The sequence below is a fragment of the Roseibium sp. JB4-4 genome (assembly GCF_055693425.1).
Map to the genome: position 1 here is coordinate 4022400 of NZ_CM146333.1, position 922746 is coordinate 4945145.

The 922746-nt window shown below is 55.5% G+C and carries 817 protein-coding genes, 3 tRNA genes, 1 other RNA gene, 25 pseudogenes and 1 riboswitch (1 of these 847 cut by a window edge); of the genes and pseudogenes, 437 read left to right on the forward strand and 409 right to left on the reverse strand.

The features are described from left to right. Positions 1-107 carry the final stretch of a ChaN family lipoprotein gene (locus tag ACZ1HV_RS18955; protein ID WP_472716005.1) on the forward strand. 1204 nt of this gene lie to the left of the window's left edge, so the window shows 107 of its 1311 coding nt (coding positions 1205-1311); its start codon lies off the left edge, out of view; the stop codon is at positions 105-107. Continuing rightward, positions 104-2065, forward strand: coding sequence for a M1 family metallopeptidase (locus ACZ1HV_RS18960; protein ID WP_472716006.1), 1962 nt, complete (start codon positions 104-106; stop codon positions 2063-2065). The genes ACZ1HV_RS18955 and ACZ1HV_RS18960 overlap by 4 nt, the downstream gene beginning before the upstream one ends. A gap of 39 nt (positions 2066-2104) precedes the next feature. Here ACZ1HV_RS18960 and ACZ1HV_RS18965 read toward each other — a convergent pair whose 3' ends face one another. Continuing rightward, a complete protein-coding gene (locus ACZ1HV_RS18965; RefSeq protein WP_298819709.1) occupies positions 2105-2560 on the reverse strand; it encodes a methylated-DNA--[protein]-cysteine S-methyltransferase in 456 nt (151 codons plus the stop codon). 127 nt (positions 2561-2687) lie between these two features. Between ACZ1HV_RS18965 and ACZ1HV_RS18970 the strand changes: the two genes are divergently transcribed. From ACZ1HV_RS18970 to ACZ1HV_RS18985, 4 genes are all read left to right on the forward strand, one after another. After that, positions 2688-3593, forward strand: a complete 906-nt coding sequence (locus ACZ1HV_RS18970) for a DMT family transporter (RefSeq protein ID WP_298819711.1) — start codon at positions 2688-2690, stop codon at positions 3591-3593. 196 nt (positions 3594-3789) lie between these two features. Beyond that, positions 3790-4374, forward strand: a complete 585-nt coding sequence (locus tag ACZ1HV_RS18975; RefSeq protein WP_472716007.1) for a L,D-transpeptidase — start codon at positions 3790-3792, stop codon at positions 4372-4374. A 41-nt stretch (positions 4375-4415) separates the two neighbouring features. Continuing rightward, the gene (locus ACZ1HV_RS18980) at positions 4416-4949 is read left to right on the forward strand and encodes an OmpA family protein (protein WP_363324492.1); all 534 of its coding nucleotides are present in this window, start codon (positions 4416-4418) and stop codon (positions 4947-4949) included. 102 nt (positions 4950-5051) lie between these two features. Beyond that, positions 5052-6143 carry a LacI family DNA-binding transcriptional regulator gene (locus ACZ1HV_RS18985; RefSeq protein ID WP_298819715.1) on the forward strand — a complete coding sequence of 364 codons (1092 nt, stop codon included), beginning with the start codon at positions 5052-5054 and terminating at the stop codon, positions 6141-6143. Positions 6144-6211: 68 nt separating this feature from the next. Here the strand turns inward: ACZ1HV_RS18985 and ACZ1HV_RS18990 are convergent, their stop codons facing one another. From ACZ1HV_RS18990 to ACZ1HV_RS19010, 5 genes are all read right to left on the reverse strand, one after another. Continuing rightward, complete coding sequence (locus ACZ1HV_RS18990) at positions 6212-7852, reverse strand: BCCT family transporter (protein WP_298819716.1); 1641 nt, start codon at positions 7850-7852, stop codon at positions 6212-6214. Positions 7853-7863: 11 nt separating this feature from the next. Beyond that, positions 7864-8184 carry a hypothetical protein gene (locus ACZ1HV_RS18995; protein ID WP_472716008.1) on the reverse strand — a complete coding sequence of 107 codons (321 nt, stop codon included), beginning with the start codon at positions 8182-8184 and terminating at the stop codon, positions 7864-7866. Positions 8185-8413: 229 nt separating this feature from the next. Further along, on the reverse strand, positions 8414-9184 hold the full coding sequence (locus ACZ1HV_RS19000) for a GGDEF domain-containing protein (RefSeq protein ID WP_472718471.1): 771 nt from the start codon (positions 9182-9184) through the stop codon (positions 8414-8416). Continuing rightward, positions 9069-10589 (reverse strand): PAS domain-containing protein, encoded by a 1521-nt coding sequence (locus tag ACZ1HV_RS19005; protein WP_472716009.1) that lies wholly within the window; start codon positions 10587-10589, stop codon positions 9069-9071. The genes ACZ1HV_RS19000 and ACZ1HV_RS19005 overlap by 116 nt, the downstream gene beginning before the upstream one ends. Before the next feature lie 148 nt (positions 10590-10737). Then, positions 10738-11919 carry a pyridoxal phosphate-dependent aminotransferase gene (locus ACZ1HV_RS19010; RefSeq protein WP_298960846.1) on the reverse strand — a complete coding sequence of 394 codons (1182 nt, stop codon included), beginning with the start codon at positions 11917-11919 and terminating at the stop codon, positions 10738-10740. A gap of 207 nt (positions 11920-12126) precedes the next feature. On the opposite strand from ACZ1HV_RS19010, the gene ACZ1HV_RS19015 reads away from it, so the two are divergent. From ACZ1HV_RS19015 to ACZ1HV_RS19025, 3 genes are read left to right on the forward strand one after another with little or no spacing between them, the layout of a single operon-like run. Beyond that, entirely contained in the window at positions 12127-13191 is a 1065-nt protein-coding gene (locus ACZ1HV_RS19015) for a CobW family GTP-binding protein (protein WP_472716010.1), read from the forward strand. Between the two features lie 12 nt (positions 13192-13203). Next, positions 13204-14181, forward strand: a complete 978-nt coding sequence (locus tag ACZ1HV_RS19020; protein WP_472716011.1) for a WD40 repeat domain-containing protein — start codon at positions 13204-13206, stop codon at positions 14179-14181. Between the two features lie 34 nt (positions 14182-14215). Then, complete coding sequence (locus ACZ1HV_RS19025) at positions 14216-14725, forward strand: DUF2937 family protein (RefSeq protein ID WP_298819723.1); 510 nt, start codon at positions 14216-14218, stop codon at positions 14723-14725. Positions 14726-14773: 48 nt separating this feature from the next. On the opposite strand, the gene ACZ1HV_RS19030 is transcribed toward ACZ1HV_RS19025, so the two are convergent. Then, entirely contained in the window at positions 14774-15082 is a 309-nt protein-coding gene (locus tag ACZ1HV_RS19030; protein ID WP_298819724.1) for an AzlD domain-containing protein, read from the reverse strand. Beyond that, the gene (locus ACZ1HV_RS19035; protein ID WP_366525155.1) at positions 15072-15794 is read right to left on the reverse strand and encodes an AzlC family ABC transporter permease; all 723 of its coding nucleotides are present in this window, start codon (positions 15792-15794) and stop codon (positions 15072-15074) included. The genes ACZ1HV_RS19030 and ACZ1HV_RS19035 overlap by 11 nt, the downstream gene beginning before the upstream one ends. Before the next feature lie 61 nt (positions 15795-15855). Here ACZ1HV_RS19035 and ACZ1HV_RS19040 point away from each other — a divergent pair, with 61 nt between their 5' ends. The 3 genes from ACZ1HV_RS19040 to ACZ1HV_RS19050 all read left to right on the forward strand — a co-directional run bounded on the left by ACZ1HV_RS19040 (position 15856) and on the right by ACZ1HV_RS19050 (position 18173). After that, positions 15856-16395, forward strand: coding sequence for a CGNR zinc finger domain-containing protein (locus ACZ1HV_RS19040; RefSeq protein WP_298960860.1), 540 nt, complete (start codon positions 15856-15858; stop codon positions 16393-16395). A gap of 143 nt (positions 16396-16538) precedes the next feature. Then, positions 16539-17438 carry a LysR family transcriptional regulator gene (locus ACZ1HV_RS19045; protein WP_298960865.1) on the forward strand — a complete coding sequence of 300 codons (900 nt, stop codon included), beginning with the start codon at positions 16539-16541 and terminating at the stop codon, positions 17436-17438. Positions 17439-17633: 195 nt separating this feature from the next. Next, the gene (locus ACZ1HV_RS19050; RefSeq protein ID WP_298819728.1) at positions 17634-18173 is read left to right on the forward strand and encodes a TetR/AcrR family transcriptional regulator; all 540 of its coding nucleotides are present in this window, start codon (positions 17634-17636) and stop codon (positions 18171-18173) included. A 68-nt stretch (positions 18174-18241) separates the two neighbouring features. Here the strand turns inward: ACZ1HV_RS19050 and ACZ1HV_RS19055 are convergent, their stop codons facing one another. Continuing rightward, complete coding sequence (locus ACZ1HV_RS19055) at positions 18242-19315, reverse strand: Glu/Leu/Phe/Val dehydrogenase dimerization domain-containing protein (RefSeq protein ID WP_298984530.1); 1074 nt, start codon at positions 19313-19315, stop codon at positions 18242-18244. Positions 19316-19553: 238 nt separating this feature from the next. Here ACZ1HV_RS19055 and ACZ1HV_RS19060 point away from each other — a divergent pair, with 238 nt between their 5' ends. After that, positions 19554-21464 (forward strand): HoxN/HupN/NixA family nickel/cobalt transporter, encoded by a 1911-nt coding sequence (locus ACZ1HV_RS19060; RefSeq protein WP_472716012.1) that lies wholly within the window; start codon positions 19554-19556, stop codon positions 21462-21464. Positions 21465-21481: 17 nt separating this feature from the next. Here ACZ1HV_RS19060 and ACZ1HV_RS19065 read toward each other — a convergent pair whose 3' ends face one another. From ACZ1HV_RS19065 to ACZ1HV_RS19075, 3 genes are all read right to left on the reverse strand, one after another. Then, on the reverse strand, positions 21482-22240 hold the full coding sequence (locus ACZ1HV_RS19065) for a gamma-glutamyl-gamma-aminobutyrate hydrolase family protein (protein ID WP_472716013.1): 759 nt from the start codon (positions 22238-22240) through the stop codon (positions 21482-21484). A gap of 69 nt (positions 22241-22309) precedes the next feature. Next, the gene (locus ACZ1HV_RS19070; RefSeq protein ID WP_298819732.1) at positions 22310-22978 is read right to left on the reverse strand and encodes a response regulator; all 669 of its coding nucleotides are present in this window, start codon (positions 22976-22978) and stop codon (positions 22310-22312) included. A 7-nt stretch (positions 22979-22985) separates the two neighbouring features. Beyond that, a complete protein-coding gene (locus ACZ1HV_RS19075) occupies positions 22986-24347 on the reverse strand; it encodes a cache domain-containing protein (protein ID WP_472716014.1) in 1362 nt (453 codons plus the stop codon). 189 nt (positions 24348-24536) lie between these two features. Between ACZ1HV_RS19075 and ACZ1HV_RS19080 the strand changes: the two genes are divergently transcribed. The 4 genes from ACZ1HV_RS19080 (at position 24537) to ACZ1HV_RS19095 (ending at position 29977) form a co-directional block, all read left to right on the forward strand. Further along, on the forward strand, positions 24537-25637 hold the full coding sequence (locus ACZ1HV_RS19080) for a TRAP transporter substrate-binding protein (RefSeq protein WP_298819734.1): 1101 nt from the start codon (positions 24537-24539) through the stop codon (positions 25635-25637). A gap of 77 nt (positions 25638-25714) precedes the next feature. After that, positions 25715-26749 carry a TRAP transporter small permease subunit gene (locus ACZ1HV_RS19085; RefSeq protein WP_472716015.1) on the forward strand — a complete coding sequence of 345 codons (1035 nt, stop codon included), beginning with the start codon at positions 25715-25717 and terminating at the stop codon, positions 26747-26749. 21 nt (positions 26750-26770) lie between these two features. Beyond that, positions 26771-29437: a TRAP transporter large permease gene (locus ACZ1HV_RS19090; protein WP_472716016.1), complete on the forward strand. Its 2667-nt coding sequence runs from the start codon at positions 26771-26773 to the stop codon at positions 29435-29437. 141 nt (positions 29438-29578) lie between these two features. Then, positions 29579-29977: a GFA family protein gene (locus tag ACZ1HV_RS19095; RefSeq protein WP_472716017.1), complete on the forward strand. Its 399-nt coding sequence runs from the start codon at positions 29579-29581 to the stop codon at positions 29975-29977. A gap of 109 nt (positions 29978-30086) precedes the next feature. On the opposite strand, the gene ACZ1HV_RS19100 is transcribed toward ACZ1HV_RS19095, so the two are convergent. Both ACZ1HV_RS19100 and ACZ1HV_RS19105 read right to left on the reverse strand, forming a co-directional pair. Then, positions 30087-30728: a response regulator transcription factor gene (locus tag ACZ1HV_RS19100; RefSeq protein WP_472716018.1), complete on the reverse strand. Its 642-nt coding sequence runs from the start codon at positions 30726-30728 to the stop codon at positions 30087-30089. 7 nt (positions 30729-30735) lie between these two features. Continuing rightward, complete coding sequence (locus tag ACZ1HV_RS19105; protein WP_472716019.1) at positions 30736-32769, reverse strand: PAS-domain containing protein; 2034 nt, start codon at positions 32767-32769, stop codon at positions 30736-30738. Between the two features lie 428 nt (positions 32770-33197). Here ACZ1HV_RS19105 and ACZ1HV_RS19110 point away from each other — a divergent pair, with 428 nt between their 5' ends. Then, the gene (locus ACZ1HV_RS19110; protein WP_298819740.1) at positions 33198-34226 is read left to right on the forward strand and encodes a LacI family DNA-binding transcriptional regulator; all 1029 of its coding nucleotides are present in this window, start codon (positions 33198-33200) and stop codon (positions 34224-34226) included. A 31-nt stretch (positions 34227-34257) separates the two neighbouring features. Here ACZ1HV_RS19110 and ACZ1HV_RS19115 read toward each other — a convergent pair whose 3' ends face one another. Further along, positions 34258-35265, reverse strand: coding sequence for a hypothetical protein (locus tag ACZ1HV_RS19115; protein WP_472716020.1), 1008 nt, complete (start codon positions 35263-35265; stop codon positions 34258-34260). Between the two features lie 96 nt (positions 35266-35361). Between ACZ1HV_RS19115 and ACZ1HV_RS19120 the strand changes: the two genes are divergently transcribed. Beyond that, a complete protein-coding gene (locus ACZ1HV_RS19120) occupies positions 35362-36264 on the forward strand; it encodes a LysR substrate-binding domain-containing protein (RefSeq protein ID WP_472716021.1) in 903 nt (300 codons plus the stop codon). Between the two features lie 78 nt (positions 36265-36342). Here the strand turns inward: ACZ1HV_RS19120 and ACZ1HV_RS19125 are convergent, their stop codons facing one another. Beyond that, positions 36343-37275, reverse strand: coding sequence for a LysR family transcriptional regulator (locus ACZ1HV_RS19125; protein WP_472716022.1), 933 nt, complete (start codon positions 37273-37275; stop codon positions 36343-36345). Between the two features lie 214 nt (positions 37276-37489). Here ACZ1HV_RS19125 and ACZ1HV_RS19130 point away from each other — a divergent pair, with 214 nt between their 5' ends. Together ACZ1HV_RS19130 and ACZ1HV_RS19135 are read left to right on the forward strand one after the other, a co-directional pair. Next, the gene (locus tag ACZ1HV_RS19130) at positions 37490-37876 is read left to right on the forward strand and encodes a YybH family protein (protein WP_472716023.1); all 387 of its coding nucleotides are present in this window, start codon (positions 37490-37492) and stop codon (positions 37874-37876) included. Positions 37877-37908: 32 nt separating this feature from the next. Beyond that, positions 37909-38367, forward strand: coding sequence for a YybH family protein (locus ACZ1HV_RS19135; RefSeq protein WP_472716024.1), 459 nt, complete (start codon positions 37909-37911; stop codon positions 38365-38367). A gap of 130 nt (positions 38368-38497) precedes the next feature. Here ACZ1HV_RS19135 and ACZ1HV_RS19140 read toward each other — a convergent pair whose 3' ends face one another. Continuing rightward, positions 38498-39502, reverse strand: a complete 1005-nt coding sequence (locus ACZ1HV_RS19140; protein ID WP_472716025.1) for a GlxA family transcriptional regulator — start codon at positions 39500-39502, stop codon at positions 38498-38500. A gap of 61 nt (positions 39503-39563) precedes the next feature. Here ACZ1HV_RS19140 and ACZ1HV_RS19145 point away from each other — a divergent pair, with 61 nt between their 5' ends. The 12 genes and pseudogenes from ACZ1HV_RS19145 to ACZ1HV_RS19200 all read left to right on the forward strand — a co-directional run bounded on the left by ACZ1HV_RS19145 (position 39564) and on the right by ACZ1HV_RS19200 (position 52008). Next, positions 39564-39818 (forward strand): DUF1272 domain-containing protein, encoded by a 255-nt coding sequence (locus ACZ1HV_RS19145; RefSeq protein WP_298819749.1) that lies wholly within the window; start codon positions 39564-39566, stop codon positions 39816-39818. A gap of 13 nt (positions 39819-39831) precedes the next feature. Then, positions 39832-40311: a protein tyrosine phosphatase family protein gene (locus ACZ1HV_RS19150; RefSeq protein ID WP_472716026.1), complete on the forward strand. Its 480-nt coding sequence runs from the start codon at positions 39832-39834 to the stop codon at positions 40309-40311. A 310-nt stretch (positions 40312-40621) separates the two neighbouring features. Next, positions 40622-42550 (forward strand): AMP-binding protein, encoded by a 1929-nt coding sequence (locus ACZ1HV_RS19155; protein ID WP_298819753.1) that lies wholly within the window; start codon positions 40622-40624, stop codon positions 42548-42550. After that, positions 42547-43374 (forward strand): ABC transporter ATP-binding protein, encoded by an 828-nt coding sequence (locus ACZ1HV_RS19160; protein WP_472716027.1) that lies wholly within the window; start codon positions 42547-42549, stop codon positions 43372-43374. Before ACZ1HV_RS19155 ends, ACZ1HV_RS19160 begins: the two co-directional genes overlap by 4 nt. 14 nt (positions 43375-43388) lie before the next feature. Beyond that, a pseudogene (locus ACZ1HV_RS19165) lies at positions 43389-44341 on the forward strand (branched-chain amino acid ABC transporter permease). A gap of 20 nt (positions 44342-44361) precedes the next feature. Further along, on the forward strand, positions 44362-45438 hold the full coding sequence (locus ACZ1HV_RS19170; RefSeq protein WP_298819759.1) for a branched-chain amino acid ABC transporter permease: 1077 nt from the start codon (positions 44362-44364) through the stop codon (positions 45436-45438). A gap of 107 nt (positions 45439-45545) precedes the next feature. After that, a complete protein-coding gene (locus ACZ1HV_RS19175) occupies positions 45546-46877 on the forward strand; it encodes an ABC transporter substrate-binding protein (RefSeq protein ID WP_298819761.1) in 1332 nt (443 codons plus the stop codon). Between the two features lie 58 nt (positions 46878-46935). After that, positions 46936-47790, forward strand: a complete 855-nt coding sequence (locus ACZ1HV_RS19180; protein WP_472716028.1) for an ABC transporter ATP-binding protein — start codon at positions 46936-46938, stop codon at positions 47788-47790. Positions 47791-47820: 30 nt separating this feature from the next. Beyond that, the gene (locus ACZ1HV_RS19185) at positions 47821-49059 is read left to right on the forward strand and encodes a phenylacetate--CoA ligase family protein (RefSeq protein WP_472716029.1); all 1239 of its coding nucleotides are present in this window, start codon (positions 47821-47823) and stop codon (positions 49057-49059) included. A 149-nt stretch (positions 49060-49208) separates the two neighbouring features. Beyond that, positions 49209-50324 (forward strand): ferrochelatase, encoded by a 1116-nt coding sequence (hemH, locus tag ACZ1HV_RS19190; protein WP_472716030.1) that lies wholly within the window; start codon positions 49209-49211, stop codon positions 50322-50324. Positions 50325-50575: 251 nt separating this feature from the next. After that, positions 50576-51556, forward strand: coding sequence for an SPFH domain-containing protein (locus ACZ1HV_RS19195; RefSeq protein WP_298820168.1), 981 nt, complete (start codon positions 50576-50578; stop codon positions 51554-51556). Next, entirely contained in the window at positions 51553-52008 is a 456-nt protein-coding gene (locus ACZ1HV_RS19200; RefSeq protein WP_298819769.1) for an NfeD family protein, read from the forward strand. The genes ACZ1HV_RS19195 and ACZ1HV_RS19200 overlap by 4 nt, the downstream gene beginning before the upstream one ends. 44 nt (positions 52009-52052) lie before the next feature. On the opposite strand, the gene ACZ1HV_RS19205 is transcribed toward ACZ1HV_RS19200, so the two are convergent. The 3 genes from ACZ1HV_RS19205 to ACZ1HV_RS19215 form a co-directional block, all read right to left on the reverse strand. After that, positions 52053-52907, reverse strand: a complete 855-nt coding sequence (locus ACZ1HV_RS19205) for a flagellar motor protein MotB (RefSeq protein ID WP_298960919.1) — start codon at positions 52905-52907, stop codon at positions 52053-52055. A gap of 15 nt (positions 52908-52922) precedes the next feature. After that, entirely contained in the window at positions 52923-53690 is a 768-nt protein-coding gene (locus ACZ1HV_RS19210) for a motility protein A (RefSeq protein WP_298819773.1), read from the reverse strand. 156 nt (positions 53691-53846) lie between these two features. Continuing rightward, complete coding sequence (locus ACZ1HV_RS19215; RefSeq protein WP_298819775.1) at positions 53847-54860, reverse strand: KpsF/GutQ family sugar-phosphate isomerase; 1014 nt, start codon at positions 54858-54860, stop codon at positions 53847-53849. A 196-nt stretch (positions 54861-55056) separates the two neighbouring features. Here ACZ1HV_RS19215 and ACZ1HV_RS19220 point away from each other — a divergent pair, with 196 nt between their 5' ends. From ACZ1HV_RS19220 to ACZ1HV_RS19230, 3 genes are all read left to right on the forward strand, one after another. Next, on the forward strand, positions 55057-56523 hold the full coding sequence (locus tag ACZ1HV_RS19220) for an outer membrane beta-barrel protein (protein WP_472716031.1): 1467 nt from the start codon (positions 55057-55059) through the stop codon (positions 56521-56523). Between the two features lie 77 nt (positions 56524-56600). Then, positions 56601-57887 (forward strand): lytic murein transglycosylase, encoded by a 1287-nt coding sequence (locus ACZ1HV_RS19225; protein ID WP_472716032.1) that lies wholly within the window; start codon positions 56601-56603, stop codon positions 57885-57887. A 50-nt stretch (positions 57888-57937) separates the two neighbouring features. Then, entirely contained in the window at positions 57938-59119 is a 1182-nt protein-coding gene (locus ACZ1HV_RS19230) for an SGNH/GDSL hydrolase family protein (protein ID WP_472716033.1), read from the forward strand. A gap of 76 nt (positions 59120-59195) precedes the next feature. Here the strand turns inward: ACZ1HV_RS19230 and ACZ1HV_RS19235 are convergent, their stop codons facing one another. Together ACZ1HV_RS19235 and gltB are read right to left on the reverse strand one after the other, a co-directional pair. Further along, complete coding sequence (locus tag ACZ1HV_RS19235) at positions 59196-60626, reverse strand: glutamate synthase subunit beta (RefSeq protein WP_298819784.1); 1431 nt, start codon at positions 60624-60626, stop codon at positions 59196-59198. Positions 60627-60713: 87 nt separating this feature from the next. Continuing rightward, positions 60714-65447 carry a glutamate synthase large subunit gene (gene gltB / locus ACZ1HV_RS19240; RefSeq protein WP_472716034.1) on the reverse strand — a complete coding sequence of 1578 codons (4734 nt, stop codon included), beginning with the start codon at positions 65445-65447 and terminating at the stop codon, positions 60714-60716. A gap of 605 nt (positions 65448-66052) precedes the next feature. Between gltB and ACZ1HV_RS19245 the strand changes: the two genes are divergently transcribed. From ACZ1HV_RS19245 to ACZ1HV_RS19265, 5 genes and pseudogenes are all read left to right on the forward strand, one after another. Further along, complete coding sequence (locus ACZ1HV_RS19245) at positions 66053-66355, forward strand: BufA1 family periplasmic bufferin-type metallophore (protein WP_298819788.1); 303 nt, start codon at positions 66053-66055, stop codon at positions 66353-66355. A gap of 95 nt (positions 66356-66450) precedes the next feature. After that, positions 66451-67347 (forward strand): MNIO family bufferin maturase, encoded by an 897-nt coding sequence (gene bufB / locus ACZ1HV_RS19250; RefSeq protein WP_472716035.1) that lies wholly within the window; start codon positions 66451-66453, stop codon positions 67345-67347. Positions 67348-67357: 10 nt separating this feature from the next. Next, positions 67358-68131: an HvfC/BufC N-terminal domain-containing protein gene (locus tag ACZ1HV_RS19255; protein WP_472716036.1), complete on the forward strand. Its 774-nt coding sequence runs from the start codon at positions 67358-67360 to the stop codon at positions 68129-68131. Positions 68132-68169: 38 nt separating this feature from the next. Further along, a complete protein-coding gene (locus tag ACZ1HV_RS19260) occupies positions 68170-68757 on the forward strand; it encodes a DoxX family protein (RefSeq protein ID WP_298984578.1) in 588 nt (195 codons plus the stop codon). 44 nt (positions 68758-68801) lie between these two features. After that, positions 68802-69859, forward strand: a pseudogene (locus tag ACZ1HV_RS19265) (threonine aldolase family protein). A gap of 116 nt (positions 69860-69975) precedes the next feature. Here ACZ1HV_RS19265 and ACZ1HV_RS19270 read toward each other — a convergent pair. Continuing rightward, positions 69976-70422, reverse strand: a complete 447-nt coding sequence (locus ACZ1HV_RS19270) for an Hsp20 family protein (RefSeq protein WP_298819798.1) — start codon at positions 70420-70422, stop codon at positions 69976-69978. 276 nt (positions 70423-70698) lie between these two features. Between ACZ1HV_RS19270 and ACZ1HV_RS19275 the strand changes: the two genes are divergently transcribed. Together ACZ1HV_RS19275 and ACZ1HV_RS19280 are read left to right on the forward strand one after the other, a co-directional pair. Continuing rightward, positions 70699-71133, forward strand: a complete 435-nt coding sequence (locus tag ACZ1HV_RS19275) for a hypothetical protein (RefSeq protein ID WP_298819800.1) — start codon at positions 70699-70701, stop codon at positions 71131-71133. A 123-nt stretch (positions 71134-71256) separates the two neighbouring features. Continuing rightward, positions 71257-72330, forward strand: a complete 1074-nt coding sequence (locus ACZ1HV_RS19280; RefSeq protein ID WP_472716037.1) for an alpha/beta fold hydrolase — start codon at positions 71257-71259, stop codon at positions 72328-72330. On the opposite strand, the gene hisN is transcribed toward ACZ1HV_RS19280, so the two are convergent. Together hisN and ACZ1HV_RS19290 are read right to left on the reverse strand one after the other, a co-directional pair. Next, positions 72327-73130: a histidinol-phosphatase gene (gene hisN, locus ACZ1HV_RS19285; protein ID WP_472716038.1), complete on the reverse strand. Its 804-nt coding sequence runs from the start codon at positions 73128-73130 to the stop codon at positions 72327-72329. The genes ACZ1HV_RS19280 and hisN overlap by 4 nt on opposite strands. A gap of 264 nt (positions 73131-73394) precedes the next feature. Then, positions 73395-74315 (reverse strand): N-formylglutamate amidohydrolase, encoded by a 921-nt coding sequence (locus ACZ1HV_RS19290; RefSeq protein WP_472716039.1) that lies wholly within the window; start codon positions 74313-74315, stop codon positions 73395-73397. A gap of 198 nt (positions 74316-74513) precedes the next feature. Here ACZ1HV_RS19290 and cpdR point away from each other — a divergent pair, with 198 nt between their 5' ends. The 5 genes from cpdR to ACZ1HV_RS19315 all read left to right on the forward strand — a co-directional run bounded on the left by cpdR (position 74514) and on the right by ACZ1HV_RS19315 (position 77258). Next, complete coding sequence (gene cpdR / locus ACZ1HV_RS19295; protein ID WP_055677766.1) at positions 74514-74873, forward strand: cell cycle two-component system response regulator CpdR; 360 nt, start codon at positions 74514-74516, stop codon at positions 74871-74873. 137 nt (positions 74874-75010) lie between these two features. Beyond that, positions 75011-75085 (forward strand) — tRNA-Val (locus ACZ1HV_RS19300). 154 nt (positions 75086-75239) lie between these two features. Next, entirely contained in the window at positions 75240-75365 is a 126-nt protein-coding gene (gene ykgO / locus ACZ1HV_RS19305) for a type B 50S ribosomal protein L36 (protein ID WP_008551489.1), read from the forward strand. A gap of 172 nt (positions 75366-75537) precedes the next feature. Beyond that, positions 75538-76188, forward strand: a complete 651-nt coding sequence (locus ACZ1HV_RS19310; RefSeq protein WP_298819817.1) for a tetratricopeptide repeat protein — start codon at positions 75538-75540, stop codon at positions 76186-76188. Between the two features lie 44 nt (positions 76189-76232). Further along, on the forward strand, positions 76233-77258 hold the full coding sequence (locus tag ACZ1HV_RS19315) for an alpha/beta fold hydrolase (protein WP_472716040.1): 1026 nt from the start codon (positions 76233-76235) through the stop codon (positions 77256-77258). Positions 77259-77328: 70 nt separating this feature from the next. On the opposite strand, the gene pyk is transcribed toward ACZ1HV_RS19315, so the two are convergent. Both pyk and ACZ1HV_RS19325 read right to left on the reverse strand, forming a co-directional pair. Continuing rightward, positions 77329-78765: a pyruvate kinase gene (gene pyk / locus ACZ1HV_RS19320; protein WP_298819821.1), complete on the reverse strand. Its 1437-nt coding sequence runs from the start codon at positions 78763-78765 to the stop codon at positions 77329-77331. After that, a pseudogene (locus tag ACZ1HV_RS19325) lies at positions 78762-79192 on the reverse strand (DUF1036 domain-containing protein). Before ACZ1HV_RS19325 ends, pyk begins: the two are co-directional and overlap by 4 nt. A 484-nt stretch (positions 79193-79676) precedes the next feature. Between ACZ1HV_RS19325 and ACZ1HV_RS19330 the strand changes: the two are divergent. The 3 genes from ACZ1HV_RS19330 to ACZ1HV_RS19340 all read left to right on the forward strand — a co-directional run bounded on the left by ACZ1HV_RS19330 (position 79677) and on the right by ACZ1HV_RS19340 (position 81256). After that, entirely contained in the window at positions 79677-80486 is an 810-nt protein-coding gene (locus ACZ1HV_RS19330; RefSeq protein ID WP_298960950.1) for an N-formylglutamate amidohydrolase, read from the forward strand. A 47-nt stretch (positions 80487-80533) separates the two neighbouring features. Then, positions 80534-80863 carry a DUF1244 domain-containing protein gene (locus ACZ1HV_RS19335; RefSeq protein ID WP_472716041.1) on the forward strand — a complete coding sequence of 110 codons (330 nt, stop codon included), beginning with the start codon at positions 80534-80536 and terminating at the stop codon, positions 80861-80863. Between the two features lie 120 nt (positions 80864-80983). Further along, entirely contained in the window at positions 80984-81256 is a 273-nt protein-coding gene (locus tag ACZ1HV_RS19340; RefSeq protein WP_298819829.1) for a DUF2312 domain-containing protein, read from the forward strand. A gap of 92 nt (positions 81257-81348) precedes the next feature. Here the strand turns inward: ACZ1HV_RS19340 and mepK are convergent, their stop codons facing one another. Together mepK and ACZ1HV_RS19350 are read right to left on the reverse strand one after the other, a co-directional pair. Further along, complete coding sequence (gene mepK / locus ACZ1HV_RS19345) at positions 81349-83085, reverse strand: peptidoglycan L,D-endopeptidase MepK (protein ID WP_472718472.1); 1737 nt, start codon at positions 83083-83085, stop codon at positions 81349-81351. A 291-nt stretch (positions 83086-83376) separates the two neighbouring features. Further along, positions 83377-84924, reverse strand: coding sequence for a sigma-54-dependent transcriptional regulator (locus ACZ1HV_RS19350; RefSeq protein WP_298960954.1), 1548 nt, complete (start codon positions 84922-84924; stop codon positions 83377-83379). Between the two features lie 188 nt (positions 84925-85112). Here ACZ1HV_RS19350 and ACZ1HV_RS19355 point away from each other — a divergent pair, with 188 nt between their 5' ends. From ACZ1HV_RS19355 to ACZ1HV_RS19375, 5 genes are all read left to right on the forward strand, one after another. Beyond that, entirely contained in the window at positions 85113-86939 is a 1827-nt protein-coding gene (locus ACZ1HV_RS19355) for a M3 family oligoendopeptidase (RefSeq protein ID WP_298960956.1), read from the forward strand. An 11-nt stretch (positions 86940-86950) separates the two neighbouring features. Continuing rightward, on the forward strand, positions 86951-87868 hold the full coding sequence (locus tag ACZ1HV_RS19360) for a heme-dependent oxidative N-demethylase family protein (protein WP_472716042.1): 918 nt from the start codon (positions 86951-86953) through the stop codon (positions 87866-87868). Between the two features lie 81 nt (positions 87869-87949). Continuing rightward, positions 87950-89329: an ABC1 kinase family protein gene (locus tag ACZ1HV_RS19365; protein ID WP_298819835.1), complete on the forward strand. Its 1380-nt coding sequence runs from the start codon at positions 87950-87952 to the stop codon at positions 89327-89329. A gap of 149 nt (positions 89330-89478) precedes the next feature. After that, positions 89479-89760, forward strand: coding sequence for an aa3-type cytochrome c oxidase subunit IV (locus ACZ1HV_RS19370; RefSeq protein ID WP_298819837.1), 282 nt, complete (start codon positions 89479-89481; stop codon positions 89758-89760). 89 nt (positions 89761-89849) lie between these two features. Further along, positions 89850-90521, forward strand: coding sequence for an RluA family pseudouridine synthase (locus ACZ1HV_RS19375; RefSeq protein WP_472716043.1), 672 nt, complete (start codon positions 89850-89852; stop codon positions 90519-90521). 16 nt (positions 90522-90537) lie between these two features. Here the strand turns inward: ACZ1HV_RS19375 and ACZ1HV_RS19380 are convergent, their stop codons facing one another. Together ACZ1HV_RS19380 and rpsU are read right to left on the reverse strand one after the other, a co-directional pair. Continuing rightward, positions 90538-91389 (reverse strand): tetratricopeptide repeat protein, encoded by an 852-nt coding sequence (locus ACZ1HV_RS19380; protein ID WP_298819841.1) that lies wholly within the window; start codon positions 91387-91389, stop codon positions 90538-90540. Between the two features lie 168 nt (positions 91390-91557). Further along, complete coding sequence (gene rpsU / locus ACZ1HV_RS19385; protein ID WP_298819843.1) at positions 91558-91785, reverse strand: 30S ribosomal protein S21; 228 nt, start codon at positions 91783-91785, stop codon at positions 91558-91560. A gap of 389 nt (positions 91786-92174) precedes the next feature. Here rpsU and ACZ1HV_RS19390 point away from each other — a divergent pair, with 389 nt between their 5' ends. Beyond that, positions 92175-93572, forward strand: a complete 1398-nt coding sequence (locus ACZ1HV_RS19390) for an MATE family efflux transporter (RefSeq protein WP_298819845.1) — start codon at positions 92175-92177, stop codon at positions 93570-93572. Positions 93573-93577: 5 nt separating this feature from the next. Here the strand turns inward: ACZ1HV_RS19390 and ACZ1HV_RS19395 are convergent, their stop codons facing one another. The 3 genes from ACZ1HV_RS19395 to ACZ1HV_RS19405 all read right to left on the reverse strand — a co-directional run bounded on the left by ACZ1HV_RS19395 (position 93578) and on the right by ACZ1HV_RS19405 (position 95560). Next, the gene (locus ACZ1HV_RS19395) at positions 93578-94672 is read right to left on the reverse strand and encodes a 5-(carboxyamino)imidazole ribonucleotide synthase (protein WP_298819847.1); all 1095 of its coding nucleotides are present in this window, start codon (positions 94670-94672) and stop codon (positions 93578-93580) included. Positions 94673-94719: 47 nt separating this feature from the next. Next, a complete protein-coding gene (gene purE / locus ACZ1HV_RS19400) occupies positions 94720-95208 on the reverse strand; it encodes a 5-(carboxyamino)imidazole ribonucleotide mutase (RefSeq protein ID WP_298819849.1) in 489 nt (162 codons plus the stop codon). A 145-nt stretch (positions 95209-95353) separates the two neighbouring features. Next, positions 95354-95560 carry a YdcH family protein gene (locus ACZ1HV_RS19405; protein ID WP_298819851.1) on the reverse strand — a complete coding sequence of 69 codons (207 nt, stop codon included), beginning with the start codon at positions 95558-95560 and terminating at the stop codon, positions 95354-95356. Between the two features lie 356 nt (positions 95561-95916). Here ACZ1HV_RS19405 and ACZ1HV_RS19410 point away from each other — a divergent pair, with 356 nt between their 5' ends. Beyond that, positions 95917-96096, forward strand: coding sequence for a YdcH family protein (locus ACZ1HV_RS19410; RefSeq protein ID WP_298819853.1), 180 nt, complete (start codon positions 95917-95919; stop codon positions 96094-96096). Positions 96097-96212: 116 nt separating this feature from the next. Here ACZ1HV_RS19410 and ACZ1HV_RS19415 read toward each other — a convergent pair whose 3' ends face one another. Both ACZ1HV_RS19415 and ACZ1HV_RS19420 read right to left on the reverse strand, forming a co-directional pair. Further along, on the reverse strand, positions 96213-97847 hold the full coding sequence (locus ACZ1HV_RS19415) for an acyl-CoA synthetase (RefSeq protein ID WP_472716044.1): 1635 nt from the start codon (positions 97845-97847) through the stop codon (positions 96213-96215). An 85-nt stretch (positions 97848-97932) separates the two neighbouring features. Further along, complete coding sequence (locus ACZ1HV_RS19420; protein WP_472716045.1) at positions 97933-98697, reverse strand: sulfite exporter TauE/SafE family protein; 765 nt, start codon at positions 98695-98697, stop codon at positions 97933-97935. A 183-nt stretch (positions 98698-98880) separates the two neighbouring features. Between ACZ1HV_RS19420 and ACZ1HV_RS19425 the strand changes: the two genes are divergently transcribed. Then, on the forward strand, positions 98881-100788 hold the full coding sequence (locus tag ACZ1HV_RS19425) for a propionyl-CoA synthetase (protein WP_472716046.1): 1908 nt from the start codon (positions 98881-98883) through the stop codon (positions 100786-100788). A 133-nt stretch (positions 100789-100921) separates the two neighbouring features. Further along, a complete protein-coding gene (locus tag ACZ1HV_RS19430; RefSeq protein ID WP_298819861.1) occupies positions 100922-101713 on the forward strand; it encodes an SDR family NAD(P)-dependent oxidoreductase in 792 nt (263 codons plus the stop codon). A 48-nt stretch (positions 101714-101761) separates the two neighbouring features. On the opposite strand, the pseudogene ACZ1HV_RS19435 reads toward ACZ1HV_RS19430, so the two are convergent. Continuing rightward, positions 101762-103569: pseudogene (locus ACZ1HV_RS19435) on the reverse strand (ABC transporter transmembrane domain-containing protein). Positions 103570-103878: 309 nt separating this feature from the next. On the opposite strand from ACZ1HV_RS19435, the gene rpmE reads away from it, so the two are divergent. After that, positions 103879-104103, forward strand: a complete 225-nt coding sequence (gene rpmE, locus ACZ1HV_RS19440) for a 50S ribosomal protein L31 (RefSeq protein WP_152499888.1) — start codon at positions 103879-103881, stop codon at positions 104101-104103. A gap of 220 nt (positions 104104-104323) precedes the next feature. On the opposite strand, the gene ACZ1HV_RS19445 is transcribed toward rpmE, so the two are convergent. Next, positions 104324-105214, reverse strand: coding sequence for a sterol desaturase family protein (locus ACZ1HV_RS19445; protein ID WP_472716047.1), 891 nt, complete (start codon positions 105212-105214; stop codon positions 104324-104326). 139 nt (positions 105215-105353) lie between these two features. Between ACZ1HV_RS19445 and ACZ1HV_RS19450 the strand changes: the two genes are divergently transcribed. Further along, positions 105354-105944 (forward strand): TetR/AcrR family transcriptional regulator, encoded by a 591-nt coding sequence (locus ACZ1HV_RS19450; protein ID WP_298819870.1) that lies wholly within the window; start codon positions 105354-105356, stop codon positions 105942-105944. A gap of 145 nt (positions 105945-106089) precedes the next feature. Here the strand turns inward: ACZ1HV_RS19450 and rcdA are convergent, their stop codons facing one another. Then, the gene (gene rcdA / locus ACZ1HV_RS19455) at positions 106090-106632 is read right to left on the reverse strand and encodes a protease adaptor protein RcdA (RefSeq protein ID WP_298819872.1); all 543 of its coding nucleotides are present in this window, start codon (positions 106630-106632) and stop codon (positions 106090-106092) included. Between the two features lie 416 nt (positions 106633-107048). Continuing rightward, the gene (locus ACZ1HV_RS19460) at positions 107049-107246 is read right to left on the reverse strand and encodes a DUF1192 domain-containing protein (RefSeq protein ID WP_298819874.1); all 198 of its coding nucleotides are present in this window, start codon (positions 107244-107246) and stop codon (positions 107049-107051) included. Positions 107247-107395: 149 nt separating this feature from the next. Here ACZ1HV_RS19460 and ACZ1HV_RS19465 point away from each other — a divergent pair, with 149 nt between their 5' ends. Further along, positions 107396-108400, forward strand: coding sequence for an NAD(P)H-quinone oxidoreductase (locus ACZ1HV_RS19465; RefSeq protein WP_472716048.1), 1005 nt, complete (start codon positions 107396-107398; stop codon positions 108398-108400). Positions 108401-108553: 153 nt separating this feature from the next. Beyond that, positions 108554-109372: a DUF1013 domain-containing protein gene (locus ACZ1HV_RS19470; protein ID WP_472716049.1), complete on the forward strand. Its 819-nt coding sequence runs from the start codon at positions 108554-108556 to the stop codon at positions 109370-109372. 141 nt (positions 109373-109513) lie between these two features. Here ACZ1HV_RS19470 and ACZ1HV_RS19475 read toward each other — a convergent pair whose 3' ends face one another. The 3 genes from ACZ1HV_RS19475 to ACZ1HV_RS19485 are packed head-to-tail and all read right to left on the reverse strand — an operon-like array spanning position 109514 to position 110989. Continuing rightward, positions 109514-110209, reverse strand: a complete 696-nt coding sequence (locus tag ACZ1HV_RS19475; RefSeq protein ID WP_298819880.1) for a M50 family metallopeptidase — start codon at positions 110207-110209, stop codon at positions 109514-109516. Between the two features lie 53 nt (positions 110210-110262). Next, positions 110263-110622, reverse strand: a complete 360-nt coding sequence (locus ACZ1HV_RS19480; RefSeq protein WP_472716050.1) for a DUF1801 domain-containing protein — start codon at positions 110620-110622, stop codon at positions 110263-110265. Between the two features lie 4 nt (positions 110623-110626). Further along, positions 110627-110989 (reverse strand): nuclear transport factor 2 family protein, encoded by a 363-nt coding sequence (locus tag ACZ1HV_RS19485; protein WP_298960980.1) that lies wholly within the window; start codon positions 110987-110989, stop codon positions 110627-110629. 13 nt (positions 110990-111002) lie between these two features. On the opposite strand from ACZ1HV_RS19485, the gene ACZ1HV_RS19490 reads away from it, so the two are divergent. Further along, complete coding sequence (locus tag ACZ1HV_RS19490) at positions 111003-111425, forward strand: LuxR C-terminal-related transcriptional regulator (RefSeq protein WP_298819887.1); 423 nt, start codon at positions 111003-111005, stop codon at positions 111423-111425. A 135-nt stretch (positions 111426-111560) separates the two neighbouring features. Continuing rightward, on the forward strand, positions 111561-112688 hold the full coding sequence (locus ACZ1HV_RS19495) for a DUF4240 domain-containing protein (protein ID WP_472716051.1): 1128 nt from the start codon (positions 111561-111563) through the stop codon (positions 112686-112688). Positions 112689-112706: 18 nt separating this feature from the next. Here ACZ1HV_RS19495 and ACZ1HV_RS19500 read toward each other — a convergent pair whose 3' ends face one another. The 13 genes from ACZ1HV_RS19500 to tkt all read right to left on the reverse strand — a co-directional run bounded on the left by ACZ1HV_RS19500 (position 112707) and on the right by tkt (position 125425). Then, positions 112707-113738 (reverse strand): peptidoglycan -binding protein, encoded by a 1032-nt coding sequence (locus ACZ1HV_RS19500; RefSeq protein WP_298820175.1) that lies wholly within the window; start codon positions 113736-113738, stop codon positions 112707-112709. A gap of 25 nt (positions 113739-113763) precedes the next feature. Further along, positions 113764-114753, reverse strand: a complete 990-nt coding sequence (locus tag ACZ1HV_RS19505) for a flagellar motor protein MotA (RefSeq protein ID WP_298819891.1) — start codon at positions 114751-114753, stop codon at positions 113764-113766. 167 nt (positions 114754-114920) lie between these two features. Beyond that, positions 114921-115727 carry an inositol monophosphatase family protein gene (locus ACZ1HV_RS19510; protein WP_472716052.1) on the reverse strand — a complete coding sequence of 269 codons (807 nt, stop codon included), beginning with the start codon at positions 115725-115727 and terminating at the stop codon, positions 114921-114923. 73 nt (positions 115728-115800) lie between these two features. Further along, complete coding sequence (gene efp, locus ACZ1HV_RS19515; protein ID WP_152499901.1) at positions 115801-116364, reverse strand: elongation factor P; 564 nt, start codon at positions 116362-116364, stop codon at positions 115801-115803. 176 nt (positions 116365-116540) lie between these two features. Continuing rightward, the gene (locus ACZ1HV_RS19520) at positions 116541-117647 is read right to left on the reverse strand and encodes a tetratricopeptide repeat protein (RefSeq protein ID WP_472716053.1); all 1107 of its coding nucleotides are present in this window, start codon (positions 117645-117647) and stop codon (positions 116541-116543) included. 45 nt (positions 117648-117692) lie between these two features. Next, complete coding sequence (locus ACZ1HV_RS19525; protein ID WP_472716054.1) at positions 117693-118364, reverse strand: thiamine phosphate synthase; 672 nt, start codon at positions 118362-118364, stop codon at positions 117693-117695. 93 nt (positions 118365-118457) lie between these two features. Next, complete coding sequence (fba, locus tag ACZ1HV_RS19530; protein ID WP_472716055.1) at positions 118458-119525, reverse strand: class II fructose-bisphosphate aldolase; 1068 nt, start codon at positions 119523-119525, stop codon at positions 118458-118460. A 230-nt stretch (positions 119526-119755) separates the two neighbouring features. Beyond that, complete coding sequence (locus ACZ1HV_RS19535) at positions 119756-120127, reverse strand: VOC family protein (protein ID WP_298960992.1); 372 nt, start codon at positions 120125-120127, stop codon at positions 119756-119758. A gap of 26 nt (positions 120128-120153) precedes the next feature. Further along, positions 120154-121347: a phosphoglycerate kinase gene (locus ACZ1HV_RS19540; RefSeq protein ID WP_298819902.1), complete on the reverse strand. Its 1194-nt coding sequence runs from the start codon at positions 121345-121347 to the stop codon at positions 120154-120156. A 14-nt stretch (positions 121348-121361) separates the two neighbouring features. Beyond that, positions 121362-121985 (reverse strand): LysE family translocator, encoded by a 624-nt coding sequence (locus tag ACZ1HV_RS19545; RefSeq protein WP_472716056.1) that lies wholly within the window; start codon positions 121983-121985, stop codon positions 121362-121364. Between the two features lie 29 nt (positions 121986-122014). Next, the gene (locus ACZ1HV_RS19550) at positions 122015-122185 is read right to left on the reverse strand and encodes a hypothetical protein (RefSeq protein WP_298819906.1); all 171 of its coding nucleotides are present in this window, start codon (positions 122183-122185) and stop codon (positions 122015-122017) included. A gap of 95 nt (positions 122186-122280) precedes the next feature. Beyond that, complete coding sequence (gene gap, locus ACZ1HV_RS19555; protein ID WP_298819907.1) at positions 122281-123291, reverse strand: type I glyceraldehyde-3-phosphate dehydrogenase; 1011 nt, start codon at positions 123289-123291, stop codon at positions 122281-122283. A gap of 145 nt (positions 123292-123436) precedes the next feature. Continuing rightward, the gene (gene tkt, locus ACZ1HV_RS19560; protein WP_298819909.1) at positions 123437-125425 is read right to left on the reverse strand and encodes a transketolase; all 1989 of its coding nucleotides are present in this window, start codon (positions 125423-125425) and stop codon (positions 123437-123439) included. A 421-nt stretch (positions 125426-125846) separates the two neighbouring features. On the opposite strand from tkt, the gene ACZ1HV_RS19565 reads away from it, so the two are divergent. From ACZ1HV_RS19565 to ACZ1HV_RS19595, 7 genes are all read left to right on the forward strand, one after another. Continuing rightward, a complete protein-coding gene (locus ACZ1HV_RS19565) occupies positions 125847-126143 on the forward strand; it encodes a DUF4164 domain-containing protein (protein ID WP_298819911.1) in 297 nt (98 codons plus the stop codon). A gap of 7 nt (positions 126144-126150) precedes the next feature. Next, complete coding sequence (locus tag ACZ1HV_RS19570) at positions 126151-126531, forward strand: cell division protein ZapA (RefSeq protein ID WP_472716057.1); 381 nt, start codon at positions 126151-126153, stop codon at positions 126529-126531. Between the two features lie 107 nt (positions 126532-126638). Beyond that, a non-coding RNA gene (ssrS, locus tag ACZ1HV_RS19575) (6S RNA) lies at positions 126639-126793 on the forward strand. 163 nt (positions 126794-126956) lie between these two features. Continuing rightward, positions 126957-127463 carry a 5-formyltetrahydrofolate cyclo-ligase gene (locus ACZ1HV_RS19580; protein WP_472716058.1) on the forward strand — a complete coding sequence of 169 codons (507 nt, stop codon included), beginning with the start codon at positions 126957-126959 and terminating at the stop codon, positions 127461-127463. A gap of 48 nt (positions 127464-127511) precedes the next feature. Beyond that, positions 127512-128342 (forward strand): TIGR00282 family metallophosphoesterase, encoded by an 831-nt coding sequence (locus ACZ1HV_RS19585; protein WP_298961001.1) that lies wholly within the window; start codon positions 127512-127514, stop codon positions 128340-128342. Positions 128343-128444: 102 nt separating this feature from the next. Then, positions 128445-129191 (forward strand): YebC/PmpR family DNA-binding transcriptional regulator, encoded by a 747-nt coding sequence (locus ACZ1HV_RS19590; protein ID WP_298819919.1) that lies wholly within the window; start codon positions 128445-128447, stop codon positions 129189-129191. 98 nt (positions 129192-129289) lie between these two features. Further along, complete coding sequence (locus ACZ1HV_RS19595) at positions 129290-129604, forward strand: MazG-like family protein (protein ID WP_472716059.1); 315 nt, start codon at positions 129290-129292, stop codon at positions 129602-129604. Between the two features lie 41 nt (positions 129605-129645). Here ACZ1HV_RS19595 and ACZ1HV_RS19600 read toward each other — a convergent pair whose 3' ends face one another. Further along, entirely contained in the window at positions 129646-130353 is a 708-nt protein-coding gene (locus ACZ1HV_RS19600) for a TSUP family transporter (RefSeq protein ID WP_472716060.1), read from the reverse strand. Positions 130354-130554: 201 nt separating this feature from the next. Between ACZ1HV_RS19600 and ruvC the strand changes: the two genes are divergently transcribed. The 18 genes from ruvC to serA all read left to right on the forward strand — a co-directional run bounded on the left by ruvC (position 130555) and on the right by serA (position 150557). Next, positions 130555-131070 carry a crossover junction endodeoxyribonuclease RuvC gene (gene ruvC / locus ACZ1HV_RS19605; protein WP_298819924.1) on the forward strand — a complete coding sequence of 172 codons (516 nt, stop codon included), beginning with the start codon at positions 130555-130557 and terminating at the stop codon, positions 131068-131070. Continuing rightward, positions 131067-131684 (forward strand): Holliday junction branch migration protein RuvA, encoded by a 618-nt coding sequence (gene ruvA, locus ACZ1HV_RS19610; protein WP_298819925.1) that lies wholly within the window; start codon positions 131067-131069, stop codon positions 131682-131684. The genes ruvC and ruvA overlap by 4 nt, the downstream gene beginning before the upstream one ends. Next, positions 131681-131926 carry an endonuclease gene (locus ACZ1HV_RS19615; protein WP_298819926.1) on the forward strand — a complete coding sequence of 82 codons (246 nt, stop codon included), beginning with the start codon at positions 131681-131683 and terminating at the stop codon, positions 131924-131926. Before ruvA ends, ACZ1HV_RS19615 begins: the two co-directional genes overlap by 4 nt. Beyond that, positions 131916-132956: a Holliday junction branch migration DNA helicase RuvB gene (ruvB, locus tag ACZ1HV_RS19620; RefSeq protein ID WP_298819928.1), complete on the forward strand. Its 1041-nt coding sequence runs from the start codon at positions 131916-131918 to the stop codon at positions 132954-132956. The genes ACZ1HV_RS19615 and ruvB overlap by 11 nt, the downstream gene beginning before the upstream one ends. A 116-nt stretch (positions 132957-133072) precedes the next feature. After that, positions 133073-135184, forward strand: coding sequence for a methyl-accepting chemotaxis protein (locus ACZ1HV_RS19625; protein ID WP_298961015.1), 2112 nt, complete (start codon positions 133073-133075; stop codon positions 135182-135184). Between the two features lie 89 nt (positions 135185-135273). Continuing rightward, positions 135274-135741: a tol-pal system-associated acyl-CoA thioesterase gene (gene ybgC, locus ACZ1HV_RS19630; protein WP_472716061.1), complete on the forward strand. Its 468-nt coding sequence runs from the start codon at positions 135274-135276 to the stop codon at positions 135739-135741. 265 nt (positions 135742-136006) lie between these two features. Continuing rightward, on the forward strand, positions 136007-136714 hold the full coding sequence (gene tolQ / locus ACZ1HV_RS19635; RefSeq protein WP_298819936.1) for a protein TolQ: 708 nt from the start codon (positions 136007-136009) through the stop codon (positions 136712-136714). Between the two features lie 3 nt (positions 136715-136717). Further along, the gene (gene tolR / locus ACZ1HV_RS19640; protein WP_152499922.1) at positions 136718-137170 is read left to right on the forward strand and encodes a protein TolR; all 453 of its coding nucleotides are present in this window, start codon (positions 136718-136720) and stop codon (positions 137168-137170) included. A 6-nt stretch (positions 137171-137176) separates the two neighbouring features. Next, positions 137177-138136, forward strand: a complete 960-nt coding sequence (locus tag ACZ1HV_RS19645; RefSeq protein ID WP_472716062.1) for a cell envelope biogenesis protein TolA — start codon at positions 137177-137179, stop codon at positions 138134-138136. 120 nt (positions 138137-138256) lie between these two features. Then, complete coding sequence (gene tolB, locus ACZ1HV_RS19650) at positions 138257-139528, forward strand: Tol-Pal system beta propeller repeat protein TolB (protein WP_298820177.1); 1272 nt, start codon at positions 138257-138259, stop codon at positions 139526-139528. 140 nt (positions 139529-139668) lie between these two features. Further along, complete coding sequence (gene pal, locus ACZ1HV_RS19655; protein ID WP_298819942.1) at positions 139669-140154, forward strand: peptidoglycan-associated lipoprotein Pal; 486 nt, start codon at positions 139669-139671, stop codon at positions 140152-140154. Positions 140155-140405: 251 nt separating this feature from the next. After that, on the forward strand, positions 140406-141371 hold the full coding sequence (gene ybgF, locus ACZ1HV_RS19660) for a tol-pal system protein YbgF (RefSeq protein ID WP_472716063.1): 966 nt from the start codon (positions 140406-140408) through the stop codon (positions 141369-141371). Beyond that, a complete protein-coding gene (gene tilS / locus ACZ1HV_RS19665) occupies positions 141355-142731 on the forward strand; it encodes a tRNA lysidine(34) synthetase TilS (RefSeq protein ID WP_472716064.1) in 1377 nt (458 codons plus the stop codon). The genes ybgF and tilS overlap by 17 nt, the downstream gene beginning before the upstream one ends. Positions 142732-142900: 169 nt before the next feature. After that, positions 142901-144820: an ATP-dependent zinc metalloprotease FtsH gene (ftsH, locus tag ACZ1HV_RS19670; protein WP_298819949.1), complete on the forward strand. Its 1920-nt coding sequence runs from the start codon at positions 142901-142903 to the stop codon at positions 144818-144820. A 173-nt stretch (positions 144821-144993) separates the two neighbouring features. Continuing rightward, complete coding sequence (gene glmM / locus ACZ1HV_RS19675) at positions 144994-146337, forward strand: phosphoglucosamine mutase (RefSeq protein ID WP_472716065.1); 1344 nt, start codon at positions 144994-144996, stop codon at positions 146335-146337. 220 nt (positions 146338-146557) lie between these two features. After that, the gene (locus ACZ1HV_RS19680; RefSeq protein WP_298819953.1) at positions 146558-147382 is read left to right on the forward strand and encodes an outer membrane protein; all 825 of its coding nucleotides are present in this window, start codon (positions 146558-146560) and stop codon (positions 147380-147382) included. Positions 147383-147712: 330 nt separating this feature from the next. After that, the gene (locus tag ACZ1HV_RS19685; RefSeq protein WP_298961026.1) at positions 147713-148891 is read left to right on the forward strand and encodes a phosphoserine transaminase; all 1179 of its coding nucleotides are present in this window, start codon (positions 147713-147715) and stop codon (positions 148889-148891) included. 76 nt (positions 148892-148967) lie between these two features. Then, positions 148968-150557 carry a phosphoglycerate dehydrogenase gene (serA, locus tag ACZ1HV_RS19690; RefSeq protein ID WP_298819957.1) on the forward strand — a complete coding sequence of 530 codons (1590 nt, stop codon included), beginning with the start codon at positions 148968-148970 and terminating at the stop codon, positions 150555-150557. A 36-nt stretch (positions 150558-150593) separates the two neighbouring features. Here the strand turns inward: serA and ACZ1HV_RS19695 are convergent, their stop codons facing one another. Further along, positions 150594-151490, reverse strand: coding sequence for a DMT family transporter (locus ACZ1HV_RS19695; RefSeq protein ID WP_472716066.1), 897 nt, complete (start codon positions 151488-151490; stop codon positions 150594-150596). Positions 151491-151595: 105 nt separating this feature from the next. Between ACZ1HV_RS19695 and ACZ1HV_RS19700 the strand changes: the two genes are divergently transcribed. The 5 genes from ACZ1HV_RS19700 to ACZ1HV_RS19720 all read left to right on the forward strand — a co-directional run bounded on the left by ACZ1HV_RS19700 (position 151596) and on the right by ACZ1HV_RS19720 (position 158483). After that, entirely contained in the window at positions 151596-152885 is a 1290-nt protein-coding gene (locus ACZ1HV_RS19700; protein WP_298819961.1) for an MFS transporter, read from the forward strand. A 224-nt stretch (positions 152886-153109) separates the two neighbouring features. Then, positions 153110-154402, forward strand: a complete 1293-nt coding sequence (locus ACZ1HV_RS19705) for an adenylosuccinate synthase (protein ID WP_298819963.1) — start codon at positions 153110-153112, stop codon at positions 154400-154402. A 257-nt stretch (positions 154403-154659) separates the two neighbouring features. Further along, entirely contained in the window at positions 154660-156432 is a 1773-nt protein-coding gene (locus ACZ1HV_RS19710; protein ID WP_472716067.1) for a hypothetical protein, read from the forward strand. Between the two features lie 77 nt (positions 156433-156509). Further along, positions 156510-156616, forward strand: a riboswitch (TPP riboswitch). Positions 156617-156763: 147 nt separating this feature from the next. Continuing rightward, complete coding sequence (locus tag ACZ1HV_RS19715) at positions 156764-157519, forward strand: ABC transporter permease (protein WP_298984643.1); 756 nt, start codon at positions 156764-156766, stop codon at positions 157517-157519. A 22-nt stretch (positions 157520-157541) separates the two neighbouring features. Beyond that, positions 157542-158483, forward strand: a complete 942-nt coding sequence (locus tag ACZ1HV_RS19720; RefSeq protein WP_298819969.1) for an ABC transporter substrate-binding protein — start codon at positions 157542-157544, stop codon at positions 158481-158483. Between the two features lie 26 nt (positions 158484-158509). On the opposite strand, the gene ACZ1HV_RS19725 is transcribed toward ACZ1HV_RS19720, so the two are convergent. From ACZ1HV_RS19725 to ACZ1HV_RS19735, 3 genes are all read right to left on the reverse strand, one after another. Beyond that, a complete protein-coding gene (locus tag ACZ1HV_RS19725) occupies positions 158510-160735 on the reverse strand; it encodes a CHASE2 domain-containing protein (RefSeq protein WP_472716068.1) in 2226 nt (741 codons plus the stop codon). Between the two features lie 137 nt (positions 160736-160872). Further along, on the reverse strand, positions 160873-161757 hold the full coding sequence (rpoH, locus tag ACZ1HV_RS19730) for an RNA polymerase sigma factor RpoH (protein WP_298819973.1): 885 nt from the start codon (positions 161755-161757) through the stop codon (positions 160873-160875). A gap of 175 nt (positions 161758-161932) precedes the next feature. Further along, positions 161933-162958 (reverse strand): RluA family pseudouridine synthase, encoded by a 1026-nt coding sequence (locus ACZ1HV_RS19735; RefSeq protein ID WP_298819975.1) that lies wholly within the window; start codon positions 162956-162958, stop codon positions 161933-161935. Here ACZ1HV_RS19735 and ACZ1HV_RS19740 point away from each other — a divergent pair. Together ACZ1HV_RS19740 and ACZ1HV_RS19745 are read left to right on the forward strand one after the other, a co-directional pair. After that, positions 162957-163310, forward strand: coding sequence for a hypothetical protein (locus tag ACZ1HV_RS19740; protein ID WP_472716069.1), 354 nt, complete (start codon positions 162957-162959; stop codon positions 163308-163310). The genes ACZ1HV_RS19735 and ACZ1HV_RS19740 overlap by 2 nt on opposite strands. 144 nt (positions 163311-163454) lie before the next feature. After that, positions 163455-163530, forward strand: a tRNA-Glu gene (locus ACZ1HV_RS19745). A gap of 74 nt (positions 163531-163604) precedes the next feature. On the opposite strand, the gene ACZ1HV_RS19750 is transcribed toward ACZ1HV_RS19745, so the two are convergent. From ACZ1HV_RS19750 to ACZ1HV_RS19760, 3 genes are all read right to left on the reverse strand, one after another. After that, a complete protein-coding gene (locus tag ACZ1HV_RS19750; protein ID WP_298819979.1) occupies positions 163605-164387 on the reverse strand; it encodes a DeoR/GlpR family DNA-binding transcription regulator in 783 nt (260 codons plus the stop codon). A gap of 86 nt (positions 164388-164473) precedes the next feature. After that, positions 164474-165796 (reverse strand): hypothetical protein, encoded by a 1323-nt coding sequence (locus ACZ1HV_RS19755; RefSeq protein ID WP_472716070.1) that lies wholly within the window; start codon positions 165794-165796, stop codon positions 164474-164476. A 126-nt stretch (positions 165797-165922) separates the two neighbouring features. After that, positions 165923-166528 carry a DUF1134 domain-containing protein gene (locus tag ACZ1HV_RS19760; protein ID WP_152499956.1) on the reverse strand — a complete coding sequence of 202 codons (606 nt, stop codon included), beginning with the start codon at positions 166526-166528 and terminating at the stop codon, positions 165923-165925. 156 nt (positions 166529-166684) lie between these two features. Here ACZ1HV_RS19760 and ACZ1HV_RS19765 point away from each other — a divergent pair, with 156 nt between their 5' ends. From ACZ1HV_RS19765 to ACZ1HV_RS19795, 7 genes are all read left to right on the forward strand, one after another. Continuing rightward, positions 166685-167140: a YHS domain-containing (seleno)protein gene (locus tag ACZ1HV_RS19765; protein ID WP_298819983.1), complete on the forward strand. Its 456-nt coding sequence runs from the start codon at positions 166685-166687 to the stop codon at positions 167138-167140. Between the two features lie 173 nt (positions 167141-167313). Continuing rightward, entirely contained in the window at positions 167314-167958 is a 645-nt protein-coding gene (gene chpT / locus ACZ1HV_RS19770; protein ID WP_298819985.1) for a histidine phosphotransferase ChpT, read from the forward strand. A gap of 132 nt (positions 167959-168090) precedes the next feature. Further along, positions 168091-170907: a hybrid sensor histidine kinase/response regulator gene (locus ACZ1HV_RS19775; RefSeq protein ID WP_298961049.1), complete on the forward strand. Its 2817-nt coding sequence runs from the start codon at positions 168091-168093 to the stop codon at positions 170905-170907. Beyond that, positions 170904-171395, forward strand: coding sequence for a chemotaxis protein CheW (locus ACZ1HV_RS19780; protein WP_298819989.1), 492 nt, complete (start codon positions 170904-170906; stop codon positions 171393-171395). Before ACZ1HV_RS19775 ends, ACZ1HV_RS19780 begins: the two co-directional genes overlap by 4 nt. Before the next feature lie 36 nt (positions 171396-171431). Then, positions 171432-171797 (forward strand): response regulator, encoded by a 366-nt coding sequence (locus ACZ1HV_RS19785; protein WP_265682866.1) that lies wholly within the window; start codon positions 171432-171434, stop codon positions 171795-171797. A 21-nt stretch (positions 171798-171818) separates the two neighbouring features. Next, entirely contained in the window at positions 171819-173036 is a 1218-nt protein-coding gene (locus tag ACZ1HV_RS19790; protein WP_472716071.1) for a protein-glutamate methylesterase/protein-glutamine glutaminase, read from the forward strand. Further along, a complete protein-coding gene (locus tag ACZ1HV_RS19795) occupies positions 173033-173911 on the forward strand; it encodes a CheR family methyltransferase (protein WP_298820011.1) in 879 nt (292 codons plus the stop codon). Before ACZ1HV_RS19790 ends, ACZ1HV_RS19795 begins: the two co-directional genes overlap by 4 nt. 36 nt (positions 173912-173947) lie before the next feature. On the opposite strand, the gene ACZ1HV_RS19800 is transcribed toward ACZ1HV_RS19795, so the two are convergent. After that, on the reverse strand, positions 173948-174409 hold the full coding sequence (locus ACZ1HV_RS19800) for a LytTR family DNA-binding domain-containing protein (RefSeq protein WP_472716072.1): 462 nt from the start codon (positions 174407-174409) through the stop codon (positions 173948-173950). Positions 174410-174426: 17 nt separating this feature from the next. After that, complete coding sequence (locus ACZ1HV_RS19805) at positions 174427-174858, reverse strand: hypothetical protein (protein ID WP_472716073.1); 432 nt, start codon at positions 174856-174858, stop codon at positions 174427-174429. A gap of 304 nt (positions 174859-175162) precedes the next feature. On the opposite strand from ACZ1HV_RS19805, the gene ACZ1HV_RS19810 reads away from it, so the two are divergent. Next, the gene (locus ACZ1HV_RS19810; RefSeq protein ID WP_298961054.1) at positions 175163-176134 is read left to right on the forward strand and encodes an MBL fold metallo-hydrolase; all 972 of its coding nucleotides are present in this window, start codon (positions 175163-175165) and stop codon (positions 176132-176134) included. 62 nt (positions 176135-176196) lie between these two features. Here the strand turns inward: ACZ1HV_RS19810 and ACZ1HV_RS19815 are convergent, their stop codons facing one another. Both ACZ1HV_RS19815 and ctrA read right to left on the reverse strand, forming a co-directional pair. Further along, positions 176197-176667 (reverse strand): TrmO family methyltransferase domain-containing protein, encoded by a 471-nt coding sequence (locus tag ACZ1HV_RS19815; protein ID WP_472716074.1) that lies wholly within the window; start codon positions 176665-176667, stop codon positions 176197-176199. 260 nt (positions 176668-176927) lie between these two features. Beyond that, positions 176928-177620 carry a response regulator transcription factor CtrA gene (gene ctrA / locus ACZ1HV_RS19820; RefSeq protein ID WP_068406317.1) on the reverse strand — a complete coding sequence of 231 codons (693 nt, stop codon included), beginning with the start codon at positions 177618-177620 and terminating at the stop codon, positions 176928-176930. A gap of 371 nt (positions 177621-177991) precedes the next feature. Between ctrA and fliI the strand changes: the two genes are divergently transcribed. The 3 genes from fliI (at position 177992) to ACZ1HV_RS19835 (ending at position 180396) form a co-directional block, all read left to right on the forward strand. After that, entirely contained in the window at positions 177992-179317 is a 1326-nt protein-coding gene (gene fliI, locus ACZ1HV_RS19825; protein ID WP_472716075.1) for a flagellar protein export ATPase FliI, read from the forward strand. A 28-nt stretch (positions 179318-179345) separates the two neighbouring features. After that, positions 179346-179753, forward strand: coding sequence for a flagellar export protein FliJ (gene fliJ / locus ACZ1HV_RS19830; protein ID WP_152499966.1), 408 nt, complete (start codon positions 179346-179348; stop codon positions 179751-179753). Between the two features lie 208 nt (positions 179754-179961). Then, positions 179962-180396, forward strand: coding sequence for a paraquat-inducible protein A (locus ACZ1HV_RS19835; RefSeq protein ID WP_298820026.1), 435 nt, complete (start codon positions 179962-179964; stop codon positions 180394-180396). Here the strand turns inward: ACZ1HV_RS19835 and ACZ1HV_RS19840 are convergent. Next, positions 180339-181526: a DUF2336 domain-containing protein gene (locus ACZ1HV_RS19840; protein ID WP_472716076.1), complete on the reverse strand. Its 1188-nt coding sequence runs from the start codon at positions 181524-181526 to the stop codon at positions 180339-180341. The two genes, ACZ1HV_RS19835 and ACZ1HV_RS19840, sit on opposite strands and share 58 nt — an antisense overlap. 289 nt (positions 181527-181815) lie before the next feature. On the opposite strand from ACZ1HV_RS19840, the gene ACZ1HV_RS19845 reads away from it, so the two are divergent. The 12 genes from ACZ1HV_RS19845 (at position 181816) to ACZ1HV_RS19900 (ending at position 196077) form a co-directional block, all read left to right on the forward strand. Continuing rightward, on the forward strand, positions 181816-184122 hold the full coding sequence (locus ACZ1HV_RS19845) for a mechanosensitive ion channel domain-containing protein (RefSeq protein WP_472716077.1): 2307 nt from the start codon (positions 181816-181818) through the stop codon (positions 184120-184122). A 178-nt stretch (positions 184123-184300) separates the two neighbouring features. Next, complete coding sequence (gene glpD / locus ACZ1HV_RS19850; protein ID WP_472716078.1) at positions 184301-185821, forward strand: glycerol-3-phosphate dehydrogenase; 1521 nt, start codon at positions 184301-184303, stop codon at positions 185819-185821. Positions 185822-185894: 73 nt separating this feature from the next. Continuing rightward, positions 185895-187382, forward strand: coding sequence for a glycerol kinase GlpK (glpK, locus tag ACZ1HV_RS19855; RefSeq protein ID WP_472716079.1), 1488 nt, complete (start codon positions 185895-185897; stop codon positions 187380-187382). A gap of 304 nt (positions 187383-187686) precedes the next feature. Next, complete coding sequence (locus ACZ1HV_RS19860; RefSeq protein ID WP_298820036.1) at positions 187687-189291, forward strand: ABC transporter substrate-binding protein; 1605 nt, start codon at positions 187687-187689, stop codon at positions 189289-189291. A gap of 118 nt (positions 189292-189409) precedes the next feature. Then, a complete protein-coding gene (locus ACZ1HV_RS19865; protein WP_298820038.1) occupies positions 189410-190417 on the forward strand; it encodes an ABC transporter permease subunit in 1008 nt (335 codons plus the stop codon). Between the two features lie 15 nt (positions 190418-190432). Next, positions 190433-191362 carry an ABC transporter permease subunit gene (locus ACZ1HV_RS19870; RefSeq protein ID WP_298820040.1) on the forward strand — a complete coding sequence of 310 codons (930 nt, stop codon included), beginning with the start codon at positions 190433-190435 and terminating at the stop codon, positions 191360-191362. A gap of 4 nt (positions 191363-191366) precedes the next feature. After that, a complete protein-coding gene (locus ACZ1HV_RS19875; RefSeq protein ID WP_472716080.1) occupies positions 191367-192203 on the forward strand; it encodes an ABC transporter ATP-binding protein in 837 nt (278 codons plus the stop codon). Then, a complete protein-coding gene (locus ACZ1HV_RS19880; RefSeq protein WP_472716081.1) occupies positions 192204-193034 on the forward strand; it encodes a dipeptide ABC transporter ATP-binding protein in 831 nt (276 codons plus the stop codon). Between the two features lie 82 nt (positions 193035-193116). After that, on the forward strand, positions 193117-194457 hold the full coding sequence (locus ACZ1HV_RS19885; protein ID WP_472716082.1) for an MFS transporter: 1341 nt from the start codon (positions 193117-193119) through the stop codon (positions 194455-194457). Positions 194458-194510: 53 nt separating this feature from the next. Then, positions 194511-194864, forward strand: a complete 354-nt coding sequence (locus tag ACZ1HV_RS19890; RefSeq protein ID WP_298820049.1) for an ArsR/SmtB family transcription factor — start codon at positions 194511-194513, stop codon at positions 194862-194864. Between the two features lie 30 nt (positions 194865-194894). Further along, positions 194895-195386, forward strand: coding sequence for an arsenate reductase ArsC (locus ACZ1HV_RS19895; protein ID WP_298961074.1), 492 nt, complete (start codon positions 194895-194897; stop codon positions 195384-195386). A gap of 10 nt (positions 195387-195396) precedes the next feature. Then, positions 195397-196077, forward strand: coding sequence for an aquaporin (locus ACZ1HV_RS19900; RefSeq protein ID WP_298820053.1), 681 nt, complete (start codon positions 195397-195399; stop codon positions 196075-196077). A 74-nt stretch (positions 196078-196151) separates the two neighbouring features. Here the strand turns inward: ACZ1HV_RS19900 and ACZ1HV_RS19905 are convergent, their stop codons facing one another. The 4 genes from ACZ1HV_RS19905 to ACZ1HV_RS19920 all read right to left on the reverse strand — a co-directional run bounded on the left by ACZ1HV_RS19905 (position 196152) and on the right by ACZ1HV_RS19920 (position 200646). Continuing rightward, positions 196152-196589, reverse strand: coding sequence for a GNAT family N-acetyltransferase (locus tag ACZ1HV_RS19905; RefSeq protein WP_472716083.1), 438 nt, complete (start codon positions 196587-196589; stop codon positions 196152-196154). Positions 196590-196645: 56 nt separating this feature from the next. Continuing rightward, a complete protein-coding gene (locus ACZ1HV_RS19910) occupies positions 196646-197293 on the reverse strand; it encodes a GntR family transcriptional regulator (protein ID WP_472716084.1) in 648 nt (215 codons plus the stop codon). Between the two features lie 93 nt (positions 197294-197386). Beyond that, entirely contained in the window at positions 197387-198073 is a 687-nt protein-coding gene (locus ACZ1HV_RS19915; RefSeq protein ID WP_472716085.1) for a DUF2270 domain-containing protein, read from the reverse strand. A 134-nt stretch (positions 198074-198207) separates the two neighbouring features. After that, positions 198208-200646 carry a Tex family protein gene (locus ACZ1HV_RS19920; RefSeq protein ID WP_472716086.1) on the reverse strand — a complete coding sequence of 813 codons (2439 nt, stop codon included), beginning with the start codon at positions 200644-200646 and terminating at the stop codon, positions 198208-198210. A gap of 369 nt (positions 200647-201015) precedes the next feature. Here ACZ1HV_RS19920 and ACZ1HV_RS19925 point away from each other — a divergent pair, with 369 nt between their 5' ends. Then, positions 201016-201669 carry a TetR/AcrR family transcriptional regulator gene (locus tag ACZ1HV_RS19925; RefSeq protein ID WP_298820063.1) on the forward strand — a complete coding sequence of 218 codons (654 nt, stop codon included), beginning with the start codon at positions 201016-201018 and terminating at the stop codon, positions 201667-201669. On the opposite strand, the gene ACZ1HV_RS19930 is transcribed toward ACZ1HV_RS19925, so the two are convergent. Both ACZ1HV_RS19930 and ACZ1HV_RS19935 read right to left on the reverse strand, forming a co-directional pair. Beyond that, complete coding sequence (locus tag ACZ1HV_RS19930; RefSeq protein ID WP_298820066.1) at positions 201653-202774, reverse strand: ATP-dependent DNA helicase; 1122 nt, start codon at positions 202772-202774, stop codon at positions 201653-201655. The two genes, ACZ1HV_RS19925 and ACZ1HV_RS19930, sit on opposite strands and share 17 nt — an antisense overlap. 95 nt (positions 202775-202869) lie before the next feature. After that, positions 202870-204183: an NAD(P)/FAD-dependent oxidoreductase gene (locus tag ACZ1HV_RS19935; RefSeq protein ID WP_472716087.1), complete on the reverse strand. Its 1314-nt coding sequence runs from the start codon at positions 204181-204183 to the stop codon at positions 202870-202872. A gap of 350 nt (positions 204184-204533) precedes the next feature. Between ACZ1HV_RS19935 and ACZ1HV_RS19940 the strand changes: the two genes are divergently transcribed. Both ACZ1HV_RS19940 and ACZ1HV_RS19945 read left to right on the forward strand, forming a co-directional pair. Then, positions 204534-205442 (forward strand): fatty acid desaturase, encoded by a 909-nt coding sequence (locus tag ACZ1HV_RS19940; RefSeq protein ID WP_298820070.1) that lies wholly within the window; start codon positions 204534-204536, stop codon positions 205440-205442. 2 nt (positions 205443-205444) lie between these two features. Beyond that, positions 205445-206266 carry a phosphate/phosphite/phosphonate ABC transporter substrate-binding protein gene (locus ACZ1HV_RS19945; protein ID WP_472716088.1) on the forward strand — a complete coding sequence of 274 codons (822 nt, stop codon included), beginning with the start codon at positions 205445-205447 and terminating at the stop codon, positions 206264-206266. A gap of 22 nt (positions 206267-206288) precedes the next feature. Here ACZ1HV_RS19945 and ACZ1HV_RS19950 read toward each other — a convergent pair whose 3' ends face one another. Next, on the reverse strand, positions 206289-206423 hold the full coding sequence (locus ACZ1HV_RS19950; RefSeq protein WP_298820074.1) for a hypothetical protein: 135 nt from the start codon (positions 206421-206423) through the stop codon (positions 206289-206291). A gap of 162 nt (positions 206424-206585) precedes the next feature. On the opposite strand from ACZ1HV_RS19950, the gene ACZ1HV_RS19955 reads away from it, so the two are divergent. Continuing rightward, the gene (locus ACZ1HV_RS19955) at positions 206586-207488 is read left to right on the forward strand and encodes a LysR family transcriptional regulator (RefSeq protein ID WP_298820076.1); all 903 of its coding nucleotides are present in this window, start codon (positions 206586-206588) and stop codon (positions 207486-207488) included. 18 nt (positions 207489-207506) lie between these two features. On the opposite strand, the gene ACZ1HV_RS19960 is transcribed toward ACZ1HV_RS19955, so the two are convergent. Next, on the reverse strand, positions 207507-208388 hold the full coding sequence (locus tag ACZ1HV_RS19960; RefSeq protein WP_472716089.1) for a LysR family transcriptional regulator: 882 nt from the start codon (positions 208386-208388) through the stop codon (positions 207507-207509). A gap of 158 nt (positions 208389-208546) precedes the next feature. Here ACZ1HV_RS19960 and ACZ1HV_RS19965 point away from each other — a divergent pair, with 158 nt between their 5' ends. The 3 genes from ACZ1HV_RS19965 to ACZ1HV_RS19975 all read left to right on the forward strand — a co-directional run bounded on the left by ACZ1HV_RS19965 (position 208547) and on the right by ACZ1HV_RS19975 (position 210536). Further along, positions 208547-209578 carry a haloalkane dehalogenase gene (locus tag ACZ1HV_RS19965; RefSeq protein WP_472716090.1) on the forward strand — a complete coding sequence of 344 codons (1032 nt, stop codon included), beginning with the start codon at positions 208547-208549 and terminating at the stop codon, positions 209576-209578. A gap of 27 nt (positions 209579-209605) precedes the next feature. Continuing rightward, on the forward strand, positions 209606-210082 hold the full coding sequence (locus tag ACZ1HV_RS19970) for an SRPBCC family protein (RefSeq protein ID WP_472716091.1): 477 nt from the start codon (positions 209606-209608) through the stop codon (positions 210080-210082). A 148-nt stretch (positions 210083-210230) separates the two neighbouring features. Continuing rightward, positions 210231-210536 carry a hypothetical protein gene (locus ACZ1HV_RS19975; protein ID WP_298820083.1) on the forward strand — a complete coding sequence of 102 codons (306 nt, stop codon included), beginning with the start codon at positions 210231-210233 and terminating at the stop codon, positions 210534-210536. A gap of 30 nt (positions 210537-210566) precedes the next feature. Here ACZ1HV_RS19975 and ACZ1HV_RS19980 read toward each other — a convergent pair whose 3' ends face one another. From ACZ1HV_RS19980 to ACZ1HV_RS19990, 3 genes are all read right to left on the reverse strand, one after another. Then, entirely contained in the window at positions 210567-211943 is a 1377-nt protein-coding gene (locus tag ACZ1HV_RS19980; protein ID WP_472716092.1) for a M24 family metallopeptidase, read from the reverse strand. A 46-nt stretch (positions 211944-211989) separates the two neighbouring features. Next, positions 211990-214425 (reverse strand): GcvT family protein, encoded by a 2436-nt coding sequence (locus ACZ1HV_RS19985; RefSeq protein ID WP_472716093.1) that lies wholly within the window; start codon positions 214423-214425, stop codon positions 211990-211992. Between the two features lie 62 nt (positions 214426-214487). Continuing rightward, positions 214488-216065 (reverse strand): trimethylamine methyltransferase family protein, encoded by a 1578-nt coding sequence (locus ACZ1HV_RS19990; RefSeq protein ID WP_472716094.1) that lies wholly within the window; start codon positions 216063-216065, stop codon positions 214488-214490. Between the two features lie 244 nt (positions 216066-216309). Here ACZ1HV_RS19990 and ACZ1HV_RS19995 point away from each other — a divergent pair, with 244 nt between their 5' ends. Both ACZ1HV_RS19995 and ACZ1HV_RS20000 read left to right on the forward strand, forming a co-directional pair. Next, on the forward strand, positions 216310-217242 hold the full coding sequence (locus ACZ1HV_RS19995) for a phosphotransferase (RefSeq protein WP_298961105.1): 933 nt from the start codon (positions 216310-216312) through the stop codon (positions 217240-217242). A gap of 58 nt (positions 217243-217300) precedes the next feature. Next, complete coding sequence (locus ACZ1HV_RS20000) at positions 217301-218347, forward strand: ABC transporter ATP-binding protein (protein WP_472716095.1); 1047 nt, start codon at positions 217301-217303, stop codon at positions 218345-218347. A gap of 1 nt (position 218348) precedes the next feature. Here ACZ1HV_RS20000 and ACZ1HV_RS20005 read toward each other — a convergent pair whose 3' ends face one another. After that, complete coding sequence (locus ACZ1HV_RS20005; RefSeq protein WP_472716096.1) at positions 218349-220049, reverse strand: ABC transporter permease; 1701 nt, start codon at positions 220047-220049, stop codon at positions 218349-218351. A gap of 120 nt (positions 220050-220169) precedes the next feature. Then, positions 220170-221150 carry an ABC transporter substrate-binding protein gene (locus ACZ1HV_RS20010; protein WP_298961114.1) on the reverse strand — a complete coding sequence of 327 codons (981 nt, stop codon included), beginning with the start codon at positions 221148-221150 and terminating at the stop codon, positions 220170-220172. 263 nt (positions 221151-221413) lie between these two features. Between ACZ1HV_RS20010 and gndA the strand changes: the two genes are divergently transcribed. Then, on the forward strand, positions 221414-222838 hold the full coding sequence (gndA, locus tag ACZ1HV_RS20015; RefSeq protein WP_472716097.1) for an NADP-dependent phosphogluconate dehydrogenase: 1425 nt from the start codon (positions 221414-221416) through the stop codon (positions 222836-222838). A 136-nt stretch (positions 222839-222974) separates the two neighbouring features. Here the strand turns inward: gndA and ACZ1HV_RS20020 are convergent, their stop codons facing one another. The 6 genes and pseudogenes from ACZ1HV_RS20020 to ACZ1HV_RS20045 form a co-directional block, all read right to left on the reverse strand. Then, on the reverse strand, positions 222975-223928 hold the full coding sequence (locus tag ACZ1HV_RS20020; protein WP_472716098.1) for an aldo/keto reductase: 954 nt from the start codon (positions 223926-223928) through the stop codon (positions 222975-222977). Between the two features lie 181 nt (positions 223929-224109). Next, positions 224110-224532 (reverse strand): thioredoxin family protein, encoded by a 423-nt coding sequence (locus ACZ1HV_RS20025; RefSeq protein ID WP_298961123.1) that lies wholly within the window; start codon positions 224530-224532, stop codon positions 224110-224112. 23 nt (positions 224533-224555) lie between these two features. Beyond that, positions 224556-225272, reverse strand: coding sequence for a cytochrome c biogenesis CcdA family protein (locus ACZ1HV_RS20030; protein ID WP_298984683.1), 717 nt, complete (start codon positions 225270-225272; stop codon positions 224556-224558). Positions 225273-225401: 129 nt separating this feature from the next. Then, positions 225402-226220, reverse strand: coding sequence for a sugar phosphate isomerase/epimerase family protein (locus ACZ1HV_RS20035; protein ID WP_472716099.1), 819 nt, complete (start codon positions 226218-226220; stop codon positions 225402-225404). An 84-nt stretch (positions 226221-226304) separates the two neighbouring features. Then, positions 226305-227252, reverse strand: a complete 948-nt coding sequence (locus ACZ1HV_RS20040; RefSeq protein WP_472716100.1) for a 2-hydroxyacid dehydrogenase — start codon at positions 227250-227252, stop codon at positions 226305-226307. Further along, a pseudogene (locus ACZ1HV_RS20045) lies at positions 227249-227661 on the reverse strand (VOC family protein). Before ACZ1HV_RS20045 ends, ACZ1HV_RS20040 begins: the two are co-directional and overlap by 4 nt. A gap of 90 nt (positions 227662-227751) precedes the next feature. Between ACZ1HV_RS20045 and ACZ1HV_RS20050 the strand changes: the two are divergent. The 4 genes from ACZ1HV_RS20050 to ACZ1HV_RS20065 all read left to right on the forward strand — a co-directional run bounded on the left by ACZ1HV_RS20050 (position 227752) and on the right by ACZ1HV_RS20065 (position 232075). Continuing rightward, a complete protein-coding gene (locus ACZ1HV_RS20050) occupies positions 227752-228609 on the forward strand; it encodes a LysR family transcriptional regulator (protein WP_472716101.1) in 858 nt (285 codons plus the stop codon). A 489-nt stretch (positions 228610-229098) separates the two neighbouring features. Continuing rightward, the gene (locus ACZ1HV_RS20055; RefSeq protein ID WP_472716102.1) at positions 229099-230091 is read left to right on the forward strand and encodes an ABC transporter substrate-binding protein; all 993 of its coding nucleotides are present in this window, start codon (positions 229099-229101) and stop codon (positions 230089-230091) included. A gap of 75 nt (positions 230092-230166) precedes the next feature. Next, the gene (locus ACZ1HV_RS20060; RefSeq protein ID WP_298961137.1) at positions 230167-231051 is read left to right on the forward strand and encodes an ABC transporter permease; all 885 of its coding nucleotides are present in this window, start codon (positions 230167-230169) and stop codon (positions 231049-231051) included. Further along, positions 231044-232075, forward strand: coding sequence for a quaternary amine ABC transporter ATP-binding protein (locus ACZ1HV_RS20065; RefSeq protein ID WP_298820118.1), 1032 nt, complete (start codon positions 231044-231046; stop codon positions 232073-232075). The genes ACZ1HV_RS20060 and ACZ1HV_RS20065 overlap by 8 nt, the downstream gene beginning before the upstream one ends. Positions 232076-232156: 81 nt before the next feature. On the opposite strand, the gene ACZ1HV_RS20070 is transcribed toward ACZ1HV_RS20065, so the two are convergent. Continuing rightward, positions 232157-233665 carry a TolC family outer membrane protein gene (locus ACZ1HV_RS20070; protein WP_472716103.1) on the reverse strand — a complete coding sequence of 503 codons (1509 nt, stop codon included), beginning with the start codon at positions 233663-233665 and terminating at the stop codon, positions 232157-232159. Positions 233666-234335: 670 nt separating this feature from the next. Between ACZ1HV_RS20070 and ACZ1HV_RS20075 the strand changes: the two genes are divergently transcribed. Then, complete coding sequence (locus ACZ1HV_RS20075; RefSeq protein WP_472716104.1) at positions 234336-235007, forward strand: GntR family transcriptional regulator; 672 nt, start codon at positions 234336-234338, stop codon at positions 235005-235007. Positions 235008-235020: 13 nt separating this feature from the next. Here ACZ1HV_RS20075 and ACZ1HV_RS20080 read toward each other — a convergent pair whose 3' ends face one another. Beyond that, positions 235021-236061 carry a substrate-binding domain-containing protein gene (locus tag ACZ1HV_RS20080; protein WP_472716105.1) on the reverse strand — a complete coding sequence of 347 codons (1041 nt, stop codon included), beginning with the start codon at positions 236059-236061 and terminating at the stop codon, positions 235021-235023. A 249-nt stretch (positions 236062-236310) separates the two neighbouring features. Here ACZ1HV_RS20080 and ACZ1HV_RS20085 point away from each other — a divergent pair, with 249 nt between their 5' ends. From ACZ1HV_RS20085 to ACZ1HV_RS20115, 7 genes are all read left to right on the forward strand, one after another. After that, positions 236311-237678 carry an ABC transporter substrate-binding protein gene (locus ACZ1HV_RS20085; protein ID WP_298820126.1) on the forward strand — a complete coding sequence of 456 codons (1368 nt, stop codon included), beginning with the start codon at positions 236311-236313 and terminating at the stop codon, positions 237676-237678. A 140-nt stretch (positions 237679-237818) separates the two neighbouring features. After that, the gene (locus ACZ1HV_RS20090) at positions 237819-239060 is read left to right on the forward strand and encodes a carbohydrate ABC transporter permease (RefSeq protein ID WP_298820128.1); all 1242 of its coding nucleotides are present in this window, start codon (positions 237819-237821) and stop codon (positions 239058-239060) included. Then, positions 239060-240208 (forward strand): carbohydrate ABC transporter permease, encoded by a 1149-nt coding sequence (locus ACZ1HV_RS20095; protein WP_298820132.1) that lies wholly within the window; start codon positions 239060-239062, stop codon positions 240206-240208. Before ACZ1HV_RS20090 ends, ACZ1HV_RS20095 begins: the two co-directional genes overlap by 1 nt. Positions 240209-240241: 33 nt before the next feature. Next, on the forward strand, positions 240242-241333 hold the full coding sequence (locus ACZ1HV_RS20100; protein ID WP_298820134.1) for an ABC transporter ATP-binding protein: 1092 nt from the start codon (positions 240242-240244) through the stop codon (positions 241331-241333). Positions 241334-241807: 474 nt separating this feature from the next. Continuing rightward, complete coding sequence (locus ACZ1HV_RS20105) at positions 241808-242593, forward strand: DeoR/GlpR family DNA-binding transcription regulator (protein WP_298820135.1); 786 nt, start codon at positions 241808-241810, stop codon at positions 242591-242593. Positions 242594-242926: 333 nt separating this feature from the next. Further along, a complete protein-coding gene (locus ACZ1HV_RS20110; protein WP_472716106.1) occupies positions 242927-243835 on the forward strand; it encodes a sugar kinase in 909 nt (302 codons plus the stop codon). A 206-nt stretch (positions 243836-244041) separates the two neighbouring features. Continuing rightward, positions 244042-246222: a methyl-accepting chemotaxis protein gene (locus ACZ1HV_RS20115; protein ID WP_472716107.1), complete on the forward strand. Its 2181-nt coding sequence runs from the start codon at positions 244042-244044 to the stop codon at positions 246220-246222. 111 nt (positions 246223-246333) lie between these two features. Here the strand turns inward: ACZ1HV_RS20115 and iolB are convergent, their stop codons facing one another. From iolB to ACZ1HV_RS20155, 8 genes are all read right to left on the reverse strand, one after another. Beyond that, positions 246334-247155, reverse strand: coding sequence for a 5-deoxy-glucuronate isomerase (gene iolB, locus ACZ1HV_RS20120; RefSeq protein ID WP_298961157.1), 822 nt, complete (start codon positions 247153-247155; stop codon positions 246334-246336). After that, positions 247152-248048, reverse strand: coding sequence for a myo-inosose-2 dehydratase (gene iolE / locus ACZ1HV_RS20125; protein WP_298820143.1), 897 nt, complete (start codon positions 248046-248048; stop codon positions 247152-247154). Before iolE ends, iolB begins: the two co-directional genes overlap by 4 nt. 23 nt (positions 248049-248071) lie before the next feature. Continuing rightward, positions 248072-249910, reverse strand: a complete 1839-nt coding sequence (gene iolD, locus ACZ1HV_RS20130) for a 3D-(3,5/4)-trihydroxycyclohexane-1,2-dione acylhydrolase (decyclizing) (protein ID WP_472716108.1) — start codon at positions 249908-249910, stop codon at positions 248072-248074. Continuing rightward, positions 249907-251853: a bifunctional 5-dehydro-2-deoxygluconokinase/5-dehydro-2-deoxyphosphogluconate aldolase gene (locus ACZ1HV_RS20135; protein ID WP_472716109.1), complete on the reverse strand. Its 1947-nt coding sequence runs from the start codon at positions 251851-251853 to the stop codon at positions 249907-249909. Before ACZ1HV_RS20135 ends, iolD (ACZ1HV_RS20130) begins: the two co-directional genes overlap by 4 nt. A 31-nt stretch (positions 251854-251884) precedes the next feature. After that, entirely contained in the window at positions 251885-252676 is a 792-nt protein-coding gene (locus ACZ1HV_RS20140; protein WP_298967012.1) for an ATP-binding cassette domain-containing protein, read from the reverse strand. Between the two features lies 1 nt (position 252677). Further along, positions 252678-253811: an ABC transporter permease gene (locus tag ACZ1HV_RS20145; RefSeq protein WP_298967015.1), complete on the reverse strand. Its 1134-nt coding sequence runs from the start codon at positions 253809-253811 to the stop codon at positions 252678-252680. A 193-nt stretch (positions 253812-254004) separates the two neighbouring features. Further along, entirely contained in the window at positions 254005-254946 is a 942-nt protein-coding gene (locus ACZ1HV_RS20150; protein WP_298967017.1) for a sugar ABC transporter substrate-binding protein, read from the reverse strand. A gap of 142 nt (positions 254947-255088) precedes the next feature. Further along, positions 255089-255931: a MurR/RpiR family transcriptional regulator gene (locus ACZ1HV_RS20155; protein WP_472716110.1), complete on the reverse strand. Its 843-nt coding sequence runs from the start codon at positions 255929-255931 to the stop codon at positions 255089-255091. Between the two features lie 117 nt (positions 255932-256048). Here ACZ1HV_RS20155 and iolG point away from each other — a divergent pair, with 117 nt between their 5' ends. The 5 genes from iolG to ACZ1HV_RS20180 all read left to right on the forward strand — a co-directional run bounded on the left by iolG (position 256049) and on the right by ACZ1HV_RS20180 (position 261759). After that, positions 256049-257050 (forward strand): inositol 2-dehydrogenase, encoded by a 1002-nt coding sequence (gene iolG, locus ACZ1HV_RS20160; protein ID WP_472716111.1) that lies wholly within the window; start codon positions 256049-256051, stop codon positions 257048-257050. 87 nt (positions 257051-257137) lie between these two features. After that, complete coding sequence (locus ACZ1HV_RS20165) at positions 257138-258259, forward strand: Gfo/Idh/MocA family protein (protein ID WP_472716112.1); 1122 nt, start codon at positions 257138-257140, stop codon at positions 258257-258259. 296 nt (positions 258260-258555) lie between these two features. Beyond that, positions 258556-259164 (forward strand): NAD(P)H-dependent oxidoreductase, encoded by a 609-nt coding sequence (locus ACZ1HV_RS20170; RefSeq protein WP_472718473.1) that lies wholly within the window; start codon positions 258556-258558, stop codon positions 259162-259164. Continuing rightward, positions 259164-261062 (forward strand): monovalent cation:proton antiporter-2 (CPA2) family protein, encoded by a 1899-nt coding sequence (locus tag ACZ1HV_RS20175; protein WP_472716113.1) that lies wholly within the window; start codon positions 259164-259166, stop codon positions 261060-261062. The genes ACZ1HV_RS20170 and ACZ1HV_RS20175 overlap by 1 nt, the downstream gene beginning before the upstream one ends. A 22-nt stretch (positions 261063-261084) precedes the next feature. Then, the gene (locus tag ACZ1HV_RS20180) at positions 261085-261759 is read left to right on the forward strand and encodes a DsbA family oxidoreductase (RefSeq protein WP_472716114.1); all 675 of its coding nucleotides are present in this window, start codon (positions 261085-261087) and stop codon (positions 261757-261759) included. Between the two features lie 84 nt (positions 261760-261843). Here the strand turns inward: ACZ1HV_RS20180 and ACZ1HV_RS20185 are convergent, their stop codons facing one another. From ACZ1HV_RS20185 to ACZ1HV_RS20235, 11 genes and pseudogenes are all read right to left on the reverse strand, one after another. Then, entirely contained in the window at positions 261844-262230 is a 387-nt protein-coding gene (locus ACZ1HV_RS20185; protein WP_472716115.1) for a hypothetical protein, read from the reverse strand. Continuing rightward, on the reverse strand, positions 262206-262652 hold the full coding sequence (locus tag ACZ1HV_RS20190; protein WP_472718474.1) for a beta-galactosidase trimerization domain-containing protein: 447 nt from the start codon (positions 262650-262652) through the stop codon (positions 262206-262208). The genes ACZ1HV_RS20185 and ACZ1HV_RS20190 overlap by 25 nt, the downstream gene beginning before the upstream one ends. Continuing rightward, positions 262632-263743: pseudogene (locus tag ACZ1HV_RS20195) on the reverse strand (beta-galactosidase); the annotation flags it as partial. The pseudogene ACZ1HV_RS20195 and the gene ACZ1HV_RS20190, both read right to left, overlap by 21 nt. 8 nt (positions 263744-263751) lie before the next feature. Then, the gene (locus ACZ1HV_RS20200; RefSeq protein WP_472716116.1) at positions 263752-264591 is read right to left on the reverse strand and encodes an SMP-30/gluconolactonase/LRE family protein; all 840 of its coding nucleotides are present in this window, start codon (positions 264589-264591) and stop codon (positions 263752-263754) included. Between the two features lie 5 nt (positions 264592-264596). Beyond that, the gene (locus ACZ1HV_RS20205) at positions 264597-265211 is read right to left on the reverse strand and encodes a 2-dehydro-3-deoxy-6-phosphogalactonate aldolase (RefSeq protein ID WP_472716117.1); all 615 of its coding nucleotides are present in this window, start codon (positions 265209-265211) and stop codon (positions 264597-264599) included. Beyond that, positions 265208-266127: pseudogene (locus ACZ1HV_RS20210) on the reverse strand (2-dehydro-3-deoxygalactonokinase). Before ACZ1HV_RS20210 ends, ACZ1HV_RS20205 begins: the two are co-directional and overlap by 4 nt. Then, positions 266124-266888 carry an SDR family NAD(P)-dependent oxidoreductase gene (locus ACZ1HV_RS20215; protein WP_298986051.1) on the reverse strand — a complete coding sequence of 255 codons (765 nt, stop codon included), beginning with the start codon at positions 266886-266888 and terminating at the stop codon, positions 266124-266126. The pseudogene ACZ1HV_RS20210 and the gene ACZ1HV_RS20215 overlap by 4 nt, the downstream one beginning before the upstream one ends. Before the next feature lie 62 nt (positions 266889-266950). After that, on the reverse strand, positions 266951-269029 hold the full coding sequence (locus ACZ1HV_RS20220; RefSeq protein ID WP_298822366.1) for an alpha-galactosidase: 2079 nt from the start codon (positions 269027-269029) through the stop codon (positions 266951-266953). Positions 269030-269083: 54 nt separating this feature from the next. Beyond that, complete coding sequence (locus ACZ1HV_RS20225; protein WP_298822365.1) at positions 269084-269932, reverse strand: carbohydrate ABC transporter permease; 849 nt, start codon at positions 269930-269932, stop codon at positions 269084-269086. A gap of 1 nt (position 269933) precedes the next feature. Then, complete coding sequence (locus tag ACZ1HV_RS20230; RefSeq protein WP_298822364.1) at positions 269934-270851, reverse strand: carbohydrate ABC transporter permease; 918 nt, start codon at positions 270849-270851, stop codon at positions 269934-269936. A 189-nt stretch (positions 270852-271040) separates the two neighbouring features. After that, on the reverse strand, positions 271041-272300 hold the full coding sequence (locus tag ACZ1HV_RS20235) for an ABC transporter substrate-binding protein (RefSeq protein ID WP_298822363.1): 1260 nt from the start codon (positions 272298-272300) through the stop codon (positions 271041-271043). Between the two features lie 119 nt (positions 272301-272419). On the opposite strand from ACZ1HV_RS20235, the gene ACZ1HV_RS20240 reads away from it, so the two are divergent. From ACZ1HV_RS20240 to ACZ1HV_RS20280, 9 genes are all read left to right on the forward strand, one after another. Further along, positions 272420-273199, forward strand: a complete 780-nt coding sequence (locus ACZ1HV_RS20240; RefSeq protein WP_152500043.1) for an IclR family transcriptional regulator — start codon at positions 272420-272422, stop codon at positions 273197-273199. A gap of 25 nt (positions 273200-273224) precedes the next feature. After that, complete coding sequence (locus ACZ1HV_RS20245; RefSeq protein ID WP_298966283.1) at positions 273225-274286, forward strand: ABC transporter ATP-binding protein; 1062 nt, start codon at positions 273225-273227, stop codon at positions 274284-274286. 317 nt (positions 274287-274603) lie between these two features. Beyond that, entirely contained in the window at positions 274604-276196 is a 1593-nt protein-coding gene (locus ACZ1HV_RS20250) for a BCCT family transporter (protein ID WP_298822361.1), read from the forward strand. Between the two features lie 381 nt (positions 276197-276577). After that, the gene (locus ACZ1HV_RS20255; RefSeq protein WP_298822360.1) at positions 276578-277777 is read left to right on the forward strand and encodes a substrate-binding domain-containing protein; all 1200 of its coding nucleotides are present in this window, start codon (positions 276578-276580) and stop codon (positions 277775-277777) included. 131 nt (positions 277778-277908) lie between these two features. Further along, positions 277909-278691, forward strand: coding sequence for an ABC transporter ATP-binding protein (locus tag ACZ1HV_RS20260; protein ID WP_298986055.1), 783 nt, complete (start codon positions 277909-277911; stop codon positions 278689-278691). Then, on the forward strand, positions 278691-279416 hold the full coding sequence (locus ACZ1HV_RS20265; RefSeq protein WP_472716118.1) for an ABC transporter ATP-binding protein: 726 nt from the start codon (positions 278691-278693) through the stop codon (positions 279414-279416). The genes ACZ1HV_RS20260 and ACZ1HV_RS20265 overlap by 1 nt, the downstream gene beginning before the upstream one ends. After that, a complete protein-coding gene (locus ACZ1HV_RS20270; protein WP_472716119.1) occupies positions 279413-280441 on the forward strand; it encodes a branched-chain amino acid ABC transporter permease in 1029 nt (342 codons plus the stop codon). The genes ACZ1HV_RS20265 and ACZ1HV_RS20270 overlap by 4 nt, the downstream gene beginning before the upstream one ends. A gap of 14 nt (positions 280442-280455) precedes the next feature. Next, positions 280456-281517 carry a branched-chain amino acid ABC transporter permease gene (locus tag ACZ1HV_RS20275; protein WP_472716120.1) on the forward strand — a complete coding sequence of 354 codons (1062 nt, stop codon included), beginning with the start codon at positions 280456-280458 and terminating at the stop codon, positions 281515-281517. Then, positions 281514-282311, forward strand: a complete 798-nt coding sequence (locus ACZ1HV_RS20280) for an alpha/beta fold hydrolase (RefSeq protein ID WP_472716121.1) — start codon at positions 281514-281516, stop codon at positions 282309-282311. Before ACZ1HV_RS20275 ends, ACZ1HV_RS20280 begins: the two co-directional genes overlap by 4 nt. A gap of 14 nt (positions 282312-282325) precedes the next feature. On the opposite strand, the gene ACZ1HV_RS20285 is transcribed toward ACZ1HV_RS20280, so the two are convergent. The 9 genes from ACZ1HV_RS20285 to ACZ1HV_RS20325 form a co-directional block, all read right to left on the reverse strand. Then, complete coding sequence (locus tag ACZ1HV_RS20285; RefSeq protein WP_472716122.1) at positions 282326-282577, reverse strand: hypothetical protein; 252 nt, start codon at positions 282575-282577, stop codon at positions 282326-282328. Continuing rightward, entirely contained in the window at positions 282574-283335 is a 762-nt protein-coding gene (locus tag ACZ1HV_RS20290; protein WP_472716123.1) for a hypothetical protein, read from the reverse strand. The genes ACZ1HV_RS20285 and ACZ1HV_RS20290 overlap by 4 nt, the downstream gene beginning before the upstream one ends. Continuing rightward, complete coding sequence (locus ACZ1HV_RS20295; protein WP_298966301.1) at positions 283332-284399, reverse strand: Rieske 2Fe-2S domain-containing protein; 1068 nt, start codon at positions 284397-284399, stop codon at positions 283332-283334. The genes ACZ1HV_RS20290 and ACZ1HV_RS20295 overlap by 4 nt, the downstream gene beginning before the upstream one ends. Continuing rightward, on the reverse strand, positions 284396-284563 hold the full coding sequence (locus ACZ1HV_RS20300) for a hypothetical protein (protein WP_298822351.1): 168 nt from the start codon (positions 284561-284563) through the stop codon (positions 284396-284398). The genes ACZ1HV_RS20295 and ACZ1HV_RS20300 overlap by 4 nt, the downstream gene beginning before the upstream one ends. Next, positions 284560-284781, reverse strand: coding sequence for a hypothetical protein (locus tag ACZ1HV_RS20305; RefSeq protein WP_472716124.1), 222 nt, complete (start codon positions 284779-284781; stop codon positions 284560-284562). Before ACZ1HV_RS20305 ends, ACZ1HV_RS20300 begins: the two co-directional genes overlap by 4 nt. A gap of 161 nt (positions 284782-284942) precedes the next feature. Further along, on the reverse strand, positions 284943-286919 hold the full coding sequence (locus ACZ1HV_RS20310; protein ID WP_472716125.1) for a thiamine pyrophosphate-dependent enzyme: 1977 nt from the start codon (positions 286917-286919) through the stop codon (positions 284943-284945). Positions 286920-286948: 29 nt separating this feature from the next. Beyond that, the gene (locus tag ACZ1HV_RS20315) at positions 286949-288559 is read right to left on the reverse strand and encodes a glutamate synthase-related protein (protein ID WP_472716126.1); all 1611 of its coding nucleotides are present in this window, start codon (positions 288557-288559) and stop codon (positions 286949-286951) included. Positions 288560-288611: 52 nt separating this feature from the next. Further along, the gene (locus ACZ1HV_RS20320; protein ID WP_298822347.1) at positions 288612-289859 is read right to left on the reverse strand and encodes a cation:proton antiporter domain-containing protein; all 1248 of its coding nucleotides are present in this window, start codon (positions 289857-289859) and stop codon (positions 288612-288614) included. Between the two features lie 153 nt (positions 289860-290012). Further along, positions 290013-290750: a DUF1194 domain-containing protein gene (locus tag ACZ1HV_RS20325; protein WP_298822346.1), complete on the reverse strand. Its 738-nt coding sequence runs from the start codon at positions 290748-290750 to the stop codon at positions 290013-290015. A gap of 174 nt (positions 290751-290924) precedes the next feature. Between ACZ1HV_RS20325 and ACZ1HV_RS20330 the strand changes: the two genes are divergently transcribed. Continuing rightward, on the forward strand, positions 290925-292154 hold the full coding sequence (locus tag ACZ1HV_RS20330) for a hypothetical protein (protein ID WP_472716127.1): 1230 nt from the start codon (positions 290925-290927) through the stop codon (positions 292152-292154). An 80-nt stretch (positions 292155-292234) separates the two neighbouring features. Here ACZ1HV_RS20330 and hemA read toward each other — a convergent pair whose 3' ends face one another. Next, complete coding sequence (hemA, locus tag ACZ1HV_RS20335; RefSeq protein ID WP_298822343.1) at positions 292235-293452, reverse strand: 5-aminolevulinate synthase; 1218 nt, start codon at positions 293450-293452, stop codon at positions 292235-292237. A 361-nt stretch (positions 293453-293813) separates the two neighbouring features. On the opposite strand from hemA, the gene ACZ1HV_RS20340 reads away from it, so the two are divergent. From ACZ1HV_RS20340 to ACZ1HV_RS20370, 7 genes are all read left to right on the forward strand, one after another. Continuing rightward, positions 293814-294440, forward strand: coding sequence for a TetR/AcrR family transcriptional regulator (locus ACZ1HV_RS20340; RefSeq protein ID WP_472716128.1), 627 nt, complete (start codon positions 293814-293816; stop codon positions 294438-294440). Continuing rightward, the gene (locus tag ACZ1HV_RS20345) at positions 294437-295225 is read left to right on the forward strand and encodes an enoyl-CoA hydratase/isomerase family protein (RefSeq protein WP_472716129.1); all 789 of its coding nucleotides are present in this window, start codon (positions 294437-294439) and stop codon (positions 295223-295225) included. The genes ACZ1HV_RS20340 and ACZ1HV_RS20345 overlap by 4 nt, the downstream gene beginning before the upstream one ends. Before the next feature lie 43 nt (positions 295226-295268). Then, entirely contained in the window at positions 295269-296810 is a 1542-nt protein-coding gene (locus tag ACZ1HV_RS20350; RefSeq protein ID WP_472716130.1) for an AMP-binding protein, read from the forward strand. A gap of 5 nt (positions 296811-296815) precedes the next feature. Beyond that, positions 296816-297205 (forward strand): MaoC family dehydratase, encoded by a 390-nt coding sequence (locus ACZ1HV_RS20355; RefSeq protein WP_472716131.1) that lies wholly within the window; start codon positions 296816-296818, stop codon positions 297203-297205. Then, positions 297202-297573: a hotdog family protein gene (locus ACZ1HV_RS20360; RefSeq protein ID WP_472716132.1), complete on the forward strand. Its 372-nt coding sequence runs from the start codon at positions 297202-297204 to the stop codon at positions 297571-297573. The genes ACZ1HV_RS20355 and ACZ1HV_RS20360 overlap by 4 nt, the downstream gene beginning before the upstream one ends. A gap of 83 nt (positions 297574-297656) precedes the next feature. Beyond that, complete coding sequence (locus ACZ1HV_RS20365) at positions 297657-298004, forward strand: ArsR/SmtB family transcription factor (protein WP_298822336.1); 348 nt, start codon at positions 297657-297659, stop codon at positions 298002-298004. After that, complete coding sequence (locus ACZ1HV_RS20370) at positions 297997-298434, forward strand: SRPBCC family protein (protein ID WP_472716133.1); 438 nt, start codon at positions 297997-297999, stop codon at positions 298432-298434. The genes ACZ1HV_RS20365 and ACZ1HV_RS20370 overlap by 8 nt, the downstream gene beginning before the upstream one ends. Positions 298435-298460: 26 nt before the next feature. Here ACZ1HV_RS20370 and ACZ1HV_RS20375 read toward each other — a convergent pair whose 3' ends face one another. Beyond that, on the reverse strand, positions 298461-298850 hold the full coding sequence (locus tag ACZ1HV_RS20375) for a DUF427 domain-containing protein (protein WP_472716134.1): 390 nt from the start codon (positions 298848-298850) through the stop codon (positions 298461-298463). A 299-nt stretch (positions 298851-299149) separates the two neighbouring features. On the opposite strand from ACZ1HV_RS20375, the gene ACZ1HV_RS20380 reads away from it, so the two are divergent. The 8 genes from ACZ1HV_RS20380 to ACZ1HV_RS20415 all read left to right on the forward strand — a co-directional run bounded on the left by ACZ1HV_RS20380 (position 299150) and on the right by ACZ1HV_RS20415 (position 308717). Next, entirely contained in the window at positions 299150-300331 is a 1182-nt protein-coding gene (locus ACZ1HV_RS20380) for a GAK system CofD-like protein (protein WP_298986085.1), read from the forward strand. 33 nt (positions 300332-300364) lie between these two features. Continuing rightward, positions 300365-300775, forward strand: a complete 411-nt coding sequence (gene rbsD / locus ACZ1HV_RS20385) for a D-ribose pyranase (RefSeq protein WP_298964520.1) — start codon at positions 300365-300367, stop codon at positions 300773-300775. Between the two features lie 352 nt (positions 300776-301127). Then, complete coding sequence (locus ACZ1HV_RS20390) at positions 301128-302234, forward strand: LacI family DNA-binding transcriptional regulator (protein WP_298822329.1); 1107 nt, start codon at positions 301128-301130, stop codon at positions 302232-302234. A 2-nt stretch (positions 302235-302236) separates the two neighbouring features. Beyond that, entirely contained in the window at positions 302237-303586 is a 1350-nt protein-coding gene (locus tag ACZ1HV_RS20395; protein ID WP_298822328.1) for an ABC transporter substrate-binding protein, read from the forward strand. A 243-nt stretch (positions 303587-303829) separates the two neighbouring features. After that, positions 303830-305077, forward strand: a complete 1248-nt coding sequence (locus tag ACZ1HV_RS20400; RefSeq protein WP_298986090.1) for a sugar ABC transporter permease — start codon at positions 303830-303832, stop codon at positions 305075-305077. Further along, on the forward strand, positions 305074-306306 hold the full coding sequence (locus ACZ1HV_RS20405; protein ID WP_472716135.1) for a carbohydrate ABC transporter permease: 1233 nt from the start codon (positions 305074-305076) through the stop codon (positions 306304-306306). The genes ACZ1HV_RS20400 and ACZ1HV_RS20405 overlap by 4 nt, the downstream gene beginning before the upstream one ends. Positions 306307-306350: 44 nt before the next feature. Next, complete coding sequence (locus ACZ1HV_RS20410) at positions 306351-307640, forward strand: MGH1-like glycoside hydrolase domain-containing protein (protein ID WP_298822324.1); 1290 nt, start codon at positions 306351-306353, stop codon at positions 307638-307640. An 18-nt stretch (positions 307641-307658) separates the two neighbouring features. Continuing rightward, a complete protein-coding gene (locus tag ACZ1HV_RS20415) occupies positions 307659-308717 on the forward strand; it encodes an ABC transporter ATP-binding protein (RefSeq protein WP_298822323.1) in 1059 nt (352 codons plus the stop codon). A 66-nt stretch (positions 308718-308783) separates the two neighbouring features. On the opposite strand, the gene ACZ1HV_RS20420 is transcribed toward ACZ1HV_RS20415, so the two are convergent. The 6 genes and pseudogenes from ACZ1HV_RS20420 to ACZ1HV_RS20445 all read right to left on the reverse strand — a co-directional run bounded on the left by ACZ1HV_RS20420 (position 308784) and on the right by ACZ1HV_RS20445 (position 318138). After that, positions 308784-309359, reverse strand: coding sequence for a S1 family peptidase (locus ACZ1HV_RS20420; RefSeq protein ID WP_472716136.1), 576 nt, complete (start codon positions 309357-309359; stop codon positions 308784-308786). 608 nt (positions 309360-309967) lie between these two features. Next, a pseudogene (locus ACZ1HV_RS20425) lies at positions 309968-310225 on the reverse strand (peptidoglycan-binding domain-containing protein); the annotation flags it as partial. Between the two features lie 132 nt (positions 310226-310357). After that, positions 310358-311233, reverse strand: a complete 876-nt coding sequence (locus ACZ1HV_RS20430) for a transglutaminase family protein (protein WP_472716137.1) — start codon at positions 311231-311233, stop codon at positions 310358-310360. 42 nt (positions 311234-311275) lie between these two features. After that, a complete protein-coding gene (locus ACZ1HV_RS20435; RefSeq protein ID WP_472716138.1) occupies positions 311276-313681 on the reverse strand; it encodes a circularly permuted type 2 ATP-grasp protein in 2406 nt (801 codons plus the stop codon). A gap of 88 nt (positions 313682-313769) precedes the next feature. Further along, a pseudogene (locus ACZ1HV_RS20440) lies at positions 313770-317101 on the reverse strand (transglutaminase family protein). A 128-nt stretch (positions 317102-317229) separates the two neighbouring features. Continuing rightward, positions 317230-318138, reverse strand: coding sequence for a type 2 periplasmic-binding domain-containing protein (locus tag ACZ1HV_RS20445; RefSeq protein ID WP_298822317.1), 909 nt, complete (start codon positions 318136-318138; stop codon positions 317230-317232). Between the two features lie 573 nt (positions 318139-318711). Here ACZ1HV_RS20445 and ACZ1HV_RS20450 point away from each other — a divergent pair. The 5 genes from ACZ1HV_RS20450 to ACZ1HV_RS20470 are packed head-to-tail and all read left to right on the forward strand — an operon-like array spanning position 318712 to position 323233. Next, positions 318712-319848, forward strand: coding sequence for an ABC transporter substrate-binding protein (locus ACZ1HV_RS20450; RefSeq protein ID WP_298822315.1), 1137 nt, complete (start codon positions 318712-318714; stop codon positions 319846-319848). 56 nt (positions 319849-319904) lie between these two features. Next, the gene (locus tag ACZ1HV_RS20455; RefSeq protein WP_472716139.1) at positions 319905-320825 is read left to right on the forward strand and encodes a branched-chain amino acid ABC transporter permease; all 921 of its coding nucleotides are present in this window, start codon (positions 319905-319907) and stop codon (positions 320823-320825) included. After that, positions 320822-321805, forward strand: a complete 984-nt coding sequence (locus ACZ1HV_RS20460) for a branched-chain amino acid ABC transporter permease (protein WP_298822313.1) — start codon at positions 320822-320824, stop codon at positions 321803-321805. Before ACZ1HV_RS20455 ends, ACZ1HV_RS20460 begins: the two co-directional genes overlap by 4 nt. Next, positions 321798-322547, forward strand: coding sequence for an ABC transporter ATP-binding protein (locus ACZ1HV_RS20465; RefSeq protein WP_298822312.1), 750 nt, complete (start codon positions 321798-321800; stop codon positions 322545-322547). Before ACZ1HV_RS20460 ends, ACZ1HV_RS20465 begins: the two co-directional genes overlap by 8 nt. Beyond that, the gene (locus tag ACZ1HV_RS20470) at positions 322544-323233 is read left to right on the forward strand and encodes an ABC transporter ATP-binding protein (RefSeq protein WP_298822311.1); all 690 of its coding nucleotides are present in this window, start codon (positions 322544-322546) and stop codon (positions 323231-323233) included. The genes ACZ1HV_RS20465 and ACZ1HV_RS20470 overlap by 4 nt, the downstream gene beginning before the upstream one ends. 37 nt (positions 323234-323270) lie before the next feature. Here the strand turns inward: ACZ1HV_RS20470 and ACZ1HV_RS20475 are convergent, their stop codons facing one another. Beyond that, positions 323271-324329: an NAD-dependent epimerase/dehydratase family protein gene (locus ACZ1HV_RS20475; protein WP_472716140.1), complete on the reverse strand. Its 1059-nt coding sequence runs from the start codon at positions 324327-324329 to the stop codon at positions 323271-323273. A 494-nt stretch (positions 324330-324823) separates the two neighbouring features. Between ACZ1HV_RS20475 and ACZ1HV_RS20480 the strand changes: the two genes are divergently transcribed. The 14 genes from ACZ1HV_RS20480 (at position 324824) to ACZ1HV_RS20545 (ending at position 339486) form a co-directional block, all read left to right on the forward strand. Further along, the gene (locus ACZ1HV_RS20480; protein ID WP_298822309.1) at positions 324824-326563 is read left to right on the forward strand and encodes an ABC transporter substrate-binding protein; all 1740 of its coding nucleotides are present in this window, start codon (positions 324824-324826) and stop codon (positions 326561-326563) included. Between the two features lie 127 nt (positions 326564-326690). Then, positions 326691-327755 carry an ABC transporter ATP-binding protein gene (locus ACZ1HV_RS20485; RefSeq protein WP_298822308.1) on the forward strand — a complete coding sequence of 355 codons (1065 nt, stop codon included), beginning with the start codon at positions 326691-326693 and terminating at the stop codon, positions 327753-327755. Between the two features lie 12 nt (positions 327756-327767). Next, positions 327768-328859, forward strand: a complete 1092-nt coding sequence (locus ACZ1HV_RS20490; RefSeq protein ID WP_472716141.1) for an ABC transporter ATP-binding protein — start codon at positions 327768-327770, stop codon at positions 328857-328859. Beyond that, a complete protein-coding gene (locus ACZ1HV_RS20495) occupies positions 328856-329722 on the forward strand; it encodes a carbohydrate ABC transporter permease (RefSeq protein WP_298822306.1) in 867 nt (288 codons plus the stop codon). The genes ACZ1HV_RS20490 and ACZ1HV_RS20495 overlap by 4 nt, the downstream gene beginning before the upstream one ends. An 11-nt stretch (positions 329723-329733) precedes the next feature. Continuing rightward, a complete protein-coding gene (locus ACZ1HV_RS20500) occupies positions 329734-330531 on the forward strand; it encodes a carbohydrate ABC transporter permease (protein ID WP_298822305.1) in 798 nt (265 codons plus the stop codon). Next, positions 330531-330809, forward strand: coding sequence for a DUF2160 domain-containing protein (locus ACZ1HV_RS20505; RefSeq protein WP_472716142.1), 279 nt, complete (start codon positions 330531-330533; stop codon positions 330807-330809). The genes ACZ1HV_RS20500 and ACZ1HV_RS20505 overlap by 1 nt, the downstream gene beginning before the upstream one ends. Positions 330810-330944: 135 nt before the next feature. After that, positions 330945-331340 (forward strand): BlaI/MecI/CopY family transcriptional regulator, encoded by a 396-nt coding sequence (locus tag ACZ1HV_RS20510; RefSeq protein ID WP_152500094.1) that lies wholly within the window; start codon positions 330945-330947, stop codon positions 331338-331340. After that, entirely contained in the window at positions 331327-332484 is a 1158-nt protein-coding gene (locus ACZ1HV_RS20515) for a M56 family metallopeptidase (protein ID WP_298822303.1), read from the forward strand. Before ACZ1HV_RS20510 ends, ACZ1HV_RS20515 begins: the two co-directional genes overlap by 14 nt. 249 nt (positions 332485-332733) lie before the next feature. Continuing rightward, the gene (locus ACZ1HV_RS20520; protein ID WP_472716143.1) at positions 332734-333819 is read left to right on the forward strand and encodes a hypothetical protein; all 1086 of its coding nucleotides are present in this window, start codon (positions 332734-332736) and stop codon (positions 333817-333819) included. Between the two features lie 387 nt (positions 333820-334206). Next, positions 334207-336093 (forward strand): NAD(P)H-dependent oxidoreductase subunit E, encoded by a 1887-nt coding sequence (locus ACZ1HV_RS20525; RefSeq protein WP_472716144.1) that lies wholly within the window; start codon positions 334207-334209, stop codon positions 336091-336093. Then, positions 336090-336818 (forward strand): 2Fe-2S iron-sulfur cluster-binding protein, encoded by a 729-nt coding sequence (locus ACZ1HV_RS20530; RefSeq protein ID WP_298964557.1) that lies wholly within the window; start codon positions 336090-336092, stop codon positions 336816-336818. The genes ACZ1HV_RS20525 and ACZ1HV_RS20530 overlap by 4 nt, the downstream gene beginning before the upstream one ends. After that, the gene (locus ACZ1HV_RS20535) at positions 336815-337384 is read left to right on the forward strand and encodes an NADH-quinone oxidoreductase subunit B family protein (protein ID WP_298964559.1); all 570 of its coding nucleotides are present in this window, start codon (positions 336815-336817) and stop codon (positions 337382-337384) included. The genes ACZ1HV_RS20530 and ACZ1HV_RS20535 overlap by 4 nt, the downstream gene beginning before the upstream one ends. Before the next feature lie 85 nt (positions 337385-337469). Continuing rightward, entirely contained in the window at positions 337470-338912 is a 1443-nt protein-coding gene (locus ACZ1HV_RS20540; protein ID WP_472716145.1) for a Ni/Fe hydrogenase subunit alpha, read from the forward strand. Between the two features lie 58 nt (positions 338913-338970). Then, the gene (locus tag ACZ1HV_RS20545) at positions 338971-339486 is read left to right on the forward strand and encodes a hydrogenase maturation protease (protein ID WP_298822295.1); all 516 of its coding nucleotides are present in this window, start codon (positions 338971-338973) and stop codon (positions 339484-339486) included. A 38-nt stretch (positions 339487-339524) separates the two neighbouring features. On the opposite strand, the gene ACZ1HV_RS20550 is transcribed toward ACZ1HV_RS20545, so the two are convergent. From ACZ1HV_RS20550 to melA, 8 genes are all read right to left on the reverse strand, one after another. Further along, positions 339525-339800, reverse strand: a complete 276-nt coding sequence (locus ACZ1HV_RS20550) for an amphi-Trp domain-containing protein (protein ID WP_298822294.1) — start codon at positions 339798-339800, stop codon at positions 339525-339527. Continuing rightward, positions 339797-341146, reverse strand: coding sequence for a metallophosphoesterase family protein (locus tag ACZ1HV_RS20555; protein ID WP_472716146.1), 1350 nt, complete (start codon positions 341144-341146; stop codon positions 339797-339799). The genes ACZ1HV_RS20550 and ACZ1HV_RS20555 overlap by 4 nt, the downstream gene beginning before the upstream one ends. A 21-nt stretch (positions 341147-341167) precedes the next feature. Continuing rightward, positions 341168-341869 (reverse strand): histidine phosphatase family protein, encoded by a 702-nt coding sequence (locus ACZ1HV_RS20560; RefSeq protein WP_472716147.1) that lies wholly within the window; start codon positions 341867-341869, stop codon positions 341168-341170. Then, the gene (locus ACZ1HV_RS20565) at positions 341866-342966 is read right to left on the reverse strand and encodes an HprK-related kinase B (protein ID WP_472716148.1); all 1101 of its coding nucleotides are present in this window, start codon (positions 342964-342966) and stop codon (positions 341866-341868) included. Before ACZ1HV_RS20565 ends, ACZ1HV_RS20560 begins: the two co-directional genes overlap by 4 nt. Next, on the reverse strand, positions 342963-343853 hold the full coding sequence (locus ACZ1HV_RS20570; protein WP_472716149.1) for a GAK system ATP-grasp enzyme: 891 nt from the start codon (positions 343851-343853) through the stop codon (positions 342963-342965). Before ACZ1HV_RS20570 ends, ACZ1HV_RS20565 begins: the two co-directional genes overlap by 4 nt. Further along, the gene (locus tag ACZ1HV_RS20575) at positions 343846-345480 is read right to left on the reverse strand and encodes a phosphotransferase (RefSeq protein ID WP_472716150.1); all 1635 of its coding nucleotides are present in this window, start codon (positions 345478-345480) and stop codon (positions 343846-343848) included. The genes ACZ1HV_RS20570 and ACZ1HV_RS20575 overlap by 8 nt, the downstream gene beginning before the upstream one ends. After that, positions 345477-345971 carry an NUDIX domain-containing protein gene (locus tag ACZ1HV_RS20580; RefSeq protein WP_472718475.1) on the reverse strand — a complete coding sequence of 165 codons (495 nt, stop codon included), beginning with the start codon at positions 345969-345971 and terminating at the stop codon, positions 345477-345479. Before ACZ1HV_RS20580 ends, ACZ1HV_RS20575 begins: the two co-directional genes overlap by 4 nt. Positions 345972-346244: 273 nt before the next feature. Further along, on the reverse strand, positions 346245-347615 hold the full coding sequence (gene melA / locus ACZ1HV_RS20585) for an alpha-galactosidase (RefSeq protein WP_472716151.1): 1371 nt from the start codon (positions 347613-347615) through the stop codon (positions 346245-346247). A gap of 92 nt (positions 347616-347707) precedes the next feature. On the opposite strand from melA, the gene ACZ1HV_RS20590 reads away from it, so the two are divergent. Further along, positions 347708-348610: a helix-turn-helix domain-containing protein gene (locus ACZ1HV_RS20590; protein WP_472716152.1), complete on the forward strand. Its 903-nt coding sequence runs from the start codon at positions 347708-347710 to the stop codon at positions 348608-348610. Positions 348611-348649: 39 nt separating this feature from the next. Here ACZ1HV_RS20590 and ACZ1HV_RS20595 read toward each other — a convergent pair whose 3' ends face one another. Together ACZ1HV_RS20595 and ACZ1HV_RS20600 are read right to left on the reverse strand one after the other, a co-directional pair. Beyond that, a complete protein-coding gene (locus tag ACZ1HV_RS20595; protein WP_472716153.1) occupies positions 348650-349252 on the reverse strand; it encodes a MurR/RpiR family transcriptional regulator in 603 nt (200 codons plus the stop codon). A 37-nt stretch (positions 349253-349289) separates the two neighbouring features. After that, positions 349290-349517, reverse strand: coding sequence for a MurR/RpiR family transcriptional regulator (locus ACZ1HV_RS20600; RefSeq protein ID WP_472716154.1), 228 nt, complete (start codon positions 349515-349517; stop codon positions 349290-349292). Positions 349518-349662: 145 nt separating this feature from the next. On the opposite strand from ACZ1HV_RS20600, the gene ACZ1HV_RS20605 reads away from it, so the two are divergent. The 7 genes from ACZ1HV_RS20605 (at position 349663) to ACZ1HV_RS20635 (ending at position 357923) form a co-directional block, all read left to right on the forward strand. Beyond that, positions 349663-350484 (forward strand): N-formylglutamate amidohydrolase, encoded by an 822-nt coding sequence (locus ACZ1HV_RS20605; protein WP_298822284.1) that lies wholly within the window; start codon positions 349663-349665, stop codon positions 350482-350484. Then, the gene (locus tag ACZ1HV_RS20610) at positions 350477-351073 is read left to right on the forward strand and encodes a TRAP transporter small permease subunit (protein ID WP_472716155.1); all 597 of its coding nucleotides are present in this window, start codon (positions 350477-350479) and stop codon (positions 351071-351073) included. Before ACZ1HV_RS20605 ends, ACZ1HV_RS20610 begins: the two co-directional genes overlap by 8 nt. Continuing rightward, positions 351073-352413 (forward strand): TRAP transporter large permease, encoded by a 1341-nt coding sequence (locus tag ACZ1HV_RS20615; protein ID WP_298822282.1) that lies wholly within the window; start codon positions 351073-351075, stop codon positions 352411-352413. The genes ACZ1HV_RS20610 and ACZ1HV_RS20615 overlap by 1 nt, the downstream gene beginning before the upstream one ends. Positions 352414-352530: 117 nt before the next feature. Continuing rightward, positions 352531-353580 carry a TRAP transporter substrate-binding protein gene (locus ACZ1HV_RS20620; protein WP_298822281.1) on the forward strand — a complete coding sequence of 350 codons (1050 nt, stop codon included), beginning with the start codon at positions 352531-352533 and terminating at the stop codon, positions 353578-353580. Positions 353581-353702: 122 nt separating this feature from the next. Beyond that, positions 353703-355070 (forward strand): glutamine synthetase family protein, encoded by a 1368-nt coding sequence (locus ACZ1HV_RS20625; RefSeq protein WP_472718476.1) that lies wholly within the window; start codon positions 353703-353705, stop codon positions 355068-355070. A 132-nt stretch (positions 355071-355202) separates the two neighbouring features. Next, a complete protein-coding gene (locus tag ACZ1HV_RS20630) occupies positions 355203-356591 on the forward strand; it encodes an aldehyde dehydrogenase family protein (RefSeq protein ID WP_472716156.1) in 1389 nt (462 codons plus the stop codon). A gap of 168 nt (positions 356592-356759) precedes the next feature. Next, the gene (locus ACZ1HV_RS20635; RefSeq protein WP_472716157.1) at positions 356760-357923 is read left to right on the forward strand and encodes an iron-containing alcohol dehydrogenase; all 1164 of its coding nucleotides are present in this window, start codon (positions 356760-356762) and stop codon (positions 357921-357923) included. A 95-nt stretch (positions 357924-358018) separates the two neighbouring features. Here ACZ1HV_RS20635 and ACZ1HV_RS20640 read toward each other — a convergent pair whose 3' ends face one another. Then, positions 358019-359026, reverse strand: coding sequence for a helix-turn-helix domain-containing protein (locus tag ACZ1HV_RS20640; protein WP_472716158.1), 1008 nt, complete (start codon positions 359024-359026; stop codon positions 358019-358021). Between the two features lie 134 nt (positions 359027-359160). On the opposite strand from ACZ1HV_RS20640, the gene ACZ1HV_RS20645 reads away from it, so the two are divergent. Further along, positions 359161-360234, forward strand: coding sequence for an alpha/beta hydrolase family protein (locus ACZ1HV_RS20645; protein ID WP_472716159.1), 1074 nt, complete (start codon positions 359161-359163; stop codon positions 360232-360234). A gap of 28 nt (positions 360235-360262) precedes the next feature. On the opposite strand, the gene ACZ1HV_RS20650 is transcribed toward ACZ1HV_RS20645, so the two are convergent. Both ACZ1HV_RS20650 and ACZ1HV_RS20655 read right to left on the reverse strand, forming a co-directional pair. Beyond that, positions 360263-360802: a carbonic anhydrase gene (locus tag ACZ1HV_RS20650; RefSeq protein ID WP_472716160.1), complete on the reverse strand. Its 540-nt coding sequence runs from the start codon at positions 360800-360802 to the stop codon at positions 360263-360265. A 25-nt stretch (positions 360803-360827) separates the two neighbouring features. After that, positions 360828-361934 carry an NmrA family NAD(P)-binding protein gene (locus ACZ1HV_RS20655; protein ID WP_472716161.1) on the reverse strand — a complete coding sequence of 369 codons (1107 nt, stop codon included), beginning with the start codon at positions 361932-361934 and terminating at the stop codon, positions 360828-360830. A gap of 86 nt (positions 361935-362020) precedes the next feature. Here ACZ1HV_RS20655 and ACZ1HV_RS20660 point away from each other — a divergent pair, with 86 nt between their 5' ends. Further along, positions 362021-362596 (forward strand): TetR/AcrR family transcriptional regulator, encoded by a 576-nt coding sequence (locus tag ACZ1HV_RS20660; protein ID WP_298964615.1) that lies wholly within the window; start codon positions 362021-362023, stop codon positions 362594-362596. Positions 362597-362686: 90 nt separating this feature from the next. Here the strand turns inward: ACZ1HV_RS20660 and ACZ1HV_RS20665 are convergent, their stop codons facing one another. Further along, positions 362687-363199, reverse strand: coding sequence for a hypothetical protein (locus ACZ1HV_RS20665; protein ID WP_298964618.1), 513 nt, complete (start codon positions 363197-363199; stop codon positions 362687-362689). A gap of 232 nt (positions 363200-363431) precedes the next feature. Between ACZ1HV_RS20665 and ACZ1HV_RS20670 the strand changes: the two genes are divergently transcribed. Then, a complete protein-coding gene (locus ACZ1HV_RS20670) occupies positions 363432-364310 on the forward strand; it encodes a PhzF family phenazine biosynthesis protein (protein WP_472716162.1) in 879 nt (292 codons plus the stop codon). A gap of 188 nt (positions 364311-364498) precedes the next feature. Here the strand turns inward: ACZ1HV_RS20670 and ppk2 are convergent, their stop codons facing one another. From ppk2 to ACZ1HV_RS20695, 5 genes are all read right to left on the reverse strand, one after another. Beyond that, complete coding sequence (gene ppk2, locus ACZ1HV_RS20675; RefSeq protein ID WP_472716163.1) at positions 364499-365575, reverse strand: polyphosphate kinase 2; 1077 nt, start codon at positions 365573-365575, stop codon at positions 364499-364501. Positions 365576-365830: 255 nt separating this feature from the next. Next, positions 365831-366307 (reverse strand): DUF6505 family protein, encoded by a 477-nt coding sequence (locus tag ACZ1HV_RS20680; RefSeq protein WP_472716164.1) that lies wholly within the window; start codon positions 366305-366307, stop codon positions 365831-365833. Between the two features lie 3 nt (positions 366308-366310). Next, positions 366311-367027 (reverse strand): biotin/lipoate--protein ligase family protein, encoded by a 717-nt coding sequence (locus ACZ1HV_RS20685; RefSeq protein WP_472716165.1) that lies wholly within the window; start codon positions 367025-367027, stop codon positions 366311-366313. Beyond that, the gene (locus ACZ1HV_RS20690) at positions 367008-368099 is read right to left on the reverse strand and encodes an Mrp/NBP35 family ATP-binding protein (RefSeq protein ID WP_472716166.1); all 1092 of its coding nucleotides are present in this window, start codon (positions 368097-368099) and stop codon (positions 367008-367010) included. The genes ACZ1HV_RS20685 and ACZ1HV_RS20690 overlap by 20 nt, the downstream gene beginning before the upstream one ends. Before the next feature lie 7 nt (positions 368100-368106). Then, complete coding sequence (locus tag ACZ1HV_RS20695) at positions 368107-368295, reverse strand: DUF6494 family protein (RefSeq protein WP_152500125.1); 189 nt, start codon at positions 368293-368295, stop codon at positions 368107-368109. A 94-nt stretch (positions 368296-368389) separates the two neighbouring features. On the opposite strand from ACZ1HV_RS20695, the gene ACZ1HV_RS20700 reads away from it, so the two are divergent. Continuing rightward, entirely contained in the window at positions 368390-369148 is a 759-nt protein-coding gene (locus ACZ1HV_RS20700) for a hypothetical protein (RefSeq protein WP_472716167.1), read from the forward strand. Between the two features lie 16 nt (positions 369149-369164). Here the strand turns inward: ACZ1HV_RS20700 and ACZ1HV_RS20705 are convergent, their stop codons facing one another. Further along, positions 369165-371183, reverse strand: a complete 2019-nt coding sequence (locus ACZ1HV_RS20705) for a 4Fe-4S binding protein (RefSeq protein ID WP_472716168.1) — start codon at positions 371181-371183, stop codon at positions 369165-369167. Between the two features lie 151 nt (positions 371184-371334). Here ACZ1HV_RS20705 and ACZ1HV_RS20710 point away from each other — a divergent pair, with 151 nt between their 5' ends. From ACZ1HV_RS20710 to ACZ1HV_RS20750, 9 genes are all read left to right on the forward strand, one after another. Further along, positions 371335-371904, forward strand: coding sequence for a DUF3305 domain-containing protein (locus ACZ1HV_RS20710; RefSeq protein ID WP_298986172.1), 570 nt, complete (start codon positions 371335-371337; stop codon positions 371902-371904). Further along, a complete protein-coding gene (locus ACZ1HV_RS20715; RefSeq protein WP_472716169.1) occupies positions 371901-372581 on the forward strand; it encodes a DUF3306 domain-containing protein in 681 nt (226 codons plus the stop codon). The genes ACZ1HV_RS20710 and ACZ1HV_RS20715 overlap by 4 nt, the downstream gene beginning before the upstream one ends. Before the next feature lie 64 nt (positions 372582-372645). Continuing rightward, complete coding sequence (locus ACZ1HV_RS20720; RefSeq protein ID WP_298822038.1) at positions 372646-373254, forward strand: TorD/DmsD family molecular chaperone; 609 nt, start codon at positions 372646-372648, stop codon at positions 373252-373254. Positions 373255-373311: 57 nt separating this feature from the next. Then, positions 373312-373512: a twin-arginine translocation pathway signal protein gene (locus ACZ1HV_RS20725; RefSeq protein ID WP_298822037.1), complete on the forward strand. Its 201-nt coding sequence runs from the start codon at positions 373312-373314 to the stop codon at positions 373510-373512. Positions 373513-373616: 104 nt separating this feature from the next. After that, on the forward strand, positions 373617-376508 hold the full coding sequence (locus ACZ1HV_RS20730; RefSeq protein ID WP_298822036.1) for a formate dehydrogenase subunit alpha: 2892 nt from the start codon (positions 373617-373619) through the stop codon (positions 376506-376508). Positions 376509-376520: 12 nt separating this feature from the next. Next, positions 376521-377126 carry a formate dehydrogenase FDH3 subunit beta gene (fdh3B, locus tag ACZ1HV_RS20735; protein ID WP_152500131.1) on the forward strand — a complete coding sequence of 202 codons (606 nt, stop codon included), beginning with the start codon at positions 376521-376523 and terminating at the stop codon, positions 377124-377126. A 59-nt stretch (positions 377127-377185) separates the two neighbouring features. Continuing rightward, positions 377186-378466, forward strand: coding sequence for a formate dehydrogenase subunit gamma (locus ACZ1HV_RS20740; RefSeq protein ID WP_298986178.1), 1281 nt, complete (start codon positions 377186-377188; stop codon positions 378464-378466). Positions 378467-378479: 13 nt separating this feature from the next. Next, positions 378480-379850: a c-type cytochrome gene (locus tag ACZ1HV_RS20745; protein ID WP_472716170.1), complete on the forward strand. Its 1371-nt coding sequence runs from the start codon at positions 378480-378482 to the stop codon at positions 379848-379850. Then, positions 379847-379975 (forward strand): hypothetical protein, encoded by a 129-nt coding sequence (locus ACZ1HV_RS20750; RefSeq protein WP_256366677.1) that lies wholly within the window; start codon positions 379847-379849, stop codon positions 379973-379975. Before ACZ1HV_RS20745 ends, ACZ1HV_RS20750 begins: the two co-directional genes overlap by 4 nt. Before the next feature lie 79 nt (positions 379976-380054). Here ACZ1HV_RS20750 and ACZ1HV_RS20755 read toward each other — a convergent pair whose 3' ends face one another. The 13 genes and pseudogenes from ACZ1HV_RS20755 to ACZ1HV_RS20815 all read right to left on the reverse strand — a co-directional run bounded on the left by ACZ1HV_RS20755 (position 380055) and on the right by ACZ1HV_RS20815 (position 392458). Then, entirely contained in the window at positions 380055-380960 is a 906-nt protein-coding gene (locus ACZ1HV_RS20755; protein ID WP_472716171.1) for a DMT family transporter, read from the reverse strand. Between the two features lie 75 nt (positions 380961-381035). Beyond that, positions 381036-383042, reverse strand: coding sequence for an MBL fold metallo-hydrolase (locus ACZ1HV_RS20760; protein WP_472716172.1), 2007 nt, complete (start codon positions 383040-383042; stop codon positions 381036-381038). Between the two features lie 101 nt (positions 383043-383143). Then, a complete protein-coding gene (locus ACZ1HV_RS20765) occupies positions 383144-383524 on the reverse strand; it encodes a MarR family winged helix-turn-helix transcriptional regulator (protein ID WP_472716173.1) in 381 nt (126 codons plus the stop codon). Between the two features lie 199 nt (positions 383525-383723). Next, positions 383724-384305 carry a pyridoxamine 5'-phosphate oxidase family protein gene (locus ACZ1HV_RS20770; protein WP_472716174.1) on the reverse strand — a complete coding sequence of 194 codons (582 nt, stop codon included), beginning with the start codon at positions 384303-384305 and terminating at the stop codon, positions 383724-383726. A gap of 38 nt (positions 384306-384343) precedes the next feature. Continuing rightward, positions 384344-385309: a Rossmann-fold NAD(P)-binding domain-containing protein gene (locus tag ACZ1HV_RS20775; protein WP_472716175.1), complete on the reverse strand. Its 966-nt coding sequence runs from the start codon at positions 385307-385309 to the stop codon at positions 384344-384346. A gap of 9 nt (positions 385310-385318) precedes the next feature. Then, positions 385319-386488 carry an aminotransferase class I/II-fold pyridoxal phosphate-dependent enzyme gene (locus tag ACZ1HV_RS20780; protein WP_472716176.1) on the reverse strand — a complete coding sequence of 390 codons (1170 nt, stop codon included), beginning with the start codon at positions 386486-386488 and terminating at the stop codon, positions 385319-385321. Positions 386489-386498: 10 nt separating this feature from the next. After that, a complete protein-coding gene (locus tag ACZ1HV_RS20785; RefSeq protein ID WP_298964653.1) occupies positions 386499-387131 on the reverse strand; it encodes a helix-turn-helix transcriptional regulator in 633 nt (210 codons plus the stop codon). 34 nt (positions 387132-387165) lie between these two features. After that, positions 387166-387888 carry an ABC transporter ATP-binding protein gene (locus tag ACZ1HV_RS20790; RefSeq protein WP_472716177.1) on the reverse strand — a complete coding sequence of 241 codons (723 nt, stop codon included), beginning with the start codon at positions 387886-387888 and terminating at the stop codon, positions 387166-387168. Positions 387889-387929: 41 nt separating this feature from the next. Continuing rightward, positions 387930-388696, reverse strand: a pseudogene (locus ACZ1HV_RS20795) (ABC transporter ATP-binding protein). 94 nt (positions 388697-388790) lie between these two features. Next, positions 388791-389549, reverse strand: coding sequence for an ABC transporter permease (locus tag ACZ1HV_RS20800; RefSeq protein ID WP_472716178.1), 759 nt, complete (start codon positions 389547-389549; stop codon positions 388791-388793). After that, positions 389542-390480 (reverse strand): ABC transporter permease, encoded by a 939-nt coding sequence (locus ACZ1HV_RS20805; RefSeq protein ID WP_472716179.1) that lies wholly within the window; start codon positions 390478-390480, stop codon positions 389542-389544. Before ACZ1HV_RS20805 ends, ACZ1HV_RS20800 begins: the two co-directional genes overlap by 8 nt. A 38-nt stretch (positions 390481-390518) precedes the next feature. Further along, positions 390519-392057, reverse strand: a complete 1539-nt coding sequence (locus ACZ1HV_RS20810) for an ABC transporter substrate-binding protein (RefSeq protein WP_472716180.1) — start codon at positions 392055-392057, stop codon at positions 390519-390521. 38 nt (positions 392058-392095) lie between these two features. Further along, positions 392096-392458, reverse strand: coding sequence for a hypothetical protein (locus ACZ1HV_RS20815; RefSeq protein ID WP_298822020.1), 363 nt, complete (start codon positions 392456-392458; stop codon positions 392096-392098). Positions 392459-392555: 97 nt separating this feature from the next. Here ACZ1HV_RS20815 and ACZ1HV_RS20820 point away from each other — a divergent pair, with 97 nt between their 5' ends. Next, positions 392556-393911 carry an MFS transporter gene (locus ACZ1HV_RS20820; protein WP_472716181.1) on the forward strand — a complete coding sequence of 452 codons (1356 nt, stop codon included), beginning with the start codon at positions 392556-392558 and terminating at the stop codon, positions 393909-393911. A 55-nt stretch (positions 393912-393966) separates the two neighbouring features. Here the strand turns inward: ACZ1HV_RS20820 and ACZ1HV_RS20825 are convergent, their stop codons facing one another. From ACZ1HV_RS20825 to ACZ1HV_RS20840, 4 genes are all read right to left on the reverse strand, one after another. Further along, on the reverse strand, positions 393967-395637 hold the full coding sequence (locus ACZ1HV_RS20825) for an alpha/beta hydrolase (RefSeq protein ID WP_472716182.1): 1671 nt from the start codon (positions 395635-395637) through the stop codon (positions 393967-393969). Positions 395638-395819: 182 nt separating this feature from the next. Next, complete coding sequence (locus tag ACZ1HV_RS20830; RefSeq protein ID WP_472718477.1) at positions 395820-396620, reverse strand: ABC transporter substrate-binding protein; 801 nt, start codon at positions 396618-396620, stop codon at positions 395820-395822. Between the two features lie 32 nt (positions 396621-396652). Next, positions 396653-397465, reverse strand: a complete 813-nt coding sequence (locus ACZ1HV_RS20835) for an ATP-binding cassette domain-containing protein (protein WP_472716183.1) — start codon at positions 397463-397465, stop codon at positions 396653-396655. After that, complete coding sequence (locus tag ACZ1HV_RS20840) at positions 397458-398165, reverse strand: ABC transporter permease (protein ID WP_298822016.1); 708 nt, start codon at positions 398163-398165, stop codon at positions 397458-397460. Before ACZ1HV_RS20840 ends, ACZ1HV_RS20835 begins: the two co-directional genes overlap by 8 nt. Before the next feature lie 430 nt (positions 398166-398595). Between ACZ1HV_RS20840 and ACZ1HV_RS20845 the strand changes: the two genes are divergently transcribed. From ACZ1HV_RS20845 to ACZ1HV_RS20860, 4 genes are all read left to right on the forward strand, one after another. Continuing rightward, positions 398596-399525 carry an aspartate aminotransferase family protein gene (locus ACZ1HV_RS20845; RefSeq protein WP_472716184.1) on the forward strand — a complete coding sequence of 310 codons (930 nt, stop codon included), beginning with the start codon at positions 398596-398598 and terminating at the stop codon, positions 399523-399525. Then, the gene (locus ACZ1HV_RS20850) at positions 399429-399872 is read left to right on the forward strand and encodes a hypothetical protein (RefSeq protein WP_472716185.1); all 444 of its coding nucleotides are present in this window, start codon (positions 399429-399431) and stop codon (positions 399870-399872) included. The genes ACZ1HV_RS20845 and ACZ1HV_RS20850 overlap by 97 nt, the downstream gene beginning before the upstream one ends. Before the next feature lie 122 nt (positions 399873-399994). Beyond that, positions 399995-400420 carry a glycoside hydrolase family 3 N-terminal domain-containing protein gene (locus ACZ1HV_RS20855; RefSeq protein ID WP_472716186.1) on the forward strand — a complete coding sequence of 142 codons (426 nt, stop codon included), beginning with the start codon at positions 399995-399997 and terminating at the stop codon, positions 400418-400420. After that, positions 400417-401247 (forward strand): glycoside hydrolase family 3 N-terminal domain-containing protein, encoded by an 831-nt coding sequence (locus tag ACZ1HV_RS20860; protein ID WP_472718478.1) that lies wholly within the window; start codon positions 400417-400419, stop codon positions 401245-401247. The genes ACZ1HV_RS20855 and ACZ1HV_RS20860 overlap by 4 nt, the downstream gene beginning before the upstream one ends. Here ACZ1HV_RS20860 and ACZ1HV_RS20865 read toward each other — a convergent pair. From ACZ1HV_RS20865 to hutI, 7 genes and pseudogenes are all read right to left on the reverse strand, one after another. Continuing rightward, a complete protein-coding gene (locus ACZ1HV_RS20865; RefSeq protein WP_472716187.1) occupies positions 401241-402791 on the reverse strand; it encodes a TRAP transporter large permease in 1551 nt (516 codons plus the stop codon). The two genes, ACZ1HV_RS20860 and ACZ1HV_RS20865, sit on opposite strands and share 7 nt — an antisense overlap. Next, positions 402788-403291, reverse strand: coding sequence for a TRAP transporter small permease subunit (locus ACZ1HV_RS20870; protein WP_298822012.1), 504 nt, complete (start codon positions 403289-403291; stop codon positions 402788-402790). The genes ACZ1HV_RS20865 and ACZ1HV_RS20870 overlap by 4 nt, the downstream gene beginning before the upstream one ends. Before the next feature lie 195 nt (positions 403292-403486). Next, complete coding sequence (locus ACZ1HV_RS20875; RefSeq protein WP_298822011.1) at positions 403487-404584, reverse strand: TRAP transporter substrate-binding protein; 1098 nt, start codon at positions 404582-404584, stop codon at positions 403487-403489. A gap of 51 nt (positions 404585-404635) precedes the next feature. Continuing rightward, positions 404636-406309 (reverse strand): urocanate hydratase, encoded by a 1674-nt coding sequence (hutU, locus tag ACZ1HV_RS20880; RefSeq protein WP_472716188.1) that lies wholly within the window; start codon positions 406307-406309, stop codon positions 404636-404638. Then, positions 406306-407133 carry an N-formylglutamate deformylase gene (hutG, locus tag ACZ1HV_RS20885; protein WP_472716189.1) on the reverse strand — a complete coding sequence of 276 codons (828 nt, stop codon included), beginning with the start codon at positions 407131-407133 and terminating at the stop codon, positions 406306-406308. The genes hutU and hutG overlap by 4 nt, the downstream gene beginning before the upstream one ends. Beyond that, the gene (gene hutH / locus ACZ1HV_RS20890) at positions 407120-408676 is read right to left on the reverse strand and encodes a histidine ammonia-lyase (protein WP_472716190.1); all 1557 of its coding nucleotides are present in this window, start codon (positions 408674-408676) and stop codon (positions 407120-407122) included. The genes hutG and hutH overlap by 14 nt, the downstream gene beginning before the upstream one ends. Further along, positions 408673-409877 (reverse strand): annotated as a pseudogene (gene hutI / locus ACZ1HV_RS20895) (imidazolonepropionase). Before hutI ends, hutH begins: the two are co-directional and overlap by 4 nt. Positions 409878-409956: 79 nt before the next feature. On the opposite strand from hutI, the gene ACZ1HV_RS20900 reads away from it, so the two are divergent. Beyond that, positions 409957-411336 carry a formimidoylglutamate deiminase gene (locus ACZ1HV_RS20900; protein WP_472716191.1) on the forward strand — a complete coding sequence of 460 codons (1380 nt, stop codon included), beginning with the start codon at positions 409957-409959 and terminating at the stop codon, positions 411334-411336. Positions 411337-411349: 13 nt separating this feature from the next. Continuing rightward, a complete protein-coding gene (locus tag ACZ1HV_RS20905; RefSeq protein WP_298822004.1) occupies positions 411350-412051 on the forward strand; it encodes a GntR family transcriptional regulator in 702 nt (233 codons plus the stop codon). 11 nt (positions 412052-412062) lie between these two features. Here the strand turns inward: ACZ1HV_RS20905 and ACZ1HV_RS20910 are convergent, their stop codons facing one another. From ACZ1HV_RS20910 to ACZ1HV_RS20935, 6 genes are all read right to left on the reverse strand, one after another. Beyond that, complete coding sequence (locus ACZ1HV_RS20910; protein ID WP_472716192.1) at positions 412063-413163, reverse strand: energy transducer TonB family protein; 1101 nt, start codon at positions 413161-413163, stop codon at positions 412063-412065. After that, on the reverse strand, positions 413160-413561 hold the full coding sequence (locus tag ACZ1HV_RS20915; protein WP_472716193.1) for an ExbD/TolR family protein: 402 nt from the start codon (positions 413559-413561) through the stop codon (positions 413160-413162). Before ACZ1HV_RS20915 ends, ACZ1HV_RS20910 begins: the two co-directional genes overlap by 4 nt. Beyond that, a complete protein-coding gene (locus ACZ1HV_RS20920) occupies positions 413558-413944 on the reverse strand; it encodes a biopolymer transporter ExbD (protein ID WP_472716194.1) in 387 nt (128 codons plus the stop codon). Before ACZ1HV_RS20920 ends, ACZ1HV_RS20915 begins: the two co-directional genes overlap by 4 nt. Then, complete coding sequence (locus ACZ1HV_RS20925; RefSeq protein WP_472716195.1) at positions 413934-414617, reverse strand: MotA/TolQ/ExbB proton channel family protein; 684 nt, start codon at positions 414615-414617, stop codon at positions 413934-413936. Before ACZ1HV_RS20925 ends, ACZ1HV_RS20920 begins: the two co-directional genes overlap by 11 nt. Positions 414618-414627: 10 nt before the next feature. Further along, positions 414628-415056, reverse strand: a complete 429-nt coding sequence (locus tag ACZ1HV_RS20930) for a hypothetical protein (RefSeq protein ID WP_472716196.1) — start codon at positions 415054-415056, stop codon at positions 414628-414630. 74 nt (positions 415057-415130) lie between these two features. Continuing rightward, positions 415131-417245 (reverse strand): TonB-dependent hemoglobin/transferrin/lactoferrin family receptor, encoded by a 2115-nt coding sequence (locus ACZ1HV_RS20935; protein WP_472716197.1) that lies wholly within the window; start codon positions 417243-417245, stop codon positions 415131-415133. Between the two features lie 266 nt (positions 417246-417511). Here ACZ1HV_RS20935 and ACZ1HV_RS20940 point away from each other — a divergent pair, with 266 nt between their 5' ends. The 4 genes from ACZ1HV_RS20940 to ACZ1HV_RS20955 all read left to right on the forward strand — a co-directional run bounded on the left by ACZ1HV_RS20940 (position 417512) and on the right by ACZ1HV_RS20955 (position 421505). Further along, on the forward strand, positions 417512-418600 hold the full coding sequence (locus ACZ1HV_RS20940) for a hemin-degrading factor (protein ID WP_472716198.1): 1089 nt from the start codon (positions 417512-417514) through the stop codon (positions 418598-418600). Continuing rightward, the gene (locus ACZ1HV_RS20945) at positions 418597-419406 is read left to right on the forward strand and encodes a heme/hemin ABC transporter substrate-binding protein (RefSeq protein ID WP_472716199.1); all 810 of its coding nucleotides are present in this window, start codon (positions 418597-418599) and stop codon (positions 419404-419406) included. Before ACZ1HV_RS20940 ends, ACZ1HV_RS20945 begins: the two co-directional genes overlap by 4 nt. 94 nt (positions 419407-419500) lie before the next feature. Then, a complete protein-coding gene (locus ACZ1HV_RS20950; RefSeq protein WP_472716200.1) occupies positions 419501-420637 on the forward strand; it encodes a FecCD family ABC transporter permease in 1137 nt (378 codons plus the stop codon). 52 nt (positions 420638-420689) lie between these two features. After that, positions 420690-421505 (forward strand): heme ABC transporter ATP-binding protein, encoded by an 816-nt coding sequence (locus ACZ1HV_RS20955; RefSeq protein WP_472718479.1) that lies wholly within the window; start codon positions 420690-420692, stop codon positions 421503-421505. A gap of 2 nt (positions 421506-421507) precedes the next feature. On the opposite strand, the gene ACZ1HV_RS20960 is transcribed toward ACZ1HV_RS20955, so the two are convergent. From ACZ1HV_RS20960 to ACZ1HV_RS21015, 12 genes are all read right to left on the reverse strand, one after another. Continuing rightward, on the reverse strand, positions 421508-423019 hold the full coding sequence (locus tag ACZ1HV_RS20960) for a mannitol dehydrogenase family protein (RefSeq protein ID WP_472716201.1): 1512 nt from the start codon (positions 423017-423019) through the stop codon (positions 421508-421510). 3 nt (positions 423020-423022) lie between these two features. After that, positions 423023-423796, reverse strand: coding sequence for an L-iditol 2-dehydrogenase (locus ACZ1HV_RS20965; protein WP_472716202.1), 774 nt, complete (start codon positions 423794-423796; stop codon positions 423023-423025). Continuing rightward, positions 423793-424797, reverse strand: a complete 1005-nt coding sequence (locus ACZ1HV_RS20970; RefSeq protein ID WP_298821991.1) for an ABC transporter ATP-binding protein — start codon at positions 424795-424797, stop codon at positions 423793-423795. The genes ACZ1HV_RS20965 and ACZ1HV_RS20970 overlap by 4 nt, the downstream gene beginning before the upstream one ends. 11 nt (positions 424798-424808) lie before the next feature. Then, positions 424809-425639: a carbohydrate ABC transporter permease gene (locus ACZ1HV_RS20975; protein WP_265683222.1), complete on the reverse strand. Its 831-nt coding sequence runs from the start codon at positions 425637-425639 to the stop codon at positions 424809-424811. Between the two features lie 12 nt (positions 425640-425651). Then, entirely contained in the window at positions 425652-426518 is an 867-nt protein-coding gene (locus ACZ1HV_RS20980) for a carbohydrate ABC transporter permease (RefSeq protein WP_298821990.1), read from the reverse strand. Between the two features lie 120 nt (positions 426519-426638). Further along, complete coding sequence (locus tag ACZ1HV_RS20985; protein WP_298986925.1) at positions 426639-427943, reverse strand: ABC transporter substrate-binding protein; 1305 nt, start codon at positions 427941-427943, stop codon at positions 426639-426641. Positions 427944-428027: 84 nt separating this feature from the next. Further along, complete coding sequence (locus ACZ1HV_RS20990) at positions 428028-429059, reverse strand: LacI family DNA-binding transcriptional regulator (RefSeq protein WP_298821988.1); 1032 nt, start codon at positions 429057-429059, stop codon at positions 428028-428030. 289 nt (positions 429060-429348) lie between these two features. Continuing rightward, positions 429349-430020: a DUF1523 family protein gene (locus tag ACZ1HV_RS20995; protein ID WP_298964710.1), complete on the reverse strand. Its 672-nt coding sequence runs from the start codon at positions 430018-430020 to the stop codon at positions 429349-429351. Further along, positions 430017-431390 carry a DUF6638 family protein gene (locus tag ACZ1HV_RS21000; protein ID WP_472716203.1) on the reverse strand — a complete coding sequence of 458 codons (1374 nt, stop codon included), beginning with the start codon at positions 431388-431390 and terminating at the stop codon, positions 430017-430019. Before ACZ1HV_RS21000 ends, ACZ1HV_RS20995 begins: the two co-directional genes overlap by 4 nt. Then, positions 431387-433336, reverse strand: a complete 1950-nt coding sequence (locus tag ACZ1HV_RS21005; RefSeq protein WP_298964715.1) for an ATP-binding protein — start codon at positions 433334-433336, stop codon at positions 431387-431389. The genes ACZ1HV_RS21000 and ACZ1HV_RS21005 overlap by 4 nt, the downstream gene beginning before the upstream one ends. Before the next feature lie 9 nt (positions 433337-433345). After that, the gene (locus tag ACZ1HV_RS21010) at positions 433346-434479 is read right to left on the reverse strand and encodes a hypothetical protein (protein WP_298964718.1); all 1134 of its coding nucleotides are present in this window, start codon (positions 434477-434479) and stop codon (positions 433346-433348) included. Positions 434480-434496: 17 nt separating this feature from the next. Beyond that, complete coding sequence (locus ACZ1HV_RS21015; RefSeq protein ID WP_298986918.1) at positions 434497-435573, reverse strand: coiled-coil domain-containing protein; 1077 nt, start codon at positions 435571-435573, stop codon at positions 434497-434499. Positions 435574-435896: 323 nt separating this feature from the next. Between ACZ1HV_RS21015 and ACZ1HV_RS21020 the strand changes: the two genes are divergently transcribed. The 15 genes from ACZ1HV_RS21020 (at position 435897) to ACZ1HV_RS21090 (ending at position 452158) form a co-directional block, all read left to right on the forward strand. After that, a complete protein-coding gene (locus tag ACZ1HV_RS21020; RefSeq protein WP_472716204.1) occupies positions 435897-436925 on the forward strand; it encodes a LacI family DNA-binding transcriptional regulator in 1029 nt (342 codons plus the stop codon). A gap of 226 nt (positions 436926-437151) precedes the next feature. After that, a complete protein-coding gene (locus ACZ1HV_RS21025) occupies positions 437152-438471 on the forward strand; it encodes an ABC transporter substrate-binding protein (protein ID WP_472716205.1) in 1320 nt (439 codons plus the stop codon). Between the two features lie 171 nt (positions 438472-438642). Next, on the forward strand, positions 438643-439590 hold the full coding sequence (locus ACZ1HV_RS21030) for a carbohydrate ABC transporter permease (RefSeq protein WP_152500185.1): 948 nt from the start codon (positions 438643-438645) through the stop codon (positions 439588-439590). Next, entirely contained in the window at positions 439587-440528 is a 942-nt protein-coding gene (locus tag ACZ1HV_RS21035) for a carbohydrate ABC transporter permease (RefSeq protein ID WP_152500186.1), read from the forward strand. Before ACZ1HV_RS21030 ends, ACZ1HV_RS21035 begins: the two co-directional genes overlap by 4 nt. Continuing rightward, complete coding sequence (locus tag ACZ1HV_RS21040) at positions 440525-440713, forward strand: hypothetical protein (RefSeq protein WP_152500187.1); 189 nt, start codon at positions 440525-440527, stop codon at positions 440711-440713. The genes ACZ1HV_RS21035 and ACZ1HV_RS21040 overlap by 4 nt, the downstream gene beginning before the upstream one ends. 5 nt (positions 440714-440718) lie before the next feature. After that, positions 440719-441816, forward strand: a complete 1098-nt coding sequence (locus ACZ1HV_RS21045; RefSeq protein ID WP_298821980.1) for an ABC transporter ATP-binding protein — start codon at positions 440719-440721, stop codon at positions 441814-441816. Next, on the forward strand, positions 441809-442804 hold the full coding sequence (locus tag ACZ1HV_RS21050; protein ID WP_298964725.1) for an ABC transporter ATP-binding protein: 996 nt from the start codon (positions 441809-441811) through the stop codon (positions 442802-442804). The genes ACZ1HV_RS21045 and ACZ1HV_RS21050 overlap by 8 nt, the downstream gene beginning before the upstream one ends. A gap of 11 nt (positions 442805-442815) precedes the next feature. Continuing rightward, complete coding sequence (locus tag ACZ1HV_RS21055; protein ID WP_472716206.1) at positions 442816-444462, forward strand: dihydroxyacetone kinase subunit DhaK; 1647 nt, start codon at positions 442816-442818, stop codon at positions 444460-444462. Between the two features lie 414 nt (positions 444463-444876). Further along, positions 444877-445917 carry a TRAP transporter substrate-binding protein gene (locus ACZ1HV_RS21060; protein WP_472716207.1) on the forward strand — a complete coding sequence of 347 codons (1041 nt, stop codon included), beginning with the start codon at positions 444877-444879 and terminating at the stop codon, positions 445915-445917. Between the two features lie 67 nt (positions 445918-445984). Further along, a complete protein-coding gene (locus ACZ1HV_RS21065; protein ID WP_298964732.1) occupies positions 445985-446572 on the forward strand; it encodes a TRAP transporter small permease in 588 nt (195 codons plus the stop codon). Beyond that, complete coding sequence (locus tag ACZ1HV_RS21070) at positions 446569-447885, forward strand: TRAP transporter large permease (RefSeq protein ID WP_298821975.1); 1317 nt, start codon at positions 446569-446571, stop codon at positions 447883-447885. Before ACZ1HV_RS21065 ends, ACZ1HV_RS21070 begins: the two co-directional genes overlap by 4 nt. A gap of 280 nt (positions 447886-448165) precedes the next feature. Continuing rightward, positions 448166-448933, forward strand: a complete 768-nt coding sequence (locus tag ACZ1HV_RS21075; protein ID WP_472716208.1) for a crotonase/enoyl-CoA hydratase family protein — start codon at positions 448166-448168, stop codon at positions 448931-448933. Positions 448934-448937: 4 nt separating this feature from the next. Then, the gene (locus ACZ1HV_RS21080; protein WP_298821973.1) at positions 448938-449423 is read left to right on the forward strand and encodes a MarR family winged helix-turn-helix transcriptional regulator; all 486 of its coding nucleotides are present in this window, start codon (positions 448938-448940) and stop codon (positions 449421-449423) included. Between the two features lie 23 nt (positions 449424-449446). Beyond that, a complete protein-coding gene (locus ACZ1HV_RS21085; RefSeq protein ID WP_472716209.1) occupies positions 449447-451273 on the forward strand; it encodes a feruloyl-CoA synthase in 1827 nt (608 codons plus the stop codon). Positions 451274-451285: 12 nt separating this feature from the next. Next, positions 451286-452158, forward strand: coding sequence for an amidohydrolase family protein (locus tag ACZ1HV_RS21090; RefSeq protein WP_472716210.1), 873 nt, complete (start codon positions 451286-451288; stop codon positions 452156-452158). 62 nt (positions 452159-452220) lie between these two features. Here the strand turns inward: ACZ1HV_RS21090 and ACZ1HV_RS21095 are convergent, their stop codons facing one another. Beyond that, the gene (locus ACZ1HV_RS21095) at positions 452221-453057 is read right to left on the reverse strand and encodes a carbon-nitrogen hydrolase family protein (protein WP_472716211.1); all 837 of its coding nucleotides are present in this window, start codon (positions 453055-453057) and stop codon (positions 452221-452223) included. 226 nt (positions 453058-453283) lie between these two features. Between ACZ1HV_RS21095 and ACZ1HV_RS21100 the strand changes: the two genes are divergently transcribed. The 7 genes from ACZ1HV_RS21100 to ACZ1HV_RS21130 all read left to right on the forward strand — a co-directional run bounded on the left by ACZ1HV_RS21100 (position 453284) and on the right by ACZ1HV_RS21130 (position 460799). Beyond that, the gene (locus ACZ1HV_RS21100) at positions 453284-454291 is read left to right on the forward strand and encodes a LysR family transcriptional regulator (protein ID WP_472716212.1); all 1008 of its coding nucleotides are present in this window, start codon (positions 453284-453286) and stop codon (positions 454289-454291) included. Between the two features lie 69 nt (positions 454292-454360). Continuing rightward, positions 454361-455182 carry a putative hydro-lyase gene (locus tag ACZ1HV_RS21105; protein WP_298821969.1) on the forward strand — a complete coding sequence of 274 codons (822 nt, stop codon included), beginning with the start codon at positions 454361-454363 and terminating at the stop codon, positions 455180-455182. Positions 455183-455208: 26 nt separating this feature from the next. After that, complete coding sequence (locus ACZ1HV_RS21110; protein ID WP_472716213.1) at positions 455209-456246, forward strand: TRAP transporter substrate-binding protein; 1038 nt, start codon at positions 455209-455211, stop codon at positions 456244-456246. A gap of 15 nt (positions 456247-456261) precedes the next feature. Then, the gene (locus ACZ1HV_RS21115; protein WP_298964756.1) at positions 456262-456810 is read left to right on the forward strand and encodes a TRAP transporter small permease subunit; all 549 of its coding nucleotides are present in this window, start codon (positions 456262-456264) and stop codon (positions 456808-456810) included. Further along, entirely contained in the window at positions 456810-458093 is a 1284-nt protein-coding gene (locus ACZ1HV_RS21120; RefSeq protein ID WP_298964757.1) for a TRAP transporter large permease, read from the forward strand. Before ACZ1HV_RS21115 ends, ACZ1HV_RS21120 begins: the two co-directional genes overlap by 1 nt. Before the next feature lie 213 nt (positions 458094-458306). After that, positions 458307-459785 carry a caspase family protein gene (locus tag ACZ1HV_RS21125; RefSeq protein ID WP_298821965.1) on the forward strand — a complete coding sequence of 493 codons (1479 nt, stop codon included), beginning with the start codon at positions 458307-458309 and terminating at the stop codon, positions 459783-459785. Positions 459786-460115: 330 nt separating this feature from the next. Further along, positions 460116-460799 carry a hypothetical protein gene (locus ACZ1HV_RS21130; RefSeq protein WP_472716214.1) on the forward strand — a complete coding sequence of 228 codons (684 nt, stop codon included), beginning with the start codon at positions 460116-460118 and terminating at the stop codon, positions 460797-460799. Positions 460800-460951: 152 nt separating this feature from the next. On the opposite strand, the gene ACZ1HV_RS21135 is transcribed toward ACZ1HV_RS21130, so the two are convergent. From ACZ1HV_RS21135 to ACZ1HV_RS21145, 3 genes are all read right to left on the reverse strand, one after another. Beyond that, positions 460952-461743 (reverse strand): ATP-binding cassette domain-containing protein, encoded by a 792-nt coding sequence (locus tag ACZ1HV_RS21135; RefSeq protein WP_298967012.1) that lies wholly within the window; start codon positions 461741-461743, stop codon positions 460952-460954. Position 461744: 1 nt separating this feature from the next. Further along, the gene (locus tag ACZ1HV_RS21140) at positions 461745-462878 is read right to left on the reverse strand and encodes an ABC transporter permease (protein ID WP_298967015.1); all 1134 of its coding nucleotides are present in this window, start codon (positions 462876-462878) and stop codon (positions 461745-461747) included. Positions 462879-463071: 193 nt separating this feature from the next. Further along, the gene (locus ACZ1HV_RS21145) at positions 463072-464013 is read right to left on the reverse strand and encodes a sugar ABC transporter substrate-binding protein (protein ID WP_298967017.1); all 942 of its coding nucleotides are present in this window, start codon (positions 464011-464013) and stop codon (positions 463072-463074) included. A 176-nt stretch (positions 464014-464189) separates the two neighbouring features. Between ACZ1HV_RS21145 and ACZ1HV_RS21150 the strand changes: the two genes are divergently transcribed. Further along, positions 464190-465185, forward strand: coding sequence for a LacI family DNA-binding transcriptional regulator (locus tag ACZ1HV_RS21150; protein ID WP_298961176.1), 996 nt, complete (start codon positions 464190-464192; stop codon positions 465183-465185). Between the two features lie 70 nt (positions 465186-465255). Here ACZ1HV_RS21150 and ACZ1HV_RS21155 read toward each other — a convergent pair whose 3' ends face one another. Genes ACZ1HV_RS21155 through ACZ1HV_RS21165 form a run of 3 tightly spaced genes read right to left on the reverse strand, consistent with a single transcriptional unit; the run spans position 465256 to position 468457 of the window. Beyond that, on the reverse strand, positions 465256-466395 hold the full coding sequence (locus tag ACZ1HV_RS21155) for a Gfo/Idh/MocA family protein (RefSeq protein WP_472716215.1): 1140 nt from the start codon (positions 466393-466395) through the stop codon (positions 465256-465258). Next, the gene (locus tag ACZ1HV_RS21160) at positions 466392-467294 is read right to left on the reverse strand and encodes a sugar phosphate isomerase/epimerase family protein (protein WP_472716216.1); all 903 of its coding nucleotides are present in this window, start codon (positions 467292-467294) and stop codon (positions 466392-466394) included. The genes ACZ1HV_RS21155 and ACZ1HV_RS21160 overlap by 4 nt, the downstream gene beginning before the upstream one ends. A 41-nt stretch (positions 467295-467335) precedes the next feature. Then, on the reverse strand, positions 467336-468457 hold the full coding sequence (locus ACZ1HV_RS21165; protein WP_472716217.1) for a Gfo/Idh/MocA family protein: 1122 nt from the start codon (positions 468455-468457) through the stop codon (positions 467336-467338). Between the two features lie 117 nt (positions 468458-468574). Here ACZ1HV_RS21165 and iolD (ACZ1HV_RS21170) point away from each other — a divergent pair, with 117 nt between their 5' ends. The 4 genes from iolD (ACZ1HV_RS21170) to ACZ1HV_RS21185 are packed head-to-tail and all read left to right on the forward strand — an operon-like array spanning position 468575 to position 473243. Further along, positions 468575-470455 carry a 3D-(3,5/4)-trihydroxycyclohexane-1,2-dione acylhydrolase (decyclizing) gene (gene iolD, locus ACZ1HV_RS21170; protein WP_472716218.1) on the forward strand — a complete coding sequence of 627 codons (1881 nt, stop codon included), beginning with the start codon at positions 468575-468577 and terminating at the stop codon, positions 470453-470455. Between the two features lies 1 nt (position 470456). Then, positions 470457-471431, forward strand: a complete 975-nt coding sequence (iolC, locus tag ACZ1HV_RS21175) for a 5-dehydro-2-deoxygluconokinase (RefSeq protein WP_298961189.1) — start codon at positions 470457-470459, stop codon at positions 471429-471431. 10 nt (positions 471432-471441) lie between these two features. Beyond that, positions 471442-472284, forward strand: a complete 843-nt coding sequence (locus ACZ1HV_RS21180; RefSeq protein WP_472716219.1) for a 5-deoxy-glucuronate isomerase — start codon at positions 471442-471444, stop codon at positions 472282-472284. Continuing rightward, positions 472281-473243 carry a class II fructose-bisphosphate aldolase gene (locus ACZ1HV_RS21185; RefSeq protein WP_472716220.1) on the forward strand — a complete coding sequence of 321 codons (963 nt, stop codon included), beginning with the start codon at positions 472281-472283 and terminating at the stop codon, positions 473241-473243. Before ACZ1HV_RS21180 ends, ACZ1HV_RS21185 begins: the two co-directional genes overlap by 4 nt. Positions 473244-473457: 214 nt before the next feature. Here the strand turns inward: ACZ1HV_RS21185 and ACZ1HV_RS21190 are convergent, their stop codons facing one another. From ACZ1HV_RS21190 to ACZ1HV_RS21215, 6 genes and pseudogenes are all read right to left on the reverse strand, one after another. Beyond that, a complete protein-coding gene (locus ACZ1HV_RS21190) occupies positions 473458-476019 on the reverse strand; it encodes a GcvT family protein (RefSeq protein WP_472716221.1) in 2562 nt (853 codons plus the stop codon). Between the two features lie 396 nt (positions 476020-476415). After that, positions 476416-484425 (reverse strand): calcium-binding protein, encoded by an 8010-nt coding sequence (locus ACZ1HV_RS21195; protein WP_472718480.1) that lies wholly within the window; start codon positions 484423-484425, stop codon positions 476416-476418. A gap of 849 nt (positions 484426-485274) precedes the next feature. Beyond that, positions 485275-485682 (reverse strand): annotated as a pseudogene (locus ACZ1HV_RS21200) (AHH domain-containing protein); the annotation flags it as partial. A 5-nt stretch (positions 485683-485687) separates the two neighbouring features. Continuing rightward, positions 485688-486284 carry an imm11 family protein gene (locus ACZ1HV_RS21205; protein WP_298961207.1) on the reverse strand — a complete coding sequence of 199 codons (597 nt, stop codon included), beginning with the start codon at positions 486282-486284 and terminating at the stop codon, positions 485688-485690. A 36-nt stretch (positions 486285-486320) separates the two neighbouring features. Next, positions 486321-486584 (reverse strand): DUF4261 domain-containing protein, encoded by a 264-nt coding sequence (locus tag ACZ1HV_RS21210; RefSeq protein WP_472716222.1) that lies wholly within the window; start codon positions 486582-486584, stop codon positions 486321-486323. Further along, positions 486581-487126: a hypothetical protein gene (locus tag ACZ1HV_RS21215; protein WP_472716223.1), complete on the reverse strand. Its 546-nt coding sequence runs from the start codon at positions 487124-487126 to the stop codon at positions 486581-486583. The genes ACZ1HV_RS21210 and ACZ1HV_RS21215 overlap by 4 nt, the downstream gene beginning before the upstream one ends. Before the next feature lie 1118 nt (positions 487127-488244). On the opposite strand from ACZ1HV_RS21215, the gene ACZ1HV_RS21220 reads away from it, so the two are divergent. From ACZ1HV_RS21220 to ACZ1HV_RS21265, 10 genes and pseudogenes are all read left to right on the forward strand, one after another. After that, complete coding sequence (locus ACZ1HV_RS21220) at positions 488245-490539, forward strand: bifunctional salicylyl-CoA 5-hydroxylase/oxidoreductase (protein ID WP_472716224.1); 2295 nt, start codon at positions 488245-488247, stop codon at positions 490537-490539. Beyond that, complete coding sequence (locus tag ACZ1HV_RS21225; protein ID WP_472716225.1) at positions 490536-491279, forward strand: SDR family NAD(P)-dependent oxidoreductase; 744 nt, start codon at positions 490536-490538, stop codon at positions 491277-491279. The genes ACZ1HV_RS21220 and ACZ1HV_RS21225 overlap by 4 nt, the downstream gene beginning before the upstream one ends. Then, the gene (locus tag ACZ1HV_RS21230) at positions 491276-491749 is read left to right on the forward strand and encodes a MarR family winged helix-turn-helix transcriptional regulator (protein ID WP_298822638.1); all 474 of its coding nucleotides are present in this window, start codon (positions 491276-491278) and stop codon (positions 491747-491749) included. The genes ACZ1HV_RS21225 and ACZ1HV_RS21230 overlap by 4 nt, the downstream gene beginning before the upstream one ends. A gap of 2 nt (positions 491750-491751) precedes the next feature. Then, positions 491752-492552 carry an enoyl-CoA hydratase family protein gene (locus ACZ1HV_RS21235; RefSeq protein WP_472718481.1) on the forward strand — a complete coding sequence of 267 codons (801 nt, stop codon included), beginning with the start codon at positions 491752-491754 and terminating at the stop codon, positions 492550-492552. Continuing rightward, positions 492552-493704, forward strand: a pseudogene (locus tag ACZ1HV_RS21240) (acyl-CoA dehydrogenase family protein). Before ACZ1HV_RS21235 ends, ACZ1HV_RS21240 begins: the two are co-directional and overlap by 1 nt. 2 nt (positions 493705-493706) lie before the next feature. Next, positions 493707-495326 (forward strand): AMP-binding protein, encoded by a 1620-nt coding sequence (locus ACZ1HV_RS21245; protein WP_472716226.1) that lies wholly within the window; start codon positions 493707-493709, stop codon positions 495324-495326. After that, complete coding sequence (gene kynA / locus ACZ1HV_RS21250) at positions 495323-496162, forward strand: tryptophan 2,3-dioxygenase (RefSeq protein ID WP_298961224.1); 840 nt, start codon at positions 495323-495325, stop codon at positions 496160-496162. Before ACZ1HV_RS21245 ends, kynA begins: the two co-directional genes overlap by 4 nt. Next, positions 496159-497346: a kynureninase gene (gene kynU / locus ACZ1HV_RS21255; protein WP_472716227.1), complete on the forward strand. Its 1188-nt coding sequence runs from the start codon at positions 496159-496161 to the stop codon at positions 497344-497346. Before kynA ends, kynU begins: the two co-directional genes overlap by 4 nt. A 145-nt stretch (positions 497347-497491) precedes the next feature. After that, entirely contained in the window at positions 497492-497890 is a 399-nt protein-coding gene (locus tag ACZ1HV_RS21260) for a RidA family protein (protein WP_298822644.1), read from the forward strand. 276 nt (positions 497891-498166) lie between these two features. Further along, positions 498167-498922, forward strand: coding sequence for a DUF3750 domain-containing protein (locus ACZ1HV_RS21265; protein WP_472716228.1), 756 nt, complete (start codon positions 498167-498169; stop codon positions 498920-498922). 143 nt (positions 498923-499065) lie between these two features. Here ACZ1HV_RS21265 and ACZ1HV_RS21270 read toward each other — a convergent pair whose 3' ends face one another. The 9 genes from ACZ1HV_RS21270 to ACZ1HV_RS21310 are packed head-to-tail and all read right to left on the reverse strand — an operon-like array spanning position 499066 to position 508097. Continuing rightward, positions 499066-499824 (reverse strand): hydroxypyruvate isomerase family protein, encoded by a 759-nt coding sequence (locus ACZ1HV_RS21270; protein ID WP_472716229.1) that lies wholly within the window; start codon positions 499822-499824, stop codon positions 499066-499068. Next, the gene (gene otnC, locus ACZ1HV_RS21275) at positions 499821-500468 is read right to left on the reverse strand and encodes a 3-oxo-tetronate 4-phosphate decarboxylase (RefSeq protein ID WP_472716230.1); all 648 of its coding nucleotides are present in this window, start codon (positions 500466-500468) and stop codon (positions 499821-499823) included. The genes ACZ1HV_RS21270 and otnC (ACZ1HV_RS21275) overlap by 4 nt, the downstream gene beginning before the upstream one ends. Further along, positions 500465-501697, reverse strand: a complete 1233-nt coding sequence (otnK, locus tag ACZ1HV_RS21280; RefSeq protein ID WP_472716231.1) for a 3-oxo-tetronate kinase — start codon at positions 501695-501697, stop codon at positions 500465-500467. Before otnK (ACZ1HV_RS21280) ends, otnC (ACZ1HV_RS21275) begins: the two co-directional genes overlap by 4 nt. Continuing rightward, on the reverse strand, positions 501697-502587 hold the full coding sequence (gene ltnD / locus ACZ1HV_RS21285; RefSeq protein ID WP_472718482.1) for an L-threonate dehydrogenase: 891 nt from the start codon (positions 502585-502587) through the stop codon (positions 501697-501699). The genes otnK (ACZ1HV_RS21280) and ltnD overlap by 1 nt, the downstream gene beginning before the upstream one ends. Before the next feature lie 8 nt (positions 502588-502595). Further along, complete coding sequence (locus ACZ1HV_RS21290) at positions 502596-503549, reverse strand: SMP-30/gluconolactonase/LRE family protein (protein ID WP_472716232.1); 954 nt, start codon at positions 503547-503549, stop codon at positions 502596-502598. Next, on the reverse strand, positions 503546-504490 hold the full coding sequence (locus ACZ1HV_RS21295) for an ABC transporter permease (RefSeq protein ID WP_472716233.1): 945 nt from the start codon (positions 504488-504490) through the stop codon (positions 503546-503548). The genes ACZ1HV_RS21290 and ACZ1HV_RS21295 overlap by 4 nt, the downstream gene beginning before the upstream one ends. After that, positions 504487-505452, reverse strand: coding sequence for an ABC transporter permease (locus ACZ1HV_RS21300; RefSeq protein ID WP_298822651.1), 966 nt, complete (start codon positions 505450-505452; stop codon positions 504487-504489). Before ACZ1HV_RS21300 ends, ACZ1HV_RS21295 begins: the two co-directional genes overlap by 4 nt. Then, positions 505445-506962 carry a sugar ABC transporter ATP-binding protein gene (locus ACZ1HV_RS21305; protein ID WP_472716234.1) on the reverse strand — a complete coding sequence of 506 codons (1518 nt, stop codon included), beginning with the start codon at positions 506960-506962 and terminating at the stop codon, positions 505445-505447. The genes ACZ1HV_RS21300 and ACZ1HV_RS21305 overlap by 8 nt, the downstream gene beginning before the upstream one ends. A gap of 55 nt (positions 506963-507017) precedes the next feature. After that, the gene (locus ACZ1HV_RS21310; protein ID WP_298822653.1) at positions 507018-508097 is read right to left on the reverse strand and encodes a sugar ABC transporter substrate-binding protein; all 1080 of its coding nucleotides are present in this window, start codon (positions 508095-508097) and stop codon (positions 507018-507020) included. 124 nt (positions 508098-508221) lie between these two features. On the opposite strand from ACZ1HV_RS21310, the gene ACZ1HV_RS21315 reads away from it, so the two are divergent. Then, positions 508222-509265 carry a LacI family DNA-binding transcriptional regulator gene (locus ACZ1HV_RS21315; RefSeq protein ID WP_472716235.1) on the forward strand — a complete coding sequence of 348 codons (1044 nt, stop codon included), beginning with the start codon at positions 508222-508224 and terminating at the stop codon, positions 509263-509265. Between the two features lie 143 nt (positions 509266-509408). On the opposite strand, the gene ACZ1HV_RS21320 is transcribed toward ACZ1HV_RS21315, so the two are convergent. Next, positions 509409-510128, reverse strand: a complete 720-nt coding sequence (locus tag ACZ1HV_RS21320; RefSeq protein WP_472716236.1) for a helix-turn-helix transcriptional regulator — start codon at positions 510126-510128, stop codon at positions 509409-509411. A 177-nt stretch (positions 510129-510305) separates the two neighbouring features. Between ACZ1HV_RS21320 and ACZ1HV_RS21325 the strand changes: the two genes are divergently transcribed. Together ACZ1HV_RS21325 and ACZ1HV_RS21330 are read left to right on the forward strand one after the other, a co-directional pair. Beyond that, positions 510306-511235, forward strand: coding sequence for an alpha/beta fold hydrolase (locus ACZ1HV_RS21325; protein WP_298961254.1), 930 nt, complete (start codon positions 510306-510308; stop codon positions 511233-511235). A 586-nt stretch (positions 511236-511821) separates the two neighbouring features. Next, positions 511822-512985 carry a porin gene (locus tag ACZ1HV_RS21330; RefSeq protein WP_298961257.1) on the forward strand — a complete coding sequence of 388 codons (1164 nt, stop codon included), beginning with the start codon at positions 511822-511824 and terminating at the stop codon, positions 512983-512985. A 162-nt stretch (positions 512986-513147) separates the two neighbouring features. Here ACZ1HV_RS21330 and ACZ1HV_RS21335 read toward each other — a convergent pair whose 3' ends face one another. Together ACZ1HV_RS21335 and ACZ1HV_RS21340 are read right to left on the reverse strand one after the other, a co-directional pair. After that, complete coding sequence (locus ACZ1HV_RS21335; RefSeq protein ID WP_298813185.1) at positions 513148-513708, reverse strand: TetR/AcrR family transcriptional regulator; 561 nt, start codon at positions 513706-513708, stop codon at positions 513148-513150. Between the two features lie 442 nt (positions 513709-514150). Further along, on the reverse strand, positions 514151-514456 hold the full coding sequence (locus tag ACZ1HV_RS21340) for a hypothetical protein (RefSeq protein WP_472716237.1): 306 nt from the start codon (positions 514454-514456) through the stop codon (positions 514151-514153). A gap of 554 nt (positions 514457-515010) precedes the next feature. On the opposite strand from ACZ1HV_RS21340, the gene ACZ1HV_RS21345 reads away from it, so the two are divergent. The 12 genes and pseudogenes from ACZ1HV_RS21345 (at position 515011) to ACZ1HV_RS21400 (ending at position 532209) form a co-directional block, all read left to right on the forward strand. After that, a complete protein-coding gene (locus ACZ1HV_RS21345) occupies positions 515011-517389 on the forward strand; it encodes a glycogen/starch/alpha-glucan phosphorylase (protein WP_472716238.1) in 2379 nt (792 codons plus the stop codon). Then, positions 517386-519578, forward strand: a complete 2193-nt coding sequence (gene glgB, locus ACZ1HV_RS21350) for a 1,4-alpha-glucan branching protein GlgB (protein ID WP_472716239.1) — start codon at positions 517386-517388, stop codon at positions 519576-519578. Before ACZ1HV_RS21345 ends, glgB begins: the two co-directional genes overlap by 4 nt. 47 nt (positions 519579-519625) lie before the next feature. Then, a pseudogene (gene glgC, locus ACZ1HV_RS21355) lies at positions 519626-520884 on the forward strand (glucose-1-phosphate adenylyltransferase). 1 nt (position 520885) lies between these two features. Further along, a complete protein-coding gene (glgA, locus tag ACZ1HV_RS21360) occupies positions 520886-522322 on the forward strand; it encodes a glycogen synthase GlgA (protein WP_472716240.1) in 1437 nt (478 codons plus the stop codon). Next, positions 522319-523644, forward strand: coding sequence for a glycogen debranching protein (locus tag ACZ1HV_RS21365; RefSeq protein WP_472716241.1), 1326 nt, complete (start codon positions 522319-522321; stop codon positions 523642-523644). Before glgA ends, ACZ1HV_RS21365 begins: the two co-directional genes overlap by 4 nt. Before the next feature lie 82 nt (positions 523645-523726). Continuing rightward, positions 523727-524425: a hypothetical protein gene (locus ACZ1HV_RS21370; protein ID WP_472716242.1), complete on the forward strand. Its 699-nt coding sequence runs from the start codon at positions 523727-523729 to the stop codon at positions 524423-524425. Then, positions 524425-526431 (forward strand): 4-alpha-glucanotransferase, encoded by a 2007-nt coding sequence (malQ, locus tag ACZ1HV_RS21375; protein WP_472716243.1) that lies wholly within the window; start codon positions 524425-524427, stop codon positions 526429-526431. The genes ACZ1HV_RS21370 and malQ overlap by 1 nt, the downstream gene beginning before the upstream one ends. Then, positions 526419-528050, forward strand: a complete 1632-nt coding sequence (locus tag ACZ1HV_RS21380) for an alpha-D-glucose phosphate-specific phosphoglucomutase (protein WP_472716244.1) — start codon at positions 526419-526421, stop codon at positions 528048-528050. The genes malQ and ACZ1HV_RS21380 overlap by 13 nt, the downstream gene beginning before the upstream one ends. Before the next feature lie 411 nt (positions 528051-528461). Continuing rightward, a complete protein-coding gene (locus ACZ1HV_RS21385; RefSeq protein WP_472716245.1) occupies positions 528462-529688 on the forward strand; it encodes an ABC transporter substrate-binding protein in 1227 nt (408 codons plus the stop codon). Positions 529689-529745: 57 nt separating this feature from the next. Beyond that, positions 529746-530636 carry a carbohydrate ABC transporter permease gene (locus tag ACZ1HV_RS21390; protein ID WP_472716246.1) on the forward strand — a complete coding sequence of 297 codons (891 nt, stop codon included), beginning with the start codon at positions 529746-529748 and terminating at the stop codon, positions 530634-530636. 5 nt (positions 530637-530641) lie between these two features. Beyond that, on the forward strand, positions 530642-531463 hold the full coding sequence (locus ACZ1HV_RS21395; RefSeq protein ID WP_298961603.1) for a carbohydrate ABC transporter permease: 822 nt from the start codon (positions 530642-530644) through the stop codon (positions 531461-531463). Beyond that, on the forward strand, positions 531460-532209 hold the full coding sequence (locus ACZ1HV_RS21400; protein ID WP_298813168.1) for an SDR family NAD(P)-dependent oxidoreductase: 750 nt from the start codon (positions 531460-531462) through the stop codon (positions 532207-532209). Before ACZ1HV_RS21395 ends, ACZ1HV_RS21400 begins: the two co-directional genes overlap by 4 nt. Here the strand turns inward: ACZ1HV_RS21400 and ACZ1HV_RS21405 are convergent. Next, positions 532206-532910: an SDR family oxidoreductase gene (locus tag ACZ1HV_RS21405; protein WP_298813167.1), complete on the reverse strand. Its 705-nt coding sequence runs from the start codon at positions 532908-532910 to the stop codon at positions 532206-532208. The genes ACZ1HV_RS21400 and ACZ1HV_RS21405 overlap by 4 nt on opposite strands. A 98-nt stretch (positions 532911-533008) precedes the next feature. Between ACZ1HV_RS21405 and ACZ1HV_RS21410 the strand changes: the two genes are divergently transcribed. After that, positions 533009-533911 carry a LysR substrate-binding domain-containing protein gene (locus ACZ1HV_RS21410; RefSeq protein ID WP_472716247.1) on the forward strand — a complete coding sequence of 301 codons (903 nt, stop codon included), beginning with the start codon at positions 533009-533011 and terminating at the stop codon, positions 533909-533911. A 7-nt stretch (positions 533912-533918) separates the two neighbouring features. Here the strand turns inward: ACZ1HV_RS21410 and ACZ1HV_RS21415 are convergent, their stop codons facing one another. The 8 genes from ACZ1HV_RS21415 to ACZ1HV_RS21450 all read right to left on the reverse strand — a co-directional run bounded on the left by ACZ1HV_RS21415 (position 533919) and on the right by ACZ1HV_RS21450 (position 542892). Beyond that, positions 533919-534689: an SDR family oxidoreductase gene (locus ACZ1HV_RS21415; protein WP_472716248.1), complete on the reverse strand. Its 771-nt coding sequence runs from the start codon at positions 534687-534689 to the stop codon at positions 533919-533921. A gap of 2 nt (positions 534690-534691) precedes the next feature. After that, entirely contained in the window at positions 534692-535720 is a 1029-nt protein-coding gene (locus ACZ1HV_RS21420; protein ID WP_472716249.1) for a zinc-dependent alcohol dehydrogenase, read from the reverse strand. Continuing rightward, positions 535717-536826, reverse strand: a complete 1110-nt coding sequence (locus ACZ1HV_RS21425; RefSeq protein WP_472716250.1) for a mandelate racemase/muconate lactonizing enzyme family protein — start codon at positions 536824-536826, stop codon at positions 535717-535719. The genes ACZ1HV_RS21420 and ACZ1HV_RS21425 overlap by 4 nt, the downstream gene beginning before the upstream one ends. Continuing rightward, positions 536826-537824 (reverse strand): ABC transporter permease, encoded by a 999-nt coding sequence (locus ACZ1HV_RS21430; protein ID WP_298813156.1) that lies wholly within the window; start codon positions 537822-537824, stop codon positions 536826-536828. The genes ACZ1HV_RS21425 and ACZ1HV_RS21430 overlap by 1 nt, the downstream gene beginning before the upstream one ends. A 3-nt stretch (positions 537825-537827) precedes the next feature. Further along, entirely contained in the window at positions 537828-538811 is a 984-nt protein-coding gene (locus ACZ1HV_RS21435; protein ID WP_472716251.1) for an ABC transporter permease, read from the reverse strand. Next, a complete protein-coding gene (locus tag ACZ1HV_RS21440) occupies positions 538808-540328 on the reverse strand; it encodes a sugar ABC transporter ATP-binding protein (RefSeq protein ID WP_472716252.1) in 1521 nt (506 codons plus the stop codon). Before ACZ1HV_RS21440 ends, ACZ1HV_RS21435 begins: the two co-directional genes overlap by 4 nt. Before the next feature lie 69 nt (positions 540329-540397). Beyond that, positions 540398-541369 carry an ABC transporter substrate-binding protein gene (locus ACZ1HV_RS21445; RefSeq protein WP_298813153.1) on the reverse strand — a complete coding sequence of 324 codons (972 nt, stop codon included), beginning with the start codon at positions 541367-541369 and terminating at the stop codon, positions 540398-540400. A 53-nt stretch (positions 541370-541422) separates the two neighbouring features. Continuing rightward, on the reverse strand, positions 541423-542892 hold the full coding sequence (locus ACZ1HV_RS21450; RefSeq protein WP_472716253.1) for an aldehyde dehydrogenase family protein: 1470 nt from the start codon (positions 542890-542892) through the stop codon (positions 541423-541425). A gap of 211 nt (positions 542893-543103) precedes the next feature. Between ACZ1HV_RS21450 and ACZ1HV_RS21455 the strand changes: the two genes are divergently transcribed. Then, positions 543104-543835 (forward strand): FCD domain-containing protein, encoded by a 732-nt coding sequence (locus ACZ1HV_RS21455; RefSeq protein ID WP_298985697.1) that lies wholly within the window; start codon positions 543104-543106, stop codon positions 543833-543835. Continuing rightward, on the forward strand, positions 543832-545448 hold the full coding sequence (locus tag ACZ1HV_RS21460; protein WP_472716254.1) for a GMC family oxidoreductase: 1617 nt from the start codon (positions 543832-543834) through the stop codon (positions 545446-545448). The genes ACZ1HV_RS21455 and ACZ1HV_RS21460 overlap by 4 nt, the downstream gene beginning before the upstream one ends. Before the next feature lie 28 nt (positions 545449-545476). Here ACZ1HV_RS21460 and ACZ1HV_RS21465 read toward each other — a convergent pair whose 3' ends face one another. Then, a complete protein-coding gene (locus tag ACZ1HV_RS21465) occupies positions 545477-546136 on the reverse strand; it encodes a GntR family transcriptional regulator (protein ID WP_298813144.1) in 660 nt (219 codons plus the stop codon). 214 nt (positions 546137-546350) lie between these two features. Here ACZ1HV_RS21465 and ACZ1HV_RS21470 point away from each other — a divergent pair, with 214 nt between their 5' ends. The 8 genes and pseudogenes from ACZ1HV_RS21470 to ACZ1HV_RS21505 all read left to right on the forward strand — a co-directional run bounded on the left by ACZ1HV_RS21470 (position 546351) and on the right by ACZ1HV_RS21505 (position 555394). Then, positions 546351-547571: a mandelate racemase/muconate lactonizing enzyme family protein gene (locus ACZ1HV_RS21470; protein ID WP_472716255.1), complete on the forward strand. Its 1221-nt coding sequence runs from the start codon at positions 546351-546353 to the stop codon at positions 547569-547571. Between the two features lie 36 nt (positions 547572-547607). Then, complete coding sequence (locus ACZ1HV_RS21475) at positions 547608-549548, forward strand: ABC transporter substrate-binding protein (protein WP_298813142.1); 1941 nt, start codon at positions 547608-547610, stop codon at positions 549546-549548. Between the two features lie 121 nt (positions 549549-549669). After that, a complete protein-coding gene (locus tag ACZ1HV_RS21480; RefSeq protein WP_152504166.1) occupies positions 549670-550653 on the forward strand; it encodes an ABC transporter permease in 984 nt (327 codons plus the stop codon). After that, complete coding sequence (locus ACZ1HV_RS21485; protein ID WP_472716256.1) at positions 550650-551792, forward strand: ABC transporter permease; 1143 nt, start codon at positions 550650-550652, stop codon at positions 551790-551792. The genes ACZ1HV_RS21480 and ACZ1HV_RS21485 overlap by 4 nt, the downstream gene beginning before the upstream one ends. A 168-nt stretch (positions 551793-551960) precedes the next feature. Beyond that, on the forward strand, positions 551961-552818 hold the full coding sequence (locus ACZ1HV_RS21490) for an ABC transporter ATP-binding protein (RefSeq protein WP_472716257.1): 858 nt from the start codon (positions 551961-551963) through the stop codon (positions 552816-552818). Positions 552819-552846: 28 nt separating this feature from the next. Further along, positions 552847-553313: pseudogene (locus tag ACZ1HV_RS21495) on the forward strand (ATP-binding cassette domain-containing protein); the annotation flags it as partial. Positions 553314-553331: 18 nt separating this feature from the next. After that, positions 553332-553793 (forward strand): oligopeptide/dipeptide ABC transporter ATP-binding protein, encoded by a 462-nt coding sequence (locus tag ACZ1HV_RS21500; RefSeq protein ID WP_472718483.1) that lies wholly within the window; start codon positions 553332-553334, stop codon positions 553791-553793. A 56-nt stretch (positions 553794-553849) separates the two neighbouring features. Next, positions 553850-555394 (forward strand): sulfatase family protein, encoded by a 1545-nt coding sequence (locus tag ACZ1HV_RS21505; RefSeq protein ID WP_472716258.1) that lies wholly within the window; start codon positions 553850-553852, stop codon positions 555392-555394. Between the two features lie 83 nt (positions 555395-555477). On the opposite strand, the gene ACZ1HV_RS21510 is transcribed toward ACZ1HV_RS21505, so the two are convergent. The 4 genes from ACZ1HV_RS21510 to ACZ1HV_RS21525 all read right to left on the reverse strand — a co-directional run bounded on the left by ACZ1HV_RS21510 (position 555478) and on the right by ACZ1HV_RS21525 (position 559355). Beyond that, a complete protein-coding gene (locus ACZ1HV_RS21510) occupies positions 555478-556488 on the reverse strand; it encodes a zinc-binding alcohol dehydrogenase family protein (protein ID WP_472716259.1) in 1011 nt (336 codons plus the stop codon). Beyond that, complete coding sequence (locus tag ACZ1HV_RS21515) at positions 556485-557276, reverse strand: ATP-binding cassette domain-containing protein (RefSeq protein ID WP_472716260.1); 792 nt, start codon at positions 557274-557276, stop codon at positions 556485-556487. The genes ACZ1HV_RS21510 and ACZ1HV_RS21515 overlap by 4 nt, the downstream gene beginning before the upstream one ends. Before the next feature lie 69 nt (positions 557277-557345). Further along, a complete protein-coding gene (locus ACZ1HV_RS21520; RefSeq protein WP_298813131.1) occupies positions 557346-558287 on the reverse strand; it encodes an ABC transporter substrate-binding protein in 942 nt (313 codons plus the stop codon). Between the two features lie 45 nt (positions 558288-558332). After that, complete coding sequence (locus ACZ1HV_RS21525) at positions 558333-559355, reverse strand: ABC transporter permease (RefSeq protein ID WP_298813129.1); 1023 nt, start codon at positions 559353-559355, stop codon at positions 558333-558335. Between the two features lie 138 nt (positions 559356-559493). Here ACZ1HV_RS21525 and ACZ1HV_RS21530 point away from each other — a divergent pair, with 138 nt between their 5' ends. Further along, the gene (locus tag ACZ1HV_RS21530) at positions 559494-560396 is read left to right on the forward strand and encodes a GntR family transcriptional regulator (protein WP_298985683.1); all 903 of its coding nucleotides are present in this window, start codon (positions 559494-559496) and stop codon (positions 560394-560396) included. Positions 560397-560407: 11 nt separating this feature from the next. Here ACZ1HV_RS21530 and ACZ1HV_RS21535 read toward each other — a convergent pair whose 3' ends face one another. Together ACZ1HV_RS21535 and ACZ1HV_RS21540 are read right to left on the reverse strand one after the other, a co-directional pair. Next, a complete protein-coding gene (locus tag ACZ1HV_RS21535; protein WP_472716261.1) occupies positions 560408-561370 on the reverse strand; it encodes an aldo/keto reductase in 963 nt (320 codons plus the stop codon). Beyond that, positions 561360-562490 carry a mannitol dehydrogenase family protein gene (locus ACZ1HV_RS21540; protein ID WP_472716262.1) on the reverse strand — a complete coding sequence of 377 codons (1131 nt, stop codon included), beginning with the start codon at positions 562488-562490 and terminating at the stop codon, positions 561360-561362. Before ACZ1HV_RS21540 ends, ACZ1HV_RS21535 begins: the two co-directional genes overlap by 11 nt. Before the next feature lie 91 nt (positions 562491-562581). Here ACZ1HV_RS21540 and ACZ1HV_RS21545 point away from each other — a divergent pair, with 91 nt between their 5' ends. Both ACZ1HV_RS21545 and ACZ1HV_RS21550 read left to right on the forward strand, forming a co-directional pair. Next, positions 562582-563436, forward strand: coding sequence for an amidohydrolase family protein (locus ACZ1HV_RS21545; protein WP_472716263.1), 855 nt, complete (start codon positions 562582-562584; stop codon positions 563434-563436). Between the two features lie 20 nt (positions 563437-563456). After that, positions 563457-563786, forward strand: coding sequence for an L-rhamnose mutarotase (locus ACZ1HV_RS21550; RefSeq protein WP_298813119.1), 330 nt, complete (start codon positions 563457-563459; stop codon positions 563784-563786). 54 nt (positions 563787-563840) lie between these two features. Here the strand turns inward: ACZ1HV_RS21550 and ACZ1HV_RS21555 are convergent, their stop codons facing one another. From ACZ1HV_RS21555 to ACZ1HV_RS21605, 11 genes are all read right to left on the reverse strand, one after another. Then, positions 563841-564593: an SDR family NAD(P)-dependent oxidoreductase gene (locus ACZ1HV_RS21555; protein ID WP_472716264.1), complete on the reverse strand. Its 753-nt coding sequence runs from the start codon at positions 564591-564593 to the stop codon at positions 563841-563843. 24 nt (positions 564594-564617) lie between these two features. Continuing rightward, entirely contained in the window at positions 564618-565382 is a 765-nt protein-coding gene (locus ACZ1HV_RS21560; protein WP_472716265.1) for an SDR family NAD(P)-dependent oxidoreductase, read from the reverse strand. Positions 565383-565385: 3 nt separating this feature from the next. Then, complete coding sequence (locus tag ACZ1HV_RS21565) at positions 565386-566495, reverse strand: ABC transporter ATP-binding protein (RefSeq protein ID WP_472716266.1); 1110 nt, start codon at positions 566493-566495, stop codon at positions 565386-565388. After that, positions 566495-567394 carry a carbohydrate ABC transporter permease gene (locus ACZ1HV_RS21570; RefSeq protein WP_472716267.1) on the reverse strand — a complete coding sequence of 300 codons (900 nt, stop codon included), beginning with the start codon at positions 567392-567394 and terminating at the stop codon, positions 566495-566497. Before ACZ1HV_RS21570 ends, ACZ1HV_RS21565 begins: the two co-directional genes overlap by 1 nt. Then, positions 567387-568328, reverse strand: a complete 942-nt coding sequence (locus ACZ1HV_RS21575; RefSeq protein ID WP_298961328.1) for a carbohydrate ABC transporter permease — start codon at positions 568326-568328, stop codon at positions 567387-567389. The genes ACZ1HV_RS21570 and ACZ1HV_RS21575 overlap by 8 nt, the downstream gene beginning before the upstream one ends. 74 nt (positions 568329-568402) lie before the next feature. Continuing rightward, the gene (locus ACZ1HV_RS21580) at positions 568403-569677 is read right to left on the reverse strand and encodes an ABC transporter substrate-binding protein (RefSeq protein ID WP_298813108.1); all 1275 of its coding nucleotides are present in this window, start codon (positions 569675-569677) and stop codon (positions 568403-568405) included. Between the two features lie 123 nt (positions 569678-569800). Then, positions 569801-570541, reverse strand: coding sequence for an SDR family oxidoreductase (locus tag ACZ1HV_RS21585; RefSeq protein ID WP_298813106.1), 741 nt, complete (start codon positions 570539-570541; stop codon positions 569801-569803). An 11-nt stretch (positions 570542-570552) separates the two neighbouring features. Further along, positions 570553-571395: a fumarylacetoacetate hydrolase family protein gene (locus ACZ1HV_RS21590; RefSeq protein WP_472716268.1), complete on the reverse strand. Its 843-nt coding sequence runs from the start codon at positions 571393-571395 to the stop codon at positions 570553-570555. Between the two features lie 10 nt (positions 571396-571405). Continuing rightward, the gene (gene eno / locus ACZ1HV_RS21595) at positions 571406-572704 is read right to left on the reverse strand and encodes a phosphopyruvate hydratase (RefSeq protein WP_472716269.1); all 1299 of its coding nucleotides are present in this window, start codon (positions 572702-572704) and stop codon (positions 571406-571408) included. Further along, positions 572701-573228, reverse strand: coding sequence for a phosphotransferase family protein (locus tag ACZ1HV_RS21600; protein ID WP_472718484.1), 528 nt, complete (start codon positions 573226-573228; stop codon positions 572701-572703). Before ACZ1HV_RS21600 ends, eno begins: the two co-directional genes overlap by 4 nt. After that, positions 573171-573713: a hypothetical protein gene (locus ACZ1HV_RS21605; protein WP_472716270.1), complete on the reverse strand. Its 543-nt coding sequence runs from the start codon at positions 573711-573713 to the stop codon at positions 573171-573173. Before ACZ1HV_RS21605 ends, ACZ1HV_RS21600 begins: the two co-directional genes overlap by 58 nt. Before the next feature lie 98 nt (positions 573714-573811). On the opposite strand from ACZ1HV_RS21605, the gene ACZ1HV_RS21610 reads away from it, so the two are divergent. Together ACZ1HV_RS21610 and ACZ1HV_RS21615 are read left to right on the forward strand one after the other, a co-directional pair. Further along, entirely contained in the window at positions 573812-574825 is a 1014-nt protein-coding gene (locus ACZ1HV_RS21610) for a LacI family DNA-binding transcriptional regulator (RefSeq protein ID WP_298813098.1), read from the forward strand. Positions 574826-575059: 234 nt separating this feature from the next. Beyond that, complete coding sequence (locus ACZ1HV_RS21615; protein ID WP_472716271.1) at positions 575060-576214, forward strand: fumarylacetoacetate hydrolase family protein; 1155 nt, start codon at positions 575060-575062, stop codon at positions 576212-576214. Positions 576215-576282: 68 nt separating this feature from the next. On the opposite strand, the gene ACZ1HV_RS21620 is transcribed toward ACZ1HV_RS21615, so the two are convergent. From ACZ1HV_RS21620 to ACZ1HV_RS21675, 12 genes are all read right to left on the reverse strand, one after another. Next, positions 576283-576702, reverse strand: a complete 420-nt coding sequence (locus ACZ1HV_RS21620) for a universal stress protein (RefSeq protein ID WP_298813094.1) — start codon at positions 576700-576702, stop codon at positions 576283-576285. A gap of 27 nt (positions 576703-576729) precedes the next feature. Next, on the reverse strand, positions 576730-577812 hold the full coding sequence (locus ACZ1HV_RS21625; protein WP_472716272.1) for a YeiH family protein: 1083 nt from the start codon (positions 577810-577812) through the stop codon (positions 576730-576732). Next, the gene (locus ACZ1HV_RS21630; protein WP_472716273.1) at positions 577799-578809 is read right to left on the reverse strand and encodes an Ldh family oxidoreductase; all 1011 of its coding nucleotides are present in this window, start codon (positions 578807-578809) and stop codon (positions 577799-577801) included. The genes ACZ1HV_RS21625 and ACZ1HV_RS21630 overlap by 14 nt, the downstream gene beginning before the upstream one ends. Before the next feature lie 51 nt (positions 578810-578860). Further along, positions 578861-580042, reverse strand: coding sequence for a UxaA family hydrolase (locus ACZ1HV_RS21635; protein ID WP_298813088.1), 1182 nt, complete (start codon positions 580040-580042; stop codon positions 578861-578863). A 12-nt stretch (positions 580043-580054) separates the two neighbouring features. Next, positions 580055-580345: a UxaA family hydrolase gene (locus ACZ1HV_RS21640; protein ID WP_298813086.1), complete on the reverse strand. Its 291-nt coding sequence runs from the start codon at positions 580343-580345 to the stop codon at positions 580055-580057. 10 nt (positions 580346-580355) lie between these two features. Beyond that, complete coding sequence (locus ACZ1HV_RS21645; RefSeq protein WP_472716274.1) at positions 580356-581351, reverse strand: zinc-dependent alcohol dehydrogenase; 996 nt, start codon at positions 581349-581351, stop codon at positions 580356-580358. After that, positions 581348-582100: an SDR family NAD(P)-dependent oxidoreductase gene (locus tag ACZ1HV_RS21650; protein WP_472716275.1), complete on the reverse strand. Its 753-nt coding sequence runs from the start codon at positions 582098-582100 to the stop codon at positions 581348-581350. Before ACZ1HV_RS21650 ends, ACZ1HV_RS21645 begins: the two co-directional genes overlap by 4 nt. A 4-nt stretch (positions 582101-582104) precedes the next feature. Beyond that, positions 582105-583418 (reverse strand): histidinol dehydrogenase, encoded by a 1314-nt coding sequence (gene hisD / locus ACZ1HV_RS21655; RefSeq protein ID WP_472716276.1) that lies wholly within the window; start codon positions 583416-583418, stop codon positions 582105-582107. Positions 583419-583426: 8 nt separating this feature from the next. Next, positions 583427-584758 carry a TRAP transporter large permease gene (locus ACZ1HV_RS21660; protein WP_298813077.1) on the reverse strand — a complete coding sequence of 444 codons (1332 nt, stop codon included), beginning with the start codon at positions 584756-584758 and terminating at the stop codon, positions 583427-583429. Between the two features lie 11 nt (positions 584759-584769). Continuing rightward, positions 584770-585285: a TRAP transporter small permease gene (locus ACZ1HV_RS21665; protein WP_152500297.1), complete on the reverse strand. Its 516-nt coding sequence runs from the start codon at positions 585283-585285 to the stop codon at positions 584770-584772. Between the two features lie 120 nt (positions 585286-585405). After that, entirely contained in the window at positions 585406-586548 is a 1143-nt protein-coding gene (locus tag ACZ1HV_RS21670) for a TRAP transporter substrate-binding protein (RefSeq protein ID WP_298813073.1), read from the reverse strand. Positions 586549-586580: 32 nt separating this feature from the next. After that, complete coding sequence (locus tag ACZ1HV_RS21675; protein ID WP_298813072.1) at positions 586581-586760, reverse strand: hypothetical protein; 180 nt, start codon at positions 586758-586760, stop codon at positions 586581-586583. A gap of 157 nt (positions 586761-586917) precedes the next feature. On the opposite strand from ACZ1HV_RS21675, the gene ACZ1HV_RS21680 reads away from it, so the two are divergent. Continuing rightward, positions 586918-587937 carry a LacI family DNA-binding transcriptional regulator gene (locus tag ACZ1HV_RS21680; RefSeq protein WP_472716277.1) on the forward strand — a complete coding sequence of 340 codons (1020 nt, stop codon included), beginning with the start codon at positions 586918-586920 and terminating at the stop codon, positions 587935-587937. A gap of 44 nt (positions 587938-587981) precedes the next feature. Here ACZ1HV_RS21680 and ACZ1HV_RS21685 read toward each other — a convergent pair whose 3' ends face one another. From ACZ1HV_RS21685 to ACZ1HV_RS21715, 7 genes are all read right to left on the reverse strand, one after another. After that, a complete protein-coding gene (locus ACZ1HV_RS21685; protein WP_472716278.1) occupies positions 587982-590897 on the reverse strand; it encodes a sensor domain-containing protein in 2916 nt (971 codons plus the stop codon). Between the two features lie 260 nt (positions 590898-591157). Next, complete coding sequence (gene rraA, locus ACZ1HV_RS21690) at positions 591158-591631, reverse strand: ribonuclease E activity regulator RraA (protein WP_472716279.1); 474 nt, start codon at positions 591629-591631, stop codon at positions 591158-591160. A gap of 6 nt (positions 591632-591637) precedes the next feature. Further along, a complete protein-coding gene (otnC, locus tag ACZ1HV_RS21695; protein WP_298985651.1) occupies positions 591638-592279 on the reverse strand; it encodes a 3-oxo-tetronate 4-phosphate decarboxylase in 642 nt (213 codons plus the stop codon). Continuing rightward, positions 592276-593562 carry a 3-oxo-tetronate kinase gene (gene otnK / locus ACZ1HV_RS21700; RefSeq protein WP_472716280.1) on the reverse strand — a complete coding sequence of 429 codons (1287 nt, stop codon included), beginning with the start codon at positions 593560-593562 and terminating at the stop codon, positions 592276-592278. Before otnK (ACZ1HV_RS21700) ends, otnC (ACZ1HV_RS21695) begins: the two co-directional genes overlap by 4 nt. Next, positions 593556-594248 carry an aspartate/glutamate racemase family protein gene (locus ACZ1HV_RS21705; RefSeq protein ID WP_472716281.1) on the reverse strand — a complete coding sequence of 231 codons (693 nt, stop codon included), beginning with the start codon at positions 594246-594248 and terminating at the stop codon, positions 593556-593558. The genes otnK (ACZ1HV_RS21700) and ACZ1HV_RS21705 overlap by 7 nt, the downstream gene beginning before the upstream one ends. A 74-nt stretch (positions 594249-594322) precedes the next feature. Beyond that, the gene (locus tag ACZ1HV_RS21710) at positions 594323-595408 is read right to left on the reverse strand and encodes an isocitrate/isopropylmalate dehydrogenase family protein (RefSeq protein WP_298813057.1); all 1086 of its coding nucleotides are present in this window, start codon (positions 595406-595408) and stop codon (positions 594323-594325) included. 86 nt (positions 595409-595494) lie between these two features. Next, complete coding sequence (locus ACZ1HV_RS21715; protein WP_472716282.1) at positions 595495-596388, reverse strand: GntR family transcriptional regulator; 894 nt, start codon at positions 596386-596388, stop codon at positions 595495-595497. 171 nt (positions 596389-596559) lie between these two features. On the opposite strand from ACZ1HV_RS21715, the gene ACZ1HV_RS21720 reads away from it, so the two are divergent. From ACZ1HV_RS21720 to ACZ1HV_RS21730, 3 genes are all read left to right on the forward strand, one after another. After that, the gene (locus ACZ1HV_RS21720; RefSeq protein WP_298813050.1) at positions 596560-597522 is read left to right on the forward strand and encodes a Bug family tripartite tricarboxylate transporter substrate binding protein; all 963 of its coding nucleotides are present in this window, start codon (positions 596560-596562) and stop codon (positions 597520-597522) included. Between the two features lie 75 nt (positions 597523-597597). Further along, positions 597598-598125 (forward strand): tripartite tricarboxylate transporter TctB family protein, encoded by a 528-nt coding sequence (locus ACZ1HV_RS21725; RefSeq protein WP_298813048.1) that lies wholly within the window; start codon positions 597598-597600, stop codon positions 598123-598125. Positions 598126-598155: 30 nt separating this feature from the next. Then, positions 598156-599694, forward strand: coding sequence for a tripartite tricarboxylate transporter permease (locus tag ACZ1HV_RS21730; protein ID WP_472716283.1), 1539 nt, complete (start codon positions 598156-598158; stop codon positions 599692-599694). Positions 599695-599757: 63 nt separating this feature from the next. Here the strand turns inward: ACZ1HV_RS21730 and ACZ1HV_RS21735 are convergent, their stop codons facing one another. The 5 genes from ACZ1HV_RS21735 to ACZ1HV_RS21755 all read right to left on the reverse strand — a co-directional run bounded on the left by ACZ1HV_RS21735 (position 599758) and on the right by ACZ1HV_RS21755 (position 604289). After that, positions 599758-600324, reverse strand: coding sequence for a TetR/AcrR family transcriptional regulator (locus ACZ1HV_RS21735; RefSeq protein ID WP_298813044.1), 567 nt, complete (start codon positions 600322-600324; stop codon positions 599758-599760). Next, positions 600321-601394, reverse strand: coding sequence for a flavin monoamine oxidase family protein (locus tag ACZ1HV_RS21740; protein WP_298813042.1), 1074 nt, complete (start codon positions 601392-601394; stop codon positions 600321-600323). The genes ACZ1HV_RS21735 and ACZ1HV_RS21740 overlap by 4 nt, the downstream gene beginning before the upstream one ends. Further along, complete coding sequence (locus ACZ1HV_RS21745; RefSeq protein ID WP_298961375.1) at positions 601394-602077, reverse strand: SDR family NAD(P)-dependent oxidoreductase; 684 nt, start codon at positions 602075-602077, stop codon at positions 601394-601396. Before ACZ1HV_RS21745 ends, ACZ1HV_RS21740 begins: the two co-directional genes overlap by 1 nt. Continuing rightward, on the reverse strand, positions 602074-602748 hold the full coding sequence (locus ACZ1HV_RS21750; RefSeq protein WP_472716284.1) for a cupin domain-containing protein: 675 nt from the start codon (positions 602746-602748) through the stop codon (positions 602074-602076). The genes ACZ1HV_RS21745 and ACZ1HV_RS21750 overlap by 4 nt, the downstream gene beginning before the upstream one ends. Positions 602749-602921: 173 nt before the next feature. Then, positions 602922-604289 (reverse strand): aminotransferase-like domain-containing protein, encoded by a 1368-nt coding sequence (locus ACZ1HV_RS21755; RefSeq protein ID WP_298961612.1) that lies wholly within the window; start codon positions 604287-604289, stop codon positions 602922-602924. Positions 604290-604570: 281 nt separating this feature from the next. Between ACZ1HV_RS21755 and ACZ1HV_RS21760 the strand changes: the two genes are divergently transcribed. The 9 genes from ACZ1HV_RS21760 (at position 604571) to ACZ1HV_RS21800 (ending at position 612440) form a co-directional block, all read left to right on the forward strand. Continuing rightward, positions 604571-605053 carry an MSMEG_0572/Sll0783 family nitrogen starvation response protein gene (locus ACZ1HV_RS21760; RefSeq protein WP_298813035.1) on the forward strand — a complete coding sequence of 161 codons (483 nt, stop codon included), beginning with the start codon at positions 604571-604573 and terminating at the stop codon, positions 605051-605053. A gap of 72 nt (positions 605054-605125) precedes the next feature. Then, positions 605126-606148, forward strand: a complete 1023-nt coding sequence (locus tag ACZ1HV_RS21765; RefSeq protein WP_472716285.1) for a Nit6803 family nitrilase — start codon at positions 605126-605128, stop codon at positions 606146-606148. Continuing rightward, a complete protein-coding gene (locus tag ACZ1HV_RS21770; protein WP_298813031.1) occupies positions 606138-607238 on the forward strand; it encodes an MSMEG_0568 family radical SAM protein in 1101 nt (366 codons plus the stop codon). Before ACZ1HV_RS21765 ends, ACZ1HV_RS21770 begins: the two co-directional genes overlap by 11 nt. A 1-nt stretch (position 607239) precedes the next feature. Continuing rightward, positions 607240-607782 carry an MSMEG_0567/Sll0786 family nitrogen starvation N-acetyltransferase gene (locus ACZ1HV_RS21775; protein WP_298985633.1) on the forward strand — a complete coding sequence of 181 codons (543 nt, stop codon included), beginning with the start codon at positions 607240-607242 and terminating at the stop codon, positions 607780-607782. Further along, positions 607779-608771, forward strand: a complete 993-nt coding sequence (locus ACZ1HV_RS21780; RefSeq protein WP_298985632.1) for a sll0787 family AIR synthase-like protein — start codon at positions 607779-607781, stop codon at positions 608769-608771. The genes ACZ1HV_RS21775 and ACZ1HV_RS21780 overlap by 4 nt, the downstream gene beginning before the upstream one ends. Next, complete coding sequence (locus tag ACZ1HV_RS21785) at positions 608764-609075, forward strand: MSMEG_0570 family nitrogen starvation response protein (RefSeq protein WP_298985630.1); 312 nt, start codon at positions 608764-608766, stop codon at positions 609073-609075. The genes ACZ1HV_RS21780 and ACZ1HV_RS21785 overlap by 8 nt, the downstream gene beginning before the upstream one ends. Next, positions 609072-610343 (forward strand): MSMEG_0569 family flavin-dependent oxidoreductase, encoded by a 1272-nt coding sequence (locus ACZ1HV_RS21790; protein WP_472716286.1) that lies wholly within the window; start codon positions 609072-609074, stop codon positions 610341-610343. Before ACZ1HV_RS21785 ends, ACZ1HV_RS21790 begins: the two co-directional genes overlap by 4 nt. Before the next feature lie 85 nt (positions 610344-610428). Further along, entirely contained in the window at positions 610429-611223 is a 795-nt protein-coding gene (locus ACZ1HV_RS21795; protein WP_472716287.1) for a Pnap_2097 family protein, read from the forward strand. Positions 611224-611609: 386 nt separating this feature from the next. Then, the gene (locus ACZ1HV_RS21800; RefSeq protein WP_472716288.1) at positions 611610-612440 is read left to right on the forward strand and encodes a nitroreductase family protein; all 831 of its coding nucleotides are present in this window, start codon (positions 611610-611612) and stop codon (positions 612438-612440) included. A 58-nt stretch (positions 612441-612498) separates the two neighbouring features. Here the strand turns inward: ACZ1HV_RS21800 and ACZ1HV_RS21805 are convergent, their stop codons facing one another. From ACZ1HV_RS21805 to ACZ1HV_RS21815, 3 genes are read right to left on the reverse strand one after another with little or no spacing between them, the layout of a single operon-like run. Continuing rightward, a complete protein-coding gene (locus tag ACZ1HV_RS21805) occupies positions 612499-613233 on the reverse strand; it encodes a hypothetical protein (RefSeq protein ID WP_472716289.1) in 735 nt (244 codons plus the stop codon). 13 nt (positions 613234-613246) lie between these two features. Then, a complete protein-coding gene (locus tag ACZ1HV_RS21810; RefSeq protein ID WP_472716290.1) occupies positions 613247-614830 on the reverse strand; it encodes a PIG-L family deacetylase in 1584 nt (527 codons plus the stop codon). 16 nt (positions 614831-614846) lie between these two features. Beyond that, the gene (locus ACZ1HV_RS21815) at positions 614847-616007 is read right to left on the reverse strand and encodes an ROK family protein (protein ID WP_472716291.1); all 1161 of its coding nucleotides are present in this window, start codon (positions 616005-616007) and stop codon (positions 614847-614849) included. A 135-nt stretch (positions 616008-616142) separates the two neighbouring features. Between ACZ1HV_RS21815 and ACZ1HV_RS21820 the strand changes: the two genes are divergently transcribed. The 6 genes and pseudogenes from ACZ1HV_RS21820 to ACZ1HV_RS21845 all read left to right on the forward strand — a co-directional run bounded on the left by ACZ1HV_RS21820 (position 616143) and on the right by ACZ1HV_RS21845 (position 622675). Further along, positions 616143-617384, forward strand: coding sequence for an extracellular solute-binding protein (locus ACZ1HV_RS21820; RefSeq protein WP_472718485.1), 1242 nt, complete (start codon positions 616143-616145; stop codon positions 617382-617384). Between the two features lie 65 nt (positions 617385-617449). Next, a complete protein-coding gene (locus tag ACZ1HV_RS21825) occupies positions 617450-618349 on the forward strand; it encodes a carbohydrate ABC transporter permease (RefSeq protein WP_298813009.1) in 900 nt (299 codons plus the stop codon). Between the two features lie 80 nt (positions 618350-618429). Then, positions 618430-619233, forward strand: a complete 804-nt coding sequence (locus ACZ1HV_RS21830; protein WP_152504174.1) for a carbohydrate ABC transporter permease — start codon at positions 618430-618432, stop codon at positions 619231-619233. Beyond that, positions 619230-620725: pseudogene (gene argH / locus ACZ1HV_RS21835) on the forward strand (argininosuccinate lyase). Before ACZ1HV_RS21830 ends, argH begins: the two are co-directional and overlap by 4 nt. Positions 620726-620729: 4 nt before the next feature. Further along, positions 620730-621785: an ABC transporter ATP-binding protein gene (locus ACZ1HV_RS21840; RefSeq protein ID WP_298961404.1), complete on the forward strand. Its 1056-nt coding sequence runs from the start codon at positions 620730-620732 to the stop codon at positions 621783-621785. Continuing rightward, positions 621785-622675, forward strand: coding sequence for a carbohydrate kinase family protein (locus ACZ1HV_RS21845; RefSeq protein ID WP_298985763.1), 891 nt, complete (start codon positions 621785-621787; stop codon positions 622673-622675). The genes ACZ1HV_RS21840 and ACZ1HV_RS21845 overlap by 1 nt, the downstream gene beginning before the upstream one ends. 29 nt (positions 622676-622704) lie before the next feature. Here the strand turns inward: ACZ1HV_RS21845 and rfbA are convergent, their stop codons facing one another. From rfbA to ACZ1HV_RS21880, 7 genes and pseudogenes are all read right to left on the reverse strand, one after another. Continuing rightward, the gene (gene rfbA, locus ACZ1HV_RS21850) at positions 622705-623613 is read right to left on the reverse strand and encodes a glucose-1-phosphate thymidylyltransferase RfbA (protein ID WP_298813002.1); all 909 of its coding nucleotides are present in this window, start codon (positions 623611-623613) and stop codon (positions 622705-622707) included. Next, entirely contained in the window at positions 623610-624521 is a 912-nt protein-coding gene (gene rfbD / locus ACZ1HV_RS21855) for a dTDP-4-dehydrorhamnose reductase (protein ID WP_472716292.1), read from the reverse strand. Before rfbD ends, rfbA begins: the two co-directional genes overlap by 4 nt. Then, positions 624518-625580 (reverse strand): annotated as a pseudogene (locus ACZ1HV_RS21860) (dTDP-glucose 4,6-dehydratase); the annotation flags it as partial. The pseudogene ACZ1HV_RS21860 and the gene rfbD, both read right to left, overlap by 4 nt. Beyond that, on the reverse strand, positions 625568-626158 hold the full coding sequence (gene rfbC / locus ACZ1HV_RS21865) for a dTDP-4-dehydrorhamnose 3,5-epimerase (RefSeq protein ID WP_472718486.1): 591 nt from the start codon (positions 626156-626158) through the stop codon (positions 625568-625570). The pseudogene ACZ1HV_RS21860 and the gene rfbC, both read right to left, overlap by 13 nt. Continuing rightward, a complete protein-coding gene (locus ACZ1HV_RS21870; RefSeq protein ID WP_472718487.1) occupies positions 626155-626817 on the reverse strand; it encodes a glycosyltransferase in 663 nt (220 codons plus the stop codon). The genes rfbC and ACZ1HV_RS21870 overlap by 4 nt, the downstream gene beginning before the upstream one ends. 114 nt (positions 626818-626931) lie before the next feature. Continuing rightward, positions 626932-627437, reverse strand: a pseudogene (locus ACZ1HV_RS21875) (glycosyltransferase family protein); the annotation flags it as partial. Positions 627438-627450: 13 nt separating this feature from the next. Further along, a complete protein-coding gene (locus tag ACZ1HV_RS21880; RefSeq protein ID WP_247649361.1) occupies positions 627451-627885 on the reverse strand; it encodes a MarR family transcriptional regulator in 435 nt (144 codons plus the stop codon). Between the two features lie 440 nt (positions 627886-628325). On the opposite strand from ACZ1HV_RS21880, the gene ACZ1HV_RS21885 reads away from it, so the two are divergent. The 15 genes from ACZ1HV_RS21885 to ACZ1HV_RS21955 all read left to right on the forward strand — a co-directional run bounded on the left by ACZ1HV_RS21885 (position 628326) and on the right by ACZ1HV_RS21955 (position 649342). Further along, positions 628326-630074 carry a type I secretion system permease/ATPase gene (locus ACZ1HV_RS21885; protein ID WP_472716293.1) on the forward strand — a complete coding sequence of 583 codons (1749 nt, stop codon included), beginning with the start codon at positions 628326-628328 and terminating at the stop codon, positions 630072-630074. Position 630075: 1 nt separating this feature from the next. Continuing rightward, positions 630076-631452 carry an HlyD family type I secretion periplasmic adaptor subunit gene (locus tag ACZ1HV_RS21890; protein WP_298812986.1) on the forward strand — a complete coding sequence of 459 codons (1377 nt, stop codon included), beginning with the start codon at positions 630076-630078 and terminating at the stop codon, positions 631450-631452. 495 nt (positions 631453-631947) lie between these two features. After that, a complete protein-coding gene (locus ACZ1HV_RS21895; protein ID WP_152500337.1) occupies positions 631948-632550 on the forward strand; it encodes a calcium-binding protein in 603 nt (200 codons plus the stop codon). Positions 632551-632649: 99 nt separating this feature from the next. Next, entirely contained in the window at positions 632650-634860 is a 2211-nt protein-coding gene (locus tag ACZ1HV_RS21900) for a glycosyltransferase family 2 protein (protein WP_472716294.1), read from the forward strand. Beyond that, the gene (locus tag ACZ1HV_RS21905) at positions 634857-635696 is read left to right on the forward strand and encodes a class I SAM-dependent methyltransferase (RefSeq protein WP_472716295.1); all 840 of its coding nucleotides are present in this window, start codon (positions 634857-634859) and stop codon (positions 635694-635696) included. Before ACZ1HV_RS21900 ends, ACZ1HV_RS21905 begins: the two co-directional genes overlap by 4 nt. Further along, positions 635696-636904 carry a glycosyltransferase family 4 protein gene (locus ACZ1HV_RS21910; RefSeq protein ID WP_472718488.1) on the forward strand — a complete coding sequence of 403 codons (1209 nt, stop codon included), beginning with the start codon at positions 635696-635698 and terminating at the stop codon, positions 636902-636904. The genes ACZ1HV_RS21905 and ACZ1HV_RS21910 overlap by 1 nt, the downstream gene beginning before the upstream one ends. A 58-nt stretch (positions 636905-636962) precedes the next feature. Further along, positions 636963-637757 (forward strand): hypothetical protein, encoded by a 795-nt coding sequence (locus ACZ1HV_RS21915; RefSeq protein WP_472716296.1) that lies wholly within the window; start codon positions 636963-636965, stop codon positions 637755-637757. A gap of 5 nt (positions 637758-637762) precedes the next feature. Continuing rightward, on the forward strand, positions 637763-638719 hold the full coding sequence (locus ACZ1HV_RS21920; RefSeq protein ID WP_472716297.1) for a hypothetical protein: 957 nt from the start codon (positions 637763-637765) through the stop codon (positions 638717-638719). Beyond that, complete coding sequence (locus ACZ1HV_RS21925) at positions 638677-640023, forward strand: glycosyltransferase family 2 protein (protein WP_472716298.1); 1347 nt, start codon at positions 638677-638679, stop codon at positions 640021-640023. The genes ACZ1HV_RS21920 and ACZ1HV_RS21925 overlap by 43 nt, the downstream gene beginning before the upstream one ends. Continuing rightward, positions 640020-641369 (forward strand): glycosyltransferase family 4 protein, encoded by a 1350-nt coding sequence (locus tag ACZ1HV_RS21930; protein ID WP_472716299.1) that lies wholly within the window; start codon positions 640020-640022, stop codon positions 641367-641369. Before ACZ1HV_RS21925 ends, ACZ1HV_RS21930 begins: the two co-directional genes overlap by 4 nt. 19 nt (positions 641370-641388) lie before the next feature. After that, the gene (locus ACZ1HV_RS21935) at positions 641389-642576 is read left to right on the forward strand and encodes a polysaccharide pyruvyl transferase family protein (RefSeq protein ID WP_298961430.1); all 1188 of its coding nucleotides are present in this window, start codon (positions 641389-641391) and stop codon (positions 642574-642576) included. A 222-nt stretch (positions 642577-642798) separates the two neighbouring features. After that, positions 642799-644328 carry a DUF6212 domain-containing protein gene (locus ACZ1HV_RS21940; protein WP_298961433.1) on the forward strand — a complete coding sequence of 510 codons (1530 nt, stop codon included), beginning with the start codon at positions 642799-642801 and terminating at the stop codon, positions 644326-644328. Between the two features lie 6 nt (positions 644329-644334). Next, the gene (locus ACZ1HV_RS21945) at positions 644335-647178 is read left to right on the forward strand and encodes a glycosyltransferase (RefSeq protein WP_472716300.1); all 2844 of its coding nucleotides are present in this window, start codon (positions 644335-644337) and stop codon (positions 647176-647178) included. Next, positions 647175-648518: a polysaccharide pyruvyl transferase family protein gene (locus tag ACZ1HV_RS21950; protein WP_472716301.1), complete on the forward strand. Its 1344-nt coding sequence runs from the start codon at positions 647175-647177 to the stop codon at positions 648516-648518. Before ACZ1HV_RS21945 ends, ACZ1HV_RS21950 begins: the two co-directional genes overlap by 4 nt. Then, positions 648515-649342, forward strand: coding sequence for a glycoside hydrolase family 16 protein (locus tag ACZ1HV_RS21955; RefSeq protein ID WP_472716302.1), 828 nt, complete (start codon positions 648515-648517; stop codon positions 649340-649342). Before ACZ1HV_RS21950 ends, ACZ1HV_RS21955 begins: the two co-directional genes overlap by 4 nt. A 104-nt stretch (positions 649343-649446) precedes the next feature. Here the strand turns inward: ACZ1HV_RS21955 and galE are convergent, their stop codons facing one another. Further along, a complete protein-coding gene (gene galE, locus ACZ1HV_RS21960; protein WP_298812954.1) occupies positions 649447-650475 on the reverse strand; it encodes a UDP-glucose 4-epimerase GalE in 1029 nt (342 codons plus the stop codon). Positions 650476-650763: 288 nt separating this feature from the next. Here galE and ACZ1HV_RS21965 point away from each other — a divergent pair. The 3 genes and pseudogenes from ACZ1HV_RS21965 to ACZ1HV_RS21975 form a co-directional block, all read left to right on the forward strand. Beyond that, positions 650764-652500 (forward strand): annotated as a pseudogene (locus ACZ1HV_RS21965) (WD40 repeat domain-containing protein); the annotation flags it as partial. 164 nt (positions 652501-652664) lie between these two features. Continuing rightward, positions 652665-653099, forward strand: coding sequence for a hypothetical protein (locus tag ACZ1HV_RS21970; RefSeq protein ID WP_472718508.1), 435 nt, complete (start codon positions 652665-652667; stop codon positions 653097-653099). Between the two features lie 144 nt (positions 653100-653243). Continuing rightward, a complete protein-coding gene (locus ACZ1HV_RS21975; RefSeq protein WP_472716303.1) occupies positions 653244-654131 on the forward strand; it encodes a protein-L-isoaspartate O-methyltransferase family protein in 888 nt (295 codons plus the stop codon). A 127-nt stretch (positions 654132-654258) separates the two neighbouring features. Here ACZ1HV_RS21975 and uxuA read toward each other — a convergent pair whose 3' ends face one another. The 8 genes from uxuA to ACZ1HV_RS22015 form a co-directional block, all read right to left on the reverse strand. Then, complete coding sequence (gene uxuA / locus ACZ1HV_RS21980) at positions 654259-655473, reverse strand: mannonate dehydratase (RefSeq protein ID WP_472716304.1); 1215 nt, start codon at positions 655471-655473, stop codon at positions 654259-654261. Continuing rightward, the gene (locus tag ACZ1HV_RS21985) at positions 655470-656579 is read right to left on the reverse strand and encodes an ABC transporter ATP-binding protein (protein WP_472716305.1); all 1110 of its coding nucleotides are present in this window, start codon (positions 656577-656579) and stop codon (positions 655470-655472) included. The genes uxuA and ACZ1HV_RS21985 overlap by 4 nt, the downstream gene beginning before the upstream one ends. A gap of 27 nt (positions 656580-656606) precedes the next feature. Next, complete coding sequence (locus ACZ1HV_RS21990) at positions 656607-657659, reverse strand: carbohydrate ABC transporter permease (protein WP_472716306.1); 1053 nt, start codon at positions 657657-657659, stop codon at positions 656607-656609. After that, the gene (locus ACZ1HV_RS21995) at positions 657652-658620 is read right to left on the reverse strand and encodes a carbohydrate ABC transporter permease (protein WP_298812937.1); all 969 of its coding nucleotides are present in this window, start codon (positions 658618-658620) and stop codon (positions 657652-657654) included. The genes ACZ1HV_RS21990 and ACZ1HV_RS21995 overlap by 8 nt, the downstream gene beginning before the upstream one ends. 68 nt (positions 658621-658688) lie before the next feature. Continuing rightward, the gene (locus ACZ1HV_RS22000; protein WP_298812935.1) at positions 658689-659963 is read right to left on the reverse strand and encodes an ABC transporter substrate-binding protein; all 1275 of its coding nucleotides are present in this window, start codon (positions 659961-659963) and stop codon (positions 658689-658691) included. Positions 659964-659986: 23 nt separating this feature from the next. After that, positions 659987-661051, reverse strand: a complete 1065-nt coding sequence (locus ACZ1HV_RS22005) for a Gfo/Idh/MocA family protein (RefSeq protein WP_472716307.1) — start codon at positions 661049-661051, stop codon at positions 659987-659989. Further along, positions 661048-662067, reverse strand: coding sequence for a Gfo/Idh/MocA family protein (locus ACZ1HV_RS22010; RefSeq protein ID WP_298812931.1), 1020 nt, complete (start codon positions 662065-662067; stop codon positions 661048-661050). The genes ACZ1HV_RS22005 and ACZ1HV_RS22010 overlap by 4 nt, the downstream gene beginning before the upstream one ends. Further along, positions 662068-663117 (reverse strand): Gfo/Idh/MocA family protein, encoded by a 1050-nt coding sequence (locus tag ACZ1HV_RS22015; protein ID WP_472716308.1) that lies wholly within the window; start codon positions 663115-663117, stop codon positions 662068-662070. Between the two features lie 128 nt (positions 663118-663245). Here ACZ1HV_RS22015 and ACZ1HV_RS22020 point away from each other — a divergent pair, with 128 nt between their 5' ends. Continuing rightward, on the forward strand, positions 663246-663965 hold the full coding sequence (locus ACZ1HV_RS22020; RefSeq protein ID WP_472716309.1) for a GntR family transcriptional regulator: 720 nt from the start codon (positions 663246-663248) through the stop codon (positions 663963-663965). Positions 663966-664001: 36 nt separating this feature from the next. Here the strand turns inward: ACZ1HV_RS22020 and ACZ1HV_RS22025 are convergent, their stop codons facing one another. The 5 genes and pseudogenes from ACZ1HV_RS22025 to ACZ1HV_RS22045 all read right to left on the reverse strand — a co-directional run bounded on the left by ACZ1HV_RS22025 (position 664002) and on the right by ACZ1HV_RS22045 (position 671245). Then, positions 664002-666251, reverse strand: a complete 2250-nt coding sequence (locus ACZ1HV_RS22025; protein ID WP_472718489.1) for a glycoside hydrolase family 2 protein — start codon at positions 666249-666251, stop codon at positions 664002-664004. A 186-nt stretch (positions 666252-666437) separates the two neighbouring features. Next, complete coding sequence (locus tag ACZ1HV_RS22030; RefSeq protein ID WP_472716310.1) at positions 666438-667451, reverse strand: LacI family DNA-binding transcriptional regulator; 1014 nt, start codon at positions 667449-667451, stop codon at positions 666438-666440. Positions 667452-667629: 178 nt separating this feature from the next. Further along, a pseudogene (locus tag ACZ1HV_RS22035) lies at positions 667630-668651 on the reverse strand (substrate-binding domain-containing protein). Positions 668652-668706: 55 nt separating this feature from the next. After that, positions 668707-669720 (reverse strand): ABC transporter permease, encoded by a 1014-nt coding sequence (locus tag ACZ1HV_RS22040; protein WP_298812921.1) that lies wholly within the window; start codon positions 669718-669720, stop codon positions 668707-668709. A 10-nt stretch (positions 669721-669730) separates the two neighbouring features. Continuing rightward, on the reverse strand, positions 669731-671245 hold the full coding sequence (locus tag ACZ1HV_RS22045) for a sugar ABC transporter ATP-binding protein (protein WP_298961489.1): 1515 nt from the start codon (positions 671243-671245) through the stop codon (positions 669731-669733). 138 nt (positions 671246-671383) lie between these two features. Here ACZ1HV_RS22045 and mtnK point away from each other — a divergent pair, with 138 nt between their 5' ends. The 5 genes from mtnK to ACZ1HV_RS22070 all read left to right on the forward strand — a co-directional run bounded on the left by mtnK (position 671384) and on the right by ACZ1HV_RS22070 (position 676782). Continuing rightward, positions 671384-672646 (forward strand): S-methyl-5-thioribose kinase, encoded by a 1263-nt coding sequence (mtnK, locus tag ACZ1HV_RS22050; protein WP_472716311.1) that lies wholly within the window; start codon positions 671384-671386, stop codon positions 672644-672646. After that, the gene (gene mtnA / locus ACZ1HV_RS22055; RefSeq protein WP_298812912.1) at positions 672643-673752 is read left to right on the forward strand and encodes an S-methyl-5-thioribose-1-phosphate isomerase; all 1110 of its coding nucleotides are present in this window, start codon (positions 672643-672645) and stop codon (positions 673750-673752) included. Before mtnK ends, mtnA (ACZ1HV_RS22055) begins: the two co-directional genes overlap by 4 nt. Then, complete coding sequence (locus tag ACZ1HV_RS22060; protein WP_472716312.1) at positions 673749-674768, forward strand: sugar-binding transcriptional regulator; 1020 nt, start codon at positions 673749-673751, stop codon at positions 674766-674768. The genes mtnA (ACZ1HV_RS22055) and ACZ1HV_RS22060 overlap by 4 nt, the downstream gene beginning before the upstream one ends. Further along, a complete protein-coding gene (locus ACZ1HV_RS22065) occupies positions 674761-675426 on the forward strand; it encodes a class II aldolase/adducin family protein (RefSeq protein WP_472716313.1) in 666 nt (221 codons plus the stop codon). The genes ACZ1HV_RS22060 and ACZ1HV_RS22065 overlap by 8 nt, the downstream gene beginning before the upstream one ends. Before the next feature lie 213 nt (positions 675427-675639). Beyond that, on the forward strand, positions 675640-676782 hold the full coding sequence (locus ACZ1HV_RS22070) for an NADH:flavin oxidoreductase/NADH oxidase (protein ID WP_472716314.1): 1143 nt from the start codon (positions 675640-675642) through the stop codon (positions 676780-676782). Positions 676783-676861: 79 nt separating this feature from the next. Here the strand turns inward: ACZ1HV_RS22070 and ACZ1HV_RS22075 are convergent, their stop codons facing one another. Both ACZ1HV_RS22075 and ACZ1HV_RS22080 read right to left on the reverse strand, forming a co-directional pair. Beyond that, entirely contained in the window at positions 676862-677257 is a 396-nt protein-coding gene (locus ACZ1HV_RS22075) for a hypothetical protein (RefSeq protein WP_472716315.1), read from the reverse strand. Between the two features lie 93 nt (positions 677258-677350). Then, positions 677351-680689, reverse strand: coding sequence for a M10 family metallopeptidase C-terminal domain-containing protein (locus ACZ1HV_RS22080; protein ID WP_472716316.1), 3339 nt, complete (start codon positions 680687-680689; stop codon positions 677351-677353). A gap of 478 nt (positions 680690-681167) precedes the next feature. Between ACZ1HV_RS22080 and ACZ1HV_RS22085 the strand changes: the two genes are divergently transcribed. Beyond that, complete coding sequence (locus ACZ1HV_RS22085; protein WP_472716317.1) at positions 681168-681467, forward strand: ABC transporter permease subunit; 300 nt, start codon at positions 681168-681170, stop codon at positions 681465-681467. 141 nt (positions 681468-681608) lie between these two features. Beyond that, entirely contained in the window at positions 681609-681758 is a 150-nt protein-coding gene (locus ACZ1HV_RS22090; RefSeq protein ID WP_472716318.1) for a hypothetical protein, read from the forward strand. A 5-nt stretch (positions 681759-681763) separates the two neighbouring features. Here ACZ1HV_RS22090 and ACZ1HV_RS22095 read toward each other — a convergent pair whose 3' ends face one another. The 3 genes from ACZ1HV_RS22095 to ACZ1HV_RS22105 form a co-directional block, all read right to left on the reverse strand. Then, the gene (locus ACZ1HV_RS22095) at positions 681764-682432 is read right to left on the reverse strand and encodes a hypothetical protein (protein WP_298812889.1); all 669 of its coding nucleotides are present in this window, start codon (positions 682430-682432) and stop codon (positions 681764-681766) included. A gap of 3 nt (positions 682433-682435) precedes the next feature. Continuing rightward, positions 682436-683836 carry a selenium-binding protein SBP56-related protein gene (locus tag ACZ1HV_RS22100; RefSeq protein ID WP_298812886.1) on the reverse strand — a complete coding sequence of 467 codons (1401 nt, stop codon included), beginning with the start codon at positions 683834-683836 and terminating at the stop codon, positions 682436-682438. A gap of 83 nt (positions 683837-683919) precedes the next feature. Beyond that, positions 683920-684678, reverse strand: coding sequence for an IclR family transcriptional regulator (locus ACZ1HV_RS22105; protein ID WP_472716319.1), 759 nt, complete (start codon positions 684676-684678; stop codon positions 683920-683922). A gap of 88 nt (positions 684679-684766) precedes the next feature. Here ACZ1HV_RS22105 and ACZ1HV_RS22110 point away from each other — a divergent pair, with 88 nt between their 5' ends. Then, positions 684767-685879: an S-(hydroxymethyl)glutathione dehydrogenase/class III alcohol dehydrogenase gene (locus ACZ1HV_RS22110; protein WP_472716320.1), complete on the forward strand. Its 1113-nt coding sequence runs from the start codon at positions 684767-684769 to the stop codon at positions 685877-685879. Positions 685880-686081: 202 nt separating this feature from the next. Here ACZ1HV_RS22110 and ACZ1HV_RS22115 read toward each other — a convergent pair whose 3' ends face one another. From ACZ1HV_RS22115 to ACZ1HV_RS22180, 14 genes are all read right to left on the reverse strand, one after another. Further along, a complete protein-coding gene (locus ACZ1HV_RS22115) occupies positions 686082-686471 on the reverse strand; it encodes a nuclear transport factor 2 family protein (protein WP_472716321.1) in 390 nt (129 codons plus the stop codon). A 213-nt stretch (positions 686472-686684) separates the two neighbouring features. After that, complete coding sequence (locus ACZ1HV_RS22120; protein ID WP_472716322.1) at positions 686685-688535, reverse strand: caspase family protein; 1851 nt, start codon at positions 688533-688535, stop codon at positions 686685-686687. Positions 688536-688799: 264 nt separating this feature from the next. Continuing rightward, the gene (locus ACZ1HV_RS22125; protein ID WP_472716323.1) at positions 688800-689549 is read right to left on the reverse strand and encodes a mandelate racemase/muconate lactonizing enzyme family protein; all 750 of its coding nucleotides are present in this window, start codon (positions 689547-689549) and stop codon (positions 688800-688802) included. Further along, complete coding sequence (locus tag ACZ1HV_RS22130) at positions 689546-689965, reverse strand: enolase-like domain-containing protein (RefSeq protein WP_472716324.1); 420 nt, start codon at positions 689963-689965, stop codon at positions 689546-689548. The genes ACZ1HV_RS22125 and ACZ1HV_RS22130 overlap by 4 nt, the downstream gene beginning before the upstream one ends. Next, positions 689962-691407, reverse strand: coding sequence for an NAD-dependent succinate-semialdehyde dehydrogenase (locus tag ACZ1HV_RS22135; RefSeq protein ID WP_472716325.1), 1446 nt, complete (start codon positions 691405-691407; stop codon positions 689962-689964). Before ACZ1HV_RS22135 ends, ACZ1HV_RS22130 begins: the two co-directional genes overlap by 4 nt. A gap of 8 nt (positions 691408-691415) precedes the next feature. Next, on the reverse strand, positions 691416-693035 hold the full coding sequence (locus ACZ1HV_RS22140) for a GMC family oxidoreductase (protein WP_472716326.1): 1620 nt from the start codon (positions 693033-693035) through the stop codon (positions 691416-691418). Between the two features lie 17 nt (positions 693036-693052). Beyond that, complete coding sequence (locus tag ACZ1HV_RS22145; protein WP_472716327.1) at positions 693053-693502, reverse strand: hypothetical protein; 450 nt, start codon at positions 693500-693502, stop codon at positions 693053-693055. Positions 693503-693511: 9 nt separating this feature from the next. After that, positions 693512-694735 (reverse strand): sugar ABC transporter permease, encoded by a 1224-nt coding sequence (locus tag ACZ1HV_RS22150; RefSeq protein ID WP_472716328.1) that lies wholly within the window; start codon positions 694733-694735, stop codon positions 693512-693514. Beyond that, complete coding sequence (locus ACZ1HV_RS22155) at positions 694725-695543, reverse strand: ATP-binding cassette domain-containing protein (RefSeq protein ID WP_472716329.1); 819 nt, start codon at positions 695541-695543, stop codon at positions 694725-694727. Before ACZ1HV_RS22155 ends, ACZ1HV_RS22150 begins: the two co-directional genes overlap by 11 nt. An 11-nt stretch (positions 695544-695554) precedes the next feature. Continuing rightward, positions 695555-696616 carry an ABC transporter substrate-binding protein gene (locus ACZ1HV_RS22160; RefSeq protein WP_298961536.1) on the reverse strand — a complete coding sequence of 354 codons (1062 nt, stop codon included), beginning with the start codon at positions 696614-696616 and terminating at the stop codon, positions 695555-695557. Positions 696617-696799: 183 nt separating this feature from the next. After that, positions 696800-697543: a FadR/GntR family transcriptional regulator gene (locus tag ACZ1HV_RS22165; RefSeq protein ID WP_472716330.1), complete on the reverse strand. Its 744-nt coding sequence runs from the start codon at positions 697541-697543 to the stop codon at positions 696800-696802. Between the two features lie 252 nt (positions 697544-697795). Beyond that, the gene (locus ACZ1HV_RS22170) at positions 697796-698542 is read right to left on the reverse strand and encodes a maleate cis-trans isomerase family protein (RefSeq protein WP_472716331.1); all 747 of its coding nucleotides are present in this window, start codon (positions 698540-698542) and stop codon (positions 697796-697798) included. 9 nt (positions 698543-698551) lie between these two features. Continuing rightward, positions 698552-699718 carry a M24 family metallopeptidase gene (locus tag ACZ1HV_RS22175; protein ID WP_472716332.1) on the reverse strand — a complete coding sequence of 389 codons (1167 nt, stop codon included), beginning with the start codon at positions 699716-699718 and terminating at the stop codon, positions 698552-698554. Further along, on the reverse strand, positions 699715-700866 hold the full coding sequence (locus ACZ1HV_RS22180; RefSeq protein WP_472716333.1) for an amidohydrolase: 1152 nt from the start codon (positions 700864-700866) through the stop codon (positions 699715-699717). Before ACZ1HV_RS22180 ends, ACZ1HV_RS22175 begins: the two co-directional genes overlap by 4 nt. Positions 700867-700987: 121 nt before the next feature. Between ACZ1HV_RS22180 and ACZ1HV_RS22185 the strand changes: the two genes are divergently transcribed. After that, positions 700988-701437 carry an Lrp/AsnC family transcriptional regulator gene (locus ACZ1HV_RS22185; RefSeq protein WP_298961546.1) on the forward strand — a complete coding sequence of 150 codons (450 nt, stop codon included), beginning with the start codon at positions 700988-700990 and terminating at the stop codon, positions 701435-701437. Between the two features lie 12 nt (positions 701438-701449). Here the strand turns inward: ACZ1HV_RS22185 and ACZ1HV_RS22190 are convergent, their stop codons facing one another. Continuing rightward, on the reverse strand, positions 701450-701914 hold the full coding sequence (locus ACZ1HV_RS22190; RefSeq protein WP_472716334.1) for an Lrp/AsnC family transcriptional regulator: 465 nt from the start codon (positions 701912-701914) through the stop codon (positions 701450-701452). Between the two features lie 101 nt (positions 701915-702015). Here ACZ1HV_RS22190 and ACZ1HV_RS22195 point away from each other — a divergent pair, with 101 nt between their 5' ends. The 4 genes and pseudogenes from ACZ1HV_RS22195 (at position 702016) to ACZ1HV_RS22210 (ending at position 706128) form a co-directional block, all read left to right on the forward strand. Beyond that, on the forward strand, positions 702016-703065 hold the full coding sequence (locus ACZ1HV_RS22195) for a pyridoxal-phosphate dependent enzyme (protein ID WP_472716335.1): 1050 nt from the start codon (positions 702016-702018) through the stop codon (positions 703063-703065). A gap of 22 nt (positions 703066-703087) precedes the next feature. Next, entirely contained in the window at positions 703088-704137 is a 1050-nt protein-coding gene (locus ACZ1HV_RS22200; protein WP_472716336.1) for a TRAP transporter substrate-binding protein, read from the forward strand. 110 nt (positions 704138-704247) lie between these two features. Further along, complete coding sequence (locus tag ACZ1HV_RS22205) at positions 704248-704784, forward strand: TRAP transporter small permease (protein ID WP_472716337.1); 537 nt, start codon at positions 704248-704250, stop codon at positions 704782-704784. A gap of 115 nt (positions 704785-704899) precedes the next feature. Next, a pseudogene (locus tag ACZ1HV_RS22210) lies at positions 704900-706128 on the forward strand (TRAP transporter large permease). Between the two features lie 349 nt (positions 706129-706477). Here the strand turns inward: ACZ1HV_RS22210 and ACZ1HV_RS22215 are convergent. Together ACZ1HV_RS22215 and ACZ1HV_RS22220 are read right to left on the reverse strand one after the other, a co-directional pair. After that, on the reverse strand, positions 706478-706663 hold the full coding sequence (locus ACZ1HV_RS22215) for a hypothetical protein (protein WP_298961557.1): 186 nt from the start codon (positions 706661-706663) through the stop codon (positions 706478-706480). Between the two features lie 469 nt (positions 706664-707132). Next, positions 707133-707789, reverse strand: a complete 657-nt coding sequence (locus ACZ1HV_RS22220) for a transglycosylase domain-containing protein (protein WP_472716338.1) — start codon at positions 707787-707789, stop codon at positions 707133-707135. A 206-nt stretch (positions 707790-707995) separates the two neighbouring features. On the opposite strand from ACZ1HV_RS22220, the pseudogene ACZ1HV_RS22225 reads away from it, so the two are divergent. Further along, positions 707996-708199, forward strand: a pseudogene (locus ACZ1HV_RS22225) (transposase); the annotation flags it as partial. Positions 708200-708514: 315 nt separating this feature from the next. On the opposite strand, the gene ACZ1HV_RS22230 reads toward ACZ1HV_RS22225, so the two are convergent. From ACZ1HV_RS22230 to ACZ1HV_RS22265, 8 genes are all read right to left on the reverse strand, one after another. Next, on the reverse strand, positions 708515-709600 hold the full coding sequence (locus ACZ1HV_RS22230) for an ABC transporter ATP-binding protein (protein ID WP_298961563.1): 1086 nt from the start codon (positions 709598-709600) through the stop codon (positions 708515-708517). Position 709601: 1 nt separating this feature from the next. Next, complete coding sequence (locus ACZ1HV_RS22235) at positions 709602-710387, reverse strand: ABC transporter permease (RefSeq protein WP_298812832.1); 786 nt, start codon at positions 710385-710387, stop codon at positions 709602-709604. Then, positions 710384-711370 carry an ABC transporter permease gene (locus ACZ1HV_RS22240; RefSeq protein ID WP_298985549.1) on the reverse strand — a complete coding sequence of 329 codons (987 nt, stop codon included), beginning with the start codon at positions 711368-711370 and terminating at the stop codon, positions 710384-710386. Before ACZ1HV_RS22240 ends, ACZ1HV_RS22235 begins: the two co-directional genes overlap by 4 nt. Before the next feature lie 81 nt (positions 711371-711451). Further along, the gene (locus ACZ1HV_RS22245; RefSeq protein WP_298961566.1) at positions 711452-712558 is read right to left on the reverse strand and encodes an ABC transporter substrate-binding protein; all 1107 of its coding nucleotides are present in this window, start codon (positions 712556-712558) and stop codon (positions 711452-711454) included. A 42-nt stretch (positions 712559-712600) separates the two neighbouring features. Next, complete coding sequence (locus ACZ1HV_RS22250; RefSeq protein ID WP_472718490.1) at positions 712601-713695, reverse strand: NAD/NADP octopine/nopaline dehydrogenase family protein; 1095 nt, start codon at positions 713693-713695, stop codon at positions 712601-712603. An 8-nt stretch (positions 713696-713703) separates the two neighbouring features. Continuing rightward, complete coding sequence (locus ACZ1HV_RS22255) at positions 713704-714291, reverse strand: peroxidase-related enzyme (protein ID WP_472716339.1); 588 nt, start codon at positions 714289-714291, stop codon at positions 713704-713706. Beyond that, a complete protein-coding gene (locus ACZ1HV_RS22260) occupies positions 714288-714773 on the reverse strand; it encodes a hypothetical protein (protein WP_472716340.1) in 486 nt (161 codons plus the stop codon). Before ACZ1HV_RS22260 ends, ACZ1HV_RS22255 begins: the two co-directional genes overlap by 4 nt. Then, the gene (locus ACZ1HV_RS22265) at positions 714770-716239 is read right to left on the reverse strand and encodes an NAD(P)-binding domain-containing protein (protein ID WP_298812821.1); all 1470 of its coding nucleotides are present in this window, start codon (positions 716237-716239) and stop codon (positions 714770-714772) included. The genes ACZ1HV_RS22260 and ACZ1HV_RS22265 overlap by 4 nt, the downstream gene beginning before the upstream one ends. A gap of 321 nt (positions 716240-716560) precedes the next feature. Between ACZ1HV_RS22265 and ACZ1HV_RS22270 the strand changes: the two genes are divergently transcribed. After that, positions 716561-717529, forward strand: a complete 969-nt coding sequence (locus tag ACZ1HV_RS22270; protein ID WP_472716341.1) for a LysR family transcriptional regulator — start codon at positions 716561-716563, stop codon at positions 717527-717529. Positions 717530-718029: 500 nt separating this feature from the next. On the opposite strand, the gene ACZ1HV_RS22275 is transcribed toward ACZ1HV_RS22270, so the two are convergent. Further along, the gene (locus ACZ1HV_RS22275) at positions 718030-718923 is read right to left on the reverse strand and encodes a Kelch repeat-containing protein (RefSeq protein ID WP_472716342.1); all 894 of its coding nucleotides are present in this window, start codon (positions 718921-718923) and stop codon (positions 718030-718032) included. A 263-nt stretch (positions 718924-719186) separates the two neighbouring features. On the opposite strand from ACZ1HV_RS22275, the gene ACZ1HV_RS22280 reads away from it, so the two are divergent. From ACZ1HV_RS22280 to ACZ1HV_RS22360, 17 genes are all read left to right on the forward strand, one after another. Next, on the forward strand, positions 719187-720146 hold the full coding sequence (locus ACZ1HV_RS22280) for a sugar phosphate isomerase/epimerase family protein (protein WP_472716343.1): 960 nt from the start codon (positions 719187-719189) through the stop codon (positions 720144-720146). Then, positions 720143-720955 (forward strand): sugar phosphate isomerase/epimerase family protein, encoded by an 813-nt coding sequence (locus ACZ1HV_RS22285; protein ID WP_472716344.1) that lies wholly within the window; start codon positions 720143-720145, stop codon positions 720953-720955. Before ACZ1HV_RS22280 ends, ACZ1HV_RS22285 begins: the two co-directional genes overlap by 4 nt. A 57-nt stretch (positions 720956-721012) precedes the next feature. Beyond that, positions 721013-721672, forward strand: coding sequence for a GntR family transcriptional regulator (locus ACZ1HV_RS22290; protein ID WP_298812807.1), 660 nt, complete (start codon positions 721013-721015; stop codon positions 721670-721672). Positions 721673-721726: 54 nt separating this feature from the next. Further along, the gene (locus ACZ1HV_RS22295; protein WP_472716345.1) at positions 721727-722236 is read left to right on the forward strand and encodes a hypothetical protein; all 510 of its coding nucleotides are present in this window, start codon (positions 721727-721729) and stop codon (positions 722234-722236) included. Then, positions 722154-723008, forward strand: a complete 855-nt coding sequence (locus ACZ1HV_RS22300) for an extracellular solute-binding protein (RefSeq protein ID WP_472718491.1) — start codon at positions 722154-722156, stop codon at positions 723006-723008. Before ACZ1HV_RS22295 ends, ACZ1HV_RS22300 begins: the two co-directional genes overlap by 83 nt. A 128-nt stretch (positions 723009-723136) precedes the next feature. Next, on the forward strand, positions 723137-724036 hold the full coding sequence (locus ACZ1HV_RS22305) for a carbohydrate ABC transporter permease (protein ID WP_472716346.1): 900 nt from the start codon (positions 723137-723139) through the stop codon (positions 724034-724036). Beyond that, a complete protein-coding gene (locus ACZ1HV_RS22310) occupies positions 724033-724923 on the forward strand; it encodes a carbohydrate ABC transporter permease (RefSeq protein WP_298812800.1) in 891 nt (296 codons plus the stop codon). The genes ACZ1HV_RS22305 and ACZ1HV_RS22310 overlap by 4 nt, the downstream gene beginning before the upstream one ends. 10 nt (positions 724924-724933) lie before the next feature. Next, positions 724934-726007 (forward strand): hypothetical protein, encoded by a 1074-nt coding sequence (locus ACZ1HV_RS22315; protein WP_472716347.1) that lies wholly within the window; start codon positions 724934-724936, stop codon positions 726005-726007. Between the two features lie 28 nt (positions 726008-726035). After that, positions 726036-727115 (forward strand): ABC transporter ATP-binding protein, encoded by a 1080-nt coding sequence (locus tag ACZ1HV_RS22320; RefSeq protein WP_472716348.1) that lies wholly within the window; start codon positions 726036-726038, stop codon positions 727113-727115. Further along, entirely contained in the window at positions 727108-728058 is a 951-nt protein-coding gene (locus ACZ1HV_RS22325; protein ID WP_472716349.1) for an aldose epimerase family protein, read from the forward strand. Before ACZ1HV_RS22320 ends, ACZ1HV_RS22325 begins: the two co-directional genes overlap by 8 nt. 815 nt (positions 728059-728873) lie before the next feature. After that, a complete protein-coding gene (locus tag ACZ1HV_RS22330) occupies positions 728874-729995 on the forward strand; it encodes an aromatic ring-hydroxylating oxygenase subunit alpha (RefSeq protein WP_472716350.1) in 1122 nt (373 codons plus the stop codon). After that, positions 729992-731527, forward strand: a complete 1536-nt coding sequence (betC, locus tag ACZ1HV_RS22335) for a choline-sulfatase (protein ID WP_472716351.1) — start codon at positions 729992-729994, stop codon at positions 731525-731527. The genes ACZ1HV_RS22330 and betC overlap by 4 nt, the downstream gene beginning before the upstream one ends. Then, positions 731524-732318: an SDR family NAD(P)-dependent oxidoreductase gene (locus tag ACZ1HV_RS22340; protein WP_472716352.1), complete on the forward strand. Its 795-nt coding sequence runs from the start codon at positions 731524-731526 to the stop codon at positions 732316-732318. The genes betC and ACZ1HV_RS22340 overlap by 4 nt, the downstream gene beginning before the upstream one ends. Next, entirely contained in the window at positions 732318-733250 is a 933-nt protein-coding gene (kce, locus tag ACZ1HV_RS22345; RefSeq protein WP_472716353.1) for a 3,5-dioxohexanoate:acetyl-CoA acetone transferase, read from the forward strand. The genes ACZ1HV_RS22340 and kce overlap by 1 nt, the downstream gene beginning before the upstream one ends. 12 nt (positions 733251-733262) lie before the next feature. Next, positions 733263-734684 (forward strand): aminobutyraldehyde dehydrogenase, encoded by a 1422-nt coding sequence (locus tag ACZ1HV_RS22350; protein WP_472716354.1) that lies wholly within the window; start codon positions 733263-733265, stop codon positions 734682-734684. Continuing rightward, positions 734681-735499, forward strand: a complete 819-nt coding sequence (locus ACZ1HV_RS22355; RefSeq protein WP_472716355.1) for an SDR family NAD(P)-dependent oxidoreductase — start codon at positions 734681-734683, stop codon at positions 735497-735499. The genes ACZ1HV_RS22350 and ACZ1HV_RS22355 overlap by 4 nt, the downstream gene beginning before the upstream one ends. Beyond that, the gene (locus ACZ1HV_RS22360; protein WP_472716356.1) at positions 735414-736343 is read left to right on the forward strand and encodes a 3-hydroxyacyl-CoA dehydrogenase NAD-binding domain-containing protein; all 930 of its coding nucleotides are present in this window, start codon (positions 735414-735416) and stop codon (positions 736341-736343) included. The genes ACZ1HV_RS22355 and ACZ1HV_RS22360 overlap by 86 nt, the downstream gene beginning before the upstream one ends. Here the strand turns inward: ACZ1HV_RS22360 and ACZ1HV_RS22365 are convergent. The 3 genes and pseudogenes from ACZ1HV_RS22365 to ACZ1HV_RS22375 all read right to left on the reverse strand — a co-directional run. After that, positions 736340-737371 (reverse strand): GlxA family transcriptional regulator, encoded by a 1032-nt coding sequence (locus tag ACZ1HV_RS22365; protein ID WP_472716357.1) that lies wholly within the window; start codon positions 737369-737371, stop codon positions 736340-736342. The genes ACZ1HV_RS22360 and ACZ1HV_RS22365 overlap by 4 nt on opposite strands. Positions 737372-737570: 199 nt before the next feature. Continuing rightward, positions 737571-738290 carry a substrate-binding domain-containing protein gene (locus ACZ1HV_RS22370; protein ID WP_472718492.1) on the reverse strand — a complete coding sequence of 240 codons (720 nt, stop codon included), beginning with the start codon at positions 738288-738290 and terminating at the stop codon, positions 737571-737573. A gap of 18 nt (positions 738291-738308) precedes the next feature. Next, positions 738309-738542: pseudogene (locus ACZ1HV_RS22375) on the reverse strand (LysR family transcriptional regulator); the annotation flags it as partial. Between the two features lie 103 nt (positions 738543-738645). On the opposite strand from ACZ1HV_RS22375, the gene speB reads away from it, so the two are divergent. Both speB and ACZ1HV_RS22385 read left to right on the forward strand, forming a co-directional pair. Beyond that, positions 738646-739698, forward strand: a complete 1053-nt coding sequence (speB, locus tag ACZ1HV_RS22380) for an agmatinase (protein WP_298812775.1) — start codon at positions 738646-738648, stop codon at positions 739696-739698. Continuing rightward, positions 739695-740039: a RidA family protein gene (locus ACZ1HV_RS22385; RefSeq protein ID WP_472716358.1), complete on the forward strand. Its 345-nt coding sequence runs from the start codon at positions 739695-739697 to the stop codon at positions 740037-740039. The genes speB and ACZ1HV_RS22385 overlap by 4 nt, the downstream gene beginning before the upstream one ends. Positions 740040-740257: 218 nt before the next feature. On the opposite strand, the gene ACZ1HV_RS22390 is transcribed toward ACZ1HV_RS22385, so the two are convergent. The 4 genes from ACZ1HV_RS22390 to ACZ1HV_RS22405 are packed head-to-tail and all read right to left on the reverse strand — an operon-like array spanning position 740258 to position 744159. Further along, positions 740258-741328 carry an ABC transporter ATP-binding protein gene (locus ACZ1HV_RS22390; protein ID WP_472716359.1) on the reverse strand — a complete coding sequence of 357 codons (1071 nt, stop codon included), beginning with the start codon at positions 741326-741328 and terminating at the stop codon, positions 740258-740260. 12 nt (positions 741329-741340) lie between these two features. Continuing rightward, positions 741341-742183 (reverse strand): ABC transporter permease, encoded by an 843-nt coding sequence (locus tag ACZ1HV_RS22395; protein ID WP_298812770.1) that lies wholly within the window; start codon positions 742181-742183, stop codon positions 741341-741343. After that, entirely contained in the window at positions 742183-743040 is an 858-nt protein-coding gene (locus ACZ1HV_RS22400) for an ABC transporter permease (protein WP_472716360.1), read from the reverse strand. Before ACZ1HV_RS22400 ends, ACZ1HV_RS22395 begins: the two co-directional genes overlap by 1 nt. A gap of 27 nt (positions 743041-743067) precedes the next feature. After that, positions 743068-744159 carry an extracellular solute-binding protein gene (locus tag ACZ1HV_RS22405; protein ID WP_298812766.1) on the reverse strand — a complete coding sequence of 364 codons (1092 nt, stop codon included), beginning with the start codon at positions 744157-744159 and terminating at the stop codon, positions 743068-743070. 469 nt (positions 744160-744628) lie between these two features. On the opposite strand from ACZ1HV_RS22405, the gene ACZ1HV_RS22410 reads away from it, so the two are divergent. Further along, positions 744629-745810 carry an aminotransferase gene (locus ACZ1HV_RS22410; RefSeq protein WP_472716361.1) on the forward strand — a complete coding sequence of 394 codons (1182 nt, stop codon included), beginning with the start codon at positions 744629-744631 and terminating at the stop codon, positions 745808-745810. A 257-nt stretch (positions 745811-746067) separates the two neighbouring features. Here ACZ1HV_RS22410 and ACZ1HV_RS22415 read toward each other — a convergent pair whose 3' ends face one another. The 13 genes and pseudogenes from ACZ1HV_RS22415 to ACZ1HV_RS22475 all read right to left on the reverse strand — a co-directional run bounded on the left by ACZ1HV_RS22415 (position 746068) and on the right by ACZ1HV_RS22475 (position 759854). Beyond that, complete coding sequence (locus ACZ1HV_RS22415; RefSeq protein ID WP_472716362.1) at positions 746068-747147, reverse strand: ABC transporter ATP-binding protein; 1080 nt, start codon at positions 747145-747147, stop codon at positions 746068-746070. Positions 747148-747172: 25 nt separating this feature from the next. Further along, on the reverse strand, positions 747173-748159 hold the full coding sequence (locus ACZ1HV_RS22420; RefSeq protein WP_298812759.1) for a DUF4432 family protein: 987 nt from the start codon (positions 748157-748159) through the stop codon (positions 747173-747175). Further along, positions 748156-749691 carry a sulfatase gene (locus ACZ1HV_RS22425; protein ID WP_472716363.1) on the reverse strand — a complete coding sequence of 512 codons (1536 nt, stop codon included), beginning with the start codon at positions 749689-749691 and terminating at the stop codon, positions 748156-748158. The genes ACZ1HV_RS22420 and ACZ1HV_RS22425 overlap by 4 nt, the downstream gene beginning before the upstream one ends. Before the next feature lie 7 nt (positions 749692-749698). Next, positions 749699-750529 (reverse strand): carbohydrate ABC transporter permease, encoded by an 831-nt coding sequence (locus ACZ1HV_RS22430; protein WP_472716364.1) that lies wholly within the window; start codon positions 750527-750529, stop codon positions 749699-749701. Next, positions 750526-751401: a carbohydrate ABC transporter permease gene (locus ACZ1HV_RS22435; RefSeq protein WP_298985512.1), complete on the reverse strand. Its 876-nt coding sequence runs from the start codon at positions 751399-751401 to the stop codon at positions 750526-750528. The genes ACZ1HV_RS22430 and ACZ1HV_RS22435 overlap by 4 nt, the downstream gene beginning before the upstream one ends. A gap of 79 nt (positions 751402-751480) precedes the next feature. After that, entirely contained in the window at positions 751481-752824 is a 1344-nt protein-coding gene (locus ACZ1HV_RS22440) for an extracellular solute-binding protein (protein ID WP_472716365.1), read from the reverse strand. Positions 752825-752967: 143 nt separating this feature from the next. Beyond that, positions 752968-753888 carry a LysR family transcriptional regulator gene (locus tag ACZ1HV_RS22445; RefSeq protein WP_298812743.1) on the reverse strand — a complete coding sequence of 307 codons (921 nt, stop codon included), beginning with the start codon at positions 753886-753888 and terminating at the stop codon, positions 752968-752970. A 104-nt stretch (positions 753889-753992) separates the two neighbouring features. Beyond that, positions 753993-754946, reverse strand: a complete 954-nt coding sequence (locus ACZ1HV_RS22450) for a formylglycine-generating enzyme family protein (protein ID WP_472716366.1) — start codon at positions 754944-754946, stop codon at positions 753993-753995. Positions 754947-754949: 3 nt separating this feature from the next. Continuing rightward, positions 754950-755921, reverse strand: coding sequence for a sulfatase family protein (locus ACZ1HV_RS22455; protein WP_472716367.1), 972 nt, complete (start codon positions 755919-755921; stop codon positions 754950-754952). A 284-nt stretch (positions 755922-756205) separates the two neighbouring features. Beyond that, a pseudogene (locus ACZ1HV_RS22460) lies at positions 756206-756493 on the reverse strand (sulfatase-like hydrolase/transferase); the annotation flags it as partial. Further along, positions 756490-757356 (reverse strand): carbohydrate ABC transporter permease, encoded by an 867-nt coding sequence (locus tag ACZ1HV_RS22465; RefSeq protein WP_298812737.1) that lies wholly within the window; start codon positions 757354-757356, stop codon positions 756490-756492. The gene ACZ1HV_RS22465 and the pseudogene ACZ1HV_RS22460, both read right to left, overlap by 4 nt. Then, on the reverse strand, positions 757353-758231 hold the full coding sequence (locus ACZ1HV_RS22470; protein WP_472716368.1) for a carbohydrate ABC transporter permease: 879 nt from the start codon (positions 758229-758231) through the stop codon (positions 757353-757355). The genes ACZ1HV_RS22465 and ACZ1HV_RS22470 overlap by 4 nt, the downstream gene beginning before the upstream one ends. A 117-nt stretch (positions 758232-758348) precedes the next feature. Further along, positions 758349-759854, reverse strand: coding sequence for an ABC transporter substrate-binding protein (locus ACZ1HV_RS22475; RefSeq protein ID WP_472716369.1), 1506 nt, complete (start codon positions 759852-759854; stop codon positions 758349-758351). A 105-nt stretch (positions 759855-759959) separates the two neighbouring features. On the opposite strand from ACZ1HV_RS22475, the gene ACZ1HV_RS22480 reads away from it, so the two are divergent. Next, a complete protein-coding gene (locus tag ACZ1HV_RS22480; RefSeq protein ID WP_298812729.1) occupies positions 759960-760886 on the forward strand; it encodes a LysR family transcriptional regulator in 927 nt (308 codons plus the stop codon). 300 nt (positions 760887-761186) lie between these two features. Here the strand turns inward: ACZ1HV_RS22480 and ACZ1HV_RS22485 are convergent, their stop codons facing one another. Continuing rightward, positions 761187-763439 carry a HAMP domain-containing methyl-accepting chemotaxis protein gene (locus ACZ1HV_RS22485; RefSeq protein WP_472716370.1) on the reverse strand — a complete coding sequence of 751 codons (2253 nt, stop codon included), beginning with the start codon at positions 763437-763439 and terminating at the stop codon, positions 761187-761189. Between the two features lie 360 nt (positions 763440-763799). On the opposite strand from ACZ1HV_RS22485, the gene ACZ1HV_RS22490 reads away from it, so the two are divergent. Together ACZ1HV_RS22490 and ACZ1HV_RS22495 are read left to right on the forward strand one after the other, a co-directional pair. Continuing rightward, the gene (locus ACZ1HV_RS22490) at positions 763800-764522 is read left to right on the forward strand and encodes a helix-turn-helix transcriptional regulator (RefSeq protein WP_472716371.1); all 723 of its coding nucleotides are present in this window, start codon (positions 763800-763802) and stop codon (positions 764520-764522) included. A 517-nt stretch (positions 764523-765039) separates the two neighbouring features. Further along, entirely contained in the window at positions 765040-765270 is a 231-nt protein-coding gene (locus ACZ1HV_RS22495) for an EF-hand domain-containing protein (protein ID WP_298962864.1), read from the forward strand. 441 nt (positions 765271-765711) lie between these two features. On the opposite strand, the gene ACZ1HV_RS22500 is transcribed toward ACZ1HV_RS22495, so the two are convergent. From ACZ1HV_RS22500 to ACZ1HV_RS22520, 5 genes are all read right to left on the reverse strand, one after another. After that, the gene (locus ACZ1HV_RS22500) at positions 765712-768144 is read right to left on the reverse strand and encodes a GcvT family protein (protein WP_472716372.1); all 2433 of its coding nucleotides are present in this window, start codon (positions 768142-768144) and stop codon (positions 765712-765714) included. Positions 768145-768152: 8 nt separating this feature from the next. After that, complete coding sequence (locus ACZ1HV_RS22505) at positions 768153-769028, reverse strand: phosphotransferase (RefSeq protein ID WP_472716373.1); 876 nt, start codon at positions 769026-769028, stop codon at positions 768153-768155. A gap of 3 nt (positions 769029-769031) precedes the next feature. Then, positions 769032-771017, reverse strand: coding sequence for an ABC transporter permease (locus ACZ1HV_RS22510; protein WP_472716374.1), 1986 nt, complete (start codon positions 771015-771017; stop codon positions 769032-769034). Then, a complete protein-coding gene (locus tag ACZ1HV_RS22515; protein ID WP_298962856.1) occupies positions 771014-772027 on the reverse strand; it encodes a quaternary amine ABC transporter ATP-binding protein in 1014 nt (337 codons plus the stop codon). The genes ACZ1HV_RS22510 and ACZ1HV_RS22515 overlap by 4 nt, the downstream gene beginning before the upstream one ends. A gap of 117 nt (positions 772028-772144) precedes the next feature. Beyond that, entirely contained in the window at positions 772145-773077 is a 933-nt protein-coding gene (locus tag ACZ1HV_RS22520; RefSeq protein ID WP_298812710.1) for an ABC transporter substrate-binding protein, read from the reverse strand. Positions 773078-773288: 211 nt separating this feature from the next. On the opposite strand from ACZ1HV_RS22520, the gene ACZ1HV_RS22525 reads away from it, so the two are divergent. Continuing rightward, complete coding sequence (locus ACZ1HV_RS22525; RefSeq protein ID WP_298962851.1) at positions 773289-774062, forward strand: inositol monophosphatase family protein; 774 nt, start codon at positions 773289-773291, stop codon at positions 774060-774062. Here ACZ1HV_RS22525 and ACZ1HV_RS22530 read toward each other — a convergent pair. After that, complete coding sequence (locus ACZ1HV_RS22530; protein WP_472716375.1) at positions 774049-774975, reverse strand: phosphotransferase; 927 nt, start codon at positions 774973-774975, stop codon at positions 774049-774051. The two genes, ACZ1HV_RS22525 and ACZ1HV_RS22530, sit on opposite strands and share 14 nt — an antisense overlap. Before the next feature lie 11 nt (positions 774976-774986). Then, positions 774987-777404 (reverse strand): GcvT family protein, encoded by a 2418-nt coding sequence (locus tag ACZ1HV_RS22535; RefSeq protein WP_472716376.1) that lies wholly within the window; start codon positions 777402-777404, stop codon positions 774987-774989. A 136-nt stretch (positions 777405-777540) separates the two neighbouring features. Here ACZ1HV_RS22535 and ACZ1HV_RS22540 point away from each other — a divergent pair, with 136 nt between their 5' ends. Further along, positions 777541-778296, forward strand: coding sequence for a DeoR/GlpR family DNA-binding transcription regulator (locus ACZ1HV_RS22540; protein WP_472716377.1), 756 nt, complete (start codon positions 777541-777543; stop codon positions 778294-778296). 75 nt (positions 778297-778371) lie between these two features. Further along, on the forward strand, positions 778372-778671 hold the full coding sequence (locus tag ACZ1HV_RS22545; RefSeq protein WP_472716378.1) for a hypothetical protein: 300 nt from the start codon (positions 778372-778374) through the stop codon (positions 778669-778671). Here ACZ1HV_RS22545 and ACZ1HV_RS22550 read toward each other — a convergent pair. Continuing rightward, entirely contained in the window at positions 778662-779666 is a 1005-nt protein-coding gene (locus ACZ1HV_RS22550) for a hypothetical protein (protein WP_472716379.1), read from the reverse strand. The genes ACZ1HV_RS22545 and ACZ1HV_RS22550 overlap by 10 nt on opposite strands. Before the next feature lie 710 nt (positions 779667-780376). Here ACZ1HV_RS22550 and ACZ1HV_RS22555 point away from each other — a divergent pair. Both ACZ1HV_RS22555 and ACZ1HV_RS22560 read left to right on the forward strand, forming a co-directional pair. After that, positions 780377-781294, forward strand: coding sequence for a LysR family transcriptional regulator (locus tag ACZ1HV_RS22555; RefSeq protein ID WP_298962838.1), 918 nt, complete (start codon positions 780377-780379; stop codon positions 781292-781294). A 296-nt stretch (positions 781295-781590) separates the two neighbouring features. Next, the gene (locus tag ACZ1HV_RS22560) at positions 781591-782028 is read left to right on the forward strand and encodes a globin domain-containing protein (RefSeq protein ID WP_298812696.1); all 438 of its coding nucleotides are present in this window, start codon (positions 781591-781593) and stop codon (positions 782026-782028) included. 138 nt (positions 782029-782166) lie between these two features. Here the strand turns inward: ACZ1HV_RS22560 and ACZ1HV_RS22565 are convergent, their stop codons facing one another. The 4 genes from ACZ1HV_RS22565 to ACZ1HV_RS22580 form a co-directional block, all read right to left on the reverse strand. Beyond that, the gene (locus tag ACZ1HV_RS22565; RefSeq protein ID WP_472716380.1) at positions 782167-783120 is read right to left on the reverse strand and encodes a LysR substrate-binding domain-containing protein; all 954 of its coding nucleotides are present in this window, start codon (positions 783118-783120) and stop codon (positions 782167-782169) included. Positions 783121-784060: 940 nt separating this feature from the next. Continuing rightward, the gene (locus tag ACZ1HV_RS22570) at positions 784061-784657 is read right to left on the reverse strand and encodes a LysE family translocator (RefSeq protein WP_472716381.1); all 597 of its coding nucleotides are present in this window, start codon (positions 784655-784657) and stop codon (positions 784061-784063) included. Between the two features lie 13 nt (positions 784658-784670). Continuing rightward, entirely contained in the window at positions 784671-785069 is a 399-nt protein-coding gene (locus ACZ1HV_RS22575; protein ID WP_472716382.1) for a RidA family protein, read from the reverse strand. Positions 785070-785564: 495 nt separating this feature from the next. Beyond that, positions 785565-786404 (reverse strand): PhzF family phenazine biosynthesis protein, encoded by an 840-nt coding sequence (locus ACZ1HV_RS22580; RefSeq protein WP_472716383.1) that lies wholly within the window; start codon positions 786402-786404, stop codon positions 785565-785567. A gap of 132 nt (positions 786405-786536) precedes the next feature. Between ACZ1HV_RS22580 and ACZ1HV_RS22585 the strand changes: the two genes are divergently transcribed. From ACZ1HV_RS22585 to ACZ1HV_RS22600, 4 genes are all read left to right on the forward strand, one after another. Next, positions 786537-786983 (forward strand): Lrp/AsnC family transcriptional regulator, encoded by a 447-nt coding sequence (locus ACZ1HV_RS22585; RefSeq protein ID WP_472718493.1) that lies wholly within the window; start codon positions 786537-786539, stop codon positions 786981-786983. 244 nt (positions 786984-787227) lie between these two features. After that, positions 787228-787404 carry a transposase gene (locus tag ACZ1HV_RS22590; RefSeq protein ID WP_472716384.1) on the forward strand — a complete coding sequence of 59 codons (177 nt, stop codon included), beginning with the start codon at positions 787228-787230 and terminating at the stop codon, positions 787402-787404. Positions 787405-788151: 747 nt separating this feature from the next. Next, positions 788152-794784, forward strand: a complete 6633-nt coding sequence (locus tag ACZ1HV_RS22595) for a DUF5801 repeats-in-toxin domain-containing protein (protein WP_472716385.1) — start codon at positions 788152-788154, stop codon at positions 794782-794784. Next, positions 794685-796118, forward strand: a complete 1434-nt coding sequence (locus ACZ1HV_RS22600; RefSeq protein ID WP_472716386.1) for a calcium-binding protein — start codon at positions 794685-794687, stop codon at positions 796116-796118. The genes ACZ1HV_RS22595 and ACZ1HV_RS22600 overlap by 100 nt, the downstream gene beginning before the upstream one ends. A 493-nt stretch (positions 796119-796611) precedes the next feature. Here ACZ1HV_RS22600 and ACZ1HV_RS22605 read toward each other — a convergent pair whose 3' ends face one another. Further along, entirely contained in the window at positions 796612-798342 is a 1731-nt protein-coding gene (locus tag ACZ1HV_RS22605; RefSeq protein ID WP_472716387.1) for a M28 family peptidase, read from the reverse strand. A 145-nt stretch (positions 798343-798487) separates the two neighbouring features. Continuing rightward, positions 798488-799276, reverse strand: coding sequence for an IclR family transcriptional regulator (locus tag ACZ1HV_RS22610; RefSeq protein WP_298962818.1), 789 nt, complete (start codon positions 799274-799276; stop codon positions 798488-798490). Between the two features lie 243 nt (positions 799277-799519). On the opposite strand from ACZ1HV_RS22610, the gene ACZ1HV_RS22615 reads away from it, so the two are divergent. The 9 genes from ACZ1HV_RS22615 (at position 799520) to ACZ1HV_RS22655 (ending at position 811375) form a co-directional block, all read left to right on the forward strand. Then, positions 799520-801175: an ABC transporter substrate-binding protein gene (locus tag ACZ1HV_RS22615; protein ID WP_472716388.1), complete on the forward strand. Its 1656-nt coding sequence runs from the start codon at positions 799520-799522 to the stop codon at positions 801173-801175. Between the two features lie 110 nt (positions 801176-801285). After that, entirely contained in the window at positions 801286-802263 is a 978-nt protein-coding gene (locus tag ACZ1HV_RS22620) for an ABC transporter permease (protein ID WP_298962813.1), read from the forward strand. Then, positions 802256-803155: an ABC transporter permease gene (locus ACZ1HV_RS22625; RefSeq protein WP_298812672.1), complete on the forward strand. Its 900-nt coding sequence runs from the start codon at positions 802256-802258 to the stop codon at positions 803153-803155. The genes ACZ1HV_RS22620 and ACZ1HV_RS22625 overlap by 8 nt, the downstream gene beginning before the upstream one ends. 1 nt (position 803156) lies before the next feature. After that, on the forward strand, positions 803157-804176 hold the full coding sequence (locus ACZ1HV_RS22630) for an ABC transporter ATP-binding protein (protein ID WP_472716389.1): 1020 nt from the start codon (positions 803157-803159) through the stop codon (positions 804174-804176). After that, entirely contained in the window at positions 804173-805150 is a 978-nt protein-coding gene (locus tag ACZ1HV_RS22635; protein WP_472716390.1) for an ABC transporter ATP-binding protein, read from the forward strand. Before ACZ1HV_RS22630 ends, ACZ1HV_RS22635 begins: the two co-directional genes overlap by 4 nt. Continuing rightward, positions 805150-806172: an NADPH:quinone reductase gene (locus tag ACZ1HV_RS22640; RefSeq protein WP_472716391.1), complete on the forward strand. Its 1023-nt coding sequence runs from the start codon at positions 805150-805152 to the stop codon at positions 806170-806172. Before ACZ1HV_RS22635 ends, ACZ1HV_RS22640 begins: the two co-directional genes overlap by 1 nt. Further along, positions 806165-807976, forward strand: coding sequence for a hydantoinase B/oxoprolinase family protein (locus tag ACZ1HV_RS22645; protein WP_472716392.1), 1812 nt, complete (start codon positions 806165-806167; stop codon positions 807974-807976). The genes ACZ1HV_RS22640 and ACZ1HV_RS22645 overlap by 8 nt, the downstream gene beginning before the upstream one ends. Beyond that, positions 807963-810008 carry a hydantoinase/oxoprolinase family protein gene (locus ACZ1HV_RS22650; RefSeq protein ID WP_472716393.1) on the forward strand — a complete coding sequence of 682 codons (2046 nt, stop codon included), beginning with the start codon at positions 807963-807965 and terminating at the stop codon, positions 810006-810008. Before ACZ1HV_RS22645 ends, ACZ1HV_RS22650 begins: the two co-directional genes overlap by 14 nt. After that, positions 810005-811375, forward strand: coding sequence for a M20/M25/M40 family metallo-hydrolase (locus ACZ1HV_RS22655; protein WP_472716394.1), 1371 nt, complete (start codon positions 810005-810007; stop codon positions 811373-811375). Before ACZ1HV_RS22650 ends, ACZ1HV_RS22655 begins: the two co-directional genes overlap by 4 nt. Positions 811376-812879: 1504 nt before the next feature. Here the strand turns inward: ACZ1HV_RS22655 and ACZ1HV_RS22660 are convergent. From ACZ1HV_RS22660 to ACZ1HV_RS22680, 5 genes are all read right to left on the reverse strand, one after another. Further along, the gene (locus ACZ1HV_RS22660) at positions 812880-813158 is read right to left on the reverse strand and encodes a hypothetical protein (protein WP_472716395.1); all 279 of its coding nucleotides are present in this window, start codon (positions 813156-813158) and stop codon (positions 812880-812882) included. Between the two features lie 139 nt (positions 813159-813297). Continuing rightward, positions 813298-815100, reverse strand: a complete 1803-nt coding sequence (locus tag ACZ1HV_RS22665) for a sulfatase-like hydrolase/transferase (protein WP_472716396.1) — start codon at positions 815098-815100, stop codon at positions 813298-813300. A 44-nt stretch (positions 815101-815144) separates the two neighbouring features. Continuing rightward, entirely contained in the window at positions 815145-815402 is a 258-nt protein-coding gene (locus ACZ1HV_RS22670; RefSeq protein WP_472716397.1) for a hypothetical protein, read from the reverse strand. Beyond that, positions 815399-816631, reverse strand: a complete 1233-nt coding sequence (locus ACZ1HV_RS22675; RefSeq protein WP_472716398.1) for a hypothetical protein — start codon at positions 816629-816631, stop codon at positions 815399-815401. Before ACZ1HV_RS22675 ends, ACZ1HV_RS22670 begins: the two co-directional genes overlap by 4 nt. Positions 816632-816675: 44 nt before the next feature. Then, on the reverse strand, positions 816676-818223 hold the full coding sequence (locus ACZ1HV_RS22680) for a multicopper oxidase family protein (protein WP_472716399.1): 1548 nt from the start codon (positions 818221-818223) through the stop codon (positions 816676-816678). Between ACZ1HV_RS22680 and ACZ1HV_RS22685 the strand changes: the two genes are divergently transcribed. Continuing rightward, complete coding sequence (locus ACZ1HV_RS22685; protein WP_472716400.1) at positions 818222-818455, forward strand: hypothetical protein; 234 nt, start codon at positions 818222-818224, stop codon at positions 818453-818455. The genes ACZ1HV_RS22680 and ACZ1HV_RS22685 overlap by 2 nt on opposite strands. A 508-nt stretch (positions 818456-818963) precedes the next feature. Here ACZ1HV_RS22685 and ACZ1HV_RS22690 read toward each other — a convergent pair. Then, positions 818964-822473, reverse strand: coding sequence for a Calx-beta domain-containing protein (locus ACZ1HV_RS22690; protein ID WP_472716401.1), 3510 nt, complete (start codon positions 822471-822473; stop codon positions 818964-818966). 253 nt (positions 822474-822726) lie between these two features. Between ACZ1HV_RS22690 and ACZ1HV_RS22695 the strand changes: the two genes are divergently transcribed. The 5 genes from ACZ1HV_RS22695 to ACZ1HV_RS22715 all read left to right on the forward strand — a co-directional run bounded on the left by ACZ1HV_RS22695 (position 822727) and on the right by ACZ1HV_RS22715 (position 830836). Further along, positions 822727-824481: a type I secretion system permease/ATPase gene (locus ACZ1HV_RS22695; protein ID WP_472716402.1), complete on the forward strand. Its 1755-nt coding sequence runs from the start codon at positions 822727-822729 to the stop codon at positions 824479-824481. Then, positions 824475-825812, forward strand: a complete 1338-nt coding sequence (locus ACZ1HV_RS22700) for an HlyD family type I secretion periplasmic adaptor subunit (RefSeq protein ID WP_472716403.1) — start codon at positions 824475-824477, stop codon at positions 825810-825812. The genes ACZ1HV_RS22695 and ACZ1HV_RS22700 overlap by 7 nt, the downstream gene beginning before the upstream one ends. Positions 825813-826429: 617 nt before the next feature. Beyond that, positions 826430-827815, forward strand: coding sequence for an MFS transporter (locus ACZ1HV_RS22705; RefSeq protein WP_472716404.1), 1386 nt, complete (start codon positions 826430-826432; stop codon positions 827813-827815). 672 nt (positions 827816-828487) lie between these two features. Continuing rightward, on the forward strand, positions 828488-829270 hold the full coding sequence (locus ACZ1HV_RS22710; protein ID WP_472716405.1) for a helix-turn-helix domain-containing protein: 783 nt from the start codon (positions 828488-828490) through the stop codon (positions 829268-829270). Between the two features lie 171 nt (positions 829271-829441). Then, positions 829442-830836, forward strand: a complete 1395-nt coding sequence (locus ACZ1HV_RS22715) for an MFS transporter (protein WP_472716406.1) — start codon at positions 829442-829444, stop codon at positions 830834-830836. A gap of 411 nt (positions 830837-831247) precedes the next feature. Here the strand turns inward: ACZ1HV_RS22715 and ACZ1HV_RS22720 are convergent. Both ACZ1HV_RS22720 and mnmA read right to left on the reverse strand, forming a co-directional pair. Further along, positions 831248-831324 (reverse strand) — tRNA-Met (locus tag ACZ1HV_RS22720). Between the two features lie 113 nt (positions 831325-831437). After that, on the reverse strand, positions 831438-832619 hold the full coding sequence (gene mnmA, locus ACZ1HV_RS22725) for a tRNA 2-thiouridine(34) synthase MnmA (RefSeq protein WP_472716407.1): 1182 nt from the start codon (positions 832617-832619) through the stop codon (positions 831438-831440). Positions 832620-832973: 354 nt separating this feature from the next. On the opposite strand from mnmA, the gene ACZ1HV_RS22730 reads away from it, so the two are divergent. The 9 genes from ACZ1HV_RS22730 to flhA all read left to right on the forward strand — a co-directional run bounded on the left by ACZ1HV_RS22730 (position 832974) and on the right by flhA (position 843986). Then, positions 832974-834947 carry a flagellar hook-length control protein FliK gene (locus ACZ1HV_RS22730; protein WP_472716408.1) on the forward strand — a complete coding sequence of 658 codons (1974 nt, stop codon included), beginning with the start codon at positions 832974-832976 and terminating at the stop codon, positions 834945-834947. A gap of 32 nt (positions 834948-834979) precedes the next feature. Continuing rightward, on the forward strand, positions 834980-835639 hold the full coding sequence (locus ACZ1HV_RS22735) for a flagellar hook assembly protein FlgD (protein WP_298962794.1): 660 nt from the start codon (positions 834980-834982) through the stop codon (positions 835637-835639). Between the two features lie 373 nt (positions 835640-836012). Next, positions 836013-836288: a CtrA inhibitor SciP gene (gene sciP, locus ACZ1HV_RS22740; protein WP_152500489.1), complete on the forward strand. Its 276-nt coding sequence runs from the start codon at positions 836013-836015 to the stop codon at positions 836286-836288. Between the two features lie 327 nt (positions 836289-836615). Beyond that, positions 836616-838232 carry a flagellar basal-body MS-ring/collar protein FliF gene (gene fliF / locus ACZ1HV_RS22745; RefSeq protein WP_298962791.1) on the forward strand — a complete coding sequence of 539 codons (1617 nt, stop codon included), beginning with the start codon at positions 836616-836618 and terminating at the stop codon, positions 838230-838232. Between the two features lie 2 nt (positions 838233-838234). Then, complete coding sequence (gene fliG, locus ACZ1HV_RS22750) at positions 838235-839281, forward strand: flagellar motor switch protein FliG (RefSeq protein ID WP_472716409.1); 1047 nt, start codon at positions 838235-838237, stop codon at positions 839279-839281. A gap of 38 nt (positions 839282-839319) precedes the next feature. Beyond that, a complete protein-coding gene (locus ACZ1HV_RS22755) occupies positions 839320-840015 on the forward strand; it encodes a FliH/SctL family protein (protein ID WP_472716410.1) in 696 nt (231 codons plus the stop codon). Then, positions 840012-840362 (forward strand): flagellar motor switch protein FliN, encoded by a 351-nt coding sequence (gene fliN, locus ACZ1HV_RS22760; RefSeq protein WP_298812640.1) that lies wholly within the window; start codon positions 840012-840014, stop codon positions 840360-840362. Before ACZ1HV_RS22755 ends, fliN begins: the two co-directional genes overlap by 4 nt. 11 nt (positions 840363-840373) lie before the next feature. Continuing rightward, complete coding sequence (gene flbD / locus ACZ1HV_RS22765) at positions 840374-841726, forward strand: sigma-54-dependent transcriptional regulator FlbD (RefSeq protein ID WP_298962783.1); 1353 nt, start codon at positions 840374-840376, stop codon at positions 841724-841726. Positions 841727-841808: 82 nt separating this feature from the next. Continuing rightward, a complete protein-coding gene (gene flhA, locus ACZ1HV_RS22770; RefSeq protein WP_472716411.1) occupies positions 841809-843986 on the forward strand; it encodes a flagellar biosynthesis protein FlhA in 2178 nt (725 codons plus the stop codon). Positions 843987-844042: 56 nt separating this feature from the next. Here the strand turns inward: flhA and ACZ1HV_RS22775 are convergent, their stop codons facing one another. The 4 genes from ACZ1HV_RS22775 to ACZ1HV_RS22790 all read right to left on the reverse strand — a co-directional run bounded on the left by ACZ1HV_RS22775 (position 844043) and on the right by ACZ1HV_RS22790 (position 848016). Further along, positions 844043-845095: a hypothetical protein gene (locus tag ACZ1HV_RS22775; protein WP_472716412.1), complete on the reverse strand. Its 1053-nt coding sequence runs from the start codon at positions 845093-845095 to the stop codon at positions 844043-844045. A 134-nt stretch (positions 845096-845229) separates the two neighbouring features. Further along, positions 845230-846444, reverse strand: coding sequence for a HAMP domain-containing sensor histidine kinase (locus tag ACZ1HV_RS22780; RefSeq protein ID WP_472716413.1), 1215 nt, complete (start codon positions 846442-846444; stop codon positions 845230-845232). 346 nt (positions 846445-846790) lie between these two features. After that, the gene (locus ACZ1HV_RS22785; protein WP_298812630.1) at positions 846791-847486 is read right to left on the reverse strand and encodes a response regulator transcription factor; all 696 of its coding nucleotides are present in this window, start codon (positions 847484-847486) and stop codon (positions 846791-846793) included. A gap of 254 nt (positions 847487-847740) precedes the next feature. Then, positions 847741-848016, reverse strand: coding sequence for a flagellar biosynthesis protein (locus ACZ1HV_RS22790; protein WP_298812628.1), 276 nt, complete (start codon positions 848014-848016; stop codon positions 847741-847743). 145 nt (positions 848017-848161) lie between these two features. Between ACZ1HV_RS22790 and ACZ1HV_RS22795 the strand changes: the two genes are divergently transcribed. Next, positions 848162-848773 carry a GNAT family N-acetyltransferase gene (locus tag ACZ1HV_RS22795; RefSeq protein WP_298812626.1) on the forward strand — a complete coding sequence of 204 codons (612 nt, stop codon included), beginning with the start codon at positions 848162-848164 and terminating at the stop codon, positions 848771-848773. A gap of 40 nt (positions 848774-848813) precedes the next feature. Here the strand turns inward: ACZ1HV_RS22795 and mtnA (ACZ1HV_RS22800) are convergent, their stop codons facing one another. Next, positions 848814-849920 (reverse strand): S-methyl-5-thioribose-1-phosphate isomerase, encoded by a 1107-nt coding sequence (gene mtnA, locus ACZ1HV_RS22800; RefSeq protein WP_298812624.1) that lies wholly within the window; start codon positions 849918-849920, stop codon positions 848814-848816. 232 nt (positions 849921-850152) lie between these two features. Here mtnA (ACZ1HV_RS22800) and ACZ1HV_RS22805 point away from each other — a divergent pair, with 232 nt between their 5' ends. Next, entirely contained in the window at positions 850153-850734 is a 582-nt protein-coding gene (locus tag ACZ1HV_RS22805; RefSeq protein WP_298812622.1) for a hypothetical protein, read from the forward strand. Between the two features lie 17 nt (positions 850735-850751). Here the strand turns inward: ACZ1HV_RS22805 and ACZ1HV_RS22810 are convergent, their stop codons facing one another. Continuing rightward, the gene (locus tag ACZ1HV_RS22810) at positions 850752-851687 is read right to left on the reverse strand and encodes a metallophosphoesterase family protein (protein WP_472716414.1); all 936 of its coding nucleotides are present in this window, start codon (positions 851685-851687) and stop codon (positions 850752-850754) included. A 408-nt stretch (positions 851688-852095) separates the two neighbouring features. Here ACZ1HV_RS22810 and ACZ1HV_RS22815 point away from each other — a divergent pair, with 408 nt between their 5' ends. After that, positions 852096-852590 (forward strand): NUDIX domain-containing protein, encoded by a 495-nt coding sequence (locus ACZ1HV_RS22815; protein ID WP_472716415.1) that lies wholly within the window; start codon positions 852096-852098, stop codon positions 852588-852590. Positions 852591-852606: 16 nt separating this feature from the next. Here the strand turns inward: ACZ1HV_RS22815 and ACZ1HV_RS22820 are convergent, their stop codons facing one another. Continuing rightward, positions 852607-853581: a glutathione S-transferase family protein gene (locus tag ACZ1HV_RS22820; protein WP_472716416.1), complete on the reverse strand. Its 975-nt coding sequence runs from the start codon at positions 853579-853581 to the stop codon at positions 852607-852609. Positions 853582-853955: 374 nt separating this feature from the next. Between ACZ1HV_RS22820 and ACZ1HV_RS22825 the strand changes: the two genes are divergently transcribed. Next, positions 853956-854453 carry a GNAT family N-acetyltransferase gene (locus ACZ1HV_RS22825; RefSeq protein ID WP_298812614.1) on the forward strand — a complete coding sequence of 166 codons (498 nt, stop codon included), beginning with the start codon at positions 853956-853958 and terminating at the stop codon, positions 854451-854453. Here the strand turns inward: ACZ1HV_RS22825 and ACZ1HV_RS22830 are convergent. Genes ACZ1HV_RS22830 through ACZ1HV_RS22845 form a run of 4 tightly spaced genes read right to left on the reverse strand, consistent with a single transcriptional unit; the run spans position 854450 to position 861340 of the window. Further along, positions 854450-856525: a hypothetical protein gene (locus tag ACZ1HV_RS22830; RefSeq protein ID WP_472716417.1), complete on the reverse strand. Its 2076-nt coding sequence runs from the start codon at positions 856523-856525 to the stop codon at positions 854450-854452. The genes ACZ1HV_RS22825 and ACZ1HV_RS22830 overlap by 4 nt on opposite strands. 16 nt (positions 856526-856541) lie before the next feature. Then, positions 856542-859361 (reverse strand): DUF4159 domain-containing protein, encoded by a 2820-nt coding sequence (locus ACZ1HV_RS22835; RefSeq protein ID WP_472716418.1) that lies wholly within the window; start codon positions 859359-859361, stop codon positions 856542-856544. 3 nt (positions 859362-859364) lie between these two features. Beyond that, positions 859365-860288 (reverse strand): DUF58 domain-containing protein, encoded by a 924-nt coding sequence (locus ACZ1HV_RS22840; RefSeq protein WP_298985466.1) that lies wholly within the window; start codon positions 860286-860288, stop codon positions 859365-859367. Positions 860289-860320: 32 nt separating this feature from the next. After that, the gene (locus tag ACZ1HV_RS22845; protein WP_298812605.1) at positions 860321-861340 is read right to left on the reverse strand and encodes an AAA family ATPase; all 1020 of its coding nucleotides are present in this window, start codon (positions 861338-861340) and stop codon (positions 860321-860323) included. A gap of 286 nt (positions 861341-861626) precedes the next feature. On the opposite strand from ACZ1HV_RS22845, the gene ACZ1HV_RS22850 reads away from it, so the two are divergent. The 5 genes from ACZ1HV_RS22850 to ACZ1HV_RS22870 all read left to right on the forward strand — a co-directional run bounded on the left by ACZ1HV_RS22850 (position 861627) and on the right by ACZ1HV_RS22870 (position 865666). Further along, entirely contained in the window at positions 861627-862241 is a 615-nt protein-coding gene (locus ACZ1HV_RS22850) for a DUF1285 domain-containing protein (RefSeq protein ID WP_472716419.1), read from the forward strand. 24 nt (positions 862242-862265) lie between these two features. Beyond that, on the forward strand, positions 862266-862916 hold the full coding sequence (locus tag ACZ1HV_RS22855) for a CoA pyrophosphatase (RefSeq protein ID WP_298962753.1): 651 nt from the start codon (positions 862266-862268) through the stop codon (positions 862914-862916). Next, positions 862916-863176 carry a DUF6111 family protein gene (locus tag ACZ1HV_RS22860; protein WP_298812602.1) on the forward strand — a complete coding sequence of 87 codons (261 nt, stop codon included), beginning with the start codon at positions 862916-862918 and terminating at the stop codon, positions 863174-863176. Before ACZ1HV_RS22855 ends, ACZ1HV_RS22860 begins: the two co-directional genes overlap by 1 nt. A 4-nt stretch (positions 863177-863180) precedes the next feature. Then, positions 863181-864425, forward strand: a complete 1245-nt coding sequence (locus tag ACZ1HV_RS22865; RefSeq protein WP_298985462.1) for a CCA tRNA nucleotidyltransferase — start codon at positions 863181-863183, stop codon at positions 864423-864425. 128 nt (positions 864426-864553) lie between these two features. Beyond that, positions 864554-865666 (forward strand): HD-GYP domain-containing protein, encoded by a 1113-nt coding sequence (locus tag ACZ1HV_RS22870; protein WP_472716420.1) that lies wholly within the window; start codon positions 864554-864556, stop codon positions 865664-865666. Positions 865667-865713: 47 nt separating this feature from the next. Here ACZ1HV_RS22870 and hemF read toward each other — a convergent pair whose 3' ends face one another. Next, entirely contained in the window at positions 865714-866640 is a 927-nt protein-coding gene (hemF, locus tag ACZ1HV_RS22875) for an oxygen-dependent coproporphyrinogen oxidase (RefSeq protein WP_472716421.1), read from the reverse strand. 41 nt (positions 866641-866681) lie between these two features. After that, the gene (locus ACZ1HV_RS22880; RefSeq protein ID WP_472716422.1) at positions 866682-867164 is read right to left on the reverse strand and encodes a tRNA (cytidine(34)-2'-O)-methyltransferase; all 483 of its coding nucleotides are present in this window, start codon (positions 867162-867164) and stop codon (positions 866682-866684) included. 160 nt (positions 867165-867324) lie between these two features. Between ACZ1HV_RS22880 and ACZ1HV_RS22885 the strand changes: the two genes are divergently transcribed. The 15 genes and pseudogenes from ACZ1HV_RS22885 (at position 867325) to ACZ1HV_RS22955 (ending at position 882195) form a co-directional block, all read left to right on the forward strand. Then, entirely contained in the window at positions 867325-869178 is a 1854-nt protein-coding gene (locus ACZ1HV_RS22885; protein ID WP_472716423.1) for an ABC transporter ATP-binding protein, read from the forward strand. Between the two features lie 96 nt (positions 869179-869274). After that, the gene (locus tag ACZ1HV_RS22890; protein ID WP_298812586.1) at positions 869275-869676 is read left to right on the forward strand and encodes a DUF2177 family protein; all 402 of its coding nucleotides are present in this window, start codon (positions 869275-869277) and stop codon (positions 869674-869676) included. Between the two features lie 157 nt (positions 869677-869833). After that, complete coding sequence (locus tag ACZ1HV_RS22895) at positions 869834-871153, forward strand: methyl-accepting chemotaxis protein (RefSeq protein WP_298962743.1); 1320 nt, start codon at positions 869834-869836, stop codon at positions 871151-871153. A gap of 131 nt (positions 871154-871284) precedes the next feature. Continuing rightward, the gene (locus tag ACZ1HV_RS22900; RefSeq protein ID WP_472716424.1) at positions 871285-873168 is read left to right on the forward strand and encodes a putative bifunctional diguanylate cyclase/phosphodiesterase; all 1884 of its coding nucleotides are present in this window, start codon (positions 871285-871287) and stop codon (positions 873166-873168) included. A 408-nt stretch (positions 873169-873576) separates the two neighbouring features. Next, entirely contained in the window at positions 873577-874005 is a 429-nt protein-coding gene (locus tag ACZ1HV_RS22905) for a hypothetical protein (RefSeq protein WP_298812575.1), read from the forward strand. 2 nt (positions 874006-874007) lie between these two features. Then, positions 874008-875846 carry an ABC transporter ATP-binding protein gene (locus ACZ1HV_RS22910; protein WP_298812572.1) on the forward strand — a complete coding sequence of 613 codons (1839 nt, stop codon included), beginning with the start codon at positions 874008-874010 and terminating at the stop codon, positions 875844-875846. A 297-nt stretch (positions 875847-876143) separates the two neighbouring features. Beyond that, on the forward strand, positions 876144-876707 hold the full coding sequence (gene petA, locus ACZ1HV_RS22915; protein ID WP_298812569.1) for a ubiquinol-cytochrome c reductase iron-sulfur subunit: 564 nt from the start codon (positions 876144-876146) through the stop codon (positions 876705-876707). A 25-nt stretch (positions 876708-876732) separates the two neighbouring features. Beyond that, positions 876733-877998, forward strand: coding sequence for a cytochrome b (locus ACZ1HV_RS22920; RefSeq protein ID WP_265683766.1), 1266 nt, complete (start codon positions 876733-876735; stop codon positions 877996-877998). Positions 877999-878028: 30 nt separating this feature from the next. Further along, complete coding sequence (locus tag ACZ1HV_RS22925; RefSeq protein WP_298812558.1) at positions 878029-878868, forward strand: cytochrome c1; 840 nt, start codon at positions 878029-878031, stop codon at positions 878866-878868. Between the two features lie 68 nt (positions 878869-878936). After that, entirely contained in the window at positions 878937-879428 is a 492-nt protein-coding gene (locus tag ACZ1HV_RS22930) for a GlcG/HbpS family heme-binding protein (protein ID WP_298962732.1), read from the forward strand. Positions 879429-879499: 71 nt separating this feature from the next. Further along, positions 879500-880380, forward strand: a pseudogene (locus ACZ1HV_RS22935) (S-methyl-5'-thioadenosine phosphorylase). 104 nt (positions 880381-880484) lie between these two features. Then, a complete protein-coding gene (locus ACZ1HV_RS22940; protein WP_298962727.1) occupies positions 880485-881033 on the forward strand; it encodes an adenine phosphoribosyltransferase in 549 nt (182 codons plus the stop codon). A gap of 6 nt (positions 881034-881039) precedes the next feature. Next, positions 881040-881702, forward strand: a complete 663-nt coding sequence (bluB, locus tag ACZ1HV_RS22945; RefSeq protein ID WP_298962724.1) for a 5,6-dimethylbenzimidazole synthase — start codon at positions 881040-881042, stop codon at positions 881700-881702. A 14-nt stretch (positions 881703-881716) separates the two neighbouring features. After that, on the forward strand, positions 881717-881980 hold the full coding sequence (locus ACZ1HV_RS22950; protein WP_472716425.1) for a hypothetical protein: 264 nt from the start codon (positions 881717-881719) through the stop codon (positions 881978-881980). After that, a complete protein-coding gene (locus tag ACZ1HV_RS22955) occupies positions 881962-882195 on the forward strand; it encodes an N-acetyltransferase (RefSeq protein WP_472716426.1) in 234 nt (77 codons plus the stop codon). The genes ACZ1HV_RS22950 and ACZ1HV_RS22955 overlap by 19 nt, the downstream gene beginning before the upstream one ends. A 53-nt stretch (positions 882196-882248) precedes the next feature. Here ACZ1HV_RS22955 and ACZ1HV_RS22960 read toward each other — a convergent pair whose 3' ends face one another. The 7 genes from ACZ1HV_RS22960 to ACZ1HV_RS22990 form a co-directional block, all read right to left on the reverse strand. After that, the gene (locus ACZ1HV_RS22960; protein ID WP_472716427.1) at positions 882249-882722 is read right to left on the reverse strand and encodes a MaoC family dehydratase; all 474 of its coding nucleotides are present in this window, start codon (positions 882720-882722) and stop codon (positions 882249-882251) included. Then, the gene (locus ACZ1HV_RS22965; protein ID WP_298812539.1) at positions 882722-883177 is read right to left on the reverse strand and encodes a MaoC family dehydratase; all 456 of its coding nucleotides are present in this window, start codon (positions 883175-883177) and stop codon (positions 882722-882724) included. The genes ACZ1HV_RS22960 and ACZ1HV_RS22965 overlap by 1 nt, the downstream gene beginning before the upstream one ends. 73 nt (positions 883178-883250) lie before the next feature. Beyond that, a complete protein-coding gene (locus ACZ1HV_RS22970; protein ID WP_472716428.1) occupies positions 883251-883613 on the reverse strand; it encodes a hypothetical protein in 363 nt (120 codons plus the stop codon). Between the two features lie 104 nt (positions 883614-883717). Next, positions 883718-884617, reverse strand: coding sequence for an NAD-dependent epimerase/dehydratase family protein (locus ACZ1HV_RS22975; RefSeq protein ID WP_472716429.1), 900 nt, complete (start codon positions 884615-884617; stop codon positions 883718-883720). Positions 884618-884668: 51 nt separating this feature from the next. After that, a complete protein-coding gene (locus ACZ1HV_RS22980) occupies positions 884669-886444 on the reverse strand; it encodes an SLC13 family permease (RefSeq protein ID WP_298812531.1) in 1776 nt (591 codons plus the stop codon). A gap of 197 nt (positions 886445-886641) precedes the next feature. Continuing rightward, on the reverse strand, positions 886642-886863 hold the full coding sequence (locus tag ACZ1HV_RS22985; protein ID WP_298812529.1) for a hypothetical protein: 222 nt from the start codon (positions 886861-886863) through the stop codon (positions 886642-886644). Between the two features lie 77 nt (positions 886864-886940). Beyond that, positions 886941-887294, reverse strand: coding sequence for a PepSY domain-containing protein (locus tag ACZ1HV_RS22990; RefSeq protein WP_298812527.1), 354 nt, complete (start codon positions 887292-887294; stop codon positions 886941-886943). Between the two features lie 205 nt (positions 887295-887499). Here ACZ1HV_RS22990 and ACZ1HV_RS22995 point away from each other — a divergent pair, with 205 nt between their 5' ends. Together ACZ1HV_RS22995 and ACZ1HV_RS23000 are read left to right on the forward strand one after the other, a co-directional pair. Then, positions 887500-888177 carry a response regulator transcription factor gene (locus ACZ1HV_RS22995; RefSeq protein ID WP_472716430.1) on the forward strand — a complete coding sequence of 226 codons (678 nt, stop codon included), beginning with the start codon at positions 887500-887502 and terminating at the stop codon, positions 888175-888177. 36 nt (positions 888178-888213) lie between these two features. Further along, positions 888214-889548, forward strand: coding sequence for a sensor histidine kinase (locus tag ACZ1HV_RS23000; RefSeq protein WP_472716431.1), 1335 nt, complete (start codon positions 888214-888216; stop codon positions 889546-889548). Positions 889549-889709: 161 nt separating this feature from the next. Here ACZ1HV_RS23000 and ACZ1HV_RS23005 read toward each other — a convergent pair whose 3' ends face one another. From ACZ1HV_RS23005 to ACZ1HV_RS23035, 7 genes are all read right to left on the reverse strand, one after another. Beyond that, positions 889710-889898, reverse strand: coding sequence for a hypothetical protein (locus ACZ1HV_RS23005; RefSeq protein WP_472716432.1), 189 nt, complete (start codon positions 889896-889898; stop codon positions 889710-889712). A gap of 882 nt (positions 889899-890780) precedes the next feature. Next, positions 890781-891464 (reverse strand): fumarylacetoacetate hydrolase family protein, encoded by a 684-nt coding sequence (locus ACZ1HV_RS23010; RefSeq protein WP_472716433.1) that lies wholly within the window; start codon positions 891462-891464, stop codon positions 890781-890783. Between the two features lie 142 nt (positions 891465-891606). Beyond that, complete coding sequence (locus ACZ1HV_RS23015) at positions 891607-892872, reverse strand: MFS transporter (protein ID WP_472716434.1); 1266 nt, start codon at positions 892870-892872, stop codon at positions 891607-891609. Between the two features lie 105 nt (positions 892873-892977). Then, a complete protein-coding gene (ychF, locus tag ACZ1HV_RS23020) occupies positions 892978-894078 on the reverse strand; it encodes a redox-regulated ATPase YchF (RefSeq protein ID WP_472716435.1) in 1101 nt (366 codons plus the stop codon). 113 nt (positions 894079-894191) lie between these two features. Next, complete coding sequence (locus tag ACZ1HV_RS23025; RefSeq protein WP_472716436.1) at positions 894192-895211, reverse strand: ribonuclease T2 family protein; 1020 nt, start codon at positions 895209-895211, stop codon at positions 894192-894194. A 183-nt stretch (positions 895212-895394) separates the two neighbouring features. Next, complete coding sequence (gene pth, locus ACZ1HV_RS23030; RefSeq protein ID WP_472716437.1) at positions 895395-896138, reverse strand: aminoacyl-tRNA hydrolase; 744 nt, start codon at positions 896136-896138, stop codon at positions 895395-895397. Positions 896139-896278: 140 nt separating this feature from the next. Continuing rightward, the gene (locus ACZ1HV_RS23035; RefSeq protein WP_298962690.1) at positions 896279-896914 is read right to left on the reverse strand and encodes a 50S ribosomal protein L25/general stress protein Ctc; all 636 of its coding nucleotides are present in this window, start codon (positions 896912-896914) and stop codon (positions 896279-896281) included. Positions 896915-897239: 325 nt separating this feature from the next. On the opposite strand from ACZ1HV_RS23035, the gene ACZ1HV_RS23040 reads away from it, so the two are divergent. Beyond that, a complete protein-coding gene (locus ACZ1HV_RS23040) occupies positions 897240-897581 on the forward strand; it encodes a TfoX/Sxy family protein (protein ID WP_298812504.1) in 342 nt (113 codons plus the stop codon). A 25-nt stretch (positions 897582-897606) separates the two neighbouring features. Here the strand turns inward: ACZ1HV_RS23040 and ACZ1HV_RS23045 are convergent, their stop codons facing one another. After that, positions 897607-898293: an MOSC domain-containing protein gene (locus ACZ1HV_RS23045; RefSeq protein ID WP_298812502.1), complete on the reverse strand. Its 687-nt coding sequence runs from the start codon at positions 898291-898293 to the stop codon at positions 897607-897609. 9 nt (positions 898294-898302) lie between these two features. Continuing rightward, positions 898303-898854, reverse strand: coding sequence for a MarR family winged helix-turn-helix transcriptional regulator (locus ACZ1HV_RS23050; protein ID WP_298812499.1), 552 nt, complete (start codon positions 898852-898854; stop codon positions 898303-898305). 89 nt (positions 898855-898943) lie between these two features. Between ACZ1HV_RS23050 and ACZ1HV_RS23055 the strand changes: the two genes are divergently transcribed. Continuing rightward, positions 898944-899708, forward strand: a complete 765-nt coding sequence (locus ACZ1HV_RS23055) for a hypothetical protein (RefSeq protein WP_298812498.1) — start codon at positions 898944-898946, stop codon at positions 899706-899708. Positions 899709-899745: 37 nt separating this feature from the next. Here the strand turns inward: ACZ1HV_RS23055 and ACZ1HV_RS23060 are convergent, their stop codons facing one another. The 11 genes from ACZ1HV_RS23060 to lgt form a co-directional block, all read right to left on the reverse strand. Beyond that, positions 899746-901038 carry an amidohydrolase family protein gene (locus tag ACZ1HV_RS23060; protein ID WP_298962677.1) on the reverse strand — a complete coding sequence of 431 codons (1293 nt, stop codon included), beginning with the start codon at positions 901036-901038 and terminating at the stop codon, positions 899746-899748. A gap of 11 nt (positions 901039-901049) precedes the next feature. Beyond that, positions 901050-901994: an ABC transporter permease gene (locus ACZ1HV_RS23065; RefSeq protein WP_298962674.1), complete on the reverse strand. Its 945-nt coding sequence runs from the start codon at positions 901992-901994 to the stop codon at positions 901050-901052. Next, positions 901991-903073, reverse strand: a complete 1083-nt coding sequence (locus ACZ1HV_RS23070) for an ABC transporter permease (RefSeq protein ID WP_298812492.1) — start codon at positions 903071-903073, stop codon at positions 901991-901993. The genes ACZ1HV_RS23065 and ACZ1HV_RS23070 overlap by 4 nt, the downstream gene beginning before the upstream one ends. Then, complete coding sequence (locus ACZ1HV_RS23075; RefSeq protein WP_472716438.1) at positions 903070-904617, reverse strand: ABC transporter ATP-binding protein; 1548 nt, start codon at positions 904615-904617, stop codon at positions 903070-903072. Before ACZ1HV_RS23075 ends, ACZ1HV_RS23070 begins: the two co-directional genes overlap by 4 nt. A gap of 84 nt (positions 904618-904701) precedes the next feature. Continuing rightward, a complete protein-coding gene (locus ACZ1HV_RS23080) occupies positions 904702-905709 on the reverse strand; it encodes a BMP family protein (protein WP_298985431.1) in 1008 nt (335 codons plus the stop codon). Between the two features lie 212 nt (positions 905710-905921). After that, the gene (locus ACZ1HV_RS23085) at positions 905922-906854 is read right to left on the reverse strand and encodes a ribose-phosphate pyrophosphokinase (RefSeq protein WP_152500556.1); all 933 of its coding nucleotides are present in this window, start codon (positions 906852-906854) and stop codon (positions 905922-905924) included. Positions 906855-907172: 318 nt separating this feature from the next. Continuing rightward, entirely contained in the window at positions 907173-907610 is a 438-nt protein-coding gene (locus ACZ1HV_RS23090; protein WP_472716439.1) for a hypothetical protein, read from the reverse strand. A gap of 93 nt (positions 907611-907703) precedes the next feature. Beyond that, positions 907704-908861: a M24 family metallopeptidase gene (locus ACZ1HV_RS23095; RefSeq protein ID WP_472716440.1), complete on the reverse strand. Its 1158-nt coding sequence runs from the start codon at positions 908859-908861 to the stop codon at positions 907704-907706. A gap of 15 nt (positions 908862-908876) precedes the next feature. After that, entirely contained in the window at positions 908877-909644 is a 768-nt protein-coding gene (gene pgeF / locus ACZ1HV_RS23100; RefSeq protein WP_472716441.1) for a peptidoglycan editing factor PgeF, read from the reverse strand. A gap of 48 nt (positions 909645-909692) precedes the next feature. Then, positions 909693-910781 (reverse strand): class I SAM-dependent methyltransferase, encoded by a 1089-nt coding sequence (locus ACZ1HV_RS23105; protein WP_298812477.1) that lies wholly within the window; start codon positions 910779-910781, stop codon positions 909693-909695. Then, positions 910778-911611 carry a prolipoprotein diacylglyceryl transferase gene (gene lgt / locus ACZ1HV_RS23110; protein WP_472716442.1) on the reverse strand — a complete coding sequence of 278 codons (834 nt, stop codon included), beginning with the start codon at positions 911609-911611 and terminating at the stop codon, positions 910778-910780. Before lgt ends, ACZ1HV_RS23105 begins: the two co-directional genes overlap by 4 nt. 166 nt (positions 911612-911777) lie before the next feature. Here lgt and ACZ1HV_RS23115 point away from each other — a divergent pair, with 166 nt between their 5' ends. From ACZ1HV_RS23115 to ACZ1HV_RS23140, 6 genes are all read left to right on the forward strand, one after another. Then, positions 911778-912044: an accessory factor UbiK family protein gene (locus ACZ1HV_RS23115; RefSeq protein WP_298812474.1), complete on the forward strand. Its 267-nt coding sequence runs from the start codon at positions 911778-911780 to the stop codon at positions 912042-912044. Positions 912045-912387: 343 nt separating this feature from the next. Beyond that, a complete protein-coding gene (locus ACZ1HV_RS23120; RefSeq protein WP_152500561.1) occupies positions 912388-912888 on the forward strand; it encodes a type III secretion system chaperone family protein in 501 nt (166 codons plus the stop codon). Continuing rightward, positions 912885-913703, forward strand: a complete 819-nt coding sequence (gene proC, locus ACZ1HV_RS23125) for a pyrroline-5-carboxylate reductase (protein ID WP_472716443.1) — start codon at positions 912885-912887, stop codon at positions 913701-913703. Before ACZ1HV_RS23120 ends, proC begins: the two co-directional genes overlap by 4 nt. A gap of 95 nt (positions 913704-913798) precedes the next feature. Then, a complete protein-coding gene (locus ACZ1HV_RS23130) occupies positions 913799-914500 on the forward strand; it encodes a TetR/AcrR family transcriptional regulator (RefSeq protein ID WP_472716444.1) in 702 nt (233 codons plus the stop codon). Between the two features lie 82 nt (positions 914501-914582). After that, positions 914583-914924 carry a tRNA-binding protein gene (locus ACZ1HV_RS23135; RefSeq protein WP_298812457.1) on the forward strand — a complete coding sequence of 114 codons (342 nt, stop codon included), beginning with the start codon at positions 914583-914585 and terminating at the stop codon, positions 914922-914924. 61 nt (positions 914925-914985) lie between these two features. Beyond that, positions 914986-915786 carry a DUF1194 domain-containing protein gene (locus tag ACZ1HV_RS23140; RefSeq protein ID WP_472716445.1) on the forward strand — a complete coding sequence of 267 codons (801 nt, stop codon included), beginning with the start codon at positions 914986-914988 and terminating at the stop codon, positions 915784-915786. Here ACZ1HV_RS23140 and ACZ1HV_RS23145 read toward each other — a convergent pair. From ACZ1HV_RS23145 to ACZ1HV_RS23155, 3 genes are all read right to left on the reverse strand, one after another. Then, positions 915729-917033 (reverse strand): ATP-binding protein, encoded by a 1305-nt coding sequence (locus tag ACZ1HV_RS23145; RefSeq protein ID WP_298813192.1) that lies wholly within the window; start codon positions 917031-917033, stop codon positions 915729-915731. The genes ACZ1HV_RS23140 and ACZ1HV_RS23145 overlap by 58 nt on opposite strands. A gap of 119 nt (positions 917034-917152) precedes the next feature. After that, complete coding sequence (locus ACZ1HV_RS23150; RefSeq protein WP_298812451.1) at positions 917153-917851, reverse strand: response regulator; 699 nt, start codon at positions 917849-917851, stop codon at positions 917153-917155. A 37-nt stretch (positions 917852-917888) separates the two neighbouring features. Next, the gene (locus ACZ1HV_RS23155; protein WP_298812449.1) at positions 917889-918446 is read right to left on the reverse strand and encodes a MarR family winged helix-turn-helix transcriptional regulator; all 558 of its coding nucleotides are present in this window, start codon (positions 918444-918446) and stop codon (positions 917889-917891) included. Between the two features lie 244 nt (positions 918447-918690). On the opposite strand from ACZ1HV_RS23155, the gene ACZ1HV_RS23160 reads away from it, so the two are divergent. Then, positions 918691-919593 (forward strand): branched-chain amino acid aminotransferase, encoded by a 903-nt coding sequence (locus ACZ1HV_RS23160; RefSeq protein ID WP_472716446.1) that lies wholly within the window; start codon positions 918691-918693, stop codon positions 919591-919593. A 107-nt stretch (positions 919594-919700) separates the two neighbouring features. On the opposite strand, the gene ACZ1HV_RS23165 is transcribed toward ACZ1HV_RS23160, so the two are convergent. Then, positions 919701-920225, reverse strand: a complete 525-nt coding sequence (locus ACZ1HV_RS23165; protein ID WP_472716447.1) for a TetR/AcrR family transcriptional regulator — start codon at positions 920223-920225, stop codon at positions 919701-919703. Positions 920226-920292: 67 nt separating this feature from the next. Between ACZ1HV_RS23165 and ACZ1HV_RS23170 the strand changes: the two genes are divergently transcribed. Continuing rightward, positions 920293-921369: an alcohol dehydrogenase family protein gene (locus ACZ1HV_RS23170; protein ID WP_472716448.1), complete on the forward strand. Its 1077-nt coding sequence runs from the start codon at positions 920293-920295 to the stop codon at positions 921367-921369. A gap of 30 nt (positions 921370-921399) precedes the next feature. Here ACZ1HV_RS23170 and ACZ1HV_RS23175 read toward each other — a convergent pair whose 3' ends face one another. Further along, positions 921400-922383 carry an MFS transporter gene (locus ACZ1HV_RS23175; protein WP_472716449.1) on the reverse strand — a complete coding sequence of 328 codons (984 nt, stop codon included), beginning with the start codon at positions 922381-922383 and terminating at the stop codon, positions 921400-921402. After that, complete coding sequence (locus ACZ1HV_RS23180; RefSeq protein WP_472716450.1) at positions 922355-922693, reverse strand: hypothetical protein; 339 nt, start codon at positions 922691-922693, stop codon at positions 922355-922357. The genes ACZ1HV_RS23175 and ACZ1HV_RS23180 overlap by 29 nt, the downstream gene beginning before the upstream one ends. Positions 922694-922746: the final 53 nt, after the last annotated feature.

The following is a 922746-nucleotide window of genomic DNA, read 5'->3' on the forward strand; positions in this document are numbered from 1 at the left end:
TCATCCAGCGACAGGCTCCGGGCACATGGCTCCCGCTTGAAATTGAACGTGATGGTGAAATCCAGACGCTGGTTGCAAAGTTTCCCTCCGCGTCGGACACAAAATGATGCGGGGTGGCGTCCGGGTCGCTTTTGCCGTTGCTTGTGGGGTTGCCTCCGTCTCGCTTTCCATGGCCGCAGAGAGGACAGTCCACTACAATGTGCGCCTCGATGTCGACCCCGAGGCGAGAGTGATCGAGGTTCAAAATCGGATCACCGTCAATGGGACCGACAGCCTTGCTCTGCGGTTTGCAGATTGGCTTGATGTGGAAGAGGTGGCCGTTGACGGGGCACCTGCAAATTTGGATCGCAGGCGCGGTGGCGGTGTCGTTTCATTGCCGAGGGCAGATCGTCAAATCGTTTCATTGACGCTGAGCGGCGACATTCCTGAAATCATGACTTCGGGACCGGATGGAGCGGTTCTGTTCGGCAACTCGGGTTGGTTTCCCATCGCTCAGGCAGAGGAGTTGAGCTATGAACTCCGGGTGACCGTACCTCATCCTTATCAGGCGGTTTCCTCAGGTCGGTTGTCTGAAGAAACTGAAACGGCTTCATCGTCTTCAGCGACCTTTATCGCGAATTTCGCGCTTGAGCCTCCTTCTGTGTTCATTGGGCCTTACTCGGTAGCGGAACGAGACAAATCCGAAATCAGGTTAAGGACCTATTTTCATGAAGATATCCATGAGTTTTCAGATCAGTATCTGGCGAAATCAGAAGCTTATCTGAACCGATTTTCAACTGAGATCGGGCGTTATCCGTATCAAGATTTTCACGTCGTTTCATCGCCGCTTCCCGTTGGGCTCGGATTTGTAAATCTGGCGTATGTCGGCCGTATGATTGTGCCGCTCCCGTTTATGCAAGGACGTTCACTTGCCCACGAAGTGTTGCACAATTGGTGGGGCAACGGCGTCTTCGTCGACTATCGGGAGGGCAACTGGGCCGAAGGCCTGACGACCTATATGGCGGATTACGCGCTTGCGGCCGACGAGGGACCAGAAGCAGCGAAACAGATGCGGCTTGATTGGCTCAGGGATTTTGCCGCCTTGCCTCCCGAGCGCGACATGCCGGTGACCGAGTTCCGGTCAAAGCGGCACGACGCATCGCAAATTGTCGGTTACAACAAGGTTGCCTTTCTTTTTCACATGTTGAAAGGCGAAATCGGTGACGAGGTGTTTGCAGGCAGCCTGCAAAAATTTTGGACAGACCACAAGTTTTCACATGCTGACTGGTCTGATCTGCGCCACTCGTTTGAAGCCGTCTCAGGTCGCGACCTTGGTTGGTTTTTCGATCAATGGCTTGAAAGAAAGGGAGCCCCGGAAATTCAGCTGTCGATGGCCAAGGTTCAACGTGGTTCCAGTGCCTACGTGAGCGAGTTTACGATCCGCCAGACCGGTCCGATCTATAGCTTGAACATTCCGATCGAGATTGAAACAAAGGACGGCCTCGTCAGTGAAAATGTCAGGCTTTCTGAACGCGAACAGACCTTCGAAATTCAATCTGACACAAAACCGCTGCGGCTCAGTGTCGATCCTGCGTTCGATGTTTTTCGCCGTCTGCTGCCGGGCGAAAGTCCTGTTATCATTCGCGACGTCACACTTGAACCCGCGGTGGATGTGCTTCTTTTATTCGAGCAAGGTACATTTGCCGAAGCGGCGCAAAGGCTGCTGGCGCGGCTTTTGGGCAACGACACGGTTACCACACCCGTCAGCGAGCATGAAAAGATAGAAAAGACCACTGTCGTGCTGGGCCGGAGCGCGGCCATCAAAGAATTTGCTGAAGAAAATGGGTTGAAACTTCCGCCACTAGACGACACCGGCAATACGGCAGCTGCTTGGGTTACCAGGTTGAAAAATGATCTGCCTGTCATGCTGATTTCTGCCCGCGACGGTGATGCCTTGAGCGCGCTGGTTCGATCACTGCCTCATTACGGGCGGCAAAGCTACGTGTCCTATGCGGGAAACAAGGCCATCGAACGGGGTACTTGGCCGATAGAAACGAACCCGCTGGAAATCACGTTTCCGCATTGACCACGTATTCTTGCATCGGTTTTGCAATGGTAGCGCCGATCACAGAAGGAAGGGGTAGCCACCTTCAAGTTTCAAAAGCGCAATCTTGGTGTCCGTGCCGCCTGAGCCTGAATATCCACCCAATCCGTTGGCTGACAGAATCCGATGGCATGGAATGATGATGGGGATGGGATTGGCCCCGCATGCCTGACCAACAGGTTGACCAAAGGTGTCAAGTTCCTTGGCAACGTCGCCATAAGTTCTCGTTTCGCCATAGGGAATAGCAAGCATTGCCTGGAAGACCGATTGGTGAAGATCTCCGCCTTTCGGGGCAAGCGGCAAGTCAAAGGCTTTCAGGGAACCATCCAGGTATGCGTGGATCTGTTTTGCTGCTTCGAGCAGCAAAGGCGTTTCCTCTTTGCCTGGGGACCCATTCCAGTGTAACTGGGTGATCGCGCCTTCATCCTCCCGGATGGAAAGGTGCCCGAGCCATGTTTCTATTTCCAAAATGGGCATGCCTGTCTCCGGTCTTCTTCAAATTCTGTATCCGGTGACCGTTTCAAGCGCAAGCGATGCATCAGGCCAGGTGTACCAGGCAAGTGCGTTTGCGCGCGCAAGCCGGAATTGCAAGGACGCAAAGCGCATGGGGCAAAACAATGGGCAAAAACCAAATGCAGGCATCGAATTGCCGGCAGCCCCCCTGGCGGGTATCGGGCTCATTGTTCTTGCGGCCTTGAGTTTTTCCATACTGGATGCCGTGGCGAAGTATCTTTCGGCGACTTTGCCGACGCTGCAGATTGCCTGGATGCGGTTTGTCAGTCACGCGGTTCTCGCGATCATTGCGTTCCGGGTGTGGAATGCTCCGTCGTTGCTCAAGACCGAGAGACCCGTTCTTCAAATCATCAGGACGCTTTGTTTGCTCGGCACCACGGTTTTCAATTTTCTCGCTGTCCGTTATCTCCAGCTTGCAGAGACGACTGCCATCATGTTTGCCGGGCCTCTGCTGATCACGGCATTGGCCGGACCTATGCTGGGAGAATGGGCCGGCCCCAGGCGATGGGCGGCCATTCTTGTCGGATTTGGTGGTGTTATTTTTGTAACCCAACCGGGAACGGGCGCCATGCACTGGGCTGCGATCTATTCGGTCGCAGCAATGATAAGCTATGCCCTCTATGCGCTGTTGACCCGGCAACTGACCGCGACCGAGAATTCCGCGGGAATGCTGATCATCTCCGGTGTGCTTGCGTCGATCCTGATGACACCTTCCGGCCTGAGCGTCTGGGTGACGCCGCCGGATCTTTGGACATGGATACTGTTGCTCGGGACAGGTGTGCTTGGAGCAGGCGGACACATGCTGTTCATAAAAGCACACACGATTGCACCAGCGCCGGTTCTTGCTCCCTTCATGTATTCCCAGATCGTCTGGATGATCGCGCTCGGCCTCCTGTTCTTCAATGACGTGCCAACGGTGACGACATTGATCGGAGCGGCAATCGTGGTCGCGTCCGGGCTCTATATTCTCTACCGCGAGCGCGTGAAGTCTCTTTGACCTTGACGACGCGTACAAGCGCGCACTTAGAATCAATCATGTGAGGCGGTTGACGTGCCGCCCGTCTTTACTTCTTAATACAGACTGGATTTACCGACTGGCCAGGAAGGGCCGCCAGCCTGTTTAGGAGGAATGGGATGGACTTGAGCCGCCGCACGTTTTGGGAGGCGCCGCCGCCATCGCGGGTACGCTTGCCATGCCGCACGTCGCGCGGGCGAATGCCGCAGCGAATGCCTATTTCAACGGTTATCAGGACGACAATGGTTTCCAGTTCAGGCGAACCAACCTGAACCGGATAGAACCCGTCTGGCGCAAGCAGATGGTGAAATACTTCAGTCCGGAACCACCTGGAACCGTCGTTGTCGATACAACCAACCATTTTCTCTATTGGATCTGGGAAAACAATACTGCGCTTCGATACGGCGTAGGGGTCGGCCGGGAAGGCTTCAAATGGTACGGCCGGGCCCGCATTGACCGCAAGGCTCTTTGGCCGCGCTGGGTACCACCACCCGAAATGCTGAAACGTCAGCCTGATCTGCCGCGCAAGGTGGACGGCGGAGCTGCCAACAATCCGCTTGGCCCGCGGGCTTTGTATCTTTATCGGAACGGGCAGGATCTCGGGTACCGTCTACATGGAACCCTGGAGCCGTGGAGCATAGGACATGATGTCTCCAGCGGTTGTATCCGCATGCTGCCCGAAGACGTGATCGATCTCTACCAGCGTTGCCCGAAAGGGACAGCCGTACTGGTGCTTGAACATCTTGGCGCCAACGCCGGTTAATGCCGGCGCGGTGCTGTTTTGCAAAGGATTTGGGGGCTTCGTTGGGTAAGTGGTTGGGCCGGTCAGGCCAGGGCGTGATTGTCGCCGGAATGTGTTTGTTGGGATTGGCAGGGTGCAACAGCGCGGGTGGATTGACTTCGCCTGACGTCACGAATGCACCGGCAGCAGGTTTTGTTGAAATCAAACCTGGGTCCGAAGAAGAATTCATCATGAATGTCGGTCGCCGGGTTTACTTTTCCAAAGGGTCGTCGGTTGTCAGCGATGAGGCCAAGCAGACGCTTCAGAACCAAGCCAAATGGCTGAAAGACAACAGGAAGTGGCTGGTAAAAGTGCAAGGTCACGCAGACGATCCGGGCAGTGAAGCAGCGCAAAAGACATTGTCTACCAAACGAGCAGATGCGGTCGTGGCCGAACTGGTAAAGCTGGGTGTGCCATCGCAGCGGGTTTGGGCCAAAGGCTATGGCGTCGAACGCCCGGTGACGGATTGCGACGATGTGGCCTGTCAGTCGCAAAATCGCCGCGTCGTCGTCAATTTGCGCGAGGAGTATGACGATTCCGCTCCCCAGGCGCGTTGATAAGGCGCGTGCCTCAGATAAATAACAAAAATCTGTTTACCGCGAAGGCTGAGGGTTGTAACGCTCTCTGCCACTGCCGCAGCGGTTACCTGAGAACAATAAATGTCTGAAGACAACGGATCATCGTCTCCAACACCGGGCCTCCCACCGAAGCCCGGCAAACGACTGACACTGGGACATATCGCAGATCAGCTCGGCATTTCGACGGCGACGGTTTCCCTCGCACTACGTGACAGCCCGCTTGTTGCTGAAGAAACACGTGAAAAGGTCAAGCAGACCGCACAGGAAGTCGGCTATATCTACAATCGGTCGGCAGCGTCGCTCAGGACAGCGCGAAGCCAGATCGTCGGCGTCGCTGTCCATGACATTCTGAACCCGTTTTTCGCTGAAGTCTTTTCCGCTCTTGAAGATGTTCTTGAAGAACAAGGACAGATGATTTTCATCTGCAATCACAGGGATGACGTGAAACGGCAACGCGCCTTTGTAAACACGCTTTTGCAGCATCGCGCAGATGGGTTGATCCTGTGCCCTTCAGTTGGCACTTCAGCTGAGGAGATCAATCGCCTGGTGGATCAGGGCATTCCCGTGACACTCGTCGCTCGCGAGGTTCAGGGCGTCTGGGCGCCGTGTGTACGTGGCGACGATTTGTCCGGTACGTTTCAAATCACCAAGCACCTGCTCGCACAGGGCCACAAGGATATCGCGATGATTGGTGGGCGCCGCGACAGTTCCACCGGCAAGTATCGAAATGCGGGCTGGCGCAAGGCAATGAGCGAAGCGGGGTTCGATCCCGACAGCCAGCTTGATCTGCCCGAGTTGATGACACAGGCCGACGGCCGCGCGGCCGTATCAAAGGTTCTGGAAGCTCGGGAGCGACCGACAGCAATTGTCGGTTTCAACGATCTGGTTGCCTTCGGTCTGATGACGACATTCCGCCGCGCCGGAATTGAGCCCGGACCGGATATTGCCGTGACCGGTTATGACGATATCGACGGTGCGGATGCCCGCACACCGGCACTGACATCCGTCAACAGTCAACCCGACAAAATCGGCAGACTGGCGGCCTTGACCCTGCTCCGTCAGATTGCAGGTGACCGCGTTCCCAACACACCGATCGTCATCGAGCCGGAACTCAAGGTTCGTGAAAGCTCGCCGCCTCCAGGTGTGCGCCTTGCACCAAAGTTGGCGGAGTAGATACCTGATCTTTGGACCGTTATGTGAAAAGGGCAGCGCGGCCGCCCTTTCGTTTTATGCGTCGGCCATCATCGCGGTTCGTCCATAAGGCCCTTGAAAATGGCATAACAGGCGAGCAGGAGGACAATGGTGAAGGGAAACCCCGTTGAGACCGCCATTGCCTGCAACGCGCCCAGTCCGCCGCCGAGCAGAAGGGCTATAGCAACAAGACCCTCGAAAGTGCACCAGAACACCCGCTGAGAGACCGGCGCGTCGACCTTGCCCCCCGCGGTGATCGTGTCGATTACAAGCGAGCCTGAATCGGACGAGGTAACAAAGAACACGATCACCAGAATAATGGCAATAAACGAGGTGATCGAGGCGAGTGGCAGGTCTGCAAGCATGCCGAAAAGCGAGAGCTCGGGACTGTAGCTGGCAATCACGTATTGATGTACCTGGCTGCCTTCGGGATCAGCCAGAACCTGTTCGATTGCAGTTTGGCCGAATGCAGTCATCCAGATGACCGAAACAACTGTTGGAATGATCAGGACGCACACAACGAATTCCCGCACGGTTCTTCCGCGGCTGACACGCGCGATGAACATGCCGACGAAAGGCGACCAAGAAATCCACCAGGCCCAATAAAAGGATGTCCAGCCCTGACGAAAGCCGTCATCGTCTCTGCCGAACGGCATCGAAAGGGGAATGATCTCTTGTGCATAAGAAGCGAGATTGGACACGAAACTCGACACCAGCGTCGCTGTCGGTCCTGCAAAAATCACGAACAGGAGCAAAAGGGCAGCAAGTAACATGTTGATTTCGGACAGTATCTTCACACCGCCATCAAGGCCTCGCAAAACTGAAATCAGAGCGACTGCCGTAATGCCGATGATCAAGACGACCTGTGCGGTGTTGCTGATTGGTATCCCGAAGACAAAATCGAGGCCTGCATTCGCTTGCTGCGCGCCGAAGCCCAAAGATGTCGCCAGCCCGAACAGGGTCGCGAATACCGCCAGGATATCGATGATGTGCCCTGGCCAGCCCCAGGTGCGTTCTCCGAAAATCGGATAAAAGACCGACCGCATTGTGAGCGGAAGACCCTTATTGAATGAAAACAGGGCGAGAGCCAACGCGACAACGGCGTAGATCGCCCAGGGATGCAGACCCCAGTGAAAGATTGTCGCCGCCATCCCCATGGCCTTTGCCGCGGCGACGTTTTCTGCAATCAGAGTGCCATCGGCATCAAATGGAGCAGGCACGCCGAGCGGTGACGAAAAGGCCATGTGATAAACCGGCTCCAACACGCCGAAGAACATCAGTCCGATGCCCATCCCGGCAGCGAACAACATGGCGAACCAACCGAAGTAGCTGTAATCGGGTGCCGCGTCTTTGCCACCGATGCGCACATTGCCGAGCGGCGTGACGATGAGCGCGAGGCAGACAACGACGAATATGTTGCCGGAAATGATAAAGAACCAGTCCAGGTTGGATGTCAGCCATTTGCGCAAGGCGTCGAACAAGGGTCCTACTTCGTTTTGAAAGGCCAGCGTCAGGAAGGTGAAAGCGGCAATTGTCAGACCGGATACCAGAAAGACCGGGTTGTGAATGTCCAGATTGAACGGCCCGACTCTGGTTTCAATATTGTCCTGGCCAATTTCATAATCGGTGTCGATGATATTGGCATCGCCTTCAGGATTGCGGATGCCCTGGGGTGTTTCGCTGTCGCTCATGGGCACGTTCCTTATGTTGGGTGAAAGGCGTTGTCTGACTTGGGATACGGAATGGCCATCGTGACCTGTTTCCAATTAGATGATTGTTGACCAGCTGTGGCCAGGGTCGGATGAGTGACCCGTTTTCGAGCCATTGTGTCCAGATCTGGAGTGGCGCCGGACAAGAGTGCGATAAGTGCACGCGGATCGTGTGCCAGGTGTCCTGAATCAATGCAATTGGTAGCGTAGCGACCGACGGGACTTTCGGCTGCAGAAAACAACAATGCAGAGAGAGCTATCGCCGACTTGGCCGGGTATGTCAGATCAGCAAGGGCATTCGGACTATCAAACAAATTTCCCTCCCTGACCTGCTCGTTAAGAAACGAATGGAACGCGCACGAGAAGGTCTTCCAGCGGAGGCCGCTAATTCGGAAATTCTGATGTCTTTCTGGGTGCTCTTGGTCCGGTCCGCTGCCGACCTAAGATACTGTGACGCAGGCAGGGTGCGCAGTCAAATCCGGCATCTGGAGACGACAAGGCGGCGCGTAACAACTGGAACTGGCCAAAGCCTGGAATGAATGGTCAGGCCCTTGATGCCAGTACAGCGTCCCCGCCGGATTGATAGGCAACACACTTGTTTCGTCCGGAAGATTTGGCTTGGTAGAGTGCCGTGTCGGCCTTTTGCATGAGGGTCGAGAACTCCACGTCCTCGCGCGAAGAGGTCGCAAGCCCCAGGCTACAGGTTATGGTCTGCGTCACCCTGTCGAACTGACAATCATTGACGATTTTCTCGCGCAGCCGTTCGCAAACCTGCATGGCATCGTCCATATTGGTTTCATTGAGGATCATGCAGAATTCTTCTCCCCCGACCCGGCCGAACACGTCGACCGCACGCAATTCGCTGCCAACCGTGTGTGCAAATCTTGCAAGCACTTCGTCACCGGTGGAATGACCATGCATATCGTTGATCTGCTTGAATTTGTCGATGTCGAGCATCACAGCGGTAAAGGGGCGCTTGGTTCTCCGGAAGCGTTGAATTTCCGTATTGGCACGTTCAAGGAAAGCACGTCGGTTCAAGATCTGGGTCAGATCATCGATGCTGGCGACACGCTCAAGACTGATTTTGGCATCCATGAGTGCCTGGTGATCGCGTTGCCGGGCGATTTCGTGGCCCACCCAATCAGCAAATTGACGAATGATCTGAATGTCTTCCGGCGAAAAGTCACGTGCCCTTTTCTCAGGCGCAGAAAAGTTGATCGTCCCATGGACGACACCGTCGACCAGCAATGGAGCGCCGATGTAGCTTTCCAGGGCAAAGATGCCGTAGCAGGGGTGTTTGGCAAATGGCGAGATCTGCCGCGTTCGAAGTTGCGATCGGTTCATCGGCCGACAACGCGACAGTGCAATAGGTATCCTTAAGATCAAAGGACGTTCCCGGAACGAGTTCGCCATTCGGGCTCTGGGCGTGGGTGATCGTGTAGTGCTCGTCAATAACGTGCGAGATGAGGCCGAAGGGAAGATCGAAATGCTCGCATCCAAGCCTCAGGATCTCTGCGATCTTGTCTTCGTGTCCAAGTTCGCGCGTTGACGTGATGGCATAGAGTTCAGCCAGAGTTCGTTCAGTTTTTTTGCGATCTGTAATGTCAGTGACAAGCACCACGAGGCCGTCCACTTCACCGCTCTCATTTAGACGGGGGTTCGCCTCCAGAAAACATTCCCTGCTCACACCGTCCGGAAAACTGAACCTGGCTTCATGGGTTACCTTATTGCCTTCCAGCGCATTTTGAAAAACCGTGCGAATGATTTCTCTTTCTTTCCAGGGCAAGCGATCCCGGAGCCGTGTTCCCAGCAGTTCTTCCGGCGATTCGTTGAACCAGCGGCAACCGGTTTTGTTGATGAAAAGGCAGTTACCGTCCCTGTCCGTTTCTGTAATGCTGGCCGACACATTATCTGCGATCAGGGACAGGTTCTTGTAAGCGCTTTCGGCCTGGGCCCTGGCTTCTTTAAGCTCGGTAATATCCGCGCGAATTCCGGCAATTCCGCCCGTGCGCGTGCGGGTCTCTGAGATCCTGATCCAGCGCCCGTCCCGCAGTTTCTGTTCAAGGACCTTTCCATCGGCTTGCTGGTGCCATTTCAGCCGCTCGCTGAACCATTGTTCCTGTGGCAAGTCTCCAGTGTCATATTGATCCTTGCCGAGGCCAAATTTCAGGATATCTTCGAAACGGTTGCCGAGAAACATGGCCGGAGCCGAATGGGCGTAAATGTCCCTGTAGTTGTCATTGCACAGGACGAGCCGGTCGTCGGCATCAAATATCGCAAACCCTTCCAGAATGGCGTCCAGTGCGTCTTCCAGTGTGAGGGCGATGTCGCTGAGTTTGTTCTCAAGGGCTTTGCGTTCGCTGATATCACGGGCAATGAACAGGATGCCGGAGACATCTCGCTCGGCGTTGAACAGGGGAGCGCTGACAACTTCAACGGTTGTTTTCGACCTATCGCCGAGAACAAGATCGATCGTGTGTGTTAGTTTGTGCTGTTTTTCTGACGGTCCGCGATAAAGATCGGCCATCTGTTCGAATTGGGACGGGTCAGCGAAGAAACGCTTGGTTTGGGAGCCGATCAGGTCCGCCCTGTCGACGCGAAACAGCGTTTCCATCGCCTTGTTCACGAAGACGATGGTTCGTTCGGCATCCGTCACGAGCACACACTCTTTCAGATCGCCAAACGACTGATCCAGGTTCAGAGTTATGCTTTCGATCATCAATGCCCCCGTTCCACGCGAATACCTCGGGTTCGACGCTATCAAGGGGATAAAAGTTTAAGAAATAGACTACGTAAAGGAAAATACCGCAGTTATTCAGAGATTTCTAAATGCAAGTGCGAGTGAGTCTTTGTGATTACGCAACCAACTAAGATTTTGAGTTGTTTTCTACATAGTGTTTGATCCGCTCAAGCGCGATTTTGATGTTTTCAGTCGAATTTGCGTAGGACAACCGGACATATCCTTCACCAAGTACTCCAAAGTCCGGTCCTCCAATTGTGGCGACACCAACGTCCTCGAGAAGTGCAGATGCAAGCTCTTTCGCCTTCCAGCCGGTTCCCTGAATATTCGGGTATGCGTAAAAGGCCCCGAGCGGGGTCCGGCATGAAATGCCTTCAATTGCATTCAACCCCTCGACGATCACCGACCTTCGCGCGTCGAACTGGGCAACCATGTCGTTGACGGCGTCTTGCGGGCCCTCAAGTGCTGACAAAGCGGCGTATTGGGTCGGCGCATTGACACACGACCAGGCGTTGACCGCAAGTTTACGTGCCTTGTCGATCAGCTGTTCCGGCCAGAGCGAGAAGCCGATACGCCAACCTGTCATGGCATAGGTTTTCGACCAGCCGTCAAGCAGGATCAGCCGATCACGCAACGACGGGAACTGCAACAACGAAACATGTTCCATGCCATCATAGGTCATTTGGGAATAGATCTCATCGGAGAGAACCGCAACATTCGGGTGTTTTTCCAGGCCGCGGACCAGTTTTTCGATCTCAGATCGCGGTGTTACGCCACCTGTCGGATTTGCCGGCGAATTCAAGATTAGCAAGCGTGTCTTGTCTGTGATCAGAGACAGCGTTTCTTCGGCTGAAAAAGCAAAGTCATTCTCCTCGCGAATTGGCACCGGAACTGGGCGTGCACCGGTGAATTCGATCATTGAGCGATAGATCGGAAAACCGGGATCCGGATAAAGGATCTCCGTGCCGGTTTCGCCGAACATCAGGATCGCCATATACATAGTCACCTTGCCGCCGGGCACGATCAGGACATGACCAGGGTCTGTCTCGGCTCCATGACGCTTCAAAAGGTCAGCCGAAACGGCTTCTCTGAGCGGAGCGATCCCGGTCGCAGGCGTATATCCATGATGTCCGTCCTGAAGCGCCTTGATGGCAGCCTCGACTATGTGGGCAGGCGTTTTGAAGTCAGGTTGTCCGATGCCCAGGTTGATGATGTCTCGGCCCTGACTGGCCAACTCGGTTGCGCGTGCCAGCACGGCGAAAGCATTTTCTTCGCCAATCCGGTCAAAGCCAGCAATCGTTTTCAGCATCGGGATCTCCCGTTTCAATCTGTCTTTCCAGCAAAGGTAGTGCCTCCTGTAAATCCTTGGAAAGGCGGCATGAGGGTGAATCGGTTCGGGTGAGTGGCGGAAATTTCGGGCTGGCTCTCCCATTGGGCCAAGTATGTGCTTATATTCGCGCCCAGGACGCCTGCTTTGCGGGCTTATTCATCACTCTTCATTCCAGGAAGTTGCGCAATGACTGCGACACAGGACGCTTCTGCACAGATCCCTGTTACCGTATTAACAGGGTATCTCGGAGCCGGAAAAACCACTCTTTTGAACCGGATTCTTACTGAAAATCACGGCCAGCGGTATGCGGTGATCGTGAACGAGTTCGGGGAAGTCGGGATCGACAACGATCTCCTGGTGGAGTCTGACGAAGAAATCTTCGAAATGAACAACGGATGCATCTGCTGCACGGTTCGCGGCGACCTGATCCGGACTGTGCAGAACCTTATGAAACGCAAAAATGCGTTTGATGCGATCATTGTTGAAACGACGGGAGTTGCCGATCCTGCTCCAGTCGCCCAGACTTTTTTCATGGATGATGATGTCCGGGCCGCCGCGCGTCTCGATGCGGTCGTTGCCGTTGTCGATGCAAGGCATGTGCTTCAGCGGTTAGAAGATACTGAAGAAGCCGAAGACCAGGTGGCTTTCGCGGATATCATCCTGATCAATAAGACGGATCTGGTCAGTTCTGAAGAATTGGCCAATGTCGAAGCCCGGATCCGGTCGATCAATCCATATGCCGTGTTGCACCGGAGCGAGCGTTGCGGTGTCGAAATTGCGAAGGTCCTGGATCGGGGAGCTTTTGATCTCGACAGGATCCTGTCGCTCGACCCTCATTTTCTTGCTCATGGTCACCACTCCGAAGAGTGCGGCCCGGACTGCGATCACGATCATGACCATCACCACGGTCATGGTCACGATCACTCCCACGGCCACCATCATCACGAAGACACCCACTCGGTGAAGAGTATTTCGCTCAAAGCCGGTGACCTCAATCCCGATATGTTTTTCCCATGGATCAATCAGGTGACACAGGTACAGGGGCCGAACATCCTGCGCATGAAGGGCATTATTGCCTTCAAGGACGATCCGCAACGGTATGTCATCCAGGGCGTGCACATGATTGTGGAAGGTGATCATCAGCGTGACTGGAAGGAAAGCGAGCCGCGTGAGAGCCGGTTGGTCTTCATTGGCCGCGACCTCAATTGGGATGTGCTTAAAGACAGCTTTGCCGCCTGCGCCGCTCAATAAGGATTCTGGACCTTGCCTACCATAGCTCCCGTCGAGATCGACGGTTTTGTCGTTCGTGCCGGTTTCCTGAAAGACAGCGCCTATTTTGCATCCGGTGAAGGCGAGGTTCTGTTTTCAGGCCGAGGCGAGACCAGGCTCAGGCCACACAAGGCCGGATTGCTGGCTGCGGTGCCGAGCATGGATGGCAGCGCGTTGGTTACTTCTGGTGACGACGGGTGCATCTATCAGTTCGGATCGGATGGTGCGCCTGCTTTGGTCGCAGAACGGGCTCGAAAGTGGATTGATCTCATCGCTACAGGACCTTCCGGTGCCGTCGCCTATGCAAGCGGGCGCACAGCCTGGGTCCGCCTCGCTGATGGCCGTGAAAAAGAGTTTGCGCACGAGCGCGCCGTCGGCGGCCTCGCGTTTGCGCCGAAAGGAACGCGGCTTGCCGTTTCCCGTTATGACGGCGCGACCATGTGGTGGGCGGGAACCGACGGAGATCCAGTAGACCTCAGTTGGAAGGGCGCGCATCTCGGCATCAGCTTTTCGCCCGACGGCAAATACCTGGTTACGGCGATGCAGGAAAACGCACTTCACGGTTGGCGGCTGTCGGACGCGCAAGATATGCGCATGACCGGTTATCCTGCAAAAGTTAAATCCTTCAGCTGGTCGGTCAAGGGCAAGTATCTTGCAACATCCGGCGCCAATGCTGCAATCCTTTGGCCCTTCTTCGGAAAGACCGGTCCGATGGGGCAGACGCCCCTGCAATTGGGGGCGCGCAACGAAACGTTTGTTAGCGCTGTTGCGTGCCACCCGAAAGAAGATGTCGTCGCGGTCGGTTATCAGGACGGCATGATCATGATGTGCCGGTTTGCGGACAATGCCGAAGTTCAGTTGCGACGGCCCGGAAAAGGCCCCATTTCCACCATGGACTGGGACAAGGATGGCACAAGACTGGCCTTTGGAACCGAGGAAGCCGAAGCCGGGCTGATTTCTTTGCAGGATTAAATGAACAAGTGCGCCTAGAGCGGGAGTGGCCAAAATGATGCGTGTCTTCATGCTGTTTGTCATGGTGATGAGCGGAACAGCCACTTCACAATTGCCTGAATTCTCGCAGCAGTACCGTCAGCGTCTTGGCGGCGCGATCGATGCGCTGGAAGAGATCCTTGCAGATTTCAATCGGGATGCGTCCGCGCACGGATTGACCTCTGCTGAAGCGATTGCGCGTCAACAGTCGTCTGAAGACCCCTTCGTGCGTGCACGAGGCGACAGCATGCTCAATGCAGAGATACGTTTGAGCAGGCTCAAAGAGCAGGAAGCTGACCTGCAAAATGCGGGGCCGCTTGAGCGGCTGGTGATTTTTTCGCGTGGCTTTGATCCTCAGCTCGCCCAGGCAACGGCAGAAGACTATGAGCCGGCCGTACCCGTTACGACCGCAGGGTTTGCGAGTGCCGGTGTCGGTGCTCTCATTGGCTTTCTTGTGCTTCGGGTCCTTGCCGGCATCCTTCGCCTTGGGCGCCGCCGGAGGACGGTTTCCGATGGACGCGTCTAGGGGCGAACCCTAAACAATCAACTACTGCAGTTGCCTGTCCAGATTTCCCTAGGGCGTGAACACAAAAGGAAAGGCAGCAGCTGCCGTCATCCCTGCAAACATAGCCCAGATCACGCTCTGTGACAGCGCCATAACAGCCACGGCAAGCAAGGTTGCCGTCATCGTCCTGAAATCCGCGGTGACAAGGTTTGAAGCAACAAGCGCTGCGATCACCGACACGGAAAGCCCCTCCAAAAATCGTTCCGTTTTCGGGGTGAGGGTCACAAACGACATCAGAACGGCCCCTGCAATGCGTGTGGTGAAGGCAGCGGCAGCCAGAATCAGCACGACAAGGGCATAGGACCAGTCATCCATCATGGCTGAAAACCGCAGTCATGCCGCCAACCACAGCTCCGAGTATGATGTTCCAACCCGTCGGCAGAAGAGAATATGTCAGTGCGGAGGTTGCCATGGCAGAAGCGACGGGTACTGCCATCGAGACAGAACTGCGCACCATCCCAAAGACCGTCGCTGCAAAGAAGCACAGCATCACAACCCCGAACCCGTAGGCTTCCGTGTTGCCCAGCAGGTCACCGCCATAAGCGCCTGCGGCTGTGCTGCCGACCCAAAAGACCCACAACATCAGGCCACCACCCAACAACGGCCCGAGATCGGTTTCTCCGCGATGGAGTGCTCTTTGGGAATCCGCAAAATTGGCGTCGCTCAAGAAAGCGAGCGTTAATATACGTCGACCAACAGGTAGTTGGTTGATCCATTTCGACAAAGCAGCGCCCATGATGATGTGTCTGCCGCTGAGAGCGAGCGCAACGAGGCCAAGCGAAAAGAAGGCGATCGGGTCTTGCAGGAATTCCAGTGCCGCGAATTGCGCAGTTGCCGTGTAGGCAAAGACGCTCATCATGGTCACTTGAAAAGGGCTTAGACCTCTTTCGGTCGCCGCGATGCCAAAGGCAATGCCAAACGGGATTACAAAAATGCATACTGGAAGCAACCTGTGCATACCACGAAAGACGCCTTCCCGGGTCAGGGTGGTAATCGGTTGAACTCCATTGCGATCAGATTTTCTAACCATTTTACTGGTTAGACAAAACTTCCGATTGAGTGTCAACCAGAACAATGGTTAGAATTTATGCATGTGTTACTCGACAGGACATCCCGTTCGATTGATCGGCGGCAGGCTCGCGCTTGATTTCGTCAATACGGCCGATTGGACGGCCGACGGAAAAATTGCGCACGAAAAACTGCACTCCTCAGCTGACCTCACTCTTTGGCTTAAGGCCGTCAAACTGGACTTGAAGCTTTCCGACTGTTTGACGGACCTCATCAGCTATCGGGCCTCGCTTCGGCAGATCATCCTGTTTGGCGCCAGCCCCAGCAGTTTGAACGCCGTTCAGACATTCTGTTTTGAAGATGCTTCAAATGGCTCCATCACAAAACGCCAGCCGTTCAGAGCCTTGCTCGCCGCCTCAGCGATCTCACTCCTGGCCGATGCCAGGGAACATGACCGCATCAAAATGTGCCCGGGCGAAAATTGCGGCTGGTTGTTTATAGACGAAACAAAAAACGGAAGGCGGACCTGGTGCAGCATGGAAAGCTGTGGGAACCGGGCAAAAGCGGCGCGCCATTATGCGCGCAAGAAAAATCAGGTTCCGGCGCGGATGCAGGGGCTCTAGGAAGAGGTTGCCGAGCACGCGGTTACTAAAACCGGCGAGCAGGACAACCGGTGCGGCCTATTGGACCAAGGGCGGTTTTGACCGGCAGCTACGCAAACTGTAAGCATTTCATCTGAGTATTGCCTGAGCAGAAGGAAAACCGGATGGATGCAATCACCCGGATGCGATGTTTCATTCAAGTTGTAGATTCCAAGGGATTTTCCGCAGCGGCCCGAGAAATGGGGCGATCCAAGGCACTGGTATCCAAATATGTTGGTGAACTGGAAGATGAGCTCGGTGTTCGGTTGCTGAACCGAACCACCCGCCAGGTATCCCTCACGGAAGTGGGTGAAGCCTACTACAAGGAAGCCATCGAAATTCTACAACGGATCGACGATCTGCAAGCATCCGTCCAGTCGTCACATCAGGAGGTTCGTGGCCGGCTCAGGGTGTCTGCACCACGGTCGATGGGTGACGACAGTCTGAACCGCGCGATGATGCAATTTCTGAAGCAGTATCCGGAAATCAACCTGGATCTGCGCTTGGAAGACAGATTCGTCGATCTGGTGGAAGAAGGTTTCGATCTTGCCGTAAGGGTCTCACAACTGGAAGACTCAAGCCTGATCGCGCGGAAAATCGCACCTTTCAGAACGGTCGTGTGCGCAAGCCCCAAGATCATCGAGGCCCATGGTGCTCCCCGCGTTCCCGCCGACCTGACAAGTCGCCCATGCATCATCGATACGAACTATCGCTACAAACAGAATTGGGCCTTTCAAAACGATGGCGAACGGCTTTCTGTATCGGTGAAAGGACCCTTGGAAGTGAACAGTGCTGCAGCTGCGCGTGAGGCGGCTCTGTGCCATTTGGGGTTCCTCAGAACGCCCCAGTTCTTTGTAGCAGAGGATCTCGAAGCAGGGCGGCTTGTGACCCTTCTGGAAGACTACGAAGAGCCAATGAGGGGCATTCATGCGGTCTACCCGCACAGAAGGCACCTCAGCGCCAAAGTGCGTGCGTTTGTCGATTTTCTGGTCGACTGGTTCTCATCCGGTGCCGCAAAGGCATAGGGCTGCACATTCCGAACATGTCAGAGATTCGCCTCAGTTAAGTGCATTTGGAACTGCCTGATTGAAATATTAAGTACATACTTATTTGGAGATTTTTGAGATAGTTCACCTTCAATTCTTAAGTTTAGGCGTACTAATTGGATTTGTTCGAAGCTTTGTCTTGCAAATCTAATGTATACGCACCACACTCAAACAATGAACGAAGCACAGGAACAAATTGCAGCTGGCCTGGAACAGGTGTTTTGGAGCCGTGGTTTCGCAGAGCCAAGTGTGCCTGAATTGCGTGCTGGCGTTGGTGTCAGCATGAGGACGCTCTATCGGCATTTCCCGTCCCGGGAAGCAATGATCCTCGGTGCTCTGGAACACCGTCATCGTCGATACCTCAAATATGTTCATGAGGGCGTGTCGCAACCCGGCCTGGAGGCTGCGGAACAATTGTTCGACAAGCTTGGTGGCTGGATGCGCATGACAAACGGCAAGGAGTGTTTCTTCCGCCAGGCGCTTGCTGCCAACCCTGACAGCACGGATATCGAAGCGACGGTGAAACGCCACAAGGGAGAATTGGTGAAGTTCTTCGGCGAGTTGAGCGGCCAGCAGGAATTTGCGTCCACACTCTATTTGCTGCACGAAGGGGTAACTGCCTGCTACGCAGAAATGGGAGAACAAGCGGTTGAAGATGCAAAAACCCTTGTTCGACAGATGTTCAAGACCTCGAACGCGCGCAAATACTCCTGATTTCAAGCGACGCGGATAATAAAAAACGGCGGTGAAGGCCGCCGTTTTTTGTCCTCGATCTCAATGATTTAATTAAATTTCGCTTTCGCAAGCCGTTCTTCCGCCATGGTGTCGGCAATCTGTTCAGGCGTGGAGTTTTCACTTTCCGCGCGCTTGAAGATGGCAGTCAGCGTGTCACCAATCTCGATAGTCTTTTCACGAACCATTCGGTCGCCATCGCCAGGTGATGCCAATGCAATGGAGATCACGCCGCCGGCGTTGATTGCGTAGTCTGGCGCATAAAGAATGCCGCGCTTTTTGAGGGAGATGCCATCGGCAGGGGTTTGAAGCTGATTGTTGGCGGCACCCGCAACGACTTTAGCCTTGATCTGCGGGATGGTTCGGGCGTTGAGGCCGGCACCGAGCGCGCAAGGGGCGAAAATATCCACATTTGCTGCGTGAGCCTCTGCGGGATCTACCGCCGTCGCACCGAGGGTGTCGATAGCCTTGAGTACCGCAGGGGCATGAATGTCTGAGACGATAAGGCTTGCGCCTGCTTCGTGCAGCTGCCGGGCAACATCAAATCCGACATGGCCAAGGCCCTGCACCGAAACGGATCTGCCATTCAAGTCATCATTGCCAAAAACATGCCGGGCCGATGCCTTGATGCCCTGAAACACTCCGAGTGCCGTATAAGGGGAAGGATCCCCAAGACCTGTGGCACTGGTACCGCGCACGTGCTGGGTAAACCTTGCCACAGCTTCCATATCCTCAGGCGATACACCGACATCTTCCGCAGTGACATAGGTGCCCGACAGTCGCTCCACATGCAGTCCGAAGGCTTCCATCAGTTCCACCGACTTGTGTTTTCGCGGGTCTGCTATGATCACGGCCTTGCCACCGCCAAGATCAAGTCCGGCGAGCGCGTTCTTGTATGTCATGCCGCGCGACAAGCGAAGTGCGTCGGTCAACGCATCGGCGGGATTGGCATAGGGCCAGACACGGCAACCGCCGAGTGCGGGACCTAACGTGGTGTCGTGAACCGCAATGATGGCATTCAGGCCCGTTTCCTTGTCCTGAACGAAAACAATGTTCTCATGTTCTCCCATTTCCGGATGATCGAAAACAGCGCTGTGGTGAACAGATGTGTGCAAGGCATTCATTGTTGGCTCTGTAAGGTTGTTGTCATTGTGAATATTTTAGGCGAAAATAGAGGTAAATTGTCTTTCTTCTCCTCAAATTGCAGTCGTATTTAGGAGAAACATTCCATCATTTGATAAAATCTGTGAAAATTGTTCCAAAGAGATTTTGCATCGCAGCAGCTGATTTGCCATCTTCCTGCCGTCTTCTCTGGCCAATGAGTGCGCAAGCAATGTAAACATATAACATTCGATCTTTTGGATGAGGCCGTTGCATCTTCTCAACTTGAACCCAATTTCGGCCCTTCAAGCCGCTGGCGGCCGGATCTTGATGTGCCTATTTGCATTGATGCTGTCGGTTGTTGTTGTTGCGGCACACCCTCATGTTTTTGTCGAAGCCCGGTCGAAACTGGTTTTTGACGAAAACGGCCAAGCCGTTGCCGTCAATCACATCTTCCGATTTGACGATGCATTCTCCGCATTCGCTATCCAGGGTTTCGATACGAACGGAGACGGTGTCTATTCACGCGAAGAGCTTGCCGAGCTTGCCCAGGTCAACATCGAAAGCATGGCCGACTTCGGCTACTTCACATTTGGTGACAATACTCGGGTCGAACTGGATTTCGACACGCCGACCGAATACTGGCTGGAAGTGGCGACGGTTCCGCTTGCAGACTATTGGACAATGAAGCCTGAAGACTTTGAAGCCATTCAGGAAGACGTCCGTATGAATGGCGGTACTGCCCCTGAAGACGTTCAGCTGTTGGAGCTGCATTTCACGTTGCCGCTAAAAGACCCGAGCGATGCAGGCAATGTCATCACTCTCGATGTCTACGATCCAACCTACTATGTCGACTTCCGGTTCGGTAGTGAAGATGGGGCTGTTGGAACCGTAAACCCGCCAGGGACTTGTCAGGTCACACGCAAGGAACCGCCACCTCTCGACGACGCGACCGCATATGCACTTGCACAAATCGGTCCCGATCAGCGCGATCTGCCACCGGAATTGCAATCGGCGGCGGCATCTCAGATCAATCAGATGATTGTTAATTGCAGTGCTGTGGCTGCTGCAGCCGTCAGCGCGAATGAAGGCGCCGGCGACGAGATACCAACGGACACCGCATCTGGTGCCGTGGACGATGTTTCGCAAGCTGCACAGCAGCAAGCCGATGCAACGGAAACGAGAGCGGCAGAAGTTGTCGATTCCGCCCAGTCCGTCGTCACTGTCATTGACGGTTCCGATGCCATCGTCATCCAGCCCGGTATCCTTGATCGTGTATTCGGGACGATTGCCGTCAAGCAGAAGGAATTCTATCAGGCGCTTGTGTCGAGCCTCCGGTCGTTCAGGAACAACCCGAACGCCATGTGGTTGTTGATCGGCCTGTCCTTTGCGTATGGTGTGTTCCATGCGGCCGGACCCGGGCACGGCAAGGCCATCATTACCTCTTATGTCGTCGCCAACAACGAAACGTTGCGTAAGGGTATTATTCTGTCCTTCGCTTCAGCGTTTGCTCAGGCTGTGACAGCGATTGTTCTGGTTGGCGGTATCGCAGTCTTGTTCAACCTGACAAGCATTGCCATCCAGGATACTGCCCGATGGTTTGAAATCGGATCCTATGTACTGATTACCGTGCTTGGTGCGTGGTTGCTCTGGCAGAAAGCGGTGCGCCCGTTTGCCGCCATGGTTGCTTCACGGTCCTCGGGCGGAGAACTGGCTTTCGCCGGAGCAAGCGGTCATCACCATCATGGCCACCATCACCATGATCACCATCACGAGCTCGGAGCTGATGGGGTCTGTTCCACCTGTGGCCATGCGCACGCGCCGACACCTGACATGGTGGAGGGCAAGATAACAATGGCACGCGCAGCCTCGATCATCCTTGCTGTCGGATTGCGACCCTGCACAGGCGCGCTTGTTGTTCTTGTGTTTGCCCTTTCTCAGGGCATGATCGTTGCCGGTGTGGCATCCACGCTGGCCATGGCCGTCGGCACAGGCATTACCGTTTCGCTGCTGGCCGGTCTTGCTGTCGGTGCCAAGGAGCTTGCCGTCAAGCTTTTCGGTGAAGGCAGCCCGATGTCGATCGGCATTCACAGGTCGATCGAGATTTTGGGCGCAGCGATTGTGTTCCTGCTCGGGCTGACACTGTTGATTGCCTCTGTTGGCTGGGGCTAGCGGCAACCGCTCATTTCTTACAACGCCAGCCTTTTTTCCCTGTAGGCTCTGGCCGCATCGCCAAATGCTGCAAACAGTTTTCTGGAAGGACCATCTGTGGTGACCCAATATTCGGGATGCCACTGTGTGGCGAGGACGTAGCCTGGGCTGTCCTTTACCGAGACAGCTTCAATTGTTCCATCTTCAGCTTGCGCTTCAATCGTAAGGCCATTGCCAAGATCGCCGACAGCCTGCCGGTGGAGTGAATTGACTTCAATAGGTTCTGCACCCAGCACTTCTTCCAAGCAGCCGCCGGGTGCGACCTCGATCGGATGCGCGATGCGAAAGCGTTCATCCTGATTGTCCGACTGTGGTGCGCGGTGGTCCCGCCGCCCGGTCATGGCCTGAATCTCGGTGTGCAACGTGCCGCCTAGCGCGACATTGAGTTCTTGCATCCCTCTGCAAATCGCAAAAACGGGAATGCCGCGTTCAATAGCTCTTTTAAGAAGAGGCAAAGTGGTGGCGTCCCGATCCGGATCGTAAGGTCCGTTCTCTTCGGTCGGAATGTCGCCATAGAGCTGAGGATTGACATTGGACCGCGCACCCGTCGCAACAACACCGTCAACCTGATCAAGGGCTGCATCCAGGTCCAGTTCGACGCCCAGGGACGGCAGGATCATCGGGATCGCATCCGAGCCTTTGAGGATTGCATGCAGATAAGTCGAGATGACGGCGTGCCAATTGAAGCCGTCTATGGATTTCACGTCAGCAGTGACCAGGACGAGGGGTTTTGTCATGTCGAATTCCGTAAGAAGGAGGCAATGGTCTTGAGAGCGGTATCGGAGCCAGATGTAACGGAGATTGGTTCAGTCCAGCAATCCCAGATCCTGTGCGACTTTGTAAAGTTGGGCCGCGTTCTTGTTGCCGACTTTTTCACGCAGGTTCAACCTGTGTGATTCAACGGTACGCACACTGATGCCAAGTTCCTTGGCAACTTCCTTGTTCGGCTGGCCCTTTGCCACGGCAGTCAGGACTTGCCTTTCCCGGTCTGTCAGCCCGTAAGGGTCTTCAACGGGTGCTGATGTGCCAGCTCCGACGAGCGTTGGTCCGACTGCGGATGAAAAGTAATACCCTCCGGTGGCGACACTCGTGATCGCAGTGATCATTTCAGTTGCAGAGATGTCTTTCAAAATATAGCCGCGCGCACCGGCCTGCACGACACCGCGCACATATTCCGGGTTGTCGTATATCGACAGCATCAACACGGCGACGCCGGGCATTGTCTTGCGGATCTGCATAGCCGCTTCAAGACCGTTCATGATCGGCATTGAAACGTCCATGAGTAGGACGTCAGGTCGGAGTTCCTGTGCGAGCGCCAGCGCCTCGCGGCCGTTTTTTGCTTCGCCCACGACTTCGAGTTCCGGAACTTTCTGGAGACGGGCCCGAATGCCGTCCCTGACCAGTTCGTGGTCGTCAGCCAGCAACACCCGGATGGGTTTGGTTGTGGCTTGTGGCGGCGGTGGATGCATCGTCATTTTGGTATCATGCCGCCTTTGCTGCCGAATTGTCGAGCGGCATCTGAACCTTGATCCGGGTGCCGCCGGAAGAACGCCGGCTCAAGGAAAGGCTGCCGCCATAGGTCTCGATCCGTTCGCGCATGTTTCGGAAGCCAAGCCCACCCGATTTCGGCAACGGACGGGGCAGGCCGACACCATTGTCTTCGACGGAAAGGACGAGCGACTGCAATCCGACCTTCAGGCTGATGCTGACCTCACTTGCCTGGGAGTGCCGCGCCACATTCGTCATGCATTCCTGGACCACGCGATAAAGGGCGGTTTTGGCACCTTCCGACAATCGGCTGTGACACTGCTCTGCGGTCACATTTACGGTAATACCGGACTGATTTTGAAATTCCTTGCCCAAACTGCCGAGAGCTGCAGCAAGTCCCATGTCGTCAAGGACGCTTGGCCGGAGGTCGCGGGAAATCCTCCGAACTTCGGCAATCGTGCCGTCGAGCGTCTTCAGGCACTTGGCTGCCTGGACTTGAAGGTCCGGGTCCCTGTTCGCTTCGCTATGGATCATTTCAACACCATAACGCACGGAGACCAGCAACTGTGAGATGCTGTCATGCAGCTCCGTTGAAACCCGTTTGCGCTCCTGTTCCTGAACCTGGAAAATCCGGTTGGTCAGTTCCTTCAATTTGCTGTCCGCAAACCGTTGTTCGGAGAACCGCACGCCAGCAATCAATGAGCCTGCAATCACGATGGCTGCGAGCGTAATCATGAAAATGACAAACAGGGTCTGCCTGATGCTGAGAGCGAACTCCGTCCGGATTGCAGCAACTTCTCGTGCAATGTCGTCGGTATAGAGGCCGGTGCCAAGCATCCAGTCCCATTTGCTGAGCAGGATCGCGTAGCCGAGCTTTTCTTCCACCGACCCGGTTGAAGGCTTGTGCCAGACATACTGATGAAATCCGCCCCCTTCCTTGGCCGCGCCAATGAGGTTGCGGATCACGTAGTCGCCGTTGTTGTCCTGCAGGTCCCACCAGTTGCCCCCGACAAGATGCGGCAGTTTCGGATGAACCACATTGGTTCCGTCCAGCTGATAGACAAAAAAGTATCCATCATAGTCGAAGGTAAGGTTTTGCAGGATTTCCTTCACTTCGGCCTGGGCTGCCTCGCGGCCGTCCGGCTCGTCCCTGTAAATCTGTTCGATGGACGTCAGCGCCAGGCTGACATAGTTGCGAATTTCCTGCCGTTTGGCGGCGAGAATACGTTGTTCGACGGACTGGGTTTCGGCATTGATGAGCTCAAGCGACTGATAGTACGTCGCGCCTCCGATCAGCATCGAAACCGCGATCAGCGGTAAAATGGTGATGAGCAGCAATTTGGTCTTAAATGTCACTAAATTCGCCCTCTTGTTGCACCAATACTCTTTGCTCTTGTCATCTCTTGCGCACATCTCGGTAGAACTACTGAGAAGTTGCGCAGAACCACGAATAGATTTGCGGTCACTCCGTCAACTAGACATACGTCGAGATCGGTGCAAGTGTGTGTTCCGATCTGAAATCGGGTCCGTTTAGGGAGGAAACTAATGGATCGTCGTTCGTTTATCAAAAAGGCTGGCCTGGGCGCTGGCGGTATTGCTGCTGGCTCCGCTCTTGCTGCTCCGGCAATTGCGCAGGGCACCACCGACATGGTGATCGTGTCCACTTGGCCACGGGATTTCCCTGGGCTGGGTATTCCGGCGCAGCGCCTTGCCGCCCGTATCGCCGAGCTGACCGAAGGCCGTATCAACGTTCAGTATTTTGCTGCTGGCGAGCGCGTTGGCGCATTTGACTCCTTCGACGAAGTTGCTTCCGGTAACGCGCAGGCCTACATCGCCGCCGACTACTACTGGAAAGGCAAGCATCCGGGCTGGGCAGCATTCACTGCTGTACCGTTCGGACTTACTGTCACCGAAATGGACGCCTGGATTAAGTTCGGTGGCGGCCAGGAGCTCTGGGATGAGCTGGCAGCAGGCTTCGGTTTGAAGAACTTTGCTTGCGGTAACACCGGCGTTCAGATGGGTGGCTGGTTCAACAAGGAAATCGAAACTGCAGACGACCTGAAAGGTCTGAAGATGCGTATTCCGGGTCAGGGCGGTGACGTTCTGGCGAAACTCGGCGCATCTCCGGTATCTCTGCCGGGCGGCCAGATCTACGAAAACCTTGTTTCCGGTGCGATTGACGCGACCGAGTGGGTTGGTCCTTTCAACGACTACTTCATGAAGTTCTACGAAGCGGCCAAGTACTACTACTTCCCGGGCATGCATGAGCCGGGTGCAATGTTGGCCATGGGCTGCAACAAGGACTGGTTCGACGGACTTTCCAAGACCGACCAGGCCATCATTACAGCCGCCTGTGCGGAAGAAAACGCCAACACCATGGCGGAAACAAACGCCAACAACGGTGTTTATCTGAAGCGCTTGATCGAAGAGCACGGCGTTGAGCTGAGAGAGTTCAATGACGAGATCTACGATGCGTTCGGTGAAGCCGCGCAGGAAGTTCTCGAAGAGGCTATGGATCATTCTCCAGAGTCCAAGAAGATCTTCGAAAGCGTTGTCAATGCGCGCCAGGAAATCGGCAGCTGGATGGCGATCTCCGACGTTGCTTATTCCAACAAGCGTAACCGCGTTCTGGGCATTCCGTCCTAAACAAGGTTCGGGGCTAAAGGGGCGGGAGAAATCCCGTCCCTCTTCGCATTGACAAGACTAAAAAAGGCAAAGCCACGATGACGGCCTTGGACGGAGTTCAAGACGGCTCGTCTGCCATAAATTCCGACGGTTCACATTCGTCCGGTAACGCTCGCATTTACCGCCTGATCGGGTGGATTGTGCTTGCAATCATGGCAGCGTTTCTGATCAACAACTACCTTACGTATTGGCAGAACCTGCCCGGGATTTCCCCCATATTCGGCGGGAAGGCAAACGGATCGATGCCGATCCTCTGGTCCTGGCTGCAGCTGGCCATCTACGCAGCACTCGCTCTTTGGAGCATCTCCTACGTATTGCGATCAAACACAACGCTGCGCGAAGACAGCGCGCGGATCAGCCAGATCAATGCCTACTTGATCCGGGCCGCGTTTTTTGCCGTGCTGATTGTGGGTCTTGTTGACGCTGCTATTTCATTTTTGCGTGTGGAAGGTCTGCTCGCGGGTGTGGTTGGCGACCAGCTGGCGGAAGATCTCGGCAAGTCGCGCTTCCGGGGTGCATATGTTCATATGCCACTGATCGCCGCATCCGTGGTAATTGCTGCTTTCACCAGAACTCTCGGTTTTACCTGGTTGGCACTGCTGGTTGTCGGTGCTGAGCTCATGATCGTGATTGGCCGTTTCGTTTTCTCTTACGAACAGGCCTTCTTGGCTGATCTCGTGCGCTTCTGGTACGCAGCACTGTTCCTGTTCGCCAGCGCCTATACGCTTCTGGAGGAAGGTCATGTGCGGGTCGACGTCTTCTACGCGGGCATGGCCGCGAAGACCAAAGGGTATGTCAACGCTGTCGGGTCCGTGGTCCTGGGCATGAGCCTTTGTACAGTGATCCTGGTCATTGGAATGGGCGGCAAGCAAAACATCATCAACAGTCCGATCTTGAGTTACGAAGTGACCCAGGCCGGATTTGGCCTTTACGTGAAGTATCTCATGGCGGGCTTCCTCGGTGTCTTTGCCGTGACCATGATGGTCCAGTTCGTGTCCTATTTCCTGGACGCTGTCGCCGACATTCGTGGCGAACCCGGCGGCCGGGATCATGACAGCCATTCTGTTCAATAGAGCCTGACGAGACCACTTGATATGGAACTTTTCTTCCTCTTCCTTCTTGTCGTCCTGATGGCGTTCGCCTTGGGGTCCGGCTTTCCGGTCGCCTTTGCCCTTCCGGGCTCGGCCATTCTGACCATCGGTATCGCTGCAGGATCGGGTTACCTGTTCGCCGGTGATCCTGCGGCCTATTTCGCCCATGGTGGTGCCGGACAGTGGCTCAGCGCAGGGGTCACAAACTTCCGTGGCATCTATTGGGAAGCGGAACGAGATACGCTGATTGCCATTCCGCTCTTTGTCTTCATGGGCATCATGCTTCAGCGCTCGAAGATCGCCGAAGATCTGCTTGTGACCATGGCGCGGCTGTTCGGACCTGTTCCCGGCGGTCTCGGCATTTCGGTGGTGTTCGTGGGTGCTCTACTGGCGGCGACGACAGGTATCGTCGGCGCAACCGTTGTCGCCATGGGCCTGATCTCGCTTCCGGCGATGCTGCGCAACAATTATTCGGTTCCCCTGGCAACTGGTACGATCGCCGCGTCAGGTACGCTTGGCCAGATTATCCCTCCCTCCATCGTTCTCATCATTCTTGCCGACCAGTTGGCAAGTGCAGTGGATCAGGCCGGGTCGCTGCGTCAGACACTTTATAAAGACAGCACCGGCGAGCTCTCCATGCCGTCGGATTTTTCCGTGGTTTCGACCAGCGCCGGTGAAATGTTCCTCGGAGCGTTTCTGCCAGGCCTTGTTCTGGTCGGCCTCTATATGCTGTTCATTCTCGGCTTCGCCCTGCTTAATCCAAAGGCGGCACCGGCCGTCCATGAGGAAGGAACGTTCACGCGAAAGTTCGCAGGCAAAGTGGTCATCACCCTGGTGCCACCGCTCGCTTTGATCTTCCTGGTGCTCGGCTCCATCATCGCAGGCATCGCGACAGTGAACCAGGCTGGTGCCATTGGTGCCGTCGGCGCGATGATCATGGCCGGCTACCGTCTCCGCGAAGGCAAAAAAGGCGCTTATTCGCCGGCTATCCTTGCGGTAATTGCCCTGCTCGGGTTGGCCATGGTGATCAGCTTCATAGGCGCGGTGAATATCAAACTGATAACGTCCAGTCAGGATGTGCTTGGCCTGGTGCTTGCGCTCATAGCAGTCTCTCTGCTCTTAATTGCCATTTTCTGGTCCGGCTGGCGCACACTGCAGCTTGAAAACACCTTGCGTGGTGTCATGGTGGAAACCGCCAAGACGACGTCACTGGTGTTCATCATCCTGCTCGGCGCTGCGATGCTCACATCGGCCTTCCGGGCCTTTGGCGGCGAAGAGCTGGTCAAGGACTTTCTGCAGGGTTTGCCTGGAGGGTTCTGGGCCCAGTTCCTGATCGTCATGCTCGTGATCTTCATTCTGGGCTTCTTCCTGGACTTCATTGAGATTGCCGTGGTGGTCGTGCCGATCGTGGCACCGATTCTGCTTGCAGATCCGTCGGCAAACGTGACCGCCGTCTGGCTCGGTGTGATGATCGGTCTCAACATCCAGACCTCGTTCCTGACACCGCCGTTCGGATTTGCGCTGTTTTACTTGCGCGGTGTTGCACCTGCAGTGGTCAAGACGCTGGACATGTACAAGGGCGTGATTGCCTTCATCTGCCTGCAATTGCTGGCGCTTGGTATTGTCGGCCTTTACCCGCAGCTGGTGAACTATCTGCCGAACCGGTCGACGCTCCTGTCTGAAACCGCACCGCCACCCAAGAACCCGCGTCTGCAATATTGCATGGAGCGCCTTGTTAACGAGGACTTCCAGCAAAACGGCAGTTCGATCCTGACCGCGATCCAGAATGCGGAAAGCATCGACATGAGCTACCTTCCGGAGGATCTGCAAGAAGACCTCTCCGAGGGTTTTGCGAAAGCAAAAGAAGCTATTCCCTTGATGCAAGCCATCAAGGATGCCGAAAGTCAGGTGGCTTTGGCCTCCGGCGACTATCGACCGATGCACATACAGGTCCGGGCGCTGGAGCGCGATGCGCGCCGGATCGACGAACGCATCGAAGAGCTGCAGGTTATTGTCGACAGGTCCGGCGAGGGTGGTGTCTATTCGCCTGAACAGGGCGAACGCGCACAGGCGCGTATCAAGGCGCTACAGGAAGAGCATGACGCTCTGTTGGCCGAGATCCCCGAGACCTGGGAAGACGTCTATGGCGAGTTCTCCCAGATCCAGAAGGCGGAAAATACTGCCCGGCTAACCTATCGCAGAACAGTGGACCAAGCCTATGAACCGATGCTGGAGCTGAACGCAATCTTGGCGGATGCCGAAGCAGTTGCCGCTTTCAAACCTGAGTTGGAAGCGCTGAAGCAGGAAGTTCCCCAGCTTGAACCGGATGCGGCAGTGGAAGCGATTGCAGCCATGCGGTCAAAAGTTGGTTCCGCAGAGGGCACAAGCGATATCCGCGAGGGCCTGACCGAAGCTCGCAAGATCATGCGGAGCCGTGAGCCGAATGCGGAGGCAGCCGTAGAAGAGATCAACAAATCTCTGGCGGCACTCGACGCTGACCTTGCCTGGCGCCAGAAAGCGGCAAGTGAAATCCTGCCGCAGATTGCCGAGTATGACGCGGCGATCGTCAACAATATCGGTTTGCGTCAGCAAAGCCGGTTGCCGAACGACATGGCGCTGGACGTAGCAGCTTGTCTGTCCGATCACAGGGACATTTCCCTGAGTTTCTGATCACCGGTTCACACGTGATGAAAGAGCGGGAGGAGCAATCCTCCCGCTCTTTTCTTTGGCCCTTCGGTTAAATAGATTGAGCCTGGCGCCAAGGCCTCAAAGCCATACTACGCGTTGAGTTCATCAGTGGAGGAGAGCGACATGGGGCGAACAGGACATTGCCTTTGCGGCGAGGTAACCTTCTCGGCAGAAGCGATGCCGCGCTTTCAGGCTTGCCATTGTTCCTCATGCCGTAAATGGGTCGGCGGTCCGTTCCTTTCCGTTCCCTGCCAAAAGGCCGAGTTCCAAGGGCCCGTTAAACGGTATGCATCCAGCGAAGGTTTTGAGCGTGGATTTTGCGAGACATGCGGATCGAACCTTTTCTTTCACCCGATAGGCAGCGGGTTGCATGGTATCCCGATTGGTCTTTTTGACGATCAATCGGATCTGCCATTCAAGGCTGAATTCTTCATTGATGAGAAACCCGGAAATTATGCGTTTTCAAACGACACCAGGCACCTGACGGCTGCCGAGTTCAGGGAAAAGTTTCGCAAGAGCTGAGGCGTGCCTTGGATCTTTACCGGCTTTCAACCCGTCCAGTTCACACCGCTTGCGAACATATAGCCTGATCCATAAACGGTTCTGATGACTTCAGCTTCGCCCTTTCGCGTCAGTTTTTTCTGAGACGCGAGACCCGCACGTCAATGGACCGATCCAGGCTTTCATCCCGCCCGCCATGCTCTAGCAGATAGTCGCGCGTCAAAACGCGCTTTGGAGCGCGCAACAAGGCCTCCAGCAAGGTGGCCTCGCCAGTCGAAAGGAAAGTTTCTTCACCCTCAGGAGATGTCAGACAGTGCGACGCTGGCTGATACGCCCAGCTGTCAAACCGGGCGATCTGGACCTTTAAATCGGATTGAGCCTGATCAGAACTGCGCCGCAGGATGGATCTGATCCTTGCGACCACCTCTCGCGGATCGAAGGGTTTGACCACGTAGTCGTCGGCTCCCAATTCCAGTCCCAGAACGCGATCTGTCGAATGACCGCGCGCCGACAGGACAATGATCGGGACCGAGGACTGGCGCCTGATTTCGTTGATGAGCGCCATACCTTCCATGTCTGGAAGTCCCAGATCCACAATGCAGGCGTCCGGAGTTTGCTGCTGAAGGGCTGAAAGCATCTGGGCCGCAGTCGAAAAGACCCTGCCCTCCATTTCAAACTGAAGCATAGCGTCGAGCAGCAGATTGCCGATCTCCGGTTCATCATCGACGATGAAGACCGAGCGTTTGGCGCTTTGAACCGAGTGTGTCTGCAAAGGAAGCCTACCTCTTGGGTGAAAGAATCTGCTGCAGCGTGTCTGCAAGTTGATCATCTGCAAACGGTTTCGCCAAGACCGGGAATTCACATTGTTGGCCATGGCCTGAAAGTGAGGACCAGTCCGCGTAGCCCGACATGAGCGCAATGCCCAGATCCGTTCGTTTTTGGCGAATTTCACGGGCCAGTGCCAGACCGTTGATTTGTCCGGGCATGACAATGTCGCTCAAGACGCCTCGAATTTCGGGAAGGTCGAGAGCGAGTGAGCGCGCATCCTCGGCACTTTCTGCCAGCAGCACGCTGTAGCCAAGATTTTGCAATTGATCGGTGACAGCTGTAGCAACATCGGGATCGTCCTCGACCAACAGCAGCAATTCGCCTTCGCCCTGCTTGAAGTCACTTGCCTCAGCTTCGCCGCCAAGCGGGTCATCGTGCTTTGCCAGCCGAATGAAAGGCAGATAAAGCGTAAAACAAGTGCCGGCTCCAAGTGCACTGCTGACACTGATAGCCCCGCCCGATTGCCTGATGAAACCATAGACCATGGACAAACCAAGCCCACTTCCAGTGCCGAAATTCTTGGTGGTAAAGAAAGGTTCAAACAGTTTCAGCTGGGTGTCTTCATCCATGCCCGTGCCGGTATCTTCCACACGGATTTCCGCAAAGCGTCCCTTTTGAACACCAAGATCGTCTGCCTCTCGCTTGTTGAGGCGCGTCTCGGTAAGAGCAATGCGCAGTGTGCCTCCTTCTGGCATCGCGTCACGTGCATTGAAGGCCAGATTGATAAGGGCCGTTTCCATCTGGGTGGGGTCTATACGGGCGGCTATGCGCGGGTCCTGTATATCGGTTTCGAGCTTGATTGCTGACGGCAAGGACCCTTCCAGTAGTCCGCTAACATTGGTCAGAACCTGGGCCAAGGGCACGGTTTGGGGATCGATTGCTTCGCCTCTGCTGAATGCCAGTAGGCGTTGAATAAGGTCCGATCCCCTTTTCGTCGCCTCGCGCATGGGCGCGACCTTGCTGTCCAATGCAAGCTTGGAAACGGGTTCCTCCATCCGGCTGAGGCTCAACAGATTGCCCATCAAAATGGCGAGCAGATTGTTGAAGTCATGCGCAAGGCCACCGGTCAGTTTGCCCACCGCATCCATGCGTTGCGACTGGACAAGAGCTGCTTCCGCCTGTTTCTGGTCGGTCGCATCCAGAGACAACACGAAAATGCCAAGCGTGCGGCCGTCCTGGGTCATGTCCGGGATAAGCGTGGAACGCATATAGGCTGTGGATCCGTCATGGCGCTTGCGCTGGTATTCATATGAAACCGCGTTGCCCTCGAACGCGTGATTGATGTGCGGTTCGAGTTCAGAAAAGAGATCTTCGCCGACAACTTCAGGTGCCGGTCGTCCGGCGATCGAGACGACGGAATGTCCAAACCAGTCGGCATATCGGCGATTGGCAAACCGGAACACCGGTCCAGGCGCGATATAAGCGATCAGCGCAGGAATGTTGTCGGTGACGAGACGCAGCCAGTCTTCGCTCTGTTGGAGCGCGCGCGTGCGTTCCTGAACCGTGCGTTCCAGCTTTTCCTGCCGTTGCCGTTCCTCGGTAACATCAGAATAGATTGTGACGAAACCACCCTGTGGCAGCGGTGTCCCAGAGACAGCGATGATTTGTCCGTTCGGACGAACCCTTTCAAAATAATGTGGTTCAAACAGCTTGGCCCGCTCGATCCTTCGGGCGATCTTGCCTTCAATGTCACCTTCGCCATATTCGCCGCGCTCGGCATTGACGCGAATGAATGCCTCCAGATGAGAACCGCGTTTGACGATCGCCCTTGGCATGTCGAGCATGTCGTAAAGCCCGCGGTTCCACGCAACGAGCCGCAGCTCATTGTCGAACACCGTGAACCCCTGACTGATGTGATCGAGCGCTGCCTGAAGCAGGTCGATCTGAGCCCTCAGCTGTTGTGTCTCCTCCATGCCGTGAGAATAGTTCAAAAACTTTGGAGACTGAACTGAAGAAACGTAGTCCGAAAGGTGAGCCTTGAGCACAGAGGTCCTCTGCAACTCGAGTGCAAACTGCTGCAGAATTTGCCCAATTCAGCAACTTCCTCATTGCTCTTGCCATGTCACTCCGGCTCAATGCCATGTCGCTCTTCTGCGCTGCACCCGTCGGTTACCTTGCTGGATATTCGTGAAGGGCTGTTCTGAAAGTTTGAGGAAAGGCCGCAGACCTTTGACCGCCGTGGCGGGATTTTTGAGCTCCATTTCGAGTTCGCAGCGCACCGATTAGCGTTCCGGTTTCGACAACAGCGACAAGGTCCAACTTGATTGGGATTGTAGTTGAGGCAAGCTTTGGCAATTTCACAGGGTGGAAAGTCACTGAACAAGCCTTTTTGGGGTCTTGGCAGACATTGCATTTCAGGTCGAATTTTGAAGAATGGCCATGAATTCAGATTGCCATCGGCCAAAAGAACAGAATGACGAAACCCGACCTCAAGAAGACAAATCCAACGGTCCAGGATGTTGCGCGCGCCGCCAAGGTCTCCTCGGCGACGGTGAGCCGCGCGCTGTCCATGCCGGATCGTGTCTCGGTCGAAACCCGCAAAAAGGTTGCTCTGGCGATCGAGCAAACCGGCTATGTTCTAAACCATGCTGCCCGCAACCTGCGCCGGCGCGATACCGGAGCCATTGTCGCTCTTGTTCCCGACATCGGCAATTCTCATTTTTCGAACATCCTTCAAGGGATAGAGACCGTCTGCGCGGAAAAAGGCTTGAAGGTTTTGATTGCGGACACGCGCAAGCCGTCCATGTCACGGTCAAATCTCAGCGATTTTTTCAGCCGCAACAATTGCGACGGAATCGTCATTATGGACGGGCACTTTTCGATAGCGGGCATTCGCGCGGCCAATCCCAAACTGCCGCCTATCGTCACCGCCGGCGAGTGGAGCGACGATCCCGCTGTGCCGATCGCGGTGGTGGACAATCTGCTCGGCGCAGAACTGGCCGTGTCGCATTTGCTTGAACTCGGTCATAAGAAGATCGGACATGTCACGGGTCTGCTCACGCACAAACCGGGTTGTGACAGGTTCGACGGCTTCAAAGCCACACTCACAGGCGCTGGTCTCGACCCGGCAGCAAATTGGGTTTTTGAAGGTGACTACACGCTGGAAGTCGGAACACTGGCCGCTACCGCCTGGCTGGCGTTGGAGGACAAGCCAACCGCGGTTTTCTGTGCCAGTGACCGCACAGCATTCGGCTTCATTTCAGCGCTCAGTGCTGCAGGCGTGCGCGTTCCGGAAGACGTCTCGGTAGTCGGTTATGACGACATCGATATCGCCGCGCATTTCGTGCCGCCGTTGACGACGGTTCATCAACCCCGGCGCGCCATTGGCGAGCGGGCTGCCAAGCTTTTGCTCACCTTGCTTCAGGGCGGGCGGCCCGATGAAGGCAGTGCCTTGCTTGAGCCATGGCTGGAAGTGCGCAAAAGTTCGGCGGAGATTGGGTAACCAAACGGAAGCTGGGTTGGCACGCCGCTCCTCAAGAACCGCTGAACTTGACATTCTTCTCCCGGTCGCCGTGCGCAGGCGCCGGTTCCAGAAACTCCTTTGCCGATTTCGTTGACTGAGCCTTTGGCATGATCGTTCCAAAGACAGCCAACAACGCTCCGGTCATATAGATCGAAAGACCGGTCATGGTCAGAGCTGAGTAGTGTGTTCGCCCGTCAAAGAGCTGCAGCAGAAAGACCATCGCGGGTCCGAGCGCTGTTATCGCGGCGATAGTGGACGCAGAGACCAGTGGAACGGCTTTTTGGACCAGATAGAGCGGGAAGGCGATAACCGCCAAACCAACCAGCACGATCAATCTCAGTTCATCTGACGGTGTTTCATAAGGTTTGTCGTCCAGGCCGAATTGGAAAGCTGCAAACGCAATAAGGGCATATAGAACAAAGCGCAGACCGAATTGTGCAAGAGGCCCAACCCCTTTGGCGTTCAATCGGACAGAGTAGAGGATCACGAACGCTGTGCAGCCTCCGGAAATGGCCGACAGGCCTATGCCAGCCAATGCATTGATCAGGCCGCCGCGAACGAAGCCGGAATAACCGAGCATGGTGATCGCAGCCAGCAGGAGCAGTGAGATCAAAATGGTCACATGTCCAATCTGGCTTGCCCGCGGCGCGGGAGATGCCGCTTCCGGCAATCCAATCCTGGCGCCCATGATGGTTCCCAGTGGAACCATCCCGGAAAAAATGGTGAAGACCACCGCAGGTTCGATCAGTTGAACGGCGGCGAAATAGGATGTCCATGTAAGCGCTGCAAAAAGGTTGAGGGCAACAACCGTTTTCCATGCACGAATGGAAGCCAGTATTTCGTTCGGCCGCACCAGCAGTGTCGCAAGTGTGCAACCGCAAACGGAAATACCAAAAACCCATGCGCCAACGAGAAACGAGTTCACACTTTGAAACGTCGAACCGAGATAGACCGCCTGGAATGCTTCAAGGGTCACAAAGGCAAGACAAAAAACTATTCCAACTTGTTTAGGAGACATTGCGTTTCGAATCCAGACAATCTCGTAAACGAATAAAAATCATGTAAAATCCAGAAAGAAAAAGGAGTTCTTCTCTAATTTGCATGAGAAAATGGAATGGATAATTCGTTGCCCAATTTGCCTCCCCTTTCACGTCTCAGACCCTTTGAGGCGGCTGCCCGATATGAGAGTTTTTCACTGGCGGCCGACGAGCTTGGGCTGACCCAGACCGCGGTCAGTAAACAAATTGCCTTTTTGGAAGCTGAGCTGGGTTTAACGTTGTTTGAACGTCGAAACCGGGCCGTTTTCCTGACAGAGGACGGACGCAGGCTAGGTCAGGTTGTCGGTTCGGCACTGTCGGAAATTGCCGCGGAAATTGCGGTCTTGCGCGGCAACCGCCGGGGCGGCGAACTGGTTCTTCATTGCCAGCTTTGTGAAGCTTTCTATTGGCTGATGCCGCGCCTCTCCAGGTTTCATCAACAAAATCCGGGTATCGAGTTGCGGGTCGTGAGCGCTCAAAAGCCACTGACTCATGCATCAGGTGTTTTCGATGTCGCGATCCAGACGTCCGGACGTGCTTCAGGGTCTGCCCGCCTGGCTTTCACGGCTGCTGACGAAATTTTTCCGGTTTGCGCACCAACGCTGGCCGAGCAAGCTGTACCGCCTGTCGAGCCGTCATCGCTTGTAACCTATCCGCTTCTTACCCATGTCGTTGTCCCACAGGACTGGATGACCTGGCTGGAGTGGTTCAAAGGTGTTGGTGCATCGATGCCGCACAAGCCTCGTTTCGTTGAATTTGACAGCTATCCCCTTGCGCTTCAGGCCGCCGTTGCGGGGCAAGGTATCGCGCTCGGATGGCGGCGGACAACCGAAGGCATGATCAGTGAAGGCAAACTGATCCGGCCGTGCGCTCAATTCGTGTCGCGGCCCACCGAAATTTCCGTCTATCGCGCCGCTGGACGTGACGAACACAAGGGTACGGAGCGCCTGCTGGACTGGCTTGAGAACGAACTGGCGTAGTAATGGCCAAGACACCACCGAATAGCAGCCGGTGCTCGATTTCGTGAAGCTCCCGCGCTGCAATTCATAGAATAGCTCTCAGTCTGCCAAAAAGTCTTTCGCGTTTTCTGCTTCTGTGTTCCTGGAATTTTTCGCTAAATTGATGAAAGCGCGCAGTCGGCGCGTCATATGCTTTTTACTGCGATAATTGATCGAATAACATGGCAGAGTGGATAAGTGCCCGGACAAGACTTCAATCACTTTGCCATTTGCGATCTGAGACGCTGCAACGTCTTTGTAAACATATGCCAACCCAAGGCCGGAGGATGCATAGCGCAATAGCGACCGCATATCGTTCGTTGTCAGTCTTGGCTTTGGTTGAAGTGTAAAGTTTCCATTTGGACCACTGAATTCCCAAGGGGCAATCCGGTCTCCTCGACCGAAGGCAAAGCAGATCGAAGCGTGGCTGAGAATGTCCTCTGGACGCTTGGGAGTGCCCCTTTCATCCAGATAACTTTGGGCCGCAACAATCGACATGCGGAGTTCCGGACCGACCGGAACCGCGTGCGTGTCCGGGGCTAACAGGGTGTTTGCACGAATGGCGGCATCTATACCTGTTGAGAGCAGGTCCACCTTTTTGTCATCGTAGATCAATTCGACATCGACTGCGGGATACCGGGTTGCGAATTGGGCAGTCAGTTCGTCCAGGAAAAACGGTCCCGCGCTGTAGGGAGCAGACAGCCGCAATGTACCCGCAATTTCGTCCCGCTTTTCATTGAGATCATTGAGGGCTTCTTCCAAATCGGTAATGGCTGGCAAACTGCGGTCGTAAAACTGCTCGCCAATCGGGGTCAGCGCGACAGAACGGGTCGATCTTTCGAAGAGCCTGACGCCAAGCCGGTCCTCAAACCGTTGAACGGCTTCGCTGATAGATGCCGGCGATCGGTGCAGGTGTTCAGCAGCTGCACGAAAGCCGCCTCGTCGCGCAACCTCTACAAAGATCCGGATATCGCTAAAGCCGTTGCGAGTCATTGTTCGTTTTTTCGATCACTCAGTTAGGAAATAGATGGGTTTTCCATACGATAGCATCCACCTATCTTCTCAACAAGCGGCACAAGACCAACACCAGAAACCGAGTAGGCACAGAAGTGGCTGATGCCAATTGTTCGCGAAAACCGGAGGGCCTTTCGGCAACGGGTTTTGTTCGGTTGACCGGCTGTGGTGCGAAAAGGAATGGAGAGAATTCATGAGCAAGAGAGAAGAAATTCAAGCTGCCATCAACATTTGGAACCAAGGTCTGGACAGCGGTGATATCGAAGCGATGATCAGTACCTGTCACGAAAGGGTTCTGACCGTGAATGAACGACAGCCTGTAACGGTCGGCATTCAGGCTATACGGGACAAATACATTCCGAGAATTGAAGCTGCGGAAATCACCTCAGGTTACGATATTGAAGAACTTCAGTTCTTCGATGACGTCGCAGTTGTCTCCGGTCGTTTCTACGGCACCATGAAGATGCGGGACACCGGAAAAGAGCGCAGTCCTGAGGGCCGATTGGTCATCGTCTACAAACGCGACGAGACAGGTGCATGGAAAATGGTCCTCGATATCGACAACAACGGTCCGGCCTAAGCTCGACGGCGGCGAATGTCCAAGAGGATTTGGTGTTCGCACGTCGTGTCTTCGACGCCTCGCTGTTTGCGACCGACTTTCTTCCCAGGCCGAATGAGGTTCCCATGACCAAACGAATTGCCCATCAACCCCGCGAGATTGCGGAGTGCGTCGGCGCTTTCCTGCAAGAAGGAGATCTCGCCGGAATTACGTCAATGTTCCACCCGGATTGTCAGATCTATTTTCCCCCAGACGAGCCGCCGCTTACCGGATTGGCCGGTGCTCAAACTGCGTTCGAAGATTTTCTGGACATGCGCCCGGAGATCAGGAGCGAAGTCTTCAGCGAGATCGTATGTGGTGACGTTGCTTTGCTGCGCGCAAACTGGAGCGTTGTTTCTCCAGACGGCACGATTTTGGCTGAAGGTAAGTCAACGGAAGTTGCAAAGAAACTCGAAAACGGTGGTTGGGGTTATCTGATTGATTGCCCCTATGGACCACCTTCGCTTGCATAACTGATTGATCAAAAGCGGTGCCCAACCTAAGAGCGTGAGTTTTTGCCTTGTGTGGCATTTTCAGACGGAGTGAGTGACGCGCAAAACAGAACTTTTCAGACACGATCGGGATGGTAGCCAATGATACCAACTATTGTGTCTTGAAGCCCTGCCGATAGTCTGAGGGTGCGACACCCAAAAGGCGCAGAAAGGCCCGGCGCATACGCTCTTCGTCGTTGAACCCGCATTGCGTCGCAATGCGCTTGATACTGATGTCCGTCGTTTCCAACAGATCCCGGGCCTTTTCCGTGCGCATTGCTTCAACGGCCTTGGCGGGTGTCAAACCCATCTGTTTGGAATAGAGCCTGGAGAAATTACGGGCGCTCATGTTCACACGCTCCGCCATGGCGTCCACCCGGAGGTCGCATTGCAGGTTGTCTGCAAGCCAGTGATGGAGTTCCTCAAACCGTTCGGCTGTATCAAGCAGCTGGCGATCCAAAACCGGACTGAATTGCGACTGGCCGCCAGATCTGACCATATGAGTAACCATGGATCTTGCTACCTTAAGTGCCGCTTGCCGCCCAAGATCCTCAGAGACAATAGCCAGAGCCAGATCCATCCCTGCCGTGATACCTGCAGACGTCCAGATGTGGCCGTCCTTTATATAAATGGGGTCAACTTCCACCCGCACGCCTGGAAAGGTCTCTGCAAGCATTTTGCAGTCCTCCCAGTGCGTCACGGCTCTGCGACCTTCAAGCAGGCCTGCAGCTGCAAGGATCAATGCGCCTGAGCAGACCGAGCAGATGCGCTCGGCATTGGCTGCCAGCAACTTCACTTCCTGAAGGAAATCTGCATCCAGCATTGCATGGTTGGCACCGTCTCCACCAACGACAACGAGTGTATTGATCCGCTGATCCCGGTATCGGGCAACTGGCTCGCTCGGGATTGGAACCACCGTGTTCGTCCGCACCATTTCACCTGTGCTGGATACCACCGCACATGCGTAGCCGTTTTTGCCTGTGGCCAGTTCGAGTGCATGGCTGAAAACCTGCAGAGGGCCGACAAGATCAAGGAGTACGATGTCGGGATAAACGAGAAAGACAACAAGTCTCGGGGTCTTGGTGCTCTCAGGTGAGTTGGCAGAAAACGAGGTCATGTTGTCATTCATGCCATAGCGCAAATTGGTAGTCTATGCGAAGACACGAAGGAGACACGTCATGCTGTTGCTCAAACCGAACTGCGAGTGTTGCGACAAAGACCTTCCGCCAAGCGCTGTCGACGCGCGTATGTGCACATTTGAATGCACGTTTTGTGCGGATTGCGCCGAAACGAGGTTTGGAAACATCTGCCCAAATTGCGGTGGCAACCTTGTTGAACGACCGATCCGACCAGCAAGACATCTTTTGAAGAACCCGGCATCTACAAAACGGTTTACGAAGTCGCATGGCGAATGCGCGGATCTTTATGCATAACTCCGGAGGTGTGATGCGCGACTTGCCAAACATATTGAACTGGCGGCGACTGACTGAGCTGATCACGTCCTCGGGTCAGCCAACAGAAGAGCAGTTTGCAGAACTCAAGAAACTGGGCGTGACCCATGTCATCAATCTTGGACCGCATCATAACAAGGGGGCGCTTGAGGACGAGCCGGGTACGCTTTCAGAACTTGGTTTGGAATACATCTATATCCCTGTGGAGTTCGACGATCCGACGGACGAAAATTTCGAGGCATTCCGCGATGCTCTGGAGAGCCTTCCTGCGACACAGGTCCATGTGCATTGTATTTACAACGCACGTGTCAGCGCCTTCTTTTATCGATATGCAAAAGCCGGGCGCGGACTTTCGGAAGCAGACGCCTTTTCCCTCATGGATGGAATATGGAGGCCCGGCAATGACTGGGCGCAGTTTATCGGCTGCCAGGATGCGGTGGGCCAACCAAACCGCTATTCCGGGGAGGATTACTGAAAAACCGTTGAACGCAGCACGTGACTGAAAGACACCCTGTTTTTCGCAAGTGCAGCGCAGTTGAAACATTTCGAAATGATTGACACATATTGCTGCAAATCAGCCGGACTAGCTTCTCTTTAACGGGCTGGGACAACCTGAGACTTCACCTTTAGGAATTTATCGGTTGAAGGTTCTTACCTCAGGTAGTTTCATACCCAATAGGAAACGACCCCGAACAAACCGGGGCGCCTTCTAAAGGGAAGAAACGATTATGGTAGGGTCGGCCAGCGCCTCGTCGCGCGGGGAGGACACTTTTCCGAAAATCCTGATGCGCAACGCAAAGGTATTCGGAAACCGGACAGCATTCCGGGAAAAGGATCTAGGGATCTGGCAAAGCTGGACCTGGTCCGAGGTGTCAGATGAAATCCGCGCATTTTCCATCGGATTGAAAACTCTGGGTCTGGAACCTGGAGACAAAATCGCAATCGTCGGGTCGAACCGGCCACGACTTTACTGGTCGATGGTCGCAGCGCAGGCCATTGGCGCTGTGCCCGTGCCAGTTTATGCCGACAGTGTGGCGGAAGAGATGGCGTATGTTCTCGGACATGCCGAGATCAAATTCGCCGCTGTTCAGGATCAGGAACAGGTCGACAAATTGTTGTCGATGACAGACGAAGTCACGACGCTGAAACACATTGTCTATGACGAACCGCGCGGACTTCGCGACTACGACCACACGCATTTGCACGATTTTGAATCCGTCGGTGATCTGGGTCGTGAGCAATTGTCGAAGTCTGCATCGCTGGCAACCGAATGGGAGCAGGGGTTTGCCGACAGCAAGGGCACCGATATTGCGGTTATGCTTTATACGTCCGGCACCACCGGGCGTCCCAAAGGCGTGATGCTTTCATTCGACAATCTGGTGATCTCCGCCAGGAACGCCAACATCTTCGACCATCTGAATGAAACCGAAGAGGTTTTGGCCTATTTGCCCATGGCCTGGATCGGCGATCACGTCTTTTCTCTGGCTCAGGCTTTTACCGCCGGGTACTGCGTCAACTGTCCTGAAGGTATGGACACCATTGACGTGGACCGGCGTGAAATTGCTCCGACCTATTTCTTCGCACCGCCGCGCGTGTTTGAAAACATGCTCACCATGATCATGGTACGGATGGAGGATGCCGGTAAAACAAAACGCGCCATGTTCAATTATTTCATGGATCTGGCGCGGACTGTCGGCGAGAAAATCCTCAATGGCGAAGACGTCGGCCTCAAGGATCGCTTGCTCTACAAACTTGGAGAGTTCTGCGTTTATGGACCGCTCAAGAACCGAATGGGCCTGACCCGCATGAAGGTAGGCTACACCGCAGGTGAAGCCATTGGCCCTGAAATCTTCCAGTTTTACCGGGCGCTCGGCCTGAACCTCAAGCAGCTTTATGGCCAGACCGAAGCCAGCGTTTACATCACGCTTCAGCCAGATGGAGAGATCTTCGGCGATACGGTCGGCAAGCCCGCCCCGGATGTGGAGCTGAAAATCGCTGACAGCGGCGAAGTCATGTACCGGTCGCCAGGCGTCTTTGTGGGCTATTTCAAGAATGATGAGGCGACCGAGAAAACCAAGACCGCCGATGGGTGGGTGCACACCGGCGATGCAGGTATCATTGCCGAAAATGGGCATCTGAAAATCATCGACCGGGCAAAGGATGTCGGCAAGCTTAACGATGGGGCCCTGTTCGCGCCGAAATACCTTGAGAACAAGCTCAAATTCTTCCCCAATATCAAGGAAGCCGTTGCCTTTGGCCATGAGCGGGACGTGGCGGCGGTCTTCATCAATATCGACCTGACGGCCGTTGGGTCCTGGGCGGAGCGCAACAACGTCAACTATGCCTCCTATCAGGAGCTGGCCGCCAATCCCGATGTTTATGCGATGATCGAAAGCCACGTCGATCAGGTAAACCGGGATCTCTCCAGGGAGCCGATGATGGCAGGCGCACAGATCAGACGGTTCCTGATCCTGCATAAGGAGCTGGATGCGGATGACGGAGAACTGACGCGGACGCAGAAGGTTCGCCGGTCCTTTATCGCCGAGCGCTATGACCCGCTGATCGAAGCGCTTTACGACGGCTCGACTTCTAAGCACGTGAAGACCGAAGTGACCTTTGAAGATGGCCGCAAGGGCGCAATCGAAGCGACCGTCGAGATCCGCGACATGAATTCCTACGAGGCCGGCAAGGGCTTTCAGGAGGCTGCCGAATGAATGCCCTGGTATCGGAAAAGGAACTGGAGCCTGCCGGCTCCTCTGAACCGGCCACGCGCGAGGAACTGTTGCGTGTCGACAATGTCTCGCTGTCTTTTGGTGGCGTCAAAGCGATCACCGACATTTCCTTCGATATCTTGAAGGGCGAAATCCGCGCGATCATCGGCCCGAATGGTGCCGGCAAGACATCGATGCTCAATGTCATAAACGGGTTTTATCATCCCCAGCACGGCACAATTACCTGGCAAGGAAAAGTGCGGCGGAAGATGAAACCCTATGAGGCCGCCAGCCAGGGAATTGCCCGCACCTTCCAGAACGTTGCCTTGTTCAAGGGAATGACCACTCTGGACAACATCATGTCCGGCAGATCCTTGAAAATGAACAAGAATTTTTTCTGGCAACTGATGTGGCGTGGCCCGGCAGAACGCGAAGAGATCGATCATCGCAAGAAGGTCGAGGACATAATCGACTTCCTCGAAATTCAGGCAATCCGCAAGACGCCGGTCGGGCGATTGCCTTACGGCCTGCAAAAGCGGGTTGAACTTGGCAGGGCGCTTGCCATGGAGCCCGATCTGCTTTTGCTCGACGAGCCAATGGCCGGAATGAACCTGGAAGAAAAAGAAGACATGAGCCGGTTCATTCTCGATGTGAATCAGGAATTCGGCACGACCATCGCCCTGATTGAGCATGACATGGGAGTTGTCATGGATCTTTCCGACCGCGTGGTGGTTCTCGACTACGGCAAAAAGATCGCTGATGGAGCGCCTGAGGAAGTTCAGGCCAATCAGAATGTGATCGATGCATATCTCGGCGTGAGCCACTAGGGGGAAACTGGACCATGCTTTACGACATCTTCATCGACCCCTTCGTCCAAATGTACGAGATGCCGGATTTTTTCCTGCAGGTTCTTTGGGAAGGTTTCGTCGCCGGGATACTTTACGCTCTGATTGCGCTCGGCTTTGTGCTGATTTTCAAGGCGTCAGGTGTCTTCAATTTTGCCCAAGGCATTATGGTCGTGTTCGCCGGCCTGACGTTGGTTGGACTGCACGAAAACGGCGTTCCCGCCTACGTGGCTCTGCTGTTGACCATCGGCGTGATGGGCGTATTGGCCTATGGGGTCGAGCGGGTCGTGATGCGGCCACTTGTGAACCAGCCCGACATCATCCTTTTGATGGCGACCATCGGTCTGACCTATTTCCTGATCGGATTTGGCGAATTTGTATTCGGCGGTGAGCCGAAACAGATGATTACCGAGGAACTCGGTCTGCCAACAGGGTCGACAGCGTTTGAATTCGGCGAACGCGGGCTGGTGATCCTGCAGCATATCGATATCGCTGCCGCCGTTATCGCGGTCATCATGGTGGCCTCGCTCGGGATCTTTTTCAACAAGACCCGGATTGGCCGGGCGCTGCGCGCGGTTGCCGACGATCACCAGGCGGCCCTGTCCGTCGGTATTTCTCTCAATCAGATCTGGGCCATCGTCTGGTTCGCTGCGGGGCTGGTCGCTCTGGCGACGGGCATCATGTGGGGCGCGCGCTCCGATGTGTCCTTCGCGCTTGAAATCGTGGCGTTCAAGGCCCTTCCGGTTCTCATTCTTGGCGGCTTTACATCCATTCCTGGCGCTATTGTTGGCGGACTCATCATCGGCTTCGGCGAAAAGATTGGTGAGCTCTATTGGGGGGGCTTGTCGGTGGCGGCATCGAATCCTGGCTCGCCTATATCATCGCACTGATCTTCCTGCTGTTCCGGCCTCAAGGCCTGTTCGGTGAACGCATCATCGAACGGATATAAGAAAAAGAGGCTCCTGAACAATGTTTTATCGTGAAGCTGGCCAGTTCAAGACAAGCTACAAGGCGGATCAGGCTCTCATGCCGATCCTCCAGGACCGGATTGGTCTGAGCGTTATCCTTGTTGTTGCTTTTGTGATCATTCCGGCGTTTGCCAATGACTTTTTCCTGACGTCCATCATGATCCCGTTCCTGGTGTTCTCACTGGCGGCGATCGGGCTCAACATCCTGACCGGCTACTGCGGTCAGCTATCGCTGGGAACCGGTGCCTTTATGGGCGTCGGCGCGTATGCGGCCTACAAGCTGACCACGATGTTCCCTGATGCCAATGTCATTCTGATGGTTTTGCTTTCAGGTGTCTTTTCGGCAGCGATCGGCGCAATCTTCGGATTGCCGAGCCTGAGGATCAAGGGCCTTTATCTGGCGGTGACAACCCTGGCGGCCCAGTTCTTTCTGGAATGGTGTTTCATCCGGATCGGCTGGCTTTACAACTACAACGCCTCCGGTGCAATTGAAGTCCCGCACCGTGAAGTGTTCGGAATTGTTGCCTCCGGTGCGGAAGCAACGCCGATTGTTCGCTACTTCATCGTACTGTGTATCACCGCTGGAATTGCATTCCTGATGGCAAACGTCCTGCGAGGCCGTATCGGGCGGGCCTGGATGATGATACGCGACATGGATATCGCTGCCGAACTCATGGGTATCCGTCCGCTTCAGACCAAACTGATGGCCTTTGCAGTGTCATCCTACATCTGTGGCGTAGCCGGTGCGATGATGGTGTTCTTCTGGCTGAATGCCGCCGAGCCGTCATCCTATTCGATCTCGCTGTCCTTCCAGATCCTGTTCATGGTGATACTGGGCGGCTTGGGCAGCCTCAGCGGAGCTTTCATGGGAGCCGCCTTTATCTGGATCCTGCCGGTGTTCCTGAAGTTCATTCCAGGTACGCTTGGTATCGAAATCGCGGCCGAAACGGTCGAACATGTCACGTTCATGATCGTCGGTGCACTGATCATCTTCTTCCTGATTGTCGAGCCGCATGGATTTGCCCGGCTATGGCAAATCGCGAAGCAAAAGCTAAGGGTCTGGCCGTTCCCCTATTAGGGACTGCCAGCCTTTTCACCCGCCATCCGGATTTGGACCGGTCCGGGGAGGAATGGCGCAACTGGTCTGGCGGTGCTGGGTGGTCCGGCTCCGCATGGGAGGTGAATATGAAAACTATCATGCAACTTGCGCTTGGAACCGCTGTTGCTCTTGGTGTCGGACTTTCCGGCGCCATGACAACGGTGGCCCAGGCAGAAGACAGCAACTATGTGCCGCTGCTGACTTACCGGACCGGCCCATTTGCAGCTTCCGGCATTCACATCGCAAACGGCATGCATGACTATCTGAAGATGCTGAACGAGCGCGACGGCGGTATCGGCGGTGTCAAGCTTGAGCTGGAAGAATGCGAGACCGGCTACAACGCCCAGAAGGGTGTTGAATGCTACGAAGCGACCAAAGGCAAGGGAGCCCTGGTCTATAACCCCTACTCCACCGGTATCACGCTGCAGCTGATACCGAAGGCAGGCGTTGACAAGATCCCGGTCCTGTCCATGGGCTACGGTCTATCTGCTGCTGCCGATGGCTCGGTTTTCCCATGGGTGTTCAATGTTCCCGATACATACTGGGACGGCGCTTCCGTCGTCATCAAATACATCGGTGAACAGGAAGGCGGTCTGGAGAACCTGAAGGGCAAAAAGATCGGCTACATCTTCCTGGATGCCGGTTATGGCCGTGAGCCGATCCCGCTTCTGGAGCAGCTCGCCGAAAAATACGGCTTTGAACTGCTGCAATATCCAGTCGGCGTGAAGGAGATGCAGAACCAGTCCTCGCAATGGCTGAATGTGCGCCGTGACCGTCCTGACTACATGGTCATGTGGGGTTGGGGCGCAATGAACCCGACCGCCATCAAGGAAGCGGTCAAGATCCGGTTCCCGATGAACAAGTTCATCGGCGTTTGGTGGTCCGCAGGCGATGACGATGCAGCAGCCGGCGGCGATGGTGCCAAGGGCTACAAGGCGATGAACTTCTCCGGTGTCGGCAGCGACTTCCCGGCGCTTGACGACATCAAGAAACATGTCGTTGACGCTGGCCTCAGCTCCACAGACGCAGGAACCATTGGTGGAACGCTTTACAATCGCGGTGTTCTGAACTCCGTGATCATTGCGGAAGGCATCCGGACTGCGCAGGAGCTGACCGGCAAGAAAGTCATCACTGGTGAAGACATGCGTATGGGTCTTGAAGCGCTCAATCTGGACGAAGCCCGTCTGGAGGAGCTGGGCCTGAAAGGCTTCGCGCATCCGATGAAGGTTACATGTGAAGACCATGCGGGTAGCCATCCCGTGTTCATCCAGGAGTGGGACGGCAAAACCTGGCGTCAGGCATCCGGCTGGATTGAGCCGATGACGGACCTGGTTCGCCCGATGCTGGAAAAGGCCGCGGCTGAATATGCCGAAAAGAACGCGCCTTGGCCGGCACGCACTGAACCCTGCCCGAACTGATTGGCAGCCTGCTCCGCCGCGCTCAGTCGTGCGGCGGAGCCTTACGGGAGAAGACGGAATGGCATTGCTGGATGCAGAAAAGGCTGGTGGGGAAGCAGCCGTTGAGACGGCCGAAACGATCCTGTCGGTCAATAATATCGAAGTTATCTACGACCACGTGATCCTCGTGCTCAAGGGCGTTTCGCTGACAGTTCCGAAAGGCGGAATCGTCGCATTGCTCGGAGCCAACGGTGCCGGCAAGACGACGACCTTGAAGGCGATCTCCAATCTTCTTGGTGCCGAACGCGGCGAAGTCACAAAGGGCAAGATCCTGTTTGACGGGCCTGAAGTGCAGGCTTTGTCGCCGAATGATCTGGTTCGGCGCGGTTGTATCCAGGTGATGGAGGGGCGCCACTGTTTCGGGCACCTTTCCATAGAAGAGAATTTGCTGACGGGCGCTTACACCCGGAAAGACGGGCACGGCGCCATCAAGGCAGACCTTGACATGGTCTACACCTATTTTCCGCGCTTGCGCGAGCGGCGCAACAGCCAGGCGGGCTACACCTCAGGTGGAGAGCAGCAGATGTGCGCCATTGGCCGGGCCCTGATGAGCCGACCGAAGATGATCCTGCTCGACGAGCCCAGCATGGGACTGGCACCGCAACTTGTCGAAGAAATTTTCGAAATCGTGCGGCAGCTCAATCAGAATGAGGGTGTTTCGTTTCTCCTGGCAGAGCAGAACACCAACGTCGCGCTGAAATACGCAACATATGGCTACATCCTTGAATCCGGGCGCATCGTTCTTGATGGCGATGCCAAGGCTCTGCGCGAGAACGAGGATGTGAAGGAATTCTATCTGGGCGTTGGTGGCGAAGGTCGCCGCTCGTTCCGAAATGTCAAACACTACAAGCGAAGGAAGCGCTGGCTGGCCTGACCAAGCAGGCCGAAACAGGCGGAGACGACCATGAGCGACACACAGTTTGACACGCGCGAGCGGCAAGATCCTGCTCTGCGCGAACAGGATCTTTTTGCCAAGCTGCCGGACCTTCTGAAGAACGCGGTGGCCAACGCGCCCGGCTGGGCGGCACACCTTCAGGGTCAGAATATTGCCGGAGTTGGCGACAGGAGTGCATTGGCAGGTCTTCCTGTCCTGCGAAAATCCGACCTTATGGAGAAGCAAAAGGCCAATCCGCCCTTTGGTGGCTTTCTGGCCGGGACGCTTGAAGGCGCTGCCAGAGTTTTCATGTCACCAGGCCCGATCTGGGAACCACAGGCACCCGGCCTTGACGCCTGGAACGGCGCACGCAGCCTGTTTGCCGCCGGATTTCGGAAAGGTGACGTCGTTCTCAATGCGTTTTCCTATCACTTGACGCCTGGCGGTTTCATCCTGGATCAAGGCGCGATTGCGCTCGGCTGCACCGTTTTTCCAGCGGGCGTCGGCAATACCGACACGCAGGTCGAAGCCATAGAAGTGCTCAAGCCGGCCGGCTTCGTTGGAACACCTGACTATTTGAAGGTCCTCCTGGACCGCGGCCGGGAACAGGGCAGGGATGTCTCCTCCATCAAGAAAGCCCTTGTTTCCGGCGGCGCTCTGTTTCCGTCACTCAGACAGGAATACGAAGACCAGGGAATCCAGGTCGGTCAGTGCTACGCGACTGCCGACCTCGGCGTGATTGCCTATGAAACAGAAAGCCGCGACGGCATGGTGGTCAACGAGGACTATATCGTTGAGATCGTTCGCCCCGGCACAGGCGAACCGGTTGCCGAAGGTGAAGTGGGTGAGTTGGTTGTGACCAATTTCAACAGTCTCTATCCGCTGATCAGGTTTGCCACAGGCGACCTTTCCAAGATCGTGCCTGGTCAAGCAGGTTGCGGGCGCACCAACATGCGGCTTGCCGGCTGGATGGGACGGGCAGATCAACGTACCAAAATCAAAGGAATGTTTGTCGACCCGGCGCAGATTGCGCAAATTGTGGCAGCACATCCGGAAGTGCAAAAGGCGCGTCTTGCCGTTGTACGGCAAGGTGAAGCAGACGCTATGACACTGTCTGTTGAAACGGAGGCCGTCGAGAACGGTTTGTCCGAGCGCGTGGCCGCAACCTTGCGGGATGTCACGCGCCTAAAGGGAGAAATTCATCTCGTGCCACCAGGTGGATTGCCAAACGACGGAAAGGTTATCGCCGATGAGCGGGAGTATAGTTGATACCAACCCAGGCAAGGTTGAAGGAGCCTTCGACATCAGGTGATCCGGTGCTTTCCTCACTCGTATGACATATGCCGCATTGGCCTTATCGCGTGCGTGGCTTATGTAAGGCACAAGAGTGACAGAGATATTGAGGAAAACCCCCGCCGATGACCGTCCAACCGTCCGCTCCCTTGACTGCTGAAAGCGAGGCAGATTTCAAGACCGTCAAATTGCCGGAGGGCCATCCTTCCGTAAAGAGCGGTAAGGTTGGCATATTGCTTGTCAATTTGGGAACGCCGGATGCGACCGATTATTGGTCGATGCGCCGATACCTACGCGAATTTCTGACGGACAAACGCGTGATCGAGTGGCCCAAGGCGGTCTGGTACCCGATCCTTTTCGGAATAGTTCTGATGACCCGTCCTGGAAAGTCGGGCAAGGCATATGATGAAATCTGGAACCATGACAAGGACGAGTCCCCGCTTCGCACGATCACTCGAAGCCAGTCAGACAAACTGGCTGAGATCCTTGGCGACGATGACGGACGGATCCATGTTGATTGGGCTATGCGTTACGGCCAGCCGTCGATACCGGATCGGCTCAAAGCGCTGAAGGACAGTGGGTGCGACCGGATCCTGATCTTCCCGCTTTACCCGCAATACTCAGCAACCACCACGGCGACAGTCAATGATGTGGTCTGCAAGTCTTTATTGAAAATGCGCTGGCAACCGGCCATCCGTACTGTCCCGCCCTATCACGATGATCCCGTTTATGTGAATGCGCTTGCAAAATCGGTTGAGAATCACCTTGAGAGCCTGGATTTCGAACCGGACGTTCTTTTGACATCGTATCACGGTATTCCGCAGTCCTACTTTAAACGCGGCGACCCCTATCACTGCCATTGCATGAAATCCACGCGGCTGATGCGCGAGGTCCTTGGCTGGGACGATCAAAAACTGCGTGTGACCTTCCAGTCCCGGTTCGGACCGGAGGAATGGCTTCAGCCTTATACCGACAAGACCGTTGAAAAGCTGGCCAAAGACGGGGTGAAGAACGTCGCCGTCATGAACCCGGGTTTTGTCTCGGATTGCCTGGAAACTCTTGAAGAGATCGCCGGTGAAGCCGGAGAAATCTTTGAAGAAAGCGGCGGTGAGAACTTCACTCATATTCCGTGTCTGAATGACAGCGAACTCGGCATGGACGTGATCGCTCATATTGTCCGCCGCGAGTTGGGGGCTGGATCTGAAGATCCGCTGCCCAAGAACACTTCTGAGTTCAAGTGAGGATATGAAGGCTTGTGTTAGCGCAAGCCTTCAAAAAGTGCGGGCAACGCCTTGGTGCCTGCAGCATTGAGCTTTTTGAAGCACAAGATAGTTCGCAGTTAACTGCGTTTGGCGACAACACTGACAAATTTGCATATTACCGGTTGCACGACCCGACTGCTCGGGTCACAAGGGAAAGATGCTGGAACAGGGCGGTGAAACAACGCATAGTGGCCGCAGATTTCAATTTTTTCCGGGAGATATTCATGCCAATCGCGGGATTTGACATTTTTCTGATCGGCCTCGTATTGCTGGTCATTCTGGTTTTCTTCGCCGGCGTGAAAACCGTGCCACAGGGCTACAACTATACGATTGAACGATTTGGAAAGTACCGTAAGACACTGACTCCTGGTCTGAATTTCATTGTTCCCTTTGTTGACAAGATCGGTCACAAGCTGAACATGATGGAGCAGGTTCTGGATGTTCCCACCCAGGAAGTGATCACCCGGGACAATGCTACGGTCAGCGCAGACGGTGTAACGTTTTATCAGGTGCTTGATGCTGCGCGGGCTGCGTATGAAGTGCTTGGACTGCAGAACGCGATCCTGAACCTGACAATGACCAATATCAGGTCGGTCATGGGATCCATGGACCTCGACAGCCTTCTGTCGAACCGCGATGAAATCAACGCCAAGATCCTTCGGGTTGTGGATGCTGCAGCGGAGCCCTGGGGCGTCAAGATCACGCGTATCGAGATCAAGGACATCAATCCACCACGCGATCTTGTCGATGCAATGGCTCGGCAGATGAAGGCTGAGAGAGACAAACGCGCGTCCATCCTGGAAGCCGAAGGCAAGCGTCAGTCGGAGATTCTCAAAGCTGAAGGTGAAAAGCAGTCGTTGATCCTGGAAGCGGAAGGCCGCAGGGAATCAGCATTCCGTGACTCAGAGGCACGCGAGCGCGAAGCGGAAGCAGAAGCCAACGCGACGCGTATGGTGAGCGAGGCGATTTCGGCGGGCGACGTTCAAGCCATCAACTACTTCGTCGCCACCAAATATGTCGAAGCGTTCCAGGCTCTTGCCACATCCAGAAATCAGAAAACTCTGATCTTGCCGATGGAATCGACGTCGCTTCTGGGCGCATTGACGGGTATCGGCGAGATCGCGAAAGAAGCATTCGGCGACGGCAAGAGCGGATCAAGAATTGCGTCAGGGATCCCGAATACCGGTCAGAACGAAGGGGATGATCGGTGAGCCTTGTCGAAAGCACAATTGCAGCGCTCGGCCCATGGAGCTGGTTCGTTCTCGGCCTGTTCCTGCTCGGTTTGGAAATCCTGGCGCCCGGTACGATTTTCCTGTGGTTCGGGCTGTCGGCACTGGTCGTTGGGGTCATTTCACTCCTTTTTGATTTTGCCTGGCAGGTAGATGTCGGACTGTTTCTGGTGCTGTCGTTGGCCAGCCTCTTGATCGGCAGACGCTTGATGAGAAACCTGGCCTCGGAAAAGGGGGACCCGGGTCTCAACCAACGTGGCAGCCGTTACATCGGCAGGGAATTCACACTTGCTGCGCCATTGAATGAAGGCGCTGGCAAGTTATCCATCGACGATACGATCTGGCGGATTACCGGCCCCGACCTGCCGGCGGGTACAAAGGTGCGGGTCGATTCGATCGACGGCGCTCGCCTGGTTGTCTCAGCCAGCGAGTGAACCCCTGGTCCCTGGCCTGATTGCCAAGGCGTGCCTCTAATGTACTAGGGCTTATGACCTGGCGGTATTGGTGGCTCTTCTGCCTTGAGCAGGATGCCTATGCGCCTGTTGGCGGCAAGATATGGGTCGTTTGGAAAGAGCGGTTCTGTATCCGACTTGCCGACAACCGCATAGAACTGGTCGCCCGGAACACCATATTCCGCCAAGATCTGACGTGCGATATTGGCTCTTTCGCTGGAAAGGTCCCAACCCGTGTAACTTGGGTTCGAAGGGATTTGACCAGCGGTTGTGTGGCCGGTGATTTCCACGCGGTTCGGCATCTTTGCCAGGACCGGCGCCATTTTTGCGATCAAGCGCCGTGTAGTTTCGTAAGGGTACTTGGATCCTTCGCGGAACATAGACCGGCCATCCTGGTCGACCAGCATGATGTTGAGGCCGTCTTCGGTTTCCTCAAGGATTATGTTGTTGGAGATCTCCGTAATTTCCGGCATCTCCTGCCAGGCTTGGCGCAATGAGGCTGCAGCGGTCGCAAACTGACGCGGTTTTTCAATTTCCGCTTCCAATGTGTCGTGTGTGTTTGCTTCCGGCCCCTGTTTGCGACGCTTTTCGTGACGCTCCGTCGCGAAGTCGGAGTCCACTTCCTGTTCGACCTGACTGATGTCTTTCATGTAATCGCGGATCGGGATGCCCTCGACCTCGATAATCCCGGTTTTTCGAGCTGAATCCTTGACGCCAAAAGCTTCTCGCATTGAGCCGGCAACAACCTGCAGTTTTTCCTTGTCCTGAATGGAAAATGAAATGATCAATACGAAGAAACAAACGAGCAGCGACATCAGGTCAGCAAATGTGACCAGCCAATCGGGCGCGCCGCCGCCTTGTGCCTTTTTCTTCCTAGCCATGGTTTTCCGTCCGCATTAGGCGGCTTCCGCAAGCTCGGTACGTATCTTCTCAGGCAGATACGCCACCAGCATCTCTTTGATGAGCGCCGGACTTTTGGATTCTCTGATTTGGCAAACGCCGTCGATAATCAGTGTCTGGCTGAGTTCATCGACATCAAATTTTGCGTCTAACTTGTCCACCAAGGGCAGACAGATGATGTTGGAAACAAGCGCACCGTAGAGTGTCGTCAGAAGGGCGACTGCCATGGAAGGACCAATGGCCGCCGGATCATCCATGTTGGCCAGCATCTGCACCAGACCAACGAGCGTTCCGATCATCCCGAAAGCCGGGGCCGAATCACCGAGTGCTTTGAAAACACGTTTTCCTTCCGACAGGCGGGTGAGCTGCAGGTCGCGCTCACGTTCCATCGCTTCCTTGATGAACTCCAGCTCATAACCGTCGGCGACATATTGCACACCTTTTGCCAGCACCGGATCAGAGACATCGACGTTTTCAAGTCCGAGCGGACCTGACTTGCGAACGATTTCGCCAAGGTTGGTAATCTCGGAAATAAGATCTCGCGGGCTCGCGTTTTTGCCCGCCAGAGCAACTTTGAAGCCGGTTACGAAGGCAGCAAGGATATCTGAAAGCTGAAACCGAATCAGGGTAGCGGCCAGGCCGCCGCCCAGCACGATCAGGATCGACGGAATGTCGATGAATTGACCGAAGCTGCCGCCCAGGAAAACGGCGGTGATCACGACGCCGAAAGCACCGATAATGCCGATTAATGTCGCCAGATCCATTCTGTACACACACCAGTGTTTGTGGCGTTCAAGCCATTGAAACTTCGGCTCAGTGTAAGTGGGTTATGGCTAATCAAATCCTAATGAACGACAGAATGCGCACCGGAGCATGCAGTTTTTCCCGTGCGTGATGCATTTGTGAAGGCCGTTCGGGTGTCAGGCGGCGCCGATACGAAGCAAGTCGTGCAAGTGCACGATGCCGACCGGACGACCGTCCTCGACCACAAAAACAGATGTGATCGAGAGTGAGTTCACAAGTTCCAGGATAGACGCGGACAGGGTGTCCGGCGTTACGGTTTTCGGCGCCGGTGTCATGATTTCACCGGCCGTTTTTTCCAGAAGATTGGAAGCGACATGACGGCGCAAGTCACCATCAGTAATGATGCCGACCAGCTGACGCAGCTCATCCGTGACACCCAGGACGCCGAAGCCTCTCTGTGTCATCAGCACGATTCCCTCACTCATCAACGTTGAGGCCGGTGTCAGCGGCATCCGATCATCCGAGTGCATGATGTCTTTTGCGGATTTCAAACTTGCGCCGAGACGTCCGCCCGGATGAAAGACCCGAAAATCCTGTGCCGTGAAGCCGCGTCCTTCCAGCAGTGCAACCGCCAAAGCATCGCCGATGGCCAGTTGGATGAGCGCCGATGTGGTCGGTGCGAGGCCATGAGGGCATGCTTCCGTAACGCTTGGCAGCTTCATCACAAGGTCAGCGGCGCGGCCCAGTGTGCTGTCCTGGCGCGATGTGATGGCGACAAGAGGGACTTTGAAACGGCGGGTGTAACTGACGATACCGGCAAGTTCCTGGGTCTCACCAGACCACGACAGAGCCAGCACGACGTCCTGATCCGTTATCATGCCAAGGTCGCCATGGCTTGCTTCGCTTGCATGTACAAAAAAGGAAGGCGTTCCGGTCGACGCGAGGCTGGCGGCAATTTTCGTGCCGATGTGGCCACTTTTGCCGATCCCGGTGACGATGACGCGACCTGGGCTCTTCCGGATAAGGTCGAAGGTTTGCTGGAAGCTGGCGGATAGCCCGTTTTTCAATGCAGCTCTGACCGCGCTCAAGCCTGCGATTTCTGTTTCCAGCGTGCGTTCTGCGGAAACAAGACAATGAGACGCAATGTCATTTGTTTCTTCTGAAACGGCATCGAGCAACGGCTTGGTCATTGAATGCAACTTTTCTTTTTCTTGAATGGTGTAGCTCTAGGCCACTCTCATCAGAGGATCAAGAACCTGTGATCTTTTAAATGCATTAGAATTTGAATCTTTGTTCAAACTATCAAAATGCGAAAAAGAAACGAAGCATTAACCAACCTTCGTCAATTTGAACGGGATCCCGACGTCGACTGGTTCTACAAGCTTCATGCGCCGTATCCTGCCCTTTTTTGTCTGTTGTGCCGTATTGCAGGCGGCACCCGCTGCTGCACAGACGGCAGTGACCGAATTGCGTGGTAGTGGTGATCCGGCAGACGCTCTTGATGCAGAAGATACAGCCGATCAGGCTGCAGCGTCTCAAACCAACCCGGCACAAGCCAACGTTTTTGCACTTCGCCGCACGCTTAACGCAGCTGCCGCGGAAACCGGATCGACCGGTCTTGGCACTAATGGCCGGGTGACGCCAGTCCGTCCACTTTCCGATCGGATTGCCGCTGTCGGGAGGGCTGTGCCGATTTCTGGTCCGGGACTAGACACAAGCGTATTTGGTGGCGACACAACCTTTGATGCCGCAGAAGGCATACGCCTAGGTTCGTTCACATTGATACCGCAAGTGACGTTCATGACCGGCTATTCGGACAATACTGCCCAGTCGGCGGATGGAACCGCCGGCGGACTTTACCGGATTTCACCGGATATCTCGCTTACATCGGGATGGTCGCGGCACCAGTTCGATGCTTCGCTGCGGGGAACCTACACCGGATATCCGGAAAACTCCGATGACAATGATGCCTCGATATTTGCTGCAGCAAACCTGAGACTGGATGTCAGTGAGGCGACCCAGGTCACCACTGGCCTTGCTTATACTTTTACGCGCGAAGAAGATGGCAGTGCAGAATCAGCCAGCGGAACGGACAATGTTCACCAGCTTTCCGGAAGTCTCAGCGCAACGCGGAGTATCGGTCTCCTGGCCGCAACAGCTGGGCTTGGCGCTGACCGCAGTATCTATACTGCGGATGACGGTGGCACCACGAACAGTGACCGTGACAATACACTCTATTCGGCAAGTCTGAGGCTCGACGCCAACACAGGCAGTGTTATTGCTCCTTTCGTGGAAGGGTCGTTGTTGCTGCGCCGGTTTGAAGAGGCCTGTAACGACAGCCTCTGCGAAAACCGCGATGCGAACGGGTATGAGCTGAGAGGCGGTGTCACAATCGCGTCGGGCCCCAAGATGAATGGCGAAGTTGGCGTTGGTTGGCGGATTGAAGACATTGACGACGACCGATTGGACAGTTTGTCCGGACTTGTCATTGATGGATCGCTTGTCTGGTCTCCAAGCCGGTTGACGACCGTGACTGCCGGGCTTGGAACCAGCTTTGAGGCGACGGATATTGACGGCGCAAGCGGGTCGATTATCTATTCGGGCGATATTCGGCTTGCACATGCATTCAGCGACCGTCTGGTCGGAGAAACAGGGGTTGGTTACAGCTATCGAACCTATGAGGGTATATCGATCGAAGAAAGTACTTTGACCGGCTTTGGCGGTGTCACATTTGCATTGACGCAAAACGTGGCGATTACGGCTGACTACACGCATCGCCGATTTGACAGCTCTGAAAGCGGGAGCGATTACTCGGAAAATGCGATTGAAGCCGGTCTTCGTTTCCGGCATTAACTATAAGCTAACCAAATAAGCATCATTGATAGTGCCGGGGGCAGTACAACACAGATTTGGGCGTTAAGGAGGCCCTGATGCGGAGCATTGCACGGCAAACGTCTAACGTGATCAAGACGCTGTCCCGATTTCTTGTGTCGCGAGCAAAACCGATCCGGTCTGCTGGAGCGCAACGGCTGACACCATTGTTGCTTGCAGGTGTGTTATCGGTTTCAGCCAACACGGCATTCGCGGATGCCGGATTTGACAGGTTTGTTCGGGACTTCTGGCCAAAAGCCCAGGCAGTGGGAATTTCCGCCAATACCTACAATGCCGTCTTTACGGGCATGGAGCCGGACAACGACACGCTTCGACTGATGAGCAAGCAGTCCGAATTTGTCAAACCCATCTGGGATTATCTGGACAGCGCTGTATCCGATACGCGGGTCGAAAAAGGCCGTGAGCTTTTGCAGGAATATGGTCCTGTCCTGAGGCAGATCGAAGCCCGTTATGGCGTTGACCGGGAAGCGGTGCTGGCAATCTGGGGCATGGAAACCAACTATGGCGGCTTCATGGGCCGCCACAATGTCGTTCAGGCCCTTGCGACGCTTGCCTATGCCGCACCGCGCAGAAAGAGTTTTTGGCAGCGCGAGCTGTTGACCGCACTGGCAATCGTGCAGGCAGGCCATGTACAGTTCAAGGACATGGAAGGCTCATGGGCCGGCGCCATGGGGCACACGCAGTTTATGCCGTCCAGCTGGAAAGCCTATGCAGCCGACTATAATGGCGATGGTCGCCGCGACATCTGGACATCCATTCCCGATGCGCTTGCCTCAACGGCGAACTATCTGAAGAAACATGGCTGGCAGACAGGAAAGACCTGGGGCTATGAAGTTCGGCTGCCGGCGGGTTTCGACTATAATCTTGCAGATGGCGAGAAGACGAAGACACTAGGTGCGTGGCACAAGGCAGGTGTACAGCGGATCAATGGCAAAGGCTTTCCGCGTCCCTCCGACAAGGGCATTCTCGTGTTGCCTGCAGGTGCCAGCGGCCCGGCGTTTCTGATGCTGCGCAATTTTTACGTCATCAAGCGGTACAATAACGCGACTGCTTATGCCCTGGCTGTAGGCCATCTGGCGGACCGGATCATCGGCGGCGGTCCTCTTGCCGGAGACTGGTCGCGCGAGCACATGCCACTGAACCGCACCGAGACCGCGGAGCTCCAGAAGTTGCTAAACCGCCGTGGATTTTCGGTTGGAACAGCAGACGGCAAAGTCGGGCCAGCGACACGTCGTGGAATCAGGGCATATCAACGTTCGCGTGGCATGATCCCGGATGGCTATGCCTCTGTTGTTTTGCTGGCGCGTTTGAAAGTCGACAGTTAAACTGCCGCCATCGCGCCTCCTCAGTGGACGGCGCCTGACAGGAGGCATCCTTGCGCTTTACTGGCCCGACTGCGAAAAGCTGGACCCCGGCAATCCGGTCAACACGGGTTGGGCTGACCTGTATAATGGCTGTCATCTTCAGTGAGGTGCCAGCCGCTTTGGCGCAGTCCGCTCCGGCCGGCGAAATAGTCGTGGCGCAAAACGGACCGTTGCGCGGATTTAATCCGTTCGCGCCGCTGCAAAGGCTCTTCGGTGGCGGTGCAGAAAGGCGCCGGGAGCCACAGAAACGCGTCAAGCAACGTCCCAGAGCGACACGGCCAGCAGGCGCGGCGCCCAGGTTTGAGGTCATGCCGAAAGACCCGGATGCGGGACTGATCCTCGTTGTCGGTGACCGGATGGCACGTGGGGTGGCCGAAGGGTTGAAGTTCACACTGGCGGAAAAACCGCAGATCAAGGTCGAACGGATTACCGAAGACAAGGCTGGCTTCGCAGGTGAAACGCCACCGGACTGGTCGACACAAGTTCTTTCAAAAATTCGAGGTGAAGACGTCAAAGCGGTCGTCGTCATGATCGGAAGCCGCGATCTCGGGAAAACCTTTCCCGGAGACCCGCCAATCGAATTCATGACAGCGGAATGGCTCGATACTTACCGCAATAAAGTTGAAGCGTTGGTCAGGGTGGTCAGGCAGGAGAAAAAGCCGATGATCTGGGCTGGTCTTCCGCCGACGAACAACGAGCTGACCAACGGTGATTTCACACAATTGAATTCGCTGTTTCAGGGCGCTGCCGCCGACCGGCGTGTTCGCTATGTCGACATCTGGGATATCTTCCTGGCCGAGGATGGCAGCTATTCTTCCTTCGGTCCGGATGTGGATGGCAAGAACGCTCGTCTAAGAACCAATGACAGGGTTGGCTTCACTTGGGCGGGCTATCGAAAAGTTGCGTTCTTCGTTGAGAGAGAACTGTCCCGCATTCTTGGCGGTTATGGCGGGCTGGCGTTTGAAGGTGTCGAAGACGACCCGAATTTCATTGTGTTGACAGGCCGAACAACCTCTCCGGAAGCTCTGCTTCTGGGTGGTGAGGAAGACAAGGCTATAGATCCTGACAGCGCCGCATATCGGTTTTTCGTCAAAGGAGAGCCTTTGAAACCCATGCCGGGGCGCGTCGACGACCCGCGGGTCGCGGTTGAGGGCACTTCGGCGCTCACCGATGAGCAGTCAAGCGGATCCTGAACAAGTCGATAGAACTTAAACAAAAAGCCCCGTCAGCTAAACTGACGGAGCTTTTTTGTTTGAAAGCTTTGTTCGATCAGCGAGGCAGATCGGTGGAGCCAGTCAGGAATTCGTCCACAGCACGGGCTGCCTGACGGCCTTCCCTGATAGCCCAGACCACGAGGGACTGGCCTTTACGCACGTCACCGGCGGCGAATACCTTGTTGAGACTGGTCTTGTAGTCGTCGGTGTTGGCCTTCACGTTGGTGCGGCCGTCAAGCTCCAGCTTGTCTCCGGCCTCTGCGATATAAGTCTCAAGCGAGGGACCCGAAAACCCAATTGCAGCCAGAACCAAGTCTGCGCGCAGGATGAATTCCGTTCCCTCGATCGGGCGCCGTTGTTCATCAACGCGTGCGCATTTCACACCCGTAACCGTTCCGTCTTCACCAACAAGGGAAAGCGTTGCGGCGGAAAACTCACGTTCAGCGCCTTCAGCCTGCGATGACGACGTGCGGAATTTGGTCGGCCAATAGGGCCAAACCGTCAGCTTGTCTTCCTTCAGCGGCGGGATCGGACGGATATCGAGCTGGGTGACGGAGAGTGCGCCTTGCCGGAACGCGGTACCTACACAGTCGGATGCTGTATCTCCACCACCGATGACGACGACATGTTTGCCCCCCGCCCAGATAGGAGCTTCATCGCCTTCAGGTTCGCCGCCAACGCGTCGGTTCTGCTGAACCAGATAGGGCATTGCCCAATGACAGCCTTCAAGCTCCATGCCGGTGACGCCAGGGTCGCGCGGACGCTCGGCACCTGCGCACAGGATCACCGCGTCATGCCGTTCCGTCAGTTCTTCCATGCTGACAGTCACACCGACATTGACGCCATAGTGGAAGGTCACTCCTTCGCCTTCCATCTGCTCGACGCGGCGGTCAATATAGTGTTTTTCCATTTTGAAGTCGGGAATGCCATAGCGCAGCAACCCACCCGCGCGTGGCTCCCGCTCGTAGACATGCACGGTATGACCGGCCCGGGCCAGTTGTTGCGCAGCCGCCATTCCTGCCGGACCAGAACCGATGATGGCAACAGCCTTGCCGGTCTTGGTCGCAGACGGTTCCGGCACGATCCAGCCTTGCTCAAATCCCTTGTCAGCGATTGCCTGCTCAACACTTTTGATGTTGACCGGGATATCTTCCAGGTTGAGTGTGCAGGCCTCTTCACAAGGAGCCGGGCAAATGCGGCCCGTGAACTCCGGGAAATTGTTCGTCGAATGCAGGTTTCGAAGCGCGATGTCCCAGTCGCCCTGAAACACCAAATCGTTCCAGTCGGGAATCTGGTTGTTGACCGGGCAACCAGTTGGACCGTGACAAAACGGGATACCGCAATCCATGCAGCGCGCCGCCTGATTCGCGACTTCCTGATCGTTCAGCGGAATCGTGAACTCTTTAAAATGGCGGATACGATCCGAAGCAGGCTGATACTTCTGTTCCTGCCGATCGATTTCCAGAAAACCGGTTACCTTACCCAAGGCGACCTCCTCAAAACGTTTCTCTTCCACATGGGGGCTCGATTGGCCGCTTCAGATGACCAAGAGCCTGTTTGTTCAAGTGCCTGATTACTCAGCCGCCACCATGCCGAGGCGCTGCTCTTCCATTTCCCGAAGTGCACGGCGGTATTCGACCGGCATGACCTTGACGAATTTCGGCCGGTAGGTGGTCCAGTCGTCCAGGATGGTTTGTGCTTTGGCCGAACCGGTATACTCCACATGCTTGGTCAGCATTTGCCGCAGACGCTCATCATCGTGGCGTGTCATGTCGCAAGATAGGTCAACACGGCCCTTGTGTTCGATGTCGCCACCATGGTGATGGAGTTTCTCAAGCAGGTCGTCCTCTTCAGTCACCGGTTCCAGATCAACCATCGCAAGATTGCATCGGGTGCCGAAAGATCCGTCTTCGTCCAGAACATAGGCGATGCCACCGGACATGCCGGCCGCAAAGTTGCGGCCAGTCTGGCCGATGACGACAACGACACCGCCGGTCATGTATTCGCATCCGTGATCGCCAACGCCTTCAACGACGGCGATAGCGCCGGAGTTGCGAACGGCAAAGCGTTCACCGGCGACACCGCGAAAATAGCACTCTCCCTCCGTTGCACCGTAAAGCACGGTGTTTCCGACGATGATCGAGTTCTCTGCAACAATACGTGTGTTTTCCGGCGGGCGTACGATCAGCCTTCCTCCGGCCAGACCCTTGCCGACATAGTCATTGGCATCACCGGCAAGATCAATTGTGACACCGCGTGCGACAAACGCACCAAAGGCCTGACCAGCAGTCCCTTTGAGGTTAATCTTCAAGGTGTCAGGCTTCTTCAGGCCCTTGTTGCCATAGCGTTTGGCAATTTCACCAGACAGCATCGCACCGACGGAACGGTCGACGGAGCAAATCGTTTCGTCGATCACCGTCGGTTCTTTGCTTTCCAGCGCTGGAAGCGCTGCCGCAATCAGCCGGCGGTCGAGAATATCGTCGATCGGGTGTACCTGGCGCTCTGTCCAGCGTGTTTCTTCAGGAGCTGCTTCTGGCTGGAAAAAGATCCGTGAGAAATCGAGACCTTTTGCTTTCCAATGTTCGAGCGCGGCATCCTTGTCGAGGAAGTCGGACCGGCCGATCACATCGTCCAGCTTGGCAATGCCAAGACCTGCCATCAGTTCGCGGACTTCTTCTGCAACGTAGAAGAAATAGTTGATGACATGTTCGGGAGTGCCTTTGAAGCGCTTGCGCAGCACGGGGTCCTGGGTTGCGATCCCGACCGGGCAGGTGTTTAGGTGACACTTGCGCATCATCAGGCAACCAGCCGCGATCAGAGGTGCAGTCGAGAAACCGAACTCATCGGCTCCGAGCAATGCCCCGATGATGACGTCCCGGCCTGTGCGCAGACCGCCATCCACTTGAAGTGCAATGCGCGAGCGCAGGCCGTTCAGCACCAGCGTCTGCTGTGTTTCGGCAAGGCCGATTTCCCAGGGAGAACCGGCATGCTTGATGGAGGTCAGGGGTGATGCACCCGTGCCGCCGTCGTAACCGGAAATCGTAATGTGGTCCGCGCGAGCCTTGGCAACACCCGCAGCAACCGTGCCGACACCCACTTCCGACACCAGCTTCACGGAAATATCGGCAGCGGAATTGACGTTTTTCAGGTCATAGATGAGCTGCGCAAGGTCCTCGATTGAATAGATGTCATGGTGAGGCGGTGGTGAAATCAATCCCACGCCCGGTGTCGAATGGCGCACTTTTGCGATGACCGCATCCACCTTGTGACCCGGCAGCTGACCGCCTTCGCCAGGTTTTGCACCCTGAGCGACTTTAATCTGGATCATGTCGGAATTGACGAGATACTCGGTGGTGACACCGAAGCGTCCGGACGCCACCTGTTTGATCGCAGACCGTTGCGGGTTGCTCGAACCATCCGGCAGCGGATTGAAACGCTCTGGTTCCTCGCCGCCTTCGCCCGTGTTCGATTTGCCGCCAATCCGGTTCATGGCGACTGCCAGGGTCGAATGTGCTTCGCGGGAGATCGAGCCAAAGGACATGGCGCCCGTCACGAAGCGTTTTACAATGTCTTCTGCCAGCTCGACTTGGTCGATTTCAATCGGCTGTTGCCCGATTTCCGAAGCGTTCTTGATGCGGAAGAGGCCGCGAATGGCATAGCGACCACTTTCCTCATTCACCTGCTTTGCGAAGGAACGGTACATGTCCGGCAAGTTTGAGCGCACGGCATGTTGGAGTGTGGCAATTGAGTCTGGTGTCCACATGTGGCTTTCGCCGCGGGTGCGGTAGGCATATTCACCGCCCACGTCCAAGGATCGTCTCAAGATAGCAACGTCGCCGAACGCTTCTGCGTGGCGCAGTACCGTTTCTTCGGCGACTTCATCAAGGCCAATGCCCTCGATCATGGTCGCGGTGCCGAAGAAGTATTTCTTGATGAAGTCCGAGGACAAACCAACAGCATCAAATATCTGTGCGCCGCAATAGGACTGGTAAGTCGAGATGCCCATCTTGGACATGACCTTCAAGATGCCCTTGTCGATCGACTTGATGTAGCGCTCAACGACTTCGAACTGGTCAACCTCTTCAGGGAAGTCCATTTCCATGTGCATGGAAAGAAGCGTTTCAAAGGCGAGATAGGGGTTGATGGCTTCAGCGCCAAAGCCGGCCAGAACGCAGAAGTGATGGATCTCGCGCGCTTCACCGGTCTCTACCACCAGACCAACCGATGTGCGCAAACCCTTGCGGATCAGATGGTGATGAACGGCAGCAGTTGCCAAGAGTGCCGGTATAGCAATCCTGGACCGGTTGATCAGGCGGTCGGACAGAATAATGATGTTGTAGCCGTCTCGAACCGCTTTTTCCGCACGTTGGCAAAGCTCATCGAGCGCGCCTTCCATGCCGTCGGCACCTTTCTCGGCGCTATAGGTCGTGTCGAGCGTCTTCGCGGAAAACTGGTTGTCGGCGATATCGCCAATCGCGCGGATCTTTTCCAGATCTTCATTCGTCAGGATCGGCTGACGGACTTCCAGACGTTTTGACGTCGACTGACCTTCGAGGTCGAAGATGTTCGGGCGCGGTCCGATGAAGGACACCAGGCTCATCACGAGTTCCTCGCGGATCGGGTCGATCGGCGGGTTGGTGACCTGAGCAAAGTTCTGCTTGAAATAGGTATATAGCAGCTTCGATTTGTCGGAGAGTGCCGAGATTGGCGTGTCCGTGCCCATCGAACCAATGGCTTCCTGGCCAACAGTTGCCATCGGCGTCATGAGAAGCTTGATATCTTCCTGGGTGTAGCCAAAGGCCTGTTGACGGTCGAGCAAGCTTTCTCCGGCAACCGGAGCTCTTTGGCGTACGCCCGGCAAATCTTCCAGAACGATTTGGGTGCGGTGCAGCCAGTCCTTGTAAGGATTGGCGGTCGACAGCTGACGCTTGATCTCGTCGTCGGAAACGATGCGGCCTTCCTCGAGGTCGATCAGCAGCATCTTGCCTGGCTGCAAGCGCCATTTTTGAACGATACGCTCTTCGTCCACCGGCAGCACGCCAACTTCAGAGGACATGATGACAAAGTCATCGTCGGTGACGATGTAGCGGGCCGGGCGAAGGCCATTCCGGTCAAGTGTCGCGCCAATCTGACGTCCGTCGGTAAAGGCAACGGCTGCCGGACCGTCCCACGGCTCCATCATGGCTGCATGATACTCGTAAAAAGCCCGCCGGTTATCGTCCATCAGCGGGTTGCCCGCCCAGGCTTCCGGGATCAGCATCATCGCAGCATGTGCAAGCGAGTAGCCGCCCATGACAAGAAATTCCAGGGCGTTGTCGAAACAGGCCGTGTCCGACTGGCCTTCATAGGAAATCGGCCAGAGCTTGGAGATATCATCGCCGAGCAGTGTTGAGGAGACAGAGGCCTGACGCGCGGCCATCCAGTTGACGTTTCCTCGAAGCGTGTTGATTTCGCCGTTATGAGCAACCATCCGATAGGGATGGGACAGGTCCCAGGAAGGGAAGGTGTTCGTGGAGAAGCGCTGGTGAACAAGCGCAAGAGCAGAGGTGAACCGCTCGTCTTTCAAGTCCGAATAATAGGCGCCGAGCTGATAGGCGAGGAACATGCCTTTATAAACGATCGTGCGGCTCGACAGGGAAACGATATAGAAGCCCTTGGAGACTGCATCGGTTTCAGCGCGCACAGTGTTGGAAATCACCTTGCGCAATACATAAAGACGGCGTTCGAAAGCGTTCTGATCGTCGCTTGCGGATTTGCGGATGAAAAGCTGCCTGGAAACAGGTTCTGTCGCGGCGATATCCGGAGCTTTTGACAGCGAGGAATTATCGACCGGCACATCGCGCCAGCCGATCATCTCCTGGCCTTCCTCGGCGATGGCACGATCTACGATTTCTTCACATTTGGCACGCAAAGAGTCGTCTTGAGGCAAGAAGACGAAACCGACACCGTATTCACCTTCGGTCGGCAACGGTGTGCCCGCCTTTGCCATCTCTTCCGCAAACAAGGCGTGCGGAATTTGCACCAGCATGCCGGCGCCATCGCCCATCAGGGGGTCTGCACCAACCGCACCGCGGTGGGTCAGGTTTTCAAGAACCTGCAATCCATCTGAAACGATCTTGTGTGATTTCGCACCCTTCAGGTGGGAAACGAAACCCACGCCACAGGCATCATGTTCGCGCGACGGATTGTAGAGCCCTTTGTCGGCGGCCGTGCTCAGTCGTTCGGCAAGTGTTGCGTTCGCAGCGGTTCTTCCGTCCGCGCTCCCGGCTTGCATGGCTGTGCTGGTCGTCAGCTCTTTAATCGTCATGTGCGCCCTCACTGTTTACCCCAGTGCCGCCGTGGCTGAAGCGTCCGGTTCCGTTCGGGTCGCATTCCATCAAGAATGCGGCTCGGCGAACCCTGGCTTAGCTGCCCCGGCTCTGTCGTTGTATTTACCGCGCCGGCTTCTTAACACAAACCGCCGCATTGACGCAGCGGAGTTACCGCTGCCGGAACGTTTCGTTCCGCTTTTCGCAGATCCATCTGAATCACACGAATGGTCATCCTGATCATTGCTCCAGCCTGTTCATTACCGCAGGTCCGGATTTACCGCAACAATTGGGACAGTATCCCTGTCCTATTTCAGGCGGCGCGAACATGACAGATTTCTCAGTCAGGAGCAAGGGTGTTTCTTGCCGTGCGCATTATAATTGTTTCGCGCAAAAAGTTCCATGTGTCCGGATAGCTCAAATGCGAGGTGTTTTGTGTAAGAATCTTGCGTCTGGTAATCTTTGTGGGCATGTGCTCGCAAAATAGTCACAGCCGTTTGATTTCCTATTTATCGGCAATATGCTCATGTACAGGTTGAGCCGCGCTGCTCGCCGCAAAGCGTTGGCCAATACTGGATCTAAGGTTCGACCAGAGGAGTTTGAAATGAAGCATAAGGCTATGACCGCTGCAATCGTCGCAGGTGCCGTCGCAACAGCTGTTGCAGGTCTGTCCACCACGACCACCCCGGCTCAAGCGCAAGCCAAAGAAAAGTGCTATGGCGTTTCCCTGAAAGGCAAGAATGACTGCAAAGCCGGTGCCGGCACGACCTGCGCAGGCACTTCCACAGTCGACTATCAGGGCAATGCCTGGACATTGGTTCCAAAAGGCACATGCGTCAGCATGGAACTGCCGGGTGACCGCAAGGGTTCCCTGACTGAGCTTAACCGCGACCTTCCTGAAGCCTGATTTTCTGGCTGACAGGGCCGTATCACGGCTGAGATTTCAGGCAGGCGGGCAACCGTCTGTCTGCCTGACAACCAAGTCTCCCTATGGAGCCCATCATGTTTCCAGACAGCCCGAGCCAGACCCCGACGCGGATTGATGCTTCAGTCCCGGCAAGAGCCGGAGCTGGCCTGAAGGCTGAACATATTGCCGAGATACTCGAGACATCTGCCGACATCGGGTTCTTCGAAGTTCATGCGGAAAACTATATGGGCGACGGTGGTATGCCGCATCGCCAGCTGGAGGCAATTCGGGAGAAATATCCACTGTCTCTCCATGGTGTCGGGCTTTCGATCGGCGGCGAGGGGCCGCTCGACCGCGATCACCTTCAACGTCTTGCCGTCTTGAACAAACGCTACGAGCCAGGTCTTTTTTCCGAACACCTGGCCTGGTCGTCCCATGAGACCACTTATCTGAACGATCTGTTGCCTGTTCCCTATGACCAGGAAACACTCGATCGGGTCTGCGACCATATTGACGAGGTTCAGGAAAGCGTCGGGCGCCGTATGCTCCTGGAAAATCCGTCCACCTACGTCGCTTTCGCGCAAAGCACCATGAGCGAACTGGATTTCCTCAAAGAAATCACGCGCCGGACTGGATGCGGTCTGTTGCTTGACGTGAATAATGTCCATGTGTCCTGCACCAATCATGAGAGATTGGCGCTGGATTATCTTGATGCTTTTCCGATTGGCGCGGTTGGCGAAATCCATCTCGGCGGCCATGCGCCTGACCAGGATGATGCAGGGCGTTCGCTGTTGATCGATGCTCATGACCGGGAAGTCGATCAGGCGGTCTGGGCGCTGTATGAGCACCTGATCGCCAGCACCGGAGCAATTCCGACCCTGATTGAATGGGACAATGATGTGCCAGCCTGGCCGGTCTTGATGTCAGAGGCTCAGGCAGCAGATCGGATTCTTGCCGACAACAGTCGACCCAGCATTCGGCGCGTTGGCTGATATGTGCGCAATGGCGACCAGTGACAAAGTCGATGAAACGACTTTTTGCGAAGCTCTTTTCGATCCCGAGAGCAGCACGCCGGTGGGTCTTGTCGGACCTGATGGCGAAACTGCGCCCAAGCGCTTCAGCGTCTATCGTAACAATGTGGTCGTGAGTTTGTGCGACGCGCTTGGAGACACCTTTCCGGCCGTCAAAAATCTGCTCGGCGATGAATATTTTGGCGCGCTTGCACGCGCTTTTGTAACAAGGCACCCTCCGAAATCGCCGGTGTTGCTGCACTATGGGGCCGATTTCGCCGGTTTCGTGGAAAGCTTTCCACCTCTGGAAGCTTACCCCTATCTTGCCGGCGTTGCCCGCCTCGAGTGGGCCTGGTTGCAGGCTTATCATGCAACCGACCAGGTTCCGCTTGACCCGGCCAGACTGAGCTCTGTAGATGCTCAATCGGTCGGCGCGGTCCGCTTCAGAAGGCATCCGGCAGCGCAAGTCGTTGTTTCACGTTGGCCTGTCTGGGACCTCGTCCGTGCAAATCGCTTTGATCCGAGTGCCGATATTCAGATCGATCTGCAACTGGCTCAGTCCGTGCTGCTTACCCGTCCGGAATTGAGCGTCGACATGTTGCTGCTCCGGCCCGGAGCCGACATTTTCGTTTGTGCGCTTTTCGACGGCGCCATGTTGGCCGATAGCGCAGAGGCTGCGCAAAAAGCCTTCGAAAATTTTTCACTGTCTGATTGTCTTTCGGACTGTCTTTCAACTGGAGCATTTGCGGATCTCGACGTAGCCTGAGGAACAGGGGCGAGGTCCGTCACAGGAAGGGGGAATTCATGGGTGCGTTGATTGGTTTCTTCGTACGATTGTACACAATGGTATTCGGCGCAATTGAGCGCCTGACGAACGGCTGGTTTCTCGGACTTGCCGCCAGATTCATCTTTGCGGCCGTTCTGCTCCAGTTTTTCTGGAATTCAGCGCTGACCAAAATCGGTGGAAGTGTTGCCAACATTTTCACACCGACCGCAGGTGCCTATGCGCAGATGCTGCCGCAATTGATGGAACAGGTCAGCTACGATACCAGTCAGATTGCCTTCTTTCCCTATGGACTTATCGTGCTTTTGGGCACCTGGGGTGAATTCATCTTGCCCTTGCTTGTTGTTGTCGGGTTGTTCACACGCTTTGCAAGCCTTGGCATGATCGTCTTCATCATTGTCATGACCTACGTGGATATCACCGGCCACGGTGCGGATGCCAAGACAATCGGTGCGCTCTTTGATGGTGAACCCTATGCGATCATCTCTGATGACCGGCTGTTGTGGATCTTCCTGCTGCTCGTTCCGACCCTCAAGGGCCCCGGCGTGATTTCTCTCGACTGGCTGCTGGGTTCCTACTACCGCAAGCGGGAAATGTACTACGATTGATAATTCATGTTGCCGGTTGGAAGTCGACCTGATTAAACCGGCACATGAACTTTGCAAGCGACAATTGGGCGGGTGCGGCTCCGGCGGTGATGTCGGCGCTGACCCGCCATAATAATGGGTTCGCGTCGGCCTATGCCACCGACCCGCTTACCCAAAGCGTATCCGACACATTCAGTGAAATTTTTGAACGTGAAGTGGCCGTCTATCAGGTCGCAACCGGGAGCGCTGCAAACTCGTTGTCTTTAGCTGCGTATGCCAAGCCCGGGGGCGTCATATTTTGCCACCAGACAGCGCATATCCAGGTTGATGAATGCAATTGTCCCGAATTCATGACCGGCGGCAACAAGTTGGCCGGCGTTCCGGGGGCTTTCGGGAAAATGACCCCTGACGCGCTGGAAAACGCAATGGCTGCTTATCCCGACGGCGTTGTGCATCACGGCCAGGTTGCAGCGGTTTCGTTGACCCAGGCTACAGAATGGGGAACCGTCTATACGCTTGATGAAATTGCCGCGATCAAGAGTGTCGCCGGCTCGCGCGGTATGCCGTTGCACATGGATGGTGCTCGATTTGCCAATGCGCTTGTGTCACTCGGGTGCTCACCGGCGGACATGACCTGGAAGGCGGGCGTTGACGTGCTTTCATTCGGTGCCACGAAAAATGGTTGCTGGTGCGCGGAGGCCGTCGTTTTCTTCGACCTGGAAGCGGCGAAGGGATTTGAGTATTTCCGAAAACGCGGCGGGCATCTTTTTCCAAGAACAGGTTCGTGGCGGCGCAATTTGAAGGCTACTTCGAAAACGATAACTGGATGGCGACGGCTGCTCATGCCAATGCCATGGCGTCGAGCCTCGCTGAAGGCATTCGGGAAGCTGGTGGACGCACAGCTTGCCCAGTCGAAGCAAACGAGGTCTTTCCTATACTCAAGCGCAGGCAATTTGAGGCACTGGAGGTCGCTGGTGCGAAACTCTATGAATGGCCAGCCGATGATTTGCCAAGTGATGCCAAGCCTGCTGACGATGAAGTCTGTTTGCGCATGGTGACAAGTTTCGCCACCGTTGAAGCTGATGTGGACGCGTTCTTGAGTGTCCTTGCGGACACCGTCTGAGCGCCGGTTCGAGACCTTTCAGAACGTCTGGCAATCAGACATCAGGAGAAAGATCAAAAGAGGCGCCTGGGTGTCCAGGCGCCTCGAAGCCGACTTTCGCAAGTTTGGTCAGCAGATTAGTGAGCAGTTGTTTCAATCTGCTTGGCGGAACCGCTCGTGATATCGATCTTGCGCGGTTTCATTGCTTCAGGGATCTCCCGAATGAGATCGACATGGAGCAGTCCGTTTTCGAGGCTTGCGCCATCGACACGGACATGTTCAGCGATCTGGAAACGGCGTTCGAACGTGCGAGATGCGATGCCGCGGTAGAGAATTTCGCGGTCGGTATCTTCGTCAGCCTTCTCACCCTTGATTGTCAGAACGTGCTCTTTGGCTTCAACCGAGAGTTCGTCTTCGGTAAACCCGGCGACCGCCATGGTGATGCGGTAGGTGTTTTCGCCAGTGCGTTCAATGTTGTAAGGCGGATAGCTGGGGGTTTCATTGCCGGCGGAATCCAGCATTGAAAACAAACGGTCAAACCCGACGGTGGACCGATAAAGCGGAGAAAAATCCAAGTGACGCATGTGTAGTGTCCTCTCTTTGAGCAACGGTTACTTCACTTCATAGTGCTTTCCATCATCCCCCATATTGGCGGGACAGGATCGCGCTGCAGACCCGTTCGAGGCGCCTGCAACAAGGAATCTGGGAATTCCTGATTTTCATTTCAAGAGGCTTTCTGGCCGGACGTCTTTCAGATGAACGGCGGATGAACGGAGCCTTCCGATTGGGTTCAAGTGGCCGGGTGCATCTTGTGGCCAACGTCAGCACGGCGCTGACGGCTCAGTCAGGAGAGATGAAAAATGCTTGCCACTCTTTCGAAATTTTCTGCCCCGATCGCCGGTGCCGTTCTGCTTGCGTCCGTCGGTTTTGTTTCCTCCGCCAGTGCGGCTCCCCTGGCCAGTGGGGCAAAGTTCCATCAGCCGCAATCCGAGCTGATCGTGAAAGTCGATCACCGTAAGCACAAAAAACATCGCGGACAGCGTGGCTGGGACGACCGTCGCGGCGGTTGGGGTTACCACGAGATGGGCCCGCGCCAGATCCGCCGCAGCTTGCGTCATCGTGGCTTTCACAAAATCCGGATCCTGGATCGCCGTGGCCCGATGTATATTGTCAAAGCCCGTGCCTGGGGTGGTCAGAAGTTCCGTCTGGTAGTTGATTCAAGGTCAGCGCAGATTGTCCGGAGCCGCCCGGTCGGAGGTCATCGTGCACAGTGGGGTTGGCAACAACGCTGGTAATGTGACGTGAATTTCTTTGGCTTTCAGGGCCGGTCCGACGGGGCCGGCCTGAAGTTTGTTGTGAGCCACGGCGAAGACCGCTATCACAGTTATTCGTTGCCTTAGCTTTTCAAAAGGGGCCGCATGAGCCTTTTCCATCATCCCGACAATCCAGTTCCCGAGGGAACGCAATCCGGATTTGTCGACACGGCAGACGGTGTCAAAATCCGTTTTGCCCACTGGCCTGCAAGAGGACCGGCCCGCAAGGGAACCGTTACGCTGTTGCAGGGGCGGGCGGAATTTATCGAAAAGTACTTCGAAGTTGTCGAGGGTCTGCGGGATCGAGGTTTCAATGTCGTGTCTTTTGATTGGCGCGGCCAGGGCGGTTCCCAGCGTTTGACCCGTAATCCCAGGCGAGGTCACGTCTCGAATTTCAAGAAATACAGGCTCGATCTTCGAACGATTCTCAAAGACATTTCGCTGGCAACTTACCCTGGGCCGCATTTTGCATTGGCCCATTCTACGGGTGGCCTTGTCGTACTGTCTGATTCAGAGCGGCTGCGAACCATGCTTGACCGTGCAGTGATCACCGCACCTCTGCTTGGAATTCCGTCCGGGACCTGGGCGCCTGACATTTCTGCAGCGCGCCGTTGGCTTGTCAGAAAACTGACTTTTGGCGTGCTCGGTCAACCGCCGTTGAAAGCGCTTTCGCCCAAAACCTCCGGATTGATTGAAAAAGTGGGGTTTCCGCTGGCACGCGTCTTTTCAATGATGGGTCTTGGACGTCTCTTTGTTCCAGGTGGCAACGGTCAGATCCTGGTTCCTTACGAATCCAACAGGCAAACATCCGATAAGGTGCGATTTGCGAGGTTCAACAAGGTGCTTGAGGCAGCACCGGAACTTGGCGTTGGGGCGCCAACCATGGGCTGGTTGGCGGCTGCGGCCCGCACCATGCTGTCATTGCGCAAGCGCAATGCTGGACCTGGCATAAAGCTGCCGTGCCTGATCCTGGCCGCAGGGGCTGACAGGGTCGTATCAACACCCCAAATCGAAGATTTTGTTTCGCGGGCGAAAGCGACCGCATATGTCGAAATTGCTGGTGCGGCTCACGAGCTGATGATGGAGCAAGACATCTATCGCGACCAGTTCTGGGCCGCGTTCGACGCGTTTGTTCCAGGCCTGGAAATGGAACTGGAACTTCAAAAATCGGGACTTTAGCTGGCCTTCGCCAGTTCTCTAAGCAATATGTCGTGCAGGTGAGGGTCACCGGAGGCGACAATCTGGCCTCCATCGGCAGGTGAGCCTCCTGTCCATGTCGTGACAACGCCGCCTGCGCCCTCAATGATCGGCACCAGAGCGACGATGTCGTAGGCCTGAAGGCCAGACTCTATGACTGCGTCGCCATGGCCGGCCGCCACCATGCAATAGGCGTAGCAGTCGGTGCCATAGCGCGAGAGCTGTGCAGATGCTTCAATACGGTCGAATGCGGGCCGTTCGATCTCAGTAAACAGTGCCGGGGTTGTCGTGAAGAGGGTTGCGGCTTCGAGGCTCTTGCAAGCTCGGGTCTTGATCGTCATCCGGCCAAGGGAGCCCTGATACCAGGCGCTGCTGCTGTCTCCGCCGAAACGTTCACCGATATAGGGCTGAACCATCATGCCGAGGCTGGGACGGCCTGCTGTTTTCAGGCCGATCAATGTCCCCCAGGTTGGCAATCCGGTGATGAATGCTCTGGTGCCGTCGATCGGATCGAGCACCCAGACATTCTCGGCTTCGAGATTTTCAGGTCCGTGCTCCTCACCGAGAATGCCGTGATCGGGATATTCACTGTTGATCAGGGTGCGCATCGCCGTTTCGCCGTTCTTGTCGGCAATGGTGACCGGGTCAAACCCGGTGTCCCACTTGTTGTCGACAGCAAATCCTTGCCGGAAGTGCGGCATGATCGCGTTGCTTGCAGCGTCCGCAAGCTTGTCAAGAAATGGTGCAAACGTGTTGCTACTGGCTTTGAACCCGTCCGACATTCATCTCTCCCTGGTGAGGGGTAAATCGGTTGAAAAGTGGTGATTTGCCGTCTGTATAACTGTTTCTGCTGAAAATTACCTCAGCAAAACCGGTTTAGTTGCATATTGTTTGATCAGATTTCGAACCGCTTTGGGCTTGACCTTTGTGCGGTGCAATGCAATTTTATTGCGGTGCGATACGTTGTATTGCATCGCCCTCCTTGGGCGTTTCCTCCCTAGACTCGGGCCGCCTCATTTGAGTGCGGCCTCTTTTTTTGTCCGGGGCTATTCGGCGGCGATCGAATCGGCAGGCAAGGCAGCGTCCGGCATGGCAGTCAGCTCCAGGGCGAAGGTCCTCAAGTTGTTGAAGAGCTCGCCGAACCCGGCGGAAGGTTCCTGAGTGGTCTCGTTGAGATAAAGGCCACGATTGATTTCGATCTGAAGCGCGTGCAGGCCACTGGCCGGTCTGCCATAGTGTTCCGTGATGAAACCGCCAGCATAAGGTTTGTTCCGGCTAACGGTGTAGCCAAGGTTTCGCAGGATCGTGCAGGCAAACTCGGTCAAATCACTGCTGCAGCTTGTTCCATAACGGTCACCGAGAATGAAGTCTGGCCGACTGTCGGTCGTCTGGCATTTGATGGTCGATGGCATGGAATGGCAGTCGATCAGCACCGCATACCCGAATGTGACATGGGTCTGCGCAAGGAGCCGTCGCAAGGTCGAGTGATAGGGCTTGTAGATTTCCTCGACCCGCCTGAGGGCTTCTTCAACAGGCAATTTGTGGCGATAGATCTCGTGATTTTCACTCACGATCCGGGCAACAGTCCCAAGGCCTCCCGCCACCCGGATAGAGCGGACATTTGCGTAGGACGGCAGCCGTCCGTCAAACATCTTGGGATCGAGCTCGTATGGCTCTCTGTTCACATCGAGATATGCCCGGGGGAAGTGGGCCCTCAGAAGCGGTGCGCCCATGGGAATGACATGTGCGAAGAGATCGTCCACATAAGCATCTTCAGAGCGCCGAATGGATTTTTCGTCCAGACGCGACGATGCGAGGAAACTTTGAGAATACTGCCGGCCGGAATGGGGCGAATTGAAAACGTATGGCAGGCGCTGATCAGCAGGGCAAAGTACGTCGAACGCCGGATAGCCGTTGAAGTCGGCTTCAAGAGACGTTTGCAAGGAGGGCGGTTTCTTATTCGTCAAATGCCAGGTTCCGGTTATTGCCCTTATGACAAGTTGACCCATGGTGCCAAGGAATCAACACGCAGTCCACAGTGTTGATATCAAAAGCTTAGGAGAACCAATTCTGGCTATCATTCTGTGGAATTCGGGCTATAACCGGCAGAAGGAGCTCTGAAATTCGCTCCGGATATCAAAAATAAAGGGAAATGGTCATAAACGATGTCGCGTATCCTGCTAGCCGAAGATGATAATGACATGCGCCGCTTTTTGGCGAAAGCTCTGGAAAACGCCGGCCATGATGTTGTGTCTTTCGATAACGGCAAAAGCGCTTACGAGCGTTTGCGCGAGGAGCCCTTTTCCCTGCTGTTGACCGATATCGTGATGCCGGAGATGGACGGGATCGAGCTCGCAAGGCGCGCAACGGAACTGGATCCGGATCTGAAGGTGATGTTTATAACCGGCTTTGCAGCAGTGGCCCTGAACCCTGAATCGGATGCGCCCAAGGATGCAAAAGTTCTGTCTAAGCCCTTCCATTTGAAGGATCTTGTGCAGGAAGTCGAACGCATGCTGGCGGCCTGATACCAAGTACCTGAATTGGCCGCTGCCGGACATGTGATAATTTGCCGGTTCGGTGAAAAAGGGGGTTGCACAGATCTGCGTTCCCCGCTATATCGCACTCCACCACGGCGTCGGGGCGCCAGACTACCGAGATATTCGGGCGTGTAGCTCAGCGGGAGAGCACTTCGTTGACATCGAAGGGGTCACAGGTTCAATCCCTGTCACGCCCACCATTTTTGCGCTGATTGATGGTTTCAAGAGGCGCGGGTTGATCAGAAGACAGGCGCATTTGCTGCAGCTGCTTTTAAGAACAACCCAGTCGAATGTGAGCGCCGCAGGCGCTCATTTGGTTTAGAGAAGCAGGACCCTTAAGAGGGGGACAGTGACATGAAGATCAAAAACTCGCTTAAAGCGCTGATGGGCCGTCACCGCGACAACCGTATGGTTCGTCGTAAAGGCCGCGTCTACATCATCAACAAGAAAAACCCGCGTTTCAAAGCACGCCAGGGCTGATCTTGCCGGTGCGATTGTGCGTCGGATTCGTTGATTCCCGTTTGTCTGGAAGCGCTTAGCAGGCAGCTTTCAGGGCGGTACAGATGATTCCCTGCCGTGCGCACCAAGATGTGTAAATTTCCCGGATTGACCGCCGCATCTAACGACCCATAATCGTTGGATGCGGATTTTTGTGTTTGCCATCGTTTTTTTTGTCGGTTCCGGGATCGCCGGTGCTCAACCCGTTCCCGATCTTGGACCGGATGTGGACCCTCCGTCGGCAGAAGACTTCAACCCGATGCCTGAAGACCTTCCGCAAGACGGCGGGCAGGTTGTTGTTGAGGACGCGGATCCGGAGGAGGAGCAGTCCAGGCTGGACGAGCTTTATGCAGAGCTTGCAGATACGGACGACACGAACGCTGCGGCGCGTATAACACGCGAAATCCAGCGCATCTGGATGGATTCTGGCAGTGACACCGTTGACGTGCTGATGTCGCGTGCGGGCAAGGCACTCCAGGCAGACGACCACGGACTTGCTCTTGATCTGCTGGACGTTGTGGTGGTTTTGAAGCCATCTTTTGCGGAAGGCTGGAACCGCCGTGCGACCGTGCACTACATGCGAGAGGACTTCGGCAAATCGCTGGTCGACATCGAGCGGACGCTTGCGCTTGAACCTCGGCACTGGGGCGCTTTGTCGGGATTGGCAATCATTCAGCGGCGGCTTGGTTTTGAGGACAGCGCTCTGGAAACATTCAAGCGTGCGCTTGAGGTCAATCCAAGCCTGGAGAATGCCACCAAGGCTGTGGAGGATCTTGAAAAAGACGCTGAGGGTGAACCAGCCTGACCTGACAAACGTACCGTTTCCATTCCGATAAACGGTATGTTGAAATGTTTGTTGTTCGCTTCACCATGTATTTTTTGTTGCTGATCTCGGTTCTTCTCATCCTGTCCGCAGCCTATACAGCCTGGCGTGTCAGTCAGATTTCTGCGGCGCATCAGCCCGACGGCAGCTTTGCCGAAATCGATGGCGTCAAACTCCATTACCATCTGTTTCCTGCGGACAATCAGGACAGTGACGCACCTGTCCTGGTGTTCATTCATGGGGCCAGCGGCAATGCCTATGACCCCATGATCGCGTTCAAGGATGCGTTTGACGGCAGGTATACGACCCTCTTTGTGGATCGGCCGGGTCTCGGGTTCTCGGAACGCGATTTTGAACGGCACAGTTCGCTTGAAGGACAAGCCGGAGTTATTGCCGGGTTGCTTGAATATCTTGACATAAAGAAGTCCATTGTTGTTGGACATTCTTTCGGAGCCGCGGTCACTGTCGTTCTTGGGCTGACATATCCAGAACGCATCGCGGGGCTGGCATTTATCGCACCCGTCAGCCATCCCTGGCCAGGTGGCGTGGACTGGCACTATTCGATGGCTGCCCTTCCGATTGTCGGTGACCTCTTTACAAGAACTTTGACGCTACCACTTGCAGAACGCCTTGCTCCCGCAGCCATTCTCCGGGTCTTCGCCCCTGGGCAGGCGCCGGAACGTTATGCCGAACGGATAAACCTGCCGCTCTTGTACAGGCCGCAGTCTTTCCGGGCGAATTCAACCGACATAGCGACGCTGAAACCGCAAGTCACGCGGCATGCCAAATCTTATCACAAGATTGGACAACCGGCATTGGTTGTCACTGGCGCGGACGACACGATTGTCTGGCCGTCGATCCATAGCAAGGGGTTGCGCCGAGACTTGCCAAACGCTGAACTGATCGTTTTGGAAAACGCTGGCCACATGCCGCATCATCTACGCAATGACAAGGTCATCGAGGCGCTGGGAACCCTGATCGACCGCGTGAAGGCCGCGCCTGGTGAAATTCAGGGGACTGCGAGGAAGCCTCAATTGCGCGAACCGGCATGAAAAAGGCGGCCCATGGCCGCCCTTTCAATTCTGTGATGACTTAGTCTCGGTGTTTCAACCGATTAGACCCTCAAATGCCGCCCTGACCATCGTTGCCGACAAATGCAATGCGCAACAGGTTTGTGGATCCCGGTGTGCCAAACGGGACGCCGGCAGTCACGATGATCCTTTGGCCTGGCTTGGCGAACTGTTCCGAATAGGAAATTCGGCAGGCACGATCGATCATGTCTTCCTCGTTGGCGGCATCTTCACTGACGACGCAGTGCAGGCCCCAGCCAAGTGCAAGTCGGCGCGCTGTTGCCAGGACCGGTGACAGAACGATCACCGGGCACGCGGGCCGTTCACGAGAGGCACGCAATCCCGTTGCGCCCGATGTCGTGTAACAGACAACAGCCGCCAGATTGAGCGTCTCGGCAATCTGCCGTGCAGCCGCGGAGATCGCGTCGGCACCCGTTGCTTCAGGCTCGGCGCGCTGTGCATAGATGATGTTGCGGTAGTTGTTGTCCTGTTCAACCTGCTGGGCGATTTTGTCCATGGTGGCAACCGCTTCAACAGGGAAATCGCCGGCAGCCGATTCAGCTGACAGCATGACTGCATCAGCGCCTTCGAAAACGGCGGTGGCAACGTCGGAGACTTCCGCGCGGGTCGGGACAGGTGCAGAAATCATGGATTCCAGCATCTGGGTGGCAATCACGACCGGCTTGCCGGCACGGCGGCAGGCACGCGTGATCTGCTTCTGCAGCCCTGGAACCTGTTCCAGCGGCATTTCCACGCCAAGGTCACCACGGGCAACCATGATTGCATCGGACAGTTCAATGATTTCGTCCAGGCGACCGATTGCCTGAGGCTTTTCGATCTTTGCCAGAACTCCAGCGCGTCCACGCGTGATCTTGCGGACTTCGGCCAAGTCGTCAGGGCGCTGCACAAAGGAAAGGGCTACCCAGTCGACATTTTGTTCCAGTGCGGCGATCAGGTCCTTGTGGTCCTTCTCGGTCATCGCACTCGTTTTGATTTCGGTGTCGGGAACACTGATGCCCTTGCGGTCCGAAAGCTTGCCACCAACAATCACTTCAGTAACAGCTTTGGTTGCTGTGGCTTCAATGACTTTCAACTGGATCTTGCCGTCATCGAGCAGCAGGCGGTGACCTGGCTCAAGCGCTTCCAGAATTTCCGGATGCGGGAGGTGGACCCGGTTGATGTCGCCGCCGGATTTGTCTGCGTCCAGCGTAAACGTTGCGCCGTTTGCCAGCATGACGGGGCCACCTGTGAATGTTCCCACACGCAGCTTTGGTCCCTGAAGGTCAGCCAGAATTCCGATCGGCCTCCCGATTTTCTCTTCGACAGAACGGATACGCTCAACGAGCATTTTCAGACGGTCATGATCTGTATGACTCATATTGATGCGGAACACATCCGCACCTGAGCGATACAGTTTTTCAATTATGTCTTGTTCTGAGGAAGAGGGTCCGAGAGTTGCTAAGATTTTGACTCGTCGGTTTCGCCTCATCGCCCACCTGTTCCTTGTTGCACGGGTTCGGTCAACTGGACTGTCCAGCTGCTCTGTTCGCCCGTGTCGATTTCAAAAAAGCCTGTCCGCTCAAATCCGCGAGCCACACAGTCTTCAATTCCGCGAATGGTGAACTCTTTCTCCCGGGTGCACATGAATGCCCGGCCGCCCCATTCGCCAAACTGGTCGTAATCAACTGCGTAGATGTAATAGTATCGTGACACCAGCGCGCCCGGGACCAGCGTCTCGCAAGAATTTGATGCGAGGTTCCACCAGCCTTCGGTGACCCAGTCGGTCTTGTCTTTGTAGCCTATGGCGACACCGACCTGACTGTCTGTCTTGTTGCACAGGCGCAAATCGGCCCTGGCGTCTTCACTTGATGCGGAAAAAGCAGCACGGTCAAAAGTCCGGTCAAGGCAGCTTTCATGGGCACACCAATACGTGCCCGAGACCCACCCTGGTACCGTTCCCCAACCTTAAACATATGCAGTCGTTCACTTTGCTGCTTTACAGACATTCGCTTTTTGCGTGGACAAGGGGGTCTTGTCAACGTCGTTAACAGGATACGGATGGCTTTCGCCCAGACTTAATCCCGAAATCGCCCCTTGAAATTTGCCCGGAAGGACGATTACCCCACCTATGAAGTCAAAAATGGGGCGGGAACAAGGCCGTTGGGACCCTGATAGAAGTTAGCCATCAACAAACCGTATACAAAGTGGGTCTTTCCTCAGGAAAGAGGCTGAAAATAAAGCCGTTTTCCGACGTGCACCCGATTGCCGGATGTTGAGAGACCGGTCCTCCCGAATCGGACGGAGGACAGATTATTATTCAGGCTTGGTTCCGGAACGAGTTTGCCGTAAACCTGTCGGCCTGCGCCTGCAGACGCCTTCAGATTTTCCACGACGCGAGAAATGATAGAAACAGCAGCCGAGGCTGGCGAAGCTTTTCAGCCAACAGAATACATACCTGGAGACTTCAGTTCCGGCCTTCTGCTGTTGTGTGACCATGCGCGCAATACAGTACCCCCAGGCTATGGCGACCTTGGAGTTCCCGCTGAACAGTTTCAGCGGCATATCGGCTACGACATTGGAGCGCGCGCCGTTACCCTTGAACTTGCCAGGCGTTTGGAAGCGCCGGCCTGCCTGACGACATTTTCACGTCTCTTCATTGATCCCAATCGCGGCGAAGACGACCCGACATTGATCATGAGATTGTCAGACGGCGCGGTTGTGCCGGGAAATGCCGGGGTTGACGCGGCTGAAAGAGCGTATCGCATCCAGGCGTTTCATGAGCCCTATCACAGCCTCATAGATGCTACGCTCGAAGCCATGAATGCGGTGACGGCGCCGCCGGTAGTGGTGTCGATCCACAGTTTCACGCCCGTCTGGCGCGGCGTGCCGAGACCGTGGCACGCGACGGTTCTCTGGGACTGTGACCCACGCGCAGTCAAGCCGATGCTTGCCGGGTTGCGCGCGCAAGACGACCTCGTTGTCGGTGACAATGAGCCTTATGACGGTGCACTCAAAAACGACACAATGTATCGGCACGCAACGCGCAATGGCCTTGCTCATGTGTTGCTCGAATTGCGGCAGGATTTGATCGCCGACGACAGTGGCGCCAAGGAGTGGGCCGATCGTTTGGAGCCAACTTTGCGGGCAATTGCGCAAATGCCGGATTGCCGGAAGATTCAACACTTCAAATCGCGCAGCGACACTGACTAAACGCCGCGAATTTGGCTTGAACTGGAAGATCCAGGGAGGTTTGCATAATGGACGAACAGACAAAACTCGAACTAGAAGCCGCTGTGTTCCGACGTCTCGTCGAGCATCTGCGTGGAAGAACCGATGTTCAGAACATCGACATGATGAACCTTTCGGGTTTTTGCCGGAACTGTCTTTCCAACTGGTATCAGGACGCAGCTGCCGAGAAGGGACTGCCATTGGAGAAGGCGGATGCGCGCGAGATCGTTTACGGCATGCCCTATGACGAATGGAAGTCCAAGTATCAGACCGAAGCGAGTGCTGAACAGACGGCGGCTTTTGAAAAAGCAAACCTCAGCACTGATCGGTGGCACGATTGCCGGTCATTCATCGCTTGACGGACATCACCGAGTCTGGCAGGGCACACGCAATTTTCATGGAACCCGTCAGGCAAGCAGATTTCAGCCTTCCGGGGACACATTGACTGTCAAGAAAAATGAAGAAGGAGAACTAAGTTCATGTCCGATCCGGGTGGAGTAGCAGCAGATCAATTGCGCGCATTTGTCGAGCGTATCGAGCGGTTGGAAGAAGAGAAAAAGGTCATCTCTGACGACATCAAGGACGTTTACGCTGAAGCAAAGGGTAACGGCTACGATGTAAAAATCCTGCGCAAAGTTGTCTCACTCCGCAAGAAGCAACCTCATGAGCGTGAGGAAGAGGAAGCGGTGCTGGACCTCTACATGCATGCACTTGGCATGGCGGCGCCGGCGGCTTCCGATTCAGAAAGCTGACTTCAAGGTGGGCTCTATAGCCGGCCACGACGAAAAAGAGCGGCCCCATGGGCCGCTCTTTTTTTGTCTTAATTCGTCAAGAACCTGAAGCGTTATCGTGCAAAACGCACTGGAAGCACAACCACCGCAGGGCCATCGAAGCGGTCTGTTCTAAGCCCGCCATAAGGTGCGCGATCAAAGCTTGCGGAGACGAACCGGTTGCCCGGCATCATGACGTTCTTCAATGCGCGCTGGTTGGGGTGGCTCAATGACGCAAATGCCTGGTGACGGGTGGTTCCAGCACCTGACAAAAGCGTAGACCCTGATTTGTCGGGCAGGCTGGCGAAGCCGGCCAGCGGATCCACGATCTGATCACGTGGAATGCGTCCCGACAGTGAGGGCTGTACCGGTGCCGGCCGGTCTGGATTGGCTGATTGAGGGCGCGCTTCGGACTGACGTTGACCGGTGATGGATGGCCTCAACGACCGGCTCAAGGCAGGCGGTGTCGCAGCTGCCGAAGCATAAGCCAGCGTTGTTTCAGGCCGTGGCGCGGGTAATGGCGAAGGAACTCTGGTTCCGGTGGCCGCCGCAATTGCCGCGACAGGGTCGGTGACGGGAGCGGAGGCAGGAACCGGAATGGAACCGGTTGTTCCCAAAGTTGCCGCTGCAAGCTGTGCGGCTTCGCTGAGGCCCTGATCAGGTTTTTGAGAAGGCGCGCGTGCGACCTGGAAACGACTGTCGATGACCGCGTTGGTCGGCAGTGGCTGGCCATTTTCGATTGCAATGCGCTGCGCGTCCAGGGTGTTCGCCACTGGAGCTGCAGTGCCAATCGCTGCGGGAGGTACAGGTTCGTCGATACCGGGTTTGAACGTCGGCGCGGCACTTGCAACGAGCACAGGCGCGGTCGCTGGTTCAGGTTGTTGCTCTTCCAGTACCTTCCTGGCGGGGACCGGCGGGTTCTTCACCACGGGCGAAACGGTTGCTTGTGCCGGTGTGCTCCGCTGGTTGCCAACAGCTCCTGGACGCGCAGACCGATTGTTGTTGTCATTGTCGCCACCGAACAGACTTGCGAACAGGTTGCCGCCACCAGATGTGTTGCGCTCCTGGCCGGCTGCCGGGATCGGCGCGCCAGGCTTCGTCAGGTTCTGATCTCTTGTGCTTGATCGGCCCTGACCGGAGGATGAGCGGCTGTTGGAAGCGACGATGGTTGGGCGCGACGGTCTCTTCTTGCCGGACTTGGCTTCCGCGAGTGCAATCTTGTAGCCCTTCAGCGGTTTGCCGTCTGACGGAATATGAAGCGTCTTGCCACTTGGAAAAACCCTGGCCAGCTGAGAGCGGCTCATCTTTGGCCAGTGTCGTACCCGGCCGGTGTCCATGTGAACAAATGGCGATCCGGAGCGTGGATAATATCCGACACCGCCGATTTCCTTACGCAGACCGGCTTCTCTCAGCTTGGCAAGATTGACGCCAGGTATGTAAAAATCCATCGCCTTGCCAAGCGTGTGCTGGCTGTTTCTTGCCACGCCTGACGAACGCTTGCGGAGCATGTTGTTGGTCGCCGGTGAACGGTAGCTGGAGACGACGTAAATATGGTCTCGCGCGCCAACTTTCCGATACACTTCCCAGACAAGGTCGAGAAGTTCCGGATCCATCTTGATGATTTCGTTGCGTCGCCAATCGCGCAAGAAACGGTTGGCTTCTCGCAATCCACCTGGAAGATAGCGTCCGTTTTTCTTGAACGTGATGGATACGCGTTCTTTGGTGTGCGTGTTGTAAAGCTTAAGTGTGCGGGTCTCGGCCTGTGCTGCAGGCACAAGGCAGGCAGACGCAACAGCAAGCGCGCCTGCAATCTTCGCGGCACGTCTCAGCCATACGGCGGCGTTGAAACCAACTAACCGTTTACGCAATCTCTATCTCGCCGTTTTCGAGGGCTTGCGCCCATCCCGTGCTCCCCAGCAGGTGGGATTATTAGCTGCTGTAGGTTAAGAAGTTTTTACCCTAAATCCGCTTGTTTGATAATCGTGGCAGAATTGCAACGATGCAAGTGTGATGAGGGCAAAATCCTCCGGTCGCGCTGGATAACCGGAGAATGCGTCAAAAAATCGTCCAAATTCATTCAACTGTCCTTGAGTTGCCTCAAGTCAGGCTGCGGCATCTTTGCCGCCCTCTTCCAATCCGTATTCCTTGAGCTTCCGATACAGGGTGGAGCGCCCGATTCCGAGTCTCTTGGCAACTTCCGTCATGCGTCCGGAATAGTGATTGATGGCGGCGCGAATCAACTCTTCCTCGATGTCGGTGAGTTTTCGCACATGCCCGTCCCTGTCCAGATTGCGCATGAAACCGAATGGTGCGGCCTGCTCGAATGCTGACGTGTGTGCCGGCCGGGGTGCTGGAGTGTGCGCAGGAGCCGCTGTCACCGATGCACCGGAAATCGATGACGGTCCTTCGGATACGGCGGCCGGTGCCAGGATGCCTGAAGATACTCCAGGCTGGGTGGCGGCAGAGGCGACCTGCGGAAAATCATTTATGGTCAGCTGAGCACCATCACATAGGACCACGGCGCGGAAGACTGCATTTTCCAGCTGCCGGATGTTGCCAGGCCAGTGGTAGGCCTGAAGTAGCTCCAGAGCCTGCGGAGCGACGCCCGCAACCTGAGGCTTGCCCTCCTCGGCTGCAAAGCGGGCAAGGAAATGCCGTGTCAGGGCTGGAATGTCCTCCCGTCTGTCGCGCAGCGGCGGAATCCAGATCGGAAAAACATTCAAACGGTAATAGAGATCTTCCCGGAAAACGCCTTCCTTGACCTGATCGACCAGGCGGCGGTTGGTCGCTGAAATCAGCCTGAAATCCACCTTGACGGGCCTGCGGGATCCAATCGGGTCGATTTCACCTTCCTGAATCGCACGCAACAGTTTCACCTGCACTTCCTGGGGCAATTCACCTACTTCATCGAGAAACAGGGTGCCGCCATGTGCTTCCTGGAATTTGCCGACATGTTTGTCGACTGCACCGGTGAAGGCTCCCTTTTCATGTCCGAAAAGAATGGATTCCACCAAATTATCGGGAATAGCACCGCAGTTGACGGTCACCAGCGGTTTTGACTTGCGGTCGCTGGAGCCCTGGATAGCGCTGGCTATCATCTCCTTGCCGACGCCGCTTTCTCCCTCGATCAGAATGGGAATATTCGAAGCAGCGGCGCGTTTGCCAAGATTGATCACACGCTCCATCGCGGCTGATTGCGTAACAATGTCAGCGAATGTCAGTGTGCCGGAGACCTGTTTTCTGAAACGGGTGATCTCGCCCTCAAGGGCGGATGTCTTGAGGAGGTTGCGAATGGAAACGTTCAGGCGTTCCGGCGCAACCGGCTTGACTGCAAAGTCCTGTGCGCCGGCATTCATGACCGACACAACCGTATCGATGCCGCCATGTGCCGTCTGGACAATGACGGGTGTTGCGATCTTGTCTCCTCGCAGGCGTTCAAGCACACCCAGCCCATCCAGTTCGGGCATGACCATGTCCAGAATGATCAGATCGATCTCACTGGCCTCCGGACCAGTCATGATGCGGACGGCCTCCGCGCCGTTTTCTGCTGTTTTCGAACGGTAGCCGAATTTCTTGACGGCTTCCTGTAGCAGCCTGCGCTGGATGGGGTCGTCGTCAACGATAAGAATTTTGCCGCTGATTGCTTGCATAGCGTGCTCTGGTCGCCCTGAATTGTCTCGTTTCGAGCCATTCTGGTCGCAATTGGGTAAACAAATCGTCCAGGTGAAGGTGAAAAAGTTTTCCTTTTCCGATTGCAGGGTTGGGCCTGGCACGCCTAATTAGTCAGAAGGGCTTTTTCATTGCCTGCACTTTTGGCCGACCGTTCCCGGAGACATTCATGCCTTTCCCGACACCCGTATTCGCCGCTCAGTCTTCTGCATCGGCTGACCTTGGCTCTCTTCCGGAGTGGAACCTGAGCGATCTTTATCAGGCAGTGGATGCTCCTGAAGTCTCTGCGGACCTGAAGGAGAGCCTGGATCGCGCAAAAACCTTCGAGGCATCCTACAAAGGCCGGCTCGCAGAAATGGCCAAAGACAATGTGCCGGCGTTGGTCACTGCCATTCGTGCTTTTGAAGACCTTCAAGATCTGATGGGGCGACTGATCTCTTTTGCTGGTCTGGTCTATGCCGGTAACACCGTCGATCCTGTTTCTCAGAAATTTTATGGTGATGTGCAGGAACAGATCACGACAGCCAGCTCGCATCTGCTGTTTTTCACGCTTGAATTGAACCAGGTGGAGGATGCTGTCGTTGAAGCTGCGCTTCAGGACCAGCAGCTGGCGCATTATCGTCCTTGGATCGAAGACCTTCGCAAGGACAAACCGTATCAGCTGGAAGATCGCGTCGAGCAGTTGTTTCATGAAAAGTCAGTGACCGGGAGCAGCGCCTGGAACCGGTTGTTCGATGAGACCATGGCGTCTCTTTCGTTCAAGGTTGACGACCAGGACCTCACCATAGAGCCGACGCTCAATCTTCTGGTGGATCCCTCTCCAGATATGCGTCGCAAGGCGTCTGAAGCGCTGACGGCTACTTTCAAGGCAAACCTTGGGACTTTCACCTTGATCACCAACACGTTGGCCAAGGACAAGGAAATCTCAGATCGCTGGCGGAATTTTTCCGATATTGCCGACAGTCGACACCTGGCCAACAGAGTGGAGCGCGAAGTCGTCGAGGCAATGGTTGCTGCCGTTCGCGACGCTTATCCGCGCCTGTCGCACCGGTACTACAAGCTGAAGGCCAAATGGCTTGGCATGGATCAGCTGAACACCTGGGACCGCAATGCGCCGCTACCTGATGCCGATACCCGTGTGATCTCCTGGGAAGAAGCCAAGCAAACCGTATTGTCGGCTTACAGCGCATTCTCGCCCGATATGGCAGACATTGCAGGACGCTTTTTCGACAAGAACTGGATCGATGCACCGGCGCGCTCCGGCAAGGCGCCGGGAGCTTTCGCGCATCCGACAGTGCCGAGCGCCCATCCTTATGTCCTGCTGAACTATCAGGGCAAGATCCGGGATGTAATGACACTTGCACATGAACTCGGGCACGGGGTGCACCAGGTTCTGGCAGGGCCAAATGGTGCTCTGATGGCGCCAACGCCATTGACGCTTGCTGAAACCGCGAGTGTCTTTGGCGAAATGCTGACGTTCAAGTCCTTGCTTGCAAAGGCTTCCGATCCGCAAACGCGCAAGGTGATGCTGGCGTCCAAGGCGGAAGACATGATCAACACCGTGGTGCGACAGATCGCGTTCTACACCTTCGAGCGCAAGGTGCATTCCGAACGACGCAACGGCGAACTGACCTCAGACAAGATCGGCGAGCTTTGGCTTTCCGTGCAGGAGGAAAGCCTCGGGCCGGCGATCAAGCTGAACGAGGGTTACGAAACCTACTGGACCTATATCCCTCATTTCATTCATTCGCCTTTCTACGTTTATGCATATGCGTTCGGCGACTGTCTGGTGAATTCGCTCTATGCCGTTTATGAGGAAGCGGAAACGGGCTTCCAGGAAAAGTACTTTGATCTGTTGAAAGCTGGTGGCACCAAGCATCATTCCGAATTGCTGGTACCTTTCGGACTGAGCGCAGCTGATCCCGACTTCTGGAAAAAGGGCCTGTCCGTTATTGAACGGATCATCGATGAACTGGAAGACCTCGATAAGGCCTGAGGCGAAGTGCTGTGACGAAGGAACGGTCTGTCCACTTTCAGCACCGTCCCTATGACGGGACGAGTCAACCATTCACAGTTGGGTTGAAGCCGGTTGCGGAAAAGGAATGGCTGGAGCCTGACACCTTCCTGAAACCGCACCTTGCTGAAAAGGCCAGATTGTTCGCAGAAAGGCCCGATGACGTTTTTCGGGCCGAACCTGATACGGAGGCTGCGCAGGCCGAGGTGCTTGGACTGGTTGTGGAGCATCTGCGGCAGTTCCACGGCAGCACACATGACGTCAGTTCAAGCAGTGTCAGCATCCCCGCCGCCGGGCGGTGGATAGACTGCACAGATCTTCCGGCGTTGAAAACAGCGTCCCTGATGGTTCAGGAGGATCTTGTCCTTATGCGCCCGGGACAGGAAGGCTACCGGCTTGTTGCGGCGTCGCTGTGCTTCCCATCTTCCTGGTCTCTGGGACAAAAGTTCGGTCTGTCGATGGCCGATATCCATGAGACCGTACCCGATTTCAACGGCGCGCGCATGGGGCAGATGGTGGCGCGCCTCTTTGACAATCTTAAGCCGGGACAAATTCTTTGCAGGTTCAACTGGTCTGTCTATCCGGATGACAGGCTCCACCATCCAGGTGCTCATCACATTGAGGTGGAAGCGACTGGGCAGGTCCTGGCGTCGCTTTTCTTGCGGGTTGAAAGGCAGACCCTTCGGCGCTTGTCTGGGTCGGGCGATATCCTTTTTACGATCAAGATCCATCATGATCCGATGGCTGCCCTTGAAGGCCAGACTGACAGTTCTGACGTTGCCAGCGGGCTCTCAAGGCAATTGTTGGCGCTAAGCAACGAACAACTGCGCTACAAAGGACTGCATACTTCGCGAGATACACTTGTCGCTGCCTTGCACGAAGTCTCTGAACGGCTGCGGCATTCTGACTGACCTTGCTGCTGGATATTAGCGGCGAGATACATATTTAGTCCGGAGACACTATTTTGAGCCAACCGGGGAGAGCCCTGCAATATGCCACCGTCCAAAGACCGTGAAAGCAATCGCTTCAGCGCCAGAGTAGGGCGCTATGCCAAGGTCGGCACGAATATGGGCGGGATAGCAGCCAAAGTTGCCGGCGCCCGATTGTTTGGCATGGAGCTCGACAACGCCAAGAATGCGGCGGAGCTGGCTGAAGCGCTCGGCGGCCTGAAAGGGCCGTTGATGAAGGTAGCTCAGCTATTGTCCACTATTCCCGACGCGCTGCCGCCAGAATACACAACAGAACTCGCCAAACTCCAGGCAAGCGCGCCCCCGATGGGTTGGGCGTTCGTCAAACGGCGGATGCGGGCCGAGCTTGGTGGGGACTGGCAGAACAGGTTTGCCGAGTTTGGCCGAGAGCCGGCGGCGGCGGCATCGCTCGGACAGGTCCATCGTGCTACCGCGCATGACGGGCGAGTGCTTGCTTGCAAACTGCAATATCCCGATATGGCCTCGGCAGTGGAAGCCGATCTCAAGCAACTTCAAATGCTGTTTTCGCTGCATCGTCGCATGAGCCCGGCCATCGATACGCGGGAAATCGCCAAGGAAATCAGCGCGCGCGTTCGAGAAGAACTCGACTATGGCCGGGAGGCAGCTCACATCGCCATGTATCAGGACATATTGTCCGAAAGCGAAGAGATCAGGGTCCCGAAAGTTGTTGAAGACCTGTCGACCGGTCGTCTACTGACAATGGGTTGGCTGACCGGAAAGCCGCTTCTGGAGTTCAAGGAACATAGCCTTGATGACCGAAACCATCTGGCCAGGACGATGTTCCACGCTTGGTGGCATCCCTTTAGCCATTTCGGCGTGATCCACGGCGATCCGCATTTGGGCAACTACACGGTTTTTGAACAGGAAGGCAAACCAGCAGGCATCAATCTCCTGGACTATGGGTGCATCCGCGTCTTCCCGGAAGCCTTTGTCGAAGGCGTGGTTGATCTCTACCGTGGGCTGCTTGAGGAAGACAACGATCGTGTGGTCTCCGCCTACGAGCGGTGGGGCTTCACAAATCTCAAAAAGGAAGTCATCGAGGTTCTGAACATCTGGGCCCGTTTCATCTATGGACCGCTTTTGACGGACCGTGTGCGTTCGATAGCTGATGGTGTTTCGGCTGCAGAATACGGCCGGAAAGAAGCCTTTCGTGTCCATTCTGCACTAAAGAAACTTGGGCCGGTCACCGTGCCGCAGGAATTTGTTTTCATGGACCGTGCTGCCATCGGACTTGGCGGCGTGTTTCTGCACTTGCGTGCGGAGCTGAACTTCTTTGAGCTGTTCAATGAGCAAATAGATGGTTTTGAGGCTGCAACTGTGCGTGCGCGTCAGGATCGTGTGCTGGGTGCGGCGGGCCTTGCGAATGAAACCCATGCTGCCTGAGCCTAGTTTCTCTGTGCGGAAAACCCCGGCAAGACCAACCGGTCAAAGAGTCGCGTCCGAGAGGCGAATAATGCAATTCGGATCATTGCCGAAGGCACAGGCTTTATTGTATGTAGACTGCCGACTAAAGATTTTTTCTGGGGAACTTCATGTCTGACGAAAACGCACCTGCAATGGACTACGATGCTCACGAGCAGACTTACGAGGGGTTCATCAACTTCTCGAAAGTCGGAACGATCGCCTGCCTGAACATCGTATTGTTGCTGATCCTTTTCGGTTTTGGTGGCACGACTGCTGTTGTTTTCGGTTGGTTGATGCTGATCGCGACAATCGTTTCCTCCGGAATTGGCCTTGCTTTAGGTGCTTCAGGTTGGATCCCGCCTACTGTCGTTTTCGTCCTGACCGGTATCCTTGCGATTCTGACTGTCTGACGGATCGTCGACCCAGACACTGTGTCGGTATTGAAGGCGCGGCCATAGTCGCGCCTTTTGTTTTGGATTGAGACCTGATTGCACAGCTCATGAACCTGCCTGCTCCAACAGCGTTTCACTATGATCCTCCGATGAACCCTTACCTCAGGGTGCTTCATGTTGATGAGGAGTTGCTTGTGGTGAACAAGCCGAGCGGTCTGCTCAGTGTTCCGGGAAAGGCCCTGGAGCACTCAGACTGTATCGAAACAAGGGCAAAAGAGGCGCATGATCAGGCCCGTATCGTGCACAGGCTGGATATGGACACATCCGGCGTGATGGTCCTGGCCATGAATGGCAAGTCCCACAGGCATCTTGGTCTGCAATTTGAAAGACGGAAAACCGAGAAGACCTATATTGCCGTCGTTTGGGGCCATGTGGGCGAGGATACGGGCGAGGTGGATCTGCCGCTCGTTTGCGACTGGCCCAACAGGCCCAAGCAGATGGTCAGTTTCGAGCATGGAAGACCGGCGCAGACACGATGGCAGGTTCTTGAGCGTCATGCACAGACAACACGCCTACGCCTCTTTCCCTTAACGGGGCGCTCACATCAGTTGCGCGTTCATATGCTTTCGATCGGTCATTCGATCATCGGCGACAGGTTCTATGCGCCGGAAGAAGCCCTGGAAGCCTCAGACCGTTTGGCGCTCCATGCTGAGAGCTTGACCCTGCATCACCCTTCGAACGGTGAACGGGTCATGTTTCGAGCTGATTGCCCATTTTAGGAAAACGCAGGAACGATCAGCTTCCGACGCGGCCCAGACCCTCACGCGCGACCTGATTCGAATTGTCCAGTGTGATCGCTCGGGTATAGTTTCGCCGGGCTTCCTTTGGCTTGTTGAGCATCTCCTGTGCAAGGCCGCGATTGGCCCATGCAATTGAAGAATCCCGGTCAAGATTGACGGCCATGGAAAGATCCGAAAACGCCGTGGTCGGGTCGTTTACGGCAATATAGGAAATTCCGCGTGCGGTATAAGGTGCGCTTGCTTTCGGATTCAATCCGATTGCCGTTGCGAAGTCTTCGATGGCCTGGGGATGCTGGTTCTGAGCCTGATAAATCAGACCTCGATTGTAGAACGCACGCGCGTCGCTGCTGTCCCTGGCGATAACGGAGTTGAAATCTGAAAGGGCGGCGGAAAAATTGCCCTGCTGGCGATAGATATTTCCGCGGCCGACATAAGCGACATCGTAATCTGGCTTAATGTTGATGGCCCGGGTGTAGTCGGAAACAGCTTCCTGATTGCGTCCCATGCGACGGTAGACCAGCGCCCGGTTGGCGTAGGTCTGATAGGACTGTGGATTAAGCTGCAGAGCCCGGTCGAAATCCTCGACGGCTTTGTCGAGTTTGCCGGCTTGGCCATAGGCGATGCCGCGCGTGCTGTAGGCGCTGGCGTCGGACGGATTGGCCTCGATCACCGCTGTCAGCGACGCGATATTGGTGGCCGATCCGGCGGACTTGTTCACGGGAACGTTGTTATAAACACTGGACGTATTGCAAGCGGCCAGAAACGTTGCCAGGCTCAGAACAATGGCATGTGGCAGAAAGTTGCGCATGCGGCACATATGATCTCTTACAGTCAAGCGATAAACCATGCCGTTCTTCTGCCTCCAATTGGGCGGGAGTATGGCTAACGATCTCCGTGCGGCCGGTGTCCAGAGCTATCTCTCGCTAAACGCCAAAAAGCCGACCGTGACATCGGCCGGCCTTACGGCAGTTTATTGAGATCGGCAGCGTGGGCTGCCAGGCATGCTCAAGCCGGTTCAGCGGCGAGCGGGCTTGCCAGGAAGCAGGCCTTCACGCTGTGCCCGTTTACGAGCCAGCTTGCGAGCGCGGCGGATCGCTTCAGCTTTCTCGCGCGCTTTCTTTTCAGACGGCTTCTCAAAATGACCGCGAAGTTTCATTTCACGGAAGATGCCTTCGCGCTGCATCTTTTTCTTAAGCGCCTTCAGCGCTTGATCGACATTATTGTCGCGAACCAGAACCTGCACGCGTTTTTTCCCGTTTTCGATGCGCCGCGGCCGTTCCGCAGCAAGAAAGGACTATGAGTTAAGCAAGGTCTTGCCAACAACATTTGCGTTCGGCTTTTACACTCGCATGTAACGCTTATCAACGCCCTGCAGGGCTAAGCATTCACAAGTGCAAAGAAACCTGACCGCCGCTGACGCGTCGCTCACTTTGGTGCGCTTGATACCAGAGCCCGCTGCACCTGTCCACAGTCATTCGAAAAGAAACAGGTTCTGTGGTGGACTTTTGCGCCGTTAGAGGCTGCGAAGAAATGTAGACAGCCTCTGATTTGAGGATTACTGCTGATTGGCTCTCATTTTCAAGATGTCTTTTCCAGGAGAGCATCCATCCAGCCCTGATTTTGGAGGAAACAATGGCGCGGCCAGCGTCCGGGGTCCCCGATTCGGTACAAAAACAGTCTTTGTGGCGCAGTGATATTCTGCCGACGCTGGCGCTCGGCCTGCCATTGGCCGGAGCGCAGATTGCCCAGATGGCGATCAACACGACGGATGTGCTGATGATCGGCAGGCTGGGTGCGCAGGAGCTTGCCGCCTCCGTGCTTGCCTTCAATTTTTACATGCTGCTGTGGTTTTTCGGCATGGGCCTGCTGCAGGCGGTTATTCCCCTGGCAGCACGTGCGCGCGGGCAACGCAAATTGCGGGATCTGCGCAGGGCCGTGCGCATGGGCTTCTGGATTTCGGTGCTTTTTTGCATTCCGGTCTGGTGCATTCTGTTTTTCACGGAATCGATCTTGCTGCTCCTGGGGCAGGAACCGGAACTGGCATACCTGGCCGGTCATTATATGCGCTATCTGCAATGGACCATGCTGCCAGCTTTGCTGATCATGGCCGTGCGCGGATTTTTGACCGTCATGGAACGCACCCAGGTTGTGCTCTGGGCGACAATTGCCGGTGCCGTTGTCAACGCGATCGCCGACTACCTTCTGATTTTTGGTGAATATGGCTTCCCGCGGCTGGAACTTGTTGGCGCGGGCATTGCCTCCGTTTTCAGTGCGACCACAACATTCCTGTTCCTGCTGGCGTATTCCGTTTGGCACCCCCAATTGCGCCGCTACAACATTATGGGTCGTATCTGGCGCTCGGATTGGCCCGTCTTCTTGCAGATCGTTCGACTGGGAACGCCAATCGCCTTGACCATCATAGCCGAAGGTTCGCTGTTTACGGCATCGTCAATCATGATTGGATGGCTGGGCACGCTGCCGTTGGCAGGTCACGGGATCGCACTGCAAATTGCCTCAATCACCTTCATGGTTCCCGTAGGGCTATCGGTCGCGGCCATGACCCGGGTCAGCCTTGCGGCCGGCCGCGGCGATCATGCAGGTGTCGGCAGGGCAGGCTGGACTGCGCTTTGCACGACAGTTGCCTTCATGGGGTGTTTCGCTGTCGTGTTCTGGAGCATTCCCGAAGTTCTGGTTGGATTATATCTGGATCTCAGCGATCCTGAAGCCAGTGAGGTACTTCGCTACGGTGTCTCGTTCCTGCTTGTGGCAGCGTTGTTTCAGCTAGCCGATGGCGGCCAGATCATCGGTGTCAACAATCTGCGCGGACTGGGGGATACTACGATCCCTCTGTTTTTTGCACTCTTCGGCTATTGGGTCGTTGGTATCAGCCTGTCCCTCGGCCTTGGTTTTGCCGCCGGCTGGGGAGGTGTTGGCGTCTGGTGCGGTTTGGCTGGCGGCCTTGCATCGGTCGCGGTTCTGGCAAATCTGCGCTTTGCAAAGAGGGAACGTCTCGGCCTCGTGACCTTCTGATCCCGTCAGCCGGTTTTGCTCGAAATCCGGTTGACGTGACCCATCTTGCGTCCGTCCCTGGTTTCGGCCTTGCCGTAAAGGTGCAATTTGGCAGAAGGCTCTTCCAGAACGGCCTTCCAGTCATCGGCGTCATGGCCAATAAGGTTTTCCATGACGACGTCTGAGTGACGCGTTGCAGCGCCGAGCGGCCAGCCCGCGACGGCACGAATATGCTGGTCGAACTGAGAGGTGAGACACGCATCCTGCGTCCAGTGACCGGAATTGTGAACCCGCGGAGCAATTTCGTTGACGAGCAATTGTTCGCTGCCACCGCTCTTGACCAGAAACATCTCCACGCCCATCACGCCGACATAGTCTAGGCCTGTAACGACTTTTTCAGCCATGTTCCGCGCCGCATCCAGCGTTTCCTTCGCAACACCCGCCGGCACTGTGGAGGTTTTCAGAATGTGATTTTCATGATGATTTCGGGCGATGTCGTAGCTGGCGCAATTGCCATCAAGATCTCTGGCCACGATGACGGACACTTCACATTCAAAATCAATCAGAGCCTCGAGGACGCTCGGCACATTGCCTAGTCTTTCATGGGCCATGGCGACATCATTAGGAGTGCGGATCATCAGCTGACCCTTGCCGTCATAGCCGAAGCGCCGCGTCTTCAAAACACCTTTCCCGGCAAACTCAGCAACGGCCCGGTCGACGTCCTCCTGAGAATTGATCTCCCTGAAATCTGCAATCGCAACGCCTGCATCCGACAGAAACTGTTTTTCTGACAGTCGGTCCTGGGACACGGAAAGTGCTCTCGCGCCAGGGCGTACGGCGACTTTCCGGTCAAGATGGGCGGCAGTTGGCCCCGGAACGTTCTCGAATTCGTAGGTGACAACGGAAACGGCCGCCGCAAATCGATCAAGCGCATCCACGTCCTCATAAGGAGCAACGGTGAAGTTGGAGCTGACATCGAAAGCGGGACTGTTCGGATCCGGGCAAAAGATGTGCGATTTCAACCCGAGGCTGGCAGCTGACTGCGCCAGCATCCGGCCAAGCTGTCCGCCGCCGAGAATTCCGATCGTGTCGCCGGGGCTCAAACGGATTTTGTCAGTCATATCGTGAAATCCTGCTGCGGAGACTTCAGGTGGTTTACCGGACAGCCCTAGTCGTCCGACGGCGTCTCGGCAACTGCTGCGGTGCGTTCGGCTCTAAATTTGTTCAAGGCGTCTTCAATAGCGCTGCTTTGCAGGGCAAGAACCGCGGCGGCCAAAAGGGCGGCATTGGTAGCGCCGGCCTTGCCAATCGCAAGGGTGCCAACCGGAATTCCTGCCGGCATCTGAACAATGGAAAGCAGGCTGTCTTCACCCGAAAGCGCCTTGCTTTCCACCGGCACACCGAAGACCGGAAGCGATGTCAGGGATGCCGTCATGCCGGGCAAATGGGCTGCACCACCGGCGCCTGCAATGATAATCTTGAAGCCCTCGTCTTTCGCGCCCTTGGCGAAGTCGTACATGCGGTCCGGTGTGCGGTGGGCTGAAACGATACGCGCCTCATAGCTGACACCCAGTTGGTCGAGCGTATCCGCCGCGTGTTTCATAGTCGGCCAGTCAGATTGACTGCCCATGATGATTGCGACATCCGCTTGTGCCATTTTGCGCTCCAGTATCCGGCGGGCTCAGAAGAGCCGCGGAGTATAGGCAGCGCGCCGCGCATCGCAAGACGCAAACGATCGAATTTCTTCATTGTGGCAGCGAAGGGAGATTGGGCATGCCAGGGCAGTGGAGAATTGCGGCGCTTCAGGCGATGATGTCGGGGAACAACTGGTCTTCCAGAGCCGAGATACGGTCCTTGATCATCAGCTTCTTCTTTTTCAGGCGCTGGAGCTGAAGAGCGTCATGGTTCGAAGTTGCGCCGAGTGCTTCGACGGCAACGTCAAGATCCCGGTGTTCCTGACGAAGCTGCGCCAGCTCCAACCGCAAAGCATCCTGATCCATTCGCGCCATCTATGTCCCCTAAAGCCGGACATGAGTCCTAGTCTATTTTGCAGCTGTCGGGCAAGATAGCATCTTTGGCAAGTCGACAATCATGCTTCCCGGACCATTTTGCCCTGGAAATGAGACAAAATGACGTAGAAATCCTGATGCTGTGGAAAATGTCATCGGGCAAATCACTCATGAGAATTTTTTGTGAGTTTTGAGCCTCTTATTTGCCCCTGGTTTTTCAGGATTTCCTAAGGTTAGTTGGAAGAATGCACTATTTGACGGCAAAGCGTCTCAGATATGCAGATTCAGCAATCGACAAGCCTGGAAAATGTGTGGCACGATGAAAAGGTTGAGCCAACAGACAGGAGAAAAATTCCATGTCAATGCAGTCACATCTCGCAGAACTTGAGCGCCGTCACGCTGAAATGAAACGCAAGATCGAAGACGCTCTGATGCATCCGAGTACCGACTCCCTGCAATTGGCTAACATGAAGCGACAGAAACTCAAGATTAAGGATGAGATCGAGCGACTACGCAGTAACGACACGCTGCACTAGCGATCCCCTTGAAAAGAGAAATCGAAACGCCGTGCTTCGCGCGGCGTTTTTTTATATTTGGGTGCAGCTTGCCGGATGGCGGTGTTGGCAAGGTCAGAAGAAGTTTTTGTCCAATTCTATAGGGCCTTGGCCTGTTCCCTAAGTGCAAATTTCTGGATCTTGCCTGTCGACGTTTTGGGCAATTCACAAAAGACCACCGTCTTCGGCGCCTTAAATCCTGCCAAATGGGTTTTGCAAAAGCTGATCAGACCCGAATCGCTGACTTCAGCCCCCGGTTTCAATTCGACAAAGGCACAAGGCGTCTCGCCCCATTTCTCGTCCGGCCTGGCAACCACGGCTGCGGCTTGAACATCGGGATGTTTGTAAAGCACTTCTTCCACTTCTATTGAGGAGATGTTTTCACCACCCGAAATGATGATGTCCTTTGAGCGGTCCTTGAGCTGGATGTATCCGTCCGGATGCCGAACGCCGAGGTCGCCTGAATGAAACCATCCGCCCATGAAAGCCTTCTCGGTTGCCTCGGGGTTTTTCAGGTAGCCTTTCATGACGACGTTGCCGCGGAACATGACTTCTCCAAGCGTTTCTCCGTCCGAGGGAACAGGTTCCAGGGTTTCCGGATCAAGCACGGTGAGATCTTCCAAAGCGACATACCTCACGCCCTGGCGCGCCTTTTTCTGGGCCTGTTCTTCAATGGAAAGAGTGTCCCATTCCCGTTTCCAGTCATTCACGACGGCCGGGCCGTAGACTTCCGTCAGACCATAAAGATGGGTGACATTGAAGCCTGCGGTTTTCATGGCAGCCAGCACGCTTTCGGGAGGCGGGGCTGCTGCGGTGAAGAACTCGACTTCCCTATCAAGTTCGCGGCTTTGGTCAGGGGCGGCATTCAGGAGCGTGGACATGATGATGGGAGCGCCGCACAGATGGGTCACTCCCTCGTCGGCAATCAGGTCCCACATGGCGTTCGGCCTTACCCAACGCAGACACACGTGCGTGCCGGCGACAATGGACAGCGACCAGGGAAAGCACCATCCATTGCAGTGAAACATTGGCAGAGTCCAAAGATAGACCGGATGTTTGCCCATCGCGGCTGTGATGACGTTGGCCTGAGCCAGAAGGTATGCGCCGCGGTGATGATAGACGACACCTTTGGGGTTGCCGGTCGTGCCGGAAGTATAGTTGAGCGTGATTGCGTCCCATTCGTCGTCCGGCAGGGACCAGTTGAACTCGGGGTCTCCCGTTTGAATGAATTGCTCATAATCGAGCGACCCGAGCCGTTCACCCTCCTGCGGAAATTCCGGGTCGGAATAGTCGATAACGATTGGCTTTACGCTCGCGATCGAGAGGGCTTCCTTGACCACCGACGCGTATTCCCGGTCGGTGATGAGCACTTTCGTGTTGGCGTGGTCGAGCTGGAAAGCGATGATTGCCGCGTCCAGCCGCGTATTCATGGAGTGGAGCACAGCCCTGGCCATTGGAACACCGTAGTGGGCCTCAAGCATGGGCGGGACATTGGACAGCATCACACTGACAGTGTCGTCCTTGCCGGAACCGAGATTGGCGAGCGCTGAGGCAAGTTGGCGTGAACGGCGATAAAAAGTCCGGTAATCAGTGCGCTGTCTGCCGTGTATGATCGCCGTGACTTCCGGAAATACATCAGCGGCGCGTGCCAGAAAACTGAGCGGTGACAGAGCCGCGAAGTTCGCAGCGTTTTTTTCAAGTCCCCGCGTAAACGGACTGACGCCTGTGTCCATGATCATCCTCCCTTGATCGCCTTCAAGCAGCATGAAAACCGGAAACGGCCGACCGCGCAATTCATCATTGCAGGGATCCGACCGTTCAGGCCAGCAACCCGATCAGACCGTCATAGGTGAGTTTGACACCGATTAGGCCCATGAAAATGTAGATAACCGAATAAAAGATATCGGCCTTGACGATCCTGACCAGCCATACGCCGACCAGCGTTGCGACCAGGGCGACTGGAAAGAGAGCGACCGATGTCGACAAGTTTGTGGCATCGAATTGACCGAGCAGAAAATAGGGAACCAGCTTGATCGCATTGACCGTTGCGAAAAAAATTACGCCTGTTCCGGCAAAGAGCATGGGTGCGAGACGCAGCGGCAGCATATACATCTGAAAGGGCGGTCCGCCCGTATGGCTGATGAAGCTGGTGAAGCCTGCAACAGTTCCCCAGAAGGTCCCCTTTGCAACGCTGTGGCTTTTGGCTGCGTCGTTTTTGCGTTGCTTGAAGAGATAGTCGGCAACGAAAGCCAGGGACATGATCCCGATCAGAAAGATAACAAAGGCATCGTTGACATAGGCCGCTGTTGCCCAACCGATGCTGATGCCGACAACAGCTGCCGGCATCAGAATTGCCAGAGATCTCCAGTCTGCCCGGCCACGATAGGCTAGCAACGCGATCAAATCCATCACAATCAGGATCGGCAACAAGATGCCAGCTGCCTGGATAGGGGGGATGGCCAGCGACATGATCGGAACCCCAAGCATGGCGAATGTGCCACCAAAACCGCCTTTGGACAGGCCAACGAAAAAAATCGCAGGAATCGCCGCAGCGTAAAACCAGATGTCTGTAATCGGGGTCATGGGCAAAGGAACGCGAGAGGTACAGGGGAAGGGACCGGCAAACAAGCATGCCAAAGTGTTTACGTAAAGTCCCGACCGTCGAATTGCCTACGCGTGAAGGCTTGCAATTTGACCTTACCTTACAGCACTCTGTCCGGCAAAAGGCGGGGTTTTGACCCGGTCGGCGTTTGGGAGGACATAGCGATGGCAAGCCGGTATCACGAGGTCTATCAGGGCTGGAAAAACGATCCTTTGGGATTCTGGAAAACGGCGGCTTCTGAAATCGACTGGGATTCGACATCCGACACGATTTTTGATCCGGACCAGGGGCAATACGGTCGCTGGTTTCCGGACTGGGAGTGCAACACTTGCTACAACTGTCTCGACAGGCATGTGGAACGGGGGCGGCCAGGTCAGCCAGCGCTGATTTACGATAGCCCGATTACCGGCAGAACGGCGACATACACCTATGCTGAACTCCTGGAGGAGGTGGAAGCGCTGGCCTGCGTGCTGTCCGATCGGGGGCTGCAAAAGGGTGACCGGGCCATCATCTATATGCCGATGATCCCCCAAGCGGTCATGGCCATGCTGGCTTGCGCCCGGCTTGGCATCGTCCATTCGGTCGTTTTCGGTGGCTTTGCGGCGAACGAGTTGGCAACACGTATCGACGATGCAACACCAAAAGCCATCATCGCGGCTTCCTGCGGAATCGAGCCGGGCCGCGTGATCGCCTACAAACCGTTGATCGATAACGCGATTGAATTGGCGTCCCACTCGCCGGAGTGCTGCCTGGTTTATCAACGCGACGAAAAGCCAGCCGATATGGTCGACGGACGTGATTTCGACCTTGGAGCGCTGCAGGCGCAAGCCGTTGCCGAAGGCCGCAGAATCGCCCCGGTCACCGTCAAGGCATCGGATCCGCTCTACATTCTTTATACGTCCGGAACGACAGGCCAGCCCAAGGGCGTGGTGCGCGACAATGGCGGCCACATGGTCGCGTTGAAATGGTCGATGAGCAACCTCTACGACATTCAACCGGGCGAGGTGTTCTGGGCCGCATCAGACGTCGGCTGGGTGGTTGGCCATTCCTACATCTGCTATGCACCTTTGCTGCATGGATGCACCACCATCGTCTTCGAAGGCAAACCGGTGGGAACACCGGATGCCGGGACTTTCTGGCGGGTGATCTCGGACCATAACGTGGTGTCGCTGTTTACGGCGCCGACGGCATTCCGGGCGATCCGCAAGGAAGATCCGGGTGGAACACTGATCAGGAAATACGATCTATCCCAGTTCCGGTCGCTGTTTTTGGCCGGTGAGCGTGCCGACCCGGAAACGGTCAATTGGGCCATCGATCAGCTTCAGGTGCCGGTGATCGATCATTGGTGGCAGACCGAAACGGGATGGTGCATCGTCGGCAACCCGATGGGTTTGGGAAAACTGACGGTCAAGCCGGGATCTCCTACCGTTCCAATGCCTGGATACGACGTGCAGGTGCTGGATGATGCCGGTCATCCGCTTGGGCCGAATACGCTTGGAAACATTGTCGTAAAACTGCCGATGCCGCCTGGTTGCCTGCCGACGCTGTGGAATGCGGATCAGCGTTTCTTTGATGCCTATCTTGCCGAGTTCCCGGGCTATTACAAAACGGCTGATGCCGGCATCATTGACGATGATGGCTATCTTTCGATCATGGCGCGGACCGACGACATCATCAATGTTGCCGGTCACCGGCTTTCTACCGGAGGCATGGAAGAGGTTCTGGCGACCCACGCAGACGTTGCCGAATGTGCGGTGATCGGCATTGCCGACAAACTCAAAGGTCAGCTGCCCTGCGGCTTCGTCGTCCTCAAGGCCGGTGTCGATCGGGAACATGAGGTTATCGAAAAGGAACTGATCGGGCTGGTTCGTGAAAAGATCGGGCCAGTTGCGGCTTTCAAGATCGCAATTACTGTCGAACGTCTGCCGAAAACCCGTTCCGGAAAGATCCTGCGAGGTACCATGCGCCAGATCGCAGATGGTGAGAGCTACAGGATGCCCGCGACGATCGACGATCCGGCGATTTTGGATGAAATAACCGTCGCCTTGAAATCACACGGGATTTCCAGCTGACATCGTAGCCTTACGTTACTGGAGGCACGTGACTGCCATCGACACCGCGTGAATTGCGAACTAATGTCGGGCCGCCGCAGAGCGGCCCGCGCACAAAAAAGCGCAATTTGAAACCAACAGCGGTGAGGATTCCGTGTCTCTGGAAAACAAGGTTGCCATTGTAACCGGCGCAGCTCGAGGTATCGGCTTCGCCGTCGCCAAGCGATTTGTCATGGACGGCGCCAAAGTCGTGATCTGCGACGTCGATGACGACGCAGGCGAGAGCGCGGCGGATGATCTGAAGACGCTCGGCGAGGCCACCTATATTCATGCAAATGTGGCGGAACGTCTGGATGTTCGCAATCTGGTCGCCGAAACTCTGAACGCTTATGGTGAGATAGATATTCTGGTGAACAACGCAGGAATTGTCTCCGGCGCTGATTTTCTTGACTTTGAAGAAGACGAATTCGACCGTGTTCTGTCGGTCAACCTCAAGGGGGTCTTTCTGTGTTCGCAGGCCGTTGCCCGCCATATGGTCGAAACGGTGGAAAATGGCGGTACGCCAGGCTGCATAATCAACATGTCGTCCATCAATGCGGTGTTGGCCATTCCCACCCAGCTTGCCTATTGCGTTTCAAAGGGCGGCGTGTCGCAGCTGACAAAAACAGCGGCTCTATCGCTGGCAAAACACGGTATTCGCGTCAACGCGATTGGGCCAGGGTCAATCATGACGGACATGCTGTCGTCGGTGAATGACGATCCGGCAGCCAAACAAAGACTTTTGTCGCGCACACCTTTGCTGCGTGTAGGCGATCCGGCTGAGATTGCAGGTGTCGCCGCCTTTCTGGCGTCTGAAGATGCAAGCTATGTGACGGGACAGACCATCATCGCCGATGGTGGTCGCATGCCATTGAACTACACGGTGGAAGTGCCGGACGAGGATTGACGGCGACTTAGCGTCTGACGGTGGCTTGACCGTGTTCTTGCAGATTTCCTAGACCGCTTCGGCCTGTCTTTCCGCATCGAACTGCAGACGAGCAAGTTTGGCATAAAGCCCGCCCGCCGCGCTGAGATCCGTGTGCGTGCCGGTTTCTGCAATGCGGCCCTCGTCCATGACGACAATTCGGTCCGCTTTCAGAACCGTCGCCAGGCGGTGCGCTATGACGAGCGTTGTGCGGCCTTCCATCAATTGGTCGAGAGCTTTTTGAACCAGTCGTTCGCTTTCAGCATCCAGCGCACTTGTGGCTTCATCCAGCAAAAGCACCGGTGCATCTTTCAAAACGGCTCGGGCAATTGCGATCCGCTGGCGCTGTCCGCCTGACAGGGTTACGCCGCGCTCGCCGACCAGTGTGTCATAACCGTCCCTCATTGCCGCAATAAATGAGTCTGCCAAAGCGGCCTTTGCAGCAGCAATCACTTCCTCTCGGCTGGCGTCTGGTCGGCCATAGGCAATGTTCTCGGCAATGCTTGCTCCAAAAACGGCCGTGTCCTGCGGCACAAGTGCAATCTGTTGGCGCAGGCCCTTTGGGTCGAGTTGTTTCAGATCCACTCCGTTTAACCGAATGATGCCTTCGGCCGGGTCGTAGAACCGCATCAGCAGATTGAATAGTGTCGATTTTCCTGCGCCGGATGGGCCGACCACGGCAACCGTTTCACCAGGAGCAATTTCAAGTGACAAGTCTTTCACTACCGGCATGTGCTCGGCATTGCGATAAGCGAAGGATACATCATCGAAAGAAATGGACCCGCGTGGTTCAGCAGGCAGGCTGACCGGCATAGCCGGAGCACTGATCTCCGATTCGATATCCAGGAGTTCAGACAGTCGTTCAGCCGCGCCGGCAGCTTGCGACAACTCTCCCCAGACTTCCGAAAGCGTTGCGAGTGAACCGGCCGCAAGAATTGAATAGAGCAGGAACTGACTGAGCTCGCCGCCGGTGATGCGTCCTGAAAAGACGTCGCTTGCACCGATCCACAAGACGGCGACGATGCTGGCACCAATCACCATGATGGCAAAACCCGTCAGTGCGGCGCGAGCCATGATGGCTTTGCGGGCTGCTTGAAAAGCTGCGTCGACGGCACTGCCGTAGCGGTCCGCGCTTCTGGCTTCGTGGGTGAAGGCCTGCAAGGTTTTCACCGAACCGAGCATCTCGCCTGCATAGGCCGATGCATCGGCCAATGTGTCCTGTGCAAAGCGCGACCGTTTGCGGACCTGTCGCCCGAAGCCCAGGATTGGCACCAGGATCACAGGAATGGCTGCCAGAACAATGACGGACAGTCGCGGACTGGTGACGACCATCATGACCGAAGCCCCGGCGAACATGATGAAATTGCGCATCGCCTGCGAGGCACTTGCCCCGAAGGCAGATTTTATCTGGGTGGTGTCCGCAGTCAGCCGCGAGAGTATCTCTCCTGATTTCGCAGTGTCGTAAAAGGTGGGACTGAGCTGCGTCAGGTGCGCGAAAACGTCCGACCTGAGTTCGGCGACAACACGTTCACCGATCCACATGACCAGGAAGTATCGTACTGCGCTGGCAGTCGCCAGGGCACAAACTACACCGACCAGAACCGCAAAATAGGAATTCACCAGCGCAGGATCATCCGCCCCGAATCCAAAGTCGATCATGCGGCGAACCGCGTTGGGCAGAATGAGTGTGATCACGGCAGCAGAAAAGAGGGCAACCAGGGCGCCGATGGCCATACCCTTGTGCTTGCGAAGATAGGGATCAATCGCGTCAATGGCTTCAGGGATCTGCGTACAGATTTCTGCTCTTGCTGCGTTTGTGATGCAGGGGCGTCGGCCACAAGTCTCTCCTCATGCTTTTCAAGCCGTCTTTAGCATGTTCCGCAAAAGGCTCAATGGCATTGATCAAGTTCTATGGAAACTGCGCAGATCGGACTTTTATTTTTCGATGTCGCCGTTTGAAACCGATGTTCGAGATTGAAAGGATTTGCCCGATTTTGCCTCTTGTTTTGCACTCCACCTTAAGGTATATCCCCGCGACATGTTTCTGAGGGCGGCGTCCGCAACCGGATCGGCGGCCCTTTACTACGTTTTACGCCAAGATAACGACTTTCCCTGAAAGACCATCCTGGTGTTTGAAAGGACCGGCCATGAAAGCGGATATCCATCCCGACTACCACACCATCAAGGTCGTCATGACCGATGGTACCGAATTCACCACCCGTTCCACCTATGGATCGGAAGGCGATACACTGCAGTTGGACATCGACCCGACGTCTCATCCGGCTTGGACCGGTGGTGACCGTCAGCTGATGGACCGCGGTGGACGCGTGTCGCGCTTCAAGAACAAGTTTGCTGGTTTCCTCGGGTCCTAAACACCGAGAGACAGCCTTGATTGAAAAAAACCCGGCTTTGGCCGGGTTTTTTGTGCTTGGAGACAATTTCTCATCATGACATCGGCGACTAAGCATCGCGGTCAGTTTTTGGCAGTGAAAAGGTTTTCAGCCGACGAGGCTGCCGTAGACTAGTCGCTTGCGCTGCCAAATCGACCTTTCAAATTCAAATCCGGGTTCATTTGAATATCTGCCGAAGTGTCTATTGGTCTTCTGAGCTTGTTTTGACCCCTGGTTTGGCGTCGTTGGTCCAGCCAGGCGGCATGAAAATTTTTCCAAGCCGCGATTTCAGCGAACCTGACCGGAAAACATCTCTCAGCAGAAGCACTGTTTCACTGAAATTGATCACAAAGGGATTTGACGAGCCGACAGGTTTGGTTATTCCGAAAAGGACTTCCTCTGTTTCTGGAGCATAGGTGCCAAACAGCTTGTCCCAGATGATCAGGATGCCGCCGAAATTCTTATCAAGATAAATCCGGTTCCGGCCATGGTGAACGCGATGGTTCGACGGGGTGTTGAGCACCGCATCGAGAACTTGAACCTTCCCGATTTTTTCAGTGTGGATCCAGGATTGATAGGCAATCACGACAGCCAGTGCACCAATCACCTGAGCCGGATCAAACCCTATGACCACCATTGGGACAAAGAATATCCAGGTAAACAAGGCCTCGATCCAGGCCAAACGCAGCGCCGTACTGAAATTGAATTCAGGCGAAGAGTGATGAACGCTGTGATAGGTCCAAAGCAGGCGTACACGATGTTCGCATCGATGCATCCAGTAGTATGTCAGATCGGCCAATAGGACTGCTATCAGCCAGGACCACCATGACAGAGGCAAGTTCGCAACGGCTAGTCTCTCTGATGCGAAGATGCCGACAACGAATATGGCGCCGAACGCCAATCGTTCCAGAAGACTGTTGACGATCGAAATGAAGATGTTTGTGCCGGTTTCCTTCAACGACTTCCGGTATCCGGAAAAGACATCCCACGCTGCTTCGGAGACCAGCATCAAGAGAAAGACAAGACCGATCATTTCTATGACGGAGAATACCGGGTCAACAATGGACAAACGCAACTCGATATTATCAAACATCACAAACTCCTTTAAAAACGAACGTTCGTTCGTTTAGATATAATCGTGCTGTGCGAATTGCAAGTGGGCGCAAAACCTGAAATGAGAACTGGTCGTAGCTTCGATCCAGAAACGTCAACAATCCACGGAAATGCGGGTCATGGAAAAGAAACCGGAACTGTCCCTTCGTGAGGAAAAGACAGCGCGCCGGCGCAGTCTGATCATCGAAGCGGCTGCGACGCTTTTTATCCTCAAGGGTTTTCATCAGACGGGCATGCGCGACATAGCCGGGCAGGCAGACATAAGTCTTGGAAATCTATACAATCATTTCAAGGGAAAGCATGAAATCATAGCTGCTATTTCAGAGATTGAAGCTGCGGAAATGGAGCCGCTGTTAAGTCATCTGGAAAATGCCCCGGATAGCGGTGACGACGCTCTGATGGAGTTCGCTCAAGCTTATTTCGCAGTCTGTTCTTCTCCGGCAAATGCAGCTCTGAGTGCGGAAATTGTTGCGGAGATCTTCAGAAATCCGGATATCGGTAGTGTGTTTTCAGGCACAAGAAAGCGACTGATAGGTGCTGTTGAAAGATACCTTCCCGACAATTACTCGAACCGGACCGCAACCGCAGGACTTGTTCTCGATCTGATCGAAAGGGCGGGGCAGAGTGCCGTCGGAACCAGCGATGCGTTGCAGAGCGACATCAAAACAGCCTTGCTTGAAGTCATAGGTCGTCTGGTGGAGCGCTCATGATCGCGGGCGCGGGGCAGAGGGCCCTGGCAAATGAAAATCGAGGCAACCTTCGTGAGTTGGTTGCGCCGCGCGCCCTCCGAGGCCTGCGACCAACAAAAAAAGCCGCCAGTTGGCGGCTCCTTCGTGTTCCTGGACCCCGACTGGTTTAGCCGAGATTTCCGAACGCTGCGTGCAGCTGGTTGATTTGTGAGGCGACCGGATTGTCATTGTTTGCTTCCTCGGTCTGCGGTTCGTCGCCGCCGCGGTAAAGCATCTTGTCCAAATGCACAACGCGCTCTTGCAGGCGTGTCGAGCGGCCGACCAGGTCTCGCAGGGTATCGGGAAGCTCGTCCCAGGACGGACCGCCGGTCGCGCTGCTGAGCTTGTCCAGGCGCACCTTATTCTTCTCGCTGCCAGCCTGTTCGCGGGACATTTCGCCTTCGTTCACAGCTCTTTGCAGCAGAAGCCAGGATGCAAGCTGCATCAGACGGGTTGTCAGGCGCATGGATTCTGTTGCGTAGGCTAGCGATGCCGGACGGGGCAAGTCTTTGGCTTCTTCGCGGCCGGAGCCATCCAAATACATGGCAGTCTCTTCAACCAGTGACATGCCTTCCTGAAACAAAGTCTGGAAATTGTCAGAACTGGCAAGATGATGAGCGATGTGCACGGTGCCTATCGCTTCTTCGGCTGTTTTGATGTCTTCCGTCATAGGATTGCTACGCCTCAGTTACACTTCCGGTTCGACTTGCATTTTTATCATTGCATGTCCCGAAACATGTCATTTCGGGTCAGGTGTCCCATTTTAGAACGATGCAGGTCTTCGTACCAACTACTGAGCAATCTCCATGCCAAACTCGCTCAAATGTGGCGCTTAACCAGAACGGTACCAAGGATACCATGAGCGTGGCCCAAAAAAAGAGCCGCACGGTTGCGGCTCTGAAGTCTTTAACAGGGAGGCGTCAAACAGAGTGGACAGGAGCCACTCACATCCAGATGACTGGATATACAAATTTATACTTTGGAAAGATTAATAAGAGGTAAACGAGTAAATTTTTACCTAGCTGGTTTACCTTGTTCATCGTCGAGTTCTCAGAATTAGTTCAAAGACTGTAATAAATGCCAAGGCTATTTCTGAAAGATCGAGTTTGCCGCATCGCGAATAGTACCTCGTTGCTCGAGTTCTTTCTGCGTACGGTTAATTTCTTCGCGTAATGCCTCTATCCGCTCATTAAGGTCGTTTTCCGAATGACGTGAAAGATCCTCGCCCACAGCGATGGGGTCGCTCTCAGGTTTCTTGGGGACATCTTCGTCAAATAGGCTCATTGTTTCCTTCCCCGGAATGTGAGACGCAGGAACGAAATGGACCGGTCGGAAAAAGCTGGATGCGTTCAAATCGGCCCTTTGTCAATTTATCATAGTCCGGGCATCGAGCCGTGGACCAGTCCCAAAATGAACCAGAAGGAACGATCTTCATGCAAAAATTGCCGGTTAGCATGTCTGTTGTTGCAATTTCGGAAGCGGGCGGTCCGGACGTGCTGCAGCTTGAAGAGCGTTCCGTTCCGGAACCAGGTGCAGGAGACGTTCTGATCCGTGTCCATGCTGCCGGTGTGAACCGGCCCGATGTTCTCCAGCGTTTGGGGGCCTATCCGCCGCCAAAAGGAGCCTCGGATCTGCCCGGCCTCGAAGTGTCGGGGGAAATTGTTGCGTGCGGCGAAGATGCTAGAGACCACAAGATTGGCGATATGGTGACTGCGCTGGCACCAGGCGGCGGATATGCCGCCTACTGCAAAGTGCCGGCGGGACATGCGCTTTCAGCTCCTCAGGGACTGACGATGATCGAGGCCGCGGCCCTGCCCGAAACCTTCTTCACCGTTTGGTCGAACGTGTTTGATCGATGCGGACTGTCCGGTGGTGAGAGGTTTCTGGTCCATGGCGGAACGTCCGGTATCGGCACAACTGCCATTCAGTTGGCGAAGGCGTTTGGCGCCGAGGTCTTCACAACGGTGGGATCGGAAGAAAAGGCAGAAGCTGTTCGCGCCTTGGGTGCTGACCACGCGATTGTCTATCGTGAGCAAGCCTTTGAAAAGGCGATCCATGAGATCACGAATGGTGAGGGGGTGAATGTGATCCTCGACATGGTCGGGGGAGACTATGTTGAACGGAACTGGAAAGCCGCCGCAGTCGAGGGACGGATATGCCAGATTGCCACACTGAATGGGCTTTCAGAGAAGGTGAATTTCTCACGTTTGATGGTCAAGCGGCTGACACACACGGGATCGACTTTGCGCCCTCGCAGCGACGCTTTTAAAACGGCGATTGCCGAGAACCTCAAGGCAAGGGTCTGGCCGATGCTCGAATCGGGAAAAATCAAGCCGGTTATGGATTCCACGTTTCCGTTAAGCCAGGCAGCAGATGCTCACCGGCGCATGGAAAGCTCTGAACACATTGGTAAAATCGTTCTTACGATGGAGGTTTGATTTCCGGGTACGGTCGGTAACGCGCAATGATTGCGTTCCCATTTGCGTTTCCCCTGCGTTTTCACTATATTCCGCCCACTTCCCATTAATGATAAATGGAACACTGCTTTTTCGCCCCGCCGGGCGAGGGAGCCGATGAGAGGAATTTACCCGATGGCGAACACGCCGCTTATGCCAAAGGCAACCGCCGTCTGGCTCGTGGACAACACCGCGTTGAGCTTCACGCAGATTGCGTCCTTCTGCAGACTGCACCCGCTCGAAGTGAAGGCGATTGCCGACGGAGAAGCCGCACAGGGCATCAAAGGTCTGGATCCGATCCTGACCGGGCAGCTCAGCCGCGAAGAAGTTGAGAAAGCCCAGAACGACCCGAACTATCAGCTGAAGCTTCAGGGGTCGAAAGTGATCGTGCCGGAGTCAAAGCGCAAGGGGCCGCGTTACACGCCCGTTTCGCGCCGCCAGGACCGTCCGAATGCAATCCTCTGGCTTGTGCGCAATCATCCGGAACTGAAAGACGCGCAGATCATTCGCCTGGTTGGTACCACCAAGCCGACCATCGCAGCAATTCGCGACCGTACGCACTGGAATTCCGCCAACCTGACACCGTCAGACCCTGTGACACTCGGCCTCTGTAGCCAGCTGGAGCTGGACATGGAAGTTGAAAAGGCAGCCAAGAATGCTCCGCAGCCGATGGTCGGAGAGCCGGTAGAGAGATTGATGCCGGTTGAAGAAACGACAAATGAAGACGCCATCGCGGCTGCTTTCTCCTTTGATCCGAGCCAACCGGTCAAACGTGAGGAAGAAGAAGAAATCGATGCGGACGCTGTCTTTGCGAATCTGGGCTCGCTGAAGAGTGAAGTGAGCGAAGAGAGCGAAGAAGGCGAAGAGGGTGATGAACCCGCAAGCGAAGATATTGTGCCTGAGGCTGAAGGCGAGGAAGCCCAAGAAACCGAAGGTGAAGAAGACACCAAGTAATTGGTGGCTTGCCCGATTTTTCAGAACCGCCGGTTGTCTGCAGCCGGCGGTTTTTTTTACCTGGCAATCGATCATTGTTTCCGGCATCAAGTAGCTTGTTTGCCGGTACGGTTCGCATTTGCTCACGACGACAGCACGGTTTCAGGGGGTTTTGTCGCGCTTGAAGCGACCGATTTGAATGTTGCTGTTCTCGCCGATCGCAAATCGCATGCAATAGAAGATGACGATCAGACTCAATACCATCCACAGACCGCCCCAGAACACGGTCGGTAGGCCGAACTCCTCTGACAGCATATAGGCATCTGAACGCAGTCCGGATCTTCGGATCGTGTCGTCGAAAATGTCGTAAGGGACGTAGAAGATGCTCGACAAACCGATGATCCGGAGCACCATGTCATTGATCTCGAGGCTTAAGAATCGAGCGATTGCGAGCATTCCAAGGCCGGTGACGCTGCAAAAGAGCAGCGGGAACCAGTCCCGGATATAAAGCAGGGTGACCAGGAGCATGACAACGCCGAACAGCGCCAGGATTTGACGATCGAAATCGGTGCGCAGCGCGAGAATCAGAAGTCCGGCACCCAAGATCAGTGAGCCAAGATAACCAGCGGACAGAGTCAAAAACCTGTTGCCGCCACTCGAGATCACGTGCCCGCCCTGGTTTGGCGACAATGAGAGATCGAGCACCGTGCCTCCGGTCAGGATTGCCGCGATGGCGTGTGACAACTCGTGCAGGAAGACAATCAGGATTTTGAGCGGAATGACGAGGGGTGTGTTCCACAGCAGGAACAACACCACCATGATCAATATCAGCTGCCAGTGGTTTTTCAGGATCTGCATTTCATCTGAAAGGCCTTGGCGACACGGAAATGTCAAGCGGGTTGAGAGCCTGACTAGGCTTCATCCCGCAAATCACACCAGGCTCTCACGATTGACCGAAGTTCCGTTTCTTTGTGTGCAAGATCGTCCAGATTGGCGATCTTGAAGGAGCGAGCTTCTTTGCCGTCACCTTCCAGGTTTGGAAAGACACCTGGTATCAGGGCACCTTTGTGAAACATAAGCGATGCGTGTTTTTTCGCCTTCGGGAAGAAACTTGCCAAATTACCTTTGTACTCGAATGTCGGTGCCTGCCACTTGATGGTTTCACCAATCCGCGAATCTGCATTCAGGATAAGTTCGCGGGTCGCCTCGACGACAGGTTTCATTGGATTGTCATAGGCCCTTAGCCATGTGTCGACTTCGGGGTTTTTCATGGCCTCAACCCAGATCAAGCGTTGTCTTCAGTGAGATGATCTTGCCGTCCTGAAGAACAAAGACATTCGTGCCGCTGCCGCTACCTCCTGGAATGGCTTTGGAATAGCAGGTCCATTTGACTGTAATGGTCGAACCAGAGACTTCGACCGCACCCAAATGAATGACGGCATCGTCGAAGTCGTCTGTCCTGCTTGCCGTAAAAGCGGCAAGGATCGCTTCGCGTCCGCGATGAGGTTCATCTAGACCGGAAAAAGGCTCGGAATATTCGGCATCAGGGGCAAAAAGCTGCCCCAATTGTGCCTGCCCGGACGGACCGGCTTGCATTGCCAGGAAAAAGTTAGTGATCTCTAGAGGCATGTCATTCATGGAAGTGTCCCAAATGTCTGTTGATCCGAATGTGCTTGCCGCCCTATCCGAGGCGCTTGAAAGTTTGAAGAGGGATCCTCAACGACCCGTTCCGTCAGGCGTCATTGCGGCGCTCGCACCTTTGGCCAGGGAAGGAACCAACTTGAAGATCGATCTGGAAGCCAGCCACCAGATCGGCGCGCCCCTGGTCACTCTCGGCTATTCCGTACCCAAGACCGATCTGTTCGCCCCATTGACACCCCGCCAGTGTGATGTCGCCGCTCTATTGGTTTGTGGTCAGTCCAATAAGGAAATTGCGAGAAACCTTTCCATCAGTCCGGCCACCGTAAAAGACCATGTGCATGCCATTCTGAAGCGCTTAAACCTGCCGTCACGGGCAGCAGTCATGGCTGCAGCGAGATCCCCGGAAAAAGCTAGCCGGGAAGACCCACGGTAGCAATCCATCTGAAGATGGATGCCTTCGCTCTACTGCTCCGGCTCAGATACGGACTGCAACGGCAAATTAAGAAAGCTGGAGTCAATCTGCCGCACAGATGAACAAGTCTTCCTGTTGAACGTGAGCGGCCCGTAGATGACGAACGAGATTGCAATCGCAGGCGCCGTGACGTTTCGTCCCCGTTTCGACAACGTGTCGAGGGATTGCGAGCGTCTTATGGAGCATGTCGTCGAGCTTGCCCATCAGGGGCGGCTGGAGCGGCAAGAGGGCAAGTCTCTCTTCGACCTTTATCTCAGAGACGCCGAGCGGCGTTTGATCGACGCATATTTTGCGCGTGAGCTCTATGAAGAGATTGAAACGCACTATTGTTTCACATTTGAGATCGCATTCGGCTGGCCTCATCCCGATATGCGTTCCGATCTGGAGAAGCTCGTTTCAGCGGGGCAGGGCCAGCGGGCAATTCGGATCTGGCGAAATTACCTGGCGTTGATCAAGCATCATTATTGGGAGCTGATCGCTGCTCGAAGCCGCGGTTTCGAAAAGGCTCCCCATCTGCACGAAAGCGAAGCTGAGCAACGCGCAGAATGGGAACGCTGGACCGGGCGTGTTCCCGAATACAAGGCAGACCTTCTGGCCATGATAGACGTGGCGGAGGAGTGTTTTGCAAGGGCAGGGGCGAGCAGTGCCCAGATTGCGCGTCTCGCCGCGGAGCGTGACGAAGTAGCGGTGGAAGAACGCCGTCGTCCGAGTGGTAAAGTCGACCCAAGAAAAATCGATGAAGATGTTTTTTGGGAAATCGTAGGACTTCCCGGTGCCGATGGCCTGGGCGGGCAGGTTGAACAGCTCGTCGAGCGCTTGGCCGGGTTCAAGGCAGCACCTATCAAGTCCTTTGACACTTTGCTGCAGGAAAAGAGTGCCCTGGCTTACCGAGAAGATATTTGGGCACTTGCCTACCTAATGAACGATGGTTGCTCGGATGATGACTTTGAAGGTTTCAGGTATTGGCTCCTCCTGCAGGGACGTGAAGTTTTTGAGGCGGTCTTGATTGATCCCGATGCCTTTCCTGTCTCCCGCTTTGACGGAAAAGCCGGCAGTACAATGGATCTGAGGTTGGCACCGATGCAGGCCTTTGAGATGCGCCAGGGCAAAGCGCTTTCCCGCAAAGCGGTCAAGTTGCCCGATATCGATCTCGCAGAATTCGATGAAACTGAACTTGCCAATCGCTTTCCAAGAGTGAGTCTGGAGCTCGCTCGAACGCGATGAACGGGCGCAACGGGGCAGCTACCGTTCGGTTAGCTTCAGTTCTATCCGCCGGTTCCTGGCAAGGGCGTCTGGCGTCTCGCCCTCCTCTAATGGCTGGAATTCACCAAAACCGGCTGCGACAAGGCGTTTGGGGTCAACACCTTTTTCGATGAGATAGCGCACGACGGAGATTGCACGCGCAGCCGACAGCTCCCAGTTGTTGCGAAGCCGGCCGGTTCCAGAAAGAGGTCGTGCATCGGTGTGGCCGTCAACACGCAGAACCCAATTGATTTCGTCGGGGATTTGCGCACTCAGCTCCAGGATTGCCTCAGCAAGCTTGTCGAGTTCCTGTTCACCGTCAGGGTTGATGTCTTCTTGTCCGCTGTCGAACAAAACTTCGGACTGGAATACAAAACGGTCGCCGACAACCGATATATCGGAGCGTTGTGACAGGATCTCTCGAAGGCGCCCGAAGAAATCTGAGCGATAGCGAGACAGTTCCTGAACTCGTTGTACAAGAGCTGCGTTGAGACGGCGGCCGAGGCTGGCGATCTTCGCCTGGCTATCGGCCTCCTTGGCTTCAGAGGCTTCGAGAGCCGCGTTCGCAGCTGCGATCTGACGGCGCAGGGCAGCGATCTGCTGGTTTAACAATTCGACCTGAGCCAGGGCTTCCTGGCTGACCTGGCGTTCATCGTCGAGGAGGTTTTCAAGGCGTGTTGCGCGGCCACCAGCGGCGTCTGCGGCACCTGAACTGCTTTCCAGCAGGCCGAGCAGACGGGACTGTTCAGCTTCAGCATCCGACAGGCTGGCCTGCAGCCCGAGAATCGTGTCCTCAAGTTCACCTGAACTGGCGCGCTCCAGCGCCAGCAATTCGGTCAATTCGCTGATCTGGGCATTTAGCCTGTTCAGCACCGTGTCCCGACCGGACAATTGTTGCGACAGGAAAAACTGTGCGATCATGAAGATCGACAACAGGAAGATGATCACGAGCAGAAGCGTTGCCATGGCATCAACGAAGCCCGGCCAGTAGTCCGTAGACTGTGCCCGGCGGCGCGCTCTCAGTCCTGCCAGTCCGGCCATTTCCGAAGTGCTCCCGTTATTCCTTGGCGCGGTCGAAGGCCGCGGCAATTGACGAGAGGAGGCTCTCTATACGCTTTTGCTGTTCGCCCTGCTGCTCCGCCCAGTCTCGCATCATCTGCTGTTCGGAACGCACATGTTTGACAAGGCCTTGAATGCCTTCCGCCAGGTTGGCCATCGCCTGTGCGGCATTCTTGCTGCCGCCATCTTCGACGGTTTTCTGGAGCGCTGTGATCGATGACTGGATCTGCTCGACACCTGGAGAATCCGTTGCGTTGAACAGCCCTTCTTCAGGGTCGATATCGGTGACGGTGGAGAGCCAGTCTTCCAGCTCGTTGTAGAACCGGTTCTGTGCCTGACCGGCCTGAAGATCGAGAAAGCCGAGAACGAGTGATCCGGTCAATCCGAAAAGCGATGACGAAAAAGCGGTGCCCATGCCGGAGAGCGGTGCCTCCAATCCGGCCTTGAGGTCTTCGAAGATAACATTGGCATCACCCGAGCCGACATCCAGCGATTGGATGGTCGCGCCAACGGAGCTCACGGTCTGGAGCAAACCCCAGAACGTGCCAAGCAGACCCAAAAAGACCAGCAGGCCGGTGAGATAGCGCGACATTTCCCGCGATTCTTCCAAGCGCATGCCGATGGAGTCCAGAATGGAGCGCGCCGTTGTCGGCGTCAGCGCCATATCTCCGGCCTTATTGCCGAGGAGAGCTGCCATAGGTGCAAGAAGCACGGGCGAGCGGGTCTCGAGCGCCGGATCGCCAATCCGAAAACTGTTGACCCATGAGATTTCCGGAAACAGACGAATGACACGTCCGAACAGGAGCAGGATGCCGAAGACGCCAACCAGAACAATAAGCCCGTTCAGTCCCGGGTTGCTCATGAAGGCGGTTGATATCTGGGGGAACAGGATGAAAGCGATGAAGGCAACGATCACCAGAAAGATGATCATGAAGGTCAGATACGCCCTTGGGCTGGACAGGCTGTAGGGATCAAATTCACGGGCCATATTGCGCAATCAAATACCTGAATTGGACGTAACTGATTGATAGCGTGATTTTTAAGGGCTTGGGAACCGTGAATCGTGACTGAAACCTTAATAAAGTCTGGATAGCTCAAAAACCGGCGCTCTGACCGAGGTGCGCCGGTGAAGCAAATGGTCGGTTTTCTGGAAGATCAGTCTTGAGCCGGGGTTTCGGCTTTCTTCAAAAGACGCAGCAGCTGTTTGTGTGCATCTTCGTTGCCGACAACAATATCTCCGCTTTCCAGCATCTTCGGTTTGCCGGACAAATCGCTGACGAAACCGCCAGCCTCGCGAACCATGAGGATGCCTGCGGCGATGTCCCAGGAATTGAGATTGCGTTCCCAATAACCGTCGAGACGACCGGACGCGGTCCAGGCCAGATCGAGCGATGCTGCGCCGAAGCGCCTGATACCGGCCACTTCCGGCATCACATATCTGAGTTCGCGCAGGGAACGACCGTGGTCGCCCATGCCTATGAACGGCAGCCCCGTGCCGAACACCATGTCATTCAGCTCTGTGCGGCCGGCAACGCGCAGCCGGCGGTCGTTCAGAAAAGCGCCCCGCCCGCGTTCGGCAGTGTAAAGCTCGTCCATGACGGGGTTGAAGATCACCCCAGCGACGATCTCCCCTGCGCGCTCAAGCGCAATAGAAGTCGCGAAGATCGGAATGCCATGAAGAAAGTTGGTGGTGCCGTCGAGTGGGTCGATGTGCCAGCGATGCTGACCGTCCGTTCCGTCAACTTCGCCGCTTTCTTCCATCACCAGGCCGAAGGTCGGGCGGGCTTTTGTCAGTTCTCCGCGAACGATTTCCTCAGCACGCCGATCTGCGGCAGAGACAAAGTCTCCCGGACCTTTGCGGGATACCTGAAGGTTTTCCACTTCACCGAAATCACGGATCAGGGAACGCCCCGCCTTGATCGCGGCCTGGGTCATGACATTGAGGAGAGCTGTGCGGGCCATGAATTATCACTTGTTGTTGGGCGCCGCCCGGACGAGTCCGGGGGCGCCAAAGGAGACTGCCAAATCAGGTGGCTCAATCTGCGCGGCGGACGTATTCCAGCGTGCCTGTGTCGACGATGATTTTCTCGCCAGCCGTGATGAAAGGCGGGACCATGACGCGGACGCCGTTTTCCATGAGTGCAGGCTTATAGGAAGACGACTGGGTCTGTCCCTTGACGACGGCATCGGCTTCGCTGATTTCCAGGGTCACATGCTGCGGCAGTGTGATGCCGATCGGACGGTCTTCATGCAGTTCAACGGTGACCATCATCCCGTCCTGAAGGAAAGCTGCGCGATCTCCGACGAATTCCGATTGCAGTTCAAGCTGCTCGTAGGTTTCGGTATCCATGAAGATCAGCATGTCGTCCTGGGTATAAAGGTACTGGAAATCCTTTTGTTCCAGACGGACGCGCTCGACCTTGTCTTCTGAGCGGAAACGCTCGTTCAGCTTCCGGCCATCGAGCAGGTTTTTCATTTCGACCTGCGCGAAAGCGCCACCCTTGCCTGGTTTGACATGCTGAACCTTGACAACGGCCCAAAGCGTATCTTGATGCTGCAGCACGTTACCGGGCTTGATTTCGTTTCCGTTGATTTTCATGGAACGACCGACTTGTTTATTTGTTTGGATCTGGAACGGTGCATGGAACAGCGGACGCTGGGGCACCGAAAATTGCTGGCGCCTGTCCACCACAAAAGTGCGCAGGTTTCAAGGAAAAAAGGCAAATTCGGTTTGCCGGGGTCCATTGAACCTTAAAGTTTCGGGCCTCAGATGCCTTAAGGCGTTTCGGCTGCGGGATCTTCAGATGGTGCCATCAGCGTTGCTGAATACTGCTCTGCCAGCTTGCGGGCGTTTTCCATCGTTGTCTCGTCCAGACTGTCCACGATCTGATCGAGATTGAGATCAGAGACGCCAAGCGTTCGGGCAATGAGGTGCCAGCCAGCCGCCGCAGAATAGTCCTGTTCCCGGCCTCTTCCGAAGGCGTAGATGCGTGCAAGCCGGTTCATTGCGACCGGGTTGCCCGACGTGGCTGCGCGTTCGAACCAGTCAGAAGCTTCTGCTTCGTCGGGATCCACACCTTTTCCCTGAAAACGCAGGATGCCGTAGTAGACCTGCGCGGATGTGTGCCCACGCCGCGCTGCCCGGCCCATCCAGAATGCGCCCTGGCCTGGATCATTGAGGCCGCTTTGCGCTTCCAGATAGGAAAGGGCGAGTGCGTATTGAGCTTCCGGATCGTTGAGTTTAGCCGCTTCTTCCAGAAGTTCTCTTGCCCTCTGCTCATTGAAGGGGCGGCCTTCGCCTTCCTGATAAAGCAGTGCGAGATTGTAGAGCGCCGATGCGTTGCCCGCATTGGCTGCCTGTTCAAAGAGATCGGCCGCTATCTTCTTGTCGACGTCAACGCCATCGCCCAAAAGATAGAATTGGGCGAGTTGCATTGCCGAGCCGTTGTCACCCTTGTTTGCAGCAAGACGGTACCAGTCCGCGGCCTTTGTCTTGTCCTGCTTGATCCCGAGACCCGCCTCGTGCAACACGCCCAGCAACGCCTGGGCGGATTGGTCGCCGCCTTCGGCAAGTGGTGTTGCCAGGCCGAGCGCTGTCAGAAACCAACCCCTTTGAAATGCTGCGTAGGCTGTGGTTGCGTCCGCGGTTTCATCGTCGGACAGTTTGGGCGGACCGGCATCGACGATGCTTAAAAGGGTCTTGTCCGCGGTTGTAACGTCAATCAAAACCGGAAGCGGTTTGTCCGGGTCATTTTCGGCCGACTGATTTTCTTCAGTTTCTTTTTCCGCGGCATCTTGCGCCAGGGCTGGAGACCATGATGCGAATGGCGAGAAACCCGCCAGGACGCCGCTTAGAACCAAGATCCCGGTCCAGCTTCTCAAGCTAAGGTTTGTCCCCATTAACGGCATAGATCCGGCTCCGGTTTCTTATGTCTGATCGGCATCGGGAAATGGATGAGCGTCCAAAATCTTGTTTGCTTCGGCAATCAGGTCGGAAGTATCTCGATCAGACTGCCAAATGACATCCTTGACCGCAACAAAGTCGGCACTTGTTGCCGCAACCTCGGCTAAGGTCTCCATGGAGCTACCCGCAAGTGCGACGCAGGGTGTCTCGAAGAGCTCAGACCACCACGAGGCGGAAGAAAGGGTCTTGGCATGTGCGTTTTCCTTCTCGGCCAAATCCAGTTTGCCAAAGAAGATATAGTCTACTCCGGTTTCCGCCCATTCCATGGCATCGTGTTTTAGCTTGGTGCCTCCGGTTCCGACAATGCGCTCGGGCTGGAAGCTTTCAACGGCGAGTTTCAGGTCCTCCAGAGATGTGTCGACATGGACACCATCCGCACCGGAACGGCCGGCTGCCTGCGTGTCGCGATAGACAATCGCCGCAGCTCCTCCCTTTTGGATAATGGGGACGAGCGTTTCAGCTGCCGCTTGCAGGTCCTTTGTGTTTGCGCCCGGCATATAGATCAGCACACAGGCGATATCGCCACCTGCAAAGGCCTGGTCGAGTTTGCCTGCCAGTTCGGCCAGATCGAATTCCGGCGGTGTAACGAGAAAAAGGCGCGGGCGGTTCACGGTGGTCAGGTCCTGTTCAATCACAAATCGGGTTCTTGTCCCTAAAGACGGCAAAAGAGGGACGCAAGGCCCCTCTTTCAAGAAAGTGAATGAATTGACGTCCCGGGAGAGAGGGCGTCAGCCAATTTTGGGATCGAGGCTGCCATCCTGGTAGCGGGCAGCCATGTCGGCCAGCGTGATGATTTTCTTGATCTTGGATGCCTGACCAGCCGTGTTGAACGCTTCCAGACGCTGGATACAGAGCTTCTGCATCGCATCACGTGCAGGCTTCAGGTATTTGCGCGGGTCAAACTCGGACGGGTTTTCGGAAAGAACGCGCCGGATCTGGCCGGTGATCGCCATCCGGTTGTCGGTGTCGATATTTACCTTGCGAACGCCATTCTTGATGCCGCGTTGGATTTCTTCGACAGGGACGCCCCAAGTTTGGGGCATTTCACCACCATATTGGTTGATGATGTCCTGGAGATCCTGCGGAACGGACGATGATCCGTGCATCACGAGATGGGTGTCCGGAAGGCGGCGGTGAATTTCCTCGATCACGTTCATCGCCAGAATTTCGCCGTCAGGCTGGCGCGTGAACTTATAAGCGCCGTGGCTCGTTCCCATGGCGATCGCGAGCGCGTCGACCTTGGTTTCCCTGACGAACTTTACGGCCTCCTCAGGGTCGGTCAGCAACTGGTCCTGGCTCAGTTTGCCTTCCGCGCCGTGCCCGTCTTCCTTGTCGCCCATGCCGGTTTCAAGCGATCCGAGGACGCCCAGTTCACCTTCAACGGAAATGCCGCCGAGATGAGCCATGCCGGTCACCGTTTTGGTGACGCCGACATTGTAGTCCCAGCTGGCCGGGGTCTTGCCGTCGGCTTCAAGCGAGCCGTCCATCATCACGGATGTGAAGCCTGCCTGAATGGCGCTCATGCATGTCTGGGGTGCGTTGCCATGGTCCAGATGCACGCAGACCGGGATGTGCGGATAAATCTCCACTACAGCATCCATCATGTGCTTCAGCATGACGTCGTGGGCATATGCGCGTGCGCCGCGGGAGGCCTGAATGATCACCGGAGCGTCTGTCTGATCGGCCGCAGCCATGATCGCCAGCGCCTGCTCCATGTTGTTGATGTTGAATGCGGGAACGCCGTAGTCGTTTTCCGCTGCGTGGTCCAACAGCTGGCGAAGGGTGATACGTGCCATTAAAGTCTCCCCTGATCCGGTGTCTGCGAAACGAGCCTTACCATAGCAAGTATTCACGTTGCCGGTGTTGCGGTGCGTCAATCATCGGTGTTTCTATCAAGATTTTTGGCCGTTGAAAGAGGGCCTCGCCGGTTAAATCAATTTAAATACAAAGAGATGGCAGGAAATTCGCTCTCGTATTTAATTTGGAAATAAAAATAAATTTTCTGCCAGGCCCATTTCACTTTCAATCATGCGCTGGGTGAACTGATGTCGACGAATGTGCCAGCCGGATCACGAAGGATCATGCGCCTCTGTCCGTAAGGCATTTCCCGAGGGGCTTCGACAATGTTTGCGTTTTGCGCGAGCGCTTTCTCATAGACAGCATCGCAGTCATCAACGACGAAAGTCAGGATCACTCCGGCAGGGGCCCGCTGGGCCCTTGCCGGAACGATCTCGCTCGATTGTTTGAGAATTCCGAGCTCCAGGGCCGGATTGTCCGGGTCAGCAAGATTGACGAACCAGTCTGCGGAAAAGCGCGATTCAAAGCCGAGAATTCCCTGGTAGAAGGCCGCTGTTGCAGCAACTTCTTCCGTCAGGATGTTTGTGAAACTTCGCTGCATGATGGTCCTCCTGCCGAACTTGCCAATTAGGCTTCAAGCGCTTTGACGCCAGGCAATTCCTTACCTTCCAGCCACTCGAGGAAAGCACCCCCCGCTGTTGAGACATAAGAGAAATCATCTGCCGCACCAGCGTGATTGAGAGCTGCGACCGTGTCACCACCACCAGCAACTGAATTGAGTTTGCCGGCTTTGGTGTTGGCGGCCGCATGTTTAGCGGCAGCGACCGTTGCCGTGTCGAAAGGCTCAATCTCAAACGCACCGAGCGGACCGTTCCAGACCAGTGTCTTGGCCGTATCGATCTTGGAGGCGACGGTTTGGATCGATGCTGCGCCCACATCGAGGATCATGCCGTCTGCGGGTATCGCATCCAAGGAAACAGTTTCATTTTCAGCGCCTGCCTTGAATTCCCGTGCAACCACTGCATCCGCTGGCAGAACGATTTCGCAATTGGCTGCATTGGCGGCTGACATGATCCTGTTGGCTGTATCGGCAAGGTCGTGTTCGCAAAGTGACTTACCGACATTGACGCCCTTTGCTGCAAGGAACGTGTTGGCCATGCCTCCACCGATCACCAACATGTCGACCTTCGAAACGAGGTTCTCCAGCAAGTCAATCTTTGAAGACACTTTCGCTCCGCCAACAACGGCCAGGACTGGCCGAACAGGTTCACCGAGCGCAGAGCTGAGCGCCTCAAGCTCCGCTTGCATTGTCCGTCCGGCGTAAGCCGGCAACAGTTTGGCAATTCCTTCCGTCGAGCCGTGGGCACGGTGTGCTGCGGAGAACGCATCGTTCACGTAGAGGTCGCCATTTGCGGCCAAGGCTTCGGCGAAAGCGGGGTCGTTCTTTTCCTCGCCCTTGTGATACCGCGTGTTTTCAAGGAGCAGAACGTCACCATTTGACATTGCGGATATGGCGTCAGATGCGACCGGGCCGATGCAGTCATCTGCAAAGCCGACTGCTTTGCCGAGCAATCTGGAGACCGAGGGTGCGACCGGTGCAAGCGACATGGATGCCACCCGCTCGCCCTTCGGACGGCCGAAATGCGCCAGCAGCACGACCTTCGAACCCTTTTCGGAGAGTTCGCGAATCGTCGGCAGAACCCGTTCGATGCGTGTGGTGTCCGTGACTTTGCCGTTGTCCATCGGCACATTCAGATCCACACGGACGAGAACCCGTTTGCCGGTAATGTCATTGAGATTGTCGAGTGTATTGAAAGCCATGAGAACACCTGTTGTCAGGGACGGGTGGAGTTGGTGGAGACAGCGATGCCAATGCCGAACAAGGTCAGCAGCACGCCGAAGGAGCGCTCCAGCCAAAGCTTGGCGCGCATGAATTGAAACCGCACGGATGGCAGCGTGAAGAACAGCGTGACCAGAACAAACCACAAAAAGACGCCGCCTGCCATGATCATGCCATAGCCGACTTGCGTCCAGAGCGGGGTCATGGGCGACGTAACCTGCAGAAACACACTCAAAGCAAACATCGTCGCCTTTGGATTGGTCACATTCGTGAAGAAACCCCAACGCAGCGCCTTGAGTGGCGGCATGCCGGAAAGGCCATTGCTGCCTGGCATGTCTTTTGACGCTGTCCGGTACATCATCACTCCAAGAAAGATCAGATAGGCAGCACCGAGCAGTTTGAGTGCATTGAACAGTATTATTGACTGGGACAAGATCAGGCCGATGCCCGCGAGCGCGTAGGTGACGTGAACACCCAGTGCCAATGCGATGCCGAGCGCCGTCATGATGCCGGCCAGTCTGCCGCCGATCAGGGCGTTGCGCAAAACGACTGCAAAGTCAGGTCCCGGGACAATGGCAACGACAATCGTCAGTGAGATAACGGTGAGAAGTTCGAGCACGTGGTCTCCAAAATTTGGAAAAAGATGGTCTAGCGATCTGGTGGGTTTTCGAGGTTCTTGATCGTTTCGGCCTTTTGCTGGTCAACGTCAGGCTGCCAGTGCCGGTGATTGCGCTGCCCATTTCTTTCCTTAGAGCGGTCCAGCCAATAAAAACCGAGCCCAAGCAGGACAACGACACAAATAATGATCGCAACTGTCATGCAACTTCCCCAGTGCGAAACAAAGAAAAGGCGGATGCAACGCTGCTGCACCCGCCAAATGTCAGACTGATTGTCTGGTCAACCAGATCATCTGGTTAGATGAGCTTCGCCATGGCAACGGCCGTGTCGGCCATGCGGTTGGAGAAACCCCACTCGTTGTCGTACCAGGTCAGGATGCGCACAAAGGTGCCGTCCATAACTTTGGTCTGGTCCATGTGGAAGACGGAAGAGTGGCTGTCATGGTTGAAGTCCATGGAAACGAGTTTTTCTTCCGTGTAACCGAGAACACCCTTCAACTTGCCGTCCGCAGCTTCCTTGATCGCTGCATTGATTTCTTCAACGCTGGTCTCGCGCTTGGCAATGAAGTTGAGGTCGACCACAGAGACATTCGGTGTCGGTACGCGAATTGCCACACCATCCATCTTGCCATTGAGCTCCGGCAGCACCAGTCCGACAGCTTTTGCAGCACCAGTGGATGTCGGGATCATGGACATGGCAGCGGCGCGCGCTCGGTAAAGATCCTTGTGCATGGTGTCCAGGGTCGGCTGGTCACCCGTGTAGGAGTGGATCGTCGTCATGAAGCCTTTTTCAATGCCGACCGTGTCATTGAGAACGTAAGCAACCGGAGACAGACAGTTGGTTGTGCACGATGCGTTGGATACGACCAGATCTTCTGAGGTCAGTGCATCGTGGTTCACACCGTAAACGATGGTCTTGTCAGCGCCCGCAGCTGGTGCTGAAACGAGAACGCGCTTTGCGCCGGCTTCCAGAAGCATGGAGGCCTTTTCCTTGGCGGTGAAGATGCCGGTGCATTCCATCGCGATGTCGACGCCAAGCTCGCCCCATGGCAGTTCCTTCGGGTCACGAATGGCGGTGACCTTTATGGGTTTGCCTCCACCAACCGATATGGTGTCGCCGTCGACTGTCACTTCGGCAGGAAATCTGCCGTGAACGGAATCATAGCGCAGCAGATGTGCGTTGGTTTCAACCGGACCAAGATCGTTGATGGCGACGACTTCAATGTCGGTGCGGCCGGATTCGACAATGCCGCGCAGGATGTTCCGGCCAATGCGGCCAAAACCGTTGATTGCTACCTTGGTTACCATATTCCACTCCTGCGATCTTCGGCGTTTTGTTCCAAGAAAAACGCCAACTTTATGACCACATGTGTCGTGGTCGCTTGGAAGAGCCTCAAGTGCTCAGGGCCCGGCAACATATGGGGGATCTGGCGTCGCCGGGAATTGATCTCAATTAAGTTGCGAGCTTTTCTTTCGCAGCAGAGACAACAGCGTCCTTGGTGATGCCGAAGTGCTCATAAAGCTCCTTGTAGGGTGCGCTCGCGCCGAAACCGGTCATTCCGACAAACAGGCCATCATTGCCGACGAAACGGTCCCATCCCATGCGGATGCCCGCTTCCACGGCAATCTTGACCGGGCTGTCGCCGATGATGTCTGCCTTGTAGTCGTCCGATTGGGATTCGAACAGCTCGAAAGATGGAACAGAGACAACTCGCGTCGCAATACCATCTTCGGTCAACTCTTTATGAGCGTCGACGGCGATTTCGACTTCCGAACCCGACGCGAAGATAGTGACCGCTGGGCTGTCTTCACAGTCAATCAGCACATAGGCGCCTTTGGCACAAAGGTTGTCGTCTTCGAAAGTCTTGCGCTGAGAGGGGAGGTTCTGGCGGGTCAACGCCAGTACAGACGGTCCGGATCTGTCTTCAAGCGACAGTTGCCAGCATTCCAGCGTTTCGGTGATGTCGGCAGGCCGGTAGAACGTAAGGTTCGGGATCGCGCGCAAAGCCGCGAAGTGCTCCACCGGTTGGTGGGTCGGACCGTCTTCGCCAAGTCCGATGGAATCGTGCGTCATCACGTGGACAACCCGCTGGCCCATCAATGCTGCAAGCCGGATCGAGGGACGACAATAATCGGAGAAAATCAAAAAGCCGCCGGAATAAGGGATCAGGCCGCCGTGGAGCGCCATCCCGTTCATGGCCGCAGCCATGCCGTGTTCACGAATGCCGTAGTGAATGTAACGTCCGGAGAAATCGTCCGGTGTCACCGGGGCGGTCTGCGGCGTCTTGGTGTTATTCGACCCGGTCAGGTCAGCAGACCCACCAATCGTTTCCGGAACAACTTCGTTGATCACGCTCAGGACAGCTTCGGAAGCCTTGCGCGTTGCCATGGTCGGCTGTTCGTCTGCGAGCTTCTTCTTGTAGTCCAGAATGGCCTGGGTGAAGGTCGCCGGCAGATCGCCACGATACCGGCGGTCAAACTCGGCCCGCGTTTCCGCGTCCGCCTCGGCAAATCGCTTTTGCCAGTCCTTGTGCGCGTGAGCGGAGCGAAGTCCGGCAATCCGCCATGCATCCAAAACATCACTCGGAATGTCGAAGGGTTCATGCGGCCAGTTGAGAGCTTCCCGTGTCCCGACAATTTCTTCCGCACCGAGGGGTGAGCCGTGTGCCTTCTGTGACCCGGCCTTGGTAGGAGCGCCAAATCCGATTGTGGTTTTGGCAGCGATCAGGGTGGGGCGATCGCTTGCCTGGGCTTGGCGGATCACGGCGGCAAGAGCCTCCGGGTCATGACCATCGACACTCAACGTGTTCCAGCCAGACGCTGCAAATCTGGCCTGCTGGTCTGTCGAATCGGTAATTTCGACCTTACCGTCAATGGAAATGCCGTTGTCGTCCCAGATCACGATCAGCTTGTTCAGCTTCAGGTGACCTGCAAGTGTCAGCGCTTCCTGGCTGATACCTTCCATGAGGCAGCCGTCGCCGGCGAGAACGTATGTGTAGTGATCAACAAGGTCTTTGCCGAAACGCTCTTCCTGCAGGCGTTCTGCAATCGCCATTCCAACGGCATTGCCCAGCCCCTGGCCAAGCGGGCCGGTTGTCGTCTCGATGCCGGCACCATGACCATATTCGGGGTGACCGGCCGTGCGCGAGCCGAGCTGGCGGAAATTCTTGACTTCATCAAGCGTGAAGTCTTCGTAGCCGAGCAAATACAGCAGGCTGTACAGCAGCATGGACCCGTGACCGGCAGAAAGAACGAACCGATCACGGTCGGACCAGTCGGGTGCTGTCGGATCGAACTTCAGAAACTGGGTAAACAGAACGGTTGCGATATCGGCGGCCCCCATGGGCAGTCCGGGGTGACCGGATTTCGCCTTTTCCACGGCATCGATGGCAAGGAAGCGGATCGCATTTGCCATGCGCTGGTGCTTTTCAATATCGGTCATCGTCTTCCCGTTGCTTGCGTTGAAGCGCCATTGCCGGGGTTGGACCACCCGGCAAGGTGTGAATGAGGTACGTTGCTCAGAAGCTGACTATCGTCAATTTCGAACAGGCGCCAGACAAATATCAGGAACCGTCGGCGAGTCAACAAAGGCGAGCCAACGGAATCCCGGAAGAAATTTTCTTTTTGGGCGTTATAGAGTTGAGGATTCTGCCAATGGTGCCATTGACTGAGAGAAGTTGCGATGCCTAAGCTCGACGCCCTGAAAAAGATTTGCTTTTTCGCCGCGAAACATTCGCGTGAACGCAATGTCCGAAGTGTCATTGGACCTTGGGCGGGGCGGCAGCGAAAGCGTCAAATCTCCAGAATGTGCGTTTGAAAGGAACTGGCGGACCGCCGCAAAACACGTTGGGACAATGTAATAAATGGCGGATGTCGACTGTATGGAAAAGACCAGTCTCACCGACGCGGTAAAGCGCCTTGATTCAGCCGTCGGTCAGCTGGAGGCGGCTGTTCAGCGTCGAATGGACGCCGACAGATCGTTGAATGCCTTGCAGGATGATCTGCAAAGGCTTGGCGAAGACCGGTCTCAACTGGCTGCATCACTCGATGAAAGCGAAGCGCGAGCTTCTCGTTTGGAAGAAGCCAACAAGGACGTGTCCCGCCGGCTTGTTTCTGCGATGGAGACTATCCGCAGTGTTCTGGATGCGCATGGAGGCTGACTGAAAAATGGCGCAGATTACCGTCACAATTAACGGCAAAGCCTTCCGCATGGCTTGCGATGATGGTGAAGAGGAGCGTCTTCAGGGTCTCGCTGCGCGTTTCGACGGCTGGTTAGGTGAATTGAAGGGCGCATTCGGGGAAATCGGCGACCAGCGTCTGACTGTCATGGCCGGCATTATGGCAACCGACCAATTGTCGGAGCTTGAACGCAAGATAGTCAGGCTTGAAGCCGACCTGGAAGACGCCAAACGGCAGCAGGACGCGGCGCTCGACAATATGAGCCAGAATGAAGAAGAACTCTCCAGGGCGGTCAATACCGCTGCGGCAAGGATTGAGAGCCTTGCCGATGGCTTGAGCAAGAGCCTCAAAAATCCGGAAAACTCCTGAACAATGCCGGTTCATGCGGCGGCCCTTTGCATTCAGTCTTCAAATTCATTTGTATTGAATGTCCAGCCGCTCTGGTAATTGCCGGAGGTCGGGTCTATATGCCGTAGTCGCGGCTGCCCGATACGTCAGGAACATTATCCCCGGGGCCTTACGCATTCCTTCGGGAGCTGTCCCTGCGCTGGGCCGTGGTCCGTTGCATACGGCGCCCACCTACATTGTAGGTTCTCCGGGATTGCAGATCCAACGGTCGGACGGCTGCACATTTCTTTTCTCAATGCCCGGCTGAACTGGCCGGCCGCAGCGCTTGCGGCGGACCGGGACGAGACAGATTTGATCGCTTTGACTTAAGGGGCCATGGCAATTCATTCTTCCCTAGCCGAAAAAAAGAAATTGTTCGCAAGCAGGCACTCGCCCGCCGAAAGGCGATGAGCGAAATCGAACGGATCGAAAAGAGCCTCGCTCTGATTGATCATGTCGACGATTTGCCTCTCCCTGATGGGGCTGTTGTTTCTGGTTTCTGGCCGATCCGTGACGAGATAGATCTCAGACCGCTCATGGACATTTTGCGTCAAAAGGGTCATCCACTGTGTCTGCCGGCTATTGCCGAACCTCATCTTCAGTTTCGCAGACTTGAGCGTGGCTGCGAATTGGTGCCGGCAGGATTTGGGACGCTGGAACCAGCACCTTCTGCAGATGAAATGCGTCCGGATGTTATGCTCATGCCTTTGTCGGGCTTTGACAATGCCGGCAACCGTCTTGGCTATGGAAAGGGTCATTACGACACGGCAATCGCCGCCATCGAAAAGGAAAGCCCCCTCTTGTGTATCGGCGTGGCTTTTGCGGTTCAGGAGGTTGACCGCGTGCCCATTGAAGCGCATGACAAACCACTGAATGGGATTTTAACTGAAGTCGGATACCGGGCATTCAGCTGACTATAGGCCGCTGTCGCATGTCAGCTTTTGGACGCCTAGCGAGGTTACATGCGTATTTTGTTTCTGGGGGATCTTGTCGGCCGCTCCGGTCGTTCTGCTGTGATCGACAAATTGCCCGGGCTTGTAGAGGCCAATCAGCTCGACTTCGTCATTGTGAACGGTGAAAATGCGGCATCCGGTTTTGGGATTACCGAGGCAATTCTGCAAGATGTTCTGGACGCAGGTGCAGATGTTGTAACGACCGGCAATCACGTCTGGGACCAGCGGGATACACTTGTTTACATCGAGCGTCAGGATCGTCTGCTTCGGCCTGTGAACTTTCCTTCTGGCACGCCGGGCAGGGGAGCCCATCTCTATACGGCCCGAAATGGCGCGCAGGTGATGGTCGCCAATGTGATGGGCCGCGTCTATATGGATGCGCTTGATGACCCGTTTGCTGCGATGGAAAGGGTTGTAACTGACTGCCCGCTGGCTGAAGTTGCAGATGCGATCATTGTTGACATGCATGCCGAGGCAACCAGCGAAAAACAGGCTATGGGCCATTTCCTGGACGGGAGGGTCAGCCTTGTGGTTGGCACACATACCCATGTTCCAACTGCAGACCACCAGATCCTGGAGAACGGCACCGCCTATCTATCGGATGCCGGAATGTGCGGTGCTTATGACAGCGTGCTTGGAATGGACAAGGAAGAACCGGTCAATCGGTTCCAACGCAAGATACCTGGATCAAGGTTCGCGCCTGCAACGGGAGACGCCACCATCTGTGGCGTGGCAATAGAGACAAATGACCGGACAGGACTTGCCGAACGGATTGCCCCGATCCGGATCGGTGGGCGGTTAGAGCCGGTCCTGCCGCATTTCTGGTCCGATCCGGCCTGATGAGTGGTCGGGCGTTTCCGCGAGCTGGATTTTCGACCGCAACTTGCCTATAAGCGGGCGCAGTTTTCATCGACATCACCTTAAGAAGAACCGAGAAGAGCCATGGCAGGCCATTCAAAATTCAAGAACATCATGCACCGCAAGGGCCGCCAGGATGCGGCCCGCTCCAAGATGTTCTCCAAACTGTCCAAGGAAATCACCGTCGCGGCAAAGATGGGTGACCCTGATCCGGACTCCAATCCGCGCCTGCGTCTTGCCGTTCAGAACGCCAAGGCCCAGTCGATGCCCAAGGACAATATCCAGCGGGCGATCAACAAGTCGCAAACGGGTGATGGCGATAACTACGAAGAGATCCGTTACGAAGGATACGGACCCGCCGGGGTTGCCGTCGTTGTCGAAGCGCTGACGGACAATCGCAACCGTTCTGCTTCCAACGTCCGCTCCTATTTTACCAAATGTGGCGGCTCGCTTGGGGAAACCGGCTCGGTTTCCTTCATGTTCGATCGTGTTGGCGAGGTCATCTACAAGCCGGAAGCTGGTGAGGCCGATGCGGTTCTGGAGGCTGCGATCGAGGCGGGTGCTGAAGATGTTCAATCCGATGAAAGCGGTCACACGATCTATACCGCCTTTGAAGATCTGAACGATGTAGCCAAGGCGCTTGAAGATGCACTCGGCGAAGCGGATTCCACCAAGATTATCTGGAAACCGCAGAACCTGACGCCCGTCGATGTGGACAAGGCGCAAACGCTGATGAAACTCATCGACATGCTTGAAGACGATGACGATGTTCAAAATGTTTATTCGAACTTCGATGTTGATGAAGAAACCATGGCCGCGCTCGCGACCTGAGCGTGCGTGACGATGCTTTGCAAAACCCCGGCCTGGCCGGGGTTTTTCGTTTCAAAAGGCCGGTGCACTGCCGGCGTTGAGAATTGAAAGGTTTCGGAGTGTTCCAGATTTTCGAGTTGACCCAGGACGATCCCAAGACGCTGCAGGAACGCACCTTGAAGCTTTCCGAAGAGGCCGGTGAACTGGCTCAGGCTGTTTTGTCCGTCACCAAGGCCCCGGGTAGTGCCTACAAGAACCATTCCATTGAGGATGTGCGCGAAGAAGCGGTCGATGCAACAATCGTCGCTCTAAGCATTCTTGCGCAAGCATGTTCAAGCCGCTCAGAATTTGAGAGCGAGCTGGAACGGCTCATGAGCGAAAAATGCGGGAAGTGGCGAGAAAAGGTTCTGGAACAAGAAGCGTCAACGGAATAGTCCATCCAGCGCGGGCATGCTTGTCAAAGCAGCCAGGGCAATCAGGACATAGGCGACCTTCCGATAAAGGCTTGGGTTTGCCCATTTGAAGCCGCGCGTGCCAGCAAAGATCGCAAGAGCATAAACCGGAACCGCGACGACCAGCAGGTGAAGCACCTTGATGGTGAAAAACCCGTGCAGCATATAGGCGAAAAAGTCCCCACGCTTGCCAGCGAAAAGAAAACGATCAGATTGGCTCTGATGGTTTGAGGATTGGAAGAACTGGACAGCCACATGGCAACAACGGGTGGGGCTGACACTTGCGATACGCCTCCAAGAATGCCGGAGACGCCACCTGTTGCGAACGAAATCGCCGAATTAGGCTGCTTTCGGTAGCGCCAGCCCGAAATCAAAAGCAGCAGTAGCCCGGTCACGATGGCAAAGATGGTCCATCTCAAAACAAGAATGTCCGTATTGGCCAGAAGCCATGCGCCGAAGTGCACAAAAACAATTGCGCCGAAAACGGCGGGCAACACTGTGGACCATACGCACTGCCTGACGGCACGTACCAGAAGGGGCAGCGTCACGATGCTGTCTATGAAAAGGAAGGTCGCAGCTGCGGTGGCGGGCAGGATGACACTCGTTGCAACGGGGATGAAAATCATGCCCGCACCGAAACCTGCAAACCCGCGAACGCACCCGGCTACGAACAGAACTAGCGCCAGGAAGGCAAGCATCTCAGGTGTAAACGAGGTGAAAATTTCATCCATGCAATCTCTTTGGTGAGCGGCATCCATGCGATGGCGGTCGTTTGCCTCAAGCCGAAGGCCGTAAACGATCGACAAGGGCAGTGCCGGAGATGGACAACATATGCCGGCTACGCCTCTCTAGTCGGGTTTTGGACAGGCTTTAGGTTGGTAAGCTCCGCTTCTGCTGGCGTCAACGAAGAAGTTTTGTTACCGATTTGTTCCATGACACATGCGATTCGATTGCTGGGGATCGACCCGGGACTGCGGCGCACCGGTTGGGGCATGATCGAGGCGGCGGGTAACAGGCTGTCCTTCATTGCTTCCGGCACGGTGACTTCAAACAACAAGAAAAGCCTGGCCGAGCGTCTCGTGGAGTTGCATGACGGGCTCTCCGAGGTTGTTCGGCAGCACGAGCCGCAAGAAGCTGCCGTTGAGCATACATTTGTAAACAAGGATGCCGGGGCGACGCTGAAGCTTGGCCAAGCCCGTGGCGTGGCACTGTTGGTTCCCTCGCTTGCAGGGTTGGCGGTCGCAGAATACGCGCCCAATCTTGTGAAGAAGACCGTGGTTGGAACAGGACACGCTGAGAAAGAACAGATCCGGGCAATGGTCAAGGTGCTGATGCCCCGTGCGACGTTCAACTCGGACGATGCGGCAGATGCGCTTGCGATTGCCATCTGCCACGCACAGCATCGGGCCAACAGCGCAGCACGCCTTGCGGCGATGGGGGCGGTATGATCGGAAAGCTGAAAGGGACCGTCGACAGTTACGGGGAAGATCATGTGATCCTCGACGTGCACGGTGTCGGCTACCAGGTTCACTGCCCTTCACGCATTCTTCAGGGCTTGCCGAGAACCGGAGAAGCGGCGGTACTGTTCATTGAAACCATGGTGCGTGAGGACATGATCCGATTGTTCGGTTTCGCTCAAGAAGCGGAGCGGGAATGGTTCAGGATCCTGATGACCGTTCAAGGCGTCGGGGCAAAGGTTGCGCTCGGTATCTTGGGTATCTTGAAAGCCAGTGAAGTGGCCAATGCCATAGCGCTTGGCGACAAGGCGACGATCTCGCGCGCGCCAGGTGTCGGCAAACGTGTCGCTGAGCGCATCCTGACCGAACTCAAGGACAAGGCACCAGGATTGGCAACCGTCGATCAAGGAACGATTGCCGTTTCGCAGGATGTGGCAGACAATGTTGCAGCCCGTCCGGTTGCCGAAGCCGTCTCCGCGCTCACAAATCTCGGTTACCCTCAGCCACAGGCAAGTGCGGCTGTTGCCAAGGCAATGCAGTCCGCAGGTGAAGATGCATCTACGGAAAAGCTGATCCGCCTCGGTTTGAAGGAATTGTCCGCATGATAGCGTTCACTTATGCCGTCATTGCCATAACATTCATTGTTCTGGGGATCGGCGGTATCATGTATCTGGACCACCGTTTCTCGCTGTCTGTCGGCGATCGTCCATTTGCGATCAAGGGGCGCCGTATCGAAACGGACGATCCGTTTGTGCGAAGCCAGTTCAAGAAATTCTATGCGATCAGGGTGGCATATTCCCTGTTTCTCCTGGTGATGCTGTTTGTGGTCGTTAGCCATGTCGGATGACGAACGCATTGTGACACCGGAAATCCGCGGCGATGAGATCGACAGCACCATGCGTCCGCAGGCATTGGACGAGTTTGTTGGCCAGGCCCAGGCGCGTGCCAATCTGAAAGTTTTCATTGGTGCGGCCAAGGCACGTGGAGAGGCGCTTGATCATGTGCTTTTCGTCGGGCCGCCCGGCCTCGGCAAGACAACGCTGGCCCAGATCATGGCGCGTGAGCTTGGAGTGAATTTTCGGGCAACATCCGGTCCGGTTATTGCCAAAGCAGGCGATCTTGCAGCTCTGCTCACCAATCTGGAAGAGCGGGACGTGCTCTTCATCGACGAGATCCACCGGCTCAACCCTGCGGTTGAGGAAGTGCTTTATCCGGCAATGGAGGATTACCAGCTCGATCTGATCATCGGTGAAGGGCCGGCGGCGCGATCGGTGAAGATCGACCTGGCAAAATTCACTCTTGTTGCCGCGACAACGCGGCTTGGCCTCCTGACAACACCGCTGCGTGACCGGTTCGGTATTCCCGTGCGTCTGCAATTCTATACGGTCGCGGAACTTGAACATATCGTCAAACGGGGCGCATCGATCCTTCAGATCGGCATGGCCGAAGACGGTGCACGCGAAATTGCAAAGCGGTCTCGCGGTACGCCGCGTATTGCAGGCCGGCTGCTTCGCCGCGTGCGGGACTTTGCCGTCTTCGAAGGCACGGAAAGAGTTGATCGTGCGCTCGCCGACAAGGCGTTGCGTCAGCTGGAGGTCGACCAAGCAGGGCTGGACAGTCTTGACCGGCGCTACCTCAATCAGATTGCCGTCAATTTCGGCGGTGGGCCCGTTGGGATCGAGACCATTGCGGCAGCTTTGTCGGAGCCAAGGGACGCTATTGAGGAGATTGTCGAACCATATCTGATTCAGAATGGTTTCCTGCAGCGAACACCGCGCGGGCGCGTTCTGACACCCATGGCATTCGAGCATCTCGGACTGGCTGCGCCGTCCCGGCCGAACGCTCCGCAAATGGGTTTGTTTCAGGACCCGGACTAGTTTTACGTGTGATTTTGAAAGTCAACTTATAGGTAATTTTATCGAACTAGCTCGACTTTGATTAAACATTTATTGGCGAATCTCAACCTATGATCCCCCAAATTTGTGGGGGAATCATGCGTAAGCGGCTTTCATCAAAACTTGCTCTTATGTTTCTGGCTGGCGCTCTGACCATGTGCGTCGCCATTGTTACCGTTACGTCCATGTTGTCCAGGGACGTTGCCAACGGACAGGCGGACAACGGGCTGGAAAGTGCCACCAAGGCAAAGCAGAAAGTGCTTGAAATGGCACTGGACCAGGTCACGTACAGCGCGAAGTTCTTCGTGTCTCTTGAAGAGGCCAAGGACAGCCTGATGAAGACCCTGGTGGGTTGGAAAAACTTGAAAGAGGGTCAGAACGAGACGCTCCGCAAGATTTTCGTCACAGACAATCCGCATCCAGCTCACGAGCGTCATCTGCTGGTCGAGCCGGCAGAATCCAACTACTACGTGAACAATCACAAGGTGGTGCATCCGATTTATCAGGATGTTATCGGCCAAGGCCTGTTCTCTGATGCTGCGCTTGCCAACCCGGACGGCTTCATCACCTACACTTATGGCAAGGGTGAGGAATTCGCCCATCACGTGGATGCTGCCGATATCCAGGGTCATCCTGTCCAGGCCGCATTCGGCAAACTGTTTGCCGCCGCAAAGGACGAAACCCTTGCCGGTGGGCAAATCTATTCGTCTGGGTTTGTCACCGGCGAAGATGGCACCGTGTCGCTGGTGCTTGCAGCACCTGTCTTCTATCTCGACCGTTTCTTTGGCGCTGTTGCCTTCTCTGCGAATATGCAGGCGCTGGCATCGCTGTTGAATGAACCGACAGGACTTGCAGACAGCGAACGCTTCTTCCTGGTGGATGTTGCCGGAAAGGCTATCCAGCTGGACAATGCCGGTAAGGCAGAAGCCGTTCACATGCTGAGCGAAATTTCCGCGGGCGACCGTCTGATCAAACTGGACGGCAATGATTATCGTTTTGCTGAAGCCACCAACACCTATCAGGGAACGGTCTATGGTGTTGTGGATGCCGTTCAGCAGACTGAACTGTCCGCTGCTGCTGACCGGATCACATACGGCGCCGTCATTTCAGGATTTGCCTGCCTCGTGCCGATCGTCCTTCTGATCTGGTGGATCACGCGCCGCATGTTCTCTCCCATGGAGCGGCTATCGGTTGCGGCCCGCAAGATTGCGGATGGTGATCTGGAGGTGGCTGTCGAAGCAACCGAGCGTCATGATGAAATCGGTCGCATGGCGCGCTGCATCGAAGTGTTCAAGGACAATTCCGTTGAGCGCGAACGCATGGCGTCGGAACGCAAGGTTGGCCATATCGCCCGTGAAAAGCGCGAGAAGCTGATCGATTCCCTGATCGGCGACTTCCGGGCGGAATCCCAGGCCGTACTGGAACTGGTTGAAACCAACATTGCTCGGGTCGAGGATGTTTCCTCGCAGCTCAGTCAGCGGTCTGCATCCGCCTCTGAGCAGGGTGAAGCCGCGGTGACGACGTCTGAAAACGCATCGTCCAATGTGCAGGCCGTTGCTTCTGCAACCGAAGAGCTGAATGCTTCGATCTCGGAGATTTCCCGTCAGGTGGAAACAACGGCTTCGATAGTCAGCCAGACAACGACCGCCGCCCAGAGCTCCAATTCGAAAATCTCTGGTCTCGCGGAAGCTGCCAACAAGATTGGCGACGTCGTGTCGCTGATTTCAGAGATTGCCGAACAGACCAATCTATTGGCCCTGAACGCGACGATTGAGGCCGCACGTGCCGGAGATGCCGGCAAGGGCTTTGCGGTTGTTGCCTCGGAAGTAAAGTCGCTTGCCGGTCAAACGGCAAAGGCAACCGAAGAGATTTCGGCGCAGATCGCTGCGATCCAGGCGTCGACCACCGAAGCGGTGGAAGAAATCGCCCGGGTCTCGGAATCGGTAGAGGAAGTCAATTCCTATACAACAACCATTTCCGATGCTGTTCAGCAGCAGGGCTCGGCAACGGGTGAGATTTCCCGAAACGTGGCTGAAGCCGCAGATGGCACACGCAGTGTCGCGTCGACAGTTGCATCGCTGAATGAAGGGGTTTCAGAAAACTCCTTGGCGGTCGATGATATGTTGACGGCAACTATCGAAATGAAACAGCAAGCCGAGCAACTTCGTGCCTCGGTGGAGAAATTCCTCTCCGAGGTTGCGGCGGCCTGACGTCGAACCTAGGTAAGTGTTCAAGGCAATGGAGGCCTCCCGGTCAGATGACCGGGGGCTTTTTTTAAGTGTCATGAAGGGGTGTGGATGTGACGGATTGGCCCGACCTTGCCGGCCGCCTGGAAGAAGGCGGTCATGTGCTTCCGGTACGCGTCTACTATGAAGACACTGATTTTACCGGGATCGTGTATCACGGGGCTTATGTACGCTTCTTCGAACGTGCACGGTCAGATTTTCTTCGTCTCGTGGGAATTCATCATGCCGAACTGGCAAAGGGCGTCCATGGCGTGTCTCTTGCGTTCGCAGTGCGGACCATGACACTCGACTTCCAAAGGCCCGCAAGGATCGACGATGTGCTGGAAGTGCACACGAGTATCGCAGAATACAGGGGCGCTCGATTGAAGCTGGACCAATTGATCCACAGAGGTGACGAATTGTTGATCTCGGCGGCCGTGACGGTTGCAATCGTCACGAGTGAAGGCAAGCCAACCCGCTTACCCGTTGCTTTGGCAGAAAAACTTCAACGTCATCTGCCGGATGAAACCTTCACTGGGTGATCGACTTGAGTGTGGTCTTGCGGGAACAGAAACCCTTACAAAGCAAAATACTTACAAAACAAATCGCTTCGTTAATCTTGCATTTACCTTAATTGATTCCTTTAGAAAGGGGCTTAAAGGTTGGAAAAGTCCCAGTTTTGACAAATTCAAACGTCAGAGAGGCGACTGGTTATTCGAGCTGGTTGTCTGATTCCGGTTCTCTGCTGTGGCTGCCGGTTCTTTTAAAGCGCAACAGCGTCAGACGGCCTAGAGGTCTAAGGAATAAATGGAAACACTCGTCCAATCCACTTTGGCAGCACCAGAACACGAGCTGTCGTTTTTTGCGTTGTTCTGGCAGGCGCATATCGTCGTCAAGATTGTCATGATCGGGTTGCTCGCTGCGTCGGTATGGTGCTGGGCGATCATAGTCGACAAGATTCTGCTGATTGGCCGCACACGGCGCCAGATGACACGGTTTGAAACGGTCTTCTGGTCAGGTCAGTCGCTTGAAGAGCTTTACAACACGCTCCACAACCGTGTGAACCATTCCATGGCTGCATTGTTCGTTGCCGCCATGAGGGAATGGAAGCGCAGTCATGAAGGCCAGCGGCCGGCCATCGGTAGCCTGCAGCAACGCATTGACAGGGTTATGGACGTCACCATTCAGCGTGAAGCGGAGCGGCTGGAGAACAGGTTGCTGATCCTGGCAACGGTCGGGTCATCTGCTCCCTTTATCGGACTGTTCGGCACCGTCTGGGGTATCATGACCGCCTTTCAGGCGATCGCAGCTTCCGAAAGCACCAATCTCGCTGTCGTGGCGCCGGGTATTGCCGAAGCTCTTTTTGCAACTGCGCTCGGATTGCTTGCCGCAATTCCGGCCGTGATTGCCTTCAACAAATTCAATTCCGACGTTGGCAAGGCAGTTGCCCGGATGGAAGGTTTTGCGGATGAATTCTCCGCGATCCTTTCACGCCAGATCGACGAGAGAGGCTAAGGCATGGCCATGCAGGTCGGATCCGCAGAAGAAGGTGGAGGGCGCAGAGGGCGTCGCCGCCGTCGGCACGCGCCCATGAGCGAAATCAACGTGACGCCCTTCGTCGACGTCATGCTGGTGCTTCTTATCATCTTCATGGTTGCCGCTCCGCTCCTGACGGTCGGCGTTCCCATTGACCTGCCGGAGACCCGCGCCAAGGCGCTGGAAGGTGACACGGAACCGATAACGATTTCGGTCAATTCGGCGGGTGAGATTTTCATTCAGGACACACCGATTGCCATCGACGAAATCGTGCCCAAACTCGAGGCGATTGCGGAAAACGGATACGAGGAGCGCATATATGTGCGCGGAGATCAGGACGCCGATTACGGCACCATGATGCAACTCATGGGCCGGATCAATGCGGCTGGGTTTAAACGGCTCGGCCTTGTCACTCTGGAAGAACGGGACTCGTAACGCGTCATGCGCGCAGGTCTCATCGCGTCATTAGCCGGTCACTCGGCCATTCTTTTCTGGGGCTTGTTGGCCTTTCCGGACGCGGAGAGTTTTTCTGTTCCACAGGTCGAATCCCTGCCGGTCGACCTGATACCCGTTGAAGAATTTACCCGACTTCGCATTGGTGAGCGAACTGCCGAGGTCCGCGACGTGGCTGCAACTCAGCCGTCTGAAACCGAGGTGGAAGAGCCGCCACAACCGACTGACAGACCAGGTGAGAGCCAGGTCGAGCAGCCGACACCGCCGACGCCGTCACCCGCACCGACACCTGCTCCGGAACCTCAGCCCGTTGCTGATCCTGAACCTGAACCAGAGCCGGAACCCGTCGCTGCACCCGAACCTGCGCCTGCGCCTCCACCTGAGCCTGCTGCCGATCCGGAACCGGCACCTGAACCAGCCCCGCAGCAGGAAGCAGCCCCTGCGCCACAACCGATCGTCACCAGCGTTGCTCCCCGCACCAAGCCTGCGCCGCCGCGCAGGACGCAGGAGCCGCCGAGAGAAGACCTCAACACTGAAGAAATAGCGGTGCTGTTGAACAAGGTTGAACCTGAGAGACAGCAAGGAAACGCTTCGCAGGAACCAGCATCGCTGGGTTCGCGCAATGGTGCTCAGAATGTGCGCATGTCCCAGTCCGAACTGGATGCCCTGCGCGGTCAGGTGGCTGCCTGCTGGAACCCGCCTGTCGGTGCTGTCGGTGCCGAAGAGCTCAAAGTCAGAGTACAATTCAACCTGTCGCAGGATGGTCAGGTTTCAGGGAACCCACGGGTGCTCAATTCGAACGGGAACCCGGCCTTCGGAGCGGCCGCAAGCAGCGCTGTACGCGCAGTCATGCGCTGTCAGCCTTATTCTCTTCCAATTGCCAAGTATGACGCTTGGCAGGAAGTGATTATCAATTTTGACCCGAGAGAGATGATCATCGGGGGATAGTCCGGAGATCCGGACAATGTTGGTGAGGGAGCGATATTGCTCATGCGTGGAATGTTGAAACGTCTTTCTGATCTCGTTGGCCACAAGGTCCCGGGGCTCGCATTGGTCGCCGCAGTCCTGATGACGCTGGCTCCTCAACCCGCGTCCGCATTGGTCGAGATTGATATCACGCAGGGCAATATCGAGCCGCTTCCCATTGCCTTGCCGTCCTTTTCCGCCGATGGCGGGGACAGCAAACTGGCTGCTGATATGACCAGCATCATTGCAGCGGATCTCAAACGTTCAGGGCTTTTCAACCCTCTGGACCCGGCAAGTTTCATCCAAAAAAACATGAGCGTGAATTCCACGCCACGCTTTGGCGACTGGCGTCAGATCAGTGCTCAGGCCCTGGTGACCGGCACGGTGATCAAACAGCCGGACGGTCGGCTCCGCGCCGAATTCCGTCTGTGGGATGTGTTTGCTGCCGAGCAAATGCTCGGACAGCAGTTTTACACGACCCCTGAAAACTGGCGGCGTCTGGCGCATATCATTGCGGACGCGATTTATGAGCGCCTGACTGGCGAAAAAGGCTACTTCGACACGCGGATTGTCTATGTCGATGAAACCGGGCCTAAGGACAAACGGATCAAGCGTCTAGCCATCATGGATCAGGATGGCGCCAATGTGCGGTACCTGACCCGGGGTGACGATCTGGTTCTGACCCCGCGCTTCTCGCCGACGAGCCAGGAAATCACCTACATGTCTTATGGCGGTGCTGACCCAAGTGTCTATTTGCTCAACATCGAAACAGGCCAGAGAGAGATTGTCGGCAATTTTCCGGGAATGACGTTTGCGCCGCGGTTTTCTCCTGATGGTCAAAACGTGATCATGAGCCTGCAGCAGGGCGGCAATGCCAACATCTTCCAAATGGATCTGCGGTCCCGCCGAACGACGCGCCTGACCAATACGGCGGCCATCGACACAAGCCCGTCTTATTCGCCCGACGGCCGCCGCATCGTGTTTGAATCCGATCGCGGGGGGACACAGCAACTTTATGTCATGGGTGCGAATGGCGGAAACGCGCAGCGCATCTCTTTTGGACCCGGCCGCTATTCAACACCTGTTTGGTCACCTCGCGGTGATTTGATCGCATTTACCAAGCAGCATCAGGGACGGTTCATGATCGGTGTTATGCGTCCGGATGGAAAAGGTGAGCGTATCCTCACCGAGGGCTACCACAACGAAGGGCCGGCATGGTCACCAAACGGCCGTGTTCTGGTGTTCTTCCGCGACACGCCGGGCGCGAATGGCGGTCCGCAAGTCTGGACCGTTGATCTGACGGGCTACAATGAGCTGAGACTGGATACGCCTGCCTTCGCTTCGGACCCGTCATGGTCGCCTCTCATAGACTAAACAACAGCAAAGTCTCTTCAGCGTTCGTGTTAAGTTGCGATTAACCATGTTTGCAAAGAGGCTTTTAACCAGCTTTGACTAGAAAGCGTTTACCAAGAACCGGGAGACCCGGGAGTCGGGCTGGGGATTAGGAGACAGGAATGTTCAAACGAGAATACGCCGGTCAGAGCGCGCGATGGATCGTGATCTGTTTCGCCGTTCTTTTCGCGGCCGCATGTGCCCAGACCAAACCGGACGGGCTTTCAAGCAATGTGAAACCGGGAACCGGCCAGGATTTTGTCGTGAATGTCGGCGACCGCGTGTTTTTTGAAGAAGACCAGTCGGTGCTGAACTCGCAAGGTCAGGCTACGCTTGCCAATCAGGCCAAGTGGCTCAATCGCTATTCCCAATACACCATCACGGTGGAAGGGCACGCGGATGAGCGTGGTACGCGGCAGTACAATATTGCGCTGGGTGCAAGACGTGCGCAGGCCGCGCGCGACTACCTTGTCGGCCAGGGGGTGAGCGCGTCGCGGATCAAAACCATTTCATACGGCAAGGAACGCCCTGTTGCGGTCTGTAACGACAACAGTTGCTGGTCGCAGAACCGTCGCGCGGTGACCGTGTTGAACAACGCGACCAATTGATCGGACTGTAAAGTACAAGAAAAAGCCGGACCACGTGTCCGGCTTTTTTCGTATTTGACGGACTGAAACAGATTTCTCCCTGCCGATACCACGGCCCGTCAAACTTTAGCCGAAGTCCGGGCGCTCTGTGCACTTGAGTAAAGAGCGGGGCATGTTAAGACAACATGCGCGAGGAACTGTACTGCAAACGAAATCAGTCTGATGAAAAGACTTGACGACGGATGCTAACAGATCCCAACCCGGAGGAGCGAATGCGACATATGAAGGGCTTGGCAGGTTTCCTTTTGGCGATGGTTGTCATCGCAACTGCCACACCGTCCGAAGCACAGTTGTTCGGTCGGCGGAATGACGAATCGGCTGTCAGAATCAGCCAGCTGGAAGACCGGATCAGGGTTTTGACCGGCCAGCTGGAACAAATGTCTTTTCAGATGCGGGAATTGCAGGATCAGATCCGCCGCATGCAGGAAGACAATGAATACCGTTTTCAGCAGTTGGAAGGCGGAACACCTGGCAAACGCTCGCAATTCGTGCCTCAGGGAGCTCCGGGCAGCACTGCCCCGGGGCTAGCTGCGGACGGATCGCCGAGAACAGGCACTCTGGCTGCCCCTAACGGCCGTGCGGCGGCACTGCCGGCTGATGGTTCCGGAGATGGCAACTGGGATCAGTCAGGCGGCTACGAGGGCAACGGGTTGTCGACTGATGGGCCGATTGATCTGTCAGCTCTTGCCAATGGTGGCCTTGATGGTTTGAACGGCCTTGGTGACGACTTGTCGACACCGGGGCCCGGGTTGGCGACTGATGACGATCAAATCGCTTCGGTTATTGGTAGCGGTGATCCGAACACCGACTACAATCAGGCCTATTCGCTGGCCGTGAACGGTGACTATCGGGGCGCGGAACAAGGGTTTCGCAATTTTCTTGAAAATTACCCCAACAGCGACCTGACCGCACAGGCACAGTACTGGCTTGGGGAAAGCCTTCTGGCGCAGCAGAATTACCGCGAAGCAGCTGACGCATTTCTGAAGACCTATACAGATCATCCGGGCAACTCGAAAAGCCCGGATAGTTTGCTGAAACTTGGTGTTTCCCTGCGCGGTCTCGGTGAAGCCGAAGCTGCCTGTGCAACGTTTTCAGAACTTTTGAACAAATACCCGAACGCTGCTTCGGCGGTTTTGACACAGGCGCGGGACGAGCGCAGCCGTGCACAATGTTCCTGACGGACCGGTTGAGCTGCAAGGGCTCCCGGTCGAAGACGTCGATCTCCTTTTTTCAAAACTGAATTCTTTTTCAAGCCTCGCACTTGCTGTATCCGGCGGCGCGGACTCGCTTTGCCTCATGGTGCTGTTTGATGAATGGCGTCAAAGGACTGGCTGGTCCGGATCCTCGGAAGTGGTGATTGTCGACCACGGATTGCGGTCCGAGAGCGCGGAAGAGGCCTCTTTTGTTGTCCAGGAAGCTGGGAAAAGGGGTTTGCCCGCGACTGTGCTGCGTTGGGTTGGAGCCAAACCCTTGGCCAATATTCAGGAAGAGGCACGTGTTGCGCGCTACCAACTTATTGCAAGCCGTCTGTCTGATACCGGCGCTCAGGCGCTGTTGCTGGGCCATCATCTTGACGATCAGGCAGAGACGTTTTTGGATCGTTTGACCCGAGGCAGCGGTATATCCGGATTAAGTGCCATGGCTGCTGACGAGCCGGATGGCCCGGAGGGACTGCGGCTTTTGCGTCCGTTTTTAAGTGTACGAAAGGCGCAGCTGGAAGCTAGCCTCAGGAAACGTGGACTGAGCTGGTGCTCAGATCCTTCCAACGGAGATGAGAAATACAAGAGAAGCCGGTTGCGGCGCATTTTGGGACTGTTGGAAACAGAAGGTTTGACGCCGGAGCGGATTTCTCAAACCAGTTTGCATGTTCGTCGAGCGCGCCAGGCGTTGGAAGTGTCCGTGCAGGAAATTGCCGAACGTCTTTTCGTTGAGCATCCCGCAGGGCCGGTCAAATTGCGTTTGCCTGCCTTTCGAGCTTTGGAGCAAGAGTTTCGGCTGCGGCTCTTGGGGTTGTTGCTGGATCGGGTCAGCGGACGGCAGATCAAGCGCAGGTTTTCAAGCCTTCAGGCGCTGGACAGTGGTCTGATGACGAAGGAAACGTTTCGGCAAACCCTGTCGGGGTGCCAGTTGGGGGCCAGCGAGCAGACAATCTGGTGTTGGCGAGAACCCGGTCGAAAAGTCCCCGCAACACTCGCTCCCTTTGTGGGGGGCGGTATCTGGGACAATCGATTTCGGTATAAAGCACCGGAAGCAAGCGAACGGGCTGGTTTTCAAGAGGGCCTTTTTCTTGGGCCTCTTTGCAAAGCGCCGATCGCCAGAAGTACAATTTTTTGGCCGGATGGCTGGCCTCGTGAGGCTTTTGACTGTTCGCCCGTTATCTGGACAGGCAAGGGAATTGGACTAAATCACGCTGCCAGTGTCAGTTTTGAGACTGTCAATTCCGACAGGTGTGAGGATTTGGAATTGGAGCGGCTGCCAAAACGAGTTAAATTGCCGGGTAACCATTTCGACGAAGATGCCGAAAACGGGGAAATCTAGAGTTTTCCCCACTCGCAACATCTGATAGACGTCCTGGCTTAACAAAATAGTCAGTTCATCTGCGCAACTATGGCGCACCGCCTTGGCAGAGGGCTTTGGGCGACCTATCTTCGCTGGAAGAGAAATAACCGCGTGCAGATAAGTCGCGTCGGGCGGTTAAGGGAACAAAATGAACGCACATTTTCGCAACTTCGCTCTTTGGGTGATCATCGCCCTGCTTTTGATCGCATTGTTCCAGCTGTTTCAGAGTCCTGCGCAACAAGGCGCAACGAATGACATTGCTTATTCAGACTTCATGAAACAGGTCGACAATGGTGAGGTCAGATCCGTTGTCATTCAGGAACAGAAGATCACCGGCAACTACAATAGTGGTGGTGCCTTCCAGACCTATGCACCCGACGGTGCGCAGTATGTCGACGAACTCCGTGGAAAGGGCGTGTTGATCAAGGCAACGCCACCTGCGGAAAGTTCACCGCTGCTTGGCGCACTGTTCTCGTGGCTGCCCATGCTGATTATACTGGGTATCTGGATATTCGTGATGCGCCAGATGCAAGGGTCCGGCGGCAAGGCAATGGGCTTTGGCAAATCCAAAGCCAAGCTGCTGACCGAAGCCCATGGCCGTGTGACGTTTGAAGACGTCGCAGGTATCGATGAAGCCAAGGAAGACCTTCAGGAGATCGTTGAGTTCCTGCGCGACCCGCAGAAGTTCCAGCGTCTCGGCGGCCGCATCCCACGCGGCGTGTTGCTGGTTGGCCCTCCGGGTACCGGTAAGACGCTGACGGCGCGAGCAGTTGCAGGTGAAGCGAACGTTCCTTTCTTCACCATTTCCGGTTCCGACTTCGTGGAAATGTTCGTTGGTGTGGGTGCATCCCGTGTTCGCGACATGTTTGAACAGGCGAAGAAGAACGCGCCCTGCATCATCTTCATCGACGAAATCGATGCTGTCGGCCGTCATCGCGGTGCCGGCCTTGGCGGCGGCAATGATGAACGTGAGCAGACGCTCAACCAGTTGCTGGTCGAAATGGATGGATTTGAGCCAAATGAAGGCATCATTATCATCGCAGCGACCAACCGCCCCGATGTTCTTGATCCGGCGCTGTTGCGTCCGGGCCGTTTTGATCGTCAGATCGTTGTCCCGAACCCTGACATCACCGGCCGTGAGAAGATCCTGAAAGTGCATATGCGCAAAGTGCCTCTGGCTCCGGATGTCGATGTGCGGACACTCGCACGTGGAACGCCCGGGTTCTCGGGTGCGGATTTGATGAACCTCGTCAACGAAGCCGCTCTTCTTGCCGCCCGGCGTTCGAAGCGTCTGGTGACGATGGCTGAATTCGAGGATGCCAAAGACAAGGTCATGATGGGCGCAGAGCGCCGTACACTGGTCATGACTGAGGAAGAAAAGAAACTGACCGCTTATCACGAAGCGGGCCATGCGCTGGTCGCGCTGCATCAGGAAGCGTCTGATCCTATCCACAAGGCAACAATCATCCCGCGCGGTCGCGCGCTCGGTATGGTGATGCGTTTGCCGGAAAAAGATCAGGTGTCCCTGACACGCGCCAAGTGTAAGGCTGACCTTGCTGTGGCCATGGGCGGACGTGTGGCCGAAGAAATGATCTTTGGCTACGAGAAAGTCACTTCCGGCGCAACTGGCGACATCCAGATGGCAACCAAGCTGGCGCGTGCAATGGCGACCCAGTTCGGCATGTCGGACAAGCTCGGCCCGCTGCTTTATGGTGAAAATCAGGAAGAAGTTTTCCTTGGACACTCGGTCGCCAAGAACCAGAGCGTTTCTGACGAGACCCAGAAGATCGTGGATGCAGAAATCAAATCCTTCGTAAATCAAGGATATGAGACAGCAAACAAGATCCTTGGAGACCATGAGGACCAGCTTCACACGATCGCCAAAGGGCTCCTGGAGTATGAGACCTTGTCCGGTGACGAGATCAAGGATCTCTTGGACGGGAAGCCGCCGGTTCGCGATACGGATGACGATCAGCCCGTTGGCCGGTCATCCGCTGTACCGACCGCGGGAGCGAAGCGCGGTGGAGACGAGGCGAGTGGTGGCATGGAGCCTCAACCGCAGTCCTGATCCGTCAAACAGAGATCGCAAGTCGAGAATGCCCGGCATCGCCGGGCATTTTTCATTTAGACGTTCCGAAGACTTGTTAGTGATTAGTAACAATTGCTCACATATTTTGAAGCGCAGACGTTCCTGATTGCGTTACAAGGAACGCCAAACAAATAGTCAGACAGGCATGATTGATGCGTAAATTCTTTGGCACCGATGGTATTCGCGGCCAGGCCAATTGTTATCCCATGACCGCAGAAATGGCCTTGAAAGTCGGTATGGCCGCCGGTCTCGTTTTCAGAAACGGCGGACACCGGCATCGTGTGGTCATCGGCAAGGACACCCGCCTTTCCGGGTATATGATCGAAAATGCTCTTGTTGCCGGATTTACCTCGGTTGGCATGGATGTCTTTCTGCTTGGCCCAATGCCGACACCATCGGTGGCGATGCTGACGAGATCACTCAGAACCGACCTTGGGGTCATGATTTCTGCCTCGCACAATCCTTTCCAGGACAACGGCATCAAGTTTTTCGGGCCGGACGGATTCAAGCTGAGTGATGGCATAGAGAAGGATATCGAGGCTCTCGTTGAAAGCGATCTGACCTCTCGCCTTGCCGGCATGCGCGATCTTGGCCGCGCGAAACGAATTGATGGCGCACAGCAGCGCTATATCGAATTTGCAAAGCGCACTTTGCCAAGGGAAATGAACCTTGAAGGCCTTCGGGTCGTGATTGATTGCGCAAATGGAGCCGCCTACAAAGTGGCACCGGAGGCGTTGTGGGAACTGGGAGCAGATGTCATTTCCATGGGTGTTACGCCGGACGGGTTTAACATCAATCAGGATTGCGGTTCCACTTCGCCACAAGCACTCTCGCGCAAGGTTCACGAAGTGCGGGCGGATATCGGGATCGCGCTCGATGGCGACGCGGATCGCGTGATCATTGTCGATGAAAACGGGACGGTTGTTGATGGCGACCAGCTCATGGCTCTGGTGGCTCAGTCCTGGCAGGCCAACAACCGGCTGTCAGCGCCCGGGATCGTGGCGACTGTCATGTCCAACCTTGGGCTGGAACGCTACCTGGAAGATCTTGGTTTGGGGCTCGCACGAACAAAGGTGGGAGACCGCTATGTGGTCGAACACATGCGGGCCAACGGTTACAATGTCGGCGGTGAACAATCAGGTCACATTGTCTTATCCGATTTCGCCACAACGGGCGACGGCCTGATCGCTGCACTTCAGGTGTTGGCCTGTGTCAAGGATCAGAACAAGCCGGTTTCGGAAGTCTGCCGAAGGTTCGAGCCGGTGCCTCAGATCCTAAAGAATGTCCGCTACAAGGGGGGCACTCCTCTGGAACAAGATAAGGTGAAAACGGCGATTGAGGATGGAGAGGCGAGACTTGGAAAAACCGGTCGTCTTGTCATTCGTGCATCCGGGACGGAGCCCTTGATCAGGGTGATGGCGGAAGGGGATGATGCTGATCTCGTAAACCAAGTAGTCAATGACATTGCCGGTGTGGTTGCTTCGGCTGCGGCCTGAAGATCATCTTATGTTTATTTTCTGTATTCAAGCCGCCCGACTTGGACGGCTTTTTAATGAACCTTAAACAGTGTTATTCTTGTTAAGGTTTCCTTAACGTAAAAAAACACGGTTAAAGAACAGAGTTAAGTCACAATTAATGAATTCCCGTCAGTATCCTCACAAGTTTGATGTGTCCGGCATTGGTTGAAGCGGGCGCTCACTGGAAGAGGACTAGGACATGGACAATTTCTTTAAGCGTTTGTCTTTGGCCGGATTTGCTGTTGTGCTTTCCTCCGCGGGCTACGCTGCGGATTTGCCAACCCCGGTCATCGAGCATATTCCCGCAGCGCCAGCACCCGCCGTTGGTGGTTTCTATCTGCGCGGCGATATTGGCTACAAGATCTACAATGATCCGACCGGCAGCTTCAACGACCCGGTTATCGGCGACCTGCGTTTCGAGCGCGAATCCATGGACAGCGCCTGGATGATCGGTGTAGGTGCCGGTTATAAATGGAACAGGTACCTACGTACTGACGTTACGATCGATTATGAAACGCCGGCCCAGGTTAAGGGTTACGCAGTTTGCGGCACCTGTACTGGCGGTTTCTCCGAGGAATACACCGACATCGACGTCTGGACCGTCATGCTCAACGGGTATGTCGATCTCGGGACTTGGAACCGGATTACACCCTATGTTGGTGCCGGTATCGGTGCTGCATATGTAACAACCAACAACACATATTCTGTTAATCCGGGAGGCTCGGGTCGTTTTGATTATGACGGCAAGCACAGTGAATGGAACCTTGCCTGGGCTCTGATGGCCGGTGCCTCCTATGCGGTTACTGACAACTGGGCTATCGATGCTGGATATCAATACCGCGATCTGGGTGATGCCAAAACAGTTAAGCTGCACAATGCAGGCACGGGCGAAACCCGGGTTGAATGGGACGATTTGACGGCTCATGAGATTCGTCTAGGTGTGCGCTACACATTCGGTGGCCGTGCTGCACCTGCCGCGCCGGTTTACTACGAACCGCAAGGGCCGATCAGCAGCAATTTCTGATTGGCGCATCGAACTTTATCAAGAAAGGCCGGTCCTTGGACTGGCCTTTTTTCTATTTGGGGCCCCGGCTCAATGGGGCCGTTCAGTCGCATGTTAACTTTCGCATGCAACGCAACGCAAAACGCTGTCCATGAGGCGCCAAGCCTCGAATTTTTGCATTCCTTCGTAGCGGCGGCAAGCAGGTGGCGGTCTTAGTGAAAGACCCGCTGCAAACAAACATGCCGCGATAACTTTCCCATTTTCCGTTGACCAGGCGTCAGGAACGCCTTATCCCCATAGGTGGGCCACCCCTCCCCAACGAGGGGCAACTATCTGCGAGGGTAGACAGATATGACTGAACTTACTGCCAAGCCGGACGTGCGTCCGGCCAATCCTAATTTTTCGTCAGGTCCTTGTTCCAAGCGCCCCGGTTGGTCCCTTGATCAACTGGCAGACGCACAGCTTGGACGGTCTCACCGGGCCAAGCCCGGAAAGGCCAAACTGGCTGAAGCGTTAGACCTCACGCGCAAGATCCTGAGTGTTCCCGACGATTACCGCATCGGTATTGTGCCGGCTTCCGACACGGGCGCGGTCGAAATGGCGATGTGGTCGCTTCTCGGCGCGCGCGGCGTCGATTTGCTGGCCTGGGAGAGTTTTGGCGCGGGATGGGTGACCGACGTGGTCAAACAACTCAAGCTGGACAATGCCAGGATCTTAAAAGCGCCATATGGCGCATTACCCGATCTGGGTGACGTCGATTTCGACAATGATGTTGTCTTTACTTGGAATGGAACGACGTCCGGTGTTCGGGTGCCCGATGGCAATTGGATCGCGGATGATCGTGCCGGTCTCACGATTTGCGATGCGACATCTGCCGCCTTTGCACAAACACTTCCTTTCGAAAAGCTCGATGTTGTCACCTTCTCCTGGCAGAAGGTGCTTGGCGGTGAAGCAGCGCATGGTGTGTTGATCCTCAGCCCGAGAGCTGTGGAACGCCTCGAGAGCTATACACCCGCGTGGCCGCTGCCCAAGATCTTCCGCCTCACCAAAGGCGGCAAGCTGATTGAAGGCATTTTCAAGGGCGAGACCATCAATACTCCTTCCATGTTGTGTGTTGAAGACTATCTCGATGCGTTGAAATGGGCGGACGGAATTGGCGGCTTGTCGGGCCTTTGTGCGCGTGCCGATGCCAATCTCAAGGCTCTTGCCGACTGGGTCGAGAAGACCGCGTGGGTAGATTTTCTGGCTGAAAATTCCGCAACGCGGTCGAATACATCCGTGTGTCTGAAGGTCACGGATCCAGGTGTTCTGGCATTGCAAGAAAATCAGCAGGCCGCATTTGCCAAGGCGCTCGTCTCCACACTCGATGCTGAAGGTGTCGCCTTCGATATCGGTGCCTATCGCGATGCACCTTCCGGTCTCAGAATATGGGCAGGGGCAACAGTTGAAACAGCTGACCTGCAGGCCCTGACGGTTTGGCTCGATTGGGCGTTCGCGCTCGAAAAAGGCAAGCTTCCTCAGGCGGCCTGAGCATATCTCCAAAACACAGTGACACTGCCGGGCGGATTTCTGCCCGGTCACGGCATTTATTCAAGGAGATGCTTTTATGGCTCCCAAGGTATTGATTTCCGACAAACTTTCGCCCGCAGCAGTTCAGATTTTCAAGGATCGTGGCATCGACGCCGATTTCCTGCCTGATGTTGGCAAAGACAAGGAAAAACTCCTCGAAATCATCGGTCAGTATGATGGGCTGGCCATTCGTTCCGCCACGAAGGTAACGGAAAAGATCATTGCGGCAGCCGACAATCTCAAGGTGATCGGCCGGGCCGGTATCGGTGTCGACAATGTCGATATTCCCAAGGCGACTGCGCGCGGCATCATTGTCATGAACACGCCGTTCGGCAATGCGATCACCACCGCTGAACATGCCATCTCAATGATGATGGCGGTCGCGCGGCAAATTCCGGCGGCTGATGCATCGACACAGTCAGGCAAGTGGGAAAAGTCCCGTTTCATGGGCCGTGAAATTACCGACAAGACGCTTGGGCTGGTCGGCTGTGGCAATATTGGCTCCATCGTTGCAGACCGCGCCATCGGCCTAAAGATGCGCGTTCTCGCTTATGACCCGTTCCTGACACCAGAGCGTGCGATGTCGCTCGGTGTCGAAAAGGTTGAATTGAACGATCTGCTTGAGCGCGCGGACTTTATCACGTTGCATACACCTCTTACCGACAAGACTCGCAACATCATCAATGCGGATGCAATCGCGAAGATGAAGAAGGGGGCTTATCTCATCAACTGTGCGCGTGGCGGTCTGGCGGACGAAAAAGCAGTCAAGGCAGCGCTCGATGAGGGGAAACTCGGAGGTGCGGCTTTTGACGTTTTTGTTGAGGAGCCGGCCAAGGAGAACATCCTCTTCGGAACATCCAATTTTGTATCGACACCGCATCTTGGTGCGTCAACGTCGGAAGCGCAGGAGAATGTCGCGCTTCAAGTTGCCGAACAGATGTGCGACTACCTTCTGCATGGCGCAGTGCGCAATGCGCTCAACATGCCTTCAATTTCAGCGGAAGAAGCACCCAAGCTCGCACCTTTTGTTCGGCTCGCCGAGCAACTCGGTTCCTTCGCTGGTCAGTTAACGGAAACCGCGATCCAGGGCGTCAGGCTGGAATATGCAGGCGCTGTGTCGGAAATGAACGTTCAGGCGCTGACAGCGGCCGCGATCACCGGTCTGCTGACGCCGCTTTTACAAACCGTCAACATGGTGTCTGCACCCATTCTGGCCAAGGAACGTGGTGTCAAGGTTGAGGAAATCCGGCGTGAAAAACAGGGTGCCTACGAAACCTACATCAGATTGACGGTGATCACTGAAAGACAGGAGAGGTCGGTGGCCGGTACGGTTTTCGCCGATGGCAAACCTCGGGTCATTCAGGTGAAGGGCATTAATATGGAGGCCGAACTTGGCCAGCATATGCTCTACATCACCAATGAAGACAAGCCAGGCTTCATTGGGCATCTGGGCATGGAACTTGGCAACAATGGCGTCAATATCGCGACGTTCAATCTGGGTCGCCTCGCGCCAGGTGATGATGCCATTTGTCTGGTCGAGGTTGATGGAAGAGTTCCCGAGGAAGTCATGTCCCGCCTAGAGGCCGTTTCGCATGTAAAACAGGTGAAAGCTCTCGAGTTTCAATAATGCAGCAGGAGGCGTTGGCAGTGCAGCGCCTCCGCTTTAAACGGTTTTTGCCTGCTTGCCGCGCATAACTCTGCCGTCAAGCACGACGAGTCCGATCAGGAGCACGCCGAAGCCGCTGAGTTGAAGTACACTCAGGTTTTCACCCAGAATGAGCCAGCCAAAGAAGAGCGCGCTCGCCGGCACGATCAGTGTTACCAGTGAAGCGTTTGTGGCACCTGCGTTTGCCAGCAACTGAAAATAGATCAGATAGGCGAAGGCGGTCGCCAGGATGCTGAGGGCCAACACGTTGAGCCATGCGGTTATGCCAGGGTCGCCTATAGACCAGCCGGCGCTTGTCAGAACCGCAACCGGCAGCATCAGCACACTCGACCCGATCAGTTGTCCGGTCGCGGCAACCTGCGGCGGCACATCCTTGAAGCGTTTCGCAAATGTTGCGGCAAAGGCATAGGAAACTGCGGCTCCAAGACAGCAGAGCTGCGCCCAGAGAGGATCGGTGGCAAGACCTGTGAGGCTGCTCGACAGCATGATTGCCACTCCGACAACACCCAGCACGACGCCGGCAACGCGGTTTGCCTGAAGTGGTTCCTGTTTCACGATCAAGCTTGCAACGATTACGGTGAAGACCGGTGTTGTTGCATTTAGAATTGATGCCAGCCCCGCGCCAATTTCCGTTTGCCCCAGAAACAAGAGGGAAAACGGAACGGCGTTGTTGAGGAAGCCCATTACCAGAAACGGCACGGCATATCGCCATTCCAGGTGCTTGATCAGGCCTTGATGCCAAAGAACGAGGAGCAGAACGGCGCAGGCAATCGAAACTCGGAAAAAGACCAGTGTGAATGGCGGAATTTCTGCAACTGCGACCTTGGCAAAAAGAAAGGAACCGCCCCAAATAGCGCCGAGAACAAACAACAGGATCCAGTTTCGAAGCGACATTGACATTTCTCGTTGATTTGGAGTGACGTCTCTCGCCTACCATGCCGTAAGACGTGCGGACACCCGAAATCCGATTTGTGGAATAGGAAGAAAAGAAAGCCGACAATGACACAGAGTTCGACCGCTGGAGAGGCGAGGCCGCTCGCAGGGCGCATATCGCCACTGTTGATTGCCGCTGCCTGTCTTTTGGGAGCAAACGGACTGGCGATGACCATGATCGCGGTTCGGGCACGTGTCGAAGGGGTTTCTGACGCCAGCATCGGTCTGCTCGGTTCTCTTTATTATGCAGGTTTGATCTGCGGGGTTCTTCTGGCACCGTTCCTGATCGCACGCGCAGGACATATTCGCGTGTTTGCGGCGCTGGCGGCCATCAGCGCAATTGCCATACTCGCGATTGCCTTTGCACCTGCGGGTTGGCCCTGGATGATCGCGCGCTTTGTCAGCGGTGCAGCATTTTGCGGCACGGCCATGGTTCTGGAAAGCTGGTTGAACTCCATTGCATCCAACGCTTCGAGGGGGCGCATCCTTTCCGTTTACAGGATTGTTGATCTGGCTGCCGTCATGGGTGGCCAATTCATGCTGCCGATCTTTGGAGCAACAGGAAGCGATATCCTGATCGTCTTGGCGATGCTGTTCGCGTTTGCACTTGTTCCCGTTGCCCTGACGCGAGAAAGCAATCCGGCTGCACCGCCGGCAAAAATCGTCAACCCCTTAGCGCTATGGCGGGTGTCTCCGGTTGCGATGGTCGGAATATTCACGATTGGTCTGACGAATGGCGCATTTCGTATGGTCGGGCCGGTTTACGCCGAGTCGATTGGCCTTGGGCTCGAAACCGTTGCGATCTTTATCGCTCTTTGGGTCTTTGCGGGTGCGTTGTTTCAGTATCCGGCCGGCTGGATGTCCGACAGGGTCGACCGAAGATGGGTTCTCATCGGCTTCACGATTGCAGCTGGCCTTGCCTGTCTCTTCATATCGGGAACATCCAGTCAAACCGATTTGTTTATGGGGGTTTTTCTTTTTGGCGGTTTTGCCCTGCCTCTTTATTCGCTTGCCGCTGCGCACGCGAACGATCACGCAAAACCCGGGCAGTTTGTCGACATTGCTGCAGGTCTGACATTGTCATTTGGCTGTGGTGCGGTGCTTGGACCGTTTATTGCCTCATTGTTGATGGGCATGTTCGGTCCCGCCGCATTCTTCGTCTATACGGCAACCCTTCATCTGGCTTTGGTGCTTTTCGTCATCTTTAGGATGTTCAGCCGGCAAGCAATTCCCGCCAACGAGCGTGAACGTTTTGTCTGGCTGCTCAGGACATCTCCGATGATCTATCGTTTGGCTGGGGGAGACAGGGAGGAAACCTCCGACAAGCCTTCGCCGGATGCTTCCGGGCCTGCCTAATTGTCGCCCTGAAAGATCCTATATGCCAGGCAGCTGAAAACCACGCGGACCGTATGATTTATTTCGGTTCGAAGACTCGCAAGAGCATGGAAACCTGTCTATAGTCCGCGCCGTTTGCCCCGGTCCGGTTGCCGGGGTTTGTCATGTTGGCACATACCGGCCCGTATTGCGCAGCGCAAATCTGGCGGTTCCGTGCGAAGACGCTTCAGGAGAGCAAAAACTAAATGGCGAATGTGGTTGTTGTCGGTTCGCAGTGGGGAGACGAAGGCAAAGGCAAGATTGTCGACTGGTTGTCGGAACAAGCCGATGTCATCGTAAGGTTCCAGGGCGGACACAACGCCGGGCATACGCTGGTTATCGACGGTGTCAGCTACAAGCTGTCTCTTCTGCCCTCCGGCGTGGCGCGCGAAGGCAAGTTGTCCGTCATTGGAAATGGCGTTGTTTTGGACCCGCATGCGCTTGCCGAGGAAGTTGAGCGTCTGAGCGCACAGGGTGTTGTTGTTACGCCTCAAAGCCTGCGCGTTGCTGAAAACGTGACCCTCATTCTGTCTCTTCACCGGGAGCTCGACGCCCTGCGTGAAAACTCCAACACCGGAACGCGTATCGGCACCACCAAGCGTGGCATAGGTCCAGCTTATGAAGATAAAGTCGGGCGGCGCGCAATCCGGTTGATGGATCTGAAGAACCTGACGACGCTGCCGGCCAAGATCGATCGTCTTTTGACGCACCACAACGCGCTGCGGCGCGGCCTGGGGCAAGAAGAAATTTCTGCTCAGGCCATCTACGATGAGCTGGCGAGCGTTGCTGACAAAGTGCTGCCTTATATGGACAAGGTCTGGTATCTGTTGGACGAGCAGCGCCGCCAGGGCAAGCGCATTCTGTTTGAAGGTGCACAAGGAGCATTGCTCGACATTGATCACGGTACCTATCCGTTCGTCACGTCTTCCAATACCGTCGCCGGCCAGGCTGCAACAGGTTGCGGGCTCGGCCCGGGCTCCGTCGATTATGTGCTTGGGATCACCAAGGCTTATACGACGCGGGTCGGTGAAGGACCGTTCCCGACCGAACAGGAAAATGAGGTCGGTGAGTTTCTTGGAACACGTGGCCATGAATTTGGAACCGTAACGGGACGCCGCCGCCGCTGCGGCTGGTTCGATGCGGTTCTCGTACGCCAGACGGTTTGTACATCAGGCATCAATGGTATTGCATTGACGAAACTCGATGTTCTTGACGGCCTGGATGAAATCAAGATCTGCATTGGCTACGAGCTTGACGGCGAACGGATTGACTACTTGCCTGCTTCGCAGGGTGCTCAGGAGCGCGTCATTCCGATCTACGAATCACTGCCGGGATGGAAAGAATCTACGGAAGGGGCTCGCAGCTGGGCGGATTTGCCAGCGCAGGCCGTTAAATATGTACGTCATGTGGAGGAGTTGATTGGCGCTCCTGTGGCGCTTCTTTCCACCAGCCCTGAGCGGGATGACACAATTCTTGTGCAGAATCCTTTCCAGGATTGAGATCTGTGTCTGGAAAAACACATTATTGAACGAGATAGTGGCGTACTGCGAATCAGAACAAACAGTGCGTCCCGTCAAGGGACAGGCTAGCCTGTCTCTTGAACTTAGACAGTGGTAGAAAAGGTATTGTAGGCAACTCGGTTGAAGCTTAGCGTGCGAAGATTGTCTCTTGGCTTCAAAAACTTGCTATAAGCCTGAGAAAGATCCGATATTCAGGCCCGCAGACGAGTCCCTGCAGTCGGCCGGTAGGCAGGAAGATGGCTGATTACTATTCGATATTGAAGAAAACGATCGCGTCTTTGCCCGAGAACAACGGTGCTGCTCGCAGAAGCGTCTACAGCCGTGCCCGCAATGCCATCGTCAATCAGTTGAAAGCGTACGAACCGCCTCTCGCGCCGTCCGAGATCACGGCTGAGCAACTTCGTCTTGAAGAGGCCATTCGCAAGGTTGAAGCCGAAGCGGCACGCGAAAGTCTTGGTCTCAGTCCAACGGGTGCTGCGGGCGGCGGGCAGGTGCCAAAGGCACAGGTGGCTGCACCGGAACCGGTAGCAGAGACCCCGGTCCCGACACCTGAGGAACCTCCGAGAGTTGAGCCGGAAGCGCCTACTCCCCAAGCGGAAGATACGCCTTCGCCGCTGAAAGATACCTTGGTGGAAGCTGAAGGTCTTGGCGTGGCCACAAGCCAGGCCGTGCAGCAGGCGAAGGAAGCCGTTGATCCGGCTGCCGCCGAGCAGGCTGCATCTCAGGTGGCTGCTGAACGCAAAGAACCGGCATTTGATGCTCCCGCGCCCCAAACGGCTGCCACGGAACCTGTCGCTGCTGAGCAAACTGGCGAACCGGAATTGGCGGCGGACGCAGGGCTATATGCCGACGAACCTGCACAGGCTGCAAAGGAAGAACCTGCCAAGAAGGCCAAGCGCTCACGCAAGGATCGCCCGAAAGCTTCCGACGCTTTGCGTGGCGACGGCTCAGGAAAACGGTGGTTGCCGATAGCGATAGCGGCTGTCCTGGCACTGGCTGTTGTCGGTGCAGGAGCCTATTTCCTGCTCCCAATCGGCGAACAGGGCTCAGAAGACCGTGTCGCAAGCCAAACTGAAAGCAACTCAAGCGCCGCTGTTGTGCAGCCAAGCACGGATACTCAGGTTCAGACAAGCGAAGTTCCTGCGGACGATAGCGATTCCTCAAAAATCTCAGACAGGTTGCTGGATGGCGGAGAAGGTGTCAGTGATGGAGACGTCGTGGCTCCGGACGCCAGAACCGTCACGACCACAACAATCACGCCGCAGGCTGACGAACCGGCACCAGCGCCTTCGCAGCCGTCGATCGTGACCAGCATTGAAAGTGAACCGGCCCCGACACCACCGGCAGGCGATGCTGCTCCGGTTCCCGGTATCGATGCGGCACCACCAGCCCCGGCTGACGATAATCTTGTGGCTGTTGCGCCGGAGGCACCGTCAAATTCTGAAACACGTGCGAGTCAGGACGATGGTATACAGCGCTCCATCCTCTACGAAGAAGGTGAAGACACCGGTGGCTCCGGAACAGCTGCACAGGGAGCAGTTGTCTGGAACATCGAAGAGGAAACCAATCTCGATGGCAGGTCGCAAGCCGTATTGAGCGCTGAAATCGAAATTCCCGAACGTGATGTCAAGGTTGATATTCGCATCAAGCCCAATGACGACACCTCGCTTCCGGCAAGTCATCTTGTTGAAATCAAATACGAATTTCCCGAAAACTTTGCTGCCGGTGATGTTGTCAACGTCCCAGGCTTGGTGATGAAGCCGACTGAAGAAGCCCGCGGCGATGCACTGATTGGCGCGTCGGTGAAAGTATCCCCTGGTTTCTTCTGGATTGCTCTTTCGAGCCTGCCCAATGAGCAGCAACGCAACATGGCTCTTCTCAGGGAGAGGGGCTGGATCGATATTCCGATGCTGTATGAAAACGGCAAGCGCGGTATCCTGACACTCGAAAAAGGTGCGGCTGGCGAAGACGCTGTCGAAAAGGCAATTTCTTCCTGGCAAGCTGGCTAACGGCCACGGCTTTTCCGAAAAATCAAAAACTGATCGTCCAATGTCTTGCCTTTTTCCAAAAGGTTAGGCATGGTCCGTCTCGGTCCGAGGGGTGTTCCGTATCGCGGAACTGAGATGGCAAGTTGCCGAACCCTTAGAACCTGATCCGGGTCATGCCGGCGAAGGGACGGAATCCTTAGCCAAATCCCGGATCTCCAGTGTCAGTGTCGGTTTGTCCGACGACGGGAGATCCTATGTCTATTTGCTTGAAAAAGCAGAGGTTTGATTATTTTTACAAGCCTCTGAATCATGAGCCGGCACCAGAGCCGTTGAACCGCCTCTTGGAGGCGGCATGAGTGCATTCCTGTCAGTTTGCGGTAAGTTTCTTGTGGGCGTCCTGGTCATATTTGGCATTTGGGCTCTGTTGGTTGTGCTGTTTGAGCCGCCGTCTTTCATGCTTCCCGGACCGCTTGAGGTGCTGCAGTCGTTCCCAGCAAACGCACCCTTTTTGTTGCACCATGCCGGTATCACCGCGCTTGAAACGGTGATCGGTTTTGTACTCGGCGTAAGTTGCGGGACAGTGCTTGCTGTTTGGATCTGGCTTTATCCGTTGGCCGGACGGGTCGTCATGCCAACCATCCTGGTGACGCAGGCCTTGCCGGTCTTTGCCATTGCACCGGTTCTTGTTCTCTGGCTTGGATTTGGTATGTCGTCGAAGATCGTCATGGCCATCCTGGTGATCTTCTTTGCGGTCACTTCAACGGTTTATGACGGTCTGAGGCGGCTCGATTCCGGGCTTGTCGACCTGGCGCGCCTTTATAGAGTTCCGCGCTTTCGCGAACTTTGCGTATTTCGCCTGCCGGCAGCATTGCCTGCTTTCGTATCGGGTATTCGTGTGGCAGCCGTTTTTGCACCGATTGGCGCTGTTGTTGGCGAATGGGCGGGCGCCAAAGGCGGCCTTGCCTTCATCATGCTTCAGGCGAATGCCCGCGGGAATGCCGATCTTCTGTTTTCCGCCGTCATCCTGCTCGCCCTCATGGTGCTCGCTCTGCGCTATGCAGTCGAGCATCTCAGCAGACTTCTTGTTCCATGGCAGGTCGAAGACTGACTGCCACAATCTGGAGGATTGAATGAAAAAAACACTCATGTCTTTGACTGTCGCTGCCGCCATGCTTTCAGCGGTGCCCGCGCAAGCCGCCGACAAGCTGACGGTGCTGCTGGACTGGTTTACCAATCCGGACCATGCACCGGTTATCACTGCTCAGACCAAGGGGTTTTTTGAAGCGGAAGGGTTGGAAGTTGAATTGATCGAACCTGCAGACCCTGCAATGCCGCCCAAGCTTGTGGCCGCAGGCCAGGGCGACATAGCAATTTCCTATCAGCCGACATTGCACGCGCATGTCGAAGAGGGTTTGCCGGTCGCTTGGATTGGTACCCTGGTCGAAACGCCTCTGAATTCCCTGATTGTTCTCAAAGATGGACCGATCAAGGAAATTGCAGACCTCAAAGGCAAGACGATCGGCTTTTCGGTGTCCGGGTTTGAAGATGCCATGCTTGGACAAATGCTGCGTTCGGTAGGACTCAGCGTCGACGATGTTGAGCTTATCAACGTGAATTTCGCGCTGTCGCCTGCTTTGATGTCAGGACAGGTCGACGCCGTGATCGGCGCTTATCGCAATTTTGAGCTCACGCAGATCGAGATTGAAGGCAAGGAAGGCAAAGCCTTTTTTCCCGAGGAGAATGGCGTTCCGGTTTTCGACGAGCTGATCTATGTCGTGAACAAGGATCAGGTTGAAGACCCGCGCTATGAGAAGTTTCTCGCGGCAGTCGAGGCTGCGACGGTCTATCTGACCAATCATCCTGACGAAGCCTGGAATGCTTTTATTGAGGCCTATCCTCATTTGAATGATGAGCTTAACAAGCGCGCTTGGGCGGACACATTGCCAAGGTTTGCAAAGCGCCCGGCAGCCCTTGATGAGGGTCGCTATCAGCGCTTTGCAGAGTTCATGGCGGAAGCCGGACTGATCAGTAAGGTCGTTCCGGTGGAGACATACGCGGTCGAAATTCGCTAGGAGTTTCGGCGAGCCGGCAGCGCTGTCTATTGCGCGGCGCTGCTGGCAGTTTTCGCGGTTTTGAGATTTTCCAACATGTCCTCAAAGCGGCCGTAAAAGTCCATCAGGGACGGGGCTAACAGCAGTGCGCTCTGCAGTGCGTCTTCTGCCGCCTGAATGTCGCTTACCGCGACGGCGCGGAGCAGGCGGGTGTGGGTTGCTTCCAGTTCTCTGAATTCTTCCGAGTTCCTTAAGCCTTCATCGCCCAGCAAGGCGAAGAGCTTTATCGGCTCGCTTTTGCCCTTCAGTTCAATTTCACCGGCCTCGAGATAGGCAAAGGTCGGAGCGGCTTTGCGCGTATCTTCAGATACAAGAAGCTCTGACCCAACTGTCTTGCAGCTTGATTCAATCCGTGAGGCCACGTTGACGGCGTCCCCGATGACCGAATAGTTGAACCTTCTGGCCGAGCCCATGTTGCCCACGCAGGCTTCGCCGCTGTTCAACCCGATGCCGATCTTGACCGATTGCGATTTCAGTTTTCTAGCCCTGAAACGGAACGCATCCCGCGCGTTCAGATGATCGACGACCTTGAGCATAGCAAGGCTGGCACGGCAGGCCATCGCGGCGTGGTCCGGTGTGTGCAATGGAGCGTTCCAAAACGCCATGATGCTGTCGCCTATATACTTGTCGATCGTTCCGCCTTCGGCCTGGATGGCATCGGACAAGGGCGACAATAGTGTGTTCAGAAAACTCACCAGTTCTTCCGGTGTAAGTTGTTCCGATATCGGGGTGAAACCGCGAATGTCCATGAACAGGATGGTCATCGGTCTGATTTCGCCGCCGAGTGTCAGCTGTTCCGGCGTTTGCTCCAGTTGGTTCACCAGGTCGGGAGACAGATACTGGCTGAAAGCCTGTCTGACGAATTTTTTCTCCCGTTCTGTGAGGAAGTAAAGCAGCGCAGTCGCGGCGGTGAACACGAGAAGAGCCGTGAGACTGGTATAGATCGGATCGATCAGCAGACCGTTGTTCCAGAAGAGATAGAAGGACCCGCCGATCAGCCCGGCCACCATCAAGCCGCCGAGGACCGCGGTTCCGATGCTGCCGATCGCAGGCATGGCCAGGATTATGATGGCACCTGCCAGAAATGTCGCGATGATCTCCAATCCATTGGCCCAATCGGGCCGCGACAGATACTGATCGAAAATGATCTGCTCCAACGCCTGAGCGTGGATGGATACGCCAGGGACCTGTTCGCCCAGGGGAGTTGCCCTGATGTCGCGGAGACCGACGGCAGATGTGCCGACGAGTACGATTTGTCCTTCAAAAAAGGCAGCAAGCTCAGGTAGTTTCTCAGGTTTGTAAAGGTCGCGCGCAGACACATACCGTTCCGGGAAATCCCTATCAGAAGTAAAATAGAGCCAGAGTTCGCCTGCAGCTGTTGTCGGGGGCGTGAAATCGCCGATCTTAATGGCGGTGACAGCTGGATCACCGGTTGCGCTCTCTGAGCTGGAGCCGGTGGACCTCACGATGATCCCGCTGGCGCCCTGCGCGACCCGCAACGCTTCAGCCACGAGGCTCGGGTAAAGCTGCTCGCCGTCACTGACAATCAGAGGGACCCTGCGGACAATCCCTTCTCTGTCATCCTCGGAAATCGAGATGGAGCCGATGCCGCTGGCTGACTTTTGCAAGACTTCAAGGTTCGTGACCGCCGCAGGAAACGGCGGAAGAAAGGATACCGGATCCTGGCCGCCAAATGCAGTTCCAGCGATTTTGACAGGTTTGCTTCCGGTTTCGTCCGGAGTTACGGCGAAGCCGAGCACGACCGGCGCTTCGGCAATGGTATCGGCGAACTGCTCGTCATGGTCGGGAAGGATCTCAAGGGCTTCCAGCACCTCTTTCGGCGCCGTCGCCGCAAGAGAGTTTTTAAGCTGGGCCGGCGATGTCCGGTCCGGTTCGGAAAAAACCACGTCAAAGACAATCGTCGCAGCGCCGAGATCCGTCAGCACACGGACCATCTCCGCAATTTTTGTACGTGGCCAGGGCCATTGTCCGATTTCGGCTATCGATGCTTCGTCGAGGTCGACGATGCGGATCGGTCCGGTTTGGTACTCTCTTGGATGCAGCCGCTGATACTGATCGAACGTCAGCTCCCGAATGGACTTCAGAAAGTCCGGATCGGCGGTTCGAAGCCCGGTCATGAAAGCAAGAATAACGCAGGCAATCATGGCCACAAGGGCGCGCTTGGACGACAGTGTTTTGAGAACCCGGCGCATGGCCATCCATTTCGTTTAGACCTGGTCAGCCTAAATTCAGGCAGGAGGCTTCGCAAGCGAGAGGATGGGGCCGAACCAAAAGAAAAACGCTGGAGCGGTGGCTCCAGCGTTCTCGGATCGTTCGGAAGGATCAGACCTTAAGCGGCGGGCTGATCCTTGGCGCGCGCGCTGTTGCGAACGGCTTTCTGAACTTTTTCGAATGCGCGCACTTCGATCTGTCGAACGCGTTCGCGGCTGACCCCGAATTCCCCGGACAGGTCTTCAAGTGTCATCGGGTCCTCAGAAAGGCGGCGGGCCTCGAAAATCCGGCGTTCCCGGTCGTTCAGGACGTCCATGGCATCGCTCAGCATTTTGCGACGCTGGTCCAGCTCTTCCTGATTGGCAAGCAGCGTTTCCTGGCTGTCGCTCTCGTCGACAAGCCAGTCCTGCCACTCACCCGCGTCTGCTTCCGCGCGCACCGGGGCGTTCAGGCTCGCGTCACCGCCCAGACGGCGGTTCATGGAAATCACCTCTTCCTCGGAGACACCAAGGCGGGTTGCGATTTCTGCTACCTGATGCGGCTTCAGATCGCCTTCGTCCAATGCCTGGATCTTGCCTTTCAGGCGGCGCAGGTTGAAGAAAAGACGTTTCTGGTTGGCAGTGGTTCCCATTTTAACAAGGGACCATGAACGCAGAATGTATTCCTGTATGGCGGCCTTGATCCACCACATCGCATAGGTCGCCAGCCTGAAACCCTTGTCCGGCTCGAAGCGTTTCACCGCCTGCATGAGGCCGACATTCCCTTCGGAGACCACTTCTCCGATGGGCAGGCCATAGCCGCGGTATCCCATAGCTATTTTTGCAACAAGGCGTAGGTGAGAATTGACCAGGCGTTCAGCAGCTGCGGGGTCTTCATGCTCTTTGTAGCGCTTGGCGAGCATGTATTCTTCCTGCGGCTGCAGCATCGGAAACTTGCGAATCTCATCCAGGTAGCGGCTCAGGCCACCTTCCCCTGCGGTGAGTGTCGGTACGTTCTGGGCCATGACATGCGCCCCCTTTCGTCAAGTCCACATCCGGCCTCTCCGGTTGCTCCGCAAAAGGCGCAAGCAAGAATTTTCGGGAGAAAACGGACGCAATATCGTGTCCATTACGGCACACAAGAGATTTTAATATAGGTAGATTTTAGGCGATTGCATGTGCGGAAAACAGAATTCATTCCTAAAATTTTTGTAATCCGGACAAAAGTTTTGCGAAATCAGGTGGGTATGGGCTCTCAAAACGCAAAGTTTTACCGTTTACGGGGTGCTCGAAGGCAAGCAATCCTGCGTGCAGCGCCTGCCTGCTGAAGTCGCTCACAAGGGTTCTGAGCGGGTCTTCGAGCCGGTTAACCTTGGTTTTGAAACCGGACCCATAGTCATTGTCGCCAATAAGCGGATGGCTGATGTGGGCCATGTGAACGCGGATCTGGTGCGTGCGGCCGGTTTCCAGCCTGCACTCCATCAGGCTGGCAAGCGCCGGTTGATCGTCATTTCCGAACCTTTCCTTTACTTGCCAGTGAGTTATGGCGCGGCGTCCTGATGTTTTCACCACGGCGATCTTCTGGCGGTTGGATTGTGACCGCGCAAGGTTCGCGTCGATCGTTCCCTTGAGGCTCGAAGGCGCTCCCCAGACAAGCGCCGCATAGGCCCGTTCGAGCGGCCCGGTACGGCCGTGATCTGCAAATTGTGCTGCCAGTCCCTGATGGGCCTGGTCGGTTTTTGCCACGACAAGCAGGCCGGAAGTATCCTTGTCGATGCGGTGAACGATCCCCGGGCGTTTGATGCCACCAATGCCAGACAGGCTGTCGCCGCAATGATGGATCAGCGCGTTGACCAAAGTGCCTGTCCAGTTGCCCGCGCCCGGGTGGACTACCAGGCCCGCTGGTTTGTCGACCACAATCAGGTGCTCGTCCTCAAAGACGACGTTTATCGGGATGTCTTCGCCTTGTGGTTCCGGATCCTCCGCTTCAGGTAAAGTCAGACAAAGTGCATCACCTTCATTGACCCGGTATTTAGGCTCCACTATTTTCGCGCCGCCGACGGTGACGTCTCCGGATTTGATCAGGGACTGGATCCTATTGCGGCTAAGAGCTTCCAGATGAGCTGCAAGCACTGCATCCAGACGCTTTCCGGCATCGGCTGCATCAACCGTTAAACTGAAATCCGGCTCCAGGTCAGCAGGATCTTCGTGGGAAATTTCTGTCATGACACAACCTGATTTTCGGGAAGACGCTGATGAGGCGCCGCTTGACCCGGCTGCCCAGAAGCTTCAGGTAAAACTGAGACGCCTGCTGCTTGGCTCATCCCTGATTATGTTTGCCGGTCTGATCGCTGTCTTTGCAGCTATTCTTTACAAGATCAACACAAATGACGAAGGTCCGGTAGAAGGCGATGTCGCGGCAACCGTCGCTGTTGGACCGGAGGCAGAGGTGCTGTCTGCAGATCTTTCCGACGGAATGCTGCTTGTGCTGGTGCGCGAAGGCACCAAGACAGCCTTGTTGCGCTTTGATGCCGTGACGGGAAAAAAGCTGGGCCGCACGGATTTTGTCTCACGTTGATCACATCTGGCTCGCATCAACTTTGACACTCTGTCGTTGATAAACTTCCCGGCGTGAAAAAATTGATTAAAAGGGGTTGCGTCCTGCTTTGCGCGGCCTTATACGCACGGTCCTTGGCTTGAAGCTTTTGCCTTTGAGCCCCGCGCGCCCATCGTCTAGCGGTCTAGGACGCCGCCCTTTCACGGCGGAAACACGGGTTCGAGTCCCGTTGGGCGTGCCAACTTTTCTCGGAAAAACAGCAGATAAACGTGAGCATGGCGGCCAAGTCTCGCTGTTTCTTGGACTTTCAACCTATCAAGCGAATTTTTCGGTCAGCTGACGGCCGGTTTCGATCATCTCCACCTCGGCTTCGCTGGCAATGCGTACAAACTCTGGATGAGGGCAATGGTCAGTCACAAAGGTGGTTACCTGTGACAAGTGCCCGACCCGGACCGGGGCCGTGCGTTCGAACTTGGTGCTGTCGGCGGCCAGAATGACATGACGGGCATTATCCATGATGGTCTTTGTAACCTTCACTTCCCGGTAGTCATAATCCAGCAGCGAGCCGTCGGCATCGATTGCCGAAGCGCCTATTACAGCGAAATCAACCTTGAACTGCCGCATGAAATCGACCGCGGCTTCACCGACAATGCCGCCATCGGCGTGCCGCAGAACCCCGCCTGCGATAACCACCTCGATCTGGGAGTAGCCACGCATCAGACTGGCGACGTTGATATTGTTTGTAATGACCATCAGCCCGCGGTGTTGCAGCAAGGCCTGCGCAACGGCCTCTGTCGTCGTGCCGATGTTGATAAAGATCGAGGTGTTGTCGGGAATGAGCGCAGCCACGCTTTCGCCTATGTCGGCCTTTTCCTTGCTGGAGATGATCCGCCTTGCTTCATAACCGACATTCTCAATACCGGAAGAAAGCAGCGCACCACCGTGGGTTCTGGCCAGCAAGCGACGCTCACACAGTTCGTTCAGGTCCTTGCGGATGGTTTGCGGGCTGACATCAAAGCGTTTGGCCAGGTCATCGACGCTGACACGGCCCAGTTGCCGGGCAAGTTCCAATATAGCGTTGTGACGTTCAATCAGCATCGGCAGGGCTCTTTTGCGGCGCTCAACGCGCCGTGTCATCTTTGTTGAGCGTTTAAACCCTAGATGACCGGCCTAACCTTCCAAGATCAAGCCACATCTTTCTTTTTTTGTTTGGTAGGTTTTGTTTTCTGGGGCGCATTTTCATCAGAACGCTGGTTCGCTGCCACAGCTTCAGGCTCAACTGCCTTCGCGGGTCGAGCTCCTCTGTTGGAGGCAACGATGCGGCTGACGAGCGCTTCTGCAGCGGAAGCAATGTCGGTAGACTTGGCCGGCGTTTCCGCATCGGGTGCCGTCCGTTTGGCAGAACGTTTTTCTACCCCGGATGCGCCGTTCGCTGAGCGCTTGATGCGCCGTTTCGGCTTTGCCGCCAGTCCAGTTTCCTTTTCGGGTTCCGAACCGAGGGGCGTGAGGTCTGCCTGTGCAGAACCCTTGGTGACAAGAACCTTGTCCGCAGTGGCCACGCGGTCCGCTAACTTACGGAACTCTTTTCGGAGATCATTTAGAGCCGGAGCGCGGGCAAGGTCGTTTTGAAGCCTATTCACTTGTCCGGTCAGCCGAGCGAGCTGGCGTTCCCTGTTTTCCAGTTCTGACAGCCGCTTTGAACTTTCATTTGAAATCCGATCCAGCTGTTCTTTCAGATCGGTGTTCATTTCGTCTTCCGCACTGCCGGAACTCTCGAGAACAAGTGACAGCCGGGTCACTTCGGCCTGAGCGGAAATATACTTGGATTCCGTGTCGACAAGTTGAGCTTCCAATTCGGCCAGCCGACCCTTGGCAGCTTCATCGCGTTCCGCCTGAACTTCACCTGCTACGGTCGGTTCGTACTTGGCCAGTTTTGCCTTCAGCGTTGCAACTTCTGCCTCAAGCCCGGTTATGGTCGCAAGCGCCATGGTGTCGCTGGCAGGCAGCCAACCGCCATCGTCCTTGGCGCTTGCCTCGGTATTGGAGGAAGAATTGTCTTCAGCTGATTTGGTCCAGCTTTCAGCAAGTGATTTTTCGGCCTCTGACAGTTTCTTCTTGAGAGTGGAAACTTCTTCGGAAAGTAGATCAGCGGCCTTTTCGTCGCTTTCGATGCTGGCCTGCTTGGCTTTCATCTCATCGGACTTTTCCTGGAGCGACCGCTCCAGTGCCTCGACCTCGCGTTTCATGCGAGTAGCTTCAAGATGGTGTTTGGAGGCCTTCTCGCGCTCGCTTTCAAGCTGTCGCTCAACCCGTCTCAGTTCGACTGCGTGGCGCGCGCGCGCCTGGTCTTGCGCAGCCCTGACTTCCGCATAGCTGGATGGGTTTACAGCGCGAAGCGCTTCTTCCGTCAGGCGCGCCGCTCGGCGGTAGAATGCAGGCAAGATCGCAAGGCCGATCAGACCGGCCGTACAAAATCCGAGTGCCACATACATCGCCGCTTCAATCACGTCAGGCTCCTGGTTCCTTTTCTCGGCGCAACCGTTCCATCATTAGACGACCGAGGGCGCGCCGCCAAGTGTACTCAAAACAAGGTAAAAACCTTGTTGCCATGCCTGGTTGCAGCGGGTTTGCCGTTAGAACGGGTTCCAGGTCGGCTTGTCCGTGAACTTCAGGTATCCAAGATTGAGCCCAAGACGAGCGCCGACACCAGCCCTAACAGGAACAAGCACGATCTCGTTTTTCAACAAAACCGTCATGCCTGCACCGCCGACCAGGTAGGCAGACCCATTCACGCCCGCAAAACGCTGATAGACCGAGTTCACCGTTGGAAGGTTGTAAATGAGCATCATGACCCTGGCGCCATCCGCGCCAAAATCCCATCCGACCGAGGGGCCTTGCCAGAATATTTTGTGGTTGCCGGCATTGCGTGTGTAAAGGTGACCTTCACCATACCGTGCACCGGCGATGATCGCGCCGGACCCTTCCTCACCCAGAATATAGCCGTTGGGTTCGCCATATTGGGAAAAGGCACGTTCAACGACGGATGCAATGCCGCCAGACACTGAGCCGAAAAACTGATGACCGGTTTTGACGATTTCATCTTCGCCATAGGTCTGGCCCGGCGGGATTGGTTCATCGCCACTGGACTGCGCTTGAGAGGGGAGGGGGACAGCAAACAAACACAAACACAGGAACGCAGCTGACAAGACAGACGCCACACGCCAGGATTTTTGTGTCATTCAACAACTCCTCTTTATAATGCCCCAGACGCTTCGATAGTTGCGGTCCGGCTGGAACGCGATGCTAAACTAATGCAACGACATGCTGATTCGCATGAAATCGCGCACCTTACATAAGCCGAATCAATGGAAAGCTGGCCTGAAAAAAAGACGAGGATGTGTCTTTCCCTGGTTTTGACAGTTCTTGTGTGTGTTTTCGCGGGGAATAGTTTCGCGCGTCCCAAGACTTTCGTTCCAGATCCGATAACCGGGTATGCCATTGGCGGACACGACCCGGTCAGCTTTTTTGTCGATGGGCAGCCGCGCAAGGGAAAGCGCGAATACGAGCTGCAATGGGGCGGCGCAGAGTGGATTTTCGTCAATCAGGGCAATATGGCCGCCTTCGAGCGAGACCCTGAAGCCTACGCGCCTCTTTTTGCCGGTTGCGGCGGATTCGCTCTTTCTGAAGGCTTTGCGACAGCAGGCAATCCCTTTATCTATGCCATCGTCGAAGGGCGACTTGTCTTTTTTCATTCCGTGGTCAATCGTTTCCTATTTATTGTAAGCGGCGCTCAGTTGATGAAGGATGCGAAGGAAAATTCAACGCGCGTTGGTTGTGTTCCCGTGCGTTAGACCAGCAGAACGGGCGGAATCGTGCGCCTTTCTTGCATTGGTGCGAACTTTCATTTGGATGACCTGCCTTGCCTCCTGGCGTTGCCTTGGCAGCGGCTTTGCTGATGTGTAACGCTTGCCATCACATTCGCGAATCAGTTTTGCCGAGACCTACAGAAGAGCCCAGCACCACCATGTCCGCACTCAAAGAGCTAACCTCGCTTGATCTGGCCGCTCTGGTGGCGAGCCGTGTCTGCCACGACATCATTTCACCCGTCGGTGCCATTACCAACGGTTTGGAAGTGTTGGACGAGGAAGGCTCTGAGGACATGCGTGACTTTGCGATGGATCTCATCCGCAAAAGTGCGCGCCAGGCATCCGCAAAGCTGCAATTCGCCCGGCTGGCATTCGGGGCAGCGGGATCAGCGGGTGCCGAGATCGATCTCGGAGATGCTCAAGTCGTTGCCACAGGGTTTATGGAAAACGAAAAATCCGACTTAAATTGGCAACTCGATCGGCATCTGATGCCGAAGAATAATGTCAAATTGCTCCTTAACCTTATCCTGATCGCAAATCAGTGCGTGCCGCGCGGCGGTGAGATCAAAGTTGAAATGACCGGTGAACCCGCTTCGCCGTCATTTACGCTACACGCCAAGGGCCTCAATCCGCGTATCCCCTTGGGAATGAAGGAAACTCTAGGCGGAGAAGAGCCTGAGCGCATCGATGCACATTCGGTTCAGCCGATCTACACTCTACTTCTCGCTCGTGAAGCCGCTATGGTATTAACGATAGATAAACAAGAAGACTTGGTAAAAATTACGGCGTCTCCAGCAGAATAATCTGTCAGACAAAAGTCTCCATCTGTTTCAGCGTATCTTAACTGTTTCACGTCAACCTACTCTCATGGACTTTTCGGTCCAGACATCCTTTTCGGGATGCGGAACCAGTAACAAGTCGGGTGAGAGCAGGACATGGACGACCTCCTCAGGGAATTCATTACTGAGACGAACGAGAGTCTCGATGTTGTTGACGTTGAACTTGTCAAATTTGAACAAGAACCAAACAACGCGACCATCTTAGATAACATTTTCCGTCTGGTGCACACTATTAAGGGCACTTGCGGCTTCCTTGGCCTTCCCCGGCTGGAAGGAATTGCACACGCTGCGGAAACCCTTATGGGCAAGTTCCGTGACGGAGCACCGGTTACGCAAGAAGCTGTGTCCCTTATTCTAACGTCGATTGACCAGATCAAGGACATCCTTGGCGAGCTGGAAGCTGCCGGTGGTGAAGAACCGCAAGGCGACGACAGCGAGTTGATCGGACATCTGGAAGTGATGTCTGCCAAGGCTGATGCTGCGATGGCAGGCGGCGGTGAAGAGGCTCCGGCCGAAGAAGCCGCCGGTGATGAGGCTTCCGAAGCGGAAGCAGACGCCGAAGCAAGTGATTCTGAAGACGAGAGTGACGCAGAAGCGGACCAGGCCCTTGAGCGTCCTTTGCGTCCCGGCGAAGTTTCGCTTGATGAGCTTGAACGCGCCTTCCGCGAGACCGAAATCGAGGTAGAAGTTGCCGAAGCCTCGGCTACGGAAGCCGAAGAGGTCGCGGAAGAGGTCGAAGAGCCTGTCCCTGCACCGGCTGCCGTGAAGGTGGAACCGAAAGCGCCGGAGGCAAAGAACAAGACCGAAGGAAAAAGCGAGAAGAAAGCTGCTGGTGGTAGTGTATCCAACCAGAGCATTCGCGTCGCTGTCGACACGCTTGAGCATTTGATGACGATGGTCTCTGAGCTCGTGCTGACTCGGAACCAGCTTCTGGAAATCGTTCGCCGTCACGAAGACAGTGAATTCAAGGTACCGCTGCAGCGCTTGTCAAACGTGACCGCCGAGCTGCAGGAAGGTGTCATGGCGACACGCATGCAGCCGATCGGCAACGCCTGGCAGAAGCTGCCGCGTATTGTGCGTGACCTTAGCCAGGAACTGGAAAAGCCGATCGATCTGGAAATGATCGGGGCCGATACCGAGCTTGACCGACAAGTCCTTGAAATGATCAAGGACCCGCTCACCCACATGGTTCGCAACTCTGCCGACCACGGGCTGGAGCTGCCGGAAGACCGCCGGGCGGCCGGCAAGCCTGAAAAAGGTGTCATCACTCTGGCCGCGTATCATGAAGGCGGCCACATCATCATCGAAGTCCGCGACGACGGTAAGGGGATCGATGTTGACCGGGTGAAGGAAAAGATCCTGGAGCGTGGCCTTGCCACTGAAGCCGAAATCGAGAAGATGACGGATTCCCAGATCCACAAGTTCATCTTCCATGCAGGCTTCTCAACAGCCGCATCGGTGACAAGTGTTTCTGGCCGCGGTGTTGGCATGGATGTTGTGCGCAACAACATCGAGCTGATTGGCGGAACGGTCGATCTGCGCTCTACGACGGGCAAGGGGTCGAGCTTTATCATCAAGATCCCGCTGACACTGGCGATCGTATCGACGCTGATTGTCGAAGCCAGCGGCGATCGATTTGCCATTCCGCAGCTTTCCGTGGTCGAACTGGTGCGCGTACAGACCAATTCGGAACACCGCATTGAGCGGATCAAGGATACGCCGGTTCTGAGGCTGCGCAACAAGCTGCTGCCACTGGTTCATCTGTCTCAACTCCTTGGTATTTATGAAGGCGAGGACGCAGACAAGGCCATCGACGCGGACAACGGCTTCATCGTTGTCATGCAGGTGGGCAGCCAGACCTTCGGTGTTGTTGTCGACGGTGTCTTCCACACGGAAGAAATCGTGGTCAAGCCGATGTCGACCATGCTGCGTAACCTGGATATGTTCTCCGGCAACACCATTCTTGGCGACGGATCCGTGATCATGATCATCGACCCGAACGGCATCGCAAGCGCCATGGCAAGCCATGCTTCCAGTGCTGTGGCTGAAACCGAGGAAGACGAACAGGAAGATCTGGCACGCAGGGCCATCAGTGGCCAGAGCTCGATCTCGCTGCTTCTGTTCCGAGCCGGTGCGCCGGAGCCAAAGGCAGTGCCGTTGTCGCTGGTTACGCGCCTTGAGGAGTTCGAGGTCTCGAAGATCGAGCGCTCCAATGGACGCGACCTTGTGCAGTATCGCGGTGCGTTGATGCCGCTGGTCTACGTGAACGACGGGGACTGCCACAAGACAGAAGGCACCCAGCCGATGCTGGTGTTCTCCGACGCTGGTCGGTCCATGGGTCTCGTTGTCGACGAAATCGTCGATATTGTCGAAGACCGCATGCATATCGAGGTCGGCTCGGAACGCCCGGGTATCCTGGGCTCCGCGATCGTCAAGGAACGTGCCACCGAGATTATCGACCTCGGTTACTACCTGCCGCAGGCCTTCGAAGACTGGTTCATGCGCAAGGAGATGGATATCGAAGCGCTGACGAAGAAAGTGCTCTTCGTCGACGACAGTTCCTTCTTCCGCAACATGTTGACACCAGTGCTCAAGGCTGCGGGTTATGATGTCACGACCTGTAACGGTCCTCAGCATGCATTCGAGCTTCTGGAGAACGGTGACAAGTTCCATGCAATCGTCAGCGATATCGAAATGCCGGAAATAAACGGCTTCGAGTTCTGCGAAGCGATGCGCCGTGATCCACGCTTCCGTGACATTCCGATGTTGGCCCTGTCCTCGCTAGTGACACCGGCATCGATCGAACGCGGACGCCAGGCCGGCTTTGACGACTATGTCGCCAAATTCGACCGTCCCGGCTTGATTGCCGCTCTGAAAGACGTCTTCTCCGGTGAAATGGGAGTAGCAGCATGAGTGTGCTGGAACACAAACTCAACGAGGATCAGAACGCTGCAAGCGACATGATCCAGTACGTTACCGTGGTGATTGGAGGCCAGCTGTTTGGCCTCCCGATTTCCCAGGTGCATGATGTATTTGTACCCGAAAGCGTTACACGCGTGCCAATGTCCGCGCCGGAAGTTCAGGGTGTTCTGAACCTGCGTGGCCGGATCGTGACCGCGATCAACATGCGACGCCGGCTGCATCTTCCTCCGCTGGAGGATGAACAAATGATGGCCGTTGGTATCGAGTACAAACAGGAAAGCTACGGTCTCGTTATTGATACCGTGGGCGAAGTCCTGACGCTGCCGGCGGCTTCTGCGGAATCCAATCCGTCGAACCTTGATCGTCGCTGGGCCGAGATTTCCGGTGGTGTCCATCGCCTGGACGGTCAGCTGATGGTCATTCTTGATGTGGACCGTTTGCTGGGTTCGATGTTCACAGAACCAATGGTTGCGGCATAACAAGGCCGAAACGGCCAATTAGTGGAGTAACGCCTGATGAAACAGTGCCTTGTAGTCGATGACTCAAGCGTCATCCGTAAGGTCGCCCGCCGGATTCTCGAAGATTTGAACTTCGAGATTACGGAAGCAGAGGATGGCCAGCAGGCGCTTGACGAGTGCAGGAAGACCATGCCGGATGCAATCCTGCTGGATTGGAATATGCCGGTGATGGACGGACTGGAGTTTCTGACCAGCCTCAGGGGTGAAGAAGGTGGAGAGAACCCCGTCGTGGTTTTCTGCACAACCGAAAACGATGTTGCGCATATCGCACGGGCCATTCGTGCCGGTGCCAACGAGTACATCATGAAACCATTCGACCGTGAAATCGTCGAAGCCAAGTTTCAGGAAGTTGGTCTTATTTAGTATTGAGTTGGGCAGTCTCTAATGGCATTTGCGCAGAGAAGCGCTTCCGCGGGCACAAATCCCGGTAGCGATCCGATTAAGGTAATGGTCGTCGACGACGCCGTCGTCATTCGTGGGTTGTTGACCCGCTGGCTCGGCGAAGACAAGGGGCTGAATGTTGTCAGCTCACACCGGAACGGCAAACTCGCCGTCGAAGATATAGAAAAAAGCAATCCCGACGTCGTTGTGCTCGACATCGAAATGCCCGAGATGGATGGCATGACCGCTTTGCCGTTGATGCTGGCAAAGAAACGCGATCTCGTGGTCATCATGGCCTCGACCCTGACACGCAGGAATGCCGAAATCAGTCTGAAGGCCCTGTCGCTTGGCGCGGCAGACTATGTGCCGAAGCCCGAATCCACTTCCGAAGTAACAACGTCCATCGATTTCCGTCGTGAATTGATCGAGAAGGTCAAGGCACTTGGTGCTCGCGCAGTGCGTATGCGCGGACCAGCACGGACCATGCGTGCTGAAACGCGGGCTGGTCGGACTTCGCAGCCGGTCAAACCCCTGGGGTCCCGTCCGGCAACAGACACGCGCGCAAGTTTCCGTCAGGCTGCCCAGCCTGCAGCTGCGGCCGCTCCACAGTTCAAGACAAGGCCGTATTCTTCAGTGCGGCCAAGGATCCTGGCAATCGGATCTTCTACAGGAGGCCCTCAGGCTCTTCAGGAAGTGATGAAGGAAGTCGGAACTGCAATGAACGACGTGCCGGTGGTCATTACCCAGCACATGCCGCCGACCTTCACCTCCATTTTGGCAGAGCACATGGGCAAAGCCGCTCTTCGTCCTGCCAAGGAGGGTGAACACGGGGAACTGCTCAAGCCGGGAAACATCTATGTTGCACCGGGTGGCAAACACATGGTGCTGGAAAAGGACGGCGGCGCGGTCAAAATTCGACTGACCGACGATGAACCAGTCAATTTCTGTAAGCCGGCTGTCGATCCTCTGTTCGATAGCGTGGCCAAAGTTTACGGTTCGGCGACACTGGGTGTCATCCTCACAGGCATGGGCCACGATGGTGCCGATGGTGTGAAGACGATCGCAGCCGGTGGCGGCAGTATCATCACCCAGGACGAGGCGACCAGTGTGGTCTGGGGAATGCCGGGTGCGGCAGCTCAGACCGGCGTGTGCTGTGACATTCTTCCCTTGAAGGAGATCGGTCCGAAGATCTCTCGCGTATTGAAGGGGAACACAAGATGACGCCAAGCGAGTTTGATTTCCTCAAGAACTTTCTGAAGACCCGGTCCGGACTGGTCCTGTCAAATGACAAGCAGTACCTGGTGGAAAGCCGTCTACAGCCAGTTGCGCGCAGTTCGAAATTGGAAACCTTGAGTGCTGTTATTCAGCAGCTGCAACGGGGTGGCAACCGGGCGCTCGAAAACGAAGTCGTTGAAGCCATGACGACGAACGAGTCGTTCTTCTTCCGTGACAAGACGCCGTTCGAGCATTTCAAGGACACGATGCTGCCCTCGCTCCTGGAAAGCCGGGCGACGCGAAAACAGCTCAAGATCTGGTGCGCGGCTGCGTCCACCGGTCAAGAGCCCTATTCCTTGGCGATCTGCCTCAAGGAAGATGCGGCCAAAATGCCGGGCTGGCGGACGCGTATTCTCGGTACGGATCTTTCTCAGGAAGTGCTTGAAAAGGCCAAGACCGGTCTCTACAGCCAGTTCGAAGTCCAGCGTGGTTTGCCTATTCAGCTGCTGCTGAAATATTTTGAGCAGAAGGGCGATGTCTGGCAGATCAATCCCAACATGCGGGCCATGATCGAATGGAAGAAGTTCAATCTTCTTGAGAGCTTTACGCATCTCGGCGAATTCGACATCATTTTCTGCCGAAATGTGCTGATCTATTTCGATCAGGCCACCAAGTCCGAGATCCTCGGACGGATGGCGAAATCCTTGCCGGACGACGGGTTCCTCGTGCTAGGAGCTGCGGAAACGGTTGTCGGCCTGACCGATGCCTTCAAGCCGGTGTCAGGAAAGCGTGGTCTGTTTCAGAAGAAACAGGTTGCTCAATCCGCCACAGGAGCAACGAGCCGCCCGCGGCTGGCGGTCGGTGGCGGGTTTCAGCGCTGATCTGCGAAAATCCAGTTCAAATCATATTAAAGGCGGTCAATTGACCGCCTTTTTTTGTGCGGTGGTCTCCTTGCCGAAACGGGCATCGACATCGTCCATGTATTTTCTGCTTACCGGGACTTTGGAGCCGTCTTTCAGATCAAGCCAAAGACGGCCGTTTTCGCGTGATTGGCCGACAACTGCCGCATAAGCCACCCAGTGGCTTCGATGAACCTGCATGCCGTCATTGCCTGGCAACTCCGCCACGATGTCATTGAAGCGATAGAGGACCATGCGGCTGTCTGTCTCGCTAACGAGCCGCACATAGTGTTCCTGTGCTTCGACACGCAGCAAGTCACCCTCAAGTGGGGTCTCCAAATGTCTTCCAAAGCCGGTGCCGTCGGCCACAAGGTTTGTGTCTTGCAGGTCAGGATTTTCCGTTGAATCAGCAACGTCGGCTGTGTCTTTTTGTGCTTCGGTCAACGCTTTGGTGCCGGTCTGGGCGTTGGTCGAAAACACAAACAGCTTTGGCGCGGTCAGCAGCAGACAGAGCGCGAGGTGATTGTCAGACAGATAAATGACCTCAAGAAAAAAGAGCCAATATGCGAAATCCCATTCGCGGTTGTCGCTGTTGAGGGAGCGGTTGGCAGGGCTGAAGCAGTGAGGCCATCCAGTTCAGGTAGCCCAAGGATGAGATCGAGCGCCGTTATCGAAAGCGCAAACGGGAACAGGCTGACCACTGCTGCAGTCACTGCAACAGGCCACACTCGGGACTTTAGTCCGGGCACGCGGTCGATAACCTCAAAGAAGGCAATAAACAGGGTTGCCTCGATCAGAACCCTGATCAGCCAATAGCCATAAAGGCTGGCCAGCGTCCAACCTTCCGGTCGCATTGCCTGAGAAGCTGCCAACAGCAGAGCTGCTGTCAAACAAAGGAAGGTCACCTGAGCGATATAGGAACGGAGCATGCGGGCGATCTCAATTCTGAGTTACCGCAAACTACGGTATTTTCGCCCTGTCATTCAAGAAGCATGAAAATCCAGGTACATAACTCTTTGTAAGAATTATGTTTTTAACACTCTTTTTGGTGATCCAAGAATTGGTGAAATCTTCGGACTGCTTGTGAAGGCATGGCTTTTCTTCTCTGACGGCTGCGCCAGATACTGACCTGACGGAACTGGTTTCTGCGATCGGTTCCATTGGCCAACTTGGCGAAAATGCACGGGCCCCATCACCGAGTGTTGAGCTGAAGAGCAGTTTGGGAGAACTTGAATGACGATTGATGTGAAACTGACACGGCGAGCCGCACTGCTGGGCGCAGGCGGCGCGATTGCCGGTGCCGGTCTTGCCAGTACAACCGGAGCTGTCTTGGCAGCTGCAGACAAACAAGGGGCCATGGCAACGCCGGTGGCGCGATATTCCGTCGGTGAATTTGAAGTCAACACCCTGTTGGATGGCGCTGTGACGGCATCGGAACCGCAAAAAACATTCGGGATGAATGTTGAAGCTGACGCGTTCAACAATTTTTCGGCGGAAAACTTCATTCCTGCTGATCAGTTCAGAGCCTTCTTCACGCCGACTCTGGTCAATACAGGCAACGAACTCATCCTGTTCGATACCGGTGTCGGTGAGGGTGGTCGGCCAGCTCGCGGTAACATGCGCGCGGCGATTGAAAGTGCAGGCTATGCGCCGGAGCAGGTAGACGTTGTTGTGATTACGCACATGCACCCAGACCATATCGGCGGCCTTATGGAGGGCGGTGCACCGGCTTTTGCAAATGCACGATACGTAACGGGCCAGAAAGAGTATGACTTCTGGGCGGCTATGGATCCTGAGGCCAATGGTGTTACCAAACTGATGGCCAAAAATGTGAAGCCGCTTGCTGACAAGATGACATTCCTTGGTGATGGCGGCTCGGTAGCCTCCGGCGTTACCGCTGTTGCTGCGCACGGCCACACACCAGGACATATGCTCTACATGCTCGAAAACGGCGGTCAGCAGCTTCTTCTGGCAGCAGATACAGCCAATCACTATGTCTGGTCACTTGCCAAGCCGGAATGGGAAGTGCGCTTCGATATGGACAAAGAGGCGGCAGCCGCAACGCGGAAGAACATCTTCAGCATGCTTGCGGCCGACAAGGTACCGTTCGTCGGTTACCACATGCCTTTCCCGGCAGTCGGCTATGTTGCTGCCGATGGAGATGGGTTCCGGTATGTACCGGCCTCATATCAGATGCATCTCTGATTCGATTTCAGAACTGCACAGGAGAAGCCGGTCTCTGCCGGCTTCTCGCGTTTTGGTGGTCCCTATCGAAACTCAGCGCCCCAACTGAAGCTTGCTGAGTCTTCATAGCAGGATGGCCAGTGGTCAAAATGCCTGGGGACGGATGCAGACCTGACAAGATCACTTGCCGGAAAATACGGTTTGATATCGATGACCGGTGTGTCCGATAGCGTGTCGATAAAGGGGGTCGTAATCACTCCGGCAGTTTCATCAACATTCAAAAGACGGACAATTGAGAAACAAACCGGATTGGGTCTCTGGGGGCTGCGAGTGGCAAACACTCCAACTGCTTCTTCCGTGGTAGTATAGGGAGACGGAAAAACCAGCGGATGCCGTGACCCGTCGTTGTCCGCCTCATGAGCGATCCACACAACGATCGCGTGGCTGAAATCCGCAAGCCCTTTCAAGCCAGGCACATAGTCTTTGTCGATGGCGATGCGAAATCCTTCCGCAAAAGGCCGCACGGAACCGATCACCTTCAAGGTGGTGTTCATCATCATATTCCTTGGTTTGATTTGTGTTGCGCCGGGCCCGACATCGGCAAGCTGCTGATACTTTATGAAAAGCACAACAAAAAACGTCGGGTTAGGTGCTTTTACCGACAAGACCTGGTGTGAGTGCTGACGTGCAGGCCCTGTTCAGGAGAGTGTGGGACGCAACAAACTGTCCGAAAATATGCAGAGCCTTGCAGGCAGGCACAAAAAAAGCCCCGGTAATCCGGGGCTTTTTGATCTTTAGCGATGTCTGGAGCTGATTAAGCTGCAGCTTCGACTTCCGGTTCGCGAAGAACGTAGCCGCGTCCCCAAACCGTCTCGATATAGTTTTTACCGGATGTTGCCGCCGCCAGTTTCTTGCGGAGCTTACAGATGAAGACGTCGATAATCTTCAGTTCCGGCTCGTCCATGCCACCGTAAAGGTGGTTCAAGAACATTTCCTTGGTGAGCGTCGTTCCCTTGCGCAGGGACAGAAGCTCAAGCATCTGGTATTCCTTGCCGGTCAGATGCACACGCTGGCCGCCAACTTCGACGGTCTTGGTATCCAGATTGACCTTCAAGTCACCGGTGATGATCACCGATTGTGCATGGCCTTTCGAGCGGCGAACGATTGCGTGGATACGCGCGACAAGCTCATCCTTATGGAAGGGCTTGGTCATGTAATCGTCGGCGCCGAAGCCGAGGCCACGAACCTTGTCTTCAATTCCCGCGTTACCGGAGAGGATCAGGATCGGTGTCTTGACCTTCGAAACGCGGAGTGTCCGAAGAACCTCGTATCCGGACATGTCCGGCAGGTTCAAATCCAACATGATGATGTCGTAGTCGTACAGTTTGCCGAGGTCGATACCTTCCTCGCCAAGATCTGTCGTGTAGACGTTGAAGTTCTCGGACTTCAGCATCAACTCGATGCTCTGCGCTGTGGCGCTATCATCCTCAATCAACAATACACGCATGCCAATCCCCTTGTTCTGCCTTTCCTGGGCAAGTCGCAACGGCTCTGTCGGTGCCTGCTACGAAGGACTGTGTTAACCCCGACTCAAAGCTATCGGTTAATGGTTAACAAAATATGATTCGCAACGGCAAGCTTCGAAAAGAGGAAACTGTGAACAACGATCAACTTATTGAATCCCCAGAAAAAACCCAGATTCATAAGTCTTAATGTTGAACTTTAAGAAACGGGTCTAACCGATTCCGTTCAGATTCCTTTCAACAAAGCCGAAATGACTTCGAAATGGCTCTCGCTTGTCAGCCTTCCAAACGTTAAGATTAACCAGAGTCGTAAACGATAGGTTACCAAAACCGTTAACGTGTGAAGGAATTTTCCGTGAAGGCGCTTTTCGCCGAGATTGATTCGCTCATGTCGACCGAGATTTATGGCCGGGTTACTGCGGTTCAGGGCCTTCTCGTGGAGATCGCGGGACCTATTCACGAGATGAGCGTCGGCTCGCGACTTTTAATCGATAATGGTGAGGATAACCCAAAGGTTCCCGCCGAAGTTGTCGGTTTCAGGGAAGGTCATGCTCTTTGCATGCCGTTTTCCGGCCTCGAAGGCGTGCGCATGGGCTGCAAAGCCGTCATAAAAGCCCGGGAGAGCGTGGTTCATCCAGGTAGCGAGTGGCTTGGTCGAGTCGTTAACGCACATGGTGAACCAATTGATGGTAAAGGAGACCTTCCAAATGGCGGAGTGCCTCGCAAATTGCGAAGTTCACCGCCACCGGCTTCGGAACGCAAACGAGTCGGACCGCCGCTTGATCTGGGCGTCAGAGCACTCAATACCTTCGTGACGTGCTGCGAAGGGCAGCGGATGGGCATCTTTGCCGGCTCCGGTGTGGGCAAATCGGTATTGATGTCGATGCTGGCTCGAAACACCAATTGTGATGTTGCCGTTATTGGTCTGATCGGTGAACGCGGCCGGGAAGTGCAGGAGTTTATCGAAGACGATCTGGGCGAGGAGGGTCTGGCGCGCTCGGTGGTCGTCGTGGCGACCTCTGATGAGAGTGTATTAATGCGCCGTCAGGCTGCATATCTTTCAATGACCGTTGCTGAACACTTTCGGGACGAAGGCAATAACGTCCTTTGCATGATGGATTCGATTACGCGATTCGCAATGGCGCAGAGAGAAATCGGCCTTTCAGTGGGCGAGCCGCCGACATCCAAAGGTTATACACCAACTGTTTTCACCGAACTGCCTCGGCTTCTGGAGCGAGCCGGTCCTGGTCTGGAGGGAACCGGATCGATCACTGGCCTGTTCACCGTTCTGGTTGAGGGCGACAACCACAATGAACCGGTTGCGGATGCCGTTCGCGGTATTCTGGATGGTCATGTGGTCATGGAGCGGGCCATTGCGGAGCGCGGACGATATCCGGCAATCAATGTGCTAAAGTCTGTGTCCAGGACGATGCCGCGCTGCGTGCCGGAACAATCGCTGCCCATGTTGCGTAAGGCGCGGCAGCTATTGTCGACCTATACCGATATGGAAGAACTGATCCGTCTTGGTGCTTATCGCAAGGGATCCGATCCGGTCGTGGACGAGGCAATTCACAGGTTCGAGTTGATAGATACTTTTTTGAATCAGGAAAAAGACGAATCAACGTCACTTTCTGACGGTTATCTGCAACTTGCCAACCTTTTGGAAATGACTCAGGGGTAGACTGCCCGTGTTAGGGGAGTATTGAGTAATGAAAACCCGAGACAGTTTGATCCGCTTGAAGCGGTTTCAAGTGGATGAAAAGCGGCGTCAGCTTGCCCAGATCGAGGGCATGATAGCCGAGTTCAATCGCATGGCTGATGAACTTGACGATCAGATCCGGTCCGAACAGGAACGGGTCGGTATTACCGATGTCACACATTTTGCATATCCGACATTCGCCAAAGCAGCCGCTGACCGGCGAGACAATCTGCGCAATTCCGCGCACGAACTCGACGACCAGCTGCAGCGAGCTCAAGACGAGCTCAGCGAGGCGATTGAAGAATTGAAGAAGTTCGAGCAACTTGAAGAGCGCGACCAGCAAAGGGAGCGCACCGCGCAAGAGATTGCCGAACAGGAACAGCTGGATGAAGTCGCTGCACGTGCCCGCATGCGTTAGGCAATGCACCTGAAGCTGCAAGCGCTTATTCTGTTTTTGAAGCGCGCAGCGACTAAAATATTTCCCCAATCAGCCTGATCGCCTTTGCGGCGGTCAGGTTTTGTGCTTTGTGGCGGCGGTGGTATAGGCAAATGGTGCCGTCGATACCATCTGTTGACGGTCAACCAATCGCCCAGTCACAACAAAGAGCCGGAGCTCGGCAAGATTAATGCGACTATTTCTGGCTCTGCTGCTCCCGATCTCTACATTTTCCTTTGCACTTGGCCTTACGCAACCACTGATGCGCTTTGAACGGCTTTATTTTCTGGAAGACCGTCCAAGCCTTATCAGGATGATCACGGAGCTTTGGCAGGATGGCGATGCCGCGCTTGCGGGCATTGTCGCGCTCTTTTCTGTCGGGTTTCCTGCTCTCAAGATCCTTTTGATCCACATCGCGGTTTTGACCGGAGGAAAGTCCAGGTCCCTGGCGCTGCTCTCCATGGTCAGCAAATGGTCGATGCTGGATGTGATGCTGGTCGCTCTGGTGCTGTTTGCGGCCAAAACAAGTGGTCTGGCTGCTGCGGCCATTTTGCCCGGTCTTTGGTTCTATGCGGCCGCAACCCTGTCGACCGCGGTGGCGGCCAACCTTTGCGCAAGAGCCTGATCGCCTGGAAGCAGACTACATAGCCGCCAGACGGGATGCACGTTCCCCGCCCGGTTTTGCCTTTTTTCTTTGCGCTTGGCCTGAAAGTCGCCACACCTCGATTGACGAGCCGAGGCCGTGCTTTCGATGTGTTTCTTGTAGGCAACTGTCCACTCCGACGCGCGTGCAGACGGAATTTTCAGATGATCGCAGCGAACCTTGGCAAAGAGAGCGAAGGTCGATGTGTCGAGTTGAGCCTTGGCAGCTGTTTTCATAACGAGGTCGAGTTTGCCTTCATAGACAGCGTCTTTCAAAGCTTTTTGAGCGATGCGACCGCGTGCGCTGAGCAATTCGATCGTATGATTGAACCGGCCATCCTGCAGAAGCAGGATCATCAATTCGCTAATCGAAATACCGTTGCGTTCGGCGTCCCGCCAGAGCAGCTCCATATCGGTTGTCGTGAGCGCATCGCCGAACTCTCGGCGCAACGCCTTAAGCCGGGCGATCTGATTGAGCTGATCTTGTGAAAGCGAACCCTCGATGATCCCGTGAAGCCGTTTTTTTGTTTCCTCGTTCACCAGCGGCAGCAACTGACGACAGACGGTGGGTGACAAATCGGTTCTCAAGCACAGGTCTTCCCGCAGAACCACGTCCTCCGTCGCCAGTTTGACGAATTTGAGCATTGTTTCACGAGATAGCTTGATTTCCCGGTTGCCGGCCAGAATTCGTTGGACCGGGCGATCACCCCTCTCGGCGATGACATCTGAAATTTGCGGCGAGAGGTCGGAGCGACGCGCAATTACCTGGAGATGAGAAGCGCTCAACCGTTCAACGAAATCCAGCAGGTCCTCCTGCGAAAACACCGGGCAATTTGCAAGAACAGGCATGGCCACGTTGACATTGTCTTCTGCCAGACGTTTTGCAAGTTCAGATGGGGTGTTCGTTTGGGATGCCAGTCTTTTGGCCAGGCGCGCGCGATCTTTTGCGGATCCGACACCGTAAAGCTTGATGATGACTTCAGCGAAGATTGCCAGCTCCCGATCGGTGCGCTGGTCCAGGTTGGAAACCACAAGCTCGCTCACTTGCGCAAACAAGCGCTCGCGAGCTCCCTCGGTGTTATCCTGGGCCAGTTCGATCAGGGAATTCGACATCCACTCTCCTCTTCCCATCAGATTGACGTCTATATTGTTATTATTACGTTACCCGATGGATGAATGATCCCTTTTTACCTTACGTAAACTTGGTTTATTGTTGCCTGACACGGAAAGTCTGAAGGTTGAACTTAGTCGATGAAACGTTTCAACTCTCGTTTGCCAGTTTTCGTTGCGGTGCAAAAAGACTGATCGGCCTTCAAGCTCTCTTTCCTTTTCTGCAGGTTGTTTCCTATTGTTGTGCTTGAGACAGTGTTCGCACCCGCGTGCCGCAAGTACAGGAATTATGATGAGAATTTTGGGCAACATTCTGGTCGTCATCTTGGGGCTGATGGTGCTCGGGGAGACTTCGGCACTGGCTCAAGAAGCGCCGAGCCAGCAAGCGAGCGAACAGACTTCGCAGACGGCGGACGTCCAAAAAGCAAACGATGCTCTCATTAAAGTTCTCAACGATCCTGCCAGCCGTGAAGCCCTGATCAAGATGCTCAAGGAAAGCGCGTCCGAAGAGGGCGTGGGAGGCGACAGCAAGGCGCAGGCCGGAGAAGGTCAGGCGACGGGGGACACCGCGTCCGGCGATGAAGAAAGTGCCGGGCGTGGCTTCGTCATCCGAGTCGGCGAATACACAAAGACAATTGCAGACGAGATCGGAGTGGTCGTCGATCGATCGGTGCATTCGCTAAAGGGGCTTTTGCTCATTTTCAGCGGAGAAATTCCGATCAAGTGGGATCGGGCAAAGGACGTGCTCACCCAGGTTGCGGTGGTCCTTGGTGCAGCCTATCTGGCCTTTTGGGCCGGCCAGGCGATCGCCCGGTTGATTTATCCGAAATTGTCCGTTCGTGCCCGCTATGGCGGTGGACTGACACGAAGTTTCATTCTTGTTCTGACTTCTATCATTGACGGGCTTACCGTCGCCGTTGGGCTTGGTGTCGGGTATCTGGTTGCGCTTCTTGCCTATGGCGGCTTTCAGGCCGGTGTGTCCCTCCAGGAGAGCCTGGCTCTCAACGCGTTTTTCATCACCGGTATGGCCAATGTTTCCCTCAGGTTTGTTTTTGCACCGCAGCGACCGGAATTGCGTCTTCTGCCGTTTTCAAACGCAAGTGCCGACTACTGGTACGTCAAGCTGCGCTACTACATGTTCTGGGTCAACTATGGTGTTTTCCTGGCCGTTCCGGTGGCGAACATCGCCGTGTCCTTTGTTCTTGGCAATGCGCTGCGTTTTCTGATTGTTCTTATCGGGATGCTTTACCTGATGGTATTGATCGCACGGAACCGGCTGAACGTCCGCAAAGGCACACGCGACTATGCGCAAACGCTCCATAGTGGACTTGCCCAGAGCGCGCTCACCAATCTTGGCAACTTGTGGCATGTCGGCGCTTATGGCTACATCATCGCGATTTTTCTGGTCTGGGTCACGCGCCCCTTCGACGCAACAACAATCATCCTTAGGGCGACCGGTCTTTCAATCATTACCATAATGGCGGGCATGGCAATTTCGCTTGTGATGACACGGGCAATCAAGGGTGGCATTCGCATTCCGAACGAGCTTAGCGAAAAACTTCCGGCGCTTCAGTCCAGGCTCAACGCCTTCGTTCCAAGGCTGCTCAAACTCATCAGAACTATCGTGTTCATCGGAACCATATTGCTGCTCTTCGACATTTGGGGTCTCTTGAGTGTCATTGACTGGATTTACAGCGAAACCGGTGCTCGCCTTGTCAGCAGTTATGGCGCGGCCTTTATGGTGCTGATTGTGGCTTTTGTTGTCTGGCTTGCTGTTATGTCCTGGGTGGATCTTCGCCTTCAGTCCCGGGCCGGCTACATCGTCACCGCACGGGAGCGGACACTTTTTCAGCTGTTTCGCAATGCCTTCACGGTCGTCATTATCGTTATGGCAATCCTGCTTTCACTTTCGGAAATCGGTGTTGATATCGGTCCGCTGATTGCCGGTGCCGGTGTTGTGGGTCTAGCGATTTCCTTTGGTGCGCAAACCCTGGTGAAAGACATCATCACCGGTGCTTTCATTCAGATTGAGAACGCGATCAACGAAGGCGACGTGGTGACCGTGGCAGGCATAACGGGAACGGTGGAAGGCATCACCGTGCGATCCGTCAGGATGCGGGATCTGGATGGCACCACCCATATCATTCCGTTTTCCTCCGTGGACATGGTGTCCAATTTCATGCGCGGCTTCTCTTATCATGTTGCCTTGATCGGTGTGTCTTACGACACGGATATCACCTACGCCAAAGACGCAATGGCGGAGGCTTTCCGGCGGTTGAACGAGACAGATTTCAAATCGAGCATTTTCGGTGACCTCGAAATGCACGGAGTGACAAATTTTGGCGCCAGCTCAATCGATATCAGGGCGCGCATCAAGACAAGGCCCGGAGATCAATGGTCTGTCGGCAGGGCTTACAATGAATTTGTGAAACAGGTCTTTGACGAACGCGATATCGAGATTCCGTTCCCGCAGGTAACTTACCATGCGGCGACACCTCCTTATGCAACCGCTGCCGGGAAAGCGAAAGAGAAAGTGAAAACCGGTTCCCGAAAGTCGAATCCTGTAGATGATGCACCAGCCGATGATGGAGAACATTAGATTTTTCAATAATTTGTATGTTAACTCGTGGTGTTCTCTTTTAGAGAGTACTACCGGACTCTCGACAAGATAGTGGTTTCGTCATGTTCGGGAAATTGTTGATTGAATTTCGCTGAGTTTCGTTTTATTTTCATTTTCGGGTTGGCAACTGCAATTTCATATCAGCCGGAGACAGGTTATGGCGGCGGAGTACGATCTTTTGGTCATTGGCGGAGGCATCAATGGCACGGGCATCGCCCGTGATGCTGTCGGCCGCGGCGCCTCCGTGATGCTTGTGGAAATGGGTGATCTCGCCGGGGCGACGTCTTCGGCGTCGACAAAGCTTATTCATGGCGGCCTGCGCTACCTGGAATATTACGAGTTCAATCTGGTCAGGAAAGCGCTGAAGGAACGCGAAGTGCTTTGGCGGGCAGCGCCGCATATCGCCTGGCCGCTTCGTTTCATACTGCCTCACCACAAGGATCTTCGTCCCGCTTGGCTGCTCCGGTTGGGTCTGTTCATGTATGACCATCTGGGAGGGCGCGAACTTCTGCCGGCGACCAAAACAGTGCGCCTTGATCAGGCTCCTTTTTCTCAAGGTCTCAAAAACCTCTTCAAGAAGGGGTTCGAGTATTCGGATTGCTGGGTGGATGATGCCCGGCTGGTTGTCCTGAACGCGCGCGATGCGGCGGACCGTGGTGCGGAGGTCCTTACGCGCACCAAATGCATCAGCGCGCGTCGGGACAATGATGTTTGGAATGTTGTTCTGAAAGATCAGGACACGGGAGAGGAGCGGACTGTTACCGCCAGTGTACTTGTCAATGCGGCGGGGCCCTGGGTGGCAGAAATGCTCAACGGGGTCGTTGGCGCGAACAACACCTCGGCCGTCCGTTTGGTCAAAGGCAGTCACATCATCGTTCCGCGCCAGTTTGAACACGACCGCTGCTTCATCTTTCAGAATGGGGATGGCCGCATCATTTTTGCCATTCCCTATGAAGACGATTTCACGCTGATCGGGACAACGGACGTCGATTACCAGGACGATCTGGGCGACGTGCGCATCTCCGACGATGAGATCGCCTATCTTTGCAAATCCGCCAGCGAGTATCTGGCGGAGGCGATTGAGCCCAAAGACGTGGTTCACACCTATTCTGGCGTGCGGCCTCTTTATGATGACGGCGCCAAGGATGCCAAGGCGGCAACCCGTGACTATGTGCTTGAGCTGGATGGTGGTGAAGACAAGCCTGCCCTTTTGTCGGTGTTCGGCGGTAAAATCACCACGTACCGAAAACTGGCTGAAAACGTGCTGGCCAAACTGGAGCCGTATCTTCCCTTCAAGCGTGGTGTCTGGACGGCCTATGCTCCGCTGCCGGGTGGCGATTTCAGGGTGACGGAATTTGACCATCAAGTTGATCAACTTGTGCGGGACTATCCCTTTGTCGGGAAGCAGTTCGCCTCGCGCCTGATGCGCCACTACGGCACCGATGCCCGGCTTATGCTGGGCGATGCGGCGTCACTTGATGCGCTTGGCCCTTGTTTCGGTCACGACCTTTATGAAGTTGAAGTGAAATGGCTGATTGAACGCGAGTGGGCGCGAAGCGCAGACGATGTGCTCTGGCGCCGATCCAAGCTTGGTCTTCGGATCTCCAAGGAGGAGTCCCTTAGACTGGACGCGTTCATTTCAGACTATCTTGCGGATAGACCTGGCGCTGCTGCATAGTTTTCTCTAACCGATGTAACTGACGGTCGAGCCGACAGTTTCTCGAACAAACAAAATCAATGGGAGGTGGGCCATGGCAGGATGTGTGTTGGCAATAGACCAGGGCACAACGTCAAGCCGAGCGATCGTCTTTGGCGAAGACTATCAACCGCTTAGTGTCGGCCAGCAGGAGTTTCCGCAGCATTTCCCGAAGTCTGGTTGGGTGGAGCATTCGCCGACGGACATCTGGACAAGCACACTACGTGTTTGCCGCGAATCAATGGAAAAGGCACCGTCAGCGGGGGCGGATGTCGCCGCGATCGGTATTACCAACCAGCGGGAAACCACACTGATCTGGGATCGCTCAACCGGTGAGCCGGTTTACAACGCGATCGTGTGGCAAGACAGGCGAACCGCCGATTTTTGCGCTCAGCTGCGTGCCGATGGTCTGGAAGACAAATTTACGTCAAAGACCGGCCTGTTGCTTGACCCGTATTTCTCGGGAACGAAAATTGCCTGGATCCTTGACAATGTGGATGGCGTCCGGGCGCGGGCCGAACGCGGCGAGCTTGTTTTCGGAACTGTCGATACCTGGCTCATCTGGCAGCTGACCGGCGGCACGGTTCATGTGACCGATGCAACAAATGCTGCGCGAACATTGATCTACAACATTCACGAAAACACCTGGGATGAAGAACTGTGCAGTCTGTTGAGGATCCCTCTCAACATGCTTCCAGAAGTGAAGGACAGTGCGGACGAGTTCGGCATGACAGTGGCCGATCTGTTCGGCCGCTCTATCCCGATACTCGGCGTTGCCGGTGATCAGCAAGCGGCGACCGTCGGTCAGGCCTGCTTCAAGCCTGGTATGGTAAAGTCGACTTACGGGACCGGCTGTTTTGCGCTTATGAATACCGGTGATGCTCCGGTCAGGTCCAACAACAGGATGTTGACCACCATCGCCTACCGCTTGGACGGCAAGACGACATACGCTCTGGAGGGGTCTATCTTCGTTGCAGGTGCCGCGGTTCAATGGTTGCGGGATGGGCTCGGCATCATTCAAAGCGCCGGCGAGACACAAGGTCTCGCCGAGCAAGCAGATGCCAATCAGGATATTTATCTGGTTCCTGCCTTTGTCGGTCTGGGCGCACCGTACTGGGATGCGAACGCCAGAGGGGCGATGTTCGGGCTGACGCGAAATACAGGTCCGAAGGAAATCGCCCGCGCGGTGCTGCAAAGCGTTGGCTACCAGACCAGTGACTTGATCGACGCCATGCAGGCGGATTGGCCCGATGCCGAAAAGCCTGTCTTGAGAGTGGATGGCGGCATGACCGCATCCGACTGGACCATGCAGTTTCTGGCCGACATTCTTGGTGCGCCTGTCGATCGTCCAACAGTGGCCGAGACGACCGCTCTCGGCTCTGCCTGGCTTGCGGGCTCGAAAGCTGGTGTCTGGCCGGGGGCAGAATCCTTTTCCGCGCAATGGAAACTGGAAAAAAGGTTCGAACCAAGGCTGGATGAAGCGGAAAGACGCCGATTGCTTTCCGGTTGGCAGGATGCGGTCAGGCGAACAAGTTCTACGTAAGGTTGCCAGATTTCCAAACTCCCGCCAAGGCGGGAGTTTTTTTGTTTTCAAGCACTTATGCTAAGCGTAAAAAATAGTGCCGTAGCGGTATTTGTTTCCATTCAGCCTAGGGTCTTGCGTCAAAAATTTACGGCAGCATGGCTTACCTAGAAAAAAATTTCAAAAAACAGGTGAAATTAGAAATATGTTGGCAGTTGATTTTCCGCCAAAAAAACGCCTTAGTTTGCGCTGGCTCGGGCTTAACTCCTTTGCACGGTTCAACGATGCAGGGCCCTTGCTTCTTCATCAAGGGGAGAACAGTTTGATGAATTTCCAAAAAACCTTGAAGGCTACCCTTCTTGGCGCCAGCCTTGCTGTGATCGCAGCAACCGGCGCGTCCGCAAAAACCCTGGTTTATTGCTCTGAAGGTTCACCTGAAGGCTTCGACACCGCACTTTACACCGCCGGTACAACTTTCGATGCTTCCTCCAAGCCGATCTACAACAGGCTTGTCGAGTTCAAGCGCGGCACGACAGAGGTTCTGCCAGGTCTTGCTGAAAGCTGGGAAGTTTCTGAAGACGGTTTGGAGTACACCTTCAAATTGCGTCAGGGTGTTAAGTATCACACCACCAGCTTCTTCACGCCGACCCGTGATTTCAACGCCGACGATGTCGTCTTCTCTTTCGAACGTCAGCTGAAGAAAGATCATCCGTGGCACGAGTATACACCGGGCACAGCCTGGGAATACTTCAACGGCATGTCCATGCCGGACCTGATCAAGGAAATTGTCAAGGTTGACGATCATACGGTCAAGTTCGTGCTGAACCGTCCGGAAGCTCCGATGATCGCGAACCTTGCCATGGATTTCGCGTCGGTCGTTTCTGCCGAGTATGCCGCCCAGCTTGAAGCTGCTGGCACCAAGGAACAGCTGAACCAGCAGCCGGTAGGCACTGGTCCGTTCGCATTTGTCGGCTATCAGAAAGATGCCGTGATCCGGTATCAGGCACACGCCGACTACTGGAACGGCAAGGAAAAGATCGACAACCTGATCTTCGCAATCACGCCGGATGCTGCCGTTCGGCTGCAGAAGCTCAAGGCCGGTGAATGTCATGTCATGCCTTATCCGGCACCGGCAGACATTGAGGATATCCGGGCTGACAGCAACCTGACGCTGATGGAACAGCAGGGCCTGAACGTCGGTTACCTTGCCTACAACACCAAAGTGGCTCCGTTCGACAAGAAAGAAGTCCGCAAGGCGCTTAACCACGCTGTGAACAAGCAGGCGATCCTCGACGCGGTTTTCCAGGGCTCCGGCCAGGCCGCCAAGAACCCGATCCCACCAACCATGTGGTCCTACAACGAAGCGACCCAGGACGACGATTACAATCCTGACCTTGCTAAGGAAATGCTGGCAGCCGCCGGTGTAGAAAACCTTTCCATGAAGGTCTGGGCGATGCCAGTGCAGCGTCCTTACAACCCGAATGCCCGCCGTATGGCGGAAGTCATTCAGGCTGATTTCGCCAATGTCGGTGTCAATGTTGAAATCGTCTCCTACGAATGGGGTGAGTACCTGTCCCGGTCCAAGGATGTTGATCGCGATGGTGCCGTTCTACTCGGCTGGACCGGCGACAATGGCGATCCGGACAACTTCCTTGCCGTTTTGCTCGGCTGTGACGGTGTTGGTGGTTCCAACCGTGCGCAGTGGTGCAACGACGAGTTTGAGGCTCTGATCCAGAAGGCCAAGACCGTAACGGACAAGGCGGAACGTACCAAGCTCTACGAAGAAGCACAGGCTGTCTTCAAGGAAGAAGCACCTTGGGCAACCATCGCGCACTCCGTCGTCTTCATGCCGATGTCTTCCAAAGTCACCGGCTATGTAATGGATCCGCTCGGCGGCCATTGGTTTGACGGCGTAGACATTGCGGAATAAATCCGCCTAATCTCAAGGAGGCGCTGGCAGCAATGCCGGCGCCTTCAAGTATTATGACCGGCGGATGCTGCCGAAAGTATGGGCGGTTTCCGCTGGTTCTTCGTATCTGGAACCTGACATGCTCCGCTTTCTTCTAGGCCGTCTCGGCCTGTTGATTCCGACATTTATCGGCGTCACCTTTGTCGCCTTCACCTTCATCCGTCTTTTGCCCGGCGATCCGGCTGAACTCCTTGCCGGAGAACGCGGAATTTCGCCGGAACGCAAGGCAGAAGTCATGAGGCAACTGGGCTTTGACAAGCCCTACTGGCAACAGTATCTCGACTATATTCTCGGGATCTTCCAAGGTGATCTGGGAACGTCCTTTTCGTCCAAGAAGCCCGTGCTGGACGAGTTTATGACACTCTTTCCCGCCACAGCGGAGCTCGCGCTTTGCGCAATCATCCTGGCCGTTTGCATTGGAATTCCGGCAGGTATTTTTGCCGCGGTGAAACGCGGATCAATCGCGGATCAGGCGATCATGGGAACAGCGCTTGTCGGCTACTCCATGCCGATCTTCTGGTGGGGCCTGCTGCTGATCATCCTGTTTTCAGGAGTGTTGCAATGGACGCCGGTTTCCGGACGGATCTCGCTGCTTTACTTTTTCCCGCAGGTGACAGGTTTCATGCTGATCGACAGTTTGCTGTCCGGTGAAAAGGGCGCGTTCCTGTCAGCGGTACGACATCTGATTTTGCCATCCATCGTGCTGGCGACCATTCCACTGGCGGTGATTGCCCGCCAGACCCGGTCGGCCATGCTTGAGGTCCTTGGCGAGGACTATGTGCGCACCGCGCGAGCGAAGGGCCTGGCGCCGAAGTCGGTGATAGGTCTCCACGCGCTTCGAAACGCACTTATTCCGGTTGTCACGACCATTGGTCTGCAGGTTGGGGTACTGCTCGGCGGAGCGATCCTGACAGAAACCATTTTCTCGTGGCCCGGCATCGGGAAATGGCTTTTCGACAGCATTTCACGCCGGGACTACTTCGTGGTCCAGGGTGGTCTGCTTCTGATTGCCGGCATCGTGATGATGGTCAATCTGATTGTGGACGTGCTCTACGGCCTGATCAATCCGCGTATCCGACACAACTGAGCCGAGGGTTAGAAAATGACAAATACCTCTCCGGCCACCGGTGCCGATACAGACAAGGTTCAGGCTGCCAGCCGAAGCGCCACCTGGGCCAATCTCGCCGAATTCTGGTACTACTTTTCGCGCAATAAAGGCGCGGTCATTGGCCTGTGCATCTTTGTTGCACTGGTCACAGTCGCGGTGCTGTCCCCCTGGATTTCACCGCACGATCCTGACATGCAATATCGGGACAGTTTCCTTGTTCCGCCCTTCTGGGAAGAAGGCGGCAAGTCCACCTTTATTCTGGGAACGGATGCTGTCGGGCGCGATATTCTTTCCCGTTTGATGCACGGTGCTGCATATTCGCTCTGGATCGGCGTCATCGTTGTCACCATCTCGCTTTGCGTGGGTATCGTGACGGGTCTGATCTCAGGCTATGCCGGCGGCACGGTCGATACTTTCATCATGCGACTGATGGATATCATCCTTGCGTTTCCGGCGCTCCTTCTGGCACTGGTTCTTGTGGCCATTCTTGGGCCTGGACTTACAAATGCGATGATCGCCATTGCACTTGTTCTGCAGCCGCATTTCGTCAGACTGACACGTGCGGCCGTATTGGCCGAGCGGTCGCGCGATTATGTGGTTGCAGCACGCCTAGCAGGTGCAGGTCATTTTCGCTTGATGTTCAAGACGATATTGCCGAATTGTCTCGCACCGCTGATCGTTCAGGCAACGCTCTCGTTTTCCAATGCAATTCTGGATGCAGCCGCACTCGGCTTCCTCGGGATGGGCGCTCAGCCGCCTGCGTCTGAATGGGGCACAATGCTTGCAGAGGCCCGGGAGTTCATCCTGAGCGCCTGGTGGGTGGTCACATTCCCAGGTCTGGCCATCCTGATCACCGTTATCGCCATCAATCTTGTGGGCGACGGTCTGCGCGATGCGCTTGACCCGAAACTGAAAAGGAGCTGATTGAATGTCGCTTCTGGAAATCAGAAACCTTCGGGTTGAATTCGATACCGCCAAGGGGCCATTTCGGGCCTTGGCCGGCGTCGACTACACGGTCGATGCGGGTGAAGTTCTGGCGATTGTCGGCGAATCCGGATCTGGCAAATCGGTCGCCATGCTGGCGACGATGGGCTTGCTGCCGGACAGCGCAACCATCACGGCCGACAAGATGGAATTCGAAGGCCTCGACCTTCGAACCTTGTCCGCCAAGGAACGCAGAAAGGTTATCGGAAAGGATATTTCGATGATTTTTCAAGAGCCGATCGCCAGCCTGAATCCTTGTTTCACGGTCGGCTTCCAAATGAGCGAGACCCTCAAGACGCACACGGGTCTGAAGGGCAAACAGATCAAGGATCGCGTGGTCGAGCTGTTTGAAGCTGTCGGAATTCCCGATCCGGCAGGGCGGCTCAACGCCTTTCCGCATCAGATGTCCGGCGGTCAGTGCCAGCGCGTGATGATTGCCATGGCAATTGCGTGTTCACCGAAACTGTTGATCGCGGACGAACCGACAACGGCGCTTGATGTGACCATTCAAAAGCAGATCCTGGATCTTTTGGTTCAAATCCAACAGGAACGCAGTATGGGCCTGATCATGATCACGCATGACATGGGCGTTGTCGCTGAAACAGCTGACCGGGTGATTGTTCAGTACCAGGGTCGCAAAATGGAGGAGGCTGATGTGCTTGCTCTGTTTGAAAACCCCCAAAATCCCTACACAAAAGCGCTGCTTTCAGCTCTGCCGGAAAATGCGACGGGCGATCGCCTGCCGACGGTCAGTGACTTTGCCCAAGCGGGAGGATTTTAAGTGGCCGACGATATCATCCTCAAAGTCCGCGACGTTTACCGCACCTACGATATCAAGGGTGGTCTCTTCAAAAAGGGGTCCCAACTGACAGCCGTCAAAGGTGTGAGCCTTGATGTAGAGCGCGGCTCGACGCTGGCTGTTGTCGGAGAAAGCGGCTGCGGCAAGTCTACACTTGCCCGCATGCTCACCATGATCGATGCACAAACGTCCGGGTCAATAGAAATTGACGGATTGCCAATCGACATTTCGAAAACCGGCATCTCCAAGGAGATGCGTCAGAAGGTGCAGATTGTATTCCAGAACCCGTATGGTTCACTGAACCCGCGCCAAAAAATAGGACATGTTCTGGAAGAGCCGCTGCTTCTGAATACGGACATGCCGGCTGCCGAACGTCGCGATCTTGCACTCCAGATGCTGGAAAAGGTCGGGTTGCCGCCTGAGCACTACGGTCGGTACCCGCACATGTTTTCCGGCGGGCAGCGCCAGCGTATCGCGATTGCCCGCGCTATAATGATGAAGCCAAAACTTCTCGTGCTGGACGAGCCGGTCTCCGCGCTGGATCTTTCCGTTCAGGCCCAGATTCTGAACCTGCTTGCCGATTTGCAGGAAGAAATGAACCTGACTTACGTGTTCATTTCGCATGATCTGTCGGTGGTTCGTTACATTGCCGATAAGGTGATGGTGATGTATTTCGGTGAAGTTGTTGAATACGGCACTCGGGACGAGGTGTTCAACGATCCGCAGCACGAGTACACCAAAACTCTGTTTGCCGCGACACCCCGGGCCGACGTTGAGAGCATCAAAAAGCGCCTGGCGGCAAAAGCCGCCTGATGTTGATTTGCAGCCTTTAGGCGGTGCACGCGCTCAGCTTGTTCATGTAGGCTCCTGAAGCTGGTTTTCGGGAGCCTTTTTGATGCAGGCAATTTCGGATGCAAATCGAAAGTGGTGGCTCCTGGGTGCTGTCAGCTGCGTCCTTGGGCTTGTGCTTCTGGACGAAACGGTGGTTGGAATTGCCTTGCCGACCATCCAGAAGGAGCTCGGGCTCTCGAACAATGACGCCCATTGGGTGGTAAATGCCTATCTCCTAACCTTTGCCTGTTTTGTTGCGGTTGGCGGAAAAATTGCGGACCTGTTCGGTATTCTCCGCGTTTTCCTTTTTGGTCTGGCGCTTTTTGCCATTTGCTCGGTTGCCTGCGGGTTTGCTCCCTCAGGAGACGCGCTGATCGCAGCAAGAGCACTTCAGGGACTTGGTGCTGCGATCATTTTTCCGTTGTTCCTTGCCATGATCACAATGACCTTTCCAAAGGAAGTCAGAGGCGCAGCTTTGGCAACAAGCGGGGCCGTTGGAACGACGTTTCTCGCGCTTGGGCCCCTGGTCGGCGGGCTCTTCACCGACTTGCTGTCCTGGCGATGGATTTTCTGGATCAATCCGTTTGTTGCCGTAGTCGTTGCTGTATTGGTGACGCTCACCTGGCGAGATGTGCCGCGACCTGCAGGGCGGCAAATTGACTGGATCGGATTGCTTCTGATGGCGGCGGCCATGTTCTGCATTGTCTTCGGTCTGATGGAGGCGAGTGACCTCGGATGGAGCAACCCCTTAATCCTTGCCTCGATGTTCGTTGGGCTGGTTCTATTCGGGCTTTTCTGGAGGTTCGAACTTCGGCAAAGCATGCCCTTGATTGAAGTCGATCTGTTTTCGAGCCCCGTTTTTGCGGGCAGCAATCTTACGATCTTCACGGCTCAATATGCCAAAATGCCACTCTTTGTCTTCGTTGCTCTTTATGCTCAGACCGATTTACACCTGACGCCTTTCCAGGCGGGGGTCGTTGTCATGCTCGCACCGGCCCTGCAGCCTGTTACTGCTGTGGTCTGCGGGCGGTATACCGACAAGATCGCAAAGCGGTGGCAAGTGCTTTTCGGCCTCGGTGTTCTGACACTCGCCTTCCTCTGGCAAACCGTGACCTGGTCCTATGAGAATGTGCTTCTGTTCGTTCCAGGGCTCCTGATCGCCGGGTTGGCGTTTCCATTTCTGTTCACGCCGACACGGGCAGCGGTTTCGGAGGCATTGCCTGAGCACAAACACGGACAGGGTGGCGGGATTGCCATGACGTCCCAGATCGCTGGAGGCACCGTCGGGCTCGCAGTGTCCAGTGCTGCCTTTGCTCTTGGCGGGTTCGGGCTCGTTTTCGCTCTCACTGCTTTGCTCTCGGCCTTGGTATTCATATATGCCGCTTTCGCCTTTCGAGGTGCTTGAAGAGCATGCGGAAAAGAGGTTGCTTACTTCGTTATTTCGAGTATTCTCGAAATATGGAAAAAGAAAAAGCCCTTGATGCATTGGCTGCCCTCGGACAGGAAACCCGCCTTGATGTTTTTCGCTTGTTGGTAAAGGCAGGCAAGGAAGGCATGACCGCTGGCGCTATTGCGGATGCGCTCAAAGTGCTTCCGAACACTTTGTCAGCGCACTTAAGTGCTTTGGCGCGCTCCGGTCTGGTCACCGCTGAACGAGATGGACGATCCATTCACTACACGGCCAGCTTGAGCACAATGCAGCTTCTGGTGACCTATCTGCTGGAAGATTGCTGTGGCGGGAATCCGGACCTTTGCGCTCCGATTGCCAATATCTTCACTTCCTGCACCTCGATTGAAGACGAGGTGACCTGATTTCACGAACATGGTGGGGCATTTCTGAAAATGCGTAATGTTTTATTCGTCTGCACGGCGAATTCCGCACGCTCAGTTTTGGGCGAAGGCCTTCTTCGGCACTTGGGCAAAGGCAAGTTTGAAACCTATTCGGCAGGATCCACACCGCGCGGGTCAGTCAATCCCGACGCATTGGCCTGCCTGGTGCGTCACGGTCTTCCTGCCGACGGTTTCCGCTCCAAGAGCTGGGAGGAATTTGCAGGACCGAATGCTCCTCGGATGGACCTTATCGTGACCGTTTGTGACAGTGCCGCCGGAGAGGCGTGTCCTGTCTGGCCAGGTCATCCATTGGTCGTTCACTGGGGTATTCCGGATCCGGCTTCAGTCGATGGCGATGACGCTGTGAGGGGCATGGCCTTTGACCAGGCTTATCAGCGTCTCAAACGCCGTATCGAAGCCATGCTTGCTCTTGGAGATGCTGTTTTCACCGCCGAAGACGGAAAACAAAAACTGGCAGCGATCAGTGCTGCAGCGGATGCATAGGATTTGAAACATGTCTGAATTCAGTCTGTCCCGGCGCCTCGTTGCCGAAGCGCTCGGAACCGCCATGCTTGTGGGGACCGTAGTCGGGTCGGGTATCATGGCGGACAAGCTTTCTGAAGATGTTGCTGTCTCGCTGCTCGGGAATACGATCCCCACCGGTGCAATACTGGTGGTGTTGATCACAATGCTCGGCCCGATATCCGGTGCGCATTTCAATCCTGCCGTGACGTTTGTCTTCTGGCTCAAGCGTGAACTTGGTTTGGTGGTGGCAGCAGCTTACATTATCGCACAGATCCTTGGCGGCATCTCAGGCTCGTTGGTTGCGCATGTGATGTTTGAACTGCCGGTCCTGCAAGCATCGACAACCGTTCGCACAGGGGCGGGGCAGTGGGTTGCAGAAATTGTTGCAACATTCGGCCTGCTCGCAACCATTCTCGCGGGTATCCGTTTTCGAGAAGCAGCCGTGCCCTGGTTGGTCGGGCTCTATATCACGGCAGCTTACTGGTTCACGGCTTCGACGTCCTTTGCCAATCCGGCTGTCGCAATCTCGCGAGCCTTTACGGATACGTTTGCCGGCATCAGGCCGGTTGACCTGCCAGGATTTATCATCGCCGAAATTGCAGGCGCAACGCTTGCTTTAGCGCTCTTCTCCTGGCTGCTTAGATCCGAAAAGCGGACAGCAATTTCGTGAAGTTTGACCTGCCATAACAACGGGCGTGTAGCAGTCGGCTATCGAATTGTTGCCAGGCAAAAGCGACCGTTGGCCTAAAGCGCCTTCTTCATGAACCAACGGCAATGGTCCGCAGGATGCTCGGTTGCCCCATTCTCAAGCGTGCCAAATGTGTCGTAGCCGCGTTTGAGATAATAGGCGTAGGCCTCGGGGTTGGAGGTATCCAACCAGGCGCCATGGCACCCGAGCCGACGTCCTTCGGTTTCCGCCGCGTTCAAGAGGTCCGACCCCAGCCCCAAGCCGCGGGCTGTTTCGTCAACCCAGAGGATTTTGACAAGCAACCAGCCATAGGACGTTGAAGCCGTTATGCCGCCAAGCAGCCGACCATCTTGTGACGTCGCCTTCAAGACAATGGTTTCATTGCGAGATTGCGTGTTCTGCTGTCGAAGCGAGCGAAGCAATTGGCGCTCGATTTCATCGGCAAGTTCAGCGCTTTCATTGCCACTCTCATTGGATATCCTTACGGATAGCATCGATCCTCTCCTGTGTGAGTGACTTCACTTGAAGCAGCGTGTCTTTCACGTTGACGTCAGATGTGACCGCTGAGCAACGACATGGCATGCCGCCTCAGGTAGAGCATGAGATTTTCAGCATGTTCCATCGCAGACGGTTCGTCACCGGCGGCGATCGCCTGCATCACCTCCAAATGGCTCCAAGCGGCAGGGTTCAGATCGGTCTGGCCGAAATGGCGATACCAGAAGCGTCGGCTGTGGCTCTGTAGCGGCGCAAGTGCCTTTGCTGCAAAAGGATTGCAAGCTGCTTGAGAAACCACCTCGTCAAAAGCCTTGTCCAGCCTCAGATAGGCTTCAACATCGGGCTCAGAGGCAGCCTCTCTCATTTCCTCTGCGCATTTTTCAAGAGCCTTGCGCTCCTGCTGACTGGCAAGCCTGGCGGCTGAGCCAGCCATCAGGCGCTCCAGCGCATGCCTTGCTTCAAGCACCTTGACGAAATCTGCCGGGTTCATGTCGGCGACGATTACACCAAGCCTCGGACGTATCGTCAAAAGGCCTTCCCAACTGAGCCGCTGCAGCGCTTCGCGGATGGGTGTCCGCCCCATGCCGAGTCGCTGTGTCAGATAGGTTTCCGTAACCGCTTCACCCGGCTTCAGCTTCAAAGTGACGATGTCTTCTTCCAGGTCCCGGTACGCCTGAGTGGATTGGCTGACATCGCTTGTCATTGAAATATACTCTATGTCTAATACAGAAGAGCTTTTGATATATCAGTTGCAGATCAGAAATGAAACCGCCGGTATTTCGATCGCAGACCCAGTTCAGATCGCCTGCATCGGCGATTGACGCTTTTCGCGGTAAATCTTGTCCAGTCGCAGGGTGACTAAAGCAAAAACAACCCAACTCAGATGAAACACAAGCCCGGCAAACATTACGAAGCTTCCAGGAATAGGGCCAATTGCGGCTCGTGCGAACACGTCAGCGAAACTGGTGAGAGGGTCCGGATGAATTGCAATCTTGCCGTAATAGGCGACGGCCTGAATGGCGAGGATCCAGGAATAATTTGATCGCAGCCGACGTCCCGCAGCGCGCGCCAGGCTGATGTGGTAGTGCGGCGTTTCGTAGTCTTCCGCCAGCATCTTGCTCCACTCGCTGCCCCAAGGAACCTTCCGCCCGTGCAGGATCGGTGCGTAGAGATCGGACTCCATCAGCCGGGCTCTGGCGCGGAACATATTGTAGTAGCGATATCGGCGCGCTTCGAAGATCAGAAAGACCGTGACCAGCAGTCCAACCAGAACCATTGGCAGTGGCGAGGCATCCTTGTTGGAAAAGGTCGCTGATAGCGCGATGCCCGTCGTGACAACTGCCCAATTCGTGGTGTTGTCCAGCCGCGTGCGCCAGTGGGTGCTGCGAAACACCTCGGCCCGATAAAGATGCGCCAGCGCGCCGAGTGTGCCGGATTCTATTTCCTGGTTCGGCCAGTCTCTCCTGGGGCGTTCGTCGTTCATGAGCTGATCCTTGATCATACTTGCTCACGACAAGACTACCTCAACTGGTATTCTTTTGTAGTTTTTCTGTACGTGCGGGTCCGTGCAAACAAACGGATTTGGATCTGAAAGCTGGACTGGTCGATCGACTTTCCCTATGTCCGTTTCTTGTTCATCGCTGCTGCAAGAGCTGCCGCCAAGGCGTTGTTGCCGCCGTCGCCGGAGCCTTTCGGCGTGTTGCCCTTTCCACCGCCGGAGTGACCACCGCCGGGCCCACGGCCTCCCGGGCCTCGATTGCCGGATCCCTTGTGGCTCTGTCCACCTCGATCCTGCCGCGGACGCTCGCGCTGCTCCTGGTAGTCGGCCTGAGATTTCATCGTCATGGAGATGCGTTTGCGTGGCACATCCACGTCCAGGATCGTTACCTTGACGATGTCGCCCGCCTTGACGACCTTGTGGGGATCATCAACGAAGCGGTCGGCAAGCTGTGAAACGTGAACGAGACCGTCCTGGTGGACGCCGACATCCACAAACGCACCGAAATTGGTGACATTAGTGACGGTGCCTTCGAGCTTCATTCCTTGTTTCAGGTCTGAAATTTCCTCAACACCATCCTGAAGGGCAGCCGTCTTGAATTCCGGGCGCGGATCGCGGCCGGGCTTTTCAAGCTCTGAAAAAATATCTTCGACGGTCGGCAGACCGAACGTCTCGTCGGTAAATTCTGAAGGGTCGAGACCTTTGAGAAGCGCGTTGTCACCCATGATCTGACGGACGTCCCGTCCGCAGGCCTTCACGATGCGTTTGGCAAGCGGATAGGCCTCCGGGTGAACGGAAGACGCATCAAGCGGTTCCTTGCCATCGTTGATGCGCAAGAAGCCCGCACAAAGTTCAAAAGCCTTGGCGCCAAGGCGCGGCACGTCCTTGAGCTGGCGGCGGCTGTCAAAGCGGCCAATCCCCTCCCTGTGTTCCACAACGGCCGTGGCCAGGTTTTCAGAAAGACCTGAAATGCGCGAGAGGAGCGCTGGAGAGGCCGTGTTGAGATCAACGCCAACCGCATTCACTGCGTCTTCGACCACTGCATCGAGCGCGCGTGCAAGCTTGCTCTGATTGACGTCGTGCTGATACTGGCCGACGCCGATGGATTTCGGCTCGATCTTGACGAGCTCGGCGAGCGGATCCTGCAGGCGTCTTGCAATTGATGCCGCACCCCTGAGGGACACATCGACGTCCGGCATTTCCTTTGCTGCAAGTTCCGATGCCGAATAGACAGACGCACCGGCTTCGTTGACGATCACCTTGACCGGGCGTTGTGCAGAAGGAATGTCGGACAACACATCAGCGGCAAGTTTGTCCGTTTCGCGGCTGGCGGTGCCGTTACCAATTGCCAGAAGCCCGACCTTGTGTTTCGCCATAAGAGCAAGCAATGTCGCCCTTGAACCTGAAATGTCGTTGCGCGGCTGGAAGGGATAGATCGTCGCGGTATCGACCAGTTTTCCGGTTCCGTCCACCACGGCAACTTTCACACCGGTACGAATACCTGGATCGAGCCCAAGTGTTGACGTGGCTCCTGCCGGTGCGGCCAGAAGCAGATCTTTCAGGTTTCTCGCAAAAACCTGAATGGCTTCTTCTTCCGCCTTGTCGCGAAGAACGCCCATCAGATCCAGTTCAAGGTGGAGCGCCAGTTTCACTTTCCAGGCAAACCTTGCAACTTCCATCAGCCATTTGTCCGCAGGGCGGCCACGATCGGCAATGCCATACGTGTCAGCCACCATCCTGACTGCAGGTAAAACCGGTGAAACGTCGTCGGCGTCGACGGTCAGGTCAACAGACAGGATGCCCTCGTTGCGGCCACGAAACAGCGCAAGCGCCCGGTGGCTCGGGATTTTCGACCACTTTTCGGAATAGTCGAAATAATCGGCGAATTTCGCACCCTTTTCTGCCATGCCGTCGATGAGCTTGGATTGCACGACGCCCCGTTCTTCAATGTAGCGTCTCAGCCTTCCGACAAGGTCCGCGTTCTCGGCAAAACGTTCCATGAGTATTTGCCGGGCACCATCCAGGGCGGCTTTGGTGTCGGCGATACCCTTGCCATCGTCCACAAAAGTGCTTGCCTCTGTTTCCGGCGCTTTCTGGGGATCTGCCAACAGCTGATCGGCCAGTGGCTCGAGGCCGGCTTCCCTGGCGATCTGTGCCTTGGTCCGCCGCTTTTTCTTGAAGGGCAGATACAGGTCTTCAAGCTGTGACTTGGTTTCCGCTGCCTGAATTCCATTGGTCAGTTCATCGGTGAGCTTGCCTTGTTCCTCAATCGACTTCGTGATGGCCACCCGGCGGTCTTCAAGCTCGCGCAGATAGATCAGGCGTTCTTCGAGCTTGCGCAGCTGACTGTCGTCCAGGCCGCCGGTAGCTTCCTTTCGATAGCGGGCAATGAAGGGAACGGTCGACCCTTCATCGAGCAGTTGCACTGTTGCGGTCACCTGGCCGGCTTTGCACCCTATTTCCTCCGAGATGCGCTGTGCGATCCTGATTGCCGTTCCAGCGGCCACTGTGCTGTTGTTGCCGGTCTGGGGTTGGGAGGGTGATGAAACACTGACCATTTACGATGAAACTTTCCAATAAGAGGTCTTTTAAGCGGCAGACGATAGAGCCCCTATCTATGGCATGAAAGAGCCAGAATAAATCCTTCAACCGGAAAACTGGTCGCAATTGAGCCATCGTCAATGTGGGTTGCCTCAGCCCGTCTGCTTTGTTTCATTTTGGACAAAATGTTGCAATCAAAGTGCAATCATAAGTGGTTTTCTTGCCGATCTTGAACGATTTGCAACACATTGCGTATTATGCGTTCCAAAATCATGGCTATGTTTGCCAAACTGCTGTGATCAAATGGCCGCATTGCTGTTGCTGAATAACAATCTAAATAAAGACTGGATTGTTCAGGAATTGTTTGCGGAAAGGAGTTTACGCCGATGCCACGGGGACGGCCGAGGAAAGTGGAAGCGAAAGACGCTCTTCAGGCGGTCATGCTCGCTTTCTGGCAGAACGGATATTCCGCCACGTCCATGACAGATCTGTCTGAAGTCTCAGGCATGGCGAAGCCCGGTCTCTATGCGGCATTCGGTGACAAGGAAGCGCTTTTCGAAAAAGCACTTCTGCATTATTTCGAGACTTACGCAGGCCCTGTCTTCGACCGGCTGGTGGCAGCAAGAAAACATGTTGTCGCGGATCTGCGTGATTTTCTGGGAGCAGTCGCCGATCTGACGATGGATCCCAATACTCCGTCAGGCTGTTTTCTCGTCAATGCGTTGGTGGATTGCGCCTATGGAACTGACCGGCACAGGGAATTGGTCCTGGGCTTGCGGGATTCACGGTATGCGATGATCAGGGAGCGCTTGTTGAAAGCGGTGTCTTCTGGCGAATTTGCAGCCGATGCCGATCTTGACCGGGCAGCGACCTTTGTAGATGGACAATTTTCTGCAATTGCCATCCTCGGAAGGGGCGGAAGCAGCAAGAATGATCTGAAAACATTCATTGAAACCGGATTGAGAGCGTTGCCGATCCTGAACGGCGAACAGGTCTTTGATGAACTTGCCTCAGTGGACCGGCCTATTTTACGACAGTAATGCGCTCCGCTGCCCTGGTGACGGCGGTATAAAGCCAGCGGCTCTTGTGCTCGCGAAAGGCCCAGCTTTCATCAAACAACACCACGCTATCCCATTGTGAGCCCTGTGCCTTGTGGACGGTCAGCGCGTAGCCGTAGTCGAACTCATCGGCCTTGCGGCGAATGGCATAAGGGATGCTTTCCGCCCCGTCTTCAAACATCGCCGGCAGCACTTTCACCTTTACCGCCAGTTTGCTGAGCTCATCTTCAGAATGAACGTCGAAACGCAAGGTATTTCCGCGCGGTGGACGAAGGCGTTTGACGGTCCAGAGACCACCATTCAGCAATCCTTTGGTCTTGTCGTTTCTCAGGCACACCAACTTGTCGCCGACTGCCGGCATGGGCGTGTCGAAATTCTTCAACTCGCGGATGCGCGCGTTGTAGAGCCGGCGGGTCTTGTTGGTTCCGACCAGAACCTGATCGGCGCCGAGGATCTGCTCCTTGTCGATCTGGCGCCTGTTGATCACCTTGCTTTCGCCGAACTCGCCAAAGTCCAGCTGACCGCCGTCGCGAATGGTCATGGACATTCGCACGATCGGGTTGTCCTGCGCCTGTCGATGAACTTCGGTCAACATCACATCAGGCTCTGCTTCGGTAAAAAAGCCACCACCCTTGACGGGGGGCAGCTGAGCGGGGTCACCGAGCACAAGTACCGGTGTTCCAAAAGACAGAAGGTCCTTGCCAAGTTCCTCATCCACCATGGAGCACTCATCGATGACGATCAGACTGGCGGTGGCTGCTGCACTGTCGCGCTTGATCGCGAATTGCGGGCCGGCGTCTTCATCGTCGTCATCAAGGTCTTCTTCTTCCTTGGCAGACCGGGGACGATAGATCAGTGAATGAATGGTGCCTGCATCCTCGCACCCCTTCTGACGCAGCACATGCGCCGCCTTGCCGGTGAACGCACCGAAGCATACGTCTCCGTCGATGCCTTCTGCCAGATGACGGGCGAGGGTGGTTTTGCCGGTTCCGGCATATCCGAACAACCGGAATACCTGCCGGTCACCGCGTTTCAGCCAGGCGGCGGTTTCATTCAAGGCGTCGTCTTGCTGGGGAGACCAGGCCACGGAAGAGCTCCTTTAAGGTGTGCTTCGTTGCTTAGCCTGATTTGTGCGATCTCGACCAAGAGAGTTTCCGTTTCCAGCGCCCCGGAAGATTGATGCTAACCCAGGACCGAAAAGGAACTTTCCTTTGTCAGTTCTCGCCGGCGTGAGAAGGTTGCCGTGTTGAGCGTGTGCTCAACATGATGCAGTGCAAATTGCAGAGGCACGGTGTCATGGTCATTGCCGCCTTCGCAATAGTCTATCAACTCACCCATCAATCGCCCGGCAACCGTCGCATTCTTGAACTGGTTGCCGCTGGTGCCGATGGCAAGGTAGTAACCATCCACATCGCTGCGGTCGTAGATCGGCAACCAGTCGTCCGTCGCATCATAAAGATCGGCGATACCAACAGGGTGCTGGGAGACACCGAGTTCGGGCAGGCGCTGCGAATAGCGATAGGCATAGGTCAGCGCCCTGTCGGTCAGATCTCTTGAGAAGTCATCGGGGTCGGATTCCAAATGTGGATCACAGGCCGGGTTTTGACTGCCGATCATCAACTGTCCGCCGCTGCCGGGCTTGACGTAGACCGCAATGTCATTGTCGGAGATGACCAGGCCCTGTCGAGAATAGCCCAGTGTTTCCGGTGGCTTGATCTGCACGACCTCCTGGCGGAGAGGGCGGTGTCCGATCCGGACCCCGGGATCCACGTCGAGAAGTGCATTGACCTTGCCTGAGTGCGGGCCACCGACATTGATGACAATTCTGGCTGATATTTCTTCGCCAGTGTCACAAACGACACCCTGAACCCGATTATTCCTGGTCGGGATAGCAACGATCCTTGTGTTGAACCGGAAGTCCGCGCCGTTGTCGGCTGCGGCGTCCTTAAGATTTCGCGCCGCGATCTGGGGATCGTCGACATAGCCACCAGCAAAGAAGAACACGCCACCTGTCAGTTCGCCACCGGACCTGGAGCCGAATTCATCGTCGTCCATGGTCTTGGCCGGCGCAAAACACGCCAGATCATAGCCCGGAAGTTCCTTTACGATCCGCTCGGCCGTCCAATGCTCATAAGCGATGCCGAGCGTGTCAGCATGTTTCAGAACCTGTTTTTGATAATTGTCCGCGGCCGTCTTCATGACAAGCGTGCCGGTTTCAATGAATTGTGCAAGACTGTCGTGAGTTTCGATGCCGAGGGTTTTCTGCCAGTTTTTCCATTCGTGATAGCCCTCATAGGCCATCGCAGTTCCGTCAAGCGTTGAATAGTAGGTCCTGATGACGGCCGCTGAACTGGATGTGGACCCATAACCGGCAGCCGGCAGAGCGTCGACGTTGAGTGTCTTGTAACCCCTCTTTGTCAAATGAAATGCAATGGCACACCCGATTACACCGGCACCGATGATGATTGCGTCGTAGCGGCTTTCAGGATCGATCACCTTGCAAGGTCCTTCCAGATGGTGTGGTGATTTTCTTGAGCCAGCTTGGAGCAGGGCTCAGGTGCACATTTATCCAGAACAATAAGCGCCTTGTCCTGTCGAGAAATAGTCGGATATTTGTCGAAATTCTTCCAAGTTTGCTTATTTATTTAAAAATTGGTGACTTATTTCTTCAGATATTGAAAAAAATTAGACAATGTAGATTTTGTTCAAAACTCCCAAATTGAAGCCAGGTGGACAACTCCGCATAGTGATGTTTGTTCAGTTCGGTTTTTGCCGATTTTTCAATAATTTGGGGGTTTTGTGTGCCGCGCGAGAATGGTTGCGAATGGCCGACATTGGCTTTGATAGTGGGCACATCCTCAGTCTGGATGCTGCTGATCGGTTCTTACGGATTGCTTGGTGGCTGGCTGGTTTGGCCACTTGCAGCCGTGCTTGTGACGCTTCAGGCATCCCTGCAGCACGAAGTGCTTCACGGGCATCCAACGCGCAGCCCGGCCATCAATGAAGCACTGGTCTATTGTTCGCTCAATCTCTTTATCCCGTATCGCCGGTTCAAATCACTTCATCTCAGGCATCACAACAATGACCGCTTGACTGATCCGTACGACGATCCGGAGAGTTTTTATCTTGCATGGGCTGACTGGCAAGGCCTGCCTCGCGTGATAAGATTGATCCTCACGCTAAACAATACCTTGCTTGGCCGGCTTCTCATGGGGCCTGCTGTTTCGACAATCGGTTTTGCCGGCTCGGAATTTCGATCAATGCTAAGGGGCGACAGAGCTGTCCTTAAGGCCTGGGCGCATCACCTGGCGGGAATCGTCCCTGTCCTTATTTTTGTTGTTTACGTCGGCGGGATGCCCCTTTGGATTTACATCTTTTGCGTCGCCTACCCGGCTCTGAGCCTCCTGATGTTGCGCACCTTTGCGGAGCACCGGGCACATAAGGACGCGGAAGCACGCTCAATCGTGGTTGAGAACAGCCCATTGTTTGCGCTGCTGTTTTTGAACAATAATCTCCATGTCGTACATCATGCCCATCCAAGGGCTCCCTGGTATGAGCTCCCGGCGATGTACCGGGAAAGGCGTGCTGCCTGGCAAAGGCGCAACAAGGGGTATGTTTTTGCGAGCTATTTCGATCTGGCGAGACGCTATTTGTTCAAAGTAAAGGAGCCGGTTGTGCATCCCATCAAGTATCGTGAGGAAATCGCTGGAAGCGCGACAGCCAAAATGTCTTCGATAGGCAAGGCCGCGCATTGACCATGCCTGTGTTTCATCCGGTGCGGTTGCCGATGTATGATTGGCCTGAAGTGCGCGAGGCGACGTGTGCCCTTGAAGAGGCCCTGCAAGCGGCAATTGGCGACGCTTTGAATATTGCCCCGGAACACTTCACGCCGTGGCCGGTTGGATTGGATGTCCATGAAAGCTGGAGTGAGCCGGGTGTCCTGCTCACGCAGACTTGCGGTTATCCATTGACCCATGCCTTGCATGGCAAGGTCAGACTGCTTGGTACGCCTCATTACGCGGCTCCGGGGTGCCGTGACCACTATTATTGCAGCCAGATAATTGTTGGCAAAAACAGCTCCCATGAAACGCTGGAGGACTTGCGAGGCGCGCGGGCGGTCTACAATACGCCGGACAGCCAATCTGGCATGAACGCCTTTCGCCGCAGCATAGCGCCTTTGTCTGATGGAAGGCCGTTTTTCTCGTCGGTTTTTGAGAGCGGTGGGCACCTGAAATCATTGAAAGCCGTTGCCGCTGGTGACGCTGATGTTGCCAGCATCGATGCTGTGTGCTGGTGGCTTGTCTGCCAGGAACTACCGGAGCTTGCCAACATGGTGCGTCCGGTTGCACAGACCTTGCCCGCGCCAGGGCTTCCCATGATCACGTCGAAGCGATTTTCAGTCACTCAGACAGAGCAGATTGCAGATGTCGTTGCGGATGTGTTTCTTGACCCGAAGACGCAAAAAAGCCGCGAACGGTTGGGCATTCGCGGCTTTTCTAAACTTGATTTTGAAGACTATGCGAGCATCCCTGCCATGGAGCAGGAAGCTTCTCTGCTTGGATATCCCGTTCTGGCATAAATCACGCCATCCCGTCAGACAGTCAGCGCGTAGCCTTCGGGTCTTGTGCGACTTCGCGCAGACGCAGGGCCTGATTCATCTTGGCCAATTCTGCAGCGGAATGGCCGGAAACGACACCCATGAGGTTGGTGCGCAAAGCTTGAGCGAGATAAGTCATGGCAATCCCAATCCTTGATTTGATGTTGTGGGTACGGGCGGTCCACTGCTTAAGAAACTGGCCGCTTGAGCAACATATGGGCCTTCCTTGCTTTTCAATCAATCGAATTGTATTCATCGAACTGTTCAAAAAAATTGAACTCATATTTGTTTGGATGGTTTCATGGATAAACTGCCCGGCAGCGGAACACCGCTGATTGATCTGGAACTCTATCGCACCTTCCTGATCATTGCGGAAACATCAAGCTTTTCAAAAGCTTCAGAGCTTATTGGCCGGACACCCTCGGCGGTGTCGATGCAAATTAAGAAATTGGAAACCATGTTGGACGTTGCCGTGTTCGTACGTGAAGGACGCAGCGTCCGGCTGACGCCCGAGGGAGAAGCCCTTCTTGGCTATGCGCGACGGATCTTGATGCTGAATGAGGAAGCCGTTTCGCTGTTTGTTGCGCCAGACGTGGAAGGTGAGGTGCGTTTCGGGGCTCCATCCGATTTCGGCACCCGCCTGTTGCCCAATATTCTGTCCCGTTTCGCCCGGTCCCATCCCGGCGTAAACGTGGATGTTCACCTGGACGGCAGTCCGATGCTGGATGAGAAGGTCAAGACAGGCGAGCTGGATCTTGTGCTTTTCACAGCCCGTCCGGGCACGGGGCTGGCGAGCGGTGGCGAGATTGTCTTCACCGAGCCTTTGGTCTGGGTTGGTCTGGAAGGCGGGATTGCCTATGACCGGGATCCTTTGCCCCTCGCTGTTTCTACGCCGGGTTGCCCGTGGCGCCGGGCGGCGCGAGTTGCGCTTGACGACGCACAAAAACCCTACCGGATTTCCTATACGAGCTTTCACAGTGCGGGCCAGGAGGCGGCACTTCTTGCAGACCTTGCTATCGCGCCGTTTCCGGCCAGTGTCGTTGAAGCGCCGTTGCAGGTGCTGGACGAGCGCCATGATCTTCCGGAAATTGGCGACTATCACATCGTCATGCGGGAGCGGGCGCGTGCCGGCAAGGCCACCCATGCGTTTGCACAGCATGTCGAGGAGTGTTTCCGCGAACTTGGCCTCGGCGTTTCAGCCTAGCGGCAGCGCTGTGGGAAATCAGCGTGTGAACAGGCCTTTGTTGCGCTCAAAATAAGCGGTCGTGAAATCAACAAAAGCGCGGACCCTGGCAACGCGTCGCAGGTCGCCGTGATAAAGTAGCCATACATTGTAGCCGGGGAGCACCGGCGTCGACGGTACGCGCAGGATGCGCGGGTCTGCGTCGCCTGCAAAGGCCGGAACCTTGATCAGACCAAGGCCCTTGGATGCTGCTTCAATCTGCATGGAAACTTCCGGCAGCACATGTCGCACCCTTGCTTTTGGAAACGGGCTTTGGGCGATCCAATCATGATTGTCGCTCCAGGTAATCCAATGAGCCCCTTCACCGCCGTTTTCCATCAGGTTTCCATGCCGTTCAAGGTAGTCGGGAGACGCATAAACGGCTTGCACGAAACGGATCAGTTTCCGGCCGAAAACGTCCTCATCCACATTTGTGGCCACCCTGAGGGAGATATCGGCTTCCAGACGTAACAGGTCCGAAACCCGGTTGGTCGAAATCGCCTGCACGGTAATCTCGGGGTATTGCTTTGCAAACTCAAGCAGCATGTCGGACAGCAATCCGTGTGAAAAGGCAGGTGGTAGGCTGAGCCTGATTGTACCCGATGGAACCAAGTCAAGCCCGGTCAGCTTGCGGGTAATGGCGTTTGCCTGTGCCTCCATTTCCTCGGCTGGGCCAACAAGTGTTTCACCGGGCTGCGTGAGCTGCAGCCCGCTCGAGGTGCGGTCGAACAGCCGTGTGCCCAGATCAGTCTCGAGCGCCGAAATTGCACGGTGAACGGTGCCATGATTCACCGCGAGTTTTTCCGCCGCCTTTCGGAAGCTGCCCGTGCGCACCGATGCCAGAAATATTCGCAGATGGTCCCAGTCCAATTCCTTCTTCATGCCTGAGCACATCCTCCTCGGGAAATGATTTGAGGGTGGATCGTTTTTAATCCGCCATGGCTACCTGCTGCGTATTCCATGACAATTTTCTATCCGCACCTAATAGCCATCAGAACCTGTCCGGGCAAGGTCGGACATGAACGAGGAGTGGACTGGGAATGAACAAGGGTCAGCAATTCAAAACAAATCGGCGGGGACTGTTGCAAGGCATGGCAGCCGGTGCAGGCGCTATGGTGCTCGCATCCCCTGGAAGTGCAAATGCACAAGCCACACCGTCCAGACCGACGGGTTCCGCACCATACGGAATTGAAATCCCGTCTGATTTTCCATTTGCGAAAAAACGACTTGGCGTCAAGGGGTCACACATCAGTTATGTTGATGAAGGCAGCGGCCAGCCGGTTGTCTTTCTGCATGGCAATCCGACGTCATCCTATCTTTGGCGCAATGTCATTCCTCACATGCCTGAAGGATACCGTGCCATTGCGCCTGATCTCATCGGTATGGGTGACAGCGGAAAACCCGATATTGACTACAGCTTTGCCGATCACGCAGCCTATCTTGATGCTTTTTTGAATGAGCTTGATCTGAACGACGTTGTTCTCGTTGTGCATGATTGGGGATCGGCGCTTGGAATGCGTTACGCACGCCTTAATCAGGAGCGGGTCAGCGCATTGGTGCTCATGGAAGCCATCGTGCCACCAGCCATGCCGGCACCAGGTTATGAGGCAATGCCCGAACAGATCGCCGATTTCTTCCGGCTCATGAACAGCGATGAAGGTGCGCGGCTGGTACTTCAGGAAAATTTCTTCGTTGAAGTGACGCTGCCTGAGTTCGGGGTCATCAGGAAGCTTGGTCAAGAGGAAATGGATCATTATCGCAATCCCTTTCCGACACCGGCCTCGCGCAAGCCGGTTCTCGCCTGGCCTCGCCAGGTGCCTATCGGTGGTCGTCCGGCCGACGTTGTTGAGGAAGTAACACTGAACGGCAAGTGGCTTTTCACCACCGACATTCCGAAGCTGCTCTTTTACGCCGAGCCGGGTGCGATCACACCCAAGGCCGTTGCCGAGTATATGGCGTTGAACGCTTCCAACCTTGAAGTTCGCTTCGTGGGCGCCGGCACGCACTTCCTGCAGGAAGAACATCCGCACCAGATCGGGCAGGGTATTGCCGACTGGCTGCGCCGACTTTGAAACCACATGAACAAGGAGGACCCGAGCATGCCTGAAGCTGCTGTGTTTCAGATCGTCAATGCACCCATTTCCGAAGTCTGGCAAAGCTGGGATCGATTTGACGAAATCTACCGGTTCAATCCCCAAATCAATCAGTCGCCATTGCTGTCAAACAGTGTAGCAACCGGGCTTGGTGCCGAGCGGCATTGCAAGCATGTCGACGGAAAAACCTATTTGAAAGAGCGGATTATCAGCTACCAGCCCGAAGAGCATCTGGTCATCGATATCTTTGACGCCAACGTGCCGTTGAAAACCGCTCGGGTCACACTGGACTTTTCAGCATTGTCAGCAAAACAGACGCAAGTGACGATGCGCATAGTCTTCACGCCAAAGTTCGGGCCGATCGGCTGGTTGTTGACACCGTTGCTCAAAAGACAATTCCGGAAAGGCTTGTCTGATCTGCTGTCAGCGAATGCAAATTTCGTTGAAAACGGTGTTGAAATACACCCCAAGGCAGCAGCTTAAGATCAGAAGTGTTTCAATTTAAGACAAACGCCCCGGTTTTGGTGCCGGGGTGTTTCTTTTTATTGGTTAACGCCGCAGAAACACTGGTGCAAAAGTTAAGAAAGGATTACGATTCTAGGTAAATGAAAACTTAACTGCGAGAAGCGTCATGAAATTTTTTCTGAAAGCACTGTGTTCGGCTGCCGCTCTGGCAGCGGTTTCAGGCACTGCGGCCGTGGCTGAAAGCGGTACGGTTCGTATTCTTCATGATGAGCCCTACGGAGCAATCGTCACCAAGGAAGCCGGTGTTCTGGTGTTCCGCGCTTTGCCGCCGACACGCAAGGTCGTGGTCAATCCCGGCGGCAAAACTCCGCTTCAGCTGAACCATACCGACGTGCGCGAGACCAAAGTCGTTGTCGTGACACAAGACGACTATGCACGGAACCTCGGTGCCAAGATCCTTCGCCTGAAGTAACACCATTGTCGATCCCGTTTCTGAGGGCCGTCAACGCGGGCGGCCCATCAGTCTTGCGTCCCAGGGGTAGGTGCTGAGACGCTCCGAGCCGGTGTCGGTGATGAGAAGCTGTTCTTCCAGTTTTACACCTTCATACCCGCCGTGCCGGCCGGCATAGCTTTCGACACACACCACCATTCCAGCTTCGAGCACGCCATCATAACCGCCAGCCTCCCAGTCCGCCGGATAAGGCACCGCTGGATATTCATCGCAAAGTCCAACGCCATGGAACAGGACTGAATAGCGATTGGCGAGGAAGTCGTCCGGCAGGCTCTTGCCCCGATGTGACAGCTCGCGGAACGTCCGACCCGGCTCCAACATCTGGATATTGCCTTCGATCTGGTCGACAGCCATCACATAAAGCGCTTGCTGTTCATTGGTCGGCAGTCCGTCGCCACACAGCCAGGTGCGGGAAATGTCGCAGCACATGCCGTAAGGGCCGACGAGGTCGGTATCGAACGCGACCAGCTCTCCTGCATTGATCTGACGCGCCGAGGCCTCTTGAAACCAGGGATTTGTGCGCGGTCCGGATGAAAGCAGATGGGTTTCGATCCATTCGCCGCCGCGCCTGATATTGCCGGCATGCAGGAATGCCCAGAGATCCCATTCGGTGATACCCGGGACAAGCGCATGTTCCATTTCCCGCATCGCCGCTTCGCAGGCTGCAATGGCGCGTCGCATGGCCTTGATCTCATCGTTGCACTTGATGGCCCTGGCCAATTCCATCACTTCTTCGCCGTCATGAATGGTTATGCCGTGTCTTTCGAGCGCGGCAACGCCCTCCCGCCGGCATTTGTCGATCGCAATCCGGTGATTGCCGCCACCGAAGGCTTTGACCAGATCGGCGAGTTCATCAGCCCATTTCTGAGCAAGTTCAGCTGAACGTGGGCCTGATTCAAAATAAAACCAGGGCACGCCGTGGCGTATTTCAGTGACCAGAGGATTGTGTGCGTTGAGATGCTCGCAATTGTGAAAGTCAAACGCGACAACAGGTCCCTCGAGCGCCACGAATGTGTATCTGACCGCATTGTGGGTCGACCAGACCTGCATGTTGGTTGCGTCTGTCGCGTAGCGGACATTGAGTGGGTCGCACAGGATTGCGGCACTGAGATCAAAGGCCGCCAATTGCTGACGGATGCGCCGCAAACGGTAGCCACGCAGAGCTTCCAGGTCCGGTGCAGCAAGGCCGAGGGCGGACCATTCGTCCTCTGCCAAGTCGCCATATCCGAGCACGTGACGGTTCAGCACAGTGGCCTTTTCGGTGGCATAGGCCGATAGCGCTGCGTAGTCCGACATCTCGCCTGGATGCACCGGCAATACCGATGGCATGATCTTGCGCCGATGCCGGCCGAAGTGTTCCGTATTCATGATTGCCCACACCTCCTCTTGTGGTCGCGATCAAATGGCGTTGCGCCTACATGCGCATGCGTTCTGCACCGGGATCGAACAAGGGGTCGGGATTGATTGTCGCTTTGCGTCGCTCTCCGAGGATTTCGATTTCGAAAGCGCCTTCATTTAGGTTCCTGGCCAGATCCGCGGGGATATAGCCTTGTGCAAGCGAACGGTCGACAAAGTGTGCATAGCCGCCTGACGTGATCCAGCCGATCACCTTGCCGGCATGCCAGATCGGTTCATCGCCCATCACATCGGCGTCTCCGGCGTCGACGATAAAACTGACACGTAAGCGATCTGGACCCTGGTCGTGTTCCTTCCGGGCGGCGTCCTTTCCGATGAAATTTTCCTTGGAAAGTTTCACAAATCGACCGAGATCGGCTTCATAAGGGCCGTAGATCGGGCGGAATTCTCGAAACCAGGTGCCGAAATTCTTTTCAAGACGCATGGCCAGCAGCGCCCGCATGCCGAAGTTCCGGATGTCGAATTGGGTCCCGGCGTTCATCAGGGCTTCGTACACTTGCCGTTCGTATTCAGGTGCCATCCAGATCTCGTATCCAAGGTCGCCGGTATAGGAGATACGATTGACCTTGCATGGTGCGTTGGCGACGTCCATTTCGCGGAAATCCATAAATCGGAAAGCTTCGTTTGAAACGTCTTCGCCTGTGACTTTTTCGAGTACTTTGCGGGCATTTGGCCCGGCTATCGACAGACCGACCCAACTAAGATTGATAGGCTGGATCTGCACGGAGCCATCTTGCGGCAGATGCTGTTCGAACCAGCGCAAATGATAGACTTCAGCCTGAGACGAGCCGAACATGTAGAACCGGCTGTCACTGACCCGGGCAATCGTGAAATCACCGATCAGCTTGCCGTTCTCGTTCAGCATCGGGGTCAGTATGATGCGCCCGGTCTTCGGCATGGTGTTTGTCATCAGATGTGACAGGTAGTCTTCCGCACCTGATCCGGTCACTTCGTATTTCGCAAAGTTTGCAATTTCAGTGATGCCGACGCTTTCACGCACGGCACGGCATTCATCGCCGATATGTTCGAAATCGTTTGATCGGCGGAAAGATACGACATCCTTCGCCTCGGTGCGCTCCGGAGCGAACCAGAGAGGGGTTTCAAGTCCCCAGCTGTCCCCCATGACCGCGCCCTGCGCCAGCATTCTGTCGTAGAGCGGCGTAGTCTGGTGCGGGCGGGCAGCAGGCAGCTCTTCGTTGGGAAACCGGATACGAAAACGGCGCCGGTAGTTCTCCTGGACCTTTGCGTTTGTGTAGGACAGCGTGGCCCAGTTGCCGTAACGCGCGACATCCATTCCCCAGATGTCATAACCAGGGTCACCATTCACCAGCCAGTTCGCAAGTGTCAGGCCGACGCCGCCACCTTGGCTGAAACCAGCCATGACACCGCATGCGACCCAGTAGTTGCGTAGGCCACGCACTGGGCCGACAAGAGGATTGCCGTCCGGAGCGAAGGTGAATGGGCCATTGATAATCTGTTTGATACCGGCGGTTTGCAGCGCCGGAAAATGCTCAAACCCGACTTCAAGCTCGGGCGCAATGCGATCCAGGTCCGGGGCGAGCAGCTCGTGGCCGAAATCCCAGGGGGTCTGGCGTGGGCTCCATGGCCGGCAGTTCTGCTCGTAAGTTCCGAGCAGCATGCCCTTGCCTTCCTGGCGTGTGTAGATTTCGCCGCCGAAATCAAGAACACCGATCAGTTCCTTGCCGGTTGCCGCATTGTGTGCAGTCACCTCGGGCATTTCGTCGGTCAGAAGATACATGTGTTCCATGGCTAGAACAGGCAGTTCCAGACCAACCATGCGTCCGCATTCTCGCGCCCAAAGGCCTCCGGCATTGACCACATGCTCTGCACGAATGGTGCCCTTGTTCGTGATCACATCCCAGGTGCCGTCCGGTGTCTGGACCAACTCCTCCACCTTGGTGTGCCGGTAGACGGTTGCTCCGTTCACACGTGCGGCCTTGGCATAGGCGTGTGTCGTTCCGGACGGGTCGAGATGACCTTCAATCGGATCCCAGAGTGCTCCGATGAAGTGTTTTTCGTCCAGGATCGGAAACATCATTTTGGCTTCGGCGACGGAAATCAGTTCCAGATCCATGCCGAGGTATCGCCCTTTGGCCTGAGCAAGTCTCAGGAAGTCCATGCGCTCCGGCGTATCGGCCAGCATGACACCACCGGTGAGGTGCAGTCCGCAGGATTGGCCGGAAATTTCTTCCAGCTCTTCGTAAAGGTCGACCGTATAGCTCTGGAGCTGCGCGACATTGGGGTCGCCATTGAGTGTGTGGAAGCCACCAGCCGCATGCCAGGACGAGCCGGATGTCAGCTCATCCCGTTCGACCAGTGTTACATCGGTCCACCCGAGTTTGGTCAGGTGGTAGAGCACACTGCAGCCAACGACACCGCCGCCAATGACAACTACTTGTGTGTGGGTCTTCATTAAATCTGCTCCGGAACGGCCTGCGCTAAATCTGGCGGCCAGGTCGACTTCCGATGTGGAAGCTAAAAATCGGTGGGTGCGCCGCCTTCGGCTTTCCGCCTTTCAACGAAGGCGGTGATTTCTTCATCTATGGCGGGATCGATAGGCGGAGGTTCGTAGGCTTCGAGCGCTTTTTTGTAGAGCATGTTCGCCTTGTCATAGGCAATTGGGCTCCCCGCTTCGGCCCATGTTTCATAGTTGCGCCAATCAGAGACAATCGGAGCGTAGAAAGCGTCCTTGTAGCGGGCCTGTGTATGTTCGGTTCCAAAGAAATGTCCGGCCGGGCCAACATCCCGGATCGCCTCAAGTGCGAGGGCGTCTTCCGAAACATCCAACGGTGTCAGGTACTCCTGGAGCTTCTGCAGAAGATCGATGTCTGTGATGAATTTCTCAAAACCGGCACTGAGGCCACCCTCGAGCCAACCGGCGGCATGTTTGATCAGATTGCCACCGCCGTTTATCGCTCCCCATTCCGACAAGGTGGTTTCCAGAGCAGCCTGATAGTCCACAGTATTGGCCGCGCAAACTCCGGAAGTGCGGTAGGGCAGGTTATAGCGGCGGGCGAGCTGGCCTCCGGCAATCGCGGCTTTCATGTATTCCGGCGTGCCAAAGGCCGGTGCACCGGATTTCATGTCCACATTGGAGGTGAAGCCACCATAGACCACCGGAGCTCCCGGACGCACGAGTTGGGCAAAGGCGATGCCGGCAAGGGCTTCAGCGTTTTGCAATGTAAGGGCACCTGCGATCGTCACAGGAGCCATAGCTCCTGCAAGCGTGAACGGCGTGACAATGGAAACCTGACCGGCTTTGGCCATCTCGATCAGGCCCGTCAGCATGGGTGTGTCCAGACGCAAAGGCGACGAGGTGTTGATGACCGTCAGAACGCTTGGCGTCCGGACAAATTCCTCAGGCGTCAGGCCATAACCGATGCGGGTCAACTCCAGGCCATCGAGATTGCGTTCACGTCCAAGCGAATAGATATGGAACACCTTGTCGGTGATGCGGAGCATGTCGGCAACGCAGTCGAGATGACGAACGGATGCATGGATATCCACGGGTTCAACCGGGTATCCCATCATGCAATGAATGATGTTGAAATGCTGGGAAAGCTTCAGGAAGTTACGGTAATCCTGCTGATTTCCAGCACGCCGACCCTTGTCTTTGTCCACCACATTGGGCGCGCTTGCGACACAGGAAAAGGCGATTGCATCGCCGCCAATCTGAAGATCATGTGCCCGGTTCCTGGCGCGGACGGTGAACTGGCTCGGTGCCTTGGCGACGAGCTCCTCCACCATGGCGCGATCCATCCGCACGCGATCTTCGCCGGGTTTGATGTCGGCACCGGCGGCTTTCAGCCATGTCTTTGCATCCTCGTGCAGGAAATCAATACCGATTTCCTCCAAAACCCGCATGGAAGCATCGTGAATGGCCTCCAGTTCGTCGGCTGAGACAACTTCGAGGGGTTTGAAGCGATGACGCGGTTGTTCGAACGGCTTTTGCGGAAAAAGATCCGGACCGCTTTTGTCACCACTTCTGCGCCGCCGCCCGCGTCGGGCAGGTGGTGCCTCCGCCTTGGGAGCGGCTTCGATTTCGCTCGTCATTGCTTCGCTATCCGTTGTCTTGAGGCTTGCCGGGTTTGGTGGAATGGTCCGGCGGCCGGGCGATAGGTTTGCCGCCACGGTCTGCAAGCTTAGTTGAGGAGCTGCTTGTTACGGGCAGTCTCAGTACGACGGTGAGTGCTCAAACTCCGACATCGGAGAGAGCGAAAGCGACAGGGGCCTTCTGCATAAAAACTTTGGCTTGACGGATCGGGGCGATCAAAGCGATCAGGACAGGGCGAGATTTATGAATGAGGTTTCGGTGAAGGAGCATCTCTCGGACAGTACCTTGCTGGCGTTTTTGAAAACCCAGTTGCCAGAGGCAGACTGGGATCACGCGCATTTGCGTCCCTTGCCGGTTGCCTATACCTGCCGGTTCTGGCGCCTTGATGTGCCCGGCCGCAGCTATGTGATCAAGGAATTCTTCCCCGAGGCGGAAGACAATCCGCTCTTCCCGACATTGCCACGTCAGGAAGCAGATGCTCTTTCCGTTCTTTCACGCCACCATTTGTCACCTTCATTGGAAGCCTTTGCAATCAGTCCAGCTGGAACTCCGGTGCTGGTCTACGGATATCCGTCCCCTGAAGACAATGAGATCGATGTCTCTGAAGCTGCCGCACTTATCGGGCGATTTGCCGCTCTGAAAGAACCGGTCCAGGGTCACCAGACCGTCCCGGCGGGATACAATGAGGTACTGGGGCGCGGCGATGCCATGCTGGCGGCGATCCCTGAGAGCCGCAAGGCAGCCAATCTCAAGCGGCTGCGGCCGCAGGACAAAGCGGTTGTTCGGAAGCCTGTCGAAAGGTCGCTGGTCCATCGCAGCTTCTGTCTTGGCACCATCCTGGCAACGGGAGAAGGCGCGAGATTGATCGACTGGCAGTTCGCGGGCCTCGGCGATCCGGTTGAAGACATTGTCGGGTTTGTCTCGCCAGGTCTCGCGACACTTTATGGACTTCACCCACTGGTCGCACATGCGGAAGACATGTTCCTGCAGGCCTACCCCGTTCAGCAGACGGTCCAGCGTTTCTTGGAGGAGCGTATCGGCTACCACTGGTGCTTTGCGGCATACTGTCTTTTCCGCCATGAAACGCTCATGACGAGCAATGCACCTGCGGCGCGGGCGTATGGACGGGCCCTGGAAGAAGAAGTCGACCTGATGCTGCGTCTGCGTGCCAAATAGCGCTGCGTTGTTCCGGTCAATGTAATGATCCTGTCACAGGACAGCGATACCGGAGGGCATGTCCATCCATCTTGATGCCGTATCCAAATCTTTCGCGGACCATAAAGCTCTCAACGACGTTTCGCTGTCGATTGAAGACGGCACTTTCTTTGTCGTTCTTGGCCCTTCCGGGTGCGGCAAGTCCACCCTGTTGCGCACGATCGCGGGCCTTGAGCCTATTGATGCCGGTGAGGTCTTGCTAGACGGGCAAAAAGTGGCGGGCGACGGATTTCATGTTCCTCCCGAGCAGCGCCAGGTCGGGGTGGTCTTCCAGTCCTATGCGCTTTGGCCGCATATGAGCGTTTCGGGAAACGTCGCCTTTCCGTTGGAAGCTGCAGGCAAGGGTCGCTCGGTCGTGTCCGCCCGCGTTGCTGATTGCCTGAAAACCGTTGCTCTTTCTGAGTTCGGGCAAAGAAAGCCGGCTGAATTGTCAGGCGGTCAGCGCCAAAGGGTTGCGCTTGCGCGTTGCCTTGCGCAAGGGGCAGGCACGGTCCTGATGGATGAACCGCTCGCCAATCTTGACCCGCATCTTAGAGGGGTCATGGAAGAAGAGCTTTCAAGCTTTCACAAGGCCAGCGGTGGAACGACACTTTTCATTACACATGATCAGCGCGAAGCGATGGCCCTGGCCGACAAAGTGGCCGTGATGTGGAACGGCAAAATTCTTCAAGTGGATGATCCGGATACCTTGTACCGGCGGCCGATGTCCAAAGAGGTCGCGGGCTTTATTGGCCGAAGCACTCTCTTGCCCGTAAGGATCAACCGCGCCGAGGCAGGCATGGCCGAGATTGGATTTGGCGGTGCAACGGTGGAAGTTGAGTGTCCGCACAATGCCGTTCCCGGACAAGGCACCTTGCTGCTTCGACCAGAGCATATTGTTCTTGCAAACAGCGCATCTGGTTTTGAAACCCAGGTGGTTCGGACGGTCTATCGAGGGGGTGTCTGGGATGTATTTGTTTCGATGCCCGGTCTGGACCAGCACTTGATGATGTCGCTTCATCGAAAGGCCACTCCGGGGGATATGCTTCGCCTTGAAATTCTTCGAGGCTGGGTGTTGCCAGCTTAACTCAGTCCTTCCAGGGGATTGTGCCGTTCGGAACGCGCCTGGCCAGAACGTTCATGGCCAGCATGATGAAGATTGTAGCCCCAACCACAACCGCTGACATGGCGGCTGCCAGTGTGGTGTAACCGCCGTCTTCATAGTTGAAGATAGTTGTTCCGATGGTCTCGTTTCCCGTCGACCAGAGCAGCGCTGATACAGTGACTTCATTATACGCCGTGAGGAAGACAAGGATTGCGCCGGAAGCTGCGGATGGTGCGGCAAGGGGAGCGAATATCTTGCGCATGCGTCTGAAAAAACCGGCTCCGGAAACCCGTGCCGCATCTTCCAGAGAAGCGTCCATTTGCAGGAATGCGGCCATGACAGGCTTCAATCCAACCGCAAGAAACACGGAGACATACGCAATCAGGATGATCCAGATGGTGCCATAGAGCGAGATGCCAAGTACAGGGATCGGTCGGATAAAGGCCAGGATGAACGCGATCGACATGACAAGGCCTGGAACCGCAAAAGCGATTTCAGACTGCGTCAACGCCAATCCCGCCAAGCGGCGGTTTCCTGAATTTTTGTGGGCAAGAAAATAACCGAGAAGCAAACTCATTGCGGCAATGACAAATGCGCTTAGTCCGGCAATCAACGTCGAATTGGCAAATGCTCTGAGCGTGACTGTCTGACGCCAGAGTACTTCGGTGAAATTGTCCAATGTCAGGGTCTCGAGCGACAGTGGCAGGCCGTAGGTCTTCACCAAAGACGTCGCAAGCAGGGAAGCTGCGGGAAGCAAAAGCACGCCGGCAACAAACAGCCAGAGGATACTCTCGACGAGGATGCGCCTGGAGCCGAGCGAAATTGCCAAAGGGTCCTGTGGCAACCCGATGAGGCTCGCGCGCATGCGGCGCTGCAACAGGCTTTGCAATAAAATGGCGAAAAGTGCGACAAACGCCAATATGACGGAAATCACGGCAACATTGGGCAAAATGTCTGGCCCGAAGCTGGCCAGGCGCCGCCACACGAGCACCGGCAAGGTCGTATAACGTGCCGGAATGCCGATCAGCGCGTTGATGCCGAAGTTGCCGAGCGCGGCAACGAAGGCAAGCGCGAAACCGGCCAAAAGCGATGGGCCAAGGAGTGGAAGCGTTATCCGGCGCAGCATCAAGGCAGCGCCAGCACCGGAGATGCGTGCGGCATCGGAAAGCTCGCGCGGAAAGGTCCGCAAGGCCGCGCGGACAAGGAGAAAAACGAGGGGACTGTGCTGCAGCGTCAGCAGAAACACCAGGCCTTCGCGTGAATAGAGCGGATGCGTCGACCCAATTTCGGGTGCCAGACCCAACCATTGCAAAACAGGGCTGGCGGGTCCAAGTGCCTGTATCCAGGCTATTGCTGTGACATGCGGCGGGATCATCATCGGCAATAGAATGAGGAAGACCAGCAGGCCTTTCGCGCGAATGTCTGTCAAGCCGATGATCAGCGCGAGGCAGGTTCCGAGGATGGACGCACCGAGTGCGGACCAAAGACTGCTCTCAATGGAATGCCAAAGCGCCCGCTGGACCGAGCGGCTTTGAACCGCTTCCAGAAGCGGTCCAACAGCCACACTGCCTTCACTTGTCAGCCCGGTTTTGAACAACAGCAGAAGGGGCAGGCCACATACCGCCGTCGCGCCGACCACAAGCAGCAGCAGTGTTGTTTTCTCAGGAGCAAGCTTTGGGCGCATGCGGCTTCAATTTACTCTGTTTGTTGCCCAGGTATGAGGCGCATGTAAATGGCACGGCAGAAAGAACAACGCAGTGCGAGGAAGCTCGCACTGCGTTGTTTCTCGGGGTGAGATATCTCCTCAGCCGCCGAAGATTTCGCTGAACTTCAACTTGTTGGCCTGATCTTTTTCAAGAGCCGAGACCGGGTCGAAGTCCATCAGTTTGATCGTATCGCGTGCAGGAAAACCTTCCGGTGCCTTCACTGCCGGATGTGCAGGAAGATACCCTTGCGAGGCAGCCAGTTTTTGACCTTCCTCGGAGATAAGGAAATCAACAAAGGCTTTGGCAGCGTCCGGATTTTGTGCCGTGGACAGGATTGCGACCGGCTCAGTTACGGCTGAGACGCCTTCTTCCGGGAAAACAAATTCTACCGGGGCACCCTTGAGCTTTTCGCGGATCGGCAGGAAGTCGACAACAAATCCATAAAGCTTCTCACCGCCGGCGACCGCCTTATAGGTTCCGCCATTGCCGCCCTTCGGATTGGCGCCCTGCTCCGCAAGGCCTTCATAGAAAGCCCAGCCCAGATCGGGATTGGACGTCAAGGCGGCCATATGGATCGTTGCAGCACCGGATGTCAGTGGCGACGGCATCGCCAGTTTGTCTTTCGCTTGTTCCTTCAGGAGATCCTTATAGGAAGTCGGCTTCATTGGCGCGTTGGTGTTGTAGACAATGCCTGTGGTGATCAGCTTGGTAGAGAAGTAGGTTTTATCCTTGTCCATGATCGCAGGGTCATATTCAGCAACGTCTGCGCCCTCGTGCGCCATCAGGCGGCCTTCTTTTTTCAAGCCTTCCATTGTGACCATGTCGGCAATCAGAAGGACGTCCGGTTTTGGCGCTCCGGCTTCGAATTCGGCGCGCAACTTGGCCATCATTTTTGTGGTGCCATCGCGAACCCATTCGACTTCGACACCCGGATGCTTTTCTGCAAACGCATCAACGGTTGCCTGTGCGTCGGCATTCGGCTGGGAGGTGTAGAGTACAAGTTTGCCAGTTACATCCTCAGCATAGGCGGATACGGACGCCGCAGCGAAGAGGCCGGCTGCAATCAGAAGCTTTTTCATTTAACAGATCCCTTTGGCTGAGCCGCGTTGGTTCTTGCGGTCAGGCAATCGGGTATCAGTCTTGTGTGACAGATTTTTTCGACCACTGGACAATAATACATGGCCTTTTTGGGAATCCTGCGTGACCCTCCGTGTTTCGAGAGGGAGGGCCTGAAGGGCGTTCCTCAAATTGTGTTCGCTTGTATGCAAGGATTGCCGGATGCGCACCGGTCCGCTATCACCGCTGCACACGGTTCTAAATCGATTTGAGAAAGGCGTTGTTCATGAGCTCTGAAAGTGCTGTCGCGGAAATCGGGCTGATTGGTCTTGGCACAATGGGCGGCAACCTCGCGCTCAATATTGCCGAGAACGGATTTCAGATAGCGGTCTATAACCGCACTGCCGAGAAGACAGATCAGTTCATTGGAAAAGCCGGCGCACTTGCTGACAAGCTTGTGCCTTCGAAGACGCTTGAGGACTTCGTTGCATCAATCAAGTCGCCCAGAGCCGTGATCCTGATGGTTCCAGCTGGCGAGGCTGTCGATGCACAGATTGAAGCGCTGCGCCCTTTGCTTGATGGTCAAGATCTGATTATCGATGCAGGCAATGCCAATTATCACGACACCAACCGCAGGGCGGCGGAGGCTGCGGAAAAAGGTCCGCGTTTCATGGGCATTGGCGTGTCTGGCGGTGAAGAAGGCGCGCGTTTCGGTCCGTCTATCATGGGGGGCGGTGCAAAGGATGCATGGGACCAGGTCGGTCACATTCTAGAAGCCATATCCGCAAAACACGAGGAGGAGCCCTGTGCTGCCTATCTCGGTGAAGCGGGGGCCGGCCACCTCGTGAAAACCGTTCATAACGGCATCGAATATGCCGACATGCAGATGATTGCAGAAGTTTATGGCGTCATGCGCGACGGCTTTGGGATGAATTCTTCCGAAATCGCCCGCGTTTTTGAAAAATGGAATGGGGGCATTCTCCAGTCCTACCTGATTGAAATTTCGGGAAAGGTTGCCGGAACCGCCGATCCGGAAACCGGCCGACCGATGCTCGACATCATTTTGGACAAGGCCGGGCAGAAGGGCACCGGACGCTGGACCGCAATCGAGGCTCTGATGCTGGGAACACCGGCAAGTGCCATTGAGGCTGCCGTCGCGACACGGAACATGTCGGCGAGATTGGACGAGCGTCAGGCGGGCCAAGCCGAGTTCGGCGCGGCACCCAGTGAAATGGACCGGGAAGCCGTGACAATCGATGCATTGGAAGCAGCTCTGGTTGCCGGCAAAATCGTTTGTTATGCGCAAGGTTTCGGGCTGATCCTGGAAGCCGCGCGGCAATATGGTTGGGCGATGCCGCTGCCGCAAATAGCACGTATCTGGCGTAATGGCTGTATCATCCGTTCAGCCATGTTGAATGACATGTCTGCAGCACTTGCAGATAATTCAGAACGCAATCTGATGCTGGCTCCGTTCTTTTCCGACAAGTTGAAGGAGACAGAAGCGATGCTGCGTCAGGTGGTGGCCCAGGCGGCGCTTCACGGCCTGCCCGTTCCGGCCCTTTCAGCTGCGCTTTCCTATTTCGACATCATGCGTACCGGCAGGTCGACCGCAAACATGTTGCAAGGTCAGCGCGACTTCTTTGGAGCGCATGGCTTTGAACGCACGGACAAGGATGGTGGAGGCTATCACGGTCCCTGGGCGATGGGTTGAGCAGACTGTCTGAAGGTCTTCTGCGAATGCAGCACTTATGACCCGTTGAAGCAGGTACGGCGGCCATTTTGGCCGCCGTTTTTGCATTGGCTATTGGAAATCTGTCGGTCCGCCATCAAGTCTGGCTGGCGCCCGATCAGAGTTCCTTTTCGACATAGTCCTCGTGTTTGGGACCAATGAGGGTGTCGATTTCAGAAACAACTGCTTTTGGAAGTGCGCCGAATTTCAGGGCCCCGGCAAGATCCTGGATCTGGGCAACTGTCCGGGCACCGGGCAAGGGATAATTGCGGTCTGATTTTGCCCAGAGCCAACCAAGTGCGCCTTGAGGCAGCGACCGGCCATCTGACTGGAGCAGGTCGCGTACTGCGTCCAGTTTTTCCAGAAACTCGATGTTTGGCTTGCCGTCTTTGTAATAGGTCAGCCACATCTGTTCCGTCGATCGGATGTCATCTTTCGGCATGACGGAACCTTTCCGATAGTTTCCGCCCAGCAGACCCATCGCCAGCGGAGAGCGAATGAAGGCAACAAGGCCTTGGTGCGCGATCGCCCTGCGGATTTTGGGTGTATCGCAAAAGACGTTTGTGCCGTGCTCTACGGCCACCACACCGTCTCTCTTCGACAAGGCTTCGACATTGCCTGTGAAGTCAGTGCTCCAACCATAGCCACGAATCTTTCCTTCAATGCGTGCTTTTTCCATCTCTTCGAATATCGGCATCGCGCGATCAATCGGCAGTGAATTCAGATGGAGAAGGACAATGTCGAGGCAGTCGCGCTGGAGCCGTTTGAGGCTGTTTTCAATCGCCGGAAGCACGCTGTCTGCACTCGCCTCCTCGCCGAGAATTTCTTTTGTGGTCTCGTCGATTGCCAGGCCCAATTTACTGACAATTACAGCGTCAGGACGATTGCGGAGCGCTTGGCCGAGCAGCTTCTCCGCATGTCCAGCGCCATATGCTGCCGCAGTGTCGAATAGGGTAATACCGCCCTCCAGGGCGGCGTGAATGGTGCGAATGGATTCAGCGTCGTCGCTGTTTGCATATCCGAGCGGACGCCCGTCCTTGAACATGGGCCCGCCGATTGGCCAACACCCCATCCCGAGTGGCGAGATCTCTTTTGAAAAATTTGCATGTCACTTTCCTGTCGTTTCGGCAGGAAAGTGACATGCACCTGGTTGCGCATCCATAGAACAATCTGAAACTGTCGTTTCAGGATTGAAACGAACTCTGAAGAACCGCGTCACGATGGTCATCAACGGTTCTTGGCAGGTTCTGAACTCAGCTTCCGGCCTGGAGGCCTGTGTCCATCAGTGATTTGATTTGAGCTTCGCTTGTACCGGCAACAATGCGCCCAAGCTCTTGATTGCCTTTCAATACAAGCAAAGTGGATCTGCGCGGAATTTTCCGCGAAGTGGTGACTTGGTGCTGGCGATAGTCGTCCCAGTCGACACGAACAAAAACCATCGCCTGATCATAGGCCGGATTGGCTCCGCGAAGGGCATTGATCACGCGTTCCTGCCGGGCACAGGTTCCGCACCATGATGCGGCGTAATCCACGAACACTGTCTTGCCTGCAGAAAGTTCCTTTTCGATAAGGCCGGGCGCGTAATCCAGTGTTTCGCTCGCAAATGCCGCGTTGGGCAAAACTGTTGCCGCTAGTCCGGCAGCTGCAGATGAGAGGAGGAAGTGACGGCGGTTCATCGGGTATCCTTTCCAGTAAAGGTTCAGAAACGAACAGACAGGTCCTGAAGCCAGATCGGCATGACGCTCATTGCCCAGGCATCGACCATATGATGGACGTTGAAGATCAGCAGCACGCCGACCGTCAGGAACACGAGGCCCATAATGGGTTTGGATTTTTCGGCCAGGCCGCGCAACTTGTCGGTTCGGCTGCGCAGAGTTTCACGAGCACCCAGTCCCAACCCCACGATCAGCGTAGAAACACCGAGGGCGAAGAAACACATAATGAGTGCTGCCCAGAGGAGACTTTCTCCCTGTGAGGCAAGTGCAATTGCACCTCCAAGTGTCGGCCCGATGCAGGGTGACCAGACAGCACCGAGAAGAATGCCGCCAAGGAACTGACCACGCAGGCCGCTTGTGTCGGTGGATTGCATTTTCTGGCCGGCGGAACCGGAGAAACCTGCTGCAGCGAGCTCAAACCGTTGGCTGAATGCAGGCACCAGCAAGACAAGACCGAAAACGATCATCAAGGTGGCACCGACTTTGGACATCAATTCTTCGGTCAGACCGATGGCGTAACCCAGTGTGGATACCAGCATGCCGACGGTGACGAAGGAAACGCTCATACCGGCGGCAAGCGCGACGGGCGCACGCCGGTCGGCGTTCAATGCGGATGCCAGAACGATGGGCAGGACCGGCAGGACGCAGGGATTTATCAGTGTCAAAAGGCCTGCGAGATAAGCGAGTGGAAGTTCAAGCATATGGTCCGGACAGTGCTCGTCTATTGATCACAAAAGCCGGCCGGGTTCAGCCGGTCGGCACAGCACGGTAGATAGGTCAGCGACAGGTTTATGTCCCCTAAAGTCTGATCACAAATTTGTTGGCTGACCCTATTGGGCCAGACCGAGCGCTTCCATGTTTGCGATCGAAGCTGGAAGCTTTGCGTGATCCTTGATTTCGACAATCAGGCGAGGGTCGCTGTCGAGTTTCCCGATCGCATTGAAGACTGAATGCCAGTTGATGTTGCCTTCACCAAGTGCCCAGTGCCGGTCAGCGTAGCCATCTGCATCCTGTAAGTGCATATGACGGAGTTTGCTTCCAGCGGCCTTGACGAAATAATCGACGGGTGGCGCACCGGTGGAACCGTGGGCATAGTGTGCATGGCCGGTATCGATGGATATCCTGACTGCTTTTGAGCCGAAGCTTTCCGCAAGTTCGACGCGGGCGTACGGGTCCTTGTCCTCGATATTTTCAATGACCAGTTCGCAGCCTATGTCTTCCGCGCGTTTGACTGCGTTCTTCATCGTCAAATGACAGAGTTCGATCTTGCGATCCCTTGCGTCGTCGTAATTGTCGAGATTGTTGTGATCCCAGGTGGAATAGGGACTGTGAACCACCATATGGGTCCCGCTCAGGGCTTCACAGACTTCCAGTCCTTGAAGCAGACGCTTTTTGACGATCTCGCGAATGTCGATATCAACCGGGTCGATGGTAAAGCCCCAGAATGGGCCATGAATGCCAACGCGGCCGGTGTGACCGTCAAGAAGCGCCTTGGCCTCGTCGACCAGCGGTTGCCAATCACCATTCAGCGTTTCAGCCGGCCAGAAGTCCTGAAGTTCAAGATCCCGTTGCTTTTCGAGCATCAGGTTCCGATGCGTTTTCAGCGAGGTCACGTTCAGGGCTGCGCCCAAAATAGGAAGGTCTGGCATGGTGATACCTGTGTTGATTGTAGCTGTTGCCAATCAGATAAGTTGCAATCCTTGACACTATTGCGACGTTTGCATCGTCTTGTTTCAGTATCCCTTTTTGCGGTCGACGCTTTCAGGCAGGCAACCTGTCTGGAAAAAGTGCCTGATGTTGTTTGCGACGATTTGGGACGCGGTCGACGTAATTGTTGGTGCGGAAATATGCGGCAGGATGGTCACATTGCTGTTGCTCCACAGAGGACTTTCGGGAGGCAATGGCTCACTGTCGAAGACGTCAAGGACCGCGTGGCTCAATTGCCCGCGATCCAGGGCTGCGATCAGCGCGGGCGTTTCAATGATCGGGCCGCGCGCAAAATTAATGACGGTGGCTCCGGGTTTGCAGTGTTCTAAGGCAGTTGAGTCGAGCAGACCGCGCGTTTCGTCCGTCAATGGCATCAAAAGCACAAGACTGTCAGCCTGCCTTAAAACGGTTTCCAATCCGTCTTGGCCACAATAGGTCCTGATGTCGTCAAGTGACTTTTCGCTTCGGCTCCAGCCGATGACATTGAAGCCGTTTGATTTCAGTCTTCTGGCGGATGCAATGCCAAGCTTGCCAAGGCCGAGAATGGCAATGGTGCGGTGCGCTGGGAGTAACAGCTCATGTCCCAGCCAGACCCGTTGGCGTTGCTGTGTCATGTATTTCGGCATATCCCGGTGAAGGTATAGCGACCAGGCAAGCACGGCCTCCGACATGGTCTCTGCCATCTGGGGATCCGTCAGGCGCACAATCAATGGGCCATCCTGGGGCAGTTCAGCGGTCAAGCGTTCAACGCCGGCCCAAAGGCTTTGCACCCAGACCAAATTTGGCATTGCTGCGACTTTGGCAGGATCCGGATTGGCAACAATTGCAACGGTAGCCCGAGAGCGTTCCTGTTCACTCAAAGTGCTGAAGGCTTTGACTTCGGCAATATCCTTCAAGGCAGTCGGCAAGGCTGTGCTCCAGGCCTTGCGCTCGTCCTCATTTGCTTCGGAAACGAACGGCACAATCGGTTTCATCTTTCGAAGATCCCCGCAGCGTTGGCGAAGCCTTTCACTTCTATCGGGTTCCCGGACGGATCCAAAAAAACATTGTGCTTTGTTCCCCGGGCTGGCCCTCGAACCGGACGGTCGGGGCAACAACGAAATCGAGGTTAGCGGCTACGAGCCGTTGCGCAAGAGCCTTCCACTCTTCCATGTCCAGCACAACGCCAAGATGGGGCATGGGAACCATATGGTTTCCTACCTTGCCGGTGTTGGTTGTTTCAAATGGCTTGCCAAGATGCAGCGAGAGCTGGTGTCCAAAGAAATTGAAATCCACCCAGGTTTCAGAGCTGCGTCCTTCCTGGCAGCCGAGCAGGCGGCTGTAAAACGCACGTGCTTCATCGAGATCGGTTACGTGGTAGGCGAGGTGGAAGCAGGGTTGCATGAGGTTCTCCAGAAATGTGTGTGCTCGTAGTAGCAGAACCAATTCAAAACAATTACTATCTTTTTGCTTCTTCTTTCATAGGAAAATGTTTTGGATACGCGATTTCTGGAAAGCTTGATCGCCGTCGTTGAAAGTGGCTCTATTGCCGGTGCCGCGAGGACGCAAAACCTCACTGCAGCGGCTGTCAGCCAAAGAATACGTGTTTTGGAAACCGAACTTGCCTGTGAACTGCTCGTCCGGACCTCTCATGCGGCACAACCGACACCAGAGTGTCTTCGTGTGTTGCTGGCGGCCCGAGAACTTGTACAGGCTGCACAGCGGTTACGCTCTGCTACAGATGCTGAAGGTTTGGGTGGGCCTTATCGTCTCGGGGCAGTCTCGACCATCCTTGTTGACTACGGCCCCACTGTCATCGACGTCTTCAGGGAAAGAGCGCCTAAGGCAATGCTCACCATTCGGCCGGGCACCTCCCGTGCCCTCTACCAGGATCTTGTGGCGGGCCACCTGGATGCGGTTCTGATTTCAGAACCGCCTTTCTCGTTGCCAAAGAGCTTGCGCAGCAGTTTGTTCTGCGAAGAAACGGCGGTTCACATTGCTCCTGCAGACGCGGATCAGAAGACCCCCGGTGACGCTGACTTGCCCTGGATTGTCTATGACAGGGAAGCCTGGGGCGGGCGCGTTATCTGGAATGCCTTTGAGCGGAAATTTCGCCGTGGACATATCCTTTGCGAACTGGATGGATTGGAGACGATTGCACAGATGGTGGCGAGTGGAGCCGGTCAGGCAATTGTGCCGGAATGGCGTGGCCTGATTGCTCAGAGGTCCAACTTGCAGGAACTGTCAATGACAACTTCTGCAGTGCGCAAGATGGTTCTTGTTCATCCAACTGCGTCTGTTGTCGCCTCTCTGACGGAATTGGTGCTCGCAGCGATTGCCAAAGCGCCTTGAAAAGAGATTGCCGCATTCAATACATCAACCCATGGGTGTAGTTTTGAGGGTTCCGCGAGGTCAGCAAGAATCACTTCTTTGAAAGAAAACTAAAATTCATGACGATTGTAGGCATAAAAATGTCGCTTGAGGGCGCGCTATTGAAATTAACGATATGATTGCAGGGTGAATTGGGACTCTACTGTTGTGCTAACGGCTTCTTAGTGCAATGGTAAAGCGTGTTGAGCTTCGAGCTGGTTTAAATACCGGCGATGATCCCATTCGGTTACGTTTGGCTCATCAAAGCGGCTGCAGAGCAAGAGTAGCGTATAAGCGTTAGATGAAGGCTAAATTAAAAATAATTGATATTCATGCCTTCAAGTCGAAACTTCGTTTCTTGCTTGATATACTTTCCAATTGGAAGCGCGGATGCGTGAATACTTCGCGGAGAGAATTTGCGAACTGCACCCAAAAACACAATCAGCAAAAAGACTGGACAGGAGTGTTCCTATGAAGAAGTTGTTTGCCACGGTCGCCGCGACCGCGCTGGTCGGGATGGCGTCGTCAGCCATGGCCGAAGACTGCGGCACGATCACCGTCGCTGAAATGAACTGGGCGTCTGCAGGCGCAATCTCCCAGATCGACAAGATCATTCTCGAGAACGGTTACGGCTGCAATGTCGAGCTCGTTGCCGGCGACACGATGCCGACCTTCACTTCCATGAACGAGAAGGGTGAGCCGGACATGGCTCCCGAGCTTTGGATCAATGCCGTACGCGAACCGCTCGACCAGGCTGTTTCGGAAGGCTCCTTGATCATCGGCGGTGAGATCCTCAACGAAGGTGGCGTTGAAGGCTTTTGGGTGCCAACGTTCATTGCCGAGGAACACGGCATCAAAACCGTCAAGGACGCTCTTGCCCGTCCGGATCTCTTCAAGGGAGCGGAAGACGACAGCAAAGGTGGCTTCTTCACATGCCCGACCGGCTGGAACTGCCGCATAACCACTGGCAACCTGTTCCGGGCATTCGGCTTCGACGAAGCCGGGTTTGAAATGGTCGATCCGGGTTCCGCTGCGGGCCTTGACGGTTCAATTGCCCGCGCCAACGAGCGCAAGGAAGGTTGGCTTGGCTATTACTGGGCGCCTACCTCCATTCTCGGCAAATACGACATGACGTTGCTCGACTTTGAAGTGCCGCATGACAAGGCCGAGTGGGATAAATGCACCGTGGTCGAAGACTGTCCGGATCCGAAGCCGAATTCCTGGGTCAAGTCCGAAGTCTTCACAGTTGTGACGGACGATTTTGCAAACAAGGCGGGTCCTGCAATGGACTACATCAAAGGCCGTACGTGGGACAACCGTACAGCTGGTAAGGTGTTGGCATGGATGAGCGACAATCAGGCGGCCAATGAAGACGGTGCTTATTACTTCCTCGAAAACTTCGAGGATGTATGGAGCCAGTGGGTCAGCCCGGAAGCTGCCGAAAAAATCAAGGCATCGCTCTAAGCTGCCGAGACGAGACTGGAGCCCGCGCTAATGTGCGGGCTTTTCATTTGGGGCAAAACCATCGGGACGACACAGATGGACTGGATCGAATTTCCCTCGCTTAGCCGGGGCACCTTGCTAACAATCAAGAAAACCATTGATGGATCATTCAAGGAGTTCACCAGGGCGTATGGTGACATCATCGACAAGATGTTTGATCCGTTGCAGGACTTCCTGATTTTTCTTGAACAGCTACTGATCAACTCTCCCTGGCCTATTGTGCTCGCAGCATTTGCTGTGATCATTTTTCTGCTGAGCCGGAAAGTGTCCATCGTGATCGGCACGGTCGTTGCGCTTGTTCTGATTGGGGTCTTCGGGCTCTGGGAAGACACGATGCGCACAGTCGCCATGGTGACGGTATGCACCATGCTGGCGATCGTTCTGGGCATTCCGATCGGTATCCTCATGGCGCGTTCTGATCGTGTCCAGCGGATGGTCAACCCGGTGCTGGATTTGATGCAGACCATGCCGAGCTTTGTCTATCTGATCCCGGTGGTCATGATCTTCGGAATTGGCAAGGTCCCAGGTCTTATCGCGGTCGTGATCTATGCAATCCCGCCAATGATCCGATTGACCAATCTAGGGATCCGGCTTGTCGATCAAGACGTGCTTGAAGCCGCAGATGCCTTTGGGTCCAATGCGCGACAGAAACTCATGAATGTCCAATTGCCACTGGCGCTGCCAACCATAATGGCAGGTATCAACCAGTGCATCATGATGTCTCTGTCCATGGTCGTGGTCGCGTCGATGATCGGTGTCAAAGGGCTTGGCCAAGAAGTTCTCAATGCGATTAACAACCAATACCTGACGGCTGGAATGTTGAGTGGTCTCTCAATTGTTTCAATCGCAATTATCTTTGACCGTGCGACCCAGGCTTATGGCAAGCGCCTTCAAAAACACTCGGAGGTCGTCCATGGCTGAGGCAACTGGTATTGAGATCAAGAATCTCTACAAAATTTTTGGACCGAACGGCAAAGAGATGGTCCGGAAGGTCAAGGAGGGCATGTCGAAGACGGAATTGAACGAAAAGTTCAATCACGTACTCGGTTTGAACAACATCAACATTTCGATGCCAGGAGGTAAAATCGAAGTGGTGATGGGATTGTCAGGATCGGGTAAATCTACCTTGATCCGGCACATCAACCGGCTGATCGATCCGACGGACGGTGAAGTCCTTTATGGCAACGAGGACGTCTGCAAGATGTCCCAGGATGAGCTCCGCGAATTCCGTCGCCACAAGACCGCCATGGTGTTCCAAAAGTTCGCCCTGCTGCCGCATCGAACGGTAATGAAAAACACCGTCTATGGACTGGAAATCCAGGGCGTGCCGATGAAAGAGGCGGAAGAGCGGGCAGCCCGCTGGATCGCGCGTGTCGGTCTGGAAGGCTTTGAGGATCATTATCCGAACCAGCTTTCCGGTGGCATGCAGCAGCGCGTCGGCCTGGCGCGTGCGTTGACCAACGACGCCGATATTCTGCTGATGGATGAAGCGTTTTCAGCCCTCGATCCGTTGATCCGCATGGACATGCAAACCGTTCTGCTGGATCTGCAGGAAGAGCTGCACAAGACCATCGTCTTCATCACCCACGATCTGGATGAGGCGCTGCGGCTTGGCGACAAGATTGCAATTCTTCGGGATGGTGCCGTGATTCAGCAGGGATCGGGCCAGGACATCGTTCTCAATCCTGCCGATGCTTATATCGCCGACTTCGTGAAAGAAGTGAATCGAGGGCGCGTGATCCTTGTCGAAACGGTCATGGACAAATCCAAAACCGTTGAAGGCGGACTGACCATCGAAAGCGGCATTATGCTTGAGGAGGCTGCAAAGACCTTCGCAGAGACCGGCGAGGGCGAGGCCTGTGTCGTCAATGGCGATGGAAAGCCAGTCGGTGTCCTGAACGTCCAGGACACGATCAGTGCCATGGTGACACCTGCCAGCCACTGACATGCGCTTCGATTAGATTTTCAAGGCCCCGGAGGAAAATTCGGGGCCTTGTCATTTTTGGAGCCGAATTGGAAGTGCTGGTCAGTTCCCTGAACGATAGGGCCAGGACAGCCAGTTGATCCCGCCCGGGCCTTTCCGGCCAGTATCAACCGCATTCGCGTCAGCCAGTTCCATCTGAACAATGTCGTTTTCAGTCGGACCAAGCCGAAGATCCCAGGTGTTGAATTCAGGGATCAGCCTGCCGACTGCCGCCGGGCGTTCTTCGATGATCGAGAAATGTTGCGGGGCCAATCGCCCTATGTTTGCCAGCAGGAAGAAATCGGCAATGCGCGCATCATAGCGGGCACGGACATGATCGACCTGGCTCAAAAGCAATTCCCGTTCGCCATCCAGTACGTCGAGCAGGGACCTCTGCCCGCTGTCGAACTCCACCTGGAGCCCTTTCACAGCACGCCGATTGGCTTCAATGGCGCGTTTGCCGGCTTTGGCCCGCAATCGGGATGCCGTTCGCTGCTTCATCGCGCGAATGACGTTCTCGCGAATGATCTGCTGCGTGTCGTCGAGCTCATATTCTTCTTGAGCTGCCGTGAACTTGGCTCGCTTGACGGAGGATATGTTGCGTCCACCAGTAAAGAGCGGGGCTGAGACACGTACACCGAAGCGGAAATCCTCTTCGTCCTGATTGCCAAGGTTGCCGCGGTATCCGTTTTCCCATTCACTTTCCAGAGATACGCGCGGAAGCATGTCTCCGACCGCGGCCCGCGCTGCGTATCGGGCTGCGCGTGCGTCTGCAGTTGCAGCGCGTATAGAAGGGTTGTTTTGAAATGCGATCGTAATCGCATCATCCAACCCTCCAGGTTCCAGCGTTTTGGGAATGCCGGGCCAACCCAACTTGCCGGGTTTTTGTCCCGTCAGTCGTTCATAGAGCGCTTCCGACGCTTCCAGGTCACCGACCGCCTGGTCCGAATTACCTTGTGCTTCGGCAAGTCTGGCAAGGGCCTGCTCGATGTCGGTCTTCGTGGCGTCGCCGGACTTGTACCGCGCCCGTGCAGCCTTCACCTCGCGTTGCACCACGCCCGTATAGTCTTTCAGACGTGCGAGAATGGCCCTGTCCCTAACCACACGCAAATAAGCGTCAGCCGTATTGAGCAGCAGTGTTTGCTCAGCGCCAATCAGCTGATTGCGGCCGGATTCGGACTCTTCATGCGCCTGATTGAGCCTGTTGACACCTGCAAAGCCCTGAAAAAGGGTCTGCGACATGGAAACGCCAAGTTCGTGGAAGAACGCACGGTCGCTCGACCCGCTTCGCGTTTCATAGGCATTTTGCTCGCCAAGATAAGATCCGGTTACCGTCGGCAGGAATTCAGATCTGGCTGTCCAGACGCCCTGGTTCGTGGCCTGGTAGCGTGATCTTTCAGCTTTCAGACCCGGATTGACCGCATATGCCGATGCCATTGCTTCTTCGAGGGACTGCCCATGTGCCGGCAGACTGGCGATGGCAACAGCGAACAAAGAGACCCCGGCCATAGCACGAGCCAGCAGGGAAGTGATCCCCGGCGGCTGGTCGGTAGGGCTTGAAAGGGTTGTCATGCTGGTACCAGTTTGGCTATCTGCGCCAACCGTAGTTTTTTATGGTTAATCAAAGGTAAGCCGATGTGCGAATTATCACATGTTCATTCGGCGAGAAACTCAATTAAGTATTTGTTTTATTTAAAGAAAAATTGAATTTCTATGAAGGTACGCGTATTTCTTTGCAAGGTTAAACAGAGGCTTGAGAAAGGCATTGTCAAAAGCTGCAAAAATCTAAACTGAGCTGTGCGCAATAAAAGTAAAATTCACGTCGAATACGTGTCTATTCTCAAACTTCCGCGGAGTGCCATTTTTCTGTTTCGAAGCCGATGACGACGTCGCAACCTTGACCTGACCGGACGCAGAAACTTTGCGTCGCGTTTGATATCTCTGCACAAATCGGGTCCGCAGTCTTGCGGTATCGGAGCACCCTGAGAGTTCCAAGTGTCGCCAATTCACCGAGTTGGAGGTCTGGCTGCTGCATGACGACCTGACTGGCGACTGAAGTGCCAGAGAAAACGAGGTCGATAAACTTTTATCGATAATATTATCGATGATGAATTGATTTGCATCCAAAACGGTATTGCTGCGCCAGCGGGACGATCCCGTCGCTTGCTGCTGTGTGGCCCGTTCAGGTATCGAGCCCGAACAGGATTTTTCAATTTGGACAAAGGTTTGGGTGTTGTTGTCGATGTCATCAAGAGCCAAAGCAACACGTGTTGATAGCGCCTACGATCGGCTGAAGTCAGATATATTGACGGGCATGCTGCCACCGGGTTTTCAAGCGCCCGAGCCGGAAGTGGCAAGCCGGCTTGGCATGAGCCGGACGCCCGTTCGCGAAGCGCTTATCCGGCTTGAGGCGGACGGGTTGGTGGAACTCATTCCACGGCGCGGGGCGCGGGTCATTCCCGTAACCGGTAACGACATTTGCGAGGTCTTCGAAATCCTGTCTGTTCTGGAAGCGCTGGCTGCACAGCGCGCTGGCGAGAACGGCGCAGCCCAAGATGTATTGGCGGAAATTGAAACAATCAGCGATGAGGCCGACCAGGCGCTTGTGGCCAAGGACATTGATGCCTGGGCGCAGCTTGATGACAAGTTCCACCGGCTCGTAGCCGAAGCGAGCGGCAACAACCGTCTTGAAGCTGAAATCAATGGGTTTCTCGATCAGGTGTTTCGGGCAAACACGGTCTTGCTGCGGTTGAATCAAGCGCCGGCCTCATGTGCGGCCGATCACCGGAAGCTCAACGCCGCCATCAAGTCAGGGGATGGTGTTTCCGCCTGGGAAATTGCCCGCAGCCACCGCCTCAACGGCTTGAAAACCATGAGGAAGCTGTTGCAAGACTGCGGTCTCACTCAAGTATAGGCGCAACAGGAACTCAATCCTTTGCCGGGGCGGGGCCCGTGGACTGCCCGATGATCAATTCTGCGTCCAGATGCAGCGATGACGGTTCACTGTTGGGGTCTGCGATCATGGCCAGCAGAAGCTCAGCCGCCTTTTCTCCGGCGTAACGAACAGAGGACCTTGTGCAGGTGAAAATCGGAACTTCGCCGCTGTTGGGAAGGAAAGAAAGCGCATCGTCATGCGTTATGATCGAAACATCCTTGCCGGTGACAAGGCCGCATTGGCCTATGGCGCGTGCAACGCCAATGGCTGAAATCATGGACGAAACCAGGAACGCGGTCGGCGGATTATCCGATTTCAGCATCTCCATGGCATTGTCGCATCCGTAAGGTTCGGTCATGTCGTTGCTGCGCATGAGGGCTGGGTCCGGGCTCAGGCCTCGACCTTTGATGGCGTCTTCAAATCCACGTCGGCGCCTGCGGGCGAAATCCATGTGTTCAAGGCCATTTAAAAGCGCGATACGAGTGTGGTCGAGGTCAAGCAGCAGGTCTGTTGCCCGTTGGAATGCCCGGCGGTTGTTCATGTCGATCCAGCTGGTTTCGGATTCAGCGCCAGCGATGCGGCCATGAACCACGAAGGGCAGGTTCAGGTCCTTCAGGATCGCATGCCGGTTCTCATTGTGAGCAGGACCGTGCACGATGACGCCATCTGCTTTTTTTCGTGACGCGATCTGCCGGTAGGCTTCTTCCTCCTGGTCGTCTTCAACGACCGAAATGATCATGTCATAGCCGTGCTTGGAATAGGTCTCACCGGCACCTGCGATGAATTCCAGGAAGATCGGGTTCATCATTTCATGGATCGAGCGCGGAATGACATGGCCTATGGCCATAGATCGCCCGGTGGCCAGACGCCGGGCCTGACTGTTGGGTGCGTAGCCTAGCTTGTCAGCCATCTCGGCAACGCGCTTTCGGGTTTCGGCACTCACCTCAGGGTAGCCGTTCAAGGCGCGGCTGACTGTCGTTTGTGACAGGTTCAGCCGCTGTGACAAAATTTTAAGATTTACGCCCTTGCTCATGCTCGCCCAAAACGCTTTGAAAGCGCCCTCCCTTCAGGCAGTTATTGAAATCCAACATTAATTGGTGAGTTGCGTGCTTGACAAGTCCGGTCTGTGGAGACATGTTGAAGGCGAAATCCAAAGCGGTTTGGATGCACAGTTCTGGTAGGATTACCGACATTCATCGATGTGCGGGTGTTGCTGCCAGGTGGTGAGTTGTGCCACTTTTGATGGAGGGCCCCAGGATAGGGGCAATCTGGGAGGATTGAGATGAAATTTCGTTTGATGGCCTGCACTGCAGGTATCGCGCTCAGCCTTGCTTTTGGCGCCGGAGCGGCGTCTGCGGCTGACTTGAAGTTCCCGGTGGGCGAAGGTCCTTTTAACTGGGACAGCTACAACAAATGGGCGGAAAGCGCTCCTGATCTCAAGGGCCAGACCGTCACAATCGCCGGTCCGTGGCTGCAGCCGGAAGATGGCTATTTCCGCAGCGTGCTGGCCTATTTCGCCGAAGCAACCGGCGCTGAAGTCATCTACACCGGCTCAGACTCCTTCGAGCAGCAGATTGTGATCGATGCCGAAGCGGGTGCTGCGCCGAATATCGCCGTTTTCCCGCAGCCTGGTCTTGCCTCAGACATGGCAGCCCGTGGATTGTTGACGCCGCTGCCTGAAGGTATGGGTGGCTGGGTCGCAGACAATTACGGTGCCGGTGACAGCTGGGTTAATCTTGGTACCTACCAGGACAAGGACGGAGCAGATCAACTTTATGGTTTCTTCTACAACGTCAACGTAAAGAGCCTTGTCTGGTATGTGCCTGAAAACTTCGAGGATGCAGGCTATGAAGTGCCTGAATCCATGGAAGACCTCAAAGCATTGACCGAGCAGATCGTTGCGGATGGTGAAACACCGTGGTGTATCGGTCTGGGATCTGGTGCAGCCACGGGTTGGCCGGCAACCGACTGGGTGGAAGACATGATGCTGCGGACCCAGTCCGCCGATGTCTATGACCAATGGACCAAAAACGAAATTCCGTTTGATGACGAGCGCGTGGTCGCTGCCATTGAAGAGTTCGGATGGTTCGCGCGTGACGATGCCAAGGTCGCCGGCGGTGCGAATGCTGTTGCGTCGACCGATTTCCGGGACAGCCCCAAAGGGCTCTTTTCCTCGCCTCCACAGTGCTACCTGCACCGTCAGGCATCCTTCGTTCCGGCTTTCTTTCCCGATGGTGTTGAATTCGGGTCAGATGTCGACTTCTTCTATTTCCCGGCTTATGCCGAGAAAGACCTCGGAAACCCGGTTCTGGGTGGCGGTACTCTGATGGCGATCACAAGCCCATCCGATGCCACCAACGAACTGATGAAGTTCTTCCAGCTGCCGCTGGCACATGAAGTGATGATGGCCCAGACAGGCTTCCTGACCCCGCACAAGGGCGTCAACCTGGAAGCTTATCTCAACGACACTTTGCGCGGTCAGGGTGAAATCCTCATCAACGCCACAACCTTCCGCTTCGACGGATCCGACCTGATGCCTGGTGGTGTTGGCGCCGGTACGTTCTGGACCGGCATGGTCGACTACACAGGCGGCAAAGACGCCAAGGAAGTGGCGAGCGAAATCCAGAACAGCTGGGACGCTCTCAAGTAAGCTCCTCCAATGGCCGGCCCACTCGTGGGGTCGGCCTTTTTATCCGATCAGCGGCAATTGCCGCGATCCGAAAGTTCCTTGCGACTGGATGCCCCCGGCAAGCCGGGCGTGTCCCCATAATCAAATGGGAGGGAACGGCCGTGCTGACGGAAAATCCAGCAGTATTGGGCCTATTAACCATCGTCATCGGCGTTGGTGGGTGCCTGGGATATTTCTATTTTTCAAATCTGATCCTCGACAAGCTGATCTTTCCTGCTTCAGGACCGAAAGCAGGATCCAACATCAACAGGGCAAACATGGTTCGTCCATGGCTGTTTCTGTTTCCGGCGATCTTCGCGCTCACGCTCTATCTGGCCTATCCGGTTTTTGAGACGCTGCGCCTGTCGTTGACAGACCGGGATCAGGGTGGTGCCTTCGTCGGCCTTGCCAACTATCATCAGATGATGGCAGAGCCGAAGTTCTGGGAAGCTGTTCAGAACAATATGCTCTGGCTGATCATTGTGCCGGCGGCTTCAACAGCCTTTGGATTGCTTGTTGCCCAGCTGACCGACCGGATCAAATGGGGCAATCTGGCGAAATCCTTGATTTTCATGCCGATGGCGATCTCGTTTGTCGGCGCTTCGGTGATCTTCAAACTGATTTACGATACGCGTCCAGCGGATCAGAACCAGATCGGCGTCTTGAATGCTGTCTGGTTGAAATTTGACGGCGGCATCGGATCTGTTCTGTTTCTTCAGGTTCTGCCGAGCCTCGTCCTGCTGGCCTTTGCAGGCATCGTAGCCTATGTGGCCTGGATCTTTGCGCGCGGGATTGTCGCAAAGGGTGAAGACAAATCGGTCTGGCTTTTGCCGCTGCGCCTTTTTGTTGCCCTTGCAGGGCTCTGGTTGATCTGGACGTCGCTCAGCTCATTGCTCGGTATCTGGACAACCCAGTTGCCTTACGGCGAACCTCAAACCTGGCTGACAATCCCGCTCTGGAACAGCTTTCTCTTGATGGTGGTTCTTATCTGGATCCAGACCGGCTTTGCCATGGTGATCCTGTCAGCGGCCTTGCGTGGAATTCCGGAAGAAACGGTCGAGGCAGCGATCATCGATGGGGCCAACCCGTTCCAGGTTTTCTTCAGGATCAAGGTTCCGCAGATCATGGGAACGATCGTTGTCGTGTGGACGACGATCACGCTGACAGTGCTGAAGGTGTTCGACATCGTGTTTGCCATGACCAACGGTCAGTGGGAAACCCAAGTTCTGGCCAACTACATGTATGACAAGCTCTTCCGTGCCAACGATTGGGGCGTTGGATCGGCGAGTGCGATCATCATTATGGTTCTGGTCACACCGATCCTCGTCTGGAACGTCTACAACGCCCGCAAGGAGATGAAGTGATGGCCAGTATCGCTGGAAAAAAATCCGGCCTGACATGGGCTGTGCAGATTTCCGTTGCCGCGCTCGTCCTGCTCTGGCTGTTTCCGACCGTCGGGTTGTTCGTGTCGTCCTTCCGGACCGCCGATCAGATTTCGAGTTCAGGCTGGTGGGCAGCGCTCTTCCCTGCCGAGCAGAACGAAGTCTATCGTGCTTCAGACCCTGACGACACGCGTGTGGCCGACGGCGACAATTTTGTCGTGACCGGAAACATTTTCGAAGGTGACCCGCGTGAAATCAGATCCTGGGGCGTGTCTTCGCGCGACGTCTCAGCGTATCAACCGGGCGAAACGGCGGAAATGAAGGACGGTGAAACACTGACACTCGAGTCGGACGGGAATTATGTCTGGCGTGGTGACGACAAGCAGTTGTCCGGCCGTGGTCAGCGTATTTTCATTACCGCGACGGTGCCTCCGGATTTCACAACCGGGAACTATGAAACCATTTTGTTGTCCGGTTCCGGCCAGGACAATATGGCCAAGGCGTTCTTCAACACCCTTACCGTGACCATTCCAGCAACGATCATTCCGATTGTTGTGGCCGCCTTCGCTGCCTATGCACTGGCCTGGATGGAGTTCCCTGGACGGGCTCTGCTGATCGCGGCGGTTGTCGGCTTTCTTGTCGTGCCGTTGCAGCTGGCGCTCATTCCTTTGCTTCGGCTGCACCTGGAGATCGGCATCGGCAAAGGCTATCTCGGTGTCTGGCTCGCACATACGGCGTTCGGAATGCCGCTCGCGGTCTATCTGCTCCGAAACTACATGGTCGGATTGCCGCGAGACATCATCGAGAATGCCAAGGTTGACGGAGCAACGGATTTTCAGATTTTCACGAAGATCATTCTACCGCTCAGTTTTCCTGCGCTGGCTTCTTTCGCGATCTTCCAGTTCCTGTGGACCTGGAACGATCTTCTCGTCGCCAAAGTGTTCCTGATCGACTCGACCGGTTCGACAACCGTGATGACCAACCAGATCGTGGAACTTCTCGGAACTCGTGGAGGGAACTGGGAAATTCTGGCAACTGCGGCCTTCGTATCCATCGCCGTGCCGCTCATCGTGTTCTTCGCGATGCAGCGTTATCTCGTGCGGGGACTGCTCGCCGGATCGGTCAAGTAACATGAACATTTTCTACAATCGGGAGGAGCCGGCATGACTTCGTTGTCCCTGAAAGACGTCAGCAAGTCTTATGGCACCGTGGAAGTTCTCAGGAATATCAACCTGGAGATCGAACCGGGCGAGCTGATCGTATTTGTCGGGCCGTCAGGCTGCGGGAAATCCACTTTGCTGCGCATGATTGCAGGCCTTGAACGCATCACTGGCGGAACGCTGGAAATTGGCGACATGGTCGTCAATGACGTGCCGCCGGCTCAGCGTGGAATCGCAATGGTGTTCCAGTCCTATGCGCTCTATCCGCATATGACGGTCTATGACAACATGGCCTTTGCGCTCAAGCTGGCCGGCAAGTCGAAAGACGAGATAGACACCGCCGTGCGTGCCGCTGCAGACAGATTGCAGCTGACGCAATATCTGGACAGATTGCCAAAGGCCCTGTCGGGAGGGCAGCGTCAAAGGGTGGCTATCGGCCGGTCGATCGTGCGTGACCCGAAGGTGTTCCTTTTCGATGAGCCGCTTTCAAACCTTGACGCAGCGCTGCGGGTTGCGACGCGGATTGAAATTGCCCAGCTCAAGGAAAGCATGCCCGAAAGCACAATGATCTACGTGACTCACGATCAGGTGGAGGCCATGACGCTGGCCAGCCGGATCGTGGTTCTTCACGGCGGTGACGTCGAGCAGTTCGGAGCGCCTTTGGAACTCTATGAGCGGCCGGCAAACACTTTCGTCGCGCAGTTCATCGGGTCACCGGCCATGAACCTGATCGAAGCGACAGTCAAAGTTGCCGGCGGCCAGACCTCGGTGGTGATGACCGATGGCGGCCATGCCGATGTACCGATTGCATCAACGGATGCGGATGTTGGCAAGACCGTCAAACTCGGTGTGCGACCGGAAGATCTGGTGCTCACGGAAAGCGATGACTACCTGGTTACGGCTGATGTCGAAATCGTTGAGGCACTCGGTGAAACGACGGTGCTTTACTTCAAGGCGCAGAACGGGAATCCGGGTCTTATTGCAAAGCTTCCCGGTATTCACGAAATCAAGCGAGGCACCAAGGTTCGGCTGACGGCTGCCGAAGAAAAGCTGCACTTGTTTGATGCCGACGGAAAGTCGTTCCTTTATCGGTAATCGGGCAGCTGCGGCTTCATCCGCCTTCAGCCAATTTTCAACGCCCCTCCCTGACAGGGGAGGGGCGTTGCACTTCAGTTAACGCCTGATTGAGGTTCGGCGGACGCTGCCACAATAAGGCTCCGGTCTTGTGGTGTGCTGCAAAGATGTGGCTCAGCTTCGTCAAGGCGGAGACCTTCAAACTCCCGTATGCTGCCCATCGCCATGTTAGGCCGTACCTCAATCCCATTTAGACTTTTCATTCGGACTGATCCGGACCTTGAAACTCCCGTCATGTGAATTCTTGGTTTGTCATCATGTGTGATGACGCGCTAAAACTGTCATATCATGTTCATATGAGCGTCTAATAAGGTTCATATGAACATGATTTATCTGGTTTCGAAGCTCTCGTTTTTCGAACCAGCAACAAGCTCTTTCAGAAGGGTATTCCGGCAAATGCCGGAAAGAGCGATACGGCGTCGGGTTAATAGGCATATGCTTGGGCAAGTAGATATTTCAAAACGTCAGTCTGAAATTTCAGATCTCGTTCAGAAGGCAGGCTTTGCGTCGGTTGAAGAACTCGCCGATCGTTTTGAAGTGACTACACAGACAATCAGACGGGATGTGAACCGCCTGTGTGAGCTGGGCATTCTCAGACGAACGCATGGCGGTGTTGAACCACCGGCACCTGCCTCCAACATTCACTATTCGACGCGGCAGATCCTAAATCTTCCGGAAAAACAACAGATCGCCAATCTTGTTGCCAGCAAGATTGAAAACAACACGTCTCTTGCATTTTCAATTGGCACGACGCCCGAAATTGTCATGCAGGCCCTGACAGCAAATGAAAAACTGGCGATTTTCACGAACAATCTGAATGTTGCCTTTTCGGCGTCAATCAATCCGTCTTTTCAGGTGACTATTGCAGGTGGGCGTCTGCGGCATGGCGACCGCGATGTGCTTGGATCTGCCGCGCAGGCTTTCTTTTCCAACTACAAGGTTGATGTCGGCATTTTTGGAGTTGCCGGTGTCGATGAAGATGGAACGCTTCTCGATTTCCATGAAGACGAGGTGGCCGCGCGACAGTCGATCCTCGCCAATTGCCGAAAGTCCTATCTGGTGCTTGATCACAGCAAGTTCGGGCGCAGTGCCCATGTGCGCGGTGGGGTCTTGAGCGACGTCGATGCCATTTTCACTGATCGCCCGGTTCCGCCTGCAATTCTCTCAGGCTTGAAGGGGACACAAACGCGGGTCTATGTCGCCGGCACCCCCAGCGTTTGATTGTCCGCCCAACGGAATGTTGCGGCAACTGTCAGGTATCTGCCCCTTGCAGACAGCTATAAACGCTGACCGCTTCAGAGCGGTGACATGATTGGGTTTGGTGCTTTTGCACTCATCAAGTTCGTATTTTTCAAATCTGTTGAAAGTTTCGGCCGTCCCCACAAATTGAAGCGGGGAGTTGCAATCGCTCGGAATTTTTCCGAAAAGAAACGGAAGCGATTCCCCCTTCCGAAAGTAGAATTGGAGTACGGGGGTGATTGTGATATGAGATTTAAATCGATTAAAATGACAGAATTCCGGGAAAACCTGGATCCAGCTTGTGAGGAAAAGCCCGTGTCAAAACTGTTTCTTGCCGTTGGCGAATGCATGGTTGAAATGGCGCCTACGGCGGAGGGGACCTACTCGATGGGGTTCGCCGGAGACACATTAAACACGGCCTGGTATGCCCGGCGGGCTTTGCCTGAACGCTGGACCGTCAGTTACCTGACTGGCGTCGGCAGCGATCAGGTTTCAGATCAGATGCTGGAATTTCTGCAGGCTTCGAATATCAATACCGACCAAATCCGACGACTTGAGGATCGAACGGTTGGTCTTTACATGATCCAGCTTAAAGATGGCGAACGGAGTTTCGCCTATTGGCGTTCGCAATCCGCAGCCCGTTGTCTGGCCTGCGATCCGGATCATCTTGCACAGGCTTTCCAGAAAGCGGGGCTGATCTATTTCAGTGGTATCACGCTCGCAATCCTTTCGGCGAAGGACCGTTCCGCGTTTATGGATGCCTTGAAGTCGGCCCGTATCAGCGGCGCCAAGGTGGCTTTCGACCCGAACCTTCGGCCGCGGCTATGGGAAAACCTCGAAACCATGCGGTCTGTCGTGACCGAGGCCGCAGGCCATTGTGATTTTGTGATGCCGTCTTTTGAAGACGAGTTGGAATATTTCGGCGATGCAACCCCTGCAGACAGCGCCGAAAGATATCTTGCGGCCGGGGCAGATATGGTGGTGGTCAAAAACGGCCCCGAAGACGTTGTTTGCGCGCGCCGCGGTGAGCTTCAAAGCTACGCGCCGCAACCTGTCCGCAACATTGTGGATACGACCGCTGCCGGAGACAGCTTCAACGCGGCCTTTCTTGCTGACTATCTGATCTCGCAAGATGTTGCCTCAAGCGTTGGAGCTGGAGCAAAACTGGCGGCAACGGTTATTCAGCACAGAGGTGCGCTGGTGAAAATACTTGAGCCGGCTTGAGGGTGGCAATAGCCTTCTCTTCGCCGTAACTGTCAGAAATTAAAGGCGCTTTACCTAGTTTCAGACCTTTGTATATTGTAACTTTTTGCAATATCTAATTATTATCTAAAGGTGAAAACGTTAAGTCTATGTTTTATTATTAACCCTACCTTAGCTGGGAATTTCGGGCTGATGAAACCATAAATACCGCTAAGGAAGGGACGAAAATGGCTTTCCGTCTCGCAAGAAAAATACCCGCAATGGTCGTCGGGGCTGCCGCGATTGTCGGCGTTGGCATCGGGTTGGCCAGCTATTTTACATCTGTGGCCAGCATTGACGAATTGACCAAGCAAAGGCTTTTGGCAGCGGCTGAGACCGGTTCGGCGGAAATCCGTGCGTATCTCGAAACGATTGAGCATCAACTGGTCTTGATAGCGGAGAACCCGGGAACGGTCGCAGCAGTCAACGAGTTTTCGACCGCTTGGCAGGAAATGTCCAAGGATGGGGTGAATCTGGAGTCCGCACTCCAGGATGCCTACATCTCGAACAATCCGCACCCGACCGGAGAGAAAGACAAGCTTTACGCGGCTGAGACAGGTTCAGCCTATGATGTTGTCCATGCCAAATATCATCCATGGTTCCACAAGCTTCAGCAGGATGAAGGCTATTATGACGTCTTTCTGTTCGATACTGAGGGGAACCTTGTCTATTCGGTTTTCAAGGAATTGGACTATGCAACCAATTTTAAGGCCGATGGCGGCAAATGGGCCGGGTCTGACCTCGGCGAGGTGTTCCGAAAGGCCATGACGATAACGGCGCACAGCGATGTGGCCTTTGAAGACTTCGCGCCATACGGCCCCAGTTACGATGCGCCGGCCAGTTTCATGGCACACCCCGTCGTTGATGGTGACCATAACACCGTGGGCGTGTTGGCGTTTCAGATGCCCGTTGACAAGATCAATGAGCTGATGCGCCACAACCTAGGTCTGGGCAATTCCGGTGAACTTGTGTTGATCGGTGACGACGGCTTGATGCGGAACGACACCACCTACACACCAGACGTCAATGACATCTTGACCACCAAGATTGAAGGCGCGGTGATTGACGAAGCAAGAGCCAATGGTGAAGCCTTTGGCTACGCCGAATTGCACCGCGGTGAATTGATGGACGTAGAGGCCATCACGTTCAACTATCAGAACAACGAGTTTCTTCTCTTGGCCTTGCAGTCCTATAAGGAAGCGTCTTTGCCGGTCGTTTCGCTGCGCAATCGCATGATTTTGGCCGGCCTGGCCTTGCTTGCGATAGCTGCTGTCGCAGGTTTGTTTGCAGCTCGTACAATTACGTCTCCAATCAACCGGTTGGTGAACGCGATGAGTGCATTGGCAGCCGGTGATTTGAGTGTCGAGATTGAAAGCGCGGATCGCACGGATGAAATCGGTGACATGAGCCATGCCGTCACTGTCTTCAAGGAAAACGCCATCCAGAGGCAGGAACTGGAAGCCAATGCTCGCGGAGAACGTGATCGTGAACAGGAACGTCAGGAGTACCTGGAAACGCTCATCTCCGAGTTCCAGGGCACCATGTCGGATCGGTTGGCCACAGTATCCGATCAGATGGGACTGATGCGTGGAGCAGCCGCGACACTTGATGAACTTGCCACAAATGCCAGGTCGGAATCCGATGTTGCCGGCAACGCCTCAAAAAGTGCTTCGGAAAGTGTTGCCACGGTCGCGGCCGCGACTGAGGAAATGACGGCGACGGTTCAGGAAATCGCCAACCAGACCGAAACCACGTCTCGGATTGTCCAGGAAACCGTGGAAGCCGCGGAGACGACCAACAAGGATGTGCAGACCCTGTCTGATGCTGCCGAACACATCGGCAGTGTTGTCAATCTGATCCGGGATATTGCCGAACAGACCAATCTGCTTGCCCTCAACGCGACCATTGAGGCGGCGCGCGCCGGTGAAGCTGGACGCGGATTTGCGGTGGTTGCTTCGGAAGTCAAGGATCTGGCAGAGCAGACATCCAAGGCTACGGACGAAATCTCGGGTCGCATTACGGGTATTCAGGGCTCGGTTAAAGATGCAGCCGGTGCTATCGGGCATATTGCCGAAAAGGTCGATGAGATCAGAAGTCTTACAAGTTCTGTGGCCGGTGCTATCGAAGAACAGCGTGCAGCCAATCTGGAAATTGCCCGTTCGGCCAAATCTGCCAGCGACAGCACAGGGGATGCCGTTACCAGCATGTCATCCGTATCGAACGTTGTGCTTCAGACTTCCGAGGAAGCGGTTTCCGTGAACTCGGCGTCTGATCTCGTCTCTGAGGCCAGCTCAAATCTGGCAGAAGAGGTCGAGCGTTTCCTTGCCAGGGTCTCCGGTGACAGGGCCGGTGATCGAAGCGCAGCGTGACGGATGGACGACCATCGATGTGAAAAGATCAAGGGTGCCTCCGGGCACCCTTTTTTTGCCGGTTTTTCAGAACGCGCCGGATTTGTTGCCGGGACGTCTCGCTAAGAGGTCTCAGCCTGCATCCCGCTCTGCGATCCAGTCATGGTCTGGATGGTTTTGAAAGCGCCATTTGCGCATCGGGCCCGCCATGACATTCAAATAGTACATTTCATAGCCATAAGGTGCGCCGCATGGGTGGTGTCCCTTCGGAACCAGCACGACATCATGACTGTTCATGGAAATGGTTTCGTCCAGCATTCCGTCTTCAGTGAAAACCCGTTGGTGGCCATAGCCCTGGTCCGGGTTGAGACGATGATAGTAAGTCTCTTCCAGATAGGTCATGTCCGGAAAATTGTCCTCGTCGTGCCTGTGCGGCGGGTAGGACGACCAGTTGCCCGGGGGCGTGAATACTTCAGTGACCAAGAGGCTGTCGGCGACATCGGATTCTTCCATCGCAATTGGATAGATGTACCGTGTGTTCGCACCTTTGCCACGTGTGACCCTCTCGGGAACCGGCAAAACCCTGGCCGTATGACCTCCCTTGCCTGGCGCGGTGCACACACCGATGGTGCAGTCGGTCGTGGCGGTAGCCAACCAACTGGTTTCGTTTGGAACGTAAACGCTGTGCGGCGGCCGTTGCTCGAACACGTTCATGCGTTCGCCCTGCTCGCCGAAGTCTTTCCCGCCGGCAGAGATACCGGCCTTTCCTTCGACCATGACCAGGATCACTTCCCGGTCTCCTGTCGTTTCACTGGCCGTCTCGCCTGCTTTGAGGCGATAGAGCGAAAACCCTACATATCCCCAATCCTGTGACTTGGGGCCTCTGGCGCTCTCTACGGTGATGTCGTGAACCTTGCCATTGGTACCCGACGGTTTTCGCAGAAGGTCGCTCATGTCAGTTCCAATTCGTTAGCAATGGCCTTGAGCGTCTTAAGACCAAGGCTCTGGTATTTGAAAGGATTGTGGACCTCGGGGTCCTGCTCAGCCTCGATGACAATCCAGCCCCGATAACCGGCTTCCTTCAGGATCGTCAAAAGGGGGTGAAAATCTATGCCGCCTTCGTCGTCGCCCGGCACTGTGAAAACACCGGCCCGGACCCCGTCCATGAAGGATTTGCCATTCTCCCGGATATTCTTCATCACGGCGGGCCGTACGTTCTTGGCATGGAAGTGGCCGACCCTGTCAATATAGGTCCTCAGGACGGGTGCCGGATCCTCACCCTTGCTGCCGAAATAGCAGTGACCGGCATCAAAAAGCAGTTTTGTCGATGGGCCGGTGGCGGCCATGAAAGCATCGATTTGCGAAAGGGTTTCGACTACGGTTCCCATGTGGTGATGATAGACAAGATCAATGCCTTGCTGCGCACAAAAGGCCGCGAGTTCTTCAACCTTCGCACCAAAGATTTTCATCTCTTCTGCGCTCAGAACCGGGCTGGTGGAAATGTCTACATCGGACCCCTGGATGGTGTTTGAGGTTTCGCAGGCTATGCAAACCTTGCAGCCATTGTGCTTCAGTTTGTCCAGGTGCGGCTGGATCGCCTTCTTCTCATCCTCGACCGACTGGTCTAGGAGGTTGAGCGAATACCAGCCGGAGATGAACTTCAAGCCATGACTGCCGAGCAACTGTTTAAGCTCTTCCGGTTCATCCGGCCAACGGTGTCCGTTTTCAATACCGTCAAAACCGATTGCCGAAGCTTCCTTGAGGATCTGCTCTGTGGGAATGTGGGCACCGAGCGTCTGGTCATCATCGTTTGCCCAGGCAATCGGGTTGGCGCCGTAAAGGATCATGTTTTCTTTGTCCCTGATGAGGGTTAGTCGGCGCGTTGATCTTTGAGCGCGGCCAGATAGTTTTCGCGGGCTTCTTTGACTTCAGGCCGGGCGGATACCTCGGGAACGGCAACGTCCCACCAATGGCCACCTCCGGCTTCACCGGGGCCGTGCATCGGATCGGTGTCGATCACGATCACGGTAGGAACCTGCCTGGCCCTAGATGCCAGGATTTGATTTTCCAGGTCGGCAATGTCCTCCGCCTTTACCGCATGTGCACCCATGGAAGCTGCATGGGCAACAAAGTCGATCTCGGGCTGCACTTCAATATTGGCGCTCCGATAAAGATTGTTGAACTCGGCGCCACCGGTCCCCAATTGCAATCGGTTGATGCAGCCAAAACCGCGGTTGTCGGTCAGCACCACCGTAAAGGGGACCTGACGCATGACAGCTGTGGCAAGTTCGGAGTTGGCCATCATATAAGAGCCGTCGCCGACGAAGCAGACAACGTCCCGGTCGGGTTGCGCAAGCTTGACACCCATGGCACCGGCAATTTCGTAGCCCATACAGGAATAGCCATACTCCATGTGATAGCCACCCTGGGGTGCCTGCCATAAAAGCTTGAGCGCACCCGGCATTGTTCCGGCAGCACACATGGCGATGGTCTTTTCGTTTGCAGTGCGTTGAACCGCGCCGATCACCTCCGCATCAATTGGCAGGTAATCTTCTGATACATCGGACCGAGCGCAGCAGTGGGCATCGACCTTGGCAAGCCAATCGAGACGGGATTGCGGATCAAAAGCGCCTGATCGGTGGTCAGTGAGCGTTGCCGATAGCCGCTCAAGGCAGACCTTGGCGTCACCGACAAGACCGACCGCGCTGTGTTTGTCCGCGTCATAGCCTTGAACGTTTATCGAAACCAGTTTGCGGCTCGGGTCTTTGAACAGCGCCCACGAACCGGTCGTGAAGTCCTGAAACCGCGTGCCGACGCCAATGACAAGATCGGCTTTTTCCGCCAGTTCGTTGGCGGACGCGGCACCGTCGACCCCGGCAGCCCCAAAGTTCATCGGGTGAGACTGGGCCAGTGCTGATTTGCCTGCCTGGGTTTCGATAATGGGTATGGCGTGGCGGGTGGCGAAATCGGCAAGCGTTTCTTCGGCCTGCGAATACACGACACCGCCGCCGCAAACCAGCACCGGGCGTTCAGCGGCCTCGATCAGGGCTGCGACGTCAGAGACATCCCTGCTGTCAGGTTCGGGACGCCGGATACGCCAGACCTTGGGCTCAAAGAAGCTTTCAGGGTAGTCGAAGGCTTCGGCCTGAGTGTCCTGACAGAAGGACAGCGTGACAGGACCGCAATCGGCTGGATCGGTCAAGACACGGAGCGCACGCGGCAGCGCCGTGAGCAGCTGCTCAGGGCGAACAATCCTGTCGAAATAGCGAGATACGGGCCGAAAGCAGTCATTGGCCGAAACCGTACCATCGTCGAAATCCTCGACTTGCTGAAGCACCGGATCCGGCGCGCGCCCTGCAAAGATGTCGCCAGGGATCAACAGAACCGGCAGGCGATTGACATGCGCAAGTGCTGCTGCGGTGACCATGTTGGTTGCGCCCGGTCCAATCGAGGATGTGACCGCCATTGCGCGTCTGCGCCGCTTTGCCTTGGCATATGCGATGGCCGTGTGCGCCATGGTCTGCTCATTCTGGCCACGCCAGGTCGGCATCGTGTTGCCGGCTTGCTCCAACGCTTCGCCAAGGCCTGCGACATTGCCATGGCCGAATATGGCCCAGACGCCGTCGATGAAACGTTCGCCGTCTTCGTTCATTTGCGCTGAGAGATATCGGACCATGGCCTGCGCCGCGGTGAGGCGGAGAGTGTTCATGCAGGTATTCCTTGATGTTCGGAGGACTGCGAGTGCGCGCGTGCTTTGTCCCAGATTTGGCAAAGGCGCTCAAAGCGTTTGCTCATCTCGGCGACGGCGTCTTCATTGCCAAGTTCACCGGCAAGCCATTTGCGCGCCGCATCGGCAAATATGGTTCTACCGACAGCAAAGCCCTTGACGAGATCAAACTGTGCCGCTTCCGAAAAGCTTGCAGCCAGCTGGTCTTCAGGTGCATCCAATCCGAGGATGACGATGCCGCGCGTATTCGGATCGTTGTCGGTAATCGCCGTGCAAGCGCGCGACCAGGCCTCTTTTGTCGTCAGGGGTTCAAGCTTCCACCAGTCTGGATAAATGCCTACCTCATAGATACGTCGAATGACTTTAGCGGTCGTGTCATTATCAACGGTGCCAACCTTTGATGGAATAATCTCCAAAAGAAGTTCCAGACCATTTCGCCTGCACGCGGCAAAGAGACGTTTCAAGACATCTTCCTGCCGCGCCCTCAAGTCATCGGCGTCGTCTGGATGATAGAAGCACAGCACCTTGACGACATGTTCTGACGGCCATTCGGCCAGGCCGCCGAAATCGGGACCAATCTCCGGCTCCAGGCTCAACGGGCGGGAGGCTGGCCATTCAACAGGATGTCCGATCCACAGTCCTGTGCCGGCGGCTTTATAGAGGGCATCGCGGCCGAGCCGGCTGTCGCACAAAATGCCGTAGCCGGGTTTTCCATCTGCCACCTTGAGCGCCGCATCGAGACACAGGTTCTTGAAAAACCCCAGATGCTCGTGCGTAACACCGGCTTCATCCGCCATCTGTTCCAGCTGTATCCTGTGATCAAATGCAAAAACGCGCATGGTGGACCAGTCACCACCATGGGAGGTGTGCCGGTTGGTGGCCCAGTGGATCTGGTCCAGTTCCTTGTCTTTGCGCAAGGCCTTGTCCTTGACGCCGCGCTTGATGAAGAACTGAAGTTCTTCCCAGCTGGGGTAGGCTGGCGTGCAGCCGTGTCTGGAGACTGCGAAAGCGCCGCAAGCGTTGGCATAAGTCAGGGATGTGACCCAGTCGCAGCCTGTGATCCAGCCTTTGAGAAGACCGGACATGAAACCGTCGCCGGCCCCCAGCACATTGAACACTTCGATCGGGAAACCTGGCCCGGAGATGCCGTCATCGAGGCTTGAGGGAATGTCCTCTTCAAAAGCGACGGCGCCCATGGGGCCGCGTTTGCAGACGAGCGTTGCCCTGGATACCGCTCTGACATTCCTCAGGGCCTGCAACGTATCTGTCGTGCCGCCGGCAATGTGAAACTCTTCTTCCGTCCCGACAATCAAGTCAAACAGGTTCAGGGTCGATTGCAGTTTTGCGGTGACTTCATCTGAGGCGATGAAGCGGTTCTCGCCGTCGCCGTGACCTGAGAGGCCCCAGAGATTTGGCCTGTAGTCAATGTCGAGGGCCGTCTTGCCACCCGATTCACGCGCCAGTTTCAGCGCCTTCAGGACTGCTGCTTCGGTCTTGGGGTGGCTCAAATGTGTGCCGGTCGCAACAACAGCTTTGGCGGAGGCAATGAAGTCCGGGTCGATGTCGTCCTCACAGAGCGCCATATCCGCGCAGTTCTCACGGTAGAAAATCAGCGGGAACTGTTCCTGATCGCGAATTCCCAGAAGAACGAGCGCTGTCAACCGGTCCGGGTCGGTGATGACACCTTGGGTGTTGACCCCGTGGCGTTCCAGCTCCTCCCGGACAAAGCGGCCCATGTGCTCGTCGCCAACCCGGGTAATCAAACCGGACTTTAGGCCCAGACGGGCTGTGCCCGTCGCCATGTTGGTGGGCGAACCGCCGATATATTTGTTGAAGGACGACATGTCCTCCAAGCGGCCACCCACCTGGGCTCCATAAAGATCGACCGAAGACCGGCCGATCGTGATGACATCGAGTTTTTTCACGTGTGCATTCCGTCCGTTGCGAGACTGCTCTTCAAACCGTACCGCCGAGTGAGCCTTCGAGTTGGGCGAGTTCCTGTCCGCCTGCCATCATTTCCTGTAGTTCTTCTGCCTTGATGTCTCCGCGCTCAGCTGTTCCGAGTGTTTTTCCCCGGTTGAGGACTGTGAAGCGGTCTCCGACGGCCATGGCATGGCGGACATTGTGGGTGATGAAGACGACGCCGATGCCTTTTTTGCGGACCTTGTCGATTGTTGCGAGCACATTGGAGGTCTGGCGCACACCGAGGGCGGATGTCGGCTCATCGAGAATGAGGACCTTTGCCCCGAAATAAACCGCCCTGGAGATGGCGACCGTCTGGCGCTCACCGCCCGACAGGGTGCCGACGGCCTGGTCGGGCGAGCGCAGGTGAATGCCCATCTTGGCCATCTCGGTCAGGGTGACCTCGTTGGCCTCGGCAAAGTCGAAGAACTTGAACGGACCGACGCTCTTTCTGGGTTCGCGGCCCATCCAGAAGTTCCGGGTCACCGACATCAGCGGGATCATCGCCAGATCCTGGTAGACCGTTGCAATGCCGGCCTCCATGGCATCGCGGGGCGTTGAGAAGCTGATCTCCTTGCCATCGATCAGGATCTTGCCGCGGGTGGGCTTGTGCACGCCGGACATGGTCTTGATGAAGGTGGACTTGCCGGCGCCGTTGTCGCCGAGCAGGCAGTGGCACTCGCCGGCCTTGACGGAGACGGAGACGCCGTTGAGGGCAATCACCGGGCCGAAATGCTTCTCGATGTCGACCAGTTCGATCAGGGGAGCTGTGTTTGCATCGGGCATCTCAACGTTCTCCTGTGATCATGCGGCGGATATAGGTGTTGAGGATCACGGCAAGCAGCAGGATCACCCCGAGGAACACCCGGAAGAGCGAACTCTCCACGCCGGCAAAGAACAGGCCCTGCTGGACGACGCCGAAGATCAGCGCGCCCAGGGCGGCCCCGATGACCGAGCCGTAGCCGCCGGTCAGAAGCGCGCCGCCGATGACCACGGAGATGATCGCCTCGAACTCCTTCAACAGACCGCGGTCGGCGGCCGCCGAGCCGAACTCCATCACCTGACAGGTGGCAAAGACGGTGGCGCAGAAGGCGGTGAACATGAACATGGAGATCTTCACCTGGCTGACCGGCACGCCGACATAGCGGGCGGCCTGTGCATCCCCGCCGGAGGCAAAGATCCAGTTGCCGAAGCGGGTACGGGTCAGAAGAATGTGGCCGAAGACGATGAGGGCAATGGCCCAGATCATCAGCATGGGAATGCCCTCGACCACGGGCAGACCGGCCTTGGGGCCGGCCACGAAGGTGCCGACAAGGCCCAGATCCGCCAGCCAGACGAACACCCCGGAAAAGACCTTGCCGCCGAACAGCCAGGCGATCGGATCGCCCTCGGCAATATCCTTGACGCCACCGATGATGGTCTTGCGGGTGGTGGCAATGGCAATGAAGATCGTCAGGCCGCGCAGGATATAGAGAAAGGCGAGGGTGACGATGAAGGAGGGCAGGCCGGTCTTGATGACCAGATAGCCGTTGAGGGCGCCAATGCAAAGGGACAGGGCGAAGGCGACCAGAATGGCAAACCAGACGGGAAAGCCCCACTGCACGCTCATGAGAGCGATGATGATGCCGGAAAAGCCGATCATGGAGCCGACGGACAGGTCGAACTCGCCGGCGATCATCAACAGGCAGGCGCCGACGGCGATGATGGCGAACTGGGCGGAAACGGTGCCCCAGTTGATGATGCCCTCGGCGGCGAACATGCCGCTGTCGCTGGCAATGCCGAGGAAAAACATGAATACGAGAATGGTGCCGCAAATGGCGCCGAGCTCTGGGCGGATCAACGCCTTGCGCATGCGAGACATCTCGCGGACGCGTTCGTCTTTCTCTGGTTCTGGTGGGGCTGCCGTTTGGGTCTCAGCCATGATGTCCTCCTGCGTGCCGTGTGGCCGGCCGCCTTGTGAAGCAGGATAGGCCCGCTTCCATGCGGCCCGGCCGCAGAACAATGTTCCGGATGAAGCGCGCTCGACTTCGATAAAGGAGCGCTTGGGTTACGTTCTTAAGAAGGGAGAGGCGGGGGAACCGCCTCTCCAGTCGACCGCTCGGGCGGCCACTGCCTTAGCGGTACTCGCCGGCGAATTCTTCAACCTTCGCCAGAGCGTCCTTGGTGATGAACCCCGGGCCGGAGTTGATGTTGTTGCCCGGAAGCACACCATAGCGCTGGTAGTTGGCCAGAACGATCACCGGCAGGTAGGCCTGCAGGAACGGCTGCTGGTCAATGCCCCACTGAATGGTGCCGTCCTTGATCGCCTTGACGATCTCGGTGCCCAGATCAAAGGTGCCGAAGTAGATGTCGCCGGCTTTGCCCATTTCCTGAAGCGCCTGGATGGTCGGGTCCGCGGAGGTCGGGCCGAGCGTCAGGACAGCTTCGGTGTCCGGGTTGGCCAGAAGATACGCCTTGACCTTGTTCTTGATCTCGGCCGGATCCTGGCCACTGTCGATCATGCTGGTGCCCAGATCCACACCCAGACCGTCGGCAAAGCCGCGGCAGCGCTCGCCAACCACAGGGTTGGAAACAACGTGGTTGACACACAGAAACGAGCCAACGCCATCACGCTTGGCGCGCTGACCGGCTGCAAGACCGGCATCATACTCAGGCTGGCCGACATACATCAGCGCACCGACATCGGCTGCCTGCTCAGGCGTGCCGGAGTTGATGATGATCACGGGAACACCCTTGGCAACCGCGTTCTGGATCGGCCCGGACAAAACGTCAGGATCGGCAAGCGTGGTGATGATGCCGTCCGGGTTGGATGCAGCAGCCTGCTCGATGATGCGCGCCATGTCCGCAATGTCGCCTGTCGGCGGATTGCGATACTCAACCTCAGCACCAACATGCTCACCGGCAAGCGCAAGACCGTTCTTGATCGTGTTCCACCAGCTGTCGCTGTCCGGCGCATGGCTGACAAGAACAAAACGCTCACCATCCGCAACCGCAGTGCCGCTCAGTCCCGTAAACGCAATCGCGGCCGTCGCAAAGGCGATCAATGTCTTCTTCATAAGTTCCTCCCAAAACAAACCTCGCGGTTCAGACATCTTTCTGCCCGCGATTTCATAACTCGGTGTGGCTTGAGATCTAAAAGCCACTTTTGGAATTTAAATTCTATTTTTTTCTCATTGCAACAGAAATTTTCCAAAAATGTCATTTCCGGTTTCGTTCGGCTCCAACAGAGACTGCCAGAGCAATCGCCAGGGACAGGCTCGCGGACAATGCGCGAAAGGCGCCGACATCAAGTTCGGAGACAAGCAGCTGGATGGCCTTCAGACGGGCGAGCGGGCTTGTGACCACGTCCGTGATTGCCACGATATCGGCCCCTGATGCGCGGGCGCTGGTGGCCATGTCGATTGTCATTTCCGTATAGGGTGCAAAGGTCACCGCTATGACCGCATCGTTGGGCCGGATCAGGTGTTCCATGTTGATATTGGCGATGCCGGAATGGAGGACCGCCGGAACATCCATTTTCTCAAATGCATACGCAAGATAGGAGGTGACCGGAAAGGCGCGGCGAAAACCGATCATGTGAATTGTTTCCGCGCGGGAAAGCACATCGACCGCCTGTTGTAGAGCCGCAGAATCCACGGTCGTCAGCAGGTTTTCCAGCGAGGCTCTTCCGACCTCGACAAACTCAGCAAGCAAGGCAGAAGGAGACTCGGTGCCGTGGTCGCGAAGCTTGGCGAGTCTGGTCGCATAATCGGGCCATTTCTGGGAATAGTGCGAGCGAAACAATTTCTGCATCTGCGAGAAGCCCGAGAACCCCATCTCCTGGCAAAATCGCATGACGGCAGAGGGTTGAACGTCAGCTCCTTCTGCAAGTTCGGCAACTGTTGAAACGGCGACACGGTCCGGATTTGCTGCAATGAAATCGGCAAACTGCTTGAGCCGCTTGGGAAGCCGGTCTGCGGATCCGCCCAGCCGTTTGAAGAACCCGTCGATTGTTTCAGGGGCAGTGGTTGCAGAAAGCGGCTCCGGGCTCATATCGTTCATCTATTTCTTCTTTTCCTGCTTGACACATTCCGTGTAAAGTGATTTTGGAATTTTTATTCTAAATTGGCAAGCCGTTGGATCCACTCGCGTGCTGCCGTCCATCCGGGAGGAAAACAAATGGCAACTCAGGTCGCTCTGCTGGGAGCAGGACGGATTGGCAAGGTGCACGCCAAGGCCATCGACGCGGTTGACGGAGCCATGCTGGTTGCCGTCGCCGACGCATTTCCGGAAGCTGCAGAAGCACTTGCACTAGCCTATCAGGCACGCGTTGCAACGATTGATGAGATTGCAACAGCCAGTGATGTCGATGCAGTGATCATTTGTACGCCTACAGATACACATGCGGATCTGATCGAACAGTTTGCAAAAGCCGGGAAGGCGATCTTTTGCGAAAAGCCGATTGACCTGTCCATTGAGCGGGTCAAATCCTGCCTCAAGACGGTTGAAGACCATGGTGCGACACTCATGTTGGGCTTCAATCGTCGTTTTGACCCTCATTTTTCTGCTGTTCGCGACGCTATCGTGGGAGGCCGTATCGGCGATGTCGAGATGGTACAGATCACATCACGTGACCCAGGCGCACCACCACCGGGATACATCCAGTCTTCGGGTGGGATATTCCGCGATATGGCTGTTCACGACTTCGATATGGCAAGATTCCTGCTCGGTGAAGAATTCACCACCGTTTATGCAACCGGTTCGGTTCTGGTCGATCCTGAAATCGGCAAGCTTGGCGACTACGACAGCGCAACCATCGTGCTGACGACTGCGTCCGGCAAACAATGCTCGATATCCAACTCACGCCGTGCGACCTACGGATACGATCAGCGGATCGAAGTGCATGGTTCCAAGGGAGCTGTTTCCGCGGAGAACCAGCGGCCGGTTTCCATCGAGGTCGCAACCGCAGACGGATATCTGCGCCCGCCTTTGCACGACTTTTTCATGACGCGTTATACCGAGGCCTATGCCGCTGAAATCAAGGCATTTGTCGAAGCCATCGAAAACGGGACGGCACCATCGCCAACCGGTGAAGATGGGCTGAAGTCGCTGATTTTGGGTGAAGCTGCATTGAAATCCGTGGCAGAACGGCGAGCGGTTGGAACTGACGAAATCCAATAAGGACTGCTGGTTTCGCCCCCGTTCAAGAGACGTGTCGGCACAAATTGTCATCAAACTCGGCAACAGAATTTTCAGGAGAACCGGGACATGGATACGCTCGGCATTGGTCTGATCGGCACAGGCTTCATGGGCAAGTGTCATGCGCTCGCCTATGGATCGGTGAAAGCTGTCTTCGGCGGCGTTCCCGATATTCGGCTGGAGGTATTGTGCGATGTTCCGGCGGACAAGGCGGAGACACTTGGCAAACAGTTTGGGTTTAAGCGCTCTACGGACCACTGGGAAAATCTGATTGGCGATCCCAAGGTCGACATTGTCTGCATCACGACACCGAACAAGGTGCACAAGGATATGGCGATGGCCGCGCTGGAAGCCGGCAAGCACGTGCATCTGGAAAAGCCGATGGCACTGACGTTGCAGGACGCGACGGCAATGCTGGAACTGGCGAACAAAACAGGTGCCAAGACGATCGTCGGCTACAACTATCTCCACAATCCGGCAATTGCACACGCACGCAAATTGATTGCGGACGGGGCCATCGGCCGAATTGTACATTTCCGTGGCATGGTCGATGAAGATTATCAGGCAGATCCCGATCTTGCCTGGACCTGGCGGGCCACCAAGGAAGGGGCAGGGCTAGGTACACTTGGAGACCTCGGCTGTCATCTGATCTCGCTGGCGGTTGCCATGGTCGGTCCGATCGACAATCTGGTCGCGGAGACCAAGACCGTCCACGTGACCCGACCGATGGGAGATGGGTCAGACGAGCGCAGGCCCGTCGAGAATGAAGACATTGCGTCGGCCCTGTTGACCTTTGCAAATGGTGTGCACGGTGTCGTTTCGACTTCCCGCAGCGCGTGGGGCCGCAAGAGCTACATCTCCTTCGAGGTGCATGGCACGGAAGGCATGATCACGTTCGATCAGGAACGTATGAACGAGTTGCGGCTCTACCAGAACAAAGGCCCACAGTCCGAGCAGGGGTTCAAGACACTGTTGAGCGGACCTGCGCATCCACCTTACGGTCAGTTCGTTCCGGCCCCCGGTCATCAACTTGGATTCAACGATCTCAAGGTGATTGAAGCCAACGAGCTGTTGCGTGCGATTCAGGATGACCGCCCCGCATCGCCGTCGTTTTCAGAAGCGCTTCATTTCGAAAGCGTGATCCACGCGATTGCCGAGTCCGGCGCAACCGGCAAACGCGTGAAGCTTTGAAGTCTTTTTTCAGCACCGTGTCGGGCTGGGTTGATCTGGCTTTCTGAAGTCAGAACTTGTTCAATCGAGCCGATTTGAATTTCCGATGATCCAGAGCCCCCGGCAGTTTTCCGAGGAAGTGCGTACGAGACCGTTTTCAGGAAGGCAAACGCGGAACGGTTCGCCAGTGACGTGCCTAAGGCCTGAGGTTTGTCTATCCAGGCTCAGGCGCTATACATTTTCATGAAGCCCAACTGACGGGCGGGTGCGACCCGCCTGGATCTCCATTCGCCTATCGGGAGTTGCCTTTGGCCAAAGTGCTAGTTCTGTTTGCTCATCCCAGGCCCGATCGGTCCGAGGTGAATCTGCCCCTCTTTGAAACTGCGCAGAATGTTCAAGGTGTCACGGCGGTCGATCTTTACGCCAGATATCCCGATTTCAGCATCGATGTCGACAGCGAGCAAGCCCAGTTGATCGCACATGATGTGGTTGTCTTCCAACATCCACTCTATTGGTATTCCGCCCCTTCGATCATGAAGGAATGGCAGGATCTGGTTCTGGAACACGGGTTTGCATACGGCCTCCACGGCAAGGCTCTTCACGGCAAAGCATTCATGAATGCGATCACCGCAGGTGCGATGTCCGAAGCTTACTCCACAGAGGGGATGAACCACGCTGATCTGCGCAGCCTGTTGGCGCCGTTTGAAAAGACCGCCGACCTTTGCGGCATGCGTTATCTGGCTCCATTTGTGATGTATGGCGCAGGCCGTGCACAGGAAGACAACAGGCTGGACATACACCGCAACGGCTATGACGACCTTCTGAAAGCCCTTGTCGCGGACCGGCTTGATCTGGACAAGGCCACTCATGCGTCCGTGCTGACAGATGTCCTGGACGATTTCATCCTAAAAGGGGAGGTCGTCTGATGGGTCTCTTAGGCGACGCTTTCGTTTATTTGTGTGCAGCCGTCATTGCTGTACCAATTGCCAACCGGCTCGGCCTTGGTTCCGTCCTTGGATACCTGATAGCAGGTGTCGTGATTGGCCCGATCCTGGGAATTGTCGGGAAGGAAACAGCCGACGTTCAACACTTTGCAGAGTTTGGCGTCGTGATGATGCTGTTTCTGGTCGGGCTGGAGCTGCGGCCGGCAATACTCTGGAAAATGCGCCAGCAACTGATTGGCCTTGGCGGTCTTCAGGTCGTCGGCACAACTGCTGTCTTCACAGGGATCGGCTACCTCTTCGGGCTGTCCTGGCAAAGCGCGGTTGCTCTTGGAATGATCCTGGCGCTTTCCTCAACCGCAATCGTTCTGCAAACACTGAACGAAAAGGGGTGGATGAAAACCCAGGGCGGTCAGAGTTCGTTTTCCGTCCTCTTGACCCAGGATATCGCCGTTATTCCGATGCTGGCTGTTCTGCCGCTCCTGGCTGCCGGCAACGGTATTGGCCATGACGAGGCGCATGGGTCCGATAGCCATGGCGATGCCGCCGCGCATGGCGGTGAGGCACTCGCCTCACTACCCGGTTGGGCGCAAGCGTTGATCATTCTTGCTGTCATTGCGGCGATCATAATTGCCGGCCGCCACCTGCTGCGACCCGTTTTCCGTTTCATTGCCGAAGCGCGTCTGCGGGAAATCTTCACGGCAACCGCGCTTCTGCTTGTGATTGGAATTGCGCTCCTGATGGATTTTGTCGGCCTTTCGCCCGCCCTCGGAACGTTTCTGGCCGGCGTCGTTCTGTCCGACAGCGACTACCGTCATGAGCTTGAAGCTGACATTGAACCCTTCAAGGGTCTGTTGCTCGGATTGTTTTTCCTGACAGTCGGCGCAGGCATCGACTTCGGATTGTTGTTCGGCGCGCCGTTGACGATCTTCGGACTTGCCGTCGGGCTGCTTTCGGTCAAGTTCGCTCTGCTCTTCGCACTCGGCACGATCTTCAAGCTCAAGGGCGCCGATCGTTGGCTGTTTGCGCTCGGGTTGGCGCAGGCCGGTGAATTTGCCTTTGTCCTATTCGGATTTGCAGCCGGCAGCGGTGTCCTGGAAACGGGCATTCTCCAGACGATGACGCTCGTGGTCGCCATATCGATGGTTCTTACTCCCGCTCTTTTCATTTTCTACGAAAAAGTGGTCGCGCCGCGTGCGGTGGCAACCTCGGACCGGGAGCCGGACAAGATCGACAGCCGAGGGCGGGTGGTCGTTGCCGGAATGGGGCGATTTGGACAGATCGTTTCCCGCATGCTTCTGACCAGCGGATATGATGTGGTCATTCTCGATCATGATCCTCAAACAATCGACAATCTTTCCCGGATCGGCATTCGGACATTCTATGGGGATGCGACACGGCCGGACCTTTTGCATGGTGCCGGGCTCGAGGATGCGGATCTTTTCATTGCCGCCGTCGATGATCGCGACAAGCAAACTCTGATGGTTGAACACGTCGCCAAGACCTATCCCAGGGTGAAGATCCTGGCGCGGGCAAGAGACCGGCATCATGTCTATGAGCTTGAAAATGCCGGTGCGCACTATGCCGAACGTGAAGTCTTCGAGGGGGCCTTGGCACTTGGCCGCAGAGCCTTCACCGAACTTGGGCGCCACCCCTTCCGGGCACGGACCAAGGCTCAGGAGTTTCGTCATCACGATCTCGCGATGCTCGACGATCTTCGCGCCAACTACAATGACGGCGGCGTCGACACATCCTATATCGATGCGATGCGCGCCCATTCCGATACGCTGTTTGAAATCATGCGGGTTGACCGCGGCGACGAACGGCACGAACGCACGGAACGGGGCTGGAACCCACCGCCGAAAGGTGATGCGACCTTGTAAATGGTCGTAAAGGAGAAACCTGATGACAGACGCAACCGGTCAGGAAACTGATCCAGTTTTGCAAATCGATATCGTTTCCGACGTGGTTTGCCCGTGGTGCGTTGTCGGCTTCAAGCAACTCGAACAGGCCATCGCGCAAACCGGCGTTTCAGCAGCCGTCAAGTGGCACCCGTTTGAACTCAATCCGGAAATGGCTTTGGACGGTGAGAACCTCAGGGAGCATATCATGCGCAAATACGGTTCCTCAGAGGAGCAGTCCAATGCCGCGCGCGAACGGCTGACGGATATCGGCAAAGGACTTGGTTTTGAGTTTCGCTTCACCGATGACATGCGCATGGTCAACACCTTCAAGGCTCATCAACTCATTCACTGGTCAGGACCGCAAGGCAAGGAACACCAGCTCAAGATGGCGTTGTTCCAGGCCTATTTTCAGGAGCGGAAGGACCTAAACAACGATGAGGTGATTGCCGATGTGGCGGCTGATATCGGATTGGACCGCAGCGAGGCGCTGGACGTTTTGCAGGACGGCCGCTTTGCGGAAACAGTCCGTCAGGAAGAGGCATTCTGGACCGGAAACGGTATACACGGCGTTCCCGCGGTTATCTTTGATCGCAAACACCTGGTCAGCGGTGCGCAGGGAACCGAGAACTACGCCTCGATCATCCAGCAGCTGGTGACCGGGCAGGCCGCTCAGTGAAGAGACTACCCGGATATTCGCGTTGCACACCTTGATGGACACGGCTTCCTTATGCCGTTGCAAATTTCAGCCGGTCCAAAGACTTCAGAGTGTTTCGAACAGCACACCGGCGGCATCGATCGGACCTGCCGGCGTAACATCGGGTGTAGCGCCGTAGTTCGTCCAGATCCTGATGTTGCCCGCATCGCGGCAACGGACACCTCCTGAAAGGTTGAGGGTTTCAAGGCGTGTCTCGGCACAAAGCATCTTGAAAATCCGTTTCCACGCAATGTCATCGCACCAGCCACCGACATAGGTCAGATTGGATTGTCGCATCGCGGCGATCTGCCCATCTTCGAGTTCCAGAACCGTCTCTGCAGAGCCTTCCAGTTCTTCACGATATGAGACAAAATTTCCACCGCCTTTTAGAGGCATGGGCATGTCGGAACGCATGCTTTCAACGCGTGTTACCGTGACCTCGAGGTCCGGCATGTCCGGGGAAGCGGTACAGGTATTACCATGTCCGCATTGCGGGCAGCTGTCCGTGGTCCGAGCACGACTTCGGCATTGCTTTCGGCGAGCGCTTTCTTGAGATCCTGCGACATGTAGATCAATCCGGGTGCGGCAACGATCTTGTAGCCTGAAAAGTCCCTTGTTTCTCCTCTCAAGATATCTACGGAGAGGCCCAGGCCGCGGAGCGCCTTGTAAACGTCGAAGACAAGCTGAAAGTAACTCAGGCCGGAACCATGTGGCTGGGTCGCCCAAGCAAAGTCCGCGTCATAGTCAAAAATCAACGCAACAGGTGCCCGGGAAGTCCCCACATCAGGTGCGTCGCGCAACTCGTTCCAGACCTGGCGTGCTTCGGTCAGGGCAGGTGCATCGGCGTTGTCGGGGCGAAGCATGCCGGCATGCATCTGTTCCTGGGCAAACGGGGCTTGCCGCCAGCGGAAATAGCAAACGGCTTCAGCGCCATGTGCATAGGCTTCCCATGCCCACAAACGCATCATGCCTGGCAGCGGTGCCGGATTGTAGGGCGCCCAGTTTACCGGCCCGGGTTGTTGTTCCATCACCCACCAGCGTCCTTTGCCGGTCGAGCGATAAAGATCGTGGTGAAATGCCTGAAAGTCCGGATCGCCTTGCCGGGCAAATAAGCGCTGATGCTCGGATGTCGCACCAACACGATCTTCCAGGAAACCGAGGGGATAGCTGTCCCAGGTTGCAATATCCAGGTCATCGCCGACCTTGAAATGATCGAACTCCGTGACACGCCCCATGAAGTTGTGACTGATCGGTGCGTCCGAGTGGCGGCGAATGATGTCGACCTGGCGCTTGTTGAACGCAACGATCTGATCGGAAGAGAACCTGCGGAACGCCAGACTGTTGGACGGATTGGGTTCGGTAACGGTCAGGTTGGGCAGGTCGATAGCGTCAAAGGATCCATATTCCATCGACCAGAAGACATTGCCCCAAGCGCGGTTCAGAGCTTCGATCGAGCCGTAACGGCGGGCCAACCAGGCACCAAATGCCTTTCTTGCCGCGTCTGAATAAGACAGCACGGTGTCATGGCAGCCATACTCGTTATCGGTCTGCCAGGCGGCAACATAGGGACTGTCGCCATAGCGTTCGGCAAACAGTTGAACGATCCGATCGCTTTCAAGCTGAAAGCCTTCGTGCGAGAAACAGTAGTGGCGGCGGGATCCGAATTTGCGTGGATGACCACTTGCGTCAACCGCGAGCATGTCTGGATGTTTTTCGATCATCCATTGAGGGGGGTCGCAGTCGGAGTGCCGAGCACGACTTTCAAGCCGGCCTTCCCGAGCACTTCAATTGCCCGGTCTAGCCATTCGAATTGCAGATCACCCGGTGCCGGTTCAAGCCGGGACCAGGCGAACTCGCCAATCCGGACCCAAGTCAGTCCGGCATCGGCCATACGCCGTGCGTCGGCCTCCCAGATCTCCTCCGGCCAATGCTCCGGATAGTAGCAGGTGCCCAGGGTACGTTTCATAGTGTTGCCTACAAAATAATCCGATGTTCAAGCTGACCGCGCGTGCCGGTCTGAGCAAAAAATGTCTGGCCTTCGTCTTCACCGTTCAGGCCGACCGACGCAGAGGTCGCAAAGAGTGTTTGAAGCTCTGCCCCACCAAAGGCCGGGCAGGAAATCTGTTTGGCAGGGAAACTGATTTCCTCGACAAACTGGCCGCCAGGTGAGTAACGCGCGATACGGTTTGCGCCCCATTGAGCGTTCCACAAATAGCCCTCACTGTCGACCACCGCCCCATCGGGATTCAAGTCTTCTTCAGTAAGATCGACGAAGAGCGTGGGTGTGCCTGTAGGCCAGCCGTGGTCGTCCAGCATCACCTGCTGGATCGTTTGGGTATCCGTGTCAGAGAAATAAGCCTTGTTGCCATCAGGTGAGAAACAGATGGCATTGGTAATGGTGATGCCACTGAAGAGCTTGCGCAGTTCTCCTTTGTAAAACCGGTAGATGGACCCCGCACCAGCTTCCGCTTCGATGCCCATGGTGCCGATCCAGAAACCGCCTTTCGGGTCCGCTCGGCCATCATTGGACCGGGTGACCTCATTGTCTGCCTCCATGTCGCAAAGCTTCATGGATGCTTGCGTGTCGAGATTGAAGAGGAACAGTTTGCTGGCGCTTGCGATCAAGAGTTCCGTCTTGCTCACCCAGCCGGCCGCAGAGACATATTCATCGAACTCCCAAGATTTGGCCGTGCCGTTTTCCCGGGACATAAGCTTCTTGTTCAAAACGTCGAACCAGAATAGTTGCTGGCGCTCAGGATGCCAAAGCGGACCTTCGCCGAGCTTGCACTGGCGTTCATCAAAAATGGTTGTCATTGAAATTACTCGCTGGCTGAAACGGCCTTGTCATAGGCGGAAACGATCTTGTTGGCCCGGTCTTGGATCTCCTCGACCGAAAAACCGGGCTTGAACAGAGCCGTTCCGATGCCGAAGCCCGCGGCGCCAACATTGATCCAGTCAGCAAAATTATCAGGCCCAGCGCCGCCGACGGCATAAGTTGCCGTGCCCTTCGGCAAAACAGCCAAAAGTGCCTTCAGTCCGTCAGGGCCGACGAGGGACGCGGGAAAAAACTTCAGGCCATCCGCGCCGTTGCGCAGTGCCGTGAAACTTTCCGTTGGTGTCATCACACCCGGAAAGGACGACATGCCTTCTGCCTTGGTGGCTCTGATTACTTCGGGGTTGCAATCCGGTGAAACAATCAATGTTCCGCCGGCAGACTTGACGTTGCGCACCTGCTCCGGTTCCAGAACCGTACCCGCGCCGATCTCCGCATCGCCTCCAAAGGAAGTAACCATGGACTCGATGCTTTTGAGCGGGTCGGGTGAATTGAGTGGCACTTCAATGCGGGTTATGCCCGCAGCAATCAGGCATTCTGTGACGGGCAATGCCTCGTCAGGTGTCAGGCCCCGCAAGATGGCAATCAGATTGCGGCTCATGATGTCTCCCTTGCATAGCAAGAAAAGGCGAGGGTCAGTCCTCGCAGAGTGATGGAATCCGCGTCCAGCAACCTGGCATCTTTTCCAAGGCATTGCAGAGCGGCGTGATAGGTTCCGGCGATCTTGCTGCTGCCGAGAATGGCAACGTCCGCAAGGTCGAATTCGTCCCTGATGGAGGCAAGTTCGGCACCGATTAACAATCCCGACAAACGCCCTGTGGCTTGCGCGGGGGTCTGGCCGGCAACCAGACTTGCCGCGCGAATGCCAAACAATTCGGAAGCGAAGACTTTCGGGTCCTGGAGAACGCGCAGGACGGCGTCCCTGAACGCGGCAGTGTCGAATTCAGTTTCGGACAGACCATGGCGAAGCACGGACCGATGTCGATACAGTGCAAAGGTCTCGCCGGTCATGCAGGTCCGGAAGCGTTCGACGGTCCCCGATTTGAGTGTGACCCATTTCGTATGTGTTCCAGGCAGGCACAGAGTTCCGGAAAAACCCGGCTGATCTGCCAGGTAGCCTGCGATCTGGGTTTCCTCGCCGCGCATGACATCCGCTGGGCTCACTTGTTTGAGGCCCGGCAGAATATGCACATCCAGGCGTGGATCTGAGGTCTTGACGCGTGTCGCGTCGGCAATCGAGGGGGCGCGCAGGGAACAGACATATAGGGCGCCTCGGCCCAGCCCTGACGCGAGCCGGCCATGCCGCAAACGATGACCGGCACGTTGCCCTGGGTTGGCAGAACGTCTGCGATCAGGTCGAGCAATGCTGGTTCAAATTCTGCCGGCGAGAGTTTGCCCATGCCCCTGTCGGAGCCGCGATGGATCAGAATATCACCGGTATTGCTCAACGCCCAAACGCGCAGGTTGGTTGTTCCCCAATCCGCAGCAATCCAGGAAATTTCGGTTTGTGTTGTCATCCCGTCACCACGACACCACCGTCCACAACCAGCGCCTGTCCGGTCATAGCCCGGCTGGTTTTGGAGGCAAGAAACAGAACCGGTTCGGCAATGTCTTCCGGCGACAGCTCTTCCTTCAGGCACTGCCGATCAATATGTGCGCTGAGAGCTTCCGGGGTCACCCAAAGATCTTTCTGCCTTTGGGTCAGAACCCAGCCGGGAGCAATGGCATTCACCCGAATCTTATCCGGACCGAATTCGCGCGCCAGGCTGCGCGTCATCCCGTTAATGCCGGAATTGGCGGTGGTGTAGGCCGCGTAGCCGGCATTGCCCATCATATAGGAAATTGACGTGAAATTTACGATGGAGCCACCACCGGCGGCTCTCATGCCGGCAACCACATGCTGGCAAGCGAAGAAATAAGCCTTCAGGTTGATCGCTTGCGACCAGTCCCAGAATTCTTCATCGACTTCCTCAGAAGCATGACGCTTGTCATTTGCGGCATTGTTCACCAGGACAGTGACCGCGCCATGCGCCTCAGCTGCCTTGTCAATTGCGCCTTTCAGGGCAGGGATGTCGGTAATGTCGCATGAGACGAAGAGTGGCCGAACGCCGTGTTTTCGTTCCATCTCGTCGCAGAAATCAGACGCATCTGACCGCTGTACAAAAGCAACCTTGGCGCCTTGAGACATGAAGGCGTCAGTCAATGCTGCTCCGATGCCGGAGCCGCCACCAGTGATGAAGACCGAAGCACCGTCAAGATCCGGAAATGTAGCGTGCATGGGACCATTGCCTTTGTTTGTGTTGGCGGCCTTCGCCGATAATTTCAAATGCGCCTAGACGCCTATAGCCTCTGACCTTCCAGCACCCAGATCGTCTCCGGGAAGCGCCAGGGAAGGATAAGCCCGTGCGTTACGAGGTAGCGCCCACTGACCTCGATGTCTTTTTCTTTCAACAGTGGATTGCCGCGGGAGAGCCTCGGGGCTTCATTCCTATTGGCAAGCGAAACACTGTACATCGCGTCCGGATCCAGTCCTGTCAATCGAACAGGGTGTGGAAGGATCTGGTCGGATGTGCGCGCCAATACCGCAAACACGACGAACCGGCTGCCGTCTCTTGCCATTTGCTGTTCGGCAATGACTGCGGGATCGGAACTGTCCAGGCGATGAATGTCTGCCTGCATTGTCCAGTGCCGATTGGCTTTCCACCAGTTGGTGGCATCGCACAAAGTGGCAGTCTCGGCATCGTCCAGTTCGCGCGGGTCCATCTCGAACCCCATATGCCGCTGGGCTGCGGTCCAGGCGCGGAGTTTCATGTCGAGGACGCGTCCTGACGTGTGGCAGCGCCGTGGGCCGACGTGTGAGCCTGTAACGGAGCCCGGTAAAAAGAGCGCCGCGTCGTGCTGGATCCGCTGGCGTTCCAACGCATCGTTGCTGTCGGACAACCACACACGCTGAGTGCGTTCCAAAATGCCGAAGTCGACACGGGCACCACCGGAGGCGCAACTTTCTATCTCTACATCGGGAAAGTTGGCACGCAACCGATCCAGCAGTTCATAGACGCCAATCGTCTGTGCCGCTGCGACGATCGGCAGAACCCTGTTGTGATCCCATTTGATGTAACCGATGTCGTTGTTTTTCAGGATGTCGGCGATCCGGTCATAGAGATAGGACCTGACGTCCTCACGGGACATGTCCAGCACCAGTTGCTGACGACCGCGCGTCTGGTCCTTGCGGCCCAGAATCCAGTCGGAATGAGCGCGATACAAATCACTGTCCTCATTGATCATTTCCGGTTCGAACCAGATGCCGAATTCCATGCCGAGCGATTTGACGTGATCGATCAACGGGGTCAGCCCATCGGGATATTTCCGGTCGTCGACGAACCAGTCGCCCAGAGAGGAGGTGTCGTCGTCCCTTCGACCGAACCAGCCATCGTCGAGAACAAACCGCTCGGCTCCCAGTTCCGCTGCGTGGCTCGCGATGGATTTTAGCTCGGAGATCTTGTGATCGAAATAGACAGCTTCCCAGCAATTGTAGTGGACGGGTCTGGGCGATCTGGCACCCGTCACCATCCGGTCACGCGCATACCGCTGAAATTGAATTGCAGCGCCGTTGAGCCCTTCGGCCGAATAGGTGGCGTAAAGGGCTGCGCTCTGGAAGGATTTTCCCTTTTCCTTGCTTGAGGAAGCGTGACCGAACTGGATGTGGCGTCGCCCGTCGGCTAGCTCCTCGGCGACCATCTTGTGACCGCCAGACCAGCCATAGTGGAACGAGTAGGCCTCTCCTTGCGTGTTGGTCGTGGCTCCATTGCAGACTATCAGGCCTGGAAAATGGGCATGATCCGTCCGTCCCGTCCGGTTGTCTCTGACACGAGCGCCAGGTGAAAACTGTAGGCGTCTGGTCAGGAACTCGGCACACCATCGCCCGGAAAATTCGATCATCTCACCTGTGTGTGCAGGCACGGGTACGACAGGCGCCGCCAACCAGTCCACCAGGATGACATTCGAACTTTCGAGACGGGTCTGAAGCTTGAAGAGTGACGCTTCGGCCGTCAGTGACAGGTCAAACACAATGGTCAGGCCATGATGACTGTCACTGTATTCAAGTCTCAAGCCGTTTTCAGTTGCGGTTTCGTTTTCGAACAAGAAGGCCGGAACCAGTATATTCCCGTCGGTATCGCGGATCGACAGGCCGGCATGGCCCGTAAATGTTTGCGATGCTTCCGGGCTCAAGCTGATCCCTGCGTTCCGATCCACCATTCCGCCAGTCACATCTGTGAGAGAAGCCGCGGCAAGTAACTGGAGATCGTCTTTGCCCGGTAGAGCCGGGCCCCAATAGATCACTTCCGGCAGGCGGCCCGCAAAGCTGGCGAGAACCAGACTTTGACGGGCATCACCAAGATGCCACGTCTTAGCCTGCATTTCCGGCCTTTCCTGTTGCTTCGGTTGCTGGCTGAACCGCCCGGAGACCGTGGATCATTTCACGGCTCCGAGTGTCAGTCCGGCAATGAAGTGCCGCTGCATCAGGAAGAACATTGCGACAGGTGGCAATGCCGCCACGAGCGAGCCGGCACTCATCAGGTGATAAGCGGCGCGATACTGGGCATTGAAGGATGTGATACCTGCGGTCACCGGCTGGCTTTCGACACCCTGGGTCAACACGACGGCCCAGAAATAGTCATTCCAGATGAAGGTGAAGATCAGCACCGAAAGTGCGGCAATGGCCGGCTTCATCAAGGGCAGAACGACAAACCAGAAGATCCGCCATTCCGCAACGCCTTCAACACGTGCTGCCTCAATAAGCTCGAAAGGCAGTGCGCGGATGAAGTTGCGCATGAAGAGTGTGCAAAAGCCGGTCTGAAAGGCGACGTGGAAGAGCACCAGACCTGTGATCGTATTGTAGAGGCCCATCTGCAATGTCAGATCGCGCACCGGAACCATCAGAATCTGGAACGGCACAAAGTTGCCGGCCACGAACATGAAAAAGATCCAGATGTTCGACTTGAACTTGTAAATCCCAAGCGCAAAGCCGGTCATGCAGGACAGGGCCACGGCTCCGATCACGGTCGGAATGGTGATCTTGAACGAGTTCAGGAGATATTGCGGCATGTCCGAGCCGGTGAAGACCAGCGCATAATTGGTAAAGCCTTCAAAGGACGACGGCCAGCCCCAGTAATTTGCGTTGACGAAATCCGCATCGGGTTTGACGGAGAAGATCGCGACTGCAATCAGAGGCAGCAGCCACAGGATCAGGGCGAAAGGCAGAAGACTTTGATAGGTGATCTGCCAGGCTCGTGGCGAGCGTTCAATAGGTGCCGGAAACATCTCAGCGCGCCCTTTCTTCTTTGTACATCGACCAGAGGAAGTAGGCGATGAAGCCCAGCATGATCAGGAACAGGACGACTGCGATCGAGGCGCCGTAGCCCATGCGGAAACCGTATTCGGAGAGCGCAACTTCGAACATGTAGAAGCTGAGGACGCGGCTTGATCCGAACGGTCCGCCGTTTGTCATGACGGAAATCAGGTCGAAGGATCTCAATGCACCGATGATGGTAACAACGAACGCGATGAATGTTGCAGGCCGCAGCTGAGGCACAATGATGTACCAGAGCATGCGCCAGCCTTTGGCGCCGTCCAGTCGGCCTGCTTCGATCTGTTCGGGGTCAACGGCATTCAGACCCGTAAGGTAGAGGATCATGCAGTAGGCGGTCTGCGGCCATAGGCCCGCAACGATGATGCCGATGGTCACCCAATTTTCATCGCCAAGGATGTTCATAGGGGGCAAACCGACGGAGCCAAGTACAACGTTGAGGATGCCAAATGTCGGGTCATAGAACCATGTGAACACCAGGCCGACAACGACTTGGGAAATCACGAAGGGGAAAAAGAACAGGGACTTGTAAAGTCTGATCCCTGTCACCGTCTGGTTCAGAAACAATGCAATGAACAAACCAGCGGGAATGGCAGCGAGATAGAGCACCAGCCAGATGAGATTGTTCTTCAGAGACGTGTAGAAAGCCTCATCGTAGTAGAGTTCTTCGTAGTTGTTGAGACCAACAAACTCCGCCGCCCCAAGTCCATCCCAACTGAAAAGAGACAGGTTAAAGGACTGAAAGATCGGAAAGATCACATAGAACAGGAAAAACAGAATACCCGGTGCCAAAAACAGCCAGGGTGTCAGCTGCTGCTGATTTCGATGCCACCAGGAGCTTTGGCGGGTTTCTGCGACAGACGCTTGGGCCATTGTCGTTGCTCTTCTCTTGATCCGGCAGAGAGTCAGCTCATGTCACGTGCGCGTTCGCCCGATTATCAAGGGGTCGCCCGTTATCGTCACACGGCCGCGCGCTGCGAAGCCGGTCCCCGAACCTGTCGGAGAAACGATTTGGAAATGGACAGGGTGCAATGGGCACCCTGTCCGGCTCAGATGGTGAGCTTACTTGTAGATGCGCGTTTGAGCGCGATCCAAACGGTCCAGGATCTTGTCGAGATTGTCCGGCTTCACCATGAACTCCTGCAGACCTTCCATGGCAACCTTTGCCATTTCGGCCGGAGCGTCACGGTCAAAGAACTGCGCGACACCACCCGGTGAGTTGGTGGACAGCATCTCGAAGCCCTGCTCAAGGAACTTGTCGCTGTCCACTGAAGACTGGGCGTTGACCGGCAGCTGGCCGAGATTTTTACCGTCGTTGATCCAGGTCTGGACGTCCGGCGACACTGCGAATTTCAGGAATTCACGAGCAGCTTCCTTGTTCTGGGCATTCGTCGGAATATGGAAGGTGTCGGTCGGAGCGTCTTCAGCCTTTTCCACGCCCGGCGTGATTTCTACGAACTGGTAGAAATCGATCTGGTCGTCGGTAAGGCCCGCGTCGCGAAGCGGTGCAACGGCGAAGTTGCCCATCAGGTATGCTGCTGCATCGCCCTTGACCATAAACGGCAGCGCTTCCTGCCAGCTGTAGGTCTGGTGATTGTCAATGAAGGCACCCATGTCGATGAGTTCACGCCAGTTAGCAAATGTCTGACGAACTTCGTCGGACGTCCACTTTGCGTTACCTGTCAGCAGGTCCATGTGGAAGTCGAAGCCGTTGGTGCGCATGTTCAGGTAGTCGAACCAGCCGCCAGCTGTCCAAAGGAACTTGGTGCCGATGGTGTAGCACTTCTTGCCGGCATCGATGATCTTCTGGCAGTTGGCTTTTTCTTCTTCCCAGGTGGTCGGTTCGGAAAGGCCAAGCTCGTCAAAGATGTCTTTGCGATAGTAAACGCCCCACTGATAGTAGGTGTAGGGCACGCCCCACTGCTTGCCATCAATGGTCAAAGCGCCCTTGGTCGAAGCCAGGTTGTCGCCGATTGCCGGATCTGCCCACAGGTCAGAAACGTCTTCGAAAAGGCCGGCTTCAACATAGGGACGCATGCGGTTCGCGGCATACCAGGTTGCAACATCCGGCGCATTTGCGGACAGGAAGTTACGGATCTGGGTCTTGTAGGCCTCGCGATCGATAACTGTCGTCTCGATGTTCAGGTCCGGATTTTTTTCCTGGAACTGCGAAATCATCTTTTCCATGGTCGCGCGCGGCGCCGGATTGGATGTGTCGAGGAAAATTTTCAGATCGCCTGTCAGGCCGTCGGCAGATGCTCCGCCCATTGAGGCAGCCAGAATGGCAAACGCCGCAGCGGACGTTTTCAGCATGGAACGCATGGTGTCCTCCCTTTAGGTTCCATTATGTGAAACTTAGTTTTGTATATTGATACTTTGCTGCGATCAGGTTAGGTTGTCAACAGGTCCGGCGTAAAGAAACGGACCGGGTGGAGGAAAATATGAACAAGCAGGCGACCGGCGACGGTACGGTCGGAAAGGCTCTTGAAGTGCTCGACAAAGTCGCAGCCGTGGGCCGGCCTGTGCGATTTTCCGAGCTGCTTTCCGAAAGCGCGCATCCCAAAGCGACACTCTACCGACTGCTACAGACCCTCGTGAACCAGGGCATGCTGGCTTATGACGACAAGCAGCAGACCTATTCTCTGGGCATCCGTCTCGTAAGGCTGGCGCATGCTGCCTGGAGGCAAAGTTCTATCGCGCCGATTGCGCGCCCTTTTATCTCCGCGCTTTCCGACGAGGTTGGCGAGACGGTCCACCTGGCACAACTGGACAATGGTCAGGTGCTTTATGTCGACAAGCGCAACCCACAGAATGCGATCGACATGTTCTCGCAGGCAGGCAAGGTTGGGCCCGGGCATTGCACGGGTGTCGGTAAAGCTCTGATGGCTTTTCAGGACCCAAGCGAAATCGACCAGATTATTCAGAAACAGTCTTTCTACAGGTATACGCCGGCAACGCTTGTGACTGAGGCAGCGCTCCGTGCGGAACTTGATCAGATCAGGCAGGACGGCATTGCCTTTGACCGGGAGGAGCACGAACCCGGGATCATCTGCATTGCCGCTCCAATCCTGTCCACCAAGGGGCGGCCGGTCGGCGCGCTGTCCGTGACAACTTCAACACAGCGTAAAAATTTGGACGAACTGATGAATGCGCGTCCTGCACTTGAGCAGGCCGCTTCCAAGATTGCCGCGGCAGTCGAAGACTGGCAGTTCCCCGCGTGAACATTTCGGAGGGAGTAGAAACAAGATGTCTGGCGTAACTCTTACAAATGCCGTCAAACAGTATGGCGATCTGCAGGTGATCCATGGAGTGGATCTCCAGATCGAGCATGGTGAGTTTTGCGTCTTTGTCGGGCCTTCCGGCTGCGGCAAATCCACATTGCTCCGGATGATCGCAGGGTTGGAAGAAACAAGCTCCGGCAAGATTGAGATCGGCGGCCGCGACGTTACCAGAGTCGATCCGGCAGAGCGTGGCGTTGCCATGGTGTTTCAGACCTACGCCCTTTACCCGCATATGACGGTTGAAGAGAATATGGGCTTCGGTCTCAAGATGAACGGCCACTCCAAGACCGAGATCCATGAAAAAGTCTCTGAAGCCAGCAGGATCCTGAAGCTAGACCCGTACCTGAAACGCAAGCCGAAAGCGCTGTCCGGCGGGCAGCGTCAGCGTGTGGCAATCGGACGTGCGATCGTCCGCGGCCCGGAAGTGTTTTTGTTCGATGAACCGCTCTCGAACCTTGATGCTGAACTGCGTGTCGACATGCGTGTTGAAATTGCACGTCTGCACAAGGATATCGGCGCGACAATGATCTACGTGACGCATGATCAGGTCGAAGCCATGACGCTTGCCGACAAGATCGTCGTGCTGCGCGGAGGCATCATTGAGCAGGTCGGCTCACCGATGAACCTTTATTCCGACCCGGACAATCGTTTTGTGGCGGGCTTTATCGGGTCACCGAGCATGAATTTCGTTGAAGGCGTAGCAGACGAGGGCGCGGTTGTCGTCCCGGCATTCGGCGATATCAAAGTTCCGACATCTGTTGCTCTACCGGCCAAGGGAGAGAAGGTTCTTGTCGGACTGCGGCCTCAGCATTTCGAAATTACGCCGAGCGAAGAAGGCGCAAAAGTAGATCTTTGCGAACAATTGGGTGGTGTAGCCTACACTTACCTGGTTTGCCCGACTGGTGAGCGCGTCATCGTGGAGACAAAGGGCGAAGATCAACCGCCTGCAGACGGAACAGTTTCGGTCTCGTTCGATCCGGCGTCGGCGATGTATTTCGACATCAAGACAGAAAAACGTCTGCGCTAAGCAGAGAAAACACACCAACTGGCACCAAAGTCCTTCCTCCCGGGCTTTGGCACAAAGTGCACACGACCCCGGCAGTTTGCCGGGGTTTTTTTGAACTGCCGTCGTCTTTAGGTATGCAGTAAATACCTAAAATTGTCGGATTGGCGTTATTACGCTACGTAAAAGCGACAATTGTGACAGAATGTCCTTTCATACTTGACTGTGTCTGCTGCCCTGCGTGGACGGGCTTCTCGAAGAGCGGCGACAAGCCGCCGTCCGAAGCAACACGCATTTAACTGCCGCAGGCGGTTGGGCGGCAAAGTCTGGAGGGAATATTCATGAGTAAAACGAAGAAGATGTTGGATCCAGATCCCCGGATCATGGATTTCGACACAGAATACGAACTGGGCCAGGACAACATTCGCCCGTTCGGTCTTGATTTGCACAATCCGGTCTTCCTGGTTTCGGCGATCGTGATCGTCGGATTCGTTATGGTTGCCTTGGCAAACCAGGAAGCAGCAGCGTCCTTCTTCGGTTGGTTCAGACCCTTCCTGACAAGTACGTTCGACTGGTTTCTCATGATGTCCGTCAACATCATGGTGGTTTTCTGTTTCTTTCTTGCGCTGTCGCCCCTGGGGAAGGTGAGGATCGGCGGCAAGGATGCGGTTCCCGACTATTCCTACGCGGGATGGATCGCGATGCTGTTTTCCGCGGGCATTGGTATCGGACTGTTGTTTTTCGGCGTTCTGGAGCCGATGTACTATTCGATTCCGGAGCTCAACACATTGCCACTCGGGTCCGATCCGTCGCTTCCGGGCAATGAGAACATGGGCATTGTCGGCACCGTCTATCACTGGGGCATCAGTGGTTGGGCGGTCTATGTGGTCGTTGGGCTGTGCCTTGCGATTTTCTGCTACAACCTTGGTCTACCTCTGACGCTGCGGTCGGCCTTTTATCCGATTTTCGGCGAACGCGTTTGGGGGTGGCCAGGTCATGTGATCGACACGCTGGCGGTTTTCGCGACCCTGTTCGGTCTGACCACATCTCTTGGTCTGGGAGCACAGCAGGTTGCTGCCGGTCTGAACGACGTGTTTGGAATTCCGGTCTCAAGTTCACTGGTCGTCTGGCTGATCCTCGGCATCACGGCGATTGCGCTCGGATCCGTGCTTCTTGGCATGGACGCAGGCGTGAAGCGGCTCTCCGAGATCAACATGATCATGGCGGCTTGCCTCTTCGTTTTCGTTCTGCTTGTGGGCCCGACCGTTGACCTCATCGCTCAATTCGGTGGCGTGCTCAAAGACTATGCTGTTGCCTTCGTTCCGCTGTCCAACCCGTTTGGCCGGGATGATTTGGGCTACATGCACGGCTGGACCACCTTCTATTGGGCTTGGTGGATCGCCTGGTCACCATTTGTCGGCATGTTCATCGCGCGTATTTCTAAAGGACGGACCGTTCGTGAGTTCATTCTCTGCGTCTTGATTGCACCCTCACTGGTCTGCGCACTCTGGATGACCGTTTTCGGTGGTCTTGCTCTCGACCAATTGGCGAACGGCTATTCCGGGGCAAAAGACGTGGTGGTGGCCTATCAGCCAGAGCTGTCTCTTTTCCGTATGCTGGATCAGCTGCCGCTCTACAACATTATCGCGCCGATCTCGCTGGTCCTGATCGTGATCTTCTTCGTGACGTCGTCGGACTCCGGTTCGTTGGTCATCGACACGATCACCGCAGGCGGAAAAATGGATGCTCCGGTCGCACAGCGCGTGTTCTGGTGCACATTTGAAGGCCTGGTTGCGATTGCGCTTCTGCTCGGCGGAGGGCTCAACGCACTTCAAGGAGCGGCGGTCTCCATGGGGATTCCCTTCACCCTGGTCGTTCTGGCGATGTGCTATTGCCTCTACAAAGCACTTCGATCGGAACGGCAAAAAATGTGAATTCGACGCAAAAGGCGCGCTACGGCGCGCCTTTTTATTTGGGCGGCCTGCATCTTGCGGCCGCCCAACTTTTTGGCGAGTTGCCAGATAGGCAGAACTCATTGTGTTGTGAGCATGTCACATGGGCCGTGCCAGACTGAATGCCGGGCGCAGTCCTCGTTTCCGGCTGGTTACACCAGAACCCTGAATATCTCTCCGATCGCGCTCCGGGTGGAAAGCGCACGCCTGCAAAACAATGCCTTTCGCGCTTCTGCACCTTGACATGAATACTGATTCAGGTTTCATATTGTTAAGCGTTAGGCGAAACGAAGGCGTTTTCTTCGGGCTGGAAACAATCTGAGGTTACCTGCCGCGCCTTTGCGCAAAACGGGAGGAGCATTCATGACCAAGCAGTTTACCCGCTGGGCACTGCCGCTTTTGGCCGGCCTCGGCCTTGTGGCATCAGGGTTCGTTGGCGCATTTGCAGAAGAAATCAAGATCGCCCATGTCTATGGGAAGACGGGTCCGTTCGAGGCCTATGCCAAACAGTCTCACACGGGCCTGATGATGGGGCTGGAGTTTGCCACCGACGGTACGATGGAGATCGACGGCCGCAAGATCGTGGTCATCGAAAAGGACACCCAGCTGAAACCGGATATCGGGAAAGCAGTCCTTGCGGAGGCCTATGGCGATGACGAAGTGGATCTGGCCGTTGGACCGGTCTCTTCCGGTGTGGCACTCGCTATGCTGCCGGTGGCTGAGGAATATGAGAAGCTGCTTATTGTTGAACCTGCTGTTGCCGATTCCATCACTGGAGAAAACTGGAACCGGTATGTGTTCCGCACCTCCAGGAACTCTTCTCAAGATGCCATCGCAAATGCGGTTGCTCTCGGCCAGGAAGGTGTCTCGGTCGCGACGCTGGCACAGGACTATGCCTTTGGCCGCGACGGTGTCGCTGCGTTTAAGGAAGCTTTGGAAGGCACCGGTGCAAATCTGGTTTTCGAGGAATACGCACCTACGGACACGAAAGACTTCACGGCAAATGCACAACGCATTTTCGATGCGCTGAAGGATGAACCAGGCCGCAAGTTCCTGTTTGTCATCTGGGCCGGGGGCGGCAACCCGATCAGCAAGATCAAGGCAATGGAACCGGAGCGCTTCGGTGTTGAAATCGCGACCGGGGGAAACATTCTGGCTGCCATGAAGGCCTACAAGGAATTGCCGGGCATGGAAGGCGCCACCTATTACTACTACGAAATCCCCAAGAACCCAGTGAACGATTGGTTGGTTGCCGAGCATCAGAAACGGTTTGACGCACCACCGGATTTCTTCACGGCAGGCGGCATGTCGGCAGGTATTGCGATTGTCGAAGGCATCCGTAAAGCCGGTTCGACCGACACAGAAGACCTGATCGCCGCGATGGAAGGCATGGAATTCGAAACGCCAAAAGGCAAGATGATGTTTCGTGCCGAAGATCACCAGGCACTGCAGTCCATGTACCATTTCAAGATCAAGGTCGATCCGGACGTAGAATGGGGTGTGCCTGAACTGGTGCGCGAACTTAAAATAGAAGACATGGATATCCCCGTCCGAAATCAGTGATCCGCACGTGCAGAGGCTATCAGCCTTCGCACAGCTGGCCCCATCACATCTCGCCCCGGCTGGGTGCTCACTGTCCAGCCGGGTCACACTCCGCTAGCTTTTGCCTTTGACCTGACCTGGGAACACGTGCCGTGACCAAGGAACACCCCATTCTTGAAACGAGAGACCTCACAATCCGTTTCGGAGGACATGTTGCGGTCGACCATGTCAGTTGCAGTTTTGACCGGGGAACTCTGACGGCCATCGTCGGGCCCAACGGGGCCGGTAAAACCACCTATTTCAACCTGATTTCAGGTCAACTTTCTGCCACGAGCGGAAGCGTTTGGCTGAATGGCGAGACCATCACCAGACTGTCGGTTCCAGAACGCACCGACAGGGGAATCGGCCGGGCTTTTCAGCTGACCAATCTCTTTCCGACCTTGAGTGTGCGGGAAAACGTCCGGCTGGTCGCTCAGGCCAAGGCTCGAAAGGGTTTTGATCTTTTTTCCATTGCCGAAAGCCACGTTGAATTGCTTGAGCGCGCCGACCACGTACTTTCCGAAGTCCGGCTCATTGATCAGGCCGAACAGCTCGTGTCGGCCTTGCCGCATGGTGACCAGCGTAAGCTGGAGGTTGCGCTCTTGATCGCACTTGGCCCTCAGGTGCTCATGTTTGACGAGCCTACAGCGGGCATGAGCGTTGATGAAGTGCCGGTCATCCTGGAACTGATCCAGAAACTCAAAGCCGATATGGATCGCACGATCCTGCTCGTCGAACACAAAATGGATGTGATCCGAACACTCGCTGACAGGATCATCGTTCTGCACAACGGTGCTCTGGTCGCAGATGGCGAACCGGCGGAAGTGATCGCGTTACCCATCGTCCAGGAAGCTTATCTTGGCAAAGCGCCTGCAGAACCTGCGGAGGTGGCGTAGTGTCCGATACTTTGCTTTCGCTCTCTGGCGTTCACACCCATATCGGGCCTTACCACATTTTACAGGGGGTGGACCTTCTCGTTCCCGAAGGTGGCGTTACCGTGCTGCTTGGGAGAAACGGTGCCGGAAAGACCACGACTTTGCGGACCATCATGGGACTGTGGACCGCAAGCCAGGGGGACATCCGGTTTGGGGATCATGTCATCACCAAGCTGGCAACGCCGGAGATTTCGAGGCGTGGTATCGCGTTTGTGCCCGAAGATATGGGTATCTTTACCGATTTGACCGTCGCCGAAAACATGATGCTTGCCGCATCGAACGGTCCGATCGACGAAAAACGCCTTTCCTGGATAACCGATCTGTTTCCGCCAATCGGCACTTTCTGGAAATCGTCTGCCGGTACCTTGTCCGGAGGACAGAAACAGATGCTGTCTGTCGCGCGCGCAATCATCGAACCCCGACGCCTGATCCTCATTGATGAGCCGACCAAGGGTCTCGCTCCTGCGATCATCAAGTCGATGACGGATGCGCTGAAGGAGTTGAAGGAAACGGATACCACCATCCTTCTCGTTGAGCAGAATTTCGCGATGGCCTCCAGCATTGGCGACACTGTTGCCGTCATGGATGACGGTCGCATCATTCACTCCGGCGACATGCAGGAACTTGTTGAAGACACGGCCCTTCAGGAAAAGCTGATGGGACTTACGCTGGAGGTCCATCAATGAGCGACACTTCGATCAAACCGCGTATCGAGAAAGTTCCGCTGAGCGAACTGTTCTTCCAGAAACTGCCTGTCATGCTGGTTCCCTTGCTGGCTTTAGCAGGACTGCTTGCCATCGGAAATCCGGCAAGTTGGCTGACACTGACTGTCGCAGGTCTTGCCATGGGCATGATGATTTTCATTATGGCCTCGGGTTTGACAGTGGTTTTCGGGCTTATGGACGTCATCAATTTCGGTCACGGGGCCTTCGTGGCGATCGGGGCCTTTGTGGGCTTCACGGTTCTGGCGTGGCTCGCGGGCTGGACGGAATCGCCGAGCGTCCTCCTAAATCTTTTCGCCGTTCTGATCGCGATCCTTGCCGCCATGCTGGTGACCGGATTGCTTGGATATGCATTTGAACGGGTCATCGTAATGCCGGTCTACGGCGAACACCTGAAGCAGATCCTCGTTACCATGGGTGGGCTGATTGTTGCCCAGCAGATGATCTACGTCGTCTGGGGGCCGGATGAACTTCATATTTCGCGTCCCGAAGCCTTCCAGGGCTCACTCATATTTGGCGAGGCCGCGATCGAAAAATACAGGCTTGTCGCCGTTGGCATAGGGTTGGCGTTGTTCCTGGCCATGCGGCATATCCTGCAAAACACCAAAGTCGGCCTGCTGGTTCGTGCCGGTGTTGAAAACGGCGAGATGGTCGAAGCTCTTGGCTATCGGATCCGCCGCCTTTTCCTGATCGTTTTCATGACCGGATCGGCATTGGCCGGATTGGGCGGTGTCATGTGGGGCCTCTATCAGGAAACAATTACCGCTCACATGGGCTCGGAGATCATGGTTCTTGTTTTCATCGTGGTGATCATCGGCGGATTGGGTTCTGTGGAAGGTTGTTTCATCGGAGCGCTCATGGTTGGCCTCCTGGCCAATTACACAGCCTTTCTGGCTCCAAAGGTGGCTTTGATTTCGACCATCGCTCTGATGGTGGTGATCCTGATGTGGCGACCTCAAGGCCTTTATCCGGTCGTCAAGGCAAAGTAGGGCGGGCGAAAAGCATGTTGACGAAACTTCTTTCCGGTGACACGCCACGCAGTAGCCTTTTGACGGTTATCCTGCTGATCGTGCTGGTTTGCCTGGCGTTTGCTCCATTTCTTTTTCCAGGAACAAAGTCGCTGGAGACGGCGGCAAGGATCTGCATCTTCATCGTGCTGGTTGCCAGCTACGATTTGTTGCTCGGCTATGCGGGGATCGTGTCTTTTGCGCACACGATGTTTTTCGGGATTGGGGCCTACGGGACGGCCCTGGCTCTTTCCGCAACGGGACCAAGCTATGTCTCACTTGCCTGGGGAACTTTGGCCGGCGCTGTTCTGGCAGCGGTTTTCGCACTTGCCATCGGCCTCTTCTCTTTGCGGGTGAAGGCAATATTCTTTGCGATGGTAACGTTGGCGGTCGCGAGTGCCTTTGCCGTTCTGGTATCGCAAATGTCCTGGCTGACAGGTGGTGAAGATGGCTTGAACTACAAGATCCCACGGGAGTTCACGCCCGCTTTCAAGCTCGTCGAGGAGAAGGTCCTTGACGTTCGGATCAATGGCAAGTTGCTCGCCTACTATCTTGTCTTCTTTGCATCCGCATTCCTGTTCCTGGTCATGCTGAGGATCGTCAATTCCCCCTTCGGGCGAACCCTGAAGGCGGTGCGTGACAATGCCTTCAGGGCAGAAGCAATCGGTTATCGTGTCGTCTGGTATCGAACCACAGCAACCGTGCTTTCCGCGGTGATGGCGGCACTGGCGGGTTCCCTGCTCGCTGTCTGGCTGCGCTACACAGGTCCTGCAACAACCCTCTCAATGGAAATCATGATCGACATTCTCTTGATGGTCGTGATAGGAGGCATGGGCACGCTCTATGGTGCAGTGTTGGGGGCAACGCTGTTCATACTGGCGCAAACCTATCTGCAGAATCTGATGGGTATCGCTTCGGAAGCCACCAGCGCGGTGCCATTTCTCTCAACGCTGGTTGCACCGGAACGCTGGCTGCTCTGGCTGGGGGTGTTGTTTGTTTTGTCGGTGTATTTCTTCCCGTCGGGGATCGTCGGGCGATTGAGGGCAGGGCGTGCGTGAGCACCAATTCGCTTTATATCCGGGATGAGGGAAACGGCCGGCCACTGGTGCTGGTGCATGGATGGTCTTGTCCCGGGCAGTTCTTTGAAGCTCAGTCACTTGCCCTGAAAATGCACGCCCGCTGCATTGTCCCGGATCTTCCCGGTCACGGTAGAACCGGGAGCTATTCCTCACTGAGTATCGAAGCGTCTGCCGATGCGCTTTACGAGTACCTGCTTGCCGAAGACCTCAGTGATATTGTGCTGTGCGGCTGGTCGATGGGCGCGCTGGTGGCTTATTCCTTGATAGAGCGCCATGGCCCGGACCGATTGTCTTCGGTCGTTGCCATCGACATGACGCCGAAAGTCCTTAATGACGCAGCCTGGTCAAATGGTACGCTGAATGGTCTGGACGCTTCTCAGAACGCGCACGTGATCGAGGGGATTGTTGCCGATTGGTCCAAGCTTCCGGGTCGGATTGCGCGACGCTTATTTGCAGCTGGCCTGCCGATTGATCCGGAGTTGGTCAAAAGGGTTGCCACGGAAATTGCGCATGAGGACCCAAGATTGCTGCGGCAAATGTGGGTGTCGCTGACAGCGCAGGACTTCAGGCCATTGCTGAAGTCCTTCCCGCTTCCCCTTCATCTTGCTTCAGGCGCGCGCAGCCAGCTTTACGGTTGCGGGGTCCGCCAATGGCATGAGGACAATGTGCCCGATCTTCGTTTGCACCAGTTCAAGGATGCCGGACATGCTCCGCATCTGGAGCAGACGAAGGCGTTCAATCAGTTTCTCCTGGATGTCGTTCTCTCGGACTGATGCCACGTCTCGGATCAGTGCCCATTGCCAAACTTTGACAGAACAAACCCAATAACCCGGTCAAGAAACGTAAGCACGAGAAACACCGCCAACAGGCCGATGAAAAAGCGCATGTCCGTAAGCAAGGTTCCCTTTGTCAGCTCAAGCATGCGTACGCTCGAATTGGCATAGATCCAGACATAGTAAGCGGTTGCCGCAAGTGCTCCGGTCAGAACGAGAGACACCAGGATCGTCTGCCAGGCTGGTTTTTGAGGTGTCTCGCTCATTTCAAGATCCTCGCGGTTGCCAGATCCACTTTGAAGACCATCAGGTCATCCAGTCTTTCGACTTCGCCCTCAATCTCGATATAGAGCGCGAGCAGCGACTTGATTTCGTCACCAAGAAGATTGCCGTCCTTGTCGGCCATCATGAAAAAGTTGCGGTTTTCGACGGAGCCGGACGAAACGAAAACCGGCGGAATACCCCCAGTCAGGCAAAGATCGGCACAGGCCTTGTGAGCAAGGCCCCGGCCTGGCCGCATAGCGCCGGCGTAGCACTTGCCGTCACAGATCTCGCCGGCGAGTTTCCAGCGGCCAAGTGGAACCGCCTCGCTGGGTGAAAATTCTGCGGTTTCACCTTCAACGGCCTCAACGCGACCGACCTGAACCATTGTCAGGTCGCCCCGATTTACCGGAACACCGCGTATTGAAACGGTAGTCCCCTTATGGGTTTCAGCCTGATTGAAGACGCCCCGCTTGCCTTGACCGGCCAACATGTAGGTTTTTGCGGGCGCTTCTTCATTGGCCGGCACCCGAAACACCGGGTATGGCCTCAATTCCAATATGCCCGCGGTTTCAAATCGGTTTCCCCACTGGAAGCCACCGGCACCAGGGTCGTTTTGCGTGGAGGAAAGAGCCAGTGCGGCGAGACCGAGACCCGCAACGAAGCAGACGGAGAAAACCCCCAGGAACATTACAAGAGTTTTGGGGACCGCGTTCAGATAGCCGACAAAAAACGGCGCGTCTTTGGTCTGTCTCCAGGTCATGCCGCTTCTCCTATCTCAACGGGCTCGACATAGGTGCCCGGTGGTTGAGGATTGGGGTCGAGCAGAACGGTCGATCCGATCAGTTTGAGCCGGTAGGTCGAAATCTTCTCTGTGAAAGGTTCGGGCGCACGTCCGTCGGCGAGATTGTACTGGTAGCCGTGCCAGGGGCAGGTAATGCATCCCCAAAGTACCTTGCCTTCGCCGAGCGGGCCGTTCTGGTGTGCACAGGCGTTGGTGATCGCCGACAGCTTGCCATCATATTTGAAGATTGCGACGCGCTCGTCCTCAGTGAGGGTGACGACCTTTGCGCAATCGTCGTCGATCTCTTCCAGCTCTCCGGCAACGACCCATCCGGCCTCCTGGAGCGAGGCCTTCGCCGTTGCCTCACCGCGTTCCCTTCGAGCTTCCATGCGTCCGGTCGCAAAATGCAGGCCGCAGACAAGAACAACGCTGGCTGCCACAACACTGGTGAAGATCGGGTCTGCCGGGCCTTGCAGAGCTCCCAGGGCAACATGAAGCACAACGAAGGTATAAGCGGCATAGATGGACATATGCAGCGCTTTCCAGATTGGTGCTCCCAGAAAACTCAGCCAGAAGTCATGGCTGGTTGCTGCCAGGACAAACAGGATTATCAAGGCCGCAATGCCAAGGGCTTCGAAAGGGAAGCCGAGCAGCTGCCCATAGTTGGTGTTGGAGTTCAGCAAGGCGACATAGCGGTCCGTCGGCGAAAAATTGAAGTACCATGTCAGCACATAGTTCGCGTGGACGGCGGCAATGCCAGCGGTCATGACACCGAAGTGGCGGCGATTATAGAGCAATGGCAGGAACCGGCGGTCGAGACGAGCGAGAGGTCCGATGCACAAGATCACCGTCAGCATTAAAAACGCGCAGCTTCCGAAGGCGCGCATTCTCAAGATAGCGCCATCAATCGGCTTGGTAACATCTTCAAACATCGGGCCGACACGAATGAAGATGTAGAGATAAAGAGCAACTGCAATCAGCAGCACTGCATCATAGAAGATCTTGTTCCGGTTCCAGATGACGGGCGTATATTGAACACTCATTGCGCTGCCTCCCCGGAGCCGCTTTCTGGGGCTTCGATCAAGACGGCCGGACGGTCAACCGGAGGTGTTTGGCGCAAGGCGAGAATCGTGAAGAAAACGAGAGGAAGCAAGATGCCAAGAATTGTCCAGATCCTGGCATGAGCTGTACGGTGGGCACGTTTCATCGCCTCGCCTCCCCGTGCTTTTCAAGCACGAACCAACGATAGAGAACCAGAGGCCAGATCAGGCAGATACCCGGAATGAGCAGAGGCCGGAAGGCGTAAGACCCGCGCGAGGACGGCTCTATCCGGTCAATACCGATTACCAGGAACAGGAGCGCAACAACACCACCTGCCATCAGGTAGTACCGGCCTATTTCGATCAATAATTCTGCTGTTTGCAATTTGCGGCTCCAGCTTTTTCAACTTTGCGTCTTGTCACCCCGGTCAAGCGGCCGGTGTCCAGTAAACACCAGCCGTTTGTCGTTTGCACCGGTAAAGACCGTTGGCAGTCGGCATCCGGTTTTGTCTCAGCGCAAGCACGGATGACAAAGTTATGACCTCCTCAAACCAGATCGGCGTCGGTGATGATTTCCACCAGAGACGGGCCATTGTGCGCGATTGCCTCGGCAATGGCACTCTTCAGATCGGTGCTGTCGGTTACTCTGTGACCTTGTCCACCGCAAAGGCGCGCAAAGGCCGCGAAGGACGGATTGGTGAGGTTGGTTTCCCAGACAGGCCATTCACCGGAACGCTGTTCCTTCGAGATCTTGCCGAGCTCGGAGTTGTTCAGAAGGATATGCGTGATGTTCATCCCGTATTTTACGGCGGTGGTGAATTCCATCGCGTATTGACCGAAGCCGCCGTCTCCGGAGATCGAGATGACCTTGCGGCCCCGATACTGTTTGAAGTCCTGGGTGGCGCACCAGGCGCCAATAGCTGCAGGCAGGCCAAAGCCGATTGAACCGAGATAGCCGGACATCAAAATACGCTGACCGCGCGGTTCAAAATAGCGGCCGAAGGAATAGGTGTTGTTTCCGACATCGACGGGAATGATCGCGTCTTCCGGGCACACTTCACTCAAGACCTTGAAGATTGCCGCCGAGTGTATGCCCTGGCCGCGCTCTTCAGTAAGCCGGCGCTCCTTTTCCTCACGCCAGATCTGCCAGCGTTCCACGAGTTCGGAAACCTGATCGTCAGCGTCCGGTCTCTTTGCCACCTGTGGAAGGACTGCTTCACAGAAAGTCCCGATCTCTCCCCAGACCGGCAAGGTGACAGGATGGAATTTTCCGAGTTGCATGCGTTCAAAGTCGACCTGAATGATCGGCTTGTAGGGTGCAATGCCGGTGTGGTTAGCAAAAGAAGATCCAAGAGAAACAATCAGGTCCGCCTCGTTCATGAACCAGCTTGCAATCGGTGTTCCGGATCGGCCAAGAACGCCGGCGGCAAGCGGGTGCGTATCCGGGATCAATCCCTTGCCCTTGAATGTCGTCATCACCGGTGCGCCGATTTTCTCGGCGAGCGCGATTACCTTGTCTCTGACATCCTTGGCGCCATAACCAAGCACGATCGCAGGGCGCTTTGCACCGTTGATCATTTCCATTGCTTTGGCCAGGTCATCTGACGAGGGTGTCACCTCCGAGCCGCCAATTCGCCCGTCAGGAGATCCGGCGTCTTTCTCGCTCGGGATCGTCTGGACGTCGTCTGGAAAGATCAGGTTTGAGACATCCCGTTCAACGATTGCCGTCTTGAGCGCCAGTGACATGAGCTCTGCATGGTTGGAGGTGCTGAGGACGGGCTGCGAGAAACGCGATACAGCGTCGAAGGCCGATTTAAGATCAATGTCCTGAAATGCGCCTGGTCCGAAGACCTGCGTCTGGACCTGGCCGGTCAGGGCCAGAACCGGTGCCCGGTCCACCTTCGCATCCCAAAGACCTGTCAAAAGATTTGTCGCGCCCGGCCCAGCAATTGTCAGACAACCCGCCGGCATGCCTGTCAACTTGCCATAGGCAGATGCTGCGAATGCCGCAGCGCCTTCGTGCCGGATACCGACATAGCCAAGTTTGCCCCTGTTGACCTGGAGGCGAATGGCATCTGCAAGCCCGAGGTTGGAGTGGCCAACCATGCCAAAGACACGTTTGACGCCCCAATTCACCATGGTCTCAGCCATCACGTCGGTGACTGTCCGCTCGTGCTCCGGTTCAGCTTCTATCCCGACAAAAATCTCGCCGTTCTCGATCTTGAGCGGGTAAACCTTCTGGCCTGAGTCTTCGTGGCCGCCGGGAGGGGCACCGGTCAGCGGGTCGAAATCCCATCCGTGCCACGGGCACCGGATCCAGCATTTGCCGTCGGTGCCCTTTTCAATCGAGCCCTCCCCGAGGGGGCCGCGCTGATGCGGGCAATGATTGTCCATCGCGGCCCATTGGCCGTCGAAATGCGACAAGCAGATGGAGGTGGTTCTTGCGGTGACGGTCTTGACCCGGCCTTCCGGCAGATCATCAATATGTGCGACCTTGATCCAGTCGAGATTTTGAGCGTCCATTTGCTGGTCTCCCTAGAAGTCGGTCCGTGTCATGCTACGCCGCCATAGGCGACGCCTGAAAGATCCGCAATTTCCCGTTTCCAGGTTGTCAGATCCTCCTCACAAAACTGGTTGAGGTGAGAATAGCCGCAGGCGCGCGCCATCACCTGCATCAGCTCCACAGAGGCATCAAAGAAATTGGTCAGCTGTCGGGCTGACTTCTCGATTTGCAGGCGATTGACCAAATGAGGTTTTTGCGTCGCGATCCCAACAGGACAATTGTTGGTGTGACAGGCACGCATTGCAATGCAACCGATCGCTTGCATGGCCGAGTTGGAAATGGCAACGGCATCTGCGCCGAGGGCCAGTGCCTTAAGGAAGTCAGCCGGTTTGCGAAGGCCGCCCGTGATCACCAGGGTCACATCGCGCCGTCCGAGCCTGTCCAGATGCCGCCGGGCGCGGGCAAGGGCCGGAATAGTCGGCACCGAGATGTTGTCCCGGAAAATGATCGGGGCCGCGCCCGTACCACCACCCCGGCCGTCCAGAATGATGTAGTCAACGCCAACTTCCAGCGCGGCATCAATGTCCTTCTCGATGTGCTGGGCCGACAGCTTGTAACCGATCGGTATGCCGCCGGTGCGGCTGCGAACTTCGTCGGCAAATTCCTTAATCTGCGAAACTTCCGTCCAGTCGGGGAAACGCGGAGGAGAGATCGCGTCCTCTCCTTCATTCAATCCGCGAACCTCTGCGATCTTGCCCTTCACTTTTGAACCGGGCAAATGGCCGCCCGTGCCGGTCTTGGCACCTTGGCCACCCTTGAAATGGAAGGCTTGCACCTTGTTGAGTTTGTCCCACTCGAAGCCGAAACGTGCTGAAGCCAACTCATAGAAATATCGCGAATTCGCTGCCTGTTCTTCTGGCAACATGCCGCCTTCACCTGAGCAGATGCCGGTGCCGGCAAGTTCGGCACCGCGCGCCAATGCGACCTTTGCCGGTTCGGACAATGCGCCATAACTCATGTCCGAAACGAAGAGCGGTATCTTTAGGCGCAGCGGTTTTTGGGCATTGGGTCCAATCACCACATCCGTTCCGACCGGATCATCGTCCAGAAGAGGCGGGCGGTGCAGCTGAGCAGTCAGAATTTGAATGTCGTCCCAGTCGGGCAACTGCGTTCTCGGTACGCCCATTGCGTCGACCCGCCCGTGATGGCCGGTTTTGGTGAGGGCGTCACGGGCGTATTGCTGGATGAGGCCATTATAGGGTTCTTCTTCCGTGCCGTGGCTGGTGTCGGCATAAAGGCCGAGATACTGGTCGCGGTTGAAGGGTTGCGGATGCTCTTTTGCCCATGCGGCAATCTCGTCTTCATCGACAACAACTTTGTCGTCCTCGATCCAGCTGGAAAACTTCGGAAGAACTTCGGAGTTGTTGTATTCGGAGACGCCGCTATCGAGCCGGTAATCCCAGTAGTGCAGCCCGCAAATCAGATTGTCGCCGTCGACATATCCATCCGACATCAGAGCACCACGATGGAGGCAGCGCCCATAGAAAACAGAGACATCGTCGTCGAACCGGACGACAACCAGATCAACGTTTGCGACAAGCGCATATTGAGGGTCCCGGTCTGCCAGTTCGCTCAGATTTGCTACCACTGTCTTCTTCATTTTTTCCCCGGCTACCGGCTCTATTGCCTTGGCTTATTGAAAATGTGCGCCATCAGTCTGGCTGTGTTTCCGGCCGCATCGATGGAACACTGACCATCTCCGCAGCTTCATCTTGTTTTGACATGCGTGCACCGTACCACTTGGCAAACGGTACCGCCGTCACGCCGTGAAGCACAGCACTGATCCAGACGGCGTTGACGGCAAGGTTGAGCAGCTGCTCACCGATTTCATGATCGATCTGATCAACGACGAGCAGGGCAAACAGAGCCGTCGCCAGGCCACGCGGGCCGAACCAGCCAAAGAAGAGTTTTGTCAGAGGCGAAGCGTCCGTGCCACTGAGCGACAGCCAAACGGCAAGCGGGCGCACAACAAAGAGGCTGATCAGGATGATTGCCAGGCTTCCACCGTCAAGATGGGCAATTGCAGTTGGAACGAGGGCAAGACCAATCAGGAAAAAAGCGCCCCAGGCCAGCATCTGGCCTTCGCTTTCAGTGAATTCGTAAATGAATGCGCACTGGCCCTTGATGACATTGCCGAAGAAGAGGCCGGCAACAAATGCTGAGATAAAGCCGTTGCCGTCGACAAGACCGGCGGCCAGATAGGCGCCACCTGCCATGGCGATAGCGCCAATACCTTCAATAGTCGCCGTCGTCATCTTGCGCTGTTTCGCCGCCAGGAACAAAATGCCGCCGACCGCGCCAACAACACCTCCGACAAGCGGCCCCAATACAACCTGTTTTGCGCCGAAGACCAGCCAGTTCGTTGCGGTGGGCTGCATCATTTCACCTGCGAGGCTGGCAAAGAGCAGTATTACGGGTAATGCCAGACCGTCGTTCAGTCCGCTTTCCAGCGTAAGCGCTCTGCGCACCCGCTCAGGAACGGCCTTGTTGGTGACGACGGCTTGCCCAAGAGCAGCATCGGTTGGTGCGAGGAGAGCTGCGGCCAGGGCTGCTACGATCAAGGGTTCCGCGGAGAAGAATGGCGCTGCTGCCGCTGTGCCCAGAAACACTGCCAACGGAAGGCCGATAAGCAGCATGCGCAGCGGCCATTGGTGGCGTTTTCGAATGGCTTGCAGGTTGATCTGGGCAGCGTCCAGGAACAGCAGAATGATCAACGCAAGTTCGGCCACGATATGCAGCAGATGCTCTGCGTCCTGAAAGGGAAACATCCCTGTCTGGGACATCAGAAAGCCGAAGCCCAGAAACAGCATCGGCGCCGTTAAAATGCTTTTGGAAAGCGTTTTTGCCAGCAAGGTGTAACTCACCGTAAACATTGCCAGCATCAAAAGACCGGTGGCCATAAATGCACTCTCTCCCAAAGCCCACGGCGGTATTTAGGCTCGATGGCACCGCAGGCTCAAATCATAACCCGATGACACTCGTGTGTGGCAACTGTGAATTTGCCCGAGGTCAGGCTTGCGGGGCGCTGGCCATAGATCGGCGAGAGAGCATTCTTATTGGGCTTGCGCGAAACGCTGCAGGATCTTGTCGGCGTCTTCCTGGCGTGCAGCAATTTCCAGAATCAGTTTCTTGCGCACGGCATCTGCAAATGTTGCAGCGCTGTCGGCCGTTACCACGAAGGCTGCGGGACCACCAATGATGTCCTGATGGAACCTTTCCTCAAGGTCATAGGCCACAGGGCGCCCGGAACAATGACGGCACAGAACGGCGAGGCCGTTGATCACGATCCCTGATGAAACGACAGTTTCTCTGGCCTCGTGAATGGTCGGGCCGTTCCAGTTGTTGGCACTGTCGGCGGACAGATCGATGACACGCCGCAACCCGGTATAGGCGTTGGTGTCGATCAATTCCTTGCCTTTGAGCAGGGCTGCGCCAATCGCGTTCCGTCCGAACGCGCGGCGCGGTGGCTCCAAAAGCCTTGCCGCAAAGTCTTCCGCAGATGCCTTGCCGTCTATGACCGTCCAGTCGACAACAACGTCCTGCGAAAACATGTCGGCCCATTCAACATAGGTGACAACGATCTTGCCGTAAGCATTGCTGGCAATGGCGCTCAGCACTGACGGATCCGTGATCGCTTCGGCATAACCTTGCCTTTGGAACTGGATCTCGGCGTCGTCAATCGAGCCGGTCGCGTCGGCCAGAAGCACGAGTTCAAGGTCGAGTTCTTCAGATACGGCAGGCGCCGCCGTGAGAAAACACCAGGCAAACACCAGAACCGCAATCCGTTTCATATGCCCCTCCTATCAGGCCGTTCACCTGCAGAAGCTAGGGCAGCAAGCGGAAAAAGGAAAATGTGGCTCATTGCGCCAGGTCCAGGCCAGCTCAAACTTTGAGAGAAACTCCGCGCGCGATTCAAGATTTCAACACACTTCCTTGCATCTTTAAGGGCGCATTTGAGGAGAAATATGTTGGAGATCAGTTTGCCATTCGCAAAAAGGATCGCAAGCCCGCTCATTTTAGTCTGCACGATTTTTTTGTTCCCTGACAGAAGTGCGGGTGCGGAGGAAGTGAGTGCGAAACCTGAAGGAGATATTCGGATAGAGCTGGAGGCAGACAGCTTTGCGATTGGCGAAGAAATCAAAATTCATGTTTACAATGAGCTGGCGCCGATTGGAGCCAGCGTTGCTCTTTGGTTGTCACCGGTCATGCCAGATGACTACAAGGAACGAGGATACACCGTTCCAGGCTGCTATGGCGCGCTAACTCCGGTTACACTGCCAGTTGTTCGCGACAAAGCAAATACATTATATTGGAGTGGTCTCTTCACCTGGTGGGCGCCGTATGATGTGCCTATCAAATGTAAACATTTTTCGGCCGGTCGCTTCCAAATACATGCGCAGTTCTATCGCGACAACGATGGTCTAGTAGTCGGGCGGCCTACCAAGTCACAAAACAAAAAATTGCAGCAGTCGGCGACATCTCGGCCGTTTGATTTGAGGGGCGACATCGACATGAGCCGCCTCAAAGAAGATCTCAACGATAAGGCGGTTCGTTTCATCTGGGAATTGTTCGAGCTCCCAAATTCTGGCGATCTTTTGCAAGTAGCCCTTTCAAATAGCAATGAGTTAAGCGATCTGGGAGGTGGGTACTATTGCCTGACGAAAGAAATCCCGTTGCTTTTTTCCGGTGTCGTCGAGGCTTGCACTGCTGAACCAGTGGTTACACCACTTGGGCTGAGGCTTCCGCATGGCGACTACATAAGTGTTCGTGGAAAGGGTGAGCTTAAGAGTAATGTGGAAGAATTTGAAAGCATCTCTTCGGCAGCAAGCGGAGCAGTAGCAGAGTTGTTATTGGAAGAGTTCGATCTGACCTTAGACAATTTGGATGAGGATCGCGCTCGATGTCATTCACACGGTCGAATTTTCTGCCGAGTGGCAGCCAGCTATGTGAGCGACAACTCAGAGCTATTCATAACCAGCAGGAATTGGACGATTTTCCCAGCGAAAGAACTCTGGTTGTTCCATTTTGAGACCCGTGCTTCAAGAGGATCCGAGGCACCGCACGAAGGCGAGAGTTTTGTCTGTGTCGATAAAAACGGAGAAGTTCTGCGGATAGCAACTGCGCGGCTAGGCTCAAGTTCAGCCGCCCGATTGCAGGATTCGTTTCACAACAAAACCTTTGATTGCGTTCAATAAGGAACCGTTGTTTGCAATCAACCATAAGAAAACCCGCCCTCCGATGGAGAGCGGGTTTTGAAACTCAAACTTTGCAAGGCCTAGGCGACGGCCCGTGCCAGGGCGCATTGCGACCAGAGATCGTTGATCGAATCGGCCAGATGCTCAATGTCGGCTGCCGTGTGCAGCGGGGTCGGTGTGAAGCGCAGGCGTTCGGTGCCGACCGGGACAGTCGGATAGTTGATCGGCTGTACATAGATGCCGTAGGTTTCCAGCAGAATGTCTGAGATCCATTTGCACTTCTTGGCATCGCCCACCATCACCGGAACGATATGGCTGGGGTTTTCCATGTGCGGGATGCCGCGCTTGTCGAGCGCCGCACGGACTTGCGCAACTCTTTGCTTGTGAGCTGCACGCTCAAGCTGGCTGTCCTTCAGGTGACGAATTGAGGTTGTCGCGCCTGCAGCCAGTGCTGGCGGAAGAGCCGTCGTAAAAATGAACCCGGATGCGAAGGAGCGAATGAAGTCGACAACTGTCTTGGAACCGGTGATGTAGCCTCCCATCACGCCAAATGCCTTGCCGAGGGTGCCTTCGATGATCGTCAGGCGGTCCATCAGCCCTTCGCGCTCGGCGACACCGCCACCGCGCGGCCCATACATGCCGACAGCATGCACCTCATCGAGATATGTGAGAGCGCCGAACTTGTCGGCGACGTCACAAATCTCCTTGATGGGGGCGATGTCGCCATCCATCGAGTAGACACTTTCAAACGCCACCATCTTCGGTGCGTCCGGATCGTCTGCTGCCATCAGGCGCTCAAGATCTTCGTAGTCATTGTGTTTGAAGATCCGCTTTTCGCAGCGTGCGTGCCGGATGCCTTCGATCATGGAGGCATGGTTCAGCGAGTCGGAATAAACGATCATGCCCGGAACTTGCGACGCCAGGGTGCCGAGTGCGGCCCAGTTGGAAACATATCCGGAGGTAAAGATCAGGGCGCCTTCCTTGCCATGAAGGTCGGCAAGTTCGTTTTCCAAGAGCACATGATAGTGGTTGGTGCCCGAAATGTTCCGGGTGCCACCGGCACCTGCGCCGCATTTGGAAATCACCTCCTGCATGGCACCGACAACCTTGTCGTGCTGGCCCATGCCGAGATAGTCGTTGGAGCACCAGACGGTCACGTCCTGTACCGAGCCGTCCTCACGGTAACGTTTCGCGCGTGGGAAATTGCCTGCCATGCGTTCCAGATCTGCAAACACTCGGTAATTACCGTTGTCATGCAGCTTGCCCAGGCGTTCCTCGAGATACGCGTTTACGTCCATCCTTCGGCCCTCTCTTCACTGGAAATTCTCCAGCGCCTCTTTTTCTTCCGCCCCGATAATGCGTCCATGGGCGGGTCAGTTTTGACCAAGATCATCCCTGTAGATCTCAGACTACCAAGTAACGTCTATCTATTCAAAACCGCATTACCAGACAATTAGCCTTGATCAAGGTCAAATCACAGACATGCGTCTATCCGTCCTAGCCAAAAAACTAACGCATGTCCGCCAGATTTATGTGAGACACCGGTCACAGGCAAGATCTTCGTTGCGCGGTAAACTGGGAAATTCCAACAAGCTGCTTGCTTTCACAGAATAAACATGAATACTGATTCATGTTTCATGCTTTTGGGAGGAAAACCTGGTGCGAAAATCGGCCGGAGTTGCGGAAGTGCCGCAAAAGGTGCAGGGAAATCTGCCCAAGACCGCCCGTGGTGAAGCGACGCGAAGAGCGATTCTGGCAGCTGCAGAGCGTGTGATCGGTTCCAAAGGCTACAACGACGCGTCCATTGGGCACATTACCAGTGAGGCAGGGGTCGCCCAGGGAACATTCTACATCTATTTTACCACGAAAGAGCAGGTCTTTTCCGAGCTTGTGCTTGAGATGGGGCGGCTGGTGCGGCACGAGATCGCCGAGGCGACCCAGGGATATGAGAACCGTCTCGATGCAGAGCGGGCAGGTTTGAAGGCCTTTCTGGAATTCGTCCAGGCTCATCCGGATCTCTATCGGATTGTTCAAGAGGCACTGTTCGTCGATCCGGATGCCTACCAGGAGTATTACGAGACATTTGCCGCCGGTTACAAATCCGGCTTGGTTGCTGCGCAGGCGGCCGGGCAAATATCTGAGGGCGACGCGGATACCCGCGCCTGGGCTTTGATGGGCATTGCAAAGTCGCTGGGCGAGCAGCTTGTTGTGTTCAAGTCAGACAAGCCGATTCCTGACATCGTCGAGACTGCATATAGTTTGATTGAACGCGGTATCAGGCCGTGACACCGACGGTGCACAGGTTTGCCGCGATCGAAAACCGGGACGGTGTTGTCTGGATCTGGCTCAATCGGCCCGATCGTCATAATTCGCTTGTCCCAAATCTCATCTCGGACCTGAAAAGCGCGCTTGCGGACGCGGCTCAACAAAAGCCGCGAGCGCTTGTGGTCACTGCAAAGGGCAGCAGTTTTTCAACGGGTGGCGATATCGCCGGATTTCTGGATCACCGAGCCTCCCTGCAAGACCTCAAGGACTATGCACAAGAGCTGGTCAGCGGCTTGCACGGTATCATTCTGGATCTGATCGACTTTCCGGCACCGGTTTTGGCTGCGCTCAACGGTCCTGTCACCGGCGGATCGGTTGGTTTGATGCTGGCGGCGGACCTTGTTGCGATGGCCGAACACGCTTTTTTGCAACCTTACTATTCCAAGGTTGGCTTCGGACCGGATGGCGGCTGGACCGCGCTCCTGCCGGACCGCATTGGAACCGGCAGAGCGCTTGAGATTCAGTATCGCAATGAACGGATTAGCGCAGCCGAAGCGCTCAGGATGGGTCTTGTGTCCGCTGTGTGTCCGCTTTCAGAGTTGGAAGCGCAGATCAGCAAATGGGTGGAAGATCTCGGCAAAGGATCATCCCGAACGCATCTTGCGACGCGTCAGGGTGTCTGGGATGAAGCGCGGCGCGAAACGGTCCGTCAACGCCTCGACCAGGAAAAAACCCGCTTCCTTGAGTTGGTCGCCCTTCCCGAGACGGTCGACGGCATGCTGGACTTCACACGCAAACGGGCATGAAAATTTTGAAAATTCTTCGAAGCACCAGGTGTTGGGAGGACACATGGAGTTTTTAACCGATATGGCGGCAAAGCGGGCAGAGTTGACGCCCGACCATGTTGCCTTCATCGATCACGAAAGCGGACTTCGCTACACTTTCTGTGAAGTGAACAGCCGGGCAACCCGATTGGGAAACCTGCTTTTGGAGCGTGGTCTGTCCAAAGGTGACCGCGTGGCTGTGCTGTGCCTCAACCACCCGGATTTCTTCATTTTACTTTTTGCTGCCCAGAAGACCGGAATTGTGTTGGTGCCGCTGAATTGGCGCCAGCCGGTTGCAGAATTGCGACCGGTTCTGGCGGCGTCCCAGACGAAGATTTTGTTTCACGACCGTTCCTGCGCAGATCCTGCAATCGAGCTGGCCAAAGGCGCCGGCCTTCCTGTTCTCATGCTGGGTGCTGCGGATGGGGCTTCGAGCGAGCTCGACCAGGTGCTGAACGCAATAAGCCCGGCAGCAATCGGGTGTGGCCGGATGAAAGCCAGCGCACCCTGGTATCTGCTTTTTACCTCGGGAACGACAGGTCTGCCCAAGGCGGTTATTCAAACCGCGGGCATGGCCTACGCCAACATGATCAACTATGCGCAGGCAACGGGCCTCAGTGTTGGAGAAAAAGGCGTCAATTTTTTGCCGCTGTTTCATACGGCCGGCATCAACCTGCCAACTTTGCCGATCTACCTGAATGGCGGGTCGTCGACGGTCCTTCGAAAATTCGATCCTGATACCGTGCTCGGCTTGATTGATGCAGGCGCAGTGACCAGTTTCTTCGGCGTTCCGGCAATTTATCAGGCCCTGGCCCTGTCGCCGGTGATTGGGCGAACCGACTTTTCCGGTGTGCGCTCCCTGGGCTGTGGCGGCGCGCCAGTTCCCAAGCACCTCCTGACCGATTTTCAAAAGCGCGGCGTAACCATCTGCAATGGCATGGGGATGACCGAAACCGGACCGACAGTTTTTCTCATGGACCGGAGCCATGCTTCAAAGAAAATCGGTTCGGTCGGCAAACCGCAGATCCTGACCGACGTGCGGCTTGTGGACGGCGAGGGCGGTGTTCTTGAAGGGCCTGGAGAAGGGGAAATCCAGTTCAGGGGCCCGAATATCACTCCCGGCTATATGGACAACCCCGATGCCACGGCCGGTGCCTTTACAGTCGACGGGTGGCTGAAGTCAGGTGATGTGGGTCGACGGGACGAGGACGGCTATTACTTCATCGTCGACCGGATCAAGGACATGTACATTTCCGGCGGAGAAAATGTTTATCCGGCCGAGGTGGAAAAAGTACTGGTCGGTCATCCCGACATTCTTGAGGCCGTTGTTGTCGGTCTCCCGGACGAGACGTGGGGTGAAGTGGGGGCGGCCTTCGTGATTGCGCGGCCGAACCGGAAAATCGAAACTGCATCACTCCCCGCTTGGTGCCGGGAGTATTTGGCTCCCTACAAGATTCCGAAATCATTTGCAGTCGTTGATGATCTTCCCAGAACAGCTGCTGGAAAGGTGCGAAAGAACCTCCTCAAAGACCAATTTGCGACAAGAAAGACACCGGAGGACGCTTAGAACCGATGGACCGCACAACCGAAGCAGCCATCAAGGCAACATTTAAGTGGGTACCCCGGCAGGCCGACTTTGACGCATTTGCAAAGCTTTCAGGTGACGACAATCCCATACATGTCGATCCGGAGTTCTCCGCTCGAACCCGGTTCGGCCGCACCGTGTCCCATGGAATGTTGCTCTATTCGCGCGTCTTTGCGCATCTCCAGGCACTCTATCCGGGGCAGGACCATCAGATGCAAACGCTGATGTTTCCCAATCCGTCCTATGCCGATGAAGAACTGGCCTTTGTCTTCAGTGAAAACCCGGAGGGCAACGGGGAGGTGCTGATTGAAGTGAGGCGAAGCACAGATGGCGCGGTTACACTTTCAGGTTCCTGCCAGCTGGGAGACCCGTCATGACTTTTCAACAAGGACAAAGGTCTGAATTGACGCGGACTTATTCGCAGCAGGATATGCTAGAGTTCGCCGCGCTTTCAGGGGACGCGGCCAATGTGCCCAACTCGGTTCCTGGCCCGTTGATCGGAGGGCTTTTTTCCTATTTGCTCGGGGTCGAATTGCCGGGGCGCGGCACAAATTATCTCAAGCAAAGTCTGGAATTTCTCTCGCCTGCCCCGATCGGCGAAGCGCTGACGGCATCTGTCACGATCACGAAGCTGCGCCCCGAAAAGCATTTGGTCGATCTGGAAACCGTCTGCGTCAGTTCCAGCGGTACACGTATTTGCCAGGGCCGCGCACTTGTCTATGTCGAGGATGTCGGCAAATCCTGAGACCAAGAGTTCAATGGACCAACTGGCTCTGAATGATCTACTTCAGGGTTGACGGGAATTGCTATAGGGAGTAATTCAACCATATGGTTGAACAACGGCTTGACGACCAGAAACTCACTGTCATTTTGAAGGCGGTGAGCGATCCAAAGCGCCGGGAGCTGCTCACGCTGCTTGTGCAGCATGGGCCGACACGGGTCACGGATCTCGCCAAGCATTTCGATGTCAGCCTGAACGCTGTGTCGAAACACATAAAGATCCTGGAAGCAGCCGGGCTCGTACGCCGACGAACCGAATGGCGCGAGCACCTGATTGAACCGGTCATGGAACCGGTCAGCGAAATCGATCACTGGTTTCAGGAATTGAGGTCCATCTGGACCCAACGTCTCGACGCATTGGACCAGGCCCTTTCCGGGGAGACGGATGATGAGTGAATTGACAGTTGTTGTATCCCGCAGGTTTTCAGCTCCGGCTGCCCGGGTTTTCGAGGCGTGGCTGGATCCGGACATGCTTGCGAAGTTCATGATCCCCGGAACGAACATGAGTGTGCCAAAGGCAACGGCCGACCCTCGGGTTGGCGGTGAATTCGAGATCATGATGCAGGCAGATGACCAGGAGATCCCGCATCGGGGGATCTACAAGGAAATCAGCCGTCATAGCCGTCTTGTGTTTACTTGGGACAGTCCCTTTTCAATTGCCGGCAGCACGGTGACGCTCGACTTCCAGGAAGTCGCAGACGGAACGGAGCTAACGCTTACGCACGTGAAATTTCCGTCTGAGGAAAGCCGTGACAATCATCATGCGGGATGGGGTAAAATACTGGAAACACTGGATCTCAGTCTTTCAGGAGCCGGTGCCGGATAGGCGGGAGCGGTCGGGGTATTCGGAGATCAATCCCCTTCCACCAGGCGAACTTTGGCCGGCCAGAACGCATAATGCGACTTCAACTGGCTGGCCATGTCTATCGGCGACTTATAGACCCAGCCGATTTCCTCGCCGTTGAGTGCAGCATAACTCGCGTCACCTTTGATTGGGCAATGCGTGGATTTCTCAACTGGATCGAATTCAGATTGTAGATCGGCCTCAGGTACATAAACCACGGGGTCATAGAAGGCCTTGCCAATTTCCAGGACGCGCAGAGCGGCAGAGGTATCGGCAAGCAGAGTATCGTCCTTGTAAATGCGGATACGGCGGGGCACGGGCTTGATCACCATCAGGTGCTCAGGATTGCTCGGGTTGCGAGCTGCATTGGCGAATGCCGCGGATTGATGTGCAGTCATCTGGATCTCCTTGTTTCCTGAGAACTAGGTGAGTATCGGCACACAAGAGCGCAAAAACAATTTTCTGACATTGCCGTGAACACCCCTTTTGCAGACTGCCCGGGCCAGCGTGCAAAACCTCGGTTGGACGCCCGAAATTCTCTGAGCGGAAAAGGCATCTTTTGGCCGGTATTCGAAACGCCTATAATGTCCGTTCAGATATGTCATCGCGGGGTTGTCCAATCTGTAACCACTTCTGTGCAACGAGGATTATCAACCGGCGCAAAATGCGACCGGCTTCCGCTTAGAAAGGGTTGGAAGTGTCGGAAATAACCATTACCCGTGCGGTGCGGATGCCGGACCCGTTCCGGATCGAGCGATTTTCCTCCAATCCGAAACTTGGGCCCCGTGTTCTGTTTTTCAGCGGAGGATCCGCTCTTAATGGCCTGTCTCAAAGGCTCAAGAAATACACCCACAATTCCATTCACCTGGTGACGCCGTTTGACAGTGGAGGAAGTTCTCAGGGGCTCAGGGTGGCTTTCAATATGCCCGCGATAGGAGACTTGAGAAGCCGTTTGATGGCGCTGGCGGACGAGACCGTTCTCGGTCACCCGGAAGTGTTTCGGCTGTTCACGCATCGATATTCCAAATCGGCTCAAAGAGACGATCTGAAAGGCGAACTCGATGCCATGATTGCGGGCACACACCCGTTGGTAACAGCCATCGAACAACCGATGCGAACGCTCATACAAAACCAGCTTGGCATGTTCCGCGCGGCTTGCCCGCAAGGCTTTGATCTGCGCGGTGCCAGTATCGGCAACTTGATCCTTGCCGGCGGCTACCTGAACCAGAACCAGCAATTGGAGCCGATTATCTTTCTCGTCTCCAAGCTTGTCGGTGTTCTGGGAACTGTGCGGGCAGTTTCTGATGACAATCTGCATTTGGGCGCTGAACTTGCCAATGGCCACGAAGTCATCGGGCAGCATTTGCTGACCGCCAAGGAACATCCGCCGCTCACATCACCGATCAAGGATCTTTTCCTCAACAAGACGCTGGCTGGACGGGACCCCGCCGTGACAGCGTTTCCGAAACGAAATCGGAAGCTGATGCAGACGGCGGATCTCATCTGCTACGCGCCCGGCAGCTTCTACACCAGTCTGATTGCAAACCTGTTGCCGGAAGGTGTCGGTCGGGCGGTTGCCGAACGGACCGTCCCCAAGGTCTATGTTCCAAGTCTCGGACTGGATCCGGAAACGGGAAACATGAACCTGTCCGACAAGGTACACACCTTGCTGAACTATCTGCACCGGGACGTTGGACCTGATTGTCCAACCCACAAACTGATCAACTTCGTTGTCGTCGATCAAACGATTTCCGACGACGAAACGCATGAAATCAGCGCTCGCGGGATCACGGTTTTGAAACTGGATCTCGTCAGCACTCAGTCCGCTCCCTATTATGACCCTGAACCGCTGTGTGAAGCCCTGGTCTCGTTGACCTGATCGGACAAAAAAGAAATCTGCTGGAAAAACAACATGAAACGTACACCGCTGCTAAACCGTCACTTAAGTCAGCTTGTTGCCTCGCTCGGGCATCTGGACGAGATCGTGGTTGCCGATGCCGGCTTGCCAGTGCCTGCCGGTGTAGAGGTTATTGACCTTGCTGTTACTCCGGGCATTCCAGGTTTCTTCGATGTTCTTGAGGCCTTGTCCCGCGAACTTATTATCGAGCAGGCAGTGTTTGCCGATGAAACATCGTCCGAGCTAGGCACGGAAATTGAGGTGAGGCTGGCGCACTGGGAGGCGGATACCGGCAAACCGATCGCGCAGTTGAAAATCTCCCACGAGGATCTGAAATTGAGATCCGCTAAGGCACGGGCTGTTGTGAGAACAGGCGAGTGTACGCCTTATGCAAACGTCATTCTCGTTTCCGGGGTTCCGTTTTAAACCAATTCCCGGATTGTTTTTTCGATCTTGCCGTTGTCGGCGTTTCAACACCGGCAGTTGTTGCTACGGGTCGAACGGCTGTCTTTTTCCTCCTGCAGCCTGCAATCCCGTTTCCGGATGTCATTGTTTCGGAAATGGAGGCAGCTTCCACAAAACACATCGGCGCAAGGTTTTGTTGTAAAGACAGCACCTTCCCGCTATGCGAAAAAGATTCTGCAGAGCACCAAAACCGATTTTGTTGACTTACAAAATCGGTTTTGTAACACTTTTTGTTAAGAAAGGCGGAATTGAAGCCAGATCTTCGATTTGCGCTAAAACAATCAGGACATTCCAATGTCCAGCGGGAGGAAGCATGTCGCGGTTACGCGGTTCCGTCACAATTGATGATGTGGCACGCCATGTCGGCGTCGCCAAGGGAACTGTTTCGCGCGTTCTCAACAACTACACAGACATTTCCGACGAGACCCGCAAGCGCATTTTGAAGGCGGTCAAGGACCTTGGCTATCAACCTTCCGCAACCGCGAGAAACCTGAAGCGCGGTCGTCAGGATACGCTCGGGATTATCATCCCGGTCGGACATGGCAATGGTGCCGATCCATTCCTGTCTGAATTCATCGACGGCATCGCCCGCGCATTGGATGAGCTGGACCTGGACCTTCTTGTGACCACCGCGCATTCGCGCGAGCACATGATCGAGTCGCTCGAGCGGTTGATTGCACGCCGCAAGGTGGATGGTTTCATCGTCACGCGGACCGAAGTCAATGATCCACGTATTGCCTATCTGCAGGAGCGCAACTTTCCGTTCGTTGCCCACGGGCGCACGGCAAATCCGTCCGGATACGCCTGGTACGATATCGACAACGAGGCGGCGTTCGCCGAGGGCGTTCGTCATATCTACAGCCTCGGTCACGAACGCATCGGGCTGGTCGGCGGCACATTGGAGCTGAATTTCGCGCGCCAGCGCAGAGAAGGATACCGCCAGGGACTGAAAGACCTGGGTGTCAAACATGATCCTGATCTCGAAACCATTCAGACAGTTAGCGAAAAGGGCGGGATCCTCGGTGCAGAAGAATTGTTGGCGCTGGACCAGCCTCCAACAGCCTTGCTGTGCGCAACCGACGCTCTGGCCATAGGTGCCGTTCAATACTGTCGCAAGATCGGATTGAAAGCCGGTGCGGATGTCACGGTCATCGGCTATGACGGTTTGCCCGTCGGCGAGTATCTCGACCCGCCACTCACAACCTTTTCCCAGAGTGCGCAGGAAGCGGGTGGCCGTGTCGCGCGGATGCTCACCGATATTCTGGACGGAAAGTCACCGACAAGTTTGCAGGAGCTGTCCAAGGCAGACCTGATCCGACGCGCCTCTGATGGTGCGCCGGCAAAGACACCGGCAGCGTTGGCGACAGCGCTCCGGGAACGGCTGAAAGACCAGCCATATTCTGGCAACAAGGGAGAATGAGAATGTTTGGGAGGACTAAATTCCTGGCCTCGACCATCGCGGGTGTGCTCGCACTCGGGTTGACAACGGCCCAGGCTGACACTCTGCGTTTCTGGACGACGGAAGAGCAGCCGGAAAGACTGGCCAAGCAGGAAGAGCTGGCGGCTGCCTTCAAGGAAAAAACGGGTATTGAAGTCGATGTCATTCCGGTTTCGGAATCCGAACTGGGTACCCGCGCAACAGCTGCCTTTGCTGCAGGCGATTTGCCAGACGTGATCTATCACACGCTGCAATATGCTCTTCCCTGGGCGGAAGCCGGTATTCTGGACACGGAAGCTGCCACCGAAGTGGTTGAAACGCTCGGTAAGGATACCTTTGCACCAGGCGCTGTCGCCATGGCAGCCGTCGATGGCGGGATCGCATCTGTTCCGGTCGATGGCTGGACCCAGATGGTGGTCTACCGCAAGGACCTTTTCGACGCGAATGGCCTTGCAGCTCCCGACAGCTACGAGAACATTCTGGCAGCCGTTGAGAAGCTGCACAATCCGCCGGAAATGTTTGCGTTCGTTGCCGCGACCAAGATTGACGAGAACTTCATGAGCCAGGTGCTGGAGCATGTGCTTCTGGCAAATGGCGTCAATCCGGTGAACAACGAAGGCTTCAAGCCACTTGATGAGAAGAAGACCATTGAAGCGCTTGATTTCTACAAGGCGATCGCGAAGGCCTCACCCCCAGGCGATTTGTTCTGGAAGCAGTCGCGCGAACTGTATTTTGCCGGCAAAGCAGCGATGATCATCTGGTCTCCATTCATCCTGGATGAACTGGCCGGTCTTCGCGACAGCGCGCCACCGACCATCACCGATGACCCGACCTCCAGTGAGTTGGCATCGAAGACCGGTATCGTGACCACGTTGAGCGGTCCGTCCAATCCGGACGGCGCAGCGTGGGGCGATGTCCGCTACTTCGGCATCACCAACGATGCCGACACGGAAGCTGCGATGCAGTTCATCGAGTTCTCCATGGACGATGGCTACATGTCGACACTGTCGATTGCACCGGAAGGCAAGTTCCCGGTTCGCCGCGGTAACAAGGACAACGCAACGGCTTTCGTTGATGGCTGGTCCAAATTGCCGGTTGGTGTCGATCGCAAGGCGCCCCTGACCGATCTGTATGACGCAGAAACAATCCAAACAATCGTCTCGGGTCTGGACACCGCCAGCCGTTGGGGTGTCACGGAAGGCCAGCTGTCGCTTGCATCCAAGATCATCAACAGCCAGGTGATCAACCGTCTGGTGCGCGAGTATATCGACGATGAGCGCGACGCGGCCGCAACGGTTGCCAAACTCAATGAAGAACTGGCGAAAGTCCAGTAACTGAACACCTGCCACGCCTGGTGGCGGGGCCCCATCGACAACCGCATGGGACCGGACATTGACGTCCTGGATTGCCCGGTCCACCTCCCACCTCCCGCACGACTGTGTGCGGGAGGGCCGGAGGAGATCTGCCCGGACGCCTGCGTCCTGCGGGACGTACGCATAGCCGAAAGCTGAGCTGGAACGATGAGCGCAACTGACCAACAGTCTGTTTCTTCAGGTCCCCCAAAAGGGATCGGACCCATGCAGCGCCGCGAAATGTGGCTGGCCTATCTGATGTTGGCACCGACTTTTGCCATCATCCTGATGATCGTTGCCGGTCCTCTTCTGGCCAATTTCTGGATAAGTGTGAAACCTGTCCAGCTTGCCGATCTGAGGCCCCCGACCGTCCTCGTCAACGAGCGTGTCCGCGGTCGCCCCGCGGCAGACGGTGACGAAGCAACGCTGGAATACAGGCTCCGGAATTCGTCCCGGACCGAGGAAATCCGGAATGTTGTCGTGAAGGATCAGGTGCCGGCCGGGTTCAATGTCGCTGTCGTGCCGGATGTTTGCGCACTCGATGGGCGTGCTTTGACTTGCACCATTGGCACGGTTGAACCTGGCTGGAGCGAACGGCTTCGCCTAGAGGGAACGGTCACCGAGGCTTTCCTGTCAGCCAATCGTCCGGAGCGTGCGAGCGAGCCTGAAGTATCCGGTGACGCCAACAACGTGCTCACCAATTTCGATTTCACGTTCGAAAACTTCCAAAGAATTTTCAGCGCCGATGAATTCTGGTCGGTTCTCCGGGTGACGTTCTACTACACGATTTTCGGCACTGGCGGTGCGCTTGTGCTTGGTCTCTTCGCAGCACAATTGCTCAATACGGTGTTTGTCGGGCGCGGTTTCATGCGCGGCCTGTTTCTCTTTCCGTATGTTTCACCAGTGATCGCCGTTGCCTTTACATGGGTGGTGCTATTCGACCCATTCTCGGGGACCGTCAACGCGCTTCTAACAAAGATGGGCGTCGTCTCCGACCCGATCAATTTCTTCGGCCAGCGCGCGATCGAATACTCGATATTCGGCATCCAGATGGAGTTCCCGCTGGCTCTGACAACCGTGATCGCATTCGAGGCCTGGCGGTATTTTCCACTGTCGTTCCTGTTCATTCTTGCGCGCATGCAGTCGATCAATACGGACATGTATGAAGCCGCCGAGATGGATGGCGCCACACCACTGCAGCAGTTCTGGTACCTGTCCTTGCCGCAACTGATGGGCATTTTGTCCGTCCTGTTCCTGCTGCGTTTCATTTGGACGTTCAACAAGTTCGACGACATTTTCCTGCTGACCGGCGGCAACGCGGGTACGCGGACTTTGACGGTCGATGTCTATGAACAAGGTTTCGCGCTCTCCAATCTCGGGGCAGGTGCTGCCGTTGCGGTGGTCGTCTTTGTGGTGCTTGTCACCTTTGCCACCTTGTTCATCCGCTTCTCACCGAAGGAGGAAGGCCTATGAGACCGGGAAGTGTATTGCTCACGGCCATTACAGGCCTGATCTGGGGCGTGACCGCAATGGTGGTGATCGGTGTGACACTGACGCTGATCACCGGCGAAGTGGCTCTGCCACAGGCAACCGCCGCTGCTGTTGCCGGGTCGTTGAGTTCACTCATCTTTGTGTGGCGGCAGTCTTCAACGGCAGCTGGTGGTCTTCCGGCCTGGGCGCTGTCCGCTTCGATTCTCTTTCTTGTGCTGATGGCCGCGACTTTTGCGGCGCCCTTCGGGCTTCCGCTCAACAAGGAGCCCGTGTGGCAGGGTCTTGCACTGATCGCCTTTATCTTTGGTGTCACCAGTGCCAACCACTTGTCGCTCTCCGGCGCATCCCTCGGTGCGATGACCCGCTACGAGCGTGAGGTTGTCTACATATGCATCGCCAAGGGTATCGGCTTCGTGCTGTTCACCATCGTCGTCGCTCTGCCGTTCTATGTGATGGTGATGACGTCTCTGAAAAGCCAACAGACCTTGCTCGCCAATCCGCTCGATCTGTCCATCGACTTTTCGCAAGGTCTTTACGGTCTGTTCCGCTCCTATGTGGAACTGTTCACAGAGTTCAACTTTGGCCGTTACTTGCTGGTGTCGACCTTCGTGTCGATTGCGACGGTGGTTCTGACCCTCGCTTTCTCCGTGCCTGGGGCCTATGCGGTCTCAAGGCTCCGGTTCCCGGGACAGGCATTCCTCGCGCGATCCGTGCTGCTCATATACATGGTCCCGGCGATCGTTCTCGTGATCCCGCTCTATGCAGTCTTTTCGCAGCTTGGTCTTCGCAACACGTTGACCGGACTTCTGATCGTCTATCCGGCAACAACCATCCCGGTCGCACTATATATGCTGCAGGGTTACTTTCGCGGGTTGCCGTCCGAACTTGAAGAAGCCGGTCTCATGGATGGTCTTTCGCGGATCGGCGTGATCCTGAAAATCACCCTGCCGCTTTCATTGCCGGCGTTGGCGTCCGTGTCGCTCTACGTCTTCATGATTGCCTGGAATGAATTCCTCTTTGCATTCATGTTCCTGGATGATCCGGACATCTTCACCCTGTCTCGTGGGGTGGTCTCTCTGAATTCGTCAGAGGTGCCACGCCAACACCTGATGGCGGGCGCTGTGATCGCGACCGTGCCGGTTCTGTTTATCTTCCTCTGGTTCGAACGCTTCCTCGTGCAGGGCCTTACGGCCGGCAGTGTGAAGGGTTAGTGGAATATTCAAAAGGGCTCGTGAGAGGCCCATAGGAGTTACCTGTGTCAAACGCAGATCTAGACAAAGCCGCCCGGACTATCCTGATTGAGAATGATCAGGGCGGTTATACAATCCCGACCAAGGGGCTCTATCCCTATCAATGGAACTGGGACTCCGTCTTTGTTGCGCTGGGCTTTGCCACTTTCGATCAAAGCCGCGCTTGGCGCGAAATCGAAATGCTGTTCGAGGGACAATGGCGTGACGGCATGGTTCCGCACATCCTATTCCGAAAGGACGATCCGAGTTACTTCCCCGGTCCATCTGTCTGGGGAACCGACGGCGGACCGATCCCGAGTTCCGGGCACTCTCAGCCGCCGGTCGCCGCGACCGTGATCAAAGATCTGGTTGATGCGGATGGCTCAGGCAAGGCTCTCGAACGGGCAGCAAAGCTGATGCCGCAACTGATGAACTGGCATCGCTGGTATCTTGCTTATCGGGATCCCAAGAACCTCGGCGTTCTCGCGGTCATCCATCCCTGGGAGTCGGGCCGTGACAACCTGCCGGATTGGGACGAAGCGTTGCGTGCGGTCGAGGTCAAGGATATTGGACCTTACGAGCGCAAGGACACATCCCACGTGGATCCGGCGATGCGTCCGCACAAGGAAGACTATGATCGCTACCTGAGCATCATGGCGGCCTGCCGGAATGTGGGATGGGACCCTCAGAAAGTTGCCGAAACCTGTCCCTTCTTTGTGGCAGATCCCGGCGTGACCTTTATTTTCCTGCGTGCCAACCGTGATCTCCTGATCCTAGCGGAAAGACTAGGTTTGGATGCCGACGCTGAAGAGATCCGGGGCTGGATTCTCAAGATGGAAGCTGGAGCCAAAACGCTCTGGAACGAAGAACTGAAGGCTCATGTGGCCCTCAACGAACGAACCGGACGGCAAACCGACGGCATTTCCAGTGCGTCCTTCCTTGCTCCGTACGCGGGCCTTGCGGATCAAGCGACGTTGACGTCGCTTCAGGGCCATTTCGATCGTATCGCCTCGAAAGTCCGCTATCTGATGCCATCCTACGATCCCGACCACAGGACCTATGAGCCGTTGCGATATTGGCGCGGCCCGGTCTGGGCCATGATCAACTACATGATCGCAAGAGGGTTTGCGGAGGCAGGTGACAGTGAGCGCGCCGGCAGGTTGCGTCAGGACACTGCCGACCTGATCGCGACAGGCGGTTTTGCCGAGTATTTCAGCCCGGAAAACGGTGCCGGTGCCGGAGGAGGGACCTTCTCATGGACGGCGGCCATCTGGCTTACCTGGGCATCGCCCTCACACCAAAAACAGGCAGCTTAACGAGCGGGGTTTAATGTCATGGGAGCGATCCAGCTCAACAAGGTCGAAAAGTGGTTCGGCAGTCTTCAGGTCATCAAGGGTATCGATCTGGATATCCAGGACGGTGAATTCGTGATTTTTGTCGGTCCGTCCGGCTGCGGTAAATCGACATTGCTGCGGTTGATCTCCGGACTGGAGGAAACCAGCCGGGGAGACATAGAGATTGACGGCAAGGACGTCACTGCGCTGCCTCCGTCTGGCCGTGGCCTGTCCATGGTGTTCCAGTCCTATGCGCTCTATCCGCATATGTCGGTGCGGGAGAACGTCGGTTTCGGTCTGAAAACGGCAGGACTGCCCAAGGACGAAATCGATAAAAAGGTCAATGCTGCGGCCGATGTGCTCAAGCTCGACGAATATCTTGATCGCCGGCCAAAGGCGCTTTCCGGTGGCCAGCGTCAGCGCGTTGCCATTGGCCGTGCCATCGTGCGTGAACCGAGCGCGTTCCTCTTTGATGAACCGCTCTCCAACCTTGACGCAGCACTGCGGGTCGAAATGCGTTTCGAGGTCGCAAGGCTTCACAAGAGCCTCGGCACCACGATGATCTATGTGACGCATGATCAGGTCGAAGCCATGACGCTGGCGGACAAGATCGTTGTTTTGCAAGCCGGACGTATCGAACAGGTGGGTTCGCCGCGCGAACTTTATGAACGCCCGGACAATCTGTTCGTGGCCCAGTTTATCGGCTCGCCGAAAATGAATGTGCTGCCATGTTCAGTCGAAGGAGATCAGTTCTCGCTTCAAGGCCACGGAGGGGGACACTACCCGCATCAGGGCAAGCCCCAGAGACCTGTCAAACTTGGCATCCGCCCGGAACATATGAGCATCGTTGCGACCGATGAAGGGCACTGCACAGGTACGGTTGAAGTTGCTGAATATCTCGGTGCCGACACCTTCCTCTATGTGGCGCTTGACGGGCTTGAGACTGTTCTGGTGCGGATCAGTGGAAGCGATCAGGTGGAAGAAGGCTCCCGTGTCGGCCTTCGTTTCGATGAGAGCCGGATGCATTTTTTCGACAACAAGGATCAGGCTGTTCGTTAACTCGATCAGCTTCGGCGAAGCCTGTGACACTGCTTGAGGATTGAGGCTGTCGGTAGAGCCGGAGTTTCAGTTCCTGCACAGGATCTGAACTGTGTAGCGGGCAGCTTCCTGGTCTATTGCGGTCGGGGTCATGATGCTGGTCATGGTGTTGTAAGACGGCGCAAGGCCAAGGTTTTCCATGAACTCGGCCATCAAGCGGCCGCGAATGGCGAAATTGATATTTTCCGGAAGGTCGCCTGCGACCCTGAGAGTCTTCAACTTGTCTAGCCGTGAGAGCACGGTTCCGATGACGGATCCCGTCCGATCGAGAACCGGTCCGCCGGAGTTCCCCGGCTGTACGGGCGCGGACACCATGAAGTGGCGGATGTCGCCCTGAACACCGGCAAGCGAAGAGACGATGCCGTAGGTGAAGTTCAAATTGTTGTCCAGGATCTGTGCGAACGGATACCCCAGAACAAACACCTCCTCGCCACGAACGATAGGCTGCCTGGCCCGGAACTGAGCAAAGTGGTCGGCTTTTTTGCTGTCGAGCTGAATGATTGCGAGGTCATTGGTCGTGTCGGAAGCAACCATTGCTGCTGCGCCGTATCCTGCGACCTCAAGATTGTCGCAGTTGCCGACGACATGGGCATTTGTTCCCACGTGCCCATCGGGCGAGATAAAAAGCCCGAACCGGTCGACGAACCGGTTTCGCCTGTTGTCGCAGTTTTGTTTCCAGCTGCCAGTTCACCCAACCGTTTTTCGGCATCCGGTGCGTTGTCAATGGCAGGAGCTGAAGTCACTGCATCCATCCGGCCAGTCGCCGAGCGGTCGTAGAAAGTCAGGCTATTGGACATTGCAACGGCGACCCGATCCATGAACACCGCATGTTTGGGCTGCCAGAAAAGCGAGAAGCCGCGGCTGTCCGCACCGGTTCTCATCATGCGTAGGTAAAAGTCGCGCCCGTTTTGGGTGCCCGACACGACAAAGAAGTCATTGCGGAACTGCTTGCTTTCAATCTCCCTGCCATCGTCTGTCGAGGTCAGGCGCCGATAGAGGGCTTCATAGTCGGATTTTTGACCGTCAACGCGCAGCGTCTCCAATTCGATGCTGTCGTCAAAAGCGCGCCAGAGGTGGCCGCGCTCGGATTTCTTGGGAGGCCCGAACAAACTGGCGGGAATGCCGAGTGTGATACCAGCGGTCGGATCGTTCCGGGTTCTGAAGCCGACGCGTTTGACCAGATCCAGTCCATCCCGGTGAAGAATTTGTAGTTCCTCAGTGTCCAGGACCCCGTCCCGGCGAAATTCCCGGTTTCTTTGAAATTCCATAAGCGCGCCATAGGTCTTGGGCCCGAAGGCACCGTCGACAATGGCCGCGTAGTCTCCAGTAAAAACCAACAGGAACTGCAGGCGAATGCGCTCGTTTCGACTGAGGGAATTAAACCAGTCTTTCGACTGGTCGTAGTCGGCCTGTACGTTGCCGATAGATAAAACGAGAAAGGCAATTGCACAGATCAATGCACGCATCATGCAGCTCCCGGCCCAATGGTCGCTGAACAGACTTTATCAAAACCCGTGACATTGGAACAGGCGCCAGGCGCTCTTTGGGGGATATCTTTCGATTATCGCGCTGTGTTTACTCCGGCTTCATGTTTTGAAGTTTCAGCGCGGGATGACATCCACCTTGTGATCGGTCGTTTGCGACCCGGCTGTACGCAGCACACCCTTGACCGGCGCGGCATCACCGTAGTCACGTCCTCTGGCGACAACGATGTGATCCTGACCCACACGTGTTGCATTGGTGGGATCGTACTCGATCCAGCCGACCTCAATTCCACACCATGCCCGCACCCATGCATGCATCGCATCAGCGCCTTCAAGGCGGGGCTGGCCTTCCGGTGGGATCGTTCTCAAAAACCCGCTGACATATCCTGCCGGAATGCCGATGCTCCTGAGGCAGGCGATCATGATATGTGAATAGTCCTGGCAAACACCGTGCCGACGCTCGAAGGCTTCAAGAGCCGGAGTGTCCACCGTGGTCGCGTCCGCATCGAAGCGCATCTCCCTGTGCAATGCTTTGCCAATGGCTTCAACCGCAGCAATTGCGCTCATGTTCGGGTTCGCATGCGCTTCAGCATAAGCCGCAAAGACCGGATCCAGCGGCAATCGCGGAGAGGCTGACGTGAAATGTACAGGGGCCTCTGGTTGGAGAGACTGAATCGCCACCAGTTCTCTGTCGAGATTGCATAGTGGTGGAGAGATATCAAATTGCTCGGCAAAGGCGGTGCGGTCGATCCGCGCTCTGAGCTTGAAGGTCAGTTCGCTATGGGTCTTGCGGTAGGCCACGTCGGTGACCGCATTGCCGTAGAAGTCGGTGCGATCGTGACGCTCCGTGGGACCTGGGGCCAATTGAATCTGGCCGGAGATCAGTCTTTGTTCGCCGGGGATCGTCGCGGGCATCAAGCGCAGCGCATGACGACCCGAATTTGCCGGACTGGCGTAGTCATAAGTGATTTCCAGGGCGACATCGTAGAGCACGCTTGACCTCACTTGGAAGGAGTTTTGTGCAATGCCCCGGTGCTAACGGATATAGGCATCAGTCAGTTCCACGGAGAGGTAAGAAATCTGGTCACGCAGCTCGCTAAGCACTGCCGGATTTAGCGTTTCGGGCGTCGCAATGGCAAGACTGGTGTGAATCTGCAGTACCGAGCGGGCAAGATCGGACAGATGCCCGTGCTCCGTCTCGCCAGGCAGGTCGTCTATGTGGTTTTTTATGTCCGTAAGTTGATAAAGCACCGCTCTGGGGTTCTTCCCGTCCATCGCCAAAAGATCCAGCACCGTCGCCTTGCTGAGCGACACCGCGTAGCGGCGGCTCATCGACATTGCGCTGTCGCCGACCTCCAACAGCAGTTCCAATGAGCCTTCCGGAGCATCCGGTTCGGTGAAAACGGACAGGAGGTCCGTCATCCGATGAGCGCGTTCAAGTGCCCTGCCTATGCTCAGGAACCTCCAACCCGTGAAGCGGTACATATTTTCATGGACGAGGCCGGAAAATCCAGTGATCTTACGCAGAAGCAGACCCATAGCGCGTGGGATATCGCTATTGTGGCGCATCGCGCGCTTGGCACCGTTTGCGGTTTGGGCCAGATCGTTCAAGGCGAGCCATCCATCGACCGAGAAACGGTCGCGGACCTTGCCGGCACTCGAGACGGCCGATTGCAGCATTGCGATCAGCGCGTCTGGTACCGGATCTTCAGATGCAACGCCTATTTTTTTCAGATAGTCCGCTGTCTGGGAGACCAGTGGGGCATCGGGATCGGCCGTTTCCATCAATCGCGCATGATAGGCACGCAGAAGGCGGACCGCGCCTTCAGCCCGTTCCACATAACGGCCCAACCAGAACAGATTGTCGGCCGCCCGCGATGGCAACGCCCCTGGTTGAGATTTGAAATAGGGTGATTCAGTCTGGTGCAGCAAAGTGTCTTTCGCAGGCTTTTTGCCGCCAACGATCCAGACATCCGCCGTTGAGCCGCCGGCTTGCATGGCAATCGCGCTGGCATCTTCCGTCCGGCCTATGCGGGCAAAGCCTCCGCTCATGACCTCCCAGCCCTTCGCGGTTCTTGCCAGAAAAACGCGCAGGCTCATCGGCCTGGGTACAAGTTGCTCTTCGAAGTAGGCAGGGGTCGTGGAAAGCGTGACGGCTTCCTGGGCAATTAGCGTGTCGCTCTTATTGTCGATCCAGGTCTCGAGCATTCCCTGGTGGAACTTGTGGAAGTCTTTGCCGATAAAATCGGTCTGCGCAGACGCAAAGGGCAGAGCCGTTGAAAGTGCTGGGCTGAACATCATACTGTCAGCATGCTCTTTCACATAAGAGCGTGTCGCCGCTTCGCCGCACCACCAGGTCGCGACATTCGGCAGTTTCAGGGTCTCGCCCAGTAGGTGCTTGCTGACACGCGGCAAAAAAGCGAGCAGAGCCCTGGTTTCCAAAATGCCTGTGCCGAGTGCATTGACCATTGTGACGGAGCCGCGACGGACGGCTTCGACCAGACCTGGCGTTCCGATATGGGAGTTTTCGTTCAGCTCCATCGGATCGGACCAGGCCGCGTCCAATCTGCGCCAAAGAACACTAACCGGTCTGAGACCCGCGACGGTTCTTACCATCAGGCGTTCGTTTTCAACCGTGAGATCTTCGCCTTCCAACAGCATGAAACCGAGGTATCTGGCAATATAGGCATGTTCGAAATACGTATCGTTCAATGGGCCCGGCGTAAGGATCGAAACCCGACTGTCGCTTTCATCGCGCAAGTCCACCAAATGGTCTCTGAACCGCCTGAAAAAGCCTGCCAGTCGATGGACGTTGGCCTTGGCAAAGAATTCGTTGAATACCCTGCCGGTCGCGACACGATTTTCCAGCGCGAATCCGGCTCCTGAGGGGGCCTGCGCACGATCGGAAAGTACCCACCAGGTGCCGTCCGGACCGCGGCCGATTTCAAAGGATAGAAAATGCAGGAAGTGTCCCGAGCTGGGCTTGATCCCGACAAGAGGGCGCTGCCATTCCGGGCTTTTGGCAATAAGATTGGCGGGCAGGAAGCCTTCGCTGACAAGTCGGTTATCGCCATAGAGATCTGCGACTACCTGCTCCAGGAGTTCCGCCCGCTGCACGAGGCCTTCGGCAATCACTTGCCAATCGTCTTCGCTTATGACGACAGGAATATGGCTGAGCGGCCATTCCCGCTCGTTGGCGCCTTCCTGGCCGTATTGACGGAAATAGACCCCGGCATCATTCAGATACTGGTTACCCCTGGCAAAGCGGTCGCTGATCTCTTCCGATGTGAGCGAAGACAGATGGTTTAAGAAGGGCCGCCAGACGGGACGGACGTTTCCTTGAGGGTTCAAAAGCTCATCCGAAACGCCCGGAAAGGGCCGGTATGCCTTCAACAAGGCATATCCAGGCGCTCCAATCTCTGCGTTTTCGTCAAGACTCATCTACGTGTTCCTGAGCCGAAGCCGACATTCGGCCCGCTGACATAACCCTATCCGTATTCAAGCACTTTTCGATGAACGCGGATCGCCCTTATACATTTTGAGGCCTGCGCAGGTCTAGGGTCAACGGAAACTCCGGATGTGGATGCTCGGCTGTTGGCACATACAGGCCAGGTGTGTGGCCATGAGCTTCGAAGCGGGACAGTCGTCTCGCCTCGGCCTCGTTGCCGTTGACCGGGAACGTATCGTAGTTGCGCCCACCGGGATGTGCGACGTGATAAACGCAGCCGCCCAGAGCGCGTCCGCTCCACGTATCGAAAATGTCGAATGTCAGGGGCGCATCAACGGGATGCACCGGATGCAGGGCCATGGAAGGCTGCCAGGCCTTGTAGCGTACACCTGCGACGGAAACGCCATTCGTTTCCGTTTTTTGCAGCGGCATCATCCGGCGATTGCATGTCACGGTGTAACGGTCCGGGTCACTGGTCGTCAACTTGACCTGCAGACGCTCGGTCGAACTGTCCGTGTATCTGACTGTCCCGCCAATCGCGCCTGTCTCGCCGAGCACGTGCCAGGGTTCCAGGGCCTGTCTTAACTCAAGATGCACGCCTTCCACCTCGATTTCACCACAGAATGGAAAGCGGAATTCAGCCTGTGCCTCGAACCATTCGGGCCGCATCGGAAATCCGTGATGTTCCAGGTCCTTCAGGACTTCAAGGAAATCAGTCCAGACATAGTGCGGCAGCATGAACCGATCGTGCAGAGCTGTTCCCCAACGGGTCAGATTGCCTGACAAGGGATGCTGCCAGAGGCGGGCTATCAGGGCGCGCAGAAGCAACTGCTGTGCAAGGCTCATTCGCGGGTCGGGCGGCATTTCGAACCCGCGAAACTCCACCAGTCCAAGACGTCCGGTCGGACCATCCGGCGAATAGAGCTTGTCGATGCATATCTCGGCTCTGTGCGTGTTGCCGGTGACGTCGACAAGAAGGTTTCGCAACAACCTGTCAACCAGCCATGGGAAAGGTGCGGCACCCTCGTCCGGGCTGTGGATCTGTGACAGGGCCACTTCCAGTTCATACAAGCCGTCGTGACGAGCTTCGTCGACCCGTGGTGCCTGCGAAGTCGGGCCGATGAACAGGCCGGAAAACAAATAAGACAGGCTCGGCCGTCTTTGCCAGTGCAAGATCAGGCTGCGCAGCAGATCCGGGCGCCTCAGGAAAGGGCTGTCCAGCGGCGTTGCACCCCCGACAACAACGTGATTGCCTCCACCGGTGCCGGTGTGTTTGCCGTCGATCATGAATTTTTCAGCGCCAAGGCGAGACTGGCGGGCGTCGTCATAGACGCCTTCGGTTATGGCGACGCAGTCCTTCCAGCTCGTGGCCGGATGAATATTCACTTCCACGACGCCCGGGTCTGGGGCAACGCGGATGACATTCATGCGGGGGTCGGTTGGAGGGGGTAGCCCTCGATGTGAACTGGCAAATTCATATCGGTAGCGGCAGTTTCCGCCGCCGAGACAAGTTCCAGGTAGTCCTCAAGACGTTCGACCGGTGGCATGAAGACGCAGAGCCTGCCGTCGCGCGGCTCTACCGACAGTGCCGTCCGCACGGCGGCCTCGCCCAACTCGTCATTTGTCAGTTGCTGCTCGCGCCGGTCTTGCTGTGCGCCGCCTGCCGTGAAATGCGCAACTCCCTGAGGTCTGTCACCCCGCTTTCCGACAGGAAAGTCGGGCAAGGGCTCCCGTGGCAACGTCGGGTCCATGATGTTTGTGTAGGGATATTGGGCCGGGGGAACATGAGGCAGGGATTCAAGTGGAATTCGATACCCGACCGGACTGTCACCCGGAACGAGGAACAGGGCGTCACGCCTGAGGTTCCAGCGTTCTGAGCGCCACCCGTTCCCTGCCGCTTTCGATTGCCAGCGCTGTACGGGAAGAACGTAACCGGACGGCGTTGCCAGGCCTCGGTCAAACACGCGCGCGATGCGATGGCGCGCCTCTGCGTCTTCCAGTTCCGAGTTGTCCGTGGTGACATTTACGGGAAGGCCAGCTTCCTTGACCAGCCAGACCGCCGGGTCTTCAAATGCGGGAACAACATAGCTGGGTTCGATTTCCAGACTTTCCGCAATCCGCTGCATCAATGCTTCAGCTTTTCCCGCATCTGCGCCGGTCTCCTGACCTTCGTCGGCGATCAGCTCAGGGTTCTGCCAGATCGGCTTCTCGTCTCGCCGCCAGTAGAGGGAAAACGTCCAGCGGGGGAGCGTTTCACCCGGGTACCATTTGCCCTGTCCGTAGTGAAGAAATCCGCCCGGGGCAAACCGTTCGCGCAGGCGGCGGATCAGAACATCAGCCCGGTCGCGTTTGGCCGGACCGACCGCGTCCGTGTTCCATTCGTCGGATTCAAAATCGTCGATTGAGACAAATGTGGGTTCGCCGCCCATTGTCAGGCGAACGTCCTCCTGTTTGAGGATACGATCGACATCTTCTCCCAGAGTGTTGAGGGCGTTCCAGGCTTCGTCTGAAAAGGGTTTTGTAATGCGCGGATGTTCGGCAACCCGCGCGATCTTCATGTCGAAGGCAAAGTCGACATTCGCATCGCTGGCCATGCCGACGATCGGCGCTGCATTCGTATAGTGCGGCGTTGCAGCAAGCGGGATGTGGCTTTCGCCTGTCAAAAGCCCGGATGTCGGGTCCAGTCCGATCCAGCCGGCACCGGGCAGGTAGACTTCAGTCCAGGCGTGAAGGTCGGTGAAATCATGATCCGTTCCCGATGGCCCGTCGAGGGCCTCCAGATCCGGCTTCAACTGAATGAGATATCCTGAAACAAAGCGGGCGGCAAAGCCAAGGTGGCGCAAGGTCTGAACCAGAAGCCAACTTGAATCCCGGCATGAGCCCGTACCTTTGTTGAATGTCTCTTCAGGTGTTTGAACGCCCGGTTCCATTCGGATGACATATCCGACCTCTTCTGAAACCCGCGCGTTCAGCCCGACGACAAAATCGACCGTGCGTTCTTTTTCTCTCGGTATGGACGCCAAGAATTCCGCCAAACGCGGACCTGCCGGATCGGGGCGCGTGTAGATCAGGAGATCTTCGCGAAGCTCTTCGGGATAGTCGAACGGCCATTCCTCCGCACGTTCTTCAACGAAGAAATCAAAAGGATTGTAGACGGTCATGTCCGCGACAAGGTCCACCTCAATCTTGAATTCACGAACGGGCTCGGGAAACACAAATCGGGCTAGCCAGTTGCCGTAGGGATCTTGCTGATGATTGACGAAATGATCGGCTGGGGAAACTTTCAGCGAATGAGAAAGCACCCTGGTACGGCTGTGAGGAGCAGGTCTTAGGCGAATGATCTGAGGGCTCAACGTGACCGGACGGTCATATCGGTAATGGGTAAGATGATAAATGCTTGCTTTGATTGACATGAACGGACCCTGGTCAGGACGAGCTTGTAGGTCGCGCTAGCGTTTCACAGTTCTGCGCCCCGTACCACGTCAAACTGTAGGCAGATAAAAGTGTTGCCACCTGGCCATGGGTGTCCGGCCGATTGCGATCAGCTGTCTGAATCAGATCCTTTGCCACTCAGATTGCGCGGGTCGAGCCATAGCGATTTGTCATCGAGCGGGGTCAATGGGCTGAGGTTCGGATTGGCGATTGAAAAAATCTTCCTGCTTTCCAGTTTTGCCAGCGCAATATCGTTTCCGTGAAAATCCAGAAAGTGCTTGTCGAAACTACCGTCCGAAATCATCTGTCTCAGTCCCGCTTCGATCTGTTGAGCGAGCTCGGGATGTTTGGGGCTGACAAAAAAGTAGGTTGGCAAGGGAATGAACAGACAGAGCGTTTCTTCAATGACCAGGTTGGGGTTGGTCTTGCTGAAGACCTGTTGTTCCTGAAAAATTTCATTGAGTCCGCGGCCGAATGTCGTGAAGCGCTGGAGTTTCAGCATATCGAAGAGTGTCTTGTATTCGGGTGCCGTGACAACCTGAAAACCTGCGTCTTCCATGACCCGGCGTGTTGACCACTGCGTGCCCGAACCTGTCGGAAAAGCGCGAAGGTCTTCAAGTGTTTCAACCTGCGAGATCGCGGGTTGATCCTGTTTGTTGATGAGGAACAGCCGATGGCCTTGTATTCCCTTTCTTATGGGAATTCTGATTGTCAGAAGGTTTTCTTCCCAGCCCGGCTTCGGGGCCTCTGCAACAACGTGAATAATTTCGCCGTCGATCAGCTCTGGCAGTAACCTGTCCCGGGAGAGCTCCGTGTCCATTTGTCGAACGCGAGCGGTTTGTCCGGCTTTCTCAAGGGACATTTCCAGGAGAATTTGAGCGTAGCGATATCGCTGATCGTCCTGACCGTAAGGCTTGATTGTAATAACTTCTGAAGTTCCTGCGTGAGCAAGGCCGAGCACACCGGAAACAAGTACCGCGATATTTGCGAGTGCAATTCTCAAATACGCAGTTCGCATGATCAAAATCCTGCACTTCCAGACGAAAAAGGTCACTGTATCTTACACCATCGTTCGTGATTGACCGAGAGACAGTTCCAGTGTTTCCACGCCTTGGAGGCCTCTGAAGCAACAAAGAGTTTTGCACTGAGCGCAACAGTTTTCCCTTCATTTCTCGATCTTGATGAAACCCTGCAAACGCAACGCTTGTTCAGGATGACAGATGCGCGGTCTGAAAAAGGGAACGTGGCGGCTGATTTGAGCCGGATCGTCGGCCTGTTCGCAAACAGAGCTCAACTTCGAGGAACAATCTTCTTTAAGGTTTAATATTTCATGCTTGAAATTTATTTTCTGTCTGACTAGGCTTCAATTGCGTGTCAGGCAAGGTTTGCGATCAGATGAACCCGGACATGTGAGCTCAAATGCTTCGCGAAAACAGAAAATCGCGTGCAATATGTGGAACATACGGTCCGAAAGGTGCTTTATTACGACGCTATCGGCCTTGCGAAAAAACACAAGTCTGTTTGAGTAAAGGGCGACAACAACAATAGCCCATCCAGAAATCGGGAACACTGGAACCAACAGGAGAGACAGATGAAATTCTTTAGCCTTGCAGCGAGTGCCGCGCTGGCACTCGGTGTGGTGTCTGCGAATGCCGAACCTTTAAAAGTCGGCATGATCACCACGCTTTCAGGAGGAGGCGCAGGTCTTGGCATTGATGTGCGCGATGGTTTCATGCTGGCGGTCAAACAGGCCGGCAACGAGAATATCGAAGTCATCATTGAAGACGACCAGCGCAAACCGGATATCGCCGTGCAGCTTGCTGACAAGCTTGTTCAGTCGGAAAAGGTCGACGTGTTGACCGGGATTATCTGGTCGAACCTTGCGATGGCGGTGGTGCCTGCGGTTACCGCACAAGGAAAATTCTACTTGTCGCCCAATGCGGGTCCATCCGCGCTTGCCGGCAAGGGCTGCCATCCGAACTATTTCAATGTGGCCTGGCAGAACGACAACCTGCACGAAGCTGCCGGCGCGTATGCCAAGGAAACCGGCTACAAGAAGAGCTTCATTCTTGCGCCGAACTATCCGGCGGGCAAGGACGCCTTGACCGGTTACAAGCGTTTTTACGATGGTGAGCTTGCCGGCGAGATCTATACCAAGCTTGGCCAGACCGACTATGCAGCAGAACTTGCGCAGATCCGCGCTTCTGATGCGGACAGTGTCTTTTTCTTCCTGCCTGGTGGAATGGGCATTTCCTTCCTCAAACAATATGCCGACAGCGGCGTCGACCTGCCGGTCGTCGGGCCGGCCTTCTCGTTTGATCAGGGTATTCTTCAAGCCGTTGGCGATGCTGCACTGGGTGTGAAGAACACCAGCCAATGGAACAAGGACATCGACAACGAAACCAACAAGGCTTTTGTTGAGAGCTTCCAGGCCGAATATGGCCGGTTGCCGTCGCTCTACGCTTCCCAGGGTTTCGATACGGCAAATCTGCTTTTGTCTGCAATGGGTTCAGCAGACGTAAACGATGCGGATGCCTTCCGTGCTGCGCTTAAAGCAGCCGACTTCAGCTCGACCCGGGGCGACTTCGAGTTCGGACCGAACCATCATCCCGTGCAGGATATTTTTGTCCGCGAAGTGATCAAGGAAGGCGATGTCTACACCAACAAGATCATTGCCACTGCCATGACTGACCGTGCCGATGCTTATGCGGCCGAGTGTAAGATGTAACCGAATTCAACTCTGGCCGGCGCGCGGATTGCGCCGGCCGTTCTATCGGGATTTTCATGTCACTGTTATTACTCATAGAGCAGGTTTTGAACGGCCTGCAGTTCGGTGTCATGCTGTTTTTAATGGCTGCCGGTCTGACGCTGATTTTCGGTGTGATGGGGCTTATCAACCTTGCGCATGGTTCGCTCTACATGATCGGCGCTTTTTGCGCGGCAGCTGTTGCGGGAGCCACCGGTTCCTTCGTGCTGGCGCTGGTGGCGGCACTCGCCGGAGCGGCCATCGCGGGAGCATTGGTCGAGATTCTTGTCATTCGGCGGCTTTACGGAAAAGACCATCTGGATCAGGTGCTGGCCACTTTTGCCTTGATCCTGATTTTTTCAGAAGGGACGCGGTGGCTGTTCGGTTCCTTTCCGCTGTTTCTTGATGTTCCGGATGCCTTGTCCGGCCCGGTCACACTGCCGGGGGGTATCGAATACCCTTTTTACCGACTGACACTGATTGCCGTCGGGTTGATGGTTGCGCTTGGGCTTTTTTTGCTGATTTCGCGAACGCGCATCGGCATTCAGATCCGTGCGGGCGAAAATGACCGCGAAATGATTGCTGCGCTCGGCGTCGATATTGGCCGCCTCTACACAATTGTTTTTGCCCTTGGTGCGGCGCTGGCCGGACTGGCGGGTGCGCTTGTGGGAGCCATTCAGTCCGTCCAGGTGGGCATGGGCGAACCGGTGCTGATCCTGGCATTCGTCGTTATCGTGATCGGCGGGATCGGGTCCATCAAAGGTGCTCTCGTTGGGGCGCTTCTTGTGGGGCTCACCAATACGCTCGGCGGAATTTTTCTGCCCGAAGTGATGAAACTGTTCATGGAACCGGCGGTCGCTACATCCGTCGGTGCCTCGCTGGCTTCCATGGCGATCTACATCCTGATGGCTGCCGTCCTGATCCTGAAACCGACGGGTCTTTTCGGAGCGCGCGCATGACCCGGGAAAACGGTTTCAATATGCTGATCGTCGCCGGCCTTGTGCTGGTGCCGCTTTGGGCTTTTTTCGCGGACGAGCCCTTTACCATCACGCTGGCGACGCGTGCGGTTATTCTGGCTATGGCAGCAGTCGGACTTAATATTGCACTTGGTCTCGGCGGGTTGATCAGTCTCGGGCATGCAGTGTTCTTCGGCCTTGGCGGCTATGCCATGGGAATCTTGGCCTATCACGCCCAGACCTACACACCATTTATCGAATGGCCATTCGTGATTGAGGGCACCAAGTCCATGCCGATCATCTGGCTTGTGGCTGTGGTGATGTCATCTCTTGCGGCCTTTGTGATAGGCCTGCTGTCACTCAGGACATCCGGGGCCTATTTCATCATGATCACCCTGGCTTTCGGGCAGATGTTCTTTTTCTTCTCGATCAGCTGGAGCGCTTATGGCGGGGAAGATGGCGTCTCGATCTATCTTCGAAACGGTTTCCCCGGCCTCAACACGTTGGCACCTATTCAGTTCTACGGACTTTGTTTCGGTCTTTTGATGCTGGTGCTTTTGTTCGCGTCGCTCCTCGCACGCTCACCTTTCGGCCTTGCCTTGAACGCTGCGCGTCAGTCCGAACAGCGCGTTCAGGCTGTCGGGATGATGCCGTTTCGACTGCGCCTTGCAGCTTTCGTTATCTCAGGTGCCATTACCGGGCTTGCGGGCGCGCTTTTTGCGGATCTGAACCGGTTCGTCAGCCCGGCCATGTTCTCTTGGCAGATGTCCGGCGAGATCATGATCCTGGTAATCCTTGGTGGCGTCGGCAGGCTATATGGTCCGGTCGTCGGCGCTATCGTCTATGTGATGCTTGAGCATGTACTGGGGGACCTGTCGGATTATTGGCATATCTACCTGGGTGTCCTGCTTCTGCTTGTGGTGCTTTTCGTCAAGGGCGGGATCATCGGGGCCGTCAGTGGTCGGAGGACTGCTCATGGATGATGTGGTTCTGGAAACCAGGGGGCTATGCAAAAACTACGGGGCTCTGGAGGTCAGCAAGAACATCTCTCTGACGCTGCGAAAAGGTGAAGTTCACGCCGTGATCGGGCCGAACGGTGCCGGCAAATCCACGCTCATTCATCAGATCTGCGGAACGGTGCGACCGGACTTCGGCAGCATTTATCTTCTGGACGAGGACGTTACCCAAAAGCCTGTCGACGCACGGTCAAAGGCGGGCCTTGCACGCACCTTTCAGGTTTCGGCATTGGCGATGGAAGACACGGTTCTGGAAAATGTCGTTCTTGGATGTGTCGGTGCGAGCGGCAAGGCCTTCCGGCTGTTCCAGCCGGTGCTGACCGACAGGGACCTGCTGGAAACGGCTCATATAGCACTGGAGCGGGTCGGTCTTGAGGATGTGGCTGAAAAGCGTACGGCTGATCTCAGTCATGGTCAGCGCAGGCAACTTGAGGTCGCCATCGCGCTGACACTTGCGCCCAAGGCCTTTGTCATGGACGAGCCCATGGCGGGTCTGGGTGCGGAAGGGTCGAAACGCATGACCGGTTTTCTCGACACCCTGCGCGCTGAAGCTCCTATCCTGCTCGTTGAGCATGACATGGACGCTGTCTTTGCGCTGGCCGATCGCATCAGTGTTCTGGTCTATGGCAGCATCATTGCCAGCGGTACGGTTGAAGAAATTCGGTCCGATCCTGGTGTCCGTGAAGCCTATTTGGGGGACGAGGCATGACATCGGTCCTTTCCCTTGAACAGATAGAAGCCTCCTATGGCCCTATCCAGGCCCTGTTTGGTGTCTCGCTTGATGTGAGTGAAGGTGAAGCTGTGGCGCTCATGGGGCGAAACGGCATGGGCAAGTCCACTACGGTGAAGACAATCTGTGGCATGTTGCCGGCGCAGGGTGATATCCGGTTTGCCGGAAACCGCATCAACGGGCTGCCCAGTCACAAGATTGCGCGGCTGGGTGTCGGGCTTGTTCCAGAAGGTCGGAGATGTTTTTCCGGACTGAGCGTTGAGGAAAACCTTGTTGCAGCCAGCCGCAAAGGCGAATGGGACTTTGCCAAGGTGACCGATCTGTTTCCGAGGTTGGCTGAACGTCGCCGGCAACAGGCAGCGTCTCTTTCGGGAGGTGAGCAACAGATGCTTGCCATCGGCCGGGCACTGATGACCAACCCGAGACTGCTTGTGCTTGACGAGGCAACGGAAGGCCTTGCCCCGGTCGTCCGTCAGGAAATCTGGACGGCGATCGAAGCCCTCAAGAATCGAACGGGTGTCTCGATCCTGATCATCGACAAGTCGCTCAAGGAGCTGGCAAGGATTGCGGACCGGGCGGTGATAGTGGAGCGTGGCAAAGATGTCTGGTCAGGTGCTTTTGACGCACTTGATCGGGAAGTTGCAGACAGGCACCTGGGAGTTTGACCACGGCCCGTGGAACTGCAATTTGCCATTGGATGCACTATTTGTTGAACGCACCTGCGTCGATCATCTGCTGGAACATGTCTTCCATGGACGCGCGCATGGGGCGATAGGTAACACCAAGTGCCGATTTGCTCTTCGAGTTGTCCGCCCGCCATTTGACGTTGACATTGTTGGCGATGAACTTCCTCGAGATGTCATTGATAACCGGACCAATCAGCCAGACCATCCATTTCGGCAATGAGTTGCGCGGGACAGGGTAGCTGTTGCCAAATTTCGGGATCAGCGCCTTACCGAGTTCAAGAATGTTGGTGTTGTGACCCGAGATGATATGACGGCCCTCTGCGTCTGATCGAAACCCGGCTGCGACATGTGCTTTGGCGAGGTCGCGGACGTCAACGACGCCGATCCCGAGTTTTGGTGCACCCGGTTTCATCGTCCCATCGCCCATTTGACGGACGATGTTGAAACTTTCAGACGTCGGCTTCTTGGCAAGGGACGGGCCGATGACGAGTGACGGATTGACGGCAACCAGTTTGTACCGGTCTTGCGCTTGCGCGAGCTTCCAGGCTTCCCTTTCAGCAAGTGTCTTGGAATAGCTGTAAGGCTGATGAGACAACGAAGCTGTGGTGTTCCATATCGCTTCGGTCAAAACACCGCCCGGGGCTTTTTCGCAGTCGATGGCGTCCGTGTAGATGGCCGCGCAGGAACTGGTAACCACGACACGGCTCACGCCTGGTGTTTCGTGCGCGGTCCTAAGGACATTTTGCGTTCCTTTGACTGCCGGGTCGATGAGCTCTTTTTGTGGGTTCCTGACAGACACCGTGAAAGGCGATGCGGTGTGAAACACCACTGAGCATCCTTCCATGGCCCGCTGATAGGACCCTTGGCTCAGCAAGTCTGCCCCGAAGAACCTGATCCGTCCGGGAGAATTCGCTGCGAGTGCCGTCAGGTGTGCAAGCTTTTCGGCATCATCTGGATCCCGGACGGCGGCATGCACCGTTACGCCGGCTTCAAGCAGCTCCTTCACGAGCCAGCCGGCGACATAGCCGGACGCGCCGGTCACCAGGACGGGGGTGTCGGTTGGTATGTGTGTCAAGATATCGCCTCGGGTCCTGTCGCGGCTGGGTTTGGAAGGTCTTTTTTTGCGCAACTCCTAAAACAGAAGATAGGTGGTGCGGTATCGGGAGCAAACCATGCGATGCAAATCGGTGGCTGATTGTTCCAATACTATCGACCGTGCATCCATAAAGCAGCACAAGAGTTTTCAAATTTTTTCGTTTGCACTGCAAAATGAGCGTAATTTGAAGGTGCTTGTGTATTCAAATGAAAGAACCGAAACCTTGTTTTTGACTCCATTTACCGACAAATTTGTGCCACACTGCATGTCGCTCCAGCGGTAAAATGAGATGGATCCGAGCATGCTCTTGTTCGGAATGAGCTTAAAAAAGATATATATTTCAGTATCTTGTATCGATCTCTAGATCCCATGAAAATCTACTAAAAAATTAGTTTGACAACGTGGCGACGGTGTGTCCAAGTATGTCCAGCCGGATAAACACGGCGAAAATTTTCTCACGGGAGGAGATCAAGATGCGTAAGTATCTACTCTCCGCAGTCGCAGCAGGTGCTGTGCTTGCGGGAGCAGGGTCCGCTTTTGCCGATGAAGCAGCGGCCAAAAAGTGGATCGACCAGGAATTCCAGCCTTCAGTTCTGTCGAAAGACGAGCAACTTGCAGAGATGCAGTGGTTCATCAAAGCGGCCGAGCCTTTCAACGGCATGGAAATCAATGTTCTGTCTGAAGGTATTCCGACACACTCTTACGAGTCGGAAGTTCTGACAAAGGCCTTTGAAGAAATCACCGGCATCAAGGTGAACCATCAGATCCTCGGCGAGGGTGAAGTGGTCCAGGCTGTTCAGACCCAAATGCAGACGGGCCGGAACCTCTATGACGCCTATGTCAACGATTCCGATCTGATCGGCACTCATTCACGCCTTCAGTTGGCTTACAACCTGACGGATTGGATGAACGGCTCAGCCAAGGATGTCACCAACCCGGGGCTTGACCTGGATGACTTCATGGGCACCCAGTTCACCACGGGCCCGGATGGCGACCTCTACCAGCTGCCCGACCAGCAGTTCGCGAACCTTTACTGGTTCCGCAAGGACTGGTTTGACCGTGAAGACCTGCAGAAGGCCTTCAAGGAAAAGTACGGCTATGATCTCGGCGTGCCAGTCAACTGGTCTGCCTATGAGGACATTGCGGAGTTCTTCTCCAAAGACGTCAAGGAAGTCGACGGCGTTCAGATCTATGGTCACATGGACTACGGCAAGCGCGCACCCGATCTCGGTTGGCGTATGACCGATGCCTGGCTTTCGATGGCTGGTGCGGGCGACAAGGGTGAGCCGAACGGTATCCCGGTCGACGAATGGGGCATCCGCATGGAAGAAGGCACATGTAACCCGGTGGGTGCATCCGTGTCTCGCGGTGGTGCTGCCAACGGTCCGGCTGCTGTCTATGCGATCCGCAAGTGGGACGAATGGCTGCGCAACTATGCGCCTCCTGGCGCTGCCAGCTTCGACTTCTACCAGTCACTGCCGGCCTTGAGCCAGGGCAACGTTGCCCAGCAGATCTTCTGGTACACGGCGTTCACCGCCGACATGGTGAAGCCGAAGTCCGAAGGCAACAACACCGTTGATGACGAAGGCACGCCGCTGTGGCGCATGGCTCCAAGCCCGCACGGTCCTTATTGGGAAGAAGGTCAGAAGGTCGGCTACCAGGATGTGGGGTCTTGGACAATCCTGAACTCCACACCGGAAGATCGTGCAAAGGCCGCCTGGCTTTACGCTCAGTTCGTGGTTTCCAAAACGGTTGACACCAAGAAGAGCCACGTTGGTCTGACGTTCATCCGCGACAGTACCGTCAACCATGAGTCCTTCACCGAGCGGGCTCCGAAGCTCGGCGGTCTGGTCGAGTTCTACCGGTCTCCGGATCGCGTGGCCTGGTCTCCGACCGGCGTCAACGTTCCGGACTATCCGAAGCTGGCCCAGATCTGGTGGCAGCAGATCGGTGACGTGAACTCCGGTGCCTTTACACCGCAGGAAGCGATGGACCGACTGGCAGAAGAAATGGACATCGTCATGGCCCGCATGCAGCAGGCTGACGAACGCGCCAACGTCTACGGTGGTTGCGGTCCGCGTCTCAACGAAGAGTCTGATCCGAACGAGTGGCTGTCCAAGCCGGGTGCTCCGAAGGCCAAGCTCGACAACGAGAAGCCGCAGGGCGAAACCGTCAACTATGACGAGCTGGTTGCCCGCTGGTCGCAGAACTAAGCCGAGAGCTTAGTCTCTCACCAAGCTGGACCGGGGCGCGGCCCCGGTCCTTCACCGATCCGATAGCGATGGCAGCGGCAACTGATTGCCGCAGGTAAGTCCAGTCCGGACGCAGGTGCAATTATTCATGTCACTAGAACTCAAAAACGTCAGCAAGCGCGTTGCCAGCATCACGCATGTCAAGGAAACGAGCCTGACCTTGCTCCCAGGCCACTTCAACGTTCTCCTCGGAGAAACAGGTTCCGGGAAAACCTCGCTGATCAAGCTGATGGCCGGGCTCGACAGCCTGGCCTCCGGGCAGATCATCCTGAATGGCAAAGACGTATCCCGCCTGTCTGCGCAAAAGCGCAACATCAGCCTGGTTCATCAGTTTTTCGTCAACTATCCGCATATGTCGGTCTTCGACAACATTGCTTCCCCGTTGAAAGTATCGGGTGTTGCAAAGTCGGAAATCGAAGGGCGGGTGGAAGAAGCAGCGGCGCTGCTGAAACTGAATCCTTACCTCAAACGCAAACCTCATGAGCTTTCTGGCGGTCAGCAACAGCGCACCGCGCTGGCGCGGGCGATCGTGAAGGAAAGCGATGCTGTTTTCCTGGACGAACCTCTTGCGAACCTTGACTACAAGCTTCGTGAAGAACTGCGCGATCAGCTGCCTGAGCTTTTTGCCGGGCGTGGTGCCGTCGTGGTCTATGCCACGTCGGAACCCGAAGAAGCACTGCTTCTTGGCGGCAACACGGCTCTGATGAGCGATGGCAATGTGGTTCAATTCGGTTCGACCGCGGAAATATACCGCAAGCCCAAGGATCTTGAGTCCGCCAAGGTGTTCTCCAACCCGCCGATCAACACAGCGCCGGTCACAAAACAGGACGGCACGATCATTTTGAACGATGATATTCGTTGGACCGCGTCCGGAGGGGCAGCCGGTCTTCCGGATGGGCCATATACGCTCGCCATTCGCCCGAACCATGTGTTGCCGGTGGAGAGCGACAGGCACAGCGTCCGTCTCGATGGGCATGTTCAGGTCACTGAACTCAGCGGATCGGAAAGCAGCGCCCACTTCGACATGCACGGACAATCCTGGGTGTCGTTGTCGCACGGCGTACATCCCTATTTCGTCGGCGAGGTCCATACGTTTTATCTGGACCCGAGCCATTGCTTCTTCTTTTCGCCTGACGGCGATCTGGCGGCTTGAGGAGAGGAATTCATGGCACAGATCAAACTCTCCAATTTGCGGCACAGCTACAATCCCAACCCGACTGGCGATGAGGATTACGCTCTGAAGAAAATCGACCTGACGTGGGAAGATGGTGGTGCCTATGCACTTCTTGGCCCGTCCGGTTGTGGCAAGTCCACGTTGCTCAACATCATTTCAGGCCTGCTCATCCCTTCTGACGGGCAAGTGCTTTTCGATGATCAGGACGTGACGGCGTTGCCGCCCGCAAAACGCAACATTGCGCAGGTGTTTCAGTTTCCGGTCATCTACGACACGATGACAGTCTACGACAATCTGGCATTTCCATTGCGCAATCGGGGGCGTGACGAAGATATCGTCAAACGCCGCGTGACCGGGATCGCGGAAATGCTGGAAGTCACGGAGATGCTTGGAACACGGGCGTCAAACCTTTCACCCGACAACAAGCAAAAGATCTCCATGGGCCGCGGTCTGGTGCGGGAGGACGTCAATGTCGTCATGTTCGATGAACCGCTGACCGTGATCGACCCGCATCTGAAGTGGAAGTTGCGATCCAAACTGAAGGAGCTGCATCAGCGGGTCAAGGCGACGATGATCTATGTGACGCACGATCAGACAGAGGCTCTGACCTTTGCCGATCAGGTCGTGGTCATGCAGGATGGTGAAGTCGTGCAGATCGGAACCCCGGTGGAACTCTTTGAGCGTCCGGCGCACACCTTTGTCGGCCACTTTATCGGTTCACCCGGCATGAATGTGTTGCCATGCGACGTCAAGGATGGCGGTGCATTCTTCGGTGGTGAGCAGATCAATCTTGAGGGCCCGGTCACGGGCACCGGCGACGGCAGGGCAGAAGTCGGTATTCGTCCGGAATTCGTGTCTGTTTCCAAGGACGGGCCGGGTCTTGCCGCCCAGGTCCGCAAGGTCGCGGATATCGGTCGCCACAAAGTGGTGGAAGCCGTTGCCCATGACAGCCGGGTCCACGCAATCCTGGAAGGCGAAGCTCCGAGCGCAGGTGATGCGGTGATGCTTGACTTCAAACAATCTCAGACCCGCCTCTACAAGGATGGCTGGCTGGCGAGCAGCCCGGAGGAGGGTGCCAGATGAAAACTCAAAACCAACGCGCCTGGCTGTTTGTCACGCCCGTTCTTTTCCTGGTCGCGTTCAACGCGCTCATTCCCATGATGACCGTGGTGAATTACTCGGTCCAGGAAACCTTCGGCGACAACCTGTTCTTCTGGCAGGGGCTCGACTGGTTCGAACAGGTTCTGAAGTCCGAACGCTTTCACAATGCACTCGGCCGGCAGTTCTTCTTCACCTTCATGATCCTCATCATCGAGGTTCCGCTTGGCATCGCAATTGCGCTCGCCATGCCGAAGAAAGGGCCATGGGTTCCGTTCTGTCTGGTCACGATGGCTTTGCCAATGCTGATCCCTTGGAACGTTGTCGGCGCCATGTGGAACATTTTCACGCTGCCCGATATCGGTCTGCTCGGATATACGATGAACCACGTCCTTGGCATCTCCTACGACATGACCCAGGACCCGGTGGCCGCCTGGGTAACGATCATTGTCATGGATGTCTGGCACTGGACGTCGCTGGTGGTGCTTCTGGCCTATGCCGGTCTGGTCTCCATTCCGAACGCCTACTATCAGGCCGCCGAAATCGACGGCGCGTCCAACTGGGCGGTCTTCCGGTTCATTCAGCTGCCGAAGATGAAAACGGTGCTGACCATCGCGGTGCTGCTGCGTTTCATGGACAGTTTCAACATCTACACAGAACCGTTCGTTCTCACAGGTGGTGGGCCGGGCAACTCAACGACATTGCTGTCGATCGATCTTGTGAAAATCGCTCTCGGTCAGTTCGACCTCGGTCCCGCAGCTGCCATGTCGCTCATCTATTTCGCCATCACGTTGTTCGCCTCCTGGCTGTTCTACACGTTGATGACGCTGAACGATAACAAGTCCTGAGGAGAACCAACATGCGCATGAAAAGCCTGGTTCCCGCGCTTTACATCCTCTTCCTGATGCTGCCGATCTACTGGCTCGTCGCGATGAGTTTCAAAACGACCAATGAAATCCTGGCCGGGTTCACCCTGTTCCCGCAGACCTGGACGCTCGCCAACTACATCGAGATCTTCACGGATCCGACCTGGTATTGGGGCTACATCAACTCGATCATTTACGTCACGTTGAACACGGTGATCTCCGTTCTGGTGGCCTTGCCTGCGGCCTATGCGTTCTCGCGCTATTCCTTCGTTGGCGACAAGCAGCTCTTCTTCTGGCTGTTGACCAACCGGATGGCGCCTGCCGCGGTTTTCGCATTGCCGTTTTTCCAGCTCTATTCCGCTGTCGGTCTGTTCGATACCCACATCGCCGTTGCCCTGGCGCATTGCCTGTTCAACATCCCGCTGGCTGTCTGGATCCTGGAAGGTTTCATGAGCGGTGTCCCGAAAGAACTCGACGAGACCGCTTATGTCGACGGCTATTCGTTCCCGCGGTTCTTCGCGACGATATTCCTGCCGGCGATCAAGTCCGGCGTCGGGGTGGCCGCATTCTTCTGCTTCATGTTCTCCTGGGTGGAAATGCTGCTTTCCAAGACCCTGACAGCTGTTGAAGCCAAGCCGATTGCCGCTGTGATGACCCGAACCGCTTCCTCCGCCGGTTATGAACTCGGGCTTCTTGCGGCCGCCGGGACCCTGACTATCATTCCCGGCGCCATCGTCATCTACTTTGTCCGCAACTACATTGCCAAGGGCTTTGCCCTGGGGAGGGTGTAATGCTTGGTTGGATGGCCTGGACCTGGCCGACTGCCCTGTTGTTTGTCGGTATATTTTCAGCAGTCGGTTTTCTGACGTTCCTGGAGATCCGGTACCCGGGTGGTGACGCGCGCCAGGGGGTGCTGGGGCTCACCACGACACGCGGTGATCGCCTTTTCATCACGCTGCTTGGAGCTGCCTACATATTCCTGGCATGGCTCGGCCTTATCGGATACCCGCTCTGGGGCGCGTTGGGACTTAGTTTTGCCTGGTGTGTGTTCTGCTTCTGGAAGGTCTAAACAATCGCCATGCCCGGTAAAGTATCGGGCATGGCGAAGATCTTTGATCGACTAAAAGTATAGTAATTTGCGGAAGATTGATGCAAGAATAGTCACTGTGAGTCACATCCATTCCGCGATAGGCGCAGGACCATAATGAGAAAGCGTAAAAGCAACGAGTTTTTGACCGAAGTCGAACTGGAGTTCATGACCGAACTCTGGAAGATCGGCGAAGGCTCCGTGCGCGACATTCTGGATTGTCTGCCGTCGGAGAGAAAGCTCGCCTATACGTCCTGTGCCACCATCATGCGGATCCTGGATGAGAAAGGGTTCGTGGACAGCCGAAAAGAAGGCAAGACATTTATCTATTCCCCCGTGCTGACCAAGGACGCCTACCAGTCTCGTTCCATCCGAAATCTGTCAGAAAAACTGTTTGACGGCACGCCGGCCTCGCTTGTAGCCCGGCTAGTCGATGAATACGAGTTTTCGGAGGACGACCTGGAAGAAATTAGAGCGTTACTGGACAGGAGGAGGACAGATGACGCTACTTAACATGATGCTCGATGTTTACATCGACTTGAATGTCACGCTGGCTGTGACCGCACTGATCTGGATGGTCGTAAAACTGGTGATGGCACGCACAGGCATCAAGCTTGCCTACAATCTTCAACTCGCACTTCTGAACGGCTTGTTCGCCGTTCTCATTCTGTCTCCGGCAGCGGCGGCGCTTTATCACTACCTGGGAACGCTTCAGATGGTCCCGGCTGCGGCGAGCGTCAATCTGTCGGACATGGTGGTTGCCCAGTACATTCGTGGCGGCATTGACATGCCTGCTCAGGATTTTCAGGCCATTCTAGGTATGCGTGGACAGATCAGCGAAGGCATACTGAGCTTCTCGCCTGGCATTGGCGGCACGATCGCTGTCCTGTTGCTTGCCGGTTTCACCTATTTCGGACTGCGGTTGATTTCGAGCTTTGTCCGATTGTCAGAGTTTCTGTCCAACTGCCACGAGTGGCGTCGTTCGGGACGTGTTCAGCTGCTGTTGTCCGACTGGGCGCTGGTGCCATTTTCCGCAAGAGGGCTGAGGCGCCACTACATTGTCATACCGTCTGAACTTCTGACCCAGCCAGAGGATCTGAAACTGGTGATGCGGCACGAGCTTCAGCACGTGAGGCAAGGAGACGTCACCTGGGAAATTGCCCTTGAAACGCTTCGACCGTTCTTCTTCTGGAATCCGTTCTTCTATGTCTGGAAATCTGAAGTTGAGCGTCTGCGCGAACTGGCTTGCGATCAGAAAGTCACCGAGGACAAGCGTATCGACGTGATGGCCTACTGCATGTGCCTTCTGCGCGCCGCACAGGCGGGTCTCAAAAAGCGCCAGGAGCAAGCTGCAAAGCGTGTGACTGGCGACATCGCAGCCGTTGCGTTGATCGAAGTTCAGGACAAGGTTCTTCGGCGTTCCCCGTCGCAGAAACTGCGCCGGCGCGTGGAGGCTTTGCTTGACACGAAACAGGTGCGGCCGCACTGGGGGGTGCTGGGGCTCGCCGTTCTGCCGGTGGTCGCTGTCGTATTCCTGACGGCGCTGTCCATTCAGAAACCGCCTGATTGGACCCATGACCGCCTCATGTTGTCGACGATCGTCAATCTTGAGCGTCTGGAAGCGATCAACACATTCGGTCAAAGACCCTTAAGGTAATCCGCAAGACCTTTTGCCACGCTAAATTCAAAGAGCCCGGATCATTTGATGGTCCGGGCTCTTTTGGTTGTCGTCCTGAATGTCTCGGCCGGCACTTTTAAGAACGCGCGTCCAGTTGACGATAGAAGTTTTCTGTTCTCATCGAGGTAAGGTTGCACGCAGAAAATTGATTGTATAACGTAAGGTCATGCTAGAATAAGTAGAATAATTTCTTTTGGTATTTTGATTTCAATTAGGGAGGCTTTGAGCATGACTGCGGCGAAAATTTCCTATCAGGAGTATTTGGGACTTTTGTTGAAAGAACCGGCTTTGGATCCGGATGCGTTTGCAGAACAGTCAGAGGAGATACTCAAGTATTCGGTCGTTGTGAAAAACCAGGGCGGCTTCGATCTTGTGCTGGCTCCGGATCCTCAAAAAGTTGAGCTGGATCCGGACCTTCAGGAACTTGAAAACGCGATGGGCACAGCCAATCGCCTGGCCAGATGGCGTCGGCAGAGCCAGTTTAGAAGGCGGTTGAACGCGGGTGAAAACCGTCCGGTTCTGGTTTCTGAAGGTGACAGCTGGTTCCAGTTCCCTGTCCTGATCAAAGACGTGATTGATCAGCTCAACAAGCACTTTCTGATTTATTCGGTCGGAGCTGCCGGTGATACGGCTGAGAACATGGTCTATGGACCGGAGAAAAAAGCACACCGTGAATATATGAGCTCGCTTGGGAAGATGCGCGATCATGTTGACGCTTTCCTGTTTTCAGCTGCGGGCAACGACATTATCGGAGCCGATCCGGATACCGGTGAACCCGTGCTCTACGATCTGATCCGGCCGTTCAATGGCAATCCCGGAGACATTGCAGGGCACATTGACCACGCGGTTCTGAAAGACAAGCTGACCTTTCTGAAAACGGCCTACCGAAAGGTTATTTCCGACATCAGAGCGGATCCCGGATTTCGAAATCTGCCGATCGTTATTCACGGTTATGATTATGCATTTCCCTATCCGCACCATCCGACGGGGGGCAAGGACCGGCGTAATCCCAAATATGCGGACAAGAACCAATGGTTGGGAGACCCGCTCGACAGGCGCGGTATTGCCAGTCAGTCCTTGCGGCGGAATCTGATCAAATACCTGGTGGATGAGCTTTACGGCATGTTGGCCGGACTTTCGGCAAACCCGTTGAACACAGGCGTCTGGCTGGTCGATTGCCGTGGTGCCATGCCCGAAGTTTCGGACTGGAACGACGAGATACACGGTACGGACGAAGGATATACGGCGGTTGCTGCACGCTTCCGTCACACAATCGAGCAAGCACTGGCTCATCGCGCGACGTTGATATCGTAGCTGAGGTTAAGATGGCCGCAGACCGTGCGACCGCGAAGGTTCCGTGCCGGTTGGCTCGGAGGCTTCTCCGACGTTGTGCGTCTGGGTCTGCGGACCAAATTGCTGCCGTCCATTTTCCATATTGACGGAACCTGCCGGGACGCTCGCACTACGAGGCTTTGCTGTTGTGATTGTGCTTGTGCCACGATTGCAGAGCCTTTCCTGCACCTATTCCGTGCATCTTGATCTGGCTCAAAGACGTTTCTCTGCATCTTTGGGAGCGTAGAGGTATCGGGATTTCTGGCGATTGAACGCGCCCATTTGGCGATCATTCCGTGCGAGCGGCAGTTCGTTCAATTCGATTTACCAGCCGGAAGCGAACCTGAACGGATCACGAGGGAGCTCACCATGAACAATGGTCGAAATGGCACCGGCGCCAACGGCCTCACTGCTTCATCCTGCAATGTGGCTCCTGTTCCGCAGGCGGAAATTGCAGCCATATGCGACAGGTTCGGCAACGACAAGCATCGAATGCTCGACATTCTGTACGATGTTCAGGACCGCTATCGCAGTATTGCCCCCGCAACCATGGATGCGATTGCATCGCAAACCGATCTCACGCGCATTGAAGTTGAAGGGGTTGCGAGTTTCTATTCCTTCTTTTCGTTGACTCCGAAAGGACGGGTGACGATCCGGTTGTGCGACGACATTGTCGACCGCTTCTGTGGTTTGGAAGATGTTGTTGCCGCATTTGAAGAGGTTCTTGGCATCAAGGTCGGCGACACATCCGCCGACGGCGCGGTTTCACTCGAAACGACACCTTGCATAGGCATGTGCGATCAAGCGCCGGCGGCCATGGTGAACAATGTCATGCTGACCAGCCTGACACCGGAGACAGCCCGCGCCGCCGCAGAGGCGCTGATGGCAGGTCAATCGCCAGAAAGCCTTGTCAGCGACCGTTTTCACGAACTGTCACCGCACGAGCGGGCAGTGCGGATGGTTGAAAACAACGTTCGGCATGCCGGGGCGGTATTGCTTGGGCCCGTGCCGGAAGAGGCAGGCCTCAACAATGCTGTTGGCATGAGGCCGAGCCAGATTATCAATGCGGTTGAAGAAAGCGGACTACGCGGTTGCGGCGGTGCCGGTTTCACCACAGGCAGGAAATGGCGTTTTGCAGCAAGCGAAAAGCTCGACAGGCACTTTGTGATTTGTAACGCCGACGAAGGAGAGCCGGGAACCTTCAAGGACCGGGTACTTTTGACGGAACGCCCACATCTTCTCATTGAAGGCATGACCATAGCGGCGCGGGCAGTTGGCGCGCGCGAGGGAATATTATACCTGCGAGGAGAATACGTTTATCTGCGCGAATTGTTGGAAACGGTCCTTGAGGAACGTCGACGCCGGGGTCTGCTTGGCAAAGAAATTCTCGGCGTCAAAGGCTTTGAGTTCGATATCCGTTTGCAGCTTGGTGCAGGGGCTTATATCTGCGGTGAAGAAGGCGCCTTGATCAGTTCCTGCGAAGGGCTGCCGGGCGAACCAAAGACACGTCCACCATTCCCTGTCAGCCGCGGGTATCTGGGTTACCCGACGGTGGTCAACAATGTTGAAACTTTCTGCCATGCAGCGCGTATCCTGGGCCAGGGCGCCAAGTGGTTTCACGCAATGGGAACTGAAGGATCGCACGGAACCAAGCTTTTTTCAGTGTGCGGTGACTGTCTGAACCCTGGAATATACGAACTGCCTTACGGACACACCGTCTGGGAATTGCTTGAAATGGTTGGTGGCGCTGATGCAGCTGCTGTTCAGGTGGGTGGGCCAAGCGGGACCATGATTGGCCGCGACAGTTTCCATCGCAAACTGACCTTCGACGATCTGGCAACTGGCGGTGCGATCATCATTTTCAACGGACAGAGGAACATTCTGGAAATCGTTGAATACTACATGTCCTTTTTCGTTCACGAGAGTTGCGGTTATTGCACGCCTTGCCGGGTCGGTAACGTCTTCCTTCAGAAGGCAATCCAGAAGTTTCAGAAGGGGCTCGCCAATCCGGAAGACATTGACTACCTGAAGGATCTGTCCGGAACGATCATAGAGACCAGTCGTTGCGGTCTTGGCATGACGTCGCCCAATCCGATCCTGTCCACACTGAAGAATTTTCCGCTTGTCTATGCGGCGGTTTCCAAGCCGAGCAAGGATGGCATTCGCGACACGTTCGACATTCAGTCGGCGATCGATGGCGCACGCAAGATTGCCAAGCGCCGCTCCTACATCTTCGACAAGGATTTCACCCAATGAGCGGCACGGAGAAGGAAACCGGCTTCACCTTCACAATCGATGGGGTGGAGATCAAGGCCCATGCGGGGCAAACCGTCATGGAAGCTGCCGACGCCGCAGGTGTCTATATCCCGCGTTTGTGTGATCATGAGGGGCTGCGACACCAAGGCAGTTGCCGCGTCTGCACCGTAAAGGCCGGAGGCCGGAGTGTTGCAGCGTGCACGCAGCCGGCTGCGCCTGGTCAGGCGGTCGAAAACGAAACCCCGCATCTCACAAAAATGCGCCGCGATCTGGTGGAGATGCTTTTCCACGAAGGCAATCATCTTTGCCCGATCTGCGAGGCCAGCGGCAATTGCGAATTGCAGGCAATGGCGTACCGGCTGGATATGACCGAGGCCACCAAGTTTCCATATCTGGAGCCATGCCGTGCACTCGACGCGTCGCATCCCGACATCGCGCTGGACACCAATCGCTGCATCTCTTGCGGCCGTTGTATTCGCGCCTCGCAGGATGTCGATGGCAAAGGTGTCTTTGGCTATGTCGGGCGCGGCATTCACCGCCGGGTAGCCGTGAATGGCGAGAACCTTGCAGATACGGATGCACAAGTTTCCGATCATGCGATGTCGAGCGAAGTCTGCCCAGTGGGGTGCATCATCCGAAAACGCGTCGGTTTTGCCGTCCCGATCGGCGAGCGTGAGTTCGACAAGGGATTGATCGGCCATGAGATCGAGGAGAAGCGCAAATGAGCGAACTTCCCAAGGCCCGCATAGCGACAGCGTCCTTGGCCGGGTGCTTCGGATGCCATATGGCGATCCTCGATATTGACGAGCGCCTGATCGAGTTGATGAAACTGGTCGACGTCGATCGGTCTCCGCTGACGGACAAGAAACGGTTCACCGAGCGTTGTGACATCGGCATTATCGAAGGCGGGTGTTGTAACGAGGAGAACGTGCATGTGCTGCACGATTTCAGGCGGAATTGCGACATCCTGATCGCGCTCGGGCAGTGCGCCATCATGGGTGGGTTGCCGGCGATGCGAAACGCGATCATGCATTCCGATGCGCCTTTGCGCGAATGTCTCGACGAGGCCTATATCACCGGAAAATACATTCGCAATACAACCCATAACGTGCCGAACGATCCCGCTTTGCCGCTGTTGCTCGACGAAGTCTATCCCTGTTCCCAAGTGGTGGAGATTGACTACCAGATCCCGGGCTGTGCGCCGACAGGCGACGTCATATTCGACACGCTCTTCAAACTGCTGACCGGAAAGTTCCGCGGCTTTGAACGCGAAATGATCAGGTTCGACTGACGGCTTGCCGTGACCCCATTTCTGAAAGTGCCACCTGCCTTCCGGCGCACAGATGCAACCCACCAGAGTTGGCTGGAAATTCGAGATGACTGAACCCAGAATGATTGAAATCTCGCCTGTCACCCGCGTTGAAGGACACGGGAAGGTTACCATCCACCTCAACGCGGAAAATGAGGTTGACGAAGCTCGGCTGCACATTGTCGAGTTTCGTGGATTTGAGCGGTTCATCCGTGGCCGCCTGATGTGGGAAGTGCCGGTGATCGTCCAGCGATTGTGCGGTATTTGTCCGGTCAGCCACCATTTGGCCGCGGCAAAGGCTATGGACATGATCGCCGGGGTCGACCAGTTGACGCCGACGGGCGAAAAGATGCGCCGGCTCATGCACTATGGACAGGTCATGCAGAGCCATGTGCTGCATTTCTTTCATCTTGCAGCTCCCGATCTCTTGTTCGGTTTCGGGGCTCCCGCGGAAAAGCGCAACATTTTTGAGGTTCTCAAAGAACAGCCAGAACTGGGAAAACGGGCCGTCCTGATGCGGAAATACGGTCAGGAGATCATTGAGGCGACGGCTGGAAAGAAGGTACACGGCACGGGTGCCATTCCTGGCGGTATCAATCGCAATCTGCCGCTCGAAAGACGGGACCATTTCTTGTCGAATGTCGACGAGATGATTGAATGGTGCCTGGACGCGGTGAAGCTTGCGCGCGACTACACTCTTGAAAACGAAGACTTGGTATCCGAGTTCGGGTCTTTCCCATCAAATTACATGTCGATAGTGCGAGAAAGCGACGGAGCCCTGGATCTTTATCACGGCAGTCTGCGCGCCCTGAGCTCGACCGGAGACAAGATATTCGATCAGGTGCCTTACACCAGATATCACGAGCTGATCGTTGAGGATGTCCGCTCCTGGTCCTACATGAAGTTCCCGTTTATCAAGGAGCTGGGCCCGGATGTCGGCTGGTACCGGGTCGGCCCGCTTGCCCGTATGAACACGGCAAGTTTTATCGACACGCCATTGGCGGATGCTGCCCACAAAGAACTGAAGGCCGTCACGAGCGGAACGCCGAACAACTCCACGCTCGCCAATCACTGGGCCCGAATGATCGAGGTTCTCCACTGCGTCGAAAAGATCCGCGAACTTCTGCACGATCCGGATATGCAAGGCACGGATCTGATCGCCAAGGGGGACAGGCGCGAAGAAGGTATTGGTGTTATCGAAGCCCCGCGCGGCAATCTCATTCACCACTACAAGGTCGATGAGAACGACCAGGTGACCTACTGCAACCTGATCGTTTCCACCACGCACAACAATGAAGGCATGAACAGGGCGGTAAAAGACGTGGCCATCAAACACCTGTCAGGCAAGGAGCAGATCACGGAAGGTCTCTTGAACCATGTCGAGGTCGCCGTGCGTGCTTATGATCCATGCCTGTCATGTGCGACGCATGCACTAGGTCAAATGCCGCTTCAGGTGGAGTTGTTCGATGCGGAAGGCGGTCTGGTTGACCGCAGGTCTCAATGCATATGAGCGATGAAGAAATACTCCCGGTCATTTTTCCGGATCAGCAATCAGAGGCAAGTTCCGTGTGGCCGGCAAGAGTTTGTTCGGCCGCGCGGAGCGGGGTAGTGCGATGATCTTGATAGGCTATGGCAATCCGGGGCGCGGCGATGATGGTCTCGGGCCGGCTTTCTCTCAAAGGTTGGCAGACCGGGCACATTCCGAGTTGGAAATCGATACCGATTATCAATTGGTAGCCGAACATGCATTGACGATTTCAAGCCATGATGTGGTGGTGTTCGCCGATGCGCAGATGGGAGGTGAAACGGCATTTTCCTTTCAGGAAATTGCAGCAGGCGCACCTGAAATTCTGGGCAGTCACAGCCTGAGGCCTGAAACAGTGCTTGCGCTTTGCGAGACGCTTTATGGCGCAAGACCGCGCGCCTATGTGCTCGGGATATCCGGTCAGGAATTCGGCGAGGTCAAAGAGGGGCTTTCTGAAAGGGCTAAGAAAAATCTTGAAGATGCCGAAGCGTTCTTTCTGGACTGGTTGTCAAAAAACACGGGTTCTGCTTGTCAGTTGCAGCAAAGGGCTGACAGTTGATCCTGGTCTGAGCGCCGGACGATTGGACTTGGAGCCTTCTATCCACCTTTGACCTTGAGCTTGCCGCTTTCTTTCTGGTCGATGCTTTCGTTGGTCCAGGTGATGCGCAAGTCGAGGCGCGACTGGTCGCCTTCGACAGTCGCGGTTACGCGCAGGTTCATGAGGCCGGCTGGCTCCAGGGTGATGTCGCCGGTGTCGTCCCCGAACTCCAATTCTCCCTTGGCGATCCCGCGCTTGATGGCATCGAGCAGCTTCTGGATCGATTTCTTGTCTTGAAGGGACTGGTGCCGGAAACGGCCCTTACGTTCCATCATAGCAACAGTCCGTGTTGTTGAAGAATTTGGTCCGGATTGAACAGTTTGGCATGAGGATAGTCGCGGCTGATACCCAGAATATTGCCATTTGGATGAATGATCGTCGCACCGGTGCCAATGCCTTCAAGGCCTTCAGCGCTTCTGGAGTGCCGGTCAAGCGTAACGTCTGCTTCCAGGTGCAGCAGTCCGTTTTTGGACGTCAGTTCCTGTCCACTGTGCCGATTGACGTGGCCTTGAACCAGCATCTTGATGCCTGCCAGATGCAGCTCTTCTACGCCTCGAGCTGTCAGCGGATGATCGACTTCGCGGTATTTGGTGCGCACCAGATTGGCGATCGTTCCAGAATAAAAAACGAAAGGATCTTTTCGGCTTTCCTTCTTGAAACGTCGGTTCACGTGCGCAATGCCCTTTGCTGAAATCAGTGCGGCCATGCTGTCATCGACACCGGCGTGAACAAAAAGCAAAGACCCGCTCTGGTGGACAGCTTTCATGCTTTGAAAAAACCAGGCGTATTGCCCTTCGGAATTCATGAAGAGCTCCCTGCACGCCAACGCCGCCGAATAGAGCTGACGCATGGTGAACCCGTACTCTTCCGCATGTTGGGAAAATCTGGTTGTCTTTTTCTTGAGCCGGCGCATTTCCTTTTTGACAGCGGCTTCATTCAGAAAGTTGGCAGCTGCTTTCGGAAACTGTTTTGTCCACTTCTTGCCGGGTACCATCAGATCAAGACAGGTCTTTTCGTCCGGCAGACCGTCCAATACGGTGTCCGGGTCAACATATCTGTCGAAGACTTCCCGAAGCAGAGGCATGACCTTTTTGCCCATGCGCACAAACATATGTGCGTTGAGGGAGCCGCGTTTTACGGTCAGCGATTCAAGACCGAGATAAAGACGCAGGTCATGGTTTCCCGCCAAAAGAACCACGTCAGCACCTGATTTCATCAGTGCTGAAAGGCTGTCGAGCAGATCGAGATTGCTCGGGCCCTTGTCGATACAATCCCCACCAATGATGATCTGGCAGCTGCGGCCGAAAGACGTCAACTCAAAGTCCGTCAGGCCACTGCCAATGCGTATAATTGCACCCACAGCAACAAGCGAGCGGAGAAGGCCTTCGGCGTCTGCGTGCAAATCCGAAATGAAGATCACGGGTTTGTCTGGCCAATCCCAGGGGCCCAGAGCGTTGGCTTTGGCGACACTGGATACCAGGTCAGGGGTTCGTGCGTGAACGTGTTGCTCATTTCCTGCGCTGAAAAGTGGCCAGGGAATGCAGCTGTTTGGAACTCCCAGATCGCTGAGATCTTTCGCAGCAATAGGAGGTAGCATCTGTGCAACGGCTTTGTTGGTCATCATACTTTGCCTGAGGTCCAATCAGTCCATTGTGAGTTCCAGAACCTGGCGTTCTTTCCAGGTACCGGTGTGATGGCTCCAGCCGGCATTTGGGCTGTATCTCAAGACCACAGCCTTGGCATGATGCATGCTAACTTTCCGGATTTTCGGAAAGGAAAGGATGCCCAGATGATGAGCCGCGTGGCGCAATGCTGCTCCGTGACCGACACAAATCTGGGCTGCTTTCCCACTCACGTGGGGCATTGTCTCGACGCGTTTTTGCAGGAACTCTGCCACCCGCGCCCCAGCTTCCATCAGGCTCTCGGCTCCCTGAACCGGCAGTTTGTAGTGGCTGTCCGATTTCCAGTTTTCCGGCGGTGCTTCATGGCGGGGATCTTCCATCAGCACGTGCTCGATTTCAGGAATGGTGAGATTGGCAAGGGCTCCGACCGATCTCTCAGCGAGCGCTTCTGTTTCCGTTATTTCAAAGGTCCGGCCTGTCGTCTCCGAGATGGTCTTGCCGAGCAGAGTTGCTGTCTGCCAGGACCGCAGCTGGCGCGAGCAAAAGATTTGCGGTGAAAGCTGCCAGCTCTCGGCTCTTGCGAGTTCTGCAAGTTCAAGACCGGCTGCCTTGGCCTGCGCTTTTCCGGTTTCGGTCAGGTCGAATGGTTGCAGCGCGCTTGGCGTTCCAGGTTTTTGCCGATATGCGCCATGGCGCAAGAGGATGATGAACCTGTCGTTCATGATGGGGTTCCCAACAATTCCATTCCAGCATCAAACAATGCGTCGAAGTCGATGAGGCCAGAGACTTCCCAAACACGAATGTCTGAAAGCGTTGCAAGGTAAGCGCTCGTTTCCAGAGCCGATCTGTCGGTCCAGAAAGCGCCATTCGATTTTTGATAAAAAGGTCCCGGATTTTTGGTGATGGCAGACAAAAGATCCGGCCGTAATTTCAAGTCCACTTCGGATATATCGGTCTGCGCAAAGCTGTCGTGGGACCAGTTCAGGACCCAGAAATCCGTCAGATGCGTTTCGTGCGAAATGCGGCCCGGCCCGTATATGTCATCAATGAAGAGGTCGTATTTTTCTTCCAGGTGCCAGAGCTCGTCAGGTTCCAGGTTGCGAAGCTCTTCCTCCCGTTCCTCGTCGATGAGGCCGGTGAGCCTGGCGTTGGTGACGATGGTCCCGGGATTGATGCGCGGTAATTTGGGAATGCCAAGTGCATCCGTCTTGCTTCCGTTTCTGCGAACCAGCAATCGGTCGTTGGTGACGTAGTGCGTATCTGCGATTTCCATCAGGCGGAGCATGCTGGTTGATTTGCCGCCACCGGACAGACCGGAAATGGCCAGGCCCTTGTTGCTGGTTTTGACGGCCGCTGCATGGCACGCCAGCCAGCCTTCGCGCTGAAACCGGTTCAGGATCTGAGTGTTGATGAAATTGATAACTTGATTGGCATTTTGCTCAGTTGGTCCAAAAGCAACAACCCAGGCCGGCGACTGCAAAAACTGAACACCTGTTCGAACCTTGAGGATCAATCGGCCATCAGGCAGGTCACAGATGGCATCCTTGCGCCCGCGCTTGCTCGCCTCGCGCACCCAATCAACATATTCAAGCTGAAAAGGCAGTTGTGCATCGCCAAGAACATGAACAATGGTGTCGGGCTCGCAAGGAGCTGAAATGACGTGTTGAAAATACCTCAGCAGTTCGGCCAGCAAGGTGCTGGAGACACACCGCACTTCGATCACAAACCCACCCACGCTCAAGCAGACCGGATCAGCGTCCTTGGTTGCCCGGTCAGGCGCAAGTGCGTCGACCACTTCCTGAAGGCAGGGCTCTCTCATGAACGCACCTTTTTGATCGCATGGGCCGCATAAAGACTGGCTGCATCGATTGATGCGCCTTCGAGTGCTCCCTTGAAACCACCGAATGCGGAAACCTCGAAGACGATGGGTCCATCGTCTGTCAGCCCGACGTCGACCGTTGTGAAATCCAGATCAAACGGTGCCTGTGCGCGGTGCGCGAGATCTATCAACGACGGTTCAGGTACAAAGGCTTCGTAGCGGCCACCGTCATGAATGGTCGTGTTCCAGTTGCCTGCTCTGGCAACGCGTGCATAGGTCCCAAGATATTCACCTCCCAAAAACACCATGCCGAGATCCTGACCGGAGAGGTTGACCTTCTGCTGCAAGTACATGACCGGATTTTCTGCCTTGAAGGCAGCAATGTCTCTTCGAAGACGGTCACGGTCTGACTTTGCTTCGATCAGCGTCATTCCGCGCGCTTTCGTTGAAAACAATGGCTTGAATACTGCAGTGCCAAACCGTTGAACTGCGTGAATTGCTTCGTCGATGCTTTCAGTGATGTATGTCGCCGGCATCGGTATGCCTGCATTGGCAAGCGTAATTGTGCAACTGAGCCGGTTGACGAGACCCTGGATGGACCTGGTCTTGGAAAACACCCGCACACCTGCAGCTTCGGCGATACGAAGAAGTTCCAGGCGATCCAGCGTCGCGGGGCTGTATTTCTGGCTGATCTTTTTGATAACCAGACCGTCAAAATTGCAAAGGTTATGGTTTCCGGCGACAAGCGTGCGGGATTCCAGGTCAAGCACGACATCAGCCATGTCGATGACGCAGCGAAATCCGGTTCTGGCTTCAAGCGCATCTGCCAATATTTCGGTAGACCATTTGCCGGGTATACCGACCACGCCGATTTTCAGCTCAGTCAACGAAGATCTCCTTCAAAGGGAGACGGAACCTGGCCTCCTCGCCGACGGGGCAGGCGAGGGCTTTCTCAATCAGGTAACGGGAACGCAGCCACATGCGTCTGGCATGAACCTTGTCGAAGATGAAGCGGGTAGACGTGGCAAAGGAACGTGCCAGGCCGAGCGCGAGGCGGTACTCGAACGTGTCGTCATTCTGTTTTCGCGCAAATGCCCGCGCCGACTTAAAGAAAGTCTGTGAGGCATTCATGATGCGGTTGCGAGTCTCACGGTCAAGAACGTGCAGCCGGTAATTCGACACCATGAACACGGAGATATCCTGGACATAATCCATGTAGCGCGACCGGTGCAGATCGATGAAATGGATTCTGCTTTCGCCTGGGTCGAAGATGATGTTGTCGACATTGAAGTCGCCATGGATATAGACGGAAAACGGGGCAGCCACGTTTGCCTCGCGCGTCGCAGCCTGTTCGACCAGAGTGTCGAGCGAAGGTATGGCTTGCCCGCAAAACCGCACCTGAGTTTCCTGGAACTCCGGGTGAACACGGCGAACCTCCGCGAGCCGTTCGGACAATTGCTGCATGCTGCCCAGTTCGGCGGGTTCTTTGGTCCTGGTCTGCTTCCAGATATCACGCAGCGTTTTTGAAAGGCGCGCTAGCGCCTTGTCGCAAAGATCGCTGTTTTCGTTAAGCAGAATGTGTTCGAGCGTGAGACCTGGCAGATGTTCGATCAGAAGAGCAGCTGACTGGTTGCGCTTCTTGTAGGACAGGATTTTCGGGGCGAGGCCCGGATATATGGAATGCCAGCTTTCAACGCCCTGGCGTTCCTCCTTCACCTTGTTTTTGTCACCATCCTTGAAGACGGCGGTGACGGTTTCGGTTTTCGTATTTCTAATTGCGGAGATTGAGCTTCCCGAACGGGTTTCTGCCATGGTTTCAATGGCCAGTTCGCCATTCGGCTCCTCAAGCTCGGACATCAGGCTCTGCAGCGAGAAGTAACGTTCAAAATTGACGGCCTGTCCGATGTTCGACGAAATCAGTGCTTCACTGATGGACTTGAGGGAGTCGCCCATGCGCTGAAACTCGCTTGCAACGAGCAGACTGTTGGCGATATCGGACGGCTGCGTTTTCGGGTTGCGCATTTCCCGGGTGTAGACTTTGAAAACCTTGCGGTAGTCGGCCTCGATCTTGTCCTGCATCTGGCCGATTTCGATGGCCAGATTGCTGTCACTGCTGTGTATGGCATTTTCGATCCTGCTGACGCCGCTGCGGACATGTCCGACGATCACCGGATAACGTTCCGGGACCAGTGTTTTAAAGGTATCGATCCGTTCCACGTGTCTCAGCGACTGGCGCGCGAGGTTGGACAGGCGTTGCAGGTCGACAGCCACAAACTCCAGGCTGCGCAAAGTCAGGTGTCTTCGATTGTCTTTTTTCGCACCCGCCATCTGGCGTACACAGGCATCCAGGATGCGTGTCTTCAGATTATGCGCGTAGCCCGCCCGGTCCATTATCCTGCGTGCGAGGGCGGCCGTCGGATCCTGGAAAAAAGCTTCCAGCAGGATCAGCTGCCCATCGATTTCAGCGCATAGAAAATGGAGATTTACCCGGATGGTCTTCGGCAGGCTAGTCATAGTTCTTCATTATGCGATCCGAGATAGATTTCTACGCCCCGCCTACAGCCATGTGAAAACAGTTTTGTGACATAGGACGGACGAAGTTGTTGAGCATTTTCTGGCGTTATCCAGCATGTTGCAATCTGATGAGGGTCCGGGGAACAACCAAGAACGGGTTCGTAGCCTTCCGGGACGCTGCAATTGAAGACGAAATCAAGCTGATGCTGGTAGTCGTTGGTGCCGCTCTTGGGACGAAAAACTTCGGCAACATGCAAGAGTTGTTTCACCGTGACAGCGGCTCCGATTTCTTCCCGGCATTCGCGGCGAAGCGCGTCTTCAAGCGTTTCGCCAGCCTCCTGTTTTCCGCCGGGAAGTGTGAAATAGCGGCCTTTGACGGGATGTTGTTTCTCCTGCACGAGCAGCTTTTCACCACGGCAAATAAATGCGCGGGGAGTGGACCGGATCGTTGGCCGAAACTGAGGCTCCGCTGATGCGGGTCGTATGGGAATGGCGGCCTTTCCTCGCATTTGCTAACGTGGCCGGAATCCAGGACCCCTGGTCCAACAGTGCGTCGTTGGCGTGGTGTTCAATCGCTCAGACAAAGTTTAGCTGAGTCGTGGGTTGCCGGCCAATCAGCGCCGGACAGAATAGGCTGCGCCAATGCGTGAACCACTCCAGCAAAGTGTTTCGCAAGGGTGGTCGGACAACTTCGTGCTGGCCACATCAGTTTTCGCGCGGTGTTTACCGTGGCCACAAGGTCACCTGAGCGCGAATGATGCCGATCAGGCGGCCTGCCGGTCCGCCGCCAGCCAGTTGGGCAGCCATTGGCCATGGGCACTGATCAAATCATCGACAAGGCCGCAGATCTGATCGAGATCCAGTTCGGCAGCCGTGTGCGGGTCGAGCATTGCCGCATGATAGACATGTTCAGGAGCTTCGTCGACGAGTGCCCGCACAGTCAGTTCCTGGACGGAGACATTGGTTCTCATCAAGGCTGTCAGCTGCGGCGGGATACCATCGACACGCGTTGGCTGAACACCGTTGCTGTCGATCAGGCAGGGAACCTCTACGGCACATCCCTTTGGCAGGGCGTCAATCAAACCGTGGTTGGGCACGTTTCCATAGATCGTAGTTGGCGTGTTGGTCACGACCGCATTGATGATCTCCGACGCATATTCAGGCGAAGCCTTCACCTCGATTGGGTCAGGTCCCAGAAACGCTTTTGCCTGCTCTTTCCAATCCGCCACCTGCTCAATGCAGCGTTTCGGATATTCATCCAGTGGAATAGAGAAGCGATCAATCAGATCCTTGCGGCCTTCCTTGATGAACCAGGGAACATATTCGGCGAAGTGTTCAGAGCTTTCGGTAACGAAATATCCGAGCTTCTGCATGACTTCATAGCGAACATAGTTGGGGCAGCGCGGATTCCACAGATTGTCCGTTTTCGGTATGGCTCCACTGGCGTGAAGCTTTTTCAGCGTCGGATAGAGGTCCCGCGTTGAACCGTCATCCAGCACTTCATGAAGGTGCAGGTAAAAGGCCATGTGATTGATGCCGCCAACCTTGTAGCGCAATCGGCTGAGGTCGACATCCAGGTCTTCGGCCAACTCGGCAGCTGTCAGGGGCACCGAGTGGCACAGGCCCACCTGACGAATGTCCGGATATTTTTCGCTGATCGCCCAGGTGTTGATCGCCATTGGATTGACGTATTGCAGCATCAGCGCATCCGGGCACACAGCCCGCATATCTTCGCAAATGCCCCAAAGATGCGGGACGGTGCGCAAGCCGCGCATGATGCCGCCGATGCCGAGCGTGTCGCCAATCGTCTGGCGAAGGCCATAGGATTTAGGAATCTCGAAGTCGGTGACAGTGCAGGGCTCGTAGCCACCGATCTGGAAGGCTACGACGACAAAATCAGAGCCTTCCAGGGCCTCCCGTTGGTCCTGGTGGCAAGAAACCGTTGCCCTGGCACCTAGCGAGGAGACCATTTTGGATATGACAATCTCCGATTCGCTGAGGCGTTCAGGGTCGATATCCATGAGCGCAAAATGAGCACCGGCAAGCGCAGGCCGCAGCAAACAGTCGCCAATGATGTTCTTGGCAAAAACGGTGGACCCGGCACCGATAAAGGTAATCTTGACTGGTTTGGACATGAGCAAAGACCTCTTGGTTGTGAAACCAGATTGCACGACCGCTCAGGACATTCTATCCTGCAATCAAAGTAAAATGTCCGGAATTTACAGGTATGCCCGATTTGCCGTTTCGCTCCGTTTTTGGACCTGAAGATGCAGACCGTTCGACATTTGTCGGCGGCAAGCCTGTTGTCTTCGGTCAGTTTGCCATGCGCCGTTTTGCACCGGTTCTGCATGATCTGGACTGGCACGGACATGTGGAGTTCAACTGGCTTGCCGGTGGCGAGATGACATACAGGTTCGAAACGGACAAGGTCGTGCTGCCGGCAGGCCAGATGTGTTTCTTCTGGGCTGGAATTCCTCATCAGACAGTCGGTCTAAATCCTGTTGAGTCCTCGGCCTACCAACTCACGAACATGTATTTTCCGCTCGATGTCTTTTTGTCTTTCAGAGGAATTGGTCGCATTCAGCGCGCACTGCTGTCCGGAGCCGTTCTGGTCGTGCCGGAAATCCTCGCGGACAGAGACATTCCAGCCCGTTGGCACCGGGACTATCAATCAAAGGAACTCAGTCGTTTCGAATGCCTGACAATGGAACTTCATGCACTCATGCGACGGCTTTCCATTGAAGAGAGCATCAAGAACCTGCGGAACAAAGACAGGCCGGTTAAAGACGATGGCAGGCAATCGGGACCGACAGAGCATGTGGTGCGAATGATTGAGGCCGTCATTCAGAACTCTTCTGTTCCGGTATCGACCCGGGAGATTGCAACGATCACCGGTTTGAATGCCAATTACGCATCCAACATGTTCAGGAAAACGCTTGGAATCACACTCAAGCAATTCATCGTTCGCATGCGGCTAATCAGAGCGCGGGAACTTCTCTTGTCTTCCGACGTGTCTGTGTCGGAAGCCGCATTTCAGGCCGGATTTTCGTCCGCCAGTCAGTTCTATGACAATTACAGATCGGTTTATGGCAGCGTTCCAAGCGATCTGCGTCAGGCAAGACCGGCCTGATCGGCCGGAAAAGACGATGTTGCCCGCTTCGTTCAGAAACTAGATGTCCGGTCCGTTGCGACCGTCTTCCGTTGAGGGGTCGATTTCGTTACGCAGAGTTTCCAGCGACCGCATTCGGGCCTGGGCACGGGTTTGGTTTTGCCGCGTTACACCTGCAATCAGAACCTCAGCGATTGCCATCAGGGCGAGTGAGGAGTCCCAGGGAGACGGGACGGCGACACGCGCAGGCAGCACGTAGCTCGCGATCCTGCCAACAGGTGACATCCAGCTGTCTGTCACAAGGGCAACAGTGGCGCCCTGTTTCGCCGCAGCTTCGGCGAACTGGATAATTTCAGCCTGATACCGGCGGATATCGAAAACCACGACAACGTCCTTGGAGCCAATTCCGATAAGCTGATCGAGCCAGTTTCCCTGCTGGCCTGCGACATGGCTGACATTCGGACGGACAATGCGCAAATGAGCCGCCATGTAACGTGCAAGACCATCGGTAAACCTGCCACCGATGAGATGAATGGTTTTGCGTTCGTCCGAGAGGAGGTTGGTCAGGCCTTCCAGTTCGCCTTTGGGCAAGTGATCAAAAGTTTCGCGAATGTTTTCCAAAAGCTGTCCGACATGCGGGTCTGCAGCTTTTTCATCGGACATGCTGGCACTGCGCGCAAGCGGTGAATTGAGCTGGCTCTCAAGCTCGCTGCGGAGTTTTTTGAAATTCGGCAAAGCCTGGAAACCCAAGTCTTGCAATGAATCTTAATATGGTCGGAGAACTGACGCTGGCAGCTTCTGCAAACTGCGCGACCGTACCCAGGCCCTGCATCGGATAATTGGCCAGCAATGCATGGGCCGCCTTCTTCTCCGTTGCGGTGAATTCGTCTAGCCGATCGCGAATGTCTTCCAGAAGCGGGCGTTCCATGGGCGTAACCTGTTCACCAAATTTGCCGCCGATTTTCATTTGACAGCGGCGTCAATCTGCGTATCAAATATTACAGAACTTAGCTAAGTCGGCAATCCTGTAATAAACGTTACAAAATTGTGTTGAGCCTTCCGAGGAGTTGGGAATGGGTGCAAGCCCTCAAAGCGGCGGCCTAAAAGATGGTCAGGCAGGAGGGGCAACCCGGGCTGTTGCGGTTGAAAACGCGGAAGGCGCGGGGCCGTTCGTTTTTGTCTGCGATCACGCCTCCAATTTCTTCCCGCCGCCCTATGACACCAGTCTTGGCCTGTCGGAAGAGGAGAAGGCAGAACATATCGCGTGGGACCCCGGGGCTCTCGGTGTTGCAAGAAGACTGTCGAAAAGCCTGGACGCTCCTTTGGTCTATACGGCTGTCTCGAGGCTGATCATTGATTGCAATCGGGAGGAAACCCGTGCGGACCTGATCCCCTGCCTCAGCGAAACCACTCAGATTGCAGGCAATCGCGACCTCTCGGCAGATGAAAAGGCCTTCCGGCTCAATCTGGTACATCGCCCCTTTCACAAAGCGATCGACAGGATGCTGGATCGGCGTCTTGATCGGGGCCTTCCGACCGCGCTTGTCTCCGTGCACTCCTTCACGCCGGTCTACAAAGGAAAGACCAGGCCGTGGGAAATCGGCTTGATTTCGGAAAGCGACCGCAGCCTTGCCGACCCGGTGCTGGAGGCTCTCAGGACCCGCGGTGATCTGACCGTTGGCGACAACCAGCCCTATGCGCCGTCCGACGGCGTCTATTACACCATCCGCCGTCACGGCGAGAGCCGGCAATTGCCGTGTCTGATGATTGAAATCAGAAACGATGAGGTAAAGACGCGCGAGCAGGAAGGCCATTGGGCGGAGATGCTCGGCCCTATACTTTCAGGAGCTCTTGCGCCGGGGTCTGTGGGTGTTTCGGGAGGTGCTGATGTATAAAGCTGCCTGCCTTTATGTCCGCCTTGTCGACGGTTTCAACCGTGGACTGGGCAGGATCATTATGTGGGGCATCTTCGTGATGGCCGGCATCCTGCTTTGGTCGTCAATATCGAAGACCTTTTTCAATCCCTCGCTCTGGACGCTTGAAGTCGCACAGTTCGCAATGGTTGCCTATTATGTGCTTGGCGGGCCTTATTCGATCCAGCTTGGGTCCAATGTCCGGATGGATCTTTTCTACGCTGAGTGGAGTGTTGAAAAGAAAGCCTGGTTCGATGTGTTCACCGTCCTTCTTCTGATTTTCTATCTCGGTGTCCTTCTTTACGGAGCGCTGAATTCGACTGCCTATTCGCTTGGCTACTTTGGTAAGGATGCACTCGCTTTCTGGTGGGATCTCTTTGTGGCCTTTGTCACCGGTGGCCCTGATGCTGCAGCGGAAAAGATGGGCTTTATCGAGCGCAGCCCGACGGCGTGGCGACCCTATCTCTGGCCCGTCAAGATCATCATGATATTCGGATTCTTTTTGATGATTCTGCAGTCCGTTTCGGAGCTCTTCAAGGACATCGCCCGCATCAAGGGGGTAACGATCTGATGTCCTATGAGTTGATCGCTCTTTTGATGTTTTCGTCGATGATGCTGATGCTCCTCACCGGGCAGCGGGTCTTCGGGGCAATCGGAGGTATTGCCTCTATCGCGGCCCTGGCGCTATGGGGAACTGGCGGTGGAGACATTCCGTTCTCGGCAGCCATGAAATTGATGAAATGGTATCCGTTGCTGACGCTGCCGATGTTCATCTTCATGGGCTACGTGCTGTCGGAAACCAAAATCGCCGACGACCTATACAAGATGTTCCATGTCTGGATGGGGCCGATCAATGGTGGTCTGGCGATTGGCACAATCCTTCTGATGGTTCTGATTTCCGCTATGAACGGATTGTCGGTCGCCGGAATGGCGATCGGCGCTACGATTGCCTTGCCGGAGCTTTTGAAACGCAAATACGACAAACGGATGGTGACCGGCGTGATCCAGGCCGGATCGTCACTCGGGATCCTAGTGCCTCCATCGGTCGTTCTGGTGCTTTACGCCATGATCGCGCGTGCTCCCGTCGGACAGCTGTGGCTTGCCGGTATTCTGCCCGGGTTGATGATGGCTGCAATGTTCGTTGTTTACATTGCCGTGCGCTGCAAGGCTCAGCCTGAGCTCGGACCCGCCCTCAGCGAAGACGAGCGGGCAGCTTCCAAGGACAACAAATACCGTCTGTTGCTGGCCGGTCTCCTTCCGATTGTCATTTTCGCGACCATGATGGTGCCATTCGTCAATGGTTGGACGAGCCTTGTGGAAAGCTCGGCCATTGGAGCGCTGACGGCACTCCTTGCATCTATTGCCCGACGGCGGATGACATTCGATATCCTGAAAACCTGCATGCGCAACACGCTCGGCATATCGTGCATGTTCATGTGGATCATCCTGGCAGCCCTTGGTTTTGGTGCCGTCTTCGATGGTCTGGGCGCCGTGAAGGCGATTGAGAACCTGTTCACCGATCAGCTGGGGCTTTCACCCTGGACAATTCTCATTCTGATGCAGTTGTCGTTTCTGGTCATGGGCACATTTCTGGACGATACGGCGATGCTCGTCATTGTTGCGCCGCTCTATGTGCCGCTGGTCGCGACGCTGGATCTCGGCATGCCAAGAACAGATGTTCTGATCTGGTATGGGGTGCTCTACACAATCACGACCCAGATCGCCTACATGACGCCGCCCTTTGGCTACAATCTTTTCCTGATGCGCGCGATGGCGCCCAAGGAAATCTCCATGCGGGACATTTACGGCTCCATCACGCCGTTTGTTCTGGTGATGGCCCTGGCGTTGGCGCTTGTGATGGCTTTTCCGCAAATCGCGCTTTGGCTGCCGGACTTGATTTACGGCAGATAGGTGCGGGATGGGGACAACAAAAACAACATCCGGAGGAAACGGAGTTGCACAGCGGTTTATCAGAACCGGAAAACGGACGGACTGCTAGAAATTGAACCGAAACTAGGGGAACTTGAGATGACTAACAGACGTGAGTTTCTGAAAAAGGCGGGTGTCGGCACGGTTGCCGCCGCTGGCGCCACTACGCTTGCCGCACCGGCCGTGCATGGCCAGGCACCGATCAAATGGCGCCTGCAGACCTATGCCGGCCCAGCTCTGGCAGAGCATGTGATCAAGCCGCATATCGACGCTTTCAACAAGGCTGCCAACGGTGAAATGGTGGTCGAGCTTTATACGGCCGACCAGTTGGTTCCGACCGGTGAACTCTTCCGCGCCATGCAGCAGGGCACGATCGATGCCGTTCAGTCGGACGATGATTCCATGGCGTCCCCGACCGAAGTGACCGTGTTTGGCGGCTACTTCCCGTTCGCATCCCGCTACTCGCTGGATGTGCCGGTGCTCTTCAACCAGTACGGCTTGAAGGAAATCTGGGAGGAAGAATATGCCAAGGTCGGTGTAAAGCACATTTCAGCCGGTGCCTGGGATCCCTGCCACTTTGCAACCAAGGACCCGATCCGGTCGCTGAAGGACCTGGAAGGCAAACGCGTCTTCACCTTCCCGACCGCAGGCCGGTTCATGAGCCAGTTCGGCGTCGTGCCGGTGACGCTGCCATGGGAAGACATTGAAGTTGCGGTGCAGACCGGCGAACTGGACGGCATTGCCTGGTCCGGTATCACGGAAGACTACACCGTCGGCTGGGCCGATGTGACCAACTACTTCCTGACCAACAACATCTCGGGAGCCTGGGCGGGATCGTTCTTTGCCAACCAGGAACGCTGGAACGAGCTGCCGGATCATCTGAAAACCATGCTGCAACTGGCCATGGATGCATCCCACTACTATCGCCAGTGGTGGTACTGGGGCGGTGAAGCCGCTCTGCGCGTCAACGGGACCAAGATGGAGCTGACCTCCATACCGGATGCGGAGTGGTCAACGGTTGAAGAAGCTGCCTTGGCATTCTGGGATGAAATCGCAGCTGAATCCCCGGTCAAGGCGAAGGTCGTCGAGATCTTCAAGAAGTATAATCAGGACATGCAAAAGGCTGGGCGCCCATACCGGTATTCCTGATGACTATGACGACCGTTCCGGCACATGGCCGGAACGGTCACGACTTCCGGCCCGGACCACACATCTCCGGGCCGGGACCTTTGAACGGTCCCAAACAACTTGCTCAAGACGGATCCTTTAAGATGCCAGGTAACCTGACTTTTGACGCGCTGAAGTCTCTCGTTTCATCCGGGGAGATCGATACGGTACTCACCTGCATTGTCGACATGCAGGGCAGGCTGATGGGCAAGCGATTTCATGCGCAGCATTTTGTCGAAACTGCCTTTGAAGAGACCCATTGCTGCAACTATCTGCTGGCGACCGACATCGAAATGTATACCGTTGAAGGTTATGCAGCGACGAGCTGGTCGGGTGGTTATGGCGACTATGTCATGAAGCCGGATCTGGACAGTTTACGGCTGACGCCATGGCTTGAAGGTACGGTCATGGTGATGTGTGATGTGCTTGATCACCATACGCATGAAGAGGTGCCACATTCGCCGCGCGCAATGCTGAAAAAGGTTGTCGGTCTGTTTGCCGACAAGGGGCTGACGCCGATTGCTGCAACGGAGCTGGAGTTTTTTCTGTTTGAGAAAAGCTTCGACGATATGCGCAAATCCGGCTTTCGCGATCTTGAACCGATCTCCGGTTACAACGAAGACTATCATATCCTGCAGACAACCAAGGAAGAGGACGTCATGCGTCCCTTGCGGAACGGTCTTTATGGCGCAGGGATCCCGGTTGAGAACACCAAAGGTGAAGCTGAGACCGGTCAGGAAGAACTGAACATCAAATACGCTCCGGCCATGGATACGGCCGAGAACCACACAATCGCCAAGCACGCGGTAAAAGAGATTGCCTGGGCCAAGGGCCGCTCGGCGTCTTTTCTGGCAAAGTGGCGCAGCGACAAGGTGGGGTCGTCGTCACACGTACATCAGTCCCTTTTCGACAAGAAAGGCAACAATGTCTTTTGCGATGGCAAGGGCGACTACGGCATGTCCGAAACGATGTGCCACTACCTTGCGGGCCTGATCAAATACGCACCGGACTACACCTATTTTCTGGCCCCTTACATCAATAGCTACAAGCGTTTCCAGAAGGGAACCTTTGCTCCGACAAAGACCGTCTGGTCGGTCGACAACCGCACAGCCGGTTTCCGGCTATGCGGGGAACACACCAAGGCGCTCAGGGTCGAATGCCGGATCGGTGGGTCCGATCTTAACCCCTATCTGGCACTGGCTGCCCAGCTTGCCGCCGGCCTGCGCGGCATTGAAGAAAAATTGCCGCTCGATCCTCCAACGGCGGGCGATGTCTACGAGGCGAAACGGGCGCGGGAAATCCCTCACACGCTTCGCGATGCGCGTGAGACCATGCGCAAATCAAAGTTTCTGCGCGAGACCTTTTCCGACGCCGTGGTGGATCACTACGCCAGGGCGGCCGAGTGGGAAGTCGAGGAGTTCGACCGCGCCGTGACGGATTACGAAATTGCCCGTGGTTTCGAGCGTGCGTGATGAACTGGCAGCTCTCGATATCGGCCTCCGTTAGAGGACCTGTCAGAGTTTGCGAAGTCGAAAACGCCAAAACAAAGAGCCAGTCACTTTCGAAAAAGCCGCACGGAAAGATGCGGATATGAGAGGTTCAAAATGTCAGATGTGATCAAGCTGATCTCGCCAGTTGACGGGTCGGTCTATGCGGAACGAGCTGCACTTGATGGAACAGCCGTCGAAAAGGTCATTTCGGCGGCACGGTCGGCCCAACCCGGCTGGGCGGCTACACCGATTGCCGAGCGGGTCGCTTACTGCCTGAAAGCACTGGAAGCGCTGAAGGCGATGAATGACGATGTCGTGCCTGAGCTTGCCTGGCAGATGGGGCGTCCAATCCGGTATGGCGGCGAACTGGGCGGCACGATTGAGCGGACCGAATATTGCGCAAAGATTGCCGAAGAGGCGTTGGCCGATATCGAGCGAACGGACAAGCCGGGTTTCAAGAGATATCTGAAGCGTGTGCCTCTCGGGATCGTCGTGGTAATCGCACCCTGGAACTACCCGTTCATGACAGCGATCAACACGATCATGCCCGCCCTGATGGCAGGCAATGTGATTGTCCTGAAGCACGCGGCACAAACGCTGCTGGTTGGTGAGCGCCTCGCAAAGGCCTTTGAAGCTGCGGGACTGCCCAATGGCGTCTTTCAGAACATTGTTCTTACCCATCAGGGAACCGAGAAACTGCTTGGTTCGGGTCTGATTGATCATGTGAATTTCACCGGATCAGTCGCCGGTGGAAGGGCAATTGAAAAAGCACTGGCCGGGACATTCGCGACACTCGGTCTTGAGCTTGGCGGCAAGGACCCGGCCTATGTGCGGGCTGATGCAGATCTTTCCTATGCGGTTGAAAACCTTGTCGATGGTGCGTTCTACAATGCAGGGCAATGCTGCTGCGGTATTGAGCGTGTTTATGTCCACGAAAGCCTCTTCGACAGGTTTGTCGAAGGATTTGTGGACCTGACGAGCCAATACAAGCTTGGCAACCCCTTGGACGAGGCGACAACGCTGGGTCCGATGGCACAGGCGCGGTTTGCTGCGTGGGTGCGCGAACAGACACAAGAAGCCCTGCGCAAGGGCGCGAGGTCTCATATCGATGTGTCAAAGTTCTCAGAAGACAAGGACGGTACGCCCTACCTCGCACCGCAAGTCCTGACAGACGTAAACCACCAGATGTCCGTCATGCGGGAAGAAAGCTTCGGTCCTGTCGTCGGCATCATGAAGGTGAAGGATGATGAGGAAGCGCTTCAATTCATGAATGACAGTCCCTACGGCCTGACGGCTTCAATCTGGACAGAAGACGTCCAGGCGGCAGCCAATATCGGCAACCGGATTGAAACCGGCACGGTGTTCATGAACCGCTGCGACTATCTTGACCCGGCGCTTGTCTGGACCGGCGTCAAGGAAACCGGCAAGGGCGCAGCGCTCTCGGAGATCGGTTTTCACAACCTGACCCAGCCGCGGTCCTTCCACTTCCGCGTCGAGCACTGAAGACACGTAAATGCGAAAGTTCGCCCGAAGCCTTGGCTGGCCAAACCGCTAGCGCAGTCTGCTCCGGTCTGTCCGGAGGCCGAATTTCGGGCACCTGCAAAATGAAATCCGGTCCCTGTGAAACAGGGGCTCAGCAAAGACACAGAGTTTCAAACCAACGAGACGAACATGAGCTCACTTCCTTCCGTTAACTGGTCTTATCCGACCTCCGTACGATTTGGTGCAGGTCGCATCAAGGAGCTGCCAAAGGCGGTTATGGCCGTCGGCATGACCAATCCGTTGCTGGTCACCGATCCGGGGCTTGCAGGTTTGCCGATGGTCGCTGAAGCGATTGCCAACCTGGAAGCTGCAGGCCTCAAGGCGGCCGTCTTTTCCGACGTCAAGCCCAACCCGGTCGACAGCAATATTTCTGCTGGGGTCGCTGCCTTCAAGGCAGGTAACCACGATGGTGTCATTGCGTTTGGCGGCGGCTCCGGGCTTGATGCCGGCAAGCTGATCGCCTTCATGTCAGGTCAGTCCCGCCCGATCTGGGACTTTGAGGATATTGGCGACTGGTGGAAGCGCGCCGAACCTGATGGCATCGCGCCGATTATCGCCGTGCCGACAACCGCGGGTACCGGCTCGGAAGTCGGCCGGGCGGGTGTTGTCACCAATGAGGCAACCCATACGAAAAAGGTTATATTCCACCCGAAAATGCTGCCGGAGATCGTCATTTGTGACCCGGAGCTGACGGTTGGTATGCCGCGCTTCATAACCATTGGTACAGGCATGGATGCATTGGCGCATTGCCTGGAGGCCTATTCGGCCCCGATGTATCACCCGATGTCAGAGGGCATTGCCCTGGAAGGAATGCGGCTGGTTTTTGAAAACCTGCCCAAGGTGGCCGCCGACGGATCTGATCTCGAAGCCCGCGGTCATCTGATGAGTGCCGCTGCAATGGGCGCCGTTGCATTTCAAAAAGGTCTTGGTGCGATCCACTCGCTCTCCCATCCGGTTGGCGCGCTTTACGATACGCACCACGGCATGACCAACGCTGTGTTCATGCCTTACGTTTTGCAATTCAACAAATCAGCAATCGAGCACAAGTTCGTGCGCTTGGCCGGGTTCCTCGGTATTGCCGGTGGTTATCAGGGTGTCCTGGATGCTGTCTTGAAACTGCGGGCAGACCTTGACGTGCCGCACACGCTTTCGGGGCTGAACGTCGATGCCAGCAAGCGCGATCTGATCGCGGAGATGGCTATTGTCGATCCAACGGCAGGTGGCAACCCGGTCGAGCTGACCAAAGACGGGGCCCTGGAGATCTTTGACAAGGCTCAGTCGGGCACGGTTTGAGGCCCGACGTCTTCTCAAACCGATTGGCGCGCTTCAAGGCGCGCCTTTTTTGTGTTTATGCCAAGACACGCTAACGAAGAACATCATCTCGTACCTCAAGTCCCCTCCGACTTGCGCCAGGCGTCCGGGGTCGTGCCGGTTGTGCGCAGGAACTCGCGATTGAAGTTCGACTTGGTTGAAAATCCGGACCTGAACATCGCCTCGGTCACAGTGACGTTGTCCTGACGCAGCAAGCGGCAGGCCTCGTCGATGCGGAAATCGTTGACATAGCGCGAGACGTTCTTGTCGCGAACCTTGTTGATCGCTTGTGAAACCTGACGGGGAGGCAGGCCCGCGGTGCGGGCAAGCCGGGACAGATTCAGGTTTTCATCACGGTATAGGTTCTTTTCACTCATCAGTGTGTCGACGCGGGAAACAATGTCCGTATCAGCGCTTGTGGGGGCAGGCGGTAATTTTTCAACATCTCCTGTCGAAAGTACCTGTGTTTTGCCTGCAGCAAGGGCGGCCAAACCAATAATCAGCAAGCTAAGGATATTCGCATTGCTGACGAGCATGGCGGCATTCGAACCGCCGGAACGCTCGAAATCCAACAGGATGAGCCAGTCAAAGCCTGCGGATGCCAAGAGGCAGGCCGCCGCCCACCAGATCGCCCGATTGGCAAGAGAAGCGCTGTCAAGTCGGGCCAGTTCCAGACTGTCCGGACCGGATCTGGCCAAAATTGCCAAGGCAAGCGCATAGGCAAGAACAAGAACGAGCAGAAAGCTGTCGATGAATTGCGGTGCAAGCAACAAAAGGCAAACTGCGCTGAAGGCCGCCAGCGGCACAGCTGCAAGACGCATTGCATCTGGTTTCATTCGATCGCGAAGACCGCGAAAGCTCTCGTAGGTGAGTGGTGGCAGCATTGCGGCAAGAACAGGCTGGACGAAACGAAGTGCGTCCAGCTGGTAACCCCAGCGCAATCCTAGAACGATCGATTGCAGGCAGCACAAGGCGATAAGCATCAGAAATGCGCGTGTCGTTGAGTGAGTGTCACTCCGGCGGAGCAATACAAACACCAATGCAAGCAGTATCGCATTCACAAAGGGCAGGGGAACGAACAGCACAGCGGATCACCGAAGAAGCGGTAGCGTGAGTCCTATTTCACGATTTGGGAATGACTGAATCGCGAAACAGGACGATTTTGTGATCCTGTTTAGCAAGTGTGAAGCCAATGATCCAATGAACAGTGAGACCGAAAATGCGACTTCTTTCACTTGTCTTTTCCCTGGCTTTGACGACCACCCTGAACACTGGTGCAGCTGCATCCGAAGTTGCTGGCTTCAAGGAAATTCGAATTCATTCCGAGGCCCGAAACAAAGATCTGTCGGTTTTCGTCTGGTATCCTGCAAACGACGGAGGAGAGGCCGTTCTGGTTGGCGAAGACAGGATTTTCGAAGGTACTCCGGCCTTTGCCGATGCGCCGGTCGCGAGTGGGAACCACCCGTTGATCCTGCTGTCCCACGGCTCTGGCGCGACAGCTCAAAAAATGGCCTGGATCGCGACCGCACTGGCAGAGGCAGGCTTCGTTGTTGCAGGTCCAAATCATCCGCGAACGACCAGTGGCGATTCCATCCCGGAAGATACGCCGAAGCTTTGGGAGCGCACCGACGATCTCTCCACGGTCCTGAGTGCGTTGCTTGACGATCCGAAACTTCGATCTGCCATCGATCCTGACAAAGTGGGCGCGCTCGGATTTTCCCTTGGCGGTGCCGCGGTTCTGCAGCTTGCTGGTGCGAGAGCGTTGCTTGATGACTATATCCGCTATTGCGACACCTATCCTGACATGCCGGATTGTCGCTGGTTCGCCGGAGGATGGGCATACGTGGACCAGAAAGAGTATCAGGTCGAGCCTTATGACCTTCGAAATGTCGATCGGGCGCGTTTTGAACAGTCAAATCATGACGTCAGGCTTCAAGCGGTGGTCGCCGTAGACCCTGCTCTGGCCACTGCATTTGACCTGGAAAGCCTCCAAGCGGTTAAGCCACCGCTTCACTTTGTCAATCTCGGCACACACGGAACCGTTCCGATTGCCGTCAGATCCGACACATTGGCTTCAAGCGTGTCCCATGGCTCGCTCACACATATAGAGGGGGCAGTCCATTTCAGTTTTCTTCCGGTCTGCAAACGGGATGCCAAAGCTTTCATGAAGGCGATTGGTGAAACCGACGCATTGTGTTCGGACGAAGGGAGCCGTTCACGCTCTGCACTTCACAAGGAGCTTGAGCAAACGATCGTGGACCTCTTTCGCGACAGCTTTTTGACAGCTGAGTGAAACCGGCCATCGCACTTTACCGTCGATTTCAGGCCCGCAAGTCGGAGAGCTTCGCAGGGCCTGCTATTTCGGTGACAAGACCTGACTTGACATCGTAAAGCAGTGCCGACACCACAAGCGTTCCCGGAATTTCAGGCGCATCTCGCAGGCGGGCAATGTCGGTCCGCAAGTCCGTTGGCTGGTCGGTGATGGCATAGCTCGAGACGTCGATGCCGAGTTTCTTTTTCAAAGCGTCCTGAAAGTCGGGGTTGGCAAAGTTCTGTGCCCCGCAATGCGTATGCTGCATCAAAACGACATTGAAAGCCGGGGCATCGTCTTGTGTGAGTTTGGCCACCATCATGGACAGCGCGGCGATCTCTTCGATTACGGATCGCGTGACCCGTCCGCCATTGTTCCGCAGGACGACGGCATCACCGAGTTCCAGGCCGAGCACATGAGCCGGATCGACGCGGGCGTCGATACAGGTCAGGACCAGAGTGTTGAGTTTCGGAAGAACGGGCAATTCCGAAGCTGCGAAGTCTTCGGCGAACAGACGATTGCGTTCATAAAGAACGGTATTCTCGGACATGGTAATTCCCTATTGAATCTGGTGGTCAGGCGACACGAGCGTGTTTGGAAGCCGCGTGGTGGACACTGTGGGTCTGCAGCCACTCGGGCGTGTCCTGGCTGAAACTGGGTGTTGCGATCTGCACATAGTCGCGGGCTGACTGGACACGGCTGAGGTCAAGAGCCGGGGTCAACGCAATTTTCAGAAATCCTGCCATTGCGCGTGCAGTGCCGCTCACGCTTCGCCGCAGCTTCGGACGGGAGGCGACCAGCCGCCGGACGATGCTTTCAAAACGCTCCGGGTCGCGCCCGCCAACCAGACGCACATCATCGGTCGGTGCGTTCACAGCGAAACTGCCGCGCCTATATTCCTCAGCATAAATTGCCAGTTGGGAGACCGCAGCTTCCGAATAGTTGGAAGGCGGCAGGGCGCGGAGCGCCTTGGTCATCATCCTTTCGGAAATGTTCTTGTATGTGACCCGACGCTTGAGGGCTTTGCCCATAGCTGCCGCAATCTCGTCAGGGGACAGGAGTTCCGGTCCTGTGGGCCGATAGGATCTGCTTGCGTGGGTCTCCGGATCGGCAAGGGAGCCGACAACAACGCTGGCAATGTCTTCATTCGATGGTGGTGCGTTCTTCTTCTTTCCACCTTCGCCAAGGGGCATGGTGAAGACGCCAAGGTGAGCAGCCATATCGATGACCATCAGGTAGTTGTCGGCGAACCAGCCCGGATTGACGGATGTTACGCTGGTACTGCCAAGCAGACGCACCAGCGCATCTGACAGGTAGACCTCCCTTGTGAAGAGCGACGGATGATCGACTGAGGTCAGCCACTGGCCAAGGGTAACGACGTGTTCGAGCTTCGCTTCATTGGCGGCCACCGTGAAGACAGCATTGAAGTGCAGTCCGTTAGGCGCTGTCGGTGCGCATTGATAGGCGCGTTGGATGCCGTCCATGGCGACGCGCATGTCAGACAGGGCATACTGGTTGCCGACCATTATTTCTGCGCCCGCGCGTTCCAGCATTTCAGCACGACCGTCGCGCCTTCTCAAAAAGGCACGGACCGGAAACCCTTTTTCAAGCAGCTGCATAGTGACAGGCAGTCCGGTTTTTCCTCCTGCGCTCGTGACGAGGATCTTTGGTTTGAGGGACATGGGCATCCTTTTAGATGATAGTTGTAATCTATATTTATAGATGATAATCGAAATCTAAATTGTCAAGCCCAAGAAAGAACGCAGTCATGCCGAGAATGACAGAAGCCGAAAAGCGCAAATCACACAAAAGGATACTGGATGCAGCGGCGCGTTTGTTTCGGGAACGAGGAACGGAAACCACCAGTGTCGCCGATGTGATGAAGGCCGCTGGTCTCACGCATGGCGGTTTCTACAGGCATTTCAATTCAAAGGATGAACTTGTCGCAGAAGCCTTTAAAAATGCGGTCGACAATGTGCTTGCGGAGATGGAAAGCGCGCTGTCAAAGGCTCAGCTCCAGGCGGCGCGGGACAGCTACATCGAAACTTACCTGTCGCAACGCCACGTCAAGAACCGCGGTGAAGGGTGCCCGCTGGCGGCGCTGGCAGGGGATCTGTCGCGGGGAGCGAGCGATGCGCGGCACGAAGGATTTGACGGGGTGGAACGCGTTTCAGCTTTGTTGAAGGAAGGTGAGGATCAGTCTCAGGGCATTGCCATGCTTGCCCTCATGCTTGGAACAGTGACCCTTGCACGTCTTGCCGACACCGATGCTTCCGCTGACGCGATCCTGGATGCCGGTTCAAAGGGTGTCGAAATATTTCGGTCAAGCTGGTCGGCAAGATAAGGCCGTTCGGCAATAGCAGCTCTTAAAAAAGAAGCAGGCGTGCCCGAAGGCACGCCCGATGCTTCTGGAGATTTCTGGTGTTTTTCTTTGTCAGCTGTTCTGTTGACGTTCAACCAGTTTGAGCATGGCAACCATGACGATGCCGTAAAGTACGTGGCCGATCAGGGCGACCCAGACGATGCCGCTGAAGTTCAGGAAAAATGGCAGTCCCGCAAGCGATGTGATGCCTCCAATCGCAAACACCCAAAGGCCGAAACCGTAAATCGCGGACGGAATGAACCAGTGTGTATCACCGACAACACGCTGCCACAGCGGTGCGAAAATGAACATCCAGCCAATCGGGTAGCCAATCAGGCCGACAATGTAGAAGTGCACAAAGTAACCGGCGAAAGCGGTATTGGGCAGGCCAAGGCTACCAAGAAGGCTTTGCGCCAGGCCGTGGGGTGACAGCTTTGCAAACCCGAGGGCGGGGCTGATCACCTGTCCCCACAGATCAAAGGCTACAGTTGCAAAAAAGCCAGTGATGAACATCAGGCCAAGTGTGTTGAAGTTGATTGCCGGCAGGGATGCTGACAGGTTCCTTTCTGAAGTGATGGTCGTCATGTTGCGTTCTCTTTCCAGACTGTGAATTTCGGTGCACTCGTTACTTGGGAACGCTGCCGGTAACATTGAAATAAATTCGAACGCCTGTTCCGTGACGAGTTTGTGAGCGGAAGTTTACCTGCGGATATCTGCTTCAATCTCATCAGGGCTGTTGACCGGATTGGGGTTTCGCACCAACGCTGTCGATGCACACCTTTGCAAAGCCAACCCTTTCACCTGGATCTCTTGGTTCATGGACAAGCTGCCCGTCCGTCTCTATGCCGCCTTCGCCGCCGATGAGCGGGGAGGAAATATCGGGGCAGTAGTATTTGAAGACGAGCCGCTTTGGCCTGACGCCCGCCAAAGAGTCGCAAGTGACCTCGGTGCTCCGACGACCGGCTTCGTACGCAAGGTTTCAGACAAAGAGTTTCAGACCAGGTTTCATTCCACACGGTCGGAAATGGACATGTGCGGGCATGTGACACTCGCGGCTTTTGCAGCGTTGCGTGACGATCAGAGGATAGAGCCCGGCACGTTCATTCAGCAGACTTCTGCAGGCAGCATTGTTGTTGATGTCGCCCCAGACGGTTTCGTCACCTTGCGCCAGCCATTGCCGAAATTTGACCTGTGCGAAGTCAGCTTGCAGGACGTCGCGGCATATCTGGGTCTGGAAACTGGCTCTCTCAAACGTGTTTCCACCGCGTCGACCGCACTTCGTCATGTCTTTGTGCAAATCGAAGACCTGGAAACCCTTGCATCCATTCGCCCCGACGAAGCTGCTTTGCGTGCCTATTGCCGAGACTTTGCCATCGACACCATCGGAGTCTGGTGCTCCACCTACAAGGGACTTGGCAAGGTCAAACTTCGTTTGAGAGACCTTTGTCATGGGGTTGGGGATCCGGAGGAAGCTGCCAGTGGCACAACAAACAGTGCGCTTGCGTGCGAATTGGTCCGGTCCAGATACCTGACGCCGGGCGCGTCCGGTCAAGCGGTTGTCGTTGCAGAGCAAGGTGTTGAAATGGGAAGACCGAGCATTGTTCGCACAGTGCTGAACACCTCAAGCGGCGATATTACCGATGTCAGCGTCGGAGGTTATGCAGCGCTGCGAATGCGCGGCGACGTCGTTCTTTGACGAAGGTGCTTTTCGAAGCAAATCGAAAAGACCCGCGAAGCCATATTTCCACTTCGCGGGTCTTTCAAAAGGCAACTTCATGCGCATTCGTTTCAGCGCCGGTCCCCTGGTGAGGCCGTCGCTGGTCCGTGTTTACCGAACAACCTTCAGCCAACCTCAATCGGTGCTGTTACCGGCATTAAATTGCTTCATAGAGCGGTAAGGTCGGCTCCATCTGCTACACGCTTGTCCTTCAGCTCCGGGTGCAGGGTTTTGCCGAGAATATGAGTATCCTTGCCGATTACGTGCTGACCTGAGCCCACGATAAGTGGATCCGGTTCACCAACAATCCTTCTGTCCTTGTCCGGATAGGGGAGCGAATTCAGAAAGTGCTCCATACAGTTAAGCCTTGCACGTTTCTTGTCATCGGATTTGACGATGGACCATGGTGCATCAGCGGTGTCAGTGTAGAAGAACATTGCCTCCTTGGCTTCCGTGTAATCGTCCCATTTGTCGAGGGAAGCCATGTCGATCGGCGATAGTTTCCATTGTTTCAGTGGATCTGTCTTGCGCTGGTTGAACCGGCGACGCTGTTCGGTCTGGGTTACGGAGAACCAGTATTTGTAGAGAAGAATCCCGTCGCGGACGAACATGCGCTCAATTTCCGGGCATTGGCGCATGAATTCCAGATACTGAGACGGCGAGCAAAACCCCATCACCCGTTCAACGCCGGCGCGGTTGTACCAGGATCTGTCGAACAGGATCATTTGACCGGCTGTCGGCAGGTGCTCGATGTAGCGCTGGAAATACCACTGACTCATTTCACTTTCAGTTGGCTTTTGCAGCGCGACAACACTTGCACCACGCGGGTTCAGATGTTCGGTAAAGCGCTTGATCGTGCCTCCTTTTCCTGCGGCATCACGACCTTCGAACAAGATCACCACACGCTGGCCCGTTTCCTGGATCCATTTCTGCGCCTTTAGAAGCTCAGCCTGGAGTTTCGCCTTTCGCTTTTCGTAAGCGGCCCGCCGCATCTTTGTGGCGTAGGGGTATTCCCCCGTTTCAAAGACGTGAGAGATCGCCTCGGAGTTGTGACGCATTTCAGCAAGGTGATGACGAAGCTCAGGGCCAGTGGAATTGGTTCTGGAATTAGCTGCGGGTTGTTTGTTTGGTGCAGCTGGGGGTTGGCGAGGTTTGCTCTTGCTGGCTGCCTTTGTAGCGGTAGAATTGGCGGGTTGTGCAGCGCCGTTTTTGGGAGTGGTTTTCTTAGTCTGCGTTTCTGTCACGTGTGTCTCCTCGTCTGAATGACGGGTTGGTAACACGGAAGATCGTGGCAAGCATTGATGCCAATCAACTCAGAAGTGATGCAGGAATTGGTAATTCGTATTAGGTAAGTTTCTCTGAAAGTTAAGTTTTTGTTTATTGTTTACTAGAGAGATGTTTGTGGTGTTGCACCTGCAGCTAACTGCCCAGAGCGCTGTTGCCACATCCGGACTACGCTTTGAAACAGGTATTCCCGACTTGCCGCATCTGGTCTGGGCTTAGTCCATGTCTCCGTGCATCGCGACCATATCGAGCTCTGCAGCGGGTGCTTCTATGGTTCGAAAACTCTCTCTCACACCGTCGTCAGTCAGCTCCCGCTGCACGGCAATCAATGTGTTCTCTGGATGCTCTTCACACAGCTCGGCCATATAGGTCAGCTCTTCTGTTGCGACGCCTCTGGCTGCCTCTACGGAAGGGGCCCCGTAAACGTCGACAAAATGCTGGGCAAGCCTGTCGGCGAGACTGGCAAACTCAGTGTCTTCAACAGGGGTTACGGCCACAAACGTAACCCGTCCGAAGGTTTCCAGTCCGAGCCAGCCATTTGAAAAGGCCTGGCGGGCTTTGCCGGAGAGGTCAGCTTCGGTCCAGTCTGAAAATTCGAATCCCCCCGACAGGCAATATTCACCGGTTCGTGCAGGCGAAAAGAAAACGTTGCGGTCACTGTCGTCGAGATGAATTGCGCGGGCAAGTTTCATGGCTCAGGTCTCCAGCCTACTTGAAAGCGGGATCAGTTTTGTTTCCCCATCGACGCGAAGCAGCAAACCGAAGTGTTCGTCGACGCCGACAAAGGTTCCGGACAGGCCATCGACGTCGATCTGCTCCCCCATATTCTGTGCAAGGGCACGCCAATCGGTGTGGACTGGCTGTGGGCCGTCTTCCAGCCAACGATTGATCCAGTAAAGCGTGTGGCGAACCCAGGCTTCGAGCAGATCCGTAGCGGCGATCTCGGCGCAGCCTTCTTCGGACAGATAAGTCCGGTCAGGCGCGTCTCCCGGGTTCCCATCAGAGCTCGCCATGTTGAGTTCAAGTCCGACAACAAGCCAATCCGGTTCTTCAGCCGGCTGTGCCGTGGACGCCTTGACCCGGAACCGTCCGCATAGGGCACCGTTTACTCTCATGCCACCATCCCATTGCAGGTGAACGGCGACCTCTGGCGGTGCCAGAGCTCCAAGAGCTGCCTGAAGTCCAAGGCCGCAAACCGGCAGCGCGGTCATGGCCGGCTCCAGCGGCATTTCAGGCGTGAAGATCAGACTTGCCTTAAAGACATTGCCAGTGAGGTTGTAAACAACAGTTCCGGCATCCGTTCCGGCAACGGCCAGAGCAGTTGCGCGTTCAAAGGGATCGATAGCTCCAGGAACGGCTTCGCCCTGAAAAAGGGGGGCAGCTGAACTTCGCTCACGCCTTGCCTCCCTCAACCAGTGTCTTTGCAAGCTGCCGAAATACGGAAGCTTCAGGCGCGTCCGGTGTCTTGACCGCAAGCGGTGTTCCACCGTCTCCGGCAAGGCGAATGTTCAAATGCAACGGTACTTCTGCCAGAAGCGGGACGCCCAGCTTTTCTGCCTCTGCAGCCACGCCTCCATGACCGAAAACGTGTTCCTCGTGACCGCAATTCGAGCAGATATGGGTCGACATGTTTTCGATCATCCCGACAATCGGCACATTCATTTGCTGGAACATGTCGATGCCCTTACGCGCATCCAGCAGTGCCACGTCTTGAGGCGTGGAAACAATGATGGCGCCATCGACAATGAACTTCTGGCTGAGTGTCATCTGGACATCGCCGGTACCGGGCGGCAAATCGACGATCAGGACATCCAGAGCACCCCATTGAACCTGAGACATCATTTGCTGAAGCGCGCCCATCAGCATCGGGCCGCGCCAGACGACGGCCTTATCGCCGGACGTCATCAATCCGATGGAAATCAGGGTAACCCCATGGTTGCGGAGCGGCAGGATCATCTGGCCGTCAGGCGAAGTCGGTCGTCCGGAGATCCCGAGCATCTTGGGCTGAGAGGGACCATAGACATCCGCGTCCAGCAACCCGACCTTGCGCCCTTCAGCTGCAAGAGCGCAGGCAAGATTTGCAGCGACGGTGGATTTGCCGACACCGCCCTTTCCGGATGCGATTGCAATCACCCTGTCAATTCCCGGAACCCTTTGAGGTCCCGAAGTGCCGGGTGCCTGTGGAATGGGCTTGATCGGTTGGGGTTCTTGCGGAGCCTGTTTGGGCGCTGGTTGTTCAGAATGGGACGTCATCACAATCTGAACGTCGCCACACCCTTCCAGCGCTTTCAGTGCCAGATTGGTATGAGCCTCAAGCTCTTCCATTTCCACCAAGCGTTTCGGGTCGATCTCCAAGACAAGCCGGACCGAGGTATCACGCACCTGAAGGGAGCGTATCATGCCTGAGGCTGCGATAGCTTCGCCGCTTGCCGGGTCCTTGACGGTCCCGAGCGCGGCCAGAACGGTTTCGCGTGTCAAAGGCACGTCTCGGTTACCCCTCGATCTCACCGGTCACGACATGTTCCATGCCGAGTTCTTCTATTGTCACAACGGCCTTGACCTTGAAAGTCTTTCCGTCGGAGGAATCGGCCTCGCGCACGGCTTTTTCGATCGCCTGCTGCGAGGTCACCCCGACCTGTTTCAGGAATTTTCTCATCGACATGTTGAAATCGTCGCTCATCTTATTCTCCTTCGCAATCTTGAGTGCATTGACGGGCAGCGGATTTCGCACCTAACCTTGGGGCATTAGCCAGCGGCGTGAAGGAGGAGCGCGTGTGCTGCCGTATTTTACTTATGCTGTCCTGTGTTCTGGTTCTTCTGGCGGGGACGAACCGGGGGAGGCCCAATCCCGGTCATTCCGCATGTCGGTCCCGGATACCCTTGTTGCGAGCGGGTTTCTCAAACATCTGCTTCCGCGTTTTTCGCTGAAGAACAGTATCCGTATTGAGCTCGTGGCAGCAGATGCCGAAGCCGAATTGCAACTGTCGGCCGTGAATATCGGCCGTCCGGTCTTTTCCGGTCTTGGCGAAACGTGGTTTTTGGAAACGCGAGACACAGGCAACGATCTTGTGGTGCGCTTTACCGAATGGCTGGCCAGTGACGTCGGTCGCCGGACCATCGAAACCTTCAAGACAGAGAGCGGCGCCGTTTTTGTGGCGGCCGTTGCAGAGGCCGAAGATACCGGACCGATTGAAGTTACCGGAGACATTGTGCAAGGCGAAAAGCTGGCTGTGATCCACTGCGGGCGCTGCCACATGGTCAATGAAGCCACACGGCTGTCGACAATAGGTTCGTCGCCTTCGTTCGCGGTCATGCGCAGTTTCGCCGACTGGCAAGCCCGTTTCGAAGCGTTTTTCGCGCTGAATCCGCACCCGTCCTTCACCATAATCGATGGGGTAACCGAACCTTTTGACGAGGCCAGGCCGCCGCCAATGGTGCCGGTTGAATTGACGCTCACCGACCTGGAGGCAATCCTGGCCTTCGTGACCCAGATACCACCGGCTGATCTCGGCGCGCCCATCCAGTACCAGTGAGTTTGACTGTCAGGACTCAATGGTCACGCCGTTTGCTGATGTAGTCGTCCGTGGTGCGCACTGGTGTCCGCTCGCCGTGGGCAAAGGGGTTGTTTTCGGAGTGATACACCGAATTTACCCGGCAATCGTCGCACATCTGGATCAGACGGGCGGCCTTCTCGTTCTGGAACATGGAGTGCTTTCCGGCGAGCTTTTCCGTCAGCCGTTCAACCGTTGAGCGAACGCCGAAGGGCTTGCCGCATTCCACGCAATTGAACGGTTCTTCCTCCTTCAGCACAAGCGGTCTGAGGGCGTCGTCTGTCAAGTTGAGGCGCGGATCGAGCGTCAAGGCGCTCTCCGGGCAGATATTTACGCAGATGCCGCATTGCAGACAGGCATCTTCCTGAAAGCGTAACTGAGGCTGATCCGGGTTTTCCTTCAACGCACCGGAGGGGCACAGCGATACGCAGGAAAGGCAGAGGGTGCAACTGTCCACATTCAGCTGGACCGCGCCGTAGGGAGCGCCTGCGGGCAGCTCTATCATCTTGTCGTCCGGATTAAGTGCCTTTGCAGACAATCGGGTGACCTGCCGTCTGGAGCCGATCGGCAGGATCGGCTGAACTTTCAAGGTCTTTGTTTCTGCCTGGCCGAGCGCTTCCTCCAACTGGTCGGGGTCCTTCGGCTCGATGACCTTGATGCTTTCAGCATCGCCGATTGTTTTCGCCAGATCGATCTGCAACGGTATGCCGTCAGTCTCTGTCGTGGGTGACAGCAATATGATGACTTCGGCGAAGCCGCTGCCAAGGGCGCTCAGGATTTCAGCATGTCCGAAACTTGCCAGTGCATCCACTTCCAGGGGCACAACATCGGCAGGAAGGCCAGAACCGTAGCGGGCACTCATTCGAATGAGATCCGCCCCGTGTCCGGCATCATGCACAAGAAGACGAGGCTCAGTCTCTTCTAGTTTGCGCCATGTCGAGGCAAGCGTCTGCACACGCTTGAATGTAAAATCAGCAGATGGGGCGTCATATGAAATTGCGCCTGACGGGCAGACCGACGAACAACTGCCGCACCCGGCGCAGATCAATGCGTCAACGGCAACATGATCGCCAGCAGGTGTGATCGCGCCGGTCGGGCACAGATCGAGGCACCGTGTGCAACCGGTCTTTTCTGCCCGTGAGTGTGCACACAGTTGTTCGTCCAGTTTAACGAATATCGGCTTCTCGAACGTTCCGATCAGCTGAGACGCTTCAAGCAGGGCCTTTGTCACTGCACCGGCACTACCGGGCTCGGCGCGCAGGTATCCTTCGCGTTTCTCTGGTGCTGCAACCATTGGCGCATTTCTGCTGAGATCCAGAACGATGTCGCACTGGGTCCGGCCTCCAGAGCGGGGTTCGCTAAACGTCATCGGACCACGTCCGCCCGGGATACGCTCCTGCAAGGCATCAAAGGACAGGTTGAATTGACCAAGCGCACCGGTAACGCTCTTGATCCGGCCGCGCACGATGTCGAAACGCCGGTCATCGGTCATGGGCGTTTCAGTTTCCGGGGAAAGCAGGACGGTGACACTTAAGGTCTCGCAAAGCTGTTCAGCAGCCCTCAGTGCTGCCTCTGATTCGCCAAAAATCAGGCAAGTGCCTTCCGACGTGACGTCCATCACCTTGTCACCGCGGGACGGAATCAGTGCTTCTGCAACCAGGGCCGCCATTTTGGCTGACGCGTTCCGGCTGTCGTTGGTCCAACCGGCCCGGTCTCTTATGTCTACGAAACCGGGATCTTCAGCTTCAAGGTCGGCAGCAAGCTCCTCAAACGCTGGGCGTTCCTGCTGACAAGCGATCAGAACACCGCCCTTTTGAAGCGCGTCCTCCGCAATGGCTGCCTCTTTCCGGCAAAGTTCGGTGTAGACTTTCGAACAGGACACACCTGTCGCTTGTTCAATCCGCTCTGCGTCGACCGTCTGACTCTTCAGACAATCGCACAGCAGCAGTTTCAGTTCTGTCATTGCCTGCGCGTCCTCTCCCCAGGGATCGCCTGCTGCCATTTTTGCATGCGGCATATCAAGCGTTCCAGGTACCATAACAAGGGCGCGTTTCGGCGCACGTCAAGTTCGACTTCTGCCGGGCTTGAAATTTATTCGCATTGCTGCAGCTTAAAGAGGAAAACAAAACAGCCGGATTTAAAGCCGGGGTGTGGGAGGACCGCCGCTCGTGACCGCGGAAAAAACTCAGACAATGCCTGTCGGGGTCGTCGTCAGACGATTGCCCGGCGTTACTCGCTGGCAAAAGTGGTCCTGGCGACCTGTGTCACTCTTGCCCGGCGCTGGCCCTGCCGACTGGAAAGTGCTCAGGCAAGAAGGCGAGGCGGTCGAGTACCATGCGGCCACGCTTCCGCTGGAATTGCACCGCGCTGACACGGAAGCCTATTTGACCGCGCTGTCGGACAAAGTACCTTCCGTCTACGTGGTGCTGCGTCCTGCCGACGAAGTGGAGCGAGATGTGCCTCTTGATGTCATGCTTGTAACGGCATCTGCTTATGAAGGGCAGGACTACGCGGATTCCAGCGAAGTCATGGTTGAAAAGCTCGCGATGCCGGAAGGCCTGGTGGCCTGGATCCGCGATTTCGTCGAGATCCACCATGAGGAAGAGATCTTCATCAAACGCAAACGCGACAAAAAGCGAATCGATTTGCAGGAAGATGGCGTGGGAGACCCACGCATACGTCAGCTGAGTGACGTTTACCGTGCGCCCTTCAGAAAGCCGAAGGACACGCTGCAATGAGCCCGCAAGACGATAGTGGTTCCGACTTCTGGTCCCGGCGCAAGGCCGCAGTAAAAGCTGCAGAAGAGGCGGAGCGCGCGGGCCAGGAGGCTGCTCAGCAGGCGGAAGTGCGTGCGGCACTTGAAGAAAAATCCGATGATGAGATCCTGGAGGAACTCGGCCTGCCGGACCCTGATGGTCTTGCCGAGAATGACGACTTTTCGAAATTTCTTTCAGCAGCTGTGCCAGAGCGATTGCGGCGGCGCGCCTTGCGCAGATTGTGGACGTTGAACCCGGTTCTGGCCAACATTGATGGCCTTGTCGACTATGGGGAAGATTTTACCGACGCCGCGACTGTCGTCGAAAACCTCCAAACAGTTTATCAAGTTGGTAAGGGCATGTTCGATAAGTTTGCGGAACTTGCCGAGACGGAACCAGAAGTGACGGAAGGCGCTGGTGGTGAGCAGTCTGAGTCGGTCGACGTCGGTCAGCCGGAGTTGCAGTGCGAAGAAAATATCGCGGCGCAAAACGATTATTTACATGACGGAAAAACATCTTTTCAATTGACGCAAGGTGACTCCGTCGTCCAATCTGGAGAGGAAAGCGTTGTCTCTATTGATTTGCAAGAAACTGGTGCAGGTGAGACGCAAGAAGAACCTCGAATCACGAGGCGGAAAATGCGGTTCGACTATACCTAGTACTAAAGTCGAAGACTTGGTTATGTAGATTGATTGCGAAACGCACGAGGGAGGAACCTTGCGGATGTCCGCTGTGGTGAAGGAATATGTGATCGATCCAGAAGATCGGGCACGCGCAGAACTATACGATTTCATTGGGCTCTTGCTGGCCAAGCCTGCTGATGCCTCCCTCCTGGCCCAGGTCGCCGGCTTAAAGGGCGACAACACCCCTGTTGGTGAAACGCTCAACACTCTTGCCAAGGTTGCTGGTGTCACTTCCGCCGAGACAGCGGAGCGCGAATACAACATCCTGTTCATCGGTCTCGGCCGCGGTGAATTGTTACCTTATGCGAGCCACTATCTCACCGGTTTCCTGAACGAAAAGCCGCTTGCCAACCTGCGCGCCGACATGGCCAAGCGCGGCATCAAGCGTGCGGAAGACAAGCGTGAGCCGGAAGACAATATTGCCTCCCTGATGGAGATGATGGCCGGCATGATCATGGGCCGTTTCGGTCAGGTAACGTCTGTGTCTGAACAGAAAGAATTCTTCAACGCTCATGTCGAACCATGGGCGATCCACTTTTTCACCGATCTTGAAACATCCGTGAGCTCCGTCTTTTACGGCGCTGTCGGATCGCTCGGGCGGCAATTCATGGAGATTGAAGCCGAAGCCTTCGGTATGCTGCCCAACTAGACTTCATGTTGTCAATTTAGGCGGCAATGCCGCTGCAAGGAGAGGAGGATCGCAACAATGAAACGACCCGAACAGGTGGAGCCCAAAGAAGGGGCCGGCCGCCGGGATTTCCTGAAACTTGCTGCTATTTCAGCACCTGTAGCCGTGGCTGCGACCACTGCTGTGGGTACTGCTGAAGCAGCAGAACCTGACCTCACATCTGAAAAGATGCAGGACACGGCGCACACTCGCGCCTACTTCGACAGCGCCCGGTTCTAACTGGACCCTGTGAATACACCCGGCCGATGGTTGCGTGACGCCCGATGGCCGGTTCACTGACACACCCAGCCGTATCGATTCCGGTACAAGCAAGGTAGGGCAAAATGCTTAGGAAAAAGACCAATGGGGTTGCGCGACGCCCCCAAGGTGCAAGTATCCTCAGAGACGCTGCACATAAATCGGTAGACCGCAGAACCTTCCTCAAAGGCTCCGGTATCGCCGCAGGCGGCCTGGCCGCTATTACCGCCACTGGCGGCACCGTTACCAAAGCTCAGGCACAGTCTTCTGACGCAGCCGTAAATCTGGTGAAATCGGTTTGCACCCACTGTTCAGTCGGTTGCACCGTGATTGCCGAAGTAAAGAACGGCGTCTGGACCGGCCAAGAGCCGGGTTGGGACAGCCCGTTCAATCTCGGCGCCCACTGCGCCAAAGGAGCTGCGGTTCGCGAACACGCTCACGGAGAGCGCCGTCTGAAGTATCCTATGAAAAAGGAAGGCGGAGAGTGGAAGCGCATCAGCTGGGACGAGGCGATCAACGAGATCGGCGACCAGATGATGAAAATTCGCGACGAAAGCGGACCGGACAGTGTTTATTGGCTGGGTTCAGCCAAGCACAACAACGAACAGGCTTATCTGTTCCGCAAATTCGCGGCCTACTGGGGCACGAACAATGTCGACCACCAGGCCCGTATCTGTCACTCGACCACGGTTGCCGGCGTAGCAAACACATGGGGCTACGGCGCCATGACCAACAGCTACAACGACATCCATAATTCCAAGGCGATCTTTATCATCGGAGGCAACCCTGCGGAGGCCCACCCGGTCTCGCTGTTGCACCTTCTGCGCGCCAAGGAACAGAACAATGCGCCGGTGATCGTATGTGATCCGCGCTTCACCCGAACGGCTGCTCATGCCGACGAATTTGTACGCTTCCGTCCGGGAACGGACGTTGCCCTTGTCTGGGGCATCCTGTGGCACATCTTCGACAATGGCTGGGAAGACAAAGAGTTCATCCGCACACGTGTGTGGGGTATGGACCAGATCCGTGAAGAGGTGGCCAAGTGGACGCCCGACGAGGTCGAGCGCGTCACAGGTACACCTGGCAGCCAGCTGAAACGGGTGGCCAGAACGCTCGCCAACAATCGTCCGGGCACCGTGATCTGGTGCATGGGTGGTACGCAGCACACCAACGGCAACAACAATACGCGCGCCTACTGCGTGTTGCAGCTTGCTCTTGGCAACATGGGCACAAGCGGTGGCGGAACCAACATCTTCCGCGGCCATGACAACGTTCAGGGCGCAACGGACCTGGGTGTTCTCAGCCACACGTTGCCCGGTTACTACGGACTGAGTGCAGGCGCATGGGGTCACTGGTCCCGTGTCTGGGATGAGGATCTCGATTGGCTGAAAGGTCAGTTTGCCACCACGACAGGTGCTGATGGCAAAGAAAAGAACCTCATGAATCTGACGGGTATTCCGGTCAGCCGCTGGATTGACGGTGTGCTTGAAGATCCGGCCAATACCGATCAGCCCAATGCGGTTCGGGCCATGGTGCTTTGGGGGCATGCCCCGAATTCCCAGACCCGTATGGTCGAAATGAAGAAGGCAATGGAACAGCTGGATACCCTGGTCGTGATCGACCCTTATCCGACCGTTTCTGCTGTGCTGCATGACCGCACGGATGGTGTCTATCTTCTGCCGGCCTGTACCCAATTCGAAACCCGTGGCTCCGTGACCGCGTCAAACCGCTCGCTGCAGTGGCGTGACAAGATTGTCGAGCCTCTGTTCGAAAGCCTGCCTGACGAAGTGATCATGGCAAAGTTCGCGAACAAGTTCGGCTGGGGCGACAGGCTCTTCCGCAACATCGAAATGGATGATCCGGAAACACCGAATGTCGAGAGCATTACCCGCGAGTTCAACAGCGGTTTGTGGACAATCGGCTATACCGGCCAGTCGCCAGAGCGCATCAAGTCGCATATGGCGAACCAGCATACCTTCGACCGGACGACGCTTCAGGCAGTCGGCGGCCCGAATGACGGCGAATACTACGGTATGCCGTGGCCCTGCTGGGGCACAGCGGACATGAAACACCCGGGCACACCAAACCTCTACGACATGTCCAAGCCTGTCGCAGAAGGTGGACTGTGCTTCCGTGCACGCTTCGGCGTGGAGCGGGACGGCGACAATCTGCTCGCAGACGGTGTCTCCAATCCGGGTGCGGAAATCCAGGACGGCTATCCCGAGTTCACCATGCAGATGCTGATGGACCTTGGGTGGGACGGCGACCTCACCGACGAAGAACGTGCGTCGATCGAGGGTGTTGCCGGACCGAAGACCAACTGGAAAACCGACCTGTCCGGCGGAATTCAGCGGGTGGCCATCAAGCATGGCTGTGCTCCGTTCGGTAACGCCAAGGCCCGTGCGGTCGTGTGGACGTTCCCGGATCCGGTGCCGCTCCACCGCGAGCCGCTTTACACCAACCGCAGGGATCTGGTGGCAGATTATCCGACCTATGAGGACCGGAAATTCTACCGCCTGCCGACGCTTTATGCGTCCATCCAGAAGCAGGACTTCTCAAAGGACTATCCAATTGTCCTGACGTCCGGCCGACTGGTGGAGTACGAAGGCGGCGGTGACGAAACCCGTTCGAACCCGTGGCTTGCCGAGCTGCAACAGGACATGTTTGTCGAAATCAATCCGCGAGATGCCAACAATCTCGGGGTGCGTGACGGCGCTCAGGTCTGGGTTGAAGGTCCGGAGGGTGGCAAGGTCAAAGTCATGGCAATGGTAACCGAGAGGGTCGGTGAGGGCGTTGCCTTCATGCCGTTCCACTTCGGCGGCCATTTCCAGGGTGAAGATCAGCGCTCCAAGTATCCGAAGGGTGCAGACCCGTATGTCCTTGGCGAGAGCACGAACACGGCTCAGACCTATGGCTACGATTCGGTGACCCAGATGCAGGAGACCAAAGCCACACTCTGCAAGATCTCGGCAGCGTAAGGAGGATATGTAATGCCACTTGGACAAGCGAGGGCTAAGTTCCTTTGTGACGCTGAGCGTTGCATCGAGTGCAATGCCTGTGTGACTGCCTGTAAGAACGAGCATGAGGTGCCCTGGGGTATCAACCGACGCCGCGTCGTGACCATCAATGATGGTAAGCCCGGCGAAAGGTCGATCTCGGTCGCCTGCATGCACTGCTCGGACGCACCCTGCATGGCGGTGTGCCCGGTCGACTGTTTCTACCAGAATGAAGAAGGTGTGGTCCTGCACTCGAAGGACCTTTGCATTGGCTGCGGCTATTGCTTCTACGCCTGTCCGTTCGGTGCACCGCAATTCCCGCAAGCGGGTAATTTCGGATCGCGCGGCAAGATGGACAAGTGCACCTTCTGTGCCGGTGGACCGGAAGAAACACATTCAACCGCGGAATTCTCGAAATACGGCAGCAACCGTATTGCGGAAGGCAAATTGCCGCTCTGCGCGGAAATGTGTTCTACCAAAGCGCTGCTGGCTGGCGACGGCGATGTCGTTTCCGCCATCTACCGCGAGCGTGTTGTCGCACGCGGTTTCGGCTCCGGTGCCTGGGGCTGGGGCAGCGCCTACGGTCGTCAAGGCGGTTGATCGATCTGGTGTCGCCTGCCGGCTTCAATCGGCCGGACAGGCGAGCCGCTGCGATCAACATGAAAAAACTGGACTGGGGCGGCAGCTGTGCCGCCCTGTCTGTCTTCAGTGATGGAAAGTGTGTGAGGTCGGTTATGAAACGCCTGGTGCTGGCATTCGTTGTTCTTTTCGGGCTTCTTTCGCCGAGTGTTGCCCAAGACCAGCAACCGCCTGCAGACCGCAGCGCAACTGGCGGTGCGCAAACGCTTGAAGACATTCTGAAACGGCAACGCGGCGAAAAGATCGACAGCGATTTCAGACGCAACGCGACCGGAGATCCGGATACAGCGGCCGGTATCTCCTCTCAACTGGGTACCCTTGGCGGTGTGTCCGATCCGGAACTCTGGCGTGCGCTCAGGTACGGTTCTGCAGATATCAAGGTTTCGTCGGGTGGTGAGGAAGCCACTGTCCTGATGCAGGATGGTGGAATGCGTTGGCTGGCTTTCCGTGAAGGCCCACTCGCGACTTATGGCTCCTATCTTCTGGGCGCTACCGTTTTGCTTCTGGCTCTCTTTTATCTGCTTCGCGGCCGTATCCGCATCGACGGTGAAAAGACCGGTCAGACGATAACGCGTTTCAAGGCGATTGAGCGGTTTGGACACTGGCTCCTTGCCGGATCGTTCATACTGTTGGCAATCACCGGGCTGATAACGTTATTTGGGCGTTTTGTCGTAATTCCTTTGATCGGCAAGGAAGCTTACGCACCCGTCGCGCTTGCCTCGAAATGGATCCACAACAACGTCGCCTGGGCTTTCATGCTTGGCCTCGTCATGGTGTTCGTGATGTGGGTGGTACACAACATTCCCAACAAGACCGACCTGAAATGGATCGCGGTTGGCGGCGGACTGCTGAAGAAGGGTGTTCACCCACCGGCCAAGAAATTCAATTTCGGCCAGAAGATGATCTTCTGGGGAGTAATCGTCCTTGGCGCCTCTATTTCGGCTTCAGGTATCTCGCTGCTCTTCCCGTTCGAATTTCCAATGTTCGCCAAGACATTTGAGATCCTGAATGCGACTGGACTACCGCAGCTCGTCGGCCTTGGTGTTCTGCCAACGGCGCTTGCACCGCATGAGGAAATGCAGTTCGCGCAACTGTGGCACGCCATCGTCGCATTTCTGATGATGGCGATGATCCTTGCGCATATCTATATCGGATCCGTCGGCATGGAAGGCGCTTACGACGCCATGGGGTCAGGCGAAGTCGAGCTGCAATGGGCGCGCGAACACCACGGACTTTGGGTCAAGGAAGTCGAAGACGCGGAAAAGACAGCTGAGGTCAAGAACGCGATCCCAGCGGAATAGGCCTTGGACCGGGATGTTTCGCTGTCCATCAATCGTGCGGGATGTGGGTTTTCTCCTCAAACCGACCTTTTTAAGGAGTGCTTTTGGGCTGCTTTCCTTGCTGGCCGGGGTGGCGGCAAGTGCTGCCGAGTTTGAAACCCTGAAGGGTCATGGCGGACCAGTGATGGATATTGCCGTTTCAGAAGAGACGGGAACTGTTGCGACAGCAAGTTTCGATAATTCGGTTGCGGTTTGGTCCGAACGTGAACCGCGCTGGCTGGACGGACATGAAGCGGCGGTGAAAGTTGTTGCTTTTGTTGATGCCAAAACTGCGGTTTCAGCAGGTGATGACAACGACCTTCTGGTCTGGAACATTGCAGATGGATCGTCCAGACGCCTGGAAGGACATACTGCCAAGATCATGGGTCTCGCCGTTTCTCCGGACAAGAGGTTCGTGGCCAGCGCCAGCTGGGACACACGCATCGGCATCTGGCCCGTGGAAGGTGGTGAGCCGGTTTATTTGAACGGTCACGCATCGGGTGTGAACGCAGTCGCGTTTTCCGCCGATGGTAAACGGCTTTATTCAGCTTCCGTCGATGGTTCCATTAAACTCTGGGACCTTGAGAAAAGGCAGGAAGCACGGGTCATTGACCGCAACGGTTTCGGTGTCAATGTGTTTGTTGTCGGGGGTGAAAACGGCGGCCGGGAAACCTGGCTTGCCTACGGTTCTCAGGATGGGGTGACCCGGATCGTCGATATCGAAACCGGTGAACGGCTGCGTGAATTCTCGTTTGAGCGGCGACCTATTCTGGCGATCGATCTCAGCCATGACGGTTCTAAGCTCGCGACTGGCGATGGACACGGGTATATCACCGTGGTCGACACGAGATCGTGGGCGATCGAAACGGATTTCAGAGCGGCTCTGAAAGGTCCGATCTGGGCATTGGCCTTTTCCAGGAGCGGTGACGTTCTTCATGCGGGCGGCATTGAAAATATCGTTTATTCCTGGCCTTTGAAGGATCTGTCTTCTGCAGAACCGATGGCGACCAAAACGCCTGATTTCCTTAAGAAACCAGAAGAGATGTCCAACGGTGAGCGACAGTTTGCGCGCAAGTGTTCCATTTGCCATGCACTTGGCGACGAGGGCGAGCGCAAGGCGGGGCCGACCCTCCACAAAGTGTTTGGCCGCCGAGCAGGTACGTTGCCTGGATACTCTTACTCTGCAACTTTGACCGGGTCTGATATCGTCTGGTCAGAAAAGACTATTGATCAATTGTTCCTGGATGGGCCGGACCACTATATTCCAGGGTCCAAGATGCCGATGCAACGTATTGTGCGGCGGGAAGACCGGAGTGATCTGATAGACTATCTCAAAAGGGCCACCTCTGAAGGAGAAGACCAATGAAGGCAATGCTGCTGGCATTTGTTGCAACCGCAGTGATTGCAGTTGGAGCAAGCCTGACCCTGGATCGAATGGGCTATTCAAGCGCTCAACAGGCTACGGGCTCATCAGTGCGTTTGGGCAACTGAGAATTTTTCTGCCGGCTCAGCGTGGCTGAACCGGCAAGATGCGTCTTAGGTTTTCAAGACTAATCATCCCAACGCTCGGTTATGCCCGCTGAACCGGTCGGCGCAGCCGCAAATTTCCCGTCACCAGAACTGCGCCAAGAACAATCAGCGCAAATCCGATACCTGTGGTCCAGGACAGACTTTCAGAAAGCACGAAAACACCGAGCAGGACGGACGCTACAGGCATGAAGAATGCGAGTAGCGACGCATTTGACGCACCTGCGTTTCGGATTAGCCAGAACATCAGCATGACGGGTGCGGCGGTGTTGAACAACGCAACGACGATCAGGTTGACCAGCTGCAAAGGACCTGGTGACAGTGTCCAGGGAAAATCGATGATCATGCTGAGAGGGACCAGGACAATGGCTGCGACAATCAACTGTCCGCTCGCCAGGACCACCGGCTTCAGTTGACCCGTCGCACGGGCATAGATGTTTCCTGTTGCATAGCTTAGGGCCGCCAGGACGGTGACGCCCGCGCCTACCAACTGCGTGTCCAGATGAGAAAAGGCGTCAGGTCCGATGGCAAGAACCACACCTGCGAAACCAATTGCGACCCCGAAAAGCCGGCTGCTCGTCAGCTGTTCTTCTTGCAGAAAGACTGGAGCGATCAGAACGCTGAAGACAGGGATAGTTGCGAAGAGAATTCCACCCAGACTGCTTGCAATATGAGTCTGGCCATAGGCGATGGCGATATAGGGAATGATGGCAGTCAGGACACCCAGCACGATGATCGGTTGCCAGGATTTGCCTGGAGATGGCAAGCGTTCGCCTGACAGCCGCATGAACAAATAGACGGCAAGTGCAGCAAGGGCCGCTCGCCCGGTTGCAAGCGTTACGGGCGGGATGCTTTCCACCGCGAGCTTGATGAATAAAAACGACGAACCAAATAGCGCAGCCGTGAGCAGCAACACCGCCCAAAGACGCGGGGTCATTGTCTGTTTCATGGAATTGTCCTCAAATAGAGAGCTGCTTGATGTCGCACCTTGAGCTTGACCGAGCCGAAATTGTGCCCGTGCGCCTTATGTCTTCTTTGCGCCTGGCATCGGGTGATGCTGCCGCCCGATCATTTCCGTATAGGTGACAAACCGGAACGGGTCGAAGAACTGTATGGCGCTTCTCAACCGGTCACCGGCCTCTTCCTTGAGATCGGAGAGCATTTTTGTCGAGCCGAAACGCTGCTCAGCGGCGATCGCGATCTTGAGCGCAAGTTCGTTGTCACCGTTCGCTATCATCTTTCGGATTGCTGTTGCCGATTGTGCGGCCGTCAGCCCGAGATAATGCTGCAGCATTCTGCCAAATTCTGCGGGTGTGAGAGCATCGAGCCCCTGTGGATCCAGTCCGGTCCTGTCTTCCTGCCAGATACCCACCATCTGATCGACCGTGCGCGCGATCACATTGTCCCGCGCAGCCAGGTATGAGAGGTAATTTTCCGGCTGATGTTGCAGATCGTTCGGGATCAGGTTCAGGCGAATGAGGTCTTTTGCCGAATATCCGTTCTTGACATGGAGGCGTACCATTTCAACCAGCCAGCAATAGTGTTGTCGAAATGCTTTCAGTTGTTCCGGACCGTAAAGGGCCGTCAAGGGATGATGACCATGCAGAATGCGTTTCGGTTTTCTTGAAAGAACTTCATCCATGCTTCTGACAGCGTCATCTGGAAAACCTTCGTTGACCCAGGGTTCGCCGTACCACGGCATGACAATGTCTCCGACGAAGATCGTTTGTAAGTCTGGCAAATGAACGAGCATTGCGTCTTCGGTTTCACCACCAGTGACGGGAACAAGTTCAATCTTCGTCCCGGCAACCTCCACAAAGGTTATGTCGCTAACCGCGACATCCGGAGCATAGGTTTCGACCCAGTGATGATCGAAATCCTGTCCGCGAAATTGTCGATAACTGTGATTGCGGGCAACACGATCCACAACGGCCTGATAGTTGTCGCGGCCGTAAAAGATCACGTTGGGGTTCAGGTTGCGAAAGTAGCTGTGCCCGCCGATGTGATCCCAATGGGCGTGCGTAATAAACACATGCGTGACCGCAGGCAAGGTCGGGTGTTTCCGGAGCAGAAACTCGTGTGCGGCTTGCAAGGAATGGGGCTGCGTGCCTGCATCCACAGCAATGAGTTCGGTGCCGTCTGTGGAGAGGACAAAGTAGATATCTGAAAAGCCGAAGCCATAAAGCGCGAAGATCGAGCCCGGGATGATCTCCTCCAGAACGGGTCCTGGTGCCATCGTGGCGCCGGCAGCGTTTGTCGACGTGAACCAGCCCATGAACATTGCCTTGGGAGCATAGGTCTCATAGCCGCTGCGGCGCCAGAAGTGGGCAGCTTTTTCCTGATGACCATCCCGCTCGTAAAGCCGCGCAAGCTGCCTATATACCTCGCGATAGAACCCGAAAACCGGTTCCGTCTCCGGTCGCTCAACAAGCCATGTCAGGTCTTCATATGCCTGAGATTTCTTGCCGAAGAAAAATGGCACTTGCGCATAGATTTGCCCTGCTGCCCATCGCACGATTGGATGCGTGCCGCTTGTGAGACGCCGGCCTTCCTCCAGGTGCTGAAATGTTTTCAAGACCCACGGTATACGCCTGACGAGTGGAATACGATCGGCATGAGTTGCGCGCAAAATGGCATAGGCTGAAAGATAAACTGCACGTACGTCGTCGGCAAACTCCTGCTCATATCTCTGAAGAAGCCTTTCAAAAAACGCGATGCCCTGCGCCTGCTGGTTGGTGTTGAGATAGGCATTGACCATCAGCATGGTGACCCGAGGATCCTGGTTTTTGCCATAGGACAAAAGGGTCTCGAAATAGTGCAGCTGTGAATGAAAACTTCGGTCCGGGTCTTCGGCCGTGAGGTCTTCAAACTCCTTCGCCGGCTGCAAATGATCGATCAACGTAGGCCCATTTGCTGCTGTAACTTGACTGAAAGATCCACGCTGTTCGAAGTCTGCGTGGTCGGCGGCCAGGCTGTCGCTGTAACCGTGAGAAAAGACTGCGTCGACCGCACTTTGTTCGGACCTTTGCATGATAACTCCTCTACTAGTGTATATGCACGCATTTGGGTAATCTGACTTACTGCAGATCACTATGCGGTGCTTGCGAGCGCGTGCGGGATTTTTTGAGTAGGTCAGCTTACGACGTAGTTGATGTCCGTAAGTTCCTGTTTCAAAGCATGCCAGCGGTCATCACCGAACCGTTTCAGGAACTCTGCTTGTGCCTGTCGCCAATAGGGCGTGGCCTTGGTGACAAGCGTTACACCGCCCTCGCTGAGGGTGAGCAATCGCACTCTGGCATCATCCGCGGATTGCTCTTCAATCAATCCGTCTTTTTTCAGAATTCGGATGTTTCGGGTCAGGGTCGTTCGATCCATACCAAGCAATTCGGCGAGCCTCGTAATTGAGACCGGAGCATGCTGACGCAGAACAACCAGCAACGTAAATTGCGTGTTCTTCAGTCCGGTTGGCTGAAGACGCTGGTCGAAGAACTGCGCAATCAATCTCGTGGTCATTCTGAGGTTCATGCATGCGCAAGCGCTAAAATCGTCTGCCATGGTGGTCTTTCTTAACGTGTATCTACACCTATAAATGTGTATATACACATAAATGTCAAGTAGGTTCTATACCGCGCTAGGAACTTCCGTACACAAGCAGATCAATGCGCCTGCCGTTAGGGCGCGTCTTAAGGAGTGGAAGCCGATTTGGCAGTTCCTATGGATTGACCCAGGAACTGGACAGGGTCTCACCGTTTTCATCGTAGCCGAATTGCGCTCTGATATTGCTTTCACGGCTCAATTTGAACCAGTCAAGCAATGCCACCGAAAAGACGATGACACCAAAACGATCGTGGCCCTGTTGGCTATCGGTATTGCCTAGCAAGATTTCTTTAGTGGTATGAGGTTCCGGCAACTCATCGCCAGGTGGGCCGCCCACATAGGTGTTGCGGGTATGGAAGGGTAGCGCCGACCAGGAAGACACAGCGTAATCGGAGGTTGGTTCAAAGAGAGTGACATGACCTTCGAACCGATACTGGAGACGTGTTTCAGGGCAATATCCAAGAACTGTAGCACTGGGGTTTCCGGTCAGCTCACGCCACTTCGGGCTGCGAGTGTCTGTGTGGAATTCGAGAGAGCGTCTCTTGGGATCGACCTTGCGCAGGACCACGATCCGCGCTTTGGGCGTTAGCGCGTGATCTACTGAGCACAGGTTCAAATACCTGAAACTTGAGCCAGGCCGCTGAACATCCGCCTGAAGAGTTTCCCAGACACTCCTTTCAATCTGCGTCAGCGTCATTTCCACTTCTTTGGCTCCTATCACGAGCGGCCCCGATTTCAGTTGAGGTTAAGTTTGGAAACAACGGCTGAGGCAACAGCGAGATCTTGTGCACCCAGGCCTGTCAGGTCAACAATCGACAGCCGTGCGTCTGCAAAATCCAGATCCTGTGCCATGCCGGCCAAGATGTCGCCGAACGATCTATCAGCCGTTTCTTCAACGATACCTGCCCTCACAGCAACCCCAAAGTCACCATGTTGCAGGCATTGTGCATGGCTATCGGTGGCAATGATATCCGCATGGCCGAACAGGTCCGGCGCCAGTTCGGTTTTACCTGGGCTGTCAGCGCCAACGCCTATGACGTGAAGCGGGTATTTGAGATCTGCGGCGTGAAGTACAGCTGAGGTCGATGGAGTTGTCGTCACGACAATTTCGCTGTTTTCGCAAAGTGACTTGGCGTTGGCAGCCGCAGTGACGCTAAAGCCGAGCTGTTCCATATCCTTGATGTAGCCCTCGACCCTGTCTTTGTGCCTTCCCAGCACATGGAGCCGGTTCAGTCCTGTGGTTTCGCGAACAGCCAATGCCTGAAGGCGCGCCTGCGTTCCCGTGCCGACGATGCCAAGGGAACTGCTGGAATCCGCTGCCTTCAGCGATGCGGCCAGGGCACCGGCAGCCGCTGTCCGCATTTGTGTCAGCCAGCCTTCATCTTGAAGAAGTGCGACAGGGCGTCCGGTGGACGAAGACAAGACAAGCACCATGCCGTCATTTGCGGGAAGACCGCGCTCGGGATTGCGGTAAAAGCCAGTTGCGATCTTGATGGTGAAATACGATCTGTCTTCCGCCTGTGCAGCTTTGGCATGGCAGTCGCCCACAAGAGCACCCGTTCCGTCATGAAACAGGATCTGCATGGGTTCCGGCTGTATGATCCTGCCGTTTGCGACATCGATAAAACTTTGCCTCACGGCCTCAATCGCATCGTGCATGCCGATCGTTGAGCGGATCTGGTCCAGCGTGACTACCTGCACGGCATATCCTCAAATCTGGAAGCCGGTATAGTGCACCCGGAAGTGTTCCCTCATGGCGGTAAGGCCATCTTCAAACACCTTGCCGCGCCCGAATCCGATACGGAAATGACCTTTTGGTACTTCATTGAGGTCAGAAGCGTAGATGGACCCTGGCAGCAGAAGAACACCGCTTTCTTCCAGAAGACTGCGGCAGAATAGTTCGACATCTCCCGGGCCGGTATAGCGTGGAAAGGCGACACATCCTCCCTGAGGTCTCTTCCAGTCGATCAGACCTGGAAATTCATCAAGAAGCTTTTCCAGTGCGACCACGTTTTTCTTTATAAGTGCCCGGTTTCGTTCAAGGATCTCGACACGTGCTTTCAAGGCAATGATAGCAAGGACTTCGGAAGGTCCGGAGTTGCAGATAGAAAGATAGTGCTTGTAGCGTTCAACTTTTTGCAGAAGCGTAGCATCCTGTGCCGCGATCCAACCGATCCGAAGACCTGGAAGTCCATAGGCCTTGGACATGACATTGAGTGATATGCCACGCTCATATCGATCTGCGATTTGTGGCATGCGGTCCAATGGATCCAACTCGACCCCGCGATAGACTTCATCGCTCAGGATCCAGATACCATGTGCACGGCAAAGCTCGATAAGTGCCTCCAGATCCGCAGGGGCGATCAGCATGCCGGTCGGGTTGTGAGGAAAATTCAGGGAGAGCAGCTTTGTATTCGGTCGGATGGCCTCCCGAATGCCACTGAGATCAATCCGCCCTCCAGCTGCTGTGTCGCCCTTTAGCAAAGGTACACCAGTGACCTCACAAATCGAGAGCGGAATTGTCTCGGCGCTTTGATAATTCGGTGTTGGTACGATGGCGTGGTCTTCTTTTTCCACCAGCACCTTTGACACCGCGTAAAGCCCTTCACCGGCGCCAGCAAGGCAAAGAATGTTTTCCGGCGTCATCTGCTCGTAAGTTCGCGCAATTTCCGTGCGAAGCGCTGGCGCTCCCCAGGTTTCCGTATAGCCCAGCCAGAGAGTTTCGAATGCCTCGCGATCTTCGGGCGCCGCTAAGGACAAAAGGTCGGAAACCCCCATGCTTTCCAGGTCCGAGGCGGTCATGTGATGCCTTGCCTTAAATTCCCATTCAGAGAAAAAGACTTCCAAACCGAAATCGCGCATGGGTCTTGGATGTGTCATGACTTCAAGCTCACCTTCGGACTTTCGTTGCTGGTGACTGTTTTGCCAGTTTGATCAATTCGTAGAGACTGGCACGGGAGATCCCCAGGACTTCGGCGACATATTCCGAAGAGCCGCGGGCTGCGAAGATGTCGGCCTGGACAAGTCGCTCAACAATGACCAGTCGATTGGGGCGGCGGAGCTGGTTGAACGAGAGTTTCAATTCCTTGAGCGTGGAGGCGACGATCGAGTTGGTGACTTCGCGCCAGTCATTTTTGAGCAAGTTGGAACCGGTGTCCAAATGAAGCGAAGTGAGCGCTTCAAGTAAATCGCGCGCGGCTTCCAGTTCTGTCAGACGCAGATTGAGGCACAAGAGAGCGCTCGGCTGTCCATCCTCGTCCCGCAACAACGCTGACACCGAGCGTAGCCTTGCTCCGTCCGAATTCGACTTCAGATAGGGTCCGATCGTATCGTCTGGAAGCAGTTCGGACTGATAGTCCGCTGTCTCGACCAGACTGTCGTCACCTTCCTCTCGCGGCGAAAATCCGTTCTCGATTGCAGAAATTCTGCCTGACTTTAGGTCATGCAAGACGACCTCGACTTGCCCTGGGAAAAGAGCAGAAATCGCCTTGCAGATCGGAGTAAGTGTGTGCAGGTCGATCATTCAATTTTCATACCTAATGTCTGAAATTAGACATTTAGTCTGAAATCGAATTTCCGTCAATGCTATCTGCCGTCGGCTCTGCAGTCAGTGTTCTGACATAGGCTCGCGACAGCTTGTGAGCGGCGCGTTCCGCAAAGTGTTCCATCCGTATGTCTTCAACGATTTGAGCGTCGTCCAGCACCAGAATACGGCTCGCCAGATGCCGTAATGGCGCAAGATCATGGCTTACAATCAGCATGGCCAGGCCAGTTTCCCGATGCAGCTTCTGCAACAACTCGATTGCCTGAACCCGCGTCGAAAAATCCAGCGCGGACAGAGGCTCGTCAAGGATCAGAACTTGGGGGTTAGCAGCTATTGCGCGCGCCAGGGCGACGCGCTGGCACTGCCCGCCCGACAGCGCATGTGTCCGACGCCCTTGCATGTCCGGTGTGACGCCCAGATCATTCAGATAAGCCGATGCACTGGATTTGCGTGAATTCGGCGAGCCGATGGAAAAGCCGTTCAACGCCTCCATAACAGCGCCATGTGCGGAAAGGTAAGGGCTCAATGATTGGACCGGATCCTGCCAAAGGTACTGCAATTGTCTGCGTGCTGTTCCTTTGCCTGGGACGATTGAGGCGCCGTTCAGTCTGATGTCGCCAGTTGAAGGCTTTTCAAGACCGACCAGGCATCGGGCCAGCGTCGACTTGCCTGCGCCCGACCGGCCGATCAGTCCGACAACCTCACCCTGACCGACGGTCAGACTGATGTTTCGCAATATTGTGCGTCCATAATATCGTTTGGAAAAATCGGAAATGCTTAACAAGGACTTCGCAACCTGTTTGCTGCCTCCGCCAGCAGCCGGGCTGCTGGTGCGCCCGATTGGCCGAGCGTTTTTATAGAACCGTCTTCGACAATCTCGCCCGACTGCATGACCAGAACCCGGTCGGCAACCTCCTGCACGGCATGCAGGTCATGGCTTATAAAGAGCAAGGTTGCGCCGGTCTCGGTGACCGCATCATTCAGCGCGCTCAAAATGTCCAGCTCGGTCAGGATATCCAGACCCGTTGTCGGTTCGTCTGCGATCAGCACCGCAGGGCGGAGGATCAGGGCGATCGCGATCAACACTCGCTGTTTCATCCCCCCGATAGCTGGTAGGGAAACTGCCTCACCACATCAGGAGACAGGGCCAGCTTGTCCATCACCTTTGGGATCACTTCCCTGGCGTGCGCACCGGCGATCCGCGCGGCTTCTTCCAGCTGTGGACCGATGCGCCTTGCGGGCGTCAGTGCAGATGCCGGGCTTTGAAAGATCTGGAAGACATTCCGGCCACGATGACACCGCCAATGACTGGGACGCGCGCCACGCATACTGATGCCGTTCAGGTAGAGGTCGCCCGATGTCATGGACAGCGGTGGACGTAACAGTCCGCAAAGCATGGCGGCTGTCAGAGATTTGCCCGAGCCGCTTGCCCCGATCAAGCCAACACGTTCACCCTTGGCCAGGTCGAAGTTGAGCTTGTTCAAAAGGAACTGGCCCTGTGGTGTCGCGACAGTCAGGTTGCGCAACGAGATCGCACTCACCACTGATATGGCCTCCGCTTGTCGAGGAGGTCACGCAAACCTTCGCCGACCAGGTTGAACGCAAGAACCGCGCACACAACTGCAAGACCAGGTGCGATCAGCATATGGGGGGCATGCGCAAAAAAGGTCGTGCCTCGTTCAGCATGGCGCCCCATTCTGGCATGGGCGGCTGCGCGCCAATGCCTAAAAAACTGAGTGAGGACAATGCAAGGAGAACCGACGCAGTCTCCAGCGAGACGATTACGGCAAGCGGCGGCAGTATCTGCGGCAATACATGTCGAAATATGACCCGGCGACGAGACGCGCCGGCGAGGTACGACGCTTTTACAAAGTCCCTTTCATTCGCCGACAACACGAGTGCGCGAATAAGTCGTGCATTTGAGGGCCACCAGGCAACGGCAACGCCTATGATCGACGCTTCCAGAGATGCGCCCATGAAGCCGATCACGGCTAATGCGAGCACAAGTGTTGGAAAGGCCATGACAATATCGGCGAGCCGCATCATCACCATATCCGTGCGTCCGCCTGCAAGACCTGCGATCAAACCCCAGGGAAGCGCTATGGCAAGGATCGCTGCCATTGTTTTCAGGGCCGCACCGAGTGAAACCGGAATCGCTGCCAGCAATCGTGACAGTAGATCGCGCCCGAGATGGTCCGTGCCCAGGAGATGTCTTTCGGATGGGCCCGCGAGCCGGGAAAGAAGGTCCATTTTTTCCGGAGGCGGCAAGTTCGATGTCCCGCCTGCCAGAGCCAGAATTGCGAAACCGAACAGCAGGAAAAGACCGAAGGTCAATCCGATATGCCCTGGCACGATACTGCGAGTGAAACGGAGCCTTTGATGGACGGTATTACTCATCTGCAAGCCCGCGTCTGAGCTGGGGGTCGGCGAGTACCAACACAATGTCGGCCAAGAAGGAAGTCACGAAAAAGACCAACCCCATAAGCACGAGATATCCCTGGATGATTGGAAAATCCCGCTGACCGATGGCTTGCAGGATCAACTGGCCAAGTCCGGGCCAGCTGAAGATGCTTTCAACGATCACCGCACCGCCCAGAAGCCAACCCAGGGTGTTGGCCCAGACAGTGGTCATTGAGCCAATGATCCTCGGACCGATATGACCCAACAGGATGCCCAAAGGGCTGACGCCCTTGGCAATCGCCAGGCGAACGTAGTCCTCGCAGGCTTCCGCGCGTACACGCTCATATACGAAACGTCCCATCGCGGCACCGGCACCAATGCTGAGCGTCAATGCTGGGAGGATCAGGTCAATTGCCGAACCGTCACCAACCAGTCTGGACCAGCCGAGATTGAGGACAAAGACGTGAATGAACAGGAGCGCAAGCCAAAACGAGGGAACCGAAACCAGCACAATCGAAAGTGCCCGCACGCAGTTGGCCGTAAACCGGCCGGCCATGACGGCCAGTGTTCCAAGCGCGAGCGAAATGCCCACAGCGCCAACAAGAGAGACCAGTGAGAGCATCAAGGTCGCAGGCATATGAAGGCCAATCTCGGCGATCACGCTCCGGCCGGTTGCAACGGAGGTGCCGAAATCGAATTGCAAGGCACGCGCCAGCCAATGCGCATAGCGAATGAAAAATGGTTTATCGAGACCATACGCGGCCTTGATCGCCGCGATGTCTTCGGGTTTGGGCACAATGCCCATGGCACGCAGCTCCATTTGCACCGGGTCTCCCGGTGCAAGTGCCACGATGGCGAATGCGACAAACGACATGCCCAGCAAGGTGGGCACCGTCACTGCCAGACGCGTAAGCAGAAATCTCAGCATGTCAGAAGGGGGCGGCCGACTGACCGCCCTTTCGTGTTTCAATGATTGAAGCTGACATTGCCGTAGCCGATCCAGTCAGCATATTCCGACATCGGCACTGACACGCCCGGGCGGGACAGGGTGAAATTCGGTACCAAAAGGATCGGAATGCTGGAGGTGTGTTCGTCTACGATGGACTTGTAAGCCTGCCGCACCAGTTCAATGGCTTCCTTGCGGCTTGATGCCACGCGTGAGGCTGTGGCCAGCTCATCCACATTGCCACCTGGCGATGTGACTGCGTAGCCCCAGGGGCTCATGGTCGTGAAGACATTGTAGAGCAGATAGGTGGGGTCGGTGTTGTTGTTGGAAGCAAATTCCAGATACATGTCTGCCTGACCCGGCCCAAAATAGGTGTCGTTATATACGCCGCTGTCGGCAACTTCGACGATTTCGGTATCGACACCAATGGCGGCAAACATCTGCTCCAGCATTTCCGGCATTGGTTTTACCGTTGAAACGTTGGGATAGGCAGCAACCATGCGAAGTTTGAGCTTGCGTCCGTCTTTTTCGCGAACACCATCATCGCCCACAACCCAGCCAGCTTCGTCAAGCATCTTACCGGCCTTTGACGGGTCATATGTAAAGCCATTGGCATGATCGTCTCCGAGATCAAACATCCATCCGGGCAGGATCGTCTTCGCAGCCTGGCCGCGTCCGCCATAAAGCACCTGAGCTATTGTTTCGCGGTCGATCGCCATTGCCAAAGCCTGACGAACACTGATATCGGTCGTGATGTCGAAAGGCGCTTTGCCAAGCATGTTGAACATGAGCGCCGCATAGCGGATCGGACGGCTTTCGTTCAGAACGACAGAGCCGTCCTGCGGCATTGACAACATCATTTGAGGTGTGACTTCGCCAATGACATCCACTTCGCCATTTTGCAACGCCAGCAGGCGGGCATTGTCATCGCCGATGAAAAGATAGGTGATCTTGTCAATCTTGGGTGCTTCCCCCCAGTAGTTGAGGTTCCGGGTGACCGTGATTTGTTTCTTCGGCTCGTAACTTTCCAAAATGTAGGGGCCGGTCCCGACCGGATATTCGGCCATCGCGTCGGTCGGCAGAAACAGCGATGCTCCCCGATGCGTCATGTTCTCGATCACCAGAGCTGATTCCACTTCGGAGCGGAACGAGATCAGATAGTCATCCAGCTTTTTGAAGCTGTTCTGATCAAGTTGCAGAAAATCGGATTTGTTCTGGTCGTACAGCTTGAGAGAAGCGATTGCGCTGTCGGCGTTGAACGGTGTGCCATCTGAAAACGTAACGCCGTCTTGCAGCGTCACCGTATAAGTGCCGTCGTTGTAATCCCAAGACTTGAACAGGAGCGGAGAGGGATTGAAATTTGCGTCCGGCTTGACCGCAGTTTCGGCAATCTGGGCTGCGGGCCGCCGTGTGGTGAAAGTGAACTTATCGGGCTTGACGCTGTAGCGGTCTGCTTTGACCGCGACCGTCAAATGTGTTTCAGCAACGGCATGCGTCGTGGCAGGCAGCGCGAGCAACCCCAGCGCGGCGAAGGAGGCCAAGATCTTGGATTTGGACATTGAAGTGTTCCATCTGAGTTGATTTTCAAAGTGTGAAATCAGCTCGCCGGGGGTGGCCCCCGGATTAGATGGGATTGCTGTGTCAACCGCCTGAGGGCAATGTTGGAGACGCTGAATAACGTGGTCGGGCCTGTGTCCACCAGTCCCAATGACACTGGTGGCGCGCCGTTAAGCAAAGCGGCGATTTGCGTGGCGAAGAAATCGCAGTCGACATCCGACTGTTCAACCGGAGTGCCGTCTGCCGACAAGGTGACGGTTTTCACGCCAGTGCCGGTGCAAATCTCGATCGTGATGGTGTCGCCATCGAACGAGAGCATGGTTCCTGGCGCACGCGCGACAGATGCAAAAAGCAACGAGAACGCAATCAACGTTCCCAAAATCGCCTTTGGCATCAGTCTCATTGGCATCTGTCTCCTAAACACCCGGCGACCTTTAACATAGCAAGAATTGCGACACTATACCCATTGTCCCTTAGGTTGAAGCGGTTAAGATCGGACCATGCTGCTTGCTCTTTCAAACTCAGTCTATCGTAGTCTCCTGCTGGCGCAGGTTTTGTCTGTTCTGGGCTCCGGCCTGGCGACAATTGCTCTTGGATTGTTGGCGTACGATCTTGCGGGCGCAAATGCCGGGGCAGTGCTGGGGACGGCACTCGCGCTCAAGATGGTCGCTTATGTCGGATTGGCACCGGTCGCTGCAGCCTTGGCGGAAAAACTTCCCCGCAAGCCTTTTCTGATCTCACTGGATTGCGCGCGTGCAGCGCTTGTGTTGACGCTGCCATTTGTCACACAGATCTGGCAGGTCTACGTTCTGATTTTCGCTTTTCAGGCTATGTCGGCCGCCTTTACACCTAGTTTTCAAGCGCTGATTCCTGATGTCCTGAAAGATGAAAAGGCGTATACGCAGGCGCTTTCCCTGTCGCGGTTGACTTACGATATTGAAGCCCTGGTCAGTCCGATGCTGGCGGGCCTTCTTTTGACTGCAGTCACATTTCACAGCCTCTTTGCCGGTACTGCTCTGGGGTTTGCAGCGTCAGCGTTGCTGGTGGCCGGAGCATCCCTGCCTGCAAGAGCTGCAAGCGCCAACGCAGCGCCATTTGTCAAACGGGTTACGCGTGGTCTTTGGATCTATCTTGCCACGCCGCGGCTTCGCGGAATGCTGGCGCTCTATATTGCGGTCGCTTCAGCGACCTCCATGGTGATCGTCAACACTGTTGTGGTGGTCAAATCTGAATTCGGCTTCGGCGACGGCATGGTTGCGATCTTCTTTGCAGCCAGTGGCACTGGTTCGATGCTTGTCGCTGTGCTGTTGCCGCGGCTCCTGGAGCATCAAGCACCGCGGCCGATTATGCTCGCTGGCGCGCTCCTGCTCAGCGTCGCCTTGATGCTTTCTGCAATCGGGGCCGAACCCGTCACAGCACTCTTGTTGTGGTTCGTGCTGGGAGCAGGCGCGTCAATGATCCAGACACCGTCGGGTCTTATCATAACCCGCTCCTGTCACGATCAGGATCGTCCGGCGGTTTTCGCTGCACAATTTGCTCTGTCGCATTCGACCTGGTTGATAGCCTATCCATTGGCCGGCTTTGTCGGTGCATGGCAGGGTCTTTCCGCAGCGTTTGCTCTTATGGCGGCATTGTCTGTTTTTTCATTCGGGCTGGCGATGGCGCTTTGGCCGGCACGCGACCCGAGCGATCTGGAGCACGAACATGACGAACTGGAGCATAGCCACGACTTGCAGGACGGCCTGCATCACGAGCCTGGCATGGCGGTTTCCGGGGCCTTGCATCGCCATCGGCGCATAAGACACAAGCACGTTTTCATAATTGACGACCATCATCCAATCTGGCCGCGAGGATAGTGCGGGGAACGAACCTATCCTGCGCCAGGGAACAAATGACACACGTGCTTGAGCCTTACTGTTTGCCATTGGCACATCCAAGCTGCAGGCCAAGGTTACAGTGAGCCTTCAGCCGATCCGTCTCGTCCGCTGACCAGCCTTCCGGTGTCGTTACCTCCACCCAGGGGGCAACATAGTCTTGTGCATAGTAAGCGTGGCCATGGCCCGGAGGGGCTCCGAAGGACAAGGCCATGTCCAGTGCGAGCTGAAATTGTGTGACGATCGGAATGAAGGTCAGGTGATCCGATACATCCTCGGCCGGAGGGTCATTCATCCAGGGTGGTGCGCGCCAAAGGGAAAGCGGATCATAAAACACGATGGGATCGCTGGAATATTGCAGGAAGACGATGCGCATTCCGTTCCAGTCGGCTTCAGCTTTGGAGGCATCCGCGTAGTGGGAGGCATATCTGACAACAGACCCATCGCCGATGATTGGCAGAACCCAGGGACTGCCTGGTTGACGCGATGTCTGGACGTAGTGCCAAAGATCGGACGGAAATGGAGGACCTGCCCAAAAGGCCCCATCAATCGGATCATCGATAAGACGAAAAAGATTGGTCGCATACATGGATGACCAGGCGCCGAGGCTGAGACCGTGAGCATAGAGCCTGGGGCGCTGATCTTCGGGGAGTGTTTTCCAGTAGCTATGAACCACTTCCAGGAGTGCCGTGGCCTGATCGAGCCCGGTGCGCGTTTCGAGGATCAACGCAAGGGGTGACTGCAAATAGGAGTATTGCGCGCTGACAGTCGCTATGTCGCCATGGTGCATGTATTCCACCGGGTCATGAGACCCTGGATCCATCCAGCCTGTGCCTGTGGGGCTGGTGACGATCAGCACCTTGCGGTCAAATGCCTTGAGCCTCTTGAGTTCCGCGAGTGCAAGCTCCGCGCGCTCTTCCGGGGTTTCGCCATCGGCCCTGCCTACATAGACCCTGATGGGGTCCAGGGCAGGTTTTCCGGTAAAGGCTGAAATAGCGTCAGCATCCGGCCCGCTGGTGACGAAATCCCGGCCTGGCTGGCCCATAGCCGCCCAGTCGACCAAGGATGCTGCAGACCCTGCCTGGTTCGGTCTGTCTGGTGGGGGCGGTGCCGTATCGAAGAGGTTCTGCGCAGTTTCATAGCTTTCATCAAGCCCGCTGACGACAACATCAAGAATGCCGTCACGGGTGCCAATGAACAGGATCACGACAACAGTGACTGCACCGAGTACATTGGCGCGCCGTGGTGGCATAAAACGGTAGAAACGGCCTCTGATCCATCGAAAAAGTGTCGCAATGATTGCACCAATGACATAGGCCCCCGCAAAGGTCAGTGCGGCGGAGATCAGAATTGTCGCCAGGTGCTGTGCTTCGGCCGGCTCCAGCCCCATCTTGCTCCGAAGACCGTTTTGCCATTCCAGGCTGAACGTCAAGATCCAGGCGGTGAGACCAACGGCGACAATAATCAGCACACTGTTGCGCAGACGTGCGAATTGCCGGGGCAGTCGTGGCATATCCGCTGCCCACCAGATCAGGCCAATTGTTTTTCCGAGCAGGTATCCAAGGGCGATAACAATGCCGCCGAGGATGCCCTGGACAAGGGCATCGCGGGGGATGAGCGACGGGGTCAACGAAGCGGCAAAAAACAGCAAGCCGAGCATCAGGCACGGAATTGACAATCCGGTTACCAGTGAGCGAATCCAATGCACCGCACTTATCCTCGCGCGTTCGTTGTCGGACCAGGCAAACCCGCACACCAGCCTCGCTTACCCAATGATCGCACCGGCTCTTGGCCGGTGCGGCTATCGGGATGATTGAAGCTGTCGCGTCCGTTCGCGAAGTCTAGCTCAGGTTGCGCAAAATGTAAGGGGTGTGTCGCGGTTCGGGCCTGTCAGCTCGAACCATCGTTGGCATTGGGAAAAAACAGCTGCTGACCGTCAATCTCGAAGTCGGCGATTGACTGCTGACCCTCGCGGGACAGGAGCCAGTTGATGAAGACTTGCCCCAATTCCGCTTTCACATGAGGGTGTTTTTTTGGATTTACGAGGATGACACCATACTGATTGAACAGCCTGGCATCTCCTTCAACGGCAATCCCGTGATCGCCTTTGTTGCCAAAGGCGATCCAGGTCGCACGATCAGTCAGCACATAGGCGTTCATTCCGGTGCCGGTGTTCAGTGTTGCGCCCATTCCAGACCCGGTCTCACGATACCAGCTTCCTGAATCTTCAGAAGGATCGATCCCGGCAGCTTTCCAAAGCCTGAGTTCGGCCTTGTGGGTCCCGCTGTCATCGCCTCTTGAAGCAAAAAGTGACTTGCTTTCGGCAATCTTTGAAAGTGCGGTCACCACGTCTCGGGACCCGGCAATCCCGGCCGGATCGTCACTTGTGCCGACAATGACAAAGTCGTTGTACATCACGTCAGCGCGGGCAACACCGAAACCGTCTGCCACGAACTTTTCTTCAGAAGGTTTTGAATGCACCAGCAGGACATCACCGTCGCCATTGGCCGCGTTCTTGATGGCTTGGCCCGTGCCGACCGCGACAACCCGGACTTCAATGCCGGTCTTTTCCTGAAATTTTGGCAGAAGCTGATCGAAAAGTCCCGAGTTCTGTGTCGACGTCGTTGATTGCACGATGATGAATTTCTCGTCGCCTGCAGCCGGCAAAGTCGCAAGCATTCCAACAATCATTGTTGCCAGGACGCCCTGAAAGATCCTTCTAATCACGTTCTTCTCCCGGATTTGTCCGACATGGTTTCGATGTTGGCGCCAAGATAGATGCGCCCGTCGCGCCAGGCGCGGACGGGTTCGCTTTTCGGTGCGCTCAGGACCTGTTGAACGTCGCCGGTTTCGGCGATTTTGCCGTCCTGAAGGAAAACCAGATCTTCACCGATGCGTTTGGCCTGGCCGGCGTCATGGGTGACCATAACAATTGTCACGCCACTGGAATTGGCCTCCAAAACCAGCTGCTCGATGGCGGCAGTCGAAGCCGGATCTAGGTTCGCTGTGGGCTCATCCAGGAATAACAGGTCGGGTTCGCAGGCAAGAGCGCGCACGACTGCCAGGCGCTGCTGTTCACCGCCCGACAGTACCCTGGCAGGCCGCTTTGCCAAATGGCTGAGGCCTGCAACTGCCAAAGCCTGTTCGATCTTTTCTGATCTGTTGCGGCCTCTCAGGCCTCGGACGGAGAGGGCAAACTTGAGATTGGCGAAGACAGATCTGCGCAAGAGCACAGGGCGCTGGAACACCATCGCCTGCGAGCGCCTTGCCTCCGCCGTGAGCCTGGCGCCGTTCCACAGAACGTTGCCGGTTTCTGGTCGCAGCAATCCGTGCATGAGCCGCAAGAGAAGGCTTTTTCCAGCCCCGTTAGGGCCCATGATCAAAGTGCGCGAGCCCGGCCGTACCTCAAGGCTGACATCCCGGAGCAGTCGAGCCCCTCCAGCTGAAAAACTCAAGCCTTTCGTTTCCAGAAGCGGCTGTTGCAGGCAAGGGGGCGCAATGCTGCCGGCTGCGGAATGAAACTCCAGGTCACGCATAGGCAGCCCTCACGGCGGAAGCGCGCAAGGCCATAACACATGCGTTCACGGCAAAGGCAATCACAAGTAGAATGACACCAAGCGCCAAGGCGAGCTGCAGATTGCCGCGCGATGTTTCCAGCGCAATCGTCGTCGTCATTACACGGGTGACGTGGTTGATGTTTCCGCCGACAATGATCACTGCACCCACTTCCGCCACCGCCCGGCCAAAGCCTGCCAGCGCAACCGTCATCAGGCTGTAGCGCGCATCCCAAAGCATTGCGGTCAGGCGATCGAAAGCGCCAACACCCATTGAAGCGAATTGCTCCGCATATTCGCGGTTGAGATCTTCAACGACCTGCCGGGTAAGCGCGGCAACAATCGGTGTTACCAGGATCATTTGAGCAATGATCATTGCAGTTGGTGTATAGAGCAATCTGAGGGGAGCCAGCGGTCCGGAGGCAGAAAGCATCAGGTAGACCATCAGTCCGACGACCACAGGAGGCAACCCCATGAGCGCATTGAGAAAGACGGCGATCAGCGTGCGTCCGGGGAAATTGAATGTGCCGACGGCAGCCCCAAGCGGCAGGCCGATCAGGCATGAAAAGAAGACAGCCGTAAGAGTGACCCGTATCGACAGGCCGATTATCTCCATCAGGTCCGGATCAAGTGCGAAAACAAGGCCGACTGCCCCTGCAAGCGCACCCCAGAAACTGTCCATTCTTGTGTTATTCCTCCCGGTCTATGGGAAAAAATAACGTAAAATGCATAAAAATCCAACTCAAAGTCCGCTTGAGTTGAAAAAATATGCCACTTGAGCATTGAAAATTCCCCGCTCAGAGGTTGATCGACGCCCCGGCAGGGACTTTCGGGGTGAAAATGTGCGTCGAAGACACCTGGGGGTCTGATATCGCAACAGCCGCTGCTTTTCATGTTGCGGCAGCAACACTGCCCGGGCTCGATCATGATTGCGTGTGATCTGTCGAGTTAGGTCACTCTACGTCTTGACCCGGAAGCGCCAAGCCGCAACAACGGTCGACTTGCACCGGCGCAAGGACCGGGGTTCGGCGTTTGGCCAAATGCAGACGCCCTGGGTGATCCTGTTCTTTCCCTTGCCGCATAATTGAAATCTGGCCGAAGGAGGCCACACCATGAAGACCTCTATTTCTCAAAAAGACTGGACAGATCGTGCCGCCAAAGTGTTGCCGGCGGCCGGGTTCGGCAACTTCGAACCTGGCATCGTTATTCGCGAAGCCAAGGGATCGCGTGTCTGGGACGAGGACGGTGCTGAATTCATCGATTATCTGATTGGCTCAGGTCCAATGTTGCTTGGTCACGGACATCCTGAAGTGCTGGAGGCGGTCGAAGAACAACTCGCAAAGGGCCTGACCTTCTTCACCAACAACGCACGCGGCATTGAAATGGCCGAAGTGCTGGTAGACGCCGTGCCGTGTGCGGACCAGATCCGATATGTGTCGACCGGTGGAGAGGCCGATATGTACGCCATGAGGCTTGCCCGGGCTCACACGGGGCGGGACAAGATCCTGAAGTTTGAAGGCGGTTATCACGGCATGTCGGCGGAGGCGCTGATGAGCCTGTCGCCGAAAACTCTGGTCAATTTTCCGCAGGCTGTATCCGATACGGCTGGAACACCGGAAAGCGTGCGCGACGACATGCTGATCGCGCCGTTCAACGATGCGGAGTTTGCCCGGCAGTTGATTGCAGAGCATGCTGACGACATTGCCTGTGTGATCGTTGAACCTTTGCAACGGCTTATCCCGCCGGAGCCGGGCTTTCTGGAAACGCTTCGCGAAGAAACCGAAAAGCACGGTATCATTTTGGTATTCGATGAGGTTGTCACCGGATTCCGGCTTGCTTATGGCGGCGCTCAGGAAGCTTATGGGGTTGTTCCGGACCTCTGCACGCTAGGCAAGGTGATCGGTGGTGGCTTCCCCTGGCAGCTGTTGCCGGGAAGAAGGAAATCATGGACCATTTCGACAGATCAATTGTCGGCGACAAGGCGTTCACCTTCCAGATTGGCACGCTCAGTGGCAATCCGGTTGCAAGTGTCGCCGGACTGAAGACACTGGAAATTCTTAAACGTCCAGGGGCCTATGAGATCCTCAAGCAGCATGGTGAGCGATTGATGACTGCGCTTGCCAATGCGCTGGACGGACAGGGTGTTGCGCATCAAATCGTTGGCGACCCTGTGCTGTTCGACGTAGTATTCACCGATGCGCCGGTAAAGAATTACCGTGACGTTCTGAAAGGCGATGCAATGAAGGCGAAAGTCTTCAATCAAAGCATGCGGTCAAGCGGAATTCTAAAGCCGGACAGCAAACTCTATACGCATCTGGCCTTGACGGAAGCCGATCTGGTTCAGACAGAGGCGGCGATGGAGACTGCGGCACGAGCACTGGTGGCCTAACCTGATTCAGCATAGTATCCGGCCTTGCACATCGACCGTTCGTCTCAAGCTGACTTGGCTGCGTGCGTGGCCGTATATGTCCGGACCTGAGAAAGGCCGTCGAAAGCACGGAGCCCGGCGAGATGTCCAAACGCTGCATCAGTACCGTCTTTGGTTTTGTCCTGCTTGCAGCCTTTGGTGTTTTCTGTGTCTTGCCAACAAGTTCGACTGCGGCCACGCAGGAGGATGCTGACGCGTCAGTGGAAGATCTCGTCGAACTGAGAAACAAGATCGGCCAGATGATAATGGTCGGCTTTCTGGGAGACAGTCCAAAGGCTGGTGGATTTAAAAAGGTCAGGCAGCAACTTCAATCAGGTACCATTGGCGGTGTCCTCTATCTTGGTCGAAATCTTCGAAATCAGGAAACCGTTCGTCGGATGAATGGCGAGCTTCGAGCAGCAAGTCCTTCCCGTTTGCCGGTGCTGATCGCCATTGATCAGGAAGGGGTGTTGTCCAGCGCCTCAAACGCCACCATGGATTTCCGCACACACTGTCTGCAAAACAGATAGCGAAGCAGTCAAGTCTGGCCGATGCCGCCGAAATTTATGGTGTGCTTGCCGGTGGGCTTGCTGAATGGGGTTTCACCCTTAACCTCGGCCCCGTTGTGGATGTGGATGTCAATCCGCGCAATCCGATCATTGGTCGCCTTGGCCGTTCCTATTCCCGTGATCCGGACCGCGTTGCTGCCTATGGCGGAGCATTTGTCGAGGCGCACCGCAAGCATGGTGTCCTGACAGCGTTGAAGCATTTTCCGGGCCACGGGTCGAGCAGACGGGACAGTCACAAGGGAGCGGTTGATGTTTCACGAAGCTGGTCGGAAAAGGAACTTGAGCCGTTTCGCAAGCTGATCGTTGAGGACCGTGCAGACATCATCATGACTGCCCATGTCATAAATCGAAAACTGCAAGGGAAGGGCGAAAGAGGTCCGGTTTCGCTTTCGAAAGGCGTCTTGTCCAGGGTCTTGCGTGAAAACCTCGGATTTGGCGGTGTCATCATGTCGGACGATTTGCAGATGGATGCCATTCGCCGAAACCATTCCTTGAAAGATGCCATCGTCAAGGCAGTTGCCGCAGGAACGGATATTATTCTGTTTGCCAACGACAAACGACCGGACCCGAACATCCCCGCAAAAGTGGCTGACATTCTGCTTGAGGCATCAGCAAAAGATCCGGAATTGGCCCAAAAGATCGCCGCTGCCCATGACAGAATTGTTGCCCTTAAAGCCCGGATCGGCAGCGTGCCCAAAGTTGCACTCGCGTCCTCCGGCGATCTTGAGGCATGGCTTTCGGAAATTGCGCCGGACCCGGACCGCTGTACTTTGGAATACGTTCAGTAAAGCCAGCGCGGAAGCCAGGTTGCGATGATCGGGAAGAGCCAGAGGATCGCGACGGCAACAATCTGCAATGCGATGAACGGAACCACACCGCGATAAATCTGACCCGTCGTGATCTCCTTTGGTGCCGCACCGCGCAGATAGAAAAGCGAAAAACCGAAGGGTGGTGTCAGGAACGAGGTTTGCAGATTGATTGCGATCAGCACGGTCAACCAGATCGGGTCAATCCCCATCAGGATGAGAGGCGGGATCAGAACCGGCAACAGGATCACCGAGATTTCGACGAAATCCAGAAAGAAACCGAGGACGAATACAAAGAGCATCGCGAAAATCAGTGCGCCGGTTGGGCCCCCCGGCATTTCATTCAGCAGTGCATGAACGCGATCCTCGCCGCCCAGGCCGACAAAGACGAGCGAGAAGAAACTTGCCATCAAGATGGTGGCAAAAATCATCGACGTGACGGTTAATGTCGACAGGAGCGAGGCTTTCAAAAGCCCGTCTGAAAATGCTGCCTTCAGAATGCGCAAGACAACGCCGAGGGCAAAGAGCGCCAATCCTGCATAGAGTGCGGCAAGCACATACCCGCCGATGGATGTGTCGGACCGTTGCAGACGGACGGGAAGCAGCGAGGCGGCAACAGCAAGGACAAGCAACGCCCCGGTTGCCATTACGATCAGTCTTACTGAAATGCCAAGTCTGCGACCTGCAAGAAGGATAGCGCCGATGGCGCCAACGGACGCTGCTTCGTTCGGGGACGCGATGCCGCCGAGAATGGATCCGAGCACGGCGACGATAAGCAGGATCGGTGGAACCACAGCTCCTGCGATTTCGGCTGAGGAAGGCGGGGCGACATGTTCCTTCAAGGCCGGAGCGTCCTTGGGAAAAAGGGCGGCCCGGCCGATAATGTAGGCACAATAGACAGCAACCAACAGCAGGCCCGGCACCATGGCAGCAGCAAAGGTCTGACCGACAGAGATCGTCTCGATGGTGAATTTGCCTTGCGCGTATTGTGCCTGTTGGAACGCATTCGACATAACATCCGCAAGGATGATCAGCAGTGTCGAGGGTGGAATGATCTGTCCAAGCGTTCCGGCTGTGCAGACCATGCCGGAAGCGAGTTTCGGGTCATAGCCGTTGCGCAGCATTGTTGGCAGCGCGATCAGTCCCATGGCGACAACGGTTGCACCAACAATGCCGGTGGAGGCTGCCAGTAATGCCCCAACCAGAACGACCGAGACGCCGAGACCGCCGTTCATCTTGCCGAAAAGCCGCCCCATGGTTTCCAGCAGGTCCTCTGCGATGCGGCTCTTTTCCAGGATGACACCCATCAGCACGAACAGCGGGATTGCAGTCAGTACCGGATTGGTCAGAACGCCGAAGAAGCGCTGGCCCATCGCGCCCATCAGCTGAATGTTGAAGTCGCCGAGAAACCAGCCGAGCAATGCGAAACCAGTGGCAACGCCTGCTATTGTGAACGCCACCGGATAACCGAGCAGGATGAAGGCGATCAGGGCGCCGAACATGATCAGATCGAGCGGCAGGCTCATGCGTTTGCACCCTTCAGCTTTTGAAGGTCGCGCAAAAACGCGGCCAATCCCTGAATGAGGAGCAAGATGCAGTAAGCGGGAATGAGCGATTTCAGCAGGAAGGAGGCAGGTATCCCGCCGACGGATATCGCACCCTCCAGGATGGCCCAACTTCCGCGCACAGTCGGCCAGGAGAACCAGATCAGGACGATCAGGGCCGGGGCCAGCAGAAAGAGATGACCGAACAGATCAATCCAGGCCTGACGGCGTTCATCGAGCTTGGCATAGAAGATGTCGACCCGCACATGCGCATTGACGAGAAAGGTATAGCCGGCCCCAAGCATGAAAATGGAGGCATGGAAATAGAGCACACCCTCGTCCAGAAAAATGTAGCTGAAGCCGAAGACGTATCGCAGCAGAACGATGACGAACTGTAAAAGCAGCATGCCGAGCGCGGCCCAGCATAATATGTGGCCGATGACAGAATTGACGCGCTCAAGCGTCCCCGCCAGTTTGTCCATCGCGGTCGACCTGCCTCTTTCATGTGGTTGGGCTCTTGCTTTTCCAAGCTTGAATTAGGACGCGAAGTCTCACCGATTGTCACCCTTCATTTTTGAAACAACGGGCATGTTGTTCTCAACGATGGGCCTTTGAAAATGAACCGGTCACGCCGGCGGGAAAGAGTGCTCTTTTCCGCCGATGTGCTTATTGCCACGTCAGTCGTAGCTGTAGTCCATGACGCGGGCGTTCATCTGGCCGTTGTCTGCATAGGGCATGTAGTCGCGCATCAGCTTGCGATAGTCCAGGAAGCTTTCGGTGATCCGAACAACAAGCTCATCGTCGCTTGCGCGCAGGTCAGCAATCACTTCACCAGCTGCATTCCCCATCGCGACGATCACTTCGTCCGGCAATTTGCGCACCATCACGCCGTGGTCATTGACCAACTGGGTCAACGCCTGCGCATGCTTGGTATTGTATTCCGTCAGGACGTCGTTGTAGAGGCTGGCGCACGCACGGGCGACGGCTTCCTTCAGGTCGTCTGGCAGCTCGTTGTAAGCATCCAGATTGACGGCACACTCTTCTGCGGATGAGGGCTCGCCGACACCCGGCCAGTAGTAGTTCTTGGCAATCTGGTAGTATCCAAGAGCACTGTCCGTCCATGGTCCGATAAATTCACCGGCATCAAGAGCGCCGGATTGCAGCGCCTGGAACATTGCGGGGCCGCTCATCGCCTGAACAGCCATTCCCATCTTGGAGCACATCTCGGAGGCCAATCCCGTGGAGCGGAATTTCAAACCCTTCAGATCGTCAACGCTGTTGATTTCGGTGCGGTACCAGCCAGCCCATTGCGGTCCGGAGTTTCCGCACAGGAACGGTTTCAGATTGAACCGTGCATAAATCTCGTCATAGAGGGATTGGCCGCCACCATGGATCAGCCAGCCAGCCTGTTCCGGAGCCGTCAGGCCGAAAGGCTGTGAACCGAACAAAAGGATGCCTTTGGATTTTGAACCCCAATAGGCCGGAACCGCGTGGTAAAGTTCAGCTGTTCCCTGACCGACAGCGTCGAATACTCCGTTGCCTGGAACGATCTCACCGGCAGCAAAAAGTTTGACCTCGATCTTGCCGCTGGAAAGGGCCGTAATGCGGTCCGCCAGCATCTGTGCAGCGACGCCCGGACCTGGAAGGTTTTTGGGCCATGCAGTGACCATGCGCCATTGGCGAACGTCTTGCGCAATTGCGGGTGCCGCCAGGGTCGAGGCCGCAACGGCGGCGGTGCCCGTAGCGCCTGCTTTCAGAAAATCACGTCTTTTCATCGTATTATCCCTCGTTCACAGGTAGTGGTTCGGAGCCTCCAGCCGTGCGTTTTATGATCCCAGAATAGCCGGTAGGTTAAGCCCCTGTTCTTTCGCGCAATCGAGCGCGATCTCGTAGCCGGCGTCGGCGTGACGCATCACGCCTGTTGCCGGGTCATTCCAGAGCACCCTTTCGATGCGTCGGTCCGCATCCTCGGTGCCGTCGCAGCAGATCACCATGCCGGAGTGCTGCGAGAATCCCATTCCAACGCCGCCGCCGTGATGAAGCGACACCCAGGTCGCCCCCGATGCCGTGTTGAGCAAGGCGTTGAGAAGTGGCCAATCCGAAACGGCGTCCGAACCATCTTTCATGGCCTCGGTTTCCCGGTTCGGGGATGCCACCGAACCGCTGTCCAGATGATCCCTGCCGATGACCACCGGAGCTTTCAGTTCGCCGGTGCGGACCATTTCGTTGAAGGCAAGGCCCAGTCTGTGACGCTGGCCAAGTCCAACCCAGCAAATGCGGGCAGGAAGTCCCTGGAACGCTATGCGTTCTCTTGCCATGTCGAGCCAGTTGTGCAGATGCGGATCGTCCGGGATCAGTTCCTTCACCTTGGCGTCGGTCTTGTAGATGTCCTCCGGGTCTCCAGAGAGGGCACACCAGCGAAAGGGGCCGATGCCGCGGCAGAAAAGCGGCCGGATATAAGCCGGCACGAAGCCTGGAAAGGCAAAGGCATTTTCCAGGCCCTCTTCAAGCGCCACTTGTCGAATGTTGTTGCCGTAGTCGAGTGTCGGAACCCCGGCATTCCAGAAGTCGACCATTGCTGCGACGTGCACTTTCATGGAGGCGCGAGCCGCTCTTTCCACTGCCTTTGGATCGGATTCGGCTTTCGCCCGCCATTCGGCGACCGTCCAGCCCTGTGGCAGGTAGCCATTGACCGGGTCGTGCGCGGAAGTCTGGTCGGTGACGATATCCGGTTTGACACCGCGCCTGACCAGTTCGGCAAAGACATCCGCAGCATTGGCTATCAAGGCGACCGATTTGGCTTCGCCCGCCTTTGTCCAACGGGTAATCAAGTCCAAAGCCTCGTCCAGAGAGTGCGTCTTTTCATCGACATACCCTGTGCGCAGGCGGAAGTCGGTGCTCTTTTCGTCGCACTCGACGGCAAGGCAACATGCTCCGGCCATGACCGCTGCAAGCGGCTGGGCACCGCCCATGCCGCCAAGGCCGCCGGTCAGGATCCAACGTCCTTTTAGGTCGCCCTCATAGTGCTGCCTACCGGCCTCCATGAAGGTTTCATAGGTGCCCTGAACAATTCCTTGCGTGCCGATATAGATCCACGACCCAGCAGTCATCTGGCCGTACATGGCCAGGCCCTTCTTGTCGAGCTCGTGAAAGTGATCCCAATTGGCCCAATTGGGCACAAGGTTGGAATTCGCGATCAGGACGCGGGGCGCATCCTTATGGGTCTTGAAAACGCCAACCGGTTTGCCGGATTGCACCAAGAGCGTTTCGTCGTCATTCAGGCTCTTTAATCCCGCGACGATACGATCAAAATCCTCCCAGGTTCGCGCTGCCCTGCCGATGCCGCCATAGACCACCAGTTCATGAGGATTTTCAGCCACGTCCGGGTGAAGATTGTTCATCAGCATGCGTAGCGGCGCTTCGGTCAGCCATGACTTTGCATTCAGATCTGTGCCGGTCGGAGGGTAGACGTCGCGGGCGTTGTGGCGACGATCGATCATTGTTCGCTCCCAGGTATTTCGGATTTTTTGTTGAGGGTCGGTGCGACGTTTTCAAGTGCACTCAGTATTCTCTTCAAAGGGCCTCGCAGCCGATCTGCCTTCTCTTCATCAAAGGCAAAGGGCAGGTCTTCACTTGCCAGGTGCGTCCTTTGGGCGAGTTCCATCTGTATGGCGTGGACGCCGTCGCCTGGATGCCCGTAGTGGCGGGTGGTCCAGCCACCCTTGAAACGGCCATTGAGGACGGAGGTGTATCCTTCGGCGGTTTCAGTGTGGCTGACGACGGCTTCCTCGACAGCCTGGGCACAGGTGGAACCATTGTTTGTGCCGGTGTTGAAGTCGGGCAGTCTCCCGTCAAAGAGAAACGGAACGACGGACCGGATCGAATGGCAGTCATAAAGAATGGCGACACCGTGCAAGGCCTTCACCCGCTTGATTTCGGCTTCAAGGGCTGCGTGGTAAGGGGCATGCCAGGCAAGTCGTCGGGCTTCGATCTCTGCCGCGTCCGGTTCTTGGCCCTTGTCATAAATGGGACGTCCGTCGAAATCGGTCGTCGGGCAAAGACTTGTCGTATTTTGCCCCGGATAGAGAGAGACGCCTGCCGGATCCCGATTGGCGTCGATGACATAGCGGTGAAAACCCGCTTTCACCATGGTTGCGCTTGAAAGAAGCCCTTCGTACAGCCGATCGACATGCCAGTCCGTGTCGGCGAGCTGCAGTCCGGTCTTGTTCAGGCGACCTCGGATGTCGCCCGGCACGAAAGTACCGGCGTGGGGTACACCCAGCACAATGGGACCGTCGCCCGGGATGACCTCAACCGGCTGCATGGGTATCTCCTAGGCTGATCAGGTGACCTGGTGCAAGAACGGATGCGAGCGCGCGCGACCGCACAAGTTCAGCGGCAGTTTCAAGGTCGGGTGCCATATAACGGTCGGCGTGGAGGGCCGGAACATCTTCCCGAAGCCTTGCAAGGACGGATTGCAAAGCTGCACTTGTCTTGAGAGGTGCCCGGTGTTCAACGCCTTCTGCCGCGCAAAGCAATTCCACGCCAAGTATCTGTGCCAGGTTTGTATTCATGCGTGCAAGCCGCATTGCACCGTGAGCGGCCATCGAGACATGGTCTTCCTGGTTGGCGCTGGTCGGCGTTGAATCCGTTGAACATGGGTTCGCCAGATGTTTGTTCTCGCTCATCAAGGCGGCAGTGGTGACTTCGGCGATCATCATCCCGGAGTTCAGGCCCGGGTCTTTTGCGAGAAACGGAGGAAGATCGAAGGAAAGGCTGGGGTCGACCATCAGGGCGACGCGGCGCTGGGCGATAGCGCCCAGTTCGGCAATCGCCAGCGCGATCTGGTCGGCGGCAAAGGCGACCGGTTCTGCATGAAAGTTGCCTCCGGACACAATCCGATCCGCATCGATCAGCACCAGCGGGTTGTCCGTCGCTGCATTGGCTTCAATCTCAAGAGTTCTTCCTGCCATGCGCAAGAGATCGACGCAGGCACCGGCAACCTGAGGCTGGCAGCGGATGCAATAGGGGTCCTGAACACGCTGGTCGCCTTCGCGATGACTGTCACGTATTTCAGAGCCTTCCATGATCGTGCGCATGGAGTGCGCGACCTCGATCTGACCGCGATGACCGCGCAGTTGATGGATCTCCGGCAGGAGGGGCGCTGTCGATCCCATGATGGCATCGGTGGACAGGCTGGCGGTCAGGAGCGTTGCCTCGGCGAGCCGCCAGGCCTCGAAGAGCCCGGACAAGGCACAGGCCGTTGAAAACTGAGTGCCGTTGATCAGGCCAAGGCCTTCTTTGGGCCCGAGTACGACTGGTGTCAGTCCGGCGCTTTCAAGCGCTTCACCGCCTGGCATCCTGGTGCCCGAATAGACAGCCTCGCCTTCGCCAATCAGAACCGCGGTCATGTGGGCAAGCGGGGCAAGGTCGCCGGATGCACCGACGGACCCCTGAGACGGGATGACGGGAGTGATGCCTTTTTCAAGGCAATCCTCAATCAGTCCAAGCACTTCGAAACGCACACCCGAAGCGCCGCGCCCCAGCGACAACAGTTTCAAAACCATCATCAAGCGGGTGATCGCACGGTCAAGCGCGTCACCAACTCCGCAGCAATGGGACAGGATCAGGTTGCGTTGCAGCGTTGCGGTGTCTTCCGGCGCAATCTTGACGCTGGCCAATTTGCCGAAACCAGTATTGACGCCATAAACGGCGTCACTGCCCGTGGCGGCCTTGGCGATCCGCCCGGCGGCTTCATCGATTGCCGGTTTGGCACTTCGGTCGACGAGCACCGCTGTTTCATCCCTGAAAACCGCTTCCAGGTCAGATAGCGTCACGTTGCCGGGGGTCAGGGTAAGAGTGCTCATTCAGAGCCTCCGAAAATGCGTTTCTGGAGTGAATTGAAGCCGATCCGGTAAGAAAGCTCGGCCGGATGGTCGACATCCCAGATAGCAAGATCAGCGCGCATGCCTGCCTTGAGGCAACCCTGGTCTTCAAGGTTCAGCGCTCTGGCGGCTTCACGTGTGACACCGGCAAGAGCTTCTTCCGGTGTCATGCGGAACAGTGTACAGCCCATGTTCATTGTGGTCAGCAACGAGGCGAGAGGCGAAGACCCCGGATTGCAATCCGTTGCCAGGGCGACCGGCACGCCAGCCTGGCGCAACAATTCAAGCGGAGGCAATTGCGTTTCGCGTAATGTATAGAAGGCCCCTGGCAAAAGCACGGCAACCGAGCCACTTGTTCCGAGCGCCTGAACGCCCGCTTCATCCAAAAATTCCAGATGATCGGCCGAGAGTGCGCCATAGGATGCGGCAAGTGCCGTTCCACCGAGATTGGAAAGCTGCTCGGCGTGAAGTTTGACCGGAAGACCGAGCTCCTTGGCCTTGTTGAAAACTCTTGCAATCTGCTCGGGAGAAAAGGCAATGCTTTCGCAAAAGCCGTCGACGGCGTCTACGAGGTTTTCCGACTTAGCCTCTTCCAGCGTGGGCAGGCAAATCTCTTCCAGATACGCGTCAGACCGCTCTTTGTATTCAGCCGGTATGGCATGTGCACCAAGAAAACTGGTGCGTATGTGGATCGGTCTTTTTTGGAAATGCTGCGAGCTGTCCGCAGCATGCGCAGTTCCGTTTCGCGGTCGAGACCGTAACCCGACTTGACTTCGATTGCCGTTACGCCTTCGCGGATCAGCGCGTCAACCCGCGTCAGGGCAGATGCAAGAAGTTCTTCTTCGCTTGCTTCCCTGGTTGCCGACACGGTTGAAACAATGCCGCCGCCCGCGCGCGCGATTTCCTCGTAGCTTGCACCTTGAAGCCGCATTTCAAATTCGCGTGCGCGGTTGCCGCCGAATACGACATGTGTGTGGCAGTCGATGAGCCCGGGAGTGACCAACCGGCCATCAAGATCTTCCGAAGGAAGCTCTCTGTCATCTGTCGATAGGTCCTGATCGCGGCCAGCAAATGCGAGCCGGTCTCCATCGATCACCAGAGCACCCTGTTCGACAAGTCCATAGGCCGCACCGTTGGCGGTAAAGGTCGCGAGCTTGGCGTTGGTCAGAAGGCGTCTGGACAAGGCCCATCCTCGGCTTGATTAGATTGTGCTATTCGATAATATGCATGCACATATTAAGGTGTCAACGAAGGAAAGCGACATGGCGACCAACTCGGCAACAGAAGTTTTTGCAGAGCAGGCGCTGCTGCCGTCCGGTTGGTCAGAAAATGTTGTGGTGAGCCTTGGTGAGGACGGAAAAATCAAGGACGTGGTGACAGGTGCAAACCCGATCGGACTACGGGTTGCAGTCCTTTTACCGGCACCCGTAAACCTCCACAGTCATGCCTTCCAGCGGGCCATGGCGGGAATGAGTGAACGGCGTGGAACAGAACTGCGCGACAGTTTCTGGACCTGGCGCCAGATCATGTTTCGTTTTCTTGATGCATTGACGCCTGACGATGTCGAAGCGATTGCGGCCTTTGTCCAGATGGAAATGCTGGAAGCAGGATATGCCGCCGTCGGAGAATTCCATTATTTGCATCATCAGCCGGGAGGTGTCCCATACGACAATCCGGCCGAGCTTTCAGACAGGATTATCTCGGCCGCCGCAAACACTGGTATTGGTCTGACACATTTGCCTGTGCTTTATCAGTATGGCGGCTGTGATCGCCGCGCGCTCGCCGCGGGCCAGATCCGTTTTGGAAATGATCTTCAAAGCTTCGAGAAGCTTTATGAAAAAGCCGCAAAGTCACTCAAGGCATTGCCGGGTGATGCAGCAATCGGCATTGCGCCGCATTCCTTGAGAGCCGTAGACGAAGACGGTTTGCAGGCGGTTGTAAATCTGGCAGGTGACAAGCCGCTTCACATGCATCTGGCTGAGCAAGTTCCAGAAGTGGAAGAGGTCCTCGCGGCCAAGGGAGCGCGCCCGGTGGAATGGTTGCTGAAAAACCATGATGTCGAACCGAACTGGTGTCTGATCCACTGTACTCAGATGACACAGGAAGAGACGAGCGCTCTGGCATCGACCGGGGCTGTCGCAGGGCTTTGCCCCATTACGGAGTCCAGCCTCGGCGACGGTATCTTTGATGGTGTCCGGTATTTGGCGCAGGGTGGCCGCTTTGGGTTCGGTTCAGATTCCAACCTCCGGATTTCCCTTTCGGAAGAGCTGCGGACGTTCGAATACTCTCAACGTTTGAGAGACCAGAGCCGGGCAACAGTTGCAACAGCAGAATTGTCGACTGGGCGGGTGCTCTATGAGGGGGCGGCCGCAGGCGGTGCTCAGGCGGCAGGTCGAAACGCAGGCTCAATCGCGGTGGGAAGGCTTGCGGATCTTGTCGCACTCAACGGGAATGCCACCGATCTTGACGGACGCAAGGGAGACGAGGTTCTGGATACTTTTGTCTTTGCAGGTGACGATCGTATGGTTTCGGAAGTCTGGTCGGCCGGACGGCATGTTGTTTCGAGTGGAAAGCATGTAAAAGGCGAGGCTATCCGCACAAAATACCGGGCCACAATGGCTGCGTTGCGCGATCGACTATAACTGGAATGACGACTTGACGTTGAGTGAAACAAATTCCTGGACTGGCATTCGCAAGGAGCTGTTGCGACGCATTCATAGCCGGATCTGGCAGCCGGGTGAGCAGATCCCGCATGAGGCAGACCTTGCAGAGGAATTTGGCTGTGCCCGGACAACGGTCAACCGAGCGCTGAGAGACCTCGCGGAAAGCGGCCTTGTTGTGCGAAAGCGGCGTGCGGGAACACGTGTCGCGCTCAACCCGCCTCAACGGGCGACCCTGACAATTCCGATCATTCGGGAGGAAGTCGAGGCAACGGGCAGGACGTACCGCCACAGTCTTCTGGAACGCGACTTTCGCCCCCTGCCGCCCATGTTGCATGGCGCGTTTCAGGCAACGCTTGGAGAAGATGTTCTTTACCTAAAAACGCTGCATTTTGCTGATGACAGGCCTTATTCCTATGAAGAACGCTATATCAATCTGAACGCAGCGCCGGAGGCACGGGATACGGCTTTTGACGAGGTTAGTGCGAACGAGTGGCTGGTCCACAATGCACCCTATAGCCATGGCGACATTTCCTTTTTTGCAGTCAATGCGGACAAAACCCTGTCGCGCAAACTGGATGCCGGCACAGGAACGGCCCTTTTTGCGATGGAGCGCATCACGTGGGCCGGAAATATGCCGATCACCCATGTTCGCCTGATTTTCGCCCCCGGCTATAGGATGCGGACAGAGATCTGACGCCGGCAGCGTCACCTCATGGCAACCGGCAGGGTAAAGGACCATGAGGCTCGGGACCCTGGGATGGGTGGAAACGGTGCTGCGCGCTGCACGGCTTTCACGACGGCAGTGTCGAAAGGTTTCGAGCCCGAAGATTTCGCAAGTTGAATGCCGGTGACAGCGCCGTTCTTTTGAACGGTAAATCGAACCACGGCGTCACTTTGGGCCCTTCTGCCACCACGCGGTGCCCGCACAGACCTCAAAAGTTTCCGATGCACCTTGGCCGGGTAGTTGGTCGTATCCGCATTGCCAGCTGACTTGGCCTTGCCCTTTCGCTGCGATCCGCCTTTTTGAGCCGTGCGACTGGAACTGCCGCCTGCACCATTTCGGCTGGCGGTTTGCGGTTTCTGTGCTTGTTTTTCCGGTTTCTTAGAGCTTGTCTTGACCACCTCGCGGTTCGGCGGTCTCGGTTTGACACGTGGACTGGGTGTTGCCTCGGATCGTTCAACAATTGGCGCATTCTCCGCCTCGATTGCAGTCTGTTTTTTGGCGGGCATAGGGTCAATTGCCACGCTTTGGGTATTTGCTGCTTGTGGAAGGACTTGAATTGGCCGTGCCTGGCTCGGTTCCAAGGGGATGTGCGGGGCAGGGGTGATCTTTGATACCTGTTTGGTGTCTCGGGCGGGCGTTTGGGTTTGACTGTTGACAGTCTTCGCAATTTCCACGGGGTTGAGAGCGCGCGATGTGACGGCCAGGGTTTTTGCCTGAGAGGTTGGAAGACTGACGGCTGTCTGAGGGCTTGGAACAACAACGGCCGTAACGATCGGATCAACCGGTGTTGTGACTTCGCTCTTCGATGGGGTGCGTGACTCAACCCTCGCAGTCTTGTTTTTTGCGCTCTTGACCGGGTGTCGGGTCGCTGTTGCGTCGACCGGCACGGTAATCGAGAGTTGTTCGACTGAGCCGGAGACAATCGTGTTGAAGGCAGCTTCACCCAGCACTGCATGCTGTAGGGCGCCGCCACCCGCATGCTCGAGAACCTGAGCATCTTTCATAGTGAGAGCAGCGGCGATCACGTGGACTACAAGCGACAAAAAGACAGCGATAAAAAACGGTCGGTGAATTGATTTCATTTGTCGACGGTCCGGGTGACGACGACAACGGTGTCAGCGCTCGCGCCATAAAGGGCCTTGACGTGCTGGAGCAGCTTTCCTGCCTCCAGGTTTTTGTCTGCCGCCAGTTTGACCTGTTTTGGCTCTCCATCGCGCCCCGTCAAATGGTTTGCAAGATAATCTTCAACGGTCACAGGTGTTTCACGATAAACCAGCGTTCCATCCGCGCGCGCGTACAGGGCGTCCGGGGGCGGCAAGGGATCCGAGCCCCTCGTATCCGACAGGACGACGTCAGGATCTTGCAGCGGTGTCAACTGTCCCGCGACCAGGAAGAAGATCAGCATCAAGAACACGATGTTGATAAGGGAAATCGTGGTTTCCAAGGGACGCTTGGGCGGGTTTCGCCGAACTCTGATCATTCTGGACCTGCAACTATTATTGCGAGCCCTTGAATATTGTTGAGCTGACCCATGACGGTCACGAGTTGCTGCGTTGTGGTTTGGCCGCGCACAAGCACCAGCAAACTGTCGATTTCGCGTGACTGCAGTGCCTGTGCCTTTGCCCGAAGTTCAGTCTCTGCTATCTCGCTGCCGTTGAGCCGCAGTCTTTCCTGGTCAAGAACGAGCAGGGCTTGCGGAACTGCGCCTTGACCTCCGCTTCCTGCTGGACCTCCAATTTTTACCTGACCGAAACTTGTGAAGGTGGAGGACAGCATGAAGAACAGCAAAAGTAGGAAAATGACGTCGACCAGCGGTGTCAGGGAGATTGGTTTTTGTTTGCGGACTGGGCGATCAAGGTGCATAGGCAAGCTGTTGTCCGGGCTGAATGCCGGCTTTGTTGCTGGTCGTCTTTTGTTTCAAAAGCACTGAAGACGTCAGTGTTTCTGTGGCGACACGTTCGGCTTCCAGCCGCGCTTCAAGCCAGGTAACGACCAGAGACACCGGCATGGCGACGCCGAGGCCAGCTGCCGTTGTCATCAAAGCAACCCAGATGCCACCTGCAAGTGCGGAAGGATCCACGTTGTTTCCTGCAGATTGGAGTGCTTGGAATGCGTCGATCATGCCAAGAACCGTCCCGAAGAGTCCAATCAGAGGGGCGATCTGAGCAATTGCTTCCAGCGCTCTGACTCCTTTTGAGAAATGATGCAGATCTCCCAGGGCCAGTACGCTGACCTGTTCTTCAATATCCGTTTTTTCGGTACGGCGTCCGAGGAGCGTCAACGTGGTTCGTAGTGCTTTTTCAGCCGCGCTTTTCGGTTGAGCGACGCAGGCTGCCGCATCGGCAAATCGGCCTTGCTGCCACAAAGAGGCGGCCTCACGTGCGTTCCGGGCGTTTCCGATCCGGCATAGCTGAAACTCTGCGATCTTTACGATGATCAACGCCAGGGCAACCACGGAAAGGCCGGCAATGACGGTAACAACAGGACCGCCTAGTGCGAGCAGCGCAGAAATATGATTGTACAGATCATAAAGCATGTGTGAGCTCCTACTGGATGAGAGAGACGCCTGTCCGGCTCTGAAGCGAAAGCGGTGCTGTGCAATGTCCGGAGGCAATTTCTTTGCTGCAGCCCGCAGGTCCGTTGATCAGCAACTTGCCTGTGTCCTCACAGGTCAGGTTCGACAGCTCGAATTGACGGACGATGGTCTTGGCCTTTGGAAGAGCTCCGAAATCAAAAACGGACATTTGGTTGATGACATTGTCTTTTCCGAAAACAACGATTTCATAGGAAGCAACATCAAGGTCCTGACCGCTCTGGTTTTCCATGACGAAGGACAGCCGGCAGGTGTTGCCGCTGACCTCTATCTTGTTAAGTTCAAGAGCGATGTGAGGTGCTTTTTCCTGTGACTGGGCGGGAGCCGCACCCGTCATCAGAAGTACAGTTGCAAATGCTGCTACCGTCTGGATGAACCTCAAAATCTTTACTCCTGCACAATTTTGTTTTGAGTCCCGCCGCCCATGAGGGCGGGCGGCGAGACTGCTCCGTGCCGTTACCAGCTGAACTGTTTGTTCATTGTCAGCTTGAAAGTTCGGCCTCGACCCGGGTCTCCTGCCAGATTGTTCTGGTAGTCCTTGTCGAATATATTCTCGATTGCAGCACGCAGCTCGTAGCCCTCAAGCAGGCCTTCCCGGGGTTTCCAGTTCGCAAAGACATCGTGGACGCCGTAGCCCGGGAACGGACCCGTTGTCGCTCCGCTGTCGATGCCCGCGGCGAAGAGGCCGCGCCAACCAAACTCGACATCATAGGCAGGAACGCGCCCACCGATCGTCATGGCAAGCGTATCGGACGGGATCGAATCCAGTGTGCTGCCCGTCTCCTGATCAACACCCCTGACGAGGCTGTATGCCAATGTGCTGAAGACATATCTGGAATTATAGGCCGCCTCGACCTCAAGCCCCCAGATTTCGGCTTCGTCGATATTGACGTAATAGGGTACAGAGGTGTTTTGGCCGGTATTCGGGTTTGTCGAGATAAGGTCCTTCAGGTCGTTGTAAAAAGCGGTCGACTTGATCTGCAATCCGTCCTGATCCTGAAAGACATCGAAGAACGATAACGATGCCCCGGCCTCGACCGCATTCGATTGCTCTTTTTCAAGGTTGAGGCTCGCATTGCGGCCACCCGGATAGGTACGTGTCGCACCTGAGCTTGAGAACATCTCGTCAAGTGTCGGCACGCGTTCCGTATGGGCGACGGAGCCGAAAATCGAGAATGTGTCGTTAAACCGGTAAAGTGCAGCAAGCTTGGGAGAGAATGCGACTTCATTCTGTTCAGAAGCACCTGAGATGGACCCGTCTGGTGACAAGTTGACAAAATCAACTCTTGCTCCCGGAATAATGGTCAGCCTTTCATTCCAGATGAATTCGTCTTGGACGAAGAAGCCGAATTTTGTGTCCGTTCCCTCAGGGTGAAAGCCTATCGCGCCACTTTCAGCGTCAGCAACACGCTGCTGATGTGAAAGTTGTGTGCCGAATGTCAGGAAATTCTCAAAACCGTTGCCTGAATGCTCGATCGTGTTTTCGATCTTGCCCTGCCAGGTGCGATATCCATATTCGCTGTCTTCAAATAGCTGGGAAGGGATTGTTGAAGTTGCATTTTCCTGATCAACGGTCGTGTCAGAGAATGACAGGTTGATGTCCAGATCGAGAAACGGATTGTCAGACGCTGGATTGTTGTATCGGAATACAACGGTCTGATCGGTGATATCGCGATCGACTTCGCCAAACCCAAGCGTTCCGGTTTGCGAATACTCTGTATCGTCCGCAGAGCTCTGCCAGCGCTGATATGACAGGCGAACGGATTGTTCCTTGGCGTCTCCGAAATAATGCGTGACCTTGGCAAGTCCGGAATAGGCGTCAAATGCCGAGCCATCGATGAGGTCACCGTCTCCTGTCTGATAATCGTCGGATCGCCGGAAGTTGCCGTTCAAAAGCACTTCCGTGTTTTCGGCGATACGTCCGGCGAAGGTGCCGGAAGTCAGGAAACCGTCGCCGTTGGAATCGTACATGCCTTTCACATTGACGGCGACTGTTTCTCCTGTTTCCAGGAAATCGCTTGCGTCTTTGGTTGTGAAATTGATCACGCCTCCCAATGCACCCGAGCCGTAGAGCGTTGAAGATGCCGGACCGCGCAGAATTTCAACCTGCTTGTAAAGTTCAGGGTCGGAGAAGAACGAGCCGACACGATATTGTTCGAAGAACTTGGTGGCTCCATCCACGGTCACGATGATCTTGGACTCGTCAGAAGCGCTGAGATCTCCGATGCCGCGTATATTGAAGGATTGACCACCTATCCGGTCGCTGCCCACAACCGTAACCCCTGGAACCTCTCGAAAAAGATCTCCGATCGTCATCGCCTGTTCGTCGTCGATCGCTTCCTGATCAAGCACGGTAACAGCTTGCGGCGTGTCGATAGCGACCTTGTCGACACCTGATCCAACCACGATGCGTTGCAGCTTTGTGACGATATTGCCTGTCTCCGGATCGGTGACAATCGTGACAGGTACTTCCGTTGTGACGTCCTGAGCGGCGGCCAAGCCACTTAATGTCAATACCCAAAGAGCAACTCCACCCATTAGCAGGGTGTGATTGATGTTGCTAAGCCCCATTAAATTTCTCCAAGAGTGCGCGTTAACGCGTCCATTTCGCCGCCTCTCAAACAGCGTTTTAAACATGAGTCAATGACTCAGGTATTGCGGTCAATATGAAACATGAGTATAGGAGTCAAGTATAAGATTGCAGGCGCTTCGAAATTGTCGTCGTTTAGAATGGTTCCAGATTGCTACTTTTTTTCAGTGAGTTATCGGAAGCACCTATTCAACGAAACGCCTAGGCGCCTGCTGCCATCAACTCCAAAATCAACAAAGGCAAGGCCATGAATGCCGTTTTGGAAACTGTCGAAACCAAGCCAACTGCCGATCAGGTCAGGTGGGCACGCGAGCAAAATCCGAAGATGCGTGATCGGGACCTGGCTGATCACATCGGCATCTCGGAAGCCGAACTGGTCGCAAGTTTTGTCGGTCATGGAACGCATCGGGTCGCGCCCGATTTTGATGTCCTATTTCCCGGACTGAAGCAGCTGGGAGAAGTCATGGCTCTCACACGAAACGAAAGCGCCGTGCATGAGAAAATCGGTCCGTTCGACAAATTTATAAACGGCAAGCGTGCCGCACTTATGTTGGGTGAGCAGATCGATACTCGAATGTTTCCGTCAAACTGGGTTCACGGATTTGCAGTGGAGCGCAGTGATGGAAAAGATGTTCGCCGCTCCTTGCAATTTTTTGACGCCCACGGAGACGCGGTCCAAAAAATTCACGCCCGACCGTCAACCGACCTTGAGGCCTGGGATCGGCTTGTGACGGCACTCCTTCTTGAAAACCAGTCGCCGGGTCTGCTTCCAGAAGTTCGACAAGCCGAACCGTTTTGCCGAAAGCAGCCTTCGGAGGGTGTCGTCAGCGTGTTGCGGGACCGCTGGCAGGCCATGACGGATCCCCATCAGTTCCACGGTATGCTGCGGGATCTGGACCTCGACCGTCTTAGCGCTTTCGAGCTTGTGGGGGAGGCATGGGCTTGGCCGCTTGATCGAGGTTCTGTGCCGGCGCTCTTGCGGCTTGCTGCCTCTGAAGCCATTCCGATCATGTGTTTCGTCGGCAATCGCGGATGCATCCAGATTCACTCTGGCCGCATCAATATGGTCATCGACAAGGGGCCATGGATCAACGTTATGGATCCGACCTTTCACCTCCATCTCAGAACAGACCACATTCACGAAATATGGGCCGTCAGAAAACCCGCGGATATCGGACACGTGACATCTGTCGAGGCTTTCGACAGGGAAGGCCGGCAGGTCATCCAATTCTTCGGTGTGCGCGGGGAAGGCAATGCGGAGCGCTCGGATTGGCGAGGTCTTGCTGAAAATCTCCCAAGGTCAGACCGGTCACTTACCCTGGGAGCAGCGGAATGAAAAAGCACTCGCTTTCAAAACTGTGCAGCTATGTCGCAGCAGTCGCCTTGACCGTCATGGCGCTGTTCGCGCCGAGCAAACATATTTTCGCTGATAGTGCCTCAAGCGGCAATGCAAGCCGCGTTGTGTCGGTCGGTGGGTCGGTGACAGAGGTTGTCTATGCGCTTGGAGAACAGAACCGACTGATCGCCAGGGATACAACAAGCGTGTTTCCGGATCAGGTGAACGACTTGCCGAATGTCGGGTACATCCGGGCATTGTCACCGGAAGGAGTTCTGTCTGTCGATCCTGACCTGATCCTGATGCTGGAAGGCAGTGGACCACCAGAGGCGGTTGAAGTGCTCAAATCAAGCGGTGTCTCGATTGCGACGATACCGGAGGAGTTTACCGCCGCTGGCATCGTCGGCAAGGTTCAGGCTGTTGGCAAAGCGCTTGGTGTTCCGGAAAAAGCGGACGCCTTGTCCCTGAAAATTGCTGCCGATCTTGAAGCTGCACAAGAAAACGCTTCGGGCAAAGCTTCAGGAATGCGCGTTCTGTTCATTCTGTCGACCCGAGGTGGCCGGATCATGGCCGGTGGTGTGAATACGGAAGCCGATGGCATTCTTTCGTTGGTGGGGGCTGAGAATGCGGTCTCCGACTTTGCGGGCTATAAGCAATTGAGCGATGAGGCAATCGTCAGTGCCGCACCGGATGTTGTTCTGATGATGACGCGGGCAGGAGACCACGGGGCAAGTCCGGAAGAGCTTTTGGGCATCCTGCCTTGGCCCAAACACCAGCAGCAACGCATAATCGGCTTATCAGAATGAGGGGGCAATACCTGCTTGGCTTTGGCCCACGAACCGCAGATGCGATCAGAGAGCTGTCGCAAAAGCTGGCAGACTACCGAGATTGAGCGTGGCAATGAATGACGCAATTGCCCGGCGCAGAATTCTGGCAAAGCCCCGCTCATTCATCTCGATGGGCTTCAGGGCCGGTGACCGGGAGCCGCTGGCAAGGGCTGCAACGCTTCTGCTCGCGGCGGCGACCCTTGGTGTGATGGTGGCAAGTCTCGCGATCGGTCCGATTGCCGTTCCGATCCTGGACATGCTCCCCAAAATGTCAGTTGCCCTGTTGAGTGCTGATCGCGGGATTCCGGAGGGCATTTCTCCACGGGACTGGATTGTGGTCATGGATATCCGCTTGCCGCGTGTTCTTCTGGGGGCTCTAGTTGGCGCTGCACTAGCGGTATCCGGTGCGGTCATGCAAGGGCTCTTTCGCAACCCGCTGGCGGACCCTGGCATTGTTGGCGTATCGGCAGGGGCAGGGTTCGGTGCGGCATTGTTCATCGTTCTTGGCGGGTCCGTCCTGTCACCGGTCATGACCCTTCTGGGGATCTATGCACTGCCTCTTGCAGCATTTGCCGGAGGCTTGATGACAACACTTTTGCTTTATCGCATCGGCACCCGAGGCGGGGTCACGTCGGTTGCGACGCTGCTGCTCGCCGGTATCGCTCTCGGCGCGCTGACGGGCGCTATGACGGGCCTGCTCGTTTACGTGGCCGATGACCAGCAGCTCCGAGACTTGCAGTTCTGGGGTCTGGGGTCTCTTGCCGGTTCGAACTGGAACAAACTTGCGTCCGCGGCCCCCATAATCCTGGCGATGCTGGTCTGTGTTCCATTCCTGGCCAGAGGTCTCAATGCGCTTATCCTTGGAGAAGCAGCAGCAGGACATATCGGGATCCGGGTTCAGAGGCTTAAAAATGCGAGTATCCTCATGGTGGCCGGAGCCACAGGCGCATCAGTCGCCGTCAGTGGTGGCATCGGCTTTGTCGGTATCGTTGTGCCTCACCTTCTCAGGCTTACCATTGGTCCGGACCACCGTTACCTGCTGCCGGCCTCGGCCTTTTTGGGTGCGGCACTACTGATTGCCGCCGACACGCTCGCCCGCACCATCGTTGCTCCTGCGGAATTGCCGATCGGCATCATCACGGCTTTTGCCGGCGCCCCGTTCTTTTTGTGGATCTTGTTGCGCAAACGCGGACTGATGGGTTTTTCATGAAAGTTTGCGTATGACACTCTTGAACCGTTCCACCGATCCTGAGACGGAAACACTGCTTCTGATTTCGGGCGTGGGCGTGAACGCAGGCCGGATCGAAATCGTCAAAGAGGTCTCGTTTAGCGCAGTGGCAGGCGAAGTTCTCGCCATTATCGGCCCAAGTGGGTCCGGAAAGACCACCTTGATGAGAGCGATGACGGGAGAAAGCGCTTATCGCGGGTCGATCGAGCTTGCAGGACGGCAGGTCCGCGAATTGGGCCCCGGCGCCCAAGCCGATCTTCGGGGCGTCCTGCCACAAAATTCTCAGATCTCGTTTCCTCTCAACGTCACAGAAGTCGTCAGCCTCGGGTTTCTCAGCCATCGGCCAGAGCGTGTTGACCGCGGCCCGCGGGTGAAAGAAGCCCTTGCCAAGGTTGGATTGAACGGCTTTGAAGGACGGATCTATCAGGACCTGTCAGGTGGAGAACAGCAACGCGTCCAACTCGCCAGAGTCTTGGTTCAGGTGTGGGACCCAGTCCCGATGGACGGCCCTGCGCACTGGCTGTTTCTGGACGAGCCTGTGTCCAGCCTCGACATAAAACACCAGTATCAAATCATGCAATTGGCCAGGGACTATGCAGACAGCGGTGGCGGCGTTGTCACCGTCATGCACGACCTGAATCTAACCCTCGCGTTTGCAGACAAGGTTCTTGTAATGAAAGACGGATATGGCCTTGCCTTTGGACGTCGAGAAGAGGTCATGACAGCGGAGCTTTTGTCGACCGCATACGATTTTCCGTTAAAGATGACTGCAAACGAAAATGGTGAGGACCCTCTGGTCACACCTGAACGCTTCCGATCGCGCCCGAGACTGGCGGAACCCACTGAGTGATATCAGCCTGCCGGCATCCGCCGCTCGGGACTTGCTTTGCCCGAACCACCTTCGATGTAGTTCAGAAGTGTGTCGGCAACACCGATTGCTGCAATCTGAGCGACGGCTTCTGCAAACGCACTCAAAAAGCTGGCGTTCTTGCCAAGAGGACCAAACAGGTCGGGCATTTCGAATGGTTCTCCGCCCTGTTTGAACACTCTTACGGCCCAGCTTGTCAGCAGAACTGAATTGCCGTCTTGCAGCTCGATTTTATTGCCGGTTTCATCTTCACCGAGGCAATACCGGCACCAAAGGGCGGTTTCCAGGGCAAGCCCGTCAACGGACTGTTTCTTGTCGAGGCGTTCCTGGATCGTCGGCAGGATGAATTTCGGCTGCCGGTTGGAACCGTCGAAACAAAGCCTGGGGATCGTATCGCCAACCGCCGGGTTCGAAAACCGGGTCATCACGGTTTCCAGGTAGGACTGAAAACTGACCCCTTGAATAGGAGGAACGGTCGGGATCACTTCCTCCTCCTCAAGTTTGCGCAAATAATTTCGGATCAGCGGATCATTCATCGCGTCGTGGACAAAATAGTGGCCAAGCAATGCTGCCGGGTAGGCTATGGCCGCGTGACCTCCGTTCAATATCCGGAGTTTCATGAGCTCATAGGGAGCGACATCCTCAACGAATTCGACGCCGACTTTTTCCAGCGGCGGCCGGCCGCCGGGAAATTTGTCTTCCAGGACCCACTGCCGGAAGGGCTCGCAGACAACAGGGGCGGCATCTTCAAGATCGAAAGTCTCTGTAACCAGGCGACGTTCGCGATCACCTGTCGCCGGAGTAATGCAATCGACCATTCCGCTTGGAAACGCGACGTTGGCTCTGATCCAGGTACTTGTTTCCGCAGAAAGCGCGTCAGCAAAGCCAACAACCGCCTGTTCTGTCACATGGCCGTTTTCCGGAAGGTTGTCGCAGCTCATAACCGTGAAGGGCGCAAGTCCGATATCCCTGCGTTTCAAGAGCGCCGCGACAAGAATGCCGAAGACTGTTTTCGGATTGGCTGGGTCATGAAGATCGGCCAGAATTTCTGGATGCCCGGCATCGAAACCACCGGTATTCGGGTCAACGAAATACCCGCCTTCAGTGATTGTCAGAGACACGATACGTATGGCTGGATCGGTTAGGCGCGCAATGAGCGCTACAGGATCTACTTCGACAAAGTCGACCATCGCTCCGCATACCCGGGCATTCAATCCTTCCGGTTCCAGTTCGACTATTGTCGTCAGCCAATCCTGTTCAGCGAGCCGGGCACGCATGACTTCGTCATAAGGTTTCAAGCCCGCACCGACGATTGCCCAGTCGTGGCCTTCGCCGAGCTGAAAGAGATTATCCAGGTAAACAGCTTGATGAGCTCGGTGGAAATTGCCAACGCCGACATGGAGAATGCCTGCCGTGAGATCGGCCCGGTCATATGTCGGACGGCCGATCCTCTCCGGCAGGGATGAGAGCACAGTGTTGTTCAGTTTTTGTGTCATTGGTCAGCTCATCCAGTTGCCGCCATCGACGTTGTAGGTTTGAGCGACGATGTAGTCAGCATCAGGTGTTGCCAGGAAAACCGCCATCCCGGTGAGGTCGTCTGCCGTGCCCATGCGGCCGAAAGGCACTGCGGCACCCACGGAAGCCTTCTTTTCGCCCGGCTTCAGTCCTTCATGTTTTGCAAAGAGGGCATCGACACCGTCCCAGTGCTCTCCGTCCACGACGCCTGGAGCGATCGCGTTGACGTTGATGCCGTGGCGGATGAGATCGAGGCCCGCGGATTGGGTCAGACTGATCACGGCAGCCTTGGTGGCGCAATAAATGCCCACGAGCGGTTCACCGCGCCGGCCGGCCTGACTTGCCATATTGATGATCTTGCCGCCCTTGCCACGCCTGATCATGGATTTGGCGGCGGCTTGCAGTGTGAAGAGTGTTCCTGCGACATTGATGCCGAAGAGCCGGTCGTAGCTTTCTCTTGTAATCTCGACAATCGGTGCGAGATCGAAGAGGGCGGCGTTGTTGACCAGAATGTCGAGGCCGCCGGTTTTCTCCTCAATCGACGAAATGGCGGCGTCAATGGAAGACTGGTCAGTGATGTCGAGTTCGACCGCATAGGCGTTCGGTCCGATATCACGTGCCGCCGCCTCGGCTCCGGCCAGATTGATGTCGCCGATGGCGACAGTCGCACCTTCCGCCACGTAGCGTTCGGCAAATGACTTGCCGATGCCACGCGCGGCGCCCGTAATCAGCGCAGATTTTCCATCAAGTCGTTTCATGCCATTCTCAGGCCCTGATTGTCGAAGCGATGGATCTTCTCAGGATCGGGCGTCAGATGAACGATATCACCGTGCCGCAATGCGACTTCGCCGGAAGAGCGCACTGTCAGGGGCTCATCAAGACCTTCAATATCGACATAAAGGAAAGTGTCTGAACCCAGATGCTCCGATACTCCGACCTTGCCTTGCCATTTGCCTTCAGTTGCCGAGACACTGAGATGTTCCGGACGAACGCCGATGGTGGTCGCGTCGAATTCCGCAGCATAGCCACCCATCAGAAAGTTCATCTTCGGGGACCCGATAAAGCCCGCCACGAACTTGTTCTTGGGGGTGTGATAAAGGTCCAGCGGCGATCCGACCTGTTCGATGACACCTGCCTGCAACACGACGATCTTGTCTGCCATGGTCATGGCCTCGACCTGATCGTGGGTCACATAGATCATCGTGGTTTCAAGCGACTGGTGAAGTTCCGATATCTCAAGCCTCATGTTGACACGCAGTGCGGCGTCGAGGTTTGAAAGCGGTTCGTCGAAGAGAAACGCCGCGGGCTCACGGACGATTGCCCGACCGATTGCCACACGTTGTCTCTGGCCGCCGGACAGCTGGCCCGGACGGCGCTCCAGATAGTCCGTCAGGTTAAGAACCTTGGCTGCGGCCTCGACCTTTGCGTCCTGGGCGGCCTTGTCGAGGCCGGCCATGCGAAGCGGAAAGGCGATGTTCTTCCGCACCGACATATGAGGGTAGAGCGCATAGGACTGGAACACCATCGCAAGTCCCCGTTTGGCAGGCGGAACCTCTGTTGCATCCCTGCCATCGATGTTGATTTCGCCCGATGTCGTGTCCTCCAGTCCGGCGATCAGCCTGAGGAGAGTTGACTTGCCGCAGCCTGAAGGCCCTACGAAGACGACGAACTCGCCATCGTTGATCTGAAGGTCTAACGGAGGGATCACCTGGACATCGCCGAAGCTTTTGGTGATTTGGTTGAGAGTTATCTGGCCCATCTTGGGAACTCCTATTTAACCGCGCCGAAGGTGAGACCGCGAACCAGCTGTTTCTGGCTGAACCATCCGAGGATCAGGATGGGTGCGATCGCCATGGTCGAAGCTGCGCTCAGCTTGGCGTAGAAAAGACCTTCCGGGCTGGAATAGCTGGCAATGAAGGCGGTGAGGGGCGCTGCTTTTGCGGCGGTCAGGTTCAAGGTCCAGAACGCTTCGTTCCAGGCCAGGATGAAGTTGAGCAGCATCGTGGAGGCAATTCCGGGAATGGCCATCGGCGTGAGGATGTAGAGAATTTCCTCTTTCAGCGATGCGCCATCCATCCGCGCAGCTTCCAGAATTTCGCCCGGGATCTCCTTGAAGTAGGTGTAGAGCATCCAGACGATGATCGGCAGGTTGATCAGCATCATCACGATGGTCAAACCTGTTCGTGTATCGAGAAGACCCAGCTGGATGAACAGGAGATAGATCGGATAAAGTACACCGACCGCCGGAAGCATCTTGGTCGACAGCATCCACATCAGGATGTCCTTGGTGCGCTTGGACGGCACGAAGGCCATCGACCATGCCGCCGGAATGGCGATCATAAGGCCGAGTACGGTCGAACCGCCGGCTATGATCACCGAGTTCCAGAGAAAGCGCATGTAGTCTGATCTTTCCTGGACGACCGCATAGTTTTCCAGCGTCCAGTCGAAGAAAAGGAACAGCGGTGGGTCGTTGATCGCCTGAGCCTCTGTCTTGAAGCTGGTCAGGATGGTCCAGAGGATCGGGAAGAAGATCAGAAACCCGATTGCCCATGCGACGGCAGTGTTGATCGTCTTGCGGCGGGTAGTGACAGAGCGTGCCATGTTTTTCCCTCCTCAGGTGTCCAGGTTTTTGCCGACGATGCGCATCAGGAAGATGGCAACGATGTTGGCAAGGATGATTGCGTAGACACCACCGGCAGATCCGAGGCCGACATTCTGACTTTCCAGAACACGCTGGAAGATCAGGTAGGTCAGTGTGCGGGTGCCGAAGGCGCCGCTTGTGGTCACGAAAATCTCTGCAAAGATCGCCAGCAGGAAGATCGTCTGGATCAACACGACGATTGTGATGGCACGTGACAGGTGCGGCAGGACAATGAAAGCGAAACGCGACAGGGGCGGTGCCCCGTCCATTTCGGCTGCCTCAAGCTGCTCACTGTCGAGCGACTGGATTGCTGTCAACAGGATCAGAGTGGCAAAGGGCAGCCATTGCCAGGACACGATCAGGATAATCGAAAACAGCGACAGGTCGCTCAGCCATTCAATCGGCTGTGCGCCAAAGGCCTTCCACAGATGAGCGAACAGGCCGTTCACCGGATCCATGAACATGTTTTTCCAGACGAGTGCCGAAACGGTCGGCATCACGAAAAATGGTGCAATCACGAGAATGCGGACGATGCCCTGGCCCCACATGGGCTGATCCAGAAGCATGGAGAGCAGGACCCCGAAAAAAATCGTGATGATCAGGACGCCGCCGACAATGATGAGTGTCGTTTGAACACTCGGCCAAAAGGCACTGGAAGAGACGAAACGGACATAGTTGTCGAAACCGGTCCAACCAAGGTCTCCGCCGCGGAGCGGAAGGTATCTCTTGAACGAAAATACCAGGGTCATGGTGAGCGGAATAAGCATCCAGCCGAGAAGCAGAATGACTGCAGGAGCCATCATAATGCGGGCGGCGGAGCGGGAGTGCTGGGTAGCCATGGACACACCTTCTCTGTTGACGGCAGAAGTTTACCGTGACGAGCGGGGCTATGGGGAGCAGGTGGGTGGTATAAAAGGGAGGGCGGAAGTGCTCCGCCCTCGCAGTCGGGGAGGAAACCCTTAGTAGCCGGCGGCTTCCATTTCCTCAGCCGTGTTCGCTTGAGCTTTTGCAAGCGCTTCATCAACGGTCTGCTGACCGGCAACCATTGCGGAGAATTCCTGACCGGCTGCAGTGCCGATACCAGCCCATTCCGGGATAGCGACATACTGAATGCCGACATAAGGAACCGGTTTGACAGTCGGGTTGTCAGGATTGGCCGCGTTGATGCTTTCAAGCGTCATCTTGGCGAACGGGACCTTCTGGTACTCCGGGTTCTCGTAGAGCGATGTACGCGCTCCAGGAGGTACATTGGCCCAGCCTTCCTTGGAAGCAACGAGCTCGATGTATTCCTTTGAGGTTGCCCATTCGATGAACTGCTTGGCAGCTGCCTCTTTCTGGGTGCCTGCCGGAATGGCGAGTGCCCAGGCCCAGAGCCAGTTCGAACGTTTATCAACGCCTTCCTTGTTCGGCGCGAGAGCGAAGCCGACCTTGTCAGCAACCGTGGAGTCGTTCGGGTTAGTCACGAAGGATGCCGCAACAGTCGCGTCGATCCACATGCCGCACTTGCCCTGCTGGAACAGAGCCAGGTTCTCGTTGAAGCCGTTGGTGGACGCACCCGGAGGGCCGTAGCTGTTCAGAAGGTTGTTATAGAAGCTGACAGCCTCTTTCCACTCAGGTGTGTCGAGCTGCGGCTTCCAGTTTTCATCGAACCAGCGTGCACCGAAGGAATTGGCTACGGTGGTGATGAACGCCATGTTCTCACCCCAGCCGGCCTTGCCGCGCAGGCAGATGCCGTAGACTTCGTTGTCCTTGTCCGTCATGGCCTTGGCAGCGGCTTCGACGTCGCCCCATGTCGGAGCATCCGGTATCGTGACACCGGCTTTTTCCAACAGGTCCGTGCGATACATTATCATGGACGACTCGCCGTAAAACGGTGCCGCATAAAGGCTGCCGCTATGGCTCAGTCCGGCACGCATTGCGGGCAGGATATCGTCTTTGTCATATTCGGCAGGCAGGTCGTCGAGCGAGACAAGCCACTCATTTGCCGCCCAGATCGGGGTCTCGTACATGCCGATGGTCAAGACATCGAACTGACCGCCCTTCGCGGCGATGTCCTGAGTGACGCGCTGGCGCAGGACATTCTCTTCAAGCGTGACCCACTCGACCGTATGACCGGTCTTTGCCGTGAAGTCTTCCGTCAGACCCTGCATACGGATCATGTCGCCATTGTTCACGGTCGCGATCGTAATCGTTTCCGCAAAGGCGCTGGTTGTTGTGATCAAAGTAAGTGCTGTGACCGCACGTAATGCGTTCTTCAAATACATCCTATGTCCTCCCTGGCTTGGATGTTGGCCAAACCTTGAGGCAATAATTACCCGGCGTCAAGAAAAATTTGCGCGCGTAAAATTTTAGGCGGACGCGCGTAACACCAAACGTGCCGCGAACAGGGTTTCCTGGCGGTCGTTAAAGGTGCCGCCGGCTTCGATCAGGTCATTTAATGTCGCAAAGGCGTGGTTCGCCACTGAATCGTAGTCATGCGCTGCCGTCGTCAGCGAAGGGCAGGTGAACTTGGAGAAAGGGTGATCGTCATGCGATGCGACCCGCATTGCGCAGCCTTCCCCGCGTCCAACCCGGAAACCTTTTTCGTAACAGGCAGATAGAAGGCCGATTGCCAGGCGGTCATTGCTGCAAAGGATCGTGTCGGTTGGAAATCCGTGCACCTCCAGGATCCGGAGTGCGCCCTGGCGGCCAATCTCTTCAAACGCCCATCCTTCGCCTTCAACTTTGACCACATGAGGCTCAAAACCGAGCCTGTCCATCATTTCAAGGTAGGCGGCTCGACGCTTGTTTGCGTTCGGGTTTGCGGGCGTGGTCATCTCGAAAAAGCAGGGAGGCTCGCCCGACCGTGTCAGGTACTCAACAGTCTGCGACACGAAACTGAAATTGTCCGAGCCGACAAACGCCTCGCCAATCCCTTCAATATTACTGTCGAACAGAACGGTGGGGACGTCCTTGCAGAACTTTTCAATATAGCTGTGGTCCGACGCTCGGCCGAGCGGCGCAAGCAGCACTCCTGCCGGTTTCAGGGAGCGCAGGCTTCCGAGTATGTCATTCTCAAGACTTTGTTGACCGTGAGAGCTGAACAGGGTGGGCCAATAGCCGGCGTCAATGCAGCGCCGTTCAATGTTTCGAGCTATTTCGGCGAAAAAGGGATCGGCAAGATAAGGAACAACAATCCCGATATTCTTGGTCAGCCGGCGGTTCTGATTGATGGCAAAGATGTTGGGGCGGAAATCATAGCGTTCAAGCGCTTGCTCTATCCGTTCACGTGTTGACTGGCGCACGCTGTCAGGATCATTGAAGTATTTTGAAACAGTTGGTCTGGAGATCCCGCTGACGGAGGCAAACTCCTCCATGTTCCTGATTTTTCGATCCGTCATTTGTTGCCTTGACGCTCCGCCCATTATCGGTTCTGGTCAGGTTCTTACCGCTAACGGAGCGACAAAAACTTTCCGCGAGTAAAATTTTATATTTACAATAGGAACTTTGTCGTGGCCGGGTCAAGAAACTAGGTCGTCAAAAATAGCCGGCTATCCCATCAAATTCTCATGATTGCAGGGAAAACCGGCCGCACTATCAGATGTTTACGTCACATCGCCGGAAGAGACTGGTTGAAGGCAGGTGTCTCTGCATTCGAGGTGCAAACTGAGTTTGGGGACAATCGCTTTGTCAGCCGAACCAGCGCTTCAGCCAGCGCCGGAAGCCGCTTGTGGCCTCGTTGGCACGTTGTTGGGCATTTGCCTTGGCCTGTTCAGCGTTCTCTCCGACATCATCCATAAAATCATCGATCCCTTCGACAACAGGATCAATGCGCTTTTTCTTGAAAACGCTCATGGTGCGGAGCACGAGCAGCGCGAGCGCTGACAGCACGAGGATAAAGATGATGCTGAACCAGGGCACCAGGAGAACGTCCGGACCTTCCACCTCTTCGATATCGATTGCGTTCGGAAAGATCGTGAACAGTTCAATGCGCCAGCCGTAATGCGTGACGGCAATCCAGACCTCACCCTCTTTCTTGGCCAGGTCCTGCGCTTGCGCGGTGATGTTGCTGGAATCGAACTTGAAATAGGGCGGCCAGCCCCAGTCGGTGTCCTCGTTGCGGTAAACGCGAGGTTTGCCGTCCGGCCAAACCGTGTTGATGAAGCGAACATCCCTGGTCCAGTTTGAGTTGGTGCCCGCATCGGGGGCGGCCCAGAACCAGGACGAAGAGCCGATGTCCATTCGTTTTACATCCGTGCCGACGATCCGCACGATATCGCGGCCCGGCAAAGTGTAGTGGGCGAATACCACGATGATCAGCACCAGCGGGATGCCAATGATCCATTTAAGATACTTGATCAATCGTCGTCGTCCTCGTCGTCATCATCGTCACGGGTCTTGGGTATGGCTCCCCAGGGGCCCATGTTCTGACCGAAACCGAAATCCAGGTGGTCTTCCTGCATTCCCGGTTCTGCTCCGAACAGTTCTTGGCGCGTGCCGGCCTTGTCAACCATATATTCTTCGGCAAGAAATTGTGCGACGAAGGTCTTTTTGGGTTCGCTCCAGGTTCGGTACTGGTCGTAGAACGCATCCTTGTGACAGATGAATAGTTGCCTGAAATCGAGTGGCGTCAATTCAGCCAAGAGCCTGTTGACCACCAGCTTGTCCTGGTGATCGCTTGACCTGAAAAGATAAAAGAAGGCCGGATCGTCCGGATCCGGCCAGCTGACTTTTCTGCCGGCGGCCATTCGGCGCACGGTGCTTTCCAATGCATGGTAAGCCTCTGGCAGTTCGGCATGGTACTTTCGCTTGAGGTTGCGCAGGTCTCGCCGTGAGATTTCCGAAAGGTCTTCACCAAGCGATGCGGCCAGGTCGATTGCGATGAAATCGAGTTTCTGGTTGAGGATGTCAATTGCATCGGCACCCAAAACGTCGTGGATGGCCTCGATCAAACCGTTCCTTGTCAGGTAGGTTGCGATCGCTTTGCGGTCCCGAAGTGTCAGCACATACTTGACCGGCAGATCGGAAACGATGTCCACATTTTTGGACGCAACGCACGCGGTACGTTTCACGTCGCGGAAAACATAAAGCCCGCCATAGTGCGAGGTGTGGAAGTTCCCTTCGTCAAAACTTTGCGGTTCCAGCTTCAGCGGTGTGCGGATGATGTCGCCCGTATGTTTGGACAATTCGATCATCTCGGCAATCAGCACATCGTCCCACCAACCATCCGGCTCGCTCATGAACGCATGGATCTTTGACGAGAGTTCGTCGCTGGCCGCAACGTGCGCGCCGACAGTGTCAGCTTCGATTTCGATCTGGCGAATGTCAAAAAGATCCAGCGGCGAGCGGATCGTATATACCGTGTTCAGCAGTTCACCCACCACCGCATCGTGCAATGTCAGCGCAAACAGCTGCTCTTCATTCCGGTCGATGTAACGCCGCAAAATGGTGCGGGAGAAGGAAAAGTGGGCGTTGAGCAAGGGTGCTGTCTTTTGGGCGGTCGACAAGAAGATGAACAGCCGGTTGCACCCGTGCGGATTGAGATAGTTCGGATCGTCCAGCTCGTCACCGATCTCCGGCGAAAACCCGGAGATGTCGATATGGAACTCCTCCAGTTTTGTGGTCTTTCCAGTCAGATGCTCCAGGGCACGGTTGTACCGGCGCACCATGGATGGCGACGTTACCTCCACGAGATTGCCGAACATCAGCCCATGTCTGACCAGACGCATCATAGGCGGGACGTCTCCAGGAAGCGCTTCTTGGCTTCTTCCATACGCTGCATGTCTCTCACAGCGTTTTCGATTGCGGCCTCGTCCGACTTGTCTGCGTAACGGAACTCGCTGTCGGCGTAGCGATTGATCTCCTGGATAACCATCTCGATCGTGATCGGTTGCGCCAGCTCCGCGATCATGGACTTCTTGGTCTCATAGTCCTTGAACAGGAAAAGGTCCGGGTTCTCCATCCATTCGTCCGGCAATTCGAAGTCCATCGCGCGGACCTTGACAGCGTCGGTGATGTTCTTGATCGCACGACCCGTGAAACGCTCGTCTGCTTCTTGAATGGCTTTCAGGTATGTGCCCAGTTTGGCAATGGTATCCAGCGCCCCGATATCGGAACTGATCTTCTGAAACACGTTCAGCAACGCGTCTTCCTGCGGCTGCGAATGGCTGTCATAGGACGCCGCCACGGCTTTCTTGATTGCCTGGGCTTCAAAGAGGTCGTGGTTGCCTACAGGGATCGTGTGGTTCTTGCCCATCAACAGATGCAAGATGTCGATATAGTCTTCACGGCTCTGTGGTCCGTCGACCAGAAAGCGGGCACCGGCACGCTGACGCAAGGCATCGTCGACATTTTCCGGATAGTTGGAAAACATCCCGAATGTACAGTTGCCGCGCACAACCGTATTAGCGCCGGCAAAGCTTTCCATCAAAACTGCCGTTATCTCCAGCTGACCGGCAGATGACTGCCGGTCGCCGCGCTTGCCTGCAAGCTGGTCGATGTCGTCAATCGTGCCGAAGCCGATTACATTCGGGTCGGTCACATTGCGGATGAAAGCCTTGGCGTTCTGGGCCGACTTGCCCTGGTAACTGTCGATGCTTTCCGTTGACAGGTTCTCGTAGCGGAACGGATATCCGGCCACCACACAATATTCATTGACCATGCCGGCCATCATCTGAATGAGCGTGGTTTTACCGGTGCCCGGTTTGCCGTCGCCCATGAAGGTGAAAATGAAACCTCCCAGCTCGGCAAACGGGTTCAGTTTGCGCTCAAAATCATAAGCCATCAGCATTTTTGAGAGCTTCATAGCCTGGTATTTGGCAATGTGATTGCCGACGACTTCCTCGGGTTTCTTGAAGGCCATCGTCAATGTCGTCGTGCGGGCCCGCGCCGATGGCGTGAAGCCGGTAATCTCAAAATCGTCGGCCTCAACCCGATAACGGTCATCTGAGAAGGGCTTCAAAGACGTATTGCCCTCTGCGCGCAGAGTCACCTTTTCCATCAACTGTTCGCAGAACGAGGTGATCAGAGCCACGAGTTGATTATCGGTTTCAACTCCTGCTGAGGCGATTTCCTGGTCGAGCTCCCAGAGGACGCCGTGTAGAGCGAGTTGATCGTTGTCGATCAGGATTTCTTCAACTTCGCCGCACTGGATGTCGGTTTCCCCGCTCTCAGCAGCAAGGCCGGAAAGAAGAAAGTCCGTCATATTTGCGAAGACGTGGAGTGAAATCAGAGACGAGGCGGAAAGAAGTTCCTGAAAGCGCACCTTGTGAGAAGCGTCGAGTGTACCGGCTAGATTGGAGCGTTTGAGGTCTGCAAGGCCTGTCTGTTCGGAGAACTGGTCTGAGGTTACATGCGCCACGGAAAGCGCACGGCGAAGGGCGCGCAAGATGCTTGCCTGCGTCGGCGTCGTCAGAACATCGTCGTCGCTGTCAAGGATGCGCGCCGTCAGCTGGACACCTTCAGGACGTGCTGTTGACCGGGTGACCAGGCCCGGAGTGGTCGAGCGAAACCGGCGCCGGCGACCCAACCCGGGCGAGCGTTCAGGCACCATGTCTGGTTCGCGTCTTGCGGCAATGCGCGGGGTGTGGTCGAACCCTTCAAGCAAGGCTTCCGCAATCTTGTATTTTTCGCGGATCTTGTCTTCTTTCAGTTCCATGAGGTCGTTGGTCAGGGTCACGCGAAAAACCTACCTGTAGCTAAGAATTTTGCCATTCGGACTGACGGCATATTTGCGGATAGGGGCGAACCCAGGTGGGTCGAGTTCTTCCAGCACCTGGTACGGACGTTGAGGCAAGATCAGAGATCGCTGCTGCTGTGTGTGGCCTGCAGTGCCCGTGTCTTCCTGGGCAGTCGCTGCAAGCGGATCCAGCTGAAAAATCTGGCGTTCCACGGTAGAGAAAAAGCCGCCGGGTTCATATTCGATATTGGCAGCCAGCAACGTTTCCGTAGTCCAGGCAAGTGCCCAGTCTTCACCCGGTTTTTGCCCGGCCTGTGCCAGAACTTCACGCAAGGGGCCAGATTGTTGAGTGAAGGTGTGGCTGTACATCGGGCCAACGAAAAAACGTCTCAGGCGTTTCGGGTGTATATCGTCGAAGTCGCGGTCGAAGCCACGTGCAATGGTCAGCAGCTTCAAGGACGCGGCTGATTGGGCCATGAGATGACTTTGGACGCGGGGCCATCGACGCTCGTCCTTGGCCAGCGGTCGCCTGCCGGTGTCTTCAAGGTCTAGAATATAGATCAGCGGGATGTTCTGCTGACTGTCATAAACTGCCCAGTGCAGCCGGTATCGACGCCGTTTGTCGCTCAGATTTCCGGACCATGCGATCCTGGGATCATTGCGCGCCCAAAACAGTTGGCCATTGGCCAGTTCATCATAATACTGACGTTCGGAGGCTGCGAATTGCAGGTTTACCGGAACAGTATTCTCCTGAAGGATATGGTTGACCATCGCCAGTTTCAGGTCGCGCATTGTCGGCAACGATCTTAGATGGTTTTGCGCCTGCATGGCATCATTGGCCATTTGCAGAAGCTCCTGGTAGACCGGAAAGCCGCTGTCCTGACGATCGATACTCAGAAGATGAGGTAACTTGTCAGAAACCCGTCCGGCCAGCAGGTACTTATAGGAAAGCGCCGTGAAGGTTCCTGACAGCCTGTCTAGATAGGCCTGCAGGATCGGGACTTCGCTTGCCAGGGCCGTGTTCTCGGACACAACACTGTCTGCCACGCCCTTCAAGTGCGAGATGATGCGCTCAAACTTGGCGAAGTAGCGCCGCGTTTCATGCGCTTCTTCCAATGTCCTGTGATCAAGGGTCAGGTCCAAGGCTCAGCCCTCAAGACCTAGGCGCCATAGGCGTTTTTGTCGTGCTTGTCGACGATCTGCTGGAACCGGCGAGCAAACCGTTCGTCCGATTTTGCCTTTTCTTCCAGAACTTTGCGGGCAAACACCATGTGATCTTCGTGTGCTTCCATCATGTCCGCCATACGCTGGTTTGTGGCAGATCCGATGGCGGCCATGGCAGATTGCGCTTCCTTGTCGGTCGCAACGCCGATCTCGTTGATCTTGTGGGCGATGTCCTGCTGCTGAGCGGTCTTCAGGGACTTAACAAGGGCATCATAAAGAACCACGCGCTGTTTGGTATCCGTCTGCAGCTTGTTGATCAGGACCATCTGGGTTGCGGCCTGGTTCTGCAGGCTGTCGACCCAGGTTTTGCCTTTTTCGATATAGCGTTCAAGCGTCTGGCTTTCTGCCAGCTTGACCTGTTCTTCCTGAGCAAGGCGATTGTACTCAGCATTTTTTTCCGCAAGCTGACTCTCCAGTTTGGTGCGTTCTGCGGCATCGGTTTCGACGGAGATCTTGTTTTCAAGGGAAATGATGTCCGGGTCCATGGCCAGGATCTTCGCCTTGATGTCTTCGAGCGCCCCAACCGTTTCTTCGCGTTTTGAGAGTGTTTCGCTCAAATTGGTTTCAACGCGCTTGCTGTGTTCGTTCAAGGTGTTGAGCTGTTCCTGCAGCAACTGTCCGATAACGTTGGACTTGGTGATCAAATCCTGCAGCTTGTCGTCGATGCTGGCGCTGCGCATCCGTTCCTGACGAATGCTGTCAGACCGTGCCTTGGAAAAGATCCCGATGAAGCTTTCCCAACCGGTCTTGGACCGCATGGCGTCGAAGTCCTTGGAGAAGGTCGCCGTCACATCGTCAAGCCCCATAATGAGTTCGGCAATGTTGGCGCCCATCAGTTCGGTGTGCGCGTGCACGTCATCCAGTGTGGCGTTTTCGATGTCGATGGAAATGTCCTGGCCGGCATCGAGTTTCGTGCGCGCCGTTTCAATTTTTGAGGTCAGTTCGTCAATCTTCTGACGGGCCGCCGCCACTTCTGTTTTAGACTTTTCAATCTGCGCGTTGAAATCCGCCATTTGACCATTCCCGAAATTGATAATTTTTACGTCTTCTATTTAACAACTCTCCATGGAAATACAATTACAAGGCGCTATCTTCCGCCGGTTAACCCGATTGCAAATCCGGTTGCTGGGTTTGCGTTGTCGTTCTGACTGAATCGCTTTATTGCAGAGTGACTTTCGCAGGCATTGATAAGTGTTATGGCTCGTCCAACAGCGATGGATACACGTCAAGTGACTGAGACAACTTCGGTAATTCAGCCGGGAAAGCTGTTGATATGGCAAAACTGATTGACGTATGTCAGTTCGTTGCGCGACATTGATCTCCTGAAGGAGGAGTGATGGTCAAGCCGACAGTGCATGATATCGCGCGCGAGGCCGGCGTTAGTCTGTCGACGGTCGACCGGGTTCTCAACGGCCGTGCTGACGTGCGGCCAAAAAATGCCGAACGGGTCAAGGCGGCTGTCAGAAAACTCGGATATGTGCGGGATACCAACGCGGCCAATCTTGCCAAGCAAAGGCGATATAGATTTGCATTCGTATTGCCGGAAGGCCCCAATCATCTGGTTGAAACCATTGTGGCTGCCATTCACGAGGCGACATGGGCGCAGGTTGCAGACCGAACCGAATTCCGCATCCTGTCCGTCAATGCCGCGGACCCGCATGCTGTCGTCGACAATCTGAAGGCACTCGATCTGTCATCACTCGACGGTGTTGCGATCATGGTTCCCGAAACCCCGCAGGTCCGCGACGCGATTGCGCATATCAAGAGCGCTGGCATCTATGTTGTGGCGCTTGTCTCCGATTTGCCGAATTCGGGATGCGATTATTTTGCCGGTATAGACAACTTTTCAGCTGGCAAAACCGCCGGTGCACTCCTTGGAAAGTTCCTGCGAAACGAAACAGGCAGCATTCTCGTCGTCACCAATTCAATGGTCGCTCGTGACAGTATCGAGCGCCGTTTCGGGCTTGATGAAGTGCTTTCGGGCGAGTTCCCCCATCTCAAGACACTGCCGACAATCGAGTTTCATGATGACGCGGAGCGTATCCGGGAGACATTGGGTCATGCCGTGCGTTCCAATCCCGACCTCAAAGCGGTCTATTCGATGGGGTCCGGCAATGCGGCCATGCTGGATGCTCTGAGGGCTCAATCCGGGTTGAGCGATCTGATCGCAATTGCGCATGACTTGACCGCCGTGACGCGTCAAGCGCTTCTCGACGGTGAGCTTGACGCGATTATCGCCCAGAATGTCGGTCATCTCGTCCGCAGTGCGATCCGTGTCCTGCGGGCCAAATGTGATGGCGCCGACATCTATGAAGCGCAGGAAAGAATCCGCATCGAGATCATCATGCGCGAGAATCTCTATTGATTTTTGAATTTTGATCTACCGACTTTTTTCGGTTTAGGTGAAATATTTCAATGCACTAAATCAAATCTCGGGGCGGATTTTGGTCATTCTTGAATCAAAAAGAAAGACGTATGTCAGTTTTTGTGTTGACCAGACATACGTATGTCAATTACCGTCGGCGCGCACTTGGAGGAGTGCGTTGCCCCGGCAGGTGCCGGCGCACCACCAATTCGGGAGGATTACATCCATGAAAACTGCGAAGTTATTCGCGGCGACCGCATTTGCCGCCATGAGCGGGCTTTCTGTCTCCAACGCACAGGCTGCCGAGTTGACGCTTTGCTGGGCCGCCTGGGATCCGGCGAACGCTCTCGTCGAGCTGTCGAAGGAATTCGAAGCGGAGTCCGGCCACACAATGAAGTTCGAGTTTGTGCCCTGGCCGAACTTTGCCGACCGGATGCTCAATGAATTGAATTCGGGTGGTAAGCTTTGCGACCTGCTGATCGGCGACAGCCAATGGATCGGCGGGGGTGCGGAAAACGGCCATTACGTCAAGCTGAACGAGTTCTTCGACAAGGAAGGCATCAGCATGGACGATTTTGCTCCGGCAACCGTCTATGCCTATTCAACGTGGCCCAAAGGCACGCCGAATTACTACGCGCTTCCTGCAATGGGCGACGCCAACGGCTGGTTCTATCGCAAGGACTGGTTTGCCCTTCCTGAAATTCAGGAAGCTTTCAAGGCGCAGCATGGGCGTGATCTGGCGCCTCCGAAGACACAGGCAGAACTTCTTGAGATTGCCCAGTTCTTCCAGGGCCGCGAGATCGACGGTCAGACACGCTACGGCGCTGCGATCTTCACCGAGCGTGGGTCCGAAGGCATCACCATGGGCGCAACAAGTGCCATGTATCCTTTCGGTTTCAAATATGAAATGACCCCCGGCAAGTACGACATGGAAGGGGCGGTCAATTCGCCCGAAGCTGTTGCCGGGCTTGAGTTCTACAAAGAACTCTACAAGACCGGAACGCCTCCGGGTTACACCGACAGCTACATGGAACAGTCGCTTGATGCCTTCAAATCCGGTCAGGTGGCAATCGCCATGAACTGGTTTGCCTTCTTCCCCGGTCTCTACGCAGATCCGGACATCGGCGGCGACAAGATCGGTTTCTTCGTGAACCCGGGACAAAACAAGGAAGCCTCGACGCTAGGCGGGCAGGGTATCTCCGTTGTGGCCTATTCGGAGAACCAGGATGCGGCACTTGAATACATCAAGTGGTTTGCTCAGCCATCCGTTCAGAAGAAATGGTGGGATCTTGGCGGCTATTCCTGTCATGTGAGCGTTCTGAACGATCCGGGTTTTGCCGACAGTGCCCCCTTTGCGTCCGACTTCCTTCTCGCCATGGATGGCGTCATGGATTTCTGGCAGGAACCGGCCTATGCCGAGTTGTTGCTGGCTATGCAGAAACGTCTTCATGACTACGTCGTCGCCGACCAGGGAACGGCCAAGGAAGCTCTCGACAAACTGATCGGGGACTGGACCGAGACCTTCGAAGATGAGGGCAAGCTCTAAGCGAGCGAGAACCGCAGGCAGCCGCGTCCAAGGTGGCTGCCTGTCATTGAAAGTCTGGCCCGAGCGGGCTGACCGAATGCGCGCCCGGCCCGCAAGGGAAGCTCCGGTGCGTCCAACGCATCCTGCACAGGTCAGCCTCTTTCATTCTATGGACCTTAAGAAGGGCGTCTTATGTCCGACACTCCCATCGACCGCATAGCCAAGGCGACACCTCCAGGTGTCGCCGGCAAAATCAAAGGGCTTTCTGATCGCGCGATAGCGTGGCTGTTTGTTGCTCCGACGATCTTCCTGCTGCTTGCGGTGAATATTTTTCCGTTGATCTGGACGATCAATCTGAGCTTCACGAATTTTCGCGCCAACAGGCCAAACAGGGAAGTCGATTACATCGGGCTGCGCAACTACGAGCGCATCCTGACGGATGGCGACATCTGGCTGACGATGCAGGCAACGGCTCACTTCCTGTTCTGGACGATCTTCCTTCAGGTTCTGATCGGCTTCACCCTTGCCTGGCTGATCAATCGCAAGTTCAAGGGGAATGATCTCTGGACGACGCTGATCGTCCTGCCGATGATGCTGTCTCCGGCAGTGGTCGGCAATTTCTGGACGTTTCTCTATCAGCCGCAGATCGGCCTGTTCAACTACGGAATCTCCTTTCTCACCGGCGTCGATCCTTCCTCTTTCCAGATGATCGGCGATGTCGCTCTCGCGCCCTGGGCAATTGTGATTGTCGACACCTGGATGTGGACGCCTTTCGTCATGCTCATTTGTCTGGCGGGGCTCCGGTCGATACCTGACTATATCTATGAAGCAGCGGAAATTGACCGCGCCAGCCGTTGGCGCCAATTCTGGACGATCACCGTTCCAATGGTGCTGCCGTTCCTGATGCTGGCTGTGCTCTTCCGCGGCATCGAGAACTTCAAGATGTTCGATCTGGTCGTCCAGCTGACAGGTGGCGGCCCCGGTTCGGTCACGGAACTCACCTCCATCAACCTGAAGCGCGAAGCCTTCGAGAAATGGCGAACTGGATATGCGTCCGCCTACGCGATCATCCTGTTCGTGACTGTGTTCGGTCTGGCTTCGATCTACGTGAAGGCGCTTAACAAGGTGAAAGAAAGATGAGCAGCTATTCCATCACAGAACCGTCTGCGCGACAGAAGTGGGTGGCCGGCTCTCTTGTCATTGCTTACGCGGTAATCACGCTTCTGCCGCTTGTCTGGATCCTGACAACAGGCTTCAAGTCGCCGAACGACGCCATTGCCTATCCACCGAAAGTGGTCTTCGAGCCTTCCCTGGAAGGGTACGTGAACCTTTTCACGACGCGAACACGCGTCACTCCGGAACAGCTGGAAGCGCTTCCGCCACCTGCGACCTGGTACGAGGAAATCGTGCGGGACCGTGACATGGTGATTGCCGGTCCGTCCCGCTACGGCGAACGCTTCCTCAATTCCGTGATCATCGGCTTCGGATCCACTTTTCTGTCGGTTTTCCTGGGAACGCTTGCCGCCTATGCCTTCTCGCGTTTCAAGGTGCCGTTGAAGGATGATCTCCTGTTTTTCATCCTGTCGACCCGGATGATGCCGCCAATTGCCGTCGCCATTCCCATCTTCCTGATGTTCCGCACCCTGGGGCTCTCCGACACGCATCTCGGCATGATCCTGCTCTATACGGCCGTGAACATTTCTCTGGCCGTCTGGCTGCTCAAGGGCTTCATCGACGAAATCCCGAGAGAATACGAGGAAGCGGCGCTGATCGACGGCTACACGCGGTTCCAGGCCTTTTACAAAGTGGTGTTGCCACAGGCGGCAACCGGGATCGCATCAACAGCCATCTTCTGTCTGATCTTTTCCTGGAATGAATATGCCTTTGCAGTTCTGCTGACATCGGGTACGGCCCAGACAGCCCCTCCATTCATCCCGACCATTATCGGTGTCGGCGGCCAGGACTGGCCGGCGGTCGCAGCTGGGGCAACGCTGTTTCTGGTTCCGGTCATGGTTTTCACGGTTCTTCTCCGCAAGCATCTCCTGCGCGGCATAACCTTCGGAGCGGTACGCAAATGAGTGAATTTGTCAGCGGTTTGGCCCGCTTTCGCCGCGGGTCGTGGGAAATGCTCGCATCCATCCTGATCGCGGTCGGCGTGATCATGCTGATGCAACCGCTTTTCCTCTGGGCCTACACCTATTCCTTCATAGTCACGCTGACCGGAACGGTGATGTTCATCGTTGTCAGCCATTTTCCGGAGTAACCGTCATGGCTGAAATCGTGATCAGGAACCTCAGAAAGGAATTCGGCGACTTCACGGCCGTGCAGTCTTCTTCCTTCAAGATCGAGGACGGCGAGTTCTTCATGCTGCTAGGCCCATCCGGCTGCGGCAAGACAACGACCCTGCGCATGATCGCCGGGCTGGAACTGCCAACCTCGGGCGAGATCTATATCGATGGGGAGGAAGTTGGGCAGAAACCGGCGAGCAAACGGGACATCGCCTTTGTCTTCCAGATGTTTGCGCTCTATCCGCACATGAATGTGCGCAAAAACATCAGCTATCCATTGATCAGTCAGGGCATGCCCAAGAGCCAAGTGAAAGAGAAGGTCGGCGAAGTCTCCAGGATCCTGGGGATCGAGGACATTCTCGACCGCCCGGTTGGCGGCCTTTCCGGTGGCGATCGCCAGCGTGTGGCGTTGGGCCGGGCGATTGTCCGCGATCCCAAGGCGTTCATGATGGACGAGCCGCTTGGGGCTCTTGATGCGGAATTTCGCGAACGGATGGCAGAAGAGCTGCGTGCACTGCACGACAGGATGAACGCCACCACGGTTTACGTAACGCATGATCAGCTGGAAGCCATGCAAATGGGTGACAAGATTGTCGTCATGAATCATGGCGTGATCGAGCAATTCGGCACGCCACAGGACATCTACGACAAGCCTGCCTCCATGTTCGTTGCGGATTTCATAGGGTCGCCCTCGATGAATTTCCTGCGTTTCCACGGTGAGGTTCATGCAGGCTCTTCGTCGGTGCAGATGCATCATGAGGATCTGGCTGTTCCGATGCTTCAAGAGCCTTTTGAGGGCGACATGGTCTTCGGTATCCGGCCTGAGCACATATCCTTGACGGACAATGCCGGTTTCCGCAGCGAGGTTCTTGCAGCTGAGTATCTCGGCACAACACAAATCGTGACGCTTAGATCGGCCAGCGGAGAACTGAAAGCCCGGATACCGTCCGACAAAAAAGTGCGTGCAGGTGAACATGTCGGGCTGGACTTCAACGGGTCCACGGTAACCCTGTTCGACAACCAGTCGGGTCGCGCATTGAGGTCCTCACTGAACGAAGGAGTGCTGGCCCATGGCTGAGGTTAAACTTGCCAATCTGTCAAAGGCATTCGGTGACACGCAGGCCGTTCACGATGTCACGATGACGATCGCAAACGGGGCTTTTGTGACCCTGCTTGGACCGACCGGAGCCGGAAAGACCACAATCTTGCGTCTGATCGCGGGTCTGGAGCAGCCCGATCAGGGTGACATCATGATCGGTGGTCGTTCCGTGGCCAGCGACACGCCGGCACAGCGCAATGTCGCCATGGTTTTTCAGCAGTATTCGCTGTATCCGCATCTCAGCGTGCGTGACAATCTGGCATTTCCGCTTCGCTCGCCCTTGTTGAAGACGCCCAAAGAGGAAGTCGACAGGAAAGTTGCGGAAGTGGCGGATGTCCTGAAGATTTCCCACAAGCTCAACAACAAGGCGACCAATCTGTCCGGCGGCGAAATGCAGCGCGTATCGATAGGTCGCGCCCTTGTGCGCTCGCCTTCCATCTATCTTATGGATGAGCCGCTGAGTTCGCTCGATGCCAAGCTGAGATCGGACCTCAGGATAGAACTGAAGCGCATTCAGGAAAGCCTTGGCGCCACGATGCTCTATGTGACGCACGATCAGATCGAGGCGATGACCATGGCAACCCATGTCGGGGTGCTCGACGAAGGACGCCTCGTCCAGTTTGGAACGCCGCGGGAAATCTACGAAGACCCGGTCAATCTTTATGTCGCCGGACGTTTGGGACAACCGCGGATCAATGTGTTGCCAGCCGACATGTTCGCCGGAGCGCCGTCGGGTGCCAAAACCATCGGGCTTCGTCCGGAGCACATTGCGCAAGGTGAGGGAAAACCATCGCAGATCAGGCGCGTTGAGCATCTCGGCGACCAGACACGCCTGCATTTGTCGCTTGAAGGGCATGAGATCGTCACGTTGTCGGAAAACCGCGCGACATATGAAGCCGGCGACACGCTTGCCATCCAGCCACGCAATCCACTGTTTTTTGACGCCAGCGGCGCCAGAATTGCCTGAGGAGACGGGACATGAAGCAGTTTATCAACACCAAGGAAACGCTCGTCACTGAAGCGATTGACGGGACGCTCAGAACGGCTGGCGGACGACTGGCCCGACTGGATGGCTATCCTCATATCAAGGTTGTCGTGCGCACCGACTGGGACAAGTCGAAAGTGGCGCTTGTTTCCGGTGGTGGTTCTGGTCACGAACCCAGCCACGCGGGATTTGTAGGCCAGGGCATGTTGACGGCCGCTGTCTGCGGCGAGGTCTTTGCGTCTCCCTCGGTCGACGCGGTGCTGGCAGGAATTCTGGCCGTGACAGGCAAGGCGGGTTGTCTGCTCATCGTGAAAAACTATACGGGAGACCGCCTCAACTTTGGTCTCGCAGTTGAACGTGCGCGAGCATTCGGTCTGAAGGTCAATATGGTCATTGTTGATGATGACGTGGCCTTGCCGGATCTGCCCCAGGCCAGGGGCGTTGCCGGCACATTGTTCGTGCACAAGATTGCCGGGGCTCTGGCCGATCAGGGCGCTGACCTGGATACGATCACGGCTGCCGCGGAGCAGGCCATCAAGGGCGCTATTTCCATTGGCATGTCACTCGACACGTGCACAATTCCGGGGTCGCCGAAGGAAGACAGGATTGCTCTCGGTAAAGCCGAACTCGGCCTGGGCATCCACGGCGAAGCCGGCATCGAACAGGTAGAGTATTCCAACGCCAAGGCTGCCATGGCCATGGTGGTTGAACGACTGGCGCCGAGCCTTGCGCCCGGACCACATGTTGCGATCCTGAACAATCTTGGCAGTACGACACCTCTTGAAATGTCGGTGCTTCTTGAAGAGATGACGGCGTCTCGGATTGGCAGTCAGATACGCTGGGTAATCGGCCCGGCGGCGATGATGACTTCACTTGATATGCATGGATTTTCCGTCTCGCTGTTGCCGGTCGGAAAGGCCGAGGAAGCGTTGCTGCAAGCTCCTGTGGCGCCATGGGCGTGGCCGGGATGCCTTGCTCTTGGCCCTGTTTCCGTGCGGCCACTGCCGGACGGGTTGTCCCCGATCCAGCCGTTACCGTCGAAAAACCCGGAAACCCGAGCATTCATCGAGCGGTGCTGCAACATCCTGATTGCCGCCGAAGAGGACCTGAATGCACTCGACGCAAAATCGGGTGACGGCGACACCGGAAGCACGCTGGCAACAGCCGCCCGCGCCTTGATCCAGGCCCTGGATCGACTGCCGCTTGCCGACCTGACCCAGCTTTATCGTGCGGTGGGACTGGAGCTTAGCCAGACCATGGGCGGGTCGTCCGGGGTGTTGCTCGCGATTTTCTTTGCGGCTGCAGGCGATGCGTCTTCCAGTGGCCATGGCGCAATCGGCGCTTTGAAGGCGGGGCTTGACCGTATCATGCAAGTCGGTGGAGCTGGGCCGGGTGATCGCACGATGATCGACGCCTTGATGCCGGCTCTGAATGCCCTTGAGAACGGTATCGGGGCCGCCGCTGCAGAGGCGCGACAGGGAGCTGATGCCACGGCGCGGATTACACGAGCCCGGGCAGGGCGGGCGTCTTATATATCAGAGGCAAATCTGTCGGGTCACAATGATCCCGGCGCTGAAGCGGTTGCGCGTCTGCTCGAGCAATTGGCCGAAGCACCGGCTTTGACTTCCCAGTCGGCTTGATGTCCGACCCCTTCCGGCCGGTGCCGGCAACGGTTGCCGGCCGGACTTTTCGTCTTTCTGTTCCTGGCGGCAAAAAGTCGCCATCTCCTTCTTGCGTGCCCGCCCCGTCAGACCTGTGTGGACCCGAGCAATTCGGTCTTCTGTCGACATAAGCCAATCAGGGTCTTGCCAATGCGCTCAATTCATCACAAACTCCGGCAAATTTGTCAGGTAGCTGTGATGTTTTATGAGGCATATCGATCAGATCCGTGATCCTGCAAAGCGTCCGCTTTTCCAGACCCGCGCGCGTGCGCTGGGCTTTTGGTGTTTTAGTCTTGAAAAAAGTTATGAAGTATAACTATTATAGTTCATCACTTGATCGGATAGGAGGAATCCGGTCTTGTTTTTTGAAGTTGATCGAACAGGGAGGACATAATGATCAACTTGCATAAGAAGTTTGCAAGGCTGGCCGTGGCGGCCACAGTTTCCGCTATTGCCCTTGCGGGCACGGCGTCCAGTACGGTTGCGCAGGAAGTTACACTTCGCCTGCATCAGTTTCTGCCGGCGCAAGCGAACGTTCCCAAAAACGTGCTTGACCCTTGGGCCGACAAGATTGAGGCTGAGTCCGACGGTCGTATCAAGATCGAGCGCTATCCGGCCATGCAGCTGGGCGGCAAGCCGCCGGAGTTGATCAACCAGGTGATCGACGGTGCCGTCGACATTGTCTGGACGGTGGCTGGGTATACGCCGGGCCGCTTCCCACGCGCGGAAGTGTTCGAGCTTCCGTTCACCATGACCGATGCTGAGTCGATGTCCAGGGCCTACTGGAAGCTGGCTGATGAAACCATGATGGATGAGGACTTCAAGCTGTTCAAACCGCTTGGTCTTTGGGTCCACGGCCCGGGTGTCATCCATTCCAGCAAGCCAATCACCACACTTGACGATCTGAACGGGGTCAAGCTGCGTGCACCGACACGCGTGACGAACAAGTTGTTCTCCAATCTTGGAGCAACACCTGTCGGCATGCCTGTCCCGGCGATTCCGGAAGCGCTCAGTAAAGGCGTGATCGACGCGTCCGTTATTCCCTGGGAAGTTGTCGGTGCGCTCAAGGTGAATGAACTTGTCGGAAATCACACCGAGTTCCCAGGTGATGCGCTCTACACCACGTCTTTCATCTTTGCGATGAACAAAGACAGATACGACGCGCTGCCGGATGACCTGAAAGCCATTATTGATGCGAATTCCGGTGAAGATTTCTCTGCGTTTGCTGGTAAGCAGATGCAGACAGATGATGCCGGACCGCGTGCTGCTGCCGTGGAGCGTGGCAACAACATCATCACGCAAACGCCAGAACAGATTGCCGAGTGGCGCGCAGCCGCGCAAGGCACTATCGACGAGTGGATTGCCGAGATGGATGCCAAAGGCATTGACGGCAAAGCGCTGAAGGATCGTGCGGCCGAATTGATGGCCAACTGACGAAAACCTTGCAAACGCCCCCGGACGCCTGTGTTCCGGGGGCTCTTTTCCCACAGGACACGGATACATGCTGTCTCAATTGGTGGAGCGTCTGGCGCGCTTCATGGCGATCCTTGGCGGATTGGTGCTGACCGGGCTCATTGCCCTGACTTGCGTCAGTGTTCTCGGCAGAGGTCTAAACACGCTAGGACATTCCGGCTTCCTGACTTCGCTATCAGAGAGTGGCGCCAAAGCCTTGATCGCGACCGGCGTCGGCCCCGTTCAGGGTGACTTCGAGCTCTTGGAAGCAGGTATCAGTTTCACGATTTTCGCCTTCCTGCCGATTTGCCAGTTACGGCGCGGCCACGCGACTGTCGATGTGTTCTCAACCGGGTTTCCGCATTGGCTGAACAGGTTCTTGGAGACCTTCTGGGAAGTTCTGTTGAGCGCTTTGATCCTGTTGATCACCTGGCGGCTCTTTGTCGGCATGCAGGACAAGATGCGTTACGAAGAAACCACCTTCATTTTGCAATTCCCGGTCTGGTGGGCATTTGCCTTCAGCTTCGGTGCTGCTTTTGTCGCCTCGGTGGTGGCGGTCTATTGCGCCGTTGCACGGATGACTGAACTCGTCACGGGCCGCAGGCTCTCATCAGATGCTGAGGGGGAAGTCCATTGAGCCTTCTGGAACTCGGTTATCTGTCCTTTCCCATTCTGTTGGTCCTGATTTTCCTGCGGGCCCCTATTGGCCTAGCGATGATGATTTGCGGGCTCGGTGGGCTCTGGCTTGCGACCGGAACGCCGAATGTCTTTCTGTCCAAGCTGAAGAGTGAAACCTACTCGACCTTTTCCAGCTATTCGCTGACGATCATTCCAATGTTCCTGCTCATGGGACAATTCGCTACGCATTCGGGAATGTCGTCGTCGCTGTTCAAGGCTGCAGAGAGCTGGCTGGGGCATCGCAAGGGCGGTGTCGCAATGGCCGCGGTTGGTGCCTGCGCCGGCTTTGGCGCAATCTGTGGCTCCTCGCTTGCCACTGCAGCTACCATGAGCCGGGTGGCACTCCCGGAACTGCGTCGCTACGGCTATTCCGGCGGCTTCTCCACCGCCACATTGGCCGCCGGCGGCACGCTCGGCATTTTGATCCCGCCATCAGTGATCCTGGTGATCTATGCGATCCTGACAGAGCAGAACATTGCCAAGCTGTTTCTGGCCGCCTTCATTCCAGGCATTCTGGCGGCAATCGGCTACATGATCACCATTTCTATCTATGTTCGGCTCAATCCGGCGGCAGCCGGAACCCGTGAGCCTGTTCCCTATGCAGAGCGCATGCGCGCCATGCTCGAAGTCTGGCCGGTCCTCCTCGTTTTCGGACTGGTTGTCGGAGGCATTTATCTTGGCTGGTTCACACCAACGGAAGGCGCGGCCGTCGGTGCGGCGGGCACTGGTGTTTTGGCGCTCTTGTCCGGCAATCTTACCTGGAAGATGTTCATCGACAGCATGATCCAGACCGCCATGAGCACCGCGATGATATTCTTCATCATTCTCGGGGCCGGCTTCTACAATGGTTTCCTGGCGCTTAGTCAATTGCCGCAAGAACTCAGCGGCTGGGTTGTCGGCCAGGGCTTCAGCCCATGGATGGTGCTGACGCTGGTGCTGTTGTTCTATCTGGCTTTTGGCTGCCTGATGGACAGTTTGTCGATGATCCTTTTGACCATTCCGATCTTTTTTCCCGTGATCAGCGCGCTTGATTTCGGAATGAGCCCGGAGCATGTCGCGATCTGGTTCGGGATCATTGTACTGATTGTTGTCGAGGTGGGTCTGATCACGCCGCCGGTCGGCATGAACCTCTTCATTATCAATGCCATGGATCGGTCCACGCCGATGAAGGAAACCTACAAGGCCGTCTTGTGGTTTGTAACGTCGGACATTGTCCGGGTCATTATCCTGGTGCTGTTCCCCTCCATCACCCTGTTCCTTCTGGGCGGCTAGGCCGCCCTGCCATTGGGGATGTCGGAGTGTGAAAATAGATATGGAACATAACAATGATAGCTCACACTGAATCGGAGCAGGTGAGATGCGGATAGCGCAACCTGTAGTGCTTGTGAATGAAGGTGGCAGCGGCCTTGGCGCTGCCACCGTCCGCCGCGTCTGGGACAGCCGGAAGAAATTGCACTGATGGCAGAACAGATCGTCACCAACCCGTTTCTCAATGGAACGACCATCCGGCTTGAGGGCGCGGTGCTCCTGCCGCGGCGTTGAGGACATTCTGATGAACGATCCGATCTTGAACATTGTGGTAAACGGCGACGTCGCCACCTTGACGATGAACCGCCCTGACAAGCGCAATGCCATGTGCGACGACCTGCTTGAAGCAATCGAGAGCTTCTTCTCAAACCCGCCGAAAACCGTGAAGGCGGTGGTCATAACGGGGACTGCCGGTCACTTCTGCTCCGGACTGGATTTGAGCGAACATGTCGCTCGAGACGCGGAAGGCACCATGCACCATTCCCGCGGGTGGCACACGGTGATGGACAGGATCCAGTTTGGGGGATTGCCGGTTGTCTCCGCGATGTTCGGGGCTGTTATCGGGGGCGGCCTGGAACTGGCATGCGCAACGCATGTCCGTGTTGCTGAAACATCCACCTTCTTTCAGCTTCCGGAAGGGCGCCGCGGCATATTCGTGGGCGGAGGAGCTTCGGTTCGTGTCGGACGGATACTGGGCGCCGATCGCATGACCGAAATGATGCTTACGGGCCGGAAATATGACGCTGGCGAGGGACAGTCTCTGGGTCTGACCCACTATGTTGTCGATCCGGGTGAAGCCCTGGCGAATGCACAGGATCTTGCCCGCAAAATCGCGTCGAATGCGCCACTGTCGAATTACATCATGATCCAGGCGCTGTCGCGCATTTCCGACATGTCAAAGGCTGATGGCCTTTTTACCGAAAGCCTGTGTGCCGCACTCACGCAGACAAGCCCGGATGCAATTGAGGGCCTGGCCGCCTTTATCGAAAAACGCAGTCCGAAATTCAGGTGATGTCATGAAAAAACCAGCTGCCGATATCGAAACAGAAGACACAGTTGTCCACGTCAACGACAGGACGTTGCGATCTTTTCACGGATATCAGATGAAGCGAACCTTCAATGTCATCCAATCGGACCTTAGCCGAACCCTGAAACCGCTTGAACTGAGAATGCTCACCTATACGGCGCTGGTTCTGATTGTGGATAATCCGGGGCTCCGCCAGTCGCAACTGGCAGAAGCCATGGATATCGAACGGCCCAATCTGGTGGTGATTGTCGATGAGCTGGAGCGCAGAGGTCTGGTCTTGAGAGATCGATTGCCCAACGACCGGCGGGCTTATGCGCTCAAGGCAACGGCAGCCGGGCATGACCTGTGCAAGCAAGCGCTTTCAGTTGTTGCAGCGCATGAAACCGCGCTTCTGAAAGGCCTCGGTCCGGATGAGAAGGCAGTTGCCCTCAAAGTTCTTCAGGTGATCGAGGCAAACCGTCAGCGTGATCGCTGACGCGTGTGCCTGCAGGAAAAGTCATGAAACGCACGACAGATTTCCAGTCGCATTCGGTCAGCCGGGAAAATCGTCCGGACGGGTCCATTCTGCTGCGTTCCAACCATCAGCTCAGTTCCAGCGTTGAGCGGACAGGCGACTGGCTGCATCAATGGGCAGAAGAAGCTCCCGGGCGTGTGTTCCTGGCGGAACGCAATGGAGCCGGTTGGCGTGAAGAGACTTACGAAACCACACTGGCAAAGGTGCGCTCGGTCGGCGCTGCGCTTCTTGCCCGTGGTATGGACCGGCAAACGCCAATTCTCGTCATGTCCGGAAACAGTGTCGATCATGGTATCCTGGCACTCGCCGCCCAGTATGTCGGTGTGCCGCTGGTTCCGGTAGCTGAACAGTATTCACTGGTCCATGGGGCACACGGCCGCTTGCGGGATGTCATTCATCTGATCAAACCGAAACTTGCCTATGTGATCGATCAGGACCAGTTCCAAGAAGCGCTGAGCCTTCAGGAACTCTCCGGCGTTGAAATTGTTGCTAGCCGCCCGTCGACCCGTGCAGGCGCAGAAAAGGTCACGAAATTTGCTGACCTTCTCAAAGGGGACGGGGCCGTTGATGTTGATGCGGCTTTTGCCGACGTCACGACCGATACGGTTGGAAAAATCCTGATGACCAGCGGCTCGACCTCGAGCCCGAAAGGGGTGCTGACGACCCATCGCATGATGTGCGTCAACCAGGCTCAGCTGGCGGACGCCTTGCCGTTCCTGCGCAAACGTCCTCCGGTCATCGTTGACTGGCTGCCCTGGAACCACGTTTTTGGCGGATCCCACAACTTCAACATGATGCTGGCCAATGGCGGCAGTTTCTATATCGATGACGGCAAGCCCGTGAAAGGGCTCTTCGAGAGGACGCTGGAGAACCTTCATCTGATAACCGGCACACTTGCCTTCAATGTTCCGTTGGGTTTCGGCATGTTGCTCGATGCGCTGCGGAAAGACAAAGGCTTCCGGCACCGCTTTTTTCAAGATCTGGATCTGATCTTCTACGCAGGCGCTTCGCTGCCACAGGACGTGTGGTCCGGACTGGAGCAGATGGCTTTGAACGAAAAGGGCGAAGTGCCGCTAATGACGTCGTCCTGGGGACTGACCGAAACAGCACCATCTGCAATGATGCAGCAGGAACCCGCTCCGTGTTCAGGGATTGTCGGGGTGCCTGTCAATGGCGTTACCTTGAAGCTTCTACCTGATGAGGACATGCGCTGCGAAGTCCGGATCAAAGGGCCAAGCGTCATGCCCGGTTATTTCGAGGACCCGGAAAAGACCAAAGTTGCTTTCGACGAAGAAGGATATTTCATCACCGGTGATGCGATGGTCTTTCTGGACGCTGAAGATCCCGACAGAGGGATGCGTTTCGATGGCCGTATTTCCGAGGACTTCAAATTGCAGTCGGGAACCTGGGTCCGCGTTGCACAACTGAAGCTCGACATGCTGTCGGCTCTTGCTCCCCTGGCGGCCGACTTGGTCGTGACCGGTGCGGATCGCACCGAGATCGGTGTGATGATTTTTCCGAACTTGTCCGAATTGACCCAAGCGGGGTTTCAGTTGTCGGAGGAACGCGGTGCTTATCGGTGCGACCTGTTGCAAGGAGAAATTCACCGGCGGCTTGCGGAGCGCGCGCGGACTGTCAGCGGCAGTTCAGCAAGGGTGTCGCGCGCAATTGTTTTATCCGCACCCCCATCGGGGGCGGAAGGTGAAATGACCGCCAAGGGCAATTTGAATATCCGCAGGGTTCTGACTCGCCGCGCAACGTTGCTTGAGCGGCTTTATTCCGACGATGACCCCGCGACGGTGAGGCTATAGGGAAGGCACGAGATGGTCGATATCAGCAAGGTCCGCGCAATCGATATTCACACGCATGCCGAAGAGCCCTGTGGTTGCCATACCGATGACGGCTATGACGACCTGCAGGCAACCATGGCCGAATACTTCCGGGCACCATGGAAACATCCACCAACCGTGCCGGAAACGGCGGCGCATTACCGTGCGCAAAATATCGCCGCGGTTATTTTCCCCGTCGATGCGGAACGCGAGACCGGATATCGCCGCTACAAGAATGAAGAAGTCGCCGAGATCGCTGCGGATAATGATGACGTCCTGATCCCTTTTGCGTCCATCGATCCGCACAAGGGCCGGATGGGCGCACGTGAAGCGCGCCGGCTGATACGTGAATTCGGCATCAAGGGGTTCAAGTTTCACCCGACCATGCAAGGGTTTTTTCCCAATGACCGCATGGCTTATGAACTTTATGAGGCCATTGCGGAATCTGGTGGCATCGCACTGTTCCACACGGGTCAGACTGGCGTTGGCAGCGGCATGCGGGGAGGCAACGGCATGCGGCTGAAATACTCCAATCCGATGTATATGGACGATGTTGCAGTTGATTTCCCGGACATGAAGATCATTCTCGCACACCCGTCCTTTCCCTGGCAGGAAGAAGCGTTGGCGGTCGCCCAGCACAAACCCAATGTTTATATTGACCTGTCTGGATGGTCGCCGAAATACTTTCCCGAAATTCTGGTCAAGTATTGTAATTCGATCTTGAAAAAGAAGGTTTTGTTCGGCTCGGACTGGCCAATGATAACGCCTGAACGTTGGCTGTCCGATTTTGAAAAGATCGCCATCAAGGACGAACTGCGTCCCGACATCATCAAAGGCAATGCAGCCCGCCTCCTAGGCCTTGCCTGACCAGGCACTGGTGCGTTTGTCTGATTCTGGTTTCTATAGAATTGCCCGTTTTTTGGCCGAAATCAGAATTCGGTTTTGTCCCGACTTCGTTGGTCCTCTACCATTTTGTCCTTGTATATTGTCCCTAGACGCGCGCTCGCCCTCCAAGGACGGGCCCTTTTTATTGGAATCTCGTAATCAGGATCATCTCGGTCGAGTATTGAAAGAACAAGACTCGAAGCCGATGAAAAATTGCATCGCGAAGCCCACTTGCCATCCGGCCCCACAATGCCGGCTGGCCCTTTCGCAGCTTCTTGTGCGGGGGTGGCTGCACTAATCCAGAAGCAGTTTAGGCCTGCGTGCGCCTGAATTGCTCTCTGGAAGTGTTCTGGTATTCCGTAGGAGCCAAATAGAACGGCATCGGCGCCGCGCTTTTCGTAATCCATAAAAACTTCCGGAAATTGACATTCGATGCAGAGCGCGCAACCAAACCGATATCCGTCCACACTGAAAAGCACAGGATGCCGCCCTGGTGTGTACCAGTCTTGGATTTCAGAGTTGGATAGGAAACGCTTGTCATACCTAGTAAGAAGATCGCCGCGATCTGAAAGGACATAGAGACTGTTGTGAGGTCTGGTTGTTTCTGAGAGCCGATGAGCTCCACCAACAACAGCGTAGAGTCCTAATTTTCCGCACAATTCTGCGATGCCGCGCAGCTCTTTCTCTTGCCTGGCCCAGTCAAACGAAGACCAACACTCCGGCGAAGCAATTTGTGCTTTTGAGTATCCCGAAAGAGCACCTTCGCAAAAGTTTACCAGGCGAACTCCTTGCTCGGCGGCATCCGACAAAGCCTGCCTAATCGCACTTGCATTTGAGGATATGTCTTTCGAAACGATGGTTTGGGCAGTGGCAATCTTCAATGTCCAACTCCCGAATCAAGGAACGACGCTTGTGTATCTCTAACACTCGTCTTGCCAGTACGTTTGGATTAGCTCGGATGGAACCGAGTGTCCTGTTATCGCGGTTGCGGACGCACCGTGTGAGTGAAGCAGTACCGTTGGCGGCGTGTATAGGCTTTGTAAAACGGGTTCATCGTGAGCATCTTTCTGACATTGATCTAAAGCGTTGCCACATCACTGAGCTTGATTGGCGAGCACGCAGGGGTATTACTCTCGATTGCCGGGTCGCGAGACTCAGCTTCCCTCGGCGCAGGCTCGCGCTCAAAACAAGACAGGGTTCGCCGGTATGCATCCCCTCAACCTGGACCAATTGAGAGCGTTTCTGGCGGTTGTCCGGCACGGCGGTGTCAACAAGGCAGCGCAGACCCTGAGCCTGACACAGCCGGCTGTCACCACCCGGCTCAAACGACTGGAAGAAGGGCTTGGAACAGAACTCTTCGAACGCTCACCCGGCCGACTGAAACTGACCAAGCGGGGCGAGATGCTTCAAACCTATGCCGAGCAGTTTGAAAGACTGTCCGACAAGGTGGAAGAGACCGTCGTTGCCAAGGATGGCATCAACCGGCATTTGCGTATCGGAGCGTCTGAAACGATTGCCCAGTGCTGGTTGCCGGATCTCGTTGCGGAGCTGCATTCTGAATTTCCAAATCTTGTCGTCGAGATCAATGTCGATATCTCGGTGAACCTGCGCGCCGGGCTTCTTGATCGCGAAATTGACCTTGCGCTACTGCTCGGTCCCGTTTCGGAATATTCCGTCGACAATGTCGAATTGCCGGGCTTTGATCTGGCCTGGTACGCACCCGTCGGAACCATCGCCGACGGAAAGGCCGGTGAGGCTTTGATCCGGGAAAAACCGGTGATCACCTATGCGCGTCATACACGTCCTTATCGGGAACTGAAAACGGCACTTTTTGAGCGGATTGCGCCGGACGTTCGCATGTTTCCATCATCTTCTTTGTCTGCCTGCTTCAGGCTGGTTGAGGCCGGGCTTGGGGTTGCCGCTTTGCCAAGGGTAATGGGTCAACCTTATGTCGACCAGGGGCGCATCGCGGAATTTGATCCCGGCTGGGTGCCCGAGGCCCTTTCGTTTTCGGCAAGTTATCTCGGGGATCCACGCAGTCACTTGGTGGCAGCCGCTGCTCAAAAGGCATTGCTGGTCGCGCTTGCTTATGATGGGTATAAAAATACTTTATAAAAAATGCTAAAAAGTTTGAATTTGAATTTATAGATCAACTGCGGGAGCCTCCTTGGCGAAAGGAGGCCCATGGTGTCGAGTTACGAAATCCTGCGGAAAGAGCCAGCTGAAACCGTGCGCCGGTACATCCGGAGCGGCGGCTATGCCTCCCACACGGCTGGACTTGGCAAGGACCTGCTTCAAGCCAACCTTGCGATCATGCCGGAAGAATTTGCGCTCGACTTCATGCGGTTCTGTCAACGCAATCCCAAGCCGTGTCCGCTGATCGGCGTCTCCGACACCGGCAACCCGATGATGTTCACACTCGGACATCACATCGACATTCGAACGGATGTCCCGGCTTACAACATCTACCGAAATGGGCTGCTGTCGAGCACGGTCGCTGACCTAACGTCGCTTTGGAGCGACACGCTGGTTGCATTTGCTATCGGCTGCTCATTCACGTTCGAACACGCGTTGATCGAAGAGGGTATCGATCTCTGGCACATTTCCAACAACACCACGGTTCCCATGTTCAGGACATCACTAAACACCGTGCCTGCAGGGCGTTTTCAGGGTCCGATGGTTGTGTCGATGCGGATGATCCCGGATCAGAGGGTCTCAAATGCCATTGAAATCTCGGCCCGGTATCCCCTGGCGCACGGTTCACCTGTCCATATTGGTGATCCGGCCCTGATCGGCATCAACGATATAGGTACACCCGACTGGGGCGATCCGGTGCCGATCCAGACCGGACATACACCCGTGTTTTGGGCATGCGGCGTCACTCCGCAAGCCGTTATTCAAGACGCTGCGCTGCCGATCTGCATCACTCACAAGCCTGGCCACATGTTGATCACCGATATTCCGAACGACGCTGAAAATCCAATTATAGCAACAACAACAATGTAGACTTCCAACCTTCACGGAGAGGACCCATGAAAAGACTTCTGATTTCCCTCATGTCGAGCGCCGCCATTGCAACCCCGGTGATGGCAGAAAGCCTGTCCGTTGTCGGCAGCTGGTCCAGCTTGCCGTTGCATAAGGAATATGAGGCGCCGTTCTGGCAGACCACATTGCCTGAAGCTTCAGGCGGCAACCTTCAGACAACGGTGACCACTCATAATCAGATGAACCTCGGGGTCGGTGAAGTCTTTCGTCTGCTGGGGCAGGGCGTTTTCGATGTCGGCATGACCGTCGGCGATTACGCTGTGGCCGATGCACCGGAACTTGAAGGTCTTGATGTTCCGCTGGTCGCCATGTCCGCGGACAAGGCGGAAGCGGCCGTGAAAGCGGCGCGGCCGATGGTCGACGAAATTTTCGCACAACGCTTCAATTCCAAGGTGTTGGCCATTGCGCCTTATCCGCCGCAGGTCGTTTTCTGCAATGCTGAAGTCGGGTCGCTCGATGATCTGAAAGGATTGAAGATCCGTGCCTCGGGACGCATGACGGCCAAGTTCCTGGAAGCCCTGGGAGCGGAGGGTATTACGGTTTCCTTTTCCGAAGTGCCTGGAGCGTTGCAAAAGGGTGTCGTCGACTGTGCCGTAACCGGTGCTGGTTCGGGCTATAGCGCGGGCTGGTGGGAAGTGACGACCCACCTGCTTCCGATACCCCTTGGAGGTTGGGATCCGGTGGTAACGGCGATCAACATGGACAAGTGGCAGTCTCTCGATGCCGACACACAAGCGCTTATCGAAAAGCAAATTGCCGAGAATTTCGAAGCGCCTGCTTGGTCAACCGCGGAAGGTGCGCTCGCCAACGATATCGCTTGCCTGACGGGCAAGGGCGAATGCGCTTCAGGCGACAGCCGCAATCTGGTGCTGGTTGAGGCAAGTGACGGCGACATAGAGAAAGCACGAGAAATCCTCCAGTCAGAAGTTTTGCCGGAATGGGCCGAACGGGCGGGTGGTGACTGGGCTGCGCGCTGGAACGAAAGTGTTGGCGCTGTTGTCGGCGTGACCATCAAGATCAACTAAGGCCGGAGTGAACAGGTGGCGGAAACGGCATTTAATTTGTTGAAACGGGCCAACCGGCTGGTCGCGATTTCGGTCGGCGTTCTGTTTCTCCTCTGCGCGGGACTCGTCCTTGCCGATATCCTGCTCCGCCGCCTGGGTGCGTCCTTGGGTGGAACCGACGAAATCTCAGGCTATGTCATGGCGATTGGCACAGCCTGGGGCATGGCTTTTGGGCTGGTTGAACTGTCACATGTCAGGATTGACTTTCTGAGGCGCGCCATCGGCGTCCCGAAGTGGCGAATGATACTGGACTTGGTGTCGTTGCTAGCTTTGGCCGGGACGATCACAATCGTGGCGCTGCAGTGTTGGCCAGTGGTGGAGACCACGCTGCGCAATGGGTCTCGAGCCAACACACCGCTCGAAACGCCCCTGGCGCTGGTACAGGTGCCCTGGTTCGCCGGCTGGATCTGGTTTGCGTTGACCGCCTGGCTGACCTTTCTCTGCGCGCTTGTGCTGGTCTATCAGGGCAATTTTTCACGATCGGAACAGGTTATGGGCGTCTTTCCGGAAAGTGAGGCGGTCTGATGCTTGCGTTCGTTTCAATCGGGCTTCTGGCGCTCCTGTCCCTTTCCATTCCGGTTGGAATTGTTCTTTTTCTTCTGGGCTTCGGCATAGACCAATTCTTTACGCCTTTTCCGCTGATGCGCGGGCTGGGCTCGATGGTCTGGTCGACTTCGGAAAACGCGGCTCTGATCGCCATTCCGTTCTTTGTGCTGTTAGGGGAGATCCTGGTCAGAACCGGAATCGCCGCAAGGACCTATTCTGCGCTTGACCGTTGGGTGTCCTGGCTTCCGGGGGGTCTGGTACATGCCAATGTGGCGACTGCGACCATGTTCTCCGCAACATCCGGATCGTCTGTTGCAACAGCTGCGACAGTGGCAACGGTGGCCATGCCGCAGGCGGACCGTCTTGGTTATGATCCGAAACTGTTTTCCGGCGCGATAGCTGCCGGGGGCACTCTTGGTATCATGATCCCGCCATCGATCAATCTGATTGTCTATGGGTTCCTGACACAGACTTCGATCCCTCAGCTCTTCCTTGCGGGGCTTTTGCCGGGCATTTTGCTGGCGCTCGGTTTCATCGTTGTCACCGCACTTGTGTGCATGGTTCAGCCGAAGCTTGGCGGCGCGCGCAGGACTTTTCCTCTGATTGAAATGCTGAAAGGACTTGCCGACCTACTGCCGATCATCTTTCTGTTTTCGGCCATTATCGGATCCATCTACAAAGGCTGGGCAACTCCGACGGAAGCAGCTTCGGTCGGTGTCGCCGGAGCGCTGGCAATTGCCTTGCTCTTTGGCGGTCTCAATATCCGCATGATCGGTGCCGCTCTGATCGGAACCGTAAAGGTTACGGCAATGATCATGCTGGTTGTGATCGGGGCTTCCTTCCTGAATTTCACGCTGTCAGCCGCTGGCCTGTCTCAGGAGTTACGCGGATTTCTGGAAGGCCTCGGCTTCAACCCGCTCTGGACGCTGCTTGTGATTGTGCTGATGTATGTCGTGCTCGGGTTTTTCATCGAAACTCTGTCACTGATGGTGATCACAATTCCGATTGTCGTGCCGATTGTCACCGCGCTTGGCTATGATCCGGTCTGGTTCGGAATTCTCATGATCGTGCTGATCGAAATGGCTCTGATCACACCGCCGGTTGGCCTCAATCTCTTCGTTGTTCAGGGCGCGCGGCGTGGTGGCTCAATTGCCGAGGTCATGATCGGTGCAATCCCCTATGTATTGGCCATGCTGGCAATGGTCATCGCCCTGATCGCACTTCCGGATCTTGCGCTTTACCTGCCAAGGGCGATGAATTAATGGCGTCTGAGGCGCTCCGAGCCGGGCCGAGGCGCCTCCGCAAATGAATGTATGCTGTGAAAATCACTTGTCTTGCCCGGTCTTTCCTCCAATGATGTTCCCAGGTGTCATTCAAGCTGAACCTTGAAGCGGAACAAAATACTCATGCGTTTGCCGCAAGTCCCAGACAGGTTCCGGCTGCTTTTGCGGCTGCGGACGACCTTCGGACATTGCATGCTGCTGATATTGGCGGTGTGCACGGCCACGGCGACACTCGTCTATGCCTCGACCGATCCTTTTGCGGAGCGCCGTATGGCGTTGGTGGTTGGCATTTCCAGCTATCAGAACGCGCCTGATCTTTACAACACGACCAGGGACGGCCGGCTGATCGCCGATACGCTGAACGAGCTGAACTTCAGGGTGGCGGAGCATTTCGATATCGGACTGGCCGAATTCAAGGAGTTGCTGGAAAGGTTTTCGTTCGAAGCAGAAACAGCAGATGTCGCTCTTGTCTATTTCGCCGGACACGGAGTTGAAGTCGGTGGGCGCAATTTTCTTGTGCCGTCGGACGCAGATTCGGCAAATCGACAGAGGGTAGCCGATACGTCTGTCTCACTGGATGAAATTCTGCAGGCGGTCGACAAGGCGCGCCAGCTCAGGATCGTGATCCTGGACTCCTGCCGTAACGATCCCTTCGCCGAAGGGGACATGACGGAAACTCTGACAGTCAATGCCAGTGCGAGGCAGGGGCTTGCGCCGGCCTCGCCCGAGCGCGGTACGCTTGTTGCCTATGCGGCTGAAGCGGGCAAGGTTGCGTTGGATGGTGCAGGCGACAACAGTCCTTTTGCCCTCGCGCTTGCGCAAACCTTGAAGGTTCAGGATCTGGAAATCGGTCTGGCTTTTCGGCAGGTTCGCGATAGTGTTCTCAAGGCAACGGCCAATGCGCAGGAACCGCATACATACGGTTCCTTGTCCGGCAAACCCTATTTTTTGGCGGGCAGCAGCCAGGAAGTGAATGCACTTGCGGCTTCTGCACGCCGGGATGCATGGGGGCGATTGGAAGTTGATCAGGAAGAGCAGCTGCAGGTCGCTGCACGCGAGGGTGACAGCAGGGCGCTCAAAGGCCTTGCCTATATGCGTTTGAATCCCAATGAAGATCGCTATGATCCGAGCAGGGCGGCCGCCTTGTTGGAGACAGCCGCAGAAGCCGGTGATCCTGAAGCGATGTTCGAACTCGCACGCATGTACGAACGCGGGATTGGCGTTGAGCAGGATGTCGACAAGGCATTGAAATTGTTTCGCAAATCTGCCGATGAGGATTTTGCAGACGCCATCAATGATCTCGGTTTTCTCTATTATCAGGGTGGTCTGGGCGTAACGCGGGATCCGAAAAAGGCTATTGAATTGTTCGGACGGGCAGCCGACCGTCGGCACCCTGAAGCCATGTTCAATTATGCCGCGTTGATCGATGACGGAGTTGTGGACGGCAAACAGCCAGATGATGCGGCAGAGTTCCTGTACAGAGCTCTCAGGTCCGGCAATGAAGAAGTGCTCAACCAGCTTTCGGAAAACCCGAAGATGTTCAAGACCGCAACGCGCCGGTCCCTGCAGCGCAAACTGTCGGAGCGCGCTTTCTACAGCGGTTCGATAGATGGCCAGTTCGGACCGCAAACCAAGCGCAGTCTGCGTAAGGCTTATGGATTGTCAGAATAAGTTGCAGCCGTTGAACGGCTTTGACCATCTGCTATCTGCGACTTGCCTCAGGCCCTTGGTCAATTGGTGAAAATTGCCGCAGGGTTATCTTTTTGCTATCGTGTATTTGGATTTTCCGTTTTTAGTAAAAGATGATTACTGTTTTTGACGACGCTCAATGCAGTCACTGGCAAAGGGCAATATTTCAGCCTGTAGATGTTTGACCCGCGGTCATCTGTTTTGTGTACTGCGAAGCAACCAGTTAACTGCCTTGTTCTTTATATTCATGACTTGAGTTTAGATAGCTCAGACCATTTGGAAGTTTGTTAAAACAATTCTCAGGGGGTGAAAATGATTGATAAACAATACCTGAATGGCGTGATTGCCTGTCTGCTGGCAGGACAGTTCGCGGCAATGTCGGTTCTACCGGCAGGCGCTGCCGTGTCGCCACACGATGCAATCCATGAAGGGGTCAGCGCTGAGCCGCAGGGCGACTACATTCTGCTCGCCCAGTATGATGATTCCTATTCGGACTCGTCACCGGAAGATCGGACAAGTTACACCGGCGACAATGAGCGGGACCCGAGACTTGCCGCGTCGGGCGGTTACAGCGATACCGTTACGCGCGGTGTTGCCAGGTTGATTGTCGATGGCAACAAGGAATGTGAGAACGATACACGTCCCGAATACCGTCTCGACTGCCTGGCGGTGAATTTCGGCAAAATTGCATCAACCATCGAGCGGCGTCCCAATTATCAGCAAGCCGGGCAGGAGCTTAGAAGATTGTCCCGGAAGCTGAAGGCGATCCGGACGAAATATGCGGACCCGGCGGCTCCGAAAGTCACCAAGAAGCGGCAAACCTATCGGGCTGTTTCAAAAGCAAGTCTGGCGCAGGCGAACCGGGAAGCGTCAGCTGCGATCGACGAGACGGTCACAAAACTGCTGCGATCGGCCGGGAATTCGGAAAAGCGGAAGACACACTACGCACAGATCGCGACGGCGGTTGGCTCAACAAAGAGGTTGTTGCGGTCCTGATCGACAGGCGGCTGCATGGCCATCTGATTTCGGCTCAAGACGCCGTGTTCAATCAATGAGAGCCTGTCATCTCGTCTAAACAAAAAATGCGGGCGCTTTTTGTAACGCCCGCATTTTTTTGTCAGGTTGCTTTTTGACAGGTGACCGGAGCCTTAGACCGTACCGCCGAGTGAGCCTTCGAGTTGGGCGAGTTCCTGTCCGCCTGCCATCATTTCCTGTAGTTCTTCTGCCTTGATGTCTCCGCGCTCAGCTGTTCCGAGTGTTTTTCCCCGGTTGAGGACTGTGAAGCGGTCTCCGACGGCCATGGCATGGCGGACATTGTGGGTGATGAAGACGACGCCGATGCCTTTTTTGCGGACCTTGTCGATTGTTGCGAGCACATTGGAGGTCTGGCGCACACCGAGGGCGGATGTCGGCTCATCGAGAATGAGGACCTTTGCCCCGAAATAAACCGCCCTGGAGATGGCGACCGTCTGGCGCTCACCGCCCGACAGGGTGCCGACGGCCTGGTCGGGCGAGCGCAGGTGAATGCCCATCTTGGCCATCTCGGTCAGGGTGACCTCGTTGGCCTCGGCAAAGTCGAAGAACTTGAACGGACCGACGCTCTTTCTGGGTTCGCGGCCCATCCAGAAGTTCCGGGTCACCGACATCAGCGGGATCATCGCCAGATCCTGGTAGACCGTTGCAATGCCGGCCTCCATGGCATCGCGGGGCGTTGAGAAGCTGATCTCCTTGCCATCGATCAGGATCTTGCCGCGGGTGGGCTTGTGCACGCCGGACATGGTCTTGATGAAGGTGGACTTGCCGGCGCCGTTGTCGCCGAGCAGGCAGTGGCACTCGCCGGCCTTGACGGAGACGGAGACGCCGTTGAGGGCAATCACCGGGCCGAAATGCTTCTCGATGTCGACCAGTTCGATCAGGGGAGCTGTGTTTGCATCGGGCATCTCAACGTTCTCCTGTGATCATGCGGCGGATATAGGTGTTGAGGATCACGGCAAGCAGCAGGATCACCCCGAGGAACACCCGGAAGAGCGAACTCTCCACGCCGGCAAAGAACAGGCCCTGCTGGACGACGCCGAAGATCAGCGCGCCCAGGGCGGCCCCGATGACCGAGCCGTAGCCGCCGGTCAGAAGCGCGCCGCCGATGACCACGGAGATGATCGCCTCGAACTCCTTCAACAGACCGCGGTCGGCGGCCGCCGAGCCGAACTCCATCACCTGACAGGTGGCAAAGACGGTGGCGCAGAAGGCGGTGAACATGAACATGGAGATCTTCACCTGGCTGACCGGCACGCCGACATAGCGGGCGGCCTGTGCATCCCCGCCGGAGGCAAAGATCCAGTTGCCGAAGCGGGTACGGGTCAGAAGAATGTGGCCGAAGACGATGAGGGCAATGGCCCAGATCATCAGCATGGGAATGCCCTCGACCACGGGCAGACCGGCCTTGGGGCCGGCCACGAAGGTGCCGACAAGGCCCAGATCCGCCAGCCAGACGAACACCCCGGAAAAGACCTTGCCGCCGAACAGCCAGGCGATCGGATCGCCCTCGGCAATATCCTTGACGCCACCGATGATGGTCTTGCGGGTGGTGGCAATGGCAATGAAGATCGTCAGGCCGCGCAGGATATAGAGAAAGGCGAGGGTGACGATGAAGGAGGGCAGGCCGGTCTTGATGACCAGATAGCCGTTGAGGGCGCCAATGCAAAGGGACAGGGCGAAGGCGACCAGAATGGCAAACCAGACGGGAAAGCCCCACTGCACGCTCATGAGAGCGATGATGATGCCGGAAAAGCCGATCATGGAGCCGACGGACAGGTCGAACTCGCCGGCGATCATCAACAGGCAGGCGCCGACGGCGATGATGGCGAACTGGGCGGAAACGGTGCCCCAGTTGATGATGCCCTCGGCGGCGAACATGCCGCTGTCGCTGGCAATGCCGAGGAAAAACATGAATACGAGAATGGTGCCGCAAATGGCGCCGAGCTCTGGGCGGATCAACGCCTTGCGCATGCGAGACATCTCGCGGACGCGTTCGTCTTTCTCTGGTTCTGGTGGGGCTGCCGTTTGGGTCTCAGCCATGATGTCCTCCTGCGTGCCGTGTGGCCGGCCGCCTTGTGAAGCAGGATAGGCCCGCTTCCATGCGGCCCGGCCGCAGAACAATGTTCCGGATGAAGCGCGCTCGACTTCGATAAAGGAGCGCTTGGGTTACGTTCTTAAGAAGGGAGAGGCGGGGGAACCGCCTCTCCAGTCGACCGCTCGGGCGGCCACTGCCTTAGCGGTACTCGCCGGCGAATTCTTCAACCTTCGCCAGAGCGTCCTTGGTGATGAACCCCGGGCCGGAGTTGATGTTGTTGCCCGGAAGCACACCATAGCGCTGGTAGTTGGCCAGAACGATCACCGGCAGGTAGGCCTGCAGGAACGGCTGCTGGTCAATGCCCCACTGAATGGTGCCGTCCTTGATCGCCTTGACGATCTCGGTGCCCAGATCAAAGGTGCCGAAGTAGATGTCGCCGGCTTTGCCCATTTCCTGAAGCGCCTGGATGGTCGGGTCCGCGGAGGTCGGGCCGAGCGTCAGGACAGCTTCGGTGTCCGGGTTGGCCAGAAGATACGCCTTGACCTTGTTCTTGATCTCGGCCGGATCCTGGCCACTGTCGATCATGCTGGTGCCCAGATCCACACCCAGACCGTCGGCAAAGCCGCGGCAGCGCTCGCCAACCACAGGGTTGGAAACAACGTGGTTGACACACAGAAACGAGCCAACGCCATCACGCTTGGCGCGCTGACCGGCTGCAAGACCGGCATCATACTCAGGCTGGCCGACATACATCAGCGCACCGACATCGGCTGCCTGCTCAGGCGTGCCGGAGTTGATGATGATCACGGGAACACCCTTGGCAACCGCGTTCTGGATCGGCCCGGACAAAACGTCAGGATCGGCAAGCGTGGTGATGATGCCGTCCGGGTTGGATGCAGCAGCCTGCTCGATGATGCGCGCCATGTCCGCAATGTCGCCTGTCGGCGGATTGCGATACTCAACCTCAGCACCAACATGCTCACCGGCAAGCGCAAGACCGTTCTTGATCGTGTTCCACCAGCTGTCGCTGTCCGGCGCATGGCTGACAAGAACAAAACGCTCACCATCCGCAACCGCAGTGCCGCTCAGTCCCGTAAACGCAATCGCGGCCGTCGCAAAGGCGATCAATGTCTTCTTCATAAGTTCCTCCCAAATTTCAGGCTTTCTACAATCCCGGACTTCATCCTCGAGACCGTGCCTGCCGGTAGACAAGCACAGCACCAGAGAAATTGCAACCGGTTGCAAAAAAATTGACGCTGTCTGGTATTCGTGTAGGTTTCCCGAAGAATAAGGACCAACTGGGCTGGGGCTGAAATTTGGCGGTTACATTAAAGGAAGTTGCGGAACTGGCGGGCGTGTCGCGTTCGGCGGTCTCCCGGACTTTCACCGATGGTGCAAGCGTTTCCGCCAGGACGCGAGAAAAAGTCGAGAAGGCAGCCAAGACCCTAGGCTATAAGCCTTCCCTGATCGCACGCAGCCTGGCCACAAATCGAACCAAGCTGATCGGTCTGGTCGCGAACAATTTTCAGAACCCTGCCTTTCTCGACGTCTTCGACCTGTTCACCAGCGAATTGCAGAAGCGCGGTTTCCGCCCGTTGCTCGTGAACCTGTCTGCAGAAACTTCGCCGAAAAAATTCGTCGAGCTGCTGAGGCAGTACAGCGTTGATGGCGTCATCGTTGCGACATCGACGCTTCCCACAAGCTTTGCGACGTCCTTTCAAGCTGCCGGTATTCCGGTGATTCACACGTTCGGCAAATATGAAGCGAATGCCAATGTACATGTTGTCGGGATCGACAATGTTTATTGCGGGACCATGGCTGCCGCCCTGTTCGCGGAGCGCGGTTACCGGAAGGTCGCGTTGCTGGGCGGGCCGGAAGCGGCAACATCAACACAGGATCGCGCGGCAGGGTTCTTGAAGGCCGCAAACGACAAAGGTCTTGAGGTGGCAGCCACCTGCTTTGCGGAAAACTACACCTATCAGGCCGGACGGGATGCCATGCAGCAGGTCTTGCAAGAAGGCGGGATTGAAGCCGTTTTTTGTGGTGACGATTTGATCTGCATGGGCGCGATGGATGCAGCACGAGCCGCCGGGCTTTCGATCCCTGAAGAAATCGGTTTCATGGGCTTTAATGACATTGCGATGGCAGGATGGGATGCCTATTCACTCACGACCATTCGCCAACCCATTCGGGACATCATCCTGAGTTCGGTGGAACTTGTTGTCGGCATGGTGGAAAACCCGACGCGCAGTGCGGAAATTCGCCTGTTTCCATGCACAATTGTCGAGCGTGGTTCTCTGAAGCCTGTTTGATGCAAGATCGCCACGAAGGCATTTTAGAAGCCGGGCGGACGATCTTTTGCCGAACGTCCGCCCGAGTTTTTTAAAGCCTGGTCCAGGCACCATTTGCCTTGGCAGATGAAGCAGCAGCTTCGATTGCCCGCATCGACCAGTACCCGTCTTCGGCCTGAGGGAAGTCAAGTGCTAGGGGATCGGGCTCTCCTCCGGTCTTTTGGGCATTCAGGACATCCGCCAGATCCATATAGATATTTGCAAAAGCAACCGGCATGCCTTCGGCATGACCAATCGGGATGCGCGAAGCGCGAACTGCCTGTTCAGATAATTCCGCGTCACCGCGTTCAAGGATCTGGGTTCTTCCGTTCAGAGGCGTCCAATGCAGTTGCTCGGGATGCTGCTGCTGCCAGGAAAGTCCGCCCTTCTCACCGAATACCTGGAGCGTCAGTCCGTGCATCCGGCCAACTGCGACCGCACTTGTCCAGAGCCTGCAGACCGCGCCGCCGTCGAAGCGGAAGTTGATCATTGCGTCATCTTCCAACTGGCGATCACCAACCAGAGAGGCGAAATCCGCCGACAATTCCGTCGGCGTCTGGCCTGACACGAAACAGGCCATATGGAAGGCATGAATGCCGGCATCCGCGAACACCGCAGATTTTCCCGCCTGAGCCGGGTCGTAGCGCCAGCGCACTCTCGGATTGTCCGCTTCTTCGGCATCTGCGTGAAAGCCGTGCGCAAACTCTGCCTTGATAAGCCTGACTTTTCCAAGGTCGCCATTGGCGATCATGGCACGCATCTGACGAACCAGCGGGTAGCCGCTATAGCCATAATTCACCGCGCAGACCTTGCCGGATTTCTTGGCAATTTCAACGATTTCGCGTGCTTCATCCGCTGTCATTGTCAGTGGTTTTTCGCACAAGACGTTGAAACCCGCTTCGAGAAAAGCACGAGAGATCTCGTAGTGCGTGGCGTTGGGAGTCGCGATGGTGACGAGGTCCAGTCGGTCATCGCGTCTGCTTTCGGCTACGAGCATTTCACGCCAGTCGCCATAGGCACGAGCAGCTGAAACGCCGAGCGAATCTGCGAAGGCCTTACCTCGGTCCGGATCAATGTCAAAGGCTCCAGCGCACAGGAGAAAATGGCCGTCCAGGCCAGCGCTTATGCGGTGAGTGGGACCGATCTGAGACCCTGCACCGCCACCGATCATTCCCCAATTGAGCTTTGTCATGCCGTTACCTCGAAGCCGATGGATTTGAGAAATGCGCGGTTTTCGCGAGCGTCGTCGAGCGGTGATTGTGCCTTGGCCGGATCACAATCCTGCTCAACCGTGCACCAGCCGGTGAAGCCTGCATCCAGCAGCAATTGTCTGACGGCAGCAAAATCAACGCTGCCCTTGCCGAGATTACAGAAGATACCGTCGCCACAGGCTTCATAGAAGTCCGTTTGATTTGCAATGACATTCTTCATGACAACAGGGTCGATATCCTTGAAATGCATGTAGGAAATGCGGTCCATATGCCGCTTCATGAACGCGACGGGATCGAAACCGGCATAGACGCTGTGACCCGTATCAAGGCAGATCTTCATATGCTTTTCGTCGACTTCTTCCAGAAGCTGCTCGACCTCGTTCTCAAAATCCATGAAGCCACCGGCATGAGGATGAATGGACGGCGTCAGGCCGTATTCCTCGCTCGCCAACTTGGCGATCTCCTGGATCCTGCCGCGATAGACTGCCCATTCCTCGGAAGACATCTTTTCCGCTTCGGCCGGGCGACCGGCGGTTGGTGCCCGGCGTGGCGAAATGGAATCGATCATGACGAGATGCTTCGCACCGTGCGCCTTCAGGGCCGCGCAGGTCCGGATGGAGCCATCCTTGACATCGTGCCATTGCGCCGGGTCATGAAAGGGACGAAACACGACGCCGCCGATCAGCTCCAAGCCTCGTTTGGCAAGCGCATCTCCGAGCTCTGCCGGATCTTCGGGCATGAAGCCGACAGGACCAAGCTCGATGCCGCGATAGCCCGCATCGCGGCACTCGTCTAGAACCGTTTTCCAGTCCGGGTTGCGCGGGTCATCTGCGAATTCGACACCCCATGAGCAGGGGGCGTTTCCAATCTTGATAGTCATGTGATGTTTCCGGAATAGAGGCCGGGCAGGGTGCCCTGGGCCTAAACTTGGTCGATATTGATCCAGCTTCTGGATTCGCTTGATTGCCAGGAAGCTTCAACAACTTGGTTCACATAAAGGCCGTCCTGGAAAGTAGGCCAGATGTTTGTTCCCGTTTCAATAGCCTTCAGGAAATCCCGGGCTTCGATAATGATCTGATCCTGGTAGCCTGTTCCGTGTCCGGCGCCGAGGCAAAAGTTGACGTAGTCCGGGTGGTGCGGGCCGGTCAGAACCTTCTTGAAGCCTTCCCGCGACGGGTTCTGGTCACCTTCATAAAGCCAGAGTGCGTTCTGGTCTTCCTGATCGAAGCGGATGGAGCCCTTGGTGCCGAATATGTCATAGGCATAACCCATTTTCCGGCCAAACGCCGTGCGGCTGACATAAAACGCGCCAAGTGCACCGGACATGAACCGGCACATAATCTGGGCGTGATCGTCATTGGTGACCTTCTGCATACCCGATTTTCCCGGCCGTTCCTTCACCACAGTTTCGATCTCTGCCAGAACGCGTTCCATCGGACCGCCAAGAGCCTGCGAAGCATTGATGATGTGGGGTGCCAGGTCCCCCATGGTGCCGTTTGATCGGCCTTGTGTGCGCCAGGTTGCAGGGCTTTCCGGGTCGGCAAAAAAGTCTTCGGTGTGCTCGCCGCGAATATAGGTAACGTCGCCAATTTCCCCTGAGCTTATTATCTCACGTGCGAGCTGAGAGGCAGGTGTCCTGATATAGTTGAAGCCAACCATGTTGATGCAGTTTGACGCTTTTGCCGCAGCTGTCATGGCGCGGCTGTCAGCCAGATTGCGCCCCAGTGGTTTTTCACAAAAGACCGGCTTGCCAAGGTCAAATGCGGCCTTGGAAATTTCCAGATGCGTTTCCTGCGGCGAAGCGATCACGATGGCTTCGACGGCAGGATTGTTGACAAGCTCCCGCCAGTCGGACGTCGAGTTTGAAAACCCGAGTTCGCTCGCCTTCCGCGCAGCGCCCTCAGGCGTTGTGGTGCAGATCATTTCAAGGGCAGGGCGCAAGGCTGTGTCAAACACGGCACCAACGGCGTGCATCGCCACTGAATGCGCCTTTCCCATATACCCGCCGCCGACGATGCCGACACCAAGTTTGCGCGTTTCCATCCCGTTTTATCCGATCTTTTTTGCAACCGCTTGCAAAATACGTAAACACCGATTAGCTTTCGCCGTCAAGGGCTCCAAGAGCCAATAGAAAAAGCTGTCCGGGAGGAATTGAGGCGCATGGCCCAGAAAACCCTTCGCCTGACCATGGCTCAGGCACTCATCCGCCATCTTGCCGCGCAATTCGTCGAAGTCGACGGCAAGACAGTCAGGCTTTGCGCCGGCGGTTTTGGCATTTTCGGCCACGGCAACGTCACCTGTCTTGGCGAGGCGCTTTACGAGCACCGCGAAGAACTGCCGCTCTGGCGCGGTCAGAACGAGCAATCCATGGCAATGGCTGCGGTTGCCTATGCCAAGCAGCAACTGCGCCAGCGGTTCATGTTTGCAACAACGTCGGCCGGACCGGGCACGACCAACATGCTGACTTCCGCAGGTATTGCGCACACCAACAGACTGCCGCTGCTCATGCTGTCCGGGGATGCATTCGTCACCCGATTGCCGGACCCGGTTCTGCAACAAGTTGAACATCCAAGCAATCCAAGCCTGTCGGTCAACGATGCGTTCAAGAGTGTTACAAGATATTGGGATCGGCTGACACACCCGGCACAGCTGTTGCAATCGTTGCCGGCTGCGATCAACACGCTGATTGACCCGGCAGACTGCGGGCCGGCGTTCCTGGGACTTCCGCAGGATGTTCAGGGTTGGGCGTATGACTATCCGGAAGCATTCTTTGAGCCGAAAACCCACTATCTGCGTCGCCAGACCGCCGATCAGCGCGAACTTGCGGCTGCAGCCGCGTGTCTGAAATCCGCCGAACGCCCGCTGATCATTGCGGGTGGCGGTGTCCAGTACTCGCTTGCAACGCAGGAGCTGCTCGACTTTGCGCGCCAGCACAAGATTCCGGTCGTTGAGACGATCGCGGGTCGGGCCAATCTTGTTCACTCAGATGAACTGAACTGCGGGCCGATCGGTGTGACCGGCTCCAATTCGGCCAATGCTCTTGCGGGTCAAGCAGATGTCGTGCTTGCAGTCGGCACCCGCCTGCAGGATTTCACAACCGGGTCGTGGACGGCATTTGCGGGTGATGCGAAAATCGTGTCCTTGAATGTTGGGCGCGTTGATGCAGGCAAGCATATGGCTCTGCCGGTAGTCGGAGACGCCAAATTGACGCTGCCGCTTCTTGCAGACGCGCTCGGGACCTATGAGACACCTGCTGACTGGAGGCAGAAGGCTGCCAAGGAGCGGGCCGCCTGGAACGCTTATGTCGACGACAATACCTCGCCAACTGCGCAAGACGGCAGCAACCGGCCGATGTCCTACGCTCAGGTGATCGGCGCGGTGAATGAGGTTTGTGCGGATGATGACAGGGTTGTTGCTGCGGCAGGCGGTTTGCCCGCCGAGGTGACAGCCAACTGGCGTACACGTTCCATGGGCAGCGTGGATGTTGAATTCGGCTTCTCTTGCATGGGATATGAAATTGCCGGTGGCTGGGGTGCTCGTCTTGGTCACCAGGAGCGCCATGCCGATCGCGACACGATCGTCTTTACCGGCGACGGTTCTTATATGCTCATGAACTCCGACATCTATTCTTCCGTATTGTCGGGAGCCAAGCTCATTGTCATCGTCTGCGACAATGGCGGCTTTGCCGTGATCAACAAGTTGCAGAACAACACCGGCAACGAGTCCTTCAACAATCTGATCAGCGATTGCAGGCTGGCGGTTGAGCCCTTTGCTGTCGACTTTGAGGCGCATGCGCGGGCAATGGGTGCGAATGCGGAAACCGTTTCTTCCATTGCCGAGCTGAAAGAGGCCTTCGGTCGCGCCAAGCAATCGGAAAAGACCTATGTGATTTCTCTTCAGGTGGACGCCTTTGACGGATGGACACAGGAAGGTCACGCATGGTGGGAAGTTGGCACTCCGGAAGTCTCGGAAAGCGAACGCGTGCGCAAGGCGCATGTTGATTGGGAAGCCGGTCGCAGCGCGCAAAGAAAAGGCATCTGAGATGCCGAAGTCCCTTTCGCCCGCGTCCAGAATGTTGGTCCTTGGCCGGGCCGGTATGGATCTTTATGCCGACCCTCCAGGCGCAGAAGCAGAGACTGCGACCGGATTCGCGACCGCTCTTGGCGGGTCTTCCGGCAACATTGCCGCCGGTCTGGCAAGGCAAGGTGTGGCGACCAGTCTTTTGACCTGCGTGTCAAAGGATTCAGTTGGCCGCTTTGTCCGCAGGGAATTGTGCAGCTACGGTGTTGATACGACGCATGTCGTTGAGCTTGCAGGTGAATGCAGAACCTCGCTGGCCGTAACGGAAACGCGCATCGAAAATACCCAGAACACGCTTTACAGGAACAATGCAGCGGATCTTCTGCTTGATGAAGCCCACGTCAGGGAGATTGAATTCAGCAAGTTCGATGCGCTGATCGTGACCGGTACAGCGCTTGCGGCCGACCCTTCGCGCAAAGCCTGCTTCGTGGCGATGGAAGAGGCACGTGCCGCCGGGATGATGGTCGTCATCGATCTTGACTATCGGCCTTATAGCTGGCCTGGAAGCGTGGAAGCTGCAGAGACTTATGGTGCCGCCATTGAATTGACGGACCTTGTTGTCGGCAACGATGAAGAATTTGCCGTTGTGGCCGGAGGAGACACAGAGGCAGGTCGCCGTTTGGCGGGCGGCCTGACCGAGGCCGGCAAGACCGCCATTTACAAAATGGGCGAAATGGGCTCGATCGTCTTCGCACCGGAAGAGAGTTTTCAGACCGGTATTTTTCCGGTTGAAGCCATCAAGCCGATGGGGGCTGGTGATGCCTTCATGGCTCTTCTGATTGCTTCCCTTGTCAAAGGGGCGACGCTGAGAGAGGCGGTGCTGCGCGGCTCAGCCGCTGCAGCAATGGTTGTGTCACGCTTTGGCTGTGCACCCGCCATGCCGACGCCCGAAGAGCTTGAGTCGTTTCTTGAGCAAAACACCGCTCCACAGAGCTGAGGAGATCGTTATGCATATCCCGACGTTCGAAAATGCGAACAAGGCCATCATCGATACCGACGATACGCGTGTTCCGCTCAACTACTTCAACATCGTCAAGCTGAAACGTGGGCAGGCATTTGAATACTCGGTGCCCGGTTACGAGACCGCCATTGTTCCGGCGACGGGCAGCGTGGATGTAACTGTTGAAGGTGTGACTTTCGACAAGCTCGGCAATCGTGGCGCGGATGTCTGGGACGGAGAACCGGAAGGCGTCTATGTCCCGACCGGTGCCAAGGCGCAGATGGTCTGTGTCAGCGAAGCCGCTGAAGTGTTCGTTGCAGGGGCCAAATACGACAAGGTCCTGGAACCATTCGATGTCCGGACGCCGGATATCGACCTGGTGCAATACGGCTCCGACGACACCAAAACGCACCGTAAGATCAAACACATTCTGGGAACCAAGTATCACGACAGGGTAGGCCGCCTTCTGGTGTCCGAACTGTTCACGGTCGGCCAGGGGGGCTGGTCCGGCTTTCCGCCGCACAAACACGATACGGACCGTCTTCCGGAAGAATCGCGTCATGACGAGACCTATAATTTCCGCTTCCGCCCGAACAACGGCTTCGGCATGCAGCTGGTTCAGCGGGAGGACGGCAAGGTTGGGGATGCCTATCACATCGTCGACGGATCAACGATCGTGCTCGACAAAGGCTACCACCCTTGCGTCGTCGCACCAGGCTATGAAATGTATTATTTCACGATCCTGGGCGGTCTGTCGCAGCGCTCGCTGGTTCAGTATTTCCAGCCCGATCATGCCTGGCAGATCGAGACGATCCCGGGCATCAAGGACATGATTGCCAAGTTCAAATGACCGCAGTTCCACTGACTGACGTTCTGGCAGATGCTGCCCGCGACGGATATGCGCTTGCCGGATTGGTCGTGCTCGGCTGGGAAGATGCCGTTGCCTTTGTGGAAGCCGCCGAGGAAACAGGCCTGCCTGTGATCCTGCAGGCCGGACCCGGATGCCGGGCGCATACACCAGTGCCCGTGATCGGCAAAATGCTGCGTCATCTGGCGGATCAGGCGAGTGTTCCGGTGGTCTGTCATCTGGACCATGGCTACAGCGTTGAAGAGTGTCTGCAGGGGATCGATCACGGGTTCACGTCGCTGATGTTCGATGGATCCAAGCGTCCGATATCCGAAAACATCGATATGACCGCGGGTCTGGCTGAAATCGCGCACAAGGCCCATGTCTCCGTTGAAGGGGAAGTCGGGTATGTCGGCTATGCCGAAGGGGCCTCCTCCGCCTTTACCGATCCGGCTGAGGTTGCGCGGTTCGACAAGGAAAGCGGAGCAGATGCAATCGCTGTGTCGGTTGGCAATGTGCACCTGCAAACCGAAGCGACAGACGGCATTGATTTTGAGGCGCTCGCAGCTGTTGAGCATGTGACGACAAAACCGCTGGTTTTGCACGGTGGCAGCGGCATTCCACAGGACGATCGCATTCGCCTTGCGCGCGAGACGCGTGTCTGCAAATTCAACTTCGGAACGGAATTGCGGCAAACGTTCGGCCGCTCACTGCGTCAGACATTGGCGGACAAGCCGAACGTGTTCGACCGCAATGAAATACTGCGGTCGGTCATGCCGGCGATGAGCGAGACAACCAAAAAGTTCTCAGGACGGTTGGCCCGTCCTGAGACTGTTCTAGCGCAGAAAGAAAGCCTTCAAGCGAGACAAAAAGCCTGTCTTTTTCCGGCTTGGAGTGACACGGGTGGCGCTTGTCGGCGGCTCTTCCGCACGCCTGGTCTGGGCCTCAGCTTTCCTTTCTGAAGACGGGATGCGCGATTCAGGCGCCATTCCTCTTTTGACACCCTTTGCAAAGGCTTCTGCTGCTGCGTGCGAAACCGGACCGCGGGGAGAAAAGAATGGCATGGGTACCCTCCTGAAAGACTACAATCACACTTTCAATTTAGGGTTTATTAAATCGCGTTTCAATAACCTTTGCTTGCCGCGAGGTCTTTTTCAGACCTCGCGGAATACGGCACTATGACCGTGGTTTCAGGTTTTCCGGGTCATACAGCGGCTGGTATCCGACGCCCGCCACTTCAACCGGGTAGGTTTCCGAGAAGTATTCGACGTTCAGCTTGCGGCCGACCTGGCAATAGTCTTGAGGCAGGTAGGCGAGCGCGATGTTCTTTCCGATGGTCGGTCCATAAGCAACTGATGTTGTGTAGGAAATTCTCCCAAAACTATCGACCAGCGTCTTGCCCGTATCAGGATCCTGAACCGGCATGGGGCCAACCGGATAGCGCTTGACGCCTTGTCCGTCTGTGTTGTCGGTCATGACCAGGGTGCACAGCATGGCAGGTTGTTTTTCGCGCGCCCGGTACTCCAGATGTTTGGCCTTTCCGCGGAAGTCGGCTTCCTTCACTTTCGGCCGGGCAAGGTCCGCCTCATAGAGATTATACTGGGTCAGGAGATCGGCGTTCTGCAGCCGCAGGCTCTTTTCCATGCGGCGCGAATTGGCATAGGTTTCAACGCCAACGGCCATGACGCCGATTGCTCTGAGCGCGTCCCAGACAGCAAGACCGTCTTCATATTTCATATGAAGTTCCCAGCCCTGTTCGCCCACATAGGACAGCCTGAGTGCTGACACTTCCTTGCCGGCGATTTCAAGCTTGCGGATGGCTGCGAAGGGGAAGTTCTCCGGATCGAGCGTTGCCGGATCGGAAACGACCTTCTTCAGGTTTTCCCGGGCGTTCGGACCCCAAATGCCGATGGTGGTATAGGCTTCGCTGACATCCGTCACGGTGACCTTGAAGCCCTTGTCTTCGGCAACACGTTGAACATAGCGCAGGTCACGCGGTCCGGCATCAGCACCATCCACGATGCGGCAACGGTCTTCCATGCGGAAGACCGTCAGATCCGCCCGCACATTGCCTTCGTCATCGAGGAAATGCGTATAGATGCCTTTGCCGATCATGGTGTCGCCGCCGATCTTGGCAGCGCAAAGCCATTCCATCAGGGCAACATGATCAGGACCTTCAACGTCGAACATATAAAAATGCGACAGGTTGATGATCCCGCAATCTTCGCTGAGGGCCAGCTGCTCGGCATTGGAAACACGCCAGAAGTGACGGTTGTCCCATTCATTTTCGCGCATAGGAACGCGGTTGCCGTATTTCTCCAGCAGGTGGTCGTTGGCGGCATACCCATGCGCGCGTTCCCAGCCGCCAAGTTCCATGAAGTGACCACCAAGTTCGACTTCGCGCTCATGGAAAGGGGAGCGCTTGACGCCGCGGCCGGAAGCATATGGCTCGCGCGGATGGATCGCAGGGAAATAGATCTTCTGGGCTGCTTCGTAGCAGCGCCCTTCGATGAATTCCTCGGTCATTTGATGCGCGTAAAAGCGGGAATAATCGATGGAAGCGTGATCGATTTCAGTGCGTCCGTCGGTGATCCAGTCCGCGATCAGCTTGCCGTAGCCCGGGCCGTCCTTCACCCAGATGGCAACACAGTACCAGAGCCCGCGTACTTTCTGGCTTTCGCCGCAGGACGGGCCACCGGCGGCCGAGACCTGTAGCAGACCGTTGAAGGAATGGCTTTCATTATAGCCGATCTCACCCAGGATCGGCGTCAGTTCCATTGCGCGTTCCAGTGGCTCGATGACCTGTTCCATTTCCAAGTCGCGCTGTGAGGGTGACAGACGCGCCTGATCCTTTTCAAGCAGATCACGCGGATGGCAGAGGCGCGGCGTGTCGGTCTCGTAATAGCCCCATTCTATCTGCCCGCCTTCGGCTGTTTTCGGGTCGCCCGTGTCGCGCATGTAGGCTGAGTTGCCCTGGTCACGCAAAAGAGGGTATCCGATATCCTTGCCGGTGCCTTCAAACTCATTATAGGGGCCGAAGAAAGTCAGCGGGTGGTCGACGGGCATGACCGGCAAGTCCTCGCCGACCATCTCGGCGATCTGCCGGCCCCAAAGACCGGCGCAGACAATCACGTGATCGGCATGGATCGTGCCGCGATGGGTTTTGACGCCGGAAATTCGGCCATTCTCGACAATGAGCGATTGTGCGGGCGTGTTGGCGAAGACCTTTAGTTTGCCGGACTTTTCGCCCTTGTCGACCAACTTGCCCGCGACGGTCTGCGAGCGCGGAATGACCAGACCGGCATCCGGGTCCCACATGCCGCCTTGAACCATGTCCTCTTCGATCAGCGGGAATTTTTCCTTGATTTCGGCCGGGGTGACAAGGCTAACATTGGTGCCGAAGGCCTTGCCGGAAGTGACCTTGCGCTTGATCTCCTCCATCCAGGTGTCATCACCAGTACGCGCCACCTCAAGACCGCCGACCCGGGCGTAGTGGCCCATCTTTTCAAAGAAATCGATGGAGTACTGCGTGGTCCAGACCGACAGATAATCGTGGCTTGTGGTGTAGCAGAAATCAGATGCGTGGGCCGTCGAGCCGATGTCAGTCGGAATGCCGGACTTGTCGATGCCGACAACATCCGTCCAGCCACGCTCGATGAGGTGATGCGCCACCGACGCGCCGACAATGCCGCCCAGACCGACGATGACGATTTGTGCCTTGTCAGGAAAAGCTGACATGTCTCATTCCTCTTTGCTTCCCGCCGTCTTGCCGCCATCGGATGCGGCAAACCGATTGCCCGCTTCCGCCTGGCGCTTTCAAGCCATATCAAGGCCGGGCGAACCGATTCCGGTCAACCAGCCTTTATTCTCAAAACAGTTTTCCGATTTATCGCACCTCGGCTCGCGACAGATCCCGGAGCAAAATAGCTCAATTGCGTCATCTGGGTCGGTTTCGGGTGGTTGGGCACAGATCCAGGGCGAACAACTTAGTCGCATGTTTGACTGTGCATCGAGTTCTTTCAAGAAGCACTCGCGAAGTGCAGGCTAAGGAGCGATGACGTTCGTCATTCGTTCCTTAGCCTGGCAGGCAATTAACCGGCATTGTGAGAACGCCGATCTACTCTGGTAGATAGGTTACACAAACTGAAAATCATCCTGATGCAGCGCGCTGGTAAGGACACCTTCTAGGACTATACTCGTGCTGCCGTCAATCGAGATGGTCGTGTCGGAACCGTCATCTGTCGCGGCTGCAAGCACCTCTGAGTAAGACGTAAAGATAGCAGTTTCGAACTCAATCATATCGCCAGATCCAGCTCCTGCTGTGAAGTCCGTGACAGTGTCATTGCCGGTATCTCCAGCAATAAAGCGGAATGTATCGTTTCCGCCGCCACCAGTCAGAATGTCATTCCCCGCAGCGCCGACGATGACATCATCTCCAGAGAATCCGATGATGACTTCATCAGAGGAGGTACCGAACATTGCTTGCACCCTGGCTTCGGCCATGGTCCAGATCGTTCCATTGTCGAAGACAATCTGCTCAATCCCGTCCCAAAGGTCACTATCAAGAGTGTTGATGATTGTGATCTGGTCTGTTGTTCCAGCAAAGGTAAATATTGCTGTGTTCGATGACCCGACGCGCGAAACACTCACTTCGTTCGGCAGGTAGCCGTTGATTACAATCTTGTCCGTAGAGCCAAAACCGTTGTCTTCGATAGTATCGACGCCGTCACCGCGTGCAAAGACATAAGTGTCCGAGCCGCCTTCACCGTGTAATGTGTCGTTTCCGAGGCCGCCTATTAGTGTATCATCACCGCCATCCGCTTCAATCGTGTCATTTCCCAGACCACCCACCAACGTTTCATCAACACGGCCAAAGCCGTGAATGAAATCATCGCCATCGGACTGAACAGAGGTCAGGACAGCGGATCGGAGATCGCTCATTGTCCAGATAGTACCGTTGTCAAAAACAATCTGCTCGATCTGATCGTAGACGCTGATATCAAGCGACTCGACCAAAGTGATTTGGTCGGATGTTCCGACAAAAGTCAGGATCGCAGTGTCTGATAATCCATCTCGCGAAATTATGACTTCGTCCGGAGAGTAGCCGTGAAGTACGAGTCGATCCGTGTCTCCGAATCCGTTGTCTTCAATTACATCGACTCCATCACCTCGGGAGAACACATAAGTGTCTGAACCACCTCGTCCATGGAGCGTGTCATTGCCAAGACCGCCCTCAATGGCATCTCCAATGCTACTAAAGCCTTGGATAGTGTCATTGCCATCGGTCTGAAGACTGCTGAGGATCTTGGTTCGCAGATCGCCCATCGACCAAATCGCACCGTCATCAAAGACAATTTGCTCAATCTGATCGTAGTTACTCCCCTCAAGTGTATCAACAATTGTAACTTGATCGGTGGTTCCGACAAAGGTCAGTATCGCTGAACTGGAGGTGCTCGCTCGGGAAACGATCACTTCGCTCTGCGCATATCCGTGTAGAACCAACTTGTCGGTAGAGAGATAGCCATTGTCTTCGATTGTATCGGTTCCGTCGCCTCTGGTGAAGACATAGGTATCGCTGTCATAGCTGCCGTGCAGTGTGTCGTTGTCCAAGCCGCCAACCAGAATATCGTTGCCGCTACCACCATTCAGCGTGTCATTGCCTCTACCCCCCAACAGGATGTCATCCTCGTTGGTTCCGGTGATGGTGTCGTCTGTTGCTGGATCGTCATCGGGAGAAACGGAAACTGTGATGACATTGACTGATGTGAAGTCGCCGTCGCTGACCACATAGGTGATAATAATATCGCCTTCGAAGCCTTCATCCGGGAGAAGGCTCAAATTACCTGAAGGCAACAAGTCAACAGTTCCGTTGCCGTCAATTGTGGCAGCGACAATGGTCAACGTTCCGTCATCGACATCGTTTGCCAGTATATCGGCGGACGCTAGTTCAATCGGCGAACCGTCGAATAAAAGATTGAAATTATCGGCTTCTGCCTGAGGTTTTGCATTAATGATTGCGATCGTCTCGATGTCCGTTTGCGTCCAAACGGTCCCATCCTGGAATTCGATCGCCTCGATGCCTTTTTCGGAGGAGGCAAGGAATTGTTCTGTCAGGGTGATTATCGATCCGTCAGACAGCAGTAGCAAAGCATCTTGAGCGCCCACACCGGGTCGTACGATCTTGACGGATTGCGGCGTAATCCCAGCACCAAAGACCAGCCTGTCAGCCGCACCTTGATAATAGTCTTCACTGATCGTGTCCGAGCCGTCGCCCAGATTGTAGTGGTAAACGTCACTACCTTTGCCGCCCTCGAGCGCGTCATCGCCAAGACCGCCGGTGATAATGTCGTCACCAGATGCACCCTTTACGCTGTCATTCCCGACACCAGCGTCAATCTCATCATCGACATTAAAGCCGTGAATGATGTCGTCGCCAGATGTTCCTGCTTGCGACAGAAGCAGCAAACGCAGGTCACCACGGGTCCAGATCGTGCCATCGGCAAATTCGATTTGCTCAACGCCAGTGTCGAAATAGTCGTCGAGCTGGTCCGTCAGAAGGACTGATCCACCATCGACGAAACCTAGTGTGACGTCATTCAGCTCACTTACACCGCGCGTCAGCGTGACCTCGCCAGGAACAATTCCATCTCCGAGAACCAGCTTGTCGGTGGCACCATTGTTGAAAAGCTCATGGATGGTATCGTTGCCATCTCCAAGATTGTAGACAAACGTGTCCGAACCGTCTCCGCCATCAAGAACGTCGTCGCCTAATCCACCAGTGAGGATATCATCCGCGTCGCCAGCATTGACAGTGTCATCGCCAGCACCGGCATCGATAGTGTCGACGACACCGAAGCCGTTGATGTCATCGTCGCCATTTGTGATCTCTTGTGCCAAGATCATGGAGCGCAAGTCGGCACGGGTCCAGATCGTGCCATCGGCGAATTGAACCTCTTCGACACCGCTATTGAAGAATTCACCCAGCTGGTGTTTCAACAGGACCGAGCCGCCGTCGGTGAACGACAGTGTGACTTCGTTCAAATCACTCGTTCCGCGAACGAGAGTAACTTCTCCTGTAAGGATGCCTTCACCAAGGACCAGCCGATCGGCAGTACCGTTGTTATAGGTCTCTATGATGGTGTCCGCGCCATCGCCAAGATCGTAACGGTAGATGTCGGAGTCTTTACCGCCGTCGAGCGTATCATCGCCAAGACCACCTGTAATAATGTCCTCTCCGGAATAGCCAAAGACAGTGTCGTTTCCAGCTCCTGCGAAGAGATAGTCGTTTGAGTTGGTGTAGCCGTCGATCGTATCATCGCCATCTGTCCAGGCGTTCTCCGCCAGGATCCGAGCAAGATCTTCGCTGGTCCAGATTGTACCGTCTGCAAATTCTATCAGCTCAACACCGCTGTCGAACCAATCAACGGATTGGTGTTTCAGCGTTACCGAGCCTCCATCTACAAATGTGAGAATGACCTCATTTAGATCTTGAGGGCTACGCGAAACAGTCACCTCAGATGTCAGAATTCCGGCACCAAGAAGAAGCTTGTCGGAAGCACCGTTGTTTGTGGTTTCAGCGATAATATCAGCGCCATCTCCCAACTCGTAGATATAAGTATCGGAATGCTTGCCACCGTTGAGGTTGTCGTCACCTAAGCCTCCTCTGATCGTATCAGAGCCATAACGGCCGTAGACAGTGTCGTCTCCAGCGCCGGCATCAATGGTGTCATCGAGAGTAAAGCCTGAAATGAGATCATCACCGTTGGTCGATACACCTTGCAGATAGTGGGCGATGAGATCGTCTGTCTCCCAGACCGTGCCATCTTGGAAATGGAACTCTTCAACGACATTGAAATCGAACGGTGCCAAGCCTCTGTAGCCAACAACCGTGATGCTGTCGTTCGCATTTAGCGACAGTGTAAGATCAAGGTAGAGATCGTCGGTCCAGGAAATTGAGACGTCCGATGTCGAGATACCCGCGCCAAAAACAATCTTGTCCGTGTTGTCTATAAAGATCGAAACCTGTTCATCGAAGATCCGGTCGTGGCCGTAGCCTATGCCGAAGTGGTAGGTGTCGCTGTATTCGCCGCCATAGTAGGTGTCGTTGCCCAATCCGCCGTCAAATACGTCCTCGGACGCAAACCCGTAAAGTGTGTCGTCTCCGTCTGTGCCCGCGATCAGCTGCTGTTGAATTTCACCGATTGAAATCGTTGATCCGTCTGCAAATTCGAAATGCTCGATATCGAAATAGCGGTGACCAAAATTGTTATAGAGGAACTGGCTTTGGATCGTCAGTTGGCTGCCGTCAGACAGAGTTGCGATCAGGTCATTGGAAGCCCCATTTCGCGACCAGGTGACGTCATTCGCAGTAACACCCGCACCGAAGAGCAGCTTGTCATTTTCGTTGCTGAAGACTGAGAGAAACTTGTCGTAGATGACGTCTTGTCCATAACCAAAGCCGAAGTGGTAGGTATCGTCTCCATCACCGCCATTCAAATAGTCGTTGCCGGCTCCGCCATCCAAGACATCATTCCGCCAGAAACCATTGATGGTGTCATCGCCGTTGGTCGATTGAAGGAAGTGATTGTAGATGTACTCCTGATCCCAGACTGTTCCATCTTCAAACTCGAAAGTCTCGATGGCGAAATAGTGATTTCCCGCGATATTGTCGCCAAGGAATTGGCGCAGGATTTTGAACTGGCTGCCGTCTGACAGTTTCACGGTCAGATCGGCACTATCGCCTTCACGTTCCAGCGTCACATCGCTCTCGGTGACGCCTTCTCCGAATTTCACTTTGTCGATGGTTTCAAAGTTCAGGTCGAGGCTGGTTCCCTCGTCGAATACGTCTGAGCCGTACCCGAAGCCAAAGACATAAGTGTCGTTCTTGTTGCCGCCGGAGAGGTAGTCATTGCCAGCCCCGCCGTCGAGAACATCATCGCGGGTGAAGCCATAGATCGTGTCGTCGCCGTCGGTCTTTGCGTCGGCGATCAGTTTGGCCATGATATGTTCGTTGTCGAAGCCCTGGCTTTCGCCATTGCCGTTCTCGAATTGGAAATACTCAATCCGGTCGAACCAGAATTCTCCGCCAAGCGCGGTGACACCGAAGAACTGACCGTTGATCGTCAGGCTGTCGCCACTGGTCGTGTTGATGACAAGGGTGTTGCTGTCGCCGTCACGGTAAAAGGAGAGATCTGCGTATGACAGATCGGCACCGAAGATAACAATGTCCTCTCCGCGTGAGAGCACATCAACCTGTGCGTCATGGATTGTATCGTGGCCATATCCGGCGTTGAACAGATAGATATCCGTGTTGTCGCCACCCTGCAAAAAGTCGTTGCCGGCACCGCCATCCATCAGATCGGCATGATCGGTTCCGATCAGAGTGTCATCGCTGGCAAGCGGGTTTGAGATGGCGGTGGCAATTTCGCCCATGCCCCAGACTTCGCCATTGGCGAAAACGATTTCTTCAATACCCTGAAACGGCCCGACAACGCCACCGAAGAGTGAATACTGCATGTCATGGAACTGGCCCACGACACGCACGCTGTCTCCGGTATCCGTGACAGTCAGGATGAGGTCTTTGCCGTCCCGGGCAGCGGTAATCTGATCGGGGGTCAGGTGTGCAAAGCGGATGGTGTCGAAATTGTCTGAGCTTTGCTCAAGGTCGTTGATGACGTCATTGCCGAAATTCTGACCAAAGACAAAAACGTCGCTTCCGGTTTTGCTCTCCACCACGTCGTCGCCGGTGGACATATAAAAGATTTCGTTCTCGTCCGTGCCGGTGCGGGCGCCGGAACCATAATCAACGATATCCTGCGAGACCCCGAGGCTCTCGGCGGCCACTGCCAGGCTGACCGGCAATCCTACGGTCTCGTAGGCAGCCACCACATTGGTGAAGATGAACGGCTCCGTAATCCGGTTGCCACCCGGCCGGTCATAGTCTGACAGAAGCGTGTCGATCAGCGGTTTCCAGGCGTCCAGCCAGTTTGCCGCGCCAGTTGCATCCTGCGGTGCCGCCTCGAAGATCTTCTTGAAGAACGGGATAAGTTCAAATTCGGTCGTCGGCGAGAAACGGTCGGTTTCGACCGAATATTCAACTCCGTCAAAATAAGGCTTCAAACCGCCTTGCATCGCCAGGCGAAGCGCAAGTTGCTCCACCAGCAGCTCTGTCCGGCCCAAAAGGGCGCCAAGGCCGGCAATTGCAGTTCCGGTCAAGGCTCCCGGATCGTCAACGGGTATGTTCTCGCCGAAATAGCGCTCGATGAAATCAAGCTCGGCTGCGGTGACGACTTCCCAGGCAACATCCGCCCCATTCACCGGGTCGGCCAGAACCTGATCATAGCTTGGGTACTCGATCACATTGCCATCGGCGTCGGTGATGGAGGTGCTGCCTGCCAGTTTCCAATAGGTGACAGTCTCTTCCGACCCATCTTGCAAAGTGATTTGCTCGGTCACCTGAACAGCGAAGTCCAGGACTTCCAGTTCGCCGCCCGCGCGGCTGATCAGCACCGGCACATCCGGATTGCTGCCGAAGCCAGTGGCGGCAGGCGGTGCCTTGGCCCAGGCATCGAGAATGTCGAAGGCGCGCTCGGACAGCACGTCCCGGTCGATCACATTCAGCGTGGGCAGAACGGTGTTGATCGTCTGCGCCAATGGCCCGTTCGGGCCCTCCAGCGTGAGGGCCACCTGGAGATCGGTCAGAACGCCATGGCCTTTAAGGGCCGGCATGTTGGCCGCGATATCGGGCGCAATGGTCGTATCGCCCGTATAAACCGTGTCGTAATTGTTGATTCGGAACTCGATGTCGCCCACCGTGCCGGTGCTGCCGTCGCCGCGCGTAAAGCTGCCGGTACGGGCCACCACATTCAGCGCGTTCTGGCTGCCGTCATCGGTCGCCGTAAGATCGATAGAGGCAATATCGAGTTCGGAAAGTGTGAAGAGTTCACCGGCATCGGTTTCAGCATCCCGGTCCAGATCCCGCCAGATGCGGAGATCCGAATAAACCGCATCCTGCGCGTCGATCTTGCCGTCGCCATTGAGGTCATAGGCGGCCAGCGCGGCAAAGCCGGACTGTCCGACGCCGCCGAACAGCTCGTTGATATCGTCGATGGTGCCATTGGCATTGAGATCAAGCGTCAGCAGCCCGTCATCCGGCGCCACCCAGCCGCTATGCTCGGCAAACCCGTCGCCATCCATGTCGAACATGGGGCTGACGCCCGTCACCATGGAGGTCAGTTCCAGTCCGTCGCCGTCGAGGTCGAACACAAGCGGATCGACGCCGCCAGCATTTGCTGAATCTAAAACGTATTTGATGCTTTGCACGATGAAAGACCACATGCTTTCACCATTGACCTTGCCAATACCGTTCTCGCGCCCATCGGCAAGGCGCCACATTTCAGTTTGGATCTCTGCCGTTCGAATGCCTGCTGTTGCTTCGGAGGCTGGACCTAAGGGATCGTTATTGAAGTTTGCCAATGTGAGGAACGACTCTTCGTCCTCGCGTCTCGAAAAGAGGTCTCCGATAGCTAGGGCGCCACTTGCGTCGACTGCGAATTTAAGAATGCCTCCGAGACCATATAAAAAAGGACTTTCTGAATCGACGTGCTTGGTAAAAGTACCGGCTGTGCTCAAATGGCCAAACGCCAGAACCAAGTCATAGCCATCAGCGCCCACCACTTGCGTGCCGGTGGACCACATCAAATTGATAAAATCTTTGTCGTCCTCACCTCCTGGGCCTGCGTATATGACAGAGCCTGTGCCCGCTCTAATGAGCCAGTCGTTACCTTTGCCGAGGTGAATTTCTGCGGCGCCGAACCCCCAAACCCAATCATTGCCGTCACCGGCGTCGATCGTCAACTCTTTGCGTTCATCCTCCAAAGTTTGAGGGTTGTCAGCTTCCGCAACGTTAATTGCAACAATCCAGTCATCGCCGATACCACCTTCGATTGTAAGGTTCTTTTGCTCGATCCCTTCATACTGTGTAAAAGCAACAATGGTGTCGTCGCCTTCCCCACCACGCACCACGCCGGTTCCTGTATGCGCGATCCAGTCATTGCCGCCGCCAGCATCAATCGAATCATCTCCGAGGGCTAGAATTGCCTGGCGATCATCCTTGCCGGAGAAATGCCCCACGTCTTCAAGCATAACAAATTCAGGGAAATCAAATTCGAAGTCAGGAAAATACTGTGTAGCAACATACAAATAATCGAAAAGAGGTTTTACATAGTCAACCCAAGTCCAATGAGGGAATTTTGCTTCGAAATATTCCAAAACGGCACGCGCGTCATTTATATTTATTCCAATTTCATATGTGATGTATGCAAAAGCGCCTGCTTGTTTACCTGCGGCGACAAATATGGTTCCTGCTACAACCTTTTCTAATATCGCAGAGGCGCCGAAATCCAGTAAGGTGTCGCTGTCAACACTTTCGAGAAATGCTCTAATATCATCATTTATCTCTTGCGCTGCGGCTGGATCGGATGAAACCAAAACAATTCCTGCGGTTGTGAGGATGGCAACGCCAAGTAAATCAACCTTGTCCGAAAAGGGGTTTTGGGGGCCGCTGTCGTTGAGAGAATTCGAGCCTCTAATCAGTTGCGATTGGGCAGAAAATACCTCAATTCCGGCAGTGTCGAATGATGGGTCAATAAGTGCGCGTCGCTCAAAAGGGTTAACCACATCCCCATTGGCATTCGTAATACTTGGGTCCGAGGCCGTCGAAATGCTTTGGTAACTTCCCTTCGGCGTGCCGTCGACGGGATCGCCGTTGGTGAAGTGCAAATCTAGAAAGTCCTTGTAGTCTTCCGCTACGCTGGCCGGGTAGCCGGCGTCGAATCCTCCAATGGCTTGAGCGTGAGGATCTGCACTATTTATCATGAACTTAGGCGCCATGCGATCGGGGTCTGAGCCATTGGCTCCCGATACGCGATTTGCCATCAAACCGTCGCGCAAATACTTTTCGACAGCATCCAGTTCCTTTGCTGCAGCCTCAAGGCGTGACCGGATATCCGGGTCATCAAAATCTGTGTTTTGGCTTAGATTGCCAAGATTATGTTTTCTTTCAATTTCACGAAGAAGATCTTCGACAAGACCGTTGTATGTGTTTGTATGGCCTCCCTTATGTAACGCGAGACCGCTTGCAATTGAATCCGCCTCGTGGGTTGGCAGCCAAATACCATTTTCGTTAAAGCTATTGTGTTTGTAGAGTCCAGTTCCTGTGGGATTATTGGGGTCCAAATCAATTTGCGCCAGAGCTTTCAGAAACTTGAATTTATTAGCAACATTTGTAGGAATAAGATGATGGCCTTCGAAATTCGCATTCCAGTCTGCTGGACTGGTTTCTTTAGGATTTTTTTGGAAAGCTTGGGTCCGTTCTGAATTCACTCGCGAATACAAAATCATTTATGTCAACCGTCATTTCCAACCTCCTCTCGACATTCAAGAAGTTCGAAGCATTTTTTGAATCTTATTTTCTTCAATTCGTTAACTAATTCATCGGAAAAGAAAGTATCTTGATATCCAGCGTAATACTCCTTCCAAAGGTGCTTTCCGTTTATCTTTCTTTTGTCGAATGTCATCAGATGACTTGTTACGGGGAAAACAACATAGTGTTCTCCGGTAGTTGAGACGCCGCTTGTAAAAAAAGATCTTTCGAAAATAACGGTGTCCAGTGATTGACCTGGTTGCAGAAAGTAGTAAGGCTCTGGTAGTGGCTGCCCATTCGACCAAAATAGGTCCGTGGGTAGCCAGTTATGAACGTTCGGTTCCAACGCTTCGACAAGGTCCCTAAATCTTTGCGAAACGATCCATTGCCCACCGCCAAAAGCCATAACGAACAGGGCGCATTCTGAAACTTTTCCGCTAATTGTTACTCTCGACGGCACTTGGTCTGGAGTTAGTTTAGGTTCTGTTTGCTCAATATCCCCCATTTGACCAGATTGATCTGGCCTGTAATCAAATTTTTTTGGAAACTCTTTTATATCAACGGATACTCTCCATGCCATTACTTACTTCTTTCTTTGTGTTGTCTTTCTATTTGTCTAGATGGTTTTCGCCTGCTCCAGGCTCAGTTCCAAAATAGGCACTCCCGGTTGAGCGCCTTCCGGCCTATGCCGAATGCGGATTTTTTCGGTTTCGCTTATTCCGAGCGTCTCACCGTCCCGAAGCACCGGTCCCTGAGCCAAAAGGTAGTGTGAGATGTTCAGCACTCGAGAGGCAGTGTCCTGGGGCGAGAGAGCCCCGGGTTCAAACTGAATTTCCCGGCCGATAAAAGGCTGCAGGCCTTCAGTAACAAAACCGATCATTGTTTGAGACCCAGGTAGGGTGGGGGGCGATAAGGATAAATCTGTAGCCACAGATCTAGAGGGTATTTTTGTTCGCTGATCTGCTGCAGAGCTTTAAAAGCCATGATCGGTTCAGAGATAGTGTTGCCGGTCGTCCAAATTATGCTGAGTACCGAATGGCTCTTGATAACGGCTGCGGTTAAAAGTGTCAGATTGATTGCGCTTTGGCGCGCAGCTGCAAAGCCTTCTTCTGACTGAAAGACCGCTACGATTACATGCGCTTTGTGTTTTTCAACTGCTGCCTTGGCTCCTGGCCAAGTCTGATTGTAAGCAATCGGACGTTCGGCGGTGTCCACGGGCAGCGGCTTGTCAACATGGATTAGCGCAAGAACGGTTTGTCCCATACGAACCAAGTGAGTTGGTTGAGCAGCTTCTGCTTGCTCTGAGTCTACCGTTTCCGCCTCGACATTTGGCGCGAAAGACTTGAGCGCCGCAATCACTTCCCTTCCATCCGCGAATTGCGCGTTTTCTAGGGCTAGCATGGTCATGAAACGATTACTCATTGTAATATGCTCTCGTTTTAGTCTCTGCCTATTTGCAAAAAATTAACCTTCTGGCTCTGCGAGCTCCTGTTTAGCATGTCATGTGCTGGACAAATCACATGCTAGCGCGTGGGCAATTTTTTTGACTTGATATCACCTTAACGCCAATGGATTTCATGAAAACTGGGCCATGCGGAATTGCTGGCTTCTAGTCAACTAGAGCGCTATGGAGGCGGCGCGATTAAATATATAATATTGTCTGGATGCTTACTCTCTCCATCTATCAATTAATTTTAATGGAAATTATTATTATTCCCATATTTTAAGTATTTAATGGTATTTCGAAGGATGTTGCTTGCTGCATCAGGGTCGGGCATGGCGAAGATGTCAGGATAATCTTCGCTGTTCGAGACCTCCTTTGCTATAGAGGGGAGTAGATCGGCCGACGTTGGCAGACCCAAGCTAAGCCCAAAATGAACCATTTTACTTGGTGCTTCTTCAAATTCAAATTCCGGCACCCTGGGGTCATAGGCAAGATCCGTCCAATACGCAATGAACTCCTCCCGCGCTTTCCAAAGGCGGAGCGTCTCTTAGACATTTTGCCAAAGGACGCTCGTCAAGCGGCTTCAGCGAATAGCAATGTGCGAAGAAGAATTCTCAACCAAAACAGCCCCCGCCACTCTCAGGTTTTCGTCAATAAGTTGTATTTCTGAATGCACGGTGGCATGTGTTATGTTGGTTGTAAATATTAAAAATTACGCACTTTAAAATTGATATTGAATTGTCAAAATTTCAAAATTGGCGGAAATATGGGAACTTTTAGGGTTGCAGATTTCAATCTTACGTAGCGGTTACAAGGGTTTTCATTTCTCTGAAAAATTTGCTTTCTTCTAGGTTTGATTGAGAGCTTTGCCCGGCGCTGCCCTCGCTTGTTCTGGCCCCGTTTTCCATGGCGCTCCGTTTCCTCGGATGTGCCCTTGTCCAAAACATTCGGTGGTCAAGACCATGTCTGTGTTTGAGCAATGAATCAAAATAATTTAATCTTATAAATTTCAAGCTTGAAATATCTGTGAGCTGAGTTACGTTAACTCGTGTCGATCCGTGGCGCGGGAGCGCTCGAAATTCGGGAGGTGCGATCAATGCGGGTGGCGTGTTTGGGCGGTGGGCCTGCCGGGCTCTATTTTGCGATCTCGATGAAGCTTCGCGATCCGTCGCACGAGATCGTTGTCGTTGAACGCAACCGGGCGAGCGACACGTTTGGCTGGGGTGTCGTGCTGTCGGACGATGCGCTGGAAAATCTGGCAACGAATGACCCGAAAAGCGCTAAAGCCATACGCGATCACTTTGCCTATTGGGACGATATCGCCGTGGTACATGACGGCGTGCGTACGGTCTCCGGCGGTCACGGTTTTGCCGGGATCGGCCGCATGCAGATGCTGCTTTTGCTTCAGGAACGGGCGCGTGAACTGGGCGTCAAACTGCTCTTTGAAACGCCGTTTGACGATATTGAAAGCTATCGCCGCGACTATGATTTGGTCGTCGGCTGCGACGGCATCAATTCCAGTGTGCGCAGCGCCTATGCGGAGCATTTCATGCCGGAAATCGATACCAGAAAGTGCAAGTTCGTCTGGCTTGGCACGCATCAGAAATTCGACGACGCCTTTACCTTTATCTTCGAGAAGACCGAGCACGGCTGGATCTGGGCGCATGCCTACCAGTTCGATGATGAAACGGCGACCTTCATTGTCGAGTGTACCGAGGAAACCTACGCCAATTTCGGCTTTGACGGGATGTCGAAAGAAGAGATCGTCGAAACCTGCCGGAAGACTTTCGAGGCGCATCTTGGCGGGCATAAGCTGATGTCGAATGCCGACCATCTGCGCGGGTCGGCGGTCTGGATCAACTTCCCGAGGGTGCTTTGCGAAAAGTGGCACCACGGCAATGTCGTTCTATTGGGCGATGCGTCCGCAACGGCGCATTTTTCCATCGGGTCCGGGTCACGGCTTGCCTTTGACAGCGCCATTGCGCTGGCCGATCTCATTCACAGCGAACCGACCCTTGAGAAAGCCTTCGAACGCTATCAGGAAGAGCGGCGGCTGGAAGTGCTGCGGCTTCAGTCCGCAGCACGCAATTCGCTGGAATGGTTTGAGGATGTCGAGCGCTATCTCGACCTTGATCCGGTGCAGTTCAACTACTCGCTTTTGACGCGCTCGCAGCGTATTTCGCACGAGAACCTGCGCCTGCGTGATCCGGATTGGCTGCGTTCGGCTGAGCAGTGGTTTCAGCATGCATCCGGTGTTCCGGACAATGGGCCGGTGCGCGCACCGATGTTTGCGCCGTTCCGTCTGCGCCAGATGGAGCTGAAGAACCGGATCGTTGTGTCACCCATGGCGCAGTATAAGGCCGTCGACGGTTGCCCGACAGACTGGCACCTGATCCATTATGGCGAACGCGCGAAAGGTGGCGCCGGGCTTGTCTATACCGAAATGACCTGTGTTTCAGAAACGGGCCGAATTACGCCGGGCTGTCCAGGTCTTTATGCGCCGGAACATGAGACTGCCTGGAAGCGTCTGGTAGATTTCGTGCATGGCGAGACCGAGGCCAGGATCTGTTGCCAGATCGGTCATTCAGGCCGCAAGGGTTCCACCAATATCGGCTGGGAAGGCATGGATAAGCCCTTGGCATCCGGCAACTGGGACCTTGTGTCCGCATCGGCACTAGCCTGGTCTGAAGAAAATGCTGTACCGCGCGAAGCGACCGAAGCCGATATGGAGGCGATCAAGTCAGAATTTGTTGCCGCAGCCGAGATGGCAGAGCGTGCCGGGTTCGACATGATCGAGCTGCATGCCGCCCATGGCTATCTGCTGTCTTCGTTCATTTCGCCGCTCTCCAATACCCGGAGGGATGACTATGGCGGCAGCCTGGAAAACCGGCTGCGCTACCCGCTTGAGGTTTTCCGGGCAATGCGCCGTGTCTGGCCTGAACATAAGCCGATGTCCGTGCGCATTTCGGCAAATGACTGGGCCGGTGAGGACGGGGTAACACCGGAAGAAGCCGTCGAGATTGCGCGCGCATTTCAGCAAGCAGGGGCGGATCTGATCGACGTCTCCGCCGGTCAGACCAGCACGGAGGCAAAGCCGGTTTACGGGCGCATGTTCCAGACGCCGTTTTCCGACCGGATCCGCAATGAGGCAGGCATCACCACGATGGCGGTCGGCAACATTTATGAGGCCGATCACGCAAACTCGATCCTGATGGCCGGACGCGCCGATCTGATCGCCATCGGCAGACCGCATCTGGCCGACCCTTATTGGACCTTGCATGAAGGCGCAAAGATCGGTGACCGGCAGGCCGTCTGGCAGCCACCTTATCTTGCCGGGCGCTATCAGGCCTGGCGGCTTGCGGACCGTGAAGCAGAGGCAATCCGGGTATGACGCTGGCAGGCAAACATGTGGTCGTGACTGGCGGCGGCTCCGGTGTCGGTGCTGAAACGGCGCAGGCGTTTAACAGGCAAGGCGCGCGCGTTACGATATTGGGGCGACGTGAGGAGCCGTTGAAGGCGCAGGGTCTTTCCTACCAGCTGTGCGATGTCACCGATGCGGAGGCTGTTGCGAAGGCACTGGACGCTGCCCGGCAGCAAAATGGACCGATTTCCGTTGCCGTTGCCAATGCAGGCGCCGTTGAAAGCGTGCCTTTCGCAAAACTGTCTCAAGATCAGATGCAGTCAATGCTGGCGGTGAATCTGATTGGCGTTGCCAATCTTTGGCAGGCCGCGCTGGGCGATATGAAAGCGTCCGGTTGGGGGCGCATGATTGCCGTTGCCTCCACCGCCGGGTTGAAGGGGTATCCTTATGTGGCGGTCTATAGTGCGGCCAAGCACGGTGTCATCGGATTGACCCGCTCGCTGGCGATCGAGCTTGGCCAGACGGGCGTGACCGTCAACGCGATCTGCCCGAGCTTCGTGGAAACGCCACTCCTTGAACGGTCGATTGAAACCATCGTTCAAAAGACGGGTCTGAGCGCGGAAGAGGCGCGTGCAACTCTTATTGCGGGCAATCCGCAAAAACGGTTCATCGAAACTGATGAAGTCGCCGGAACTGCGCTGTGGTTGTGTTCTGATGCTGCGCGGTCGGTGAACGGACAGGCAATTGCCTTGTCGGGAGGAGAAGTATGAACGAACCGGCTCTCACTGGAGCAGAGCAATCTGTCTCGAAGGCACGCCTGCGGCTCTGGCTGAAACTGCTCAAGGCCTCCAGCCTGATTGAGGACGAAATCAGGCGGCGCTTGCGCAATGAATTCAACTGGACGCTGCCGCGCTTTGATGTGATGTCCGCGCTGGCGCGCTCACCCGACGGGCTGAAGATGAGCGAAATCTCGCAGATGCTGCGGGTCTCCAATGGCAACATCACCGGCATCGTGGACAAGCTGTCAGAGGAAGGCCTGGCCTTGCGGGTTGCAGTGCCCGGCGACCGGCGCGCCAACCTTGTTCGGCTGACGCCGAAAGGACAGAACGTCTTTGCCGAGCATGCAGAAGTGCATGAGGCCTGGATCGACGAAATTCTGAGTGGGCTCGACTCTGAGGACGTGGACGGCATGATCGGCCGCCTCGACCGGTTAAGCGAAGCGCTTGAGGAGGGCAAGTGACCATGCGGAGCGACGTTCAGCACTTTAATTGCTCGGTTGCGGACGGGATTGCAGAAGTTTCGCTCAATCGTCCGGACCGCAAGAACCCGCTGACATTCGACAGCTATGCGGAGCTGCGCGACTGGTTTCGCGAGCTTCACTATGACGATGATGTCAAGGCAGTCGTTTTCGGGCCGAACGGCGGCAACTTTTCCTCAGGTGGTGACGTTCACGACATCATTGGCCCGCTGACCAAAATGAACATGAAAGAGTTGCTGGCCTTTACCCGCATGACAGGGGATCTGGTCAAGGCGATGGTCAATTGCGGCAAGCCCGTCATCGCCGCAATCGACGGGGTCTGTGCCGGGGCTGGTGCAATCATTTCCATGGCGTCGGACCTCAGGATTGCGACACCTGAGGCAAAGACGGCCTTCCTGTTCAACCGTGTCGGGCTTGCGGGCTGCGATATGGGCGCCTGCGCAATCCTACCCCGGATCATCGGGCAGGGGCGTGCCGCGGAACTGCTTTATCTCGGGCGATCGATGAGTGCTGAGGAAGGGCATGCCTGGGGCTTCTTCAACCGCATTGTCGAGCGGGACGACCTGCTTGCGACAGCACGAGACTTGGCGAGGCGCATCGCCGACGGTCCTGGCTTTGCCAACATGATGACCAAGACAATGCTGGCCCAGGAATGGTCCATGTCAATTGAACAGGCCATCGAAGCCGAAGCGCAGGCGCAAGCCATCTGCATGCACGGACAGGACTTTCACCGGGCTTACCATGCCTTTGTCGCCAAAGAAAAACCGGTATTTGAGGGTGACTGATGGCGGACAAGAGCTTTTTGAACTGGCCGTTTTTGAAGATCGTCATCGCGCGCTTTCCGCGAAGCTTGAGGGATGGGCCGGCGCGCATCTTTCGGACGTTGATCATGGCGACACCGATGCTACCTGCCGTCGGCTCGTCAAGGATCTCGGACATGCTGGTTTTTTGAACCTTAGCTCCTCGGATGAGGGCAAGCTTGACGTCAGAAGCCTGTGTCTGATCCGTGAGACATTGGCCCGTCATGACGGGTTGGCGGACTTTGCCTTTGCCATGCAGGGACTGGGTACCGGAGCGATTTCACTGTTCGGTACACCTGACCAGAAAGCGGCATGGCTTTCAAAAACCCGGGCGGGTGAGGCTATCTCCGCTTTTGCTCTCACCGAACCGCAATCGGGCTCGGATGTTGCCAATTCCACCATGACGGCAACCCGGGACGGAGAGCATTTTATTCTAGATGGCGAAAAGACCTGGATCTCCAATGGCGGTATTGCCGATGTCTACACGCTTTTTGCCCGCACAGGTGAAGCTCCTGGTGCAAGGGGCTTTCCGCCTTCATCATCCCCGCCGGACTGCCCGGCTTCGAGATAGTGGAGCGGCTGGATGTTCTGGCTCCACACCCGCTTGCCCGGCTTCGTTTTTCGAACTGCCGCATTCCCGCATCAGCGCTGATTGGCGAGCCCGGTCAGGGTTTCAAGATTGCGATGTCGGTCCTGGATGTTTTCCGGTCGACGGTTGCGGCGGCCGCGCTGGGCTTTGCGCGCAGGGCGCTGGATGAAGCTCTCAAGCGTGTTTCCAGCCGTCATGTTCAAGGGGCGCCGCTAGCAGAGTTGCAGATGGTGCAGGGGCATATCGCAGATATGGCGCTTGATATCGATGCCGCAGCGCTTTTGACCTACCGCGCCGCCTGGACGAAGGATGCAGGCGCACCGCGCGTGACCCGCGAAGCTGCGATGGCCAAGCTTTTTGCAACCGATCAGGCGCAACAGGTCATCGATAAGGCCGTGCAGCTTCACGGCGGAGACGGGGTTCGCTCAGGCGAAACCGTTGAAAAGCTCTACCGCGAAATCCGGGCCCTGCGCATTTACGAAGGCGCGTCGGACGTCCAGCGGGTGGTCATCGCCAGACAGACCCTCGCCGAACAACAGGGAATGTGATCATGCTCCAACATTCTGCTCATATCGACACGTTCTCACGGGACAATTTGCCCGAGACGAACACCTGGCCGGACTTTCTGCTGGATGGATTTGACTATCCCGAACGTCTCAACGCGGCGGTGGAACTGACCGACAGGATGGTCGAAAAGGGCTTTGGCGATCACACGGCGCTGATCGGCAACGGACGGCGGCGGACCTACAAGGAACTTTCCGACTGGACCAACCGTCTGGCGCACGCGCTCGTGGAGGATTTGAAGCTCAAGCCCGGCAACCGGGTTCTGATCCGGTCGGCCAACAATCCTGCAATGGTGGCCTGCTGGCTGGCGGCGACCAAAGCCGGTGCGGTTGTCGTCAACACCATGCCGATGCTGCGGGCTGGCGAGCTGACGAAGTATGTCAACAAGGCCGAGATCACTCATGCGCTTTGCGACACAAGGCTGATGGATGAGATGACAGCCTGCGCGAAAGGCAGTGTTCATCTGAAGACAGTGGTCGGTTTTGACGGAACATCCAATCACGATGCCGAACTCGACCGGCTTGCGCTGGAAAAGCCGGTGCAGTTCGAAGCTGTCGCAACCAGCCAGGACGATGTGGCGCTCATTGGGTTCACGTCCGGGTCAACCGGCGAGCCCAAGGGCACCATGCATTTCCATCGGGACTTGCTCATCATCGCGGACGCCTATGCAAGGGAAGTGCTGGATGTCGGCCCGCAGGATGTTTTTGTCGGCTCGCCGCCGCTTGCATTCACGTTCGGTCTCGGTGGGCTGGCGATCTTCCCCTTGCGGTTCGGTGCGGCAGCAACACTCCTGGAAGCGGCGACGCCGCCGAATATGGTCGACATCATCGAAAAATACCGCGCGACCGTCTGTTTTACCGCGCCGACCGCCTATCGGGCCATGCTGCGCGCCATGGATGAGGGGGCGGATCTGACTTCGCTGCGTGCTGCCGTTTCGGCCGGCGAAACCTTGCCTGCTCCGGTCTATGAGGAATGGAAGGCAAAGACAGGAAAGCCGATGCTGGATGGCATAGGCTCGACCGAGCTATTGCATATCTTCATCACCAACCGGTTTGAAGATCACCGGCCGGCCTGCACCGGCAGACCCGTTGCGGGCTATGAAGCCAAGGTGGTCGGTCCCGACGGTAACGAAGTGCCCACGGGTGAGGTCGGACGGCTTGCCGTGCGCGGGCCAACAGGTTGCCGATACCTCAAAGGGGAACGGCAAACGGAATATGTCCAGAATGGATGGAACATTACCGGCGACGCCTTTACCCGCGACGCAGACGGTTATTTTCATTTCGCCGCGCGCAATGACGACATCATTTTGAGCAGCGGCTACAACATTGCCGGACCTGAGGTCGAGGCGGCTTTGCTGTCGCACGAAGCCGTTGCCGAGTGTGCCGTGATCGGTGTCCCTGACGCAGACCGCGGCGCAATTGTGGAGGCCCATGTTGTCCTTGGAGCTGATCACGAAGCGTCCGATCTCATGATCAAAGCGCTGCAGGATCACGTCAAGGCAACGATTGCCCCGTTCAAATATCCGCGCAGTATTGTTTTTGCCGATGCGCTGCCGAAAACCGAAAGCGGCAAGATCCAGCGGTTCCGCCTCAGGACAGCGTCATGAGCAGCAAAGCCTATGATCCGGAAAAAGACGGCGCCAGGACGGGATTTTCAGATGCCATGTCCTATGGCGATTATCTGCATATCGATACGATCCTGTCGCAGCAGCATTGCCTCAGCAACGCGCATGACGAGATGCTGTTCATCGTTCAGCATCAGACGTCCGAACTCTGGATGAAGTTGATCATTCATGAACTGGCAGCTGCCCGTGAGGCTTTAAGAACAGGCGACACGGCCAAGATGTTCAAGATGCTGGCCCGGGTCAGCCGGATATTCGAACAGCTCAACAATCAGTGGGATGTGCTGCGCACGATGACGCCGGCTGACTACACGCTGTTTCGTGAAACTCTTGGTCCGTCATCGGGCTTTCAGTCCTACCAGTACCGGATGATCGAATATGTGCTCGGCAACCGGAATCCAAATATGCTGAAGCCCCATGCGCATTTGCCGGAAATCCACAAGGAGCTGTCGGCCGAACTCGCCCGGCCAAGCTTTTACGATGAAGTCGTCCGCCTGCTCTTCCGGACACTGGACGGTCATGAGGACAATGTTCCGGCGCCGCAGCTGGAAGAACCGCATGAGGCGCATCCTGAAATTCAGGCACGCTGGAAGCTGGTTTACGAGAATATTGATAGCTATTGGACGCTCTATGAACTGGGCGAAAAACTGGTCGATATGGAAGATTATTTCCGCCGCTGGCGCTTCAACCATGTCACGACTGTTGAGCGGGTGATCGGCTTTAAACGCGGCACCGGTGGCACGTCCGGGGTTGCGTATTTAAGGCGGATGCTCGAAGTCGAACTCTTTCCCGAACTCTGGCATCTGAGAGGTGAGCTATGAGCCTGCCGAAGAAAGAGCTCTTCGACATTCCGGCCAATGTCATTTACCTCGACGGCAACTCTCTTGGCCCCCTGCCGAAAGGGGCGTTGGAACGTGCTGGCGATGTGATTGAGAAAGAATGGGGCAAGGAGCTGATCCGGGCCTGGAACACGGCCGACTGGATCGCGCTCCCCAAACGTGTTGGTGACCGGATTGCCCGCTTGATCGGTGCGCCTGAGGGTTCTGTCGCGACGGGCGATACATTGTCGATCAAGGTCTACCAGGCGTTGGCAGCCGCCTTGAAAATGCGTTCTGAGCGCCGGGTAATCTTGTCGGATAACGGAAACTTTCCAACCGATCTCTATATGGCTCAAGGTCTGATGAACACCGTCGACAAGGGCTATGAATTGTGCGCCCCGGCTCCGGAAGACGTGATGAGCCACATTTCCGAAGATGTCGCGGCAGTCATGCTCACACATGTCGATTACCGTTCTGGCCGCCTTCATGACATGAAAGCGGTTACGGAAAAGGCCCACGCGGCAGGTGCCGTCATGATCTGGGATCTGGCACATAGTGCAGGCGCTGTGCCCCTGGATCTTGCCGGTTCCAAGGCCGAGTTTGCTGTTGGGTGTACCTATAAATATCTCAACGGGGGACCGGGTGCTCCGGCGTTTATCTATGCTCGGCCGGACCTTGTCGAAAGCGTCGAACCAGCCCTGGCGGGCTGGATGGGACATGATGCACCGTTTGCAATGGAACCGGACTACCGACCGGCCATGTCAACAGAGCGGTTGCGTGTAGGAACCCCTCCGGTTGTTCAGTTGTCGATCCTCGATGCGGCGCTCGACGCCTGGAACGGCGTCGATATGGGTGACATCCGCAGGGCTTCGCTGGATCTCTCGGAGTGCTTCATCGCCGAAGTGGAACGACGTTGTCCGGTGCTCAAGCTTGCATCCCCACGCGAGGGCGCATTGCGCGGCAGTCAGGTATCCTTCGCGTTTGAACATGGCTATGCGGCGATGCAGGCCCTGATCGACAGGGGAGTGATCGGTGACTTTCGTGCACCTGACATCATGCGGTTCGGTTTCACGCCACTTTATCTCGACGAGGAAGATGTTGTTGCAGCCGCGAAAATTCTTGAAGAAGTGATTGTCGGAGAACTCTGGCGGGACCCGATATATCAGACGAAATCGCGTGTAACCTGATGACTGATACCAGGCGACAATTGCGGATAGGTGAAAAGATTGGCTGCGCGTTGAACCGCGACAAGGGCGCATTTCGTGCTGGACGCATTGCCCGTGGGCATGCACCTGACGGCGAGCACAAACGAAGCATCCTGGAGAATTGCACATGAAACCTGAAGTCATTCACCCGGAAGGCTGGGCGAAAGCACTCGGCTATGCGAACGGGATGCTGATGCCGGACGGGACGCTCCACATTGGCGGACAGATCGGTTGGGACAAGGACAAGCGCTTTGCTCCTGGTGGATTTCTGCCCCAGATGGAGCAGGCGCTTACCAATATTGTGGACATCGTCACCTCGGCGGGCGGCGAGATTTCCGATATTGGACGCCTGACATGGTTCATCAAGGACAAGACCGAATATCTAGCTAAACAGCGCGAGGTCGGCGAGGTTTACCGTCGCGTTTTCGGCAAACATTTTCCGGCCATGTCGATGCTCGTGGTCAAAGACCTCATTGAAGACGAAGCCGTCATAGAGATTGAGGCAACGGCGTTTGTCAGGCGGTAACCGAAGTTGGATCCACCATTCGTTTTGATGAAGACAAAGCTCATTGGTCTGCCGAAAGCGCAATTTCTTAAACTGGCGATATCGGAAACCCATGAGGTCGGAGCGGCTGCATGATTTTCAGGTGCTCACCTGACGCAAGTTTTAGGCTTCGTGATTTTACAAAAACGAACCGCCAGGATTGAATGGGGTGCTTCGGTCGACCGGTACTATGGACAACTGTCTCGCGAGGACTAGATCTTCATCTCGGTCAGTCAGATAGGATTTGTTGGATACTCAATGCGTCGGATCTTCGTCTGGTTTACGGGCTTTCTGCTTTTCAATCTCGGCCTTGGCCTCTTTGTCGTATTTTCGGGCGTGCAAACGACTTCTGCTCATTGGAGCAGCGCCAGCAGGGCACCGCTTGGTGTTGCGCCCGACCCGCTGTTGGAACGGCAAGCCATCATTCAAGTTTATTCTGCCAGGGCTTTCAGCTGGCGCGGCTATTTCGGTGTCCACAGCTGGATATCCATCAAAGAACCGGAAGCAGCGCACTTCACGACCTATGAAGTGACGGGGTGGCGGGTGCGCCATGGCGGGAAAGCCGTATCCTCTTCAAGCCGGGCTCCGGACAGCCGCTGGTTCGGATCAGCACCACGCTTGCTTGCAGAACTTCACGGTGACGAGGCTGAGGCCGCGATCCCACGGCTTCTGAAGACCATCCGCAGCTACCAATATGATGACCGCTATACTGTTTGGCCTGGTCCCAATTCAAACACGTTCATTGCCCATTTGGGCAGAGTGGTTCCAGAGCTGCGGCTTGACTTACCTCCGACGGCCGTTGGCAAGGATTTCTTGCAAGGCGGGTTTTGGGACAAGGCTCCAAGCGGCACAGGATATCAACTGTCCGTCTTGGGGCTTTTTGGGCTTTTGGTCGCCTGGGAGGAGGGGGTTGAGTTAAATCTCTTTGGCCTGACCTATGGAATAGACGTCAAGGATTTCTCCCTGAAGCTCCCCATGGTCGGGCGTGTCGAGTTTCCGTCCACGAGCACTTGATCGTTGAAAGCATCAAAGCGAGGGCTGGAGAGGCAGCAGGGTCTTTGTTGGAGCATCTGCCAAAACCTGACTTCTGCTGGCACAATTGCTAATGATGGTATTGAAACAGAGTGTATAGGGGCAGCAGGTCCATTGTTCAGCACTTAACTGTTATAGCGTTTCATCCAATCGAGACCTTCTTCCGTATCGCCTGAAGGTTTGTATTCAGCGCCGATTGGTTTCTTCCAGCCAATGTCAGCAATCATGGAAAAAACAGTCGGGTAGTGCAGTTCGCCGTGATCGGGCGCGCGGCGACCAGGGACCGAGGCAACCTGAATATGACCGATGATGGGCAACAGGTCCTGCAACCGAAAAAGCACATCTCCCTCGTTGCGCGCAACGTGATAGCAATCGAACATGAGTTTCAGGTTCGGGACGGCGAGCTCGGTGATAATGTCCCTTGCTTGCATGGTGGTATTCAAAAAATATCCTGGTGCGTCATGCCGGTTTAGCGGTTCGATCAGGATTGTTCGATCGGTGCGTGTCGTCGCATAGTCAAGGTTCCTCAAAAAGGTGGTTTGCGCGTCCGAGCCACTCGCTTTCCCGGCCATAACGTGGATCGCGGCCGTATCGGTGCGATCCGCATAATCGATCGCTTCGTCTATTGCCGCCCTTGCCTCTTCTTCCCTCTGAGGAAGCGCAGCAAGACCATTATCTCCATTCGAAACATCACCGCGCCTTGTATTCAGGCCGAGCATGTTGAGGCCTGTTTCCTCAAGTGCCGCCTTTACATCGACAACTGGTGTCTCAAAAGGCCAATGGCATTCAACAGCATCAAATCCACATGCCTTGGCTGCGCGAATCGCTGCTGGCAAGGGTCGGTCGGCCCACAAGAAACCGAGATTTGCCGAGAAGCTAGTCAATCATCCCACTCCACATCGAATTTGGAAACGACCGCATGAACTTGTTCCCTGTTGAGAGGGATTGGCTGTTCTCCGCGCAGTAGTAGTGTCAGCCTCGCGGTTGCTTCAAGCTCCTCTATTGCATTGCATGCAGCTTCTACGTCTTTTGCCGCAACGACAGGTCCGTGATTGGCCAACATGACAGCGCTGCGTTTGCCGGCCAGCCCCCGGACAGCCTCACCCATCGCCGGATCCCCCGGCACAAAAATCGGCAACAGCTTCACCTTGCCGAGTTGCATGATCGCATATGGCGTCAGCGGCGGCAGAAAGTTCTCCGGATCAATACCGGGCAGCATGGAAAGGGCAACTGAGTGACAGGAATGCAAGTGCACGACAGCACCTGCAGTCGAGCGGGTGTCGTAGAACGCCGCGTGCAGCGGCATTTCCTTTGTCGGACGGTCACCCTCGATCTGCTTTCCCTTATCATTGAATTTGCTCAGTCGAGCCGGATCGAGACGACCAAAACTTGTTCCGGTCGGGGAAACAAGGAGGCCACCATCTTCGGTTCGCGCCGAAATGTTGCCGGTAGACCCATGGGTGAGACCGCGCTCAAAGAGCGAACGGGCGAGAAGGCATATCTGTTCCCTTAAGGCCGATTCACTCATCCCTGAAGCATCCGGTCCGCTTTCTCGAAAAAGTCGTCAGAACCGAAGTTGCCGGATTTCAGAGCGACTACAAGTTCAGGTCCCGCCCTTAGTGCAGGGACGCCAGGGTCGATTTCAGGGCCGATCTCCAGTGTTTCCAGCCCAAGACCCTCAACAATGGCACCTGAAGTTTCTCCGCCTGCCGTGATGATCCGAGTAACACCGCCTGCGCGCGCAAGACGGGCAACGTCGGAAAAGAAGGTTTCCAACGCCGCTGCTGAACGGTCTCGGCCGTAGGTGTCCTGGATGTCGGTCACACTGTCGGGATCTGCGGAACTGAAAGCCATTGGAATACCATTGCTGCCAAGAAGCCAGTCAGCCGTTTCCTCTGCCGTCAGGTGTCCATCAATAACCGCTGCTGCGTTGATCTCCTGCGCAGGATGTCGCGCGCTATGTGCCTGTACTTGGCGACGTGTGGCCAGGGAGCAGGAACCGGAAAGAACAATGGATTTTCCCGGTTGCGCGGTCCACGGCACTCGTGAGGGAGTGCAGCCGAAATTTGCAGGCAATCCCAGCGCAACCCCAGAGCCACCCGTGACGAGCCGCAAGTCGTTTGCCGCTTTACCTATTTCGATGAGGTCTTCGTCCCGGATCGCATCGATCACGATCAATCGTTTGCCGGAATTGTGCTCGCTTTCCAGTCTTTGCCGGATGACGTCAACGCCGCTTTGAACGTGCTGTGCGGCTACATGCCCGACAGCAAAATGCGATTGCCGCGCCAGCCAGCGCCGGATGTCAGGATCTGTCATTGGTGTCAGGGGATGCGCCTGCATACCGGATTCGCTCAAGAGCGCATCGTTCACGAACAGATGACCTTGATAGACGGAGCGGCCAGTACCGGGAAACGCAGGGCAGACTACTATTTTTTGCGCGTCGAGCGCTTCTGCGAGCGCATCGGTCACAGGACCAATATTGCCTTCTGGCGTCGAATCGAAGGTTGAGCAGTATTTGAAGAAGAACTGTTCGCAGCCCTGCGATTTCAGCCAATCCAGAGCTTCAAGAGACTGCGCAACGGCATCGTCTGGATCTATCGACCTGCTTTTGAGTGCAACAACGCCTGCCTCAACACTCGCGGCAGCGTCGGTACGCGGCGTGCCGGAATACTGTGTTACCCGCATGCCCTGTTTTGCGAGCGTGTTGGCCAGATCGCTTGAGCCTGTGAAGTCGTCCCCTATACATCCCAGCCGCATCAGCCTTCCCCCGGCAACTGCAATCCGGCGCTCCGGGCATAGACTTTCGTAATGGCCGCGTCGTCTTCGTGACCCAGGCCCATCGCAACTGCTTTGTTGTATTGACCCAGGGCTGCTTCCGTAATCGGCGCCTCAAGACCGGAGCTTTTCGCTGCTTCCAGCACGATACCGAGATCCTTCGGCCAGATGACGGTCTGGCTGTGCGGTGTGTAGTCTCCTGCAACCACGTGGGGTGCCCGGTTTTCAAGCATCCAGCTTGTTCCAGCACATCTGCTGATGACGTTGATGAACTTCTGCGGTTCGATGCCTTGTGTCATGCCGAATGTCATGGCTTCTGCCATTGCCGCTATGTGCACACCGGCCAGAAGCTGGTTGACTGCCTTCATCGCTGATCCGGAACCGGCCTCGTCCCCCAGTTTGAAGACGGTTTCAGCTGTGGCCTCCAGCACCGGCTGAGCTGCAGCAAACGCTTCGGGCGTGCCGGCTGCCATAATGGCGAGCTTGCCTTCACCTGCCTTGACCGATCCGCCGGACACGGGTGCGTCAAGATAATGGACACCGTGATGCTGGCAGCGCTTCTCCATGCTCCTTGCAAAATCAGGAGGCACGGTCGCGCAGGCGACAACCACAGCACCTGACTTCAATTTCGGTACAAGTCCTGCCTCCCCAAACAGAATGGTTTCGGTCTGATCGGCGTTCAGAACCACAACCACGACTGCGTCTAGCGCCGCGACAACAGTATCGACTTCGTCGGCTGCACCACCCTCTTTTCGGAAACTTTCCATGCGTTCGCCTACAATGTCAGACCCGAAGACCTGATAGCCCTTGCGAAGACATGATCGGGCCATACCAAAACCCATGGATCCAAGGCCAACGACGGCAACATTCATCGACCCGGTCATACGGACCTCCCAGTCTTTTTGCGAAGCACATGGGCGGCATCCCTGCGGTGGCTGTGAACCCGGTAAACCTTGTCGGAGGACGTGATGAACATTGTCATGCCGTCTTGTCCGCCGAAACAGATATTGGATGTCTGCGCGGGCAACAAGATCTTGCCGATGAGGGCGCCTTCCGGTGAAAGGCAGTGAATGCCGTCAAGAGCCGAAGTCCAGACAAATCCCTGATGATCAACGCGAAACCCGTCGGGAATGCCTGGCGCAACCACGGCAAAGACACGACCGTTGCTCAGCCTGGGTCCGTCGACGTCGAAGACCCTGATATGATGAGGCAGATTGTAGTCTATTCCGGGAAAACTTGCGCCACGGATGGCACCTGAATCGGCGATATAGAGTTTGGTCTCATCTGGCGAAAAGGCCAGGCCGTTCGGTTTGTCGAAATCCGTTGCGACCGCATGGATACTTCCGTCGGTCGACACGCAATATACGTGGCAGCCGTCGAGTTCGCTTTCGGCCGGGTATCCTTCAACATCCGAATTTATGCCATAGGGTGGATCGGTGAACCAGACGGAACCGTCGGAACGAACAACAACATCATTTGGAGAGTTCAGCCTTTTGCCCTCAAAACTGTCGGCGATTGTCTCCGCAGAGTTCAAATCAAAAGGGTCTTGCCGCCGGACAACCCGCCGTCCGCCGTGTTCGCATGACACCATGTTTCCCGCCAGGTCCAGCGTGTTGCCATTTGCGAATTCACTGTTCGAAAGAGCAATCGACACGCCTTTGTCTTCGGTCCATCGCAACATGCGTTTGCCCGGAATATCATTGAAAAAGAGACCGTCAGAAAACCAGACGGGACCTTCCGTCCAGGTGCAATCCGTTGCGATTACATCGGGTGCAGTCGATGTGTCGACAAAACTTTTGAAACGCGCGTCGACCGTGACATAGCCGGGCTTCATGATCGTGCACCTTTTCTCATTGTCTGGAACAAAAGCATAGCAAGGATGATCACCCCGAAGACGATGCTCCGCCAGGCGTCTCCGATCTGCATCACGGAAAGTATCGATGTCAGCAACGTTATGAACAATGCGCCGCCAATTGTGCCAAACAGCCCACCACGTCCGCCGAGAATAGACGTTCCGCCGATGACGACAGCGGCAATTGTCGGAAGAAGAAAGGGGTCCCCCATCGACTGATAGGCCTGGTTCGCGTAACCGGCGAGCAGGACACCCCCCAATGCCGAACACATGCCAGCGAGCGCGAATGCCGCAAAGACAACACTCGGCGTCGAGACGCCTGACAGGAAGGTCGCCTTCTCGTTGTAGCCGATTGAACGCAGGTAGCGGCCGAACGGCGTTCTGGTCAAAAAGGCAACGATTGCAAGACTGACAGCCATCCATGTCAGGAAGCTGACGGGCAGGCCGAATACGTTGCCAGAGGCCATGGATACCATGAGCTGACTGGCTTCGCCCTTTGGATTGAAACCGCCGGTATTGAGCACTGCAAGTCCAAGCAGGATGGAATTGACAGCCAATGTCCAGACCATCGAGGGGATGCGCAATATGGCGACGCCTATGCCATTGACGACACCGATTAGCGCTCCGAAGGCGAGGGCGGCCGGTACGGCCAGCGCCGACAGGACGGGATTGCCTGACCCTACCAGGGCCGTGGACAGGATTGCCGCCCCGGTCAGCACCCATGGTACGGAAAGGTCGATGTGCCCGAGCAGGATAACGATCGTCGCACCAGTTGCGAGCAGGCCGAGAAACGCTGCGATCTGTAGCTGCTGGCTCAAGTAGTCGAAGGTCAGGATTTGCGGGAAGTACAGGCTTCCCGCCAGGATGAGGACCACGGTCCCGAAATAGGGCATCATGCTGTCAGGTGTGATTGTGCGGCTCATCGGCCAAAGACCTCCAACCTGTTGCGGGTACGAAGGACATCTGCGCCGCCAATCGCGATCGCAGCGGCCAGAATAAGCCCTTCAAACAGGGGTTGCGCCAGCGAAGGAATGCCGGAAAAGAACATCAGCGAAGCGATTGTTTTCAAAATGAAAGCGCCAGCCAATGCTCCAATTAGCGACCCGACCCCACCTCGCAGAAGCACTCCGCCCAACACGACGGCTGCGATGGAATTCAGGGTGAAGTTCGCGGCAATTCCCGCATCTCCGGTTGTCGTGACAAAGCTGTAGTAAAGCCCGGCGGCTCCGCCAAAAAGACCGGCAAGTGTGAAGGCAGCAATGCGTACAAGGCGTGTGTTGATCCCGGATTGAAACGCTGCTTGCTCTGACGACCCGAGCGCATAGAGCCCAAGTCCGAGCCCGGTTCTGCGAAAGGGTAACCAGAAGGCGAAGATCAGCAATCCGGAAATGATCAGCGCGGTCGGAATGCCCGCAATATCAAGTGTAATGGCATCCGCCAGATCATAGTTGACGGCACCGCCGGGGGTCGGCCTGAGCATGAGAGCACCACCGACAAAGATTGATGCTGTCGCCAGTGTGACCACAATTGGCTGTATGCGGCCGAAAACAATGATGAGACCATTCAGCAGGCCACATAGGGCACCGGCAGCGAGCACGGCGAGGACACCGAATCCTATTGCTCCCGCCGATCCATCGAGTAGGTGCGAGGCCAGGGTGTTAGTAAGCGCAATCACCGCACCAACCGACAGGTCGATCCCGCGTACGACGACCGCAAAAAATTGTGCGATCGCCGCCAACCCAAGGATCAGGCACTGGTTTGCCCAGATCGTCATTACATAAGTGGAGGCTCCGCGCGGATGCGTGCCCAGGTAGAGCGACAGAAGTACCAGCAGAACAACTGCCGCTATGACTTCACGCCGGTTGGCACGGATGTAATCAAGCATGAACCACCTTGCGTTTTTCGGTGACGTTCAGCGACGCCGCAATGATGTTTTGCGCTGTCATGTCGTCCCCTCTCATTGAGCTGACCAACCGGCCTGCATAGAAAATATGAGTCTCGTCGCAAAGCTGGATGAGTTCTTCGTAGTCCGTGCTGAGAAGAAGGATTGCAGTGCCTTGATCGGCGAGCCTGCGCAACATGCTGTAAATCTGTGTCTTGGTTTTCACGTCAATGCCGCGTGTCGGGTCTGCGAGCAGGAGGCACCTGGGTTTGAGTGCAAGCCATTTTGCCAGCACAACCTTCTGCTGATTGCCGCCGGAAAGCGATGAAACCGGCAGTTCCAGGCCGCCATGTTTGAGTTCAAGACGCTCAAGCGTATCCTGGTAAAGGTCTGGATTTGAGGCGTCCAGGTCCTTCAATCCGATTGCAGCCAGCTGCAAATTTTCCAAAATACTCTGGTCCTGGATCAAACCCTCGGTTTTCCTGTCTTCGGGAATGAAGGCCAATGCGATGTCCGGCTGCTTCGCGGCCTTTGGGCTCGTGACGGAAACGGGTTTTCCAGCCACTGTGACCTTGCCCTCGGCATTTCGCAGCAGACCGAAAAGGCCCATCAGGAATGCTCCTTGCCCTTGGCCATCAAGACCGCCCAGCCCGACGATGTCCCCTTCATGAACCGTGAGGCTGATATCCGTAACGCGTCCGTCCCATGAAAAATTCTCAACCTTCAGCACTTCCTGTGCATCTGCGCGTGCCTGAGGTTTGGGTGGAAACAGTTCCTCGATCCTCTGTCCGACCATCATGTTGATGATTTCGTTATAGGAATGATCTCCATTGTCGAAAGTCTCGACGCGCTCTCCGTTCCGAAAGACCGAGATTCTATCGGCCAGTGCCTCGATCTCGTGAAATCTATGGGAGATGAACAGGACGCTTGATCCCTGGTCTCGCTCGGCGCGGATCAAGTCGAAGACCTTCGTCACAACAGACGCATTTAGTGCTGAAGTCGCTTCATCCAGGATGAGCAATCTTGGTTTGCGCATGAGTGCCTTGGCAATTTCCACCTGTTGTCGAGATGGCAGCGTCAGATCGGACACTCTAGCCGACATTTTTATGTGACCGCCATCGATCCGGTCCAGAACGTCCCGCGCCTTGACCAGTGCGTCTGAACGGAGCCATCCAAGGCCGCTTCCAGGCGCACCCAGAAGCAGATTCTCCCGAACGGTCAGATCAGGAACCAGGGACAGTTCCTGGAACATGCATACAAGCCCGAGGTTCTGAGCAACGCGTGGGGTTGCTAGCCTGACATCCTGGCCATCCAGAATGATGCGCCCCCCGGTTGGCTGCAATACGCCAGAAATAAGCTTCATGAGTGTCGATTTGCCTGCGCCGTTTTCACCGAGTATCGCGTGTATCTCGGATGGCTTGCAGGCGAAGTCGACGTTGTTCAATGCTTTCGTTGCGCCAAAGTGCATCGAAATGTCCTGCATGCGCAGCAGGGGCTTGTCGGGGTCTGTCATCGGATTTTTCCAAGTTGTCCGGCGGCACATGATGGTGCCGCCGGACCATTATGAATTATGTGTTGCTTGGATTTTGTCCGGAGATTTCTTCAGGGCTGAAGGGCGTGAAGCACTCCGCATAGCCTGTGCCGGTATTGAAGCTTTTCGGCAGGTCCGGGAAATAGTTCACACCGGCCTCCAATTCGTCAGCTTTGACCTGAGGAATCGGCAGGTAGATTGTCTGCGGCAGTTCGTTGCCTTCCAGAAGAGCGACTGCCGCTTCAAGAGCGATTGCGGACATGGCAGGTGCCTGGCTCGCTGATACGCCGGGAATGTCAAGTTCGTCCATCAGCATGCGAACGCCGTTTTCACCATCAACACCCATGGGGACGATTGGATGACCGGCGGACTGCAACGCGTTGATCGTTCCGGCAGATCCATGTTGAGAGACGACTGCATCGAATTGCCCGTGGGTCGCGAGCGCATCAGCGGCCACTTTTTGGCTCGTGCCGGTGTCCCAATTGCCGACAACCTCGACGATTTCCAATCCGTCGACCTTTTCCAGAACACTCATCATGCCGAGGCGGCGATCCCGGTCAGTCGCGTTGCCAGGCAGACCATTCACCATCAGGATTTTCTCGGCTTTGCCGCCAAGAATGTCCATGACCGTCTGCGCTTTCAGTGCACCCAGTTCCTTCTGGCTTTCGTTGACCTGAACGACCTTGTCCGTGTCGAGTACGTTGTCGAAGGGGACGAGGATCGTTCCTGCGCGTTCGGCGCGCCGGATTACAGGTTCGAAGGCAGTCGGATTGACTGCGATGAAGGTAATCGCGTCGTAGCCGGCCGCGATGAAATTGTCGATGGCTGCAATCTGGGCTGCACTGTCGTTTCCGACCGACACGATGGAGAATGTGTCGATTTTGCCCGCATTCTCTGGCCGATCAGCCCAAGCCTTGGCGGACTGGATTGCCTGAATGCGCCAGTCATTGCCCGCAAAACCGTTTACGAAGGCCAGCTTGTAGGGGCCTTCCTTCGCATCATAGGAAATCGTGGATGTTTCCGGAGCGGGGACGAAACACTCGGGTCGATAAGTGTCCGCGAATGCGGTGCCAACACCGGCGAGCAAGAATGTCGCGCTCAAAAGTAGGTTCTTCATCATGTCCTCCCAAATGACCAACAGCTCGGATTGCGCATGTGCAATCCCAATGTGTTTACGTAAACACACATTGATATAGGTATTGTGTTTATGTAAACATTCGTCAAGAAAAAAATGAAAGTCGTTGAATAATAGAGACTTCTATGGCCAACAGGCGCAGCAGCAAATCCAAAAAGACCAGCCGACGATGCACGATGTTGCGCGTGTGGCAGGTGTTAGTCAGATGACCGTCTCCAGGGTCATGCGCGGCGCAGGATACATCTCGAGAAACGTTCGCGAACAAGTCAACAACGCCGCGCGGGAAATCGGTTATGTCCACAATCGGCTGGCGGGGGGGATCGCGGCCTATGACAATCCGCTTGTTGGAGTTGTGGTGCCAACTCTGCAAAACCGGGTCTTTACGGAAGTCCTTTCGGGTATAAGCGACACCCTGAGCACAGCAGGATTGAGGCCGGTTTTCGGCGTGTCGGAATACACGCAGGCAGCCGAGGAAGAACTCGTCTTCGATCTTCTGTCATGGCGTCCGCGTGGGCTCATTCTGGCAGGTCTTGAACACAGTGATGCGGTGCGGCGCATTGTTGAGCAGACCGGTGTCCGGGTTGCCGAAATCATGGATATTGACGGCGAACCGATGTCTGCATGCTTTGGTGTTTCGCACACTGAAGCGGGACGGGATATGGCGTCTCATCTGCTTGATCGCGGATACAGATCGTTCGGATATGTCGCAAGCCAGGCCGGGCATGACCTTCGTGCAACGAAACGCTTCGAAGCATTTGCAACTTGTATTGGTGAAGGCGGTGGGCAACTGATTGCGCAACGCACATCAACAGAAGCCTCTTCAATGGTGGTTGGAAGGCATTTGACGCAGGATATTCTGGCGCAGGCCGAGCGCCCGGACGCAATTTATTATGCAAATGACGACCTTGCCGCCGGTGGTCTGATGCACTGTATGTCTGAAGGTATTGACGTGCCGGGTGAGGTCGCAATCGCAGGGTTCAATGGCCTTGGGTTCCTGTCCGCGTTGCCTCAGAAAATCACGACAACGCAAACGCCAAGATATGAGATAGGTGTCGCCGCAGCGACCTGGATATCCGCGCCGCCGGAGGCCACGGTGGAGAAGCTGACAGACAAGCTGGAAACCAGGATACATGTCGGCGATACCACCTGATTGACGGCAAATCGGTCTTGATCCGAGAGCTCATTGTTCGAGAAGGCATATACCGAAATGTCTCGTTAAACGGTCACCTGGAATTGCGCGCGCGTTAATAACCTCAAGAATGACATGCCTTTGATTGGTTCGAAGCCCGGAAATCAGCGCCGGGTTCGCTTTACGGGTCTCACGCCATCTTGGAAAACGATGTTCCGTCTTCTGAAAGTTGCGCCTTGCACGCAGACCGGCTTGCTGATCCTGTCCATGCGAAAGTGCCGGAAATCATCTCGTGCCGGGTCCCAGGCGACCAGATACCAAAGTGGAGGCAGTATGAGCATGGCCTGCGGTTCGACGTATCGGCTGCTCGTTTCGCCCTTTGCGTCGCGATAGCTGAAACGAAGGTGTAAGCGTTGAAGAAATGCTGTTTCAAATGCAGGAAGCAGGACTGGATCCATCGTTCCCATATTGGACAGGTCAACCTGCGGCGCGAGTTCTCCGACATACAGGCAATCCAGGAAGTGCCTCAAATCTCGAACCTTGTCCGAGGGCAGAGCTTTCTCGATTTTTGCTAGTCCCGCATCCGCAAGCTTTGAGAAAGGTAGATATCCGGCTGCGCGCATCGAGGCAACGCTGATCAGCAGTGCAAAAACCTCGACGACCGAGAGGCGTGGTGCCGTCTGAACCGATTGCGGATCAAGCTGCAGCCCGCCGCCTCGGCCTGGCTCGGCATGAATGATGAACCCCTGGTCGCGTAGCGCGCCGATGTCGCGCAGAACTGTCCGTCTTGAAGCGCCGACCTCTGACGCGAGCGCAGAAATCGTCGATGTTCCGTTACGTCGAAGGCTGCGCACGATGGCGTCTTGTCTGAGGCGAATATTCATTTGGCAAGATCAGCATTTAAAGGTGCCAGAAAATGGCACTGTTTAACCTTAAGCATCAGGTGCAGGCCTCAGCAAGGACTTTTCGGACTTGTGACACCCGCCTCGACACACCCGATCCAGAACACAGCGTCGACGACGGCGGTGCCTGGTCGCATCTCATTCTTAAAAGGCAGCTAAATGTTTGATCCGACCGACTTTCCCAAACCAACAATGATTTCGCTTAACGGTGTTGAATTGGAAGTCTTTGAATGTGGGCAGGAAAACGTGGGAAGGCCGATTGTGCTGTGTCACGGTTGGCCGGAACATGCTTTTTCCTGGCGCTTTCAGATGCCTGCACTTGCCGCCGCGGGCTACCATGTCATCGTTCCCAATCAGCGCGGCTATGGCAATTCATCACGGCCAACGGACGTGAGCGCCTATGATATCGAACACCTTACGGGCGATCTCGTCGCACTTCTCGATCACTTCGCATATGAGAATGCAATTTTCATTGGTCATGACTGGGGTGCAAATGTCGTTTGGAACGCGGCCATGCTGCACCCCGATCGTGTGCAAAAGGTGATCGCGCTCAGTCTGCCGTATCAGCAGCGAGGAGACGTTCCGTGGATAGACTTCATTGAAGGCTTTCTGGGAAGCGATCACTATATGGTGCATTTCAACCGCCGGCCGGGTGTCGCAGATGCGATTCTGGACGAAAACCGATATCAATTCCTGCGGAATTTGTTTCGAAAGAACGAGCCGCCCGTGGTTCCGGAGCCCGGGATGATGATGATCAACCTTGCCAAGGCAATCGTCCCTTCCGGAGAGCCGCTTATGAGCGATCTCGAATTGTCCGTTTTCGACACCGCCTTTAAAGCCTCAGGGTTCACGAGCAGCATCAATTGGTATCGCAACCTTGATCGCAACTGGCATCTACTGGCTAAGGTCGATCCCATTATCCATCAGCCCGCTCTCATGATCTATGGAGATCGGGATGTTGTGCCGAAGTCACCCAATTTGAGCGACTTCGTGCCGAAGGTCGAAGTTGTCTGCCTGGATGCGGGGCATTGGCTACAGCAGGAAATGCCGGTTGAGACAACCAAGGTGATCGTGAACTGGCTCAGGTAAACGCCTGCAATGTGAAACCTCAACGACGCTTTCAAACATAGCGGGTTCGTCGCATTTTTTCTGGGGCTCAACCGCTTGAGTTTTCCTTTTGAGTGCGGCGCCTAATCGACCGCCGTACGTCCACAACCCACAGTCTGCGTGCGACACATTTACATTATTGACAAATTTACAAAGAGACAATTTGACAAAAAGACTCTTAGAGTCTAAATGTGCAGCACGGGTAAGCCATGTGTGGTTGCAAATGCAATGTCCTGCACTCGCCGCTCGTTTGGAGAAATACTTTCTCCCAATAAGTATTTAACTGCTCGCATCTCTGGTTGGAAATCGGCCGGGGCTTTTTGTGTTTAAATTAAAATATGCCTTTGAAAACAATATGTTGCAAAAATGCTACTTGAGTTTTGAATGTTCATTCGCGGTGTTTTCTAGGCTTGCTATTGAGAGGGAAAAGCAGTTTTTATCGTGGCAGCAGGCAATCGATCTAAGTTTAGAATCGAATGATCTCGTATAAACTTAAGTAAAAATTAGAAATTGGCTTAATTTCTGCGGTTCGTTTGGTTGCTACGCAGTTTAGAAATTGGAGAACACTATGAAACTCTTTAAGGGCATGATGCTCGGCGCTGCAGCAGTTGCAACTGCTGCCACCGCTCAGGCTGCCGATCTTCCGGTTGCTCCGGAGCCGGTCGACTACGTTCGTATCTGTGACGCATACGGCGCACGCTTCTACTACATCCCGGGCACAGAAACCTGCCTGCGTGTTGGTGGCCGTGTTCGTACTCAGTTCATCGTGAACAACGTTCTCGACGATGGTAACTGGGGCACTCGCGACTCTGACGGTTACTCCTGGCGTACACAGGGTTACCTGTACCTCGACGCTCGTACAGCAACCGAGTTCGGTACTCTGCGTGCATATGTTGAGCTGTCTCAGCGTGTAGACAACGATACAGAAACCTTCGACTTCGGTTCCACCTACATCCAGTGGGGCGGACTGACAGCTGGTTACCTCGCTTCTAACTTCGACATCTTCACCGGTCAGTCCTTCATTGGTGTTGTTGACCGTGACTGGTCTGATGAGACGATCAACCAGATCGCTTACACAGCAGCTTTCGGCAACGGTTTCTCCGCTACGATCGCTCTTGAAGATCAGGCTGGCCGTCAGGTTGGCGATTATGGCGGCACCCGCATGCCGGACGTCGTTGCTGCTCTCGCGGTTTCCCAGGGCTGGGGTTCTGCACAGCTGTCCGGTGCTCTGCACCAGGTTTACCCGAGCACAGCTGCTTCCCACCAGACTGGTGGAACCAACAACGGTGCTGACGATCAGCTCGGTTGGGCAGTCGGCGGTGGCGTCGTGTTCAACCTGCCGATGATCAACTCCGGTTCGAACATCTACTTCCAGGGCTTCTATGCTGACGGCGCTCTGTCCTACATCGGTGCAGGCAGCACTGAAGGCGGCGTGACTGTTTCTGACTTCGGCGCAACCAGCGGTACTTCCAACGGTTACTCCCTGTCAGCTGGTGCATACGTCCAGGCAACTTCCACTATCGGTCTGGCACTCGACGGTTCTTACATGGACGTCGATCAGGCTAACGGCTTCACCGACTTCTCCCGTTGGGCGATCGATGGTTCCGTACAGTGGGAGCCGGTATCTGGCTTCATCCTGGGTGCTGATGTTGGTTACGCGAATGTTGATCCGGACGCAGGTTCTGATGTTGACGAACTCCTCTTCGGTGTTCGCCTGCAGCGGACGTTCTGATTTGACGCGAGCTCACTGACAGCGGTCTTTGACCTCTATGACCTCTAGTCAGTCCTCGGTCCGGCAGGTTCCACCCTGCCGGACCGCCCCCATAGATCGGCCTTGTCAATTTGTGCCGAGAATTTGGGAAACGAAACCTGCCAGTATTACAACTTGGGCAAACTAAGCATCTACGCTGTTTTCGAGCAGTTTTTTCAATGGCGAATAGGTATGATGCAGCTGTTCAAGGTCGACCACGTTTTTCTTCATTTGGTCGAATGAGAAACGAATAAAATTACACAATTCCTCGAAGCTTACCTGGCCCAGCTTTGTCTTGTTCTCAAATGGGCTCAGGGTTTCCATGATTACATTGTTGTAAAGCTGGATAATTTTATTCTTCTTCTCGTTTTCAAAACTTTCAACCACCTGCAATATTTCTTCGCGGTGGGGCACCTGCAGCATTATTTCGCAGGGTTTCAGAACAAGATATTTGAAAGCAACGTCCAGACGCTCGCCGACGCTTTCCAATTCAGAGCACTCGGCGACAATTGAAGAGGCGGAGACGCGTGCGCGATGTTCCAGCGCGCCGTAAATCAGGTCTTCCTTGCCATCATAAGCATTGTAGAGAGATTGACGGGCCACCCCGGCAGCATTTGCTATTTCACTCATCGTTGTCTTCCTGACACCGTAGTGTGCAAACAGCTGCAAGGCGGTTTCTACAATTTTTATGTCTCGTTCAATCATTTTTTCTTGATAAGGTTTATGTCTTATCGTGTCAATTTGTCGCGAACTTTTACTATGCCGCTCCATATAGTTTATGCTGGAAGTGTTAAAATTTTTAATTGAAACGGGATTTTTATTGTTGAATCACAAGTACTTTTTCAATTTTCCCTGTTGCGGTGCAATAGCGTAAAATTGTGTGCGTTTTGTTGATACACTTTATATTCGGCACGGTCACGCTGTTGCCGCAAAATCATGAAGCCGCATTTTGAGGCATTTTCACTGCTGGTGATTCTCGATGGGGCGCGGTTCATGATGCGCGTCTTTTCTTTGAGCTTCTCCAATGGATCAGCTCAGAGCGGCGCATCCGTGCAAGGGTCACTTATTTGTGCAACGAGCCAAACCTGCGCTGCATAGAACATTGGTCGCCCTCAAGCAGATGAGGCCGACCATTTCTGGTTTTGGATCAGAAGAAAAAGTCGTCGGTAGCACCCGGGGAAAGGTCGCCGTCTCCGCTCAACGCAAAATCAAGGTCTAACCGTTCTGAATAGGTTACCTTGATCTCTTCAAAGTTAAACGTAACGGTTTCGGTCGGAATGGTGTCTCCGGACGAACCGTTCTCCCCATCGTCGAATTCAAATCTTTCGAACGAAGAAGAAGCGTCATCTTCACCTTCTCCCTCAATATCTGAAGCAAAATTGAAACTTTCTCCGAATTCAGGTTTTGTTTTATCTTTGAATTGACTGATAGAAACTTGAGAATATTTTGGCATTGTTAAATTCCTTATAAAAATTTCTTTTCCTACGACTTAAAAAATTAGATATTTGCTTGTCTTCTTTCTGTGATCACAGTCACGGAACCGCGTTTTGGGGGCGCCTGCTTGATCCGGCCGCTCAATTGGCGTTGTGGGGCAAAGCTATATGCCTACCTTGTCTGCATCGTTTTCCGGCTTTTGGGCAGTAGGGTGTTGGTGCTCGAACCAGTCTCCGCACTCGATCTGACTGCGCCAGGTTTTCCCGTCCAAGACGAGGGTGCGTAACACTCCGCAACAAGGAGCCTATCGATGAGGTCGAAAGCTTGCCGGTCGAACGAGTTTGAGCTTTCCGAAGCTAAGGGTTTTTCTTTTCGCTATTGGCGGAACCGCGACGGATCAATCGATTGAAATAATTATATGTGAAGAAAATGTGTGCAACGCGCACGAGCGATTACTATGCTCGGCAGGTCAATGGAAAAAGGAAAGGGGCTTCGATAAGGTCGCGGCTGATGGCGGCGTCTTGAAAGGCGCAAAAAAAGCAAGAGATCTGGGAACGTCCAAAAGGCCGGAGCATGAAAGAAGAAATCCTGAAACACCTGCGCAATTCGCTAGGCAAGGACGCAGCGCATTCATCCGTTTACGACTGGCGCGTGGCGCTGTCGCTCGCGCTGCGCGACCGGATGGTGGACCACTGGTTCCGCAGCACGCGCGAAACTTATGAAAGTGGCGCGAAGCGCGTTTACTACCTGTCGATGGAATTCCTGATCGGGCGTCTTGTTGAAGACACAGCGGCAAACCTTGGACTTGTTCAGGAGGCCAAGACGGCGTTGGCTGATCTGGGGCAAGATTATGAGGCAATCGTCCTGAACGAGCCGGATGCTGCCCTCGGCAACGGCGGTCTCGGCAGGCTTGCAGCCTGTTTCATGGATTCTCTCGCCTCTCTTGGCATTCCGGCCTATGGCTACGGCATTCGTTATGAACACGGGCTTTTCAAACAGGACTTCGTCGATGGAAGTCAGGTAGAAACCGCTGAAACATGGCTCTCTCAGCGCAATGCCTGGGAGTTCGCGCGCCCGGAAGTGCAGTTCCGCATCGGCTTTGGCGGTCATGTGGAGCATCAGGACGGCAAGGCGCTTTGGCATCCGTGGGAAACGGTTCTGGCAACAGCTTATGACACGCCGGTTGTCGGCTGGAAGGGCCGTTGGGGCAACACGTTGCGTCTCTGGTCGGCAAAGCCTGAAGCCAAATTCGACCTGAAGAGCTTCAATCGCGGCGACTATCTGGCGGCGGGCCGCTCCGAGGCATTGGCGAGAACGATCTCCCGCGTGCTTTACCCGGACGATACGACGGATGCCGGCAAGGAATTGCGCCTCAAGCAGGAATATTTCTTTACCGCTGCATCGATCATGGATCTGCTGCGCCGTTTTCTACGGGATCACGACGACATCCGAGAGCTGCCGAATGCGGTCGCCATTCAATTGAACGACACCCATCCGGCCATTGCCGGTCCGGAGCTTGTCCGTTTGATGGTGGATGAACACGATGTGCCGATGGCTGAAGCGATCGATCTGGCGCGTCAATGTCTGGGTTATACAAACCACACTTTACTGCCTGAGGCGCTGGAGCGCTGGCATGTCGGTCTTTTGGGACGGGTCCTTCCGCGCCATCTGGAAATCATTCGCTCCATTGAGGACGACCAACAGGCCAAGTATCCCGGCAGTCCGCGTATTCTGGAGCAGGACCATGTGCGCATGGGCGAACTCGCCTTCATTATGGCGCACAAGGTCAACGGCGTTTCGGCACTTCATACGGACCTTGTCAAGGAAACCGTCTTTGCCGATCTCAATCGCATTCACCCGACGCGGATCGTCAATGAGACGAACGGCATTACGCCGCGCCGCTGGCTGCACACTTGCAACGCGCCATTGAGCGACTTGATCACTCAGGAAATCGGTGAAGGCTGGGTCGGGGATCTTGAGCAGCTGAAGGCGCTCAACCAGAAAAGCGGCGACCGCGCATTTCTGGATGCTTTCAGCGTGGCCAAGCGGCGGAACAAGGAGCAACTGGCGGGCTGGATTGCACAGAGCTGCGATATCCAGATCGACCCGGGTGCGATGTTCGATATCCAGATCAAGCGTATTCACGAATACAAACGCCAGCTCATGAATATCCTGGAGACAATCGCGCTCTGGAATGAGATGCATGATGCGCCGAATGCCGAATGGACACCGCGCGTAAAGATCTTCGGCGGCAAGGCTGCTCCTGGATACCATGTTGCCAAGCAGATCATTCACCTGATCAACGATGTTGCCAGCGTGATCAACAATGATCGAGTGACAAAGGATCTCTTGAAAGTCGTTTATCCGGCGAACTACAACGTGACCATGGCTGAAAGGTTGATCCCCGCAGCTGATCTCTCCGAACAGATTTCAACCGCCGGCAAGGAAGCATCAGGAACAGGCAACATGAAGTTTGCACTGAACGGTGCTTTGACCATCGGGACCCTGGACGGTGCAAATGTCGAGATCCGGGAGCACGTAGGGCCGGAGAACTTCTTCCTCTTCGGACTAACGGCGCACGAAGTGGTTGAGCGGCGGCATGTTCACGGATTTTCAAGAGCGGCAATCGAGGCAAGCCCGCGCCTGACCCGTGTCCTTGGCCAGATTTTCGAAGGTGTATTTTCACCCAGTGACCCATCGCGCTACCACGGGCTGATTGGCACACTCTACGACCACGACTATTTCCTCGTGACTTGTGATTTCGACAGCTATTTCGATACGCAGCGGCGTGTTGATGAAGTGTATCGCAATCCGCAAAACTGGGCGGCTATGGCGCTGCGCAATACGGCAAATATGGGTTGGTTCTCGTCAGACAGGACGATCGAGGGCTATGCGCGCGATATCTGGCAGGTGAGTGCATCCGAAAAAGTCAGACTGGAGCTGACGGGATGACAGAGGGCGCGCTAATCGATCTTGCGGAAGCGCAGGCCATTGCCGCCGGTGAACATGCTGATCCGTTTTCGGTTCTTGGGCTTCATGAGATCGATGGCGATCTGGTGCTGCGCTGTTTTCGCCCCGGTGCGGAAACCGTGGAAGTGCTGGAAGAGGGTTCAGGCAAGGCGCTGGTCAAGCTGAGTCCTGTTGACGGCGTGGACAGTTTGTTTGCCGTCAAAGTGCCTCGCCGCCGGAAACGGTTTTCCTACCGATTGCGCATGACACATGGCGGCGACGTCTGGACAGAAGCCGATCCTTATGCATTCGGTCCGGTTCTGGGTGACATGGACGAATACCTTCTGGGTGAGGGAACGCACGGACGGCTTTGGCAGGCTCTGGGAGCGCATGTTGTCACTCATGAAGGCGTAGACGGGGTGCACTTTGCGGTCTGGGCACCGAATGCCCGGCGCGTTTCAATCGTTGGGGATATCAATGGCTGGGACGGGCGCAGGCATATCATGCGTCGGCGCGGGGCCACGGGTGTCCATGAATTTTTCATACCCGATGTCGGCGACGGCATGGCCTACAAGTATGAGATTATCAGCAATTCCGGTGAACTCATGCCGCTCAAAGCCGACCCGGTCGGGTTTGGTTCGGAACATCCACCCAAAACGGCGTCTGTCGTGCGGGACCTGCGCGGATATGAGTGGAAGGACACTGACTGGATCGGCAGGCGGGGAGACCTGCAGCGGTTCGACAAACCCATTTCCATCTATGAAGTGCACCTGGAATCCTGGCGACGTGTTCCAGAAGACGGGGACCGCACACTACATTACCGCGAGCTGGCTGAAGATCTGGTCAATTATGCAAAAGATCTTGGATTTTCCCATATCGAGCTGACACCGATTTCCGAATATCCGTTTGGTGGATCTTGGGGTTACCAGCCGGTCGGCCTGTTTGCGCCCACAAGTCGTTTCGGGTCTCCGGACGATTTTCGTGCTTTTGTCGAAGCCTGCCATGCGGCGGATCTGGGTCTGATCATTGATTGGGTGCCAGGACATTTCCCAACCGATCCCCACGGGCTCGGGCGGTTCGACGGAACGGCGCTTTATGAACATGCGGATCCCAAGGAAGGGTATCACCCGGACTGGAACACGCTCGTCTATAACTACGGGCGCACAGAAGTTTCCAACTATCTGATCGCCAATGCAAAATACTGGCTGGAAGAATTCCACATAGACGGCCTTCGGGTCGATGCCGTGGCCTCGATGCTGTATCGCGACTATTCGCGCAAGGAAGGGGAATGGGTGCCGAACGTTCATGGCGGACGTGAAAACCTGGAAGCAATCACCTTCATGAAACAGATGAACGAGGCGGTTTATGGTGCCGACCCGGGCATCATGACCATTGCTGAGGAATCGACCGCTTATCCGGGGGTGAGTGCACCCACGTCAACCGGTGGTCTCGGTTTTGGATTCAAATGGAACATGGGGTGGATGAACGACACCCTGCGTTACATGTCGGAAGATCCGGTGAACCGGAAATATCACCATGACAAGATGACCTTCGGACTGCACTACGCATTTTCGGAAAACTTTGTTCTGCCACTCAGCCATGACGAAGTTGTTCATGGAAAAGGCTCCCTGATCGGACGCATGCCGGGCGACGAATGGCAGCGTTTCGCCAATTTGAGAGCCTACTATGGCTTCATGTGGGGACATCCGGGCAAGAAGCTGCTGTTTATGGGCGGTGAATTTGCGCAACCTTCGGAGTGGAACCACGAGAAGAGTCTCGACTGGCACCTGCTGGATTATCCGACTCATGGCGGGGTTCAGGCACTGATCCGCGATCTCAACGCACTCTACCGCTCCCTGCCTTCGCTTCATGAACTCGATTGTGCTGCTGAAGGCTTCCGGTGGATCGACGGCGGCAACGCGGAAGAGTCTGTTTTTTCATGGGTCAGAAACGGCAGGGACGGAAGTGCGCCGGTTCTCGTCGTAGCGAACTTCACACCGGTCACCCGCACCGGCTACCGTATCGGCGTGCCTGAACCCGGACGCTGGACGGAGCGCCTGAACACGGATGCAGAGGCCTATGGCGGAAGCAATCAGGGCAATGGTGGAGAAGTGATCGCGGATGCGGTTGCCGGTCATGGCTGCGAACACTCGATAGAAATCACGGTGCCGCCGTTGGCGACGCTTTTTTGAATATTGCGGAGAATAGCTGCGAAGAAACAAGAGACTGGGAGGCCTCGATGGAACAGGACAGACACAGACTGGCACAGCAAACACTTGCCTACGTGCTTGCGGGCGGCCGTGGCAGCCGGCTCAAGGAAATGACTGATATCCGGGCGAAACCGGCGGTCTATTTCGGTGGCAAGACACGCATCATCGACTTTGCCCTGTCCAATGCGGTCAATTCCGGTGTCCGAAGGATCTGTGTGGCAACACAGTACAAGGCCCATAGTCTGATCCGGCATATTCAGCGCGGCTGGAGTTTTTCCGTGCCGAGCGCAATGAGTCTCTCGACATTCTGCCCGCTTCGCAGCAGCTTGATGAAGAGAACTGGTACAAGGGAACTGCCGATGCGGTGAACCAGAACATCAAGATCATTCGGAGCTATGACCCAAAATACATTCTCGTTCTGGCCGGTGATCATATCTACAAGCAAGACTACTCGATCATGATCGAGCAGCATGTGCGGACCGGTGCGAAGGTGACGGTCGGATGCCTGGAAGTGCCGCGCGAGGAGGCCAAGGGATTTGGTGTCATGGCCGTTGACGAGGCTGACAATATTCTGGACTTCGTCGAAAAGCCGGCTGATCCGCCTGCGATGCCCGGTGACCCCGAAAAAGCGCTGGCCAGCATGGGGATCTATGTTTTCGACGCTGAGTACCTCTATGAACTGCTTCTGCAGGACGCCATCGACCCAGGTTCAAGTCACGATTTCGGCAAGGACATTATTCCGCAGATCGTCGCCGAGGGCGGCGCCATGGCTCATCCGTTCGGCCGCTCCTGCGTGATGTCCGGTCTGGAGTCCAAACCCTATTGGCGTGATGTCGGGACGATAGATGCCTATTGGCAGGCCAATATCGATCTGACTGATTTTACACCCGGGCTCGATATCTATGCCAATGACTGGCCGATATGGACCTATTCGGAATTAGCGCCACCAGCGAAATTCATTCACAACGAAGAGGGTCGGCGTGGACAGGCCGTGTCGTCGATGGTTTCCGGCGGCTGCATTGTGTCAGGTTCCTCCCTCTACAGGTGCCTTCTTTTCACCGGGGTCAAGACGCACTCCTATGCGGAGCTGGAAGGCGTAGTTGCACTGCCATACAGCGAAGTCGGCCGGCGTGCTTATTTGAAGGACGTGGTTCTCGACCGTGGCGTAAAAGTCCCGTCAGGCCTTGTTGTCGGTGAAGACTCCGAACTCGATGCCAAGCGTTTCAGGCGGACCGAACAGGGCATTTGTCTGATCACGCAATCCATGATCGACCGACTGGATACATGACATGAATGTCTTGATGGTGGCTTCGGAGTGCGCTCCGTTCGTGAAGACTGGAGGACTGGCTGACGTGGTCGGCGCCCTGCCACGGGCGCTTGCACAGATCGGTATCGACTGCCGCACGGTTCTGCCAGCCTATCCCTCTTTGCAGCCGCTTGTCGCCAAGGGCAAGGAAGTCGCCAGTTTTGGCGATCTTCCTGGCGGGGCCGGCCGTCTGGTTCAGGTCAAGGCAAAAGGCATCACGCTTTTGCTGCTGGATGCACCGCGACAGTTCGATCGTCCGGGACAACCCTATACCGATCAGAACGGCTCGGACTGGGCAGACAATCATCAAAGATTTGGGGCCCTTGCGCAGGCGGCGGCCCGCGTCAGTTTTGACGGATTGGGTGACTGGCGTCCAGATGTCGTTCACGCTCACGACTGGCAGGCAGCACTTGCTCCGGTCTATCTGAAACAGGCAGGCCGGGCAGGGCCGAAGTCGGTTCTGACGATTCACAATATTGCCTTTCAGGGACGGTATGGCGCTCATGTTCTGAACGAGCTTGGCCTGCGTGAGGACTGGTTCAACCCGGAAGGTTTGGAATATTATGGCGATGTCGGTTTTTTGAAGGGCGGCATGATGTTTGCTGACAGGATCACGACGGTCAGTCCAACCTATGCCCGGGAAGTCCTGACACCTCATTTCGGCATGGGGTTGGATGGTGTTCTGCACGCGCGCGCGGATGTCCTTTCAGGCATTTTGAACGGCATCGATACGACCGTCTGGAACCCTGCTGAAGACACGGCACTTGTCTCCACCTATGACAGCCGGGCTCTACGCCGCAAGGACACGAACCGGCAAGAGATCAGCAAACGTCTCGATCTTGATCCGAAGTGCAATGGGCCGCTTTTTTGTGTGATCAGTCGCCTGACACATCAAAAAGGATTGGATGCCCTGGCGGGAGCCGTGCCTCATATTGTGGCGCGTGGTGGGCAATTGGCGGTCCTTGGGACCGGTGATCCCGGTCTTGAAGACGCGTTCCGGGAGGCGGCCGACACATTCACGTCAAATGTGGGTGTCCATATTGGATTTGACGAAGGCCTTGCGCACTTGCTGCAAGGCGGCAGCGACGCCATTCTCATTCCCTCGCGGTTCGAGCCTTGTGGATTGACCCAGCTTTGTGCGCTGCGCTATGGAACCCTGCCAGTCGTCGCCCGCACGGGCGGCCTGGCCGACACGGTGATCGACGCCAATGCAGCGGCGCTTTCTGCCAAATGTGCCACTGGTTTTGTCTTTGACGATGTCAGCATCGCCGGCGTACAAGCCGCCATCGACCGAGTCGTGAGCTGTTATTCCAACAAGCCCGCCTGGCAATCCATGCAACGTGCCGCGATGCGGCAGCAGGTGGACTGGGAGCAGTCGGCCCAAGCTTATGCGAACCTTTACGGAGAAATCGCTGAATGAATGATCAGTGCCGGGTCGCCCTGGAAATTGCGCCAGGCAGTCCGCATCATCTTGGCGCGCATTTTGATGGAGACGGCACGAACTTTGCCGTCTTCTCGGATAATGCAACACAAGTAAAGCTTTGCATCTTTTCGGCGGATGGGCTTCACGAGCTGCAAAGGATCGATCTGCCGGAACGAACTGGCTCCGTTTGGCACGGCTATGTACCGGGCTTGAAGCCCGGGACGCTTTATGGCTACCGGGTTGAGGGTCCTTACACCCCGGAAAACGGACATCGGTTCAATCCGAACAAGTTGCTGCTCGATCCCTATACCCGCGAGTTCCATGGCGTCTTTTCCGAGCATCCATCAACCTTCGGATATCAAGTGGGCTCTCCACAGGTGGATCTTTCCTTTGATGACCGGGACAGCGCTCCGCATGTCCCCAAATCCGTGGTTTCCGATCCGCAAAGTTTCCCACTTGATGCCAAGACGCTGGGCCGCGGATGGGATGATGCGTTTTGCTATGAAGCCCATGTGAAAGGAGCAACCAAGCTTCATCCCGCAGTGTCAGAAACTCTGCGCGGCACATATGACGGCCTTTCTTCACCCGCCTTTCTGGAACATCTCACCCGACTGGGTGTCACCACCGTCGAATTGTTGCCCGTCCAGGCATTGAAGTCGGAAGGTGCGCTTCAGGCGCGATCCCTCGTCAACTACTGGGGATACAACACAATCGGTTTTTTCGCGCCCGAACCGCGCTACTTCGGACCTTCCGGGATCCTTGGGTTTCGAGCGATGGTGGACAGGTTCCACAAAGCCGGGATAGAGGTGATCCTCGATGTGGTCTACAACCATTCCGGTGAAGGCGATCACCTGGGTCCAACCCTCAGTTTTCGTGGGCTGGACAATGCGTCCTATTACAGGCTTCTGGACGGCCAACGCCGCTACTATGTCAACGATACCGGGTGCGGGAACACACTGAATGTGAGCCATCCGTTCGTGTTGCGCATGATTATGGACAGTTTGCGTTTCTGGGTTCAGGCGATGGGTGTCGACGGTTTCCGGTTCGACCTCGCCGTCAGCCTTTGCCGGGAAAGACATGGCTTCGATATTCATGGTGGTTTTCTAGACTCTTTGCGCCAGGACCCCGTTCTTGCGGGTGTCAAGCTGATTGCCGAACCCTGGGATGTCGGCCCGGGGGATATCAGCTTGGCAAATTTCCACCCCTTTTGCCGAGTGGAACGACCGGTACCGGGATACGGTCCGCCGTTTCTGGCGTGGCGACGGGCACAGCGCACAGGATCTCGGCTCGGCGCTCCTGGGGTCTGCCGATCTCTTTGATTCAGGAGGGCGGCGCAGCTGGTCTTCGATCAATTTTGCGGCGGCTCATGACGGCTTCACGCTTGCTGATACCACGCACTATGTGAAGCGCCACAACGAAGCAAACGGCGAAAACAACCGCGACGGCCACCAAAGCAACTACAGCGACAATTTCGGCATTGAGGGGAAGAGCGACGATACGGTCATTGTCGAGGCTCGACGCCAGCGGATTCGCAATATCCTGGCGACGGTTCTGTTGTCGCAGGGAACACCTATGATCCTTGCCGGTGACGAGGGGGGCAACAGCCAGGATGGCAACAACAACGCTTATTGTCAGGATAACGAGACGAGCTGGATCGATTGGCAGACGCTTGATGGGGGGCTGATCGAATTTACATCGGCTCTTTCCTGCTTCCGTCGCAGTCATGCTGCCATCCGGCAAAACAGTTTTCTGCACGGCATGACCCGTACAACCGATGGCAGACCTGATGTGGAATGGCGGGATTTTGACGGATCGGCGCTCAATTGGCGCGATCCCGGTCTTTCCAGCTTGTGCCTGTTGCTGCGTGGATGTGCTGAATGTTCGGCCGGTCTTCAGTCTGAAGATGAAGTGCTGCTTGCCTTCAATCGGGAGCCAAGAGATTTGGAGCTCCTCTTGCCTGACTGCGGCTCCGGGCAATGGATTTGGGAAATCAACAGTTCTTCAGACATCCAGGCCGCCGAACCTGTAGTGGGCCAGAGCGTACTGGTTGCTCCGCAATCGGTTGCCGCCTTCACACTGCGCCGTCACGAGGGTGCATGATGAGTGCGGACGTCAAGCTGCGGGCGTTGGCGCGGGAATGCGGCGTTTATCTTGAGTTCCGAAACCTTGCAGGGCAAAAGCTGGAAGCCGAGCCGCCAACCCTGCGAGAACTTCTTGGTGGGCTCGGATACCCGACTGCGACGGATGCCGAGATTTCCGAAGCATTGGCGGAACGCCAGGCGGTAAGACACGGTCGCAAACTGCCTGAAGAATTGGTCTTGGAGGCGGGGAGCTCAACCAGCATTGCCGTTCCAACACGATGTGACTGGAGCATTGTCTCCGAAAATGGTGATGAAGTTCAGACAGGTACGGGCAGTACGGCAATTTCGATCGCCGATTTGCCAGTGGGCTATTTTCTGCTTCACGCTGCAGGCGAGGGCTGGTCTGAAGATCTGTTCCTGTTGTCACCTCCAACTCGGGCGCCGAGCCTTTCAGAGGCAGCCGGTACCAACCGCTGCTGGGGAGTGTGCGGAGCGCTTTATGGCCTTAGATCGCGAACCAACGGCGGGCTCGGAAATTATTCAGATCTTGGTGTCGCAGCTGCGGCTCTTGGCCGAAGTGGAGCGCAGTTTTTCGGTATCAATCCCATCCATGCGCTTGGATGGGCCGCCCAAGATACAATTAGCCCGTACTCACCGACGCATCGCGGCTTCTTCAACACCGATCATCTGTCGGCTGCCAGCGACCTTGGGTCGGGACCGCGGGAGGAGCTGATCGACTATGAAGGTTTCCGAGCGATGCACCGCGCCGTTCTGGAAACTGAATATGCTGTATTTGCGCAGAAGAGTTCCGACGCGGAACAGATAGCTTTTCGAACCTATTGTGAGCTTTCCGGTCAAGCACTGAGCGATTTTGCAACCTTCGAAGCCTTGAGCGAGAAGCATGGTGAGGCATTCCAGAGATGGCCGAAAGCACTTCAAACTCCGGGCAGACAGGCACAGGCGGAGGCCGGAGAACGCGCAACGTTTCACAAATGGATGCAATGGCGGGCAGAAGAACAGATCGGGGCCGCGCAGCAAAGTGCAACATCGAGCGGCATGCAGCTCGGCCTTTATCTTGATCTTGCCGTGGGACCGCGACGCGGCGGTGCTGAAGTCTGGACGAACGGCAAAACAATTGCCGAGGGGATCTCCATTGGCGCTCCTCCTGATCATCTGAGCCCGAAAGGCCAGTCCTGGGATCTTGCCGCCCATGCGCCGAACAAGCTCTCCGCCAACCATTATCAGCCTCTCCGGTCCATGCTTGGCTCGTTGATGAACAAGTGCGGACTGCTTCGCATCGATCACGCACTTGGGCTTTTGCGCAGCTATTGGCTTCCGGATGATGGCAGCCCAGGTGGCTATGTTTCGCAACCCTTTGAGGCACTGCTGGCGGTGATCGCGATTGAAGCCTGCAGAAACGGCTGTGTTGTCGTCGGTGAGGATCTCGGCCTCGTGCCGGATGGTTTCCGGGAAGGCTTGAACAATGCCGGGCTCTATAGTTATGCGGTCTGGCAATATGAAACGGACGATCAGGAGCAGCTGGTTGCGCCACGGGATCTTCGTTCTTTCAGTCTTGCCTGTTTCGGGACACATGACACGCCCACGATGGCAGGGTTCTGGCATGGAATTGATATTGACTGGTGGCGCGAAATCGGTTGGCTCAATTCAAGCGAGGCCCACGATCGTCATGGGGTGCGTGCGCATCAGCGCAATGGCCTGCGTAGGCTTTGTGAGTTGGGTACAGAAATGGATACCAGCCGTATCGGCGATACCATACATGCCGGTCTTGCGGGATCCCAAGCTGCAATGATTGCCATTCAACTAGATGACCTGTTCGGTGTCACGGAAGCGCAAAACCTTCCCGGTACCATCAACCAGCATCCAAACTGGCGCCGGAGGCTCCCGGTGCCCATTGAACAATTTCCCGTTGCCGCATCTCCAGCGCGACTTCGCGATCTGATGCCCTCCACGCGTAATTCAATCCATGAGAACGAACAGAAAGGACTGGAACCATGTCCAAAGTGACACGCTCCTGCACACCTTTTGCAGGTCAAAAGCCAGGCACTTCCGGCTTAAGGAAAAAGACCCGTGTCTTCATGGAGCCCGGATACGTGGAGACGTTCGTTCAGTCTGTCTTTAATGCGATTGACGGTGTAGAAGGCAAGACACTGGTGGTGGGTGGAGACGGTCGGTTTTTCAATGCCGAGGCCATTCAGACAATCCTGCGTGTTGCCGCTGCAAATGGTGCGGCCCGGGCAATCGTTGGTCAGAACGGACTGCTTTCAACACCTGCTGCGTCGAACCTCATACGAAAACGCAACGCCGATGGCGGTCTGATCTTGTCGGCCAGTCATAACCCCGGCGGTATCGATGAAGACTTCGGACTGAAATACAATATTTCAAACGGTGGACCGGCGCCTGAAGGCGTGACAGCTGCGATCTTCGAAGAGACCTCTAAAATTGCGGAATATCACACGCTGGAAACGGATGATCTGGACCTTGAAAGGCTCGGAGAGCAATCCTTGGGGTCAATGACAGTCGAGTTGGTCGACCCGGTAAAGGATTATGCGGAGCTGATGCGGCAGTTGTTCGATTTCGGCAAAATCCGAGATCTGATCGCGGGCGGATTCACCTTGCGCTTTGACGCCATGCATGCCGTGACCGGTCCTTATGCAAAGGCAATTCTGGAAGACGAACTGGGTGCCCCGGCCGGCTCCGTTATCAACGCGGTTCCCTCGGTCGATTTCGGCAAGGGGCATCCTGATCCCAATCCGATTTGGGCCAAGCCGCTGGTCGATCTGGTGATGTCTGGCGATGGCCCTGATTTCGCTGCCGCATCCGACGGTGACGGCGACCGAAACATGATCCTTGGCAAAGGCATCTATGTCACGCCTTCCGACAGTCTGGCAGTTCTAGCGGCCAACGCACACCGCGTGCCGGGTTATGCCGCAGGGCTTGCAGGGGTTGCACGGTCCATGCCGACGAGTTCGGCCTGTGACCGGGTCGCGGAAAAACTTGGCATCGGTTGCTTTGAAACGCCAACGGGTTGGAAATTCTTCGGCAATCTGCTCGATGCTGGCCGGGTCACGTTATGCGGTGAAGAAAGTGCAGGTACCGGTTCCGATCACGTTCGGGAAAAGGATGGTCTTTGGGCCGTTCTGCTTTGGCTCAACATTTTGGCGGAGCGTGCCGTCTCCGTGCGTGAAATCCTGGAAGATCATTGGGCAACTTATGGCCGGAACTACTATTCGCGTCACGACTATGAAGCCGTCAATGCAGATGCCGCGCAGGAGATGATGACCGATCTGATCGCCAGACTGCCTGAGCTTGCGGGAAAGACCGCGGGCAACTGTCAGGTGACCGCGGCCGACCAGTTTTCCTATCAGGATCCGGTAGATGGTTCCATCAGCAACAATCAGGGCATCCGGATCTGGTTTACAGGTGGCGGGCGTGGGGTGTTGCGTCTTTCTGGAACCGGAACGGAAGGTGCGACCTTGCGCGTTTATCTGGAACGCTATGCACCAGTGGATGGCGACCTTGGCATTGAGACCCAGGCTGCACTGAAGGACATTGCCGAGACGGTCGCGCAGCTCGGCAAGTTGACACATTATACCGGTCGAACCGCTCCTGATGTGATGACCTGACGGATCGGATCGACCTGAGACGGGTTGCGATCCATCTTGCTATTTCGTAACGGTGTCCAGTGAAAAAGGGCCGGCACCGCGCTCTCCCGTGCGAACAAATACCCCCTAGAGACTTCGCGTGGGGACGGGTCACCTTGATCGATCAATTATGCCGGATAATCCCGCCTTCGTTGGGGTCGTTCAAGGCCGCTGCTCAGGGCGGGCGCTTTCAGGAACAGTGTCTTTTACACATCGGCTTGGTCGGCAAACTTGATGCAGATGCCCTGTCTCGTGCGTTCTGAAAGGTAGTTGCAGAAACTTCCAGCACACGAATTTGCTGCAGGGAATGAGGATGGCAGCGAGAAAATCCTTGATCTAAACAAAATAATATTTTATTTTTATAAAAACGTCCTATGATTTATGGAGGAGCGTGTGAAATCTCTTAAGATTGGTCTTGCAGGTGCCGTTTTGACGGCAACGCTGTGTGGAACCGCTTATGCGGACAAAATCGTGCTGGACGTCACCGCCTGGAAGGGTAACGAAGCTGAGCCTGCAGGTTTGCCGGAACTCATTGAAAAGTTCGAGGCGGAAAACCCGGAGATTGATGTGGAGTTTTCCTATATCAGTCGCCTGGACACCGATGTCGTATTGCCGCCTCGACTACAGGGAAACAATGCGCCCGACGTCATGATGACGGATATGCCACTGGTCAAGATCTGGTCAGAGGCCGGACTGCTCGCGGATCTTGGCAAGGACAGTCCGTGGTACGGCAATATCGAACCTGCCTTGCAGCCATCTGTGACGGCCGGCGAGGCCGTCTACATCATGCCTCTGGAAGTGATCGGCATGGGCAATTTCGTGAACTTGTCCTTGTTGAAACAGGCAGATGTGGAAGACATTCCGACGACCCTGGACGGGCTCAAGGATGCCTGCGGCAAACTTGCCGATGCTGGCATCAAGCCGCTGGTCTTTACCGGCAGTTTCTCGGCACCTCTTTTTGTCATTGCAAATGGTATTGAGCGGGCCGATGGTCAGGCTGCTCCTTATGGATCGCCTGACAAGACCTTTGCCGGAGACGCGGCTTTCGGGTCCGTTCTTGATACGGTTCGCGAGTTGATCGACGCACGTTGCCTTGATCCAAAGGGGCAGGCAGGTCTGGACCCTTGGTCAACAGCACTCACGGCATTCAAGTCTGGTGACTTTGCCATGATGCCTCAGGGAGCCTGGAACATCGCAGACTTTTCGAGCGTAGCCGATCTCGATTTTGCCTTTGCTCCGATCCCGTCTGGCAAAGACACCGGTGTTGCGCTCGATCTCTTCGGAATTGGCTGGTCGGTGAGTGCCAACAGTCAACACCAGGAGGCAGCTCGCAAGTTCGTCTCCTTCTTTTCCGAGGAAGAAAATCTTCAGATCATGCTTGATGCTGAATCTGCCTATAGCCCATTTGTCGGTGGTCAGAGTGGAACATCGGATGTGACCAAGCCCTACGATGCCTCTCGCGCTGAAGGCGGTGTCATCATGTATCCATTCGCGGTTCTTGATTGGCCGAAGCCGCTTGAAAAGGAGATCTGGGACAGTCTGACCGGTTTTCTGCTCAATACCGACAGATCCAACGACGAAGTTCTTGAGCGCTGGGACGAAGCTGTCGAAGACAGTTAGGTCCGGGTTTGACTACAGATGACTTGGCCTTGCCGCGTCAGGCGCGGTGAGGCCCTTGTGCCGGAAGCGTGGGGTCGGGTGTTGCAGCCAATTCGCATTTACCTGTTTACAGTGCCGGCCCTGCTGGTGATCGGAGCGTTTTTCGTTTATCCGATCCTGCTGTCCGTCAATCTGAGTTTCACCAACTTCACTGGCGTGGGTGTTGCGAACTATATCGGTTGGGCGAACTACGAGAGATTTCTCTCTCGCTCACGCTATTTGAACAGTGTTGGGGTCACGATCAAATTCACCTTCCTGGTGGTGGTGTTTCAGACATTGATCGGTCTTGTTTTCGCAGCTCTTTTGCACCGTATGCCTGCAATCAGAAATTTTTGCAGGGCTGTACTTTTTACGCCTGCAATGATGTCCTTTGTGATTGTGGGCTATGTCTGGCAGTTCATTTACGCACCTTATACCGGTGGCCTGAACGCATTTTTGAGCGCGATCGGTCTTGAAAGTCTCGCACGCGGCTGGCTTGGGGATCCTTCAACGGCGCTTTTTGCCATTGCGGCAACGCATGTCTGGATGTTTGTCGGGTATACGACCGCGATCTTTCTGGTTGGGTTTGCCAACATTCCCTCAGACATTGAAGAAGCAGGGCGTCTGGACGGAGCGTCGTCCTGGCAGCGATTCCGTTACCTCGAACTGCCGCTTCTGGCACCGAGCTTCACCGTCAATATCATTCTGTCGACCGTTGGAACGCTGAAGACCTTTGAACTTCCCTTCATCATGACCAGAGGGGGCCCGGACAGGGCAACCAACACACTCAGTCTTGAGATCGTGAACAACCTTTTCGGCAGCTACAAATTCGGTTTTGCCAGTGCCTTGTCGATCGTCATGCTCTTGATCGTCGTGGCTGTTGCTATCGTGCAGAACATCTACCTGAAACGCCGGGAGGACAATCAGTGAGACCCATGATCCGCCGCGTCGTTTCGATTTTCGGGCAGGCATCCGTCGTGGTTGTAACGCTGGCGATGCTCGCACCGGTCTTTTACATGATCATGATGTCGTTCAGGACATCAGCGGAAATTGCCGAAGAACCGCTCGCGATGCCGCAAGCTCTCTATCTAGGCAATTATGCAAATGCGCTGGAAAACATGAATTACTGGCAAGGAGTGCTCAATTCGCTCGGCATCACATTGACCGTGACCGTGCTGGTTGCACTCCTCGGGTCCATGGCAGCCTATCCGTTGGCCCGCCGCACCAACAGGTTTACCCGTGGCGTTATACTGATCGTCGCGCTTGGCCTTGCGACCCCGCCCTTCGTCACGATCACCCCGATTTATGTGATTTTCCGGAACCTCGGGCTGCTCGACAGCTATCCAGGCATCGTAATCGCCTTCACGGCGCTCAACCTGCCGCTTGCCGTGTTTTTCTATACCAGTTTCATCAGCGCAATTCCGAAGGAGTTGGAAGAAGCCGCGCGGCTGGACAATTGTGGGGACTGGCAAGTCTACTGGTACATTGTGCGCCCGCTTCTAGGACCGGCGACGGCTACACTGTCGCTGTTCGTGACGCTGATGGTCTGGAACGATTTCACCTATCCACTGCTCCTGTTGTCATCGCCTGAAAAGTTTACAGTCATGATCAGCGTCTATCGTTTCGTCGGCAACCTGAACATTCAGCCGGACATGCTTTTTCCAGCAGCCGTTCTGGGGTCGGCACCTCTACTGGTGCTCTTTATGATTTTTCAGCGCCGGATTGTTTCCGGCGTCACAGCAGGAGCGGTCAAGTGACGGGGCTTCTCGACGATCTGACGATTATCGTGACCGGTGGTGGCGCAGGGATCGGGCTTGGTGTCGTCAGGCAATGCCGGGCGGCAGGTGCGCGAGTCATTGTGTTTGAGGTTGACCCCGGCAAGGCGGAAACCGTCGAAAAAACGGGTGGTGTATTTCATCGGGTAGACGTCGCCGATCCTGTCGGCCTGAGCGAGGCGATTACCGCAGTAGACGAATGCTACGGGCCGATTTACGGGTTGGTCAACAATGCCGGTATCACCATTCAAAAGCCGCTCAACGCGCTCAGTCTCGATGAGATGGAACTGCTATGGCAGGTTAATCAGAGGTCTGTTCTTGTCGGTGTTCAAGCAGCAGCGCCATTGATGGAAAAGGCCGGAGAAGGTTCGATCGTGAACATAGCGTCCAACCATGCCCGGGCCTCCGATCAGGGGTATGAGGCTTATGCCGGTACCAAGGGGGCAATTGTTGCCATGACCCGGGCCATGGCCTGGAGCCTTGGCCCTGCCGGCATCAGGGTCAACGCACTTGCTCCGGGCCTGACAATGACGGAGACGGTCTCTGACCTCGCGGAAGACCCTGCTCGAAGCAAAGAGTTCAACAGCTGGCACGCGTTGGGCCGTGTGAACAGCGTCGATGACATCGGCAAGCTCACCGCGTTCCTGCTGAGCAGGAACGCGGCGGCAATTACCGGTGCTGAAATCGTCGCCGATCAGGGCATGTCGGCGCGGTTGGGCGCAATCTAGACCGACCTGGTGAGGCCACCATCAATGCGCAAGTTCTGTCCTGTCATGTAGGTGCCGCCTTCCGAGGCAAGCCAGGAAATGAGCGATGACACCTCTTGGGCGTGACCGTAGCGGCCCATCGGGATACGCGCGCGTCTGTCTTCTGTTTCCGGAAGACTGTCGATGAAGCCTGGCAGCACATTGTTCATGCGAATATTGTCGGCTGCGTATTTGTCAGCAAACAACTTGGTGAACCCTGCAAGCCCCGCCCTGAAAACGGCTGATGTTGGGAACAACGGATCGGGTTCGAAAACCGCGAACGTGGAAATGTTGATGATACTGCCACCGCCCTGGTTCTGCATGATAGGCGTCACGAGACGCGTCGGGCGGATTGCATTCAACAAGTAGACATCCATGCCCTTGTGCCAGTCGTCGTCGGAAATCTCCAGAACAGGGCCTTTCGGTCCGTGACCGGCTGAATTGACCAGCACATCGACGCGCCCATAGCGCTCCATCGCGCCGTCGACGAGGCGCTGCAGGTCGCTGGTTTCCAGATTTGAGCCTGTAACACCGAAACCTCCCAATTCCTGGCCGAGCCGTTCGCCCTTGCCGGAAGAGGAAAGAATACCGACCTTGAAGCCGTCCTGCGCGAGCCGTTTTGCTGCATCCGCGCCCATGCCACTGCCGCCAGCGGTTACGAGAGCTACTTTTTCTACAGTCATGATCGTATTTCCCTTGACCTGTTTTTTACAAGGTAGCTCGCATTTTTCACGTTTACGAGTTATGTTTTGCGTGCTGTGAATGTAGAAAAACTATTGCCATGATATCCCAATTGCCAAATCTGAACGGGCTCAAGGCGTTTGAGGCAACCGGCCGGCATCTGAATTTTCGGGCCGCTGCGCAGGAACTCGGTGTCACGCAAGGGGCCGTCGCGCAGCAGGTCAGGGCGCTGGAAGCCGGGCTCGGGTTGATGTTGTTCGAGAGGCACTCAAAGGGCTTGTCTTTCACCTCCGCCGGGCGAAGCTTTCATGGCCGGATATCCGAAGCCTTTGCCGTGATGCGGGGGGCGATGGAAGACCTTCGTCCTGGCAGCGCTCGCGTGATCATCAGCGTGCCTCCCAGTTTTGCGGCAAAATGGCTGATCCCAAATTTGCCTGACTTGAGTGCAGCACATCCGGACATAGATCTGAGGGTCATGGCCACGGACAAGGTGTCCAGTTTTCGCAGCGACGGTATTGATCTGGCTGTTCGCCTTGGTAGCCCGCCGTTCGGCGCCAGCCTTCAAGAGCACTTGCTATTCTCAAACGACATTCTTGCCGTCTCAGCCCCGTCGCTCGTCAAGGATCGGGAGTTGCCGCTGTCCGTTTCGCAGCTTGCTGCGCTGCCAAGACTGCATGACGATCATGATTTATGGCCGCTCATTCTTCGCGAAAGTGACGCCGGCAGCGGGGAGGGCGTGCGTGGTATGCGGTTTAACCAGACCGCACTGGCGCTCGATGCCGCCATTGCGGGACAGGGGATCGCGCTATCAAGCGGTTTCCTTGTCAACCGTGATCTGGAAAGCGGCAGGCTGGTTGTGGTTGCCAAGACGCATCTGGATAGTTCGTCTGCGCTCTATCTGCTGCATCGCAAGGGCGTTCAGCGATCATCGGCGGTGTTGCGTGTTGTTCAATGGCTCAGGGACATGGCCGAAAGGGGCTCGCCTCTCGAGCCACATCCCTGAAAGGGTATCAGCGGCCCATCCAGCCGCCGTCCACTGTCATTACGGTGCCATGCATATAGTCGGATGCCGGAGACGCCAGAAAAACCGCCGGGCCTGCAAAGTCTTCAGCCTTGCCCCATCGTCCGGCCGGAATGCGCTCCAGGATCGATTTGGATCTGACCGGGTCGTTCCGCAATGCTTCCGTATTGTCTGTTGCGATGTAACCCGGCGCAATGGCGTTGACGTTGATGCCGCTGGCTGCCCATTCGTTCGCAAAGGCTTTGGTCAACTGGCCGATGCCGCCTTTCGAAGCGGCATAGCCCGGTACGGTGATGCCACCCTGGAATGTCAGCAATGATGCCGTGAAGATGACTTTCCCAGATCCTCTTTCGACCATACCCTTGCCGATCTCACGGGTGAGTATGAACTGGGATGACAGATTGACCTCAATGACCTCATCCCAGATTTCATCGCCGTGTTCCTGCAGCGGAGCGCGTTTGATGGTGCCGGCATTGTTGATCAGAATGTCGATCACCGGATGGTTCCGGTTGACGGCTTCCGCAAAGGATTTAAGGGCAGCCCGACCCGAAAAGTCGCATTGATAGGCGGAAAACTGCCGCCCCAAGGCTCTTACTTCCCGCTCAACATCGCTGCCCGAGGCTTCCAGGCTCGCGCTGACGGCAACAATATCGGCACCTGCTTCTGCAAGTGCCACGGCCATGGCTTTGCCGATACCCCGTTTTGCACCGGTGACAAGTGCGGTTTTTCCGGCAAGGTTGAAGGTGTCCAAAACGCTCATTTTCAATCCCTGGCAATCTGGATCATGGACTTGATGGCACTCGGGTTCTGCGTCAGTGCCGTAAAGGCTGACTGAATTTCACCGAGTGGCTTTATGTCCGTTATGAAGGATGCGCAGTCGACGACACCCTCGTTCAAGAGACGCATCGCCGTGTCGTAGTCTTCTGGCCGGTAGACGCGCGCACCGAACAGTTCAAGTTCTCGCCAGAAAAATTGAAACAGGTCGATCGTCGGTTTGCTTGCATGAATGGCGACCATGACAATCCGGCCCCGGGTGGCAGCTGCTGCAGTCATCAGGTCGACACCGGGCTGGCTGCCGGACACTTCAAAAACAACGTCAGCCCCTTTGTTTCCGGTCAGAGCATTGACCTTTTCAACGGGGTCGTCGGATTTCGGATTGATGGTCTTGAAGCCAAGTTTTTCCGCGTAGGCCAGTCGGGTATCGCTGATTTCGCTGATGATGACATTGCCGCCCGCCTGGCGGGCGACAAGCGCGACCAGCAAGCCGATGGGGCCTCCGCCGATCACGAGCACGTCTTCATCTTTGACCAGTTTGGCACGCTCAACGTCATGACAGGCAACAGCCAATGGCTCGATCAATGCAGCATGCGAGAGATCCAGGCCTTCGGGCAGAACGTGGATCGTATGCGCCGGTACGTTCCAGTATTCCTGAAAGGCTCCTTCAGAATCGATCCCGATGAATTTGAGCTTGTGGCAAATGTGCTCATGTCCCGCGTTGCAGGCCGGGCAGTCACCACAGTGGTCGAGGGGCCTGACAACCACGTGCTGTCCTGCCGCAAGTCCTGTTACGCCTTCGCCGGTTGCGGAAATCGTGCCGGACATTTCGTGGCCGATCGTTCTTTCAAAACCGACACGCTGGTCCATGTGCCCGAGAAAGATGTGCAAGTCGGTTCCGCAAATGCCGCAATAGGCGACTTTGATCTGCACCTCACCGGGGCCCGGTGGTTGAACGTCCTTTTGCTCAAGTGAAAAGGTCTTGTCGCCGCGATAGACGGCTGCCTGGCTGATCATGTTGGCCTCTGAAAGGTAAGCACTTTGTGGGGGTCGAGTAGCGACCAGTCGAAACTGACGCCGGTCCCCGGCGTCTCCGGTGCGCGCGCCAGATGATCTTTCACCTCTAGCGGCCGCCGTGTGTACTGGTCAATCGGAAAGGAATGGACTTCGATCCAGCCTGCATTCGACTGCGCAGACACGAGGCTGACATGAAGCTCCTGCATGCCGTGGCTGCAGATCGGCACATTATGTTGCCTGGAAAGATCCGCGACTTGCAGGAAGCCTGTGATGCCGCCGCAGTTGGACGCATCCGGCTGGACAAAGCTCAGCTTCGCCTGGTCGAAGGCATATTCAAATTCATGGATCGTGTGCAGGTTTTCTCCCATTGCGAGCGGCATGCCCGTTGCATCTGCGATCTGGCCATAACCTTTGTAGTTGTCGGGGATAGTGGGTTCCTCAAACCACAGGAGGTCGAAAGGTTCAAAGGCCTTGGCAGCCTTGATCGCCTCGTCGACGGACATCGAATAATTTGCATCGACCATAAAGGCAACGTCAGGACCGATGAGGTTTCTGACCGCGGCCACACGCTCGACGTCTTCCTCAAGCGTCGGTTGCCCGATCTTGATCTTGACGCCATTGAACCCGCGATCGAGGTAGCCCTGAATACTGTCGAGAAGCTTTGGCAGCGGAAAATTCAGGTCAATGCCGCCGCAATAGGCCCTGCAGGACTTGTCCGCTCCACCGGCAAGTTTCCACAATGGCCACCCGCGGGTTTTGCCGCGAATGTCCCACAGGGCGATGTCGAGCGCGGAAATGGCAAAGGATGCGATGCCGCCCCTGGCGACATAATGGACATGCCATTGCATGCCGTCGTACAGCCCCTCGACGCAGGCAGGGTCCTGCCCGATCAGAAACGGTGCGAGGTCGTGGTGGATCATGGCCGCTATGGCATAACCGCCCTTGCCCCCGGTGTAGGTGTAACCCGTTCCGGTAGAACCGTCCTCAAGCGTGACTGTTGCCGTTACGAGCTCAAACAGCGTGTGCGTGCCGTGTTTGGCGTCAACCAGCACTTCGGCCAACGGAACGTGGAAGAGCTTTGTCTCGATGGATTTGATTGTTGCCATCAGCCGTGCCCCACAACCGAATTGCGGTTCATCACACGGGTCTGGAACAAAATGACCGCAAAGAGAAATGCACCACGGATAACCATCTGCCAGTAAGCACTGAAGCTGATCCAGCCCTTGCCGTTTTCGAAGTTGAGAATATTGAAGACAAGGCCAAGCAACAAGGCCCCAGCGACCGTTGCAGGGATAGATCCAAGTCCGCCGGTCAGCAATGTGCCGCCAACCACGACGGAGGCGATGGCTGAAAGCTCCCAGCCGACACCTTCCAGCGGCTGTCCGGCTCCGAAACCGGACGCGAGAAACACACCGGCGAGGCCAGCGCAGCCACCTGACACGGAATAGGCGAAGATCTTGGCCCGATTGACCTTCAGCCCCATCATTACGGACGCGTCTTCACCGCCGCCGACAGCCAGAATGGTTCTGCCGATGCTTGTCATCTCCAGTACGACCCAGAGCGCCACGACCAGGATTGCGACGAGCACGATCGTCCAGGGCACAACATCAAATGCCTTTTCCATTCCGAGCTTGGTGAAGTTGGATCCCCAATCGACCGAGATGGTTTGTGCCCCGGAAATCACGAGCGAGCCTCCCTTGGCGCCGAGCATCGTCGCCAGTGTCGTTATGAAAGGAGGAATTCGCAGATAAACGATGCAGATCGCATTGAAGATGCCGAAAGCAACGCCGGAGAGGATTGCCAATGGCATCGCGACTTCAATCCCGTAAGGGCTGAGGTAAGCCGCAACGACCGAGGTGAATGCGGCAACGGAGCCGACCGACAAGTCTATGCCGCCGGTCAAGATCACGAAGCACATGCCGACCGAGATTGCGATGAACATCGCATTGTAGTTCAGGAAGGACGTGATGTTGTAGGCGCTGCCGAAGTTGTCGTAGCGCATCAGTCCGAACGCGATCAAAACGATCAGCGCGATCCAGACGGCAACAGATTGCGGGTTGCGGGATATATATTTCCGCAGGTCAAAAGCATTTTGATCAAGCACGGATCATTCCTTTCGCGCTTGCTGGATATAGACCGCTGCCAGAATGATTGCCGCTTTGGCAATCAGGGCGACCTCGTCTTCAACACCGTTGGCAAGCAGCGTGTATTTGACAAGCTGGATGATGACCGCGCCGAGAATAGCGCCGAAGATCGGTGCCTTGCCACCCTGAAGCAGTGCGCCACCGACAACCGCTGCCGCGATTGCATCAAGTTCCATAAGGTTGCCGTTACGGGCTGCGTCCGAGGCCGAATTGATGGCAACAACAATAAGTCCTGCAAGGCCGGACAGCACTGAACAGATGACATATGCGCCAATCTTGACGCGGCGGACCGGTCCACCGGAGAGTTTCGCAGCCCGCTCGTTGCCGCCGATTGCCAGCAGGTAGCGGCCGAAGATGGTTCTGTTGACCAGCCAGAACAACAAGCACGCAATTGCGATAGCCAGCCAGCCCTGGAACGGAAAGCCGAGGATCTTTCCTGTGCCGAGATAGCTGAACTCGGGATTGGAAAAGGTTTGAAGATTGCCGTTGGTCAGTACCTGGGCAATGCCGCGGCCTGAAATGAACAGGATCAGCGTTGCGATAATCGGCTGAACTTTCAAGACAGCGACGATTGCACCGTTGAACAATCCGCAGACAAGTGCCGCGACGAGAGGAAAGAAGAGCGCAGCCAGAAGTCCCAGCACCGGATAGGTGGTGCCGAATTCGGAAAGGAATATGAGCGGTGCAAGCGCGCCACTCAGTGCCATGACGGCACCGACGGACAGGTCAATGCCACCGGTCGCTATCACCAACGTCATGCCCATGGCAACAATGGCGATTGTTGCCACTTGAGAAATGTTGACGGCGAGTGTCTGCGCCTGAAGGAAATTAGGCGTGACGAGGATGTTGAAGATCAGAATGACTGCCAGGGCGACGAGCCCACCATGCTGCTTCAACCGGTTCGTGAAATCTGTTCGCATGGGTTCTTCCGACGTAAGGCTTGTCATGGTGCAGGCTCCTCGTGATGAGCGAGGGCCCTGACGAGCGCGTTCTCGGTGATGCCGGGGTTGGTGAGTTCTGAAACCGCCTTGCCTTCATGCATTACGACAATGCGATTGGCGCCTTCAACCAGCTCCTCGAATTCGGAACTGATCAATATGACCGCGTGACCTTCATCGACAAAGTTTCGGATGATGGTCTGGATCTCGCGCTTTGCGCCGACATCGACCCCTCTCGTCGGTTCATCCAGAATGAGAATGTCGGGCTTGGTCGCCAGCCAGCGCGCAAGGAGGACCTTTTGCTGATTGCCTCCGGATAACTCCCGGATCGGCTGATCCATATGCGCTGTCTTGATCCCGAGCTGACTGATGAAGTCTTCGACAAGCGATTTTTCGCGTTCAAGGTCTATCTGGCCGCTTTTTCGAAGGTGCGGCAGCAGGGCCAGCGTAAGATTTTCCCGCACTGACATATGCGGGATGATGCCCTCAGCCTTGCGATCTTCGGTCAGAAACCCGATCCGGGCCTTTATGGCCTCCGCCGGCTCAGTTGGTGCATATGGTGCACCTTTCAAATGCATGTTGCCGCCGGTCAAGGGATCCAGTCCGAAAATGGATCGGGCAGCTTCCGTCCGTCCCGCGCCGAGCAGGCCGCCAAGGCCGACAATTTCGCCGCGATGAAGGGTCATGGAAAATTCGCTCAGGCGAGGACCAGTGGAAACTTTGTCCACCTGAAGCACGATTTCTTCGTAAGCCTGCTTGCCACCGGCAAGTTCCGTCAGGCCTTCGGCTTCAATTTCCTCGGCATTGCGGCCAAGCATGGCTGCGATCAGGTCCAGTTTGGACGTATCTTCAATCGTCTCGCATCCGACCGTCTGGCCGTCGCGCATGATGGTGACGCGATCGCAGATCTGAAACAGCTCATCGAGAAAATGTGAAACGTAAAGAACGGAAACACCTGAGGATTTGAGCTCACGGACAACACCAAACAGGATCTCGACTTCTGAACTGTCGAGGGACGATGTCGGTTCATCCATGATGACCAGTTTGGCATCCATGGACACCGCCCTGGCAATCGCGACAAGTTGCTGGATGGCCGTCGAATAGCTGCCGAGCGGGGCGGTTACATCGATGTCGATACCAAATCGCGACAGAATTTCCTGGGTCCGCCTGTGGGCCTCAGGCCAGTTGATCAGAAAGCCAAGTGTTCTGGGTTCCTGGCCCATGACGACATTTTCGCTGACAGAACGCAGCGGCACCAGGTTCAGTTCCTGGTAAATCGTTGCGATACCGGTTTCCTGTGCTTCTCTGGGAGAGGTCAGGTGGCTGGGTGCTTCGGCGAATTCAATTTCGCCTTCGTCGCGCCTATACAGGCCGGTCAGAATCTTGATGAGGGTAGATTTGCCCGCACCATTTTGACCGATCAGGGCGTGGACTTCTCCCGGCTTGATTTCGAGTGAAGCGCTCCTGAGCGCGGGCACCCCACCGAAATGCTTCTTTATCCCAGACATGGCTAATAGCGGCGCCATATCCACTCCAGTTCGGACTTCAGAATTCAAGAAAATGCCGGAAGGGGTGTCCCTTCCGGCAGGCGGGGTTCAGTAAGCCTCGTCGATGTGATCCGCTGCATTCTCGGGAGTGAAGATGCGGTCCTTGACCTGAACCCAGGGTTCGATGGTTTCGCCAGCCGCGTAGCGCTTCATGGTCTCGCAAGCGAGCGGTCCGAAGAACGGCGAGCTTTCAACCGTGACGCCCATCTTGCCGTCGATGATGGCCTGGAGCGCATCACGTGTTCCGTCGATCGAAACAACCAGGATGTCTTCGCCAGGCTTGCGTCCGGCAAGTTCGAGTGCCTGAATGGCTCCAATCGCCATTTCATCGTTATGGGCATAGACGATGTTCACGTCCGGATGAGCCTGAAGGAGGGTCTCCATGACCTGACGCCCGAGGTCGCGGGCAAAATCGCCCGACTGAGACGCAACAATCTCGAAGCGGCTGTCTTGCAAAATGCGGTCGTCAAAACCCTTCTTGCGGTCGTTGGCCGGTGAAGACCCGGTCGTGCCCTCAAGCTGAACGATAATGCCCTTGTCACCTTCGAATTTTTCGATGGTCCACTCGGCAACGCGGCGGCCCTGGTCGATAAAATCGGAGCCCAGGAAGGCAACGAAGTCTTCGCCCGGTTTTGCCGCATTGGGGTCGACGGAACGGTCAACCAGGAATGTCGGAATACCGGCAGCCTTGGCTTTCTTGACTGCAGGAATGAGCGGCTTTTCTTCGCGTGGCGGCAAGAAGAGGACATCGATGCCCTGTGCGATCATGCTATCGACATCCGCAACCTGCTTTGCGGCAGAGCCTGCAGCGTCGGTCGCGATCAAATCCCAACCGCAGCTTTCAGCAGTGTCATGAAAGGACTTGGTTTCCGCGATGCGCCAAGGGTTGTTGGATTCCATCTGGGCAAACCCGACCTTGTAGCGGTCTTTTTGTTCCAGAGGCGGAAGTCCGGATGCCGATGCCATTGTCGTCATCGCGCCGATTGCAATGGCGGTTGCCATCAAGAGAGTACGTTTCATTTTTTCCTCCACAAAGGTGCGGCCAAAATCCTCCGGGCCGCTTCTATGAGGCGCTAACCCCAATTCAGATAAGCTGTCTGCTTGCGCAGATAGTTGTCGAAGCCATAGCGGCCGTCTTCACCTCCAAGTCCGGACATGCCCCAGCCGGTATGGAAACCTTGGACGGCTTCACCGTTCGACCGGTTGAGGTAGAGTTCGCCGAAATTCAGAAGATAGGGAGCACGTGCCAGTCTTTTGTAGTTATTGGTGAAGAGGTAAGCCGAGAGACCAAACTGGGTGTCGTTGGCCAGTTGAACGGCTTCCTCAAAACTGTCTATCCGCATCGCGGTTGCTACCGGGCCGAATACTTCATCACGTATTGCCGGGAGGCTGTTGTTTTTGGCTTCCAGGACAGTTGGCGCAAGCCAGTGTCCCTTCTGGTAAGGGCCACTGTCCAGGATACCGCCTTTCAAAAGCACGTCGGCACCCGCGTCGATGCTGGTGGCGACTATCTGTGCGACCTTGTCACGCTCCAGCCGGCTCACCTTTGGGCCTAGATCAACCGGACGCAGCGGGTCGCCAATGGTCAGGTCCTTTGAGGCCTTGACGAACTTGTCGAGAAATTCGTCGGCGATCCCACGGTGCAAATACATGCGTTCGTTGCAGGTGCAGATCTGTCCGCAATTGGTGTAACGGGCTGCAACCGCAGCGCCGACCGCCGCGTCGATGTCAGCATCCTCCATGACAATGAAAGGAGCCTTGCCGCCGAGCTCCAACCGGACAACCTTGATGAGGTCGGCACTGGCCCGGTAGATCTCCTGGCCAGCGCGGGTGCTGCCTGTCATCGTGACGAGGTTCGAAAGCGGGCTTTTGACGAGCTTCTCGCCGACGACGCGGCCGCGACCCGTAACGACATTGAAAACGCCGGCTGGAATTCCGGCTCTTTCACTCAACGTTGCCAGGGCAAGACCGGACAGAGGTGTTATTTCGTGGGCCAGCAGCACAAAGGTATTGCCGGCGACCAGTGCCGGTCCGAGTTTTCTGGCGGCGAGTGCGGACGGGTAGTTCCAAGCTGTCAGGCCGACAACCACGCCGTATGGATGGCGGCGGATGTGGATTTCCTCAGATGTATTGTCGGAGGTGACGATGTCGCCTTCGATCCGCCGCGCGTTTTCGGCCGCGTACCGCAAGAAAGTTTGCGTTGCTCCGATTTCGTCATGGGCATGTGCAAGAGGTTTGCCCTGCTCAAGGCTAACCAACCGAGCCAGAGCATCCTCATGTGCTGCTATTTCATCTGCCAGTGCCGAAACCGCTTTGCCCCGTTCAATCGCAGGCAACGCGGCCCATGCCGGCTGTGCGGCCTGGGCGGATCTAAGGGCAGTGACCGCGTCTTCCTCTGTTCCGTCGATGATCGTGGCCAAAACGGCCTCGGTCGCCGGATTTTCGACTTCAATTGCCGTGCTGGAATCGCGCATTATCCAACGGCCATTGATGTACATGCCCGCCGAAACGGTTTGTCCATCGGAGAATGTGAAATCAAACACTGAGTCAACGCCTTTTGGTATGACCAAACTAAAAGTAATAAGATGCAGATATGCTCAAATGTCAAACCAAATTTGGATCAACGATATAGACAAAATGATAAAATATTGAAAATAAACAATAAAAATACCTGATGGGAAATAGTTCCGAAAAAATGGTTTTACCAAGAGGTATTTTCTGTCATACCAAAAAAGCGATCAATAGAGGATTGAGATGGAAAACAGAACTTCCGTGGAGATCGGTAACGACGCAGGGCGTGCGGCTGACAACGTCGTCGCGGCACTCGAAGCGCAGATCGTGTCAGGGCAACTCAAAAACAAAGCGCCGTTACCGGCCGAGCGTGAGTTGATGGAGCAGTTCGGTACCAGCCGAACGGTGATCCGAGAAGCAATTTCAAAGCTCTCGAGCCTCGGGCTGGTCGAAACGCGACCGCGCTTCAGGCCGATCGTGCGCAAGCCTGACTATGCGACTGTCCTACACGCCTGTGGGAATGTTGTGCAGCATCTTCTAACGGACAAGACAGGCATCAAGAACCTCTATGACAGCCGCGTCTTTATGGAGCGGGCTCTTGTTCGCGATGCCGCCATGTCGGCTCGCAAGGAAGACATCGTCGACCTGAAAGCCGCGCTTGAGAACAACCGAAACGCCATCCCGGATTCACTGGAATTCTACAGAACCGATGTGGCGTTTCATGGTGTTCTTTACCGGATACCAAGAAACCCGATCTTTCCGGCTATTCACGAAGGTTACACCTCATGGCTGGCTCCGCAGTGGGACCAGATGCTCCGCTCTCCGGAAAGGAACGAGGTGAACTACATCGCTCACAAGGCAATTCTGGATGCCATCCTGGAGCGGGATCCGGCAGCTGCAGAAGAAGCGCTGACCAATCACCTCAAAGCGGCATGGGAGTTTGTCCGGGTGACATTTGACTGGGGAGAGGAATGACTGCAGCCTATGATTACATCGTTGTCGGGGGAGGGTCCGGTGGAGCAGTTGCTGCGGCGCGGCTGGTCACAAAAGGCAATGCGCGGGTGCTTCTGCTAGAGGCCGGCCATTCCCATCGCCACCCGCTCTTGGACATGCCTCCTGGTATCTTCAAAATGATCAATGGCTCCAAGTACATGCGGTACCATAAAACGGTCCCTCAACCGCATCTTGATGGCCGCGTGCATGACATCCCGCAAGGGCATGTTCTTGGGGGTGGTTCCTCGGTCAATGCTCAGGTCTATATGCGCGGCAGGCCGGGCGACTATGATGCCTGGAACGAACTTCTGCGCGAAAACAACGACAATCCGGGTTGGTCTTGGTCCGATGTGTTGCCGCATTTCAGAGGCATGGAAGCCAACAACCGGTTGGCGGGCGATCTTCACGGAACCGACGGCGAGGTGAAAGTCTCTGACCCAGGATATGTCGATACGATGTCGCGCTGGTTCGTCCAGGCGGTGCAGTCGCTCGGCGAGCCCTATAACACCGATTTCAATGGAGTTTCGCAGCGCGGTGTCGGATTTTATCAGTTCACAAACCGCAATGGCAGGCGCAGCTCGACTGCATATGCTTTTCTTGAGCCGTTGAAGGGCGATGGCCGGCTAACCATCAAACTTCAGGCTGAAGTGGAAAAGGTTATTGTTGAAAACGGACGCGTTGTCGGCGTCAGGTACCGAGATCAGAACGGTGTGGAAACGGTCCATGCGGATGGCGAAGTGATCCTCGCCGCCGGTGCACTGGTCACGCCCAAAGTTCTGATGTTGTCGGGTATCGGCAATCCGGCTCATCTTGCAGAGCACGATATCAAGGTGGAGGCGGACTTGCCGGGTGTCGGGCAGAACCTGATCGACCACCCGGAGGTGCCAATCACTGCATATGCCAATGGTCCTCACGGCTACTACCGTCAGGGTGAAGGGTGGCGAATGCTGTGGAACGGGATCCAGTATAAGATATTCGGCAGTGGTCGCATAACATCCGCAGGCGTTGAGGCCGGGGCATTTGTCAATCCGAGCAATAGAACGGAAAATCCGACGATTCAGGCATTTTGCGTACCGATCGTTTATCTTGACCGGGATGCGCAGTCAGAGCTGAAAGACGGCCACGGTGTCACCGTTACAACGGTCGTTGTAAAACCGAAATCTCGAGGAGAGGTGAGGCTGGCGTCCGCCGACCCTGCTGAAATGCCGGTCGTGTGCCCCAATCTTCTGAAGCACGAAGAGGATATGGCGGAAATGATCGCCGGGCAGCGGTTCTTCCTGGAAGCTTTTCGCGCGGAGCCTCTTGCCTCAAGGTTGAAGGGCGTGGCCATTCCGGATGCAGGCGACACGTCAGATGAGGCGCTCAGGCAGCACTGCAAGAGATTTGTCAAAACAAACTATCATCCCGCCGGCACGGCGCGCATGGGCGCGGACAGTGACAATATGGCCGTACTTGATGCCAGGCTCAGGGTAAGGGGTGTCGAGGGACTACGCGTTTGCGACATGTCTGCTGTGCCGGATATCAACGCGGGCAACACGAACGCTCCGGCAATGATGCTGGGCTCAAGATGCGCAGAATTTGTGTTGCAGCACTAGCAGGCGCGCCTTCCAAACCCTGCGGAGTTCAAATGCCGAGTGCGCGCATCTGTTGCGACATTTGGGTGAATGACCCCGCAACATGCTTGTTGATCGCTGCTTCCGCGCGAGCCGCGTCATGTGCCTTGAATGCCGCGATCAGCTCTCGATGCTCTTCCATGATCGTCTGGTAACGTACAGGGCTAATTCTCAGTTTTGCTCCGTGAACGTTCAACGCTGTGCGCAGCTTCCTCCAGAGATCGGCCGCCACATGATTGTAGTGCTGGCGGCAAATAGCCCAGTGAAATTCGATATCCAGTTTCCGAAAGGCAATCAGGTCCGCAGTTGGCAGTTCTTCGATCCGCCTTTGAATGTCTTCCATCTCTTCAATCATTTCCGGCTGGGCATAGTCGGCAAACCAGGAAACAAAATAGGGCTCCAGCAACTGCAGCACTTCGAAGATGTTCTGAATGGTATTGGCATCCGCCTGCTTGACCACGGCACCGCGGTTTGGGTGAATTTCAACAAATCCCTCACCCTGCAGTAGCCTCAATACTTCACGAACGGGGCTTGTGCTCACGCCGAAGCGATTGGCCAGTTCTGACACCTTCAGTCTTTGGCCAGCCTCCAGGCGACCCGTCGATATCTCATCAAGCACCGCATCATACAACGAAGCTTCCTGGTCATCGGATTTGCTGAATGTGCTCATGCTTTTCCTTGGGTGACGTGTCGTCCGCGCGTCATTGGTAGCAACCGAAACGCGTCCGCTCAATCCGTAGTTTTGATCTTTTGCCACATTTTGTTCGTGAATACACTGCAAAAGATGCGTTAAAATCTTAAAAAAATCGACTAAACTAAAAAAATAGTCGACGATTTTGATTCTTTGGTGTAGCTTGCCTGCAATTGGAAGAGAGGTAAGCGACATGAAAGAGGCTTCAGGAGTTGTTGACTATGAGGCAACGCCAGTCTCGCGGGGGTGGGAGGATCGCGCAGCGCGGATTGCATCCATCACGCCCTTTGTCGTTCGCGTGGGCAAGCGAAATCAGTTGCTGGTAAAGCTGGTAACAGAGGACGGATTGCATGGCTGGGGCGAAAGTGGCCTTTCCGGCCGTGAAGGCGCGGTTTCAGCGGCGATCGATCATTTCGCATCCTTTCTTCTGGGCCAGGATTCCAGACGCATCGGCCGGATCTGGCAGGAATGCTACCGCAGTCAGTATTTTGAGGGCGGCAGGGTCCTGACAGCAGCCATTTCCGCGATCGATATCGCGCTTCATGATGTGCTGGGGAAACGACTGGGCGTGCCGGTCTATCAATTGCTTGGCGGGCGGCAGCGAGATGTTGTTCCGACATTTGCGAGCACGATGGCGACATCACGCTCTGAGCTTTTGAGGCAATGCCGGGAACTCGTGCAGGCAGGTTGGGATTGCATACGGATCTATCCCTCCAATTTCAGAGACGATGTGATTTTCGATCCAAAGGCCGGTCTTGGGGACGTGGCTGGAGATCTGATTGAAATCAGACAGACATTCGGGCATGCGGTCACGCTCGGCATAGACATGCATCACCGGTTGAGTGTTGCAGAGGCCGCCAGCTTCTGTGCCATGTTGCCAGCCGGGACGCTCGACTTTCTGGAAGAGCCCATTCGCAGTGAGGCGCCGGAGGCCTATGCCTCGCTGCGCACAATGACAAATATCCCCTTTGCCGTTGGTGAGGAGTTCGCCTCAAAATGGGCTGCCGCTCCCTTCCTGGAGCAGGGGCTAACACAATACATGCGCCTTGATATCTGCAATATCGGTGGCTTCACCGAAGCCATGAAGGTCGCGGGATGGTCGGAGCGTTTTTACATCGACCTGATGCCCCACAATCCACTTGGACCCATCTGTACGGCCGCAACCGTTCATCTGTCAGCGGCTGTGTCCAATTTCAGCTGGCTGGAAACACGCCAATCCCCGGTCGAGGATCTCGGATTTCACGACCCCGCATTGTTTCCCGTCCAGCCCGTTCTGGATGGCCCCAACTACCAGATCCCCGAAGGGCCCGGACTGGGCGTGGAGGTCGACGAAGAAGCGATCTCAGGTCAAAGCCCGGCTCATGTCGAAGCGCCGCATCTGCGGCACCCGGATGGTTCGGTCACCAATTGGTGACGGTTCGAATTCTCTTTGCTGATAGAGGAGGAGCAAATGAGTAAGCAGAGAAATCTGAAGTCTGTTCTGATCGGTGGCGTTGCCATGGCATCCCTGACGATGCTGCACATGGGAACTGCTCTCGCAGCGGACTTCAAGGAAGCACCGCAACTTGCCGATAAGGTCAAGGCGGGTCAGTTGCCAAGTGTTGAGGAAAGACTGCCAAAGTCACCTTTGGTCATGGAGCCGATCACCAGTGTTGGAGAATATGGCGGCACCTTGAGGCGCGCCATTCTCGGTGGCGGGGATCAGCACAACATTGTGCGTTTGATTGGCTCTGAAAACCTGGTCCGTTGGAGCCCGAACTGGTCTTCTATTGAACCGAATATTGCAGAAAGTTTCGAGGTTTCCGACGACGCCACAACCTTCACATTCAAGCTGCGTGAGGGCATGAAATGGTCGGATGGCGAGCCGTTCACGGCCGATGACATCATGTTCTGGTATGAGGTTCTGCTTGATGAGCGGCTGACGCCGAGCAAGCACCCGAATTTTGTCGAGACGGCGGGTCCGGTGCAGGTCAAGAAGATCGACGACACGACCGTAGAATTCAAGTTTGAGGAGCCGAACGGACTGTTCCTTCAGAACATGGCTTACGGATTCGGATATTACGTCGTCAACTTTCCGAAGCACTATCTCGCTCAATTCCATATCGACCACAATCCGGATGTTCAGAAACTGGTAGATGCAGAGCCGGCAGCAGCAGATTGGGTTCAGCTGTTCAATCTCAAGGCCGGTCCCATGCACACGCCCATATTCTGGCAAAATGCTGACCGTCCGACGTTGCATCCCTGGCATCTGAAAAATGGCTACGGCGCAACAGAACGGGTCGTTGCTGAGCGTAACCCTTATTTCTGGAAGGTCGATCCGGATGGCCAGCAATTGCCGTATATCGATCAAATCACGTGGGATCAGGTGGAAGACGTTGAAGCCATCTTGCTCAAGGCCTTCAATGGAGAGATCGACTATATGGCGCGCCATATCGGCCGACCTGTCAATCTCGCGGCGCTGACGGACAACAAGGACCGGGGCAAGTACGATTTCTATCAGGTTGGAGACATTCCCGGCAGCCAGACGGCGCTCATGTTCAATCTGAATAATGCAGATCCGGTGAAAAACGAGATCGTCAACAACCTCGATTTCCGCAAGGCCGTCAGCCATGCAGTTGATCGGGAAGCGATCAACGACATTGTGTACCTTGGTGCGGGAAATCCGGTTCAGACTGCGCCGCATCCCCTATCTCCTTTCTACAACGAAGAATGGGCAAAGCACTCCACAAGCTATGATCCGGAAAAGGCCGGCGCTCTGCTCGACAGCATCGGGCTGGACAAGAAGGATGAGGATGGTTTTCGACTTGGGCCCGATGGCGAACGGTTTACGATTGTTTTTCTGGTCGCAGATGTATTCGGCTGGCAATACCCGGATGTAATGGAACTGGTTGCCGGTTACGCCAAGGATGTCGGTCTGGATTTCCAGGTCAGGGCAAGCGACAGATCACGACTGTTCGAGATTGTCAGTTCTGGTGAGCACGACGCCTATCTTTGGAACTGCCCGGGTGGACTGGTCGATGCCTATGCCAATCCGGATTGTTACGTGCCGCGTGGCCAGGCTGTGTTCTGGGCACCCAAATGGGCAGCCTGGGGGGCGGATCCGAGCACTGGAACGGAACCTCCGGAAGAGATCAAGGAACTCTTTGAGATCTACCGTGGCGTGACCTCAACCGCCGATCCTGCAAAACAGGAAGAAGCGCTGGTGAAACTCATCGACAGTGCCAGCAAGCAATTGCTGACAGTGGGTCTTATCCAGAGCAACGGGGCATTCGGTATCGCAAGGAACAATCTGCGCAACCACGTGGACCCGATGCCAATTGCCGGACAGTTGTGGACGCCGGCACCCTATACGTCGCAGTTTTACTTCGAAGGCGGCGACAACCTGCCTTAAGTAAACTTGTCACCCGGTCTCTCAATGTTGCGACCGGGTGCACTCCACCGCGAGGTTTGCCATGTCCTCCCGGCACCTCGCGGTTTTTCTCTGGTATCATCCCTGGCGGGCAACATCGGCAATGTTTGGCTTTTTATACCGACGCCTTCTTTACATGATCCCGACCGTTTTTCTGATTTCGGTCGTGACCTTCGTGATCATTCAGCTGCCACCTGGTGACTATCTGGACACGTTGGCGGCTGAATTGAGTGATTCCGGAGGCCTTGACGAGGGCACCATGCAGGCGTTGAGGGATCAGTACGGTCTCGGTCAGCCGATGTATGTTCAGTATCTCAAATGGATGTCCCAGATCCTGTTTCACGGCAATTTCGGGATATCTTTTGAGAAGAACATTCCCGTCAACGACATCATCTGGGACAAGCTGGGCTGGACCTTCGCCATTTCCCTGATGACACTTCTTTTCATCTGGATGACAGCACTTCCGATCGGCATCTATTCCGCCGTGCGCAAATATTCCGCCGGGGATTATATCGCCACGTTTTTTGGGTTCATCGGGCTTGCGGTTCCAAATTTCCTGCTCGCTCTGGTGATGATGTATGTGGCCTTCAAGTATTTCGGCCAGAGTGTCGGCGGGCTTGTCAGCCCGCAATATCTCGGCGAGCCCTGGACGTTCGACAAGTTTCTGGATCTTTTGGCGCACATTTGGATGCCGATCGTGGTTGTCGGCACTTCGGGTGCAGCGGCGCTGATCCGCATCATGCGCGCGAACCTCCTGGACGAGCTTTACAGGCCTTATGTCGTAACGGCGCGTGCCAAGGGCATGTCCGAGTTCCAGCTTCTGCTCAAGTACCCGGTTCGGGTGGCACTCAATCCCTTCGTCTCGACCATTGGCTGGATCCTGCCCACATTGGTTTCCGGTGAAATCATTGTTGCGGTTGTCATGAACCTGCCGACGACCGGACCGCTTCTCCTCAGGGCTTTGCTGGTCCAGGACATGTATCTCGCAGGTTCGCTCATCCTCCTGGTCAGCATACTGACCGTGATCGGTACGTTGGTTTCCGACCTGCTACTTGCCTGGATTGATCCGAGGATCCGCTATCAATGACCGTTGAAACAACGCTTGGGCCGTCGGGCACTGAAGAAGAACACACGCCGGAGCTGCTAGGCCCCTGGGCTCTGATGTGGCGGAAGTTCCGGCGCCATCGTGTTGCCTATGTCAGTCTTTGGATCACCGGTCTTATCTATTTCATGGCCTTGTTCGGCGACTTCCTGGCGCCGGAAAAAGTCGACGAGACCAACCGCAGGGGCATTTTCGTACCTCCGCAGGGAATTCACTTCCTGGTGACAGATGAGGATGGTAGCCGTTCCTTCCAGCTTCACGCCAAGGCGCTAAAAATGCAGGTGGACCGGGCAACCATGCGGCGCAGCTATGTCCAGGACCCGGACAAGATCATCCCGCTCGGGTTTTTCGTGGAAGGCTACAGCTACAAGATCCTGGGTCTGATCCCCTCAAAGACCCACTTCTTCGGCCCGAAGAACCCGCGTGATATCGTCTATTTTCTCGGGTCGGACAGATTGGGCCGGGATATCCTGAGCCGCATTATCATCGGCACCAAGATTTCGATGTCCATCGGGCTTGTCGGCATTGTCGTCTCGCTGGTGATCGGCGTCTCTCTGGGCGGGCTTTCAGGCTACTATGGCGGATGGGTCGATACGCTCATTCAGCGCCTGGTCGAGTTTTTGCGATCCATACCCACCATACCGTTATGGATGGGGCTTGCTGCGGCGATCCCGCTCGGATGGCCACCGCTTTATACCTATTTCGTGGTCACCATTATCGTTTCGATGATCGGATGGACCAGCCTTGCGCGCGAGGTTCGCGGCAAGTTCCTGTCGCTCAGAAACGAAGACTTCATCACGGCGGCCCGTCTTGACGGTTTGACGGATTGGGAAGTTATCCGCAAACACATGGTGCCTTCGTTCTCCAGTCACATCATCGCCTCTTTGACCCTGGCCGTTCCGTTGATGATCCTGGCCGAAACGTCCTTGTCTTTTCTCGGTATCGGGCTTCAGCCGCCTATCGTGTCGTGGGGAACGCTTTTGAAAGAGGCACAGAACATCCGCTCGATCATTGAAGCGCCCTGGCTGCTGATTGCGCCGGGAACGATGATCGTGATTGCCGTTCTGGCACTCAACTTTCTGGGAGACGGCCTTCGTGATGCCGCAGATCCGCATGCACACTGAACCAGACCAGACAAGCCATACCGTTCAGCCACTGGTCGAGATCCGGGGTTTGAAGACGCATTTCTTTACCGACGATGGGGTGGTGAAAGCAGTCGAAGGTGTCGATCTGGACATCCACGCGAACAGAACGCACTGCATATTGGGGAGTCTGGTTGTGGCAAGTCGATCATGGCACGCTCGATCCTCCGCATTGTTGATGCGCCGGGCAAGATCGTAGAGGGCAGTATCATTTACCGGCCCGGAGACGGACGCTCTGTCGATCTTGCGAAAATGCGGCCTGGCTCTCGGGATCTCCGCGAAATCCGCGGACAGGATATTGCCATGATCTTTCAGGAGCCTATGTCCTCGCTCGGGCCGATTACGAAGGTCGGAAAGCAGATTGTCGAAACGATCCATTTGCATCGCCGTGTATCCAGGGCAGAAGCAAAGGAACAGGCGATCGAGCTGCTCGACAAGGTAGGCATTCCCCGTCCATCGGAAAGGTTCGAGGCTTATCCCTTCGAATTGTCGGGAGGCATGCGTCAACGCGCCATGATCGCCATGGCGCTTTCATGCAGGCCGCGCCTGTTGATCGCCGACGAACCGACGACGGCACTGGATGTGACCACGCAAGCGCAAATCCTTGATCTGATAGCGGAGCTCAAGGAGGAGCTGGAGATGGGTGTCCTGCTCATCACGCATGATCTGGGTGTGGTTGCGGAAGTCGCTGAAGATGTTTCGGTAATGTATATGGGCAAGGTCGTCGAGAAGGGCGATGTCTTTTCGATCTTCGAAGATCCGCGCCATCCCTACACCCAGGCCCTGATGCAATCGGTTCCGAAGTTGGGAATGGAAAAACGTCATAGACTGCCAGCGATCAAGGGCATGGTTCCCCATCCGCTTGCACGACCCTCAGGCTGTGCCTTTCGCACAAGATGCAGCCAGGTCATGGCTGGTGTTTGCGACAAGGATGAGCCCGGGCTTTTGAAAAGCGGCAAAACGGATGTTGCCTGTTTCCTCTATCAAGAGGAGACCGCCAGTGTCTGATACCATTCTGAAGGTCCGGGACCTCAATATGCATTTCCCCGTGGGAGGTGGTTTCTTCGGCAAGTCGACAGACGTGGTTCGAGCTGTCGACGGGATCAGTTTTGACGTTCGCCGCCGTGAAACCTTCGGAATCGTCGGTGAAAGCGGAAGCGGCAAGACGACACTCGGCCGATGCATCATGAGAGTGCTTAAGCCGTCTTCGGGCAGTATTGTTCTGCGCCGGAAGGACGGTCAGGAAGTGGATCTTTGCCGGAGCGGCAAGGCTGAATTGCGCGATATCTGGAAAGACATGCGCATGGTGTTTCAAGATCCTCAGTCCTCGCTAAACCCACGACTGCGCGTCTTGGAAATTGTCGGCCAAAGCCTGCGAAAGTCTGAAGGGTTGAGTGGCAAGGATCTGTCTGAGCGTGTAGCACAGCTGCTGAGGCAGGTTGGGCTGAGACCCGAATTTCTGATGCGTTATCCGAATGCGTTTTCCGGGGGCAGCGCCAAAGACTGGGCATTGCCAGGGCGTTGGCAACACAGCCTGAATTGATCATTGCCGATGAAGCGGTCTCGGCACTCGATGTCTCCATTCAGGCACAGATCTTGAACCTCTTGCAGGATCTGCAGGAAGAGTTTTCGCTCACATATGTGTTCATCGCACATGATCTGGCGGTTGTTGAGCACATCTGTGACCGCATTGCCGTGATGTATCTCGGGCAGGTGGTTGAGTTGGCGGAAACGGAGGCGTTGTTTCGAGCGCCCAAACACCCTTACACACGCGCGCTGCTTGATGCAGTTCCAGTGCCTGACCCACGCAAGCGGCGTGGCAAACACAAGGTTTCCAAGCTCGCTGACGTTGGCGCAGGTTCCAAAGGGTGCCGTTTTGCGGCGCGGTGCCCGCACGCAACGGACCTTTGCCGCAATGAGGCACCACCCGCCAAGCGAGTTCAGGATTCGGACGTGCTTTGTCACTTCGCGGGCGAAATCTGAAGGACCCGCCGGCAACGATCTTTTCATCTCAAAAAAGAGTTAGGACCAGACCCCTCATGACCATTGAACAGCCGCGCGCGGGCAAACCGAATGTCATCTTGATTTCGACAGATCAGCAGCGCGGCGATTGCATTGGTCTCGACAATCGGCACGTGAGGACACCCAATATCGACAGAATCGGCCGGAGCGGGGCAATGTTTGCGAAGTGCATTACGCCCCATCCAATGTGCCAGCCGGCAAGAGCTTCCATTTTGACGGGCAAACTGCCCTACACCCATGGCGTCAGGGACAACGGTCGAAACCTCGGCGAGAAAATAGGTTCCCTGGGCATGGCCAATGTCTTTTCAGATGCCGGCTATGAAACGCGATTTATCGGCAAAGCCCATTTTGCCAGCAACGAAACCTTCCATCCCACCGGCGCACCTGAGTGTTATCACAGCACCGCGGACTTCCCGGCGGACTGGGGTGGCCCTTACTTTGGTTTCCGGCAGGTTGAGTTGATGCTGCGCCCGCACCACCATTGCGGATGGCAAGAGGCACCTTACACGCTTCATTACGAGAATTTTCTGGATAACGATGGCGGTGGCCGGGTTCGCTGGATCCGCGCCAAAGAGCATGTACTTCCGGAAACGTCGCATTATCAGGCCTGGCGTTCAGCGCTCGAGCCTGGTTGGCATTCTTCTCCCTGGATAGGGGATCGAGCGATCGACATGATCAAGAACAAGGGCGACAAGCCGTTGTTTGCTTGGGTCTCCTTTCCAGATCCGCATCCTCCGTTTCTGGCGCCTAAACCCTGGTGCGATCTGTATCATCCCGATGAGGTAGACCTTCCGCGCCATTGGCAGCTTGACCTGGACAATCGGCCCTGGTGGCATCGCGCGTTTCTGGAAAGTCCAGTACGGCATAACCTCAAACGCGAGCACGCAGAAGGCGGCAAGAACTGGGGTGTCGTGGACCCGCTTGAAGAGCAACAGCTCAGGGACATCACCGCGATCTACTACGGGATGATTGCCTGGATTGATGCTCAGGTCGGCAGGATTTTCGAAGCGCTTGAAGCAAGCAACGAACTTGAAAACACCATCATCGTCTTTATCAGCGACCACGGCGAGTGGCTTGGTGACCATGGCCTGCTGCTCAAGGGGCCAATGCTTTATGATGGCCTGCTTCGCGTACCATGCCTGATCCGAGGGCCGTCCATTCCGGAAGGGATCGTTGTTCAAGACCCCGTATCTACTGTAGACCTGAGACAAACACTTGCGGACCTGGCCGGCATTGAGGCCTCGCCTGACAATGGCCGGTCATTGCGTTCGGTGATGTTTGGAAAGGAAAGCCGGGACTTTGCGCTTAACGAATGGGAGGTCGATGCTGCCAGAAGCGGCATTGATATGGACCTGACGACAGTTCGAAGCCAACGTTACCGTATGTCGGTCGATCTGAAAACGGAAACGGGTGAGCTCTACGACCTTCGCGACGACCCATCGGAAATGGCGAACCTTTTCGAAGATGCAGGCTACGCTGCGATTGTGAAAGAGCATATGGACATGATCCGCAGCAGACCGGATGACAAAGTCCCTGTCGCACCGCGAGTCGGCTGGCACTAGTGTCCGTACCCCTGGGCATTCAGCGCCGTTGAGGGTCGGATTTTTTCAGCAAAGAGATCAGTGGAAGTCCGCGTGGACCTTCCTTAAGGGGTCACCAGCACCTTGACGAGGTGTTCCCGGTCTTCGACAAGTTTCGGGAACTCTTCCGGCAATTCGCTCAGGCTGAGCTTTCGCGACGCGAGCGCGTCCGTCGGGATCTTGCCGCTGCGCATGGCGTCCATGACGCGGTCAAAGTCCGACTTGAGGGCATTGCGCGACCCGATGATGCGCGCTTCGCGTTTATGAAACTCGGCGTCATTGAAAGTGATGTCGTCTTTCACGACGCTGACCAGGACGGCGCTGCCGCCGTGCGCGAGCAAGGGAAACCCGTTTTCGATTGCCCTGGCATTTCCGGTTGCATCGAAGACGGCATCGAAACCGTCCGCAATCTCGCCTTCCAGCACCGTATCACCGGCAACGTGGACCGCGTTGAAGCCGAACAGCTTGCTTGCAAGGTCAAGACGTGCACGGCTCAGATCCATGAGATGAACATCAGCACCGGCTAGGCGTGCGAACAGCGCTGTTCCGATGCCGATGGGGCCGGCACCTGTGACCAGCACAAGGTCCCCACCGGATATCCCGGATCGGGCGACCGCATGGGCGCCGATGGCCAGAAACTCGACCATTGCAGCCTGTTCAGCCGTCAGACCGTCGGCTGAATAAAGGTTTTGCCTGGGCACGGCAAGGCGCGAACACATGCCGCCGTCGCGATGGACACCCAGAACTTCAATGTTGCTGCAGCAATTCGGCTTGCCGCGCCCACAAGCCCGGCACTTGCCGCACGAAACATAAGGATTGACCACGACGAGTTTGCCGGCTTCAGGTCCTTCGGCGATATAGCCGGACAATTCGTGGCCAATGACACGCGGATAGTCCAGATAAGGATGTTTGCCTTCAAAAATGTGATAATCGGTCCCGCAAATTCCGATTGCGGCAATATCGATCAGAACCCAGTCTTCCGGTGCACTGACCGGCATGGGCCTTGTCTCCAGCGCCATCTTTCCAGGCTCGACGCACACCAGGCAATTCATGACGTCTGTTCTTGTGTCCATCATGCCTGAGGCTCCAGGTTGCGAGCGGACCAGTCGGCCGGAAGTTCGCCCTTGATAATCAGGCTGAGCACATCGTCCTTTGTCACCTGATCGATGTGGTGCGCACCGACAACGCGGCCCTTGTTCATCACCACGACGCGGTCGCAGAGTTCAAAAACGTCGTGCATGTCATGACTGACCAGCAAGATGCCGATGCCTTCGGTGCGAAGTTGCTTGATCAGTTCGCCGACCATTGCCGTCTCCGATGGACCGAGGGCCGCTGTCGGTTCGTCCATGATCAGAATTTTCGCTTCAAAATAGATCGCCCGTGCGATCGCAATTACCTGACGCTGTCCACCGGACAGACTTGCGACCGGGTCGTTGAGGTTCTTGAAATTTGGATTGAGACGTCTCAGAACGCGCTGGGATTCCGACATCATCCTTGCATCATCCAGATCGCCGAACCGGTTCGTCAGCTCACGTCCGAGGAACAGATTTGCAGGAGCGTTCAGATGATCGGCAAGGGCGAGTGTCTGATAGATGGTTTCAATACCAAACTCGCGCGCATCGTGCGGATTTTGAATATGGGCCGAGTGCCCATTGACTTTGATCGTGCCTTCATTGGGCATCATTGCACCCGACAGGATGCGCATCAGACAGGACTTGCCGGCGCCATTGTGACCAAGCACGCCGACAACCTCGCCCGGATATAGATCAAGCGACACGTTGTTCACGGCGCGGATGCCGCCAAAGTGCTTTTCAATGTCGATCATCTGAACCAGAGGCGGTCCAGATTGAGTGTGCGGGGTCATGTTGCCGGTCCTAGCAAAAGTCTGGAAATGGGCCGGGCACTCCAGGTCAGGAGCGCCCGGCCAAGTGCGTCAGTAAAGGACGTTCTGAACCTCAGGGCTGTCGATGTTTTCCTTGGTAGCAAGGACAACACCCGTATCGATGAAGCTCGGAACCTCTTCACCGTTCAGCAGCTTGAGAACAGCTTGCACACCGAGCTCACCCATCTGGAATGAGCCCTGGACCGCCGTACCTGCAAGTGTACCGTCCTTGACGAAATCCTGAAGGTCGGCGTTGCCGTCAAAGCCAAGAGCGGTGATGCTGCCGGCCTTACCTGCCTGAACGATTGCGCGGCCCATGCCGATTGCAGTCGGTTCGTTTGCACCGAAGATGCCGACAAGATCGCTATTGGCGGCAAGAACATCGGTCGTCTGGTTCAGGGCAGTCGCCATCTGTGACTGCGAGTAGTAGGGCCCGACAATCTCAATGCTTGATTTCTCGTTGATCTGCTCAATGAAGCAACCGACACGTCCAACTTCAGAGCCGACGCCGGCGACATAGGACATCACTGCGACTTTGCCTTCCTTGCCGACTTCCGAAATCATCTTGTCGGCGACGAGTTGACCTGCCGCGCAGTTGTCTGTCGACAGGAACGCCTGGAAGTAGTCTTTGCCATTTTCGGCCAGGCCACTGTCGATGATCACGACAGGGATCTGAGCTTCAAAGGCTTTCTTGACGGCCGGTACCAGGGCCTCTGGGTCTGATGGGGCAAGTACGATACCTTTGACGCCTCGGTTAACCGCGTTTTCAACGAGGTTGACCTGATCGGCAACAGCAGATTCCGATGCCGGGCCGTTGAAGCTCATCGTGTGTTCTTCGACACCTTCGATGGCCGCTGTCGCGCCCTTGTTGACGTTCTGCCAGAAATTGGAATTGGTTGTCTTCACGATGACGGCGATTTCGCCTGCCTGGGATGCAGCTCCGGACAGTGCCAATGCACTTACCATCATTGCGGTCGTAATCAGCTTCTTCATAAGTTCTCCTCCGTTTGAAGATGCGCTGTTGAGAGACCGGGCATGTCAGCGCCGGTTTCGGATCTGATCGACGTAGACCGCCAGGATGACGATGAAGCCGATCACGATTTGCTGGATGAAGGCGGAGACGCCGGCCATGTTCAGACCATTGCGCAGGACGCCGATAATAAAGGCACCGATCATTGTGCCGGAGATGTTGCCAACCCCGCCCATCAGCGAAGCCCCGCCGATCACGGCAGCGGCAATGGCGTCGAGTTCATACATGACGCCTTCGTTCGGCTGTACCGTGACAAGCCGCGACATCAGAACATTGCCAGCCAACCCGGCGAGTGCACCCGACAAGGTGTAAGCGCAGATCTTGGTCCGATCGACCAGAACACCGGAGAGCCTTGCAGCCTCTTCATTCGAGCCGGTTGCATAGATGTGACGACCTGTTTTGCGGCGCCTCAGCAAATAGGCCGCAGCAACCGCAACAATTGCCAGAAGAATTACAGGGTAGGGGATCCCGGGAAAGACGACCTTCGGAAAGATCCCGCCGGTTTCCTCTACAATCCGGAACAGCGAGCCGTTGCCCAGTGTGCCAAAAGCTTCGCCAAGGCGCGAAATGGGTGCTGCGCCGGTCAGTTGCAGGGCAACGCCGCGGGCAATCAGCATCATGCCAAGAGTGGCCACAAATGGCGTGATCCTCATTTTGGTGATGACAAAGCCGTTGAATGCACCGCAAGCAGCACCGGTCAGAACGCCGAGTGCCATTGATGGGGCAACAGGAATGCCAGCCTTGACGGAAAGTCCCGTGACAACACCAGAAAGTGCGAGAACCGAACCGACACTCAAATCGATGCCACCGGTGATAATCACCATCGTCAGGCCGATGCCGAGCAGGCCGATGACCGACGTTTGCAACAAGATCGTCAAACCGTTGTTGACGGTGAAGAAAGCGTCATTGCCGAACGAGAAGGCGAATACGAGCACTGCCAGCGTCAGGAGCGCGGAAAGCTTGTGCAGTGATCCTGCTGAGAATTTGAACGTCCAGGATGCCGGAGCATCGCTTCGGTCAAAATCCGCCATAAAACCTCCCGAGGCGACAAATTGAATTTAATTATTAAATACAATATGCGAGGTGGCGATATTGACGTCAATTGTTTTTTATTAAATCATACGAAATACAGGAATTCCTCTTTGATTCTATCATGTTGGGTTGCGTTCATGGCAAGAACAGACGATCGCTTCAGGAGCGCTTACAATAAACTGCTCGACATTTGTAGCGGTATGGAAGTTGGAGACCAGCTGCCGCCCGAGATCGCGCTTGCCAACCAGATGGAAGTCAGCCGAACCATTGTCAGAAGCGCGTTGCAGAAATTGGATCGCGAGAAAATCGTGCGTTGGGAAGGACGGACGAAAACGCTTATTCGCCAACCTGAAGCCAGCGATCGTCTTGAACCCGTCGATGCGCATATCTCCGCGGAGGAGTTGGAAAAGCGCTTTCTGGAATGGATACTGAGGTTCGACGTACCGGCGGGAACGTCGCTCAATGTGGCGCAGCTGTCGCGTCAGTTCGGCGTACCGGCACACAGCCTTCAGGAGTTTCTTGCGGGCCTCAGCCGGTTTGGACTTGTCGAAAGGCGGGCAAGGGGCGGTTGGACGCTTTCAGGTTTCACGGCTGAATTTGCAATTGAGCTTTCCGATTTCAGAATGCTCTTGGAAATGAATGCCGTTCGCCAGCTGCTCCAATTGCCTAACGATCATGACATCTGGCAAAAACTGGCCGTTTTGAAAGAGCAACATGAGGCATTGCGGGAAGATCTCGAGGCGAGGTACCACGACTTTTCAATGCTCGACGAAACGTTTCACACCACGGTCAACAGCGTGGTCAAGAACCGCTTCGTTCTTGAAGCGCAGAAGGTCATCTCACTTATTTTCCACTACCACTACATGTGGGACAAGCGGGACGAGCGGGAACGCAATGCAGCTGCCATTGACGAGCATCTGGACTGGATCAACGCGATGATGGACAAGGATCCGGAGCGCTCTCAAGCAGCGGCGGCGAAGCACTTGCGGCGCTCGAAAGAAACACTGTTGTCCTCGCTGCGGGGTCACAAGCACGTCTGAAGTCTCAGTGTTCAGAAGAGGTCGTGGCATTCCTGCGGAAGTGTTTCAGACAATGCCGCAAGGTTCCTGTCAAGCGATGAGACGCGTGCCGTTCCAAGCAATACCGATGCGGCTGAAGGATGGTTGCGGGCGTAGTGAAGTGCCGCAGTGGCAAGAGGGACGCCGATAGCATCCGTCTTTGCCTTCAGGTCTCGCACGGCCTGGAGGATTTCTTCGGAAGCAGGTTCATAGTCGAACCAGGCGCCTTCCTTCGGGCCGGTCGCCAGAATGCCGGAATTGAAAATCCCGCCAAGCACAAGGCTCACGGATTTCTGACGGCAGACGTCGATCAGTTTTTCCTCGGCACCCCTGTCGAGAAGCGTCAGACGGCCCGCGAGAAGGATGGCGTCAAGATCCGTATGGTTCAGGAGATCCAGACAGATCTGGGTTTCGTTCACGCCAAGGCCGAATGCCCGGATCTTGCCCTTGTCCTTGAGCCGCTGCAGGCGATCAAGGCCGGTTCCCAACAAGTCGGACATATGTTTTTCATTGTCCTGGCCATGGGTGTAGGTTCCGATATCGTGGATATAGGCGATGTCGAGATGTCTGACCTGCATCAGCTCAAAGCTGTGTTCCAATGAAGCTTCGATGCCATCGCCGGAGTAGTCATAGCGAACGCTGTTCGGCAAAGGTTCGACAAAGCCGTCCGCTTCCTTAAGCGGAGTTCCAGGCGATAGAACGCGGCCGACCTTGGAGGAAATCACATAGTCCTGCGGGTCAAACTGCTGCAGAAAGCGGCCGAGGCGAAGTTCTGCCAACCCGCGGCCGTAGTGCGGGGCAGTGTCGAAGTACCGGATGCCGGCTTTCCAGGCATGCCGCAAGACATCTTCTGCCTCCAGATCGGAAACGACACGGCCGATGTTTCCGATGCCCGATGTTCCAAAGGAAAGATCGGTTACTTCGACATCGGTTTTGCCTATCTTATTAAGCTTCATGAGGGACCGCCATCTCTTGAGTTTGTACCAGTTTATCAAGCCGTGGCATTTCCAGCGCGGGATCTGCCGTGCGTGCCCAGGCAAGGAAACCGGCGACGCGGCGCAGGGTCTTCTCTTCATGGTTCTGCGCAATATCCGCGAGCCTGTGATCGAGGAAGGGATTTCGAAACCGGTCGAGCGTCGTTGCCACGTAAGCCTCGGCTTCCTGTTCGCGTCCATGTGCCTTGAACCCGGTGACGACTTCCCGCCGATACAGGTCCTCAAGGTCTGCCAAATCTTCAGGGTCGTCCATCATATCGCGCACAAACTGCTTTGGGCTGTCCTTAGACATCAGCCAGCGCGATACAAGATAGGTGTGACCAAGGTTGAGAATGAAGAGCTTGAGTGTCTCGACGTCCTCCAGATCCCGAACAACCTTGATGCTCGGGTGCTTGCACGGAAGTTTCAAACCGGGCTGGTCTTCAATTGCCCAAAGCGCATAAGGCTCAGCGACAGCGCCGGCGGGTTCAAGCGGCTCTGAGACTATTCTGTCGACCAGAGAATTCACCCAGAGGATCTCGGTGCCGAGCCAGTCCTGGAATTTGGGAGAATAAAGTACTGCGATTTCCAGGACGAGGTCCCGAAGCACAAATCCGTTTTGCGGAACAAGTTCGCAGGGCATGACCTGAAGTGGCTTGCCGCCTGATCCGAAACGCTGATGAAGAAACCAGGTCAGTTTTGCAGGGTAGGACATACCGGCTGAAAACTCGGTGCCGGCATCCTGGGGCTGGCGTTTGAAACCTGAGTCGGCGGTGTTTGAGATGATGATCTCGGCATCCTCCGAAATTATCCCGGCCACGTCCTGCACATCTGCCGGCAGGCTGTAGGTCTTTCGGATGCTTTTTATCTTCTGTGTAGTGTCCACCAGATTGCCGCCGTCGACGCCCTTGATCAGGACGTCGTAGCCGGCAGGGTCCGCCAAAGCCTTGAGGCGATTTGCCCGTGCCGCGTCACCGCTGCTTTGAACGACCGAAATTTTCCCGAGCGCCTCACCCCGGTCCAATGCCTCTGAAACGAACAGATCAACATGCGCCTGCAGGAAGCGGCTCGTACCAAATTGAACAATCGGGGATGTTGACATGAAGCCTCCTGTGTCGTTATTTGTTTTTTATAATTAAGAACACTTGCCCGTCAACATCTTTCAGACTTGGGGGTGGGCAAAGGGAGTGGTCATGGTTGTTGATGCCCATCAGCATTTCTGGAAAATCGCCCGCGGTGACTATTTCTGGATGGACGACAACGTTGCCGCTATCCGGCGCGACATACTGCCTGAAGATCTGATGCCTCACGCCAAGGCTTGCGGCATTCATGCAACGATTGCCGTGCAGGCCGCACCCACAGTTGCAGAAACGGATTTTCTGCTGGAGCTTGCCGAAGGGAATTCCCTGATCAAGGGGGTTGTCGGCTGGGTCGATCTTGAAAGCGGCCATGCCGCAAAGGAGCTGAAAAGGCTGTCTGCCAATCCGCTTTTCAAAGGCGTGAGGCCAATGCTGCAGGACATTGAAGCTACGGACTGGGTTCTGCAGGCGAGCGTCCTGTCAAACCTTTCAATTGCCGCTGATCTCGGACTGTCCTTTGATGCGCTGATCCAGCCAAGGCACCTGCAGGCAATCGATGGTCTTGCTCGAGCCGTACCTGACCTGAGGGTTGTGATCGACCATTGTGCCAAACCGGTCATCGCAGGTGGTTCAGATGCCGGAGACGTATGGCGCCGCAACATGGCGCATCTGGCCAGTCACGAACAGATCCATTGCAAGGTTTCGGGCCTTGCCAACGAATATGGCGCAGGCTGGTCGGCAAAAACGCTGCAGCCGATTGTCGATCATGTCATTTCAGAGTTTGGGGCAGACAGGATCATGTGGGGCAGCGATTGGCCTGTTCTCGAATTGGAAGGTAGCTACGCTGACTGGTTCGATTGCGCACAATCCATGATGCAGCAACTTTCAGACCAGGCGCGCGCGGCAGTGTTCGGTGAGACTGCGTCACGGTTTTACAGGATTGATGGTCCTGGACGCGATAATCAATAGGAGCAGAAACGGTGGCTCAAATGCAAAGAATGGGAATGGTGATCGGGATCGATCCGCAAAGTATTCCGGAATACAAACGTCTGCATGCTGCCGTGTGGCCGGGTGTTCTTGAGCGGCTAAGGCGTTCAAATATCACGAACTACTCGATCTTCCTGAAAGAACCGGAAAACCTGATGTTCAGCTATTGGGAATACACCGGGACGGATTTTGAAGCGGACAGTGCAGCCATTGCCGCCGACGCGGAAACGAGAGACTGGTGGAAAGTCTGCGGACCGATGCAAAGACCGCTTGAAAGCCGGAAGCCAGACGAATGGTGGGCAAGCATGGAAGAGGTCTTTCATCTGGACTGATACCTGATCAGTCCTTCAATCGCAGACCGATTGTCCCTGCCTGCCTCTATCTGATCAGTATGTTGCACGACCGCCTGAGAGGTCGTAGACAGCGCCGGTCGAATAGGAGCATTCCTCCGATGACAGCCAACTCACGAGGCTGGAAATTTCCTCGACTGTGCCCATGCGACCCATCGGTATTTTGGCAAGCATGTAGCTGATCTGTTCTTTGGTTACGTCGGCAAGCATCTCTGTTTCTATGACGGCTGGTGCCACCACATTGACCGTGATGCCTTCGCAGGCCAGCTCCTTGCCCAGACTTTTGGTGAGGGTGATCACCGCACCTTTGGAGACCGAGTAGGCAGATGCGTTCGGATTGCCGTCTTTCCCGGCCATGGATGCAATGTTCACGATGCGGCCATAGGCCTTATCCCGCATGTGCGGGACGACGGCCTTGCAGGTGTGGAAGATACCGTTGAGGTTCACCTGCATCACCTGGTTCCAGATATCCAACGGGTAATCGGCAAGGGGAGTGTTCACACCGGCAATACCCGCCGAGTTGACCAGAATGTCGATCTGCCCACAGCGTTGTTTTACGCGCTCCGCCGCCGCCTTGACCGTGTCGAAATCTGCAACGTTCACACTGTCGGATTGAACGTCACCAAACTGGCTCAATTTCTGTCGAGCGTCTGACAGGGCAGCTTCATTGAGGTCCCAGAGTGTTACGCTGGCACCTGATTTCAGAAATCGTTCGGCAATGGCAAATCCCATGCCTCTGGCGGCGCCGGTCACAATCGCAACGCGGCCATCAAGATCATATGTGTTCATTTTAAACTCCTGAAAATCGGGTGATCAGAGCCAACCGCCGTCAAGCGTGAATTCCTGGCCTGTGCACATCTTGCTGTCGTCCGCCGAGAGGAACATCACGAGCGATGCAACATCCTCTTCCGTGATCCTGCCGGCCATTGGTTGGTTTTGTTTGAGAATTTCATCCACATCTTCGCTATAGTGTTCATCCAGTTGGCGAGCGGTGAGCACCATGCCTGGCAACACGGTATTAACGCGGACACCGCTGGTTCCCAGTTCACGGACAAAGGACCGGGTCAGCCCGTGGATGGCAGCCTTGGCCGTGGTGTAGGCGGGCATTCCGCCGTGTTTGGACTTCCAGGCTATCGACCCGAAATTGACAATTGATCCCTGTTTCCTGCGGATCATGTCCGCCGCGACTGATTGGATTGCGAAAAATGCAGGACGAAGATTTACGGCCATTGCCCGATCCCAATCATCGACGGTGACGTTCCTCCAGTCGTGCCTCGTATCGTTGGCAACGTTGTTCACCAGGATGTCCAATGGGGCCGAGGCGTCCCTGTAGGTTGAAATTGCAGTCTGCAATGCGTGGATGTCGCACACATCAACGGCTTGAAACCAGACGGAAGCCCCGGCATCGCACAGGCTCTGGCAGAGCTTGTCGCCAGCGTCGGCTTTGATGTCGACAAACCCGACCTTCGCACCCTGCGCCGCGTAAGCCTTTACAAGCGCTGCACCGATCCCCGTAGCCCCTCCTGTGACAAAGGCGTTCATACCGATGAGACTCGGATAGTTGGCAAAGGTCGACATCGCTTAGATCCTTGGAATGCGAACTGTTGTTTCCGGATCAAAAAAGCAGACATGTTCTAGATCGAGAAGCAAATTGATCACTTCATCCTCGGCAGGGCGGAAATTGGCAGGCAGAACCGCAACCAGCGACAGATCTGCCACCTGAAACACCAGCATCGTGTCGGGGCCCGTCGGTTCCACCACTTCCACGCGGGCGCTTACCGGAACAAGGGTACCGTCTTGCTTGCTGTCCAAAACGAAGTGCTCCGGCCGTGCGCCGATGGTCACTTTGGCGCCGACATAGGGCAGAAGTTCTTCATGTCGCCTACCAAGTGAAATAGCCAACTCCGCACCCTTTGATCGATAGACAAGTCGAATATCGTTCTGACTGCCTTCCACATCCATATCGATGAAGTTCATGGAGGGCGATCCCATGAAACCAGCGACAAATTTATTGGCAGGCTCCCTGTAAATCGTGTCCGGATCTGCAAATTGCTGCACGACACCGCCGTTCATGACCACGATCCTGTCAGACAGTGTCATTGCCTCGATCTGATCATGCGTGACGTAGACAATCGTCTGGCCGAGCCGCTTGTGCAGCTTCTTGATCTCGGTGCGCATTTCCACGCGCAGCTTTGCGTCGAGGTTGGATAAAGGTTCGTCAAAGAGAAACAGTTGCGGATCGCGCACCAGTGCCCGACCCATGGCAACGCGCTGCCGCTGACCACCTGAAAGTTGCGATGGTTTGCGATCGAGCAGAGGCTCGATCTGAAGTAGCCGGGCGACATCTGCTACGGCCTTCTTTTGAGCGTCCTTCGGGACACGCCTGTTTTCCATCCCGAAGGTGATGTTTTGGCGAACAGTCATGGTCGGGTAGAGAGCGTAGGACTGAAACACCATGGCGATGTTCCGGTCTTTCGCCGATAGGTCGGTGACGTCTCTTTCGCCCAGGGTCAATGTGCCGTATGAGGTTTCCTCCAAACCGGCAATGATGGACAACAGCGTGGACTTGCCGCAGCCGGAAGGACCCACAAGCACCACGAACTCGCCGTCCTTGATGTCGAGATTGATGTCCCGGAGCGCCAGAAACTCGCCGTATTTTTTCCAGGTACTGTCGATTGTGAGACGCGCCATTATTTGACTGCTCCCTGCGTAAGGCCGCGAACGAAATATCGCCCGCCGAAGAAGTAGATGAGGAGCGGCGGTATCGCCGCGATCAGGACCGCAGCGGAGCCGAAGCCGTATTCGCTGACACCGGTGTCGTCCGCATTCAATGACATCAGTGCGGCCGTGATCGGCCGGAAGTCAGAGGAGCTGAACGTGACTGCGAATAGGAATTCGTTCCAGATGAAGGTGAATTGCCAGATGATTGTCACGATGATGATCGGTGGCGACAGGGGCACAACAATTTTCCAGAAGGTTCGGAAAAAGCCGGCACCGTCGATGCGGGCGGCCTTGATCAGGTCGTCTGGAAGATTGACCAGATAGTTCCGGCAGAAGAGGGTTGTGAAGCAGGTTCCCTGAATGATGTGAACCAGCGCCAAACCGGCCAGCGATTTCGACAGCCCGAGCCAGGACAGGGCAATCGCCCAGGGAAGCAGAACCACCTGCGGCGGTAGAAAAACCCCGATTGTAATGGCGACGAAGACAACGCTGGCAAACGGCATTTTCCACTTCGTGAGTGCGAAGCCGTTCACCAGACCGATTGCAGTCGAGATGAGCGTTGCCGGGACAACCATGAGCATCGATGCGATGAAATAGGGCTTCACGCCCGTACAGCTTGCGTTGATACAGGCCGAACTCCACGCAACGTCCCAGTTTTCGAGCGTAATTCTGGTCGGCCAGCCGATGAAGCTTTCACGCAAGATGTCGGCATTGAAGCGCAGCGAATTCAGAAGGATCACCGCGAGCGGCATGATGGTGAACAGCCCGACCACGATCAGGATCGAATAGACGGCGACCCGTTTTGCAAACCGGCGTGGATTGAACGGTTTTTTCCGATTGAAATCAGGCAGAGTGTCAGTGTCAGGCATGGCCGCCTCCGTTCCTTTGTTTGCGCAGCACCCAGCCAAGGGCTATCACCGGAAGAAGCACGACGGTCAGGCCGATCAGCAGCCAGACGGCAGCTGCCGCTCCTTGTGCAAGCTCCCCTGCGGCAAACAGGCGGTCATAGACGAATATCGCGGGAAAGGTGGTCGAGATGCCCGGACCGCCATGGGTCAGAGCCAGGACAAGATCGAATGTCTTGATCGCGAATTGCAGGAGAATGATCAGGACTGAAATGATGACCGGCCAGATGGACGGCAGGATGATCCGGCGGTAGATCTTGAACATGCCCGCGCCGTCGATCCGGCCTGCCTTGACCACATCATGATCAACCCCGCGCAAGGCAGCCAGAACCATCACCATCACAAATCCGGACGCATGCCAGACTGCGGCGATGACCACTGCGTAGAGCGCCGTTTCTCGGCTGGTGATCAGACTGAATTCGAAACTCGTCCAACCAAGGTCATGGAAGAATTTTTCCAGGCCGGTGGACGGGTTCAAGATCCATTGCCAGGTCGTTCCGGTCACAACAAAGGAGATTGCGATTGGATAGAGGAATATGGATCGAAGGAAATTTTCGCCCTTGATGCGCTGGTCCATCAGGACAGCAAGTACGACGCCGACCAAAAGCGACAATGCAATATAGAGCGCGCCGAATATTGCCAGGTTGTTGACACCGGTTGTCCATCGCGGGTTGCGCCATAGTCTTGTGTAGGCGTCAAAACCTGCAAAGTCATACACCGGCAGCAAGGTCGAACTGGACAGCGACAGGTAGATATTCCAACAGACAAAAACGAAAATGTAGATGCCTGTGGTGATAAGGGTCGGGAGCAGAACAAGGGTCGGCACGAGTTGTGCCATACGCGCGGCGCGGCTGACCGAACGTGTTCTGAATTCCGGCATTTGTGCAACAGATTGCATGGCTTGCCTGAGTTGTTTCGTACCGGTGAAAGAGGAAGGGGCCAGCGTCAGGCCCCTTCCTTGAGGAGATGCGATCAGTATTCGTTGATCACCGCTTCCGCCATTTTCTGTGCGGCGTCTTCAGAGCTCATGTCGCTGGTGATGAACTCGGAGATGACCGTGAACATGGCTTTGCGGAATTTTTCCGGTACAGCCATGTTGTGCGCCATTGACCGCACCACGGTTCCGGCTTCCGCAGCGTTTTTCAGATCAACCAGATTGAGCTGCTGACACGGGTTGAATTCGTCACCCAATTCAACATCCATGCGGGCCGGTATGGAGCCCTTTGCCACATTGAAGACTTTCTGGAAGTCCGGGGACATGATCAGGGAGGCCATCATTTTCTGACCTTCGATGAATTCCGGGTCACTTTGCTTGAAGAAGACAACTGAATCTGAATTCAGGATGTAGCCCGGTTCGCCACTGTTCATCGGTGCGCCGGCGCACAGATAGTCCTTGCCGTATTCATAACCGGCGGCGTTCATGGTTCCGATGGCCCAGTCGCCATGGAAATAAAAGCCGGCTTCACCCTTTGCCATCATGTTGAGGGGCTCTTCCCAGCCGCGGCCTGGGAAAGCCGGGTCCATCCAGCCGACCATCTTGCGTAGCTGGTCGAAGGCAGCAACCATTTCCGGGCTGTTAAGTGCTTCCAGGTCGAGTTCTATGAAAGCCTTCCTGAAAAGATCCGTGCTGATGCCCTGAGCCACGATTTCAAACAGAGTTCCGTCGATCCAGTCCTGACCACCATGGGCAACAGGTACAATGCCCTTTTCGGCCATCTGTTCGGCCAGAACGTTGAACTCATCCCAAGTCTTTGGCAACTCCTCAGCACCGATCGCGTCCATCGCGGATTTGGACGCCCACATCCAGTCGATGCGGTGGATGTTCATGGGCGATGCAACCCACGTGCCGTGCGGTTTCATGACGCTGACGAGTTCAGGGGCAACGACTGCTTCCCAGTTTTCTTCTTCAGCGAGCGCGTTGAGATCAGCCGTCAGGCCGGTCTTTGCCCATTCGCCGATTTCAGGGCCTTTAAGCTGAACCGCCGATGGGGGATTGCCGGAAATTACGTCAGCGCGCAGACGGGCAATCGTGTTGGACGTGTGGCCCGGAATGGCCGTCTGCTTCCAGCTGCCGCCTTTTTCCTCAAACATGGTGCCAAGCACATTGATAGCTTCGGCATTCGAACCCGAATGCCACTGGTGAAGCAGGTTGGTTTTGGGTTCCGCGTGTGCTCCACCGGCGATCGCCAATGTCGTAACTGCAGCCGCTGCCACCGTTACCATCAGTTTCTTATGCAAGCTCGTCATCGGTTCTTCCTCCTCGGTCATGACGCTGTTGGATATGCAGGCTGTTATTAGTTCACGTGAACAATTTTGTGTGCACGTGAACAAAAAGTGGTTTTCAATTTTGCAGGACTGCATATGCCCTGCTTAAATCGTTATGCCTCCATCGATGTTTATTGCCTGTCCTGTAACGAAGGCACTTTCATCTGACGCCAGATAAGCGCAGAGCGATGCAACTTCGTCCACTTGGCCAAATCGGCCAGATGGTTGTCGGCTGGTGAAGAACTTTTCCGCCGCCTCTCGGCCGCCGAGTTCCTCAGCAAGATCTTCAATGCGTTGCCGAAGACTTGGACTGTCAACTGTACCCGGGCATACAGAATTGCACCTGATCCTGTCGGTCAGATAGTCCGCCGCAACGGCTTTGGTCAGGCCGATTACGCCACCCTTTGCGGCGCCATAGGCAGCGCGCTTGGGGAAGCCTTTGACGGAGCTTGCCACTGACCCGATGGTGATGATGCTGCCGCCGGAGGTCTTCATTTTAGGGACCGCAGCCCGCAGGACGCGATAAGCGCTGGTAAGAGTTATGTCAGTGGACCGCATCCACTCTGTTTCGTTGCATTCTTCGATCGTTCCCTGATGGACATAGCCGACGCAGTGAACGAGAATATCGACCTGTTCAAAGTTTCCGAAATAAACGTCAATGGCGGTCTGATCAGTGGCATCGAGCCGGCCGGTCGTCACACCGGCCAGGCCGTCAAAGAGCGTTTCATTGAGATCGCTGGCAAATACCGCGGCACCTTCGTCGCGCAGGCGTTCTGCAACGGCCCGGCCAATGCCTTGGCCTGCGGCAGTTACTATCGCGGTTTTTCCCTTCAGTCTCTCCGACACAGTTCTTTCCTTCAGATCTTCTGTACAATCTGTTCCTGGCTTCCCAGCCCGTGGATGCCAAGTGAGACCTTGTCTCCAACCTTTAGCCAGACCGGGGGTTTCATCCCGGCGCCGACACCTGGAGGCGTGCCGGTGCAAATCAGATCACCCGGTTCCAGCCGCAGAAATTCACTCAGGTAGCTGACAATGGTTGCCGGATCGAAAATCATCGTATCTGTGTTGCCGTTTTGCATGCGCTGGCCATTGACGTCCAGCCACATCGGCAAGGAGTTGGCATCTTCCAGTTCGTCTCCGGTGACGATCCATGGACCTGTCGGACAGAAATTGGGGAAACTTTTCCCTTTGGCCCATTGCCCACCGCGTTCCAGCTGCCAGGATCGCTCAGACACATCGTTGACGAGCGTGTAGCCAAGAATGTGATCCAGCGCTTGGTCCTTGGAGATATTGAAGGTTTGCTTGCCGATCACGATGCCGAGCTCGACTTCCCAATCGAGCTTGGTCATCTTGTCAGAATACAGAATCGGATCGAAGGGCGCGCAATACGTGCCGGACGACTTGTTAAAGAGGATGGGCTCATCGGGGATCGGCATGCCGGCTTCTTTGGCATGGTCACTGTAGTTGAGGCCAATGCAGTAAATGTTGCGCGGGTGACTGACGGGAGGTCCCACACGGACACCTGTCTGGTCGACTTCCGGCAGGGAAGCAGGATCAATGCCGGCGACAGCCGTGGTCAGCCCGGAAATGGTATCAGGCGTGATGTCCGACACCAGAGAAGAAATGTCGCGCGCTGTGCCGCTCTCGTCCAAAAGGCAGGGAACTTCCTCACCGACTGCCCCAAGTCTCAAAAACTTCATGTACTCGTCCTTAGTGTTTTTTGCCCCACCAGGTGCCTTTCAAGGCGGCCCCGGCAGCAAAATTCCCGCTGCCCAGCTGCTCCTGGATACGCAGGCATTCATTCCACTTAACCATCCGTTCTGAGCGGGTGAAGGAACCAACCTTCAATTGTCCACATCCAAGACCCGTCGCCAGATGGCTGATGGAAACATCTTCAGTTTCACCGGATCTTGCAGAAACAATTGCCCCCCAGTCTGATTTTTTTGCCGCAACGAAAGCGTCTACAGCCTCGCTGACGGTTCCAGCCTGATTGACCTTGATCAGGACAGCATTGCAGGCTTGATCTGCGTTTGCTGCTTCCACCAGTTTGGCATTGGTCACCAGATAGTCGTCGCCGATGATCTGGACCCGTTGGCCGAACCGTTTGGTGAATTCAATCATGCCGTCAGTGTCATCCTCTCCAACCGGGTCTTCGATCGAGACGATTGGATAGGTGTCAAGCCAGTTTCCAAGCAGGTCAATCAGCTCGCCACTGTCCAATGCCTTGTCTTCGAGTGCAAGCCGGTATTTTCCGTTTTGGCCGAATTCAGATGCGGCGATGTCCAGCGAGATCGCGATCCGCTCGCCTGGTTTTTCACCTGCTTTTTCGATGGCTTTAACAAGGGTCTCCAAGGCTTCTTCATTGCTGTCAAAAACCGGCCACCAGCCGCCCTCGTCGGCGACACCCGCCAACCGGCCTTTCGAAGCCATGATGTCTCCCGCCGCGAAATAAACTTCATTTGTTATTTCAAGGACTTCGTCGAAACTCTGAGCGCCCGGCACCATGATCATGAAGTCTTGAATATCAACCCTTCGTCCAGCATGTGCACCACCGCCGAAGATCTGAATTTCAGGCAGGGGGATGGACGGAGTTTGTTCATAGAGATCCGCGACATGACACCAGAGCGGCTTCTTCGCACTGGCAGCTGCTGCGTGAAGAACGGCGAGCGAAGTGGCAACCATCGCGTTGCCGCCGAGCGTTTCCTTGACTGGTGAAGGGTCCAGTTCGAGCAGCCCGTCATCCACGGTTCGCTGCTTGTCTGCACTCAATCCAACAAGTGCCGGAGCAATCGTCTTGTTGACGCTTTCCAGGGCTTGAGAAACACCCATGCCGCGCAATTTGCTTCCTCCGTCCCGCAGATCAACAGCTTCGCGCGTGCCCCGGCTTGCACCTGCAGGAGCGATTGCCCTGCCGAGGCTTCCGTCTTCAAGGATAACGTCGACTTCTAGCGTCGGATTGCCACGGGAGTCCCAGACCCGCCGTCCTCTGACTGATGTGATCGCGGTCAACGGCTGTTACCCTTCCATGTTTGTGCAAGTGTCTCGGCAATCTCGCCGATTTTTGATTTTGGCTGTCTCAGCAAGGTGATCGATGCCGCTCTGATTGTTGAACGGGAACTTTCGTCCAGATATTCAACCGGAGATTTGCCGTCGATGCGGGCAAGCATCAAGGCTGGCAGGAGCTCCGCGGTGCGGCGTTCGATCCGGCCAGGTGCATCCCAGCTGGCATGCGCCGCATAGGCATCCCAAAACGATGCGAGGTCTTCTGCGAGAGCTGGACGAAGCGAGGGGACGTGCTGAGCTTTCAAGATGAGGTGGTTCAGGCAAAATGCGGCGTCGAATTCAGGTGCGCCCATGGTGGCGCACTCTGCATCGAGTACGACCGGCTGCGCTCCCCTGAACAGGATATTTTTCGGACTGACGTCGCCGTGGACGAGTACCGTATCGGTTTCATAGAGCTGGTCAGCCAGTGCAGTCAGCCGATCGGCAACTTCGGTGACTTTTTTCGCTGTGAAGACAAGATAGGGCTCGATGCGAAGCGCATAAAAGTCATCCCTGTTCTGGAAGGGGGAGTGTCGAACCCGGGTCTGGACGAGGCCGTGTGGATGCTTCCGAGCAGGTTGCCAACCTTCTTTGCACGGGACGGAATTCGACGGCCTTCGAGCAGATCCTTCTTCCAGAGGGATACATCATCGCCAGCAAGGAACTCCATTGCAAAGCCGTGTTTTTCTTCCGACCGTCCGAAAACCCTGACGGCGCTTTCAGGAGCGATTTCTGCTGCTACTTTCAGCCACTCGAACTCAGCTTTGTTCCGGTGCACCGGCGCTTGCCAGTCCTCAGCGACCTTCAGTTTCGGAAGGGCGAACTTGATGCACATTCGCCGACCTTCAACTTCGACCATGGCGATATCGGAAGCAACGCCCCCGGTGAGTGGTTGAACGTCGGTGATCGAAGCCGGATCGGCCAGTCCAAGCTCGGCAATCAGTTCTTCGCACCTTATTTTGAGCGCGGTCGGCATCTTCATCCGTTCGTTTGACTTGATTGATCTATGTTCACGTGAACATTTGCCATTGCACTCTCGCCTCTGTCAAGTCATAGTTTGCGCGCTGTGACAAAATGGAGAGCAGAAATTTGGCGGCTCGGGTAACAATCAAAACCATCGCAAAGGACCTCGGGATCTCGCATATGACCGTTTCCCGGGCGCTCTCCGATCACCCGAATGTCCAGAAAGACACGCGGGAGCTCGTGAAAAAACGGGCTGCTGAACTCGGTTATGTCAAAATCGCAGCGGCGACGGCCATGCGAGGCGACGGCACCCGAATTGTTGGTCTTTTGCTGCCAAACATCGTCAATGAGTTTTATGCAAGTTTCGCGAATGAACTCGCCCGGATCTGTGAAGCCTTTTCCTATCAGTTGATCATTCATCTGACCGATGATGATTTGAAAACGGAACACAAGGCAATGCAGCAACTGCGCGAAGTTCAGGCAAAAGCTGTTGTCGTTGTGCCGGCCCCCGGAGATCCTGTCTCGACCGGGCACGACCCTCATCATCTTGACGGGCTCGACGTCATTCAGCTTATCCGCCAGCGTTCCGAGACAGGGCGTGAAGCTGCAATCCTGGTGGATGATGCCGGAGCGATCTCCGCCGCGGTCAAGCACCTTCATGCAACAGGGCATAGGAAAATAGCCTATATCGGTGCCAACGCGGATCTGTCTTCCGGTCGTAACCGCCTGAAGGCTTATCGCAGAGGGCTTCACGAGAGCGGGCTTCCCGAAATTCAGGCATTGATCAAGACAGCACCACCTTCGTTTTCTATGGGAGGCGCTTCTGCAGAGGCTCTCTTGTCAGAAGGAGAGGCAACGGCAATTGTCTGCGGTGGGTTTGAGATTTCAAATGGGGCTCTGCACGCTCTTTTGACGTCGGGCCGGAGGCCGGGTGCTGACATTGCCTTTATCGGGTATGGCGATCCGTCATTCTATACATGGATTGAAGGTGGCATCTCGACGATCCGTGTTCCGGTTTCACCTCTTGCCAACCAGACGCTTCAGGTTTTGAAGTCGGGTACAGTCGACGATGATGATGCTCAGATTTTCGAATTTCAGGCTGAGCTTGTGGTCCGAAAGTCCTGAGCACCAGAAAGTTTTCTAGCGAACACAGAGGTCTGCATTTTTTCAGACGCTGGGTGACGGGTCGGTGCTGGTTCCAGGCCGGGCCGAATGATATGCGTTCTGAATGTTTCAGTGCCGTCTTCTGCAACCAGCCAATGTCTGATTTCCGGACAGGTGTGAGTGGCGCACTTTGACAACATAAATGAGACTGGCAGCAAGACAGACTGTGTTTACAAATGCGGATACGATAGCATCATGAGTTCATCACTGAACCTTCCTAAAGACGGCACATTTTTATTCAGGGTTTGGCGGGCCGACGTTTCGGGGCCGTCGATCTGTGCATTGAAAAATGGCATTTTGTACGATGTCACCTGCAAGGCTGTGCCTACGGTTCACGATCTTCTTGAGCTCGATAGCCCGGCAGCGTGGCTCGCCACTGCCAAGGGTGAGCCGATTGGCAGTCTCGAGCAGGTCGCATCAAATTCCTGCGAAACACCGGACACCTCTGTGCCTTGGCTTTTGGCACCTGTGGACCTTCAGGCAATCAAAGCCTGCGGTGTGACGTTTGCATCTTCCATGCTTGAGCGTGTGATCGAGGAAAGGGCGAAGGGAGACCCCAGCAAGGCAGAACAGATCCGTGAACGCTGCACGGCTATCATGGGAGAAAGCCTGAAATCCGTGGTGCCCGGCTCTGAAAAGGCTGGGCAGCTGAAGGACGCCCTCGTTGCCGAAGATATGTGGTCGCAGTATCTGGAAGTTGGCATCGGGCCGGACGCAGAGGTTTTCACGAAATCGCAGCCCATGTCAGCTGTCGGTGCCGGTGCTGCCGTCGGTCTGCACCCAGCTTCGCGGTGGAACAATCCAGAGCCAGAGGTCGTACTTGCAGTCAGCAGTTCCGGCCAGGTCAAAGGTGCGATGCTGGGTAATGACGTGAACCTGCGCGACATCGAAGGACGATCCGCATTGCTGTTGGGCAAGGCCAAAGACAACAACGCATCAACGTCCATCGGACCTGCGGTGCGTTTGTTCGATGACTCGTTCGGCATGGACGATGTACGTCGATTGGAACTTGATCTGAAAGTCACGGGTGAAGATGGGTTTGTGATGTCGGGGCATTCGACCATGACCGAGATCAGCCGCGACCCGCTTGATCTTGTGGCTCAGGCATGTGGCCGCCATCACCAGTATCCAGACGGTTTTTTCCTGTTCCTCGGAACGCTGTTTGCGCCAACGGAAGATCGCGACACGCCAGGTGAGGGCTTCACTCACAAACTTGGCGACATCGTCGAGATATCCTGTCGCCAGCTGGGAACGCTCCGAAACACGGTCCGGCTGTCAACCGATTGTCCTGAATGGCGTTTCGGAAACCGCGCATTGATGACCAACCTTTCAACGCGCAAGCTCATATAGCGACGAGACAAGCGGGGACACCGGCTCGCTGGTATCGTCCGTGTCAGGTCTGTCGGAGGTGACTGGCCTCAGCTGTCGTCATCGCGTACAACAAATACAGAGCATTCAGCGCGCCGCACCACACGGGACGCCGTCGACCCCAGAAAGTAGTCCTGTGCAGACGGATGATGGGAACCGACCAGTATCAAGTCGATCTTGTTTTCCTTGGCATAGCTTGCAATCTGGACACCGGGTTTGCCGGTGACGACCTTGCAGCCGACGCGCTTGTCTCCGGCGGCAGCCTTTTGCAGCTTGTCGGCCACTTTGTCAGTCAGGTGATTGTCGATCTTCAGGTCAACGAACTCGGAGACGAAGCCTGGAATGTTTTCAAGCACGGTCAGCAGGGTGATCCGACCATCGTCAGTCAAAAGATGCCGTGCGACTTCAAGTTTCCGCTGAACAAGCGTTTCGTGATCCAGCGCGACGGGAATGAGAACATTTTTGTACATCGACCTGAAGCCTCCATTTCTGAACTTTTATGAGACGCCCTGCAGGCCTGGAAGCAGGACAAGAAGCCCGATTGCGACCAGTGCAGCGAGAAAAACGGTTTCTGCAATCAGCAATCCTGCGGCTGCCTTGCCGACTTTCATCAAGTCTTTCGGAACTGTTTTCAGTCCAACCGCTGCGATTGCCAGCAGCAAAAGCCAGCGCGACAGGTCTGCTGACAGCTCAGTAATCACTGCCGGAAGTGCGACAACCGAGTTGAGTGTCGCCAGGGCTACGAAGCCGACCACGAATGCCGGGACGAGAGGCATGCCGGCGTTGCCGGAAGCACTGCTGCCGACGGTCATGCGAAGCACGATCAACGCCGTCATCACGATGGGGGCAAGCATGGCGACACGCAGCAACTTTACCAGCGTTGCCGTCTCGCCAGCTTCCTGCGAAACGGAAAAACCGGCACCGACGACCTGCGCAACATCGTGGATCGTGGCACCGAGATAGATGCCGGCCGCCCGGTCACTGAGTGCAAGCTGCTCTGAAAGGACCGGGTAGAGGATCATGGCAAGTGTCGACAATATGGTCACGCCGACCACCGTGAAGACGAGCCTGTCCTCTGATCTTTCATCCTTGGGCAAAATGGCGGCGATGGCCATGGCGGCGGACGCACCGCAAATTGCGACAGACCCTGCCGACAGGAACGCAAACCGGTAGCGGAATCCGAACAGGCGTGAAACTGCAAGGCCAAAGGCGATGGTCAGGAGGACGCCTGCAACGACCAGACCCACGACCGGCCACCCAAGCGCGCTGACCATATCGAAGCTGATGCGCAGCCCCAAAAGGGCGACGCCCAGTCGAAGGAGAGTGCGCGCGCTGAATGCGATACCCGCCTGGCAGCGGATATCCTCGGACAGGAAGTTCAGCGAGATGCCGATCAGGAGCGCAAGAAGCATTGCCGGAGCGCCGTAATGCTCGGCAATGAATTGGCTGGCAAGCGCAATAACCAGGGCAACGAGCACGCCTGGCATAATCTTTCGAAACACATTGGTGCCGAACTTTGATCCGCTGGCGTTTTCAGGGCTGCCGGACGCGGCCTGTTCATTGAGGTCAGACGGAGACATCTGCAAGTCCCCTCACGACTTCAAGATACCGGGCCGGTACTTCAATGCCCTTGTCTTTCGCCTCTCGAATGGCAGCGGATCGTCTTGTGCCGGGAAGGCGAGCGCCTTCCATTGTCTCAATGAGATGTAGCAAGCCTTCGAGACGGTCCGCGAAATGGGCCTGATCCTGAGGTTTCATGGCGATCAGGAATTGACCGACCCCGGGAGGCGGACCATCGCTGCTGAAAAAGGAAGATGCTTCAGTGCTCTTGGCTGCCCCGGTCATTACCGAGGCCAGGATTTCGACCATCAAGGCAAGCGCCGTGCCCTTTGCTTCGCCTATGGGCAGCATGGTGCCTTCCAGTGCTTCCGAAGCATCCGTGGTTGGCTGGCCGTCCTTGTTGAGTGCCCATCCTTCAGGGATTGGTTTGCCCGCCTTTCTGGCATTCATAACTTTGCCGCGTGCCACGCGTGACAAGGACAAATCAATCACCAGGGGATTCCGACCCGCCCTGGGTGCGGCGAAGGCAATCGGATTGGTTCCGAAGACCGCCGACTTGGCTCCGAACGGTGCCATTGCAGCGGGCGCGTTTGCGACCATGATGCCGAGCAGTCCCTGTCTGGCAAGCTTTTCAACCTGAACGGATAGGGCGCCGCAGTGATGTGAGCGCGTGACACCCATGGTGGCGCATCCATGTTCCTGTGCTAGGGCAGCCCCACGCGCAATAACAAGATCGAGGGCAGGATAGGCAAAGCCGAAGCCGGCATCTGCCAGCAGACTTGAACTTCCGATTTCCTTGATGTCGACCGCCGCCTGCGCCCGAATTTTACCCGAGCGGACCTGGGCGACGTAGTCTTCAACGCGAGAAAACCCGTGACCGATCTGACCTTCTGCTTCGGCGGCAACCAGGGCCTCGGCGACTGTCTGGGCCACTGGGGAAGGGACATCGGCCGCGACAAAAGCCGCCGAAATCAGACTGACTGCATCGGCGAGGCCGATACGCTCTGAGGTTTCCATTAAGTCGTCACTCCTAGAGATGGCCGGCGAACCGGCCATCCGGCCCGTAAATCAGGCGCTTCTGTACAGTTTGGTCATTGAGAACTCTCTATGACCGAGGGCTTCTGCAGCCGTGTTGCGCCCATTGGCAGTGCGACGGATCATATCGATCAACTCGTCGCCGGCCTCATCGATGGTCATCTCCCGGCGCAAGATGCCGGAGACGTCCACGTCAACGTGTTCGCTCATCGTGCGCACTGTGCGCGGATTGGCTGTGATCTTGATGACCGGCACAATCGGGTTGCCGACCACGTTGCCTTGCCCTGTCGGGAAGGTGTGGATCACGGCGCCACCGGCTGCCATCAGGGTCACGCATTCCGCCGCGGCGGATGATGAATCCATGAAATAGAGACCTTTACCGGACTTGGGTGCTTCAGCCGGCTCCAGGATGTCGATGTATTGCGAGGTTCGACCGATCTTTTCAAGATTGCCGAGCGCTTTTTCTTCAATCGTGGTCAAGCCTCCTTCGATGTTGCCCTTCGTCGGCTGACTGTCGGAAAGGTCGTCAGTCTGGTGCGCAAAGATCACATCGTCCTGATATGCCTTCCACATCTTGTGCCATCGCTCTCCGACTTCCTCGTTGATCGCCCGTTTCTGGCAAATGTGCTCAGCGCCGGTGATCTCTGACGTTTCACCGAAAAAGCCGGTGATGCCTTCCGGCAGCAGCTTGTCGTACATGTTGCCGACAGTCGGACACGATCCAAGGCCGGTCGTTGTGTCGCTTTCTCCACATTTTGTCGACACCCACAGGTCCGAAAGCGGGCATTCCTCGCGCTGAAGTTCGGTTGACCAGTGAACGAATTCCTTGGCTTTCCAGGACGCAGCACGAATGGTCTCGAAGTCACCATTCTGCTCAATGGAGAACTCAGCGACAGGCTTGCCGGTCTCGCGGATGCCGTCCGCGATGCGTTTGGTCCAGCCCGGCTCGATCCCGATCACGACAACAGCGGCAACATTCGGGTTGGCTCCGGTGCCGATCATCGTGCGGAAATGCAGTTCAAGGTCCTCGCCGAATTGAAGTCGGCCATAGGCATGCGGAATGGCAAGGGTTCCCTTGACGTTATTGGCCACGGCCTCACAGGCTGCGTTCGAAATATCGTCGACGGGAAGAATGACAACATGGTTGCGAACACCTACCCGGCCGTTTTCCCGCCGATAGGCCTTCACCGTGACATTTGAGTATTTGGATGACATGGGCAGGGCTCCTTACCAGCGCTTTGTTTTGCAGTTGTGGGTGTGGACATGTCCGCCCTTTTGGATATCCGCAATGATCTTGCCGATGTCTTCGCCGTATTTGACAGCCGTGTCTCCGTCTTTCAGGTCTTTCAGTGCGATCTTGTGCCCGATGGGCACATCAGCGCCCGCGGTCAGCCGGAAGGTAGAGTTGTCGTGGGTGACACAGCACAGCATTTCGGTACCGGCCGTCAGTCCTTCCACGACGACCACACCGACATTGTCGGCGTGTTCATGGACAAGAAGATGGGGGATTTCAGACATGAATGTCTCCTTAGGTGTTTGGCGAAAGTAGAATTTTGGGCACCGAGATATTGCCTGCACGCAAGTCGGCAAAGGCTGCCTGGCCTTCCGACAAAGGCCGGATTTCAACCCAGTTTAGTGCACCTAATCTTCCTTCGAACATCGCTTTGGCTGTCTGTCGGAAGTCTTCTGAGGTGTAGGTGTAAGTGCCGAAAAAGGTGATTTCCTGAAGGGTGATGCGACGTATGTCGAGCCCTCCGTCAGCGGACCCAAGGCCTATATGGGCAATGACACCACCCGGCTTTACCTGCGCTGAGGCCGCTGCCCTTGTCGCGGCATAACCGACGCCGTCAATCACCAGGTCATATTGGCCGCTGGTGTCTGCTTCTTCCGGTGTCAGGACTTCGATGCCGCAGGTCTTTGCGAGGAATTGGCCACGGCTCTCATTCGGTTCCACCAGACGGACATCAGGCATGCCCTGAGCTCTCAAAGAGAGCGCTGCACCGAGGCCGATAGCGCCGCCGCCGATCACAAGGGTTCGCGCTTCGGCGGGTTCGCAACTGAGCGCGGCGCGGGCCAGCCGCACTGCATGCCAACCACAGGCTATCGGTTCTGCCAGGGCAGCTTGTGCGTCCGATACGTGATCTGGAACGGTCACCAGATTTCGCTCAGGCATGGCAAGATAGTCTGCAAAGCCGCCTTCACGCGGCGGCATGGAAATTATCTGGCGTTCCGCACACAGGTTGTCACGCCCGGATCTGCAGGCTTCGCATTTGCCGCAGGTTACCAGTGGATTGACCGTGACATGCCGGCCGGACAGGGGCCCTGTCTGAACCGTTCCGGCGACCTCATGACCAAGTATCAGCGGTGCTGGCCGGCGCTCATCGTGCCCAAGATAAGCGTGCATGTCTGAACCGCATATGCCTGTATGGGCCACGCGGATGAGGACTTCATCCTGTGCAGGAACAGGATCGGCAACGTCCCGATAGGATTGGGCTTCGGGTCCCGTGTAAACAAGTGCTTTCATTTTGCAGTAAACCCTCCATCGACCATCAGGATCTGGCCGGTCACGTAGCTGGAGGCTTCAGAGCATAGGAATAACAACGGTCCGTCGATGTCTTCCAGTTTACCGTTTCGCCCAATGCAGGTTTGAGCTGCATTTCGTTCCGCTCTTTCCTTGTCACCAAAGACCGCAGCCGTCAATTCCGTTGGAAAGAAACCGGGCCCGAGCGCATTGGTGTTGATGCCGTGCTCCGACCAGGCTTCCGCCATCGCCCTTGTTAGTTGGCCAATACCGCCTTTGGAGGCTCCGTAGGAGATGCCGCCCGGAAAGGCGCGCTCGGTCTGCAATGACGCAAAATTGACGATACGGCCCCAACCTTTTTCGCGCATGGCCGGAACAAAGGCTTTGCTCAAAAAGAAGGGTATCGTGAGATTGAGGGTCAAAGTGATGTCCCATCCCTCCAGAGTAACATCGTCCGCAGCCTGTCTGGTGTTGATACCGGCGGCGTGCACCAGGATCTGAGGTGGGCCGAAGGGCGCGCTCACGTCTTCAACGATCGTTGCAATCTTGTCGCGGTCGCTCAGGTCGGCAGGTACAGCCGCGGTATGGCCGCCTGCTTCCCGTCTCCAGTTTTCCAGGTCTTCAGCCCTGCGCGCAACGCCAACCACCGATGCGCCGGCCCTCGCCAGCACGGTGGCGGCACGGCGCCCGAGGCCGGAGCTTGCTCCGGTCACGCAGGCAACCTTGCCAGCTACGTCGAAGAGGGCAGTCATTCGATCAGACCCCGGCATCGGCTGTGAGATCGAATGTCTCGTCAGGAAAGTATTTCCGGAGCCTGATATCAGCCGTGCGTGCGTGGCCTTCCATACCCTCAAGCCTTGAAATGCGAGCCGTTGCTTCTGCCACCGGTTTGGCTGCATCGCGTGTTGCGCGCTGCCATGTGACGATCTTCATGTATTTGTGCACGGAAAGACCGCCGGTATAGGTCGCAGCTCCGGAAGTCGGCAGAACATGGTTTGGTCCTGACGCCTTGTCGCCGAAGGCAACGGTGGTCTCCTCGCCGAGAAAGAGCGATCCGTAGCAGGACAGCCGTTTAAGCCACCAATCCAGATCTTGCGCCTGAACGGTGAGGTGTTCAGGAGCATAGAGGTCTGATGTTGCCGCCATGTCTTCCCGGTTCTCGCAAAGGATGACCTCAGCATAGTCCCGCCAGGCGGCTGTGGCATTGTCCCGGTTCACATCCGGCAAGTCGTCGATCAGTTTGGGTACGAGTGCCATCACTTCTTCGGCCAGGGAACGGTCGTCCGTCACAAGCCAGACTGGTGAATTGTAGCCGTGTTCGGCCTGGCCAACGAGATCGGCAGCCACGACTTCGGCATCGGCGGTCGCATCGGCCAGAACAAGGCTATCCGTCGGTCCGGCGATCATGTCGATACCGACCCTGCCGAACAGGATCCTTTTGGCTTCGGCAACAAATTGGTTGCCAGGACCAACAAGGATGTTGGCCTTGGGCAACCCGAAGAGGCCAAATGTCATCGCAGCGACGCCCTGCACCCCACCCATGGCCAGGATCTTGTCAGCGCCGCACACCTTGGCAGCATAGATGATGGCGGCATTGACGCCGATGCCCGGGCGTGGCGGTGAGCAGGCGATGATATTCTTACAGCCAGCCACCTTTGCGGTGGTTACAGTCATGATGGCGCTGGCAATGTGGCTGTAGCGGCCACCGGGGATGTAGCACCCGGCAGTGTCGACCGGGATGCTCTTTTGTCCAGCGATCAATCCAGGGATCACTTCCACTTCAATGTCCTGGCAGGTCTCACGTTGAGCTTCGGCAAAGCGCTTGACGTTCTGATGTGCGAATTCGATATCCCGCTTGAGTTTTTCCGGCACTTTTGCCGACGCAGCCTCGATTGCTGCATCACTCAAGATGATATCTCCTTCATACTTGTCGAACTTGGCAGCGTATTCCAGGGCGGCGGCGTCGCCGCCCGCTTCGATTGTGTCCAGGATCTCCTGCACGATTTTGGTGGTCTCGGAAGCATCGGTCTTGGATGTCAGGACCGCCTTCTTTAAATATTCAACAGTCATTTCAGACCCTACTTGTAAATGTCAGGAAGAAGCGTTGTGGAGATTGCGGGCACATAGGCAATCATCAGCGTCACGAGCAGCATGAAGAAGACGAACGGCACGGCCCGCGCTGCGATTTTCAGAATTGACTCGCCTGTCAGACCTGACACGACGAACAGGTTCAATCCAAGTGGCGGCGTGATGAAGCCGACACCGAGTGCGGTGATCATCATGATACAGAACTGGATCTCGTTCATGCCGATATTGTCGGCAAGCGGTTTCAGGATCGGAGCCAGGATCACGATGTTCGGCGTTGTTTCCATCACGCAGCCCGCTGCGATCAGGATGCCGACCATCAGGAGGATCAGAAGTGCCGGCTCGTTTGTCAGAGATGTCACTGCATAAACGAAACCTTGCGGAACACCGAGGATCGCCAGCGCCTGCGCAAGCGGTAGGGAGAAGGCGATGATCGGGACGATGACGCCGTTCACCTTCGCCGAGCTGACCAGCATTGCCGGGAAATCGGACAGTTTCAGTGTGCCCAGGACGAAGCCCATGACGATCGTGATGACGACTGCCACGGCACCTGCTTCAGTGGGCGTCAAGCGACCGGAAAAGATCCCGTAGAAGATAACGCCTGGGACGATGAACGCATACCAGCCTGACTTCAACGCCTTGCCGAGATTGGCTGACCATTCGCCGAAGGTCATCAGACCTCCACCTTCATAGGCGTAGATCCGGTTCATTACGATGTTGGTCACGAGGATCGATAGAAGAATGGCAATGCCAGGGATCAGAGCGGCAAGGAAGAGCGTCGACGCAGAAATGCCGAGAACGAGCCCGATGATGATATAGGCGATTGAAGGTGGTATCAGGATGCCGGTACAGGCACCGGCGGCCACCAGTGCACACGCATAGGGGCGCGGGTAACCGCTCTCCACCAGGCGCTCGATAGTCATCCGGCCAACGGCCGCTGCACCCGCTGCGTCAGATCCAGAGATTGCGGAGAACATGCCGCAAACCAGAACAGTCGCTGAGCCGAAACCGCCTTTCGCCCAACAAGTGAGGGCCTCCGCGACATCAAGAAACTTGCGGCTCAGACCGGTGCGAACCAGAACGTCGCCCGTCAGGATAAACAGGGGAACGGCGGTCAGGGCGAAGTGGTCGATGCCGTGAAAGAGGCTTTCCCCGACGAGCGAAAGGGGCAGGGCGCCGGAAATGATCAGCATCGCGATTGCAGCGGAACCGATTGCCGCCCAGACGGGCACGGCGAGTGCAACTAGGCCGATGAAAATCAGAACCGGGCCATAGAAGTCCCAGCCGAGTTCGACTGTCTGTTGTTGTAATTGTTGCCAGAGCATATGTGCCTCCCTCAGTCGAAGAGCTTGTCGCCTTCGTAAACGGGGCGCCCGTCACGAAAGTCGCGCAGATCGCGCAGGAGAGATTGGGCAAGCCGGAAAAGAACCAGAGCGAACCCGAACGGAACGGCCATCAGGAACCAGACTTGCGAGATGCGCAGGCCATGGGTCACAGAGCCGAATTTTGCTGAAACGAGGACGGTTTCGAACGACCAGTAAACAGCAACCAATGCGACTGCAGCCATGACGAGATCGCCCAGGATATAGAGCAACGCTTTCACCTTGGGGCCGACATACTGCATGATCACATCGATGCGGATGTGTCCACGTTCCTTGACGGCAGCAGCAGCTCCAATCCAGGCAAGATAAATGAAGGAGTACCGGACGATTTCCTCACCCCAAATGGAGGAGTAGGCGAACACTTCACGCCGAACGACTTCGACGAACATGGTCAGGACAAGCATCACGTAGAAGACCAGCAGCAGCCAGCGTTCTCCGTTCTTGTCCACGGCTTGAAGGACTTTCAACATGGGCACTCCTCTACCGTTCACATCAGAGGGGGCTCTGATGCGGTGGTTGCGCGGGAAAGGCTTTATTGAACAGGAAACGGGGGCCGATGCCGATAGGCGCCGGCCCTAAGGAGCGACGCCTTAAGCGTCGTGGACGTAGTAACGGCCCATTGTGTTTGCGGCTTCTTCCAGACGGCCAAACGCTTCCATGGAACCGGCCAGTTCGACCTTGAACTGATCCCATTCTTCGCGCTGATAACCGCCGGCTTCTTTCCATTCTCCAAGCTGATCTTCGCTCAGCGAATGGAATTCCACGCCGGACTTCACCAGTTCGGACATGGCGTAGGAACGGGCAGCCGGCACCTTGGCAAGGTTCTGCTGAGCCGTAATCTCACCGGCGAATTCGATGCCTTCCTGAACGTCTGCCGGCAGCGAATTGAACCACTCCAGGTTCATCGAATAGACTTGGCTGTCCGGAACGGCCTGGGTGAAGGTCACATGGCTCAAAATGTCCTTGAAGCCGAATACATAAAGTGCACCGACCGACGGATCCAGGGCATCGGCAACACCTTGCTTGATCGCTGAGGGTGTTTCACCCCAGGCCACAGGCGTCGGGTTGGCGCCGACCATGCGATAGTATTGCTGAAGCATGGCGGAACCCGGCACGCGGAACTTCACGCCGGACAGATCACCAGGAGTGATAACCTTGTTTCCACCTTTGCGGATTGCAACGACACGCGGATCGATCACCACGTAAAAGAGAGCCTTGAAACCCGAAGCCTCAATCTTCGGATGGACTTCCGTTTTCCATGCATCGGATGTGACAAGATTGGTGAAGCGCTGGTTCGAACCGCAGAAATACGGCATGTTGATCAGGTCAACTGCAGATGCGAACGGAGCGAAGTTCGAGAGCGAGTGCTGAGCTGCCTGGATCGTGCCACCCTGAACGGCCTGGGCCAAGGCGCCGCCGGCACCAAGCTGCCCGCCCGGAGCCAGTTTGACATACACCTTGCCGTTGGTTGCGTTCTGGATGTTTTCCTTCAAGTCCAGCTGCATGATGGGGTAGCTGCGTGACGCACCGAGCAGATAGGCGGTCGCAAGCGTCATGATATGGTCAGCTGCTTTCTCGCGAGCAGATTCCTCCTGCGCGGTCTGCGCGACTGCTTCATCTGACCACAGCGTACCGGCAGCACCTGCAACGACAGCTGCGGTGAAGCCTCCCGCGCTGGCCAGCTTCAAAAAATTACGACGCTCGCGCGAGGCGAGATCTTCGGTCTTCTTCATGAATTCCTCCCTAAAACTCTATTCCGATCAAGCTATTTGCCGGCTCGCTTTATTGCTTCCTTTTTGAGGATGGTTGCCGTGAAGGCTATTGAGACTGCAAAGAGCAGGATCATTTCGCCGACATTCCCGAAAAACGGCGTTCCACCAAAAGAACCGATCGAAACGTTGATCACAAAAACGGCAAACAGGACTGCTGCCACAATCAAGTACATGATCACCTCCCAACGATGAGTTCACCCGGCTGAGGAAAAATGTAAGCGCTTACATTTTTCATTGCAAGCAGAAAAGTTATTTTCTTGGAGAGCCAAGAGTTGTAAGCAAACTCTTGGCTTCAGTGCCTTCTGCGGCACCGGCTCACGGAAATGATCGATGGAAGAGACGAAGAATACCCCGACCGGCCAGGTTCCCACGCTTGCCGATGTTGCCCGAACGGCAGGTGTATCGACTGCTACAGTGTCGCGCTGTCTCAATCTGCCCGATCAGGTCACCGAAAAGACGATGCGCCGGGTGATGGAAGCCGTTGACCGGCTGGGATATTCGCCAAATTACAGCGCACGTGCTCTTGCTGCCAACAGGACCAACACCATCGGCGCAATCATTCCCACAATGGAAAATGCGATCTTTGCGCGCGGGCTGCAGGCGTTCCAGGAAGAACTCCATCAGAGCGGCTGCACATTGCTGGTCGCCAGTTCGTCCTATGAGGAAGATCTGGAAGAGGAGCAAATCAAAACCTTGACCGCGCGGGGGGCAGACGCGCTTCTGTTGATCGGATATCACCGCAAACCGCGGGTCTACGAGTTTTTGGAAAAACGAAAGATACCTACTCTTGTCGCCTGGGCCTTTGATCCGGAAGTCTCCAGGTTAGCGGTCGGCTTCAACAACCGGGCAGCAATGCACGAGCTTGCTGACCTCGTCATGGGTGCAGGCCACAAGAGGATCGGATGTATTTCTGCCGACACGGTTTCCAATGACAGAGCAAGGGAACGTGCCCAGGGCATTCGGGATTCCATGAGTGCTGCAGGGCTGGACCCCAACATGCTGCAGATGGTCGAAACGGCGTACTCCATCGAAAATGGCGAGATGGCGTTTCACGAACTCATGGCACACGCAGAGCCTCCCACTGTTGTCATGTGCGGCAATGATGTTCTGGCTGTCGGCGCTTTGCGGGCGGCAGCGGCGATGAACCTCAGGGTTCCGGAAGACGTTGCGATCACGGGGTTCGACGACATCGAGCTGGCAAGCGTTGCGCCGGTTCCACTGACGACCGTTCATGTGCCTCATCGGCGTATGGGACAGTTCGCGGCACAGGCCCTGTTGGACGAGTTGAATGGCAAAAAGCCGGACAGCATTGAATTGCCAACCGCGATCTACCGGCGCAGCAGTTTTTGAGGCTGACGGTGTTTGGTTGAATTCGACTGGCCGGGCCGGTTGATCTAACCGCCGCAAAGCACCCCAGACTTCAGATTGAAGAATTTCAGCAAATCCGGATAGGGCATCGGCCTGGCAAAGTGATACCCCTGCAGCCGATCGCAGCCGAGCTTGGCAAGTATTTCGGCTTGCTCGCCTGTTTCAATGCCTTCCGCAGTGACACCCATTTCAAGTGAGTGGCCAATTTCAATAATGGACCTGAGAAGACGAAGGCCACCGCTGCCACCGGCCGCCAAGGCGGTGAGCCGCCGGTCGATCTTTACACGATCCGGATTGATCCGCTGCAGGGCGACGACAGAGGCACGGCCGCTACCGAAGTCGTCGACTTCGATTGCGATCCCGAGATCCCGCAGCTGATCCAGACGGCACAGGAAGTCGTCCTGCTGTTCCTCCAGGAAGATGGTTTCCAGGAGCTCAAAGCTTATCTGACCGGAATAGGTCTGCACGTGCTGCCGGATGGCATCGATTTCGTTGTGGTTGACGCGGTTTTCGCTGACATTAAATGACAATGACGGCGGATTAGACATACGTCCGAATGCCTGTTGGCACTCGCCAATTGCTTGTTCATATATCAGACGATCTATGTCTCCAGCGACATTGAGATCGGTCGCGATAGAGAGAAAAGCTCCTGGTGCAAGAATGCCTTTTTCAGGGTGACGCCAGCGCGCCAGCACCTCGATACCGACAGTCTGGCCAGACTTGGCATCGACTTGTGGCTGATAGAATGGTTCGAATTCCAGTTGTTCGATGGCACGAAGCACATCATCTGCCACTTCCTTGGTGCGCCGCACTTCTTCCAGGTCAGACTTGTCAAATATCCCCAATTGGCCACGTCCGCGCCGTTTGGCCTTGTAAAGTGCGACATCTGAATTGGTCAAAAGCTGGTCAACATGGGCCAGCGGTGTCCGGGCCAGGCCAATGGAAGCGCCAAACCTGCATTCCTTGCCTTCAAAAAGTGTAGGGCGGGAGAGTTCCTGCAACAGGATCTTTGCAAGTGTTTCCGGCCGATCGTTATTTTTGGGCACATAAATCAGGACAACAAATTCATCGCCGCCGATGCGTGCAACAACATCTGTGCTGCCGACATTGCGGCGAATGCGTTCGGAGATGTCCAGCAACACCTGGTCACCGGCGGCGTGACCCATTGTATCGTTGATGTGCTTGAACCGGTCGAGATCGATATGAAGAGCGGCGATTTCGCCACCCTTCTTGCTTCTCAGGCTGACGAGTTCGTCAAACTTGAAGGAAAGGTAGCGTCGATTGCCAAGACCGGTCAGGTCGTCATGCAAAGCCTTGTAGGTGATTTCCTGGTTCGCCTTTTCAAGCCGCTTGGAGTACTGCTCGAGTGCCCTGCGCTGACGCACAACTTCGGTGATGTTCAATCGCAGAACAACATATTCGCCCTTTTCGGTTCGTGATCTGACCATGCGATGGTGCTGGTCATCCGCAAATTCGAAATCCTCAATGCCCGGCGCAAGAAGATCAGGTGAATAATAGTCTTCAACCCATTCTTCTTCTCGCCCGACCGCGGCCGGGATGAACCCTTCCATGGCGGCGTTTCGAAGCAGCACTTTCAGGTTGGTGCCCGAAGCCAGACTCTCAGGTGACTTCGTCATGGAGCGTGCATAGGCCGGGTTCCAGATCACCAGATTGAGGTCGGCATCATAGATGGCAAAGGGGTCCGGGTAGGCCTTGATCGCGGATATCAAACGGTCCTGCGTGTCTTCCAGCGCCCGCCGCTGACGGACCAGCTCAGTGGTGTCCAAACGCAAAATGACGAGGTCGCCATTTTCAGCACGGGATCTCAGCAATCTATGGTGAACGTCGTCCGGCAGCACGAGGTCCTGTACCGGTTTGTCGACATCGGTCTGCTGGTGTGCATCGGACATCCATTCTTCTTCGCGGCCAATGGCGTCGGCAATCTTTCCGGCTCGAATAGCAATCCGGGCAACGGTCGTGCGGTGCATGCCGAACTTCAATTCGTCGGGGTTGTTTGACATCGACGCACGATAGGCGTCGTTGCAGACGACCAGACAGTCGTTGGAATCATAAATCACAAACGGCGATGGATAGGCGTTAAGGGCTGCCAGCAGTCGTTCCTGGGCTGCCTCGGCGGTTCGTTTTTGCCGGACGAGCTCGGTCGAATTCAGCCGAATGATCACGTAGTCGCCGTTGGATGACCGGGACCTCAGTAGACGATGATGAACGTCGCCTTTCAATTCGACATCTTCAAATTCCTTGTCCAGGGTTTCAGAAGACAAAATGCGATTGACCCATTCATCCTCCTGGCCAACCGCCTCCGGGTAACGTCCGTATTTGATGGCAAGTCGCAGCACATCCCTCAGGTGTGTTCCGGCAACGAGTTCATTGGGGTCGTCCGTGATGGACGCTGCATAGCCATCGTTCCAATACACCAGGCTGAGATCGGCATCATAAATAACGATAGGATCCGGATAGGCGTTCAACGCGGATACGAGGCGTTGCTGCTCTTTGATTGCACGATCCCGTTCCATCTGAATTTGATCTGCGAGAACTGCAGCACTTCTTTCTTCCGCCAGAGGCCTGAAGGTCGCGCACACATGCCACGCGCCAGTACCGGCAACTTCTTTTAAAAAGAAGGAGATGCTCACCCAGGTGCTGGTGTTGTCGGAACGAAGGAGCTTTGCCTTCAACAAAAATTTTTGGTGACCCTTCTCAAGGGCTCGAGCGGCACTGTTTTGAATGCTGGTTTGCGGGCAGTCGCCAAGAAGTTCATCCATTGGCATGTTGAGCAGGTCTTCCTGCGCATGACCGCTCAATTCCGAAAAGGCGCTGTTTGCATAAATCAAGCGCGGTGCGGGTGCACCTGAAGCAATGAGCCCAACAGCGATCGCATCGTCTGTCAGGTCCATAAAACTACTTTTAAGCGCCTCGATACTCATACAGGCCTCGTTACCCAGTATTTGACCGTAATACACCTGGGTTAGGCAAACATAAACAAACAACAATAATGGAAAGTATCGTAGATGTTGGTTTGATATCGAGGAAAGGCACAGTTTTTATTGCAGTTTTAAATTGGCTGTACAGAGCTGTGCAACCATTGTCTCTGCGTCAATTGGAAACGGGGATTGGGACAGGAATAGCTGAGCGACTGGTCACCCGACTTACTTGCAAGCTCTCATTTTTACAGGAGGCAGCGCTGTCAGGTCAGGCGTCTATCGCTTAAAAGAACGCCGTCCGCGTCGGCATAAATCCAATTGCCGGGCCGCATTCCAACACCGCCAAAATGAATGTCTTGCCCAGCTTTGCCCCAGCCGTCTTTCGCGCTTTTGATTGGTGAGGTGGCGAGCGCAAAAACCAGAATATCCATCTGATCGATTTCGACGCTATCTCGTATGGCGGCGTTCAGCACGAGCCCCGCCCAGCCGTTTTTAAGAGCGAGGTCGGCAAGCATGTCGCCCAACAGCGCAACGCGCGTCGAGCCGCCGCCGTCAACGACAAGCACCCGTCCATCGCCAGGAGTTTCCAACTCCTTGCGGACGGCCATATTGTCCTCAAAACACTTGACCGTCTGGATGGGGCCCGTGAAATGGGCGCGCCTGCCAAAGGTTCTGAAAGGTAGGTGAACAAGCGAGAGAACATCCGCGTGAGTATCGATCAGGTCAGCGGTTTTCATGGGGCCTCACATACTGCCGAATTTTAGGCGAAGCGCTGCAACGTCGTCTTCTTGCAGCGTCCTGGGTTGTGTATCCCCCAAAGCACAAACCAATTTGGCCGTCTCTTCAAGTTCTTCTGCGGCGCAAACCGCTGAAAAAAGGTCCTTTCCTGAAACGACCGGACCATGATTTGCAAGCAGGACCGCGCTGCATGCTCCATTCAGGCTGCGTATCAGGTCGCCAGAGGCAGGATCACCCGGCATGACGTAGGGCAGCTGCCTCACAGTCCCTACCCGCATGACCACATATGGAGTAAGGGGAGGTATGCAGTCCGAGGGGTCGGTGTCCTGCCTGCAGGATAGCACCGTTGCCCACGTGGAATGAAGGTGCACCACTGCCTGAGCCTCAGGCCTTGTTTCATAGAAAGCCTGATGCAGAAAAATTTCCTTGCTTGGCTTGTCACCGGCAACATGCTGACCCGATGGATCGAGTTTTGAAATGCGCCCTGGTTCAATGTCGCCAAGCCTTGAATTTGTCGGCGTAATCAGGATTCCATCCGGCAGAAGCGCGGAAACATTGCCCGCTGTTCCGACGCTGAAACCGCGTTGGAACAAGGAGTGACAAAGGTCGGTCATCTGAACGCGCAGCGCTTCTTCTGAAGGGCTCATGCTGCCACCTTCATCATGTCCAGCGCCTTCTTGAAGAAATCGCGCGCACCGAAATTACCCGACTTCAAGGCAAGACAAATGGGCAGTGAGGTTTCGAGGTGCAGGATGGGAACCCCGGGATCAATCTCAATACCAATGCGCATCGCTTCCTCGGAGCCGTGGTGGCAAACGGCCTTCGCGACAGCGCCGGATGTTTCGCCTCCCGCAACAACGATCCGGGTGAAACCGGCATCGACCAACTTCCTTGCGGTTTCGGCAAAGAGCTGTTCCAGGGCTTCTGCTACCCGTGTGGAGCCGTAGTCGTTCTGAATTTGTGCAACAGCTTCCGGAGTGCCTGAGGAAAAAACAAGCGGTGCGTCTTTCCGGTGTCTTTTGAAGAATTGAATGAGCGCTTCACTATCCAGCGAACCGTCCAGGACAGAGGGTGCATCGATTCCAAATACAGGATGTTTTTTGGAATGTGCCTCAATTTGCTGGCGTGTTGCTCCGGAACAAGAGCCAGCAAGAATTGCGCCGTCGCCCATATTGGGGCTGCTTGCGGATTTGGCCGGCTCAGGTGCGCCATTTTTGAAGAAATTTCGCGGCAATCCCATCGCGATGCCGGATCCACCAGTCAGCAGCTTGGCTCCCTCAGATGCGGTTCCCAAGGCGATCAGATCGTTATCGGAAATTGCGTCCGCGACCAGGAAAGATCTCTCAGTTGCTTGAGTGTCTGCCGAAACATCGCTTGGCGTAAACCGTCCTGTGCGCTGCTGAGCCAAAGACAGGTGAGAAACGCGCCACGTCGTCTGGTTTTGCAGCCACCGGCGAATGTCAGGGTCAGTCATCGGGGTAAGTGGATGATGTTGCATCCCGCTTTCGCTCAGCAGCGTGTCATGAACAAAAAGGTGTCCCTGATAGACAGTGCGGCCAGCGCCTGGAAAGGCGGGGCAGACAATGACGTTAGTCTCGTCCAGTGCAAGCGCCAACGCTTCGGCCACAGGTCCGATATTTCCCGCTGGGGTGGAGTCGAATGTGGAGCAATATTTGAAGATGATTTGCGAGCAGCCCTGGCTTTGCAGCCATTGAAGCGCGGCAAGGCTTTCCGAAACGGCTTCATCGACCGGTGATGTCCGGCTTTTTAGCGCGATGACGCCTGCCTGAATGCCGCTGTTGGCAGATTTGGAAGGAACACCGCAATACTGGGCTGTGCGCAATCCGCCTTCAGGAGCGATGCCTTTGGAGAGCGTGTTGGCGATGTCGCTGGCACCGGTGAAATCGTCTGCAATTGCGCCAATCAGCATGACTGTGCCGCTTTCTGCTGTAAGATCTCTACGCGGTTCCGCAGATCCGTCAGCGCAGCTTCAGGGCTGGTGAGCACAGGAGTTTTTGTGGTTTGGCGCATTCCTTCTGCGGCACTTGCCATTGAGAACTGCGCAAGAAGGATGACGTCAAAACCACTGAGCCGTCTGCCACATTCGCGGATCAATCGATCATGTTCTGCAACATCTCCGGATTGTTTCGCATCCAACGCGTTTGCGCAAAACACACTTGTGAGCGATGCAGTCGAGCCAAACTCTTTCGCTAATCGCCCAAATTCAGCTTCCATGCCGCTAACTGCTGGTTCAAATGTGTAAATCATGGCAATGCGCGCTCCGCCGGAAAGGGCGTTTCGAAACATTGCTTCGTTCGGTTTCAAGACAGGCAGCGGTGCGCGCTGTGCAACTTCTTCGATCGCGTCGCCAAAGGATGAGCAAGTGAAGAGAATGCCGTCGACATTCAAAGTGCATGCATAGTCCGTGAGGTCTGCGATTCTTGAATGAAGCGTTTCAGTGAGGCTTCCAGCCTCTTTCAGGTCACTCTCGAGACTATCGTCAAGGAGGGAAACTGTTCTTACTTCAGGCCATAAGCGCTTCGCCGTGACTTCAATCGGATCGATGGCGAGACGTGTTGCGTGAATGAAGGCGATTTTGGATCTCTCGGTGACCATTTCCATCTCCGTTGGGGCGGCGGTCTTTCGCGCGACCGCCGCCCTGTTGCAGGCACATCATCTTGGGAGGATGATCAGGCTGCGAGACTGAGGTCAGAGACGGTTGCCGCTACCAACCGGCCGAAGACGTCGGTATCGACTGAACCACCGATATCCCGAGTGCGGTTCTGAGGTTCGTCGATCACGCGGTCTACTGCCTCTGAAATTGCAGCACCTGCCTCCATCAGCTTTGAGACACCGCGCTGTTCTCCGAGCCAATTCAGCATCATGGCTGCAGAGAGGATCAGCGAGGTCGGGTTCGCGACATTCTTTCCGGCGATATCAGGTGCTGAACCATGTTGGGCCTGCGCGCAACAAAGTCCTGTTTCAGCGTTGGCGTTGATCGAGCCCGCCAAGCCAAGTGATCCTGAAAGCTCAGATGCGAGGTCGGAGAGGATGTCTCCGTAGAAGTTTGTCGCAACGACGACATCATAGTTTTGTGGTTGCCTGACAAGCAGGGCGGCAAAGGCGTCGACGATCAGTTCTTCGGTCTGGACGCCCGGAAACTCCTTGGACACTTCCCGGAAACATTCCAGAAAAAGGCCGTCTGTCATCAGGAAGGAATTGGCTTTGTGGATTGCCGCGACTTTCTTGTCACGTTGCATTGCAAGCTTGAATGCCTCGCGGCAGATCCTCAGCGAGCCCTTTCGTGTTATCTTCCGAATTGACAGGGCCATATCGGGATCCGGCATCATTTCGCCGACGCCCTTGTACATGTTGCGATCGGGGTAAAAACCCTCCGTTGCCTCCCGCATGATGACAAGATCCATACCGGGCGCCTTGTTGGGCAGAAAGTCCCTCGAGCGGGCCGGGCGCACATTGGCATAAAGGTCCAGCCCGATCCTGAAACCAGCAGAGACGTTGCGACCGCCTTCAGCAACTGGCGGGTAGTCCATATGGGACTGAGTGCCGAGGATAACGCCATCAAACTGTGTGCGCGCACGAACCAGGACCTCTTCGCGCAACGTGGTGCCATGAGCCTTCAGGCTGTCGAAACCCGAAGCTTCTTCATGGAATGAAATGCCAAGATCAAATTTCTGGTTTGCTGCGCTGACCACGTCGAGCGTGGCTCCCATTATTTCCGGGCCGATCCCGTCACAGGGCAAAACCATCAAACGCATGTCTTTCCTCCAATCAGGCAGGTTCAAGTTCTGTCTGATTGGCTTTTATAGCTATAAAATGCAAAAATGCAATCCGGAAAGTGACTCTAACTTTTGGTTCTGAGCAGTTCCGACTTTCCTTTAAGTGCGCCGCCGAGGTGGTGGCGCATGGCGTAGGACGCTTCCGCAATCTCTGCACGTTCCAGATGGCCGATGATTTCCAAGTGTCCATTGGTCTGCTCGACAAAGCGATCCCGGCTGACCACAGCCTTGTACTCCAGCAAACGGCGCATTTGGTTCACGCGCACAAGGGCCATGTGAAAATGCGGATTGCCGGAGAACTTGATCAGCTCCTCGTGAAAACGTGCACCTACGGATAAAAGGTGCTCAACGCTGTTGTTCTCAATCTCGTGGTCAAGCAGTCGTTGTTGTTCGTCCTTGAGCGATGCGAGTATCTTCCAGTCAACGCTATAGTCCGGGTCGAGCATTGCCGCAGGCTCGATTACCATCCGAAAATGATAAATCTTATCAAAAGCTTCTGGGGTTTTGGCAACATCCAGAAATCGCCAGCCATATCCGGGTTTTCGTTCGACCCAACCCTCGCGCACAGCGCGGACCAATATGTCCTGGAGGCGCCCTCGAGAAAGGTCATATTTTTCACGAAGGTATTGTTCTGTCACCTCTTCCGGCAACCGATCCGTTCGCCAATCCTCGGCTATGCGCAAGTAGACGGACGAGTCGTCCGGTGCCATCGCTTTCAGGATGTCCGCGGAGGAGGGCTCTGGCTCAGTTTCCGAAACAAAATAGCCGCGATTGGTGCGTTTTTCGACAAGACCGGCCTTTTCCAGCATTTCCAGCGCTTCGCGAACTGGTGAGCGGGACACGCCGAATTCGTCAGCGACATTCTGTGCGCTGATATGTGCGCCTGCTGCAAGAGACCTGGACGTTATCTTCTGAGAAAGCCCATGAGCCACTTTTGCGGCTAGTTGGTTGGTTTTCATCGCGTTCTTCTAATTCGGCCGCTAAGGCGTTTGGTCTTTTTCATGCCTGAAATAAAGCCATAAAACCAAACTCAACGCAATGATTGGTTTTTTTTGATTGACATCCAATCTTAACTCCTTTTTATTGCACGTATTCAGCAAAAAATGCAAATTGATCAAAGGGAGGAAACCATGATCATGCGTTCCACGATTGCTGCCGCTGCGACTGCGGCCATTGTTGCTGCTTCGGGAGTGCCGGTATTCGCATCGGACTATCCGCAAGAGCGTTTGACCTACACAGTTGCGTTCGGACCGGGAGGCGGCAACGACCGCATGTCCCGCACCATTGTCGACATCTTGAACAAGTACGACCTTTACCCGAATGACATCGTGGTGGAGAACCGCGAAGGCGGGAGCGGTGCGGTTGGCTTCAGCTACGTGAAGCGGCAGGCCGGCAATCCCTATTCCGCGACATCTACCAGTGGAAACTTTCTCGGCACGCCTTTGGTCGCCGATACCGACTGGACCTACAAGGACTTCACACCTGTCGGGCTTCTTGCGAGCGATGCAATGTTCCTGGTTGTGCGCAGCGATTCCGACTTCAAGACAATCGACGATGTTGTTAAGGCGGCTAAGGAAGGCCGTTTCACTATTGCCGGCAGCGGCTCTGCAGGTCCCGAGCGCGTGACCGCCAGCCTTTTTGCCAATGCCGCCAACATTGAATACGAATATGTGCCGATCGGATCCGGAGGTGAGCTGGTAACGGCATTGACCTCGGGCAGTGTCGACGCGGTCGTTGCCAATCCGTCGGAAGTTGCCGGGCAGATTGATGCGGGGACGTTCGCAGCACTCGCATTTTCAGATTCCGCGCGCAGCACGAACCACCCCGATATCCCGACGTTCAGGGAACTTGGCTATGATTTCGATTTCTCGCTGCCTCGCGGCGTGGTGCTGGCGCCCGATCTCGACCCTGCTGTCCAGGAATGGTGGGTTGCTGCTCTGAAAGAGGCGGTATCAAAGCCGGAATGGCAGGACTATCTGGTGAAGAACGGTATGTCCGGCAATCCGATTTGGGGTGCGGACTTCGGAACTTATCTCGAAGCGACCAGCGCCAAATATGAAGCCGTCCTGAAGGAAATCGGCGCGATCAACTGATCTGTGCATCCAGCGCGCATGGGCCGGGCGTATTGGCCTGCCCATGCGTCCTTCAAGTGTGAGCGAGAAATCAAGATGAAGAAGTGGTTTGCCGGGGGACTGCTTTTGGTCGCCGTGGGTTACACGATTTACGGCGGATCGACCCTGATGCTCTATACCCAGTCAGGTCGTCCTGCGGCGGGGTTCTTCCCCCTCATGATCGGCCTCTTGCTGATCGTGTCCTGTTCGGTGAACCTTTGGTTTGATGTCCGGGAATGGCTCCAGGAACGCGCATCTGGAAGCGGCCATGCACACCAGCCGGAACCTGCTGCGGAAGGCACGGCAGAAGCCTTGGGTCTTGACACCCACACTATCGACGGCGGGCAGGAACACGCCCGCGATGTTGTGATCGTTTTTGCCTATATCTGCGGCTTCGTGGCTGCTCTCAAGGTCGTCGGTGCCCTTTTGGCGATGATTGCCTTCATGCTGGTTTTTCTCTTCACATTCGATCGATCCAGGCCAGTCACCAACATCATCTACAGTCTTGCATTGCCAGGTTTCCTGTACTGGCTTTTCAAGATCCTTCTGAATGCCTCTCTGCCTCTGAGCCCGCTGGGCTTTTGATCCAGACACGCCGTCAATCGAGTGCGATCCATGTTCAGCGAAGTCATCTCCAACCTCTCTCTCGGCCTCAGTATCGCAGCTTCACCTGAGGGGCTGTTGTTTCTTCTGCTTGGCGCTTTTGTCGGCATGATCGTCGGTCTGTTCCCTGGCTTTGGCCCGGCCGCCGGTATTGCCGTGCTTCTGCCGCTTACCTTTGGTCTCGATCCGACCACGGCCATCATCATGCTCGCCGGAATTTATTATGGCTCGATGTATGGCGGGACAATCACGTCGATCCTGATCAATACGCCCGGAGAATCAGCGACTGTGGCTTCGACACTGGACGGCTATCCACTGGCGCAAAAAGGGCGCGCCGGCCCAGCCCTTGTGATGCAGGCGATTGCCTCCTTCTTCGGAGGCACCATCGGTGTCTTGCTGATAACCGCACTTGCGCCGTCGCTGGCAAACTTCGCCTCCAAATTCGGTCCGTCGGAATACTTCCTGATCATTGCAATCGGACTTCTCATGCTGACGACCATGATGGGCGACAACAAGTTCAAAGGGTTCATTTCCGCTTTGATCGGTTTTGCGGTTGGCAGTGTTGGTGTCGATGTGATGAGTGGTCAGCAACGGTTCACATTCGGCTCGCCGGAATTGATCGGCGGTGTCTATTTCGTTGCCGTCGCAATTGGTCTCTTTGGCATCGGGGAACTCTTGCACTGCATCTTGAATGGCCAGCATCGTCAGCCGGCTGAAAAGCTGCGCATCAGCTTCCGTGACAAGGAATTCTGGCCGACACACAAGGATTTTGCGGAATCGAAATTCACGTTTTTTCGCGGTTCAGCCATTGGGTTTCTGGCAGGTGTGCTGCCGGGATCAGGCGCGACACTCGGGTCTATCATCGGCTACTCGGTAGAAAAGAAAGTTGCCAAAGACCCCGAGAATTTCGGCAAGGGCGAAATGCGCGGATTGGTAGCGCCCGAAGCGGCCAACAACGCCGCTTCAGCCGGTGCCATGGTTCCTTTGCTGTCGCTTGGTATTCCCGGGTCCGGTGCCACAGCGGTTTTGCTCGGGGCCTTCATGATGTGGGGGCTGCAGCCCGGGCCGCTGCTGATTGTCAATGATCCGGAGTTTGTCTGGGGTCTGATTGCCAGTATGTATCTCGGCAACATGATCCTGATCGCTCTGAGCATCTTTGCGATCCCGCTGTTCGTGAAGTTTCTGGATATCCCATACCTTCACGTTGTTCCCGTTATCGTGCTTTTGTGTGTGATCGGTGCTTTTGCGATAAATGCAAGTATTGTGGAGACATGGATACTTGTTGTCAGCGGTGCTGTCGGATTTGCCATGAAAAAGTTCGGCTATTCGCCAGCCGCAACAGTTTTGGCTCTGGTTCTGGGATCCATGGCTGAAGAGACGTTTCTTCAGTCATACATCATTTCACAAGGCACGTTGAGTGTGTTCTGGGAGCGTCCCGTATCGCTGATTCTGAGCATTATTCTGCTGTGTGTCGTGCTTGCTCCGTTTGGCTTAAAACTGGCTCAGCGCGTTTTCGGAAAAACAGAAAAGCATCTGGCTCATCAGAAATAGACTGTTGTGAGCATCGGCCGGCTGTTCAGGTGTGTCCTGACAATTCGGGTTTCGCTGATTGCCTCAGGTCAACCGTCCCAGCAAAAGGGCAAGGGCATTGTCGAAGACGGCGGGCTCTTCTTGCGCGCGCGCGCTGAGCTGAGCGCCCTCCATCAGCGACAACGCTGCCTGGGCCTCCTTGGGCGGGTCTTGAACACTGGAGATCGAACCATCAGTGCGACCTTTTTCAAAGATCCGGGTCAGCACGCTGATTACCATTTTTCTGAAACTCGTTATCTCGTCGATTGCTGCCGGTGAAAGGCTTTCCCGACTGCCGATGAAGGCAACGCACAGGCACAGACTGTCGCCCTCGCTCATCGCTAGCCGGTAGATCTCTATAATTTGGGATAGTTGTTCTGCGGCTGTCCGTGACGACCGCTCGATCTCTTCACAAGCAGATTGCAGCGCTTCGCGGTAGCGCTTCATCAGGGCTGCGGACAACTCAGCCTTGGTTGCAAAGTGGTAGTGAATACTTGCTTTGCGGATGCCGACATCCTCAGACAGATCAGCATAACTGAACCCGTCAAATCCGCGGCTTCTGACGGCTCGCTCTGCCGCATCCAACAGTGCCGTTTTGGTATCCTTTGTCATGCATCCACCTGTGCTTCCCGCAGGATTTTATGCACCACATTCTCGGAGGCTTCCAGAGCTCCTTCCAGATAGCCCCCAAATTGGCTCGCAACTTCCGTACCCCCGAAAAGGAGACGGTCGTCCCAAAGATCAGTCATTGCTTCAGGCAAGCCGTAGCGGGGGTGTGAGTATTGCGGTTGAAGGTCCAGTGCAGTCGCTGTCAAAGGGTCAAAAGCCCAGTCCTTGATCAGAAGCGTCTTCGGTGCGGCGGCATCAGGCCCAAACAGTCGGACGAGCTGAGCGATCACCGCCTTGCGCAAAAGCTTCTCGTCTCTCCTGTCGTCGGGGGCTACACCGATAAATCCGAAAAGCGCATAAGGGCCGCGTTCCTCAGGGGAGGCGTCATGAACTTCCACCATCGGGCCCAGTCGGCTCATGGCGTCGCCGGAAAGTCCTGACTTTCGCCAAAAAGGATCATCGTAAACGGCGACAGCTTTTGCTTGACCAGCCATCCATGTTGCGATGCCGGACATGGCAGAAACGGCAGCTTCCGGAAGAGGTGGGGTGAACGCGATCTGCTCGGCCGCGAGCCGTGGAGGCAGGGCAAGAACAACGCGTCTTGCCATCAGGCTCTCGCCGTTTTGTGTGATCGCCAGAATATGGTCCGCTCTTGCGTCAAGCGCGACCACCTTGGTCGCAAGCCGCAGGAGGTTCTCCGGCAAAAGGCTTTGAAGTGCCGAAATCAGGCTGCTAAGGCCACCCTTCAGCCGATAGGAGCCTTGCATGGACGCGAAGCCCTGACCCCTTTGAACGCTGCCACGTTCGTCCTCGAAGGTCAGGTCGCCATCGGCATATTGCTCGAATTTTTCCAGTCCGAGCTTGTCGATGAGGGCAGCGATGCGCGGTTGGCCGGGCCAGAACCAGGCAGGACCGAGATCAAAGCGCTCACGATCGACCGCGTCAGACCGGATCCGGCCACCAAACCGGGTTCTGGCGTCCAGCACAAGATAGGTTTGGCCCTTTGCTTCAAGGCTTGCTGCAAGGCTGAGGCCTGCGAGGCCGCCGCCTATGATGAGCGTATCCGTCAACATCAAAAGCCCTCGGTGGCAGGTCTGAGGTCCAGTTCATGTGTCCAGGTGGATTTGGGTTGATGCGCAAGCTGCCAATAGGTTTCGGCAATATCGGCAGGCCGGATCATTTTTGCTGGATCAAGGTCGTGCAGTGAGCGCGACCGTTGCGTGTCTATGATGCCGTCCAAAATAACATGGGAGACATGAATTCCGGCAGGCTGAAACTCGCGTGCCAGCGATTGGGTCAGACCCCTCAGGGCAAATTTTGCAGAGGCAAACGCCGAAAAGCGTGCACCGCCCCGAAGTGAGGCCGTTGCGCCGGATACGAGAAAAGCGCCTCCACCAGCCGCTACCATTGGCTGGATCACCGACTGGGCGAGCAGCACCGCGCTCAGAAACATTGATGCCCAGGTGCTCTGGTACTCCTGAAGAGAGGTTTCCAAAAAGGGTGAGATGACGAGTTCGGCGGTGTTGTGGATCACCACTTTGGGCGCTCCGTGCTCATTCATGAGGCCCGCAATGGTCTCTGGTACGGCAGTTTCATCCGCCAGGTCGAGCTTTTGAAAGCGACCGGAAACCGCATCGGGTTTGGTTCTGCCAAAGCCGACAACCTGGTATCCGCCGTCCTCAAAGCGTGCCGCAAGTGCCTGGCCAAGGCCAGCGCCTGCACCCGCGACAATGGCAAGGGGCTTCTCGGAGCTCATTTTAAAACCTCCGGTGCCTTGGCATAGGGCAGGTGTCCGGTTTTCATCCAGACCTGTGCGCCCTCATTGGCCGCATCGAGCGTCAAACTGTCCCCGGCTGGAAGGCGTAGCCAGGATCCCTTTCGCAGGACCTCATCGCCACATTTGCCGCTGCCGGAAATGACCAGCAGTTCAATGCCGCCCGTGTCATCAACGAATAGGGTTGCACCTGGGTCGATCCGATGAAACGTGACCGTTTCACGCTCGTCCTGGTGAAGCAACGCCGTTGCGACGCCGTCTTCCGTTTCACCCAGGCCGTCCGCCATGTTCTTGCGGAACTGGTTACGGTCTTCCATGTCGAATTGCCACAACTTCACAAAGATCGTGCAGCCGTCGTCAGATCCGGGTGTATGCGCCGAAGTCGGCGGATTTCGCACGTAAGTGCCTTCCGGAAAATCTCCGTGTTCGTCTTGAAAGACACCATCAAGCACGATGAATTCCTCACCACCTGTGTGCGTGTGGGCGGAAAACTTGCTGCCCGGGGCATAGCGAACGATTGTCGTCGCACGGGCGACTTCTCCACCAATTCGGTCGAGCATGCGCCGGTCGACACCTTTCATCGGAGAGGCCTGCCATTCCAGTTTCTCGGAATGAACAACAACGCGTTCCGAAAAATCAGCATTCAGTTCCATGCCGGGTCTCCATCTGGTTTGGCGGGTGTAAAAGTCATGCGCAGGCCTGGTGCGCGTCTGTGTTCCCGCAGCACGGCGTTCCATAACATAGACAAACTAATTCTACCTATCAATAGGTAGTCATGAAAAATATTCTTGTCATCCTCCAGGCAGGCCACTCCTGTTGTGGCTTGTCAGCTGTACAGGTTGTGCTCCAGCGTATGGGCAAGGAGTTGCAATGCCGTCTTGAGTTCATCGCGGGTGATCCGCCCGCCCAGACAGACCCTGATATGTTCGCTTGGATTTCCTCCAACGGTAAACGGATCGCTCGGGACGAGACCGATGCCCTTGCCTGACATCTGGCCGACAACAGCTGCTCTGGAGAGGTTGGGTGGTAACTTGAGCCAGATGTTGAAGCTGACCGGATCCGCTGCAAAGCTGAAACCGGTCAAGATTTCTGCGGCCAATGCCTGGCGGGCTTTTGTTTCCGTTCGGATGAAGCGACGAATGTGATCCGCCGTTCCGTCCTGGATCCACCTTGTCGCGAGTGCCATTGTCACCGGTGAGGCCATGACTGTCATGGATTGAATAGCGGATGTGAAGCTCAAAGCTGCCTTGGTGTCGGGTGCAACGACGTAAGCAAGACGAAGGCCGGCGCCAATACACTTGGCCAGACCGCCAATGTGCCACGTGAGTTCGGGAACTGCCGCCGCAAATGGGCTGGGTGCATGTTCTGGAATGAACCCGTATGCGTCGTCTTCAATCAGAGGCAGATTGTGGCGCTTGAGGACGGCTGCAATTTCAAGTCGCCGTTCTTGCGGGATCGTCAGGGTGGTCGGGTTTTGAAGTGTCGGGTTCAGGTAAAGCGCTTTCGGAGTGTGGATCCGAATGGCTTCTTCCAGGGCGTCGGGTTTAATGCCGCATGCGTCGCTCTCAATACCCGCAAGCTTCAGGCCGAGCGAGCGAGCAATGGTCCTGATGCCCGGATAGGTAACCGATTCACTCAGAACGGTCTCGCCGGGTTCTGCGAGCATGTTGAGAATTGTCATCATGGCCGGGTGTGCGCCTGGGGTTATGAACACCCGTTCCAGCGAAGGCACCATTCCCCGCATGCTAAGCCATGAAGATGCTGCTTCCTTGTCGACTTCGGTTCCGGTTCCGTTTTGATATCGCAGCAGGGATATCAGGTTTCCGGAAACCACCGAAAGGCCGGCCTGCATGCGTTCAATGAGATCCGGATTGTCCGTCTCCGGCGGCAGGTTCATGTTCAAGTCCACCTGCTCCGCGCGGCGAGGCTCGCTTTCGACAGCTGGTCCTTTGATCGTTTTTATGAATGTGCCGCGTCCGACATGGCTTTCTACAAGGCCTCTTTCGCGTGCTTCGACATAGCCGCGCGACACGGTCGTAAAATCCACTCCAAGAATGTCTGCGAGCTTTCGCTGGGGCGGTAGCCGGTCCCCCGGCATGAGGATTCCCTTTTGAAGGTCTGCTGCAATCAAGTCTGCGATTTCGATGTATCGCGGTTTGCCGCTTTCAGGCAGGGCGGGTTTCCAGTTCTTCATTCCGAATCCGGGCATGTCCATTTGTTGCGTCCTGTGTAGCAGAATTGATTCTGATTGTATGTATGCAGCTGATTGTATGGAGTTTGTTGCAGCAAAAATTGTAATTTTTGCCTCAGTTTTAAGCACCTTTCGGCCTAGGTTTTATGCATTTGATTTTGATTTTCGCACCTGTTGGATTTTCGTATTTTTCGCTTTTGATAGCGAAAATGATGTGCATACAATAGTGCGGTAAATCAATAATTGTATGGCAATTGTATGGCCATAATAACTAGGAGCATGAAATGCCAGAGGTAACGGCACCGGCACACGCGGACGGCGATTTCTTCGTCAATTACGAAGAGAAGGTTTTCGAAGATGTTCAGGCGGAAGAGGGCGAAAAAGCTCTTGTCACATTCCACACCGTTGCATTTGAAGGTTCGATCGGGCTGGTCAATCTTCTCCAGGCCACACGGCTTCAGCGGAAGGGCTTTGAAACCTCCATTCTGCTTTATGGACCGGGTGTCTCACTTGGCGTCCAGCGAGGGTTCCCGAAACTTGGTGATGAAGCCTTCCCGGGACATCTGGCAATGAACAACCAGATCAAGAAATTCATGACGGAAGGTGGCAAGGTCTATGCGTGCCGGTTTGCCCTGCAGGCGTTGATGGGGCACGGCGAGCCCTCACTCATTCCCGGCATCACCCCAATTGCACCCCAGGATGTTCTGGACATCGTGCTGCTGCATCGCCGGGACGGTGCTTTCATTCTGGACACCTGGACCCTCTAGGTCTCCGTGTGCCCGGCCGACCAATGCGGCCGGGCAAGACATTTCCTGCCCACCCAAAGTCAGTAGCCAGCAATGACAACAACATCCGACACAATTCGAGTTGCCGCTGTCCAGATAGCCCCTGATCTGACGTCGAAAGCACGCACGATGGACAAGGTCTTGTCTGCGATGCGTGAAGCGGCTGGTAAAGGCGCAAGGCTCGTGGTCTTCCCGGAAACCTTTGTTCCCTGGTACCCGTACTTTTCTTTCGTTTTGCCGCCGATGTTGGCCGGGCAGGAGCATCTTCGTCTCTACGAAGAGGCCGTGACGGTACCGAGCGTTGAAACAGCTGCTTTGGCAGCATTAGCCAGAGAACTCGACATTGTGGCTGTGATCGGGATTAACGAGCGCGATCACGGCTCGCTCTACAACACGCAACTGATTTTTGATGCCGATGGCACACTGTGCCTCAAGAGGCGCAAGATTACCCCGACCTATCATGAGAGAATGATTTGGGGGCAGGGCGACGGTGCAGGCCTTAAAGTTGTGGAGACCGCGGTTGGGCGTGTCGGTGCGCTTGCTTGCTGGGAGCACTACAATCCGCTTGCCCGATATGCCCTGATGACGCAGCACGAAGAAATTCATGTTGCCCAGTTCCCAGGGTCGCTTGTTGGTCCGATCTTTTCAGAACAGATCGAAGTTTCCATGAGACACCATGCGCTGGAAAGCGGCTGTTTCGTTGTCAACGCCACCGGATGGCTGACCGAGGAACAAATCAATTCCATCAGCGAAGATCCGAAGCTGCAGCGCGGTCTGCGGGACGGTTGCATGACGTGCATCATTTCGCCCGAAGGCCGGCATGTCGTGCCGCCTTTGACGGAAGGCGAGGGAATACTGACAGCTGATCTGGATATGCGACTGATCACAAAGCGTAAGCGCATGATGGACAGTGTCGGGCATTACGCCCGCCCGGAACTGTTGCATCTCGTGCATGACACGAGGCCTGCGGAGACGGTGATGCCCGTTGCTGCGCCACCCGCTGCGAACACTTTGCCTGATGCCGATATCCCGTCACAAATCCAATCCGCCATCGAGGAGCCTTTCAATGCCGGCTGAAGTTCTCATCAATGAACTGCAAACCCGTGGAATTCGCCTCGTTGACCCGAAAGCCGGGCATGAGGCGCGGCGGGGAGGTGCAGGGCCGACCGACCACAAGGCACTGACCGTGGACGGTGTCACAGTCATGGTGCCGGTACATACGGCGCCAGCTTTCGAGAGCCCGTTTCTGGCCGATGCACCTGGTCCCGACGGCCGAAGCAATGTTCTCAAGGAGGGCAGCAAGGTCGGCACAATCAGTTTTCCGGGTCGGCCGAAATTCTATGATCTGGAGACGCCGGACGGTGTCCCCTACCATCAAATTGCGACCTTGCATGGGCGGGATGTTCTCGCGACAACGGTGCTTCAGACTTGCATCCGCTATCAGAGCAGAACCAAGACCTGTCAGTTTTGTGCAATAGGCCAGTCGCTCGCCGCCGGACGCACAATAGCCCACAAAACACCAGAGCAGCTTGCCGAGGTTGCCAAGGCCGCGGTTGAGCTGGACGGCATCAAACACATGGTGCTGACCACGGGTACGCCGAAGGGGCCAGACCGCGGTGCAGCTGTCATGGTCGAAAGCGTGAAGGCAATAAAGGCTGCCGTCGACATTCCGGTTCAGGCGCAATGCGAGCCGCCGGAAGATGATATCTGGCATTCTCGCATGAAAGAGGCCGGTGTCGATGCGCTCGGAATGCATCTTGAGGCGGTGACACCCGATGTCCGCGAACGGATCATGCCCGGAAAAGCGCAGGTTGGCCTTGAAAAGTATTTCGATTCCTTTCGCGCAGCTGTGCCAGTGTTCGGTCGCGGTCAGGTCTCAACCTATATTCTTGCAGGGCTCGGCGACACCGCCGACGCCATCTTGAAAACCAGTCAAGCGCTCATCGAAATCGGCGTCTATCCGTTCGTCGTGCCTTTTGTGCCTGTCTCGGGTACGCCCTTGGAAAGTCATCCTGCACCCACCGCTGAGTTTATGGACTCCATATTGCGGCCCTTGTCGAAAATGGTTGTCGATGGCGGATTGCGAGCTGAGGACATCAAGGCCGGGTGTGGACGGTGTGGCGCATGTTCAGCGCTTTCTGTCTATGAAAAGCTTCAGGTGCGGTGACATGTTCGAATTTGGCCGAAAGCCGTTTCTCTCCCCACAGTTTGCCATTAAGGCGGCTTCCGCGCCTTGGGAGTTCGCCGGGGCGACAGCTCTGCGCATAAAGGTTTTCTGCGAAGAGCAGCAGATCTTTCAAGGGCACGATCGCGACGATGTGGACCATCGGGCCCTGCCGCTTGTCGCTGTGTCGACACTGGCGGGTGAGGCCGATGAAGTTGTCGGGACCGTCAGGATCCACGAGGAAGAGCCTCGTATCTGGTGGGGATCGCGTCTGGCTGTAGCTGAGTCTCATCGCCGTGTCGGCCGGCTTGGAGCTGAACTCATCAGGCTTGCAGTTTCCTCTGCCAATGCCTTCGGCTGTGACCGGTTTTACGCGCATGTTCAGGAACAGAACGTCCGACTATTCGAGCGCCTGCATTGGTCGTGTCTTGAACCCATCGATATTCACGGCAAACGCCACATGAAAATGGAGGCGAACCTGGACGCGTATCCTCCGTTCGAAACCCCCGCGAATGGCTGGACCATGCCCCTGAGGGGGCGGCAATGACTGCACAGACTTGGCCGGACACATTGTCAGGGATTGTGAAACTGCTGCGGAACGATCCGGGGTTGATGGGCAAACGCGACATCGATGCATCTTGCAACATACTTGGCCTCAGCCAGACAGCGCCTGGCCGGCCTGGCGATGACACTGCCATTCTGCCAGATGGCGACGACTATCTGCTGTTCGCCATTGAAGGCTTCATCAACGCTTTTGTCGAGGCAGATCCCTGGTTTGCCGGGTGGTGCAGCATCATGGTGAACATGTCCGACATTCTTGCAATGGGTGGGCGGCCTATTGCCGTGACGGATGCGATCTGGACGGCTGATACATCAAAGGCTGAACTGATATTGGAAGGAATGCGAGCAGCATCGCAAACATATGACATTCCGATAGTCGGCGGTCATACCAATTTCAGAGCGGGACAAAGCCAGCTCGCCGTTTCGATACTGGGCCGTGCAAAGAGGTTGATCACCAGCTTTGACGCAGCTCCCGGTGACAGGCTGATTGCGGCGATTGACCACCGGGGCGGATACAGGGCGCCTTTCAACAATTGGCAAGCGGTTCTCGATGCACCGGCTGAACGGCTGCGCCAAGATACCGAGGTTTTGCCACTTATCGCCGAAGACGGTTTGTGTTCAGCCGGAAAAGACATTTCACAAGGAGGCCTTGTCGGCACTGCGCTCATGCTTGCGGAGTGTTCAGGGGTTGCGATCAAGTTTTCGCTCGAGTGCATTCAACCGCCCCCGGGTGTCCCGCTTGCGCGCTGGTTGGTCACGTTTCCCTCTTTCGGTTTTCTTCTAAGTGCACCGGCACGCACATCGAGTTCGGTTGTTGCCAGATTCCAAGAAAGAGGCATCTGGGCAGCCGACATTGGCGAAGTGTCTCAAGGAGCATCCGTCTCATTGTCCTATGAAGGAGAGGAAGACATTCTCTGGGACCATCGGCAGAGCCCCTATCTCGGACTGAGGCCAAAGGAATTGGTCCATGCCTGATCTCACATTCCGGATCCGATGGCCCAATGGTGACGAGGAGGCTTGTTATTCGCCATCCTCGATAGTGCGCAACTTCTACCGGGAGGGCGAGACATATGATCTCAATGAGTTCGTTTTGCTCAGTGAAAGAGCGTTCGAAGCAGCTAGTGAACGGGTTCGTGCCGTGCATGGGTATCCGTGTTCTCGTGCAGCGTCCCAGTTGGCAACTCTGAAGTCCAGATCCAACACCTTTGAAACCCATCCCGATGCAACCGTTACCTTTCTTCGGTTTGATGCCGGACTTGCAAGCAGGACATCGTCATGACCAGCAATACCTACGTTTCCATCCCTGTTGTCATTGTGGGAGGTGGGCAGGCGGGCTTGTCCGCCAGCTACTGCCTCGGCAAGAAGAATATCGAGCATGTCGTATTGGAGCGGTATCGATTTGCTCATCAATGGCGGGAGAACCGCTGGGACAGTTTCTGTCTGGTGACGCCGAACTGGCAGTGCAAGCTGCCGGACTTCCCTTATGCCGGCGACGATCCGCACGGATTCATGTTGAAAGATGAAATTGTCGCGTATCTGGAGGCTTTCGTTCGCAGTTTCGACCCTCCGCTCAAGGAAGGTGTCACGGTTACTGACATCAGCAGACGTGACGATGGACGGTTTGTCGTTTGCACCAATGAGCAAAACTATCTTGCTGAACAGGTGGTGATTGCATCGGGAGGTTATGATGTTCCAATCATTCCTTCCTTTGCTGAAGAGATCGACCCGTCCATTTTTCAGATCCAGGCCGGAGATTACAAATCACCTGCTCAGCTTCCGGATGGGAGTGTTCTTGTCGTCGGAGCCGGTCAGTCGGGTGTTCAGATCATGGAAGACCTGAAACTTGCTGGTCGGAAAGTGCATCTCGCAGTTGGTCCAGCGCCAAGGGCACCGCGCATGTACAGGGGGCGGGATGCCACCGACTGGCTTTACGATATGGGCCACTATGACCTGACTATCCGTGATCATCCCCAAGGTGAGGCAGTTCATGAGAAGACCAATCACTACCTGACGGGGCGCGACGGAGGGCATGAGATCGACTTGCGGAAATTTGCACTCGACGGCGTCACTCTCTATGGAAGCATGGCCGGAGCATCCAGCTCCGGGGCTACGTTTGCTCAGGATTTGGAAAGAAATCTTGACGATGCCGATGAAAGTTATGTCGGTATTCGAAAGGCGATCGACGATTACATCGCCACAAACGGTATCGATGCGCCGGATGAAAAACCTTTTGAAAAAGTATGGCGACCTGGGCAGGAGCCGACACAGCTCGATTTTGACAAGGAGAACATTACGTCTCTTGTCTGGGCTATCGGTTTTCGACCGGACTATTCCTGGCTGAAAGTTGATGTCTTGAACACACGCGGGCGCCCGATCTACGACCGTGGAGTATGCGCGGTAAAGGGATTTTATTTTCTGGGACTGGGTTGGTTGAACACCTGGGGGTCAGGTCGCTTTCTGGGCGTCGGTGACGATGCGCAGTATCTCAGTGAACAGATTGAGATCCTGCACGAAACCAACAGAGCCACGCTCAGCAAAGTATCCTGACTGAAAACATGAAAAGCTCAGCAGAAATTGCCGCGACTGCCCAGGTGCGGTCTCAGGGGGCTGGCAAAGCATTCAGACGCTCGGGATGCCAGAGCTTGGGTATGCCGGCCTGTCTGAAAACTGGATGCTCAAGACACTCGGGCACCGTCATTGGCGTCTGATTGCCAATGCCGCCGGCCAACAACATGCCAGCTTCAAGGACCGGAGCGGCAACGATGTTTATGCCGCGTTCTGTGCTTTGTCGGTAGATTGCCCGGGTCTTTTTCTGGCTGATCTCGATGATAGTCTGGAGACAGTGTCTACACTCTACCGGGTCTCGCGTGCGCGACTGGCTTCATTGCATGTCCTGAAGCTCAAGGGCGAACCAATCGCTTCGGTCTGCCTGGTGTCAACCTTTGTCTCCCGCATGGTGGTTGGTGAAAACGCGAGCGTTGCCAGAGTGGATTTTGCCGGGCTCCCCGCTCTGCCGGCATTGCCCGCTGACCTGGAGTTTCCGCACCTTGCTGCCAGGCTGGCGCGCTCCGGTGCGGATAGACATCTTGGCTTGCGAATGTCGCAGGCAGAAGACAATGATCCCGACTTGATCTATGAAACCAGCCCATCCCTGGACTTCAATCGTGCCGGGCTCGTGTACTTTCCGTCGTTTGTGGCTGCCGCGGAACGAGCGGCGTCAAATCGCTTCGGCAAAATGGCGCATCAATATGTTTTGCGCCGGCGAGATGTTTTGTTCTTTGGAAACCTCGATCTCAATGAACCTGTTGCGGTTCGAATTGCAGACTGGGTTGATACGGGGCAGAAGGTCAAAACTTCGCTGTTGCTAACCGGTGTGAACGAACGCCGGGTCTGCGAGGTCTTTTGTGAGTATGGAAAAATAAACTGAGAGCAGCCCCGTTTGTCGGCTTTCGGCCGCTAATTCGAAACGGCTTCCCCAGTTACCGCTGGTTCAGTGTCCGCCACTGGTTAAGCACCATGGCGTGGACTTGTTCAGCGCTGCGGCTGGAACAAACACGATCACGCAATAGCAATGGCCTTGGAAAGCCAACTTCCAAAAGGACCAATCCTATTTTGCTTCACGCACTCGAGATGTGCCGAGGTCCTGACGGCTGCATCAAAGGTTTCCAATGGCAGGGCCTTGCAGTTTACGACTGATATCCAGTCTAGTGTCAGGAACTAGCAAACCTGCTGCCAATTCCGGTGTCTGGTTGGAGGGGCGCAAGTAGCTTATGGGATTGTCCGTCAGGCCGGCATTTCAAGGGTGGCACCTCAATGAATTCACTTTCTGACCAACTTCAACTCAGGTACGGCGAAGAGGTTGACCTGAATGGTCTTGGCACTGAAGCAAAGTCGCTTGAAAGTATGTTGAAGCGTGGTTCTTGTCGTTTATTTCAGGATCGGCAAGTGGAGCCTGCGCTTTTCAGGCTGTTGTGCGCAGCGGCCCTGGCGTCGCCCACCAAAAGCGATCTTCAGCAGCGCGACATCATCATTGTTCGCGACGAGGCGATCAAGGAACGTCTCTTGCAATTGGCAGGTACGGCTGAGTGGCTCGGCAAGGTTCCGAACATTGCCCTCTTCTGCGGAAACAACAGGCGACAGCGACAGGTGCATGCGCTGCATGGGCGCCCTTTTGCAAACGATCATCTGGATGCGTTTTTCAATGCCGCCGTCGATGCAGGCATTGCGCTCGCGGCTTTTGTCACTGCCGCCGAGGCCGTTGGCCTTGGGTGTTGTCCAATCAGCGCCATTCGAAACGAAGCCGACAAGGTCAGCGAACTTCTGGCATTGCCGGATCACGTTTTTCCGGTTGCTGGGCTGGCATTCGGCTATCCCGTCAGGCCGACCCCGACCATCAGTCTGCGCCTGCCTCTTTCCGTAACCATCCACGAGGACTGCTATAGCGAAGACGAACCGGCACAAGTCATCGCCGGTTATGACACCAGGAGGGAAGCGCAACAGCCCTATGACCGTCAGCGTGCGACGGAAATCTTTGGAACAGCAATGACCTATGGGTGGTCGGAGGACAAAAGCCGTCAGTATTCCCTGCCTGAACGCGACGCTTTTGGAGCGTTCATCCGGGCGAAAGGCTTCAATCTCTCCTGACCCAAACCCGGGCACCTGCAAATAAGCGCGGCGATTCCAGGGATCTCAGGACGGATTTTCATTGCCTCGGGGTAACAAGGTTCACCATCAGGCGGAATGCGCCGGGAACAAGTTTTTCCATTTGATGATGCAGGATCAGCGCGCAATGGACATGCCGCCCGCGGCCAATGTCTGCGGCCAGAAGCGAGCCTTTGTGTGGTGCTTCGCCCGGATCCGACATTTGCAGCAAGGGCACATATTGCGGATCCCATGATTTTGCAAAGTAAAGCCCGCGCTCCTTGTGCCAGCCGGACCAGTCATCCGCCCCAATGACGTTGGGCTGGTTGAGAAGCGGATGCGTTGGGTCGAGGACGGTGACCTCAGCGGTTTCGTCAGTTACGCGCCAGCGCAGCGACGGTTGACCGATTTCAAGATGCGCCGGAGGCGTTGAGGCTGGCTGCCAGTTGTCCCATGGGCGATGGTAGAGCGTTAGCAGTGTGCCTCCGTTTGAAACCCAGCGGTGAAGGGCAGGCAGCGCCTCAAACACGTCGGAGCGCGACTTCATTGCGAAAATTCCGATGACAATGGTGTCAAACCGGGAAAGCGCCGCATCGGTTTCAAGATCGTTGCGGGAGATTTGGCTTACGTTCAAGCCAAGCTGTTGGAGCCAATAGTCGACCCGGTCATTGCCACCGCCGGCATATCCAATTCGGGCAGATGTTGTGCCTGCGTCAACGACCCGTATCGAGACCTTTGCGGGCCGGCACAAGGATCTGGGCGGAAGATCATCCCGTGTGATGGTCTGAATGCTCACGGCGGGTATATCGTCAAGGAGCAGAGGCAGATGATAAAGCCCCCGGAGAGATTGCCCGGCGCTGCAACATCAAACCCGGTTTCGGTGCTGCTGACAGTCCAGCCCTCCAGAGCATCCAGCGTTTTTGAGGCGTCTGGCGACGAAACGTTGCCGAGCCTGATGGGCTTTTTTTGACCGCGGCGGAAAGGTTCAAGACAACTGAGGATGGTGTCAGGTCGGCACTTCGTTCAGGCAGGACTTGTGGCGGTATGTCGAACGGAATGAGGGTCCTGCTTTTGACGCCGTGAGTTGTCAGCTCGAGTTTCAGGCATGGCGCTTCCGGTTGATCGGGAAGATATCGGGAAGGGTAAGGATCGCTGATTGGGGCATTGACGGTTCGGATCGAATTCAGGTCACCTTCCCAGTGATCTGGGAGGTGGAGCAACAGATCAAGTTGTTCGGCTTCGCCTTGATCGATTTCGGTCGAGACTGATGCCTGGTCGGTAGGCTTAAGGGTATCTTTTTCAAGCCAGCCATAGCAATCAACCTGGGCTGCCACCCGAATAAGCGTTGAGAGCTGGCTTTCCTTTCGAGCAACCCTGTGGCTATGCACCGGCGAGATATCTGGAGCGGCTGCTCGCAATTGAGAGAGGGCAGCGCTTGCGTGTTTCAAAATGGCTGAAGCGTCGGGGAAGGCGCTTAATGCTGCTTCGATTTCCAACTGGGCTTTGGTCAGTTCAGGCGTGCTGCCAAGGTCTTTCAGAGTTGATGGCAGGCCAGCCTCCAGGGACGCTTTACCATCTGGCAAATTGCAGACTTTAAGGTGGAGCGGCCAATTGTGTTCGCGGCCTTTGGGAATCCATCGCCCCATGCCCTGGCTCTTGTGAAATGCCCGGCTTTGTTCACCGAGCTGAAAGAAGGTCGCGCCGGTGACGGGGTCGCGGCCATGGCCCGAGACTTCGATCGTAGCCGGTGGCGGTGGCAGGTCGTCATCATAAGACTGTCCCGCGCCCGACCATGCAGGCAAATACATTTTGGAAACCTGCCACACCGGGTAACTGCTTTCGGTATAGGCAGGGTCGGCGGCCAGTTCCATTGCTTCCTCCGCCGCCTGGGTCATGGCCCGATGGTGGCCGTGCTGTCCCGGCACATCAAGAAAGGTCGGGCAAATGATGTCAGGCCGTTCCTCACGCAGAATGTCGACGAAACGTTTCAAGGTGCGCTTGTGGTCCCAGGTCTGCAAGGTGTCGGTTCCCGACTTGGAAAACCCGAAATCGAAAATCGTGTCATCAGGTGTTTCCGACAGCCAATAAAGGCGCATGTTGAGAATGTCGGCAGCCTGCTCCATCTCCGCTGTACGCAGAACCCCGAGTGCGGCACCTGCCTCGCGCCCCATGATATTCTGTCCGCCTTCACCGCGTGTCGAACAGGCGTAGGAAAGATCTATGCCGTGGTTGAGGCTGAAACTTGCCAGCATCTCGGACGTCTCGTCGTCCGGATGAGCACCGGTATTCATGAAAGACACGACCGAGCGCAACGGGATCAGAGCGCGCCAGAGCTGAACCAGAAATGGGTCGTCCTTCTGCCGGGATATCCGGTGCAGATCAGTCAATGGCATGGATGTGTCCTCAGGTTCAAGAAACGGTAATTGGAGTGAAGGCGCTGTGCAGGACCAGTGATGCCGCACCGAGCGTAGCGGTCAAGCGCCCACACGTGCCGCGTTGCAGCCTTGGCAGCAAATTGTCGTTGCGATTGGCAATCGACGCGGACGGAAGCGGGCAGTTTGAAATCAGGTGGTCGATGAGTTCAGGCGGCATGGCGCCACCCAGAATGATAGTCTGCGGGTCGAGCAGGTTTTCAAGCGTCAGAACTGCGTGTCCCAAAGCGTTTGCTGCTCTTTCAAGCCAGTCTGCCAATCGCTGATCTTGGGTGCTGAAGAGCTCTGAAATCCCGTCGAGATCTATCGGTCCCTTGCTGCCGATATATGTCTGAATGGAATCCCGGCTGAGCAAGCTTTCCAAGGGAGCAGGACCATTTGGCCCGGGGAAGGGAATATGGCCGACTTCTCCGGCATTTCCGAATGCCCCCGAAACAAGCCTGCCATCCTGGACAATGCCGAGGCCAAGTCCGCGGCCGAAATAAAGAAACGCATAGCAGCCGATGCCTTGTGCAACACCGGTCAGGCTTTCGGAAAGCGCGGCGGCATTCGCGTCGTTGGAGAGTTCGACAACGCCTCCGAGCGTCTCCTTGAAAAGGCTCTGTGCGTCGGTGTTTTCCCAGCCCTTGAGGTCGGAGCTGCGCCCAGAAAGACCCGTGTCACCAAACGGTCCAGGCATGACGATGCCACTTCCAAGGATGGCATCCAGTGAAATGGGCGATGATGCGATCATGGTGTCGCGCAGCCGAAGCACATGATCGCATACGGCTGTGGGCGAATTGTCTTCAAGCGCCGTGCGCTGCGTGCTGATCTGTGCCCCGGAAAGATCGACAAGAGCGGTGAAGATGGCATCGGGCCTGATTTCAACACCGAAAGCATAGGCGCCTTTGGGGTTCAGACCGTACAAGACGGCAGGCAGGCCACGACCCGAAACTCTTGTTCCCTTTTCTTCGATAAGGCCATCTGCCAGCAATTCAGCGATTATGTTGGACGCGGCCTGTGTCGTCAGTCCGAGCGAACGGCCGATTTCGGCGCGGCCCATCGTGCCCGCGGCCTGAATGCTGCCAAGGACCGCCTGCCGGTTACGGTTCCGGCTACGCAACGGGTTGGACCCTCTGATTTGCGTCTCGACTTTCATGTTCGATCTAATAACTCAAGAAAATTGACAATTCAATTTATTTGACTTAATCAATTTTCATGTAGGCGGCAAAGACCGTCCCTCCAGACCAAGCGTGCACGCATCCAGACGGGAGCATCAGCAATGTCAAAATACATGAAGCGCATGGCGCTGAGTGGGTTAACCGCTCTGGCCACCTTGTTCGGCAGTTCTGCAATGGCTGTCGAGATCGAATATTGGCAGTATTTCTTCGACGCACGAGTTGATGCGATGGAGCAGCTGATCGAAAAATTCGAGGCCGCCAATCCCGACATCACAGTGAAGATGACCCATTTTCCGTATGCGGATTATCGCACCAAGGTTGCGGCGGCCATTCCGGCCGGCGAGGGACCGGACGTTGTGCAGCTTTTCTATGGCTGGCTAAACGACTACATCGAGGCGGATCTCATCCAGCCGTTGCCGAAAGACCAGTTTGACCCGGTAGCCATCGATGCAGAATTTTTTCCGATGGTTCAGGCGATGAAGCGGGATGGCGCGTATTACGCTTTGCCGACCGCCGTGCGTTCTCTGGCACTTTTTTATAACACCCGGCTTTTTGATGAAGCGGGAATTGAAAACCCGCCCGAGACCCTTGAAGAACTTGTCGAAACCGCCAAGAAACTGACGAAGGTCGATGGTGCCGGCAATATCACACAGGTTGGCATTACCACCGGTATGACCGCGCAGGATCACCATTGGTGGCGCGAGGTCCTGGTGCGCCAGTTCGGTGGTGAGCCATACAAGGAAGACTACAAGACCGTAAACTACACGGATGATGCCGGGTTGGCCGCATTGAACTTCTATGTCGACCTGGAGAAAGAGCACAAAGTCACTCAGTCCGGTTTCATGGACGAGCCACAGGCGGCCTTCAAGGGCAACCGCGCCGGCATGCACATCGACGGTTCTTTCCGGATCGGATCTCTGAACAAGGTTCGCGGCCTCAAATGGGGCGTTGCGGAACTTCCAGCCGGGCCCGATGGCGCGAGGTCGAATTATTCGTCTTACTGGGTGAACGGCATCACCTCCAAGGCGGAAGGCGAGAAATACGACGCGGCCGTGAAGTTCCTGAAATACCTGACTTCCGACGAGGCAATGCAACTCTGGTTGGATGTTGTAGGTGAACTGCCGGCGAAGCCGTCGGTCGGTATGGTCGAGGCAAACGCGAATGATCCGACCTTCGGGCCGTTCATTCGTGGTTTGGCCTACGCCAACACCACCAAATTTGCCAATGAATCAGCACAACGCCAGGCAATGGTGGACATGGTTGCAAGGATCGATATTGAAGGTCAGGACCCGGCAGAGAGCCTGGCTGCAGCTGCTGCTGAAGAGCAGAAAGTCCTCGACGACTACTACAAGTAAGATCGTCTAAGCGAACGGACTGCCGCCTCGCGGCAGTCCTTTTTCCAACGATCGCACGGTGCGGCATGTCTGCCTACAAGAACCTCTCCATCAGGCAAAAGCAGATTGTATGGGCATGGCTGTTTCTGGCGATCCCTGTCCTGTTTTATGTGGTGATCCGTTTTTATCCGACGGGCACCGCTTTCGTGATTTCCTTTCAGGAGTGGAATCTCCTTGGCACGCGCACCTGGACGGGGCTGGAAAACTACGAGAAGCTCTGGAACGATCCGGTTTTCTGGAAGGTTTTCCGTAACACCTTTGCCTATCTTTTGCTCGGTACACCGGTCTCGCTGGTGATCAGCTTCGTGATCGCATATCACCTCGACAAGACACGTTTTCTGCACGGCTTCCTGCGGATGCTATATTTCCTGCCGTTCATGACATCAGCGGTTGCCATGGCGTGGGTGTGGAGGTGGTTCTATCAGCCTGTTCCGATCGGCCTTTTCAACAATTTGCTGGCTTCGATCGGCATCCCGCAAATCGAATTCCTGAATTCGACAACCAATGCCTTGCCGTCCATTCTGGCGCCTGCAATCTGGGCGGGCCTCGGATTTCAGGTCATTATTTTCATGGCGGGGCTGCGCGCAATTCCTGGAAGCTACTATGAGGCAGCCAAGATCGACGGTGTCGGCTGGTGGACGGTGCTCACCCGCATTACGTTGCCGCTCCTGAAACCCACGATCGTATTCATCGTCGTCTTCTCTTCAATCGGTTTCCTTCGGATTTTCGACCATGTCTTCAACATGACGACAAACAATCCGGGCGGGCCGCTCAATTCCACGAAACCGTTGGTTCTGATGATTTACGAAACGGCATTCAGCAGTTTTAACATGGGCTATGCCGCAGCACAGACCGTCGTCCTCTTTCTTATCCTGCTGGTGGTCAGCCTTCTTCAGCTTTGGATCCTGAAGGGGGACAATACGTGAGCCTTGCGACAAACCCTGGCCAGCTGCCACGTGCTTCGGTCAATGAGGTCTTTGCGACCCAGACCAAGAAACCTGCCAATATGGGTCAGATCTTGCGCTGGATGGTTCTGTTTCTCGGCGGCATTTTGATGATCGCACCGATCGTCTACATGATCTCGACGTCGCTGAAGTGGCCCCATGAAGTCTACAACGTCAATCTGATCCCGGAAGAGCCAACGATCGAGAACTACACTTATGTTCTTGAAGACGGACGCTTCTATCTCTGGTTCGTGAATTCCATCATCATTGCACTGATTACAACGGTGTCGAACCTCTTCTTCGACAGCCTTGTCGGATATACTTTGTGTAAATTCCGTTTTCCCGGCCGCTACATCGTCTTCATCGCCATCTTGTCGACGCTGATGATCCCGACGGAGATGCTGGTCATTCCCTGGTATACGATGAGCCAGGCTTTTGGCTGGCTCGACAGCTATTGGGGCATCATGTTCCCGGGCCTGATGACGGCTTTCGGCACGTTCTTGATGAAGCAGTTTTTTGAGAGCGTTCCGAATGATTTTCTCGAGGCCGCCCGCATCGACGGTCTGAATGAATTCCAGATCTGGTGGAAAATTGCCATGCCATTGGTCAAGCCGGCCTTGGCGGCTCTGGCGATTTTTGTCTTCCTGGGCAATTGGACTGCTTTTCTCTGGCCGTTGATCGTCACAAATTCAGTCGAGATGTACACGGTCCCGGTCGGTCTTTCAGGTTTTGGAGATGAAGTTGACGTTGCCTGGGAACTGATCATGACCGGGGCGGCGATTTCCACGATCCCGACACTTATCGTCTTTCTGATATTCCAGCGCTTCATTATTCGAGGTGTCGTTATGGCGGGGCTCAAGGGATGACCGGACCAGTCAAGGATACTTCTCAATTTCCTGATCCTGTCTACAAGGAAACCGTGCTTTCAGACCTCTTTGAGGGTGTGAAGGCAAACTATGCCGGGCACATGGCTGCCATCAACAAGGCCCATCTGGTGATGCTGTCGGAGACAGGCATTTTGCAGCCGGCGCAGGTGAAACCGCTCGCCTTTGCATTGTCCGAGATCGACGATGATGTTGATGTGGCGTCGCTGGTCTACACCGGCGAACATGAAGATTATTTCTTTTACGTTGAAGCGTTGCTGCGCCGGAAGCTCGGTGATCTTGGGGGCATGCTCCATACCGCAAGATCACGCAACGACATGGACCATACCTTGTTCAAGCTGGCGTTGAGAACGCGCATGGACAAGCTATGGGGGAAGCTGAGAACCTCGCCCGGACATTCATCAACAAGGCCGAGCGGGAAGCCGAAACCCTGATTGTTGCCTATACCCATGGTCAACCTGCTCAACCATCCACTTTCGGTCACTATCTGTGTGCGGCGCTGGAAGTTCTCCTTAGGGATATGGAACGTCTCGCACTTGCCATGGATACGATCGATCATTGCCCGATGGGCGCTGCCGCGATCACAACGACTGGCTTTCCGATAGACCGGCAGCGAACGGCCGCTCTACTTGGTTTCGAAGCTCCTGTGATGAACTCTTATGGTTGCATCGCGTCCGTTGACTACGTGACCGGTCTCTATTCGGCCCTGAAACTCGTTTATGTCCATCTCGGCCGTCTGATCCAGGATCTGGCATTCTGGTCTTCTTTCGAGGTCGGCCAGCTTTATGTGCCCAACAGCTTTGTGCAGATCAGCTCGATCATGCCGCAGAAACGCAATCCGGTTCCAATCGAGCATATGCGCCACTTGTCGGCCGTCACGGCAGGACGATGCGACGTCATGGTCGACACAATGCGAAACACACCCTTCACTGACATGAATGATAGCGAAGGCGAGGTGCAGCAAGCCGGATACGCGACTTTTGAGAGCGGGAGCCGGGTCCTGAGATTGCTGGCTGCGTTCGTTTCTGCGGCCCGGATCAATGAAGATCGGGTGCGCAAAAACGCAGATGCCGCCTGTGTCACCATTACCGAATTGGCTGACACGCTTGTGCGTGACGAGGGATTGAGCTTCCGGCAAGCCCATGAGATCGCGGCCGCTACGTCCAGGGGCGTACTTGCAGAAGAAACTGCGCTGAGAGACGGGTTCAACCATTTCAAAGCTGCTTTTGCCCAGGAAACCGGTCGTGATCCGAACCTGAGTTCCGATGGCTACAAAACCGCAGTATCTCCCGAGAGATTCGTTTCCTGCCGTGATCGGCTGGGCGGGCCTGCACCGCAGGCATTGCGTCATGCCCTTGTGAGTTATCGCGACCAGCTGTCCGCGCTTGCAAGCCGGCAGAGCGCGCGCAGACAGCGCTACGATGCAGCTGCAACCGCTCTTGACCAAACCTTTTCATCGCTTCTGGAGACTTGAACCCATGGCGAACCTGTCATTGCACAAGCTGACCAAGTCCTATGGGAAGGTTGAAGTCTTGCACGGCATCGACCTGGATATCAAGGATGGCGAGTTTGTTGTTTTCGTCGGCCCGTCCGGCTGCGGCAAATCCACCAGTCTGCGCATGATCGCCGGTCTTGAAGACATAACCGCCGGCGAAATTCGGATCGGAGACCGCGTGGTCAATAATCTGGAGCCGAAGGACCGCGACATTGCGATGGTCTTCCAGAACTACGCCATCTATCCGCATATGACTGTTCGCAAGAACATTGCTTTTGGCCTCTGGACGTCGAGCCTGAGCAAGGCAGAAAAGGCAAAGCGGATTGAGGATGTTGCCCGCATACTGGACATGACCGACTTGTTGGAGCGAAAGCCCTCGCAGCTTTCGGGTGGTCAGCGTCAGCGTGTGGCAATCGGTCGTGCCATGGTCCGCCAGCCGGCCGTGTTTTTGTTCGACGAACCGCTGTCCAATCTCGATGCGCAATTGCGGACCCAGATGCGGCTGGAAATCAAGAAGCTTCATCAGCAGGTCGGCAATACAATTATTTTTGTGACGCACGATCAGGTGGAAGCCATGACGCTTGCGGACCGAATTGTGATTATGAAAGACGGCCATATTCAGCAGGTCGGAACGCCGGAAGAGGTCTTCTATTCGCCCGCAAATACTTTTGTGGCCCAATTTATCGGCGCGCCATCCATGAACATGATCAATATCACTGGCGGCGGCGAGGAGATAAGGCTGAAGAGCGGTGGCAGCATCAATCCAGGCAAGACAACCCAGGACGGGCGTGAGATGCTTTTGGGTGTTCGGCCGGATGACCTGACCATTGAGACAGATAACCCGATTGTCACCGGTAAGGTGGTGGTTCGCGAACCACTCGGTTCTGAGACCCTGATTTATGTGAACGGACCTGACGGCGAGATCGTCGCGAAAGTACCGGGCAAGAGTGGCGTCTTGGTGGGTGATGATGTCAAGCTCGGAGCAGCGCCGGAAACGCTGCATTTTTTCGACACTGAAACCGGAGCCGCGTTGTTGTGATGCTGCACTCGGACACATCAGCCCAGGTCTTGTGCATCGGGCGGATCTATTGCGATCTGGTATTTGCCGGCATTCCCAGAATGCCGAGCCTTGGGTCCGAAGTCTTCGCTGAAGGTGTTTCACTGCATGCAGGTGGCGGTGCATTCAATACGGCAGCCGCCTTTGCCGCGCTCGGCTGGCAAACTGCGCTAAGCGGCGTGTTACCGGCAGCCCCTTTTGAGACAGTGATCCTGCAGGAAGGACGGGAAAGAGGGCTGGACCTTTCCACGTGCACATCGGCCGCCCCCAATGCTTCGCCACAAATTACTGTTGCGATACCTCTTCAAGGGGACAGATCTTTTTTGAGCCAGAAATCCGGTGCCGCCTTTCCGGCTTTGAACTCGTCTGTTCCTGGCTTCAGGTCAATCAAACACTTGCATATCGGTGAGCTGAAAAGCCTCTGTGAGAACCCTGATGTGCTTGGAGTCGCCCGTCAGGCTGGCTGGAGTATTTCGCTTGATTGTGGTTGGGACGACGCATTGTTGGCACGGGGCGCAGAGGTGTCCAGCCTCGTTCAGGCCGTTGATGTTTTCCTGCCGAACCAGCGCGAATTCGCAACATTGGAAGCTTCAGGTCTTCAGACCGGCGGCGGGCCGCTTGTTGTTGTCAAGGAAGGTGCGTCCGGTGCAACGGCAATTCGCGCTGAAGGGTCTGTCCATGCTGCAGCAAACAGAGTTGAGGTGATTGATGCCACTGGCGCAGGTGATGCCTTTAATGGCGGCTTCCTGTCTGCCTGGCTAGCCCGGGAAGATGTGGCTTCCTGTCTGGCAATCGGCAATCGGTGCGGTGCTCAAGCGGTCCAGTCTTCCGGTGGCGCGGCCTGGTCCGTCGGCAACGAGCTGGCGTCCTGACCAGACTGCGAGGTATCTCAGCCGGCTGATCAGGACGCGAGCGCATTTTCAAATTCGTGCAAGGTTCTGGAAGGTTCATTTGCCAGCCACTTCAGATAAGTGCCATAGGCCGAACCGGAGACCTTGTCGGCCAGATGTTGCAGTTCTTCCTTACAAATCCAGCCTTGGTGGTAGGCAACTTCCTCCGGGCAGGCGATTTTCAAACGCTGGCGCGATTCAAGTGTCTGTATGAACGAGGCAGCATCCAACAGGGACTGAGGAGTGCCTGCGTCAAGCCAGGCAAAACCTCTCCCCAGCCTTTCGACGTTCAGTCGGCCGCGGTTCAGATAGGCTTTGTTGATGTCTGTGATCTCAAGTTCGCCTCTGGCAGAAGGTTTCAGGGATTTTGCGACGTCAACGACATCTGCGTCATAAAAATAAAGTCCGGTAACTGCCCAATCGGTTCGCGGTTGGGTGGGTTTTTCGATGATTGAGACGGCTCGATAGTCGGTGTCGAACTCAACCACGCCATAGCGTTCCGGATCGTGGACCTGATAAGCAAAGACCGTTGCACCTTGCGACTGCTTTCTTGCTGAAAGCATTTTTTCCGGCAGCCCCTTACCGAAGAAGATGTTGTCTCCGAGAATGAGTGCGGAGCGATCTCCGGCGAGAAAGTCCTCCGCTATCAGGAATGCCTGAGCGATGCCTGAAGGATGGTCCTGAACAGCGTATTGCAGCTTGATCCCCCATTGATGGCCATCTCCGAGCAGGCGCTGAAAGCCGCCGATGTCCTGTGGGGTGCAGATCACAAGGATTTCCTTCAGTCCGGCGAGCATCAATGTCGTCAGCGGATAGTAGATCATCGGTTTGTCATAGACCGGCAAGAGCTGTTTGGAGCTGGCCAGGGTGATGGGATAAAGACGGCTGCCTGAGCCGCCGGCAAGAACAATACCCTTCATTGCGCAACCTTCCTGGATCGGGGCAATGCCTGCAGCACATCACCGATACTTTGCTCTATAGGGGGGAACTTCAGTCCGAAGGTATTCTGGAATTTGTCCATGCTGAGTACGGTCCGCAATGGTCTTGTGGCAGGAGTTGCGAATTCGGTCGTGGCAGCTGCGCTGACCTGACAGGTTGGGCCGTACAATTCACTGGAGAGGGCGACTACCCTTTTTGCCCACTGAAAGCGGGACAGGGGCTCCGGGGCCGCCAGATGATAGGTGCCGGACAGGTTGGTCCAATCCGTGTTGTCGAGCTGGCGGATAAGATCTGCCAATGACTTTGCCAGGTCTAGTGCCGACGTTGGATTGCCGACCTGATCGGCCACGATACGAAGTGGACGGCCTTCGACAGCCATAGAAAGCAGCCAGGAAACGAAATTCGATCCGAAAGGCGAATAGAGCCATGCCGTTCGAAGCACGATGTGTTTCGGGTTGAGACGGCTAACGCTGTTCTCGCCTGCCAGCTTCGACATGCCGTAGGTATTGACCGGGTTTGTGCGATCAGTCTCGTCATACGGTGATCGCTTTTCACCATCGAAAACGTAGTCGGTTGAGATGTGAATGATCGGTATGTCGTGAACTGCGGATATCTGAGCAAGGTTTCCGGCACCGACGCCATTCACGCTGTGTGCGTCATCTGGAAAGCGTTCGGCATCGTCGACGCTGGTATAGGCAGCGAGATTCAGGACGAAGTCCGGCCGCAGCCGGTCAATGATCGCGCTACATCTTTGAGCCTTGGTGACGTCCAGCGTGTGTCTGTCGAAGAAACAGAACTCAAGGTCGGTTGCAGCCGCAGAGGCAACTTTCAAAGACTTTGAAAGTTGGCCGTTTTTGCCGGCAACCAGAACCCTGGTTCTCACTGTCATGCTGTGGCTCTGCCGGAAGCGGACAGCGCCGGGATTTGATGGGGTAGATAGTTGGCCTCGGGTTTCTGGTTCAGATACCAGCGAATGGTATTCTCGATACCCTCCTTGAAGTCGACTTCCGGCTTCCACCCAGTTGCGACTTCGACCTTTTGCGGGTCAACGGCATAGCGCCGGTCATGCCCAGGCCGGTCAGTGACGAAACGGATCAGATGTTCGTGTGGAGCCCTTTCGGGAACGAGTTTGTCGAATGTCCGGCAAATCAGACGAACCAGGTCGAGATTGCAGACTTCGTTGCGGGCTCCAATCGCATAGGTTTGTCCCGGTCTCCCACTTTTCAGAACCATTTGAAGAGCGCGAGCATGGTCCGAAACGTGAATCCAGTCCCGGGTCTGATGTCCGTCGCCGTAAACCGGAAGCGTCCATCCGTTCCTTGCATGCTTGCAGACCAGCGGGATCAGCTTTTCGGGATATTGTTCAGGGCCGTAATTGTTGGTGCAGTTGGTAATGATCGACGGGATCTCGATATGTGCGGCACCAGGCGCGAACCAAGTGATCCGACGCGGCCTTGCTGGCCGCGTATGGTGATGAGGGATTGTAAGGTGTGTCTTCCTTGAAAATACTGTTGCCGCTTAGGTCTGCAAGATCTCCGAACACTTCGTCCGTCGAGACATGCAGGAACCGGAAAGACTCTGCTTCTGAGCTCTTGAGCGATGCGAGGAATTTTCTGATTGCCTCCAGCAGCACCATCGTACCCTTGATGTTCGTTTCCACGAAGTCGGCTGCATTTTCGATCGATCGGTCGACATGGCTTTCAGCGGCAAGGTTCAAAACGGCAGATGGGTTATAGCGTCGGAGAACTCGATCAACCTTCCCGAAATTACAGATGTCCGCCTGAACGAGGGTGTAGCGTGGGTTCCGGCTGAGCTCGGCAACGGCCTTGGTGTTGGCCGCGTAGGTGAGTTTGTCGAGCACGATGATTTCATCATCGGAATGTTCAAGCAGGTGTCGGCACAAAGCTGTGCCAATAAAGCCGGCTCCTCCGGTGATCAGGATAGGCATTCGGACACCTCGGTCATGTCAGCAAACGTAAATACGGGTGGCAGGGCAGTGAACTTGGGAAGGTCTCTGTCCCTGTCAGACAGGAAGGCCGGGTCGTTGCCGAGTTGCCAGTCTATGGCCAGGTCCGGATCGTCAAACCGTATCCCACGCTCGTATTGCGGGGCGTAGTTCGCATCGATCTTGTAAAGAACTTCTGTATTTGGCGAGAGCGTCGAAAACCCATGGGCAAATCCGGCCGGGACAAAGAGCTGATGCATGTTTTGAGCACTCAACACTCTGGTGACATGCGCGCCAAAGGTTGGTGACCCATACCGAATGTCCACCGCGACATCCAAGATCGATCCGCTGGAACAGCGAACGAGTTTAGCCTGTGCATATGGAGGCGCTTGAAAGTGGAGGCCGCGGACAGTTCCTTGCCGCCTGGAAAAGGACAAGTTGTCCTGGACAAAATCGGCAGCCACACCAAACGGCTCAAGAGCGGATCTGCTATAGGTTTCCGCAAAATGTCCGCGAGCATCCTGGTGACAGGCAGGCACAATGTGCAACACCTCGGCAATCTCTGTCGGCATCGCTTTCATGCGAGACCCCGCTCGACTGCCGGCTGTCGTGTTTGCTCGCTGATTTTCGCAGGTGTCGACGTGCGGGCACGCGACTTCGACACCTTTTGCAGCATTGATTGCAGTCGTAGGGTGCAGCCTGAGAGTTCAAAGCGTTCAACAGCGGTTCTTCTCGCGGCCCGGCGCATATCGAACCTGCTTTTGGGGTCGATTAGAGCTGAGCAAATCTCCTCGGCAAGTGCATTTGTGTCCCAGAAGTCAACAAGTGTTCCGTTGCGCTTGTGGCGGATCACTTCCTGAACAGGCGCTGTGTTTGACGCAATGACAGGTGCTTCACACGCCATTGCTTCCAGGAACGACCAGGACAGAACAAAGGGATACGTCAGGTAAACATGAGCAGCTGACACCTGGAACAGCTGAATGAGGTTCTGATGTGGAACCCGGCCCAGAAAGTGTGTGCGATCCTGCGGCAAACCTGTTTCTGCGACCAGTCTGTTGCGTAGTTCAGAACCTTTTCCCGATTGGTGGCCGTAGCTGACCCCGTCGCCTCCGGCAATGACAAACTGTGCCTCCGGGATTTGGGCGGCAACCTGGGCCGCTGCTTTGACGAATTGTGGAAAGCCACGATAGGGCTCAAGGCTGCGGGCAGCGAATGTGACGACGGGATCACCGGCAGTCATAAGCTGGCCATTTGGCAGGCGAAAACCTGCAACCGCGTCGGGGCGCGCCCGTAAAGTGTCTATCCCTTCGTGCTGTACGACGATCTTTGATTGGAATTCCTGCGGGAAGCGGCTTTTTTGCCAGGCAGTCGGACTGATGCCGACATCAATTTGCTCCAGCGTTGCCAGCTGAACCGCGTTGCGCAGTCGCACCGTTTGGCGATGCTGGAATGATACCTGTTCAGAGGGTGCAAATCCGAGATCGCCGCCTTGCGGTTGGAAATAGTATTCGCAGTAGCCAATAGCGGGGACGTCCGGCAGGGCATCCTTCACGAACATCATGCCCCCCAACCAATGTGGCCCATGACGAGGTCGGGCTTCCGGCCATTCAGGCTAAGCCTGTTCAGAATATCTGCAACTCTTCGACCAGCGACGATATAGGGTACGGATCCGCCGCCGGCGTTTTCGCCCGCTCCACCTTGTCTGCCTGAATTTTCACCATAACGGAAAACGCGCAGACCCGGCACCGGACGGTCCATGCTTTCGCAAATGAGCGTTGCGGTCCAACCATCGGAAATCAGGCGCTGGGCCAAGTGAACAAACTGGCCGGGCCCGTGCCGGTGCACAAACACGATATGCATGGATCGCCTCCGGTCAGAACCGGTTCATGTCAAGGCGCGGCGTCGCCCGCTGCAGGTCTGTTGCCCAAAGAACTTCGAGCTTGCGCAGCATCGCGAATGTCTCTTCAAGCGCTTGCAAATCCTTCTCGGATTGAACGACCTGATCCTGATTGACCTCATCTGCGGTCTTTATGTCGGCACAAAGCTGTTTGCCCTTGTCCGTGAGGCGGATGCGGGCCGAGCGCCTGTCGCGAGCCGATGCTGTGCGATCAACATATCCAGACTGAACCAGTTGCTTCAGGCTGTAGGATGCATTCGAGCCGAGATAGTGGCCGCGATCCATCAGATCACGAACAGAAAGATCATCGTCTCCGATAGTAAACAGCAGCATCGCGTGCGCGGGGGAAATGTCGTCTGCACCAATTCGAATGAGATCGATGCGCAAGCGATCGAGATATCGTCGGTACATTCTTTCGATAATTCTTACGAGATCAAAGTGATTTACATGCGGGGTTTGGGGAGCACTCTTATTCCTGTTTGTGTCGATCGATCTGCTGCCATTTTCCTCAACTCTAGGTTTAATAGTCGTCGTGTGGCCATTTATGCCAGACACCGTCTCTTTAAATATATCGTGCATGTGCCCCGAACTCCCGCCAATATTCGAACTAAATTCGAACTAATCTCATCGCTAAATTGCTCCCTTTCTATGCACTTCAGCGCATTCATTGTTTTTAATTTTAACTTTCTACTACTCGTCAATCGATCGCCACAATTAAAGGCGTTAGTTGACTCGATTTAATCTATAGTCATTCATCATTACTAGGGAAAAGATGTGTCGTTTTCTGGGCAAATTTGATTTTTTTCGCACTTGCGAACACATCTATCGGTTGAATATTTGGGGAATTGTAAATGGCTGAGCAATCAATACCGGCCGCTATTGATCCGTTTCGCCTCATCAGAGAGGCCAGGGTCACCTTTGCAACCGGTTTGGCTGTCGCTGCGATTTTGAGCGGGTTCATCACGCTTTTACAGTTGGTGGTTCCGCTCTTCATGCTCCAGGTCTATGACCGTGTCCTGAACAGTCGGAGCCTCGATACGCTCAATATGCTTCTGATCATTGCAGTTGCAGGCTTGGTGCTCTTTGCAATTCTAGAGTTCATTCGAAGTCAGATTTTCCAGATCATGGGCAGCGAGCTGGTCCGTCGCCTCAATCTGACGGCGATCGAGGCGGGTGTGAAATCCTCCCTTGAGAAAGGAGGCAGCATGGCTTCCGAGGTGCTGCGTGATCTCAATGACCTGAGGACTTTCATTACGAGTAATGCAATCAGCGCACCGCTTGAAGCCATGTGGGTACCATTGTTCCTGATCGTGTTGTTTGCGCTGCATCCATTCTATGGTCTGCTGGCGGTTGTCTCGGCCGTCACGCTTATCGGTCTCAATCTTTTGTCCGACATGCTCACCCGTCCCTTGTTGAAAGAAGCGAGCACGGCCAACCTGCAGAACGTTGCGACCATCGGATCAACGCTCCGTCATGCTGAAACAATCGACGCGATGGGGTTGATGCCGGCTCTCGCGAGACGGTGGCGCAAGGGTCAATTGCACGCAGCCGAGTTGATGGCCATGGGCAGCCGGCGCGGCAAGGCCATTCACGCTCTAACCCGTAGCATAAGGTTCGGTATGCAGATCGCCGTTTTGGCGCTAGGTGCTGATCTTGTCATCAAGGGGGAGGTCACTGCCGGTACGATGATTGCCGCAAGTATCATCATGGGCCGACTGCTGACCCCATTCGACAACATGACTGAAAACTGGCGCCAATGGGTGTTCGCCCTGACGGCCTGGAACAGGGTTCGAGACGTCCTTGAGAATCACTCCTCGCTGCGTCAGACCGTGCCAACGCCGCCCAGTCAGGGGGCGCTCAAGGTTGAGAAGCTGGTCTTCGCGCCACCAAATGCGCCGGTTCCGGTGATCAAAGGCATTTCGTTTTCTCTTGAACCTGGTGAGGTTCTTGGCGTCGTCGGTGCTTCTGCCGCCGGAAAATCGACGCTCGCCCGCCTGCTTGTCGGTGTGCTCCAGCCGACAACAGGCGGGGTCTTTCTGGACGGAAACAATGTCTACCTGTGGGAGCGGGCTTCTTTCGGTGCCATGGTCGGATATCTGCCGCAGTCGGTGTCTCTGCTGGACGGGACCGTGAGAGACAACATCTCGCGCATGTATGAAGCCGACCCGCAGATGGTGATCGACGCAGCGCGCTCGGCGGGAGTGCATGAGATGATCGGCCGGATGCCGCTGGGTTACGACACGCCCGTCGGCGACAATCGCTACACGCTCTCCGGCGGTCAGAAGCAACGTGTTGCACTGGCGCGTGCTCTCTTTGGAGGGCCACGCTTGCTGGTGCTCGATGAGCCCAATGCAAATTTGGATACCGAGGGAGAGGTCGCTCTGCTTCGCGCCATTGCAGAGGCAAGAGCAAATGAGGCCATCGTCATCGTGATCGCGCACAGGCCGGCTATAATGGAAGTTGCCGACAAGATCCTTGTGCTCGAGGACGGGCGCGTCAGCCAGTTCGGTGACCGAACGGATGTTGTCAGCAGTATCACACGGCGCTTGCCTACGCCTGCAGCCAATCGGTCTCTGCCCGGCAGTGGAGAGGTCGCATAATATGTCAGAAGACCAAAGTCAGTTACAAACCAGGCCGGCGTCCAAAGAGCCCGTCGAAGCATATTGGAAGTCGGGGCTTACGGCGGATGACGCGCGTCCACCGAGCCTGAAGAAGCCCTTGCTGGCTGCCGTACTGGCGGTGACGATCGGGTTCGGCGGTTTTCTTCTTTGGGGCTTCACTGCCGATCTGGACAGTGCAGCTGTCGCAACCGGCAGCGTGATTGTTGACAGCAAGCGAAAAACCATCAGCCACCTGGAAGGCGGGATCCTGCGACGATTGCTGGTTCAGGAAGGCGATTTTGTAGATGCCGGACAGCCTCTGGTGGAGCTGGACGATACACGCGCACGGGCGGAACTTGCCCAGTTGCGCGGCAAGCGCGTCAGCCTGCTCGCTATGTTGTCCCGCCTGAGGGCCGAACGGGACGGGGCGGAAGACATCAACTTTCCCAAGGAGCTTTTGGAAAGTGATGCTCCGTTGACGCAAGACGTTCTTACTGCTGAAAGCCGGTTTTTTGAAAAACGGCGTCAGGTCTACGAGGGAAAGCTCTCCTTTCAGCAGAAGGAAATCGAACAGTATGCCGCGCAGATTGAAGCCACTCAGGCGCAGATCGAAGCCACGGGGCAACAGCGTGCGCTGCTTGAAGAGCGGGTCGCAGCGTTGACCTCGCTTGTAGAAAAGGGATTTACCTCGAAGGCCATGTTGAGTGATGTCCAGCTCGAACTGAGCGAGATGATTGGAGACGGCGGTGAATTCATCGCGCAGAAAGCGCGTGCCGAAAAGACGCGGCAGGGGGCGGAAGTGGCGCTGCTGCAGGCCGAGCAGGAGTGGCAAAGCGAGATTGCCAGCAAAATCCTCGAAACGCAGCTTGATCTCAATCTTACTAACGAGCAGATCGTATCCGCGAAGGATGTTCTCGACAGGTTGGTGGTCAATTCACCTCAGGCCGGAATTGTCTCCGATATTGAAACACGCACGCCAGGCGGTGTCATCGAGCCAGGTAAGGCGATTATGGATATCGTGCCGCGTGACGAAAAGATGCTCGTCGAAGTGCGCATGAATCTCAATGATATTGATTCTGTGAGCGTAGGTTCTGAAGCGCGTATCAGGTTGACCGCTTACAACAGGCGCAGTGCCAGTCCGCTTGTCGGAGAGGTGACCTTTGTGGCCGCCGATCAGACTGTCGATCCGCAGACGCAGGCTGCGTTCTACGTTGTGCGGGCGGAGGTGACGCCTGATGCATTGCAAGGGAGGCCTGACCTGGCACTTTACCCGGGTATGCCAGCCGAGGTGCTCATTGTTCGGCGCGCCCGCAAAGCAATCGAATATCTCGTCGAGCCAATTTCGGACAGCCTCAATCGCGCCTTCAGAGAAGATTGAACGGCCGTATTCTCCCTGGTTTCCAAAGTACAGGCGCCAGCCTTGTCACGAGTGCCGGCATTGAAGGCCTTGCGGACGTATCGCAATGCAGCATCAAGTTGATTGTCTGCAGCTAGAAGATGCAAACTTTGGTTGTAATTTAAAGTATAAACTTGCCTCAGATAACGATGAGATTTGCCAAAAATCACACAAATATCTGAAAAATATAGATAAAAAATACAATCTATAAGAGCGTGGTTGGTTTATTTGATTTTATTTTGAAATTCAAAACAAAAATTGAATAAGTTCATCGTATTTTTAAAGTATAGAACTGAATAATTTGATTTTAATTTCGTTTATTCAAACTATTGCCTTATTTTTTTCACTATTCTTCTCTTTGCTATCAGTAATAATTGTGTATTGTCAGTGCTGCATAGCGAAAGGCGGTCGTTGTGCAGTGCGGTGTGCCGCGGTTCGCGGGACGTCATTTCAACGAGGCAAGTTCAGGAGTTTGCAATGGCTACAATTGAAGGCAGCGCCTTCCAGGATTTCCTGCAAGGTACCAATGCCCAAGACTTTATTTTCGGCTTGGGCGGATCGGACATCATTCTCGGTGACGAGGGCGATGACTTTCTGTTCGGTGGGAACGGCGGTGACGTGATCGCCGGCGAAGATGGCGCCGACAAAATCTTTGGTCAGGGTGGCGAAGACGTCATTCTGGGTGGAGATGGCAGTGACACGATCTTCGGTGGCGGTGGTTCCGACTACATTGAAGGCGGTGACGGCGGCGACATCATCTTCGGTGGCGAAGGTACCGATCTGATTGATGGCGGCGCAGGGAACGATGTGATGTTCGGTGGTGGTAACCACGACGTCTTCGTGTTCACCGGTGGCGGTGGCAATGACATCGTGATGGACTTCCAGGTGGGTGATCTGGTTCAGATCTCCAATAACATCAACAGCACCGGCGTTTCTTCTGCTGCTGATGTTGCCGCACGTGCGACGCAGGTGGGCAACAACACGGTCATTGATCTGGGCAACGGCGACACCGTGACGCTCAACAATGTCGATGCCGATGAGCTTCAGAACAATCCTGAAGGCTATATCGTCGTCTCCTGATAAGCCACGTCCCGGGCGCGCGGTTATCCGGGCGCCCGAGCGGCGGTTTCCGGCCCTGGGCCTGCGCCGCTTTTGCAGACCCTCAATCGAAGGATACAGATGCTCGAGACGCTGGGCAAATACGCCGAGGCGGACTTTGAGTCGCCGCAAATCTATCAATTGACGTCGGGGGTCTGTCTTCTTGTGTGGGATCCCCCTCATCAGGTGAATGCAGCTCCACGGCTTGAAGAGCAAACCACAAGCTCATTCGGTTCTATCGCAAGCGTCAGGCTTGCGCGTCTGGATGGTCGATCGCGTATCGTCTGGGCCTTCTCCTTGAAGGAAAAGTCCAGGCTGGATCTCAAACTGACGGCTGGCGCAATCGGTTCCGAGGCTCGTTTGGCGGTAGATGTTACCCAATCGGTGCCGGCGGCCGATGCCTTTGCCATTACGAATGGTCTCAGTCAGGCCGCCTGTGCGGTTTTCGTCACGACGTTTCTGAATGCCTGGTCAGGCATGTTCCGGCTGTCACGGTCACGCAGGTTTGTCGATTTTGCGCGCGAGCTTCTCCGCTCTGTCAATGATACGCCTCCGGTTGTCGAGTTTGTAGCGAGTGTCGGAACAGTGCACATTCTCGAGACGTTGCTCAATAGCGATAGTGCCGAAATCCAAACTGCTGTTTTGATTGGAGATTTTGGCATTCAGCGTCTTGATGGCGCAGGCTGCAACGTTCCCCACAACAACGGCAGGAACAGACTGTATCTCGGCTCAGTTGAGCTTCATCAGCGCCCGCAAAACGGGTTTCTCGTACTTGCCGGGGCGTGGGGCCTCGCCATTCGCAGAATGGCGGTTGAAAACGCTGGACGCTCGCTAAGCTCCTGGTGGGGGACCAATTCCCGGAAGCTGCCGGAAGTGCGGGACTACCTCATTGCCGAAATCGGAAAACGGTCCGAGGAGGCCGAGGCGGCTGTTTTGAATATGCAATCAAATGAACCGCTGGCAGCGCGACGCCATGGATCGCTTGCTGAATCGACATCCTTCTGTTCAGTCGAAACGGCACTGGCCGGAGAGGCCGGAGTTCTGGTCGGAGGGTGGATGCGAGATCCCGGAAAGACCTATCGCGGGATCGATATTCTGTCTGGTACCGATGCTCCCATTCCACTGGAGCTTATGACGTTTGACGGTGTCCTGCCGGAAACGCAGGGTGGATACGCAATCAAGCGATTTGTTGCCTTTGCGCCGGTCGGCGGCTCATTGCGGCTCAATCTTCAACCCCGTTTCGAACTCAGGCTGGCCTCCGGCGAGCGGGCTTCGCTGGTCCCGCCGCCACAGCCGAGCGACATTTGCGAAGTCAGGGCAAAAGCACTTTCCGTGGCAACTCCTCGGCACATGAGCGATGAAGTCGTGTCCGGTTGCCTGTCGCACATTCTGTCCGAAATCCAGGAGCGCTTTCGTCATTCGGTTGGAGCGCCCAAGGAGATTACGTTCGGAGCGATGCTGACGAATCCGACGGTTTCAATTGTCATTCCTCTCTACAAGGTCTTCGACTTCATCAAGGCCCAGCTGGCTACCTTTTCAACGGACAGCTGGCTCGCGGAAAATGCGGAGATCATCTTCGTGCTCGACTCGCCACAGCAGGTCACGCACGTTGAGGATCTGCTCGCTGGCTTTCATCTGCTCTATGGATTGCCTTTGCGCCTTGTGGTCATGGAACGCAACGGCGGGTACGCCCTTGCCTGCAATGCCGGCGCGGAGGCCGCACGTGGTCGTTATCTTGCCATGATCAACTCCGATGTCGTGCCGATCGAGGCAGGCTGGCTGGAACAGTTGTGCGCCAGCCTGATGATGGACGAGCAGATCGGGGCTGTCGGCGGCAAGCTGCTATACGCAGACAATGCAATCCAGCACGCAGGCCTCAAGTTCATTCAAGACGACAAGGGGCGCTGGTTCAATCACCATTATTTCAAGGGTTTTCCGAGGCAGTTTCCCGAAGCGAGCTCCTCACGTGAGGTGCCCGGCGTAACCGGTGCTTGCATGGTTTTGGCGAAGGAAGATTTCGATGCCGTCGGAGGTTTCACCAACGACTACATTGTCGGTGACTACGAAGACAGTGACCTCTGCTTGAAACTCAGGAAGCTGAACCGGAAGATTTGCTACATCGGCGACGCCGAGCTCTACCATTTCGAGCGGGTCTCCATCCGCAAGAACGATGACTACACCGGCGGTGTCGCCTCTCAGTACAATCGCTGGCTTCATCAATCGCGGTGGGAAGAGGACATCGTAGCGCTTATGGGGGCTGCGGCCCTGCGTGAAGAAGGATCAAGAGCATGAATTCGCCGGTTCTCATTCGGGATACGGCGGGTTTGTTGCCTGTCGCGCTTAGCGGAGAACGGCTTGCCGATCTACAGGCTTATGTTCTGCGCAATCGGTTCCTTCCGGTGCCGCCGAGCGAAGACAATTTTGTCGGCGACGGAGATTATCTCGCCATTGGGACCGAATTCCTAGGGCACTTTATCGAGCTTGGCGGACTGAGGGACCACGAGAAGGTGCTGGATGTCGGCTGCGGCATTGGCAGAATGGCAGTTCCACTCACGCAGTTCCTCGATCAGGCCAAGGCACGTTATGTCGGTTTTGATCCGGCTTCTGCGGGCATCCAGTGGTGTACGCGAAATATTTCGTCGGTCTATCCGAACTTTCGGTTCGCGCATCTTGATGTTGCCAACTCGCTCTACAATCCCGAAGGCTATATCCGAGGCAGCGAAGTGGCCTTGTCGTTTGCGACCGGTGCTTTCGATTTTGCCATCATGACGTCCGTCGTCACTCATCTGCCGGCGGAAGAAATTGGACCTTATTTCAAGGAAATCTCGCGCCTTCTGGGCAAAGGCGGACGCTTGTTCGTATCTGCGTTCGTTATGCTTCCGGACAAAAACTCAGACGCCAAGCCGCGCATCACTTTTCAACGGGCGGGTGAGGGACCCGCCTGGTTTGCCGATGCAAAGGAGCCAATGATGGCGGTCGCTTTCGACGATGGTTTCATCGAAAGCGCATTGCAAGCCGCCGGGTTCGAATTGGCCGTCAAACGGCTGGGGCACTGGCGTGGCGGTAGCAGCTCGCTGCACTATCAGGATTTTTTCGTTGCCTTGAAGACAAATGCGGAGGTGACGTGATGCGCATTCTCGTCTTTGCTCACAATCACCCCGATCTGCATCCCGGCGGGACGGAAACTGTCGCGCTGGAGCTCGCCAAGGCGTATCGCAAGGCAGGGCATCAATCGCTCTTTGTCGGTGCGACGAACCATTTGCACCGCGATCCGCATCCAGGCACCAGCTTTCAGGCGATCAGTGACAGCGGTGATGAATTGCTGATGTGGGCAGGTCATTTCGACCGGTTCAACATGAGTCAGATAGATTTGCAAGCTTTCGTGCCGGACATGCGCACCTTGCTTGATAATTTCCAGCCGGATGTCGTTCACATACACCATTTGTTGCTCTTCGGGGTCGAGCTCCCAGTCCTGTTGCGTCGCGCGCTCCCGGATGTGCGTATCGTGATGACGCTTCACGACTACTATGCGATCTGCGCCAATGATGGTGTCCTGATGAAAAGTCCGGATGAGGCCTGTGCGGCCCTGGGTTCGGGCGGACTGTGCCGCTGTCTTCCAGACGCCAAGCCGAATGACCTGCGCTTGCGGGAGCGCTTCATCAAGACCCATTTGGCTGCAGTGGATGAATTCGTGGCGCCAAGTGCGTTCCTGCGGGACGTCTATGTGCGGTGGGGGCTTCCAGCAGAGAAGATAAGGATCATCAGCAACGGGCGACCGGAGACCACACCTGTGGCCAGTCGGGCGGCTACTAATGAGCCGAAATCGGTGTTCGGCTACTTTGGCAATCTGACACCCTGGAAAGGTATCGAAGTCCTCCTGCAGGCAGTTCGCCTGCTAAAGGACAAGGATCTTGATTTTGAACTTCGGGTCCATGGCGGGGCACCATTTCAGGACAAGGATTTCGTCAAGCGTATCGATGCGCTCTTTGAAGAAACAGCGCCGAACGTGCAACGGCTCGGTGCTTACCGACCCGATGAAGTTGCCAGCCTCATGGAACCGGTCGACTGGGTGGTCGTGCCGTCCGTGTGGTGGGAAAACGCTCCGTTGGTCATCGCGGAAGCTCAACAGCATGGCCGCCCTGTCATCACCAGCGGTGTCGGAGGCATGGCTGAGGCTGTCAAGGACAGCATCGACGGCCTTCATGTGCGCAAGAATGATCCCGTCAGTCTGGCGATCACCATGGCGATGGCTGCCGGAGACGTAGAACTCTATAGAAACCTGGCGGCAAATGTGCGCGTCCCCCCTCCGTGGCGGTCGTTGCCGAGCAATATCTAGGTCTCTTTCAAGGCCGGCATTCAATGCCGCGCGCACCGGCTGCCTGAGGAGGATCGATATGAGTGTGACTTCTCTTGAAAAGGTAAAGAGCGAAAACAAAGGTTCCGGATCGAATGTTACCGATGTGGATCAGGTCAAAGCGGTGCCCGCCAGGCTCCAGGGACGTGTCGACGCATTTGAAAACGGACGGCTGCTGGGTTGGGCCTGGGATGCCTCGAGCCCCAGCGACCGCATGACTATTCATGTCTTTCATGACGGAGAACGGGTCCTCAGCAAAGTTGCAGAGAACCCGCGGGTCGATCTGAAACGAAACGGTATAGGCGATGGCAACTACGCCTTCGATATTGAATTGCCGCAGGCTGTCGCCTCTGCTCTTGAAGGCCTGACCGTCATTGCTGAAACGCCGGAAGGTGACGCGCAACTCAAGTTGCCGAGACCGAGCGCAGAAGAGCGGGCCGCCGAGGCAGCCGTTGCCATGCCGCTGGCTCTGGTAATGGAGAAGGTCGACCGGTTGATCGTGGCACAACGCCAAAGCGCCATCGGACAGCGCGACGCCACAAAGCTGTTGCGCGAGACTGTTCAACGCATTGATGCGCTTGCGTCAAACGAAGGCGAACTCGGTGAAGCCCTTGCCATCCTCAAGGGCGGGCAGGGGGAACTGTCCCAGCGGGTGAAGGAGCTCGAGGTCTTCCTGCTCCGGTTCGATACTACTCTGAAGGGTTTTGACAGCCGGCTCACGGAACTTGGCGACAAGAGCCAGAACAATCTCAAGGTTCACTTGCTACTGCTGGCAATTCTTCTTGGCTTTGTCGGCGGCATGCTGTTTGCCACAGCCGGCGGCCTTTGGAGGTAGGTTGAATGGAGCCAGTCGTCACTTTGGAGGGAGTGAAAAAGTTGCCGAACACACGGCAGCGCCAGAACGCAACTTCCAAGAATGATAGAACGGATAGATCCTGCGTTCCGGTGGACGGGCATTCACTTCTTTGTGCCGGTCTTGATCGCGAAACACTTCTGGTCGCGGGCGTTGGAAATGTAATTTCCGGAAGCTGGCCGGCCGTTCTCAATGACGATCCGAAGGCGACTGTATTCTGCACAGTTGCCGTGTTGCAGCACGATGGACAGCTGAAGGGCAGCAAAACTCCATTTGTTGCCATTCTTTCCCTGCCAAACGGGCTGGATATCCGGCCTGAGCGCCTGACGATCCGGTGTCAGGGCCATTCTCATCCATATGGTTTCAAGTCGCGGGCAGATGACCTCCAGAGTTTCTTTGGTAAGGTGAGTGAACTTTCGTCCCAGACAGAACCGGATGTGATCGACAGCCTGGTTCAAGCGCTGCTGAACGGCGGCGCAACGCCCGATGCGATGGACACAACGGCCAGACTTGTTGATGGTTTCTCGGGGCGCGACGGATTTGTGGAAATTCTGGGAGCGTTCGATGAGGGCGACATTTATCTGCAGGGTTGGGCCAAGGCCATCCCCGCAGGTACAAGCCGTGTTTTCGTCTTGGGAGACAGCCTTCAGATCGGAGCGTTCACAAGTGGACTTTTTGAACGCAAGGACACCGGAGGCAAGGCATTTGGATTTTCCGGTCTTCTTGCTGTCGAAAACAAGGCTGATGTCCAATCTCTCCGAAAGATCTTTGTTCGAAGCCGGGCGGGCTGGAATGCAGTTCATGTTCATGAACGCAAGTCAGTGCTCCCGGTCAGGGCCCTGCCGTCGCACATCCGGTCCCTCCTGCCGAAGCTCTCCCCAGCAGGCGACGGCAGGGCCCTTTGGAAGAGGCAGGCAAACGTTTCGATGGCCGGGAAACTGTAAGCGAGTTGGATGTCCCGGTCCGTGTCGGCATCGATTTCAGCGCCTGTGTAGATTGTGCTGGTGCGCTGCTTTCCGGCTGGCTGCTGGACCCGGAAGAGCGTGTCGAGGCCGTGCTGTTTCGTTCAGATGGGACAAGTTGCAGACTTGATGCACGCTGGACACAACAGCGGCGGCCAGATGTGACCAGTGCGTTCGAAACACTGTCACCGTTCCTGAATGGGCCGGATGCAAAACAGCGCCATGGATTTCTTGCTCATGTTCCAGTGCAGGACGGAGCCGTGTTTCAAGAGGCATATCTTGAACTCGTCCTGAAAGACGGCAGATCGGCCTTCGCTCCGATTGCCCTTGGCCGGGCGCTGCTCAAGCCGGCATTGCGGCGGCTGATTTCCGGGCTAGATCCTGCGACGGCTTTTCGTCCTGACGTCCTTGAGCGCCACTTTCTGCCTTTTGTTCAGGCAGCGGAAGCGCCGGATCCCACAGTCTGTGAAATCTACGACCTGGGTCCTTTCCCGGAAAGTGCGTCGCTTGCACTGGTTGTTGGGCTGGATGACGACTTTGAAAGATCCAGAGTTCTGCTCTCTCTTTGTGCGCTCGATCCGAGCTTGAAGGGTCTGCCTATCGTCTTGGCGATATCTGATGAGATGGGGCAGGAGCAGATCGAAGACTTTCGCCGGATCGCGGGTTTTTTCGGGCTGTCTGTTCGGTTGGTTCTGGTGAGCCATGCCGGTGACGCGCTCGACGCGATCCAGGCCGGCGCCGGTGAAGCACCGTGCGACACAATCGTCTGTCTTTCTTCCGCCATCCTGCCACGCGCTCCCGGCTGGTTGGGGGCACTGCATTCGGCTTTCCAGGTTCACGATGAAGCCCCTTTGGTGGCACCTACCATCCTCTATGAAGACGACACCATCAGATGGGGCGGTGCCTGGATCGAACTGGAAGACGGACGTCACCAACTGAAACAACACTATCTCGGTTACCCGCGCCGGACCCTTTTGGGGGCGGAAACAACAAAGGTCGCCGCTGTGCCGTTTGACTGCTGTATCATGTCCCGGTCGGCACTTGCAGAAGCGGGCGGGTTTTCCCGGAACTATCTAGGCACTGACGAGAAGGGCCTTGATGCGGCTTTGCGATTGAAGCTTTCCGGGGTTGGTTCTGTCTGGGTGCCGCAGGTGGAAATGATCCACGCTGATGATGGTTCGCTGTCCAATGCCAACTGGAAAAAACTTGTTGCCGATATCGACCGGTGCAGTTTCGACCGCTTCTGGCTGCCAGTTTTCCCGGAATTGGCGGAGGACAGGGCATGACCGGGTCGACTTCTGACACGGCGAAGATCTCGGACGACACCTTGCGTGTGCTGATCATTTCCCATGGGCATCCGACGCTTTCACTCGGCGGCGCGGAAGTCGCATCCTACAATCTTCATCTCGGCTTAAAGGCCCAACCGGGAGCGCAGTCCTTTTTCCTTGCACGGGTTGGAAACGAGTATCCGAGGCACGGTCAATCCGCCCTGATGGGGGTTGATGATGCCGATGACGAATTGCTCTTTCATGCAGACGACTACGATCCTTTTCTCGTCTCCAACCGCAATACTGGTGACCTGTGCAGGGATCTGCGCCGCTTCGTGCGCACACTTCGTCCGGATGTCGTGCATTTTCACCATTTCATCGGATTGGGTCTGGAAGCGCTCTATACGGTGCGCGAGGCATTGCCGGATGCTGTCATTCTGGTGACATTCCACGAATTCCTCTCGATCTGCCACCATCACGGGCAAATGGTCAAAACGAAAGGCCACAAGCTGTGTAAGGCAGCATCCCCAATCGCCTGTCACGGCTGTTTTCCGGACATTGCACCTGGAACGTTCTTGCGACGTCGGCAGTTCATTCAAGCCATGCTGAGTGTTGCCGACGGTTATGTTTCTCCAAGCCGGTTTCTGGCGGAACGCTATGTTGCCTGGGGCCTGCCTGAAAACAAGATCTCGGTCATTGAGAACGGCTTGAATGTGGGCGAAGCGGCGGAAGTTCGCCCGGTTACCGGAAGCTCTGAACGTCGGTGCCGTTTTGCTTTTTTCGGTCAGATGACCCCTTACAAGGGTATCGATGTCCTGCTGGACGCGGTTCAGAGGATACCCCAGAGCGTCTGGGGCGATGATGCCACGCTGACGATTCACGGTGGCAATCTTGAGCGGCAACCTGAAGAGTTTCGTCAAAAGATCGGTGACCTGCTGGAAGCCGCCGGGAAACGCGTCCGATTTGCAGGAAGTTATCAGAATACCGACATGCCTTCTTTTGTACGCCAGGCAGACTGGATAATGATGCCGTCGGTCTGGTGGGAAAACTCACCCGTGATCATTCAAGAAGCGTTTTTCCACGGTCGCCCGATCATCTGCAGCGATATTGGGGGCATGGCCGAAAAGGTTCGCCCGGGAATCGACGGTCTGCATGCCCGTGTCTCAAGCCCGGAAGATCTCGCTGACCGTATGTGCGAAGCGCTCACGGACCAAGATCTGTGGAGCCGCCTTCGGGCTGGTATCCAGCCCCCAAAAACCCATCTGGAGAGCGCCGGAGAGCACGCTGTCCTTTATCGAAATGCTATGGACGGCCGTTCAGCAGCTCTAGCGGGCTTGCCGGATACCCTCAAGCAAAGTGCCTGAAAAAGCAAAGGAAACCGGAATGTCCCGTATCCTCGTGATGATACCCTCCGGCGAAGTTTATGATCATAACAATGTGCGTTGGTACAGCCACCGGGACATTCAGCGCAATATCAATCATTACCACAATATCGGTGACGCCTTTGTCTTCGATTCTTCACTTAAACTGCTGAATTTCGACAAGCTGGAAACGCTTACGATCCGGGACTTCAATCCGGCCGAAATCGACCGGCTGCGTGAAGAATTCGACTATGTCGTGCTTCGCGGTTCCAACTACATCAACGAGCAGATGAATTGGGAGCTGTCGGAAAAAGTCCTGAACCGGCTTCAGCTGCCGGTGCTGGCATTCGGGATCGGTGCTCAGGCGCCGGTCGACGGAAAACTGTCCTTGTCAGAAACCACTCGGAATGTGTTGCGTTTGATCTCGGATTCGACCGCTTCGATCGGCGTTCGCGGCAACTATACAGCTGAGATTCTTGCGGATATCGGGATCACAAACACCAGAGTGATCGGTTGCCCGACAGCCTTTCGACACAATGATCCTGATTTGAAAATCCGACTCCCGAATATCGACGATGTCAGGAAAGTCGGCGTAACGGTCCGGCGTGAAGTGTCGCCTGCATATGCAAAGGATATCCGGCAATACCTGACTTTCCATCGAGACCTCATCAAATCGGTTGCAGGCCGCTTCGATACCGTCCTCATGGCGCAGGGCGAGCTTGAAGAGAAGAAGCTGGTTCTGGGAACACCCGATCAGGGCGAGGAGGCAATTGCTTCGTTGCGCAAGAATGCCTGGGTAAGCGAATGGTATCTCGATGACGAGATTGAAGCTCTTTACAGAAACCGACTGTTCTATTCCGACGTAGTTGCCGACTACGACGCTTGCGTAAAGGCTTGTGACTTCGTCCTTGGTTATCGCCTGCACGGAAATCTCATGGCATTGGCCAATGGTGTTCCGGCCCTCTACTTCACCTATGACAGCCGTACACGCGAATTTGCAGATACATTCAGCATCCCCAGCTTCGACGTTTTCAGTGATCAGGTTTTTCGGCTGCGAGACTTCTGGGACCAGAGCCTCTTCGACACATTCAATCGCGCCTATGCCGATACCTATTTCATCATGAGCGATTTTCTGAGCGAGAATCGAGTGGCTCACTTTATGCGCGATAGAACGCCTCAGAGCCATCCGCGAACTGCCGTGGCCATGTAATTTATATCGAAATTGAAAGTAAATTAAAAGTATTTTTCTTATAATAATAGTTCTTATTATAATAGATAAAATATTGAATAATATAAACAGATAAAAAGTTTGACAAATTTCTATGTTGCGCCGCATTATTGTCACAAATAATCATGAATCTTCGGATTGTATACTTGATTAAGAGGCGTTCCTTTTGCTGAGGGCCGTTTCGTAGTTCTATTGGGGGCTTGAATGTCAGTCGTGGCCACACAAGATGCGTTTCCGGTAAACAACTCATCCAGGGAGATCCTGCTCCTCAAGGAGCTGACGCTTGTCGTCGTCGGTGTCTCTCGTCAGGATATTCCTGGCTCGCTTTTGGAGGCGGTCAAAACCGTCTGGTTTGAGGGTGTTGAGGAAGGTTATGCGCAATTCACGGACGAGAATTCCGGACGCTTTCAAGTCTCGGAAGCTCCTCTCTTGCCGCTTGCAGTCATCATGGATCCTTCTGCGAGCGATGAGAAAGACAGTTTTCTCAAATGGTTGCAACACAGAGGCGTGACACAGCTGCCGCCGGTCATCGGCTGGGGGCGCAGCGGTGAAGTGGAAGCAATCTCCTCGCTCGTGGGGCTGGTGTCTGAGCATGTCATATCCGGTGCGCGCCGCTTGGTGCTTTCCAGCCGGGAGCTCAAGACGCTCCGCAGCCTCAACGACGATCTTCAAAACCGTTTTGCAGCGCTTGAAGCGTTTTTGAACAGGCACGGTCTTCAGCCGCTCGATCTTTTGTTCAGCAATGAACCAGCGGAAAATCCCCTCAATCCGAACGTGCTTGCAAGTGCTTCAGCTGACGGCATAACTCAGATCCTCCCTGTGCCAAGCTCTGGCGTCAGCGGCATTGCGCTTCATGTCGAACAAGCCGGCTCCCGGCCGGACATCAAGCTGCGCGCGCAGCTCATGACGCTGGAAGATCTTCGGATCGTCGACACCTGGCATTTTTCAAGCGGAGACCTTGCGTCCGGCTGGAATATATTTGGGTTGTCGCGGTCAACCGCCGGGTTGAAACGGACACTGGAATTCCGCCTTCAGTCCGAACAAACCGAAGAAGACGTGCCGCGCTTGTCCGTGGGCGGTTTGCAACCTGTCGACATGTTTCAGGTGCGGGATGCCGCCAACGGTGTGTCAGTGCTGAAAAACAGTCTCGCACTTCAGGTCTGGGGCGGTATTCCAGGCGTCTCCATGCCGCAGCACGCCAACTACATACCGGCCCAATCGCAACAGGTCGATCTTGACGAAGGCTTTCGGGATGTGCCGATTGCCCCTGGTATTCTGGAACACGCAAGTCTTGCCAATTCCGACGAGGTGTCCTTCGACTTCGAGGCCATCATGCCGCTTCCGACAGAGCGCGCGATCGGTTGCCATCCACCTGCGGAAGGCATGACGATTGGTCAGTTGCCAGCCGCTTGCCCACCGCAGGTCATCCGTATGTCGGCCAAGGCCTTTATCGACAACAGTCAGGCTGCTGATATTGAATTTGCCATTGTGGTTGCGCAGGATCTGACTGCTGCCAAATCGCTCCTTTCCGGGGAACGGGAACAGACGGTTGGTGAAGCCTTTTCCGGCTGGAGTTCGGTGACCTACGGCGAGACGGCTCACGTCAGCGCATTTGCCAGCGAGCAGATCGGCGTCTGGCAGAATGTCTATTTCGCAACACGCATGAGCGAGCCGGGCGGTAATGATTTCGCCTGGGCAAAATTCGGCAATTTCCGCGCTGTTGTGAGCGGGTAGGCCGACATGCTTCAACAAACAGGTTCAAGACCGGGATTGCCGAATGTGCGTCATGCAATATTCGGTGGTTCCGGCATGCCAACGGCCACTGTTGCGATCGTTATTCCGGTGTTCAAGCACTCGGTTCTGTTGACAGAGGCGATCGACGCTGCCTTGGAGCAGGAAGCGCCTTTCAACATCGCGGTGATCATCGTTGACGATGGTTGCCCGTATCCAGAAACCGGTCAGACCGCCCGCGCTTACGCGTTGGCTCATGAGAATGTCTACTATCTGAAGAAGGCAAATGGCGGTCTGAGTTCTGCGCGTAACTACGGGATCGATTTTGCCTTGCGCAGTTTTTCCGATCTTGAGGCAATCTACTTCCTGGATGCAGACAATCGGATCACGCCAAGCGCAATCCGGGTGCTTATGGACTTTATGCGCTCTGATGACGACATAGACTGGGTCTATCCCAACATCGACAAGTTCGGGATTGAGTGGAACGGCAACTACACGACTGAGTATTCCCGTCTTCTGCATGTCACTTTCGACAATATCTGTGAGGCCGGCAGCCTGGTCTCCAGATCCCTCCTCGACGCCGGCGTTCGTTTCGACGAAAGCATGAAGTCCGGCTTCGAGGACTGGGATTTTTGGCTTCAAGCGATCTCTCTTGGTTTCAAGGGATCGAACTATCCGTTCTTCGGGTTCGAATATCGGCAGCGCGCAGAAAGCATGTTGCGGGACTCAAACCGCACGCGCGACAGCATCCTGAGTTACATTAAGGACAAGCACAAAAAGCTGTTCTCGACAGACACGCTGCTGGGCTGGGAACACGAAGAAGCTCCCCGTTTCGTTGCTTTTGGAGCAGACACTTATCTGGTGGATTTGTTCACCGATCCTTTGGCGCAACACGAAACGCACAGCATTGAGGAATTCGTGAAGACCTTCTGGTCGGCGCAAGCCGAGCCGGAAACCTTCGGCGTGCCGCCCTTTTGGCTCTGGCTGTCTCCGGCACACAGGGCAGCGCTCAGAAGCTGCGGTCTGTTGCACAATGTGCTTTGGCTCGGTGAGCGGCTCTCCGCGTCGCACCATTTTGTGGCACTGCGTTTTGAAAGCGACAAAGACAAGCTTGCAATTGACGTGAGTACACTTGGTGAAGGTGCTGAACTTTCCAAGAAGCCACTAGGCTGGATGTGTTCGCTCAGCATCATGAAGCAATGCGTGGAAGACAAATCCGACGACTGGATCAGGACCTTGAGGGGTGCGAACCCATCCCCGAAGATTGCCGAAATCGTGATCAGAGGACCGTTTTCAGCCGAAAATATTCAGGGAACGGCTCTTTCTGCTACCAACAGCCTGCTGGCAACGCTCGGTGCGCTGCGGGAATCGGGATATCGGCACGGACCCGACAAGCGCTGGATCTGGCGGTCGGTCTATTTTCCGGAGCGCAGCAAATATTATGAGTTGCTCAGACATAGTGTCGGTGCATCTCCGATCATGCCACGCCTGGCATCGAAGACAAAGCGGCTTCGCGTTGGGCTGCTGTTGCCGATCGCCACATATGGCGGTGTGGAGAAGGTTGCGTATGCGTCGGCTCGCGTTCTGAAAAACGCCGGCTGCGAGGTCCACCTCTATGTATTGGGAAAACCCGTCTACAACCGCATTGCTGACAATGATGGCGTTTTCGAGAGCATCAACTTTCTCGCTGATGACTATCCGTTGTGGGGCGGGCCGAACATGTTCTCCGGCCATGAATTGCTGATGGGACATGACGAGTATGCCCGCTCGGAAGAAGTGCTTGGCTTCTTGTCAGGGCTGGACGTCGTCATCAACAACCAGCTGGCTCCCGCAAATGCGATATTCGGCGAACTCAGGCGTCGCGGTGTCAAGGTCGTCAACTATGTGCACGTCCTGGACAGTTCCGAACTGGGCCGGCCCGCGGGTCATCCATATCTCACGCTCGCCTATGAGCATATCTATGACAGTGTACTGACATGTTCGCGGGACATGGCGGAATGGTTGCACGGCATGGGCGTGCCGATGGCCAAGCTGTTGCACATTCCCAATGCCGCCGGTTATCCGCTTGCAGTCGAGGATGCAAAGGCTCTTGCGGAGAGCCGGAAGCTTGGCCGGGACGGTAGATTGAGGGCGGTTTTTCTCGGTCGTCTGGACAGGCAGAAGGGCATTGAGCGGATCTTTGCCGCAGCACGAGCGCTTAAACAGCGCGGCATCGGCATCGACTGGCGCATTGTCGGATCGGATGTCATGGATGCCGACATAGGTGGATCGTGGAAAGACCGGTTCGCTGAAGCCGGTATACGAGTCGATCCGCCGATTTATGACAATCGCCATTTGAGCCGCCTGATGGCCTGGGCAGATGTCTTTGTGCTGCCTTCAAGATGGGAAGGCGCGCCGCTGACAATCATCGAGGCACAGCGTCTCGGTTGCATTCCGATTGCAACGGATGTCGGCGCCGTCGACGAATTGATCGACCACAAGGTCGACGGGCTGCTGTTGCGTGCGGACGATGACGGGGTGGCAACGCACGATCTGATCGTGGCACTTGAGGCCTTGTCGAAATCCGAAAAACTGCTCCAGACGCTATCAGCAAACGCTGCTTCGCGGAGCGCGGAACGCAGTTGGGAAAAAGCCTCCAGCCGTTCTTGCGCCAGCTTCACACCTGGTTCCCCGATCATTTGCAGAGCATCCGGCGCGCCAAGGCACCCAGCCCTCAAATGTCCCGGTCTCAGGCCACCCAAGGGCCGGCTCGCAAACCAACGAGTTTTCCCCGAGGCATCAGCGAAACCGGCAATCGTCGGTCCGGTAATCGAAGGGTTTGAGCCCTCATTTGGAAAGGTTTCTATCACATGAAAAAGCTCTTCGTTCTCAATGGCGGCGCTGCCGTCAAGCCGGGTAACAAATCGGCGTTCCTGAAAATCGATGATCCCTTGTCGGCATTTGCGCGCGGCGGCATCAATACCGGCGACGTCCTGGTTTATGACGCGATGCTCAAAGCGCTGGCCTACGACCAGATCACTAATGTTCAGTTTGCACATGCCGCAGATGAAAAACTGTGGCCGAAGGACGACTACGACGCGACTGTTATCCGGGGGTCGAACTACCTCACCGAAACAGTGGATATCGGCAATGTCATTCCCCTTTTGAAAAAACTGAAGGGACCGATTGTGCCGGTAGGCGTTGGTGCGCAGGCGGCAAAATACAAGAAACTTGAGCTGCCAAAAGGTAGTGTGGAAGCGTGGAAGATCATTGCAGACAAATGCGAAACCATCGGCGTGCGCGGTGTTTACAGTGCCGAAGTCTTCAACGATATCGGCATCAAGAACATCCGGATCATCGGATGCCCGAGTTTCTATCGGACCCTGAGACCGTCAATTGAAATCAAGCCGCTGGATCCGGCCAATGCCCGAGTGGGCCTGACGCTCAACAAATACCTGTCGGCCGACTATGCCTCTAACGCCACAAAGACGAACAGGATGCAAAGGGCGCTTATTCAAGCTGTCGCCAAACGCTCGGCAAACCGCCTGTATTCGCAAGGAGAACGCGAAGAAACGCTCGCGATATTCGAGACTGGAGAGGCCAAGCAGAAGCACATTCAGTCGATCCTCAACAAGTATCACCTTGAGGGAGACAAGGATGTCGAGGCGCTTGTGAGTGATCGCATGCAGGCCTTCTTTGATGTTGACGAATGGGCAGCCGATGCCAGAGAAAACGTCGACGTTCTTGTCGGGTTTCGTCTCCACGGCAATGTGATCGGTCTTCACCAGGGTATTCCTGCAGTGTTCTTTACCTATGACAGCCGGATACGCGAATTGTCGACGCTGTTCGCCATCCCTTCGGTCGAGATTGAAGACTATCTGCCGATCAATCTGGAGCGCATTTTCGAAAGTGCCGATTTCTCCAAGGTGCAGCATGTCTACCGTTTGAACTATGCGGAGTATTATCGCTTCCTTACGGAAAATGGTCTGAACCATGTGCTTGCAAAGCCGGTTGCATCGCCACCGGAGCAACCGCTGGTCAAGCCAAATCTCGTTCGGGTGGAGCAGTCGGTCGAGGACGTTACCGGCTGGTTCAGGAATGAAGTGGACTTCATGACAGGCGAAATCGAGACGCTGCGCAGCCGGGCGTGGAACCTGGAACTGAAGCTGCGTGAGAAGACAGCTCCAGACGCCAAGGAAAAACTGGCAAGTTGAGCAGGCTGCACATCGACCCCGATACAGAAGACGTGGTGAGCCGCCGGAAATTCCTTTCAGGACTGGCGGCCGGCACGCTGGCAGGTGCTGCCTCCCTGGCGGTGCCCGCGCCGCTGTTTGCCTTATCCTCGATCGATCTGCCGACGCCGCTTCAACAGACGAAGGGAGAATGGGCACTTACGTTTCGGGAGGACTTCAGCGATCGGAGGCAGTTTGACAAGGCATGGGAACGCGTGCGGATTGGTGGCGACGGTCACAAGACAATGCGCTTTCCAAAGAACGTTGTGCTTGCAAATGGTGAACTGAACCTTCGTCTCGGGCATCAGTCAGATCCGGAGCGACCGTTCACCGGCGGATACATTCGCACAAGAGACTTCCGTCAAACCTACGGGTATTTCGAATGTGAGATGCGTATTGCACGCGAAGCAGGCGTCAACAATGCCTTTTGGCTGGTGTCGGATCGCAGGACCGAGGGTAACACCCATTTCGAACTGGATGTCGCCGAAGTCAAATATCCCAATATCGTTCAGGTCACCGCACGGCGCTGGCGTCCTCAAAAGGATGTGCTGGCAGCAAGCTATCGCGCACATGTCCGTCTGGACGATGCATTTCACCGGTATGCAATGCTATGGACCAGCAATCGCTTCCGCTTTTATGTCGATGACCTGGAAGTCTTTGATGCGCCGAATGAGTTTGCTCATACCCCAGCTCTGGTTCTCTTGAGCAATGCCGTCGCCCCATTTGCTGGAAAGAATGATGGTGCCGTGGTTGGGGCGGCTACGGCGGTCCGCAGCGTTAGGGTGTTTCGGGACTTTCAGCAGTAGTGGTATCGGGAAACAGTGCGTGAGCTGGAACTGCTTTGCCGACAGAATGAGACAAAAAAGCCGGCAGTGTGCCGGCTTTCCTGTTTGGATGGGCAATCTTTTGTTCAGGCTGCAGTTTCATAGCCGCGCGGGTTGTTGAGAACCCATTTCCAGGTATCTCTGCACATGTCATCGAGACCGCGGGCTGCCTTCCAGTTCAAAAGGTTCTCGGCAAGATGTGTATCGGCATAGCACTCGGCAACATCTCCGCTTCGGCGTGGCGCGAAGGAATAGCGGATCTGTTTGTTGGACGCCCTCTCGAAGGCCTTGACCATCTGCAGAACACTGTAGCCATTACCGGTGCCCAGATTGACTGCAAAACAGTTTGAAGGGGCGGACCCGGAAGCCAGGATTTCATGTGCCCGCAAATGTCCTTCCACGAGATCAACAACATGGATGTAGTCACGCACACCGGTGCCGTCCGGTGTATCATAGTCGTTGCCGAAGACCGCGAGTTCAGTCCGTCGCCCATCCGCAACCTGTGTAATGAAGGGCATAAGATTGTTCGGAATGCCTTGCGGATCTTCACCGACGAGCCCGCTCTCGTGTGCGCCGACAGGGTTAAAATACCGCAAAATGCCGAACTGCCAGGTGGGATCGCTTGCAGCGGTGTCGCGCAGCATGTCTTCAATCACCAGTTTGGTCCGGCCGTATGGGTTGACCGCATGGGTCGGATGATTTTCGGTGAGCGGTAGAAACTGAGGTTCTCCATAGACCGTGGCGGAAGATGAAAAAATCAATTGCTTCACGCCGCAGTTGGCCATTGCCGACAAGAGACTGTGGGTGCCGACCACGTTGTTGTCATAGTAGGCAAGCGGCATTCGGGTCGATTCCCCGACCGCCTTCAGGCCGGCAAAGTGTACAACCGCAGTGCAGCCGTACCGTTTCATGATCTCCTCGATTTTTGACTGGTCGCGGATGTCGCCGATCTCCAACGCGACGTTCGCGCCGGTTATCGACGCCACCCGGTCCAAGCTCACATCGCTGGCGTTGGACAAGTTGTCCACGACGACGATGTCATGTCCTGCCTGAAGGAATGTCAAACAGCAATGGGAGCCAATGTAACCAGCGCCCCCGGTGATGAGTACAGTCATCTGGACCTCTTCAAGTAATTAATACTATAATAAAGCTAATTTAATTCGAAATTCGAAGTATTTTAGCTTTCTTACTTTGTAATTTTACTTGAAATCATAAATAGATCTAGGGGTTATTGGCGTATAAATTGAAGTGTTATTCTTGGCGACTGAAGCTGGTTAACGCTTCAGGTCTCGATTTGAGGCTGTTTTGCGCAGCTCCGAAGCCGTCCAGCCAAGCATTTCTTGGAAGCGGCCACTGGCAGTGTCATAATGAGCAAGTTGCCATTGCGACTTGGAGACAGCTGCATGAAACCCGCAATTGCTCTTCGCTTTTGTCTGAAAACGGTCTTCCGGCGAATACTTGTCCTTCTCGGCCTGTGTGCCGTTGGCAACGCTTTTGCCGGTGAAGAGACGAAAGAAAACAAAAGCCCGATATCGCAAAAGGTCGAATTGAGCGAAGGCTTCATCGCTGGTTTGTCCGGCCATTGGGCGGCCGCGGTCGACTATATCGCCTGGTCGCCAGACGGTACACGTGTCGCGACGGCCCCATGGGGTCCGTTCATCACCATCCGGAATGTCGATACAGGTGAAGCGAGCGCCGTCCTTTTTGGTCACAAGGGGGAGGTGGCCGATCTGGCCTGGTCTCCGGACGGAACGTATCTTGCAACTGCTGCTGAAGGTGATCCGGCCCGGCTGTGGGACGCTCGTACGGGCTCCCTGATCGTTGAATTTGACGGAGGCCTGCCGGAAGATTCAGCTGTTGCGTGGTCTCCTGACGGATCAAAAGTGGCCGCGACGATGGCCGGTGGGGTCGCACTGTGGTCGGTTAGGGAAAATGTCGGTGAGTTCTTTCCGGCGACCTATTCGACAGCACAAGCACTTGCCTGGTCGCCAAGCGGCAAATACCTCGCACTTGCTTCAACCGACTATGCGTCTTCTGATCCAAGTTTCGATATGTTGATATTTGATCCCAAAACTGGTGAACAGACCAATGTTCTGAAAGGGTTCGACGACACCATTCTTTCGTTGGCCTGGGCACAGAATGGCGAATTTCTTGCCGTTGGATCACAGGACCGCACGGCGCGCGTCTGGAATATCGATACCGGTGAGCTGGTGCTTGAAGTCGCTGACTTCGAGGATGATGCCGAAAAGGGGATCGCCTGGTCACCAGATAGCCAGAAGATCGCATTTGTGCTTGGCACAAATGACGTGCGCGTGGTCGATGTCGCGTCGGGCAAAACAGTTGCTGAATTGTCATGCGGAAGTCCGGACTATGTCTGCGTCAACGTTGTCTGGTCTCCTGAGGGAGGAGCGATCGCCGCCGCAGGCGATGATGGAGGACTTCGGCTCTGGGAAACGGAAAGCTTTGGCCAAACCTATTCAAGTGTGGACGAAGACAATTGGATTGGTGCTCTGGAATGGTCCCCGGATGGAGAACACCTTGCTGCCGGGTATTCCGATGATGCGCTCAGGATCTGGGATCGAAAGAACCAGGAAAAAACTCTGACGGTTCGCGGTCATGCCAAACCTGTCGACCTCGTTGCCTGGTCACCCGTCGCAAGCCGGGCCGCGATGGCTTTGGAGGACGGGCGCATCATCGTCTGGGACGAAACAAGCGGGAAACTGGTTGATGAACTGACGGGTCACGAGGCAGAGATCCATGTCTTGGCCTGGTCACCCGACGGTTCACTTTTGGTGTCCGCTGACCGAGAAGAGGTGAACATCGTCTGGGACATGGCAACAGGTCGGAAGATTGCGGCTCTGAACGGCCATGCCAACGATATTCTGACGCTCTCCTGGTCGCCCGATAGCGCGCAAATTGCCACTGGATCATGGGACGAGACCGCTCGCGTCTGGGAGGCGCGCACCGGCAACCAGATTTGGCTCCTGGAGGGCCATCAGGACGCAGTTCGTTCCGTTGCCTGGTCTCCGAATGGTACCATGATCGCCACTGGCGGAGACGAGAGTGTTGTGCGTTTGTTCGACGCCGGGACGGGTGCCGAAATCTCCCAGTCGGCAGTCCATGAAGACAGTGTTGAAAACCTCGCCTGGTCGCCGGAGGGGGACCTTTGGCGAGTGCTTCAGAAGACGGCACGGTCAAGGTCTGGGATGAAAGGACAGGCGAGGCGAAAAGCGTCTTTTGCTGTACCGTCGACAATTCAACTCAGCTTGCCTGGTCGCCGGACGGGTCACGGCTTGCTTCATCCATGCGCGCGCGCGTGGTGATCTGGGACCGTAACAGCGGCGATGTTCTGACGAGCGAAACCAGCTTTTCACACTACCCGCAGTTTCTTGTCTGGTCGCCTGATGGAAAGTTCATTGCTGCGGGGTCTGAATTCGCGCCAGCGCGTGTCCACGGGACAAGACATGGCTGGTGGGTTCGAGAGTTCAATCGCGATCAGAGAACGTTCAATTGGCTCGATTGGGGTGGGCCAGAGGGAGCAATTGTTGTGGGCGACGAGGCGGGTCTTGTCGAAAGCCATGATCTCTTTGAAGGACGGCGCAAAGCTTTTCTGATCGGCCAAGAAAGTGGCTGGGTTTCCTGCGATTGGGCGGCAAGCACCTGTCTCCGGGCTGATCATGGCGTGTTGCTGCAATCGGTTGAAAAGGATGGATTGATAAGGATCCCGATGCCTGATTGATAGCCGGTTGCAATAAGCTCTCAGATCGCCCGCTCTCCACCGTGGACAAGCATTTTGGGTACAATTCTGATTTCTGCAAGCGTCGACGCAATTATTCCGAAATCTTGCTCTTTGATAGCGCCAATTCAATCGGACAAAGCGAAGATGACACCTGAAGAACTCGCCATCGTGCGGTCTGCTTTTGCCAAGCAAATCTGTGCAACCGCAGGTGTAGACAAAAACAAAGACATAGAGCGTGCATTCAGCCGGGTGCACAGGGAAGATTTTCTGGGGTCTGATCCCTGGAGAATCTTAGACCTGGCGCACGCCCCCATTCAGCTTGCTGAAAACGATCCAGTCTATGCCTATCAGGATGCCTTGTTCGTATTGTCGTCGGCGCGGGGTGTCAACAATGGCAGCCCCTCGCTTCATGCCAGGATGCTGGGAGCGCTTGCACCCAAGACCGGCGAGACAATCGTCCATCTGGGTGCCGGGACCGGCTACTATACTGCGCTTCTTGCCGAGCTTGTCGGACCGGATGGTCATGTTATTGCAATCGAACTGGATGAAGCGCTGGCGCAAAGCGCGCGACCGGCGCTTGAAAGCCGTGCCAATGTCACGTTTCACGTCGATGATGCAGCGGTTTGGCCCAAAGACGAAGTCGATGGCATCTACGTGAATTTTGCGGTTCTGGCGCCATTGGAAAAATGGATAGAAGGGCTTGCTGCCAATGGCCGCCTGGTCGTTCCGCTTGGTGTCCCGGGAAAGCCCAACCGGCCTGCAGGTCCTCGGTTTTCCCGTCATGGCGCGGCTTTTCTCATTCAGCGTTGCACTGCAGGGTTTTCCGCCTCCCGGATATGTCAGGCCTTTTTCATTCACGCAGAAGGTGGTGCCGGCTCAATGAAGCGGCAGGAAGTAGAAAGACTGCAAGACGCTTTCCGACGCCCCGGCATCGAATTCGTTCAAAGTCTCATCTGGCAAAGACCCTCAGACCCAACCCGCTGTTGGTTTTCAACTCCTAACTGGGCCTTGTCTTATGATCCAATTGAATAACTAGCCCAACTTCTTCGCGCGGCGGGATGAGGTTTTGGACGGCGGGCAAACGTTTTCAGTGTCTCGGGCTGAATGCCCTCCAAGCTTGGCACGATGTTTAAAAGTCAAATTCTAAAACTTAGCCGACTTAGTTTCTCGTTTCTCTTTCGAATGCTGACATGACGCCTCTTAGTTCCGCCAGCCCGCGCATGCGGCCGATCAGGGGGTAGCCTGGCATGCTTGCGACGGTCAGGTCGCTGAGCAGATCTTGGCCGTGGTCTGGGCGCATCGGTATTTCACAGTCATCTCTGCCTTCCGCCCGCCTGCGTTTTTCCTCTCTTAAGAGAGCCTCGACAACGCCGACAATGTCGATATCGCCCTCCAGATGGGCTGCTTCGAAAAAGCTGGTTCTTGCGCGGTTTGCAGGGGCAACACGCATGGTGCTTCTCAAATGCGCAAAATGGATGCGCCCTCCAAGCCGTTCCACGAAACCGACACCATCAAACTGCGGTGAAACCCCAAGCGAACCGGTGCAAAGCGTTATGCCGTTGGCACTGATATCAACTGCCTCCATAACACGCCGGTAATCGTCTTCGGTTGACATGACCCTCGGCAGTCCCAACAGGGAGAAAGGAGGATCATCGGGATGGCAGCAAAGACGCAAACCGAGCCTTTCCGCTTCAGGGGCGACTTCGGAAAGGAAGTCGATCAGATGCTGGCGCAACTTGTCCGCTGATATATTTTTATAGCTTGATAGATGCACCCGGATCTCGTCGAGTGTCCAGGTGTCGTTTGCTCCCGGAAGACCGGCAACGATGTTCTGCTGGAGAGCATGGCGTTCCTGATCGCCTAGTTGGGAAACCCTTTCCCTGGCACGCTCGCAGAAGTCGGCGTCATAGTCGTTTGAAGCTCCCGGACGCTCTAAGAGAAACAGATCAAAGGCGGCAAAGTCGAGAAGGTCGAACCACATGGCTGTTCCGCCGTGGGAAAGCTTTCGTCTGAGATCCGTTCGCGTCCAGTCAAGGACCGGCATGAAGTTGTAGCACACGGTTTTGATGCCGCAGGCAGCAATGTTCTGCAGGCTGGTCTTGTAGTTTGCCACATGTTCTTTGAAATCCGCCGATTGCAGTTTTATCGCTTCTGAGACCGGCAGGCTCTCCACGACATCCCAGTGGATCGGCGTTGCGGTTTCGGGGCCGCCGCGGGAAATCAGGGCCTGCCGTTCAGCAATGTCTTTTTTGCTCCAGACAAGGCCAGGTTTGATGTGATGCAATGCACTGACAACGCCCTGCACTCCGACCTGATGCAATTCATGAATTCCGATTGTGTCGTGGGGACCAAACCAGCGCCAAGTCTGTTTCATTGAGCAGATGCCTCGGAAAAGTTGCCGGTTCTGTTTTTGCGCAGCGTCAGTCCGGTTTCAGTGTCGAAAAGATGCGTCGTATCGACATCGACTTCCAGCAGAAGCTTGTCGCCAACGGAGACATTCACCTGTCCAGGGCGATGGACGGTGATGTTGTCTCCCATGTCGCTGACCGCGTAGATGTAGGAGTCGCCGCCCAGCTGCTCGACCGATTTGATGTTCGCATTCAACCCATGGGTCGCATCGGATCCAGGTGCGATGTCGTTCGGCCGTATTCCCAGCGTTACCTTTGCGCCGTCTTTCAAGTGGAACCTGGCTTCAGGCAGCTCAATGCTTTCGCCGTTTTTCAATAAGAGGCGGTTTCCTTGAAGTTCGCCCTGAATGAAGTTCATTTTTGGCGAACCGATGAAGCCGGCCACAAAGATATTGGCTGGGTCGTTGAAGAGGTCCAGAGGTTTGCCATACTGCTCGACCAGTCCACTACGCAGCACTGCAATCTTGTCGGCCATTGTCATGGCCTCGACCTGATCGTGGGTTACGTAGATCATCGTGTTGCCAAGCTGACGGTGTAGTTGGGCAATTTCCGAGCGCATGTCGACGCGCAGCTCCGCATCGAGATTTGAAAGGGGCTCGTCAAAAAGAAAAATGCGCGGTTCGCGAACGACGGCACGGCCGATTGCAACACGCTGGCGCTGCCCGCCAGACAGGTCCCGTGGCCGCCTGTCCATCAATTCGTCGATCTGCAGCATCTTGGCGGCCGCGTTTATCTTCTCCTCAATGACCGGTTTCGGTGTCTTCAGGTTTTCAAGGCCAAAGGAGAGGTTCTGACGCACGTTCATGTGCGGATAGAGCGCATAGGACTGGAACACCATCGCAAGTCCGCGTTCGGCAGCAGCGACCTCATTCACCTGATCGTCACCAATATAGAGATCTCCGCTGGTGATGCTTTCCAGTCCGGAGATCATCTTCAGCAAAGTGGATTTGCCGCAACCCGAGGGGCCGACGAAAACGCAGAATTCACCATGGGCAACTTCCAGGTCGACACCCTTGATAACCTCAACGGCTCCGTAGGACTTTGTCACATTCTTCAGTCTGAGATCGGCCATTTTTGCGCTTCCCGCTCATTGTTTTGGTTATTTGCCACCAGTCGAAGCAATTCCGGTTGCGATGTATTTCTGCAAAAAGGCAAACACGAGGGCAACCGGCAGAAGGGTCAGAACCGTCATGGCCAGGAGGCTGCTCCACTGGGTGGTCATCTCACCCTGGAAGGAGTTCAGCGCCAGCTGCAGTGTGAAGTTATCCGATCTGGAAAGCGCAATCAGCGGCCATAGGAAATCATTCCAGCGCCACATGATGGCAAGGATTGCCAGCACGGCAATCGCAGGTGCGCTCAACGGAAGAACAATGCGCCAGTAGATTTTCCACTCACTCGCCTTGTCCATGCGCGCAGCATCCAGGATTTCGTCCGGGATCGTCAGCATGTATTGCCTCAAAAGAAAAATGCCGGTCGGTGTGGCGGCACCTGGAACAATGACCCCCCAGAGGCTGTCGAGCATCCCGAGTTCCTTGGTCACAATGAACAAGGGAACAAGAACTACGGTTTGCGGGATCATCAGAACCCCTATGACCATGGCCATAACCGCTGCTCTGCCACTGAACTTGTATTTTGCCAGCGCGAAAGCAGCCATTGAATTCACGATCAGCATGATCACCGTTGCCACAACCGTGATGAAGGTGCTGTTCCAGAAAAACCGCAGAAAATCGAACTTGCTGAAGAGATCGGTGTAGTTTTCGGTCGCGATCGAAATCCGTTCGATCGGTTCGCGGTCCTTAAGACCGATCTTGACAATTTGGTCCGGCGCGTCGAGGCGCACGACCTGGGAGGTCAATCCAATCCGCCGAACCTGCGCAACCGTCTCGCCTGCGAGTTCACCGCTGACGACCTTGTAGAGCGGCAGGGGCTTTGAATGCCCTTCAAGCTCAACCGTCTGAGCCGCATAGGGAAGAAAACGGGGCGGAAATCGATCGAGCTCTGCATCCGTCTTGAAGGATGACATGACCAGCCAGACAACCGGGCCGAACATCAGCAGGATGCCGAAAAGCAGATAGGCGTAGGTAAACCAGTCCGTCCAATGCAGCTTTCCGTGGCCGCGCGTGCGCGTCAGAAAATCAATTGCCTTAGCCATCTGCATTCCTCCTCGTGAACTTGAGCTGGAGGAAGGTCAAAGCTGCCAGGACGAGCGCCAGAATGATCGACGCTGCCGATGCCAGACCAAACAGCCTTGGCGCCCCGGCAAAACCTGTCTCGTAGATGTATTGGATGATAAGCGTCGTGGCCGAACCCGGGCCGCCTCCGGTGAAAGCGTAAACCTCATCAAACGTCTGAACGCCCTTGATGAGTGCAAGCACCATCACGACGAGCATGGTCGGCATCAAGAGGGGCAGTGTGATCCGGTAAAAGGTTCGGAAAGGCTTCGCGGCATCCATCGTCGCTGCGTCATAGACATCTCTGGGGATCGCTTGCAGGCCCGCCAGAAGGATCAGGGTATAAAAACCCATATGGGCCCAGACAGACAGAAACACGGACCAAGCGAAGGCCCAGTTCCGGTCGAGCATCCAGACAACGCGCTCCAGTCCAAGTTGCTCAAGTCCGGCATTCATCAGGCCGTTTCTCTGCAGGATCCACTTCCAGATCAAGGCGACGACGACCGGCGACAACAGCACGGGAAAGAAGAAGACACTCCGGAAAAATCCGCGTGCGCGAATTCTGCGGTTCAGGATCAACGCGGTCACGAGTGAAACGCCGACCATGATCCCGACTTGAAGGACGATGAACAACAGTGTGTTGTGAACGGAGCGCCAGAAAAGGTCGAGTTCGCAACTGTTTGCATCCAGATAGTTGGAGCAGGCTGTGAGCGCGGCGAAGTTCTCACCCGCCACGTAGGTCCGGTCCCAAAGCATGATGTTGTCAGTGCCGGTAAAGGCATAGGCGACATTCAAAAGGATCGGCAGGAACGCGAACAGGCCGAAGAGGACAAGATTGGGAAAAAGGAACACCCAGGCGATGGAATGTCCTCGCAGGTACCTTTGCGCATGCCTCATCGGGATGTCGATGAGGTCCATAAAGAAGGAAACAATTCTGATCATGACATCTTGCCCGCCAATGCCGAAGGGGGCGGGCGCTGGATGCGCCCGCCCTTAAGAGCTAACTGGTCTTATTTGCCAGCTTCCGCCAAGGCGGTTGCGAGGTCTTCCTTCGCGCGATCCATGGCGTCTTCGACGCTGAGCTCACCGACAATTGCCTGTGAAACCCTGGCCAGTGTGATGTTGAACATGGCCCGGTTGTTCTTGTAGCCCTGATACTTGAAGGCGACCGGCAGGATCTTTGCGACCTGCGCTCCCCAGGCGTTCAGTGCGTCGTTGGCCTTTTGCGAGGCGTCGATGTAGGTCACGCCCTTGGCCGCCACGCCGGAATGCGCAGGAATGTTGAGTGACTTGGCAGTGAGTTCGGCGTAGTTGTCCTCCTGAGCGAGATAGTCGATCAGCTTGGCAACGGTTTCAGGATGTTTGGTGTCCTTGAAACCCACAAAACCTGCGCCGCCCGGCATGCCGGAACAGCCAGCAGCACCGCAAGGCGATCCTACGACTTCCCAGTCAAAGGCGTCACCGATGGAGGAATCCATCCGCTGCACCTGCCAGCTGCCTGAGAAGTAATAGACGAGCTCCCCATTGATGAATTCCTGCGCCGCGTCCTGGTAGCTGGTGCCGCCGCTTGCGCCCCACACGTCCCGGGCCATGGTGCCGTCATTGTGCCATCCGACAAACTTGTTCACGTATTCGGTGAAAGCGTCATCGACGAGGATCGGATCGCCGTTTTCGTCAAAAAGTTTGGCACCGTAGGAAATCGCAGGACCCGCGATGCGGTGGCCGGACCGGTCCATAGCCATCGGAAACGGGGTTTGCGTTGCTTCTGCTACCTGGCGGGCAGCCTCGGCCCAGGTGTCCCAGTCCGCATCGGCCGCCGGTATTTCGACACCGGCCTGTTCGAACAGGGTCTTGTTTATGTAGGGGCCTGTGATCGTCAGCTGCGAGTGCAAGCCGTAGATGCCGTCATCGTCCGGTCCTGACCGGTACCAGTTCAATGTGTCGCCAAACGACGTTTCCCAATAGTCGCGATCCACGTAGGGCGCGAGATCGAGATAATACTCGTTGAGCCCACCGAGATCCGTCACCTTGGCGATATCCGGACCAGTTCCGGCTGCAAGCTGGACCGGCAGATTTTCCAGAATTGCCTTGTACGGCACCTTGTCCATGACAACCTTGACGTCAGGATTGTCAGCTTCAAAGCGCTGAATGATTTCCATAGCGGCTTCGCATTCGTTGCCGTCCGAGGAACACATGAGCCGAATTTCTTCAGCAGATGCCGCTCCTACGCCCAGCATAAGCGATGCGAGTACTGCACCGCTGGCAAGTTCGAGTTTCCTGTTCATCTTCACTCCTCCCTTTTCAGTATTCAGGTCAGCTGTTTTGGCTTCCAGCCTGAATAAAGTTCGTTGTCGGCAGTCAGCGGCAGGCTTATGGACCTGTTCTCGCGTGCTGCCTGGTAAATCGCGCTGACAAGCTCAATGGATTGTCGCCCGTCTTCAGCGCTTACGGCAAGTGTGCCGCCTTTTTCCAGTGCGTCCGCCAGAGCTTCAAAAAAGCCGGCGAACCCGGAAAGTCCGTCCTGCACCCTGGAAAGGACATCATCGACTTCCGATTGCGTGATGGGCGCACGGGCGACGAATGTCCATTCGCCTTCGGCAGGCGCATAGGGCTCGCTGCCACTTTCGGCCGTCAGGCCTTCAAAGCAGAACCGAATGCGGCTGGTGTTTGTCGATGCACCAAGGGTGATCGAACTGGTTGCTACACTGCCATTGACCATCTGGAATGAAATTGCAGCGCAATCTTCCACTTCGATGTCGTTCACACGCGTCGCAACCGCGGCGTTGACCCGCGCGGGAGCGCCCATGACAGTTGTGAGCAGATCATGATTGTGAATGGCGTGGCCCAGAACCGCACCGCCGTTTTCACCGTCCCAGGTCCCGCGCCAGGGGACAGCGTAATAGGCCTCATCCCTATCCCAGTGTGTTTCAAGACTTGCGGCATAAGGCTTGCCCGCAAGCCCGGCATCGATCAAAGCCTTGAGTTTTGCCATGCCCGGACCGAAGCGATACTGGAAAACCGGGGTCAGGCGGCGGTTTGCCTTTCTAGCGGCAGCCACCAGCTCGTCGGCTTCCTTGAGCGAGGTGACCAGCGGTTTTTCACAGACCACATGCTTGCCGGCTTCCAGGGCCTGCATGACGACCGGATAGTGAAGGTGTGGCGGTAGACAGACATCCACCAGATCGATTTCAGGATCTGCCATCACCCTGGACAGATCCGCCTCCACCTGGACGTTGGTGCCGGCGACAACGTCTGTCGCACGTTCAATGTCCAGATCGCACATGACTTTGACGGAATATCTCTCTGGCAGGGCGCGATACCCCTCCAGATGGGCACGGCCAATACCCGCACCAATGATCGCGACCCGGATCATGACTGACCTCGGTCTTCGGCGATGAGTTGCGCCTTAAGGCCAAGCTCCATAACCTTGAAAGCGTGGGTTTGGGACATCGCGGTTTCCGAACGGTTGTTGATGTCGTCGGTAAGTCGCTGAAAGTAGGGCAACCCGGATTGTGAGCAGTCGATCTTTTCGCACCGTGTGCCGTTCACCAGGAACAAGTGATCAATGCCGGGTTTTCCGGCCACGTCGACATATTTACGGAGCTCAAGATAGCCTTGGGTTCCCAAAATCGTCAGTCTGCCATCACCCCAGGTCGGGAGTGCGTCGGGTGTATACCAGTCCACTCGAATGTAACCGTGTCCCTGGGAACTTCGCAGAACGATTTCGCCGAAGTCCTGGAGCCCTGGGCGGTGCGGATTGGCGTAGTTAGCAACGCTTGCAGCGGTGATCTCGGCATCCGCTGAACCGGTGAAGTACAGAAACTGGTCGATTTGATGCGATGCTATATCCGTCAGGATGCCGCCATAGCTGTCACGCTCGAAAAACCATTCGGGCCGAGAGGCTTCGTTCAGTCGATGCGGTCCCATGCCAAGCGTTTGAACCACCTTGCCGATGGCGCCTTCCTGAACCAATTCCGCGGCGCGCGTAACACTTGCCACTTCGAACCGCTCAGAAAAGTTCACTGACCAGATGCGGCCGGTCCGTTCAACACAGCTTTTGATCGCATCCAGCTGTTCCAGCGTCGTGCAGCCGGGTTTGTCGACCATGACGTCCTTGCCGGCCTCCATCGCAGCAATCGCCAACTCCGCGCGTTGCGAAGGCACCGATGCAATCAGCACGAGGTCGATCGCAGGGTCATTGAAAATGTCTTCCCGGTTCTCGACCATCGGTACATCCGGAAAACGTTTGGCGAAGCCTTCATGGGTTTCAGGCTTTCCCAGTGTCCACCAGGATGTGAACTCTGCCCCAGCCAGCTTCATGTTCTCCGACATTCCAAAAATGTGCCGGTGATCAATTCCCAACGCGGCGAACTTGAGGGGTTTTGACATTCAGTGCTCCAATTGGGGGATTGCTACGGCTGACTTTTGCGATGCGGACTGGATCAGAGCCTGGATCAACCGGTGCACCCGCAAGGCTTCGCGGCCGCTGCATTTCGGTGCACGCTTGTCGGCAATTGCATCGGCCATATCCTCGATCACTGCCTGGTGCCATTCGTGGGTAAATGCCATCGGATCGGCTCCTCCGCCCGTCGCACTTTCCTCGCCTAAAGTCTCGACGCTGCCATCATGCATGAGGATCTCCAGTCGGCCGGATTTCAGGGCCGCCGATCCATGCTGGCAATGAAGTGTGATCGATTCCGCACCACCAGGGAAACTTGCCGTGCTGGCAACGAGAGAGCCGACTGCGCCATTGTCAAATCGCAGTCCGGCGCTGACAAAATCTTCTGCTTCCAGATCGTGAAGGGAGGTCTTTGCTGCCATTGCCTGAACCTCAATGACCGGGCCGGTTAGGGACAAGGCAAGATCCAGTGTGTGGATCGCCTGGGAAATGAGCACACCGCCGCCATCGCGCTGGTAGGTCCCGCGACCGGGTTCGTCGTAGTAGGATTGCGCTCGCCACCAGGGAACCGTGATCTCCACCAGGGCGATTTCTCCCAATGTTCCTCGTTTCAGAACTTTGTCCAGCTGTTTTGCTGAAGCGCGCATGCGATGCTGGAAGACGATGCCGAGTGGAACGCCCGCGGTCTCACAGCGCCTGACAATGTCTTCAGCGGCCTCATATGTCCGCTCAATCGGTTTTTCCATAAGAATTGGCAGGCCGCGATCGGCAAGCGTTGCGACCATGTCTGACCGAGCATTTGGCGGTGTACAGACAATCACAAAATCCAGGTCCTTATCGGACACCAATTCCCGAAGGTCGGCGTAGATCTTCGGTGCTGCAGGTAGAAAACCGGATGCTTCGGTCAAGAATGCCTCGGCGCTTTTTTTGCTGCGCGACAGAACGCCTCGCAATGAGACCCCGCCGTTTGTAGCGGCAATGGCGCGTGCGTGGGTCTGCGCCACCATACCAAGTCCGACCAAGGCTACTTGCATACTCATTAGGACCTTCTCGACCACCTTTATTTATCAACTAGCACACCGGTATACCGGTTGTAAATAGATGCGTGTACCGGTATACCGGTAGGTAAGAATCCGGAATTTTCCTGTATCAATTTGGTTGAAAAACAATGACGACAAGTGCCAATAGTCCGGCACGCACGGACTTGGAATTCAAGCGTATTGACGCTTCCAAACCAGCGGGCGATCAGATCTTCGGATCAATAAAACACGCCATCCTGAATATGGATCTACGGCCCGGGTGCATTGTCTCCGAAGCCGAAATTGCAGCAAAATTCGGAGCCAGCCGGACCCCTGTTCGAGAAGCTTTCATGCGCCTTCGCGAGGCGGGGCTGGTGGTCACTTATCCCAGCCGAGGCAATTTTATTTCCAGGCTCAACAAAGAAAAAATCCTGGAAGCCCGCTATTTGCGGGAAGCCCTTGAGATGGCGAATATTCGCCGCCTGGCCTCGGGCGGTTTGCCCAGTGCGTCCCACGATCGCTTGCTTCAAAACCTGAATGCGCAGGAAGATGCTGTCGCCATTGGCGATGCAGTCGTCTTTGGAAACCTGGACGACGCATTTCACCTTGAACTTGCCGAAGCAACGGGATTTCCACGCGCCGCACAGGTGCTGGAGAAAGAAAAGATGGTTCTCGACCGTCTGCGTGTTTTGTCGCTCAGGGACAAGAACCATCTTGGATTTCTAAAGGACGAACATGCGCGGATTTTTGAAGCAATTTGCGCCCGGGACCTTACTGAAGCGGTGCGTTTTGGCGAATTGCATTTCTCCTCCATCTTGAAAGTCCTGGCTGACCTTGAGATACGGCACTCGGACTATTTCGACGATTGAGTAGCAGCAAGTTGTCGATCGGGGATACGGGCAGGGCTACTCGACCTGAAGAGTGAGCCTCTTTTCGGGAAACCTGGACGTTTTCACACTGATATGCGCGTTCCCCTTCTTACCTGACTGCGCACGCACCCAGAAGCCGGTGCCACCACCTCTCAGGGCGACCTTTTCGGGCCCGATGAGTTCAATCGGTCCATCGAGTTCGATGGAAACGCTGTCATTCAAGAAGGTGAGCGGATTGCCGACCTGGTCCAGAGCCTTTGCCAGAACACGCGTTTCATTGTGGTCCGGATTGAGCGTCATCCGATCAGGTTCCAGACGCAACTCCGTTGCCAGAGGGTTGGCGACAAAATTCCGCGTTACGACCGGCTCGCCATTTAAGTAGCCTGTAAATTCGACATCCGGCCAATCATGCCCCCAGACCCCGAGTGCGTCTTCGGCTTCCGTACTCAGTTCGAGGCAGAACGGTGGATGCGGCAAATGTGGAAAGTTTACTGTGTCGCGGAAGATCTCGAAGCTGTTGCCATTGGAATAGGTCATTCTGATTTCATCGCAGTTCGACAACACCATAAGCGGAAGTGTGCCGCCAATATTGCGTTCACCACGCGCCCATATACTGACAGGCTCCAATATCACCTTGCGGTTCGGGCTGGTCTGGCTTGCATAGGCGTAACCTGCAAGCTTCATTTCCCGAAACATCGTCATGACACCGTGATAGCAAACCCTGTCGCCCGATCCGAAATCCTGATGTGTGTTGTAATCGAACATGCACCAGCCAATGCAGCCTGAAACGGCATCGTCACCATAAGCAGCGTTCAGAATTTCAAGGTGCCGGGTAACGTGCTCTATTTGCCGCTGTTCCTGATCGAATATCTTGGTGGGATACATGTGACCATTATATTCGGTCACGAGGTAGGGCACCGGTTTCACAAGTCCCGTGGTTTCCTTCCGGTCTCTCAGCGGCGTTCGCGGACGATTGACACGAGGATCTTCAAACGATCCCAGAACGAAATCGTTGAATGTATAGACATCTTCAAGCAACGAACTTTCGGTATCTTTGCGAATTCCACCCGTCTGTCTTGTCCTGTCCAGTTCCCGGGCAAGCGCATTGGTGCGTTGATAAAAGGCGTCGTCGTCAGCAGATTCATTGATGCGGACACCCCAGAGTACGATGGAGGGATGGTTCCAGTCCCGCTCGATCATGCGCCGCACATTTTGAACAGCTTCGTCTTTCCAGGTCTCGCCACCAATATGCTGCCAGCCGGGTATTTCCTCCAGAACCAGAAGTCCGATCCTGTCGCAATGATCCAGGAACCATGGCGATTGTGGGTAGTGAGAGGTTCTGACGATATTGCAGCCCAACTCTTCCTTCAGCAGTTCGGCATCGCGTTCCTGTGAAGCGCGCCCTTGTGCGTAACCGGAATAGGGAAACGACTGGTGCCGGTTCAATCCGATCAGCTTCACCTTCCTGCCGTTGAGGAGGAAGCCCGCCGGTGTGAATTCTGCCGTGCGGAAGCCAAAGACTGTTTCGAAAGTGTCTTTTGAACCATCTGCGCGCATTGCAAGGCGAAGCGTATAGAGGGCAGGATTGTCCAGGTCCCATAGCGATATGTTTTTTAGATTCTCGAACGCCAGAGCAGCAATCTGGTGGGCAGCAAGGTCTGTAGTGCTCGCCGCAATGATTTCGCCGTCAGGGGAGACCAGTTCCCCATGAAGCTGACCGTTGACCGCCGTTTGAGCAGGATTGCTCAACCAGATCCTGGCAAAAACACCGGGTGCTTCGCTCAGTGTGTCTTGCGTCTCGATCTTCACTGTCTTGATCGAGATACTGTCAGCAATTTGCAGCCAGGCTTCGCGATAGATACCGGCATAGGTCAGGTAATCGATACGGCCGCCAAAGGGTGGGATGTCCGGATTTTCCGATCCATCCACGCATACGGTGATCAGGCATTCGCCGTCGCGAAATGCCTCTGTCAACCGGATTTCAAAAGGCGTGTAACCGTCCTTGTGTCCGGCAACTTGCACCCCGTTCAAAAAGACCGATGCATTCGCCATGACACCGTCAAAAACGAGATTGATCTCCTTGTCCTGAAAGGCGTCGGACCATTGCAGCTTCTTTTGATAGGTGAAGGGTTTTTGATAGGAGCGTTCGTCAAAATAATCGAACGGCAATTCGACGGCAGTGTGCGGTAATCTTACTGTCTCACCGACGAGGTGCTGACCTGCCATTTGCGGCTCAAAACCTGCGACGAAGGTCCAGTCTTCACAGAAATTCAGTTTCTTGGGCATTGGTGGTCCTGTCCGGCGGAAAACGTGGGTCCGGTCGGGCGGATGCGCCATTGGATCCACCCAACCGGAACTACCTGAGGGGGCAATTGCCAGTGGGACGGCTATTGCAATCCTCAAGTTCGACAAGAATGGGACGGCACCGAGTGTCTGTTTAGTAAAATTTTACTAAAATTTTTGATGAGAGTTTTACTTCACACTATTCCGCCAGATTATCGGAGCCTGAATGACGACTTTCTTGGCGATGTCGCGTCCTGAAAGCCGTTCCAGCAGCTGATTGACTGCAGAAGTTCCGATCTCCTCCGGCGCGAGCCTAACGCTTGCCAGGGCCGGGTCCAAAAGCTCCGAAGCAGGGTTGTCGTTGAACCCGACCACCGCTACGTCCTGCGCGATTTTCAGACCGGCATCCCGGACGGCCTTGTAGGCTCCAACCGCCATGTCGTCGGTGCAAGCCACAATGGCATCAGGTCTTGGTTCTACGGCAAGCAACTCACGCGTACATTCAAGACCGTTATCCGTCGTGTTGCCTGCCAGAGAGACGAGAGAGCTGTCGAATGAATCCTTTGTCCCCAGCCAGTCCTTATAAGCTTCAAATCGTGCTTCATAAATCTCAGGATGTTCTCCAAGCGAACACCCGCCGATGAAACCAATTCTGCGATAGCCTTTGGACGTCAATCCGGTCATGAGCTGTTCGGTGGCGGAGTAAAGATCGTGCCCGACGCTGTCAAAATCGGGTTCCTCGGGCAAGAAATCAGCAAAAACGATCAGGTTTTGCCAAAAGTCCCGTGCCTGTCGGTGGATCCCAGACCCTTGTCCTACGACAATGGCGCCCCGCGTTTTGCCGTCAGGCTGGAAAAGCTCCGGATAGAGGCACTTAACAGTTACCACGTGGACATCTAGCTCAAGACACCGGCGCTCGACACCGTTCTTCAGTCTTGAATAGTAAGACCCTTCGGAGACGTGCTTCCAGCGTTCTCCAAGTTCAAGGTATATTTCTGAAACCTTCGAGCGGTAAGACCCCCGCCCAGCAGCGAAAATGTTCCGGCGTTCCTTCAGCGGCTTGTAATCGAGCTCTTCCGCGACAGCGACAATGCGTGCACGGGTCTTCGGCGAAACGGAGATCGTGGCATCCCTGTTCAGGACCCTGGATACCGTTGCGATCGAGGTGCCGACAATTTCAGCGATGTCTTTAAGCTTGGCCAATTGTCCTACTTGCCGGAATGAACGCCGATAAGGGGGAGCGGATTACAACATCCCGGACCTCATAGGAATTCCAATATGCTCGGATTTCAAGATGCCAGCCAAGGATTGTGTGTGAACTGCTTCACAAAAAAAGCCCGGCAACGCATCGCCGGGCTCTTTCCAACTGGTTTGATCGGACCTATCGCGCAGGAAGCGGGATCCACTCAGCAACGGAAACGTCAGCATGTTGGAACTGCGGCATCTTCTCACCGAGGTCTTCCATGTTGCGCACATCCTGCTCGTTCAGGAAGGACTGCGTGATCAATGTCGGCGGAACGATGACCTGCTTGCCCGGATCTTCTCCGGCAAGCATAAGCGCAAGCGTGCGTACGCTGACCTCGCCAACGACGGCCGGGTTGGTGGCAACCGTTGCGGCCCAGGCAGAGTCCGGCTCACGCATGGCGGAGATATCGGCAGTGGAGACATCCGCTGAATAGATTTTGATGTCCTGGCTGAGGCCTGCCTCATCAACGGCGATTTTCACACCCTTCGCAAACTCGTCATAGGGTGCGAAGACAACATTGATGGTCGGGTTGGCCTGCAGCACAGAGCGCGCCTGATTGGCAACCGAGTTGGCAATCGGATTGTCGAGCGTGCCGAACATCGCAGCTTCCTTGATGCCCGGATTGTCCTTCTTGACTTCCTTCCAGGCAACGTCCCGCCGATCAAGGGGGCGATGCCAGGCACGTAGACATAGCCAGCCGTGAAGCTGTTGCCATTGTCCTTGATCGCCTGCTCGAGTGCCATTTTTCCAAGCAGATAGTCTGACTGCTCAACCTGCGGGATGGAGTCGTTTTCGACATTCACATCAAAAGCGACAACCTTTATGCCTGCATCGACGGCCCGTTGGGCGGCCGGTTTCATGGACTCCGTCAAACCGTGTTGAATGACGATCCCGTCAACGCCGAGGGCGATTGCCTGATCGACCATATCCGCCTGAAGGGCCGCATCCTGGCGGCTGTCAAGGACGCGCAGATCGACCCCGAGGGCTTCGGCCTGCTTTTCCACGCCCGAGAGATAGGATTGGAAGAAGTCGCCTGTTGAAAGATAGCGGACCAGTGCGATCTTCACGTCCTCAGGTTTGTCGAATGGCGCGGGCATGTCGGCTGCAAGCGCGCTGCCGCTGCCAAGACCCAGGCCGGCCACCATGGCGAGCTTCATGAATTCACGTCTGAGCATATTGTTTCCTCCCAATATGAACGGCGCCCGGCGGGCGTCACGCAGTTCTCCTGCCTCCGCGTCGCGATGACAGGTAGAAAGTAAAGACCAGGGCTGCGACCAGCACAGCTCCCTTGACGAAATCCTGCATGTAGTAAGGGGCATTCATCATGGTCAGACCCTGAAGAAGAATGCCGACAAAGAGCGCACCTGCAGCCGTGCCGAATGCGTTCGGGCGAGCCGCGCCGAGAACCGCAAAGCCGATCAGGGCGGCGGCCACGCTGTCGAGCAGCAGGTTGTTGCCCGATGCGATGTCGCCGCGGCCGAGACGCGCTGCGAGCAGAATTCCGCCAACCGAGGCCAGCATTCCGGAAATCATGTAGGCAACAATCTTGTAGCGGTGGACATTTGTTCCGACCAGACCGGCTGCTCTTTCATTGGAACCGATCGCATACATCAGGCGTCCATGCCGGGTGTATCCGAGAAACAGCCAGATCAAGAGAGCGATCAGCAGAAAGACGACGACGGGCACAGGCACGAGCCTGTCCAGGAACAGATCGAACCGATGACGGCCGAGCCAGAGAAAAGCCGCGGAAAATGTGCCTTCGGCAACAGATCCGTTCTCGAGGCTCATTCCGGTCGCAATGGAATTGCCCTGTGTTGGAATGCGCTGAAGGCCAATCAGAAGGAACATCATGCCAAGGGTGGCCAGAAGATCAGGCACACGCATCTTGACGATCAAAAGGCCATTCACCAACCCGACGAGTGCCCCCATGATGAGACAGAGTGCGACAGCGACAAAGGCCGATTGTTCGAGGATGACCATCGTATAAGCAGATAGCATCAAGGCAGAAGTCGCGACCGAGCCGATAGAAAGGTCAAAACCGCCTACGACCAGAGTACAGGTGACACCGAGTGCCAGGATGCCTGTTATGGCTACCGACTGCAAAATAAAGACAGCCGAGCGCGGGCTGGCAAATCCGCTCGCGTAGATCGAGAAGAAAAGCGCAAGCCCGCCCAGCAGGATCAGGAAGCCGTATTTGATAGCGAAATCGAGTGCGTTCTTGTTCATTTTCCAAATTTCATCCTGCGAGAGCCAGCCGCTCACCGGGGCCGGACACATCCGCAACCAGGCTGTTCAAGTCGATATTCTTGTTGATGTATTCGCCGGCGATTGCCGCCTCGTTCAGGACGACGATCCGGTCCGCGATTTCCAGGGCCTCGTCGATTTCAGCGACAAAGACGAGCGTTGTTCGGTTCTGAGCTGTTTGCCGGATATACCTTCCGATGTCGCGCCTCGCACCAATATCGACACCCTGGAAAGGCTCATCGAGTAGCAGAATGCGAGAGGCCTTGAGCAACCAGCGGCCAATCATGACCTTTTGCTGATTGCCGCCGGACAAAGTGTCGATGCCGTCGAAATTGGACTGGCAAACTACTCCGATCCTATCGATCATGTCATCGGTTGCTTTGCGTTGCGCTTTGTCGCCCAGAAACGAAAATCGGCTGAAGGCGCCAAGAAATGGCACCGTCATGTTGTTGGCGATATCAAAGTCGGGCACGACAGCGTTCACGCTACGGTCCTTGGGCGACATGAAGACGCCTTTTAAAACCGCGTCGCCTGCACCCGTCGGCAGATATTCCTTGCCATCCAGCAGGAGACTGCCGCCGGAAGGCTTTGACAGCCCATAGATGATTTCTGCCAGTTGGGTCTTTCCGGATCCGAGCAATCCGGTAAAGGCGACAATCTCGCCCTCTCGCGCTTCGAAGTCGATCGGCCGGCTGTCTTCGAACAGTTTCAGGTTTTTAATCTGAAGGACCGGGCGTCCACCCTGTACTGGATCGATGTCCACTTCGGTCATCTGATGTCCAAGCATCGCATTGACCGCACCGACATAATCGAGAGGTTCAGTTTCGAAGAGGCCCGAGATCGCGCCATCGCGCATTGTGACAATCCTGTCGGCGATACGCCGAATGTCGGACATGCGGTGGGAAATATACAAGATCGCCACCCCTTCCGCTCGCAGTCTATCAATCAGGGCAAAGAGGCGCTCAGCCTCCGATGACGAAAGGGACGATGTGGGTTCGTCCAAAATAAGCAGTTTTGGTGAGCGGGCCATGGCGCGAGCGATTGCGATCATCTGCCTGTCGGCAACATCCAGATCGGCAACACGCATGCGAACGTCCATGGTCAGGCCCATGCTTTCGGCGACTTCGCGTGCCTTTGCTCTCAGTTTCCTGTCGTTGACAAACAATCCGACACCGGGCTCGGTCAACCGGTCGAGAGTCAGGTTCGTCGCCACGTCCAGGTCCGGGATCACGCCGTCGTCGATGGACTGATGAACCGTAACAACACCCTTGGATATGGCATCGGCCGCGTCTGTCGGTGAAAAGGGTTCGCCGCCAAGCTCAATGTCGCCGCTATCAGCGAAATGATAGCCGCACAACACTTTCACGAGCGTGGATTTGCCCGCGCCATTGGCTCCCATCAATGCCGTAACTTCTCCGGACCGCAAATCCAGATCAATGCCCTTCAGGACGTGATTTTGTCCGAAGGACTTTTCCAGACCGCGGAGTTTGCAGGTGACGTTTTGCACCGTTCCTCCCAAAATTTTGCAGGGCTTTTATTCCCTTTAATAGAGTTACAGCATGCAAAATAGTCATTTGTCAACCTGGTTGACTTTTGAATAATCTTGATCATTATCGGGACGGAAAAGAGAGGAAAATTTGCAGTCATGGACACGCCTGACCAGTATCGACCGTTAACGCCGGAGACGCTCGGAACCCGTCTTGCATCGATCGACGTTGTGGCAAAACGCGTCGGATCAGATCCCGCTCTCTGGACAGTGCGTGAAGTTGGCGACGGCAATCTGAATTTGGTTTTCATCGTTGAGGGCCCGAAAGGATCCGTCGTCGTCAAGCAGGCATTGCCATATGTGCGTCTCGTCGGCGACAGCTGGCCATTGCCGCTCTACCGGGCCTTCTTTGAAAATCACGCCCTGGTACGACAAGCCGAACGCGACCCTGGCTCGGTACCGGCTGTCCATCATTTTGATGAAACGCAAGCGCTGATCGTCATGGAGTTCTTGTCGCCGCACAAGATCCTGCGTCGAAAGCTGATCGATGGCGACAAGGTTGCAGGCCTTGGCAATTTTCTGGGAAAGTTCTGTGCACGGACGGCTTTCCGCGGGTCCGAACTGTCCATGAAGAGCGCCGACAAGAAAAAAGATGTCGGACTATTTGCCGGTAATGTTGAAATACCGGCGATTACCGAAGCCTTGGTCTTCACTGATCCCTACTATGAAGCCGAGATGAACCACCATACGGATGCTTTGGGTCCTGTGGTTGCCGGTTTGCGCTCAGATGCCAAGCTGAAAGCAAAGGTGCAGCGCCACCTGATGAAATTCGCCTCCAACACCGAGACGATGGTGCATGGCGATCTTCACAGCGGGTCGATCATGTCGACCGATACCGAAAGCCGCGTTATCGATCCGGAATTTGTTCAGTACGGACCGATGGGGTTCGATATCGGGATGCTGCTTGCGAACTTCTTCATGGCCTATTTCAGCCAACCGGCGCACAGGACAAAAGACGATCTGGACGATTATCAGGAATGGCTCCTGACTGTGGTCGAGGAGATCGTCGATACGTTTGAAAAAGAGTTCACGCATCTGTGGCAGAGCGAGCGAACGGGAATGCTTTATCCCGAAGCGCTATTCGAGGGGCAGGGACAAAAGTCAGCCGATGCATGTGCCGACCTCCTCTTGGAAATCTGGACGGAAGCGCTCGGGTTCTGCGGGATCGAAATGCATCGCAGGACATTGTCGCTGGCGCATAACGCGGATTTCGAAGAGATCGAAGACAACGGTCTCAAGGCGGCACTGGAAGCTCGGAACCTACATATGGGCGCGGAACTGATCCTCAATGCCGGGAAGTGTGGCTCGCTGGACGAGTTGCTGACGCTTGCACGCCAAGTCAACAAGAAGGACATCCTATGAAGGTCAACGGAACCCACTACCGCTCGCTTTGGTGGGATGAGGACAAAGGCGCGCTGCAAATAATCGATCAGCGCTGGCTGCCTCACGAGTTTCGGGTGCAGCATGTTGAAACGCTTCAAGATTTTGCCGATGCGATTGTCGAAATGCGTGTGCGTGGTGCGCCGCTGATCGGGGCCACGGCTGCCTATGGCATGGCCCTTGCTGCAGCGACTGATCCTTCCGATGCAAATCTTGACAGTGCCTGGGCGTTTCTGGACAAGACGCGGCCGACTGCCATCAACCTTCGATGGGCGCTCAATCGGTGCCGGACTGCTTTGAAGGCCCTGCCTGAAAACGAGCGCTCCGCGTCTGCATTGCGGCTTGCACATGAGATCTCGGACGAGGATGTGGACATCAACCACCGCATAGGTCAGCACGGTCTTGAAATCATTCGCAAGATAGCAGCCGGCAAACGGGATGGAGATCCCGTGCGCATCCTGACCCATTGCAATGCCGGCTGGATCGCAACCGTGGACTGGGGCACAGCGACGAGCCCCATGTATCAGGCACATGACGAAAACATCGCAATTCACGTGTGGGTCGACGAGACACGTCCACGCAATCAGGGTGCATTGACGTCGTGGGAACTCGGGAGTCACGGCATTCCGCACACCTACATCACCGACAATGCCGGTGGTCACTTGATGCAGCATGGAATGGTGGATCTGGTAATTACAGGAACGGACCGCACCACGCGCAGAGGGGACGTTTGCAACAAGATCGGAACCTACCTGAAGGCACTTGCCGCACAGGCCAACAATGTCCCGTTTTATGTCGCCCTGCCATCGCCCACAATCGACTGGACCGTTGATGACGGTGTCGCCGAAATTCCGATCGAAGAACGCATGGAACGGGAAGTAACCCATGTACAGGGCCTGACGGAGGAGGGGAGCATCGGTCAGGTGCAAGTCACTCCGATCGGGACTGCAGGCGGCAATCCGGCGTTTGATGTGACACCGAACCATCTGGTGACAGGCCTCATCACCGAACGGGGGATTTGCGAGGCAAGCGCCGAAGGGCTTGCGGAATTGTTTCCAGATCTTGCGCAGGTCGCCAAGAGAGCATGAGCCCAAGCCCGTCCAAGTCCCGGCCAACGGACGGCAGGAGCGGGACCCGCGGCCAGTCAGCACGTGCACGCCCACAGGAAGACGCAATCGTTGAGGTTACCTGGTGCTACTATCAGGACGGCATGAACCAGAACGAGATCGCCGAACGGCTGGGTATTTCCCGGGCGACGGTTGTCAATTACCTGGCTGAAGCCCGCAAGCGGGACTATGTGCGCATATCTCTCGACACGGATGTCTTTCGAAATCAGGATCTGGCGCGACGCCTTGTCGACCGGTTCGGTCTTCGTGATGCCGTGGTCATTCCATCGTCACCTGACGGTGCCGAAAAATCGCTGGAGCGGGTGACCCGTGTTGTCGCTGACTGGCTTCCAGGGCTTTTGGAGCCGGGTGACCGGCTCGGTGTTGCCTGGGGCGAGACGGTTTACAGGGTGGCTGAGGCGGCACCGCGCATTTCCATGGAGAACCTGACTGTCGTCCAACTTGTCGGGTCCCGCCCTGCGGCTCTCGGTTTCGCAGCTGAAACCTGTTCGGCGACGCTCGCCAGGCGCTATGGCGCCCACTGCGTCAACCTGCATGTGCCCCTGGTCTTGTCGAGCAAGGATCTGGTTGAAAGGCTACGGCAGGAGCCGGTTATCGAAGCGCAACTGCGGGCCGTCGCGAATTGCAACAAGACGATTTTCGCCTGCGGAACCTGTGGCGACGACAGCCATGTGGTTCACACCGGCCTTTTGGACAGGGCGGATATTGATGCCTGTGCGGCACAAGGTGCCATTGGCGTCATATGCGGCAGGCTGATTGACCACAACGGCCAGGGCCTCAATCGGGACATCGAAGATCGCATGATTGCCGTTACGCTTGATCAGATGCGCAACAAGGATATGGGCCTGCTGGTCGGGTCAGGTCCGGATCGGGCCGAGCCCATGCTGGCGGCCATTCGCGGCGGATACGCCACTCATATCGCCACATGCTCAAGCACGGCGGCGGATTTGCTCAAACTGGCGGCGGAATATGCTTAAGGCACCTTACAAGGACACGAATAAACTCAGGCAGGCGATCATCGATACCTGCAAGGAGATGAACCAGCGGGGCATCAACCAGGGCACATCGGGTAACATATCCGTTCGTGCCGGCAAGAAAATGATCATTACCCCCTCCGGTGTTCCTTATGACAGGATGACACCAGAAATGCTGGCGACGGTTCCCATCCAGGGCAAAGGGAAGGCCAAGGGACCTTTCCCACCGTCGACCGAGTGGCAGTTTCATCAGGCGCTTCTGCGCAACAAGCCCGATATGCATGCTGTTGTTCATGCTCATCCGGTTCACTGTACCGCGTTGTCCATCAACCGCATGGCCATTCCCGCATGTCACTACATGGTTGCGATTTTCGGTGGCAATACCGTGCCGCTTGCGGACTATGCGCTTTTTGGGAGCGACGAATTGTCCGAACATGTCACAGGTGCGATGACCTCTCGTCACGGCTGCCTGATGGCAAATCACGGGGCCGTTGTCGTTGGCGAGACACTGGAAAAGGCGCTCTGGCGTATGGAAGAGCTGGAAGTCCTGGCACATGCCTATATCGTCAGTCAATCAGTTGGCAAACCCCATATTCTGTCGGATGAACAAATCGATGAGGTTCTTGGGGCAGTCGCCAATTATGGGATCAAGTCCGCCTGATCAGATGGCGCAGTTTCCACTGCCGGGGCGACGGGTTCTGCAGAACCTTCGCTGCTCAGGGGGCGCTGTTTTTTACGCAATACAAACTTAAACCCTTCTGCAACCTGTCAAAAAAGTGAACTTCATTTCAAGACGGATTCTGCTCAAGCTGGTTGAGGTTGCCGGAAGTGCCCGGTAGCTCTCGGTGACAATCGGACCGCGGCGGAGACATGCATGTCGAAACTTTTCACCTCATTCAAGCTTCGTGACGTCATTTTCAAAAACCGGATCGCCGTCTCTCCCATGAGCCAGTACCGGGCGGTCGATGGCCATGCGAACGATTGGCACATGGTGCATCTTGGCCGGTTCGCCCTCGGTGGGGCCGGATTGGTTTATGCCGAGGCAACTGCCGTGGAGAAGGACGGGAGGCGCACGCATGGCGACCTCGGTCTCTGGAACGATGCTCAGATCGACGCCCTCAAACCTATTGCAGAGTTTATTAGCAAAGAAGGTTCAATACCGGGTATTCAGCTGAGCCATGCCGGCCGGAAGGCCTCGGAAAAGCGCCCCTGGCATGGCGAAACGCCGGTTGACCAGGAAGACAGCACCGAAAGAGGCGAAGATCCGTGGCGGGCTTGCGCACCTTCCGCGATCCCCTACGCAGACGGATGGCCAGAACCAGATGAACTGACCGAAGAGGACATTCAGCGCATTGTCCAATCGTTTGGCGAGGCAGCTGAAAGGGCTCACAAGGCAGGGTTCAAGATGATCGAGGTTTATGCGGCCCATGGCTTCCTCGTCCATCAGTTCCTGTCTCCGATTTCAAACCGCCGCACCGACCGTTGGGGCGGCTCTGCTGAAAACCGGACAAGGTTCGCGGTCGAAGTCGCGAAGTCAATTCGCGCCCATTGGCCGGAAGATTACCCCTTGGCATTCCGCCTGTCGGCTACCGACTGGCTTGAAGGAGGTCTGGAAGCCGAAGATACGGTCAGGACCGCAATCGCGCTTTCGAAAGCTGGCGTCGATCTCATCGATTGCTCGACGGGTGGTATTGGCGGCAAAGAACGTCCGCGCCGAATGAAGATCGAGGAGGGGTTCCAGACACCATTTGCCGAGAAGGTGCGCAAAGAGGCGGACATTGCGACGATGGCAGTGGGATTCTTATGGAACCCGCAAGCTTGCGAGGACATCCTCCGGGAAGGGAAGGCAGACATGATTGCCCTTGCAAGAGAGCTGCTGGACGACCCCAATTGGCCTTTGCGCAGTGCCGAAACTCTTGGCGATGACACCTCATTTGAGATGTGGCCAATCGAGTCAGGCTGGTGGCTGATGAAACGGGACAGGTTGCTCCAAAAACTGGGGCTCCGGTCAGACTGATCTGGCGCTGAAAAGAGCAAGCCGCAGCCCGCAAACGCAACGCAAGAGAGCATCATTCCACACCTGAATGACCTATCGTTCAATACATGACTGTGTTGAGTGTGATGTTGACGGGTGTCTGCACCGTCAGGCTGGCGCTGCCGCGTGCCAGCAGCCAACCGTCTTCACGCTCCAGCCGGGCGACAATCTGAGAAACTTTCGAGATTTTGGTGCCGGCGGGCAGCTCCAGGGAAAAGGTGATGTATTGCGAAGAGCCATCGCTGGTTAGCAGCGTTTTGACAGTGTCTGGGTCCGCATTCGCATCACTTCCTTTGAGAAAGACTTCGACTTGGCCTTTCGGGATGATTTTCATGTCACGATACCTGAGCGTGCCGTCTATGGTGCGAGTTTGTGCAGCAGTTACCTGCAGGTTTGCACAAAGCGATGCTCCTGCGACGATGGTCAGCATTGTGCGGCGATTGATTGAGTGCTTCATCACATGCCTCCATACGGGTTGTCGCCGATGGGGTTCGGTGAACAGTCAGTGTTGCGTGGCACAGGGCGCTTGATAGCGCCCTGTTCAAATCCGTCAGACGATAACGAAGTCCTGCGCTGACAGATCCAGACCCGGGTTCAACTGCGCGAATTGCACGGCTGCAAGGTCGCCTGACCCGTCGGCGTCATAGGACAGTGTCCCATCGTCCGTATCATAGACGATGCGATCGTCGGTGTCGTAACACACGCCTGCCGCATTGGACTGAAATGCACCGATCGCAAGAAGGCCTGTATTACCGATTTCTGAAAAGACACTGCTGTCCAGCATGAACATGTCCGCTTCAGTATCGAAGTCGCGAACCTGGTCGACATTCTCAGCTCCAAGCTCGGTCGAAAAGCGGAAAGAATCCTCACCTGCGCCGCCGACGAGGATGTCAGATCCGAGCCCCCCGTCCAGCATGTCGTCGCCTCGGCCACCAAAGAGCCTGTCATTTCCCGCTTCGCCCGGCTGGACCGGTTCCGGTGGAAATTCTACCGAAACATTGAGTTTGTAAGTGGACCCTTCCGGGATAGCTTCCGTCCAGCCATTGCCGGGCGCACTGCTGGTCCAGCTGCCTTCCAGAATGTAGTAGGTACCGGTTTCCTCGACAATGAAAACTGTGCTTGAATCCCGGTTGCTCGTGGAACCGGGATCGCCGCCTCCGTCGTCGTTTTCAGTGACCACGTCGCCATTGCTGTCCAGCAATCGAACCCAGCTGTCATGAACATTTGGATCGGCAATCCCATCGATATCGATCGTCAGGATCGTCCCGGCGGCAAGATTGATGCTGTAATATCCACCTTTCCCGTTTCCCGTGGCATTGACAGTCGTATGCAGGACAGAGGTTGAATCGAAGATGTCCGGATCTTCCGCCAAGGAGAAGTTGTTCGAAATATCGAAAGCCGTGGCGATCGAGTTGTTTGTTGCGTCTCCTCCGAGTGTGGCGTAACCGGTTCCCATGCCCGGGCGCGGAATGGCATCGCCTTGGTCGGAAAAGTCACCGAACAGGATGTCGTCACCGCCGCCACCACGAATGATGTCGTCACCGCCTTGACCGGTCAAAGTATTGGCTGATCGATCTCCTTTCAGCCGATCGTCAAACCCGGACCCAGCGAGATTTTCGATCGAAACATATGTGTCACCTTCAGAATTCCCTTTGGCCAGATTAAGCCTGACGCCGCTGGCCGCGTTAGAATAGTCTGCTGTGTCGCTGCCGGAACCGCCATTCAGCATGTCTTCACCGTTACCTCCGGTCAGCGTGTCATCGCCAGATCCGCCGGAAAGTTCGTTCGCCATTTCATTGCCGATGAGATGGTCGCCGAAGATGGAGCCGACAGCGTTTTCGACATCAACGATGATGTCATGCCGGATGGCCGTCCCGCGTCCTACAATCTGCACGGGGCCGTCTGCGTCGCCTCCCGAAGCTGTGCCACCGGCAAGATCGACCGTTACACCGCTGGAGCTTCCGGAATAGACAACGGTGTCGATCCCTGTTCCTCCGTTCATGTAATCCTGTCCGGAACCTCCGATCAGAGTGTCGTTGCCGCCCTCTCCATAAAGGATGTCGCCATCATTGCCGCCGTCCAGAATGTCATCGCCGTCTCCGCCATTGAAGTAGTCGCCACCTCCGCGGCCCCAGAAATGATTTGCTGCTGCGGTGCCAATGAACCGGTCAATGCGGTCGTCTGAACCGATCAGGTTTTCAATGCTGTCGAAAGTATCCCCGGATGCCGTGCCACCGCTGGCGACATTCGTTTCAAGATTGACGAGCAGCTGGAAGGGACTTTCCGTGCTGTAGTCGACCGTGTCGACGCCCGCGCCGCCTCGAAAAATGTCAGCGCCGTCCTGGCCCCTCAGCAGGTCGTCGCCATCGCCGCCGTCCAGTAAGTCGTCGCCCGCACCACCGACAATTGTGTCGTTTCCGGCGCCGCCATAAAGCGCGTCATTGCCGTCGTCGCTTTCCGTCTGATCTTCAAGATCTTCCACCGCAATGGTGTTGTTGATGTCGCGGCTCGCCAGCGTGTCGCGGCCCCCTATGATGAGGTCATCGCCGCCCAAGCCAAATATCGTGTCGCCGCCCGCATCGCCGTCAATGGTATTGTTGCCTTCATCACCAAACAGGATACTGGAAAGCGAACCTGCGGTTTCTGTTTGGGCTTCGTCTGCGACATCTGCTGGGGGAACGACTGAACCGTCGACATAGATAATGTTTTCGACATTCGCGATTTCGCCGACATCGAGGTCTTTCGACAGCACGATCACGGTGTCGTTGCCGCCATCTGCCTCTTCATGCACGATGTCGTCGGCGGAATCGACGAAATAGACGTCATCGCCTCCGTATCCTGCCATGCGATCGCCACCGGCGCGGCCATCCAGGACGTTGTTGCCATCATTGCCAATCAGAATGTCGTCATAGCTGCTGCCGATGCCGTTTTCGATGTAGTAGGCACTCTGATCGGCGTTGTGCCCGGCAAAGATGGAAACGTTGTTTCTATGGCCATTTACACTGGAGAATTGACCGGCTCGCAGATCAAGAATTGTTGCAGCTGTCGAGCCTGAAAAATCGATTGTGTCCTCGCCGCCTGTATCGTGGATTACAAAACCGATATCGTGCTGCATGCCCTCGGAGGTTAGCTGGTAGCCGTATTGTGTGCTGTTGTAGCCGTAGACGTTGTCTCCGGTATTCAGGTCGATCTGCTGATAGGTGCGTTCGCCATCGTCATCGACAGTCGAGAAATAGCGGCGGATCACTGCTTCAATGTCTGCAACGAGCGGGGTTGAGGCCGACCAGCGCGAGGTTTCACCGACATCAATCCCGTCGAAATAGGACATGACCGTGTATTGCTGACGGTCGTAGATCCAGGTGGCATTGTTCAGATAGTTGATCTGGACACCACCCGGGCCGCTGTAGTTATAGAGCCCGGGATGATTCAGGCCGAATTCATGACCGAATTCGTGAATGAAGCTGTCGAAGACATAGCCTCCGACATCGGTCTTGTTCGGTTCCGTGTCATGAAATCGCTGGCCAATACTGACATAGCGGTCGCTTGAAAAGGCACTGCCATCGCTTTGTTCGCCAAGTTCCGGACTGACGATCTCCATCCATTGGGTCTCGGCATCGTACGGCTCATCATCGACGATCTCGAATTTGAGAGGGGTGACGGCGGACCACATCTCCAAAGCGCCAATGGCTGCGGCTTTGTAGTCGGGATGATTGTTGAGTTCCTGAACATTTATCACAAGTGGCGCGGCTGCAATGTCCGGTGTCAGGCTGCGGGACAATGCGCCCAGGTAGTCAAGGTAGGCTTCATAATCCTCGCTTTTGCCAAAAGGGTTATCCGGGGTCTGGTCGTTAATCCACCATTGTTCGCTTGCTTCGTTCGGAGTGGACATTTCGAGGTCTCCCTGCGTGACAGGCTCTGGGGTGACTATCTGTGAAGGGTTTCAAGTGGCCAATCGGGACGCAAAAAAACCATTTGCCGCCCCATCCGTCGGCGCCAGTTGCAAACCTTCATCTTTTGCGAGATTCACATCATAATTCAACTATTAATTGTATTATGATGTGATAATTACCTATACTTGCATTCGCGTTTGAGCTTTGCAAGATCAATTTTTGAGAGATGAATTTATGGATACAATTTTTAGTTTAGTCCGCTTCAGTGGCTAGCGCGTGGCGTCAATAGGGCTTTAACGGGGCGACCGATCACGCAATGGCCCCTTGTCACGAAATTTGTGAGCAAACCTCTCGTCTATTTCCGCTGGTATGCCCGTATCTTTCCAGACCTGCATCGTTCTTCCCGCTGTGATCTCGCCAATTGCAGTCGCGACGATCTGGCGCCGGATGTACCAGCGTTCTGGTGAGATCAATCAAATGCTTGATCCATTCGGTCTCAAAGCACTGGCAACATCCTCACCGGGGAGCCCTGACGTTGTCCTTTGCACCTTGGCCCTTTCCGCCCCAGTGTTCGTCTTCAAGTTCACCGCTTACTTCGTAGCCGTGCCAAAGGCACTTCACGAAACTGCGCATATCGACGGTGCTATTGAGTCTCAGATCTATCGGCGCGTGATCATGCCTATCGCCCTGCCTGTGGTCGTCACCACGGCCTTGCCTGAGTTCTTGCGGAGCTCGAACGAGCTTTTTGCTTCGGTTGCTGCTGTTGACCCAGGATGAAATGCGAACTCTGCCGGTTGGGTTGTCGAATTTTCAGGGCACAGTATCCCGCGACATGATGGGCTTTCGAGCTGCACAGTCATTGTGGTTACATCCGTCGTGCTCCTGTTTCTGTATTTCCAGCGTCACTTGGCCCGAGGCATGACTGCAAGCGACATAGAGGTTCTGTCGTGCGCTCCAGGGTTCCGGTACTTGGTCGCTGAAATGACCCTGGGTCTGATCCTGTCAAGTGTGCGCAGCGCCGTTGACGAGCATGACCGGTTCCCGCGTGGCGTCGTTCGGGTCGATTGATTAGGTCAATGGCCAGCGTAGGCTGAATAGATGCCGAATGCACCGACGACGACAAGACTGAGCGCCCAGACAAGATCAAGGTTGAACCAGGTTCTTGAGAGGAACTTCAAACCCAGCCAAAGATAGATGAATAGGGCAATCAGTCCTCCGGACACCATCATGGCGAGGGTATGAACGGCTGCCACCAGAAAAGCGATTACAATATTGTTGTTCATCAGGCTTTGTGCCGCCAGATGGCCTTCATCCAGACCGCCTGCCTCGCAAATGCCGAGAAAGATAGGCACGAGCATCAGGCCAGCCCCATGCGCCATTGCCGCAAGAAACGACCAGAAGGCCAGACGGGCTGGATGGACACGCGCCAGCATTTTCGGATGTCTGCGATTGATGAGCAGGTAGACACCCATCGCGATCACCAGAAGGCCTGCGCCGATCCTTATTTCGGTTTCCCACGCGACCAGAAACAGCAATAGAGAAAACGGCAGCAAGATGCAGATCATTGCCAGGAAATGGCCTCCGGCCAGAAGCGCCAACGCCTTTGGCAGCGCTCTGTGGTCGCGTTCCATCAATGCCGCTGAAACAGCCAATGGCCATCCCATGCCAGGGTTCACGCCGTGATAGATGCCGGAAATGATGACGGCCCACCACAGGGCCGTCACCGTTGCGAGATCCGTCATGCGTCAGACCGAAGGATAGCAAAAACTGTCTGTTGAGCAGTCGCCGCCTTCAAGGCGGATCTGGTGTGCCCTCAAGCCTTTCGGGAAATCTATGTAGAATTCCTTGTCGAGTTCCAGTCCGCCGTTTTCACCGACACGTGCCATAACCATCTGGCCGCCTTCCGTCCCGGGATAGAACTGATCATCCCAGGTTGAATAAAGCGAGTTGGTCCAGTAGACGCGTTTGCCGTCGCGGCTGATTTCCACCATCTGCGGGCCATAGGCGAAATCCTTGCCGTTGGGATGCTTGGCTCCCCTAGCAATGCCGCCCAATTCAACCTTGCCCGTCAAAACAGGGTTCATCGGGTCGGAAACATCATACTGATGCATTTCACCCAGACCCCAGCATGCGACGTAGAGATATTTGTCGTCGAGGCTGAGGTCGATATCGGTCACAAGGGGCGGAACAGCTTCGAAGCCCTGCAACAGCGGCGGCAGGTTTTCAGCCTTTTCCGGACGCGGATCTATGGTGATGGTTTTCTTGGATTGCCATTTTCCGTCTTCGTCGCGCCACCAGGTGAAGATTGAACCTTGCAGATTGGTGGTGTCGACGACGACGCCGCAGAACCCGTAGGACTTTGTGGGGTCGTGAGCCGGTCGGATTTCCAGTGCCATCTGGTGGTTTTCGCCAAAGTCCATTGTCTGGATGTTCTTGCGCTTGCGCAGATCCCAGAAATGGATCGAATGGCCATATTTGTTGGATAACAGATCTTCTGGCACAACACCGTTTTCGAACTGCGGCGGCAAGCCCCATTCAGAACTGACCATGTAGTCCTGCGGAAGGTTCCACCAGAAATCATAGTGCTTGTCCTGCTTGCCCCGATCCATCTCGTACTGACCGATGATGTCGAAGGTTTCGCAGTCCATGATGAAGATACCCGGAGGTCCATCTGTGCCGTCTTCACCGCGACCGCCAAGACAGCTGACATAGATCCCCTCAGGCCCGCAGTGGATGGTGTGAGGGCGGGAGTATCCGGTCTTGGCGAACACTTCTTCGGGCTCGATTGTCTTGTGGATCTTCGCTTTCAAAGGTTCTTTGACATCTATCACATAGATACGAGAGGAACGGATGCCCGGAACAATGAGGTAGCGCCGTTCGAGAAACGCGTGACCTGAAAGCGGCGACAGTGCTGAAGAGCATGCATTCCAGCCAAAGTGATGGAATTCATCTCCTTTGTTGGGCACGATCACCTGGTGAACGATTTGCCCGTAGGTGCCGGATTCCGGATTGAGGTCAATGACGGCTATGCCGTCGGATTGCGATCCGTCGGGACTGAGCATCACCGTGAATGCATAGTTTTCGACTGGTGCCTGCATCGCCAGCTTTGGCGATGCATGGAATGTAGGATCTGGCCTGAGATTCATTCTTTCCTCCCATTTTGGTAGCAATGCCGCCATTCCGGACACGCAGTTCCAGCCCGTGACCGGGCTCAAAATCAGTGTTTTGGCTAGACCTCCGCAACGTTGCAGAGTTGAATGGCTCCACTGATCTTTTCCGATAGACCGGTCAGTTTCTGGCCGATCTCAAGTCGATAATCCTTTCCAAATCTGCGAATGGGACCCACTGCACCGACACTGAAGGTTGCGCCGATATTCCCGATCGAAACCGGTGCGGCGACGCTTGCGATGCCCAAGTCTATTTCCTGATCACAATCGGCAAATCCCCGTTTTGAAATCTCCTCAAATTCAGCCCGGAGTTCAGCTTTGGTGATCTTGGTGTGCTCGGTGTACTGCTTCATGCTGCGGGACAGAATTTCTTCCTGAAAATCGGGCTCGGCGAACGCAGCAATCGCCTTGGAGCAGGAGCAGGCATGCATCGGACGAACGCCGAGGCCTGGATGAATGAAGGCGCGCGCCGGATCGTCAGGGGTTTCCACATGGATAATTTCCACCTTGCTGTCGCGGAAGCGCGCCAGAAAAACCGTTTCGTTGAATTTGGTGGCTGCGGCTTTCAATAGCGGAGCCGCGCAGCGCCGGACATCGACGTCCGATTTACCCAGCAACGCAATGCGGATCAGGCGTTCACCAACGACGTATTTTCCATCGTCGGAAGGCTGATCCAGGAGTTTCCGGTCAACCAGTGTCTGGATCAGCCTGTAGCAGGTCGGTTTGGGCAGTTCGGTTGCCTTCTGCACTTCAAGCGTTGAAACCGGACGCCCTGCGATAGCAATGATCTCCAGGAGGTTGATCAGACGTTCTAGGTGCATATTGACGGGTCTTTCTCAAATTGTAAGACTGCCTATCAAATCATGAGACAAATTTTTCTCAATGCAAGCGAAATATCGGGAGGCAGAAATGCGAACACGTGCAGCCGTGGCTCTTGAAGCAGGCAAACCGCTGGAGATTATGGAAGTTAACCTCGAAGGACCGAGAGCCGGTGAGGTGCTGGTTGAGATCAAGGCTACTGGTTTGTGCCACACCGATGAGTTCACGCGTTCGGGCGATGACCCGGAAGGCATCTTTCCGGCCATTCTGGGCCATGAAGGAGCAGGGGTGGTGGTCGAGATCGGCGAGGGAGTGACCAGTCTTGAACCAGGCGACCACGTGATCCCGCTTTACACACCCGAATGCCGGGAGTGCGAATATTGCCTCAATCCGAAGACCAACCTTTGCCAGTCGATCAGGAGCACACAGGGTCAGGGATTGCTGCCTGACGGTTCGACCCGGTTTTCAATGCTCGATGGCACGCCCATTCACCACTATATGGGATGCTCGACCTTCGCCAATCACACGGTCGTTCCCGAAATTGCTCTTGCCAAGGTTCGCAAAGACGCTCCATTCGACAAGATCTGCTACATCGGCTGTGGTGTGACGACAGGTATTGGCGCGGTGATCAACACAGCCAAAGTGGAAATCGGCTCGCGCGCGATTGTGTTTGGTCTGGGCGGTATTGGCCTCAATGTCATTCAGGGGCTACGTCTTGCCGGCGCCGACCAGATCGTCGGTGTTGATCTCAATGACGGAAAGGCAACAATGGCGAAGCACTTCGGCATGACCGATTTTGTGAACCCGTCAAAGGTCGAAGGGGATATCGTCGCGCATCTGGTGGACCTAACCGGCGGCGGTGCGGACTATACGTTCGATGCAACAGGCAATGTGAAAGTGATGCGCGCTGCGCTGGAAGCAGCTCACAAGGGATGGGGCGAGAGCATCATCATCGGCGTTGCCCCCGCTGGTGCAGAAATCTCGGCGCGTCCTTTCCAACTCGTGACCGGGCGGGTTTGGCGCGGGACAGCGTTTGGGGGAGCTTCGGGCCGGACAGACGTGCCGAAGATTGTCGATTGGTACATGGACGGCAAGATCGAGATCGATCCGATGATCACGCACAAGCTGTCATTGGAAGAAATCAATCACGGGTTCGACCTGATGCATGAGGGCAAATCAATTCGAGCTGTTGTCGTGTTCTAGCCAGTGAACCGCCTAGAGCCAACGCCTCAGATTGCTGATCTTTGTCCCAGCCGCGCAAGCCGAAAAATTGAGGGGGCGGCTGGCGCTTTTTGGTTCGACAAGTTCAACTCCCGTCTGCGACGAGTAGCGGATCTTCAGACAGCGCGGAGTTGTGGTGTTGTTTTCCGCTGCTTCCATCTGCGAATGCAAACTATTGGCGCAGCTATTTTGACAGAGCCGCTGCCGCGGTGTCGTGGTACTCGTGCAGCTCTACGATGCAGCCGTCCTTCACCGTCCAGAACAGGGCCAGTTCGGTTTCCCGCGAAACTCCGGTATGGCGACTGGTGATTGTGAGACTGATCTGAGTTGCAGCACGTTCGCCTGAGACGATGATATCTGTCAGGCGATAGTCGTCGATACTCCAGTCTGACTGAATCCGGCCAATCGCTTCCCAGAATGCTGCCTTGCCCCCGCAATCTGCACAGTAAGGTGCAGTTTCCGCATTGGCATGGATGCGATAGTGAATGTCGTCATGCAACAGCGCGGATATGGCCTCGACATCCGCGCGGTTATACGACTGAATGGCGTTACGAACGACCTCTTCGGTAGTCATGAGCGCTTTCCTCCGAACGATTAAACGACCATCAGCCAGACTTTTGGCAATCCTCGCCTCGCGTTTGCGCCGTCTTTATGGTTTGGTTGTAGGAGATCATATTGCGCGCCTTCGTTAAACGAAGCAAGGTTTTCAACCTCACGTTTAGTAAGGGTATGTGGCGACCGCGACGGTCTCGCTCGAAAAGGTCCGGATATCCACTCGCTTCTCGGACTATTGGTTGGCGTATTGAAACACTGCCATCAGCGACCCTTCGCCGATGACACCATCGACCGCGCCGTAATAGACGCCTGCTTTCTTCAATCGGTTTTGGACTTCTTTTCTGAAGCTTGCAGGGTAGGTTTTGTTCTTTTCAGGATCAACAAACCAGAATTCAGCCTCGATTTGTCCGCCTTCACGGATGGCCTTCATCGTCCAGTCGACAGCGGTCGCAGTTGTCTCGCTTTCAAATGTTCCGTCGAGATAGAACTCGGCGAGAGAACGCATTGCCAGCTGGTCTCCTTGCGCCGCAGCGTTCATAAGGAGATCCAGCGCGAACTCGGGATTTTTGTCGCCGCCCTGACCTGTTGCGAGTAAATCCGCCAGGTTGACCATCGCCAGTGTTTGATCGGCATTGGTGTCGGCAAGCGCGACCTGAAACCAGTAGCGGGCACGAAAGTGATCCTGGCGAACGCCTTCACCGTGCTTGTAGGCGGTGGCAACTGAAAAGGCCGCACTGGCGTTGCCGCCTTCCGCAGCTTGCCGAAACCACTCGAATGACACCGCGTCGTCGTATTCAACCTGACGATCTTCAAGATAGATATGCCCGAGCATTTCCATCGCGTGGGTATTCCCGAGAACAGCTGCCTTTTCCAAAAGGCGCATGGTTTCGCCCGCGCGCCATTCAACCCCTTTGCCAAGGTCGTAGGCGACTGCAAGTTCAACCATGGCATCGGTATTGCCAAGTTCGGCGGACTGCCGAAATTGCTTGGCTGCTGCTGTCTCGTCGCCAGAACGATCGAGTGCACGACCGTAAATCAGCTGAAGGATATCTGAATTTGGAAACTGGGCGACAGCATCGGAACACGCATTTACCGTTGTCGACAGTTCGCCGTCATAGCCATTTTCTTCCTGCAGCAAGCAGTCCTGGACATGCCTTGCTTGGGAGCTCCGGGCTTGACTGTTCTCGCGCTCTGAAAGTTCAATTTTGCTTTCCGGTGCAGTTTTGATGAGCGCCAAAGCTTCTTTGGTGAATTCACCATTGGGATAGCGTTTCAGATAGATCCTGATCAGGTCCGGATCGTTGGCGTCTTTGACGGCATCCCAAAGCGCGGTTTCCTTGGCGGCAGATGTAAGCGCTCGGTTTCCCTGATAGTTGAAGGAAAAGTCGCCTGTCAGCGACGAGTTGCTCCAGGGAACCTGCGCGTTCTGAGTTGAATCCATCACGCGCTTTCTCACGCGTCTCATCATCCGCGCGACATCTAGATTTGGCGTCGAAATGTGATGCAAAAGTGCTTCTGAAAAAGGGCTGTTCAAACCCGCACCATCTCTCGCTACGCTTCCTGGCTCCGTTGAAAAGGCAACCAGTGTGTCAGAGCCGGCTTCCAGTGGTGCCAAGCCCAGGTCAGTTTCAACAATCTGAGCGTCTACGGAGCGGTTTGCACCGGGCATGAACCGGTTGTCTCGGCAAGCATCAATTAGGACAATCTTTGTCTTGGTCTGCTGATCCATTTCTTTCAGGACCAAATTCAAGGCAACGAGTTCAGTGTCTATTGCATTGGCTTTCTCAAGCTTCACATCCGTTGGCAGAAGGTAATTCTGTCCGGAAATCTGCATTCCATGCCCGGCATAATAGAACAGGCCAACGTCCGACCCCTTGAGCGCGTTCGAGAAGCGCTTGAGCGTCAACAGGAAGTCCTGGTGAGTGAGGTCTTGCCCATAAATCACTTCAAATCCGAGTTCGTTCAAAACAGCACCGATATTCGTCGCATCCCGGACAGGGTTGGGCAGCCTGCCAACCGATGAATAATTCGAATTTCCAACGACCAGTGCGACCCGCTGTGCTGCGCTGGCTTGCGAAATCAAAAACGCGCAAAACAAAGAAGAAAAAAGACGGTTTTAAGAATAACAAGAACGGAATGCATTGATGCTGCCCAACCGAAATAAAACTTAGCAAGTCGTCACCCTATCACAGCACGCTTTTTCAGACAGCAAGCGGGGGTCGACAACCAAATTCGACAGGAAAGTTTTTGCCTTCACCGACTGGATAACGGTTGGCCACCTGGGCTGAGCCGGTGCCGATACGTCCCGAATATTTGACCTTTTAGGTTGATTTTTAAGACGATACCTTTAGTCGACTTCATATTTGGCAATGAAATCGCGGTCCGGTTCCACGCCGAGACCCGGGCGGTCGGGGATCGTCACAAATCCACCACTCGCACAGACCTCTTCCTGTATGCGCAATGGCTCTACCAGCAACTCGTCCCGGAACTTGTTATCGGTCGTGTCGAACTCGAGCATCGGTTCCCATGGGTTCAGACCTCCCGGAAGTGGCGGCATAGCCGCGAGAAGCTGAAGGTTGACGGCAACGGCAATGGCCGAACCCCAGACATGGTTGATGACGGGGGTGAAGTGGGCGTGGCAAAGGGTCAGAACGCGCAGATATTCGCTGACGCCGCCCATTGCGCACACCTCCGGCTGGGCTATGTCCAATCCCCGGTTTTCCAGGATTTGGCGCCAGCCCCATCGATTGAATTCAGCTTCACCGCCGGAAATGTTGACCTTCAGTCCGGCCCGCAGCTCCCGGTAACCGTCCAGATCCTCGGGAGCGACAGGCTCCTCGAACCAATAGGCTCCCAGTTCATCCAGGGCTCTGCCGACATAAAACGCGTCGGATGTTGTGTAGCAGTGATTGGCATCGACCATGAATTTGCCACGGCCATCGACGCCTCTGGCAACTGCCTCGCAGAGCCGAACGTCTTCCTTCGGGCCAAGACCGGATTTCATCTTTGCCGCGACAAATCCCTTGTCCATGATCTCAGCTGCTTCGGCCCTGAAACGTGCCACGTGCTCATCGACGCTCTCGCGTTTGAGCATCATGCCATAGCCATAGACCTGGACCTGCCTTCGATGAGCCCCCCGATCAGTTTGTGCAATGGAAGTCCTGCCACTTTGCCGGCGATATCCCAAAGGGCGATATCAACACCGGAGAGCGCTTGAAGGGGCATGCCCTTCTGGCCGTGATCCCGCAAAAGATTATAGACCTTGTGCCAGATGACATCCCGATCGAGCGCGTCGTCGCCGAGGATCATCGGTTGAATGACCTTTTCAACGATCCCCTTGTTTGCAAGGGCGACATTGCCCGGTCCGAAACACTCGCCCCAACCGGTAATGCCCGCATCCGTTTCCACTTCAACGAGGTGGGCACTGCGTTTGGCATAGAATTGTTGAGAGTAACCGAGTTCTTCCGGCAAATCGTATTGCAGAACGTGGCTGGTGACGCGGGTGATTTTCATGCTGCACCTCTCTCAAGCGCGCGCGTGACCCGTTTCAGAACGAGGTAATCATTCAGCGCCAAACCGGAGCAGTCATGGCCAATGCCCGATTGGCCAATACCGCCATGTGGCAGATCGATATCGTATTTCACGCCATTGATCTGTATCTCGCCGTAGCGCAAACCAGCGGCATATCGTTCCGCCTTTGCCAGATCTTGCGTGAAAATATAGGCCGTCAGGCCGCCATCGTCGCAGTCGTTGGCAGTTTCCAAGAGGCCGTCTTCGCTGTGAAACGGGATCAGACTGACGATCGGCCCGAAGGTTTCCTGGCGATAGACATCCATCGTCTCGCGCACATTTGCCAGCACCGTCGGAGCCAGGAAATGGCCTCGGCTCAGTTCTGCCGGCCGGTCGCCACCGGCAAGCAGGTCTGCTCCGTCTGAAACGGCATCGTCGATGAGTTTCTTGATCCGTTTCCAGGCTTTCGCATTGACCAGGGGACCCGTTGTGATGTCTGCATCGCGGTCCCATCCGGTCTTGGCCTTTTGTGCTCGTTCAACAACTTTCTCCGTGAATTCTTCAAGAACGGTGGCTTCGACGAACACCCTGTTCGGTGAGACACAAATCTGTCCTGCATTGCTGAACTTGACGCCGCATATAATGTCTGCCGCCTTTTCCAGATCCGCATCGGCAAACACAAGGACCGGTGCATTTCCGCCAAGCTCCATGGAATAACGTTTGATCGTCGTTGCGCCGGTTCGCATGATGTGACGCCCGGTCGCGGTCGAGCCGATCAACGTGATGACTGCCGGGATTGGAGACGCTGAAAGGGCATCGGCAGCTTCATAACTGTCTGTTGCCAGGATCTGTACCACCCCGGCCGGAAGCCCAATTCCGGCACAAAGTTCACCAACCGCATAGGCGGATATCGGCGTATCGTTTGAGGGGCGGATAATGATTGGACAACCGGCTGCCATCGCAGGTCCGATCTTGAAAGCAAGGTTGAGCAGCGGAAAGTTCCAGGCAAGGAAAGCGACGGCAACACCCGCAGCTTCGTGAACCATCGTATGCGTGTGGGTGCCTGCACGATCTGCAAGGCCGTAGTCGTGAAAGCGGACAATTTCTTCGGAATAGAACTGGAGAGAGTTCTTGAGACTGTCGAAGTCTTCCTGGGTGCTCGCCCAGGATTTTCCGAGCTCATGGTGGATGCAGGTTCGTAGATAATCTTCGTGCTGGATGACTTCATTGCGTAGTTTTGCCATCCATTGCTGGCGTTCGAAGATGGATGTTCTCGACCATGAAGGAAAAGCGTTTCGAGCGTTTTCGAGTGCGCGCTGCACATCTTCACGCCCGGCAGCGGCTACAGTGGCGACTGGTTCCTCCGTCGCAGGATTGGCGACTTCAATAGTGCCATGCCCTTCAACCAGAGCACCACCCAGATACATTTTGCTCGGGAAATTCATATGCGGCCTCAATCGAAAAGCGTTGCGATGTTGGTTTTGATCCTGTCGCCTATGTAAAGCGCCAAAGCCTGGATCGTTGAGGTTGGGTTGACCGCGCCAGCGGTCACGAAAATGGACCCGTCGACAATGAAGAGGTTCTTCACATCGTGGCAGCGGCCCCAGGCGTTAACGACCGATCTGTTCGGATCATCACCCATGCGGCACGTGCCCATCTGATGCCAGCCAGCGCGCCACCAGACGCTGTCGTCGCCCTTTGACAGGACCTGTTTGGCTCCGGCCGCCAGGAGAAGCTCCCTGGCCTTGGCTTCTCCGTGTCGAAGCATTTTCCGCGTGTTGTCGCCAAGCGTGTAGGTGATCTTCGGTGCTGGAATGCCATCGCTGTCGGTCAGGTCCGGATCCAGGCTGACACAATTTGTTTCTTCGGGGAGATCCTCGGAAACGACAGTCAAACCGGCCATATAGGGATAGACATTGTCCATGATCTCCCTGTGTTCAGCGCCCCAGGGGATCGGGTTGTCGATCCCGTAGCCCCCAAGAGCGAACGTCATCGGGGTCGTTGAACGGCCTGAATGCAATCCGTAACCCCGGACAAATTCACGAGAGGGGTCCGTTTCATAGAATTCCTGCGAGAGGATCGAGCAAGCCATTGGACCTTCGTGCCCGCGCATTGGCTCATCGAAGACACCGGCTACACCTGTCAGTGGATGAAACATCAGGTTTTTGCCGACCAGACCGGATCTGTTGGCCACGCCTTCCGGGAACAGTTTTGACTTTGAATTCAGCAACAGTCTTGGCGTTCCGACGCCATTGCAAGCGACAACGACAAGCTCTGCCTTTTGCTCAAGAAGCTTGCCATCGGCATCGTGATAAAGAACTCCTGTCGCAAAGCCGGTCTCCTGATCGACCACTATTTCACGGACACGGGAATTGGTTCTGAGTTCAACGCCTGCATTTTCCAGTATCGGCCAATAGGTGAAATTGGTGCCCCCCTTGGCACCTGCAGCGCAGCCCAGATCGCACGTTCCCGCATTCACGCATTTTTGCCGACCGTCCCTGTCCTTGCTCAGTATGGCAACGTCCGAGGGCCACCAGTGCCAGCCCAGTTTGTTGAAGCCTCTCGCGAGGGTTTGACCGAGACGTCCGATCGGGATCGGCGGGAGTGGCGGGGAATAGTCGGGATATCCCGGATTGCCACCCAGCCCCGAGACGCCCGTGTTCTCATCGTTCAAATTGTAAAACGGCTCGAGAGTGGCGTAGTCCACCGGCCAATCTTCCGCGACACCGTCCAATGTCCTTGTTCTGAAGTCCGATGGTTTCATCCTCGGCCAATGGCCCAGGAAATTGATGGTCGACCCACCGACGCCATTCCAGTTCACAGGTGTGATGCAGCTGTCTTCTGAGTTTATCGGATAGTCCTGCTTCAGCTTCCTGACATTCGGATCGCATGAAAATGCGCCATAGCGGGCAAGCTCATAGTCTTCCCTACGGCTCGGAAAATCCTTGTCCTGCAAATGATCACCTTGTTCCAGGCAAAGAATGCGCATCCTGGTTTCCAGAAGGGACCATGCGATCGCAGCTCCCGAGGCTCCAGCACCGATTATCAGGACGTCGACAGGATGGTTGGTCATCTTTTCTTCCCAGTGCCTCAAGCCAGCCGGTAGGCGGTGCCGCGGGCACGTACCGGGGTTGTCAATTCATCCATCAGAGCGTCGCTTTCCGGTTCCACGGGATATCCATCCGGGTGCACCGGGTGAGCGCCGACACCAAGCATCGGGCGGATATCCGCCCGGCTGTAATAGGCGGTGTATGTGAGGCGAACGAGTTCGGTGAAATCGGCCGGGTAGGCTGCTTCAACCTCCTTGAGAACATCAACCCGCAGGTCCGATGAAAGGTTTTGGAAGTCGGGCGATTTCAGTGAGATTGCCTCCAGAAGCCGGATCACTGCTCCTGGAGACCGGTTTGAATAGGCAGTTGCCGTGAGGACACCATCGGCAACTGCCTTCACACCGGCAGACGGCATGCGCCGTGCACCGCCGGCCGGAATGATTTCGTCGAGAACTTTCAGGAGGAGCGTCTGAGTTTCTGCGGTCGACATTGGCACCTCCTATCGCTGTCCGTTGCCTGCCGGGCGTGACAGCGCGTCAATCGCCACGGCAAGAAGAAGAATGGCGCCCGAGAACATCAATTTGTCTGCTGCACTCGCTCCAGATAGGTCCAGACCATTGCCCAAAGACCCGATAACAAGTGCTCCAAGGATTGCGTTCCAGACAGAACCGCGACCGCCAAACAGAGACGTGCCGCCGATGACTGCCGCACCAATGCTTTCCAGCAAAAGGGAACCGCCGGCGAAAGCGGTATAAGATACGGACCCGTAGCGGGATGCTCCGAATATGCCGCCGATTGCAGCCAGAAGGCCAACAATCCCGAAGGCTGCCACCCCGATGCGTTTGACGTTCATGCCGACACGTCGCGCGCTTTCCGCATTGCCGCCGACAGCGAAGATCGATCTGCCGAAGGGTGTGGATGTCGTGACCCAGCCGACAATTGCGGTAACACCTGTCAGGAGAATGATCAGGAGTGGGACCGATCTGTAGGCGTTCATCGTCAGGACCGCAGCAAAGACGATGATCGCAAAGAACGCTACCTGTCCCCAAAGTGTGGTGGCGGTGTCGAGTTCCAACCCGCGGAGCTTCCGCTCCGCCTGACGGCGCAGAGCCAGTGCAGCGATTGCAACAACAAGAAGGGTTGCAAGCAGGAGGCCCCAGATATCGGGAACCAGTATGCGTGCGATTGCCCGAACGAAGGGATCGCCTATGTTGAGGTTCCCCGTTGGCAGGATCTTCTGCATCAGCCCCTGGTAGCCGAGCAAGCCGGCCAGTGTGACGACAAAGGAAGGTATGCCGACATAGGCGATCAGTAACCCCTGCGCGGCCCCCATAGCGACGCCGACGGCCATGACAATCAGGCAAGCCGTCCAGCCGGGGATGCCGGCGAGCACAAGAACGCCAAGAAGCGCAGCGCAGACACCGGCCGTGGCCGCGGTGGAGAGGTCTATTTCCCCCAGAAGCAGGACAACGGTTATTCCGACCGCCAATGTCGCGATCACTGCTGACTGCATGAACAGATTGTAGATATTGCGCGGTGAGAGAAAGATGAAGCGGATACTGGTGGCATCCTGATCGCCCCAGAATTCCCACAAGGGGAGTGCTATCCCGAAATAGAGCCAGATCGCCGCCAGTGCGAGAAGGACTGGCACGAACGAACCCAGGCGTGTTTCGCGCAGTCGTCGCAAACGTTCTACCGGAGAAAATGAAGAGTTAGGCTGCATTGTTCGCCCCGTTGTCCAGTCCGGCGGTCATGGCAACAACGATTTCGTCTGCGGTCGTCTCGGATGTTTTCCAGGTTGCGACATTGGCTCCGTGACGCAGGATGCAGATCCGGTCGGATACCTCGAAGATGTCGCGCATATTGTGGGAGATGTAGACAACGGCGTGGTCGGTGTCGCGGAGCCGCTTGACGACATCCAGAACCTGTCGCGTCTGAGCGACACCCAGAGCCGCAGTCGGCTCGTCCAGCATCACGACACTGCACTCGGCACCGACGGCCCTGGCAATGGCAATCGCCTGGCGCTGTCCACCCGAGAGGCCACCCACCTTGGCGCGTACGGACTTGAGGGTTCGTACCTGAAGCCGGTCTATGGCGGTCTGGGCGCGAACTTCCATCTCAAGATCATCGAGAGGACGCAAGATGCGCGGTAGAAACTGCCAGCCGGATTTCACCGGTTCAGCTCCAAGCGAGAGATTGGCCGCGACATCAAGATTCTCGCAAAGGGCCAGATCCTGATAAACAATCTGAATGCCAAGTGCACCGGCGTCATGAGGATTGCTGATCGCGACCGGCTTTTCATCGATGAAGAAGTCACCTTCATCCGACGTGAGTGCTCCGGCCAGAATTTTCATGAGCGTCGACTTGCCGGCGCCATTGTCGCCGACCAGTGCCATAACCTCACCGCGTGCAACCTCGAAGTCGACGCCTTTGAGTGCGTGAACACCGCCAAAGCGTTTTTCGATACCTGCAACGCGCAAGTGAGGTGGCGGGGCCGCCGGCCCCACCTGCTTGTTGTTTTCCAAAGACATGGATTGCCCGGTTACTTACAGAAATCGGTTGCCGCGGCTTCGCCCTGGCAGACCATTTCCTTTGTGATCGATGGATCGTTTTCGATGACGTAGGCGACACCCTCAGCACCAATGGCGGAATAGGAGCCAACGGGAACGTAGGCGACCTCGGCCCCAACACCGTTCTTGACTTTTTGTGGAGCCAGGTCGGAAAAGTCCTCGCCCTTGATAAGCCTGACAGTCACCTTGGCCGCCGCGTTTGCCATATCGGCAAGCGGACGCCAGCCACATTGTGTCTGCTTGCCGAGGAGCATCAGCTGCTGGGCCTGCACCGTGCAATCCAACCCGGACACCGGCATTGTTCCGGCCATGCCCTGTTCTTCCAGGGCCGCAATGGCAGCGCCGGCGTTTCCGTCATTTGAAGAGACAACACCCTGAACATTGTTGTTGAGCTGGGTCAGTGCCTGGTCCATGGAGCGCCTGGCAATTGCCGGGTCCCAACCCTGTGTCCAGTTTTCGTAGCCCATGACCCGTTTGCCGCTCTCGAACAGGGGCGTAAGGGCGCGCAGTTGCCCATTGTGAATGACTGCAGCGTTCGGATCTGTCGGAGAGCCTTTGAGCAGCACCAGCGTGTCGCCATCCTTGGTATTCTCAATGACATGGCTGGCTTGATCGAAGCCCATCGCCTCCAAATCCGCCTGCACCCAAAAAGAGGTGTTTGCCGAATTGATCATTCGGTCATAGGCAATGGTTGGAACGTCCTCTTCCGCAGCCATATCCGCAATGACAGCGGAGCTTTCGCCGTCAATGGGAATGACCACAAGCACCTTTGCACCTTGCGTGAGGGCTTGTTCGGCCTGGCGTTGCTGGACGGACGTGTCATTGTTGGCATTGAAGACTTCCACCCGAATGTCCGGGGCGATTTCCTTCATCGTGGAGACGAAAGCCGCCGCGTCCTGCTGTTCCCAGCGGGGATTTACGTTTTCCGGCAACAACAAGCCAACCATATCTTCCGCGGCTGCTGCCCCGGCTCCCAAAAGTGTGGCCAATGCTGTGCCCGTTATCAATAAGCCTTTCATAGTGCTTGGAAACATCCTATCCTCCTCGTCGATGTTTCAGCGCTTTCAGCGCCGGATCTTCTGGTGGAATTCCTTCGATTAAGCGATCGATCCGGCGGGGCGAGTATGGTTCCAAACAAGCTCGAACCGCCGGCCACTAGCCTGTCCACCAACAGGCGCGAAGTTCTGCAACTGCCCCTCCAGGCAGGTGGGTATTGCCTATTTTCCGCTTGTGCCTGACATGATGTGAGCAAGGCGTTCGCGGGTGTCCTCCAAATGTTCCTTCATGGCAGCTTCAGCCGCCTGGGCGTCTTGCGCTTCAATGGCGGCAAGCACTTTTTGATGAAGGGGGACGGAACGCTTGTTGTCCCGCGGGTCAGCGTTTGTCAGTCGGATAGAGCTCAAAAGCGCTGAAAAGATCACGCCTTCCATTGCCATCAGGACTTCATTGTTTGCTGCACGAAGCACCGCACGGTGAAACAGAGCGTCTGCCACCACGTAGTCCTGGATCTCCGAAGCACTTTCCATCTTTTGTTGCGCGGCACGGATTTCGTCGATTTGCGCCTTGGTTGCCGAATTCGCTGCCCAAGCGGCTGCGCTCGGTTCGAAAACCTGACGAACGTCCAGTAGCTGGTTCAAGAAGCTGGGCCTTGGTTCAACACTGAGATGCCAGGCCAGGACATCGTCATCCAGGAGGTTCCAGCTGGCGCGCCGCCGGACCCGCGTGCCGCTGCCGCGCTTCACCTCAAGAAGCCCCTTTGCAACAAGAAGCTTGACCGCTTCGCGAACCACAGATTTTGAAACGCCAAAACGCTCGCAGAGCTTGTTCTCGTCGTCGATCAGGTCGCCTTCACGAACGACACCTCCAACGATGCGTCTGCCCAATTCGCGGCAGACCTGTGTTGAAAGCGACGGAACAACACCTGCGGTGTCTTTGAGATCATAGTAGAGCAGTTCAGACATGAGATGATATTAAACATCTGATGTTTTGATTGTCCAGATGTTTTTCGAGCGCTTTCGACTGAAGCGTGATTGGGTCGCGAAACGACTGGACCAATTGCGACATGACGCTGAAGGCGAAGATGGTCCATGGCGGCCAAGCTGTTCTAAGCCGTCTGACGCTGTCCGGTTTTGGCCATGGACGTTTTTTGCTGTCCGCCGATTGCTGCCGAGACCAAACCAAAATGCGCCTATCAGACGCGAGAAACATCGAAATCAGTGTTGGCTGAACAGGATGCCAAAGTCGGGCAGCGGGTCATTGATCTTTGCGAGGCGCAGCATATGCCACGCCAGTGCCTGATTGCTGCTAATGATGGGCACACCAATCTCGTGTTCAGTTTCCTTGAGAATGTTCAAGGTTCGAAGGTTTGTGCACGATACGACGATTGCATCGCAAAGGGAGGCTGAAGCAATCTGCCTGGCCGACTGAATGATCGAGAGTTCACTGATCCGCGCAACGACCCGGTCATTGCCTTCCTCAAAGGACCCGAAGCCGGCAATTTCAAAACCGGCATTTATCAGTTTCAAACGCATGCGCTCAGATATGTCCGGCACATAGGGCGTTATGAAACCGAGCCTTTTTGCACCGACTTCTTGTCCGGCGGCAATTACGGCGGCCAAGGGATCAGTAACCAAGGCGTTGGGATAGACCGTCTGAATGGCGCGGGCGACGTTCTGCGATCCGATCACCGTTGAGGCCGAAGTGCATCCATAACCGATCACATCGAAATCAAGCGATTGCGGCAAAAGCCGCGCCGAAGACGGCAGGTCTTTTTCCATTTGGGCAAGTGTGTCCGCACGAATGTCGGACACCATCGGAATGCGGCTGTGATAAAGGGCGACACCGTCGAGTGCCATGAGCCTGGAAAACTCTGGTTCCAGCGTTTCGTCGGTCTCCAGTACGATCACACCCAACGTCGCTCGTGTTCCGATCCCGGCATCCGTGTCGAATTGCAGTTTCATGGGCTCACCTCAGATGACAGGAAGGTCGCGGGAGGCGCGTTCGGAAAGCAACTGGGCACCGTCCTCACGTATGACGATGTTTTCCTCATGAACCATGATCAGGGCGTCGCCATAACTCAGCGATGGCTCCAGCGTCAGCACCATGTTTTCTGCGATGGGTGTGTGATCATAGGGAGCATGTGAGGGCCATTCGGTGAGTTGCATACCCAGTCCGTGACCCAAGCGGCCAACATTTCCACCCTGGCCGTGCAATTCCGCGATAACACCCTGCATGACCTGATAAAGCTGATGACAAGTGATGCCGGCCCGGGCGGCCTTGATCCCAGCCTCAGTCGCACGCCACAGCACGTCATATGCTTTTTGGGAAGCGGCATCGGCGGTTCCGATGGCATAGTTGCGATCGAAATCGCAATAGTACCCATCCCAGACCGCACCCGTGTCCAGCATCAGGATGTCACCGCGCGCCAAGGGTCGGCGTGAGGGTGGTGAAATCACATCATGGTAACCACCCTGGTCCGCACCACCGACAAGATAGGGAACATCGTCAGCACCTTGAGCGAGGCCTTCTCGGCGAAAGGTGCGAAACAGGTCTTCTAAAGGCTGCCCCTCCTGTGCCAGCTCCGGAACCTTCGCAAATGTCCGTGAGCCGATGGCACAGATGTGAGCAAGTTTTTCAATTTCCCGTTCGGACTTGATCATGCGCAACGATCGAACGAGGTCAGTCGCGTCAGTAATTGACAGGTTCGGGAGACCTTGCAACAGCCTTTCATAGTCACCCAAAGGCATGCGAAGTCCGGTTTCATGGCCTTTCATCACACCGAGCGTCTTACGCTCTCTTGCAAGCGGTGTGAGCAATTCCGTCAAAAGGCTCACTCCGTCATCTTCAGGGCAGGGTGCACTCCATGTGCGGATGTCGTCCAGCCAAGTGCTGCGCATCAACTGCGCACCGATTTCGGGAATGATCGCAATCGGTTTGCCGGTTGAGGGTAGATAAAGGAACCAGGGCCGGGTCGGGCTTTGCCAAAACAAAGTCTGAAAACCGCTGAAATATCGAAATTCGGGCTCACTCATAAAAAGGATCCCATCGATACCCGCTGCAGCCATGCGAAATTGGGCCCGGTGAGTGCGCGCTTCGAATTCTGTTTCGGGAAATCCGCGGGAAGGCGCTTCTGTCATTGGCTGTCCTTTCGCCGCGGCAACCGGTCTCGCACCAACTGCACCCAGAACTCCGCACCGATGGGCAACAAGGCATCGTTGAAATCATAATCGGAGGCGTGCAGAGGTTGACCGTTCGCGCCCGTCTCTCCGTTCCCCAATAACAGGAAGCAACCGGGAACAGCGGAGCAGAAATGCGCAAAGTCTTCCGAAAAACTCATCGGCTGCCGGTCTTCAACAACCTCGCATCCGGCCGCTCTTCCTGCGCGGTAGACTGCCTCCGTCGGCGCGTTTGCGTTGATTGTTTCGATGAATTCCGTAGCACAATCCACCGTCACCGACACTCCATGAGCCGCGCTCACACCCTCGGCGATCTGGCGCATGAACTTTTCCACGGCAGCCCGGTCCTGCGGCGACCTGGCTCTGTAGTCTCCTTTCAGGACAGCTTGGCCGGGAAGGACGTTGCGTTGTCCGTCCGTTAATAATTCGGTGACGGAAACGACCGTTCCCGCTCCTGGAGGAAGCTTTCGGGAGACAATGCTCTGGAGGGCAAGAACAAGTTCAGCGGCGACCGTAATCGCATCAACGCCAGTATGCGGCATGGATGCATGCCCGCCCTGGCCAGTCACTTTGATCTCAAACAGTGTTTCGCTGTTGCAGATAATGCCTGTCCGGGTGGACACCTGGCCGGTTGGTGCACCTGGCAAATTGTGAATTGCATAAATCTCGTCGAGCGGGAATTGCTTCAACACGCCTTCATCGATCATTGCATTTGCGCCAAGACCAAGTTCTTCGTTGGGTTGGAACAAAAACACGACAGTGCCTTCGAAATCCGGATCTTTGGCAAGCCGCTCTGCGGCACCCAAAAGCATGGTCATATGACCGTCATGACCGCAGGCGTGCATGACACCCGGCGTTTCAGAGCGATGGCCGTGCGAAGTGGTTTCGGTAATAGGAAGTGCATCCATATCCGCACGCAATCCAATTGCCCGGTTGCCCTGGCCACCGTGCAGGACGCCAACGACACCTGAGCCTTCATGCACGTCAATACCAAGCGCCCGCAGTTCGCGGGCGACTTCAAGTTTTGTTCGTTTTTCCTGGAAACCCAGCTCAGGGTTGCGGTGAAAATCCTGCCGTCGTGCCGTCAGGCGCTGTTCAAACGCTTGCATGGGTATGCCTCCCGTTTCCTCAATTCTAACTACAATGTCTCAAGGGTCGGATGGCGTCGTTTTTTGATCATTTGCGATGAAAAACATTGAATAACTGGCAAAAGGCGATCAACTTCGGACAATGGATGACAAGGATCTGGAAATACTGCGGCTTGTGCAAAGGGACGCGAGGTTGACGGCAGAAACAATCAGTCAGGACGTCGGGTTGTCCCCTGCGGCTGTGCAAAAGCGCCTGAAACGGCTCCGAGAAAGCGGTGTGATCGAAAGGGATGTTTCAGTCCTGTCGCCGTCAAGGTTGGGGCGGGACATGACAATTATCGTTGACGTTATCCTTGAGCGTGAAAGCCGGCGTCATTTGGATGAGTTCAAGCGAAAAATGAAGAACGCCCAGTGTGTACAGCAATGCTACTACACTACAGGAGAGGCCGATTTTACGTTGATCCTGACGGTCCGGGACATCAAGGAATACGAGCAGTTCACACAGGACCATTTCTTTGATGAGTCCAATATCAGCCGCTTCAAGACCTCCGTTGTCATGGACAGGGTCAAAGTATCTCTTGATGTGCTTTAGGCTGCCATCCGGTTATATCGGCAAGGTCAATCCGACCTTGGTGCGCTCCATGGTAACGGACGTGCGAAAGCGTCTTACATTAGAGTTTTCAAAGAATAGCCGGTGCGTCAGCTCCTCAAAATCCTGCATGTCGCGCGCTGTGCAGATCAGGATAAAGTCTGCTTCGCCTGTCACGTAATAGCATTGCTGCACTTGTGGCTCGGAACGGGCAAGCTTGCGGAACATATCGAGCTGCTGAAGGCTTTCACGCTCCAGTTCCACCATCACTATCAGCGTCATGCCGCAGTCCAGCCTCGATGCATCAAGAATGGCAACTTCCTGTTGAATGACGCCGCTGTCCTTCAGGCGCTTCTGCCTTCGTTGTACTGACGGGACGGACAATCCGCATTCTTCAGCCAGGACTTCAAGTCCAATCCGACGGTCCTTTTGCATCATTCTCAGGATTGTTCGATCCGCATCGTCCAAATTGTCAAGCATGATGCAAATTCTCTGGTTTGATTGTTTGAGCGGTAAATTTCGTCAAGCTTAAGCCAGAAATTGAAAAAATCAAATAATCCGAAAATGCTACATCATGGAGCATGAAACACACAGACATCCTCGATTTTTCTCCTGACTTCGAACAGGCGGTTGCTTTCTTCAAAGCACAGAAAAACTACGCCGTCTCACCGATGCGGCGACTGCAGGGACCAGGCGGTTATTCCTTTCTGGCCAAAGACGAAACCACCCGAATGGGACTGGGTGCCTTCAAGGCGCTTGGCGCTCCTTATGCCGTGGCCCGCCTCGTTGGAGAAGCCTGGCTTGCCAAAACCGGTGAAGCTTTAACACCGGCACGCTTCGTGGACGCCGATGTGCGTTCTATGGCCAACACGCTGACATTCGTCTGCGCAAGTGCGGGCAACCATGGGCTGGGCGTTGCAGCGGGTGCTCAATGGGTCAGTGCCAAGTCGCGTATTCATCTGGCAAGAACCGTTCCGGCAAATTTTGCTGAGAGACTTCGTACACTGGGCGCGGAGGTTGTGTGGTCCGGCGACGTTTATGACGAGAGCGTTGCGGCTGCGATTGACGATGCTGCGCGGACCGGCGCAACACTACTGGCTGACGGTACCTGGCCCGGCTACACCGAGATCCCGAAATGGGTGATGGAAGGTTACTGCGTCATCGCTGAGGAATTGCGGGCGTCGTTCGAAGCATCGGGCGACTGGCCAAGTCATGTCTACCTCCAGGCTGGCGTTGGAGGTCTCGCAGCCGCGATGTCCCATATGATCCGCCTGAACTGGGCCGTCCAGCCGGAGCTGATCGTTGTTGAACCTGAGGCTGCAGCTTGTTTGAAGGCGAGTCATGACGCAGGCCGGCCCACTCGGTCTGATGGGCCGGATTCCAACATGGGGCGTCTGGACTGTAAAGAACCTTCAATCGTTGCCTGGCGCGTGCTTGAGCGCTGCAATGTGACCTATCAGACGCTTTCCGAAACAGATGGTTCCGCAGCGGCCGCGGCTATGACTAGGCTCGGCATAGCAACCACACCCTCAGGCGCAGCTGGGTTTGGCGCCTTTTGCACACAACTCCCCGACCTAACAACCGGCGAGGACTTCTTACCCCTTGTCATAATCTCAGAGGGGCCCGCCTGAGCGGGTCGTGAAAGGAAGCAACATGCAGAAATTATTCACGAAATTAGTCATTCCAGCAGTGTTGGCGGTTGGCCTTGCGACCGGTGCCGGCGCTGAGACATGGAAGTTTGCCTCCGAGGAGGACAAAAACGATGTGCAGGACATTTTTGCAAAGAAATTTGCCGAGACGATCAAGGAAGAGTCGGGCGGCGATATCAAGGTCAGGATCTTCTATTACGGTCAGTTGGGAACCGAAAACGACATTGTTGAGCTGACAGCCAAAGGCGTCGTTCAATTTGTTTCAGTCGGCACCGGTCACTTGGGGTCCTACGTGCCAGAGGTGCAGGCGCTCAGTGTTCCTTATGTCCTTGGAAGCGATGTGGATGTCATTCGCAAGGTCCTAACAGGCAGTGAAACAATCTACAACGACCTCAGCGACCGCTTCGAAAAGGTCAATCTGAAGCTATTGACTATGATTTCCGAAGGCGAAATGGCCTGGGGAGCCAACAAGGAAATTCGGAGCCCGGCGGATTTCGACGGACAGAAAATCCGGACCTTTACGTCAACAATTCCGGTGGAAACCTACAAGGCCTTCGGGGCAACGCCGACACCGCTTTCCTGGGGTGAAGTCTACGGTGCTCTTCAGCTCAAAACCGTCGATGGCATGGTCAACCCGATTTACTTTATCTACAACGCCAAGTGGCATGAAGTGCAGGACTACCTGATGTTTCCGGGGCAGCAGCCCTATGTCGGCACGGTCTCCACCAACAGCGAATGGTTCAACGGCCTGAGTGCTGAAAAGCAGGCCATGGTCCACAAGGCCATAGACGCTGCGGAGCAGGCAGCACACGACTATCAGCTCCAGATCAACAAGGAAAATATGGACAAAATCCTGGCAGAGCGCCCTGACCTCAAAGTTGTTGTGCTTAGTGAAGAAGAGCGCGCGGTTTTCAAGGACCTCAGCACAGGGTTGCATGAAACCTACTACGCCGTCGTGGAAAACGCTTATGGCGAGGAGGAAAAGTCAGAGGCTCGAGATCGCGCCCAAAGAATTCTTGAAAACCTGATTCAAGAGGTGAAGGACGCCTCGTAGGCCGGCAAGGAATGCGCGAATGGCGCGGGAGGAATTCCCGTGCCTTTTGCGTTCTACGCGCGAGGAGGGCGCGGCTGTGCCGATGAACGGCCAGCAGACGGGAGATGATAATGAAAACGCTTCTCTTAACAGCAAACAGAGGCATTGAGTTCGCCGAAAAGGCAATAATCATCACTTCAATATTGCTGATGATGGTGAACTCAACCGCCAACGCGATCGGTCGATATGTATTTGGACAAAGCCTGTTTTTCGCTGAAGAATTGAACCAGTTTCTGATTGTCGGTGTCACATTCGTCGGTTTCGCCTATGCGGTCCGACGGGGACGAAACATTCGCATGACTGCCGTCTATGACGCGCTTTCACCGCGTTCCAAGAAGGTCCTGCTGACGCTGATCTCGCTCACGACAGGGCTGCTGCTGATGTTCCTGACCTACAAATCGGTTCTCTATGTCCAGGAAGTCAAGGGCATCAATCGGTTGTCGCCGGCCCTGCAGTTTCCTGTCTATCTGATATATGCGGTCATTCCCGTTGGTCTTGCGATGGCAAGTCTCCAATACCTGATTGCGTTTTTGATGAACATCACCCAAAGGGGAACGTATCTGTCACTGGATGTCCAGGACGGTGAAGCTGAAGATATTGGCGTTTGAGATGAGCGACATCATGAGCTTCCTCAACGATATAGTCGCAGGCGAACTGGACATCTATGTCATCACTTTCACCCTGATCGTGACAATGATCGTGCTGCTGTTTCTCAGTTTCCCGATGGTTGTGCCTTTGGCCGTCGCGGCAATGGTCGGATTGGTTCACTTTTCTCAGATTGACACCGGTGTCATCATCCAGCAGATCGTCACCGGAATTTCACCGAATGCTTTGATCGCCGTTCCAATGTTCATATTGGCGGCCGATATCATGGCGCGCGGTCACACTGCCAACAATCTACTTGGACTGATCGAAGCCTTTTTGGCCATCGCCGGGGAGGGCTGCCAATCACTGCCTGCCTCAGTTGCACGCTTTTTGGTTCCGTGTCCGGCTCCACGCAAGCTACGGTGGTTTCGGTCGGCCAGATCATGCGCCCAAAGCTGTTGAAGGCAGGATACAAGGACAGTTTTGTCATGGCATTGATCATCAATGCCAGCGACATTGCCTTTCTCATTCCACCAAGTATCGGTCTCATTCTCTACGGCACTCTTGCCAATACCAGCGTCGGTGAATTGTTCATCGCGGGTATTGGACCTGGTATCGTTCTGGCAACACTCTTTTCGGCCTATTGTTACGTCTACAGCCTGCTTCAAGGTGACACGATTGCTCTCGTGGAACGCAAGACCGCTGCTGAGCGGATTGCCGCGATCAAGAAGGCGCTGCTGCCTTTGGGGTTTCCCGCCCTTATCGTGGGCGGCATCTATTCAGGAGCGGTGACGCCGACCGAAGCGGCTTCCTTTTCAGTTCTTTATGCGCTGATTGTTGAATGCGTGATCTACCGTGAGCTCAAGCTGAATGACATCCTGAACGCGGCGCTCAGCACAGGCCTGATTACGGCTGTCGTTTTCATTCTGGTCGGTGTTGGGCAGGCGTTTTCCTGGTACATCTCCTTTGAGCAAATTCCTCAAGGCTTGCTTGAACCGCTCAATCTGGAAGGTGCATCGGACAAGTATATTCTTGCTGTGATCGCGCTGAGCTTTTTCGTTGGCTGCATGTTTGTCGATTCATTGGTGGTGCTGGTTATTCTGACACCCATCTTCGTGCCGATAGTCGATGCGTCCGGACTTGATCCGGTTCTTGTCGGCGTGATGGTGACGCTGCAAATGGCAATCGGGTCCGCAACTCCACCATTCGGCTGTGACATTTTCACCGCGATCGCAATCTTCAACCGGCCCTACATGGAGGTGATCAAAGGAACGTTTCCGTTCTTCGTGATCCTCTTCCTGATGTCAGCCCTGCTGATCTTCTTTCCAGGCATCGCATTGATGCTCAGAGACCTGGCTTCGTTATAGCCCGAGCCGGGTCACTGCAATGAGCAAATGCTCTGGCCAGAAAGACATTTTCCAGATCGAAACAGCAACTTTGGAGATCTGAAAGACACTAAGAAAGGCCTGAAAAGGTTGCCTATTTAGTGAGGGTCGATGAGTTGGGAGAAGCTTGCATTTGAGCTATCGGATCTGCGCTTGGCGGCAGTGGTCAAAAGATATCAAATCGCCGTCCAAGCAGAGCTCTTTGCCAGTTCTCCGGACAATCATATGGCCGTGTTCGAACCAAACTTTCAGGATGGTGAATAAGGAATCGTCTTTCTTTTTCAGCTTCTGGAAAGCTGGTCCTTCCGGCAATCAGCGCTTCAACTACCCTTCAATAATGGATGCCGTATTCGGGAACGGGGTCAAGTTCAATATCGGCAAGGAGTGATCCTTCGACTATCGCCTGTACGCTGATGTTTGAGCCCATGATCGGATAGAATTTCGAGCTCGCGTTCGGGAGCTTTATTTCGTTGGCTTGCGCGTCATCGGTTGTCGCATCGAAACCTGTTGTGAGCATTGTCCCTGTTTCCCTGAGAGATTTTCTGTACCGAACGGAATTTCGATAATCACCATAGGGGAAAGGTGCAAAAACCGGGCTAAGGCCATCGGGCAAATTCTCTTAGCCTTGTGAGAAGTTTGTTTACGAATGCCCCATTGTGCCAATAGGCCCGGATTTGCCGATTGCCTGATGAGCGATGCCGGCAGAAAAGCTGGCGAACTTTGCCCACTCTTTGAAAATCGAAGCCAGGCAATAGAAACCAAGGAACGAACCGGCGGACGCCTAGACTATCCTGTGCATGCTGGAGTTCGGCGCTGCGCAGTTCTTGCCTGATCCGTTGGTCGCAAGCATCGCTGATATCCATGACCTGTCAAAAGGCCACTAGGGTGTGTACTCATAAGCGATTGGATGCGGATGACCGCTTTCGGCGGGTGTGGCGTGGCCGTCCAATCGACTGAGTAGGGTGCCAGAGCGCAGCGTTTCTATCCTACCTACAGCCTTCAAGCCACACGTCTGAATTGTCGTTGGCCGCACACTCCCCCGACACTAGACGGCGAATACGTGCCGTACGTTCTTGAAGTGCTTGGTCGTCGCTGCCGAGGTTGTAGCGGCCCGGTGAAATTAGGACTGCAAGCAAGGATAGATACTCATCATCCGCTATTATGTCGGGCGTTGCGCCGTAAACCGCTTCGCTCATACGATGGAACCCTGTGACCCAGCCATCCGGCCCCCGCCCCATTTCAAGTGTATCGAGCCAAAGCGCCATAATCTGTTCTTTGCTCAATCGTGTCTCCAAGCCGAGTGCGTAACCGGTCTGTCGGATTTTTCCGATCCCGGGCGTGAAATTCTCAAATCCAACCCGCTTGGCAAGCGATTGCGTCACGGTCGTGATACCGGCACCCGGCGTTGTCACATCCACGCCGCTGTGTTGTTCAAAGGCCGGATCTTGGACCACTAGAAGCTGACGGTAACGTTCTTCACCGAGCGATGAGCCGCCCAAATTTTCAGCCAGAAGGCTCTCGGCTCTTGCTTCGAGTTCTTCTGAAGCTGCGAGCGCATCAAAATAGCCATATGCTCCGTATCCCAGCACCCCCAAGAAAAGCAGCAAAACTGCAGCAGCGGCGATCTTAATAATTCTTCTCATAAAAACATGATTCTAGAGCCGTTCGGAGAGCTCCAGATATTCTACTTGAATTGGGGCAGCGGGATGACGCAACTCCAAATATCACCCTCCAGCTGTGCTCGAAGTAGTCAGTCGATCTTGTGGATTAGGTCAGCAAATAGGGGGCAAAGCAGACATTGAACTCTGGCATGTCGACGTGATTCAAGCTCAGAAAAGGAGCCTTGAACATGAGATATGCACTTACCGACACTGAATGGCAGTTGATTTCACCTGTCCTGCCTAGCAAGTCCCGAGACGTGCTTCGTGTGTATGACAGGCGTGTCCTCAATGGCATCTTCTGGGTACTCCTGTCAGGAGCACCGTGGCGTGACCTGCCCAAACGCTATGGGCCGTATACGACCTGCTACAATCGCATCAAACACTGCAGACGAATTGCTACGCGATACGACTAGCTGGCAGCAAACTTCCTTGCCTTCATCAAGCTTGCGGCATTCCGCTTATGGCTGGGATTTTATGAGTCCACGGCCTAGATCCTATCATGCCCGAAGATCGAAGTTCGGCATCGATTTCCGAGGCACTACCTGCGGCTAAATTTCCCTGAAGCTGTGCGCTTCCGATGCAATTCGTGGACCGACGGGTTCCCGTCGTAAGTTCCGCAGACCGGAAACGGTTCACAGCCAACCATTGCAGATTTGCAGATGACGGACATTGGTGTGGTCCTAGGTTCTTATTTGTTGAGGTTGGTATTAGGTGCGAAGCACGGCCATGCTTTCACTGTCCCATCCTATCCAAACCGGTTCGGAGCCGACCGATTGACCGACATCCGCATCAACGAAGGCGCGGAGCTTTGCACCCTGCGCTTCTTCGACCATCAGGTCGACCGACATGCGGCTACCAAGAAAAGTCTTGCCGACAACGGTTCCCCTTACAGCATTTGAGTGCTCTGGCCGGGCTGTATGGAAGGCGAGTTTTTCCAGCCGGACAGATGCCGTGATCGTATCGCCAACCTGGGGAATATGGCCTTGCGATTGACCTTTTAACGTTTGGCCAAACCAGTCCATCACAATCGCATCGCCATCTTGACCGCGCATCTTGCAAGTCAGAAGGTTCGTCTCTCCGATGAATTCAGCGACAAACCTGGTCGCGGGATGGAAATAAAGTTCCTCGGGTGTGCCGTCCTGTTCAACGCGCCCATGGTTCATGACCACAATGCGATCCGACATCGTCAGAGCTTCCTCCTGGTCATGGGTCACGAAGAAGAAGGTCTTGTCGGTTCGCCGCTGGATCGCCTTGAGTTCTTGCTGAACCTGACCGCGGAGTTTCGCGTCGAGTGCTGCCAGCGGCTCATCGAGCAAAAGAAGGGCGGGATCTGGAGCAAGCGCCCGGGCCAGCGCCACCCGCTGTCGCTGCCCCCCAGACAGTTGCCCAGGATAGCGGTTTCCATAGTTTTCCAGTTCCAGAAATGACATTATTTCGTCTTGCCGGAGGCGGATATCAGTCTTGTTCATACCTTTTAGTTCAAGGCCGAAAGAGATGTTCTGGCGTACGGTCATATGTGGAAACAAGGCATAGTCCTGAAACACCATGTTCACATGCCGCTTCTCCGGCGGCTGTCGCGTGACGTCCAGATCATCCAGGATGACGCGGCCGGATGTCGGCCGCTCAAAGCCCCCTAGAATTCTGAGTGTCGTGGATTTGCCGCAACCGGACGGGCCGAGGAAGGTAACGAATTCACCCCGGGCGATATCAAGCGTCAAATTGTCAAGGGCGACCGTCTCACCGAATTTCTTGGTGACGCCCTCGATGCGAACAAGGGGATTTGTTTCAGTCATTTCAAGACTCCTTGTTCATACGGCGGGTGAATCGTTCGGCCCATATGCCGATTGCCGCTGTGAGGATCAGGGCGATTGTCGCAATGGCATTGATTTCCGGTGACATGCCGGATCTGAGTTTGGCGAAAATCAGAACCGGCAGGGTCGGATCGTATCCTCCCAGGAAGAAGGAACGGACGAAATCGTCGAAGCTGAGCAACAGGCAGAAGATGCTGGCACCCAGGATGGCAGGTACAAGATAGGGCAGGGTGATCCGTAAAAAGGCTATGATGGGGTCAGCGCCGAGGTCTCGCGCCGCTTCAATCTGGCTTTTTGGTAGTGTCGACAGCCGGGCCATCACCACCAGGGCCACGAATGGTACGTTGTGAACCGCGTGCGCCCAAACAATAGCGCCCATTCCAGGTTCGATGCCGAGCCACCTGGCATAGATCCGGAATGCAATGGCGGAAATGATGCCAGGCACGAGTGCAGGCAGAACGGTCAAACCGAAGATTGCGGTCCGGCCCAGGAACTTTCTGCCTTCCAGGAGCACCGCAATCCAGGTTCCGACGAAAACGGAGATGATTGTCGCGAGAACTGCAATGACGACCGAATAGACAAATGCCGACGGTACGGCCGCATCGTCGAAGACACCGGTATACCAATCGAGTGTCCACGAGCGGATCGGAAAACCGATAAACTTGCTGTCCTTGAAGCCCATGACAATCATCAGGACCAGCGGGACGAAGACGTAGAGAACAAAGGCCCAGTAGACGCAAGACAGAAGAATGCGGTTACCCCGGTTCAATTCTTGTCTCCTTTGCGAAGAGAGTTCATCAGTTTCTGGAAGACACCGGTCAGGATTATCGCGGCAAGGAACATGATTGTCGCAAAGGCGGCACCTGTCGGCCACTCATCGCCTGCGACATGAAAGAACCCGGCAATCGTTTCAGCAAACACGGTTGTCGAGGGGCCACCGAGCAGAACCGGAGTTGCATAAAACCCGGTCGATATCAGGAACACCAGTGTACATCCCGATGAGATACCTTCCAGCGTGAGAGGAAGGGTGACCCTTCGAAAACGGGTCCAGGCCGAAGCGCCGAGGTCGGCAGCGGCTTCGTTGTAACTTCTGGGAAGTTTCTCCAGCGCCGAATAGAGCGGTAACAGCATGTAGAGCGCTGTCAGGTAGACGATCCCGACGCCCATGGAAAAGCTGGTGTACATGAACGGGATGGGCCGATCGATCAGGCTCAGCCACTTGAGCAACTGGTTCACCGCTCCGGTATTTCCAAGAAGGATCATGATCGCATAGGTGCGGACGATTTCGCCGACCCAGAACGGGATCAACAACAAAAGAAGCATCAACATCTGGTTTTTGCGGCTGACGTGACGCGCCAGAAAATAGGCGACGGGGTAGGTCAGGATCAAAGTGCAAAAGGTGAAGACGCTGGCAAAGATGAGCGTGCGGAAGAACGGCTGCCAGAAAATATAATCGCCGAAGAAACGCGCATAGTTGTCCAGAGTGAAATGCTGCTCGACACCGGGTGCAACCGGATAGGCATCGGTAAAGCTCACCCGAAGCATTTGCAGCATTGGTCCAAGGTGCTGGGTCAGAACCCAAAGCAACGGAAAGGCAGCAAGGATCAGGAACTGGCGGCGCGGTGATGCGGTTGCAATCCCGATAATCAGCCGATACGGCTTCCAGCCTGACAACGCACCCCAGAACGTCAGATGTTTTCTTTCCGAAGTGTCAGGGCCACGTCCAGTGCGTGGAGCGACTTCATCGCTCATGCCAGAATTCCCCCAATTTGCCTTGATTGCCTTGTCCGCCTCCTTGGCGGACAAGGCCTTTTTGCTCGTCAGAGCAACGGCTCAGGCCGCTTTGATGGCTTCAACCGCCGGATCGACAAGCCCGTACTTCATCTCGTTCGCCTCGGCGCGGAAGAACTGCAGGTTCTCAAGTTCGTCGTCCGAGAACGAGGTTGATTTCTTTTCAAGGTCCGTCAGGTAGTTCGACGCGTCCTTGTAGGTGGAGATGAAGCCGGACGCCTTGGTCATCGACGCACCGATTTCCGGAGAGGCCAGGATGGCGTCCAGGAAGATGTAGGCATTGTCCGAATTGGGGGCGTTGTTGGCTATGTTGTAGGTGTAGACAAAGCCGTAGGAGCCCTCTTGCGGTATGGTCATGGCCAGCGGGAAACCATCGTTGATCAGTGCCGCGGCAGGACCGTTCCAGCTGTGCCCGAGCGCAATGTCCTGGTTGATGAACATCTGCTGCACTTCGGCTCCGCTGTCATAGTATTTTCTGACAAGCGGTTTCTTCTCGATCAGGAACGCCTTGGCCTCCTCGACAATCGCAGCTGCTTTTTCCGGGTCGTCGAGATAAGCAACCATATTGCCGTCATAACCCATCTTGAGCATGATGATCGACATCATGTCCTGGATGATATAGGCGGTCTGGCCCTTGTACTTTTCCGAAAACAGAACGTCCCAGCTTCTGGCTTCCTCGGGGGTGACGAGCTCGGTGTTGTAAGCGAGCACTTCCATGCCGGAAAGGATCGGCGCACCCCACTTGTGCCCATTGATCGTGGACCAGTCGCTTTCGGAGAATGTGGGATTGATGTTCCCCCAGTTGCTCAGCCGTCCGGTGTCGAGCGGGGCAAGCAGGTCGCTGTCTATGAACTGGAGGAAACGGTGACCTGCCACGGTCATGATGTCCACTGTGGGATTGGGTGCTTCGGCAGCGAGCAGGTTGAACTGCTTGCCCTGGTCATCAACCAGGCGAATGTTCACCTTGATCCCGGTGTCCGCCTCGAACTGCTTCTTGAAAGCCTCGGGAACAAAGTCGTTGTACGTCCAGATGTTCACTTCACCGCCAGAGGCGCTTGCTCGGCGAAGATAGGCTGGGCTGGCCAGAGTTGCCGCGCCAACGGCAGCGGTTCCCAGAAAGCGTCGGCGATTAATGGTAAGTTTGGTCATCTTAGCGTCTCCTAGTCGGTTAAGTTTGGTCCATCCTTTTTGTTAAGTTTGTGGTGTGGATGGTCTATGCAGCACCCCGGTAAGGGACGCATGCTGCAAGTCGCAAAGGCTGAAGCTTTCCAATTCCAACGCATGGAGGAATTCGTTTTCGAGCGCGAAATCCCGGTCATACATTGCTGAAAATAGCTTAATACCGGCCTCGTGTAACGTGGCGGGCCTGTCTACCAGCCGGCCCAGAACAACAGTGACCTGAAGTCCGTAGGGAACATCCTCGGTCACGTAACGGCTGTCCGCCGTCGCAGGGCCGAGGCCACCATAACCATGCGTGTGCATCTGCTGGTTCATTTCGGAAATGGTTCCGACTGGTACGTGGAAGCTCTGGTGGAAGTGTTCGAAGATGGTTTTGACCTTTAGGTCCAGCGCCTTAGCGATTGCAAGACGTTCAAGGTCAAGTTTCTCCAGCAATCGTCCCACCTTCGGCGTGACGTTCAGGCCCTGGCTCCAGTCCTCCCCTCGCTCCATCCGGGTAATGTTGCAAAGGGCGATCCCGAGGTGGTTCTGCGGATTGAGATTTGACAGCAATATGGCCAACAGGCCATCGCGTGGCATGAAGCGATCACCGAACAAACTCTGGCACAGGGCCAGTCCATCATCCGTACCAGACGCGGGCACGGTACACAGATCAACCCGGTTGCGTATGGTGTTGACGCGCACTCTGTGTTCTTCCTGGCGGCGGCCGGAGACGATCGTCGTGCCCCAAGCGGTGATGGGAGCGCTCACGCCGCGTGCCGCCAAAGCCTGCGCAAGGTAGATCGCACCGAAGGACGCATGGGACGAGATGATGACGTGCTGACCCTCGCGAATATGGGGTGCCAGCGCATCCATGACGTTCTTGTGCCCGGTTGCTGGCAGGGCGATGATCAGTGCATCGCTCGCCTCGACCAGCTCCTGTGCCGAATGGGCAATAGCAGGCGTAAACTCCTCTTCGAGCACCCCGTGAGCCTGCAAGGGGTCGGTTTCGAACGCGTTCGTGCTCTTTCCAGAGGGTGACCAGAGTGTCGGAAGATGCTTGTTTCTGTACAAAAGCGCTGCCGTGCCGCAAGCAATTGAGCCTGCCCCTGCAATGCCTATGTGCATGGGATCTTTCATACGGTCTCCTTTCGGCCCACCGGGTCGCCCAAGACATGCATCAGGCGATTTGCCCAGCCGAACAAAGAGGACGACAGGATCAGATCGAAAATCTCTTCATCAGAGAGGCCCGCCCTCGACAGTTTGTCGATATCTTCCGGGCCGGCGGAAGGTGGTGCCTCAGCGGCCTTGCGTGCGAAATCGAAAATCGCCCTGTTTCTCGGGCTGAGATCGGCCTTATCGCCGTTAGCGAACAGCTCGTCGGTCACGGAGTTGTCTTTCGCCAGTTTCGCATGACGGTCCGCATGAACCGCGGCGCAATAGATGCAGCGATTGACCATAGATGCCGCTAATGCACCGAGTTCGCGTTCTTCCCGCGACATGCCGCCACGATCGTACATGATCGCGTTGAACAGCGGGGAGCGAACCGAAAGGCTTTCGACATCGTGGGCAAGGGTCAGGACGTAGTCCGACACCTTGGTGTTGGAAGGGGTCACCTTGAGGGCATCGAGCTGCTCACGAGTGGCTTCTTCCAGTTTCACCGGCTCCAGACGCGGGCGCCATTCGGGCACTCTGCGGGTGAATTTGTGGACGATGCGGGTCACTTGTTTTTCCCATTCATCAGGCGCAAACCGGAAATCACACGTATCTGAAAAGCCAGGAAAGCAACCAATTCGCAGAGCCTAACGATATCGGCGTCGGCAATGCCTGCTGCCTGCAGCCCGGAAATATCATCACCGGCGGCGTCCCGGGTCTGGTTTGCAATCTTGTCGACAAATGACAAAACCACAGCCAATTCTTCATGCTGCATGTCCGGTTCTCCAGGCACCGCCAAGGCCGCGTATTGTCCGGCGTCAGACACATAATAGGCAGCCAACGTTTCATCTCCGGCGAGGCGCGCGACGCGCGCGGCGATTGCTGCGCGAAGGTCGTGGGGAAAGGCTCCTGTTTCTTTCGGGCGTAAAACGGCCACCTCAGCGGCTTGCGTCATTCCGATGATGTTGCCGCGCATCGACACCACCCCGGACAAAGTGCTGTCCGGTGTAACTCCGGCTTGGTTCAGAACCGTCAGGTCAGAGACATTCATACCGCCTCGCTCTCCCTTGACCTTACTTCGACCGGCAGCTCGGTCGGTTGCCATTCATCGCCAAGAAGTTCCGGCATGTCGTAGTCCTGCATCCCCTGCCAGTGCACCTCGATATCCTCGCCGTAGAGCGCGGCCGCAACGGCACGGGACAGCCAGGCGGCACCATCACTAATGCCGGGAATGTCGCCGCTCACCTTGCCGAGGCTGGCCGATGCGCCGTAGTTGAAGCAGTAGACGTTTTTCAGCCACGGAGCCTTGCCTGGGTTCTTTTCCCTGAAGGTGAAATCGGAATTCAGATAGGGAAAACGCCCCAGATCGGCAGACTCTTCACCTGCAGGTGGTGTGTATACGTCATGCCAAAGGAGGATCTCCGCTGCCGTTTCGCCAAATTCCGTCCGCGCCATGGGGTCAATGACAAATCCGGTCCCAAGGATGACGAAGTCTGCCTGATAGGACGTGCCGTCCGCAAAGTGGATGAGTGTGCCGTCGCCGGATTGATCGATCCGCGTCGTCGCCTTGTCGAAATGAAAGTAGGCGTTCGGGTGACGGCTGACCCGCAATGTGGACCCGCGCGGAGAAGGAGTTTGCGTTGCAAAACTGTATTGCATGAAACGCCATCGCCATTCGTCAGGCAACGCGGCATAACCGGCGGTAAATCCATAGCTGCCGATACCCATCATCTTGTTGATTGTCGGCATCTCCTTGCGGCGAACCAGATGACGCACTTCGGCTGCGCCGTGTTCCAGTGCTTCTGCCGAATTGTCGACCGCTGACGCGCCGACACCGATAACGGCGACGCGCTTGTCCTTCAGCGCGGCAAAGTCGATTTCGTCCGCACTATGTGCCCAAAGATGCTCCGGCAGCCCCTTGATGAACCCCGGAATATTCGGGCCGCCGGTTCCGTCGCGGCCCGTTGCAAAGATCAGCTTGCGGGTCAGAATGATGCCCGTTTCCGCGCCCGAAACCGTCAGTCTCAACAAGTCTCCCTCGGGTTCTACATGGTCGACGGAAACGCCGTTTTCGATCGGGATATCTAGGACCTTGCGATACCAGCAAAGGTAGTCCATCCACATCGTGCGCGGGATCTTGTCCAGTTGGTTCCAGTCTTCTGTCCCGAACTGGGCACGGAACCATGCCTGAAACGTCAGGGAGCCATGTCCGAAGGCGGGGCCGGTGAGAAACTTGGGGGACCGAAGGGTTTCCATGCGCGCATATCCCAGCCAGGGTCCTTCGTTGCCTTTGGCGGCCCGGTCCAGGACGCGCAAATTGTGAACTCCACCCGTCCTCAGAGCCAGCCAGGCGACCATTCCGCACATGCCACCACCGATGATGACGACGTCTGTCACATTGTCTCTTCGTGGTATCCAGTCCTTGGAGGGGTAGCAGAGCAGATCGAGATCATCCTTGAGACGTGCCTCGAGCGCTGCCAAGCCTTGCGAGTCTATAGAAGACAGTGTTTTGGTCATCTTGCATGCCACCCAGGAAATTCTTTGGAACCGACGATCATTGGCAGGATCACACTTCGATCCGGGTCGGAATTATTTGGTTTGCACGGCCGTCGAGGAGAAGCATGGCAGACTGAGCCGTCCGTATCCGAAAAGCTGCCGGTCTTCAGAGCAGAAGAACCCATGCGGATCTCAGCCTGACCGAACGTGCTCCCAATAACCGCGTTCACAAATCCAAGTGTCATTGCGCCGGTCCCCTTACCGATCGCATAGTAGCTTGCTATGCTATTTTTGCATACTAACGTGTCAATGATAGCTTACCGTAATGATAGGTTCTCTAATATGTCAACAATGAATAATGGGCGGCCTGACATTCGCTCAATGGAAGCTTTTGCTGCCGTGGTCCGCTATGGGTCCATGACGGCTGCCGCGCAGAGACTGTCGGTAAGTCAGCCAGCCGTTACGAGAATGGTAAGGGACCTGGAGGCGCGCGTAGGATTTGCGTTGTTCGAGCGGAACGGCCCGAAAATTTCGCCCACTGAGAAGGGTATCCAATTTTTTGAAGAATCCCAGCGTGTTATGGCCAACCTATCGCAACTAACGGAGCGGGCACATGCGATCAGGGACGAAAGGTTAGCCGCCATCGATATCGTCGCAACCCCGACAATGTCCTCAGGACTGGTCGGACCGGTACTGTCGCGGATCGTCGATGTGTTGCCCGACTTTGTTCATGTCGAAACGACAACTTCGGAACGGGTTCTGCACGCGCTTCGTCAGCGTACGGCCGATCTCGGGTTCTCAGCCTATCCGAGTGAGCACGACCGCTTGAAATGCCTTGCACGGTTTGAGTCTCTGGTTGTCGCCGTGGTCAGAAAGGGGAGCCGCTACGACGTTGATGAGCCGATTCCGCTCTCGGTGTTTGCGCGCGAAAGGATGGCAACGATCTGCAACGGCTACGGTATTCGCGACGCCATCAATCGTGCCTTCAGAGAAGAAAGCATCAAACCCTCCTCAGAAATCGCCACCAACTCATCCCTAAGTGCTGCAATGGCTGCGCGGGCGGGGCTGGGTATTGCCCTATGTGATCCGGTGACCGCGCTCGGCGTGCCTGTGGAAGGTGTGTCGATCCGGCCCTTGTCAGCGAAGATAAGCTACGCATGGGGATTGTTCGCCAATGACGAGAACCCCCTGAAAGACCGTCTCAACTTGGTGGTTGAGGCCTGTGTTTCTGAAAGCGAGAAAATCGTTCAAAGTGTCGAAGAATTGGGAGCCGTTGACAAAGGAGGTTCCAAAAATCGAGATGAAGTCTGAACTGAAAGCCGCCAAAGCAGGTCCGTTGCACTGACAAGGCCGTTCTTGAACAACGGATCAAGGCGATCCCGTGTCAATCGATACCGAATGTTGCCCCGTTCCGGTTTCCAAAACGGGTATCATGTTTGTGAAACGCCGGTCCAATGCTTCATGGCCTTTATTTAGCGTAGCCGATGACGTTCGACCATTTCAAAGAGGGAGGATCAGCCAGTTTTCGAGTTAGGCACTGAAGCTGCATCCTCCAGCTTTATTTGCAGAGTGCTAAACGTGCAACTTCAGAAATTACAGGCTCGAAAACGGGGTCCTGCTGCCTTGGCCGATCCTTACCTTCGATTGCCTTTCAGGGTTTCTATCAGTTTCTGGGTGCACCTCCCTGCCAGAAGAATGCGCCAGCTGACAATCGCAGCACATCGTCCCGCCAACTGTCGATCCGCCTTGGGGTCATCGGTTCGAGTAAGAACAAGAGTTTCATTTAGGCACTTCAATACATTCCAGACTGGTTAACTCCGGAGAACCTCCTCGTGCGCCGCTTCCTGCTGCAATCCAGATCTTGCCGTCATGAATGCAACAGTTTGTTCCATGTCGACCGCGGTTGAGAGCTGGGCCGGGTGACCAATGATCGTCATTGCGATCGAAGATTTGCATATCGGTGAATGCCTCCTTGCGAAGGGCTTCACCTCCAACGTAATAAATCCTGTTACCGTGAGAAGCAGCACCACCGGCGGCGGTTTGGATTGGCAGTGGTTCTGGATGCACTGACCAGGTCTGGTGTTCGAAATCAAACACGTCGACATCGGCAATTGTGTCGCCGAACAAGGCATCATAGTCCTGCCCATTGTGTCGGCCTGTTTCTCTGCCTCCAAAAAATACAACTTGTTGTTCAAGATGGCGCAGGGCGCATGGTCACGCTTGTTCGGGGCGTCAGGCAAGATCTCCCATCTGCCTGTCGACGGATCCATACGGTCGAACCAGCATTGCGTTCCTGAGTGATGTCCGTCGACAATGCCTCCAACCAGGTAGATCCACCCATCGTTGTGCAAAACACATCCTGCCGCTCCACGGCGGCGTGACGCAGGAATTTCAGGTCCGAAAGACCAGTCATCGGTGGCGGGCGTGTAGATCAGAACCTTGTCGAGAGGAGTTTCCCGGGGGAATTCGCCCGTCATAGTTCCGAGCAGCCAAATTTCATTTCCAAATATGACGGGTTGGAAATGATGGATTTCCATGGGCGGTGCTGACGCTGAAGTCCATTCATTGGTCTCAGGGTCGAAGATATCGACGGGTTGGACCCGGCGGCCACCAAAAAGATAGAGCTTGCCGTCATGGGCAGCAAAGCCGTTTTCATGCCTGCAATGAGGCTCGCCTTTGCATTCGATTGTCGTCCAACGTTTCATTTGATCCAACTCTCTGTTCACGCGCATAGATTTGAGTTTTTCATTTCAGCACAAAAATGAATTTGGCGAAGCCACAGCCTGTTTGCAGCTCCTTTGTTTTCGTCCTTATGACCTCTCCAAACGAACCGAACCAGAGCTTCTTTGAAGAGCCAATCACAAAAAGTGCTTGCGTATCGTATTTTATGAGTCCACTGTATACAGAGAATACAAAATGAATTCCAGTCGTCGATTTTTGGCGAGGAAGCGTTAGCAGGGCGGGGAAATTGGCTTACAAAAATTCGATCTTGCTGGGAACAATCGGCGGATACCGGGATAGATTTCATCAGTATCAGGTCGACCGTTCATTTGAAGAGCGCCTTGAAATTGCCAAGTCCATTCCGCGCACCAACGGCGTTGAGCCCGTCTATCCGCAGGATCTTGGTTCAGATGGCGCTGGTCTTAAGGCAATGCAGGACAGCGGCCTGGCTGTCTCGGCCGTAAACGTCAACATCAAAACTGAAGACAAATTCAGAGAAGGGTCCTTCACTCACCGCGATCCCGGAATTCGCAGAGAAACGGTTGCATATCTGAAGAGGGCTATGGACATGTCCGTCGAACTCGGCGCGAACATGATCACCGTTTGTCCGCTCATCGATGGCTGGGATTTCAGTTTTCAGGCCGACCACATTCAACAATGGCGATGGGCAATAGATGCCTTTTCAGAAGCGGCGCATCACCGAAGTGATGTCAAACTAAGCATCGAATACAAGGCGTTTGAAAGCAAGAACCACATCATCCTGCCTTCTATGGGAAAGACGCTTCATTTATGTGAGAGGGTGGGTGCCGAAAACATTGGTGTCACCATGGATGTCGGCCATGCACTCATCGCAGGTGAGTGTCCAGCAGCCGAATTGGCTATAGCCAGCGAAGCAGGCCGTCTGTTTTACGTCCATTTCAACGACAACGACCGCGGAGCCGACTGGGACATGCTTCCGGCTTCCGTTCATCTTTGGCAAACGCTCGAGACGCTCCATTATATGCGTCGCATCGGCTACGACGGTTGGGTTGCCTATGACGTGTTCACGCGTTCTGGTGACAACGCGGAGGCCATTGCCGCGACGTTTGAAATTATGGAAAATCTTGAGAAGCTGCTCGACAAGATCGGAGAGAAAACACTCTTTGCCGCGCAAGCTTCGGGCGTGCCTGCACAAGCTTACCGTGACCTCATCAGGGGGTTGCTGTGAGACTGGGTCTTGGAACATACGCATTTCGCTGGTCAATTGGACATAAAGACCAGGTTCCTGATGTGCCTATGAGTGCATTGGATGTTCTGGAGGTCGCAATCGGTCACGGTCTGTCCGTTGTCCAATTTGCTGACAACTTGCCTCTTCACAAGCTGTCGAACGCCGAACTCGGTGACTTGGTTTCTCGTGCACGCGTCGCTGGTGTGACGCTTGAGCTCGGAACACAGTCCTTCGATGTTGAGCAGGTACGCAATTATCTCGAGATCGGCGAGAAAATTGGCGCTCCCATTCTTCGTGTGGCCCTCGATGGTCCAGACAATGAAAAGCCACTGGATGCCCTTGCAGCGGAATTCGTTTCGCTCTTACCGCTTGCAAGAGCCAAGAGGATCAAGATCGCCGTTGAAAATCATTTCGATTTTCCCTCCGATCGTCTTGTTGCGCTCCTTCGCCGGATAGATGACCCGCAAGTCGGCGTTTGTCTTGATGTTGCAAATTCGATTTGCGCCGGCGAATGGCCTGCCGAGACCGTAGGTCGGTTAGCGGCTCATACCATCAATCTCCATCTCAAGGATTACGTGATTGAACCGGATCCCTATGGCGTCGGATTTCGAATTCTGGGATGCCCCTTGGGCGATGGCCGGACAGACTGCGCAGCCGTACTAGGCGCGGCCGACTACCCTGATGAGATGAGCGTAATTCTCGAGCATTGGCTTCCAGGATATCCGGATTTGAGTGAGGCGCGATCCAAAGAGGCCGTCTGGCTTGCCCGAAGTGTCACTTATGCCCGCTCACAATTGGGGTTGGCATGATGTGCAAAAAAGGTTTGAGATTTCCGCACCTTGGTTACTTGCAAAAGGAAGAGCTACATGCGGACTAGGTCAAATACCAATACCCTTGAAGACGAAGTCTATCTCCAGCTGCGCGAGATGATCCTGTCTGGTGATCTGGTTTCCGGAGAAAAGCTGGTCCAGGAAGACCTGTCGGAACGCCTTGGTGTCAGTCGCACACCGCTTCGCAGTGCGATCGCAAAACTGGAAGGCGAAGACTTTGTTCGGATGACGTCGCGCAGCGAAGCATATGTGGCTGAATTCGGAACACGCCAGATCGTGGATTTGTTTGAAGTGCGGGCCGTCTTGGAAGGTCTCATCTGCCGGTTGCTGGCACCGACGATAGAGCAGAAACATATCTTATATCTGCGTTCTGTCATCACTGCGGCACAACCGGCTGTCGAAACCGGCGACACGCAAGCCTATCGTGATGCCGACGTCGAGTTTCATACCTATCTGACCAAGCTCGTCACGCAGGGCAACCTTACCAAAATGCTGGATTCTGTTCATGCCATCATGAGCATGTCCCTGTCGCAAGGCATTTTGCGCTCGCCAGAGGAAACTCATCCTGAGCACCTGGCAATCATCGATGCGCTGGAAGCCAAGGATCCCGACCAGGCAGAGCGTCTGATGATCCAACACATCCGAAAAACCATAGAATTGCTTCGCCGCAGAATTGCCGACGAAGAGGGGAACTAGGCACGCTTCACACTTGCGTAGGCGGCCTTTCTGGTGAAATGGAGGAATGACACCATGGAAAAGCTGAAACTGACCACAGCTGTACTGGCGCTATCAGCCAGCTTTCTGGCAGCGGCTCCAGCTGGCGCTGAAAGCATAGAGTTCTGGACGCAAACTTATGGTGACCAGATCAAGTGGACTGCTGCGATCAAAGAGCTGACAGAAGCCTACGAAGCCGAAACCGGGGTCAAGGTGAACCACGAGATCGTGCCTTGGTCTTCCTCACGCAAAACCTGGCTGGCAGTCGCCCAAGGTGGTGCTGCGCCTGATTGTGCCGACATGTGGTGGCTCCATTCCTTTTCCGCTATCGGCGGAGATAAATTCGGTCCGATGCCGATCAATGATTTCAAGTCCAAGTTTTCGGTCGAAGACTTTTATGAAGGTGCATTGCAGGATCTCGACCTGGCGCGGAGACTTTTATGGAATTCCGTGGCGAGGCGACATTCGCGCACAGCTTTATCGCACAGACATAGCGGCAGAAGCCGGCGTGACCCAGCCGCCGGAAAACTGGGACGAGGTGATTGAAGCCGCCAGGAAGATGACAAAACGCAGTGACAACGGCGAGGTTGAAACCTGGGGCTACAGCTTTGGGTCAGCGGCCAAGGTCGTCGATTGGCTAATGCCGTTGTACTGGCAGGCCGGCGGCGAATTCATGACCGACGACGGGAAAACAGCGACAATCGACAATGACGCAATGCGCAAAGCGCTGACCTTCATGCACGACATGGTCAATGTTCATAAGGTTGCCGATCCAGATGCATTCGAGAAAGGGTACAAAGCCCGACCTGCGTTTGTTGCCGGCAAGGTTGCGATGATCGGAAGCGCTGAGCAGGCGTGGGGCAACCGCTTGGAAACCGAAAATCCGGAAGTAGACGGGAAGTGGTCCTTTTCGCGAAGTGCAGCTGGACCTGCCAATCGGGCAAGTTTTTCTGGAGCGGGATACCTTGGCGTCCTGCGAGGTTCTGAAAAGGTTGAGCAATGCGTCGACTGGCTCGCTTACCTGTCCAGGGACGAGAACATGCTGAAATTGTCCCAGGCGGCCGGAACCGTCGCGACCAAACCTGCAGTTATGGCAACGGATTTTTGGAGTGATCGACCGTACAAACGCGTTGTGGCCGAGGCGCTAGAAGATGCTCACACGTCCCAGCATCCGGCACCGGCATGGTCGGCCATTTCCACCTCCGAGCCCGGCGGTATCCTCTATGACATGATCTACTCCGTTGTCATTGAGCAGCAAGATATGGATGCTGCGATCACGACGGCTCAAGAGTTGATGCAGGCTCAGCTGGATCGGTAATGCGCTCCAGCCCTCCCGGGCATCTGTCCCCCTTCTCCAGTAGGGGGACAGATCGCCTTTTCTTTCCATCTGGATCGTCTTGGAATGCACGCATTCCTTGCCTGGACAGCTAGACCCAACACTCCGATATGAACGAAAAAAACGTCTTCTGTTACGTGATGGTCGCGCCGGCGCTATTGATCACGATAGTCCTCGGCGTCTACCCGATGGTCGATACGATGTTGATTTCATTTCAGTCTTACGACCTCCTTACGGTTCAGTCGAAAGGGACCGAATGGGTCGGTTTCGACAACTATCGCCAAATCCTGGCGAACGACAAGTTTCTGCAGACTGTTTTGCAGACCGTGATCTTTACAGTTTTGGCTGTTGGTATTTCGGTGTTGATGGGCCTCTTTCTTGCCCAGGTCATCAACGCAGACTTTCGCGGCCGTTCTGTGCTCCGGACTGTCATTCTCAGTCCCTGGTTTGTACCGCCTGTTGTCGCTTCTGCCATTTGGCTATGGCTTCTGGAGACAAATACGAGCCCGATCAACAGTATGCTCCTGGATGCAGGAATAATTGAGCGCAAAATTCGCTTCCTGACTGATAGTGACACGATCGGACCGTTCAGCATTCCCATGCTTTCAATTGTCGCAGTTCGCTGTTGGAACGGCCTGCCGATCATCATCATCTTTCTTCTGGCTGGCTTGCAGTCCATTCCTAAAAGCCTTTACGAGGCGGCCGAAATGGACGGTGGAGGGGTCTGGGCAAAGTTTCGGTACGTGACCTTGCCTATGTTGCGGCCTGTCTTGATGGTTCTCTTTGCGCTGCTTTTTCTGGGAGGATTTGGGCATTTTGAGATGAATTACATCATGACCGGGGGTGGCCCACGAAATCTGACGAATGTCCTTGCGGTCTGGACCTATCAGGAAGGCTTTCAGTTCTTGCGATACGGCAAGGCGGCTGCAGCGGGCGGCATCGTGCTGGTGATGTGTTCAATCATCTCCGTCTTCTATCTTTGGGCTCAATCCAAGGACAACCGGTCATGAGTGTTGCCTCTTCAGCAATTGCACCGCAATCGCAGGCAAACTCCGTAAGGCTCGGTGACTGGATCACCCGCCTGGCGATATTTGTCGCGCTGGCTTCGATGTTAATTTTTATTTTGCTGCCCATCTTCTGGATGGTGAAGAGTTCACTTCAAACAACGGCGGAGGTGAACGCCATTCCGCCCAAGTTCTGGGCTGCATCACCGTCATTCGACCCTTATCTGATTGCCAATCAGATCATCCCGTTGATGCGGTATATCGGAAATTCTCTTCTCGTCTCTTCGGTTGCAGCCGTCATCGCAAGTGTCGTGTCCTGCATGGCAGCCTACGTCCTTGCCCGCTTTAAGTTCCCAGGCGCGACGCTCATTCTGGTTACGTTGCTTCTCACGCAGCTGATACCTCCGATTACACGTGTTTTTCCTGTCTATTTTCTGGTTCAGGAAATGGGGCTGTTGAACACATATGGAGGTTTGATTTTTGCCTATGTCGGCTTCTCAATCCCCTATGCGGTTCTTCTGTTGAGAGGGTACTTCCAATCTGCCTGCCCACCGGAACTGGAGCAGGCGGCAATGATGGATGGCTGCACATATTTCGGCGCGTTTTGGCGAGTGATTTTGCCGATTTGCCTGCCGGGTATCGCCGCCGTGACCGTGTTCACTTTCCTCAACGCCTGGAACGATTTCCTGTGGGCGAGTCTTCTGCTGTCTTCAGGGGACTATCAGACCATTCAAGTGGGTATCGGTTCCTTTGCCGCTGAAGATGGTGCCGGCCAGTATCAAAACGCGTTCATGGCCGCGTGTGTTGCGTCCACCATTCCGGCGCTGGTGCTTTTCTTCTTCGTGCAACGATGGCTGGTTGGCGGTTTGACCGCCGGTGCCGTCAAATCCTAGCGGGCATTCAATGACCAGAGTTTCAATCGACGGTGAAAAGTTCTTAATCGACGGAACGCCAACACACAAAGGGAGAACCTGGAAAGGACATCAGGTCGAGGGCCTTTTGTTCAACAACAGGGTCGTCCAGGCGATATTCGACGATGAAAATCCGGAGACGCGTCATCAATGGGTTTATCCCGACACCGGGGTTTGGGACCCAGAGCGCAATCTCGACGAATTCTGCGCGGTTCTTCCAGAATACAAGGCCAATGGCTGCGATGCCGTCACGATCAATCTTCAAGGTGGTATGCCGATCACGAAGACAGAGACGGTACAACCTTGGCTCAACACGGCGATTGATCCCGAAGGAAATCTGAAATCAGCCTATTTGCATCGCTTGGATCGTCTGCTCAAAGCAGCTGACAGTGCTGGCGTCGTGGTCATTGTCGGCCTCTACTATTTTGGGCAGGACAAATATATTTCTGACGAAGATGCAGTGAAACGCGGTGTCATCAATGCTTGCGATTGGTTGTTAAAAAGCGGCCACGAAAACATTCTCGTTGAGGTCAACAACGAGGCTGACATTCCTCACTATACCCATGACGTTCTGATGCCTGGTCGTGTGCACGAATTGATCGCTCTGGCAAAGAGCAGATCGCTCGATGGGCGCAGACTATTGGTGGCGACATCCTTTGCCGGCGGCGCCTATCACATGCGGCACAACGGCGTGCTGGATCTCTCGGATTCGAATGGTCTGCAAAACGGCATCCCGACGGAAGACGTTCTAGAGGTCTCGGACTTTGCTCTCGTCCATACCAATGAAATGAACATGGCCAACACTCGCGAAGTCGTGCGGCGGACACGTGAGCGAGAGGCCTTCAAACGCTGCCCCATGCCAGTTGTGATCAATGAAGATTCAATTGCGGTGACCAACCTTTTTGCGGCGGTCGAGGAATATGCGCCTTGGGGATACTACGACCAGGGCGACAACAACTATCGCGATGGCTATCAGTCCGTGCCGGTGAATTGGGCCATCAACACTCCCTCCAAGCGCTCCTTTTTTGACGCCGTTGCGGAAGTAACGGGCGCCAAAAGCCGTTGAATTGGTGTGAAATTCGAAAGAAAGACAAATGGCATCCATAGAAATACAAGATGTCCGAAAATCCTACGCTTCGCTTGAGGTCATTCACGGCGTATCGCTGGACATTGAAGACGGCGAGTTTGTTATTCTGGTCGGGCCTTCTGGGTGCGGGAAAACGACCCTGCTGCGCATGATCGCTGGCCTTGAGTCGATATCAAAGGGCCAGGTAGCTATCGATGGTTCGGTCATCAATCGCTTGCCGCCACGTGCGCGGGATATTGCAATGGTGTTTCAGTCCTACGCCTTGTATCCTCATATGACGGTTCGCAAGAATATGGGGTTTTCCCTAAAACTGGCGGGCGTCAAGCCTCGTGAAATCGATGAAAAAGTCAACGTGGCAGCAGACGTATTGGATCTGAGCCACCTTTTGGAACGCAAGCCCGGGCAATTGTCTGGTGGTCAACGTCAGCGGGTCGCCATGGGCCGGGCCATTGTTCGGAACCCAAAACTATTCCTGTTCGATGAGCCTCTTTCAAATCTGGACGCTAAGCTGCGGGTACAGATGCGCTCTGAAATCAAGGAACTGCATCAGCGTTTCAAGACGACAACAGTTTACGTTACCCACGATCAAGTGGAAGCCATGACGATGGCGGACAGGATCGTGGTCATGAACAACGGTCATGTTGAGCAGACGGGAACTCCAATGGAGCTGTATGACAATCCGCTGACGCGCTTTGTTGCTTCCTTTATCGGCTCACCTTCAATGAACATGATCGAAGGCCACTTGTCTGAGCAGGGTCAGTTTGAATTGCCGGCTGGATATACCATCGATCTGTCTGAAGTTGCACCAGACGAGGCCCGTGGCCAGAAGATCATACTCGGCATTCGACCTGAACATATCTGCGTCGGAGGGCAGGGCACCTCGCTGGGGAATGCCCACATTCGGGTCGTGGAACCGACAGGGTCAGAGACTTTGCTGTTCGTGGATGCCATTGGCCAACCAATGCACGTTCTGGACCGAACGCGCAGCACGTTCAACGCACATGATGTCGTTCCATTGTTCGCAGCCGGCGAAGATTTTCATTTTTTCGATGCAGAGACTGGTGGGCGGCTCCCCAAAAATGGTTGAGCCATTGCAAGAGATTGCAATTGGCAACAGGTCCTTGCATGCCAACGTCATCACTTATGGCGCGAGCCTGACGGATTTGCGTCTGACAGGAAAGGATACACCACTTGTCCTTGGCTATGCAGACCCTTCCATCTACCCGTTTGACCAACAATTCATGGGTTCTGTCATTGGACGATACGGCAATCGGATTGCCGATGGCCGCTTTCGTCTGAATGATCAGGAAATATGCCTTGAGCAGAACGAGATAGGAATTGGTCACCTGCATGGTGGTTCCAATGGTCTCTGGAACCGGCATTGGGAAGTGGCCAAAAGGACGGCAACAAAGGCCGTTCTTGAAGTTAAAAGCGACAATGGAGACGCGGGATACCCTGGTACTTTGATCCTGAGCGCAAGTTACGAGATTGCCGAGCCAGCCACACTAAGGCTCACATTCTTAGCTGCTTGCGATCGGGACACGATCATCAACATCTGCCACCATCCCTATTTCAACTTTTCAGGGACGCACCCCACCGAGCAGCACATGCTCCAGATAAATGCCGATTACTATCTGCCATCATCCAAGTCGTTGCTGCCGACGGGTAGCGTGGCGAGGGTAGAAGGCACGTCGTTCGACTTCAGAAAGGAGCGGCTTCTCGGCAAGGTCGACCGCAACAATACATTTTGCCTGCACCGGAAAAGCTCTGGCGAGTTGCTAAAAGCGGCAAGGCTTTCTTGTGCCGATATATCCATGGAACTCTGGACGACCCAACCGGGTATTCATCTTTATAATGGCTATAAGCTCTCAAGAAAGCACACCGGCCATTTAGGCTCTCCATATCCACCCCGTTCCGGCATTTGCCTGGAAGCGCAGGCCTGGCCGAACAGTCCCAACGAGCCGGCTTTCCCCAACACGGTTTTGCGCGCTGACACCACCTATCGACAAGTCACCGAATACAGGTTCTAGCTTCGCGTTCAATGCAGTTCGTGAGATCCGCGCCGTGTTCCTTGAGCAGCGAAAATACCAAAAAGTGAGTCTGCGGTGAAGCTCAGCTGACCGACTTGTCTCGCCTTTGCGCAGACTGAGACCAATCCCGGCCGTTTTGTATTCCGCCAAATACGCCCTTTGAGTGTGCCGTGCCGCAGAATACCAGGGTCACTGCTAGGCAATGTTACCTCCGATCGGCGGGCCCAGCTGCGCTAGTGGGGGCATCAACTGTGATCAGCTCCAGAAACTGCTGCAAAACAGGCGATTGGTTCCTGTCACCGCGCCATACAGCGCAAATTGGCGATGAATATCGGAAAATATCTGGCCGTAATTCCTTGAATTCATAGAGTGCCTGGCTGGTACAATGAGTTGGAAAGATCCTGAGATAAACTCCGGCTTCAGAAATGTCCCCCCCCGCAACTATGCCATCCTGCTGTCCGGATGAGACCTCGCTTCAGTATGGAGTGCGACCCAACGCCCCCGCCCGATGAAGGCTACGGGCTTTCGCAACAAATCCGGAAAACGGACAGGTTGTGTGTTCTGATCTCATCAGGTCCAACGGCTTCTTGTTGCCGATTGCACCAAGAGGTCTGCGCTCGTTACCGTTTTGGCGCAAATCCTCCAACTTTTCATCGGCATCTGCAAGTCTTTGAGACAAATGTGGATTCCATCGACAGACCCAAGAAAATTACATTCATGCGGAATGGCTATTTTAGTTAATTTAATGTCCAAAAAGTAAATTTTGCTCTCCAAATCAACGGCAAACTGGATCTCTAGGATGGAGACTTTTTGCCATGTCATCTGTGTCGCATGTTACCACCGGCTACGATGTAGATCCGGCGCGGTCAAACTCGCTTGTTGCTTCAGCTTATACGGAGGCTGAGTGGTTTCGAGCGGACATCAAGACGATCATCGGTCGCACTTGGCAGTGGGTATGTCATGTTGAGAAGACACGAGAACCCGGTTCATATGTGACCGCGGAGATCGCAGGCCATCCCGTCGTAGTCGTTCGTGGACGCGATAGTATCCTTAGGGCGTTTTATAATGTCTGCAAGCATAGAGCACACGAGCTCTTGTCGGGAGAAGGCACGACAACTCGGATCATGTGCCCCTACCATGCCTGGGTATACAAACTGGACGGCCAGCTCGCCCGCGCACCGCATACTGAAAATCTTCATGAATTCCACGTTGACGAAATTTGCCTGGATCAAGTCAAAGTCGAAGAATTCTGCGGCTTTGTGTTCGTCAACCTCGATCCCGCCGCCATGGCACTTTGTGAGCAGTCCCGAGACCTTGAATCTGAGATCCGCCATTGGGCGCCGGATGTCGACAAACTAACGCTGGGACACCGGCTGACATACGACATTAAATCCAACTGGAAGAACGTCGTCGACAATTTCCTGGAGTGTTACCACTGCCCGACAGCCCACAAGGACTTTTGCGACCTGGTGGATATGGATACCTACAAGGTGACCACGCATGGCATCTATTCGAGCCATATGGCCGATGCCGGACAGTCCGCCAACGCGGCATATGATGTGTCGAATGCAACCGTTCGAACACATGCGGTTTGGTGGTTATGGCCGACTACCTGTCTGATGCGCTATCCCGGTCGGTCCAGTTTGATCGTGCTGAATATCATCCCGGTGGGGCCGGACCGCACTTTGGAGACCTACGACTTCTTTCTTGAGACCCCGGAACCGAATGAGATGGAACTGGATGCCATCCGCTATTTGGACGAAGTGCTTCAGGTTGAGGACATAGGTCTCGTTGAAAGCGTTCAAAGAGGCATGAACACACCGGCTTTCACGCAAGGGCGCATCGTGCACGATCCCCAAGGATCCGGGAAATCGGAGCATGCCGTTCATCATTTTCACGGTCTGGTTCTTGACGCCTACTCACGAGGTTTTGCGTGAAACGTCCCAACATAGTGGTGGTTATGGCGGACCAACTGGCGCCGCACTTCACTGGAGCGTACGGGCATCCCATCGCAAAGACCCCTCATCTGGACGCACTCGTTGAGCGGGGTGTGCGGTTTGACGCGGCGTATTGCAATTCCCCGCTTTGTGCACCGTCGCGTTTCGCGTTCATGTCGGGACAATTGATCAGCCGGATCGCCGCCTATGACAATGCTTCTGAATTCAATGCCTCGATCCCAACCTTTGCTCACTACCTGAAGGCTCTTGGATATCGAACTTGCCTGTCTGGGAAGATGCATTTCGTCGGTCCGGACCAGATGCACGGATTCGAAAACCGAGTGACGACGGATATCTATCCTGCCGACTTCGCCTGGACGCCGGATTGGGAAGCACCGGATGAGCGGATTGATAAGTGGTATCACAACATGCAGACCGTCAAGGAAAGCGGTGTTGCCCAAGCGACCTTTCAAATCGATTACGACGAGGAGGTTGGTTTTGCCGCTCGGCGCTGGCTGTTCGATGTTGCAAGAGACAAGGCTCAGGGCAATGATGCGCCATTTGCGCTTGTTGCCAGCTTCATCCATCCGCATGACCCCTACGTGGCACGACCGGAGTGGTGGAACCTTTATGACGATACAGACATTGCGCTTCCGCATTTCACGCCTGCCGTAAAAGACCAGGATCCGTTCTCACGTCGGCTGATGGACGGGATCGAGGCATCCTATGTCCCGTTGACGGAAGCGGAAGTTCGGAAAGCCCGTCGCGCCTATATGGCGAATGTCAGTTATTTCGACAGCAAAGTGGGGTTGCTGGTTCAAACACTTGAAGAAACCGGGGAACTCGACAACACCATTGTCGTCGTGACAGCAGACCATGGCGATATGCTCGGCGAGCGCGGTCTTTGGTACAAGATGAATTTTTTCGAGCATTCCGCGCGCGTACCCCTTGTTATGGCCGGACCCGGCATTGTGCACGGACGTGTGGCAAATGCCTGTTCCCTGGTTGATCTGCTGCCGACTTTTCTCGAAATTGGCGGCGGCGGAAAAGACATGCTTGGAATGCCCATCGACGGCCGCAGTTTGCTGCCACTTGCACGCGGCGAGCCGGATCCAGTCGACGAGGCGATTGGGGAATATTGCGCAGAAATGACGCCCTATCCCGTCGTAATGATCCGGCGGGGCTCACTCAAATACATCCATTGCGACGCCGACCCGCCCCAGCTTTACGATCTGAATAAAGATCCTTTTGAGACGAAGAACCTAGCGAACGAACCCGGCTATGCCGAGGCAGCGGCAAGCTTTGCCGTTGAAGTCGAAAGAAGGTGGGACAGCACCGATCTCAGGGCAAAGGTGATTGCGACACAAAAAGCGCGGCGTGCGCTGCATGCAGCGATGGAAGCGGGTGCCGGTGAAGCCTGGGATTTCGACCCACCTACAGATGCCAGTCAGCAGTATGTGCGTAATCACATGGACTGGACCGCTGCTGCCGGCCGATATCGCTTTCCTCCAAACAAGGACACAATCTCATGATGCTGACCGGCAAGACGGCCCTTGTTACCGGAGGGCGCGGGGGCATCGGGCGCGCGATTGTGGCACGCTTCATCAAAGAAGGCGCAAGTGTCTTTGCAGCTGATCTGACCCCTGGCGGGTCGCTGTCAGGCGATGCCGACAACGGCAGCACCTTTTTGAAGCTTGATGTTACGCTGGAACAGGACGCCAGAGATGCGATGAAGACTGTTCGAGCGGCGGCAGGTAAGCTCGATGTTCTGGTGAACGCCGCAGGCATCGAAATTGAAAAGACGATCGAAGAAACCACGCTGGAGGAATGGAACCGTAGTTTTGCCGTTAACGCGACAGGGACGTTCCTGACTTCGAAATATGCGTTGCCGCTCATGCGCGAGGCCGCCAGAAGAGGATCGAGTGCAAGCCTGATCAATTTCGGATCGTATGATGGTTTCATCGCCGATCCCGGACTTGCAGCCTATTGCGCTACCAAGGGTGCAGTCCATGCCCTGACCCGCGCTATGGCCTGCGATCACGGACCTGAAGGAATTCGCGTTAATGCGATTTGTCCGGGTTACATCGACACGCCGATGTTGCAGAGTTTCTTCAACGGTGAAGGATCCGGTGGCGCTGGTGGAAACCTTGAAACGCTGCAGCAGGCTGTCCGGGACGTGCATCCGCTACGCACATACGGCACACCAACCGATATCGCCAATCTTGTGACCTGGCTTGCGTCCGACGAGGCACGTTATGCTTCGGGTCAGCTTTGGGTGCTCGACGGAGGTCTGTCTGCACAAGTGCAGCAGATGAAGCTGTAGTGTCGCGCTCTGTCATCATAACCTGCGCTCCAACAGGCGGTATCCATACGCCGTCGATGTCGCCGTATTTGCCGATCACACCTGCAGAAATAGCCACCGCGAGTATTGAGGCCGCGGAGGCTGGAGCATCGATCATTCATCTTCATGCACGCGACCCGGACACCGGTAAGCCGGATCCGAGACCTGAAACCTTCAGACAATTTCTGCCCGTCATCAAGCAGGCCACCGACGCAGTTGTGAACGTTTCAACCGGTGGCGGTTTGGGAATGAGCATTGATGAACGGCTCCATGCAGCGACGAATGCCAGTCCTGAGATGGCATCACTCAACATGGGGTCAATAAATTTCGGTATCTTCCCGATGCTCCAGAAATACCGCGAGTTCCAGTTCGACTGGGAGCGCCCCTTCCTGGAAATGACGGAGGATTTCATCTTTCCGAACACCTTCCGGACAATCCGCTACGCGATCGAAACGCTCGGAGGTGATCATGGCACCAAATTCGAATTCGAGTGTTATGACCTCGGCCATCTCTACACCGTAAAATGGTTCGTTGATCAGGGACTGATCAAACCGCCTTTCTTTATCCAGATGGTTTTCGGAATCTTGGGTGGAATGGGTGCAGACGTCGACAATCTCCTTCATCTTCATAAGAAGGCAAACGAACTGTTCGGTGCCGATGCGTATGAGTGGTCCGTTTTGGCGGCGGGCCGTCATCAAATGCCGTTCGCAACCCAAAGTGCGATTCTCGGCGGCAATCTCCGCGTTGGTCTGGAAGACAGCCTTTTCATAGGCAAAGGTGAGTTGGCGACGTCCAATGCACAGCAGGTACAGCGCATTCGCACCATCATTGAAAAGTTGGGTCTGACGGTGGCCACTCCGGCCGAGGCGCGTGCGCGCCTGGGATTGAAGGGGGCCGACCGGGTCGGATTTTGAAGAGGACAAACCATGCAGACGAAACTGCTGATAAACGGCGAACTGGTGGATGGCGACGGTGAGGCGCGGAGTGTTTTTGATCCTGCAACAGGCAAAGAGGTCGCCCAGGTAAGAGATGCCAGTCCCGAACAGGTCGATGCGGCGGCCAGAGGGGCAGCAGAAGCTTTTGAGACTTTCTCGTCGTCCTCGCCTGCAGAACGTTCCGCCCTCCTTCTGCAAATTGCGGATGCTGTTGAAGCCAAAAGCCAGGAACTTGCAGAGCTGGAAAGCCTCGACGTCGGCAAGCCCTGGCCATCGGCACTTGACGACGAAATTCCTTTGACAATCGATGTTTTCCGTTTCTTTGCGGGCGCAGCAAGAACGATGACGGGGTCCGCTGCAGGTGAATATGTTGCTGGCCACACTTCCATGATCCGCCGAGATCCGGTGGGTCCAGTCGCGGCGATCGCGCCCTGGAACTACCCTTTGATGATGGCGGCCTGGAAACTGGCTGCTCCTATCGCGGCCGGATGCTCGATCGTCCTGAAACCGTCAGAGCTGACACCGCTATCGACTTTAAAACTGGCTGAGCTTCTGAAGGATATCTTGCCGGCCGGGCAGTTGAATATCGTGCATGGATCAGGCCCCACGGTCGGTGATCAACTCATCAACAGCCCTCAGATGGAAGCGATCAGCGTCACGGGGTCTCCAGCGACAGGAATGGCGGCCATGCGTGCCGCTTCCAATCAGATCCGTCATGTCCATCTGGAATTGGGCGGCAAGGCTCCAGTGATCGTTTTTGACGATGCCGATCTGGATGCAGTTGCCGAGACCATTCGCTATGGCAGCTTTTTCAACGCAGGCCAGGACTGTGCTCAGCCATGCCGGGTTCTCGTCTCCGAAGCGTCTTACGAGAAACTATTGACCGCGATTGTCGACCAGGTAGGCCGCATACAAATCGGCGCTCCCAAGGCGGAGGGTACAGAGATGGGTCCCCTTGTTTCTTCAGGTCACAGGAACCGTGTAGCCGCCTTTGTAGACCGTGCGCGGTCTTCTTGCGAAGTGGTCACCGGTGGAGAGAGCGGTGAGGGGGACGGCTTCTTTTACAGGCCGACAATCGTCGCAAATGTAGACAATGATGCTGAGATTTCGCGAAATGAAGTTTTTGGTCCCGTTGTCTCGGTGTCTCGATTTGCAGATGCTGACGAAGCGCTGAAAACTGCAAATTCGGGATCTTACGGTTTGGCATCCTCCGTCTGGACAAAAGATGTCGGACTTGCAATGCGTATGGCGTCGAAGCTGCGCTACGGTTTCACCTGGGTGAACACGCACGGTGTAGCGACACCGGAGATGCCTTGGGCTGCCATGAAAGGGTCGGGCACCGGCTGCGACATGTCGGTCTATTCACTGGATGCCTACACATCGATCCGTCACGTCATGGTGGCGCACTCATGAGGCTTTCAGGAAAGACGGCTTTCGTTACCGGAGGACGGTCCGGCATTGGTCGCGCTATCGTCGACGCCTTTCACGCCGAAGGAGCGGACGTAGTTGCCTGCGGTCGCGGGGAGCAGCCTGACGGATTTGACGCGCGCTGGATCAGCCTTGATGTTTCTGACCCGAACGCCGTTTGTGATGCGGCAAAAATTCTCGGTGAACTCGATGTTGTCGTGAACAATGCAGGCGTTCAGTTGGAAAAAACGGTTGTGGACAGTTCTGATGAAGACTGGGACTGGGTTGTTGGAACCAATGCACGGGGCGTCTTCAATGTTTGCCGGGCGCTCATACCGCAAATGTCTTTGGGCGGTTCAATCATCAACATCGGATCAATTTCCGGCACTGTCGCCGATCCATCCATGGCTCTTTACAACGCTTCCAAAGCGTTTGTGCACGGACTGACGCGTTCGGTTGCCGTGGATCATGGCCCAGCTGTTCGGTGCAATGCAATTTGTCCGGGTTGGATCGAAACAGGCATGCTGAAAGCCGGTTTCGACCTCGCGACGGATCCGAAGAAGGCTGAGACCGATGCGATCGCACGTCATCCGATCCGGCGTTTTGGCAAACCGTCAGACATTGCCGCTTTGGCAGTTTGGCTTGCTTCTGACGATGCAAGCTTTGCCACCGGGCAAATGTTCACACTCGATGGCGGTATGACTGCTGCCTCCCCCTTAATCCGGGATTATTCTAATGAAACAGATGTCCCATGTTGCGATTTTGGGAGCAGGTGTAATCGGCGCCAGCTGGGCGGCGTTGTTTCTGGCTTCCGGACGTAGTGTTTCAGTGTTCGATCCAGACACAGCTTTGGAAAGAATCGTTCGGGCGTATATCGAAAAAGCCTGGCCTGCGCTTGAGCAACTAGGGCTCGCAGATCGGGCTCAACCTGGTGGGTTGTCATTTGCAAATTCTGCCGCAGAAGCTGTTGAGGGAGCCGACTTCGTCCAGGAAAATGTCCCTGAAAGGCTTCCTGTCAAACATGCTACCTATCGTGAAATCGAAGCGGTTTTGAAAAAGGGTACGATCGTTTCGAGTTCTACGTCTGGTCTAACGCTGGAAGCTTTGCAGGATGGTTGGAAGGATCCGGCTTGTTTTTTACTCGGGCATCCGTTCAATCCACCACACTTGATCCCGCTTGTGGAACTTACCGAGAATTTAAGAACCGGGGCGAACGTTCTGGAGGTAGCTGAAGCTTTTTATCAGGACATTGGGAAGGTTACGATACGTATTAAAAAAGGCATGCCCGGTCACGTCGCCAATCGCCTGCAGGCCGCTGTTTGGCGGGAAGCAATTTATATGGCTGTCGAAGGTGTTGCGAGTGTCGAACATATCGATAAGGCAATGTGGGCTGGTCCTGGTTTGAGGTGGGCCTCAATGGGGCCAACTATGCTGTTCCACCTTGGGGCGGGAGAAGGGGGACTCCGGTCGTTCTGCGAGCACTTCAAGGATACGTTCAATGGTTGGTGGGATGACCTCGGCGATCCACGCCTAGACGATCAGATTATTGAACAACTCGTGGCCGGTCTAGAGGAGCAGGCATGCGGACAAACTCCAGAAGACCTATCGCGTGTTCGAGATAGAATGCTGGTGGCAATTCAGGCCGCTACACGCGATTTACGTTAGTCGCCCGAATCTGAATTCGTTTCCGTTTCATAACGTTGGCGCGCTGTCGGACTGTGCATTGGCCAGGCCCGAAACTCAAAGGGCACCCGGCCCTCTATTCGGTCCTTGTTTGGTGGCAAACCAAATTTTTGCTGATAACAGCGACTGAAATGAACCTGGCTGTTAAATCCTGAGGCCGCTGCCACCTCACTGAGTTTCATCTCCGTTTGCGTAACCAGTCCGCGTGCGCGGTCCAGTCTGATATCGCGGTAATACTCTACGGGCGTTTTGTGGACAAATTGAGTGAACAGGCGACCCAGCTGCCGCTGAGAAATAGCTATTCGACTACAGATTTCAGGGATGGAAATCGGATCTTCGAGATTTGCTTCCATCAAATCGATTGCTCTTCTGACGGTATTCGGTGTCACTTGTCCTGTAGGTTCAATCAACTTGGGATTTTGCGATCTGCCGGGCCCGCGAACGTCGTGATGAAACAGATATCGTGCGGCTGCGTTTGCAATGCCCAATCCGCAATACCGGTTCAGAAAGTAGAGAGCAGCATCAGAAGTCGCGGTCCCTCCGCAACACGTAAAAACTCTGCCATCTACAACAAAGAGGTCTTCTAAAACCGATGTGTTGGTCGCTGTTTCTGCAAGTGCATCAATATGCTCGTAGTGGACCGTCGCCTTCTTGTTGTTCAGAAGGCCTGCATTCGCCAAAACGAAAGCACCAGTGTCAATTCCGCCGATCGTCCTCCCTTCGCGCGCCCACCTTTTCAGTGCCGAAGTTATGACATCTGAATAGCTGTGTTCGGGCGTCCAGCTCGAACTGACCACGACAAGGTCGGCTTTCAAGGAGGCGGAATTTGTCAATGCCTTTGTCTGAATCTCGAGACCGCTGCTGGACGGCAGAAGTCCGCCTTGCGCCGAATACACATTCCATTGGAATTTTGTAGACCCAATCAGGTAGTTCGCAGCTCGAAACGGATCGATAAACGACATCGTCGCAGCGAGGTTGAAGTAGGGTGTTGCGAGGATGACCAATTCCAAAATAAAGATCCAATCAGGAGACTACGCCGTGTTCCTTGAGCTGCGAAAATACCAAAAAGTGAGTCTGCGGTGAAGCTCAGCTGGCCGACTTGTTTCGCCTTTGCGCAGACTGAGACCTATCCCGGCCGTTTTGTATTCCGCCAAATACGCCCTTTGAGTGTGCCGTGCCGCAGAATACCAGGGTCACTGCTAGGCAATGTTACCTCCGACCGGCGGGCCCAGCTGCGCTAGTGGGGGCATCAACTGTGATCAGCTCCAGAAACTGCTGCAAAACAGGCGATTGGTTCCTGTCACCGCGCCAAACAGCGCAGATTGGCGATGAATATCGGAAAATATCTGGCCGTAATTCCTTGAATTCATAGAGTGCCTGGCTGGTACAATGAGTTGGAAAGAACCCGAGATAAACTCCGGCTCCGACCAAAGCCAGAACGGCTTCGGTTTGGAAAACGATGGTGCCCACCGGGAACTTCTGTTTGAGGGTTCGGATCGTATTGCTTTCAAAATAGCCGCGGTAGACCAGAGCGTGCTCCAAAATTTCTTCTTGGCTCAAGATTTTCCCGGCATCAAGTGCGACCGACATTGGGTGTTCACCGGCGCAAAATAGGCCCACCTCTTCATCATAAAGATGACGATACTTCAAACTGGGGTGACGCTGGTAATCCGGGACAATCCCGAAATGCAGTATTCCGTCGATGACTGCCCGTTCCACCTCAGCAGGTGTTCCAGTCATCAGGCTCACGTCGACATCCGGAGCGTCGTCTTTAAACCGACGAATGGCTGAAACCAGGGGATTTCGCTCATCGGACAGGGTGTAGTCGATCATACCGATATCAATTTTGCCAACCAGCTGCCGGTTGATGGAAGCGACGCTTGTGGCAAACTCATCGGCTGCTGCAAGCAGTCGATCAATGTGCTCCAACGCAATTTCACCTTGCTGCGTTAGAGAAAATCCGCTTCGACCGCGGTGGCAGAGCCTTATTCCCAGGCGTGTTTCCAGGTCTGATATTTGCCTGGATATCGTTGAGGCCCCGACGCCTAGTTCTGTTTGGGCGGAGGACAGGCCGGAACACTCAATTACAGTTTTGAAAACCCGCATCAGTCGGATATCCGCCCCGCTTACGCTTCCTGAAAATGCATTTTTCCGCCGGGCCATCGCTTTTTCGTACCTCATGTTTACTCATGCATATTTATGCAAATGTTCTTTGGATAGTTCAACTTTATGAGGCTTAAAATCCATCTTATTCAACTCCTTACTTGTTTTTCAGGAGCTATAGATGGCGAACGCAAAACTTGAGGCCCTTAGGGAAAAGTTCGGCAATGCGGATGGCGGAACGCTATTCACGCCGAAGTATCAGAAGATCGCCTCGAAAATATTCTCCGAAGGTGGGAAGCGACCGGCGCCTTACTCCGGTATCCCAACACTTCTCGACGCTCAGCAAGCAACTTTGGAACAGGCGAGCGAGCTTCAGGTTGCCCTATATGGCGCGCCCATGGATTTGGGCGTTACAAACCGAAACGGTGCCCGTTTCGGACCACGAGCTCTTCGCTCCATCGAGCGCGTAGGTCCTTACAATGATGCTCTGGAAACGGCGCCACTGCACGAGATGGCAGTTGCGGATCTCGGCGATGTGCCCTTCAGCAGCCGATTTGACCTTGGTCTGAGCCATAAGGAAATCGAAGACTATGTGACGCAGATTGTTCAAGCGGGCGCGATCCCAATCGGTGTCGGAGGCGATCATTCCATCACACATCCCATCTTGCGTGCGGTCGGCCGGAACGAACCAGTGGGCATGGTGCATATCGATGCACATTGCGACACAGGCGGCGCTTATGAAAACGAGAAATTTCACCACGGAGGACCTTTCCGCAACGCTGTGCTCGATGGCGTTCTAGCGCCCGAGCGAACGATCCAGATCGGAATTCGCGGTGCCGCAGGGTATATCTGGGAATTCTCCGAGATGTCGGGCATGACGGTTGTCGAGGCAAAAGACATTACCGATACAAGCTTTCCGGACATAATCGAAAAAGCGCGTCAGGTCGTCGGAAGCGGTCCGACATATCTTTCCTTTGACATCGACAGTCTGGATCCGGCTTTTGCTCCCGGCACCGGTACACCGGAAATAGGCGGTTTGACCACTCGGGAAGCACTACGTCTGATCCGCGGTCTCAAGGGGCTCAATTTCGTTGGCGGCGATGTTGTTGAAGTCGCTCCCGCCTATGATCAAAGTACCAATACTGCCCACGCAGGAGCTCAGATGCTCTTTGAAATTCTGAGCCTAATGCAATTTTCTCCCTCTCTTCCCAGAACACAAGGAAAAGGCAAATGACCATCGAACGCTTGGAGAAAGGCAGCCGTATGAGTCAGGCTGTGGTTCACGGCAACACCGTCTATCTGGCAGGTCAAATCGGCGAGGGTCCGGATATGACGCGGCAGACACAGTCCATGCTGGCCGAGGTGGACCGTCTCCTGGCATCTGTGGGAAGCAGCAAGTCCAGCATCTTGTCCGCTCAGATCTGGGTTGCGGACATGGGGCATGTCGACGCCATGAACAAAGTCTGGGATGCATGGATCGACCCGCAAAATCCGCCTGCGCGGGCTTGCGTTGAAAGCAAGCTTGTTTTGCCCGATTTCCTGGTCGAAGTCATGATTATTGCCGCCAAGGAATAACATTCCAAGAGGACGTAGGAGGCAGGGGGCGTTGACACGCGCCCCTTGCCTGCTGCGCTCGATGAATTCTATCTGCTACGCCTGCAGGATAACCGTGGCACCACTTCGCTGGCTTCCGCTTTCATACGACAGAAAGTGCCCTAATTTTCGTTGACCAGTCAGGGCAGCACCGTTCGGGCAGCATCGCCAAGGCTGCATTTGAAAAGCGCAACAGGCCTTCAGTTTGCCGCATCTTCAGACCCCGTAAATGGAAAGACTGATAGGCGGGCCGGATCAGCGCTCAGGTGTACGAGATCACCTACCTGGTATTCGCTTGCATCGGAGGCGGAACTGCGCACCCGGATTTCCTGATCCTTTACGCTGACAAGCCATTCTTTGAAAGCACCGAGATCTCGGGCAAAGACAACACGCCCTGCTGATCCTCCATTTGCCTGCGCTGGGCGCAAGGAAATGTTTTCTGCTCGCACAGCAACGCTGACAGCCGTACCGGGTTCGTGATCAGCAGCCACTTTGAAGGTATTTCCAAAGAGTGCCAGTTGTCCGTTCTGATCAACCTCGGCTTTCACAAGGTTGGCGGCACCAATGAAGTCGGCCACCAGGCTGTTGGCTGGTTGGCGGTAAACCTGAGTTGGTGTGGCTGCTTGTTGAACCTTGCCGTGGTCCAGAACCACAAGTTCATCAGCCAGCATCATTGCCTCGGTTTGGTCGTGTGTGACCAAAACAGTCGTAACGCCGAATTTCTGCTGAAGCCTACGAAGTTCGATCTGCATGTTGTCGCGAAGTTTCGCATCCAACGCAGATAGCGGTTCGTCCAGAAGAAAAAGCTTTGGTTTGATTGCGAGCGCTCTGGCAATTGCCACCCTCTGTCGTTGTCCGCCGGACAGCGCTGAAACAGTGCGATCTGCAATATGTGGAAGCTCAACAACGTGGAGTAGTTCTTCAACACGTTCACGCTGTTCCTTCGCCGTCGTCTTGCGCAGCTTCAGACCGTACGCGATGTTTTCGGCAACACTCATGTGCGGAAACAAAGCAAGCGATTGGAAAACCATTCCGAACCCGCGCTTGTGCGGCGGCACTTCTGAGATATCGGTGCCATCCAGCAACAAACGCCCTGCCGTTGGTTTTTCAAAACCGGCAATAATGCGCAGCAATGTTGTTTTGCCGCAGCCGGATGGTCCCAGCAGACAGACAAACGAGCCCCGTTCAATCTTCAGGTCAATTTGATTTAGCGCAGTTACCGGTCCAAATGACTTTGAAACAGCTTCAATGTTCAAATGCGTGTTGGTCACGTTGTGCCTTTGTCAGAACAGGTTGCCACGCCCGGCGATCAGCTTGTCGACAAGCACCACCAGGAAAACATCAACCACAATAATGAAGACGGAAAGTGCGAGGGTCGCCGGGTCCAGCGAGGACACCGTTCGGCTGTACATCCAAATGGGCAGCGTGCTGACATCGATCGTATACATGAAGAAGGTGACGGTAAATTCGTTGAAACTAATGATCAGCGCAAAGATCAAACCGGCGAGAATGCCCGCTTTCATCAACGGAACGACGACATCCCAGATCGCCCTTAGCGGTGACGCGCCGAGTGAAATTGCGGCTTCTTCGATTTCAACGCTGATGCCATTCATGGCGCTCAGGCAATTGCGCAACACAAACGGCAGAACAAGTGCAATATGCGGTATTGCTATTCGCCAGATGCCGAGTTCCAGCTGGAGACTCTCGGCAATAAGGAGAAAGGCAATCCCCAGCATCACCAATGGAAACACCAAAGGCAAGGTGAACAGCAGTTCCATACCCTCACGCAAGTTTCGGTTGCTGCGAGCCAGCGCATAGGCAAGCGGAATGCAAACCAGTGTCGAAATGACCATCACCAAAAACGCGACCAGCAGGCTTGTTAAGGTGGAATCGACAACCGATTGCGCACTGGACGGATCTTCGTTTGTGAACAGCTGCACAACTTCGAGATACCAGCGGAACGAAAACTCCGTGGGCGGAAAACTCGAATACTCGGATGCGGAAAACGACATGATCGTGACAACGATCACCGGCAGCGAGGAAATCAGAATTCCAATTGTCGCAAGAAAAAGGATCGCGAACCGGTAGGTCCCACCACCCTCAGTTGGGAGAAGTCCGACCCGCATCAATGAGTTTCCTTTGCGGTTGTTGTAAGTCGGACAAGCCAGGAAGAGGCGACAAGAACGAAAAGCGTTAAAACAATCAGGATCATTCCGGCTGCGGCGGCACCAGACCAGTTGAACAGCGGAGAGATCATGTCGCGGATCACAAGGCCCATCATCTGTACCCGGCGTCCGCCAAGAAGCAGAGGAATGGCAAAAGCGCTGGCGTTGAATGCAAAGACAATGGAGGCTGCCCCGACGAGTCCAGGTCGCAAGAGAGGCACGGTGACGTCCCTGAAAGTGCGCCAGTGTCCTGCACCCAGGGAACTCGCCGCTTCCAGGTATTCCGGCGAAATAGCTCTCACGGCACCGACGATCGGAAAGACTGCAAGCGGCAGAGACGTCTGGACCAGACCCAGCAAAACACCTGTTTCATTGAAGAGCAGAAACAGGGGGCGTTCGATAATGCCCAACGCCTTCAGGCTTGAATTCAAAACTCCGGACGGGCCAAGCAGCAGGATCCAGCCATAGGCCTGGACCAGAAGGTTCAGGATAAGCGGCAGGAGGATGGAAATCGTGAGCAAGCGCCTAAAAAACAAGCTGCGTAGCGACGTTAGGACAAATGCCAGCGGCACCGCCAGCACCATCACAATCACCGTCGCGACAAATGCCAGTTTCAAAGTGAGCCAGACGGACCTGCCGAAAAACGGGGTCATCAAGTCCCGATATGCTTGGAAGGACAGGCCTTCAATTGTTCCCTGTTCACCCGACAGGGAAAACCGCAAGATATAGAAACACGCTCCCAGAAACGGAAGAATGGCAATAAATGCAGGCGCTGCGAATAGCAGCGCCTGTTTCCTTGGAAGAAATTCAGTCGACACGATTGATTGTCACTTAGTCCTTGCCTCTTAAGACAGGGTTTGTTGATAGGTCGCGATCCACTTTTCCCGAACGTCGGCTATGAAGGCTTTGTCATGGACGACGGCCTTTTCGCTTAACTGTTCAGGCTTGATGATAAACGGACTTGCCTTCGCAGCTTCGCTCATAACAGCTTGCTGGTTGATCGGCCCGTTTAGGACGGCCTCAGCCATGACGCCTTGAACCTTGTCGTCAAGGGTGTAGTTGATGAACGCGTGCACGACGTCGTCATCGCCTGGCTTGGATTTCGGCACGATCGTGTACATCAGATCCGCGAAAAAGCCTTCGTCTAGGTCGTAGGTTGCCCCCATGTTGGACTCTGCCGGATTGGCAAGTTCTTTCGCAAAAAACGCTGGTGCATATACGCCGCCGATATCGAGGGCGTCGGATCGGAACAGTTCGGAAATCTGGCCCGGATTTTCCCCAAAGGTCAATATGCTGCTTCTCAATTCCGCAAGCTTCGCGAAGGCTGCTTCGGAATTGGTTCCATCTCCGCCGATCATCTTGCCTGTTGCGAAAATCGTGTCCAACGCATCCGTCCATGTGGCCGGCGGCAGGAACAGGCGACCGGCATGGGCCGCGTCCCACATTTCTGCATAAGACTTCGGCGGCTCTTTGAAGGTCTTGGTATTGTAGACCATGCCGCCGGTCCAAAGCAGGTAACCGATACCATGACCTTCCGCACCAGAGCGGAAGCGGGGATCCACTTTTTCAAGATTTGGCAGCATGTTGAGATCGGGTTTGGCCAGCAGACCGTCACCAGCAAGTTCAACGGCACCGACACCGGCAAGGGTAATCACGTCATATTGGGCCTTGCCACCAGAGGCTCTGAGCTTGGCAACCATTTCCGAAGTTGAACCGGTACGGTCGGCAATGACTTTGGCGCCGGTCATTTCCTCAAAGGGTTTTGCTATGTTCTCAAGTATTGCCAGACCGGTATTGTCAGACCAGGTCAAGAGCCGGATTTCCTTGCCGCTGAAGTCGTTTTTACCGGCGGCCGTTACAATTGAAGGCATCGCGAGCGTCGCTGCAGTTGCAGCGCTTGCCTTCAAGATGCCTCTTCGGGTTAGTTTGAAAGTCACCGTTCCACCTCTGATTTTCGGCCTGTTGCGACCGTTTCGAATTAGCAGAAGTAAGCTCCGGTCTTGTTGTTTGCATTAACACTCCATTGAATCGAATTATTCTTGCTAAAAAATACAAGTTTCTCGATTTGGATGAAAAACTATGCACGACTGATCTGTATTTCATCAGTCTGGTTCAGAAGTGATCAATTTCACTGGTCGCAAACGGCTTGCCTCACGATGCAACCAATGCCGAATTCGCGCGGAAATCTAAGCAAATAGCCGGGAAACTAAAGTTAAAAGCGGTCCGCCTGGACTTTTTCGCAAGCCGGTTCGCTTTTCTGCTGAAATCATTACGTTCATATTAATCAATGTTTTGATTGATAAGTTTCGATTTTAAGGAGGCTAGCGAAAACTAAGGTCTGTTTTCGCGCGCATTCGGCAAGTGTGCGGGCGCAGAGTTTTCAACGCTAGCGTGGCAACTTCGAACTTGAACCTGAATCTAATCGACACAGCCACGCCTCCGATTCCGGAGGCGACAGATTGGTTGTCGGCATATGACGGACGGGTGGGGCCCGTGCTCAACTTGAGCCAGGCAGTCCCCGGTGATCCGCCGCCGTCGGCGTTTTTGGAACAGCTCGCATTGGCGGCAGGGACTTCTGAGGCAACGCAATACGGTGAAATCTTCGGCGACGACCGACTCCGAACTGCTTACGCAACGGATTGCTCGAGACTGTTTCAGGCCCCGGTTGATTTTGCAGAAGTCGCGATTACCGCAGGCTGCAATCAGGCGTTTTTCGTCTCAATCATGGCGCTTGCCGCTGCTGGCGATGCGGTCATTTTGCCGGCGCCCTGGTATTTCAATCACAAGATGACCCTCGACATGTTGGGCATTGAGGCGAGACCACTGCCGCTGCAGGCTGAAAAAAGTTTTCTTCCAGATGCGGCAGAGGCCGCCAAGTTGATTGATAACACTGTCAAAGCGATTGTTCTCGTGACGCCGAACAACCCTACAGGAGCCATTTATCCACCTGACTTGATTGAATCTTTCTTCAATCTTGCGCGTGATAGAGGCATCAAACTGATCCTGGACGAAACCTATCGCGATTTCCTGTTTGAGGATGCTGTCCCTCACGGTCTGTTCAAGGATCCTCGCTGGAAGGACACGCTAATAAGCCTTTATAGTTTTTCCAAAAGTTACGCGATTCCCGGACATCGCCTCGGTGCTGTGACGGCTTCCCGGCAAGTTCTAAGTGAAATTGGCAAGATCCTGGACTGTATCCAGATTTGCCCGGCACGCGCGGCGCAGATATCGCTGCCTTGGGCAATGGCGAACTTGGGTGAATGGCGCGCTGAGATCAATGCTCAGATCGCAGACAGGGGAGAGGCCTTCCGTGAAGCCTTAGCTCCTCATTCCACTTGGCAAATCGAGCAAATCGGCGCCTACTTCGCCTATGTACGTCACCCGTTTCCTGATATTTCGGGGGTCAGGGTCGCCGAGCGGTTGGCCGGCAGTTGCGGGGTTCTGGCGCTGCCAGGCAGTTATTTTGGTCCTGGTCAGGACCAGTATTTGAGGTTTGCATTCGCTAATGTCGGTCGTCGAACCATTGAGCAATTGCCATGCCGGTTTGCGGCCTTTGCAGACGCAGCACTCGATTCTTTCGCCGAGTAGGCAGACAAGCTCAGTTATCGAGAACCACTTCGCCGCAATCGATGTGTTTGAGCCCAGATTTTGATGGTGCTTTGTATTCCACTGAATGGAGGGAAGCGCTATAGGACACTTTCTTCACGGTAGCGCCTTCGACCGGGCACAAACCCGCCCATCGGGCCCTTCCTTGCAATCTTGTATCATCTCAACGCCAAATGAATTTTGCTTATGGGCGTGAAGTCCAGGTCGTGTGTGCGGAATTGATCAAGATGAATGCAGCGTTAGGCGCTTTCATTCAGGAGTATTCTGTCATCGGGCTTAAACACTTTTATCGCGTTTGCATCGGCGACCAAGGATACCGTTTCTCCAGCACGCAGGTTCAGGCGTTCGGACGATGTAATTGTAAAATCACGCTCGCCTTTTCTAAGGACGATTTCCGTAATACTTCCCGTTGGTTCAACAACGACAACCTCTGCAGTGATCGTGTTGGGATCTGGCTGCGCAACGAGCTTCAGATTTTCAGGGCGAATGCCCACTTGCACCTGTCCGCGATGTTCTGAGCGTTGTGACAGTGTGAAGTGTTGGCCATCGGGTAAATAAACCGCGTCTGGTTCTCCTTGACGGATCTCTCCGTCAAACAAGTTCATCGACGGGGATCCCAAAAACGTACCTACAAAGGCATTTGCAGGAGCGTCATAGAGGTCGAGCGGTGCGCCCATTTGCTCGATTACTCCGTCGCGCAGCACCACGATCCTGTCAGCAAGTGTCATTGCCTCGACTTGGTCGTGCGTGACATAGATTGTCGTCGTCTTTAGTTTCTGGTGCAGTTCCTTCAACTCAGCTCGCATCTTTACGCGCAGTTTGGCGTCGAGATTGGACAGCGGTTCGTCAAACAGAAACACGGAGGGTTCGCGGACGATGGCACGACCCATGGCGACACGTTGCCTCTGTCCTCCGGACAATTGTCGAGGCAGGCGCTCAAGGTAGGAAGACAGTCCCAGTATATCTGCGGCGTGTTGCACCTTCTGCGTTCGTTCTTTCTCAGAGACGCCTGCGATCCTCAGCGAAAACGACATGTTCTTCTCGCTCGTCATATGCGGGTAGAGCGCATAAGACTGAAACACCATGGAAATGCCACGTTCACGCGGAGGAACGTCGTTCATGCGCTTGCCGTCGATCAGCAATTCGCCGGTCGTAATGGTTTCCAAACCGGCGATCATTCTCAAAAGAGTGGATTTGCCACAGCCGGACGGGCCGATCAGCACGACAAATTCGCCTTCTTCGACATCGAGGCTGATGTTCTTAATAACCTTGTGTCTACCGAATGACTTGTTGACGCCTCGCAGCGATACTGTTGCCATGGCTGTTTCCTTTGTCGGCTGTCCGTTAAGGTCCGGAAAATTCGATTTGAAGGGTGGAGGTCCACACTTCACCGGAAGCGAGCGTCGTCCCAGGTCCGCTGGTGCCATCTGAGTTGCGGTCGCAGTTGGCCGGCTCGATGGCCAGGACATTTCGTCTTGGACGGGGATCCCGCCAGAACTGCATATACGGCAACGCAGTGGCCTCTCCTGAAAGTCTCGCGTGAATTCCCGGCCAAGGTCCGGACGCGCCCCGATGAAGATCCACCTGGAAACGACCGTTGGTTCCAGCCGAGGATCGGCAATCTGCTTCAAGGTCGGTTTGCGCACAGTCGGCCGTTACCGGATCCTTGAAGGGGACCGGTGAATGGTTCAACGACACAGTCGTCCCGGGGGCCACAACCGGAAAGCCGAAATTCACGTGATAGAGGATCATGAGTTCAGCTTCGTTTGGTCCGATATTTTCCACCCAATCGGTAATTGTGAGACTTGATCCGGCAATCGGCGCTTCAATGCGTCTGCGCATGCGGTAGCAGGACTTCCCAAGATGCGCGGAAACGATCTCGCCTTCCGCTATGAGAGCAGGGGTTGACGATGACCAGTCTTCGAAAGAGGAAATCAACCGCGCAGGCGTAAACGGAAGCGAGCCGTGCAGAGGAAGATCGCCGCGCGGTTGACGAACATTGTCCAGACCGCACGTAACGAGGAAACCGCCCAGAGCGCGCTGTACTCCTCTACCTGAGTCGCTTGAAGATGGGCGCAACGCCGGGTCTGCAAAACCGTCCGGATGATGCCAGGCTATCGGGGTCCCCCGCCAACTCAGCAGGCCAATATCCATGCTGCGGTCCTGGAGAACCCAGAAATCAAGTCCGGCGCCGGTAGAAAAAACAAGGGCTCGCACGCCACGTTCCGCGCCGTCCTGAAGCTCTACCTGTCGAATGGATGCAAGTTGCCTCCGGTCGCCAACCAATGCTTCCAGCAGGGCCCGTTCAGATATCGGCCAGCTGGAGCTCATTCTGCCGCACTCATTGTGGTGCTGAGCGAAAGCCGGTCGAAGGCTTCCTGCGGTGCACTCAAGACGCTCATCATGTGCGCCATTTCGTTGGCCAATCTGGCCTCGACTTCGGCATCAACCAACGGTGTTTGCTGCCCCGGATCCGTTACAAGGTCGTACAGGCGGGTATCGTCTTCAATGAAACAGTCCGGCCCGTAAGCCCTCGACATTGCCGTGCCCGGCTTGACCGGCACGCGCAGCAATGGCGTTCCTTTGGTGAACGGAAAGGGTCCCGCCAGGGTTGTTTCACGCAACTCCTTGATGGCAAAGGGTTCGTAGATATGCGTCGGCATCAGCGTGTACTGATAGATTTCCTGCGTTTGCAGGTCGGGCGGATACCTGTGATAGGTATAGCGACCGTCCGTGATGTTTACCGCACCTCCAAAATAACCGTAGAGGATCGCTTCATAGGTCGATGGGGCACCGTCAAGCAGCGGAAGCAGCGACTGGGCGCAGACTTCTTCAGGAACCGTCGCATCATAGGCATTCAGGAAGGTTGGAGCGATATCACTCGTCTGCGTTAATCCGTCGACACGCGTTCCGTGACTGTCAGGCCTTCGCGGGTCAAATACGAATAGCGGAATATGCGCGATTTCCTCATAGATGTTCATCCGGTTCTTTGACCAGAAATCGTGCTCTCCAAGCAGAAAGCCATGATCGGTCGTGACCACCAGAAGAGTATCGTCCCACAGATTTTCGCGGTCGAACTGATCCAACAGCCGGCCCAAGAGAGCGTCGCACAACGAAACAGTTGCATAGTAGTTGGCGCGCAGCTCCTCACACTCTTCTGGGAGCTCGTCTACACGGCCATATCTGGGCCAGTCGAGAATGGGGCCTGTCCAACCGGTCTCGAATGGTTTCTTGTAGGCTTCAGGGGCGTGAAATGGTTCGTGCGGATCAAAGGTTTCGATCTGAAGAAGCCAATCGTCCGCATCCTTGTTCCGGTCGATGAAATCCATACCGGCGTCGAATACTTGCACTGACGGAAAGTCTTTTTCTTCTCGGATAAACTCCCGGTTGATGATGTTCTGTGCCTTGTAAGTCCGACGCTCCTTGGAAAACTGTCCGTCGGCATATTTTTCCCTCAAGCGCTCCCAGTGCGGCTGCACCATGGCCTTCCAGCGATCACCCTCCTGTCCGCGGATAAAGTCATAACTGTCATACTTTGTATGATAGGTGGCACCACCGTCCTCGAAATAGTGAAAGTGGTCGGTTACCAGATGGCTGTAGACGCCCTTTTCTTTTGCGAGAATTTCGGGGAATGAATTGTCAAACGGCTCCATTGGGCCCCAACTGCGGTGCAGGAAGCTGAGACGGCCCGTTAAAAGATCCCGTCGGGCGGGCATACAGGGCATCGAACCGACATAGTGCCTGTCGAACGTGGTGGACCTTTTGGCCAGTCGGTCGAAATTCGGCGTGGGAATTCGGGTGCCGCCATAGGGTGAGAGCATGTGCCGGTTGAGAGAATCGAAGAGCACGAATACCGTTTTCATAATTCACCTATTTAACTGCGCCGGAGACCAGTCCGCGAACGATCAGTTTTTGAGCAAAGACCAGAAGGATCAGCGCGGGCACGATCGAAAGCGTCGAAGCCGCTGCCATTTCTGTAAAGGCGATCGTGTTCTCCTGGGCGTATTTGCCGATCCCAAGAGGGACGGTGGCTGTTTGTCTCTGTGTCAGAACCAGTGCGACTGGAAACTCGTTCCAGCTGAAAACAAACGTCAGGATGCTTGTTGCCGCAATGCCGGGGCGAACAATGGGAAGGACAACGTTCCAGAGGATGTTGGGTACGTTGGCACCATCGATCTGTGCAGCCTCAACAAGTTCCTTTGGAACATCACGGATGAAAACACCCATCATCCAGAGTGCCATTGGCAGGTTCAAAGTCGCATGGGCAAGAATGAGGCCCGTATAGGTGTTATCCAACCCGACGGAACGCATCATTGTGTACCAGGCACCGGCGAGCGTAATCGGCGGCACCATGTGAAAGATGACCGACCAACCGAGCAACGAATGCAACACCCAACCGGGCCATTGCAATCGGTACAATGAAAAGGCCGCGAGTGTCGCAACGACCAGAACCAGAACGGTGCTGCCGACGCCGACGATCATCGAATTCATGAAGTTCCTGCCGAAGTCGGAAGTCTTGTCGAAGATAACGTCGACAAAACCCGTCAGGTTCGGCTGGAAAAAGATCCGGCCCATGAGCAGATCGATCTGAGTCTTGAAAGCCGCCATCACGATCCACAAAAACGGAAACAGGACAATCACGGCAAAGGTGACGAGAACCGCATGACGCAGCAGACCTACAGATTGGAGACGTGCGTTCATACCTTGCTGCCTCGCCCTGCTGTTGCCCTGGTCGCGACAATGATCATTGCAGCGATGATTGCGATGACAGCAATGGACATGGCCGCTCCGTATCCGGATTGATCCTCAGTGAAGAAGCGGCGGTAAATTGTGAAGCTGATCACCTCCGTCGCGGTTCCCGGGCCGCCGCCGGTTAGAAGGTAGATCTCGTCGAACACCTTGAAAGCGAGGATCATTCGAAAGACGAAGGTCACGATGATAGCGGGCATCATCAGGGGAAGCGTGATGTCGCGCAGGATCTGCCAACCGGTAGCGCCGTCGATGCGGGCGGCTTCAAAAATATCGTCTGGTAGGGACTCCAAACCGGCCAGCAAAAGAAGGAAACAGAAAGGCGTCCAGTGCCACACATCGACAATGATAACCGACAGGAGAGCCAGGTTCGGGCTTCCGAGCCAATCAAGCGCCGATAATCCGAAGACATGCAGCACCTGGTTTAGAACACCAAAATCGTAGGAATACATCAACTTCCAGATCGCTCCGATGATTATCCCCGGTACCAGAATAGGCAGGATGAAGATGGTGCGGTAGAAGCCGCGGCCACGGGTGATCTGGGTCGTCAGCAGGGCCAGAACGAAGCCGATCAACATTTGGATCGCGACGGCGGCCACCGCGAAAATTACGGTATTCAGCAATCCTGCGCGCAGGAGGTTGTCGTCAGGTAATTTCTGGTAGTTTGAGGCACCGACCCAGTTCCACACGGGTGTTCTGTTCACCCATTCAACATCGTTGAAACTCAGTGCGAACAGATTGGCCAATGGCAGTATCGTCAGAGCGACAAAGAGCAAAATAGCTGGCCACAGAGTTGCATGCCGCCAAAACCTGTCTGCACTCATAAGGTCGAATCCAGCAAAATCGAATGAAAAAAGGGGCTGTCCGGTGACAAACAGCCCCGTGAGTTGGGGAGGGTTGCGACTAGTTCAGATCTTCGAGCTTCTGATACTTGTAGCCCGCATCCTCGAGCACTTTGGCGATCTCGGTCGCTGCGGTGTTCAAGGCTTCGTTCAATGGCATTTCTTCACCGATCGCCTGATTGAAACGCAGCTCGGTCACTGCCAGAACCTGGCTGGCTTCGGGAATAGTAAACGTCAGCCGAGCATTCGGCAGTGCATCTGCAAGTGCTTTCATCCAACGAAATTCCTGAGTATCAGCCATCTCGGATGTCAGGACGGCACGGCTGACAGGGGCTGATCCGGCCTCTGCGTAGGCCCGTTGAGCTTCGTCGGTCTGGAACCAGGTCAGGAATGCGAGCGCGGCCTTTTTGTTTGCATCCGGAATGTTCTTTGGAACTCCGGCGAGCCAATGTCCCAACGGGGTCGCGGACCCATGTTCTGCCGTGCCAGGAGGGGGCGCATAGTCGACTTTGCCGACAACTGCGGACTTGTCCGGATTATCGAACAGTCCGGGGGCGAGCACGGAATCAATGTGCGCAGCGCGGCCGGTTGCCATATTCTGGATGACGTTCGTCTGGGTCTGCCCGGCAGTTGACGGGTGACCGACTTCTTCGGCAAGTTTCAAATACATTTCCATGCCTGCCAGTGTTTCAGGACTGTTCATGGAAATACGGTAGCTGCCGTCTTCTTGCTGGTCGATGATCCCGCCGCCATATGCCCAGAGGTATGGAAAGACGTCGTAGGTAACGTCAAAGGCTCCGCGTTGACCGCGTTGCGAGATGCCGTACATGTTCTGGCTTTTCAGAACTTTCGCATTCTCCAGCAGCTCGTCCCAGGTTTCGGGCACCGACAGATTGTGTTCCTGGTAGAGATCCGAGCGGTAGTGAAGAATGAGAATGTTCGGGTTCACCGGAACCGACATCAATTCACCGGTTTCGCAAGTGATGCGGGCAGCTTTGGCATCCCAACAAACACTATCATCGAACGTATAGATGTCTTCGCTGAGTTTAAATTCCGGATCGATCGCGTTCAATGGATCAAGGAACCCTCCGGTGTAGAATTCGGTGAAGAATCCAGCGTTCATGATAACAAGATCAAAAGGGCTCTCATCGGACCGGACCGCTGTGCGTTGTTTCTCAAGGCTGCCGGCAAATGGATTTACGTCGAGCTCGACGGTATTACCGGTCTCTTCCTCGTATTTTTCGACAACAGCCTGGAAACCCGCGAACCAGGGAGATTGGTTGATCACGATTGTGATCGGTTCCTGATCCGCTGCGGCAGCTGGTACGAATGCTGAACCTGTCAAAGCAGCAAGTGCCACGGTCGACTGCAAGGCGCGTCTGGCGAAGTTATTTCGAAAAAGCATATTTTGATCCTCCCATCATCTGAACGAGGTCAGTTACCCGTTCAGATTGCTCCAAGCGTAGCGTTTCCAGATGGCGTGAAAAAATGATATTATTGAGCAATTCCATAGCCATTGGCTATGGTCGGGCCTTTGGATTTCTGCCACTAGTTGAATGGATCCTTCTGGCAGGCGTTCTTCAGTCGCTCTGCCAGGAGCGCGGCGACCGGGGAAAGCAGGCGGGGTGTTCGGTAGATAATCCCGGCTTCCCGGCTGGTGATCAGTTGCGGCACGTCCATTTCAACAAGTCCTTTGCCTTCTGGCGATTTTAGCTGCGTTCTGGTTGTGTAGAGGAGCAGATCGGCAAGATGCACAACGGTCATCAGAAAGGTTTGTGACGATGAGACCACTTCCGGCCGCGGTGGTGCCAGACCAAGTGTTGTCGCGCCGCCATCCAGTTTTCGTCTCGCCAGATTATTTGCCGGTGGGAGCGCCCAGTCATGTGACAGGGCTTCGGCTGCCGAGACATTTTTACGGCCTGCCAGAGGATGTTCCGGACGGCCGACGACAACAAGATTGTCGGAGGTCAGTTTGTCGACTTCGTAGTCGTCAACACCGGCAAGAGGAAGTTCAGCAACAATAAAGTCCAGCTCGCCGGCTTCCAACCTTTCCGTCAGGCTGTCATCGAAACCGCCGACAATCTCTACTTTGATGTCCCGGCTTTCGTGCATCATCTCCGCAACGATTTCCGGTAGAAACCGTCTTACCCAGGAAGGACCTGCCCCCACCCGAACCTCGCCCAGCCCTCCCGTGCGGAGTTGGTCGACTTCGTCCAGCGCCTTGCCGACTTGTGCCAAAACAATGGTTGCATGTTGCTGGAGCCGTTCGCCTATGGGGGTCAGTCTGATCCCGTGCACGCTGCGTTCCATCAAGGTTGTGCCTGTCTGCCTTTCCAGAAGTTTCAGAGCTTTCGACAACGTCGGCTGAGCAATGTTCAACTCTTCGGCTGCCTTCGTGATGTTGCCGGTCGCCGCGACAGCGTGAAAATATGTCAGCAGTCGCAGGTCTATCCTGTGCTTGGCGTACATTCTTTTTCCGAACCAAAGATTGATTGTCAGGCAGTTGGAGCATTTTGCCCCCTGGCCGAGTATGCAGCTGGCATCTGGTGTGTCCACGCTTCCGAGTGTTGCACTCATAGATCGAGAACTATTCGAAACCCCTGATGGGACAAGGACGTGTCTGGTGATGCACCGCTGCGCGCCGCAATGCGGTAGCGCCAGCAATAAGTTCGATGACAAAGAAACGAACCTCCCTTCAGCAACTTGAATCCCCTCATGGAGGTCAGCTTCTGCTGAACGGCCTTTTTCAAGGAAGGAATTTTGTAAGGCTCTGCTGCCCATTCCCAGACATTGCCAACCATATTGTAGAGACCGAAGCCGTTGGGTTCGAACGACTTCGCTGGCGCGGTGGTCACGTGTCCGTCCAAGGCAAGGTTTTCTTCCGGAAACCGGCCCTGCCAGATGTTGCAGGGTTGAAATGCTTCATCGTCGGGTTCCCGGGTTCCCCAAGGATAAGGAATGTCTCCCAACCCACCTCGTGCGGCATGTTCCCATTCAGCCTCGGTGGGCAGACGTCCACCCGCCCAGTTGGCAAACGCCGTGGCGTCGTTCCACGAGATATGCACGACAGGGTGATCAGGTTGCCAGTCTGCTTTGGATCCCGGTCCAGCCACGTGTCGCCAGTCCGCTCCTTGTACCTTTCGCCACCATTCCGTCCCGGCAACCGCTTGTAATTCAGATTTGCTGTCGGGAAGCTGCGCCCAGAATACGAATGACCAACCGTATCGTTCGGCGTCCGTCAGATAGCCGGTGCTTTCGACAAAGGCTTCAAATTCTGCATTCGTAATTGTGGTTGCCGTCATTCGGAATTGACGCAAGGTGGGAGCCTTCCGTCTTTCCTCTCCATCATTCGCAATCAGCGGGAAACGCGTCCCGAGCACCGCAATCCCGCCGGGAATGACCACTGTGTCGAGACCCGGCTTTCCGTCGCTTGCTGTCAGGGCTTTTCGTTCGGCACAATCAGGATGAACATTTTGACCCCTGTCCGGGGTACAGCAAGCCTTGTGTGGTTCCTGGTGCGATTTCACTCTTCAGGCCTGTGCGACGCGAGGAGACTTCAATGGCTCAGAACTTTGGACACCCTGCAGCATCCGAAGGAGCATTTGAGTTTTCAATGACTGACTGTCTGGGTCGTGCCAGAGGTTGTTGATTTCTGTCGGGTCTTCCTCCAGATCGAACAACTCTCCATGCTCTTCGGTTCTGTAGACGGAAATTTTGAAACGATCCTCGACGTAGGTGGTTACATGAGGCATGACAGGATTGTGCCTATTTTCGCAGATCGCAAAACCGCGAGCGTCCGGGCCTGTTCCTAGCCAGGTTTGCAATTGCGAAACACCCTGCAATTCCGGCGCTGGACCAAGACCCGTAACTTCAAGAAAGGTGGGTGTCAGATCGAGCAAGCTTTGAATGGCTTTGCTCACATGTCCTTCAGGCACTCGTCCGGGCCAACTGACAATAAAGGGAATTCGCAGCATGTCCTCGTAGTGAAAAGGTCCTTTGGCGACCAGGCCGTGCTGACCCAAGAAGTGCCCGTGATCGGTCGTGAACACGACAAGCGTGTCCTCGGTCATACCCTCGGCATCAAGATAATCAAGGATACGTCCAACCTCCCGATCCAGGAAACTCATCATACCGTAATAGGCTGCCATATCCTTCTTGAGCTCGTCCTTTGGATAAAGGTGGCTGTCACAACCGTGAGCTTCGTGAGGGTCATGCCAGCCTGCGAAATCTGGCTCAAGCTCTTGAGTTTTCGAAAAATGCGGTGCGTTGAGATCATGCTCCCCCGGGACAACTTCACCCGGTTCCATTTCCTCCGGATCGTACATGGAGGCCCAGGGTTCGGGAACCGTGTAGGGCGGGTGAGGGTCTGGAAAGCTGGTCCATAGGAAAAAGGGTTTTTCTCTCTTTTTGCCTTCTCGAGGAAGGCGATGGAGCGTTCGCCGATCCAGGGTGTGTAGTGCAACTCCTGAGGCAATTGCCAATGCCGGTCCGTGCGGGCCCAATAGGGTGCATCTGGAGAGCGAGCAGGGGCCTTTGGGGCATCATCACCGGGGAGCGGCTGAAAGTAGTCCGGCCAATCAGTCAATCCCCTGTCTTCAAGCCATGCGGCATAGTGCTGACCTACGTGGCTTTCATCCGCGTGGTTGCGCACCAACTCTACATGCTCGAAGCCGTAAAACGGCCCGTTGAAGTCTCGCCAGAAGGGGATGTCCCGTAACAATGGCTGTTTTTCCAGGCTGTCGCCGGCAAGCGGTTGAAAATGCGCTTTCCCGATCAATCCCGTGGCGTAGCCGTTCTGAGACAACAAGCTGCCGATCGTTGGAATGTTCTCATCCAGTTTGCACCCAATCGTCCAGGCTCCGTGTTGAGAGGGATACAGGCCCGTAATTATGCTTGCTCTTGATGGTGTGCAGGTGGGCGCGGGGCAATATGCCTTGTCGAACCGCGTGCCGCTGCGGCACAACCGATCGATGTTTGGTGTGTCGATCTTTGGATTGACGGCACCGAGAGCGCTAAAATGCTGCTGGTCGGTGGTGATAAGCAAGATGTTGGTACGTTTTGTCAATTTCGTCATCCTTTGACGGCGCCAGCAAGGCCGTTGATGAAGTAACGCTGAAGAAGAACGAAGAGAATGACGACAGGTACGATCGAGATCGTTGCTGCCGCCGACATGCCAGTCCAATCGATCGATTGTTCACCCTTGAACGCATAGATTCCGACGGAAAGCGTCCGGATGGCCGGGTTCGCAAGTGTGATGACGAGCGGCAATAGAAAATCATTCCAGGCGTGTAACACCTGCATGATGACTACGGTGACGACCATTGGCCGCGCCAGAGGCAACATGACGTACCAGAAGATCTTGAAAAAGGTAACGCCTTCGACACGGGCAGCCTCTTCCAGTTCCTTGGGTAACTGACTGAAATATCCCGCAAAAAGCACCACGAAAACGACCATCGCATGCCCAGATGTTGCGAGCGTCAGTCCAAACAGGTTGGAGGAAAGGCCCATCATGCTCAGCAGCTCGAAAACGGGAATAATCGTGAAACCCTGCGGGATGAAGACAGTCGCAACGAATGCGACAAAGAACGTGGTGCGTCCGGGAAACCGATAGCGCCCCAGCACATAACCAAGCATTGCCGTACTAACAGTGACCAGAAAAACAGACCCTGCCGTCACAATCAGCGTGTTAAAGAAGTAACGCCCCATATTTGCTTCGACCCAGGCGCGGCGATAGTTGTCCCACATGAAGTCCTGCGGGATCAGACCCGGGTTGGCGAACATCTCCATATTGGACTTCAGGGATGTCGAAACCATCCAGAGGAAGGGGTAAATCCAGACAAGACACAACAGGGCCAAGATCGCCGAAGTCAATGTGATCCGCAGGGATGGAGCATGGTCGCCAAAAACGATCCGTTTGGGAGAGAGGCGCGCAATCATGCTTTTGTTCCCGCGGTTGCCATTCGCGTGCGTCGCGCTGCAAGTGCCTGAAGGGCGGTCAGACCCAATAGAACTGCACCAAACAGCACGCCGGCTGCGGCGGCATAGCCCAACTGCGGAATGCTGCCGTCATCGGCTGCAAAGGCAGTGCGATAGATGAAAATTTCCATGACTTCGGAACCGAAAAACGGGCCGCCATTCGTCATCGACATGATCAAGGGAAACACGTTCAGCGCGGCGACCGAGGAAATCAGCAATATTGCAAGTGCAAATGGTTTGATGATTGGAAGAACAACATAAAATGCGAGCCGGTGGCCTTTGCAATTGTCCAGGCGAGCTGCGTCGTAAACTTCATCCGGTACCGTCTGCAAAGCGGCAAGCCAGTAAATCAGCGTTATTCCCAGCCACTTCCATACATATACGCCAATGACAGATGGCATGACGGTTTGAGTGGAGCCAAGGAAGTCGATTGGCTGTGAGACCAGTCCCAGGTTCAAGAGGAGACCGTTCACAGGGCCATTGAAAGGGCTCAAAAGAAAGGTCCAGACTATGCCGATCACCGCGACCGGGGTCACAACCGGCAGGAAGATCATGGTGCGGAAGAACGTCGACAGCTTCAAAAGCTGCATGTTCAACACCATTGCCAGAACGAGCGAGATTGCCATCTGCAACGGAACGGTTCCAACAAGGAACACGATTGAGCGTCCAAAGGCATTCCAGAAAATTGGGTCCAGAAATAGGTCCAGAAAATTGCCGAACCCCACAAAGATCTTTTGTGCGGTGAACCCGGACCAGTCATGCATTGCATAGAACATGGCCGCAAAGATTGGGTAGAAGACAAACATGCCCGCCAGTACAAGGCCAGGCAGCATCATAAGGTAATGGAACCGGTGTACCCGGAGAGTTCCAAGGACGCGCATAGAAAGATTTGACCTTACAAAATTGGGTGAGGGGCCACTCGCGAATATGTGGCCCCTGAATGGACACCTACGTCAGTAGTCTGCCGCTCCGAAATCGACGTCCGGGTTCCAATTTGCAAAGACCAATTCAGATCGGTCCACATTTGCGCCGTCTGCCTTTGCTTTCGCAAACGCGGCATCCAGAGCGCTATTGTAGCGATCCTTAAGTTCGGACATCTGCTCCTTGACACCGGAAAGCTGACCGGCGACCAGGCCCTGCACGGTGCGTGCAAAATTTACATCCGGAGCGACATAGGCCGCAACCACCTTGGACATTTCTCCATTGCGAACCAGCGGATTTGGACCAACACGGATCTGGTCGTTGAAAAGGTTCAGGATCTGTTTCGAACGCGGCGACATATCGGCCTTGGCCACGGCTTCAGGCATGATTGGAGGGTCGCCCGCACCAACCACATTTGCCCACTCGATCTGTCCTTCGAGCGTGCCGAGATAGTGGAAGATCTCTCCGGCGATCGCGCCATTTTCGGAACCTGACCACAAGCTTATCGTGTTTGGTTTTGCGCCACCCTGACTGATCGTCAACTTGCCCTGATTGCCTGAATCCGGCACGGGAGCCGAGGAGAGACCAAAGTCGAAATCGGGATTCTGGCTCTCCCAGGAAGGTATATTCCACGGCCCCTGAAGGATCATTCCTGCAGCTCCCTGTGGCATGTACGCTCTGGCCTGCGGAGCATTCAGGTTGATGAAGCCAGGGAACATGCTCCGGTCAGACTGCATGGCAAGAAGCAACTCGATCGCGGCAATGTACTCATCGCTATCAAAGACATACTCTCCTGTCCGCAGATCGATGTCAGCGTCCAGGATGCCGTCCCCACCCGCGCTCGCACCGCCGATCCGGCCAATATTCCGCACAACGTCAGCCCAACGATTGAGCTGTGACCCTCCAATGATGAAACCGAAGTAGCGGCCCTGACCTGCTTCCGTGATCTTGCGTGCGGCTTCGCGGAACTCGCTGTGTGTCAGCGGCTTTGCTTCTGGGTCAAAGCCTGCTGCGTCCATATAGGCTTTGTTGTAGAGCAAGTGAGATGCATAGCGCTTGTTCGAGGTGAATGGCAGGCCATAGGTCTTGCCATCGAACTCGTTGATGCCAGGTAGAAACGCCCCGGATGGGAACCCTTTCTTCCATTCTTCGATGTTGGGTATGAACTCGTCATAGGGCTGAACCCAACCCTGACTAACCGCATCCGCAAGGCTGAAGTTACGCGGCAGAACAAACACATCATGCGCTGTGTTATTGCGAACGCCGAGGGGAACGACTTTGGCAATTTCATTCCAGGGAAGCGGATCATAAATAATGTCTATTCCCCGGGCTTCTCCATATTTCTCGAAGAACTTCTTAAAGAAGACTGCCTTTTGGTCGCCGCTGTCGATCCAGCGGAATTTTGCACCCTCGGGAACGTTGTTCAATGGAGCGGGCACGGTTTGCGCAATCGAAGCCCCGGACCCAAATGCTGTCGTTGCAATAGCAGCACCTGCGCGGGTCAAAAACGAACGACGCGAAAGTTCAAATGTACTCATTTTTTCCTCCCAGTAGGTGCGGCGCACCCAATTGAAAAATGCTAAAGCGTTTCAATTGATAACGCATTTGAATTTTTCTAAATTTTTGATTAGAGAATCTGATCAATGATCTATGAACCAGAACTCCTCCGCCGGCTGGTCGCTATTGTTGAGACAAACAACATGCGCGCAGCTGCGGAGATGGTGGGTGTTACACAGCCCGCCCTTACGCGGAGCCTCAAGCTTCTTGAAGCAGCGGTTGGCGGCGTGTTGTTCGAGCGCCGTGACAGGGGGCTGCATCTGACAGCGCTGGGGAAGCTTGTGCATGCTCAAGCTCGGCATCTGCTGCGAGAACATCAACTTGCAGAATCTGAACTCAATGCGCTTCAGAACGGCGAACAAGGTCAACTGCGCATTGCGGCCGCGCCTGTCTGGATGACGACAATATTGCCTCCCGCAATTGCGCAGATGCATCGTCGTTTTCCCAAATTGTTGATCAAACTCAAATCCACCAACTACACCGAAGGCGTGGAGGGTTTGAAAGAGGGGGAATTTGATGCGTTTTTCGGCGGGTTTCAAAGGCGTGAATCTCTGCCCTCATATCTAGTTCGAAAAGCACTTTTCAACGCCAAACTTGTCATCGTAGCGAACGCTGAACATCCAATTCATGACCGCAGCGCGGCGGCAAAGGATTTGCTTGCGCAAACCTGGCTCTCTTATCAAAGCGAAGTTGCTTACCTTGACACCATCAATGCAACTCTGGATGACACGGCGGAGATCAGTATTGGCGCAAATCTGCAGTGCGACTCCATGTTGACGGCATTGGAACTCCTTAGACAGGGCGACTATCTGGCGGTTTTGCCAAGCAGTTTTTTGAATTCTGACAGCGGAAAAGGTTTGAAAATTGTTTCAACCGATCTGCCCGCAATCCGATTTGCTTCAGGCCCGATATACCGGCGAAGCCTGGAAGCCAATCATGCCATGAGGATGATGCTTGACCTCACAAAAGCCCAGGTAGCCTCCTTTTCGAATTGGGAGGTGGAATTTTCCTGAATTTCGTTTTGAAGGAATGACCACCGTCGTTATGCGGGATCAATCACCTGGCAAATCTGGAGCCCATGATAATTCTGCTGTCAGCAGACAATGCACGAATTCCAGCTTCGGGGGCACCGTTCGGACTGGTCAGTATTTCACGAAGAGTTTGGGAGACTGATATCGAGTTATACAGTCGCCTTTAACTTTAATCGCTATGTTACCGCCAATTTGATGCAAGTTCCGGCGTCACTCCCTCACTGACCACCTCTGCGATTTTCCCGGAATTCGTCAGCGGCAAAAAAACCTTTTTGACAACCACTATGATGCCCTCAGCGTCGCCAGATACTTGTTCAACTCAACTTGCAAAACATCTGCTTGTGTCGACAACTCACCAACAACCTTGACAACATGTCCTGCAGCGTCGCTGGACTTCTGGGCGGCAGAATTGACATCGACGATGTTTTCCGAAACGTCCCTGGTCCCGGATGCTGTCTGTTGGATGTTCTGGGCAATATGCTGCGTCGCCGTATTCTGTTCTCCCACGGAAGCAGATACCGCGGTTGTCATATCGCTGATTTTGGACATCGCCTCGACAACAGTTTCGATTTCCCCAACAGTCTTCTGTGTCGAATCCTGCATGAAGCCAATCTGCTGCCTGATCTCTTCCGTGGCTTTGGCTGTCTGCGACGCAAGTTCCTTAACCTCCGCTGCGACAACCGCAAACCCCCGACCAGATTCTCCCGCACGCGCGGCCTCGATTGTTGCGTTGAGGGCTAGCAGATTGGTCTGCTCGGCAATGTCATTGATGAGGTCCACGACGTCGCCAATTTTCTGGGCCCCTTCAGCAAGGCTCTGAACCGTCACGTTTGTCGAAATGGCCTGTTGTTCACCGTTCGATACTACGACTTTGGCGTCTTCTACCTGCCTGGAAATTTCCTGGATAGATTGCGAAAGCTGTTCAGCCGCAGACGCAACCGTCTGGGCGGTTACAGTTGCTTCCTCGGAAGCACTTGCCACAGTCGTTGCTTTTGATCTGGTTTGAGCTGACGATTCCGACATCGACTTCGCAGTGACCGTCATTTCGTGTGTAGCGTTGGAAACGTGTTCAACGACACCCATGACACTCGATTCCAACTCGTCGGCCATGTTCAACGTAGCGGTTCTTTTCTCTTCCTCAATACGCTTTTCGTTTTCTACCTGTTTCTTTCTCAATGCTTCCGTTTCAATGGCGTTGTCCCGGAAAACCTCGACTGCCGCAGCCATTTCGCCAACCTCATCCTTCTTGCCTACTGCGGGTATTTCGACATCCAGCGTTCCGTTGGCCAACGACTGCATGGCATTGGTCATATTTACGATCGGGTAGACGACCGTTTTCCTGACAATCAACATGAGTACAGCGGAAACGGTGATCAGCAAGGCAACGGCTGCAGCGATAGCCATTTGCGCGTTGGCAACAGTTAGTGCGCTTGCTTCGTCAGCGCCATCACTGATCGCGTCTGCGGCCGAGGCAACTTTTTCCAGTGCCGATGCGACCGCGTCGGCATCTTCTTCCAAAATCTCCGTAGCAAGATCTGCCTCGTATTCCTTCTTCAGCATGTCTCGATGCGTATCGAATAGTTGCTCATCTTGAGCCGCTGTTGAGAACCATGTCTCAAATGCAATTTGGAGTTGCGCGGCATCGTCCTTTTCTTCCTCTGACTCGGCCAACGAGGCGAGGATCTCCAGATATGGCCAGGCATTTTCGGCAAGACCCTGAAATTCCTCAAACGGGATCTCAAGTGCTTCGGGGTCTTCTACTGCGAGGTATTCCCCCGCAGTGTCCTGCATCTCGATAATGATACGCTGCAATTTCAGAGCAGCCTCGACTACGGGATAGTCCCTTTCAAAAAGTTCCTTCAAGATACTGTTCACGTCAATTGCCGACGCGTTTGATGACGTTGCTATCCGGTCGCCTTCTGCCTGTGCCTTGGCCATTTCCTCTTCGTTTTCCAGAGCGAATTCGTCGAGCATTTTGATAAGTTGCGCACCGCTGTTGTCGAACTCGGTAAGCAACTCGACAGCAGCTTTTTCCTCGTTGAGTTCTTCTGTATGCGCCAGGATCATCTCATTCGTATGCTTGATGAATTCGCGATGCTCTTTCCTAGCTTCTTCAATATTTGCAAGCAGGCTGTTATCCACGACAAGAGCTTCCAGCTCTGTCATGTAAACATGGAAAAGATCGGACTTTTCTCTAAATTCGACGGCGAGTTGCTCGACATCCGAAATCTCTTCGTCGGCGATGATTTCTTCAGCGATCTTATTGGTTTCCCAGATATTGGCGATCATGTCGTCAGCTGTTTCAACCGAAGGTGCCGTGACATCCGTGATCTGGTTCAATGTGCGTTCGACCGATGAAAGAAAGGAGAGGCCTGTCGCACCGATCGCGACACCGAGCAGGACAATTAGTCCGAGCCCGACGACCAGACGTCCGGAAATGCCCTGGAACATGCGCATTCGCAGTTTCTGGCTGCTGCGTTGCCCGTCCGTCGTTCCCTCAGGTTTACTTACCTTTACGTTATCCGATACGTGCATCAAGCCACCCCTGCGCGCTAAAGCTGGATCTGGCTTGAGCATGACCTAGAGGTTGCGAAAAACAACTGAACGCACTTCACAGGTTAACCGTGGGTGAGAAAGCATAGGTCTTCTCTTAAGTCTTTGTTTACGAATGCGGACCGATCACGCCACTGATTTATCGCTTTCATTGACGTTTTTTTGTTGCGTAGACACTCCTCAATACCAACATAAGTGTAAGCATTTCTTCCGATGAGAAGGAGAAAGCAAAGGCCTCGACAAATCGATAGCAATGGTCTTTCGACTAGGTTCAGGCAACCAAATAAGAGCATCTGGTCAATTGAAAGAATAAGTCTGGATGCAGTTTTTATTGAGTGGGCAATGGGCAAAACTCTATTTGTTGGGGAGTGTTACAGGCAACTCTCGCAGGTGCGAACCAATTACGACGTCTTCAAATTTCTAAAGAAGCTTGGCGATGAGTTCCGTTTCGAGCGATTTGCCGTGTTGTTTTTGCCCGATCAAAATTCGACGGAGTTGTCTTCGCATTTGATCGTCAGCAATTGGCCGCCTGAGCTAATTCGCGCCTACGACGAAATGAAATTGTTGGTGAACAGTCCGATCGTCGCAGAATTGCGAAAATCCCTTGCCCCGCTCGAATGGGAACTTGAGACAGTAAACAAGGAGCGATCTCCGGAAGAAATTCGGAAGTCCGTCGATCTTTTCAAAGACTTTGACATGCTGGGCGGCGTCTATTTTCCCACATACGACGCCCTGGGTCGAAGGGGAGCTGTGTCGTTTGCGGGACAACGCGGCAAACTCGACTCGGACGAATTGGCCACGCTTCACCTGCTTTCGCTATTTACCTACAATCAAGTATCGGAGGTCGCCGACGCGGCCTCAGAGCCTAATGATCAGCTGACACCGCGCGAACGCGAATGCATTTTCTGGTCCTCTATCGGGAAGACCAACAATGAGATCGGCACTATCTTGTCGATTTCTGAAAATACCGTCTCCAGTTATATGATCTCGGCTGCGAAGAAACTCGGCGCGTTGAACCGCGCTCATGCGATTGCATTGGCAATCCGTGCGGGCATTGTGTCCTAAAGAGGGTTTTCGCGCCGATTGATCTTGGTGTTCCGAGTTTGACCAGCTGAATTGACATCAGGCCTGATTAGACGCGGCGGTTGGCCCCTTCACCGGTGCGGGAACCGCTACACGTCGATCATAACGCAGAATTTCTTCAAATTGTTTTAGAGGGCTATCCGCGAAACCCGCGAAAAGGCCAGAGGGCGTATTGGACTGCACAAGATGTACATCAATCCAAAACGCAAAACTTCAGAAACCAGTTCCTGTCGCCAGTCGAATTTGAGTGGAAACGGAAAGTGAAAGTTGAGGGCGCCTGAAAAACACGCGGCTCCTCATATGCATATCCAAAATATCTACAAACCGGGATCGCCAAGATCGTTAGAAATTCAAATTAACTGCCGCTCAATGATCATTGTTACGGCCATTTAATACCTCAGCAGCATCTAATTGAAGCCGCAAAGCCTGCGCACCTTATGCGGGTGTCCCATCGAGGCTTCACCTTATGGGACGTGAACTAGATAGATGGAGAATACCCATGAAAAAGTCTATGTCAGCTGTACTTGCATTTGGTGCCCTGTTCGTGTCTTCAGCCGCGTTTGCACAAGGTGTTGACTTTTCAACGCTGGATGCAAACCAGGATGGCTTTGTGACATACGAAGAGATTCAGGCTGCAGGTGCTACGCTCCCAGAAGAAACTTACAAAGCAGCCGATGGAAACCAGGACGGCATGTTGGATGAAGCTGAATTTTCAGCGATCCCACAGTAAACCATAAAATTGGTAAAGGGGACCGGGATACCGTGGTAAGGCCTCCCAACCCGGTGCCGGTTTCCCTTCGCCACTGGTTCGATCAGGTGCAAGCTGCCAGCCGGCTGTCCGAAGAATCTCCCTGCAGCAGCGATAGTGCTCTGGCACATGGGCCTGATTGTGAAACGCTGGTGCCTCTAGGCGTCAGCGTTTCTTATGGCCCGATCAGTTAGTTATCGATCGCCACTCTCCTGGAGTGGCTTCGTTGTAAAAGTGTTTGCACGTATCGTGTTGTTTTCTGCAAGTAATTGATTTTATTTTAAATTTAGGTGATTGTTGCGGCAGCGGTCCATTGGGTCGACTGCAAAGCACCGTATCAAACCACCACAAAAAACAAATACGCGGGCTCAGCATGCCTCCGCGAACCAAGCTCGCATGCATTTCTATCGTCAGTTGGCTGCCTCAGGTCTTGATCCGTTCCATTTTCGGATCGTAGAGAGGGGCAAGCGTGACTTCGGCCTTTACCCGTTCCGTTCCGACTTCAAGTTCATAATCGGCGGAAAGGACATGGTCCTTGGTGACACCGTCCTGATGACGGACGTAGCCAATTCCAATACTCTTGCCGAGCGTGTGGCCATAGCCGCCTGAACTCAACCAGCCGCAGCGTTCACCGTTGCGGTAAATCGTTTCCCGGCCGGACAGGATGACGTTGCCGTCGGTCGTGAAGGTTGCGAGCATTTTCTTAACGCCGTTGTCGCGCTGTTCCTGAACGGCGCTGCGCCCCTTGAAGTCGGCATTGGTCTTCATTTTGACGGCCCAGCCGAGGCCGGCCTCGTCCGGTGTATGATCCGGCCCGATATCGGAGCCCCAGGCACGATAGCCCTTTTCAAGCCGCAGTGTTTCGATCGCGCGGTAACCTGCGTTTCGCAGGCCGAATTCTTTCCCTGCTGCGTGTAGGGCGTCATAGACCGTTTGAGCATATTCCGTCGGCAGGTGCAGCTCCCAGCCGAGCTCGCCGACATAGGTAATGCGAAGCGCGAGAACCGGGCAGCCGGCAATACCGATCCGGTGCGCCTTACCGAAGGAAAAAGCGTCATTGCCGACATCGGCCCGGGTACAGGCGGAAATAATGTCGCGCGCTCTCGGTCCGAACAGCGACAGCACGGCATTCGACGACGTGACATCGATGAGCTGGGCATTCAGACCGTCGGGAATATTGCGCCTGATCCAATCGAAATCGTGAGTGGCAAAGCCGGTTCCGGTGACGATGTAATATTCATCTATGGCCGTGCGCACGCAGGTCAGGTCGCACTCTATGCCGCCACGGTCATTCAGCATTTGCGTATAGATGATAGACCCGACGGGTTTGTCGACGCGGTTGGCTGCGATCCAGCTCAGCGCGGCCTCGGCATCTGGTCCTTTCAGAATGAATTTTGCGAAAGATGTCTGATCGAACAGGACGGCCGCCTCACGGGCCGCCTTATGTTCCCGGCCAACCGGGTCATGCCAGTTGGGCCGTTCGAACGTGTAGATATCGCGTGCTTCTTCACCGGCTTCTGCAAACCAGTTCGGGCGTTCCCAACCGAGTTTTTCGCCGAATACGGCACCGGCCGTTTTCAGTCGATCGTAAAGCGGTGACCGGCGGCACGGCCGGCCGCTGTCGTGTTCTTCCGACGGCCAGGCCATCGTATAGTGCTTGCCATAGGCCTCCAGCGTGCGGGTTCGCACCCAGTCGGTGTCGGTGTGAGGCCGCCCGAAGCGCCGGATGTCGACCGGCCAGAGGTCGTAGGGTGGTTCACCTTTGGCGACCCATTCGGCCAGTGCCATTCCCGCGCCGCCTCCTGCCGCAATGCCGAAGGCGTTGAAACCGGCCCCGACGAAAACATTAGCCATTTCCGGCGCTTCACCCAGAATGAAGTTACCGTCCGGCGTGAAACTTTCCGGACCGTTGACCAATTGTTTGATGCCAACTTTTTCAAGAGCGGGCACACGCGGCAACGACAGTTCCATCAGTTGTTCAAAATGGTCGAAGTTGCTGTCCAGAAGCTGATAGTCGAACCGGTCCGGAACACCGTCGACGGCCCAGGGAATACCGTTAGGTTCGTATCCGCCCATAACAAGGCCACCAACCTCCTCCTTGTAGTAGGTCAGCCGGTCCGGGTCGCGCAAAGTCGGCAAGTCAGTCGGGACGTCGAAGGCTTCCGTGATCATGTACTGGTGTTCGACAGAAACGAGCGGCACAGTGACCCCTATCGTCGCGGCAAGCTCCCGGGTCCATTGTCCGCAGCACAGCACCAGTTTCTCGCAAGCGATATCGCCTTGGGAAGTGCGAACACCGGTAATGGTCCCGCGTTCAGTCAGAATTTCAAGAACCGGTGTGTTTTCCGCCAGCTTTGCGCCACCAGCCCGTGCTCCCTTGGCGAGTGCCTGGGTAATGTCGGAGGGGCTGGCCTGACCGTCTGTCGGCAGAAAGGCGGCCCCGACGACATCGCTGATATCCATCAGCGGCCACAAATCCTGTGCTTCCTTCGGGGACAGCAACTGCATGTCCAGGCCGAAACTGTGTGCGGTGGTAGCCTGGCGCTTGACCTCGGTCCAGCGCTCATCATTGCAGGCAAGGCGCAGGCCGCCATTCATCTTCCATCCGGTTGCTTGCCCGGTTTCCGCTTCCAGCCTGTCGTAAAGCGAGATCGAATATCCCAGGAGCTGGGTAATGTTTGCATTGGACCGCAGCTGACCGACAAGACCGGCAGCGTGCCATGTGGAACCGGACGTCAGGGCCGCCTTTTCAAGGAGCAGAACTTCCTGACCCATCTGCGCCAGATGATAAGCCGTCGAACAACCGACAATGCCGCCGCCGATAATGATGATTTTGGATGAAGAGGGAAGTGTCATGATGGCTCTCACAATTCACGGAACTCGGAAAGGGCGGCATTCAGCCGGTCCATGTTTTCTCGGGTATAGGCGGCGTAGTCGAAATCAAGGCGCGAATGGATTTCCGAAGTCATCGACCAGAGCGTTTCCCGCATCAGGGATGCGCATTTCATAGCCTGGTAAGCGCGCCAATATGTTTCTGCCGGTTCTTCGAAATACTGCTCGAGCATCGTTTTTTCCTGGGCTTCGCGCAGCCCATTGTTGGACGCGAGGCCGGCAAGGTCGAAAAGCGGAGAGTTGAACCCGCCATATTCCCAATCGATCAGCCAAAGCCTTTCGCCGTCATCAAGAAGATTGGCTGCCAGTAGATCATTGTGTCCAACGACGAGATCGACCGGTCCGACGGCCCTTTCCAGATCGTACAGCGTGTCCATCAGACCAGGAAGCAATTCGGAATGCGCAGATCCTTCGGTTTTCAGGCGCATTGCATAGGTCCGGTTTACCTGAAACGGCCAGAAGGCGAGGATCGGGCCGGTGAGATGGCTTCCCAGCTCCCGGTGCGCTCTGGCGACCAGATCGATGATTTTATTCAGGTTTGCCGGATCCCGGACATCTGCTTCCTCGAAGGTTTGTGCCTCCACGAAATCCAAGACCAGAACTCCGGCTTCCTGATGAACGACAGCAGGAGAGACGCCGGCCATTTCGGCCGCCTGACTGAGTGCGAGTTCGTTCCAGCGCATGACCCCGTGCTCGGGGATGTCATCTCCCAGGCGTACGACAAAACGGCGGTCGCCGTCGCGCACGAGAAGATTGACATTGGTGATGCCACCTCCCAGCGGGGTTATGTCCTGTGGATCGGAAAAGCAGGCAAGCGCCGCGGCGCGGGCAATTGCAGTTTCAGACATGCGTTAAATCCCCAGTCTTTCACGCTGACCCGCCGCAAGTGCGTTGATGATCCTGTCGGTGATGATCGCGATGAAAGCGACAGAAAGACCGGCGACGATCCCCTGTCCCGCATTGGCTTTGGTCAGGGCTATATAGACCTCCTGGCCAAGATCCCTCGTGCCCACGAGCGCAGTGATCACCAGCATGGACAGCGCGAGCATTATGGTCTGGTTCAAACCCAGGAAGAGGTGTGGTGTGGCGAGCGGCAGCTTGATGCGCCACAGCAATTGCCGCTTTGTACAGCCGGACATCAACCCTGCTTCGATCAGCGCAGGCGGGACCTCCTTGAGGCCGTGTGCTGCATAGCGGACGGCGGGAGCGAGGGCATAGAGGATCACGGCAATCATGGCGCTGAAATCGCCGACCCTGAACAACATGACAACGGGGATCAGATAGACAAAACTGGGCAGGGTCTGCAGCGTATCCATCAGCCCCAGAATGACGCGTCCGGCGCGTGGACTTTCTGCGGCCCAGATACCAAGCGGGATGCCGATGATCGTTGCAATCAGAACCGAGACGCCGCACAGGTATATCGTCACCATGGCCTTGGGCCAAAGCCCCGAGGCTGCGATGAACGCCATCAAAAGACCGGCGAGTAGACCTATCTTCCAGCCGCCGACCCGCCATGCGATGAGGGCGGTTGCCAGGATGCCCCAGGGCCACGGGATACCCGTGAAGAACTTCTTCACCGGCAGAAGCAACCATTGAAGGATGACGGTCTTTATGGCTTCGAACGTGTCGAAAAAGTTGACGTTGATCCATTGCATGGCATTGGACCAGAACGGACCCGTCGTGATTGTCAGGGCATCCGGATAGGTCCGGATCGCCGGAGCGAACTGGCCAAGGATCAGTGTTGAAGCGACCACCAGAAAGACGGTTCCGGACCATGGGTGGCGCTGCAGGATGTTGCCTTCCAGCGGGTGGCGAATGCTTCGCTCAGCAAAAGCCTGACTTGCCCGGTCAAGCGCAATCGCCATGGCAACGATGCCAAGCCCGGCCTCGATGCCGCCGCCGATATCCAACCGGCGCAGGCTGGACAGAACATCGAAACCAAGGCCGCCGGCGCCGATCATGGAGGCGATGATCACCATGTTCAGCGTCAGCATGATCACCTGGTTCACACCGACCATCAGGGTGGGAACCGCGGAGGGAACGAGAACCTTCCACATCATCTGCCGATTGCGGCAACCTGCCATGCGGCCCGCCTCGATCACCTCCTTCGGCACCGAATTCAGCGCAACGATGGTTATGCGGACCATGGGCGGCATGGCGTAAATCACGGTGGCAACGAGTGCCGCGACAGGACCGAAGCCAAACAGGATCAGGATGGGCACGAGATAGGCAAAAACCGGAACGGTCTGCATCAGGTCCAGGATCGGCCGCATCATGCGTTCGAACCAGCGGACACGGTAAGCCAGGATTCCAAGAAGAAGACCGCCAACAACACCAATCGGAACCGAGATCAGCACCGAGGCAAGCGTAACCATGGCGCTTTCCCATTGCCCGAATACGGCGAGATAGAAAAAACAGGCTCCGACAAGGACGGACAGAATCCAGTCACGCGCATAGTGCCCAATCGCCATGATCGTCACGATCACCGCGATCCAGCTGAGCGCCGGGGCGATCTGAACCGCGGCGTCCCCGAAACCGCTGCTGAAACCTTCGACCAGCAAGTTGCGCAGCACCTGATAGGGGGCTTCGATCAACGCGGAGATGGCCCTGGTAAGGTCGCGGAACGAAAAGAAATAGAAACCGGCGCTTTCAACGAGCCAGTCGAGAAACGCGCTGATGCGATCTTCGAGCGGCAATTCCCAGCCTTTGGGGTAGCGAACGATCCAGCGGGCGTCGAGCGACTTGTAGAGCTGAAAGGAATAGCTCGACAGCAGCCAGGTGACTGCGAACAGAGGTCCCCAGAACAGCCAGCCGGACTTTGCCCCGCGCGCAATCATCTGCGGCCTACCAGCACATCGATGACCGCCTTTCGGGAAATCTGTCCGACCGGCTTGTCACCCTCCATGACCTTGTGCGGCAGATCCGAGGCTTCCACCGGGTCGGCAATGGCTTCTATCACGGCATCATGGGAAACTTCGCCGGCGAAGCTGTCGCCGTTCAGCGGTTCCATAACCGATGCTGCACGGATCACTTTCGCCCGGCTTACATGGCGAGTGAACTCGGCGACATAACCGGTAGCCGGCTGCAAAACGAGATCTTCAGGGGTTGCCACCTGTTCAATGATCCCGTCCTTCATGACCGCAATTCGGTCCGCGAGCCGGATGGCCTCATCAAAGTCATGGGTGATGAAAACAATCGTTTTGTGAAGAATGCTCTGCAAACGCAGGAACTCGTCCTGCATTTCGCGCCGGATCAGCGGATCGAGCGCGGAAAACGGTTCGTCCAAAAACCAGATTTCCGGTTCAGCGGCGAGGCTTCGTGCAATACCGACGCGCTGTTGCTGACCGCCCGAAAGTTCTCGTGGGAAGTAGCCTTCGCGCCCCTTGAGACCCACCAGTTCCACAACTTCGCGGGCCCGCACCTCTCGCGTTTTCTTGTCAACGCCCTGGATGTCGAGCGGGAAGGCGGTGTTTTCGAGTACCGTCAGATGCGGCAGCAAGGCGAATTGCTGGAACACCATGCCCATTTTCTTGCGCCGGATCTGGATCAGTTCCTCTTCACCGGCACTGAGCAGGTCCTTGTCCTCGAAACGGATCTCGCCGGCTGTTGAGTCCACAAGCCGCGACATGCAGCGGACAAGCGTCGACTTTCCGGAACCGGACAGCCCCATGATGACGAAGATCTCGCCTTTCCGGATCTGGACATTCACCGCCCGAACCGCACCGATGAGATTGGCCGCCTCAAGATCGGCGGAAGATGGAGTGGGATTTGTTTTTAAAAACGTATCGGCCTGCGGGCCGTATAGCTTCCATACGTTCCGGCAATCGAGAATTACGGGCTTCGTCATCCAGTCCTCGGTGGAGGTTTTATTCCCTGTGTCGGGAAACTGTCTTGCCAGTCATCCGGACTGGTGTCCTGCACGCATCAAAGACGGATTGATGCGTGCAGGAAGTATGGAACGGCCTTACTTGGCAATCCAGCCCGACCATGTGTCCTTGTTGTCGGTCATCCATGTGGCAACTGTGTCTTCAACGGACTTACCGTTGAGATCGACTTCAGTGACCATAGCGCCGTAATCGGCGTTGGAGAGATTGAAGTTTTCGATCGCCTTTGCAGCGCCCGGCCACTTGTCAGCGACGCCCGCCCAGCTGACTTTCCAGATAGGTCCGCGGGGCTTGCCGCAGTCATAGGCAGCATCGGGGTTCACGCCAACGGACGGATCGGCGTAACACTCCGGTGAGAACGGCGGAAATTCAACAAATTCACCATCGTATTTTGCAGGGGCCCAGTGGGGTGCATAGACCCAGAGCATGATCGGGTCCTGGCGTTGATATGCTGCCTCCAGCTCGGCGAAAAGGGCCGCATCCGTGCCTGCATGAACCACTTCGAAGTCCAGTCCGAGAGCCTCGACGCGCTCTTCGTCAAAGCCGCCCCAGGTAACAGGCCCGCCCAGGTAACGACCGAAAGGAGCAGTTTCTGGTGTCGAGAATTCCTCGGCGCAATCCTTCAGGGCTTCCCAGTTGGGCAGGCCCGGACAGCGCTCTTTCATGTAGGACGGGTACCACCACTCCTCGATAGCCTGGAGACCGGTTTCACCGAGGTTGACAACATTGCCTGTCGCAAAGGCCTCATCCATCGCTTCGCGGCCCGTTGTTTCCCAGATTTCCATGGCGACATGCAGGTCGCCCGTTTTCAGGCCTGCGAACTGGGCAATGTAGTCGGCCTGAACATATTCGACGTTGTAGCCGGCTTCCTTCAGGACTTCGCCCATGAGCTTTGTTGTGATCAGCTGACCGGACCAGTCGTGAAGAGTAAGTTTGATCGGATCGCTGGACTCGGCTGCGAGTGCAGGTGCGACTGCCAGCATTGCGGACAGTGCTAAAGAAACGCGCTTCATATTTTGCTCCCTGTCGATTTTTGCCAATGCGGGACTGCCCAGGCATCACCCCCTCAGCAGATGCCATCTCGGCACAACACCCTCATAGACTGTCAGTATAAATCAACAAAAAGCAACATATGGGTTCGAATTTTGTGGATTTTGGATACATTTTGAGCATTAAACGAACATTAGATAGTCAAAAAAGACTAGAAATGCGGAGGAACGCGAGATGTCGGATTTCTCGGGCAGGTTGGAAAAGGCCTTGGCAATTACGGAAGAAGCGGCGGCTGTCAGCCTTTCTTATTTCAGGAACAATCCCGAGATAGAAACCAAGGCCGATCTGAGCCCGGTAACTCTGGCGGACAAGGCGACCGAAAGATCTCTCAGGGATAGCATCCAACTGCATTTTCCTGACGAAGCGGTTTTCGGAGAAGAATTCGGACAGACAGGAGAGGCTGCTGCGATGTGGATCATTGATCCAATCGATGGCACGCGTTCGTTCATCGCCGGCCTGCCACTCTTCGGTATGCTGCTCGGGTTTCTGATCGAAGGCTGTCCGAAGATGGGTGTGATCCGAATGCCGGTACTCGGCGAAGTCTATGCCGGGGGCGAAAATATTCCGGCCACGTGCAACGGGACGGCCATCCAAGTCAGTTCCTGCAATTCTCTTGCGGAAGCCCATCTGTTCATCAATGAGGGTGACAAGCTGGCCGTGTCTGAACCGGAAGCTTTTCAGCGTCTTGTCCGTTCTGGTCAGTTGCGCAGGCTGGGTGCCGATTGTTATCCGCATGCGCTTTTGGCGCGCGGTCATGTCGATGCCGTCGTGGACTACGATTTGCAGCCTTACGATTATCTGCCGGTATCTGCCGTGGTCGAGGCGGCCGGCGGAGTGATGACGGACTGGCAGGGCAATCCGCTCACAATGAGATCAGACGGACGCACAGTCACGGCAGCTACGCCAGAGTTGCACGCAGAGCTTCTGGAGTTGCTCAACCGGCCCTGACAGCAGCAACATGCGACTCGAAAGAAGGGTCCTGCATCAGTTTGCGGCATCGGTCGAATCGTCCGGTGGCGTAGGCCCAGAAGTCTTCGGCCGGATTGTCGTCGGCAAGCTGGATAAGCCCCCAAAGGGTCCAGAGCAAATCGCACATTGCCTTGTAGATCACCACCCGGCCGGTCTCTGCGGCAGTTGGTTGGCGGCCAAAATAGGCCGCAAGCATTTCCGCATCTTGCGCCGCATTCATTCCAGCCTCGACCGAGAGATCTCCGAGATCCCACAAAGGATCGTTCATGCCGGAATATTCCCAGTCGACGATCCACATCTTCTCGCCGTCATCCAGGAAGTTTTCGCAGAGAGGATCGCAATGGCAGGGTGCCAGGGGCAGGTTCGCCGCAGCCAGGACCTCACCAATAGGCATTGCGACAACCACCACGTCCTCATACCCGTCCGGCAGGGAGACATCCTTGGTCGACAAAACCTTGAGATAATCGTCGATCATGGAAAAAAGCTCAAAGCGGAAGCGAAAGGTTTCACCAGATGCATGCAATCTGGCGAGGGCCGCACCGGCCCGGCCGGGTGAGCCGGCACGCGACTTGAAGAGATCGGGGGTCATGGTTTCGATGCCGTCGATCGTGCGCGTGATCATCACGCCAGACACGGCATCGGCGAAGAGAACCTCGGCGGAGACACCGGCCCGGGCAGCTGCCGCTGCATTGTGCTTCTCAATACCCCGATCGATGTATTCCTCGGTGTTTTCGCCCGGAATGCGGACGACAACTGACTGATCGTCGAGGTCGACGCGGTGGACGAGATTGGTCAATCCGCCGAGGCGGGCTATTTGTTTTACCGAGACAACATCTGCAAATTGCGGTGCGGAGCGCAGTGCCGCGAGTACCTTTTCGGCGTGTTCCGTCATGTTCCCCCCGTTTATCCCTTGAGTGCGCTGTTGTCTGGATCGTAAAGCGGGCTGCTCGCCTGCGTGATCGGATGACGTTCTCCAAAGACTTCCAGACTGAACTCTGTGCAGTCCCAGTGTGCCTTGTCGAGATATCCGCGCACGATTGTCTGTCCGACGGTGTAACCATAGCCAACCGAGGTAGCTGATGAGACCACCTGGTCTCCGAGCAAGATGGTTTCTCCTCCCGTCAGCGGCAGATGATCCTTCGTCACGAAAGTGCTCAGCCTGCGCTCGACGCCGTTGTTCTTTTGCGTTTCCAGAACCGCACGTCCAAGGAAATCACCCTTTGATTTGAAGTGGACCCTGAAGCCGAGACCGGCCTCGATCGGTGTATAGTCTGGTGTGACATCACCGGACCAATAGACGTAGCCCTTTTCCATTCTGAGGCTCGCGATCGCCCTATACCCGACATTGGCAATGCCGTGAGCCTCACCGACTGCCCAGAGCGTGTCGTAAACATGGGCCGCAAATTCCGTCGAAACATGCAGTTCATAGCCGCGTTCGCCGACATAGCCGATGCGGGCTGCCCGAACCGGAGCCGCACCGACGACGATGTCCTTCATTGTCGAGAAGGGGATCGCTTGATTGGTAACGTCGCTTTCGGAGGCTGCCGCCAGTACATCACGTGAGTGCGGACCGACAATGTTGATAACCGCGTACCCGCTCGTCACTTCGATGATGTGTACTGAAGCGCTCTCGGACACATTGCGTTTGATCCAGTCGCTGTCGCGAACACCGAAACCCGACCCGGTCACCAAATAGAAACGATCCTGATCCAGCCGGACGATCGTTACATCCGCCTCGACGCCCCCGCGATTATTGCAGAGCTGAGTATAGATGACCGAGCCGACCGGCTTGTCCATGTTGGAAACAGCCAGCCGTTGCAAGGTTGCAAGAGCGTCGGCGCCGACAATCTCGAATTTGGAAAAGCTCGACTGGTCGATCAATGCAACCCGCTGCCGAACGGCCTTGTGTTCTTGGGCTGCATATTTCTTCCAGCCCGGATCCAGGAAGTCCAACTGATCAACCGGCGCCACGCCGTCAGGAGCGAACCAGAGCGGCCGTTCCCAACCGTTCTTTGAACCATAGACCGCGCCCTGATCCTTGAGTTTCTGATAGAGCGGTGACAATCGCAACCGGCGTGCGCTCTCGTGTTCCTGGCCCGGATATCTTTTCTTGTAGTGGTGGGCATAGTGTTCAACCGCACGCGGATACATGAAAGTGCGGGTTCCGTGGTGTGGTCCGAAGCGGCGCACGTCAAGCGGCCAGAGATCAAGAGACGATTGCCCCTCGACCACCCATTCGGCGATCATTTCACCAGCGCCGCCGCCTGCGGCGATGCCGTAGAGAAATCCGGTGGCCATCATCAGATTGTTGAAGCCTGGCTGCCAGCCCATGACGAAATCGCCATCGGCGGAGTAGGGGATAGGCCCGTTGATGACCTGACGGATGCCGACTTCGTTGACGACCGGCGTAACCTGGCTGGCCAGATCCGCCAGCGGCAGGAAGCGATCCAGGTTTTCCGGCAGCAACTGACGTACGAAAGCACCGGGAATGCCCCGGTCTCCAAAGGGAAGCGTATCTTCTTCGTAGCCACCAATGACCAGGCGGCCGGCGACATCCGGCTTGTAGTAGACCAGGCGCTCCGGATCGCGCAGTGTCGGGAAATGGCCGACTTCGGTTCCGGTTGGCTCGGTGACGATGTATTGGTGTTCGACGGCACAGGCGGGAACGCGAACGCCGAGTTTCGCGCCGAGTTCCCGGCTCCACATGCCTGCCGCAAGGATAATTGTCTCAGCTTCGAACGCGCCTTCGCTTGTCTCGACACTCGTGATCCGGCCCTTCGAGACGGCAAAGTCGAGTACCTCAACCCCCTGACGTATCTCCGCGCCCTGGCGCCGGGCTGCTCCGGCAACGGCCTGGCAAAGCGAGGCCGGGTCGACATAGCCGTCAGAGGGAATGAAAGCTGCGCCCTCAAGACCACGCGCTTCAATCAGAGGGAAAAGATCCTTTGCTTCATCAGGCGTTATGATCTGCATTTCCAGCTCGAAACTGCGTGCCATGGTGGCCAGACGCTTTGCTTCCAGAAGACGGTCCTTTGTTGCGGCGAGTCTGAGCGAACCGGTTTTCTTCCAGTCGAACTGCATGCCTTCTTCGTTTTGAAGCCGGTCATACATTTCAACGGATTTTTTAAGCATACGCGTGGTATTGCGTGATGAGCGCAACTGCCCGACCAGCCCGGCAGCGTGCCATGTCGCTCCCTCAGTCAGGCCGGCGCGCTCCAGGAGAACCACATTCTTTTCACCCATCCGGGTCAGATGATAGGCGATCGAGCATCCAATTATGCCGCCGCCGATGATCAGGTGTTTGGCCGAATGTTGGGTCATTTGCAGATCCAAGTGCTATGAGTCAGCTCAAATCCTAACAAAAATCAACATCATAACAATAGGATTGTTGATTTTTGTTGAATTGTGGGTGCAAAATAGACTTATTCGACCAGAAACTTTGGTGTAAACAGGCTTCATGTCGAAATACGAAACAACGCTTTTACAGACCGTGGACATGCGTGGCACCGTTAGTGTGCAAGAGCTGTCGCGCATCCTCGGAGTTTCGGATCAGACCATCCGGCGGGTCTCGCGCCCCCTGGTCGACCGGGGCGCATTGCAAAAGGTGCATGGCGCGCTGGTTTCGACCAAGTCGGCTGCGGATCTGCCCTATCTGGCCCGCATGAACTTGAACCGTGAAGCCAAGGTGGCGATCGCCGAAGAGGTTGTGAAAATCATCCAGGATGGCGACAGCATCGCGATCGATACTGGATCGACATCCGGGTTCGTCGCACAGGCACTGCGAAACCGGCGCGAACTCACTGTTGTCACCAATTCGGCCTACGTGGCAAGCACGCTTGCGATGATCCCAGGCAACAATGTTTCCATGGCAGGAACGCAATTGCGGGACCACGACGGTGCCTCCTTCGACCGGTCGGCGTTTGACGTCATTGAACGGATGCAGGTGGATTACGTTTTGCTGTCGGCCTCGCTGGTCGACGCCCGGAAAGGGTTTCTCGTCCACGAGCAATGCGAGGTCGATATTGCAAGCGCAATGCTGGCAAATGCAGGGCGTGCGATCATGGCGGTCGATCACTCCAAATTTGAACCGCAAATGCGCAAACCGGCGCTCCGTCAGCCGACATTGAAACCCAGAGACTATCTCGTGACCGACAGAGCGCCACCTGAGGATTTTGCGGAATTGTTTGCAGATCTGGACATTCGGTTTCCCTGACAACTTGCCACACTTCCACACGGTGCCGTGGACAACTGAACTGCCCCGCAATCAGGAGGTGTCAGGCGCGGAAGCATGAAGGAAACCGGCCTTGCCACCTCACCAAAGACCCCGTTGAGCATTCGAAATTATCTGCAAGGCAGGGATGGCGAGGATAAAAGCGAACGGATATCGAATTCGCTTTGGGGACTTTTTGACTGTGGGCATACCTGCAGCTTCAACCGCGAAGAAGCGATACGGGACGTTCGTCAGAAAAGAGAGAAATCACGTCAAATAATGGAGACGGACGTCTTCCAAATTCGGGCCGTAGTCGAAAAAAATCTAGAGTATCCAGAAGCGGAAGACTATTTGCTCTTCGAACAGTCCTATGCGTAGGGATCCCATTCATTGTAAACGTATTGGCGTATCTTCAGGATGTATCCCATCAGTTTGTGATACTCTAAAAAGTCGTTTTTGGGATTGCGCCTCTCTCCCGTGATCGGGTGGTCATAGAAACTGTTGAAGTCTTCAAGCGTCACATTTCTGCGCCAGCTAAGGTGATTGACCCAGACCCAACCAGCGAAATAGAGCTTGTCCATCAGGCCTCCCTCGCGCAACCGCGCAAGCGTCGCTTCCTCACTCATACAAGCGAGGGCGATGGAGTCTGCCATCGAAGACGCCACTTCTTCGTGATAGGCATTGGTGGTATTGCTTCGATAGTGATTGAATACGTGGGTCGCTTCGTTGGCAATTACACCATAGGACATTGGTCTACTAAGCATCACAGCCGAACCTACGTAGATCCGTTTTTCATCAGCAACATATTCCGCTTCATATAATCCCCTGCTGGGGTCGATTTTGAGCCCGACATCCCGCCGTTTGATGAGGTCAGCCACTGTTCGATAGGCCCGCGCAGGCAACTGGGTTCCATGGTGATAGATGCCAGGCATTCGAACCGCCAGGCGTTCCAGAAGGCGCACAGCACTATCGGCATGTTGGTCAACTTGCCCACCAAATCCGGACCCGCGTTTAAAATACGAGGGCGGCATCCAGTCTTTTGGAGGAAGGTAGACCCTTCCCAACTTGCCATCAGCCGTCCGGGCACCATCAAAACAAAAGTTCATCTTGTCCTTCGACATCCAGCAGCCAACCGCGTGATGCAGATACCAGTTGACTTCGCGGGGAACCTCGGTTTGGAAATTAAAGATTATGACGTCCCAGACATTGTTCCGGACAGCTTTCTTTGCGACTTTTGCGAAACCGCCTTCTGTGACAACGTGATCGCCTGCAGCACCGGTCGGTGGCCAAGCCTTGATCATCTTGGCGCTCGTTGGTCTACGCCACTTCGGTTGAAAGGTTGGTTTCTGCAAAGCACCAGGCAGGCTCAACATGATAATCTTCCGCTTTAAATCAATTGTTCAAATCGCGTGACCGCACGGGGTCTCCGCCCAGTCCTTTAACTGAGCACGCGCTGACTGGACCGGAACCGGCATGTCTGCACGAGGATCATGCAGACATGCCGTATCGACCGCTTCCCGATTGTCTTTTGGAAGTCGAGACAGTTTTCACGTTCTAGGCGAGGGACCGACAAACTTTGCTTATGGCAGGCTTGGTCTCTTTTGTTGGATCAGGCGTGCCCGTTAAGCGACCTTTGGAAGGAAGAGACGGTGCGTCAGGGAGGCAACCCAGGTTATTTGCAAGATGCTTGAAGACCTTCCTGAACCTGTTGCGGGCTGTATTTACGCCTGCAATGCGAAAGACTTGGAGAGCACGATCTCTTGCCCGTCACGAACCAACGGCTTCGCCAATTTTTCGGTTGGCGATATCAGGGAGGAAGCAGTTGGTGGCGAGGAGCTTTGCCAATTGGCCATCGCAGCAATACGCAGAGTCCCGGTATGCCATCAGGAAGTTAACACCGCGCTCGCCGCCACCAACACAAATAATGCCGCGATTGCCAATACAGAATTGGTCCACGGGAACTGCCGGACACTTGGCGAGCCGGCCAGAACATTTCCCTTGAGGACATGTCGCTTTTTGACGTTACGGGCGGTAAGATTTCCAGGCTGGTGGACCAGGGCTAGGCAAAAAGGAGACAAGTGAATTGAACTGGGACGATCTTCGCATATTGCTCGCACTGGTGCGGTCAGGGTCGCTGACGCGCGCTTCGGTGATGTTGGAAGTTGATCAATCTACAGTTGGCCGTCGTCTTTCCGCGTTGGAAGCTGCACTTGGCACAACTCTTTTCCTAAGATCAAAATCCGGGCTCATTCCAACAGAAGTCGGTGAGAAACTGATCGCTGACGCACTTGAGATCGAACGGCGGGCCGAGCGCATCGCCCAGACCGCTGCTTCTCCCGCAAGTGAACCTGTCGGCGAACTTCGGATACTGGGTGACCACTGGGTTCTCGCTCATTTGGCCGATAGCTTCCTTCCAACCCTGAAACAGCGGCATCCGAGACTGACTGTTCGCTTGAGTTCCGGTTACCCGACCATCGCGTCCTGGACCGCAGCCACAATTTCGCTCTGGTTTGAAGATCCGCCTCAAATGGGTGAATTCGCAATCAAACTCGCAGATGTTCCCTTTGCGCTTTACGCCTCCAGCAATTGTGACGCGAACGATCTCGGCTGGGTGTCAATGCTCGACGACAGCGCAGCGCGTCGCTTGCCGGCAAAGTATCTTGAAAAACTGAGGAAGCGTAACGAGCAGATTCATATCGTCGGGAATGATCCAGGGCTGCTTCAGGTTTCAATCCGACAAGGACTTGGCAAGGGGTTGCTACCAATGTGCATTGCCGAGCATGACAAAGGTCTCCGTCGCATCGGTGATGAAAGAACGCAGTTCACCCGACCGTTGCATCTTCACGTTCACCCTGACACCGTACAGACTTTAAGGGTTCAGACCGCGATCCGGCAACTGCGTGAGACTGCAAAAGTTCTCTTTGGCGACGGTAGCCTGAAAACCGACCTGGAGTGCGCTGCCAAGGAAACCAGTACGGCCAATGAAGGGCGTGCCGCTTAGCGAATTCGAATGAAACAAGCGGAGCAAAATCTGACAATTGTCGGACTGCCATCAGAGATTGTCCCCATCAAGTGAAAAACTGTTGTCCGTATCTTTTCGACAGAATTTGGACCAGTGCACAAATCCACCGGATAGCCGCTCCAGACAGTCATGACTTCGCACTAATGTGCAGGCTCTTCCTGCGTACTTGCCTGTAGCCGGTTGTCCGACAAGTGGCTAGTGTTCCTCTAAGCTTCTTTTCAACGAAAACAATTGAAGCCAACAGCTGCCAAAGACCGAAAAACAGGAGAGAAAAGATGAGCTTGAGCCGGGACGATATCGATCTCGTTCGCACATCCTATATCCGGCTTTCTGGCGACCTGCAGCGTGCTGGAGACGTCTTTTATGAAAAACTGTTCGAGCTCGCGCCCGAGACGAGAAATTTATTCGTAGTAGACATGAGCACCCAGTCCGTGAAGCTCATGAGCACGCTTGGGTTGGTTGTTTCGCAACTTCAAAATGCTGAAGAACTTGAGCCTCTCGTCAGGGATCTTGCACTGCGCCATCTGGCCTACGGTGTTGAAAGGGCACACTATGCTCTTGTTCGCCAGGCCTTGATCAAAATGCTGGAAACCCTTCTGGAAGATACGCTTTCAGACGAGCTGCTTTCAGCCTGGATGCATGCCTATGACAGCCTTGCCGACGTGATGCTTGAGGCGGCTTATCCTGCTCCATCGCAACAGGTGACGGTCTGACCGATGGAGCGCTGTGTGCATAACTTGGCATTGCCGGATCGTTGCGCGTATGCAGAAAGGACAAGTTCCATCAGCAAGTCCTGCGAATTTGACTGCCGTCCTTCCACGTGGTGGAAGACAGCCGTTATGTGTCCTGCCTCAGTCGCGACCAGCTAAACTGGAGGCGCGAGAAACATAACCTCTTTGTTTCTCGGTTTGCAGGAAGCCATCTACTTCTTGGACCAGCCAGGACCGAAAGGCTTTGACTTTAGGAGTGTTCCTGTAGGCATGGGCGTAAGTCAGCCAGTAAGCTGTTTCGTCGCTGGAACAGAGTTCAAAGGGACGGATCAATTGACCGCTGTCGATTGCGCTTTTGAAAAATGCAGGTGTCAGCATGGCGACACCTTGCCCTGCCATTGCGGCAGTCGCTTCCAGAATCTGCGGTCCGAAGGTTTGGCTCGGTCGACCTTCTAGGACGTCGGAATTGACCCCCGCCTTTTCAAACCAGCGCACCCACCATGGATCCCCTCCGCCCAGGATCGGAAGTTTCAGGAGGTCTTCAGGTTTGCTGACGCCGCCGATGGTCTCAGCGAGAGCCGGGCTCAGCATGGGCGTGAATTCGATTTCAATCAATTTGTGGCATTCCAGATCCGGCCATTGCCCCTTGCCGCTGCGGATTGCGATGTCGAACGTGTCAGATTGAAAGTCGATCAGCGTTTCACTTACTTCGAGCCTCACCGCGATGTTGGGATGCGCAATCTGGAAGCGGCCCAGCCTTTCGGCAAGGAAATTGGTCGCGAAAGTGGGAATGACGCTTATTTCCAGTGTTGCCTGCGCGCTGCCTTGTGCTTCGGCAAAGGCATCTGCAATCACATCCAGTGCTGCGCTTGCCTTTTTCGCCAATTCGGTCCCGACATGCGTGAGTTCGACCCCTCTGGCGCGCCGGTGGAACAGAGGCTGCCCGACCCGTTCTTCCAGCACCTTTATCTGATAGCTGACCGCAGCTTGCGTCAGGCCCAATTCTCTGCCCGAACTGGTAAAACTTCCATGACGAGCCGCTGCTTCAAAGGCTCTTACGGCGGCAAGTGGGGGAGCGAAGAACGCGCCATTCATAAATCTCACTAATGTCTGGTGATGGCCGATTTGTTTGATGTCGGATCCGAAAGTCCCGATAAATTGGGAAAATTAGTCAGGATCGGACTCAGAATATGAGATATTCACTCTCAGAAGCTATCAAAATTTTTGCACCCTGGGTACACAGTCACACGTTGTTTCTCGCGCGGCGCCCAAGACCCCGGACCCATGTCGATAACTTGCCCGTTCACTTGCGCCGGGACATTGGAATGAATTCAGAAGATGTTCGGCAGGCGAGAGAAAACGCCAGGCCACGCTCTGACCACTGGCGGTGAGCGCGACACTGTGCCTGAAAGCATCGCACTCTCGTCATTCAGCCCGGTCGAGCCAAAAGCACGAGTTGATCAATGATTTGGCCTATGCCTTGCGCAACCAAATTGCAGCTCTGCGTCTTCGGGTCATGGGCCTGTCAAAACAACCCGACTGAATAATTTGCAACACATCTTGTGAAGGTCTGCATTTGGCACCAGTGACGGATCGCAGAATGGGCTGAAAAGGGACACATACCTTTCGTCCCGTTCACTTGGAACGAAAGCGGGCTTTAAGCCCGGAAAGATCAATGCCGTGTGACGAACGAATGTCGGTTTGCAAATTGGATCCGAGTCAATTGCCAATATGGTGCCGAACGTGTCTGATGATCATCCGAAGTAACACTTGAAGGCTCTATTCAGGCAAACGGCCGAGTAGGATTGCCGCCTGTTGTGGCGTGGAAACCCGATTGCCTGGCTACACAAACGACCGGTGAGGCATGCAATTCCAAAAGGGTCTGTAATTGGAAGCGTTCTTCGGAAACATGTTAGTCGCAAGACGCGAAGCGTGACCGACCGAAGTGTAAATGACAAGGACGGGATCAGCCGAATGATAGTGGTCGGTCTTTCGGCAAGTCCTCTTCATCGTCACAAGACACACTTTTCCGCCGCTAAACCCAGAACATTACGATCGATGCCAAAAGCAGTACAGCCATTGTCCAATTGAACATGTGCCAATGCCACGCTCTGCTGAGTGTTCGCGCGACAACACTGCCCGCCAAAGCCCAGACTGAAAGGGACAGGCAGGCAGCCACCGCAAAGACGGTGGCGAGTATGAAGCCAAGGGTCCTCGGGTGCACCGCGATTTGTGAGAAAGATGAAGCTACGGCCAAGGCCATTGCCCATGCTTTTGGGTTCACCAACAACAGCATTGCACCCCCTAAAAAGCCAATGGGTTGCTGACTATTCGCTTTGCTTGCCGCTGGTGGACCGGCCAGGCCGATTTTTGCCGCCAGCCAAAGCAGATAGATCGAGCCAATTCCCTTTGCAGCCAAATGTAAGCTTGGTGCCGCGATGATCGTCGTGGCAAAGCTCGTTCCCGAAACGGCCACCAGTGTAGCTAGCGCAAAAGCGATGCCAAGGATAAGTGGCAGGCTCCGGCGGTAGCCAAAGCGCGCGCCCGATGCCGTGACAAGCGTTGTTGCCCCGCCAGGTGACGAGGTCGCGATAACCGCGAATAGAATAAGGGCAAGCACCTGCTCTGACATAAGGCGTCCAGATTTACCGAGCTGCGGTCACTTCAATTTCAACCAAAAGGTCTGGAGCGGCCAGTGCGGCCACAACAAGCGTGGTCACCGCCGGGGCTTGGCCCTGGTTCCATCGCGCCTGGCGTATCTCGGACAGGATCGGCAAGTTTGCCACGTCGGTCACATAGTAAATCACGCGCAGGACATCGGGCAGGCCCATGTCCGTGTCGGCCAGAAGGGCCTCAACATTGTCCATCGCCTGGTGGCACTGACGCTCGAAACCTGCGCAAGTCACTCCATCGGCTGCGACGCCGATTTGCCCAGAAAGGAACACCAAATTCTGCGGTGCGAAAATGTGCGTCCCATGCGCATAGATACCTTGGTATTGCTCTGGCACAGCGCGCAGGGCGTCCGGTGACAATTGGCTGATCATGTTGTCAGTCCCCTCTGGTGTTGATCGATGTTTGCAAGGGACGAATAGGCCCACACAACCGGCAGGACGAACAAAAAATGCGGGCGACACATCAGCCCTTTTGTTGGCTCAGTCAATTCTCATCGACAATTCGGCCAAAGCCTCCGTTTTCAACGCATTCCGTGAAAGTGCCAGAGCAAAGCCTGAGAAATGCATATGCAGTCCTGCCTTCCGCCTTTGGGAAGGTCCGTTGCTATCACGGCGCTACAGTCGATCTGAACTTCTGTTGTGTCCAACTTGTAGAGACCCGGCGAACGTCTGATGCAGTCTTTCAAAAGCCCTCACATCCTTTTGCGCCAAGTCAGCAAAGGCTGGTTTGTCCGGTGTTTCTGCTGTCGCCCCATCATCACTAAGGTTTCAAAGAGTGACAGCATCGGAAAGGCATGCCGGTACCCCCGCCTGCATCCTTACGGATATGGGTAGTGATGCAGGCGTGGATGAAAGCGGGTGTATCTGTCACGCGATGTCCCGCGCTGCCCCTGACACTCGCACTGACGCGCCTTTGATATCATCCAACGTGACGTGGATTAGGGATGGGCTACCCATGTCTTCGCCCTGGCGAATTGTAAAACGGCCTCCATGCGGCCAGCTACTGTCGCGCAGATACCCTGCAAACGCTGCTGCCGCGGCACCCGTTGCCGGGTCTTCGAACACGCCGCCAGAGGCAAAGGCATTCCGTGCGTCGAACGTTTGATTGTCCTTTATACAGACCAGCATGATGGTCACAAGACCGTGCTCGCGCATCACGTTTCGTCCCATGTCCAGGTCATAATCCATGGACGCAAGCCGGGCGCGGTCATTCAGCGGCAGTACAACATGGTCCGCACCCCCGTGGATGCGAGCAGGTGGAAGTCGTGGATCCAGGTCATCCTCTGTAAGCTTGAAGAGCGCCAGAACATCTCGCATTTCAGAGCCGGACAATGCACGGCTTTTGGTCGGCGGCGACGCGAGGGTCGCGACCATCCCATCCTGGGATGCTTCGGCCTCAACCGTAATTGATGCGTCGTTCAGTGTCAGTGAATAGGTGCCAGCACCGTTGCGTTGGCCCAACGCCGCCCCTAGTGCAATCGTTGCATGGCCGCAAAACGGCACTTCGGATTCAGGCGAGAAGTAGCGGACCCGCCAGTTATTGCCGGTACTATCCTGCTGAACGGCAAAAGCAGTTTCCGAGTATCCGACTTCGGCCGCGACCCGCGCCATATCTGCGTCCCCAACCGCGGTTTGCAACAGAACGACACCCGCGGGATTGCCCCCTTCTGCACCCTGGCTAAATGCTGCAATTCGCTGAATATCCATCAATATCTCCTCATGTCATGTGGCGTGACAATACCGGGTGCCGCGGCAGCTTGTCCCGAACATATCAATTGCGTTTGGCTAAAAAGTCTTTCATCTCGATGGTATTTCGCATAAATTTTTTGCATGTCGAAATTGATTGATCAAATTGACTGTCAGATTGTGGAAATTCTGAAGGCCAATAGCCGCACGAGCCTGGCGGAGGTTGGCAAAGAAATTGGATTGTCTGGACCAGCGGTTGGCGAGCGACTGCGCAACTTGCAGGAACGGGGCTATATCTCGGGGTTTGGTGCGCAAATAGACTTGCGCAGTTTTGGATACACCATTCAGGCGCTGGTCAGGATAAAACCCCGCAGCGGTCAGTTGCATATCGTGGAACAGATGCTTGAACAGCAACCGCGTTTCATGTCGTGTGACCGTGTCACAGGCGATGATTGTTATGTTGCCCGTCTGGTTCTGCGGGATGTGGGAGAGCTGGATGAGATCCTGCTGCCGTTCCATGATCGCGCGGAAACGCATACCTCAATCGTCAAATCGACGATCTTTGAAAACCGGCTGCCGCCGCTAACCCCCACAAGCTGATCCTTTGGGCTCGGAGCCTGGGATCTATAGCCCTTGTTCACACCGTTCATATACTCAAGCCAAGCGCGAAGCCGACGGATCTTTTGCGTGTGGCGATGACTGTCGGGTTTTTCCCGTCAGCACCTTTGGGTGCAAATAAGCTGATTGCTCGACGGAGAGGTTTTGGCTCATCTTCAAAGACCAGGAGTGACCATTCCTGTGATTTGTAGACGCCTTCATTCTAATTTTGGGGGAAGGGGCCATCATGGACACGAGCGATTTCAGTGGCGATTTCAAGCGGGCCGTGGCGGCTCAAATCACGGAGCTTGGTTCTCCTGTTGCTGTGGTCTCGAAGCGTCCGGGTGTCAGGGCTCATTCCCTTTATGCGTGGAAGAAGAAGTTCTTTGATCCGAATAAGAGAGCAATCAAGTTATGTTACTAAAAATTGGGCCCAATTGGACCGCGCTAGATCATGTTGAACTGATAGCGGAGGACCGTTACCGCTATTACCCCCGGCCCATCGGATTCCGGTTTGGTTTTCTCGCATACCTTGATGTGATTTGGGAAAGGGATTTTTGCGACCTGTGATCGTTAATCTATCCTCATATCAAAACGCCGGGCTGCTTTTGCTAAACGAACCAATTGTACCTATTGACCACAACCGAAAATGCTTGAAATGGGGCGGTGGTTCGAGACAATTTCTTCTGGCGTATGGCGCTTCGCGGACGTTCAAGCTCCTCCATTTCTCTAAAAATCTTGCGGGTCACTTAATTGGGCGAGGGGCAGATCTCACCGGCGATCAAATCGCTGCAGTCGAGCACGATTAGTGCCTCACGATTTGAGTTGTGAGCAGTCCAGATTGGAAAATGACCTGCTGAATTTGCGTAAATGCTCTTTCTAGCTGAAGGCTTTCAAGTTTTAAATAAATTTCTGAAACATTTCTTTTAAGTATTATGAATTTTGCTATTAATTTATTATAAAAGATGAAATTTTGATTATTTCACACGTATTTTGTATTTTTGACGTCTTCTGTTTTGTTAATTTTACTTGGAAATTTCGTTCAGAATTGAACTTGCGTATTTACCTTTTCTAAAGTTAATGAAACGTGGGCTATTTATAAGGGTAAAAAAACTGTAAACGGTGGGAGTGCAAGTCTAGTTAAAACCGCCAATGTGCAGAGTGCCCAGGAATGAACGAGATCGTGCGGATCGCCCCAGCCAACGTCTCCAACAACGCAAACGAAGATGTAGCAGATGGACTTCTGGTTGTTACACGTCCAGACGCGCAGCAGAGCATCGTCACGTTTCTTGCGTCCGGCCAACTGGTTGATTTCAGGCAAATCCTGAGCGAAGACATTTCCTTCATCAGGATCGATGGCGACCTGCAGATGATTTTCCCTGATGGAGGAACCGTCCTCATCCAGAATTTCTTCGAGGGTGACGTCAATTCACAAATCGCCTTGGTGGGAGAAGGCGAGACGCTCTCTATCGATGAATTCACGGCGATCGCCAATCTTCAGCTTGCCGACGAGATCCAGACTGCATCGGGTGAAACAACCAATCTTGCAACGGCTTTGGGCGGGCCGCAGGGAAGCGGCCAGGCCTTTGAAGACGTCTCGATTGGGGATCTTGGCGACGGCTTGAGAGTTGCCGACCTTTTGACGGGTGAACCGCCGGAAAGCGATGGCGCGGGCGCGGACGAGCTTTTAACCGGCGATGGGCCGGAAAGCGATGGCGGCAGCGCGGACGACCAGACACCGGATTTGCCGAATTCGGCTCCGGTCATTGGCAGTGCAGTTGAAGTCTCGCTCGACGAGGCAAATCTGGCCGACGGAACGGATGCCAACGGAGCCGATGATCTTCCCCTGACGGCCTCTGGCGATTTGGGTCTCAGTTTCGGCCAGAACGCGGGAACGATCAACGAGATCAGTCTCTTATTCGATCAGGGCAATCTCCCGGCAGATTTGACGTCTGACGGCGTGCCCTTGGAACTGAGCTTCTCGCAGAACCCGGCTTCCCCTGGCGGTGAGTTCGTGACCGCGACAAAGACCGATGGCTCGGGCGCAATTGTCTTCACTGTCGAACTCATCATCACCGGCGATGCTCAAGATTTCGGCGGAGCCTACGAAATCATCCTTTATGACAACCTTGATCATGACGGTGCGAACCAGGGTACCAGTCTGCCTTTGCCATTCGGCTTCACCGCCACCGATGTAAATGGCGATTCAGCAAGCTCCACACTGACGGTGAGTGTAGATGACGATACGCCAGTGATCGCGGGGAATATCCTTGGGGTGGTGACCGAGGAGGCTGATGCGGGCACGGACGCGTTTACCACTGCAACGGTGACCGGTTCGCTTGGTATCAACTGGGGAGCGGACAGTTGGGACGAAGGCCAGGGTACGGTCTCCGATGGCATTGACCGTCAGGTCGGCCTCAACGTCACCGGCGGTGTTGCGGTGGTTACGGCCGGCGGCACGGCTTTGACGTCCAACGGGGAAGCGGTTCTTGTCGTTATCACCGGCACGAATACGGACGGTTCGGTCACATCCATCGAGGGCCGCACCGCTGGTGACCGTCTTGTGTTCAGCCTTAGCCTTGATGATGGCTCTTCGGCTTCTGACGAAGGCAGCTACAGCTTCACCCTGCATGACAATGTGGACCACCTTGATCACACCGGCTCTGGCGGTGAGGACGAAAGCGACGCTCTGACACTCAGCGCCGACTTCACCGCGACTGACAGCGACGGCGACAGCGTGACCGGCAGTTTCGCCGTCGTCATCAACGATGATGTGCCTGATCCGCAGCTCGTACTTCTGGACTCGACCCCGTCACGTCGTGATCCTAGCCCAGGTACCGTTCGCGTCGATGAGACGTCCGACGGTGAGCAGCACAGCGACAATGTGTTCGATGAGACCACAGGGGAATACGATCAGGATGTGATCGATCTTTTCGCCAACGTGCTCACCAGTGCTGGTGGTGTTGGCTCCGACGACGACCTTCTTCCATTCGGTCCCATCTATGCACGGGACACCGTGATTGATGTGGACGCATCGCTCGATGCCGGTGCCGACGCGCCGATCCAGGATCAGTCGCTTGAATTGGTGCTGGTGGATGCCGCAGGTGCCGATTCAACGGGCCCGGTTTCGTCCGGCCTCTACACAACGGGTGAAGCAGACACCGGCCCAGGAGAGGAGATCTTCCTCTTTGTAGAGGGGGATCTGATCGTTGGCCGGTATGATGAAATTGGCGCTACTGCGGACGCAAACGACCCAGCCGCTTTTGCCATAGCCATTGAAGATGATGGCAGCATCAGCATTGCCCTGTATGTGTCGCTTTGGCACGACGATCCCGACAGCTCTGATGAAGACATCGCGATTGGCAACGACAGCACGGTTAATCCAGGTTCGGTTTGGGCCCAGCTCACGGTAACCGACGCTGACGGGGATACCGTTTCAACACGCGAAGACATCAGCGACCGGATTACCTTCGACGATGACGGGCCCGATCCCATTGAACCCAACCCCTTCGATCCTGTTGAAGTTAATGAAGCAGATAGTCTGGAGACCATAGTCAGCGGGCAGCTCCAGTTTGATCCAGGTGCCGATGGCGCAGTCGTAACCAACGCCGCAGTGTTCTCGGATGATGATGGCTTCGTCATCCGCGACGACATATTTCTTTCCAGCTTTCCGTTGATTGAAGAGACTGACTATTTAACGGTCGGCGGCGAACGGGTAACCACCGACGTAAGTACGAACACTGCCACCGGGGTGATAACAATCATCGGTAAGACGGAGACCTCACTGCAAAACGTCTTCGAAGTCGTCGTTCGGCCGGACGGTAGTTATGATTTCACGCAACTGGCGGCTTTCGACCACCCCGATCCGGGGACAGGCGACAATGATCCCATTGATCTGTACTTGGACTTCACTGTCACCGATGGCGACGGAGATGTTGAAGGAGATCTGACGGATCCGCTAGGGAGCGAATTTTATGAGATCATCCGCATCACCGACGACGGACCGGAGCTGACAGACGTCGCGGTGACGGCGACAGTGGATGAGGCGGGTGCACCCGTCATATTCGACGACCCCGCGGTGACCAGCGCGGACGGTTTCGGCGCGTCCGTCGCCGTTTTTGAAAACTTTTTGCTGGTAGGGTCGCCGCGCGATGAGCGCAATGGTAGAGATTTCGGCGACGTCCATCTTTTCAATCTGGCCACCGGCGACCTTGTCCACACATTCGACGGCGCCGGTTTCAGCCGTGGAAGTTTCTTTGGTGGACCGCAGTTCGGCGTTTCTGTCGACATGGAAGAAAACCTTATCCTTGTCGGCGCTCCTTTTGATGCCCAGGGCGGGCCCCGTCAGGGCGAAGCTCACTTGTTTGACGCAACGACAGGCGACCTGATCACGAGCTACGATGCGCCGTTGTTCAACGGGGTGTTCCGTCCCGGAGAAGCTCTGTTTGGCTCCGATGTGGCCATATCGGGTAATCTGCTGCTGATTGGCGCCGTCGGGGTTCCTGACGGGGGGACAAGAGGCGGGCAAGCATATCTTTTCGATGCCAGCAATCCGAGCAACCCGGACCCGTCAATTTTCATCAGAAACCCGAACCCTTCGAGAGAAGACCGGTTCGGCGATGCGGTTGACATCGACGGCGATTTCCTCGTCGTCTCCGCCCCGAGCAACGGCACATCCGTGGGCGAGGTGCACCTGTTCGATACCGCAGGCAACTTCATCCTGTCCTTCACTGACCCTAGCCCGAACAGTCTGGACTTTTTCGGGTCCGATGTCGCGATCCAGGGCAATCTCGTGGTGGTCGGCGCGCGAGGGGACGACACGACCGCGCTAAATGGTGGCCAAGCCTATCTGTATTCCTTTGATGAAACGACCGGTACGTCCCAGCTGCTTCATACTTTCGATGACCCTGAACCCGTCCAGGCCGGCTTTTTTGGGTTTTCCGTCGCCATCGACGGCAACCAGGTCGTTATCGGCGCGTCGGCCCGCGACGCGGGTGGAAATGAAGGCGGCCGCAGCTATGTTTTCGACGCAACGACGGGAGACCTGATCCAAACGCTGGAGGACCCGACGCCGTCCTCATTCGGCAGAGATGACATGGGTGCTTCGGTTTCAATCGAGGGCAACACCATCGCCGTTGGTGCGCCGGGAGACGCAACGCAGGGTTCGGATGTCGGCCAGGTCTATGTGTTCCAGGCAGGCACAGGATCCTTCATCGCCACGCTCGATCTCGCGTCTACCGTCGATTTCGGCGTCGACGGCGGCGGTTTCTCGCTCCAGACGTTTGCAGCGCAGGACTTCGGTTTACTGACTGCCGGCGGCACTCAGGTGCGCATCGTCTCGGACGGCACAACCATCAGCGGCTTCGTCGACGACGGTACGACCGATCCGGATAACGGCGCACTCGACGATGATGACACAATCCTCTTCACCCTGACGCTCGACGGAACAGACGCCGTTTTCACTTTGCTCCAGCAGTTCGACCACGGCACCGACGACCCGATCGCGCTTGAGTTGGGCCAGTTCATTGATGCCTCCGACGGCGATGGCGACGCAGTCACGCTGACCGGCCTGGTGACGGTAAATGTCGCCGACGACGTGCCGGAAATCGTTGCGACCCTCGTTGAAGACGGCGTCATCAACGCGGATGTCCTGCTGACATCCAGCGCGGAGGATAACAGTATCAGCGGTTCGCTCGGCATCGATTTCGGTGCCGACGACGGCAACAATGGCAGCAATGGAACGGGTGACCGCTCGGCAACCTTCACCGACACAACGACCGCTGAGAACAATGTGACGGTGACCGACGGTACAGGTACCGGCACTACCCTCACGTCGAATGGCGCCTCGGTAAGTTTTGACTTCGTGAACGGCACCCTTGTGGGCTACACCGGCGCCGATCCGGACGCCAATCAGGTCTTCACCGTGTCGCTCGACGACACGACGGTCGAATACACATTTACGTTGCTGGCCAATCTCGACACACTGGCGGTCCCAAGCGCCGCGGCCAATGAGATCAACCTGACATTCAACATCACGGCGACAGACGGCGACGGCGACAGCGCCACGGGCGAGTTTTCCGTAACCGTGACGCATACCGGGCTGGTGCGGGTGTTCGACGGCACGACGAACGCCCTGAAAGCGACTTACACCACGATCCAGGACGCCATCGACAATGTCGGCACCTTAGACGGCGACACGATCCTGCTTGGGCCCGGCACCTACGATGAAGACGTCACCGTCGACAAGGATTTGACGATCCTTGGCGCTAATGAAGACGTTTCCGGAGACGATGCGTCGCGCGGCACGGAAAGCGTGGTCACCGGCTCTTTCACCTTTGACACAGGCTCACAAGACAGCACGATCGATGGTGTACATATCCTGCAGGATGCATTGGCAGGTACGACGCCCGGCATTTACGTCGTGGCGGACGATATCACCATCACCAATATGCTGATCGAGCGCACGGGCGGTTTCGGCAATGCGCGCGGCGTGCTTAACGAAATAGGCGATGCAGACGGGCTGGACGTCAGCAATTCAAAGATTTCAGGCTTCACGACCGGCATCTTTCTCAATCCGGGCTCGAATGCAACGATCACTGACAACGTTCTGCAAGATAACTTTGTCGGCCTGGCAAATGACGGTGCCGATGCTGATGCTATTTCCGGTAACAGCTTCATGGACAATCAACTTGAGCAGATCGGCATCGGCGTTGAGACTTCTGGCGCAACGGATGTCAGCGCAATCGTCAGCGCCACCAACACCTTTACTGGCGACGTGCCGGAGGTCAGCATCTACGATAACAGCGCCGGTAATGACGATATCACCGGAACGGGGTTCAACGACCAGGTTACTCTTGGCGCTGGTGATGACACGATCGGCACCGGTGCCGGCGACGACACGATCTTCTGGACGGTTGGCGATGGCCACGACATTGTCGATGGTGGCACCGACATAGACACCTTTGATGTCACCGGCGAAGCGTCCGCCGATGAGACCTTCTTCATCGAGACGGTAACCGACTACAACACCCGGACCGGCCTTGGCGGCTTGCTCGATGCCGACACGGAGATCGTGGTGTCGCTCGGCCTATCCGGGCCGACCGGCGCTTCGACCGTCATCGCCGAGCTCGACGGCATTGAAGATATTGACGTCAATGGCCTTGGCGGTGCCGACAACTTTGTTGTGTCCGGCGATTTCACCGGCACTGATCTCGATCCGACGACGATCACGTTCGATGGCGGCGGCGATGGCGATACCGTCGATGCGTCCGAAATGACGAGCAGCCACAGTGTCGTGTTCAATGGCAATGGCGGCGGTGATATCTTCCAATCCGGTGCTGGTGACGATTTCTTCGATGGAGGCGAAGGCTCCGACAGCATCTCCCTGACCGGCGATGCAGCGGACTATGTCCTGACCATAAATGCCGACGGAACAATCACGATCAAGGATACAATCGACAGCCGTGACGGCGCCGACACGATCACGGACAGCGTTGAGGTCATCAATTTCGATGATGTGATGATCACCCTGACAACGCCTGACAGTGACACTTTTCAGAGTTATCTAGACGCGCTTGAGGCGGCGATTGGTAGTGGGGGGCTTCGTCCGATTATGTGCGTGTTCTCGAAAGTGGTTTCGATTTACTCGTTCAATTCAATACAGCTGGTACCGGCTTGGATGCCGATTTTGCGACCGCATACACCTTGGCGGACGCAGCCGACCCGGCCATCGTGGAGTTCGCCACCCTTGGCTTCTCATCTGGAGGCCAGACCTACACGATCGACGATGCCGGTCTGTTGGTGACAGTCTCCGACCCGATCATTCTCGATCTTGACGGCGATGGCACTGAGCTTCTCGCCGGCCCGGTGGTCTTCGATATTGATGCTGATGGAACGGCTGAGACCATCGGCTGGGTTGGCCCCGATGACGGCATGTTGGTGGTCGATCTTGACGGATCCGGGGCCATTGAAAACGGATCGGAAGTGTTCTCCGAAGTTTTCAACGATGGTTCTTTCGCGGACTCTCTGGAAGCGCTGGCCTCGCTCGATGACAATGGTGACGGCATGATCGACACTCAGGATGCCGCATTCAGCGACATCAAAGTCTGGCAAGATGCCAACTCCGACGGGTTCAGCCAGGCGGGTGAACTCCAGAGCCTGTTCGAACACGGGATCTCTTCGATCGATCTCAACGCAGGCAAGGTCGACCGGGCCGTTGACGGCAATACAGTCTTTGCGGTAGGCACCTACACCAAGGTGGACGGTTCTGAGGGCGTTTACACCGGCGTGAGCTTCGGCGCTGCAAACGATGACACCGCCGACACCGAAGCCGATACTAACCGCCAGTCCGCGGCCATCGCGGCCGGGGTTGCGATGGTGCTCTATGCAGCGACTGCGGAGGAGGTCGCCGCAGGCCTTGCTTCCGTCGATATCAAGGGCGATACGTCCATCGGCAGTGTCGACATCAGCGAAGACTTCACGGTAACCTACACACCGGCTGACGGATATGACGGCAAGGCTGCAGTCGAACTGGAGCTGGTCTTTGCGAACGGCACCACCGTGACGCGCTCGATCGAACTGGATGTCCTGTCGGACGAAACGCCTCTGACGACCTCTACCGTTTCCAGCAGCGCGGAAGCGCCCGGAACGGTGGTTAACGGCGCGGACGCGTCCGGCGATGACGGTGGCACACCTGAAGCTACGGTAACGGTGACTGTCGCCGGATCTGTCATCACAGGGGACGATGGCGGCAACATCCTGGTTGGCTCCAACGGCGACGACATTCTCATCGGTGGTCTCGGGTCCGACACGCTGACCGGAGGTGCAGGCGCCGACACATTCGTGCTCAACTCCCTGGCCGAAGCCGACATCATCACCGATTACTCCTTCGGAGAAGGCGACAAGCTCGACCTTGGCCAACTTCTCGCCAACGCTTTCGGTTCAGCGGCCGATGCGGCTGAATACATCCGAGCCCAGCGCGGTGAGAACGGTGAGCTTCGCGTTGAAGTCGGCAAAGAAGGCGATCACGCCTGGCAGGAAGCCGCGACGCTCCAGGATCACGCATCGATTGGCGACACGATCCGGGTGGTGCTTGACACCGAGGGCACCGAAGCAAACATTGCCGTCAACGCGGCCTGAGCCGAGAGCGCTCAAGGCGTTGCAAAAAAGGCAGCTTCAGCCCTGCGGCCTGCGAAACCAGCGGATTTGGTCGCCAGATCATCCAGATAGCCTCCGCAAGACTTTAGTTTCTGCAGAAACGAGATGAAACTGGGTAGGTCGGTATGAGTAGCCGGGGCTGTCCATTTCAGCGTTCGACTTTCGCAAGGTGTACCCTGGTCTTGCTGAGTTTCTGACACGAATCTCAGGCTGCTCTTTCGTTAAAAGTCGAAAACTATCCCTATTTGGATAAGCCAGAGCAGGTTTACCGCTTAGGGAATGCTGACGTCGATTCTCGCACCACTCAACGAAGTAGATCTTTGTCATGTCATTTTCCGTTGGCGAATTGGCATCAGGTCAGCTAAGTCGGCTTACCGCATCAAGCCTTGCGATACCGGGTTCTTGAAAGTCGCTCCGCAAAGATTTGCCGACTTCGGTTCAAGCCTGAATATGACAGCATTCAAGGAGCTAGCCATCAGCTTCCAGCTGCGCTCGCGATTAGTTTCCGGGCCGCGCGCATGCCGGCAATCACCTGGTTCTGGCCGCGCACAAGTTCTGTGCGCGAAAATCCTTGCAGGTCAACGGGCCGCTTCGCGATCTTCGTTGCTTCTTCCAGAGCAGGCAGCGGCGGGATTGTGAGGGCCGGATCGTGGCGGAAGCGTGCGCTTCTGTTGAAGTTGAGCGGTACCAGAATACGCGCCAGCTCCTGGATTACGGTATTTGCCGTATCTTCGGAAACTCTGCCCTGATCAACACGAGCGTAAAAGCGGTCCAGATCTTCGGCAAGGGTGGTGGCGGCGACGCTGCAAGCTGACAGATCGAAAGCGTTCCCCGCCTGCTGCTGATAGTCGTCAATCGTTGCCTGGAACTCGCGGGCTGTTGCCCGCCAGTCCATTGGCAGCACTGATGCATTTGCATTTCTGAAGACTGCAAGAAGATAGACTTTGATGTCCCGCAGAAGGATGTCTTTGTCGGCAATTTCCAGCGTGTCGTTTTCCGTATGCCAGGCGATGTTCATACCGCAGCCGCCAACTGCATAGTAGCCGAGCTCCTCCCTGTGAGCGTCTGTCATTGCGGACGACAACATCAAGTAACTGGAGAGGCCAATGTCATTGAACGAGTAGTCGCCTGCCCGGTGCGGCCGCTCGGATTGAAGTTCCTTGCCGGCAACTTCTCTGATGACCTGGGCCAGGAAGTCATGGGCTTCAGACATGACCGATACATGGATGAATTCCGTCGCCCACCGGCAACCGGGACTGTCGCAGTTCACCTGGGCGACGCAGTTCTCATCAAGATCGAGCGCGAATGTATCGGAGTACCAGGTCGATCCCGCGTATCTGCCAGTCGAATGGCCGGGCCACCAGCAGATTTTCACCGAGCGCCGGAGTTTGTCGCGGTTGGCCCAAAGTACACGGGCTATCTCAAGCATGGTCGCATCGCCGGTTGCATTGTCCCCCACGCCCACATCCCAACTGTCCAGGTGACCGTGCAACAACACATATTTTTCCGGTTCTTCCGTGCCTCTGATGGTGATTTCGGGCAGCTTGGAGCGGAACCAGCCTTCCTCCATCTCCGTTATGATTGTGGCGCTCTTGCCGGCCTGCGCCATCTCGATGAGTGTTTTGCCGCTTTCCAAGTTGACGGCGGCAGCCGGAATACGCGGCTTGCGGTCCAGATCAGCCGTCCCGGGAATTCCCCAGATCGTGGTGCAGATACCCCAGTGAATGTCGGCCCCGGGGTTGATGGCGATTACGCCGACCGCACCGCAGGCCTCCATCAGAGAAATGATGGCCGGGCTTGCGAAACCTTCGGTCAGGACAATTTTGCCGCGCACCCGTGCTTCCATGTCGGGGCCTGCTTCAAGCTGGCTCTCGAACGCGTCTTCCTCGTCCATGTTCGTGGTGCCGGGAATATAGACAAGGTCCCCCGTGAACCCGTCCCTTGCATCGGCGCTGAAGGCAGGCGGCTTGGCGCGGAATATCTGGCCGTCCGCTTCAACCCGGGCCTGTCCCGGCAGGCTCAAAAAGAGGTCCGGTTCGTGGACCCTGACTTCAACACCATGTGCTTTCAGCCGGGAGACAACTTCGTCCATACCTCTGTTCACATCATCAGGATGTTCGCGTTTGAAGGTCGAAAAACTTTCAACCAGTGCCCAGGGTTCATCGATGGTGACTTGGTCAAGCAGTTTGGTCTCGGCGGCATTCATGGGAGGTTCCAGTGTTTTACTCATTGAAACAATGTAGCGTAGAATAAAACACTAGCAGCAATTCGCTGTGCGCCGCAACCCGTGCATTCAACGGAATGCGGCATGCGTGAATTGGGGGCGCGTCTTGCTGGAATTGAAAAAACTGTCAGCTAAGGGTCAGGCGTTTTGAGATCTCGTCCGCGGCCTCGACAACTTTTTCGATGTAGCTTGCCCGCCGCACTTCATCCAGGCGGGCTGATGCGCCGGCGACCGAGATGCCCGCGATGATTTCGCCGGCCGTGTTCTGGATCGGTGCGGCGACGGAAAAGGCGCCGTCGTCCAGGTCGTTGATCGCCACATTGTAGCGGTTCGAGCGAATGAGCAGGAGAGCTTCGCGCAACCGCTCCGGGTCTGTGATCGTATGGGGGCTGAACCGCTCGAGCGGACCCTCGAGTACACGATCGCGAATACTGGGTTCTGCATAGGCCAAAAGCACCATGGACGCACCACCTGCATGCAGGGGGCCGCGCCGTCCGGTTTGTGCGAAAAGACGAATGCTATGAAGGCCCTCACGGGTTGCGATTGCGACCGATGCGGTTCCTTCTCGTGCAACCAGGTTTACATTTTCACCCGTTTCGTCCCTCAGGGTATCCATAACAGGACGCGCCACCTGCAACAAAGCGCCTTTGCGTCCAACGCGTTCGCCAAGCAGCGCGATGCGGTAGCCAAGCGAATAGATTGCTCGCTCCTCGTCACGCTGAACGTAACCGTCTTCTTCCAGGGTCTGGAGCAGCCGGAACGCGATGGATTTGGTTACGCCAAGCTTTTCTGCGAGAGCTGTCGTGCCAATGCCGGGATTGTCACCCAAGGCTTCCAGAACTCTAAGCGCGCGGGCCACTGCATCTATTCGGTAAGACTTCCGTCCGGCTGCATCAGTTGCTGTCGGTCCTGCCATTTTCTTCTCTGCACTCTATTGATTTTAATTTTCGATGTGTTTTACTGATTGAAGTATATCAAAAATGTTTCACTGAATAAAACAAAATATGCATGCAAAGACGTCAGTGGTGATCATTTTTTATGCAGATGGGTGGTGAGGGCAGGTGGTCAGTCACGCGCGCCGGGAGGACCGGCGGTGGTTTCGCCCAAAATGAAACGGCCTGAACGCTCTTGCGTCCAGGCTCAGGAACAGGAGAGCGACTTGAAGACATTTCTCAAAATTGCCGTCGGGAGTGTGCTGGGCGCATCGCTTTATGCGACATCCGTTGCCGCGCAGGACCCGATCCGCACGATTCACCTGTTGTCGCGGCCTCAGGCGGCTCAACCTGCCGAGTTTCAGGCGATCCAGCTGATCGCACAGGAGTGGCGCAAGCTGGGTCTCGATGTGGAGATTGACGTCATGCCCTGGTCGCAGATGGCCGACACGGTCTGGTACAACCGGAATGACTGGGATGTGACGGCCTGGCAGATGACGGGGCGACCCGAGCGTTCTGACCCGGATGAGATCATCTACAACCTCTTTCATTCTTCGACTGCCGAAAAGGGTTATAACTTCATCGGTTATAACAACCCAGAATACGACAAACTGGTAGAAGAGCAGCGGATCACGGTCGATCCTGAGAAGCGTCAAGCGCTTGTTCTCGAGGCGCAGAAGATGCTCGACGCCGATCAGCCGAATATGATGCTCGTGCATCCGCAGCAGGCTTTCGCCTTTGACAAGAACGTGTTTGACCCGGCGTCCGTTGTCGACCAATCTGGAATTGGCATTCGCAGCTACTGGACGTGGTTGTCGTTGGCGCCGACCGGCGAGCAGAAAGACGTCATCGTCAACAGCTCAGACAATGTGATTGCCGTAAACCCACTTTATATTTCGGGTGTCACCGACAATTGGCTGACCGAACTCATCTATGACCGCCTGTTCCGTGTCGGACCGGATGGCTTGCCCACGCCCTGGGCGGCCGAAAGTTATGAATGGCGCGGCGACACCACCATTGCAGTTACACTGCGCGATGGCCTGAAGTTCCATGATGGCCAGCCGGTCACAGCTGAAGACGTGGTGTTCTCCTATCAGGCGACCACAGGTGGCGAAGCGCCCATGTACGCTCCGTTTGGTCAGAATGTGACCAACATCGAGGTCGAAGGCGACAATACTGTCGTTTTCACCCTGGCGACGCCGTCAGCCTCGTTCCTGACTTCCAGCCTTGCCAAGATCAACATCATCCCGAAACATGTCTGGGAACCGATCCTCACAGACTTGTCTGCCAAGGAAGAGAACGCGGAATCCTATCAGGAAGACACACCGATCGGGTCAGGCGCCTTCAAGTTCGTGCGCTGGCTGCCAAATGAAGAGATTGTGCTTGAGGCCAATGCCGATCACTTTAACGCACCCAAGGCCGAACGCTTTATCTTGCGGATCGTTCCGAATGCAGAGGCCGCTCTCGGCATGCTTCGCTCAGGCGAATTGAACTTCCTCACCGACTTTCAGGGGGATCCGCAGGTTCTCATCACGGCGGCTGAGGAAGACGGCGACCTTGAAGTGGTTTCGACCGTTGATATCGGTTTCCGGTATGTGGCCTTCAATCTTCGCCGCCCCCCGTTTGACGACCCTGCGTTCCGCCGGGCCCTGTCCAGCGCCGTGGACCGCCGTCTGATTGTCAATGCCGCTTTCAAGAAGTTCGCGGTGCCGTCGAACTCAGTCGTTTCCCCGGCGCTTGAATACTGGCATGCCGCTGATGTTGTCGATGGCTTCAAGGCCGGTTCGGATGTCGCCAAGGGTATTCTTGAAGAAGCAGGTTACGGCGGTATCGGAGACCGCCTGACCTATCCGGAAGGCGTTTCGGAAACACTTGCGAAGTAACGCGTTGACATAAGCAGCGCGCGGCCCGCTTGAAAAGTGCCGCGCGCTATCTTCCAAAAAGTCTTGGACATTTTCTTGCTGCTTTTGCCGGTGGCCTTTCGGGACGTGCGATGAATTCACTTAAGCCTCTGCTCATCAGAACGTTGCAACTGGCGCTGGTCCTTTGGGCTGTGGTGACCATCCTGTTCCTGATGTTCCGCTTGATGCCGGGCAGTCCGCTGGCCGCCTATATCGACCCTACATTTACTGAGGAGCAGCAACAGGCGCTCATCCGCCAATTCGGTCTCGATAAGCCATTGTGGCAACAGTATTTCGCATATCTGGGAAACCTGCTTCAGGGCGAACTCGGGTATTCTTTCCGGTATCGCGCACCTGTTGCGGAACGTATCTGGCTGCTGCTGCCCAACACGCTTGTGCTGACTTTTTCCTCCCTGATCGTGGCATATGCTTTTGGCATTCTGGCAGGAGCCTGGCTGGCGTGGCGGAGAGGTTCCCGAGTGGAAGTTGCTGCCTTGCCTGCCGTGCTTGCGACCCGGGCTATGCCGGAATTCTGGCTCGGCATGGTCCTGCTGGCGATTTTCTCGTTCTCGCTCGGGTGGTTCCCCGCGGGCGGGACGAGATCTGCCGGTACCGACTACAGCAGCCTCTGGGCGCTTTACACATCGGCGGATTTTCTGTCTCACCTGATTTTGCCCATGCTGACACTGGCAATTTACTCCCAGGGGCTGCCGCTGCTTTTGATGCGTTCCAATATGCTGGATGTGATGAAAGAGGATTTCGTCACCATGGCGAAGGTCAAGGGTCTGTCGCCCTCTGCCGTGGTCATACGTCACGGAGCTCGCAATGCGCTGTTACCGGTGATCACGTCCTTTGCCATCGCTGTCGGATATCAGCTTCAGGGCAACGTGGTCGTCGAAAGCGTGTTTTCCTGGCCTGGCCTGGGCCGTGAACTGGTCGCCGCCGTTCTGGCTTCCGACTACCCGCTGGCTCAGGGTGCTTTCCTGATGATTGCCATCGTGGTCATAGCCATGAACCTCATTGCGGATCTGCTCTATACATTTCTTGATCCAAGGATTTCCCATGCCTGAAACGGCGGTACAGAAACACGAAAGCGGCATCGCCCGTATCTTTGCCGCAATTCGGTTGCCTGTCGGCGATCCTTTCGCACTGGCCGGACTGGTGATCTATGCGGTCTTTGTCGTGACAGCAATATGCGCACCATATATCGCGCCATATGACCCTTCAGAAATCCTCTATACCGCTGATTACGACCTCGCATCCGATCTGTTTCCCGGCGCTGAAGGCCACATCCTGGGAACGACCTCGCTTGGCCGTGACATCTTCTCCCAGATTGTGTGGGGCGCACGTTCTGCCTTGCTGGTTGGCTTCACCGCTGCGTTCATGGTGGCCTTTATCGGTTCCATTGTCGGCTTGCTGGCCGGTTATTTTGGCGGATGGGTCGATGCCGTTCTGATGCGCCTTGCCGACGTCGCGTTCGGCATTCCGTTTCTCCCGTTTGTCATCGTGATTTCCGCCTTCTCCGAGCCTTCCATCTGGAACACGGTTATCGCCATGGGGCTTGTCCTTTGGCGCGACACGGGCAGGGTGATCCGTTCGCAAGTGCTTTCGCTGCGCTCGCGCGGTTACGTGGAGGCTGCGCGGGTCGTCGGATCGTCGGACCTGAAAATCATTCTGCGTCACATCACACCCAATATTCTGCCCCTTTCCTTTCTCTACGGCTCGATCGCGATCGGCTGGGCGATCCTGACGGAAGCATCGATCAGCTTTTTGGGTTTCGGTGATCCGGACGCCATCAGTTGGGGCTTCATGCTGCAGGATGCTTTTGCAAGCCAGGCGCTCGCCCGGCAGGCCTATTACTGGTTCATACCTCCTGGCCTTGCCATCATTTTGGTGGTGAGTGCCGGTTTCTTCATTTCGCGCGGATATGAAAATCTGCTGTTTCCAAAGCTGGGGCGCTGACATGACCGGACCACTTTTGTCGGTCAGAGATGTGACCATTGCCTATGAAGTCGGAACGCTCGACATCGTTGCCGTCAGCAAGGCCCGCTTCGATGTGCCTCAGGGCTCCATTGTTGGGCTGGTTGGTGAGTCCGGTTGTGGCAAAACCACGATGGCGCGTGCACTAACCCGGGTGATTGCGGACAACGCCCGGATCGCTGATGGGCAGCTGCAGTTCGATGGTCAGGACATCGTCTCCCTGTCCGAACGGGATATGAACGCGCTGCGCTGGCGCGATATCGCTTTTATTCCTCAATCGGCAATGAACTCGCTCGATCCTGTTTACCGGGTCGAATATCAGATTATGGAAGTTCTGCGAGACCGCGGAGGTATGAGCAAATCCGCAGCGCGTAAGCGTGCGTTTGAACTCTTCGAAATGGTGGGGATCGATCCGGGGCGCTTGCGCGATTTTCCTCACCAGTTTTCCGGCGGCATGCGCCAGCGTGTGGCAATCGCGCTTGCCTTGGCCCTTCAGCCGAGACTGGTGGTCGCAGACGAGCCGGTCACCGCGCTTGACGTCATCATCCAACGCCAAATCCTGGACCAGTTGCGCAATCTGCAGCGGGAGCTTGGTCTGTCCGTCATTCTAGTTACGCACGATATATCTGTGGTGGCGTATATATGTGACCGCACGGTGGTGATGTATGCCGGAAAGGTTGTCGAGGATTGCGATACCGCGACCCTTCTGAGTGAACCGCTTCATCCATATACAATGGGTCTCAAAAACGCGTTTCCCGATCTCCAATCGGCGGGAAGCGGCGTACTGACCCCTATTGCCGGCAGCCCTCCGGATCTTGCCAGCCCGCCATCGGGGTGCCGATTTGCAGCCAGGTGCCCCTTTGCCCTCGATCAGTGCCGGACAGACGAGCCGCCGCTGATCGAGGGAGCTCCAGGCCATTTCGTTGCCTGTCACCGCGTCTCCGAGGCTCCAGCTTTGCGGGAAGACGCCAAGATGCCTGCTACCTGGGGGACGGCGGCATGAGTGAAACCATCATCGAACTGAGCAACGCCCAATTGCACTACAAGATTGGCAATGCGGTTTCCGCCATGATGGGCCTGTCGACGACGGTCAAAGCAGTCGACGGTGTGACCTTTTCCCTCAAGAAAGGCGAAAGTGTCGGCCTGTTGGGTGAGTCGGGATGCGGCAAGACGTCCATGGGCCGGATCCTGGTGCGGCTTGAAGAAGTAACCGGCGGGTCCGCGCGGTTTGAAGGGGAAGAAATCAGGGATCTGAAAGGTGCCGACCTGCAACGGTTCCGCAGCCGTTCGCAAATGATTTTTCAAAATCCCTTCGATGCAGTGAACCCGCGTTATTCCATCCGCAAAACGCTTGAAGAGCCTCTTGCCAATGCCAAGGTCGAACGCGACTCTTGGCACCAGTGTGTGGTCGATGCTCTGGCCCTCGTGGGGCTTGGTGATCCCGAGCAATTCCTGGAAAGGTTTCCCCATCAGCTTTCGGGAGGGCAGCTTCAGCGGGTCGTCATGGCGCGTGCCCTGATCCTGGAGCCTGATTTTGTCGTCGCTGACGAACCGGTTTCAATGCTCGATGTTTCGGTGCGTGCGGGTGTTTTGAATGTCTTTCGCGACGTGCGCGACCGTCTGGGTCTGACGGCTATCTATATCAGCCACGATCTTGCCCTGGTGCGCTACGTGTGTGAGCGCACCATCGTCATGTATCTTGGAAAGATCATGGAGGATGGCCCAACGGAGGACATCGTCCACACGCCCTTGCACCCTTACACCCAGGCTTTGGTGGCGGCGGTGCCCACACCCAAGGTGGACCAGAGCCATGATCCCCTGCCTATCGGCAGCGGAGCCCCCGATCCGCGTAACCCGCCTTCCGGCTGTGTCTTTCGTGATCGTTGCCCGAAGGCCCAATCCCGGTGCGCCAGCGAAGTTCCCACGCCGCGCCGAATAGATACGCGCCTTGTCGCCTGCCATTTCGTGAGCCCGTGATGCAAGCAGCCTATTACACCCAGACAGGTGATGCGGCTGAGGTTCTTCAGCTTGGAAATCGCCCGGTGCCTTCGCCCGGCGAGGGAAATGTACGCGTGCGCGTCATGGCGTCGGGAATAAATCCTGCAGACACCAAAAGGCGCGCTGGATGGAACGCCTCTTCCATGGCTCATCCTTTGATCATTCCGCATTCGGACGGTGCGGGTGTGGTTGAAGCTGTTGGGGAAGGTGTTTCTTCCCAAAGGATCGGAGAGCGGGTCTGGCTTTGGAATGCGCAGGGCGGCTACGGCGAAGCGGGGCGCGCTTTCGGGACGGCCGCTGAGTATGTGGTCCTGCCATCACCGCAGGCCGTTCGGTTGCCCGATGATACGGGCTTCGAAACCGGAGCGTGCCTGGGTGTTCCGGCATTGACGGCCTGGTTGGCGTTGCTGGGTGCCGGAGGCTTAGCTGGAAAGACGGTTCTTATACAGGGGGCCGCTGGCGCCGTCGGTCAGATCTGTGTCCAGATCGCGGTGACGCATGGCGCTAAGGTCATCGGCACGGTGAGCTCAGAAGATGGAGCGGCCGCGGTAGCCGCATTCGGTGACGTCGTGGTGATCGACCGGCATCGACAGGAGGTTCCGGCAGAAGTGGTCCGTGAAACGGCCGGTGCAGGCGCTGATCTCATTGTGGAAGTGGACCTGGCTGCCAATCTTGAAATTGATGCCGCCTGCCTAGCGTCCCACGGAGCCATTGCCAGTTATTCCTGCAGTTCAAACCCGGCGCCGGTGCTGCCCTATTATGCCTTTGCCGGGCTTGGTGCGCAGATCCGTTTCATTCAGGGCTTCCGGCTCACGGCCGGTCAGCGGACCGAAGCCGAAGCCACCATCACAAGAATGCTTTCCGAGGGCACATTGTCGCCCAGCATCGGCGCAACTCATCCACTGTCTGAAATAGGTGCCGCGCACGCCCGCGTCGAAGCCGGCGGACTGGGGCAGACGGTGCTCACACTTCCCGCTCTGACTGGAGTTGATCATGAATAAGCAAACGCGCGTGATTGAACAGGCGCTCTGCGATCCTGTCTCGCTTGAGATCATTCGCGGCGCGATCGCCGCCGCCCAATCTGAAATGGAAGCGCTTATAGAACGCACCGCCATCTCGGCGTTTATCCGGGAAAAGAAGGACTTCTACACCGCGTTGTTCGACGGAAACGGCACCATGGCGGTGGGGTCGATGGTTCCCATTTTCGGGGATATGACACGCCCCGTTCTTGAAAAGTTTCCCATGGAAACCATGCAGGAAGGCGATGTCTACTGGTACAACGATTGCTACGGTTCCTACGGCGCGATTTCCCATTCCAACGATCAGGTTTTGCTCGCTCCGGTTTTTCGCGACGGCAAGGTGCGGGCCTTTGTGATGAGCTGGGCGCATTTCGCCGATATCGGCGGACTGCGTCCGGGGTCCATTAGCCCCGATGCGACGGATATTTTTCAGGAAGGGATCATGATCCCGGTGACCAAAATGATCGAAGCGGGCAGGGTCAATCAGGCCGTCCTCGACATCTTTCACCGCAATTCCAGATATCCCGATCAAAGCATTGGCGACATGCGTGCCCTGATGGCTTCTGTCGAGCTGGGTGTGCGCAGGGTGGGTGAAATTCTGGACCGGTTCGGACCGGCCATCATGGAAGATGCGCTTGCGCAGCTCTTGCAGCGTACCCGGAAGCTTGTGCGCGGAAAGCTGGCTGAAAGCTTTGACTACGGTACGCATAGCTTTACCGATGCGATTGATACGGACGGGCACGGAAACGGGCCGTTTCATATGCGGTTTTCGCTCACCCGTGCCAAAGGCGAGGACGGAGACGACGTTTACAGCTTCGATGCCCGCGAGAGCGACGATCAGGCGCCGGGGCCAATCAACTACCTGATGAACAAGGGCGTTCCTGGTATGGCGCTCGGTCTCTTCTATCTAGGGGGAGATCCCAGCCAGGTTTGCAATGCGGGCGGGCCGAATGCTCTGGACGAGGTGCTGTTTCGAAAGGGCAGTTTTTTGCAGCCGGAGTACCCGGCTCCGCTTGGGCTGCGCGGTCTCACCGCCATGCGGATGATTTCCGCCATGTGCGGGCTCTTGAATGCCGGGGAAGGCGAGGCACCGGCTGCGAACTCCGCCTATGTGGTCAACATCATGCGCGGCAAGTACCGGACAGTGGAAGGCAGGCTCGAACCCTATCTCCTGGCAGACGGGATCGGCGTTGGCTATGGCGCGCGCTCTACGGCCGATGGGATCGATGCCGTCTACTTTGTCGCCCAGGAGAACTACCCGGTCGAATTTCTAGAAGCCGGTTACCCGGTCACGATGCGGGTATACGGGATCGCAACGGATTCCGGCGGCGCAGGACGTTATCGGGGCGGTTGCGGAATTGTCCGGGAATATGAAATCCTCGCAGAGGAAACCATGGTGGCGATCCGTATCGACAGCGTCAAAAACCCGCCCTGGGGTATCCATGGCGGCAAATCGGGACGGCACGGTGTTGCGGTTGTCAATCCGGGAACCGAGGCGGAAATCCGCCTCGATCCGCTCTCCGACGGCAACATGCTGAAAAGGGGAGATATCTTGCGCATACAAACCGGGGGAGGGGGTGGTTACGGCCACCCGTATGACCGCCCGGCAGAAGAGGTGCTGCGCGACGTCCTCGGAGGTTTCGTCACCCAGGAAGCAGCAATAGGCGAATATGGTGTTATGATCGAGGAAGGTGAACTCGACCATTTGGCGACGCAGGCGCTACGCAATGATCGTCCGGAAGTCCGGCGTTTTCACCGTCAGGAGTATGTCGATGCCTTCGTTTGACGCGACACTGGATCCATCCTACGCCGTTGCGGTCGATATCGGCGGCACGTTTACCGATATCTCGTTGCTGGATCGCAATTCCGGCTCCATTTGGCGGGCGAAAACGCCGTCGGTCCCTTCCGATCCTTCCCAAGCCTTTATGACCGGGGTCCGGAGTGTGATGGAGGATGCCGGCATCAGCGCGAAGGACCTGTCCCGCGTACTTCATGGCACGACCGTTGCCACCAATATGATCCTTGAAGACAAGGGAGCCAGAACCGCGCTTGTGACGACACGCGGTTTCCGGCATGTGCTTGAGATCGGACGCCAGGATATCCCGCGCCATGCAAATCTCTTCACCTGGGTCAAACCTGCACGCCCGGTTCCGGCGGATAGAATTCATGAGATTGCGGAGCGGATCGGAACCGGCGGAAAGGTTCTTGAACCGCTTGACGAAGGCAGCGCGCAGCAGGTCGTTGACGCCCTGAAAACCCAGAATGTGGAAGCGGTTGCCGTTTGTCTGCTGCATGCCTACGCCAACCCGGTCCACGAAATCCGCGTGGCTGAAATTCTTAGAAATGCGCTTCCGGGCGTTGCCGTGACCTGTTCGACGGACGTTCTGCCGGTTGTCCGTGAGTTCGAACGATCTTTGGCAACTGTTTTGAATGCGAACGTCATGCCCGGCGTCTCCAGCTACATCTCCCGCTTGCAGGAACGATTGGACGATGCCGAAGCTGCGTCACCCTTGTTGTTAATGCAATCCAATGGCGGCGTGGCGGGAACCGAAGCAATCCGGGTCGCGCCGGCGTTGACCGCATTGTCCGGTCCTGCCGCCGGTGTTGTAGGCGCCGTTGATGCGGCTGCTGCCTGCGGTATTCACGACATAATCACCGTCGACATCGGCGGCACATCCGCCGATATCTGCCTCATACGGGATGGTGCCATTGCACTGACCCAGCAAGGCAAGGTCGGAGAATGGCCGCTGTCACTGCCCATGGTGGATATGGTCACGATTGGTGCAGGCGGTGGCTCAATTGCGGAGGTTACCAATGACACGCTTGCCGTCGGGCCGCATTCTGCAGGCGCGCGCCCGGGTCCGGCTGCCTATGGACAGGGCGGCCGACAGGCAACGGTCACTGATGCCCATGTAACGCTGGGCAACCTGCCACACGCTTTGCTTGGTGGCTCGATGTCACTTGATGTGGAGTCGGCCCGGCGAGTTGTCAGTGACAATGTCGCCAAGCCTCTAGGGCTCAACGATGAAGAGGCTGCACAGGGTATTCTTGCGATTATGAACAATAATATGATCGGCGCGGTACGGACCGTGTCGGTCGAACGCGGTCATGACCCGCGCGAATTTACGTTGGTTCCCTTTGGCGGAGCAGGGCCTTTGCATGGCTGCGCACTTGCTGAGCTTCTGGGCATTTCGCATGTGATGGTTCCTCCCGCGCCCGGACTGCTTTGTGCAGCCGGGTTGCTGGCGGCAGACATGAAAGCGGAGTTCACACGCGCGCTGCCCATGCCCGGACAGACGGATCAGGATGTTGGCGATGCGATTGTCAGTGAGCTGACATCCAAGGCTGAGGAATGGCTGGATACCGAAGGCGTCCCTACTGAGGAAAGGGTGTTGCAGGCCCGCGCACTTTTGCGGTTTCACGGACAAGGTGGTGAAATTGCTGTTGACTGGGGCCTGTCCGCGCCAGAAACGGAAGAGAACTTCAGAGCTGCACATGAAGCGCTCTATGGCTTTGTGCTCGACGCTCCGATTGAGCTGGTGACGCTCCGCGTGGAAGCACTGGGTCGCACCGAACCCATCAGAGTGCCGGCGCTTGACCCGGCAACCAAACCTGACCCGCTTCAAACTCAAATGGTCCATTGGCCTGACGGGACGCTGGAAACGCCGATTTATGACCGGGCTGCCCTTGGCGCTGAAGTTGAAATTTCCGGCCCTGCGATCCTTACACAATTGGATACAACGTCGGTGATCTCGCCAGGCTGGACCGCACAAGTTCACGCCTCAGGTGCTCTTCTGCTGAAGCGGGACACCGCATGAACAAGGCGCTCTTCGATCACATCGATACAAATGCGGACGAGTTCGTGGCGCGCGTGATGGACTATGTCCGCCATCCTTCCATCTCCGCGCATGATATTGGAATTCGTGCGGTCGCCGGCATGCTTGTGAGGCATCTGGAGGGGTTGGGATTTGAAGCCGGTCTTGTAGAGACACCTGGACATCCGTTCGTTCTGGGGCGTTTCGATGTGGATCCGGCGAGGCCGACGGTATTGCTCTATGGCCACTACGACGTGCAACCGCCCGACCCTCTGGAGGCCTGGATAAGCCCTCCGTTCGAGCCGGCATTGCGGGATGGGCGGATCTGGGCGCGCGGCATCGGTGACAACAAGGGGCAGCATTTCGCCCAATTGCTGGCGATCGAAACGCATTTGAAAGTCCATGGCACATTGCCATGCAACGTGATTTTTCTGCTCGAGGGAGAAGAGGAAATCGGTTCGCCGCAAATCGCGAACTTCGTGAAGCAAAACGCAGACCGGCTTCAAGCAGATCTCGTGGTTACATCCGATGGCCCGCTGCATGAAAGCGGTCAGCCGGTCATCACGTTCGGAGTGCGTGGAGTTGCGTCCTTCGATCTGCTGGCAAAAGGCGCTTCGCGTGACGTGCATTCTGGCAACTTCGGCGGAGTGGTGCCCAACCCGATCTGGACGCTGGTGCAGCTTCTTGCAACCATGAAAGACGCGGACGGAAACATCACTGTTGAAGGAATAACCGAGCCGGTTATTCCGGCGACCAATCTGGAACGGGAGGTTGTTTCCCGGCTTCCCGACGATGAAACCGCCGTGAAGGCGGACCTTGCCATCGATGAGCTGGACGGGCCGAGAGACCGGCCCTACTGGGACAGGTTGATGTTCCACCCCACTTTAACGATCAACGGGATCAGCGGCGGGTATAACGGCCCCGGCAGCAAAACGGTTCTCCCGAACCAGGCGATCGCCAAATGCGATATCCGACTCGTTGAGCCGCTGACGCCCGACTATGTGTTCGAACGGGTGGAGGCGCATGTGGCGCGTTTTGCCCCGGAGGTCGAAGTTATCCGCCACAATGGAATGCTGCCTTCCAAAACGCCGCTGACCAGCCCGTTCGCCGCGCCGTTGATTGCGGCCGTAAAGGCTGCGCGCAGCGTTGACCCTCTGCTTTATCCGACTGTTGGTGGGTCGTTGCCAGACTATGTCTTCACCAAGATCTTGGATCTTCCAGCCTTCGTGATCCCTTACGCGAACGCCGATGAAGCCAATCATGCCCCGAACGAAAACCTGGAAGTTGTGCGTTTCATCGACGGCATCAAAACAGGTGCAGCAGTGTTGGCCGAACTTGGAAAACTAAGTAAATCCGAGTCGCAAGATTGAACACGCTGCGGTCTTTGGATGGCCGATGTGTAGTTTAGAAATTTGGCTTCACGCAGTAGATTTGTCTGACTGGCGTTTTGCAGTTACGTCTGCGAAACGCAGACGGTGTTGTTTTCCAGTCATTTGCTGAGTGCGGCGCAAGCCTAAGACCATTGCCTTGGGTAGATCTTCCATGAAAGCCAGTCTTTGCCGTGAATGATCAATTGGTCACGTATTCGACCATAGATCATCTGAAAGCGGGTCCGGATCGAACGGTCATTGCCTTAGAAGTGCGACGAACGCGCCAGAGACGAGTGCTCTCGTTTAACAGTCGGTTGTCCTGCTTTTTTCTTGGTTTGAAGCTGCTGTCTTAGCCGCCCAGGTTCAATTTTCAACGTCGAACCCGACCGGTTCCGCTTCATTGTTGATCGCCACACAATTGTGTGCATGCGTGCAAAGTTCTTCCAACCAGCATCCGTTTGTAAGAGAACGTCTTTTTAGTGGATCCCGACTGTTTGAAACGAGCCTGGTCCAATGCGCTTATCACGATTGCAGCAGTGGCAATATGTCCGAAGACGCCGTGTCACTGTCAACGACGATGCGACGGTTGTTTACATAAGGCAACCTGATGGGCCAGAGCCTCCGTATAATCAACGCCACAATTGTCTCAAAACAAATGAAGACGGACAGCCATGGCATTGGCCATGTCTTGGGGCTATGCGGGGAGCGGTTTGAAAATTTGGTTTCCTGCGATCCGGATGAGCTGATTTCAAGCACTATTCCTTCATGCCAGATCGCTTAAAGGATGAGCCTTTGGACTGTGCTATTTAGACCTTTCACGCATTGGATCATCTTGGCTGAATTTGGTAGCGGAGGGCCGCTACCGTCATTGTCCTCGCCCGAGTGAAATGTGCTTCTTCGTGGTTTCAGTTTGCATCTGAGACTGGACAATTTGATCCACTGGGTACTGATAGTTCACGTAAAGCATGACACTAATTAGAAAATACACAACGCCAACGACTTTGATCCACATCCGCCTTGAAAGGACGCCCCAGGAAAAAATGATGCCACATGCAAACAACATGAATATCAGCCACAAGTTAGGCATTTAAAACAAGTTCCTTAGTTCTTTAGCGTCGCGAGTCATTTGGGTTTCTCAGATCTGGCTGAACTGTCTTGGCCGAAGCTGGCAACTCGGGAACACCATCGCGATTATCCCAACCCTTGCAGAACACGTTTTGCCTTGGATTTGATTTTCTATCTTTCTATTAGCTAATCCTGCTAAGTACCGAAATGTGAGCAAGAAGAGATAACAGTATCCTTCGCGTGTCTCATTTATCGTGTCCCAATCAGCCGCGACTAAAAGAACTCGGATTTGGTTGGCTGGCGTTCACGTGCAGAAATTTACATCGTGGAACACGTTCATTGCATTGGTTTGACGAATTCAGTGGTACGCCTCCGGGACCAAGGGTTACGAACGTCAGGACATTGTCGAAATCGGTTCGCATCGCCTCTGCCCATGCGGTCAGCGTGTTGCAGATTTCAGGTGTGTCCGTAACGTCAACGCGGCAGCGCAGAGTTGTGAAGTTGTTTTGGCCATGGAGAGCTGAAGTGAGTAGTCCGGCGAGTAAAGCTGACTGTCACTGAACGTAGTGCCCGACACCGCGTTGTTATAGAAATTCATCCGGAAATTCTGATGATCGGCGGCTGTATTGGTGTCGTCGACGCCGGAAATTGCTGCAAGTGTTGAGGATTCCAGCGCGATTGAAACCGGTTGAAACCCTGCCGGGTGGTGGCACCCCATGCAGGATGCCTCCGGGTTGTCGACCGGCCGGCAAGGCGTCTGCCTTAGCCAAGATGATCAAGGCTGACAGGGGGCTGAACTTGGTTGCGGTGCACAGTCTGTTTCTTGCATTCCGTCCATCAGGAGTGCAGGCCGTTCTTCATCCTTTGTGCAAGCCCGCAGGAAAGAACGCGCTATCGTTTGCGCCGACTTCCTTTGCAATCATGCGATTGAGTAAGTCGTTCATCCGCAAGATGAGTTTGGCATTCGTCTTCGTGTCAACACCAAGATTTTCGATTTCATCCGGATCGTTTTCTAAATCAAACAATTCAATCTCGTTATTTGCGAGAAGTTCATCAAGTGTCTCGGGTGTGTTGAAATTGTCTGGAGCGTAATACCGAGAGTACTTGTAGCGGCCGTCGAATACAAAGCTGATGAAACCACGGCGAGACATGTCGGGTTTGGCTTCGGAAAAGGGTGGTGCGGATCGGCCTTCAGCAATATCGCGGCAAACTCGCATCATATAGAGCGAGTCGACCGTCTGGAGGCCGACATAATTAAACAGAGCAGCTTCGCGGATGGCATCTACAGCGGCAGTTTCAGGTGACGTCAGCAGGGAGGAAAAATCGTGACCAGGCAAGTCAGAGACTGCTGCGCTGCGCTTTGCCTCATCCGTATTTGTCATGCCTACCAATGTGGGGATCAGATCGATGTGACTTGTTATTGCGTGACAGTTCCCGCCGCCCGCATGTTCAGGATGAACGACAACAGCAGGCACATGGACCTCCTGCTCGTAGGGAAGTGGTCCCTTTCCACGCAAACCACCATGTGAACCACCGAGTTCCCCATGATCTGCAGTTCTCATGACGACAGTAGAGTCCCAAAGGTCGAGCGCACTTATCGTGTCCAACAACGACTGAAGGTTGCGATCATTGTCACGAATGAGATTCAGATAGAAATTATAGTAAGTGTTCCACATCTCTGTTTCATGGGAGGGAATTTCGCCGAGAAACGCCGACCAGCCGATCATGTAGGACAGATGAGCCAGGGGCCTACCGGGAGAATCCATCGGTTGAAGTGCAGTCGGCGAGGGAGGAAATTTCCATTGCTTCGCAAAGTGGTCGTTCTTTGGCGGTGGCAGAATTTTCATTCCAACCTGCGATGTTTGTACCTTCTCTCCCTCCCGATTGACTTCCGCATACATAATGTCATGTGGTGAAACGAAGCTGACCACGAGGCACCAAGGCTTGCCCTGCCGGTTTATTTCACGTGCATTTGTTCGCAGCCAGCGAATAGCCGCACCTGTGGTATAGGCGTCGGTATTATAGGCTTGATCAGGGGCTCCAACCTTGTCACCGTCCGGGGCAAAAGTGTCAAAACCGTATTCGCGTAGGGCATTGGTGTAATTGACGGTTGGTTTCGGTGCGATGATATCCTTACGAAGCTCGAATTTGCCGAAATAGGCTGTTTCGTAGCCAAGGTCTTTAAATATCGAACCAAGATTGGGCTTGTCGGTACGAAGGCTCGGAACATACCCAAGTTCCATTTGATCAAAAACGCCATTAATCTGGGGCGGTTGACCCGAGAACATTACACCACGCGATGGCGTGCACATTGCGGCACCGATATAATGATTGTGAAATGTTGTGCCGCGACGCTGGAGTTCCTCCCGTGCTGGCGTTGAATAACCTTCTGCTGCCCGCAGGTGATACGCTTCTTCGTCTGAAATTAAGAGAATGACATTATAGGGATGATCCGCAGGTTTTTCGCGGCTTGCTGACTTCGGTGCTGATTGATCCATATCGGGTGAACCAGCACCTTCAGCGTTTGCTGATGATAATCCAACAAGGGACCCAAGAGCTGCCGCTCCAGTTCCAATTTTTATGACGTTTCTTCGGCTCACACCCCCGGAAAGATCTCTTTCCTCGGATTGCCCTTGAGAAGACGAATCATCCTTTTTCATTGCTCACCTCTTCGAGATACAATTGATTGTTGATGTCTCCGCAATCATTGATTTGACGACTTCAGGGGTGCGCCTCCAGGGCCGGGGGTTCCGAACGTAAGGACATTGTCGACATAAGTTCGCATCGCCTCTGCCCATGCGGTCAGCGTGTTGCAGATTTCAGGTGTATCCGCGACGTCAACGCGGCAGCGCAAAGATGTGAAGTTGTTCAGGGCCATTGAGAGCTGAAGCGAGTAATCCGAAGAGTATAGCTGACTGTCGCTGAAGGCAGTTCCCGCCACAACGTTGTTGTAGAAGTTCATCCGAAAGTCCTGGTGATCGGCCGCCGTTTTGGTGTCGTCGAGACCGAGAACCGCCGCGAGGGTCGAAGACTCGGGTTCAATGGAAACGGGTGGAAATCCTGCGGTCTGGTGGCACCCCATGCAGGAAGCCTTTGGATTGTCGACCGGACCTGCAAGACGCCCGCCGTAGCCAAGATGGTCAAGGCTGACAGGGGGGTGCTGAACTCGGTCACTGCACTTTCGTTAATCCACTGTTGTGTCAGCAGTGTCTGCTTGCATATGCCGTTATCATCGCAGGTTTCATCATATGTAACTTTAGGATTGTTTCCCCATTGAAGGCCGAGAGGAACCATTTTGTCCCAGGCCGTAGCGCCATCCAGTCGGCCGTCATAGGCGAAAGTACCGAAAAGCCAGCCTGTCAGACTGCGATCGTCCCTAACAGCAACGTCGATCTGAAGCAAACCTATTGACTGCACTTGCCTCTCATATTTCGAAATAGGCCCCTTGTTGCGAACGCTGGGATCTTTTTCGACATAGATGTCTGCTTGCCATTCGAGCGCGCCGTCCATCGTTGGCAGTTGTGCGGTGTCGACAGTGGAGAACAACAGTTTGATGATGAAAGACCCGTCAGCGAAATTGTTGAGCCCCTGAGGGTCCGGGTTGAGCGCCGAAGGATCGGGAGAGTTGGGGTCGCAAAATACCTGACCGATCCCGAATGCTGCACGGTCGTTGTAGTAGGCGCCCGACCATGTATCCACAAACACGTTCTGGTATGAGGACAAGGTTTTGGCGAAAGAGTCGAATTCGTGCGTGAGGCCATGGACAAACTCGCGACCGTCAGTGCCGGGCCAGTCAGCTGCAACCTCTGAGTTCCAGTCCATCCACGGCATCGAAAACCAGCTTCGCACCGTATTGTCTTCAACATAGAAATCGACGTCGACATTTCCTTCCAGACCGAAGTCCAGCAGGGCCTGTAGATATTTTGCAGGGTCAGTTGGGCCGCCATTCTCGAAGTCTATCTTCAGCCACGGATAGTCTTCCATCGCCGGCAATGTGTCGGGGTAACTCTGAGAGAGCTTGAAAACCCTGCCCGTATAGTCTGACGACGGGTCGCCACCTTCCCCCTGAAGATAGTAATCCTTGAACTTTCCGCGTTCGCAGCCCTTCTTTGCATTGGCATTTCGCACTTCGTCGCTTGAGGCGTTTGCACCAACCGGTGCGATGAAAGCAAGGGCGCATGCAAGAAGCACGCTAAGCCCCGTGGATCGCTTAAAACGGTTCATTGACAACATGGCTAGTGGTGATCCCCTTTGGCTGGTTCAACGATCAGAAAATTCTGCATCATGCCGGTGTCTTCATGCGGGAGGATGTGGCAGTGGTAGACGGCCTTGCCGACATATTCTTTGAAGCGCATGCGCACGATCACGGTCTGACCAGTTGGAACCCAGACCGTGTCCTGGATCGTACCGGGAGGCTGTTCGACACCGCCGACCGAAATCACCTCAAACGAATTTACATGAATGTGAAACGGGTGACCTTCGACCCCGCCATGATGCGTATTTGTTACCGAGAGGTGCCATTCCTCGACCGAGTCGAGTTCGACAACGGTGGGGATCTCGCGTTCGTCATAGATCGCGTTGTTGATCAGATAATCCTGTCCAACCACTGTGTTGATGGTACCCGGCACACTGCCCCCGAAAACCACTTGCCGGACACGCTGAACTTCTTCCGGACGGATCAACGGGTATTCCCGTTCTGGTATCGGCAGTTTGCCAGGCAAGGGCATGTCCCTGGCCTCTCCAGCAACTTCAATTTCTGCGATAACTTTGGCCGCGCTGTCGAGAAACTGTCTGTCTTGAGGCAGCTGGCGGATTTGATAGATGCCCGGCTTTGTGCTGGCCTTTATCAGGAACTCGGATCTGTTGGCCGGCGACAGCAGCAGCTGACCGTCTTTTTCACTGAAGCCCTCGGATGAAACGGTCCGTACTTCAGCAAAGTTGACACCGTCCATTGCAATCAAATGCAGGTCATGCCCGTCAACGACAATTGGCATTAGATTGTCCGAGCAGCCATTAAGAACGAGAAACCTGACCACTTCTCCGGGGGCTAACTTGAAGCGTTGAACGGAGAGCTGTGACGAAACTGGTTTCGTGTTTTCATTCGGTGTCTCGTTGTGGGTTTCTTTAAAGAATGGCTCACCGTTTAGTAGATAATAGCGGAGCTTGTAGTCGCCAGCCGTGAAGCCGCCACGCAGCGATGTCCGTTCCCCATTGATGGTGACGAAACCTCCATAGGTCTGCCACATCGCATTTTGAACCGGCTCATACGTCCAAATGTCCGGGTCTTCCTCGCTCTGGAAGAGACCGATATCCTGTATAACCAATGGTATTGAACGTGCCGCCTTGATTTCGGGCACTTCGTCAATTGAACCCTTGACAATAACCGGCCCTGCCATGCCGCTGACAGCCTGAACAGCTGTCGCTCCATGTTTATGAGGGTGATACCAGTTCAGACCGGGTGGGTGGTTTTCAGGAATGACGAAATCATAGTCCAGATGTTCGCCTGGAGGGATTTTTATCATTGGGCTCAATGGGTCTGACGTTCCGAGAGGCACGAACAGGTGCGGGAGAACGTCCATCCCGTGGAGGTGAAGGGCTGTGTGGTCAAGGCCGTGAGGGACGTTGTGATTTCCGTTCCAGGCCGATGAGTCATACGGCGGCAAATCGTTCTTCATCCTGATCCGGAGCTTTTGCCCCTGAGTCACGGTGATCGTAGGGCCGGGGATCTGATCGTTATAGGCTCGAAGCCGGACACGATGACCATCAAGGACCATTTCCTTCATGGCGCATCTGAGTTCCAACCAATCGCCATCGCTTGCCGGATTTTCTCGGTCGCTTGCCTCGGCTGGAGAACTTGAGGTTGCCGTTGCCGTGGCTGCTGCAAAAGACCCGCCGATGGTTGTTTTGAGGAAATCTCTACGTGAACTATCCATTGCAGATCGCCCTCTATCTCTGATTGCCGAGCAAGTCGATCAAGCGATTATTTTCCGCGAATACATGCAGTTAGTTGCATGATCGATTTATTTTTATTTGCAGGGTGGAGATGATTGATATTAACTATCTGTTAATACTTTTTTCTCTCCAAATATTATTTTGAATTTTCGAAAAAGAATCTGATTCTGTCGATGGACAAGAGTCTCAATTTTTCTAGAAGGTTTGTTTCTGTGCCGCGCTTTTCATTCCGGTTGTCTAGGCAAGTCGGCTTTCTCCCTTATGTCAGCGCTTCATGTGGAGGAACCGCTCGGCACCATGCATTCTCAAAGAAGCAAAGGAGGCTGTGTCGCGTTGCTGATCCAAGGAAAGGAAGTCAGGTTCGTCCAAAGAAATGACCCGAAGCGCTACACTGTAACTTGAATGATGTCGGCATTGCCGAATTTTGTTTTGCCTGCCTCAAGTAGATCAGGCGCGGAACCTCCGAGGAGGTTCCGCGCCTGTAGTGTTCGACTTGGTTTTGTTCGCACAGTCTAAAGATACAGCAGTCTATTTGCCGAAACCCAAAAACTAGGACGGCGCTGTGTCGCCACTATGCCAACTCGTCGTTGCCCAGGACAGCAAGTTTCTCAATTACCCCGTTTGACGCATTCATGACATCACTGTTCCAATCGGGGGCCGATAGGTTTGCCAGAGTGAGATCCTCTGCCTGCAGACTTTCGAAGATGTATTTGTGACCACCGTTCTGCAACACTTCAATGTGCAGGTCGCCATCGACCTCCGAAATACCGATCCCGTTCGCTGCCAAGGCACCAAAATCGATGACGTCCTCTGACGGTGCGAAATCGGAGATCACTTCTTCGGTGCCCCAATCCCAGGTGATGTGCACAATTTCCGGAGACGGGTTTCCGCCATCGCCACCATCATCAACATCATTGTCGTAAATGGTACCTGTCGCTTCCAGCGTTCCTGTAATGTTGTCCCCTGAGACTGCAAAGGTGAATGTTTCTGCGTCTTCTGGCTGCGTGTCGGGATGCACCGCAACCACAACGGTTTGGGTCTGTTCACCCGCAGCGAAGACAAGGTTTCCAGTGGTCGTGTGATAGTCCCAGGCCACATCGTTGGTCGTATTCGCAATGGCTGTGCCGTCCGCAGTGGCATAAGTCAGCGTTAGCTCTTCGGTGGCAGGGGCATCGAGCGAAACGGTGAATGTGATGTATCGGTGCCCGTCATCATGAACGTGGCTTGAACCATCGTCATGCATGTGGTCCGTGCCAGGGTCTGCCTCTGTGACCGAACCTCCGGTGACGGTCACGCCAATTGGGGCAGTGACATCACCCGTACCGCCATCCGATCCACCATCGCCCGTTCCCGTGTCGTCCGGGTTTCCGTTGTCGATACCGCCACTATTTGAACTGTCTCCAATCGGTGTGCCGCTGTATTCCTCGTATCCCTGTTGGCTGTGATAGGGCGCGCGGTCGACGCCGCCCGCCATGTCTACGCTCTTGCCTGTGAAGACGTTTTCGCCCACGTAGATGAAACCGTCGATCATGTCGTCCAGGCCCATCCTGCCTGCAATATCGTCCTCAAGCTGGTTGGCGCGCCACTCGAAATGGGAGCTATCCAGCTCAGAGAAAGAAACGTCGCGCAAGGTAAGGCTCTGACCCGTCAGCGGGTTGTAGAACCGCGCTCCCTCGGCCGTGTCTTCGACTGCAAAGTTGCGCAGCCCGTCTCCACGCACAGACAAGTAGAAGAAGCTGATCTTGTCCGTCGCAGGGTTGAAGTCGACGATCTCCTCCAGTCCCTGTTCATGGGAGCGAATGTAGACCGTGTTCGGTCGAACCAGACCTGTGCCATTTTCGTAGGCGAGAACAGCGCTGAGGTCCTGCTGCAGATGGGCGTCCGTGATCGGAGCGAAGTTCTCAGGATGAAGTTCGGCAAGGCTGACACCCTCCAGCAACAAGGATTTGCTGCTGTCGAACATATGCAGCATCATGAAGCCTTCGGGTGTTTCGATCGGGATCTGGTTGTGGATCGAGTCCGGACCCAAGTCGAGCACATCGGTGGTCGGATCGAACCCGGTCACGACCGAAGTCTGTCCGACAAAATAGGTCTGTCCACCACCGACGAACGGACCTGAACCACCGTTGTCATCATCAGCATTGCCGTCCGTATTGTCGCCGGTGTCTCCACCGGTGTCATTGTCGTTGTCATTGCCTGCGTTTGCGTCTGTGTCCTGTCCGACCAGTGCAAGAATTTCACGAGCTGCGGAGTCGTCCATGATCGTAAAGTTCGCCGGCGACAACTCGGACAAGCCGACGCCCTGAAGGGTTACGGTCTGGTTATTTGACGGAATTGAGAAAACCGTGTTGCCGTTGACTTCGCTGATGTCGATATGTTCGGAGGTGAACCAGCCGACATAGATTGTGCCTGTTGCCGGATTGAAGCCGGTTTCCACGGCATTCGTGCCCCAGGCCCAGTCGATGACGACATCAGCTGAACCGGCGGTTACATCTGCCGTTCCGTTACCGCTTGCGCCCGACCCGTTTCCACTGCCGGTGTCAGTATCGCTATCGTTGTCCGTGTCGTCCGGGGTATCCCCACCGGTGTCGCCACCAGTATCGCCGTTACCACCATCTGGCGCTTGCCCGACCAACGTCAAAATTTCTTGTGCAGCTGAGCTGTCCATGATTGTGAAGTTTGCTGAGGACAGCTGAGATAGGCTCACGCCTTGAAGTGTGGTCGTCTGGTTGTTCGATGGGATCGAAAATACAGTGCTCCCGTTGACTTCGCTGATGTCGATATGTTCGGAGGTGAACCAGCCGACATAGATTGTGTCTGTTGTCGGATTGAAGCCGGTTTCCACGGCATTCGTGCCCCAGGCCCAATCTATGACAACGTCGGCTGAACCGGCGGTTACATCTGCCGTTCCGTTACCGCTTGCGCTCGACCCGTTTCCATTGCCGGTGTCAGTATCGCTGTCGTTGTCCGTATCGTCCGGGGTATCCCCACCGGTGTCACCACCAGTATCGCCGTTACCACCATCGGGCGCTTGCCCGACCAACGTCAAAATTTCCTGCGCAGCTGAGCTGTCCATGATCGTGAAGTTTGCTGAGGACAGCTGAGATAGGCTTACGCCTTGAAGTGTGGTTGTCTGGTTGTTCGACGGGATCGAAAATACGGTGCTCCCGTTGACTTCGCTGATGTCGATATGTTCGGAGGTGAACCAGCCGACATAGATTGTGCCTGTTGCCGGATCGAAGCCGGTTTCCACGACATTCGTGCCCCAGGCCCAATCTATGACAACGTCGGCCGAACTGCCGTCCACGTCGGCTGACCCGTTGGAACCGGATCCGCCAGACGACGGATCTCCCGGTGTTCCCAGCCCTTCGTCACCGGTCAGTCGGTCTTCAAAAAAGGCAATCAGTTCGGCAGCCTCTGGTGCCTCAAACCCGCCAAACTGGTCCATGTATTGAAGGATCGAAGTGCCGAATTCATCGTTGCTAAGCGTGCCGTTCAAAAACAGGTCTACCACTGCTGGCGCACCGCGCAGATGTGCAGCCGCAAGCACCCCCGTCAACGTAATTGTAACGGGCGTTGTGCCCGCGCCGGTCGTGTAGTTGATCGTCGTGCCGAGATAGTCAGCAAGTCCGCTACCCTGCGCGCTCAAGCCGTCTTCGATAATACCAATATTGTGGCCAAAGGCTTCGCGAATGGCGACATCTTGGGCCTCTTTGGTCATGAAGTCTTCAAGCGAGTTGACGCCGTTCTTCCCTGTCCAGCTGCCGTCCCACGTGTTGGTCGATGCACCGTTGCCATAGTAGAAATCATCATCGTAGTAGCCAAGATCGATAAGCAGGGCCTCACCGAACTGGTAGCCAACAAAGCCGAAAGAATTCAAAGAACGATAGGCCATCGTCTCCCACTCGGCATCGCTGAGTTCGCTCCAACTGTTGTAGCTTGGGAAAAAGCTGCCGACCGAACCACCCGCCCATTGGTCGAGCTGCCAGTCCTGAATAACGCCTTCATTGTACCTTTCGCGATCCCAGCCGGACTCGAATGCCAATAGAGCGTCGAGAAACTCTTCAAATGTACCTTCCATTACGCCTATCCTTGGTAATGTGCTCACCCGGCCCGGGAAGTAATCTTTTGAATTTAATGTAATTATTCAACATTAAATATGTAACGGATTGTAACTTGATCATTAAATTTACGTAATAATGCCGCAAATTAACCAAATACTTGGCGAAAATTTGATTTTTTACTAAAAACTACTAAATAAAAATGACCGAAACATCATATCGCCCAATTTTCAAAACTCTGATTACGAAATCAGGTCAGTAAAGAGTTCCAAAATGACACAATCTGGTAAAGGCACAGATTGCAAGGGTTTCCATCTCGAGAATGAGCAGAGGGCACCGAAACACAGATCGATAGATGATGTTGTCGCTTCGCTGCGAAGTTGGATTTTGAGTGTCGCGGGGATCAGTTTGGTCGTGAACCTGCTGGCATTTACCGGGCCGCTTTTCATGTTGCAGGTATATGATCGGGTGCTTGTAAGTGGTTCTGTCCCGACGCTTCTCGCGCTCGGGATGCTCACGTTGTTGCTCTACCTGTTTTTTGGCCTGCTTGACGGATTGAGGTCTCGAATACTGTTTCGGATAGGCCAACAGATTGACGCCGATCTTTCCACGCAAGCCTATTCGATTTCAACGCGCGTCCCTGTGAAATACGGAGCCAGAGGGTATTCTGTTCGACCCGTTCAGGATCTGGATGCCTTGACAGGATTTATGTCCGGCAATGGTCCTTCCGCCATTCTCGATCTACCGTGGTTGCCGATTTATCTGGGCATCATTTTTCTTTTTCACAGTTCACTGGGTCTGGTTGCTCTCGGTGGCGCGGCAACGATCTGCATGCTTGTTGTGCTTAATGAGTTTGCGTCCAGGAGCGCTTCACTGGATGCGTCGAAGACCAAGACCAGGCGATCCGGCCTGGTGGAGGAGAGCAGGAACAATGCAGAAACCGTTGAGGCCATGGGGATGGCGAACGCGCTGTCGTTCCGATGGAAACTTGAAAACGACGACTATCTTGCAGGGCAACGGTTGGCTGCGGATTGGAGCGGTTTTTTTGCAACCGCGATCAAGACGGTCAGATTCATTCTGCAATCAGCCATTCTTGCCATGGGCGCATGGTTGGCAATCAAACACGAGATCTCTCCTGGTGTCATGATCGCATCCTCGATCATGACTTCGCGGGCCTTGTCGCCGGTCGAGCAGGCTGTTGCCCATTGGCGGGGCTTTGTCAGCGCCAGGCAGAGTTTCTTCAGACTAAAGGAATTGTTCGGCGCTGCGCCGCAAACGCAAAAAACAGAGCTTCGCCTACCGCAAAGACGTCTCCAGATTGAGAAACTCTATTGTGCTCCTGCTGGAGTGCGTGAACCCTTGATATTGGGTGCTTCATTAGATCTTTCCGCAGGAGAGGGTGTTGCCATCCTGGGTCCTTCTGGGTCAGGCAAATCCACGTTGGCCAAAGCGATTGTCGGGGCAGCCCTCGTTACAAGCGGTGATGTGCGTCTGGACGGTGCGGCGCTTGACCAATGGGACGTTGAAGCCCGCAAGCGTTTCGTTGGGTATCTTCCTCAAGACCTGCAACTCTTTGATGGTACTGTTTCTCAGAATATTGCGCGATTTGATAAAGCAGCGAAATCCAGCGAGATCATATCTGCGGCCGAACTTGCAAACGTGCACGATCTGATTGTCGGTCTTCCGAACGGATATGACACAGTTATCGGGTCGGAAGGCATTTCCCTTTCCGGTGGCCAGCGGCAAAGGATCGCTCTTGCGCGTGCTTTGTTTCGAAAACCCTTTCTGTTGGTTTTGGATGAGCCAAATTCCAATCTTGATGTGGAAGGAGAAGCAGCTTTGGCAGCGGCACTGCAAACGATGAGAGAACTGGGATCGATCGTCATTCTTGTTGCCCACAGGCCGCGTATTCTGGCTGCGGTTAACAAAGTCATGCTTCTGAACGAAGGGCGTGTTGCTGCAATTGGCCCGAAAGAAGAGGTTTTGCGGAACTCAATTACATCGGTGCAGGAGAAGCAGGCATGTTGAAGAGACTGGTCGGCAACCTGAAAACCTCCGCTGAAGATCACTCAGGCAGCGCGGAGAGCATCCGAAAGCATCTGAAGCTGGCAGGTGCAGTGATTTTCATCCTTTTTGTGGTCGGTGGCGGGTGGACGATTTTTACAAAAATCTCCGGCGCGGTCATTGCGCACGGTACAATTGTTGTCGAGAGCCAGGTGAAATTGATCCAGCACCGAGAAGGCGGGATTGTTCGCGAGATACTGGCGCGTGAAGGTGGTGAGGTTGAGACTGGTGACTTGCTGATCCGGCTGGATGACACAACAGCCGGCACGAACCACTTGATCATCAGTGGTCAAATCGCCGAGCTGAAAGCAAGACAGGCACGTCTTTTGGCCGAAAGAGACGGAGATGAGCTCGTCGAATATCCTCAACGGCTCGAAAACCTGTCCCCTGAAGAATATGCCGAGCTTGAGCTTACGCAATCGCTGCTGTTCAGCGCGAGACGTGGGGGGCTCGAAAAACGTCAGGCGCAATCTGAGGATCAGGTCGAACAGCTCAACAAACAGATCGAAGGATTGGAAACTCGACTTGAGACCAAAGCCGACGAATTGGTCCTGGTCGACGACGAGCTGCACGGCGTGGCCCAACTGTTTGCAAAGAAGCTCGTTACAAAAAACCGGATCACCCAGCTCAAACGTGACAAGACCCGTGTAGAAGGCGAGTACAGTGAGCTTATCTCGCAAATCGCAAGCCTGCGCGAAACCATCAGCGAACGAAACATGCAAATGCTTCAGATCGTTGAAGAAACCCGAGAAGAAGTGCTGCAAGAGCTGCAAGACGTAACTTTGAAAATTTCGGAGCTGGAACTGCAGAAGGTGACGGTTCAGGACGAATTGAGGCGCTTGGAAATTCGTGCGCCGCAGGATGGGTACGTTCATCAACTTGCAGCTCACACGGTGGGCGGTGTAATTTCACCCGGGGCGACAGTTCTTCACCTGGTGCCCCGCGACGACACGCTTGTCGTTGACGCTGAAGTTGCTCCCATCGATATCGATCAGGTTCAGGTTGGTCAGCAGGCACAAATCCGATTTCCTGGACTGGATCACCGAACGACGCCAAAACTGACTGCAAAGGTCCAAACGGTTGCCGCGGACCAGTCTCTTGATGAGAATTCAAGTCAACCCTACTACCGGATCAGGCTTCGGATTTCCGAGGGCGAGCTTCAAAAACTCTCCGGACAGGAGCTGGTACCCGGAATGCCGGTCGAAGCATTCGTTACCACCGAAGACCGCAGCGTTCTCAGCTACCTGACAGAACCGATTGTCGATCAGATTGAACATGCAATGCGCGAAAGCTGAGCGCCTTTGTTCAATGGATAGTTGTTCGGTGTAAACCGCTGATCAAAGATCAGTTTCCCCAACTAAGGTCGTCCAAGCTGCCCTATCGATGAGCGTGTTTCCAAGTCGAATGGTCATTTGTTTAAGCCGTGCACCATAAAGCGTGGAAAAACAGCCGAAAATAGATGCCCTGGACGGCGTTGAGTTTTCTGCAGGGTGCTTGCGAAGAAGTTGGCAGTTAAGTTTCACTTTCCGGCCCTCTGGACAATGCGGCTGCTTCGATGGGGCCCCACCAATCTGATTTTCTGTGCTCTGGTGAGAGATCTGTCCAAACATTTTCAAGATGTTGATCCATCGACTGAAGCAGTGTTTTTGAGGCAAACTTAACCGCCGTGAATTGCTTCATCTGACTTTCGGATCTGATCGTGAAACGGGTTTTGATTCAGCGCATAAAACACGTGATCAGCAAGTCTTTCGCGAGCAAGATAGTGCCTGTCACGGATCAGTCTGTCCTCAATGAAAATGCCGGGGTGGAAAGCAGACCGAGGTTGTTCTGCGATTGAGCGGACTTGGAAGGTTGCTTTCTAGAGTGAATTTTTGCCTATGCGATTGCATTTGCCGAAAGAGAAACAAATGCCATGTCGAAAAAGGGAAACTCCAGTCAGGTGAAAATTTCAGAAATCAGGCGCAAACGCCTGATACTTGCGGCCACCAGTTGCCTTCTGGGACTGGTTCTTTTGGACGAAACAGCAATAGGAGTTGTGTTGCCAACTGTCCAAAGGGAGTTTGGTTATTCAGAAACCCGAAGTCATTGGTTCATTAACGCCTATCTCTTGTCACTTGCCTGTTTTGTCGCCGTTAGTGGCAAACTGGCTGACATGTATGGAATTCTACGGGTCTTTCTGCTCGGCCTTTCCGTGTTTGCTTTCAGTTCTTTGCTTGTGGCCGTTTCATCAAACGGCGATGTTGCAATCGCTGGACGAGCTCTCCAGGGACTGGGCGCTGCTATTTGTTTTCCGCTCTTTGTAGCAATCATCACAATCACCTTTCCAAATTCTCAAAGAGGGGCAATGCTTGGGATATGCGCCACTGTCGGAACGGTTTTCATGGCTGCGGGCCCGTTTGTTGGCGGGCTGGTTACGGAGTATTACTCCTGGCGCGGGATTTTTCTTATCAATTTACCTGTTCTGCTTGTTGTCGGGCTCATTGCGATATTTAATTTTCGCGATGTGCAACGCACAGCACCTGCGGCGATTGACTGGTTGGGCTTCATACTTCTTTGTTGCGGATTGTTTTCCCTTGTCTTTGCGCTCATGCAAGCAGGCGAGATGGGATGGAGCAATCCCACAATCATATTTCTTCTTGGTGTTGCCGGAATCCTTTTCGTTGCCTTGATTGTCGTCGAAAAGAGAGTCAGACGTCCGTTCATTTTGGTTTCCCTGTTCAGAAACGGGGTTTTCACTGCGGGAAACCTGACCATGTTCGCAGCGCAATTCGCAAAGGTTCCCCTCTTCGTGTTCACTGCGCTCTACGCACAAAGTGTCCTGGACCTGAGGCCTTTGGCTGCGGGCAGCATTGTGATGCTTGCTGTTGTTCTTCAACCGTTCGCAGCCCCGATTTGCGGTAGATTGACAGATCGAATGCCTGCAAAAGCTCTTGTGTGTTTCGGCTACCTCTGTCTTATCCTGGCGCTTGTCCTTTTGTGCCTGGCATCTTTTTCGCGGAGTTTCATTGCTTTGGTGCCGGGGCTGTTGCTTTCAGGTGTTGCTTTCCCATTCTTGTTTATACCCAGCCAAACGGCCTTGATGGCCCAGTTGCCGGAAAACCTCCACGGGCAAGGCGGAGGCATTTCCATCTCCAGTCAGATGATCGGGGGCACATTGGGATTGTCGATATGCAGCGCAATTTTTTCCGGGGCAAACAGCTATCAATGGGTCTTTGGTGCAGCGGCGGTCGGCGTTGCTATTGCGTTTTGTTTGAGCCTGTTCGGGTTTCAGCCTGTCAGATCCAGGACGAAACTGTGAGTAAGTGGGAACTTGAGCGGCTGGTAAGGTCAACTGAGAATTTTGTCTCATGAAAGTTGAGACAGGCATCTATTGACACTATTTTGGCTCTTAAGTTTAAATGAGGAAAATTTTTGCGTAAATTTTGGACTAAATAAATAAAAAATAGAAAATTTTAGATAGCACAAGTAAATATAAGTGGTGATTGTAATTTTATCAAGTATTTTTTGGAGATGCTTTTTGAGTATGGTGTGTGTGGTCGAGCCTTCTGAGTTTGAAAATTGAGGCAATTTCGATTGTGACTAGTGATCTCTTAAGGCGCCTTTCTTGCAAATCAGGGCGAAAAGTTCAGCTGCTTGTCTCTGGCGAAAGTTGAAAATTCAAACAACGAGCCACAGGGTGAGTTGTGTTGCGTGCGGGTGGCGGTAACGTACAAGGGCCGAAATGTTGAATAGATCACCTATTCCATCAGTACATCTCGATGCGGGGGTTGTTGGTGAGAAATACTGTTATGACGCTTGGCGTGAGGCGGTTCGAGCAGTTTACGATGTGAATCCATCAAGCGGTCATAATAGCACCACTGAAAGTGTGAAGGCCTGGCTTCTGAACGATTTGATTTTCTCAGATGTCAGTTTTTCGTCTCAGGCGTTCAGCCATGACAACAGATTGTCACTGGATTCGAATTTTCTTTCGATGCAACTTTATCGGTACGGTGGCAGTCAGGGGTTGCTCGGGGAGAATTCATGGCAGATCGCACCTGGCGATATCCATATTTTCGATTTCTCGAGTGAATTTTACTCTACAGCATCCGACTCTTCAGTGATTGGCGTGGTCATTCCACACGAATACATTGGGTATGATCCAGCCCGGCATCCTTCTCATATGGTTTTTCGTGGAAATACTTCGACGGGAAAGTTCCTGACCAATACATTGTTGGCGCTGTTTGGTGAGCTGCCAAACGTAAAAATGGAGGACGCTGACGATTTGTCCAAAGGGTTCTGTGGCCTGCTTGAAGGGTTGCTGAAACCACAGGAACCGTCAGGAGCCGGGGAACGAAAACATCGAGAAGACCGGCGCAATGAGATGCGATCTTTTCTGAACAGGAACTTGTCGGATCCCAATCTTGGTGTTGGGAACTTATGCCGGCAGTTCAATATGTCCAGACCTTCTGTTTACAGAGAGTTTGCAGAAACCGGAGGGGTCGCGAACTATATTGTTCAGCGACGGCTTGAACGCGCTTACTACCAGTTGGCCTCGGTTCCAGAGGGTGCAAGACGTATCAAGGAAGTGGCCTATGGTGTCGGCTTTAACGACCCGGCGCATTTCAGCAGACTGTTTCGCCGGCGCTTTGGCATTACACCCAGGCAGGCTGCGAGTCTCGATGGCGCGGGACGATTGACGAGGCTTCAGCAGGAACGTCCAAAGAACGGGAGCGTCAATTTTGGCCAATTGAGCGAATGGCTCCAGAGTATCTAAGGTAAACCCTTCTTCGATATCGTGCGAGTTGGATAAACTGATGATCTGGCTCGCTGATTTGCCGTCGTTGGCGTTTCTAATCAGTGACAATCATGCCGGAGACGTGCGTCCTAGAACAATTGAGACCACTATCTATCGACAGATCCGTCCTATGTCGGTTCATATGGCGCAATGATCGGCAGCCGCAGACTATGGATTACGATTGCGTTGGGCAATCTCAGCGGGCTGGTCCTGTTGGACGAAACAATATTGAGCGTTGCCTTGTCCTCCATTCGTGAGGATCTGCATCTCTCCACGACGACGACCCACTGGATTGTCAACGCCTACATGCTCGCATTCACCTGCCTTGCTGCGGTAGGCGGGAAATGCATGAACGTCTTTGGTCTCAGGCCAACCTTGCTTGTTGTCGGCGCAGTCTTTGCTGCAGCCTCGCTCGCCGCCGGGTTTGCGCAGGACGGAGCAACATTGCTGGTCATGCGGGTTCTACAGGGCATCTGCGCAGCAATTTTTTACCCCATTTCGTTTGCCGGTGTTGTCAGCATCTTTCCCAGGGAAGAACATGGAAAAGCGATCGGCACTCTGGCGACGGTTGCGACGGTCTTTCTCGCCGCCGGTCCAGTCCTTGGCGGTGTCATTGCTGAATACGTCAATTGGCGGTGGGTGTTCTGGATCAATGTACCCTTGGTGGTGATAAGCGTCGCGACAGCATGTGCGGTTTGGAAAAAACTACCTCACGAAAACAGTCACCCAAACGTCGATGGCGTCGGTCTGATCTTTATGCTCGTAGGTATGCTGGGGCTGATAGTTGGCTTGATGGAAGGGGTCGACTACGGCTGGAGCAACCCGGTGATCATGGTTTGCCTTGCAATCGGCGTTGTAGCCTTAACGTTCTTTTGGCGATTTGAGCGTTCACATCCGGATCCACTGATTGACACCGTCTTGTTTCGCCGGCCGCGATTTCTTGCAAGCGAGGTTACGATTCTCGTCGCTCAGTTTTCCAAGATTTCCATCGCATTATATGTTCCTCTTTATCTCGTCGATGAGCTTAAAATCACGCCAGCGCTGGCGGGGCTAAGTGTTCTTTGCGCGGTCGGCCCGTTTCCTGTTCTGTCTCCCATCACAGGTAGGATTGCGGATCGGCACGGTGCGCGTTCACCAATCGTATTGGGTGCTGTTGCCTTGATGGTGGCCAGCTTGACGATCGGGATGGCGATGTATCTGGAGAGTTTTTGGACCCTTGTCTTTGCTCTTGCCCTATGGGGCGTGGCAATTCCATTCAACTTCATTGCGCCCTCCAGGCTTTCAACAATCTCCGTGCCGGTTGAAAAGCAGGGGGAAATTAGCGGTTTGACAATCACCGCTCGATTGGTCGGTTCTACGCTCGGAGTGACAGCTGGAAGTGTGTTGCTGAGAACAGGCGCAGGTTTTTGGTCAATCTTCTGGCTAACCGGGATACTCTTTTTCCTGATTGCCATCTTTTGCTTTTGGGCGCTTAGGGAAGCGCCAACTGGAAAAACTGGACCTTCTAAAGATCTAAGTGGTTCGAAAAGACCCATCTCGGTTTAGTGCGAAAGCACGAGAGCTTGCCCGGTTAAACCCTGGTCTCGGGTTTGGCGAATTCCGGCCCAAAGCGTATTGAGCAGCGAAGCGATCCTTAACCTGCTGCTGCGGTTAGGCGCTTTTTTGCTTACTTTGAGATCTTCTTAAAAACGCGATCGACCGAATTGACGCGTAATGCGAACATTCGCGTTTTACATCCCATGGAAGGGCTAGGGCTGGATACAACTTAAAGAGTTGTCCAGGGAGGCACTGTGTGCCGTTGACGCAAACTAGTTGGAAATATGCCGTTTTAAACTTCTGACCCGAAATGTGCAATTAAGTCAGATAGTTACTTTAGGAAGCTTGTTTGTATTGGTGCTTGCTCCGTCGAGCATTTTCCGAAAAAGCTTATACTTACAAAGCATTACTGGAACTGTTTGGTAGCGGAGGAGGGACTTGAACCCCCGACACGCGGATTATGATTCCGCTGCTCTAACCAGCTGAGCTACTCCGCCATCCAAAGCGGCTGGACCTTGTCAGGTCCGCGCGATGTGGGGTGCTTATAGTGAGCGGGCAGGCGGGCGTCAAGCGTTGAATGGGCGGCCGCCCGCATTCTTTTTGAAGCGTCTCAAGCGGCTGAAACCGGCGCTTTCGCTTGTGGAAAATCAACTGCCTTTTCGCCGGTGCGTTCGGTTTTGTGGATCCAGCCGCCCCCTAAAACCCTCGCGGTTTCGTCGTCGCCGTCAAAGAAAACACAGGCCTGACCCGGCGCAACACCGGTTTCTCCATTTGCAAGGTCCACAAAGGCCTTGCCGTTCAGGATTCGGACCGTTGCCGGAGCCGGTGGGCGGGTGGAGCGAACCTTGGCAAAGACTTCGATTTCATCGCCTTCATCCAATGGCTGATCGCCGATCCAGTTTGTCTCGCGCAAGAGGATGGTCCGGGTCGCCAAAGCCTCTCTAGGACCGACAACCACGCGCCGGTCGTCTGCTTCGAGCCGGACCACATAGAGCGGCTCCCCGGTGGCCACGCCAATGCCGCGCCGCTGGCCGATAGTGAAATGTATGATCCCTTCGTGCTGGCCCAAGACACGTCCGTCCATGTGAACAATATCGCCAGGCTCAGCCGCGTTGGGACGAAGTTTGCGGATTACTGCAGCATAGTCGCCATCGGGCACGAAACAGATGTCCTGGCTGTCGGGCTTGTTGGCAACGGACAGTCCGAATTCGGCTGCAAGCTCACGCACTTTCTCCTTCGGCATGCCTCCGAGCGGAAAGCGCACGAAATCAAGCTGCTCCTGCGTTGTTGCAAACAGAAAGTAGCTCTGGTCGCGGTCAAGATCCGTCGGACGGAAGAGCGCCCGCTTGTTGCCCTTCTGGGACGAGCGCACATAGTGCCCGGTGGCAAGAGCGTCCGCTCCGAGGTCGCGCGCGGTCTTTAGCAGATCGGTGAACTTGACCGTCTGGTTGCAGGATACACACGGGATCGGCGTCTCACCGGCAATATAGCTATCGGCGAACCGGTCCATAACCTGTTCCTTGAAACGGCTTTCATAATCCAGCACGTAGTGCGGGATCCCGATCTTTTCCGCAGCCCTTCGTGCATCGTGAATGTCGACGCCGGCGCAGCAGGACTTTGCCTTTGCCACGGCAGCGCCGTGGTCATAAAGCTGCAGTGTGACGCCAATGACGTCATATCCCTCTGCCTTCATCAGTGCCGCAACGACTGAGCTGTCGACGCCACCTGACATGGCGACCACAACACGCGTGTCTTCTGGGCGGCCGGGAAGATCCAGACTGTTTCGCATCAATTCAACTTCCAGAAGTTCTGGCGGATCAACCTGGCTGGCACAGCATCATGCCACTAGGAGCGGTCCCGGTTTCCACTTCAGGTTCCGCCGGCCGCTCAGATCCTTTGTCATTTCAAATTCGGCGGCACTATACAGATAAGCCAGGTGTCTGCCAATTGCATCCCTTGCATGGCAGGCACGCTTTGCCGGATCGGCAAAGCTTGCCGCCTTCTTTTTCGTTCTTAGTGCAAGGGAAAACACTTTAAGTCATATTTTTCAATGTCTTGTCGGGCTGTTCGAAACTGGCCCGGTGCTTGCTTTCAATTCGGTGACGAAATGTGCCTGCCGTGGCGGGCGAACGAATTGGGGGCAAATGTGCTGCCATTTGGAATGACGAATGATGTTTCAGCCAGTGCTCTGGCTGCTGGTGCAAGCAGCCTGGGGGCTCCGGCACAAATGCCCGGCGCGGGGGGCAAGGTCTCGAATTTTGCGCGGGAACTTGGAGCGCTGGATGCCGGCGATGCCACGCCAGAGGGGCAGCCCGTCGGTCCCGTAGGCCGATTTTCCCTGCTTGAAGTGGATGTCGCAGGTGATGCGGCGGAGGGCATAAAGGTCCCCTCGCTGGTCGGCGCTGCAACAGCACCGCCTGCCGGAGATGGTTCGGGCCTTGTGAATGATGCACTGGACGCGCTTGACGAAGCTGATGGCAATGTATTGCCGGCCGAAGCAACTGAGATACAGCCGGGGCAGGAAGCATCCTCAGAGGACCTGCCGGCAAATGAAGATAGAGCTGCCGACCCGCTGTTGGCGCTGTCAACTCAGCCGTCCGCGGAGACAATTCTGAATGCGCTTTCGCCTGACAAGGTTGTGTCTGACGCAGCCCTGGCAGGTGGCTTGGCAAATCATGACGCGAGCCGCGCCGATCGGGTGGCGGTTGGCAATGCAGGTGTTTCCGGACCGGTGAGTGGTCTGCCGGCTGGGGCAGCACCAGTTTTCGGCGCGGGTTTGCCTGAAGCCGGTCGTCCGATGTCAAGCGCGGTTGGTCAGGCCGGGTCCGCAGCGCCGCTGCAGAGCGGTCAGGCTGCAGCTGATGCAGGGCAGGGTGTCCTTGTGCCCGTTTCGACAAACACGCGTCGTTGGCAATCCGAATTGCCGGAAGAGCTTCGAGCCTCCACTGTTGGCACGGCGCAAAAGCAAGCCCATCAGCAGCAAGGTCTTCCATCCACAGTGCCGCCGGTTTCCGCTGCCGCGGCGGGTGAAGGGGACCTGATGCCGGCTGGTGCCGCTGTAAAAGAAGGTGGGCTTGAAAAGGGGCCGGCCGGGGAATTGGCTCACACGGCAGGAGAGGCGACAAAGCAGCTCAGCACCACCAGTGCACCCGCTGCCTCCAATGATGACGGTGCAAAGCAGCTGAAAACTCTGCCCAGGGATGGAGCAGCGCAGAATTCGGTGCTGGCGACACAGCCGGTTGCCGGAAGTCAGGCCAAGGACATTGGAATTCCGTCCGGACCGGCTGACGTGTCTCCTCAGGCCGCGGCAACAGCCAAGGGTCTGAAGGGCAGTGATGCCCTGGTGCAGCCGGATGGCGAGGTGTCTCCTCAGGCTGGCAAGGATACCGCCAGGTCGATTGCCGATGCCGGACCTGATGTGAATGCAGATACTTTGAGAGAAAGGCTGGCTGCAGCAAACACGGGTGCTGAGGCAGGGCTCCGTCCGGAGGCTCGTCTGGCAAATGTCACGCTGCCAGCTGCCGCTGCTGCTCTGCCCGCAGGTTTAACGACAGAAAAGCCGGATCTTTCATTGGTCACTGCTGACCTGAGCTTGAGCAGCGAAATCGGGTCGGCGACCGTAAGGGGCGGCGATCTGACCGGTGCAATGCGTACCGAAAGCCTGCAGACGCCCAATCAGGCTCAATCGGCACAAGTCGCCTCCCAGGTGGCTGCGGAAATTGCCCGAAATCTGAAAAACGGCCAGACCCGTTTCCAGATGAGGTTCGATCCGCCTGAGCTCGGGCGGGTTGAAGTGAATATGAAGGTGGGGTCTGACGGAAGCGTGCAGGCACACCTGATCGTTGAGAGGCCGGAAACTCTCGATATGTTCATGCGCGATCAACGTGGCCTTGAACGCGCTTTGGAAGCAGCAGGTCTAAATCCGGATTCAGACAATCTGCAGTTTTCTCTGAAGCGTGATGGCGAGCAGCAATTTGCCTCCGGAAACGGTCAGGGTGAACAGTCCGCAGACCGGCAGGATGCAGACGGAGCGGAAGCCATAGAGATGGAACCTGAAGTCGAGGACATCGTGCGCATGACGCTTGCGCAGCAGCGCGGTGGTCTTGATCTGAAAATCTAAGGTGGGGCGGGAATGCGCTCCAGGAGCTGAGAATGACAGTAATTTCTTCTTCAACGTCGACGACCGCTGAAAGCGCCAGTACGTCGAGCCAAAATGGCTTGATGGCGAATTATGAGCTGTTTCTGAGCATTCTGACAACGCAGATCCAGAACCAGGACCCGCTCGATCCGATAGATTCAGCTGAGTACACGAGTCAGCTGGTTCAGTATTCCAATGTCGAACAGTCAATTCAGCAGAACAAGAACCTTGAGAGCATCATAGCATCGCTGGAATCCAACCAGAGTATGAGCTATGTCAGCTATATCGGGAACGAGATCACCGCAGATGCGTCCAGTACCTTGTTGTCCGGCAGTGCCGCCAGCTGGGGGTATGAACTGCAGGAAGACGCTTCAGGCAGCTTTGAGATCCGCAATTCAAGCGGTGATCTTGTGTATAGCGGCGAAGTTGAGCTCAAGGCTGGATCGGGCACATTCAACTGGGCCGGGCAGACCGATACGGGAGGCGACGCGGCTGATGGCGTTTATTCGATCTCGTTCGATTTGAGGGATGCCAACAGTCGTCCGGAAAAAGTCACGACCGCAGTCTCGGGCATTGTCGATAGCGTCGACTGGTCAAGCGGTTCGGCGGTTCTGAGTGTTGATGGGCGCAGCGTTCCTGTCTCGTCGGTGCTCTCGGTGTCCAGTCCAAGCTGATACCGGTTGAACCTTCTCTGCCCAACCTGAAATCGCACTGTAGTTCCGTCAGTCGCTCGACCGGACACGCGCCCATGTGTCCGGTAAAGGCTGCTTCCTTGCTTCAGAAAAATTATAAATGCCATCTCGGGGTCCTGATGCGATTTGCGTTGGTTAACCGGATTGCGTTGCAAATTGCACGAGATAGTAATTATGGTTAATAAAACCATATTCATTAGTTAAGCTATTGAATGATTATCTTTGTAGAATCCTAAATATCATTCACTAAATTTAGATTCTATAGTTAATAAAAACACAATTTTGCTTTAGGCGTTTGTTAAGCGTCGTCATGTAGTCTCATTCGAACCTTGGTCATGGTTAGTGTGAGAGTACAATGACCGAACATATTCGTTCGCGTGTAAAATATGTCATAGGGCCTGACGGTAGTCCGCTTACCATAGCAGACTTGCCTCCGACCTCGACAAAGCGGTGGGTCATCCGCCGCAAAGCCGAAGTAGTAGCTGCCGTTCGCGGGGGTCTGCTATCCCTTGAAGAAGCCTGCCAGAGATACACTTTGACGGTAGAGGAGTTCCTCTCCTGGCAAAGTTCCATTGAGAAGCACGGTCTTGCCGGGCTGCGGGCAACGCGGATCCAGCAATACCGAGCCTGATCCTCAAGGCGCATTATAATATCCGGGCACGCAAGTGGCGTGCTTGAAGAAGGTCGGCTGTGCCGGCCTTTTTTGTTGATGATTTGATATTGCCGTTTTGACGGAACTTATCCAAAAATTAATAAAGTAGGCAGTTTTTCCCCACTTCTGTCGCATTTTGCACATGCCATTTCCGCAGAAAGCCGCCAATTCGTCGCTTTGGCGACATAATCGTTAACTGCTTGTTAACCATCTGGGCGGCAAATTTTGCCCATCAGGAGTGTGGTGTGTCGAACCGACTCCAACAATAACAGTTTTAGACAATGCTTCAGATGCGGGCGGGCACTCGTGAACGGACTGATTGAATTCATAAAAGCGTTGGGACCAGCACGTATTGCTGCCATGGGTGCAGTGGCGGCGATCCTGATCGGCGTTTTCGCATTCATTATTTTCCGTGTTACCTCTCCCCAAATGACGACGCTCTACAATGAGCTGGCCCTTGAAGATTCAGCGGCTATCGTCACTCAACTTGAAAGTCAGGGCGTTCAATTCAAACTCAGCCGTCAGGGTGCGACCATTCTCGTGCCAAAGGAGCAAGTTGCGCGTTTGCGGATGCAGCTTGCCGCGGAAGGTCTGCCAACGGGTGGCTCGATCGGTTATGAGATTTTTGACCGTACCGATACTCTGGGTGCCACCAGTTTTGTCCAGAACATCAACCACTTGCGTGCGATGGAAGGCGAGTTGTCGCGAACCATCGGCTCGCTCGACCGTATTCGCGCAGCCCGTGTTCACCTGGTAATTCCGGAGCGGCAGCTGTTTCAGAAAGACCGTCGTCCGCCTTCGGCATCCATCGTATTGAGCGTGCGCGGCGCGCTCGGTCCCGGCGAGATCCGCGCTGTGCAGCATCTGGTCGCGACAGCCGTTGACGGGCTTGATCCGGATCGCGTCTCCATAGTCGATGAAGCTGGCCGGTTGCTGGCATCCGGCGTCGGCAATGACGAAGACGGCATGCTGACCGCTTCACTGCAAGAGCGTAACCAGGCGGTCGAAGGGCGTTTGCGCAATCAGGTGGAAGAGATCCTGAATTCGATCGTCGGTCCGGGGCGCGCACGTGTTCGGGTAAATGCCGAAGTCGACTACAACCGTTTAACCGAAACGACCGAAACCTTCGATCCGGAAGGGCAGGTCGTCCGGTCCACTCAAACCAAGGAAGAGGCGAGTTCGGCAATTTCCCGGAACGGGCAGGTTACGGTCGGAAACCAGCTGCCGCAGGGCGAAGGTGATGTCGGTCAGGCCGGCGACCGCGATACCACCAGTGTTACCGAAGAGGTCGTAAACTACGAAATTTCGCGCTCCACACGGACCGAGGTTATCGAAGCCGGTCAAATCAATCGTCTTTCCGTCGCAGTGCTTGTTGACGGCACTTACCAGCCTGACGGCAATGGAAACAATGTCTATACGCCGCGTTCGCAGGAGACGCTGGACCGGATTGCAGTGCTTGTGCGTTCCGCCATTGGCTTCGACGAAGAGCGCGGTGACCTTGTCGAAGTCGTCAACTTGCAATTCGCACTGCCGCCGCAGGAGGATCTGCTGGCCGAAAGTGACGGTCTTTTCGACTTCACACGCGATGACATCATTCGTTTCGCAGAACTTGGTGTTCTTTTCCTGATCGCGGTTCTTCTTCTTCTCTTCGTGGTTCGCCCTCTGCTGCGCCGCATCGTGACGCCTGAGGAAAAACAGCCTCAAGAGCTGATGATTGGTCCGGATGGCACGTTGGTGGTGGAGACCGATGTTCCGCAGGAGGATGACCCTGAAGACGAGTTTGTCATTGAGTGGCTTGAACAGGCCAAGCAGGAAGGCGCGATGCAGGCAAGTTCGATCGCCAAGGTGGGCGACATGATCAAGGATCACCCAACCGAGGCGGTCAACATCGTCCGCGGCTGGTTGGATGAGCAGGCGGCCTGAGCGTGAGCGATCAACTCCAACAACAGCTTCAGGTCAGCTTAGACGAGGACGACCGCGAACTTAAAGGCGCGGAACGTGCAGCTGTTCTGTTGCTGGCACTCGGCGAGTCCCACGGTACGCCGATCTGGTCGAAGCTGGATGAGATCGAAGTTCGTCAGGTTTCGGCTGCAATGGCCAATCTCGGGCCGGTCACACCGAACATGCTGGAAGATCTTTTCAAGGACTTTGTCCGCAGGGTCAGCTCAAAGGGAGCCTTGACGGGCAACGTCGATGCGACGGAGCGGTTGTTGGCGAACTTTCTGCCCGGCGACAAGGTCAGCGTCATCATGGAGGAGATCCGTGGTCCTGCCGGGCGCAACATGTGGGAGAAACTCTCCAATGTGCAAGAAAATGTTCTGGCCAACTATCTGAAGAACGAATACCCGCAAACTGTGGCGGTGGTTCTTTCCAAGATCAATTCAGATCATGCCGCACGGGTGCTTGGCATCCTACCCGAGGAACTGGCTCTTGAAGTGGTCAGCCGCATGCTGCGCATGGACGCCGTGCAAAAGGAAGTTCTTGAGAAGGTCGAACAGACCCTCAGGGTAGAGTTCATGTCAAACCTGACCAACACCTCCAGGCGCGACAGCCACGAGATGATGGCCGACATCTTTAATAATTTCGACAGACAAACGGAAGCCAGGTTCCTTGCGGCGCTTGAAGAAGACAACCGTGAAGCCGCCGACCGCATCAAGACGTTGATGTTCACTTTCGACGATCTCCTGAAACTCGACGCGGCAAGCTGTCAGACACTGCTGCGCCACGTAGAAAAAGATCAGCTGGCGATCGCCTTGAAGGGATCGACCGATACGGCGCGCGACTTCTTCTTCAGCAATATGTCTTCACGCGCGGCCAAGTTGCTTCAGGACGATATGGATGCGCTCGGACCAGTAAGGCTGCGTGATGTCGACGAAGCTCAGACGAGCATGGTGAACAAGGCAAAGGACCTGGCGGCGAAGGGTGAGATCATGATCTCCAAGTCCAAGGGTGACGACGAGATTATCTACTGATGCAGCAGCCGGTACGAACTTACGACAGAATGGGAAGCATGACGAACCCGTCGAAATTTCTCTTTGACATGGACTTCGCCGCCCAGGAGGAGGAGCCGGAGATCGTTGCTCCGCCTGAGCCGGAAATCCCGAAGATTCCTGTTACTCAACATGAGGAAATTCTGGAGAAGGCCAGGGCACAGGCATTCGAGGAAGGCCGGATAAAAGCGCTTCAGGATTTGCAGACCAAACAGGAAACCCTGCTGACCGAAGAAGTGAATCGCCTTGTCGTTGCCGTCCGCGAAGTCGTGTACTCACTGGACGAACAACAGGCCGCACGTGAAAAAGACGCTGTCGGCCTCGCATTTCTTGTGGCTAGACGACTGTGTGCCCATCTGATCGCACGTCAGCCGCTGGCCGAAGCTGTGGCATTGGTGTCAGAATGCCTGGGTCCGCTTCGCAAGGCGCCTCATCTTGTGATCCGCATTGCGGAAAAGGATGTTGAGGCGCTGAAGTCGAAAGTGGATCCGATTGTCCATGAAAAGGGTTTTGAAGGCCGCCTTGTCATTTTGGGGGAACCCGAAATCGGCCGGGGTGATTGCCATATCGAATGGGCGGATGGGGGTATTCGGCGCGACCGGAAAGCTCTTGAAGCTGAGATCGACACTTCGATCCGGTCTTATTTGAGGGCCCGCGGCACCCCGAAGAAGGCACAAGTGTCCGACACGTCGGCGGGGAAAGGGACTGACGTATGAGTGACGAGCAGATAGGCGAAGAGCAGGAACACAGCATTCCGCTCGACGAGTTGGAAGCACCGCAACGCAGTCTTGAACAAGATGAAGTGCATGCTCCCCAATCCGCGGCCGATCTCGAGGCCGTTTTCGACGTGCCCGTTCGAATTTCTGCGGTGCTCGGGCACTCGCGCATGCACGTCTCCGATCTCTTGAAGCTGGCATCCGGAACCGTTCTGGAACTGGACCGCAAGGTTGGCGAGGCGATTGATATCTATGTGAATGACCGGCTTGTGGCACGCGGCGAGGTTGTCCTTGTGGAGGACAAGCTCGGTGTGACCATGACCGAAATCATCAAGACGGATCGATAGGAAAAAAGCAGATGCGTCTCTTAATTGTCGGAACACTTGGCGGACAGCTGACGACAGCATCGAAAATTGCGATGCAGGGCGGTGCGCAAGTCACCCACGCTGACGATGTGGAGGGCGCCTTGAAAGTCCTCAGGTCCGGGCGGGGCGCCGATCTCATGATGGTCGAGGTCCACCTCGACATTGCCGGTCTGATTACAAAGCTGCAGAACGAACGGGTTCATATTCCGGTTGTCGCCTGCGGCGTCGAAACGGATGCACAGGCTGCGGTTTCGGCCATTCGCGCCGGCGCCAAAGAATACATTCCGCTGCCACCGGATCCGGAAATGATCGCAGCGGTCCTGGCAGCCGTCGCGCAGGAGCGCGGTGACCTCATTTACCGTGACGAAGCGATGGCCAATGTTGTGAAGCTGGCCGAGCAGGTAGCGCCTTCGGAGGCATCTGTGCTGATTACCGGCGAAAGCGGAACCGGCAAGGAAGTCATTGCACGACACGTTCACAAGTGCTCCAACCGCACGTCAAAACCGTTCATTTCGATCAACTGCGCGGCGATCCCGGAACATCTTCTGGAATCGGAGCTGTTCGGGCACGAAAAGGGAGCCTTCACGGGAGCCGTAGCCCGCAGGATCGGCAAATTCGAGGAAGCCGATGGCGGTACCCTGCTTCTTGATGAGATTTCGGAAATGGACGTGCGCCTGCAGGCCAAACTGTTGCGGGCCATACAGGAGCGGGTCATTGACCGGGTTGGCGGCACGCGTCCTGTTCCGGTCAATATTCGAATTTTGGCGACATCCAACCGGGATCTTGCCGAAAGCGTCCGCCAGGGCCAGTTCCGCGAGGACCTTTTGTTCCGGTTGAATGTGGTGAACCTGAAGCTGCCTGCGCTGCGTGAACGCCCAGCAGACATCATGGAACTGGCGCTGTTCTTCATCAAGCACTATTCGGAAGCCAACGGTGTTCCGCAACGCAATGTCTCGGGTGAAGCGCGACAGGCCCTGATGGCCAATCCCTGGCCGGGCAATGTGCGCGAACTTGAAAACACAATGCACCGGGCTGTCCTGCTGGCATCCGGCCCGGATATAGGCGTTGAGGCGATCCGCATGCCGGATGGTACTCCGCTCGCCATATCCAGAAACCCTGCGGAACGTGCCGCGCAAACAGCAGAAGCGGTTACCAGATCGTTCGTCGGTCGCACTGTAGCAGACGTTGAACGGGATCTCATTCTGGACACGTTGGATCATTGTCTAGGCAACAGAACCCATGCTGCGAAAATCCTGGGTATTTCCATCCGTACGCTTCGCAACAAGCTGAACCAGTATACCGACGAGGGCGTCAGCGTACCAAGCCCCGGCGAAGCGCGAGCCTGAGAATTCGAACAGGCATTTGTTGATTGAACATCGGTGTTTCAAAGCTTTGGATCAGAAGCACTTTTAAGGAACCGGAATAAGAATGTCGGACACGGCAGCAGGCGGACAAGGCGGACCGGGCGGGCCCGCACCGGAGCAGAAGGCGGCAACACCCCAGACGGGTGGCCACTTCGCGGGCTTTCCGAGCATGCACGAGATGATCGACACCCTTCGCAAGGGTGATGTCGGGCTTGCCACCGGCATTCTGGTTATTCTGACACTTCTGATCCTGCCGATGCCACCGGTCATGCTGGACATGTTTCTGGCGGTGTCGATCATCTTCTCAGTCCTGATCCTCATGACCGGGCTGTTCATTCAAAAGCCTCTGGAATTCTCATCCTTCCCGACTGTGCTTCTAATCGCGACGATGTTGCGACTTGGTCTCAATATCGCCTCGACACGGTTGATCCTGGCCAACGGTCATGAAGGAACGTCAGCGGCCGGCAATGTCATTCAGTCCTTTGGCAACCTTGTCATGGGCGGTAATTTCGTCATCGGTATCATCGTCTTTGCGATCCTGGTGATTGTGAATTTCGTCGTTATTACAAAAGGCTCGGGACGTATTGCAGAAGTGGCTGCGCGGTTCACCCTGGATGCAATGCCCGGCAAGCAGATGGCCATCGACGCTGACCTTTCGGCCGGTCTCATCGATGAAGGCGAAGCCAAATCCAGGCGTAAGGCGCTTGAGGATGAAAGCTCTTTCTTTGGAGCCATGGATGGTGCATCGAAGTTTGTGCGCGGTGATGCGATCGCCGGCCTGCTCATTACGTTTATCAACATACTTGGCGGCATTTTCATCGGTGTCGCGCAGATGGAACTGTCGTTCTCCGAAGCCGCCAACAACTACACACTTCTGACCATCGGTGACGGTCTTGTGTCGCAAATCCCGGCGCTGATCGTGTCGACTGCTGCCGGTCTTCTGGTGTCGAAAGCAGGTGTGCACGGTGCGGCAGACAAGGCGCTGACCAGCCAGTTCACGGGTTATCCCAAAGCACTCGGTATGTCGGCCGCTGTCATGGTGATCCTGGCGCTTCTTCCGGGTATGCCCATCGTGCCGTTTTTCGGTCTCGCAGCGGTCGCCGGGTATCTGGCGTTCCGGATTAGCGCGAACAAGAAACAGGCGGCCGTCAAGGTTGCCGAGAAGAAAGCGATTGATGCGGCTCCCAAACCACCGCCGGAGCCACCGATTACCGATGCGCTCAAGATGGACGAACTCCGTATCGAGCTGGGTTATGCACTGCTGCCGTTGATCAACGGAAAAGCGCAGAACGATGGCGATGTTCTTACCGAACAGATCAAGGCCCTGCGCCGCCAGGTGGCCGGCGACATGGGCGTGATCATGCCGCCTGTGAGAATTCTCGACAATATTCAGCTTGGCGCGAACGACTACGTCATCAAAGTCAAGGAAGTTGAGGCCGGGCGCGGCGTTCTCTATCCCAACCATTTCATGGTCATGGATCCGGCTGGCGGCCAGGTCAAGCTGCCGGGAACACACACGACCGAGCCGACTTTCGGATTGCCGGCAACCTGGGTTGAGGCGCAATACCGTGAAGATGCCTCGTTGCGCGGCTATACAGTGGTCGATCCCGCGACAGTTTTGTCCACCCACCTTACCGAAACGATCAAGGCCAATATCAGCGAGTTGCTCACTTATGGTGATGTTCAAAAACTGCTGAAGGAACTGCAAGGTGAACAGGCCAAGCTCGTTGAGGATCTTGTGCCCTCGCAGATTACTGTGTCCGGCCTGCAGCGCGTGCTGCAAGCGCTGCTCAATGAGCGAATTTCGGTGCGCGATCTCGGCACGATCCTGGAGGGCGTGTCGGAAGCCACCGGCATGACGCGCAACACGGACACAATCGCAGAGCACGTTCGCATGCGGCTGGGTAGACAGATTTGTGCAGCCAATCTTGCACCTGGCGGATATTTGCCGCTTGTCGCCTTGTCGCCGCAATGGGAGCAAGCGTTTCTGGAATCGATTGTCGGTGAAGGCGATGATCGTCAACTCGCCATGCAGCCCAGCAAGTTGCAGGAGTTTGTCGGAAAAGTGCGGGATGCTTTTGAAGAAGCTGCTCAGCAGGGCGAGGTGCCCGTGCTTTTGACATCGCCGCAAACCCGGCCTTTCGTCCGCTCCATCGTCGAGCGTTTCCGGGCACATACGACGATCATGAGCCAATCGGAAGTGCATCCGCGCATCAAGTTGAAGACCATCGGTTCGATCTGATCGGGCTCTCGGAGCGAAAGCCCGATCACGCAATTGCCTCGTATTGATTGACCCTGTCAGAGACAGGGAAGGAGATCCTGTTCGAAATAGGGTTTCTGATTTCTCCAGAACATGTAATCGACTTTCAGGAAGTCCTTGGCGAAGGCATGGAGGATAGGCACTATGTTTTTTCGCTCATGGAGGACCTTCAGCGTATTGGTTTCACCAATGTAGTTTCCATCCTGGACCGCTATTCCAAGAGGGGTTGAATAGGATCGTTCGTGCATCATCGCCAAGGCATGGTTCAACTGACCCTTCCGGGTGTAGATCAGGTCCGGGGCACCAAGGCCGACTTTCGTTTCTTCGCCGAATTCGTACAGTCCGCTCAAGTATCCCTGATCTTCCCATGGACGCCACTCGCCGGGCATGAAGTTGGCGTAGAGCATCACGGTTGAAGTTCGAAAGGCCGATTTCAAAGCGCGCATATTGGTCTTCAAGCTGCTTGCGTAGCCAGACGCGGAAAACGAAGCATCTGTCTCAGAACTGATGCCGATCGCGGTCTCCTGAAGATTTAACCCTTCGATCTCGCCGTCGAACTCTTCACCGAGTGCCTTTAGAAGTGCTGCAAATCGATCCTGCACGGCCTTGTTCCAGCGTTTTGCGACCCAGCCTTCCAGTTCGCCCTCATCCGTATATTGGGGAGAAACACCGCCGTCGAACCGGGAGGACAGGAGATAGTTTGGGACAGGCTTGAAATGCGGTGAAAACGAAGCGTCCTGCAATTGCACGAAGAGCTTTTTCCCATGGGCAGCCAAATAGACGAGGTCGTCTTCTATGGCGGAGAAATCATACCGCCCTTGTGAAGGCTCCAGCTGTCTCCAGGAATACATGATTTGCGCTCCGGAAAGCCGATCGTTCTTCAAGAGGGGGTGGTCTCTGATCGAACCGCGATCGCGCGCGAAATAGACGAAGTGCGTGATGTCATCGGTTTCAAGCGGACAAGAAGCGCTTGAATATTCCTTATAGGAATTCAGATACTTCTCACTGGGATTGGCCGATGTCTGACTGATCGTGGCACCAATGAAAAGACTTGCGATTGCAATCGCAGCTGCAGAAAACTGAGCATTCATGAAGTTCGCCTTGCGTGGATTGTCGCTCTTTGAGCGTGACTTGGACGCTTTGGACAATACTCGCGATGTCTGACGTCTACGGCATTGCTGTTGCGCATGTCAGGTGCAGATTTGGTGCAGGTAGGAGGTCGGATTTAGGTTCGATTTTCAGGCAGACCGTCAATGGGAAATGCTATCCGGAAGAGCGCGCCACCCGGAGACGGCACTGCCTCAATTTGAGTGTCATATCGCTCAAGAATGGCATTCACGACTGAAAGGCCAAGACCGGTCCCGCCGTTATCGCGCCGGGTCGTGTAAAAGGGCTCCGTCAACCGCTTCATATCCTTGTCTTGAAAACCTTCGCCATTGTCCTGAATCTCAAGCACATTGTCCCGCCAGACAATCCTAAACTGATCCGCCCCGTGGCCGACTGCATTTTGTGCCAGATGTGCAAAAACCGTCTGCCCGTGTATGAGGGACAGCGGCAGAATGGCATCAACCGGTGTTGTGATGATCCGCAAACCGGGTGAATCCGGCAGCATGTCGGCCAACTTTGCAGGCGTTCCGCGCATTTGTTGACGCAGTCTCGTGATGTCCCGAAGCTGATTTAAGAGCTTTTCCATTCGTTGCCCCTGGACCTTCAGGGTTTGAAGCAGTTGCCTGCGTGAGGCGTCGGGAAGAGAGCTTTCTTCGAGTAGCTCGGAAGCAGAAATTATTGCTGTCACCGGAGCTTTCAACTCATGTGTGACATGTGTTGTGTAGGTGCTTATTTCCGTTGATCGTTCCGAAAGGGTCTTTGCCATTGAAACAACGGCGTCACCAAGCTGAGCCAATTCACGTGTACCGTAGCGGTGCAAGTGATCTAGATTTTCCAGGTCCCCTCTTGCCAGCGCGCGTGCCCGGTTTCGCAGATCCATGATTGGTCTGGAGACCTGGCGAACCAGCAAAGCCCCAAGAACGGCGGCGCCGATAGCGGTCACAGCAGCAACGACGATAATTGAGAGCCACTCTTCAGAAAGATAAGCGCCCAACTCATCGGGTGTCCGGGACAGGTAGACAACACCGATCACGCGGTTTTCGCTGATCACCGGATAGGCAACAAACACCCTGAATCCGGTGCCTCGATTGAGACGAATGAAGGATGAAGACGTTTCGGCTCCGCTGCGCCATCTCAAAACCGCGCCTATTCCGCCATTGAGAGCTTCATTGACCTCGGTGAGTTCTGCGAAACTTCCCGGCGTGTCAGCATGCAAGTCCAAGCCTTTGTGATCGAGAAACAGGACATTTGAAAGCGTTGTGCGGCGCGCTCGGTTCGATAGAAGCTCAAGGTCTGTAGTAATCGCCAGGTGTCTCGGTCCGGGAGTGAGCACAACTGGCTTTGCACCAGGTCGAACCGGAAGAACCGTATCCCGTCGCAGGTCCAGTAACGGTTGAAATGTTCTTGCACGCGCGTTCCAGAAAACACGTTTTTGGGGGGCAAATAATAGCCGGGCATCTTCTCGCCGCCAGTCTCGCGTGTCGCTTCCTCGAAAGCGGCAGCGTAGGCGCTGGAGTAAATTGCCCCTTGTTGGATAAGGGATTGTTCGGTTTCGTGAATGAACCGGTTCACCCCCAATTTCAGGATCAGAATTGCAGTCACGGGCACTGCAAACATCACGCAACAGACCACGAGCACCACAAGCGACATGGGCGGTTGCCATCTCTGAGCCGACCAGGTCACTGTGTGCCTTGTTCAAGTCTGCAAATCCCCAGACGCAAACCGGCACCGCGGACGGTTCGAATGAGATCAGGACAACCAAGCGCAGCCGCCTTAGCTCTTACATTGCGTACGTGGCTGTCAATTGTCCGTCCTGACAGAACGCTGTTGCGACCATATATTCCTTCAATCAACGTGTTTCGGTCGAGCATCTTTTCCGGTTGTCGCATGAGCATTGCCAGCAAGGCGAATTCCGTTGCCGTCAGCGGAATTTCCATGGATCCAAGCCGGCACAAATGTGCCCGAGTGTCGAGCCGAATGTCTCCATGTTTCAGGAAATCCTCATCCGTTCCTTTGCCACGGCTGAGGATGGCTTTGATACGCAAGACAAGTTCGCGTGGAGAAAAGGGTTTTGAAACATAGTCGTCAGCCCCCAGTTCAAAACCAACCACGCGATCGACTTCTTCATCGCGGGCTGTCAAAAACAGGATAGGCACGCGCGACAGACTTCGAATGTGCCGGCAGCACTCAAAGCCGTTCATGACCGGCATACCGACATCCAGGATAACAAGATCGGGCATTCGTTGCTGCATCATGTCGAGCGCGAGCTGCCCGCTTGCGGCCTCAGTGGTGTTCATCCCGGCATTTTCCGCAGCTATCCGAACAATGCCGCGTATATGCGCATCGTCATCCACGATCAGAATGTTTGGCATCATGGCGAAACTCGTTAGGTCCCATTCTGAAATGGGGGCGATGGCGCAGCTTAGTGAAACACAATCTTGACTAGAATCAGGCCCGCTGGATAGCGATCGAATTCTCAGGATTGCAGCAATTGATTGTGGGTCAAGGCAGCGTTCGTGAAATGTGCCGTAGTTCCATGGTGTGACACCCGAATAATCCATATGGACTGGTGTCACAGGCGATGGTGCAAATGCTTATCGGCAATAGGAAGAAGCGTCAGATTTTTTCGTCAGACAATCACGTTGATGCGGGACATGACCGCGGTTGGGCTTGCATAGGCAGTGCCCTGACCTTGGTTTTGCATCAGGAAAACAGTGTTTGCCTGGCTCGCCTGAACACCGATATTGGTGAAATTGGTGGCGAGGTTGCGAAGTTCCTGCATTTTTTGAGTAGATGCCTGACGTCGTTTGGTCCAGGCCTTGTTGTAGTCTGACCAAGTCGATTTCCGTTGTGAACGGAACTTGTTGTGATAGTCGCGTTGGACGTAGTTTCCGACTTTGGGCATATTCGCATCTTTCCTGGATACCCTGCCAAGGTCTCAAGTCTTGGTTAACAGCCGGTTAATCCATCGCAATACGCGAATTGACCCCTTGGTGGGGACGCTCCCAACTGCTATTGGCGGATTGAAGACACGAGTTTCTGGAGGGATGATGACTGTCAAAGTGGCCGATATGGACGGCTATACGTATGTGCCGGATGGAAAGATCGCTTTTATCGTCACCTATCTGGAAATGCTTCGTGCACCGGAAACTCCTATTGCCGCGCCTCGAGATGATATCAGACTGCAGCGATGGACTGCGCCGGATCTTGACGACTATCGCGCTCTGTTCCGGCAGGTTGGCGAGGATTGGATCTGGTTTGGACGTCTGATCTATGACGATGACACTTTAAGCGAGATGCTCAGCGAGCCGACGCGGGAAAACTACCTGCCGCTTCGAAATGGAAAGCCAATCGGCACTCTGGAACTCGATTTCGCCAACCCAGAAGAGCCGGAAGTCGCCTATTTCGGGCTGGTACCTGAGGCAATTGGCGGCGGAGCAGGGCGCTGGCTTATGGCGCAAGCGGTCGAAATGGCCTGGGCACGGCCGCAAACCAAACGTCTTTGGCTCCACACCTGCACCGGAGACAGTCCGCAGGCCCTGAAGTTTTATATGTCCTGCGGCTACCGGCCCTACAAGCGCGCTGTTGAGATTGCCGATGATCCGAGGCTGCTGGGTCTTCACGGTAAAGAAAGAGCACCGCATATTCCGGTTATCGGCTAGCTGTTCCAGCCGTCTCGGCGCTCTTCGAATTTGAAGCGGATCACGCGCTGACCTTGACACGTTCCGGGAAGGCATTGGCGATCGACTGGCGGTTGGCATCGAGCACACCCCGTTCCGTGATCAACCCGGTGACAAGTCGTGCCGGTGTGACATCGAAAGCAGGATTGCCGACTGCAGAACCATCGGCGACGATGTTGATTGTCTCGATCGAACCACGATCGGTGCGGCCAGTCATCTGGCTGACTTCGTTGCCGGCGCGCTCTTCTATCGGAATTTCCCGTACGCCATCAGAAAGCGAAAAATCGATGGTGGGTGAGGGAAGCGCGACAAAGAAAGGCACATTGTTGTCTCTGGCCGCGAGCGCCTTGAGATAGGTGCCGATCTTGTTACACACATCACCGGTTGCTGTCGTGCGATCCGTACCAGTGATGACAATGTCGACCTCGCCATGCTGCATCAGATGGCCACCCGCATTGTCGACAATCACGGTGTGCGGCACGCCATGGTGGCCGAGTTCCCAGGCGGTCAGAAACGCCCCCTGGTTTCTGGGCCGGGTCTCGTCGACCCACACATGGACCGGTATGCCGCTATCATGAGACATATAGACAGGGGCTGTTGCCGTTCCCCAGTCGACAGTTGCCAGCCAGCCCGCATTGCAATGCGTTAGAATGTTGACCGGCTCGCCTTCACGTTTGGTTCGGGCAATGGCGGCAATCAATTCCATGCCATGCATGCCGATTGCCATGTTGATGGCAATGTCCTCGTCGCAGATATCGTTCGCCAGCGTAAAGGCTGCCTCCGTGCGCACTTCTGGAGCCACCTGAATGAGAGATTTGCGAGCCCGATCGAGCGCCCAGTGGAGATTGACTGCAGTCGGGCGCGTTTCCAGCAGGGCAGAACAAGCCGCGTGCAGGGCATCATCTGATGGGTCCGCGCGCATGGCCAAAGCAACGCCATAGGCAGCTGTTGCGCCGATCAGGGGAGCACCACGCACCTGCATCACACGGATTGCATGTGCAGCGTCCTCCATCGTGTGCAGTTTCACGATTTCAAATGCGTATGGAAACTTTGTCTGGTCGATGATTTCGACCGAAGCACCGTCTGCCGCAAGCCAGATGGTCCGATACTTCTTGCCGTCCACATTCATCGCAACGTCTCCTTGAACCTGGTGCGGATTGTTGTTGCATAACCCATGAACATGCCACGCGCCAGCACGCGCTTGCTGGCATCAGGGTTAAAAATCCCTTAAGCTTTGTTAACCATGTTCAGATCAATGCCGGTGGATAGCTGGTGGTAACGGCGTCAATGCTGTTTCGCTCCGAAATGAGTCGGTTAAGACTTGATTCACCAATCGGCAGAAGCACGGAGTCAGGCGCCTCATGTCTGAAATGCAGGATAACGTAGTTCCACATACGCGCATGCGCTCGTTGCGCGATGCTATCCGGAAAGTTCAGCTCGGTGAAGTCGAGCGGTCCGATGTGGTGGTTGAGCTGCAGGAAACAGAGCGGGCCCGGCTCGATATGCTGGCCGATGAACTCAAGGACGTCTTCAAGGAAATCCCGGCAGACGACGACCAGTTTTCGCTTCAGATCATTTCAGGCTCGACACCGCGTCTTTGGATAGATGCAACAAGTCATGTCGTGGTTGGCGGCGATCGCCGGACCTATAGGTTTTTGAAGGATACCCGTCTCGGCAGGGTGGTCATTCTGGAAACGGCCAATATCGATGACATGGCGGATTGTCTGACAGAGTATATCGCCGAGCGCGTGCTTGAACGGGAAAAGGCACTGGAAGGCGACTGGCTCAACAATCGTCTACGCCAGGTGGCGCTCGATTCCAAAGTGGTGCGCGTCAAGGAGAGCCGCACACCCTGGTTGTCCGTCATTGGGGCATTTGGAATTGGACTTGCGGCAGGCGTGATCGGGCTGGTCGCCTTCGCCTGGTTTGCAAATCCTCTTTAACGCCTGAAAAACGTCGTCTATCGGGCGTTCGGGATATTTATGTCCCTTTGTTCGAGCAGGCTTACCGGCTCGTGGGGAATATCGAAACCATGTTCCTCCATCCGGCAAGACCAGCCTTCATTTCGTTTTTCGATCGTGAACAAATTGTAGCGTGCCGGCCGGCTCCTGCCTCCCGGAGCGCTGGTCGCCGAGGGTACACCCACGACAGGAACGGGCCCGTGAGGGCCTTCGATCTCTTCGAAACTGTCTATGTGGGTGTGACCGTGCAGTATGAGTTCGGCTCCCGCTCTCTTGACGACTGCGCGCACGCGTGACGCATCTGAAAGTCTTTTGTGCCAGCGCGTGGCATGTTTGAAGGGCGGATGGTGCAACATGACGACCCGAAACAAGCCCTCGTTGCCGAGTTCTTCAAGAACGGCTCTCAATCGCTTGCTCTGTGCGCTGCCCACTCTGCCCGTTGCAAACCAGGGTGCACTGGCACGTCCTGTAGTGACGCCGATGAGCGCTATTTCACCGCGTTTGCGAACATAGGGAAAGGTTGCCCCGGACTTCGCCGACGGATCAGGCTCTTCGGTTGCCTGATCGCCGCACATATAGGGCCACCAGGCCGTTCGGGCCTTGCGAAATGCTCCGGGAACATAGGCGTCGTGATTGCCGGGAACGACAGATACCTTCGACGGTTCGCCGATCTCTTCCAGCCAGGCCCGTGCACCGGTTATCTCCAGCGGCAGCGCGATATTGACCAGGTCCCCGGTGACCGCAATGTGGTCAGGTTCCTGCGCTTTCATGTCCGTAACAAGCTGTTCCAGATAATTGGCGCCCATGATTTTTGATCGGTTCCGGTGCCAGTTCAGATACCCAAGAATGCGCTTGGAAAAGAGCTGGAGCAGCTTGGGATCCGGAAGCGGTCCAAGATGCGGATCCGAAATGTGGGCGAGCGTGAATTGCGACATGGGCGCGCATCTTCAAAGCAAAAGGCGCCGCGTCAAGCAAATAACGCAGCGCCTTTTCAAAAAGAAGTTTTTCTACGCCGGATCAGTTGCTCGTGAACGTGGTCAGAGCGGCAACAACGCGCGGATTGCTGAGATCTACAGCGGGTTTCCACTGATAGTTGGAGTGACGACGGCGGCGTTTGCCGAATAGAGCGTTCAACATCGGAGTTTCCTTCAGGGGTGAGGCGGCCGGAATTGCGCTGCCTTCGAAATCATCATCTTGCCTGATATATAGGCATTCGCAGTTGCGATGAGGAGCGTTATTCTGACTGGGCTGCCTTGCACGCAATGCATGGGTTAACAGGGGGTAACTGCATGGTTCGCGAAGCTGAACGCCGGGTTCAGTCCGGCTGGACGGGTCGGCATTGAATGCTGAAGGTCCTTTCCTACCTGCCTTCAGGCTGGACCAAGCGCATGATCCAGGCGCTCGGGCTTGTCCGAAATCCCTACACGCTTGGTGTGCGAGTTCTGGTTCTCGATGCGAAGGAGCGGATCCTGTTGGTCCGGCACAGTTATCTGGAAGGATGGTATTTGCCGGGAGGGGGCGTCGACCGGGGCGAAACAATGGTCGAGGCGGCATGCCGGGAAGTTCTTGAAGAGGCGGGTATCTCGACTTCAGGTGAACCTGTGTTGATGAATGTCTACCTGAACGAGGAAGCAACGGGCAGGGATCATGTCGGGCTGTTTCTTGTTTCGGAATGGACTGAAGCCGAAAACTTCCTGAGCCCCAACGCTGAAATCGTTGAAGCGGCCTTTTTGCGCCTCGAAATCTTCCGGCTGATGTCACCTCGGCAACCGTTCGTCGTATTGAAGAATGGCTGGCCGGCGAAGGAACCGCCGGCAGCCGCTGGTGAAATCATCTAGCGTCTTTCGGGCAGTATCATGCCGCGGCCTTCAACCTGTCGCGATTGTGCGGGGCCAGAAAATCAAGGTCCGGGCCGACGGGTACAATCCTCGTCGGATTAACACTTTCATGCGAGCCATAATAATGTTGCTTGATCGTCGGCATATCGACGGTTTCGGCAACTCCAGGCACCTGGTAAAGTTCCAGCAGATAGTTGGACAGGTTCGGATAGTCGGCAATGCGTCTGATGTTGCATTTGAAATGGCCAACATAGACAGCGTCGAAGCGCACCAGAGTGGTGAAAAGGCGCCAATCGGCTTCCGTTAGTTGTTCACCGGCAAGATACCGACGTGTCGAAAGTCGGTCTTCCAGGAAATCCAACGTATCGAACAACACCGTCACGGCCTCTTCATAGGCTTCCTGTGTCGTGGCAAAGCCGGACTTATACACTCCGTTGTTTAGCGTGTGGTAGATCCGCTCGTTGACTTCGTCGATCTCGGCGCGAAGCGCAGCGGGGTAAAAATCAAGTTTCGACCCGGTCAAATCATCGAACGCGGAGTTGAACATTCGAATGATTTCAGAAGACTCGTTGCTGACGATCGTATTTTGATGTTTGTCCCAAAGAATTGGCACCGTTGCACGGCCTGTATATGAAGGATCGGCTTTGGCATAGATGTTCCAAGCATATTTCGCCCCAGCCACCGGCTCGGTTTCGGCAAATTCCCAACCGTTTTCCAGCATCAGGGGCTGAACGGCGGAAAGCGATATGAGCTCGTCAAGGCCTTTCAGTTTGCGGAACACCATGGCGCGATGTGCCCATGGGCAGGCATAGGAAACAAAAAGATGATAGCGGCCTGCTTCAGCTTTGAAACCGCCTGTGCCTGTAGGACCAGCGGCACCGTCCGGTGTGATCCAGTTTCGAAATGAAGCATCCTTGCGCACGAATCGGCCACCGGTCGATTTCGTGTCGTACCACTGATCCGTCCAGACGCCGTCTACCAGCAAACCCATGTTCAACTCCTTTGTTTTCGCTGATGGATTAAGTCGTGCGTCCGACCGCAAAATCAATCGACTGAATGCTGTGTTCGGCAAGCGTGAACAATCTTCCGCATGGATGAATGGCAAAAAGCACTGGACCGGGAATGGCTTGCATGCTAACCGCTTTCCTCCATGAATTTGCAGCCGTCTCCGCAAAGGTCGACGGTCGCATGGCGAGACTGGGATCAATGACCACAGGTCTGACACTTCGACGACGAACCATCCGACGAGAATTCTCTCGTCCGCTTCGTCGCGTCTGACCAGATCCCGGATTTTCCAAGACAGATTGATAGACCGGTTTCTGGCAGCTGCGCTTTCTTGCAAGTTTGCCTGCCGGGAACCAATTCATGAAACAGACACCGTGGGTCATTCGGCCCGAAGACATCACAGATAACGATGCTATCGAAGCACTGCAGGCCGAAGCCTTCGGCCCGGGCCGGTTTGCGCGGACCGCGTTCCGCATCCGCGAAGGCGTGTCGCATCGGCCGGACCTCAGCTTCGTGGGGGTTGCCGGGTCGCAAGTGGCTGGGTCCATCAGGCTGTCCCCCATCCTTATCGGGGATGCTGACGCGCTTCTGCTTGGGCCGTTGACTGTCTCGCCAGATTTCAAGAACAGGGGGCTGGGCAAGTCTCTCATGCGCACGGCAATGGACGCTGCAGCCGCGGCCGGTGACAGGGTGGTTCTTCTCGTCGGTGACGCTCCCTACTACAGTCCATTCGGTTTTCAGCAGGTCCCGTTCGGCCGCGTGACGCTGCCTGGGCCCGTTGATCCCGCACGGCTGCTGGTAGCGTTACTGAACGATGGCGACATGCCCCACGGCGGTGCGCGCGGTCAAGAACCCTAGCGGCCCTCGCGATACCAGGTCAGTGAAATGGCCCCCAGAAGCACCGCCAGGCCCAGTAGCCCGATCAAGAGCGGGTAGCGGTCCACGCCGTTTAGAACACTGGCTTCTGTGGTCTTCAGGCCAATCCAGCCATTTCCGGCATAGCTGGCAGACTGCTGCATAGAGACCACACGCGGAACATCCAGATCGCCGCCAATATCCCGCAATCGTTGCGTTGCACCGCCGGTGGCTTCACTGATCGGATCAAGCAAATCGGCGGTCGAAAGTACATCGGTGTATTCGCGCGGGTTCTGCGGTCCGACGTGGATGAGGGTGCTCATATCACCTTCAGTCACGGTGAAGAGGCCAGTCTCCGTTACCGGTAGACTGCCGGTCCAAAGGCCGGGTTGTTGCTCGGTCAATGTGATGTCGGTCTGTTCGCCCGTCGGCGCAACGATCGTGGCATTGCTGACGCTCTCACCCAAAGTCTGACGCTCGACAATCAGTTCCGATCCACGCATGGAAACGCTGAGCGCTTCTTCCTCAAGGTCCGGTTCCTGCATCAGCCAATGGGCCAAGCGGCGCAACAGCGGCACATGCGGTCCGCCGCCTTCAAAACCGCGCGCCCACAGCCACACGTGATCAGAGAGCAGCATGGCGACACGGCCTTCACCCTCCCGGTTCAACACCAACAGCGGGGTGTCGCTTGGGCCCGACATCAGGGTCTGACCCTTGTCGAGTTCGGTATCGACCGCACGGAACCAGCGGCTCCAAGCCGGCGGATCCTGCTCCGAGCCTGGCAAACCACGCGTAACGGGGTGACGTTCGCCCAGCTCGGCCAGCGTGGCGTGATAGGGCTGTTCCAAAACGGTTCCTGTCGGACGGGCGGGCAGGATTGGTGCAAGCGGTGTCCGGTAGAGGCTTCCGCCTTCCGCATAGTCGGGTCCACCTGCCAGAAGCACTGCGCCACCATCTTGAACGTAGCGGGCAATGTTGTCGAAATAGAGCATCGGCAGTACGCCGCGCCGGACATAACGGTCGAAGATGATCAGATCGAACTCGTCGATCTTCACTGAGAACAGCTCGCGGGTGGGAAAGGCAATCAGCGACAACTGGTTGATGGGCGTGCCATCCTGTTTTTCAGGTGGCCGCAGGATGGTGAAGTGGACCAGATCGACAGAAGCGTCCGACTTCAACAGGTTCCGCCATGTGCGTTCTCCCGCATGCGGCGACCCGGACACCAGCAAGACGCGCAGATTTTCCCGAATGCCGTCAATCGTCACCACAGCTCTGTTGTTCAAGGTGGTCAACTCGTCAGCGAGAGGTTCGGCTTCGAATTCGAAGATGTTGTCGCCTCCATGGGCGATCCCGACAGGGATGTCGATCTTTTCGCCGGTGCGTGCTGTTCTTTCGGTGATGACATCGCCGTCGCGTTTGACGGTGAGGCGAACTGCATCACCCGGCCCGGTGCCTTGCCCCTGATCGACGACCGTCAGACTGACCGTCTGTTCCGATCCCACAAGACCAAAACGGGGTGCCTTGTCCAGAACGATACGGCGGTCGCGTTCGTCGGCGGTTCCGGTAATCAGACCGTGCACAGGTGCGTCAAAACCGAGCGAGGCGACGCTTTCCGGCAGATCGTGGATTTGCCCGTCGCTAATGATGATTGCGCCGCCGACCCTTTCAGGGGGAACGTCGGCCAAGCCGTTGGAGAGGGTCTGAAACAGTTCCGTGCCGTTGCCGGAGCCTGAGTTCCGGGCTTCCAGAACGCGCAAGTCGAAGCCGTTCAAGGCTTCAATCCGGTTTTGAATTTCTGCCGCCGTCTCGTCGGTTGTTGTCTCGCGTCCGGCCAGACGCTGGCTCTGGCTTTTGTCAACAACGAGCGCAACAACGCTGGAAAGCGGTTCGCGGTCTTCTCGCTCGATCGCCGGGTTGCCAAGCGCCAATAACAGCAAGGCCATTGCGATCCCCCGAAGGACCCAGCCTCGCAGGCTCAAGAAGCCGGAAAGGCTTGTGAGCAGAAGTGTAATGACGGCACCGGCAATCAGGGCCCACAGAGGCAAAAGCGGATCGAAGGAGAGTGACCAGACCATCAGTGCTCGCGAGACCTCATTGTCCTAGCCGCTCTAAAAGAGCAGGGATGTGAACCTGATCGGCTTTGTAGTTGCCAGTCAGGCTGTACATGACGATGTTCACGCCAGAGCGGAACGCATAATCGCGCTGTATCGGATTGTTGGGAACCGTCGGATAGACGAATTCACCGCTGTCCGAGATAGCCCAGGCAGCTGCGAAATCATTGCCGGTGATCAGAATTGGCGAAACGCCGTCACCTGCCCGGACCGGCCGGTCACCACGAGTCGCGGTTTCTTCTAAACTCTCAACCCACAGGGGGCTGGTCGCGTAGCGACCGGGAAAGGTCTCCAGCAGATAAAAAGCCTTGGTCAGAACATGGTCCTGCGGCACGGGCTCAAGCGGTGGGACGTCGAGATCTTCCAGAATTTCCCGCAATTTCAGTGTGGCCGGTGTCGACCCGAAGCCGGTTGTCGAAGCGTTGATGTGATCGCGAGTGTCGAACAAGATCGTGCCGCCATTGCGCATGAAAGTATCAATGCGTGCGATGGTTTGGTCGCCGGGCTTGTCCATGGCTGGATCGATGGGCCAGTAAAGCAGGGAATAGAAGGCTAGCTCGTCGCGAGCAATATCGACCGCAGCCGGTGGTCCGGGCTCCAGAGCCGTTCTCTCCGCCAAAAACTGGGTCAAACCGGACAGGCCCGAAGCGCTGGCATCATCAATTTCGGGATTGCCGGTCAGAACATAGGCAAGGCGGGTATCAAGCGTTGATTCCAGCGCCTGCAATTCCGATGAGGTCGACTGGGCATGAGCGTTTTGCGGCGCAATCCCGGCAAACGAGATCGCGGCAAGTGCGGTGACGATCGCCAGACCGGCGGTCCGGTTCCGTAGGCCAACGCGAGCCAACCCACCGGCCAAAAGGAAAACTGCAATCGCATCCACGATCATGAGAAGAAAGACCAGTGTGAAGAAAAGGGACCTCAGATCGAATGGGTCGGAGGCAGGATAAGGCACGGCTTCTGCCCGTTCGCCGAGAGCTGTCAGATCAAGCGTTTCCAGGCTATCCTCGCGTTGCAGCAGATTGAGAGCCCTGAAACCGTCCTCTGTGCCGTAGAGGCCAGGAGGGGTGCGGCGGCTTGCCAATGCTTCCCGGAAAACCGTGCTATTTACCGGTGTGACTTCGACCGGCGGCGGACCGAAACGGCCGTATCCGTCCAGAAGACGCAGTGGAGGCAGAACACTCTGGCTTGGTTGTCCGTCTTCTGCCGTCTCCGAGGCCGCGGCCACATTGGATACGGCCAGGATCCGGCGCAACATGTTCAAGAACACGCCCGACAGGGGCAAATTCGACCACGTCGAATCGGCTGTGACATGGAAAAGGACAACACTGCCGGCTCCTACAGGAGCTGCAGTCACGAGCGGCGTGCCATCTTCCAGCATGGCCCAGGTTCTTTCCGGAAGTTCCGAAGTCGGCTCGGCGAGAACCTGGCGGGTCACGGTGACTTCTTCGGGCACCTTGAGGCCCGAGAAAGGTGATCCGTCGGGGAAGGCTGCCAGGTGCTGCGGCTGTTTCCAGGAGAGTGAACCGCCCAGTGACCGGTCACCGGCGCGAAGGCGGACCGGGATCAGGTCGTCACTGCCGCCAGCAGTGCGCGGGCCGGCAAAGCGCACCAGCGTGCCGCCGTTTTCAACCCAGTCGCGTAACGTGTCAGCGGTTGTGTCCGGAAGCCGGCCGACATCGGCAAGCACGAGCACGGATATGCCCTGATCGATCAGTCCTGGAACGGCTTCGGCAATATCCGCGTCGCGTGGGCGGCGAATGTCTGAGAAGGGTGCAAGCGCCCGTTCAAGATAATAGACGGGTGAGAGCAATGGCTGATCAAGATCGCCGGATTGTCCTGAAATCAGTCCTACTGTCCGGCGCCGCCAGCTGTCATCCACAAGTTGCACCGCACCAGCTGCGGCTTCGCCTGCAATCTCCACGCGCGCAATATCGTTTCGCAATTCGGTCGGGAGTTCAAATCGTGCTTCTGTTTCCGTTGCATCGGGTTCGAAGGTCGCCTGAACTTCGCCGAGCACCAGTCCCTTGAGATCAAGCGCTCGAACAGTGGCGGTTCCCACTTTCTGGTCCGGGTGCCTGACAACCTTGAGCGCCAGGGCCTCGGCATCGTTGGTAAGATCTTTAAGACCCATTGGCGTATCCAGCCCCGACATCACCGTCACAGGGACTGCGCCGATAATCTGCGCAAGATCCGACAAAAACGCGCCGTTGGTTTGGGTGTTGTCGGAAAGCCAGACTACCGCGCCAGGCGGGGTCTCTTGTGCAGACTTTCGCAAGCCGATGCTCAGTTCGCTGCGCCTTGGAGGATAGGGCCGAGGTTCCAGAGCCCGCAGCCTTTCAAGCGCACTCGCAGCTGCTTCCGGTACAAAGCTCTGGCCGGGACCATCGGCTGTTGCCGCGAAAAGCACGGGCTGTCCGTCCTGGGACGCGGTGTTGAGGATCTGTTCGGCGGCACTAACTTGTGCATCCCAGCCGTTTGCTGAAGTCCAACCATTGTCGACCAGCAGCCACAAAACACCATCCCCGGTCGCGACCGGTTCTGACGAACGCCAGATCGGCCCGGCAAGGGCAATGATCAAAAGCGCGGCCAGCAACAAACGCAAAAGTGTCAGCCACCACGGGCTGCGTTGAGGCGTTTCCTCGTGCTGATCAATGTTCAAGAGCAGCCGAGTGGGCGGAAACTGGATCTCGCGCGGGCGCGGAGGGGTGAGCCGCAAAAGCCACCAGATGACCGGCAGCAAGGCAAGGGCTGCCAGTATCCACGGCGCGGTAAACGTCAGGGGCAGGCCTGCAAACACGGCTCAGACGCCTCCTTTCTGCATCACATCAAGCGCACCGGACAGGGCGCTATGCAAAACCAGCAAAGGCTCGGATGCCGGCCGGTCGGTATGATGTAGAACATAGGTCCATCCGGCTCGCCGCGCCATATCCCGAATTTCCGCCCGATGGGCCTCCAACCGCTTGTGATAGTCCTCGCGCCAGTTTTCCGCGCGGCCTGCGGTCAGCCGGATGCCTTTCTCCGGGTCGGTAAACTCGATCCTGCCATCGAATGGAAAGGTCTCTTCAATTGGGTCGAGCACCTGAACCAAATGTCCGCGCGCGCCGGTGCTGGCCACTCTGGCAATCCATTCCGCAATCTCGTCTATGGGATCGAGGAAGTCTGAGACCAGAACCACATCGGCAAATCTTTTGATAGACATAGTGTCCGGAAGTGCCACGGGTTTAGAAAGGTGAGCGAGCGCATCTGCGAGACGTTCTGCCGCCCGCCGGTCCGAGAAGGGCCGCGTCAGACCGGGAAGGCCGATGCGTTCGCCTGTTTCGGCCAGCATGTCGGCAAGGGCTAGCATCAACACGATAGCCCGGTCGCGCTTGTTGACGTCAGCAAGGCGTGAGCGAAACACCATGGAAGATGAAAGGTCCGACCAGAGCCAGACGGTGTGGGCTGCCTCCCATTCCCGTTCGCGCACATAAAGATGGTCGTCCCGGGCAGATCGCCGCCAATCAATTCGTTTTGCCGGTTCGCCCATATTGAAGGGGCGAAACTGCCAGAAGCTTTCACCCGGTCCCGCACGGCGGCGGCCGTGCCAACCGGCGATGATCGAGCTTGCGACATGGCTGGCTTCGACAAGAAGATCCGGTAACGCGTCGGCAACAGACCTGGCTTCGCCAATCACGTTCGGCCAGGTCGTCTGGTCTATGCCTGTCGTATTGTTTCCGGATTCCATTCAGTCTGGCTCCCGCGAGAGAAATGATCTGATCAGGCGATAGAGTCCTTCACCCGTCTAATGACATCGCGCACGGTGTGTCCGTCTGCCCGTGCTGCGAATGTGAGAGCCATTCGGTGTTGCAGAACAGGTTCGGCAAGAGCCAGCACGTCGTCAACGGACGGGGCGAGGCGACCATCTACGAGCGCGCGTGCGCGAACTGTCAGCATGAGTGCCTGGCTGGCGCGCGGGCCGGGGCCCCAGGCGATCAAATCCGTAACACCGGAATTGGCTGATCCCTCGTCCGGCCGGGCGGAACGCACCAGCTTGAGAATGGCTTCAACAACCGACTCTCCAACGGGCATTCGGCGCACAAGTTGCTGATAGTCCATCAGCTCTTCCGCTGTCATGGCGACCTGGGCTTCGGCCTGGTCGGCGCCTGTTGTTTCCAAAAGGATACGCCGTTCTGCTTCCAGGTCGGGATAGTGCACGTCAATCTGCATGAGGAACCGGTCGAGCTGTGCTTCGGGCAGCGGATAGGTGCCTTCCTGTTCAAGCGGGTTCTGAGTGGCCAACACGTGGAAAGGACGCGGCAGAACATGCGGGTGACCCGCAACCGTGACATGATATTCCTGCATTGCCTGCAGCAGCGCGGATTGGGTTCTGGGGCTGGCACGGTTGATTTCGTCAGCCATCAGGAGCTGAGAGAAAACCGGGCCAGGAATGAAGCGGAAGGACCGGCCACCATCGCTGCTTTGCTCCATGACCTCCGCTCCGAGAATGTCCGAGGGCATCAGGTCCGGAGTGAACTGGATGCGCCGGGCATCAAGGCCCAGGACAGTTCCAAGCGTTTCCACCAGCTTGGTTTTTGCCAAACCCGGCACACCAACCAGCAAACCGTGTCCACCGGCCAGAATGGTGACGAGCGATTGCTCAACAACCGTCTCCTGGCCGAAAATGACGCGGGCGATATCAGCCTTTGCATCGCTGATGCGATTGACCGCACGCTCGGCACTTTCCGCGACCGCGGCGAGGTCTGCTTCTGTTGGGCTGGAGGGGGAAACAACGCTCATGAATCACCTTTCCCGTAACTTCTTTAAACTCCGGTCAAATCACATGCCGGGTATGAATGCTCATTCGTCAGGAGTTGCTGCGACTCAAGCAGTCTGACACCATATAAATGAGTAGATAAGGCGCAATTGTGCGCCATACAGAGGAAAGGTCCAAGATTCTTTCCCTGGCCTGGGGAAAAGCTTGTGACTACTTCCCCGGTTCAACCGGATTGGAACGGATGAGCGTCAACGGGAATTGTCAAAAATCCCGGTGTTGATGCAAAGGCAACTTAAGGACTTTCTGCAAATGGCGGATGGAGCAAAAACTGTTGGCCAGGGAATGCCCGAGGGACTGAAAGCCCTGATGAGCCGCGCTGACAAGACTGGCCGGTCCTTGCCGCCGGTCGACAAGTGGAACCCGCCGTTTTGCGGTGATCTTGATATCCGTATTGCCCGCGACGGAACGTGGTATTACCTCGGTTCGCCGATTGGTCGGCAGGCGCTTGTCAAACTGTTCGCCTCAGTGCTTCGAAGGGATGAGGACGACAAGCACTATCTGGTCACACCGGTTGAGAAGATCGGTATCACCGTCGAGGACGCCCCCTTCCTGGCCGTCGAGCTGGCGGCTGAAGGAACAGGTGAAAACCAGGTGTTGACGCTTCGGACAAATCTCGGTGATCTCGTCGAGGCTGGCCCCGACCATCCCTTGAGATTTGAAAAAGAACCGGACAGCGGCGGCTTAAAACCCTATGTACATGTCAGAGGTCGGCTGGAAGCGCTGTTTACGCGGGCGCTGATGTATCAGCTGGCAGATATGATGGAAGAACGGGGCAGTGATAGTGAAACTGAGCTGGGGATCTGGAGCGGAGGTGCTTTTTTTGCGTTGGAGCCCGACCTCTTGCGCGGATCTGAAGAGCACTGAACCGCAGATGGGCTGTCTGACTGCATGACCGCGTCTTCGTTGAACCATATATTGCCCTGTGCGGATATCACCGAATTGTTGCAGCAGCGTCTTTCGCTGGCGGAGAGTGACAATGCGGACAAGGACACGGGTGACCATGTTCTGAACCCTGATCTTGGGCCGTATGCACGCTGGGAGGGGCCTCCGCGCGATGCCGCAGTGCTGATCGGCATCCTGCCGCGCGACGACGGACCGAGCGTTGTCCTGACACAGCGTACCGGACATCTGAAATCGCATGCAGGGCAGGTTGCCTTTCCGGGTGGAAAAATCGACCCAACCGATGCCGGGCCTGTTGAAGCGGCACTGCGTGAAGCAGATGAAGAGATCGGCTTGAAGCCTGATAGTGTCGCACCGATCGGGCGGCTGTCCCCCTATCTGACCGGGTCCGGTTACCGGGTTGTTCCCGTGATCGGAATGATCGGCGCCGATACCGCGTTTCGTGCAAACCCTGATGAAGTCGAAGACGTCTTCGAAGTGCCTTTCGGCTTTCTGATGGATCCTGGCAACCACATCAAGCAAAGCCGCGTGTGGCAGGGTAAACGACGTTATTTTTATGAGATGCCTTACGGCGAACGATACATCTGGGGTGTTACCGCCGGTATCATCCGGTCCCTTTACGAAACGGTTTATGGCTAATGCTACGTGTTTTTCTTACCCACCTTCTGTTGTTCCTTTTGCCCTTCTTCGCCTATGCACTTTGGCTTTGGCTGAGCAACAAGAAAGATCGGCCCGGCAATTGGTCCAAAGGCCCTATCGCCTGGCTGACATTGACAGGTCTGGTTCTCGTCGTCGGCGGCCTTGTGGGCATGGCTTCCTACAATCAGGCACCGGAAGGAGCCAGTTGGAGGCCGTCTGAAATGCGCGACGGTCAATTTGTTCCAGGCCGATATGAATGAAAAAATGGCGGTGAATGTTGACAACATTTTCCGGCAGGCAGACTGGCTTCGGTCGCAAGGCATCCAGAATGTTTTTGCAGCTGTTGAGCAGGATGGAGATCAGGCCCGGGTGGTTGGCGGCGCTATTCGCAACACGTTGCTGGATCATCCGGTTCCCGATATCGATATTGCCACGACCGCTCGGCCCCAGGACGTCATAGGGCGTGCTGAGGCCGCAGGTCTCAAGCCAATCGCGACCGGGATCGATCACGGCACGATTACGGTTGTCAGTGATGGCGTTCCCTATGAGGTGACCACACTTCGCGAAGACGTGGAAACGTTCGGTCGGCAGGCCAGAGTCGTCTTCGGACGGGACTGGGTCAAGGATGCCAAGCGGCGCGATTTCACGCTCAATGCGCTTTACGTTGACAGGCACGGGTTGCTACACGACCCGCTTGGTGGGCTCGATGACTGTTTAAACCGACGCGTCAGGTTCATCGGCGACCCGGATCAGCGCATTCGGGAAGACTTTCTGAGGATCTTGCGGTTCTTTCGCATTTACGCGGCCTATGGTGCCGGCGAAATGGATGAGGCCGGATTAGGGGCATGCCTGCGTCAACGCGAGGGGCTGAGGCATCTTTCAGCTGAGCGCATCGGTCATGAAATGCGCCGCCTTCTTCGAGCGCCATTGGCCGCACGTGCACTTCGCCTTATGAACGATTGTGGGCTTTGGGAGATTGCGACGGGCGGTCTTGCACGGATCAACGACTTCGATGCATTGCGTAGCCTTGAGGATCAGGCTTCGGAGGTGCTTGATCCGGAAGTTGGTCTGGTGGTGTTGGCAGGTTTCGTGCACGAGGATCTGGAACGTATCTGTGATCGATTTCGTCTCTCTAATGCGGAGCGCAAACGCATGAAAACAGCCTGGGAGGCGATGAAATGCCTCCGGCAGGCCGATGTCTTCCCATCCTGCCAAGCGCTGTTGTATGACTTTGGCCGGCAGGGAGCAGTCGATGGACTGCTTGTCAGGTGGGCCTCCTTGCTGGCGCAAAGTCAGGCTGATGGATCCGGCTTTGCGACCAGACTGACCGGTCTGCGCACTACAGAAGTGCCGAAGTTTCCTCTCAAAGGTGCCGACCTGATCGCGTGCGGTCATGCACCCGGGCCATCTCTTGGCGACTTGCTTGATCAGCTTGAAATCAGATGGCGGGACAGTGGATTTTTGCTCGGCAAGGACGAACTGATCAGGATTTTGCCGTCCAGGCCGTAGCAAGCGCCGGATCTGAGCTATTTAGCGCTTTTTAAAGCAAATACCGGCAATATGACCTTAGAAACTTCATCAATCTTGTGATGGCGTAACCGCATGACGATTGTCTGCCGGTTCTAGATGAGGCCGTAATGGAAATTGTTCTGATCTCGGATGGTCCGCTCCCGATGGAGTCACCGGTCAGGCGGTTGCCGTTGTTTTTTCATGCCCGTCTGATCGACATGGACAAGGTTTCACCAGGGACGGTCGGTGAGGGCAAGATTGCAATCGTGGAGTTACTTGACGCAACCGATGCCGGATTGATTGCGCTGAAGGCGGCATGGGGCAGCATTGCCGCGATCCCGGTTATCTGTTTCGTTGCCAGGAAAAACCGCCGGGAAGTGATCCAGGCCGGAGCCCTTGGAAAGTCTGAGATGCTGGACCGGGAGACGCCTTTGGCGCTCATCTTGCGTCGGCTTACTTCACTCACGCAAAAGGATATTGCGGAGGATCTGCCCGCACGAATGCCGCAGAAAACCGTCGAGGCTTACAAGAAGGGCAATGTCTTTCTGGAAAACATGTGTCTTGCAAGCGCTGAAGGTACAAAGATCCCGGTCAGTGTGTTGAAGACCAGCGCAAGCGAAATCTTCAATGCGATGTTGCAGGAAGGTCTGTCCTTCTGGATGGAGGCAGTCAATTCGCACCATAGCCCAACCTATAGTCATTCCTTGAAAGTTGCCGGTCTGGCCGGAATGTTTGCCAACCATCTGGGCTGGTCGAAAGGGGAATGCGAAGAGGTGGTTGCCGGTGGTCTGGTGCATGACATCGGAAAAACGCGCATTCCGCTCTCCATCCTGGACAAAGCCGACAAACTGACGGAAAAGGAGCGGGCCATCATTGACAAGCATCCTTTATACGGCCGGGAAATTCTGAAGCCGCGGCTTGAACTGCCGATCGACATAAAGAAGATGGCGATCCAGCATCATGAGTATCTGGATGGAACCGGGTATCCCGATGGTCTGAAAGGCGAGAGGATCTCGCCCAAGGTTCGGCTCATTACGATCTGCGACATATTCACGGCATTGACGGAAGAACGAGCCTACAAGGAAGGCATTCCAGCGCGGACTGCAATTTCAATGCTGCAGGATATGGGGCCGAAGCTGGATCAGAAGATGGTGTCCGCATTTGCGCGCATGCTGCTCGACAATGGCTTTGGAGCGCTCAACCGCTCTGAACAGAAAGTACGCCGGGGTTCGGCCGCCTAGGGTACATCCAGCAAGCGATGCATCATTTTATGTATGTGCTCTAGAGATCAGGGCCATTTCACCACGGGTGGCATGGAAGAAAGAATAGAAGCGACATTGCCACCGGTCTTGAGCCCAAAAATCGTTCCACGGTCGTAGAGCAGATTGTATTCTACATATCGTCCGCGCCGGATCAGCTGTTCTTCCCGCTCTTCTTCGTTCCAGGGTTTTTCAAAGTTTCGGCGCACCAGTTCTGGATAGACCGACAGAAAGGCCAACCCAACATCCTTGGTGAAGGCAAAATCCGCGTCCCAGTCTCCGCTATGCAGGTAGTCATAGAAGATGCCGCCTATGCCACGCGCTTCGTTGCGGTGTTTCAAATAGAAATAGTCATCGCACCAGGCCTTGTAGCGCTGATAGTCTGCGACGTCATGTGCTTCGCAGGCACCTTGCATGGCTTCATGGAACGAGACGGTATCCGGGTCTTGCTGCGTGCGCCGCAGGTCGAGGACCGGGGTCAGATCCGCGCCACCGCCGAACCACTGACGTGTTGTCACAACCATTCTGGTGTTCATGTGGACGGCGGGCACATGAGGATTGTGCATGTGCGCGATCAGGCTGATGCCGGACGCCCAGAACCTGGGATCTTCGCTTGCGCCAGGGATCTGGCCACGAAATTCCGGTGAGAACTCTCCGTGGACAGTCGAGATGTGCACACCAACCTTTTCGAAAACCCGGCCGTGCATGAGCGACATGACACCGCCGCCACCTTTTGCTCCGGTGCTGTCGGTGCGCTCCCAGGGTGTCTGCTTGAAGCGGCCCGCGGGTTGGCCCGAAAGTGGGCCGCCCTTGTCGCCGATTTCGTCTTCCAGGTCTTCAAATGCCTTGCAGATCCTGTCTCTGAGTTGCCGAAACCAGAATGGCGCGTCCGCCTTCTTCTGATCGACGCCGTCCGGGATGGGTCCGCCACGGTTTTCCGGTGAAGGTGCGTTCATGAATTTGGCCCTGACTGGTTGACGGCTGACTGGTGCTGACTTCAGGAAGTAGCGTCGGAGAGGTTTTTAGGAAATGTGCCTGTCTGTCGCAAGGCTTCACCAAGAGCCATACCTGCTGATACGGCGACATTCAGGGAGCGCATGCCTTCGGCCATCGGAATGATGATGCGGGCGTCGGCACTTGCATGCACATCATCGGGAACCCCGCTGCTTTCGCGGCCCATCAGCAAAATGTCGTCGTCTTTGAAGTCGAACGCGGTGTAGGGCGTTGCGGATTTCGTTGTCAGAAGCACGAGGCGTGCACGTCGCTCGGTGCGCCAGGCTTCAAACTCGGCAAACGAAATGTGCCGCGTCATGGCTGCACGCTCAAGATAATCCATCCCGGCACGCCTGAGTGCACTGTCAGAAATAGGAAAGCCCGCCGGCTCTATCAGGTGGACTTTCGTGTTCAGGCAGGCTGCCAATCGCAAAATGGTCCCCGTATTTTGCGGAATATCAGGCTGATAAAGGGCAATGTCGGGCATTTGTTCCAGGTCTCTGGGGCAGCGGGGAAGGGTGATTAACAGCTGTCGTCTGTTTTGTCATGCGACTGCGAGCTTATCGGTTTCGATTTTGTCTGGGCCATGTGACAGACAGGCGCGTAGGATATCAAACAGATTCGCGCCCGGCCCATGGAGTGCCTCGTTGTCCCCGCTCTTTCGCATCTTTGAATCCTGGATCGATCCATTTCGGCCCGCACCTGACAAGGATATCCCGAAGGGCGGCGTCGCTGCGCTTGTCTACTTCGTCTCCCAGGTGCGCTGGCCATTTGTGGCCATGCTCGTTCTCGGCGGGACAGCTGCGTTTATCGAAGTATCGATCTTTAATTTTCTGGGTGAGATCGTCGATCTTATGGAAACCGGAAACAGGGAAACCTTTTTCAGCGATCATTTTTGGACGCTGCTGGGCATGGTCTTCGTGGTTCTGGTCGTGCGTACGTTGAACAATTCACTTATGGCGCTACTGGAAGAGCAGACCATCGTACCAGGCTTTTTCAATCTGGTTCGATGGCAGAGCCATAAGCGCGTGATGAAGCAGAGCCTCAGCTATTTCCAGGACGATCTGGCGGGCCGGCTTTCGCAAAAGGTCATGCAGTCGGGCCTGTCCGCCGGCGACTTTATGATCAACCTTCTGCAGGTTGCCTGGTTCATTGTCGTTTACGCGCTCACCACACTGATACTTGTCGCGGATCTTGATATCAGGCTGGGCGGCATTGTCTTGATTTGGCTCGTGTGTTTCGCCGTGACCGCTCGGTATTTCGTCCCGCGCATACGCGATGCCTCCAGAGCAGTAGCCAACAGCTATTCTGGTGTGACAGGAAGGCTGGTCGACACATACACCAATATTCAGTCAGTCAAACTTTTCGGTTCAACGCTCACAGAGAACCGAGGAGCGCGGGCGGCGGTTGAGGCCTTCATTGCAAAACTGACATCGTTTACGAGGCTGTTGACCTCCATTCGGATTGTCATGAGCGTGATCAACGGTGTCATGATTGTTGCGATTACCGCGATGGCGCTGAAAATTTGGCAGGACGGAGGAATTAGCACCGGGCATGTCGCCTTCGCGCTCAGCCTGATCCTGCGTCTCAATATCTTGTTGAACCGTTTCTTCAATCAACTGAACGGTCTGTTCCGGCATTTCGGTTCCCTGCAGGACAGCATGGAGACCGTTGTCAAGCCGATTGCCCTGTCCGATCGGCCGGATGCACCGCATTTGACCGTTTCTGAAGGCAAGGTTCAATTTGAGGGCATCCGTTTCCACTATGGCAAGAAGGGTGGCGTGATCGATCATCTCAATCTGAACATTGCCCCAGGAGAACGGGTTGGATTGGTTGGACCGTCCGGAGCCGGCAAGACAACTCTGACAAGCCTCCTTCTCCGCTTCTTCGACGTAGAAGCGGGTCGTATTCTGATTGACGGCCAGGATGTTCGGGACGTCACTCAGGATTCTGTGCGACATGTTATTGGCATGGTCACGCAAGACCCCTCACTGCTTCACAGATCAATCCGCGAAAACATTCTCTACGGCAGGCCCGATGCCAGCGAGGCAGAGCTCACGGAAGCCACCAAACGGGCCCACGCTTTCGAATTCATTCAGTCTTTGGAAGACCAGCGTGGCCGCAAGGGATTTGATGCCTTCGCGGGAGAGCGGGGTGTCAAACTGTCTGGCGGCCAAAGGCAGCGTATCGCAATTGCCCGAGTGTTGCTGAAGGATGCGCCGATCCTTGTTCTGGACGAGGCTACGTCCGCACTCGATTCTGAAGTGGAGGCTGCCATACAGGAAAACCTCCAGGGGTTGATGGCAGGCAAAACGGTCATTGCAATTGCGCATCGCTTGTCGACGATTGCGGCAATGGATCGGCTGATTGTCATGGACAAGGGCAGGGTTTTACAGGAAGGAACGCATGAGATGCTGTTGGCTGACGATGACGGCCTCTATGCCAAACTGTGGCGTCGGCAATCAGGCGGCTTTCTCATTGAAGAGCCGCAAACCGGCTGAACGCTGGTCAACGGGTTGTGTTGGAGCCAAAGAAGCACGGGCTGATCTGGTGTCTGGCAGTTCGCGTACAAGGAGCTCAAAACTTCAGAGGTCTCGATGCTCCAGAACGTTATCGCCTATTTTGCAACCGCTCTTGTTTTCCTTGGGGTGGATTATGTGTGGTTGTCGCAGGTGGCGACACGGTTCTATTTCGATCGAATTGGCCATCTCCTGATGGACAAGCCGAACATGGCGGCGGCAGGCGCTTTCTACATTATTTATATTGTAGGCATTGTTATTTTCGCTGTCGCGCCAGCTCTCAAGAGTGAGAGTCTTATGACCGCAATCATTTACGGGGCATTGTTCGGCTTCTTTACTTATGCGACCTATGATGTAACCAATTATGCGACTTTGAAAAACTGGCCTGTTATTGTGGTCGTTGTCGATGTTTCATGGGGGACTGTTTTGTCTGCTTTCTCCGCTGGTATGGGTTACATTCTCACGCGTCTGGTTACTTGATCAGAGATGTTGCGCTTCTTTGGTGTGTAAGTATTAGTTCTCATCTTGGGTCGTTACTGAATTTTTACGTGCATGTCGGTAGTATCTCGCTCATGAGGTGATTGGGCGCGATCCCGCGGTCCACCGTCGCCTGCTGAATTTCAATCGGGGAAGTAGCGTGACACTCTCAATAAAGGGCCGGTTTGTCGCAATGGTCTTCACGGCCGCTGCGATCATGATGGCTGGCACTGCATTTGCGTTCTATGTGTTTCGGCAAGCGCTGTTGCAGGAAATTGGAACAAAGACCGGAGCAGAGCAGTTCTTGTCCGGAAATGTCGTCTCAAAGATCGACACTCTTATTTTCGACCAGATGATCACGATCGGGCTGGTCGTTTCACCGGTTGGCCTGGCATTTCTCGGCATTGCCGTGGTGCTTGCGCTGGGCATCGCGCGGCCCCTTCGCCGCCTTCAAAACGGGCTCGACAAACTGTCTGAAGGCGAACTCGATATCCGGATTGATGGGGAAAATCGAACGGACGAGATCGGTAAGATTGCGAGATCGGTGACCGGATTTCGAGCCAATCTGGTCGAGAAGGCACAAGAGCAGGCACGGCAGGACCAGGCACATCAGGATGCGATGAGCCAGGAAAGAAAAGCGCTGATGCAAGATGTTGCCGATGATTTTGAAAAGTCGGTAATCGGTGTTGTCGCCGGCCTGACGAAAGCTGCGGGCAGCGTTGAAAACAATTCTGCCCAGCTGAGCGAAGCTGTGAATTCCTCCCTGGTTGCCGTCAATGAAGTGTATCAGGCGACTTCGGAGGCGGGCGGTTCTGTCGACTGCGTTACGGTATCGGCTGAACGTCTTTCCAGCTCGCTGCTTCGGGTCCGTGAAGATGTCGATCAGGCGACTGAAATTGCAAGCGCTGCTGTTGAGGAGGCACGAAAGACCGATGAAGTTGTCGGGCGGCTTTCTGAGACTGGACGTGCGATTGGAGAGATTGTTGAACTTATCAGCCAGATCGCAAGTCAGACAAATCTTCTGGCTTTGAACGCCACGATTGAGGCTGCACGTGCAGGCGAAGCAGGGCGTGGTTTTGCAGTTGTTGCAAATGAAGTCAAAGCTCTGGCTGAACAGACCACAAAGGCGACGGAAGATATTTCTGCGCAAGTGACTTCCGTGCAGGAAGTGGCCGAACTTTCCGAGGGAGCGATCAGGTCGATTGCAGCAACAATCGGGCGCGTGAGTGAAATTTCCGGAAAGATCCGGGATGCCGTGGAGGAACAGTCAGCGGCAAGCCAGGACATAGGTGACAATGCAATGGCGGCGCGAAGCAGTTCAGAACTTGTCACAGCCAACGTCAACACCTTGAGTAGCGTGATGAATATCAGCCAGAGTGCTACCGAAGAGATGTTGTCGGCTGCATCCGAACTCGGCAACTACTCAGATAGCCTTCAATCGCAAGTCGGCCAATTTCTCCAGAGTGTCAGGGCCGTCTGACTTTACTTGCGATCTATAGAGTTTTCCTAGTTAAAATTGACAGTATTTAAGTAAATCTGCGCTCTTTTAGAGATTGGTTCAGGATTGATGCCTTACACTAATGCGGAGCATATTTTGAATCGAAGAAAACCATGGCAGAGATCTTGGCGTCGCCGCCAGCGCAGTATCTGATTTTCTGCTTGGGAGCGGTTGTCGTGTTCCTCGTCGCCTATCGATTGGGAACGCGGAAGCCTGCGCTTCCCGAGGCGGAGAGCCTGTCTGGTTTCGGAAACGATGCCGCCATCCTGCAGCTTGTCGTCGAGCATGTTCATGAAGGCCTGGTCATGCAGGATATTTATGGGCGTATCGAGTGGTCAAACCCTGCCTATTCCCGCATAACAGGCTACAGCTCAAAAGAAATTCGGGGACGACGACCGCAAGAATTCATTCTGCCCGACGAAAAGCAGCTGCCTGCTGAAGAGATCGACAACTTCAAGTACGACCTGACCCGATTTCAGTCCGGTGTCGAGGAGCTGATCATGAATCAGCGCAAGAATGGCGAGATATTCTGGAACCAGCTGACATTTGCCGTGGTAGATGGTGCAACGCCGGACCAGACGAAAATCATCCTGATCTGCCGCGATGTGACAACTCAGGTTGAGCACGTCAAAGAACTGGAAGATGCGCGGAACAGGCTGAAATTCCAGGCAGAGCATGACGATTTGACCGGCGTTGCCAACCGCTCGAAGCTGTCGACTTATCTGCAGGAGCTCGTGCAGGAGAAAAACGGGTCTGGCCGGAAGCTCGGGATCATCCAATTTGATCTCGACCACTTCAAGGATATCAATGACAACCACGGGCACAGTGCAGGTGACGCCGTCTTGCGGCACGCCGCCAAGGTTCTGCAAGCAGCGGTCGGCGACAAGGGGCTGGTGGCGAGGATCGGCGGCGACGAGTTCATTGCGGTGATACCGGAACCAAGCGGTGCGGATGAGCTGGACAGTCTTGGCAAGAAGATCATGAGCGGCCTTGAACGGCCGATCACCGTGGACAGGCATAATTTGCGTGTGGCTGGCAGCGTCGGGCTGGTTCTGGCCGACACCGCTAAGGTCAGTGCGTCGGCACTTATAAACTGGGCCGATATCGCTCTTTATGAAGCCAAGAAGACCGGCCGTGGCCGGGTCGCCTGGTACTCGGATGCTGTCGGCGCGACGCACCGCCACCGCCGAATGGTTATGGCGCAACTCGACCAGGATCTGGAAAACGGCAATCTGACACTGCTGATGGAGCCTCAATACTGTTTTCGCGAGAGCAATATAGTGGGCTACGAAGTTTATGCGCGTTGGCTTCACCCGAGTGAAGGTCTTGTTGACCCCGTCAAACTGCTGTCGGTCCAGGAAGACCAGAAACGCATAGCAAGGATCGAAATGTTCGCCTTGAAGCGCGGTCTTGCGGAGATCCGTAACCTGCGAGAGGTTTCGAATTCGCCCTTCACCATGGCGCTCAACCTGTCGCAGGCGAGCTTCAAATCTCCGGGCTTTATTGATGAGCTTCAAAAACTGACTGGCGACAAGGGCATCCCGCTTGAAGCGCTTATCGTGGAACTCGATGAGAAAATCATCCGTTTCGACGAAAAAGATGGGCTTCTTGACGCGATCGAGGCGCTGAAAGGGATTGGCTGCAAGGTCGCCATTGATCGATTTGGCGGCGGGCATGGTGGTGCTGGCCAGTTGTTGCATGTTGCGGCCAATGTGATGAAAGTCTGCCCGGACCTCGTTGCTGGTCTGGAAGCCAACTGCGAGCGGCATCAGCTTGTACAGTCCGTTCTTCGGCTTGCGGATCAATTCGGACTGGAGACTGTCGCAGTCGGTGTGGATACGCCACGGCAGGTCGATGTCCTGAGAGAGCTTGGATGCAAGCAGATCCAGGGCAGCGTGGTTTCCGTTCCCGTGTCTCCGCGGGAGGCGGAAATGCACGTGATGACATTCGAGCTGGAAGAAAGCGCTCATTCCGATTTGGCCATTGCCAAAGGGTGATCCGGCGCTCTGGCAGCGTGCCGGAGAAGGGGTAGTCAGATCTGTGTCTCATCCGCAACAGTTGCGTTGATCGTGCACTGAAATGACGGATTTTCACTTCCCAATCGATGCAAAAGCGGGTACCTGTTTTTTCAGTCAGCTCCTAGAAGTTGACTCATTCCCAAGTCACAAGTGGCTTCCGCGCCACGCAACCAGGAGGGCTTACATGATAGATCATTGCATGATCCACCCATTTGCCGCCCTTGAGGGTTGCCCAGGGATTACTGTCCGCCTCCGTTAGCGACGCGCTCAGTCCTCATTCATAATTCCAAGATCTGCGGTGACCGGCACAAGCCGATCCAATGCTGCATACGCTGTCGATGTATGTCCGCCGTCACCAGTGACAAATCCCATTTCGGAGACGATCCGATGTCAGTCCAATTCACACCGGACCTGGCCGCATTGGCAGGCCGTCCGGATTTCGAGGTGTCCCCTCCCGAAGAACCGGATCCCGGTATTCTTGTGCGGTTGAAAAGGACAGCTGCCTCCGCAGCTCTTTTCCTGGGCACTACATTTGCAGTTGCCGGGCTGTTTTTCATCCCGGTGCTCTTTTTCAACCTGAGCCGGATTGAGGCTCTGGAAATCGCAGGCCAGCAACTCACCGCGACCGCGTTCCTGGGTCAGTTGGGTGCGCTTTTCTGGGGCACTTTTGTCCTGGCTCTGGCCTTTACAAGTTTCGTTGCCAGCATGCTCATATTTGCATCTGGCCGATTGATACGCCCGTATTCGAGACCGGTCGGACAGGAAGATGCCATGGCGCATTTGACTGTGTTACGGTTGAGCGGGTCTGAGAGGTGATCATGTTTGATCGGTTCGAAAAGCTCATTGATCCGTTCGAAAACGAAGAACTCGACGTTCCTCCCAAGGGTTTTTGGGCCTTCTGTTGGTACTATACCAAGCCAGTTTGGCCCATTTTGCTCACGGCCTCCGTCTTGGGGGCGATCATCGCGGTCCTGGAGGTTCTGATCTTCACGTTCTTGGGCGAGCTGGTCACCTGGCTCAGCACCGAGAACGCAGAGACTTTCTTTGAAGACAATTGGCGGCAGTTGCTCTGGATGGGGCTGGTCGTGCTGGTGCTGCTGCCGGGTGTTTCCGCCGTTTGGGAGATGCTGTTTCATCAGGGCCTGATGGGGACTTACCCCATGTCGGTGCGTTGGCGGGTACATCGTTATCTGCTGCGCCAAAGCATTTCGTTTTATCAAAACGATTTTGCGGGGCGGATCGCCAACAAACTGATGCAGACAGCTCTTGCCGTCAGAGAGGTTGTCACGAGGATTGCAGACATTCTCGTCTATGTGATTGTCTACTTCGTGGCAGCACTTTTCGTCGTGGCTGAGGCCAGTCCTTATTTCGCCATTCCATTTATGGCCTGGCTGGGCTGTTATCTGGTGACGATGCGGATCTTCATACCGCGGCTCAAAAACGTTTCCAGGGAACAGGCAGACGCTCGGTCTGTCATGACGGGACACGTGGTGGATGCATACACCAACATCTCGACCGTGAAGCTGTTTTCACACGCTGCGAGAGAAGAGGACTATGCAAAGACTTCGATGATGACCTTCCTAAAGACCGTGTTTTTGCAAATGCGGTTGGTAACTGGAATGAACATCACGCTGACGACACTTAACATGCTGCTTCTTTTCGCAGTTGCGGGGATGTCGATCAGTCTCTGGCAGGCGGGAGCCGTCAACACGGGAGAGATTGCTGTTGCCGTTGCGCTGGTTCTGAGGATCCAGGGCATGTCGCAATGGATTCTCTGGGAAGTCTCTGGCCTCTTTGAAAACATCGGGACGGTTCAGGACGGCATCAACACCATTTCGCGTGAGCGCGACGTTGTGGATGTGCCTGAGGCGACTGCGCTTGAAGTGCCAACAGGTGAAATCCGTTTCGACGGGATCGGCTTCCACTACGGCAAGGCGTCCGGTGTGATCGAGGATCTTACCTTGACCATTCAACCGGGCGAAAAGATCGGTCTGATTGGCCGTTCGGGTGCGGGCAAATCGACCTTGGTCAATCTCCTGCTACGCTTTTACGACCTGGAGCGTGGCAAGATCCTGATCGACGGGCAGGATATTGCCGGTGTCCTGCAGGATGACATTCGCGCAAATGTCGGAGTGGTGACGCAGGACACATCGCTGCTTCATCGTTCGATTTTCGAGAACGTCGCCTACGGCAAGCCGGATGTCAGCCGCGAAGAAGTCGAGACCGCGCTCGGCAAGGCCCAGGCGCTAGAGTTCGTGGGTGGTCTGACTGATCTCAATGGCCGGGCCGGGTTGGATGCTCATGTCGGTGAACGCGGCGTCAAGCTGTCGGGCGGGCAAAGGCAGCGGATAGCCATTGCGCGGGTGCTCTTGAAGGATGCACCTATCCTGGTGCTCGACGAGGCAACCTCCGCGCTTGATTCCGAAGTGGAAATCGCCATCCAGGAAAGCCTGTTCGAGCTGATGCAAGGCAAGACCGTAATCGCGATCGCCCATCGGCTGTCGACAATCGCGGCGATGGATCGTCTGATAGTCATGGACAATGGCCGAATCATCGAGGAAGGCTCGCATCAGGAATTGCTTGACCGGAATGGCCTTTATGCCCAGCTCTGGCAACATCAGTCGGGCGGCTTCCTGGCTCCCGTTCAGGCAGCCTAGTGGTCCCGTCACAAAAAGCAGGGCCGGGAAATCCATTTCCGGTCTTGCACTCCGTGCCAAAATAGGGTCTGAACAAACGCGGTAGCGGTTTTGCCTGCGACATATGCGTTCTAGGGCGTTTGTTGAACTGGACAAGCGTTTCGAAGGGTGCAAAAAGACAAACCGCTTGATCGGTGCGCGTTTGAGGGCGCCCGGTCTCCGTAGAGCCCGGCATGGTTCCGAGGTCCTTCTGGGGCAGAAGGGTTTGGACCGTGCGTGGGCTTTCGGTACAGGTTGAACATAAAAGAGGACGCGACCTTGGCACACAACACGGATGCGGAAGAACCGAACCGCCGTGACTTTCTCTACATCGCGACCGGGGCAATGGGCGTTGTGGGCGCCGGCGCGTTGGTATGGCCGTTCATAGATCAGATGAACCCGGATGCTTCCGCCTTGGCATTGGCATCTATTGAAGTTGATGTGTCTGCCGTTGAAGAGGGGCAGTCAATCACGGTTAAGTGGCGCGGTAAGCCGGTATTCATCCGCAACCGCACTGAAACGGAAGTGGACGAAGCCAAATCCGTGCCGATCGCGGATTTGCCGGACCAACTGGCGCGAAACGCCAACCTTCCGGCCGACGCGGATGCGTCAGACCCGAACCGTGGTGTTGAGGGCAAGGAAAACTGGCTGGTACAGATCGGCATCTGTACACACCTTGGCTGCGTTCCGATTGGTGACGCGGGTGAGTTTGGCGGTTGGTTCTGCCCTTGCCATGGCTCCCACTATGACACTGCCGGCCGTATCCGTAAGGGCCCGGCTCCCGAGAATTTGCTGATTCCGCCGCTCGAGTTCGTTAGCGACTCGACGATCAAGATCGGCTAACGGCAGACATTTTTAGGAGACAGCCATGGCTGGACATTCAAACTATGTACCGCAAAGCGCTGCGGCCAAGTGGCTGGAAAGCCGCTTGCCGGTTATTTCGCTTATGCGCGGTTCCTTTGTAGATTTCCCGACCCCGAAGAACCTGAACTACTGGTGGACCTTCGGCGGTATCCTGTTTTTCGTGCTGATCGCGCAGATCCTGACCGGTATCGTTCTGGTGATGCATTATACGCCCAGCACCGGCGCAGCATTCGACAGCGTTGAGCACATCATGCGTGATGTGAATTTCGGCTGGATGCTACGCTATCTGCATTCTAACGGCGCCTCGATGTTCTTTATCGCCGTCTACATTCACATTTTCCGCGGTCTCTACTACGGTTCTTACAAGGCGCCGCGCGAGATTTCCTGGATCCTCGGCGTGATCATCTTCCTGATCATGATGGGTACAGCCTTCATGGGCTACGTTCTGCCATGGGGCCAGATGTCCTTCTGGGGCGCAACGGTTATCACCAACCTGTTCTCCGCGATCCCGCTGGTCGGTGAAGCCATCGTGACCTGGCTGTGGGGCGGCTTTGCTGTCGACAATCCGACGCTGAACCGGTTTTTCTCGCTGCACTATCTGCTGCCGTTCATGATTTTCGGCGTGGTGATTCTGCACGTATGGGCGTTCCACACGACGGGCAACAACAACCCGACCGGTGTTCAGCCGAAGACCAAACAGGATACGCTTCCGTTCCATCCGTACTACACGATGAAGGACCTGTTCGCGATTGTCGTGTTCATGATCTTCTTCTCGTGGTTCGCATTCTACCTGCCGAACTATCTGGGTCATGCCGACAACTATATCGAGGCCAACCCGCTGGTTACGCCTGCGCATATCGTTCCTGAGTGGTACTTCCTGCCGTTCTACGCGATCCTGCGCGCCGTTCCAGACAAGCTGGGTGGTGTTGTGCTGATGTTCGGTGCGATTGCGGTTCTGTTCATCCTGCCGTGGCTGGATACTTCTAAGGTGCGCTCCGGCGCCTACCGTCCGCTGTTCAAGCAGTTCTTCTGGATTTTTGCAGCGGTTTGTGTGGCTCTTGGATATCTGGGCGCAATGCCCGCGGAGGGCATCTACGTGACGCTTTCGCGCATCTTCACTGCCTACTACTTCGCGCACTTCCTGGTCATCTTGCCAATGCTCGGGTTCCTTGAAAAACCGAAACCGCTTCCGGCTTCGATTTCAGAATCTGTGCTGAAGGGTGGATCAGGCAAACCGGCGGCTGCGGCTGCAGCACCGGAAACGAAGTAACGCGAACCGGATCAGGAGTTATTTGAGACAATGAGCACCATGATCAAAATGGTTCGTTCCCTAGCAGCAGTGGCAGCGCTTGCCATTGCGACACCTGCGATGGCCGCAGGTGCCAATGTCGAGATCGACTATCAGAGCTGGTCTTTTGCCGGTCCTTTCGGTTTCTATGACAGGGCCCAGCTGCAACGCGGTTTCAAGGTCTATCGTGAAAACTGCTCTGCCTGCCACGGCCTGAGACTGGTTGCTTTCCGCAACCTGGCCGAAGATGGTGGCCCGAGCTTCACCGAAGATCAGGCCAAGGCTGTCGCGGCAGAATACACTGTTGTCGACGGACCAGACGATTTCGGCGACATGTATGACCGTCCGGCCATTTTGGCCGACCGGTTCCCGTCGCCATTCCCCAACGAGCAGGCGGCACGTGCTGCCAATAACGGCGCTTACCCGCCGGATTTCTCACTGCTCGCAAAAGCACGCGCTGCACAGCGCGGCTTCCCGTGGTTTGTCTTTGACATCTTCACGCAGTACCAGGAAAACGGTCCGGACTATATCTACTCGCTGCTGACAGGCTATGTGGATGCTCCGGAAGGCGTGGCAGTTCCGGACGGGCAGTACTACAACCACTCGTTCCTGGCTGGCGAATTTATCTCCATGGCTCCTCCTCTGTTTGAAGAGGCCGTGGAATATACCGATGGCACGCCGATGACGGTGGACCAGTACGCGAAGGACGTTGCGGCGTTCATGATGTGGGCAGCTGAGCCTCATCTGGAAGATCGCAAGAAAATCGGCTTCCGCGTCATGATCTTCCTGATCGTCTTTGCTGGCCTGCTGTACTTCACCAAGAAGAAACTATGGCGCAATGTTGAGCATTGATTGATTGCCTGCACAATGCATGATGAAAGCCGCCGGTTTCCGGCGGCTTTTTCTTTGGGGGAATGTTTATGCACCGCTTGTTGTTATTACTGGGAGCGCTTCTGCTCTCCTGGAGCGCTGTGGCCGGGTCGGCGGCAACGCACCGGGTTTCGGTACTCGACATGCAATTGGCGATGAAAGCCGCGCTGCGGGCCGTTCTGGTGTGTAATGAAGCCGGTCATCAAGTGGGTGTTTCGGTCGTCGACCGGTTTGGCCTGGAGCAGGTCACCTTGAGAAGCAACATGGGTGGAGCCCATGTGACGGATGCTGCACGCCGCAAGGCCTGGACCGCAGCAACGTTCAATCTGCCGACATCTGAAATTGATGCCCTGGCGCAGGACGCGGCGCGCGAAGATCTTCGAACGCTTTCCGGTGTCCTTGCGCTTGCTGGCGGGCTGCCGATTGTCTCCCAGTCCGGAGAGCTGCTTGGCGGAATTGGTGTTGCCGGCGGGGAGGGAAGTGACAATGAGGCCAAATGTGCTGAAGCCGGTCTTGACGCCATCGCAGAACAGTTGAAATAACCCATCTCGAAGCGGTGGCCGAGCCTTGTTCGGACAATGCTTGCAGAACTTAGATCATTTTTGGAGCGGACATGGCAGACGCAGTTTTGGGCATTATCGGTGGATCCGGCATCTACGATCTGCCGGGACTAGAAAATTCGGAATGGATCAGTGTGGAAAGCCCATGGGGAGAGCCCTCTGACCAGGTTCGCATCGGATCCATTGACGGCCTGAAGGTCGTATTCCTTCCGCGTCACGGCCGTGGCCATGTCTATTCTCCAACCACCATCAACTACCGCGCCAACATCGATGTAATGAAGCGCTGCGGCGTAACCGATCTGTTGTCGGTGTCTGCATGCGGCTCTCTCAAGGAAGAGCATGCACCTGGAACCTTTGTTCTGGTGGATCAGTTCATCGATCGGACAATTGCCCGGGAAAAAGCTTCTTCGGGACGGGGTGCGTCGCGCATGTTTCCATGGCAACGCCCGTCAGTCCGAAACTTGTCGATGCTGTTGCAGCGGCGGCGGAGGCAGAAAGCCTGGCTTACGCAAAGGGCGGAACTTACCTGGCGATGGAAGGACCGCAATTCTCGTCGCTCGCAGAAAGTCACCTTTATCGGACGTGGGGCTGCGACGTAATTGGCATGACCAATATGCCGGAAGCAAAATTGGCCCGTGAAGCGGAGATCTGCTACGCCACCATTGCCATGGTAACCGACTATGACAGTTGGCACCCGGACCATGGCGAGGTTGATATTCAAGCCATCATCAAGGTGTTGCACGACAATGCCGAAAACGCGCAGCGTCTGGTTGCCCGCGTCGCGCGGGATTTGCCGAGGCAACATCAGTCCTGTCCCGCAGGCTCGGACACCGCGCTTGAGTTTGCCTTCATGACTGCGCCGGAAAAACGTGACCCGGAACTTGTGGCCAAACTCGATGCCGTGGCCGGACGCGTTCTGAACAGGCCGTCCTGAACGGAAATCCACGTTTTGACCTAACTGAATTTGCTTCGACCGGTTCGACAATCTTGTTATAAGCACCGGTCGGAGAGGAACAGCCAGCGAAAGAAAGTGAATAGATGACCGACCAGACAATCCAGGATGAACTGATCGGAGCGATCCGGACGATCAAGGATTATCCGACAGATGGAATTCTGTTTCGCGACATCACGACGCTTCTTGGGAATGCTCGGGCATTTCGGCGCGCCGTTGACGCTCTGGTTCAACCCTGGGCGGGCTCCAAGGTCGAACAGGTTGCCGGCATCGAGGCCCGTGGCTTTATTCTGGGCGGTGCTGTTGCACACCAGCTCTCTGCGGGTTTTGTTCCGATCCGCAAAAAGGGCAAGCTGCCGCACGAGACCGTGCGCATCGCCTACTCGCTGGAATACGGCCTCGACGAAATGGAAATGCACAAAGATGCCATCAATGCAGGTGATCGTGTGATTGTCGTCGACGATCTGATCGCGACCGGCGGTACTGCCGAAGCCGCCTGCAAGCTGTTGCGCTCAATGGGTGCCAATATCGAAGCAGCCTGTTTCATCGTGGACCTGCCGGATCTGGGTGGGCGCAAGAAACTTGAAGCCATGAATGTCCCGGTCCGGACCCTGGTGGAATTTCCGGGTCACTGACTTGCCATGTCGGGAGGTTCCGTGGACGAAGAGGCAAAACCGGACTTTTCGAAAAAGTTCCGCCTGGACTTCGAAACGCTTCTGAAATGGCGGCGCGATGTGCGCCGATTCCGAAGGGATCCGTTGCCATCCGGTCAGCTGGATCATCTGCTGCATTTGGCAGACCTAGCGCCTTCTGTCGGCAACAGTCAGCCCTGGCGAATCGTGATCGTTGAGAGCCCGGAGAAGCGGTCGGAAGTGACTGCGTGTTTCGAGGCGGAAAACGAAACGGCGGCAAAAACTTACCAAGAAGACAGGGCTGTGCACTACCGTCAGCTCAAGCTGTCCGGGCTGAAAGACGCGCCTGTCCATCTGGCCATCTTCAGCGACGAAGACCCCGCACAGGGGCATGGCCTTGGACGCATGACGATGCCGGAGACACTTGCCTATTCCACGGTCAGCATGATCCACACCTTTTGGTTGGCGGCGCGGGCTGAAGGAGTTGGCGTGGGTTGGGTGTCTATTCTTGATCCGGGTACCGTCGCCAAAATTCTTCAGGTTGACGACAGCTGGCGGCTCGTGGCTTATCTATGCGTCGGTTTTCCGGAAGAAGAACACATTGATCCGGAACTTGAGCGCGTGCGATGGCAATCGCGCAGTCCGTTGGAGACACGGTTGTTTCGCCGTTAGGAGATGAATCTCAGATGCCTGTGATTATTCGTGCGACCGAAGAGAGTGACCACGCCGACGTCCGTCAGTTGTTGATGGATCGCTGGACGGCTCCTGAAATCATGCTCGACAATGAAATGGTCGATGCGTCACGACTGCCGGGATACGTCGCCTACGACGGTGAAGAGCTTGTCGGCATGGTGACCCTGATCAAGCGTGCTGACGAGTGGGAAATCCTGACGCTCGACTCGCTCAACCGTTGGGGGGTGTCGGAAGCCAGTTGCTGGATGCAGTGGTAACCGAGGCCCGCTCTATCGGCATGCTGCGCCTGACCGTGCGCACATCCAACGACAATCTGGATGCATTCCGGTTTTATCAGCGACGGGGTTTTCGGCTCGAGCGGATCGGTCAGGGTGTGATTGACCGGGAGCGCGAGCAGAAGCCGGGTATTCCGCTGCGGGGCGACTACGGGATCGAAATCCACGACGAAGTACTGTTTGCGCGCGCGCTTTGATGTGGGCGCCTGCTGCGCACCTGATCGCGTCAGTTTCAGGAAAGCGTAGTTGCCTATCGGCGTTCGACGAAAACCGTGCCCTTGAACGAAAATACCAGTTTTTCGTCCTGATTGACGACTAGCATATCAGAGTGAACGAGGCCCCATTCCGGTCGGCTGCGGCTTTCTGTTTTGCCAGTGACGATCCGCTTGTAGCGAAGCGTGTCGCCAGCAAAGACCGGCTTTATCCATTTCAAATCCTCAAATCCTGGAGACGGGCCCATCTTTGCAGGGGTCTGTCCATCGGCGAGCATTTCGGCCACAAGCTCTTTGTGTCTCGCGACCCAAAGTTTCATGAACACTGAAGCGGTGTGCCAACCGGACGCGCACAAACGGCCGAAATGGGTCGCAGCGGCTGCTTCTTCGCTCAAATGAAACGGTTGGGGGTCGAATTGCTCTGCAAAACGGATGATTTCATCTTGGGTGAAGGTGTGTTGCCCAAGCTCGAGTGTTTCACCAATTTCGATTTCGTCGAAGGGTTTCGTCATCAGGCGATCTCCCGCTTGGCGAACAGGATCGGGTTTTCCCAATGAATGACTCTTGTGCCGTTTTGCTTGGTTGCTGTAATCCGAAAAATGGCGATACCGAGGTCTGGTTTGGTGCGCAGGTTCTTGGTTTCCAGAATTTCGGCACGGGCCGTCAGCGTATCACCCGGAAAGACCGGTTGTTTCCATTGCAATTTGCTAATGCCCGGAGAGCCTCTGCCACTTGTTCTGTTGAGGAGGTTCGCGGCCAACAACCGCATGACCAAGGACCCTGTGTGCCAGCCCGAAGCTGCCAAGCCGCCGAGCAGCGAAGCTTCTCCTGCAGCGTCTTCCAGGTGAAATGGCTGAGGGTCGAATTCTTCAGCAAAGCCAATGATCTCTTCCCGAGTGACCGTGAGCGAACCGAGATCAAACTCCTGACCTGGTTGTAAATCCTCGAAATAAAGGAGATCCGTCATAGGTGTTTTCCGGAATCATTCGGTCGAGCAGGCCAGGATGTATCCGGTTTCCTGAAGCCGGACTGGACCAGGTTCAGTCGAAATAAATTTCATTATCGTCCAAATAGACATTGCTGGCTTCACAGATATCGATTGAAATCGGCTCGTCCAGAACTTCGCTGTCATCGTCCCCGAGCCAGCCGATCTGAAGTACCTGCTCGCAGATGCCCGTGTCAGCATAAAACTCAGCACGCACGTTCTCGCCCGGACCAAGGGCATCCGATAGCCAGTTGTCGCTCCAGCCACTGCCGTCATCAGTGTAGAAACCGACAACGATGTTGCCCTCGGTATTGTTGTATACTTGGAAATAGCCTTCCGAGCCGGTTCCTTGCGCCATGGCGGCTGTCCCGGTCAGAAAAAGCATGCTCGCGCAGGCCACTATCTTCAGAAAATTCATCGGCGTTCCTTCATGTTAGCCATTTCCATTCCGGCGCCATCAGACGCTATCCACCGGATCCCGGCAAGTAAACCGGTTTCCGGTAGCTCTGGTTGAAGGCGTGGTCAGGTTTTCACGTATTTCCTCCAATTGTGGTTTTCCTGGAAGCCAAGCACGTCCCGAATCTTGCGGTTGGAAAACAGCGCTTCGTGGTCGCCGAGATCGCGGCTCAGGGGAACGCTCGGGAAAAACCGTTCCAGGATTTCCGAGTTGGGAATATCGACCGAGTTGGAGTCGTTTCCCGCATTGAAGACCTGATACCCCAATCCATCCTTTTCCAGGCACAGATCGACAATCTGACCGAGATCGCGCGCATCGATGTAGCAGAAGATGTTGCGCCGTCTTTGTGCCGGATCTTTGAAGAAATCCGGAAAACGATCATATTCATGCGGCTCGATGACATTGCCGATCCTCAGAGCATAAATGTCGTATCCGGAGCGACGCTGGAACGCACGAGCCGTTTGCTCGTTGACGACCTTGGATAGGCCGTAGCTGTCCATTGGATCGACATCATAGTCCTCTTCGACGGGAAGGGTTTTCGGATCGACAACACCATCGGCAAAGCAGACGCCATAGGTCGTTTCCGACGACGCGATCACGATTTTCCTGATGCCGAGTTTTACCGCTGCCTCGATGACATTGTAGGTGCCAACGGCATTGACAGCGAAAGTCTTGTTGTCCGGATGGATCAGGATGCGTGGTACAGCGGCAAAATGCACGACGGCATCGAAGGCCGGGACACCGTTGCCGGGTTCCAGCTCATCGAAATTGGCGTAGCTCGACATGACATTGAACATCTCGCCTGATGAGGTGATATCGGCCGTCAGATTGTCGACGCCTGGGTGATCAAGAGGCGTCAGATCGACATTTACAACCCTGTGCCCCTGATCAAGCAGATAGGGAATGACATGTTTTCCCGCTTTGCCGGAACCGCCAGTGAACAAAATTCGTTTTGGTGTACTCATATGAAGAAGGTCCAGTTTCAGAAGGTCGACACTGGTGAGTGTCGAGACAGTTCAAAGAGGCCAGAAAACCAGGATTGCCGGTATGGATACGACCAGCACCAGCAGCTCCAAAGGCAGGCCGATGCGCCAGTAATCGCCAAAGCGATAGCCACCCGGCCCCATGATGATGGTGTTGTTCTTGTGGCCGATCGGCGTCAGGAAGGCGCAGGATGCAGCCACAGCGACCGCCATAAGAAAGGGATCCGAGTTGACACCCAAACTGCCTGCGATCTGAACGGATATCGGAGCCGCAATCAGACAGGTGGCAACATTGTTCAGGAAATCCGACAGCGTCATGGTTACGATCATCAGCACGGCAAGTGTGATCCAGGCCGGAGCTCCCGCGGTCAGGGCAACGATGCCATCGGCAATCAGCTGGGCGTTGCCTGCATTTTCAAAGGCTTGTCCGAGCGGGATCAACGAGCCAAGCAGCACAATGACTTTCCATTCGACGGCGGAATAGACCTCTGAACCGCTGATGAGCCCGGTTGCAGCATAAAGAACGACACATGCCGCCAGCGCGACGGGCAAATAGGCAAGACCGGCAACGGCTGCCGTAATGGCCAGAACAAAACCCGCGATGGCAAGCCAGGCCTTGTTGCGCTGGATCATACCGGTCTTGCGTCCTTCCAGAGGCAAGACGCCCAACCAACTGCTGGCATGATCGAGCCGGTCTTCGGTGCCGAGCATGAGAAGGACATCTCCCGGCCGGATGATCTCGTGACGCACCCGCTTCTGGATGCGGCGTCCCTGACGGGATATGCCAAGGAGCGTGACGCTTTGACCGTAGAGCAGGCGCATGTCGAAGGCTGATCGGCCGATGATGCGCGCGTTGTCGGGCACGATGGCTTCAAGCAACGACAGGGCGCTGCCGCTCAGGCCGCCTTTGTGCCGTTCGGAGCCCGCGAATTCGAGTTTCGCAGCGCCCATGAATGCCTCGATGGCCTTTGGGTCGCCTTCCACCACCAGGAAGTCTCCGGATTTGATCGGCTCGCGGCGGGCAAATCCCCTGACGCGTCTGCCGTTGCGGATCAGCCCAATGATGACCACGTCTTTGTCATCGGCAACGGGGTAGAGATCGCCGACGTTAAGCGGTTTGTCATCAGGGATTTTTCCGACTTTGAGTTCCGCTGAATAGAGACTTTCAGCAAATCCTTCCTGCTTGGGCGGCTTTCGAAAATGGGCCGGAAGCAGGCGCCAGCCAAAAAGAGCAACAAAGGCAATCCCGGTTACGGCAACAACCAGTCCGACCGGAGCGAAATCGAACATCGCAAACGGTTGGCCGAGTGCGTCGGAGCGGTATTCGGCTATGACAATATTTGGAGGCGTACCGATCAAGGTAATCATGCCGCCGAGGATGGTTGCGAAAGACAAGGGCATCAAGGTCAGGCCCGGTGACCGTTCGCCCTTACGGGCAGCTTCAAGATCCAACGGCATTAACAGAGCAAGCGCGGCCACATTGTTGATAATCCCTGAAAGCCCTGCACCGACAACGGACATCAGGCCGATATGGCCGGAAAGGCTTCGCGAGGCTGACAGGAGATGGCCAGCAATAAGTTCGACGGCACCGGAATTCATCAGCCCGCGGGACACAATCAGTACAAGTGCAATGATGATGACGGCAGGATGACCGAAGCCGGTAAAGATTTCACCTGACGGAACAAGACCGAGCAGCGCGCCCAGAATGAGTGCCGCAAAGGCAATGAGGTCGAACCGGATGCGGCCCCAGACAAGCAGGACAAAAACGGCACCGAACAACACAAAGAGGGCGGTCTGATCGAATGTCACATAAGCTCCGGTGGATGCGGCCCCAATTCGCTACAACCGGTTTTAGGACGAATTGCCGAGATTCGCCAGAAAAAGGCCTGCAATTGGATTTCAATCCCTCGGCAGCCGGTTTCTTCTTATGCTTTTGAAGGGGACAAGTTTGACGCGCGCCCGGTGCTGTGACCGGGCAGGGCGCGGTGTGACTTCAACACGCTAGGTCAGGTTGTTGTCACCTTCTTGTCCTCTTCGGGCGCAAGAGCACCGGCGGCAAGCAGGATCGACATGGCAACGGCTCCGATGCCGATGATCGCCAGCCCCAGCGTGGCAAAAGCGGAAACCAGAAGGCCGCCAGCAACGAGGCCCGCTATCCCGGCAAGGGCTGCGCCGCAGCGCCGAAGTGCAGTCTTGCCGGTTTCAAGGTAGGAATTCATGGTTTTCATAACAGTCTCCAAAATTAGTCTTGCGGGGTTAGGAATGAGCAGCGGGCCGGGACCCGCCACTCCATTTGAGGTTCGGGTCAACCTTTGTTTTGACCATCGGCCTCTTTGCCCTTGCCTCCGAACCATGCGTGGTCTTTGTCTTTTTCCACCGAAAGCACTTCACCTGAGGCGGCATCGATCAGCACCTCCACTTCATCTGCTTCGGTTTTGATTTCGACTTCAAAGACTGCTTTGCCGTCTTCGTTTTCCAGTGAGATTTCCTCAATTGTGCCTGGCTGTGCAGCAAGTGCGATTTCAGAGACCTGCGCGATTGAAAGGTCGGAATGAAGCGGCGCGTCTGACGCATTTTTCTGAGCTGCAATGGCAAGCGAAGTGCCTGTCAGTCCGACTGCGATCAGGCTGGCTGCGATAATCTTGGCGGTGGATTTCATGTCATCGTCCTCTTGGGTTTTCTCCGACGGCTTCGTTGCCCTCCGATGTCCAAGAGATAAGCGGTGGAGTTTGCCTGCCTCTGGCGTGAAATATACATTTTTGTAAAGAAGCGAAATTCGATTTCCTCATCGGGATCGAACGTTGTACGCCTTGAAAGGAGAGACGGCATGAGGACCGTCAAAGGCTGAGGACGTTGAACTTAAGATGCGCATTTTGCTTCTGGAAGATGATAGCGGCATCGGCAAGTGGGTGCATTCCAGCCTCAGCGAGGCCGGTCACGTGGTCGACTGGGTTGCAGATGGAAGAGAAGCCCTGGCAAGTGCTGCGACCGGAGATTTTGATGTCATTGTGCTCGACCGGATGACGCCAGGTATTGACGGGTTGTCGGTTCTAAAGGCCATTCGCGCCTCCCGAAACACCACGCCTGTCTTGTTCCTGACAGCCATGGAGGCAGTTGAAGATAGGGTCGAAGGCCTTGAAGCGGGCGCGGACGATTATCTAACCAAGCCATTCGCCTCAAGCGAGTTGCTGGCGCGAATTGCAGCACTTGGCCGTCGCCGGTCTGCTGTTTCGGATACCGAGCCGGTGAAACTCAAGTCCGGCGACGTTGAACTGGATCTCCTGAAACAGACCTGCGTGCGACAGGGCCAGAAAATCGATCTCAATGCGAAGGAATTCCGCCTTCTCGAAGTGTTCATGCGCAGCGAGGGCCGGGTGCTGACCCGGGCGATGCTTCTTGAACGAGTGTGGGATATCAACTTCGACCCGACCAGCAGTGTTGTTGAAACGCATATCAGTCGATTGCGTGCAAAGATCGAAAAACCATTCGAGGGAACACTGATCCGGACAAAGCGAGGTGCTGGCTATGTCTTCGAAGTGTGATCCGGAAAATCGGGTTTTTGGCTGGAGCCTCAACCCTTGAAACTGCTCACTCAGATACGAGCCTTGCTGCAAATGTCGGTTCTGCGTCAGACAGTGCAGCTTACGCTTGTCTTCCTCGTTATTGTCGTTTTTGCAGGGTTCGTGTCGATCCTATTCATCGACAGAGAGATCAATGCCCGCATAGACGCCGAACTGGAAACCCGCTTGGCCGATGTTGCCGGCAGAATTGCTGTAAACGATCCAGATGATGCTCTCTTTTTTGAGACGGAAGACCGGTTTGTCGCCTTTCAAGGAACTGGTGGAGCAACGTTTGGCGCCTTGGCAAAGCTCACTGGGGACAGACCGGGACTGAAGACCGTCAAACTTGGCCGAAAGTTTGTTGGAGAGGATCTCGACGGCATCTGGAGGGTTTACATCGCACGCGCAGCCGGCGGCACTCTTGCCGTCGGGACGAACCTTGATGATCGCGACGACTATCTGGAGGTCCTGATCAATATATTCGCTGTATCGGGCGCTCTGACGCTCGTCGCCATGCTGATGATCGGAGGCCTCCTGGGTTGGCGGGCGCAACGGCATCTGTCCGCCATCTCGGGAGTGCTCGACAAGGTGGCCGCGGGAGACCTGACGGCACGGATCGAACCGGGATCGGGCAGTGACGACTTCGTTCGTCTGTCGCGATCAATCGATCAGACGACATCTCAGCTGGAAATTCTGTTGAGGCAGACACGGAACCTGACGGCGAATATTGCGCATGACCTAAAGACACCCCTGACCCGACTGCGCGGGCAACTGGAAATGATTGAAACCGCGTCGGCCGATGAAGATGCGATCGGCATGGCGTTGGAACAGACAGATGAGATCATTGATCTTTTTGAGGCGCTGCTGCGTATCGCCAAACTGGAGTCGGGTGAACACCGGCAAAGGTTCGAGACCCTCAGTCCGGCCGTGCTTGCCGAGGAAACGGCTGACATTTATCAGGCTGTCATCGAGGACAGCGGGCGGAGATTCGACCTTGTTGTCGAAGAAACGGAGAGCATTTCAGGAGACAGGCGCTTGATCCTTCAAGCCGTTGCCAATCTGATCGAGAACAGTCTGAAACACACGCCCGAGGGCGCACAACTTACACTCACCGCGACGGGCAAAAGCCTTGTCCTTGCAGATACCGGTCCCGGTATACCAGAGCATTTGTATGACCGCGTGCTGGAGCCGATGTACCGGCTCGAGGAAAGCCGAACGACGCCCGGTGCCGGCCTTGGCCTGGCGCTGGTGAAAACCATCGCCAACCTGCATGGGGCAGAGCTTTCAATGTCCCCCAGCCGACGAGATGATCCTCAACGAAAGGGATTGAGAATAGAATTCCGGTTTCCCTGACCCCAAACTCACGTTTTTCAGCCGGAGGATACCTACCTGTCTCTGAACAAGGGCGGCGGGTATTGTCTAATCCGGCCTTGGAACCTTGCTGACAAGCCAGTTTCGGTCAATTTGCATTCTGCTTGATTGCCTGATGGATTGCGGATCCGTCACGGCGTGGATTACGGTATCAGGAGTGCATCCCCCATGCCGTTCGAGGGAGCAATGCCGGTCAATGCGAGGATCGACGCGGCGATCCCGAGTTGGGAAAGCACCTGTTCTTCTTCCGGGGCCAGGGCATTCGAGAAGAGGTATAACGGGACGTTGGTGGCTATGGACGTGGTGCCACCGTGCCAACCGTCTTCAGTCATGCCATGATCGGCAGTGACAATGACATCGTAGTCGAGCTTTCGCCAAATCGGGATGGCGCGCGAGAGTGCATTGTCAATACGTCAGATCTGGCGGCGGTATTCCTGCTGCCACCACCAAATGTATGTCCGATAGTGTCCGCAGAGCTGGAATGAAGCAGCATATAGACCGGTGCATGACGCTCCATGAGGAGCGTTGCCTGGGCGTAGAAAAGGCAACTGGGTGCCGTGCTGTATCAATGGCGTGCTTCGCGCGATCACTCTGAAAGTCGGGTGTGAAGCCTGGCTTCCTCATGTTGGATTTTTGCTTGAGGGATTGCGTGACGGCACTGAGGCTGTGTTTGGAAGTCAGCACTCGCGATTGAGGTTGTCTGCCAGTCAGTCCGTGATCGAGCTATGAATTATGCTTTGTCTGGTGCATCTCCGGGTGCTGACCAAGGCAGGATTGTCAATCCAGACACTCGTGATCGGAACGCATGACGCCCCACTCGATGATGTGAACCGAATCCGGCACGGGGCAGGGGATTGGCTTCATCCTGATCGTGCGCTTCAAACATGACGAAACGTTAATCTCACGACAATGGAACCGCGAATTTTCCTTCCCATATTCCAGGTAGGAAACGGCGAAAGCCGTGCAATGGAAAGGGAAGGAAAATGACCCGCGAGAACAATCGTTTTTATGAAGTAGACAATTTGTTGAAGAAGTATGGCGCACCCAGAACGAATTGGGTTGCGCGCCTGCGCCGACCTGAGAACAGCGACAAGTGGCGAAACCACAAAGGTCCCAATCCGTTGTTGATGCTCGGTCTGGATCGCAGCTGAACGGAAGACCAAAACACTGACATCCTGCTTGCAGATGAGTTGGCATACCGGCATGCCAGACTGCTAGCCAATCTCGACCGTCAGTTCGGGCAATCCTTCTATGGTCGCCAGGAGCACGTCACCTTTGGACACCGGCCCGACACCTGCAGGTGTTCCCGTCAAGATGACGTCTCCAGCGCCCAGCTGGAAAAGGTCGGACAGTTTGGCAATGATTTCGGGGACTTTCCAGATCATCTGGTTGAGATCACCGTCTTGGCGAATGCCACCATTGACTGCGAGAGAAATCTTGCCACTTCTCAGAAAGCCGCAATCGGCAGCCGGTACGACCCTGCCGACTGGGGCTGATCGTTCAAAAGCCTTTCCGGCTTTCCATGGACGACCGGCTTCCTTGGCAGCGCCTTGCAAATCCCGCCGGGTCATATCGAGGGTCACCGCATATCCATAGACGTGTTGAAGTGCGTTTTCGGGCTTTATGCTTCCGTGGCCCGATTTCAGCATCACCCCCAGTTCCACCTCGTGATGAACCTCCTGGCTGAGCGAGGGATAAGGAAACGTTCCGGAGGGGTCGAGATCATCCGGGTTTTTCTGGAAAAAGAACGGCGGTTCCTTGTCAGGATCATGCCCCATCTCAACTGCGTGCGCTGCGTAGTTGCGGCCCACGCAATAGACCCTGCGGACTGGAAACCCAAGCTTGCTATCGCAAATGGGCAATATGGACGGCTGCGGAGCGGGAAACACCGTTTGCATGGGGCGAAGGTCTCCAGAATGGTGATCACCGTGCTTTTTGCCGCATCGTATGTCAGCTGTCGAGCAGCCCCTGCGACGTCGACCTGTTTGTTACCGGCGTCTGATTGCTTTCGTCCAGGTATGCAACTGTCCGTATCGCGGATCAATCGTCGTCTTGTACGGTGTCCGGCATGTACCACACCACTATGAAAGTCAAAATGCCGACTGCAACCAAGTAGAATGCGGGTGCGATCTGCAGGTGTGATCTTTCGATCAGGAAGGTTGCAACAAGTGGCGCGGTGCCGCCGAAAATGGCCAGGGGAATGTTGTAACCCAGCGAATATCCCGTGACGCGGACGGAACGCGGAAACTGGGAAATCATCGTGGCCATGAGCGGTGCAAAGAAACTTGCCAGAATGACGGCAAGACCGAGTTGTCCCAGCACCACCAGGTAGGTGTCATGATGATGGATCAGCCAGAACAGAGGCAGACCGAAGATCGTGATGCCGCCAGATCCGATCAGCATCAGCCATCTGCGATTGAACTTGTCTGCAAGGTATCCAAGGACCGGAACCAGGAACATGAAAACGATCATGACGCTGGTGTTGATTGTCAGGGCGTGACTTTCGGAAAACTTCACGTAAGCGACCAGATAGGACGTCAGATAGACGAAGGTCAGGTAAAATCCCACACCGTTCAGGATGTTGCAGGCAATGGTGCGCAACAACGCGGGTCTGTGGTTGCGCAAAACCTCACTAACCGGAACGTTGACAGGGTTGTGAGGCGAGGGGGGCATATCGGTATCATCCGACTTGTTGCCACTGCGGATCAGGAAGCCGGTCAGTCCGACGAGCAGTCCGAAGGCGAAGGGAATCCGCCAGCCCCAAATGCTGAGATCATCCGTCGGGATCAAGCTTGTGGCCAGAGCGGCAACCCCTGATCCCAGCAACACGCCGAAGGTTGCCCCGACAAGGGCCCAAGAGACGATGAAGCAGCGCTTCGATTGAGGTGAGATTTCGTAAAGATAAACCGATGAGCCTGTATATTCACCGCCAACCGATAAACCCTGCAGAAGCCTCAACAGCGTCAGAATGACCGGTGCGGCGATCCCAATCTGTTCGTAAGTTGGCAGAAAGGCGATCAGTGTTGTCGGGATAGCCATGAGTGTAACGGAGAGCAAAAGCGCTTTGCTGCGGCCCAGCTTGTCAGCGATGTGCCCGAGCAGCAGACTGCCGATCGGGCGCATCAGGAATCCCGCCGCAAACACGCCAAATGTGCTGATCAGGCTGACGGTCGGGCTGTTACTTGGAAAGAACTGTTGTGCGATAATCGGGGCCAAATAGCCATAAACCGCAAAGTCATACCATTCCAGGGTATTACCGACGGTGCCCGCAACAATCTTGCGGGTTCTCAATTCATTTGTCGCCACCCTGCAGCCCCTGCTCCGGCCTTTGATTTAGGAGGAGCATAAGGCAACAGTGTTTATCTTAGGTTTCCGAGGCCAAAGCGCCCCTTTCGACCGATCGCGGCACCCTCAGGTGTTGAACTTGAAGAGCAGTACATCGCCATCCTTGACGATATACTCCTTGCCTTCATCCCGTGCCTTGCCGGCCTCCTTGGCAGGGTTTTCACCGCCGAGAGACACATAGTCATCATAGGCAATTGTTTGGGCGCGAATGAAGCCGCGTTCAAAATCCGTATGAATGACACCGGCAGCGCCGGGGGCCTTTGTGCCTTCCGTTATTGTCCAGGCGCGGGTTTCCTTGGGGCCGGCGGTAAAATAGGTGATCAGACCGAGCAGGTCGTAGCCTGCACGGATCATGCGATCGAGGCCAGGTTCTTCAAGCCCGATGGTTTCCAGAAACTCGTCCTGCTCCTCATTGTCGAGTTGGGAAATTTCAGCTTCGATTGCCGCTGATATCACCACGGCGACAGCGCCTTCTTCCTTGGCTCTCGCCATGACCTTTTCGGTAAACGCGTTCCCGGTTGCTGCTGAAGCTTCATCAACGTTGCAGACATAAAGAACAGGCTTTGAGGTCAGAAGGTTCAGTCCCTTCAAGAGCCGGGCTTCTTCAGCGTCGGCAGTTTCCAGCATGCGAGCCGGTTTGCCGTCCTGCAACAAGACAAGGGCTGCTTCCATGATCGGCAAAACGACTTTTGATTCCTTGTCGCCGCCTGTCGCCTTTTTCTTCAAAGGCGCGATGCGGCGCTCAAGACTTTCCATATCCGCGACCATGAGCTCGGTTTCCACCGTTTCAGCATCTGCAAGCGGATCAATCGCACCGTCGACATGGGTGATGTCATCGTCTTCGAAACAACGCAGTACATGCGCGATTGCATCGACTTCGCGGATATTGGCCAGAAACTGGTTGCCAAGTCCTTCGCCCTTTGAAGCTCCACGCACAAGACCGGCAATGTCGACGAAGGTAATACGGGTCGGTATGACCTCCTTTGACTCCGCTATGTCTCGGATCGCATAGAGGCGCGGGTCGGGAACGGCAACTTCACCCGTATTCGGCTCAATGGTGCAGAAGGGATAGTTGGCGGCCTGGGCCGCGGCTGTTTTCGTGAGCGCGTTGAAGAGCGTGGACTTGCCGACATTCGGCAGTCCGACAATGCCGCACTGGAAACCCATGGGAGTTCGCTTTCGGTTTGGTCTGAAACTGTTGCCGGGCTACATGCCCGAGCCTTGACGGCAGGTCAAGACTTTGAGCGCTCGGTGCGGAAAAGGAAGCGTGTACCTGTATGTTATTGCAGACCCGTCATGTCGATGGTGCCGCGACTGCAGCCCATTGCAACGGTGTCCGCAGCCAGCATCAGCTCACCCAGGTCGCTCTCCCGAGTTATCTTGCCTTTCATGCCGAGCCAGATCTCGTTGATCAAGGTCCGGCTGCCGTCGTTGGTACACTTGATCAGGACCCTGTCTCCTGTGCCTTGTCCAAACGAAGAGTCAAAGGCGGCACGGATTTCGGCACCAGTGATTTCGGCACCGACGTTGTTGAAGAACAGGTCTCCGACAGCGGATCGGTTGACGAGTTCCGTCAGGTACAGCGTGTCGTCGTAGTATTCATCCGCGCCATCTTCGCCCAGGAAACAGGTGCCGTGTTTTATCCATTCATGATGGTGCAGGAAACTGGCATATCCCGGCATGGCAGCCCGCAAGGCATCAGCGGTTTCGGTGTCGATTGCCGGGGCCGGAAGACGGTCCCAGGTGTCGGGCTTGTCCAGGTCAATGATGTTGGCCGGCACCCCGCAGTAAATGTTGTCCTTTGGCTGTGGCCACAGGCCGTGGATGGAAAGTTGACGAGTCGTGTGAGGAAGGAGGCCATCGTTCAGGTCGCGGCATTCCTTCTTGCCGGGACGGATTTCACAAAATGCAGGCTGCCAGGAAAGCGTCAGAAGGTTGTCGACGGATTCCGTGCCCTCCTGTTCGATGACATCATTCGAACCGGCTGATCCGGTGCCACGCGTCCGGGTGTCGGCCTCGACCACGTGAACGCCGCAGTCCGTGCTAACCCACCTGGCGTTTGATACGGGTGCGTCGTCCATCTGAATCTGGAAATAGTCTCCGCCTTCCTTGTTCAGTCCGAGCATCTTATAGGCCACACTTGGCGATGTGGTGATGTCTCCCGGATTGGTCAGCCTGTTTTTGCTGTGGTAGGCCTCGCAGGTCTCGAAGGCGATGAAATAGCCATCCAGCTTCTTGAATGCAGCTGCCGGTGTCGTCACCACAAAGCTGCCTGCGATCAGAACTGTTAGTAAACGCATTGCCTACCTCCCAGAAAAACTGGACGAACATAGCGATCAAATACGCGCAGTTTCGTCCCGGGGAAAGGCCTAAATCTTGCGGTGTTACCGTGTCGTTCTTATGACGTGGGCACGGATCCTGTTTGCCTATCGCGCGGTTTTTGCGTCGCCGCTGACGATCCGCAGCATTCGCTGCAGCCAGGGTCAGTCGTTGCCGAACAGCTTTTTCAGCATGTCGGACATCGGCCCGGACTTGGGCATCTTCATAGGCTTGGGCTGACGTGCCTGCCGAATGTGGCTTTGTCCCTTTGGCTTTGCAGCCGGCCCGCCGGGACGCTCGCTTGCGTCTTCAGGTTTGCCTTTTCGCTGGGTCTTTTGCGGTTCAAGTGCAAGCGTCAGCTTGTTGGCGAATTGACTGTCCTGTCCAGCCGCAAGCAAGTCGGCATGTTTTGCGATTTCATCGAAGAGCGGAACCAGCCAGTCCTGATCTGACTTTGCAAAGTCGCCGAGAACATAGTTCGAAACCAATTTCTTGTCGCCGGGGTGACCGATGCCGAGGCGAAGACGCCGGTAGTCCGGCCCGATATGGGCAGAGATGGAGCGCAATCCGTTGTGGCCACCGTGACCACCGCCCTTTTTCATGCGGAATTTGGCAGGTGGCAGGTCAAGTTCATCGTAGAGGACAGCAAGGTCCTCAGGCTGAAGCTTGTAAAAGCGCATAGCTTCACCCACTGAACGGCCGCTTTCGTTCATGTAGGTAGATGGCTTTAACAGGAGGACCTTATCCGTGCCGAGGCGTCCTTCAGAAACCTGGCCCTGGAACCTGGCGCGCCAAGGCTGAAAAGCAGAATGGCTCCGGTGGATTTCATCCAGGGCCATGAAACCAATGTTGTGTCGGTTTCCAGCGTATTTCGCACCTGGATTACCGAGACCGACGATCAGCTTCATAGTGTGCCCTTCACGTCTGTTGTTGAAACGAAAAAGCAGCCCAATCGGCTGCTCTGAAGTCGTCCCCGAGCCAGCTCCGTGATGGAGTGCCGAGGCAGGAGGCGGTTGCCGCCTCCTTGTTGTTGTAACAGAAGTGAAGCTTATTCGCTTGCTTCTTCGTTGCCTTCTTCAGCGGCTTCTGCTTCTTCACCTTCGTCGGTTTCTTTCATGCCGGCCGGAGCCGCAATCGTTGCGATGGTGAAGTCGCGGTCGGTGATGGTCGGCTCAGCGCCTTTCGGCAGATCGACTGCGGAAATGTGCAGGCTGTCGCCTGGCTGAGCTTTGGCAAGATCCAGAACCAGTGCTTCAGGAATGCTGTCCGCAGGCACGTTCATTTCGACCGTGTGACGGACAATGTTGAGGACGCCGCCTTTTTTCAGGCCTGGGCAGTCTTCTTCATTGATGAACTGGACAGGAATCTCGACCGTGAGCGTTGCACCTTTGGCAACACGCAGGAAGTCGACATGCAGGACGTCATCGCGCACCGGGTGCAGCTGAAAGTCCTTGGCGATAACCTGATGCTTTTCACCGTCGATGTCGATGGTGCCGATCTGTGCGGTAAAGCCACCCTTGTGCAGGGTAATGGTTGTCTCTTTCACCGGAATGGTGATCGGCAGTGCCGGTTTCTTGTCGCCGTAGATAACGGCGGGGAGAAGGCCTTCGCGACGCAGTGCCCGTGCGGCCCCCTTGCCCACCCGGTCCCGTGCCGACGCCTTCAGCTCATAGCTGGAAGCCATGGGAAACTCCTTGGTGTATTAAGAACGGATCGGCGAACCTTGGCGCCTTCAAAAGACTTTCAGATGTTCGGGATCGATCCACATGCGCCTCCTCCAGGGGTGCAGGCGCGAGCGCGTACATACAGAAACACCAACGAATGCGCAAGGCTGCCGTACCAAGTTTGTTGTTTCAGGCACCGAAATTGAGCGCAAATTCGCAACGTCAACGTCCATCTGCCACTGGTTCGGCTCCACCCGATCTGAAGGAATTTAATTACTCAACTGAAAGGTTGACTGTTTTTGACATCCGTACAAAACTGCTCAGGACAGAACGGATGGAGCTGCAATGGCAATCGACGAGGATCTCAACAACAGGCTGCGCGATGCACTTGAGGGCAGAGGAGGCCTTTCCGAAAAGAAGATGATGGGAGGCATGTGCTTCCTACTCAATGGACATATGGTGTGCGGTGCTGATCGCACGAAGGACGGAGAAAGGCGGTTCATGTTCCGGGTCGGGAAAGACAATCATGGAGCAGCGGAAATGCTGCCCGGTGCAACACCAATGGTGCAGGGTGGACGGGTAATGAGTGGCTTGTTCTTTGTGGCTGAAGACGATGCCGCCGATGACATCCTTCGCGACTGGCTGGATCTGGCCGTGGCAAATGCAATGACACTGAAACCCAAGTGACCTTTCTTTGTCGTGAGGGAATGGTTCACCCTTTGAGCCGACGGGACGTATCCTCCTGGAATGCCGGATCGGCCTTTTTGGCAAACGCCTTTTGCCAAGGTTCGGCCAATTCCGGGAGCTCGGACAAGGCCCGCGCCATCTGCGGATCCACGCGCGGGCTGAACCTGGCATGGATCACTTCCTTCAGGTTCCATTCCGGGCAGGGGCGTTCGACAAGTGTCAGCTCGTCGCCTGCTTCAATATGGCCTTCCTGCAGAACCCTGAAATACCATCCAGTCCGCGCGGTTTTTTGAAAGTGTGCGGCCTGTGCCGGATTGCCGGTATGCATGTTGAGTTTCCAGCATGGTTGCCGGGCCTGGGAGATCTGGACACGTATGGTGCCGGCAGCAAATACGTCGCCGAGACAAAGTTCCGCTTCCGTAAACCCTTCCGATGCGAAGTTCTCTCCAAAGCCACCCGGCTTGAAGAGATCCTGGCGGTCGGGAAAAACTTCGCGCCAATACGAATAGTGTTCGGAAGGGTAGATGTGCAGGGCCTTTTCAGGGCCTCCGTGAACAGCGCGGTCTGCCTGACTGTCCGATAAGAGGCCATCGCGATTGACCTTTTGGGGACCGGTGACCAGTGTCTTACGAATCGCGGATTGGTCCTTGTCTTCCCAAAGCTTCTCGGGCTCGCCGGTATAAATGCTGAGGATTTTCGCTTTCAAAGTCATGCAGTTGCCTCATGTTGCTGCGTGTTCGTGGCAAATCTGACCGGTCTCAACCGGCGACAGTTCGACCTCAAGCAGTTTGCAGTATCCACCTTTTTCACGGCCCTGATGATGTTTGCAGGTTCGGCAGAGCCCGAAGGATCGGTTGTCACGCCGAAGCAGCATTGCGTTCACGAGAGCCTTCAACCCGGCCGTCAGCACGAATGATGTCTCATTTGGCAATTCGTTGATGACCTCGTCCAGACCGGACGGGACCTTTAGAAGGTCCAAACCGTCTGGTGCAACGTCATATCGGATGCTGCGCTTGTCGGCGTCTGAACGGGTTTCGTCAATCAGGCTCTTGCGCGCCAGCGCCTTGAGGGTCTGTGACGCCGTACCGCGCGTTGTTGCCAGATAATCAGCGACATGTGAAGGCGCGCGCGAATAACGGTTTGCCCGCGCCAGATAGCTGAGCGCAGCAAATTGCGACGGGTTCAACGGTCCATTCCACTCTTCAGCGGCGCTCAACCGGGTCAGGCGGTCGATCAGGTCTCGAATCTGTTGTGCTTCGGAGAGGTCGTTCATGAATTCATATGTAGCGAGTCGAAATTAAACTTGCAATAGTTTCGACTCGCTATTATTAAATGTCTGCCTTCAGAAAAGGAGATAGGCAAATGTTGAAACAGATCCTTGGAAGTCTTTTGATCGCTGGAGTGCCGGCCGCATCTCTTGCCGGCGGGGACCACGGCCATCACGCGCTCAATCAGGAAGAAGCGGTCCTGTCACCGGAAAAAGAAGGGGCCGACCAAAATTACGACATCCTTGCCGCGCATGTGCACCGTAAGGGCCGTATCGTGACGTTTCACATGACACTGGCGGGAAGTGCCGGGGCAACGGTGCCTGAGAAGAAGGGCGATTTGGCCGGCGCACCAGTGCATTCCTACGTCTGGCCGACGTCACTTGAACCGGCAAGTGTGGGTTTTGAAGGCGGCAAAGGCATCTTGGCACTGGCCGCCACGAGCCATCCTGATTTCGACGACACACCGCTCTTTGACGAAGATGGGGACGGCGATGTCGGCAATGACGGCGCAAAGTGGCATTCGCACTGGGTTGTGCTGACGCCGAACGAGGCTTGCGGGCCTGGAGCCTTGTCAGTACAGGACATCCCGGATGGGGCCAGTCCGAAAATGCCGGCAACCTGGCCGGGCCTCCCGCTCTATATCGACAGCCCTGGCTTTTCACCGGTTCTGGACGAGCAGGAAATCACCATCAATGTTGCGTTCAGCGACGCGTCGCTCGTGGATGGACTGAAGTATGACGGCGTCACCTCGGCGTTGAGGGTCAATCAGAGTATCCACGCACCGCTGCTATGTGTCGTTGATGTATTTGATATTGCGTCTGGCGACCTGAGTTTGCCGGGTGAAATTGCTGATCACTGAGCCCTGTTGTGCCGGGCCCCCGGCACGGCTGTCCTGATCAGCCTTCTGATGGCGCATAGGAGGCTGGGTCGACGATGTCCGGGCGACCTTGCAAGGTTAGTTGCGCTTGACGCGCTGGCGTTGTGGCAATGACTTTCCCGCCTTTGACCACCGCAAGCCTTGTTGCCTTGAGACGGATCGCCTCGATTGCATCTCGTGCCTGAAGCATGACGAAATCGGCCTTGCAGCCTTTTGCAAGGCCGTAGTCCTCAAGTCCCATGGCTTTTGCCGGATGGCTGGTGACGCAGTCGAAGCAATAGCGGATCGCTTCGCGGCTTGTCATCTGTGCGACGTGGAGCCCCATTGAAGCCACTTCAAGCATGTCACCTGACCCCATGGAGTACCAGGGGTCCATCACGCAGTCATGGCCAAAGGCAACATTGATGCCGTAGGAGCGCATTTCCGGAACGCGCGTTTGTCCACGGCGTTTCGGGTATGTGTCGTGGCGTCCCTGGAGCGTGATGTTGATCAACGGGTTTGCGATGGCGTGCACCTCGGCTTCGGCAATCAGCGGCAAAAGCTTGGAAACGTAATAGTTGTCCATCGAATGCATGGACGTCAGGTGCGAGCCGGCTACACGGCCCTTCAAGCCAAGGCGTTGGGTTTCGTAGGCGAGCGTTTCAATGTGGCGAGACATGGGGTCGTCGGTTTCGTCGCAATGCATATCGACCATGAGACCGCGTTCTGCTGCCACTTCGCAAAGCCTTCTGACGGACCGGGCACCATCATCCATGGTGCGTTCAAAATGCGGAATGCCGCCGACGATATCGACCCCCATGTCGAGGGCTGTCAAAAGGTTGGCCTCCGCATTTGGAGAGCGGTAAAGACCGTCTTGCGGAAATGCGACAAGCTGCAGGTCGATATAGTCTTTCACTCTGTCGCGAACCTCCAGCAACCCTTTGACGCCGGTCAGCCTGTCATCGCAGACATCGACATGTGTCCGAATAGCCAAAAGACCTTGAGACACTGCAAGGTCACAGTATTTCAGGGCGCGCTCAACAACAGCGTCGACGGTCAGTATCTCCTTGAGCTCTCCCCAAAGCGCGATGCCTTCCAGGAGCGTGCCGCTCCGGTTCATGCGTGGCAACCCCAGTGAAAGCGTCGCATCCATATGGAAGTGACTGTCCACGAAAGGGGGCGACACCAGATTGTCAGCCGCGTCGATGACCGTTTGAGCTTCTGCGGCGATGCCGGTTTCAATGGCTTCGATCCGGCCATTGCGGCACGCAATGTCTACGCCGGTCCTGCCGTCAGGCAGGTTGGCGTTCTTTACGAGAAGGTCAAAGCTCATCAGGGCACACCTCAGCGTTGGCCGCGGAAATAGGGAACAAGCAGTGCTCTCGGGTAGTCTGCCCGGCGGGCAACCACGATCAGCGCAGCGATCGAAAACAGATACGGCATCATCAGGAAGATCTGACCTGGAATGAAACTGCCGACTTCCGTCTGGAGCCTGACCTGGAAGGCATCGAATGCGCCGAAGAGCAGCGCACCAATCAGTGCTTTGCCGGGCCGCCAGGACGCAAATACGGTGAGTGCGATGCAGATCCACCCGCGACCGTTGACCATGCCGAAGAAAAAGGCGTCAAAGGCGGACATCGTCAAGAAGGCACCGCCAAGGGCCATGATGGCTGATCCGGCGACGACTGTTCCGATGCGGATCGCATAGACGGAAAGGCCTTGTGACTCAACGGCTGAAGGATTATCGCCGACGGCTCGGATCGCCAGACCGAGAGGCGTCCTGTAGAGAACATATGCTGTTGCCACAACAAGAAAGAGGGCCAGAAATGTGAGCGGGGTTTGCTGAAAGAGCGCAGGACCTATGAATGGCAGCTCGCTGAGGACTGGAATGTCGAGCGGCTGAAATGCGTCGATGCGGGGCGGTGAAGAGACGTCGGGCAAGGCTGTACGATAGATGAAATAACTGAGCGAAGTCGCAAAGAGCGTTACGCCGATCCCGGAAACATGCTGCGATAGGCCGAGCGGTACTGTCAGGATCGCATGGATCAGCCCGAACAGAGCGCCCGCACATGCGGCAACGAAGACACCGCCCCACAGGCCAGCCCCAAGCCAGACGGCCATCCAGCCCGCCATTGCACCTGCAGTGAAGATACCTTCAATGCCGAGATTGAGGACCCCGGCACGCTCGCAAATTAGTGCTCCGATCACGCCGAATATCAAAGGCGTTGCGATACGCAGCGCGGCCGCCCAGAAATTTGCAGACAGAAGAATGTCCAGGATCTCGATCATTTTGCTGTCTCCTTTGCAGCCGGAGCACCGACAAGGCGGATCTTGAACCTCAAGAACAATCCGGCCACCAGAACGCAGAGCAGGGACATGGCGACCATCAGGTCAGCCAGATAGTTGGAAACACCTGTTGCGCGGGACATTGAGTCTGCCCCAACGAAAATACTGGCGATGAAGAGGGCCGCGATAATCACACCGACGGGAGAAAGGCCTGCCAGCATGGCTACGACAATGCCGGAATACCCGAAACCGGGCGACAGGTCCGCAGTCAGATACCCTTTCAATCCGGCAACTTCACCGACACCGGCAAGGCCAGCCAAAGCCCCGGAAATCAGCCCGACCCGAACGAAAGTGGCGGTTACCGGGATGCCGGAATGGCGCGCCGCTGCTGCATTTTCTCCAACAGCGCGGATTTCGAAGCCCCAGACCGTGCGCTTAAGCATAAAGTAGACGCCGAGCGAGGCAACAAGCGCAATGATCAGGCCCCAGTGAATGCGCATTCGGGCCATCAACTTCGGCAGCGCAGCCTCATCGAGGATGGGTTCTGATTGGGGCCAGCCCATTCCCATCGGGTCCTTCATTGGGCCTTCCAGCATCATCTGGACAAAGAGCAAGATGATAAAGTTCAAGAGGAGCGTGGTGACCACTTCATCGACACCGAGGCGGGTCTTCAAAAGTGTTGGCCCGAGCATGACAAGCCCGCCGGCAAGTGCCCCGGCCAGAATGACCAGGGGTATAAGGAACAACGATGGGCCTCCAAAGGCGCCTGTGCCGACGGCAACGGCAGCCAAGGCACCAGCATAGAGCTGTCCTTCAGCGCCAATATTCCAGAGCTTTGCCCGAAAGGCGACGGCGGCCGCAAGACCGGTCAGGATCAGGGGTGTGGCGCGCGTGAGCATTTCGGTAAAAGCAAACATTGATCCGAAGGCACCCTTGACCATCAGGCCGTAGGCGCCAAAAACGGACAGCCCGGCAAACGCCATGGGAATGGCTGCAAGCAATAGCGCTGCCACTGCAGCAGCAACCAATACAGAGAGCACCCTGGAAACGGGGACCGGACCTCTGGGTTCAAAGCGGATCATGCGGCTTCTTCTCCATCATGGCCCGCCATGCGCAAGCCGAGTGTGCTCCGGTCGAGCATTTCAGTCGGGTTCGCTTCAGAGAGTTTTCCGCGATGGATCACGGCTATACGGTCGGAAAGACGCATCAGTTCATCCAGGTCTTCGGAGATCAGGATGACACCGGCTCCCCTGTCGCGAGCGGCAAGAAGACGTTTGTGCACGTCCGATGTCGCTCCGACATCAAGACCGCGGGACGGCTGAGCAGCGAGGACGACCTTTGGCATTGTCTCCAAGGTACGGGCCAGAACAATCTTCTGTATGTTTCCGCCAGAGAGCAGCCGCGCCGGACTGTCTTCGCTCTGGCATCGGATGTCATAGGCTTTGATCAGGCTACGGGCGCGTTCCCGGATCGCAGCAAAGCGCAGCAATCCAAAACTTTGGTTTTCGGGTTTGCGAATGGTTTCAATCGCCAGATTTTCCGAAACACTCATTGCACCGACAATGCCGTCATGATGACGATCCTCGGGAATACGAGCGAGACCGATATCAATCATCTTGCGCGCGTCAACATGCGTGAGCAGCTGGTCTTCAAGAAGCATTTCTCCGGAGACTATCGGCTCCAACCCGGAAATGACTTTGGCGAGAGTCGTCTGACCATTTCCGGATACACCTGCAATCCCGAGGATCTCACCCGACTTCAAGTCGAGATCCACATCTTGCAGTGCGTCGCGACCTTGGCCCGCGAATATCCTTTTGAGGACGAACAGCGACCTTCCGGCTTCCTTTTCGGTGCGAATGGTCTCAACGATTTCGTGCCCCACCATGAGCTCGGCCAGTTTGCGCTGGTCGCAGCTGGCTGTCGGCAGGTCGGCAACCTTGCAACCGCCTCTCAGGACAGCGACGCGATGCGAGGATGCGATCACTTCTGCAAGTTTGTGGGAAATGAAAATGATCCCGAGACCGTCATCAGCAAGTGTCTTCAACGTTGCGAACAGGGTTTCTGATTCTTGCGGTGTGAGGACCGCTGTCGGTTCATCGAGCACAAGTACACGGGCATCTCGATAAAGCGCCTTAAGGATTTCAACGCGCTGTTTTTCGCCGACGGACAGTTGGGAAATGCGGGCATCCAGCGACACCGTCAATCCGGATCGTGCCATCAGATCCTCAAGTTTCGCGCGTGCCGGTGCGCGTGCGGTGGAAAGTGTCGCGAGGCTTTGTGTGCCCAGGAGGATATTGTCGAGGGCGCTCAGGTTCTCAGCCAGTGTGAAGTGCTGATGCACCATGCCGATACCGGCCTCAAGCGCTGCGTGGGGAGATCCTGGCTCGAGTTCTGTGAGACTTCCATTCCCGGAATTGACCAGCACTTGTCCCTCATCAGCAACATAGTGGCCGAAGAGTATGTTCATCAAAGTGGTTTTTCCGGCTCCATTCTCGCCCAGAAGAGCAAGAATTTCACCGCTGCGAAGATCAAGCGAAACGTCGCCGTTCGCCGTCAGCGCTCCAAACCGTTTGGTGATGCCGTCCAACCGCAGGACGAGCGCAGCCTTCTGTACAGGTGCGGTCATGCAGAGCTCCGGATGTAAGAAATGTGGCCGCCGCCTGGCGGGGCGGGGAAGAGCCGGCGATCTGATGATCGCCGGCAATCACCATTACATGGTGGATTTCGGTTCTGTGTCGTTCACGTTTACGCGGAACAGACCGCCCAGGATTTCCTGTTCTTTCTCCTTGGCGGCTGCAACGGCATCTGCCGGGGCGAGGCTCTCGTCGACAATGAAACTGCCGCCGCCATAGGACATGAAGCTGAAGGGACCGTAGTCTGCCGGTTCAAAGCTGTCGTCGACAACTGCTCCGATTGCCCGGTCAATGGTTGGTTCCATGTGCCACAGAGCGGATGAGAGGATGGTGCCCGGGTAGTCGCCGGAGGTATCGATCACGTTGCCAATTGCCAGAAGACCCTTTTCCTTGGCTGCGTCGGACACGCCGAAGCGCTCGGCGTAAAGAATGTCGGCGCCCTTGTCGATCATGGCAAACGCGGATTCTTTCGCCTTGGGCGGATCGTACCAGGAGTTGATAAAGGTCACGAGAAACTTCACATCGGGATTAACCGCTGTCGCACCATCCATGAAGGCGTGCATCAATCGATTGACCTCCGGGATCGCGAAGCCGCCGACCATACCGATGACGTTGGATTTGGTCGTAGCACCGGCGATCATGCCCGACAGATAGCTTGGCTCATGGATCCAGTTGTCGAAAACAGCAAAATTCGGCTGCGCCGGGCCGAAGGACGAGCCCATCAGGAAAGCCGTTTCCGGATACTCGGCGGCCACTTTACGGGCAGCGCGTTCGACTGCGAACGCCTCGCCGACAACAAGATCCATACCTTGCTCGGCATATTCGCGCATGACGCGCTCATAGTCGGTGTTGGCGACATTTTCTGAGAATGTGTAGGTGATTTCGCCGCGTTCCTGGGCAGCTTTCAGCGCTTTGTCGATGCGGCTGACCCATTGTTGTTCAACCGGAACGGTGTAGATGGCAGCGACCTTGATCGGATCTGCAGCTTCTGCCGGCGAGTACACAAAGCCTGCAGCCACTGTGACTGCCAAGGCAGCCGACAGGAGGGCCCTGCGGGCCTTCGAAAATGGTTTTGAAGTGTGCATTTGAGTCCCCTGGAAGGTATTTTTGCGGAAAAAGTTGATCACAAAATATGCGTGCCCACAAGCTGTGCAGTGCGCCAGAGTGGAATTTTTTGATCAATTGGGAAAATTTCTGCCGTTTTGGAATTCTGGCAGGTCGAGAGCAACCTTGGTTTCAAGCAACAAAAAAACGCCGGACAAGCCGGCGTTTCTTCAAGGTCGCGATAAAATCCGTCTTAGTTGAACAGACTGGATACGGACTTTTCGAGCGCAGTACGGTTGATTGCCTCTCCCATCAGGGGCGCAATCGAGATTGCCCGTATGTTGGAGGCTGCGGTGATTGCCGCTGTCGGCTCGATGGAATTGGTGATGACCAATTCCTTGAGTTTCGAAGATGCCACGCGCGCGACAGCACCTCCGGACAAGACGCCGTGGGTGATATAGGCCGTCACCGACTTGGCACCTTTCGCAAGCAATGCTTCGGCAGCGTTACAAAGGGTACCACCACTGTCGACGATGTCATCGACAAGAATGCAGTCATAGCCATTCACTTCGCCGATGATGTTCATGACTTCCGATTCTCCGGGCTTGTCGCGTCTCTTGTCGACAATGGAGAGGGGAGCCTCGATGCGCTTGGCGAGGGCGCGGGCACGGACCACACCGCCGACATCCGGCGACACCACCATGACGTTGTCGGTGGCATACCGTTCCTTGATGTCGCGTGTCATGACCGGAGCTGCAAACAGGTTGTCGGTCGGTATATCGAAAAAACCCTGGATCTGTCCGGCGTGGAGATCCAGGGTTAGAACGCGGTCTGCACCTGCTTCGGTGATGAGGTTCGCCACAAGCTTGGCCGAGATCGGCGTTCGACCGGAAGCGCGGCGGTCCTGCCGGGCATAGCCGAAATAGGGGATTACCGCGGTGATACGACGTGCGGAGGAACGGCGCAGCGCATCGATGATGATGAGCAATTCCATAAGGTGGTCGTTTGCCGGGTAGCTGGTTGGCTGCAGGACGAAGACATCTTCGCCACGCACGTTTTCTTGAATTTCAACGAAGATTTCCTGGTCGGCAAATCGCCGGACCTGGCATTTGGCCAGAGGTACATCCAGGTAAGTGGAGATTTCCTCTGCCAGGGCTCGGTTCGAATTGCCCGCGACGATCTTCATGAGCCGCAAGTCCTTCTGGTGCGACACCGTGTTTCAAGGGAAGATCCTTGAAGGCACGGAAATGGACTAGATCTTATCGAGTTGCCGGACGCCGCAAGATCTTTGCAAGATCCTTCGGCAGGCGGCGGCGTTTTAGCAATCAACCACCTCGACCACAACCGCCGTAAGGGGCAGAACACCTGTTTTTTTAAAAATTCTGACACACAGCGATAATTGCCCGGCTAACCGTTTCATTATCGGTTGAGCCAGGCGTTGATTTCTACCATCGAGCGATTTGCGATGCGCGACAATGTCCCAGAATTGACCGACTGCCAGGGATCACCAGACGCGCCGCCGGTGGATTCGGTGCCCGAGATTCTGATTGAGTCGGCGTCCGGACCCGTCGACAATGTCAAAAACATAGAAAACGGTTCCCGTTGACGGCTGTCCGGTGGCGGACAGATAGCCATTCACACGATAGGTCGCGCTGGCGCCAACGCGTCGAACCAGAGTGATGCCCTGTTTGCGCGCTTCCGCTCCGATGAATTCGGATAGTTCATCGGCAATATTACCTGGCGCGCCGGTAAAGGGTTCAAAGGCAAATGTGACGCCCTGTGCCTCATCCGAAGGACCAGACAGGGATGGCGCGGGTGCAGACGACGTGATGGAGGTCGGCGGTTGCGGCGAGGCCTGACAGGCGGCCAAAAGACCTGCGACCAGAAGTCCGGCGATCAGGCGCAGAGGAAAATCAGAAGTCTGGTTGAAAAAACGGACCATGGAGATGCCTGGCTCTCTTTGTCGATTTACCGTGGATGCAGGCCCTTCACGAGAATCGCAAAGAAAGAACCGGGCCGCAGATTTGTCCTTGGTTTAGCCTGACTTGACCGGCAGGTCGAGAGGCAGCGTGGATAAGCTTTCCGGAGCGTCCTGTGTTGTCAGGTAGGTCTGGCCAAGGGTCATGGCTGTTCCGGATATGGAATCCATCAAGATCATGTGCATGAAGATCACCATGTTCTCTTTGACTTCCGCCGGATTGGACTTGTAGGCCATGGGTGTGTCCATCCAGCTCGGGGTGAACCTTGCCCCCAAAGAATAGCCGCAGGCATTGAGCCTGTGCGGCATCATGCCATGACTGTCGATCCGTTCTGCGTGAGCGTCGAAGACATCACCGAACGTCCGGCCCGGAACGAGTTGCGTTTCAACCGCTGCCAACGCTTCGCGCGCGGCAAGGTACATTTCCTGATGCCGGTCGCTCGGTGTACCGATGACCACGGTTCGCATCAGTGCCGCGTGATAGTGGCGATAGCTGCCAGCCCATTCAAGCGTGATCTGATCCTGGGCCTCAAGCACCCGGCGACCCGCCTTGTAGCGGCACAGCAGGGCGTCCCGACCTGAGCCGATGATGAACTCGTTGCCTGGATAGTCGCCTCCACCTTCGAAAATTGTTGCCTGCATGGCGGCCAGGATGCGGCCCTCGTCGGCGCCCGGCCGAATTTCGTCAAGCCCTGCCAGATACGCCTTGTCGGCCAGCTCAGCGGCCTTTCGGACATAGACGATCTCTTCCTGGCTCTTGACCGATCGCAGTTCGGGTATCAGCGGGGAAGCATCTCGAATGTCCGCGAAGGTCGACAGTTCTTCATTTATCTGCAGCGCAATCTTGCCGGTCATTCCGTGCGTGTCGTACTCGATGCCGATGCGGCTTCCCAGAAGATCCATGTCAAACAGCATTTCCTTCAGCTGCGACACTGGACTAGCCGACCCCCGGTCAATCCAGATCCGGATGTCGGGTATGTTGGACGTGTGTTTGGCCTGCCGCTCATCGGCCGAGCGTGTGAGAAGCACCATACGGTTGTCGCTTGTAACGACGAGGCACTGGAAGAAACAATAGCCGAAGGTGTCGTAGCCGGTGAGCCAATACATGCTCTCCTGCGCGAACAAAAGCATCGCGTCGAGCTTCTCCGCCTCCATTGTTGCGTGAAGTTTCTCAAGACGGGATTTGAATTCTGCGTCGGAAAAATGAAGTGCCATGAGCCTTTATCCAGTTTATCGCGTCAGAACGATTGCACTGATCTGGCGGCCGTAGTCCGGCTCCCCGCGATGCGTTGTGCGACGGTAAGAATAAAACCTGTCTTCGTCGGCGTAGGTGCAAAGGTCCATGTTGGCCACCTTTGCAAGTCCCAGCCCTTTGAGCGTGTCGCCGATATAGGCCGGCAGATCGAACATGAAGTGCTGGGCTTTCTCAGACGGTATGAAGTAGCTTTCGTTTGCCGGATCTGCTTCAAGGAAGCGTTGTTTGAATTCCGGTCCGACTTCATAGGCCGACTGAGAAATGGCGGGTCCGAGTACGGCGGTGATGCCAGAGGGGGAAGCGCCGAGATCCACCATGGCCGAAACAGTGTTTTGCATAACGCCAGTTACGGCTCCCTTCCATCCCGAATGGGCAGCGCCAACAACCCGAGCCTCCGGGTCGGCGAAAAGAATGGGGCCGCAGTCAGCGGTGGATATGCCGATTGCCAGGCCGGGTGTGCGTGTGACCAGGGCATCCGCCTTGCGATCCGCCCCGTCTTGCCACGGTGTCGCGACTGAAATCACGTCTGGTGAGTGGATTTGATAGGGCTCGAGTAAGTTGATGATTTCGACGTTCATTTCCTTCGCGACGCGGCGGCGGTTTTCAAGAACGCTGTCACGGTCATCATCAGAGCCAAGGCCGATGTTGAGACTGTCATAAATACCGCCGGAAACACCGCCTTGCCGCGTGAAGAACCCGTGGTTCAACCCTTCCAGCTGCAACTCCGTTGCTTCAAGTCTCATGCTTTGCTCCGGTATGGGAAAGATTCGAATTCCAAATCCTTGGTGTCTTCAAACTGCGCTGTCAAATGGTGGGAACGAAATTTCCTGTCCTGTGATTGCAAGCACCTTGAACAAGTCTCCCATTTGATCGGGCGCTGCCAGGCGTTCCACGTCGTCGCGGATCCGTTCCTGCTCAGCATGTGATTTGCCGGCTCCCAGGGTTCCTGCGCGTTCCAAAAGTCCTGCGCTGACTAGAAAATTACCCTGTTTCATGGGCGAGAGAGCAAAGGCACCACCCTTGATTGCACTGGCGGTAAGCGCCTCGAAATTGACATGAGCTGTGAGGTCGGCTTCACCGGGATGGACCAATACGTCATCGAAGGCATGTCGGTAGACCGCTTGCAGCGTGTCCCCCGCTGTGGTCTTCAGATAACCGTAGTCGATGATCAGCGCAGCGCCGCCGTGATCTGCGAGACGCGTGCCGATCTCTTCGGCAATCGCATTTGCAGTTGGCTGAGTTTCGACGATCGCGCCTTCGGGAGCTGCAATCAAATCATGTGGCACCGCGTCGTCTGGAAGACGGGCAGTTCCTGCCCCGAACATGAGATCTCCGGTATCAGACAGACCGATCTGGCGTTCTCGCCAGCCGTCAGCGGTTTTGATAAATTGGTGAATGGGCAGCGCATCAAAAAACTCATTGGCGACCAGCAGGAGGGGGCCGTCCGGTAGCTCCTGAAAAGCGGATCTGAAAGTGGGCTGAAGCGGGCCGCCGCAGAGTGTTTCCTGTTGGATTTTGCGAAGCCGCGGGCTTGTTTCCACCAGGTTCAGGCAGGCAGCTTCAAGGAAGTCTGGTCGGAGCGATGCCATGCGCAGAACATCAGCCATCAGTGTGCCCCGGCCGGGTCCTATTTCTGCCAATTGAACTTCGGCAGGCGAACCCATCGCATCGAATGCGGCAAGGCAGACAGCACCGATCAGTTCTCCAAACATCTGGCTGACTTCCGGAGCGGTGATGAAGTCTCCGTCCCGGCCAAATGGGTTTTGGGTCGTGTAGTAGCCAGCTTCAGGATCGCTGAGACATACCCGCATGTATTCGGCGACGGAAATCGGACCTTCTGCCGCAAGGCGCGTTTTCAGTCTGTCTTTCAAATCCGTCACGAAACGGTGGCCTCGGCCCTGTTGCGTGATGCCCAGACCATGGCGACGATGCCTGCCAGGATCATTGGCAGCGACAATACGATCCCCATTGTCAGGAACCCGCCGAAATAGCCGATATGAGCATCCGGCACACGGTAAAACTCAACAATTGAACGGCCGATGCCGTAGCCGCATGCGAAGGCTCCAGCCAGGAAGCCGGGCTTCTTCAAAAGCGCAAACCGATGGCTCAAGACACGCAGCACGAGAAACAGGACCACACCTTCCAGAGCAGCTTCATAGAGCTGGCTTGGGTGGCGCGGTTCCGGACCAGCTCCGGGAAAGACAAAGGCCCAGGGCACATCTGTTGGACGTCCCCAGAGCTCCGCATTGATGAAATTTGCTACCCGCCCGAAAAACAGGCCGATCGGTGCTGCACAGGCCGCCAGATCGAAGAGCGTCCAGACGGATAGCCCCCGGCGCCAGGCGAACAGGATCATGGCAATGACAGTTCCGGCAAAGCCGCCGTGAAAGGACATGCCGCCACTCCAGATGGCAATAGCTTCGGCCGGATTGGCAAGGTAATAGGCGGGATTGTAAAAAAACACATACCCCAAACGGCCACCAATGATGATCCCGAGCGTTCCCCAAAGAACGAAATCATCGAGATCCAAAGGGCTCGGTCGCTTCTGGTTGCCCCAAAGCTGCTCGTTTTGAGCGAGAATGCGCATGTACCGCCAAGCCAGAACGATGCCGACAATATAAGCCAGGGCGTACCAGCGCAGTGCGAAAGGGCCGACCTCGAAGATAACTGGGTCGATTGCGGGAAACGGCAAAACCAATAAGGGCGGCACGGTAAATCCTTAGGGCAAGATCCGGAACGGGCAAAGCCAGTCGCAACGCTTGGCGGATCTTGCCGTCCTCGTCAAGACACAGGGTGCGGCGCAATTGGTTCTTGAAGTTGCCCGCAATCCCTCATACGTGTCACCTATTCGCCTCAACCGCACATAGGAGGGTCCGATGACCCAAGGCCCAAACCGAGTTCTTGACGATTTTGCCAAGCTGATGACAGACGCAGCCGGTGTCGCCCAGGGCGCGCGCCGTGAAGTTGAAACAGCGTTTCGTGCACAGGCCGAGCGGTTTCTTTCGGAAATGGACGTCGTCTCTCGCGAAGAACATGAAGCAGTCAAGGAAATGGCGACCCGGGCACTCGACAAGGTTGAAGAGCTCGAATCGCGCCTCGCAAGGCTTGAAAATCCGGGTTCGGACCCGTCTGCCGACGCCTGACCTGAGTTCTAACGTTGATGTGAGCGATTTCTGTTAATTGTGAATGACAGAAATACGACGCTTACACTCGGCAGAATTGCAGTGTTTTTGAGCAGTGTGATCAAAATTCTTGCGGCGTCGTCCACAAGTTTCGGCTTTTCCGGATCAGTTGGTATGTATCGCTTAAATCATTCCTGATCCTATACTCAAAGATAACAGGGATTCGTCGGAGCAAGACGGAACCGGTTCGATCTAAAGGGCCATCAAGGACGCGTTTTGCTCCCCCGGCATGGGACATTTCCCGGCGGCCCCCCGGTTATTGTGATCGGGTATTCGGCCCCGGCTCGAAAGGGGAGAAGGCATCATGAGCCTCATCGAGATCGAATTCGAGCGACCTGGCAATCCCGTCGATACCATCGAGACTGTCGCGGCCTTGAATGACTGGACCTTTGAGCGGTCGGACGAGGACGAAATAACCATTTCCCTTGGAGGTAGTTGGTGCGACTACCATGTGTCCTTTTCCTGGATGGAAGAGGTTGAGGCCCTGCATCTTGCCTGTGCATTCGACCTCAAGGTCACCGAACCGCGCAAGACGGAAGTTCTCCGGTTGCTCGCCATGGTGAACGAACAGCTCTGGATGGGGCATTTCGATCTCTGGCATAAAGAGAACGTCATTATGTTCCGCCAGTCGCTGCTTTTGTCCGGTGGAGCTGAGGCATCTTCAGCGCAAATTGAAGCAATGCTGACAAATGCACTTGAAAACTGCGAACGTTTCTATCAAGCCTTCCAGTTCGTTGTCTGGGCCGGGTACTCGGCCTCCGAGGCGATGAACTCGGCATTGTTTGAAACCGCAGGAGAAGCATGAGTTTTTCCAAAGATCGCCCTTTCCTTCTCGTCGGAGCCGGCAAGATGGGCGGGGCAATGTTGTCGGGGTGGCTGGCAGAGGGAGTTGATCCCGCTGCGATTGTCGTCGCCGATCCCAACCTTTCCGATGAGATTGGCGCAATGCTTGCCAAACATGGTGTACGCCATGTGGCCGCTGCTCCGGCTGACCTGACGGCCGGGATCGTGCTGGTCGCCGTCAAACCTCAGTTGATGGATCAGGTTCTACCGCAGCTTAAAACGATCGTTGACGCAAACACCCTTGTGCTTTCCATCGCAGCTGGCACACCTGTCTCCAAATTCCAGCAGTATTTCGGCAAGGTTCCAATTTGCCGCTGCATGCCGAACACGCCCGCAATGGTCCAGCGCGGGATCACTGCTGTGTTTCCAACGCAGGAAGTCACCGATGCACAAAGAGCGGATGTGACCAAGCTGCTGTCGTCAGTCGGCAAGGTTGTCTGGCTTGCTGCGGAAGATCAGATAGATCTTGTGACCGGGGTCAGCGGCTCCGGCCCTGCTTATGTGTTTTTCCTGGCGGAGGCGCTTTGTGAAGCGGGAAAGGCAGCAGGGCTGCCGGATGATATTGCTCAGGAACTGGCCGTTGCCACCGTCTGCGGCGCCGGTGAATTGATGCATCAGACGGGTGAACATCCATCGCTGCTTCGCCGGAATGTCACCAGTCCGAATGGCACAACGGCAGCGGCTCTTGACGTGCTGATGCACGCTGAAGGGCTGCAGCCTGTCATGACTGATGCAGTTGCAGCTGCCATCCGGCGGGCCAAGGAACTGGCTGAATAATCCTCGTCTAAATGGCCCTGCGGCGCGGGGTCACCCTTTTCGTGGACGCCTTTGCCTCCTATCTTTCAGATACGAAGGAAACTGGAGGCCCATTCATGGCGACCGCAAAGACCAAACAGAAGATCCTGAAGACCTTTTTGAAGCTGCTGGAGACACATCCATACGACAACGTGTCGCTCCCATTGCTTGCTGAAGAGGCAAAGGTCAAATTGTCGGACATGCGCAGCGCATATGCATCGAAACTCAAGCTGGTTGCTGCGTTCTATGAACAGATCGATACCATCGTCCTGGAAGAACGGGATGAGGACATGGGCGATCAACCGCCCCGCGACCGCCTGTTCGACGTCCTGATGACACGGATCGACACGCTGGCTGAATACAAGGAAACCATTAGGGCCTTGAGGGCGGCCGCACAACAAGACCCGGCGCTTGCACTGGATTTCAATGCGCTCGAAGTGCGGTCTCAAAAATGGATGCTGATTGCCGCTGGCATTGATGTGTCAGGGGTAAAGGCAACGGTGGTGGCGCAGGGACTTTCTATAGCGTTTGCCCGTGTTCTTGATGTCTGGTTGGATGAAGCAGACGAAGGCATGCCCCGGACAATGGCGAAATTGGACAAGGAACTCGACAAGGGGACTTCGTTCATGAAACGTCTTAAGGGCGTGGAACGTGCCGCCAAGAAGATGCGCTCGTTCTTGAGAAAGGCTTCCCAGGGCCGCAACCATCGGCGGAAGCGCAGCGAAGAAACGGATGAAGACGGCGTCGACTTTGCTGATGAGGCACCGGCAGGAGCCTGAAACCGCAGCAACAAGATGGAAACTGACTTGCAATAGCCGAACTGACCGGACAAGGTCGCTTGCGAAATGAAAGGATCCTTTCGTGAGCGACCAGATCAGTTTTGATGATTTCCTGAAAGTCGATATACGCGTCGGCCGTATCATAGAAGCCGAAGAGTTTCCTGAAGCCCGAAAACCAGCCTATAAAATGAAGATCGATTTCGGGCCTGAAATCGGCGTCAAAAAGACCTCTGCACAAATCACCAAACACTACACACCCGAGACACTGGTTGGAAAACTGGTGATGGCGGTGATCAATTTCCCGCCGCGCCAGATTGGGCCGGTCATGTCGGAAGTGCTGACACTGGGTGTGCCGGATGATGAAGGTGAGGTCGTGCTTCTCACACCGGACAAGGGCGTTCCCATAGGCGGTCGTCTCTATTAGGATTTGGTTTTCGGCTCGAACAACCGCGTGCGAATCCAGAGAAAGGTCATCCGGCGGCCCCATGTCCCATCTGATCAGGAAAGCGGCGTGCGACGTGCCGGGGTTGTCTCCGGCTCAAATAGCACTCCGGCCGATGGTTCTGCTGGTCTTCCTTTTGTTTCCTGCTTCAGCGGCCAGGGCCTGCTCTTTGGCCCTTGTCCTGGCAGTGGATGTTTCAGCAAGTATCACCGAGGAAGAATACGAGCTGCAACAGTCCGGAATTGCGATTGCCCTCAAGCACCCAGATGTCATCAAAGCGATTGAGGCCGTCGGTGGTATTTGGTTGCACAGTTTTGAGTGGAGTGGGCGCTACCAGCAGAACACACTGCTCGACTGGAGATATCTTTCCGATGAAACAAGTAACTCTGCAGCCGGCGATGCGATACTGGCCACAACACGCGACCATAGAGAATTCATGACGTCGCTCGGCGCGGCGCTCGTTCATGCAACTGATGTTCTGTCGACAGCTCCGGAGCGCTGCGACCGACAAGTTATCGACGTGTCGGCGGATGGCATCAACAACGAGGGCGACGATCCGTTTGTCGCTTACGCGACCCGCGATTTCTCTGATGTAACCGTCAATGCGCTGGTCATCCGAAAGGAAGAGAGAACCTTCCGGTATTTCGTCAACAAGGTCATCACGGGCCCGGGCGCTTTTGCCCAACCGATCAACACCTATGAGGACTATACCGAAGGCATGGTTCGCAAACTTGTGCGGGAAATCATGGGTCTGGGTTTCGCCGATCTGCGGTCAGGCGACTTAGGTCACGCAGGGACGCGCAGTTTTGCTCGTAGACCACCCAGCGGGGAATCTTCCAGATAAATATCACCGCCATGCGAACGGGCAATGTCCCTTGCAATTGCAAGACCGAGGCCGCTGCCGGTTTCATCCATGTTTCTGGCAAGATCCAGTCGATGGAACGCGCGGAAGGCGAGTTCACGCTGATCCGGTGGAATTCCGGGCCCATCGTCATCAATGGTAATTGTCAGCCAACCGTTGGCAATGCGGCCTTCGACCTCGACGCGGGCGCCATATTTGCATCCATTGGTCACGAGGTTGGCCAGCGAGCGCTTCATGGCAAGTCGCCTGATTTCAACATCCGACGGGCCGTTAAAGCGGATTGTCACGGATTGTCCGGAAATCTCAGCTTCTTCTTCGAGCTCTTCCAGCAAGATCGCAATGTCGGTAACCTGGATATCCTCGTCGCCATCCCCTCTGGCAAAGGCGAGATAATCTTCCAGCATATTGCTCATCTCATCGACGTCCTTGCGCATTGCGTCGCTTTCCGGTGTGTTGCCGAGAAAGGCAAGCTGGAGGCGCAGGCGGGTCAGGATCGTGCGAAGGTCATGGCTGACACCGGCGAGCATTGTGGTTCGCTGCTCGATCTGCCTCTCGATCCGGCGGCGCATATCGATAAAGGCCACGCTCGCACGCCGGACTTCACGGGCGCCGCTGGCGCGGAAGTTTTCAACCGGACGTCCCTTGCCGAACGCTTCGGCAGCATTGGCCAGGCGAATGATCGGCCTGATCTGATTGCGCAAGAACAAAAGTGCGATGAACACCAGGACCAGCGAGGTTGAGAACATCCAGACCAGGAAAATGTGCGAATTGGACGCGTAGGTCTGACTGCGGCGGGTGAAAATACGAAGGATCGAGTCTTCCAGCTGAATGCGGATCTCGACGAAACGGGATCGTCCGACCGTATCAATCCAGAACGGTTTGCCGATCCGTTGGCTGATCGCAAGACTGAGTTCCTGATCGATGACATCGAAGAACGGTTTCGTCGTCGGCGGCGGCAAGGGTTCCAGAGGCAGGATTGTGATTGACATGCCAAGCGCCCGGGCGGACATTTCCTCGATCTTGAGGTGGTCCGGATCCTGCGGGTAGTTTTCCAGGACATAGACAACGGCTGCGATTTCTCGCACGACCGCCTCCGACATGCGCCGTGACACCAGCTGATAGTGGCGTTCCATGAAAACGAACACCAGCACCGACTGCAAGATCACAATCGGTGCCACGATGATCAGGAATGTCCGCGTGAACAGCCCCTTGGGCATTACCCGGTACATAAACCTGGAAACCGAGCTGTAGACGTGAACGAAGGGTTTGAACGGCGCGATCAATGGCTTCAGCCGATCAGCTGAGGGCAGGCGACGCAAGAGGGAGGTGAAATCCATCTGGGCGCGTTTCAGTCGCATGCCAATCGGTAACCAATCCCACGCACCGTCTGCAGATAGATCGGATTTCCCGGGTCGGATTCTATCTTGCGCCGGAGGCGATTGATCTGCACATCGACCGTGCGTTCACCCAGACCGCTTTCATCGCCGACGATCTTGTGGCGTGGTACGGTTGCCCCAGGTTGTTCGGCAAAGATCGACAGGATCTGTTTTTCACGATCCGTCAGTCGAACCATGGCATCGCCGTTTTTCAACTCGCCGCGCGACGCATTGTAAGAGAACGGACCAAAGCGGATTTCCTCCTGCGCTACGACCGGTTGCTGGCTGCCTCGACGCAGAATTGCGGCAATCCGCAACATCAGTTCTCGTGGCTCAAAAGGTTTTGAAAGATAGTCGTCAACGCCGGCTTCAAGGCCCGCGATGCGATCATTCGCCTCTGAACGGGCGGTCAGCATGAGGATCGGAACTTCCGAGTCTTCCCGCAAGGCACCGGCAAGTTCCAGCCCCGTTTCGCCGGGCATCATGACATCAAGGATGATCAGGTCGAACTCCAATCCCGACAGACATTGGCGTGCTTCGGCGGAATTTGCTGCGGCAGAAACCCGATAGCCGTTCTCCTTCAACAGCCTGGACAGGAGATCCCTGATGCGATTGTCGTCATCGACTAGAAGAATGTGGTTGGCGTTGTCGTCCGGGACCTGAACATTCATTGCGGTTGTCTTCGCTCCGATTGGCATTTGGTCTCAATTAGTCCAGCAAGTCGTGGGGCGTCCGGACGAGCTTCAGGATGTCTGCGCGGGCTTCTGGATCAATCATTTGCAACAGGAATTTGCGGATAACTTCGTTGCTTCCATCTGGCAATCCAATTAGGGCACGTTCAAGGCGCTGTTGCTGCAGCCGGGTCAGTTCAACGGCCAGCGCATGGCCCTGATCGGTTGTGAACAAAAGGCGTTGGCGACGATCGTGATGGCCTTCACGTTGCTCGATGATGCCCGCGTCAACCAGTTGCTTCAGAACCCGTCCGAGGCTCTGCTTTGTGATCTTCAAAATGCCGAGCAGGTCGGTGACCATAATGCCGGGGTTGCGCTCCACAAAATGCAAGACCCTGTGATGGGCTCGGCCAAACTCGAACTTCGCCAGCACGTCATCCGGATCGCCGGTAAATTCACGGTAGGCAAAGAACAATAGCTCGATGAGATCGTAAGGCAGACTTTCATCGCCCCCTTGATCTCGGTCTCCGGACTTGGCCCCGTGTTCCTCGCGGGACACAGAAGAAAGTGTCGATTTGAAATTTACGTCAGTCATATTGACTTAATTCTGGTCGATTGTTACTTGTTAGCCACCGCGAACGAAATGATCGGTCTTTTAGATGCTTTTTTACGCATCAGATGCTAAACGAATCCGATCAAGATCGCAGCGGACATCAGGATACCGATAGTAGGCGTGCTGTGCAAAAAATACAGCGGTAAAAAGAGCGCAAGTCATTGGCGTTATTTACCTCTGCACAAGGACAACAATATTCGCTCAAAGAGCGGGCGGGAGATGGAAGATGGCTGGGAAGCCTTTTGATCAGCTCAGTGGTGATATCTGGTACGACGGCACCTTCGTGCCCTGGTCGGACGCAAAGCTCCATGTCCTGAGCCATGGGCTGCACTATGGCAGCAGTGTTTTTGAGGGCGAGCGGGCCTATGGCGGCCGGATCTTCAAGTCTGAAGAACATACCGAACGCCTTTTGGCCTCCGCCGGAATGCTGGGTTTCGACATTCCCTGGACCGCAGAGCAGATCAACTCCGCCAAGGAAGAAACCCTTGCCCGCATGAACCTGGTCGATGCCTATATCCGCCCGGTTGCGTGGCGCGGCAGCGAAATGATGGGGATCTCTGCGCAGAAAAACACCATTCACCTGGCCATTGCGGCCTGGGAATGGCCCAGTTATTTTGCGCCGGAAGAGCGATTGAAGGGCATTCGTCTTGATATGGCGGACTACCGCCGACCCGATCCGCAGACCGCGCCTTACAAGGCCAAAGCCGCTGGCCTCTACATGATCTGCACCATTTCAAAGCATGCCGCCGAATCCAAAGGGTATGCAGACGCGTTGATGCTGGACTGGCGAGGACAGATTGCCGAGGCGACCGGTGCAAATGTCTTTTTCATCAAGGATGGCAAGATCCACACCCCGACGCCGGACTGTTTTCTTGACGGCATCACACGACGCACGGTGATCGGCCTTGCAAGAGACCGGGGTGTCGAAGTGATTGAACGGTCGATCCTGCCGGACGAACTGTCCGGCTTTGAACAGTGCTTTGTCACCGGAACAGCCGCCGAAGTCACGCCTGTGTCGGAAATCGCCGGTCACCAGTTCCAGGTCGGCGATATCATCAAGAACCTAATGGAAGACTATGATACCGCTGTGCGCCCGGAAGCGCCTTCGCTGAAAGCCGTTGCCGGCTGATCTCGTCAATGCGGCTACCATGAACAAGGCGGGTTTTAGACCCGCCTTTTTTGCGTCCCGGCTTTGTTTCTGGGCGTTTTCTCTAGCGGCAATCAGTTCTCATTCGATCAATGCTGTGTGCTTCTCAGCCCTTCGCCTAGCTTCTTGGCATTTTCGACCGCCTGAGCCCCATAAAGTGACCAGGACTGTGTCAGCCCCTCCATTATGAGGGACAGTTCAATTTCCTTGCCTTCCAGCTCAACGGCCTGTGCAGCTCGTTTGGCAACTTCCATCTTGTGATCATTTAGCAGCTGAATGAGGCGCCGGTCCTGAGGAGCGGTGGCAACGGCTGCATGGAACAGACAGCCACGCGTTGATTCCGTCCGCATCCAGAGACCGACCCGATCCAATATTGTGCCGAGTGCTTCCACAGGGTCTTCCGGGAGCTCTGCGAAGATCAAATCCATGTACCGCTGATGCCGGTGCTCAAGAGCGGCATAGACCATTTCTTCCCTGGAGGGTGTGTATTTATAGAGTGTGCGAAGGCTGACACCAGCTGCGTCCCGCAACTCACCGACACTGGGTGCGGCAAAGCCGTTCTCGGCGAAAACCCGCTCCAGTCCTGCCGCTATCTTGGTGAATGTGGATGTCATGGTTGACTATGTAGAATGATCGTTCTACATGAGCAAGTAGAATGATCATTCTACATGAGGTGGCAGCGTGAATATTCCGCAAAAGATGAGTGGTATCGTCCTGATCGGTCACGGTGGACCGGAAAAGCTCGAGTGGCGGGAAGACTTGGCGGTGCCGGTTCCTGAAAAGGGCGAAGTGCTGATCCGGGTTGGAGCGTCTTCAGTCAACAACACGGACGTGAACACCCGCACCGGCTGGTATTCCAAAAGCGTTCGTGGCGACACCGCTTCCGGGGCAACCGGAGGCTACGGCACGGACGCGGACACCGATGGCAGCTGGTCCGGAACGCCGCTTTCCTTTCCGCGTGTTCAAGGGGCCGATTGTTGCGGTGAAATCGTCGCTGTCGGTGTGGGCGTTTCTGAAGAACGCATAGGCGAGCGGGTTCTCGTGCGGTCGATGCAGGCGGTTGATGCTGAAAGTGATGAACCGGCGGTCCAGACTTTTGGATCTGAACATGACGGCGGCTTCGCCGAGTATACCAAGACCCGTTCAATGGATGCGATCACCGTCGTTTCCGACCTGAGCGATATCGAGTTGGCCACGTTTCCCTGCGCATTTTCAACAGCTGAAGGCATGATCCAGCGATGTGGTCTTGGGGCTGAAAGAGTGCTGATCACCGGCGCGTCCGGTGGCGTCGGGTCAGCTGCGATCCAACTCGCAAAACGTCGTGGGGCACATGTGACCGCTCTTACGAGTGCCTCCAAGGCAACTGCGCTTAAAGACATTGGTGCAGATGAGACACTCGAACGGGATGCTGAATTGCCGAGCCGTGCGTTTGATGTAGCGCTTGACCTCGTAGGAGGGTCGCGTTGGGACGATGTCGTCGCGTCGCTTTGCAACGGTGGGCGATATGTCACCTCAGGTGCGATCGCAGGACCGATCGTCGAACTGGATCTCAGGACGCTCTATTTGCGCGATCTGGCTCTCCTCGGCAGCACCTTTCAGCCGGCCAACATTTTCACGGATCTGGTTGGCTACATAGAGGCCGGTGAAATTCGGCCCATTGTCGCCAAAACATTTGCCCTGAAAGATATCCGCAAAGCGCAGGAGAGCTTTCAAGCAAAGTCGTTTGTCGGCAAGATCGGAATCAAAGTCAGGCAGTGAGCCGTCTTAGAGGCATTGCCTGCGGCGCGGCTAAGCTTTGCGTTCCAGCGCGTGAAACATCCGTCCGCGTTCTGCGTAAAGGATGCAACCGATCGCGCACAGGCCGTAGACCGTATAGGCCAGTCCAAGAGGTTGGGTTGTGCCGTCGAACAGCTGGCCCATTATGTATCCGAGTATTGCGCCCCCCAAGGTGCTGATGAAGCCGATGACAGACGATGCCGTTCCGGCTATCGCACCGAGCGGCTCCATCGCCATGGCGTTGAAATTTGCCCCAAGAAAGCCGAAGGACATCATCACAAGGCTTGCGCAGATCAGAAACAGCCACAGGTTTTCGAAACCCAATGCCGACATGAGAAAGATCACCAGACCGAGCGAGGTATAGAAGACTGCTGCACCGTGAGACAGACGGCGCATGCCGATTGCCTCGACAAGCTGGGCATTCGTGAAGGAAGCGATTGCCATGGCAATCGCTATGGCGGCGAAGACGATCGGAAACAGTTTTCCGAGGCCGAATACGTCGACGAAGATCTGTTGTGACATTGCCAGGAAAGCAAAAAGACCGCCGAATATGAACGCCATTCCAACAGTATAACCCAGGCAAACCCGTGTTTTCAGCGCCAGGCCATATGCGTCGACAATGTGCGAGAACACCATGGGTCGACGTTTTTCACCCGGCAATGTTTCCGGCAGGCGGAGACCGGTCCATACCAGCATGGCAAGGCCTGCAAGAAGCAACAGGATAAAAATCCAGCGCCACCCTGCCAACAACAAGATAGCCTGTCCGACGGATGGCGCGACAACCGGCACAGCCATGAAAACCATCATGACAAGCGACATGACCTTGCCCATGCGCCGGCCGGTATAACAATCGCGCACAACGGAGAGGGCGGCGACCCTTGCGGCGGCGCAGCCAAGTCCCTGAAGCACACGCGCCAGCAGAAGCTGATCGAGGTTCTGTGCGAAGATGGCTGCTATGCTGGCGGCACTATAAACGGCGAGCCCGCTGACCAGCACCTTGCGCCGACCAAAGGAATCCGTGACCGGACCAAAAAAGCTGACCGCCTCCGAAACCGATCAAATATGACAGCAGTACCAGTTGGCGATTGTTTTCCTCAACGATCTGCAAGGCATCGCCTATGGCGGGCAAAGCGGGCAGCATGACGTCGATTGCCATCGCGTTCAGCGCCATGATCATTGCGATGATGGTCACGAACTCTATGAACGGAATGCCAGTTTCCCGGACGACCTCGCTCGAACCGTCCTTCGGTTCCGAAGCCGTATTGCCGCCAATTGCGGCGTCTGATGAGTCACTGTGCTGTTTCACGGGTGTTGGAACCAATATTGAAGGCAGGAGGCCAATGGTCTGAATTGTATAAC

Excerpts from the sequence above, each read along its gene's own strand:
- pgeF (WP_472716441.1), bottom strand. The coding sequence starts at position 909,644 with ATGAGACTTGAAGCAACGGAGTTGCAGCTGGAAGGGTTGAACCACGGG.
- ACZ1HV_RS19260 (WP_298984578.1), top strand. The coding sequence starts at position 68,170 with ATGGGTGCGTTGATTGGTTTCTTCGTACGATTGTACACAATGGTATTC.
- ACZ1HV_RS20980 (WP_298821990.1), bottom strand. The coding sequence starts at position 426,518 with ATGGCTACCCAGCACTCCCGCTCCGCCGCCCGCATTATGATGGCTCCT.
- ACZ1HV_RS21300 (WP_298822651.1), bottom strand. The coding sequence starts at position 505,452 with ATGCTTGATTACATCCGTGCCAACCGGCGTGAAGTCATAGCGGCAGTT.
- ACZ1HV_RS22850 (WP_472716419.1), top strand. The coding sequence starts at position 861,627 with ATGGCGGATGGAGCAAAAACTGTTGGCCAGGGAATGCCCGAGGGACTG.
- ACZ1HV_RS19120 (WP_472716021.1), top strand. The coding sequence starts at position 35,362 with ATGGATAATTCGTTGCCCAATTTGCCTCCCCTTTCACGTCTCAGACCC.
- ACZ1HV_RS19785 (WP_265682866.1), top strand. The coding sequence starts at position 171,432 with ATGAAACAGTGCCTTGTAGTCGATGACTCAAGCGTCATCCGTAAGGTC.
- ACZ1HV_RS20240 (WP_152500043.1), top strand. The coding sequence starts at position 272,420 with ATGAACAAGCAGGCGACCGGCGACGGTACGGTCGGAAAGGCTCTTGAA.
- ACZ1HV_RS21560 (WP_472716265.1), bottom strand. The coding sequence starts at position 565,382 with ATGTCGACCTTTGCCAACTATCCGAGTCTCATCGGTATGAACGCCTTT.
- ACZ1HV_RS19490 (WP_298819887.1), top strand. The coding sequence starts at position 111,003 with ATGTCTGTTGATCCGAATGTGCTTGCCGCCCTATCCGAGGCGCTTGAA.
- ACZ1HV_RS21880 (WP_247649361.1), bottom strand. The coding sequence starts at position 627,885 with ATGTACCGACGATATCTCGATCGCTTGCGCATCGATCTCATTCGAATT.
- ACZ1HV_RS19505 (WP_298819891.1), bottom strand. The coding sequence starts at position 114,753 with ATGGCCCGTGAATTTGATCCCTACAGCCTGTCCAGCCCAAGGGCGTAT.
- ACZ1HV_RS21625 (WP_472716272.1), bottom strand. The coding sequence starts at position 577,812 with ATGTCTCCGTCTGACCTCAATGAACAGGCCGCGTCCGGCAGCCCTGAA.
- ACZ1HV_RS21970 (WP_472718508.1), top strand. The coding sequence starts at position 652,665 with ATGCGCGCGCGCGTGGTGATCTGGGACCGTAACAGCGGCGATGTTCTG.
- ACZ1HV_RS22630 (WP_472716389.1), top strand. The coding sequence starts at position 803,157 with ATGACCGGACCACTTTTGTCGGTCAGAGATGTGACCATTGCCTATGAA.
- ACZ1HV_RS22125 (WP_472716323.1), bottom strand. The coding sequence starts at position 689,549 with ATGATGCTCAAACGCGAGAGCGTCGATGAGCACGTGGCACGTTTCAGG.
- ACZ1HV_RS22215 (WP_298961557.1), bottom strand. The coding sequence starts at position 706,663 with ATGCTCACAACAGGTTTCGATGCGACAACCGATGACGCGCAAGCCAAC.
- ACZ1HV_RS20740 (WP_298986178.1), top strand. The coding sequence starts at position 377,186 with ATGAAAAAACTGGACTGGGGCGGCAGCTGTGCCGCCCTGTCTGTCTTC.
- ACZ1HV_RS22395 (WP_298812770.1), bottom strand. The coding sequence starts at position 742,183 with ATGCGGGTCGGACTTCTCCCAACTGAGGGTGGTGGGACCTACCGGTTC.
- ctrA (WP_068406317.1), bottom strand. The coding sequence starts at position 177,620 with ATGCGTGTATTGTTGATTGAGGATGATAGCGCCACAGCGCAGAGCATC.
- ACZ1HV_RS22640 (WP_472716391.1), top strand. The coding sequence starts at position 805,150 with ATGCAAGCAGCCTATTACACCCAGACAGGTGATGCGGCTGAGGTTCTT.
- mtnA (WP_298812624.1), bottom strand. The coding sequence starts at position 849,920 with ATGAATGTGGACGGCAAGAAGTATCGGACCATCTGGCTTGCGGCAGAC.
- ACZ1HV_RS21415 (WP_472716248.1), bottom strand. The coding sequence starts at position 534,689 with ATGAGCGTTTTGGACACCTTCAACCTTGCCGGAAAAACCGCACTTGTC.
- ACZ1HV_RS20180 (WP_472716114.1), top strand. The coding sequence starts at position 261,085 with ATGACAGACGCAACCGGTCAGGAAACTGATCCAGTTTTGCAAATCGAT.
- ACZ1HV_RS19485 (WP_298960980.1), bottom strand. The coding sequence starts at position 110,989 with ATGAATGACATGCCTCTAGAGATCACTAACTTTTTCCTGGCAATGCAA.
- ACZ1HV_RS22570 (WP_472716381.1), bottom strand. The coding sequence starts at position 784,657 with ATGTCAGAGCAGGTGCTTGCCCTTATTCTATTCGCGGTTATCGCGACC.
- ACZ1HV_RS21185 (WP_472716220.1), top strand. The coding sequence starts at position 472,281 with ATGACCGCAGTTCCACTGACTGACGTTCTGGCAGATGCTGCCCGCGAC.
- ACZ1HV_RS21915 (WP_472716296.1), top strand. The coding sequence starts at position 636,963 with ATGAGTGTGACTTCTCTTGAAAAGGTAAAGAGCGAAAACAAAGGTTCC.
- ACZ1HV_RS23150 (WP_298812451.1), bottom strand. The coding sequence starts at position 917,851 with ATGAATGTTCAGGTCCCGGACGACAACGCCAACCACATTCTTCTAGTC.
- ACZ1HV_RS22900 (WP_472716424.1), top strand. The coding sequence starts at position 871,285 with ATGGCAGAGATCTTGGCGTCGCCGCCAGCGCAGTATCTGATTTTCTGC.
- ACZ1HV_RS22175 (WP_472716332.1), bottom strand. The coding sequence starts at position 699,718 with ATGACAGAAGCGCCTTCCCGCGGATTTCCCGAAACAGAATTCGAAGCG.
- fliJ (WP_152499966.1), top strand. The coding sequence starts at position 179,346 with ATGAAAACCCGAGACAGTTTGATCCGCTTGAAGCGGTTTCAAGTGGAT.
- ACZ1HV_RS22005 (WP_472716307.1), bottom strand. The coding sequence starts at position 661,051 with ATGATCCGGGTCGCGATCATTGGTGCGGGTATTGGCCGTGCCCATCTG.
- ACZ1HV_RS22070 (WP_472716314.1), top strand. The coding sequence starts at position 675,640 with ATGTCGAAACTTTTCACCTCATTCAAGCTTCGTGACGTCATTTTCAAA.
- gndA (WP_472716097.1), top strand. The coding sequence starts at position 221,414 with ATGAGCTCTGAAAGTGCTGTCGCGGAAATCGGGCTGATTGGTCTTGGC.
- ACZ1HV_RS20805 (WP_472716179.1), bottom strand. The coding sequence starts at position 390,480 with ATGCTGAGATTTCTGCTTACGCGTCTGGCAGTGACGGTGCCCACCTTG.
- ACZ1HV_RS22195 (WP_472716335.1), top strand. The coding sequence starts at position 702,016 with ATGAAACACACAGACATCCTCGATTTTTCTCCTGACTTCGAACAGGCG.
- ACZ1HV_RS19860 (WP_298820036.1), top strand. The coding sequence starts at position 187,687 with ATGAATTTCCAAAAAACCTTGAAGGCTACCCTTCTTGGCGCCAGCCTT.
- ACZ1HV_RS19130 (WP_472716023.1), top strand. The coding sequence starts at position 37,490 with ATGAGCAAGAGAGAAGAAATTCAAGCTGCCATCAACATTTGGAACCAA.
- ACZ1HV_RS21815 (WP_472716291.1), bottom strand. The coding sequence starts at position 616,007 with ATGAAAGTCGAGACGCAAATCAGAGGGTCCAACCCGTTGCGTAGCCGG.
- ACZ1HV_RS21110 (WP_472716213.1), top strand. The coding sequence starts at position 455,209 with ATGAAAAGACTTCTGATTTCCCTCATGTCGAGCGCCGCCATTGCAACC.
- hutU (WP_472716188.1), bottom strand. The coding sequence starts at position 406,309 with ATGATCGATCGTCGCCACAACGCCCGCGACGTCTACCCTCCGACCGGC.
- ACZ1HV_RS19060 (WP_472716012.1), top strand. The coding sequence starts at position 19,554 with ATGAGGCCGTTGCATCTTCTCAACTTGAACCCAATTTCGGCCCTTCAA.
- ACZ1HV_RS22825 (WP_298812614.1), top strand. The coding sequence starts at position 853,956 with ATGAAACAGACACCGTGGGTCATTCGGCCCGAAGACATCACAGATAAC.
- ACZ1HV_RS19340 (WP_298819829.1), top strand. The coding sequence starts at position 80,984 with ATGTCCGATCCGGGTGGAGTAGCAGCAGATCAATTGCGCGCATTTGTC.
- ACZ1HV_RS19945 (WP_472716088.1), top strand. The coding sequence starts at position 205,445 with ATGCCTGTGTTTCATCCGGTGCGGTTGCCGATGTATGATTGGCCTGAA.
- ACZ1HV_RS20405 (WP_472716135.1), top strand. The coding sequence starts at position 305,074 with ATGAGACCGGGAAGTGTATTGCTCACGGCCATTACAGGCCTGATCTGG.
- ACZ1HV_RS22645 (WP_472716392.1), top strand. The coding sequence starts at position 806,165 with ATGAATAAGCAAACGCGCGTGATTGAACAGGCGCTCTGCGATCCTGTC.
- ACZ1HV_RS21220 (WP_472716224.1), top strand. The coding sequence starts at position 488,245 with ATGCGGGTGGCGTGTTTGGGCGGTGGGCCTGCCGGGCTCTATTTTGCG.
- ACZ1HV_RS20635 (WP_472716157.1), top strand. The coding sequence starts at position 356,760 with ATGAGCTCACTTCCTTCCGTTAACTGGTCTTATCCGACCTCCGTACGA.
- malQ (WP_472716243.1), top strand. The coding sequence starts at position 524,425 with ATGAGTGCGGACGTCAAGCTGCGGGCGTTGGCGCGGGAATGCGGCGTT.
- ACZ1HV_RS19815 (WP_472716074.1), bottom strand. The coding sequence starts at position 176,667 with ATGAACACCACCTTGAAGGTGATCGGTTCCGTGCGGCCTTTTGCGGAA.
- ACZ1HV_RS21265 (WP_472716228.1), top strand. The coding sequence starts at position 498,167 with ATGCGTCGGATCTTCGTCTGGTTTACGGGCTTTCTGCTTTTCAATCTC.
- ACZ1HV_RS19995 (WP_298961105.1), top strand. The coding sequence starts at position 216,310 with ATGAATGAGGTTTCGGTGAAGGAGCATCTCTCGGACAGTACCTTGCTG.
- ACZ1HV_RS22830 (WP_472716417.1), bottom strand. The coding sequence starts at position 856,525 with ATGGTCTGGTCACTCTCCTTCGATCCGCTTTTGCCTCTGTGGGCCCTG.
- ACZ1HV_RS20000 (WP_472716095.1), top strand. The coding sequence starts at position 217,301 with ATGTCCATCCATCTTGATGCCGTATCCAAATCTTTCGCGGACCATAAA.
- ACZ1HV_RS20830 (WP_472718477.1), bottom strand. The coding sequence starts at position 396,620 with ATGATTGTTGGAATGCTTGCGACTTTGCCGGCTGCAGGCGACGAGAAA.
- ACZ1HV_RS19110 (WP_298819740.1), top strand. The coding sequence starts at position 33,198 with ATGACGAAACCCGACCTCAAGAAGACAAATCCAACGGTCCAGGATGTT.
- ACZ1HV_RS22245 (WP_298961566.1), bottom strand. The coding sequence starts at position 712,558 with ATGACCAAACTTACCATTAATCGCCGACGCTTTCTGGGAACCGCTGCC.
- ACZ1HV_RS20590 (WP_472716152.1), top strand. The coding sequence starts at position 347,708 with ATGCCCGATTTGCCGTTTCGCTCCGTTTTTGGACCTGAAGATGCAGAC.
- ACZ1HV_RS22715 (WP_472716406.1), top strand. The coding sequence starts at position 829,442 with ATGATCGGCAGCCGCAGACTATGGATTACGATTGCGTTGGGCAATCTC.
- galE (WP_298812954.1), bottom strand. The coding sequence starts at position 650,475 with ATGACTGTACTCATCACCGGGGGCGCTGGTTACATTGGCTCCCATTGC.
- ACZ1HV_RS19645 (WP_472716062.1), top strand. The coding sequence starts at position 137,177 with ATGCGCGCAGGTCTCATCGCGTCATTAGCCGGTCACTCGGCCATTCTT.
- ACZ1HV_RS20660 (WP_298964615.1), top strand. The coding sequence starts at position 362,021 with ATGCCGAGAATGACAGAAGCCGAAAAGCGCAAATCACACAAAAGGATA.
- ACZ1HV_RS19030 (WP_298819724.1), bottom strand. The coding sequence starts at position 15,082 with ATGATGGATGACTGGTCCTATGCCCTTGTCGTGCTGATTCTGGCTGCC.
- ACZ1HV_RS22170 (WP_472716331.1), bottom strand. The coding sequence starts at position 698,542 with ATGAAACTGCAATTCGACACGGATGCCGGGATCGGAACACGAGCGACG.
- ACZ1HV_RS21260 (WP_298822644.1), top strand. The coding sequence starts at position 497,492 with ATGAAACCTGAAGTCATTCACCCGGAAGGCTGGGCGAAAGCACTCGGC.
- ACZ1HV_RS21640 (WP_298813086.1), bottom strand. The coding sequence starts at position 580,345 with ATGTCTGAAATCCCCCATCTTCTTGTCCATGAACACGCCGACAATGTC.
- ykgO (WP_008551489.1), top strand. The coding sequence starts at position 75,240 with ATGAAGATCAAAAACTCGCTTAAAGCGCTGATGGGCCGTCACCGCGAC.
- ACZ1HV_RS22165 (WP_472716330.1), bottom strand. The coding sequence starts at position 697,543 with ATGTCTGAACTGCTCTACTATGATCTCAAAGACACCGCAGGTGTTGTT.
- ACZ1HV_RS19085 (WP_472716015.1), top strand. The coding sequence starts at position 25,715 with ATGACGGCCTTGGACGGAGTTCAAGACGGCTCGTCTGCCATAAATTCC.
- ACZ1HV_RS20935 (WP_472716197.1), bottom strand. The coding sequence starts at position 417,245 with ATGGGGCTTAGCAACATCAATCACACCCTGCTAATGGGTGGAGTTGCT.
- ACZ1HV_RS21160 (WP_472716216.1), bottom strand. The coding sequence starts at position 467,294 with ATGACTATCAAGATTGGAAACGCCCCCTGCTCATGGGGTGTCGAATTC.
- ACZ1HV_RS20215 (WP_298986051.1), bottom strand. The coding sequence starts at position 266,888 with ATGCACGCTACATTTCCGGATCTTGACGGTGCTTCGGTCTTCATCACT.
- ACZ1HV_RS22480 (WP_298812729.1), top strand. The coding sequence starts at position 759,960 with ATGATCTATGAACCAGAACTCCTCCGCCGGCTGGTCGCTATTGTTGAG.
- bufB (WP_472716035.1), top strand. The coding sequence starts at position 66,451 with ATGTTTCCAGACAGCCCGAGCCAGACCCCGACGCGGATTGATGCTTCA.
- ACZ1HV_RS22905 (WP_298812575.1), top strand. The coding sequence starts at position 873,577 with ATGTCAGTCCAATTCACACCGGACCTGGCCGCATTGGCAGGCCGTCCG.
- ACZ1HV_RS22840 (WP_298985466.1), bottom strand. The coding sequence starts at position 860,288 with ATGGAATCCGGAAACAATACGACAGGCATAGACCAGACGACCTGGCCG.
- ACZ1HV_RS19245 (WP_298819788.1), top strand. The coding sequence starts at position 66,053 with ATGAAGCATAAGGCTATGACCGCTGCAATCGTCGCAGGTGCCGTCGCA.
- pal (WP_298819942.1), top strand. The coding sequence starts at position 139,669 with ATGTTCAAACGAGAATACGCCGGTCAGAGCGCGCGATGGATCGTGATC.
- ACZ1HV_RS22575 (WP_472716382.1), bottom strand. The coding sequence starts at position 785,069 with ATGATCAGCCAATTGTCACCGGACGCCCTGCGCGCTGTGCCAGAGCAA.
- ACZ1HV_RS23090 (WP_472716439.1), bottom strand. The coding sequence starts at position 907,610 with ATGGTCCGTTTTTTCAACCAGACTTCTGATTTTCCTCTGCGCCTGATC.
- ACZ1HV_RS19950 (WP_298820074.1), bottom strand. The coding sequence starts at position 206,423 with ATGACTTATCTCGCTCAAGCTTTGCGCACCAACCTCATGGGTGTCGTT.
- rraA (WP_472716279.1), bottom strand. The coding sequence starts at position 591,631 with ATGAAAACCGCTGACCTGATCGATACTCACGCGGATGTTCTCTCGCTT.
- ACZ1HV_RS23025 (WP_472716436.1), bottom strand. The coding sequence starts at position 895,211 with ATGCGTTTACTAACAGTTCTGATCGCAGGCAGCTTTGTGGTGACGACA.
- fdh3B (WP_152500131.1), top strand. The coding sequence starts at position 376,521 with ATGCCACTTGGACAAGCGAGGGCTAAGTTCCTTTGTGACGCTGAGCGT.
- ACZ1HV_RS21715 (WP_472716282.1), bottom strand. The coding sequence starts at position 596,388 with ATGAAAACCAACCAACTAGCCGCAAAAGTGGCTCATGGGCTTTCTCAG.
- ACZ1HV_RS20550 (WP_298822294.1), bottom strand. The coding sequence starts at position 339,800 with ATGATGGAACGTAAGGGCCGTTTCCGGCACCAGTCCCTTCAAGACAAG.
- ACZ1HV_RS22965 (WP_298812539.1), bottom strand. The coding sequence starts at position 883,177 with ATGACGGATCTCCTTTATTTCGAGGATTTACAACCAGGTCAGGAGTTT.
- ACZ1HV_RS21565 (WP_472716266.1), bottom strand. The coding sequence starts at position 566,495 with ATGGCGCGTCTCACAATCGACAGTACCTGGAAAAAATACGGCGAGTTT.
- ACZ1HV_RS22000 (WP_298812935.1), bottom strand. The coding sequence starts at position 659,963 with ATGAACAGGAAACTCGAACTTGCCAGCGGTGCAGTACTCGCATCGCTT.
- ACZ1HV_RS19710 (WP_472716067.1), top strand. The coding sequence starts at position 154,660 with ATGGCTGATTACTATTCGATATTGAAGAAAACGATCGCGTCTTTGCCC.
- ACZ1HV_RS21345 (WP_472716238.1), top strand. The coding sequence starts at position 515,011 with ATGAAAGAAGAAATCCTGAAACACCTGCGCAATTCGCTAGGCAAGGAC.
- ACZ1HV_RS22950 (WP_472716425.1), top strand. The coding sequence starts at position 881,717 with ATGCCTGTGATTATTCGTGCGACCGAAGAGAGTGACCACGCCGACGTC.
- ACZ1HV_RS19725 (WP_472716068.1), bottom strand. The coding sequence starts at position 160,735 with ATGCGCCGGGTTCTCAAAACACTGTCGTCCAAGCGCGCCCTTGTGGCC.
- ACZ1HV_RS21290 (WP_472716232.1), bottom strand. The coding sequence starts at position 503,549 with ATGAAGCCCGGCTATGTCACGGTCGACGCGCGTTTCAAAAGTTTTGTC.
- ACZ1HV_RS19170 (WP_298819759.1), top strand. The coding sequence starts at position 44,362 with ATGTTTTATCGTGAAGCTGGCCAGTTCAAGACAAGCTACAAGGCGGAT.
- ACZ1HV_RS19405 (WP_298819851.1), bottom strand. The coding sequence starts at position 95,560 with ATGGCGCGAATGGATCAGGATGCTTTGCGGTTGGAGCTGGCGCAGCTT.
- iolB (WP_298961157.1), bottom strand. The coding sequence starts at position 247,155 with ATGAGCGACCTTCTGCGAAAACCGTCGGGTACCAATGGCAAGGTTCAC.
- ACZ1HV_RS19495 (WP_472716051.1), top strand. The coding sequence starts at position 111,561 with ATGACGAACGAGATTGCAATCGCAGGCGCCGTGACGTTTCGTCCCCGT.
- ACZ1HV_RS22430 (WP_472716364.1), bottom strand. The coding sequence starts at position 750,529 with ATGAACGCACGTCTCCAATCTGTAGGTCTGCTGCGTCATGCGGTTCTC.
- ACZ1HV_RS19210 (WP_298819773.1), bottom strand. The coding sequence starts at position 53,690 with ATGGATCTGGCGACATTAATCGGCATTATCGGTGCTTTCGGCGTCGTG.
- ACZ1HV_RS19885 (WP_472716082.1), top strand. The coding sequence starts at position 193,117 with ATGCAGGCAATTTCGGATGCAAATCGAAAGTGGTGGCTCCTGGGTGCT.
- ACZ1HV_RS20945 (WP_472716199.1), top strand. The coding sequence starts at position 418,597 with ATGAAAAAGCACTCGCTTTCAAAACTGTGCAGCTATGTCGCAGCAGTC.
- rpoH (WP_298819973.1), bottom strand. The coding sequence starts at position 161,757 with ATGGCCCAGAACGTACCGACACTCACCGCAGGGGAAGGTGGCCTGAGC.
- ACZ1HV_RS21055 (WP_472716206.1), top strand. The coding sequence starts at position 442,816 with ATGAAGCAGTTTATCAACACCAAGGAAACGCTCGTCACTGAAGCGATT.
- ACZ1HV_RS20855 (WP_472716186.1), top strand. The coding sequence starts at position 399,995 with ATGTCCAAACGCTGCATCAGTACCGTCTTTGGTTTTGTCCTGCTTGCA.
- ACZ1HV_RS22080 (WP_472716316.1), bottom strand. The coding sequence starts at position 680,689 with ATGTCCACTCCGAACGAAGCAAGCGAACAATGGTGGATTAACGACCAG.
- gltB (WP_472716034.1), bottom strand. The coding sequence starts at position 65,447 with ATGACGATTAAAGAGCTGACGACCAGCACAGCCATGCAAGCCGGGAGC.
- ACZ1HV_RS21105 (WP_298821969.1), top strand. The coding sequence starts at position 454,361 with ATGGTGTCGAGTTACGAAATCCTGCGGAAAGAGCCAGCTGAAACCGTG.
- ACZ1HV_RS20990 (WP_298821988.1), bottom strand. The coding sequence starts at position 429,059 with ATGACGGATCGAAAAATCAGGAACATGGAGGAGTTTGCCTCCGTCAGC.
- ACZ1HV_RS23080 (WP_298985431.1), bottom strand. The coding sequence starts at position 905,709 with ATGCACACTTCAAAACCATTTTCGAAGGCCCGCAGGGCCCTCCTGTCG.
- ACZ1HV_RS19365 (WP_298819835.1), top strand. The coding sequence starts at position 87,950 with ATGCCACCGTCCAAAGACCGTGAAAGCAATCGCTTCAGCGCCAGAGTA.
- ACZ1HV_RS22855 (WP_298962753.1), top strand. The coding sequence starts at position 862,266 with ATGACCGCGTCTTCGTTGAACCATATATTGCCCTGTGCGGATATCACC.
- ACZ1HV_RS23005 (WP_472716432.1), bottom strand. The coding sequence starts at position 889,898 with ATGACTGAAGACGGTTGGCACGGTGGCACCACGTCCATAGCCACCAAC.
- ACZ1HV_RS20115 (WP_472716107.1), top strand. The coding sequence starts at position 244,042 with ATGGCTTTCCGTCTCGCAAGAAAAATACCCGCAATGGTCGTCGGGGCT.
- ACZ1HV_RS20730 (WP_298822036.1), top strand. The coding sequence starts at position 373,617 with ATGCTTAGGAAAAAGACCAATGGGGTTGCGCGACGCCCCCAAGGTGCA.
- ACZ1HV_RS20670 (WP_472716162.1), top strand. The coding sequence starts at position 363,432 with ATGGACAAGCTGCCCGTCCGTCTCTATGCCGCCTTCGCCGCCGATGAG.
- ACZ1HV_RS22860 (WP_298812602.1), top strand. The coding sequence starts at position 862,916 with ATGCTACGTGTTTTTCTTACCCACCTTCTGTTGTTCCTTTTGCCCTTC.
- ACZ1HV_RS19465 (WP_472716048.1), top strand. The coding sequence starts at position 107,396 with ATGCAAAAATTGCCGGTTAGCATGTCTGTTGTTGCAATTTCGGAAGCG.
- ACZ1HV_RS23045 (WP_298812502.1), bottom strand. The coding sequence starts at position 898,293 with ATGACTTTGAAAGCGAAAATCCTCAGCATTTATACCGGCGAGCCCGAG.
- ACZ1HV_RS19420 (WP_472716045.1), bottom strand. The coding sequence starts at position 98,697 with ATGACCCCGATTACAGACATCTGGTTTTACGCTGCGGCGATTCCTGCG.
- iolE (WP_298820143.1), bottom strand. The coding sequence starts at position 248,048 with ATGATCCTTTACGGCGCCAACCCGATTGCCTGGGCAAACGATGATGAC.
- ACZ1HV_RS19335 (WP_472716041.1), top strand. The coding sequence starts at position 80,534 with ATGGACGAACAGACAAAACTCGAACTAGAAGCCGCTGTGTTCCGACGT.
- ACZ1HV_RS20300 (WP_298822351.1), bottom strand. The coding sequence starts at position 284,563 with ATGAAACGTGCCCACCGTACAGCTCATGCCAGGATCTGGACAATTCTT.
- ACZ1HV_RS21905 (WP_472716295.1), top strand. The coding sequence starts at position 634,857 with ATGAATTCGCCGGTTCTCATTCGGGATACGGCGGGTTTGTTGCCTGTC.
- ACZ1HV_RS20315 (WP_472716126.1), bottom strand. The coding sequence starts at position 288,559 with ATGAAGAAGACAGTGGTAGCAAATCTGAGCGAACTGGCAGACCGGGAC.
- ACZ1HV_RS21675 (WP_298813072.1), bottom strand. The coding sequence starts at position 586,760 with ATGTACTTGATTGTGGCAGCAGTCCTGTTTGCCGTTTTTGTGATCAAC.
- ACZ1HV_RS22495 (WP_298962864.1), top strand. The coding sequence starts at position 765,040 with ATGAAAAAGTCTATGTCAGCTGTACTTGCATTTGGTGCCCTGTTCGTG.
- ACZ1HV_RS22665 (WP_472716396.1), bottom strand. The coding sequence starts at position 815,100 with ATGAAAAAGGATGATTCGTCTTCTCAAGGGCAATCCGAGGAAAGAGAT.
- ACZ1HV_RS20175 (WP_472716113.1), top strand. The coding sequence starts at position 259,164 with ATGGGTCTCTTAGGCGACGCTTTCGTTTATTTGTGTGCAGCCGTCATT.
- ACZ1HV_RS21035 (WP_152500186.1), top strand. The coding sequence starts at position 439,587 with ATGAGCAGCTATTCCATCACAGAACCGTCTGCGCGACAGAAGTGGGTG.
- ACZ1HV_RS20400 (WP_298986090.1), top strand. The coding sequence starts at position 303,830 with ATGCAGCGCCGCGAAATGTGGCTGGCCTATCTGATGTTGGCACCGACT.
- ACZ1HV_RS23160 (WP_472716446.1), top strand. The coding sequence starts at position 918,691 with ATGGCTGGGAAGCCTTTTGATCAGCTCAGTGGTGATATCTGGTACGAC.
- ACZ1HV_RS20470 (WP_298822311.1), top strand. The coding sequence starts at position 322,544 with ATGACATCGGTCCTTTCCCTTGAACAGATAGAAGCCTCCTATGGCCCT.
- ACZ1HV_RS22865 (WP_298985462.1), top strand. The coding sequence starts at position 863,181 with ATGGCGGTGAATGTTGACAACATTTTCCGGCAGGCAGACTGGCTTCGG.
- ACZ1HV_RS19985 (WP_472716093.1), bottom strand. The coding sequence starts at position 214,425 with ATGAAGACCCACACACAAGTAGTTGTCATTGGCGGCGGTGTCGTTGGC.
- ACZ1HV_RS20395 (WP_298822328.1), top strand. The coding sequence starts at position 302,237 with ATGTTTGGGAGGACTAAATTCCTGGCCTCGACCATCGCGGGTGTGCTC.
- ACZ1HV_RS19625 (WP_298961015.1), top strand. The coding sequence starts at position 133,073 with ATGCGTAAGCGGCTTTCATCAAAACTTGCTCTTATGTTTCTGGCTGGC.
- ACZ1HV_RS21550 (WP_298813119.1), top strand. The coding sequence starts at position 563,457 with ATGCAAAGAATGGGAATGGTGATCGGGATCGATCCGCAAAGTATTCCG.
- ACZ1HV_RS21800 (WP_472716288.1), top strand. The coding sequence starts at position 611,610 with ATGAATTCACTTTCTGACCAACTTCAACTCAGGTACGGCGAAGAGGTT.
- ACZ1HV_RS21765 (WP_472716285.1), top strand. The coding sequence starts at position 605,126 with ATGACAACAACATCCGACACAATTCGAGTTGCCGCTGTCCAGATAGCC.
- ACZ1HV_RS22660 (WP_472716395.1), bottom strand. The coding sequence starts at position 813,158 with ATGGGGTGCCACCACCCGGCAGGGTTTCAACCGGTTTCAATCGCGCTG.
- ACZ1HV_RS22525 (WP_298962851.1), top strand. The coding sequence starts at position 773,289 with ATGTCGGATTTCTCGGGCAGGTTGGAAAAGGCCTTGGCAATTACGGAA.
- ACZ1HV_RS19905 (WP_472716083.1), bottom strand. The coding sequence starts at position 196,589 with ATGCTATCCGTAAGGATATCCAATGAGAGTGGCAATGAAAGCGCTGAA.
- ACZ1HV_RS21520 (WP_298813131.1), bottom strand. The coding sequence starts at position 558,287 with ATGAAGAAGCTGATTACGACCGCAATGATGGTAAGTGCATTGGCACTG.
- ACZ1HV_RS21620 (WP_298813094.1), bottom strand. The coding sequence starts at position 576,702 with ATGTACAAAAATGTTCTCATTCCCGTCGCGCTGGATCACGAAACGCTT.
- ACZ1HV_RS19760 (WP_152499956.1), bottom strand. The coding sequence starts at position 166,528 with ATGACACAAAAATCCTGGCGTGTGGCGTCTGTCTTGTCAGCTGCGTTC.
- ACZ1HV_RS20705 (WP_472716168.1), bottom strand. The coding sequence starts at position 371,183 with ATGCCGCATGCAAAAATGGCAGCAGGCGATCCCTGGGGAGAGGACGCG.
- ACZ1HV_RS21490 (WP_472716257.1), top strand. The coding sequence starts at position 551,961 with ATGGCACGCTCGATCCTCCGCATTGTTGATGCGCCGGGCAAGATCGTA.
- ACZ1HV_RS19895 (WP_298961074.1), top strand. The coding sequence starts at position 194,895 with ATGCGTAATGTTTTATTCGTCTGCACGGCGAATTCCGCACGCTCAGTT.
- ACZ1HV_RS19370 (WP_298819837.1), top strand. The coding sequence starts at position 89,479 with ATGTCTGACGAAAACGCACCTGCAATGGACTACGATGCTCACGAGCAG.
- ACZ1HV_RS22985 (WP_298812529.1), bottom strand. The coding sequence starts at position 886,863 with ATGAAAACCATGAATTCCTACCTTGAAACCGGCAAGACTGCACTTCGG.
- ACZ1HV_RS22775 (WP_472716412.1), bottom strand. The coding sequence starts at position 845,095 with ATGAATGCTCAGTTTTCTGCAGCTGCGATTGCAATCGCAAGTCTTTTC.
- ACZ1HV_RS21130 (WP_472716214.1), top strand. The coding sequence starts at position 460,116 with ATGATTGATAAACAATACCTGAATGGCGTGATTGCCTGTCTGCTGGCA.
- ACZ1HV_RS22820 (WP_472716416.1), bottom strand. The coding sequence starts at position 853,581 with ATGGGTTTGCTGGTAGACGGCGTCTGGACGGATCAGTGGTACGACACG.
- ACZ1HV_RS21840 (WP_298961404.1), top strand. The coding sequence starts at position 620,730 with ATGGCGAACCTGTCATTGCACAAGCTGACCAAGTCCTATGGGAAGGTT.
- ACZ1HV_RS20745 (WP_472716170.1), top strand. The coding sequence starts at position 378,480 with ATGTTTCGCTGTCCATCAATCGTGCGGGATGTGGGTTTTCTCCTCAAA.
- ACZ1HV_RS21155 (WP_472716215.1), bottom strand. The coding sequence starts at position 466,395 with ATGACAAAGCTCAATTGGGGAATGATCGGTGGCGGTGCAGGGTCTCAG.
- ACZ1HV_RS20250 (WP_298822361.1), top strand. The coding sequence starts at position 274,604 with ATGAGTAAAACGAAGAAGATGTTGGATCCAGATCCCCGGATCATGGAT.
- ybgF (WP_472716063.1), top strand. The coding sequence starts at position 140,406 with ATGCGACATATGAAGGGCTTGGCAGGTTTCCTTTTGGCGATGGTTGTC.
- ACZ1HV_RS21935 (WP_298961430.1), top strand. The coding sequence starts at position 641,389 with ATGTCCCGTATCCTCGTGATGATACCCTCCGGCGAAGTTTATGATCAT.
- ACZ1HV_RS21975 (WP_472716303.1), top strand. The coding sequence starts at position 653,244 with ATGACACCTGAAGAACTCGCCATCGTGCGGTCTGCTTTTGCCAAGCAA.
- ACZ1HV_RS21455 (WP_298985697.1), top strand. The coding sequence starts at position 543,104 with ATGGAAAACAGAACTTCCGTGGAGATCGGTAACGACGCAGGGCGTGCG.
- ACZ1HV_RS21040 (WP_152500187.1), top strand. The coding sequence starts at position 440,525 with ATGAGTGAATTTGTCAGCGGTTTGGCCCGCTTTCGCCGCGGGTCGTGG.
- ACZ1HV_RS20965 (WP_472716202.1), bottom strand. The coding sequence starts at position 423,796 with ATGAAACGACTTGATGGAAAATCTGCGCTGATTACGGGCGCCGCGCGT.
- ACZ1HV_RS19175 (WP_298819761.1), top strand. The coding sequence starts at position 45,546 with ATGAAAACTATCATGCAACTTGCGCTTGGAACCGCTGTTGCTCTTGGT.
- ACZ1HV_RS19900 (WP_298820053.1), top strand. The coding sequence starts at position 195,397 with ATGTCTGAATTCAGTCTGTCCCGGCGCCTCGTTGCCGAAGCGCTCGGA.
- ACZ1HV_RS21205 (WP_298961207.1), bottom strand. The coding sequence starts at position 486,284 with ATGGCATGGAGAGTATCCGTTGATATAAAAGAGTTTCCAAAAAAATTT.
- ACZ1HV_RS20275 (WP_472716120.1), top strand. The coding sequence starts at position 280,456 with ATGTTGACGAAACTTCTTTCCGGTGACACGCCACGCAGTAGCCTTTTG.
- ACZ1HV_RS19680 (WP_298819953.1), top strand. The coding sequence starts at position 146,558 with ATGGACAATTTCTTTAAGCGTTTGTCTTTGGCCGGATTTGCTGTTGTG.
- glgB (WP_472716239.1), top strand. The coding sequence starts at position 517,386 with ATGACAGAGGGCGCGCTAATCGATCTTGCGGAAGCGCAGGCCATTGCC.
- ACZ1HV_RS19915 (WP_472716085.1), bottom strand. The coding sequence starts at position 198,073 with ATGAACGACGAACGCCCCAGGAGAGACTGGCCGAACCAGGAAATAGAA.
- ACZ1HV_RS21470 (WP_472716255.1), top strand. The coding sequence starts at position 546,351 with ATGAAAGAGGCTTCAGGAGTTGTTGACTATGAGGCAACGCCAGTCTCG.
- ACZ1HV_RS20620 (WP_298822281.1), top strand. The coding sequence starts at position 352,531 with ATGACTAACAGACGTGAGTTTCTGAAAAAGGCGGGTGTCGGCACGGTT.
- ACZ1HV_RS19255 (WP_472716036.1), top strand. The coding sequence starts at position 67,358 with ATGGCGACCAGTGACAAAGTCGATGAAACGACTTTTTGCGAAGCTCTT.
- ACZ1HV_RS22330 (WP_472716350.1), top strand. The coding sequence starts at position 728,874 with ATGTCATCTGTGTCGCATGTTACCACCGGCTACGATGTAGATCCGGCG.
- ACZ1HV_RS20490 (WP_472716141.1), top strand. The coding sequence starts at position 327,768 with ATGGCACAGATCAAACTCTCCAATTTGCGGCACAGCTACAATCCCAAC.
- ACZ1HV_RS21985 (WP_472716305.1), bottom strand. The coding sequence starts at position 656,579 with ATGGCCGATCTCAGACTGAAGAATGTGACAAAGTCCTACGGAGCCGTT.
- ACZ1HV_RS20810 (WP_472716180.1), bottom strand. The coding sequence starts at position 392,057 with ATGTCCAAATCCAAGATCTTGGCCTCCTTCGCCGCGCTGGGGTTGCTC.
- ACZ1HV_RS20460 (WP_298822313.1), top strand. The coding sequence starts at position 320,822 with ATGACCCGGGAAAACGGTTTCAATATGCTGATCGTCGCCGGCCTTGTG.
- ACZ1HV_RS21320 (WP_472716236.1), bottom strand. The coding sequence starts at position 510,128 with ATGAATATTCGCCTCAGACAAGACGCCATCGTGCGCAGCCTTCGACGT.
- ACZ1HV_RS21755 (WP_298961612.1), bottom strand. The coding sequence starts at position 604,289 with ATGAAGAACTGGAAACCCGCCCTGCCTGAAAGCGGCAAACCGCGATAC.
- ACZ1HV_RS19045 (WP_298960865.1), top strand. The coding sequence starts at position 16,539 with ATGGATGCAATCACCCGGATGCGATGTTTCATTCAAGTTGTAGATTCC.
- chpT (WP_298819985.1), top strand. The coding sequence starts at position 167,314 with ATGTCCGCACTCAAAGAGCTAACCTCGCTTGATCTGGCCGCTCTGGTG.
- ACZ1HV_RS21365 (WP_472716241.1), top strand. The coding sequence starts at position 522,319 with ATGAATGATCAGTGCCGGGTCGCCCTGGAAATTGCGCCAGGCAGTCCG.
- ACZ1HV_RS19395 (WP_298819847.1), bottom strand. The coding sequence starts at position 94,672 with ATGACTGACAAAATCCGTTTGAGCCCCGGCGACACGATCGGAATTCTC.
- ACZ1HV_RS20360 (WP_472716132.1), top strand. The coding sequence starts at position 297,202 with ATGACTTTTCAACAAGGACAAAGGTCTGAATTGACGCGGACTTATTCG.
- ACZ1HV_RS20285 (WP_472716122.1), bottom strand. The coding sequence starts at position 282,577 with ATGAGCGAGACACCTCAAAAACCAGCCTGGCAGACGATCCTGGTGTCT.
- ACZ1HV_RS21870 (WP_472718487.1), bottom strand. The coding sequence starts at position 626,817 with ATGACTGCCGGTGATCCCGTCGTCACATTCGCTGCCCGCAGCCTTGAG.
- ACZ1HV_RS19355 (WP_298960956.1), top strand. The coding sequence starts at position 85,113 with ATGCCTTTCCCGACACCCGTATTCGCCGCTCAGTCTTCTGCATCGGCT.
- ACZ1HV_RS22590 (WP_472716384.1), top strand. The coding sequence starts at position 787,228 with ATGGACACGAGCGATTTCAGTGGCGATTTCAAGCGGGCCGTGGCGGCT.
- ACZ1HV_RS21435 (WP_472716251.1), bottom strand. The coding sequence starts at position 538,811 with ATGACAAGCCTTACGTCGGAAGAACCCATGCGAACAGATTTCACGAAC.
- ACZ1HV_RS21395 (WP_298961603.1), top strand. The coding sequence starts at position 530,642 with ATGATCCGCCGCGTCGTTTCGATTTTCGGGCAGGCATCCGTCGTGGTT.
- ACZ1HV_RS21235 (WP_472718481.1), top strand. The coding sequence starts at position 491,752 with ATGCGGAGCGACGTTCAGCACTTTAATTGCTCGGTTGCGGACGGGATT.
- ACZ1HV_RS20375 (WP_472716134.1), bottom strand. The coding sequence starts at position 298,850 with ATGACTGCACATCAATCCGCGGCATTCGCCAATGCAGCTCGCAACCCG.
- ACZ1HV_RS21180 (WP_472716219.1), top strand. The coding sequence starts at position 471,442 with ATGCATATCCCGACGTTCGAAAATGCGAACAAGGCCATCATCGATACC.
- ACZ1HV_RS20005 (WP_472716096.1), bottom strand. The coding sequence starts at position 220,049 with ATGCGCCCAAAGCTTGCTCCTGAGAAAACAACACTGCTGCTGCTTGTG.
- ACZ1HV_RS20925 (WP_472716195.1), bottom strand. The coding sequence starts at position 414,617 with ATGCTTTATGATCTGTACAATCATATTTCTGCGCTGCTCGCACTAGGC.
- ACZ1HV_RS22350 (WP_472716354.1), top strand. The coding sequence starts at position 733,263 with ATGCAGACGAAACTGCTGATAAACGGCGAACTGGTGGATGGCGACGGT.
- ACZ1HV_RS21575 (WP_298961328.1), bottom strand. The coding sequence starts at position 568,328 with ATGCAATCTGTTGCACAAATGCCGGAATTCAGAACACGTTCGGTCAGC.
- ACZ1HV_RS22880 (WP_472716422.1), bottom strand. The coding sequence starts at position 867,164 with ATGCCCGACATTGCCCTTTATCAGCCTGATATTCCGCAAAATACGGGG.
- ACZ1HV_RS20035 (WP_472716099.1), bottom strand. The coding sequence starts at position 226,220 with ATGCCAGACCTTCCTATTTTGGGCGCAGCCCTGAACGTGACCTCGCTG.
- ACZ1HV_RS22415 (WP_472716362.1), bottom strand. The coding sequence starts at position 747,147 with ATGGCAACAGTATCGCTGCGAGGCGTCAACAAGTCATTCGGTAGACAC.
- mtnA (WP_298812912.1), top strand. The coding sequence starts at position 672,643 with ATGAAGGTCAACGGAACCCACTACCGCTCGCTTTGGTGGGATGAGGAC.
- ACZ1HV_RS21885 (WP_472716293.1), top strand. The coding sequence starts at position 628,326 with ATGGCTGAGCAATCAATACCGGCCGCTATTGATCCGTTTCGCCTCATC.
- ACZ1HV_RS20800 (WP_472716178.1), bottom strand. The coding sequence starts at position 389,549 with ATGAGTAATACCGTCCATCAAAGGCTCCGTTTCACTCGCAGTATCGTG.
- ACZ1HV_RS20220 (WP_298822366.1), bottom strand. The coding sequence starts at position 269,029 with ATGCAGGCTAAGACGTGGCATCTTGGTGATGCCCGTCAAAGTCTGGTT.
- ACZ1HV_RS20200 (WP_472716116.1), bottom strand. The coding sequence starts at position 264,591 with ATGACAACCATTTTTGATGAACGCCAGTGCAAGCTCGGCGAAGGTCCG.
- ACZ1HV_RS21660 (WP_298813077.1), bottom strand. The coding sequence starts at position 584,758 with ATGCTCTGGCAACAATTACAACAACAGACAGTCGAACTCGGCTGGGAC.
- ACZ1HV_RS22260 (WP_472716340.1), bottom strand. The coding sequence starts at position 714,773 with ATGAATGTCTCTGACCTGACGGTTCTGAACCAAGCCGGAGTTACACCG.
- ACZ1HV_RS22510 (WP_472716374.1), bottom strand. The coding sequence starts at position 771,017 with ATGATTGCGCGCGGGGCAAAGTCCGGCTGGCTGTTCTGGGGACCTCTG.
- ACZ1HV_RS22960 (WP_472716427.1), bottom strand. The coding sequence starts at position 882,722 with ATGACGAAACCCTTCGACGAAATCGAAATTGGTGAAACACTCGAGCTT.
- ACZ1HV_RS21325 (WP_298961254.1), top strand. The coding sequence starts at position 510,306 with ATGTTTGATCCGACCGACTTTCCCAAACCAACAATGATTTCGCTTAAC.
- ACZ1HV_RS19390 (WP_298819845.1), top strand. The coding sequence starts at position 92,175 with ATGGCGCGGCCAGCGTCCGGGGTCCCCGATTCGGTACAAAAACAGTCT.
- ACZ1HV_RS19445 (WP_472716047.1), bottom strand. The coding sequence starts at position 105,214 with ATGTTTGATAATATCGAGTTGCGTTTGTCCATTGTTGACCCGGTATTC.
- ACZ1HV_RS19540 (WP_298819902.1), bottom strand. The coding sequence starts at position 121,347 with ATGGCTTTCAATACACTCGACAATCTCAATGACATTACCGGCAAACGG.
- ACZ1HV_RS20525 (WP_472716144.1), top strand. The coding sequence starts at position 334,207 with ATGAACAATGGTCGAAATGGCACCGGCGCCAACGGCCTCACTGCTTCA.
- ACZ1HV_RS20310 (WP_472716125.1), bottom strand. The coding sequence starts at position 286,919 with ATGGACGCTCAAAATCTCGACTGGATCAAGGTCGCACATATTGATGAT.
- ACZ1HV_RS22925 (WP_298812558.1), top strand. The coding sequence starts at position 878,029 with ATGAGCACCATGATCAAAATGGTTCGTTCCCTAGCAGCAGTGGCAGCG.
- ACZ1HV_RS20535 (WP_298964559.1), top strand. The coding sequence starts at position 336,815 with ATGAGCGAACTTCCCAAGGCCCGCATAGCGACAGCGTCCTTGGCCGGG.
- ychF (WP_472716435.1), bottom strand. The coding sequence starts at position 894,078 with ATGGGTTTCCAGTGCGGCATTGTCGGACTGCCGAATGTCGGCAAGTCC.
- ACZ1HV_RS19220 (WP_472716031.1), top strand. The coding sequence starts at position 55,057 with ATGCGCCGTATCCTGCCCTTTTTTGTCTGTTGTGCCGTATTGCAGGCG.
- ACZ1HV_RS20520 (WP_472716143.1), top strand. The coding sequence starts at position 332,734 with ATGACTGCGGCGAAAATTTCCTATCAGGAGTATTTGGGACTTTTGTTG.
- ACZ1HV_RS22545 (WP_472716378.1), top strand. The coding sequence starts at position 778,372 with ATGAAGGAAACCGGCCTTGCCACCTCACCAAAGACCCCGTTGAGCATT.
- ACZ1HV_RS19040 (WP_298960860.1), top strand. The coding sequence starts at position 15,856 with ATGTGTTACTCGACAGGACATCCCGTTCGATTGATCGGCGGCAGGCTC.
- ACZ1HV_RS20065 (WP_298820118.1), top strand. The coding sequence starts at position 231,044 with ATGGCTGAGGCAACTGGTATTGAGATCAAGAATCTCTACAAAATTTTT.
- ACZ1HV_RS19480 (WP_472716050.1), bottom strand. The coding sequence starts at position 110,622 with ATGAAAAACCCCGAAGTCGACACATGGCTAAGGGCCTATGACAATCCA.
- ACZ1HV_RS20320 (WP_298822347.1), bottom strand. The coding sequence starts at position 289,859 with ATGGCCACCGGTCTTTTGATGCTGGCAATGTTTACGGTGAGTTACACC.
- ACZ1HV_RS20290 (WP_472716123.1), bottom strand. The coding sequence starts at position 283,335 with ATGACCTGGAGACAGACCAAAGACGCGCCGTTTTTTGTCGGCTATCTG.
- ACZ1HV_RS19965 (WP_472716090.1), top strand. The coding sequence starts at position 208,547 with ATGAACAAGGGTCAGCAATTCAAAACAAATCGGCGGGGACTGTTGCAA.
- ACZ1HV_RS21025 (WP_472716205.1), top strand. The coding sequence starts at position 437,152 with ATGAAAACTGCGAAGTTATTCGCGGCGACCGCATTTGCCGCCATGAGC.
- ACZ1HV_RS19155 (WP_298819753.1), top strand. The coding sequence starts at position 40,622 with ATGCGCAACGCAAAGGTATTCGGAAACCGGACAGCATTCCGGGAAAAG.
- ACZ1HV_RS19185 (WP_472716029.1), top strand. The coding sequence starts at position 47,821 with ATGAGCGACACACAGTTTGACACGCGCGAGCGGCAAGATCCTGCTCTG.
- ACZ1HV_RS22385 (WP_472716358.1), top strand. The coding sequence starts at position 739,695 with ATGACCATCGAACGCTTGGAGAAAGGCAGCCGTATGAGTCAGGCTGTG.
- ACZ1HV_RS20070 (WP_472716103.1), bottom strand. The coding sequence starts at position 233,665 with ATGACAACCCTTTCAAGCCCTACCGACCAGCCGCCGGGGATCACTTCC.
- kynU (WP_472716227.1), top strand. The coding sequence starts at position 496,159 with ATGAGCCTGCCGAAGAAAGAGCTCTTCGACATTCCGGCCAATGTCATT.
- fba (WP_472716055.1), bottom strand. The coding sequence starts at position 119,525 with ATGGCACGTATCACCCTTCGCCAGCTGTTGGACCACGCAGCGGAAAAC.
- proC (WP_472716443.1), top strand. The coding sequence starts at position 912,885 with ATGAGTTTTTCCAAAGATCGCCCTTTCCTTCTCGTCGGAGCCGGCAAG.
- kynA (WP_298961224.1), top strand. The coding sequence starts at position 495,323 with ATGAGCAGCAAAGCCTATGATCCGGAAAAAGACGGCGCCAGGACGGGA.
- ACZ1HV_RS21950 (WP_472716301.1), top strand. The coding sequence starts at position 647,175 with ATGAAAAAGCTCTTCGTTCTCAATGGCGGCGCTGCCGTCAAGCCGGGT.
- ACZ1HV_RS19970 (WP_472716091.1), top strand. The coding sequence starts at position 209,606 with ATGCCTGAAGCTGCTGTGTTTCAGATCGTCAATGCACCCATTTCCGAA.
- flhA (WP_472716411.1), top strand. The coding sequence starts at position 841,809 with ATGTCGGACACGGCAGCAGGCGGACAAGGCGGACCGGGCGGGCCCGCA.
- otnC (WP_472716230.1), bottom strand. The coding sequence starts at position 500,468 with ATGAGTGAATCGGCCTTAAGGGAACAGATATGCCTTCTCGCCCGTTCG.
- ACZ1HV_RS22700 (WP_472716403.1), top strand. The coding sequence starts at position 824,475 with ATGTTGAAGAGACTGGTCGGCAACCTGAAAACCTCCGCTGAAGATCAC.
- ACZ1HV_RS22180 (WP_472716333.1), bottom strand. The coding sequence starts at position 700,866 with ATGCAAGCGTTTGAACAGCGCCTGACGGCACGACGGCAGGATTTTCAC.
- ACZ1HV_RS21945 (WP_472716300.1), top strand. The coding sequence starts at position 644,335 with ATGCTTCAACAAACAGGTTCAAGACCGGGATTGCCGAATGTGCGTCAT.
- ACZ1HV_RS21065 (WP_298964732.1), top strand. The coding sequence starts at position 445,985 with ATGCTGTCTCAATTGGTGGAGCGTCTGGCGCGCTTCATGGCGATCCTT.
- ACZ1HV_RS21890 (WP_298812986.1), top strand. The coding sequence starts at position 630,076 with ATGTCAGAAGACCAAAGTCAGTTACAAACCAGGCCGGCGTCCAAAGAG.
- ACZ1HV_RS20610 (WP_472716155.1), top strand. The coding sequence starts at position 350,477 with ATGTATAAAGCTGCCTGCCTTTATGTCCGCCTTGTCGACGGTTTCAAC.
- ACZ1HV_RS19890 (WP_298820049.1), top strand. The coding sequence starts at position 194,511 with ATGGAAAAAGAAAAAGCCCTTGATGCATTGGCTGCCCTCGGACAGGAA.
- ACZ1HV_RS19225 (WP_472716032.1), top strand. The coding sequence starts at position 56,601 with ATGCGGAGCATTGCACGGCAAACGTCTAACGTGATCAAGACGCTGTCC.
- ACZ1HV_RS23130 (WP_472716444.1), top strand. The coding sequence starts at position 913,799 with ATGGCGACCGCAAAGACCAAACAGAAGATCCTGAAGACCTTTTTGAAG.
- ACZ1HV_RS20150 (WP_298967017.1), bottom strand. The coding sequence starts at position 254,946 with ATGAAGAAGACATTGATCGCCTTTGCGACGGCCGCGATTGCGTTTACG.
- ACZ1HV_RS20970 (WP_298821991.1), bottom strand. The coding sequence starts at position 424,797 with ATGGGCCAGATAACTCTCAACCAAATCACCAAAAGCTTCGGCGATGTC.
- glpD (WP_472716078.1), top strand. The coding sequence starts at position 184,301 with ATGGCGGCGGAGTACGATCTTTTGGTCATTGGCGGAGGCATCAATGGC.
- ACZ1HV_RS20920 (WP_472716194.1), bottom strand. The coding sequence starts at position 413,944 with ATGCACCTTGATCGCCCAGTCCGCAAACAAAAACCAATCTCCCTGACA.
- ACZ1HV_RS22805 (WP_298812622.1), top strand. The coding sequence starts at position 850,153 with ATGTCTGAAATGCAGGATAACGTAGTTCCACATACGCGCATGCGCTCG.
- ACZ1HV_RS22275 (WP_472716342.1), bottom strand. The coding sequence starts at position 718,923 with ATGAAACGTTGGACGACAATCGAATGCAAAGGCGAGCCTCATTGCAGG.
- ACZ1HV_RS21475 (WP_298813142.1), top strand. The coding sequence starts at position 547,608 with ATGAGTAAGCAGAGAAATCTGAAGTCTGTTCTGATCGGTGGCGTTGCC.
- ACZ1HV_RS21630 (WP_472716273.1), bottom strand. The coding sequence starts at position 578,809 with ATGGAAACCTCAGAGCGTATCGGCCTCGCCGATGCAGTCAGTCTGATT.
- ACZ1HV_RS20060 (WP_298961137.1), top strand. The coding sequence starts at position 230,167 with ATGGACTGGATCGAATTTCCCTCGCTTAGCCGGGGCACCTTGCTAACA.
- ACZ1HV_RS22265 (WP_298812821.1), bottom strand. The coding sequence starts at position 716,239 with ATGACCAAAACACTGTCTTCTATAGACTCGCAAGGCTTGGCAGCGCTC.
- ACZ1HV_RS19990 (WP_472716094.1), bottom strand. The coding sequence starts at position 216,065 with ATGACGAGCGAAATCGAAGCCGCTCCCAAGGCGGAGGCACCACCTGCC.
- hemH (WP_472716030.1), top strand. The coding sequence starts at position 49,209 with ATGACCGTCCAACCGTCCGCTCCCTTGACTGCTGAAAGCGAGGCAGAT.
- ACZ1HV_RS21135 (WP_298967012.1), bottom strand. The coding sequence starts at position 461,743 with ATGCCCGATGCAAACACAGCTCCCCTGATCGAACTGGTCGACATCGAG.
- ACZ1HV_RS19695 (WP_472716066.1), bottom strand. The coding sequence starts at position 151,490 with ATGTCGCTTCGAAACTGGATCCTGTTGTTTGTTCTCGGCGCTATTTGG.
- ACZ1HV_RS19720 (WP_298819969.1), top strand. The coding sequence starts at position 157,542 with ATGAAAAAAACACTCATGTCTTTGACTGTCGCTGCCGCCATGCTTTCA.
- ACZ1HV_RS21725 (WP_298813048.1), top strand. The coding sequence starts at position 597,598 with ATGAAGAAGTGGTTTGCCGGGGGACTGCTTTTGGTCGCCGTGGGTTAC.
- ACZ1HV_RS21405 (WP_298813167.1), bottom strand. The coding sequence starts at position 532,910 with ATGACTGTAGAAAAAGTAGCTCTCGTAACCGCTGGCGGCAGTGGCATG.
- ACZ1HV_RS22505 (WP_472716373.1), bottom strand. The coding sequence starts at position 769,028 with ATGTCTGAAACTGCAATTGCCCGCGCCGCGGCGCTTGCCTGCTTTTCC.
- ACZ1HV_RS20605 (WP_298822284.1), top strand. The coding sequence starts at position 349,663 with ATGGGTGCAAGCCCTCAAAGCGGCGGCCTAAAAGATGGTCAGGCAGGA.
- ACZ1HV_RS19095 (WP_472716017.1), top strand. The coding sequence starts at position 29,579 with ATGGGGCGAACAGGACATTGCCTTTGCGGCGAGGTAACCTTCTCGGCA.
- ACZ1HV_RS19425 (WP_472716046.1), top strand. The coding sequence starts at position 98,881 with ATGGCAAGCCGGTATCACGAGGTCTATCAGGGCTGGAAAAACGATCCT.
- ACZ1HV_RS22705 (WP_472716404.1), top strand. The coding sequence starts at position 826,430 with ATGTCGAAAAAGGGAAACTCCAGTCAGGTGAAAATTTCAGAAATCAGG.
- ACZ1HV_RS19350 (WP_298960954.1), bottom strand. The coding sequence starts at position 84,924 with ATGCAAGCAATCAGCGGCAAAATTCTTATCGTTGACGACGACCCCATC.
- ruvB (WP_298819928.1), top strand. The coding sequence starts at position 131,916 with ATGTCGGATGACGAACGCATTGTGACACCGGAAATCCGCGGCGATGAG.
- ACZ1HV_RS22680 (WP_472716399.1), bottom strand. The coding sequence starts at position 818,223 with ATGAAGGAAATGGTCCTTGATGGTCATCGTGTCCGGCTTCGAGCCTAT.
- ACZ1HV_RS20975 (WP_265683222.1), bottom strand. The coding sequence starts at position 425,639 with ATGGCACGCTCTGTCACTACCCGCCGCAAGACGATCAACACTGCCGTC.
- ACZ1HV_RS22565 (WP_472716380.1), bottom strand. The coding sequence starts at position 783,120 with ATGAATGGCGCGTTCTTCGCTCCCCCACTTGCCGCCGTAAGAGCCTTT.
- ACZ1HV_RS22110 (WP_472716320.1), top strand. The coding sequence starts at position 684,767 with ATGCGAACACGTGCAGCCGTGGCTCTTGAAGCAGGCAAACCGCTGGAG.
- ACZ1HV_RS22490 (WP_472716371.1), top strand. The coding sequence starts at position 763,800 with ATGGGCAAAACTCTATTTGTTGGGGAGTGTTACAGGCAACTCTCGCAG.
- ACZ1HV_RS22710 (WP_472716405.1), top strand. The coding sequence starts at position 828,488 with ATGCAACTTTATCGGTACGGTGGCAGTCAGGGGTTGCTCGGGGAGAAT.
- ACZ1HV_RS21530 (WP_298985683.1), top strand. The coding sequence starts at position 559,494 with ATGGCAAGAACAGACGATCGCTTCAGGAGCGCTTACAATAAACTGCTC.
- ACZ1HV_RS21615 (WP_472716271.1), top strand. The coding sequence starts at position 575,060 with ATGAGTTCATCACTGAACCTTCCTAAAGACGGCACATTTTTATTCAGG.
- ACZ1HV_RS19955 (WP_298820076.1), top strand. The coding sequence starts at position 206,586 with ATGGATAAACTGCCCGGCAGCGGAACACCGCTGATTGATCTGGAACTC.
- ACZ1HV_RS20755 (WP_472716171.1), bottom strand. The coding sequence starts at position 380,960 with ATGAAACAGACAATGACCCCGCGTCTTTGGGCGGTGTTGCTGCTCACG.
- ACZ1HV_RS22500 (WP_472716372.1), bottom strand. The coding sequence starts at position 768,144 with ATGACACTTCCCTCTTCATCCAAAATCATCATTATCGGCGGCGGCATT.
- ACZ1HV_RS20600 (WP_472716154.1), bottom strand. The coding sequence starts at position 349,517 with ATGGAACGCCCGCTTCTGGAAGACATTCGCGATCGGCTAGACGAATTC.
- ACZ1HV_RS22940 (WP_298962727.1), top strand. The coding sequence starts at position 880,485 with ATGACCGACCAGACAATCCAGGATGAACTGATCGGAGCGATCCGGACG.
- ACZ1HV_RS22270 (WP_472716341.1), top strand. The coding sequence starts at position 716,561 with ATGTCAACAATGAATAATGGGCGGCCTGACATTCGCTCAATGGAAGCT.
- ACZ1HV_RS22595 (WP_472716385.1), top strand. The coding sequence starts at position 788,152 with ATGAACGAGATCGTGCGGATCGCCCCAGCCAACGTCTCCAACAACGCA.
- ACZ1HV_RS23095 (WP_472716440.1), bottom strand. The coding sequence starts at position 908,861 with ATGGCACTTCATTTTTCCGACGCAGAATTCAAATCCCGTCTTGAGAAA.
- ACZ1HV_RS22670 (WP_472716397.1), bottom strand. The coding sequence starts at position 815,402 with ATGAACTTCTACAACAACGTTGTGGCGGGAACTGCCTTCAGCGACAGT.
- ACZ1HV_RS22220 (WP_472716338.1), bottom strand. The coding sequence starts at position 707,789 with ATGAGAAGAATTATTAAGATCGCCGCTGCTGCAGTTTTGCTGCTTTTC.
- ACZ1HV_RS22440 (WP_472716365.1), bottom strand. The coding sequence starts at position 752,824 with ATGCTTTTTCGAAATAACTTCGCCAGACGCGCCTTGCAGTCGACCGTG.
- ACZ1HV_RS23165 (WP_472716447.1), bottom strand. The coding sequence starts at position 920,225 with ATGACATCCACATTCACCAAGATAGCGGCAGGACTGGAGCGGGTTTTC.
- ACZ1HV_RS21085 (WP_472716209.1), top strand. The coding sequence starts at position 449,447 with ATGAAACGCACGACAGATTTCCAGTCGCATTCGGTCAGCCGGGAAAAT.
- ACZ1HV_RS20850 (WP_472716185.1), top strand. The coding sequence starts at position 399,429 with ATGGACCATTTCGACAGATCAATTGTCGGCGACAAGGCGTTCACCTTC.
- ACZ1HV_RS19585 (WP_298961001.1), top strand. The coding sequence starts at position 127,512 with ATGCGTATTTTGTTTCTGGGGGATCTTGTCGGCCGCTCCGGTCGTTCT.
- ftsH (WP_298819949.1), top strand. The coding sequence starts at position 142,901 with ATGAACGCACATTTTCGCAACTTCGCTCTTTGGGTGATCATCGCCCTG.
- ACZ1HV_RS21380 (WP_472716244.1), top strand. The coding sequence starts at position 526,419 with ATGTCCAAAGTGACACGCTCCTGCACACCTTTTGCAGGTCAAAAGCCA.
- ACZ1HV_RS19910 (WP_472716084.1), bottom strand. The coding sequence starts at position 197,293 with ATGACAAGCGATGTCAGCCAATCCACTCAGGCGTACCGGGACCTGGAA.
- ACZ1HV_RS20245 (WP_298966283.1), top strand. The coding sequence starts at position 273,225 with ATGTCTGGCGTAACTCTTACAAATGCCGTCAAACAGTATGGCGATCTG.
- ACZ1HV_RS21120 (WP_298964757.1), top strand. The coding sequence starts at position 456,810 with ATGCTTGCGTTCGTTTCAATCGGGCTTCTGGCGCTCCTGTCCCTTTCC.
- ACZ1HV_RS22115 (WP_472716321.1), bottom strand. The coding sequence starts at position 686,471 with ATGACTACCGAAGAGGTCGTTCGTAACGCCATTCAGTCGTATAACCGC.
- ACZ1HV_RS21750 (WP_472716284.1), bottom strand. The coding sequence starts at position 602,748 with ATGGAACTGAATGCTGATTTTTCGGAACGCGTTGTTGTTCATTCCGAG.
- ACZ1HV_RS19315 (WP_472716040.1), top strand. The coding sequence starts at position 76,233 with ATGTTTGTTGTTCGCTTCACCATGTATTTTTTGTTGCTGATCTCGGTT.
- ACZ1HV_RS21775 (WP_298985633.1), top strand. The coding sequence starts at position 607,240 with ATGTTCGAATTTGGCCGAAAGCCGTTTCTCTCCCCACAGTTTGCCATT.
- glmM (WP_472716065.1), top strand. The coding sequence starts at position 144,994 with ATGCGTAAATTCTTTGGCACCGATGGTATTCGCGGCCAGGCCAATTGT.
- ACZ1HV_RS22755 (WP_472716410.1), top strand. The coding sequence starts at position 839,320 with ATGACGAACCCGTCGAAATTTCTCTTTGACATGGACTTCGCCGCCCAG.
- ACZ1HV_RS22930 (WP_298962732.1), top strand. The coding sequence starts at position 878,937 with ATGCACCGCTTGTTGTTATTACTGGGAGCGCTTCTGCTCTCCTGGAGC.
- tolQ (WP_298819936.1), top strand. The coding sequence starts at position 136,007 with ATGGAAACACTCGTCCAATCCACTTTGGCAGCACCAGAACACGAGCTG.
- ACZ1HV_RS21670 (WP_298813073.1), bottom strand. The coding sequence starts at position 586,548 with ATGAAGAAGACCGAAGATCTCGCCTCGCGCGAGCGTCGTAATTTTTTG.
- ACZ1HV_RS21465 (WP_298813144.1), bottom strand. The coding sequence starts at position 546,136 with ATGAGCACATTCAGCAAATCCGATGACCAGGAAGCTTCGTTGTATGAT.
- ACZ1HV_RS20540 (WP_472716145.1), top strand. The coding sequence starts at position 337,470 with ATGACTGAACCCAGAATGATTGAAATCTCGCCTGTCACCCGCGTTGAA.
- ACZ1HV_RS20235 (WP_298822363.1), bottom strand. The coding sequence starts at position 272,300 with ATGCGTTCCATGCTGAAAACGTCCGCTGCGGCGTTTGCCATTCTGGCT.
- sciP (WP_152500489.1), top strand. The coding sequence starts at position 836,013 with ATGACCGAACATATTCGTTCGCGTGTAAAATATGTCATAGGGCCTGAC.
- ACZ1HV_RS22295 (WP_472716345.1), top strand. The coding sequence starts at position 721,727 with ATGGAAAAGCTGAAACTGACCACAGCTGTACTGGCGCTATCAGCCAGC.
- ACZ1HV_RS20330 (WP_472716127.1), top strand. The coding sequence starts at position 290,925 with ATGTTGGAGATCAGTTTGCCATTCGCAAAAAGGATCGCAAGCCCGCTC.
- ACZ1HV_RS19510 (WP_472716052.1), bottom strand. The coding sequence starts at position 115,727 with ATGGCCCGCACAGCTCTCCTCAATGTCATGACCCAGGCCGCGATCAAG.
- ACZ1HV_RS18990 (WP_298819716.1), bottom strand. The coding sequence starts at position 7,852 with ATGAGCGACAGCGAAACACCCCAGGGCATCCGCAATCCTGAAGGCGAT.
- ACZ1HV_RS22150 (WP_472716328.1), bottom strand. The coding sequence starts at position 694,735 with ATGCAGCCTAACTCTTCATTTTCTCCGGTAGAACGTTTGCGACGACTG.
- ACZ1HV_RS19460 (WP_298819874.1), bottom strand. The coding sequence starts at position 107,246 with ATGAGCCTATTTGACGAAGATGTCCCCAAGAAACCTGAGAGCGACCCC.
- ACZ1HV_RS20145 (WP_298967015.1), bottom strand. The coding sequence starts at position 253,811 with ATGGCTGAGACCCAAACGGCAGCCCCACCAGAACCAGAGAAAGACGAA.
- ACZ1HV_RS22420 (WP_298812759.1), bottom strand. The coding sequence starts at position 748,159 with ATGAGCTCCAGCTGGCCGATATCTGAACGGGCCCTGCTGGAAGCATTG.
- ACZ1HV_RS21705 (WP_472716281.1), bottom strand. The coding sequence starts at position 594,248 with ATGGTCACCGAGAGATCCAAAATCGCCTTCATTCACGCAACACGTCTC.
- ACZ1HV_RS21685 (WP_472716278.1), bottom strand. The coding sequence starts at position 590,897 with ATGAGTATCGAGGCGCTTAAAAGTAGTTTTATGGACCTGACAGACGAT.
- ACZ1HV_RS20840 (WP_298822016.1), bottom strand. The coding sequence starts at position 398,165 with ATGGACAGTTTCTGGGGTGCGCTTGCAGGGGCAGTCGGCCTTGTTTTC.
- glgA (WP_472716240.1), top strand. The coding sequence starts at position 520,886 with ATGAATGTCTTGATGGTGGCTTCGGAGTGCGCTCCGTTCGTGAAGACT.
- ACZ1HV_RS20680 (WP_472716164.1), bottom strand. The coding sequence starts at position 366,307 with ATGAAACTTGCCCGCGCAATTCATCTCGACGACAGTGACCGCAACGTT.
- ACZ1HV_RS21605 (WP_472716270.1), bottom strand. The coding sequence starts at position 573,713 with ATGCCGACCGCGCTCAAAATAAGGTGCGAAGAACTGATTGCCGAGCTT.
- ACZ1HV_RS20560 (WP_472716147.1), bottom strand. The coding sequence starts at position 341,869 with ATGAACGACAGGTTCATCATCCTCTTGCGCCATGGCGCATATCGGCAA.
- ACZ1HV_RS21190 (WP_472716221.1), bottom strand. The coding sequence starts at position 476,019 with ATGTCAGCTTTTCCTGACAAGGCACAAATCGTCATCGTCGGTCTGGGC.
- ACZ1HV_RS19150 (WP_472716026.1), top strand. The coding sequence starts at position 39,832 with ATGCGCGACTTGCCAAACATATTGAACTGGCGGCGACTGACTGAGCTG.
- ACZ1HV_RS22025 (WP_472718489.1), bottom strand. The coding sequence starts at position 666,251 with ATGCCCAAGAAACTGAATTTCTGTGAAGACTGGACCTTCGTCGCAGGT.
- rfbD (WP_472716292.1), bottom strand. The coding sequence starts at position 624,521 with ATGACAGTGAGAACCAGGGTTCTGGTTGCCGGCAAAAACGGCCAACTT.
- ACZ1HV_RS19715 (WP_298984643.1), top strand. The coding sequence starts at position 156,764 with ATGAGTGCATTCCTGTCAGTTTGCGGTAAGTTTCTTGTGGGCGTCCTG.
- ACZ1HV_RS22100 (WP_298812886.1), bottom strand. The coding sequence starts at position 683,836 with ATGAATCTCAGGCCAGATCCTACATTCCATGCATCGCCAAAGCTGGCG.
- ACZ1HV_RS23010 (WP_472716433.1), bottom strand. The coding sequence starts at position 891,464 with ATGCAAACGGTGTTTCCCGCTCCGCAGCCGTCCATATTGCCCATTTGC.
- ACZ1HV_RS19270 (WP_298819798.1), bottom strand. The coding sequence starts at position 70,422 with ATGCGTCACTTGGATTTTTCTCCGCTTTATCGGTCCACCGTCGGGTTT.
- iolC (WP_298961189.1), top strand. The coding sequence starts at position 470,457 with ATGCCGAAGTCCCTTTCGCCCGCGTCCAGAATGTTGGTCCTTGGCCGG.
- ACZ1HV_RS20465 (WP_298822312.1), top strand. The coding sequence starts at position 321,798 with ATGGATGATGTGGTTCTGGAAACCAGGGGGCTATGCAAAAACTACGGG.
- ACZ1HV_RS21555 (WP_472716264.1), bottom strand. The coding sequence starts at position 564,593 with ATGAACACATATGATCTTGATGGCCGCGTTGCGATTGTGACCGGCGCC.
- ACZ1HV_RS23115 (WP_298812474.1), top strand. The coding sequence starts at position 911,778 with ATGACCCAAGGCCCAAACCGAGTTCTTGACGATTTTGCCAAGCTGATG.
- ACZ1HV_RS22550 (WP_472716379.1), bottom strand. The coding sequence starts at position 779,666 with ATGTTGAGCCTGCCTGGTGCTTTGCAGAAACCAACCTTTCAACCGAAG.
- ACZ1HV_RS19835 (WP_298820026.1), top strand. The coding sequence starts at position 179,962 with ATGCGACTATTTCTGGCTCTGCTGCTCCCGATCTCTACATTTTCCTTT.
- ACZ1HV_RS19975 (WP_298820083.1), top strand. The coding sequence starts at position 210,231 with ATGAAATTTTTTCTGAAAGCACTGTGTTCGGCTGCCGCTCTGGCAGCG.
- ACZ1HV_RS20095 (WP_298820132.1), top strand. The coding sequence starts at position 239,060 with ATGGCCAGTATCGCTGGAAAAAAATCCGGCCTGACATGGGCTGTGCAG.
- ACZ1HV_RS21215 (WP_472716223.1), bottom strand. The coding sequence starts at position 487,126 with ATGAGTAATCGTTTCATGACCATGCTAGCCCTAGAAAACGCGCAATTC.
- ACZ1HV_RS21930 (WP_472716299.1), top strand. The coding sequence starts at position 640,020 with ATGACCGGGTCGACTTCTGACACGGCGAAGATCTCGGACGACACCTTG.
- ACZ1HV_RS19565 (WP_298819911.1), top strand. The coding sequence starts at position 125,847 with ATGGCGGATGTCGACTGTATGGAAAAGACCAGTCTCACCGACGCGGTA.
- ACZ1HV_RS19750 (WP_298819979.1), bottom strand. The coding sequence starts at position 164,387 with ATGCTGATTGAACGTCACAACGCTATATTGGAACTTGCCCGGCAACTG.
- ACZ1HV_RS20720 (WP_298822038.1), top strand. The coding sequence starts at position 372,646 with ATGTCCGCTGTGGTGAAGGAATATGTGATCGATCCAGAAGATCGGGCA.
- ACZ1HV_RS22340 (WP_472716352.1), top strand. The coding sequence starts at position 731,524 with ATGATGCTGACCGGCAAGACGGCCCTTGTTACCGGAGGGCGCGGGGGC.
- ACZ1HV_RS22200 (WP_472716336.1), top strand. The coding sequence starts at position 703,088 with ATGCAGAAATTATTCACGAAATTAGTCATTCCAGCAGTGTTGGCGGTT.
- ACZ1HV_RS18985 (WP_298819715.1), top strand. The coding sequence starts at position 5,052 with ATGTCTGAAGACAACGGATCATCGTCTCCAACACCGGGCCTCCCACCG.
- ACZ1HV_RS20435 (WP_472716138.1), bottom strand. The coding sequence starts at position 313,681 with ATGAGTCTTGACGAAAACGCAGAGATTGGAGCGCCTGGATATGCCTTG.
- ACZ1HV_RS19005 (WP_472716009.1), bottom strand. The coding sequence starts at position 10,589 with ATGATCGAAAGCATAACTCTGAACCTGGATCAGTCGTTTGGCGATCTG.
- ACZ1HV_RS21195 (WP_472718480.1), bottom strand. The coding sequence starts at position 484,425 with ATGCTTGAAGACGTGGGGCATTTCTCCGGCAAGGATGATCGCCAGGCA.
- ACZ1HV_RS22975 (WP_472716429.1), bottom strand. The coding sequence starts at position 884,617 with ATGAGTACACCAAAACGAATTTTGTTCACTGGCGGTTCCGGCAAAGCG.
- ruvC (WP_298819924.1), top strand. The coding sequence starts at position 130,555 with ATGACACATGCGATTCGATTGCTGGGGATCGACCCGGGACTGCGGCGC.
- ACZ1HV_RS21650 (WP_472716275.1), bottom strand. The coding sequence starts at position 582,100 with ATGACTGCCCTCTTCGACGTAGCTGGCAAGGTTGCCTGCGTGACCGGA.
- ACZ1HV_RS21785 (WP_298985630.1), top strand. The coding sequence starts at position 608,764 with ATGCCTGATCTCACATTCCGGATCCGATGGCCCAATGGTGACGAGGAG.
- ACZ1HV_RS21330 (WP_298961257.1), top strand. The coding sequence starts at position 511,822 with ATGAAACTCTTTAAGGGCATGATGCTCGGCGCTGCAGCAGTTGCAACT.
- ACZ1HV_RS21045 (WP_298821980.1), top strand. The coding sequence starts at position 440,719 with ATGGCTGAAATCGTGATCAGGAACCTCAGAAAGGAATTCGGCGACTTC.
- ACZ1HV_RS21310 (WP_298822653.1), bottom strand. The coding sequence starts at position 508,097 with ATGAAGAACCTACTTTTGAGCGCGACATTCTTGCTCGCCGGTGTTGGC.
- ACZ1HV_RS20505 (WP_472716142.1), top strand. The coding sequence starts at position 330,531 with ATGCTTGGTTGGATGGCCTGGACCTGGCCGACTGCCCTGTTGTTTGTC.
- ACZ1HV_RS18965 (WP_298819709.1), bottom strand. The coding sequence starts at position 2,560 with ATGCCCATTTTGGAAATAGAAACATGGCTCGGGCACCTTTCCATCCGG.
- ACZ1HV_RS20715 (WP_472716169.1), top strand. The coding sequence starts at position 371,901 with ATGAGCCCGCAAGACGATAGTGGTTCCGACTTCTGGTCCCGGCGCAAG.
- ACZ1HV_RS22920 (WP_265683766.1), top strand. The coding sequence starts at position 876,733 with ATGGCTGGACATTCAAACTATGTACCGCAAAGCGCTGCGGCCAAGTGG.
- ACZ1HV_RS20695 (WP_152500125.1), bottom strand. The coding sequence starts at position 368,295 with ATGAGCGACGATTTCAACATGTCGATGAGAAAATTCCTGAAACAGGTC.
- ACZ1HV_RS19580 (WP_472716058.1), top strand. The coding sequence starts at position 126,957 with ATGAGCGAAATCGAACGGATCGAAAAGAGCCTCGCTCTGATTGATCAT.
- ACZ1HV_RS20870 (WP_298822012.1), bottom strand. The coding sequence starts at position 403,291 with ATGGACAAACTGGCGGGGACGCTTGAGCGCGTCAATTCTGTCATCGGC.
- ACZ1HV_RS19330 (WP_298960950.1), top strand. The coding sequence starts at position 79,677 with ATGATAGAAACAGCAGCCGAGGCTGGCGAAGCTTTTCAGCCAACAGAA.
- ACZ1HV_RS20760 (WP_472716172.1), bottom strand. The coding sequence starts at position 383,042 with ATGCAAAGGTCCGAACAAAGTGCGGTCGACGCAGTCTTTTCTCACGGT.
- mtnK (WP_472716311.1), top strand. The coding sequence starts at position 671,384 with ATGGACACGCCTGACCAGTATCGACCGTTAACGCCGGAGACGCTCGGA.
- ACZ1HV_RS21665 (WP_152500297.1), bottom strand. The coding sequence starts at position 585,285 with ATGTTGAAAGTCCTTCAAGCCGTGGACAAGAACGGAGAACGCTGGCTG.
- ACZ1HV_RS22735 (WP_298962794.1), top strand. The coding sequence starts at position 834,980 with ATGACAGTAATTTCTTCTTCAACGTCGACGACCGCTGAAAGCGCCAGT.
- ACZ1HV_RS22560 (WP_298812696.1), top strand. The coding sequence starts at position 781,591 with ATGAGCTTGAGCCGGGACGATATCGATCTCGTTCGCACATCCTATATC.
- ACZ1HV_RS21525 (WP_298813129.1), bottom strand. The coding sequence starts at position 559,355 with ATGGCGGATTTTGACCGAAGCGATGCTCCGGCATCCTGGACGTTCAAA.
- ACZ1HV_RS20915 (WP_472716193.1), bottom strand. The coding sequence starts at position 413,561 with ATGATCAGAGTTCGGCGAAACCCGCCCAAGCGTCCCTTGGAAACCACG.
- ACZ1HV_RS21795 (WP_472716287.1), top strand. The coding sequence starts at position 610,429 with ATGCCAGAGCTTGGGTATGCCGGCCTGTCTGAAAACTGGATGCTCAAG.
- ACZ1HV_RS22515 (WP_298962856.1), bottom strand. The coding sequence starts at position 772,027 with ATGACGAAGCCCGTAATTCTCGATTGCCGGAACGTATGGAAGCTATAC.
- purE (WP_298819849.1), bottom strand. The coding sequence starts at position 95,208 with ATGGCACAAGCGGATGTCGCAATCATCATGGGCAGTCAATCTGACTGG.
- ACZ1HV_RS22580 (WP_472716383.1), bottom strand. The coding sequence starts at position 786,404 with ATGGATATTCAGCGAATTGCAGCATTTAGCCAGGGTGCAGAAGGGGGC.
- ACZ1HV_RS19025 (WP_298819723.1), top strand. The coding sequence starts at position 14,216 with ATGATGCGTGTCTTCATGCTGTTTGTCATGGTGATGAGCGGAACAGCC.
- ACZ1HV_RS20940 (WP_472716198.1), top strand. The coding sequence starts at position 417,512 with ATGAATGCCGTTTTGGAAACTGTCGAAACCAAGCCAACTGCCGATCAG.
- ACZ1HV_RS19845 (WP_472716077.1), top strand. The coding sequence starts at position 181,816 with ATGAGAATTTTGGGCAACATTCTGGTCGTCATCTTGGGGCTGATGGTG.
- ltnD (WP_472718482.1), bottom strand. The coding sequence starts at position 502,587 with ATGAATGTTGCCGTCGTTGGCCTTGGATCCATGGGTTTTGGTATGGCC.
- ACZ1HV_RS21810 (WP_472716290.1), bottom strand. The coding sequence starts at position 614,830 with ATGCCATTGACTGATCTGCACCGGATATCCCGGCAGAAGGACGACCCA.
- hemF (WP_472716421.1), bottom strand. The coding sequence starts at position 866,640 with ATGAACGCACCTTCACCGGAAAACCGTGGCGGACCCATCCCGGACGGC.
- ACZ1HV_RS22605 (WP_472716387.1), bottom strand. The coding sequence starts at position 798,342 with ATGAATGCCGCCGAGACCAAACTGCTTGACCAAGTCACCATCGATGAA.
- ACZ1HV_RS20480 (WP_298822309.1), top strand. The coding sequence starts at position 324,824 with ATGCGTAAGTATCTACTCTCCGCAGTCGCAGCAGGTGCTGTGCTTGCG.
- ACZ1HV_RS20365 (WP_298822336.1), top strand. The coding sequence starts at position 297,657 with ATGGTTGAACAACGGCTTGACGACCAGAAACTCACTGTCATTTTGAAG.
- ACZ1HV_RS19010 (WP_298960846.1), bottom strand. The coding sequence starts at position 11,919 with ATGCTGAAAACGATTGCTGGCTTTGACCGGATTGGCGAAGAAAATGCT.
- ACZ1HV_RS22795 (WP_298812626.1), top strand. The coding sequence starts at position 848,162 with ATGACTGTCAAAGTGGCCGATATGGACGGCTATACGTATGTGCCGGAT.
- ACZ1HV_RS21790 (WP_472716286.1), top strand. The coding sequence starts at position 609,072 with ATGACCAGCAATACCTACGTTTCCATCCCTGTTGTCATTGTGGGAGGT.
- ACZ1HV_RS20725 (WP_298822037.1), top strand. The coding sequence starts at position 373,312 with ATGAAACGACCCGAACAGGTGGAGCCCAAAGAAGGGGCCGGCCGCCGG.
- otnK (WP_472716280.1), bottom strand. The coding sequence starts at position 593,562 with ATGCTGATTGGCGCAATTGCAGACGATTTCACCGGTGCCAGCGACATC.
- ACZ1HV_RS19470 (WP_472716049.1), top strand. The coding sequence starts at position 108,554 with ATGGCGAACACGCCGCTTATGCCAAAGGCAACCGCCGTCTGGCTCGTG.
- otnK (WP_472716231.1), bottom strand. The coding sequence starts at position 501,697 with ATGCGGCTGGGATGTATAGGGGACGACTTCACAGGCTCAAGCGATCTG.
- ACZ1HV_RS22890 (WP_298812586.1), top strand. The coding sequence starts at position 869,275 with ATGCTCCAGAACGTTATCGCCTATTTTGCAACCGCTCTTGTTTTCCTT.
- ACZ1HV_RS19275 (WP_298819800.1), top strand. The coding sequence starts at position 70,699 with ATGCTTGCCACTCTTTCGAAATTTTCTGCCCCGATCGCCGGTGCCGTT.
- ACZ1HV_RS21485 (WP_472716256.1), top strand. The coding sequence starts at position 550,650 with ATGACCGTTGAAACAACGCTTGGGCCGTCGGGCACTGAAGAAGAACAC.
- ACZ1HV_RS19410 (WP_298819853.1), top strand. The coding sequence starts at position 95,917 with ATGTCAATGCAGTCACATCTCGCAGAACTTGAGCGCCGTCACGCTGAA.
- ACZ1HV_RS23145 (WP_298813192.1), bottom strand. The coding sequence starts at position 917,033 with ATGTACCGGGTAATGCCCAAGGGGCTGTTCACGCGGACATTCCTGATC.
- ruvA (WP_298819925.1), top strand. The coding sequence starts at position 131,067 with ATGATCGGAAAGCTGAAAGGGACCGTCGACAGTTACGGGGAAGATCAT.
- ACZ1HV_RS23085 (WP_152500556.1), bottom strand. The coding sequence starts at position 906,854 with ATGAAGATCGTCGCGGGCAATTCGAACCGAGCCCTGGCAGAGGAAATC.
- ACZ1HV_RS21245 (WP_472716226.1), top strand. The coding sequence starts at position 493,707 with ATGCTCCAACATTCTGCTCATATCGACACGTTCTCACGGGACAATTTG.
- ACZ1HV_RS19070 (WP_298819732.1), bottom strand. The coding sequence starts at position 22,978 with ATGACGATGCATCCACCGCCGCCACAAGCCACAACCAAACCCATCCGG.
- ACZ1HV_RS19015 (WP_472716010.1), top strand. The coding sequence starts at position 12,127 with ATGACTGCGACACAGGACGCTTCTGCACAGATCCCTGTTACCGTATTA.
- ACZ1HV_RS22610 (WP_298962818.1), bottom strand. The coding sequence starts at position 799,276 with ATGGCAGGACCGACAGCAACTGATGCAGCCGGACGGAAGTCTTACCGA.
- ACZ1HV_RS21720 (WP_298813050.1), top strand. The coding sequence starts at position 596,560 with ATGATCATGCGTTCCACGATTGCTGCCGCTGCGACTGCGGCCATTGTT.
- ACZ1HV_RS20555 (WP_472716146.1), bottom strand. The coding sequence starts at position 341,146 with ATGACCAACAAAGCCGTTGCACAGATGCTACCTCCTATTGCTGCGAAA.
- ACZ1HV_RS21940 (WP_298961433.1), top strand. The coding sequence starts at position 642,799 with ATGTCAGTCGTGGCCACACAAGATGCGTTTCCGGTAAACAACTCATCC.
- ACZ1HV_RS23070 (WP_298812492.1), bottom strand. The coding sequence starts at position 903,073 with ATGATCCGCTTTGAACCCAGAGGTCCGGTCCCCGTTTCCAGGGTGCTC.
- ACZ1HV_RS20625 (WP_472718476.1), top strand. The coding sequence starts at position 353,703 with ATGCCAGGTAACCTGACTTTTGACGCGCTGAAGTCTCTCGTTTCATCC.
- ACZ1HV_RS21335 (WP_298813185.1), bottom strand. The coding sequence starts at position 513,708 with ATGATTGAACGAGACATAAAAATTGTAGAAACCGCCTTGCAGCTGTTT.
- ACZ1HV_RS19550 (WP_298819906.1), bottom strand. The coding sequence starts at position 122,185 with ATGACAGTTGCGATCATTATTTGTGTCGTTGTCCTGCTTGGGCTCGGT.
- ACZ1HV_RS19050 (WP_298819728.1), top strand. The coding sequence starts at position 17,634 with ATGAACGAAGCACAGGAACAAATTGCAGCTGGCCTGGAACAGGTGTTT.
- ACZ1HV_RS19870 (WP_298820040.1), top strand. The coding sequence starts at position 190,433 with ATGACAAATACCTCTCCGGCCACCGGTGCCGATACAGACAAGGTTCAG.
- ACZ1HV_RS20530 (WP_298964557.1), top strand. The coding sequence starts at position 336,090 with ATGAGCGGCACGGAGAAGGAAACCGGCTTCACCTTCACAATCGATGGG.
- ACZ1HV_RS21590 (WP_472716268.1), bottom strand. The coding sequence starts at position 571,395 with ATGAAGTTTTTGAGACTTGGGGCAGTCGGTGAGGAAGTTCCCTGCCTT.
- ACZ1HV_RS20900 (WP_472716191.1), top strand. The coding sequence starts at position 409,957 with ATGGCGACCAACTCGGCAACAGAAGTTTTTGCAGAGCAGGCGCTGCTG.
- ACZ1HV_RS20485 (WP_298822308.1), top strand. The coding sequence starts at position 326,691 with ATGTCACTAGAACTCAAAAACGTCAGCAAGCGCGTTGCCAGCATCACG.
- ACZ1HV_RS20010 (WP_298961114.1), bottom strand. The coding sequence starts at position 221,150 with ATGAAAAAGCTTCTGATTGCAGCCGGCCTCTTCGCTGCGGCGTCCGTA.
- ACZ1HV_RS19740 (WP_472716069.1), top strand. The coding sequence starts at position 162,957 with ATGACACAACCTGATTTTCGGGAAGACGCTGATGAGGCGCCGCTTGAC.
- cpdR (WP_055677766.1), top strand. The coding sequence starts at position 74,514 with ATGTCGCGTATCCTGCTAGCCGAAGATGATAATGACATGCGCCGCTTT.
- ACZ1HV_RS19375 (WP_472716043.1), top strand. The coding sequence starts at position 89,850 with ATGAACCTGCCTGCTCCAACAGCGTTTCACTATGATCCTCCGATGAAC.
- ACZ1HV_RS23120 (WP_152500561.1), top strand. The coding sequence starts at position 912,388 with ATGAGCCTCATCGAGATCGAATTCGAGCGACCTGGCAATCCCGTCGAT.
- ACZ1HV_RS22650 (WP_472716393.1), top strand. The coding sequence starts at position 807,963 with ATGCCTTCGTTTGACGCGACACTGGATCCATCCTACGCCGTTGCGGTC.
- ACZ1HV_RS20960 (WP_472716201.1), bottom strand. The coding sequence starts at position 423,019 with ATGACACAAAAACTGAACAACACTGTGCTCTCATCCCTGCCGGAGAGG.
- ACZ1HV_RS19840 (WP_472716076.1), bottom strand. The coding sequence starts at position 181,526 with ATGTCGAATTCCCTGATCGAACTGGCCCAGGATAACACCGAGGGAGCT.
- rcdA (WP_298819872.1), bottom strand. The coding sequence starts at position 106,632 with ATGACGGAAGACATCAAAACAGCCGAAGAAGCGATAGGCACCGTGCAC.
- ACZ1HV_RS22290 (WP_298812807.1), top strand. The coding sequence starts at position 721,013 with ATGCGGACTAGGTCAAATACCAATACCCTTGAAGACGAAGTCTATCTC.
- ACZ1HV_RS23075 (WP_472716438.1), bottom strand. The coding sequence starts at position 904,617 with ATGACCGCACCTGTACAGAAGGCTGCGCTCGTCCTGCGGTTGGACGGC.
- ACZ1HV_RS21745 (WP_298961375.1), bottom strand. The coding sequence starts at position 602,077 with ATGAGCTCCGAGAAGCCCCTTGCCATTGTCGCGGGTGCAGGCGCTGGC.
- ACZ1HV_RS22040 (WP_298812921.1), bottom strand. The coding sequence starts at position 669,720 with ATGAACAAGAACGCACTCGATTTCGCTATCAAATACGGCTTCCTGATC.
- ACZ1HV_RS21830 (WP_152504174.1), top strand. The coding sequence starts at position 618,430 with ATGGGTCAGATCTTGCGCTGGATGGTTCTGTTTCTCGGCGGCATTTTG.
- ACZ1HV_RS22695 (WP_472716402.1), top strand. The coding sequence starts at position 822,727 with ATGACACAATCTGGTAAAGGCACAGATTGCAAGGGTTTCCATCTCGAG.
- ACZ1HV_RS22360 (WP_472716356.1), top strand. The coding sequence starts at position 735,414 with ATGAAACAGATGTCCCATGTTGCGATTTTGGGAGCAGGTGTAATCGGC.
- serA (WP_298819957.1), top strand. The coding sequence starts at position 148,968 with ATGGCTCCCAAGGTATTGATTTCCGACAAACTTTCGCCCGCAGCAGTT.
- ACZ1HV_RS21060 (WP_472716207.1), top strand. The coding sequence starts at position 444,877 with ATGATCAACTTGCATAAGAAGTTTGCAAGGCTGGCCGTGGCGGCCACA.
- ACZ1HV_RS21515 (WP_472716260.1), bottom strand. The coding sequence starts at position 557,276 with ATGACCCCGCACACTCAATCTGGACCGCCTCTGGTTCAGATGATCGAC.
- ACZ1HV_RS20080 (WP_472716105.1), bottom strand. The coding sequence starts at position 236,061 with ATGAGCAAGGGCGTAAATCTTAAAATTTTGTCACAGCGGCTGAACCTG.
- ACZ1HV_RS20765 (WP_472716173.1), bottom strand. The coding sequence starts at position 383,524 with ATGACCACGAGATTGATTGCGCAGTTCTTCGACCAGCGTCTTCAGCCA.
- ACZ1HV_RS22475 (WP_472716369.1), bottom strand. The coding sequence starts at position 759,854 with ATGAGTACATTTGAACTTTCGCGTCGTTCGTTTTTGACCCGCGCAGGT.
- efp (WP_152499901.1), bottom strand. The coding sequence starts at position 116,364 with ATGAAAATCAACGGAAACGAAATCAAGCCCGGTAACGTGCTGCAGCAT.
- ACZ1HV_RS21210 (WP_472716222.1), bottom strand. The coding sequence starts at position 486,584 with ATGATCGGTTTTGTTACTGAAGGCCTGCAGCCTTTTATCGGCCGGGAA.
- ACZ1HV_RS21050 (WP_298964725.1), top strand. The coding sequence starts at position 441,809 with ATGGCTGAGGTTAAACTTGCCAATCTGTCAAAGGCATTCGGTGACACG.
- ACZ1HV_RS21080 (WP_298821973.1), top strand. The coding sequence starts at position 448,938 with ATGAAAAAACCAGCTGCCGATATCGAAACAGAAGACACAGTTGTCCAC.
- ACZ1HV_RS22995 (WP_472716430.1), top strand. The coding sequence starts at position 887,500 with ATGCGCATTTTGCTTCTGGAAGATGATAGCGGCATCGGCAAGTGGGTG.
- ACZ1HV_RS21845 (WP_298985763.1), top strand. The coding sequence starts at position 621,785 with ATGCTGCACTCGGACACATCAGCCCAGGTCTTGTGCATCGGGCGGATC.
- ACZ1HV_RS19450 (WP_298819870.1), top strand. The coding sequence starts at position 105,354 with ATGGAAAAGAAACCGGAACTGTCCCTTCGTGAGGAAAAGACAGCGCGC.
- ACZ1HV_RS18970 (WP_298819711.1), top strand. The coding sequence starts at position 2,688 with ATGGGGCAAAACAATGGGCAAAAACCAAATGCAGGCATCGAATTGCCG.
- ACZ1HV_RS21645 (WP_472716274.1), bottom strand. The coding sequence starts at position 581,351 with ATGAAAGCACTTGTTTACACGGGACCCGAAGCCCAATCCTATCGGGAC.
- ACZ1HV_RS20750 (WP_256366677.1), top strand. The coding sequence starts at position 379,847 with ATGAAGGCAATGCTGCTGGCATTTGTTGCAACCGCAGTGATTGCAGTT.
- ACZ1HV_RS20565 (WP_472716148.1), bottom strand. The coding sequence starts at position 342,966 with ATGAGAGAGCCCTGCCTTCAGGAAGTGGTCGACGCACTTGCGCCTGAC.
- ACZ1HV_RS21125 (WP_298821965.1), top strand. The coding sequence starts at position 458,307 with ATGCTGCTGATATTGGCGGTGTGCACGGCCACGGCGACACTCGTCTAT.
- ACZ1HV_RS23155 (WP_298812449.1), bottom strand. The coding sequence starts at position 918,446 with ATGACTGACGTAAATTTCAAATCGACACTTTCTTCTGTGTCCCGCGAG.
- ACZ1HV_RS19140 (WP_472716025.1), bottom strand. The coding sequence starts at position 39,502 with ATGACCTCGTTTTCTGCCAACTCACCTGAGAGCACCAAGACCCCGAGA.
- ACZ1HV_RS21735 (WP_298813044.1), bottom strand. The coding sequence starts at position 600,324 with ATGACAAAGGATACCAAAACGGCACTGTTGGATGCGGCAGAGCGAGCC.
- hisN (WP_472716038.1), bottom strand. The coding sequence starts at position 73,130 with ATGTCGGACGGGTTCAAAGCCAGTAGCAACACGTTTGCACCATTTCTT.
- ACZ1HV_RS19215 (WP_298819775.1), bottom strand. The coding sequence starts at position 54,860 with ATGACCAAGCCGTTGCTCGATGCCGTTTCAGAAGAAACAAATGACATT.
- ACZ1HV_RS21825 (WP_298813009.1), top strand. The coding sequence starts at position 617,450 with ATGTCTGCCTACAAGAACCTCTCCATCAGGCAAAAGCAGATTGTATGG.
- ACZ1HV_RS20055 (WP_472716102.1), top strand. The coding sequence starts at position 229,099 with ATGAAGAAGTTGTTTGCCACGGTCGCCGCGACCGCGCTGGTCGGGATG.
- ACZ1HV_RS19570 (WP_472716057.1), top strand. The coding sequence starts at position 126,151 with ATGGCGCAGATTACCGTCACAATTAACGGCAAAGCCTTCCGCATGGCT.
- ACZ1HV_RS20295 (WP_298966301.1), bottom strand. The coding sequence starts at position 284,399 with ATGAGTGTTCAATATACGCCCGTCATCTGGAACCGGAACAAGATCTTC.
- ACZ1HV_RS20835 (WP_472716183.1), bottom strand. The coding sequence starts at position 397,465 with ATGCGTGACCTGGAGTTTCATTCCGCAGCCGGCAGCATTGCGCCCCCT.
- tkt (WP_298819909.1), bottom strand. The coding sequence starts at position 125,425 with ATGACCGATATTGAAAAGCACCAGCGCATGGCAAATGCGATCCGCTTC.
- ACZ1HV_RS19685 (WP_298961026.1), top strand. The coding sequence starts at position 147,713 with ATGACTGAACTTACTGCCAAGCCGGACGTGCGTCCGGCCAATCCTAAT.
- ACZ1HV_RS22145 (WP_472716327.1), bottom strand. The coding sequence starts at position 693,502 with ATGTCGACCGCAGAAACTCAGACGCTCCTCCTGAAAGTTCTCGACGAA.
- fliN (WP_298812640.1), top strand. The coding sequence starts at position 840,012 with ATGAGTGACGAGCAGATAGGCGAAGAGCAGGAACACAGCATTCCGCTC.
- hemA (WP_298822343.1), bottom strand. The coding sequence starts at position 293,452 with ATGGACGTAAACGCGTATCTCGAGGAACGCCTGGGCAAGCTGCATGAC.
- ACZ1HV_RS21225 (WP_472716225.1), top strand. The coding sequence starts at position 490,536 with ATGACGCTGGCAGGCAAACATGTGGTCGTGACTGGCGGCGGCTCCGGT.
- ACZ1HV_RS19980 (WP_472716092.1), bottom strand. The coding sequence starts at position 211,943 with ATGAATACGGAACACTTCGGCCGGCATCGGCGCAAGATCATGCCATCG.
- ACZ1HV_RS22090 (WP_472716318.1), top strand. The coding sequence starts at position 681,609 with ATGACTGCAAGCGACATAGAGGTTCTGTCGTGCGCTCCAGGGTTCCGG.
- ACZ1HV_RS19145 (WP_298819749.1), top strand. The coding sequence starts at position 39,564 with ATGCTGTTGCTCAAACCGAACTGCGAGTGTTGCGACAAAGACCTTCCG.
- ACZ1HV_RS20270 (WP_472716119.1), top strand. The coding sequence starts at position 279,413 with ATGAGCGACACTTCGATCAAACCGCGTATCGAGAAAGTTCCGCTGAGC.
- ACZ1HV_RS20325 (WP_298822346.1), bottom strand. The coding sequence starts at position 290,750 with ATGAAACGGATTGCGGTTCTGGTGTTTGCCTGGTGTTTTCTCACGGCG.
- ACZ1HV_RS22790 (WP_298812628.1), bottom strand. The coding sequence starts at position 848,016 with ATGCCCAAAGTCGGAAACTACGTCCAACGCGACTATCACAACAAGTTC.
- pyk (WP_298819821.1), bottom strand. The coding sequence starts at position 78,765 with ATGAGGCGAAACCGACGAGTCAAAATCTTAGCAACTCTCGGACCCTCT.
- ACZ1HV_RS22655 (WP_472716394.1), top strand. The coding sequence starts at position 810,005 with ATGAACAAGGCGCTCTTCGATCACATCGATACAAATGCGGACGAGTTC.
- hutH (WP_472716190.1), bottom strand. The coding sequence starts at position 408,676 with ATGAGCACTCTTACCCTGACCCCCGGCAACGTGACGCTATCTGACCTG.
- ACZ1HV_RS22990 (WP_298812527.1), bottom strand. The coding sequence starts at position 887,294 with ATGAAATCCACCGCCAAGATTATCGCAGCCAGCCTGATCGCAGTCGGA.
- ACZ1HV_RS21090 (WP_472716210.1), top strand. The coding sequence starts at position 451,286 with ATGGTCGATATCAGCAAGGTCCGCGCAATCGATATTCACACGCATGCC.
- ACZ1HV_RS19960 (WP_472716089.1), bottom strand. The coding sequence starts at position 208,388 with ATGAAGAAGGAATTGGACTGGGACCATCTGCGAATATTTCTGGCATCG.
- bluB (WP_298962724.1), top strand. The coding sequence starts at position 881,040 with ATGTCGGGAGGTTCCGTGGACGAAGAGGCAAAACCGGACTTTTCGAAA.
- ACZ1HV_RS21990 (WP_472716306.1), bottom strand. The coding sequence starts at position 657,659 with ATGGCTAAGGCAATTGATTTTCTGACGCGCACGCGCGGCCACGGAAAG.
- ACZ1HV_RS21410 (WP_472716247.1), top strand. The coding sequence starts at position 533,009 with ATGATATCCCAATTGCCAAATCTGAACGGGCTCAAGGCGTTTGAGGCA.
- ACZ1HV_RS23040 (WP_298812504.1), top strand. The coding sequence starts at position 897,240 with ATGGCAATCGACGAGGATCTCAACAACAGGCTGCGCGATGCACTTGAG.
- ACZ1HV_RS22530 (WP_472716375.1), bottom strand. The coding sequence starts at position 774,975 with ATGACGGAACACGCCGAAAAGGTACTCGCGGCACTGCGCTCCGCACCG.
- ACZ1HV_RS20225 (WP_298822365.1), bottom strand. The coding sequence starts at position 269,932 with ATGTTTCCGGCACCTATTGAACGCTCGCCACGAGCCTGGCAGATCACC.
- rfbC (WP_472718486.1), bottom strand. The coding sequence starts at position 626,158 with ATGAAAGCGATGCCGACAGAGATTGCCGAGGTGTTGCACATTGTGCCT.
- ACZ1HV_RS19865 (WP_298820038.1), top strand. The coding sequence starts at position 189,410 with ATGCTCCGCTTTCTTCTAGGCCGTCTCGGCCTGTTGATTCCGACATTT.
- ACZ1HV_RS19415 (WP_472716044.1), bottom strand. The coding sequence starts at position 97,847 with ATGGACACAGGCGTCAGTCCGTTTACGCGGGGACTTGAAAAAAACGCT.
- ACZ1HV_RS21440 (WP_472716252.1), bottom strand. The coding sequence starts at position 540,328 with ATGGCGCCGCTATTAGCCATGTCTGGGATAAAGAAGCATTTCGGTGGG.
- ACZ1HV_RS23060 (WP_298962677.1), bottom strand. The coding sequence starts at position 901,038 with ATGAGCTTTGACCTTCTCGTAAAGAACGCCAACCTGCCTGACGGCAGG.
- ACZ1HV_RS23050 (WP_298812499.1), bottom strand. The coding sequence starts at position 898,854 with ATGAACGACCTCTCCGAAGCACAACAGATTCGAGACCTGATCGACCGC.
- ACZ1HV_RS21570 (WP_472716267.1), bottom strand. The coding sequence starts at position 567,394 with ATGCCTGACACTGACACTCTGCCTGATTTCAATCGGAAAAAACCGTTC.
- ACZ1HV_RS19380 (WP_298819841.1), bottom strand. The coding sequence starts at position 91,389 with ATGGTTTATCGCTTGACTGTAAGAGATCATATGTGCCGCATGCGCAAC.
- ACZ1HV_RS22230 (WP_298961563.1), bottom strand. The coding sequence starts at position 709,600 with ATGACTGAAACAAATCCCCTTGTTCGCATCGAGGGCGTCACCAAGAAA.
- ACZ1HV_RS20845 (WP_472716184.1), top strand. The coding sequence starts at position 398,596 with ATGAAGACCTCTATTTCTCAAAAAGACTGGACAGATCGTGCCGCCAAA.
- ACZ1HV_RS22325 (WP_472716349.1), top strand. The coding sequence starts at position 727,108 with ATGGTTGAGCCATTGCAAGAGATTGCAATTGGCAACAGGTCCTTGCAT.
- rfbA (WP_298813002.1), bottom strand. The coding sequence starts at position 623,613 with ATGAAGGGTATTGTTCTTGCCGGCGGCTCAGGCAGCCGTCTTTATCCC.
- ACZ1HV_RS20370 (WP_472716133.1), top strand. The coding sequence starts at position 297,997 with ATGAGTGAATTGACAGTTGTTGTATCCCGCAGGTTTTCAGCTCCGGCT.
- ACZ1HV_RS23055 (WP_298812498.1), top strand. The coding sequence starts at position 898,944 with ATGTTGAAACAGATCCTTGGAAGTCTTTTGATCGCTGGAGTGCCGGCC.
- ACZ1HV_RS20255 (WP_298822360.1), top strand. The coding sequence starts at position 276,578 with ATGACCAAGCAGTTTACCCGCTGGGCACTGCCGCTTTTGGCCGGCCTC.
- ACZ1HV_RS21910 (WP_472718488.1), top strand. The coding sequence starts at position 635,696 with ATGCGCATTCTCGTCTTTGCTCACAATCACCCCGATCTGCATCCCGGC.
- ACZ1HV_RS19180 (WP_472716028.1), top strand. The coding sequence starts at position 46,936 with ATGGCATTGCTGGATGCAGAAAAGGCTGGTGGGGAAGCAGCCGTTGAG.
- ACZ1HV_RS21770 (WP_298813031.1), top strand. The coding sequence starts at position 606,138 with ATGCCGGCTGAAGTTCTCATCAATGAACTGCAAACCCGTGGAATTCGC.
- ACZ1HV_RS19160 (WP_472716027.1), top strand. The coding sequence starts at position 42,547 with ATGAATGCCCTGGTATCGGAAAAGGAACTGGAGCCTGCCGGCTCCTCT.
- uxuA (WP_472716304.1), bottom strand. The coding sequence starts at position 655,473 with ATGAAACAGACTTGGCGCTGGTTTGGTCCCCACGACACAATCGGAATT.
- ACZ1HV_RS18975 (WP_472716007.1), top strand. The coding sequence starts at position 3,790 with ATGCCGCACGTCGCGCGGGCGAATGCCGCAGCGAATGCCTATTTCAAC.
- ACZ1HV_RS22970 (WP_472716428.1), bottom strand. The coding sequence starts at position 883,613 with ATGAATTTTCTGAAGATAGTGGCCTGCGCGAGCATGCTTTTTCTGACC.
- ACZ1HV_RS22240 (WP_298985549.1), bottom strand. The coding sequence starts at position 711,370 with ATGAGCGATGAAGTCGCTCCACGCACTGGACGTGGCCCTGACACTTCG.
- tolB (WP_298820177.1), top strand. The coding sequence starts at position 138,257 with ATGACGCTGGCTCCTCAACCCGCGTCCGCATTGGTCGAGATTGATATC.
- ACZ1HV_RS22190 (WP_472716334.1), bottom strand. The coding sequence starts at position 701,914 with ATGCTTGACAATTTGGACGATGCGGATCGAACAATCCTGAGAATGATG.
- ACZ1HV_RS22810 (WP_472716414.1), bottom strand. The coding sequence starts at position 851,687 with ATGTCGCAATTCACGCTCGCCCACATTTCGGATCCGCATCTTGGACCG.
- ACZ1HV_RS22185 (WP_298961546.1), top strand. The coding sequence starts at position 700,988 with ATGGATGACAAGGATCTGGAAATACTGCGGCTTGTGCAAAGGGACGCG.
- ACZ1HV_RS22485 (WP_472716370.1), bottom strand. The coding sequence starts at position 763,439 with ATGCACGTATCGGATAACGTAAAGGTAAGTAAACCTGAGGGAACGACG.
- ACZ1HV_RS21230 (WP_298822638.1), top strand. The coding sequence starts at position 491,276 with ATGAACGAACCGGCTCTCACTGGAGCAGAGCAATCTGTCTCGAAGGCA.
- ACZ1HV_RS22135 (WP_472716325.1), bottom strand. The coding sequence starts at position 691,407 with ATGAATTTCCCGAGCAAAATGTATCTGGGTGGTGCTCTGGTTGAAGGG.
- ACZ1HV_RS21295 (WP_472716233.1), bottom strand. The coding sequence starts at position 504,490 with ATGAGCCGCACAATCACACCTGACAGCATGATGCCCTATTTCGGGACC.
- ACZ1HV_RS22785 (WP_298812630.1), bottom strand. The coding sequence starts at position 847,486 with ATGATGCCAAACATTCTGATCGTGGATGACGATGCGCATATACGCGGC.
- ACZ1HV_RS21480 (WP_152504166.1), top strand. The coding sequence starts at position 549,670 with ATGTTTGGCTTTTTATACCGACGCCTTCTTTACATGATCCCGACCGTT.
- ACZ1HV_RS19035 (WP_366525155.1), bottom strand. The coding sequence starts at position 15,794 with ATGGTTAGAAAATCTGATCGCAATGGAGTTCAACCGATTACCACCCTG.
- ACZ1HV_RS21545 (WP_472716263.1), top strand. The coding sequence starts at position 562,582 with ATGGTTGTTGATGCCCATCAGCATTTCTGGAAAATCGCCCGCGGTGAC.
- ACZ1HV_RS21445 (WP_298813153.1), bottom strand. The coding sequence starts at position 541,369 with ATGAAACGTACTCTCTTGATGGCAACCGCCATTGCAATCGGCGCGATG.
- gap (WP_298819907.1), bottom strand. The coding sequence starts at position 123,291 with ATGGTAACCAAGGTAGCAATCAACGGTTTTGGCCGCATTGGCCGGAAC.
- ACZ1HV_RS20350 (WP_472716130.1), top strand. The coding sequence starts at position 295,269 with ATGGAGTTTTTAACCGATATGGCGGCAAAGCGGGCAGAGTTGACGCCC.
- hisD (WP_472716276.1), bottom strand. The coding sequence starts at position 583,418 with ATGACTGTTGAATATTTAAAGAAGGCGGTCCTGACATCCAAGACCGAT.
- ACZ1HV_RS22910 (WP_298812572.1), top strand. The coding sequence starts at position 874,008 with ATGTTTGATCGGTTCGAAAAGCTCATTGATCCGTTCGAAAACGAAGAA.
- ACZ1HV_RS20165 (WP_472716112.1), top strand. The coding sequence starts at position 257,138 with ATGGATACGCTCGGCATTGGTCTGATCGGCACAGGCTTCATGGGCAAG.
- ACZ1HV_RS22015 (WP_472716308.1), bottom strand. The coding sequence starts at position 663,117 with ATGAGTATGCAAGTAGCCTTGGTCGGACTTGGTATGGTGGCGCAGACC.
- ACZ1HV_RS22250 (WP_472718490.1), bottom strand. The coding sequence starts at position 713,695 with ATGCACATAGGCATTGCAGGGGCAGGCTCAATTGCTTGCGGCACGGCA.
- ACZ1HV_RS22355 (WP_472716355.1), top strand. The coding sequence starts at position 734,681 with ATGAGGCTTTCAGGAAAGACGGCTTTCGTTACCGGAGGACGGTCCGGC.
- ACZ1HV_RS20780 (WP_472716176.1), bottom strand. The coding sequence starts at position 386,488 with ATGACACATCCAAGACCCATGCGCGATTTCGGTTTGGAAGTCTTTTTC.
- ACZ1HV_RS21730 (WP_472716283.1), top strand. The coding sequence starts at position 598,156 with ATGTTCAGCGAAGTCATCTCCAACCTCTCTCTCGGCCTCAGTATCGCA.
- ACZ1HV_RS20140 (WP_298967012.1), bottom strand. The coding sequence starts at position 252,676 with ATGCCCGATGCAAACACAGCTCCCCTGATCGAACTGGTCGACATCGAG.
- ACZ1HV_RS21710 (WP_298813057.1), bottom strand. The coding sequence starts at position 595,408 with ATGCGTTTGATGGTTTTGCCCTGTGACGGGATCGGCCCGGAAATAATG.
- ACZ1HV_RS19125 (WP_472716022.1), bottom strand. The coding sequence starts at position 37,275 with ATGACTCGCAACGGCTTTAGCGATATCCGGATCTTTGTAGAGGTTGCG.
- rpmE (WP_152499888.1), top strand. The coding sequence starts at position 103,879 with ATGAAAGCGGATATCCATCCCGACTACCACACCATCAAGGTCGTCATG.
- ACZ1HV_RS20510 (WP_152500094.1), top strand. The coding sequence starts at position 330,945 with ATGAGAAAGCGTAAAAGCAACGAGTTTTTGACCGAAGTCGAACTGGAG.
- ACZ1HV_RS20185 (WP_472716115.1), bottom strand. The coding sequence starts at position 262,230 with ATGCCGGACCTCGAGGTCACGGTAACACGCGTTGAAAGCATGCGTTCC.
- ACZ1HV_RS22155 (WP_472716329.1), bottom strand. The coding sequence starts at position 695,543 with ATGTCTTTGGAAAACAACAAGCAGGTGGGGCCGGCGGCCCCGCCACCT.
- ACZ1HV_RS21820 (WP_472718485.1), top strand. The coding sequence starts at position 616,143 with ATGAAGCGCATGGCGCTGAGTGGGTTAACCGCTCTGGCCACCTTGTTC.
- ACZ1HV_RS19920 (WP_472716086.1), bottom strand. The coding sequence starts at position 200,646 with ATGGTCAGTGTTTCATCACCCTCCCAACCCCAGACCGGCAACAACAGC.
- ACZ1HV_RS21030 (WP_152500185.1), top strand. The coding sequence starts at position 438,643 with ATGTCCGACACTCCCATCGACCGCATAGCCAAGGCGACACCTCCAGGT.
- flbD (WP_298962783.1), top strand. The coding sequence starts at position 840,374 with ATGCGTCTCTTAATTGTCGGAACACTTGGCGGACAGCTGACGACAGCA.
- ACZ1HV_RS19705 (WP_298819963.1), top strand. The coding sequence starts at position 153,110 with ATGGCGAATGTGGTTGTTGTCGGTTCGCAGTGGGGAGACGAAGGCAAA.
- ACZ1HV_RS20500 (WP_298822305.1), top strand. The coding sequence starts at position 329,734 with ATGCGCATGAAAAGCCTGGTTCCCGCGCTTTACATCCTCTTCCTGATG.
- ACZ1HV_RS22690 (WP_472716401.1), bottom strand. The coding sequence starts at position 822,473 with ATGGAAGGTACATTTGAAGAGTTTCTCGACGCTCTATTGGCATTCGAG.
- ACZ1HV_RS19615 (WP_298819926.1), top strand. The coding sequence starts at position 131,681 with ATGATAGCGTTCACTTATGCCGTCATTGCCATAACATTCATTGTTCTG.
- ACZ1HV_RS20085 (WP_298820126.1), top strand. The coding sequence starts at position 236,311 with ATGAAATTTCGTTTGATGGCCTGCACTGCAGGTATCGCGCTCAGCCTT.
- ACZ1HV_RS19115 (WP_472716020.1), bottom strand. The coding sequence starts at position 35,265 with ATGTCTCCTAAACAAGTTGGAATAGTTTTTTGTCTTGCCTTTGTGACC.
- ACZ1HV_RS22160 (WP_298961536.1), bottom strand. The coding sequence starts at position 696,616 with ATGTTTCCAAGCACTATGAAAGGCTTATTGATAACGGGCACAGCATTG.
- ACZ1HV_RS20190 (WP_472718474.1), bottom strand. The coding sequence starts at position 262,652 with ATGCATGCCGGCATGCTTCGCCCCGACAACGCCGATGCACCTGCCCTG.
- ACZ1HV_RS22060 (WP_472716312.1), top strand. The coding sequence starts at position 673,749 with ATGAGCCCAAGCCCGTCCAAGTCCCGGCCAACGGACGGCAGGAGCGGG.
- ACZ1HV_RS21015 (WP_298986918.1), bottom strand. The coding sequence starts at position 435,573 with ATGGCGGATTTCAACGCGCAGATTGAAAAGTCTAAAACAGAAGTGGCG.
- ACZ1HV_RS20815 (WP_298822020.1), bottom strand. The coding sequence starts at position 392,458 with ATGAGACTGATGCCAAAGGCGATTTTGGGAACGTTGATTGCGTTCTCG.
- ACZ1HV_RS21535 (WP_472716261.1), bottom strand. The coding sequence starts at position 561,370 with ATGAAGCTTAATAAGATAGGCAAAACCGATGTCGAAGTAACCGATCTT.
- ACZ1HV_RS22205 (WP_472716337.1), top strand. The coding sequence starts at position 704,248 with ATGAAAACGCTTCTCTTAACAGCAAACAGAGGCATTGAGTTCGCCGAA.
- ACZ1HV_RS19080 (WP_298819734.1), top strand. The coding sequence starts at position 24,537 with ATGGATCGTCGTTCGTTTATCAAAAAGGCTGGCCTGGGCGCTGGCGGT.
- ACZ1HV_RS20455 (WP_472716139.1), top strand. The coding sequence starts at position 319,905 with ATGTCACTGTTATTACTCATAGAGCAGGTTTTGAACGGCCTGCAGTTC.
- ACZ1HV_RS22425 (WP_472716363.1), bottom strand. The coding sequence starts at position 749,691 with ATGAAAACGGTATTCGTGCTCTTCGATTCTCTCAACCGGCACATGCTC.
- ACZ1HV_RS20770 (WP_472716174.1), bottom strand. The coding sequence starts at position 384,305 with ATGACGCTGACGCAGATTGAAAGGAGTGTCTGGGAAACTCTTCAGGCG.
- ACZ1HV_RS18960 (WP_472716006.1), top strand. The coding sequence starts at position 104 with ATGATGCGGGGTGGCGTCCGGGTCGCTTTTGCCGTTGCTTGTGGGGTT.
- ACZ1HV_RS22315 (WP_472716347.1), top strand. The coding sequence starts at position 724,934 with ATGACCAGAGTTTCAATCGACGGTGAAAAGTTCTTAATCGACGGAACG.
- ACZ1HV_RS22435 (WP_298985512.1), bottom strand. The coding sequence starts at position 751,401 with ATGAGTGCAGACAGGTTTTGGCGGCATGCAACTCTGTGGCCAGCTATT.
- ACZ1HV_RS21340 (WP_472716237.1), bottom strand. The coding sequence starts at position 514,456 with ATGCCAAAATATTCTCAAGTTTCTATCAGTCAATTCAAAGATAAAACA.
- tolR (WP_152499922.1), top strand. The coding sequence starts at position 136,718 with ATGGCCATGCAGGTCGGATCCGCAGAAGAAGGTGGAGGGCGCAGAGGG.
- ACZ1HV_RS20865 (WP_472716187.1), bottom strand. The coding sequence starts at position 402,791 with ATGAGCCTGCCGCTCGATCTGATCATGTTCGGCGCCCTGATCGCCTTC.
- ACZ1HV_RS19700 (WP_298819961.1), top strand. The coding sequence starts at position 151,596 with ATGACACAGAGTTCGACCGCTGGAGAGGCGAGGCCGCTCGCAGGGCGC.
- ACZ1HV_RS22130 (WP_472716324.1), bottom strand. The coding sequence starts at position 689,965 with ATGAAAATCACCCGCGTCACCAGCCACGTTCTGCAATACGATTTGCCG.
- ACZ1HV_RS23035 (WP_298962690.1), bottom strand. The coding sequence starts at position 896,914 with ATGGCTTCCAGCTATGAGCTGAAGGCGTCGGCACGGGACCGGGTGGGC.
- ACZ1HV_RS20595 (WP_472716153.1), bottom strand. The coding sequence starts at position 349,252 with ATGTCCGATGAAAAAGCTGCAGACCCGCATGTCGGACAGCTTTTGGAA.
- iolD (WP_472716108.1), bottom strand. The coding sequence starts at position 249,910 with ATGAACACTCTCCGCCTCACCGCGGCGCAGGCCATGGTCCGATATCTC.
- ACZ1HV_RS20785 (WP_298964653.1), bottom strand. The coding sequence starts at position 387,131 with ATGATCGACCTGCACACACTTACTCCGATCTGCAAGGCGATTTCTGCT.
- ACZ1HV_RS20875 (WP_298822011.1), bottom strand. The coding sequence starts at position 404,584 with ATGAAAAGACGTGATTTTCTGAAAGCAGGCGCTACGGGCACCGCCGCC.
- ACZ1HV_RS21505 (WP_472716258.1), top strand. The coding sequence starts at position 553,850 with ATGACCATTGAACAGCCGCGCGCGGGCAAACCGAATGTCATCTTGATT.
- ACZ1HV_RS22140 (WP_472716326.1), bottom strand. The coding sequence starts at position 693,035 with ATGACCAACCATCCTGTCGACGTCCTGATAATCGGTGCTGGAGCCTCG.
- melA (WP_472716151.1), bottom strand. The coding sequence starts at position 347,615 with ATGTCCAAACCAGTCAAGATTACCTTTATCGGTGCCGGGTCCACCGTT.
- ACZ1HV_RS20040 (WP_472716100.1), bottom strand. The coding sequence starts at position 227,252 with ATGAAACCGATTGTGCCGTTCGTTTCCGAAGCAAATGAGGACGAGCGC.
- ACZ1HV_RS21780 (WP_298985632.1), top strand. The coding sequence starts at position 607,779 with ATGACTGCACAGACTTGGCCGGACACATTGTCAGGGATTGTGAAACTG.
- ACZ1HV_RS19805 (WP_472716073.1), bottom strand. The coding sequence starts at position 174,858 with ATGCTCCGTTCCTATATCGCTCAGGTGACCTTCCTTTGTTTGACAGCA.
- ACZ1HV_RS19775 (WP_298961049.1), top strand. The coding sequence starts at position 168,091 with ATGGACGACCTCCTCAGGGAATTCATTACTGAGACGAACGAGAGTCTC.
- ACZ1HV_RS21145 (WP_298967017.1), bottom strand. The coding sequence starts at position 464,013 with ATGAAGAAGACATTGATCGCCTTTGCGACGGCCGCGATTGCGTTTACG.
- ACZ1HV_RS20910 (WP_472716192.1), bottom strand. The coding sequence starts at position 413,163 with ATGAAATCAATTCACCGACCGTTTTTTATCGCTGTCTTTTTGTCGCTT.
- ACZ1HV_RS20390 (WP_298822329.1), top strand. The coding sequence starts at position 301,128 with ATGTCGCGGTTACGCGGTTCCGTCACAATTGATGATGTGGCACGCCAT.
- ACZ1HV_RS22075 (WP_472716315.1), bottom strand. The coding sequence starts at position 677,257 with ATGAAGCACTCAATCAATCGCCGCACAATGCTGACCATCGTCGCAGGA.
- ACZ1HV_RS21420 (WP_472716249.1), bottom strand. The coding sequence starts at position 535,720 with ATGATCAGCCAGGCAGCCGTCTATCGCGGCGACAAGACCTTTTCACTT.
- ACZ1HV_RS21510 (WP_472716259.1), bottom strand. The coding sequence starts at position 556,488 with ATGATGGACACAAGAACAGACGTCATGAATTGCCTGGTGTGCGTCGAG.
- ACZ1HV_RS22105 (WP_472716319.1), bottom strand. The coding sequence starts at position 684,678 with ATGCACCTAGAACGTCTGATCAACCTCCTGGAGATCATTGCTATCGCA.
- ACZ1HV_RS21075 (WP_472716208.1), top strand. The coding sequence starts at position 448,166 with ATGAACGATCCGATCTTGAACATTGTGGTAAACGGCGACGTCGCCACC.
- ACZ1HV_RS22320 (WP_472716348.1), top strand. The coding sequence starts at position 726,036 with ATGGCATCCATAGAAATACAAGATGTCCGAAAATCCTACGCTTCGCTT.
- ACZ1HV_RS19535 (WP_298960992.1), bottom strand. The coding sequence starts at position 120,127 with ATGCAGCGAAGTTTCACAAACATCCTGACGGAAGAAGTTGCTGCAACA.
- iolD (WP_472716218.1), top strand. The coding sequence starts at position 468,575 with ATGGCCCAGAAAACCCTTCGCCTGACCATGGCTCAGGCACTCATCCGC.
- ACZ1HV_RS19280 (WP_472716037.1), top strand. The coding sequence starts at position 71,257 with ATGAGCCTTTTCCATCATCCCGACAATCCAGTTCCCGAGGGAACGCAA.
- ACZ1HV_RS19875 (WP_472716080.1), top strand. The coding sequence starts at position 191,367 with ATGTCGCTTCTGGAAATCAGAAACCTTCGGGTTGAATTCGATACCGCC.
- ACZ1HV_RS20655 (WP_472716161.1), bottom strand. The coding sequence starts at position 361,934 with ATGTCCCTCAAACCAAAGATCCTCGTCACGAGCGCAGGAGGAAAAACC.
- ACZ1HV_RS22010 (WP_298812931.1), bottom strand. The coding sequence starts at position 662,067 with ATGTCAAAACCCCTCAAGTTCGCCGCGTTGGGAATTGATCACCGGCAC.
- ACZ1HV_RS22520 (WP_298812710.1), bottom strand. The coding sequence starts at position 773,077 with ATGAAGCGCGTTTCTTTAGCACTGTCCGCAATGCTGGCAGTCGCACCT.
- ACZ1HV_RS19780 (WP_298819989.1), top strand. The coding sequence starts at position 170,904 with ATGAGTGTGCTGGAACACAAACTCAACGAGGATCAGAACGCTGCAAGC.
- ACZ1HV_RS20665 (WP_298964618.1), bottom strand. The coding sequence starts at position 363,199 with ATGACGACCATCACTTCAGAAAGGAACCTGTCAGCATCCCTGCCGGCA.
- ACZ1HV_RS21895 (WP_152500337.1), top strand. The coding sequence starts at position 631,948 with ATGGCTACAATTGAAGGCAGCGCCTTCCAGGATTTCCTGCAAGGTACC.
- ACZ1HV_RS21305 (WP_472716234.1), bottom strand. The coding sequence starts at position 506,962 with ATGACAGACCCCGACAAGCCCCTGCTGCGCATGCAGGACATTTCGATG.
- ACZ1HV_RS19925 (WP_298820063.1), top strand. The coding sequence starts at position 201,016 with ATGCCACGGGGACGGCCGAGGAAAGTGGAAGCGAAAGACGCTCTTCAG.
- ACZ1HV_RS19810 (WP_298961054.1), top strand. The coding sequence starts at position 175,163 with ATGACGATTGATGTGAAACTGACACGGCGAGCCGCACTGCTGGGCGCA.
- ACZ1HV_RS19790 (WP_472716071.1), top strand. The coding sequence starts at position 171,819 with ATGGCATTTGCGCAGAGAAGCGCTTCCGCGGGCACAAATCCCGGTAGC.
- ACZ1HV_RS22020 (WP_472716309.1), top strand. The coding sequence starts at position 663,246 with ATGACGACAAGTGCCAATAGTCCGGCACGCACGGACTTGGAATTCAAG.
- ACZ1HV_RS20205 (WP_472716117.1), bottom strand. The coding sequence starts at position 265,211 with ATGAGCCGCAATCTGATTGCCATCTTGCGGGGCCTGACACCTGACGAG.
- ACZ1HV_RS21165 (WP_472716217.1), bottom strand. The coding sequence starts at position 468,457 with ATGGAAACGCGCAAACTTGGTGTCGGCATCGTCGGCGGCGGGTATATG.
- ACZ1HV_RS21580 (WP_298813108.1), bottom strand. The coding sequence starts at position 569,677 with ATGACGAGCTTGCATAAGAAACTGATGGTAACGGTGGCAGCGGCTGCA.
- ACZ1HV_RS20820 (WP_472716181.1), top strand. The coding sequence starts at position 392,556 with ATGCTGCTTGCTCTTTCAAACTCAGTCTATCGTAGTCTCCTGCTGGCG.
- ACZ1HV_RS22685 (WP_472716400.1), top strand. The coding sequence starts at position 818,222 with ATGGCGCATCTGAGTTCCAACCAATCGCCATCGCTTGCCGGATTTTCT.
- ACZ1HV_RS21020 (WP_472716204.1), top strand. The coding sequence starts at position 435,897 with ATGGTCAAGCCGACAGTGCATGATATCGCGCGCGAGGCCGGCGTTAGT.
- ACZ1HV_RS21760 (WP_298813035.1), top strand. The coding sequence starts at position 604,571 with ATGCCAGAGGTAACGGCACCGGCACACGCGGACGGCGATTTCTTCGTC.
- otnC (WP_298985651.1), bottom strand. The coding sequence starts at position 592,279 with ATGAGCCCTTCAGAAGAAGCGCTGCGCGTTCAGATGACCGACCTTTGT.
- ACZ1HV_RS19600 (WP_472716060.1), bottom strand. The coding sequence starts at position 130,353 with ATGGATGAAATTTTCACCTCGTTTACACCTGAGATGCTTGCCTTCCTG.
- ACZ1HV_RS20355 (WP_472716131.1), top strand. The coding sequence starts at position 296,816 with ATGGACCGCACAACCGAAGCAGCCATCAAGGCAACATTTAAGTGGGTA.
- ACZ1HV_RS19475 (WP_298819880.1), bottom strand. The coding sequence starts at position 110,209 with ATGCAGATCCTGAAAAACCACTGGCAGCTGATATTGATCATGGTGGTG.
- ACZ1HV_RS21900 (WP_472716294.1), top strand. The coding sequence starts at position 632,650 with ATGCTCGAGACGCTGGGCAAATACGCCGAGGCGGACTTTGAGTCGCCG.
- ACZ1HV_RS20445 (WP_298822317.1), bottom strand. The coding sequence starts at position 318,138 with ATGCGAACTGCGTATTTGAGAATTGCACTCGCAAATATCGCGGTACTT.
- ACZ1HV_RS19795 (WP_298820011.1), top strand. The coding sequence starts at position 173,033 with ATGACGCCAAGCGAGTTTGATTTCCTCAAGAACTTTCTGAAGACCCGG.
- glpK (WP_472716079.1), top strand. The coding sequence starts at position 185,895 with ATGGCAGGATGTGTGTTGGCAATAGACCAGGGCACAACGTCAAGCCGA.
- ACZ1HV_RS20100 (WP_298820134.1), top strand. The coding sequence starts at position 240,242 with ATGACTTCGTTGTCCCTGAAAGACGTCAGCAAGTCTTATGGCACCGTG.
- ACZ1HV_RS20495 (WP_298822306.1), top strand. The coding sequence starts at position 328,856 with ATGAAAACTCAAAACCAACGCGCCTGGCTGTTTGTCACGCCCGTTCTT.
- ACZ1HV_RS22540 (WP_472716377.1), top strand. The coding sequence starts at position 777,541 with ATGTCGAAATACGAAACAACGCTTTTACAGACCGTGGACATGCGTGGC.
- ACZ1HV_RS22535 (WP_472716376.1), bottom strand. The coding sequence starts at position 777,404 with ATGACCCAACATTCGGCCAAACACCTGATCATCGGCGGCGGCATAATT.
- ACZ1HV_RS19765 (WP_298819983.1), top strand. The coding sequence starts at position 166,685 with ATGTGTCTTTCCCTGGTTTTGACAGTTCTTGTGTGTGTTTTCGCGGGG.
- ACZ1HV_RS21740 (WP_298813042.1), bottom strand. The coding sequence starts at position 601,394 with ATGTTGACGGATACGCTCATCATAGGCGGCGGCCTCGCAGGCCTCAGC.
- ACZ1HV_RS20630 (WP_472716156.1), top strand. The coding sequence starts at position 355,203 with ATGTCAGATGTGATCAAGCTGATCTCGCCAGTTGACGGGTCGGTCTAT.
- ACZ1HV_RS21460 (WP_472716254.1), top strand. The coding sequence starts at position 543,832 with ATGACTGCAGCCTATGATTACATCGTTGTCGGGGGAGGGTCCGGTGGA.
- ACZ1HV_RS19735 (WP_298819975.1), bottom strand. The coding sequence starts at position 162,958 with ATGACAGAAATTTCCCACGAAGATCCTGCTGACCTGGAGCCGGATTTC.
- ACZ1HV_RS22305 (WP_472716346.1), top strand. The coding sequence starts at position 723,137 with ATGAACGAAAAAAACGTCTTCTGTTACGTGATGGTCGCGCCGGCGCTA.
- ACZ1HV_RS22870 (WP_472716420.1), top strand. The coding sequence starts at position 864,554 with ATGGAAATTGTTCTGATCTCGGATGGTCCGCTCCCGATGGAGTCACCG.
- ACZ1HV_RS22095 (WP_298812889.1), bottom strand. The coding sequence starts at position 682,432 with ATGACGGATCTCGCAACGGTGACGGCCCTGTGGTGGGCCGTCATCATT.
- ACZ1HV_RS20155 (WP_472716110.1), bottom strand. The coding sequence starts at position 255,931 with ATGAACGATATGAGCCCGGAGCCGCTTTCTGCAACCACTGCCCCTGAA.
- ACZ1HV_RS22620 (WP_298962813.1), top strand. The coding sequence starts at position 801,286 with ATGAATTCACTTAAGCCTCTGCTCATCAGAACGTTGCAACTGGCGCTG.
- rbsD (WP_298964520.1), top strand. The coding sequence starts at position 300,365 with ATGAAACGTACACCGCTGCTAAACCGTCACTTAAGTCAGCTTGTTGCC.
- ACZ1HV_RS20075 (WP_472716104.1), top strand. The coding sequence starts at position 234,336 with ATGTCATCAAGAGCCAAAGCAACACGTGTTGATAGCGCCTACGATCGG.
- ACZ1HV_RS20030 (WP_298984683.1), bottom strand. The coding sequence starts at position 225,272 with ATGCTTGAACTTCCACTCGCTTATCTCGCAGGCCTTTTGACACTGATA.
- ACZ1HV_RS20650 (WP_472716160.1), bottom strand. The coding sequence starts at position 360,802 with ATGTCCGAGAATACCGTTCTTTATGAACGCAATCGTCTGTTCGCCGAA.
- ACZ1HV_RS21635 (WP_298813088.1), bottom strand. The coding sequence starts at position 580,042 with ATGTCATCCAAATACTCAAATGTCACGGTGAAGGCCTATCGGCGGGAA.
- ACZ1HV_RS20230 (WP_298822364.1), bottom strand. The coding sequence starts at position 270,851 with ATGGCCCAAGCGTCTGTCGCAGAAACCCGCCAAAGCTCCTGGTGGCAT.
- ACZ1HV_RS21920 (WP_472716297.1), top strand. The coding sequence starts at position 637,763 with ATGGAGCCAGTCGTCACTTTGGAGGGAGTGAAAAAGTTGCCGAACACA.
- ACZ1HV_RS20515 (WP_298822303.1), top strand. The coding sequence starts at position 331,327 with ATGACGCTACTTAACATGATGCTCGATGTTTACATCGACTTGAATGTC.
- ACZ1HV_RS20020 (WP_472716098.1), bottom strand. The coding sequence starts at position 223,928 with ATGGGGTGTTGGCCAATCGGCGGGCCCATGTTCAAGGACGGGCGTCCG.
- ACZ1HV_RS20105 (WP_298820135.1), top strand. The coding sequence starts at position 241,808 with ATGCTTGGGCAAGTAGATATTTCAAAACGTCAGTCTGAAATTTCAGAT.
- ACZ1HV_RS20615 (WP_298822282.1), top strand. The coding sequence starts at position 351,073 with ATGTCCTATGAGTTGATCGCTCTTTTGATGTTTTCGTCGATGATGCTG.
- ACZ1HV_RS21140 (WP_298967015.1), bottom strand. The coding sequence starts at position 462,878 with ATGGCTGAGACCCAAACGGCAGCCCCACCAGAACCAGAGAAAGACGAA.
- ACZ1HV_RS19205 (WP_298960919.1), bottom strand. The coding sequence starts at position 52,907 with ATGGCTAGGAAGAAAAAGGCACAAGGCGGCGGCGCGCCCGATTGGCTG.
- ACZ1HV_RS20645 (WP_472716159.1), top strand. The coding sequence starts at position 359,161 with ATGCGACTTCTTTCACTTGTCTTTTCCCTGGCTTTGACGACCACCCTG.
- ACZ1HV_RS23065 (WP_298962674.1), bottom strand. The coding sequence starts at position 901,994 with ATGATCGAGATCCTGGACATTCTTCTGTCTGCAAATTTCTGGGCGGCC.
- ACZ1HV_RS22635 (WP_472716390.1), top strand. The coding sequence starts at position 804,173 with ATGAGTGAAACCATCATCGAACTGAGCAACGCCCAATTGCACTACAAG.
- ACZ1HV_RS19065 (WP_472716013.1), bottom strand. The coding sequence starts at position 22,240 with ATGACAAAACCCCTCGTCCTGGTCACTGCTGACGTGAAATCCATAGAC.
- ACZ1HV_RS23140 (WP_472716445.1), top strand. The coding sequence starts at position 914,986 with ATGTCCCATCTGATCAGGAAAGCGGCGTGCGACGTGCCGGGGTTGTCT.
- ACZ1HV_RS22845 (WP_298812605.1), bottom strand. The coding sequence starts at position 861,340 with ATGAGCGTTGTTTCCCCCTCCAGCCCAACAGAAGCAGACCTCGCCGCG.
- ACZ1HV_RS20575 (WP_472716150.1), bottom strand. The coding sequence starts at position 345,480 with ATGACTAGCCTGCCGAAGACCATCCGGGTAAATCTCCATTTTCTATGC.
- ACZ1HV_RS19055 (WP_298984530.1), bottom strand. The coding sequence starts at position 19,315 with ATGAATGCCTTGCACACATCTGTTCACCACAGCGCTGTTTTCGATCAT.
- ACZ1HV_RS19590 (WP_298819919.1), top strand. The coding sequence starts at position 128,445 with ATGGCAGGCCATTCAAAATTCAAGAACATCATGCACCGCAAGGGCCGC.
- speB (WP_298812775.1), top strand. The coding sequence starts at position 738,646 with ATGGCGAACGCAAAACTTGAGGCCCTTAGGGAAAAGTTCGGCAATGCG.
- ACZ1HV_RS19090 (WP_472716016.1), top strand. The coding sequence starts at position 26,771 with ATGGAACTTTTCTTCCTCTTCCTTCTTGTCGTCCTGATGGCGTTCGCC.
- ACZ1HV_RS21425 (WP_472716250.1), bottom strand. The coding sequence starts at position 536,826 with ATGGCAACAATCAAATCCATCGAGACAAAGCTCTTCCACGTTCCGTTG.
- ACZ1HV_RS21000 (WP_472716203.1), bottom strand. The coding sequence starts at position 431,390 with ATGATGCGTCTGGTCAGACATGGGCTGATGTTCGGCAATCTCGTGGAG.
- iolG (WP_472716111.1), top strand. The coding sequence starts at position 256,049 with ATGGCAACTCAGGTCGCTCTGCTGGGAGCAGGACGGATTGGCAAGGTG.
- ACZ1HV_RS22065 (WP_472716313.1), top strand. The coding sequence starts at position 674,761 with ATGCTTAAGGCACCTTACAAGGACACGAATAAACTCAGGCAGGCGATC.
- ACZ1HV_RS22310 (WP_298812800.1), top strand. The coding sequence starts at position 724,033 with ATGAGTGTTGCCTCTTCAGCAATTGCACCGCAATCGCAGGCAAACTCC.
- ACZ1HV_RS20025 (WP_298961123.1), bottom strand. The coding sequence starts at position 224,532 with ATGAACCGCCGTCACTTCCTCCTCTCATCTGCAGCTGCCGGACTAGCG.
- ACZ1HV_RS22470 (WP_472716368.1), bottom strand. The coding sequence starts at position 758,231 with ATGATGCTGCCTGGCCTTGTACTGGCGGGCATGTTTGTCTTCTACCCA.
- hutG (WP_472716189.1), bottom strand. The coding sequence starts at position 407,133 with ATGCAGCCGGTTGAGGTCATCCCGGGCGACGGTCCCATTGTGCTGGGT.
- ACZ1HV_RS22465 (WP_298812737.1), bottom strand. The coding sequence starts at position 757,356 with ATGATTGCGCGCCTCTCTCCCAAACGGATCGTTTTTGGCGACCATGCT.
- ACZ1HV_RS20985 (WP_298986925.1), bottom strand. The coding sequence starts at position 427,943 with ATGTATTTGAAGAACGCATTACGTGCGGTCACAGCACTTACTTTGATC.
- ACZ1HV_RS22445 (WP_298812743.1), bottom strand. The coding sequence starts at position 753,888 with ATGTACGCCAAGCACAGGATAGACCTGCGACTGCTGACATATTTTCAC.
- ACZ1HV_RS22815 (WP_472716415.1), top strand. The coding sequence starts at position 852,096 with ATGCTGAAGGTCCTTTCCTACCTGCCTTCAGGCTGGACCAAGCGCATG.
- ACZ1HV_RS20450 (WP_298822315.1), top strand. The coding sequence starts at position 318,712 with ATGAAATTCTTTAGCCTTGCAGCGAGTGCCGCGCTGGCACTCGGTGTG.
- pth (WP_472716437.1), bottom strand. The coding sequence starts at position 896,138 with ATGAAGCTGATCGTCGGTCTCGGTAATCCAGGTGCGAAATACGCTGGA.
- ACZ1HV_RS21540 (WP_472716262.1), bottom strand. The coding sequence starts at position 562,490 with ATGTCAACATCCCCGATTGTTCAATTTGGTACGAGCCGCTTCCTGCAG.
- ACZ1HV_RS20950 (WP_472716200.1), top strand. The coding sequence starts at position 419,501 with ATGAATGACGCAATTGCCCGGCGCAGAATTCTGGCAAAGCCCCGCTCA.
- ACZ1HV_RS21610 (WP_298813098.1), top strand. The coding sequence starts at position 573,812 with ATGGAGAGCAGAAATTTGGCGGCTCGGGTAACAATCAAAACCATCGCA.
- ACZ1HV_RS21680 (WP_472716277.1), top strand. The coding sequence starts at position 586,918 with ATGGAAGAGACGAAGAATACCCCGACCGGCCAGGTTCCCACGCTTGCC.
- ACZ1HV_RS21995 (WP_298812937.1), bottom strand. The coding sequence starts at position 658,620 with ATGATCAGAATTGTTTCCTTCTTTATGGACCTCATCGACATCCCGATG.
- ACZ1HV_RS22625 (WP_298812672.1), top strand. The coding sequence starts at position 802,256 with ATGCCTGAAACGGCGGTACAGAAACACGAAAGCGGCATCGCCCGTATC.
- ACZ1HV_RS22085 (WP_472716317.1), top strand. The coding sequence starts at position 681,168 with ATGCTTGATCCATTCGGTCTCAAAGCACTGGCAACATCCTCACCGGGG.
- ACZ1HV_RS20415 (WP_298822323.1), top strand. The coding sequence starts at position 307,659 with ATGGGAGCGATCCAGCTCAACAAGGTCGAAAAGTGGTTCGGCAGTCTT.